The organism is Tunicatimonas pelagia (genome assembly GCF_030506325.1).
GTDB classification, from domain to species: Bacteria; Bacteroidota; Bacteroidia; order Cytophagales; family Cyclobacteriaceae; genus Tunicatimonas; species Tunicatimonas pelagia.
Window position 1 is genome coordinate 461,371 of the sequence record NZ_CP120683.1, and the last position, 922,746, is coordinate 1,384,116.

At 45.1% G+C, this 922,746-nt stretch carries 765 protein-coding genes, 8 tRNA genes, 3 pseudogenes and 1 CRISPR repeat array (2 of these 777 cut by a window edge); of the genes and pseudogenes, 313 read left to right on the forward strand and 463 right to left on the reverse strand.

All coding sequences use genetic code 11. The features are described 5' to 3' along the window. A protein-coding gene (locus P0M28_RS01855) for an AEC family transporter (RefSeq protein ID WP_302207717.1) crosses the window boundary here: on the reverse strand, positions 1-757 show its 5' portion. Its footprint begins 152 nt before the window's first position; only the first 757 of its 909 coding nucleotides appear in the window; its start codon is at positions 755-757; its stop codon lies off the left edge, out of view. 309 nt (positions 758-1,066) lie between these two features. Beyond that, the gene (locus tag P0M28_RS01860) at positions 1,067-2,041 is read right to left on the reverse strand and encodes an alpha/beta hydrolase (protein ID WP_302207718.1); all 975 of its coding nucleotides are present in this window, start codon (positions 2,039-2,041) and stop codon (positions 1,067-1,069) included. A 306-nt stretch (positions 2,042-2,347) separates the two neighbouring features. Between P0M28_RS01860 and P0M28_RS01865 the strand changes: the two genes are divergently transcribed. After that, positions 2,348-4,870, forward strand: a complete 2,523-nt coding sequence (locus tag P0M28_RS01865; RefSeq protein ID WP_302207720.1) for an ABC transporter permease — start codon at positions 2,348-2,350, stop codon at positions 4,868-4,870. Here P0M28_RS01865 and P0M28_RS01870 read toward each other — a convergent pair whose 3' ends face one another. After that, the gene (locus P0M28_RS01870; RefSeq protein ID WP_302207721.1) at positions 4,871-5,347 is read right to left on the reverse strand and encodes a Uma2 family endonuclease; all 477 of its coding nucleotides are present in this window, start codon (positions 5,345-5,347) and stop codon (positions 4,871-4,873) included. It abuts the gene before it with no gap. A gap of 275 nt (positions 5,348-5,622) precedes the next feature. Between P0M28_RS01870 and P0M28_RS01875 the strand changes: the two genes are divergently transcribed. The 6 genes from P0M28_RS01875 to P0M28_RS01900 all read left to right on the forward strand — a co-directional run bounded on the left by P0M28_RS01875 (position 5,623) and on the right by P0M28_RS01900 (position 10,114). Next, positions 5,623-5,763: a hypothetical protein gene (locus tag P0M28_RS01875; RefSeq protein WP_302207723.1), complete on the forward strand. Its 141-nt coding sequence runs from the start codon at positions 5,623-5,625 to the stop codon at positions 5,761-5,763. A gap of 267 nt (positions 5,764-6,030) precedes the next feature. Beyond that, positions 6,031-6,399, forward strand: coding sequence for a hypothetical protein (locus P0M28_RS01880; protein ID WP_302207724.1), 369 nt, complete (start codon positions 6,031-6,033; stop codon positions 6,397-6,399). A 170-nt stretch (positions 6,400-6,569) separates the two neighbouring features. Beyond that, the gene (locus P0M28_RS01885; protein WP_302207725.1) at positions 6,570-6,953 is read left to right on the forward strand and encodes a BlaI/MecI/CopY family transcriptional regulator; all 384 of its coding nucleotides are present in this window, start codon (positions 6,570-6,572) and stop codon (positions 6,951-6,953) included. Further along, a complete protein-coding gene (locus P0M28_RS01890) occupies positions 6,950-9,076 on the forward strand; it encodes a M56 family metallopeptidase (protein ID WP_302207726.1) in 2,127 nt (708 codons plus the stop codon). The genes P0M28_RS01885 and P0M28_RS01890 overlap by 4 nt, the downstream gene beginning before the upstream one ends. A 90-nt stretch (positions 9,077-9,166) precedes the next feature. Next, positions 9,167-9,373, forward strand: coding sequence for a hypothetical protein (locus P0M28_RS01895; RefSeq protein WP_302207727.1), 207 nt, complete (start codon positions 9,167-9,169; stop codon positions 9,371-9,373). A 471-nt stretch (positions 9,374-9,844) separates the two neighbouring features. After that, positions 9,845-10,114 (forward strand): hypothetical protein, encoded by a 270-nt coding sequence (locus tag P0M28_RS01900; protein WP_302207728.1) that lies wholly within the window; start codon positions 9,845-9,847, stop codon positions 10,112-10,114. A 16-nt stretch (positions 10,115-10,130) separates the two neighbouring features. Here the strand turns inward: P0M28_RS01900 and P0M28_RS01905 are convergent, their stop codons facing one another. The 6 genes from P0M28_RS01905 to P0M28_RS01930 all read right to left on the reverse strand — a co-directional run bounded on the left by P0M28_RS01905 (position 10,131) and on the right by P0M28_RS01930 (position 21,901). Continuing rightward, positions 10,131-10,769 (reverse strand): NUDIX hydrolase, encoded by a 639-nt coding sequence (locus P0M28_RS01905; protein WP_302207729.1) that lies wholly within the window; start codon positions 10,767-10,769, stop codon positions 10,131-10,133. Between the two features lie 23 nt (positions 10,770-10,792). After that, the gene (gene hslV, locus P0M28_RS01910) at positions 10,793-11,341 is read right to left on the reverse strand and encodes an ATP-dependent protease subunit HslV (protein ID WP_302207730.1); all 549 of its coding nucleotides are present in this window, start codon (positions 11,339-11,341) and stop codon (positions 10,793-10,795) included. A 174-nt stretch (positions 11,342-11,515) separates the two neighbouring features. Further along, positions 11,516-15,130, reverse strand: coding sequence for a VCBS repeat-containing protein (locus P0M28_RS01915; protein ID WP_302207731.1), 3,615 nt, complete (start codon positions 15,128-15,130; stop codon positions 11,516-11,518). Positions 15,131-15,211: 81 nt separating this feature from the next. Then, positions 15,212-16,792, reverse strand: coding sequence for a RagB/SusD family nutrient uptake outer membrane protein (locus tag P0M28_RS01920; protein WP_302207732.1), 1,581 nt, complete (start codon positions 16,790-16,792; stop codon positions 15,212-15,214). 15 nt (positions 16,793-16,807) lie between these two features. Next, positions 16,808-19,915, reverse strand: a complete 3,108-nt coding sequence (locus tag P0M28_RS01925; RefSeq protein WP_302207733.1) for a SusC/RagA family TonB-linked outer membrane protein — start codon at positions 19,913-19,915, stop codon at positions 16,808-16,810. Between the two features lie 315 nt (positions 19,916-20,230). Further along, complete coding sequence (locus P0M28_RS01930; RefSeq protein ID WP_302207734.1) at positions 20,231-21,901, reverse strand: pyruvate dehydrogenase complex dihydrolipoamide acetyltransferase; 1,671 nt, start codon at positions 21,899-21,901, stop codon at positions 20,231-20,233. Positions 21,902-22,267: 366 nt separating this feature from the next. Here P0M28_RS01930 and P0M28_RS01935 point away from each other — a divergent pair, with 366 nt between their 5' ends. From P0M28_RS01935 to P0M28_RS01965, 7 genes are all read left to right on the forward strand, one after another. Further along, on the forward strand, positions 22,268-23,635 hold the full coding sequence (locus P0M28_RS01935) for a Na(+)-translocating NADH-quinone reductase subunit A (RefSeq protein ID WP_302207736.1): 1,368 nt from the start codon (positions 22,268-22,270) through the stop codon (positions 23,633-23,635). 5 nt (positions 23,636-23,640) lie between these two features. Then, the gene (locus P0M28_RS01940; protein WP_302207738.1) at positions 23,641-24,840 is read left to right on the forward strand and encodes an NADH:ubiquinone reductase (Na(+)-transporting) subunit B; all 1,200 of its coding nucleotides are present in this window, start codon (positions 23,641-23,643) and stop codon (positions 24,838-24,840) included. Further along, positions 24,827-25,600 carry an NADH:ubiquinone reductase (Na(+)-transporting) subunit C gene (gene nqrC / locus P0M28_RS01945; RefSeq protein WP_302207739.1) on the forward strand — a complete coding sequence of 258 codons (774 nt, stop codon included), beginning with the start codon at positions 24,827-24,829 and terminating at the stop codon, positions 25,598-25,600. Before P0M28_RS01940 ends, nqrC begins: the two co-directional genes overlap by 14 nt. Before the next feature lie 76 nt (positions 25,601-25,676). Beyond that, the gene (locus P0M28_RS01950; RefSeq protein ID WP_302207740.1) at positions 25,677-26,354 is read left to right on the forward strand and encodes an NADH:ubiquinone reductase (Na(+)-transporting) subunit D; all 678 of its coding nucleotides are present in this window, start codon (positions 25,677-25,679) and stop codon (positions 26,352-26,354) included. A 25-nt stretch (positions 26,355-26,379) separates the two neighbouring features. Next, complete coding sequence (gene nqrE / locus P0M28_RS01955) at positions 26,380-26,991, forward strand: NADH:ubiquinone reductase (Na(+)-transporting) subunit E (protein WP_302207741.1); 612 nt, start codon at positions 26,380-26,382, stop codon at positions 26,989-26,991. Positions 26,992-27,220: 229 nt separating this feature from the next. Beyond that, complete coding sequence (locus tag P0M28_RS01960) at positions 27,221-27,805, forward strand: DUF502 domain-containing protein (RefSeq protein WP_302207742.1); 585 nt, start codon at positions 27,221-27,223, stop codon at positions 27,803-27,805. After that, positions 27,792-29,240, forward strand: coding sequence for a phytoene desaturase family protein (locus P0M28_RS01965; protein WP_302207743.1), 1,449 nt, complete (start codon positions 27,792-27,794; stop codon positions 29,238-29,240). Before P0M28_RS01960 ends, P0M28_RS01965 begins: the two co-directional genes overlap by 14 nt. 33 nt (positions 29,241-29,273) lie before the next feature. Here the strand turns inward: P0M28_RS01965 and P0M28_RS01970 are convergent, their stop codons facing one another. The 4 genes from P0M28_RS01970 to P0M28_RS01985 form a co-directional block, all read right to left on the reverse strand. Further along, a complete protein-coding gene (locus P0M28_RS01970) occupies positions 29,274-29,636 on the reverse strand; it encodes a SnoaL-like domain-containing protein (RefSeq protein ID WP_302207744.1) in 363 nt (120 codons plus the stop codon). Positions 29,637-29,775: 139 nt separating this feature from the next. Next, a complete protein-coding gene (locus P0M28_RS01975; RefSeq protein ID WP_302207745.1) occupies positions 29,776-31,371 on the reverse strand; it encodes an outer membrane beta-barrel protein in 1,596 nt (531 codons plus the stop codon). Continuing rightward, positions 31,364-31,906, reverse strand: coding sequence for an RNA polymerase sigma factor (locus P0M28_RS01980; protein WP_302207746.1), 543 nt, complete (start codon positions 31,904-31,906; stop codon positions 31,364-31,366). Before P0M28_RS01980 ends, P0M28_RS01975 begins: the two co-directional genes overlap by 8 nt. Positions 31,907-32,221: 315 nt before the next feature. Further along, positions 32,222-32,731, reverse strand: a complete 510-nt coding sequence (locus tag P0M28_RS01985; protein WP_302207747.1) for a YfiR family protein — start codon at positions 32,729-32,731, stop codon at positions 32,222-32,224. Positions 32,732-33,090: 359 nt separating this feature from the next. Here P0M28_RS01985 and P0M28_RS01990 point away from each other — a divergent pair, with 359 nt between their 5' ends. Genes P0M28_RS01990 through P0M28_RS02000 form a run of 3 tightly spaced genes read left to right on the forward strand, consistent with a single transcriptional unit; the run spans position 33,091 to position 37,258 of the window. Beyond that, positions 33,091-33,378 (forward strand): hypothetical protein, encoded by a 288-nt coding sequence (locus P0M28_RS01990; protein WP_302207748.1) that lies wholly within the window; start codon positions 33,091-33,093, stop codon positions 33,376-33,378. Between the two features lie 56 nt (positions 33,379-33,434). Then, entirely contained in the window at positions 33,435-35,309 is a 1,875-nt protein-coding gene (locus tag P0M28_RS01995; protein WP_302207749.1) for a 3-keto-alpha-glucoside-1,2-lyase-like domain-containing protein, read from the forward strand. Between the two features lie 11 nt (positions 35,310-35,320). Next, positions 35,321-37,258, forward strand: a complete 1,938-nt coding sequence (locus P0M28_RS02000) for a plastocyanin/azurin family copper-binding protein (protein ID WP_302207750.1) — start codon at positions 35,321-35,323, stop codon at positions 37,256-37,258. Between the two features lie 7 nt (positions 37,259-37,265). On the opposite strand, the gene ggt is transcribed toward P0M28_RS02000, so the two are convergent. The 3 genes from ggt to P0M28_RS02015 form a co-directional block, all read right to left on the reverse strand. Beyond that, positions 37,266-38,948, reverse strand: a complete 1,683-nt coding sequence (gene ggt, locus P0M28_RS02005) for a gamma-glutamyltransferase (RefSeq protein WP_302207751.1) — start codon at positions 38,946-38,948, stop codon at positions 37,266-37,268. A gap of 58 nt (positions 38,949-39,006) precedes the next feature. Then, on the reverse strand, positions 39,007-39,963 hold the full coding sequence (locus P0M28_RS02010) for a DUF3078 domain-containing protein (RefSeq protein WP_302207752.1): 957 nt from the start codon (positions 39,961-39,963) through the stop codon (positions 39,007-39,009). Positions 39,964-40,032: 69 nt separating this feature from the next. Beyond that, positions 40,033-40,869, reverse strand: coding sequence for a mechanosensitive ion channel family protein (locus tag P0M28_RS02015; RefSeq protein WP_302207753.1), 837 nt, complete (start codon positions 40,867-40,869; stop codon positions 40,033-40,035). Between the two features lie 221 nt (positions 40,870-41,090). Here P0M28_RS02015 and P0M28_RS02020 point away from each other — a divergent pair, with 221 nt between their 5' ends. Then, complete coding sequence (locus tag P0M28_RS02020) at positions 41,091-41,669, forward strand: DUF192 domain-containing protein (protein ID WP_302207754.1); 579 nt, start codon at positions 41,091-41,093, stop codon at positions 41,667-41,669. A gap of 4 nt (positions 41,670-41,673) precedes the next feature. Here P0M28_RS02020 and P0M28_RS02025 read toward each other — a convergent pair whose 3' ends face one another. Beyond that, the gene (locus tag P0M28_RS02025; protein WP_302207756.1) at positions 41,674-42,258 is read right to left on the reverse strand and encodes an acyl carrier protein phosphodiesterase; all 585 of its coding nucleotides are present in this window, start codon (positions 42,256-42,258) and stop codon (positions 41,674-41,676) included. A 79-nt stretch (positions 42,259-42,337) separates the two neighbouring features. Here P0M28_RS02025 and P0M28_RS02030 point away from each other — a divergent pair, with 79 nt between their 5' ends. Continuing rightward, the gene (locus P0M28_RS02030) at positions 42,338-43,336 is read left to right on the forward strand and encodes a 2-hydroxyacid dehydrogenase (protein ID WP_302207757.1); all 999 of its coding nucleotides are present in this window, start codon (positions 42,338-42,340) and stop codon (positions 43,334-43,336) included. Positions 43,337-43,351: 15 nt separating this feature from the next. Here the strand turns inward: P0M28_RS02030 and P0M28_RS02035 are convergent, their stop codons facing one another. From P0M28_RS02035 to P0M28_RS02045, 3 genes are all read right to left on the reverse strand, one after another. Further along, entirely contained in the window at positions 43,352-44,476 is a 1,125-nt protein-coding gene (locus P0M28_RS02035; protein WP_302207759.1) for a helix-turn-helix domain-containing protein, read from the reverse strand. 117 nt (positions 44,477-44,593) lie between these two features. After that, complete coding sequence (locus P0M28_RS02040) at positions 44,594-45,991, reverse strand: sulfatase-like hydrolase/transferase (RefSeq protein ID WP_302207761.1); 1,398 nt, start codon at positions 45,989-45,991, stop codon at positions 44,594-44,596. Positions 45,992-46,126: 135 nt separating this feature from the next. Beyond that, positions 46,127-48,403 (reverse strand): GH92 family glycosyl hydrolase, encoded by a 2,277-nt coding sequence (locus tag P0M28_RS02045; RefSeq protein WP_302207762.1) that lies wholly within the window; start codon positions 48,401-48,403, stop codon positions 46,127-46,129. Positions 48,404-48,715: 312 nt separating this feature from the next. Here P0M28_RS02045 and P0M28_RS02050 point away from each other — a divergent pair, with 312 nt between their 5' ends. Continuing rightward, positions 48,716-51,799: a SusC/RagA family TonB-linked outer membrane protein gene (locus tag P0M28_RS02050; protein WP_302207763.1), complete on the forward strand. Its 3,084-nt coding sequence runs from the start codon at positions 48,716-48,718 to the stop codon at positions 51,797-51,799. A gap of 28 nt (positions 51,800-51,827) precedes the next feature. Further along, positions 51,828-53,378 carry a RagB/SusD family nutrient uptake outer membrane protein gene (locus tag P0M28_RS02055; RefSeq protein ID WP_302207764.1) on the forward strand — a complete coding sequence of 517 codons (1,551 nt, stop codon included), beginning with the start codon at positions 51,828-51,830 and terminating at the stop codon, positions 53,376-53,378. A gap of 296 nt (positions 53,379-53,674) precedes the next feature. On the opposite strand, the gene P0M28_RS02060 is transcribed toward P0M28_RS02055, so the two are convergent. After that, positions 53,675-58,039: a choice-of-anchor D domain-containing protein gene (locus P0M28_RS02060; protein ID WP_302207765.1), complete on the reverse strand. Its 4,365-nt coding sequence runs from the start codon at positions 58,037-58,039 to the stop codon at positions 53,675-53,677. Positions 58,040-58,413: 374 nt separating this feature from the next. On the opposite strand from P0M28_RS02060, the gene P0M28_RS02065 reads away from it, so the two are divergent. After that, positions 58,414-59,976 (forward strand): hypothetical protein, encoded by a 1,563-nt coding sequence (locus P0M28_RS02065; protein ID WP_302207766.1) that lies wholly within the window; start codon positions 58,414-58,416, stop codon positions 59,974-59,976. A gap of 9 nt (positions 59,977-59,985) precedes the next feature. Here the strand turns inward: P0M28_RS02065 and P0M28_RS02070 are convergent, their stop codons facing one another. From P0M28_RS02070 to P0M28_RS02100, 7 genes are all read right to left on the reverse strand, one after another. Continuing rightward, positions 59,986-61,449, reverse strand: coding sequence for a Gfo/Idh/MocA family protein (locus tag P0M28_RS02070; protein ID WP_302207767.1), 1,464 nt, complete (start codon positions 61,447-61,449; stop codon positions 59,986-59,988). Positions 61,450-61,503: 54 nt separating this feature from the next. Beyond that, positions 61,504-61,716: a hypothetical protein gene (locus P0M28_RS02075; RefSeq protein WP_302207768.1), complete on the reverse strand. Its 213-nt coding sequence runs from the start codon at positions 61,714-61,716 to the stop codon at positions 61,504-61,506. Then, the gene (locus tag P0M28_RS02080) at positions 61,710-62,567 is read right to left on the reverse strand and encodes an alpha/beta fold hydrolase (RefSeq protein ID WP_302207769.1); all 858 of its coding nucleotides are present in this window, start codon (positions 62,565-62,567) and stop codon (positions 61,710-61,712) included. Before P0M28_RS02080 ends, P0M28_RS02075 begins: the two co-directional genes overlap by 7 nt. A 6-nt stretch (positions 62,568-62,573) precedes the next feature. Continuing rightward, entirely contained in the window at positions 62,574-63,275 is a 702-nt protein-coding gene (locus P0M28_RS02085; RefSeq protein ID WP_302207770.1) for an NAD(P)-dependent oxidoreductase, read from the reverse strand. Positions 63,276-63,286: 11 nt separating this feature from the next. Then, positions 63,287-63,877 carry a Crp/Fnr family transcriptional regulator gene (locus tag P0M28_RS02090; RefSeq protein ID WP_302207772.1) on the reverse strand — a complete coding sequence of 197 codons (591 nt, stop codon included), beginning with the start codon at positions 63,875-63,877 and terminating at the stop codon, positions 63,287-63,289. Between the two features lie 27 nt (positions 63,878-63,904). Beyond that, a complete protein-coding gene (nadC, locus tag P0M28_RS02095) occupies positions 63,905-64,765 on the reverse strand; it encodes a carboxylating nicotinate-nucleotide diphosphorylase (protein ID WP_302207774.1) in 861 nt (286 codons plus the stop codon). Positions 64,766-64,884: 119 nt separating this feature from the next. Continuing rightward, positions 64,885-66,045: a sensor histidine kinase gene (locus P0M28_RS02100; RefSeq protein ID WP_302207775.1), complete on the reverse strand. Its 1,161-nt coding sequence runs from the start codon at positions 66,043-66,045 to the stop codon at positions 64,885-64,887. A 349-nt stretch (positions 66,046-66,394) separates the two neighbouring features. On the opposite strand from P0M28_RS02100, the gene recQ (P0M28_RS02105) reads away from it, so the two are divergent. The 3 genes from recQ (P0M28_RS02105) to P0M28_RS02115 all read left to right on the forward strand — a co-directional run bounded on the left by recQ (P0M28_RS02105) (position 66,395) and on the right by P0M28_RS02115 (position 70,741). Next, entirely contained in the window at positions 66,395-68,551 is a 2,157-nt protein-coding gene (recQ, locus tag P0M28_RS02105) for a DNA helicase RecQ (RefSeq protein WP_302207777.1), read from the forward strand. Positions 68,552-68,881: 330 nt separating this feature from the next. Continuing rightward, a complete protein-coding gene (locus P0M28_RS02110; RefSeq protein WP_302207778.1) occupies positions 68,882-69,133 on the forward strand; it encodes a hypothetical protein in 252 nt (83 codons plus the stop codon). A gap of 432 nt (positions 69,134-69,565) precedes the next feature. Further along, on the forward strand, positions 69,566-70,741 hold the full coding sequence (locus tag P0M28_RS02115; RefSeq protein WP_302207779.1) for a sensor histidine kinase: 1,176 nt from the start codon (positions 69,566-69,568) through the stop codon (positions 70,739-70,741). 26 nt (positions 70,742-70,767) lie between these two features. Here the strand turns inward: P0M28_RS02115 and P0M28_RS02120 are convergent, their stop codons facing one another. After that, positions 70,768-74,274, reverse strand: coding sequence for a pyruvate carboxylase (locus P0M28_RS02120; RefSeq protein ID WP_302207780.1), 3,507 nt, complete (start codon positions 74,272-74,274; stop codon positions 70,768-70,770). Positions 74,275-74,619: 345 nt separating this feature from the next. On the opposite strand from P0M28_RS02120, the gene hemA reads away from it, so the two are divergent. Then, entirely contained in the window at positions 74,620-75,903 is a 1,284-nt protein-coding gene (hemA, locus tag P0M28_RS02125; protein WP_302207781.1) for a glutamyl-tRNA reductase, read from the forward strand. A gap of 145 nt (positions 75,904-76,048) precedes the next feature. On the opposite strand, the gene P0M28_RS02130 is transcribed toward hemA, so the two are convergent. Together P0M28_RS02130 and P0M28_RS02135 are read right to left on the reverse strand one after the other, a co-directional pair. Next, positions 76,049-76,639 (reverse strand): hypothetical protein, encoded by a 591-nt coding sequence (locus P0M28_RS02130; RefSeq protein WP_302207782.1) that lies wholly within the window; start codon positions 76,637-76,639, stop codon positions 76,049-76,051. A gap of 215 nt (positions 76,640-76,854) precedes the next feature. Further along, positions 76,855-77,679 (reverse strand): SDR family oxidoreductase, encoded by an 825-nt coding sequence (locus P0M28_RS02135; protein WP_302207783.1) that lies wholly within the window; start codon positions 77,677-77,679, stop codon positions 76,855-76,857. Between the two features lie 144 nt (positions 77,680-77,823). Here P0M28_RS02135 and P0M28_RS02140 point away from each other — a divergent pair, with 144 nt between their 5' ends. Then, positions 77,824-78,597 carry a DUF2797 domain-containing protein gene (locus P0M28_RS02140; RefSeq protein ID WP_302207784.1) on the forward strand — a complete coding sequence of 258 codons (774 nt, stop codon included), beginning with the start codon at positions 77,824-77,826 and terminating at the stop codon, positions 78,595-78,597. Positions 78,598-78,665: 68 nt separating this feature from the next. On the opposite strand, the gene P0M28_RS02145 is transcribed toward P0M28_RS02140, so the two are convergent. Together P0M28_RS02145 and P0M28_RS02150 are read right to left on the reverse strand one after the other, a co-directional pair. Further along, complete coding sequence (locus P0M28_RS02145; RefSeq protein WP_302207785.1) at positions 78,666-80,003, reverse strand: MATE family efflux transporter; 1,338 nt, start codon at positions 80,001-80,003, stop codon at positions 78,666-78,668. Positions 80,004-80,015: 12 nt separating this feature from the next. After that, complete coding sequence (locus tag P0M28_RS02150) at positions 80,016-80,324, reverse strand: phosphoribosylpyrophosphate synthetase (protein WP_302207787.1); 309 nt, start codon at positions 80,322-80,324, stop codon at positions 80,016-80,018. Positions 80,325-80,405: 81 nt separating this feature from the next. Between P0M28_RS02150 and P0M28_RS02155 the strand changes: the two genes are divergently transcribed. The 4 genes from P0M28_RS02155 (at position 80,406) to P0M28_RS02170 (ending at position 84,449) form a co-directional block, all read left to right on the forward strand. Beyond that, a complete protein-coding gene (locus P0M28_RS02155; protein ID WP_302207788.1) occupies positions 80,406-81,809 on the forward strand; it encodes a sulfatase family protein in 1,404 nt (467 codons plus the stop codon). A gap of 48 nt (positions 81,810-81,857) precedes the next feature. After that, positions 81,858-82,823 carry an AraD1 family protein gene (araD1, locus tag P0M28_RS02160; RefSeq protein ID WP_302207789.1) on the forward strand — a complete coding sequence of 322 codons (966 nt, stop codon included), beginning with the start codon at positions 81,858-81,860 and terminating at the stop codon, positions 82,821-82,823. Between the two features lie 120 nt (positions 82,824-82,943). Further along, positions 82,944-83,492, forward strand: coding sequence for a bifunctional pyr operon transcriptional regulator/uracil phosphoribosyltransferase PyrR (pyrR, locus tag P0M28_RS02165; protein ID WP_302207790.1), 549 nt, complete (start codon positions 82,944-82,946; stop codon positions 83,490-83,492). Between the two features lie 3 nt (positions 83,493-83,495). Further along, a complete protein-coding gene (locus tag P0M28_RS02170) occupies positions 83,496-84,449 on the forward strand; it encodes an aspartate carbamoyltransferase catalytic subunit (protein ID WP_302207791.1) in 954 nt (317 codons plus the stop codon). A gap of 18 nt (positions 84,450-84,467) precedes the next feature. On the opposite strand, the gene P0M28_RS02175 is transcribed toward P0M28_RS02170, so the two are convergent. The 6 genes from P0M28_RS02175 to P0M28_RS02200 all read right to left on the reverse strand — a co-directional run bounded on the left by P0M28_RS02175 (position 84,468) and on the right by P0M28_RS02200 (position 97,083). Beyond that, positions 84,468-89,807 (reverse strand): FG-GAP-like repeat-containing protein, encoded by a 5,340-nt coding sequence (locus tag P0M28_RS02175; protein ID WP_302207792.1) that lies wholly within the window; start codon positions 89,805-89,807, stop codon positions 84,468-84,470. An 11-nt stretch (positions 89,808-89,818) separates the two neighbouring features. Continuing rightward, the gene (locus P0M28_RS02180) at positions 89,819-91,153 is read right to left on the reverse strand and encodes a Ser-Thr-rich GPI-anchored membrane family protein (protein WP_302207793.1); all 1,335 of its coding nucleotides are present in this window, start codon (positions 91,151-91,153) and stop codon (positions 89,819-89,821) included. Positions 91,154-91,164: 11 nt separating this feature from the next. Next, entirely contained in the window at positions 91,165-92,013 is an 849-nt protein-coding gene (locus tag P0M28_RS02185) for a hypothetical protein (RefSeq protein ID WP_302207795.1), read from the reverse strand. Then, positions 92,013-93,122 carry a hypothetical protein gene (locus tag P0M28_RS02190; RefSeq protein ID WP_302207796.1) on the reverse strand — a complete coding sequence of 370 codons (1,110 nt, stop codon included), beginning with the start codon at positions 93,120-93,122 and terminating at the stop codon, positions 92,013-92,015. Before P0M28_RS02190 ends, P0M28_RS02185 begins: the two co-directional genes overlap by 1 nt. A 3-nt stretch (positions 93,123-93,125) precedes the next feature. Beyond that, on the reverse strand, positions 93,126-93,728 hold the full coding sequence (locus tag P0M28_RS02195) for a hypothetical protein (RefSeq protein WP_302207797.1): 603 nt from the start codon (positions 93,726-93,728) through the stop codon (positions 93,126-93,128). Positions 93,729-94,014: 286 nt separating this feature from the next. Next, a complete protein-coding gene (locus tag P0M28_RS02200) occupies positions 94,015-97,083 on the reverse strand; it encodes a WD40/YVTN/BNR-like repeat-containing protein (RefSeq protein ID WP_302207798.1) in 3,069 nt (1,022 codons plus the stop codon). 706 nt (positions 97,084-97,789) lie between these two features. Here P0M28_RS02200 and P0M28_RS02205 point away from each other — a divergent pair. The 3 genes from P0M28_RS02205 (at position 97,790) to P0M28_RS02215 (ending at position 101,445) form a co-directional block, all read left to right on the forward strand. Beyond that, positions 97,790-98,404 carry a hypothetical protein gene (locus P0M28_RS02205; RefSeq protein ID WP_302207799.1) on the forward strand — a complete coding sequence of 205 codons (615 nt, stop codon included), beginning with the start codon at positions 97,790-97,792 and terminating at the stop codon, positions 98,402-98,404. A 72-nt stretch (positions 98,405-98,476) separates the two neighbouring features. Further along, entirely contained in the window at positions 98,477-99,760 is a 1,284-nt protein-coding gene (locus P0M28_RS02210; RefSeq protein ID WP_302207800.1) for a hypothetical protein, read from the forward strand. After that, positions 99,724-101,445 (forward strand): hypothetical protein, encoded by a 1,722-nt coding sequence (locus P0M28_RS02215; protein WP_302207801.1) that lies wholly within the window; start codon positions 99,724-99,726, stop codon positions 101,443-101,445. The genes P0M28_RS02210 and P0M28_RS02215 overlap by 37 nt, the downstream gene beginning before the upstream one ends. 193 nt (positions 101,446-101,638) lie before the next feature. Here P0M28_RS02215 and P0M28_RS02220 read toward each other — a convergent pair whose 3' ends face one another. Further along, positions 101,639-102,313 carry an IS630 family transposase gene (locus P0M28_RS02220; RefSeq protein ID WP_367281929.1) on the reverse strand — a complete coding sequence of 225 codons (675 nt, stop codon included), beginning with the start codon at positions 102,311-102,313 and terminating at the stop codon, positions 101,639-101,641. Next, a complete protein-coding gene (locus P0M28_RS02225) occupies positions 102,301-102,705 on the reverse strand; it encodes a helix-turn-helix domain-containing protein (RefSeq protein ID WP_302207802.1) in 405 nt (134 codons plus the stop codon). The genes P0M28_RS02220 and P0M28_RS02225 overlap by 13 nt, the downstream gene beginning before the upstream one ends. A 139-nt stretch (positions 102,706-102,844) precedes the next feature. Here P0M28_RS02225 and P0M28_RS02230 point away from each other — a divergent pair, with 139 nt between their 5' ends. Further along, on the forward strand, positions 102,845-103,282 hold the full coding sequence (locus P0M28_RS02230; RefSeq protein ID WP_302207803.1) for a hypothetical protein: 438 nt from the start codon (positions 102,845-102,847) through the stop codon (positions 103,280-103,282). Between the two features lie 309 nt (positions 103,283-103,591). On the opposite strand, the gene P0M28_RS02235 is transcribed toward P0M28_RS02230, so the two are convergent. Together P0M28_RS02235 and P0M28_RS02240 are read right to left on the reverse strand one after the other, a co-directional pair. Beyond that, complete coding sequence (locus tag P0M28_RS02235) at positions 103,592-103,873, reverse strand: HepT-like ribonuclease domain-containing protein (protein WP_367281930.1); 282 nt, start codon at positions 103,871-103,873, stop codon at positions 103,592-103,594. Between the two features lie 136 nt (positions 103,874-104,009). After that, the gene (locus tag P0M28_RS02240; protein WP_302207805.1) at positions 104,010-104,309 is read right to left on the reverse strand and encodes a nucleotidyltransferase family protein; all 300 of its coding nucleotides are present in this window, start codon (positions 104,307-104,309) and stop codon (positions 104,010-104,012) included. 177 nt (positions 104,310-104,486) lie between these two features. On the opposite strand from P0M28_RS02240, the gene P0M28_RS02245 reads away from it, so the two are divergent. The 3 genes from P0M28_RS02245 (at position 104,487) to P0M28_RS02255 (ending at position 106,229) form a co-directional block, all read left to right on the forward strand. Continuing rightward, on the forward strand, positions 104,487-104,981 hold the full coding sequence (locus P0M28_RS02245) for a PQLLE family protein (protein WP_302207806.1): 495 nt from the start codon (positions 104,487-104,489) through the stop codon (positions 104,979-104,981). A gap of 235 nt (positions 104,982-105,216) precedes the next feature. Further along, positions 105,217-105,570 (forward strand): hypothetical protein, encoded by a 354-nt coding sequence (locus P0M28_RS02250; protein WP_302207807.1) that lies wholly within the window; start codon positions 105,217-105,219, stop codon positions 105,568-105,570. A 59-nt stretch (positions 105,571-105,629) separates the two neighbouring features. Beyond that, the gene (locus tag P0M28_RS02255) at positions 105,630-106,229 is read left to right on the forward strand and encodes a DinB family protein (RefSeq protein WP_302207808.1); all 600 of its coding nucleotides are present in this window, start codon (positions 105,630-105,632) and stop codon (positions 106,227-106,229) included. Positions 106,230-106,445: 216 nt separating this feature from the next. Here the strand turns inward: P0M28_RS02255 and P0M28_RS02260 are convergent, their stop codons facing one another. Continuing rightward, positions 106,446-107,405 (reverse strand): Brp/Blh family beta-carotene 15,15'-dioxygenase, encoded by a 960-nt coding sequence (locus P0M28_RS02260; protein ID WP_302207809.1) that lies wholly within the window; start codon positions 107,403-107,405, stop codon positions 106,446-106,448. A gap of 92 nt (positions 107,406-107,497) precedes the next feature. Here P0M28_RS02260 and P0M28_RS02265 point away from each other — a divergent pair, with 92 nt between their 5' ends. Continuing rightward, on the forward strand, positions 107,498-108,238 hold the full coding sequence (locus P0M28_RS02265; RefSeq protein ID WP_302207810.1) for a sulfotransferase family protein: 741 nt from the start codon (positions 107,498-107,500) through the stop codon (positions 108,236-108,238). On the opposite strand, the gene P0M28_RS02270 is transcribed toward P0M28_RS02265, so the two are convergent. The 8 genes from P0M28_RS02270 to P0M28_RS02305 form a co-directional block, all read right to left on the reverse strand. After that, entirely contained in the window at positions 108,231-109,232 is a 1,002-nt protein-coding gene (locus P0M28_RS02270; RefSeq protein ID WP_302207811.1) for a DUF4421 family protein, read from the reverse strand. The two genes, P0M28_RS02265 and P0M28_RS02270, sit on opposite strands and share 8 nt — an antisense overlap. Positions 109,233-109,301: 69 nt before the next feature. Continuing rightward, a complete protein-coding gene (locus P0M28_RS02275) occupies positions 109,302-110,177 on the reverse strand; it encodes a prephenate dehydrogenase (RefSeq protein ID WP_302207812.1) in 876 nt (291 codons plus the stop codon). Continuing rightward, positions 110,174-111,334, reverse strand: a complete 1,161-nt coding sequence (locus tag P0M28_RS02280; RefSeq protein ID WP_302207813.1) for a pyridoxal phosphate-dependent aminotransferase — start codon at positions 111,332-111,334, stop codon at positions 110,174-110,176. Before P0M28_RS02280 ends, P0M28_RS02275 begins: the two co-directional genes overlap by 4 nt. A 2-nt stretch (positions 111,335-111,336) precedes the next feature. Continuing rightward, positions 111,337-111,735 carry a hypothetical protein gene (locus P0M28_RS02285; protein ID WP_302207814.1) on the reverse strand — a complete coding sequence of 133 codons (399 nt, stop codon included), beginning with the start codon at positions 111,733-111,735 and terminating at the stop codon, positions 111,337-111,339. A 219-nt stretch (positions 111,736-111,954) separates the two neighbouring features. Further along, positions 111,955-112,893, reverse strand: coding sequence for a hypothetical protein (locus tag P0M28_RS02290; RefSeq protein WP_302203705.1), 939 nt, complete (start codon positions 112,891-112,893; stop codon positions 111,955-111,957). A gap of 68 nt (positions 112,894-112,961) precedes the next feature. Beyond that, positions 112,962-113,153, reverse strand: a complete 192-nt coding sequence (locus tag P0M28_RS02295; RefSeq protein ID WP_302203706.1) for a hypothetical protein — start codon at positions 113,151-113,153, stop codon at positions 112,962-112,964. Between the two features lie 32 nt (positions 113,154-113,185). Then, complete coding sequence (locus P0M28_RS02300; protein ID WP_302207816.1) at positions 113,186-113,518, reverse strand: hypothetical protein; 333 nt, start codon at positions 113,516-113,518, stop codon at positions 113,186-113,188. Positions 113,519-113,532: 14 nt separating this feature from the next. Beyond that, the gene (locus tag P0M28_RS02305; RefSeq protein WP_302207817.1) at positions 113,533-114,720 is read right to left on the reverse strand and encodes a phosphoglycerate kinase; all 1,188 of its coding nucleotides are present in this window, start codon (positions 114,718-114,720) and stop codon (positions 113,533-113,535) included. Between the two features lie 284 nt (positions 114,721-115,004). Here P0M28_RS02305 and P0M28_RS02310 point away from each other — a divergent pair, with 284 nt between their 5' ends. From P0M28_RS02310 to P0M28_RS02320, 3 genes are all read left to right on the forward strand, one after another. Further along, a complete protein-coding gene (locus P0M28_RS02310; RefSeq protein WP_302207818.1) occupies positions 115,005-118,001 on the forward strand; it encodes a CHAT domain-containing tetratricopeptide repeat protein in 2,997 nt (998 codons plus the stop codon). A gap of 219 nt (positions 118,002-118,220) precedes the next feature. Next, the gene (locus P0M28_RS02315) at positions 118,221-118,505 is read left to right on the forward strand and encodes a hypothetical protein (RefSeq protein ID WP_302207819.1); all 285 of its coding nucleotides are present in this window, start codon (positions 118,221-118,223) and stop codon (positions 118,503-118,505) included. Positions 118,506-118,764: 259 nt separating this feature from the next. After that, positions 118,765-118,986 carry a hypothetical protein gene (locus P0M28_RS02320; protein ID WP_302207820.1) on the forward strand — a complete coding sequence of 74 codons (222 nt, stop codon included), beginning with the start codon at positions 118,765-118,767 and terminating at the stop codon, positions 118,984-118,986. A 9-nt stretch (positions 118,987-118,995) separates the two neighbouring features. Here the strand turns inward: P0M28_RS02320 and fabD are convergent, their stop codons facing one another. From fabD to P0M28_RS02335, 3 genes are read right to left on the reverse strand one after another with little or no spacing between them, the layout of a single operon-like run. Next, the gene (gene fabD, locus P0M28_RS02325) at positions 118,996-119,877 is read right to left on the reverse strand and encodes an ACP S-malonyltransferase (protein WP_302207821.1); all 882 of its coding nucleotides are present in this window, start codon (positions 119,875-119,877) and stop codon (positions 118,996-118,998) included. Between the two features lie 19 nt (positions 119,878-119,896). Continuing rightward, positions 119,897-120,325, reverse strand: a complete 429-nt coding sequence (locus tag P0M28_RS02330) for a thiol-disulfide oxidoreductase DCC family protein (RefSeq protein ID WP_302207823.1) — start codon at positions 120,323-120,325, stop codon at positions 119,897-119,899. After that, positions 120,306-123,188 (reverse strand): T9SS type B sorting domain-containing protein, encoded by a 2,883-nt coding sequence (locus P0M28_RS02335; protein ID WP_302207824.1) that lies wholly within the window; start codon positions 123,186-123,188, stop codon positions 120,306-120,308. Before P0M28_RS02335 ends, P0M28_RS02330 begins: the two co-directional genes overlap by 20 nt. Positions 123,189-123,591: 403 nt before the next feature. Between P0M28_RS02335 and P0M28_RS02340 the strand changes: the two genes are divergently transcribed. From P0M28_RS02340 to P0M28_RS02350, 3 genes are all read left to right on the forward strand, one after another. After that, a complete protein-coding gene (locus P0M28_RS02340; RefSeq protein ID WP_302207825.1) occupies positions 123,592-124,278 on the forward strand; it encodes a succinate dehydrogenase cytochrome b subunit in 687 nt (228 codons plus the stop codon). 83 nt (positions 124,279-124,361) lie between these two features. Next, positions 124,362-126,296 carry a fumarate reductase/succinate dehydrogenase flavoprotein subunit gene (locus tag P0M28_RS02345; protein WP_302207826.1) on the forward strand — a complete coding sequence of 645 codons (1,935 nt, stop codon included), beginning with the start codon at positions 124,362-124,364 and terminating at the stop codon, positions 126,294-126,296. Between the two features lies 1 nt (position 126,297). Next, positions 126,298-127,050, forward strand: coding sequence for a succinate dehydrogenase/fumarate reductase iron-sulfur subunit (locus tag P0M28_RS02350; protein ID WP_302207827.1), 753 nt, complete (start codon positions 126,298-126,300; stop codon positions 127,048-127,050). Between the two features lie 79 nt (positions 127,051-127,129). Here P0M28_RS02350 and P0M28_RS02355 read toward each other — a convergent pair whose 3' ends face one another. From P0M28_RS02355 to P0M28_RS02375, 5 genes are all read right to left on the reverse strand, one after another. Continuing rightward, entirely contained in the window at positions 127,130-127,486 is a 357-nt protein-coding gene (locus tag P0M28_RS02355; protein WP_302207828.1) for a helix-turn-helix domain-containing protein, read from the reverse strand. A gap of 196 nt (positions 127,487-127,682) precedes the next feature. Continuing rightward, the gene (locus P0M28_RS02360; protein ID WP_302207829.1) at positions 127,683-127,883 is read right to left on the reverse strand and encodes a hypothetical protein; all 201 of its coding nucleotides are present in this window, start codon (positions 127,881-127,883) and stop codon (positions 127,683-127,685) included. Between the two features lie 235 nt (positions 127,884-128,118). Further along, complete coding sequence (locus P0M28_RS02365; RefSeq protein WP_302207830.1) at positions 128,119-129,855, reverse strand: caspase family protein; 1,737 nt, start codon at positions 129,853-129,855, stop codon at positions 128,119-128,121. Positions 129,856-130,072: 217 nt separating this feature from the next. Next, positions 130,073-131,713, reverse strand: a complete 1,641-nt coding sequence (groL, locus tag P0M28_RS02370; RefSeq protein ID WP_302207831.1) for a chaperonin GroEL — start codon at positions 131,711-131,713, stop codon at positions 130,073-130,075. 39 nt (positions 131,714-131,752) lie between these two features. Beyond that, positions 131,753-132,031: a co-chaperone GroES gene (locus tag P0M28_RS02375; protein WP_302207832.1), complete on the reverse strand. Its 279-nt coding sequence runs from the start codon at positions 132,029-132,031 to the stop codon at positions 131,753-131,755. A 249-nt stretch (positions 132,032-132,280) separates the two neighbouring features. On the opposite strand from P0M28_RS02375, the gene P0M28_RS02380 reads away from it, so the two are divergent. Further along, positions 132,281-132,997 carry a hypothetical protein gene (locus P0M28_RS02380; protein ID WP_302207833.1) on the forward strand — a complete coding sequence of 239 codons (717 nt, stop codon included), beginning with the start codon at positions 132,281-132,283 and terminating at the stop codon, positions 132,995-132,997. A gap of 55 nt (positions 132,998-133,052) precedes the next feature. On the opposite strand, the gene secG is transcribed toward P0M28_RS02380, so the two are convergent. The 5 genes from secG to miaB all read right to left on the reverse strand — a co-directional run bounded on the left by secG (position 133,053) and on the right by miaB (position 138,034). Beyond that, positions 133,053-133,436 (reverse strand): preprotein translocase subunit SecG, encoded by a 384-nt coding sequence (gene secG, locus P0M28_RS02385; RefSeq protein WP_302207834.1) that lies wholly within the window; start codon positions 133,434-133,436, stop codon positions 133,053-133,055. Further along, entirely contained in the window at positions 133,437-134,525 is a 1,089-nt protein-coding gene (locus P0M28_RS02390; protein WP_302207835.1) for a DUF8458 domain-containing protein, read from the reverse strand. Between the two features lie 95 nt (positions 134,526-134,620). Then, positions 134,621-135,145: an LPS assembly lipoprotein LptE gene (gene lptE / locus P0M28_RS02395; protein ID WP_302207836.1), complete on the reverse strand. Its 525-nt coding sequence runs from the start codon at positions 135,143-135,145 to the stop codon at positions 134,621-134,623. Between the two features lie 73 nt (positions 135,146-135,218). Further along, on the reverse strand, positions 135,219-136,550 hold the full coding sequence (locus P0M28_RS02400) for a sigma-54 interaction domain-containing protein (RefSeq protein WP_302207837.1): 1,332 nt from the start codon (positions 136,548-136,550) through the stop codon (positions 135,219-135,221). Positions 136,551-136,567: 17 nt separating this feature from the next. Next, entirely contained in the window at positions 136,568-138,034 is a 1,467-nt protein-coding gene (gene miaB, locus P0M28_RS02405) for a tRNA (N6-isopentenyl adenosine(37)-C2)-methylthiotransferase MiaB (RefSeq protein WP_302207838.1), read from the reverse strand. A 372-nt stretch (positions 138,035-138,406) separates the two neighbouring features. Between miaB and P0M28_RS02410 the strand changes: the two genes are divergently transcribed. Then, positions 138,407-138,865, forward strand: coding sequence for a hypothetical protein (locus P0M28_RS02410; protein WP_302207839.1), 459 nt, complete (start codon positions 138,407-138,409; stop codon positions 138,863-138,865). A 264-nt stretch (positions 138,866-139,129) separates the two neighbouring features. On the opposite strand, the gene ilvA is transcribed toward P0M28_RS02410, so the two are convergent. The 12 genes from ilvA to P0M28_RS02470 all read right to left on the reverse strand — a co-directional run bounded on the left by ilvA (position 139,130) and on the right by P0M28_RS02470 (position 152,634). Then, on the reverse strand, positions 139,130-140,395 hold the full coding sequence (gene ilvA / locus P0M28_RS02415) for a threonine ammonia-lyase (RefSeq protein ID WP_302207840.1): 1,266 nt from the start codon (positions 140,393-140,395) through the stop codon (positions 139,130-139,132). Between the two features lie 3 nt (positions 140,396-140,398). Further along, the gene (locus tag P0M28_RS02420) at positions 140,399-141,142 is read right to left on the reverse strand and encodes a class I SAM-dependent methyltransferase (RefSeq protein WP_302207841.1); all 744 of its coding nucleotides are present in this window, start codon (positions 141,140-141,142) and stop codon (positions 140,399-140,401) included. A 104-nt stretch (positions 141,143-141,246) separates the two neighbouring features. After that, the gene (ilvC, locus tag P0M28_RS02425) at positions 141,247-142,284 is read right to left on the reverse strand and encodes a ketol-acid reductoisomerase (RefSeq protein ID WP_302207842.1); all 1,038 of its coding nucleotides are present in this window, start codon (positions 142,282-142,284) and stop codon (positions 141,247-141,249) included. 136 nt (positions 142,285-142,420) lie between these two features. Beyond that, the gene (ilvN, locus tag P0M28_RS02430) at positions 142,421-143,011 is read right to left on the reverse strand and encodes an acetolactate synthase small subunit (RefSeq protein ID WP_302207843.1); all 591 of its coding nucleotides are present in this window, start codon (positions 143,009-143,011) and stop codon (positions 142,421-142,423) included. A gap of 27 nt (positions 143,012-143,038) precedes the next feature. Further along, the gene (locus P0M28_RS02435; RefSeq protein WP_302207844.1) at positions 143,039-143,848 is read right to left on the reverse strand and encodes a hypothetical protein; all 810 of its coding nucleotides are present in this window, start codon (positions 143,846-143,848) and stop codon (positions 143,039-143,041) included. Between the two features lie 7 nt (positions 143,849-143,855). Further along, positions 143,856-145,643, reverse strand: a complete 1,788-nt coding sequence (ilvB, locus tag P0M28_RS02440) for a biosynthetic-type acetolactate synthase large subunit (protein ID WP_302207845.1) — start codon at positions 145,641-145,643, stop codon at positions 143,856-143,858. A 128-nt stretch (positions 145,644-145,771) separates the two neighbouring features. After that, entirely contained in the window at positions 145,772-147,454 is a 1,683-nt protein-coding gene (gene ilvD, locus P0M28_RS02445) for a dihydroxy-acid dehydratase (RefSeq protein ID WP_302207846.1), read from the reverse strand. Positions 147,455-147,647: 193 nt separating this feature from the next. Next, positions 147,648-148,730, reverse strand: a complete 1,083-nt coding sequence (gene leuB, locus P0M28_RS02450) for a 3-isopropylmalate dehydrogenase (protein WP_302207847.1) — start codon at positions 148,728-148,730, stop codon at positions 147,648-147,650. Between the two features lie 41 nt (positions 148,731-148,771). Continuing rightward, complete coding sequence (gene leuD, locus P0M28_RS02455) at positions 148,772-149,368, reverse strand: 3-isopropylmalate dehydratase small subunit (protein WP_302207848.1); 597 nt, start codon at positions 149,366-149,368, stop codon at positions 148,772-148,774. Positions 149,369-149,405: 37 nt separating this feature from the next. Continuing rightward, a complete protein-coding gene (locus P0M28_RS02460; RefSeq protein WP_367281892.1) occupies positions 149,406-149,987 on the reverse strand; it encodes an O-methyltransferase in 582 nt (193 codons plus the stop codon). Further along, on the reverse strand, positions 149,987-151,405 hold the full coding sequence (leuC, locus tag P0M28_RS02465; RefSeq protein WP_302207849.1) for a 3-isopropylmalate dehydratase large subunit: 1,419 nt from the start codon (positions 151,403-151,405) through the stop codon (positions 149,987-149,989). The genes P0M28_RS02460 and leuC overlap by 1 nt, the downstream gene beginning before the upstream one ends. Before the next feature lie 71 nt (positions 151,406-151,476). Then, complete coding sequence (locus P0M28_RS02470; protein WP_302207850.1) at positions 151,477-152,634, reverse strand: 2-isopropylmalate synthase; 1,158 nt, start codon at positions 152,632-152,634, stop codon at positions 151,477-151,479. 162 nt (positions 152,635-152,796) lie between these two features. Here P0M28_RS02470 and P0M28_RS02475 point away from each other — a divergent pair, with 162 nt between their 5' ends. Further along, the gene (locus P0M28_RS02475; RefSeq protein ID WP_302207851.1) at positions 152,797-154,374 is read left to right on the forward strand and encodes a hypothetical protein; all 1,578 of its coding nucleotides are present in this window, start codon (positions 152,797-152,799) and stop codon (positions 154,372-154,374) included. 36 nt (positions 154,375-154,410) lie between these two features. On the opposite strand, the gene P0M28_RS02480 is transcribed toward P0M28_RS02475, so the two are convergent. The 6 genes from P0M28_RS02480 to P0M28_RS02505 form a co-directional block, all read right to left on the reverse strand. Next, positions 154,411-154,980, reverse strand: coding sequence for a hypothetical protein (locus tag P0M28_RS02480; RefSeq protein ID WP_302207852.1), 570 nt, complete (start codon positions 154,978-154,980; stop codon positions 154,411-154,413). A gap of 114 nt (positions 154,981-155,094) precedes the next feature. Next, positions 155,095-156,186, reverse strand: coding sequence for an oxygenase MpaB family protein (locus P0M28_RS02485; protein ID WP_302207853.1), 1,092 nt, complete (start codon positions 156,184-156,186; stop codon positions 155,095-155,097). Between the two features lie 111 nt (positions 156,187-156,297). After that, positions 156,298-157,221, reverse strand: a complete 924-nt coding sequence (locus P0M28_RS02490) for a sugar phosphate isomerase/epimerase family protein (protein ID WP_302207854.1) — start codon at positions 157,219-157,221, stop codon at positions 156,298-156,300. Between the two features lie 67 nt (positions 157,222-157,288). Next, positions 157,289-158,077, reverse strand: coding sequence for an outer membrane beta-barrel protein (locus P0M28_RS02495; RefSeq protein ID WP_302207855.1), 789 nt, complete (start codon positions 158,075-158,077; stop codon positions 157,289-157,291). A gap of 181 nt (positions 158,078-158,258) precedes the next feature. Further along, positions 158,259-158,606, reverse strand: coding sequence for a sensor histidine kinase (locus P0M28_RS02500; RefSeq protein WP_302207856.1), 348 nt, complete (start codon positions 158,604-158,606; stop codon positions 158,259-158,261). Positions 158,607-158,733: 127 nt separating this feature from the next. Then, positions 158,734-159,639, reverse strand: a complete 906-nt coding sequence (locus P0M28_RS02505) for a PorP/SprF family type IX secretion system membrane protein (RefSeq protein WP_302207857.1) — start codon at positions 159,637-159,639, stop codon at positions 158,734-158,736. A 603-nt stretch (positions 159,640-160,242) separates the two neighbouring features. Here P0M28_RS02505 and P0M28_RS02510 point away from each other — a divergent pair. Beyond that, entirely contained in the window at positions 160,243-168,672 is an 8,430-nt protein-coding gene (locus P0M28_RS02510) for a T9SS type B sorting domain-containing protein (RefSeq protein WP_302207858.1), read from the forward strand. A gap of 59 nt (positions 168,673-168,731) precedes the next feature. Here the strand turns inward: P0M28_RS02510 and P0M28_RS02515 are convergent, their stop codons facing one another. The 11 genes from P0M28_RS02515 to P0M28_RS02565 form a co-directional block, all read right to left on the reverse strand. Further along, positions 168,732-170,501, reverse strand: a complete 1,770-nt coding sequence (locus tag P0M28_RS02515; protein WP_302207859.1) for a hypothetical protein — start codon at positions 170,499-170,501, stop codon at positions 168,732-168,734. Positions 170,502-170,508: 7 nt separating this feature from the next. Further along, positions 170,509-170,814 carry a DUF6787 family protein gene (locus P0M28_RS02520; protein WP_302207860.1) on the reverse strand — a complete coding sequence of 102 codons (306 nt, stop codon included), beginning with the start codon at positions 170,812-170,814 and terminating at the stop codon, positions 170,509-170,511. A gap of 91 nt (positions 170,815-170,905) precedes the next feature. Then, positions 170,906-171,790 (reverse strand): DUF5777 family beta-barrel protein, encoded by an 885-nt coding sequence (locus P0M28_RS02525; RefSeq protein WP_302207861.1) that lies wholly within the window; start codon positions 171,788-171,790, stop codon positions 170,906-170,908. A gap of 149 nt (positions 171,791-171,939) precedes the next feature. Next, a complete protein-coding gene (locus tag P0M28_RS02530) occupies positions 171,940-172,494 on the reverse strand; it encodes a YceI family protein (RefSeq protein ID WP_302207862.1) in 555 nt (184 codons plus the stop codon). 194 nt (positions 172,495-172,688) lie between these two features. Continuing rightward, positions 172,689-173,483: a SprB repeat-containing protein gene (locus P0M28_RS02535; protein ID WP_302207863.1), complete on the reverse strand. Its 795-nt coding sequence runs from the start codon at positions 173,481-173,483 to the stop codon at positions 172,689-172,691. 6 nt (positions 173,484-173,489) lie between these two features. Continuing rightward, a complete protein-coding gene (locus P0M28_RS02540; protein WP_302207864.1) occupies positions 173,490-174,278 on the reverse strand; it encodes a hypothetical protein in 789 nt (262 codons plus the stop codon). A gap of 530 nt (positions 174,279-174,808) precedes the next feature. Next, positions 174,809-175,801, reverse strand: coding sequence for a mannonate dehydratase (locus P0M28_RS02545; protein WP_302207865.1), 993 nt, complete (start codon positions 175,799-175,801; stop codon positions 174,809-174,811). Between the two features lies 1 nt (position 175,802). Then, complete coding sequence (locus P0M28_RS02550) at positions 175,803-176,546, reverse strand: RraA family protein (protein ID WP_302207866.1); 744 nt, start codon at positions 176,544-176,546, stop codon at positions 175,803-175,805. Between the two features lie 118 nt (positions 176,547-176,664). After that, positions 176,665-177,504, reverse strand: coding sequence for an SDR family NAD(P)-dependent oxidoreductase (locus P0M28_RS02555; protein WP_302207867.1), 840 nt, complete (start codon positions 177,502-177,504; stop codon positions 176,665-176,667). Positions 177,505-177,524: 20 nt separating this feature from the next. Next, a complete protein-coding gene (gene uxaC, locus P0M28_RS02560; RefSeq protein WP_302207868.1) occupies positions 177,525-179,000 on the reverse strand; it encodes a glucuronate isomerase in 1,476 nt (491 codons plus the stop codon). Between the two features lie 16 nt (positions 179,001-179,016). After that, entirely contained in the window at positions 179,017-180,729 is a 1,713-nt protein-coding gene (locus tag P0M28_RS02565; protein WP_302207869.1) for a sodium:solute symporter family transporter, read from the reverse strand. A gap of 30 nt (positions 180,730-180,759) precedes the next feature. On the opposite strand from P0M28_RS02565, the gene P0M28_RS02570 reads away from it, so the two are divergent. Beyond that, on the forward strand, positions 180,760-181,491 hold the full coding sequence (locus P0M28_RS02570) for an IclR family transcriptional regulator (RefSeq protein ID WP_302207870.1): 732 nt from the start codon (positions 180,760-180,762) through the stop codon (positions 181,489-181,491). Between the two features lie 80 nt (positions 181,492-181,571). On the opposite strand, the gene P0M28_RS02575 is transcribed toward P0M28_RS02570, so the two are convergent. The 6 genes from P0M28_RS02575 to P0M28_RS02600 form a co-directional block, all read right to left on the reverse strand. Beyond that, positions 181,572-183,833, reverse strand: coding sequence for a glycosyl hydrolase 115 family protein (locus P0M28_RS02575; RefSeq protein ID WP_302207871.1), 2,262 nt, complete (start codon positions 183,831-183,833; stop codon positions 181,572-181,574). 1 nt (position 183,834) lies between these two features. Further along, on the reverse strand, positions 183,835-185,226 hold the full coding sequence (locus P0M28_RS02580; RefSeq protein WP_302207872.1) for a GH39 family glycosyl hydrolase: 1,392 nt from the start codon (positions 185,224-185,226) through the stop codon (positions 183,835-183,837). Positions 185,227-185,273: 47 nt separating this feature from the next. Further along, positions 185,274-185,453: a hypothetical protein gene (locus P0M28_RS02585; protein ID WP_302207873.1), complete on the reverse strand. Its 180-nt coding sequence runs from the start codon at positions 185,451-185,453 to the stop codon at positions 185,274-185,276. Positions 185,454-185,460: 7 nt separating this feature from the next. Next, entirely contained in the window at positions 185,461-187,140 is a 1,680-nt protein-coding gene (locus P0M28_RS02590; RefSeq protein ID WP_302207874.1) for a RagB/SusD family nutrient uptake outer membrane protein, read from the reverse strand. Between the two features lie 19 nt (positions 187,141-187,159). Continuing rightward, positions 187,160-190,228, reverse strand: coding sequence for a SusC/RagA family TonB-linked outer membrane protein (locus P0M28_RS02595; RefSeq protein ID WP_302207875.1), 3,069 nt, complete (start codon positions 190,226-190,228; stop codon positions 187,160-187,162). A gap of 299 nt (positions 190,229-190,527) precedes the next feature. Next, a complete protein-coding gene (locus P0M28_RS02600; protein ID WP_302207876.1) occupies positions 190,528-192,270 on the reverse strand; it encodes a tetratricopeptide repeat protein in 1,743 nt (580 codons plus the stop codon). Positions 192,271-192,485: 215 nt separating this feature from the next. On the opposite strand from P0M28_RS02600, the gene P0M28_RS02605 reads away from it, so the two are divergent. Further along, a complete protein-coding gene (locus P0M28_RS02605; protein WP_302207877.1) occupies positions 192,486-192,959 on the forward strand; it encodes a DUF2267 domain-containing protein in 474 nt (157 codons plus the stop codon). Positions 192,960-192,987: 28 nt separating this feature from the next. Here P0M28_RS02605 and P0M28_RS02610 read toward each other — a convergent pair whose 3' ends face one another. Continuing rightward, positions 192,988-193,938, reverse strand: a complete 951-nt coding sequence (locus P0M28_RS02610; RefSeq protein WP_302207878.1) for a D-2-hydroxyacid dehydrogenase — start codon at positions 193,936-193,938, stop codon at positions 192,988-192,990. A gap of 171 nt (positions 193,939-194,109) precedes the next feature. Here P0M28_RS02610 and P0M28_RS02615 point away from each other — a divergent pair, with 171 nt between their 5' ends. From P0M28_RS02615 to P0M28_RS02625, 3 genes are read left to right on the forward strand one after another with little or no spacing between them, the layout of a single operon-like run. After that, positions 194,110-198,825, forward strand: coding sequence for a chemotaxis protein CheB (locus P0M28_RS02615; protein WP_302207879.1), 4,716 nt, complete (start codon positions 194,110-194,112; stop codon positions 198,823-198,825). Then, the gene (locus tag P0M28_RS02620) at positions 198,800-199,189 is read left to right on the forward strand and encodes a response regulator (RefSeq protein ID WP_302207880.1); all 390 of its coding nucleotides are present in this window, start codon (positions 198,800-198,802) and stop codon (positions 199,187-199,189) included. Before P0M28_RS02615 ends, P0M28_RS02620 begins: the two co-directional genes overlap by 26 nt. A gap of 14 nt (positions 199,190-199,203) precedes the next feature. After that, positions 199,204-199,353 (forward strand): hypothetical protein, encoded by a 150-nt coding sequence (locus P0M28_RS02625; RefSeq protein WP_302207881.1) that lies wholly within the window; start codon positions 199,204-199,206, stop codon positions 199,351-199,353. Between the two features lie 281 nt (positions 199,354-199,634). Here the strand turns inward: P0M28_RS02625 and P0M28_RS02630 are convergent, their stop codons facing one another. From P0M28_RS02630 to P0M28_RS02670, 9 genes are all read right to left on the reverse strand, one after another. Beyond that, the gene (locus P0M28_RS02630; RefSeq protein WP_302207882.1) at positions 199,635-200,696 is read right to left on the reverse strand and encodes a DUF6807 domain-containing protein; all 1,062 of its coding nucleotides are present in this window, start codon (positions 200,694-200,696) and stop codon (positions 199,635-199,637) included. A gap of 7 nt (positions 200,697-200,703) precedes the next feature. Further along, complete coding sequence (locus P0M28_RS02635; protein ID WP_302207883.1) at positions 200,704-202,038, reverse strand: Gfo/Idh/MocA family protein; 1,335 nt, start codon at positions 202,036-202,038, stop codon at positions 200,704-200,706. Between the two features lie 88 nt (positions 202,039-202,126). Continuing rightward, a complete protein-coding gene (locus P0M28_RS02640; RefSeq protein ID WP_367281893.1) occupies positions 202,127-202,945 on the reverse strand; it encodes a 3-keto-disaccharide hydrolase in 819 nt (272 codons plus the stop codon). 87 nt (positions 202,946-203,032) lie between these two features. After that, complete coding sequence (locus tag P0M28_RS02645; RefSeq protein ID WP_302207885.1) at positions 203,033-204,436, reverse strand: enolase C-terminal domain-like protein; 1,404 nt, start codon at positions 204,434-204,436, stop codon at positions 203,033-203,035. A gap of 86 nt (positions 204,437-204,522) precedes the next feature. Then, positions 204,523-204,888, reverse strand: coding sequence for a hypothetical protein (locus P0M28_RS02650; protein WP_302207886.1), 366 nt, complete (start codon positions 204,886-204,888; stop codon positions 204,523-204,525). A gap of 92 nt (positions 204,889-204,980) precedes the next feature. Further along, entirely contained in the window at positions 204,981-205,169 is a 189-nt protein-coding gene (locus P0M28_RS02655; RefSeq protein ID WP_302207887.1) for a type II toxin-antitoxin system HicA family toxin, read from the reverse strand. Continuing rightward, a complete protein-coding gene (locus P0M28_RS02660) occupies positions 205,166-205,372 on the reverse strand; it encodes a type II toxin-antitoxin system HicB family antitoxin (protein WP_302207888.1) in 207 nt (68 codons plus the stop codon). The genes P0M28_RS02655 and P0M28_RS02660 overlap by 4 nt, the downstream gene beginning before the upstream one ends. A gap of 114 nt (positions 205,373-205,486) precedes the next feature. Continuing rightward, on the reverse strand, positions 205,487-206,470 hold the full coding sequence (locus P0M28_RS02665; RefSeq protein WP_302207889.1) for a phosphotransferase: 984 nt from the start codon (positions 206,468-206,470) through the stop codon (positions 205,487-205,489). A 252-nt stretch (positions 206,471-206,722) separates the two neighbouring features. Next, positions 206,723-207,826 (reverse strand): formylglycine-generating enzyme family protein, encoded by a 1,104-nt coding sequence (locus P0M28_RS02670; protein ID WP_302207890.1) that lies wholly within the window; start codon positions 207,824-207,826, stop codon positions 206,723-206,725. A gap of 285 nt (positions 207,827-208,111) precedes the next feature. Here P0M28_RS02670 and P0M28_RS02675 point away from each other — a divergent pair, with 285 nt between their 5' ends. Next, the gene (locus tag P0M28_RS02675; RefSeq protein ID WP_302207892.1) at positions 208,112-209,194 is read left to right on the forward strand and encodes a type I restriction endonuclease; all 1,083 of its coding nucleotides are present in this window, start codon (positions 208,112-208,114) and stop codon (positions 209,192-209,194) included. Between the two features lie 28 nt (positions 209,195-209,222). Here P0M28_RS02675 and P0M28_RS02680 read toward each other — a convergent pair whose 3' ends face one another. Then, positions 209,223-210,209 (reverse strand): Gfo/Idh/MocA family protein, encoded by a 987-nt coding sequence (locus tag P0M28_RS02680; protein WP_302207893.1) that lies wholly within the window; start codon positions 210,207-210,209, stop codon positions 209,223-209,225. A 111-nt stretch (positions 210,210-210,320) separates the two neighbouring features. Between P0M28_RS02680 and P0M28_RS02685 the strand changes: the two genes are divergently transcribed. Further along, positions 210,321-210,971 carry an alpha/beta hydrolase gene (locus P0M28_RS02685; protein WP_302207895.1) on the forward strand — a complete coding sequence of 217 codons (651 nt, stop codon included), beginning with the start codon at positions 210,321-210,323 and terminating at the stop codon, positions 210,969-210,971. Positions 210,972-211,080: 109 nt separating this feature from the next. On the opposite strand, the gene P0M28_RS02690 is transcribed toward P0M28_RS02685, so the two are convergent. Beyond that, positions 211,081-212,166 (reverse strand): mannose-1-phosphate guanylyltransferase, encoded by a 1,086-nt coding sequence (locus P0M28_RS02690; protein ID WP_302207897.1) that lies wholly within the window; start codon positions 212,164-212,166, stop codon positions 211,081-211,083. A 243-nt stretch (positions 212,167-212,409) separates the two neighbouring features. On the opposite strand from P0M28_RS02690, the gene recQ (P0M28_RS02695) reads away from it, so the two are divergent. The 5 genes from recQ (P0M28_RS02695) (at position 212,410) to P0M28_RS02715 (ending at position 221,692) form a co-directional block, all read left to right on the forward strand. Further along, a complete protein-coding gene (recQ, locus tag P0M28_RS02695) occupies positions 212,410-214,605 on the forward strand; it encodes a DNA helicase RecQ (protein WP_302207899.1) in 2,196 nt (731 codons plus the stop codon). 125 nt (positions 214,606-214,730) lie between these two features. Continuing rightward, complete coding sequence (gene purD, locus P0M28_RS02700) at positions 214,731-216,041, forward strand: phosphoribosylamine--glycine ligase (protein WP_302207900.1); 1,311 nt, start codon at positions 214,731-214,733, stop codon at positions 216,039-216,041. A 175-nt stretch (positions 216,042-216,216) separates the two neighbouring features. After that, on the forward strand, positions 216,217-217,332 hold the full coding sequence (locus P0M28_RS02705; RefSeq protein ID WP_302207901.1) for a PSP1 domain-containing protein: 1,116 nt from the start codon (positions 216,217-216,219) through the stop codon (positions 217,330-217,332). Between the two features lie 40 nt (positions 217,333-217,372). Next, a complete protein-coding gene (locus P0M28_RS02710; RefSeq protein WP_302207903.1) occupies positions 217,373-217,879 on the forward strand; it encodes a gliding motility lipoprotein GldH in 507 nt (168 codons plus the stop codon). Between the two features lie 12 nt (positions 217,880-217,891). Continuing rightward, positions 217,892-221,692, forward strand: coding sequence for a hydantoinase B/oxoprolinase family protein (locus P0M28_RS02715; protein WP_302207904.1), 3,801 nt, complete (start codon positions 217,892-217,894; stop codon positions 221,690-221,692). Positions 221,693-221,802: 110 nt separating this feature from the next. Here the strand turns inward: P0M28_RS02715 and P0M28_RS02720 are convergent, their stop codons facing one another. Both P0M28_RS02720 and P0M28_RS02725 read right to left on the reverse strand, forming a co-directional pair. Beyond that, the gene (locus P0M28_RS02720; protein ID WP_302207905.1) at positions 221,803-222,246 is read right to left on the reverse strand and encodes a hypothetical protein; all 444 of its coding nucleotides are present in this window, start codon (positions 222,244-222,246) and stop codon (positions 221,803-221,805) included. Between the two features lie 183 nt (positions 222,247-222,429). Further along, positions 222,430-223,773 (reverse strand): MFS transporter, encoded by a 1,344-nt coding sequence (locus P0M28_RS02725; RefSeq protein ID WP_302207907.1) that lies wholly within the window; start codon positions 223,771-223,773, stop codon positions 222,430-222,432. 530 nt (positions 223,774-224,303) lie between these two features. Here P0M28_RS02725 and P0M28_RS02730 point away from each other — a divergent pair. From P0M28_RS02730 to P0M28_RS02740, 3 genes are all read left to right on the forward strand, one after another. Next, the gene (locus tag P0M28_RS02730) at positions 224,304-224,738 is read left to right on the forward strand and encodes a hypothetical protein (protein ID WP_302207908.1); all 435 of its coding nucleotides are present in this window, start codon (positions 224,304-224,306) and stop codon (positions 224,736-224,738) included. Positions 224,739-224,894: 156 nt separating this feature from the next. Further along, the gene (locus P0M28_RS02735; RefSeq protein WP_302207909.1) at positions 224,895-226,508 is read left to right on the forward strand and encodes an amidohydrolase family protein; all 1,614 of its coding nucleotides are present in this window, start codon (positions 224,895-224,897) and stop codon (positions 226,506-226,508) included. 90 nt (positions 226,509-226,598) lie between these two features. After that, complete coding sequence (locus P0M28_RS02740; protein WP_302207910.1) at positions 226,599-227,252, forward strand: tetratricopeptide repeat protein; 654 nt, start codon at positions 226,599-226,601, stop codon at positions 227,250-227,252. A 74-nt stretch (positions 227,253-227,326) separates the two neighbouring features. Here P0M28_RS02740 and P0M28_RS02745 read toward each other — a convergent pair whose 3' ends face one another. From P0M28_RS02745 to P0M28_RS02770, 6 genes are all read right to left on the reverse strand, one after another. Then, a complete protein-coding gene (locus P0M28_RS02745) occupies positions 227,327-227,665 on the reverse strand; it encodes a hypothetical protein (RefSeq protein WP_302207911.1) in 339 nt (112 codons plus the stop codon). A gap of 12 nt (positions 227,666-227,677) precedes the next feature. Further along, positions 227,678-228,199 carry an RNA polymerase sigma factor gene (locus tag P0M28_RS02750; RefSeq protein WP_302207912.1) on the reverse strand — a complete coding sequence of 174 codons (522 nt, stop codon included), beginning with the start codon at positions 228,197-228,199 and terminating at the stop codon, positions 227,678-227,680. Next, a complete protein-coding gene (locus P0M28_RS02755) occupies positions 228,192-228,467 on the reverse strand; it encodes a hypothetical protein (protein ID WP_302207914.1) in 276 nt (91 codons plus the stop codon). The genes P0M28_RS02750 and P0M28_RS02755 overlap by 8 nt, the downstream gene beginning before the upstream one ends. 134 nt (positions 228,468-228,601) lie before the next feature. Continuing rightward, positions 228,602-229,378, reverse strand: coding sequence for a nuclear transport factor 2 family protein (locus P0M28_RS02760; protein WP_302207915.1), 777 nt, complete (start codon positions 229,376-229,378; stop codon positions 228,602-228,604). Positions 229,379-229,620: 242 nt separating this feature from the next. Then, positions 229,621-230,691 carry a mandelate racemase/muconate lactonizing enzyme family protein gene (locus P0M28_RS02765; protein WP_302207916.1) on the reverse strand — a complete coding sequence of 357 codons (1,071 nt, stop codon included), beginning with the start codon at positions 230,689-230,691 and terminating at the stop codon, positions 229,621-229,623. Then, positions 230,688-231,740, reverse strand: coding sequence for an N-acetyltransferase DgcN family protein (locus P0M28_RS02770; protein WP_302207917.1), 1,053 nt, complete (start codon positions 231,738-231,740; stop codon positions 230,688-230,690). The genes P0M28_RS02765 and P0M28_RS02770 overlap by 4 nt, the downstream gene beginning before the upstream one ends. 161 nt (positions 231,741-231,901) lie before the next feature. On the opposite strand from P0M28_RS02770, the gene P0M28_RS02775 reads away from it, so the two are divergent. From P0M28_RS02775 to P0M28_RS02785, 3 genes are all read left to right on the forward strand, one after another. Beyond that, the gene (locus tag P0M28_RS02775) at positions 231,902-232,732 is read left to right on the forward strand and encodes an OmpA family protein (protein ID WP_302207918.1); all 831 of its coding nucleotides are present in this window, start codon (positions 231,902-231,904) and stop codon (positions 232,730-232,732) included. 76 nt (positions 232,733-232,808) lie between these two features. After that, positions 232,809-233,531 carry a helix-hairpin-helix domain-containing protein gene (locus tag P0M28_RS02780; protein WP_302207919.1) on the forward strand — a complete coding sequence of 241 codons (723 nt, stop codon included), beginning with the start codon at positions 232,809-232,811 and terminating at the stop codon, positions 233,529-233,531. 69 nt (positions 233,532-233,600) lie between these two features. Continuing rightward, positions 233,601-234,722 carry an OmpA family protein gene (locus P0M28_RS02785; RefSeq protein WP_302207920.1) on the forward strand — a complete coding sequence of 374 codons (1,122 nt, stop codon included), beginning with the start codon at positions 233,601-233,603 and terminating at the stop codon, positions 234,720-234,722. 259 nt (positions 234,723-234,981) lie between these two features. On the opposite strand, the gene P0M28_RS02790 is transcribed toward P0M28_RS02785, so the two are convergent. After that, entirely contained in the window at positions 234,982-235,854 is an 873-nt protein-coding gene (locus P0M28_RS02790; RefSeq protein ID WP_302207921.1) for a TraB/GumN family protein, read from the reverse strand. Between the two features lie 137 nt (positions 235,855-235,991). Between P0M28_RS02790 and P0M28_RS02795 the strand changes: the two genes are divergently transcribed. Beyond that, positions 235,992-236,504: an RNA polymerase sigma factor gene (locus P0M28_RS02795; RefSeq protein WP_302207922.1), complete on the forward strand. Its 513-nt coding sequence runs from the start codon at positions 235,992-235,994 to the stop codon at positions 236,502-236,504. Beyond that, positions 236,476-237,072, forward strand: a complete 597-nt coding sequence (locus tag P0M28_RS02800) for a DUF8845 family protein (protein ID WP_302207923.1) — start codon at positions 236,476-236,478, stop codon at positions 237,070-237,072. Before P0M28_RS02795 ends, P0M28_RS02800 begins: the two co-directional genes overlap by 29 nt. Positions 237,073-237,139: 67 nt before the next feature. Here the strand turns inward: P0M28_RS02800 and P0M28_RS02805 are convergent, their stop codons facing one another. Next, a complete protein-coding gene (locus P0M28_RS02805; protein ID WP_302207924.1) occupies positions 237,140-238,201 on the reverse strand; it encodes a PAS domain-containing protein in 1,062 nt (353 codons plus the stop codon). Between the two features lie 130 nt (positions 238,202-238,331). On the opposite strand from P0M28_RS02805, the gene P0M28_RS02810 reads away from it, so the two are divergent. Both P0M28_RS02810 and P0M28_RS02815 read left to right on the forward strand, forming a co-directional pair. Then, complete coding sequence (locus P0M28_RS02810; RefSeq protein ID WP_302207925.1) at positions 238,332-239,294, forward strand: helix-turn-helix transcriptional regulator; 963 nt, start codon at positions 238,332-238,334, stop codon at positions 239,292-239,294. Positions 239,295-239,510: 216 nt separating this feature from the next. After that, on the forward strand, positions 239,511-239,879 hold the full coding sequence (locus P0M28_RS02815; protein WP_302207927.1) for a VOC family protein: 369 nt from the start codon (positions 239,511-239,513) through the stop codon (positions 239,877-239,879). Positions 239,880-239,925: 46 nt separating this feature from the next. On the opposite strand, the gene P0M28_RS02820 is transcribed toward P0M28_RS02815, so the two are convergent. The 7 genes from P0M28_RS02820 to P0M28_RS02850 all read right to left on the reverse strand — a co-directional run bounded on the left by P0M28_RS02820 (position 239,926) and on the right by P0M28_RS02850 (position 248,295). Beyond that, positions 239,926-240,333 (reverse strand): GNAT family N-acetyltransferase, encoded by a 408-nt coding sequence (locus tag P0M28_RS02820; protein ID WP_302207928.1) that lies wholly within the window; start codon positions 240,331-240,333, stop codon positions 239,926-239,928. Between the two features lie 74 nt (positions 240,334-240,407). Further along, on the reverse strand, positions 240,408-241,838 hold the full coding sequence (locus P0M28_RS02825; RefSeq protein ID WP_302207929.1) for a M14 family zinc carboxypeptidase: 1,431 nt from the start codon (positions 241,836-241,838) through the stop codon (positions 240,408-240,410). 141 nt (positions 241,839-241,979) lie between these two features. Further along, entirely contained in the window at positions 241,980-242,573 is a 594-nt protein-coding gene (locus P0M28_RS02830; protein ID WP_302207931.1) for a DUF6434 domain-containing protein, read from the reverse strand. 53 nt (positions 242,574-242,626) lie between these two features. After that, a complete protein-coding gene (locus tag P0M28_RS02835) occupies positions 242,627-243,607 on the reverse strand; it encodes a Na/Pi cotransporter family protein (protein WP_302207933.1) in 981 nt (326 codons plus the stop codon). A 160-nt stretch (positions 243,608-243,767) separates the two neighbouring features. Further along, the gene (locus P0M28_RS02840; protein WP_302207934.1) at positions 243,768-246,566 is read right to left on the reverse strand and encodes a T9SS type B sorting domain-containing protein; all 2,799 of its coding nucleotides are present in this window, start codon (positions 246,564-246,566) and stop codon (positions 243,768-243,770) included. Between the two features lie 105 nt (positions 246,567-246,671). Then, on the reverse strand, positions 246,672-247,787 hold the full coding sequence (locus P0M28_RS02845; protein WP_302207935.1) for a T9SS type A sorting domain-containing protein: 1,116 nt from the start codon (positions 247,785-247,787) through the stop codon (positions 246,672-246,674). Positions 247,788-247,890: 103 nt separating this feature from the next. Then, a complete protein-coding gene (locus P0M28_RS02850) occupies positions 247,891-248,295 on the reverse strand; it encodes a T9SS type A sorting domain-containing protein (protein ID WP_302207937.1) in 405 nt (134 codons plus the stop codon). 128 nt (positions 248,296-248,423) lie between these two features. On the opposite strand from P0M28_RS02850, the gene P0M28_RS02855 reads away from it, so the two are divergent. Further along, a complete protein-coding gene (locus tag P0M28_RS02855) occupies positions 248,424-250,892 on the forward strand; it encodes a zinc-dependent metalloprotease (RefSeq protein WP_302207938.1) in 2,469 nt (822 codons plus the stop codon). A gap of 10 nt (positions 250,893-250,902) precedes the next feature. On the opposite strand, the gene P0M28_RS02860 is transcribed toward P0M28_RS02855, so the two are convergent. Beyond that, positions 250,903-251,724, reverse strand: coding sequence for a PQLLE family protein (locus P0M28_RS02860; protein ID WP_302207939.1), 822 nt, complete (start codon positions 251,722-251,724; stop codon positions 250,903-250,905). 487 nt (positions 251,725-252,211) lie between these two features. Here P0M28_RS02860 and P0M28_RS02865 point away from each other — a divergent pair, with 487 nt between their 5' ends. The 13 genes from P0M28_RS02865 to P0M28_RS02925 all read left to right on the forward strand — a co-directional run bounded on the left by P0M28_RS02865 (position 252,212) and on the right by P0M28_RS02925 (position 262,315). Then, positions 252,212-253,129, forward strand: a complete 918-nt coding sequence (locus tag P0M28_RS02865) for a helix-turn-helix domain-containing protein (RefSeq protein ID WP_302207941.1) — start codon at positions 252,212-252,214, stop codon at positions 253,127-253,129. 121 nt (positions 253,130-253,250) lie between these two features. Next, positions 253,251-255,161, forward strand: a complete 1,911-nt coding sequence (locus P0M28_RS02870) for a nuclear transport factor 2 family protein (protein WP_302207943.1) — start codon at positions 253,251-253,253, stop codon at positions 255,159-255,161. A gap of 248 nt (positions 255,162-255,409) precedes the next feature. Continuing rightward, on the forward strand, positions 255,410-255,670 hold the full coding sequence (locus P0M28_RS02875; RefSeq protein WP_302207944.1) for a hypothetical protein: 261 nt from the start codon (positions 255,410-255,412) through the stop codon (positions 255,668-255,670). A 187-nt stretch (positions 255,671-255,857) separates the two neighbouring features. Next, the gene (locus tag P0M28_RS02880) at positions 255,858-256,070 is read left to right on the forward strand and encodes a hypothetical protein (RefSeq protein WP_302207946.1); all 213 of its coding nucleotides are present in this window, start codon (positions 255,858-255,860) and stop codon (positions 256,068-256,070) included. 120 nt (positions 256,071-256,190) lie between these two features. Next, positions 256,191-256,709, forward strand: coding sequence for an Rpn family recombination-promoting nuclease/putative transposase (locus P0M28_RS02885; RefSeq protein ID WP_302207949.1), 519 nt, complete (start codon positions 256,191-256,193; stop codon positions 256,707-256,709). A gap of 40 nt (positions 256,710-256,749) precedes the next feature. After that, complete coding sequence (locus P0M28_RS02890; protein ID WP_302207950.1) at positions 256,750-257,172, forward strand: helix-turn-helix domain-containing protein; 423 nt, start codon at positions 256,750-256,752, stop codon at positions 257,170-257,172. A gap of 7 nt (positions 257,173-257,179) precedes the next feature. After that, complete coding sequence (locus P0M28_RS02895; RefSeq protein WP_302207951.1) at positions 257,180-257,869, forward strand: IS630 family transposase; 690 nt, start codon at positions 257,180-257,182, stop codon at positions 257,867-257,869. Next, positions 257,856-258,299 (forward strand): PD-(D/E)XK nuclease family transposase, encoded by a 444-nt coding sequence (locus P0M28_RS02900; protein WP_302210962.1) that lies wholly within the window; start codon positions 257,856-257,858, stop codon positions 258,297-258,299. Before P0M28_RS02895 ends, P0M28_RS02900 begins: the two co-directional genes overlap by 14 nt. A 245-nt stretch (positions 258,300-258,544) precedes the next feature. Beyond that, positions 258,545-259,306: a DUF6090 family protein gene (locus tag P0M28_RS02905; RefSeq protein WP_302207952.1), complete on the forward strand. Its 762-nt coding sequence runs from the start codon at positions 258,545-258,547 to the stop codon at positions 259,304-259,306. A gap of 337 nt (positions 259,307-259,643) precedes the next feature. Then, entirely contained in the window at positions 259,644-260,318 is a 675-nt protein-coding gene (locus P0M28_RS02910; protein WP_302207953.1) for a GDSL-type esterase/lipase family protein, read from the forward strand. A gap of 28 nt (positions 260,319-260,346) precedes the next feature. Then, positions 260,347-260,940, forward strand: a complete 594-nt coding sequence (locus P0M28_RS02915; protein ID WP_302207954.1) for a DUF1349 domain-containing protein — start codon at positions 260,347-260,349, stop codon at positions 260,938-260,940. Positions 260,941-260,980: 40 nt separating this feature from the next. Further along, entirely contained in the window at positions 260,981-261,574 is a 594-nt protein-coding gene (locus P0M28_RS02920; protein ID WP_302207955.1) for a pseudouridine synthase, read from the forward strand. 81 nt (positions 261,575-261,655) lie between these two features. Beyond that, entirely contained in the window at positions 261,656-262,315 is a 660-nt protein-coding gene (locus P0M28_RS02925; RefSeq protein WP_302207956.1) for a class I SAM-dependent methyltransferase, read from the forward strand. Positions 262,316-262,399: 84 nt separating this feature from the next. On the opposite strand, the gene zwf is transcribed toward P0M28_RS02925, so the two are convergent. From zwf to tkt, 4 genes are all read right to left on the reverse strand, one after another. Next, entirely contained in the window at positions 262,400-264,694 is a 2,295-nt protein-coding gene (zwf, locus tag P0M28_RS02930; protein ID WP_302207957.1) for a glucose-6-phosphate dehydrogenase, read from the reverse strand. A gap of 146 nt (positions 264,695-264,840) precedes the next feature. Continuing rightward, positions 264,841-266,253 (reverse strand): NADP-dependent phosphogluconate dehydrogenase, encoded by a 1,413-nt coding sequence (gene gnd / locus P0M28_RS02935; RefSeq protein WP_302207958.1) that lies wholly within the window; start codon positions 266,251-266,253, stop codon positions 264,841-264,843. A gap of 79 nt (positions 266,254-266,332) precedes the next feature. Beyond that, the gene (locus P0M28_RS02940; RefSeq protein WP_302207959.1) at positions 266,333-266,782 is read right to left on the reverse strand and encodes an RpiB/LacA/LacB family sugar-phosphate isomerase; all 450 of its coding nucleotides are present in this window, start codon (positions 266,780-266,782) and stop codon (positions 266,333-266,335) included. A 136-nt stretch (positions 266,783-266,918) separates the two neighbouring features. Further along, on the reverse strand, positions 266,919-268,934 hold the full coding sequence (tkt, locus tag P0M28_RS02945) for a transketolase (protein ID WP_302207960.1): 2,016 nt from the start codon (positions 268,932-268,934) through the stop codon (positions 266,919-266,921). Between the two features lie 200 nt (positions 268,935-269,134). On the opposite strand from tkt, the gene P0M28_RS02950 reads away from it, so the two are divergent. The 4 genes from P0M28_RS02950 (at position 269,135) to P0M28_RS02965 (ending at position 271,542) form a co-directional block, all read left to right on the forward strand. After that, positions 269,135-269,809, forward strand: coding sequence for a peptidoglycan DD-metalloendopeptidase family protein (locus P0M28_RS02950; RefSeq protein ID WP_302207961.1), 675 nt, complete (start codon positions 269,135-269,137; stop codon positions 269,807-269,809). Between the two features lie 206 nt (positions 269,810-270,015). Then, positions 270,016-270,534, forward strand: coding sequence for a J domain-containing protein (locus P0M28_RS02955; protein ID WP_302207962.1), 519 nt, complete (start codon positions 270,016-270,018; stop codon positions 270,532-270,534). A 127-nt stretch (positions 270,535-270,661) separates the two neighbouring features. Next, positions 270,662-271,288 (forward strand): deoxynucleoside kinase, encoded by a 627-nt coding sequence (locus P0M28_RS02960; RefSeq protein ID WP_302207963.1) that lies wholly within the window; start codon positions 270,662-270,664, stop codon positions 271,286-271,288. Further along, the gene (locus tag P0M28_RS02965; RefSeq protein WP_302207964.1) at positions 271,285-271,542 is read left to right on the forward strand and encodes a hypothetical protein; all 258 of its coding nucleotides are present in this window, start codon (positions 271,285-271,287) and stop codon (positions 271,540-271,542) included. Before P0M28_RS02960 ends, P0M28_RS02965 begins: the two co-directional genes overlap by 4 nt. Positions 271,543-271,561: 19 nt before the next feature. On the opposite strand, the gene P0M28_RS02970 is transcribed toward P0M28_RS02965, so the two are convergent. Beyond that, complete coding sequence (locus P0M28_RS02970; RefSeq protein ID WP_302207966.1) at positions 271,562-271,789, reverse strand: hypothetical protein; 228 nt, start codon at positions 271,787-271,789, stop codon at positions 271,562-271,564. Positions 271,790-271,914: 125 nt separating this feature from the next. On the opposite strand from P0M28_RS02970, the gene P0M28_RS02975 reads away from it, so the two are divergent. Then, positions 271,915-274,158 (forward strand): Tex family protein, encoded by a 2,244-nt coding sequence (locus tag P0M28_RS02975; RefSeq protein ID WP_302207967.1) that lies wholly within the window; start codon positions 271,915-271,917, stop codon positions 274,156-274,158. Positions 274,159-274,254: 96 nt separating this feature from the next. On the opposite strand, the gene P0M28_RS02980 is transcribed toward P0M28_RS02975, so the two are convergent. The 4 genes from P0M28_RS02980 to P0M28_RS02995 all read right to left on the reverse strand — a co-directional run bounded on the left by P0M28_RS02980 (position 274,255) and on the right by P0M28_RS02995 (position 281,750). Further along, positions 274,255-275,319: a PorP/SprF family type IX secretion system membrane protein gene (locus P0M28_RS02980; RefSeq protein ID WP_302207969.1), complete on the reverse strand. Its 1,065-nt coding sequence runs from the start codon at positions 275,317-275,319 to the stop codon at positions 274,255-274,257. An 8-nt stretch (positions 275,320-275,327) separates the two neighbouring features. Then, complete coding sequence (locus P0M28_RS02985) at positions 275,328-278,267, reverse strand: T9SS type B sorting domain-containing protein (RefSeq protein ID WP_302207970.1); 2,940 nt, start codon at positions 278,265-278,267, stop codon at positions 275,328-275,330. A gap of 326 nt (positions 278,268-278,593) precedes the next feature. Further along, the gene (locus P0M28_RS02990) at positions 278,594-281,230 is read right to left on the reverse strand and encodes an MGH1-like glycoside hydrolase domain-containing protein (RefSeq protein WP_302207971.1); all 2,637 of its coding nucleotides are present in this window, start codon (positions 281,228-281,230) and stop codon (positions 278,594-278,596) included. Between the two features lie 85 nt (positions 281,231-281,315). Next, entirely contained in the window at positions 281,316-281,750 is a 435-nt protein-coding gene (locus tag P0M28_RS02995; protein ID WP_302207973.1) for an Hsp20/alpha crystallin family protein, read from the reverse strand. Between the two features lie 229 nt (positions 281,751-281,979). On the opposite strand from P0M28_RS02995, the gene P0M28_RS03000 reads away from it, so the two are divergent. Next, complete coding sequence (locus P0M28_RS03000) at positions 281,980-283,002, forward strand: tetratricopeptide repeat protein (protein WP_302207974.1); 1,023 nt, start codon at positions 281,980-281,982, stop codon at positions 283,000-283,002. On the opposite strand, the gene P0M28_RS03005 is transcribed toward P0M28_RS03000, so the two are convergent. From P0M28_RS03005 to P0M28_RS03025, 5 genes are all read right to left on the reverse strand, one after another. Beyond that, positions 282,985-283,776, reverse strand: a complete 792-nt coding sequence (locus P0M28_RS03005; protein ID WP_302207975.1) for a hypothetical protein — start codon at positions 283,774-283,776, stop codon at positions 282,985-282,987. The two genes, P0M28_RS03000 and P0M28_RS03005, sit on opposite strands and share 18 nt — an antisense overlap. 28 nt (positions 283,777-283,804) lie before the next feature. Further along, a complete protein-coding gene (locus P0M28_RS03010) occupies positions 283,805-284,539 on the reverse strand; it encodes a toxin-antitoxin system YwqK family antitoxin (RefSeq protein ID WP_302207976.1) in 735 nt (244 codons plus the stop codon). Positions 284,540-284,550: 11 nt separating this feature from the next. Continuing rightward, positions 284,551-286,068: an RHS repeat-associated core domain-containing protein gene (locus P0M28_RS03015; RefSeq protein ID WP_302207977.1), complete on the reverse strand. Its 1,518-nt coding sequence runs from the start codon at positions 286,066-286,068 to the stop codon at positions 284,551-284,553. A 208-nt stretch (positions 286,069-286,276) separates the two neighbouring features. Then, positions 286,277-286,663: a hypothetical protein gene (locus P0M28_RS03020; RefSeq protein WP_302207978.1), complete on the reverse strand. Its 387-nt coding sequence runs from the start codon at positions 286,661-286,663 to the stop codon at positions 286,277-286,279. Position 286,664: 1 nt separating this feature from the next. After that, positions 286,665-287,738, reverse strand: coding sequence for an RHS repeat domain-containing protein (locus P0M28_RS03025; protein ID WP_302207979.1), 1,074 nt, complete (start codon positions 287,736-287,738; stop codon positions 286,665-286,667). 42 nt (positions 287,739-287,780) lie between these two features. Between P0M28_RS03025 and P0M28_RS03030 the strand changes: the two genes are divergently transcribed. Further along, the gene (locus P0M28_RS03030) at positions 287,781-288,014 is read left to right on the forward strand and encodes a hypothetical protein (protein WP_302207981.1); all 234 of its coding nucleotides are present in this window, start codon (positions 287,781-287,783) and stop codon (positions 288,012-288,014) included. Between the two features lie 153 nt (positions 288,015-288,167). Here P0M28_RS03030 and P0M28_RS03035 read toward each other — a convergent pair whose 3' ends face one another. Both P0M28_RS03035 and P0M28_RS03040 read right to left on the reverse strand, forming a co-directional pair. Next, entirely contained in the window at positions 288,168-288,587 is a 420-nt protein-coding gene (locus P0M28_RS03035) for a hypothetical protein (RefSeq protein ID WP_302207982.1), read from the reverse strand. Positions 288,588-288,596: 9 nt separating this feature from the next. Then, positions 288,597-290,393, reverse strand: coding sequence for an RHS repeat-associated core domain-containing protein (locus tag P0M28_RS03040; RefSeq protein ID WP_302207983.1), 1,797 nt, complete (start codon positions 290,391-290,393; stop codon positions 288,597-288,599). A 146-nt stretch (positions 290,394-290,539) separates the two neighbouring features. Between P0M28_RS03040 and P0M28_RS03045 the strand changes: the two genes are divergently transcribed. After that, positions 290,540-290,671 (forward strand): hypothetical protein, encoded by a 132-nt coding sequence (locus P0M28_RS03045; RefSeq protein ID WP_302207985.1) that lies wholly within the window; start codon positions 290,540-290,542, stop codon positions 290,669-290,671. A 38-nt stretch (positions 290,672-290,709) separates the two neighbouring features. Here the strand turns inward: P0M28_RS03045 and P0M28_RS03050 are convergent, their stop codons facing one another. The 5 genes from P0M28_RS03050 to P0M28_RS03070 all read right to left on the reverse strand — a co-directional run bounded on the left by P0M28_RS03050 (position 290,710) and on the right by P0M28_RS03070 (position 307,565). Beyond that, positions 290,710-291,255, reverse strand: coding sequence for a hypothetical protein (locus P0M28_RS03050; RefSeq protein ID WP_302207986.1), 546 nt, complete (start codon positions 291,253-291,255; stop codon positions 290,710-290,712). After that, positions 291,255-293,780, reverse strand: coding sequence for an RHS repeat-associated core domain-containing protein (locus P0M28_RS03055; protein WP_302207987.1), 2,526 nt, complete (start codon positions 293,778-293,780; stop codon positions 291,255-291,257). The genes P0M28_RS03050 and P0M28_RS03055 overlap by 1 nt, the downstream gene beginning before the upstream one ends. A 165-nt stretch (positions 293,781-293,945) precedes the next feature. Next, positions 293,946-294,701, reverse strand: a complete 756-nt coding sequence (locus P0M28_RS03060) for a DUF6438 domain-containing protein (RefSeq protein WP_302207988.1) — start codon at positions 294,699-294,701, stop codon at positions 293,946-293,948. 1 nt (position 294,702) lies between these two features. Beyond that, positions 294,703-304,440, reverse strand: coding sequence for a DUF6443 domain-containing protein (locus P0M28_RS03065; protein WP_302207990.1), 9,738 nt, complete (start codon positions 304,438-304,440; stop codon positions 294,703-294,705). Positions 304,441-304,469: 29 nt separating this feature from the next. Next, a complete protein-coding gene (locus P0M28_RS03070; RefSeq protein ID WP_302207992.1) occupies positions 304,470-307,565 on the reverse strand; it encodes an RHS repeat domain-containing protein in 3,096 nt (1,031 codons plus the stop codon). A 532-nt stretch (positions 307,566-308,097) separates the two neighbouring features. Between P0M28_RS03070 and P0M28_RS03075 the strand changes: the two genes are divergently transcribed. Both P0M28_RS03075 and P0M28_RS03080 read left to right on the forward strand, forming a co-directional pair. Continuing rightward, the gene (locus P0M28_RS03075) at positions 308,098-309,606 is read left to right on the forward strand and encodes a hypothetical protein (RefSeq protein ID WP_302207993.1); all 1,509 of its coding nucleotides are present in this window, start codon (positions 308,098-308,100) and stop codon (positions 309,604-309,606) included. Positions 309,607-309,901: 295 nt separating this feature from the next. Then, positions 309,902-311,335, forward strand: a complete 1,434-nt coding sequence (locus tag P0M28_RS03080; RefSeq protein ID WP_302207994.1) for a CCA tRNA nucleotidyltransferase — start codon at positions 309,902-309,904, stop codon at positions 311,333-311,335. Between the two features lie 16 nt (positions 311,336-311,351). Here the strand turns inward: P0M28_RS03080 and P0M28_RS03085 are convergent, their stop codons facing one another. From P0M28_RS03085 to P0M28_RS03135, 11 genes are all read right to left on the reverse strand, one after another. After that, complete coding sequence (locus tag P0M28_RS03085) at positions 311,352-311,681, reverse strand: nucleotidyltransferase domain-containing protein (protein WP_302207995.1); 330 nt, start codon at positions 311,679-311,681, stop codon at positions 311,352-311,354. After that, positions 311,678-312,157 carry a nucleotidyltransferase substrate binding protein gene (locus P0M28_RS03090; RefSeq protein ID WP_302207996.1) on the reverse strand — a complete coding sequence of 160 codons (480 nt, stop codon included), beginning with the start codon at positions 312,155-312,157 and terminating at the stop codon, positions 311,678-311,680. Before P0M28_RS03090 ends, P0M28_RS03085 begins: the two co-directional genes overlap by 4 nt. A 108-nt stretch (positions 312,158-312,265) precedes the next feature. Next, complete coding sequence (locus tag P0M28_RS03095; protein WP_302207997.1) at positions 312,266-316,933, reverse strand: DUF748 domain-containing protein; 4,668 nt, start codon at positions 316,931-316,933, stop codon at positions 312,266-312,268. A 177-nt stretch (positions 316,934-317,110) separates the two neighbouring features. Beyond that, positions 317,111-317,317, reverse strand: a complete 207-nt coding sequence (locus P0M28_RS03100) for a hypothetical protein (protein ID WP_302207998.1) — start codon at positions 317,315-317,317, stop codon at positions 317,111-317,113. Positions 317,318-317,358: 41 nt separating this feature from the next. Then, positions 317,359-319,983, reverse strand: a complete 2,625-nt coding sequence (locus P0M28_RS03105; RefSeq protein WP_302207999.1) for a DNA gyrase/topoisomerase IV subunit A — start codon at positions 319,981-319,983, stop codon at positions 317,359-317,361. A gap of 67 nt (positions 319,984-320,050) precedes the next feature. After that, a complete protein-coding gene (locus P0M28_RS03110; RefSeq protein WP_302208000.1) occupies positions 320,051-320,197 on the reverse strand; it encodes a hypothetical protein in 147 nt (48 codons plus the stop codon). A 111-nt stretch (positions 320,198-320,308) separates the two neighbouring features. Then, entirely contained in the window at positions 320,309-322,180 is a 1,872-nt protein-coding gene (locus P0M28_RS03115; protein WP_302208001.1) for a DNA topoisomerase IV subunit B, read from the reverse strand. 191 nt (positions 322,181-322,371) lie between these two features. Further along, positions 322,372-323,133: an MBL fold metallo-hydrolase gene (locus P0M28_RS03120; RefSeq protein WP_302208002.1), complete on the reverse strand. Its 762-nt coding sequence runs from the start codon at positions 323,131-323,133 to the stop codon at positions 322,372-322,374. Beyond that, positions 323,130-323,405: a hypothetical protein gene (locus P0M28_RS03125; protein WP_302208003.1), complete on the reverse strand. Its 276-nt coding sequence runs from the start codon at positions 323,403-323,405 to the stop codon at positions 323,130-323,132. Before P0M28_RS03125 ends, P0M28_RS03120 begins: the two co-directional genes overlap by 4 nt. 68 nt (positions 323,406-323,473) lie before the next feature. After that, the gene (locus P0M28_RS03130) at positions 323,474-323,851 is read right to left on the reverse strand and encodes a response regulator (RefSeq protein WP_302208005.1); all 378 of its coding nucleotides are present in this window, start codon (positions 323,849-323,851) and stop codon (positions 323,474-323,476) included. A 29-nt stretch (positions 323,852-323,880) separates the two neighbouring features. Next, positions 323,881-327,513: a PAS domain S-box protein gene (locus tag P0M28_RS03135; RefSeq protein WP_302208007.1), complete on the reverse strand. Its 3,633-nt coding sequence runs from the start codon at positions 327,511-327,513 to the stop codon at positions 323,881-323,883. A gap of 78 nt (positions 327,514-327,591) precedes the next feature. Here P0M28_RS03135 and miaA point away from each other — a divergent pair, with 78 nt between their 5' ends. The 5 genes from miaA (at position 327,592) to P0M28_RS03160 (ending at position 333,505) form a co-directional block, all read left to right on the forward strand. Next, entirely contained in the window at positions 327,592-328,524 is a 933-nt protein-coding gene (gene miaA, locus P0M28_RS03140) for a tRNA (adenosine(37)-N6)-dimethylallyltransferase MiaA (protein WP_302208008.1), read from the forward strand. Positions 328,525-328,593: 69 nt separating this feature from the next. Beyond that, positions 328,594-330,153, forward strand: a complete 1,560-nt coding sequence (locus P0M28_RS03145) for an NFACT family protein (protein ID WP_302208010.1) — start codon at positions 328,594-328,596, stop codon at positions 330,151-330,153. 321 nt (positions 330,154-330,474) lie between these two features. Next, a complete protein-coding gene (locus P0M28_RS03150) occupies positions 330,475-331,506 on the forward strand; it encodes a DNA cytosine methyltransferase (protein ID WP_302208012.1) in 1,032 nt (343 codons plus the stop codon). Further along, the gene (locus P0M28_RS03155; RefSeq protein ID WP_302208013.1) at positions 331,481-332,500 is read left to right on the forward strand and encodes a BsuBI/PstI family type II restriction endonuclease; all 1,020 of its coding nucleotides are present in this window, start codon (positions 331,481-331,483) and stop codon (positions 332,498-332,500) included. Before P0M28_RS03150 ends, P0M28_RS03155 begins: the two co-directional genes overlap by 26 nt. 72 nt (positions 332,501-332,572) lie before the next feature. After that, entirely contained in the window at positions 332,573-333,505 is a 933-nt protein-coding gene (locus P0M28_RS03160) for an alpha/beta fold hydrolase (RefSeq protein ID WP_302208014.1), read from the forward strand. 106 nt (positions 333,506-333,611) lie between these two features. Here the strand turns inward: P0M28_RS03160 and P0M28_RS03165 are convergent, their stop codons facing one another. The 5 genes from P0M28_RS03165 to pssA form a co-directional block, all read right to left on the reverse strand. Further along, entirely contained in the window at positions 333,612-334,355 is a 744-nt protein-coding gene (locus P0M28_RS03165) for a YebC/PmpR family DNA-binding transcriptional regulator (RefSeq protein ID WP_302208015.1), read from the reverse strand. A gap of 14 nt (positions 334,356-334,369) precedes the next feature. Beyond that, positions 334,370-335,629 (reverse strand): type IX secretion system outer membrane channel protein PorV, encoded by a 1,260-nt coding sequence (gene porV / locus P0M28_RS03170; RefSeq protein ID WP_302208016.1) that lies wholly within the window; start codon positions 335,627-335,629, stop codon positions 334,370-334,372. Position 335,630: 1 nt separating this feature from the next. Then, positions 335,631-339,083: a type IX secretion system sortase PorU gene (gene porU, locus P0M28_RS03175; RefSeq protein ID WP_302208017.1), complete on the reverse strand. Its 3,453-nt coding sequence runs from the start codon at positions 339,081-339,083 to the stop codon at positions 335,631-335,633. A gap of 66 nt (positions 339,084-339,149) precedes the next feature. Beyond that, entirely contained in the window at positions 339,150-339,401 is a 252-nt protein-coding gene (gene purS / locus P0M28_RS03180; RefSeq protein WP_302208018.1) for a phosphoribosylformylglycinamidine synthase subunit PurS, read from the reverse strand. A 132-nt stretch (positions 339,402-339,533) separates the two neighbouring features. Beyond that, positions 339,534-340,244 (reverse strand): CDP-diacylglycerol--serine O-phosphatidyltransferase, encoded by a 711-nt coding sequence (pssA, locus tag P0M28_RS03185; RefSeq protein WP_302208019.1) that lies wholly within the window; start codon positions 340,242-340,244, stop codon positions 339,534-339,536. Between the two features lie 45 nt (positions 340,245-340,289). On the opposite strand from pssA, the gene P0M28_RS03190 reads away from it, so the two are divergent. The 3 genes from P0M28_RS03190 (at position 340,290) to P0M28_RS03200 (ending at position 345,730) form a co-directional block, all read left to right on the forward strand. Next, positions 340,290-341,354, forward strand: a complete 1,065-nt coding sequence (locus P0M28_RS03190; protein WP_302208020.1) for an NAD(P)/FAD-dependent oxidoreductase — start codon at positions 340,290-340,292, stop codon at positions 341,352-341,354. Beyond that, positions 341,354-344,767 (forward strand): BamA/TamA family outer membrane protein, encoded by a 3,414-nt coding sequence (locus P0M28_RS03195; RefSeq protein ID WP_302208021.1) that lies wholly within the window; start codon positions 341,354-341,356, stop codon positions 344,765-344,767. Before P0M28_RS03190 ends, P0M28_RS03195 begins: the two co-directional genes overlap by 1 nt. 345 nt (positions 344,768-345,112) lie before the next feature. Next, positions 345,113-345,730, forward strand: a complete 618-nt coding sequence (locus P0M28_RS03200; RefSeq protein WP_302208022.1) for a porin family protein — start codon at positions 345,113-345,115, stop codon at positions 345,728-345,730. 51 nt (positions 345,731-345,781) lie between these two features. On the opposite strand, the gene P0M28_RS03205 is transcribed toward P0M28_RS03200, so the two are convergent. Then, the gene (locus tag P0M28_RS03205; RefSeq protein WP_436841357.1) at positions 345,782-346,876 is read right to left on the reverse strand and encodes an MFS transporter; all 1,095 of its coding nucleotides are present in this window, start codon (positions 346,874-346,876) and stop codon (positions 345,782-345,784) included. Positions 346,877-347,300: 424 nt separating this feature from the next. Here P0M28_RS03205 and P0M28_RS03210 point away from each other — a divergent pair, with 424 nt between their 5' ends. Both P0M28_RS03210 and P0M28_RS03215 read left to right on the forward strand, forming a co-directional pair. Further along, positions 347,301-347,492 (forward strand): MbcA/ParS/Xre antitoxin family protein, encoded by a 192-nt coding sequence (locus P0M28_RS03210; protein WP_302208026.1) that lies wholly within the window; start codon positions 347,301-347,303, stop codon positions 347,490-347,492. 18 nt (positions 347,493-347,510) lie between these two features. Further along, the gene (locus P0M28_RS03215; protein ID WP_436841401.1) at positions 347,511-347,939 is read left to right on the forward strand and encodes an RES family NAD+ phosphorylase; all 429 of its coding nucleotides are present in this window, start codon (positions 347,511-347,513) and stop codon (positions 347,937-347,939) included. A 13-nt stretch (positions 347,940-347,952) separates the two neighbouring features. On the opposite strand, the gene prfB is transcribed toward P0M28_RS03215, so the two are convergent. The 4 genes from prfB to P0M28_RS03235 form a co-directional block, all read right to left on the reverse strand. Continuing rightward, a protein-coding gene (gene prfB / locus P0M28_RS03220) for a peptide chain release factor 2 (RefSeq protein WP_302208030.1) occupies positions 347,953-349,030 on the reverse strand; the annotation gives its coding sequence in 2 pieces (ribosomal slippage) (positions 347,953-348,969 and positions 348,971-349,030; 1,077 coding nt in all). 80 nt (positions 349,031-349,110) lie between these two features. Further along, entirely contained in the window at positions 349,111-349,569 is a 459-nt protein-coding gene (locus tag P0M28_RS03225) for a PIN domain-containing protein (protein ID WP_302208031.1), read from the reverse strand. Beyond that, a complete protein-coding gene (locus tag P0M28_RS03230; RefSeq protein WP_302208033.1) occupies positions 349,566-349,841 on the reverse strand; it encodes a hypothetical protein in 276 nt (91 codons plus the stop codon). Before P0M28_RS03230 ends, P0M28_RS03225 begins: the two co-directional genes overlap by 4 nt. A gap of 111 nt (positions 349,842-349,952) precedes the next feature. After that, the gene (locus P0M28_RS03235; protein WP_302208034.1) at positions 349,953-351,020 is read right to left on the reverse strand and encodes a branched-chain amino acid aminotransferase; all 1,068 of its coding nucleotides are present in this window, start codon (positions 351,018-351,020) and stop codon (positions 349,953-349,955) included. 238 nt (positions 351,021-351,258) lie between these two features. Here P0M28_RS03235 and P0M28_RS03240 point away from each other — a divergent pair, with 238 nt between their 5' ends. After that, on the forward strand, positions 351,259-352,257 hold the full coding sequence (locus tag P0M28_RS03240; RefSeq protein ID WP_302208035.1) for a DUF4249 domain-containing protein: 999 nt from the start codon (positions 351,259-351,261) through the stop codon (positions 352,255-352,257). A 29-nt stretch (positions 352,258-352,286) separates the two neighbouring features. Further along, positions 352,287-354,710, forward strand: a complete 2,424-nt coding sequence (locus P0M28_RS03245; protein WP_302208036.1) for a TonB-dependent receptor — start codon at positions 352,287-352,289, stop codon at positions 354,708-354,710. Positions 354,711-355,210: 500 nt separating this feature from the next. Here P0M28_RS03245 and P0M28_RS03250 read toward each other — a convergent pair whose 3' ends face one another. The 5 genes from P0M28_RS03250 to P0M28_RS03270 form a co-directional block, all read right to left on the reverse strand. After that, positions 355,211-355,798: an SGNH/GDSL hydrolase family protein gene (locus P0M28_RS03250; RefSeq protein ID WP_302208038.1), complete on the reverse strand. Its 588-nt coding sequence runs from the start codon at positions 355,796-355,798 to the stop codon at positions 355,211-355,213. Continuing rightward, positions 355,795-356,151, reverse strand: a complete 357-nt coding sequence (locus tag P0M28_RS03255; RefSeq protein ID WP_302208040.1) for an MmcQ/YjbR family DNA-binding protein — start codon at positions 356,149-356,151, stop codon at positions 355,795-355,797. Before P0M28_RS03255 ends, P0M28_RS03250 begins: the two co-directional genes overlap by 4 nt. Next, complete coding sequence (locus P0M28_RS03260; RefSeq protein ID WP_302208042.1) at positions 356,151-356,354, reverse strand: DUF6728 family protein; 204 nt, start codon at positions 356,352-356,354, stop codon at positions 356,151-356,153. The genes P0M28_RS03255 and P0M28_RS03260 overlap by 1 nt, the downstream gene beginning before the upstream one ends. 129 nt (positions 356,355-356,483) lie before the next feature. Next, positions 356,484-357,056, reverse strand: coding sequence for a hypothetical protein (locus P0M28_RS03265; RefSeq protein ID WP_302208044.1), 573 nt, complete (start codon positions 357,054-357,056; stop codon positions 356,484-356,486). Positions 357,057-357,126: 70 nt separating this feature from the next. Next, positions 357,127-358,206, reverse strand: a complete 1,080-nt coding sequence (locus tag P0M28_RS03270) for an aminotransferase class V-fold PLP-dependent enzyme (RefSeq protein WP_302208045.1) — start codon at positions 358,204-358,206, stop codon at positions 357,127-357,129. A gap of 55 nt (positions 358,207-358,261) precedes the next feature. Here P0M28_RS03270 and P0M28_RS03275 point away from each other — a divergent pair, with 55 nt between their 5' ends. Further along, positions 358,262-358,411 carry a hypothetical protein gene (locus P0M28_RS03275; protein ID WP_302208047.1) on the forward strand — a complete coding sequence of 50 codons (150 nt, stop codon included), beginning with the start codon at positions 358,262-358,264 and terminating at the stop codon, positions 358,409-358,411. Between the two features lie 743 nt (positions 358,412-359,154). Here the strand turns inward: P0M28_RS03275 and P0M28_RS03280 are convergent. The 4 genes from P0M28_RS03280 to pckA all read right to left on the reverse strand — a co-directional run bounded on the left by P0M28_RS03280 (position 359,155) and on the right by pckA (position 365,733). Next, positions 359,155-360,108, reverse strand: coding sequence for a mechanosensitive ion channel family protein (locus P0M28_RS03280; RefSeq protein WP_302208050.1), 954 nt, complete (start codon positions 360,106-360,108; stop codon positions 359,155-359,157). Continuing rightward, on the reverse strand, positions 360,108-363,197 hold the full coding sequence (locus tag P0M28_RS03285; protein WP_302208052.1) for a coiled-coil domain-containing protein: 3,090 nt from the start codon (positions 363,195-363,197) through the stop codon (positions 360,108-360,110). Before P0M28_RS03285 ends, P0M28_RS03280 begins: the two co-directional genes overlap by 1 nt. After that, positions 363,197-363,484 (reverse strand): sll1863 family stress response protein, encoded by a 288-nt coding sequence (locus P0M28_RS03290; protein ID WP_302208053.1) that lies wholly within the window; start codon positions 363,482-363,484, stop codon positions 363,197-363,199. The genes P0M28_RS03285 and P0M28_RS03290 overlap by 1 nt, the downstream gene beginning before the upstream one ends. 656 nt (positions 363,485-364,140) lie before the next feature. Next, a complete protein-coding gene (gene pckA, locus P0M28_RS03295) occupies positions 364,141-365,733 on the reverse strand; it encodes a phosphoenolpyruvate carboxykinase (ATP) (protein ID WP_302208055.1) in 1,593 nt (530 codons plus the stop codon). 577 nt (positions 365,734-366,310) lie between these two features. Between pckA and P0M28_RS03300 the strand changes: the two genes are divergently transcribed. Continuing rightward, positions 366,311-366,580 carry a hypothetical protein gene (locus P0M28_RS03300; RefSeq protein WP_302208057.1) on the forward strand — a complete coding sequence of 90 codons (270 nt, stop codon included), beginning with the start codon at positions 366,311-366,313 and terminating at the stop codon, positions 366,578-366,580. A 14-nt stretch (positions 366,581-366,594) separates the two neighbouring features. Here P0M28_RS03300 and P0M28_RS03305 read toward each other — a convergent pair whose 3' ends face one another. Beyond that, complete coding sequence (locus P0M28_RS03305; RefSeq protein ID WP_302208058.1) at positions 366,595-367,185, reverse strand: MiaE family protein; 591 nt, start codon at positions 367,183-367,185, stop codon at positions 366,595-366,597. Between the two features lie 58 nt (positions 367,186-367,243). Between P0M28_RS03305 and P0M28_RS03310 the strand changes: the two genes are divergently transcribed. The 3 genes from P0M28_RS03310 to P0M28_RS03320 are packed head-to-tail and all read left to right on the forward strand — an operon-like array spanning position 367,244 to position 370,449. Beyond that, on the forward strand, positions 367,244-368,512 hold the full coding sequence (locus P0M28_RS03310; protein WP_302208060.1) for a glycosyltransferase family 2 protein: 1,269 nt from the start codon (positions 367,244-367,246) through the stop codon (positions 368,510-368,512). 54 nt (positions 368,513-368,566) lie between these two features. Next, the gene (locus P0M28_RS03315) at positions 368,567-369,094 is read left to right on the forward strand and encodes a hypothetical protein (protein WP_302208062.1); all 528 of its coding nucleotides are present in this window, start codon (positions 368,567-368,569) and stop codon (positions 369,092-369,094) included. Between the two features lie 29 nt (positions 369,095-369,123). Continuing rightward, the gene (locus P0M28_RS03320) at positions 369,124-370,449 is read left to right on the forward strand and encodes a neutral/alkaline non-lysosomal ceramidase N-terminal domain-containing protein (protein ID WP_302208063.1); all 1,326 of its coding nucleotides are present in this window, start codon (positions 369,124-369,126) and stop codon (positions 370,447-370,449) included. On the opposite strand, the gene P0M28_RS03325 is transcribed toward P0M28_RS03320, so the two are convergent. The 5 genes from P0M28_RS03325 to P0M28_RS03345 form a co-directional block, all read right to left on the reverse strand. After that, positions 370,436-371,101, reverse strand: a complete 666-nt coding sequence (locus tag P0M28_RS03325) for a metal-dependent transcriptional regulator (protein ID WP_302208064.1) — start codon at positions 371,099-371,101, stop codon at positions 370,436-370,438. The genes P0M28_RS03320 and P0M28_RS03325 overlap by 14 nt on opposite strands. Positions 371,102-371,185: 84 nt before the next feature. Next, positions 371,186-372,841 (reverse strand): GAF domain-containing protein, encoded by a 1,656-nt coding sequence (locus P0M28_RS03330; protein ID WP_302208065.1) that lies wholly within the window; start codon positions 372,839-372,841, stop codon positions 371,186-371,188. A 629-nt stretch (positions 372,842-373,470) separates the two neighbouring features. Next, positions 373,471-374,652 (reverse strand): glycosyltransferase family 2 protein, encoded by a 1,182-nt coding sequence (locus P0M28_RS03335; protein WP_367281894.1) that lies wholly within the window; start codon positions 374,650-374,652, stop codon positions 373,471-373,473. Positions 374,653-374,672: 20 nt separating this feature from the next. Continuing rightward, complete coding sequence (locus P0M28_RS03340; protein WP_302208067.1) at positions 374,673-375,392, reverse strand: SDR family oxidoreductase; 720 nt, start codon at positions 375,390-375,392, stop codon at positions 374,673-374,675. Positions 375,393-375,495: 103 nt separating this feature from the next. Next, positions 375,496-376,713 carry a saccharopine dehydrogenase family protein gene (locus P0M28_RS03345; protein ID WP_302208068.1) on the reverse strand — a complete coding sequence of 406 codons (1,218 nt, stop codon included), beginning with the start codon at positions 376,711-376,713 and terminating at the stop codon, positions 375,496-375,498. 194 nt (positions 376,714-376,907) lie between these two features. Between P0M28_RS03345 and P0M28_RS03350 the strand changes: the two genes are divergently transcribed. After that, complete coding sequence (locus tag P0M28_RS03350) at positions 376,908-377,357, forward strand: MarR family winged helix-turn-helix transcriptional regulator (protein ID WP_302208069.1); 450 nt, start codon at positions 376,908-376,910, stop codon at positions 377,355-377,357. A 1-nt stretch (position 377,358) separates the two neighbouring features. On the opposite strand, the gene P0M28_RS03355 is transcribed toward P0M28_RS03350, so the two are convergent. Continuing rightward, positions 377,359-378,618: a glutamate-5-semialdehyde dehydrogenase gene (locus P0M28_RS03355; RefSeq protein WP_302208070.1), complete on the reverse strand. Its 1,260-nt coding sequence runs from the start codon at positions 378,616-378,618 to the stop codon at positions 377,359-377,361. Between the two features lie 129 nt (positions 378,619-378,747). Between P0M28_RS03355 and P0M28_RS03360 the strand changes: the two genes are divergently transcribed. After that, positions 378,748-379,374 carry a porin family protein gene (locus P0M28_RS03360; RefSeq protein ID WP_302208071.1) on the forward strand — a complete coding sequence of 209 codons (627 nt, stop codon included), beginning with the start codon at positions 378,748-378,750 and terminating at the stop codon, positions 379,372-379,374. A gap of 32 nt (positions 379,375-379,406) precedes the next feature. On the opposite strand, the gene P0M28_RS03365 is transcribed toward P0M28_RS03360, so the two are convergent. Next, a complete protein-coding gene (locus P0M28_RS03365) occupies positions 379,407-380,510 on the reverse strand; it encodes a glycoside hydrolase family 43 protein (protein WP_302208073.1) in 1,104 nt (367 codons plus the stop codon). 472 nt (positions 380,511-380,982) lie between these two features. On the opposite strand from P0M28_RS03365, the gene P0M28_RS03370 reads away from it, so the two are divergent. Next, positions 380,983-383,199 carry an APC family permease gene (locus P0M28_RS03370; protein ID WP_302208074.1) on the forward strand — a complete coding sequence of 739 codons (2,217 nt, stop codon included), beginning with the start codon at positions 380,983-380,985 and terminating at the stop codon, positions 383,197-383,199. A 9-nt stretch (positions 383,200-383,208) separates the two neighbouring features. Here the strand turns inward: P0M28_RS03370 and P0M28_RS03375 are convergent, their stop codons facing one another. From P0M28_RS03375 to P0M28_RS03410, 8 genes are all read right to left on the reverse strand, one after another. Further along, positions 383,209-384,495: a MutS-related protein gene (locus P0M28_RS03375; RefSeq protein WP_302208075.1), complete on the reverse strand. Its 1,287-nt coding sequence runs from the start codon at positions 384,493-384,495 to the stop codon at positions 383,209-383,211. Beyond that, positions 384,492-385,130, reverse strand: a complete 639-nt coding sequence (locus P0M28_RS03380) for a DoxX family membrane protein (protein ID WP_302208076.1) — start codon at positions 385,128-385,130, stop codon at positions 384,492-384,494. The genes P0M28_RS03375 and P0M28_RS03380 overlap by 4 nt, the downstream gene beginning before the upstream one ends. A 43-nt stretch (positions 385,131-385,173) precedes the next feature. Further along, positions 385,174-387,042, reverse strand: a complete 1,869-nt coding sequence (locus tag P0M28_RS03385; RefSeq protein ID WP_302208077.1) for a serine hydrolase domain-containing protein — start codon at positions 387,040-387,042, stop codon at positions 385,174-385,176. Between the two features lie 29 nt (positions 387,043-387,071). After that, positions 387,072-389,453 (reverse strand): FtsX-like permease family protein, encoded by a 2,382-nt coding sequence (locus P0M28_RS03390; RefSeq protein ID WP_302208078.1) that lies wholly within the window; start codon positions 389,451-389,453, stop codon positions 387,072-387,074. A gap of 116 nt (positions 389,454-389,569) precedes the next feature. Next, positions 389,570-390,280: a hypothetical protein gene (locus tag P0M28_RS03395; protein ID WP_302208079.1), complete on the reverse strand. Its 711-nt coding sequence runs from the start codon at positions 390,278-390,280 to the stop codon at positions 389,570-389,572. 11 nt (positions 390,281-390,291) lie between these two features. Continuing rightward, positions 390,292-390,669, reverse strand: coding sequence for a GntR family transcriptional regulator (locus P0M28_RS03400; protein WP_302208080.1), 378 nt, complete (start codon positions 390,667-390,669; stop codon positions 390,292-390,294). A 5-nt stretch (positions 390,670-390,674) separates the two neighbouring features. Further along, positions 390,675-391,448 carry a hypothetical protein gene (locus tag P0M28_RS03405; RefSeq protein ID WP_302208082.1) on the reverse strand — a complete coding sequence of 258 codons (774 nt, stop codon included), beginning with the start codon at positions 391,446-391,448 and terminating at the stop codon, positions 390,675-390,677. An 11-nt stretch (positions 391,449-391,459) separates the two neighbouring features. Continuing rightward, positions 391,460-392,293, reverse strand: coding sequence for an ABC transporter ATP-binding protein (locus P0M28_RS03410; RefSeq protein WP_302208084.1), 834 nt, complete (start codon positions 392,291-392,293; stop codon positions 391,460-391,462). A gap of 242 nt (positions 392,294-392,535) precedes the next feature. Here P0M28_RS03410 and P0M28_RS03415 point away from each other — a divergent pair, with 242 nt between their 5' ends. Continuing rightward, on the forward strand, positions 392,536-392,952 hold the full coding sequence (locus P0M28_RS03415; protein ID WP_302208085.1) for a hypothetical protein: 417 nt from the start codon (positions 392,536-392,538) through the stop codon (positions 392,950-392,952). 294 nt (positions 392,953-393,246) lie between these two features. Here P0M28_RS03415 and P0M28_RS03420 read toward each other — a convergent pair. Then, positions 393,247-393,328 (reverse strand) — tRNA-Leu (locus P0M28_RS03420). Positions 393,329-393,376: 48 nt separating this feature from the next. Next, the gene (locus P0M28_RS03425; protein WP_302208087.1) at positions 393,377-394,150 is read right to left on the reverse strand and encodes an SAM hydrolase/SAM-dependent halogenase family protein; all 774 of its coding nucleotides are present in this window, start codon (positions 394,148-394,150) and stop codon (positions 393,377-393,379) included. Between the two features lie 105 nt (positions 394,151-394,255). Between P0M28_RS03425 and P0M28_RS03430 the strand changes: the two genes are divergently transcribed. The 3 genes from P0M28_RS03430 to P0M28_RS03440 all read left to right on the forward strand — a co-directional run bounded on the left by P0M28_RS03430 (position 394,256) and on the right by P0M28_RS03440 (position 395,923). Further along, the gene (locus P0M28_RS03430; protein WP_302208088.1) at positions 394,256-395,221 is read left to right on the forward strand and encodes a PhoH family protein; all 966 of its coding nucleotides are present in this window, start codon (positions 394,256-394,258) and stop codon (positions 395,219-395,221) included. After that, positions 395,205-395,636 (forward strand): GNAT family N-acetyltransferase, encoded by a 432-nt coding sequence (locus tag P0M28_RS03435; RefSeq protein WP_302208089.1) that lies wholly within the window; start codon positions 395,205-395,207, stop codon positions 395,634-395,636. The genes P0M28_RS03430 and P0M28_RS03435 overlap by 17 nt, the downstream gene beginning before the upstream one ends. A gap of 65 nt (positions 395,637-395,701) precedes the next feature. Continuing rightward, complete coding sequence (locus tag P0M28_RS03440) at positions 395,702-395,923, forward strand: CDGSH iron-sulfur domain-containing protein (RefSeq protein WP_302208090.1); 222 nt, start codon at positions 395,702-395,704, stop codon at positions 395,921-395,923. Positions 395,924-396,069: 146 nt separating this feature from the next. Here P0M28_RS03440 and trxB read toward each other — a convergent pair whose 3' ends face one another. From trxB to P0M28_RS03470, 6 genes are all read right to left on the reverse strand, one after another. Further along, complete coding sequence (gene trxB / locus P0M28_RS03445; protein ID WP_302208091.1) at positions 396,070-397,041, reverse strand: thioredoxin-disulfide reductase; 972 nt, start codon at positions 397,039-397,041, stop codon at positions 396,070-396,072. Positions 397,042-397,265: 224 nt separating this feature from the next. Beyond that, positions 397,266-398,129: a sigma-70 family RNA polymerase sigma factor gene (locus tag P0M28_RS03450; protein WP_302208092.1), complete on the reverse strand. Its 864-nt coding sequence runs from the start codon at positions 398,127-398,129 to the stop codon at positions 397,266-397,268. Between the two features lie 144 nt (positions 398,130-398,273). Then, on the reverse strand, positions 398,274-400,409 hold the full coding sequence (pnp, locus tag P0M28_RS03455) for a polyribonucleotide nucleotidyltransferase (protein ID WP_302208093.1): 2,136 nt from the start codon (positions 400,407-400,409) through the stop codon (positions 398,274-398,276). 150 nt (positions 400,410-400,559) lie between these two features. Continuing rightward, positions 400,560-400,835 carry a 30S ribosomal protein S15 gene (rpsO, locus tag P0M28_RS03460; protein WP_302208094.1) on the reverse strand — a complete coding sequence of 92 codons (276 nt, stop codon included), beginning with the start codon at positions 400,833-400,835 and terminating at the stop codon, positions 400,560-400,562. Between the two features lie 108 nt (positions 400,836-400,943). Continuing rightward, complete coding sequence (locus P0M28_RS03465; RefSeq protein ID WP_302208096.1) at positions 400,944-402,590, reverse strand: LptF/LptG family permease; 1,647 nt, start codon at positions 402,588-402,590, stop codon at positions 400,944-400,946. A gap of 57 nt (positions 402,591-402,647) precedes the next feature. Beyond that, positions 402,648-403,043 carry an START-like domain-containing protein gene (locus tag P0M28_RS03470; RefSeq protein ID WP_302208098.1) on the reverse strand — a complete coding sequence of 132 codons (396 nt, stop codon included), beginning with the start codon at positions 403,041-403,043 and terminating at the stop codon, positions 402,648-402,650. Positions 403,044-403,415: 372 nt separating this feature from the next. On the opposite strand from P0M28_RS03470, the gene P0M28_RS03475 reads away from it, so the two are divergent. Further along, positions 403,416-403,492, forward strand: a tRNA-Met gene (locus P0M28_RS03475). Positions 403,493-403,625: 133 nt separating this feature from the next. Here the strand turns inward: P0M28_RS03475 and P0M28_RS31270 are convergent. From P0M28_RS31270 to P0M28_RS03515, 8 genes and pseudogenes are all read right to left on the reverse strand, one after another. Beyond that, positions 403,626-404,156, reverse strand: a complete 531-nt coding sequence (locus P0M28_RS31270; protein ID WP_496060946.1) for a glycoside hydrolase family 97 C-terminal domain-containing protein — start codon at positions 404,154-404,156, stop codon at positions 403,626-403,628. Between the two features lie 84 nt (positions 404,157-404,240). Further along, a pseudogene (locus P0M28_RS03485) lies at positions 404,241-405,566 on the reverse strand (glycoside hydrolase family 97 N-terminal domain-containing protein); the annotation flags it as partial. Further along, on the reverse strand, positions 405,566-407,074 hold the full coding sequence (locus tag P0M28_RS03490) for a sulfatase family protein (protein ID WP_302208100.1): 1,509 nt from the start codon (positions 407,072-407,074) through the stop codon (positions 405,566-405,568). The pseudogene P0M28_RS03485 and the gene P0M28_RS03490, both read right to left, overlap by 1 nt. A gap of 128 nt (positions 407,075-407,202) precedes the next feature. Next, entirely contained in the window at positions 407,203-410,757 is a 3,555-nt protein-coding gene (locus P0M28_RS03495) for a CBM96 family carbohydrate-binding protein (RefSeq protein ID WP_302208101.1), read from the reverse strand. A 271-nt stretch (positions 410,758-411,028) separates the two neighbouring features. Further along, positions 411,029-412,495, reverse strand: a complete 1,467-nt coding sequence (locus tag P0M28_RS03500; RefSeq protein WP_302208102.1) for a RagB/SusD family nutrient uptake outer membrane protein — start codon at positions 412,493-412,495, stop codon at positions 411,029-411,031. Between the two features lie 19 nt (positions 412,496-412,514). Beyond that, positions 412,515-415,997 (reverse strand): SusC/RagA family TonB-linked outer membrane protein, encoded by a 3,483-nt coding sequence (locus P0M28_RS03505; RefSeq protein ID WP_302208103.1) that lies wholly within the window; start codon positions 415,995-415,997, stop codon positions 412,515-412,517. A gap of 73 nt (positions 415,998-416,070) precedes the next feature. After that, the gene (locus tag P0M28_RS03510; protein WP_302208104.1) at positions 416,071-417,084 is read right to left on the reverse strand and encodes a FecR family protein; all 1,014 of its coding nucleotides are present in this window, start codon (positions 417,082-417,084) and stop codon (positions 416,071-416,073) included. 154 nt (positions 417,085-417,238) lie between these two features. Next, positions 417,239-417,853, reverse strand: coding sequence for an RNA polymerase sigma factor (locus P0M28_RS03515; RefSeq protein ID WP_302208105.1), 615 nt, complete (start codon positions 417,851-417,853; stop codon positions 417,239-417,241). 210 nt (positions 417,854-418,063) lie between these two features. On the opposite strand from P0M28_RS03515, the gene P0M28_RS03520 reads away from it, so the two are divergent. Further along, positions 418,064-419,281, forward strand: coding sequence for a bifunctional alpha/beta hydrolase/OsmC family protein (locus tag P0M28_RS03520; RefSeq protein ID WP_302208107.1), 1,218 nt, complete (start codon positions 418,064-418,066; stop codon positions 419,279-419,281). Positions 419,282-419,404: 123 nt separating this feature from the next. On the opposite strand, the gene P0M28_RS03525 is transcribed toward P0M28_RS03520, so the two are convergent. Next, positions 419,405-420,619 (reverse strand): DEAD/DEAH box helicase, encoded by a 1,215-nt coding sequence (locus P0M28_RS03525; protein ID WP_302208108.1) that lies wholly within the window; start codon positions 420,617-420,619, stop codon positions 419,405-419,407. 268 nt (positions 420,620-420,887) lie between these two features. After that, on the reverse strand, positions 420,888-421,334 hold the full coding sequence (locus tag P0M28_RS03530) for a tellurite resistance TerB family protein (protein ID WP_302208109.1): 447 nt from the start codon (positions 421,332-421,334) through the stop codon (positions 420,888-420,890). 554 nt (positions 421,335-421,888) lie between these two features. Here P0M28_RS03530 and ffh point away from each other — a divergent pair. Beyond that, on the forward strand, positions 421,889-423,214 hold the full coding sequence (gene ffh, locus P0M28_RS03535) for a signal recognition particle protein (protein WP_302208110.1): 1,326 nt from the start codon (positions 421,889-421,891) through the stop codon (positions 423,212-423,214). A gap of 59 nt (positions 423,215-423,273) precedes the next feature. Here the strand turns inward: ffh and P0M28_RS03540 are convergent, their stop codons facing one another. From P0M28_RS03540 to P0M28_RS03575, 7 genes are all read right to left on the reverse strand, one after another. Next, entirely contained in the window at positions 423,274-424,254 is a 981-nt protein-coding gene (locus P0M28_RS03540) for a pyruvate dehydrogenase complex E1 component subunit beta (RefSeq protein WP_302208112.1), read from the reverse strand. A 75-nt stretch (positions 424,255-424,329) separates the two neighbouring features. After that, on the reverse strand, positions 424,330-426,129 hold the full coding sequence (locus tag P0M28_RS03545; RefSeq protein WP_302208113.1) for a hypothetical protein: 1,800 nt from the start codon (positions 426,127-426,129) through the stop codon (positions 424,330-424,332). Positions 426,130-426,400: 271 nt separating this feature from the next. After that, positions 426,401-427,507 carry a glycosyltransferase family 2 protein gene (locus P0M28_RS03555; RefSeq protein WP_302208116.1) on the reverse strand — a complete coding sequence of 369 codons (1,107 nt, stop codon included), beginning with the start codon at positions 427,505-427,507 and terminating at the stop codon, positions 426,401-426,403. A gap of 233 nt (positions 427,508-427,740) precedes the next feature. Continuing rightward, a complete protein-coding gene (locus P0M28_RS03560) occupies positions 427,741-428,073 on the reverse strand; it encodes a YbaB/EbfC family nucleoid-associated protein (RefSeq protein WP_302208117.1) in 333 nt (110 codons plus the stop codon). A 103-nt stretch (positions 428,074-428,176) separates the two neighbouring features. Then, the gene (locus P0M28_RS03565) at positions 428,177-429,847 is read right to left on the reverse strand and encodes a T9SS type B sorting domain-containing protein (protein WP_302208118.1); all 1,671 of its coding nucleotides are present in this window, start codon (positions 429,845-429,847) and stop codon (positions 428,177-428,179) included. 48 nt (positions 429,848-429,895) lie between these two features. Then, positions 429,896-431,287 (reverse strand): histidine--tRNA ligase, encoded by a 1,392-nt coding sequence (gene hisS / locus P0M28_RS03570; protein ID WP_302208119.1) that lies wholly within the window; start codon positions 431,285-431,287, stop codon positions 429,896-429,898. Further along, positions 431,280-433,553 carry a hypothetical protein gene (locus P0M28_RS03575; protein ID WP_302208121.1) on the reverse strand — a complete coding sequence of 758 codons (2,274 nt, stop codon included), beginning with the start codon at positions 433,551-433,553 and terminating at the stop codon, positions 431,280-431,282. Before P0M28_RS03575 ends, hisS begins: the two co-directional genes overlap by 8 nt. Positions 433,554-433,631: 78 nt before the next feature. Here P0M28_RS03575 and P0M28_RS03580 point away from each other — a divergent pair, with 78 nt between their 5' ends. From P0M28_RS03580 to P0M28_RS03600, 5 genes are all read left to right on the forward strand, one after another. Further along, a complete protein-coding gene (locus P0M28_RS03580) occupies positions 433,632-436,007 on the forward strand; it encodes a TonB-dependent receptor (protein ID WP_302208123.1) in 2,376 nt (791 codons plus the stop codon). Between the two features lie 5 nt (positions 436,008-436,012). After that, positions 436,013-437,014 carry a DUF4249 domain-containing protein gene (locus tag P0M28_RS03585; protein ID WP_302208124.1) on the forward strand — a complete coding sequence of 334 codons (1,002 nt, stop codon included), beginning with the start codon at positions 436,013-436,015 and terminating at the stop codon, positions 437,012-437,014. A 175-nt stretch (positions 437,015-437,189) separates the two neighbouring features. Then, a complete protein-coding gene (locus P0M28_RS03590) occupies positions 437,190-437,585 on the forward strand; it encodes a hypothetical protein (RefSeq protein ID WP_302210974.1) in 396 nt (131 codons plus the stop codon). A gap of 698 nt (positions 437,586-438,283) precedes the next feature. Beyond that, on the forward strand, positions 438,284-438,415 hold the full coding sequence (locus tag P0M28_RS03595; RefSeq protein WP_302208126.1) for a hypothetical protein: 132 nt from the start codon (positions 438,284-438,286) through the stop codon (positions 438,413-438,415). An 88-nt stretch (positions 438,416-438,503) separates the two neighbouring features. Beyond that, positions 438,504-439,616, forward strand: a complete 1,113-nt coding sequence (locus tag P0M28_RS03600) for an alanine racemase (RefSeq protein WP_302208127.1) — start codon at positions 438,504-438,506, stop codon at positions 439,614-439,616. 2 nt (positions 439,617-439,618) lie between these two features. On the opposite strand, the gene pyrH is transcribed toward P0M28_RS03600, so the two are convergent. The 5 genes from pyrH to P0M28_RS03625 all read right to left on the reverse strand — a co-directional run bounded on the left by pyrH (position 439,619) and on the right by P0M28_RS03625 (position 442,252). Further along, the gene (gene pyrH, locus P0M28_RS03605) at positions 439,619-440,305 is read right to left on the reverse strand and encodes a UMP kinase (RefSeq protein ID WP_302208128.1); all 687 of its coding nucleotides are present in this window, start codon (positions 440,303-440,305) and stop codon (positions 439,619-439,621) included. A 6-nt stretch (positions 440,306-440,311) separates the two neighbouring features. After that, a complete protein-coding gene (locus tag P0M28_RS03610; RefSeq protein ID WP_302208129.1) occupies positions 440,312-440,815 on the reverse strand; it encodes a metallophosphoesterase family protein in 504 nt (167 codons plus the stop codon). A gap of 44 nt (positions 440,816-440,859) precedes the next feature. Further along, positions 440,860-441,387, reverse strand: a complete 528-nt coding sequence (locus P0M28_RS03615) for a hypothetical protein (RefSeq protein WP_302208130.1) — start codon at positions 441,385-441,387, stop codon at positions 440,860-440,862. Then, positions 441,384-441,902, reverse strand: coding sequence for a hypothetical protein (locus P0M28_RS03620; RefSeq protein ID WP_302208132.1), 519 nt, complete (start codon positions 441,900-441,902; stop codon positions 441,384-441,386). Before P0M28_RS03620 ends, P0M28_RS03615 begins: the two co-directional genes overlap by 4 nt. 65 nt (positions 441,903-441,967) lie before the next feature. After that, positions 441,968-442,252, reverse strand: a complete 285-nt coding sequence (locus tag P0M28_RS03625) for a TRL-like family protein (protein WP_302208134.1) — start codon at positions 442,250-442,252, stop codon at positions 441,968-441,970. A gap of 243 nt (positions 442,253-442,495) precedes the next feature. Here P0M28_RS03625 and P0M28_RS03630 point away from each other — a divergent pair, with 243 nt between their 5' ends. From P0M28_RS03630 to P0M28_RS03650, 5 genes are read left to right on the forward strand one after another with little or no spacing between them, the layout of a single operon-like run. Further along, complete coding sequence (locus P0M28_RS03630; protein ID WP_302208136.1) at positions 442,496-442,870, forward strand: hypothetical protein; 375 nt, start codon at positions 442,496-442,498, stop codon at positions 442,868-442,870. After that, positions 442,870-443,334, forward strand: coding sequence for a hypothetical protein (locus tag P0M28_RS03635; protein ID WP_302208137.1), 465 nt, complete (start codon positions 442,870-442,872; stop codon positions 443,332-443,334). Before P0M28_RS03630 ends, P0M28_RS03635 begins: the two co-directional genes overlap by 1 nt. 1 nt (position 443,335) lies before the next feature. Then, positions 443,336-443,725, forward strand: a complete 390-nt coding sequence (locus P0M28_RS03640) for a hypothetical protein (protein ID WP_302208138.1) — start codon at positions 443,336-443,338, stop codon at positions 443,723-443,725. 11 nt (positions 443,726-443,736) lie between these two features. Continuing rightward, on the forward strand, positions 443,737-443,865 hold the full coding sequence (locus P0M28_RS03645; RefSeq protein ID WP_302208139.1) for a hypothetical protein: 129 nt from the start codon (positions 443,737-443,739) through the stop codon (positions 443,863-443,865). Positions 443,866-443,868: 3 nt separating this feature from the next. Next, positions 443,869-444,201: a DUF4943 family protein gene (locus P0M28_RS03650; RefSeq protein WP_302210967.1), complete on the forward strand. Its 333-nt coding sequence runs from the start codon at positions 443,869-443,871 to the stop codon at positions 444,199-444,201. Positions 444,202-444,422: 221 nt separating this feature from the next. Here the strand turns inward: P0M28_RS03650 and P0M28_RS03655 are convergent, their stop codons facing one another. From P0M28_RS03655 to asnS, 3 genes are all read right to left on the reverse strand, one after another. Beyond that, positions 444,423-445,307 carry an MBL fold metallo-hydrolase gene (locus tag P0M28_RS03655; protein WP_302208141.1) on the reverse strand — a complete coding sequence of 295 codons (885 nt, stop codon included), beginning with the start codon at positions 445,305-445,307 and terminating at the stop codon, positions 444,423-444,425. Between the two features lie 58 nt (positions 445,308-445,365). After that, entirely contained in the window at positions 445,366-446,121 is a 756-nt protein-coding gene (locus P0M28_RS03660) for a YdcF family protein (protein ID WP_302208142.1), read from the reverse strand. Positions 446,122-446,206: 85 nt separating this feature from the next. After that, complete coding sequence (gene asnS / locus P0M28_RS03665; RefSeq protein WP_302208143.1) at positions 446,207-447,661, reverse strand: asparagine--tRNA ligase; 1,455 nt, start codon at positions 447,659-447,661, stop codon at positions 446,207-446,209. A 191-nt stretch (positions 447,662-447,852) separates the two neighbouring features. Here asnS and rpoN point away from each other — a divergent pair, with 191 nt between their 5' ends. The 5 genes from rpoN to P0M28_RS03690 all read left to right on the forward strand — a co-directional run bounded on the left by rpoN (position 447,853) and on the right by P0M28_RS03690 (position 453,243). Then, the gene (rpoN, locus tag P0M28_RS03670) at positions 447,853-449,307 is read left to right on the forward strand and encodes an RNA polymerase factor sigma-54 (protein ID WP_302208144.1); all 1,455 of its coding nucleotides are present in this window, start codon (positions 447,853-447,855) and stop codon (positions 449,305-449,307) included. After that, entirely contained in the window at positions 449,307-449,939 is a 633-nt protein-coding gene (locus P0M28_RS03675) for a hypothetical protein (RefSeq protein ID WP_302208145.1), read from the forward strand. Before rpoN ends, P0M28_RS03675 begins: the two co-directional genes overlap by 1 nt. A 377-nt stretch (positions 449,940-450,316) precedes the next feature. Then, a complete protein-coding gene (locus P0M28_RS03680) occupies positions 450,317-451,516 on the forward strand; it encodes a cytochrome P450 (protein ID WP_302208146.1) in 1,200 nt (399 codons plus the stop codon). Positions 451,517-451,529: 13 nt separating this feature from the next. Then, positions 451,530-452,843 carry a GAF domain-containing protein gene (locus tag P0M28_RS03685; protein ID WP_302208147.1) on the forward strand — a complete coding sequence of 438 codons (1,314 nt, stop codon included), beginning with the start codon at positions 451,530-451,532 and terminating at the stop codon, positions 452,841-452,843. Between the two features lie 7 nt (positions 452,844-452,850). After that, positions 452,851-453,243, forward strand: coding sequence for an STAS/SEC14 domain-containing protein (locus tag P0M28_RS03690; protein WP_302208148.1), 393 nt, complete (start codon positions 452,851-452,853; stop codon positions 453,241-453,243). Between the two features lie 61 nt (positions 453,244-453,304). On the opposite strand, the gene P0M28_RS03695 is transcribed toward P0M28_RS03690, so the two are convergent. From P0M28_RS03695 to rpmB, 5 genes are all read right to left on the reverse strand, one after another. Further along, complete coding sequence (locus tag P0M28_RS03695; protein ID WP_302208149.1) at positions 453,305-454,606, reverse strand: hypothetical protein; 1,302 nt, start codon at positions 454,604-454,606, stop codon at positions 453,305-453,307. A gap of 44 nt (positions 454,607-454,650) precedes the next feature. Then, entirely contained in the window at positions 454,651-455,619 is a 969-nt protein-coding gene (gene ftsY, locus P0M28_RS03700; RefSeq protein WP_302208150.1) for a signal recognition particle-docking protein FtsY, read from the reverse strand. Positions 455,620-455,778: 159 nt separating this feature from the next. Continuing rightward, positions 455,779-455,931, reverse strand: a complete 153-nt coding sequence (locus tag P0M28_RS03705; RefSeq protein ID WP_302208151.1) for a DUF4295 domain-containing protein — start codon at positions 455,929-455,931, stop codon at positions 455,779-455,781. Positions 455,932-455,933: 2 nt separating this feature from the next. Then, complete coding sequence (gene rpmG, locus P0M28_RS03710; RefSeq protein ID WP_302208153.1) at positions 455,934-456,122, reverse strand: 50S ribosomal protein L33; 189 nt, start codon at positions 456,120-456,122, stop codon at positions 455,934-455,936. A gap of 23 nt (positions 456,123-456,145) precedes the next feature. Next, entirely contained in the window at positions 456,146-456,385 is a 240-nt protein-coding gene (gene rpmB / locus P0M28_RS03715; protein ID WP_302208154.1) for a 50S ribosomal protein L28, read from the reverse strand. A 270-nt stretch (positions 456,386-456,655) separates the two neighbouring features. On the opposite strand from rpmB, the pseudogene rocD reads away from it, so the two are divergent. The 4 genes and pseudogenes from rocD to P0M28_RS03735 all read left to right on the forward strand — a co-directional run bounded on the left by rocD (position 456,656) and on the right by P0M28_RS03735 (position 461,300). Next, positions 456,656-457,888: pseudogene (gene rocD, locus P0M28_RS03720) on the forward strand (ornithine--oxo-acid transaminase). Between the two features lie 79 nt (positions 457,889-457,967). Then, positions 457,968-458,714: a spheroidene monooxygenase gene (locus P0M28_RS03725; RefSeq protein WP_302208155.1), complete on the forward strand. Its 747-nt coding sequence runs from the start codon at positions 457,968-457,970 to the stop codon at positions 458,712-458,714. 171 nt (positions 458,715-458,885) lie between these two features. After that, positions 458,886-459,704, forward strand: coding sequence for a purine-nucleoside phosphorylase (locus tag P0M28_RS03730; protein WP_302208156.1), 819 nt, complete (start codon positions 458,886-458,888; stop codon positions 459,702-459,704). 24 nt (positions 459,705-459,728) lie between these two features. After that, a complete protein-coding gene (locus P0M28_RS03735; RefSeq protein ID WP_302208157.1) occupies positions 459,729-461,300 on the forward strand; it encodes an ABC transporter permease/substrate-binding protein in 1,572 nt (523 codons plus the stop codon). Positions 461,301-461,389: 89 nt separating this feature from the next. On the opposite strand, the gene P0M28_RS03740 is transcribed toward P0M28_RS03735, so the two are convergent. From P0M28_RS03740 to P0M28_RS03760, 5 genes are all read right to left on the reverse strand, one after another. Further along, on the reverse strand, positions 461,390-462,019 hold the full coding sequence (locus tag P0M28_RS03740) for a hypothetical protein (protein WP_302208158.1): 630 nt from the start codon (positions 462,017-462,019) through the stop codon (positions 461,390-461,392). Between the two features lie 745 nt (positions 462,020-462,764). Beyond that, positions 462,765-466,316 (reverse strand): CHAT domain-containing protein, encoded by a 3,552-nt coding sequence (locus P0M28_RS03745; protein WP_302208159.1) that lies wholly within the window; start codon positions 466,314-466,316, stop codon positions 462,765-462,767. Next, positions 466,309-467,064, reverse strand: a complete 756-nt coding sequence (locus tag P0M28_RS03750; RefSeq protein WP_302208160.1) for a tetratricopeptide repeat protein — start codon at positions 467,062-467,064, stop codon at positions 466,309-466,311. The genes P0M28_RS03745 and P0M28_RS03750 overlap by 8 nt, the downstream gene beginning before the upstream one ends. Further along, a complete protein-coding gene (locus P0M28_RS03755; protein WP_302208161.1) occupies positions 467,064-467,618 on the reverse strand; it encodes an RNA polymerase sigma factor in 555 nt (184 codons plus the stop codon). The genes P0M28_RS03750 and P0M28_RS03755 overlap by 1 nt, the downstream gene beginning before the upstream one ends. A 514-nt stretch (positions 467,619-468,132) precedes the next feature. Continuing rightward, complete coding sequence (locus tag P0M28_RS03760) at positions 468,133-469,236, reverse strand: ISAs1 family transposase (protein WP_302208162.1); 1,104 nt, start codon at positions 469,234-469,236, stop codon at positions 468,133-468,135. 78 nt (positions 469,237-469,314) lie between these two features. On the opposite strand from P0M28_RS03760, the gene P0M28_RS03765 reads away from it, so the two are divergent. From P0M28_RS03765 to P0M28_RS03810, 10 genes are all read left to right on the forward strand, one after another. Beyond that, entirely contained in the window at positions 469,315-470,586 is a 1,272-nt protein-coding gene (locus P0M28_RS03765) for a hypothetical protein (protein ID WP_302208163.1), read from the forward strand. Positions 470,587-470,646: 60 nt separating this feature from the next. After that, positions 470,647-471,123 carry a hypothetical protein gene (locus tag P0M28_RS03770; protein WP_302208165.1) on the forward strand — a complete coding sequence of 159 codons (477 nt, stop codon included), beginning with the start codon at positions 470,647-470,649 and terminating at the stop codon, positions 471,121-471,123. A gap of 20 nt (positions 471,124-471,143) precedes the next feature. Continuing rightward, positions 471,144-471,467 (forward strand): hypothetical protein, encoded by a 324-nt coding sequence (locus P0M28_RS03775; RefSeq protein WP_302208166.1) that lies wholly within the window; start codon positions 471,144-471,146, stop codon positions 471,465-471,467. A gap of 265 nt (positions 471,468-471,732) precedes the next feature. After that, positions 471,733-472,125 carry a hypothetical protein gene (locus tag P0M28_RS03780; RefSeq protein ID WP_302208167.1) on the forward strand — a complete coding sequence of 131 codons (393 nt, stop codon included), beginning with the start codon at positions 471,733-471,735 and terminating at the stop codon, positions 472,123-472,125. 2 nt (positions 472,126-472,127) lie between these two features. Next, the gene (locus P0M28_RS03785) at positions 472,128-474,539 is read left to right on the forward strand and encodes a TonB-dependent receptor (protein ID WP_302208168.1); all 2,412 of its coding nucleotides are present in this window, start codon (positions 472,128-472,130) and stop codon (positions 474,537-474,539) included. 3 nt (positions 474,540-474,542) lie between these two features. Continuing rightward, positions 474,543-475,391, forward strand: coding sequence for a DUF4249 domain-containing protein (locus tag P0M28_RS03790; RefSeq protein WP_302208169.1), 849 nt, complete (start codon positions 474,543-474,545; stop codon positions 475,389-475,391). 199 nt (positions 475,392-475,590) lie between these two features. After that, on the forward strand, positions 475,591-476,151 hold the full coding sequence (locus P0M28_RS03795; RefSeq protein ID WP_302208170.1) for a hypothetical protein: 561 nt from the start codon (positions 475,591-475,593) through the stop codon (positions 476,149-476,151). A gap of 112 nt (positions 476,152-476,263) precedes the next feature. Further along, positions 476,264-477,541, forward strand: coding sequence for a hypothetical protein (locus P0M28_RS03800; RefSeq protein WP_302208171.1), 1,278 nt, complete (start codon positions 476,264-476,266; stop codon positions 477,539-477,541). A gap of 110 nt (positions 477,542-477,651) precedes the next feature. Then, a complete protein-coding gene (locus P0M28_RS03805; RefSeq protein ID WP_302208173.1) occupies positions 477,652-478,689 on the forward strand; it encodes a Gfo/Idh/MocA family oxidoreductase in 1,038 nt (345 codons plus the stop codon). A gap of 269 nt (positions 478,690-478,958) precedes the next feature. Next, complete coding sequence (locus tag P0M28_RS03810) at positions 478,959-479,630, forward strand: TetR/AcrR family transcriptional regulator (RefSeq protein WP_302208174.1); 672 nt, start codon at positions 478,959-478,961, stop codon at positions 479,628-479,630. A 26-nt stretch (positions 479,631-479,656) separates the two neighbouring features. Here the strand turns inward: P0M28_RS03810 and P0M28_RS03815 are convergent, their stop codons facing one another. Together P0M28_RS03815 and P0M28_RS03820 are read right to left on the reverse strand one after the other, a co-directional pair. Next, entirely contained in the window at positions 479,657-479,977 is a 321-nt protein-coding gene (locus tag P0M28_RS03815; protein WP_302208175.1) for a heavy metal-binding domain-containing protein, read from the reverse strand. Positions 479,978-480,029: 52 nt separating this feature from the next. Continuing rightward, complete coding sequence (locus P0M28_RS03820; protein ID WP_302208176.1) at positions 480,030-480,494, reverse strand: hypothetical protein; 465 nt, start codon at positions 480,492-480,494, stop codon at positions 480,030-480,032. Positions 480,495-480,498: 4 nt separating this feature from the next. On the opposite strand from P0M28_RS03820, the gene P0M28_RS03825 reads away from it, so the two are divergent. Further along, positions 480,499-480,837 (forward strand): MOSC domain-containing protein, encoded by a 339-nt coding sequence (locus tag P0M28_RS03825; RefSeq protein WP_302210968.1) that lies wholly within the window; start codon positions 480,499-480,501, stop codon positions 480,835-480,837. Positions 480,838-480,858: 21 nt separating this feature from the next. Here P0M28_RS03825 and P0M28_RS03830 read toward each other — a convergent pair whose 3' ends face one another. The 3 genes from P0M28_RS03830 to rbsK form a co-directional block, all read right to left on the reverse strand. Beyond that, positions 480,859-481,956, reverse strand: coding sequence for a Gfo/Idh/MocA family protein (locus P0M28_RS03830; protein ID WP_302208178.1), 1,098 nt, complete (start codon positions 481,954-481,956; stop codon positions 480,859-480,861). A gap of 151 nt (positions 481,957-482,107) precedes the next feature. Then, positions 482,108-482,989 (reverse strand): Cbp1 family collagen-binding glycoprotein adhesin, encoded by an 882-nt coding sequence (locus tag P0M28_RS03835; RefSeq protein WP_302208179.1) that lies wholly within the window; start codon positions 482,987-482,989, stop codon positions 482,108-482,110. A gap of 194 nt (positions 482,990-483,183) precedes the next feature. Further along, the gene (gene rbsK, locus P0M28_RS03840; RefSeq protein WP_302208180.1) at positions 483,184-484,128 is read right to left on the reverse strand and encodes a ribokinase; all 945 of its coding nucleotides are present in this window, start codon (positions 484,126-484,128) and stop codon (positions 483,184-483,186) included. A gap of 210 nt (positions 484,129-484,338) precedes the next feature. On the opposite strand from rbsK, the gene ribA reads away from it, so the two are divergent. The 7 genes from ribA (at position 484,339) to P0M28_RS03875 (ending at position 490,615) form a co-directional block, all read left to right on the forward strand. Then, positions 484,339-484,977 (forward strand): GTP cyclohydrolase II, encoded by a 639-nt coding sequence (ribA, locus tag P0M28_RS03845; protein WP_302208181.1) that lies wholly within the window; start codon positions 484,339-484,341, stop codon positions 484,975-484,977. A 9-nt stretch (positions 484,978-484,986) separates the two neighbouring features. After that, positions 484,987-485,943, forward strand: coding sequence for a RibD family protein (locus P0M28_RS03850; RefSeq protein ID WP_302208182.1), 957 nt, complete (start codon positions 484,987-484,989; stop codon positions 485,941-485,943). Then, positions 485,936-486,898, forward strand: coding sequence for a zinc-dependent alcohol dehydrogenase (locus P0M28_RS03855; protein WP_302208183.1), 963 nt, complete (start codon positions 485,936-485,938; stop codon positions 486,896-486,898). Before P0M28_RS03850 ends, P0M28_RS03855 begins: the two co-directional genes overlap by 8 nt. 46 nt (positions 486,899-486,944) lie before the next feature. Then, positions 486,945-487,463: a GNAT family N-acetyltransferase gene (locus P0M28_RS03860; RefSeq protein ID WP_302208184.1), complete on the forward strand. Its 519-nt coding sequence runs from the start codon at positions 486,945-486,947 to the stop codon at positions 487,461-487,463. A 132-nt stretch (positions 487,464-487,595) separates the two neighbouring features. Then, positions 487,596-488,978, forward strand: coding sequence for a M24 family metallopeptidase (locus P0M28_RS03865; RefSeq protein WP_302208185.1), 1,383 nt, complete (start codon positions 487,596-487,598; stop codon positions 488,976-488,978). Positions 488,979-489,088: 110 nt separating this feature from the next. Continuing rightward, positions 489,089-489,790 carry an outer membrane beta-barrel protein gene (locus P0M28_RS03870; protein WP_302208186.1) on the forward strand — a complete coding sequence of 234 codons (702 nt, stop codon included), beginning with the start codon at positions 489,089-489,091 and terminating at the stop codon, positions 489,788-489,790. A 69-nt stretch (positions 489,791-489,859) separates the two neighbouring features. Further along, on the forward strand, positions 489,860-490,615 hold the full coding sequence (locus P0M28_RS03875; protein ID WP_302208187.1) for a shikimate dehydrogenase family protein: 756 nt from the start codon (positions 489,860-489,862) through the stop codon (positions 490,613-490,615). 50 nt (positions 490,616-490,665) lie between these two features. Here P0M28_RS03875 and P0M28_RS03880 read toward each other — a convergent pair whose 3' ends face one another. Next, positions 490,666-491,505: an Rpn family recombination-promoting nuclease/putative transposase gene (locus P0M28_RS03880; protein ID WP_302208188.1), complete on the reverse strand. Its 840-nt coding sequence runs from the start codon at positions 491,503-491,505 to the stop codon at positions 490,666-490,668. Between the two features lie 47 nt (positions 491,506-491,552). Between P0M28_RS03880 and P0M28_RS03885 the strand changes: the two genes are divergently transcribed. The 3 genes from P0M28_RS03885 (at position 491,553) to P0M28_RS03895 (ending at position 494,567) form a co-directional block, all read left to right on the forward strand. Next, complete coding sequence (locus P0M28_RS03885) at positions 491,553-491,936, forward strand: hypothetical protein (protein ID WP_302208189.1); 384 nt, start codon at positions 491,553-491,555, stop codon at positions 491,934-491,936. Positions 491,937-492,069: 133 nt separating this feature from the next. Beyond that, a complete protein-coding gene (gene uvrB / locus P0M28_RS03890) occupies positions 492,070-494,094 on the forward strand; it encodes an excinuclease ABC subunit UvrB (protein WP_302208190.1) in 2,025 nt (674 codons plus the stop codon). Between the two features lie 44 nt (positions 494,095-494,138). After that, a complete protein-coding gene (locus P0M28_RS03895) occupies positions 494,139-494,567 on the forward strand; it encodes a hypothetical protein (RefSeq protein WP_302208192.1) in 429 nt (142 codons plus the stop codon). Between the two features lie 54 nt (positions 494,568-494,621). On the opposite strand, the gene P0M28_RS03900 is transcribed toward P0M28_RS03895, so the two are convergent. Then, on the reverse strand, positions 494,622-495,110 hold the full coding sequence (locus P0M28_RS03900) for a copper resistance protein NlpE N-terminal domain-containing protein (protein WP_302208194.1): 489 nt from the start codon (positions 495,108-495,110) through the stop codon (positions 494,622-494,624). 160 nt (positions 495,111-495,270) lie between these two features. Between P0M28_RS03900 and P0M28_RS03905 the strand changes: the two genes are divergently transcribed. Then, the gene (locus tag P0M28_RS03905; protein ID WP_302208195.1) at positions 495,271-496,098 is read left to right on the forward strand and encodes a phosphatase PAP2 family protein; all 828 of its coding nucleotides are present in this window, start codon (positions 495,271-495,273) and stop codon (positions 496,096-496,098) included. Between the two features lie 29 nt (positions 496,099-496,127). Here P0M28_RS03905 and P0M28_RS03910 read toward each other — a convergent pair whose 3' ends face one another. Together P0M28_RS03910 and P0M28_RS03915 are read right to left on the reverse strand one after the other, a co-directional pair. Beyond that, on the reverse strand, positions 496,128-496,703 hold the full coding sequence (locus tag P0M28_RS03910) for a Uma2 family endonuclease (protein ID WP_302208196.1): 576 nt from the start codon (positions 496,701-496,703) through the stop codon (positions 496,128-496,130). Positions 496,704-496,769: 66 nt separating this feature from the next. Next, entirely contained in the window at positions 496,770-497,819 is a 1,050-nt protein-coding gene (locus tag P0M28_RS03915; RefSeq protein ID WP_302208197.1) for a M42 family metallopeptidase, read from the reverse strand. Positions 497,820-497,925: 106 nt separating this feature from the next. On the opposite strand from P0M28_RS03915, the gene P0M28_RS03920 reads away from it, so the two are divergent. Further along, positions 497,926-499,236, forward strand: a complete 1,311-nt coding sequence (locus P0M28_RS03920) for a pyridoxal phosphate-dependent aminotransferase (protein WP_302208198.1) — start codon at positions 497,926-497,928, stop codon at positions 499,234-499,236. Here P0M28_RS03920 and P0M28_RS03925 read toward each other — a convergent pair. From P0M28_RS03925 to P0M28_RS03990, 14 genes are all read right to left on the reverse strand, one after another. Further along, entirely contained in the window at positions 499,229-499,552 is a 324-nt protein-coding gene (locus P0M28_RS03925) for a hypothetical protein (RefSeq protein WP_302208200.1), read from the reverse strand. The two genes, P0M28_RS03920 and P0M28_RS03925, sit on opposite strands and share 8 nt — an antisense overlap. A gap of 18 nt (positions 499,553-499,570) precedes the next feature. Beyond that, the gene (locus P0M28_RS03930) at positions 499,571-500,476 is read right to left on the reverse strand and encodes a hypothetical protein (RefSeq protein WP_302208201.1); all 906 of its coding nucleotides are present in this window, start codon (positions 500,474-500,476) and stop codon (positions 499,571-499,573) included. Between the two features lie 125 nt (positions 500,477-500,601). Then, positions 500,602-501,216, reverse strand: a complete 615-nt coding sequence (locus P0M28_RS03935; protein ID WP_302208202.1) for a TIGR04282 family arsenosugar biosynthesis glycosyltransferase — start codon at positions 501,214-501,216, stop codon at positions 500,602-500,604. 87 nt (positions 501,217-501,303) lie between these two features. Continuing rightward, a complete protein-coding gene (locus tag P0M28_RS03940) occupies positions 501,304-501,813 on the reverse strand; it encodes a rhodanese-like domain-containing protein (RefSeq protein WP_302208204.1) in 510 nt (169 codons plus the stop codon). Further along, a complete protein-coding gene (locus P0M28_RS03945; protein ID WP_302208205.1) occupies positions 501,810-502,208 on the reverse strand; it encodes a rhodanese-like domain-containing protein in 399 nt (132 codons plus the stop codon). The genes P0M28_RS03940 and P0M28_RS03945 overlap by 4 nt, the downstream gene beginning before the upstream one ends. A 32-nt stretch (positions 502,209-502,240) precedes the next feature. After that, positions 502,241-502,669 (reverse strand): DUF1330 domain-containing protein, encoded by a 429-nt coding sequence (locus P0M28_RS03950; protein ID WP_302208206.1) that lies wholly within the window; start codon positions 502,667-502,669, stop codon positions 502,241-502,243. 46 nt (positions 502,670-502,715) lie between these two features. Beyond that, the gene (locus P0M28_RS03955; protein ID WP_302208207.1) at positions 502,716-504,089 is read right to left on the reverse strand and encodes a glycoside hydrolase family 88 protein; all 1,374 of its coding nucleotides are present in this window, start codon (positions 504,087-504,089) and stop codon (positions 502,716-502,718) included. 367 nt (positions 504,090-504,456) lie between these two features. Beyond that, complete coding sequence (locus P0M28_RS03960) at positions 504,457-505,479, reverse strand: DUF5627 domain-containing protein (protein WP_302208209.1); 1,023 nt, start codon at positions 505,477-505,479, stop codon at positions 504,457-504,459. Positions 505,480-505,520: 41 nt separating this feature from the next. Then, on the reverse strand, positions 505,521-507,230 hold the full coding sequence (locus P0M28_RS03965) for a RagB/SusD family nutrient uptake outer membrane protein (protein WP_302208210.1): 1,710 nt from the start codon (positions 507,228-507,230) through the stop codon (positions 505,521-505,523). Between the two features lie 18 nt (positions 507,231-507,248). Further along, complete coding sequence (locus tag P0M28_RS03970) at positions 507,249-510,173, reverse strand: SusC/RagA family TonB-linked outer membrane protein (RefSeq protein WP_302208211.1); 2,925 nt, start codon at positions 510,171-510,173, stop codon at positions 507,249-507,251. Between the two features lie 103 nt (positions 510,174-510,276). Further along, positions 510,277-512,097, reverse strand: a complete 1,821-nt coding sequence (locus P0M28_RS03975; RefSeq protein WP_302208213.1) for a RagB/SusD family nutrient uptake outer membrane protein — start codon at positions 512,095-512,097, stop codon at positions 510,277-510,279. An 11-nt stretch (positions 512,098-512,108) separates the two neighbouring features. Further along, entirely contained in the window at positions 512,109-515,621 is a 3,513-nt protein-coding gene (locus P0M28_RS03980) for a SusC/RagA family TonB-linked outer membrane protein (RefSeq protein WP_302208214.1), read from the reverse strand. A gap of 68 nt (positions 515,622-515,689) precedes the next feature. Continuing rightward, positions 515,690-516,688, reverse strand: coding sequence for a FecR family protein (locus P0M28_RS03985; protein ID WP_302208215.1), 999 nt, complete (start codon positions 516,686-516,688; stop codon positions 515,690-515,692). 198 nt (positions 516,689-516,886) lie between these two features. Continuing rightward, positions 516,887-517,459, reverse strand: coding sequence for an RNA polymerase sigma factor (locus tag P0M28_RS03990; RefSeq protein ID WP_302208217.1), 573 nt, complete (start codon positions 517,457-517,459; stop codon positions 516,887-516,889). Between the two features lie 657 nt (positions 517,460-518,116). Here P0M28_RS03990 and P0M28_RS03995 point away from each other — a divergent pair. Next, positions 518,117-519,058: a DUF6607 family protein gene (locus P0M28_RS03995; protein ID WP_302208218.1), complete on the forward strand. Its 942-nt coding sequence runs from the start codon at positions 518,117-518,119 to the stop codon at positions 519,056-519,058. A gap of 392 nt (positions 519,059-519,450) precedes the next feature. Here the strand turns inward: P0M28_RS03995 and P0M28_RS04000 are convergent, their stop codons facing one another. Together P0M28_RS04000 and P0M28_RS04005 are read right to left on the reverse strand one after the other, a co-directional pair. Then, entirely contained in the window at positions 519,451-520,158 is a 708-nt protein-coding gene (locus P0M28_RS04000) for a LytR/AlgR family response regulator transcription factor (protein ID WP_302208219.1), read from the reverse strand. Positions 520,159-520,333: 175 nt separating this feature from the next. Further along, a complete protein-coding gene (locus P0M28_RS04005; RefSeq protein WP_302208221.1) occupies positions 520,334-521,389 on the reverse strand; it encodes a sensor histidine kinase in 1,056 nt (351 codons plus the stop codon). A gap of 256 nt (positions 521,390-521,645) precedes the next feature. Here P0M28_RS04005 and P0M28_RS04010 point away from each other — a divergent pair, with 256 nt between their 5' ends. Together P0M28_RS04010 and P0M28_RS04015 are read left to right on the forward strand one after the other, a co-directional pair. Continuing rightward, on the forward strand, positions 521,646-523,979 hold the full coding sequence (locus P0M28_RS04010; RefSeq protein ID WP_302208222.1) for a TonB-dependent receptor: 2,334 nt from the start codon (positions 521,646-521,648) through the stop codon (positions 523,977-523,979). A gap of 69 nt (positions 523,980-524,048) precedes the next feature. Beyond that, positions 524,049-526,460 (forward strand): TonB-dependent receptor, encoded by a 2,412-nt coding sequence (locus P0M28_RS04015; RefSeq protein ID WP_302208224.1) that lies wholly within the window; start codon positions 524,049-524,051, stop codon positions 526,458-526,460. Positions 526,461-526,529: 69 nt separating this feature from the next. Here the strand turns inward: P0M28_RS04015 and P0M28_RS04020 are convergent, their stop codons facing one another. From P0M28_RS04020 to P0M28_RS04030, 3 genes are all read right to left on the reverse strand, one after another. Continuing rightward, the gene (locus P0M28_RS04020) at positions 526,530-527,003 is read right to left on the reverse strand and encodes an AAC(3)-I family aminoglycoside N-acetyltransferase (RefSeq protein ID WP_302208226.1); all 474 of its coding nucleotides are present in this window, start codon (positions 527,001-527,003) and stop codon (positions 526,530-526,532) included. 208 nt (positions 527,004-527,211) lie between these two features. Next, the gene (locus P0M28_RS04025; RefSeq protein WP_302208228.1) at positions 527,212-527,769 is read right to left on the reverse strand and encodes a ferritin; all 558 of its coding nucleotides are present in this window, start codon (positions 527,767-527,769) and stop codon (positions 527,212-527,214) included. 29 nt (positions 527,770-527,798) lie between these two features. Beyond that, complete coding sequence (locus tag P0M28_RS04030; RefSeq protein ID WP_302208229.1) at positions 527,799-528,131, reverse strand: hypothetical protein; 333 nt, start codon at positions 528,129-528,131, stop codon at positions 527,799-527,801. A 174-nt stretch (positions 528,132-528,305) separates the two neighbouring features. Here P0M28_RS04030 and P0M28_RS04035 point away from each other — a divergent pair, with 174 nt between their 5' ends. Together P0M28_RS04035 and P0M28_RS04040 are read left to right on the forward strand one after the other, a co-directional pair. Continuing rightward, positions 528,306-529,223 carry an SDR family oxidoreductase gene (locus tag P0M28_RS04035; protein ID WP_302208231.1) on the forward strand — a complete coding sequence of 306 codons (918 nt, stop codon included), beginning with the start codon at positions 528,306-528,308 and terminating at the stop codon, positions 529,221-529,223. A gap of 10 nt (positions 529,224-529,233) precedes the next feature. Further along, positions 529,234-530,142 carry a helix-turn-helix domain-containing protein gene (locus P0M28_RS04040; protein WP_302208232.1) on the forward strand — a complete coding sequence of 303 codons (909 nt, stop codon included), beginning with the start codon at positions 529,234-529,236 and terminating at the stop codon, positions 530,140-530,142. A 16-nt stretch (positions 530,143-530,158) separates the two neighbouring features. Here the strand turns inward: P0M28_RS04040 and P0M28_RS04045 are convergent, their stop codons facing one another. Together P0M28_RS04045 and P0M28_RS04050 are read right to left on the reverse strand one after the other, a co-directional pair. After that, entirely contained in the window at positions 530,159-530,902 is a 744-nt protein-coding gene (locus P0M28_RS04045) for an acetolactate decarboxylase (protein WP_302208233.1), read from the reverse strand. A gap of 17 nt (positions 530,903-530,919) precedes the next feature. Further along, on the reverse strand, positions 530,920-531,297 hold the full coding sequence (locus P0M28_RS04050) for a hypothetical protein (protein WP_302208234.1): 378 nt from the start codon (positions 531,295-531,297) through the stop codon (positions 530,920-530,922). A gap of 46 nt (positions 531,298-531,343) precedes the next feature. On the opposite strand from P0M28_RS04050, the gene P0M28_RS04055 reads away from it, so the two are divergent. From P0M28_RS04055 to fucP, 3 genes are all read left to right on the forward strand, one after another. Next, positions 531,344-532,957, forward strand: coding sequence for a sulfatase (locus P0M28_RS04055; RefSeq protein WP_302208236.1), 1,614 nt, complete (start codon positions 531,344-531,346; stop codon positions 532,955-532,957). Positions 532,958-532,960: 3 nt separating this feature from the next. Further along, complete coding sequence (locus tag P0M28_RS04060; protein ID WP_302208237.1) at positions 532,961-533,818, forward strand: amidohydrolase family protein; 858 nt, start codon at positions 532,961-532,963, stop codon at positions 533,816-533,818. Between the two features lie 143 nt (positions 533,819-533,961). Beyond that, a complete protein-coding gene (gene fucP / locus P0M28_RS04065) occupies positions 533,962-535,281 on the forward strand; it encodes an L-fucose:H+ symporter permease (RefSeq protein ID WP_302208238.1) in 1,320 nt (439 codons plus the stop codon). A gap of 295 nt (positions 535,282-535,576) precedes the next feature. Here fucP and P0M28_RS04070 read toward each other — a convergent pair whose 3' ends face one another. After that, the gene (locus P0M28_RS04070) at positions 535,577-535,774 is read right to left on the reverse strand and encodes a hypothetical protein (protein ID WP_302208239.1); all 198 of its coding nucleotides are present in this window, start codon (positions 535,772-535,774) and stop codon (positions 535,577-535,579) included. A gap of 90 nt (positions 535,775-535,864) precedes the next feature. Here P0M28_RS04070 and P0M28_RS04075 point away from each other — a divergent pair, with 90 nt between their 5' ends. The 6 genes from P0M28_RS04075 (at position 535,865) to P0M28_RS04100 (ending at position 539,545) form a co-directional block, all read left to right on the forward strand. After that, positions 535,865-536,683, forward strand: a complete 819-nt coding sequence (locus tag P0M28_RS04075; protein ID WP_302208240.1) for a hypothetical protein — start codon at positions 535,865-535,867, stop codon at positions 536,681-536,683. A gap of 48 nt (positions 536,684-536,731) precedes the next feature. After that, positions 536,732-536,881 carry a helix-turn-helix domain-containing protein gene (locus P0M28_RS04080; RefSeq protein WP_302210969.1) on the forward strand — a complete coding sequence of 50 codons (150 nt, stop codon included), beginning with the start codon at positions 536,732-536,734 and terminating at the stop codon, positions 536,879-536,881. Positions 536,882-536,901: 20 nt separating this feature from the next. Further along, the gene (locus P0M28_RS04085; protein ID WP_302208241.1) at positions 536,902-538,110 is read left to right on the forward strand and encodes a PQQ-dependent sugar dehydrogenase; all 1,209 of its coding nucleotides are present in this window, start codon (positions 536,902-536,904) and stop codon (positions 538,108-538,110) included. Continuing rightward, positions 538,107-538,370, forward strand: a complete 264-nt coding sequence (locus P0M28_RS04090; RefSeq protein WP_302208242.1) for a hypothetical protein — start codon at positions 538,107-538,109, stop codon at positions 538,368-538,370. The genes P0M28_RS04085 and P0M28_RS04090 overlap by 4 nt, the downstream gene beginning before the upstream one ends. A 151-nt stretch (positions 538,371-538,521) precedes the next feature. Continuing rightward, complete coding sequence (locus tag P0M28_RS04095) at positions 538,522-538,947, forward strand: Fur family transcriptional regulator (RefSeq protein WP_302208243.1); 426 nt, start codon at positions 538,522-538,524, stop codon at positions 538,945-538,947. 115 nt (positions 538,948-539,062) lie between these two features. Beyond that, a complete protein-coding gene (locus P0M28_RS04100) occupies positions 539,063-539,545 on the forward strand; it encodes a hypothetical protein (protein WP_302208244.1) in 483 nt (160 codons plus the stop codon). Between the two features lie 18 nt (positions 539,546-539,563). Here the strand turns inward: P0M28_RS04100 and P0M28_RS04105 are convergent, their stop codons facing one another. Together P0M28_RS04105 and P0M28_RS04110 are read right to left on the reverse strand one after the other, a co-directional pair. Beyond that, a complete protein-coding gene (locus P0M28_RS04105; RefSeq protein WP_302208245.1) occupies positions 539,564-540,490 on the reverse strand; it encodes a DUF4625 domain-containing protein in 927 nt (308 codons plus the stop codon). A gap of 4 nt (positions 540,491-540,494) precedes the next feature. After that, a complete protein-coding gene (locus P0M28_RS04110) occupies positions 540,495-542,819 on the reverse strand; it encodes a TonB-dependent receptor (RefSeq protein WP_302208246.1) in 2,325 nt (774 codons plus the stop codon). 233 nt (positions 542,820-543,052) lie between these two features. Here P0M28_RS04110 and P0M28_RS04115 point away from each other — a divergent pair, with 233 nt between their 5' ends. From P0M28_RS04115 to P0M28_RS04180, 14 genes are all read left to right on the forward strand, one after another. Next, positions 543,053-544,360 (forward strand): hypothetical protein, encoded by a 1,308-nt coding sequence (locus tag P0M28_RS04115; protein WP_302208247.1) that lies wholly within the window; start codon positions 543,053-543,055, stop codon positions 544,358-544,360. Between the two features lie 201 nt (positions 544,361-544,561). Further along, the gene (locus P0M28_RS04120; protein WP_302208249.1) at positions 544,562-545,626 is read left to right on the forward strand and encodes a hypothetical protein; all 1,065 of its coding nucleotides are present in this window, start codon (positions 544,562-544,564) and stop codon (positions 545,624-545,626) included. 124 nt (positions 545,627-545,750) lie between these two features. Beyond that, the gene (locus P0M28_RS04125) at positions 545,751-546,065 is read left to right on the forward strand and encodes a hypothetical protein (protein WP_302208250.1); all 315 of its coding nucleotides are present in this window, start codon (positions 545,751-545,753) and stop codon (positions 546,063-546,065) included. A gap of 214 nt (positions 546,066-546,279) precedes the next feature. Beyond that, on the forward strand, positions 546,280-546,990 hold the full coding sequence (locus P0M28_RS04130; protein ID WP_302208251.1) for an ABC transporter ATP-binding protein: 711 nt from the start codon (positions 546,280-546,282) through the stop codon (positions 546,988-546,990). After that, positions 546,983-548,407, forward strand: coding sequence for an ABC transporter permease (locus P0M28_RS04135; protein ID WP_302208252.1), 1,425 nt, complete (start codon positions 546,983-546,985; stop codon positions 548,405-548,407). The genes P0M28_RS04130 and P0M28_RS04135 overlap by 8 nt, the downstream gene beginning before the upstream one ends. Positions 548,408-548,409: 2 nt before the next feature. Beyond that, positions 548,410-549,723 (forward strand): DUF3526 domain-containing protein, encoded by a 1,314-nt coding sequence (locus P0M28_RS04140; RefSeq protein ID WP_302208254.1) that lies wholly within the window; start codon positions 548,410-548,412, stop codon positions 549,721-549,723. An 18-nt stretch (positions 549,724-549,741) separates the two neighbouring features. Next, entirely contained in the window at positions 549,742-550,410 is a 669-nt protein-coding gene (locus tag P0M28_RS04145) for a class I SAM-dependent methyltransferase (protein WP_302208255.1), read from the forward strand. Between the two features lie 126 nt (positions 550,411-550,536). Further along, a complete protein-coding gene (locus tag P0M28_RS04150) occupies positions 550,537-552,876 on the forward strand; it encodes a TonB-dependent receptor (RefSeq protein WP_302208256.1) in 2,340 nt (779 codons plus the stop codon). A gap of 8 nt (positions 552,877-552,884) precedes the next feature. Continuing rightward, complete coding sequence (locus tag P0M28_RS04155) at positions 552,885-554,093, forward strand: DUF4374 domain-containing protein (RefSeq protein WP_302208257.1); 1,209 nt, start codon at positions 552,885-552,887, stop codon at positions 554,091-554,093. A gap of 25 nt (positions 554,094-554,118) precedes the next feature. Then, entirely contained in the window at positions 554,119-555,555 is a 1,437-nt protein-coding gene (locus P0M28_RS04160) for an ABC transporter permease (protein ID WP_302208258.1), read from the forward strand. Further along, positions 555,548-556,984 (forward strand): DUF3526 domain-containing protein, encoded by a 1,437-nt coding sequence (locus P0M28_RS04165; RefSeq protein WP_302208259.1) that lies wholly within the window; start codon positions 555,548-555,550, stop codon positions 556,982-556,984. The genes P0M28_RS04160 and P0M28_RS04165 overlap by 8 nt, the downstream gene beginning before the upstream one ends. Before the next feature lie 80 nt (positions 556,985-557,064). Continuing rightward, entirely contained in the window at positions 557,065-559,302 is a 2,238-nt protein-coding gene (locus tag P0M28_RS04170; protein ID WP_302208260.1) for a DUF5916 domain-containing protein, read from the forward strand. Between the two features lie 182 nt (positions 559,303-559,484). Beyond that, a complete protein-coding gene (locus P0M28_RS04175; protein ID WP_302208262.1) occupies positions 559,485-559,919 on the forward strand; it encodes a DUF2147 domain-containing protein in 435 nt (144 codons plus the stop codon). A gap of 6 nt (positions 559,920-559,925) precedes the next feature. Beyond that, positions 559,926-560,984 (forward strand): DUF6268 family outer membrane beta-barrel protein, encoded by a 1,059-nt coding sequence (locus P0M28_RS04180; protein ID WP_302208263.1) that lies wholly within the window; start codon positions 559,926-559,928, stop codon positions 560,982-560,984. Between the two features lie 161 nt (positions 560,985-561,145). Here P0M28_RS04180 and P0M28_RS04185 read toward each other — a convergent pair whose 3' ends face one another. From P0M28_RS04185 to P0M28_RS04210, 6 genes and pseudogenes are all read right to left on the reverse strand, one after another. Then, complete coding sequence (locus P0M28_RS04185; protein WP_302208264.1) at positions 561,146-563,317, reverse strand: TonB-dependent receptor; 2,172 nt, start codon at positions 563,315-563,317, stop codon at positions 561,146-561,148. A gap of 193 nt (positions 563,318-563,510) precedes the next feature. Then, complete coding sequence (locus tag P0M28_RS04190) at positions 563,511-563,864, reverse strand: hypothetical protein (protein WP_302208265.1); 354 nt, start codon at positions 563,862-563,864, stop codon at positions 563,511-563,513. A gap of 368 nt (positions 563,865-564,232) precedes the next feature. Then, on the reverse strand, positions 564,233-564,946 hold the full coding sequence (locus P0M28_RS04195; protein ID WP_302208266.1) for an LCIB family protein: 714 nt from the start codon (positions 564,944-564,946) through the stop codon (positions 564,233-564,235). A gap of 230 nt (positions 564,947-565,176) precedes the next feature. Continuing rightward, a pseudogene (locus tag P0M28_RS04200) lies at positions 565,177-565,716 on the reverse strand (DUF1826 domain-containing protein); the annotation flags it as partial. A gap of 100 nt (positions 565,717-565,816) precedes the next feature. After that, entirely contained in the window at positions 565,817-567,022 is a 1,206-nt protein-coding gene (locus P0M28_RS04205) for a GTP-binding protein (protein WP_302208268.1), read from the reverse strand. Continuing rightward, on the reverse strand, positions 567,015-567,437 hold the full coding sequence (locus tag P0M28_RS04210) for a MerC domain-containing protein (RefSeq protein ID WP_302208270.1): 423 nt from the start codon (positions 567,435-567,437) through the stop codon (positions 567,015-567,017). Before P0M28_RS04210 ends, P0M28_RS04205 begins: the two co-directional genes overlap by 8 nt. 135 nt (positions 567,438-567,572) lie before the next feature. Between P0M28_RS04210 and P0M28_RS04215 the strand changes: the two genes are divergently transcribed. The 4 genes from P0M28_RS04215 to P0M28_RS04230 all read left to right on the forward strand — a co-directional run bounded on the left by P0M28_RS04215 (position 567,573) and on the right by P0M28_RS04230 (position 571,967). Beyond that, the gene (locus tag P0M28_RS04215) at positions 567,573-568,490 is read left to right on the forward strand and encodes a GTP-binding protein (RefSeq protein ID WP_302208271.1); all 918 of its coding nucleotides are present in this window, start codon (positions 567,573-567,575) and stop codon (positions 568,488-568,490) included. 275 nt (positions 568,491-568,765) lie between these two features. Beyond that, positions 568,766-568,969 carry a hypothetical protein gene (locus P0M28_RS04220; protein WP_302208273.1) on the forward strand — a complete coding sequence of 68 codons (204 nt, stop codon included), beginning with the start codon at positions 568,766-568,768 and terminating at the stop codon, positions 568,967-568,969. 181 nt (positions 568,970-569,150) lie between these two features. Further along, positions 569,151-571,586, forward strand: a complete 2,436-nt coding sequence (locus P0M28_RS04225) for a TonB-dependent receptor (RefSeq protein WP_302208275.1) — start codon at positions 569,151-569,153, stop codon at positions 571,584-571,586. Positions 571,587-571,619: 33 nt separating this feature from the next. Continuing rightward, complete coding sequence (locus P0M28_RS04230; protein WP_302208276.1) at positions 571,620-571,967, forward strand: DUF4625 domain-containing protein; 348 nt, start codon at positions 571,620-571,622, stop codon at positions 571,965-571,967. Here P0M28_RS04230 and P0M28_RS04235 read toward each other — a convergent pair. After that, positions 571,940-572,257 (reverse strand): phosphoribosyl-AMP cyclohydrolase, encoded by a 318-nt coding sequence (locus P0M28_RS04235; RefSeq protein WP_302208277.1) that lies wholly within the window; start codon positions 572,255-572,257, stop codon positions 571,940-571,942. The genes P0M28_RS04230 and P0M28_RS04235 overlap by 28 nt on opposite strands. Before the next feature lie 6 nt (positions 572,258-572,263). Further along, positions 572,264-572,725: a hypothetical protein gene (locus P0M28_RS04240; RefSeq protein WP_302208278.1), complete on the reverse strand. Its 462-nt coding sequence runs from the start codon at positions 572,723-572,725 to the stop codon at positions 572,264-572,266. A gap of 64 nt (positions 572,726-572,789) precedes the next feature. Here P0M28_RS04240 and P0M28_RS04245 point away from each other — a divergent pair, with 64 nt between their 5' ends. The 5 genes from P0M28_RS04245 to P0M28_RS04265 all read left to right on the forward strand — a co-directional run bounded on the left by P0M28_RS04245 (position 572,790) and on the right by P0M28_RS04265 (position 577,545). After that, complete coding sequence (locus P0M28_RS04245) at positions 572,790-573,467, forward strand: ABC transporter ATP-binding protein (RefSeq protein WP_302208280.1); 678 nt, start codon at positions 572,790-572,792, stop codon at positions 573,465-573,467. Next, entirely contained in the window at positions 573,464-574,789 is a 1,326-nt protein-coding gene (locus tag P0M28_RS04250; RefSeq protein ID WP_302208281.1) for an ABC transporter permease, read from the forward strand. The genes P0M28_RS04245 and P0M28_RS04250 overlap by 4 nt, the downstream gene beginning before the upstream one ends. After that, positions 574,782-575,216 carry a DUF3299 domain-containing protein gene (locus P0M28_RS04255; protein ID WP_302208283.1) on the forward strand — a complete coding sequence of 145 codons (435 nt, stop codon included), beginning with the start codon at positions 574,782-574,784 and terminating at the stop codon, positions 575,214-575,216. Before P0M28_RS04250 ends, P0M28_RS04255 begins: the two co-directional genes overlap by 8 nt. Before the next feature lie 172 nt (positions 575,217-575,388). Next, positions 575,389-576,291, forward strand: a complete 903-nt coding sequence (gene bla / locus P0M28_RS04260; protein ID WP_302208284.1) for a class A beta-lactamase, subclass A2 — start codon at positions 575,389-575,391, stop codon at positions 576,289-576,291. A gap of 141 nt (positions 576,292-576,432) precedes the next feature. Next, positions 576,433-577,545 carry a DUF2855 family protein gene (locus P0M28_RS04265; RefSeq protein WP_302208285.1) on the forward strand — a complete coding sequence of 371 codons (1,113 nt, stop codon included), beginning with the start codon at positions 576,433-576,435 and terminating at the stop codon, positions 577,543-577,545. Positions 577,546-577,801: 256 nt separating this feature from the next. On the opposite strand, the gene P0M28_RS04270 is transcribed toward P0M28_RS04265, so the two are convergent. The 6 genes from P0M28_RS04270 to P0M28_RS04295 form a co-directional block, all read right to left on the reverse strand. After that, entirely contained in the window at positions 577,802-579,379 is a 1,578-nt protein-coding gene (locus P0M28_RS04270; RefSeq protein ID WP_302208287.1) for a PhoX family protein, read from the reverse strand. Between the two features lie 338 nt (positions 579,380-579,717). Continuing rightward, positions 579,718-581,307: a SusD/RagB family nutrient-binding outer membrane lipoprotein gene (locus tag P0M28_RS04275; protein ID WP_302208288.1), complete on the reverse strand. Its 1,590-nt coding sequence runs from the start codon at positions 581,305-581,307 to the stop codon at positions 579,718-579,720. A gap of 24 nt (positions 581,308-581,331) precedes the next feature. Then, complete coding sequence (locus P0M28_RS04280; protein WP_302208290.1) at positions 581,332-584,976, reverse strand: SusC/RagA family TonB-linked outer membrane protein; 3,645 nt, start codon at positions 584,974-584,976, stop codon at positions 581,332-581,334. A gap of 185 nt (positions 584,977-585,161) precedes the next feature. Beyond that, a complete protein-coding gene (locus P0M28_RS04285) occupies positions 585,162-586,277 on the reverse strand; it encodes a FecR family protein (RefSeq protein WP_302208292.1) in 1,116 nt (371 codons plus the stop codon). Positions 586,278-586,445: 168 nt separating this feature from the next. Then, entirely contained in the window at positions 586,446-587,057 is a 612-nt protein-coding gene (locus tag P0M28_RS04290) for an RNA polymerase sigma factor (RefSeq protein WP_302208294.1), read from the reverse strand. Between the two features lie 351 nt (positions 587,058-587,408). Next, a complete protein-coding gene (locus P0M28_RS04295) occupies positions 587,409-587,870 on the reverse strand; it encodes an Lrp/AsnC family transcriptional regulator (protein WP_302208296.1) in 462 nt (153 codons plus the stop codon). Positions 587,871-588,031: 161 nt separating this feature from the next. Between P0M28_RS04295 and P0M28_RS04300 the strand changes: the two genes are divergently transcribed. Continuing rightward, the gene (locus P0M28_RS04300; RefSeq protein ID WP_302208297.1) at positions 588,032-589,009 is read left to right on the forward strand and encodes an NAD-dependent epimerase/dehydratase family protein; all 978 of its coding nucleotides are present in this window, start codon (positions 588,032-588,034) and stop codon (positions 589,007-589,009) included. 57 nt (positions 589,010-589,066) lie between these two features. Here P0M28_RS04300 and P0M28_RS04305 read toward each other — a convergent pair whose 3' ends face one another. Further along, entirely contained in the window at positions 589,067-593,287 is a 4,221-nt protein-coding gene (locus P0M28_RS04305; protein WP_302208298.1) for a two-component regulator propeller domain-containing protein, read from the reverse strand. Between the two features lie 273 nt (positions 593,288-593,560). On the opposite strand from P0M28_RS04305, the gene P0M28_RS04310 reads away from it, so the two are divergent. The 7 genes from P0M28_RS04310 to P0M28_RS04340 all read left to right on the forward strand — a co-directional run bounded on the left by P0M28_RS04310 (position 593,561) and on the right by P0M28_RS04340 (position 606,559). After that, complete coding sequence (locus P0M28_RS04310) at positions 593,561-594,919, forward strand: Gfo/Idh/MocA family protein (protein ID WP_302208299.1); 1,359 nt, start codon at positions 593,561-593,563, stop codon at positions 594,917-594,919. Positions 594,920-595,037: 118 nt separating this feature from the next. Beyond that, entirely contained in the window at positions 595,038-597,989 is a 2,952-nt protein-coding gene (locus P0M28_RS04315; RefSeq protein WP_302208300.1) for a SusC/RagA family TonB-linked outer membrane protein, read from the forward strand. A 22-nt stretch (positions 597,990-598,011) separates the two neighbouring features. Next, complete coding sequence (locus tag P0M28_RS04320) at positions 598,012-599,670, forward strand: RagB/SusD family nutrient uptake outer membrane protein (protein ID WP_302208301.1); 1,659 nt, start codon at positions 598,012-598,014, stop codon at positions 599,668-599,670. Between the two features lie 90 nt (positions 599,671-599,760). Further along, entirely contained in the window at positions 599,761-603,114 is a 3,354-nt protein-coding gene (locus P0M28_RS04325; protein WP_302208302.1) for a VCBS repeat-containing protein, read from the forward strand. 58 nt (positions 603,115-603,172) lie between these two features. Next, entirely contained in the window at positions 603,173-604,975 is a 1,803-nt protein-coding gene (locus P0M28_RS04330) for a DUF3472 domain-containing protein (RefSeq protein ID WP_302208303.1), read from the forward strand. A gap of 87 nt (positions 604,976-605,062) precedes the next feature. Then, entirely contained in the window at positions 605,063-605,725 is a 663-nt protein-coding gene (locus P0M28_RS04335; RefSeq protein WP_302208304.1) for a trimeric intracellular cation channel family protein, read from the forward strand. Between the two features lie 192 nt (positions 605,726-605,917). Beyond that, positions 605,918-606,559 (forward strand): FadR/GntR family transcriptional regulator, encoded by a 642-nt coding sequence (locus P0M28_RS04340; RefSeq protein ID WP_302208305.1) that lies wholly within the window; start codon positions 605,918-605,920, stop codon positions 606,557-606,559. Here the strand turns inward: P0M28_RS04340 and P0M28_RS04345 are convergent. Together P0M28_RS04345 and P0M28_RS04350 are read right to left on the reverse strand one after the other, a co-directional pair. Then, the gene (locus tag P0M28_RS04345; protein ID WP_302208306.1) at positions 606,556-608,250 is read right to left on the reverse strand and encodes a RagB/SusD family nutrient uptake outer membrane protein; all 1,695 of its coding nucleotides are present in this window, start codon (positions 608,248-608,250) and stop codon (positions 606,556-606,558) included. The two genes, P0M28_RS04340 and P0M28_RS04345, sit on opposite strands and share 4 nt — an antisense overlap. Positions 608,251-608,268: 18 nt before the next feature. Next, positions 608,269-611,313 (reverse strand): SusC/RagA family TonB-linked outer membrane protein, encoded by a 3,045-nt coding sequence (locus P0M28_RS04350; protein WP_302208307.1) that lies wholly within the window; start codon positions 611,311-611,313, stop codon positions 608,269-608,271. A gap of 173 nt (positions 611,314-611,486) precedes the next feature. Here P0M28_RS04350 and P0M28_RS04355 point away from each other — a divergent pair, with 173 nt between their 5' ends. From P0M28_RS04355 to P0M28_RS04375, 5 genes are all read left to right on the forward strand, one after another. After that, entirely contained in the window at positions 611,487-611,693 is a 207-nt protein-coding gene (locus P0M28_RS04355; protein WP_302208308.1) for an SAM domain-containing protein, read from the forward strand. Positions 611,694-611,791: 98 nt separating this feature from the next. After that, positions 611,792-612,163: a TRAP transporter large permease subunit gene (locus P0M28_RS04360; protein WP_302208309.1), complete on the forward strand. Its 372-nt coding sequence runs from the start codon at positions 611,792-611,794 to the stop codon at positions 612,161-612,163. An 88-nt stretch (positions 612,164-612,251) separates the two neighbouring features. Continuing rightward, a complete protein-coding gene (locus P0M28_RS04365; RefSeq protein ID WP_302208310.1) occupies positions 612,252-613,913 on the forward strand; it encodes a glycoside hydrolase family 43 protein in 1,662 nt (553 codons plus the stop codon). Further along, complete coding sequence (locus P0M28_RS04370; protein WP_302208311.1) at positions 613,913-615,421, forward strand: sodium:solute symporter family protein; 1,509 nt, start codon at positions 613,913-613,915, stop codon at positions 615,419-615,421. The genes P0M28_RS04365 and P0M28_RS04370 overlap by 1 nt, the downstream gene beginning before the upstream one ends. Continuing rightward, complete coding sequence (locus P0M28_RS04375) at positions 615,418-616,488, forward strand: hypothetical protein (RefSeq protein ID WP_302208312.1); 1,071 nt, start codon at positions 615,418-615,420, stop codon at positions 616,486-616,488. Before P0M28_RS04370 ends, P0M28_RS04375 begins: the two co-directional genes overlap by 4 nt. A gap of 33 nt (positions 616,489-616,521) precedes the next feature. Here P0M28_RS04375 and P0M28_RS04380 read toward each other — a convergent pair whose 3' ends face one another. From P0M28_RS04380 to P0M28_RS04400, 5 genes are all read right to left on the reverse strand, one after another. Then, positions 616,522-617,487, reverse strand: a complete 966-nt coding sequence (locus P0M28_RS04380; RefSeq protein WP_302208313.1) for an alpha/beta hydrolase — start codon at positions 617,485-617,487, stop codon at positions 616,522-616,524. Between the two features lie 473 nt (positions 617,488-617,960). Further along, positions 617,961-618,242, reverse strand: coding sequence for a hypothetical protein (locus P0M28_RS04385; protein ID WP_302208314.1), 282 nt, complete (start codon positions 618,240-618,242; stop codon positions 617,961-617,963). Positions 618,243-618,271: 29 nt separating this feature from the next. Further along, entirely contained in the window at positions 618,272-620,545 is a 2,274-nt protein-coding gene (bglX, locus tag P0M28_RS04390) for a beta-glucosidase BglX (protein WP_302208315.1), read from the reverse strand. 137 nt (positions 620,546-620,682) lie between these two features. Then, on the reverse strand, positions 620,683-621,489 hold the full coding sequence (locus P0M28_RS04395; RefSeq protein WP_302208316.1) for an SDR family NAD(P)-dependent oxidoreductase: 807 nt from the start codon (positions 621,487-621,489) through the stop codon (positions 620,683-620,685). A gap of 3 nt (positions 621,490-621,492) precedes the next feature. Beyond that, the gene (locus P0M28_RS04400; protein ID WP_302208317.1) at positions 621,493-622,791 is read right to left on the reverse strand and encodes a DegT/DnrJ/EryC1/StrS family aminotransferase; all 1,299 of its coding nucleotides are present in this window, start codon (positions 622,789-622,791) and stop codon (positions 621,493-621,495) included. A 94-nt stretch (positions 622,792-622,885) separates the two neighbouring features. Between P0M28_RS04400 and P0M28_RS04405 the strand changes: the two genes are divergently transcribed. The 5 genes from P0M28_RS04405 (at position 622,886) to P0M28_RS04425 (ending at position 628,040) form a co-directional block, all read left to right on the forward strand. Beyond that, complete coding sequence (locus P0M28_RS04405; RefSeq protein WP_302208319.1) at positions 622,886-623,569, forward strand: FadR/GntR family transcriptional regulator; 684 nt, start codon at positions 622,886-622,888, stop codon at positions 623,567-623,569. Between the two features lie 121 nt (positions 623,570-623,690). Then, positions 623,691-624,992: an exo-alpha-sialidase gene (locus P0M28_RS04410; protein WP_302208320.1), complete on the forward strand. Its 1,302-nt coding sequence runs from the start codon at positions 623,691-623,693 to the stop codon at positions 624,990-624,992. Next, the gene (locus tag P0M28_RS04415) at positions 624,989-625,912 is read left to right on the forward strand and encodes a dihydrodipicolinate synthase family protein (RefSeq protein ID WP_302208321.1); all 924 of its coding nucleotides are present in this window, start codon (positions 624,989-624,991) and stop codon (positions 625,910-625,912) included. Before P0M28_RS04410 ends, P0M28_RS04415 begins: the two co-directional genes overlap by 4 nt. Further along, positions 625,909-626,850 (forward strand): D-2-hydroxyacid dehydrogenase, encoded by a 942-nt coding sequence (locus P0M28_RS04420; RefSeq protein ID WP_302208322.1) that lies wholly within the window; start codon positions 625,909-625,911, stop codon positions 626,848-626,850. The genes P0M28_RS04415 and P0M28_RS04420 overlap by 4 nt, the downstream gene beginning before the upstream one ends. After that, positions 626,850-628,040, forward strand: a complete 1,191-nt coding sequence (locus P0M28_RS04425; RefSeq protein WP_302208323.1) for a mandelate racemase/muconate lactonizing enzyme family protein — start codon at positions 626,850-626,852, stop codon at positions 628,038-628,040. The genes P0M28_RS04420 and P0M28_RS04425 overlap by 1 nt, the downstream gene beginning before the upstream one ends. Positions 628,041-628,131: 91 nt before the next feature. Here P0M28_RS04425 and P0M28_RS04430 read toward each other — a convergent pair whose 3' ends face one another. The 5 genes from P0M28_RS04430 to P0M28_RS04450 form a co-directional block, all read right to left on the reverse strand. Beyond that, positions 628,132-630,015, reverse strand: coding sequence for an amylo-alpha-1,6-glucosidase (locus tag P0M28_RS04430; protein ID WP_302208324.1), 1,884 nt, complete (start codon positions 630,013-630,015; stop codon positions 628,132-628,134). A 15-nt stretch (positions 630,016-630,030) separates the two neighbouring features. Beyond that, a complete protein-coding gene (locus tag P0M28_RS04435) occupies positions 630,031-631,551 on the reverse strand; it encodes a RagB/SusD family nutrient uptake outer membrane protein (protein WP_302208325.1) in 1,521 nt (506 codons plus the stop codon). Positions 631,552-631,560: 9 nt separating this feature from the next. Then, positions 631,561-635,070: a SusC/RagA family TonB-linked outer membrane protein gene (locus P0M28_RS04440; protein ID WP_302208326.1), complete on the reverse strand. Its 3,510-nt coding sequence runs from the start codon at positions 635,068-635,070 to the stop codon at positions 631,561-631,563. 63 nt (positions 635,071-635,133) lie between these two features. Beyond that, entirely contained in the window at positions 635,134-636,144 is a 1,011-nt protein-coding gene (locus P0M28_RS04445) for a FecR family protein (protein WP_302208327.1), read from the reverse strand. Between the two features lie 195 nt (positions 636,145-636,339). Beyond that, positions 636,340-636,963, reverse strand: coding sequence for an RNA polymerase sigma factor (locus P0M28_RS04450; RefSeq protein WP_302208328.1), 624 nt, complete (start codon positions 636,961-636,963; stop codon positions 636,340-636,342). 1,519 nt (positions 636,964-638,482) lie between these two features. On the opposite strand from P0M28_RS04450, the gene P0M28_RS04455 reads away from it, so the two are divergent. Next, positions 638,483-639,694 (forward strand): hypothetical protein, encoded by a 1,212-nt coding sequence (locus P0M28_RS04455; RefSeq protein WP_302208330.1) that lies wholly within the window; start codon positions 638,483-638,485, stop codon positions 639,692-639,694. A gap of 472 nt (positions 639,695-640,166) precedes the next feature. On the opposite strand, the gene P0M28_RS04460 is transcribed toward P0M28_RS04455, so the two are convergent. Next, positions 640,167-641,537, reverse strand: coding sequence for an IS701 family transposase (locus P0M28_RS04460; RefSeq protein WP_302208332.1), 1,371 nt, complete (start codon positions 641,535-641,537; stop codon positions 640,167-640,169). An 810-nt stretch (positions 641,538-642,347) separates the two neighbouring features. Here P0M28_RS04460 and P0M28_RS04465 point away from each other — a divergent pair. From P0M28_RS04465 to P0M28_RS04515, 11 genes are all read left to right on the forward strand, one after another. Further along, entirely contained in the window at positions 642,348-643,865 is a 1,518-nt protein-coding gene (locus tag P0M28_RS04465) for a leucine-rich repeat domain-containing protein (RefSeq protein ID WP_302208334.1), read from the forward strand. A 56-nt stretch (positions 643,866-643,921) separates the two neighbouring features. Further along, on the forward strand, positions 643,922-648,301 hold the full coding sequence (locus P0M28_RS04470) for a hypothetical protein (protein WP_302208336.1): 4,380 nt from the start codon (positions 643,922-643,924) through the stop codon (positions 648,299-648,301). 13 nt (positions 648,302-648,314) lie between these two features. After that, positions 648,315-653,876 (forward strand): RHS repeat protein, encoded by a 5,562-nt coding sequence (locus P0M28_RS04475; RefSeq protein WP_302208337.1) that lies wholly within the window; start codon positions 648,315-648,317, stop codon positions 653,874-653,876. 35 nt (positions 653,877-653,911) lie between these two features. After that, complete coding sequence (locus P0M28_RS04480; RefSeq protein WP_302208338.1) at positions 653,912-654,703, forward strand: hypothetical protein; 792 nt, start codon at positions 653,912-653,914, stop codon at positions 654,701-654,703. A 158-nt stretch (positions 654,704-654,861) separates the two neighbouring features. After that, positions 654,862-656,163 carry a peptidoglycan DD-metalloendopeptidase family protein gene (locus P0M28_RS04485; RefSeq protein WP_302208339.1) on the forward strand — a complete coding sequence of 434 codons (1,302 nt, stop codon included), beginning with the start codon at positions 654,862-654,864 and terminating at the stop codon, positions 656,161-656,163. Positions 656,164-656,175: 12 nt separating this feature from the next. Next, positions 656,176-656,793 (forward strand): hypothetical protein, encoded by a 618-nt coding sequence (locus P0M28_RS04490; RefSeq protein ID WP_302208340.1) that lies wholly within the window; start codon positions 656,176-656,178, stop codon positions 656,791-656,793. Between the two features lie 26 nt (positions 656,794-656,819). Continuing rightward, positions 656,820-657,710: an RHS repeat-associated core domain-containing protein gene (locus tag P0M28_RS04495; protein WP_302210970.1), complete on the forward strand. Its 891-nt coding sequence runs from the start codon at positions 656,820-656,822 to the stop codon at positions 657,708-657,710. A gap of 5 nt (positions 657,711-657,715) precedes the next feature. Beyond that, the gene (locus tag P0M28_RS04500; protein ID WP_302208342.1) at positions 657,716-658,348 is read left to right on the forward strand and encodes a hypothetical protein; all 633 of its coding nucleotides are present in this window, start codon (positions 657,716-657,718) and stop codon (positions 658,346-658,348) included. Between the two features lie 141 nt (positions 658,349-658,489). Further along, positions 658,490-658,672: a hypothetical protein gene (locus tag P0M28_RS04505; RefSeq protein ID WP_302208343.1), complete on the forward strand. Its 183-nt coding sequence runs from the start codon at positions 658,490-658,492 to the stop codon at positions 658,670-658,672. A gap of 2 nt (positions 658,673-658,674) precedes the next feature. Next, positions 658,675-658,920: a M23 family metallopeptidase gene (locus P0M28_RS04510; RefSeq protein ID WP_302210971.1), complete on the forward strand. Its 246-nt coding sequence runs from the start codon at positions 658,675-658,677 to the stop codon at positions 658,918-658,920. A gap of 11 nt (positions 658,921-658,931) precedes the next feature. Next, on the forward strand, positions 658,932-659,507 hold the full coding sequence (locus P0M28_RS04515; protein WP_302208345.1) for a hypothetical protein: 576 nt from the start codon (positions 658,932-658,934) through the stop codon (positions 659,505-659,507). Here the strand turns inward: P0M28_RS04515 and P0M28_RS04520 are convergent. From P0M28_RS04520 to P0M28_RS04530, 3 genes are all read right to left on the reverse strand, one after another. Beyond that, positions 659,495-660,094: a hypothetical protein gene (locus P0M28_RS04520; RefSeq protein ID WP_302208347.1), complete on the reverse strand. Its 600-nt coding sequence runs from the start codon at positions 660,092-660,094 to the stop codon at positions 659,495-659,497. The genes P0M28_RS04515 and P0M28_RS04520 overlap by 13 nt on opposite strands. Before the next feature lie 144 nt (positions 660,095-660,238). Continuing rightward, positions 660,239-660,961: a transposase gene (locus P0M28_RS04525; RefSeq protein ID WP_302208348.1), complete on the reverse strand. Its 723-nt coding sequence runs from the start codon at positions 660,959-660,961 to the stop codon at positions 660,239-660,241. A gap of 328 nt (positions 660,962-661,289) precedes the next feature. After that, positions 661,290-661,820: a hypothetical protein gene (locus tag P0M28_RS04530; protein WP_302208349.1), complete on the reverse strand. Its 531-nt coding sequence runs from the start codon at positions 661,818-661,820 to the stop codon at positions 661,290-661,292. Between the two features lie 488 nt (positions 661,821-662,308). On the opposite strand from P0M28_RS04530, the gene P0M28_RS04535 reads away from it, so the two are divergent. The 4 genes from P0M28_RS04535 to P0M28_RS04550 all read left to right on the forward strand — a co-directional run bounded on the left by P0M28_RS04535 (position 662,309) and on the right by P0M28_RS04550 (position 667,238). Beyond that, positions 662,309-662,836, forward strand: a complete 528-nt coding sequence (locus P0M28_RS04535) for a hypothetical protein (RefSeq protein ID WP_302208350.1) — start codon at positions 662,309-662,311, stop codon at positions 662,834-662,836. 639 nt (positions 662,837-663,475) lie between these two features. Further along, positions 663,476-664,945, forward strand: a complete 1,470-nt coding sequence (locus tag P0M28_RS04540; protein WP_302208351.1) for a hypothetical protein — start codon at positions 663,476-663,478, stop codon at positions 664,943-664,945. 76 nt (positions 664,946-665,021) lie between these two features. Further along, positions 665,022-666,557, forward strand: coding sequence for an HTTM domain-containing protein (locus tag P0M28_RS04545; protein ID WP_302208352.1), 1,536 nt, complete (start codon positions 665,022-665,024; stop codon positions 666,555-666,557). A gap of 291 nt (positions 666,558-666,848) precedes the next feature. Further along, positions 666,849-667,238, forward strand: a complete 390-nt coding sequence (locus tag P0M28_RS04550; RefSeq protein WP_302208353.1) for a recombinase family protein — start codon at positions 666,849-666,851, stop codon at positions 667,236-667,238. A 305-nt stretch (positions 667,239-667,543) separates the two neighbouring features. Here the strand turns inward: P0M28_RS04550 and P0M28_RS04555 are convergent, their stop codons facing one another. Beyond that, positions 667,544-667,939 carry a hypothetical protein gene (locus P0M28_RS04555; RefSeq protein WP_302208354.1) on the reverse strand — a complete coding sequence of 132 codons (396 nt, stop codon included), beginning with the start codon at positions 667,937-667,939 and terminating at the stop codon, positions 667,544-667,546. Positions 667,940-668,104: 165 nt separating this feature from the next. Between P0M28_RS04555 and P0M28_RS04560 the strand changes: the two genes are divergently transcribed. Further along, complete coding sequence (locus P0M28_RS04560; RefSeq protein ID WP_302208355.1) at positions 668,105-668,839, forward strand: abortive infection family protein; 735 nt, start codon at positions 668,105-668,107, stop codon at positions 668,837-668,839. A gap of 51 nt (positions 668,840-668,890) precedes the next feature. Here P0M28_RS04560 and P0M28_RS04565 read toward each other — a convergent pair whose 3' ends face one another. Continuing rightward, positions 668,891-669,820, reverse strand: coding sequence for a hypothetical protein (locus tag P0M28_RS04565; protein ID WP_302208356.1), 930 nt, complete (start codon positions 669,818-669,820; stop codon positions 668,891-668,893). A 248-nt stretch (positions 669,821-670,068) separates the two neighbouring features. Then, on the reverse strand, positions 670,069-673,056 hold the full coding sequence (locus P0M28_RS04570) for a tetratricopeptide repeat protein (protein WP_302208357.1): 2,988 nt from the start codon (positions 673,054-673,056) through the stop codon (positions 670,069-670,071). A 459-nt stretch (positions 673,057-673,515) separates the two neighbouring features. Here P0M28_RS04570 and P0M28_RS04575 point away from each other — a divergent pair, with 459 nt between their 5' ends. From P0M28_RS04575 to P0M28_RS04585, 3 genes are all read left to right on the forward strand, one after another. Beyond that, the gene (locus tag P0M28_RS04575; RefSeq protein WP_302208358.1) at positions 673,516-673,809 is read left to right on the forward strand and encodes a hypothetical protein; all 294 of its coding nucleotides are present in this window, start codon (positions 673,516-673,518) and stop codon (positions 673,807-673,809) included. Between the two features lie 226 nt (positions 673,810-674,035). Further along, positions 674,036-674,590 carry a recombinase family protein gene (locus P0M28_RS04580; protein ID WP_302208360.1) on the forward strand — a complete coding sequence of 185 codons (555 nt, stop codon included), beginning with the start codon at positions 674,036-674,038 and terminating at the stop codon, positions 674,588-674,590. A 3-nt stretch (positions 674,591-674,593) separates the two neighbouring features. Then, a complete protein-coding gene (locus P0M28_RS04585) occupies positions 674,594-674,893 on the forward strand; it encodes a hypothetical protein (RefSeq protein ID WP_302208361.1) in 300 nt (99 codons plus the stop codon). Between the two features lie 5 nt (positions 674,894-674,898). On the opposite strand, the gene P0M28_RS04590 is transcribed toward P0M28_RS04585, so the two are convergent. Beyond that, positions 674,899-675,687, reverse strand: a complete 789-nt coding sequence (locus P0M28_RS04590; RefSeq protein WP_302208362.1) for a hypothetical protein — start codon at positions 675,685-675,687, stop codon at positions 674,899-674,901. 1,074 nt (positions 675,688-676,761) lie between these two features. On the opposite strand from P0M28_RS04590, the gene P0M28_RS04595 reads away from it, so the two are divergent. The 4 genes from P0M28_RS04595 to P0M28_RS31025 all read left to right on the forward strand — a co-directional run bounded on the left by P0M28_RS04595 (position 676,762) and on the right by P0M28_RS31025 (position 680,683). Next, the gene (locus tag P0M28_RS04595) at positions 676,762-677,097 is read left to right on the forward strand and encodes a JAB domain-containing protein (RefSeq protein WP_302208363.1); all 336 of its coding nucleotides are present in this window, start codon (positions 676,762-676,764) and stop codon (positions 677,095-677,097) included. 316 nt (positions 677,098-677,413) lie between these two features. Continuing rightward, the gene (locus P0M28_RS04600; protein WP_302208364.1) at positions 677,414-677,746 is read left to right on the forward strand and encodes a PadR family transcriptional regulator; all 333 of its coding nucleotides are present in this window, start codon (positions 677,414-677,416) and stop codon (positions 677,744-677,746) included. Beyond that, the gene (locus P0M28_RS04605) at positions 677,746-680,361 is read left to right on the forward strand and encodes an ABC transporter permease (RefSeq protein ID WP_302208365.1); all 2,616 of its coding nucleotides are present in this window, start codon (positions 677,746-677,748) and stop codon (positions 680,359-680,361) included. Before P0M28_RS04600 ends, P0M28_RS04605 begins: the two co-directional genes overlap by 1 nt. Continuing rightward, positions 680,354-680,683: a permease prefix domain 2-containing transporter gene (locus P0M28_RS31025; RefSeq protein ID WP_367281895.1), complete on the forward strand. Its 330-nt coding sequence runs from the start codon at positions 680,354-680,356 to the stop codon at positions 680,681-680,683. Before P0M28_RS04605 ends, P0M28_RS31025 begins: the two co-directional genes overlap by 8 nt. Positions 680,684-680,738: 55 nt before the next feature. Here P0M28_RS31025 and P0M28_RS04610 read toward each other — a convergent pair. The 30 genes from P0M28_RS04610 to P0M28_RS04755 all read right to left on the reverse strand — a co-directional run bounded on the left by P0M28_RS04610 (position 680,739) and on the right by P0M28_RS04755 (position 709,130). Further along, positions 680,739-680,826: transfer RNA gene (locus P0M28_RS04610), tRNA-Leu, on the reverse strand. A 5-nt stretch (positions 680,827-680,831) separates the two neighbouring features. Then, positions 680,832-680,906 (reverse strand) — tRNA-Leu (locus P0M28_RS04615). Between the two features lie 3 nt (positions 680,907-680,909). Beyond that, positions 680,910-680,997: transfer RNA gene (locus tag P0M28_RS04620), tRNA-Leu, on the reverse strand. Positions 680,998-681,258: 261 nt separating this feature from the next. After that, complete coding sequence (locus tag P0M28_RS04625) at positions 681,259-681,594, reverse strand: hypothetical protein (protein ID WP_302208366.1); 336 nt, start codon at positions 681,592-681,594, stop codon at positions 681,259-681,261. Positions 681,595-682,059: 465 nt separating this feature from the next. Beyond that, positions 682,060-682,815: a hypothetical protein gene (locus P0M28_RS04630; RefSeq protein ID WP_302208367.1), complete on the reverse strand. Its 756-nt coding sequence runs from the start codon at positions 682,813-682,815 to the stop codon at positions 682,060-682,062. A 67-nt stretch (positions 682,816-682,882) separates the two neighbouring features. Continuing rightward, positions 682,883-683,845 (reverse strand): hypothetical protein, encoded by a 963-nt coding sequence (locus P0M28_RS04635; protein WP_302208368.1) that lies wholly within the window; start codon positions 683,843-683,845, stop codon positions 682,883-682,885. Positions 683,846-683,895: 50 nt separating this feature from the next. Continuing rightward, positions 683,896-684,297 (reverse strand): PH domain-containing protein, encoded by a 402-nt coding sequence (locus P0M28_RS04640; protein ID WP_302208369.1) that lies wholly within the window; start codon positions 684,295-684,297, stop codon positions 683,896-683,898. Positions 684,298-684,309: 12 nt separating this feature from the next. Next, on the reverse strand, positions 684,310-685,134 hold the full coding sequence (locus P0M28_RS04645) for a hypothetical protein (RefSeq protein WP_302208370.1): 825 nt from the start codon (positions 685,132-685,134) through the stop codon (positions 684,310-684,312). A 19-nt stretch (positions 685,135-685,153) separates the two neighbouring features. Next, a complete protein-coding gene (locus P0M28_RS04650) occupies positions 685,154-685,984 on the reverse strand; it encodes a hypothetical protein (protein WP_302208371.1) in 831 nt (276 codons plus the stop codon). Positions 685,985-685,995: 11 nt separating this feature from the next. Next, entirely contained in the window at positions 685,996-686,829 is an 834-nt protein-coding gene (locus P0M28_RS04655) for a hypothetical protein (protein WP_302208372.1), read from the reverse strand. Between the two features lie 5 nt (positions 686,830-686,834). Next, positions 686,835-687,827: a conjugative transposon protein TraM gene (traM, locus tag P0M28_RS04660; protein WP_302208373.1), complete on the reverse strand. Its 993-nt coding sequence runs from the start codon at positions 687,825-687,827 to the stop codon at positions 686,835-686,837. A 91-nt stretch (positions 687,828-687,918) separates the two neighbouring features. Beyond that, a complete protein-coding gene (locus P0M28_RS04665; protein WP_302208374.1) occupies positions 687,919-688,755 on the reverse strand; it encodes a DUF4138 domain-containing protein in 837 nt (278 codons plus the stop codon). Between the two features lie 2 nt (positions 688,756-688,757). Further along, on the reverse strand, positions 688,758-689,363 hold the full coding sequence (locus P0M28_RS04670; RefSeq protein WP_302208375.1) for a hypothetical protein: 606 nt from the start codon (positions 689,361-689,363) through the stop codon (positions 688,758-688,760). Between the two features lie 245 nt (positions 689,364-689,608). Continuing rightward, a complete protein-coding gene (locus P0M28_RS04675; protein ID WP_302208376.1) occupies positions 689,609-690,601 on the reverse strand; it encodes a TraJ family protein in 993 nt (330 codons plus the stop codon). Beyond that, positions 690,594-693,197 (reverse strand): VirB4 family type IV secretion system protein, encoded by a 2,604-nt coding sequence (locus P0M28_RS04680; protein WP_302208377.1) that lies wholly within the window; start codon positions 693,195-693,197, stop codon positions 690,594-690,596. The genes P0M28_RS04675 and P0M28_RS04680 overlap by 8 nt, the downstream gene beginning before the upstream one ends. Before the next feature lie 175 nt (positions 693,198-693,372). Next, positions 693,373-693,693 carry a hypothetical protein gene (locus P0M28_RS04685; protein WP_302208378.1) on the reverse strand — a complete coding sequence of 107 codons (321 nt, stop codon included), beginning with the start codon at positions 693,691-693,693 and terminating at the stop codon, positions 693,373-693,375. A gap of 1 nt (position 693,694) precedes the next feature. Beyond that, a complete protein-coding gene (locus tag P0M28_RS04690) occupies positions 693,695-694,063 on the reverse strand; it encodes a hypothetical protein (RefSeq protein ID WP_302208381.1) in 369 nt (122 codons plus the stop codon). Positions 694,064-694,109: 46 nt separating this feature from the next. Next, positions 694,110-694,397, reverse strand: a complete 288-nt coding sequence (locus tag P0M28_RS04695) for a hypothetical protein (RefSeq protein WP_302208382.1) — start codon at positions 694,395-694,397, stop codon at positions 694,110-694,112. Between the two features lie 223 nt (positions 694,398-694,620). Then, a CRISPR array of direct repeats spans positions 694,621-696,663; the repeat unit is 37 nt; unit sequence GTTTCAATCCTTATTGTGGTGGATGGTAGTCTGTGAG. A gap of 211 nt (positions 696,664-696,874) precedes the next feature. Next, a complete protein-coding gene (gene cas4 / locus P0M28_RS04700; RefSeq protein WP_302208383.1) occupies positions 696,875-697,447 on the reverse strand; it encodes a CRISPR-associated protein Cas4 in 573 nt (190 codons plus the stop codon). Then, positions 697,447-697,737, reverse strand: a complete 291-nt coding sequence (gene cas2, locus P0M28_RS04705; protein WP_302208384.1) for a CRISPR-associated endonuclease Cas2 — start codon at positions 697,735-697,737, stop codon at positions 697,447-697,449. The genes cas4 and cas2 overlap by 1 nt, the downstream gene beginning before the upstream one ends. Continuing rightward, positions 697,734-698,744, reverse strand: a complete 1,011-nt coding sequence (cas1, locus tag P0M28_RS04710) for a CRISPR-associated endonuclease Cas1 (RefSeq protein ID WP_302208385.1) — start codon at positions 698,742-698,744, stop codon at positions 697,734-697,736. The genes cas2 and cas1 overlap by 4 nt, the downstream gene beginning before the upstream one ends. Positions 698,745-698,841: 97 nt before the next feature. Then, positions 698,842-699,513, reverse strand: a complete 672-nt coding sequence (locus tag P0M28_RS04715) for a CRISPR-associated endonuclease Cas6 (RefSeq protein WP_302208386.1) — start codon at positions 699,511-699,513, stop codon at positions 698,842-698,844. Continuing rightward, positions 699,510-699,884: a type II toxin-antitoxin system VapC family toxin gene (locus P0M28_RS04720; RefSeq protein ID WP_302208387.1), complete on the reverse strand. Its 375-nt coding sequence runs from the start codon at positions 699,882-699,884 to the stop codon at positions 699,510-699,512. The genes P0M28_RS04715 and P0M28_RS04720 overlap by 4 nt, the downstream gene beginning before the upstream one ends. A 2-nt stretch (positions 699,885-699,886) precedes the next feature. Next, positions 699,887-700,123: a hypothetical protein gene (locus P0M28_RS04725; protein ID WP_302208389.1), complete on the reverse strand. Its 237-nt coding sequence runs from the start codon at positions 700,121-700,123 to the stop codon at positions 699,887-699,889. A gap of 43 nt (positions 700,124-700,166) precedes the next feature. Beyond that, positions 700,167-702,554, reverse strand: coding sequence for a CRISPR-associated helicase Cas3' (cas3, locus tag P0M28_RS04730; RefSeq protein WP_302208390.1), 2,388 nt, complete (start codon positions 702,552-702,554; stop codon positions 700,167-700,169). Positions 702,555-702,587: 33 nt separating this feature from the next. After that, entirely contained in the window at positions 702,588-703,349 is a 762-nt protein-coding gene (gene cas5b, locus P0M28_RS04735) for a type I-B CRISPR-associated protein Cas5b (RefSeq protein ID WP_302208391.1), read from the reverse strand. Further along, positions 703,336-704,250, reverse strand: coding sequence for a type I-B CRISPR-associated protein Cas7/Csh2 (cas7b, locus tag P0M28_RS04740; protein ID WP_302208393.1), 915 nt, complete (start codon positions 704,248-704,250; stop codon positions 703,336-703,338). The genes cas5b and cas7b overlap by 14 nt, the downstream gene beginning before the upstream one ends. A 61-nt stretch (positions 704,251-704,311) precedes the next feature. Beyond that, positions 704,312-706,177 (reverse strand): TIGR02556 family CRISPR-associated protein, encoded by a 1,866-nt coding sequence (locus P0M28_RS04745; protein WP_302208394.1) that lies wholly within the window; start codon positions 706,175-706,177, stop codon positions 704,312-704,314. A gap of 212 nt (positions 706,178-706,389) precedes the next feature. Then, a complete protein-coding gene (locus P0M28_RS04750) occupies positions 706,390-706,638 on the reverse strand; it encodes a DUF1016 N-terminal domain-containing protein (protein ID WP_436841392.1) in 249 nt (82 codons plus the stop codon). Beyond that, positions 706,626-709,130, reverse strand: a complete 2,505-nt coding sequence (locus P0M28_RS04755; protein ID WP_302208397.1) for a DUF3857 domain-containing protein — start codon at positions 709,128-709,130, stop codon at positions 706,626-706,628. Before P0M28_RS04755 ends, P0M28_RS04750 begins: the two co-directional genes overlap by 13 nt. Positions 709,131-709,303: 173 nt before the next feature. Between P0M28_RS04755 and P0M28_RS04760 the strand changes: the two genes are divergently transcribed. From P0M28_RS04760 to P0M28_RS04770, 3 genes are all read left to right on the forward strand, one after another. After that, positions 709,304-709,444: a hypothetical protein gene (locus P0M28_RS04760; RefSeq protein WP_302208399.1), complete on the forward strand. Its 141-nt coding sequence runs from the start codon at positions 709,304-709,306 to the stop codon at positions 709,442-709,444. 213 nt (positions 709,445-709,657) lie between these two features. Then, positions 709,658-711,340: a helicase associated domain-containing protein gene (locus tag P0M28_RS04765; protein ID WP_302208400.1), complete on the forward strand. Its 1,683-nt coding sequence runs from the start codon at positions 709,658-709,660 to the stop codon at positions 711,338-711,340. Positions 711,341-711,670: 330 nt separating this feature from the next. Then, positions 711,671-712,138: a JAB domain-containing protein gene (locus tag P0M28_RS04770; protein ID WP_302208401.1), complete on the forward strand. Its 468-nt coding sequence runs from the start codon at positions 711,671-711,673 to the stop codon at positions 712,136-712,138. Between the two features lie 47 nt (positions 712,139-712,185). Here the strand turns inward: P0M28_RS04770 and P0M28_RS04775 are convergent, their stop codons facing one another. Continuing rightward, on the reverse strand, positions 712,186-712,428 hold the full coding sequence (locus tag P0M28_RS04775; RefSeq protein WP_302208402.1) for a helix-turn-helix domain-containing protein: 243 nt from the start codon (positions 712,426-712,428) through the stop codon (positions 712,186-712,188). A gap of 52 nt (positions 712,429-712,480) precedes the next feature. Here P0M28_RS04775 and P0M28_RS04780 point away from each other — a divergent pair, with 52 nt between their 5' ends. Continuing rightward, positions 712,481-712,816 carry a hypothetical protein gene (locus tag P0M28_RS04780; RefSeq protein ID WP_302208403.1) on the forward strand — a complete coding sequence of 112 codons (336 nt, stop codon included), beginning with the start codon at positions 712,481-712,483 and terminating at the stop codon, positions 712,814-712,816. Here the strand turns inward: P0M28_RS04780 and P0M28_RS04785 are convergent. Then, a complete protein-coding gene (locus P0M28_RS04785; protein WP_302208405.1) occupies positions 712,785-712,976 on the reverse strand; it encodes a hypothetical protein in 192 nt (63 codons plus the stop codon). The genes P0M28_RS04780 and P0M28_RS04785 overlap by 32 nt on opposite strands. Positions 712,977-713,124: 148 nt before the next feature. Between P0M28_RS04785 and P0M28_RS04790 the strand changes: the two genes are divergently transcribed. The 15 genes from P0M28_RS04790 to P0M28_RS04860 all read left to right on the forward strand — a co-directional run bounded on the left by P0M28_RS04790 (position 713,125) and on the right by P0M28_RS04860 (position 726,185). Further along, positions 713,125-713,490 (forward strand): helix-turn-helix domain-containing protein, encoded by a 366-nt coding sequence (locus tag P0M28_RS04790; RefSeq protein WP_302208406.1) that lies wholly within the window; start codon positions 713,125-713,127, stop codon positions 713,488-713,490. Positions 713,491-714,054: 564 nt separating this feature from the next. Then, the gene (locus P0M28_RS04795) at positions 714,055-714,681 is read left to right on the forward strand and encodes a hypothetical protein (protein WP_302208408.1); all 627 of its coding nucleotides are present in this window, start codon (positions 714,055-714,057) and stop codon (positions 714,679-714,681) included. 15 nt (positions 714,682-714,696) lie between these two features. After that, the gene (locus P0M28_RS04800) at positions 714,697-715,389 is read left to right on the forward strand and encodes a hypothetical protein (protein ID WP_302208410.1); all 693 of its coding nucleotides are present in this window, start codon (positions 714,697-714,699) and stop codon (positions 715,387-715,389) included. 73 nt (positions 715,390-715,462) lie between these two features. Next, a complete protein-coding gene (locus P0M28_RS04805; RefSeq protein WP_302208411.1) occupies positions 715,463-716,182 on the forward strand; it encodes a PD-(D/E)XK nuclease-like domain-containing protein in 720 nt (239 codons plus the stop codon). A gap of 40 nt (positions 716,183-716,222) precedes the next feature. Next, positions 716,223-716,996, forward strand: a complete 774-nt coding sequence (locus P0M28_RS04810; protein ID WP_302208412.1) for a hypothetical protein — start codon at positions 716,223-716,225, stop codon at positions 716,994-716,996. 207 nt (positions 716,997-717,203) lie between these two features. Beyond that, on the forward strand, positions 717,204-718,208 hold the full coding sequence (locus tag P0M28_RS04815; RefSeq protein WP_302208413.1) for a hypothetical protein: 1,005 nt from the start codon (positions 717,204-717,206) through the stop codon (positions 718,206-718,208). Positions 718,209-718,293: 85 nt separating this feature from the next. Beyond that, positions 718,294-719,754: an ISKra4 family transposase gene (locus P0M28_RS04820; protein WP_302204760.1), complete on the forward strand. Its 1,461-nt coding sequence runs from the start codon at positions 718,294-718,296 to the stop codon at positions 719,752-719,754. 47 nt (positions 719,755-719,801) lie between these two features. Further along, positions 719,802-720,272 carry a hypothetical protein gene (locus P0M28_RS04825; RefSeq protein ID WP_302208414.1) on the forward strand — a complete coding sequence of 157 codons (471 nt, stop codon included), beginning with the start codon at positions 719,802-719,804 and terminating at the stop codon, positions 720,270-720,272. 273 nt (positions 720,273-720,545) lie between these two features. After that, entirely contained in the window at positions 720,546-720,833 is a 288-nt protein-coding gene (locus tag P0M28_RS04830) for a helix-turn-helix domain-containing protein (RefSeq protein ID WP_302208415.1), read from the forward strand. Next, positions 720,830-721,147, forward strand: a complete 318-nt coding sequence (locus tag P0M28_RS04835; protein ID WP_302208417.1) for a helix-turn-helix domain-containing protein — start codon at positions 720,830-720,832, stop codon at positions 721,145-721,147. Before P0M28_RS04830 ends, P0M28_RS04835 begins: the two co-directional genes overlap by 4 nt. Next, complete coding sequence (locus tag P0M28_RS04840; RefSeq protein ID WP_302208419.1) at positions 721,147-722,013, forward strand: helix-turn-helix domain-containing protein; 867 nt, start codon at positions 721,147-721,149, stop codon at positions 722,011-722,013. The genes P0M28_RS04835 and P0M28_RS04840 overlap by 1 nt, the downstream gene beginning before the upstream one ends. Beyond that, on the forward strand, positions 721,919-722,662 hold the full coding sequence (locus tag P0M28_RS04845) for a hypothetical protein (RefSeq protein WP_302208420.1): 744 nt from the start codon (positions 721,919-721,921) through the stop codon (positions 722,660-722,662). Before P0M28_RS04840 ends, P0M28_RS04845 begins: the two co-directional genes overlap by 95 nt. 161 nt (positions 722,663-722,823) lie before the next feature. Continuing rightward, positions 722,824-723,303 carry a BfmA/BtgA family mobilization protein gene (locus P0M28_RS04850; RefSeq protein WP_302208422.1) on the forward strand — a complete coding sequence of 160 codons (480 nt, stop codon included), beginning with the start codon at positions 722,824-722,826 and terminating at the stop codon, positions 723,301-723,303. A 5-nt stretch (positions 723,304-723,308) separates the two neighbouring features. Then, a complete protein-coding gene (locus tag P0M28_RS04855; RefSeq protein WP_302208424.1) occupies positions 723,309-724,304 on the forward strand; it encodes a DUF5712 family protein in 996 nt (331 codons plus the stop codon). A gap of 12 nt (positions 724,305-724,316) precedes the next feature. After that, entirely contained in the window at positions 724,317-726,185 is a 1,869-nt protein-coding gene (locus P0M28_RS04860; protein WP_302208426.1) for a type IV secretory system conjugative DNA transfer family protein, read from the forward strand. A 378-nt stretch (positions 726,186-726,563) separates the two neighbouring features. Here P0M28_RS04860 and P0M28_RS04865 read toward each other — a convergent pair whose 3' ends face one another. From P0M28_RS04865 to mltG, 4 genes are all read right to left on the reverse strand, one after another. Continuing rightward, complete coding sequence (locus tag P0M28_RS04865; protein ID WP_302208428.1) at positions 726,564-727,829, reverse strand: site-specific integrase; 1,266 nt, start codon at positions 727,827-727,829, stop codon at positions 726,564-726,566. A gap of 214 nt (positions 727,830-728,043) precedes the next feature. Next, positions 728,044-728,128: transfer RNA gene (locus P0M28_RS04870), tRNA-Ser, on the reverse strand. Positions 728,129-728,208: 80 nt separating this feature from the next. Beyond that, a complete protein-coding gene (locus tag P0M28_RS04875) occupies positions 728,209-728,616 on the reverse strand; it encodes an acyl-CoA thioesterase (protein WP_302208430.1) in 408 nt (135 codons plus the stop codon). A gap of 3 nt (positions 728,617-728,619) precedes the next feature. Next, positions 728,620-729,654: an endolytic transglycosylase MltG gene (gene mltG / locus P0M28_RS04880; RefSeq protein WP_302208432.1), complete on the reverse strand. Its 1,035-nt coding sequence runs from the start codon at positions 729,652-729,654 to the stop codon at positions 728,620-728,622. A gap of 138 nt (positions 729,655-729,792) precedes the next feature. Here mltG and P0M28_RS04885 point away from each other — a divergent pair, with 138 nt between their 5' ends. The 3 genes from P0M28_RS04885 (at position 729,793) to P0M28_RS04895 (ending at position 733,742) form a co-directional block, all read left to right on the forward strand. Continuing rightward, on the forward strand, positions 729,793-730,422 hold the full coding sequence (locus P0M28_RS04885) for an L-threonylcarbamoyladenylate synthase (RefSeq protein WP_302208434.1): 630 nt from the start codon (positions 729,793-729,795) through the stop codon (positions 730,420-730,422). A gap of 26 nt (positions 730,423-730,448) precedes the next feature. Then, entirely contained in the window at positions 730,449-731,084 is a 636-nt protein-coding gene (locus tag P0M28_RS04890) for a WbqC family protein (RefSeq protein WP_302208436.1), read from the forward strand. A gap of 114 nt (positions 731,085-731,198) precedes the next feature. Beyond that, on the forward strand, positions 731,199-733,742 hold the full coding sequence (locus tag P0M28_RS04895) for an ATP-dependent Clp protease ATP-binding subunit (protein WP_302208439.1): 2,544 nt from the start codon (positions 731,199-731,201) through the stop codon (positions 733,740-733,742). Positions 733,743-733,798: 56 nt separating this feature from the next. Here P0M28_RS04895 and P0M28_RS04900 read toward each other — a convergent pair whose 3' ends face one another. The 3 genes from P0M28_RS04900 to P0M28_RS04910 all read right to left on the reverse strand — a co-directional run bounded on the left by P0M28_RS04900 (position 733,799) and on the right by P0M28_RS04910 (position 737,468). Next, positions 733,799-735,892: a hypothetical protein gene (locus P0M28_RS04900; protein ID WP_302208441.1), complete on the reverse strand. Its 2,094-nt coding sequence runs from the start codon at positions 735,890-735,892 to the stop codon at positions 733,799-733,801. Between the two features lie 196 nt (positions 735,893-736,088). Then, positions 736,089-736,835 (reverse strand): 3-oxoacyl-[acyl-carrier-protein] reductase, encoded by a 747-nt coding sequence (gene fabG, locus P0M28_RS04905; protein ID WP_302208443.1) that lies wholly within the window; start codon positions 736,833-736,835, stop codon positions 736,089-736,091. Between the two features lie 150 nt (positions 736,836-736,985). Next, positions 736,986-737,468, reverse strand: a complete 483-nt coding sequence (locus P0M28_RS04910) for a GAF domain-containing protein (protein ID WP_302208444.1) — start codon at positions 737,466-737,468, stop codon at positions 736,986-736,988. A gap of 240 nt (positions 737,469-737,708) precedes the next feature. Here P0M28_RS04910 and P0M28_RS04915 point away from each other — a divergent pair, with 240 nt between their 5' ends. Next, complete coding sequence (locus tag P0M28_RS04915; protein ID WP_302208446.1) at positions 737,709-738,107, forward strand: DUF4174 domain-containing protein; 399 nt, start codon at positions 737,709-737,711, stop codon at positions 738,105-738,107. Here the strand turns inward: P0M28_RS04915 and P0M28_RS04920 are convergent. Further along, the gene (locus P0M28_RS04920) at positions 738,104-738,907 is read right to left on the reverse strand and encodes a DUF3108 domain-containing protein (protein ID WP_302208448.1); all 804 of its coding nucleotides are present in this window, start codon (positions 738,905-738,907) and stop codon (positions 738,104-738,106) included. The genes P0M28_RS04915 and P0M28_RS04920 overlap by 4 nt on opposite strands. Before the next feature lie 332 nt (positions 738,908-739,239). Then, positions 739,240-740,274 (reverse strand): aminopeptidase, encoded by a 1,035-nt coding sequence (locus P0M28_RS04925; RefSeq protein WP_302208450.1) that lies wholly within the window; start codon positions 740,272-740,274, stop codon positions 739,240-739,242. A 235-nt stretch (positions 740,275-740,509) separates the two neighbouring features. On the opposite strand from P0M28_RS04925, the gene recA reads away from it, so the two are divergent. Continuing rightward, a complete protein-coding gene (gene recA / locus P0M28_RS04930; RefSeq protein ID WP_302208451.1) occupies positions 740,510-741,586 on the forward strand; it encodes a recombinase RecA in 1,077 nt (358 codons plus the stop codon). A 318-nt stretch (positions 741,587-741,904) separates the two neighbouring features. On the opposite strand, the gene P0M28_RS04935 is transcribed toward recA, so the two are convergent. The 13 genes from P0M28_RS04935 to P0M28_RS04995 all read right to left on the reverse strand — a co-directional run bounded on the left by P0M28_RS04935 (position 741,905) and on the right by P0M28_RS04995 (position 757,560). After that, positions 741,905-742,687 carry a hypothetical protein gene (locus P0M28_RS04935; RefSeq protein ID WP_302208454.1) on the reverse strand — a complete coding sequence of 261 codons (783 nt, stop codon included), beginning with the start codon at positions 742,685-742,687 and terminating at the stop codon, positions 741,905-741,907. A 289-nt stretch (positions 742,688-742,976) separates the two neighbouring features. After that, on the reverse strand, positions 742,977-743,408 hold the full coding sequence (locus P0M28_RS04940) for a hypothetical protein (protein WP_302208455.1): 432 nt from the start codon (positions 743,406-743,408) through the stop codon (positions 742,977-742,979). 15 nt (positions 743,409-743,423) lie between these two features. Next, positions 743,424-744,329 carry a hypothetical protein gene (locus P0M28_RS04945; protein ID WP_302208456.1) on the reverse strand — a complete coding sequence of 302 codons (906 nt, stop codon included), beginning with the start codon at positions 744,327-744,329 and terminating at the stop codon, positions 743,424-743,426. Between the two features lie 105 nt (positions 744,330-744,434). Continuing rightward, on the reverse strand, positions 744,435-747,524 hold the full coding sequence (locus P0M28_RS04950) for an ATP-binding cassette domain-containing protein (protein ID WP_302208457.1): 3,090 nt from the start codon (positions 747,522-747,524) through the stop codon (positions 744,435-744,437). A 140-nt stretch (positions 747,525-747,664) separates the two neighbouring features. Further along, a complete protein-coding gene (locus P0M28_RS04955) occupies positions 747,665-748,027 on the reverse strand; it encodes a DUF1987 domain-containing protein (protein ID WP_302208458.1) in 363 nt (120 codons plus the stop codon). Between the two features lie 37 nt (positions 748,028-748,064). Then, a complete protein-coding gene (locus tag P0M28_RS04960) occupies positions 748,065-748,607 on the reverse strand; it encodes a SiaB family protein kinase (protein ID WP_302208460.1) in 543 nt (180 codons plus the stop codon). A 37-nt stretch (positions 748,608-748,644) separates the two neighbouring features. Then, positions 748,645-752,106: a PAS domain S-box protein gene (locus P0M28_RS04965; RefSeq protein WP_302208462.1), complete on the reverse strand. Its 3,462-nt coding sequence runs from the start codon at positions 752,104-752,106 to the stop codon at positions 748,645-748,647. 95 nt (positions 752,107-752,201) lie between these two features. After that, complete coding sequence (locus P0M28_RS04970) at positions 752,202-753,029, reverse strand: GAF domain-containing protein (protein WP_302208464.1); 828 nt, start codon at positions 753,027-753,029, stop codon at positions 752,202-752,204. 4 nt (positions 753,030-753,033) lie between these two features. After that, complete coding sequence (locus P0M28_RS04975) at positions 753,034-753,627, reverse strand: chemotaxis protein CheB (protein WP_302208465.1); 594 nt, start codon at positions 753,625-753,627, stop codon at positions 753,034-753,036. A 22-nt stretch (positions 753,628-753,649) separates the two neighbouring features. Then, positions 753,650-754,531, reverse strand: coding sequence for a CheR family methyltransferase (locus P0M28_RS04980; RefSeq protein ID WP_302208467.1), 882 nt, complete (start codon positions 754,529-754,531; stop codon positions 753,650-753,652). Between the two features lie 288 nt (positions 754,532-754,819). Further along, the gene (locus tag P0M28_RS04985) at positions 754,820-756,106 is read right to left on the reverse strand and encodes a M16 family metallopeptidase (RefSeq protein ID WP_302208469.1); all 1,287 of its coding nucleotides are present in this window, start codon (positions 756,104-756,106) and stop codon (positions 754,820-754,822) included. A gap of 43 nt (positions 756,107-756,149) precedes the next feature. After that, the gene (locus P0M28_RS04990; protein WP_302208470.1) at positions 756,150-756,404 is read right to left on the reverse strand and encodes a hypothetical protein; all 255 of its coding nucleotides are present in this window, start codon (positions 756,402-756,404) and stop codon (positions 756,150-756,152) included. Beyond that, positions 756,397-757,560 (reverse strand): glycosyltransferase, encoded by a 1,164-nt coding sequence (locus tag P0M28_RS04995; protein ID WP_302208471.1) that lies wholly within the window; start codon positions 757,558-757,560, stop codon positions 756,397-756,399. The genes P0M28_RS04990 and P0M28_RS04995 overlap by 8 nt, the downstream gene beginning before the upstream one ends. A 310-nt stretch (positions 757,561-757,870) precedes the next feature. On the opposite strand from P0M28_RS04995, the gene ruvC reads away from it, so the two are divergent. The 4 genes from ruvC (at position 757,871) to P0M28_RS05015 (ending at position 760,230) form a co-directional block, all read left to right on the forward strand. Continuing rightward, the gene (ruvC, locus tag P0M28_RS05000; protein WP_302208472.1) at positions 757,871-758,479 is read left to right on the forward strand and encodes a crossover junction endodeoxyribonuclease RuvC; all 609 of its coding nucleotides are present in this window, start codon (positions 757,871-757,873) and stop codon (positions 758,477-758,479) included. A 7-nt stretch (positions 758,480-758,486) separates the two neighbouring features. Then, positions 758,487-759,575, forward strand: coding sequence for a potassium channel family protein (locus P0M28_RS05005; RefSeq protein WP_302208473.1), 1,089 nt, complete (start codon positions 758,487-758,489; stop codon positions 759,573-759,575). Positions 759,576-759,701: 126 nt separating this feature from the next. Next, entirely contained in the window at positions 759,702-759,953 is a 252-nt protein-coding gene (locus tag P0M28_RS05010; protein WP_302208475.1) for a type II toxin-antitoxin system ParD family antitoxin, read from the forward strand. After that, entirely contained in the window at positions 759,931-760,230 is a 300-nt protein-coding gene (locus tag P0M28_RS05015; protein ID WP_302208476.1) for a type II toxin-antitoxin system RelE/ParE family toxin, read from the forward strand. The genes P0M28_RS05010 and P0M28_RS05015 overlap by 23 nt, the downstream gene beginning before the upstream one ends. A gap of 60 nt (positions 760,231-760,290) precedes the next feature. Here the strand turns inward: P0M28_RS05015 and P0M28_RS05020 are convergent, their stop codons facing one another. The 7 genes from P0M28_RS05020 to P0M28_RS05050 form a co-directional block, all read right to left on the reverse strand. Further along, positions 760,291-761,886, reverse strand: a complete 1,596-nt coding sequence (locus tag P0M28_RS05020) for a M56 family metallopeptidase (protein WP_302208477.1) — start codon at positions 761,884-761,886, stop codon at positions 760,291-760,293. A gap of 20 nt (positions 761,887-761,906) precedes the next feature. After that, positions 761,907-762,884 (reverse strand): hypothetical protein, encoded by a 978-nt coding sequence (locus tag P0M28_RS05025; protein WP_302208478.1) that lies wholly within the window; start codon positions 762,882-762,884, stop codon positions 761,907-761,909. A 2-nt stretch (positions 762,885-762,886) separates the two neighbouring features. After that, positions 762,887-765,199 carry an ABC transporter permease gene (locus P0M28_RS05030; RefSeq protein ID WP_302208479.1) on the reverse strand — a complete coding sequence of 771 codons (2,313 nt, stop codon included), beginning with the start codon at positions 765,197-765,199 and terminating at the stop codon, positions 762,887-762,889. A 12-nt stretch (positions 765,200-765,211) separates the two neighbouring features. Further along, positions 765,212-765,604: a BlaI/MecI/CopY family transcriptional regulator gene (locus P0M28_RS05035; protein ID WP_302208481.1), complete on the reverse strand. Its 393-nt coding sequence runs from the start codon at positions 765,602-765,604 to the stop codon at positions 765,212-765,214. 120 nt (positions 765,605-765,724) lie between these two features. Then, entirely contained in the window at positions 765,725-766,384 is a 660-nt protein-coding gene (locus tag P0M28_RS05040) for an energy transducer TonB (protein WP_302208482.1), read from the reverse strand. Positions 766,385-766,754: 370 nt separating this feature from the next. After that, positions 766,755-767,513 carry an acyl-CoA desaturase gene (locus P0M28_RS05045; RefSeq protein ID WP_302208483.1) on the reverse strand — a complete coding sequence of 253 codons (759 nt, stop codon included), beginning with the start codon at positions 767,511-767,513 and terminating at the stop codon, positions 766,755-766,757. 153 nt (positions 767,514-767,666) lie between these two features. Next, positions 767,667-768,308, reverse strand: a complete 642-nt coding sequence (locus tag P0M28_RS05050) for a DUF4159 domain-containing protein (protein ID WP_302208484.1) — start codon at positions 768,306-768,308, stop codon at positions 767,667-767,669. 431 nt (positions 768,309-768,739) lie between these two features. Here P0M28_RS05050 and P0M28_RS05055 point away from each other — a divergent pair, with 431 nt between their 5' ends. From P0M28_RS05055 to P0M28_RS05065, 3 genes are all read left to right on the forward strand, one after another. Beyond that, the gene (locus tag P0M28_RS05055) at positions 768,740-769,078 is read left to right on the forward strand and encodes a P-II family nitrogen regulator (protein WP_302208485.1); all 339 of its coding nucleotides are present in this window, start codon (positions 768,740-768,742) and stop codon (positions 769,076-769,078) included. Positions 769,079-769,293: 215 nt separating this feature from the next. Then, the gene (locus P0M28_RS05060; RefSeq protein WP_302208486.1) at positions 769,294-770,544 is read left to right on the forward strand and encodes an ammonium transporter; all 1,251 of its coding nucleotides are present in this window, start codon (positions 769,294-769,296) and stop codon (positions 770,542-770,544) included. A 135-nt stretch (positions 770,545-770,679) separates the two neighbouring features. Further along, positions 770,680-770,753, forward strand: a tRNA-Arg gene (locus P0M28_RS05065). Positions 770,754-770,825: 72 nt separating this feature from the next. Here P0M28_RS05065 and P0M28_RS05070 read toward each other — a convergent pair. The 4 genes from P0M28_RS05070 to P0M28_RS05085 form a co-directional block, all read right to left on the reverse strand. Next, positions 770,826-771,578 (reverse strand): SDR family NAD(P)-dependent oxidoreductase, encoded by a 753-nt coding sequence (locus P0M28_RS05070; RefSeq protein ID WP_302208488.1) that lies wholly within the window; start codon positions 771,576-771,578, stop codon positions 770,826-770,828. 146 nt (positions 771,579-771,724) lie between these two features. Further along, positions 771,725-772,342, reverse strand: coding sequence for a hypothetical protein (locus P0M28_RS05075; protein WP_302208490.1), 618 nt, complete (start codon positions 772,340-772,342; stop codon positions 771,725-771,727). 120 nt (positions 772,343-772,462) lie between these two features. Then, positions 772,463-772,810 carry a hypothetical protein gene (locus tag P0M28_RS05080; RefSeq protein WP_302208491.1) on the reverse strand — a complete coding sequence of 116 codons (348 nt, stop codon included), beginning with the start codon at positions 772,808-772,810 and terminating at the stop codon, positions 772,463-772,465. 62 nt (positions 772,811-772,872) lie between these two features. Beyond that, positions 772,873-773,529, reverse strand: a complete 657-nt coding sequence (locus P0M28_RS05085) for an ABC transporter ATP-binding protein (RefSeq protein ID WP_302208492.1) — start codon at positions 773,527-773,529, stop codon at positions 772,873-772,875. 67 nt (positions 773,530-773,596) lie between these two features. On the opposite strand from P0M28_RS05085, the gene sucC reads away from it, so the two are divergent. Continuing rightward, a complete protein-coding gene (gene sucC, locus P0M28_RS05090; protein WP_302208494.1) occupies positions 773,597-774,784 on the forward strand; it encodes an ADP-forming succinate--CoA ligase subunit beta in 1,188 nt (395 codons plus the stop codon). 99 nt (positions 774,785-774,883) lie between these two features. On the opposite strand, the gene P0M28_RS05095 is transcribed toward sucC, so the two are convergent. The 3 genes from P0M28_RS05095 to smpB form a co-directional block, all read right to left on the reverse strand. Further along, positions 774,884-775,756, reverse strand: coding sequence for a hypothetical protein (locus P0M28_RS05095; protein ID WP_302208495.1), 873 nt, complete (start codon positions 775,754-775,756; stop codon positions 774,884-774,886). A 226-nt stretch (positions 775,757-775,982) separates the two neighbouring features. Continuing rightward, complete coding sequence (locus tag P0M28_RS05100; RefSeq protein ID WP_302208496.1) at positions 775,983-776,480, reverse strand: HNH endonuclease; 498 nt, start codon at positions 776,478-776,480, stop codon at positions 775,983-775,985. Between the two features lie 50 nt (positions 776,481-776,530). After that, positions 776,531-777,001 (reverse strand): SsrA-binding protein SmpB, encoded by a 471-nt coding sequence (smpB, locus tag P0M28_RS05105; RefSeq protein WP_302208497.1) that lies wholly within the window; start codon positions 776,999-777,001, stop codon positions 776,531-776,533. 206 nt (positions 777,002-777,207) lie between these two features. Between smpB and P0M28_RS05110 the strand changes: the two genes are divergently transcribed. Continuing rightward, a complete protein-coding gene (locus P0M28_RS05110) occupies positions 777,208-778,530 on the forward strand; it encodes a hypothetical protein (protein WP_302208499.1) in 1,323 nt (440 codons plus the stop codon). A 46-nt stretch (positions 778,531-778,576) separates the two neighbouring features. Here the strand turns inward: P0M28_RS05110 and tsaD are convergent, their stop codons facing one another. Continuing rightward, entirely contained in the window at positions 778,577-779,626 is a 1,050-nt protein-coding gene (gene tsaD / locus P0M28_RS05115) for a tRNA (adenosine(37)-N6)-threonylcarbamoyltransferase complex transferase subunit TsaD (RefSeq protein ID WP_302208500.1), read from the reverse strand. A 150-nt stretch (positions 779,627-779,776) separates the two neighbouring features. Between tsaD and P0M28_RS05120 the strand changes: the two genes are divergently transcribed. Continuing rightward, positions 779,777-784,351: a translocation/assembly module TamB domain-containing protein gene (locus P0M28_RS05120; protein ID WP_302208502.1), complete on the forward strand. Its 4,575-nt coding sequence runs from the start codon at positions 779,777-779,779 to the stop codon at positions 784,349-784,351. On the opposite strand, the gene P0M28_RS05125 is transcribed toward P0M28_RS05120, so the two are convergent. Continuing rightward, a complete protein-coding gene (locus tag P0M28_RS05125; RefSeq protein WP_302208504.1) occupies positions 784,352-784,654 on the reverse strand; it encodes a rhodanese-like domain-containing protein in 303 nt (100 codons plus the stop codon). Positions 784,655-784,730: 76 nt separating this feature from the next. Here P0M28_RS05125 and P0M28_RS05130 point away from each other — a divergent pair, with 76 nt between their 5' ends. Both P0M28_RS05130 and P0M28_RS05135 read left to right on the forward strand, forming a co-directional pair. Continuing rightward, a complete protein-coding gene (locus tag P0M28_RS05130; protein WP_302208506.1) occupies positions 784,731-785,153 on the forward strand; it encodes an OsmC family protein in 423 nt (140 codons plus the stop codon). A 6-nt stretch (positions 785,154-785,159) separates the two neighbouring features. Beyond that, a complete protein-coding gene (locus P0M28_RS05135; RefSeq protein WP_302208507.1) occupies positions 785,160-786,344 on the forward strand; it encodes a trans-sulfuration enzyme family protein in 1,185 nt (394 codons plus the stop codon). A 262-nt stretch (positions 786,345-786,606) separates the two neighbouring features. Here the strand turns inward: P0M28_RS05135 and cobA are convergent, their stop codons facing one another. The 5 genes from cobA to P0M28_RS05160 all read right to left on the reverse strand — a co-directional run bounded on the left by cobA (position 786,607) and on the right by P0M28_RS05160 (position 791,763). Beyond that, positions 786,607-787,392: a uroporphyrinogen-III C-methyltransferase gene (gene cobA, locus P0M28_RS05140; RefSeq protein ID WP_302208509.1), complete on the reverse strand. Its 786-nt coding sequence runs from the start codon at positions 787,390-787,392 to the stop codon at positions 786,607-786,609. Continuing rightward, positions 787,389-789,506 carry a ferredoxin-like domain-containing protein gene (locus P0M28_RS05145; protein ID WP_302208510.1) on the reverse strand — a complete coding sequence of 706 codons (2,118 nt, stop codon included), beginning with the start codon at positions 789,504-789,506 and terminating at the stop codon, positions 787,389-787,391. The genes cobA and P0M28_RS05145 overlap by 4 nt, the downstream gene beginning before the upstream one ends. A gap of 331 nt (positions 789,507-789,837) precedes the next feature. Then, on the reverse strand, positions 789,838-790,161 hold the full coding sequence (gene trxA / locus P0M28_RS05150) for a thioredoxin (protein ID WP_302208512.1): 324 nt from the start codon (positions 790,159-790,161) through the stop codon (positions 789,838-789,840). Positions 790,162-790,244: 83 nt separating this feature from the next. After that, positions 790,245-791,108, reverse strand: coding sequence for a nucleoside phosphorylase (locus P0M28_RS05155; RefSeq protein ID WP_302208514.1), 864 nt, complete (start codon positions 791,106-791,108; stop codon positions 790,245-790,247). Positions 791,109-791,127: 19 nt separating this feature from the next. Further along, positions 791,128-791,763: a NeuD/PglB/VioB family sugar acetyltransferase gene (locus P0M28_RS05160; protein ID WP_302208516.1), complete on the reverse strand. Its 636-nt coding sequence runs from the start codon at positions 791,761-791,763 to the stop codon at positions 791,128-791,130. 97 nt (positions 791,764-791,860) lie between these two features. Between P0M28_RS05160 and P0M28_RS05165 the strand changes: the two genes are divergently transcribed. Together P0M28_RS05165 and bcp are read left to right on the forward strand one after the other, a co-directional pair. Then, complete coding sequence (locus P0M28_RS05165) at positions 791,861-792,409, forward strand: L,D-transpeptidase (protein ID WP_302208517.1); 549 nt, start codon at positions 791,861-791,863, stop codon at positions 792,407-792,409. Between the two features lie 93 nt (positions 792,410-792,502). Then, positions 792,503-792,952 carry a thioredoxin-dependent thiol peroxidase gene (gene bcp, locus P0M28_RS05170; protein ID WP_302208519.1) on the forward strand — a complete coding sequence of 150 codons (450 nt, stop codon included), beginning with the start codon at positions 792,503-792,505 and terminating at the stop codon, positions 792,950-792,952. Positions 792,953-793,442: 490 nt separating this feature from the next. Here the strand turns inward: bcp and P0M28_RS05175 are convergent, their stop codons facing one another. The 6 genes from P0M28_RS05175 to P0M28_RS05200 form a co-directional block, all read right to left on the reverse strand. Beyond that, positions 793,443-793,904, reverse strand: coding sequence for a hypothetical protein (locus P0M28_RS05175; protein ID WP_302208521.1), 462 nt, complete (start codon positions 793,902-793,904; stop codon positions 793,443-793,445). A gap of 20 nt (positions 793,905-793,924) precedes the next feature. Further along, the gene (locus P0M28_RS05180) at positions 793,925-794,416 is read right to left on the reverse strand and encodes a CIA30 family protein (protein WP_302208522.1); all 492 of its coding nucleotides are present in this window, start codon (positions 794,414-794,416) and stop codon (positions 793,925-793,927) included. Positions 794,417-794,524: 108 nt separating this feature from the next. Beyond that, positions 794,525-795,337 carry a methyltransferase domain-containing protein gene (locus P0M28_RS05185; protein ID WP_302208524.1) on the reverse strand — a complete coding sequence of 271 codons (813 nt, stop codon included), beginning with the start codon at positions 795,335-795,337 and terminating at the stop codon, positions 794,525-794,527. A gap of 261 nt (positions 795,338-795,598) precedes the next feature. Then, the gene (locus tag P0M28_RS05190; RefSeq protein WP_302208525.1) at positions 795,599-796,018 is read right to left on the reverse strand and encodes a hypothetical protein; all 420 of its coding nucleotides are present in this window, start codon (positions 796,016-796,018) and stop codon (positions 795,599-795,601) included. A gap of 43 nt (positions 796,019-796,061) precedes the next feature. Beyond that, positions 796,062-796,973, reverse strand: a complete 912-nt coding sequence (locus tag P0M28_RS05195; RefSeq protein ID WP_302208526.1) for a mechanosensitive ion channel family protein — start codon at positions 796,971-796,973, stop codon at positions 796,062-796,064. A gap of 178 nt (positions 796,974-797,151) precedes the next feature. After that, positions 797,152-797,412 carry a YtxH domain-containing protein gene (locus P0M28_RS05200; RefSeq protein WP_302208528.1) on the reverse strand — a complete coding sequence of 87 codons (261 nt, stop codon included), beginning with the start codon at positions 797,410-797,412 and terminating at the stop codon, positions 797,152-797,154. Positions 797,413-797,825: 413 nt separating this feature from the next. Here P0M28_RS05200 and P0M28_RS05205 point away from each other — a divergent pair, with 413 nt between their 5' ends. From P0M28_RS05205 to P0M28_RS05225, 5 genes are all read left to right on the forward strand, one after another. Further along, on the forward strand, positions 797,826-797,966 hold the full coding sequence (locus P0M28_RS05205; protein WP_436841393.1) for a YqaE/Pmp3 family membrane protein: 141 nt from the start codon (positions 797,826-797,828) through the stop codon (positions 797,964-797,966). A gap of 48 nt (positions 797,967-798,014) precedes the next feature. Further along, on the forward strand, positions 798,015-798,839 hold the full coding sequence (locus tag P0M28_RS05210; protein WP_302208530.1) for a DUF1206 domain-containing protein: 825 nt from the start codon (positions 798,015-798,017) through the stop codon (positions 798,837-798,839). A gap of 14 nt (positions 798,840-798,853) precedes the next feature. Next, positions 798,854-799,132: a DUF4235 domain-containing protein gene (locus tag P0M28_RS05215; RefSeq protein ID WP_302208531.1), complete on the forward strand. Its 279-nt coding sequence runs from the start codon at positions 798,854-798,856 to the stop codon at positions 799,130-799,132. A gap of 158 nt (positions 799,133-799,290) precedes the next feature. Continuing rightward, positions 799,291-799,500 (forward strand): hypervirulence associated TUDOR domain-containing protein, encoded by a 210-nt coding sequence (locus P0M28_RS05220; protein WP_302208532.1) that lies wholly within the window; start codon positions 799,291-799,293, stop codon positions 799,498-799,500. An 11-nt stretch (positions 799,501-799,511) separates the two neighbouring features. Continuing rightward, positions 799,512-800,531: a DNA topoisomerase IB gene (locus P0M28_RS05225; RefSeq protein ID WP_302208533.1), complete on the forward strand. Its 1,020-nt coding sequence runs from the start codon at positions 799,512-799,514 to the stop codon at positions 800,529-800,531. On the opposite strand, the gene P0M28_RS05230 is transcribed toward P0M28_RS05225, so the two are convergent. From P0M28_RS05230 to P0M28_RS05250, 5 genes are all read right to left on the reverse strand, one after another. After that, positions 800,524-801,987, reverse strand: coding sequence for a hybrid sensor histidine kinase/response regulator (locus P0M28_RS05230; protein ID WP_302208535.1), 1,464 nt, complete (start codon positions 801,985-801,987; stop codon positions 800,524-800,526). The genes P0M28_RS05225 and P0M28_RS05230 overlap by 8 nt on opposite strands. 71 nt (positions 801,988-802,058) lie before the next feature. Beyond that, positions 802,059-802,517 carry a response regulator gene (locus P0M28_RS05235; RefSeq protein WP_302208537.1) on the reverse strand — a complete coding sequence of 153 codons (459 nt, stop codon included), beginning with the start codon at positions 802,515-802,517 and terminating at the stop codon, positions 802,059-802,061. Continuing rightward, positions 802,514-804,007, reverse strand: coding sequence for a PAS domain-containing sensor histidine kinase (locus P0M28_RS05240; protein ID WP_302208539.1), 1,494 nt, complete (start codon positions 804,005-804,007; stop codon positions 802,514-802,516). Before P0M28_RS05240 ends, P0M28_RS05235 begins: the two co-directional genes overlap by 4 nt. Before the next feature lie 55 nt (positions 804,008-804,062). Further along, complete coding sequence (locus P0M28_RS05245) at positions 804,063-805,415, reverse strand: sigma-54-dependent transcriptional regulator (protein WP_302208540.1); 1,353 nt, start codon at positions 805,413-805,415, stop codon at positions 804,063-804,065. A 117-nt stretch (positions 805,416-805,532) separates the two neighbouring features. Next, positions 805,533-805,898, reverse strand: coding sequence for a response regulator (locus P0M28_RS05250; protein ID WP_302208542.1), 366 nt, complete (start codon positions 805,896-805,898; stop codon positions 805,533-805,535). A 399-nt stretch (positions 805,899-806,297) separates the two neighbouring features. Here P0M28_RS05250 and P0M28_RS05255 point away from each other — a divergent pair, with 399 nt between their 5' ends. Genes P0M28_RS05255 through P0M28_RS05265 form a run of 3 tightly spaced genes read left to right on the forward strand, consistent with a single transcriptional unit; the run spans position 806,298 to position 808,233 of the window. Next, positions 806,298-806,516: a hypothetical protein gene (locus tag P0M28_RS05255; protein ID WP_302208543.1), complete on the forward strand. Its 219-nt coding sequence runs from the start codon at positions 806,298-806,300 to the stop codon at positions 806,514-806,516. 18 nt (positions 806,517-806,534) lie between these two features. Beyond that, positions 806,535-807,140, forward strand: a complete 606-nt coding sequence (locus P0M28_RS05260; protein WP_302208545.1) for a hypothetical protein — start codon at positions 806,535-806,537, stop codon at positions 807,138-807,140. 28 nt (positions 807,141-807,168) lie between these two features. After that, complete coding sequence (locus P0M28_RS05265) at positions 807,169-808,233, forward strand: toxin-antitoxin system YwqK family antitoxin (RefSeq protein ID WP_302208547.1); 1,065 nt, start codon at positions 807,169-807,171, stop codon at positions 808,231-808,233. A 50-nt stretch (positions 808,234-808,283) separates the two neighbouring features. On the opposite strand, the gene P0M28_RS05270 is transcribed toward P0M28_RS05265, so the two are convergent. The 5 genes from P0M28_RS05270 to P0M28_RS05290 form a co-directional block, all read right to left on the reverse strand. Continuing rightward, positions 808,284-808,853, reverse strand: coding sequence for a hypothetical protein (locus tag P0M28_RS05270; protein ID WP_302208549.1), 570 nt, complete (start codon positions 808,851-808,853; stop codon positions 808,284-808,286). 46 nt (positions 808,854-808,899) lie between these two features. Further along, complete coding sequence (locus P0M28_RS05275) at positions 808,900-811,515, reverse strand: ABC transporter permease (protein WP_302208551.1); 2,616 nt, start codon at positions 811,513-811,515, stop codon at positions 808,900-808,902. Further along, positions 811,508-814,153: an ABC transporter permease gene (locus P0M28_RS05280; RefSeq protein WP_302208552.1), complete on the reverse strand. Its 2,646-nt coding sequence runs from the start codon at positions 814,151-814,153 to the stop codon at positions 811,508-811,510. The genes P0M28_RS05275 and P0M28_RS05280 overlap by 8 nt, the downstream gene beginning before the upstream one ends. Then, a complete protein-coding gene (locus P0M28_RS05285) occupies positions 814,150-814,485 on the reverse strand; it encodes a PadR family transcriptional regulator (RefSeq protein WP_302208554.1) in 336 nt (111 codons plus the stop codon). Before P0M28_RS05285 ends, P0M28_RS05280 begins: the two co-directional genes overlap by 4 nt. 846 nt (positions 814,486-815,331) lie before the next feature. After that, positions 815,332-815,895 carry an IS1/IS1595 family N-terminal zinc-binding domain-containing protein gene (locus tag P0M28_RS05290; RefSeq protein WP_302208555.1) on the reverse strand — a complete coding sequence of 188 codons (564 nt, stop codon included), beginning with the start codon at positions 815,893-815,895 and terminating at the stop codon, positions 815,332-815,334. Positions 815,896-815,964: 69 nt separating this feature from the next. Between P0M28_RS05290 and P0M28_RS05295 the strand changes: the two genes are divergently transcribed. Next, positions 815,965-816,135 (forward strand): hypothetical protein, encoded by a 171-nt coding sequence (locus P0M28_RS05295; RefSeq protein WP_302208556.1) that lies wholly within the window; start codon positions 815,965-815,967, stop codon positions 816,133-816,135. Between the two features lie 74 nt (positions 816,136-816,209). Here P0M28_RS05295 and P0M28_RS31030 read toward each other — a convergent pair whose 3' ends face one another. The 4 genes from P0M28_RS31030 to P0M28_RS05310 form a co-directional block, all read right to left on the reverse strand. Beyond that, positions 816,210-816,371, reverse strand: a complete 162-nt coding sequence (locus P0M28_RS31030) for a CRISPR-associated endoribonuclease Cas6 (protein WP_367281913.1) — start codon at positions 816,369-816,371, stop codon at positions 816,210-816,212. Further along, positions 816,365-817,012, reverse strand: coding sequence for a CRISPR-associated endoribonuclease Cas6 (gene cas6, locus P0M28_RS05300; protein WP_302208557.1), 648 nt, complete (start codon positions 817,010-817,012; stop codon positions 816,365-816,367). The genes P0M28_RS31030 and cas6 overlap by 7 nt, the downstream gene beginning before the upstream one ends. Positions 817,013-817,015: 3 nt before the next feature. Beyond that, the gene (locus P0M28_RS05305; RefSeq protein WP_302208559.1) at positions 817,016-820,165 is read right to left on the reverse strand and encodes a VPS10 domain-containing protein; all 3,150 of its coding nucleotides are present in this window, start codon (positions 820,163-820,165) and stop codon (positions 817,016-817,018) included. A gap of 95 nt (positions 820,166-820,260) precedes the next feature. Further along, complete coding sequence (locus P0M28_RS05310) at positions 820,261-820,647, reverse strand: DUF983 domain-containing protein (RefSeq protein ID WP_302208561.1); 387 nt, start codon at positions 820,645-820,647, stop codon at positions 820,261-820,263. Between the two features lie 538 nt (positions 820,648-821,185). On the opposite strand from P0M28_RS05310, the gene P0M28_RS05320 reads away from it, so the two are divergent. Then, positions 821,186-821,728: a DUF420 domain-containing protein gene (locus P0M28_RS05320; protein ID WP_302208562.1), complete on the forward strand. Its 543-nt coding sequence runs from the start codon at positions 821,186-821,188 to the stop codon at positions 821,726-821,728. Positions 821,729-821,963: 235 nt separating this feature from the next. Here the strand turns inward: P0M28_RS05320 and P0M28_RS05325 are convergent, their stop codons facing one another. From P0M28_RS05325 to P0M28_RS05405, 17 genes are all read right to left on the reverse strand, one after another. Continuing rightward, positions 821,964-822,620, reverse strand: coding sequence for an SCO family protein (locus tag P0M28_RS05325; RefSeq protein WP_302208563.1), 657 nt, complete (start codon positions 822,618-822,620; stop codon positions 821,964-821,966). A gap of 125 nt (positions 822,621-822,745) precedes the next feature. After that, positions 822,746-823,075, reverse strand: coding sequence for a cytochrome C oxidase subunit IV family protein (locus P0M28_RS05330; RefSeq protein ID WP_302208565.1), 330 nt, complete (start codon positions 823,073-823,075; stop codon positions 822,746-822,748). Between the two features lie 20 nt (positions 823,076-823,095). Continuing rightward, positions 823,096-823,848: a cytochrome c oxidase subunit 3 gene (locus P0M28_RS05335; protein ID WP_302208567.1), complete on the reverse strand. Its 753-nt coding sequence runs from the start codon at positions 823,846-823,848 to the stop codon at positions 823,096-823,098. Between the two features lie 47 nt (positions 823,849-823,895). Then, entirely contained in the window at positions 823,896-824,504 is a 609-nt protein-coding gene (locus P0M28_RS05340) for a cytochrome c oxidase subunit 3 (protein ID WP_302208568.1), read from the reverse strand. Between the two features lie 11 nt (positions 824,505-824,515). Continuing rightward, positions 824,516-825,409, reverse strand: a complete 894-nt coding sequence (gene cyoE, locus P0M28_RS05345; RefSeq protein WP_302208570.1) for a heme o synthase — start codon at positions 825,407-825,409, stop codon at positions 824,516-824,518. Then, on the reverse strand, positions 825,396-826,496 hold the full coding sequence (locus tag P0M28_RS05350; protein ID WP_302208571.1) for a COX15/CtaA family protein: 1,101 nt from the start codon (positions 826,494-826,496) through the stop codon (positions 825,396-825,398). The genes cyoE and P0M28_RS05350 overlap by 14 nt, the downstream gene beginning before the upstream one ends. Then, positions 826,477-828,360, reverse strand: a complete 1,884-nt coding sequence (locus P0M28_RS05355) for a cytochrome c oxidase subunit I (protein ID WP_302208573.1) — start codon at positions 828,358-828,360, stop codon at positions 826,477-826,479. The genes P0M28_RS05350 and P0M28_RS05355 overlap by 20 nt, the downstream gene beginning before the upstream one ends. A 25-nt stretch (positions 828,361-828,385) precedes the next feature. Then, a complete protein-coding gene (locus P0M28_RS05360; RefSeq protein WP_302208575.1) occupies positions 828,386-829,456 on the reverse strand; it encodes a cytochrome c oxidase subunit II in 1,071 nt (356 codons plus the stop codon). Positions 829,457-829,477: 21 nt separating this feature from the next. Then, positions 829,478-830,794 (reverse strand): quinol:cytochrome C oxidoreductase, encoded by a 1,317-nt coding sequence (locus P0M28_RS05365; RefSeq protein WP_302208576.1) that lies wholly within the window; start codon positions 830,792-830,794, stop codon positions 829,478-829,480. Positions 830,795-830,811: 17 nt separating this feature from the next. Then, positions 830,812-831,429, reverse strand: a complete 618-nt coding sequence (locus P0M28_RS05370) for a c-type cytochrome (RefSeq protein ID WP_302208577.1) — start codon at positions 831,427-831,429, stop codon at positions 830,812-830,814. Between the two features lie 4 nt (positions 831,430-831,433). Further along, complete coding sequence (locus P0M28_RS05375; RefSeq protein WP_302208579.1) at positions 831,434-831,958, reverse strand: DUF3341 domain-containing protein; 525 nt, start codon at positions 831,956-831,958, stop codon at positions 831,434-831,436. A gap of 4 nt (positions 831,959-831,962) precedes the next feature. Further along, positions 831,963-833,393 (reverse strand): NrfD/PsrC family molybdoenzyme membrane anchor subunit, encoded by a 1,431-nt coding sequence (nrfD, locus tag P0M28_RS05380; protein WP_302208581.1) that lies wholly within the window; start codon positions 833,391-833,393, stop codon positions 831,963-831,965. 15 nt (positions 833,394-833,408) lie between these two features. Further along, positions 833,409-836,537 carry a TAT-variant-translocated molybdopterin oxidoreductase gene (locus tag P0M28_RS05385; protein WP_302208582.1) on the reverse strand — a complete coding sequence of 1,043 codons (3,129 nt, stop codon included), beginning with the start codon at positions 836,535-836,537 and terminating at the stop codon, positions 833,409-833,411. 46 nt (positions 836,538-836,583) lie between these two features. Then, positions 836,584-837,954: a c-type cytochrome gene (locus P0M28_RS05390; RefSeq protein ID WP_302208583.1), complete on the reverse strand. Its 1,371-nt coding sequence runs from the start codon at positions 837,952-837,954 to the stop codon at positions 836,584-836,586. Positions 837,955-838,204: 250 nt separating this feature from the next. Beyond that, a tRNA-Cys gene (locus P0M28_RS05395) sits at positions 838,205-838,275 on the reverse strand. Positions 838,276-838,364: 89 nt separating this feature from the next. Beyond that, entirely contained in the window at positions 838,365-840,149 is a 1,785-nt protein-coding gene (rpsA, locus tag P0M28_RS05400; protein WP_302208584.1) for a 30S ribosomal protein S1, read from the reverse strand. Positions 840,150-840,392: 243 nt separating this feature from the next. Continuing rightward, complete coding sequence (locus P0M28_RS05405; RefSeq protein ID WP_302208585.1) at positions 840,393-842,090, reverse strand: M28 family metallopeptidase; 1,698 nt, start codon at positions 842,088-842,090, stop codon at positions 840,393-840,395. Between the two features lie 198 nt (positions 842,091-842,288). Between P0M28_RS05405 and P0M28_RS05410 the strand changes: the two genes are divergently transcribed. Next, on the forward strand, positions 842,289-843,503 hold the full coding sequence (locus tag P0M28_RS05410; RefSeq protein WP_302208586.1) for an OmpA family protein: 1,215 nt from the start codon (positions 842,289-842,291) through the stop codon (positions 843,501-843,503). Positions 843,504-843,511: 8 nt separating this feature from the next. On the opposite strand, the gene P0M28_RS05415 is transcribed toward P0M28_RS05410, so the two are convergent. Genes P0M28_RS05415 through P0M28_RS05430 form a run of 4 tightly spaced genes read right to left on the reverse strand, consistent with a single transcriptional unit; the run spans position 843,512 to position 850,715 of the window. After that, positions 843,512-844,876: a DUF4302 domain-containing protein gene (locus tag P0M28_RS05415; RefSeq protein WP_302208587.1), complete on the reverse strand. Its 1,365-nt coding sequence runs from the start codon at positions 844,874-844,876 to the stop codon at positions 843,512-843,514. Further along, on the reverse strand, positions 844,873-845,730 hold the full coding sequence (locus P0M28_RS05420; protein ID WP_302208588.1) for a substrate import-associated zinc metallohydrolase lipoprotein: 858 nt from the start codon (positions 845,728-845,730) through the stop codon (positions 844,873-844,875). Before P0M28_RS05420 ends, P0M28_RS05415 begins: the two co-directional genes overlap by 4 nt. A 2-nt stretch (positions 845,731-845,732) precedes the next feature. Then, a complete protein-coding gene (locus P0M28_RS05425; RefSeq protein ID WP_302208589.1) occupies positions 845,733-847,328 on the reverse strand; it encodes a RagB/SusD family nutrient uptake outer membrane protein in 1,596 nt (531 codons plus the stop codon). Between the two features lie 27 nt (positions 847,329-847,355). After that, entirely contained in the window at positions 847,356-850,715 is a 3,360-nt protein-coding gene (locus P0M28_RS05430) for a SusC/RagA family TonB-linked outer membrane protein (RefSeq protein ID WP_302208590.1), read from the reverse strand. Positions 850,716-851,260: 545 nt separating this feature from the next. On the opposite strand from P0M28_RS05430, the gene P0M28_RS05435 reads away from it, so the two are divergent. Continuing rightward, entirely contained in the window at positions 851,261-852,676 is a 1,416-nt protein-coding gene (locus tag P0M28_RS05435; RefSeq protein WP_302208592.1) for a fasciclin domain-containing protein, read from the forward strand. Between the two features lie 56 nt (positions 852,677-852,732). Here the strand turns inward: P0M28_RS05435 and P0M28_RS05440 are convergent, their stop codons facing one another. Continuing rightward, entirely contained in the window at positions 852,733-853,500 is a 768-nt protein-coding gene (locus P0M28_RS05440; RefSeq protein WP_302208594.1) for an anti-sigma factor, read from the reverse strand. Positions 853,501-853,655: 155 nt separating this feature from the next. Here P0M28_RS05440 and P0M28_RS05445 point away from each other — a divergent pair, with 155 nt between their 5' ends. Next, positions 853,656-856,055, forward strand: a complete 2,400-nt coding sequence (locus P0M28_RS05445) for a PKD domain-containing protein (protein WP_302208595.1) — start codon at positions 853,656-853,658, stop codon at positions 856,053-856,055. Between the two features lie 102 nt (positions 856,056-856,157). Then, positions 856,158-856,751 carry a hypothetical protein gene (locus P0M28_RS05450; RefSeq protein WP_302208597.1) on the forward strand — a complete coding sequence of 198 codons (594 nt, stop codon included), beginning with the start codon at positions 856,158-856,160 and terminating at the stop codon, positions 856,749-856,751. Between the two features lie 302 nt (positions 856,752-857,053). Here P0M28_RS05450 and P0M28_RS05455 read toward each other — a convergent pair whose 3' ends face one another. The 4 genes from P0M28_RS05455 to P0M28_RS05470 all read right to left on the reverse strand — a co-directional run bounded on the left by P0M28_RS05455 (position 857,054) and on the right by P0M28_RS05470 (position 862,704). Next, the gene (locus P0M28_RS05455; RefSeq protein WP_302208599.1) at positions 857,054-857,659 is read right to left on the reverse strand and encodes an AAA family ATPase; all 606 of its coding nucleotides are present in this window, start codon (positions 857,657-857,659) and stop codon (positions 857,054-857,056) included. Positions 857,660-857,804: 145 nt separating this feature from the next. Continuing rightward, positions 857,805-860,399 (reverse strand): hypothetical protein, encoded by a 2,595-nt coding sequence (locus tag P0M28_RS05460; protein WP_302208600.1) that lies wholly within the window; start codon positions 860,397-860,399, stop codon positions 857,805-857,807. 95 nt (positions 860,400-860,494) lie between these two features. Then, complete coding sequence (locus P0M28_RS05465; RefSeq protein ID WP_302208601.1) at positions 860,495-862,018, reverse strand: LPP20 family lipoprotein; 1,524 nt, start codon at positions 862,016-862,018, stop codon at positions 860,495-860,497. An 86-nt stretch (positions 862,019-862,104) separates the two neighbouring features. After that, positions 862,105-862,704 (reverse strand): LPP20 family lipoprotein, encoded by a 600-nt coding sequence (locus P0M28_RS05470; protein ID WP_302208602.1) that lies wholly within the window; start codon positions 862,702-862,704, stop codon positions 862,105-862,107. A 285-nt stretch (positions 862,705-862,989) separates the two neighbouring features. On the opposite strand from P0M28_RS05470, the gene P0M28_RS05475 reads away from it, so the two are divergent. The 7 genes from P0M28_RS05475 (at position 862,990) to P0M28_RS05505 (ending at position 867,998) form a co-directional block, all read left to right on the forward strand. Beyond that, positions 862,990-864,864: a caspase family protein gene (locus tag P0M28_RS05475; RefSeq protein WP_302208603.1), complete on the forward strand. Its 1,875-nt coding sequence runs from the start codon at positions 862,990-862,992 to the stop codon at positions 864,862-864,864. A 506-nt stretch (positions 864,865-865,370) separates the two neighbouring features. Further along, positions 865,371-865,574 (forward strand): response regulator transcription factor, encoded by a 204-nt coding sequence (locus tag P0M28_RS05480; RefSeq protein WP_302208605.1) that lies wholly within the window; start codon positions 865,371-865,373, stop codon positions 865,572-865,574. A gap of 79 nt (positions 865,575-865,653) precedes the next feature. Continuing rightward, entirely contained in the window at positions 865,654-865,836 is a 183-nt protein-coding gene (locus P0M28_RS05485; RefSeq protein WP_302208607.1) for a hypothetical protein, read from the forward strand. Between the two features lie 34 nt (positions 865,837-865,870). Further along, a complete protein-coding gene (locus P0M28_RS05490) occupies positions 865,871-866,482 on the forward strand; it encodes a porin family protein (protein WP_302208608.1) in 612 nt (203 codons plus the stop codon). Between the two features lie 96 nt (positions 866,483-866,578). Further along, positions 866,579-867,166 carry a hypothetical protein gene (locus tag P0M28_RS05495; protein ID WP_302208610.1) on the forward strand — a complete coding sequence of 196 codons (588 nt, stop codon included), beginning with the start codon at positions 866,579-866,581 and terminating at the stop codon, positions 867,164-867,166. A gap of 142 nt (positions 867,167-867,308) precedes the next feature. Beyond that, positions 867,309-867,704 (forward strand): hypothetical protein, encoded by a 396-nt coding sequence (locus P0M28_RS05500; protein WP_302208612.1) that lies wholly within the window; start codon positions 867,309-867,311, stop codon positions 867,702-867,704. Between the two features lie 48 nt (positions 867,705-867,752). After that, positions 867,753-867,998, forward strand: coding sequence for a hypothetical protein (locus P0M28_RS05505; protein ID WP_302208613.1), 246 nt, complete (start codon positions 867,753-867,755; stop codon positions 867,996-867,998). A gap of 15 nt (positions 867,999-868,013) precedes the next feature. Here the strand turns inward: P0M28_RS05505 and P0M28_RS05510 are convergent, their stop codons facing one another. Further along, positions 868,014-869,474: an ISKra4 family transposase gene (locus P0M28_RS05510; protein WP_302204760.1), complete on the reverse strand. Its 1,461-nt coding sequence runs from the start codon at positions 869,472-869,474 to the stop codon at positions 868,014-868,016. Positions 869,475-869,648: 174 nt separating this feature from the next. Here P0M28_RS05510 and P0M28_RS05515 point away from each other — a divergent pair, with 174 nt between their 5' ends. Further along, positions 869,649-870,008: a hypothetical protein gene (locus tag P0M28_RS05515; protein WP_302208614.1), complete on the forward strand. Its 360-nt coding sequence runs from the start codon at positions 869,649-869,651 to the stop codon at positions 870,006-870,008. A 102-nt stretch (positions 870,009-870,110) separates the two neighbouring features. Here the strand turns inward: P0M28_RS05515 and P0M28_RS05520 are convergent, their stop codons facing one another. The 3 genes from P0M28_RS05520 to P0M28_RS05530 all read right to left on the reverse strand — a co-directional run bounded on the left by P0M28_RS05520 (position 870,111) and on the right by P0M28_RS05530 (position 872,511). Beyond that, complete coding sequence (locus P0M28_RS05520) at positions 870,111-870,845, reverse strand: hypothetical protein (RefSeq protein ID WP_302208615.1); 735 nt, start codon at positions 870,843-870,845, stop codon at positions 870,111-870,113. Further along, positions 870,799-871,392 (reverse strand): RNA polymerase sigma factor, encoded by a 594-nt coding sequence (locus P0M28_RS05525; RefSeq protein WP_302208616.1) that lies wholly within the window; start codon positions 871,390-871,392, stop codon positions 870,799-870,801. The genes P0M28_RS05520 and P0M28_RS05525 overlap by 47 nt, the downstream gene beginning before the upstream one ends. Positions 871,393-871,686: 294 nt before the next feature. Next, positions 871,687-872,511: a hypothetical protein gene (locus P0M28_RS05530; protein ID WP_302208617.1), complete on the reverse strand. Its 825-nt coding sequence runs from the start codon at positions 872,509-872,511 to the stop codon at positions 871,687-871,689. Positions 872,512-872,823: 312 nt separating this feature from the next. Here P0M28_RS05530 and P0M28_RS05535 point away from each other — a divergent pair, with 312 nt between their 5' ends. After that, positions 872,824-873,423 (forward strand): outer membrane beta-barrel protein, encoded by a 600-nt coding sequence (locus P0M28_RS05535; protein WP_302208618.1) that lies wholly within the window; start codon positions 872,824-872,826, stop codon positions 873,421-873,423. 69 nt (positions 873,424-873,492) lie between these two features. Here the strand turns inward: P0M28_RS05535 and P0M28_RS05540 are convergent, their stop codons facing one another. The 3 genes from P0M28_RS05540 to P0M28_RS05550 form a co-directional block, all read right to left on the reverse strand. Then, on the reverse strand, positions 873,493-875,181 hold the full coding sequence (locus tag P0M28_RS05540; protein ID WP_302208619.1) for a hypothetical protein: 1,689 nt from the start codon (positions 875,179-875,181) through the stop codon (positions 873,493-873,495). A gap of 39 nt (positions 875,182-875,220) precedes the next feature. Beyond that, positions 875,221-877,818 (reverse strand): alpha-glucan family phosphorylase, encoded by a 2,598-nt coding sequence (glgP, locus tag P0M28_RS05545; RefSeq protein ID WP_302208620.1) that lies wholly within the window; start codon positions 877,816-877,818, stop codon positions 875,221-875,223. A 65-nt stretch (positions 877,819-877,883) separates the two neighbouring features. Further along, positions 877,884-879,887: an amylo-alpha-1,6-glucosidase gene (locus P0M28_RS05550; RefSeq protein ID WP_302208621.1), complete on the reverse strand. Its 2,004-nt coding sequence runs from the start codon at positions 879,885-879,887 to the stop codon at positions 877,884-877,886. Positions 879,888-880,245: 358 nt separating this feature from the next. On the opposite strand from P0M28_RS05550, the gene upp reads away from it, so the two are divergent. The 4 genes from upp to P0M28_RS05570 all read left to right on the forward strand — a co-directional run bounded on the left by upp (position 880,246) and on the right by P0M28_RS05570 (position 883,516). After that, complete coding sequence (upp, locus tag P0M28_RS05555; RefSeq protein ID WP_302208623.1) at positions 880,246-880,902, forward strand: uracil phosphoribosyltransferase; 657 nt, start codon at positions 880,246-880,248, stop codon at positions 880,900-880,902. A gap of 9 nt (positions 880,903-880,911) precedes the next feature. After that, positions 880,912-881,868 (forward strand): calcium/sodium antiporter, encoded by a 957-nt coding sequence (locus tag P0M28_RS05560; protein ID WP_302208625.1) that lies wholly within the window; start codon positions 880,912-880,914, stop codon positions 881,866-881,868. 196 nt (positions 881,869-882,064) lie between these two features. After that, entirely contained in the window at positions 882,065-882,787 is a 723-nt protein-coding gene (locus P0M28_RS05565) for a PIG-L deacetylase family protein (RefSeq protein WP_302208627.1), read from the forward strand. Positions 882,788-882,916: 129 nt separating this feature from the next. Then, complete coding sequence (locus P0M28_RS05570) at positions 882,917-883,516, forward strand: riboflavin synthase (protein WP_302210856.1); 600 nt, start codon at positions 882,917-882,919, stop codon at positions 883,514-883,516. A gap of 19 nt (positions 883,517-883,535) precedes the next feature. Here the strand turns inward: P0M28_RS05570 and P0M28_RS05575 are convergent, their stop codons facing one another. Both P0M28_RS05575 and P0M28_RS05580 read right to left on the reverse strand, forming a co-directional pair. Continuing rightward, the gene (locus tag P0M28_RS05575) at positions 883,536-884,114 is read right to left on the reverse strand and encodes a phosphatase PAP2 family protein (protein WP_302208629.1); all 579 of its coding nucleotides are present in this window, start codon (positions 884,112-884,114) and stop codon (positions 883,536-883,538) included. Between the two features lie 69 nt (positions 884,115-884,183). Continuing rightward, positions 884,184-885,080, reverse strand: coding sequence for a hypothetical protein (locus P0M28_RS05580; protein ID WP_302208630.1), 897 nt, complete (start codon positions 885,078-885,080; stop codon positions 884,184-884,186). 402 nt (positions 885,081-885,482) lie between these two features. On the opposite strand from P0M28_RS05580, the gene meaB reads away from it, so the two are divergent. Further along, positions 885,483-886,472, forward strand: coding sequence for a methylmalonyl Co-A mutase-associated GTPase MeaB (gene meaB, locus P0M28_RS05585; RefSeq protein WP_302208632.1), 990 nt, complete (start codon positions 885,483-885,485; stop codon positions 886,470-886,472). 317 nt (positions 886,473-886,789) lie between these two features. On the opposite strand, the gene P0M28_RS05590 is transcribed toward meaB, so the two are convergent. The 22 genes from P0M28_RS05590 to P0M28_RS05695 all read right to left on the reverse strand — a co-directional run bounded on the left by P0M28_RS05590 (position 886,790) and on the right by P0M28_RS05695 (position 914,495). Then, on the reverse strand, positions 886,790-889,522 hold the full coding sequence (locus P0M28_RS05590; RefSeq protein ID WP_302208633.1) for a hypothetical protein: 2,733 nt from the start codon (positions 889,520-889,522) through the stop codon (positions 886,790-886,792). Positions 889,523-889,967: 445 nt separating this feature from the next. Further along, a complete protein-coding gene (locus P0M28_RS05595; RefSeq protein ID WP_302208634.1) occupies positions 889,968-891,407 on the reverse strand; it encodes a sensor histidine kinase in 1,440 nt (479 codons plus the stop codon). Positions 891,408-891,587: 180 nt separating this feature from the next. Continuing rightward, the gene (locus P0M28_RS05600) at positions 891,588-892,109 is read right to left on the reverse strand and encodes a phosphoribosyltransferase family protein (RefSeq protein WP_302208635.1); all 522 of its coding nucleotides are present in this window, start codon (positions 892,107-892,109) and stop codon (positions 891,588-891,590) included. A gap of 69 nt (positions 892,110-892,178) precedes the next feature. Then, positions 892,179-892,676, reverse strand: coding sequence for an Lrp/AsnC family transcriptional regulator (locus tag P0M28_RS05605; protein ID WP_302208636.1), 498 nt, complete (start codon positions 892,674-892,676; stop codon positions 892,179-892,181). Between the two features lie 151 nt (positions 892,677-892,827). Further along, positions 892,828-895,746, reverse strand: coding sequence for a PKD domain-containing protein (locus tag P0M28_RS05610; protein WP_302208637.1), 2,919 nt, complete (start codon positions 895,744-895,746; stop codon positions 892,828-892,830). A 699-nt stretch (positions 895,747-896,445) separates the two neighbouring features. Beyond that, on the reverse strand, positions 896,446-897,582 hold the full coding sequence (locus tag P0M28_RS05615; RefSeq protein ID WP_302208638.1) for a glycosyltransferase family 4 protein: 1,137 nt from the start codon (positions 897,580-897,582) through the stop codon (positions 896,446-896,448). 3 nt (positions 897,583-897,585) lie between these two features. Then, the gene (locus tag P0M28_RS05620) at positions 897,586-897,927 is read right to left on the reverse strand and encodes a hypothetical protein (protein WP_302208640.1); all 342 of its coding nucleotides are present in this window, start codon (positions 897,925-897,927) and stop codon (positions 897,586-897,588) included. Beyond that, a complete protein-coding gene (locus P0M28_RS05625; RefSeq protein WP_302208642.1) occupies positions 897,917-898,135 on the reverse strand; it encodes a hypothetical protein in 219 nt (72 codons plus the stop codon). The genes P0M28_RS05620 and P0M28_RS05625 overlap by 11 nt, the downstream gene beginning before the upstream one ends. A gap of 15 nt (positions 898,136-898,150) precedes the next feature. Next, a complete protein-coding gene (vapB, locus tag P0M28_RS05630; protein ID WP_302208643.1) occupies positions 898,151-898,345 on the reverse strand; it encodes a type II toxin-antitoxin system VapB family antitoxin in 195 nt (64 codons plus the stop codon). 51 nt (positions 898,346-898,396) lie between these two features. Next, complete coding sequence (locus P0M28_RS05635) at positions 898,397-899,626, reverse strand: glycosyltransferase (protein ID WP_302208644.1); 1,230 nt, start codon at positions 899,624-899,626, stop codon at positions 898,397-898,399. Continuing rightward, the gene (locus P0M28_RS05640; RefSeq protein WP_302208646.1) at positions 899,623-900,516 is read right to left on the reverse strand and encodes a glycosyltransferase family 2 protein; all 894 of its coding nucleotides are present in this window, start codon (positions 900,514-900,516) and stop codon (positions 899,623-899,625) included. Before P0M28_RS05640 ends, P0M28_RS05635 begins: the two co-directional genes overlap by 4 nt. 16 nt (positions 900,517-900,532) lie before the next feature. Then, the gene (locus P0M28_RS05645) at positions 900,533-901,681 is read right to left on the reverse strand and encodes a polysaccharide pyruvyl transferase family protein (RefSeq protein ID WP_302208648.1); all 1,149 of its coding nucleotides are present in this window, start codon (positions 901,679-901,681) and stop codon (positions 900,533-900,535) included. After that, positions 901,678-902,670, reverse strand: coding sequence for a glycosyltransferase family 10 domain-containing protein (locus P0M28_RS05650; RefSeq protein ID WP_302208649.1), 993 nt, complete (start codon positions 902,668-902,670; stop codon positions 901,678-901,680). Before P0M28_RS05650 ends, P0M28_RS05645 begins: the two co-directional genes overlap by 4 nt. Before the next feature lie 30 nt (positions 902,671-902,700). Then, the gene (locus tag P0M28_RS05655) at positions 902,701-903,579 is read right to left on the reverse strand and encodes a glycosyltransferase family 2 protein (protein WP_302208650.1); all 879 of its coding nucleotides are present in this window, start codon (positions 903,577-903,579) and stop codon (positions 902,701-902,703) included. Then, complete coding sequence (locus tag P0M28_RS05660; RefSeq protein ID WP_302208652.1) at positions 903,572-904,525, reverse strand: glycosyltransferase; 954 nt, start codon at positions 904,523-904,525, stop codon at positions 903,572-903,574. The genes P0M28_RS05655 and P0M28_RS05660 overlap by 8 nt, the downstream gene beginning before the upstream one ends. Continuing rightward, positions 904,522-905,295, reverse strand: coding sequence for a sulfotransferase (locus P0M28_RS05665; RefSeq protein WP_302208654.1), 774 nt, complete (start codon positions 905,293-905,295; stop codon positions 904,522-904,524). Before P0M28_RS05665 ends, P0M28_RS05660 begins: the two co-directional genes overlap by 4 nt. Continuing rightward, positions 905,292-906,164 (reverse strand): glycosyltransferase family A protein, encoded by an 873-nt coding sequence (locus P0M28_RS05670; protein WP_302208656.1) that lies wholly within the window; start codon positions 906,162-906,164, stop codon positions 905,292-905,294. The genes P0M28_RS05665 and P0M28_RS05670 overlap by 4 nt, the downstream gene beginning before the upstream one ends. After that, positions 906,161-907,138 (reverse strand): STELLO glycosyltransferase family protein, encoded by a 978-nt coding sequence (locus P0M28_RS05675; protein WP_302208657.1) that lies wholly within the window; start codon positions 907,136-907,138, stop codon positions 906,161-906,163. The genes P0M28_RS05670 and P0M28_RS05675 overlap by 4 nt, the downstream gene beginning before the upstream one ends. Further along, positions 907,123-907,995: an FkbM family methyltransferase gene (locus tag P0M28_RS05680; protein WP_302208659.1), complete on the reverse strand. Its 873-nt coding sequence runs from the start codon at positions 907,993-907,995 to the stop codon at positions 907,123-907,125. The genes P0M28_RS05675 and P0M28_RS05680 overlap by 16 nt, the downstream gene beginning before the upstream one ends. Positions 907,996-908,007: 12 nt before the next feature. Beyond that, positions 908,008-909,303: an ABC transporter ATP-binding protein gene (locus tag P0M28_RS05685; protein ID WP_302208660.1), complete on the reverse strand. Its 1,296-nt coding sequence runs from the start codon at positions 909,301-909,303 to the stop codon at positions 908,008-908,010. A 354-nt stretch (positions 909,304-909,657) separates the two neighbouring features. Continuing rightward, positions 909,658-910,302 (reverse strand): response regulator transcription factor, encoded by a 645-nt coding sequence (locus P0M28_RS05690; RefSeq protein WP_302208661.1) that lies wholly within the window; start codon positions 910,300-910,302, stop codon positions 909,658-909,660. Between the two features lie 299 nt (positions 910,303-910,601). Next, a complete protein-coding gene (locus P0M28_RS05695; RefSeq protein ID WP_302208662.1) occupies positions 910,602-914,495 on the reverse strand; it encodes a PAS domain S-box protein in 3,894 nt (1,297 codons plus the stop codon). Positions 914,496-914,615: 120 nt separating this feature from the next. On the opposite strand from P0M28_RS05695, the gene P0M28_RS05700 reads away from it, so the two are divergent. Further along, on the forward strand, positions 914,616-914,915 hold the full coding sequence (locus P0M28_RS05700; protein ID WP_302208664.1) for a hypothetical protein: 300 nt from the start codon (positions 914,616-914,618) through the stop codon (positions 914,913-914,915). 290 nt (positions 914,916-915,205) lie between these two features. Continuing rightward, the gene (locus tag P0M28_RS05705; protein ID WP_302208665.1) at positions 915,206-916,096 is read left to right on the forward strand and encodes a lysylphosphatidylglycerol synthase transmembrane domain-containing protein; all 891 of its coding nucleotides are present in this window, start codon (positions 915,206-915,208) and stop codon (positions 916,094-916,096) included. Between the two features lie 20 nt (positions 916,097-916,116). Here the strand turns inward: P0M28_RS05705 and P0M28_RS05710 are convergent, their stop codons facing one another. The 3 genes from P0M28_RS05710 to P0M28_RS05720 are packed head-to-tail and all read right to left on the reverse strand — an operon-like array spanning position 916,117 to position 919,918. Continuing rightward, positions 916,117-917,067 (reverse strand): heme-dependent oxidative N-demethylase family protein, encoded by a 951-nt coding sequence (locus P0M28_RS05710; RefSeq protein ID WP_302208666.1) that lies wholly within the window; start codon positions 917,065-917,067, stop codon positions 916,117-916,119. A gap of 48 nt (positions 917,068-917,115) precedes the next feature. Continuing rightward, positions 917,116-917,688 carry a plasmid pRiA4b ORF-3 family protein gene (locus P0M28_RS05715; protein ID WP_302208667.1) on the reverse strand — a complete coding sequence of 191 codons (573 nt, stop codon included), beginning with the start codon at positions 917,686-917,688 and terminating at the stop codon, positions 917,116-917,118. Between the two features lie 46 nt (positions 917,689-917,734). Beyond that, a complete protein-coding gene (locus P0M28_RS05720) occupies positions 917,735-919,918 on the reverse strand; it encodes an outer membrane protein assembly factor BamB family protein (protein ID WP_302208668.1) in 2,184 nt (727 codons plus the stop codon). Positions 919,919-920,527: 609 nt separating this feature from the next. Here P0M28_RS05720 and P0M28_RS05725 point away from each other — a divergent pair. Next, complete coding sequence (locus tag P0M28_RS05725) at positions 920,528-922,624, forward strand: OmpA family protein (RefSeq protein WP_302208670.1); 2,097 nt, start codon at positions 920,528-920,530, stop codon at positions 922,622-922,624. A gap of 117 nt (positions 922,625-922,741) precedes the next feature. Continuing rightward, on the forward strand, positions 922,742-922,746 hold the 5' end (the start) of the coding sequence (gene ubiE / locus P0M28_RS05730; protein ID WP_302208672.1) for a bifunctional demethylmenaquinone methyltransferase/2-methoxy-6-polyprenyl-1,4-benzoquinol methylase UbiE. It continues 724 nt past the right edge of the window; 5 of the gene's 729 nt are visible here — the first part of the coding sequence; it begins with the start codon at positions 922,742-922,744; its stop codon lies off the right edge, out of view.

Consider the following 922,746-nt stretch of genomic DNA (forward strand, 5'->3'; position numbering starts at 1 on the left):
CTGCTACGGATAAGGCTAACCTATCAACCGAGAAGAAAGTACCCAATCCGAAAGCCAGTAACGGCAGTACCACCAGTTTTAGCAGACTGCTCACGGTCAATAATTGCCAGTGCTGCCCCAATGTTCGTACTTGTAGCCCAGCTCCCACGGATAATAAGCCCATTGGTAAGGCTGCCTGCCCCATAATGGTGGTGATTGACGATAACCCCAACGGAAGACCAATACCACTAAAGTTAAGTAACAACCCTACAACACAGGCTACGATGAGTGGGTTCGTCAGAATACTACGCACCACCCGAGCAATATTGGGTGAATTGCGAGGTACCCAGCGGGCAAAGCCTAGTACGCTAATTACATTCACCAGTGGTATTACAATCGCCAAAGCTACTGCCAACAGGGCTAGACCATCGGTCCCCAGAAGCGTTGAAGCACCCGCCAAGCCAATGTAGGTATTCGGGCGAATACTGCCCTGTAGCACCGAGGTATAACTCGCATTACTTCCTGGCATAAGCGGCCTTACCAGCCAGACCACTACCGAAATTACAACGATAGACAAGCATAACACTCCCAGCATCGGAAGTAATTCGGGACGGTTGAGATTAGCAGTAGCCAGCTTGTTAATGAGCAAGGCCGGAAATAGCACGAAGTAGGTCAAACGGTCGGAATACGGCCAGAACGCATCACCCGGAAATTTTATTCGCCGTAGCCCCAAGCCAATCACTACCACACCAAAAACCGGAAGTAAAGCGATGCTCATGTGTTAAAGTGTTAGCGTGTTGTGGTGTTATAGTGCTAGGGTGTTAAAGTACTGAGTGTTATAGTGTTTGTATAATGCTAAGCAACTAGTTCCTATAACACCCCTTTACTACGAACTATAAGAGCGTGTTTGAACTTTATCCTTTAGTTTTCTGATGGCTGTTTTCCGCCCATACTTCGCCTTTTTTTCGGACGATAGCTTAGGCTATCCTCCTCAAAAAGAGTCTCGTCTGTCCGAAAAACACCTCATAATAAATTCTAAAAATAAAATCCAAACACGCTCTAACACTTTCGCACCATAGCACTATCTCTACTCACAATAATTAAACTTAGGATAGTCAGGACAATCATCGCCTGCGGAAGCATGAATGGTGTGTAACTGTCGCTTTTGCTGATGCAATACATCATGATAAAGAAAGTCGGTAATTTCGGCCACATTATTAGCTAGCGGTCGCCCAGCCCACTCGTGCCGACCGCGACAAACTGTATACAGATAATATGGTTTACCTAGTTCTCGTAGTTTACCCGCAATAGCTTCCGCTCCGTAAAGCGGCATATAACCCGGTTCGCCTACTGAGCAGTAATGGTGTGGTGCTTCTCCGTAGGGCACCAGATTATCGCAAGTGCCGTGAAAAAACTGAGTAGGAACAGCCGATTCGGCCGTCACCCAGTCTAGCGATACCAGAGCACCCGCCATGCTAATGACTCCGGCATAGCGAAAATTTTCGGAAAGTAGCGCCCCCTCTTCCACTATGTGAGTTTCTGGCCAATAAGCTGCGTGCAATACGGCTTCGGCTCCAGCACTGCTTCCGGCTAGTACAATTTGGGTAGTGTCAATGCCCAGTTTAGCCGATTGGCTATTTAGAAATTGAGTAGCCCGAGCAATGTCGTTTCCTGCCACCCGAAATGTATTGATTTTATTAGGGGTAGGCTGATCGCAACTGAAAGACTGTCCCTTCATGGTGAGGGTGTAACTGATGGTAGCCACCACGTAGCCTTTCTGAGCTAACTGACGAAAAAAACGATCCGCCCGCTCCCCATTGCGCTGCCCACCGGAGAAGCCACCACCGTGAACATACAGTAGCAAAGGCCGTTGAGTTTCTGAGTCGTTTTGGGGAGTGTAAATATCTAAATCCAGTGGCTCATTGGGCTGTTGGACGTAGGTAAAGGTTTCCATCTGAACGGAAAACAGGCTATCAAGGTAGCGTTCCTGGGCAAAACTTACTCCACCCATTATTAAGCTAACGAATAGTGACAGAAAGGTTGCGATTATAGATTGGTGCATGGTGTTTAGTTTATTCGGTTTCTAAGATAGGATATTATCCAGAACCTGTCGTCGCACCTTCTTAACTCATGCCTTTCGTATTTCATCTTACCTTTCGGTAATAATAGTTTTCAGATTATTCATTTGTCCGATGTCGAACAGGGACTGTGCCAGAATGAAACAGGTAACTAGTTCAAAGTTCCCTCAGGGCCGTTGAGACCGCTTGGCACACTATTCTCAATGTAATGAATAGTGAATAATGATTAATGAAGCTCATTCCTCCATTCTATAGTGGCATTATTCATTATTTATCAATCATCAAACATTATGTTCAAAAGCTATCTAAAAATCGCCTACCGCAACTTATTGAAGAATAAGATTTTTAGCCTAATTAATATCCTGGGACTAGCCATTGGCATGGCGGCTTGCCTGCTTATTCTACAATACGTTAGCTTCGAGTTGAGCTATGATAAGTTCCACGCAAAGAGCGACCGGATTTATCGGGCGGTCCGATATCAGTACAAAGAAGGCACGCTGGATGTTAAATCAGCCCGAACGTTTCCCACCATTGGCCGAGAACTTCGGGAGAACTTTCCGGAAATGGTAGAATCTTTCGTTAGAATACACCACCAACCCGGTGTTTTCGCCAAGGTTGATACCGAGCAACCCGAATATTTCGATGAAGAACGGGTGTACTACGCAGATGCTTCTTTCTTTGATGTATTTTCTTTCCCGTTATTGGTGGGAAATGTTACCCAAACGTTAGCCAATCCCAATACGGTAGTTATTACTCGTTCAGTAGCCAAGAAGTACTTTGGAGAAGACTGGCAGGAAGTAAACCCAATTGGTAAAACCCTACAATCCCGAACCTATTTTGGTGAAGCCGAACTATTGATTATCGGAGTAGTCGCTGACCCGCCCAGTAACGCTCATTTTACTTTTGACTTTTTGGTATCTTACCCTACAATGCATTCTTGGCGAGATGGTGATGCTGATTATTACTACGAAGCGGAAGAGAGTTGGTATTGGAGTGAGGTTTACACTTATTTGGTGCTAAACCCGGGGAAAGATCCGCAGCAATTGGAAGAAGCGTTTGCCCCTATCGTTAGCCAGCGTACTCCCAGCCGAAGCGAACAAGGATTTACTTTCCGTACTGCCTTACAACCCCTTGAGGAAATTCATTTACGCTCTGCGCTAATGAATGAACTGGAAGCCGGAGGAAATATCCGCACCGTCTACGTACTGTTGATCGTCGCCCTTTGCATTTTAATTATTGCTTGGGTGAATTTCGTTAACCTTTCGGTGGTAAAAGCAATTGAACGGAGCAAGGAAGTAGGGCTACGGAAGGTGCTGGGAGCGAAAAGGAAACAATTGATTAAGCAGTATTTGCTAGAGTCAGCACTGCTAAATGGAGTAGGAATATTAGTGGCGTTCACCCTGTTTCAACTGAGTCTGCCTTACTTTGAACAGTTTGCCGGAGTTACGATAGATCGTACGCTACTTACGCAAGGGATAGGTATCGTAGCAATGGGAGGACTATTTATAGTCGGTACTGTACTCAGTGGTTTGTACCCGGCCGCGGTGCTTTCGGCCTACCATCCCGCCAAGGTACTCCGAGGCAAGCTTACTCAGAACAGGAAAAGCGGACGATTAAGAAAGGGACTGGTGGTCTTTCAGTTCGCTACCGCTTCGGTGTTCATTATCATTGTCTTTGTGGTGAGTCAACAGCTATCGTTTATGCGAGATTATGAGTTAGGAGTCAATATTAAGCAAAAACTGGTGATTGAAGGGCCTCACTCGGTAGATAATGTAGAAGAGTTTAGAGCTAATTCAATTGCCTACAAAACAGCGTTGAAAAGGCATAGCTTAGTCAAACACGCTACTTTTTCTCGTAACGTACCCGCTACTGAGATCAGGGGTAATAACTACGTTCGGCAACGTGGCAAGCCTGAAGAGGCTAAGTTTTACCACGTGATGGGAGTAGACTACGATTACATGGCTACGTTTGACTTGCAGTTGGTTACCGGAAGGTACTTTGACGAAGACCAACCCGTGAGCAATGCGGAGATTATTCAAAATAACGAGAATGCTCCGGACTTTGGTACCAATGATCATTCGGTGATGGTAAACGAAACAGCAGTGAAAAAATTAGGCTTTCCGTCGGCAGAAGAAGCGATTGATCAACAAATATTCGTATTTGGCGGAGTGAAACAGATTGTGGGAGTAGTAAAAGACTATCACCATAAATCGCTAAAGAGTAGCTTTGAACCCATTATTTTCTACCTCCAGCCCACCGGTTGGGAATACGTTACGTTGGATATACAAGCCTCTGATAATTCTGTGGTACGTATTGATGAAATCATTGCTTACGCTGAACAGCAGTGGAAAGTATTTTATCCCGATGAACCCTTTCAGTACTTCTTTTTGGATGATCGGTTCAATCAGCAATACCAAGCCGACCAGCAATTTCATCTATTGTTCAACTTGTTCTCTGGGCTAGTCATCTTTATTGCTTGTATGGGGCTGTTTGGATTGTCTTCGTACGCCGCTGTGCAAAAGACCAAGGAGATAGGAGTGCGTAAGGTACTGGGGGCTTCGGTACAAAGTGTTGTTGCTCTGCTTTCTCGAGACTTCATAAGGCTCGTACTGATCTCCAGCGTTTTGGCGTTACCCCTCGCCTACTGGGCCACCCGACAGTGGCTAGAGAATTACGCCTTTCGGGTAGACATTCACTGGTGGATGTTTTTGCTACCGTTATTAGCTGTTTTAGTTATTGCGCTACTCACCGTCAGCGTTCAAACCATCCGAGCAGCTTTGGCCAACCCAGCAGACTCGTTGCGAAATGAGTAGCTACTTGAAAACATCCGCTACGGCTAATTTTACACTAAGAGGACTATCCAGCAACGTATCGGTCTCATTAAAGAAGTTGTAAGTATCTGCCGAAGTGTATACGGCAATTGCCTTCATACTAGGCAACACAATCCAGCATGAAGAAACCCCAGACTGAAAGTAGCGGTGGGCTTTTTCCACTAACTCGTCTAGGCTTTGAGTGGGCGAAAGAATTTCAACGGTAGCTAGGGGCACATCGTTTCGCTTGATAGTATCGTTACGCCAATCTATCTCGAACTTAGGGTAAATGGCTATATCGGGCACCGAGGGTTTTTCAGGCGTATCTAAGCTAAGTTCGGGTAGGATATGATAGGTTTTATTATAATTAGCCTTTAAAAGATAAACCAGATTCCCTTGTACCAAAGAATGTATTGTGCTAGGCATTGGCTTACCCCGTTCAAGTTCGTATTCAGAAAGAGTCTCGGTAGAATTTGACATACCACTTAGCTTTAAGTAAAAATACAATCTATATAAATAGTAAAGAAGCAATAAGATATTTTATTGGGGAAAAGTTCACCCCACTTTGCCGTTCGTTACCGAACAGTATACTGTATCAGAATGAAATAGTCGAGCTAGTTAAAACACCTCTATAACTATCCAGACCACTTGGCACAGTATTGTCAAATGAATAGTGAATAATGATTAATGAGTGATAAAACTTGTGTCTTCACTCTGTAGTGACATTATTCATTCATCACCAATCATCCGTCATTATGTTCAAGAACTATCTTACCATTACCTACCGGAAACTGATTCGCAAAGGTGAAGATAACCGCAATCTTGAACCACTAGCTCTTACGTGGAAAATGGTAATGCTTGCAATGCTGTTTGCCATTCCGCTCACCTGGATTTGATACAAAACAGCTAGAGGATTTTGAGTGCCACATTCAGTTTAGCTGGTCGGTATTGGCCCTAGCGAGGAGGCAGCATACTACTGATTGCTTTACTATAACAATCAGCGTTCAAACCATCTGAGCGACTTTGGCTAACCCAGCGGATGCTTTACGAAATGAACAGAGCTTACAATAGGTGAGATTGAAAACAAGTAGGGTATCGTCAGATGGAAAGCAACTAGAGCAGAATTTGCTCGTTATTGTTAACAAACCACATAGTTCCCAAAAATGCGCTATCTACTATTTCTTCCTACTCTTGCCCTACTCAGTGCTTGCCACTCCTTCGATTCTTCCGAAATTATTAGCCCTACTGATTACCAAATTCAGTCGGTCAGCTTTAATTTGTCGAAAGATGTAATACCCACAAATATGGTCGCCCAGAAGGTGAAAAACCACCAGGAATTTACCTTAGTTGGAGCTCGCCTTCAGCAGGGCAATGAAAACTTTGTAGCTCTCTGGCTGTTCAATGCTCAAGACTCAGCCGATATTCGCAGTATCAACCAAAGCGCCGAAGCGTTTTCCAGCTTCCCTCACCTTACGGCTATTTCCGCCCCGGATGAAGCTAACAACTTAATTGCTTTTCTGCGAAGAGACTAAAAACGGAGCGCGGAAACTGGAATCCAGATTTGGTAACCGAGCCAATAAAATCTAGCCTACCTTCTTGCTACCTTATTCGTATCTTGAAAGATCTACGAAAAAAATCGTAGGCAAATTTGGATGTACGATTTCTTTCGTATATACTTGGAGTACGATAAATTTCGTAGATTATGAAAATCCCTCCTAAACCTACTGAGGCTGAACTGGAAATTCTTCAGATAGTGTATCAGCTTGGACCTACTACCGTTCGCTTGGTTCACGATGAGCTGGCTCAGCAGCGAGACATCGGTTACACGACTACGCTAAAAAACATGCAAAATATGGTTCAAAAGGGCTTATTAGTTCGCGATGAGTCGGCTAAGAGCCATATTTATGCGGCCAACGTGCCCCAAGAAAAAACCCAAAAGCTACTCCTAGACCGTCTGCTGGAAACGGCCTTTGGTGGCTCTGCCGGGCGGATGGTACTGCAAGCACTAGGTCATCGTAAAACATCGAAGGAAGAGTTAGATCAAATTAAAGAACTTATTAAAAAACTGGAAGGAGGAAAATCATGAGTTGGCTACCCGACACCTGGATACAAACCCTAGGCTGGACATTAGTGCATAGCCTCTGGATTATCACCCTAATCGCTCTGGGTCTACGATTGCTGCTAGCGATCATTCCAAACAGAAGAGCAAAAGCCCGCTATCTTCTATCAGTAGCTACACTTCTCGCAACGATAGTCGCTCTGGGAGTTACCGGGTTTTACGTACACGAGCCAACTGAAAAAGGTGATTATACTGCTCTGATTGAAAATTTGGTTGAGCCTTCGGCCTTCAACGATGAGCTAGCAGTTTCTGACTCTACGCCATCCTTCATTCTACAGTTGAGCGATCAGCTCCGGCAATGGCTTACCCCTCATTTCTCGGGTATTCTCGTGATTTGGTTCAGCGGAGTGCTATTTTTCCTAGTGCGAGGCACCGGACGAATGATTTACCTCCATCGCCTCACTCATCGTAATACGCAGCCACTTAGTGCTCAGTGGCAAAATACTGTAACCCGGCTAACCCAGACTTTAGGCATTCGCCGAAAACTGGTAGTCCGGGTTTCACCCTACGTTCGTAGTCCGTTTGTTGCTGGTCTGCTGAAGCCAGTTATTTTGCTACCAGTTAGCGCGTTCTCTCAGCTAAGCCCGGAGCAGCTCGAAGCTATTTTGGCGCATGAATTGGCTCATATCCGTCGTTGGGATGATACCGTAAACTGGCTGCAAACGGTGGTAGAAATTATTCTATTTTATCATCCGGCTTTGTGGTGGATTTCGCAGGTAATGCGTGATGAGCGGGAAAAATGCTGCGACGATTTGGCCGTAGCCACCTGTGGCAGTGCGCTGGTGTACACTAAAGCACTCGCCCAATTAGAAAGTCTGCCCAATAATACCTCAGCTTTTGCTTTGGCATTATCGCGTTCTGGCAGCGGATTATTGGCCCGTATTGAACGGTTGATCCAGCCGAATGCTTCCTCTACCAAACCTTCGGTAGTTCCGATTATGGTAACTGCGGCGTTGGCTGCTGTCTTGGTTATGAGCTATCAATTTAATCCGCCTACTACCAACTCCTCAGCCGGTAGCTCGCCTATCTACTCCGGATTGATTCCCGGATTACCATCACCCTCCACTGAACCAACCCAGCCACAGCTCGATTCGCCTTGGCAGCCCGCTTTGCCCGACTGGCTGAAAGAGGAAAATAGCGTACTAGATACCATTCCTGCCGAGCAGGATACAATAGTTGCTAGCAACAAGGAAAATACTAAGCGTAATGCCTACCGCTTTTATTTTGTGCCCGACACAGATAGGTTTGAAGTAGACTCACTAACCCAAATTTTTAAGGTTGACTCATTGTCATCAACTTACGCTTTTTCATCACCAGGAATGCACATACTATCGCTGGACTCTCTACCCAAAACAATCATTTTACCACCGAACGCTATTCTACCGCCAAACATCGATCTTGATATTGATGAGAATATTGATTTGGATTTAGATGTGCTAAAAGATATTGAGGTGGTTATTGATTCAGTGCTAAGTGAAAATCATAAATTCAACTTTCATTTCTACGATACCACACCAGAGCCTGATAATTTTCCGCACATGGAGCAATTAAAGCAATTGTTGAGCGATTCTACAGGGAATGGCACTTTTCTAAATGCTCCCAAACCACCTCATGCCCTGCTGTACAATTCTGCCCCACATCGTTTTCGTACTATAGAAAGAACTCTTGATAGAACCCTCGCCCAGCTCGATTCTTTAGGTACCCAAGGGGGATGGTTCAGCGACTCTGCCCGAATGGATAATCTCCGAGCCGCCCAAGAAGCACTAGCTAACTTGCAGCCTTCCGATACATGGCACGAAAAAGTGCTAGAAGCTCAACGACGCTCATTAGAAGCACAGCAGCAACGCCACGAGATGCAGCTACAGTTACGGGATAAGCAACACGAAGAGCGGTTAGCCGCCTGGCAGAAAAGAATGGAAGCCTGGGAAGCTCGGCAGCAAGAAATCCAGCAACGCTTTGAAGAACGTCAACAAGAAATGCAAAAACGTTATGAAGAGCGCGTACGCACCCTGGAACGTCAGGAAGAACAGCTACGCCAGCAACAAGAAAAATTGCAAGAAGAGATTAGGCAGAAATCTAATCTAAATTAGCTAGTGCTCTGCCACGTTTGGAATTGAGGCGACTGCCACGCGGATAACACTGCTTGCGTTTGGTGCGGGTATTCTGCCTGGGTACCAAAAATGTCACCGCAATCATTCCATGACGGCACACCACAACTAATTCTCCCCCACCGTCATCGCGATTATTCTATGACGGGAATACAAAGCGATCTCACGCCCCAGCAGACGGACACTAGACTAGGCGGAGGTAACACTACGGGCGTATACGGCACGAGAGGAACCGATGACTTTACAAAAGACTTCAACAATAAGAAGTCGGATTACTGATACATTTAAAATCAAACTTGATAAAACACCAAGCTTAATTTCAGTTTGATCTGAAAAACGCTAACTAGCTAGTCTGTAGTTTGCCCTATCCGGCAGATCTAGCTATTTGAATACGAGCAGATTTTTTCAGGTTAGGAACGGTGAAACACTCGCACAACGAACCGTAGTCTATCATTTCCATCTTCCTATTTTTCAGCAATTCTGCCTTAAAAATAGTTTCGCAGCCCAACTATCCTCCTATGTTTTGCGTTGATTCACAAAAAGTAGCTTGGCAAAATTTAGCACTTATCGATTTATCGTCCCTTAGAAAAGAGACACTCTGAATCTTCCAGATTTTTCCTGCTTCAGTTTTTCATTTTTGCCAAATTTCTACTAATTTTTGAATTATGTACGTTACATCTACTAAGAGCTACCTATAATCTTTTACCTTTAGATGGAGAGGTTCTCAGGAATAGGAAATTGAAGTAAACTATGAAGCATCAGGACCGAAGATTTGAACAATTATCGCTCGAGAGGAAATGTCGCTACATTCTTAACCGTTGTACCTTCATTGCGACCCGCTTTGTGAAACAGGGCAAGCAGGCATTTCGCATTAATTTATACCATCGGGGCGACTTCTACTACGAGATTTGGTACAACAGCGAGTATCACTACATTGGTGAGGTTCGCATTACGCAAGACCGGTCAATTATTGACGCTTACGCGTCGGCAGTGCAACTCCACTCCCTCGACTGCGAGTAAGTATAGCCTCCAGAAGCTATTGATTATCAATTTGCTGAAGCACAGCAAAAAACTCGGCCAGTATCATGGCAGTAGCTCCCCAAATAATTTGTTTCTGAACTAAATACGCTGGTGCTTGTAGTGTTGTGCCGCGTACTTGAATCTCTTTAACCGTTCTATTCTCTGGCTGCAAGAAGGATTGAGCCAAAACATCCAAGGTAGCCGCTACTTCAACCGGGTCGGCCTGATAGGTCGGGGGTTCGCGCACAAAAGCTACCACAGGGCTTACTATAAACTTACTTACCGGAATATACAGATCAGACAACTGCCCAAGCACTTGGTCAGGGAGCACCTCTACTCCGATCTCTTCCCGCGTTTCTCGCAATGCAGTATCTACCATTGACGCATCCTCCGGCTCTACCTTCCCTCCCGGAAAAGCAATTTGCCCACTGTGCGCTCCGTCGTAGTGGGGTCGTTGGATTAACGGGAAGTACAATCTTTGCTCCGAGCCGGGATAAAGAAGAATCAGCACTCCCGCTCGCTTAGCATTTGGCAGAGGAAGTAGCCGGGCAGTACGGTGATGTTCGGTAGCCATACGCTGCTGTGCTTGCCAACCGGGCAAAGGCTGCCGCAATCGCTCCCTCAGCGAAGAAATTAACTCATCAGAAAAATCCACCCCTATCTGTTTTCGCGAAACGCCTAGTTAGCCGCCTCTAAGGTTTCTACAATAATGTTGTGGTTGGTGTAGATGCAAATATCCGCCGCAATGCCCAGGCTTTCCTTCACCATTTCTTCGGCAGACAGGTTGCTAGAGTGCTTCTTTAGGGCTAGTGCCGCTGCTTGGGCGTACATACTGCCCGAGCCAATGGTAGCAATATCATGATCGGGTTCCAATACATCGCCGGTTCCTGATAGAATTAGTAGCTCCGAAGCATCAGCCACAATCATCATGGCCTCTAGCTTGCGAAGGTAACGGTCGGTGCGCCAGTCTTTAGCTAGCTCAATGGCCGCTCGCTTTATATTACCCCCGTAAGAATTGAGCTTTTCATCAAAACGCTCAATCAAGGTGAAGGCATCGGCGGTTGATCCGGCAAACCCGGTTACAATTTTACCATTTTGCAGCTTACGGATTTTACGGACATTACTTTTAGCTACGGTATTTCCCATCGTGGCTTGCCCATCGGCTCCAATCGCTATCTGATTTCCGTGCTTAATGGCAACGACGGTAGTAGATTTTATTTTTTGCATGATTTCTAAAATTGCAAATTACAAGTTGAAGATTGGCTGGGCTGCTGTAGAAACTACGCTTTTACATTAGCCATTACACCTAACCCTTAAGAAAAGGCTTGTGCAATGCAACCTAGCCTTGTTGACGAATAAAGGCAGGAAATGTTTTGAGCAGTCAGGCGATTTTTTTAGTCGCTATGGTGTAATCACTTCCTCTTTTCCGTCAAAGTACGTTACTCGCACTTCCGTTTCCTGTCCGCTAAGTGGCAGCTTCCGACTGGATTGCGATAGGTAGGAACTACCGTAGTAAAACTCCTGAACCCATTGAGAACTATCGGCAAAAGTTACGGTAGCTTTCAGCGCATTCAGCGGGATCGTCACGAAGTTTTTCGGGCTGGATGCGTGAGCGGTTGAATACACTTGCAGCGAATCTGAATTCTTCGCAAAGAGGTACGCCCATTGATTGCCCAATTGTAAGGTAGCTACTCCTCTAGCGTTTCCTGGTACGACAAGTCCGCTGGTGGTAGGAGCAACTGCGGTGAAGTTTCCGGTTCCGTCCCCCGGTAGCAACGTTCCTACGGAGGCATCGTAGCGTCCGGTAATGGTTTCCGGGCTAAAATCGTTTCCAGTAAGTACAACATCCAGAAAGCCGTCCGCCGTAAAATCCTGCACCAAAATTCCGTACACTGGCGACCATTGCGCCATAAGCGGTAACTCCGTAAGTTTGAACCGACCATTTCCTGTATTCTCTAGGTAGCTAGAAGCAAACTGAAAAGCTTTGGCCGTGTAAGCTCGACTTTTATCCGCTGGGGTCAACACATCGGCAATGGTCGCCTCCGCGTAGTTAGCGTAACTGGTAAACTTCTTTTTAAGAGCGGGTACTTGCCGAATCAGATCATCCCGGGTGGGTATCGGAGATTCTTGGTGATTGATGTACGCCGTGATAATCGGATCAACGAACCCATTCTGATCCAGATCGGCAGCGTAAATAGTCATAGGCTCATCCGGCGAAACTTTGTAAGCGGTGTTTAGACCAATATTACCCAGTATATAGTCCGTATCACCATCCTGATCAAAATCACCGCCATTAATGCTATTCCACCAGCCCGAAGTGTACTTCAGCCCGGTTTGAGAGGACACGTTTTCTAGCTTACCCTGATTGTTTCGGAAAAACTGAATCGGCATAAACTCACCGACGATGATTAAATCAGCGTCAGCATCATTATCAAAATCCGTCCAGAGGGCATCTTTTACCATGCCTAGTCGGCGTAAATCTGGGGCTTGTTCTAATGTTTTATCGGTAAAGACCCCACCCTCATTTATCAGCAGATAGCTATCCGGGGGCAACGGATACTTGAGTGGAATGCTGCCTCCACCCACGAACAAATCTAGATCACCGTCGGCATCAATATCGGTAGCGCGTACGCAGGTAGCACTAGACCGAAGCAGGGGCAGCATATCTTTTGTAAGCGTAAAATTTCCTCGGCCATCGTTGCGGTAGAGACGATCTTGGTAGTATTCGGAGTTTTCGTAATGCTCGTTACTGCCACTGGCAATGTACAAGTCAAGATCGCTATCACCATCGTAGTCAAACAATAGCACCCCTAAATCTTCTTCGTACTTTTCTTCGCTGCTTAGTTTTTTTTCTTGGAAAGTGCCATCGGGCTGCTGAAGAAAAAATGATCCAGCGTGGGAGTATGCCCCACCCATAAAGAAATCCTCTCGTTCATCACCGTTCACATCGCCTACCGCAATACCCGGTCCCTGTTCCGATAGTTTGTGGGGCAGTAAATACTGACGGCTAAAATCATCGTATTCCGGATCTTTGTGCTGATAGTTTATATTGAGTGATTTGGTTACTTCGGAAAACCAACTGTTTGAGATGGGTAAATTATTCTTTTTCGCGAATTCTGCATCCTGATAATCAATTGTAATTTCCTGATTGACGTTTACAGATTCTTGTCTGGCTATTTTTCCATCCGGCCACTGTACTACTATACTATCTACCTTATTTTGCTTGCCCAAACCAGCATGTAGCAAATAATCCATCGAGGACTGGTACCCCCGACTTACCGACTGCTCAATAAATTGCTGTTTATCAGAAGTGTAAATTGATACTTTCGCTCCAATGCCGTTCGGGTTCAAGCTGTCGCCTACCAGCCAAATTCGAAGGAAATTATTCTCACTGAACTTGTTGGTATGATTAAGGTAGATGAAAGCGGCTTCGTTAATATTATTTACTACCAAATCCAGATCGCCATCCCGGTCTAAATCACCGTAAGCAGCACCATTGGATAACGAAGGCTGGTCAATTCCCCACTGGCGGGAGACATCCTCAAACCGGAGTGCACCTTTGTTTTGAAACACAAAATTAGCCAGTTTGATAGACGGCATCTGCCGGGCTTTCTGCTTGAGAATGGTATCTAGGCTGTCGGGGGAAACTGAGTTTCCAATCCCGGCGGTATAATTGATAAAATCCAAATCGGTGATGTCGCGCAGGTAGCCGTTGGTAATGAACATATCTTTCCAGCCATCGTTATCGAAATCAGCTATCAAAGGAGACCAGCTCCAGTCGGTAGCGTGCATATTCAGTAGCTGACCAACTTCGGCAAATTTGGGCTGTTGGTGGACGATATTTCCCAAATTAACCTGCACGGTATTTCGCATATACTGCGGCATATAACCCTGCTGGAGAGTGTACTCGAAAAGATTATAGTTCATTGGTCCCGACATCTTTTTTCGGTGCTCATTATCCCGGGGTAGCATATCTACGGTAATAAGATCAGGGAGGCCATCGTTGGTAAAGTCGGCCACATCGTGCCCCATGCTAAAGTGGCTCACGTGACCTAAGTAATTTTCGGTTTGCTGACTAAATGCAGGGTGCCGCCCAGTACCATCTTGATTATTGATGTACAGATAATCACTGGCGACAAAATCGTTGGTAACAAAAATATCCGGCCAGCCATCATTATTGACATCGCTAACACTCACGCCTAACCCCAAACCATCGTAGAGAATTCCCGCTTCAACCGTTACGTCCGTAAACGTAGTGTTTTGACTAGGATCGGCACCGTTATTCCGGTACAATCGATCATTCGCCAAACCCGTTCCATCGCTTACCAAGGGGCGCACCTGATTAGGATTGCGAATAGCATTGGTGTGGTTGAGTAAGTACATGTCCAAATCACCGTCGCGGTCGTAGTCAAAAAAGACCGACTGAGTAGAATAGCTAGTGTCGGCCAGCCCGTAATCTTCGGCAGCTTCGGTAAAGGTCGGCTGCCCCGTTTCAGGATTTATCCCGTTGTTGATTAGCAGCTTATTTTTTCGCTGTTCAGCCGGATAATTTCCTGAACGGCACACGTATATATCCAGCAGCCCATCCGTATTAATATCTACCATCGTTACTCCGGTAGACCATCCGGACGATTGGATATTAGCTCCTTGGCTGATGTCAGTAAATTGAAGTTCTTCAGTATTTCCACTATTTATATACAGTCGATCATTAACCATATTTCCGGTGAAGAACAAATCGGGCAGTGAGTCGTTATTAACATCGCCGATGGCTACCCCGCCGCCGTTGTAAACGTAAAAAAAGTCGACCATATTGAAGGTCTCATTCTCTTCTACGGTGTTAGTAAAATCTACTCTGGTTTGCTCGGGTAGTAACAGTTCAAATACCGATTGCTCTTCCTGATTTTCAGAAGCCTCTTTCGGTTCACAGCTCACCATTATTCCACCTACCAGCAGTGTAGATAGAAAAAGAAGACGCGAGAGGAATAAAGTGGGTAAAAATGCAGTGTTGGGTAGCATTGTTAAGTTTCACCTAAAAAGTAAAACCCGCTTAAAAGCAGGTTTTACCAATAGAATATGGTTCGTTGTTTTTACTGAAATTTAGTAAGCTGAACTCTGGGTTACGTTCGGGTTGCCCAGCGTTTCGTTGAGCGGAATGGGTAGTACGTAATCCTGCGGGGAAAGCACCCGATCTACGTCGTAGGTATCAATGAACTCTTGAATATAGTCGCCTAAGTAGTCTTGCTCTCCGCCGAAGGTGCTTTTGCGCTTGAGTTCAGGGTAGGTTTCTTGCTCAAAGGCAAACTCCAGCACCCGCTCATTCACAATGGCATCCCGTAGATCAGACTGGCTCAAGCCCGATAGTGGCTCTAGACCAGCTCGCTGTCGTACCGCATTAATTCCAAAATAGGCATCGCCTGTACCGCTTTCGTTAGCCGCTTCGGAATGACCGAGCAGCACGTCGGCGTAGCGCAGATACACGATGTTTCTTTCGGTAAACTCAAAGGCAGTGATTCCTACTTCTACCCACTTAGCCACCCAGCCACTAGAATACACTAATTCGTCCGGGTTATTAGGGTCAGCATCCGCCGAAACCATGCCTCCGAAGCGGCTTAGATTGTAAGATGCATCGGCACTCCACCGCACTACCGGATGATCACCCGCACTATTGAGCGGAGGCCGTGTGCTTGGATAGCTTTCCAGAAAGGTACCGGGAATTCGTTTATCATTGTCATCATACTTCATGCGGAAGGCTTGGGTACCATTAAGCCAGTGCCAACCCACTCCACCAATCTCGTTGGGCATATCGCCCGGTACAAAGTGAGCATGGTGATTATTGTTTTCTTCAGCGTTCGCTTCCGCCGAAACCTGGGCTTCAAAAATCCGCTCACCGGAGTTCTCGTGTTCTACGGCAAAATTATGGGCAAAGTCTTCAAACAGATCAAAGCTTCCGCTGCTTACGATAGCCTCCGCCGTGGTGCGGGCTTCGTTCCACTTTTCGTCGAGCAGATACACTTTCATTAGCAACGCTTGCGCGGCCCAAGTAGTAGCTCGACCCAGATCATCTCCGGTATAAGCTTCAGGTAATATGCTAGCTACCGCCGCTAAATCGCCTTGCATAAGATCAAGCGCAAGCCGTTTTCCGTTTTCATTAGAAGGGAAGTCTTGGTCACTTATGGTCTGCTGGGTAGTGACCGGAACATCATCAAAGTAACGAACCAAGTTATAGTAGTAGAATGCCCGCAAGAACATGGCCTCAGCCTTTACCCGGTCAATTAATTGCGTGTTAGGCGCACCTTCTTCCTTTAGCTCATCGGCTCGTTCAATCACGGCATTCGCCCGGTTAATGTTCTCGTAGGAGATTCGCCAGTAGGTAGCAATATATTCGTCACCTGGATCTACGTTTCCGTTTTGAAAATCCAGTGGCCCCTTCTCCCAGCCTACTTGGTAACCGACCCGGCACTCAAATACGTAACGGTTGTAGAAGTGGTTAAACCAATCTTGCCCGGCACCTATTCCGTCATACACCGCGTTTACCCCTAATTCTAACTGCTCAGCGGTAGTGAAGAAGCTATCTTGGGTGATAAAGTCTGGACTTTCTTCTAAATCTTCGCAAGCCAACGGAAACAGCATAGCGACCATCAGCCCTAATCTTGCAAGTTTTGCTATTATAATTTTCATATCTGATTGTGTTGGTTAAATTCCTAAGTTTATTCCGACAGTGAAGGTGCGCGCCCGAGGATACGCATCATAATCATCGCCCCGGTTCAAGTTATTTTGCCCTTGGTTGTTCACTTCAGGATCAAACCCACTGTAGTTAGTAAAAAGCAGTGGGTTTTGCGCGCTCACGTACACCCGGGCTTTGCTAATAAATTTAGAAACCGGAAAGGTGTATCCAAGAGCCACATTCTGTATCCGGATAAAGCTACCGTCCTCGATAAAGTAATCTGAATCCCGGAAGGAGTTAGCAAAGTCGCGGTTGGCGTCGATAACCGGACGAGGTGCATTTGGGTTCTCAGGAGTCCACGAATCAGTTAAAATGTTAGCAATTTGGTTGATTTTCTGCACCCCATCGCCAATTTCTGACTGCTGGAGATTTCTTATATCCACTCCCTGCACCCCGCGTAGGAATAAGCTAAAGTCAAAGTTCTTGAAGTTGAGGCTAGTATTAAGTCCCCAGGTGAAGTCGGGGTTGGGATCGCCAATGATAACAAAATCGTCGGGGGTGATTTCACCATCTTCGTTTACGTCTCGGTACTGAGGATAACCAGGTTTATCGCCGGAGCGAGAAGGACTGTTGTCAATTTCTTCCTGGCTTTGGAAGATACCAATGTAATCGTATCCTCGCCATGCGCCAATCGGGTTACCAGCTTCCACCCAGCTTCCTTCCACCCCTAAGTGGCCACTGGTTGAGTTAGCGAAGAACGGCGTACTGGTACCCAAGTCGGTAATCTCGTTGCGGAGGAAAGAAATGTTACCGGAAATATTCCATCGCAAGTCCTGACGGTCAATGGCGATGTAGTTCAGGCCTAGTTCAAACCCTCGGTTTTGCAGTGAGCCAGAATTTTTCAGTACTGATTCAAACCCTAGGCTGGCCGGTATTGATACAAATAGTAGCAAATCTTCGGTACTATTCGCAAAATAGTCGGCGGTTACATTCAATCGATTTTCTAAGAATGAAACGTCCATACCTACGTTAAACATTTGGGTAGATTCCCACCGCAGAGCGGAGTTTCCCAGCCGTTCGTCGGCCAGTCCTAATATCAGATTACCACCAAACACGTAGTTGTATTCCGTGAGGTTAGCCTGAGAGTTGTACACCGGTATTTCGGAGTTACCGGTAATTCCCCAACTGGTTCGCACTTTCATATCGCTGACCGTATTGGCTAAGAAGGAATTCTTGAAGAAATCCTCCTCAACCACTCGCCAGCCCAAAGCTACCGAAGGGAAATTGGCCCAGCGGTTGTTCGCTCCAAAGCGGGAAGAGCCATCACGACGCATGGAAACCGTTAGCAGGTAGCGCTCCATAAAATTATAGTTGATACGACCTAGCATTGACTTAAGTAACCACTCCCGTCGCTCCGACACCGGAATCTGAATATCAGTTCCTCCGCTCAGCGTAGCCTGCTCTACTGTAGCAGCGGACAACCCTCGGTTGGTAGCACTGGTAAACTCGTTTACTTCCTTTTGAAAGGTGTACCCGGCCACTACATCTATGCTGTGCCTATCGTTAAACCGTTTGTTATACGAGAGAATGTTCTCGTTCAAGATATTGATAGAGTTTCGACCGGCTCTGGTTAGCTCACCCGAGCGGTCGCGCCCAAGGCGGGTGTTATCTACCGGAAAGAAGGTAGTCCGGCTACCGTTAAGAATATCGGCTCCGATACTGGTTCTAAAGTTAAGTCCTTCGGCGATGTTAAAAGTAAGTGCCGTATTCCCTAAGATACGATTGTAGATATCACTATCCGAGACAAACTCCAGTTCTTGCAGCGGGTTGGTAAAAAACCGTCCGTCGTAAGAGGCCAATGCAAAAGTACCATCATTATTTCTCACCGGAATGGTAGGATCAAGTCCTAGTGCGGTGATTAGTAACCCTCCGGGGCCACCCCGGTCGGTGGGAGCGTTATTGGAGGTGGTGCGGTTGTACGACCAGCTCGAGCTCATCGTCAAACGATCATTGATTAAGTTATTGTCAACATTAAGCCGGAGGCCATAGCGGGTAAAATCAGTATTCTTAATGATCCCTTCGTTGTTAAAGTAGCTTCCGATAATCGCGTAACGAGCATTCTCGCTACCTCCCGAAAAGCTTAGCTGATGGTTGTCAATACGTCCGTTGCGGGTAACTTCATCAAACCAGTTGGTTCCAGCCCCAATCGCCTCAATTTCGGCGGGAGAATAAATGGGAGCTCCACCCTGACTGGTTTCTAAAGCATTGAGATACGTAGCAAAACCTCTTCCATCCAGCACGTCAACCTCGTTAGCAATCGTCTGAACTGACACTGATCCATCGTACTCAATTTTATTTTCACCTGCTTTACCCCGTTTGGTAGTAATTAGCACCACGCCATTCGCTCCGCGAGAACCGTAGATAGAAGTAGCGGAGGCATCCTTCAATATTTCAATGGATTCAATAGCGTTGGGGTTAATGGTAGACATCACGTTAGATGGTTGTCGGTCGCCACCCAATCCATAGGCACTATTATCAGGGTAGATCGGAAACCCATCTACTACATACAGTGGTTCACTACCACTATTGATGGAGTTGGCACCCCGCACTCGAACCGATACTCCGCCACCGGGTGCTGCAGATGCTTGTGTAACTTGCACCCCCGGTGCCCGGGCCTGAATGGCTTGATCTACCGAAGCCACTGGAAACTCTTTGATAGATTCCCCTTCAATAGAAGCCACTGATCCGGTCAGGTCGCTTTTCTTCACTGTTCCGTAGCCAACGACAACCACCTCCGACAGCGATTGCAGATCAGGGGTTAAATTGAGGTCAACTGTACTTCTACCGTTGATTTCAATTTCAGTAGTTTGGTAACCCACCGAAGAAAACACCAGCGTGGTAGCATTACCGGGCACGTTTAGGCTGTACTTTCCTTCAATATCAGTGACAGTACCAATGGTAGTACCTTTCGCCAGCACGTTTACTCCGGGTAATCCAGAATTGCTTTCTTCGTCAAGGACAGTACCCGTTACGGTATTTTGAGCGTGAGCGAAAGGAAGTATCCCCCCCATTAATAATAGCCATAGTACGACAGTCAGCTTGCCTAACCAGACTCTTTGCAGTAACAATTGTTTCATTTTTGTAGGTTAAGGTTATAGATAAAAAATAATAGAAAGGTTTTCATAATGGTTTACATAGGCAAAAGTTTAGGTTGGTAAATGATGGATGTTCCGAGAAGCGTTGTTGATTCATTTCGGAAGATAAACACATTCTTAAAAAATAAGAATTTTTCACAATGAACTGATTAATTACTTAGAATTTTACATTTTTTTCAATTTATACTAATCTTTCCACACCTCATTTCAAGCTATTTTACGACCGATTTCTCATAAAAAACAAAAAGCCCGACAAGAAACTTGCCGGGCCTAGGTATGAATATTCTAGTTGCTCTTCTAGATCATAATCCGGATTGGATCTTCTAGTAGTGATTTTAGCGTCTTCAAGAATGCCGCTCCTACCGCGCCGTCTACCGCTCGGTGATCGCAGGACATCGTAACTTTCATCACATTACCTGGAACCAACTGACCATCTTTTACAACTGCGGTCTGTTTAATGCCGCCTACCGCCAGAATACAGGCATCGGGTGGATTCACGATCGCCGTGAATTCTTCAATGCCAAACATGCCTAAGTTAGAAATGGTAAACGTACTTCCTTCCCAATCTTTGGGTTGCAGTTGCTTATTCTTGGCTCTTGCTGCCAAATCTTTTACCTCAGCCCCAATGTGGGATAGCGATTTATTGTCGGCAAAGCGTACTACAGGAACTAGTAAGCCCTCGTCTACGGCTACCGCTATGCCTATATGGATATGCTGGTTCTTGCGGATAGTGTCGCCTTGCCAGGAGACGTTCACATCGGGGTGTTGTCGCAAACTAGCGGCTACGGCTTTTACTACCAGATCGTTGAAAGAAATTTTTACCGGAGAGATTTCATTCATGCTCTTGCGAGCTTCTACCGCCTTATCCATATTGATCTCCATGGTCAGGTAGAAGTGCGGAGCGGTAAATTTACTTTCGGATAATCGCTTAGCAATAGTTTTACGCATTTGCGATACGCGAACTTCCTCGTAGCTCTCTTCACCTACCACTTTCGGTAGCTCAATAGTTGGCGCAGGCGCAGATGCCTCTCCCTTCTTTTGAGTCTGTTCGGTAGGCTGCGCTTGCGGTTCATACTGCTCAACATCCCGCTTTACAATTCGTCCGTTTTCCCCACTGCCCGAGATTTGAGCAATATCGTAGCCCATCTCTTGTGCCATCTTTTTAGCGAGAGGAGAGGCTTTCACCCTTCCGTTGCTACTGGCATTATTATCCTCTGATGACCGACTGGGTGTGTACGCTGGGGCATCTTTTTCTTCAGCGCCATTTTCGGAAGATTCGGGCGCAGATGCTTTTTTTTCATCCTTTTGCTCTGACTTTCCGTTACTACTCGACTTTTGGGCTTTTAATAATTTTTCGTAATCGGCACCTTCTTCGCCAATTACGGCAATTACCCCGTCAACTGGAACCGACCCACCGGCATCTACTCCTATGTATAAGAGAGTACCATCTTCGTAAGATTCTAGCTCCATAGTAGCCTTATCGGTTTCCACCTCGGCAATAATATCGCCAGATTCTACTGAGTCGCCCACCTTCTTTAGCCAATTGGCAATTACTCCCTCTTCCATCGTATCACTCATCTTAGGCATGGTAACTACCGTGGCGTTCACATCGGAAGCATCAACCTCTTGATCACCTTCATCTGCCGGAGCGGAAGCTTCTTTTTCCGAACCTTCGCTGTCGGAAGTGCCACCACTTTCAATTTCCTTTAGCAACCCATCAATATCTTCGCCCTCTTCGCCGATAATGGCAATGACCCCATCAACCGCCACTGCCTCATTTTCTTGAACGCCAATATGCAGGAGCGTACCATCTTCGTAAGATTCTAGCTCCATAGTAGCCTTATCGGTTTCCACCTCGGCAATAATATCGCCAGATTCTACTGAGTCGCCCACCTTCTTTAGCCAATTGGCAATCACGCCTTCTTCCATCGTGTCGCTCATCTTGGGCATTTTAATAACTTCGGCCATGAGTATCTTCTTGTATTATCGTTTATTTTGTTCTAAATCTTACTTGGACTGTAAGCGAGGCAAATTACTGATGAATCCAAATTATACCAATGCTGAACCTAAAAAATGTTGGATTACACCCGAGATTGGTATTTAGAGCTTACTATTTTGTGTAAAACCTGTCTTGCAACTGCATTCTAAACCTGAAACCTAGACTTCTGTTTCCGTTATATTTCTAAATCACAAAACAATCACTCACTTATTTGATTTTCTTAAGAACAATTGTCTTTAACTATTGTATGAATATTCAGGTTATTAGCTGATTTTAATTATTTTTGCAGCGATTTTAACCACGGTCATTTAAACTAACAGCGTTCTTATCTTCTAATGCCACAGCATATCAAATTAAAACGCGGATTTACTATCAACTTGGCGGGAAAGCCTGAAAAAACGGTGAGCGACGCCCCCCCTTCCGACACTTACGCTTTAAAACCTACCGACTTCTTGGGCATGATTCGCCCGAAGGTTTCGGTGAACGAAGGCGATATTGTAAAAGCAGGTGCTCCGGTCTTATTTGATCGGAAACTGGAAGCGGTGAAATACTGCGCTCCGGTTAGTGGAGAAGTGGTGGAAATAAAGCGCGGGGAAAAGCGCAAGCTGCTAGAAATTAAAATACTGGCAGATAAAGAAATAGTTTACGAGGAGTATAAACAGTACTCGATCTCTGATCTGATTGCCCTAGGTCGGGAAGAAGCTCAGGAGCAAATGTTACAAGGAGGAGTATGGCCCCAACTGATTCAGCGTCCCTACGGAATTGTGGCTAACCCCACTGATACTCCTAAAGACATTTTTATATCTACGTTTGATACGAGCCCGTTGGCTCCTAATTACGACATCTTACTCAAAGGGCAAGGAAACTTCTTTTCGGCCGGAGTAGAAGTGCTAAAAAAATTTACTGAGGGTAAAATTCATATTGGTGTCGATGCCAAAGCTGAAGTATCGTCGGTATTCTCCGAGGCAAAGGGAGTGGTTACCACTAAATTTTCGGGCCCTCATCCGGCCGGAAACGTAGGCGTTCATATTCACCACGTTAGCCCTATTAGTAAGGGAGAGATTGTTTGGACGATTGACCCGTACGGCGTAGTACAGATTGGCAAGCTATTTTTAAAAGGAGTGTACGACACTGCTAAAACCGTGTGCCTGGCTGGTTCTGAGGTGAGCAAACCGCAGTATTATCAGACACATAGCGGGGCTTGTATTGATAAGATTGTAGAAGGCAAAATTGAGCATCGCAATGTTCGCTACATTTCTGGGAATGTATTGACCGGAGAGAAAATTGAATCAACTGGTTACCTCGGTTTTTATAACCATTTAATATCGGTAATACCCGAAGGAGACGAATACGAATTCTTGGGGTGGATGAAACCAACTACCGATAAGCTAAGTTTTCATAGAGCATTAGGGTTACTTTCTTTTCTGAATTCTTCGAAGAAAGAATATGTTCTTAATTCAAACATGAAGGGAGAAGAACGCGCCTTTGTGCAGACCGGAATTTATGAGAAAGTGCTACCGATGGATATTCTTCCCGAATATCTTTTAAAAGCCATTATGGCGGAGGACTACGATGAGATGGAGACATTAGGATTGTACGAGGTGATTGAAGAAGACATGGCCTTATGCGAATTTATTGATGTTTCCAAACATGACATTCAAGGTATTATACGACAAGGAATTAATTTACTTCGAGAGACATAGTTACTATGAATGCTTTACGCAAGTTGTTAGATCAGCAGAAGCCTCTTTTTGAGAAAGGGGGAAAGTTAGAAAAGTTTTATTACGCATTTGAAGCGGGCGAGACGTTCTTGTTTACCCCGAATTCTACCGGAGGCAAACACGGAACCCACATCCACGATGCCATCGATCTGAAGCGGATGATGATTACGGTGGTAATTGCGATGGTTCCGGCTTTGCTATTTGGAATTTATAATGTGGGTCACACCCATTTTCTGGCGGTAGGTGAATTAGCCGAGGCTACCTTCTTGGATAAAATCCTGATTGGGTCTATTGCAGTATTACCGATCGTTATCGTTTCATACACTGCCGGTGGATTGGTGGAAGTAGTGTTCTCCATTATTCGTCGCCACCCGATTAATGAGGGTTTTTTAGTATCAGGAATGCTAATCGCTATTGTGATGCCCCCTACTCTACCGCTGTGGCAAGTAGCCCTGGCCGCTATATTCGCGGTGGTTATTGCCAAAGAGGTTTTTGGCGGAACGGGTATGAACGTACTCAACGTAGCCATGACTGCTCGTGCATTTCTGTATTTTGCCTACCCGGGTGATATGTCCGGCGACGTATGGTATTACCTGGGCGACAAGCAGTATGCCGACGGTTTTTCAGGAGCAACGCCACTGGGCTTGGCGGCAGAAGCTGTCGCGGTTGAAGGTAGTCAAAGCGTAGCTGCTACATTAGCTGGCTTTCAGGATGGTTTATTTACCTTCTGGAATATGACGGTGGGTCTTATCCCAGGGTCTATCGGGTCAACATCCTTTATTGCGGTGATGATCGGGGCTATTATCATTATCGCTACTGGTGTGGGTAGCTGGAAAATTATTTTGAGCGGATTCATCGGAGTATACGCCATGGGGCTGATTTTAAACTTAGCCGGAGCTAATGAATACATGAGTATGCCGCCTCACTACCATTTCGTAATGGGTGGCGTAGCCTTTGGTATCGTATTTATGGCAACAGATCCGGTTTCGGCCGCTCATACCGAAATGGGTAAATGGGTTTACGGTTTTCTGATCGGTGTTATCACCGTCATTATTCGGGTGTTGAATCCAGCCTACCCCGAAGGAATAATGCTAGCGGTGCTGTTTATGAACGTATTCGCTCCGCTAATTGATTTTTATGTAGTAGAAGCAAACAAGAAAAGGAGGTTACAACGTGCAACAGTCTAATGTTTATGTTATCATATTTTCCGCAGTATTAACGGTAATACTGGGCGGATTGCTCGCTTTTTCAGCGATTGGATTGAAGCCTATGCAGGATATGCAAGTGGCTTTGGATACTCAAAAGAAAATTTTAGGAGCCGTAGTACAGCTAAACGAAGGCGACGATGTTCCCACTATTTACCAGGAGCGCATTGAATCACTAGTGGTAAATGCTCAGGGGGAAGTGGTGAATGAAGTAGATGGTGCGCCAGTGGTAGCTGAAGATATTGAGGTCGGTAAGCAATTTAAGCTTCCCGTTGAAGAACGGCTATTTCCAGTTTTCAAGTACCATGCTGGTGAGAGCGATCAGGTAGATGCTTACATTCTTCCAGTTTACGGCAATGGTCTCTGGGATAATATCTGGGGCTACGTAGCTTTAGAGAACGACCTGGAAACGGTAAAGGGTATTGTTTTTGACCACGCAGGAGAAACTCCCGGACTAGGAGCACGTATCACTAGTGTAGATGTTCAGGAACGATTCAAGGGTAAGAAAATCTACGATGATTTGGGCGAACTCGTAGCTATCCGGATGGTGAAAGGGGAAACTGGTGATCCTAGCATTTACGGTAATAACGAAGTGGACGGTTTATCGGGAGCTACCATCACTGCGGTTGGCGTGAATGACATGCTGTCGAACTATCTCAGCTATTACGAGCCTTATCTGGAAAAAGTATCGGATGAGAGCCTATCTAAACCAGGCTCAGAACGTCAATACACTGACGTTTAACAATTAATATATTATTACTTGCATCTTTAATAGCATTACCTTCGTAGCTATAAATAATATCAAATAATCTGTCTCTATGAGTGCTGAAACCCAAGTATTAGATAAGCCCATTGAAAAAAGCGAGCCGTCGGAAGCACCGTTATCCAAACGACGGAAGAAGATCATTACTGATCCACTCAATGATGATAATCCTATTACCGTGCAGGTGTTGGGTATTTGTTCGGCATTGGCCGTTACAACCCAGTTGAGTCCCACGCTAATCATGGCAATCTCAGTAGTGTTTGTAATTGTGTTTGCTAACCTAATTATATCACTACTCAGGAACTTGATTCCTAACAGGGTACGGATTATTGTGCAACTGGCTGTTATTGCTACACTGGTTACTTTAGTAGACCAGGTGCTGAAAGCTTATTTCTTCGATGCCTGGAAGGAGCTTACGGTATTTATCGGACTGATTATCACCAACTGCATAGTAATGGGGCGTTTAGAAGCTTTTGCTTTGGCTAACAAACCGTACGATTCAATTCTGGATGGTCTGGGAAGTGGTTTAGGCTACGCCTGGATTATTTTGGCGATCGCTTTTTTCCGGGAATTATTTGGCTCAGCTTCAGTATTTGGCTTCAAAGTATTTGAAGCAGTGGGTATCGAGAATTTCCCCACCAACGGAATTATGGTAAGCCCGGTAGGTGCTTTCATTATACTGGGACTAATTATCTGGGTACAACGCACCAAGACAGGCTACGTAGAACGGTAACTACTGATTACAACAAGAAATTACGATGGATTTAATCAACATTGCGGTAAAAGCTATTTTTATTGAGAACATGGTACTCGCCTACTTCCTGGGTATGTGTTCTTTTCTAGCGGTTTCCAAGAAAGTATCTACCGCCACCGGATTAGGGGCAGCGGTCATTTTTGTTCTTACTATTACTGTGCCTATCAACTGGTTGCTTCAGGAGTACGTGCTAAAAGAAGGTGCTCTAACCTGGGCTGGGGCTCAATTTGCTTCAATAGATTTGAGCTTTTTGCGCTTTATCATGTTTATTGCGGTAATTGCAGCCATGGTACAACTAGTGGAGATGGTTATTGAGAAAGTTTCTCCCTCGCTGTACGGTACACTAGGAATTTTCTTGCCTCTGATTGCGGTAAACTGTGCTATCTTAGGTTCTTCTTTGTTTATGGTGCAGCGCGATCAAACCGTTGCTGAGGCAACAGTATTTGGATTTGGCTCAGGTACTGGCTTCTTCCTTGCTATTGTAGCGTTAGCCGCTATTCGGGAAAAAATGAAGTACTCTAATGTTCCTGACGGACTAAAGGGCTTAGGAATTGCCATGCTAATTACCGGACTGATGGGTATTGCCTTTCTATCCTTTGTCGGAATAGCGATATAAACGATAAATCTTTATAGGAGCATGTTTAAGTTTTTATCCTTTGACCTGCGAATCCACCTTTAGTCCCTGCATCTCCTCAATTTTATCCGTCATAGCTAAGCTATGCCATCAAAATTTGAGTCATTCAGGAACTAAATCTTGAATTTTCGGTCTCAAAAACAAAACTTAAACATGCTTTAACTTAAGGTTTTGTCAGTAGTGGCAAAACCTTTTTTATTTTAGGGAAAGTATGAAAAACCGAAGTTTACCCACGTATTTTTTCAGAGGTTTGCTCTTCGCCGTTCCGGTAGCTCTCACCATTTATATTTTGGTAGTTTGTATCCGATGGCTAGACAGTCTCATTGATATATCCATTCCTGGTTTGGGGTTACTCACTATTCTTGCTTCAGTCACGCTTATTGGCTATTTGGCCTCCACCCTATTAGCCGCTCCCCTATTCCGCTTGCTAGAGGAATTACTAACTCGCTTGCCTTTAGTCAATATCATTTATTCTTCGTTAAAAGACTTGATATCTGCTTTCGTAGGCGACAAGAAGAAATTTGACCGTCCGGTGCTAGTAGCACTAAGCGATGACCTCACCATTCGCAAGCCGGGCTTTATCACGCAAGATAATTTGGCAAAGCTTGGTTTAGTGGATCAAGTAGCCGTTTACCTTCCCCATTCTTATAACTTTTCTGGCAATTTATTTATCGTCCCTAGCCAGTACGTTACTCCAATTGAAGCCTCCAGTACGGAGATCATGAAATTTATTGTTTCTGGTGGTGTTTCCGGCTTAGAAGAACACTTAGGTGGTATGCCTCATGAAAAAGTATGATTGCGTAGTTATTGGCTCCGGGCCTAATGGCTTAGCTGCGGCCATTGAACTGCAACGGTCGGGCTTATCAGTGCTGGTGTTGGAGGCGAAAGATACAATTGGTGGCGGTGTCCGCTCCGAAGAACTTACCCTGCCGGGATTTATTCACGATGTTGGGTCAGCAATTCATCCACTGGGAGTAGCCTCGCCTTTTTTGAGTCAACTTCCTCTGGCCGATCACGGATTGGAATGGGTATATCCCCCAGATGCGGTAGCACACCCAATGGATAACGGAGTAACGGTAACACTAAACCGTTCAGTAGAAATTACCGCTGATTCGCTAGGAGTTGATGCTGAAGCTTACCGAAGTTTAATGAAGCCTATTGTAAACAATTGGAACCAGATTGCACCAGATTTTCTAGGGCCGCTTCGCATTCCTAAGCATCCGCTAAAGCTGGCGGGTTTTGGTCTGAAAGCGTTACGCTCTACCACCTCACTAGCAAACTCGCTCTTTAAAACCCCCGAGGCAAAAGGCTTTTTCGCAGGCTTGGCTGCTCATTCAACATTACCACTCGAGAAAACAGCTACATCAGCAATTGGCTTGGTTTTAGGGGCACTAGGTCATGTAGTTGGCTGGCCATTTCCTAAAGGAGGGGCCAAAGCGATTACCGACGCATTAGTATCTTACTTACAATCATTGGGCGGAGAAATAGAAGCTGGGCGAGAAGTACGGGCGATTACCGATATTCCACCTTGCCGAGCTACTGTATGGGATGTTACCCCTTGGCAATTATTAGAGATTAAGGGATTAGCTCTTCCGACCAACTATCGTAAGCAATTACAGTACTTCCAGTATGGGCCTGGCATCTTTAAAATCGATTGGGCTTTAAGCGATCCTATCCCGTTTAAGAACCCAAAAGCAAACCAAGCAGCGACCATCCACTTAGGAGGAACTTTGGAAGAAATAGCTTTATCAGAGCGCGATGCTTGGCATAAAAAGCACACTTCTCACCCCTACGTGCTACTGGTGCACCAAAGCCCGTTTGACTCCACTCGAGCTCCTGTAGGAAAGCACACTGCCTGGGCTTACTGTCACGTACCCCGCTATTCGCTTCAGGATATGACTGAGGCCATTGAAGCGCAAGTAAAGCGATTTGCCCCAGATTTCCGAGATACTATTCTGGGTAAGCATACGATGCATACCCGGCAGGTAAATCAGTACAATCCCAATTATATTGGGGGAGATATCAACGGAGGAGCTCAAACCATCAATCAGATATTTACCCGACCTACCTTCAGCCTCACCCCCTACCGAACTGCAAAAAAAGGAGTGTATCTCTGTTCATCTTCTACCCCACCCGGCGGTGGTGTTCATGGCATGTGTGGTTACCACGCCGCCCAAACGGTGCTAGGCGATTTATTTCCTGATGCACAAAAAAAAGCATCACCTCAATGATGCCTTCAAGGTTTTAATTATTAGTATTTACGATTAGCTCCCAGCATTGTAGTAGAATCGCTCATTGACGATATGATCGCCATCCCACTTCTGTACGGCTACCTGCTCCAATTTCACCCGGTTATCATCCTGAAAGGTAACATCCATCCAGGACTCTACCGTGGTTACCTTATTTTCTTCATTAGAGGCAATTGATCCTACTCCCGCTCCATGAAACTCCTTGATGCTGGATAAAAACTTTTCCTCGTACTGACGATTAACATCTTTGCCCTCTCTTCGGTCACCCGTAGCCTCTACCATTACACAGTTTTGGTGGTAGTATTTATCAAATGCGTCTAATAGCTGACCAGAATTTATCATGTTGTACAGGTCTTGAGCTTTTTCTTGATAAGTCATAATAATTTTTATTAAGTTATAACAAATGTTGTATATACAATATACGAACGATAGATCATAAAGTTTAGGTCAATAGGAATTATTTATCAGATATTATATTGAGTAGAAGAGCAATACACAGAAAATGAATCGCTTATTTTCAATTAAATGTGTAACGGAAACCTAACCTCAAACCAAACGATTGAGGTTGACTACTAAACGTAGCTTGATCATTAGCCAAATTGCTCAGTGCAAACTGGTAAGAAGGAGTAAGTGATAATGAATAGTTTTGTACCAATTGATAGAACACCCCGCCCGAAATCATTCCACTGAAGTACTGATTATTAAATGGGCTATTACCATCGCGACTGATGGTGGAGGAAGCATACTGGTCGGAAGAAATCCGATTACCTAAGAACAAGTTAGCAGCTATTCCTGGGCTTACCTGCAGGGTCACCTTCGAGAAGCGAACATTATACCCAATAAGCAAAGGAACCGATATAAACTGAAACTGATTAGCTACTTCGCTAGGATTACCAGTAGAATTAGTATTATAATAATTAGCGGCATTCACTTCGGCATTGGTGGCTACCAATGGGTAACGCTCCCCTGACTGCAAATTAACTACGGTGTAGCGGGTTTCAGTAGTTGTCTGAAAGTTTTGAAAATCTAAACCAGATTCAATGCTCCAACGCTCCCCCAGTTCTAACCCAAAATTGAATCCGTAGCTAAACGAAAGCGATGAATTATTTTCTAAGCCCTCTTCTATTTCTACTACTGGGGATGAACCTAAATTACTGTTGCTAAACCGGGATATAATCAAATTATCCGCTTGAATATCAAAGCCAGGAGGACTAAATGACTCCCCGTTTGGCACAAAGTCAGAAGAAGGCCCGCCCGAGGATTGAGATTGGAAGTTTGGATCAAAAAAGCTCGGTGCCATAGCTAAGCCAGCAAAAAATTGGACACCTTGCTTCTCTGATTCGCGAGGGAATTCTTCTCGGTACTGGGGTACTAAATATAGCTGGTCTACATTATCTACCCAAGTAGGAGCGTGTAGAGCTAAACCACCGAGCGGTAGGGCAGATAACCGCCCTACCTGATGGTTAGAGAGAAGTACCTCTTCTTCCGAGCTTACTTCTTCATTAGGGAAAATAAGCGTCTTGGCGGTAGTTAGCTCAGCAATTGTGCTGTTTGCCGATACCGCTTCATTTTCTTCATTGGTTATCACTACGTCATTACTAGCAATTGCCCCTTGTTCCGTTTCCGATGGTATGTTACCATCTGACCTGAGCGGAGCACTAGAAGACTGATTACTATTAGTTGCGGTGTTGCCAGCAATTGATGCTTGGTTTGGTAAATTAGCTTTTTGGGTTTGGGCGTCCCCATCAGCAATAGTAACTTCGGACTGCTCTCCGGTAGCATCACCTTTATCTGGTACTCGGGCAATCTGAGAATTACGACGATCTACCATTGGTTGGTTTGGTTGCTCAATGGTTGCCTCGGGTTGTTCAGCTATGGTACTAGAAGTATCGAAACGGGTAAGAGTATACCAACTTAACCCAGCAATACAAAGTAGCAGTATTGCTGCTGCCGCTCGGTAAAAGAAAAAGCCGCGTTTATATTTACCACCTTCTTGAGCCGCTAATTGTTGATCAATATTCTTCCAGACATTGGGCGAAGGGGGCATCTCTGCCGACTCAAAAGCCTTCTGCCACTGCTCCTCGTACGATTGATTTTCGGATGAATTAGCCATGTTTCACCTCCCCAGTTTCAGTAATTAAATCTCTAATCAGCGAACGGGCCCGGGCGTACTGAGATTTGGACGTTCCTTCGCTGATACTAAGCATATCGGCAATTTCTTTATGCTTGTACCCCTCAACAGCGTAGAGGTTAAAAATAACCTGGCAGCCCTGAGGTAACGATTGCAGAATTGCCAGCAAGTCACGGTAGTTATAGTTAGCAATTTCCGCATCTTCATCGCCAAGATGATGAACTTCTTCAATATCAAGATGCGGATATAAATAGACCTTCTTCCGATGGTGATTAAGGGCAGTGTTGATAACAATGCGCTTAATCCAGTATTTGATCGCTGATTCACCCCGAAATTTCTCCAGACTATTAAAAATTTTGACAAAAGCTTCTTGCAGTACATCCTCAGCATCTTCGCGGTTCTTACAATAGCGCATGCACACCACCATCATCTGACTGGCGTACTGTTCGTACAACTCGTGTTGAGCCAGTCGCTCACCTTTAATACAGCGAGCAACTAGCGCTTGTTCATTCTGCATGTAACTTGCTGAATAACCGCAATAGTTGGAATTAGGTCGTTTTCATTAGTGTAGACAACAACATTGAAAAAAACGTTGGAAAACAACTAAAAAAATTTTGGGAAACATGGAAGATAGACGCGAAAAAATGCAAAAGCACCGGTGAAGGACAAACGGTGAGAAGTAAAAGTAGCATCCACCTTCAGCCTCATGATATCTATCTTGTACCATTAAATAAGAAAGACTTCAGCATAAGACAATGCGTGAAGCAATGTCCCTGCCGAAGCCTTAACTCAAACCACAAAGTAAAATCTAACCCGTATTTCTCTTTACTCGCTAGTACGTTTTTGCGGCTAAGCCTGCCAAAGCACCGGCTACTTTAAATCCAGAGTTAGTGGCAGCTTTCTGATTTAGTTCAAATCCTAATTTTGATTCTTTAGTAGCTATAAAGTTGATATGCGAACCTTTTGACTGAATATTTTCGAGTTCAGTAATCACTAGAGCACCACTAGCTTGTAATGCTTGAATATCCTCTGGTTTTACCCGAACCCCCTTGGTAATAAAAACTATTTGACTATTCTTAGCTTCACCAGCGTTTTTACACTTACGTACCACAAAGTTTTGCCCCTTAATCGTCTTCTTCTTCGTTGAGATATCAACCATCTCACGGTACGCTTCGCCTTCACCTAACACACTGACCGTAAAGTTCTCACCTGCCTTATCAGCGGGCCATTCAATATATCGGCTAAAATTATATATCAATATAGTATGATATTTATATTGCTGTGCCTGTGCAAATCCTGACATGAACAGGATCAAACAAAGCGTTCCTACAATTGCTTTCATAATATGTGTTGTTGTTTATCTGCAATATTTACTTCCGCACATTACAAATATCATATATAAATTAGAAAAATTATATATTATATTAGAAATTTTATTACTTGTGTATTCTGTACTATAGTTGGGTGAAAATTTGGGATAGTCAGTAATAAATGGATAATAGATGTTTGCTGTGGCTACTAAGCTGTATTATAGTCCGTTTACTCAGACCAGTACAGTTTATGTAGGATTACTATCGTTTACAGTAGTACTTTCGTAATTTGGTATTTATTCCCAAAATGAGAATTTGCTGAGTTTATTCTTAAACAGAATTATCTATAATACTTCGTTGTTAAATCAATATATGATGAATATCTAGGTCTATGTTACTTGACATTGCGCTGTTTGGACTAGCTTTTCTTCTGGCAATCCCGGCTATTACCGGCTATTTTGCCTACAGCCACGGTCGTTCATTCTGGCTATGGTTTACTCTGGGTTGTTTTTTTCCGTTCATTGCTAATATTATTCTAGCTATACTGTGCTGGAAAGTGGCTCGCAAAGAAGAGCGGCGACGGGTAGGAACACTAACTCGGTACGAGGATGGTTACATGGGAGTGGAAATTACAAAAGTGGTGAAAGCTCACCCCCGCCATCAAGATAACCCATCGTAATTTTGACTTATCTCAGAAAATCATAATTTCATGGATTCAAATCTATCCACTAATCCATGAAATACGCATCACCTAGTCTACTACTCTCTTCTTTCTTTATCCTCATCTCTTGTACTACTTCCGATTACATCGAAAATACCACACTCACTTATCTGCCTAGCCAAGCTATTTCATTAACGGAGTTATCTGCTTTTGAAGAATCATCGGCGAATTGGAGCTTAGCTGGTAGTGTATACGCTAATCGGAGTGAAAAGAGTGCCCTGGAAGTAGAACCAGGTACGGGTATACTAGCCAACCAGCCTCGGGAGGACGCTCAGGGCAATTTGTTCACCACTTTTGAACACGGCGATCTGGATTTAGAGCTAGAGTTCATGATGCCTAAGTCTTCTAATTCGGGAGTATATCTTCAGAGTAGGTACGAGGTACAATTACTAGATAGTTGGGGAAAAGATAGCGTTAGTTTCGCTGATTGCGGAGGCATTTATCAGCGTTGGAACAATGACCAGGGCTACGACGGTAAAGCTCCTCACACGAATGCTTGCTACGCTCCGGGGCTGTGGCAGCACTTATCTATAAAATTTGAAGCACCTCGGTTCGATTCTTCAGGAAAGAAAATACGGGATGCGATGTTCCGGGAAGTTAAACTGAATGGAGTACTGGTTCATGAAAATGTAGCCATAAGCGGCCCAACCCGAGCCGCAGCTTTTAATGACGAACAAGCTATAGCACCCTTAATGCTTCAGGGCGACCACGGCCCAGTGGCTTTTCGTAACATTCGCTACAAACGCTACGGATCAGAAAAGATCAAGCTGAGCAACATTTCGTACGAATACCACGAAGGAAAATTTTTAACTCCCGATACGCTGGCTACTCTGGAACCAAAAGATAGTGGTGCTACTGATTCAATTAGCTACCAGCTATCGCCTCAGCCTCAGGAGTATGCTTTGGTTTTTTCCGGTACCCTTAACACTCCCACCCGTGGCGACTATTTGATGACACTAAAGACAGCCGGAGCGAGCTGGCTCTGGATCGACGATAAACTAGTGGTAGATCACTTACAAGGGCAAGACCTTAAAACGCCAGGTTACGGACAGATTCAGTTAGAAAGTGGCGAGCACTCCTTCAAATTAGTTTTTAGTAAACTCGGACGTGGCTGGCGACAAGGTTTGGCCTGGGAATACGAAGGGCCGGAGATTCCGGTAACGGCACTACAGGCTCCTGGCTCAGTTCCGAAGCAGCAACCTCCGCCCCCACACGTAGTTGAAACAGTATCCGAACCGGTTCTTCAGCGAGGTTTCTGGTGGGTTGATGAAGAGACTAAAAAAACGCATACCTTAGCAATAGGATTACCCTCTCAAGTAAATTACGTGTACGACTTACGTAGTGGGGCACTGCTGGCCGGTTGGGGTGGCGATTTTGTGGATGCTACCCAAATGTGGCACAGCCGAGGAGAAGATCAGTCGTTAACCGCACTGGGTGGAGTTATTCCGTTTCAGGTACATCCCCCGTTCGCTCAACTTGCTTCTACCCAAGCCAGTTGGCCCGACTCAGTTGATTTAGAGTCCAAGAACTTTCGCTACCAGGGGTACCAATTGAACGCCGAACGTATTCCGGTATTTGAGTACAAATTAGGCGAGGGTACTTTGTACGATGAGATTGAGCAGCGTAAAGGGGAACGTAGTTTAACCCGAAACATTACAATTAACCAAAACCAAATAGCTTCTTCCTGGTACTGTTTGGTGGCCGAAGGCAGCTCAGTAGAGAAACTACCGGATGGAAGCTACAGCGTAGACGATCATCGGTACTACGTAACCATTGATAAGGCTGCTAGTGCGCCTATTGAGCGAAACCGAAATGGTAAAACTCAACTACTGCTACCACTTATCGCCCGAAATGGTGAAACCAAGGCATCTTATACCATCATCTGGTAACAAAAACTATTATGAAAAATTTTATTCTTTTACTTCTTATCGTAATTCCCAGTTGGCTATTCGCCCAAGCAGAAGATGATTATTACCGAATTGAAACCATTCCTATTCCCGATAGCATTTTGCTGGAGGTAGGTGGATTGGCCTTTACTGATGATGGAAAATTAGGAGTCTCTACCCGGCGGGGTGAGGTTTGGTTGCTGGATCGGCCTACTTCGGCGCGCCCAACTTTTACCCGCTTTGCCCACGGACTACACGAGCCACTAGGGCTGGCGTATCGCAATGGTTCGTTTTACACTACCCAGCGGGCTGAAGTTACCAAACTTACTGATAATGACAGTGACGGCGTAGCTGATCGCTACCAATCAATTTACTCCTGGCCGCTTTCGGGCAATTACCACGAATATTCTTACGGCCCACTGTTTTTACCCAATGGCGATATGCTCGTCACGCTAAACTTGGCTTGGATTGGCTACGGCGAAAGCCCGGTAAAGTGGCGCGGCTGGCTACTGAAAATTACCGAAGACGGTAATATGACTCCCATCGCTACCGGATTGCGGTCACCCGCTGGATTTGGCTTTGATATTAATGGAGAAATATTTTACGGAGAAAACCAGGGCGACTGGATTGGCTCAGGTCGGATTACGCACTTAGAAAAAGGTGATTTTGCCGGAAATCCGGCCGGATTGAATTGGAGTCAGGAACCCAATTCACCGTTGCGGCTTAAGCGAAGCAACATTCCTGATTCGGTAGGGCTGATGCACGAATTTGCGAAGAATATTTCCAGTATGAAGCCCCCGACCGTTTGGTTTCCCCACACGATCATGGGAATTTCTACCTCTGACATTATGACGGATACCACCCAGGGTGGATTTGGGCCGTTTGCCGGACAAATGTTTGTGGGCGATCAGGGGCACAGTAAAGTGATGCGGGTGTTTCTGGAAAAAATCAATGGCGAATATCAGGGAGCCTGCTTTCCGTTTCGGGAAGGTTTCTCGTCCGGTATTCTGCGAATGCGCTGGGGACCGGATGATAATATGTACGTGGGCATGACCAGCCGGGGTTGGGCTTCTACCGGCAAAGAACCCTACGGCTTACAACGGTTGGTATGGACGGGAAAAACTCCGTTCGAGATAAAAGCCATTCGGGCGGTAGCCAACGGCTTTGAATTAGAATTTACCCAACCTGTTGATGAGTCGGTGGCTTCCCAAGCCTCGATCTACCCGATCACTAATTTCATCTACAGCTATCACCGAAGTTACGGTAGTCCGATTATTAATCAGCAGGCATGTCAGGTGCATAGTGCTGAGGTTTCAGCCGATCGTACTAAAGTACGTCTGCATATGGACGGGCTGCGGGAAGGCTACATTCACGAAATTAAAGTAGATGGATTGAAATCGGCCAGTGGTCAATCGCTATTGCACGATGTGGGATATTATACGCTTAATAATTTTGCCGAGGGAACCGCAGTAACCGCTCCTATCGCCCAAAACAAAACATCAGAGATGCCTCCCTGCGAGGAATCGGAAAAGCGCATAACCGAAATGCCTAACGATTGGGAAAAGCCCGATGTGGTAATCAATATCGGAACCGAACCCGGATTAAAATACGATTTAAGTGAGTTTACGGTAGCCGAAGGCGACAAGGTGCAAATTATCTTCAATAACAACGATGATATGCTGCACAACTTGGTAGTGACTGAACCTAATGTGGCCAATCAGGTGGGGGAAGAAGCAATGACTTTAGGATTGGCGGGAACCGACCGGGGCTACGTGCCAATCATGGATGAAGTTTTGTTCCACACTTGTATTCTCCAGCCTGAAACTTCGGAAAGCATCTACTTCGTAGCTCCTCCGGCGGGCGAATACGAGTTCGTATGCACCTTTCCCGGGCACTACAAAGTAATGCGAGGAAAGATGGTCGTCACATCAAAGGAAACCGCTTCTCGTTGAGAAAAGCTTAGTACCCAGCTGCTTGACCGTCTTTTCGTGATTCCGATGCGCCGATGTATACATCATTTTCCGCATCGTACTTGATGGCTTGGTAACCGCCGTATACTCCCCGGGCAAACTGAACGGTATGTCGTTTTCGCATTAGCTCTTGGATAGTTTCCGAAGAAAATCCGGTTTCCATCCGCAGAATACCTCCATCCGTCATTTTACCTCCGGTAGGTTGAGAGTCGCTCGCGTGGTTAATTCGGGGGGCATCCCCGGCTTCCTGCACGTTCATCCCAAAGTCAATCATATTGACCAGTACTTGCACGTGACCCTGGGGTTGCATGGCACCCCCCATAAGTCCAAAGCTCAGATAAGGCTTACCGTTTTTAGTAACAAAGGCCGGAATAATGGTATGGAACGGACGTTTGTGGGGTTCATACACATTGTTATGGCCTTCTTCCAAACTAAACAACGCTCCCCGGTTTTGCAGGATGAAACCCAGACCGGGCGGAGTCATCCCCGAACCCATACCAGAATAATTGCTTTGGATAAGGGAGATCATATTACCATCTCCGTCGGCCACAGTCATATAGATCGTATTACCTTGCTCTAACTCTCCGGCCGGATATTCACGGCCCGCCCTATCGGGATCAATTAATTTAGCTCGAGCTTGGGCGTATTCTTTAGAAATGAGCTGATCCATCGGGATTTGTACAAAGTCGGGGTCAGCGTAGTACTTTGCCCGGTCTTCGTAGGCTATCTTTTTGGCTTCTACCAAATGATGGATATACTCCGCACTACCAAAGCCCATACTGGCTAAATCGTAACCTTCTAAAATATTGAGCATCTGTAGTACGGCAGTTCCTTGCCCATTAGGCGGCAGTTCGTATACCTCGTAGCCTCGGTAGTTAGTAGAAACCGGTTCCACCCAGTCCGCAGTATGATCTGCTAAGTCTTTGGTGGAGAGCAGCCCACCTTGCTTTTTGATATAGTCGGTAATCGTTTTGGCAATCTCACCCTTATAAAATGCGTCTTGGCCTTCCTGGGCAATTTTCTCTAATGTGTTGGCTAATCCGGGATTTTTGAAAATTTCACCTTTTTCGGGAGTTCGACCGTTAGGCATAAAGACATCGGAAAAGCCTTCGTACTGCTGAAGTACTCGGGCATTTCCCCTCCAACCGGAAGCAATCACTTCCGTCAGCGGAAAACCATCGCGGGCGTAATCAATCGCGGGCTGAAGAATGGTAGTCATGGGTAGGCTGCCCATTTTTTCGTGCAACGCAAACCAACCGCTCACGCAGCCCGGCACACTTACTGATAATGGTCCTCGGTAGGGTACTTCCTCGTGGCCGTTTTCTTCAAAGTACGCGAGAGATAAATCGTACGGGGAGCGTCCGCTGGCATTCAGCCCGAGCAATTCTTCATTTTCGGCATTCCAGACAATGGCAAACAGATCACCACCTATTCCATTGCCGGTAGGTTCGGTTAACCCTAGTACCGCATTAGCGGCAATAGCGGCATCAATGGCATTACCGCCCTGTCGGAGAATATAGAGTGCCGTTTGCGTAGCTAGTGGTTGACTGGTAGCCGCCATCCCGTGCTGGGCAATCACCTCCGAGCGGGTAGCAAACTGCTCGCCCGTCAGTCGGTCTTGGGCAAATAGCAAAGTGGGCAGTAAAAGAAAGAAGAAAAGTAAAGCTCTCATAGGTTAGACAGGTTAGATCTGTTCAGGAAAGAAACGGAATATCCGCCGGAATGGCAAGTTACTCAACAACTGCTTTTTCACGACTGAGCAGTATGCCTATACCAATAAGCTGGCTAAACTGTAGTTCACTAACCTGATCGAAATCGTAGAGGGCAATAGCCGATACATTAACATTGATGTACTGCGTTAGTTTAGCGGCCAGGGTTACATCTAACCGATGGTCAATTTGATTCAGAGAAAGGTTTTCGTAGTTGGCGAAGGTCAGGTAGCGAGCCTGAAGACTAATATTTTCGGTAATATTTTTGTTCCAGTTAGCTAGTAGTTGAAATGCTAGCCACTCATAACGGACAGTTTCGCCGGCTCGACTTTCTACGCCATAGGCAATTCCACTCATGCTAGACTCTAAATTATTATATAATGTAGTGTCATTTACGATAGTAATACGAGGTGAAAACGGACTCAAACGCAGCGAAAAGTTTCTAGTGGGAGCATATTCAAACCCCAGTGAAAACGTCAGGAATGCCGGTGCCAAGAAATCTGAAATTCGTAATGCGTCTTCTCCACCAGTTGCCGTCTCCACATAACGAAAACCCGGACCGAATTGCGTAAGAAAATTTAGAGAACCGTAGCCATTCCATTCTTTAGAAATATCGTACCCTACCTTACTGTCCAGAAAAATTCGATCTTGTGTTTTGCGTACCCCTTGCCCTTGATTATTAACTACCCCAAATAGCAAATCAACGGTATTATTCCACGACCAAGAACCGTTTTTATAATTCGCCAAGTAGTTAAACAGGCCAGAAAAAGCGACAGAATTTACTGCCCCCCCAGTCCAGTTATCACTAAACGCTGCCTGATTGAAGTTAAGACCAAACTTCGTAGAAGTAGTCCAGACGGTATCGGCTCCCAAAGTATCAGGAGGAGTTAACAGAGCGGTAGGGTCGGGTACCACTTGGGCTAGTAAACTCAGGTGACATAGCGTAAACAATACAATTGATAATAAGACTTTTTTCATAACACGATTGCTTAAAGTAGCCGGAACAATGGCAAATTGGTAAATAGTTGAAATGATTTATGGTAAATGCTACGAGTTGACCAAAGGATTGTGAATATGGGCATCTACTTGCGGGTAAGGAATACTAATATCGTTAGCATCAAATGCTTTTTTCACCGCTTCCGTTTTCTCAAAGAATAGGTTCCAGTAATCAGCCTGAACGCACCGAGCCCGAACCTTAAAGTTTACTGAACTATCAGCCAGTTCGGCCAAGTTAATGAACGGTGCATCCTGATTAAGTACTCGCTCATCAGCAAAAACCGTCTCCTTAATAATCTGGCGAGCTTTATCAATGTCATCGTCATAACTGATGCCAAATACCCACTCTACTAGTCGGGTCTCTTCCGTAGAGTAGTTGATGATTTTATTGTTATACAACGGCCCGTTCGGCAGAATAATGGTTTTGTTGTCGTATGATTTTAGTACCGTGTGAAATATTTGAATTTCGGATACTGAAGCGGTAACTCCCTGTGCCTCAATTACGTCACCTACCTTAAACGGCTTCAAAATTAGAATTAGAATACCACCCGCAAAGTTGGACAAACTACCCTGCAACGCTAGACCAATGGCTAGACCAGCCGCCCCCAGTACCGCTACAAAGGAGGTGGTTTCAATCCCTACCCTGCTGGCAATGCTAATGATAAGCACAACAATTAGTAGTGCTTTAATAATACCCGACAGAAAAGGAACTAGCGAAGGGTCAACTTCCCGTTTATTGAGTGCTTTTCGGAGACCAGTTATTATCCGATTGATGATCCAAAGACCAACAATTAGCGTTAGAATAGCCAATAATAACTTAGGAATAAATAGAATAGCGTATTCGCTCAGCGTTTTAATTGCAGCTTCGATATCTAAATTTTCTATCATGAAGTTGGTTATTTTGGTAAATAGTTTATTGGCGCAAATATGAGTAATTAGTACTAATTTGCCAACCTGTATAGATTGGGGCGTGGCTTGGTCTGCCTATTATTGCGAAAAGCAATTGGTTGGTAAATACCGTGAAAAAGCACGAATTTACTCCTTAGCTTCTCATTTAGTGTTTCTAGTTCGTAATTAACTGCTAAATTTGCCCGATCATTACATAACCTATGAGTAAACCTACCACCAATCCCGAAGATAAAATCTCCAAGGTTTCTTCCGCTCGCAAGCTACTGATCGTGGCGCTTATAGCAGGAGGTGTTATAGCAATCATTTATTTCTTTTTTCTCGGTAAAGAAGAAGGGGTAGGCATGGCTTCCGAGCAGTCAAGTCAGTCCAACACAGTAGAAGAACCCCCATTCCTTGAAGAAGGAACTCTGTGGTTTTTAAGTGATAACCAGCAAGACACTTTGCAACAGATTACCATCGAAGTAGCTGATGATCAGGAACAACGTGCCCAGGGAATGATGCACCGCAGTGCTATGGATGAGCTACAAGGAATGCTATTTATTCACGATCGGCCCGAAGTGCAGGCGTACTGGATGAAAAATACGAAGCTTCCGCTGGACATCATTTACGTAGGGGAGAACAAGGAAATTGTGACCATCTACCAAGGGGTGATGCCCTATTCGGAAAAGTCTATTCCTTCTTCTTCGGAAGCCCTCTACGTAGTAGAAGTAAACGCGGGGTTCACCGGTCGGCACAAAGTTGAAGAAGGAGATTTTATTGCCTTTGAGCTACTCAATTAATGGCTTAAATACTGTCTAACCACGCTTGGCTATGCTGGTTAACCGCAGCAAAAAAATCGGAAAATTCCTGCTCAAAGCTTTCGTAGTGCTGCTGCAAATTAGCAATGGCTGATCCCATCTGATTAGGGTAGCGCGAGCGTTTCTCCATGCCTTTCAGCGTTCGGGCAATACCCTCCAGTTCAGCGTAGTACAATAGCCAGTTATGCTGGCTCATATAGTGCAACATTTGCTGAGCTTTCGGAGGTAATAGAGTCTGCTGTTCGTGTAATACCTGATAGATTTGCTGCGTAAAAGTTTTTAAAGAAGTTTCGCAGTACTCTGGCCAGTTTTTAGCTAGAAAGTGGTCGTAAAAAATATCGACAATCACTCCCGCGTAATGCCGGTGCTGATCTACCAATCGATGCTTACTCTGAAGAAAAATGGGGTGAAAATCAGTAAAGAAATCAATCTCCCGATGAAATAGAATTCCTTCGGCTAGAGGCGAGTCAAACTTTTGGTATTGTTTTCCTTTCACAAAGTCGCCCAGAAAACTGCCAACAATAAGTGGGGAACTAGAGCGGGATAAATAAAAGTGAGCCAGTAAATTCATCTTCGTTAAGAACGAAATGAAGCGTGCTTAGTTTCTCACTTGAATAAAGTACAGTATTTACCAACTTACGGAATCAACCATGAAAATAGCTTTTTTTAGCACTAAATCGTACGACCGAACTTATATGAACCAAGTGAATGAAGCGTTTGGTCACGATATATCGTACTTTGATACGGGTCTACGTCCTTCCACGGCAGTACTAGCGCAAGATCACACTGCGGTTTGCATCTTTGTAAACGATCAAGCCGATACTGAAACATTGGAAGTTTTGAAAGACCAAGGAGTGGAGCTACTAGCACTACGTAGTGCTGGCTTCAACCACGTAGATATTGGCAAAGCCGATGAACTAGGAATCAAGATCGCTCGGGTTCCGGCTTATTCACCTTATGCGGTGGCCGAACATGCGCTGGCAATGATCCTTACGCTTAATCGCAAAACCCACCTAGCCTACAGCCGGGTGCGGGATGGAAACTTTTCTTTGGAACGCTTGACCGGGTTTGACTTGCGAGGCAAAACAGTTGGAGTAATTGGAACCGGAGTAATTGGGCGAGTATTTGCCCAAATTATGCTAGGAGTTGGCTGTAAGGTAGTTGCTTACGATCCTTACCCCAATGAAGAACTGAAGCAGCAGGTAGAATACATGGGTTTGCCGGAGCTATTTAGCCAGTCTGATATTATCTCACTGCACTGTCCGCTCACGAAAGATACGCATTATATTATCAATGAAGAGGCGGTCAATCAAATGAAGGAAGATGTTATGCTGATTAATACCAGCCGGGGTGGTTTAGTAGATACCAAGGCGGTGATTCAGGGGTTGAAACATCAAAAAATCGGTTACTTTGGCTTGGATGTATACGAGCAAGAAGAAAATATCTTCTTTGAAGATCTCTCGGGAGCTATCATTCAAGACGATATGATTACCCGACTGATGACTTTTCCCAATGTGCTAATCACATCTCACCAGGCCTTTTTCACCCAAGAAGCCATGACTGGTATTGCGAAAACTACCTTACAAAATATTCGGGACTTTGAAGAAGGTAAAGAGTTGGCGAATGAAGTATCTTACTCTGATAAATAACATAACTAACACTGCTTAGAGTGCAGAAGGTGTGGCATTAAGTTCTTCCTTTCGTTCTCTCTCCACGCTTTTCTTATACTGGGTTGGAGTCATACCTGCAATTTTCTTGAAATTAACGTAGAAAACAGACTCCGAACGGAAGCCACTGTCTACGGCTACTGCAAAGTTCGTTAACTTCTTGTTTTGGGCACTTTCCAACATCTTCTTGGCTGCTTCTACCCGCTTTTGGTTAATAAATTGACTAAACGATTGGCCTATCTGCTCATTTAATAGACGAGATAGCAAGTACAAAGGAATGCCTAGCTGGCTGGCCAACGCCTTTTCGTTTAGTTCAGTGTCTAAGTGAATTTGATCTTCGTCAATCAGTTTGTGTAGCTTCTTGCAATAAACTTCTCTCTCGGGAAAATCAGTAGCGGGGGTGGATTTGATAAGCGGTTCGCCCGACAAAATTTTGGGATATTTAATCGGAAAGTAGATGATAACCAATATAATGCTACTGGTAAACAGGATGTAGTTGAACTGCACCAGATAGCGTATTTGAGTAACCATTGATGGCTCAAAGTAGGGAACAACCGCCGCATGATACACTAATTGGATTAGAGCAATAAAGCAGGTGAAGCCTACAAAAATCATGAGCACTCGGGGCCACTGTAATAGCGGCAGCTTATTAGACGATACTGCCCGTTCAGCCCTCAGCAGAGCATTGAGCCGATAAACAACAAATACCTTCCAAATCACTAGAGCCAGCAGTGTTACTTTATGGATAGGAGTACCGATGTAGTGCTGGAATGTAAAATCGGTGTGCAGCAGAACGTAGGTAAGCAGAATCAGAAAGGATAAAGCCGCCGGAAGAAAGTAGACGTACTGACGTTTGGTGAGCTTCTGCTTGAGAAGAAGGTGGACATACCATAGAATAAGGGTAGGTAATAGGAAATCGAGAAAGTCGGCTAGAAAAAGGAGGTAAGCATAGTCAAACTTAACGTTAGTGTAGCGGAAAAGGTACTGAAGAAGGATATTAATAGATAAGGCGAGAAAAATACCGGACAGCACCTTGTTGGTTATGGTCCGCTTAACCAAACTGACGACAGATCCGGTGATAAAACTCTGTATAAACGCCCAGATAAAGAGAGCACTCGTCATACCGCAGGTTATTAAAGATTAGGTAGTAACAAGTTACGAAAATAAAAACTTCCCCAAAACAGAAGAAGTTTTTATCACCATTTAAAATAAAATAAAAATTATTGAAAAGTTAGCAATTTATAAAAACCCTTTCATCAGTTGCTGTAAACTATCAATCGTGACTTGCGCACGCCCCTCTTCCACTAAATTTATGATCTCACCCGGGTCATTTTTAAGGTCATATAATTCAGCGGGAATACCTGATTCGGTGTATTGGATGTATTTCCACCTTTTGGTACGTACGGCTTGCCAGGGACGTACTCTCGGGGCTACTTTTTCTAGAAAGTATTCGGCCAAAAGTGCATTGCGACCCGGTGCCAGAGAATCCTTAAGCAAAGGTACCATCGTTTCCCCGTCCATTGGTTCCAGCGGTGTCACTCCGGCGAGTTGCAGCAGCGTGGGCGCAATATCAATATTCAACACCAGTTGCTCCCGTACGCTACCGGCTGTCACCAACGGCGGGTAGCGAATCAGCATAGGGATGCGAAGAACCGGATCATAGGCCCAACGTTTCATATTAAACTCGCCGTGCTCTCCCATCAGCATACCGTTGTCACTTACGTAAACAATGATGGTATTATCAAGCTGATTGGCTTCCTCCAGTGCCTTAAACAGCTCTCCCACTCCCTCATCCACACTTTTCAAACTACGATGCTGGTCGCCCACCACCGCAGAGCGTTCGCGTCCCCGACCTCTTCGGGATTCAGGCGGTTCGGGTAAGACATTTTCGTACTCATAAAATTTCTTTCTTGGTACAAGCCTACGCAACAGTGGTTTGCCCGCCGTATCTTCCTTCGTTACAGCCACCGAATCAAACACAAAATTCGAGTACATCTCTTCGTGCCTCTCCGCGGGTAACAGGAGCCAATGAACCGCTTTATGGGCGATAATCATCGCAAACGGTTTTTCTGACGGGCTATTTTGGAGAAACGACAGTGCCTGTTCATTGATAATACCGGTCATGTAGCCGGTGGTCTGGGTTCGGGTTCCTTCATCGTTAACCACTCCATCAATATAGTCGCCCTGCCCCTTAAAACTGAACCACCGATCGTAGCCTGGTCGGCGAGAATCATCCAATCCCATATGCCACTTTCCGATGAATGCCGTGGTGTAACCAGCCTCCCGGAGCTGTCGCGGCCACGTTAGCAGCGTATGGCTCACAACTTCCAACCCTAGCTTATCATTGTTGACAACGTAGTGCCGATGGGCGTAATTTCCAGTAAGAAAACTAGCTCGGCTGGGTGAACATAAGGGAGTAGTTACAAAGGCATTCTTGAAGATCACTCCTTCTTGCCCTATTCGGTCAATATGGGGAGTCTGGGCAGTAAGGTTGCCCTCAATACCTAAAAGCCCAACTTGCTGATCGTCGGTTACAATAAAAAGGATATTTGGTCGGCTCTCTTGGTCTTGAGCGGTAATCTGGCCGTTGGTAGATAGTAGAATAAATAGTAAGTAAACGCAACCAGCTAATTTCACAGAATTTGTATTAAGCACATGAGTAGTTTTCTCTTTTTTATTAAACCTTATTCTGATAATTATCTACCCCGAGGTTCGTGACGTCACGAACCTTAGAAGGTTATCGGAATATCCTCTATTCTCTAAAAATCAAATTTACAGGTCTTGGGCGTCCGTGGTCTTCACCACCAGTACGCTATTATTAGAGGTTAGCAGTGCGTGGCCCACCTGATAGTCAATGGCTTTTCCGTTCAGCAGCATCGCCTCGATACGCCCATCAACTGGGCCTTGTCGCTCAATCACGATTTGCTTTCCTGAGTAGAAATCTGGGTTCAGTTGTATCTCAACCCGGTCGAAGATGGGAGTAGTAACCATGTACGCCGGATTTCCCGGAGTATCAGGGTACAGCCCCATCATGGCGAACACCACCCACGACGACATGGCTCCGGCATCGTCGTTACCGGGCAGTCCGTCGGGAGTATTCGTAAAATAGGTTCGCAGCAGGTGATGCACTGTTTGCGCGGTTTTCCAATCCTTCTCCTGGGTAAGATTATAGAAAAAGGGGAAACCAAAACCCGGTTCGTTAGTCATATCAAAGTGTCCGTCCTCAAAAATAGTATCTAAGTTATTTAAGAATCGCTTCTCCCCCATGCTACTTTTGAGGGTATCCATTCCGTGGGGAATAGCAAATAGGTACTGCCAGGCACTACCTTCCACAAAACCAGGCCCACCCCGCAGGCCGAAGTTCATCCTATCCCATCGTTCCTGTGTGGGGTCAAAGGGTTCGTACCAACTACCGTCTTTATTTTTAGGCTGAAGCAACCCTGTCTCGTCGTTGTACAGATTTATGAATGATTTTGAACGCTCCAGATACTTTCGGTAGTCTGTTTCCTTACCCATTGCCTTCGCCATTTGGGCAATATTGAAGTCAGCCAGATTAAACTCCATCGTACTTGACACTGCTCCCCACACAATTCCGTTATTCCACTGAAAGTTTTCAACCTCGCTAAAATCTCCGTCCATCGTAATATACCCGTACGCGTTGTAGTCCTGGAGTCCGCGCCGATTCAAATTCCCTTCTTCGTGAGTGGCGTTTTTGGTAACTGCCTCGTAAGCTTTTTCCGCATCAAAACCTCGGATTCCCTTCACGTAGGTATCACCAATAACGATGGGCGCAGGATCGCCGACCATCAGGTAAGGTTCAAAATTAAAAATTGACCACTTAGGTAACCACCCCGATTCGTCGTAGATAGTCAGCATGTTCCGCACAAACGCTTGCTGTTTTTCCGGATAAGCCAAGGCGAGCAGCGGGTGCGTGGTTCGGTAGGTGTCCCAAAGTGAAAAGCCAGTATACCGAGTATCCGCGGAATTACCGATATCAGTACCGCCCATTTTCACGTAATCACCGTTGTGGTCACTGTACGTCATTGGCATCAGCAGACTGTGGTAAAGGGCTGTATAAAATACAGTTTTATCGTCTTCTGAGTCGGTAGTTACTCTGATTTTGCTAAGCTCTTTTTCCCATTCGGCTTGGGCTTCGTTCCTGACCCGTTCAAAGTCATAACCACTCTGCTCCTTATCTAAGTTATCCTGCGCGTTATCTACGGATACGTAAGAAACTCCAACCTTAATTTGCACTATAGCGGGTTCTTCATTTTCAAAGACATACACCAAGCCACTGGGTTTATCTTCTAGCTGCTGGTTGAACCGCGGATTGTTCTTATTATAATGTACCAGATACGTAGAGTCAGCCTTGCGGTCAATACGAGCACTGAAGTACACTGAGCTTCGGTTGCCCGCCCCGCAAAAATTTCCTTCCAACTGGTACCCACTTACGGCCTCGTCGTTATACGCTTCAATTACTCCGCCCTTCACGTGAGCCTGCTGGGCGGTGAGGTCTACGTAAATATTGCTTCTTCCTTCGGGCAGCTCCAGTTTGATGAGTGTTGAGCGTTGGGTAGTTGTCGCCTGTACTCGGATATTTTCATCATCCAGTCGCACGCTGTAGTAACCGGGACTGGCAACCTGTTCAGAAAATTGGGAACCATCGTAGTTTTCGCTCAGCTTACCGGAAAAGAACTTGAACGGAACACTTCCGGTAGCAGGGCAGCCAACTCCCGAAAAATTTACGCTGCTAAATCCATAGATTTTTTTCTCCTCATAACGAAACCCACTGGGCGAATGCGTCTGGGTGAAGTCGAACGACTGAGGGCTTACTGACACCATACCCCAGGGTTGTACCGCTCCCGGGTGCACATTACCCACCGAATGTTTTGTCCCGTTGCCCTGCGTACCAATAAATGGATTAACGTAATGAATGTACTGGAATACAGTAGCATCTTTCGATTGATTCTTCGGCAGCTCTTGACAGCCCAAATTAAAAACGCCGGGCAACAAAACTACGCCAAGCCACCAGTAGCTAAATCTTTTCATATACTGCTTAATTTTTATTAAGACAGAAATGTAAATCAAAGATTCCCAGAAGGACTATTATTTTGAAATATAGAAGAAAATATTGCGCTGAAGTATAGTACTATCCACTCTCATATGGTACGAAAAAGCAGATGAACACTCGGGAAACTACTAAAAACGCTTCTTTTTTTATATGAATTTGAAAATCAGAAGGGAAATTACTCATATAAAAACAATTCTTGTTCGGCAATAGACAAGTTTAGCTACATGGCTGTTGACCGTAGTCCGGAGAACAATTGTGGCGCACACACAAACCTAAAAAGTCAAGATACTATGATGAAAATTCTATTTAAAAAAACCGCACTGGTACTATATTTTTTGTGCTGCGGAATGGGACTGGTTGCTCACGCTCAGCAGATAACTGGCACGATCACCGATACTGAGGGAGAGCCGCTGGTGGGAGCCACTATTCTTGAGAAAGGTACATCGAATGGTACGGTAAGCGATATTGATGGTAAGTACGCGATCAATGTTACTGCGGATGATGCTATTTTGATCTTTTCTTACATCGGGTATATCTCGGAAGAAGAGACTCTTAACAGTCGATCAAGCATTGATATAGCCTTGGTTGAAGATATTGCCAGCCTTGATGAGATAGTCGTAATTGGCTACGGAACGCAGCGACGGCAGAATGTCTCGGCGGCCATTAGTACCATCTCTACCGAAGCCATTGAAGGGCGCCCCGTAGCCGACTTCACCAATGCCATCCAAGGTCAGGTAGCCGGGTTGCAGATTACCAACAGTTCGGGCCGACCCGGCGCCGGCACACAGGTACAGATCAGGGGAACGGGTTCCATTACGGGCAATAGCAACCCACTGTACGTGATCGACGGAACCATTATCAGCACATCGGGTGGCGGAGCCGGTGACCCTTTAGCAACCATTAACCCGGCGGATATTGAATCTATCAATGTTTTGAAGGATGCCTCAGCAGCCGCCATCTACGGAGCTAGAGCGGCCAACGGGGTGATTATTGTTACCACCAAGCGCGGTGCTTCGGGGAAAGCTAACATTTCTCTGAACGCCTTTACCGGAGTTCAACAAGCAACTAACACATTAGACCTGCTGAACGCTCAGCAATACCAACAAGTCTACAATCAGGTATTTGACAATGCCGAGCAGAACCGTATTCCTAACCTAGACGGCACCACCTTTGACACCAGTACCGATTGGCAGGATGCCGTACTGCGTACCGCCAATATCAGTAACTACGAAATTAGTGCGGATGGGGGTGGTGAAAACACCCGCTACTTTACTTCTTTAGGTCGGTACAATGAAGAGGGTATTATTATCGGTACTGGTTTAGAGCGAACCACCCTACGATTGAATACGGATACTGAGCTAGGTAAATTCAAGATTGGAAACTCTATGACCTACTCTCGCTCGGAGTTTGACCGGGAAAATGCGGCCAACGGCCGAAATGTGCTGGCTTGGTCGCTGCTGAATGCTCCTACCGTGGATGTCTTCAACCCAAATACCATCGGCGGTTTTGGTGGCCCTACCGATAACGATGGTGGACGGCAGATTCTCAACCCCGTAGCTTCCCAAAACCTGGTTGAAAATGAGGGAACCGTCAACCGGTTTCTGGGGAATGTATACGCCGAATACGAGATTATCAGTGGGTTGCGGTTCCGAACTCGCCTATCTGCCGATGTTATCAACTTTCACAATCGTTTTTTTGCGCCCTACTATCAGCAGGTGCCGGATGGTATTCCCGGTGATATTGTAGGTCTATCCAACGGAGCAGAAGTGGACGAAACCCGGGGCGAAAGCATTTCGCTGTTATCAGAAAACATTCTTAGCTACACCACTTTTCTGGGCAAAAACAACTTTGATTTCTTGCTGGGCTACAATATTCAGGACGATGAAGACTCCCGGATGCAGGCTAGGAATATCGGCGGATTCATTAGCCCAGGATTGCCTATCTTAAGTGCCTCTACCGAGTCTACCGCTCCCGCTACCGGACGTAGAATCGAGCAGCGTACCTTATCCTACATTGGCCGAGTGGTGTACGACTACGACAACACCTTATTGGCTACCTTTAATTTCAGACGAGACGGTTCCTCCATCTTCACCGAAGATAACTACTGGGACAATTTTTTCTCGGGTTCCCTCGGGTTAGTGCTCAGTAACCTTAGCTTCCTGCGAGAAACTGAAGCGTTAGATAATCTAAAAATCCGGGGTAGTTACGGCTTCCTGGGTAATGACCGTATCAACGCCAATGCAGCCAATTCGGTGCTTAACTCGGGAATCCGTTATATTATCGGTCGCAACCAGCAGGAGTTGATCGGGGTAGCCCCCACCGGACGGTTTGCCAACCCTAACCTACAATGGGAAAAGCAAAGGCAACTGAACATTGGTCTTGACCTGGGCTTATTTAACAAACTCACTTTTACCGCTGACTACTTTGTAAAAACCTCGGAGGATTTACTGTTAGAGTTCCCCCTACCTTCGGTAACTGGGTTTAGTAATGTTTTTATTAATGCCGGAGAGGTAGAAAACCGAGGAGTAGAATTGTCCCTTAACTTTAACGACCAAAAAGGCGACCTTCGGTACGGAGCCGGATTTAACGTTACTTTCTTAGATAATGAAGTAACTCAACTGGCCAACGGCGTAGAGTTCATCAATCAGAACAGTAGCGGATTATTTGGCAACATACCCCGAACCCGAATTCAGGTAGGAGAGCCACTGTTTAACTTCTTTGGGTATCAGGCGGACGGTATTTACCAATCGCAGGAAGAAATTGATGCCGGGCCAACCCCACTAGCGAATACCGAACCGGGCGATATACGGTTTGCTGACATTAGCGGACCCGATGGCGTTCCGGACGGAGAGATTACCGAAGACGACCGAACCATTATTGGCGATGCTACCCAGGATATTCAGTTCGGATTCAATCTGAGCGTAGGTTACAAGGGTTTTGATGTTTCGGCTCAGTTTCAAGGAGTGTACGGGAACGATGTTTTTAGCGATACCCGGTTCTACACCGAGGGGTACTTTCTGAATGGTAACCTTTCTACCCGCGTTTTAGATGCTTGGACCCCGGAGAACACCAACACCACCCAACCTCGAGCCATTCCGAACGGGATATCCAATAACAATATCGCTTCTTCTTATTTTGTGGAAGACGGCTCTTACCTTCGGCTAAAAAACCTTCAGATCGGCTACAGTTTCCCACAATCAATACTAGGGCAACTCGGCGGACTTTCTAACGCGCGGGTGTATCTGGCCGGACAAAATGTATTCACCATCACTAACTACAGTGGTTTTGATCCCGAGCAGGCACTGAACGGGTTTGATCCGGTGGCTTATCCGCAGTCTCGAAGGCTTACCGTGGGAGTTCAGCTAAGTTTTTAAAGAAGTAATGATGAAAAATATAGATACTATGAAAATTATAATATCCAGTTGGCTAGTACCCCTGCTCATATGTACCGTGGGCTGTAGTGATTCGTTTCTTGATGAAGCCGACGTATTTAGGGAGCTAGATACCAACACCTTTTACCAAACCGAAGCCGATGCCGTGAGTGCCGTAAATTCGGTGTACGCGCCCTTGAATGATCAGGGACTTTTCAAGCGATTCTACATGTATATCGCGCATTTTACGGGCGAAACAGCTCTCACTAACGGCACTCGTACCAACGAACAGGTCTACGTAAACTTTAACTTTAACCCGGCTTCGGGCGACCTGATTCCTCGGGCGTGGTCAGACTGCTACAAGGGGATTAACCGAGCCAATCAGGTAATTGAGCGAGTGCCGGAGATTGATGCCCCCAACGAAGATTTACTGAATCGCGTAGTTGCTGAGGCCAAGTTCTTACGGGCGTTCTACTACTTTGAGCTGGTTAAACTTTACGGCAACGTTCCGATCTATAATCAAATCTTTAACGGAGACCTGTCCGATGAAGACCAATTATTTCCCTCGCAATCTCCTGCTTCGGAGGTATATCAAGTAATAGAAGACGATTTATTGGATGCCATTCCTGATTTACCCGAAAGTTACAATAACGCTAACGTAGGCCGGGCTACTTCCGGGGCCGCGAAATCTTTACTGGGAAAAGCGTACTTGTACCAAGGTGAATACCAATCAGCTCGAGATATTCTAGCCGAAGTAATCAATTCTGGGGTGTACAGTTTAGAACCGGACTTTGCGAATATTTTCCCCAAGTCTAACGAAAACAATGACGAGTCAATTTTTGAGGTTCAGTTTCAATCGGGTTTTGGAGCCGCTTTTGATCAGCCCAACCGAGGAGGTGCCAACGAAGCCAATTGGATGAGCAACTGGTTCAGTCCGGCTCGGGTAGCCTTCCGTAACTCAGTACCCGGTCGACAAACTATTGAGTTCTTTGAGCAGTTTCCCGAAGAAGATGCTGTGAGGCGCACTGGTACCTACGCTCAACCGGGTGACGTTTGGGGCGATTGGAACCCCATTGCGGAAGATCCGGTTGCGGCCAATCAGTGGCGGGATAGACAGTTGGCTTTTCCCGATCCTGATCTACCCATGTTAGGCATACGAAAATACGCCGGTGGCCCGAACGACCCGGAAAGTTTCAACCAAAACGCTATCAATTATCGGGTAATTCGGCTGGCCGATGTGTTGCTGATGTTTGCCGAAGCTGAGAACGAAGTGAGTGGCCCTACCGTAGCTGCCTACGATGCGGTAAATCAAGTAAGAGCACGTGCGGGCGTAGCCCCATTCCCACCCGGTCTGGACGCGAACGCCTTTTTTGATAGGCTACGAACTGAACGCCGATTAGAACTTACTTACGAGTATTCTTTATTCTTTGATTTGGTACGCTGGGCTCGCGAAGAAAAAGTAAGCAGCAGCGAGCTACCTGAAATTATGACCGGCTTTACCGTCGGCAAAAATGAAGTGCTACCTATTCCCGAAGGGGAGCTGATCGATAATCCGAATTTAGAACAGAATCCGGGATATTAGAGGATATTCCGATAAACTTCTAAGGTTCGTGACATCACGAACCTCGGGGGTAAATAATTATCAGAATAAGGTTTATTAATCCGACTGTATTATTGGTATTAACGAAGAAAGCTGCTCAGTAATGGAGCAGCTTTTTTTGTGCTCACATTATTTTCCTTAAAAAGTAGTCAATCGCTACGTGATTTTAATACTAGTAGTAACAGTAATCAGCCATCGCTCCAGACTGCTTACTTAGTTCCTGCTAAGCAAACATTCGGAACGATGGCTGAATGTATTAGAAGCTTCTCGTGGAGATTCTACTTAATCTGAATGCGCTTCTCTTGGGTACTCCCGTCGCTGAAAACAACTTTCAGAATATACAAACCTTCTCGGAGGGCACCGACCGGAATACTAATGCTCTTATCTTCTCCGTTAAATGAACCGCTAAGTGAATTGACCATCTTCGTTCCGGTCATATCGTAAATGAGTAGTTGCGAAATCTCGTGAGCTTTCGTAGCCGAATTTGCCCCTGCATTAGTAAGCCTCACGTTGAGCACATCAGAAGTGGGATTCGGATACGCCGAGAATAAGTCCGATGCCCCCGTTCCGGCTAGGTTCGCTTCGCTGGCCGGAAGAATTTCCTCTAACCGAATATCTTCCCACCAGACCCCTCCGGCTCCGTTGAATAATTGCAGATTAATCTCCATTGCCTGCGCTCCGGTAGGGGGCGTAATGCCGTTCAATCCGATGAATTTATAGGTAAGGTCTACTCCGCCAAACCGTCCAAACTGCGTAGCTCTGGTGATATTTTTTCCATCGTCGCCGACAACGTAATCACCGTTCTCGTCCAAAAATTGAATAAAGAAGCGGGCAAAGCCTTCGGTGAGGTTTCTCTTCACACTACCCGACAAGTTATAAGTACTGCCTTCGTTCACGCTTACCACCTGTCGCGCTCCGCCAAACCCTTTATTTGAGCGGAACAGCTTGAGGATAGGACTAACCTTACCACTGGCATTCACTGTATCATCTTCTATTTGGCCACCGTTGGCCCAGGGGTCACGCTGATTACTGTCAAAGCCCCCGTTTCTTAGGATGGTGGTAGGAGCTGGATTCGTATTATCAGCCATCTCCAGATCATCGAACCAAGCGGTGCCAGTAGCGGCTAAAATCTGAGGAATTACCTCTACCTGCGTACCTCCTTCGGGTACCGCAAAACTCACGGTCATCAACCGATAGTCGCCCGCATTATTAAAAAAGTTAGAAGAAGCATCACCGACAACATTACCGCTGGCATCTAAAATTCTAACAAAGATTCTAAAGGCACCCGTTGATGAAGTGGCTCCCCCTTTGAAGTAACCCTGCACCGTATACTGCCCCAGAGGCTGTACATTTACGGTCTGCACGGCACCCAAGAACCGATTGTTTTCCGGGGTATCGGGCGGAAGAAACAAGCGGAGGGCTTTGGTACCCGATCGGGATTCGGATACATCGTCTACTACGGTTCCGGCATTGGCCCACGGATCGCGGGTAGCATTCTCAAAATCACCGTTCTGGAGAATATTGCCTGGCCCCTGCCCTAGTAGCGAAATAACCAGCTCAGGAGTATCAGGATCACTACTAGTAACTTCAAGGCGGGCACTTCGGGTACTTGACTGGGAGGCGGTAAACGTGACATCAATGTCCGTTGACTCACCAATTTTTAAGCTACTCACGTCATCGTTTTCAAAGGTGAAGAGCGAAGCATCACTGCCACCGATAACCAAGTCAGTAATTTGTAGCGTTTTGGTTCCGATATTAGTCAGGCTGATCTGTAGCGTTTTGGAAGTATTCAACTCTACCAATCCAAAATTAAGCGAATTGCCAGCGAGTAGCGTAGCATCTTCGTCGTAGATGGCAATATCTGGTTCGGGCTGGCCCTCGTTAGGATTAATTACTGCTTCTTGAAAACTAGCCGTGGCGAGCTGACCATTCACTGTGCTAGAACCAGCCAAGCCTACCCGTACCTTGAAAGGAAAAACAACCACCGTACTTTCTAGCACTTGAAAAGTCGTACCATCTGACGAGTAGGAAGACGTAAACCGATTGCCCACCCGATTTATCTTCAGCCAAACCGGTGCCGTAGCATCTACTGAAGAAATAGTTTTGGTTGTATCTCCCCGATTACCTCTTGTCTGTAGCACCAACTGGCTGGCATCGGAAAGACCGAAGAATAGATTTTCACTATTGGCCGCGTTAGATTTTCGTACCATAATTCCGAAGGTGCCGGGGTTAGATGCGCTGGCGAGTTTCGTGGTAAACGCAAAGTTGCCCTTGAGTTCTTCGAAGATATAGCGAAACTGATCTGAGTTACCCCCAATACCCGCTCCGGCTGCTTCCATAGTAAATGTACCGTTAGCTGTACGCACCCGTCCCGATGGGCTGGCTCCACCTACGTTACCGTTTCTGGCGACGAAAACCGTTCGCCCGTCGGAGAAAGTGCTGTTGCTAGAGGCTTTAGTACTCAACAGATTGCCCTCGAGAAAAAGTTTGTGCGTGCCACTATCGGTCGTGTACGTACTTCTCACGAATGCCTCTTTGTTCTTTTTAATGGTAAATGCCTTCTCAAAGCTATTATCTACCGATTTCAATGTCACCTGCTGGTTTTCATCCGAAGAATTACGAACTCTCCAAATAGTGTACTGATCGTTGACCCGCCCCATAGAAGTGAGTCGTAGGCCGGTACCTTGCGCTCCAGCATCATTACCTCGGTAGGGTATATCTTTAAATCCATCGTTGATTACCGTTTCATCTAGCCGGTTAAAGGCAAAGTCGCGAGAGGTGGTTCCGGTGAGGTTTAGGCGGAATACAGGTGTGTTGGAGTCATTGCTCTCAATAGTAACAGTAGCGGTACGAACTCCGTCTCCCTTAGGATCAAATTTGATCGTAAGCTGGGCGCTCTCCCGGTTGGCCAGGGTAAAATCAGGTTGTTGCACAATGGTAAAATCTCCCGCTTGCGCCCCAGTGATGTTAACTGTCGCTATATCCAGTGTTCCGCCCCCGAGGTTGGTAATAGTAAAGTCCGTTTGTACTCCAGCACTACCCAGGCGCAACATCCCGAAATCGTACGTATCTTCGTTTTGCAAAGTGGCATCTGCTCCGGCCGCAAGGCTAATCGCGGGCTGGTCGGTGGTTAATAACGTACTCACCGAATTGGGTGGTAAGGTAATAGTGTTGCCGGGCAAACTGACGGTTTCCAACGGATCATTGCTACTGCCCAGTGTACCGACGGCCTGATGTAAAACCTTTCCCGAGAAGCCCAGTGAACTTATATCCAGCGTTTTGCTTTCACCACTAGCGTTGGTGATCCAGAAATTTTTGTTGTCACTATCGGAAAACGAAAACCCAAACAGTTCAGGCACTTCTGTTCCGGACAGGTTGGCCGTTCCTGAAAAGCTCAGAGCTTGTCGCTGCGTCATACCGGTAGAAGCTAAACTGGCTAAGGCCATTGCTCGGCCAGCAGCCTTTACCCCGCCATCATTGGTAGTAAAATTTTTCAACTGGTGGATCTGAATGAGCTTGGAACCCGCTACTTCTAGAAAAGCACTGATATTATAGCTCAGAACCAACGCATTTTCCCATCGGTACGCTTCCGGATTGGTACCGCCCCCTAACCTGAAAAAATTAGGCATGGCTTCCGTCCACCAGATATCCCAATTCTGCTGCCCCACAATATCATCGAGCTGGGAGTTGGTCTTGGCCAAGCTGATTTTTTCTTCAACCGAGCCTAGCATCGTGTTCAACTCGGCTTGGCTGGTAGCCGTTTGGTTGGGGGTAGATTCTATGTAGGCATGCATGGTGAGGGCATCTATCAGATTACGATCGAGGCGAGGAAGTACGTACCCGTTCCAGAAGTCTTTTCGTCTACCAGAAGTATTGTCCGTATTAAAATACGCCACCGCAGCAAACTTAGCCTGCGGAAACTCTTTTTCAATTTCGGTAGCAAAGTAGTGGCAAGCTTCGGGATACCCAGTACCCGCATTATCTGCCCTAAATCCCTGAAAATTCTTAAATTGGTACTGACCTGCTCCAAAGTAAACCTCATTAGAAAGTTCAACAAATTTTACGGGCATCCCGGCGGCTTCCGCTCGTCGTAAGGCTTCTAGGTTGCGTTGCAAGCGATCTTCAAAGGCGCGCCACCAGTCATCACCCAACGGTTCAAAGGTGGGGCTTTCTTCAGGCACCCCGAATTTTTCGGCATAATAATCCAGCCCCGGAGTAGTCATATTCATCACGTATACCGGTTGGAGGTCATTAGCCCTTTGTGCCCTGGCAAAATTCTCAACCGAGTTCTTCTTCCCTGACCCGTTTTGTATAATTGATTTCACAAAGCCTATCATCTTATCCGGATCAATCCATCCATCGGCATCGCCGGGTGTTCCTTTGGCAGGAAAGAAAGTATCGTTGCGGTAGTCCCAGTTTTCGGATACCGTTCCACCCGGAAATCGCAAGTTAGCTGCCCGAGAGGCCTGCAAGGAAAGAATGTTGTCTGGGTTGTTCCAAGGCTCTTCGGTGAGCGTAGTATTATTATTAAACCCAATGCTGTTGGGGTCATTGGCTACCGGTGAATTTTCAGTCACCTGGATCTGCCCGACGGCCGTATAGGCCATCCATAAACAAAGGAAAAAGGTAAGTGTCGTTTTCATAACCATTACATTTATAGATGAATTAAACTATCTGTAATGGTGAAAATGGGGCAGTAATTGCTACTAAGACGATTAATTTTTAAATTAAGAGCTTTTTATTTTGTCTAAAGTAGCTTTTTTGTGCTCGTGTCAGATCTTTCAAAAAGCAGTCAATATATGTTATGGTATCAATAGAAAATCTACCGGCTTCATTATCGAGGACTCACTTAGTAGTAACCAAAAGCAACTTCACGTTGGGTTTCTCCTTTAGGATAGGAATAATACTGTGACGGAAATAATTTATCTGGTTTCTTAAAATCAGAGTGATTTATCTACTCCTAAAAACAAATTTGTAGAGAATATTTTTAGAATTCGTTGATAATCAGATTAGGTAAATGATCAAAAATAAGTGGCTAATTATCGGTCAGCCAAGCACTATTCAACTGGCTGCCGGGTTGGTATTCCTTTTCACGACCGTAGCAGCGCAAACGGAAATTAGTGTTAACGAGGGTGCTCCGCGAACCATACATGCTGATTGGGTAGGAGCCAATGCTAACCTCACCGCTATTAGTCAACCCGGCGAAAACGATGCCTTCGTAAAAGCCGTCAATCAGTTGGGCGTCCGTACCATTCGCTACCCCGGCGGCACCATCGGCAACTACTGGGATTGGGACCGGGGGTGGCTTGATCCAGACGTGCCCGATAGCCTGATGATTCCCTGGGTGGTGTCGCACGGACTAACCCGGAGCGATCAGCGGTATACGCTGGAAGATTTGGAACGGCTTACCCGACGAACCGGAACAACTCCGGTTTTCATGCTCAATATGCTGAGCAAAGATCTAGAGCATTCGCTTCGTAACCTGCGGAAAGCCCAAGCCTTAGGAATGACCATCAAGTACGTAGAACTGGGTAATGAACTTTATTTTGATCTGCCACTACCCAACCAAAAGTACCCTACCCCGGAAATTTACGGCGACAGTTGTCAACACTGGATTACCGCCATCAAGCAAGAGTTTCCCGAAGCACAGTGCGCGGTAGTAGGCACCTACATGACGCGCCATGATCGGCAGATCAACTGGACGCAGCGGGTGCTCCAGCACTGCCCTGATGCCGATGCGGTTACTTTCCATCGGTATAGTCCCTCGGGATTGGACGGTCGGCGCGAAAGAGCGCGGATCACCGCCGGAACGGAAGGTACAGGCGACCGAAACACCGCTACCCGTATTGGACCTACCGTTCGAAGTGACCGGCAGATTTGGGAGCGAGAGCAACTCACCGACGAAGCCGCCCTAGCGAATATGCTCACCACAGTGCAGCAGAGTGTGCAGTCGTATCGGAAGATGAAGCTACCCCCCGGAATGCCCATTTGGGCGACCGAGTTCAATATGCGTGACGATCATTCGGTGGTGTTGCACAGTTGGAGTCATGCGCTAGTGCTTAGCATGTACTACCTGGAATTTCTACACAGTCCGGTAACACTGACCAGCGTTCATAACTTGGTCGGGCAGCTTTTTGGACAGATTCATATTGATACCGCAACTTTTTCCCACCTCGCAGAACCGAAAGTAGCATCGGTGCCCTACACCCTTACTGCCGGAGGTATTGCCACCAGCTTATTGGCTCAAGCAACCCAGGGTGCGACCCAAGCTACTCCGCTGGTAATAGAGGGCGCGACTACACTGCAAGACGACCGAGGAACTACCGTGACCTCGGTACAGGGCTGGATGTTTGCTAATAAAGAGCAGCATCAGGCGTTACTGCTCGTGAATTTTGGCTACAAAGCCCAACATATGCCCTACCTCACCGAGTGGCCCCAAGGAACCGTCACTTCTTACTCGGCTAATTTAGCACAACCCATTAACGGTTGGGAGAGTGTGCTGAGTCAACAGCAAGAAGTACCGGATGAGACCTTAGAATTACCTCCGCACTCAATTTCTATTATTACAAACTCAAAGTAGTACCAGGAATCAAACTTCCCAGCCGTCGCGGTACTCTCGGCCTACAAACTGGTTGGCTTCTTTTAGATTAGTGATTTTCATATTTTCGCCATCCCACAGTAGTTTTTTGCGACCGTAGTACTCGGCTTTTCGCCCCTCGCCTTTACGCAGCATATAGCTGCGGATTGCCAAGTTACCCATCAGCACCGTCTCGGTCATCGGTCCGGCGTAATCGAAAGATGAAGTCAGGGCCTGATGTTCAGTACTGTTAAAACCAGCTTTACAGGCATCTACCCACTTGCGCTGATGACCGTATTCCGGTTCTTCGTTATCTTCTATCTCCGGGCCAAAATCGGTGGTACCATCATTCAAATACAGTTTGGGCATGAGGGGTGAGCTATCGTTGATGTTGGTGGAGATCAGTCCTTTTTCACCCATGATTAATACACCATTGGCACTATTCGCCCCGCCAATATCGTGATCGGCTGGAATAATTTCCGGGTGGGAAGGACGAATACCGCCGTCGCTCCAGGTCATTTCAATCGGAGATTTACTCTTTTCGGTAGCGTCAAAGTGCAGCGTAATGAATGAAGACGGTGGACAGCCTTTCGGGTGATAGTCGGGAGTCCACATCTGGCTAAATACTGAACTCACGCTGCACTCGGCATCGGTGGGATATTTTAGCCCTAACGTTCGGAAAGGAATATCAATCAGGTGGCAGCCTACATCACCCAAAGCCCCAGTTCCGTAGTCCCACCAGCCTCGCCAGTTGAACGGATGAAGGTTGGGGGTAAATGGGCGAGATTCGGCGGGTCCCAACCAAAGATCCCAGTGTAAATCATCGGGTTTTTGGCTTTCATCAGGCTTCGGCATTTCACCGCCCTGGGGCCACACCGGACGGTTCGTCCACACTTGCACTTTAGAAATGTCACCAAGCTTACCAGAATCTACCCACTTTTGCACCATGCCTAGCAACGGATTGGAACCACCCTGATTACCCATCTGGCTCACAATTTTATTTTCCCGCGCCATTTCGGTCAGCATCCGGGCTTCACGAATGTTGTGCGTCATGGGTTTTTGCACGTACACGTGTTTGCCCCGTTCCATTGCATACGCTGCTGCCGGGCCGTGTACGTGGTCGGGGGTAGAAATAGTGACCGCATCAATATCGGGCTCGTTGTCTAGCATTTCCCGGTAGTCCGCGTAAAGCTTCGCTTCAGGAAATTTTTCTACCGACGCTCTCGCTGATCCGGCAAAATCTACGTCACAAAGAGCCACTACCCGTTCGCGACCGTTCACCGAAGCATGGCTAATATCGCTGGCTCCTTTTCCACCCGCCCCGATGGCGGCGAGGTTGAGCTGATCGCTAGGGGCAGTGTAACCTGCGCCACCTAATACATTGCGGGGAACCAGAAAAAACGAAGAGACTACGGCACTTTGTTTAATAAATGATCGGCGGGAGGTATTAGCCGAATACTTTTCATCTTGATGCATATTTGGTAGGTTTTAAGGTTGGTGTAAGTATCTGGTAGTAAATAACTCTCTTAACTATCCACCTTTATCAAAAATAATTGCTTTTGCGGAAAAAGCTAGTGTGCTTGAGATTTCTTTTGCTAAACCGTTGGGCAGTGCTAGAAATTCTTTAAGCATGTCGTACTTATAGTGTCCGCAGCAAGCAATGCGGGGAGCCACCCCCTCGTGGTAGTGCTGTGCTCCGGCAAGGGTACCGCAAAGTACCAGCATAATGACATCTTCTACCAAATGAAGACGGTAACGCTCAATGCATTGACTACCTTCATTACAAATTCAAATACTTCTTCCGGAGCTTCCAGTGGGCTGATGTGCCCTCCCTTCACTACGGTAGTTTTCAAGTTTTTGGGAGTAGGCACGTAATCCTCTTTACCTTTTAAAGCAAAGGCAAAACCTTCTACTTGCTCCAATAGCGGTTCTGCATTATCGGCATTAACAATAACGCTTTTATCCGTTTGCTTTACTTCTTGATTGGTTAATTTACTCATCGATAAATCTAAGTGCTCCCGCAAGTCAGGGTTTTGCTTTAACGTATGTTTTCCGTACAGTGTTTTGGCTACCTGCTGAGTGTAAAAACCCCGCAAGGAAAGCAAAAGATGCCGCATTCTAAACTGTCGTTTTACCTGCTTATTGGCCGCTTCAAACGGCATATTACCTAGTCCAATTGATTGAAAACGATTGGGATGTTGACTGGCCGCCCGCAAAATGGTCATGCTACCCCACGAGTGCCCAATGGCAATTACTCGCGCAATTTTTAGCGAATCCAGTATTTCTATTAGCATGGTGCTACAATCATTTAGCGTCCATTCTTTTTTCGTAATATGCTTACTGCTGCCGTGTAATGGCATATCTACAGTAACAACCGTCCGATCCGAAATACGAGCCGTTTGATAATTCCACAGGTGATGATCGTAGTAAACGCCGTGCAAAAATATGATTGACGTGGTACCGGGCACCTTTTTTATTTGAACGGCTATTTCGCCAATCGAGGTTTTAATATATTTTTCCTTCATAATTGGTGGCTTTGATAAAACCGAATTACCAATCAGCAATCCGATGATAAGCGATACGATTAATTTCACAAGCTATCAGTTACTGATGGATAGTACTTGCTTAGAAAATAATGCACTGCTAAGCTGGGCTACCAGAAAATTTGCCAGATCTTGATTGGTAATTGAGAGCTTAACCTTTTTACCGTTCACCGATGTTCTGATTGTATTCTTCGGTGCTTTTGCTACCACGTTTGGGCATCGTACAATGGTCCAATCCAGCTGGCTGTTCATCACTATCGGCTCCATTACGTTTTTATCGTCAATAATCACCTTGAGCCATTTCATAAAGTAGGGAAGAATAATTTTTCGGAATAGCCACGGTTGAGTGTGAGCACTGTCTCCGGCACCCACATTGCTTAAGCAAATTAGCCGAGCAACTCCCTGCTTTTCCATTGCCCTCACCACTTTGGCAGTGGCGGTAGACACAAAGGAGTTGGGCTGACCGTTGCCTTTGCCACCAATGCCCAAGCAGTTGATTACCGCTTCCTGATGACTTAGAACTTGTTCCAGCACTTCGGTATCTAGCACGTTGCCTTTTACTATGCTTAAGTTAGAATGCTTTACCTGAACTTTAGCGACCGAACGTACTAAAGCAGTAACCTGATGATTATTTTTTAGTAATTGCTGGAGCACTTTTTTTCCCGAAAATCCGGTGGCTCCTAATAAGACTATTCTCATATCGCTGATTTTTTGTTCGTTACAAAGATCAGCATTGGTCGCCAGTGCTACCTGAAACATATGTTACATAATCACTCTTGAGCAATTTTCTTGCGGATGCGGCTCAACGAAGGGCGCTGAATACCCAAATAGGTAGATAGATGAGAAAGTGAAACCCGATTAAACAATTGCGGATACTCTTGGGTGAACTTACGGTAGCGTTGTTCGGCGTCTAGGAATTGAAAGTCTTCAATGCGGGCTTGTTGAAAAGCAAGTATTCGCTCAGCGATTAAACGGCCAAAGCGTTCCAGTCCCTTGAATTTAGCGTAACCGCGGTTTACGGTTTGTAGAGGAAGCAGAACAATCTGGCAATTTTCCAAACACTGAAAGTAGTATCGGCTGGGCTGAGCATTTATAAACGCCGAATAGTGAGTAGCGTAGCCATTTTCGGCCACAAATCGGATAGTAATTTCCTCTCCTTTATTGTTGATGTAGTAACCTCGAATAAGTCCGGAGTTAAGAAAGCCAAGAGCAGTCTGCACTTCGCCATCGCTAATAAAGTAACTCTTTCGTTCATATTCCTGAATCTGACAACCACTGCGAAGAAAGCGCCACTCATCTTCATTTAAGGCAGGATTAATAGAGAAAACTGCTTGCCGAAGCTGGTCGTATCCGTGATGCATAGCGTTAAAAAGCAGCTAGCCGCGTGCCTATTGTATTGCCTTTAAACTCATATCCAGACTTTTTACCGAATGAGTCAGTGCTCCCACCGAGATATAATCTACTCCGCATTCGGCCACTTCTACAATAGTGGTTTCATTAATATTGCCCGATGCTTCGGTTTTCGCCCGATTGCCAATGATATCCACGGCTTCTTTCATCTGTTCGGGAGTCATATTATCCAGCATGATTACGTCAATACCGCCTACCTCTAGTGCTTGCTGAACTTCGACTAAGTTGCGGGTTTCTACTTCAATTTCAAGCTTCAAATTTTTATCCTGCAAATACTGATGGGTTTGGCTTACCGCTTGCTGAATGCCTCCCGCGTAGTCAATATGGTTATCTTTGAGCATCACCATGTCGTAGAGTGCGTAACGATGGTTCTGCCCACCCCCAATCGCTACTGCCCATTTTTCGGGTAGTCGGAAGTTGGGAGTAGTTTTTCGGGTATCGAGCAGTTTGGCTTTGGTATGATTTATCAGGGATTGTAGCTGATGCGTGTAGGTAGCAATGCCACTCATACGTTGCATACAGTTGAGCACCAGCCGCTCAGCGGAAAGAATGGACTGCGCCTTTCCGGTTACTACCAAGGCAACATCACCAAACTGTACCGAAGAACCATCCGCAATAGCAACATCCAGAGATAACTGCTCGTCGACCGCGCTAAAAATATGTTCAGCCAGTTGTACCCCCGCAATAATTCCCTCACCTTTGACCAGCAACCGCGCCTGTTTTTTTAAGTCGGCCGGTACCGAGGCGAGGGTAGAGTGGTCGCCTTCGCCAATATCTTCTACCAGAGCCGATTGAATAAACTGCTGAATACGTTCGGGAGTGAGGTACGATAAGTCCATAGATGATAATACAAAGCCCTGCTCAGAATATTGTTCAAAGAAATTGAGTCAATCTTCTTCCAAAAATAATTACTAATAACAAGACTTTATCATCCCGTGTAACTTTTATAGTTCTTCAGCTACGAATGCAGTAATACGGACTGGGGCAGTAGAATAATAATATCGGTACCCTCTTGTTCACTGCTTTGGTAGGCAATTGTACCCTGGTGAATTTCTACTACTAATTTAGCAATATAGGTTCCTAACCCCGTACCTTTTTTCTTGCCCGAAGTAGCAAATTTATCAAAAAAATTGCTTTGAATATCTTGGGGGACAGCACCCTGATTATGGATGACAATTTTAAAGAAACGATTGTGTTCTAGCGAAATCACTATTTCTTGAGATTCCGGCGAAGCCTCCACTGCATTGAGCAGCAGATTATGAAGCAGCCGCTTCATATAAAACTTATCAGCCAATACTTTTACTTGAGTCTCCTCGTTGCAAGGTTTACTCTGATACGACAATAAAACTTGAAGCTGTTTGTAGAGGATTACCTTCTTCAGACCGTATAACTCCTCTCGGATTACTTTCACTAGATCAAATTCTGTTTTCTCGGGCTCATATTCTCCCTGCTCCATCTTGGCGTAATCAGAGGTAGCCTTCAGCATACCCAGAGTATCACCGCTGCGCTGCTTCAAGTGATTCAACCAGACCTTCTGTTCTTCCGTAGGCTGCTTATCCAGTAGAACATCTACAATTTGTAAGATCGATGATAAATTATTTCGCAAGTCATGATCAGAAAGCTGCTGAGCCATCTCCTGGGCACTGATCTTTCTTTGAAGTAGCTGAATTGTTATTTCAAGATTATTCAGTGCTTGCTGGCTCTCATCTTCCTCTGTGATAAACGTCATTTTAAAAGGCCCGCCCATCTTGGTAGCAGGTAAATAAGCCGCGCTAGAGAGTATCTTACGGGTAGCTCCGCTCTTATCAACTACCTCCCACTTTCCTAGCAACTCGTGGCGCTTTCTCATAAACTGGTTGTGCAGGTGCTTCATTTCGTGTTGAAAGTCTTCGGGAATTACTTTCAGAAAGGAATTACCAATTAGCTCTTCGGGCGAATAACCGTAAAAATCACAGTAGGCCAGATTTACGTTCACAAAATGTCCCTGCTTATTTGTAATGCATATACCTATCGGAATTGCATCAATCAGTTGTATAATATCACTAGGGTGTTGTTCCGCAAATTGGCGCAGCGTTTCCAAGTCACGTTCGTGCTTAACGTTATTATCTTGATTTTTCATAGTTAGGTGAGGGGCGTATCAATATTGGAAGATACAAAGATTCGACCAGAATCTTAGAAAGAATTGTTAACAAAGTAGTAAATTAATTTATCGCAACTGCCTCATTTTAGTAAATAATTATATATCCAGTTAGCTGTATCTTCTACAGAAGATATGAGAAATCATTTCTTCCAGATACTCCGTTGCTTGGCATTAAACATATTTTTGCATAGGTAGGTAGCCTAAACTACCCAGATTTTATAATGAAAAATACTGGATAGACCTGATGATCTTTGCTTCAACCTTCGCTACATTTATTTTTTTATCATTCGCCGCTTCTCACTAAATTTAGGGGTCAAAATTTGCTGCTATGTCAACCCAATCGCTCTTCTCCTCACTGCTCCCAACCCTTGAAAAATACTTTGGCTACACGGCTTTTCGCGAAAATCAGCGAGAGATTATAGAAACTATTCTCGCCGGACAAGATACGTTGGTGCTAATGCCTACTGGTGGGGGAAAATCACTGTGCTACCAAATTCCGGCTATTTTACTTGGCGGGCTTACCGTAGTAGTCTCTCCACTCATTTCGCTAATGAAAGATCAGGTAGATGCTCTACGGCTCAACGGTATTAAAGCCGCGTACCTGAATTCTTCCCTAAGCCCGGAAGAACAGCAGCAAGTGTTTCGTCAACTACGGCAGCAAGAACTGAAATTACTGTACCTAGCTCCCGAGCGACTAATTGATGCTGAAAATCGATTTATCACCTTTCTTAAAAGTATTAACACCTCGCTACTGGCCATTGACGAGGCGCACTGTATCTCGCAGTGGGGGCACGACTTCCGACCGGAGTACCGGATGCTAGCTGATATTAGAAAAGCATTGGACGATGTGCCCACGGTGGCACTCACCGCCACGGCTGATCCGGTGACCCAGCAGGATATTTTGGATAAGCTTCAGCTTCGCCAACCCAAAGTTTTCATCTCTAGCTTTAACCGGGAAAATATTTATTACCAAGTTGCCCCTAAACGACAGAGTTACGCTCAGCTACTCGATTTTCTGGCCGAGCGTCGCGACCAATCGGGAATTATCTACGTGCTTTCCCGAGCCTCAACCGAAGATTTAGCCGAACGATTAACCCAAGATGGATTTCCAGCTAAGCCTTACCATGCTAAACTAGCCAGCCAGGTGAAGGAAAAGCATCAAGACGAATTCTTGAAAGATGAAGTACCCATTGTTGTGGCTACGGTAGCATTTGGAATGGGAATCAATAAATCGAATGTGCGATTTGTGGTGCATATGGATTTGCCGAAAAATATTGAAGGTTACTACCAGGAAACCGGACGGGCGGGGCGCGACGGACTGGCTAGTAACGCCCTACTCTTTTACAGTTACGCCGACGTAATTAAGCTCCAGGGGTTTGTAGAGGTAGCGGGTAACCAAGAGCAAAGCCGGGTGCTACGCGAAAAGCTCCAGCAAATGGCTATTTTTGCCGACTTACGTAGCTGCCGACGCAAGTTTCTGTTGAACTATTTTGGTGAGGAAGCTCCTGACTACTGCGGTAGTTGCGACGTTTGCCGTAACGATTATAAAACATTCGACGGTACCGTCATTGCCCAGAAAGCACTATCGGCAGTGGCTCGACTGGGTGAACGTTTTGGCGGAGGTTATGTAATTGATTTTCTACGAGGTTCAAAGTCGGAGAAAATCTGGCAAGAACATAAGCAGCTAAAAACCTACGGGGCCGGAGCCGATGTTAGTAAAAAAGACTGGCATCGTTACCTGAACGACTTGCTACGCCTGGGCTATTTGCAAAAGTCCGACGATAAGTTTCCTACGCTACAACTTACTGAACAAAGCTGGTCGGTACTGAAGGGGCAAGAAAAAGTAACGTTGGTTGAAATTGCTGAACCTGAAGCGATCACGATCAAATCGTCGGCCAAACCGATGGACGAACATCTTTTTTCACTACTGAAAGGGCTACGCCGCCAGTTGGCTCAAGATGAAAATGTGCCGGCTTACGTTATATTTTCTGATGCTACTCTACAAGAGATGGCTACTTATTTGCCTACGCAACCTGAAGACCTTCCGCATATTAGCGGCTTTGGTGAAGTGAAAATTGCCAAATACGGCTCCGCTTTTCTCGACGAGATTAATCAGTACTGCACTGAGCACGACTTGGACTCCCGTATGTCGCAGCTCCGGCGACGCTCCCGGAAAAAGCAAGCTGCTAAACCCAAAACTGATACCAAACAACGTACTTACGACTACTACCAGCAAGGCAAAACAATTGCTGAGATTGCCCGAGCACGTAACTTGAGTACTAACACCATCAGTACCCATTTAGCCTATTTTGTGCAGAATGGTTCGGTAGATGTTACCAAATTGGTTGATCCGGCTACTATTACTAAAATTGAAGATGCCATCTACGTACACGGCAACCGAGCCTTAAAACCTCTCAAAGATTCGTTAGATGACAGCATCAGCTACGACGAGATACGACTAGTGATTGCTCACCAACATCGGTAGGAAAAGTAGTTTTCTGGTTCTTTCGACCATCATCAAATTTAGTACTATTACTACACCCTTTCATTATTAAGCTGTATAGATATTAATTATGTTAATTAATATATTATTATTACAATATTTACTGTTTTACTTTTTCTACTGCTAGAATAGCAGCTCAGAGTGCGTATGGATAATGATAACAAAAGAAGTACTAGATTTTAGTCATGTAGTTGCCAAAAAAGCAATCAAATAACTTGACCCAAAATAGTTTAGCTTATATTTTTGCAATCATAATGTGGTATCTGGCTTTAGGCCAGACGATAGTTTATTTTGATAAAACAGAATTTAATTATGGCTTACACCCTACGTTTAGACGAAAATCAAGAAAAGCAGTTGAAAGAAGTGATGATACTGCTTAACACCTCAACCGCCACTAAGGCTATTATTGAGTTAATCAGGCGGTATGAATCCGATCAAGATGAGCTTCAAAGGCTGAGAAAAGAAGTTCATTCTCTAAAAAATGACTGGAAAGAGCTAAGGTATCTCTACCAAGAATCGGAACGTATTGATGAGAGAATTAGCCTTCACCTCATGGACGAGTAGCCATAAAGTTGCAGATTATGTTCATTAAGTTACTTTGGATTTAGTGTCTACTCAGAAAATAAGAATGCTTAATAAGCTGACATTTCTCAGTTTTTAAGCATTCTTCCCTTATCTTTTTAATTACTAATGCGCTCACCCATCCTAAATTACGTTCTCGTTTTCTACCGCTTCTAGAGCCTGAAATTCTTAGAACATCTTCAATGTAGGGCGTTATGCAGCTTATTTAGCTTGTATAAGCCAAAGGTAATACAGGCTGTTTGATTTGTAATAAACTCCGTACGAATAGTGTATTTGGTCACAATTCAATTTATGGTCAATATTTACAAATACATCACCTCCTTGCTTTTTTCTACAATTGTTGCCTACAAATTATATTTTGAGCAGGTAAATTTACACCTCAACAATAATACTGTCGCAAAATAACAAACCACAATGATCACGAAAAGATCAACTTCTCAGTCAGTGCAATCAGGGTCGCCTGCCGCAGGGTCGCCTGCCGCAGGATCGCCTGCCACAGAATCACAACAAGCTGATGAAGAAATAGAAAATAATGAAATGTTCCGGCTGGCAATGGAACATTCAGCCATTGGACTCGCTCTTATATCTCCCGATGGGCATTGGCTAAAAGTAAATCAGGCATTGTGTGATATTGTGGGGTATACTGAAAAGGAACTACTAAAGATTGATTTTCAAACCATTACCCACCCCGACGACTTAGAGGATGATTTAGAATTGATCCACCGATTATTGGCGGGAGACATTGAGACCTACACTATAAAAAAACGGTACTTCCATAAAAACCGAACTATCATCTGGATTAAGTTAACCGCTTCAATTGTCCGAGACGAATATTATCAACCTCTATACTTTATTGCTCAGATTCAGGATCAGACGGAAGAACACCAAAACCAAGAAAAGCTTCGGCGTACCAACAAGGAGTTAGAACGATTAACCTCGCAGATTTCTCACGATGTGCGTAGTCCTTTAGAGTCGTCTATACGAGTGCTTAGTTTAACCAAACGTGCTTTTGAGCGAGATGATATTGCCGGAGCAAAGGAAACGGTCAACATCGTAGAAAATCAGTTAGAAAAGCTGCGTGCTCTGGTAGATGATATTTTAGCTATTACCAAAGCTCGGCATCAGGAAGAACCAATATCCGAAGTTAACTTTGCAGCAATTGTGGGAGATGCTCTTGAGAAGTTTAGCCACATGGATAACTTTGAGCGTATCGTTTTTCACCAAAAATTTGACTATCGTCGTTCCTTCAAAACTCAACCGGGACGAATCATATCGATTGTGGAAAACTTACTCTCGAATGCTATTAAATACCAGGATCCGAGTGAAGAAGACCCACAGATTGCTATCCACTGCTTTGAAAAGGAAGGCTATATTCTCTTCCAAATATCGGATAACGGCTTGGGGATTGATGAGAAGTATTACCACAAAATGTTCAGGATGTTCCAACGCTTTCATGCCATTAATGCTTTGGGTTCAGGTATTGGCCTGTATCTCGTCAGACAGAATGCGGAAGCACTAGGGGGTACTGTTGAATTCATTCCCCGCACCAAAGGGTGCTGTTTTGTTCTGTCTATTCCAAAGCTCAAATAAACCTCTAACGACCGTTCAAACTAGCCCTACTCTAACTCCACCACTAAATCATCTTGCTCTACCATTACTCCCGCATTTAGATGTACTTTTTGTACTTTCCCAGCTCGGGGGGCTGAGATTGTAGTTTCCATTTTCATAGCTTCGATAACAAATAGCGGAGTGCCTTCTTCTACTTCCTGCCCGGCTTGAGCTAACATCTGGGCTAGTTTTCCTTGCAAGGGGGCTCCCACCTCGGTGTCGTTATTCTTATCAACTTTCTGATGAGCCGCAACCTTCACTGTCAGGTTATTGTCTTTTACCCGCACCCGCCGCGATTGACCGTTTAGCTCAAAAGTTACGTGGCGGTAGCCATTTTCATCAGCATCCGAGATAAATAATAGTTTGATAACAATTACCTTTCCTTCGGCGATATTAACCAGTACCTCTTCCCCATTCTTCAGCCCGTAGAAAAAAGCGGGAGTGGGCAATGCCGACATGTCGCCGTAAACCTTGCGGTGGTTGTAGAAGTCTTCGTAAACTTTAGGATACAGCCGGTACGATAAAAAATCTAGTTCAGTGCAATCTTTATCAAATCGCTCTTTGAACTCGGTAAACTCAGCATCAAAGTCAATGGGATCTAGATGTTCATTGGGGCGACCACTGATGGGCTTTTCATTTTTCAGCACCACCTTTTGTACCTTCTCCGGAAAACCACCGTAGGGCTGACCCAAATCGCCCCGAAATAGATTTACTACCGACTCGGGAAATGATAAGTTGCTATTTTTATCTTGCCCATCGCTAAGTAGAATATCACCGATGGTCAGATTGTTGGAAGTCATGTACAGCGCCATATCTCCCACTACCTTCGATGAGGGTGTCACCTTCACAATATTGCCAAATAGCTGATTAACTTTGGCGTAGTTCTTCTTGATTTGCTCAAATTTATCTTCTAACCCTAAAGCCACCGCCTGCGGACGCAAGTTTGAATACTGCCCACCCGGAATCTCAGTATCGTACACCTCAGCAGTGCCCGCTTTCAATCCCGACTCAAAGGGATAGTAGTACTCCCGCACCGCTTCCCAATACACTGAGTACTCATTGAGCGAATCCAGATCAAATTTCTGCTCCCGTTCGTGCCCCGTTAGCATAGCAACCACACTATTGAAATTAGGCTGAGAGGTTAGTCCCGACATTGCTCCGATCGCTACATCAATCACATCCGCTCCAGCCTCTACGGCATTCAGATAAGTAGCGGACTGCACCGAAGCAGTATCGTGGGTATGCAAATGAATAGGTAAATCAACCGCTTTCTTCAGTTCACTCACCAGTTGCTTGGCTGCCAGCGGTTTCAGCAGTCCGGCCATATCTTTAATTGCCAAAATATGCGCTCCTTCGTCTTCCAGTTGCCGAGCCATATCGAGGTAATACTGCAAGGTGTATTTTTTATTATCCGGGTTTTGTAAATCTCCGGTGTAGCAGATGGCTGCCTCAGCCAAAGCTTCAGTTCGCTCCCGTACCGTTCGGATACTTACCTTCATGGCTTCCACCCAGTTGAGCGAATCGAAAATACGGAAGATATCAATACCTGTTTCCCAGGCTTTTTCAACAAATCGCTCAATTAAGTTATCCGGGTAGGCTTTGTAACCCACCGCGTTGGAACCCCGCAGCAGCATTTGCAGCAGAATGTTCGGAATTGCTTCCCGAAATTGAGCTAATCGCTCCCAAGGGTCTTCGTACAAAAACCGCATGGTTACATCGAAGGTAGCTCCGCCCCACACCTCCATAGAAAATACTTGCGGATGGTGCTTGGCAAAACTTTCGGCCACGCGCATCATATCTACGGTACGCATCCGGGTAGCCAGCAATGATTGATGAGCATCGCGAAACGTAGTGTCGGTAAATTGAACCGGCTTTTCGTTTTTCAACCACGCGCAAAATTTCTCTCGCCCTAGTTCTTTCAGGTGGTCTTTACTGCCCTTCGGATAAGGCACATACTGGTAATTCACCTCCGCATTCGTGGTTGATTCCCGCATCGTTTGGTTGGGCAGAATGGGAGTACGAAACGTTTTATTCGTATCTAGAAACCGGATATTCGGATTGCCGTTTACCGTTACGTCAGCAATATACATTAGCGTGCGAGTAGCCCGATCGAGCCCTTCTCGAATATCGAAGAGTTCCGGATGATCGCCAATAAAATTCACGGTAGCCTCGCCTCGGTAGAAAGTAGGGTGCGAGATTACGTTAATCAGAAAACCCATATTGGTCTTCACTCCCCGAATGCGAAACTCCCGCAGGGTGCGCTGCAATCGCTGAGAAGCTCCCTTTAGCGTTCGCCCGGTGGCAGTCACTTTTACCAGCATAGAATCGAAGAAAGGGGAAATCTTCACTCCGGGATACGAACTGCCTTCATCCAGGCGAATGCCGAAACCACCGGCGTTGCGATAGGCGATAATCGTTCCGTAGTCGGGGCGAAAGTTGTTTTTAGGATCTTCGGTGGTTACCCGGCACTGCACCGCAAAACCGTTACACTGAATATCCGACTGCTCCTTAATGAAAATCCGCGGATCGGACAGTTTTCGCCCCTGCGCGATAAGAATTTGAGAGCGTACAATATCGATTCCAGTGATCTGCTCGGTAATGGTGTGCTCCACCTGGATGCGAGGGTTCACCTCAATGAAGTAGATATTCTCTTCCCGATCTACCAGAAACTCTACCGTGCCTACGTTATTGTAGTTCACGTAGCGGGCAATCCGCAGGGCGTACTCGTAGAGCTGGTCTTTCGTTTCTTGGGATAGGTTGGCTGAGGGAGCTACCTCCACCACCTTCTGAAACCGGCGCTGCACCGAGCAGTCTCGCTCAAACAGATGAACGATATTACCGAAGTTATCGCCCATAATCTGAATCTCGATATGCTTAGGCTGCTCAATAAACTTCTCCAAAAAAACCGTATCATCCCCGAATGCTTTCTGGGCTTCGCTGCTGGCCTCAGAGTAGGCTTGCTTCAGCTCTTTCTCTTCGCGAACCACTCGCATTCCCCGGCCCCCTCCGCCTGAGGCGGCCTTCACCATAATGGGGTAACCAATTCGATTGGCTTCTTCTACCGCAATTGACACCTCGCTGAGTGCCTGCTGACTATCTTCAATCACCGGAACTTCGGCTGCAATCGCAATTTCTTTAGCGGATACCTTGTCGCCTAATTTCTCCATCACCTCGGCCTCGGGTCCCACAAAAATAATTCCCTCCTCCCGGCAGCGGCGGGCAAACCGAACGTTCTCCGACAAAAACCCGTAACCGGGATGAATCGCATCTATCTCTTGCCGTTTCGCTAGTAGAATAATTGCCTCAATATCTAAGTAAGGTTTTAGCGGCTCATCATCTTCGCCTATTTGGTACGCCTCATCAGCTTTGTAGCGGTGCAGGGAGTAACGATCTTCGTAGGTATACAGCGCAACCGTGCGAATGCGTAGCTCCGAAGCTGCTCGTAGAATACGGATGGCAATTTCCCCTCGGTTAGCAACCAGAATTTTATTGATTGGGCGAATAGACTCAGACATAAGAATAGGTTTTGGTGTGGAGTTGGAAAATTAAAGAATTATTGGTGATAAGCCCAAAATATTGAGTTTTTCAGAATAATTGTTGCTGATTTTTTCAAAATTGCTCGGCTAGCAGGCTATTATCTATCAGTTATTAGTGTAGCTATTCATTCTTCTGCTTATTGGCTAAATGTTTATTTCGGTAATATGGTACTCAATCGCTAATCAGGGGAATTATAGAAGTAGCCACTCGGTTCTTATGAAGGTACTAACATCTACTTTTATTTATACTCGTTCTAAATAAAAAATCATTCTTACTAATTCCCAATTAGCTTATAAATTTGTACGTCGAGCTGATCGCCGCATATGCACCATCTTTTCAAAGCAATATCATTAACTTATAAGAATAGTCCGGTTGAAGTCCGAGAACAAGTTGCCCTCTCTTCCGAAGAAGCAAATGAGTTATTGGGAAGAACTAAGGAACTTACTGATATTCGGGATGTGCTCATTCTCTCTACCTGCAACCGAACTGAAATCTACTATTCTCACGAAGAAAATTTAAGTGATCTGCTGGTTACGCTTCTAGGACTAGTAAAGGGATTTGATAATGAGAATACGCGTACCTATAATCCCTACTTTACCCGGCTTAATAATAGCCATTCGGCGATGCGCCACCTGTTTCAGGTAGCCGTGGGGTTAGAATCGCAGGTAATTGGTGATTTACAAATTACCAATCAAGTAAAACGGGCGTACCAAGCTTCGGCTGATGCTGATATGGCGGGGCCTTTCTTGCACCGTTTACTGCATACGGTATTTTATTCTAACAAACGAGTGGTGCAGGAAACAGCGTTTCGCGACGGAGCCGCCTCTATCTCGTACGCAGCAACGGAGATGGTGCAACACCTAACCGGAAAATTCTCTGATCCTCAAGTACTACTGATAGGTTTGGGCGAAATTGGAGCCGACGTAGCTAAAAACTTAGGAGATAGTAAGCACCGCAAAGCTCGCATTGCCATTACCAATCGTACCCGATCTAAGGCTGAAGAATTGGCGACTGCTTACGACTTCACTACTTACGACTTTGCTGATCTTTCTCAAGCTATTTCAGCATCAGATATTATTATTTCTTCGGTAGGGATGGCTAAGCCACTGCTAACGCACAACCTGCTCTCCCAAATATCATTGCGACCGTCGGCCCGCTTTATTGATCTTTCGGTGCCGCGCAGTATTGAGCCTGCTATCACTAAGTTGCCTAGCACGTATCTTTACAATATTGATGATATCCGAAACCGGGCGGATCAGGCACTTAGCCTTCGGTTGGCAGCGGTACCCGATGTAAAGTTTATTATTGAAGAGTCGCTCCGGGAGCTTCAGCAGTGGGCACAAGAAATGGAGGTGTCGCCTACCATCCAACGGCTTAAAAATGCGTTGGAGCAAATTCGTCAGGAAGAGATGGCCCGCTATCTCAAAGATGTAGACGACCAGCAAGCCGCTCACATAGAAAAAATTACCCGCAGCATGATGCAAAAGATTATCAAGCTGCCGGTGCTTCAACTCAAAGCGGCCTGCAAGCGAGGTGAAGCCGAAACCCTCATTGACGTACTCAACGACCTCTTCGATCTAGAGAAACATCCGGCTAAGCGCACGTAATTTTATGGAAAACCTACTTTCAAAGCAAGCGATATAGCAGGTACTACACAGACTGTTTTTATCTTGCCCTATTGCTTACGTTGAAAGAATTACTGTGATCAAGACCTAGAATATTTACACCAAACCTCCGTTACTGCCGCGCAATCTATGTGGACATAGTGTACCGAGTGTACAAAGTTGTAATTCGGAGATTCTGCCATCCTTCGGTGGTAAGTATCCTTTTTTGAACGATTACCTGAATTTGCCCTTCATCGTTAACCGTAACCGATTCATGTAGGGGAAACTTCTCCAAATCAGTAGCGGTATCTTCGTCTTCTTCTACCTGTAGCACATTTTTGCTCTCGTTAAGGATGAATGTTCTGACTACTCCTTGCATAGGATAATGAATAAGAGCCGAAGGGTCTTCAGCAATACGGTCTGGAACATGCTGCTCCGGCCAAGATTGCACGAATAAATAGATACTTCCCGAACCTATAAGTGACTTTTCAACGATTCTCAGTTCCAGTCTGGCACTTTCGAGATTAGGTATTTCCTGTAGTAAATCCGTCGACTCCACACCATCCCGATTAATGTCTACTTCCTGATCACTGGTAGAGTGGATAATTTCGTACTTACCATGAAATTGCTGGTAAACCTGCTCGAACGTAGTATCCGAGGAGGCATTTTCAGTTTCGCGACAGCTTACGACAACTAAGATGATCGCAAGAGCGCAGCAGGTGATGTGGTTTCTACTCATGACATGCTCCTTTCGTGTTGAATTGTATAGTTAATATAACGTAAATTATGGATTAGAACCACATGAATAATAAGATTTAAGTGGTTGAGTGCAGCACCTCATTCTTATTCTAATCTCCTGGTTCTCACCAGGCCATAACACTCGGTAAATTGATTCGCTGAGATTGCAGCTCTGCTTCTAAAGAGAGAAAATAATCACTTAATTTACAGGCTACATTATAACGCATCCCTCGGGTCGCTGTACTTAAATTGGTACGCCAGTTCTTTCTTAAGCTTCTCGCTACTTATTGATTTAAAAGGCAGCAATTTTTCTGATGAAAACTGCGGTGGCTGCTCCCCTATTTTTTGCGTGGCCTGCTGATAAAATTCCTCTTTAGTCGGATGCTCATCCGCACAAGCGTTGAACGTTTTGCCCCAGTAGTTTCCCTGAATAATTTTAAGAAGAATTGCTACGCAGTCATCCCGATGAATAAAGTTTATCGGGGCTTGTCCGCTGCTGTTCAGTTTTTTGCCGGCCAAAAAACTTCCCGGATGACGGTTGGGGCCCATCAACCCGCAAAACCGAACGATGGTAGCCTGATCGGAAAACTGCTGCACCAATTGCTCCGCCGCTATCAGCGCCCGTCCGCTCACCCGAAGCGATTGCCGCTCAGATTCACCCACTAGAAAGTCTTTCTCAGTAACCTCCCGATTTAGGTTGGGGTAGATAGAAGTGGAGCTAACAAAAATGATTCTTCGGGTTGGATTTTGTTTTAAGATTTCGCCGATCTGCTGGGGATAAAAGTGTTCGACATCGTCTCGCCTCCGACCCGGAGGAATATTAACTACCAAGACATCGCTTCGGAAAAATGCCTGTTCAACCGAGGGGTTAATCTCCGGTGATAATGCTACCAAATAAGGGCGAACACCGGCTTGCTCCAGTGAAGGTAGTTTCTCAGAGTTAGTAGTAGACCCCAAAACTTCGTACCCCTGGGCTACCAGAGCTTTAGCCAGAGGAAAACCCAGCCACCCGCAACCTAGCACGCTAATACTTTTAATCATGTACGCTAAACGTTAGACTATCGCCACAAAAATGAAGTAACAGTTTTCCATCCTATTTGTAAATTATTTTATACTTTCGTCGGTTCTTCTGTTCCAAATCTACCAATTATTACGGATATGAATTACGAAGGTAACCTTCGAAAAATGAGCACTGAGTTATCTTCACCAGTGCAATATACACTACAGTTAAATGACGACCCACTACTGGTTAATAAACTAATTGGTCACCAAATAAAAATAGTGTTTGCAGAACGAATCAATTGTGTCAACTGCGGTCGGCTTACTAAAAAATCATTCGGTCAGGGGTTTTGTTATCCTTGCTTTATTAAATCGCCCCAAAACTCCGAGTGTATTATTCATCCTGAGCAGTGCCGGGCTCATTTAGGCGAGGGGCGTGATCCCGAGTGGGAGAAGAAAAACCACTTGCAACCTCACATTGTATACTTAGCCCAAACAGATGCTATTAAAGTAGGAGTAACTCGCTCTACCCAAGTACCCACCCGATGGATTGACCAAGGAGCTTGGAAAGCGGCACCCATCGCTGCTGTTCCCTACCGTTACCTGGCTGGAGCAATTGAAGTGGCGTTGAAAGCCAATTTCACCGATAAAACCAATTGGCGAAATATGCTGAAGAATGAGACCAATGATGAACTTAGCCTCAGTTCTTACCAACAAACCGTTCAAAACGTTATTCCAGAAGAGTTTAAAGAGTACTACACCCCAGATACAGCAGTTACTGAGATTGAATATCCGGTATTAGAATATCCGAAAAAGGTAAAGAGCGTGCTGCTAACTAAGCAACCCATAATAGAAGGAAGGCTAACCGGAATACGCGGACAGTACTGGATATTAGGCGATGGGCGAGTATTTAATGTGCGTAACCACAGCGGTTACTTCGTACAGCTTTCCGTAGCGTAAATAACTAGAAAAGTAGTACCTTACTTACGTTCGCAATGGTTGCCCTAGTTCAAGAACTTAAGTATCAGCTAGGCTACTCCTCTGCGAATGAATCGGCGTAGTATCCAGAAAACAACGACTGCACCGGGTACGTAGCTCACTGCAATTCCCAAAAAGGCTCCCGAGACTTCATTCCAATAAGAGCCCAGATAGGCCAAAGGCAAGTAGAAGATAAACATCTGAGCCATTGAAATAACAAAGGCGGGCCAGGGTTTGCCCATAGTATTGAGTCCGGCATTGCCAATTAAATAGATTCCCTGAAACCCGAAACTAATAGGGATGATTGACAGGTAAAAGGCAACTTGAGCAGCCACTTGGGCATTATCCGTAAACAATGCGGCTATGGGCTCAGCCAATAGCCACAAAACTACCGCGGCCAATACTCCCCAGAGCAGTGAAAAAATGCTACTATAGTTAATGGCTTGCTGAATTCTATCCCACTTTTTCTGACCCAAATTTTGGCCAATAAAGGGTGCGATAGCGGCGGACAACGCAAAAAATACGCTCATTCCCAGTATTTCGATCCGACTTCCTACTCCGAAAGCAGCGACGGTATCAGCCCCGTAGGTGGCCATTAGAGCGGTTACTCCCCCCACCGCAACCGGAGCCACCATCCGAGAAATTCCGGTAGGTAAGCCAATATAAAGAATAGCCCGCCAGCACCCGAAAAGCACCTCACGAGAAGGAATGTTAAACGTAATTAGCCGTTCGCGGTAGCGCAAAATATACAGAGATACTACCATGGTGAAACCCCGCGAAATAGCTGTTGCTAGAGCTGCTCCCTGTAGCCCTAGCGAAGGAATTGGCCCCCAGCCGAAGATTAGCAGCGGATCGAGTGCGGCATTAATCAGTACGGCAAATAGCATGATGTAACTGGGGGTTTGAGTATCGCCAGTGGCCCGAATAGCACTGTTGCCCACAAAAGGAACAATAACAAATACGATGGTAAAGTACCAGATCTCCATGTATTCTCGCACCAAAGGAAGTATCTCTTCAGTGGCTCCCAAAGCAGAAAATACCAGATCAATGGTAAACAGTCCGGTAATCACGAAAATAAGTACCAGCATCAGGGCTAGAAACAGACTGTCGGTTGTCTCACGTGCTGCTTTAGCTAAATCGTTTCTTCCGAAAGACTGAGAAATTAAAGCGGTAGCTCCAATGCCAATTCCCTGTACTAAGCTAAAAATTACCATAATCACCGGAAAGGTAAAGCTCAGGGCAGCTAGCTCATTTTTGCCCAGCTTTCCGATAAAGTAAGTATCAACTAAGTTGAATGCCACCATACTCAACACTCCTACCACCATGGGCAGGGTAAGTTGATACAGCGTGAGGGGAACCGATCCCTGGGTTAGGTCTTTTCGCTTCAAAAAAGAGGTGCTCTACTGCTGGTAACCAGCTTTAAGCTTTACTATCATCTCTTGGGAGAGTGCTTCTGAGTAGGCACCGTAAGCATCCACTAGCACTCCTTTATCGTGGTTGCTAGTTTCTACGGCATAAAGCACCGAGTTATCACCCGGGTCCGTCATTCCCTCAAAGCGGTGTACTTCCGTGATAGTGAATTCTTTGGGGCGGTAGTGCATTTTGAGTTGTTTGCAATACAGTCGGTCGTGCTCTAAATTAAAGTCGTGCTCAAAACCACGCTTTCTCAAATCATTGATGGCTTCTACCAAGGTATCGTACGAGGACATAGCTAAAATTTAAGGTTGTTTCAACTTACGTCAATTATGCAAAAAATACTATCTTACTACCTCTAACAATTAGCATTGTTTATGAAAAATGTGATTTTTACGCTGGGTGCTCTTCTAGTTTTCGCCAACCAGACAACTGCCCAAACCGAGCTACCGAATATTATCATCATTTTTTGTGATGACTTGGGCTACGGTGACTTAGGTGTGTACGGTTCTGCGGTACACCGAACTCCCCACCTTGACCAAATGGCCACCGATGGTGCATTGTTTACCGACTTCTACGTTACCAGTGGGGTTTGCACTCCCTCTCGGGCTAGCCTTCTCACCGGATGTTACCCCCGTCGGGTTGATATGCACGTAAATGCCCGGCACCCCGATAGCATAGGCACTCAAGTACTTTTTCCTATGGCTAAGAAAGGCCTCAACCCCAACGAAATTACTATTGCCGAACTCCTAAAGGAACAAGGGTACGCTACCGCTTGCATTGGAAAGTGGCACTTGGGCGATCAGCTAGAATTTCTACCCACCCGACAAGGATTTGACACCTACTTCGGTATTCCCTACAGCAATGACATGAACCGCGACTTTGTACCTCTTCCACTGATGCGCGATGAAGAAGTGATTGAAGCTCCGGTAGATCAGAACACTATTACGCAGCGTTACACCCAAGAGGCGATTAATTTCATCCAAGCGCATTCAGAGAAACCATTCTTCATCTATCTTCCGCACGCCATGACGCATAATCCACTTCATGCCAGCGATAATTTTCGGGATAAGTCAGCCAATGGTATTTACGGTGATGCGGTAGAAGAACTAGACTGGTCTACCGGACAGATTCTCACCACCTTGAAAGAACAAGGGCTGGAAGAAAATACATTGATAATTTTCACTTCCGATAATGGGGCAGCCTCGCGCTGGGGCGGAAGTAACGGCGATTTGAGAGGCTGGAAGGGCAGCACCTGGGAAGGCGGTATGCGTGTACCCGGAATCATGCAATGGAAAGGTACCATCCCAGCCGGGCGGGTGATTACCGAAATGGCCAGCACGCTCGATATTCTTCCTACCATCGCTCAGTGGACCCAAAGCTCACTGCCCAATGACCGGGTGATCGACGGATTTTCATTAGCACCGCTGCTACTAAATGATAATGTTTCTTCTCCCTATGTTTCCTTCTTTTACTACCAGAAAGCGCAGCTACAAGCCGTGCGCTCCGGCAAGTGGAAGTTACATTTAGCACTAGATAGTACCTACCAGAGCAATCACTATCCTGGTTTCAAAGAAGGCCGAGCGGCAGAACTGTATAACCTAGAAGAAGATCGGCAGGAGCAACATAATATTGCTGCTAAACAGCCAGAAGTAGTGCAGCAATTAGAACATCTGGCCGATTACGCTCGCCAGCATTTGGGCGACTTACGCTCCGATGGTGATCAAATACGCCCGGCAGCCACGGTAGAAAACCCTACGGTGAGATTATTAGAGAAATAGCTTGCAGAGAGCAAAATCTTATCTATACATTCAATCTGAAAACGTAGTATGAAGATTATACAATTTCTCAACCCCGATGCTACCCCCACCGTGGGCTTAGTTCAGCAAGGCTCAGTTAGAGTGCTCAACGAAGTTGATAGCGTCTACCAATTAGTTCAGCTTGCCTGGGATAACCAGCACGCGCTCAGTGAGATGATTGACTATTATGCTTCAGAAACTCGCGTTAGTTATCAGGAGATAGCTAAAGATAAGCGGCTACTTCCCCCACTTACCCATCCTGATCCGTACCATACTTGGGTTACTGGCACCGGACTGACACACTTGGGCAGTGCTGCTTCCCGCGATACCATGCATAAGATCACTGGAAGCAAAAAAGAATCCGACCTGACTGACTCTATGCGAATGTTTGAAATGGGAGTGAAAGGCGGACAAATGACCGATGGAAACCCCGGGGTGCAACCTGAATGGTTTTACAAGGGAAATGGATTATCCGTGGTAGCTCCCGAACAACCCATTCCTCAGCCAACTTTTGCTCTAGACGGAGGCGAAGAACCGGAGATCGTCGGATTGTACATTATCGATAAAACGAGAGAACCCCAACGAATTGGCTTTACCTTGGGTAATGAGTTTTCCGATCATAAAATGGAAAAAATAAACTATCTCTACCTGGCGCATTCCAAGCTAAGAAAATGTGCCTACGGCCCCGAACTATTGGTTGGGAAGTTACCACCAAAAATAGAGGGCACCAGTAAAATTATTAGGGATAACGAAGTATTATGGGAAAAGAACTTCTTGACCGGAGAAGAGCATATGAGCCACAACCTGGAAAATCTGGAGCATCATCACTTTAAATACGAACTGTTTCGACAGCCCGGCGATGTTCATATCCACTTTTTTGGCACCTCGGTAGTAAGCTTTGCCGATCAAATTAAAACCCAGCCAGAAGACGTATTTGAGATTTCTGCTGATTGCTTCACCCATCCACTAGTGAACCCACTCGCTGTTAATGAATAGTGACTGATGAATAATGACTAGCGGCAAAGAACAATCCGCAATTTAACAATCGAACAATTGAGCTATTCTTTCCCCAGTTCCTGAAAATCTAGTAACTTGCCGGGCAAAGGGGTTAACCGAATGCAAGACCGTAAATGTATTATTCATGCCCAGCTACTCGATGTGATGCTGCATCGGTTGTGCCATCAGCTTATTGAGAACCACGCCCATTTTGAAGAAACCGTATTATTGGGATTACAACCGCGCGGCATCTACTTTGCCGATCGTATTCAGCGCCGACTAAAGAAAATCTTAGATAAAGAAATAGATAAAGGGTACCTGGATACCACGTTCCACCGCGACGATTTTCGGCGACGGGATTCCCCACTGACCCCAAGTAAGACCGATGTTTCATTCTTGATAGAAGACAAAAACGTGATTTTGCTCGACGATGTACTGTATACCGGGCGTTCGGTACGAGCCGCGCTCGACGCTATGGTCACCTTTGGTCGTCCGCGCAAGGTTGAACTAATGGTACTCATTGATCGCAAGTATACCCGCCACTTACCCATTGAACCTGACTACGTAGGTCGAGCGGTTAATACCATTGACTCCCAGCGGGTATTAGTAGAGTGGGAGGAGCAAAATGAAGAAGACGGAGTTTGGATCACTTCTAAAGCGACTACATAATTAATGGCCACCGAAACAACTACGCAAACACTACGCAGCCCCCACTTACTAGGAATCAAAGACCTGTCTGCCGAAGAGATTCAACTCATTTTCTCCACCGCCGACCAATTTAAAGATGTACTGAACCGCCCCATCAAGAAGGTGCCATCTCTCCGGGATGTGACCATTGCTAACGTGTTCTTTGAAAACTCAACCCGCACCCGCCTCTCTTTTGAGCTGGCCGAAAAGCGACTTTCGGCCGATGTGGTTAATTTCTCTTCCTCATCAAGTTCGGTCAAAAAAGGAGAAACCTTGCTGGATACGGTCAATAATATTCTGGCCATGAAGGTAGATATGGTGGTGATGCGTCACGCTAGCCCGGGAGCACCCCATTTTCTGGCGCGACATATCGGTGCTAATGTGATTAACGCCGGTGATGGCACCCACGAACATCCGACCCAAGCCTTGTTAGACACCTACTCTATCTACGAGAAATTCGGTCAGGTGGCCGGAAAGAAGGTAGTGATTGTAGGCGATATTATGCACTCGCGAGTCGCACTTTCCAATATTTTCGCCCTACAGAAATTAGGAGCCGAAGTAATGGTCTGCGGCCCGGCTACGTTGCTTCCCAAATATATCACTGAATTAGGTATCCAGGTTACACTAGATTTACGCGAAGCGTTAGAATGGTGCGATATTGCCAACATCTTGCGAATCCAACTGGAGCGTCAGCAGGTGAAGTACTTTCCTTCATTGCGGGAATACTCCTTGTACTACGGCGTAAACAAGAGGCTATTAGACAGTCTGAACAAATCGATCACCGTTATGCATCCCGGACCGATTAACCGCGGAGTAGAGCTGAGTAGCGACGTAGCCGATTCCGATCAAGCCATTATTCTAGATCAAGTTGAAAACGGAGTTGCCGTCCGTATGTCCGTGCTTTACCTGCTAGCTTCGCAGATTAAGAAGACCGATTGATGAGCTTTACCCCGTAAGCTACTGCACAACAAACTTTCCGCTAAACGTTGACTCCGAATTTTGCTGCACTCGGTAAATGTACAGACCCGGTGGCACCCTCTGGTTGTCAATGTCTGTGCCCTCCCACTGTAAATTATGATAACCCTCCGTTAGAGAGTAGCTCTGGTCGGCTACCTGCTGCCCCGTAACGTTGAATATCTTCAGCCGAACGTCAGCCTTTGTGTCGGGTACTGATACTGGAATGGCCAAGGAAGATGAAGTAGGGTTCGGGTAAGGAGTACCTACCGAAAACCGGTCGGGTTGCATTGCTTCTTCTATGTCTCGGCTAGTACCGTAAAACAGTTGAAATCTCCGACCTCGATTCGCCACAAAGCCGTAGCTAGATACTGAACGAAGATCGGTCTTAACCAAACTCTCTAAATCCAATAGCATTAGCTGATAATCGCTGTTACCAAACTGAGTATTGTCCCACCGTAGCGTGATAGCCGAGCCACTAGAAGCGGCTACTTCAAAATCCCATACGAAAGCATTTTGGGTAGGAACCACGTCTTGAGTAAACGAAGAATTGAAATTATCCCGCCGGGCAAAGCTTATATCCAGGTATTCAATAAAACGAGGAGGAACTAATGCATCAAACCGATCGCCGTTAATCTTAGCCTCCGGGTGCATACCTACCCCACCTAACTCATAAGACTGCTGACCTGACTCGAGCGTAAAAGGAACCAACCACGCACTGGAGCTTAAGTCCTGACTAAACGTATTTTTTCTTATTCCAGCATCCAAGCGAGCCGCCGGTGAAACCGGAACCTGTAGCGTGACTGAGCCTGTAATGCCCGTCGCCTCCACAAAAGCTCCCTCAAACGGACGCAACTGGGTTTCGCCCGGAAGCCATCCCTGACCGTGCTTCCACTTTAGCAGCTCTTTCTTGATAGCCCCTTCGGCAATGATACCTAGGCCTTCATTGAACTCGATCACGGCTCCCCAATCAATATCAGATAAATACGGGTTACTGATTAAAGTAAACTCTTGATTAATCGTAATCGGAAAAGTATTGCCAGTAAGCCCCACCGTTTGCCCATTAAGCACAATAGTGCTATCGAAATTTCGGTAAGCAAACATATACCCCACCCCCGGTGCAAAGTTGGTAAACTCATTACGCTCAAACTGCTCATAAGTATTGTTAGATGAACTGTAACGATACAATGCCCAGTTGCCCGTATTGTCGCTCTTGAACTCTCCTAATTCGGTTAACTGCCCACTCACCGATTGCGGTTGCAGCGGAATACCAATCATCTGATAATCAAGTTGCTGAGGATTTTCCGGGTTAGCAATTGCGGATACCCTCAGCAAACTGAGCGAAGTAAATTCACGATTAATTATTTTCCGCTCAGTAGTTGCGGTATTGCCCGCCCGGTCGGTTACTGCAAAGTAATATTCTATCCCTACTCCATCATCACCAAGCAGACTGCTCAAGTCAGAAACGGATAGTGTAGTACTATAACTCCCATTCTCTTGCACTACCATTTCTTGCTCAGCAAGGTTCTGGTCTCCTACCTTACGATAAAATAGCTTCACTGATTCTTCGTCTATACCAGACTCATCATTGGCATTTATGGTGAAGATAATATCATCACCATCGCGGTAGGTAGTAATTATTGTCTCAGGAACAATTTCGGGTAGCGTCGTATCCTCAACATCAACTACTTCAAAACTCGCTACTGAATCAACAACTTCTCCGTAGCTAATACTAATAGGATAGATTTGGCCTACAATAGCAGTATTCGGGACTAAAAACACAACGTTGGTGGCGGTCTGTTCAGTAGGGATTGCTGCTTCGTTACCAAAGAGCACGCCTACCTCACCTAGTTGAGTACCCGTTATGGTGACCTGCGCACCAACTATGCCTTGCTTAGGAGTAACGCTACTTACTGAGGGATCGCCTCCATCGTCAATAATGATTGATATCTTATCCTCAAAAATAATTTCAGTCCCGCCCTCGGGTGTTACCTTTACGTCGTAATCCCCTGCCGGAATGTCTGGTGCTGTAATTCTAATGGTGGTTCCTTCCGCGTTCACATTATTCACATTTACGGTTGTCTCCCCTATGCCCACAGTTGGGTTACTTCCAAACCCGAAGCCCTGAATCACAACCTCAGTACCCGCCGTTACACCTTGTAAAGGTACCACCTGACTGATAAAAGGAGCTTGCGGCTCAATAATTGATATTTTATCGTCAAAGGTAATTTCAGTTCCACCCTCAGGGGTTACTAGTACATCGTACTCTCCCGCTGGAATTTCAGGAACTAAAATGCGGATAAAGCTTCCTTCAGCGTTAATACTATCAACAGTAATAGTAGTTTCGCCAATTTTCACCGTTGGATTACTTCCGAAACCAAAACCTTGAATAATTACCTCCGTGCCAGCAACCACGTTGCTCAATGGGTTTACCTGAGTGATAGTGGGTTCAATAGGTTCTTCGCCCACTAAGAAGTTTTGAGAGACCGCAACATTTTCGTTGGGTAAGCGGACAATGATGTCGTAAAAGTCATCCTCCAGATCAGGAACGGTCACCCAAAGCTGCGTTCCTTCGGCAAACACCTTCTCCACTACTGCTTCGTTTTCACCGAAAAACACCTGAGCAGTGCCAATCACCGAACCAAAATTGCCCCCGTACAACCGAACAGCATCTCCCGAATTGCCTTGATTAGCACTGCGATCAAGAATTAGAGGTTGAGGCGCACTTTGTATATTGTTGGTAAGCGATAGTAGCACGTTAGCACTCGCCAGCCCAAATTCACCATCTTCTCCAAAAGCTACTATAATATCCTGATCGCCATCGTTATCAATATCCTCGGTCACAATAGTATTAGGTTGCCCCTTAGGTACCGTCACTAAAGTTTCTTTGGTAAAAGCAGCCGCTCCGTTGTTTTTAAACCACGTAAGCGTTCCATTATCAGCGGCATCGCCATCGTTTTCCGAACCTACCAGAATATCAATATCCCCATCGCCATCCAGGTCAGTGGCATCCACGGCAAAGGGTTTTGCGGCGGTACCTACATTCTGAGGGGTAGCAAAATCTCCGTTTCCCTGATTACGAATAAGGGTTACGTTACCACCATCGTTAGAAACTACTACTACATCCAAATCCTGGTCTCCATCAAAGTCCGCAATAGAAGCGGCTCGGGGGTTATCTACCTGAGTATTATTCGCAATTACTACCGGAGCAGCGAAGTTACCGCTACCCAAATTTCTGTACCACTGTACCCCATCTTCATCATTTCCTCCTTCTTCGGCATCTTTATCGCGTATAACCACCAGTAGGTCGGGTAACCCTTGTTCATCACCATCAAGATTACCAGCTTCCAGAACCCGCGGGCGTCCTGCAGTTTCATCAATCTCTTTTTCTTCGGGAAACTCTCCGCCATTATTCTTGAAGAAAATGATATTTTGGGTAAAGAAATTGGTTAGTATAATATCAGGACTTCCGTCCTGATCTATATCTTCGGCCAACACATCACTGCTGCCAGCGTAGTTGGTCGTTATCGTTTGAGGTGCCGGAAAGTTACCACCTCCCTGATTTTGGTACCACCTTAGCTCACTTCCGCTGCTCGGATCATCCGTTAAAGCAATATCGGGTCCGTTGGTACCATCAAAATTGGCACTGCTCACTGCCCGGGGGCCGGGCAAATTATTTTGTAGCGGAATACCCGTATTGAATGAACCGTTGTTATTGGGATACCAGCGAACGGCACTACCCAGCTTAAAAGCCACCGCTACATCTAAATCGCCGTCCAAATCAAAGTCGGCCATAGTAGCATCCCGCCCACCCAAAGTAGTTGACTCCAACGTCTGGGCACTTAACTGCTCACTTACAATTACACCGGTTGCTCCTTCTTGCTCAGCTTCAAACTTCACCAAGTAACTATTTTTTAGTGCTACCCCATCGTTCCTTCCCGACCAATCGGTGAACCCCCCTATGAAAATATCGCCTGCATTCGTAATGCCGAGCGCAAGAGCATAGTCGAAGCGATCACGACCGTAACGTTCAACAAAGGTGGGAGCACTAATATCGGGCGGAAATATTGCTAAAAAGGCATCAGCCTCGTCGTTGTTAGCTATTTCGTCGAAAAATCGCTCGTCGCCCACATCTGGGGTAATACTAGTAATGCGCCCCACAACATGTAACAGATTGTTATGCACCGCTATATCATACCCCTGTTCAAAGCTCCGGCCATCCGAGCCTCCCCTTCCCCCCACCTGATACACATTTTGGTAGGCTCCGTTCAATGTGTAGCGAGCCAAGAAGAAATCATAGTCTGAAGCCACGGTTTTGATACTAGCAGCTTCCGCACTGGCGGGATCGAAGTCCATCGTGTTTCTAAAATCTCCGGTAATGTAGAAGGAGTTGTCTAAAATGACTAAGCTACGAGAGCGATCATCACTGTTGCTATTGGAGCCTAAGGAAAAGGCGAAGTCAAATTCATTGCTACCTAGATTGTACTTCGCACAAAAAATATCACGAGCTCCTTGGCTAGCTTCAGTATTTGCACCCGGGAAAGACAGGTTATTGCTAAACTCCCCCGCAAGGTAAACGTTACCCTGATTGTCAATATCCATTCCCTGCGAACGTACTATTCCCATTCCTTTGGCTACCCCCGAATCCACCAAGCCATTCAAATCTTTATCAAACACCAGAACAAACAGGCCATCTTGAGGAGCATTGTCAGAAAAGGGGGAAACAGGTGGGTTAAAACTGCCGGAAAATAACTCTACGGACTTTTCGTAGTAGCCAGTAATATACACATTGCCATTGCTGTGGACGGCTACGTTCTGCCCGCGCTCATTTTCCGGTGAAGACGACTGTATTACCTTTTGTACTACTAGATCAGAAGTTGTTAGCGAGGCTAAGTAGATATCTACGTCGTCGCCTACCTCGCCACGGGCGTGGCCTACTACGTAGAGCAAGCTTTCGTCGCTGCTAAGGGCAATACTCCGAGCCACGTCATTAAAGCCCTTGTAGTCTAATTGCCTGATGTTCAGTAGGGCACCATCCGAGTTGTATTTAGCCACAAACATATCGGCGTTAACATCATCAGGGTCAGCGTTTCCATCAACCGCAGTTAACCGACCGCTATTGGTTCCGTTGGGGTCAAGATTAATGGTACCACTAAACCAGCCCGATACATAGACATTGCCTTGGCTGTCGGTGACTACTCGGGTAATTTCATCTTCGCGGTTTTCGCCTTCATTTTCAAATACCCACTGCTCGTCTAGCTCAATTTCTTGGGCATAGCCCACAAAAGATAATAAAGCAAGTGCCAGAAGAATGATATACGTTAGGTTAGGTGTCTTCTTCATCGTAGTTTTATTTAGTTGGCCAGAGATGCATCAGTTGGGAGAGCTGGCTCGGGGATAGTGCTATTATTGTCATCTTGGGGTCTGAGTATAAAGTACAAAGCAGCTCCCACTCCTACGGATGCACCAATGTAAAGCCCCAGCGGTGTTTTACGCTTAATACTAAATGTACCACTCTTTATTCCGGTCTGCACATTCGGCTTTTTTAAGAAAAGTTGATAGTCTTCCCCTCTTTCCGCTGTTTTGGGTACATTCCAGGTGTAAGAGCTATTCACCAAACCAGACTCCAAGGTGCTCACATATTGATTGTTCCGGTAGAGTTGCAGTGTCAGCGGATCCGGGCTGCTACCACTTAGGTTGATCGTATACGCTTTTCCTCGCTTATACGTGTCCTCTACCCTGGTAAAGGTCACCGCAGGCATTGCCCTTGCGACTTCTTCCGCTCGTTGTTGAGCCAAACGTTGCTCCTCTTGGAACTTCCGCAGTTGTTCAATTTTTATTTCGGTAGCATCATCCTGATACTCGGGGTCAAGTTCCCGACCCAGCGTCAAACTTTGTTCGTAGCGACTGATTGCCGAGTCGAGTTCTTCAATTTCTTCAAAGTACACACCCATTAAGCGAGCCGTAAGTGGTTCTTGGTTAATAGCAAAAGATGAATCGAGCAATACCTTCGCTTCGACTAGCTGGTCATTTTGTAGGAGTGTGTCGGCTCGGTTTGCGTAGATACGCCACTGGGGCAGCAGTTCTTCTAAAGCCGAAGGGTCGTCACTATCGGGATCACTTCCCTCGATATTAAACTTCACATAGCTAATAAGAGCCTGCCACTGATCGCCTTGGGGTAGCAACTGTATGGTTGCCCGGCGGGGCTGCGGCAGTTGGTCGCCGTACTGGCTCTCAAAGTCTAGAATAATGTAGTAGTTATCGCCGTCAAATTCTATATCATGAATAGTTCGTAAAGAATAATAGATATTTAACCGCTCCTGACTGTTGTTTCCCTGGTAAAAAGCATTGAAATCATTCAGATACGTGCGGATAGGACGCTCTTTCATGGTCGCGGGCGGAAGGTACTCCTCCTCGTAATCGTAAACGATGTAGGCAGAATCAACAAAAATCTGGCGATTGCCCGGAGTAACGAACTCACTAATCATTCTTTCGCGAAAGGCTTTGGAAATTCGGGGATTAATCAACTCCCGCATGGCCGAGGCATAATCCTGCAAGGTACGCTCGGCACTCGATTTCATCAGGTAGATATCGTCGTCAGATAAAGTATCAGTGGCTTGAGCCAGAGCAGAACCTGCTGTGAGGTAAAGCCCTACAACCATTAGCCCGATAAGTTTTATTATAGTCATGGTAGCATAAGTTAGGGTAGGTGTAAGACCTTCCTTCGGTATCTGTTCTTCTCATCCTCATTCACCGCAATGATAGAATTAATCAGCCAACCCGAATTGGTAGACTGCCGATGGAAGTCTTGCACTTGAAATATCCAGTTATTTATTTGTAGAAAATGATAAGTAATATGATCTACCTGTTTAAAGATAAGATCACGCTGGTAGAGCAAGTTCATAAAGGTGACCAGCGGACGATTGATATGCTTAGGTACTACGTAGCCCTCCAGATTGGCCGTATCTTTTAGCGCATCAACCAACGCCATAAAGTCAGTACCAAAACTAGCGGGGTTCAGAGTTTTGGAAGCATCGTAGGTTGAGTCTACTCCAAAGGCCAGATCATTGGTATCATTCGGTAAAAAATCACCCTGCACGCTATTAATAATCCAGCGGGATGCTTTTGTTTCTTTGTCTACCTGAAGGGATAAAGTCATGGTAAAATCCACCTTTTCTTTTTGGTACTCTCCGGTACAATCTAGCTCGGCAAACCAATCTTTATCATAAAAGTCCAGATAGGGGGGCGGAACCGAATCATTCACCTGGTTAAGAAACTGTACTACTTTTTCCTGATCCCAATCTTCCCGTTCCATGTTGAATAGACTACGGACTAAATCAAGGCGACTCACCTCATCCAGGTTGTATTCTTCCCGCAAGTACTGACGAATGGGAGTATAATCGGCATTGTTAAAGCGATCCATAAACTCATCGATCTGCTTCACCTGCCAAGCAAAGTTTTCCTGATACGGAAACATAATATCCTGGCCTACTGAGGGACACGAGAGCAAAAACAGCACCGCAAAAACATACAGGTATTTGGTGTTCATCACTTCTCCCGAGTTTGCTGAACGCCTATGTCGGACAAGAACACATCCCACTTCTGCTTTTTAACACCTTCGTCAAACACCTCATAGCGCGCCAGCACCACTTCTATATTTTTTTCAGTGACATCTTGGTACTGAATTTTATTATCTATGTAGCCGCGAAAAAGCTGCTGAGCGGCAATTACTCCGTAGTACTTACCATCTTGCCCGGGCCGTAACTGGCTCACCAGTTGAGCTCGCATCCAGACCAATTCTACTTTATCGTAGGGAAGCATTCTCAGCCGATCGAGGTACTCCGGCACTGTAAATTGCCGCTTTTCATCCCGGTTTACCGAAGACACTTCAATTTTTACTGAATCGTTAATGAATAGCTTCACTGCTGCTCTTATCGCGTACAGCTTATCTTCTTCGTCTTCTTTCTTATTAGAAATAATTCGTAGGTACTTCCCAAAATCATTGGCTTTCACCTCGGCCATCCGCTCAAAATGCGCCTTTTGTTCGGCTGACAGGTTAATTACATCACCAGCAGGAATAGTTGAGGTGGAAGCGGTTACTATTTCTTCAGGATTGAACGCTTCGGCCATTGAGTTTGATGATTCGCCGCTTGCCATTTCGCTAATTTGAGAGCTAACCTGGACTAGCCCCTGCGCCACCTTTTCGGGCGAATCGTACAGTTCGTGGCGACCGTCTTTATAAATTACCAGCAGTACGTCCTCAGTGGATAATTCGTTTGTCCCCTGATCGCCCTGATACTTTATATCGGCTCCCTCCACTTCAATAAACTGAGCCGCTACTACCTGTCCGGTCTTGGTAATAATTTTATGGTTGTTTTCGCTTGTTCCCGATACCCAATCCGTATCGCCTTCGCCCGGAAGTAGGTAGTCGCCATTTTCTTTAAAAATCAGCAATGCTTTGTCTTTCTTCAGAATATAGTCGGGGCCTTCTTGGTTTTCAGGATGCTTGTATCGGATTACCTGCTCGGTCACTTCAGTGATTACACAGGCAATTGGTTCATCATCAAGTTGATAGATTACGTCATCACTGGCCTGTCCGATAGCCGGAATAATCAATACCAGTAATAATGCGCTTAATAGGAAAAGTTTCTGCGTCATATCTCAATTATTAGGTTGGGTTACCATAAATTCTTGTTCAAACCCATTTTTAAACTCAATGCTTCGCACCCGGTCTACGTTGATATCTTCTTTCCGGCCACGACGCGCTACATTTTCAAAAGTGATGGCTTCTTCATCAATCTCGAGTATATTTCCTCCCAGATAATCTCCGTCTTGCAGATTGATTTTATCCATAAAGTTTACCCGGTGGTCGTTGTCATACCGAATGGCAACTACTTTCCGTAGAGGTAGCCGCTTCGCTTCGCGGGTATACACATTCTTATAGTACAGATACTTCTCATCATAACGCTCAATCAGGGCTAAGATAAGCTGGCCACCAATCAGAAAAACTTGGCTATGCTCCACGAAGTAGCGGGGGCCACGTTGGTACTCAATAAATTTGATAAAGGCGTTAGGAACACGCTGCGACTGAGCATTTTTTACACCCTGGGGAATATACACGATACTATCGATACCAACTTCCAGCACTTTGGCTGCTACCTCCGTATTATCCATAAAATGGATCACATCCTGGGCGTGGATGCGCGGCACCAGCAACACGGCTAGCCCCGAAAGGGCAGTTAGGTAAGGAAGTGTAGGTAACAACGATAATAGCTTAATACAATCACTATTTGACTTTATCCAACATCTAAGCTACTAAATTCTCAACTTAAGCACAAAGTTTATACGTAAATTACAATCATTAGTAGCCCAGGAGGCTAAAGTGTAACCGCTAAGGTACCTACTTCTGAAGAAAAAATTTGGATAGCGCGCAAGAAATACTCTACAAAGGGTCAATTGCGGGGTTAAAGAGCTGAAGAACTGGATGAAGAAAAAAATACATTACACCTATTCTATCATTCAATTCTTCAGCTCATCAGCTTCTTATAAACTACCAGCTACCGACGTACTCGCTATTGTCAGACTGGAGCCCTTGGTACTGCTGCAGCAAAGCTTCGTAGCGTTCGTAAGCATCCTGACCAGGGCGCTGATCGGCCTGCCCCAGCATGTAGTAGAGGTAAGATGTCTGGTCGGCCAACATAGGGGTCATGTAGCGACCTTCGGATGTGCTTACTTTTTCTAAAGCTTCGCGGATAGAGGTTAGTTCGCGCTGCATAGATTTTTTGGCGGAGCCAGTGTCCATCAATGAGTCTATTTCACCCTTTCGCATACTGAGGTCGTACTCTAACTTGCGGATATCCGATAGCAGGTCGCGCACCTTCAGCGAGAAATCTCGTTGAGCGGTTAAGTCTTCCGAGCTAATCGCCTCCAGTGACCGAGGGTCGGCTCGCACTTCGGCAGTTTGGGTATAAGTACTACCGTTGGCCACAAGTTTGATTTCGTAGGTTCCCGGAACAACCAATGGGCCACCGCTACCCCGTCGGCTAATTTCTTCGTGCCAGGGTCCGGCGTGACGCAGATCCCAGATAACCCGATGCCCCCCGCTACCATCGGGTAGTACCGTCTGGTAATCTAGCGAAGTATATTCCGTACTCATATCACGTTGATCGGCACCCCGAGGGTTATCAGCAGTTTCGCTTACCGGGTTGCTGCTAGAAAACTGACGAACCAATTGTTGCTCGGCATTCCGAATTTCAATCTGCACCTCTTCGGCATCACTGGCTAAGTAGTAGTCAATAACTAGCCCGGCAGTAGGGTACATGGGGGTAGCGGAAGAATCTGTAGCGTTGTAGTGCATTCGGTAGGCCGCGTTGGTTGGGAACAGCACGACCTCTTGGCTGGCAACTTCGGACGTTAGTGCTCGAACCGGAGCCAGGTTATCCAAAATCCAGAACCCACGACCCATGGTAGACAATACCAAATCGTTGTCATGCACCTTCATATCGGTAATCGGGGTCACCGGAAGGTTCTGCTGAAAGGGTTGCCACTGCTGCCCATCGTTGAAAGAAACGTACACTCCATTGTCAGTACCCGCGTACAGCAAGCCTGCCCGCTCGGGGTCTTCCCGAATAACGCGGGTAGGAACATCCGCCGGAATACCATTGGAGCCATCCGTAAGCAGGGTCCAAGACTGTCCGTAGTCTTCCGTTTTATAGATGTACGGCTTAAAATCACCTAACAGATAGCGATAGGTAGCAAAGTAGGCTTTGCCTGCCTGATGGGGCGATGGCTCTACCGTTTCTACCCGTCCGCCTCCGGCTAAGCCTTCGGGGGTTACGTTCGCCCACTCTTCCCCGCCGTTGCGGGTTACGTACACCGGGCCATCGTTCGCTCCCGTCCAGATCACTCCGGCTTCCAGCAACGACTCCCGAATGTCGTAGATTGTGCTGTAGAATTCTTCTCCGGTAATATCGCGGGTAATGGGTGAGCCGGAAATTACTTGGGTTTCCGGGGTGAAGGCAGTAAGATCAGGCGAGATCACCTCCCAGGTTTTACCTTCGTCGGTAGTTTTATGTACGTACTGCGAAGTGTGATAAATTACATCTGGGTTATGGGGTGACACATGGATGGGTGACACTCGCTGGAAGCGGAACTTCAGGTCTTTCGGATTGTGACCGTACATATTGGATGCACCTACGTAGTACTGCATCTCTTGTCCGGTACGTTTGTCGTACACCCCAAAACGACCTTTACAGTTGGCGTACACAATATTAGGATCACCCGGCTTGGGTACGGCAGGTCCCGTTTCACAACCGCCGGTATTGATAATATACGAGTTAGAACCTGCCTGTACTCCGTAGGGAGGCAAACTGGGCACAGCAATGGTTGAATAATTATCTTGCTGTCCGGCGTACAGCCAGTAAATAAACTGATCGTCTACATCTACTTGGTAGAGTTCAGCGGTAGGCTGATTAAACTGAGTTGACCAGCTTTCGCCACTATTCAATGTTACGTTTGCCCCACCATCGTTAGACTGTACCCAAATGGAAGTATCGTTAGGGTTAATCCACAGATCGTGATTATCGCCGTGGGGAGTAGGAAGCTTTGTCCAGTCTTTACCGCCATTATCCGATCGGAAAAAGCGAGTAGCACTACCGAATACAATATCGGCATCTAGCGGGTTAGCATCTACATTGCAGTAGTAGAACGGGCGGTCGAGTAATTCTTTTTTGGTGCTTACCAGCGTAAAGCTTTCTCCGGCATCGTCGGAACGGTACAGTCCCCCCTCGCCTACCGGGGCTTCTACTAGCGCGTACAGTCGGTTAGGATCATCAGCAGAAACGGCCAGGTCAATCTTTCCAATAAGGTCGGAAGGTAGCCCTTCGGTTTTTTTCTCCCAGGTATCACCACCATCAGTCGATTTATAAATTCCTCCTTCGGTGCTGCCGCTGATAATCGTCCAGGGCTTACGCTCGGCCCGCCAGAGGGTGGCGTAGAGCACTTGGGCATCATCCGGCTTAAACTCTAGATCTACCGCCCCTACGGTGTCCGAGTGAAATAGCACTTTCTCCCAGCTAGCTCCGCCGTCGGTAGTGCGGAACACCCCTCGCTCTTCGTTAGGGGCAAAGGCGTTACCAATAGCGGCAACAAACGCCCGGTCGGGGTTGCTGGGGTCAATTTCTACCGCGCCAACCTGCCCGGCATTCTTCAGCCCTACAAACTCCCAGCTTTCTCCGGCATTGGTAGATTTATACACTCCCTTTCCAGCGATGACATTGCTACGTAGCCCATCGGAACCCGTACCTACGTAAACAATATCAGGGTTAGAAGCCGCCGCTCGGATGGCCCCGGTAGAGGGAGTATTAAAGTAGCCATCGGAAACGTTGTTCCAGCTTTGCCCGTAATCAGTAGTTTTCCAGACTCCGCCCCCGGAGCTGCCCATATAAAATACGTTAGGCTGCCCGGCAATGCCCGTAACCGTGGTGACCCGCCCGCCCCGCGTGGGGCCTACCGAACGATAATCCATACCACCTAACAGGTTGGCATCTTGAGCGTAGAGCGTGAAACTCAACCCAACCGAAAGTAAGAACGTAAAGGTTTTGGTAAATGAGTGTAGCATAGTAGAATTTTTGAAAATCGTAGGTTCAATAATAATAACATTTTGCGATCAATGCTAATGACGGGGGAAATCTTAGGGTGCGACCGATAAAATATACGATGTAGCTCGGTAACCTTACAGGTTAACCCAGAAAAGAGGCAATTCTGCCGTCAGCGGAAGTATTCTGATCTGGAAAATGACTATTCTGGTCAGAAACCGCACTTTTCTACTCCGGTATGTCACTATTCTGTTGGTATAGCGACTTTTTGAGTGAGATAGCTATGGTTGACAAGGGAAAAATAGATTTTTCTAATTTGAAATATTGTTATACCGATGTTAGAGAGGGTCTTGCGATTGGGAAAATGGTTGTGATGTTAGTATCTATATTTCATTTCTGTCGCTAGGTAGTATGCTATATTCAGATTTGTTGCCTGAAAGTAACACCTATGTTTTAGTAGGTTAGTAGATGTTCATTTTTGTCTTGAAACAAAAACGAACCAAAAAATTCAAGGCAAAAAATCATGCTGCGCTCTGAGCTTACGCGCCCCCCGCAATTTTGCCCGGCCAGCACACCAAGTTGATAGATTAAGTTATAAAGGAATATGAGTAGCTCAACCTATTGTTTTAATGCAATCTGCATTGTATTAGCTTGATGATAGTAACAGAAAAGGCTACTTTTAAAAGTAGTCAATAGTAGATTTTTACCAATAAAAGGAGACGATAAGAATTGCAAGAATCACTGGAAAAATTTGTTAATACTGTAGTTGAGGAGAAAGTTTTTCTCTTTGAAAGAGGTCAGCTAGACTTTAATTATCAAGAGCTTGTAGATAACGAAGTTGTTACAATTGTTGGTGAGGAAATTCAGATTTTGGACTCCCCTATCTTCAGTGAAGCATTCTATACAAAACTGAGTAGCAGGCTTGGAATCACGGTAAATGAAGACTTTAACTCTATTGTTGAGTTTTATCATACAGCATACGAATATTTTCGAGAAGGGAACAAATCAGTATCAGAGTTGCGTAAGCAGATGAAGAATCTTCTCAATAGTTTATTTATTATGACTTATACTATAGAGGAAGACGGGAAACCATTAGAAGATTTTGTTTTTAGTTTAAAAACAAGTGATAATAATGTTTTCATATACGAATTTAGCGAAGCATTCTCGAGGAACTTGCATAGATTAAAAATCCCAATTGATAGGCTACGTAGGATTTTAAAACACCACTATAGTCAAATCGAATCCAATGATTTTGGAATATCAAGGTTTATGAATGGGGTTGAAAGCTACTGTGTAGTAAACCCAAGTGAAGGTAAGTTGCTTTTAGAAATCTTTTTAGAATAGGAAGAAGAGCCAATTATCAATATTAACGTAGCACTTTTAACTGGACTCTACAAGTCAGATAGAGAGCAGGAATTGGCAATAATCCAAGAACTGGTAAACGAGGAAGCTCACCATACTACTATCGCATGTGCTGTTTCTGCCTTTGAACCTGAAAACGATCAGGAAGCAGAAGAATTACTGAACCTGATAGATAATATAGAACCGAGCCAAGAAGGTTACCTAGTTAATCTGCCAAGAGTATATACCAACTTTATAAGTAATGAAAAGATTAATGCAGAGTCTATTGTAGCAAGATGTTTTAAAAAGCTGAACTGGCTGCTGAATCTTGATATTATTTCAGTTAAGCAAAATACATTGTGGAGGCTACAGATTATTGAGGGATATGATGAAAGAGTTTTCGATATCATTAATTCTATCAACGACAAAGAATTCGATGATAGGCTTTATAAATCTGTTAGTAATGCGCTGTGTAGGTTTGAGGATCAAAAGTTCTTCTTTGAATTTTTGAAGAGCTATGGCGAAAAAAATAAAAGGAAGTTTGACGCTAAAAATTTTAAGCATCCGATCAGCGCATACAGAACCAAAGATTTACCAGCTTTTAGTAATCATTTGATAGGATTACTTATTCATGATAAGGGTGACCTTAGATTTATTGGTAAAATGATACTGGCTCATGTCACTATAGGGTCAGGAAGATCATTTCGTTTTGGGATAGATATTTTGGAATTAAGTGCATTAGAACAAACCAAACTATGGGTATCTATTTTTCATGACTATCTAGAGCCGGAAGTTTCATTTCCTTTGTTAATGCCTTTGAGAAAGAGCAAATATCCTATTGTTGTGGAATCCTTCATTAGTAAAGTAGAAGAGCTAGTTGAAAGTTATTCTTATTCAGTGGTCAAGGAGTTCAAAAGAAACGTTGATTTGGACGATGAGGATGACAAAATGCTATTAAAAAGAATAGAGACAAAATACCAGGAATTTAGCAACTACTGGGATGAGAAAGTAAAAGTCAAGGAGTTGAATCCATTGTTTACACAGGCCAAACTCTTTAGCACTTTTATGGAAAGCTACAGTGAAAGTATAAGTAAAAGTATGGAGAGAACGAAGGAGGATAATGACTCTTTACTAAGCATGTTACCTGTTGTAACATTAGCAAAGGGCGGAGGGTGGAAACATCAACAAACAGGGCAGGTATCTCCATTATCTAGAATTAGCACGGAGTTGACACTTCCACGCGAGTGCTTTATAACTCCTGAAAAGTTAGATTTGAGAATACACATCGGTTATCTAGAAAATTGGAAAGAAGAATTTAAAGAATGGGAAGCGATACTATCTTCATCAGAGAATACTTAGAAAGCCTCAAAGAGGATAGCGAGTTAGACTATCTTTTCCCTATTCTTCTTAACGTAATGGGATTCCGAATAATTACAACACCAAAAGAATCTAAAGGGCAATCTCAATATGGAAAAGATGTCATTGCAGTTGGAAAAGACGTAGAGGGCACAAAATACAGGTTTTACTTTGAATTAAAGGGGTATCAAGATCGTGACATTAATGATAAAAACTACTCAGCTACCGATGGCATTCGGGAGTCAATTATTGAAGCTAAAGATACCGCATTTTCCGACAGTTCTATTCCAGAATTTAACCATCTACCTGTTAAGATAGTACTTGTTCACAATGGATTACTGAAGGCAAATATAAGACCTACTTTTGAGGGCTTTATTTCCAAAGAATTTGAGGAGGGGCAATTTGAACGTTGGGATATTTACCATTTAACTGACTTATTCGGAAAATATTTATTCAACGAATACCTGTTTACCGATGATCAAAGTTTGAGACTATTTAAAAAGACGCTTGTATTGTTAGATGTTCCTGAAAATGATTATAGGGATTTCAAACAACTCGTAGACTTACAGATAGATAAAATTGGGGAGATTAAGAAAGGGCGAGCTTTCACTAAGTTTTTCGCCACTCAAAACCTTCTTGCATCAGTTGTCTTACATTACAGTGAGGAAAATCTAGAAGCAGCTAAGCAATGTCTAACCTACTTATTGTTAAAAACTTGGGCTTGGATTTTAGAAAGCAATTTGGATCAAAAACCTTCAGTGCAAAGAGAGTTTGCCAAACTAATCAGCATACACTATAAGATGCTAGACTCATACTTTAGTAGAAGTTTGGATGTTGCTAAGCTTGAAAACGGACTCTTTTCAGAAAGAGGCGGGCCTTTCGAGGAAGTTGGCTATCCTCTAAGAAGCTTTGAATACCTAAATTATCTAGTATACTTTTTTCGAGCCCGATTATATTTCTCATCTTTTACCAGAGATTCTTCAAAAGCTAAAGAGATAATGCTGAGACGAAAGCAAAAAGATACGCTAATTGAACTGATTGAAAACAACGATGGTTGTAGCCGTCCATTAATGGACTATCACTCAATAGCAGTTCTAAATGTGATTCTCTTTTTCTGGCAAGAAGAAGATTTAGAACAGAAAGATGTTCAATTTGTCGTAAAGTATCTCCATAGATTAGTTGAAAATATAGTAATCGTTTACTCTACTCGGAAACGCTTCCCATTCATCGGTGATGAAATAGGATTTGTCAAAAATATTCAAAAAACTAGGAAAAAGGGGGAGAGTAAAAGACAGCCATCATCGTTATTGATTACTATACTTTTCGAGCTTGCTGCGATTCTCGATTTTGAGCAGTTGCACGAAAACTATAAGGAGCAATTTGAAGGTAAAGTAAATCTTCAAACCGCTTATCCAAGATTTAATGAATATGACATTGAGAAGCTGCTGTTTGAACAACATCTTGTTGATGAGTTCTACGTGGAAACTAATATTGAGTTAATGCCAAATCTTGCGGAATTTAAAGAGGTTATGAGCAAGAAAGAAATTGAAAAAATAGATTATAGGACAAATGAAGCAGGTTTCCCATTCCTTCGGGCACTAGCCCATGCATACTTTAAGAACGAATTTTTTGTAGACGAGTGGAGAAGGTTTTACAGCAGTGAATCAACAGAAGAGAATAGTAACTAATACAGTCTGTTCAGCTATGTGCGTCGGCTCGGATATTCAGCGGGGTGTGCGTAGGCTTGTGGTGGGGAAGCTTTGAATATCCTAGACTTTTTTGGTTCGTTTTTGTGGCAATGACAAAAATGAACAGCAACTAACGTACGAATGCAGAGGTATTACTTTTGGGCATCAAGACTAACTACACTGTGTAAAAGATTTACTTATATTTCGTATTACTAGCATTCACTTCGGAATATCTTCTATTCAACTTTTGCCGAGCCTGCTCTTGGGTAAATTGCCAATTAATTTTAATACCCTTTCCAGAACGTTCTTTGAAAAAAGTTAACACCTGTTTTTCCAGTTTTTTGATACAAGGAATGCGTCGGTTCAAACATTGCCTGGATAACACAGAAAATTCTATTTCTATCATATTCAGCCATGATGCATTTTTAGGCGTAAAAATAAATTCAACTTTTTGTGTTAGCAACGCAGCCGTTTCTGCATCAAAGACTTCATAGAATGAATGGTAGCCATGGGTGTTCAAATTATCTAACACAATCCGCAAGCGCTTTGCTTTTGGATAGTGCTGAACGAGTTCTTGCATGAAAAGGGCAAATTCTTGTTTCCTTCTCTTGACTCTAATGTGGGCAAATCGTTGCCCAGTTAACGGCTCTATAGCGGCCAATACACAGCAAGACCCGTGCTTGCTGTAAGCATAGTTCTCTTTGGCCACTTGTCCTGCTTGCATGTCCAACCCCTCAACAGTATCGCCAATCAAAAAGCAAGGCCGCTCATCAAAACAGATAACAGGGTATTGCTCATCGTAAGGCAGTACATAGAGCCGCAGGATTATTTCCAATCGGGCTATAAACTCGGCCGTTATTCTTCCAATACACCACTGTCTTTTCCGGTGGGGTTGTAGCTCATTTTTTTTAAAAGAATGCCCACCTGTTTAAAGGAAATAGCCTCAACAATCTCTAGCTCGACCGCCTTATCAGCTAACAGGCGCAGACTCCACCGGGCATACCCTTCCGGGGGAGTACTACAGGCAAGAGCGGTGATCTTTGCCCGATCCTCACCACTCAACCCTACCGGACGACCTGAACGCGGTTGATCATCTAAAAAAGTCAATCCACCAGCTTTATATTTCTTTGCCCACCCTGATAGAGTTACGTAACTTACCTCAACTAGCTGAGAGACTTCCTGATAGGTCTTATGCTTATCCAGTTCCAATAAAGCCAAGGCCCGCTTTTGCTTACGTACTTTCAGACTACCTTTTGACAAAAGGGTTTGTAGGTAGTCTCTGTCTGAATCTGATAATCTTAAGTGATCCTTTTTCATCTCCCTTTTTGAAGGCAATATATAAATGTATAATCACTTTTTACACAGTGTACTAACTCTGCCCTCACTATAAATTTAAGAAATGAAACCCTTCAAATACATCCCCCAACTAGATGCCTTTGTACTAACTGAAGAATACCAACGAGTAGCCAGCTACCTCGGCATTGTAGGATGGGAGCAATACGCTTGGATTGGTCGTTTATTCACGCTGGACAACGATTACGGCGAACATTGGATGGACAATTGGGAACTAAGAGAGTTGAAAGCTAAAGAGGCAGAAGCACTAGGATACGATGAATCTGAGTTACTCATTATTGACCCAGATCGTTTCCAAAACGGTAAAGACGGTCCATGTCATACTGACGAAATACGAAAGTTATTCTGGATAAGTGTACTGGATTCGCTAGTCCTCAGCCCTGAAATGATTATTGCCGAAGCTCGTCAGCAAAACGAAAGAAGCAAACATATTGGCGATTACATCGAGGATTTAGAAGAAAGAATAAAGGAAGTTCTCAGTTAAATTTTTCCAGTTCGGTGCGTAGGCTCGAAAGTTCAGCGGGGTGTGCGCCAGCTCCTAGCGTGGAAGCTTTGAACTTTCTCGAATTTTTTGGTTCGTTTCTTTATCAAGAAAGAAATGAACATCAACTAACCTACAAGTGCATTGGTAGCACATTTAGGCATTAAGTCACGTGTTACAAGCACGCAGTAAGATACACTTAGAGAGAGAAGGAAACACAAGTAAAATCGCTAGTACCCATGCTTGAGACTCCGGGTAGCCGTTCTGCTACGCTACACTTTGCCCAGAGTGATGTGAAGGGGAGCTAGTTGCTTAGCTCGATAACAAGTATTGTAAATGCTTATAGTATTCTGACTTGATAGAAAGCTCTAATACTTGAGGATCATAGTCTATATGGCTCAACATCACTCCCAATGCTTGCTTTAAGTCGGGTAAATAGTTGATAATAATATCAAACGTTATATCGGGATCTATGCCTCGGTAGTCGTGCGCCAAACGATTTCTAAAATTAGCAATCTGTTGCCAGGGAATTGAAGAAAAATACCCCTTGAGATCAGCATCTATTTTCTTGGTTTCCTCGCCAATAGCAAGCAGTAACGTTTAGCTAGCGTTGAAATTCATCTGCTCATTGGCCTGCATCAGTTCCTCTGCACTATTGAATCCATTTGTGTAGATAAAGATTTTTTCTATAGCTTCCAGAGCAGTTAGTACGTACAATAGATTTTGCTCACTAAACATAGATCACATCCTTGGCCATAGCCTGCTGAACAATTGGGTTGAGGTACTTTGCGTTGACCAAATCTAATTTAGCTACTGAAAGCAAATTTTTTAAGTACTGCTCTAGCTCTATTTTTAGGCCATAGCCTATAGTGTGTTTGGGCTGGGTAACGTACACTAAATCGAGATCACTGTCAGCATGATGAGTTCCTCGAGCCATACTACCAAAAATACCGATCGTTTCTATACTAAATCGGTCAGTAAGTATACTTTTGTTACTTCGTAGCGTTTGCAAAATTTGCTCTTTTTTCATCTATAACAGCATTTTCCTTTATTTACGCATGAAGGCGAGGTATAGTTCTTAAAGAAAAAGTCCATTTATAGGAAAGAAGAAAAAAACACCCAGAACATTACCCCTGTAAGAAAGCCTAACACTCAACCTAGCGCAACCCGCCCCGGCTACCTTATATTTATAGTTAAAAGACCAATTATGAAGAAGAAGATAGAAGTTCGGATGCTGGCGGGGCGACTCGCCTTAGAAAACGCCCGGAAGAACCCGCAAATAAAGGCTGCCATTGCCCAATACGGCTACAACGATGCGCGACTACGAGAAGGGGAAGAAAAGCTGGAAGCCGCCGAGCAATGGCAGCGACAGCAAAAAGATTTGTATGCCAATAAAACCGAACTTAGCCGTCAGTTGGCTCGCGATGAGCAGGAGCTGGTAGCGCTGTATACCAACCATCTCACCATTGCCCGCTTCGCCTTTCGGAACGACGAAGCCTGGCAAAATACCCTGCAACTAAACGGTGCCCGCGTGAAAGTTCGTGCCGGAAAGCTCCAGCAAATCCGCACTTTTTATCGTCGCCTAACCAATCCGGCCATTAACATGCTGAAGAAGCTCGGAGCTGTAACCGAAGAGATTACTCAGGCACAAGCAATGGCCGATGCTTTGGTTGATTGCTCAGCAACCGCCAAAATAAGGTAGCCCAAGCCCAGCAGGCTACCCAATTTCGTAATCAACGTCTGGGAGGTTTGGTTTGACAAATTCAGCCGGATGGCCGAAGTATCCCTAACCGACCAACCTCAGCTACTAGAAGCACGCCCCATAAGTAATGATTGATGTCATTCATCCATCATCAGTCATTAATCATTACTCATTATTCATTCGTTGCCGTTCAATATTCTTCAGTCTTTGGGCGTTATGGGGGAAACTGGTTATTATGAGAAGTATTTTATTGGGCGTAGGGCTACTGTTGTTCTTTACCCAGTGTCAAGAGGCTGATCTGGAGCAACCTGTTTCCTCGCTGGTAGGAACCTGGCAGCACGCCGACAATACCACCGTCATTCGGTTCGATCAGAATTATACGTACACCGTAGAGCTTGCTCCAAACGCCTCCTTTCAACTATCGTATCGGTTAGATGATCCCGAACAGTTGGTACTTTACGACTCTGTAATTACGCGCACGTACGCCCTAAAGTTTATCAGCCCCGAACACCTGCAACTTACCGATGTAGACGTAGCAACTGACCTTAATACTGAGCCAAGCCGCAGTACTTTTTATCGAGCTAAGTAAGCTATTTGGTTTAGGGCAATCTACCGCCTAAATTTGGGCTTTCCGCCATTTATTTTGCTATGCGCTTTCTCTTACTGAGCCTTGTTACGTTCTTTTACAGCTCCACTGCCTTCGCCCAAATGACCGATACTACGGAACTACCCTATCAACAAATACCGGATTATCCCGCTGACTACTCTCCGGGTAATATTTTGGCTCGTATGATTGACGGACTAGGGTTTCGCTACTACTGGGCAACCGAGGGGCTTACTGATACCGACTTGGCATTTACTCCCAGTGAGGGCAGCCGAAGTACGCAAGAAACACTAGTGCACATATACGGACTGAGCGAAACTATTGTCAATGCTCCACAAAACCAGCCCAATATTCGTCCGGCAAACCACTCTAATCTATCCTTTGATACGCTGCGCTACCGTACTTTGGCTAATCTCAAACAAGCTAGCGAGTTATGTCAAGGAAAATCTGCCGATGAGGTAGCCGAACTTACTATTGTCTTTCAACGGGAAGAGCGAAGCAGCCAATTCCCTTACTGGAATATGATTAATGGCCCAATTGCCGATGCAATCTATCACACCGGGCAAATCGTTGTCTTTCGTCGCACCTCCGGCAACCCGATTAACTCCAAGGTGAATGTGTTTTTGGGGAGAACTGATTTTTAAAAACCATCTTGCGAACAGCCCCACTTAGCACACTGTCAGGTTTAGAATTGCGGCGGCCACCGCGCAGGTGATTTATTCCCGCAATGTTCTCTGATAGACCGTAATCTGGTGGTAAGTTTCAGGTGACAAGTTAAGATAACCTGTAACGAAATAGTCTACTGACTGAAAGTACTGCAATTCATAATAGCTACCTTTGTAATCAAACTCAACCAACCACTAGCGAGTAGCTTTAGTGGTGTAGAACTCCTGTACAAAGAATACGTGAGGCAGCGTGAGAATAGAAATAAGAATAAAGAACAATAAGTAGGGCGACTGAAGCAAGCCCCACTGCTGGTTGAATAGAAAAACAAAGGCGAAGATAATTAGGGTCGATACACTCAGAGGAATGGCTGTTTTCGCAAAGCTTCGCACGGAGAAATACGGTCTTTGCACCCGCACTTTCTTAATTTCAATGCGAACGGATACGAGTGAATGCCATAACCCAAAATAGATGGCAAAACCTACCAGCAGCGGAGTGTAGTACGCCAACCCAATAATCAGGGCTAAATTAAATAGCTCACCCATAAACTCTCGCCGACTCATACGCTGACGTACAAACAGTAAAGTGAAGAGAGAAATATTCGCTACGAGTAAAAAACCCAATAAATAGGGCGTTAGCTTTATATACGAAAGCAAAGGGGCAAACAGGCCAGGAAAAATCTCGTCCAGAATTTGCCAGCTTTCGTTCCAGTTCAGCAGAATAATACAACAAAGGGTGTAGCTACCCCACAGCATATAACCCGCTATTTTTAGCCAATGGTGCTGCGACATTCGGAGATACAGCAACTGAGACTGCCCAAAATGATAAGTAGAAATAGTAATGAATATTAGTAAGCTAAGCAACGGAAGAAAATACCAAAGCACGGCATACATGGCTCCTAACATAATGTAGATCAGCAGAAAAGCCCGGTAACTAAACTTCTTTCCCTTGCTGTACCGATCGAGCAAATGGTCGGTGGCTCCGTGCGGGATTCCAATCACGAAAATGATTAATACGAACAGTATCACTTCTACCTCTTGCAAAAACTGAGGAGCAGCCAACCCCAATAGTGCTATAAACGCTGTGCTTAACGCTACGTAGCGGTAGTAAAAATCTCCCAATGTATTGGCAGGTACACGGGTAGGCGGCTGTTCCATGTTGCTATACTTTGAAGGTAAAAGCTTTTGTTAGCGAAAAGTGTTATGGAAACCAGCACTTTGTGGTATTTTTATTTTCTAAATTTAGACGGATGAACTTCTGCAAGCACGTACTTATTTTAGGCTGTGGCCGCAGTGGCACTTCTATCTTCGGAGAATTGTTCCAGCACCTTCCCGAATATACCTACTACAGTGAACCACCGTTTGCCGAAGTAGTAGAGCTAAACACCACCCAACCAATTGCCCTTAAGGTGCCTCGCGAGAGCGAAGGGTTTCTGCCCGACGAAGGACTTTCTTTTCCGCTGGCGATGCTCACCAGAAAATTACCATCGTTACAGGTTTTTTGGCAGGTTCGTCATCCGCTAGATACTATTTGTTCGCTGAAGGTGGGTATTTCGCGTAACTGGGGCCACCACCCACGCCCACCAGACTGGCAACAGTGGCTCAACCGACCACTCATAGAGCAGTGCGCCTACCACTGGAATTATATCAATACCCTAGGCTTTGCCCAAGTAACTGACTGCTCCGTTATTACTCGTTTTGAAGATATGATCGCTGACCCACGGGCTTTTGCTCAATCTATCGGTCAACAGATCCAGCTGGATATTTCTCAGAACGAAATGTTTCTTCAGCAGTGGGCCAAGCGAGTGCAAAACAAAAACAACGCCCAGTTCGATGAAGCCACTACCTCTCGCCCCTACTCTACGCAAGATCATACTGTGAAAGTGGGGCGCTGGCAGGAGAACCTGAGTAAAGAAGAGATAGGGCAGGTTTTGCCAATTATTCAGGAAACAGCCCAGCGGTTTAATTACGATCTAACTCACCTCAGTTAACAAAGGGCAACGGAATACTTGGGCTGCTTTTCATGTTTTGAAGAAACTTGGGTTTGATCTTTCGCAGAAAACCTGGTTCGCTAAAGCGCACTCCAACAAAAATACGTACCTGACTAGATCGCCCAACGAACCGCCAGTTCTCTACATCGGTGGTAGTGAAGTCGGAGGCAGCGTAGATACCCGTGTACCAATTACCCTGATCCCGCCCCAATGCGGCTCGTGCATCGTAGGCGGGTTCAATGGCAAACAAACGATTCTTTTGCGTATTCTCGTAGTTAATTCGCTGAAAACCTAAACCCGTTAGTCCAAAAGCGTGGAGATAGTACTTACGGTAAATCAGTGTAGCTCCGTACCCAACCATCGTAGTAAACGAGAAAGATTCTACCAGACTTAGCTGTTCTTGAGCTGAAACTGCCTCTTCTGGCAAAATGCCACTAGCTGCTCTAATATTTTTATAAGAAAAATCCGCCGACAGCAGCAAACTGCCACTACTTTTGCGCTGCTGGTAGCCTTGATTGTAAGGAAACCCCAACGAGAATTTGTCGCCCGAAGGAACGTAGGTGATGGTGGTTTGGATCTTTTTCACTCCGGCATTCTGAAGCAGGCGGTCGGTAGATAAAGACGTATCTGACTGCCCTCGGCTCTGCACAAAACCTCGGTAGTTCTGAAAGATACCATCAACCAGCCAGTTTTTCCCGAAGACTGATCCCTGAAAATCAAACCGCCGTAAATCCCGGTCTCTTAGCGTAGGGGATACCGGCAGAAGCAGATTAAACCCAACGTTCCAGAGGAAACCACCTACGCCTACGTAGTTACGGTGCCAGGGAGTAAAGAAGTACCGCTCGCTACCTGTTTGATCTTGTATTCTTAGTTGCAACCCTTTTTGTACGAATAGCACCCGGAGGTTTAAGGTATCGGGAAAGTTGTGAACGAAAGATGAGTCTACCTGAGCGTAGCCCGTAGTACTACTTACTAACCATAAAAGTAGCATCATAACTGATACCGTAGCCCACCACCTGCTCATGAGCGAATAAATCCAACCATGCTACTATAAGCTTACAGATCAGGTTTTGTTCTGTTCACTGGTCTGGATACCCGACAATATGGCTCTAATGGCGTTAGCATTTTCCATCCATTGGTACATTTCAGCTTCATCTTGTTGTTCCAACCAAGTTTTGAATTGTTGAAGCTGATCAATGTAGGCTGATAACGACTGATGAACGTTTTGGGCGTTTTGCATAAAGATAGGAGCCCACATAGCGGGATTACTCTTAGCCAATCGTACGGTAGAAGAAAAGCCACTACCCGCCATCTCGAAGATGCTCTGCTCATCTTTTTCTCTCTCCAGCACCGCGTTACTCAGCGCAAACGAACTAATGTGGCTCAAATGCGAAACATAGGCAATGTGTCGATCGTGCGCGGCTGATTCCATGTAGCTGATTTGCATCCGTAGCTTATTCCGAAACAAATACTCCACTCGCTCCAGCGCATCAATATCAGAATACTCTTTATCGCAAATAATCATTTGCTTGCCCAGCAAAAGTTCAGTAAATGCAGCAACAGGCCCCGACCGTTCGGTACCAGCAATGGGATGAGCCGCTACGAACCGCTTCCGGCGAGGATGAGCATCGGCTACTTGGCAGATTTGCTCTTTGGTAGAACCCAAATCAACTACTACGCTTCGGTCACCTATATGGCTCAATACATCGGGCAACAAACCTAGAATAGTATTCACCGGTACGGCCAAAATTACTACTTCGGCTTGTCTTACTGCCGCCTGGAGTGGTAAAATCTTGTCGGCGATGCCCAACGTCAGAGCCTGGGCAGCGTGCTGCTCGGAAGTATCTACTCCAACTATTCTACATTCGGGCAAATCTTTTTTCAGTGCTAAGGCAGTAGATCCGCCTAGCAACCCTAATCCAATAACGGAGATATTCATACGGACGACACGATTCGGTGAACAGCTTGCAGTAAACGCTCCTGAGAAACGCAGAGCGAAAAGCGAAGATACCGATTTCCCTGGTTACCAAAAATATGTCCGGGAGTGATAAACACCTGGTGTTGCTGCAAGATTCGCTCACTCAGGGCTTCGGCGCTCTCCTCATTTGTCGGAATCTGCGCCCAAACGAACATTCCCTGCTGCTGAGCATCAAACTTGCAGTTTAAGGTATCGGCCAGTTTGAAAGTGATCTGTTGCCGCTCTTGGTATTCTTGGTTACGCTGCTGGTGCCAAGTTGGCGAATTCTGCAATGCTACTACCGCAGACTGTTGTACGGCCTTAAACATACCGGAGTCAACATTACTTTTAACCTTAATAATTTCATTTAAATAGTCGGCTCGCCCGGCAATCCAGCCAATACGCCACCCGGCCATGTTATGCGATTTGCTAAGTGAGTGTAGTTCAATGGCTACTTCTTTCGCTCCCGGCACCGATAAAATACTGAGCGGTTGATTTTTATTCAGTACCAACGCGTAAGGATTATCATGGCAGATTAGTATATTTCTCGCTTGGGCAAAAGCGACTAATTTCTCAAACACCTCGTATTGGGCCGGAGCCCCGGTCGGCATATGCGGATAGTTACACCATAGTAGCTTTGTTCGCCCGGTATCCAAGCTTTCTAATGCGGTAAAATCTGGTTGCCAGGTTTCATCTTGAAGTGGATACGTTTGCACCCGAGCCTCTACCATGTGAGTGACCGCCGTATACGCCGGATAGCCTAACGACGGTACTAGCACTTCATCTCCCGGATTTAAGAAAGCCATTGAGATATGCGTAATACCTTCTTTTGAACCCATCAGGGGCAGCACTTCTTGTTCAGCATTCAGCTCTATCGAGAAAGTACGTTTACTCCACGCAGCTATCGCTTGGCGTAGCGCTGCCACTCCCCGGTAGGGCTGGTAGCCGTGGGCATCCGATTTTTGAGCCGCTTCACTGAGAGTTTCAATGGTTGTGGAGGAAGGAGGTAAGTCGGGGCTGCCAATTCCGAGGTTGATTACATCCTGACCTGCTTCGTTCATCTGCCGAATTTGCTGGAGCTTACGCGAGAAGTAGTACTCTTCAACCTGCTGAAGACGACGAGCGGGAGAGATTATCATTTTTAGTCGTCAGCGAGAATATCGTCTAAGATTTTATCAATGTTCGTCGTTTTGAGCCTAACAGTATTATATAAATCAGACAACCCAACAGTATCTGGTGGAAAAGTCCAAAGTGCTTCCTCAGATGTAGACTCCAATAGTTCTAATCTTATAATAACTTCCTGCTTCCTCTTTTTCGTAGTGAAAGAAACGTAACTGTATTCGTGTTGCACAGGCTGATACTGATATAATCTGAATGAATTTTCTCGGTATGCTGTAGTGTATACTCTACCCACAACAAGACCAACCTTAGATTCTAACATATTCAGCTTCTGACTGACTACACTCCATTTTAGCCGATCATCAATTGTTTCTTTTATCAGCTTTACTACTGCTTTACCGGCTTTCTCTCTATCAAACATAACGGTCGAATTTGCTACTGTCTTCAAGTAGATTTTTTAGGTATACTATTAACGCTAAAGTATTCTCGTAAGATTCCAAAACATCTTGTCTACGAACCATCTTACTACTTCTTCTAAAATTGATAGAAGCGATCGTTTTTCTCGACTACTATCTTCAAGATAGCCATTTTTTATCAATTCTAGCTTATTTAGGGTCTGATGGGGTGTAGGACACGGATGTTAAGCGGCTATCTTTTGTTGCACTAAGTCGATGACTTTTTGCCATCGCTGACTTTTCTCGGTAGCTCGCAAGTTAGCGACTGCTTGGAAACCGGTAACGGTCCACCGCTGCCCAGATAGTTTTAAACGTTGCTGTAGCACATGTCGGTGTGCTGCTTCAATAGGGCCGGAACCAATTAGTAGTCCTTCTTCTTGGAAAGTGCCGTACATCATGCGTTTCTGGTTTTTCTGATAGTACTTTATCAAGGCTACTCTGGCTTGCTCTGTGGGAATGGTCCGACTAGGGGGCAACCCCTCGATGACTTTTATGACCTGCTCTACCTGATCGGACAACAAGCAGGTTTTCTGCTGCTCAATCCAGGCTTTGGCTTGAGGCGGTTTTTTAAAGTAGTCGGTGGCAAAGTGGCCTAAATGTTCCATCGCATGGTAGAAATCTAGTATCTGTCGCTGCCCAGGATACATAGCCTCGGCCCAGTTCCATATCCAAGAGGCACCATCAGCGACAATCACCACATCGCTCAACTCATCCATATAGTACTGCATTTTCTCTTCAAACCCCCGATGCCCCCCGTAGTGGGCCACATAAAGTGATTCTTTGATCCAGTTTCGTTGAGGGCTCTCTTCCAATAAAGAGCATGCTGGAAATACCCGGCCTAGTTTGGCTTCTTTCCAGCCCTGTTCCCGAAACAAGAATTGCGCTCCGTCCACCATGACATAGTGCATGGCTGTCTGCTGTTTTGCATCAACACGGTGTGTTTCCCCCTGCTCCAGGGCCTGGATTTGTTGCTCCTCCAGCATTTGTCCGTAGTGGTGGCAGAGCCGTTCTACTTGTTTGTCACTCACTGAGATATGTAGTAACTTACCTATCGCTTCACTACTTTTATCAAAGACCTGCTGCTGGCCTATCCAGCAACTTACTTCCTGCAAATACGCACTCATTTTAAAGTGGGGGGTATGTTGAGCTAACACATGGTGTTTGGGAACGGATATTTTTCCAAAACTGGTGGCTACTTCTTTTTTTTTCTGGCATTTGCCTCCTCCCCCGTACTAGCTTGCAGAATGTCCTGCCCTAGATGGCGCATCATCTCCGAAAAACTGTGCTCATACTCGTATCCACTAGTTTGCCCTTCTTGGCTCTGCTGCCAGACTTTTATGCGTTCCATCAGTCTTGCTTGTAATACTTGATCTTTTTTCTCCATAACGGGTAGCTTTTTTCCAAATTTAAACATCTTTACAATCGTGTCCTACACCCGGTCTGATGTACTATTTTAGTATCTGATTTGTTGATCTTTTTCTGAATACTTTCAATGATAACTATCTGCTGCTTAACATCTTGCTTCAGTTTCCACTTAGACCGCTCAAAGTCCTGCAATATATTCAAAAGGTTAGAGTTCAATGCCTCGAGTTGCTTTAATAAGTCTGGTACCCGAACATCAAAGAATATTTTCTCTCTTAAACGTGATATTTTGCGATTAATAAAAATAGTGAACACCAGCGTACCAATGCTCACTATAAACCCAATAATGGTAAGATAATCAGCTAGAAGAGACAGGTCAAAATTCATCCGAATATACCTATCTAACTAAGAGCCTTCACTCCGGGGAGCTCCTTTCCTTCCATATATTCTAATAAGGCACCACCGCCGGTAGAAACGTAGGATACATCGTCGCCGTAGCCGAGAGTGTTGACTGCCGCAGCAGAATCTCCGCCACCAATGAGGGAAAACGCACCGTTTTTGGTAGCGGCTACTACTGCTTCAGCAATTCGTTTGGTGCCTTGGGCAAAATTCTCCATCTCGAATACGCCCATCGGGCCGTTCCAGAGGATAGTTTTGCTACGAGCAATTACGTCGGCAAATACTTCCTGGGCTTCCGGGCCAATATCCAGTCCCATCCAACCATCCTCAATAGCGTGGTTATTGGCTACCTTAGTGTTGGCATCGTTATCAAATTTATCGGCTACTACCGAATCAATGGGTAGATGTAAATGCACATTCTTAGCCTTGGCCTGCTGAATCAGTTCGTTGGCTAAATCCAGTTTATCTTCTTCCACCAGTGAGCTACCGATCTTGCCCCCCATTGCCTTAAAAAACGTATAGCTCATTCCCCCACCAATAATCAAGTCGTCCACTTTATCCAGCAGATTTTCGATCACTCCAATTTTATCGGAAATTTTCGCTCCACCCATAATAGCCACGTAGGGCTGCTGAGCACTTTCCAGCAGTTTCTGAGCATTGTCTAGCTCGGCTTGCATCACGTAGCCACAGGCTTTCTCACTAAAGTGCTGGGCAACTACGGTAGTAGAAGCGTGAGCACGGTGAGCGGAGCCAAAGGCATCATTTACGTATACATCGCCCAGTTTAGCCATTTGCTGAGCTAGCTCTTCATTGCCCTTAGTTTCTCCTTTATGAAAACGGGTATTTTCTAACAGCAGCACTTCTCCTGTGGGTAAGCTACTTGCTTTAGATTCAGCCTCTTCGCCTACGCAGTCGGTGGCAAAATGTACGGGTGTACCACCCAGTAAATCCGAAAGGTGATCTACCAAATGTTTCAAAGAAAACTTTTCTTCAGGCCCTTCCTTCGGGCGACCTAAGTGCGACATTAGAATTGCCGATCCACCGTCATTAAGAATTTTCTTGATGGTAGGCACCGCCGCTCGCATCCGAGTGTCATCAGTAATAGCAAACTCTTTATTGAGCGGTACATTAAAATCTACCCGGACTAATGCCTTTTTTTCCGAAAAATTAATATCATCTACAGTTTTCATATGTTAAGTTGATTGGTTCGATTGTTAAATTGCTGATTGCTAAATTGTTGATGTTGTTGATAAGCTGCAACTTTGAACTTTGGTCATTACATCCAGGCTCCCAATTACTCGCCAATCATCATCACTCATCATTCGTTACGCCCTGCTGGCTGCCCCTCGTTTCCCTTCAAAATTAAGCCTTTCCGGCCACACCTCGCAACCGAAAGTCTAAAAGTATTTTTTTAGGTGGGGATATTTCCGATAGTATATTTCCTATGATGCTATATTTTATCAATCTTTGAGTAATGGATACGATTATCCGCTACACAATCCTGCTACTTAGCCTATGGTTGCTTCCCCAGATTGCTCAGGCACAACTAATGTTGCCTGATAGTTTGGTGAAGAAAGCCCAGCGATACTCGCGCGTGAAGCAATTTGACAGTGCGGCACTCATGGCCGAACAGGCCTTAGCAAAATATACTGAACCTCGCCAACGAGCCTGGGCGTACTACGAACTAGGATACGCACAACGCCGACTGGATCAACTGGCGGTTGCCACTGATAATTTAATTAATGCCATACGAAGTACTCGCGATAGTACCCTAAGAGTGAAAGCCCACTACGAGCTAGGAAGGATTTATAGCGGTCAAGTGCAACCGGAGTCGGCCATCTATCACTACGAACGAGCTTTGTTGTTTAATCCTGACACGCTTTCTTTGGTCAAGATCTACACAGGAATAGCCGATGAGCATAACTACTATTTCGCTAACTACCTAGAAGCAGAAGACTTCTACGAAAGAGCATTACGCCACCTACAATCGCTATCGAAGGGTTCTCAAACCTCATTGTTATTACTACTATACAATCTGGCTGCCGTGCATCAGCAGCGCGATGATCTTTATGCCGCTCTGGACTACGCTCTACAGGCTACGCAGATCGCTAAGAAAACCCGAAGCATTAACCTTGAGGTGTGCTACTCGTTGCTGGGTACTATTTATCATCAGTTACAGCAGTACCCGGCCGCAATTGCAGCCTATCAAAGTGCTATTGAACAAGGAATTGAGTCGGGCGGAAAAATGAACGCTGATCTTCCCCGATATTACAATAATTTGGGTTTACTATTCTCCGCTCAGGGAAAATACGAACAGGCCATTCCCTATTTTCAACAAGCCCAGCAGATTACTGTGAACCATAACTATCCGCGTAGTGTGGCAGATCGAGCCGATAGCCATCAGTATTTAGGAGATGTGTACACCCAGCTTGGTAATTTTTCCTTGGCTCACACCTACCTTTCGGAAGCTTTATTACTAAAGCGAAGCTTTTACGGTAATACCCACCCTGAGATTGCCCGAACTTTAGAGAGGTTCTGTTCTTATTATCAGGAGCAACAGCAGTTGGACTCAGCCCTTCACTTTCAGCAGCAAGCACTTATTGCCGAAATACCAAAGTTCTCAGCCCAAGAAATACGGGTAAACCCCCATTGGGATCTACTACAGGATTACTCTCAAGTTTTTGTAGCACTTAACACCAAAGCCGAACTACTTCACCAACGCTACCAGCAAAAGAAGCAATTATCCGACCTTACGCTAGCAATTGCTACGTTTGCCAGGGCTGATTCTCTGATCCACTTGCACCGTATTTCGTACGAGTACGAAAGTTCCCAGCTTCAACTTTTAGAGAAGCAAAAATCGTCGTACGAGATGGCGGTAGCCAGTTGCTACTTGGCCTATGAAGCCACCAAAGACGAAGCCTATGCTAAGCAAGGACTTTATTTTATGGAGCGCAGTAAAGCAGTTATTTTATGGGATGTATTACGTGATGTGGCTGCTCGTAGCAACTTGGGCGTTTCAGATAGTTTACAACGAGAAGAACGCACAATTAAGGCGCAACTGACTCGGTTGGTGAATGAGATGACCGAAGAGCGGCGTCAGCCTATTCCGAACCAGGCTAAACTAGATTCATTACAAGAAAAGCGTTTTGGTTTGCACCGTCGTCAAACCCATTTGCAAGAAAAGTTAACTTCGGCTTATCCAAGCTACGTGCAACTGAAATACGCCTCACCTACCCTACCTTGGGGTCAGATTCAGCAAAAACTATCGGATCAGCAGCAAAATATTGTAGAATTTTTCTGGGGCACCCGATATGCTTACGCGCTAAAGTTTTCTCAGCGAGAAACTCAGTTCTACCGAATGCCTATCTCCGATCAATTGGTAACATCTATTCAGCGCTTACGACAACTATTGCAGCAAGGCCCCTCCCCCGACAACTATACTCAAGAAACCAAAGAATATTTAGCTCTAGCATCCTACATCTACCAAACATGCTTAGCTCCCGCTTTTTCAAATAACGAATCACCGTCTTCTCACCTCACTTTAGTGCCAGATGGCCCCCTATCTTATCTTCCTTTTGAAGCCCTACTTACTAAAGATGTACCGCTGACTAACAACCCTGATTACCGTACATTCCCGTATTTATTGAGAAAAAGCACTGTTCAGTATTCTCCGTCTTTACAGGTGTTGTTTAATAATCAGACGAAGCAATCAGCTTCTAATAGTAATGCTTTTCTTCGTTTACTAGCATTTGGTTTTACTCATCAGCTATCGCGCACCATCGCCACCGAACGAGCTGGATTGGTCGCATTGCCGGGAACATTCCGAGAAATTAAAGCGATTGAACGGCTTACATCGGCTCAGTTGTTAGCGGGAGCCGAGGCTAGTGAAACCCACTTCAAACGCCACGCCGAAAATTATCAGGTGCTGCATTTGGCGTTGCACGGTCTGGCTGACTCTGTTAATGCCAATAATAATATTTTATTCTTCCCGGCTACCTCAGACTCTATTAATGATGGCGAGCTTCACTCCTTTGAACTGTATGACTTACAGCTAACCGATACTAAGCTAGCCGTTCTTAGTGCTTGTGAAACCGGCACCGGACGTTGGGAAGAGGGCGAGGGAGTGTATAGTATGGGCCGAGGGTTTGCTTACGCCGGATGCCCCTCGGTAGTTATGAGTTTATGGAAGGTAAATGATGCATTCACCGCCCGAATTATGCCAACATTTTACCGCTCACTGTTCAAGGGTACCCGGATAGATCAGTCTTTGCGTAGCGCGAAACTACGATTTATTGAGCGAGCCAATAAGTATCAGGCTCACCCTAGCTATTGGGCTGCTTTTGTACTTCAGGGCAAACTCGCCCCCATAGTGCACTACCAGAATACGTATTTGGCAGGGTTGCTTACCCTCTTCATTGGATTAGGATATTTTTTGGTAGGTTTTACACGAAAAAAAAAGCCAGCGTTGTAGCTGGCTTTTCAGTTATGCACGATCTTCTTCTTCTTTAGGTCGAGAAGGTTTAGGTTTGTCCCCTCCTCCTGATTTAAGGATAGTACACGTAGTGAATGCTGGATGTAACATGGTGTTAGTTTTTTAAGGTTATAATTTATTGTTAGTTTTCTCTAAATTATAAAATGTCATCAGGCAACAGAAAAATTTACACTTATTTCTTACTATCTTTTCAGCTTAATGGATATAGAGGAGTACAAAGCTAGTTTACACCAACCAAAACCCTCACCAGACTTAAACCGACCACTGCAAGCTTTATGGTACGCTGCTAAGGGTAATTGGCACAAGGCTCACGAATTGGTTCAGGATGAGCCAGATGCTGATAGCGCTTGGGTGCATGCTTACCTCCATCGGGTAGAAGGCGATAAATTCAATGCTGCGTATTGGTACAATCGCGCCAGTCGTCCCATTTCTAGTGAGACTTTTAACAAAGAATGGGAAAAAATTGCATTTAACTTAATTTAAGAGAAAAAGTTTGCTAAAGTAATAACTATCCTTTACCTTAATCAGAATAATAAGCAAGGCATTATAATTTTTGCCAAAAAGCTGTTTCTACTGCCTGAAAAGGAATTTCAGGCTCACCCCTTCCCTCACTTGTATATTCAGGATTAATTTGTAACTAAATATTACAAATCTAGGATTTATTTGCTTTTTTTGTTATTTTTATAAAAATATTACAAGTGTATAAAAAGTGTCGTTTCGCATTTTTTTAAAGTAAAACCAAATGGAGAATAGTAATAACAAGACAACTAATTTAATTGAGGCTCTGAAGGAGTACAACAAATCTTTGTCTGAGCAGATCACTCGGATCAAATCGTTTATCAGCGAAATTGATAAGCAGATTAATCAGCACCAGAAGAACAGTACTCCTGTAGATCACAACAAAATTAATATCCCGTTCTCTAAAGATTATCTCGTCTATAAGTCTAAGAAGAATATGAACTAGGCAAGCGTATTAGCTTAATCCGTCTACCTTTGCTTCCCGGCTTACTTTCTTAACAAGCCCTTGTAATACTCTACCTGGCCCGCATTCTGTGAAGTGCGTTGCTCCATCGTTCAGCATACTAGATACTGATTGTGTCCATCGCACCGGAGCCATAAGCTGCGCTATCAAGTTATTTTTTACTACTTCTATCTCAACAGCGGGTAAACCTGTCACATTCTGATAAATTGGGCAAATAGGTTTACTAAAGCCTGTTTGGTTAATTGTCCGTTCAAGCTCATTGTAAGCCGGCTCCATAAGCGGAGAATGAAACGCTCCTCCTACCGCTAATGGAATAACTCGTTTGGCTCCAGCCTCCTTCAAAGCTTCTGTTGCTAATTCAATACCACGGTGAGTACCAGAAATTACTATCTGACCGGGTGAGTTATAATTAGCCGGGAGCACTACTTCTTCTTTAATAGATCGGCATACGTCTTCTACAGTAGCATCTTCTAAACCCAACACGGCTGCCATAGTAGAGGGATTCTGTTCGCAGGCCTTTTGCATGGCTGTAGCCCGCTGCGATACCAAGCGTAGACCATCGGTAAAACTTAGTACCTGACCTGCCACTAATGCCGAGAATTCACCTAACGAGTGACCAGCAACCATATCCGGGGAAAAATCCTCTTGAACCAATGCTCGCACTACCGAATGGACAAATATTGCTGGCTGGGTTACTTTTGTCTGCTTTAAGTCTTCTTCAGAGCCTTCAAACATTATTTTTGATATAGAAAACCCCAGTGTTTCATCAGCTTGACGGAATAATTCTTGGGCTTGACTGTTCTGATCAAATAACTCTTTTCCCATGCCTGGAAATTGGGCACCTTGGCCCGGGAAAATGTAAGCGTGTTTCATAAATAGACGTAGGTTATGATTATAATAAAAATCGAGATTTCAACTCGGGCGTAGGAATCCGACAGTGGTTACTTCGGCCAAAGACCCGATAACGAAAGCGGGCTACAATATCGTAAAAAAAGTCACGAATAACAGGGGGCACTACTATGAAGATGTAGCAAAGAGGCCATATTCCCGATAAATGCCGGGCAATGTGGAGCGCAGCAGTACTTTTCAGATATACTTTCTCGCCCCGAATAAATACTAAACTATCCAGATACTGGGCGTCAAGTTGGTGCTTTTTCAGTAGTTCACGCCCGGCTTCGGACTGAAGTGAAGAAAACAAAAATCGCTGCGACGGATCACGATCAATGATAAAGTTAACGGCATGATTGCAAAGATTGCACACGCCGTCAAACAGAACAATAATTTTATCGGAAGTGGCTGAGTTATAGGTCTTCGGGCTCATACATAATATGAACCCACCCTTTAATGGTTTGTTGGCTTAATGCTGGGTCTAGCGTAATAAACTCTACATCAGCTACGTAGTAGTAGACTCCGGCGGATACTAGGTTTCCGGCTTCGGTACGCCCGTTCCAGTTAATGTTTATGGAATTTTCTGTAGTACCTGACTCAAAAGCGTATACTTCCTTACCCCATCGATTATAAAAACGAATACGAACACTGCTAACAAATCGGGGACACTCTTCAGTAGTAGATGCTCCGGCCTGAGTAGACAGACCTAAAGGACGAAAAGTATCATTGTCGCCGTCACCATTAGGGGTAAACACATTCGGCAGTACATACTTCGGGCAATTCTCTACGCAGATCGGGGGGCTTAGGGTGCTCTCGTTGCCAGAGCGGTCCACGGCAGAAATGCGATAACATCCGGCCAGCGAGCGCAAACCAGTGTGCTCAAAGAACGTATCGGTACTGGTACCCACTAAATTAAACGTACTATCGGCTTCACCTATGGCGGAAAAATAAATATTGTAGAAGCGCACATCATTATCACAGCCCTCTCCTATATTCGCTTCCCACGCTATGCTATTAAAAAAGTCCGTTGATCCACAGGGCTGACTGGCTACTTGGCTTTGACATTCTTCCGCCGTACCATTCGGAATCGATACCGTTAGTGGTTCGCAGGGAGGAATAGTATCATTGGGCTGAGCACAAGCAACCTGTGATAAGTTAATGAACGACGGTGGGTTTAAAGCTTCATTCCCATAGCTACCCTGCGTTACAATGTAGTAGCAATACTCCAGTTCATCCGATAGAGGCCCACCAGTGATACTGCCATCATCGGTATACTGCAACCCGTTCGCCACCACATCAATACTATCAATCAGCACAAATCTTCCCGGATCGTCAGGGTCAACCCGATCGCGGTAAATGTAATGGTAGGGAAAGTCAGTGGAAGTAATGGACCACGGTACATTTGCTTGCCAGTCTAACGTAATGCTTCCTACTAAAGGAGTAGGCTCTAATCGTACGGAAGAAGCCACCGCCGACGAGTCAATCCGGTCACCACTAGCATCGTATAGATATATTTTATAATAGAACGGCTCATTTAGGGTATTCAATCCGGTATCTACAAATGAAGTATCGGGAATAATACCGGAAATAATTTCTTCGGAACCACTTTCGCCAAATCCTGTTCCTCTTACCACCTGGTAGGTATACGGAGGTGGAAACAATGCTTGATCAATTTCAAAGGGCGAACGCCAGGCTACTTCAATCACTCCGGCATCGGTATCGGTAGCTGTTACGCTCACATTGGTAATTACCGGGGCATCTACTTGCATTTCGGCACAAAACTCTTCAGAGGCATAACTTTCGGCACCATCCGGGAATACTGCAACTAAACGATAGCAGTAATTCACGCCCGGTTCCAGACCTTCATCGAGGTAGCTGACCACACTTTTATCCACTTCCGCTACCAATTCATAACCCAACCCATCAGGAATACCGATTTGGCAATTTTCCGGCACAAAATCAGTACTATCGGGCTTACGCCAAATTTGAATACGAACGTCATCTACATTTCCGCAAGAGTAAGCTTCCCAATCTAGGTCAACCGACCGTCCGGGAGCCGCCTGAGCAGAAATTAGTTGCGGAGCCGGAGCTACTACCGTAACGTTCCATATACCAAATTCGGCTAGAGGTGGCCCGGTAGCCGGATCAACATCCGTCACTTTGAAATTCACTTGGTAAGCCCCCGCTCGCACATGGTTACAATTAGTTTCCCAGCGAAAGTTGCCCTGGCCGGGCGAAGATTGCGGATCAGTAGGAGAAAAGGTAGCGGGACTATTTAAAATCTCGAAAACTTCACCAAAACCAGAGAACACGATATTATCTCCATCGGGATCGGTTCCGGTAACCACGGCTTCCAACACAGTACCAGCTTCAATACAGGTATCTGCTGGAATTTCTAGCGTAGGTGGGTCGTTGTCCGCATTTTCCACGATAATTTGCATATCGCGGGTTACGTAGCCCAGAAGTTCCCACGTTCCATCTATGAGTCGCCATTCCTCTATAATGAAGGCTACGTTATATTCATTTTTACTACCTACATCCCCCTGTAAGGCAGGAGCATCCCACACCAGCTCGCCCGTTACCGGATCAAGCGTTAGGGTTGAAGGCAATTCTGGGTCATTTTGGGTAGTAGCCGTTGCGGGAGCTGTCTGCTGATCGTAGACATCCGGGTCTTGGTAGCCATTCACTGGCTCACCGTCCGGAAAGGTATTACTCGGCCCACCTTGCTTAGGCACCACCAGCTTGTAAGAGAGGCTGTCGCCGTCAGGATCTACTGCCCCAGGGTTATGCACAAACCGACGGCCTACCACCGCGCCTTCTATCGGCGGATTAGTAAGAACTGGCGAGCTGTTGCACAAAACCGCATCAATAGAAATTTTTGTTTCGATGTAGAACGGAGTGTTGACCGAGTTGGTCATATTTAAGATATCGGCATTTCGGTTAAGCTCACGAAAGCTGATGATATAATCACCATTGCCAGGAAAAGCAACATTCGTAAGCACAAACTCACTTACTCGGATCAAATTCTGGTTGTCAATTACTTCCCGAGTAAAGAAGTCATTTGCAGTATTTATATCTATATCATCACCAAAACCTAAATTCAGAATACCGTTACCAAATTCTACTTCCGATCCGGTGTCTTCGTAACCAATAATCCGAATAGTAAATAAATCATTCTGACAAGACTGACGCTCAACAATAATCTCTCCGGCCCGGATATGGGTAGCCCACGCTCTATCTACTCTCGCTATTAGCCCTAGAGCCATAATTGCCAGAAATAAGCAAATTTTTTTCAAGACACCTGCATTAAAATGAATAATCTGATTTTTTCAGTACAAAAATAATTATAAATAAAAATATAAAAAATTTACTATTTTCAATATAGTACTATTTGGATTAATAACGAACAAAAAAACGAATAATTGCGGTCAATTCACAGTAAAGGTAAGAATGTCAGGTGTAAAATGAACCGAAGGATTATGTGACTTTTTGTTAACTTTTAATAACAAGTTTCTTAAACAAATTGTGTTTTAAGCGAACTGAGCCATTTGTAGTATAGTTATACTCATGGCAGCATATAGCACAGTTTAGAAACGTTCAAAATAATAAAGCTGATGAGGAATACTTTGCTTACTAACGATTCCTGGTATAATTTTAAATGTTTTAGATTATTGTTTACTGTTTGAACTATCACTTTTTATGAGTTGGTTTTCCCAAGCCCTGAATAGCACTATTGGTAAAAAAGTAATTATGGCACTCACCGGCCTATTCTTAATCACCTTTTTAATTGTACACGCATCAGGTAACACTTTATTGTTTCGTAGCGATGGCGGAGAAGCATTTAATCTCTATGCCGAATTTATGACCACAAATCCCCTCATTAAAGCTGCCTCCATTATTCTGTATTCCGGTATTATTCTGCACGTAGTTTACGCACTGGTACTATCCATACGTAATAAAAGTGCTCGTCCGGTAGGTTATTCCGTAGCGAACTCCAGTCAAAACAGTAGTTGGAAATCACGAAATATGGGAGTTTTAGGGACAATTGTTCTCATTTTTCTCATTATTCATATGCGTTCTTTTTGGTACGAAATGAAGTTTGGTGAGGTGCCTACTATGCTGGTTGATGGTGCGGAAGTAAAGGATTTATATTCTATTGTAACCGCAGCCTTTACTCAGTGGTGGTACGTGCTAATTTATGTATTGGCAATGGTTGGCTTAGGCTATCACTTGGCGCATGGGTTCTGGAGTGCTTTCCAAACGCTAGGCTTGCAGCATAAAAAATACTCCCCGTTTATTAAAAGTGCGGGTTTAGCGTTTGCTATTGCAGTGCCTCTGTTGTTTGCTTCCATGCCAATTTATCTATTTATCAAAAGCTTATCGTAGATGATGAACCTAATGTTGTGATGCTGATGATAGATAGGCTAACAGGGTAAAATTTATATTTTAGAATTAACTAGTTTGATGATATGGTTTTAGACGGAAAAACACCCACTGGCCCTCTGGCCGAACAATGGACAAAACACAAGTTTGGATTAAAGCTGGTGAATCCGGCTAATAAGCGAAAGTACGATATTATTGTAGTCGGCACTGGATTAGCAGGAGCCTCAGCGGCAGCTTCCCTAGCCGAACTGGGTTATAATGTGAAATCGTTTTGCTTTCAAGATAGTGCCCGACGAGCGCACAGTATTGCCGCGCAAGGAGGAATTAATGCAGCGAAGAACTATCAAAATGATGGCGACAGCGTTTTCCGCTTATTTTATGATACGGTAAAAGGAGGCGACTACCGCTCTCGCGAGGCTAATGTCTATCGGTTGTCGCAAGTCAGTGTTAATATTATTGATCAAGCCGTAGCCCAAGGCGTACCTTTTGCCCGGGAGTACGGTGGGTTACTCGATAACCGCTCGTTTGGCGGTGCTCAGGTGTCCCGAACTTTTTACGCCCGGGGCCAAACCGGCCAGCAGCTTTTGCTGGGAGCCTACAGTGCCATGAGCCGACAGGTAGCCAGCGGTAAAATTAAAATGTACCCGCGTACCGAAATGCTGGATGTGGTAACCATTGATGGGGAAGCCAAGGGCATTGTAGTACGAAACTTGCTGACTGGCGAGATTGAATCGCATTCGGCTCATGCGGTGGTACTAGCTACCGGAGGGTACGGTAACGTATTTTTTCTGTCAACTAATGCTATGGGCTGTAACGCCACGGCAGCTTGGCGCGCCTACAAAAAAGGAGCTTATTTCGCTAACCCTTGCTTTACCCAGATTCACCCTACTTGTATTCCGGTTTCGGGCGATTACCAATCCAAGCTAACGCTTATGTCGGAGTCGCTGCGAAACGATGGGCGAGTATGGGTACCTAAAACGGTAGAAGATGCTAAGGCGATACAAGAGGGAAAGAAAAAAGCAGGGGAGCTAGCTGAAGAAGACCGGGATTACTACTTGGAGCGCAAGTATCCGTCATTCGGCAACCTAGTGCCACGCGATGTGGCTTCCCGTAATGCCAAAGCCGTGTGCGACGAAGGGCGCGGAGTTGCTGAGACCGGATTGGCGGTGTATCTAGACTTCCGAGATGCTATTAAGCGCGATGGGCAAGATACCATTTCCGCTCGCTACGGTAATCTCTTCGAAATGTACGAGAAGATTACCGGCGACAATCCGTATCAAGTGCCGATGATGATTTATCCGGCGGTACATTATACCATGGGTGGCTTGTGGGTAGATTACAACCTGATGACCACCGTTCCCGGACTGTATTCTATTGGTGAATCTAATTTCTCCGACCACGGAGCTAACCGATTGGGTGCTAGTGCCCTGATGCAAGGTTTAGCTGATGGCTACTTTGTGCTTCCCTACACCATCGGTGACCACTTAGCTAACCAGTCTTACGAAAAAACCCCAGCAACGCACGATGCTTTTAAAGAAGCAGAAGCGGGCGTGAAGGATAAATTGAATAAAATTATCAGTATTAATGGTTCTCAAACTGTTGACCAACTGCACAAGAAGCTGGGTCGGGTGATCTGGGATAAATGTGGTATGTCGCGAACGGCTGAAGGACTAAAGGAAGCTCGCGAAGAAGTGAAGCAGATTAAAGATGAGTTCTGGAACGACGTGAAGGTGCTGGGTACTGCCGAAGAGCTAAACCAGACACTAGAAAAAGCCAATCGGGTTTCAGATTTTATTGAGCTAGGTGCCTTGATGATTGAAGACGCATTGGATCGGGAAGAGTCTTGTGGAGGCCACTTCCGCGAGGAGTACCAGACGCCAGAAGGAGAAGCCCTACGGGATGATGAGAATTTCTCTTACGTAGCTGCTTGGGAATACCAGGGGACAGACTTACCTGCCAAGCTGAACAAAGAGGATTTAGTATTTGAGAATGTGAAACTTACCCAACGAAGTTACAAATAATATGAAAGTTACGCTAAAAGTATGGCGCCAGAAGAACGCCACAAATAAAGGCCATTTTGAGACGTATGAGGTGAACGACGCGAACTCGCATATGTCTTTTCTAGAGTTAATGGATGTGCTTAACGAACAGTTGGAACGGGAAGGAAAAGAACCTATTCATTTCGACCACGACTGTCGCGAAGGTATCTGCGGAAGCTGTGCCATGTACATCAACGGGCGGCCTCACGGCCCTCAGAGAGGCACCACTGCCTGTCAGTTGCACATGCGGCACTTTAAAGATGGCGAAACGATTACAGTAGAGCCTTGGCGAGCCAAAGCCTTTCCGGTGATTAAAGATTTGATGGTAGATCGTTCGGCTTTCGACCGAATTATTCAGGCGGGTGGGTTTATTTCGGTAAACACTGGAAGTGCTCCGGATGCTAACGAAATTCCGGTGCCGAAAGATATTGCCGATGAGGCATTTAACGCGGCTACTTGTATTGGTTGCGGTGCTTGCGTAGCGGCTTGTAAAAACGCCTCGGCAATGCTATTTACCAGTGCTAAAATTTCTCAGCTAGCCCTGCTTCCTCAAGGCCAAGTGGAGCGGCAGAAGCGGGCTGAGCGTATGATTGCCCAGATGGATGCCGAAGGTTTTGGTGCCTGCACTAATACGTTAGCTTGCTCGGCCGAATGCCCTAAAGAAATTGATATGGCGAACATCGCCCGCATGAACCGTGAATTCCTAACCGCCAAAGCCAGTTCAGACGCGGTTTAGTTTTCAGTAAGTGCTTACTATCAGAAAAAGCCTGCTAATTAGCGGGCTTTTTTGTTTTGTAATGCTTACTTATTTTGAGTTAATATTCCTGTATCAAAACTTCAGTTGGAATATGAAGTTGTGCGTTTAGTTTTCTGATCATATCTAAGGTTAGCTTACGTCTTTTGTTAAGAACTTCACTTACCCGACTTTTGAAGCCGACGATCTCTGCTAAATCTTTCTGTTTCATTCCTAATTGTTCCATTCGGAATTTTATCGCCTCAATTGGATCGGGCATATCAATAGGAAAATTTTCGTCTTCATAATTGTCGATGAGAATTGCGAGAATCTCTAGTTCGCCCCCTTCATCTGTCCCGCGTTTTGAATCAAAAATCACTTCCAGTCTTTTGAGTGCATTTTGATAGTCTTCTTCGTTTCTTATTGGTGATATGTCCATTTTATATTTCGTTTGCATTTATTGTGTCATATTCCGCTTCATAGTTATCAATAGAATTGCGAAAATCTCTAATTCATCCCCTTCTTCTGTTCCACGTTTTGCGTCAAAAATCACTTCCAATCTCTTAAGAGCCTTTTGTAAGCGATATGGGAGCGGTAGCGAGCATAGTTGCTTATATAGTGTTAGAGCCAGTTTTCTAAGTAGCTAAATCTCGAATATCTATTTTGAATGCAGATAGTTTTTCTGATAACCTTTTTGTTAACTCTTTTTTACGACTTTCATATTGAACTCTCATGAATTCGTCGTCGCTGTGAATATCTATCATACCGTTAACAGACTCTAATTGCTCAAGGATATCTAAAACCTCTGCTGAATTTTCACTAATTAAGTCTTTCATAATCAATCAAATTTTATCTCAATGAAGTGAGTCGAGTTCTTTTCCTGTCCCTTCAGAGCTTTTCATCTTTTTACCTATTCCAATTAATTCATTTCTCGTCATAGTAGTGGTTTTCTCGATCGGCTCTAACGTCTAAATAAGCTCAGTGAGCATATCCTTTCAAATTGACTATAAAGTTACTGTTTCGCACTGAGATTTGCTTTATACACAGCCTGCTCATTAAACTTATCATTTGTTAGCGTCTTTGTTCATCAGTGTTATGTTCAATCAAATCTTCTAAACCAAAAATGGTCATTTCTAGGCCATATTCTTCATAATAATAGAGATGAATCCCGTATAACATATCTTCAATTGCACTGTCATTGTCCATAATTTGATGTTGAATATTCAAATCCCATGTTCTTCCTGACCAATGCAAGTCATCCTCTAAATCTTCTACTTCCATACCAGTCAAATAACCCTGATTTTGAGTGTCAAGACCATAAATGTCAGTCAATTTAGCAATCAAAGAACCCAATTCAGTAGTATTTATCAAGTTTCCCTCCGATTGGCTAAAAAGCAGATTACTTGAATTTTTTTTCTTATCACCAGAATTGAAAGTTCTAAGAATTGCAGTATCGAAGATGCCTAACTCTGGCTCCATTAAGTTTAGTTGAAAATCTTCAAACTTACCGTTTTCAGTTTTTTCCTCTCTGATCTTGACTGCTGTTTCAATCAGCTTTAGATATTGATTTGAGAGAATATCTTTTATGGTTCTTCCAATTACTTTCTTATTCGGATAAATTCTTGTTTTGAAGATGAATTGTCTTTTCGGGTTTTTAAGATAATAAAGTGTAAAACCAACAGACTCAAAATGCCAGTTAGTAAAGCATTCATCTTTTGAACTTTTTGCTTTTCCTCTTGCTAGAGCCTTTATTTTGTCTACATCAAAAAAAGAGCTGTGTCTATTATCATCATACAATCCCACTCCTAACCGATTATACAATTGTTGAGAGATTGAAATTACATGATTTGCGTTCTTAGTAATAGTGAACAAATTGTACTCTCGTTCACCATCCTTATAAATCTTTATTTCAAGCTTATCAAAGATATTAAAGTAGTTCAATCCTTCTTGATAGTATACCTCAACAACACCAGCTTGGATATCCATTTCATTTAGAGGAATACCTTTTTTTGTTAGTCTGGTAATATCCCAAGTTCTCAAGTTCAATGTGTTTAGAACAATATCTTTTTTCTTACTGTACATCACCGATTGGCAAAAAGTATCAAGCGAAAAATAAATATTGTCGTTAAACTTAAAGTCGTTGAGTAGAGACGTAGACTCCCAAGGTACTTGTTCTCCTTCAGTTCGGTGGATGAGTTTTAGCCTGACATTTTGTAGAACTTGAAGAATGGTTAGATTTGGGGATAATATTTCTTCTGTCAGTGCGAGCGTATAAGGACTATTTGAATCTATTTCTCCATCTAATGCCGTTTTATTGGGTGCAGTGGAATATGCAATCAATGTTCCATAGGGTGCACTCATATATGACAGACCAGATAAAGTTGGACTTCTATTCCACGATCGTTTAAATGGATTGTTTCTACAAGCATCAAGGAAGATAAAGTTGGTTTTGTTATTCGCATCTTCCATAATCGATAGGATTAGGTTCGCATTGACGCAATCATATTCTACTTGATTCTCATTCAGAGGATTGGCATCCACTGGGACTAAATAGTTGAACCCTTTTATTTGTAACCCATGGCCTGCAAAAAAGAATAGACCAACATCATAATCATTTAGCCTAGTTCCAAAGTCGTTTATTGAAATTCTCAGAGATTTATATGTCGGGTCTTTAGATACAATGACATCAAAGCCTAGTCTTTTTAAGGTGGCCTGCATCGAGTCAATATCGTTAGTTGGGTTGCTTAGAGAAGTTGCAAACTGATATTTAGAGATTCCAATAAGAAGTGCTATTCTTTTTTCTTCCAATATCCTTGAGTTTTGCAGTCATTGACGCTGACATCTGGATATACGAATGTCGTATATCCACAAAAAATTACTAGCCTAATTATGTTTAAAATAACGCATTATTTGACTTAGAAGCAGTGAAAATAGAATTTTAAAACTTATTAGAAAAGCAATAAAAAAGAGCAACCCATAGTGAGTTGCTCTTTCGTATTTATTAATGATAAGTGAGAGGCAGTGATTACATCATGCCACCCATGCCGCCTGGCATTCCGCCACCGCCCATTGGAGGGCCAGCTGGCTCATCTTCCGGCTCATCGGCAATTACACACTCGGTAGTTAATAGTAGACCCGCAATTGAAGCGGCATTCTCTAACGCTAAGCGAGTTACTTTGGTAGGATCAATTACTCCGGCCTGAACTAGGTCTTCGTACTCATCAGTGCGAGCGTTGAAGCCGTAGTCGCCTTCCCCTTCTCGTACTTTTTGGATCACAACCGAACCTTCTTGTCCAGCGTTCTCAACAATTACTCGAAGCGGTGATTCAAGTGCTAAACGAACGATATTTACTCCAGTCTCTTGATCTTTGTTCTCAGTGGTAAGACTGTCCAGTGAAGAGATGGCACGAACTAGTGCAACTCCACCACCGGCTACAACGCCTTCTTCAACCGCAGCGCGAGTGGCATGTAGAGCATCATCAACCCGGTCTTTCTTCTCCTTCATTTCTACTTCGGTAGCTGCTCCAATGTACAGAATGGCAACTCCACCCGAAAGCTTTGCTAAACGCTCCTGTAGTTTTTCACGATCGTAATCAGAAGTAGTAGATTCAATTTGAGATTTGATCTGACCTACTCGAGCATCAATTTGATCTTTTTCACCGGCACCGTTTACGATGGTCGTGTTATCTTTGTCGATGTTGATCTTTTCAGCAGTACCTAGGTAGTCTAGGGTAGCATTCTCTAGCTTGTAGCCACGCTCTTCCGAGATTACAGTACCACCAGTTAGAATAGCAATGTCTTCTAACATCGCCTTACGACGGTCGCCAAAGCCAGGAGCTTTTACCGCAGCAATTTTTAGTGATCCGCGGATTTTATTTACTACTAAAGTAGCTAAAGCTTCGCCTTCTACATCTTCCGCAATAATCAATAGCGGCTTGCCAGTTTGAGCAACACCTTCTAATACCGGGAGTAATTCTTTCATCGCCGATACTTTCTTATCGTAGATCAGGATGTAAGGATTTTCCAATTCAGCTTCCATTCGCTCGGTATTAGTCACAAAGTAAGGAGAAAGGTAACCTCGGTCAAACTGCATACCTTCTACTAATTTCACCTCAGTTTCAGTGCCTTTAGCTTCCTCAACAGTGATTACGCCGTCTTTGCCCACTTTTTCCATCGCATTAGCGATCATGGTACCAATCTCACCGTCGTTATTCGCTGAGATAGAAGCAACTTGCGTAATTTCATTAGAGCTATCAATAGTTTTAGACTGCTCGCCCAGAGCTGCTACTACGGCATCAACCGCCTTTTCAATACCTCGCTTCAAATCCATTGGGTTAGCACCTGCTGCTACGTTCTTGATACCGTGAGCGAAGATTGCTTGCGCCAGTACAGTAGCTGTAGTAGTACCGTCACCGGCACTATCAGCAGTTTTAGAAGCAACTTCTTTTACTAGCTGCGCGCCCATGTTCTCGATAGCCTCTTTCAGTTCGATTTCTTTCGCTACTGAAACACCATCTTTAGTTACGGTAGGAGCACCGAATTTTTTATCAATTACTACATTACGTCCCTTAGGTCCTAAGGTAACTTTTACCGCGTTAGCAAGGGTATCTACCCCTTTTTTCACTTTATCGCGGGCATTTGTGTCAAAAAAGATTTCTTTAGCCATAATTCTAATATTGTTAGATTTTCAGGTTCTATTGGTTAATTATACAATTGCAAAGATGTCCGACTCCCGCATCATCAAGTAGTCTTTTCCTTCTACAGTAATTTCAGTACCCGCGTACTTTCCGTAAAGTACTTGGTCGCCTACCTTTACTGTAAGAGGCTCATCTTTCTTGCCGGTGCCAATCGCTACGATTGATCCCTTCTGAGGTTTTTCTTTGGCAGTATCAGGAATAATGATACCAGAGGCAGTTTTTTCTTCAGCCGCCGCAGGCTCTACTAGAACGCGGTCAGCTAATGGTGTGATGTTCACTTGTGACATGTTTTTAAACTGTTTTGATTAGATTTAACCATGTTGTGTTATCACTACTAAAGTAGTAGCGGTATATGATACATAATACAGTTCTTATGCCAAGCGTTCTATTAGTACGTATCACGGACTATCCCTGCCAAAATTGCAGACTTGCCACTTTTCTTACACATGTCAGAAAAAGCTGTCACTGACAAAGTTGCACGTTTGCGTGATTAGTGCCGAATCTTTATCTTTTGTCGCAAAACAAACCCCTCACGTATGGACACCCTTCATCAAGACTGGCTCACTCGGGATCTGGTGGATTTTGAGTATAAAAAGTATGTACTGTTAGCGTATATGCAAAAGGTGAAAAGCCGATTTATTGATCGGGAATTGTACCCGTTTATGTCGGACTTGGTATTTCACTATAACAACTTGCTCTCGCTGCAAAAGAACAAGCAATTGATTTACGAGAACTTTCCGAAGGAAGTATCAAAAGCTGATTTTGAGCAGTTGAAAATTCACTATCGTGAAATTGTGCAGGATAGTGAGCTGATGAGTACGCTGGAAGAAATTGTCAATTTTTCGCTACCTCATTTTAAAGAGCGCGTAGAAGAAGGGGCAGAGATCTACGAAACCATTGCCAAGAGCATCAGTATTGAATCGGTAGGAATTATGCCACTGTATAAAAATGAGGGCTATCTGCTACTCTCAACCCACACCCAGGGCGCAGTTTATGTCTACCATTATAAAATTATGGTTTCTTATCAGGCCGAAGAGACCTATCGGACTATTCGAACCCAGCAGCTGGATGAAGTTAGCTGGAGCTTAAGTAATTCGTTTGAGCAAATTAAGAGAAAGCTTATTAGTTCTAACCAAGAATTGCCTAATCCGGCCACCTATCTGGCTATTTCTCCAAAGGTATATCCGCTTAAACCTACTCTACTTCCTATTGCCAAGCGCCTATTGGTTCAGCATATAGGAAAAGCCGCATGATTAATGACTAATGATGAATGAACAGCATTACTCATTATTCATTCATCGTTAGTCATTAATCATTAGTTGAGTCGGGTTCGGTGAGGCCTTCTAAATCTGAGGCAGCACTATCGCCAGCAGCCGGAATGTCTGTTCCTAAAGTAGGGGGAGCAATTCGGTCTTGGGCGCTCTCAATATTAGGACTAGTAAAACCCGCATTAGAGGATTGGGTATCGAGCAGGAAACTCGAGGACAGTGCCAATACCATAAGGGCAATTGCTAAAGCCCAGGTAGCCTTTTCCAGAAAATCGGCAGTACGCTTTACCCCAATCATTTGAGTAGAAGAACCTGATCCGCCAAACTGGCTAGATAGTCCGCCACCTTTAGAGTTTTGGGCGAGCACTACTAAAACTAATAGTACAGCAACAATAATAGTGAGGGTAATGATAAATGTGAACATCTATATTTCGTTTAGCTTTTCTATTTTTTCGGCAAAGTACGCTTTTTTCTCAGGGAATTTCAACATCAACTGCCGATAGATTTTAATTGCCTTCCCCTTTTTACCTTGCTTTAGCATAATTTCGGCTAAGTTTTCGGTAACCAGATCGGTATCGTACGTAGCACTTTTCTCGGATAAATCTGAAGTTTCGGCGGCACTATCGGGCAAATTTGGACGGGGGCGACCTACGCTGGTGGTATCAGAATTTACAAACCGATTAATTAGTTCATTTTGTTTCTGCTGATGAATACCCAACCGCTCAGATGAGATAGGCTCTATATCGTGCAAATAATCTATTAACAGGGGTGATTGGACGGAAACTTCCGTATGAACAGACTCTGAAGACACTTTAGTTGTGTCCACTATTTTTTTTTTATCCGCTTCCTCTTGTTGGGCTTCTTTTTTGGCCTGACGAAGTTTACGAAGATTTTCTTCTAATTCTTGATACACAATTTCTTCTTCCTCATCATGATTAGCCACTCCTGATTTTTCTATTTCAGGGTTGGCTGTATTGGAGTTCGCAGCGTCAGTAGCATTTGGCCCGAAGCTTTCTACCTCAGGTTTCTCTGCACCAGCTTCATCCGAGTTAGACTCTTCTGATATTTTTATTGTTTCTGGAGTAGAATCTGTAAGGCTAGTTTCTTCTGAAGTAGCTGCTTCGGTACTAGATTCTTCCGAAACCCCAGTTTGTTCCGTAACAGAGAAAGGATCTACCGCCGTTGATTCTTCTTTGAGAGAATTGTCTTCAATCGCTGCTGTAGTAGGGGTATTCTCGATTGCCTTAGCCTCCGTTGGTTGCCAATCAATATGAATGTCTTCGTAAAATACTTTACGTAAATGCCTGCGGTCAGGAGCGTAAATGGCCGCGCTTCCCAGACTCTCGTAGGCATCGGGTGTCTGTTGGTCGTGCTTAGCTTTAGCAACTAACGTACGGGCCAACTGAAAGTAAGGGTATTGGGCAATAGCTTCCTCTAATATTTCTTGATCGTCAGCCGAAATATTTTTTGGATTGGATAGTATTCGTAATAGTTTGTCGGATAAGACTTCCATAATATTGGTTAGCTATAAATGATGACTGATGAATAATGACGAATGATTAATGTTATAATGGTACTACTTATCCACCATTCATCAGTCATTAAGTGTTACCAGTTGGCGACGGTTGCTGCAAATATATCGAAAATAATCTGATCTGTGATTTCTGCGATAAGATCATCCTCTACGGAAGACGGATCACGGTCGGAACTAAAATCTGCGAAAAAGGTAAAACTTTTATTTTCAAAATTAAACTCATCATTGTATGTATTTACATACGAAGCCGTTACCGTAATGTTTAAACGAACTAAACCAGCCACATCGGCTACCTCATTACTACCAGAAGCTCGAGGAGCCACAGGCACAAATTCATAGCGAGTAATTGCTCCCTCCAGTAGCAAATCGCCGTTTTCTTGTACTAAAGCTAAATTAGTATTGGCCTGATAGTAATCCCGAATATCTTCGGTGAATACCTGACTCATATTGGGCGGCCCATTTCCGGCATCGTTATAGAAGTTATCGATAGAAATGGTTCTCACTTCTGGCCCAAGAGATGCTCCCGTAAATGTATATATCCCACAGCCAGAGAAGCTGATGAATATTAGTATTGCTAGCATCCACAGTCGATAATCCATAGTACACAGACTACCAGTATTTTGAGCTACTGACTGTGAACTGTGAGCTGTGGACTGTCGACTATCGACTAAGTTATTCGTCAATTTCATACTGTTTAATCTTTCGGTAGAGTGTTCGCTCCGAAATTCCTAGGTCTTGAGCAGCGTACTTCCGCTTCTGCCCGTGCCGTTTCAATGCCTTCATAATCATCTCCCGCTCTTTATTTTCCAACGAAAGGTCATCTTCTTCCTCGGCTTCCGGTGAAATATCTTCTATGTTCGAATAATCTACTACCGACTCTTCGCTCTGACTTTTGGCTCCGTTCTTAATTAGTAAACTGGGAGCTACTGCATCTTCAAAGTCTCTCTTAAACTGGTCGGTAGCGACCGATTGATTGTCGTACTCCGGATACTTGGCGGCACCTTGCAAATCGCTTTGAACGCCATTAAATAAATCTTGATGTTCGCTTATAACGCGAGAATCAAAATTTTCGTCTTGCAGCATACGTAATACCAGCTTCTTTAATTCGGTAAGGTCGTGCCGCATCTCGAATAGTACTTTGTAGAGCAAGTCCCGCTCACTAAAGTTCTCTCTTCCTGATTCCTGCCGATAGAGGGCGGGTAGCGACGATTGGGTAGGAGGCAAGAATTGCCGAAGGGTATTTGCATCAATTTCCCGCTCTTCGGTGAGCAGCGACATCCGCTCTACAAAATTTTTTAGCTCCCGAATGTTGCCCGGAAAACGATACTCCAACAGCACCGCCTTGGCATCGGGTTGAAGCTGAATGGGTTTGGTGCGATTACGCTCGGCAAAATCAGTTGCAAACTTACGAAACAACAGCGCGATGTCATCGCCTCGCTCCCGCAACGGCGGTACGTAAATTGGAACGGAGTTAAGCCGATAGTACAAATCTTCCCTGAATTTCCCCTTCTGTACTGCCTCCAGTAAATTCACATTAGTGGCAGCCACCACCCGCACATCGGTTTTTTGTACTTTAGATGACCCTACTCGGATAAACTCACCGTACTCCAGCACCCGCAGCAAGCGCGACTGGGTTCCAAGTGGCATCTCCCCGATTTCATCTAAAAAGATAGTTCCGCCATTGGTTTCTTCAAAATAGCCTTTGCGGTTGTCTTGTGCGCCAGTAAACGCCCCTTTTTCGTGCCCAAACAGTTCGGAGTCGATGGTTCCTTCGGGGATTGCCCCGCAGTTGATAGCAATGAATTTGCCGTGCCTGCGAATGCTAAGCTGATGAATAATTTTTGAGAACGATTCTTTACCACTCCCACTTTCGCCGGTAATGAGTACCGTCATATCAGTCGGTGCCACCTGAGCCGCTACGGTGAGCGCGTAATTTAGCCGTTGGGAATTGCCAATAATGCCAAATCGCTGTTTAATGCTTCTAAGCTCGGATTGATCTAACATAAAAAATCGTCTTCGGTCTAGTCTATAGCTTCTCCTAAAAGTGTAGCGGCAGTGCAATCGTGTACCCGCACTTGTACGTATTCGCCCTTTCGGTAATGCTTCTTCGGAAATACAATTACCTTATTGGCACTGTTTCTACCTTGCAAATCTTGATCAGAACGCTTAGAAAAGCCTTCTACCAGTACCTTAAACGTTTTACCTACATCGCGTTGATTACGCTGCAAAGAAATAGTCTGCTGCTTTTCAATAATTTCCCGCAATCGTCGCTTCTTAGTTTCTAGCGGAATATCATCTTCGTATTTCCGCGCGGCTAGGGTGCCAGGGCGTTCGGAGTAGTAGAACATGTACGAAAAATCGTACTGCACATAGTCTATCAAGGTTAAAGTATCCTGATGCTCTTCTTCAGCTTCAGTGCAAAATCCGGCAATCATATCGGAAGAGATACCGCAGTCTTCGCCTAAAATTCGCCGAATAGCGTCTACTCGATCTAAGTACCACTCGCGAGAGTACGTACGGTTCATTAACTCTAGCACTCGGCTGTTACCACTTTGGGCGGGCAAGTGAATGTATTTGCAAATATTATCGTACTGCTTCATAGTGAGCAGCACCTCATTGGTAATATCCTTGGGGTGAGAGGTAGAAAAACGAATTCGCAGATCGGGATGCACCTGAGCGACCATTTCCAGCAGATTAGCAAAGTTGACTACATCCATCTCTCCGGCTCGCTCAATCTGGGCTTTACCCTTTAGCTCGCTGTTCTCCGACCATTTATACGAATCTACATTCTGGCCCAGCAAGGTTACTTCCCGGTAGCCTTTATTGAACAAATCTTGGGCTTCACGAACAATAGAGTGCGGATCGCGACTCCGCTCCCGCCCTCGAGTGAAGGGTACCACGCAAAACGAGCACATATTGTCGCAGCCCCGCATAATTGATACAAAAGCGGTTACCCCGTTAGAATTCAGCCGTACCGGATTGATATCGGCGTAGGTTTCTTCCCGCGATAAAAAAGTATTTACTGATTTAGCACCATCATCTACTTGCTTCACCAGATTGGGTAAATCGCGGTACGCATCCGGCCCCGCCACGAGGTCAACAATTTGCTCTTCTTCCAGCAGTTGGCTTTTGAGTCGCTCGGCCATACAACCAAGTACTCCTACCAATAATTCCGGTTTTTCTTCCTTCAGTGTGTTGAATTGGGTCAACCGTTTCCGCACCGTTTGCTCGGCCTTATCACGAATAGAGCAGGTATTTAGAAAGATAACGTCTGCTTTCTCGAAGCTATCAGTAGTATCAAACCCCTGCTGTTGCATAATGGATGTCACAATCTCGCTGTCGGAGAAGTTCATCTGGCAACCGTAACTCTCTACGTATAGCTTACGCTGCTTTCCAGTATTTTGCTCAACGGTGGTTTTTACCGCACACTGCTCTTCTTGTTTCGCTTCCGGGGTAAGAATGTCCAAGCCCTCAATAATCTGACTCATACTTATTTGATAATCTTTGGATTAACACAAGAATACAAAGTTAGAAAAACTACTGAAAATAATGACAAAATGTCAGGGTATTTGGTTCAAATACTAATCTATGACTTGTCGCGTTAAAATTAGAGCCGGGTTTCTGGTTATTTATTACATCTTTTGTAGTTTTGCCGAAATTTAATATTGTAAAAAATTGATGGGTTCAGTTGAAAATAAATCAACCTATGATGTTTTTTCTGCCAGAAAGCGAACGTAAATCGTCGTTTTATGAATTTATTTACTGAAAAACTTGCAAGTCTGCCTTATTTCTCCGTTATTTCTTGTTTAAATTACTTTTATTATCAAAATAACTATACGTTTATTTAAATTTCTACTGACATGAAAAAATTATTTTTAGCATCTTTCTTCCTATGTGCGTTGTTTGTAAAGCCTGTGTTTGCCCAGGATGAAGTGACTAACGATGAGCTTTATAAATATGCAGTAGTCCAAGAAACACTTGCTCTATTTCAAACTGAGATATCAGCCCAAGTCAAAGAGTACATTGAGTCTCAACCTTCAGAAATTAAAAACCGCTACAATGAACTAGCCGGCGGAGAAGCTCCAGCTAATGACGCTGAAAAGACTTTCATTGATGCTGTAAATAATATGAAGAGCGAACGTACTTCAGAATTTACTGAGGCTTACCGAACTTTAATTAAGCGACTTCTGGGAAGTGAAGCATACAATGAAGTTAAGGGCGCAGTAAAGAGCGACAGTGATGTAAAGCAACGCTACGACACCCTTGTACAAGCTATGCGTGCGGCTAAAGATGAAGCTAGCGTTTCTGCTGGTCAGTAAAAGATTAAATAGAATTACTACGCTATACGCCTAGAGCCTCGCAATTGCGGGGCTTTTTTTTTGGAAATAGAGAGAACCGGAGACCGGAATTTAAAACCGACCTCTCTTGAGACCAAAGAGCTGATGAATAAATTTCTGAGCTCTTACAATCTTCAACTTTCTAAACCGCACGATAATCGCCCGTACTAGATGACAAATAAGTGAAATGGACTTCAGGACTGCTACTAAGAAAAAACAGTAAATCATGAACCGTTTACTGTAAGCTCAAATCAAAAAGTTGAAGAACTCAAACTTGTCGTTTAGCAGCTCGTAAGCAATACCTCGCTCCTGCATTCGCTTCAGTAAGGGGTCAAAATCTTCAGGGAATTGCAGTTCGATACCCACCAAGGCCGGCCCTTTTTCTCGGCTGGTCTTTTTAGTATATTCAAAATGCGTGATGTCGTCATTGGGCCCCATCACATCGGCTACAAACTCTTTAAGTGCCCCTGCTCGCTGTGGAAACTGAATAATAAAATAGTGTTTCAAGCCCCGAAATAGCAGTGCCTGCTCCTTTATTTCTTCCATCCGGGTAATATCGTTATTTCCGCCACTGACAATACACACTACGTTCTTGCCTTTAATCTCCTCTCGGTATTGCTCCAGCACTCCTACTGATAATGCTCCCGCTGGTTCTACCACAATGGCTTCTTCGTTGTAGAGCTTTAGAATAGTATCGCAGACTTGGCCTTCGGGCACCAACGCTACTTCATCTAATACCTCTCGGCAAATAGTGTACGTGAGCTCCCCTACTCGCTGCACGGCAGCTCCGTCTACAAACTTATTAATGGCAGGTAGTGTCACTAGCTCACCCTGCTCAAGCGAGGTTTTCATAGCCGGAGCTCCCTGAGGTTCAATACCAATGATCTTGGTGGCCGGACTGATCTGCTTAAAGTAGCTACCCACTCCGGCTGATAACCCTCCCCCACCGATGGGTAAAAACAAATAGTCAATCGGCTCGTGCGAGTCTAGCAATATTTCGTAACCAACGGTACCTTGACCTTCAACCACTTTTTTGTCATCGAAGGGTGGAATGAAGGGAGCTTTTTGCTGTTCACTAAATTTTAGCGCCTCGGCGCAAGCGTCATCAAAAGTATCGCCTACCAAAATGATTTCTACCGAATCTTTTCCAAACATTTTTACCTGCTTTACTTTCTGCTTAGGAGTGGGGTTAGGCATGTAGATGTACCCACGAATACCCAGTCGTTGACAGGCGTAAGCTACTCCTTGGGCATGGTTACCCGCACTGGCACAGACCACTCCGTTAGCCATCGCTTTTCGGGGCAGGCTAGCAATTTTGTTGTAAGCACCCCGAATTTTGTAGGAACGTACTACTTGTAAATCCTCTCGCTTCAGGTGAATATTAGCTTGGTACTGCTCGGACAGATTTAAGCTGGGCATGAACGGCGTATGCTGAACAATACCCTTAAGTCGGCGAGCCGCATTAATAATATCTTCAACCGGAACCATTGATTTTTGCACTATCGTATTCATTCTTCAAACCTTTACTGCTAAAACTCTTAAGCGTTTGTAATCGGCGCGCCACAGTGCTGAGCGAAGCGACTCTTGGGTTGCTTCTAACAAGTTATCTTGATGCTCAATATCTACATCAGCCAACCATCGCCCGGCAAACATTTTTGTCCAATGCTTAATCCCATCTTCGGCGAGAGAGGTATCTCGGTGAAAATAAGCAGTTTGTCTTACTTCAAATCCTTCTGACTCCAGTAAGCTACTGTACTCCCCTACTGACGGAAAAAACCACTGCTTATCGCTACTAATGGCTGAATAACCCAACTGCACTCGCTGCTGATTTAAAGCCGTAATGATCTGCGCGATATTTCCCCTTCCACCCAATTCTGCTACCAATCGTCCGCCATCTGGTTTTAGATGCTGGTAAATTTGCTTTAGCACGGTTCGAGCATCAAGTATCCAGTGCAATGTGGCGTTGGAAAAAATAGCGTCGAACTGAGGCAGATTACTGAGTTGAGTGGCGTTTTGTACCTGAAATAAACGCTCTGGATGCTGCCGTTGTGCCTGCTGGATCATTTCTTCCGACTGATCGATACCAATTACTTTAGCTCCTGATTGAGCAATTTGCTCAGTCAATTCTCCCGTACCACAGCCTAAATCAAGAATATCTTCGCCCGCTTGCGGATTTAGCCATTTAATAAGGTCAGCCCCAAATTGATAGACAAATGCGTGCTTTTGCTGATACAGGTTGGTGTTCCAACGGTAGGACATTGTTGAAATTGGCAGAACTGCTCTCGAGTTCATTCTAAGTGAAATTGGAGATATAAAATCCCCTTAACCCCCTTTTTCAAAGGGGGAAGGATTGAGACCTATTCTTAAGGACGTAGCTCGCGGACTTTGCTGCCGGCTTGCCACATTTCAGATTCTTTTAGCTCATCTAATTCTACCTGAAGTTTTTCTCGGTAGTCAGACTGACTGTTGCGCTCGATGGTGATACGGGCTTCATTGCCAGTTTCTACGCTTTCGTACAGATCATTGAAGACCGGTTTTACCGCATCGCGGAAGCGATCTTTCCAGTCTAACGCACCTCGCTGGGCAGTAGTAGAACAGTTGGCGTACATCCAGTCCATACCGTTTTCACCAACCAATCGGATCAGACTCTGAGTGAGCTCTTCTACTGTTTCGTTGAATGATTCGCTAGGAGAATGACCTTTGCTGCGTAGTAGATTGTACTGGGCTTCCATTACTCCGGCTAAAGCTCCCATTAGAATGCCCCGCTCACCGGTTAAATCACTGTACACTTCTTTCTGGAAGGTAGTCTCAAACAAGTAGCCTGAGCCGACTCCAATACCAACCGCTAGGATGCGCTCCTTCGCTTTTCCGGTTACATCTTGGAAAATAGCGTAGCTAGAGTTGATACCTTTTCCGTCTAAGAACAGTCGGCGTACACTGGTACCAGAACCCTTAGGAGCAACCAGCATTACATCTACATTATCCGGAGGAATAATGCTGGTTTCTTCGTGGAAGGTTACCCCAAAGCCGTGGGAAAATACGAGGGCTTTTCCATCGGTTAAGTATTTCTTCATAGTAGGCCAGACGGCGATTTGTCCGGCATCGGAAAGGAGGTTGCAAATGATAGTACCGCGCTCGCAAGCTTCTTCAATCGGAAATAGCGTTTCACCTTCCACCCAGCCGTCTTCAATGGCTTTCTGGTAGGTTTTTGAATCTTTTCGCTGACCGACAATCACGTTGAAACCATTGTCACGCATATTTAACCCTTGTGCTGGTCCTTGCACTCCGTAGCCAATTATTGCGATGGTTTCGTCTTTTAATGTTTCTAACGCTTTGGAGAGAGGATATTCTTCGCGGGTGATAACGCTTTCGTCTACACCACCAAAATTAATCGTTGCCATGTGTTTTTGTTTCGTTTAGTAGTTAAAATTAAATGGTTCTATTGCTCAATTGTTATTTGGTTTTAGGTGTTAGGAATTGGATTTTGGAAGTGACTTCAGTGTCTAACACCCAATGCCCAATCCCTAAAACCTAATCTTAATAGCTTACCCCTGCGCTGCGTTCGGGGTCTTTTAGTTCATGAAATTCTTCGTCGGAGTACCAACCTTCGGGACCGATGTTTTTAGCATATTGGCTAAAGCGATACTGGTCTTTGACCAAGGCGATTCGCCCCGACTTGACAAACTCGAGAATACCGTGTGGCTCCAGCAGATGCAGCATCGTTATGACATCCTCTTTTTTACCGGTTTTTTCAATGATAACATAATCGTCGGCCGAGTAGGCTACTCGCGCCTGATGACGGTGGGCAATTGCCATCACCTCTTCTCGCGCCTGGAGATTCTCGGTCGCCACTTTGTAGTAGGCAATTTGCCCGTAGAAGACCTGTTCATCTTCATTATGAAAGACAAATAGTACCCCAATGATTTTCCGGATCTGCTGGATAAGCTTCTGGATTTTATTCTCGTCGTAGTCAATTACAATGGTGAAGCGCGAAATTCCTTTTCGTTCGGTTTCGGAGACAGTGAGACTTTCAATATTAGTGCGACGACGCGAAAAGATAATGGTGATACGATTAAGTAACCCAAAATTATTTTCGGTAAATACGATGATTGTGTAACGTCTTTTCATAGTAATTTCAAATTAAAAAATTACAAATTAGTTGACTGATCCTTTAAAACCGGAATGTGTAAAGTCCTCTAGTTGGCCAATATACCAATCCATCATTTCCTCTTCTACCCTCTTTCTATTGATGGTTGTGTCAGCTAGCAGATCTTCATAAGTGATTTCTTTTATATCCAAACAATACTGCATCAACAGCCAACCGTGGTAGTAACTGCGAGGTGCAATAGTATCATCAGTAAAGGTAATACCCCACCCGTTCGGATCGGCTTTTTCCTGCTTAAGCTTCCGAGTTATGTTTTTAACTAAATCTTCCTGCTCAATAGCTTTTCTGGAAACATACTCAGCATAACCTTCCCATTTCCAATGAGGATACCCAGCGATGGGGTTAGATTTCCAAAGGCCAAATCTTAGAAACTGCAAACAGTGGGCAGCTTCGTGGGTCATTAATTGAGAGAAATTCCACTTGTAGCTACCCTTTACAACGGTATTAGCTTGATAGTTAGTCGTACCTTTCAAAGCCACTATATTATGAAATCCCCACCCGAAAGCTCTACCTCTTACTTTCTCCATCAATAGCGGATAATACGAACCATCGTCTAAGCAAAAATTTAACGTTGTATTCTTATGATATAAATCACTCTGCTCTATTGATGAAATAGCATCATTGAATGCTGAAAAGAAAGCACTATTGAGCGGCGCATTATGGTAGATAGTATGATTACCTACCACCGTTTTACTGGCGTACAAAATTGCTGGATTAAGTACGATGCCTACTAAAAATCCTGCTGAAAGCAGTCCGGTAGCCGAAATTCGCAAAACCCATTTCCTAATGGTCTGTTTCATCTTTCGCTTACTCTAATCGTATTTGGTCTACTCCGGCTCCGGAAGGTACCATCGGGAATACATTGGTTTCTTTTTCTACCATTACCTCCAACAAGTACGACTGCTCGGAGTTGATGAGTGTATCTAGTGAAGCGGATAAATCATCGGCGTGATTACACTGGTGCCCCTCAATTCCAAAACCCTTGGCAATGGTGATAAAATCAGGATTGGTTAGCTCTACGAAGGAGTAGCGATTATCGAAGAACAGCTCTTGCCATTGCCGCACCATACCCAGATAATTATTATTCATGATAATAATTTTTACAGGCTGTCCGCTTTGAGCAATGGTGCCTAGCTCCTGAATAGTCATTTGAAAACAACCATCACCAATAATAGCGTATACATCCCGGTCGGGCGCCCCCATTTTCGCGCCTAAGGCCGAAGGCAAAGCGTAGCCCATCGTGCCTAACCCTCCGGAAGTAAGCCAGCTATCGGTTTTATTAAATTTAGAGTAACGGGCTGAGGCCATCTGATGCTGCCCTACATCAGCGACAACCACTCCTTCCCCGTTGGTTTTTTCGGACAACATTCGCACCACTTCCCCCATCTTAATACACTCGCCCTCGGCGGTGAAATCATTCTGAATAACTTTTTGATATTCTTCCTCGTGGCACTTGGCAAATTCGTTAAGCCATGCTTCGTAGGCTTTTTCTTTTACATGAGATGTTAGCTCTACCAAAGCTGCCTTAGCATCGGCAATAATACCCACGGTGGCCGGTACGTTTTTGCTGATCTCAGCATGGTCAATATCGATATGAATTACCTTAGCTTGCTTGGCGTACCGCTCCAGATTTCCGGTTACCCGATCGTCAAAGCGCATTCCTACGGCGATAATTACATCGGCCTGATTGGTAAGAATATTAGGGCCGTAGTTGCCGTGCATACCCAGCATCCCTACGTACAGCGGATGTTCCGAAGGGAAAGCCGACAACCCGAGTAACGTACTAGCTACTGGAATACCCGATTTTTCTACGAAGGCCTTTAGCTCTTCCTGCGCTTCCGAAAGTAAGATTCCGTGGCCAGCGAACAAAAACGGACGTTCAGCATTGTTAAGTAGCTCAACAGCCTGAGCAATATCCCCTTCTCTGGGAGCTCTAGCGGGCTTGTACCCCTTAATTTGTTTGCGTTTTTCGTAAGTGAAAGGCGCGCTCATATCCTTCATTTGAGCATCTTTCGTAATATCAACCAGTACTGGACCCGGACGACCGGTACGAGCAATATAAAACGCTTTGGCAATGATATAGGGGATCTCATCCGGGTTAGCCACTTGGTAACACCACTTAGTGATAGGCATCGCCAAACTCATAACATCGGTCTCCTGAAAGGCATCCGTTCCTAGGTACGGTTCGGCTACTTGCCCGGTAATACAGACAATAGGTACTGAATCGAGCATAGCATCAGCGATTCCGGTTACTAAATTGGTTGCCCCCGGCCCGGAAGTTGCAAAGCAAACTCCCGGTTTCTTCGCCATTTGGGCGTATCCTTCCGCGGCATGAGTTGCTCCCTGTTCGTGGCGTACCAGCACATGATTCAGTTGCTCCCGGTAATGAAATAAGGCATCGTAAATCGGCATGATCGCCCCACCCGGATAACCGAAGATAGTATCTACTTCTTCTTCAATCAGGGAAAGTATTAACGCTTCCGAACCATTCACTACCTGATCGGTCTCCTTAATCAGAATATTTTCCGCTTCATGATCATGATGTAATGGATGATCATATAATTTCTTCGCTGCTTTTTCTGTCACTAATGCCATAACTAATTGAAAATTGAAAATGTAAAATTGAAAATTGTTAGTCGGCTAATTTGCGGGGTACCCCTTGCTGAATTAGGAATTACACCGTTTTTTCCACTATCAATTTTCCCTTGTCAATTACTAATTGTTTATCGTTTGTCAGTGACACATCCTTCAGAAGCTGATGCCACTAGTTTTAAATATTTGTAGAGTGTACCTGATGTTTCCGGTGGGGCAGGTTGCTGCCACTGGCTTTTTCGTTCGGCTAGTTCTTCGTTACTTAAGTGCACCCTGAGTTGATTATTTTCGGTATCAATCAGGATGGAATCTCCGTCTTGCAACAGTCCAATTGGCCCACCTTCGTAGGCTTCCGGGGTAATATGCCCCACTACGAAACCGTGTGTTCCACCGGAAAACCGTCCGTCAGTAATTAATGCTACTTTATTACCTAACCCGGCTCCCATAATAGCCGAAGTTGGTTTTAGCATTTCTCGCATACCTGGTCCGCCTTTAGGCCCTTCATAACGAATGACGATCACATCACCTTCCTGTACTTTCCGCTGATCAATTGCTTCGTTGGCAGCATCCTCACTATTAAAGACTCGTGCCGTACCTTCAAACGTTAGTCCTTCCTTCCCTGTAATTTTAGCTACTGAACCTTCGGGAGCCAGATTTCCGAACAGCATTTGTAAATGTCCCGTTTCTTTGATAGGCTGGCCTACGGGATAAATAATTTTCTGATCGCTAAACAAACCAGGTAGCTCTTCCAGGTTTTCAGCCACGGACTTTCCGGTTACGGTTAGACAGTCACCGTGGATATATCCTTCCTTCAACAGTAGTTTCATTACGGCCGGGATTCCGCCAACATTGTGCAGATCCTCCATCAGGTATTTACCACTGGGCTTCAGATCAGCGATATACGGGGTGCGATCACTTATCTCCTGAAAGTCTTTCAATGTAAGCTGAATGCCCACGCTTTTAGCGACCGCAATTAGATGTAGTACCGCATTGGTAGAACCACCCATCGCCATTATCAAGGTCATGGCATTGTCAAATGATTGACGAGTCAATATATCCGAAGGCTTCAGATCTTGTTCCAGCAGGTGCCGAATAGCCGAACCAACTTGCTTTAACTCTTCCTTTTTACTGGTACTTGTCGCCGGATTAGAAGAGCTGTAAGGCAAACTCATACCCATTGCCTCAATAGCCGATGCCATCGTATTAGCAGTATACATACCGCCACACGCTCCCGCGGTTGGGCACGATCGCTTTACTACTTCTTTGAAATCTTCGGGAGTAATATCACCGGTAATTTTCTTACCGTAAGCCTCAAAGGCTGAGACAATATTCAAATCCTCTCCCTGGTAATGTCCCGGGCTAATGGTGCCACCGTATACTAAAATCGCCGGACGGTTTAATCGCCCCATTGCCATCATGGCCCCCGGCATATTTTTGTCGCAGCCTACAACGGGTACTACGGCATCGTAGCACTGCGCCTGTACTACGGTCTCAATAGAATCAGCAATAATATCCCGGGAAGGGAGTGAATAACGCATACCCGGGGTGCCCATTGACATTCCGTCGCTTACTCCAATTGTATGGAAAACCAAACCAATCAGATCGTGCTGCTGGATGGATTCTTTGATACTTTGGGCAAAGCCGTTTAGGTGCATATTACAAGTGTTCCCCTCATAGCCGGTGCTGGCAATGCCCACCTGAGCTTTAGAAAAATCTTCATCTTTTAGCCCCACTCCGTAAAGCATAGCTTGAGCAGCGGGTAAGGATTCGTCTTGCGTAATGGTTGCGCTGTACTTATTAAGTTGGTTACTCATAATGCATAAAAAAAGCTTTTCCCAGGTGAGAAAAGCTTCGTAATTATAATATTATTCTACTCTCACCCCGTTGTTGGCGTAATAATGACTAGGACCACCACGATAATGACAATAGAAAAGATCATTAGCAAATTGAATTTGAGTCTTAAACATACTGAGTATTTGTGATTATTACAAAGATTTATCAGTTTGTTTATGCATTTACACTATTGCTGGCGTAAACCAGCGTGGCAATTTTATCACCTACTTCCTTAGTTGAAAGCGGGTTATCGTGATTAATATCTTCGGTTACCTCACCATCATCCAGCACTTGCTGCACCGCCGCTTTAATAGCGTTACTTTCTTCTACCATATCGAAGGCGTAATTTAGCATCATTGCTGCCGAAAGTATTGCTCCGATGGGGTTTGCTCGTAGCTGCCCCGCCACTTCGGGGTATGATCCGTGGATAGGCTCAAACAAAGCTACCTTTTCGCCCATTGAGGCCGAGGGCAGCATACCTAGCGATCCGGTAATAACCGATGCTGCATCAGTTAGAATATCCCCGAACATATTTTCGGTAAGCACTACATCAAATACACTGGGGTTCTGAATAAGCTTCATCGCCGCATTATCAATATACATGTAGTCTAGTTTGACCTCTGGAAAATCTTGACTGTATTCCCGCACCGTTTCTCTCCACAAACGAGAAGTGGCTAACACATTGGCTTTATCTACCAACGTCACTTTCTTCTTACGCTTCATGGCTGCTTCAAAAGCTAATTTACTGATACGGCGGATTTCTTCCTTGCTGTATATGCAGGTATCAAAAGCAACATCACCACTTTCATTACGTCCTCGAGGCTCACCAAAATAAATTCCACTGGTTAGCTCCCGAAACACTACAAAGTCGACGCCTTCTATAATATTGGCCTTCAGCGGTGAAATTTCACTAATGGCTGGGTAGCTTTTAATAGGGCGTACGTTGCTGTACAACCCCAATTTTTTTCGCATTGCCAGCAGCCCTTGCTCCGGCCGTACTTTGGCGTTGGGATCATTATCGTACTTGGGATGACCAATAGCCCCGAAGAGTATAGCATCTGCTTTCAGGCAAAGCTTCTCCGTCTCTTTCGGAAAAGGATTACCGGTTTCGTCAATGGCTGCAGCTCCTACCAAGCCTTCTTCGTAGGTGAACTCATGATCAAACGCTCGCTCTATGGCTCGCAATACCTTTAGGGCTTGTTTGGTTACTTCCGGCCCGATTCCATCTCCGGCTAGTACTGCTATTTTCTTTTGCATGCTTTTGTTTTTTCGTTCAGTTAAGGGCGTAAATATAGAGGTTAGACTGAATAAAGTGTTTGCGCTTCAAATTTTTCTATTTTTTCTCGCTGGCTTAATAGATAGTCTATATCGTCGTAGCCATTTTCCAGACAGTATTTTTTATACGGATTAATATCGAACGATTCAGAATCTTCCGTATCCAATAGGGTGATACGTTGGTCGGTCAGGTCAATACGCAGCTCAGTATCAGCTTCTGTTTCGTACTGGTTGAATATTTTTTGTAGAAAGCCTTCGCTTACCTGCACCGGAAGCAGTCCGTTGTTCAACGCATTATTTTTAAAAATATCGGCAAAGAAGCTAGAAACTACTGCTTTAAACCCGTGATCGTAAATGGCCCAGGCAGCGTGCTCTCGACTAGAACCACTTCCGAAGTTCTTGCCTGCTACCAGTATTTCGCCCCTCACATTAGGATCGTTCAATATAAAACCATCTTTGGGGGTACCCTGCTCATCGTACCGCCAATCACGAAACAAATTATCGCCGAAGCCTTCCCGAGTCGTTGCTTTCAGAAAGCGAGCCGGAATAATTTGGTCGGTATCTACGTTCTGCATTGGTAGCGGAACAATAGTAGAAGTGAGTGTTTTGAATTTATCCATTTTTTCTTGTTAGGACGCAACATTTTGCGTCTGTGCATTATATCTTAGTAGCGATAATAATTCCAGTTGACCAATTCATTTTGGTCAGATATAGATCTTCTCTGTTCTCAAGATAATCAGTTAAGGTTTCTGCCTTTTGCTGATGTCCTTCTGGCCAGTTGGACTGAAACATCATATCATCAATCACGTAAAATCCACCTAACTTTAGCAGATTGAGCGTTTCATCGATCGCACTATATTTTCCTGGCCATGAATCCGCAAAGATCACATCGAATTTTCCGCCTTCGTACTGTTTAATCCACTGCTTACCATCAGCGCAAACTAACTGAACTCGGTTATATCCTACAAAAGCTTCGGAAGCAACCTCTATTAGCTCTGGATTATTATCAATTGAGATAACTTCCGACCGAGCATTCATGCCATCTAAAATCCAGGATAGAGCTAAGCCCGTTCCGGTGCCTATCTCTAAGAAGCGTCCATTTGGTTTGGAAGCAACCAGTGTCCTTAATAGAGAGCCAACTGACTGGTCAGAAGGCATATCAAATTCTACCTTTTTTGTTCGCTCTTCTATTTCTGAATAGAGGTGAGGAATACGTGAAGCAATTGAACCGTTCATCATCAAACTAATTCTGACTCAGTTAGCAACTCTCTAACATCTGTGATATATCCGTTGATGGCCGTAGCTGCCGCGGTCAGTGGACTGGCTAGAAAAGTTCGCGCACCGGGTCCCTGCCTACCTTCAAAATTGCGGTTGGATGTGGAAACACAGTATTCACCCTTAGGCACTTTGTCTTCGTTCATACCGAGGCAAGCAGAGCAGCCAGGTTGGCGCAACTCAAACCCAGCCTCCTCGAAAATTTTATCCAATCCCTCTTGGCGGGCTTGTTGCTCAACTTGTTTTGAACCAGGAATAATCATGGCGTTGACGTGAGCAGCTTTTTGTTGTCCTTTCACCAAATCAGCTACTTTCCGTAAATCTTCAATGCGGGAGTTGGTACAACTTCCGATAAATACGTAATTCACTTTTTTACCTAGTAATGATTGTCCAGGCTCTAAAGCCATGTAGTCCAGCGATTTAGCAAATGAGTTTTGCTCGGCTTCCGGTATATCCTCCATAGCAGGTACGCTATCGGTAATTTTAATACCCATTCCTGGATTAGTGCCGTAGGTAATAAACGGAGTAATATCAGTCGCATCAAATGTTAGCACTTCATCATATTCGGCATCAGGGTCGCTCGGTAACGTTCGCCAGTAGTCTACCATCCGATCAAACTCTTCGCCCTTAGGGGCAAACTCTCGGCCTCGGATATAATCGAAGGTAGTTTCATCGGGAGCGATCATGCCACCGCGAGCCCCCATCTCGATGCTCATATTGCAAATCGTCATTCGAGCTTCCATAGAAAGACTCCGAATAGCCGACCCAGCAAACTCTACAAAATAGCCCGTACCTCCGCTAGCGGTGATCTGAGCGATGATGTATAAGACAATATCCTTAGAAGATACCCCTTCACCCAGTTCACCATTCACCTCAATCTTCATTTTTTTGGGCTTGGTCTGTAAGATACACTGAGTAGCCAGCACTTGTTCTACTTCACTGGTACCAATGCCAAATGCTACTGAGCCAAACGCTCCGTGGGTAGAAGTATGACTATCGCCACACACAATAGTCATTCCTGGCAAGGTAATCCCCAGCTCGGGTCCAATTACGTGAACAATGCCTTGAAACGGATGACCTAACCCATATAGTTCAACCCCAAACTTTTCGCAATTCTCAGTCAGTTTATTTACCTGAGTCCGTGAAAGAGCCTCTTGAATCGGCAGATGCTGATCTTTGGTCGGCACATTATGGTCAGCAGTAGCAATCGTTTGTTTAGGGCGAGCCACCCCGATTCCGCGTTGGGCTAGTCCATTAAATGCCTGGGGGCTGGTCACTTCGTGAATAAAATGGCGATCGATATACAGCACATCAGGACCATTTTCAATACTACTCACTACATGAGCATCCCAGATTTTATCAAATAACGTTTTTCCTAACATGAATTCTAATGAGTGGTGATTAGGGATTGATGATTAATGAATAGTAAACTTCATTAATCATCAATCATTAGTCATTGAGTTACTAAGTCTTCCATCATATTCTTCAGCGCGGAATCAGACACTTCTTTTTCGCGATCGGCTAGTTCTAAAAATTGCTGGTAAACATCATTGACATCTTCTTTGTCTACTTCGTAGCCTAACTCCCGAAGTTTATATAGCAAAGCATGACGACCACTGCGGGCGGTGAGTACAATCGCCGAACCTTCGGCTCCTACCGTAGCCGGATCAATAATCTCAAAGTTCTCCCGCATCTTAATAATACCATCTTGGTGAATACCGGAGGAGTGGGCAAACGCATTTGCCCCAACAATAGCTTTATTCGCTTGTACGGTGAGGTGCATGGTCGATGATACCATTTGGCTGGTAGGCACTAGCTCTTTGGTATTAATTCCAGTCTCGAAACGATCCTTATAACGACTGTTAATAATCATGACTACCTCTTCTAGTGAGCAGTTCCCAGCCCGCTCGCCTACCCCATTTAGCGTACATTCAATCTGTCGGGCACCATTAACCACTCCCGCAATGGCATTGGCAGTAGCCAATCCGAGATCGTCGTGGGTGTGCATACTCATCACCACTTCATCTTTGAACGCCGGAATCTCCTCTACCATCCGCTTGCACATCGCGCCCCATTCTTCAGGAATTGCGTAGCCCACCGTATCGGGTAGATTGATGGTAGTAGCTCCGGCATCAATAGCTACTTTGGTGAATTTAATAAGATAATCAATATCCGCCCGGGAGGCATCCATCGGCGAGAACTCTACGTTATCGCAGTATTTTTTCGCCCGGCTTACGGCATGGTCTACCATCTTCAGCACTTCGTCGCGGGTCTTCCGCATCTGGTGCTCAATATGAATATCCGATACGGAGATGAAGGTATGAATACGCGGATTCGCCGCATTTTCTACTGCCCGAGCAGCAGTATCAATATCGGCATCTAACCCTCGGGCTAGCGCGCAAACCGTAGATCTTTTCAGGCTTTCGGCGATGGTTTTTACGGCATTAAAATCTTGGGGCGATGATATAGGGAACCCCGCTTCAATAATGTCAACTCCTAACTTTTCCAGTTGCTGAGCTAAGACCAGCTTCTCTTCCGGGTTTAACTTAGCTCCGGGCACCTGCTCGCCGTCGCGTAATGTAGTGTCAAATATGTAAATCCGTTGCTTCATAACAAGGAACCTAGATTTTTTAGTACTGAGGATGTAAAAATGTATAGCTAGAATTTATAATTCAACAAAAAAAAAGCAACTATTACGACCGCTATTTTTATATTTATTTCTTTATTCATTCTTAAAACGTAAAAATATAGCTTTTTACAGAAAATAACTACGATGGCTAAGCCTAGATCAACCGATTTACAAATATTATTAGCGTCGCTGAGCAAAGGAGAGAAACGATACGTTACCTTAGAATTACAGAAGCTAGGTGATAACCTCAAAATACAATCCTTGTTTGAGGCGTATACCACGCACCACCTTAGCAATGAGGATGAGATTTTAGCGATTTACCCCCATATTAAGCCGGAGCAATTCTCTAATTTAAAAGCTCATCTCTATCATCGAACGCTGCAATTTCTGCGCGATTTTCACCTCTCGCACAGTAAAGATATTCAGCTACGCGAGTGCATTGATCATGCTCAACTCTTACTAAATCGGGGACTGCACCAGCAGTGTACCAAGGCCCTAGCCAAAGCCAAACGGCTAGCTTCTCAAAACGACAACCTAGAACTCAACCTAGAGATACTTAAACTGCAAAAGCAGGTTTTTGCTCAGGGTATTGGAGCTGAAAGTCAGCAAAAGGTGAATGATATTATTCAGGAAGCACAGGATATTACCCAAAAGATTAGCAATATCAATTTACTGTCCAACATTCAGGTACGGCTAAACCACTGGTACGTAAAAAAGGGATTCGTTCGCCAAGAGACGTACTCAGCCGAGATAGATCAGTATATTCAAGAGCATCTGCCAACTCTCGACGAAGAATCGCTATCGTTTCACGAACGGCTACAGTTATACGAAGTGTACGTAACCTACTACCTGTTCACCCAGAATTTTACGGATGCGTTTCGCTACGCGCAACGTTGGGCCAATTTGTTTGAGGAACAACCGGAGTTTATTCCGTTGCAGCCGATGGCGTATATCCGGGGGCTACACAAGCTGATGATTACCCAACAGCGACTGTATCGCTATCAAGAGTTTTTGGAGACTATGCAACGGCTTCGAGAGGTAGACCAAATCCCCAGCCTTAAACTGAATGAAAACCTGCGGGCTATGCTTTTCAAGTATACTACTATTCACGAGCTGAATGCCTACTTTCTTACGGGTAGTTTTCGGGAGGGGACAGAACTAGTAGCTCGTAAGGCTCAGGAGCTAAATCAGTTTGTAGATCAGCTAGGGAAGCACGCTACCATTACCTTCTATTACAAGATTGCTTGTATGTACTTTGGGGCGAGCGAGTACCGAAAAGCATCGTTTTGGCTTCAGAAAATTATTAATGAACAACAAATAAATCTACGAGAAGACATTCACTGTTTTGCCCGAATACTCAACCTCATTAGTCACTACGAGCAAGGAAACACCGACCTGATTGAGTATTTGATTAAATCAACCTATCGCTTTCTATTGCTTAGGGATGACTTGCACCAGTACCAAACGTATATTCTGAGCTTTCTGAAAAACCTCTCATCTGGAACTACCGAACCTGAACTCATCAAACGATTTGATACGCTTCATCAGCAATTACTTACACTAATTAATAGCCCTTATGAGAAGCGAGCATTTATCTATTTCGATATTATCTCCTGGCTAGAGAGTAAAACCAGTAAACGCAGCGTAGAAGAGGTGATTCAGGAAAAAGCGTACCGCCGAATGCACGCCATGAAGCCAGAACCCGCTCTGAACCTATCGTAGAAACAAGAAGGAACGGATTGAACTACGCCACCTGATTTATACTAAATCTAAGATTAACAGTAAAATACCAACTACCAACAGTATAGTTCCTAAAATAGTACCTACTGACCCCGGAACGACCAACAACAGTATCAATCCGATTGCTGCGAAGATCAACCCTAATCGGCCATTGCTAGAAAGATTCTCTTTTTGTACTTCCTGAGGAGCGGTGCGTATTTCTCGAGTAAGCTGCTTTAGTTCTTGACGAAAGGCTTTTTTCTCAGCTCGCTGCTGCCGACGCACTTCTCTTTTTTCCTGTGCGGTAGATGCCTGATCTAACGCAGCTTGAGTTTCTTCAATTTGTTTTTGGTGGTGTTGTAGATTAGTAATTTTCTGCTCAAGTGCCTCCTTACGTTCGGTAGCAGATACTTCCTTCATCGGAACTTTCTCTACCGAAGCGATGACTTGCTGGGTTTCGGGAGAAACTTCTTTTTGAGGCACAGCTTTGGGAGTGGCTTTAAAATAATAGGAATTACCGTAGGCAATTTTACTACTCTGGCAACTACTAAACAGCCCAACGGCCAGACAGGCTATTGCCAAAATTAATGTACTAATCTTAGAAGTCATGGAATTCAAACTTTGTGGTGGAAATATTCTGAAAAGATCAAGCTTTCAGCCTGAATTCCCAATCGCTTAATAGACCAAAACTTACATATTCTAAGCAGTAGCCCTTTGGCCGTATTAATGAAGAGTGTTTAATGTAGAAGGTAGCTTAAAAGGTTCTCCTTTCGACTGCTTTAGCTGTTGCTTCAGTTGTTGACGAACGGCGTAGTACTGTTGCGCCCGATTACCCAAAAGTTGTCGGAACTGTACGAACCCTAATAGTGGAGCTGCCAACCAAGCATCCGGTAGTGATGTTGAGGGCAGGTCAAGAATATCAGCAATGGTATCACCCAACAGGAAGCGCATGTAACGAGCTGCAATTTCCTTCCCGTCAAAGGCAGTATTGTTAGGTACTACGGTTAACAACGATTTGGTCAATTCTTGTCCAGCTTTGCTGGGCGCGTGCTGACGTTCCGAAATCTTTTTCAGTAGCCAGAAAGCCTCTTTAGTAGTATCAGGCAGTAGCGGTTCATCTACTCCCATCGTATAATTTGCCACATTCCATAAGTGGATATAAGCGTGAGCTTCTTCTTGCGACACTTCTATTCCGATTTTTCGTAACCCGCGAATGGGCAGCACCGAAAATGACAGGTTAGTTCCCGCCATATCTTCCTGATTAACTGGTTGACCCCAGGCTTCATTCCAATCGTTTTTTTGCTGAATGTGGTAGCGGATAGTCGCATGGACTAGGCGAACCTTCTGAGCACTACATATAGCTTTTCCCTGCGGGCTGAACCCATTTTTTTCCCCTACGTCCAGCACATACTGCCCAGTTTCAGCCAAACGCTTCGCCGGATTCTTACGAAGCCGCTCCGACCGATAGAGCACTTGTGCCCCATCAGCAGAGGCATAATCGAACGGTAGCGAGAGCAGCCCCAGCATTAGCAGTAAATCAGAAATATGCTTCTCCAAAAACTGCTGTCCCCGCTGCATGAGCTTGAAATCGACCCACTCCGGAAGCTGCCGCGTAGTTTCCAGAAAATACACTACCGAATCAGGGAGTCCAGTGGGTAGTTGGTAATTATTAACTGTGAGAGATTGGATGATACTGTGGTACTGCTTGGCCTGCTTATTACGCATAAGATCCGCTACTGCCTCATCAGCAATGGGGTCAGTACGTAAACGCATCTCATCTAAAAACTGATCGTTATATAAAGTAATCTTACTCATTATCCGGTATTTGTTCTATAACAAGCGTAAGCAGCGTTAGTTTACTCAAACCACCGAGGGGAAGGGTGTTTGGGTGTTCGGAATTACATGAATACCTGAATACTTAAAATACTATTTCAAACTTCGCAGGTACTCGCTGCTTTTCTTGATGTCGCCTAACGGATTATCGGAAGCATCTTGCTCTACAAACACATGCTTTATCTGGGCTTCCTGAGCAGCTTGAAGAATTTCTGTAAAATTGAGCACTCCGCTACCTACTGGTTGGAAACTTTCGGGGGGCATAGTAATGGCCCGGTACGTTTGAGGGGCATTCTCTTTTTTGTCTTTTAAGTGCAGCAATTCAATGCGGTTAGCATATTTCCGAATATACTCAGCCGGATTGTGCCCAGCTACCGATACCCAAAATACGTCTAGCTCAAAGCAGACTAGTGCAGGATCGGTTTCTGACATCAGTACTTCCATGGGCGAGCTACCGTCCATCGGTTGGAGTTCAAACGAATGGTTATGGTACCCTAACTGAATACCTACTTTCTTACAAAGCTCACCAGTTTGGTTTAGCTGCTCAGCCAGTGTTTTGTAAGCGTCTATTCCACCGCGCTCTCCCGGATAAAGAAACGGGAAAATAAAATAAGACACCTCATATTCAGCCGCTTGATCTATTGCCACCTGTAGCGTGTAGTTAGCGGGAGGACGGCGTACTCCAGTGGCTTCTAAAAGCTCCCAGTTTCCGGTTAATAGCGGAGACAAAAAATGAGTACTATTGATGGCGATCCCCAAGCTTTTCAATACCGAGTGTAGCTGAGGAAGCAATTGACCATCAAACAGTTCTACCTGTTGATAGCCCGCGTTCCGAATAGCTTGCATTGTTTCCTGAGGTTTTTCTACCAGCACATCCCGAACTGTATATAACTGTAACCCCAGTTGGTCAATAAAACCATCAGTGGTGTGAAATACACTGTTGATTGGCAGTACCGAGGTAGCTGCCAGAAAACTTGCTTGTTTTAAAAAATCTCGTCGGGTGGTAAACTCTTGCATAGCATCTTTTAGTACGATGCTATCTTAAAGAAAGTTAAGCTTAGATGAAAGTGAGGTGGCTTCCCGCTTATTTTTTGTGCTTCACTTTACGAGAAGATTTACCCCTTCGCATACCGAAAATATCAATAGGTATTACGTAAGCGGTTAAGACCTGTAGCGCATTGTGCTTATACCCCAAATACTCCTCTATCTCGGTAGTTCCAATTTCAAAACTTTCGTTACCCCCCATAAATGTAGTACCCGATACGTAACGCAAATTAATTACTACTTCGTGCCCCGATCGGTTTACCGGAATACTAAACCCGCCTCCGGCAGCCAAACTGAACTGGAGCCGATTGGCACCATCTACTGCCAATACCCCTTCGGCAGGTTCGTCTTCCGAAAAACGAACTGTGTAATCTATTTGAGTCAGCTGATCACTGCCAAAAAATTCATAAGCCGTCACTGTTCCCCGCCCCCCTAGCCAGTAACTTATTTGCGGCCCGGCATTAATAAACCAACGAGCTTTGCTTCGCCCAATAGGCCCAGTAATGCGTAACAAAATAGGTGCGTCCAGAAAATGAGAGTACGTCTGATTTTCTACTATCCGAGTGGAGGTTGAGTTGTAACGCTGTACTTTTCCTTTCCGACTATACACTAATTCACTGTAAAACGCTAGATGATCGCTTATTTCGTAGGCGTAACTCCAGCCACCTAAATAGTTGAATGATAAATCTTGCTGAAAATCCACCCCATCGTACTGTGAACCGTAACCAGCCACCGTTGCTTGCCCTCCTACAATTGGTCCCGTAAGAATTTGTGCTTTTGTCTCAGAAAGAACTATTATGCCCCAAAATATCAGTAAAACCCTGCTCACCCTTATCATTATATTTTTACTATCAAATTACAAAAGAGTGATTCTCTAATTGGCTTAGATTAAGATCGGAACCTACAGCGTAAGTTTTTACGAATTAAAATGCTGAGAAAATAAGAAAGACATCAGCCAGAAGCCAATGCCTTTACTGTAAGTTGGTAAACTCTAATGATTAGCTAGCTGATTATTCTACAGTAGGGTTTTGAGAAGCTTCGTCGGGCACATAAATACTCACTTCAGTACCCAAGAACGGCTGGCTCTTCAAGGTAATTTCTCCCCCTATTTTTTCAATCGCATTCTTCGCAATATAAAGCCCTAAACCACTTCCCTTAACGTGGCCGTGTCCTCGGTAAAACATGTCAAATGCTCGCTGTTGCATAGTACGATCCATGCCTAGACCGTTGTCTTTTACCTTGATTTTGATCCCTTCTTTATAAGTACGAACGGAGACCTTGATAACTGTATCGTTGGTGCTAGTCTTTCTAAACTTAATACTGTTTTCTAGCACACCTCTTAAAACGTTAGTGAGCATGTGTTCATCGGTGGTAGTGCGCTACTGTTATTGTCTGTTATTGTATTGGGTAAAACTTGATACATATACACGCTTCGTTAAGGGTTTCGGTAGGTGAAGTAATGCGTGTAGCTAGTGCATTATTACACTAGAAGTAAGTATGGCATTTCTTGCTGTAAGGAATACGATAGCTCAACATAAACTCATGAGAACCATTGGAGTACGCTCCGATATCTGATAGGGTATGGTCGTAACTATAACCCGCACTAATATTTTTACTAATCTCTAATTTCATAATACCGATCAGGGCATCTTCACTACGGTACGAGGCACCTACCGTTAGAATGTCATTAAGAATCAAGTTAGCCCCCACCTCGGCTGAGGTAGCATTTCCTTCTTGCACTCGCACCAAAACGGAAGGAAGTACTTTTACTAGTGGATTTAAGGTGAACACCCGACCCGCAGTCAGAAAGTAATAGCGCCTTTCCTGACTGAATGAACCTAATTCTGCCCCATCGGCCAAAGTACTATTCAGAAGATAGGGGATAGATAAGCCAGCAAAGAAGTTGGAATTTGAGTAGTATAACCCCGTTCCGAAGTTGGGGTTGAATGAATTACGAAAGCCAGTAGCCACTGCATCCGCTGTTTTTAGGTTTAATTTAGAGAAGTCGGATTGCAATCGGCTAAAACCTGCCTGCAAGCCCATAGCCAGTGTTCCGTGCATCATTTTAATTTTGTAAGCATACGATACGTACATTCGCTGATCGCTGTGAATACCGATCCTATCATCTGAAGCAATAAGCCCAATACCGACTTTTTTATCCTTGATAGCCTTATGAGCAATTATAGTATTGGTGACTGGTGCTCCCTCAAAGTTATCCCACTGACGACGATGTAAGGTCGTAATCTGTAATTGATCTTGACTACCCGCATACGCCGGATTAATAGCCAAGCGATTGAAAACATACTGAGAATACAGCGTACTTTGCTGACCGAAACATTCGGTAATCAGCAAAAGAAGCAAGGCAAAAGAAAAGGTTATTCTCTTAAGCAAATGCTGTGGTATGTTTATTATAAATCGTTTCATTTTACCAACTTAACTTCTATTACCTGTGTAACTTTACCTTACAAATATGCAATTATAATCTTAGAAAAAGAAAATTTATTATAAAAAAAGTCATATTTACATTTCTTTTAAACCCTCTTTTTTTCCCAAAATGAATCTATTATTAGGCAATGTTACTATCTAAATAGTGTATCATTACCACTTTAAAGTATTGATAATTAGGATATTACATATTTCAAAAGCCAAGCTTTAAAAATTGCGATAGGTTGAAATATGGATAAAAACTTACGTAAGGTTATTTTTTCACTACAGATACTATCTAGGGGCAGAAATAAAGAATGAAACGTACTGTTTAGTGTCTATCTAGTAGATTATTTACTACTTCTGGCTTCTTAGCAGTAGTATTATACAGTTGTAAGTCTTTTCAACCAAAGTTAGCGGACTACTACTAGTTTCATTGCAATTACAAACCAGAATAACTAAAAGCTGGCACTATCTTCCTTATGTAAGGTCGGCAGGTAAGTTAAATTTATAATACAGTTGTGCTAGCGGACTTTTATAGCTCAATAAGTGTGACGACTCTTATTAACTATGAAACTACAAAGTATTTGGCTTAGCGTTCTGCTAATGCTAGCACTCTCTTTCTCAGTAGTTGCTCAAGAAGTCAACTGTGCTAATGGCATAGATGACGATGGTGATGGGCTAGCTGACTGTTTTGATGACGACTGTGTAAGCTCACCATTGTGCCAAAACCGGGAGAGTGATTGTACCGATGGATTAGATAATGATGGAGATGGATTACCCGATTGCCTAGACGATGACTGTAAGGGTACGCCAAATTGTCCGGTTGAAACTAATTGTAATAATGGTATTGATGATGATGGTGATGGTTTCTTTGACTATTACGATGGTGACTGCTTAGCCGATCCTGATAACCCCAATGATTTTATTATTAATGTAGCCGACTGTGAAGTAAGGCCAAGCGGCAATTTATTTACAATAGAAAAAGCCTGGGATTCGCCTATGCAAACCAGTGCTACCCGTGGCTCATTTGCTTTAGCCGACCTTGATAAAGACGGCATAGCCGAAGTGATTTCGTACAACGATGAGACTGGTTATATGTATATTCTTGAGGGTAAGGATGGATCAATTAAAGACCAAGTGAAAGTAACCGATAATGAGGAGTTTGCCTCCTACCCAGCGGTAGGGGATGTAGACGGAGATGGGTTCGGTGAAATATTCCATATAGACCGTAGCGGAAGGGTACGAGCCTACAATCATAATTTAACCTCACTTTGGTCGACGCAAAGTGCCCCTGCAAGCAGACCCCGCCCACCCCTACTGGCTGACTTTAACCAAGATGGTGTAGCGGAACTGTATTACGTAAATGAAATTAGAGATGCTACCACTGGTACCGTGCTTGTGGAAGGTAGTCACGGAAAAAATATTTATCCGAGCGGCAATGATTGGAATAACAATCTTGCCGGAGTGCCTGTTGCCGTAGATATTTTACCCCAAAGTGGAAGTTGTCCAGACTGCGACGGACTAGAGTTAGCGATAGGCCATCTGGTGTACTCTGTAAATTTAGTGAGCAATCAACTCACAGAACGCTTGAATATGGATGATGCTGCTACTAAAATTGGGCATTATCATACGGATGGATATCGTCCTAAGCAGATAGGTAGTGGAGAACAAAACTGGAGTTCTACTTCAGTCGCTGATTTCAACCAGGATGGTCATTTGGATATTATCTGCAGCGGTACTACGGGAAGCTTAGAAGGTCCTACTACCATATTTTTTTGGGATATTCACAACAATACTGTTCGTTCATTTATTCCTACTCGTCCGGTATCTACCATTCCGGCGGGCTTCACCGATGGCTACGGTGACTTCATGGGCACTAAATTCTGGAAGAAAGGGGTTGGTGCTCTCAATATTGCTAATATTGATAATGATGCGGGTTTGGAATGTACATTTATGTCTGGCTCTAGTTTATACGCTTTAGATGAAAACTGGAACCTAAAATGGGCTAATTACACTGATTATTGGGAGGGGTCGTCTGGTTTTACCAGCACGGCAGTATTTGATTTTGACGGAGACGGGGCTTCAGAAATTATTTATCGTGATGAAATAAATTTGCATATCGTTGATGGCTTCACGGGCGACCCTGTCACGTTATACGCTAGCGCTGATTTCTGTAGCTCAAACACTCATGCCGAATATCCCATTGTAGCCGATGTAGATGGCGACGGGGAAACTGAAATCGTAGTCGTTTGTGGTAGAGATCAGAATTTTCCCAACGAAACAACTAGAACTGGAGGAGGGAATCAGAAATTCGGCTTTATTAGAGCCTACAAAGCAGCACCCGGTACCTTTTGGGTGCCGTCTAGAAGTGTTTGGAACCAGTTTGCCTACTTCAACGTGAACATCAACGATGATTTGAGTATTCCCCGCTACCAGCAACAGCACCACTTAGGGTTTGCCCAAGAGTGTAACTTGTTGCCAACGGGCACCGCGGGCTTCTCGCTGAACAAATACTTGAACCAATCGCCTAAGATTAATTTCTGTGGCATCTTACAATTCCCTTCCCCTAAGCTGGACTTCACCGCCCCACCCGAGGTATTTCCACCCACCTGTCCTGATACTCGCTTCCGGGTACGGCTACGCTTCATTAATTCGGGTGATGATGTAGTGGGCAACCCCGTGCCAATATCCTTTTATCAGAATGATCCTCAAGTGGCTTACAGCAATGGAGTCGCCAGTCCCTACCTAGAAACTATTGAGGTGGATATTCCAGGAGGGCTACAGCCCGGTGAATCGCTGGATACACTGCTCTGGGTCAACGGCATCTCTGGCCCCTTCACCTTGTATACCTCTCTAAATGACATTGGGCCTTTTAATCAAACTACGGGTAGCAGCTTAAGCAATACCGCTTTTTATCCTCTAGACGAGTTGAACGGAACCATTCGCGAATGCGACACCGACCCCGATGTGGTTGCTACCCCAGTCACCCCCTTTCCCTTCAACGTAACCGCCTTGGTAGTGCAGGATAACTCCAAATGTGCTGGGGCCTTTAACAGTGACGGTATAGTAACCGCCAATGTAGGAGGAGATACGGTGAACTTTATCTTCCGATGGTACCAAGGAAACGTAGTCAAAACAGTTCCTGATTATCTGGGGGCAACCCAGACCGGGCTGACTGGCGGAACGTATCTGGTAGTCGCCGAAGCTCCAGGCGCGAACTGTAACTCATCTTCCCGAACGGTAGTTGTCGATGATTTGGCGGTTCCCCCAGTGGTTGTCACCTCCATTACAGATGATCAGGTTTCCTGCGACCCAGCCAATCCTACCGGAGCTCTATCAGCCTACGTGGATGAAGGCGGAACCGCTGTGACCGCTGGTTATTCCTTTTTCTGGTATCGGGGGTTAAACGATGTGATTCCGGCTCGACCAGGTTACAGTGGTGGTCCAACTGTAGACCAACTCCCATCAGGCGACTATCGTCTGGTGGTCTCTAACGCCAATACCGGCTGTACCACGGTGGAAGACGTATTTCTGCCGGACAACCAGATTACCCCGCCCATTCGGCTAGACGATCAAGTAGACGTAACCGTATGTGATCCGGCTTTCGCTAATGGCGAAGCCGAAGTATCGGTGAGTGGAAATACGACCGATTATGATTTTTACTGGTACTCCGGTAATGTTTCATCTCCCGACACCACTTCAGCTGTACTATTTCAGGGCAATCACCTGGAGGATCAGATGAGTGGTACCTTTACAGTGTTTGCAGCTGATAGAACTACTCGCTGTTTATCCGACCCTCTGGTGGTAACTATTAATGATAACTCGGTTAATCCGGTGGTAAATACCGAAGTAGTCGCCCCTCAATCGGCTTGTGCTCCAGTTCCGCCTAATGGTTCACTACGTGCCACCGTAGATGAAAGTGCTACCGGGGGTAGTGCGACCGAAACGAGCGGCTATACGTTTGAGTGGTACGCTGGTAATCAAACTTCTTCTACTCTGCCCGCTACTCCGCTGTCTACGGGCAGTGTGCTATCGGGAGCTGACCGAGGTAACTACACAGTGGTAGTTACTAATACTACTACAGGTTGCCAAACTTTCCAGTATCGGTTCTTACCCCAGCAAATTACCCGTCCGGTAATTGACCTCAACGCCACCGTTGTTCACGCCGATAATTGTACAGATCCTTGGGGTAGTAGCATCACGGTGAGCGCCGACGGGGGGCAGACCTCAGCAGATGGGTATACGTTTGAGTGGCGCGATGCTAGCAATACGGTGCTTCCTGAAACCAGTGAAACACTTAACAATATTCCTCCCGGTATCTATACCGTTTTAGTGGCTAGTCCGCTCGGTTGTACCGCCCAAGATACAGCTCAGTACGAAATACTGGATCAGGCTCCTAAACCTACCATTTCCTTACGGCGATTCAATAATAATAGCTGTGATGCCGGGCAACCCAACGGGGTAATTGCCGCTAATAGCTTTAGTGGTTTGGCAACAGACTATTCTTTTGCTTGGTTTTCAGGAAGCCCATCTGGCTCGCAAATTTTCACCAATATCTCTGCCAATGGAGACAGTATCTTTAATCTGGCAGCAGGCACCTATGCTCTACGAATCACCGATAACACCACCCAGTGTAGTTCAGTAGCCTACACTTCCATTCAAGATGTTCCCACTCCTCAGCCACTAATTGATACTGTAAGCGTTACGGCTACAACGGATTGTCGGGCTGCATCGGCTGATGGTGAAGTTATTTTCGCCGTAATCGGTGGCTCCCAACCACTTCCCTACGATGTGACCACTAACCGAACGTATACTTTCCGATTGTACGCGGGAACTACCGCTACCGGAGTGCCGATGGCTACTACTTCGAGCGGACAGTTTTCGGGACTAAACTTTGGGGACTACACGGCTACGGTAGAAGATGACTTCACTCGTTGTGTTTCGCCCCCAATGACCATTAGCATTGAGCAAGACCCCGACATTCAGCTTACTTGGGGATCGTTTATTCCGCCTGCTTCCTGTTCTACTGCCGACGGAAGCCTGGGTATTTCGGCCACGTCACCCAGTAACAATTCTCCTTCGGGAGCTGGTTATACATTTGATTGGTACTTCCTAGGCAACTCCAAAAACAACTCGGGATTAGTTAATCCGGGGGTTATATTTTTTCAGAACGACTTTGAGTCTCGGCGAGAAACGCTATCATCAGGCTATTACGCCGTTACTGTAACCGATAATCTGACGGGCTGCGAAATCTCTGACACTTTATTTTTACCTCAAGCCGATCCCCCTAGTTTAAGCACGTCGGTTACCGATGCTACCGAGTGTAGCCCCGGTAACGGAAGTATTGAGTTCACAATCACTCCCGGTGGTTCCCCTCTAACTCCGCTAGATCGCTACCGCGTCTATCTATACATCGGAAATTCTTTTGATCTGGGCAACGAAATTGATACGCTAAACCCCGTCGGAACCGTTGCCATTACATCCAACTTTACTGATTATGCACCCGGTCAGTACACTGTAGGAATTGTAGACAACATATCAGGTTGCCCAATAATTGAGGAAGCAGTACGAATTAGAATGATCAATCCTGACCCTATCATCACTTTCTTCCCTAGTGCTGATTTTAGTTGTGATACCGATGGCGAGGGGCAGTTGATCGCATCAGTTGTAGGAGGGGGTGATGGCGATGCTAACCAGGGTAATTTTACATTCGAGTGGTTTGAAGGGGTTGATACAAGTACTCCGCTACCCGCTGCCCAAGTAGACGATTCTCTGGCCTTTGACCTGCCAGAAGGCTACTATACCGTGCGGATAACGGATAACGATGGAGTGGGTCAGGGTTGCTCTTATGATTCAACGTACTACTTGCCCAAACTTTATAAGGATATTGCCATTACCAGCATTACGACGCTGCCCGATTCGGTTTGCGGCCCAAGCCCTACCGGAAATATTTGGGTGAATACGATCACTGAAGATGGCACTTCAGTAGCGCTGAGCGATTACACTCTCGAGCTGCTGGATGATACCTTTACCTCTTTCGCTGCGACTGGAACCGGAATTGCTAGTGATCCATTTACCGCACTACCCGAAGGGGACTATTACGTGCGAGCGACGAACCTAGCCACCGATTGTGAAACGGTTTCTAGTTTAATATTGGTAGAGAATACCGCCGAACCTCCGGGCATTACCATTACCGAAGAAGAACCCGATTTTAGCTGTGCAATGGGTAGTTCTACCAACGGTACTGGAATACTAAACGCTACGGCTACGGGCACATTTGATAATGATGCCGATCAAGACCATTTTACCTACACTTGGTTTGCAGGTAACGACACCCTATCAGTCAATCAATTACCAGCGGCCAATATTGATACCGACCCTTCCCGAGCTATTGGCTTAACTGCGGGGCAGTACACCGTCCTGGTGCAAGACACTTCCGGCCATAGTAACCAGTGTACGTACTTTATTACCTACGAAGTTACTTCCGTAGACCGGGAAGTCATCCTCACTTTGGACACTGACCCTCAGCAGATATGTGATCCTGCCGATGGAACCGCCTTTGTTGTTGATACGCAAGAAGAGTACTACTTCAACGGTACGCAGGTAATTGATACTGATGTAAGTGATTACACGTATAACTTATACGATAATGAGCTAGACTCACTGACAACATCCGCTACTGGTCAGTTTGAATACCTAGCTGAAGGTATTTACTTTATCACTACCGATAGTGTCAATAATTGCTACTCCGCCCCTACGTCCGTAGAAGTGGACAATATCAGCGAAGACCCTATTATCAGTATCCAGCTTATTGCTTCTCAGTACAGTAGAAATCCTGACCCAAGTAGTTGGACCGGAGCACTGCAAGCGCAGGTGCAGGTAGCCAATAATCAGCCATTAGACTCCATAGCGAACAACTTTACGTATCGTTACCGTTGGTACAATGCGGATGATTATAATGTAGGACAGGAAATAGGAACCGATGCTGCCATCAACCAATTAGATTCGGGGGAATACTTGATAGAAGTTCTAAACGAAGTAACCGGCTGTGTGACCACCAACCGATTTTTACTCCCATTTGTGGAGGTGGAACCCCAACTGTTTGTACAAGCTAATCCGCAGACAGTTTGCTTCGCTAACGGTAGTTTGGCTTTAGATAGTATTACCCTGGCAGGCGAAGTTGATCGTACCGAAGATTACCAGATTAAACTATACGCCAATGTATACGACCCTACCCAAGCCGCTCTCGATTCAGTGGTAAATTTTTCGGGTACGGTTCCCTTTGATAGTCTTCTAGCAGGCACCTATTATGTGCGAGGCTTCCACCAAACTCTGCAATTGGAAACCAACCTACTTCAACTGGACATCAGAGACGAGTCTACTGTCCCGAGGCTGGATATTGAAGATTTACAAGCCCAGCGTAGTTGCGATACGCTGCGACTGGCTACCGGAGCCATTGCCATAAAGGCGATAGAAGCCGATGGTAGTTATGCCCCCTACACCTATCGCTGGTTTAGAGGGGCTACTACCAATCCCATGAATGAGCTAGTGCTAGAAACTGAACCCACTATTGATAGTCTGACCGCCGGGCTATATACCGTATTGGTAGAGAACCAGCGTACACGTTGCGCTGCAATTCAGAATTTTCAGATTGTTGAACAGACAGAAATCCCGGAAATTACCGCGACGGCTGCACCAGCATCAGTATGTGATCCTCAGTTAGGCGACGGAATGGTGCAGGCTGAACCACTTTCATCAGGTCGCTATCGCTACGATTGGTACATAGGCGACACCATCCAAGCTTCTCCCGACTTTGTGGGTCAAGTATGGGCGGGAGTAATGCCGGGTAACTACACCGTTACCGCTACGGATATTACAACCAATACCTGCACCTCGCTACCAATTACGGTCACTGTAGAAGACCAATCAGTTCCGCCACAAGTAGAAGTTATGCTAGAAGAGCCCTATTCCACTTGTGACCCAAACCTGCCCAATGGCTTACTCTACGCTCAGGTAAACGGGCAAACGGTAGGGTATGATTACAGATGGTACGATACTCAGGATAATCTCGTGAGCGAGGGGCCCCGGGCGTATAATTTAACGCCTCAAACCTACCGAGTGGAAGTTACGGAAAGGGCAACGGGTTGTGTAGCCGAAGCAGTTGGAATTGTAGAGCAAGGTGAACGAATTGTAGATGCCCCTGATGTAGAAATCTTATCTCATATGACCAATTGTGCTGATCCCGATGGGGCAGTAACTGTCTCAGTGAATGGAGGTGTCGAAGATTATGCTTTCTCATTCTACTACGCCGATGGCACCCCATTACCAGATTCATTGATTTCGGTGGGAGAAGCTGATTTATTAATCTACGTCTCATCCCTACCCGCCGATACCTACCAAGTAACTGTGACCGAACTTATTACGGCTTGTACCTCAGAGGCTGCCTTCTTTGAGATTCTCGACGAGGGCTACACCCCTCCCTTCCGTGTTGAGACAACCCCTTCTAGTTGCGGAGCTAGCAACGGAACGGCAACCGTTATTCCTGAAGAAGGATTGAGGGTTGTATCAGTTGAGTGGGGAACTCCAGAAACGAATGGATTTACTTCGCAAGGATACGTGACTAAAAACTTGCCGGCTGGTACGCTGCCTGTACAGATTAACTGGGAAAACGGCTGCTCGTACGAAGGCATGGTAGAAATTGGCACTGATATTAACGTCTACAATGCTGTTACCCCTAATGGTGATGGCGACCATGACTTCTTCGAGATTGACTGTATAGATTTATTCCCGAACAATACGGTCAAAATTTTTAATCGAGCCGGTAGCTCAGTGTACGAAGCTCAGTATTACAACAATCAAAATGTCCGATTTGAAGGCATTGGCAACCGCGGATTATACGTAGGTGGTCAGCGACTACCGGATGGCACCTACTTCTACGTAATTGAGAAGAACGATGGATCTAAGCCTAAAACCGGATACCTGGAGTTAATCAACTAAAAAAAGCACCTCATAATGAAGTGCCTTTTCACCTAAACTACTATCTATGAGAAACTTAACTATTTCCTTTGAGTAAGCCCACACCAGCTTATTTTGGGTACGCTAGCCAGATACGACCCAAAGGGTGATTGGCTATTAATATTTTGATAGACCAGTGGTATTGCTTCAGACGCCGAAAGCGCAATATCAGCGTACTGCCAAGCCTGATTAAAACGTTGTTGTACCTCCTTAGCTTCCGCCACTTTGTTCTGAGCCTCCAAACTTTGATAAAGTCCGTTAAGAGCCCAGCCATTTTCAGGTAAAAAGAACAGGTCTTCCCGATACACCGCTTCGGCTTCCGTAAATTTTCCCATTTCCAGTAGCACCACTCCAAGCGGATGTCGCACTGAAAAAAACCAATCAGGTGGTTCGTTGTAGTTCAAACGACCTTCAATCCCTACCGCTTCACGAAGCAACACTTCCGCAGCTTGGTAATTATGCTGCTGGCGTAGAATTTCAGCTGCTAATACTCGCTCAGCAATGGCTAGTAGCTGATCTACCGAATTCAATTCCCAAATTGTAATGTCTTGCAGTGCAGGATTCGCAGCTACGTTTTTTAAACTGGCAAGTGCTTGCTGGGCTTTGGCTAATTGATTTTTCCCGGCAAAAGCCATACCCCGGGCATAATGCCATACTCCCTGCGGATATAACAAGGTTGAATCGGGCTCCCGGAGGGTTAATATATGATTCCATTGCGAAAATTTCACTAGCAAATAATGAGGAATCATATGATAGTGCTGTAAAGTTTCCCAACCAGGCTCGCGCATCATGGCGGTATCAGTATGCATGGCAGTGCGAAATGCAGCATTAATTGCTAGCTCTCCCCGACCCTCCAGAGCTGCGGTAGCCGCTAAAAAGTGAATATTATGCGGATACAACGCTAGTGGGTACATTCCCTGAATCTGACACTCTTCTAAATACAGACTGTCAACTACAATTGCTCGCTCGTTCACTTCTGAACCTTGGTGATAGTCTCCCGTCCGGATGTAGATATGCGAGGGCATATGTACTAAATGTCCGGCACCTGGCACCAAATTTTTCAAACGATCAGCACTGGCAAGCCCCCGTTCGGGTGAATCGGAAGCCTCCACAGCATGAATGTACAGATGGTTTGCCCCCGGATGATTGGGGTTACGCTCCATGACTGTTTCTAGTAAATCAGTAATCTGAGGAGTCCAGGGCTTCGCCACTCCCCGCTTGGTGTATAAATCCCAAGGGTGCAGGTTCATTAGCGATTCGGCGTACCAAACCGCAACATCATCAGCATTGGGAAACTGTTGGTAGACCTTAGATAATTCATTAGCATATTCCTGATCCAATGCTGACTGATTATCGGTTTTCTCGTAATTGTAGCGGTAGGTTGAAGCGTTGATAAGGGCTTGTTCCCAATCAGAAGTGTGGCTCATATTCGCTACCGCTCGTTGCGTGAGGTACTGGGCTTCAGCTTTACGCTCATTCTCCATGGCGGCATTATAGTTAGTACCCAAAACGTGGGCGGCACCCCAGTAGGCCATTGCACAGGTAGAATCCAAGCGAATGGCTTCGCGAAACGAGCGTTCGGCCTCAGCGTGATTGAAACCGTAGGTCAAATTTAAGCCCTGCGTGAAGTACTGCTGCGCGCGATCAGAGTCAGTAGTTACCAACAGAGAGTAGTCTCCTAGATTATTAAACAAAGGGGCTTGGGGAGACAAAGACCGTTGGGGCGACTGGCACTGAGCCAACCCCAGTAGTAATAACCCCCACACCGAGGTGCAGTGCATTAGCTGAAGGTGAGCGACTCTTATTTTCATAACAGTACTATTTGTGAGAGGGCATAAACCTCGATGGTATCATCTTTTGGTAGCGACGAGCAAAGAAATGATACTGACCAAACAACCAGCCATAGCCTAATAGCAGCACCTGATAAGCCGGAATAATAAACCCGATATACCAAAGCCAACGAGTAAGTCCGCTCGTCTCAGCCGTAACGCCTACCCACTGAAAGATCACCGGGCGAATCATTACGATTGAGCTGCCCGTTAGACTGAATACCAGCAGAATTACTAGAACTTGCCGGATATCGTCTACTTTCCAGCGATTTTGTAGCTTTTTTAGAAATTTCATAGTTTTTGGGGATTGGGGTTTAGGAGTTGGGGATTAGGGTTTAGGAAAGTCAATTGCCTAAACCCTAATCCTCACCACCTAGTATCTACTGTTAAAATACTCGGGATACGTTGAAGCCAAAGTGAATATCTCCGGCGAAGAAGTTACCATTGGTTTCGGCAATAAAGCCTTTCTCAATCATGGCCCGGCTATTGGTAAGATGCAGTTGGAATACGTGCCCACCGGTTTCAATATCAAAGCCAATAGCAAGCGAGTTAAACAACTGATTCAGATCATCCTCTGCGTATTCTTCCGCATTCAGTCGGTAGTAATACTCTCCATTGAGCGATACTCGTTGCGTTAATTTTATCCGTCCGCCAACGCCTAAGGCATAAATATCATTCTCTCCTTCTCGCTCCTGAATGCGGTTACGGTGCACCAAAGTAGGCATTATCTGTAATGACAAAGCCGAGCCAAACTTACGGGCAATCAGCAGTTGCTGCGTATAAAACATCCGAGCTGTGAGGTCTGGAAACTCTCCGGGCGATGATTCAGTGAGCGTATTGATGGCTGCACTAGAAAATGTCACCACCGAAACCGGCATCACCCGCTTTCCCTTACTCTGACGAAGCCATTTTATTTTGGCAAAACCATCGTAGGTTTTCTCAAACGAGTTGCGTCCTACTCCCAGCGTCAGAAAATCAGCTACGCCGTATTCTAGTCCTAAACGAACATTAGCCGCATCAAGGCCGAAGAATTCGTAAGCTCCAGAGTTAAGCCGTCCGAAACGGTGAGAAATCAGGAATTCCAGCTCTCCCTGTTTGCGGGTTTCTACGGTGTGGCCGTTAATTAACCGGCTTCCCTTAAAGGTAGCTTCAGTAAAATGAATTGATTCTTCCGTATTGGCCTCGAGTAAGTTCATCAAATCATCTTGGGCAAAAGCACCTACTGACAAGAGAACCGCTACGCTGAAGAAGAAAAGTGTACGTATTTTCATGATAGTTTACACTAATGGATAATAGGTAATTGAAAGTTGATGGTTGGAAAAGAATACAGTGACCTGCCAAAGACAGGCCATTGTACGGATTAACAACACAACCTCTCCGAACCGCCGCTAAGCAGTTCGGCTAGATTGATTCGCCTATGTTAACTGTTTAGCGGATCATACTTCAAATCCACGGTTACTTCTACCTCTTCAGCAATATTGTGAAAAACGATTTTCGGAATATCAATATCATGATCGGCTACCTTAATCATGAACTTGGTTTGAGCATTTACCTTCGCACCATTAATTACAATGGTTCCCTCGGTAGTAACGGGCTGAGTTACTCCGTGAATCGTCATGGTTCCTTCTACGGTTACAGTGTACGCTCCATCTTTTGTAGGATCAATGGGGCTACCATTGCTGAAAGTGCCTTTGAAAATAGCTTTGGGGTATTTCTCTGATTCCACATAATTTTCATTGAAGTGCTCCCGCATGAGCGACTTGTCAAATTCAAAGGCTTGCATATCCATGCTCACTACTACTTCTTGCTTAGCAAAATCAATGACACTCTGCACTTTATTGTTGTGGGCTTCAATATCCTCGAGGGGCGCACTAGAAAAGAATTTAGTGTGTCCGGTCTGGGTAATAAACTTATCCTGAGCCACTAGCGAGTTGCTTACTAAAAAGGCTAGGTAAATGATGATTATATTTTTCATGGTAATTTAATATAGTTGAAATTGGATAGTTGAAAATTGATAGTGAATGACTAGACTATTGATTGTCTTTTGTTAATTGTTAAGGGATTGAATGAGAGAATGATTGAGTTATTGAGTATTATCAGTCATTGGTCATTAATCATTACTCATCATTCATTGCGGGGCAACCCTTGCGGGGCAACCCTTGCTAATTGTTACTCAGTGCTGGCTCCATCGCCTACCCAGCATGCAATATCCTGAATTTGCTGGTCGGTAAGCTCTCTTCCGCTAGAAGCCGGGGGCATTGACTTACTAGCAGTCCGAGCTTGAATCCGGGCAGCCCGGTTCTGAATGGTTGCTGCGGTTCTAAAATCAGGTGATATGGTACCATCGTGGCAGTTAGACAGCGCGCAGTTATTTTTCACAATGGTTTCTACTGCTTCAAAAGCTACTCCGCTGGATAGCAGTACGGTCTGTACACTCTCGCAGCCATTGGCATCTTGGGTTATTACTTCGTACTCACCGGGGGCTAGCCCTGAGAAAATACGGTTGCTCTGAAAAGGCTGATCGTTAATACGAAACTGGTAAGGCGCCGCTCCTCCCTCGGCCGACACGTTGATCTGGCCATCGGTTGAACCACAACTAGCGTCTACTTTAGCTACCGTGGTGTTCACCCCGTCGCGGTTCGCTACTTGTACCTCTAGGGTTCCTTCACAACCATTGGCATCTTCTACGGTAATGATGTGGCTCCCGGCACTCAAGCCAGAAAATAGACCATCGCTTTGCTCACTGCCGTCGTTGATACGAAAAAGGTAGGGGGCTTCTCCCCCACTGGCTTCTACCTGCACCGCACCTGAGGCTAAACCGCAGTCGGCGTCGGTAACGGTTAGCAACTGAAGTGCAGGCGCGTTATCGCAGTTCTGAGGTTCTGGCACTACCTCGTAGGTACACGAGTATAGTAGTGCCAGAATGAAAGAAGTGAGGACTAGGGTATGAAATAAGTTTCTCATTGTTGATTATCCGGGTAATTGTGAGATAGTCCAGGCTGGGACAGCAGCTCCGTTAGTGTCGCCGCGTTGTGCATCTTGGGCAAAGAAGTAGATAGGGCGTCCGGCGTAGGTTAGCTGCTGCCCACCGTCTGTCCGATCAATTGCCGCGAACGCTCCCTGATTTAAAGTAGAAGGAAGTACTACGTTAGCCACTTCATTAAAGGCAGGCCAAGCATCCAGACACCCATCGGTACATACACTTACGTTATTTTCGTCATTTTCAAAGTAGTACAGACTATTACCTTCGGCATCTACCAGATAAGAGATTGGGTCGCTTCCTACCGCTTCTACTACTTGTGTGGCTAGCATAAGTGTGTAGTCGGGTTTGGCAACAAACCACACTTGACCAATGCCCTCCCCGTTGATCTGATTAGCTCCGGTGTCACCCGAATAGTAGTAGAGTGGCCACCCCTTGTAGGTGGTTTGCATCTCCCCATCGGCCCGGGTAATGGTTCCGAAGTCTGATTGATCCAGACCACTGCCAACTTCAAAATCGGCTTGGTAGTATGCTGGCCAAGTGTCCAGGCAACCGCCTTCGCAAGCACTGGTTCCATCTACATCGCGACTAAAGAAATAAAAGGCCCGCCCATCTTGATTCACTAAATATGACCCTAGGTTACTGTCGTTAGCCAGCTCTATTTGGAGAGTGGCATCTGCCGGATCCGGAGTGGCATCGTCTTCTTCACTACAAGCAGAGAAGAGAAATAATAAACTGAACATTGTAAAAAGTACTGATAGTGTTTTGAGAGATTTCATGAGATGAATTGTTTGGATTAAATAAATTAATTAAAGATTTTTTTGACCTGACTGATGTGTATCGGTTAGGCCAATGTTTTTGCGTTATTGTCTGGGACAAATGTACGCCAACCTCGCTCAGTAGTTAAATTTTTCAGGTATACAGGAGGTGAACAACGGGGAAATATCAGGTAGACGAAAAGTGAACAAGACTATTCTAACTGCAAAACTCAGGAGTGTTAAAATTGCTAAGTTTCAGAGCCTTATTACTTATGTAAGTAGTTTAAAATCAAATACTTATGTTGCTTACCACACTTGCTTTTCAGGAATATAAACTACTCAATTGAGGGGGTGAGATGTGCCTCAATAGCTTGTACACTTTGTTTTACAGGATTTTTAGCAGGGTTACAGAATGCTATGTGCAAAAGAAGTTCCTTTTACATCAAACTGATATATAAAGTTGCGAAAGTATGCCTAGCAGATACGCTATACGGTATCATTTCAGGCAAGAACACCGTCAACAGATAGCTGAGTATCTCTGCTTATCTGGGCTAATTGATGGTAATGCCCGATGCTTCTCCTATTCCCTTAATGTAGCCGATAGCGAAGATTTTTCCGGTTACTTCGTAGCCCGTAGATAGTCCGCTGTCAAACGTCCCTTGTGATTCGCCGTACATGACCGGAGCGTGGTCGGGACGTAGCGGGCCATCGAACCCGCACCTTGCGTAGTGCTGAAGCAGTTCGGCCATCGGAGCAGGCCCGTTGTCATGAAAAGTTTCTCGGAAGTGGTACTTATTTCCAGTCACATCGCGCAGATGAAGGTAGTTGATCCGCTTTTCGTTGAGCCATTTGGTTGATAAAGCATATAAGTCTTCGTCCATTAGCTTGAAGGTGGCCTGGCAGAAGGTAATTTTATTGGCCGCTATCGGATAGTGTTGCCATATTTTCTCAAAGGCTTCCGCCGAAGTCAGAATTCGGCCTACTCCTTTTAGCGGACTGACGGGCGGATCATCGGGATGTAACGACATTTCTACTCCTGCTTCCTGAGCAACGGGCAGTACGGCATTTAAGAAATAATAGAGGTTTCTCCATAAATCTTCTTCGCTTACCAGCTCTTCCTCAGGAACTAGTTCTTTGGCATCTTGTATATCAAATTCGCTTACTAGGGCACCACCCCGCTCGACTACATCGGTACGAGTGCGATACCAACCCACGCTGGCCATAAAATTATAGCAGAGCAGACGAATGCCTAGTTGACCCATGTTACGCAGCATCTGCTGGTAGCGGTCAATCCACTCATCGCGATTATCTAAGCCCAGCTTGATCGGCTGCATATCAAACTGATCGCCTTCCAGACCGTAGAGCGTAAAGCCTGCTTCTCTAAATTCTTGCTGGATAGAGCGAAGCGCAGCCAAGTCGTAAGGAGCAGGTTTGCCCGATAGGCTCGGCATCGCTTTGGTGATGGCGTGGCTTACTCCCACTTGCCGAGCTAGAACCCACTTTCGCTCGTCGTAGCGGGGTGGCAGTAACATCGTGATGATCATGCTAAAAATATCCTCCCTTGTCAGTGATGTCTTTCACACTTTGTCCTTCTTTCACCCAGCCAAAGATTTTCTTTTCGTTTTCCTTAATCTCCTCCGCTCGGGTAAGCACCTCGTACGCAATGGCTCGCGGTACGACCAATACACCATCAATATCACCCAGCACCACGTCACCGGGTTTGATAGTAACATCATCAATTTGTAAGGGTACTTGGTAGTGAGTAATAAGGCACCGACCCAAACTACCGTTAGAAATCCGGTACTCATAAAACACTGGAAAGTCCGCTTCCAAAATCTGATGGGTATCGCGGATGCCCCCGTCAATACAAGCCGCCTTGACTTGCTTACCCTTCGCGGTGGCAGTCATCACTCCCCCCCAGAGGGTGGCTTTTTGGTCACGGCTAGTGTCCCAGACAACAAAAGCATTGGCGGACATCTCGTCCAGCATCTGAGCACGAAATTCCATCTCTCCGGTAATCTTAGCGTTAGGTGCACTCTTCACAGTAAATGCGATGCCCGCCACGGTCCGATATTCGCGTAACGGAATAATTCGGCGGGGCAGAGCTTGGTTTAGCAGCGCGAACTCCCGAAGTACATCATTGACCGCTCCGGTATAAAGCTGTTCGAAACGCTGTAATAATTCTTTGTCCGGAACAGGAAAGGGCTCGGCGGAAATATACTCTCGCTCCTCAATTAATTTCTCGAGGTTCATCATGCCTACTTCTTTTTTATACTGCTCAGTACTCATAGTTCTATTGTTTGATTGTTTTTAGTCCACGGTCGACAGACCACAGTCATCAATCCTTGGTTATTCATCCACTGCCAACTTTCTGTTGCACATTGCTCATTGTTCTCTGTACATTGTACTATACTCCTGGGCAGGACAAAAATCCTCCGTCTATCGGTACGGTAATTCCCGTTACAAATCCGGCATTCTGATCGTTAATCAGCCAGTTCATACAGCCCAGTAGCTCCTTAGCTTCGCCGAAGCGGTTCATTGGGGTTTGCTGCATAATATTCTGAGCGCGCTCGGTTTGCCCCCCGTCTTCGTTGAACATAATCTTTCGGCTGCGGTCGTTCAGAAAAAAGCCGGGAGCAATGGCGTTAACCCGAATATTGACCGGAGCCAGGTAAGCAGCCAGCCACTGGGTGAAGCTCACAATCCCATTCTTGGCCATTGCGTAAGCAGCTACTTTGGTAATGGGCCGATAGCTCGTCATGGAAGCAAAGTTGATAATGTTACCTCGCTTTTCTCGAGCCATACCCCGCCCAAATACAAAGCAAGGAATCACCGTGCCCATCGTATTGATGTCAATGACACTCTGAAAAACACCCATGTCCAGATTGAAGAAGCCCTTCACCGAATCGTCATCCAGCAACTCTCGCTCGTCGTAAGCTGGAATGTTGGTCAGTGCTTCACTTTGATTACCGCCAGCTCCATTAATCAGTACTGAGCAAGAGCCCAACTCTTGGGTAATTGTCTGATGGGCTTCTCGGATCGCAGCCTCGTCAGCCACATCGGCGATGACAGAAATGGCTATGCCATCGCTGGCCTGAATTTCTTTTTCTACCGCTTGTAACTTTTCTAACGTTCGCCCCAGTAAAGCTACTCGATAGCCCTGCTTTGCCAGATTTTTGGCCATTGCTGAGCAGAGCGTTCCGCCCGCTCCGGTGACTACAGCTACTTTATGATCAGATTGGTTCATCTATTCGCTTGTTCTATGGTTCAATTACTATTATTGGTTATTCGTTCGGGCGGATTGCAATCTACCCTGGCTCCACTCTTACCTTCTCTCTCTGTTTTGTTTCCATATTTCATATGCTGTTGAGCATTTTCGTAGCAGAGGTTTTGCACTAGCTCCGATAGCAGCTTAGTGTCATTGGGCAGATGACCTTCTTTGACCCAGGTACCTAGTGTGTTGCACAGTACCCGACGAAAATACTCATGTCGGGAGAAGGAGAGCGGACTGCGCGAATCGGTGGTCATGCCCAGAAACCGACTGAGCATTCCGTAGTTGGCTAGCACTTTTAGGTGGTGCTGAATGCCCTCGTAATGATCGTTGTACCACCAGGCTGGCCCTAGCTGAATTTTTCCGGCTACTCCGTCTTCGGCAAAAGAGCCGGTAAGAGAGGCCAGAGCTTCGTAATCGGAAGGGTTTAGCGTATACAAAATCATTCTGGGTAACTGTCCGGCCTGTTCCAGACTATCCAGAAAACGACATAAACTATCAATGTCACAAGCGTGGCCGATACCGGCGAAGCCACCCGCTCCGCCCGTTATCTTTTTCAGGCGAGTACTGGTCTGTCGCTGCGCTCCGATGTGCAATTGTAGTATCCAGCCCTGTTCGGCGTAAGCCTTTCCCAAGAAATTGAGTAAGTAAGAAGTTAACTGCACACTCTCTTGCTGGTTAAGTTTATTACCAGCTATTATTTGATGAAAATAATTCATTGCCTGTGCTTCGCTGGGTAGCGCAAAGTAAAAATCAGGGTCTAGGGCATGATCGGCCAACCGGCACCCAGCCTGATCAAAGTCATGAATCTTCTGTTGGATGGCCGTTTGATAATCTTCTAGATTTCGTATAGTTAGTCCGGTTTGTGTCGCTAATTCTTTAATCCACGCACGGTAGTGCTGGCTGGAAAAAGCCAGTATCGTATCTCCTCGTAATGATGGGTAAACATTCAGCGAATGGGTTAAGGTCGCCTGCTGATGAGGTTGTAGATCGTCCAGCAGATCATCGGAAGTAGACATCGTTTCTACGCCCCAACGTTTGATAAGATTAGCTGCCCGAAATTCTTCTTGCTGTAATTGTTCCTGACACGCTTGCCAAACCATCTGAGCATTTTCCTCGGTGAGCGTTTCCTTTATACCAAACACCCGTTGCAATTCCAGCGCACTCCAGTGATAAAGCGGGTTGCCAAGCGTTCGCGGTAAGGTATGTGCCCAGGCCATAAACTTATCATAATCCGATGCCTCTCCCGTAATTCTATCTTCCGGTACTCCGTTGATCCGCATCAGGCGATGCTTGTACGGATCAAGGCTGAGCCAAAGCTGGGTAAGGTTCTCGTACTGACGGTTCTCGGCCAAAGCTACCGGATCAATATGGTTGTGATAGTCAATAATAGGCAAGCTGTGAGCCACGTCGTGAAATAGCGCACGGGCTGTACTATTGGATAGTAGAAAATCGGTATGGATAAAACTCATCTTCGTCATTCAATTATCATCGTTGAGCCGTTTTTTTCGCCGCAGGTTTACCCGCCAAAGCAGACCTTTGGTCTTTTGTTTTGCGTTTTGACAACCAGTAAGTCATAGCACTTAAAGTACAACATACCATCCCAACGATCAAGGTTAATTGACCACTTAGCATACCGATAGAGGGTATGCTCATAGTAATAAACAAAAGTCCGGTACACACCAACGCAATAGCAAACAGCAACCGGATTGAGCGATAAAACCCTGGATCAATCACCGCTTGTTCAATAACAGGTACCGGGGTTCTTAGCCGTTGGAAAAATTGCCGCACTGACTGTTCTTGCTCAGGCTTTCGTTGACCTACGTAACCTGAAACAAAAAAGATGATCAGACAGACAGCGATGGCAGTAAGGGTAGATAGCTCCCAAGAAAAGTATGGCAAATAGTTGAGTACTAGTCCAATCGCCACTCCCACTACTAAGCTGGCGATGGCTCCGCTGGCCTTCGGACGAGGAAATAGTACTCCCATCACCACCGGAATAATGAGTGGAATGGCGAACAAGGCAGTAAGTAGCTTATTGGCTTCAAACGCCCCGCCAAACACACCAATAAAGAACGCCCCCCCGATCACAAGTCCACCCACTAGCAGAGTAACCACTCGGGCTACGTTCATTAGCTTGCGGTCGGAGGCGGTTGGATTCACTTTCCTTTTATAAATATCATTAGTAATCACATTAGCTACTACGTTATATTCTGAGTCTAGCGACGACATGGTAGCAGCGAACATGGCAGCCAACAAAATACCCATGATGCCGGTGGGCAACACCTCCAGGGCAACGCTCACGTAGGCCATTTCGGGATTGCTTAGTTCGGGTAAAATCACTCGGGCAGCGATGGGTGGCAGTAAGAATAGTAAGGGAAAAACCAGAAATAATACGGCACTAGCTACTCCCATCTTTCGCCCGGCCTGTTCGTTCTTCACGCTGTAGAACCGCTGAATGAACGCCCAGTTACCATTGAATTTAATGGCAATCATCACATAGTAGGCTAATAAATAAAATGGTGCTCCTTTCGGGCCATTGAACAGGGTAAAATATTCCGGTACGGTATTGATGATCTGATTTAGTCCGCCAGCAGCCTCGAACGTTAGTGGAATCAGAATCAGGGTAGAACAGATCAGCACGATAAACTGTACCGCATCCGTAACAATTACCGCCCAAAGTCCGCCCGTCACCGTGTAGACCACCACAATCACTCCAGCCGCAATGATGGCTACATCCAGACTCAGCGGAGTGGCTGCGGCGATAAATAGGCCGATCGCGTACAAGCGCACCATATTTTCCAGCAGCCGGAATAGCACGCCTCCCCAGGAGAACACCTGCCGGACGGAAGCATTGAAGCGTACTTCCATAAACTCTACCGGAGAAGAAATCCCGGCTCGCCGCCATCGCTTGGCAAAGTAGGCCACCGCGATCAGCATGGGCGGCACCGACGACCAAATAATTAACAAAGCTACCAATCCGTATTCGTAGGCAATACCGGCGTGGGCCACAAATACGAAGGTGCTAAACATCGACATAAAATTGCTAATGCCCCCGGCAAACCAAGGAATGGTACCTCCACCTTTGAAGTACTGACCAATATCCTTGACGTACCACCCGAAGAAGATGCCAATTCCCGCCATAAATGCCATGTAGATGGCAATGGCAACATAATCCAGCGTTTGAATGGTATTCGTCATTTATGTATTAGATTCTCTATCTTCGTGCTCATGATTCAAGTCCTTCATCGTGCGCTCAATATTTTAGAATTCATCGCTCAGCATCCCACTCGGGAATATACACTGACCGAAATTGCCGATCATCACCAGTTGAATCACGGCACTTGTGCTAATATTCTTAAAACCTTGGTCACCCGCCGCTACATTGAGCAGGTAGGCCATAAAAAAGGTTATCGGCTCGGAGCCATGTCTTATCACCTCACCCGCAACCAAGCCTACAAGCGAGACCTGATTGCTGCCGCTGACCTCCCGATGCAGCAACTTACCCAAGCCATCAACGAGACCTCACTGCTCACCATCGTGGTGAATGATCGCCGGATTACGCTGCACTCCGTGGAGTGCGATCGCGACATTCAGGCCCGAGGCAACGTAGACCGAACGGTATACGATTCGGCTACCGGACGGCTGATCCTGGCCTATCAGCCAGAAGCCGAGCAGGTGCGTTTTGCCCGCACCTACGGTCTTCCTGCCGAAGAGGTCTGGTCAGGCATCGCCACCGAAGCCCAATTACTCCAGGCCCTAGCTCAACTACGCGAAGCTGGCCTAGCGATTGATCATACCAGTCGGCAGATTGTAGGACTAGCCGTGCCGTTGTACCAGCAAGGACGGGTAGAAGCCGCCTTGGGTGTTTTTCTTCCCGAACTTCGCTATACCGATACTCATCGCGACAAGATTATCCGTGCTCTACGACAAACCGCCGAGCAGATCAATCAAACCCTTTAATAATGAGCGGGGTGCCGGGAGCGAGGCGCAGGGGGTTTAGAATAATTACTCCCAGCTCCACACCCCCTGCTCCCAGCTACTTAGGAAAACCTTTCAACCATCAATTGATGTACTTGCTTAGTACTTTCTATCATTCCGGCAATGTTCATTTTCTTATCGCCTCGGTACCAGTGCTGCCACTTTTCACCTTGGGAAGCAATTTTCTTCGCTTCTTCTACTCGCTCCAGAAATTCTACCGCCCGCAGCAAGTGCATACTGGCCGCCATCGCATTATTTTCGTCCATCGCTAAGCGAGATAAAACCACAGCTTCCAGCCAGCGATTCAGTTCCAACAGTATTTTATGCTGCGCTACTAGGTTGGTTTGGAAAAACAGCAAGGTGTCACCGCTTAGTTGACTAGCTGCCTGTTCCAGACTCCCCTCCATGCCCTCCAAACTTTGGATTTGCTGCTGAAGCGGAACCAATACTTCTTCGGGCGGTAAACTATTGGCCGGATGCATATCCGATAGATGACGGCTAGCCCAGATGGATTCTACCGTGGGTGTGGCCTCTTGCGCCAATATTTCTTGATATTTTTCAGGTTGTTCCACCTGCATTTTGAGGCGATTCAATACTTTGTAACCATACGAACGGATCTGACCATCCAGCAGCAGAGGCACGCCCAAAGTTTTGTGCGTCTGGTAGCTATCAAAAAACCGTTGGTAGAGCTTTTGTACCGATTCGGCCTGCTCCCCAAAGTGAGCTACAAACCACTGCGACATAAACGCAGCTACCTCAAACGACTGCATGTCGTACAGCATCTCCGCAGAAGCTTCTATACCCAGGACAAACTCCCGCACGTTGGATACGTTCATGATAGCGTAATCCGAAGCTTGATGCTCGACTGCTTCCTCAAACATCTCGTAAGTTTTAGCGGGCGGTACGGCTTGTACCAGATGCGGGCCAGAACCCCAGAGTTGATGATGGTAGTACACTCCGTATCGGTTGGCTGGATTACGTTCGGTTTCGTAAAAGTCCGATTGCCACCGCCAGCCGGGACTGTTATCAGCAAAAATGATAATCATACTGTCGGGAAAGGTAAGATGCCCGGCCTGATTCAGTCCCGCCCCTTCGGCCCAGAGGGTGGTAGATAAAATAGGATTTTTGCCCTCATCTAGCGTATCCACAATTTCACTCTGTACCCGAATAGCTTCCGAGATAATACGTCCCCGATCGGCATCAGACTGAGGTACACCCGGGTCGGCCATCCACATCGGACGGTCGGCAATGCCCCGCAAACCGGTCTGCCAGATTACGTTCGGGTACTTCGCCCAGCGTTGAGCGTACTCTTGCCAGGTTTGGGTAACCTTCTCCGGTTCACTGTAGAAGGAGAACAACGGTTCTTCGCCTTGTTCTTGCCAATAGTTCTGGTAGCCAAAGGCACTTACGCCCAGTGGCTCGATATGATGCATGGAGACGTATAAGCCTCGCTGAGCCGCTTCCGCCACCAGCCGCTCTTCGGGCGGATTGCGGATGTCTACGAAGCTAGCGGGGATAATCAGGTTCATACGTAAACGCAGTGCTGTTTCCAGTGCGGGACGAATCACTTCCGGGTGCACTACCTGGCTGTAGAAACGATAATCGATGTTCCGGGCACCACCACCGTTTTTCCATTCGGTGAGCAAGTCCTCGTCGTTAATAAACCAGCCCCGGAAGCGAAAAGTCGGCTCATCCTGCACGATACGTACTTCTTCCCAAGCGAGCTGTTCGCGTTCAGTGGGTTCCAACCCGCTCCAGTAGTAGGTTGGATCGACGCTTAGATAATCTTCGGCAAAGTGATAGATAGCAAACATGGTAGCCCGTTCGTCGCTGCCCGCCATCAGCAAATGTTGCTTACCGTTCACGGATATATTCTGCACTACGTATGCTTCCCATTTTCCTACTAAAGTATCTAAATCGGGATGTAATCGGATGGCCTCGCCACGTTGGATTTCATCTGCCAAATTGAATACTAGCATCTGCGAAGCGGTAGTATCTAACTTTTCGGAAATCAGCAGTTGTTTTCCGGTGATCTTCTCAACATCTGACCGAATATCATCCACTGCTAAGCGAACAGGGTTGGAAGTACCTTCTGGCAGATAAATATTAGTTGACTGTGTATTATCAACCAGTATCAAAGCGGGAGCAGCGTCCTGACAGGTAGCCAACGTACTGATTACTAATACTAGAACCAACGATAGATTTATATTGGTTAGGCTCTTTGAAAGAAATCCCCCCTCCCCCGTTTCACGGCGGCCTCCTTTAAAAAAGGGGGAATATTTCTTGCTAAACCTTAGCTTAGTCGTTTCATCCGCTTGATTCATATCATTGACCGCTGTTAGGGGTTGTCAGTGGAATTAGTGCTTTGTCGGCAATGAGCACCGGAGAATCGTAAACGGGAATGCTACTAAATGTATACTGCGTGCCTTCCTGCCGAATATTTTCCTCGGGAATCTCGCGCACCTCGCCCGTACGTACATCTACCCATACGGCTTCGTTGAAATTTCCTCCAGAAACACTGAAATCCATTGTTTGATACTCTTCCGAATCAGAAGGCACATTATCATCCATCCAGAACGTGATTACCTGTTGCCCCGTAGCTTTGTGTTGGTAGGCAAAGCATGAAAGCGATGAATCAGCCGAGGTGGTATACGCGTAGTTCGAGATGCGAGCTAAAGTATTATCAAAAATGGCTGCCAGATTCTGTAAAGCGTAGTAAACCGGCTTGGCTTTGACGACTTTTTTAGTCGTATCCGATTCCAGGGTACCCTTCCGATTGATTTCATCGGGGTAGTTTAGGTCTACAATACTAAAGTAGGATGTCTCAATATCCCGCCCCAGATCTCCCAACATGCGTCGTAAGGCCCACTTACTTTGGGAGGTTTCGGTCCAGGGATAGTTCCTTAAGGCTTTGGTGCGGCGGTACTGCGAAGGTGCTCCATTTTCGCCCTGCCGGATGGTGATACGGGGATCATAGCGGTTCACTACCGCTCGAAGCTCCAACACTTCTTCGTACACTTCATCAGGATTCTGTCGGTAGGGGTGATACGTAATCTGATTAACCAGGTGCAGTTTGTCCCGTTTTTGCATTTCAGCCAAGAAACTATCTGCCTGCTCGGGGTGAATTCCGGCAATAGCTAATGCGAGCAACTTCGCTTTTGGTTGCACCGAGCGAATGGCCTCTGCGGTGGCTACGTACAGTTTGGTGTAATCTTCTACCGTGTTTCGGTTGTGGTGCATACCTTCGTTCCAGATTTCGTACTCGTCAATTACCTCACCGTAACGGGCAGCCAGCAGCTTCGCCCAAGCGGCAAAAGCAGCGATAGAAGCAGAATCTTTGGGCATGGCGGCCCCCAGCTTGGTGCCACCACTGTACAGCGGGTTTCCGTAGCTTACGTTGAGCCACGGTTCTACTCCCTGGTCTACCATATCGTAAATAATACTATCTAGCCAAGCGAAATTGTAGTGACCTTCTTTGTATTCAGTCTTTGCCCAACCCGCCTGAAGGCGAGCCTTTTTAATGCCTAACGGCCCTAGGTATTTTTTCCAATTGTTATAAATGGTATAGTCGCGATCCATCGTCTCAGCACCTATCGACCAGCTGGACGCCTGAATGTCTTTCGCGTGGCGTGGCGAAACTTTGCCTACGAAGTTAAAACCAGCCGATTGGGCTAATCCTGACAAACAGGGTAAGAGTAAAAAAATGAGGATTCTCAATATCAATTGGTTGTTCATAGCAACGTGTGGAATAATTTCTCGGTCATCTATTCTTCTATTTCCGATAGATTGCTGCCTACCTCTCTATCTCGCATATTTCGTTCCTGATATTCGGGGAGTACACTTGCACTACCCCCCCGTACTTCCGGTACTAAAGCTGTTTGGGCATTGGCCGAAGCGAATAGCAATAGAAAAAGGGCTAAATACAGGTAAGCGGTCTTTATCAATGTTACGCTAATAACCGTCGTTCTGCTCCAGCAGAGCATTAATGTTCGCTTCAATTTCTGCCGCCGGAATAGGCCAGAGGGCATGAAAATTCTGAATATCATCGCTATTGTGAGCATTGTACAATTGAACCCGCTCTACTAGTTTGCCTAACCTCTGAAGTGTGATACGGCGATCTTCCTCTAAACTAAGCTCCCGCGCCCGCTCGTCCAAAATATAATCAATGGTTACGTCACCCGGTGCTACCGGAGTAGCATTTGCCCGATTTCGTACAACGTTAATATCTGCTGCCGCGCTAGTCTGATCTCCACTGCCCAAGTAGGCTTCAGCCCTCAGCAGATAGGTTTCGGCGAGCCGCATATAGTATTGGTCAGTGTAGGTAGAGCCTCCGGCAGCAGTCAATAAGCCTAAATCGCGGTTGGCATATAGGGCATCCGGGTGTTGCCCGGGTGTAGTGACTTTACTTAGCCAAGGATACCACCGCCATCCTTGGGCTAATAGATTAGGGCCAGGGTACTCAACCGCACTAGAGTCAAACCAAACAGAAGCCGGGTCATCGTAGCGAAAATCACGAATATAATTAATGGGTGAATTACGAAGGTCATTATCAAAATCGCTCTCCCATAAGGTGTTTTCAAAAAAAGCAGTAGGCTGCATAAAAGATACTCCCCGACCACCTACGTTTAGGTCAGACCGCCACCCTAACACCGCTGGGTTACCATCCGGATCTTGCAATGTCCAGCTGGCGGGTGCGTGGTTACGTTCCATCGTATTACCGGCTTGGTTGGTTGATGTAAGAAACCCTCCCGGTACGTCTACCTCCATCTGTGCTACCCAAATCGCTTCGGTATTACCTCCGGTGCGGTTCTGGTTGCCCCGCCGGAATAGATCGTAGTATACGTCACCCTCCGGCTCTGCGGCCCGGGAGCCAAAACGGTTGGTCATAAGTGCCATATTCGGATCGTCAATTACCACTGTAGCGGAGGCAATGGCATCTGCCCAGTTTTGCTGAGCGAGGTAAGTCTCGGTTAATAGCTGATAAGCTGCCAGATTGGATACTCGTCCGTCAGCAGTTACTTCGCCAATGCCTGGAAGATCAGTGGCGGCCACGGTAGCATCAGTTACGATTTGCGCGAGTACTGCATCGCGGGTGGCTCGGGTGAAATCTGTTCGGGGTGAAGTCACCTCATCAAGGATGATGGGTACCCCTCCGTACAAATGCACTAGATAGCGATAAGCCCAGGCACGGAAGAAACTAGCTTCGGCAGTAACAGCTTGTTTTTGTTCTGCCGATAGTTCCTGATTGTCTTCTAAGCGGGCGATAATTGTATTGGCACTAGTTACGATTTTGTACAGGAGGTTCCAGTGCCAACCTGGAACGAAACCGGTAGGATTTAGCGTAACCGCATAATCTCCAAAGCGGTTATTCGTAGTTGACTCCCGAGCATCAAACATAATGTCGGTTCCGTAAAATTGAGCTCTAGACACGTCATTATTAGCGAAGCGATATTCACGTAATTGAGCATAAAGGTCAATCAAAGAGCTTTCAAAGTTCTCAAACGTAACAAATGAATTACTGGGGCTGAAGAAGTCTAGCGGCTCTTCCTTCAGAAATTCATCTTCATTACATGCGGTGTGCAGCCCAACGAATGCAAGAATAACTATCCAATATTTATAAGTCATTTTCATATGTATAGTAGTAAAGGTATCACAGTGATATGTTTAAGCCTACGGTAAAGCCCCGCATCACGGGCAGGGCACTTCTGCTTCGGTTACGATCCTGGTTATCACTATTGTTTCTATTATCTTGTCGGCGTTGGTTCGGCCCCAGTCCTTGTCCGGTTTCCGGGTCCCAGCCTTCCCAATCGGTAAAAGTGAGCAGGTTTTTACCGCTAACAAATATTTTAGCCTCCTGTAGTCCGATACGCTCAAGCAGACTTTGGCCAAGGTTATACGACAGCGAAATATCTTGTAAGCGGGCGAAGCTACGGGCAAAGAAGCGTTGCTGGCTAATGGCCGCATCGGGGCCGGGGCGTCGGTACGTAGCTCCCGGATTGGCGGGCGTCCAGTAGTCTACTTCTGCAAACCAGTTGCTGCTTTGGGCATTACCAGGTGTGCTGTAGCTACCATCCCAAGGATCGTTCAGACTCAGGTAGCCATCACTGCCTCCCTGAATTGATTTAATAAAAAATTTGAAGGCAAAATTCTTGTACTGCAAGGTATTCTGAATACCGAATTGATAGGCTGGTTCCCGGTAGCCCAGAATCTGGCGGTCATCCTGAGGGGTAATTTGTTCGTCGTTATTTAGATCACGTAAACGATATGACCCAGGGGCAAAGCCATCAGGGATATTCTCATCACCTACTTGCCAGATGCCGTCAATCACGTAGCCGTATACTGCACCAATAGGCTCACCTATAAAAAGACTGTTGGCTATTAGGTCGTCTTCCTGCCCGTCGCCATCGCGATCCAGGCCCAATAAACTCTCAATTCGGTTAGAGTTGGTGGCAAAGTTGGCTTGTATGTTCCAGCTAAAATTTGTGCTTCGCACTGCATTGGCTGTCACCAGCATTTCTAATCCGGTATTGCTAATCTCGCCTACATTCGATCTGATTTGCCTGAAACCGGTAATCTCAGGTAAAACAAAATCCCACAGTAAGTCGGTAGTGTTTGATTGGTAGTAGTCAATACTACCTGATAAGCGGCGGTCGAGCAATTCAAAGTCTACGCCTACGTTAATTCCTACCGTCCGCTCCCAGCTTAAATTGGGGTTGGCTAGTGAAGCAATCCGCTGTCCATTTGTTGTACTCCCGCCATCGCCAAATACGTACTGGTTTGCTCCCCCTGAGCTAATTCGGGCTAACGAAGAATACCGATCAGTTAAGTTTCCATTTTCCCCATAGCTTGCTCGTAGCTTCAGAAAGTTAAGCGGGGCAACGTTTGCCAGAAAATCTTCTTCCGATAATACCCACCCTAAGCCAAGCGAGGGGAACAATCCCACTTTGTTATTTTCAGAAAAACCACTAAACCCATCGCGGCGGAGTGTGGCCGTTAGCAGGTATTTGTCACGATAGCCGTAGTTAATCCGACCCATCTGGTAGAGGTACCTTTCTTCCCAGGCATCAGAAAATATTTGTTGAATTACCGCTTGCTCTAAGCTGTTATACGATAGAGCTAGATTGGTAAAATTGCTCCCTTCGGCTCGGGTTTCGTTAAAACTAATCCGATTGAATCCGTAAAGTAAGGTCACATCAATTTCGTGATTCTCTCCTAGTTCGCGATTATAGGTGATGATATTATCTACAACCAAGTCATAAGTGGCTCGGTTAATTTTAATAGCCCGTCCGGCTTGTCCGTTATCAAACGGATTGGCATTACCCAGTTCCTCCCAGCGGTAGTTATTGCTAAAGTTTACCCGGTAGCTAAGCCCTGGGATTTGCGGAATACGAATTTGACCATAAAAAATGCCGGATAGGTTATTGCGTAAATCGCGATCATCGGCGGCACTCTGTAAAAAAGGGTTTAACCGATTATCACCTAGCGGATTCACGACAAGTTCTCCGTTTTCGTCGTAGGGAGTTACTAGCGGGCTCATCTGAGGAATCTGGCTTAGTATGGGACTTTCACCGGAGAAATCAGAAAACGCCCCAAACGTATTGGCTCCCACTGTGAGCCAGTCGGTGATTTCAGTATCGACGTTGACTCGGGCAGTAATTCGGCGGTAGGTATCGTTCAGCATCCATCCTTTCTGGTCGGTATACCCGCCCGAAAGGAAATACGAGGTATGCTCGCCACTGCCTCGTATACTGAGTTGGTGGTCGGTGATGTAACCAGGGTCGGTCACTTCATCGTACCAACTGTAGTCTGTACCACTGGCAAAACCTTCTAGCAAGGGAGGAAATAAACCGGTATCATTTTCAATTGCCCAATCAGGGTTTTCTTGGATAAAGTCAGGGGCTAAATAACCATTCTCCCAATCTACGTCACGCACGCCTTTCAAATAACCTTCGCGCCCCAAGGGGGTAAGTTCATTGGCAGGTGACTGCGTAGTGTAAAAGCCCGAATAGCTGATGACGGGTGCTTGAGCACTTTTACCACTTTTGGTAGTAACAATCACCACACCGTTTGCCGCTTGGGCACCGTACACCGCCATGCTGCTCGGATCTTTGAGCACATCTACAGCAGCAATATCATTAGGGTTTAAGTCAGCTAACCGCCCCCGATAGTAAACCCCATCGAGAATAATCAGTGGGTTCTGATTCCCATTGATACTGGCTTGCCCCCGCACTTGAATAGTGGGTTCTTCGCCTGCGGCTGCTGCCTGCCCGATGTCGATACCAGGAGTAGAACCACTAAGCGATTGTAAGATATTAGTATTAGGCGCTTCCTCGAAGGCTTCGAGTGGGGCAGAAACCACGGCCCCCGTTACATCTTCTCGCTTCTGGGTACCATACCCGACCACCACAATTTCTGATAGAGACTGGATGTCGGGTGAAAGAGCCACGTCAATCTGACTACGATTGTTAACGGGTATTTCCAGAGTCTCATAGCCCACCGACGAAAGAACCAAAGTATCGGTTGAACTGATTTGGCTTAGTTGGAACTGTCCGTTTAGATCAGAGATGGTACCCGTACTGGTTCCTTTAATAAGGATGCTAACTCCTGGTAGTGGACTATCATCTTCTAAATCGGTAATAGTTCCCTGCACTTGAGCGAAAACTGTAGTAGATAGCAAGCTTAGAATGAAGTAGCTAAAGGTTGTACATAGTGTTTTCATAATTTTATATTATAAAAATTAATTTTATAATTCAATAATATAATTTTTGTCAATACTATCCAAATATTTACTATACCATTTCAAAAATGATAGAGAAACCACCTTAACGAGAAAGTCTTTAGAATTTAATGGTGTACTACCTGCGACTGATTGACTCTACGGCAGTAAAGTACGTATAGTCACTACGGTGTTTCGGAAGCAAACGGAGATAGCCAAAAAGGTGTAAATCCTCACTGATGATTGAATCAGCGGTTGGTAGACAGTAAATAGACCGTGCGTAGTATGATTAGGGCAAGCGATTAGCCAGACACTACCGGATTATCCGAATTCTGTTCTAAATTGATGATAAAATCAATCAATTTATCTTCCCGCCCTAGCCCTAATTTTTTGCGTAAACGGTAGCGGGCTGTTTTCACGCTATCGGGCGAGATACCTAAAATATTGGCCATTTCTTTCATACTCATATTGAGCTTAAGCAGGGCGCAAAGCTTCAACTCGCCGGTAGAAAGTTCGGGGCAATGGTACTTCAACAGAGCAAAAAAATCTTTATGCACTTCTTCAAAATGCCGCTTGAAGTCTTCCCACTCCCGGTCGATATGTAAGTTATGATCTACCAGTCGACTCAGGGAAGTGAGTTGTTGTCTGACCTCAGGTTCAGCTTGACGTTTCATTTGCTGAATGCTAACCTTCAACTCTTCTATCAGTTCATTTTTCTGAATGAAGTTAATCGTATAGCTGGTCAATTCTTTATTCTTGTATTCTAATTCTTGTGCTAACTCTTTCTGCTTTAGCTGAGCATTTTCTAATTCAGCCTGATCCAAAGCTTGGCGAGATTGAAAGACCTCTCGGTTTTTATTGAGCAACTCTTTATTCTTTTGAATCTTCAATCGCTGTCGGCTCACAATTAGATACCCAATAAAGCCAAGTGTCACAATACCAATAAGTAAGCCGTTTCTAAAAAAATCCTGCATCTGCGCCTCCTGTTGCATCAATTCCATTGACTGCTCCTGCACCAAGAGTTGCTGTTCTTTCTTTTCCAATTCGTGCCGATTTTCCAACCGAACAATCTCCCGCAGTTTTTCGGCATTAAGTAGGCTATCTTGGAGGGCATGGTAGTTTTCAAAATAGGCTAATGCTTGCTGATAATTACCAGTAGCTTGGGCTACTTCTTTCAGCTCCAAGTAAATATCTTTCCGGTTTTGTCGGGAGCTTACCTTGGTGGCTTTCTTTAGTGCGTGCAGCAGATGCTTTTCTGCTGCTGCATAATTTTCTCTAGCCCGCTCAATACTACCCAAGGTATAATAGGTGAGCGACTTCCCGTGCATATTTTCTCGGGCTTTTTGAAAGGGTAAAGCTTGATAACAATAATCTAATGCCTGATTAAGTTTTCCAGTAGCTAATGAAAGTTGGCCTAATCGGAGGTATGAGGAACCCAGTCCGTAGGTGTAATTAATAGAATCACTAAAGTGTAGTGCTTGTTGAAAAAATTGCTGAGCCAAAGCATAGTTTTCTTCAGCCTGATACACTTCACCAATATGGATGGCCGTATGTAGCTGCCGCTCCGTGTTTTTTAAGCTCTGAAAAGTACGGTAGGCCTCTTCGTAGTAAGCTAGAGCTTCCTCATAACTACGTTGTTCGCTGTAGATTAACCCAATATTAAGGAGTACATTAGCGATACCTAAAGAGTCTTGTAAAGACTGATACTGAACCAGGGATTTCATTAGGAATGATAGACCATTTTCATAATTACCTTGGGCCCAGTGAGCCACTCCCACTACGCGTTGAGCCAACGCTGCGCCGAGTGGGTAACCTAGCGATTCCGCCATTACTAAGGCTTGCTGTCCGTACTGCACAGATTGCACCGGGTCAACAATCCAGAATTCGTACCCCAGTTCATTTAATATGTTAACCCGAACAGTATCGGATTCAGGATGTTGATGTAGTGCTTGTTGTAGACTATCTAATGAAGCTTTTTTATCGTCGGCCAATACGATTGACAGCAGTGCTAATTGTAGTCCAAGAAAAACGAATACGGTCTTCATCAGGTTCTGTATCTAAAATGCTCAGTCGCCGAGCGAAGATACGAAATATATTATAAAGCGACATTGATTACTCACCATGAGTATATTTGTCTAAAAGTTTAGGTAATCTATCTAACAATTTACTGATAGCGCAAATTTTTGATTAAAGTTAGAAGTATTTTTACCAAAAATGTAGTATATTAATCTTCATCTTTCTAAAACAAACCGCTTTTATTATGGAAACTTCCGAAGCTCATTCTAGCCATGATCTAGATGATCTACTTAACAAACTTTCACTGCATACCGGCCATTCTGATCTAGCCGAGAACTACCATCACCTAAAAGTTATCTTCGATGTAATTCGGCAACACGCTAGTTTTGAGGAAGCCGTGAAGTTTAATGAAATGCTCCCTTTACCCTTTAAAGCGATTTTTCTGGACGGGTGGCAGATTTCCTCGAGAGAGAGTCGGTCGTTTAAGAGCATAGACCAAGTAGCAGAAATAGTGGTACGGCAAAGTGACCATACTCTTTCTACTGTTACTGAGGCGCGTCAGCTACTTCGTAAAGTGTTTACCTTCTTGGGTCAACAGACTTCTCCTGGCCAGATGAGAGAAGGACTATCTTTTTTACCTAGTGAATTCCGCGCGTTGCTTTTGCAAGACCCCAACCTGAGGTATACTTATTCTGATACTTGCATCTGGCTGTCTTAGCCCTGTAGAAATTTTGTCGACTAAACTACTACGAGTGGTCTTTAAAGAAGGCTCGGATGTTTTGGTAAACCCGGTCTATGAGTAACGTTCTGGCTTCCATACTAGCCCAGCTTACGTGGGGAGTCAGTAGCAACCGCTCCTTGTTCTTCACCTGTAAATACGGATGAGATAAGGGAAATGGCTCCTCTTGGTATACATCAATAGCAGCTCCGGCAATCACTTCTTCATCAATAGCCTGAGCCAGATCGGCCTCATTCACAATTCCCCCTCTTCCGGTATTTAGCAAAATACTATGCGCGGGCATTTTGGATAATTGAGCATAGTCTAGTAAATTCCGCGTGTTCTCATTGAGGGGAGCGTGCACCGATACTACGTCAGATGTTTGCAGCAGTTCTTCTAAAGAAAGTTGCGAATAAGCTGCATCATTGTTTTTGCCCGATGTAGAAAAATACACAATTCTTGCTCCCATTGCCTCCGCAATTTTGGCTACTTGTTTTCCAATATTACCCAACCCAATAATGCCAACCTGCCTACCTTTGAGCTGCCAAAAACTATGCCCCAAATGGGTGAACAATGGCTGTTGGCTGTAGCTACCGGAGTATACAAAATTATTGTAGTAGTCGTGCCGATGTAGTAATTGCAACAGCACTCCAATAGTTACTTGAGCCACACTGTGGGTAGAATAATTCTCTACATTCTCCACAACAATATTTTGCTGGCGAGCGGCGGATAAATCTACATTATTCATGCCGGTGGCAGCTACACAAATTAAGCGAAGACTGCTGGCATCTCGTATAATTTCCGATCCAATTTTCACTTTATTGGTAATTACTACTTCTTGGTTAGCAATTCGCTCGCCCACCTCTTCCGGTTGGGTGTGCGGATACACTGTGTACGTTCCCAGTTCAGAGAAGCAATCCAGATTAGGAACATCCCCTACTGTGTCGGCATCTAAAAATACAATTCGGTAATCAGACATGAGTATATTGTTCAATTCCGTATAAAGTTGTTCAACAGAATTGTTTAACAAAAATTATACAGACGCATCTCGCAATAATGTGAGACAAATAAAACACCGCAAATCTGGCTAAGTATCGTAAATATTTATATAATTCCAAACATTATATTAGTTTTGAAAAAACAGTAGATCATGAGTGATCAGAATGACTTCTTTATTGTAGGTATTGGAGCTTCAGCCGGAGGGTTGCAAGCATTACAAGCCTTCTTCTCGGAGCTACCCGACCAAAACCCTGCTGCTTTTATCGTAATTCAGCATTTGTCGCCCGATTTTGAGAGTATGATGGACGAACTGCTGGCCAAGTACACCAAAATGTCTATTGTTAAGGTTACGAAGTCGGTAATAGTAAAGCCTAATCATGTATACGTGATGAGCCCCAAGCAAAATTTGGAGCTGGTAAACGGTTCGCTTAAGCCCAAAGCTCCCAATGCTTACGAGAAACCGAATCTTCCTATTGACCTTTTCTTCAACTCTTTAGGAAAAGAGTGGAAAAGCAATGCCGTAGGTATTATAATGACCGGAACCGGAACCGACGGAAGCCGGGGTATTAAAACCATTAAAGAGCAAGGTGGCATTGTGATGGCGCAGCATCCTGACTCTGCCAAATTTGATGGGATGCCCAATGCCGCCGTACACACCGGGTTGACCGACTTCATACTCGATTTACCCGAACTAGCCAAAGAAACCCAGCGGGTGATTAACCGCATTCCACAGTTTGCCGATAGCGGTGATCCTCTCACACTTACCGACCGGGGGCTACTTGACCGCATACTGAGCCTGATTGCGAAAAAAATTCAAATAGATTTTAGTGAGTACAAAGAAGCTACCATCTTGCGCCGCATACAGAAGCGAATGCACATTGTAAACGTCGATATACTGGAAGACTACTACAATGTGCTACTATCTAACCGAGCGGAGGTAGAGCAGTTGGGCAATGAAATCTTGATTGGGGTCTCCAGCTTTTTTCGGGATGGCCGGCCGTGGAAAGTGTTTAGGGAGAAAGTATTGCCAGAACTGGGTAATAAAATCCAAGAAGGGGACTCCTTGCGAATTTGGATAGCCGGTTGCTCCAGCGGAGAAGAGGCCTACACCATTGGTATGCTTATTGATGACTACTTAACTAAAAACCAGCTTAAACCAGACTATAAAATTTTTGGCTCCGATATTGATAAGCGAGCTATTCAAATGGCTAGCGCGGGGATTTACGGCCTAAGTGTTGCTGATAGTATCCCGAAAGAATATCTATCGTACTATTTTACCCGCTCGGGCGATACGTATCGGGTGAAGAAGTTCTTTCGCGATCACTTTGTGTTTGCCGCCCACAACATCATTACCGACCCTCCTTTCATTCGAATGGATGTGGTGTCTTGTCGCAACGTGCTGATCTACCTCAACTCTGATGTTCAGAAAAAGGTAATGTCGCACTTTCACTTCTCGCTGAACCAAGACGGTTTTCTAATTTTGGGTAAGAGTGAAAGCATTGGTCATTTGCAGCCTTTCTTTGGCACACCGGCTAAGGGAATAAACATTTTTCAAAATCAGGTACCCTCAGCTGGTAAGCAACTGTCAACCGAGCCTCGCCAGCCCTTTACAAATGTAGGGGGGCAGTACTCCCGATTATCCGGCCCTCCCCGTACACTTAATACTAACACACTTAAAGCCCTAATTGCCGAATCATACGATGAAGCCGGAGTATTAGTAAACAAAGACTGTTATATTCTTCATACGCTGGGTAGTGTTAACCGCTACTTTCATTTTCCCAAGAACAACCTAAGAATGCACCTGGAGGATGTGCTGGAAACCGACGAATACTTATTACTAAAAAGTGGGGTGCGGGAAACCTTAAGCAGCAAAAAATCAGTATATCACCCCGATGTACTGTTTGTCAAGGGGCAGAGCAAGAACATTATAAACCTTCGGTTTAAGGCAATTCAATCGCCCTTTTTTGAGGAAGAGGTTGTCTACATTGAGTTCCAAAACGCCCGAAAGCCAGATAAGGGTCAAAAAAAGCAGATCATTCCCACCGGAGATGGTAAGCAAAGAATTGCCCTGCTCGAGAAAGAAGTAGATGAGAAGCAACGCTTACTACAAGCCCTGCGCGAAGAATTAGATACCCATAGCGAGGAGCTACAAACTACCAATGAAGAGCTGTTGGCTTCTAACGAAGAGCTGCAGAGTTCTAACGAAGAGTTGCAGTCGGTTAATGAAGAGCTGTATTCGCTTAACGCTGAATTGGAAGATAAGATAAAGGAGGTAACCGAAGCCAATAGCGATGTACTCAACCTCATTAACAGTACCCAGATTGCTACCATTTTTATCGATCAGGATTTACACATCCGCCGACTAACCTCTAATGTTGCGAAGGTTGTTAACGTTTCTGCGAGAGACATCGGGCGATCTATTAAGCACTTCACTACTAACCTGGATAAAGTATCGCTCACTAACCTAATTAAGCAGACAATAAAAGCAGAGGAGGCATTAGAACAAGAAGTATCGTCAGGAGAACGATCGTATCTGATGCGGATGCTTCCGTACTATGAAGCAAACGGTGATGCCAATGGTCTGGTAATAACTTTTGTGGATATTACTGAGATTAAGAACGCCCAGTTGGCGGTTGATAATGTTCGCTCATTTGCAGAAAATATCGTTAACACAGTTACTGACCCTCTTCTGGTGCTAGATCAAGAGCTAAAAATTGTGTCTGTGAACCCTGCCTTCTACGATACCTTCCAACTCTCCGAAGAACATACTATCGGTTACTCTATTTTCGATTTAGATGAAGGGCAGTGGAAGCAACCTGACTTACAACGGTTATTGCAAGAGATTATTCACCAAAGTAGCATGGTTTCTGATTACCAGATTGAGCATGATTTTCCCCGAATAGGCCAGCGAATTATGGACATCAGTGCGGTGGTTATACCGCAAACGGGCAGTACTCCTAACTTAATTTTGCTTAGCGTACGCGATATTACCGAGAAAGAACGGAATCGCCAGCAGTTAAAAGAAATTGCCGAACGGCTAAACCTAGTGCGACAGTCGTCAGACATTGGTACTTGGGAATACAACATCCAAACAAAAGCAGTAGTAGGTGATGCTCGACTACGAGAACTTTTTGATATTCCCGATGGCGACCTCAAGTTTGAAAATTTTACATCTCGTATTCATCCCGAAGATCAAGCTCGGGTAGTAATAGCCTTAGAGCAAGCTGTTGCCAACAGAACATTGTACACTAGTGAGTTCCGGGTGGTGCATAGCAATGGCGACATTAGGCATCTGATTGGGCAGGGAAGCCTGATTGATGACGAAGAAGGAAATCCCTATAAGGTGCTGGGTATTAATTTAGACATTACCAAGCAGCGACAAGCCGAAGAAGATAAAGCCCAGTACGGTAAGCTATTGGAAGAGTCGTATAATGAAATTTACATTTTTGATGCGAATAGTCTGCGTTTCATTAATGTAAACCAGGGTGCCCGACACAATCTAGGCTACAGCATGGAAGAAATGCAAGCACTTACTCCGCTTGAGATTGAAACTGATTTTACATTCGATCATTTTTCTAACCTTATCGAACCACTTCGCACCGGAGAAGAAGAAGCGGTTGCGTTTGAGGCTGTGCACCAACGGAAGAATGGCAGTAAATACGATGTGTTAGTCAATCTCCAACTATCGGACTTCCACGGGCAGAAAGTCTTTATCGCCATTATTCAAGATACCAGTGAGCAAGTAGAAAGCCGCGAGTTATTGCGCCAGAGTGAAGAACGACTAGCGTTTGCCATTAGTGGAACCTCTGATGGTATCTGGGACTGGACCGATCTAACTACCGAAGATGGGTGGTGGTCGCCCCGATTCTACGAGATCATTGGCTATAAAGCAGGGGAAATAGAATCTTCGGTGAAAGGCTTTCGGGCTATTAGTCACCCCGACGATATCGACATCTGGGAAAATAAGTTGGAAGAGCATTTCAAGAACGGAACGGCGTATGACGTTACCGTCCGACTTAAACATAAGACAAAAGGTTACCGCTGGTTCCGGTCGCGCGGAAAAGCTATTTACGATAGTGAAGACAAACCAGTTCGGATGAGTGGTGTAATTTCTGATGTTCACGACCAGAAAACTGCCGAAAAGAAATTAAAACGGACCAACCAAGAACTTCGCGTTGCCAATGAATACTTAGATAACTTTGTATTTGCCGCTGCCCACGATCTACGCGCTCCGGTTGCTAACCTTAAATCCCTTTCTAGCCTGTTAGAATCTAAAAATGGCCAAGATAAACGGGTAGTCAATAAAATTGATCAGTCAGTAAACCGACTAGAAGAAACACTGCGGGGCATTATCCGCATTCTGGATGTGCAGCAATTAGGCAACGAAGAGTATAGCCTGTTACAATTTGCAGATGTACTGAAACAAGTGTCTGGTGAAATTAAAGAAGAAATAGACCAGTATGATGCTACTATTGAGCATAGCTTTGCCGTAGAAACTATTCAGTACGTAGAGTTTTACTTGGTATCTATTGTTAAAAACTTACTGACTAATGCTATAAAGTCTTCAGTAGAGGGGCGCCCACCCCGCATTTCTTTCAAGACCAAAGAACGCGATCAGTATATTTGCTTGGAAGTACAAGACAATGGCAAAGGTTTAGATATGAAACGAGATGGTAAACATCTCTTCCAACCATTTAAGCGGATAAATTCTTCGGTTGATGAAGTAGGTGTTAGCTTACATATTGTGAAGGCTATTGTCGAAAAAAATGGTGGAAAGATTGAGGTGCAAAGTCAGCCAGATAACGGTACAACCTTCTCTATTCATTTAATGCCCTACACGCATGACGAAAAAAATATTGCTCATTGATGACGATGAAATCAACAACTTTATTGCTGAAGAGTGGCTGAAGTCTTATCGCGACGACGCTAAGTTACGCACTGCTTCCAACGTTGAAGATGCACTAACCTATTTGCGCTCCTGCACTGATAAAGAATATCCTGACTTGATACTCTGCGACTTGAAAATGCCGATGTACAATGGCTTCGAGTTTATTGAGCTATACGAAGATGAATTTTATCCCGAACACCCCAACACCAAACTACTGGTGGTAAGCTCATCTCTTCGTAAGCAAGATATTGGTCAGGCGAAAGCCTACTCATCGGTTAGCGATTTTATTGCCAAGCACTCCATACAAGAAACCTTTCACTTTATTTTTGATAGGTATTTATAGTTTACCTTCCTTCTTTGTCACTCTACTACACCAACCGAAAAGGTCATCGGCATTATCTGCGGGCAGCTACCATTAAGAAGGGGGCACTCGTTACTACAAGGAGGTTGATTTTAGTAATCATCCAGCGTAGGCAGGCACTGTACCCTGCCTACTACGCTGGGTAAAGGTAACGCATTGCTGCATCACCCTGCCCGGGTGGCTCCGCCCATTTTCCCGGCAAAGGAATTATTCCGCTTGATTCAGCAGTGTGAAGCTAAACTGCACTTTCGTAAAACTGAGGAAGAGACCTACCAAGCTCAACGATTCTGCCACCTAAGCCGATACTACGGTTGGATTACCCTGGAAACTAGCCTCCCAACTAGGTGACCTTGCCCAGAAATTCTGCTACCACATAGACAAGGAAAGCCTACTAGAGTTTTGGATCGAAGGAAAGGAGGATTGGTAATCAGCTAGCGTCAGCGAAGTCAGCGTACATTGACTCAATTGCCTCTTCGTTCAGTGGCGTATTCGCCCCGTAAATCACAATGCGGTAACGAAAAGTCACTGACTCTTGCGGTTGAAGCTTGAAGTTTAGGGTTTCTGCCCCCCCCGAAAATACATTCTGACCAAGCGGATTGGCCGCAAACAAGCCATAGCCCCGGGCGTGCCAGTAAGTAGGATAGCCCACATTGTCAGGGTGATCCATAATTACCACCGAAACTGCTTCATCATCTATTGATCCAGACAGGTTTACCCATTCGGCCCGGGTACCCCACACTTCAGTTCCACTCACTCCCTCGCTGCTTTGGTATTGTCCGGTTACTCCGGTGTTATCTATTTTGGCAGCATCGCTAGCGTTGCCACTGGCATCAGTAAATATCTCCGGCTTATCTGAAGGGTGCTCCAACGCTCGGGTTACCCGAATTGCTACCATTCCTTCTTTATTATCATTAAAAGTTACCGGTTGATTCTGAGCCTGCAAAGTAGTAGTTCGGTCAATAACGTAGGCATCTGCTTCTCTGGAAAAGTAAAGAGTTGTGGTTTCGTCCAATAGCTTTTCTTTATCGAGAGTTAACCAATCAGCCGCCACTTTTAATTTACCTACCTCACCATCTTTCGTTTCTAGTACTTCTCGATGGCGAATGATTCCATACCCATCTCGCTTCTCCTCAGGAATCGCCTCCGAGTTGTTCCAAAAATCCAAACCGTTTACATCGCCGTAGTTCAGCCACAGCCCTACGTGGTGCGGATGATCTACACGCTCTCCCGCAGTGGGCAACAGCGGGTAACCGCGCGTAATATTTGTACCTTGCGGTGTTCTAATCGGAAACAGTACCGGTTTCTTGATTACTTCGGGATAGATGTAGGAGGTAAACGGTTGACCATTAATGGTTACAGATACTAACTTCTCCGCAGGTTTTTCAGTGATCTTTACCTGCGCGGGTAGCACCTGGATTTGTATTGTCAGTAGAAAAAAAGCCAAGAACCCACCACAGGCAGGCCTTAACCACAATTTAGATGATCGCATAATAGTGCTAGCTCGATACAATTTCTTGTTCTTCAGTATTAAATGTTACCCGCTTACCTGTATGCAAAGCTTGGGTGGTCATTAAATTCGCTACTGAATGATTGTAACCTACTTGAACCGGAGCGTGAGGTTCCTTACGGCTACGCACGCAGTCCATCCAGTTTCGCATATGGTTGGAAGTCATGTTATCAGCTCCGGTATTTGCACTGGTTATCACCTTATCACCCTGTAGCTCTTGCTCTTCTAAACGGTTTGGCTGCATACCCATTGCGGAAGCATGTTTTTCGTTCAGCCCTCCATCGGGTGTAATCATGTTGGTTTTTAGGTTGAGTGTTCCGGCATTGGAATAGTAGATTTCTTTGGTTCCGCCTTCGGAGTTGGTGAAGCGGGATGAGTACACCACCTGGAAGCCTTCGTTCGGATTATCATCGGGACCATAGTCAAATACTGCCGTCATGGTATCAGGATTTTCCCGTCCGTCTTTCCAGAGATAGATACCGCCGTTGGCGGCTACGCTGCGCGGGTGGTTGTAACCCGAGAACCAGTGTACCGTATCAATCTGGTGCGACATCCACTGACCAGGAATGCCGGAAGAATACGGCCAGAATAAGCGGTACTCTAAATATTTGCGCGGATCCCAATCTATTTTAGGTCGGTTCATCAGGTAACGATCCCAATCGGTATCTTCTTTCTTGATAGAAGCTACTAAGTCGGGTAATCGCCAACGCCCGGGTTGGTTTACATTCCAAGTCATATTCACCATTACGATGTCGCCGAACTTACCGGATTTAATGTAGTCTTCCGCTGCATGGTAGTTGCTTCCACTTCGGCGCTGCGAGCCAATTTGAATAATCCGATCAGAGGCTTCGGCCGTTTCTTTAATCTTTTTGTTGTCTTCCATTGACTCAGCCAGTGGCTTTTCAATGTAGGCATCGCAACCGTTTTCAATGGCTTCTACCCCGTGCAGTGCGTGCTGAAAATCCGCAGTACTGATGATGACAGCATCCACTTTACTTTTCTCGTATAACTCTTCATTGTTACGGGCCAAATCTACCTTCTTGATTCCCTTTTCCTCCATGTAGGCTTTAGCCTCGTCGCGACGGCGGTTCCAAATATCGGAAACCCCTACAATCTCGAAGTTCATTTCATCGGCATGATTCATAAAGGCGGGAATCAATGAGCCTCGGCAACGATTGGAAAAGCCTACTATTCCAACTCGTACCCGATCATTAGCTCCCAAAATACGCCCGTAGCTGCGAGCTGAGAAAGCGGTACTTAGGCCTACTGCTCCTAAAGCTGATTTCTTAATAAAATCTCTACGATTTCTATTTAAATTATTCATATTTTCTGGATTGTTAAATGGCTAAATTGTTGATTGTCACTGATATCCGCCTTCCACTCTAAATTTCACATTTCATATTTCTCATTTTCTATGAGGCTGGCAATTCTCGTACTTTGATATTTTTAAAATATACTAAGTCGCCGTGGTCTTGCAGTAAAATATGACCACTCTCCGCCATACCAAAGTTCTCCCATTTTTCGTACTTACTGTTTTTTACCAAGTCGGTGTATTCCTCGCTACCTCGCTCGTACTCCAGCACTTTTTCGCCGTTTAGGTAATGCTCTACTTTATTGCCCTGCACAACTAAGCGGGCGGTGTTCCACTCGCCAATGCCTTTAAAGGGTTTGCTGGCATCAGCACTTTTCAAATCGTAGAGCGAGGCTAGGGTTCGGGTTCCACCGCCGTTATTACCCTTTTTGGCATCGGGATGCTTTTCGTCGTCTAGTAATTGGTATTCTAAGCCGATAGCGGATGCACCAGAATTATAGCCTTCGGTAACAAAGTACTTAATACCACTATTCGCTCCTTCGGTCAGTTTAAAATCAACCTGAAACTCAAAGTTGGAGTATTCACTCTCAGTAACAATGTCGCCTCCGTTCTGGGATTCGGCTCCGTCAGAAGCCAGCACCATTAGCTCGCCGTCTTCAATTTTCCACCCCTGCTCGGGAAAAGTCTCCTTATGCGCCCCGCGCCAGTTGCTTATCGACTGCCCATCAAATAGTAAGGTCCAACCTTCCTGCCGCTCCTGTTCAGTTAAAGTATTATCACTAGTTTCCTCTACCACTGCCGTCATTTCAGCGGTACTGGTTTCTTCTTCAGCCGTTTCGGTTTCTGCTGAATTATTAGAAGCTGGCCCGCAACTGTACAAGAAAAATAGTGCAATGCCGTACAAAACAAAGGTTTTCATAAATGTGTATTGTTTAGTTGTTTGATTGCTCGATAATTCAATTGTTAATTGTTCACTGCTAACTGAACATTGCATTACCCCTTGCACCTAACTTCCTGCTCCCTGCCCAAATAGATCCTGGTAGTGGTCTGACATTTGAAAAATCCCGCCACTCTTTTGGTAGAAGTCTTTGCCTAGTTTGAAAACTCCTCGCTGTGCTTTTACCCAATCGGCACCAGCGTGCGGATGGTAAGAAAGCATCTCTGGCCAGTCGCGGTAGTTTTGGTGACCGTTGTTCTCCATTAGTCCCATGCCCGGAAATTCCTCCCAAGCGGCTAGTCGGGCGGCTACATTTTTGTTCCAATCAACCAGAATAGGGTTTACGGTTAAATCAGCGCAGAGACAAGGGATATTTTGTTCGTGAGCCACTTTTGCCATCTTCAAGGTCATGCTTAGGGTTTTGGCAATCGGCTTTAACGCCACTGCACTGTATCCCATTTGAATGCGGGTAATCACGTCCTCTTCGGTATGGGCACTTTCGTCCGCAGCCACCCGTACCCCTACGTCGGCCACGCTAGACTCATTTTCTTCGGGAAATGGTTCTTCCACTACCACAATCTGATCAAAAGCTCCAATTTTCTGAGCATGATCGAGCAACTCTAGTAGAGAATCTTTCTCTTCGTAGCGCCCATTCATATCAAAGTAATAGGGAATTTTCCCATCAGCCGTATAAGACGTTTCGCCCTGCCCAATCGTCTGGTGAATTTCGGTTAGCTTAGCCTTGTCTTTATCCAGCATTTCCCGCTGCGTGCCCGGATGCCCCAGCTTAATTTTTAGGAAGAAATATCCATCATCTACCAGTTCTTTCATTTGCGACACCGGAGTGGCAAATGAAAACGAAGGAACACTCACTACTCCCTCGTGCCGGTGAGACAACGCCGGACGATACTGCTCAGGAATCATGGTATCAAAATCAGAAATGCCATTTTCGTAAGCGTACAGCAGCCAAGCAGCATTGTCGACCGCCACCAGTGCATTCAGCGCAAATGTTTTTCGTAAATCGGGGTTATCCGTAATTTTTTTACCGTAGGCGTATACTTCTTCTAGAATATTTTCTTGGAGGTCGATAGGTGTGGTGAATGATTGCCCCTTAGCTAATTGCACCCCTTTCTCCGTCATGGCGTACATGAGGGCGTTACCCCCACTTTCGGAGTGGTTGAGAAAAATTTGGGAGTCAGACCAAAGGGTATTCTGCGTACCCAAGCCCACCCCGTATTTTCCTGATGAGCTTTGTAAACGAGCTACCGCTTGCCAAACATCAGTCATGTAGCCCCCTTTGAAGCCGTAGGGAGTCGCTAATGGCTCCCGCTCAAAGGTAGAACTTACCTGATCGATCGTAATTTTTCGCAACGATTTGGATGAAGAAATGGGTGATGCTATAGGTGCCAATGGGAGAAGACTAGCCACAGCGGATGATTGCTGAAGAAACTGCCGACGGTTGAGTGGTGTCATAGTAAAAAGTATCCTCGAAGATACAAAACCGCCTCTGGTTGTCCAAATTCATTATGCAATCCGTTGCAAAACTATGATAAAAGTTATTAGTACTGTTTTTGTAGGTAGGCAATCTCCCGCAGATTACTCCTAAATGTGATCACGACGAACAGCAAAAAAACTATTTGCGAAACAATCATCCAGTCAGTGAATAAAATCGGCCAAATCTCTAATGCAGGCTGGGACGATAAAATTGGTAGCAAGATACTGTTGTGAAATACGTCTACTACGATGATAATTACCGTTAACCATACCCCTATTCTTGGACGAAGAATAAGCAGTACGGCCGCCACCGGGTCTAGGAAGGTGAGGCTATCCCAAAATACTACTGAGAAAAATGGGCTATTGTACTCCTCTGAGAAAAATCCGTGACGCATCACCCAATACACATGGGTAGAAGTACCACCGAGCATGGTAGCACATTGGATTATTAGAATGAGCTTAGTCTTACTTGGTAGTTGAATAAAAGAATATGCGATAGACAAGATATAATACAAGTTATACCTTACTTTAACCCAGCCTGTTTCAGAATACTATTTTCAGTGCCTTTCGCTAAGTCTTTATTAGAACCATGGTCAGGAACTGTAACTCTTCCTAGTTTGGTAGGATGTTTGAATTGACGATGACTGCCTCGCTGAGCCACCTGATACCAACCGTCTTGCTTTATTAATGTGATGATTTGCTTTACTTTCATGCTGCTACAGTGACAGCTTCGGTACTAGGCGGGGGTATCTCTATTCCATCTTCCCGCATACCTTCCAAGTGAAACTGAACAGCTTCCTTTATATGTGTCCGAACCTCTTCTTTCGTATCTCCTACCGTAATACAGCCGGGAAGGTCTGGTACATAGGCACTATAACCAGTATTGGTTTTTTCAATAATTACTAGATAATCCATAACACTCTACTTATGTATGCAGTAATGAATGTAAATCCTACGCAAAATAAACAGTTATTGAAAATAGCCAATTAATCTGATAGATTAGCTAGTATTCCTCAATAATTGCCTATCTCATATCTCTATTTCGTTAAATTTCATCCACTGGTCAACAGTATGTATCCAGTACTTCAGAAATTCTTGGCTAAAAAACTGGTTGGAGAAATCATCAAACCGCTGAATATGAATTCCGGTGTAGTGTAGCCAAATAGCTAAGCCACCGTAGGGAATTATTCTTTTCTCTTCTTCCGAAACTGAAATGATAGAATCATAACCTCGATAAAAAGCAGCTCTTTTACTATTGAAAGTTTCTTTATTGGGTTCGTTTCTAAAGAGAATCATCAGGGCATACGCCATATCCAACCAGAGCCAGCCATTGCCGCAGTTATCAAAGTCGAAAATTGTAATTTCAGAATTGTCTTTAATTTTCATGTTTTCGTACCATAAATCGAGATGAATTACTCCGTACCTCAGCGCACTTTGTTCGGCTTTTTCAAATTCTGAGGAAATAACAGAGCTGGCTCGTTCAAAGTATTGCATTTCAGCGGAAGGCCCAGAAAAATGGCCTTTTGCTAGCTGAAACGCCCAATTAACTAGCGAATTGGCATCGTAACGCTTTCTATTAATGGTTCTATTAATCGTCAGTTGGTGCATCTTTGCCATCGTTGCTCCTAGTTGAAAGGAAGCCGGTTCCGATGGGTTTCGGATAGATTTACCTTCAGCGAAGGTGAACAGAACCGCAAAACGCTCTCCTTCTAATGCTTTTATGCAATTAATGTAATGATTATCGCGGTTTTTGATCGGGTATGATACTGAAATACCATTTTCCTTCAGATACTCTAATAATGCTAGCTCTTCTTTGATCTCGTCTTCTGTCCGCCAATGCAAGTAGTAGACTCTTAGGACAAATTTCTTATCAGAAGTAGTGATCAGGTAGCTGTGGTTAATACCTGTTTTTAGTACTCGGCAAGTTGTATTCTTATCAAATCCGTAGCGTTCACTAACAAATTCTGCCAGATATTCTGATGAGATGATTGTACTGATTGCGGGAGCGTACATTATAGTAGCTAATAAGTGTTATCATTTATTCAGATAAACTAGTATGCTATGTCCTGCTCTACTTACGCTTTGGATATTTACTAGTTTAGATATTTTCGGATGCGCCCAAGTGTGATGGCTTCCGCTTATCCGAGCTAACTCGAGATCAGCCCCCTCAATTAACGGTATGAAATCGTTGAAAGAAGTATTTTTAGGGCTATCCAAAATCTTGCGTAAGAGCTTAGCATTTTCTCATGAGCAGTTCATTATAAATCAACCTGCATCCTTCACACAGCGAAAACCGAGGTGTTCTTGGCCGGAATCTACCGCAGTAGCCATGCGGGCGGAGGGGCGGTAGTTGGAGCAGTACTGATCACTGCACAGGTAAGAACCACCTTTAATTACTCGTTTGGGAGTGTACGGTTCCTGAGGATCGTAGCTTTGATTAGGTCCGGTAGGGTTGCGGCACACGGTGATCTTGCTCTGTTGAGCGTGGGTATCAGGACGGTACCAATCGGAGCTCCACTCCCACACATTGCCAATAATATCGTATAAACCGTAATCGTTAGGTGGAAAGCTTTTAACGGGCGACGCACTAGCAAAGCCATCGGTACTCACGTTGTTATGCGGAAAATCACCCTGAAAAAAGTTAGCTAAATATTTACCGGAAGGAGTTAGTTCATCGCCCCAGGCAAAGGCTTGTCCAGTGGTTCCTCCCTGAGCCGCAAACTCGTACTCGGCTTCGGTAGGTAATCGTTTACCAGCCCACTGAGCGTAAGCCTGAGCATCTTCGTAGGCAATGTGGGTAACCGGGAAATTATCTTTTCCTTCAATAGAGCTACCTGGCCCTTTAGGGTACCGCCAATTTGCTCCAATCTTCCACGACCACCACTGCGAATAATCGTGCAGTGGCACTGCCTGACTGGGCGGATCAAAAATTAACGAACCCGGTTGCAGCACTTCGTCTGCTGGTTTAGGAGTACCAGGCGGTAACTGCTTTTTCATTTCTTCCCAGTCAATTGGTCGCTCAGCTACGGTTACGTACCCAGTTGCTTCGGTAAACTTTCTAAATTCAGCATTAGTCACTTCATGCGTGTCCATCCAGTAGCCTGATACTTCTACCGAATACGCTGGCCCTTCTATATCAGTAGCCGTCTCATGATCGCTGCCCATGGTGAACTGCCCTCCCGGAATCCACACCATGCCTTCGGGAGCTTCTCCGGCGGGCTTGGCTGAAATTAGAATGCTAGTTGACGGGGAAGAAGAATTTTCGGCAGTGGGTTTTGTCTCGGCAGCTGATTTGCTGTCTTGGTTAGTGTTCTGACAAGATAGAAGGCCAAAGCCTAACAAGGATACGAGTAAGGTATGTAGTTTCATTACTGGTTGTTTTGGATAGTACCAATTCGCAAGGTACTTAACACTAATTGATTACTCTGATAAGATACTGATGCAACACCGATTGCTAGAAAAAGCGTTCAACATTGGATAGTTAAGAAGTCCTCATTTACAGTGCTTTCATTTTAGATGACCAAGAAATATATGCTAAACGTATCTGTATTATACTCTTTTTCCACTAGGAAATCCTAATTTTATTGCCAGTCACATTCCTTTTAGTATATTTAAGTTTAACTATTGCATACTATTGCAATCAATCTTATCACTATGGATTTCAAAGATGAAATAATTCAACTCGGGGAACGAGTGGAAAAAATGCGTCCTAACCTCTCTACCGAGGAAGCAACAAAGAATGCTTTAATTATGCCATTCATAAATTCACTAGGCTATGATGTTTTCAATCCAATGGAAGTAGTTCCTGAATTTGTCGCTGATATAGGAATAAAAAAAGGTGAGAAAGTAGACTACGCTATTATGAAGAACTATCAGCCTATCATCTTGATAGAATGTAAGACCATTGATACTGTACTAGACCCCCACAGTACTCAGCTTTTCAGATATTTTCATACGACAAAAGCAAAGTTCGCAATCCTTACTAACGGAAAGGAATACAAACTCTACACTGATCTAGTTGACACTAATAAAATGGATGAGAAGCCATTCTTAATATTTGATATTACTAAGATTAAGGACAGTACTCTTGAAGAATTGAAGAAATTTCATAAGTCATACTTTAACATAGAAGAAATCGTCAGCACAGCTAGCGAACTCAAATATACCAATGAACTTAAAGCATTGATGAATGCTGAATTAAGAAATCCTTCAGAACCTTTTGTAAAATACTTTGTCGCCCAAATCTACTCTGGTAGAGCTACGGAAAAAGTAATACACCAATTCACGACTATAGTTAAAAAATCGCTTAATCAGTGGATTAATGAAATAATTAGTGAAAAGTTTCAATCTGCTTTGGATAAGGAAAAGAGCGAAGCTGAAGATACGGAAGAATCATCTGAAGTAGTAGTTCCAGAAGATAACAGAAATGATATACAAACTACGGAAGAAGAAATGGAAGGCTTTTACATTATTAAAGCAATCCTACGTGAGAAAGTAGATGTAGATAGGATACATTACCGAGATACGAAAAGCTACTTTGGGGTTTTACTTGATGATAACAATCGCAAACCTCTTTGCAGGTTGAGATTTAATGCTCAAAGTGTCAAATATCTGGGGGTCTTCGACCAAAACAAGAATGAAACTAAAGAGTCAATCGATACTGTAGATGATATTTACAAGTTTCGGAACGCACTACTTGGAACATTAGAAAGCTATTTGAATAGTGAAGATAGTTGACTATTGTTTCATTGCAAGCAAAAGCTTTCTATAATGCTACCCACCCTCCAGTACGACTCGATTCAAATAAGGCATCGAGCACGCGCATGTTCTTTACCGCATCGGTTGGAGGTGTAGGCACGGTAGTATCTTCACGAATAGCCCGGGCAAACGCTTCAAACTCAGCAATGTACTGGTCTGTGGGGCTAAGCTTAACCTCCCTCGTGCCTATGCTGGTAGTCACTGTCACCCTCGCCGCTACATCTGCCGGAGTGTTAAACGGAATCTCGATAGAAATCACTCCACCACTACCGTGTACCGTAACCTGCTGATAGGGAAAAGTCTGCGTACCCACCGTAAACTGCGCCCGCGCTTCGCCAAAGTCTAACGTGCCCGAAGACAGTATGTCCGTCTTAAAATCAGCATGTTCAGTAAGTAAGCTTAGCACTCGCTGGGGTTCAGCTTGCAATAAAAACCGGCTAACCGATATCGCGTAGCAACCAATATCGTACAGTGCCCCACCGCCTTTATCCGACTGATTACGAATGTTATTAGCATCAGCGTTGGTGTACCCAAAAAACGTTTGCACCAACTGCACGTTGCCAATCTCCCGCATCCGAATTAACTCCAAAGCGTGCTGCCACTGCGGATGAAAGCGGTACATAAAGGCCTCCATAACCTTCACGCCCTTTGCTTCGGCATACTCTACCGCTTCCTGAGCCTCCTGTGCGGATAGAGCAATGGGCTTTTCGCACAAAATGTGTTTCCCAGCATCAGCGGCTTTCTTTATCCATTCGGCATGAACATGATTAGGTAACGGAATGTACAATGCTTCAATAGCTTCATCGGCTAATAATTCTTCGTAGGAACCGTAAGCATTTGTAATTCCGTAGGCATCGGCAGCCTCCTGCGATCGCTCTAATGAACGGGAAGCAATACCCTGCCACTTAATAAGCGGGGACTTGGCCGTAGGAATGGCAATTTTTTTCTTAAAGAAACCGGATACTCCGAGTACCCCAAATTTAACTACTTGCATAGATTCAATGTGTTATGGTGTTGAAATTAACGTAAAACTCCTACAGAAAGAAGTATAACACCATAACGCTTCGCACCGTAATACACTTTATATTTTCTAAGTTATCGCACTATGTCACTACACTATATTAGTCAAAAGCCTCGCGCGGCCTCCAAAAACCCACCACTGATAGTATTATTGCACGGTTTAGGAAGTAATGAGCGCGATTTGTTCTCATTTGCCCCCTACCTAGATCCTCGCTATTTGGTTGTCAGCGTGCAAGCTCCCTTGCCCTACGGCCACGGCGGCTATGCCTGGTTTACTATTGATTTTTCTAAAGGCGTTCCTCAACCGAATGTAGAACAAGTGAAAGAAGCTCGTCAGCAGTTCACGCAGTTTCTAGACGAAATTATACAAAAGTTCCAGCCTAACCCGAATCATGTTTACCTAGTCGGCTTTAGCCAAGGTGCCATGATGAGCTACGCCACTGCTCTGGCTACTCCGGAAAAGATAACGGGGCTAGTGGCCATGAGCGGATATATTCTCAACGAGACTACACCTCAAGAAGCAATTACAACTATCCATCAGCAGCTAAAAATATTGGCGACCCACGGTACCAATGATGCGGTGCTACCGATTTTCTTGGGACGTTCAGCGGCCGATTATCTTCAGCAACAGCAATTCAACTATGAGTTTAAAGAATACGCTATGGGGCACGAGGTAAATCAATCTTGTTTCGCTGATGTGAAACAGTGGTTAGATCAGCAGGTAGGGGATTTATAATGTATTCAGGTATTATTGTGCGAGTTGTTATAGTGTTTTAGTGCTTTAGTGTTCGGGTGTTCAAAGTTAACCTCGTCATGAATACTCTAACACTTCGCACCTGAACACGTCATGTATAATCTTCTCCTTTCTGCTCTTCGGCTTCCTTCATAATATGCTTCAACTGTTCTACTTCTGACTTCGGACAAATTAACAGCACGTCGGGGCTATCGGCTACCAAGTAGTCGTGCAGGCTATGGACGATAATTAATTTTCCGTCGGTACTTTTAATAAAACAATTCTTACTTTGGATAGAAAGAGCATTGGCTTCTATGGTGTTTTCTCCGTTCCCCAATGTTTTTAATGAGAACAGCGCGTGCCAGGAGTCAATTGCTGACCAGTCGAAATTGCCCAGCAGTACGTAGTGATTATTAGTTTTTTCCAAAATACCGTAGCTAAGTGCCGTATTTTTGCACTGCGAATAAGCATTTTTTAAAAAAAGAGATTCGTCATCAGTACCATATTGCTGCACGCCACCCGAAAATACTTCCGCCACCTCGGGAAGGTGCGTTTCTACTGCTTCAATAATCGCGTTTACGTGCCAAACGTAGATATCGGTGTTCCACACAAAATCGCCACTATTAACAAATAAGTTAGCTAGCTCAATTTGAGGTTTATCAGTAAGCGTTTTTATTTTTTTGATGGATCCGCTACTGTTGTAATGGTACTGAATATAGCGATAGCGCGTTTCAGGCTTAGAGGGCTTGATGCCTATAACCAGTAATTTTTTCGGATCAGCCGCTGCTGTTTCCAAGGCTTTGCCCATGTCTCGCAAGAAAGCAATCTCGCCAAAAATAGCGTGATCAGCAGGCATCATGGTAATAACAGTAGAAGAATCTAACTGCCGGATTTTATAGGCAGCGTACGCGGCACAAACTGCCGCCCCCCGGTTAGTAGGTTCAATAAGAATCTGCTGCTTGGGTAGTTGGGGAAGCTGCTCCCTCACTAAATTAGCGTAAGGCTCAGTGGTAGCTACCATAATTCTTTTTTCGTCGCAAAGAGCCGTACACCGTTCATAGGTCAGTTGAAGTAACGACTTTCCGGTACCTAGTAAATCTAAAAATGGCTTAGGCGTATTTTTGCGGCTAAACGGCCAGAAGTCTGACGTGGCATGACTGCCCGTAGTGATAACCACAAAATTGTTATTCCTTGCCATAATAAAGTATAAACTCCCACTGTTTTGGCTAGCGAATATAACTTTCGGCAGTGCAGAAAGCAACCCTTTGCGCTTTCCTTACCAAGATTTTTGTTTGAAAATTTTTTAACAAAAGAACAAATTCACTATATATTTTGTAATGATTCGGCAAACTATTATCTTCAAAAAAGTATTAATTTCCAGAAAGACCAACGGTCGAGAATGGCGTTGGTTTTTTTACGTAACTTACCTACTTACTTACTAATGGTAGAGCAAACGATTGATCTACAAGCTGCCCTTAAACAATATTTTGGCTTCAATCATTTTCGCGGAAACCAGGAAGCCATCATTGAGAATATTCTCAACCGCCGTAATACATTCGTAATCATGCCAACGGGTGCTGGGAAATCACTCTGCTACCAGTTACCAGCACTGTTGCAATCGGGAACGGCGATTGTTATTTCCCCGCTAATCGCCCTGATGAAAAATCAGGTAGATCAACTAAATGGCTTTAATATTGATGCTCGGTTTCTCAACTCAACCCTGAGTAAAACCGAAATCAATAGGGTCAGAAACGATACGTTGAAGGGAAAAACAAAACTACTGTACGTAGCTCCGGAGTCGCTGACTAAGGAGGAGAATATTAAATTCCTGCGCGAAGCTGATATTTCTTTTGTAGCCGTCGATGAAGCCCACTGTATCTCCGAATGGGGACATGATTTCCGGCCGGAATACCGACGAATAAAATACATTATCTCTCAGTTGAAAGACAATGTTCCGGTGATTGCCCTGACGGCTACCGCTACCCCGAAGGTGCAGTTGGATATTCAACGGAACCTTCAGATGGAAGAAGCAGACTTATTTAAGTCCTCCTTTAACCGCCCTAATCTGTTTTATGACGTTCGTCCGAAAACGCAGATCAAAAAGCAGCTTATCAAATTTATTAAGCAGTATCCGGGTAAATCGGGCATTATTTACTGCTTAAGCCGCAAAAAGGTAGAAGAGATCGCTGAATTTCTTCAGGTAAACGGCATTAAAGCTGCCCCTTACCACGCTGGGTTGGATGCCAATGTTCGGGTGCAAAACCAAGATGCCTTTCTCAACGAAGATGTGGACGTGATTGTGGCTACCATTGCCTTCGGAATGGGCATTGATAAACCGGATGTGCGCTTTGTCATTCATTACAATGTACCCAAATCGTTAGAAGGGTACTACCAGGAAACCGGCCGGGCTGGGCGCGACGGACGAGAGGCTCGCTGCTTGATGTTCTACAGTTACAGCGACATTCTTAAGCTAGAGAAATTTAATAAAGATAAAACCGTAACCGAGCGGGATAATGCTCGCCACCTGCTGGGCGAAATGATTGCCTATTCCGAATCAGCGGTATGCCGAAAAAGGCAACTGCTGCATTATTTTGGCGAATATCTTCCTGAAAATTGTGGTTTCTGCGATAACTGCGTAAACCCCAAGGAACAGTACGAAGGCCAGGATCTGATAACGGTAGCCTTACAAGCAGTACAGCAAACGAACGAACGCTTTGGAATTAACCATGTGGTAGATGTGGTGCGAGGCTCAGCCAACCAGTACGTAAAAAGCTACAAGCACGATCAGCTTCCGGTGTATGGTCAGGGTAAAGGTGAACCAGCAGAGCGCTGGAGTTCAGTGCTGCGACAGGCTCTGATTGCTGAATTACTGGAAAAAGATATTGAAAACATTGGCACCATTAAGCTAACCGCCAAAGGCAAGGACTTTCTTCAGAATCCTCACTCGCTGATGCTATCCAAAAATCACGTATTTGAGGATGTTACCGAAAGCGAAGAAAACGATGGCACCCTGGGTCAAAGTAATCCGGCAGGTTACGGCAAATCTTACGACGATAACTTATTCAAACAGCTTAGACAGCTTCGGAAGGATATTGCCAAGCATAAGAATGTGCCTCCTTATGTTGTATTCCAGGAACCTTCACTGGAGGAAATGGCGACCACCTACCCCACCACCAAGGAAGAGATGGCGGGGATTAACGGCGTGGGTATGGGAAAGGTTCATAAGTACGGATCGCCGTTCCTAAAGATGATTGAAGAGTACGTAGCTGAAAATGATATTGCTACTGCCTCTGATGTACTTATTAAATCTACTGTTAATAAGTCGAAGAACAAGATTGTAATCATTCAGCAGATTGATAAGAAGGTGGATTTTGAAGAAATTGCCAGCACTCTCAACTTATCAATGGAGGAACTAATTGGTGAGATTGAGCACATCTGCTATTCGGGCACTAAGCTAAGCATTGATTACTACCTGGATCAGTTTCTGGACGAGGAGCACATTGATGAGTTGCACGATTACTTCTTGAACGCTGAATCAGACCGTATTTCCAGTGCCAACGAAGAGTTTGACGGTGATTATACCGAAGAGGAACTACGCCTATTTCGTATTAAATTCTTATCAGAGTACGCGAATTAGTCCATAGTTGTGAACGATTTTCCGAAAACCGTGGACTAGTTGCTGTACACTCCTCGTTGTTCACTGCACACTGTTCATTGCTAATTGTTCATTGTTTTCCTTAGCTTTGCGCCTAAAACCTAACCATGAATATCTTACTACTCGGTTCGGGAGGGCGCGAACACGCACTAGCCTGGAAAATTAGCCAGAGTTCTGACTGTACTAAACTCTTTGTATCGCCCGGTAATGCAGGAACCTCCCTGTTTAATGTAACTGAAAATCTAGTACAAAACAGCTACGATCAATCTGATTTTCAGCGCATTGCTAACTTTATTCAACAACAGAATATTGAGTTGATCGTTGTTGGGCCAGAAGCTCCATTGGTAGCGGGGATTACTGATTTTCTGAAGAATAATTCATCTACCTCCGATGTGCTGGTAGTGGGCCCAACCCAAGCTGGTGCCGAGCTAGAAGGAAGTAAAGATTTTGCTAAGCAGTTTATGCAGAAGCATAACATTCCTACCGCTGCATCGCACACATTTACCGCCGAAACGCTCGAGGAAGGACTGAAATATGTAAAAGAGCAAACCTTGCCTATTGTACTCAAGGCCGATGGACTAGCCGCCGGAAAAGGGGTAATCATTTGTACCAGCTACGATGAAGCTACCGAAACCTTGCGCGATATGCTCCAGCACCAAAAGTTTGGCACAGCCAGCCAGAAAGTGGTGATTGAAGAGTTTCTAGATGGTATTGAGCTTTCGGTATTTGTGCTGACCGATGGTAAAAACTACCACCTCTTACCTGAGGCGAAAGATTATAAACGCATTGGTGAAAACGATACAGGTCCCAATACCGGTGGTATGGGTGCCGTCTCTCCGGTTCCGTTTGCCGATGAAGCATTTATGTCGAAAGTAAAAGCGCAAATTGTAGAGCCTACCATTCAGGGGTTAGCCAAGGAAAATATTGATTACCGGGGCTTTATCTTTTTAGGACTGATGAACGTAGGTGGTAACCCTTACGTCATTGAGTATAATGTGCGCTTAGGTGACCCTGAAACTCAAGCAATTATTCCTCGTCTGGAGAGCGATTTGGTAGAACTACTCGTGGCCACTGCCCGGCAGCAACTATCGGAGGTGCAAGTGAATATCAGCTTACAAGCTGCTGCTACGGTGGTTATGGTTTCTGGCGGGTATCCCGAAAGCTACGTGAAAGGTAAAGTAATCAGCGGTTTATCTGATAAGGCTGAAAGCTTGGTATTTCACGCGGGTACTGAGGCTAAAGAGGGAAAAACAATTACCAGTGGCGGAAGAGTGCTGGCCGTTACCTCGCTGCACAGCCAACTTACCAGTGCACTGGAACAAACGTATGCTCAGGTTGATCAGCTTTTCTGGAAGGACATCTACTACCGAAAAGATATTGGGCAGGACATTCTAGGCTACCTAGCCAACGGAAAATAGAGTCCGCAGTTCGTTTTTATTTAAAATCATAGTAATTTACAACACAGCGAAGTAACTGTATCAGGCTTACGCTTAGTGGAGTTGTTGAGTATAGTGTGAGTAGCCTGATTTCGTTTGAAGTTTCGTATAGGGAGGTAAAATATAGTGCCTTCTGACTAAATATATAGAGGATGATATGGGATGTAGTACCTGTAGTACCAAAAATGGTGCAGTAAGCGGTTGCCGTAACAATGGCGGCTGTAGCACCGGAGGGTGTAACAAAATGAATGTCTTCGATTGGCTCTCCAACATGGAGTTTCCATCGCTGAGCACCTTCGATATTGTTGAAGTAAAATTCAAAAACGGTCATAAAGACTTTTTTCGCAACACCAAAGACGTGGATCTGACTACCGGTGATGCCGTAGTGGTAGATGTTCCCAACGGTTACCACATTGGTCATGTCTCATTGCAGGGTGAGTTAGTCCGGCTGCAAATGCAGAAGAAAAAAGTACCCAATAACGACCAAATCCGCACTATCTACCGAATAGCCACCGAACAGGATCTGGAAAAATTCCATAAAGTAGGCAACCGCGAGATGCCCACGCTCTACCGAACCCGGGAGATTATTCAGAAACTGGGCTTATCTATGAAACTCTCCGACGTAGAGTATCAGGCCGATAACAATAAAGCCACTTTTTACTACTCGGCCGACAGTCGGGTTGATTTTCGGGAGTTAATTAAAGTGCTGGCGGGTGAATTCCGCATCCGAATTGAGATGCGACAGATCAGCCTACGGCAAGAAGCCGGTCGGCTGGGTGGCATTGGTTCGTGCGGTCGGGAGCTTTGCTGTTCTACCTGGCTCTCTGATTTTAAAAGCGTTTCTACATCGGCGGCTCGCTACCAGAACCTTTCCCTTAACCCTAGCAAGCTTTCCGGCCAGTGTGGTCGGCTCAAGTGCTGCCTCAACTACGAGCTAGAAACGTACATGAGCGCACTCAAGCGTATTCCCGAGGTAAACCGTCCGCTGAAAACCCGGAAGGGTGAGGCTGTACTACAAAAGACCGATATTTTTAAAAGAATTATGTGGTTTAGCTTTGCCGGAGAAAGTGCTTGGGTTCCGCTGAGTGCCCAACGCGTACAGGAAGTTTTAGAACTGAATAAGCGAGGTGAAGTGCCGGATACACTGATTGAAGACCATATAATTGCTAAATCTGATTCAGGGGTTTTGAATAACGATTTAGTGAAGATGGATAAAAAATTTCAGAAGAAGCACAACCCCAAACGGCGCAATAAGCGAAAGAAAAAGAATTAAAACCACTCATTTTCTACGTCTTCATTTCTATCATCCCTCAATGAAACTACGTTCGGTTCTCATTCATCGCCAAATTTATTTATCTCTTTTAACGGCTTTTCTCGCCCTGGCTTTTGTTCGCTGCGACGATAACCGTCTGTACGAAGAGAATATTAATTTCGACCGGAAAGTATGGGCTGCTGACAGCCTACCTATCTTTCGCTTTCAAGTAGATGAGCCGGAGCAGACTTACAATATTTACTGGAACGTACGAAACACCGTAGCTTACCCTTTTCGTAATTTATACCTCACCTATTACTTAGAAGATACGCTGGGTCATACCCTAAAAACTGACCTCTACGAGATGAACCTGTTTGAGCCTCGCACCGGAGAGCCTTACGGAAATGGGTTAGGCGATATATTTTCGCATCAGATTTTAGCTCTTCCTAATTACAAGTTTGATACGGCGGGCATGTACCAAATTCGACTTCAGCAGTACATGCGGCGCGATACGCTGCCCGAGATTCTGTCGGTAGGGGTACGGATAGAACGAGCCGAAGCAGACTAGTAGCAAGAAGCGATGGCTACGCAACAGCGCAAACGATGGAAGATTTGGGTAGACACCGGTGGTACTTTCACCGATTGCTTAGCCTACAGTCCGTCGGGAGTTCTTCATCGCATTAAAGTACTTAGCGATAGCACACTGCGGGGTAAATTATTAGAAGCCATTAGTCCTATCCGATGGAAAATTCGGCAAAACTGGCGCATTAATAACGCTGACCTCCTCAGTGGCTACACCCTACAAGTATCTCCTTCGCCAAAGTATTTAATCCGGTATTTCAACCCGGAAGATAGTTCTATCACTTTAGAACAGCCCTTATCGGAAAAAGAAGTCGGAAAAAATTTTACTCTGACTGCTTACGAGGAAGCCCCGGTGCTCGCCGCCCGATTGGCTACCTCTACTCCCCTTCTTCTGCCATTGCCCCCGATGGAAATGCGGTTAGGTACCACCCGAGGCACCAATGCTTTGTTAGAACGAAAAGGAGCCAAAACCACACTATTGGTTACCAAGGGATTCAAGGATCTACTCTCCATTGGTACTCAGCAACGTCCGCATATTTTCTCACTGAATATTCAAAAACCAGCTCCTTACTACGCTAACGTAATTGAAGTAAATGAGCGGTTAGATGCTCAGGGAAATATAGTAGCTTCACTTTTTGAAGATGAGTTGAACCAGGTACAAGATCAACTAGCTACTTTTCAACCCGAGTCGGTAGCCATTGCACTGATGCACAGCTACCGTAATCCGGCACACGAACAGAAATTATCCCAAGCACTACTGACGGAGGACTTTCCCTACATTTCGGTTTCTTCCCAGCTTTCCTCCGCTCAAAAAATACTACCTCGGGCAGCTACTGCCGTGGTTGATGCGTATCTCGCCCCCATTATTCATCGCTATTTATCCTGCATCCGAGAGCGCATCCCGGACGGAAGTTTGAAAGTGATGAGCAGTGCCGGAGGTTTGGCTGACGCTCATCTTTATCAACCCAAAGATAGTCTACTCAGTGGTCCCGCCGGGGGTGTAGTAGGATCAGCCGCCGTACTCAAGCAGGTGCAATCGCAGCAGCCCAATTTTCGAAGACTGCTCTCGCTGGATATGGGCGGTACCAGCACCGATGTTTCCCGCTACGATGGTGAGTACGACTATCAATACACAACCAAGGTGGGCGACGCCGAGATTACTTCCCCAGCTTTAGCTATTGAAACCGTAGCCGCCGGAGGTGGTTCTATCTGTCAATATAAAAACGGCGCGCTGGCGGTAGGTCCCGAGAGTGCCGGAGCGCACCCCGGTCCCGCTTGCTACGGACAGGGCGGGCCACTCACCATTACCGATGTAAACCTACTACTGGGAAGGTTACGGGAAGATAAATTCGGAATACCGATTAATCGCTCGGCGGCACAACAGGCTTTAGCGAACGTAAAAGCAGTTCTACCTGACTCATCGGAAGTTTCTGATGTAGAACTGTTGCTGGGGTTTCTGCGGATCGCTAACGAAAAGATGACCGATGCCGTCCGTAGCATATCGGTGAAAAAAGGGTTTGACCCCACCGAATATTCGCTACTGGGGTTTGGCGGAGCGGGTGGGCAGCACGCTTGCGAAGTTGCTTCACTACTTAACATCAAAACTATCATCATTCCAGAGGATGCCGGATTGCTGAGTGCTTACGGAATGGGGCAGGCAGTACTGGAACGGTTTGCTACTCGCCAGGTACTCCAACCTTACGCTGAAGTTCAAGGTGATTTAGAAAGCTGGATTGAACAACTCCGCCAAGAGGCTACCAAGCTTTGCCAACAAGAGGGCTACACCGAAAGCGAGCTACAGACCCGCTTTGTTAAGCTATTTCTACGCTTCGAGGGGCAGGAAAGCACACTGGACATTGACTTCACGAATTCCGATGAGGTACTCAATGCTTATCGACAACACTACCAAGCTTTATTCGGCCACTGGCTAGCGAGCCGAACCATAGAATTAGAATCCATAAAAGTAGTAGTTTCTACTGCCCCGCCTGATCTTTCTTCGCCCGTAGCGGGTAAGAGACATATTCCCCCGGCTACTGCAAATCAGTCGGCGTATACTCAAAATGGCTGGGTCTCCGTTCCGGTGTACAACTGGGATCAACTTCAGGCGGAAGCTTCTTTGGCTGGCTCAGCTTTAGTACTTAGCAATACCACCACGCTCTGGGTAGCACCTAACTGGCAATTCCAGCTCGATGGTTTTGGCAACGCGTTGCTCTTCTCAGAAGAGAAAACCAACACTCATTCTTCTGAAGCTCCCGATGCCGTGCAACTAGCATTGTTCACCAACCGCTTCACCAGCATTGCCTCAGGCATGGGAGCCTTGTTAGAGCGAACTTCGTTTTCAGTAAACGTAAAAGAACGCTTAGACTTTTCTTGTGCGCTGCTGAGTGCCGGCGGAAAGCTGATTGTCAACGCTCCGCATATCCCGGTTCATCTGGGTAGCCTCGGGATGTGCGTACGCGCGGTTCGGGAAAGTATTGCTATGCAAGAAGGCGACGTTATCATAACCAACCACCCCGGTTACGGCGGTTCTCATCTACCGGACGTTACGCTGATTAGTCCGGTGTATTTTGAGAGTCAACTTATTGGTTACGTAGCTAATCGGGCGCACCACGCCGAAATTGGGGGTTCTCGTCCGGGCTCTATGCCCACTCAAGCTACTACACTGGCAGAAGAAGGAGTAGTTATTTCACCCGCTTATCTGATACGTCAGGGCAAAGCCCAGTGGGATACTATTCGGCAGTTGTTTACCAGCGGTAAGTATCCTACCCGCAATGTAGAAGAAAACCTGGCAGACCTCAACGGCGGATTAGCCAGCATCCGCTGGGGCATAGAAGCCTTACAGCAGTTAGCGAAGCAGCACGGATCAGAATCGGCATCGCACTACATGCAGCAGATTGAAGTTCGTACTGCTCATCGCATAAAAAATCAGCTGAATAAGTTAGAACAGATTTCGTATTCGGCTACTGAGTCGCTAGATGATGGTAGCGTACTAAAAGTGCAAATCACGGCTGAGCAAGAAGATCATCTTACGATCGATTTTACCGGAAGTGCTCCTACCCACCCCCATAATTTTAACGCTACTCCCGCTATTGTGTACAGTGCCGTAATGTACGTGCTTCGTTTGCTGCTAGACGAAGATGTGCCCTTGAATGAGGGATTGCTCGAGCCTGTCAAGATCGTACTGCCCGAGGACTCCATACTAAATCCAACGTTTACTGACGAACCCTCCCAATGTCCGGCGGTGGTGGGCGGCAATACCGAAACCAGTCAGCGACTGGTAGACACCCTACTGAAGGCATTGGGCCTAGCGGCTAGTAGTCAGGGAACCATGAACAATGTGCTGTTTGGTAATGAACAATTCGGCTACTACGAAACCATTGGGGGCGGTAGCGGAGCGGGTAACGGATTTGCCGGAGCCAATGCCGTACACCAGCATATGACCAACACCCGCATCACCGATCCCGAAGTACTGGAATTTCGCTACCCCGTGCGCTTGGATGAATTTTCGGTTCGCCCGCAGTCCGGTGGAGTCGGCAAATGGTCGGGAGGGAATGGAATCATTCGCAAATTCACATTCTTAGCCCCACTTTCACTCACAGTGCTTACTCAGCACCGTAATACAGCTCCCTACGGTATGGCTGGTGGTCAATCCGGAAAAGTTGGCCGTCAGTGGATTATCCGTAAAGATGGCTCGGAAGAAATACTGATGAATGTGGATGAAGCCGAAATGCAAGCGGGCGATCAGTTTATTATTCACACTCCGGGCGGAGGTGGCTATGGTATGGCTACTGATGATTAGTATTTTCAATCTGAAACGAAGATCATGAGTTACGCAAAGTGCAAAAAACGATAATCAGCAACTTAACATATTGTCAACTATCAATTACCTATTATCCATTGTCAATTAGTCTAAATATGAGAAATCTCAGATAGTTGCTGGGTGTAGAGTTGAAGGGCTTGCTTCATATCTACTTGCCGTAGCTCCAGCATGGTCTCGAGCCCTTCCAGCTTAGCATCACATAGTTGCGTTTTAGAAATCTTAGCGGCCAACCCGTTTGATTTTAGCATACCGTTGGCAATTACGGCTATCACCGACAGTACGGACGCTGCCAGACAAAGTGCCTGCCAGACCGGAACTCCAAAGGACACCACATCTTTGGCCGAGCTAATAAATCCTTCACCTCCAACCCCTGGCCCGGCGGTTATTGCTGCCGCTAACGCTCCGGCAATAATAGAAGAGTTGATCAACTTGGTGTTTTGTGGTTCGGTTTTACGAAGATAGTTCGCCAGCTCCTGTCGTTTGGTTTTGATCTTAGCTAGCAGCACATCTTCGTCGGTTGCATTCTCCGGCATAGGTCAGTTTTTTGGTGAAATATAAAGCTTATTCCAATGGAGTGGAAGTTAGCAATCCGAAGATCGGAGACTAATCATGCTCAAATTTAGGGCTCCGATCGCTATTTTCAATTTCTAGCTAGATTTCTAATTCGCTCGCTAACCGACATCCATCTTCCAACTCCGGTCTTCCACCCTAACAAATCAAACCTCGGTAGCTTCGTCATCAATATCATCCACAAAAGTTACCAACAAACCGGCTAAGATCATAGCCACCCCGCCCAACATCAGCACATAGATTGCCTGATTATCAAAGAAAGTCCGGGAAATAAACCCTAACGTACCCGAAGCAATAATCTGCGGAATTACGATGAAGAAATTAAAAATGCCCATATAAATTCCCATTTTAGACGGGGGCAATGATCCGGCTAAAATAGCGTAGGGCATGGTTAAGATGCTGGCCCAGGCAAAGCCGACCCCCAGCATAGCAACCAGCAGTATATTGGGGTCTTGAATAAAGTAGATAGAGATTAGACTCAACCCACCAATGCATAAACCAATCAGATGCACTCGCTTTCGGCCTAAGCTCTTCGCCATGCGGGGAAGAAGAAAGGCCAGTACCGCCGAAAAGCCATTGTATACCGCGAAGCAAACTCCTACCCAGTTGGCCCCTTCGTTGTAGAGCTCCGAGGTGGCATCAGTAGTACCGTACACGTGGCTAGTCACTGCCGACGTTGTGTAGAGCCACATGCAAAACAAAGCAAACCACGTGAAGAACTGGACCACTGCTAACTGCACCATCGTTTTGGGCATCTTAACAAAATCGGTAAAAATCTGCTTGATCCCTTCATCCACCAGCTCAGTGCCTTCTTCTCCGTTGTAGCGACGGAACTCTTCCGGTGGATACTCTCGGGTGCGTAGTACTGACCAGAAGACCGCCGTGAAGAAAGCAAATCCGCCCAGATAGAACGACCACTTCACCGAGTCGGGAATTTGCCCTTCGGGAGCAGTGTTGGCCACGTCGAACCAATTAGCCAGCATATACGGCAAGGCCGAAGCCACCACCGCACCTACTCCAATAAAAAATGTCTGTACGGCAAAGCCCATTGTCCGCTGAGCCGAAGGCAGCATATCGGCTACCAAAGCCCGGAAAGGTTCCATTGAGATGTTAATGGATGCATCCATAATCCACAGGGTTCCGGCGGCAATCCACAGCACCGGTGAGTTGGGCATAATCACTAGCGCAATACTGGCGAGTATGGCACCTACTAAAAAAAATGGTCGTCTTCGCCCCAGCGTAGGATGCCAGGTACGATCGCTGAAGTACCCCACAATAGGTTGCACTAGTAGGCCGGTGGTAGGAGCGGCAATCCATAAAATCGGAATATCATCTACACTGGCTCCTAGTGTCTCGAAAATACGGCTGGTATTGGCATTTTGTAACGCAAAGCCAAACTGAATACCCAGAAAACCAAAGTTCATATTCCAGATATGCCAAAAGCTCAAGCGAGGTTTTTCTACAGGAGCAGTGGTAGTACTTGGAGTCATTATTACAGAAATTATAGGTTAGAATGCTTACTCGCACTAATGAAGTAAATTTGGCAAAAACAACTCAACTTCTCTAATGTAAATACTATTTTTATAACCCGATTCTCTGAACTACTACTTTTTCCTAAAATCCCCCGCTACCTCGCTAGGTAGTTCCTCACAGAAAAATTACGTGATTTTGATAACTGACAACCATCCTATTAAGTAAGTTGCTTATCTACCCAGTATCCTTTCTTTTCGCTGTTGAGGTATGATTAATTGATAAAATCAGTAGACGATCGCGTTTTCATTTACAACTTTGAGAAAATTTCTGATTATAAATAAAAAAACTGTATAAATTGATTATAGCGTTTGCGCTTACCGAAATTCCTTCATTACCTTTGTCAGACAATTGCATTTCCACTGCCCCGCCAAACAATTCGCCTGAATTTCAATTAGATATATTAGAAGCTCGTACTAATTTTCTGTATTTCCAATTCCCTTTTATAAACCAAATTTTTCATTCACTCTGTAACTAAAACTATTAAGTTATGGCAAAATCAACGAAAACCACTAAAGCAACAGCCGCTAAGACCACCAAACCGGCTGCCGCGAAGACAACAGCAGCCAAAGCTGCTCCTAAAGCTAAAGCTGCTCCTAAGGCTAAAGCGGCACCCAAGTCAGCTCCCAAAACAAATGGCAAGGCTACCGCTAAGGTTTCGGCAACAAATGCTGCTGAGAAATTAGCGAAAAGCTGCCAGGAAGCGTCGACTAAATTTGAAAAAATGGATGGCGCTAAGTACACTGAGATTAAAGAAAAGTTAGACTGGTGCGTAGGTAGCTACGGCTACGACAAGAATCCTGCAGGATTAAAAGAGTACGGTGCTAAAGCGGCTGACTTACTTAAAGAAGTAAAGAAAGACAAGCCCCGTCAGGTATCACAAAAGCTGATTGACGACATAGAAAAGTCAATAGCTAGCTTGTAGTCTAACCTTTAGATATTTCATTAAAAGCCATCTCTTCAACTTGAGATGGCTTTTTTTATCTATAGCACTACAATATTATGTGTTGGGTTTTGTAATTTTAGCATCGGACGGCAATCACCCGCCATTCCTATGACAGCCTAAACACCTGACCACCTAATGAAGCGACTCTTTTCTTTCATCGCCCTCTGTCTTGCCTATACTCCGTTTCTAATTTACGCCCAAGACGATCCGATTCCTCGCGCCCCTGAGCGGAATGAAGGGGAAGGGCCGTTTCCTCAGCTCATTATTCGTGGAGCCACGCTCATTAACGGAGCTGGTTCACCCCCCATCGGCCCGGTAGATGTGGTTGTGGAAAATAATCGCATTACTGCCATTAAAACCGTGGGCTATCCGGGAGTGCCTATTAAGACGGAAAGACGTCCGACATTAGAAGAGGAAGGAAGAGAAATTGATGCCGCCGGAATGTACCTGCTGCCGGGGCTAGTAGATATGCACGGGCATATTGGCGGAAGAGGGCAAGGCACCCCCGCCGAATACGTCTTTAAACTTTGGATGTCCCACGGCATTACTACTGTGCGTGACCCCGGTAGTGGTAACGGACTGGAATGGACCCTTGACCAGCGAGACAAAAGCGCAAAAAACACCATTACGGCTCCGCGTATTCAAGCATATACCTTCTTCGGACAAGGATTGGAAAACGGAGTGAACAGCCCGGAAGAGGCCCGCGCTTGGGTGAAAAGCATTGCCGAAGAAGGGGCGGATGGCATCAAATTTTTCGGGGCCCGGCCTGATATTATGGAAGCTGCCTTAGATGAGGCTAAGAAATACGGCTTACGCTCGGCTTGCCATCACGCCCAGCTCAATGTTGCTTGGCTCAATGTGCTAAATACCGCCCGAATGGGCCTCACCAGCATGGAGCACTGGTACGGCTTGCCCGAAGCCCTGTTTACTGAGCGGACTATCCAGGACTATCCGCTGAACTACAACTACCAGAACGAGCAGCACCGCTTTGGCGAGGCCGGACGACTCTGGCATCAGGCGGCTGAACCAGGCTCTGACCGTTGGAACGAGGTGATGGACGAACTGATTGAGTTAGACTTTACCATTGACCCGACGTTTAATATTTACGAAGCCAACCGCGATCTGATGCGAGCCCGCACAGCTGAGTGGCACGCAGACTACACCCTTCCGTCTCTCTGGAAATTCTACGAACCCAGCCGGGTTTCTCACGGTTCTCACTGGCATAGTTGGGGCACTGAAGAAGAGATAAACTGGCGGCAGAATTACCTCCGCTGGATGCAGTTTGTAAACGAATACAAGAACAAGGGCGGACGAGTAACTACTGGCTCTGATTCAGGCTTTATTTACCAACTTTACGGCTTCGCCTACATTCGTGAACTGGAACTGCTCCGAGAAGCGGGGTTCCATCCGCTAGAAGTAATCCGGGCAGCGACACTTAAGGGAGCAGAGGCACTCGGAATGAACCAGGAGATTGGTTCAGTTGAAGTAGGCAAACTGGCCGATATGATTTTGGTAGAAGAAAACCCGCTAGCCAATCTAAAAGTGCTCTACGGCACCGGTGCTATTAAGCTAAACGAAGATAACGAAGTGACCCGCGTGGGTGGCGTAAAGTATACTATCAAAGACGGAATTATCTATGATGCTAAGGCCCTACTGGCTGATGTGAAAGCGATGGTCGATCAAGCTAAAAAGGAAGCTGGTATTGAAGAATTGGCTCAACCAGGAACCGTTCAATCTACGGAAAAATGATAGATTTGTTGGTTGTGAAAAAATCCTTTTTATGCTCGTGTTTTCATGCGTCACTTTTTCAGCCTATCGCGTGGATCTAATTTACATGTTATGCACTACTTTTTAAGCCTATTAATTACTCTTCTAACCAGTCTGGCAGTCTACGCACAGCAAAACGAAGAGGAAGAAGTAATTATAAATAACGAAGCCAATGGCATTAACAACCAAGGCTACGAAGCAATGGAACAGGGCGACTACGAGCGGGCGAAAGAACTATTTCGCCAAGCCATTGCCATCGATTCTTCGGCAGTGATCTACTACGAGAACCTAGCGTTAGCCTGCCAGCAATCGGAAGATCAGGCCGGAGTCATTCAGTGCTACCAACTGGCGAAGCAAAACCTTCCCAACAACCCAACTATGTTTTACTACAGTGGCGATGCACTGCAAAACGCTGAACGCTACGAGGAAGCTATCCGCGACTACGACCAAGCGATTGCACTTAGCAACTTGGAGCCTACTGACCTATTACACTTCTTTTACTTTAACCGAGGCAATGCCTACCTTAAACTGAAAGACTTTCAGACGGCGGTGGACAATTATGGTCAAGCTCTGGAAGTATTTCCTCAACATGCTGCTTCTTACGCCAACCGGGGCATGGCCCGCTACAATCTAAAAGATAAAAAAGGCGCCTGCACCGACTGGCAGCAAGCCTACGATAATGGCTACGAACCTGCGGCTAGCTATCAGCAGAAGTATTGCGAGTGAGACTTTGAGATTAACAATAAATAGCATCCACCAGCTCTTCTGGTTACGTGTAACACGTTTGACTAGGACATATTCTACCGAGCGTAGTTGCCAATGAGTCGGCGATAATTACCAATATTAACGATACCAATCAATAGGATTATAAATAACAATAACGAGCTTATTATTTTCGTATATACTCCTAATTCCTGACCGACTAGTATGAATAATGCTGAAAAAACTGCCGTGAGTAACGCCCCCAAGAAGAGTTTCAATGAGATTTTCAGTTGATCTTTTACCGTTTTCTTGTAAGCTATTTCAGCTTGAACCATGTGCATCACCTGATTCTCAAAATGCTGATTGGGCAGCGTTCTTGCTCCAGCCTTCATCATAGCGCTGAGCGTTTCATCATTAAACTCTTCTGATTCTTTCATCGATCTCCTTTTTTAATCTATTCCGAGATGAGTACGTATGCTTTTTCTGGCTCTATGCAGGATAACCTTCGTATTTGCCATAGACCAACCGGTAATTTCCACGATTTCTTTCAGGCTATTTTCTTGTTGATAGAATAGCGTAAGGGCTAAACTTTCGTTCGCAGGGAGTGCTTGAATCGCATGAAGTACTAACGCTATTTTCTCAGATTGTCCTTCCTGGGTAGAATCAACTACAGAATCCTTAACTTCGGCTACTGGCTGGATGAATCTATTCTTCTTTAGTTTTCTCAGCCGCTGAAAAGATTCATTTACAATAATGCGGTAAAACCAGTTTTTAAACGAAGTTGTTCTCTTGAATGATTTCAATCCGGAGAATGCTTGCATGAAAGCATCTTGCACAATTTCTTCGGCATAATGATCGTCCTTAACGATAGATACAGCAATATTGAAAGCCATGTCTTTGTAGTTTGTTAAGAAGTGGCGGTAGGCTTTCGTATCTCCTGCCAATACCCGATCCATATACTCATCATCCATTCTTTTTTTCTAGCTTCTTTCGGATGAAGTGGTTAATTACAAAGGATACACTTACACAAGCTCCGAGAATGAAGGTGATAAGCAAGCCTTTGAGTAGCTCCAGGTCCTGCTCAAAATGATATACGAATAGCGCAATCAGCAAAAAAGCCAGGCTTAAGCCAAAACCAACTACTCCGGTAGTTAGCCAGGGAAAAACGAACTTAAAGTTGTTCCTTTTCTGAATGGCGATGATGTTTTCTAGTGTTTCGCCTTTCTCCAAGAGGTACATCCGTTCACTGTTTCTAGCCTTCTGGTAAAATAACCATGCTAGTAGCAGAGCAATAACAACAGATACAACGATAATACAAAAGATAATATAGCCCACCATAATCGTGTATTAATCAACCAGTTTAGTTATGAAATTCAGTTAGCTTTAGGCGCAATCATTTCGCCATTAGAGCCGCTCATTTTTAGCCCCGTAACGGTGCCTTCATTTGATACCATAAAATAAAGTTGCATCTGTTGGCTTTCATCTATGAACTGATGATTCCCAATAGGTTTGATGGCAACTTTTTGTCCTTGAGCATCACCGTACAGCGTATCACCTTCTAAAATGATTGACAGAACAAAATCTGGCGCAAACGGATAATTGCCCAAGTAAGAAGATAAGCTATCGGAAGATAACGCAGTGCTGGTAGCGTCTGTGGTGATGATAGGTTTAGTGGGTTGATGATCGTAGCTTATAATTCTTGAAACCACCCAATCGTCATTCTCAAGTAGCCAAAGGTGTGTAAACCTAGCGGTAGTATTACCAAAAGTATGTATGCCGGATTGTAGAGCACCATAGAGGTGCCCCTGATCGTAGAGCGGAAACACCGCGAGACTTGTATCTACTAAGACCCGTAGGGCACGGTTCTTTTCTGCATGACAAAGGCCTTCTTTTAATGATGCTACCAAGGAAGAGATGGAACTAGTGATTCCTTCTTGGTCATGATAAAACTCAAGATCCTGAGCCAGCAATGATTCAACCTGTGCCAAATTGCATTGGTTGAACCCTACTGCGAACAGTAGGCTATCTTTCTCTTTTAAAGCTTCAAATAGTTCTGAACTCGATGGGACTTGCGCCTTAGTAGCTTGTAAGCTAAGTGCATTTATAATGACTACAATTATCATAATCATGGGGAACGATCGCTTTACCATAGCTTTTTTTTTAAAATTTGGGATTTAATGAATTTTCCCCAATAGGATGGTAGGATAGCGAGGAAGGTTACAAAACCAAAAAAAAAGTTTTGCGGTAATAATTTTAGAGGCTGGATTTAGAACCAGAAAAACAGGTACTCTAGTACTCTCAGATCGCTACGGCTCAGAAATCACAGTGCAAAATTTAGTTACACTGGTTGTAAATAGTATTGTGCTACGAAGGGTTGATTCGCGTAATCATATCACTCAACCTTCCGCACCCCCAACCCCGGCTGATCCGTGAGGCTCATCACACCGTCATGTAATTCAAAGCCGCCGGTTACTAGGTCGCGGGCGAGGTCGAGGCTGCCGTCGAGGTCGAGGTACTTGGTGTTGCTGGAGGCGAGGGCAACGTGTAGGGCAGCAGCAATGCTGATGCGGCTTTCGTCGTTGCAGCCCCACATCAGATTAATTTTGGCGTTCTTGGCAATGTTGGCAATCTCGCGGGCGTGACCAATGCCACCGCACTTCATCAGTTTAATATTAAAGATTCCCGCTGCCTGGGGTGCGTTGGTTAGTTGATAAGCATTTGCGGGAGTCACTAACGTTTCGTCCAAGGCTACCATTTTCTTAATCTCCGTAGGCAACTTTCGGTATTCCGCAATAGCATTGGCTGGGAGGGGCTGCTCAATTAGTTCGGGGTTGGGCCCGAAGGTAGCGTAGTAAAAATCTTCTAGTTGTAGCATAGTGTAGCCCTGGTTGGCATCCACCCGAATAACTATCTCCTTTCCTACTTGCTCGCGTAACTTTTTCAAGCGCTCAATATCTTCTTCTTTCGATTGCCCCAGCTTTACTTTCAAAATTTTGAAACCGCGCCCTATATATTCTTCGGCTTCTTCTATGGTCTCTCCGATATTTTTTATGCCAATGGTGATGGATGTAGGTAAAGATTTATGCTTCTGCCCCAGAAACTTTACCAGAGGAAGACCCAACTGTTGGGCAAACAAATCGTGCAAAGCAATATCAAGGGCAGCACAAGCTCCGGGTTGTTTGGCAAACTTCTTTTGCACTTCGTAGACGAGTTGCTGCATTTCCCGCACATCCTTCCCTATCAGCCATTCGGTATTTTCTTCACTCAGTGCGGCCACTGTGTCATCTACATCAACTCCCACCACGTACTTGCTGGGGTTCGCCGATCCGAAGCCAACATTTCCGGAATCAGTTTCCATTTCTACTACGCAATTACTGACGGCCGTCACCGTTTTGTAAGCGATGGAATAGGGGCGAGTTAAGTCTAAATCTTCTTTGCGAACGTGGATAGCACTAATTTTCATAACAGGGGGAGTATAGCGTTAATTAACTCAGTAAAGTCATCGTGCAAGGGCAGCAGTGTGGTGATACCTAACGTTTGTTGGTAGCGTTGCTGATGCTGCCGCGCTTCTTCCAGGCTAAGGTTTTCCGTATTCAGCGTAAGCCCAATCACTTCCGAGCCGTACATCCGGATCAGCTCTATCTCACTTTCTAATGAAGGAATCTCAGCGTTTAGATGCTCGTAACCACTGAAATATTTCCGAGCCGGAGCATGTTGTAGAACTACCTGCTTCGCCTGCCCGGAAACCAAAAACTCCGAACCACCCGGCCCGCCCGGGTTTCGCAGTGAGCTTTGTCCTTCCAACAAAATTACCTGAGGCGAAGCTTCCCGGTAGCACTGCTCAATGGTCGCTTCAATTTCGCCTGAGATAAAATCATTCAACGTAGAATCAAAGATAAACCCGAAACGATTGTCCTGCATCCAGCCTGTTTGCCCGGTGTAAATCATTTCAGCATTAATATCGGCTTTACGCAGAGCGTGCAGCAGCAAGCGCGTAGTGGTTCGCTTTCCCAAATTGCAATCCGTACCCAGCACAGCAATTTTGAGAGCAGGAATATCATAAATACTTCCCTCCCAAAAGTGCAACTGATTCTTAGGTTTAGCCTTACGAATATCCGTAATGGTTACTCCATTTTCTTCCGCCAACGCTGCTATCTCCGGCATGTCACTCAAGTACTCATGCAGCCCGTTAATAACGTGCATCTTATTGTTTAGTACCTCTTTCACCGTAGCCAGCATTCCGTCCGGAATCTTACCTCCGTGCCCGGCTACTCCTACCAAGCAGTAATTTATCGGCTCCGCTAGATCATCCTGGCAATCAGCTAGCGAAGCGTAGATAGGAATAGGACGAGGAGCTTGAGAGACAATCTGCCGCACATCACGCCCCGCCGAAACAGCATCGATAATGCCCAGCACGTGGTACTGAGAAGTATCCCGCACTAAGCCGTGAGCCGTTTTGGCCTGATTGGTATTCAGTAATCCATGGGTGATAATAATGGCATTCTTATTCATAAGGTTGGTAGTAATGAGTAGCGTAATTACTAAAAAATGATAGAAATGAGCAAGGACTGATTATAAGAATAAGTCAATCTTAACAGATTTTTCCAAATCAGATCGGGATTTACTAAATGAGTTATTATATTAAGCTTCCGTATAAACTAACCTGTAGCTACATGAGTAAGAAAGTAATTCTCGTTCTGGTTGCCTTTGCTATCTGGTCAGTAGTTAGTTGGCAATGGTACACCTGTGGGGTAAAAGGCTTTTGCGGTGGCGATGCCGTAGCTGCTCCTGCCAATAATAGCATGACCAGCCCCGCAGCAGAAGCACAGAATCCGTTGCTATTTTCTTGGTCGAATAGTGAACCAATCACCAGCTCCCGCTTTAGTGCGCTACGCGACTCACTGAGTAACGTTGTGGGAGCTAACGAAGCCCTAACCATTACTGGCTACTACACGGAGGCCGAAGAAAATACTAGTGATTTTGCTAACCTTGGACTCGCTCGCGCTCAGCAGGTAAAAGAGTTGCTAGCCAACCAGATGGATACCAGCCAAATTACAACCACATCCGAAGTGCTAGCCTCTGATGTAAGTATGCAGAACGCTCCGTTTGAAGGAGTAGAATTTTCGGTAAACCCAGTAATTCCCGAGGGTGCTGAAATTGTAGAGCTAGATGACCGAACTATTATCTATTTTCCCTTTGGTTCGTCTAACCCTGAACTGTCTGAAACTATTAATCAGTATCTAACCCAGTTGGCCGAACGCTTAGAAGGTTCCGATCAGACGGTAGTTATTACTGGGCACACCGATGATGTTGGCGATGAGCAACCCAATCAGGAGTTGGGGCTAAAACGGGCTAACATTGTAAAGGACATTCTGGCCAAGCGAGGTATCTCAGCCGAACGTATTACGGCCAACTCGGCGGGAGAAACGCAGCCCATTGCTACTAACGATACTGAAGTTGGTAGAAAGAAAAACCGCCGGATTGAGCTTATGGTCAATAACTAGCCAACTTCTTTAGCCTCTCCATTGGCTGATTAACGGAGTATTAACAAACTACTATAATTCCTAAATCCTAATTACCATGTTTCAAAACAGTGTACTCGAGAGTTACGATGGCAGCGATGCTACTTGGGAAATTATTATTATGCTGCTGGTAGCATTTATTCTGGGCTATATCTTACGCCAAGTCCTTGGCAGTTCTAAAATGCGCCGATTGCGAGAACTAGAGTTTGATAACCGCCACTTAGCTGGTAGAGTAAAAGAGCTGGAACAGTCAGTATCTAATGAAAAGCGAGGTGTCATTCGCCTGACCGAAGACCTGGACAAGTGCCGTAAAGAAAGTGTATCTGCTGCACAGGTGACCGAACTAGAGAACGCACTAGCCGAACTACGACAACAAAATAGCCAACTACAGTCGGAGCTTAGCCTTTGTTTGGCCAGTAAAAAAGCTCCCGAACCGGCTGATTCGGAATTAAATACCGACATTAACCCACTGATGGCTACCACGGATAATACTGCAATAGCTGTGGAAGCACCACCCGTTCCCGATAACCTAAAGGTGGTAGAAGGCATTGGCCCTAAAATTGAGCGGATGCTCAACGCCGATGGCATTTATACCTTTGTCCAATTGGCTTCGGCCGATAATGACCGACTGCGAAACATTATGGCGATGGAAGGCCCTAAGTTTTTGGCAGTACACAATCCAGCCACCTGGCCTAAGCAAGCCAAACTGGCCGCTGATGAAAACTGGGAAGACCTGGAAGACTACAAAGGGCGACTTAAAGGTGGTAGGGAAGTAAGCTAATTATTTTATATGCTTGCTTGGTCTTACTGGCTGAAGGAATAAACTGATTAGTCTCTGCGTTTAAATGATATGGCTGCTTGGAAAGTCATCGGATTAATTAGTTGTTTTCCCGGTTGGTTACTGGCTCAGGTGCAGGTTGACACCTCCTTTACCGAAGATGTACTGGTAAAAGAATATTTGCTTCAGTCTCAGCTTAAGGTAAATGATATTTCTTACCGAGGCACCTATCAAGCCTTAGGGCTATTCAGTAGTGAGTCGCTGAATCTACCCATTTCTCGTGGCATTATTCTGTCAACCGGAAAAGCAACCAACGCTATCGGACCTAATCAGTCTCAAGGCCGATCTACCTTTTTTCATCGCGATGGAGATGAGAAGCTATCCAAGTTGAGTGGCGGACACAATACGCATGATGCAGCAGTATTAGAATTCACCTTTTTCCCTACGCACAACACCATTGCTTTTGATTATTTGTTTGCCTCCGAAGAGTATCCCGAATACGTAAATAAAGGCTTTAACGATGTATTTGCGTTCGTACTTACCGATTTACACACTAAGAAATCGCAAAATCTGGCAGTAGTACCCGGAACACAACTACCCGTGCATATTGACCATATCAATGCTACCACTAACCCAGAATGGTTTATTGCCAATGATCGGCGGCAAAAGACTTACTACTCAGCCTTAGAATACGATGGGTTAACCAAAATGCTATCCGCCCAGGCAACAGTTGTTCCCGGTCGACCGTACCGTATCAAGTTGGCTATTTCGGATGTATACGATGGCAAACTAGACTCAGGAGTGATTTTGCGAAAAAAGTCTTTTCGGAGCTTTCACACACCACCCCAAATCAGTCCGGTAACTGTCTACTTTCCTTTAAATAGTAGCCAACTATCCGCAACTGCTCAAAATGGTTTACGCCAATTTGCCCAACAAATAATCACGTCGCCCCCCGAGGCTATTCAAGTAGTTGGTCATACCGATGCCCTAGGTACGGATGGCTTTAATCAGCAGTTATCTGAACAACGAGTACAATCGGTGGTAGACTTTTTAGCCTCTTTAGGGTTAAAAGGAAAAGTAAAGCTTTACCGCCAAAGCCAAGGGGAGCATCAACCGGTTGTCTCTAACGATAATGAAGTTGGGCGCGCCCAAAACCGACGGGTAGAAGTAGTGCTAGTCAACCAAAAGCAATAGTTAGAAAACCGGATTTATCATAAACACGAACGAACATCACGGTTCATCGGAGTGGCTTCGACCGTCCGACTCGCTGGGCGATTAATTATGTTCTACCAAAGTTATTACCCGAATCGTAGTTTTCAGTTTGGTGGGGCTGCTTTATGGCTAGTTATGACGGCGAGCCAATGAGAAAGCCTACCCACGGTATCTTCAGAAGCAAAAAAGCGAATAAGAATTATTCTTACTCGCTTGCTAAAAACTTGTAAATAAACTCAAACTACTGCCCAGCGCTGCTGATTGCTTCTACGGTGTAACCTTGCTCTTTCAGCAGTGTAATTACTCCCTCTGGGCCGCCCAAGTGAGCAGCTCCTACCGCAAAAAAGGTGGCTTGGTTCTGAGCCATATCTTCAATCTGAGCAATCCATTTTTTGTTTCGTTTGGTAAGTAATGCTTCCTCAGCTCCCTCCATTTCACTCATAGCCTCGTGGGTAAGATCGTATAGTTTTGCTACCTGTCCTTGTTGGTAAGCAGTCAGTAGGGCTTCGGTCTCAGCTACCGTTTCATCGTACTTCTGGATGGCTTCCACCAAGTAATCTGCCTGTTCTTCTAACGGAATAAAATCAAAAGCCTCGGTTTGATCTTCAATCGTTTCTAACCCTAACACTTCTTTCTTATGTTCTTTAGCCTGCTGAACCAGTTGCATCTCGTACGATCCGGGCCGACAATTTAATACGTCGAGAAAGGTAAGTGTACTTAGCATGAGTGGCTTCATAGTATTCAGAGCCTGAATCGGAAGTTGAAGCGAGTCTTTCAGATAATTACCTACCAACTGGTATTCCTCTTCTGTGAGCAGATCGTTTAGCGTAGTGCCGTCGGTCATCATAGCAACTTTCTGCATATTCATCATCATACCCGGTTCGTCCATATCCAATTCAAGTACTAACTGCTCAGAATTCTTTAAAGCATCTTTCATAGGTTGGGTAATCTGAATATCGTCGGGGCACATTAAATGAATAGTGCCAAACAGATAAGAAGGCTGGGCTAAGTTGTTACCTGATACCTGCCAAAGTAACGCATCCGTATCTTGGGCTTTAGTTGATAATCCCAGCAATAACATAGCGAGGCAGGTTGCAATTAGTGTCTTTTTCATAATTTTGATTTTAATCAGTTTTTCTGAGTTAGTGATAGCTGCTTCAGTTTTATTACAAATATGAGCAAAAAACTTTTTTTCATTTTTTGTAAGAAATGTGTTCAACTACCAACTAACCCACTGTAACTTGAGATAGTATGCCGCCAACGCAGCAATTTCTAGGCTTTTTGAACGAGAATACTGCCGTAATCCGAAAAGTATGTCGGCTGTATACCGACAACCACAATGATTTTCGCGATTATTTTCAAGAGGTAGTTCTTCAGCTCTGGAAGTCGTTTGACTCCTTTCGGGGCGATGCCAAAGCATCTACTTGGGTATACCGGGTTGCTTTGAACGTTTGCCTATCGCAACTCAAGCTCAAAAAACGGCAAGTAGCTTCAACACCCATCGACGCCGATGCAGCCCAGCACTGGGCCGATGTAACCTACGATACTACTGAAGAAGAGCAGATACAACAGCTCTACGCGGGCATTCGTCGGCTAAAAGAATTAGATCGTGCTATTATTATGCTCTATCTGGAGGAGCGGAGTTACGACGAAATGGCTGATATTTTGGGGATAAGCCAGAGTAATGTGGGCGTACGCATTAGCCGAATTAAAAAACAATTAAATCAACTGATTCATGGACGAACTACAGGCACTCTGGCGTAAGGCTTCTACCCGGGATGAAAAGACTGTCAGCCCACAGGAAGTAGAGGTTGCTATCAGCCGTCGCTCTTCAGATGAATTAGAAAAATTTCGGAGAGCAATCAAGCATGAACTTCTGGTCACTTGGCCGGTGTTATTCGCCACCATTGTCGGGGCGTTCTGGCTACCAACTTATTGGATGGGAAGCATGCTGTTGGTGGTTTTTATGGGTTGCTTAATCTACTTTTATCGGCAGTCATTGCGACAGTTTGATAAAATTCATTACGAAGATAATTTGAAAACGTATTTACAGGAAGCCTTACATTTTCTAAAATCATATGTGCGTCATTACAAAGTTATTTGTGGAGCAAGCGTACTAGTCGGCTTCTGGATTGGAATATACATAGCTTCACAAGATGACTCCGACTCAGCATTAACGATACTCGTCAATGCTAATTCAACTGCCTTTATGGTAGGAGCAGCAATTCTTGCTCTCGGCTGCCTCGGGGGAACTCACTTATACATAAAGCATCTGTACCAAGCCCGAATTAATCGATTGGAGCAACTGCTTAAGGAAATTTCAGAGTATTAAATTTTATCAGAACCAAGGCAGACAGTGCTTCGTGAGTGGCTATTTAGGCTCTAAGCAGAGGCTTCCGTCATTTGGCGTACAACCTATTACTATCTTCGCTACTAGTAGTGGTTTCTTCTTCAATGGTGTTGATAATCTCCTCTCTTTGTTGGTCATTAGTGACCGTAAGTGTTTCCGCCATCTTATGAATAACCGTATCTAACTCCTGCGCTGACTTTGCCACTGAGTGAATAAATTTCTGGCGCTCCCCTTCATTTTTGGCATACTCCAGCGCGTAAGAAGAACCTAATACCCGAGCCAGTGGACCACGTATTTTATGGGCGTTCAAAAAGGCATACTTCGCTAGTTGGTTGTTCCGCTGGTGGAGGAGGTTGGTTCGTTCTTCTACAATTTGCTCTAGATTCTCGTTGATTACGGTTATCTCCTCGTTAGCTAGTTGAAGTTCTTCGCCGCGCTGTTGTAGTTCTTGTTTGATAGTCTCTAGTTCTAGCTCCCGTTGCTTCATGGGGGTGATATCAGCAATTCTGATAAGTTGGTAAGTATGTTCATGCATAGAAAAGGTATATAGTGATACTTGCCCCCAAATTATTTGCCCCTTAGCAGTGGTTAGTACTTCTTCCGTAGAAAAAGTATCTCCTTCTGATGTGAGTTGCGTCAAGATAGAGAGCGACCCATTTAGCGAAGCGAAAAACCGGGGCGCGTAGGTATCCCAATCACCTTTTGAATCAATACCGCATAGCCGCAAAGCCATGCTATTGTACTGCTCAATCTGAAAGTCGCTGATACGAACCAAAAAAATGGCATCAGGATTATGGCGCAGCACCTGGTAAAGCTTTTTCTCACTACCGACCAGATGCTTTCGGGCAGTCTGTTCCTGAGATCGGATCAATCGGCCAATTACATAAGCAGTAGCCGATAGGACGAAGGGGGCGGAGTCTACTACAAAGTGAATGGGGTTGATCTGATGAACATGTACAACTGAAGCAACAGTTAGCGGAAGGCTATGCAGTAAGATATCGGCAATAATAGCCCCAACCGGAAAGAGTAAACCAAAGCCAAATCCGCCTAACACAAATTTTTGCAAAGAGAATTTTTCGTTAGGAAGAAGAAGATGGTAACTCTCTGGCATTAGCTACTAATTTTTTGGAGGTTTAAACAATAAATTTATAACGAAGGACGCTAATTAACCATTCATAGCTGCTAAGACAGCACGTATGTGCTATTTTCTTTATTTTTATCCCAATTACTAAGGCTATCTTATGAATCGTATTGACCGCCTCACGGCTATTCTCATCCAGCTACAAAGCCAACGCATTACACGAGCGCAAGACATTGCCAATCGCTTCGCTATTAGTCTGCGTACGGTATACCGGGATATTCGCGCGCTGGAAGAAGCAGGCGTACCTATCGGTTCCGAAGCAGGAGTAGGCTACTTTTTGGCGGATGGCTATCGCCTTCCTCCGATACAGTTTACTCCTGAAGAAGCTCGGGCATTGTTAATAGCCGGAAAATTTGCGAGTCAGTTTACGGATGTATCCGTTCAAAAGCAACACGAAAATGCGCTCTACAAAATCAAGGCTGTGCTGAAAGAAGAGCACCAAGAAATGCTCGATGATCTGGAAAGCAAGGTCACCGTACTTAACCCACCCAACCGCAATACTGAAACTGAAATGAGCCCAACTGATGTGCATCTGGAGAAAATTCAACAAGCCCTACTCAACCGGGAGGTGGTAGAAATGGATTATTTTTCGCCCGGTAGCGGTCAGTTTACTCGGCGAGGCATTGAACCAATTGGTATGGTATACTACGGCGATGCTTGGCATATCATTGCTCACTGCCAGCTTCGGCAAGACTATCGCGATTTTCGCCTCGACCGGATGAGTAAGTTAGACATCACCGGTCAGCGTTATCATTTGCGCGACCGTCTTAGTCTGGAACAATACCTAAACCGACAAAGCCAAACCACGGATGCCGTGCTGACAAAAATTCACTTTCACTCTTCAGTTCTCCGATTCATTGAGCAAGACCGCTATCGCTACGGATTTATGCAAGAAAAAACTACTGACGATGGTGCCGAAAATTGGTTTCTGGTTACGGAAATAGAATATTTTGCTCGCTGGCTACTGATGTACAGCACCGGCGTAACGGTTATCTCCCCCGATCATCTGCGCTATACAATGCAAAAACTCGCGCAAGAGCTAATTCAGCATTATAGTGGATAAACGGCAGAAGATGGCCGCCGGGCACTAATAATCTGAAATTAGACTGAGAACCTTTCCGGAGTGGGTATCCAGAGTTGATTTTTCTTTTCCATTTTCCACTATCAATTATCAACTGTAGACCGTCGTCTGTGGACTAAAAGAAAACTCTGCTGACATAGGGTTGTCACTCCGGGCTATGATCTTAGGGTTATTGTTTCACTAAACCCATATATCACCATGATGTATCCCGGATTTAACACCACCAAATTGGCCGAAAGTAAGGAGTTCTACACCCAGCACTTTGGCTTTGAAGTCATCTTTGAAGATGATTGGTTCATCTTACTGAAGAAAGGCGATTACGAATTAGGATTTATGCTACCGGAGTTGTCCCAGCAAAACGTATTGTTTCAACCGACTTTTGGGGGTGGTAGCTGGCTGGCTTTTCAAACTGACGATGCTCACCGGAAATACCAACGGCTCCAGCAGGCGGGGGTGCCTATTGTTGCTGAAATTAAAGATGAAGTTTGGGGCGACCGTCACTTTGCTATTAAAGACCCTAGCGGTATCGGAGTAGATATTTATCAGCGCATTCAACCCACCAGGTAAAGCGAAGAGAAGACGGGGTGAGACAGCAGCTTTGCCCCGTTTTTGATTAATGTTCGCTACCTTGGTAGATCCACATGGCACGGGTTTCTCCGGCCGACTCAAAACCACACTGCTCATAAAAGTTAATGGCTTGTCCATCAGCTACCAAAATTTGCTGATGAAAGCTAGCGTATCTTTCCCGAAACACTTCCATTATTTTTTTACCAACCCCTCGCCCTTGGTAATTCGGTAGTACTAGCAAGTGTGGATAATACACTACCAAATGACCGTCCGTAATAGCATTACCGATGCCAACCAGGATATTTCCGTCCCAGGCCGATACTAAAGTATCCGAATTCATCAGCGCATTGTAGAGGGCATCCGGCTTCTGAGCCGACGACCACTCATTCGCTTCGTAGAGAGAAAGTATATCCTTCTTCTTTATTCCTTTGGTTTCTTTTATCGTGATATTCATGCCAACACAGCCGACAGACTGCTTTTTTAGAGTCAAAACTAACGCAATATACGCAAATTTTGGGGTAAAAAACGCTAAAGTTCAACCAAAACTCCGTTTACTACCGCAAATTTTACTCTTTTTCGCTTCTTCAGCACGAAATTAGCTCGTCGGCCCAATAGTATCTCCGGTTCTAATTCTGCTCCTTTTGAAATCACGTCTAGCAGTAAAGTAGACCGGAGATGTTCATCGCTTTTCATGTCTTTTACTTGTACCGTGGTATAGCCCCGTTTCAGCAATCGCTCCGCTTTAAGTTCGGCTACTGCCTGAAAATCTTTCTGAACTTTCGGGTATACTTGACCCGGTACCACGGCCCAACCATCTCCATCCAATTCCTGATATCCGTGGTAAGTAGAAAGGTCGCCGATATACTGAATACGACTGAGATGATAAAAATCCCGATGACCCGCCCGATCTACCTCAACTCTATTAATTCCTACGTCAATGGTGTATGGCTGACCATTCATTTCTCGCTGTACATTTCTGATAATCAGATCGTACAGGTATCGCTCGTTTTCGGGAATCTCAAAATAATTATTCACTGCTGCCTTTGCGTAGGTTTGTTTAGCAATAGCGTGCAATCCGGTTAGAAGTAACACAAAATTGATCTTCCGAATTTGCTGCTTCTCCGGGTCGTCTGTGTACCCACCTGACTCAATCAGTACTGTACTGGTACCCCACTTTTGCATATTATCGCCAAAGGCCCGAGGTTCAAAATCATCATTGTAGCGACCTACTTGCCCAGGAATGAATGCTTGAATAGCGTCATCTAGCAACACGATAAGCTGTAGTGCCCGGTTCCGTACTTCATTAACTTCTTTTTCGTAATTGTAGGCGGGAGCCAAAAAAGAAATAGTAGCGGGCTTAGGGCTGGTTCCGGCGGTGTAGTAGATACTTTGATCGTGCAAGTTAAAACCAAAGTCCGCTTGGAGGCTATCGCGCAGCCGTTTCAACATCTGAGATTCGGGCGACTGTAGTCGGAGGGCATCCCGGTTCAGATCAATGTCCAGGGCATTTTGCCGCTGAAACTGCTCGGCACCATCAGGATTAAGCATCGGCACAAAATGGATATTCAACTTCGCCAGAATTTGTTCTCGTAGTGGATCAAGCTCATCACTTTGGGCAAAGAAGTTGAATAAATCCAGTCCGGCCATTGTCGCGGTGGTCTCATCGCCGTGCATCTGCGACCAAAGCAATACTGTTGTTTCTCCAGTTCCGAAAGAAACATCGTAGATCGTTCTCCCCTCAATTGATTTTCCGAGCGGAGTAACCCTAAATAGCGAGTTACCGCGTAAATTCAGTATTAGTGGTTCCAGATCGCTGTGCTTAAAGCGACGATGGGTAATGCTTGATTCGCGGTATCGGTCGTGATGCTGATAAGCAGTGGCAGGCACCGGCAAAATCTGAGCGAATAAGTCACTCGATGACATAAAAATAATCAGTGTAAGCAGTAGCCATTTTATCATGGGCGAAAAATACCGAATTTGCCGGAATTAGGTCAGTATTAGATTCCTTTTTTAATCCGGAACAAGAACTGCTCGACGCAAACCTTTTCCAGTAGCTTTAAGCTGCTATAAGCTACCTTGCTGACAAGACTCGGCGAAAGGTCAAAGCGCTAAATCTGTTCGTTCGTATCTTACGAACCCGTCTTTTGTGGGAAGCTGTTTTTTCAGTTGCCAGTATCTTTTGGCATCTTTTAGTGTTTTGCCCGCATTATCATTCAAGAAGTCGCGAGTATACTGGTTGAACATATTGTTATCAGCTATTTCTCGGCTGAATTTCGGATCATCCTTTCTGGCTTCTAGTACATACCATTTTTCAACTGCATACTTCAAGGTCTTGCCTTCATTGGCCTTTACCCAATCCATAAAATCGCTATGGCAAGAAAACTTGTTTCCGATCTGGCTTTTCATAAACTTTCTAAAATTGGGGCCGAAAGAAATGTTATCGGTAATCAGCGTTTGAGGGGTAAGCTCGGCCTTGGCCCAATTGAATTTTGATGTTGCCTTCTTTTCCCTGGGTTCTTCTTTAACAGCACCGTTGTTATCCAACGCGTACATTATTCTATCGCGCAAGTCAAACTTCCGACCGTGGGTTGGTAGGTTAGAATGCTTACATATTTCTACCATTTCCCCTTTTAGCCAGTACCAACGGTTAAATTCTTCGCCTGTTTTTACATCCTCAAACGCGGGCCGTTTCATCTTATCATAATCATATTGTAACTGATTAGCAAGGTACTATCCCGAGTGAATATTTACACCGAAGTTAGCTTCTTTCTCTTATCAGGAACCAACCACTGAAGAACTTTTGCGGCGGTTCCAGCGAGCCCAATAAAGACCACTACTCCACCTACGTTGAAGATGAGGTGAGCATTGGCTACTTTACGCTCCAAACTAGCCCCGTCCGACATCCACTCAGCGGCCTGAATAATTCCGTCAACCATCAGCACTCCACCAATTACAGTAGCCATGTTAAACGCCAGATGAAAGATACCCGTACGAATAGCAGCCCGGTCGCGCCCAATAGTGGCAATCAGGGTGTCGGCACAGGTTCCGATTTCGGCTCCCAGCATAACAGCTACTCCCGCCGGCAGTGTCATCATGCCCTGACTGGCTAACGTAATGACAATTCCCATAGTAGCCGATGAAGATTGGATAAGCACCGTAGCTACAGCCCCGACCAACACACCCAACCAAGGATTCTCCAAATCCTTTAGTGTTTCCAGAAAGGGGGGATAGTCCTTCAGAGGGTTCATCGCTTCTCCCATCAGTCCTAAAGCGAAAAAGATAAGCCCCAGTGTAAAGACAATTCTTCCGATACTCCTCCAGCGAGCCGAACGCCCCAGTGATTGTAGTAGTAAGCCCACTAGCAACCCGATCGGAGCGTACTCGTCTACGTCAAACGCAATTAACTGGCTAGAAAGAGTAGTGCCAATATTTGAACCCATCACCACTCCTAGGGATTCTACAAAAGTTAGTAAACCAGCGTTCACCAGTGCAATTACCATAATGATGGTTACCGAAGAAGAACCAACCACCGCAGTCGCTGCTGTTCCGGTGAGCACTCCGCTGAAACGGTTGGTAGTGAAACGAGCTAACCAAATCCGAATTTTATCATTAGCAATAGTCTTTACCGCATCGGAAAGTTGAGTAACAGCAAAAATAAAGAGAACCAGGCCAGCAATTAGCCCCATCACCATTGAGAGCCAGTCAAGCGAAGTATCAGCAGATGTCATAACAGTATATCTAAGCCTAAAATCTACTGAATTTAGCTTACGATCTGCTAAGACCAATGTTAGGAAAATGTTAAGTTTTCTAGAGGGCGTTGAGTGAGAACAGGTAGGCGATAGAAGCCCGAAGTCAACAAACTATTGACCGTCAATTGACAACTACCACTCAATTCGTCCCTACATCCTCGTACATTACCTGCACCCAACCTTTGTACGTACGCGGGATAGGTTGTAGCTCTGAAAAGTAAACTTCAGCCCGGTAGAAATAGATTCCAGGTGAAACCCTTCGACCTTCCACGGTTCGCCCGTCCCAGAATTTGCGAAGGCTCACCTCGCGGTTTGGTTGCCCACCACTATCGTAAAAGTGCACTTCTTTTCCCCAACGATTAAATACGTACAACTGTACTCGCTGGACGAAGCGGGGACAAAACGGCTCTTTCAGTGTCTCAAAGTATTCGTTCACCCCGTCCTCATTAGGCGTGAAGATATTAGGAAGCGCAAAAAATGGACAGTTATCTTGACAGACCGGCTCTGACCACGCGCTTTCGTTACCCGATTGGTCAACTACTCGTACCCGATAGCACCCAACAGGCATAGGAAGTGGTCCATCTACGTAAAAGGTGTCAGTTACCTGAGAGGCAACGAGTTGATACTCTTCTAACCCTAGCGTATCAGTAGAAGCGAAGTATACATTTACGCCCGCAATATCAGCCGCACAACTCTCCCGCTGCACCTGCCAAGCAATCGTATTGCTCCAGTCGGCATAATTACAGGGTTTACCTGCCAGCTGGGTTGCACAATCTAGTGTATCACCAACCAATTTAAGAGTGGCTATTGCACAAGGTGGAACCGAGTCAAAGGGGGATACACAAATACGCTGGGAGTAGTTAAGCAATGGGGCATCAATCGGTAAAGAAGCATCGTACCTTCCTTGAGTTAATACCCGATAGCAGTACGTTATTTTCTCTCCGTCAGACGCTTCCACTGTAGTATCGGTATAAGAGAAGCCATCGGCGGTAACGGACACACTATCGAGTAGCACCAAGGCTTCATTATTAGCCGTGCCTCGGAAGATGTAGTGATAGGGATAATCAGGGGTTTGGTTGTTCCACGGAACACTCGCTTGCCAATTGATTTCAATCTGCGCGGGCTGAGCAGCCGCCGCCAAGCGTACTGAGGAAGCTACTGCGGAGGTATCAATTATATTTCCTTCGGCATCAAAGCCCACTACCTGATAGTAATAGGTATTATTTTCGGTATTCAACCCCTGATCTTCGTAAGTCGTTGCTGTCAACTGTTCGGCTACTACCGCTAAAGGCGAAGAGACATCGGTACCTCGCAGCAAGGTGTAGGAGTAGGGAGCTGAAAACAAATCGGCCGCTTCACCCAGTGGTTCGGTCCAGCGCACTGTAATTCGTCCATCGGCTGCATCGGTGGCTTCTACACTTACATTGGTAATAAAAGGAGCCTGAGAAGGAGTAGTTACGCAGACTTCCTCGGAAGCAACGCTGACGCTACCATCGGGGAAGGTGGCTACTACCCGATAGCAGTACGTTACTCCCGGTGATAAATCGCCCGAACGACCATCCTGTACACTAACCAAATCAGGAGCTAACGTCCTTACTAGTGTATAGCCTGCTTCTTCGGGTAGACCCGTATAACAGGGATCGTCCGGCAGAGGATATGAACCGATACGACGGTATAGCTGAACTGACTCAGCTTGATTGGCGCAGAAGTAGCGATCCCAGCGAAGTAGCACTTCTTCATCCTGGAGGCGAGCTTGCAGGTTTTCTACGGGTGGGCCTAACACGGTGATGTTCCACTGATCGTAGGTAACCAACGGAGGTGGTACCGAAGGAACATCCGTAACTTTAATATTAACTTGGTACGGACGCTGACGAACCTGTTGGCACTGGGGTGTCCAGCTAAACATTACTTCGGCTGGAGTGGACAGTTCGGTTAGACTAGGTGATAGTACTGCCGGTTGATCTCTTTGGCTAAACGGCTCACCAAATCCTTCAAACACAAGTTGATTACCATCTGGGTCGCGAGCCGAGACCGGTAGTGAGAGTGATTCTCCCGCCACCACACACAGGTCTTGAGGCACTTGCACCTCGGGCGGAAAGTTGACTCCATCCTCTACAATAATTTGCATGTCGCGGGTAACGTAGCCCAGCCGAAACCATTCTCCTTCTATCTTCCGCCATTCTTCTACAACAAAGGCTACATTGTATTCACCCAAGTTACCCGGCGCATTCCAGGTTAATAGTCCGGTTAAGGCATCTAATTCCAGAAAAACCGGGGTGCTCCCATCTTGCTGCAATGGGTTGGGGTTGGTACCTCGTTCCCGATCATAAACATCCGGAAAGGAGTAATTAAATACTTCTTCATCGCGGTCTTGCTGCGGAATCACCATCCGGTACGATAAGCTATCGCCGTCAGGATCATACGCACTAGGGTTATGGGTAAACGTACGACCAATCACCGCTCCGTCTACGGGTTGACTGTCTAACACTGGGGTGCTATTGCAGAACAGCGGGTCAATCACAATTTCGGTTTCAATGTAGAAAGCCGTTCCTATTGAATTAGACATATTTAGAATAAGTTCGTTCCGGTTCCGCTCACGATAACTAACCACGTAAGTACCTCCCGCTGGGAAGGTATACTCAAAAACATAAGTGCTAATACGGACTTCCTCTTCTCCTACCATAATTATCTGACGGTCAAACGCTTCCTTGGAAACTGGTACCGGGTCGCCAAACCCAAAGTATAGCTCACCATTTCCATCGCCCAGTTCTACACCCGATCCAGTGTCTTCGTAACCTGTGAGGGTAAAGCGATAGGTAAATTGCTGGCAAGAGAGTAGTTGAGCGGTAATTTCTCCCGCCCGGATGTGCGTAGCCAGTAGCGAAGGGGAATAAAGTAGACCAAGTATTATCAGCCGAAAAATAGGTTGAGCGCGCATACGATAACAAGAAAAAAGTCGACACCTCACAGGGCTACCTCTACTTTTTACAAAACGAATTATCACCTCAGGCTAGTATGTCACTAGTAAGGTATAGTTGATAAGCTAGCGCTTTACAAAACGTAGCACATTTTGCAGTGCCCCTTGCCGAAGTGTAAGAAAGTAAACTCCCGGCTGACACTCGGGAATACTGTAACTGTTTTCGCCCGGCAGCACGGTACGGCGATTGATTTCCTGCCCGATAATATTATGAAGAGTAGCGGTAGCCGCTCGCCAAATATCGCCCGTAATTTCCAATGTAAACTCCCCTTCGTTAGGGTTCGGAAACAACCGCACTTCGGGTTTATGTAGTTCTTCTTCAGGGGTAGATGTGATGATATCTGTAAAGGAAATATTGTTCACCGTGTCTAACACCTGAATTGTCAGATCGCGGGTAACGTAGCCTAGTTGTTGCCATTCTCCGTTGATCTCGCGCCACTCGTTTACCCGAAGAGCTACTACAAAGTCACCGGGAAGATTGGGAGCATTCCAAACCAGAGCACTGGTATCAAAGGCAAAAGTAGGCAGACCCGTACCTTCCGCATTGGTGGGGTTATCAGCGTAACGTAAATTAACGTCTAACGGAGCACCCAAGTAAGCGACCGGAACCCCTAATTCTTGCTTAGGCACAATGAGTTCTAAGGATAGGCTATCGCCATCTGGATCGTAAATACTCAATTCTTGGGCAAAGGCTGAGTTGACGTAAGCCCGATAATTACCAACCCCTGAGAGTTGCGGAGTGCTATTGCACAAAAACGGGTCAATAACCAGTTTTGCCTCTACGTACAGCGGAGTGTTCACTGAGTTACGAATATTAACTACGTTCGCATTACGGTTAAATTCAGTAAACGTAATTATATACTCCCCCGAACTAGGAAAAGCTACATCATCTAGCACTAACCTACTAATGCTTAAAGAATCATCACCGTAGCTACCCACCTCACGAGAAAAATCAATTTCGTCGTTGATGTCAATAGGATCACCAAAACCTAGTTCTAAAATACCCCCACCGAATCCTGTTTCAGTACCGAGGTCTTCGTAGCTAGTGATCGTTATCGTATATATATTTGCTTGACAAGACTTGACGGTAGCTGTTATCTGTGCTCCGTACTTATGCGTACCTTCAGCTAAAAAGGGGAAAAGTAGTGCTGATAAGATCCCAACTATGTAGCGTTTTTTCATAGTCTTAGCGTTAAAAAATAGCTTATATTCTACTTAACTCTGAAATAGTGGGAATATTGCTACAACTCGCCAAGAATGAAACCACGCAAGCCTGCTGATACAATCACCTTTTCACAAAGCGCAGCACCTTTTGCAGACCATCCTGTTGTAACGTAAGAAAATAGATACCGGGTTGGCATTCAGGGATGCTGTAACTGTTTTCGCCCAGCAGTACCGTACGGCGATCAATCTCCAGCCCAATAATATTATGAAGAGTAGCGGTAGCCATCTGCCAACGGTCGTCGGTAATTTCTAGCGTAAACGCTCCCTCGTTGGGGTTAGGATATAACCGCACTACTGGCTTATCCGGTTCTTGCTGAGTGCTCGGCACACGGGAAATAGAAAGTGAAGCCGTATAAACACTATTTTGAGGAGATGTAGTTGCTTCTACTCCGTATATTTGATTAGCTCTTCCGCAGAAAGGCAGAACAATCATTGTTATTAGTAAGTATAGGTAAATTTTATTCATAGTTCTTTGCGTAGTTTTCTCACTGATGTTACTTTCTCTTCATTATCTTAGACCCCAAAACTAACCAGAAGGTTGAAACGCGTTTGTTAAAAATTTATAAAATTTCTATCACAACCCACCTATCTATCATGCATAAGCTTTTTCTACTGAGCCTAGCCCTGTTATTTTCTGCTGCCTCAGCCTTTGCTCAAGATACTATTTCTGAAAAAACCGAAGGAATGGAAAAGTACGACGGGTACTTTCCGATCTACTGGGATGCCAACGAAGGTAAAATCTATTTGGAGGTTGACAAACTGGACACTGAGTTTCTGTACTACACTACCTTAGCCTCTGGAGCAGGCTCCAACGATATTGGTCTCGACCGGGGGCGGTTGGGCCGTCCGCAGGTGGTGGAGTTTCGGCGAATTGGAAGCAAAGTACTGCTGGTAGAACCTAACCAACGTTATCGAGCCGTATCCGACGATCAGAACGAACAACGAGCCGTGGCCGAGTCTTTTGCCGAATCGGTGATCTACGGTTTTGAGGTAGCTGCCCAGGAAGATAAGCGCGTGCTGATTGACCTAACCACGTTTGCGCTAAGCGATATTTACGGCATCAGCCAGATGATTAAACGAACCAAGCAGGGCACTTTTAGTGTAGATGACTCTCGTTCGGCAATCTATTTACCACGTACCAAAAACTTCCCGAAAAATACTGAGATTGAGAGTACACTAACCTTCACTGGAAAAGATGCGGGAGCGTACCTCCAATCTATTTCGCCCGATAATGGTGCGGTTACCGTTCGCCAGCACCACTCTTTCGTAGAATTGCCCGACGATAATTATAAACCGCGGACTTTCGATCCTCGCTCCGGCTATATGTCAGTACAGTACATGGACTACGCCACTCCGGTAGACCAGCCCATCACGCAACGGCTCATTCGTCGGCACCGCCTGAAGAAGAAAGATCCAACCGCCGAAGTAAGCGAAGCAGTGGAACCCATTGTGTACTACATGGATCCCGGAGCCCCGGAACCAATCCGCTCAGCACTGATGGACGGAATGCGCTGGTGGAACCAGGCTTACGAAGCAGCAGGCTACCGTAATGCCTTTCAGGTAGAACTGCTACCGGAAGATGCTGACCCGATGGACATTCGCTACAATTTAGTGCAGTGGGTACACCGCTCTACCCGGGGCTGGTCCTACGGCGGTAGTATCTACGACCCGCGTACCGGAGAAATCATTAAAGGAAAGGTGACGCTCGGCTCGCTGCGGGTTCGTCAGGACTTTCTGATTGCTTCCGGTCTAGTGGCGGAGTACGAAAAAGACGAACCTGTTTCGGACGAGATGATGAAAATGTCGTTGCAACGCCTCCGGCAACTGGCTGCTCACGAAGTGGGGCATACGCTAGGCTTGGTTCATAATTACACCGCTTCAGTCAACGAGCGAGCTTCAGTGATGGACTACCCGCACCCGAAAGTAGATATTGATAACGGCAAACTAAACTTGTCGGATGCGTACGACGACGGTATTGGCGCGTGGGACAAGGTAGCCATCACCTATGGCTATCAAGACTTTCCCGAAGGCACAAACGAGGAAGAATCTCTGAATGAAATACTGCAACAATCCATTGACGACGGACTGCTATTTATCTCTGACCGCGATGCTCGGGCAGTGAGCGGAGCCCACCCCTACGCCCACCTGTGGGATAACGGAGCGGATGCGGCAGATGAACTGAAGCGCGTAATAGAAGTACGTCAGATTGCCCTGAAAAACTTATCTGAAAAGAAAATTCCGTTCGGGCAGCCCCTGGCCACGCTGGAAGAAGTACTGGTACCTATGTATCTGTTTCACCGCTATCAGATAGAAGCTGCCGCCAAATTGGTGGGTGGATTAAACTATACCTATGCTGTGCGCGGCGACGGGCAGGATCCGCTGGAAGTAGTAGACGGACGGAAGCAACGCGAGGCCATTGATGCCTTATTAGAAACCGTGTCACCTAAGGCTCTGGCGATTCCTGAGAACGTGCTTAACTTGCTCCCACCCTACCCTTTGGGTTTTTACGAAAACGAGCGTGAGATATTCAAATCGCGCACTGGAATTACATTTGATCCTATTGCTGCCGCCGAATCTGCTGCCAACTTTACGTTGGGCTTACTGCTGAACCACGAACGGGCTACCCGTATGATTGACTTTGCCTCCCGCGAAAGTGGTGTTCCTAGTTTTGCCGATTTAACGGATAAACTCATTCAAAAAACCTTCGGGGCATCTTACCGAGCCCGCGGTTACGAAGGTGAGCTGCAACGTTTGGTAGAGCGATTGGTGCTTACCCATCTTATTCAGCTAGCCAGCAACGAAGCAGCCGCCGAACAAGCCCGGGCGATGGCTACGCTTCGGGTAAACGATGTAAAACAACTACTCACTAACCAAAGAAGCGCAGCCGATACTCCCGAACAGGCGCATCAGGCTTATCTATTACGGCAGATTACCCAGTTTGAAAATAATCCCGAAGATATGTCGCTACCCGACCCACTTAGTCCCCCAGATGGCTCGCCTATTGGGCAGGGTGGGCTAGATTATCTGCATCCGGCAGCTTGGTGCCCTCACGGGCATGAGTGAAGGTATAATTCTAAGAAGGCACCACAATATCTAGTGCTTCTAGCTGCTGCGGATGTTCGCGCAGTGCCACTTTGGCAATGGTAAAGAAGATTTTCATCCAGTCTTTTAGCTCGGCCATAGCGGCCTGACGGGTTTGCGTAAGCGTTTGTACCTGGGCTTGTGCCTTACGTTGCAGGGCTACCAAATCCTTCACTTGCTGCACCAACGAAGCCGAATCAGTTAGTTCCTGCTGGGAGACGTGGTACTTTTCCATGAGAGCTACGGGTATGTTGGCGTAGAATTGTTGGGTTTGAGCCAGCAAATCGGGAACCGTTTTTTGCCGGGCTTGGGTGAGCGATAGCGTATCAGTATAGTCTGCTTCGCGCTTATAGGCCAGCCGAGCCGTATCCAAATGCGTTTGAAAGGTATCTATTAGCTGCTGACGAGTGGCTTGCAGGCTTTGTACTGTCGTTTTGGCTTCCTGATTAGCCAGTTGCTGCTGCTGATTCAGTTGCTCTACATCATTATACAGCTTTAGCCCTTCGCGCAGCTTTTTATCATTGTAGCCGTACTCTTTCAACAGAGATAGTAGTTCGGGCGAGCTAGCGGCGTTGGTTAACGCTACATATACTTGTTTTAGAAAGTCGTTCTGCTTCATAATGCTACTAATATTGGTACAGACTATAAAGTTAACTAGGTCAGCCCCACTACCATAGCCAATATAGTAGCAAGCATTACCTAAGTAATACAAAGCTAAATTTTCGCCGTAATCTGACCATACTACGGATTTAAGAGCCCCTTTAGCCTTTAAGCGGTTACCGCTGGCAAGTAAGAAGACCCACTGTTTTATCATCTTCCGTCGGGAGATGACCATATTGACTTTCACACCACCGAATACCAGCGGGAGATGGGCATTCTAACCTTGAGACTACCTAATACCGCCGGGAGATGAGTGTTTTGATTTTGAAATAGTTAAATACCGTTGGGAGGTGCGTATTTCCGGTTTGATACGTAAGAGTTCTGCCAGAAAGCGTACTTCCCACCGGAGGCATCGCTAAATATCCAAAGGAGTATAACAAACATCAATAAAACGTTTAATGCTACGGCTATTTTTTATATTCTTAGCGCTAAATAGTATCTTACACCAGTGTTAGTGTGTTTATTGCCTTTAACTACCTGAACAGAGCGTAACCTGCTTCTAAATGAGTAATTAGCCCGAAAGGTACCTGCACTATTCACATTTTATCCATCAAATACAGCCGAGAGATATATAGCAAATAAACGCACCAGTGCGTATGTACGGTTGTTGTGCACCATAGAAAACAAACTTTTGTGCCTAAATGAAACATTTCTCAACTTTAAAGGAATATTGCCACGGAATAAATATCTCGCCACCTAAATGGGCGGAATTTGACATACGCAGTTTTGAGGAAAATATGCAAACTGTAAACCAACAGATGCCAAAATTTAAGCACGAATTTTATGTTATTGCGGTTAAAATTAATGGTGGCGGCTTTGCAAGCACGGGCAATTATTCCACAAAAGACTTGAAAGCTACCGTATTTTTCAATTCGCCCTACCAAATCCTATCTTGGGATATCGTACCAGACTGGAAAGGTTACTACATTATTTTTTCGGATGGTTTTTTTCGAAGGACACGAACATCAAAACGTATTACAGAAGCCTATCCTTACTTGTTAATAGACAATACTATTCCAATGAAAGTTTCAGCACAAGAAGCTAAATTCTATGCGAAGCTATTCTCGGATATGTATTTTGAGTTTCAGCTCAATGAAAGTGACAGTAAAGATATTATTGCTAACTACCTTGAAATCCTACTGCGAAAAGTTGGCAGACTTTATAAGCAAACAGCAACAGATTTTCCCATAACGCAAAACGAGAGAAAAAGGGATTTAGAGGTTGTGAGCCGTTTCAAAACCTTATTGGATGTTAGTTTTCAGCCCAACAAGGAATATAACGAAGAATTATATCCACATCAGGTTCAATTTTATGCAATTAAATTAAACTTGCATCCCAATCATTTTAATGCCATTGTAAAGAGGATAACAGAAAAATCAGCTTCCGGCCATATTTACTCGCACATCCTTTCTCTTGCCAAATCCCGCTTAAAAAATACGAATGAAAGCATCAAGGAAATAGCTTTTGGTCTATACTACAATTATCCGAACCATTTTGCCAGTTTCTTCAAAGGACAAACAAAAATGACACCTTCCCAATACAGAAAATCGCTCAAATAGATGTGTTAAGAGTTATTTTTTGAGTATTCTTTCAATTCTTTACTTTCTACTTTGAATTCTGTAGTTCAACAACCTAATTCTCATTCTACATTTGTACTATCAAACAAAAAATCAAATATATATGAAGCAGATAGCAGTAGCAGTAGCAATAGCTTTAAGCTTGATTGCCTGTAAAAACGAGACAAAAACGAATGACAAAAAAAATGATTTAGCAGTGGAAACAATAGTAGAAAAAACATCAAAAGAACAAAAAGAGATTCAGCAACTAATCACCTCATTCTTTAACAACGTGGATGAGCGAAATTGGAACGAAGTAGCTGCAAAAATGAGCGATTCAGTATATACAGATTATACCGCATTGGGTGGCGATGCTGGCTTTAAAACCCCAAATGAGATTTTGACAGGATGGAAAGCGATACTTCCCGGATTTGAACGTACGATACACCAAACTCACAATGAAGCAATATGGGTAGCAGGTAACCGTGCTTCGGCAACTTTGGATGCCATTGCAACGCATTATCTTAAGGGAGATTTTTGGACCGTATTTGTCGGATATGATACCGAATACATTAAGGAAAACGGTTCTTGGAAACTGGCAAGAATTGATTTAAGCCTTTATAATCAGGCAGGAAACAATGAATTATCTTCAAAGGCAATTGAAAACGTCAAAAATGGGAATATCCCACCCCTTGTAAAAGCCAATAATACAGAATCCATTGAAACCTTTTTTAGCTCATTGGAAAATAAAAATTTGAAAGGTGTCCTTTCCACATTAGAAGATAATATAATTCAAGAAATGCCATTTGCACCTAACAATTTTCCTAAATCTCTAAATGGAATTGAAGCTATGCGAACACAATATACTGGTGTAATGGATTATACCCAAAGTTATGAAAGAGAGTATTTTGGCACACCTAACCCAAATGTAATTTTAGTGAAGTATAATGGAACAATTACCACAGGCGAAGGGAAACCGTACAACAACTATTATGTAGGCATTTATGAACTCTCTAATAATAATAAAATTCAAAAATTTGTCGAGCAGTTCAATCCTAATATTCTCTTAAATGGTTGGCCAGGTTTACAACCTGAAACTTATTCGGTACATAAGGCTGGAGCAAAAACCAATAGCGGAGTGAAATTAGAAAAAGTGAATTTTAATTCTAATGGGGTAAGTCTTGCTGGTCATTTATTCTTACCGCCTAATTTTGACAGTACCAAAAAATATCCAACGGCAATAGTAACTGGAAGTTGGACAAGTGTAAAAGAGCAAATGCCTGATGAATATGCAAGTTTAATGGCAAAAAATGGTTTTATTACCTTAACATTTGATTTTACAGGATTTGGAGAAAGTGAAGGACAGCCTAGACAAGTGGAAGACTACAATTTAAAAATAGCTGACATAAAAGCAGCAGTCGACTATCTTTCACACCATCAAAATGTAGACACCGAACAGATTTCAGGATTGGGTGTTTGTGCAAGCTCAGGTTATATGGCGCACGCAACTGCACAAGATAAGCGAATTAAAAAATTAATCCTTATTGCGCCTTGGTTACACAATCCAGCAATTGCAAAAAGTATTTACGATATGCGTCCAAATGGAACTGATGGATTGCTTAATGCTGCAAAAAAAGCTAAAGAAAAATATGCCGAAACTGGCGAAATGGATTACGTACTTGCAGCAAGTGAACTTGACCCTTTGAGTGCAATGTACGTCCCTGAAAATGCTTTTGACTATTACCTTGACCCTGCCAAAGCAGCTGGAGCAAAGTATGACAATAGATTTGCGGTCAGCAGTTGGGAGCCTTGGTTGACTTTTAATGGAATTTCAGCAGGAAAAGAAATTTCACAACCTGTCTTTATTGTACACAGCGAAAGTGGTGCTGTTCCACAAGGAACTAAAGACTTCTATACTTATTTAAAGGGTCAAAAGGACATTGTCTGGCTAAATGAGTATAACCAACAGCAATTATACTTTGAAGCGGATGCGGTAAACGCTGCGATGAGCCAAGTAGTCTATTATCTAAAATAAAATCAGTCGGAAAACTACGGTGCACAACAAGGTGTATAAGCAATAGCGGTTTGAGTGTAAACTCGAACCGTTTTTCGTTTAAATAGAGTATATTACTATCTGAAATGTAGTTGCTTAAATTCCGCTACTGCTCATACACAATACCGTTGGGCATCATTAAATAAGAACAATGAAAGATGGCCTAATTATTCTAATTGCTCTTTCGTTACTATCGTGTAGTAAACAGCCCCTTTCCAGATAATGAAATCTTGATTGAGATCAATCAAAACAATGAAATCAGAATTGAAGGAGAATTGATATTTATAGACAATTTATATAAAGAGTTGGCGAGTCAAATTGAAGAAATGGAAACGGGTGACATACCACGAGAAAAAATAATTACAAAGTTGATAGTGGGTGAAAATGCAAAAATGGGAGTTGTATCAACCTTGCAACAAACAATGCGGAAACTTAATTTGCGAAAAATAGAATACACACCCAGGAAGAATGCCGATACTATTAACTCTTGACATTTAAAAAGAATACCCCATGCTGGCGCAGCATAATGAGAATATAATAGCAGCGATAATATCTTGCATTGTTGCTAAATTAGCTGACAATTACCAATAACCTTTCAGTAATTCAAGGATTAATCAGTTTGACAGAAAGAGATGATCATATTTATATGCATTTGATTGAGAGTGCCCCATTTAACAAGTGCTTGAAGAACAAATAACTACGAAGCAAGTACGTGAACTAGAAGACATTGATTTTTACGTTGACCTACGACCTTTAACTGTGGAGGAAAAGGACAGAATTAGCGAGTATATAATGAAAGATAAAAAAGAAAGAAATAAGCGCTTAACAAAGATTGAAAGCAAGCGGGTAAAAAATGTAAAGAAGGAACGTAAAACCCAACAATCAACTTAGCGAGTAGTGAAAACATATGTCTCTAAATACCCACCTACTTTTGAGTAGGTCGCAGCTCTCACTTATAGAACCTTTCAGCTTTATTTTATTGTTCGTTCGGCAAATTTGTATCTTTGTTAAATGGAACAGCAAAGAGAGAAATACATTAATCCGTTTACCGATTACGGTTTCAAACGCCTATTTGGTGAGGAACCGAACAAGGATTTATTGCTAGCCTTTCTTAATGAATTGCTTAAAAACGAGCAGGGTCGTATTACCGAACTGACGTATTTAAAGTCTGATAAACTAGGCAGTAGCGAAGCAGATCGAAAGGCCGTCTTTGATCTATACTGTCAAAACGAGCGAGGCGAGAAGTTTATCGTTGAGCTTCAAAAGACCAAACAGAAGTTCTTCAAAGACCGGACAGTTTACTACTCTACGTTCCCTATCAGGGAACAGGCACAGCGAGGATCAGACTGGACTTTTGAGCTTAAAGCAGTGTATACGATTGCTATCCTAGACTTTGTTTTTGACGAAGACCAACACGAACCTAATAAGTTCAGATACGATGTAAAGCTGACAGATATTGATACCTGCCAAATATTTTACGATAAACTAACCTTCATATACCTAGAAATGCCTAAGTACACTGTAAACTAAGTTTATTTAGGAATTGCTATATTGGTGTTTTTGAGTCTATATGAAAAAAGCACACGTAACACTAGGCGAGCAAGATCGGCAATACCTCGCCAGGTTGCTGCAGAAAGGGAGATTGCAAGCCAGAACCTACAAACGAGCAGTAGCTTTGCTAGAACTGGACAAAGGCCAAACCTATACGGTCGTGGCATCTATTGTGCAGTTGTCAACAGTTAGTTTAGGCAAACTGGCCAAAAAGTATCACGGGCAGGGGTTAGACTGTTTGTACGATGCTCCTCGGTCGGGACGTCCCATACGGATCAGCCCTCAACAGGAAAACCAAGTGATTCTGTTGTCTTGTAGTGAAGCCCCGAAAGGCTATAGCCAGTGGAGTTTGCGCTTACTAGCCGACAAAGTAGTGGAGTTGGGATATTGTGAGCATATATCACATACGCAGGTAAACGAGATTTTAAAAAAAGCAGATTAAGCCTCACTTGACTAAAACCTGGTGTATTGGGGTGATTAACGCTGAGTTTTTAGCCAGAATGGAAAATATTTTACGGCTGTATGCCCTGCCCTACGATGAACGCTATCCAGTTGTTTGCCTGGATGAACGGCCGCGTTTTCTGATTGGGGATGTAGTGGAAGGACTTAGTCTAAAGCCAGGTCAAGTGAAACGAGCGCATTATGAATACCAAAAAAATGGTTCCTGCTGTCTGTTTGCTGCCATAGAGCCGCTCACTGGCAAGCGTATTGCTCAGGTGTTTGATCGCCGAAGGAAAGTAGAGTATGCTGAGTTTATGCAAACCGTAGCCTTACAGTTTCCCAAGGCTGAGAAAGTCAGGGTGATCCAGGATAATTTGAATACGCATAACACCAGTTCTTTCTATGAGCGTTTTGATGCTCAGACTGCTTATGCATTAAGTCAAAAGTTTGACTTCCACTATACACCTAAGAAGGCTTCCTGGTTAAACACGATTGAAACCGAGTTTTCTGCCTTGTCGCGTCTGTGTTTACAACGGCGGATCCCTACCAAAGAGATGCTGGAACAAGCAGTACTTCAGTTAGTCCAAGAACGCAATGACAAACACATCAAAATCGGCTGGAAGTTCTCCATCACTGATGCCCGAAGCAAACTAAAAAGACACTATACGAATGTAAATCCAGTCAATAAAATATTATAAATTACTTAATTTACAATGCACTAAGTTTAGTATGGCTGCTGAAGAGTTAGAAACTGGCTTTGATAAATGGATGTACGTAATACGTAACCTAAATAAACTTGACAGAGTACCAAAAGAGTTACGAGAGGGAATCTTTGAAAGATTGTTTGAAGTAGCCGAGATTGCCCGATTTAGCCCTGAGGAAGTACAAGCCTACGAAGATAGTTTAAAATCATATCGAGATTTAAAGAACTCCTTGGATACGGCTTTTGAAGAAGGCATTGAACAGGGTATCGAACAGGGTATTGAGAAAGGCATCGAACAAGGTATAGAGCAAGTAGCACGCAATGGGATCAAGCAGGGAAAAAGCGATGAGCTAATTATGGATTTAACCGGATTATCATTAGAGCAGGTAACGTACTTGAAGGAAAAACTGAAAAGCGAAGAGTAGAACAGTTTAATAATAATGATTACCCTTCTTTCTGGTACATTTTCAACATAACTATCCCCACAGACAGGTGTTGTACATAATACCGTTGTCCTTTGGTAGATTTTAGTAAACCAGAAGCACATTCACCTGATTGAGCCTTTAGTAACGCACCAAACTGACCGAAGAAAGGTGAAAACCGATATATTTGCCGAGAGCTAAGCCTATCGGCAGTAGTGTTCACCTTCATTACGACCAACAGAAACCTAATGATAAAATTCTTCCGGAATATGCGTCGGCGCTCGCTGACTAAAAACAAGTTTTACAAATATCTGCTCTATGCTATTGGCGAAATAGTATTGGTCGTGATTGGTATTCTGATTGCCCTGCAAATCAACAACTACAGCGCGTATCAGAAAGAACGGTATAAAGAAACTGTACTTCTTTCTAACCTTTCTAATGAGATTGAACTGGATATTCAGCAGATAGATAATAGCACGAAACTCTCTACCGAACGGCTCAACCGCTTGGACAGCATAGTACAATCGTTGAAGAATACCGATAGTATTGATAAATTGAATTTTATTTTGCAATCCTTTGAGTTGGTCATGGATCAATACTTTTATAGCAATAGTGGTATTTTTGATGAAGCCGTTTCTTCTGGTAAGATGAGTTACATACAAAATGACTCGTTGCGGCAAACGATTTTTGACTATTACCGCAATGCTGATGAGAGCGACAACGATGGCACAACTCGTCTGATAACCGACGAATTAATAACCCCGCTGTTTATAGAAACGCTATTTATGAGTGCTGAAGGGTTTTCATCGTTAGGTATGAACGTGCAGGATGTTTCTGATCTACAAAGTATCGATTTGGAAGCCCTCAAAAGTAATAAGGATTTTTGGAAAATGATACTCCTGAAGTTTGGTAGCAATCAGGAGCAAATACTACGATGGCAACAAATTAAAGTGCGAGCCCAAAAGCTAAACCAGCAGATAGAAAAAGAACTGAATAAATTGAAGCAGTAGAGCAGTTACTAAAGCAATAAATATCCCTACGGACTCTCTGATTTAGTGGGTCAGTAGAAAACCAACCGCCCCAGTGCAACACTCACTGCTAATACGGAAGCGATGCCAACCCGAGGAAAAGTAACAATGGTTTGAAACGATGAGAAAAAACTGAACCCTAGAACAAAGAGCCGAAAGTGCCACTCATCAACAATACGAGTAATACAACATCTACCTAAAAGAAGCTCTATCCTTCTACAATACTACCCCTCCGGCTTTAAATGATGAAAGTAAGTTTTGCGAAGGTGTCTGATAAAACCTATCTTCCGCAAACTATAATCTACCCAACAATCAAACTATGAGTTTGTCGCTAATAGCCAAGACAATTAGTGGTATTTTAGGTGCCACCATTTTCGCATTCGTCGCAGTAGCTCAGGAGCAAGGTCCAGAACGTTGGGAAAAGACTATTCAAAAGTTTGAGCAGCAAGATGCTCAGAACTCCGTAGAGCCCGGAGCCATACTATTTACGGGTAGCTCATCCATTGCTATGTGGCAGGACATATCTGATTATTTTCCCAATCAGCGAATTGTCAATCGAGGCTTCGGGGGTTCTCAGTTTTCTGATTTGCTCCACTACGCCGACCGAGTAATTTCTCCCTACCGGCCGTCCAAGATTTTTATCTACGAAGGCGATAATGACATTTCGGCGGGCGATAGTCCTAAGCAGATTATGCGGGAGGCTAAAAAGCTGCGTAAGAAAATTAAGAAGGCGCTGGGTGACACTCCCGTAATATTTATCTCCCCCAAACCTAGTGTAGCCCGATGGGAGCTAAAAGAAACCTACGAAGACCTAAATGCCCGATTAAAAAAGTACGCTGATAAAACCGAAAACACCGAGTTCGCCGATGTATGGAACCCCGCCCTGGACGACAATGGTGAGGTAGTAGAACATATCTTTTTGGAAGATAATCTGCATATGAACGCGGAAGGATACAAAATCTGGCAGCAAGCGTTAGCACCCTATGTGGAGTAACCGCTACAATATGTAATAACAGTAGCCAATGAGACAGATGCAATGGTTCAATGAACCCGAACAATGGAATGCCAATCACGACCAATCGTTGTCGATGTACGTAACCCCCAAAACTGATTTCTGGCGCATCACAAACTACGGCTTCACGGTAGATGATGGTCCTTTCTATTACTGTAACCTAGGTGGGGAGTTTGAAGTGGCCGTTAGGGTAACTGGAGAATACAAAGCTCGCTACGACCAGATGGGATTAATGATCAGAATAGATGAGCGTAACTGGATTAAGACCGGAGTAGAATATGTGAATAAGAAAATAAACTTGAGCGCAGTAGTAACCCTTGAGCGGAGCGACTGGAGCATAGTAGAATTGGAGCAGGTTCCCTCATCTGTCTGGCTCAAAGTAATTAGAAGACTAGACTACGTAGAAATACATTATTCACTGAATAACACTACCTTCACCCTGCTACGCTTAGCCTATTTCCCTGCTAATACCCCCGTGATGGTCGGCATGGCCGCTGCCTCGCCCGACGGTAACGGTTTCCAGGCATTATTTGAAGACTTCCGGATTAAATACCTCCCCGATCTCCAGCGTGAGCAGTGGCTAAAGGAAAACAATGCAATCTAAAAAATTAGACCATGCTTCCAATCTATGTGTAAAGTTGTATATGAATAAGCACCATCACTTTATTATTCATAAGCCATTCGGGTATCTATCGCAATTTATCAACAATCAGAACCGCCGGAGAAACAAAAAATTGCTGGGCGAACTGCACGACTTTCCGGCAGGTACGATGGCTATTGGTCGGCTAGATCAAGATTCGGAAGGTTTGTTATTGCTGACCACCGATGGCAAAGTAAGTATGCAGGTACGCAGTAAGTTGGTAGAGAAAGAATATCACGTGCAGGTAGACGGAACAATTACCGACGAGGCTATCGCGCAGTTGAAGAGCGGGGTAGAAATCACTACACAAGGTGAAAAGTACAGAACTCTTCCTGCTAAGGCTACTTGTTTAATCCCACCCCCTCACTATCCGCCCCGAGTAAAAAAAATAAGGGATGATCGGCACGGCCCCAGCAGTTGGCTATCTATTACGATTACTGAGGGAAAATTCCGGCAAGTCCGCAAGATGACGGCTGCCGTGGGGTTTCCTACCCTGCGATTAATCCGAGTGCGAATTGGGCGTATCTACCTTAATGAAATGCCCCCGGGAGAAGCGATCGAGGTGGGCAAATTCACGCTTACTGATGAAAATACGTGACGAACGGGAAGTGTAGTAAACCACAATGATTTTTTACACCTCACGTTGTGTTAGCAGTCAGCACCGATGATCCTTCCCAATATGAAAGCTTCGTTCATAATACTCCTTGGTTTCTTCGTACTATCGGCTTGTGCCCCCTACGCCAAAGGCCCGGTACTTAGCGTAGAAGAAGCCCAGAATACCTTTCAGCCTATTGTTGAGTTTATGGGCGTAGAACCGGGAATGGCAGTAGCCGATGTAGGAGCGGGTTCCGGAGCACTTACGGTAATTATGGCTACCCAGCTAGATAGTTGTGAAGTGTATATTCAGGATATTGATCGCAAAATGCTACAGCAAGATAATGTAGATAAAATGATTACGCATTATTCTAAACAGCTAGGTCATAATTTAGGAGAGCGAAATCAGTTTCATCTAGTTTACGGCACCCCCAACCAATCCAATCTGCCACACGAGTCAATCGATATTGTTTATTCTAATGCGACCATGCATGTCTTCAATGAGCCGGATGCTATGCTGCAAGATCTGCGTAAGAAGCTTAAACCAACTGGAAAAATCTTCATTCGAGATGGCTTTAAGGGCGAGAATGGCGAAGGTGAGTTTTGCTCATCGAGAAAGTGCGCCAAACGACTGCTTAGCATTGATGAATTTTTGGTCATGATGGAACAAAACGGCTATCGCCTCATTAAACAGTCACCCGATATGGATGGCTACCCTCTGTTTGGCTTCGAGCTTAGTAATTAAGCACTTTGCTAGTTGCTATTCTCTTGAACTCCCCAAGTTTGTTATACAATCAGATGACCTCTGTGTTGATGGTATATCGTATACCTACTCAGATTTAGATAGAGCACTGGTAGCTTCGTTATCTACAAACCAGTGAACATCACCGTGGGTAGGCCGGATCAGCTGAGCCGGGTACTGGTTGGGTTCGTAGGGTCCTTCCAATACGTGCTTAAGGGCTTCCGCTTTTCCTTCACCATAAGCAATGAATGCTACGCTGTGAGCCTGATTGACTAATTGGGGCGTAAGCGTAATCCGGTAACTATCCAACTTAGGCACGAAAACCTCTTTCACCCACGTCATTTCCTTCTGAGAAATAGACACCCCCGGAAATACTGAGAGCGTATGGCCATCGCCACCCATACCGAGCCACACCAAGTCGAAGCGGGGCGACCGCCCTTGAAAGAAACGCTGGAGTACCTCTTCGTACTGTAACGCGGCTACATCTGCCCGCAAGCCGCCCTGAATCGGGAATATCTGATCTTCAGGAATAGGAACATGGCGCAAAAGGGCATCCATCGCCATTCCGGCATTGCTATCAGCATGGTCTATTGAAACCGCTCGTTCATCGCCCCAAAAAGCATACACATTCTTCCAGGGTACTTTAGATGCTAACGGTTCTTTCGCCAATAGCTCGTACATCGCCTTGGAGGAACTACCTCCTGATAAGCAAACCGTAAAGCGACCGTATTTTTCTACCGCTTCTTGCGCTTTAGAAACAAATAACTCAGCCGCACAGTAGCTGAGATCATTCACTTCGTTATAGGTATGTAAGTTGATAACCCCAGCCTTAGATTCATTGTGCTTATCCTCAATCACCGTCTCGAGTACATTTCGGGCGGGAGGATTAAACCACCGGTGACCATTCTGGGCGAGTAGTTTATCCGCAGCTTTCGGTCCCCAGCTTCCGGCATCGTAGCTAGGATAATCGGTGATCGGCTCGTTCTCCCAGGCTTCTAGTATCGGCATTACCGCTTCCCAAGCAGCTTCTACCTGGTCGGCCCGCATGAACAGCGCGGCATTACCCGCAATAGCATCCAGCAGCAAAGTTTCGTAGGCTTCGGGAGTAGGTGCATCGTAGGCCTCGTCGTAGTCAAAGATCATCTCTACCGGATTTACGATCTGGCTCACTCCTGGCCGTTTGGCCTGAAACCGGATTTTCATACCCATTTCCGGTTGGATGTTGATAACGATGCGGTTGGGATCCTGATTAATTTTACCGTTACTAACGAAGGCCCGGTGCGGAGCTGATTTTAGTTGAATGGTAATAGCCGTAGTTTTATCGGCCATTCGCTTACCGGTACGCACGTAGAAGGGAACATCTTGCCAACGCCAATTATCAATATAAAACTGAGCGGCTGCGTAGGTTTCGGTATTAGAATCTTCGGCCACCCCTTCGGCATCACGATAGCCAATTACTTCTTCGCCCTTAATCCAGCCGGGACCGTACTGCCCGCGTACCGCGTGATCTTTTACTTCATCAGGACTGTATTTTCGCATAGCGCGAATCACTTCAGCTTTCTTATTACGAATTTCATCAGCATTCAGTGAGATCGGGGGCTCCATCGCAATCATCGCGACCAGTTGCAGCACGTGGTTCTGGATCATATCGCGCAAAGCGCCGGAACCCTCGTAGTAACCACCCCGGGTTCCTACGCCTACTGTTTCTGATACAGTAATTTGGATGTGGTCAATATAGTTTCGGTTCCAGATGGGCTCAAACAGGGCATTGGTAAAGCGGAACGTCAGGATGTTCTGAACAGTTTCCTTCCCCAAATAATGATCGATTCGGTAGATTTGCTGCTCGGCAAATATTTTGGTTAACAACCGATTGAGCGAATGAGCGGTCTTGAGATCGTGCCCGAAAGGTTTTTCTACTATAATCCGGGTGCGGTTAACATCATTACAGGCTCCGGCTCGCCCTAAGTTGATAGCAATCGGCTCAAACAACGAGGGAGATACTGAGAGGTAAAATAGGCGATTAGGCTCTTTAGCCCCCCACTCCTGCTCCTTCTTCTCCACTAACCCCACAACCTCTTTGTACGACTCTAGGTCTTTGACGTTGGAAACGTGATAGGAAATATGTTCGCGAAATTCTTCCCAACTGCCGTTCTCCGCCTTTCGGCGAGAAAAATCATTAACTCCTTCTTCTAATACCTCCCGAAATTCTTCATCAGAGAACTCGGTTCGCCCTAGTCCGATGATATGAAATTGCTCGGGTAGGTACCGATCAATGTACAAGTTGTATAATGCCGGAATGAGCTTCCGCTTGTTCAGGTCACCACTACCGCCAAAAATAACAATGGTGGTCGGGTTTATATTTTGGTAGTCAACAGAATTCATTTCTCTTTGATTATGGAGACCGGAGTCCGAAGACAGGAAACCGGAAATGGTTTATTAATAAAAATTTGATTTAACGGAAAACTTTATTGCTTTCTGCATAGCTTCATAGAAGGTTCGGACTCTGGTTTCCAGAATCCGGTCTCCGTTCAAGATTGATTCCACTCAGTGTGGAAGATGCCGGGCTCGTCGGTGCGCTCGTAGGTATGGGCTCCGAAGTAGTCGCGCTGGGCTTGAGTTAAGTTAGATGGTAGTCGCTGACTGCGGTACGCATCGAAGTAGGTGAGCGAAGAAGCCATAGCCGGCACCGGAATACCTTGCTCTACGCCTAACTGTACCACCTTTCGGGTAGCAGCATGGCGCTCTTTCATGATCTTCGCCAGCGACTCATCCAGAATTAAGTTAGGTAAGTCAGGACGATTGCGGTAGGCTTGCATAATGTTTTCTAAAAAAGTAGCTCGAATAATGCAACCGCCTCGCCAGATGCGAGCCACGTCTTCCAAATTAAGGCCGTAATCAAATTCTTCCGAAGCCGCTTCTAACAATGCTAGTCCTTGGGCGTAGGTAATGGCAATAGCAAAATACAACGCATGTTCCAGCTCTTTTTCCGTATTCAGCCGATCTTCTGCTACATCCAGATCGCCCAAATCTAAGTCTTTGCAGGCTTCTACCCGTTCTTCCTTCAAGGCTGACAAAAACCGCATCGTTACCGACACATCAATGGTAGGGATTGGAATACCCAAATCCATCGCTACCTGGGAAGTCCACTTGCCCGTACCCTTCTGCTTGGCTTTATCTAAAATTTTATCTACCAGCAATCCGTCGCCTTTATCATCCGGCTGTTTGAAGATATTCGCCGTAATTTCTATTAAGAAAGATTGTAGCTCACCTTCGTTCCACTCAGCGAATAATCGCTGAATATCGTCGTTGCTTAGCTTCATTCCTCGCTTCATAAAATCGTAAACCTCAGCGGTGAGTTGCATAATGCCGTACTCAATGCCGTTATGCACCATTTTCACGAAGTGCCCCGCCGACTTACTTCCCAGATAGGTAACACAAGGCTCACCGTTTACTTTAGCCGCGGCGGCTTCCATCATTGGGCGAACAATTTCGTAGGCTTCTTTACTTCCGCCGGGCATCAGGCTGGGGCCATGCCGCGCCCCTTCTTCTCCCCCAGATACACCGATACCGATATAGCGCAGGTTTTCTTTTTCTAATTTTTCGGTACGACGATCCGTATCTTTAAAGTAGGAGTTACCCCCGTCAATGAGAATATCGCCGGGTTCCAGATGCGGCATTAGTTCATCAATCACTGCATCCACTATTGACCCGGCTGGAACCAGCATCATAATTTTGCGGGGTGTCGCCAGTCGGGATAAAAATTCGTCAATGGTAGTGACCCCGTCGATCTTACCTCCGCTAGCATCGTTAAGAGCTTGGGCTTTTTTAGGGTCTTTATCGTAACCTACCGCCGTAAAGCCGCTATCGGCGACATTCATCAGGAAATTGCTGCCCATCACTCCTAGGCCGACCATTCCAAATTCACATTGTTCGTGTTCCATAGTTATTTTGATGATTGACGAATAATGATGAATGAATGATGATTAACAAAGGTCATTATTCATTCATCATTATTCATTACTAATTATTTTCCAGTGCAAGTACTTTGTTGAGCCGGCGGACGTGTCGTTCTTCGCCGGAGAATTTTGCGTTTAGAAAGGCTTTGGTCATTTCTTTGATAAGCTCTTCGCCAAACACTCGAGCTCCGAAGCAAACAATATTCATGTCATCGTGCTCCACTCCCTGCCGGGCGGAGTACGTATCACAGATCAAGGCAGCTCGTACTCCATCGATCTTATTAGCTGCAATGGAGGCTCCTACTCCGCTACCGCAGAGGGCGATTCCTCGTTCTACTTCGCCACTGGCTACCGCCCGGGCAATGCGTTCGGCAAAATCCGGGTAGTCATCCAGTGCATCGTATGCTAAGGCTCCGTAGTCGGTCAGCGAAATTCCGTCCAGCGTTTGAATGAAGTTTTTGAGCTTTTCTTTGGCGTGAAAACCACCGTGGTCAGCAGCAATACCTAGTTTCATAGTTTACTTTGGTGTTATAGTGTTTTGGTGTTATAGTGCTATCGTGCTCAGATTATATGGTTCTAACTGCATGGCTTAAAAAATTGACCGCGAGAACCATAACACCTTAACACTTTGTACTATAACACCAAGTAATTTAGACATTCGCCGTTTCTGCGAGTTGCTTGGCGTGTTTTACTACATTGTCTACGGTAAAGCCGAATTCTTCCATTAGCTTTTTACCGGGGGCTGATTCGCCGTAGGTGTCAATACCGATGGCCACGCCTTCGTCGGTAATATACTTGTGCCAGCCTAGTGTTACTCCGGCTTCAATAGATATGCGTTTGCGAATTTCCTTGGGGAATACGCTCTCTCTGTACGACACATCTTGCTTCTCGAAAAGCTCCCAGCTAGGCATACTTACCACCCGAGCGTGAATACCTTCGCCAGCTAATTTTTCTTGGGCTTGTAGTGCTAGTTGCACCTCAGAGCCACTGGCGATCAGAATCATTTGCGGAGCATCATCGGCATCTTTCAATATGTAAGCACCTTTTTCCAGACTTTGCGGTCCTTCGCAGTGCTCGTAGTTGATGACCGGAATACCCTGGCGGGTCAGTACAATGGCTACCGGACCATCTTTGTGCTCAATCGCTACACGCCAAGCGTGGGCGGTTTCGTTGGCATCACCAGGACGGATGTTGACTAGGTTAGGAATTGCTCGCATAGACATTAGATGCTCTACCGGTTGGTGGGTGGTTCCGTCTTCACCCAGCCCAATACTATCGTGGGTGTAGATAAAAATAGAACGCAGCTTCATAATACCGGCTAAGCGCAACGTAGGCCGCATGTAATCAGTGAAGATGAAGAAGGTTGATCCGTAAGCAATGGTTCCTTCGGTTAAAGTTAATCCATTGACAATCGCTCCCATGGCGTGTTCTCGAATTCCGAAGTGAATATTTTGTCCGCCGTAGTTACCATGCTCAAAGCTTCCTGAGTCTTCCACTTCTGTCTTGGTTGACTCCACTAAGTCAGCCGCTCCGCCGATTAAAAGCGGGAAGTGCTTAGCAATAGCGTTCATCACTTTCTTACCAGCGTTTCGGGTAGCAACACTTCCCTCTTCGGGTTTGAATACGGGTAGGTCATCTTGCCAACCGGAAGGGTACTGCTCTTTGGCGAAATTCAAGTATTCTTCGGCCAGATCAGCGTGTTCACCTTTGTACGACTGGAATAGCTCATTCCACTTATCCTCTTTCTCCTGCCGTTTCTCTACTGCTTTTTTGTAGAAATCATACACCTCGTCGGGAACGTAAAAATGTTTTTCAGGATCCCAGCCCAGATTTTTCTTGGTAGCAGCTACTTCATCACCCCCCAACGGAGCACCGTGTGCGCCTGAAGTATTAATTTTATTGGGGCTTCCGTAGGCGATTATGGTTTTCACCCGAATCAGCGATGGCTGATCTTCTACGGCTTCCGCAGTACGGATAGCTTGCTCTAGTGCGTCCAGATCATTTACATCTTCCACCGTTTGGGTGTGCCAACCGAAGGAGCGGAAACGAGCTTCTACATCTTCGGTGAAGGTAATGCTGGTCGTTCCGTCAATAGTGATATTATTATCATCGTAGAGGTAGATTAGGTTACCCAGCTTCAAGTGCCCAGCCAAAGAGCCTGCTTCGGAAGAGATTCCCTCCATAAGATCACCATCACTACAGATAGCGTAGGTCTTGTAATTGAAAATATCTTTTCCTTCTTGATTGTAACGAGCGGCCAAAAACTTCTGCCCGATTGCAAAACCTACTCCGTTAGCAAAGCCTTGCCCGAGTGGGCCAGTGGTTACTTCTATTCCGGGGGTTAGGTGGTATTCGGGATGCCCAGCCGTTTTGCTTTCCCACTGCCGGAAGTCTTTCAGATCATCCATCGACAGATCGTAGCCGGTTAAGTGTAATATGCTGTACTGAAGGATACAGGCGTGTCCGGCCGAGAGGATAAAGCGGTCGCGGTTAGGCCAGTGGGGATCATCTGGGTTATAATTCATAATGCGCGACCAAAGTACATGGGCGATGGGTGCCAGGCTCATAGCCGTACCCGGATGACCGGAATTCGCTTTTTGTACCGCATCCATAGAAAGGGTGCGAATAGTATTAATGCATAAGGTTTCTAGCTCGTGTTGGTTCATTTAGCAAAAAGTTTAGCGTAAAAATCAGGTTAAACTTAAAATATTATTTTTCTAAAAAAGGTAAAGGACTCGACCTTTATTCTATTGTTACAGTTTTTTATACGATAAAAAATAAAAAGCCTCTAAAATTTGCGTTTTCAGATAAATTTAGAAATAAATTTACCACAAGAATAGGCGAATTATCTTGTTCTGGTATTGGCATGAAAAAAGATATTGAAAAGTGCTTTCAGCTATGTAACGATCAGATGGGTCAGGTGTTTCCGAAGATTGCGCCTTCCGATTTGCAAACCATAGATTTAAGCAGTAAAAACCTAGAATTATCCGTAGAGGTGGTGTCAGATACAGCTCACTTCAATCAAGTGATTGATACTTTGCTAGCGGGCAAAGTTGGTATTGGCGGATTTTTGGAGCATCGCTCGCTCTATCAGCGTAGCTCAATGTATCAGGGAGAAGAACCGCGCTGCATTCATCTGGGGGTAGATGTGTGGGCGCCCGCACGTACGAAGGTGCACGCTCCCTGGCCGGGTAAAGTGCATAGCTTCCAGGATAACCAAGGCTTCGGTAACTACGGCCCTACCATTATTTTAGAACACGCTATTGAGGCAATGACTTTTTTTACACTTTACGGACATCTAAGTCGTTCTTCCCTAAAGAATATGCAACTTGGGCAAACTATCGAGAAAAACCAGCTCGTTGGTGAGCTAGGAGATTTTCCTGAGAACGGGGATTGGCCACCCCACTTACACTTTCAGGCAATGACTGATTTGTTGGGCAACATGGGTGACTTTCCGGGAGTGGTTACACTTGCTGAACAATATTTTTATCAAACTATTTGTATTGATCCTCAGCTTCTGCTTACATTTAAGGAACGATGAGATAATAAAGTATCTAAGTTAAACGCCGGGATTTTGGTGCGGGACGAGGAACGGAAACCGAGCATAGCCGAGCTATGAGAGGCTTTTCGTGACGAAGTACCGCGCCGAAAGAACAAGTACAAATAGGTACTTTATTGTGTTATCGTTCCTAAGTAGCTAAAACAGTTGTCTTATCGATCTTTTTTGACTTGTTAAGCAACCAAATTATGGACGAGTATTATTATACCCTAGGACTCATTCCGGGAGCAACTGTTACTGACATTAAAAAAGCATTCCGCGCATTGGCTCTTGAGCACCATCCTGATGTTAACCCGAGTCAGGAAGCAAATCGTAGATTTCAGGAAATTGTAGCTGCTTACGAGCATCTGTTGACCAATCATAAGCAAGGGTTGGCCCAGGCGTATACCCAGGCTAGCGTTCAGTACCAGGCTCGCTTTGAACAGGTGTATCAGCAACGCCCAACCTCCCCTCCCGAACCGGTGTTTGAGAGCTATACTGCTCAAAGTGCTCCGATAACGATAACTCGCCAAGTAACTTTTCTACTGCTAAACCTGCTCTCCTGCGGAGTTAGCTTATTTTTTGTCGGCTTACCGGTGCTGGTAGCCTATCTAATGATACAAAAAGGGCTAAGCGGCTGGGAAGGTGCCATGGTAGCTCCCCTCTCACTGGCCGGGATGCTAGTCATCTACCGAACTATTCGTTACCGCAGCCATGCTTTTGAGTGAGAAACAAACTAGATTGGGCGAAATTACATTATAACCGAAGCCTTACTCTGTAGTGGCTGTACAACGCTGCTAAATACAACATACTAGCCAAGCAAAAACCTCTCGGCCAACGAACAGTTAGGTTTACATGATTATTGCCGTATCGGGAAATATTGGGGCGGGAAAAACCACATTAGTCAAGCGTTTGGCCACGCACTTCGAAGCAAGGGCTGAACTGGAAGCAGTCCAGGACAACCCCTATCTGAATGATTTTTATGAGGATATGGCACGCTGGGCATTTCCCTTACAAATTTATTTTCTGAGCCATCGGTTTGAACAGGGAGTGCGCTTGGCTTCTTGTACCGAGCATATTATCTTAGACCGCACCATCTACGAAGACGCTCATATCTTTGCTGCCAACCTATTCAAGTCCGGCTACCTGAGTGACCGGGATTATCAGAACTACTGCCATCTGTACGAAACCATGATCGGCTTGGTGCCCCCACCTGATTTAATTATTTTTCTGAAAGGAAGCATACCCACTCTGCAACAACGTATTCAGCAGCGACATAGTACCCAAGACCATCAGCGAAAAAACGAAGATACTATTCCTACCGAGTATCTTCAGAACCTGAATAACCATTACGAGCAGTGGATGAACAATTTTTCACGTTGCCCGATTTTTACAATTGATATTGATTTAGTAGATTTAGCTGAAGAGCCATCGTTTCAGGAACTCTTAGACGAGATTGCCCCTTACTTACCTGTACTATGAAACATCTTTACGTAAAGCATACTGTAGATAAAACTGACATCTATCGCAAGCTAGTCGCGCTTCCGGTGCCCCACGGAGAATTTACGTACGAAAGCACGGATATTATTGCTGAAGGCGATTTTTGGCAGATGAACCAACATACCATTTCGTACCGAGAGCTACTCAGCATGTACGAAGATGGCTACCACACCATCGAGAAAGAGGAATACGACCGAGCCGAAGCTTGGTTGAAACACAGTACCAACCAAGGATAACATTTGTTTTATACCTAAGTCAATCAGTCGGGTCACTCCTGACCGGGTCGCGCCTGACCGGGTCATGCGATTGGTGCTCAACTGAGATATGGCTTTGCTCGTAGGAGCTGTCCATGTAGCGCTGGGCAAACTTTTTTAGCTCTTCGGCTCGCTGTCGCAGTTTTTCCGCTTGCTGGTCAGCCAGCTCCATATTATGAATAATCGCCCGTTGGGGGTCGGGGTCAGGAGAGGTGGTTGTGTTCGCCATGACCGTAAATTTTGGTACTAATAAGGTAACCATTTCTTTTGAAAAATGCGCTATTCCCGCCCTTGAATTTTCGAAGAGAGTCCCTATTTTTGCCCCTCCTTTTTTGTCTCTAATCCACTTATTGCATGACCGCTCTTATTGACCGTATATCCCAAGCCCTACAAATCAGTACTCGACAGGTAAGCCAAGCACTCCAGCTACTCGACGATGGAGCTACCGTACCCTTTATTGCCCGCTACCGAAAAGAAGTGACTGGGAGCTTAGATGAAGTACAGATCACACAAATTCGCGATCAGGCTAGTCAGTTGCGGGAGCTGGATAAGCGAAAAGAAAGCGTACTTTCATCAATCAATGAGCAAGGAAAATTATCCAATACTTTGCGAAAGCAAATTGAAGAGGCCCAAACCATGGCGAAAGTAGAAGACCTCTACTTACCCTACAAACCCAAACGACGCACCAAAGCTACCATCGCCCGCGAACGGGGGTTAGAGCCACTAGCCCAGCAAATTTTTGAGCAAACTAACTCCGACCTAACTCAACTTGCCAGCTCGTTTGTGAACTCAGAACAAGAAGTAAGTACTACTGATGAAGCACTACAGGGTGCCCGCGATATTATCGCCGAGTGGATTAACGAAGACCAAGAAGCAAGGGAGACACTACGTCAGTTGTTTCGTAAGGAAGGAGTTATTAAAACCAAGGTACTGAAGGGCAAAGAGGCCGACGGTCATAAATTCCGCGATTATTTTGAGTGGGAAGAACCCGTTGCTAAAGTTCCTTCTCACCGATTACTCGCTATGCGAAGAGGCGAAAAAGAAGGCTTTCTTTCGTTAACCATCGCCCCACCCGAAGAGCAAGCGTTAGCCCGACTAGAACGTCAGTTTTTGAAGAATAACAATGACTCAACTCATCAGGTGCAGCTAGCGGTAGCCGATGCGTATAAGCGGTTACTGCGTCCCTCGCTAGAAACTGAGATTCGGCTAGAGACGAAGAAAAAGGCGGATACCGAAGCTATTGAGGTTTTCTCGGAGAACCTACGCCAGCTTTTATTAGCCGCGCCGCTGGGAGAGAAAAATATTCTGGCCTTAGACCCCGGATTTCGCACCGGCTGTAAATTAGTTTGTTTAGACCGACAGGGTAAACTGCTGGAACATACTACCATTTATCCCAACCCACCCCAGAAGCAGATTCATGAGTCGGCCAGCACCGTTATGCACCTCTGCGAGAAACACAAAATTGAAGCCATCGCCATTGGAAACGGCACCGCCAGTCGGGAAACTGAGCAGTTTGTAGCTTCTCAAGTAAAGTTTTCTTCGCCTATTCCGGTGATTGTGGTAAACGAAAGTGGCGCGTCTATCTACTCGGCTTCGGAAGTGGCTCGGGAAGAATTTCCGGATAAGGATGTGACCGTACGGGGCGCCGTTTCCATCGGTCGCCGCTTACTCGACCCACTGGCCGAACTGGTAAAAATCGACCCGAAATCTATTGGAGTTGGTCAGTATCAGCACGACGTAGATCAGAATGCGCTGAAGCAAGGGCTGGAAGATACGGTGGTAAGCTGCGTAAACAAAGTAGGCGTAGATGTGAATACCGCCAGCCAGCAGTTGCTCAGCTATGTATCCGGCATTGGCCCGGTACTAGCGAAGAATATGGTAAACTTTCGTAATGAAAATGGTGCGTTTCCGGATCGGAAATCAATCAAAAAAGTAAGTCGGTTGGGAGATAAAGTTTTTGAGCAAGCGGCGGGCTTTCTCCGAATCAGAGGCGCAAAAAATCCGCTAGATAACAGCGCCGTGCATCCCGAACGCTACAGCTTGGTACAGCAGATGGCTCGCGACCTTAACAGTAAAGTTGATGGTTTATTGACGATCCCCGAGGTACGAAAACAGATTGACATTAAGCGATACACCTCCGAAGAAGTTGGTTTACCCACGCTAAAAGATATTCTGGAAGAATTGGATAAACCGGGGCGCGACCCCCGCGAACGCTTTGAGCTTTTCCAATTTCAGGAAGGAGTAAATGAGATGAAAGATTTACAAGTAGGCATGAAGCTACCTGGCATCATCACCAATGTGACCAATTTCGGAGCTTTCGTAGATGTAGGAGTACACCAAGATGGCTTGGTACATATCAGCCACCTAGCCGATCATTTTGTGAAAGATCCTACCCAGGTAGTAAAAGTGCAGCAGAAAGTTCAAGTAACCGTGCTGGAAGTAGACATCCCCCGCAAACGAATTAGCCTTTCGATGAAGCAAGACCCATTTGCTGCTCAGCCGTCAAAAGCTAAACCGAAATCCCAGCGAGAACCCCGTAAATCAAACGGTGGTAACATGGCCGATCAGCTTCAGCAGTTGAAAAATAAGTTTCGGTAGATAAAAGTTATAGGTTGGGCAGGTTTCTAAGGTTTAGAAAGTTATAGGCTCTAAGTTCGTAGCAGTAAAACCTGTAACTTTCCAAACTTGAAACTTCTAGTAAACCAACCGCGAATTCCCTCGCTTATTAAGTCGGATGGCGGTGAAGATTTCGTAAGTCGTTAGTGGATTGCTGATGGCATTGATGGCCGTGGTATTCATGTCGTAGCTAAAACCCACGTGGAAGTTGGGAAGCTGCACTTCGGCGGTGGCTACGTAGGCATCTTGAAAGCGGTACCAGCCACCCACCCGCAACATCGTCGGCTCATTTGCCACGCGGTTCATTCGGTAAGTCAGGAAACTCCCCACATTTACTTGATTGGCTTCACCCTGGAATAGAGCTACGGCACTCCCTGATACAAATAGTTGCTCAGTTACGCCTAACACCACACTTCCGTGGGTTTTAAACATCATCGGTAGCGGATCGCTCCCTTCGGCGAGCATGGAGGTTTCGGGGGTGTTAAGATGGTAGGCGGCTACCCCTAATGAAGCCCCTTCTAAAGCGGATAAGCGTTTTCCGTAGTGAGATTCCTTTTCGTAGTATACATTTGTTCTGCGCGGGGTGTACTGCCATAGTACTCCACCACTCACATCGAAGTATGCCTTGTCGTTGAGAATCACTCCTGCCGAAGTACCATCAAACTGCCCGGTAGCCGGGTTGTAGGTACTTCCCCACTGGTAGCCCTCGGGCGAAATACTGCGCTGACCAAACCCGGTTTGCAATCCAAATACTAAGTGCTGGGTACGTTGTACATCTATCGGCAAGTCGTATCCGAACGTGAGGTTACCCCCTACATTTCGGAAGCTCCCATTCGGCCCCGCTTGGTCTTGGTGAACGGAAACTCCAATGCCGCCAATATGGCCCCGGGGTTGTATCCCTTTATCTATTCGGATGGGCAGTACTCCCGTTACCTGATTAGATAAATAGCTACCTTCTATCTGGTTCCACTGCGCCCGATGGGTAACGCTAACAATGGCGTTCTCTTCGGTTCCGGCGAAGGCCGGGTTGAGATACAATCGTGCGTTATAGAATTGAGAAAAAGATGGATCTTGGGCGTAGGCACTCTGATAAGCGGTTGCGCCTACTAACAAAGCGATATATAAAAGTTTATGTAGTTTCATGCTATTCTTTACTTAATAAGCGTGATCTTTCCTTGCTTCTGAAATGATGAGCCACCATTAAACTGGCCTCGTAAGATGTAGGTGTAAACCCCCGAAGGATGGTTTCCGCCGTCCCAGCCCTGATTGAGTGCTTCTTCTACATTGGTAGTTTCGTAGGCGATGCCTCCCCAGCGATCAATAACCTGGAAGAGAAAACCAGCTTCGGCAAAGCATCTTCCGTATACCTTAGCTACTTGGTCGTCGGGCTGAGTGGCCTGAGGGCTGAGCACATTGGGTACATTTACCAGCGACTCAATTGATGCGATCAATACAAGCTCCTCCGTCTCGTAGCGACACTCGCCGAGCTGAGTCACTAGCCGAAGGGTGTACTCGCCGGAAGTTAAGGTGGTAGAAATGCGTTCTTGCTCACTAATGAGTTCCTCATTCAGCCACCATTCGTACTGCACCCCTTCCCCTAGGTCTAGAGCACTAGCTGAAAGTGACTGCTCACTACAGTTAACTTCTTCTACTCCGTAGTCGAAAGCTCCGGCACTGGGTAATGATATGCCCTCTATACTAAGTGTTTGGTTACTGGTGTAGGTACACTCGCCTGAGGTTACCTCCAGCGTAATTTCAGATTCACCCGAAGCCAAATCGTAGTTGACAGTGGCACTCTCTCCTACCTCTTCCCCGTTAACTAGCCAACGATAAGTACGTTCGTCACCCTCAGTATCGGCCTGTAGCGTGATAGGATTTACATTGCAGCTCGTAGATTCATTCCGTACGTAGCTAAAATTAGCCAAGGTGCTTTGATCAATTTCCGGTACAGATAGTTGCTGCTGACTAGAATATTGGCAACTTCCGTCGTTAACGATAAGCTGTACGTTATACAACCCACTACTTAGTTGCGTGGTAAAATCAGCTTCATTACCCACTATTTCATCGTCGAGCCTCCACTGGTACGTGAGCGATGAGCCTACTGAATCGGAACGGAAAGTAAAAGCTTGCCCTTCACAGGTAGGAGCACCCTCTTCGCCGTATTTGAACCGACCAAGCCCGTTGGTTACTAGAGCTTCTATTGCTACTTCTTGCGTGATGGAATCGGAACAGATACCATTGGCTACTACTAGTGAAAAATTGGTCGTTCTCCACGAAGATGCGTGATACTGCACTTCCTGGGTATCCCCTATTAAGTTTTGATCTGCGTACCATCGGTACTGAAAATCATCAGAAGCTGAGTCTGCCTCCAGCAGTAGCGTGGCGGAGCTACAAGTTTGATTTAGCACACTGTACGTAAATGAGGTGAAATTTTGCTCTTCTGACTGAATAGCAACCTCACCGGAAGCCTCACCTTCACCGCAGATGTTCTGAACCCAGGCCAACTGGTACGTTCCTAGTTTCTCAACGGTAAGCTCATACGTCTCTGATACAGTTGCTACCGTATCAACTACTTCACCGTCTAGCAGATAGGCAAACGTAAAAGGGGCAGAGCCACCTAAATTAACCGTAAGCTTTACCTCTTCTGCCGGATCACAGATTGATCTACTTTTCTGGAGTAACTGAGCCGTAGCTGGAGTAAATACGGTTACGATACTATCTTCCAGAATCGTACCTTCACATCCGATAGCCCCTAGCACACTTTTTAACGTATACTGCCCACTTAGCTCTAGCGGTAGCGAAAATGTAGAAGTAGTAATATTAGATTCAGTGTATTCTACCCCTTCTACTTCCCACACGAGCTGCCAGGGTGCGACCCCGGTTAACGCCACATTCAGAGAAGCTTTCTCAGAATCGTTGCAGACAATATCAGGATCAATAAAGCGGGCAGTTGGTTCATCAATTAATACCACCGAATCAATTTTTAATGCCGGATTGGTTACTCCGTTCGTAATTACCGCCCCCATGCCACAAGCATCTTCTACGGACTGTAGTACGTAAGTACCAGCTTCATCAAGCACCCAGTTATGCGTATCTTTTCCTACTATATCTTCTTCTTTCACCTCTTCAGTACTGGTTGTAGTAACCCCACCTTGCGTAAAGGTATATGTAACTGTCCAGGGAGCCCGTCCTCTTATGATTAGTGGTATTACTGTCTGCTCACCTTCGTGGCAAATCTGGTTGTTTTCAAGTTTGTCGTAGAAAGTTTCCCGAATGTAAACCTCGGCAGGTTCGGCTACCTCCAGCGTATCGCTATTGTTAATTATAGTTGTACAATCGTTGTTATCGGTTACCCACGATAGCCAGGTTTTTGTACTTAAGCGAAGCGTAATGGCATCGTTAGGGTTAGTGATATTGGCTACAGCCAGTTCGGTGCCATTGCTGTACCCTACCTGCCAAGGGCCATCTCCGGTGAGGGTTACGGCGGCGGTAGAATTCAAGCAACGCACTCCCGATGGATCGTCAAAAGTTACTGTAGAAGCGGTAGTACTGGTACAATTGTCGCACTTACGAAGAGCCGCTACTCGATCAAGATCGTAACCATCTCGGCTGGTAGCCGGGTCACTCACATCGGTAAGCCGAACGTATTTAATCTTTTGAGGTACTCCAGTCGGTGCTATAATATCAAAGGCCTCACTCTGACGAAGATTTTGTGTTACGGTGAAGTAGTTTATACCGTCAGCCGATACTTCTACTTTCACATTCTCCGGTGAGCCAGTGGTATTGCTGTTGCGCTCTTGAACCCATAGATCATCTCCACCCCCTAGCGAAACCGGTGTTTGGAACGCTACAACAATCTGACCGCCCAACCCCAAAGAAAAGGAGCTCGCGCCACCCTGAGCATTCCCGGTCACTACGGAATAACTATTATTATTTTCCACAATTCCTCCGTCTCTCGTGGTGCCCGGATCAAAAGAAACTACGTAGGCTGCAAAACAAGAGTCCGCTGGTGCCTGCGCTTCAACTCGGTTAGCGATTACTATCAGCAGAGCCAGCAGTACCACTAGTATAGGTGTAATCTTATCTTTCATTTTAATAATAGTAGAAAAAAATGATACTTATATTACTTGAGTATTATTTGTATCAAAATTAATCAAATTATTATTAAATATAAAAATTATAATAAATAATTACACTTTACAAATAAAATTAGTCTTGTAATAGAGTGCATAGAATCATATAATCTACTGATATTCAGTATTATGCGATTTATACTAGTTGCAAAAAAGAAAAAAGTTAAACAAAGTAAAAAAGACCGATTATTCGTAGTTTTTACCTTAGTATAGCTAAAAAATGACTACTTTTTACTAAAAATGGTACACGAATTTATACCAATAATCGCCCAACAATCTGGAAATTACTGATGAGATAGTTGAATAAGTTCGCTAACTAGGCCAGTCCATCCGGTTTGATGAGATGCCCCCAACCCCCTACCCGACTCCCCGTGGAAGTACTCGTAAAAAAGTAAATTATTGTGGAAGTGAGTATTCTGAAATGTAGGGTTATCACCCGTAAATGCCCGCTTACCATCCGCCTGCTCGGTAAATATGGAGGTTAACCGTTCGGATATTTTTTGGGCAATATGATCTAAGGTGAAAAACTTACCTGAGCCAGTAGGGAACTCTACCTTAAGAGCATTGCCGTAGTACTGGTGAAATTTCTGAAGCGATTCAATAATCATGAAATTAATAGGAAACCAAATTGGGCCCCGCCAGTTGGAGTTCCCTCCGAACATACCCGAATCAGATTCACCTGGTAAGTAAGAAACAGAATAGGTATGGTCGCCCGCTTGGTATTCGTACGGATTATTTTCGTGGTACTTAGACATAGCGCGGATACCGTAGTCCGATAGAAATTCTTGTTCCGATAGCATACGCCGTAGAATACACTTGAGGCGATGTACCCGCACTAATGATAGCATCCGGGTTTCGCCCCGGCCCGGTTCGTACCAGCGCGAAATTAACGCTCCCTGTTCCGGTCGGTTTTTGAGTACCCACTGCAATCGTCGGGTGAAATCTGGTAGATTCTTGTACAGCTCAGGGTTGAGCACTTCTACCGCAAATAGTGGAATGATCCCTACGATAGAGCGAACCTTCAGTAAGTGCCCCGGCTGTTCCGGAGGGTGCACTACATCGTAGTAAAACTCATCAACATCATCCCACAGGTCCACGTTTTCTTTACCGATATTGAACATTGAGGAGGCTATAGCCAAAAAATGCTCAAAGAACTTGGAGGCCATCTCCTGATAATAAGGGCGGGTCTGAGCAATCTCCAGCGCCATCCGTAGCATATTTAGTGAGTACATGGCCATCCAGGCAGTAGCATCCGCTTGTTCCAGGTACCCCCCGTTAGGCACATTATGGCTCCGATCAAACACTCCGATGTTATCTAACCCCAAAAAACCACCTTCAAACAAGTTATTTCCCCCCGAATCTTTCTGGTTAACCCACCAAGTGAAGTTCATCAGTAGCTTATGAAATACTTTGGCCAGAAATTCAACGTCCCCTTCGCCCCGCGTTTCTTTATCGATAGTGTATACCTGCCAAGCCCCCCAGGCATGTACTGGCGGATTTACATCACTAAAATTCCACTCGTAGGCCGGAATTTGACCGTTGGGATGCATGTAGTACTCCCGTAGCATTAGCAGAAGTTGTCGCTTGGCAAACTCAGGGTCAAGCCGAGCTAAGGGCACACAGTGAAACGCCAGATCCCAGGCAGCGTACCAGGGGTACTCCCATTTATCAGGCATAGAAATAATATTCTGGTTCACTAAGTGCCGCCAGGAGGCATTACGTCCGCTCTTACGCTCGGCTGGCAGCTCAGGCGCATTGGGATCACCCTTTATCCATTTGTCTACATCGTAGTAGTAAAACTGCTTACTCCAGAGCATTCCGGCGTAACCTTGCCGCTGGATACGCCGCTGATCCTCATCTTGAATGTTTTGCTGCAAATACTCGTAAAATAAATCGGCTTCTTGCTGACGCTGCTCTACTACCTTATCCCAGTTTTTGGCTCGAGAGGGTCGGGAAGAAAAACGGATTTTTACCGACCAGCTTTCTCCGGCAGGAATTTCTTGCTGATAATGAAGTGCTGCCTTCGTTCCGGTCTGTTCAGGGTTTACGGCTGAGTTTTCACCATTCACTACGTAACGATGAATAGCATCTTTGGGAAAGGGTGTGATGGCTTCTTGAGAGAAACGCGAGCCGTTGGTTTCGTTTTCACAAAACAACAATTCTGGTTCACCTTCGTAGCGAATAAAATAATCCGGCTGCTTACGGAAAGTTACCTTTATTGAATCTTCGGTGCTCTTCTGAAGGTTTGGTTTGTAATCATCGTATCCCCAACTCCAGGTATTCCGAAACCAGCAAGTGGGCAAGATATGAATAGGTGCTGCCTGCTTACTGCGGTTCCATACTGTCACTTTCATGATGATATCATTCTCCTTCGCTTTAGCGTACTCCACATATACATCAAAGTATTCGTCATTATTGAACACGCCAGTGTCAATCAATTCATATTCTAGTTGTTGTTTATTTCGCTTTCGGTTTTCACTAACTATTTTCTGATAGGGAAATTCTTGCTGTGGATACTTATAAAGCATCTTCATGTAGGAGTGAGAAGGAGTACCATCTAGGTAGTAATAAAGCTCCTTCACATCTTCGCCGTGGTTTCCTTCGGGATTACTTAGCCCAAATAACCGTTCTTTCAGAATGGGATCTTTTTCGTTCCAGAGAGCCAGCCCTAGGCAAATCATTTGCTTATTATCCGAAAAACCGGCAATTCCGTCTTCCCCCCAACGGTAGGCGTAGCTACGCGACATATCGTGCGAAATATGCCCCCAGGCATTACCATGATCGCTATAATCTTCCCGAACCGTGCCCCACTGCCGTTCCGAAAGATACGGCCCAAAGCGTTTCCAGCCTTCGTTTCGTTCGGTGAGCTGCTTTACTCGCTCTAATTCGGGATTACTGCTATTTTGTTGCGTGCTAGCCATAAAAATCTTTTTGAAACGTTGCTAAATAAAAAAGCATACGGGAAAAACCCGCATGCTTTATCAAAAATTTTGCAGATAATGCTATTTATGAAATATTGATTGTTCGGGGAGGACGCTGCTTCATCTCTTCCCGCTTAGGAATGCTGATATGCAAAATCCCTTCGTTGTACTTAGCCTCAATCTTTTCGGCATCGGCTGCATCGGGCAGGGTAAATGATCGGCGGAACGACTGATAGCTAAACTCCCGTCGGGTATAGTTCCCTTGCGCATCTTTTTCATCGTTATGGTGCTCAGTTTCCGAAGAAATAGAAAGCACGTTGTGATCTAGATGCAGGTTAAAACTATCTTTCTTCAAACCTGGGGCGGCTACTTCTATCGCGTACTTATCTTCTGACTCACGAATGTTAACCGCGGGCATACTACCCCGCTCCATCAAGGAACCCATATCCATATCACGACCAAAAAAGTTGTCTAATAGACTGGGAAAATTCGGAAAATCAGTTCTTCTAATTAGTGACATAGTAAAAAAATTTAGGTTGAACATTGTACATATTTAACGAAATTCAAGGTGAACGTGTTGACTTTGGAAATGATAAAATCAACGATCATACGAAATTTCTCAGACGAGTTATATTCTGTCCAACATTGGTATAATGCCAAATAGTGGGTTTTGTATTTTAACAAAATTCTGTAATTAGCAACCTAAAGTATTTCGGATTGAAAAAGCTATACCTAATCGACTTACCATAATGAATAAACTACTTTTATCTCTTTTTACGCCCATCACCACTCTTTTTCTAGTTACACACATTATTCTTACTGGCTGTAAAACCGAAACCACTTCCGAAACTGCGGAAGAGATGAGCGATAGCACGACCGTAAAACCCGTACCCTATCAGGCTATTTCTCTATTGGGTGATACGTTGTACGCAATGGAACTTTCGCCCGAACGGCAGGCCCAGTATGATTCGGTGTTGCAAGCGTCGCGTGAGTACTACCAGCAGCAACCCGATAGTGTGGATCGACTGGTTTGGGTAGGTCGCCGATTAGGCTATTTATCTCGCTATCAAGAATCTATTGACACCTTCACCGAAGGAATTCAGCAGTTTCCGGATTCTCCCGAACTGTACCGCCACCGGGGGCACCGCTATATTACAACCCGACAGTTTGATAAAGCCATTGCTGATTTAGAGAAGAGTGCCAAACTACTGGAAGGCCAGCCGATCATTATTGAGCCGGATGGTATTCCGATACCCGTACCCGCTGAACAGGAACCTACTTCGTTACAGTTTAATGTATATTACCATTTAGGACTAGCCCACTACTTGAAAGGTGACTACGGGAAAGCAGCCGAAGCCTATCAGCAGTGTTTGGAATACTGTGACGATTCTGACGAAGTGGTGGCTACGGTAGATTGGCTCTACATGACCTACCGACGGTTGGGTGAGGATGAGGTGGCCGAGCGTTTGCTAGCAGAAGTAGAACAGGAGATGGATATTGTAGCCAACGAAGGCTACTTTGAACGGTTACTGATGTACAAGGGCATGATGGCACCAGACTCTTTGCTGCAAATACCTAAAACTGCTTCGCCGGATGATCGGGCACTACAACTCGCTACTAAAGGCTACGGAGTGGCTAATTACTACTTAAATCAGGGCGATAGCAGCGCAGGAACCGAAATGATGAAAGATATTGTGGATGGTCGCTACTGGGCGGCCTTTGGCTATATTGCCGCTGAGGCTGACCTGGCTCGATTAGAAGAGGCTGAATAAATTTTTATCACTCAGCACCTTCAGTGCAATAACCCTGTAGCATCTCGTCCCTTCAAAACTGAGTTCTAGCTTTTCGTGCGAAGGGGTAATCCCATCAGTCTCGGCACTGGCACTCACTTGCTGAAAGCCTTGCTCGCTACTCACAAAATCATCGCTGACGAAGATGTAGTTTAAAAACGCTTTGGGCAACTGATCGTCAAACCCACCCTGGTCTTCGTACAAGGGGCCACTAGCTAACATGTCACTGATGGCATCCATACTGCCGGGTGCATCAATGGCCCCCGGGGTTTGCATCAGGGCATTCACAATGGCTGCTGCCGCCGCTGCCCCTCCGGCCCCACTGGTGGGCGTAGGTTCGCCGTAGGTCGCCCACACTTCCATATTCACCTTGTCCCCCTTACGGATGCGTAGGCTTTTGGCCAACCCCGTCACTTCCCCCGAGGCCCCACTGAGCCGTAGGCTGTACTCGGGACTGCCGGTGTTGGTGTGATCAAACACATCATTCGGAATAAACGTTACCTGATCATAGTTGGCAAATAACTGGCTTTCTTCCCCTGAGACAGGTTCATCGATTTCCATCGTCGCTAGGTACTCATCCGTTACGGTCTCGGAACTAAAGGTCACTCGGGTATTGCCTAAATGATCCCGAATGTCGTAGTGATAGGCATAACCTGAGCCATCCGACCCCGTTCCGGGATTGGGCACTACTCGTCCTTTTTCATGCTGAATGAGTTCTAGCAGCCGAGGTTCACTATCTACCTGGGTAAACTGCATCCCCCCGATATAGACTGATAAGATTTACCTAACTTGCATTTTCTAATGGCTTCACATAAAATTCATACTCAAAAGGATATAGAGAAATAGATTTAGGCTCGTCAAATACTTCTATTGCAACGCCTCTTACAAAGTTTTTACCAGGTTCGATAGGTTTTTTCTCAATCTTCACAGTGAAATTATCTATCTTCTTTAAACGAGGTTTCCTGGCATATAGTAAGCTGTCTTCATGATAGTTACCTAATACAGCCTCGACAGCTTGACCTTGGCGATTTCCTATACGTAAGTAAGCAGTAAAAGTCTCTGATAAGCTAATAGTATCAGACTCGGAAACAATCATTACCATCCGAGTGCTTTCAGCAGTATCTTGAACATTGTCTCTGGTAAACTTTTTATAGTCGAAAACTCGTTCTAAGCTATCATAATATTGTATTTCTTGAAGAGAGCCGTCTTCTCGGTATAGTACAGCAGAATCGGCTCTTTTTCCCATGTCATAGATCAATTTTTGCCTAACTTTACCATTCTTATGCAGTAATTCAGCATAGCCATTCTGTTTGCCATAATACCATGTAGAAAAACCTTCTTCTGCTCCATCAGGAAAGTAGTATTGCATCTTGCCATGATAAAGATTGTCTTTAACTGGTACAATAAATTTTACACTCCCATCTTCGTACTCCTCTTTGTAGTATTTTTGCCTTTCACACCCAAGCAAGAGAATACAGTTAATCACGGAAATGAATATAATGATCCTTTTAAAGTTCATACTTCTCATTGTTATTCTTCTTCAATTTCGTAATTAGGCTTTTCACCAGTTATCTTTGAACGATCCCATAAATTAAGCGTATCAATTATTTGACCGTCTTTAAAAACGATTGTCTCAGTTATGGTTCCTGAATTAGTAGTCTGAGTAACCTTGATAGAATCTACCTCAATACTTTCTTGACTACCATCAGTATTGCCACTTACTGCATCAACAACATCGCCAGTAGCCTCAACTACACCTATTGCGTTTGAAGGAGGACTAGCTCTACCATCGTCACTCATCTTACCCTGAGCCCCTAGAATTTGTGTCCCTTCTACAAACTCGTTTTCTATGCCTTGAGCGTTTTTAGCTTTGGTTTGTTCTACCACATCATTAGAGTTGCCACCTGTAATATATACCCCCCACTCTCTTATCGATTTATCCCCAACAACAAAATCACCCGTTTTTATTTCATTGTAGAAATTAGATGCCCCCTCATAAATATCATTAACTGCATCAGTTGCCGTATAGCTGTATGTTCTGGTCGACTTACTTCCTCCTCCAGAACCAAAATTAGCACCACGTATTCCACCTCCTGCTTTTTGATAGGGACCGCCACAACATTCTTGAGGCAACATCCCATCAGGGTCAGTAAACCGAATCGGATTATCAAAAGCATAGTTATACGGAGAATGTCTTCGCATCAAATCTGCTGCCGGGTCTACATTGATAAATCGTCCAAGGACTGGGTCGTAAAAACGAGCTTGGTAATCATATAAGTCTAGGCTTAACTCATCCTGAAGTTCAAACCCATTGTAAAGGTATTTGCTCGATGGGTCATTCAAAGGTTGGGTATGGGTTAACCCAAACGGGTAATAGCTTTCATCAGCAATCACTAAGCTATGCTCATGTTCTATTTTGAAGTCATCAAAGTAGGCCGGGGTCACCTGATTGCTTTCGTTGGACAGATACACATACAAATACCCACTGCTCGTTCCTTCAAAACTGAGTTCTAGCTTCTCATGGGCAGCATTAATCCCATCGGTCTCTCCTTCACTACTGACCTGCACAAAGCCGTAGTCAGTGTTGATAAAGTCATCCCCCACAAAGATATAGTTCAGAAACGCCTTCGGAAGCTGATCATCAAAGCCACCCTGGTCTTCGTACAAGGGGCCACTGGAGAGCAGGTCACTGATGGCATCCACACTACCGGGCGCATCAATGGCCCCCGGGGTTTGCATCAAGGCATTCACAATGGCGGCTGCCGCTGCTGCCCCTCCGGCCCCACTGGTGGGGGTAGGCTCGCCGTAAGTAGCGTACACTTCCATGTTTACCTTGTCCCCCTTGCGGATGCGTAGGCTCTTAGCTAGCCCGGTCACTTCACCGGAAGCCCCACTCAGCCGTAAACTATACTCAGGACTACCGGTGTTGGTGTAATCAAACACATCATTGGAGATAAAGGTCACTTGGTCATAATTGGCAAATAGTTGGCTCTCTTCTAGCGAGACGGCTTCATCTATTTCCATCGTCGCCAAATAGGTATCCGTCACAGTTTCTGAGCTAAAGGTCACCCGGGTATTGCCCAAGTGATCCCGTAGATCGTAGTGGTAAGCATAGCCTGAATCATCCTAGGGGAGTCGGAAAGGGAAAATTGAGCAATAAACCAATAAAAAACTTTACCAAAACAAACTTCTCAGAAATGTACAATATTCAATCGCCCGTAAAGACCACAAATCTGACAACCTAAAGCAGGGGTACTCACTCCTTCCATTTTTGTAGAAGTAAGACTGTATTCCAAATCGCATTCATAGTTCTCGTGTTCAATATCCAGATGCAATCTTGTTCAGTAATGTTAAGAAATTCAAACTCGGTAGTTTTACCAGTTTTCAAGGCATTACTTCTGAGAATTTCTGTAAACCTTCCATAAGAAATCTTTCTCTCAATTCCAGAATTACTTGAGTAGTAAACACATTCTTCACCTAAAACAGTATAAATTCCATCTCCTTTTTGAATACCCAGTAACGCCTTTTTGTCTTCGTTATGTAAGCTTTTAATAAGTTGAGATTTCTCATCTCGATAGGATTCTCCAGCTAGCTTCTCGAGTTTATTGCGCCTGACTCTTGCTCTTAAAACGTCTATTTTCATGCTACAAAGTTTTTTCTAAAATAAACATATTATTAGGATTACCCGTTTTTACGATCTTAAACCCTTGATAAGTTCTTCCCATTTCATACAATTTATTGAGGAAAGGGAGTAGCTTTTCTGTATTAATTATGGGGCCTGAATTTACTATGACTTTTGTAGCACCTAATGACCGCAGACTTTCAAGTACCAGTCTGATATCACTAGGTTTAAAATTTGAGCTCCAAGTTATTGGAATTTCTGCTACACCATTCTTGATTGCTATATCTGATGGATAAAAGCCTAAATTTTCTGCCGCCTTCGTAGCAGATTCACTAAACGTTATGCCACCTCTAGGTATATTTATATTTTTTGCGCTAAATCTCCGGACAACTCTATTTGTCGTTTGTTCAAACACCTCATAGACCCATTTTCCACCACGGTTTACAAGCCGTATAGCATACTTACCTAGCCAACCAATAGGCCGAGCCAACGGAATAAGAAAAGATTCCAGTGTATAGTCTGGGTTAATACCATGATCTACATAAAGTTGATATTGATCGCCTGGTCTGTAATTTTTATTGGGGTCTTCATGCCCCACAATAGAAAGACCTGCTTTATCCTCTTCACTTCCTGTCGATACCCAGTCGCTTCCAATCAAGTAAACATTATTGTCGCCATCATCGCGATGTTCTACAACTTTCCCAGTTTCATCAATAAAAGTAGAAGCAAATTTGGTGGGACTTTGTCCCATCATACCCGATGGGTCATTATACGCTATTGGATTATCATATGTATAATGATAAGGGCTGTACTCTTCTTGTAAAAACGATAATGGATCAATCACATACCACCTACCCAAATCCGGTTGATACATCCTAGCACCATAGTCATACCACCCTAGTCCTAACTCATCCTGTAACTCTTTCCCATTGTAGAGGTACTTGTTCGTTGGATCATTCAAAAGCTGTCGATGAGTGAGTCCGTACGGATAATAGCTTTCATCGGCAATCACTGGAGCATGGGTATGCTCAACCTTAAAATCATCAAAGTAGACCGGAGTAGCCTGGGTACTTTCATTGGACAGATAGATATACAAATACCCCGATTGGGTAGCGGTGTACTCTTCAAATAGCCGCTCATGGCTGACCGTCACAATACCTCCCGTCTCATTAAATCGCCCAGCTTCCGTCACTTGTTGGAACCCTTGGTCTTGCACGATGAAGTTGTCATTCACGAAGAAGAAGTTCAAATACGCCCTCGGAACGCTATTGCTTACCCCATCGTCATCATCAAAGAGCGGCCCACTGGCAAACAAGTCACTGATGGCATCCACCGTTCCGGGGGCATCAATCCCGCCGGGGGTCTGGATTAAGGCATTGGCAATGGCTGTCTATTGCTGGTTGAATAAGCAGCTAGAACTGCTATATTGAATAAGTTTTAGTCAAAGTGGGTGTTGCTCAGATGACCTTATGAGCTGCAAATCCCTTCTTTAGCCTGTGGAAGGGCAAGCGGACAAGACCATTTGCTACTTAACCCAGCTTGCTATTCTCTCATTCTCTCCTAGATTCTCTTTTTTATAGTACAAAACTTTATCAGTATTAAATTCTATGTCTTTCGCTGACACATAAAACGGCACTTTCATATCTTTTGCTATAATCTTAAATAGAGTGTTACCTTGCTCAATTTGATAACTTATGTTTATGTTCACATGCTCACCATTATTTACTACATATAAAACTGTCTTAGAAGTGTCCACTTGCCACTCTGAATTAACAGACATATGAAAAATATCTTGAAATATGATTTCTAACGAATGACCGTAAGTAAAATCCACACTACCAGCGATAAGGAGATTGCCACCATTCATTCCATGAATTTCCATATCTAGCCAGCTTTCTCTTGAGATAAGAGTGTTTATTCGTTCTACTTTTTCTTTTATTTCCATAATTCACGATTAATAAGGGACGATAATATGCGTGTCCTCAGCCGCTTTTTGATTGAAATCAGGATTTATATTACCTTTTTTGCCAGGTTTCAAAGTTCTAGTATGGTGCCATTCGCCCTGTATGTCTACGTACTCCCAACCATATCCTTGTCCATTAGAATCAACACCAACCTTTCTTCTAGCCACACGGTAAACAGAACCATTTTTACCATATTTAGACTCTGCACTATGGATTCTAACTTCATAGACGTATCCATTTTCACTCCATGACTCCCTTAAGCCAGCTCCTGGCTTACTCAGACCCTGACGTTTTAAAGCTTTATCCAAGTATGACTTTGGACCATCTATATTATTAACAATATTACCATTTTTGTCAAAAGTATATAATTGCCTTAGCCTTTCTAGTTCCCTTTTTTCATCTTCACTAAGATTTTGATAGTTACTTCTTTCAAGTTCATTAAATCTATCACGATCACCTTGATCACTATATTTAATTTCGTTTCTTGGCGAAGGTATCAAACTAAATGCAAATTCGTTATCATTAGATATTTTTTGCCAAATAGAAAGTAACCACACTATTGGATTTATAGTTTCTCTTGGTTTCGTTTTCGCAGGGGGATCAGGTTCAGTCTGGGCAGTTTGTTGATCAGCCGGACCTGCCGAGCCAATAAAGTCTTCCGGTACCATCCCATCAGGGTCAGTAAATCGGATAGGGTTATCAAAAGCATAGTTATACGGGGAATACCTACGCATTAAATCTGCTGCGGGGTCTACATTGATAAATCGACCAAGAGCTGGATCGTAATAACGGGCTAGATAATCATATAAATTTAGGTCTAACTCATTCTGTAGCTCGAACCCATTAAACAAGTATTTATTGGTAGGATCATTCAAAGGCTGGGTATGAGTGAGACCGAACGGGTAGTACGACGCATCTTCAATCACTGGTGAATGCTCATGTTCTATTTTGAAGTCATCAAAGTAGGCCGGGGTTACCTGATTACTTTCGTTGGACAGGTAGATATACAGATACCCACTGCTCGTTCCCTCAAAACTGAGTTCCAGTTTCTCATGCGAAGGATTGATGCCATCGGTCTCGGCACTGGCACTGACCTGCTGAAAGCCCTGGTCACTGCTGATGAAATCATCGCTGACGAAGATATAGTTCAGAAATGCTTTGGGCAACTGATCGTCAAACCCACCCTGGTCTTCGTACAAGGGGCCACTAGCTAACATGTCACTGATGGCATCCATACTGCCGGGTGCATCAATGGCCCCCGGGGTTTGCATCAGGGCATTCACAATGGCTGCTGCCGCCGCTGCCCCTCCGGCCCCACTGGTGGGCGTAGGTTCGCCGTAGGTCGCCCACACTTCCATATTCACCTTGTCCCCCTTGCGGATGCGTAGGCTTTTAGCTAGTCCGGTCACTTCACCCGTGGCTCCACTTAGCCGTAGGCTGTACTCGGGACTGCCCCCATCGGTGTGGTCAAAGACATCATTAGCAATAAAAGTCACCTGATCGTAATTAGCGAACAGTTCGCTTTCCTCCCCCGAGATGGGTTCATCAATTTCCATCGTGGCTAGGTACTCATCCGTTTCGGTTTCGGAGCTAAAGGTCACCCGTGTATTGCCTAAGTGATCTCTCAGATCGTAGTGATAAGCGTAGCCCGAACCATCCGATTTGGGCACCACTCGCCCTTCTTCGTGCTGGATGAGTTCCAGCAGTCGAGGTTCACTGTCTACCTGGGTAAACTGCATCCCCCCCATGTAATCCGTTGTCGTTACTTTACCTTCGTAACCGGTCACCACTTTTCTGAGTTTAACCCCCGTAGCATCGTATAAATAACGGATACTGGCCTGGTTTCTGATGGTCTTCCTACCCAGAACTTGCTAAGACCACCAAGGCCTTAGAAGTCTCGCTGGATTGTTTAGTAGGCATCACTTCGGAGCAGTTGAAAGACCAGACGATGTTACGGCGGTTGGATGATCTACGGCAACTGGACGAAGAGAAGCAGCGCACATTGTTTGATCTAATGGATACCTATATCCGGGACTACAAAACCAGAAAGGCTTTTGCTTCTTAATAAGAGAAAGCCCCTGATTTCTCAGAGGCTCGAGTTACTTATTGCTCGCAATTCAACGCCGGAGGGTCATAGTAACCCATTGCCTCCCTTGTTCTAACTTTCTTATATTTCAAAAGATTGTTTTTGCAAAAGTAATAATCAACTCCCTTTCTCGAATGATCTATTGTACTTTCAGGGATATATGCATTTACAACCATTGTATCAATAAGATTGTATTTTGTAAGGGTAGATATTAAATCATTGCTTACAGTTTTGGTGGAATCATGCCAATAAAATAGCTTCTCCTTACTTTCAAAATGACCAGTGGGAAAACCACTATAACTGAACGTAACACTATCTTCAGTGCTAACCAGCACTTTATCATAAGTTCCAAAAATGTTTACCCCTAATACTTCCGGATTGATATCTTTAGTGTAGATGTAAAAAACACTGTCTTTTTTGCTGAGTTTATCTGAATGTAGAAAATCATAAATAGCATTTTGAATAGCATCATTCTGGTTACCGTCAGCAACCATCACCTCTTTCCATGAAGAACAACTTCCAAAAAGAAAGATAAGGGTAATAATGAGATAAGCTAGCTTCATCAGTATTCGAATGGTTTTGGGTTGGTAATTATGAGATATTTAAGTGAAGGAAAGGACGCTGACTGCCTTTTTTTATGACCTACATCTCCTCCTTTTGGCCCTAAGCTTGACGGCCGTAGCCTATCCGCATTACTAAATCTAGACAAATGCGTATGGTAATCCACTCGTACATCCACATTGCCTACTAAATCCGGTCTTGTAGTATATAAATTAAATCCTGACCGTTCATTTTGAGCATCATTATTTGCGTAACGACCAACGTAGATATGACTTATCGCATCCTGTCCTTTTGTAGAGAGATAGTATCCGCCTATCTCTTTGTCAACGTAGTTAGATAATTTCAACGCAAAATCTTCAAAGCCTTTCACAGTAGCCTGATTTTCTCCCCCTATATCAATTACATTATTATCTTCTTGGAAGTTAATACCATCTTTTAAAATCCCTTTTTCAATACCTCCAAATGCCACTTTAGCCTTACCTCTATTTTCTTCCTTAACCAAAAATCCTAAAACACCTTCACCTTTCCTTTTAACATTCCCATCTTTATCAGTTTTTAATACCCGGTCTGTTTCATCTTCAGTATCTTTAACTTTTTCCACTTCCCCTGTCTCTTTATTCAGCGTAAAGTCTGTCAGTCCAGTCGGATCAATTCTATTAATTGGATTACCTCTTACAAAATGATAGGGATTATAGGCTTCTGCAATATCAGCTAATGGGTCAATACTCGTAAATCTCCCCAAAGCCGCATCGTACATTCTCGCTCCATAGTCATACCATCCCAGCCCTAAATCCGTCTGTAGCTCCTTCCCATTGTACAGGTAGTCCGTACCGTGGGCCTGCGAGGAGTGCAACCCACCGTAGGGGTAGTAACTTTCGTCGGCAACCACCGGGCTATGCTCGTGCTCAATCTTGAAATCATCAAAGTAGGTAGGAGTAACCTGGGCACTTTCGTTGGAAAGATAAATATACAAGTACCCACTACGGGTACCCTCAAAGCTTAGTGCTAACTTCTCATGCGAAGGGGTCATCCCATCCGTCTCGGCACTGGCACTCACCTGCATAAAGCCCTGATCACTGCTGATGAAATCATCCCCCACAAAGATGTAGTTCAGAAACGCCCGAGGTTGTAGGTCATCAAAGCCCTGCTGATCCTCGTAGAACGGCCCACTGGCCAGTAGGTCACCCACCGCATTGACACTACCGGGCGCATCAATCGCCTCGGGCGTTAACATCAGCGCATTGGTAATGGCTGCTGCCGCAGCGGCGGCTCCTGCCCCACTCGTTGGTGTCGGCTCGCCGTAGGTCGCCCACACTTCCATAGTCACCTGGTCGCCCTTGCGTATCCTTAGGCTTTTAGTGAGTCCTACTTCTTCCCCCGAAGCCCCACTCAGCCGTAAGCTATATTCGGGACTGCCTCCATTCGTATGGTCAAAGACAGTGTTGTTTATGAAAGTCACTTGATCGTAATTGGCGAATAGCTGGCTTTCATCGCCTGATATATTCTCGTCAATTTCCATCGTAGCCAGATAGGTATCTGTTTCGGTCTCAGAACTAAACGTCACCCGCGTATTGCCCAAGTGGTCACGGATGTCGTAGTGATAGGCGTAGCCCGAACCATCCTGCTTCGGTACCACCCGACCTTCCTCATGCTGAATGAGTTCCAGTACCCGAGGTTCGCTATCCACCTGGGTGAACTGTATGCCCCCGATGTAATCCGTAGTGGTTACTTGGCCTTCGTAGTCGGTCACCGTCTTTCTAAGTTTTACCCCCGTAGCATCGTATAAATAACGGATACTGGCTTGCTTTCCGTCTTTCTTGAAGATAATTTCTTCGGGCAAATTCAGCAGGTTGTACTTGATCTCATCTATATATTTGTTCTTATCCTTCTCTAGATTACCATTCGCATCGTACAGGTAATCATCGCCCGAAGTATTATAATCAGCAAAACCTTGGTGCGAGCCCGAGTTATCGGCTACCGATATAAGTTGGTTTGTGGTATTATTGTTACCGTAGTTGTATACGAGTTCGTCAATAGAATGCCGACCACCTTGCCCCGAACGGCGGTTCCCGGTAAAGCGGGTGAGCCGTTCAATGTTACCATTTTCATCGTAGCCAATCGCATCCACACTGAAGTGTCCGGGATCCCTGCCCCAGGTAGTAGATGTATTACGCTCGGCGTAGCGAGCCGCCGTTAAGCGATTCACCGGGTCGTAGCGGAAGTAGTAGAGCTTTTCTTGTTTATCGTTCCAGCCCTGGCTGTTCCACTTAATGGCGGCAATATTACCGTTGTACTGCGGCTGGTAGTCCCCATCACGAATAGGTTCAGGCGTAGCCGTAGAATAGGTGGCCTGCCCAACCGCATTGGAGTATCCCGAACGCTGAGTATTGTCCCCCCTCGAGCGGGCGTAGAGTTGATACGTATAGCGGGTAGCCGGGGTGAGGTTACTATCCACAAAGCTGGTTTCCCCGTTGGTCAGGGTAGTGAGTACCGAAAAGCCCCCTTCTGCGGTTTTGCGTTCAAGCACAAAATCTACGGTACTGGCATTGCCCCCGTAGTTCCAGCCTAGTTCTAAAAAGTATTAAACAGAAATATAGAATTATTCTTATAGTCTACTCAAATGCAGCACATCCACAGCATCACTTATCGGCACATACATAGTCTTCACCTAGGAAGGCTATTTAGTTAGAAGTTAAATAGGTTTCTCTTCTAAATCATAAAATTTATACGAGTTGAGTAAATATGTCATTATATTTTTTAGCTGAAAAGGTGATTGAACATCATAACTATCTATTTCAAAAGAGTAGACCTTACCTTTATTGTAGATAATCAACGTATGGACAGGGCTATGTACAGACCCTTGCAAATAATTATTATTTAATGAATCTAAATTTATGTCCTCAATCAAGCTTTGAATATATCTAATTTCAGCGTTGGATAGCATGGCAAAATAATCGCTCTCATGTTGAATATTCTTTTCCCATTTAATGTGATAGTTCCCCTCAGAGCTAAGCATTATGACGAAAACAGGGCATGAATTTGGGCAATGTCCTGCACTGAATTCTAAACTATCAAAAGGCATACTATCAGATAATATTCTATCATTATTAGTGCTAATAAAGGATACAAAGTCAGCATTTTTTACCAGACTAAATGGTGCTGCTTTTAACGGTCGTAGTTTGAGTGTGTCGTCACTCAGACTTATAATCTGATATTTAGGAAGATATGAGGTTTTTTTCTTGCTAATTTCTTTCATGAAAATTGTATCCCTCTTAACCCTAAACGTAGACACTGCACCAAAGCTAAAATCAAAAGCTAAAGAATCCTTGAGGATCAAATTTACCTCACCACTTTTCCATGTGCCTTCAAGAGTGCTAGGCTGGTATTCTAAAGTATGCTGTTCAACGCAGCTAAAAAAGCTGCAAATAAGAAAAACTATCTTCTTCATACTAGTTATTCAATCTTCTATAAAATGTTTTCTTTTCTATTATATGCCTTCGATATAATTTGGTTATATTATTATACCTAGGAAGATCTCTTTGTTGTAGTTCATAAACTGCTGAATGAGGTTTGTTAGAACCATATCCTGGATATCCGTATCCTCGTTGACCATGACCAACTAATTCATGAGTTCCAAGCATACTTTCAACATTTGAGCGCGTAGTAAGAAAAGTTGACCTGCCATTGAAATTCGCTGTTACTTTTATTGTGCCTTCCGGTGCTTCACCACGGCTCCATTCTTTTGTTCCTGCAACTGCTGTATTCGCATGGCTACCATCTGCGCGTTCTGGATCGTTAGGCCCAAGAGGAATTAGTTCTGATTTATCATTTAGTGCAAGACCTTCATAAATAGATACTTTCCCATTGTGAAGTTGACTTACATCAAATCCAGCTTTATCTAAGATGTCCGTAAAGATATTAGAAGCTGCTTCACCCGTAATTCCTGCTTCATTAATACCCTCGCTATTAGCTTCCAGTATTTTTCCATAGCTGTCCGTACCGTTCCCCTTCACTAAATTAGCCAAGTCTACCCCCTCATCACTCACGATCATGATATTATCGGTCTTCTTATTATCCGTATACAAGTAGTTACCTAACCGATCATAATAATCATCTATAGGCCTCATTCCATCCGGGTCAATAAAACGCAAAGGATTATTGAAAGCGTAACTATATGGGGAGTACCTTCGCATCTGATCAGCCAGCGGGTCAATCACATGCCACCGCCCAATCGCCGCATCATACATCCTAGCACCATAGTCATACCAATTCAAACCCAACTCATCCTGGATTTCCTTCCCATTATACAAGTATTTATTATTGAACTGCCTATCAGGTTTCTGATTATGTGTTAATCCAAACGGATAGTAGCTTTCATCCGCAATCACCGGACTATGCTCATGGGTGATCTGAAAGTCATCAAAGTACGCCGGGGTCACTTGATTACTCTCATTGGATAAATAGATGTACAGATACCCTGACTGATTACCCTCAAAACTCAGTGCCAGCTTCTCATGCGAGGGGGTAATCCCGTCCGTCTCCGCACTGGCACTCACCTGCACAAAGCCCTGTTCGCTACTGACAAAGTCTTCGCCTACAAAGATGTAGTTCAGAAAGGCCCGCGGTAGCTGATCGTCAAAGCCACCTTGGTCTTCGTACAAGGGGCCACTAGCCAGTAGGTCACTGATGGCATTGACGCTGCCCGGGGCATCAATGGCCCCGGGGGTTTGCATCAGGGCGTTCACAATGGCCGCGGCTGCCGCAGCTCCACCCGCCCCACTGGTCGGTGTCGGCTCACCGTAGGTCGCCCACACTTCCATAGCTACTTTGTCACCCTTGCGGATACGTAAGCTTTTGGCTAGTCCGGTGATCTCCCCCGAGGCCCCACTCAGCCGAAGACTATACTCCGGACTGCCCCCATCCGTATGGTCAAAGACATCATTGGGGATAAAGGTCACCTGATCGTAATTAGCGAATAGTTCACTTTCTTCTTCCGAGACAGGCTCATCAATTTCCATCGTGGCTAGATAAGTATCCGTTTCGGTTTCGGAGCTAAAGGTCACCCGCGTGTTGCCTAAGTGATCTCGCAAATCGTAGTGATAAGCGTAGCCACTTCCATCCTGCTTCGGCACCACCCGCCCTTCTTCGTGCTGGATGAGTTCCAGCAGCCGGGGTTCACTGTCCACCTGGGTGAACTGCATACCCCCGATGTAATCCGTTGTCGTTACTTTACCTTCGTAACCGGTCACCACTTTTCTGAGTTTAACCCCCGTAGCATCGTATAAATAACGGATACTGGCTTGCTTTCCGTCTTTCTTGAAGATAATTTCTTCGGGCAAATTCAGCAGGTTGTACTTGATCTCATCTATATATTTGTTCTTATCCTTCTCTAGATTACCATTCGCATCGTACAGGTAATCATCGCCCGAAGTATTATAATCAGCAAAACCTTGGTGCGAGCCCGAGTTATCGGCTACCGATATAAGTTGGTTTGTGGTATTATTGTTACCGTAGTTGTATACGAGTTCGTCAATAGAATGCCGACCACCTTGCCCCGAACGGCGGTTCCCGGTAAAGCGGGTTAGTTTTCTGATGTTACCATTTTCATCGTAGCCAATACCATCCACACTGAAGTGTCCGGGATCCTTGCCCCAGGTGGTAGGCGTATTACGCTCGGCGTAGCGGGCGGCTGTTAAACGGTTCACCGGGTCATAGCGGAAGTAGTAGAGCTTTTCCTGTTTGTCTTGCCAGCCTTGGCTGTTCCACTTAATGGCCGCAATATTGCCATTGTACTGCGCCTGATAGTCCCCATCGCTAATGGGTTCAGGCGTAGCCGTAGAGTAGGTGGCCTGCCCAACCGCATTGGAGTACCCCGATCGCTGGGTATTGTCCCCCTTCAAGCGGGCGTAGAGTTGATACGTATAGCGGGTAGCCGGGGTCAGGTTGCGATCAACAAAGCGGGTCTCCCCGTTGGTCAGGGTAGTGAGTACCGAAAAGCCCCCTTCTGCGGTTTTGCGTTCTAGCACAAAATCTACGGTACTGGCATTGCCCCCGTAGTTCCAGCCTAGTTCTAATTCGGTGGTGGCGATCCGTACAATCATGGCTTGTGTGGGGGCAACTACCGTACTTACCCCGGGGGTGGTCACGGCAATATCGGCTTGGCGAAGGGTGGTGGTCTCACGTTGGGCCAACACGCGGTAAGTGTAGCGGGTATTGGCCTGTACGGTATTATCCCGGTAGGTGGTTACATCAGCCCCGGTACTGGCTACTGGTTCAAAGCTGCCGCTACCTTCTTCCCGAAGAAGTTGATAGCCCGTTTCCCCTTGAACATCCGACCAAGCTACATCCACTGTGGTGGCCGTCGGGGCTGTGGCGGCTAGGTTGGGCAGCAGCGGCCGGGTAGTAGCACTATATTGGGCCAGGTAGTTCTGCTGCACTTCAGCTAGCGAGAGTGCCCGGCTGTAGGCACTCACTAGGTAGTAGGTTCCCAGCCAAGGCCGCTCGGCCCCTTCTTCGTTACCCAATAGCAACGGATAAGCTGCCCAGTTAGAAAAGTTACCCGGTCGGTTTCCACTAGCCACTTCGCTTCCATCTACGTAGATTTTCTCCCTGCCATCTGCTTGCCGGGTATACACCACATGCTGAATGGCGGGGTTGGCATAACGGGCAGACTGAGCAAAGTTACCCCCGTTTAGGAGTCCGTTGTTATTGGTGCTATTGTCGCGGGTACGGGCCCGGGCGGCGTAAAAATAGCCACTAGCATCATAATCCTGTCCGAAGGTAATGTTGCGGGTAGACGAGCCTCCAGAAATGCTGATAATCCGGGCGGGGCCATCTTGCTGCACGGAAGCGGGCTGCACCCAGGCTTCCAGGGTAATAGCTTCCGACGCTTCTACGGCCTCTATTATTTTAGTAGCCGCCTCTCCCGACCGAATCCGGGTAGCGGCCGTAAGGGTGAGTCCGCCCCCCGTAGGCCAGTTTACGTTAGCGGGGTTCTCAATCGTTAAATCTAGCGCACTGCCTTGCTCCGATACATCGGCTACGGTGCTGCCACTGCCTTCCTGAAAGGTATACAGTACTTGCAAATCTTGGGTCACCCGGCCACTCGCCGAGGGGGGAGAATAGGTAGTGGCGGGCTGATTGCGGGTAAACCCCGAAACGCTGTTGATGTTGCTATTGACTGCCCGTACCCGGTAGTAGTAGGTCGTACTGGCCGGAAGGTTACTATCGGTGTAGCTCGTCACACCAGCACCCACCGTAGCCAGTAATGTGCCGTCACTGGCACTCGTACCCCGCCAAATCTCGTAGCTAGTTTCATCAGTGGCATTATCTACCCAGCTCAGCGTGATACTACCCGCCGCCAAAGCGGAAGCCAATAGGTTGGTTGGGGTCGGTAGGGCGACGGGCGCTTCGCTAATGGTCGCACACAACTCATTGGATTGCTTAAAGCCATCATCCCAACGGGCAAAAACGACAAAGCAGTAGTCATTCGGAGCTGCCACTGTAAAGGTCATGGTCGGGTGAGTCTCGTTAGAGTACAGACGGGGGACAATATCCTCAAACGTCCGCTCACCATCCAGAATCAGTTCGTACCCTCCCTCCGGGGCATCGGGAGCGAGTATATTGGTGAAGTGCAGCGTAACTGCTAACCCCTGACTGGTGATACTATCTAACACCGGAGTCGTAGCCTCGGGTGGGGCTAGCGTGGTGGCACTTTGTTCGGTGGTAAAGTCCGAGGTGCTACTAAAACGATCATTAATCGCCCGTACCTGATAAAAGTAAGCGGTGTTGGCATCAAGCCCGGCGTCAGTATAAGTGGTCGTCCCGGCCAGTAGGGTGGTCAATATAGCTAAGTTACCACTGCTGCTGCCCCGCCATATCTCATAGCCTGTTTCATTGGTGGCATTATCCGTCCAGGACAAACGGATACTGCTGGAAGCGGTAGCTGTGGCTACTAGGTTAGTCGGGGCAGCTATCGGAGGTGGGTCGCTAATGGTGGCACACACCTCGTTAGACTGCTTAAAGCCATCGTCCCAGCGGGCGTACACAATAAAGCAGTAGTTACCCGCCGTGGGCAAGGGGAAGATCATGGTCGGATTAGCTTCATCAGAATACAAACGGGGAATAATGTTATCAAACGTCCGCTCACCGTCCAGGATTAGTTCATAGCCACCTTCCGGAGCATCAGGAGCTAGCAGATTGGTGAAGTGCAAGGTCACACTCAGTCCCTGGTTCGTTACACTGTCTAACCGGGGAATCGGCGTAGCTATGGAAGTAGTCGCACTCAATCTGGGGGTAAACCCCGAAACGGTATTATTGTCGTTATTGACCGCCCGTACTCGGTAGTAGTAGGTCGTGCTGGCGGGGAGGTTACTATCGGTGTAACTCGTTACATCAGCACCAACGGTGGCTAGCAGTGTGCCATTACTGGCACTAGTACCCCGCCATATCTCGTAGCTGGTTTCATCAGTGGCATTATCCGTCCAACTCAGCGTGATAGTGCCTGCCTCTAGGGCGGAAGCCGACAGATTGGTTGGGGTCGGTAGGGCGACGGGCACTTCGCTGATGGTAGCACATACCTCATTGGATTGCTTAAAGCCGTCATCCCAACGGGCAAGAACGGTAAAGCAGTAGTCATTCGGGGCTGCTACGGTAAACGTCATGGTGGGGTGGGCCTCGTTAGAGTACAGGCGAGGAAGGATATTATCAAACGTCCGCTCGCCGTCTAGAATCAGTTCGTACCCTCCTTCGGGGGCATCGGGGGGCACCTGGTTGGTGAAGTGCAACGTCACTGCCAACCCCTGAGAGGTCACACTATCTAAGACGGGCGTGGCTAATAAAGAAGATAACGTAGTGGCACTTTGCTCGGTGGTAAAGCTAGAGGTGTTGTTGAAACTGCTATTAATAGCCCGTACCTGATAAAAGTAGGTAGTACTGACGGTCAGGCTCTCATCGGTGTAGTTAGTGGCATTGGCCGCTAGCGTTGTGAGCAACGATAGTCCACCGCTACTACTGCCCCGCCAGATTTCGTAGCCCGTTTCATTGGTGGCATTATCGGCCCAGGATAGATCAATTCTACTGAAAGAGATAGCTGTCGCCACCAGAGTAGTCGGAGCGGCCACGGGAGAAGGGTCGCTGATGGTAGCACACACCTCATTGGATTGCCGAAAGCCATCGTCCCAGCGGGCGTACACAATAAAGCAGTAGTTACCCGCCGTGGGCAGGGGAAAGGTCATCGTCGGGTGGGCCTCGTTGGAGTACACACGGGGAATGATGCTATCAAATGTCCGTTCTCCGTCCAGCACCAATTCATAGCCGCCTTCCGGGGCATCGGGAGCCAGTAGGTTGGTGAAGTGCAAGGTCACACTCAGTCCCTGGCTCGTCACGCTATCCAATACCGGGGTAGTGGTAAAAAGCCTGTGGCTATTCGGTGCGTTGTTACGCTCCAGCGCAGTAAAACTTGATTCGGATGAACCTGCTCTTGCCAAACTGGCTGTTAAGCTTTCTTCCGGCGGGGCTTGAGGCAGAAATAGGTGTTTCCCCTCAGGATTGAGCTTGTCCAAGCCGAACCTATCCAGGCTGGGCCTCGCGAGGCCAATACGTTTTGGTGAATGATTATCTGGTACAGGATATTGAGAGGCTGGGGGACTTGCCGGGTCTGGGTGCTGCTGCCGTATAAGCTCATCAGCTTCCTGAATAAGCTGATCGGTATCCATCGCTGGGGGTTGGGGAGCAAGTGGCTGAAGCAACGAAGTAGGGTTGGGTAGTCCGTCCATCGGGCTTTCGTAATGCAGCTCCATGCCGAAGTAGTCATCTTTCTCTACGGTGCTTTCCCCTTCAGGATCTAAAGCACTGTTGTTAATCCTGGTGAGCCAACCCCGGATGTTATAGCGGTAATCGACGCTTTGGGTAAAAGTATCACCATCGGTGCTATGCAGCTTTTTATCGATTAGTTCACCGAGAGCGTTGTATTCGTGCTGCGCCAGGGTGATCTTATCTTCTCCGGCTAGTTGATGCGTCACGGAGAGCAACCGCTCGGCATGGTCATAGGTGTAGCGCTGCTCGTAGGTAATATCTGCTCCCCCGGCATGCTCACGCAGCATTCCCAGTACTAGTCCTCGGAAGTTATAACGGTTGAATATCCGGTCGGTACCGCCCAGTAGGTTTTCCTGCACGCTTTGAATGACGCGGTACTTTCTATCGTAGTAGGTCACACTATTCAGCCACGTATTTTGGTTAAAGACCTTGACTTTGCCCCCGGTGACTTGTCCAGTGGGTGCGCTCAACTGATCTTGGGTACTCGGATATGCGGTACTATTATCTAACCCTTGCTTACCTTCAATGAATTGGTAGACGGTAGCAGCAGATGCGTTTTCGGCATCCCAGTTGGTATAGCTTCTGAATGCGTAATCGTCATAATACGTAATAGTGAGTAGATTAGCTTCGGTAACGGTGGTAGGAAAGCAACCACTCAGCGTATAGCCTATTGAGTTATTAGTGCGAGTTTCGGCAAAAGTAATCATTGCATCGATGTCCGCCTGAAGGTCCGCCTGGTTTCGGTTTGGGGTGTAGGTGCCCGTTATCACCGGACGGTTTAGTACATCGTACTTGGTAAAGGTCCATTCTGGGGTGGGTTGCTGATCATCGGTTTTCCGCTGATTACCATCCTGAGTTAGTACTAAGCGGTCCCGCTCATCGTAGAGCATCTTAATAGGTTCGGCCCCCGGTACCTGCTTTTGGGTCATGCGATTCCGTTCATCGTACGTGTAAACGAAGCACAAATCACGAAGCACCTGACTGCTTAAGGTTGCACTGCCACTGGCAGGTAGGTTGGCTGAGGCTTTGGGGGGAATAACACAGCGAAGATTATCAAACTCATCATATACGTAGTAGGTTAACAAGTACCCGGTAGCATCCTGCACTTTTTTAAGCACTACCTGCCCCCGCTTATTGGTATACTCCAGCATGATATGCCCATTTTCGTCAGTGGTTTCTACTACCGAAAGTTGGCCTTCTGTATCGCCTTGTTGGGTATAAAAACGGTTACTAGTCACTTGGGTTGATGCATTATTGATGATCCAGATACGTATTCTTTCGTCAGCATCGGTTTTGTATACGTAGCTCACCTTTTTATCTTGGTTATGCCACGCTTCACCCGCTCCATAGGTAGCTTTAACCCGGTTCAAGGGTGATGGCTCATAGTCTGTCTCGCTGTAAGGCCGCGTATCGTTGGCTACTTTATCGGCATTTTGATAAAATGCTGCTTGCTCTACTAGAGCGTTGGTACGAAATGCCCCTCGGTCTCCTTCCGCATAAGGAAGATATTGGAAAACTTGACGGTTGTAGGCATCGTACTCGATAGGCCGCACCAGGTCTATTTTCGCAGGGTTTGCTTGCGTAGACACTTCCTGCATGGGGCGGCCTAAGCCATCAAAGTAGACCGTTTGCTGGAGTCGGTGGTCATGATTAAATGTGCTGCTATTGCGCTGAATAACATCTTCTTCTGTTTTCACTCCCTCTTCCCGGACAGAATTTGTGATAATATAGTTGTAGTCATTTCCTTCTACAGCTATTATGCCAGAATATTCGCTATAATCAGACAGAGCACCCAGCTGCCAGCGCACCCTCGCCCGATAGTCACCACTCGGTACATTGGTGATTGTGGAAGTTGCCGCCTCATGCGGCTCCCAGTTTCCCCCATTTCTTCGGCGGCCCCACTCGTAAGTGTAAGTTCCATTCTCAGGGGTAGGTGGACTGACCGATGCTATGAGGGATGTCGTATTATTACCGAACGCCACCTCTCCCTCGGCCTGCAACGTAACCGAAGGTTTGTTGACTGTCAGCGTGGTACTCGCCTCATCATCGGCACGGGTGGTACAGTTGCCAGCGACCGCCGCGCCGCGGCAAACAATGGTATATGTGCCAGAAACTGGCGTAGTGAGGGTGAACGGGTTACTGTTGCCCTCTTGGGCTACCCCATTGACTAACCAGGTGTAACTTCCTATATCACCAGCGGTTGCCGTGAATGTAGCGGATTGACCCAATGTGATAGTCTGGGCACCATTGATACGCACAATAAAAGGGTTTCGTATCGGATTAACCTGAACGGTATGCGTAACCGAAGCTGGCCCACAGGGATCATTTCCGGTATAGCGAATCGTGGCTGTTCCGGAAAAACCCGAGTTCCAGGTAACCTCTCCATTAGAGCTAATTTCGTTAGGAGAAGTAATTTCCCAAGAGTCACTATTCACCACATCCCCAGTCGCACTAAACTGAGAAGTGCCACTACCTTGACAACGCGACGTAAGGGAGGTGCCCCCGGTAAACCGAGGATTGACCCGTTCACCGGGTCGGTACACCCGTACGGAGTGAGTGACCGATCGGGACTCGCCACAGGCATCATTGGCCGTGTAGCGAATAGTGGCCGTTCCCGAAAAATCCTCATCCCACGTAACAATCCCGTTTTCGTTAATCATATTGGGCGAAGTAATGGTCCAGGTACGGGTGACTACATTGGTAGCGGTGGCATTAAAACTGGACGTTCCGCCCCCTTGGCAGCGCTCAGTAAGGGAGGTTCCCACCGTAAAACGGGGGTTAGAAACCGTACCGGGCTCACTTAACTGTGTAGAGCTGCTACCGAGTTGGTTACAACTGTTCCTTCCCTCCAGACGGTACGTACCTGCTTCTTCGGCGATATAGGTGGTTCCCTCTGCTACATACACCCCGTTTTTGTACCATCGGTAGACAGGATTACTACTACGCCCGCCAATCGCCCGCAGGGTTGTACTACCATTTGGGCATATACGGTTCCCCGATGGAGGTAAGTCGATATTAATCCGACTACAAGGTGGGGGCGGGGCGGCAGTAACGGTAAACTGGTTGATTTTGCCTTCTATTACCCCCCATACCTCATAGGTTCCGGCGGAACGAACCGTCCAGACTATTGGCTCACTTCCTCCGGTGCCGATCTTATCCGAACCGCTGATTGTTCCGCCTGACTTTCTAAGGTAATAGCGATAATTATTCTGGTGGCAGAGTAAAGTGATCTCAACCGAACTATTACTACCCGGTAGATTGGTTCCACTAATGAAAGCCCGGGGTGGGCATTGATTTCCCCCTTGAGCAGTAAGGTTGCTACTAATCATAGCAGCAGCCAGTACTAATAGGATAATCCGGAAGATGTTCATAGTTATTGACTTTCAGTGAAAATAAGCCGTTAGCGCTGCCCAGCGTAATTGTATTGGTAGTGTTCTACAATGTCTTTATTGAAATCTTTGACTATCTGTAACCGCCCTAAGCCATCGTAATCGTAATATGTGATTATCCCAGCGGGATCGGTTTGGGAAGTGATGCCTCGTAGCGGGTCATAGGTATACGTTGACACTTGAGCTGGCTTCAATTCATCCCGTAGTGTTTGTATTTGCGTAGCACTCAAGCTTGCTGTCCCCGCATTAAAGCCGATGCCAAAACCATCAATACCTTCTATTTTATCAAATGTAACCCCTACGATCTTAGCTACGGGTAGGGTTTGGTTGTAGCCCCAGATATAAGAGATAGGTACGCCATCTTGTCCTAGTACCTGAATGATATTTCTAAAATTATCGTGTTTATAATCAACTTTAGTTTTCTCACTGGTTCCCGTAGGAAACTGATCTACGAACACTGGCAATACTAATCCGTTTTTTGTAGTGTACGTAGTAGTCACCTTTTGGGTAGGCACCTCATTGACTGTGCTAGTCTGTTCCAACACCTGGCTGTACATGTGGCTAGCCCTTAAATAGTTACTGCCATACTTGTTTGCTGCATTGTCAGTGAAATCTTCAGCATATTGATACCTCGTTTTATGGGCCTTTTGATCGCTATTTATGATCTCTTCTGAGGCTACATTGCCCCAACCATCATCACTATACTCATATTTTCTTACTGTTTGCACGTTATCCAAATCCTCGGTAATAATCCACTGTTTCCACCAATCCGACTTAAAGGGAGTATATTCTATACGAAACAAACCATCAATGCCCGAACCAGGTATTATCACTTTTGCTGACATGGAAAGAAACTCTGATTGTTCAATGCGCTGGTAAGCATATTCGGTATTGCGAATAACATCATCTAAATTATCTTTTTGCTTTACGCTGCGTACTAAGCCGTTCTTATTATTAAGGTAGCTGTATGACACCCGGCCTGCTTGGGGGTTGTAGAATGTCTCGTAGTTATGAAACTGATAGTGCTCACTACCGTTGATCCTCTCGTTGGCCTGATCTGTTTCAGTATCACTTTCCTCTACGACTACGGTGTTGTAGCCTACCGAATTTGGTATCAAGAATGACTGATTGTAGTTTGTGCCCGATCCCGTCCATATGTGATAGTAAAAGACGTCGGTTTCATTAGTAGTAGATCCACTATTATTTTGAACAACCATGTAGCGTTGAACTTGCCAAAAATTTATCGGCTCCAGTAGCTTCCCCCCCTCATAGCTAAATTTCTTTCTGCTTATAAAATTATTATCACTGTCGTAGTTTATCATTTCCTTTATTCGTAGTCCTGCCCCTCTGCTGTCCACCGTAGTAGGGCCATTATAATTCTCCCGATATTTACCGCTGTAACCTATGTCATCTGCCTCAATGATATAGTCCCCAAAGTCACTTGAAGGGTTAAAATAATGAGGTTCAAAATTAAACGTAGTATGTCCTTTAGTAGGATAGGTAATTTTCTGTAGTACTCCCTGCTCCATATGAGCTATACTTACTCCCCGGTTACTATTCGATCTGGTTCTTAAATCCACATCCAATCGTACTGCATCTACTAAGGCATCATCGGCAAACAAACCAGCTTCGTACATTTGACTTTCATCAGGTATTAATCCTCGGTTACTGTGCTGACCGTTATAGTAACCCCAGTAGTCTTGGGCGAACGTAAGGGGAGGTGCCAAGCCAATGTCTTCCGCGTAAGAAAATAAATAAGGAGGCGTATATTCTTTATTCGTATCTTGAATTCCATATTCTCTTAAGGTCGTGAGCTTATATTTGATGAAGTTGCCCTCGTCGCCAAAAAAGTTAGTAAACAAGCCGTTGCTGCCCCAGCGGTTCCATTGATTCCACTGGGTAAAAAAATCAGCCTTTTTAAACTCTGAGAAGCCAAACTCAAAACCTTTCTTTACACCAGAGTCTACCCTTGATTGTATCTCCAGTTTTTGTAATCGGGGTTTAGTTTCTCCAGGATATAAAGTAAAATCGATTTGATACTTCGGCGAAGTAATTCCCGTTAGCACCTTTACGGTATTTATCACTTCTATTGGTCGGCGATTACCATTACAGGAAAAGTTCTGAAAGGGCGGGTTGAATGGATCGCGCTGTAGTTGATTATGGGCAAAATCTTCTTGGGTTAGAAACGCCGCTCGATCGACATTGGCTATTGTGGCGGTGCTGTAAGTACGAGAAGTATAGCTAAATACTATCTCACGTTTGTTATTGAGCACTATGCGATTGATCCTCCAGGTTAGAGAAGGGTCTCCACTGGTACAACTAGACACCGCTTGCTCAACACTTTCAATTTCCTGAAAGTATACTTCTATTCCGTTCGGTAGTTTAGCTATCCAACCGTCTTCTTCAGGATTCCAACTCGTATTGTTTTTATCTTTTTCAAAGGTGATGGCATCTTTCTTATTCATTATAACTGCCAAGTCAGTCTGGGGGTTGATATAAAATTGCCCTGAGTAGCCTAAGAAGTTGAAGGAGTAGATATCAGGCTGAAAATAATTCGCTGATTGCGCCCAAGCAGACATAGATTCTACTGGGAACTGCGGTAGTGTGACTTGAATACCCTCACCAGGATTAGGTGCTGCCTCTATATCGCACCCTAAAAAGGCATATGTGGTAGGGTGAACAGGTGTATTTACATCGTAATATATTCTTACATAATCACAGTCAGTACCTCCGCCCCAATATTCTCGTATAGCATTGTACACTCTAGGGTTATGGTTGTCTTGTTCATTCCCCACGACGATACGTGATATTGATCCGCCCGGCGATAGGTTCCAACCTAATCCTACCCAAGTAGAGTAGTCGGCTACTCGGATTCCATTAGCACTATATGCTAGGGTTATAGGTAAGTCTAAACCATATTCATCCAATACAAACAATGGTACAGAAATATTAGGACTACCGGTGTAGTAGCTTACAGGAAAGTTTCCAAATCTGCCCAACATTGCTACTTCTGGCGCGGAAGGCACCATAGTCCGCAGTTGAAATGGAATATTGATGGCTGGCACTCCGGTATAACTATTTACTGGAATATCTGCGTACTTTACCAATGATGCGGCAATTGGTGAAGGTGGTATCAACTGTGGTATTGCTAAATTATCATTGTCATTCTGTGCATTAGCTGTTGGGTAGAAACTTAGACAGCATAAAAGAAAAGAAAATAGCCATTGATAAGAACCCATAAAATTAAAACAATCAGTAGAATTACTTAAATATGAATAGTATCCCAGAAGGTATACTCTATAAACTGCTTATATTTTACAACATATGCTTTTAAACCCCGCTGATACACCGATACTGCTCCCTGTATAAAGCACATGACAATTCATACTGACAAAACTGCCAGTACATTTAGCGCAATAGTTAGTAGGGGATTGTGTAGCAAGGATAAAGGCAAAGGTAGGGTGATTTTACTCATTTCAAAACGCCCTTCTGGGCAACATATCTCCAATTCTTACTCAGCTTAGTATTTCGCTAAGATGCAGCATAAATCTCACTATTTATATTTATTTTACTATAATATATTGTAATAATTATATTTTTATTACCTTTGTAGTATATCGCATAAATTTGCTTGCTTGTATGAACGTATCTTTTTACCCCTTTCTTACTCGCTTATCCGTTTTCCTTACACTAGGGGGCTTTTGGGCTTTTTCATCTTTAGCTCAATCGGTTACGGGTGCTTCTGAAGGGGTAAATCCAGTACCTAATACAATTGATTCTTTAGCCCAATCAGAGGAAGAAAAGTGGCAGCCGGTAGATACCACCTTGCAACATACCAACCAACACTTAGATACTTTAGAACAGGTTACCGATATTGATGCCAGCACGAAGAAACTAACTTCCCCCGTAGCGGATTCACTGAATAGCGTAGAGCAAACCGTTACCCAGCCCGTGGAATCGGTAATAGATACGACTCACCAACTACTAGATAAACTCGATGTCATCAAACAAACGAACCGTAAAGTTCAATCAGCCGAAGGGAAACTTAAAAGCAAAGTAACGAATACCAAACCTGTCCAAGATACCCAAAGCGCACTGGATAATATTGAACGAGAAACCGACCTTGCTGCCCCCGGTGCTGATCTCCCCAACGTTCCCGGATTAGCGGGGGATGGCCTGCCGGGTCAACCGGATCTTTCTACGGGTACGTTTCAAGAAATAAAGGCTCTTCCGGGAGAACACTTAGGTGAGGTAAAAGGCGTGGGTGATATCCAGCAAGCGAGTGAGCATCTGGGTACGGCGAAAGATATTACCGGAAAAGTAGGCACCTACGGTAAGGATGCCAAAGCCATTTCCCAAGGGAAGCTCAATGAGGTTGAACAGTTGCCCCAGGCGGGTGAGAAAGCCTTGTCAGGTACCAAAGAAATCCAGGCATTGAAAGAACAGGAAGGGGCACTAAAAGCGGTGCAAGGCCAGCCCGAAGAGCTCAAAGGGCAAATCAGCCAGTACGGTGATCAGGAATTTCTCAAGCAGAAAGCGAAACAAAAGCTCATTGAACAGTCCGTAGACCACTTTGCCGGGCGTACCCAAGAACTACAGGCCGCCCAACAGCAACTGTCCAAACTCAAGCGCAAATATTCCCACGTCAACACCCAAACGGGTAAGCTGGTGAAGCGCACTTCCCTCAAGGGCAAGTCGTTAAAAGAACGATTGACGGGTGGTTTTACCCTGCAAATCCATCAGGGGCCACCCACTGCTTTTGATATTTCCCCTTTCGTTGGGTATAAGTTGTCCAAACGTTGGTCATCGGGTATTGGGGGCACGTATCGTCTCGCCTTTGATGGCAATAATCGTCTCATTTGGGATTATCCGGTCTACGGCTTTCGGGGCTATACCCAGTGCCAACTGTTTAAGAAGTTTTTACTGCATGCCGAGTACGAGCGGCTACGGGCGTTAGTACCGAACCCCGCTACTTCACCGGATAATACTCAGCGGCAGTGGGTGGATGGTGTACTCGTTGGCGGGGGCAAACGGTACAATGTGACCAAGAAGATTAAAGGTAACGTGCTCTTCTTGCGTAACTTCACCTACCTTTCGCAAGGGCCGTACTCACTAAAGTGGAATATCCGGATGGGATTCTACATATAAGCAGTAGAGCCTATCACAGCCTACTGGCTTTCTATAAAGGAGATATACTTCAGTGAAGAGAAATGGTAAGACAATTCTTGCTCCTAGAAGCTCAACGAGACTTTATCAACAACTTTGCGTAACTCCTATGACCGTAAGTTGAAAGCAACACTCCCCACATAAGTGCTGCTAGCAATAGTTTCATATCTTGAATCTAGCAATAAATTTCTAATACTTAGGCCCGACTAGCCCCCTCTTGCGGAAAACATCTTGGTAAGATTATCTTTTCCCCGGGGGAGTTATTAGTTTTGTAGGTATGAATTTAGCTGAGGCGCTCCGTACTAATCCGATATTTGCGCTAGTAGCGAAAGCTGCCCAAGAGATGCAACGGGAAACTTACGTGGTAGGCGGTTACGTGCGCGACCTGTTGTTGAAACGCCCTTCTAAAGATATTGACTTTGTATGCGTAGGCGATGGTATTTCGCTAGCAAAAAAAGTAGCCGAACACCTAAAAACCCAAGCAGGTCATACCACTGATGTTACCGTTTTTAAAAACTTCGGTACCGCTATGGTTCGGCACCAAGACTATGAGCTAGAGTTTGTAGGAGCGCGCAAGGAATCGTACCAGCGCGATTCTCGCAAGCCGATTGTAGAAAATGGCACACTGCAAGACGACCAAAATCGGCGGGATTTCACCATTAATGCCTTGGCCATAAGCCTCAATAATGAAAACTACGGTGAGTTAATTGATCCATTTGACGGTGTAGGTGACCTAAAGCGTAAAACGATCAAAACTCCGCTTGATCCGGCGATTACTTTTTCTGATGATCCGCTACGGATGATGCGAGCGGTTCGCTTTGCCTCTCAGCTTTCGTTTGATATTGCCCCCAAAACCTTTGATGCGCTGATTGACCACGCCGAACGGCTTCAGATCGTTTCGCAGGAGCGAATTACTACTGAACTGAATAAGATTATTCTGTCGTCTCTGCCTTCCTACGGCTTCAAGCTTCTGTTTCACAGCCAATTACTTCATCAGTTTTTTTCTGAAATGGTGGCTTTGCAGGGAGTAGAAACCATTAACGGCAAATCACATAAAGATAATTTTTACCATACGCTACAGGTGTTGGACAATGTGAGTCAGGTGACGGATGACTTATGGCTACGCTGGGCCGCTATTCTGCACGACATCGCTAAACCGCCTACCAAACGTTTTCATCCTAAAGCGGGCTGGACGTTTCATGGGCACGAAGACCGAGGGGCTCGGATGGTTCCGCATATATTCCGACGGCTAAAGCTACCACTCGATCAGAAAATGAAGTTTGTGCAAAAACTAGTACGGCTACACCTACGCCCCATCGCCCTAGTGAAAAAGGAGGTGACCGACTCAGCAGTACGTCGCCTACTGTACGAAGCTGGCGATGATATTGAAGCGCTGATGAAACTATGCCGAGCCGATATTACCTCAAAAAACCACAGCCGGGTAAAACGATACTTGCAAAACTTTGATCGGGTAGAAGAAAAGATGCAGCTTGTAGAAGAAAAAGATCATCTGCGAAATTTTCAGCCAGTAATTACCGGAGAGGATATTATGGAAACTTTTAACTTGAAACCATCCCGCATTGTGGGTGATATTAAAAATGAGCTGAGAGAGGCGGTATTGGATGGCAAAATTCGTAACGAGCGAGAAGAGGCGTATGCCTACATGCTAAAGATTGCTACGGCCAAAGGGTTGCGACCTATTGATAATTGACTTTACAAAATAAAATTTATCTTTCGAGAGATTGAGGTAAACAATCTTTCGTGTAAAAGACTTTTCCGACCTGATCAATATGACGTTTCAAGTCAGTGTTTTTAATACTTTGATAACAAGAAATATCGAATTCATAAGGTAATAAGAGATCGTCTATTTCACTCTCTACCTTTGCTAATAATGATAAGCTAAGGTTGGTTCCCATTAGAGTAATATCTATATCCGAGCTTCGGCGGTAATTATTTCGAGCGCGAGAACCATACAAAATTGCTTTATCTATCTGAGGATAATGGGTAAAAACTTCTTGTATAGACCGTATGGTTTTGCTGCTTAATCCGTAGGTCATACTGAGTCAAGTAAATCCTCCTGGCTACCACCTCGTTTTTCTTCCATCTTTTCCCGAAACGCCAAAAATTGAGGATGGTAATCATTCATAATTTTGGTAAATATTTCGTCCGCTGTCTCTTCGTTATAAGTATGAGTGGTTAGGTTCCGACTTCTAATCATCTCCATCCACACCTCACCATCTGTAATTAAACCTGTGGAAAAAGCATTCCGAGTAGCATCTCTTGAACCACCTATATCAGTAAATCCCTGGTAATTAGCGTAATCCTTCATCACCTTCCAGGCTAACTCATGGGTATACTCAAAGCGTTGTATCAACCCTTCTTTGAGCATATCGTCCAAAAAATCGTCAGTATTTAGCACACCATTCTCATCCGTATACTCTGTCGTTATCGTATTTACAGCTTGGTCTAGTTTTTCCAACGCTTTGTTGTAGTTGCTAAATCGCTGCTCCCATCGTACATTTTGCTCACTCATTACTTACCTTAAACAGTTTACGCATTTCTACTTTTAGCTATTTAACAAACTCAAGCAATAATTCAAAGCGACTAATTTCGTTTTCCTATACCCAAAGGCCACCCATTACTATTCAACCATGGTCTCTTCCCGCACACGCTCGGCTACGGGTTGCATACCAATGCTGGACTTGATTCCGCTGAGCAGACTACGCCACCAGTAGCTAAAAATAGATCGGCTGGGGTCGCGCTCGTGTTCTATCTCCCCGACCCTAAAGAAGATTGCTTTCGGGTTATCGGCCTTTACTACAAACGCATTAGCGATCAGCGAACCCACTCGCTCGTCTAACCCGGGACGCCCTTTATTTTTATCAACCAGCAGAATGTTCAGATCATTGTAGTTGAAGCGCAATTCTCCGGTGGAGCGATCTCGGTTGCCCTGTACATAAAACCGCATACTGTTGGCTTGCCCTTCCCGAATATGAACAAAAGCCGAGTGCTCTAGTATGGGATTAATGGCTTTCAAATCCATAGAATCTAATTCTCCGTTCACAGTAAAGCTCATATCCTTATCGGTCATCGGAAACCTGAAGGAAACTTTGAGGTCACCCTGGCCCATCACCTGTGTTTTGGCAGTCATAGTAAAAACCACACTATCCTTTAAACGATCTGGATGATTGGTTGCATTGGTCAATAGGGCATTGAATTGCTCAAAGGTAATAATTCCGTCTTGGCTGGCATCAGGAACGCGTTCGGCGTAATTAATAAAACCGTTGGTTACCTGAATAGTATCTAGCGTTAGCAAGAAGTCCAGATCAAGCAGCATTTCCTGGTGCATGGGCAAGGTGCGCTCGTGGTTCCGGGGCACCCGAGCGTCTTTAAACGCATCTATCTGAATATCATCCAGTATCAGAGAGTGAGCATGAAGATGGCGTTGCTTTATCAACTCCTCAAAATCAATATCGTTAAAGCGAATGGTTTCAATCTGAGCGGCTACTCGTGTCTTTTGAAGAGGAAAAACCTTTTTATACAGGTAACGTGGTACCCGGGGAGCCAGCACAAACCCACTAATTTTGAGTTCAGGATTCTTGGTGGATAAGCTAATCTGATCAGCCTTGGCCGTATACAACGTATCGCTTAGCGCAAGTTGATAGTCATGAACCCGAACCAGCAAATCATCCGCTAACAGTAGTTTTCGGGTAATATTTTTTCTACTATCCTGCTCTGAAGGTTTGGTAATAAATTGATGATACGCCAGACTGTCTACTTGCAGTCCGATTAAGCTCAGGTCAACACGCTCCGCCCCGAACGCCGGCCTATCATCATCTTGGTTTTGGTAGATAGTTACCGTGCCGTTCGTAAAGTTAATATTATCAATGTTGTACGCTTCCAGGTAGGGAGAAGCTATCTCCGACCAAGCCAGGGGGGAGCTACTACTTGCCGAAGAATCCTTGCCGAATTGATAAACTTCAATAGCCGGGTTCATAATATTGACTCTTTCTACGTCTAGTTCGCCTTGCGTGAACATTTTTTCTACATCCAAATCAACTATGTGCAATGAGGGAGTAGCGAGCGATACCAGATTCTGCTGGGGGTAGTCACTAAAATTGGTAGCCTGAAAACCATATGGTTTAATAGCTAGGTCGCTTACCGATATTCGTTCATCCTGATTGGATAACACAACCTCCTTCGCTTGGATACTCTGATGAGCCTCGGGCAAACGTAGTAGATAATCGCTGATGTGGATATTAAAGTTAAGCTTATCAGCAAAAAGCATCTTGGCTTGCTGTTGCTGACTCAGCGAATCTATCGCCAGTTGGTACGCATTCAGTAATAACGTGTCGGCCTGAATATAGTGCAGCGTGTCTGAATCTGTTTGTACGTAGGAGAACACCCCTTCTTCTACCGAAAGCTGATTCACGTAAATTCCTTCGGTTACCGATTTGATTTTAGGATATATTTCTGCTTGCAATACACGACCTGGTTTAGTTGAACGCTTTGCTTGCCCTTTTTTTGTTGCGATAGATACATTAGGACGACGTACAATTACCTTTTCTACTTCCATTTCATTTTTGGTGAAGTAGCGAAAAAAGTTCATGCGGTGCAGAGCAAGCTGAGTTACTTGAAGATCGGTAGTATTATCTGCTGCATCTACGCTATCCTCTACCAAAAGTAGATTGTCAATAGTAAGTCGGTCGGAGTAAGAAGAGTACAGAAACCGCTCGGCAGTAAAGTTTTCGTCTTCTTCATCTACTGGCAAACTAAAATCAAATTTACCCATTGCAATTCGCGCCTCTTGGGCGTAGAACGGTCGCTCAGGAATGACGGTGGTCACTCGGTCTAACAGAAAATCGATGATACTCACATCTAATGAGGTGGTTGAGAACCGAACTTGAGGATCGTCATCATCAGACCGAAGGGTAATTGCTGCTTGCTGAATTTCTAACTTATTCACTGCTAGTTGATCGAGATAAGGCTCTACTTGCAGATATAGTTCCGGCATAGAAAAATCACTATTCCGACTTCTTTGCCCTTCCCCTACTTTCATGCTGATAGTAGGCGAAATAAGAGAAATTCGGTCGAGTTTAGCAACTTGAAGATTGTACAACTCGCCAAAATTAATTCCTTCTATGGCAAAGTAAGGAATTTCCATCTGCTCCATCTGGGTGGGCGATGACCGAACCGCTCGCCGATTAGGCCAAAACCTAACATCCTGCACATAGCCTTTAGCACCGAGCGTGGATAACCCTACCTCTTCGGCCTCCAACCATCCGCCTGATACTGCGCTAGCACGGTTGTAGGGAAACTGAAACCAGCTTCCTTTCATAGTCATATCTACCTCATCGGCAAATACGGCCACCTGAGATGAATACCGTACCACATCATCAATAGCAATAAGTGGATGAGCCTCGTTTCCGATACTTACATTTTCGTAGTAGCCCCGGAACTTATCTACGTGGGCTATCTTGGTGAAACCATCCTTCCGATTATTCATGTTCATGATCTCAACGTGACCATGATCTAGGTTTAGCATTTTTACTAGCATCTGCTCTAGCCAAGCATTGGTTCGGTTAGGGGCGATTACCGGATATAAATTAAGGCGAGCGTGACTCCAATTGTAGAATATTTGCTTAATGGTAATATCAGAGGTATCGGTTGCAGCAGGTGATATTTGGCGGGGCAAATTGCCGAAAGGCGTATCCGAAAAGTTGGCAATTGCCACTTCGGGCTGGCTTACCCAAATGCTATCAATATCAGCAAACTTAGTGAAGGACAGATTTTCCAGATCGATACCAAAAATTTTCACTTGAGAGGTTCGAATATCATAGCCCAGATTCGGGGGTTGAGAATCAATTAGAAAAAGGGCTAGTGAGTCAACCCGAGGTTGCACTCGGGCTGAGTCGAAGACCAAGTTACAGGCGTAGCGAGCCTGCCGATTGGTTTGTATACTAAATTGATCTACCGTAAAATAATGCTGAAAATCGGCGAACCAGATGCGAATATTTTTTCCCTCTCCATCAATACTATCCATCGGCAATACGTGGCTCAGCGAATCCACCTTCCGTTGACTCACCGTAGAATCGAGCTGAAAATCGTTGAAGGATAGCGAATACTGGGGCACATCGAGCCATGATACTGTATCGGTATCTACCTGAAAAAACTGCAACTGCCCATCGGTAAGGCTAAACTGATTAATGCTGATGCGCTTCCACTGCTCACTGATGAGAGCATACAAAGTGTCAGGATGAACCCTCGACAGATGCGACAACGATCGCTCAGACTCTTTTTCCGAAGAAGCAGCGACCCGTGAGTAGCCTTTTATCTGAGGAAATTTCAGGAGTAACGTATCAACCGAGATTGTTTTTTCTCGGTAAATCTCCAGCAGATCTATGTCGGTCATCTCCAGCAAAGGTACGGTTAAAGAGTACCACTGAGCAGAATCTTGGACTCGTAACGGCTTGAGTTCTAAATTCTGAAAAGTGAGTGCTTTCTTCTGAGTAGAAAAAGATAAAGTATCGGCTACTACGGCGTAGCTGCTATCGGGTAGCACCACCCGGTAGTCTCCTAGCTTTACTTGAATATCTTCGGTAAACAACAATCGGCTTTTTTCTTGCCGAACTGTTGAATCAATCCAGAAATTTTGCAGCACAATCGTTACCCGATGGGCAAACCAGTCGCTCTGTTGAGCAGTAAGTGTGTCGATTTCAGCAACGGGCGTAGTTCGCTTGTCCAGAAAAAAAGAGGCATTGGCAATTTCCAGTTTATCGAAGGAGAAGAGATCAACGTACTCCCGCACCGCGTTATAGATTTGAGTTTCTTGCTCCCTAATAACTTGCTGCAACTGTTCGTCCTCCGAAGTATCGCCTGTTTTCGAGGTATCTACCACTTGCACCGCGATAATTTCGGGCGACTCCAGATATATTTCTTCTAATTGAATCTGACTACTACGATACACCTCCCACAAATGTAACCCACTAACACTGAGGGTTGGCACGGAAATACGATAATTGGTTTGAGGATCTTTTAAATCGTTCGAGATGGGTAGCCCGCTGTGGTAGGCTAAATCCGTTACACCGATTGTCCCACCCAGTAGGTTTAACCGTAGCTCACCAAAATCTAACTCAGGCATTCGTTCCGGATGAAAGCGCGCTTTGGCGTATTCGCGAAAAGCCACCAGAATAGATTCTCGCAAAATTTCGTCACCCAAAAAGAAAAGTAATGACTGTAACAATAAGACCAACCCTACGGTGCTGCCGGTAATCCACAAAAAAATAGAATGTGCTTTCTTCTTTTTCAAACCAAATGCACTTGAGTTCCGAACGGCTAGCTAGTGGATAGTATAGTAGAAGTGCCTCAATAAAGGAAATAATTTAGATTTCACCAACACTCCCGTTGTTGAAACTCCAACGGAACTCAAGCTAAAAAGCTATCTGGATAGCACCACATCGGAACCAGATTGCCTCTCTTTTCCTGATTAATTGCGGCGTGAACCTGTCCAAAGAATTATCCCGATAACCAGTACAATAACGCTTATGATAAGCGGGGTATAATTAGCCTGACTTACTACTACATCCATACCCAACACACTGAAGCTATCGGAGTCTTCCAGTACCTGCATTCCGGTAATGGTAGTGCTGACTAGGCCGATTAGAGTAAGTATGATACCAATGGTTCGTTTCATGCAATGTTTATTAAGTTAGACGAAGGCGAGCTACCCTCTCATCAGAATAAATTCATCTGGTCTTTTTTCTTACCCTTAAAGTCCCATACCACTTCATCTCCGGTAGTTTTGTACGGATCTTTTTTTTCGGTAGCCGTATCATCCTCTTCATCGCTTTTCTGCGGGGCAGCGGTGGGTTGAGTAGCCAGTAATTTTACATCTTTCACTTTATGCTTGGACAAGCGATTGCCTAAGGCTCGCCAGCCTTTCACATCGACCAGCACATCTAAATCAAAGGTTTGGTGTTCGTGTTTACGACTGCCATCCCGAATAAAGGTGAGATCAATTTGAGGTTGGCGGTCGGTAGAAGCTACCAGTAGTTTTGAACTGCGGGCATCGGTAATAAATGAGAACCGCCGATCAGGCGTAGTGGTTTCTACCAAAAAGCGCTTCACGTAGTACTGCTTGGAGTTACCGTCGTAGTACACGGCAGATATTGGCTTGTTCTTATCAAATTTCTCGAGCAGTACCGTCTGGTTAGGATCAAACTTGTTGGTGAGTTCGTAATTTTTCAGCTCGTAAGAACCGTCTTTAAAGATGGCCATCAGCTTGTCATCTCCTTCAAAGGTGCCCAGAAAGCGGCCTCGCTTATCGGTGTTCAGTGTACCGACGATATCGTCGTACCAGATTTCGATGCCACCTAGCGTAGATTCTCCGTCGACAATCTTTTCAATCTTGCGGATCGGGTACTTGGTTAGAATATTACCATTGGCTCCGCGCCCTTTTATATCTAACGTGGCAAAATCAAAGTCAAACTTTTTGATCTTGGCTCGGGCCCGCGCCGACAAACTCACGGAGATTACTTCGGCCTCGGCATTGGGGTTGGCGGTGAAGTAGAGTACTTTTGAGCCTTTGCTACCCTTAGTCAGATCGTATTCTTTATCGCGGGTGACGGCCAGTACCTGGAATCGTTTAATCATAGATCGGCCACTGGCTCCGTCAAGGTAAACCAAGTTGTAGACCCGTCGTTCGTCATTTTTACGGAATACATCGGCGTGAAGAATATTCTTGCCCACAAATACTTTATCGGAAATTCGGGTCACTACGCATTTTCCGTCTTGCCGGAATACAATGATATCGTCAATATCCGAGCATTCGGTAACCATTTCCACATCGTTTCCTTTCTTAAGACCGTAGCCAATGAAGCCATCTTTATAATTGACGTACAGCTTTTCGTTGTTCGCCGCTACAATATTCGCACTAATCGTATCAAACGTTTTGATCTCAGTTTTGCGCTCCCGCCCTTTTCCGTACTTGCTCAGTAGCTTTTTGTAGTAGGCAATGGCGTATTCTTTGATGTGCTCCAGATCGTGTCGGGTTTGCGCTAAGTCGTCTTGCAAGCGTTTCATCAACTCGTCGGCCTTAAAGCTATCGTACTTAGAAATTCGCTTAATTTTGATTTCAGTGAGGCGAACCAGATCGTCTTCCGTAATCTCCCGGTAAAATTGTTTTTTGAAGGGCTGTAAGCCTTTATCAATTCGGCTTAGCACTTCTTCCCAGGTTTCGGCTTCCTCAATATCGCGGTAAATACGATTTTCAATGAATATTTTCTCCAATGAGGCAAACAGAATTTTCTCTAACAGCTCTCCCTCTTTGATTTGAAGCTCCTGCCGAAGTAGATCCACTGTTTGCTCCGTCGATTGTTTGAGCAACTCGTTGATGGTGACAAAACGCGGTTTATCGTCTACAATGATGCAGGCATTGGGGGAAATAGAAACTTCGCAATCGGTGAATTTATAGAGCGCATCTTTAGTAATTTCCGGCGATTGCCCGGGAGCCAACTGCACCAGTATTTCTACCTCTTTGGCGGTGTTGTCTACCACCTTCTTAATTTTGATTTTCCCCTTATCGTTGGCTTTGATGATAGAGTCAATTAGGCTGTTGGTGGTAGTTCCGAACGGAATATCACGAATTACGAGGGTTTTCTTATCGTACTCCTCCATCGTAGCCCGTACCCGAACCTTTCCCCCTCGCTTGCCCTGGTTGTAGTCCGTTACGTCAATAGTACCTCCGGTAGCAAAATCGGGGAATAAACTGACTTTCTTGTTACGAATGGTATCGATACAGCCCTGAATTAGCTCAACGAAGTTGTGAGGCAAAATTCGGGTAGAAAGCCCCACGGCAATTCCTTCTACTCCCTGCGCCAGTAATAGTGGGAATTTTACCGGAAAGGTAATGGGCTCCCGCTTCCGCCCATCGTAAGATAATTGCCAACCGGTAGTCTGCGGATTAAATATTACATCCAGCGCAAATTTAGATAGCCGAGTTTCAATATAGCGAGCCGCCGCCGCCCGGTCTCCCGTCCGAATATCTCCCCAGTTTCCCTGAGTATCTAGCAGTAGGTTTTTCTGACCCAGCCCCACCATCGCATCACCGATGGAAGCATCACCGTGCGGGTGGAATTGCATAGTTTGACCAATGACATTGGCTACTTTATGAAAGCGCCCGTCGTCCATTTCCTTGAGGGCGTGCAAGATGCGTCGCTGTACTGGCTTCATGCCATCTTCTATCGCCGGAACGGCTCGCTCTAGTATTACGTAAGATGCGTAGTCGAGGAAATAATCCTCGTACATCTGATCTAAGCTTTCCAGGTTTTCTAATCCACCGTCTGCGGTCAATTCACTCATAATGGGTTTTCTCTATTGCTTAATTGTTAATTGCAGGGGATGTTTTGCACATTACTAACTTTCATTGTCATTGTTCGGGCGTACGGATGCGCTCCTCAAAATCATCAATCTTCTTGGTCTTTTCCATCCATGCTTGAACAATGTCCGTCAAAGCATTTACTGAAGCAATCATTCGTTCACCGTACTCCTTTTGCTGCTTTTCAGATTTGTCCATACGATCAACTAATTGTGAAAGAAGCCCGCTATGCTGATCTTGACGTTTTAGACTCTCAGCTAGAAGCTCGACTATTCTATCCTCATTTTTCATAATATTAAAAGTTTAACTTTAGACTATCTCTTCCACCAAATCCTTTTCTACCCGCAGTCTATCAATAATAAACTCTTGGCGGTTAGAGGTGTTCTTTCCCATGTAAAACGTTAGTAGCTTTTTGGTGTTGGTTTCATCGTCAAGTAGTACTGGCTCTAGCCGAATGTCTTCGCCAATAAACTGCCCAAACTCGTCGGGAGAAATCTCACCTAAACCTTTAAATCGGGTAATTTCGGGCTTGCTGCCCAGCTTTTCCATCGCTCGTTGCTTTTCTTCTTCGTTGTAGCAATAAATGGTTTCTTTTTTATTCCGAACCCGGAAGAGCGGAGTCTCTAGAATAAATACGTGCCCCTGCCGTACCAAATCGGGGAAGAACTGCAAGAAGAACGTTAGCAGCAACAAGCGAATATGCATTCCGTCTACGTCGGCATCCGTGGCTACAATAATTTTTTGGTAACGCAAACCGTCTAGCCCATCCTCAATATTCAAAGCGTGTTGCAACAGGTTGAACTCCTCATTTTCGTACACCACTTTCTTCGTTAGTGAGAAGCAGTTTAGTGGTTTTCCCCGCAGACTAAACACCGCCTGAGTTTGCACATCGCGGGCTTTGGTGATAGAACCACTGGCCGAATCTCCCTCGGTGATGAACACCATCGTATCCGGTCGACGATCTTCTCCTTTGCCATTGTGCTTATCGTCCAAATGGATGCGACAATCGCGTAGTTTCTTATTATGTAAGTTCGCTTTTTTAGCCCGTTCGTTGGCTAGCTTTTTGATACCCGCAATTTCCTTGCGCTCCCGTTCCGACTGTTTAATTCGTTTTTCCAGTGCCTCAGCTACGGGTTTATTGCGGTGCAGAAAATTATCTAGCCGTTGCTTAATAAAATCGCCCACAAACTGCCGCATTGATGGCCCTTTGGGAGCCACATTGAGTGAACCTAGCTTGGTCTTCGTCTGTGATTCAAACACCGGTTCCTGCACTCGTACTGAAACTGCCGCCACAATGCTGTTGCGAATGTCCTGTACATCATACTGCTTGTTGTAGTGCTTCCGCACGGTTTCTACAATGGCTTCGCGGAAGGCTTGCAGGTGGGTTCCACCTTGCGTAGTATACTGTCCGTTGACAAAGGAATAGTACTCTTCGCCGTACTGGTCAGAATGAGAAAGAGCCACTTCAATGTCATCACCCTGGAGGTGAATGATAGGGTAGCGTAGGCTTTCTTCTTTGGTTTTCTTTTCCAGCAGATCTTTTAAGCCATTTTCCGAGCGGAACTTCTTCCCATTGAAAATAATGGTAAGCCCAGCGTTGAGAAAAGCGTAGTTCCAGATTTGATTTTCAATATACTGCGGGCGGAAGTGAAAATTCTTAAATACCTTACCGTCGGGTTCGAAGACGATAGAGGTTCCGTTTTTCTGATCAGATTTACCAATACGGGCATCTTTTATAACGTCGCCTCGGTCAAACTCAGCGAGTTTCGTTTTTCCATCTCGGAACGATTGTACCTTGAAGTAGGTAGAAAGCGCGTTCACGGCCTTAGTTCCCACTCCGTTCAGCCCTACCGACTTTTGGAACGCTGCCGAATCGTACTTACCGCCGGTGTTAATTTTAGAAACACAATCTACCACTTTTCCGAGCGGAATGCCCCGCCCGTAGTCGCGCACCTCTACCCGATGGTCGGTAATGCTGATTTCAATGGTTTTACCAAAGCCCATCACGTACTCATCAATACTGTTGTCAATGACTTCTTTCAGTAGTACGTAGATACCATCATCGGCCGAAGAACCATCACCCAGCTTACCAATGTACATACCGGGTCGTAGGCGAATATGCTCGCGCCAATCTAAGGATCGGATACTATCTTCGTTGTATGTTGCGGTGTTATTTGCCATAGTTAGTAGTTATGATCTTCAATATTAAAGAACCTATTTGTTTTGAAGAACGGAAACTGAAAAAAATAATTTGATTTGAAAGTTCAAATATACTTAAAAAAAGTATTTTATACTCATAATAATTATTTTATTCAATAATATTTTTGGCGGTCTAAAGATATCTGAGTCTTGAACGGCCGAACACCACAGTGCTAAACGGTGATTGTCAACCCATCGTAAGCAATTTGCACATTACCGGGCAGTTCTTTTTCTACATTGCGATGGGTTCCCATACGGTGGCTAAGATGGGTAAAGTAAGCTTGCTTTGGTTGCAGTTCTTCTACCATCGCCAGGGCTTCGTCAAGCGTAAAATGAGAGATGTGGGGTTGTTTTTGCAGGGCGTTGAGTACTAAAACTTTACTGCCTCTAATTTTCTCTTTTTCCTCTTCAGCAATAGTTTTAGCATCGGTAATGTAGGTGAAGTCATGAACCCGAAAACCTAAAACCGGAAGTTTGTAATGCATCACTTCTACCGGTTGAAGGGTAACACCCGCTGCTTGAAAAGGGGCTAAGCCAATTGAGTGCAAATCAATTTGGGGCACGCCCGGATATTTTTTTTCGGCAAAAACGTAAGAAAACTCCCGCTTTAGGCTTTCCTGTACCCGGGGGTGGGCATAAACGGGCATTGAACGCTGTTGCAAGAAATTAAAGCTCCTTACATCGTCCATTCCGGCGGTATGGTCTTTGTGCTCATGGGTAAACACTAGCGCATCTAATTGGCGGATACGATTAGCCAGCACCTGCTGCCGAAAGTCCGGTCCCGAGTCAATAATGATACTTTTCCCATTTACTTCGATATGCACTGAAGTCCGCAGCCGTTTATCGCGAAAATCTACCGAAGTACACACCTCGCAACTGCACCCAATCACTGGCACACCCTGAGAGGTGCCCGTACCTAAAAATGTTACTTTCAAAGTGGATTAGGTATTTCCAGCAGATCTACTAATAGTTTTCGTTGCTTAGGCGATAGCTTTTCCGGGTCAATATCTAACTGCCGGACTATTTCCAGCAAGCAATTAATTTTTCCTTCCAGCGTGTAGTACTTATTCACGATCACCAAGCAGGTATCGCGCAAGATGCAATAGCCTGATTTAAAACTCCCCTTCTCGTAACGCAGCACATAGCCCGACTCATTGAGCAATTCTTCTAGTTTGCGAAGATAATGAGGGGTGTATTTTATTTGCATAGCTTGTTGATGAATAATGACTGATGATTAGTGTCTTTCATCAGTCATTAATCATTATTCATTCGTCATTATTCAGTGTGTTTTTTAACTACTTCTACTAAATGGTCGAAGTTGATTGGCTTAGGAATGTACTCATCCATACCCGCTTTTTGAAAATCTTCTTCGGTGTAATTACTAGCATTGCCAGAAATGGCAATAATGGGTACCTGCGACTTCTTATCATCATCCATGCTACGGATTTGCTTACTGCATTCCATACCATTCATCTTTGGCATATTAATATCCATTAGAATGATGTCGTAGTTTTTCTGCTTCAGCATATCCAGCACTTGCTGTCCATCGCGAGCTGATTCAATATCGTAATTTTGGAACTGAAGGACTTTCTTGGTAAGGTTCTGTATTACCGAACTATCTTCGGCTACAAGCACTTGTTTTCTATCAGACATGATCTTAATTTTTCTGGTTGATACATAGGTTATTCTTTGTAACTCTCCTGGAATCGGACAAATTCCCGAGTGAGGGTTTTAAAATCCTGATGAAGGTTGTTCAGTTTGTTTTCTTTCACGTTTGATTCAATGAGTTTAGTATAATACGCAATACTTTCCAAACCCAACGTGCCAGCGTTGCCTTTCAATGTGTGCAATTTAGATAAAATTTGCTGATAATCGCGCTTTTCTATCCCTACCGCCGCATCAGCCAATAATTCTTTCGCCTCCATTTCAAACTCTTGCAAGCTCTCTACTACCAACTCCCTACCCCCGTATTTTTCCAGCGTTTTCAGTGTATCCCAATTGATTAGTTGCTGGTGGGCATCCGCTGCTTCGTAAATACTCGACGGGTCCTCTTCTTGTCCCACCCCTAGCAAAGCAGCAGTTTTGGTAATAATATTTTTTCTAATAGGCTTAGCCAAATAATCATCCATCCCCGCCTTCATAAATTTTTCTTTATCGCCCGGTAGCGAGTAAGCAGTGAGAGCAATAATAGGGGGAACTTCTGCAAGGTTCAATGCCCGAATCCGACGGGTTGCTTCAATACCGTCCATACCGGGCATCTGGATATCCATGTAAATAACATCAAATGTTTGCTGTTGCACAATGCCGATAGCCTCTTCGCCGCTACTGGCCAATACTACCTCGCAGCCGCTCTTTTTAAGCATCTGGTACACCACCTTACGATTAATGGCATTATCATCTACCACCAACACTTGCGGAGTGCTATCGGTAAAGTAGATAGTAGCGTCTTCGACCGAAGTTGGCTGAACCTCGTCAGCTTGTGCTTCCTGAGCTACGAAGGTAAACCAAAAAGTACTGCCCTGATCCGGTTCGGAATACACTCCGATATCGCCCTGCATTAGGCTAGTGAGTTGCCGGGCAATGGATAAGCCTAGCCCCGTACCCTTGTATTTCTTCGAGGTAGATGGGTCTACCTGATTAAAGCTTTCAAACAGCTCATCTTGGTCTTTCTGAGATATACCAATACCAGAGTCCTGCACTAAAACTTTGATTGTGTGCTGGTTGGCTGGAGTATCACTCTCCCCCTCAAGAATAACTTTCTCTACCTGAACAAGCACTTGCCCGTGTTCAGTAAATTTAATAGCGTTAGAAGTAAGATTAGATAATATTTGTAGCAGCCGGATTTCGTCTACCCAAATATGCTTAGGCAAGTCTGCTTCGATCTGATACGCAAACCGGATATTTTTAGAGGCAGCTTGCTGAGCAAAAAGATTATGGTTTTTCTCCAGTATTCTTTCTAGCGGCAGGGCGGTGAAGTGCAACTGCATTTTGCCCGCTTCTATTTTAGATAAATCTAGAATATCATTTAGAATGGTGAGCAGCGTTTCGGAAGAATACTTAATAGTTTGCACATAGTCGGCCTGCTCTTCGTTCAAACGGGTATCGGCCAGCATATCCACCATGCTGATTACTCCGTTCATCGGAGTCCGAATTTCGTGACTCATATTGGCTAGGAAGGCTTCTTTGGCTTTTAAGGATTGCTCCGCCACATCTTTGGCTTTTTGCAGCGCGCGGGTGGTTTCTTTCAGTTGGGTGATGTCGCGCAGCACCCCTTCTATTTCGGTGGTTTTACCCGATAAGTTGCCGATTAATCGTACGTTGCAGATACAAGGAATTAGCTTACCCGATTTGCTAATTACAGTGGCCTCAAAGTTTCGCACCCGCTTGTTTTTCACCAATTGACGAATAAGGTTTTTGGTTTTCTTATCGTACAGATAGTAGTTGGTAATATCTTTTCCCTGTACCTCGTCTACGGCATAGGCCGTAAGCTCCTGTACCGACGGGCTAATCATCGTCATTGTTCCGTCTAAGCGGCAGCGGAAGTAAATATCTTGAAATGACTCAAAGATGGTTCGGAACTTTTCTTCACTCTCGGTTAAGGCTTGCTCTGACTGACGACGCTGGGTAATATCGTGGGCAATACCCGAAACCTCCCGAATGCTACCATCTTCGCGGTAGATCGGGTTCAGAAAAACTGATTTCCAGATCACTACGTCCTTACCAAAGCGCATCTTCGCCTCAAAGTGGGCAATATCTCCTTCAAATACTTGCAAGTATTTTTCCCTCCACTGCTCCAGATACCGCTCCGTGGTTTTTTCATCTAACGGATTATATACCTCACCCACCATTGGCTCTACCCCGAAGTGAGAGCGAAAAGTGTTCTTGAAATTACGATTAAAGGTAGTAAGGCGTAAATCTTGGTCTACTGACCAAATAAGATGCGTGCTACTTTCAAAGATTGCCCTTAACTGCCCCGTGTAATCTCGTAAGGCTTCTTCGCTTCGCTTTCGTTCTACAATCAGGGCAATTTGCCCGGAAACAAAATCAAGCAGCTCAAAATCATTAATGCCTACTTGGTTGGCTTGATCAAAATTTTGCAAAGCAAGTATTCCCACTACTGTACCCCGAATTTTGAGCGGAATGCCTATCCAGATTTTAGGAATCATAGGCGCAGCCGGAATCTTTTTTGACTGCTGTAGCTCAAGAATATCAGACTGATGCAGGAATAGCGGTCGGTTTACGAGTATGGTGTACTGGCAAAGTGCTTCTAAGGCTTTGTGCTGACTTTCGTGCTCGTAACGCTCAGTATCTTGGCCTTTTTCATAGACAAAGTTTAACTGATCTTCCCGCCAAGTAGCGATAATTAAATCTTCGGTAGCTACGGTTCTATTCAGCTCTCGGTGGATATTTGGATACAAATTATCCAAGGTCGGGCTTTGTAACACTAGGTTTGAAATGCTGTAGTACAAGCTCCGGGACTGATCTGCCCGCACCTGCTCGCTAACATCATGAAAAACACCTCGCACCCGCGTTTTTCCATCCTGTAAGCTAGCCGTTAGTGTGCCAGAAACGTGAATAAGTTCACCCCGACTCGAGGTAAATGCAAACCGAAAATTATCTGATTGCTCTTGGATTAAGATTCGCTGCCAGAATGCCTGAAACTGTTCTCGGTAATTGACCGCAACAATATCGAGCAAGGATACTTTCTCTATTTCGGCGTCCCGATACTTTAGCTTTACGTGAAAAGCTTTATTAGCCATCAAAACTTTTCCCTCCTCATCCGCTACCACAATCAGATCGTAAGAGCGGTTGTAGAGTTCCGCCAACTGCCGATTACTTTGTTGCAGCTTCTTTCGCACTTGTTTGTACTGTGTAATATCTTCAGCAATGATTGTAAGCCCCTGGCTACCTTCCTGATGAAGAATGATGCTTTGGATATTGATGGTCAGTTTATGGCCAGATAAGGTGCGAATGAATCGCTTAATACTACTATTTTCTTTACGTGTTTTAGTTAGCTTAATAAATTGCCCAATCGTAAGCTTCTCACCCCGTAGCGGCTCCAGCTCATCGAACAAATTATGACCCTGCATCTGTTCTGATGACCGTCCTACTGCGTGAGCAAAAGCATGATTACAATACGTGATTTCCCCCAACTGATTAGTAGACACCACTAGTAGCTCAGCGTGCAGTAACGAGTTTTGCAGGTGAGTCAGCGAGACCGCCTCCATCTGCTCGCTGCGTTGCATCTGGGCAATTTCTGCCTTCAGTTGCTGGTTCTCTTGTTCTAAAGATGATATTTTCTCAATACTCGCCATAGAGGAGTTATGGATTTTTCTAATTTACGGAATAAGCAAGTACAAATCCAAAGTCTGGTATTTTCCGTAATGCTGGTTATGACATCATCAACGCTTATTATGGTCGTGGGACCTACTGCCGTAGGAAAAACGAAAGTGTGTATTCGGTTAGCTCAACACTATCAAACCGAAATTGTCTCCACTGATTCCCGGCAGTTTTACCGCGAGATGACGATAGGAACCGCTAAGCCAAACCCTGATGAGTTGGCTCAAGTTCCGCACCATTTGGTTAATAGTTTACCAATTACCCAAGCGTACGACGTAAAGCAGTTCGAGCAAGATGCGTTATCACTTACTGAGCAACTGTTCCGAAAATACTCATTCGTAGTAGCCACTGGCGGCTCGGGCTTATACGTGAAAACGCTCTGCGAAGGGATAGATGCTATGCCAGATATTTCGGAAGAATCGCGTAACTTTTGGCAGGAGCAATATCAAACCAAGGGGTTAAATTTCTTACTGGAAGAACTTCGGCGAATCGATCCGATTTACTACGAGCAGATAGATCAGCAAAACCACCGTCGCGTACTGCGAGCATTAGAGGTTTACCGTAGTTCGGGGAAGCCTTTTTCTGAATTTAGGAACCAGCGAAAACCCCTACAACCCCGTCCGTTTCAAATTATCAAAATTGGGCTTACTATGAACCGTGATACGCTCTACCAACGAATTAATCAGCGGGTAGACCAGATGATTGAAGCCGGATTAGAAGCCGAAGCCAAGACCTTGTTACCGTATCAACACCTGAATGCGCTACGTACGGTAGGCTACCAAGAATGGTTTCCGTACTTTGCAGGACAATACGACCGGGATGAAGCCATTCGCCTGATTAAACGTAATAGCCGGCGTTACGCCAAACGGCAGTGGACCTGGTTTAACCAAGATCCGGAAATCAAATGGTTTGACTCCGATCTATTGAGCGGTCAGTTGCTCTCTAGCCTGATTAAGCACATCGACAATCAAATGATTAATGAATGATGAGTGGTGATTGATGTCTACCACGTAGCTATAGTTCATTAATCATTGTTCATTAATCATTACCCTTCTATGCACCATAACTATTACTTTTTACGTCAGCTCACCAATGTACTTCGCGATCAGTTGCTCGGCTGGAAATTAGGGGCGTGCTTTAGTCAGAATAAAGACGAGCTGATTTTGGGGTTCTACCACGCGTCCAATCAGAAAGAGCTTTTCATTAAAGCCCACTTCGCTTCTTATTTCTGTTGTCTACAGTTTCCGGTTCAGTTTCATCGGGCTAAGCGCAACAGCATTGATTTATTTTCGCAACTTCTGGATCAGGAAATCACTGAAATTCAGCAGTTTACTAACGAACGCAGTTTTTGGTTGCATTTTGGCGAACAGGGTTTATTATTCAAGATGCACGGCAACCGGGCGAACGTGCTGCTTACCGAAGGTAACCAAGTTACTGATGTTTTTCGCAGCAGCTTGGCTAACGATTATTCGCTGGACATTTCTTCTCTAAACCGTCCGCTCGCTATTGACCGCACTACGTTTGATGCTGTTGAGGGAAATATCCGGCAGCTTTACCCCACCTTTGGGACAATTCCTCTCGCTTATTTGCAGCAGCAAGATTACGAAAACAAATCGCCCGACGAGCAGTGGCAGTTACTCCAGTCACTTCTTACCCAACTGGAGAACCCTGACCAATACTTGGTAGTAGAGTGGCAGGGCAAGCTGCACCTAAGCTTACTTTCAATAGGAAGCATAGTGGCACAGTTTGCCGAATCAATACCCGCCCTGAATGATTTTTTTCTTCGTAAAATCAAGCGTATTCGGCTCGATAGCCTGAAAGGGAAATTGCTGCAGAAACTAGAGAAGCAAAAAAAACAAAGTGAGCAGTATATCAGGAAAAATCAGCGTACTTTAGAAAAACTGGAAACCGGACTGCAACATCAGCAGATAGCGGATATTCTGATGGCCAACCTGCACCAAATTTCGGAAGGAGCCACGGAAGTAGCGTTGTACGATTTTTATCACGACCAAACGGTAACTATCAAGCTGAACCAACGGCTTTCGCCTCAGAAAAATGCTGAGCGTTACTACCGTAAAGCCAAAAACCAAAAAATAGAGATTGCCCAACTTCGCAAAAATATTGAGCAGAAAGAGACCCAGCAAATCGATACCGAAGTTCACTTGGAACATCTAGAACCATTGGCTGATTTATCGAAAATTCAACAATACGCTGAGGAATATCAGTTGCTGAGTGGAAAGGCCGAAGAAGAAAGAAGCTTTCCGTTTCGGGTGTTTGATCTGGACGGCTACACGGTTTGGGTGGGAAAGAGCGCTAAAAACAACGACGAACTACTTCGGAACTACTCCCGTAAGGATGATCTATGGTTACACGCCAAAGACGTGACCGGCTCGCACGTTATTATTAAACAACAAGGCAACCAACCTCCCCCACCCTACATTATTGAGCAAGCTGCCCAAATTGCCGCTTACTACTCTAAACGAAAAAGTGATTCTCTCTGCCCTGTGATTGTTACCCCTCGCAAATACGTTCGCAAATCTAAGAACTTACCTCCGGGCGCCGTGATGGTTGACCGCGAAGAAGTAGTAATGGTGGAGCCAAAATTGCCGAAGTAGTTTATGGTGTTACCGTTAGCAGTGTCTTGACAGAAATCAGTATCTATTTTTGTATATTCACATACGGCAACGGTATAGCGAGAAAAGATCAGTCGGGAGTAAACGATTGTAAATGTTTTCAAGCGTTTAATCTATTTAAAATGAATAGCCCACACCCTCTAAGAAAAGTAATAACTAATATTTTTTTCTTAGTAAATTTAGGCATTAATCCAACGAAAACATCATAGATATATGACAAATAAACGCACCGGTGCGTTTATACAGTTGTTGTGCCTAATGTGAAGAAATAGAAACCACATTACAAATTCGTAACTTTCGAGAATGGAATATTGGGAAGAGATAAATGAAAAGTTGAAGCCTTGGGTGGACTCTGATTTGAATAAAACAGTAGTTGACCTTTTTGCGGGTTGCGGTGGGCTTTCCCTTGGTTTCGAAGCTCATGGGTTTCGAACGATTGGTTATGAAATGGACGAACCAGCCACCCAGACATACAATAAGAACTTGATTGGACAATGCTTCAACGAAAAGCTGACAGTAGAATCGGTATACCCAAAGGCGGATGTCGTGATTGGTGGACCACCTTGTCAGCCATTTAGTGTTGGTGGCAAGCAGCTTGGCTTGAAAGATTCTAGAGATGGATTCCCAATTTTCTTATCTGCAATCAGACAACTTGACCCTGAAGTCCTGTTATTTGAGAATGTTCGTGGAATGCTTTACAAGAATAAATGGTATTTGAAGGAAGTCATAGAAGAACTTGAAAGCTTAGGGTATTTTATCAATTATGCCCTTTTGAATGCTCTGAACTACGAAGTACCACAGAACAGAGAACGAGTTATAGTAATCGGGTCAAAGAAAAAAATAAACCTACCAAAAAAGGTAAATAGAAAGGTAACGGCAGGTCAAGCATTAGGGGAGCTCGCTTTTCAATTTGATGAAGATTCTAAGTTCTTTACTGAATCCATGGACAGATATGTCGCCAAGTATGAAAAGGCTTCCAAGTGCATAAATCCAAGAGACTTATACTTAGATAGACCTGCAAGAACATTGACATGTAGAAATTTAGCGGGTGCAACAGGAGACATGCATCGAGTTCGATTAAAGGATGGGAGAAGACGCAGAATTACGGTTAGAGAAGCTGCGAGACTTCAAAGTTTTCCTGATTGGTTTGAATTCTCAGGAACAGAAACACATCAGTTTAACCAAATCGGAAATGCTGTTGCACCTTACTTCGCATATCATTTGGCACTAAACATCAAAAATCATTTGACAGACGGTGTTGAAGCCCACTATATCACTACGGAAAACGACCAATTAAAATTATTTGAGAATGAAGCAGTATATCAGTCCCGATAAATCCAAAACCTTTAGGGAGAAAAGCAAACAGGTACAGGAACTGATAAACACCACACTTTTTATTCTTGAGACATTTGGAATTCCATTGGATTCAACCCCGAGAAGGTTGGAAAGAATGGCAATCGCATTTCTAGCAAGTGGTGACATCAAAAAACTTTCGGATTTTAAACGTGCAAAAGACCTAAATAGTGGTCATTCCTTGAAAACAAGGGATATAATCATCTATGTTAACAAGCATTTTGGAGAAGACATTAGCTCGGGTTCTTATGATGACATTCGAAGAAAAGACCTCAAGTTGCTAACGGTTGCAGAAATCGTTTTACAATCTAGCCCAAACTCAGCAACCAACGACTCGACAAGGGGCTATTCAATCAACCCAACATATGCCGAACTTCTTAGAGCATTTGGCTCAAAGAATTGGGAGAAAATGGTATCTGACAAGCTCAAGAATATCGAGCCTATCAGTAAAAAACTTAAACGCCAAAGGGAAATGGCAAAAGTTAATGTAACTCTTCCTTCGGGTGGCGAACTAACTTTTTCCGCGGGAGAACACAACGATTTACAAAAGGCAATAATTGAAGATTTTCTTCCAAGATATGGACATGGTGCAGAAATCCTTTATGTTGGCGACACTTCTGACAAATATCTGTATTTGGAGAAAGAAAAACTTGAAAAATTGAACTTCTTCGAAATTTCACACGAAGAATTACCAGATGTGATTGCCTGTTCCAAGAAAAAGAATTGGCTTTACTTGATTGAAGCAGTGCATTCATCAGGGCCAATCAGTGAATTACGGTTGATTCAACTTCAAAAGTTGACTAAGGGCTGTAAAGCAGACATTGTATATGTAACTGCATTTTTGAACAGACCAAAGTTTCGACAATTTATGGCTGACATTGCTTGGGAAACTGAAGTTTGGATAGCAGATAATCCTGACCGCTTGGTTCACTTCAATGGGGATAAGTTTTTGGGTCCATATAAGGAAGAAAAGTAAAAACACTAGGCACAACAATGCATATAGTGCATGGCTTCCTAACGTCAGCCACGACACCATATGCGAGCCGTTATGCGAAATAAGAATATTCAAATGCAATTAGCACACGAAGACAGAAAACTTTCAATTAATCAGCATGCTTCAAAAATTCATCCTGATATTGGTGATGTCCTCACGCTGAGTGATGGTAGAAAAGTTGGTTATTTGGATGTAGGAGATCCAAATGGTGCACCAGTGTTTTATAATCACGGTGCAGCCAGTTCACGTATTGAAGCGTTGTTTTTTGCTGAATCAGCCGCCAACCTTAATATTCGGATAATTGGTGTTGATCGTCCAGGAATGGGACTTTCTGATTATCAGGAAGGTTTGACATTCTTAAGCTGGGCCTCTGATTTAGCAGAAGTAGCAGATTATCTCAACATTAAACGATTTTCTGTTGCTGGAACTTCTGGTGGCGGGGCTTATGCTTGTGCATGTGGAGCTCATCAAAACTTAGCTAATAGAATTAATGCCATCATTTTGATTGCTGGTATGCTGCCTGCAACAAAAGAAGAAAAAAGAGCGCAAAGTGCTGCTACAAAATGGACACTTAAACTTGCAGATAGTGTACCATTTCTCTGTGGGCTGATTATGCAGAGTCTTAAAGGTGTTGCTAAAAGATCAGTGCAGACAGGGGATTTTATGGGGCGTAAGGGATGGGGTTCGATAATGGGATATGCCCAACTATCATCTTTCCGTAATGGAACAAAAGGTGCAGTAAGAGACGCAGCACTCTATGCTCACCCTTTAGGGTTCGAATTAAAAGAAATCGGTGTACCAGTAATGGTTTTTGTAGGGACAGAAGATACGAATGTTCCAATAGGGATAGCAAAAAGAGTAGTGAGAGAAGTGAAAAATAGCAAACTGCATATCTTTGATGGAGAGGATCATCAGGGTATTCTAGGAAGAGGTCAAGAAATACTCGAAGCGTCTATAAAGTTTGCGAAAGCATTGAAAGAGAATTAAAACTCCACACAACAAAAGCTAAACAGCAATAGCCCTATACAGGGCCACTGCGTTTAGCTAAACCGTTACATGCATGCCGCTCCACCAAATTCGCACCAAAATACTGTCACAATAGCTCAACCTGCTCCTCAGTCACATCGGCATTGTGGTAGACCTTCGCAACGTCGTCATCGTCTTCCAGCACGTCAATAAGCTTCATCACACTGAGCAGAGCTTCATCATCTAGCGTTACGCTGGTGGTAGGAATGCGCTGAAGTTCGGCATTTTCCGGTTCTATGGATAGCGCATCTAGTTTGGATTGTAGGGAACCGAAATCTTCCATCGCGCTGGTTACTTGTACTAGTCCTTCTTCGTAAGCTACATCTTCGGCTCCGCCATCAATCAGTTCCAGCATTAGCTCATCTTCACTCATACGTTCGGGGTGGGGAAAGAGAAATACTCCTTTGCGGTCGAACAGATATTCTACCGAGCCATTTTTACTCAAGCTACCCCCGTGTTTGGTAAACGTAGCTCGTACATTCGCTACCGTACGGTTGAGGTTATCGGTGGTGCATTCTAGAAACACCGCCACCCCGTGCGGGGCGTAGCCTTCGTAGGTTACTTCTTGGTAGTCGTCACCATCCGCTCCTGAGCCTTTGCTCACCGCCCGCTCAATGGTATCTTTGGGCATATTAGCCCCTTTGGCATTCTGAATAGCGAGGCGCAAGCGTGGGTTTCCGTCCGGGTCAGCACCACCTTCTTTGGCTGATACGGTTATTTCTTTGATGAGCTTGGTAAATATTTTACCTCGTTTAGCATCTTGGGCACCCTTTCGCCGCTTTATGTTTGCCCATTTACTGTGTCCGGCCATACTGCGAACGTCTTTTAATTCAGATCTGATTCTTCACCGATGGTTTCGGTAGGAGTAGCATCGATGTTAAAATGCAATGAGATACGAAGGGTTTCTTGCAGTGGATGGTTCTGATCCTGGGGCAGCAAGTAGGCAAAGTCTACCCCAAACACTTGGTAGCGCAATCCTAAACCAGCAGTAAAGTACTTACGATTCCCTTTACTCTCGTGCTCGTAAAAATAGCCCGTTCGCACGGCAAACAAATTATTATACCAGTATTCTACTCCCGCCGAGATCATCACTTCCCGCAACTCTTCGCTGAATCCATCCGGGGCATCGGCAAAGGAGCCAAACATAGCCGATAGAAAGGGGCGATCAGGATCTTTCCCACCGCCAGGTGCAATTATCGGATCATTATTAGCATTAACGATTACCCGATCTGTGATTGAATCTCGTAAATAAATTGGTGTTGTTGGCACTAATAGCTTATTAAAATCTACCGCAAACGTAAGTTTGTTGTAAGGGTCAAGGTAGGTGGTGAACGCACCGCCAAGTCTTAAGTTAGTCGGGATGAAATCAGCTTGATTTTCGTCCAAGTAGGTGATTCTAGCTCCAACATTGGATAGATTCGCTCCAAATGCCCAGTTTCCTTCATTACCATTGAACACAACATCCTTGGTATAGTAAACCCCTAAATCTGCCGCTCCACTGATCCCGGCCTGACCTTCCGTGCCATTAGAACCCGTATTTGATAATAAGTTAGAGTGGATAAAGCGACCGGTTAGTCCGGCACTGAGATTTTCGCCCAACTGCAATGCAAAAGTGGCTGCTAAAGAAAATTCACGAGGACTCACCAAGTTTAGTAGTCCGCCTTGCTGGTCAGTTAACTGAATATCGCCCAAATCGAAGTAGCGCATAGATAACCCTAACGCTTGCTGCTGATTAATTTTTTTGTAGGCTGAAAGGTACGAGATTGACATATCGTTCACGACCTTGGATAGCCAGGGAGTAAAAGAAGCCGAAACCCCAAAGCTAGGCTCCAGAAATGCTAGCTTAGCCGGATTCCAGTGAGTAGCGTTGGCATCGGGCGTAGTAGCTACCCCCACATCTCCCATACCACTAGCGCGAGAATCGGGTGAGATAGCTAAAAAGGGTACTGCTGTAGTGATTACTCTTCGGGTATCGTCTTGCCCCAAAACAGTAGCTGCACCGCCCTGAGCCAGTACGTGTTGACTAATCCCTAGGCTAGCCAATGCGACGATTAGGGTAAAGCTGTAACGAATAAAATACTTCATACTAATGAGCAATAATGAGTTGATGCGTTTTTTGTTCAACAGTGTTCGATTGTGTACTTCTAATCCTAATATTAGCATAATAAACCCCGGAAGGCAAATGCGCCCCAGCGGTAGTTCGTCCATCCCAGTATAGATCAGCCAACCGAGTAGTTACTTCTGGCTGAGTGGTCTGCATCTGGTGGACTAACTCTCCCTGATTATTGTAGATTTGTATGGTAACGTCTAAAATAGTGCCCGGTTGGTTATGATCTAGCACAAACCGGGTTTCTTCGGAGAAAGGATTGGGGTAATTATAAACATTTGTAACCCAAAATGTTCCTTCTTCGCCTACCCAAAACGAAAGTTCTGCTTCTCCCGAATTATTATACGTGTCCCAAGCTTGTAGTGTCAACCGATATTTGCCCTCTTCCAACCCATCCATCGGATAACGAATCCATCCCGACTGAAAATTATCTACATCAGCTTGGTAAAAATCATTTAGCACGAAAGTACGACTTTCTTCAGTTTCTTCATAGAAGAGCTCGGCAGTAATTGTTTGACCCAAGCCACTCGAGCTAATAGATATGCCGTGTTCATCGTTTAGCTGAGCCAGCAATAACGAATTAGTTCCGGTAAGCCCTCCGTCCACAAAAGTGGTATCATCCATAAAAAGCGTAATGGCCGGAGCCACAGCATCCTCCACTGTCGAACGCTGGCTTCCGCCTATGATAAAATCAACCGAGGCTCCGTGGGCGTCCCCACCTTCTTCAGCTCGGGCGCTACTGGCGTAAGCAGTAATTTTACCCTGGCCGGTTTGATAAACAATATTTTTGGGCACTACAAAGTTTAACATAAACTGCCCGTCCACAACGCGGGCTTTTCCCCGGTGAATAACGGAGTTTCGCTCCTCAAATTGCATGAACGTTCCCTCATTTCCTTGCGTACGTCGTAAAGTGCTCTTATCTAGCACCTCTACCTCCACCGTTCCACTGAAGTTGATAAGAACTTGCTGGGTAGCGGGCGAAACCACCGTACCCGTCAATTGCACATAATCTAGTGCCCGCAGCGTATCCGTAACGATGAACTGTTCATTAGCCTGTCGCACTGCTAACTGCTCTATGCTTACCCGAGCCTGCGGATAGGCCAAAACCATACTAGGGTCGCCGAGTAACGAAAAATTACGATTTACTGGCCCATTCAGTCCGTTGTTTTTAGTACGACGAAAAATTTCGCCCAAGGTAAGCGGTTGCCCGCCCTCCCGCCGAAACACTTCATCGTAAAAAGCGCGATTGAGTAAGAAATTAGAATTAGAGAATACCGGACGCGAAGTGGTTACCAGGCCAATTGCACCGCCCTCTTCACTCAAAATTAGCTTTTCAGCTCCGGATATTTCTTGGGGGCTATCGTGCCGACCAAATTCGCAGGTAGCGGTTACAAAAAAGGGCAACCGATCGTAATTGCGAAAGCGGTTAATCATGCCCGTGGTCAAAATACTCTCCTGCGCCCAGCGGGTTTCGCTACCGTGCCCGGTGTAGTTCATAATAAGTGCCCCTTGCTTAATAGCATCTTCAATCTCTCGGCTAACTTCGGGGGCTTCTTCCCTTCCCGGAAGCTGCAATTGCTCGAAGGCATCGGTATAAATTTTTCGGATAGAGAACGAAACGTAAGCGGTATCTACAAACTGAGCCAAGCGTTCCGCGTCGCGCTGGTGTTTATCATTATCACCATCGTCGGCTACAAATACTAGCTGGTTTCGCCATTGCCCAAAGGTGGCTTCACTGGTTTGGTAGTGAATCAATTTATCCACTACACTCGTAGCTTCAGTGGCATTTTTAACCGGTAACCGTCCCACACCAATATCTAGCGTATGATCTCCGGCAAAACTTTCTACCCACTCTCCTTCATCATCTTCTAAAAACCCGAAGTAATCGTCCGAGGCGTAGCTGTAAATAGGGTGCACCGAATTTCGGGACTGATAAATCGGCACAATATTCGTATTGTTCTCAGTGTACTCTTTGTAGTCGTAAGAACCTTTGCCAAAAAGCAGCACCGCCTGAAGCTGATCGGGCTGACGGTCGTACAAGTACTTCAGATAGTTCCGTAGAGCGGTAACATCGGGGGTTCCTGAAGAAAATTCGTTGTATATCTGCTGGTTGGTGACTACCTGCACACTAATCTGGTTGAAAGTGCGTCGAAAATCGGCTAGCCGTTGCGCTTCCGGCACTAAATCTTCTCGGGTAACAATTACCAAATTGGGCACATCGCCGCCCTTCAGGTTTTGATTTGCTACCGTTCCAGAGAACGTTGGAGATAAAAAGCCGGTGGAAGTTCCCGCTACAAATTCTTTCAGTATATCTCTGGTAACCGTGGCGAAAGCCCACTGACTATTAGTTGCGTTTACCGTTAGTAGGGTTGGTTCCTGCGGATTAGACACATCCCAGACGACCGGAGTTTGATCGGCACTGAGGCGGAACTGCGTAGTAGGATAACTCGTACTTTCCAGATTACGAAAGCGGACAGGTTTATCGGCTGGAATTGTTAGTGCGCGCGCGCCCTCCAAAATTAATTGATCCAGATTGGCTCGGGCTTGATTACCACTCAGCGATAAGGTAACCGTAGCATCACCCGACTGATCAGCATTGGCCGAAAAGGAGGCTTGACTGATCTTTCCCTTCTGAGTGTAGGTTCCCGAAAGAACCGGATCTAATGATATTTCTCCTATCGCATTCCCGTTGACTGAAATTTGCACTTCGGCTGAACTTTCGGATCGCCCTACTACTCGGGTATGCACCCGCAGGGACTGTTCGGAACGCCAAGTTACTGCAGGCAAGCTAACCTCTCTCGATTCTCCGGTGGTTAGTTCTTCACCCAACCACTCTCGCCCCGAGCCGCCCTGCCAGTAGGTCTGGAGCAAATTATACAGTTCTTCTTCGTGTACCAGCGCATCTTGGTAGTAATCCGTAGTCCAGGCGGGATTGTCTACTCCCGCAGCCGATTGAACTCGTTTGCCTAAATTGCTTCCTAAGGTCAAGAAATAGTAAGCAGTATCGCTGTACAGATTTTTTTGATAAGTAGGTCGATGCCCTAGCTCATCATCTGAGGCAAAATGAAGATTATGAGGAGATTGTCCGTAAAAAAGCAGGTAATCGTCAGCATCCAGACGGTCGTCGTCCCCGTCTTCTACCCAGATAGCTACTTCGGGCAGATCGTTTGAGCGAGGTTCTGCCAGCGACTGTGGTAACATTCCCCCTCCTTGGCCGAACACTTGAATAGTTGCTGATGAAACAGATGATACATCAACACCTAAAGCAGCCAGTTCGCTACCAGATAGGCGATACAGACCATCTTCGGTAACTGCAAACTTATACCAGTTTCCTTCGGCTAGCACCGAAGCATTCTGAGCCCAACTTCGGACCGATAGTAGTTCAATAATTAGAAATAGTAAAAGTACCCGCATCATGACCCGGTTCGTCAATCCATTCACGTTTTTTTGGGGACTTTAGTATAAATAGCTGGCGGAAAAACAGGCTAAAACTTACGTTTACCCGGCTGCTAATTCGTACTCGTAGCTTTCCATAATCAAATTAGCCAACAGCTTCTGACAGGCTTCTTCCACCATTTGCTTCGCCTGAGCTTCATCACTAGCCGAAAGCTGTACGGTAATGTGCCGCCCTACCCTAACATCTTCAACACTATTCAACCCTAGGTTTTCCAGCCCAAGACGAACGGCTTTTCCCTGTGGGTCTAAGATTTCCTTCTTGGGCATTACATTGATTTTAGCAATAAATTCCATATAAATTAGATGTGAGATATGAAAATGGAGGACGGAAAAGGGAAAAAGGAGAACGGGTTGTAGTTGTAGGAACTCCGTTCTCCATCCTCCGTCTTCCTTTTTTCTTTTTCATCGGCAAAAGTAAATAATTTTCTACTCGGTTGTTGGGTCACGGGTTGACTTTGTTGAAACAATTACTGAAACGATAATATACAGCACCAAAACTACGGGAATAGCTACCGACCGCAGCAACACAAACAAAATAATTGATAGTATCATGAAAATATATTTGAGCTGATTATCAGCCCAGCTATAATTCTTGAACTTAAACGCCAGCAGCTCAATACTGGCCACCAACAAATAGGCATCTACTAGAGCCAGAATAATCAGAAAGCCCGGACTAGCAATCAACATTTGAAACCAAGGAAGAGTACCCAATGGTAAAGCACTGATTAATAGCGCACTAGATGGGGTGGGTAAGCCGATGAATTTATCAGTCTGGCGAGTATCCACATTGAAAATGGCCAAGCGTAATGCCGAAAATGCCGCGATCACGAAGGCCAGATAGGGAATCCAGGTACCTTTTACCTCCAGCGCACTTTCTATCAGGCCAAACATAATAAAGGAAGGCAGCACCCCAAAGCTTACCATATCGGCTAGGGAGTCGAGGTCGCCCCCAATAGAAGAGTATGCTTTTAGTGCTCGGGCTACTAAGCCATCGGCAAAGTCTAGCAAGGCCGCAATCCAAATAAAGTAGGCGGCCATCTCCAAATCGCCTCGGGTAGCCGCTACAATGCCAAAACATCCGCTGAGCAAGTTGCTGAGCGTAATGGTATTAGGAATATATTTGGTGAGGTAGGTCAATCTTTTTTTGGCAACTTATCAACTTGTTAGCTGGTTTACAAGAATATGACAAAAGTAGATGTTTTAGTGGTTGGGCAGGGCTTGGCCGGTACCGCGCTAAGTTACTATCTGATGCAAGCCGGCTGCCGCGTTCAAATCATCAACCATAGCAAACCCGAAACTGCTTCGCGAGCCGCCGCCGGATTGTACAATCCAATTACCGGGCGAAAGATGGTAAAAACCTGGTTGGCCGATAAAATTTTTCCAGAAATTGAGCCGTTTTACCGCCAATTAGAGTCGCTCACCCAGCAACGGTTTCTGCACCCAATGCCCATTTATCGGCCTTTTCTCACCAATGCCGAACGTTCTGACTGGAGTATTCTGGCTCCTCAGTCTATCTATCAGCCCTACATCAGTCAGGTATTTCAGCACAGCAACTTTGGCGACTATATTAATGATCCGCTGGGAGGTATTCTACTTCGGCAATCAGGCTACGTAGATTTGCCAACACTTTTATCGGCAATGCAGCAGTATTTTCGTGAGCAGACTGTATACCAGGAAGAAATTTTTGACGTTACACGATTACGACTAGAAAAAACAGGGGTTCAATACGGAGATTACCACAGTCGTTGGCTCATTTTCTGCGATGGTGCCGACGGATACCGCAATTCTTTCTTTCGTTGGTTGCCTTATCAGCCCGTGAAAGGGGAAATACTCTTGATTGATACTGAAAAAAAGAGTAACATCGTCTTCAATAGAGGAATATTTGTGATGCCATTCGGTGATAAGTATAAAGTAGGTTCTACCTACGACCATCAGGATTTAACGTTTGCCCCTACTGAAAAAGGGAGAAACACTTTGCAGAACAAACTGGATAAGCTACTAACCACGCCCTACCGGGTGGTGAACCAGTGGGCGGGAGTGCGTCCCGCTACTCGCGACCGCCGACCTTTTATCGGAATGCACCCTAACCATAAAACATTAGGTATTTTTAATGGGTTAGGCACCAAGGGAGTGTCATTAGCCCCCTATTTTGCCCAACACTTCACCCGCTTTCTAACTGAATCAGCCACCTTACATCCGGAAACCGATATTCAACGTTTTGAAAGTTTTTACCACGCCGTGAGCTAATGAATGGAATAAATCTACTAAAATACACCCTTCTGTTAAGTCTACTCTGCGGATTTATAGGAGAGTCGCACGCTCAAATTAACCGGGAGCGCTTCGGCAAAAACCGGGTACAATTCAAAAATTTCAACTGGCGCTACTACAGTTCTGACAACTTCGACGTATACTTTTACGACGGTGGCCAGGATAATGCCCTCATTGCTGCCAAATTTTTGGAGAAGGAATTTGAACGCATTACTGATGTAATTGGATACGCCCCCTATACCAAGACCAAAATTTTTCTTTACAACTCTACGGTTGACCTCCAACAGAGTAATGTAGGAGTAAAAGGTAAGTCTTACACCGTGGGTGGCCAGACTGATTTTGTGAAGTCGCAGGTAGAAGTAGCGTACCCCGGTAGTATGGTAGCGTTTAGAAACGAGTTAGTACAGCAAATATCCGAAATGCTCATTAACGACATGATGTTTGGCGGTAGCCTTACTGACATGTTTCAATCGGCTTATTTGCTAACGTTACCCGAGTGGTTTATTCAGGGGGCGGCTCGCTACATTGCTCAGGGTTGGAGCATTGAGATGGACGATTTTATGCGGGAGCTGTTCCACGAAAAACGAAACGTTAAGCTTACCAAATTCACTGGCGAAGAGTCTGCTATTGTGGGTCAGTCGGTTTGGAATTTTATTGCTGCCCGTTACGGTCGCAGTAGTATTTCCAATATACTGAACCTTACCCGCATTATTCGTAATGAAGAAAGCAGTATTGTCAATACGCTAGGCATCCCCTTTCGCCTGTTTTCACGACAATGGCAGTCTTTCTACGCCGAAATGTCGAGCCAAACGGCTGATGTTTACCAGTACCCGCTAGATGATGATCGGATACGTAATAAAAACCGCCAGTCTCTAAAGTACAATCAAGTGGCGTTTAGCCCTAGCGGACGGTTTTTGGCTTATTCTGAAAATAAAAATGGTCGTTATAAAGTAATTATCCGCGACCTAGAGCGCAAGAGAGCCAAAACCATACATACTAGCGGTTTTCAGCTTATTGACCAAGATATTGACCAAGATGTGCCATTGCTGGATTGGGCCAACGACCAAATACTGGGCATTGTTGGGACTGAGCGAGGGCAAAATTACTTGTGGCTGTACGATCAGGGCAACAAACGAAAACGCGCTATTCAGTTACGCCGGTTTAACCAAGTAAAGGATTTTGATCTTAACGAAAGTGCCCGCTTAGCAGTAATGAGTGCTGACTTGAACGGTCGGAACGACTTGTTTCTGTACAACCCTAATCGCAATACCTTCAAACGCATCACTACCGATATTTACGATGACCTACACCCGCGCTTTATACCCAAGAGCGATGAAATTATTTTTAGCAGCAATCGCCCCAATGACTCCCTATATTTCGCCTCTACCAAAGCCCGGGATGTTCAGCTTAATCAAGACATTGAGGATAACTTCAACATTTTCCGGTACGATCCTGAATCAGACCCTACCGACTCACTACTGTCGCGCATCACCAACACCATAAGTAAAGATATCAAACCTATTCCCGAAGACGAGAATACCATTTATTACCTCAGCGACCAGCAAGGTATTTACAATCTATACCGATACCAGATTCGTGATAGCTTGTTTACCCAAATTTCTAACTACGCCGTCAGCTTACAAGATTTTGATATCGACTTTAAAAATAATCGGATTGGGTACATCATGCTGGCTGATGAACGAGATTATGTGTTTTTGGAGGAGGGTGTTAATTTGGATCAAAGTACATTCACCCCTAAAACTCAGCGGCAACAGGCTATTCAGGCCCGAATGGTTTCTCAGCGCCTAGCCGAAAATCAGAAGCAAAGAAGAACCTCAACTGCTTCTTCCGATTCAACTTCGTTCCCCAAATCTTTTGTCCCTCGCGACTCCCTCACTGTTCAACCCGAAGTAGACTTAGACAGTCTAACTACTCCGAACGATGCTCTTCAGATTAACGCTGATACGCTACCGAAAGACCTTATTGATACCGATGCCTATTCGTTTGGCGAACGAGAGGCCCCTCAATTGGAAGAGGGAATGATTGATACGGACAATTACGCCTTTGATGCTAAGAGTCCAGCGACCGACGAAGCCATATCTACGGATGGGTTTCGGTTTGAGAGTGATCAGAAACAACCCGCAAGCGAAGGAAACTCATTTCTGTCGCGTTACCGCCGCCTACGACGTGAAACCCGCATCGATGGCCCTGTTCCGTACGAGACCCGCTTTAGTGCCGACAATGTGATTACTTCCTTAACGATAGACCCGCTGCGGAATTTTGGTTTTCATATTCAGGTACAGATGAACGATATGCTGGAGAACCATCGCTTTTCCGGGGGTATTGTACAATTTACTGACTTGCGGAGTGCCAGCGTTTTTGCGGAGTATCAGTACCTGAAAAATCGGGTAGATTTCACATTTCGCTACGAACGCGACGGGATATTCCGGGATGCCAACGACCAGAACATTCAGAAGTATACTATGAACCACTTCCAGGTAGGGGCTTCGGTGCCGTTTAATGTTTCTACCCGCCTGGAGATCAATCCATTTATTGCCAATACTCATTATATTGACCTTGATCCCAACCCCCCTGCCCCACCAGCCCCCTTACCTGAATCGGAGAATACGGTTTTCTTCGGAGGGCTAAAAACGGGCTTAGTTTTCGACAACACCCTCAACTACGGCCTCAACAAATACGAAGGAACTAAAGCTCGAGCGTTCTTCACCCACTATCAGGGGTTGAATGATGTGTCTCGCAGCTTTAGTAACATTGAGGTAGACATTCGTCACTACCAAAAAATACACCGCGAACTAACCTTGGTTGGCCGACTCTACTACGGGAATTTCTTCGGAAACAATCCGCAGTCGTATCTGCTAGGAGGCATGCACAACTGGATATTTAACCGTACTGATGATTCAGAAGAGGAAGATCCGCTGGCTATCCAACAAAATGTGGATAATAGCAACATCTTGTTTACCGAGTTTGTCGATCTGCGGGGTTTCAACTACAATAAGTTTAACGGTACTGATGTGCTAACTTTTACCGCTGAATTGCGATTTCCGGTGGTTCGTTACTTCTACCGCGGCCCTATTGCCTCTAACTTTTTCCGTAACCTAGAATTTATCGGTTTCTACGATATTGGCTCGTCTTGGACTGGCCCCAGTCCGTTTCGAGAAGAAAATAGCATCAATACGGAGGTGATCAGCGATGGCGGCCCCTTTGTTGCTGAAATCCAGAACTTTAAATTTCCCTGGCTTATGAGCTACGGTGCCGGAATACGTACCGTGTTATTAGGCTACTATCTCAAGTTTGACCTAGCTTACCCTATTGAAGACCGTGTAGTAGCTGACGATCCAAGATTTTACTTCACACTAGGGTACGATTTTTGACAACTTACACCACAAGAGCCTTCCTGCACAATTTTAAGGCATTAGAAACGTATAGGAAGAAGGTTACTTACCATGAGCTATCGTAAACTGTTCGGATGGTAGCGTAACCACCAAATCGTGCATAAATTTTCGTTTGAGAAACGCTTTCGCTCTAAGCGAAGACTGGAAAAGGTTCGGGCGTTAAATAACAGAAAGCCCTTTACTTAGGAGTAAGTTACTTTTATATAAACTTTAATCAGGCTGATTATTGACCAAAAATTACTGTAGACAAATGGGTACAATCCCTAGTGCACAAACACTAATGATTAAATCAATTAACCGTTTACTTACGTAAATTTTCTTATTATGAAACAGGTGTGTTTAGTATTAATAGCCGTAGGCTTATCAATAAGTAGCTACGGACAGTTTGCTACCTTAGGCCCCAAGGTAGGAATAAGCCATTCAACGCTAACTGAAAGCGATGCCCAGGCTATTGCTGGGGGAGATGCCTCAGCAGGATTTCATGCCGGACTTTTTGCCCGCTTCTCAGTCTTAGGTTTCTATGTACAGCCGGAAGCACTCTTCACTTCCACCGGAGGCGAAATTGTGATTGATAGCGACAACATAAATGCTAATGTTGATCAAGTAAAAAGCATTCGGTACAATAAGTTTGATGTTCCGATACTATTTGGCTTTAAAATAGGCCCATTGTTTCGGGTGAATGCCGGGCCATCTTTTAGCTTACTGCTAAATTCTGATGCCCGAGATGGCAACGCTCAAAATGAAATTGAAGAAAACTACAATGATGCTACCGTCGGTTTCCAGGCAGGAATTGGGTTAGATATTTCTAAATTAACCTTTGATTTGCGCTACGAAAATAACCTCAGTACGCTAGGCGAAGAAGTTTCCTTGGGTGGACGACAATTTAATACCGATCTTAGAAATCAGCAGTGGTTGTTCTCACTAGGATTTAAACTTTTTTAAATAATCACTTTCAATTTGCAACTACCGCCTTCTACTGCGAGGGCGGTTTTTTTAGGCACTGGCCACAGCTTGCTTTGGTTTGGCAACGACCATAAATATCAAAGCAACGAGTGACAACAAGCTGGCCACCACAAAAGCGTAAGGCAATCGCTCCAGCTCATTGCTATATAACCAGCCAGAAGTCAACGCGCCCAATCCAATACCCACCTCCAACGAAATATACATAGTAGCAATGGCCCTCCCCCGCCGCTCCGGATGACTCAGATCAATCGTCCAGGCATAAATTGTAGGAGTGTTCATTCCCACAGCTAACCCGAAGATGGCCCCGGCTACTAGCAGCCAGAAACCAGAGGGGGCGTACCCTAAAAACAAGCATCCTATTATCAAAATGCCCGCGGCCCACTTCAACACAATAACTCTTCCGTAGCGATCTGAAGCTTTTCCGGCAAAGAAACGTACCGCTACCGAAGCAATGGTCATGTACATAAATACCAGCCCACGGTTATCAATGCCCGATGCATCGCTCTGGTCGGGCAGTAAAGTTAACGCTACTCCGAATGAGTAGGTAGTCAATAGCATAACCACACAGGGTGCCCACACGCGAGGCTCAATTACTTCGCTCCAGTCGAGCCGAAGCAGCTTAAACCGAAAGGGCTCGCGGTCTACTAGCGTTTCACGCATTCCGGCTAAGATCAGTACCGACATGATAGCCGAAATGGACGAAGCGTAGAAGGTCACCTCTAACGAATATAGGTTAGCCAGCGTACTGCCGATAGCCGGACCACTGGCCATTCCCAGGCTTCCGCATAATCCTAAGACTCCCATTGCTTCGCCCCGACGGCTGGCCGGAATTACGTCGGCTACGTAAGCAGCGGTTCCCGTGGGCTTGAACCCCGTAGAAAGTCCGTGGAAAAATCGTAGAGCCAAAAACCAGAAAACGGTAGTAGCAAGGGGGTAGAGAAACCCGCAGATAAAGCAGATGACCGCCCCGAAGATCATGATTGGTATTCGCCCAACTGTATCGGCCAGTTTTCCGCTAAAGGGTCGGGATAGTCCCGCCGTTAGGGTGAATAACGCAATAATCAGCCCCTTGTATTCTCCCCCACCCATCTGATCCAGATACTCCGGAAGTTCGGGAATGATCATGTTGAAGCTAGAAAAAAATAGGAATGAACTTAGACACAACAGACCAAACTGGAATGTGTAAATGTTTTGGTTAGTTGCCATGAGTCAATGACTATAAAATATAGTCTACGAGAATGGGCGAAAAGGTTTTGAAGAAGATAAAAATAGTCCATCACCCCTCACGAATAATTATTAATGTTATTTTTTCGATTCTCTGACAATTTTGGCGTAGTTCTTTATTTATGCGTCATCGCGCCACGCAGTGGGCGAGGCTTTGCGAAGCGATCTCAATGGAACTATATCCTTTATGGTGAGAGAGACGGTCGCCGCACGATAGCTTCGTCATACTTCCCGTGCGACGGTCGCGCACTATGACGCTTGTTCTTGTGGCTTTCCGCCATTTTTGTCAGAGAACCATTTTTTCTAAAAAACTGATGCTGAGCATTTGCTGAAACTTAAAGATTTGTTTGAGAAAGGGAGAGATGTATTTGGTACTTCAAAAGAATTTACCCGATGGTTAAGTAAACCTTCTTATGGTCTGGAAGGAAGAATTCCCGAAAAACTACTTTACTACGTCTCTGGTATTGAACTCATACAACGCGAGCTAATCCGCATTGAGTACGGCGATTTTTCCTGATGCTACTTTATCGAATCAATCACTAAAGCAAAATACACCAACAGCTTGATCGCATCGGGATTTCGTAACCGATGGAACGACGATAGGCAATTTGTTAGTTACACTAGTGAATCCCGATCGTTAGCTTGCCTTGAGAATTTGGTACATCATAGCCACAGCGGCGACGACTCCCTGTTCCGCACTATGATTATTTTTGTCCCCGATGAGCTTTCTATTCTAAAGGTTCAGGAAAACAACTTACCCAAAAATTGGCGAGAAGGCTTTTGTTCTACCTGCCTAGAGATAGGACAAACTTGGTACGCAGAAAATAAACACCCGATTTTGAAGGTACCCACTACTATTGTCCCTTACGAATGGAACTTCCTACTCAACACCTGTCATCCCGATTTTACAAAAATCAAACTGGTGAGCACCGAGAGTTTTCAGTTTGATAGTCGGTTTAGGTAGTTATTCCGAAAGGTTATTGCTCCATCAGATACGCTTTAATAAACGCATCCAAATCACCGTCTAGCACGGCTTGTACATCCGAGGTTTCGGTTCCGGTACGAACGTCTTTTACCAGTTTGTAAGGATGCAACACATAATTACGGATTTGCGAGCCAAAATCAATATTGCTTTTATTGCTCTCAATCTCGTCGCGCTCCTGATTACGCCGCTCTATTTCCTGCTGGTATAAGCGAGATTTTAGTAGCTGCATGGCTTTTTCTTTATTTTGCAACTGCGAACGCTCCTGCTGGCACTCTACAATAATCCCGGAAGGAGCGTGACGCAGCCGGACGGCGGTTTCCACCTTATTCACATTCTGCCCTCCAGCTCCACCCGAGCGGTAGGTTTCCCAAGTAATATCGGCGGGGTTTACCTCAATCTCAATAGAATCGTCCACCACCGGGTAAACGTAGGCCGAAGCGAAGGATGTTTGTCGTTTACCATTGGCGTTGAAAGGAGAAATTCGTACCAGTCGGTGTACACCGTTCTCAGATTTCAAATTTCCGTAGGCGAAGTCACCCCCAAACTCCAAGGTTACTGATTTGATTCCAGCGGTATCGCCGGGTTGGAAATCGACTTGCTTTACGGCATAGCCATTTTTCTCACCCCACATAATGTACATCCGCATCAGCATCTCGGCCCAATCCTGGCTCTCGGTACCTCCTGCCCCCGGATTAATCTGGAGCACGGCGCTAAGCTGGTCTTCTTCCCCACTCAGCATTTTCTTGAACTCCAGATCCTCGATGATCTTTTCTGCTTTCTGCTGCTCTTTTGTAATATCGGCTTCGCTCACCTCATCCATCTCGTAGAATTCGTAGAGCGTTTCCAGGTCATCGTAGGCAGTTTTGGCCTTTTCGTAGCTATCGGTCCAAACTTTTTTGGTCTGGATGCTTTTCATCAATTTTTCGGCTTCCTGTGGGTCATTCCAAAAATCGGGTTGCAGCGTTAGTTTCTGCTCGTCGTCTATTTCGGCTTTCTTCTGATCGTAGTCAAAGATACCCCCTTAAAGCCTCTACTCTGGCTTTCAAGTCTTTCAACTGGTCTGTAGTCATTTATCTTAATGATTGATGCGTAATGATTAATGAATGATAAACTCTTTGAATCCGATGTGGAATGTAAATGAATATGATTGTTATCTAAAGTCTTCGTTTCTTTCTTCTTTAAGATCATAAACGGTAATGCCGTGTGCTTTTGCCAAATCAGATAGTTTTGAGTCGGCTGTAATCAAAAGATCATACTCTTCTCTCAATTCTATAATCAGAGAGTCAGTGAGTCCGATACTAATAAAATAATTACTATTAGCCCCCAACTCAGAACGCAGATATCTTTCAGAAGTTTTTGGAATACTTTCTCTTAGCACCTGAATGTATGGCCACTTAAGATTTCCAGTGAGAAAATTATTTAGGAGATTGTCAACTTCTGTCCAAATATTTGGAAGAATTAAAAGATTGCTGAAATCTTGAATAATACTTAAAAGCTTATGAAAATCTTTTTCTGTGTATATTGAAGTTCTGCGGTGCTTTTCAATCTGGTTTGAATCAATCAGACCTACTATTAATAATGTTAGCGCGTTAGTATCGATTAGAATCATGAGAATATGCGTAGCCCTACTACTTCCATATTATCATCAATTTTAACAGATTTGTATATACGATTGTATTTATGCACGTCACTCATACTTAGTGGTGATAAAGAACGATTAACTACCGGATTTTTATTTTCTACTAAATATGATACCACTATCTCCCATAGGTTATCCTTATCATTACGTTCTGCCTGCTCTAAACGAAAATCCACGAACTCTCCGCCATTCAAAGCTTCCAGTTCTTTCTTCGCCGCTTGGTATAAACTTCTTAGATTCATAATTTCTCAAATGTATAACGATAGCTGCACAATTGAATTACTGATTGCCGAACCGTCATTCATTCTTCGACCACTTTCCATTATCTCCTGTCAACTATCAACTACTCATTGTTAGTCTATCTTCATCACCCAATTATGCGTGTCCGCTGCGCGTCCGTACTTGATGTCATCTAAGGCTTTGAGCACTTTATTAGAGAATTCGCGCTTTTCAATGGGTGGTAGTTCGTAGTCAATACCGTCGTTAGCAATCGTCTGAATGTGAGCTACGGTGGCGGCGGTTCCAGCACCAAAGGCTTCTTGTAATCGGTTTTGCTCGATTGCTTGTACAATCTCAGTAACGGCTACTTTACGGACTTCTACCTTCATGCCCCAGTCTTTGGCTAAGGTCAAAATACTATCGCGGGTGATACCGTCTAAAATGGTTCCACTGGTGGGGGGAGTAAGTAAGGTATCGTTAATAACCAGCATCAAGTTCATCGTGCCTGCCTCTTCAATGTACTCGTTGGTTTTAGCATCGGTCCACATCAGTTGATCGTAGCCGTCTTTAACCGCCAATTGCGCCGGATACAGCGATCCGGCGTAGTTTCCAGCGGTTTTAGCAAATCCAGTTCCTCCGTCAGCCGCCCGGACAAATTCTTTTTCTACTTTCACCCGAACGGGTTTGCTGTAGTACGCGCCTACCGGCCCAGTAAAAATCATAAAACGATAGGTAGTTGAAGGGCGCACCCCAATATATTCATCGGTAGCAATCATAAACGGACGAACGTAGAGCGATGTGCCCGCCCGATCGGGAATCCAGTCCTGATCTAGTTTAATCAACTCCCGTAAGCCACCCAGAAAAACAGCTTCTGATATTTCCGGCATACACATCCGCACGGCCGATTTGTTGAACCGGGCAGCATTCCGATCAGGACGAAAGATAAGAGCATCACCTGCTTCGTTTTTGTAAGCTTTTAACCCTTCAAAAATGGACTGACCGTAGTGCAACACCGAGGTGGCGGGACTCATGGTGAGGTCGGCAAAGGGTTCAATACGAAGATCGCTCCACTGCTTACCGTTGTAGTCGGCAATAAATATGTGGTCGGAGTATATTTTACCAAACTGAATATCTTCAAAATCAACCTGGTTGATCTTAGACTGAGAAGTACGGTTTACTGGAATATCCAACGTCTGTATCATAGCACTGAAATTTATCGGGTAAGAGGCAAAATTATCAATAATTCGCAGCGATTCCAATGGAAAACGGGCGGTATTATTCCAACGATTTTTCGCTGATGGTGTTTTCCCCCGCGATAACTATGTGCGTGTCATTATTTTTCAATTCACTCCGGTTATTCTACTGTTCAAAGTAATAATACATTACACTGTACAGACTCATTCGGCAAATGATTATATTTAAAGTGTTCAACCTACTGCCATGCGCTACTGTACTTGTTTGCTATTTTTTTGCATCACCGCCTGCGAGACGGCCATAGAAACAGACGTACCTCGTAATCCTCCGCAACTGACGGTCAATAGCCTATTTAACCCCGACAGTGTGTGGCAAGTGGAGTTAACGCAAAATCGCTATATTTTAGACAGTGAACCATTTGCCTCGGTACCGGATGCAGAAGTGCAAGTGCTACAAAATGGACAAACCGTAGCAATACTGGACTACGTTCAGGACGCCCCATTTATCGGAAACAGTATCTATCGAGCCGAAAGTAGTTATCCCCAAACGGGAGAAGACTACACGCTAGAAGTGAACCATCCAACACTGGGGAGTTTATTCGCTAATGGGCAAGCTCCCGAGAGCCAGATAACTATCACCAGGGCCGTACTAGATACTTTAGACCAACGAACGGAAGCAAATATTAGTAACAATGCAGTAGCCTACGGGCTTACCATACAGTTTGAGGATCCCCCTGAAGAGAATTTTTACAGCTTATCGGTATTACTACAGTATGATGGTTTTTTTGGAACCGAAGAGTTGCTTTTAGAAGAACGATCTAGCTTCTCCGATATCAGGTCAGATGACCCAATCGTAGCTCAGGTGTTTGATCAGTATCGCGATGAAATCATATTTACCGATGCAAGTTTCAACGGTCAGTCGTACACACTAAAGCTGTACCTATTAGAAAGCTCTATTTTATCGTCTGGACTATCTTTTCCACCTTTCATCCTAACAGAACCAGCCTACGATACCCAAGGAAATATCGTCCGAGATATTGGTGAGTTAGCAGGCCTTACTACCCTACGGATTCTTCTTCGCACCACCACCGAAGAGTACTATCAATACAACTATACCCGCGATTTGCAAGCTTCGGTAGAAAATAATCCCTTTGCTCAACCCGTACAAGTTTTCGATAATGTTGAGGGTGGCCTGGGCATTTTTACCGGATTTAGTCAGATGGAAAAAAAGGTTATAATTCAATAATTCCTAACGTTATGCCCTAACCTGGCCTTATGCTACGTCTACTGCTGGTTTTACTGCCCGTCTTCTACTCTACTTTCTCACTGGCTCAGTCCTACACACTGAGTGGCTACGTGCGCGATGCTCAGACTGGCGAGCCACTAATTCAGGCCACCGTGATAAGTAGTACCCACGGCGGTACAACAACTAATCGCTACGGCTACTACAGCTTGACAATACCGGGTGTAGAAACGTCGGCCGCTGATTCGCTACAACTACGATTTTCCTACGTGGGATACGCTCCACAAACGCTACGCCTCCCACTCCAAGAGGATATAATCATCAACGTGGAGTTGACCGCTAGCAATCTACTGGAAGAAGTAATAGTAGAAGCTCCTGAAGCTTTAGTGCACCAGCGTACGCAGATGAGCGTATTGTCGATAACACCCGAACAGGTAGCACGAATGCCCGCTTTACTCGGAGAAGCTGATGTGCTTAAGAGCTTACAGCTACTACCAGGGGTACAGTCGGGCAACGAAGGAACGGCCGGACTGTACGTGCGCGGCGGCAGTCCCGACCAAAATCTCATTCTGCTCGATGGGGTACCCGTCTACAATGTATCGCATCTATTTGGCTTCTTTTCGGTCTTTAATCCTAGTTCGGTAAGCTATGTGGAACTCATCAAGGGTGGTTTTCCAGCTCGCTACGGTGGACGGCTATCGTCGGTGCTCGACATTCGGATGAAAGAGGGCAACATGAAACAGTTTGCGGGCGAGGCAAGCTTGGGCATTATTTCGGGTAGTGCCTCAATAGAAGGGCCTATCATCAAAGACCGAGCCTCTTTTATTATCTCTGGGCGACGTACCTACCTGGATTTGATCGCCCAACCACTACTCAATGAGTTTGTAAATGATGACGAAGAAGGGCAAGTAAACTATTATTTCTATGATCTCAATGCCAAGGTCAACGCCCGACTAGGAAAGAAGCACCATCTCTACCTAAGTGCCTACGCCGGACAAGATGAGGGAGCTATCAGTGACGAGCGTAGTCGCTTACTAGAAGGCGTACAAACCAACAGTCGGGACAATTTTGACCTGGCCTGGGGCAACCTTACTACCGCCCTGCGCTGGAACTACACCATTGCGCCCCGCTGGTTCAGCAATACCACTCTCACCTACAGCCGCTACGACTACAATAATGACGTAACGTATGAGACTATCCGATCGGGCAACCTGACTAACGATATCGAAGCTGCCCTCGATAGCGCATACAATTTCTCGCGCCAACGTTACCGCTCGTCTATTGAAGATTGGGCGGGGCGCGTTGATGTGAATTTTACCCCCAACCCCAAGCACGATATTCAGTTCGGAGCTAGTGCTATCCACCATACCTTCAATCCAGGGGCAGTTAACTACGTGTTTGATACGCTAGCGTCCGACGATGTAATTGCGGGGGATACGTTGCTCGGTTCAGCCATTATTGAGGCCTGGGAAACTTTTGTATACTTAGAGGATCAATGGCAGCCGTCGCCCCGCTTCGGTATGAATTTGGGCGTACATGCCTCAGCTTTTCAGGTGGAAGGAGAAACCTATACTTCGCTGCAACCGCGGGTATCAATGCGTTACCTGTTAGCCAAATCTTTAGCCCTGAAGGCTTCCTACGCCCAAATGGCGCAGTTCATCCACCTGCTTACTAACTCCGGATTGGGCTTGCCTACCGACCTATGGGTACCCGCTACCGAACGCATCCGTCCGCAGCGAGCTTGGCAGGCGGCAGTAGGATTAGCTAAAACCCTACGCAATGGTTTACAGGTGAGCTTGGAAGGCTATTATAAGGAAATGGATAACCTACTAGAGTACCGTGATGGAGCCGACTTTCTAAACATAGAAGAAGACTGGCAAGACAAAGTGGTTGTAGGAGAAGGGCGTAGCTACGGAGCCGAACTGCTGGTAGAACAGCGCGCTGGTAAACTAACGGGTTGGGTAGGTTATACCCTTTCGTGGACTGACCGACAATTCGATGAGGTGAACTTTGGCGAGCGTTTTCCTTTTCGCTACGACCGCCGTCATGACATATCGGTAACCACCTCGTACCAGTGGACCAGTAAGCTCACGGCTTCGGCTAACTGGGTGTTTGGCACGGGTCAGGCTATTACCCTACCGGTATCCTCTTACGACCCTATTGAGCTGGCTGATTTTTACTTTCGCGATGTGGTAAGCGAGGGTGATGTAGAGGAAATTCGGGGGCGTAATGGTTTTCGGATGCAACCGTACCATCGGCTGGATGTAAACATTCAGCATAGCAAGGAAAAAAAGTGGGGTGAGCGAGTGTGGACGATCGGAATATACAACGCCTACAACCGCCGTAACCCCTTCTTCATTGATCGGGATACACTGCCCAACAGAAGGAAGCAGTTTGTTCAGTACACCCTATTTCCCATCCTGCCTGCTATTTCCTATAAGCTACGGTTTGAGTAATTTTTTGTCATTATAACCTATATCCATTTATGCTTTTTTTTGCCAAGTACTCATTTATTTTTTTGTTGGTAGTGTTCGTATCCTGCAATGATGATGAACCTGAGCCTTGCGATGTACAGCCTGAGTCTTTTCGCTTTACGATTGTGCCTCTGACGGCAACCAATTAGCTTCCGAAACTCGGCCAGAGAACACCCGCATCTTCTACCTGGAAGGAGGTAGGGAAATAACCTTAGAGCTAAACTTTGAAGGCATTGGTGAAAACACCTACGGAACTTCCCTTGTAGTATCTTTACTTAGCTCGCAAAGCGGTGTAGAAAATTTCTTCATTGAGCGAGGTGATGCTATTGACACCCTTGTGGTGCAGATGTCCCGCCAGGAACCTGGGAATGACTGCTCTGAGTATATTTTCAATACAGTTACACTCAACGGAGTGCCCGCTGCGGTAGACACAATCAGGGAAGTTCCTGTTTTCGTTTTGGTCGAGTAGTAGCACTAATTAGTCAAAACCTGACTGTGTTCTTCACTTTCTCTCCCCACAACTGGTACATCTTTCCCGAAGGGTGCAGACCATCGTCGGCTATCAGGCTGGGATCGTCGGTGGCTTGTTGGGAAATCGGGGTAATGTCACAGTAGCGCACTCCGTATTCTTCGGCTATCTGGCGATTAACTTGGTTGTACTGCTCAATCTCCCGCTGAATCTTCGCAGGGTCTTTATCTTGAGCAAATGAGGTTACGCTGTAGTCAGGAATAGATAGTACCAGTACATGCCGGGCATTGGTAGTCTGGGCGATGGCAAACTCCAGCAACTCGGTAAACTCTGGTCGATACAATGAGAAGTCTAAACCTTGATACTGATTGTTTACGCCAATCAGCAGAGAAACCCAGGTGTAGGGTGGTGTAAATATTGCCTCAGTAATAGCGTCAAGTAAATCACGGGTTGTCCAGCCGGTGGTTGCTACGTACTGAGGATTACAAAAGCCCAACTGACGGGTAAGTTGGTGAGGCCAGCGTAGATGAAGCGGAACGGCCTCGCCAATGGTGTAGGAATCGCCCAAGGCCAGCCAAGTTGGTGATGCTCGTCCGCTCATGACAGCGTAGCTAATTCTTCTTTTAGTTTCTTTGGTAGGCTCGCCACAATCAGATCGTAGGAATGATCAATCCACTCGGTAATTAGCTTATCGCCAATGGTGCCGTCCATTAGCACCGTATTCCAGTGCTGTTTGTTCATATGATAGCCTGGTTGTACGGCTGGATATCGCTCACGTAGCTCTACCGCCTGTTCAGGATCACACTTGAGGTTGATACTGGTAAAGAGTGTTACATCCGTTAGGGCAAACATCTTGTTCATTACTTTAAATACCAGTACCTCTTCGTCAAACGGAAAAGATTCGGTCACTCCCGGCTTAGCCAGACAATACTGACGGTAGGCTTCAATATCCACTAAAATACGTTTTTGATAATCAGGAAGATAATTCCTAATAAAAACATAATGATCGATATTTTATTAATGCCGTGCATCATCCGCAAGTTAAAATTCGTCTTCCGGTTCGGATCTTTCTTGCGGAAGAAATAGCCAAACACTTCACCAAACGCAAAATAATCTTTCAAGCTATTTTCGTCTTTCTTATCGGGCTGATTACTCATAATTGCTTACTTTCTAATGTTTTTATGTAAAGGAAGTGTAGAAGTATTTGGTTCAAAGATTCTACAAGTTTTTGGCGAGGTGCTGGGGGTATGGGTCTTGGGGTGCAGTTTCTTACACCTTGCCCCCCGCTACTCGATGTCCAAATTCTCGTTGCTCTGTAAGATAGCCCGGCGCACTTTTAGCTCGTTTTCCTCGTCGTGAGAAGTATCGCGTAGTAGGTCGCGGCGGATGTGGAAGCTCATTTTGCTGAGTTCGCGTAATAGCTCATCAATGTCATTGTCATCCATCCGATCTTTTAAGGCTTTGGTAGCATAGCACCGGGAAAAATTATTGAATGCTTCCAGCACTTCCTGGCTACTAATAAAGGCTATTTTTTGATTTAACAGCCGAATTTCAATCATATCTTCTTCCAAAATATTCTTCTTGGCCATAATATCCTGGAGCTGGTCAATGAGCTCGAGATATACCTTCATCTTCATATCCAAAAAGAGTACGTTTTCTTCCTTTTGAAGCTCAGCTACCGTTTGACGGCGCAGCAAGATACTGGTAAGAAGAACTGTGATACTAACCCCAATCAAGGCTGCAAATAGCTCAAACGTAATAGGGTGCTCACTCTGCTCAAGTACTGTGCGAAACAGTAAATATGCTGAGCCGGCTGCTACCGCAATGATGATAACCAGGGGAAACGATTTATTCTTCATAAAAAATTAGCGATAGAGACCACGGCAAAGATAAAGAAAGGCACAACTAGCGCAATAGTTGAGCACTTGCTCACAACTTAGCTAAGGTTGAGCAAAGCTGTTGAATATCGGCTTCGCTATTGTAAAAATGAGGACTAATGCGTAACCCTTTCGGACGGGTGGAGGTAATAATGTTTTGAGCTTTAAGCTGTACTTCGGCATCTTCTGAGGCACGAACTACCACAATACTGGAGATGTAATTGGCTTCGTAGTTAGAAATTAGCTGTACGTTGGGTGGCAATGCCGCAATCAGTTGGTGGCGCAACTGGGTAACTTTCTCAAATATACGGTTGATCCCTATTTCTTGCAGTTCGCTCAGTGCTTGTTTTAGAGCCAATAAGCTGAAGAAATTGTAATGCCCAGCCTCTAACGTTTCGGGAGTAAACGGAATATTATCGATAGCTTGTGGAGAAAAGTCGCTTCCTGTTGTGCCAAAACCCAAAAATTTCGGGCGTAGTTGGGGGTGCAAATTTTGGTGAATATACAGAATACCGCTGCCTAGCCCAGCGGTAAGCCACTTGTACCCACTACCAATTAGTACATCTACCGGAGTTTTTTGCAAGTCAATAGGCACTACACCCAACGATTGCGTTGCATCCACTACTACCTTGACATTATGCTCTTGACGAATAGCACTGAGTTTATCTAACGGCAGACGAAACCCACTACTGTACTGTATGTGGCTGACTGCTAGTATCTCGATGTTATGCTGGCGGATACTTAGCTCAATTGCTTCTAAGGGAATACTACCATCGGGTAATGCAGCCACCGTAAACACTTCAAAACCCAACAAGTGCCAGGGTAGCAATAGTGAGGGATAGTCATCAGCCACAACCAACACCCGACGATGATCCTGCAAAAGCTGGGCAACCTGATAAATACTGGAAGTGAAATTGTTAATCAATGCTACCTCAGAAGGGCTAGCTCCAATAAACTTTGCCGCTGCTTGACGAATGATAGGCAACTCTTCGTACCAAGCATCTCGTCCTACGCTACCTTGCTGAGCATACTGCTGCGTAGCCTGCTGAGTTTTCATAGATAATAGCCCGCAACTAGCCGTGTTTAGGTAGATTTGTTGCTGGATAGCAGGGTACTTTTCAGTGTAGTTCATTCAGGATATTTTAGCTTACACAAAATAAGAAGACATACCCATTATTCGCCAAGGAGTGAAAACGTACAAACCGAAGGATATTTACCGATGGGGAATAAGCCGTTTTGTGAAGGAAGTAACTTCTAAAAAGTCTTTATCTATTTCTGACTTAGAATTCACTGAAGAAAAGAACCTGCGAATGAAGTTCTCAGTAAAAGACTTTTAATCTACACAAGATAAGATACTATTGCTTTGTCCAATCCTCTATCTTAATCCCTTCTAATCTAGAAAACTCCCTCACATTTTGCGTGACCATAATCATATTACTGGCTACAGCAGTAGAACTATTAAAAAATCGAAATCACTCATGAGCAGCCCTTGCTTTCTCAGTCTGGACTTCTGCTTTGCATAGGTTAAAATGGCATCATAAATTGGTATAATAGAAATATCTTCAATGAGAGAATCAATTACGCGATGGTGTTTCTTAGGATTAGAGCTATTCTCTGCTCCATACACCAGTTCAGCAAGCGTAATCTCTAAAATAGCGCAGTTCTATAGCCCTACCTCCAATAACTTTTTATCAAGGTCAAACCTACCCTTGAAAAAGTAAATACAGATATTAGTATCCAACAAATACTTCACTCGAAGTCTTCTGTTTCTTTACTCTGAACTCTCGAGTCTCTGATTTCTTGAATAATATCCTCGGCTGGCCTGGCATCCTCCCAAGCTCCATAAAGCGTATTTATTCTAGCTCCGCTTGTTTTTTTCGCTTCTATTGAGTCAGTCAACTTGATTATTAGTTGTTTCTTAGAATGAGTGTCCAGATTTTTCAGAAAACTGAAATATTTATCAATTGATTTCTCACTTACCCTTAATGCACCCATAATTTTATATACTTGATTCACGTCTAAATGTTGCCCGAGTGCAAGATAAACCCTACGTTCTCTAAACCAAAACACTTAATCCTGTTTAAGCATAATCATCCGAGGTAATAATCTGTTCATAAAGCAATTCCCGCATCACAATTTCGGTAAGCTCACTTTTAAAGGTAAACTCGTAGCGAATATCCATCACGTAGGCTTTCAGGCGCATCTTGAGATACGAGCGTCGGTCTTTTACTTCGTTGAAGAAAAGCACCGCAATGGGTTTGTTCAGAAAGATGTAGCGAGATGTTTGAGCCGCTTCGGTGGCAATGTGGCGCACCCGCTCGGTATCAATATCAATCGGTAGAAAAATTTCGGCTACTACCTGACAGTTGGGTTCTCCTACATTACTATTCGATACCGATTGGTTCATCAGTTCTCCATTAGGAATAGAAACCAAAGAATCGTCCGGGGTGACAATGCGGGTAGAGCGTAGCCCGATTTCTACTACTTCGCCGTAGAACGAACCAATCTCAATTTTATCTCCCATCTTAAAGGGCTGGTCGAGCAGAATAACGATACCTCCGAAGATATTCTTCAAAATATCCTGAGAAGCAAAACCCACGGCTACTGCCACTGAAGCAGTAAATGCCAATACGGTTTCTATCGGTGGCCGAATAATACCGGCAATCACTACGTAGATAACAACAATCCAGCCCACAATACGAACGACCGGTACAAAGCCTTTCACGGTAATTCTCCGTTCGGTGGTACTACGTTCAGCCAGTAGCCCAAGCAAGCGCGTGCAAAACCGAATAAGAAAATAGCCTAGTATAAATATAATAACACTCCAAATAATTTTACCTAAGGAAACCCGGAACGGAGGTTTATCAATGCCAATATTCTCAGCTATTGACTCTTCCTTTTCATCGACGAATACCGTATCTGCAACTGATGAGTCAGCTGGAATAGCCTGAGCTGAATCAAGCAATAAGGAGTCAGTCTGCCCGAAGGAGAACGTTACTTGGCTAAGCAAAAATATACAGATAATGAGGCGCATCAGTGTACGAAGTTACGAGTTTGCAGCAGATCTACCACTTGTTGGTACAGCAACGGATGAATTTGATAAACTTCGCCGGACTTAATGAGTAAGCCATCATCAAGCAACTGAATTAGCTGAAGGTTACTGGGTGCTTTAGCAGTTCCGGAAGATTGCGTTTTTTCTCGACCCGATAATTCCGAAAACTGAACGGCAGTAAGACCATCGTGCAGTAGCAGTGCGTGCAAAATAGCTATCTGCGGCACTGATAACGACTTCAAAAAAGAGTAATCCAAGGATTTTAGGCTACCGATTGTAATCTGATTATCGGTAACATCTTGAGCCGAACGTAGCCAATAAAGCAACGCAATAGCAAAATTGCCCAGGGTGATACGGCTCAAATCGTGGAAGTATTCATTTCCCAGAAACACCTGTTGCTCAGCTTCATCCATCTTCTGAAATTTTTTACTGCTCAAGTCTTCTTCTGCCGGAGCATACTGCACATCGTAGCCGCTCACCCGATGTCGCTTAAGAATAATTTCCCGCACCACTTCGGCCTTGGCGGCTGGTAGCTGAACAATATATTCAAAATGATCGGCTACCTGAACTGTTTTATCCAGATAATCCCAGGCATACTGGGTGCAAGACATGAGCCAGAATACCTGACGATGCGTGCGGGAAATAAGCTCTAGTAGCCACTTTAGGCACTGAAACCCACCCACTTTTTTCAGATAAAAATGATCCAGATGCTCAACAATGAGGATGTACCGAGTTTCAGTGGCTTGCAGATAGTTGATAATACTTTCTACGTCAGTAAACGGGTTCTCGGGTGAGAGTTGATCCTGAAAAAATGCTAGAAATTGACCTTTGTTATAGATTTGCTGATCGGCATCTGATTGAATAACTTCGTACTCCCGACGTTCGGTACGGGGTACACTATCCAGAAAAAAACGGATTAGGGTGGTAAGCCCGCTACCCTTTTGCCCTACCAAGACGGTATTGGCGTAATACCCCCGTTTCCAGTTATCAAATGCCCGGCCTAAGCGCACCATTACTTCGGGACGTTCTCGGTAAAAAACGGATTCTTTTAGCGGCTTCACACTGAACAACCGCTGGTAAACGTAGGGCAATCGGTTGACCGCTGCTTCGGTTTCAGCCAAAAAGTCTGATACTTCAGTGGTTACCTCCCCCCCGGCTTCAATGCCAATTTGCTTACGGTAAAACCCAATCTTTTGAGCACCCTCCTGGTACTTTTGCGTTATAAACCGGGCTGAACGGGGAATAGCTAAGCGGGCGTGCCGGAATGCCTTCTGTCGAACAACTTTGGCTTTCTCGGTGGCTCGAGCCCGCGCCAACCGCAACTTGAGCTCCAGTACGTAATGATTGTCTTTTAGCTCCGTGAGTTTCCGCGAGAAATCTTGAATAGATTTTTGTAGCTCAGTCTCCTGAAATTTTACTAGCACCTGAAGCTGTTCGTGCAGCCGTTCGGCATTGGTCAGACTTCGCTTGAGTCCTTCTTCAGCTACCTGCCGAGGTTCTTCTGAGGTTTCAGATTCCTGCCCATAAACGGAAATGGCTGAGTCTAGACTAAAGTAAGAAATTTGCCCTATCTCCTGCACTAACTTTTGAATATCGCTTACTTGCCGCCGGGTTTGCTGCTGAATCTCGGTGAGCGACTTCTTGAAGAGTGGCAGCATCTCGTATTCGGCCAACTGACAAGGAGAAACATAAGCAATGTCGGATATCTTCAAGGGTTGATCGTAGGCGTCGCTAGCCACCAACCCTCGCTGATCAGCAATTTTTTCTACGGCAGTTTCACTGGTTTCTTTAAACTGGTTTAGGGCAATGGCAAATCCTTGCTCGTGCATTACTGAGGTAATAACCGGAATTAACTCATTAATTAATTGCTGATCGATAGCTTTTCGCTCCTGCCGTAGTACCCGCTTTAGCTCCTCTTCCGGTTCATCCCCTATATGCTCCAGCGATTCTTGGATAATCTCAGACATACGGTCGGTCTGGGGGAGAATCTGTTTGTGTAAGCCTTGGTGCTGATCTTCTATCCACTTAAAGTAGACCAACCAGAGTTCATCCTTTACTAAGTTTAGCTCCTGGTCTAACCGCCAATCATCGTGGAGAGCAAACAAAGTGGTAGCCCAGCCTTGGGTTTTCTTTAGAAATACCGATTGATTATTTTCACTTAACCGCTGCAATCGAGCCTCCCGAAACCGATAAGTCGGCAACTCCATTGTTCCCGCCAGCTCGTAGTCTCGCTCCAGCACCGTGAGCTGAAACGTAAAAATACTGTTTAACGACTGAGGTAACGTTGTGGCATAATTTTGCAACTGCCATTTGGCCAAATCAAATTCGGCCTGGTACGTTTCCCAGCTTTCTTGAGCCAGCTCATCGGTGCCCTCGCCACTCACTAGCTGTCGGTGAGTGTTTTTATGCAGTTGACTTTGCACTTGCCAGAGTATGCGAGAAGTTTTAGTGATTACCCGGTAGGCCTCTTCCACTACCGGCAGCATGGTTAACATTAAATTCTCCTGAAATGAGAGGCGCACCAGTTTCTTAAGTGGCACATTGTATTGCCAAGGAGTGATAGGCTGAGGCGGTTTTTTCAACCACTTTCGCGCTTGGTTTTTTACTCGGATAGGACCATTATTCAACCAACGCCACTTCCTTTTTCCGAGCTTGGCCAACCTAATGAGCCAGCGGTCTTCGGCTTGGGCAACAAACCGTTCTTCTGGTTGATCACGACGTTCGCTGGTAGATACTTCTAGCAAATAGTCACCGAACGATTCTAAGTAGTCCGAAAAAAGGTCGGCAAACGGTGATGCTTTGGGTTGGAAGTAACGGCTCTCTAAAAGTCTTAATGTTTGTTCAGAATACGCTTGAATTAGAGTGGCTTTGGTATGAGTATCCTCATCTGCCGCAGCCTGCTGATAAAACTGTTCGGCCTGCTGCTGGGCTTGGTGTACAAAGGCGAGTTCTTCGTTCAGCCACTTTTGCAGTGAAGCAAGCAAATGCTCTTCCCCCAATTTCAGCACATCACTGTGAATCTGCTGGAGAGGCGTAAGAGAAGAAGCGGGTTGGAATGTACTAACTTCCACTATTTAAAGTGATACGAGGCTTTTTTGAGTGCCTCGCGTAGTACTTCCGAGGCTTTTTCTACCCCCTGCCGAATATCGTAAAACGCAGCAGTGCTGGAGTGTTTGGCGTCCTCTAAGGTTTTGTACACTTTAGAGTCCTTGCTCTTCAGATCATCCATCTGTTCGTCTAGTTTTTCCTCTAGGTCGGCACGAACTTTTTTCGCCTGATCTTCTAGCTCTTTAATCTTTTCGTAAATTTCACTTAGCGTTTCTCGAGCTTTGGTTTCGAAGTTATTGGATTGAGTCATAATCTTTAATGGTTAATATCCCAAATATTACTAAATTTTCGTTGCATTTTCAATGCATCGGATATACGAATTCACTGCCGTACACAAAAATGAACCAATTTACTTAGTGAGCAATCTGGATTGGCCTACGGACATTATGGACTACTATACCCAACGATTTGGTATAGAAACGTTATTCGGGGGACATTCAATCCAGGGGCTTTGCTATTCACAAAGTCAAAAGTTCTTACGAAAAGATCGTATCAGTGCTTATTCCTTCTTTTCTTCCAGATCGGACTTCGCACCTTTCGGTTTTTCATTAGACAGCACCTAAGAATCTTCCCCCAAGATATCAACAATTACCAGCAGTTTATTTGTGTACGGCAGTGAAATTTTAGATAAAAAAAGCGCCTGAGTCAATGACCCCGACGCTTAAAACAGTTGAAAAAATTACGCTAAACCCTATTTGTCATATTCGATACTTCGGCCTTTGTTTTTTCTATTTAGACATTAGAATAAATTCTTACGAAGCTTCAAATTAGTAGCCATCCCCCTTGCCCCCGCGCCGTATCGGCTTCACCAAGGGGGAAATAGATAAGTGGATTTAGCTACACAAAACCATCTGTAATAATCACATTTATACACTTAGGGTATTTCTAAATTTTTTGATTGAACTTCTACGCCAACTTGTGGGCTTTGGGTCCGGCAGCAACAATCTCTGAGTTGACACTCGCCTCAAACGATTTGAAATTATCTTGGAACAACCCGACCAGCTTTTCTTTGGTGGTATCAAAAGCATCCTTATCCTGCCAGCTATCTTTGGGAATCAGTATTTCAGACGGAACTCCCGGACAGCTAAGTGGTATTTCAAAACCAAAGTTAGGATCAGTTCTAGTTTCAACACCTTCCAAATCACCATTGTGAATAGCATCAATAATTGCTCGCGTATACTTCAGTTTTATCCGGGAACCAACTCCGTGGGCTCCCCCAGTCCAGCCGGTATTCACCAACCAAGCCTTAGCGTTGTGCTTCTTAATTTTATCAGCTAGCAACTCCGCGTATCGGTTGGGGTGCCACATCATGAAGGCCGCGCCGAAACAAGCGGAGAAGGTGGCCTGAGGTTCGGTCACTCCCATTTCCGTTCCGGCAACCTTAGCGGTGTATCCGGAGATGAAGTGGTAGGAAGCCTGCTCGGGAGTTAGCTGACAAATCGGAGGCAATACTCCAAAAGCATCACAAGTCAAGAAGATCACATGATTGGCGTGCCCGGCAATACTGGGAATTTGAACGTTGTCAATAAAATTGAGCGGGTAAGAAGCTCGGGTGTTCTGGGTGATAGAGGTATCCGTGTAATCTACTTTTCGGGTTTCGGGATCGTATATCACATTTTCCAGTACTGTGCCGTAGCGGATGGCATTGTAGATATCAGGCTCATTCTCCGCCGAAAGATCAATAGCTTTGGCGTAGCACCCTCCTTCAATATTAAAAACCCCAGTATCAGTCCAGCAGTGTTCGTCGTCTCCGATTAATTTTCGCTTAGGATCAGCACTCAAAGTAGTCTTACCGGTGCCGGAAAGCCCAAATAGAACCGAAACATCACCCTCGTCGCCCACATTAGCCGAACAGTGCATAGGTAACACATCTTGGAGAGGCATCAGGTAGTTCATAATGGAGAAAATGCCTTTTTTCATCTCACCCGCATATTCAGTACCCAGGATGACAATTTCTTTTTCTTCAAGATTTACGTCAACACTGGTCTTGGAGGTCATCTCCGATGTGTAGCGGTTGGCCGGGAAGCCTCCGCCGTTGAATATTACATAATCGGGGGTTCCGAAATTCTCTAGTTCTTCCTCGGTGGGCATAATCAGCATGTTCTGCATAAACAGCGCGTGATAAGCTCGGTGGCAGACTATTCGTACTTTGAGTCGGTATTTTTCGTCCCACCCCGCAAAGGCATCTACCACAAAAAGCCGCTCTCGGGTATTTAAATAATCGATAGCCCGTTCGTGGTTTACCTTATAGGTATGTTCGTCTAACTCGATGTTGATCTTGCCCCAGTCAAGGTTGTTTTCAGAATCGGGGTGGCGAACAATTCGTTTATCTTTAGGGCTTCGGCCAGTTTTCTCGCCGGAATAAACAAGTAGTGCCCCAGTATCCGAAATGGCGGTTCCCTTTTCATATCGCAGACCGATCTCATAGAGAACCGGCACACTCGAGTTTCTCAGGATTTCTTTTACATCAATTCCGTACTGAGTTAGATTAAAGTCCATGGTAGTAACAGTTGGTGGTTAAGGTCTGTGAATAACTTGCACTACCAAAGGAAAAGAAATTAGGGTCGTGACTCCATGACTTTTCTTCACCTGATTTGTGACTTTTGTCAGCTTTTCAGTGTCCGACCTGGTAAGTTTATAGGAGGAGGGATTGGGCTAGGGTAGGTTGATTATATCGTGCCGAGGTGATCTGAAGCTGTAGCAGGTATCTTTGATGTTATGTCTCGAGAAGGAGGTTACTGCGTAGATAAACCACCTATCGGCAAGCCTTACTGCAAAACTTTACATGAGTTCGTCGTATCATTTGCGAAGATTTTTGTGACGTCTGCGCTGCTTTTCTGAGGTCGGTGTATGTTTTAGCACGTTACTTTAATTTTTCTACATTCTTAAACCCAACATGCTAACCAACAATACTGAGTAAATAAAAATCAATAATGTTAGAATAGTATAATTTTTAGATTATTTAAACAAATGAACTTTAGCCTATTGCTTACTATTATGTAAGTTCTAAAGTAATACTATATTGGCTTATAGTAATAGCTATGGCTACCTTTATTACTGTTTAAATGCTATTTATATGGTTACTATTTTACTTGTTTTTTGTATTTTCATACTCTTCATCCTATCTGTTTATCTTTTCTCTAAAGCTGAACAGGAAGCTCGGCTCCGTAGGCAAAGAGATCTTTACCAATCATTGGATCAGGAAGCGGTGTTGATTACTACTATACAGCAAGGAAAAGTACAAGAGACTTGGTGTTATATTAATGACATTCGCTCTCAATTTAAGCAGGCTAATGTAACCATGAAGAATACCCCCGCCACCATTGATGGCTTCTTTAATAAATAGGTAATCCCTCTAAGCTAGTGTAAGGCTGCTTTCAGAGGCAGACTACGCACGATATTTCCTTCGGCTTCAACAAGCTGGTCTAATCGGTCGAGAACTTCATCCTCGTCAAAATAGCGCAGTGCCATATGGATAAAAATGTGGCTGTGCTTTGCTTCTGATGCCCAAAGCAGCTTATAAAAACGCTGAACCTCACTATCTTCCGCGGCTTCACTAACCATTTTGAACCGCTCACATCCCCGACACTCGATCAGCGAGGCTAATAATAGGCGGTCACGAAAACGAGTTTGAGGCGTACCTCCGTGTCCCAGTGCCATCAATTGTTTGATGTAGAGATCGGGTGCCATTTCCGCTGCTAGAGAGACTCCCCGCTGCTGCATTAGCTGGTACACCTGCTGAAAATGCTCTAACTCTTCAATGCCAGTTTCAATTAGTTCAGGGATTATTTCGTGCCGTTCGGGGTATTTGGCAACAAAACTCATCGCCATTGCCGATGCTTTTCGTTCGCAATCAGCGTGATCTTGCAAAAAATGATCAAAATCATTTATTACTGTTTCTAGCCAAGCTTGACTAGAAGCTACCGATAACTCTACTTTGTGTTGTACCATACTTCGCTTTGAATTTGAGGTAAATTTTACCAACTAGGAATAGGAATACTTGAAGTTTATGCCTCAACCGCACCTCGAGACCACTGGCCAAATATACTTTAAAAGATTTAAATGCTACCCACCTCAACTAGCAAGTAGCCTCAACCCTGATACGAAGGTTATCTGGGTAGTTCCGTGTTACGACGAACCCGATATAGTAGCTACACTCCGATCGTTGGCCGCTAATGTCTCGCCTCAATTTCCAGCTGAGATACTGATCGTAATCAATAGCAGCACTGATGAATGTAGTACCGTACTTGAGCGAAACAGAGAAAGTAAGCAACAAATAACCCAGTGGATTGAACAAGAACAACCGTCGTTTCTCAGTTGCCAGATTATTCATGTTGATGACCTCTCCCCCAAACATGCCGGAGTAGGTTTAGCTCGTAAAATTGGGATGGATGAAGCACTGCGTCGCTTTATTTCTGTTGGCTACGATGGTCTAATTATGAACCTAGATGCTGACTGTTTGGTATCAGCCAACTATTTGCAACGTGTAGAGCAGGCCTGGCTCGCCCAGCACCCGGCAGTAGTAACCAGCTATTTTGAGCATGATTTATCTCAAATTGAACAGACTGAACTCCAGCAAGGAATTATTCACTACGAACTATTCTTGCGCTACTACATCAGTGGACTACGATATGCGGAGTTCCCTTATGCTTTTCATACGGTAGGCTCCTGCATGGGCTGCCGGGCTTCAACCTACGCATTGAGTGGGGGAATGAACCGTCGCAAGGCGGGAGAAGATTTTTATTTCTTACATAAAGTAGCTCCGCTCGGCAAGCTAGCCAAAGTAACCGCCGCCACCGTCTACCCTTCGGCTCGTACTTCTAATCGGGTTCCGTTTGGTACGGGTAAGGCTCAGCTCGATTGGCTATCGCACTCCAGCCGCCACCACGCGTTGTATCACCCACAGTCTTTTGATGATTTAAAAACGTTTCTTACGCAGATTCATCACAGGTATCACCACGATATTAATCATGCGGAGCCGTTTCCACCATCGATTCAAGGTTTTCTACAAAGTCAAGATTTTGACCAAGTGTGGCACCAGTTACTGACCAACACTCGTTCGTGGCCGGTGTTTCGTCAGCGTTTTTTTGCCTGGTGGGATGGGTTCCGGGTGTTAAAGTATATTCACTACGCGCGAGATCATTTTTATCCGCCACTTTCGGCCGAAGAGGCAGGATTTAGATTATTGAAAAAACTTCGTATATTAAGAACAAATAGATCGTTTACTGCTACCGAACTACTTATTCAGTACCGACAATTAGATAGGCACAATAATTGAATTAGTAGTAATATTTTTTAAACTTTGCTCTGGATTTTTCAATAGAATAGCGAAATGACTGCGTATCCTCATAACGTAAACGTCAGTGGAAAGTCGCCTTGGCCCTGGGCTACCCGGAAAGTGCGAATTGAAGGCGATATGTACCTGACAATAGCCCGGCCTATTGGCCTCCATTGGCATCGGCGAGTGGCTAAAAGCCTGTCGGGTCAGGTTATCTTTTCGTTAAGAAAAAAAGCACCTCTTTCTCCCGATTACTTGCTGAAAGAAACTGACCGCCCTACAGTAGCCATTCGCCCAATTCAGATGGGTCACTGGCTCTGCAAATCGGCTACCGATGCGCTAGAGGTTTACCATTTGGGTGGTTCTAAGAGTATAATCTCCCAAAATGGCTGCCAGATTGCTATTATGTCTATTCAACCCGGATTTTCCTTGCTTAACGATCATCAGGTTCATTTGCGGGTAAATAAGGAAGAGTATCTGAATTTATCGATTGCAATGGCCCTGTTGTTAGACGACTACCAATTACATCTGAGCGGTAATATTTTTCCCCAGACTAAAGTTTCTACCCTACAAACCGGCTAAGCTAATCGCATTTTGCGTACTTTTGCGGTATGACCGGGCAAAAAATCCTTGGGGCAATCATCGGAGGAACACTCATTGGTTTTATTATTTTTTTCGTTCTGTTTCAGCGCGTTGATTATCGCCCCCTCTCTGAACAGCCCTATTATCAATCAGCGTTACAGCAACTAGATAGTTCTCACTTTTCTGTAAGTCAAAATGGTACGTTTAAATCTGGCTGGAGTAAGCGAAATATCACCCCATCTCAGCCCGCTCACCTAATGGGTTATGGCTGGAAAGGTGATTATCAACAGGTGCATGATTCGCTGTGGGTACGCGCCTTGGTACTGCAATTAGATACACTGACCGTAGGCATCGTAGCCTACGATTTGATGTTGACCCCACCGCTGGTTGCTCAACAAGTAAAGATGGCTTTATCAGATGTGGGAATGGATTACGTCTACTTCAGTGCTACTCATACGCATAAAGGGTACGGCGGTTGGGAGCAGGGCTTGGGGCGCGAACTAATTTCCGGTTGGCATAATCCTGATTTGGTAGGGCTGCTGGTCACCCAAACTGTTGCTGCGCTACGCGAGGCTTACAAACGGGTTTTGCCTAGCAAAATTGCGTACGCCCAATTTGAGCTAGATTCTTTGGTAAATAATCGATTGGTACACAACGGGCCAGTAGAGCCTTACCTACGAGCCATCTACTTTCAGCGAGCTGACAGTACCCAGGCAATCTTCAGTAGCTTTGCCGCTCACGCTACTTTTACCGATTCTAAATTGAAGAGCCTCTCGGCAGATTACCCGGGCGAACTGGTTAGGCAACTAGAAGATAACCCCACGGTTGACTTCGCTCTGTTTGCAGCTGGAGCGGTTGGGAGCCACAGCCCGAATAAACCCAATCCATTTTCTTATGAGAAGCTGCAAACTTACGCTAGCCATCTAGCAACTCCTTTACTATCGGCAACTGATAGTCTTCCCTACGACTCGGTAACCCAACTCGGATTCGCTGAGATCGACCTCCCCCTGGGCGAAGCCCAACTGCGAATTACTGAAAAATGGCGCGTTCGCCCACAGTGGTTTCGGCACGCTTTAGGAGAACATTCTCCTACCATCAGTTTTCTCCAGTTGAATAAATTGAAGCTAGTAGGTACTCCCGGCGATTTTTCTGGACTATTGTACAACCGCATTGAGTCAGCTGCTAACCCAGTTATTGTAACTAGCTTCAACGGTGAATACATTGGCTACCTCATTCCTTCGGATCGCTATCACCTTAACCACCGCGAAACCCGTAGCATTAATTGGTACGGGCCTTACACTGGCGATTACGTAACAGAAATTATCAATGAGTATTTATCGCTTACCTCCCACTAACAAAAATATGACTAGCCACTTTGCTCGATACGCTAATTAGCTGATCAGCTACCTGAAGAATCATAGAATGATCGAAATCTAAGATACTATTTACCTTAACTTTCGTTTGCAGATGTAGGCCCTGTTGGGATAAGAAATTCAGCAGCGTGGGTTCATCTTGCGTTACTCTCACAATTTTAGCGGTTTCACCCACTGAGAGAGTAGAAAGAAGGCGATGCTCGCCACCGTCCATCACCCCGTCTTTATCCGGAATAGGATCGCCGTGCGGGTCTACTTTAGGGTTCCCCAAAAAATCATCTAGGCGATTAACAAGTTTCTCCGATTCAATGTGTTCCAGTTGCTCAGCAATTTCGTGCACTTCGTCCCAGGCAAAACCCAGCGTTTCTACCAAAAACACCTCCCACAACCGATGCTTTCGAATGATACTCAACGCAATATTTTTCCCCTTTTCGTTTAGCTCTACTCCTTGGTATTTGGTGTAGTCCACCCATTGCTGCTCTTCCAGCTTACGAATCATATCAGTCACTGTAGAAGATTTCACTCCCAAGTGGTCAGCAATTTGCGTAGTAGACACCCGCCCGATCTGTTCTCGTGACAGATGGAAAATGGCTTTCAGGTAGTTTTCTACTGTATGGGTTGTAGTAGTGGGCATAGATCAAAAATAGAAAAAATCCTACGAAGGTCAGCCTAAAAATTTGTGTGATAAGCCAAATACCTCGTTTATTTTGTAATGCCGCTAGGTATTGGTTTCACCTGCTTTTAGTGCCGCAATCGTTTTTTGGTATTCTTTTTCTTTTCTAGCCATTTCTTCCTGTGTTGCTTCAAGCTCTTCCATACTCAACCGCATGGCCTCTTCCTGCGTTCGCATTTCTTCTGATTGCTCTTGGGCTTTGGCCAGTAGCACCTCCGTACGCTGCCTAACCATAAGGGAAGCTATTACCGAAGCCATTCTTTCTACTACTTTCTGAATGAACTCTTGCTGATAGTCAGTGTATACTTTTAGCGAGGCAATCTCTAACATAGCAACCACCTCATCATTTACTTTCGCTGGCACAATCAATATACTGGATGGATCGGTTTCGCCGGTACCTGACCTCACCTTCGCATAATTGCTGGGTATTTCTTCTAGGTATACGATCTCTTGTTCTAACCACGCTTGCCCAAGAATATCTTCGCCAGGTTCTACCTTGGCTTGTACATATTTTTTTCTCCCCCAAGCATACGTGAAAACCAGTTCAAGATAGGGTGCTTCCGGATTTTCATCATTAACAATAAAAAGTGCCCCCTGGTTAGCCTCTATATGCTTAATAAGAGCCGATAGAGTATGGTGCGCTAGCTCCTCTAAATTATCATGACTATTCATAATGAGGTCACTAAATTTTGCTAACCCGTCCGACATCCAGTTTCGCTTCTGATCCTCTTCCTTCGCCTTTTGCAGTTGCTCACGCATCTCTAAGAGGGCTTGCCCGAGGGAATCCTTATCGCTTGCTACTTCAATACTTTTGTCGTAATTACCTTGCCCAATCTGTTTGGCAAAAGTAACTGCTTCGGCCAAATGACGTACCATAGCATTGATATTGTGCACGGCTTGCCCTATTTCATCTTGACTTTTGTAGCCTTTTACTTTTGATAAATCTCCCTGTGCCAGCCGATGAGTGGTTTCCTTAATGATTTTAGCTGGGTTGGTTACTGCCTTCTTAACGATGTACAGGGCAATGACTACTAGCAAGCCGTTTAGTAGCAAAACGGTAATTAAGACTGCGTCAGAGGCCCATTGTTTTCTCTTACTATCCAGTACATACCGCTTCACTAGTGTGTTATTTCTGGTTAACATATCCATCGCATTTTTTTCAATAAACGCCAAAGCTGCTGAAACCTCAGGGTTTACTATTTGCGTAGGATATGCCTGTTGCACCATATTTCCAGCCGAATCAAGCACGCCTACCGACTGTACTGTGTCTACGTGGAGGGGCAATTTCAATATAGTTTCAGCTCGTTGCTTGTAAGGTACCCAAAGCTTTTCCGCAGATAATAGTGTGGGAATTACTTGGGGATCAGTAGGAGGAAGCAATTGATTGTTGCTAAAACCAGGGGCTACCCCTCCTATTTTTAAAGCCTTAAGGGAAAAATCATGTAGGTCAATCGCTTCTCTCAATGCAGGCCTTTCATCTTCTTGTCCCCTAATGATACGTTGAGCCAAAAAACCAACTCGTTGGACAAGCATTCGATTTCTACCCGCAATGTCTACCACATGGGTATCTGCTTCCTGCTTGTTTTGAAAATACTTGACTGCGGCACAGTTCAGAAAGGTTAGTACGACAAATAGACTGAGTATACTTCCTAATTTTACCTGTATACTTTTGTTTTTAAAATCTTCGGATAAGCTAAACATGGGCACAATTTCTAATCTTTGTAAAAGACCGCATTATGCCTTAAAAAGAAAATACCGACAAAAAGAATAAATTACCCAAGTATTTTCTTATAGTAATTTTTATATCACGTAAGTATTCTTCCGGTACCAGGGTACAGTTCTATTATGGTTTTTTCAAGAATTAAGACTAATTTATGAATCAATGTGTGTATTTTACGGGGGATGACGGTATTGGCATACTCAAATAATTGAAATGAATATCCCTACATTTATCTTTAGTATGGTAGCATCACTTGAAGTGAGATACTCAAAAAATGTCAAAACCACTCTTGCCCTTACATTTTCTTCTTTGGCTATTAGCTCGGCATTCTAAAAACTCACTTTTGTTTACTATTTTTTTACATAGCTGTAACATGCATTTTCACTAAAGCTAAGAGCGTGTTTGAACTTTATCCTTTAGTTTTCTGATGGCTGTTTTCCGCCCATACTTCGCCTTTTTTTCGGACGATAGCTTAGGCTATCCTCCTCAAAAAGAGTCTCGTCTGTCCGAAAAACACCTCATAATAAATTCTAAAAATAAAATCCAAACACGCTCTAATACTGATAGAATTTCTGCATGCTTGTTTCCGCAGCTTAGCGCCAACTTTAGCCTACTTAACATTTGCTCTTTCAGCTCGCTCCCAAGTCACGGATTGATTACCCTTTAAATACCTGATGATTCCCCGGAACACAGCGTAGTTCATAATAAAAAAGTAGTAAGGAATAAAAAAGGCTTTAATTTTGATTGATTTATTTGCCAGAATGTAACCGACCAAAGCTGCTACGTAAAAGAATATTTGCCCGTAAAATGTTAGCTGATAAAAGCCCCGGTAGTTGTAGAGCAAAATATTTAAGACAAAAACTAATACCAGAGCAAACGGAGTAACCGTCCAGCGCAACACTCGGTGAGAGATATACTGGAAGCTAAGAGTGCCGTAGCGAAAAATATTCAACAAAGCCTTTAGCCGGACAATGGCCTGAATGCCCCCAGCCGCAATTCTGATTTTACGCTTGAGTTCTTCCTTCACTGAGGCTGAAGGGCCTTCCTGAGCATAAGCATCGGGTTCATAAGCAATACGGTAGCCTTTTTGGGCTATTCTAAGCGTCAGATAGAAATCTTCAATTACTGTATCCTGCGGAATGTTTTCGTAGAGTTCGGTTCGGACAGAAAATAGCTCACCCGCTGCGCCTACTACTGAATACAGTTCGGCATCCCAGGTTTTCAGGGCTGATTCGTACTTCCAGTAGAATCCTTCACCCGCTCCACTAGCGGAGTCTTTCTCAGCTACATGAATTCGCTTCTCTCCGGCTACCCCACCAATCTGAGGGTTTTGATAATGACGAACAATATTGCGAATAGCTTCAGGATTCAAGTAGGTATTAGCATCCGTGAAAATGACAACAGGGGTGTTTACCTCCTTCATTGTACGATGTACCGCAGCAATTTTCCCTCGTCGTTCGGGTTGGTGCAGCAGTTTTATTTCAGAGTACTGACGAACAATATCGGGGGTTGCGTCGGTTGAACCATCGGTAACGATTACCACTTGCCGTTTATTCGGGGGATAATCTAGCTGAAGAGTATTCTGAATCTTTTCATCAATAAAACCGGCTTCATTGTAAGCAGCGACTACAATAGTCGTCTCCGGGCAGAATTCCTGATAATCAATAAACTCACGCTGTTTTTCTCTCAATCTTTTTAGGCCAACCAACAGACGAAGGATAATTCCGTAGCCTACGTACGTGTAGACTACCAGCGAAAGGCAAAGCCACCAGAGAACCTCAATAATTTGCAATACGATAGTTGTTTGAACTTTTACTTCTGCGGCGGTTGGCTCGGGCGCACCTCTACTTTACTCGGTAGGGTACGCGGATGCATATGCATTAAATCCACCACCATCTGCCCCAAGTCTTCAATCTGAATTTTCCAGTGATCTTCACTATTGGGTTGATGATTGTTAAAGTAGGTAGCTACTGAACCTGGCATAATGGTTGAAACTTTAATTCCGTGCTGGCGCAAATCGAGCATTGCCGCTTGGGTAAACCCAGTTAAACCAAACTTACTAGCATTGTAAGCTGACCCACCCGCAAAGAAGTTTGTCCCCGCCAAACTAGAAATCGTGATAATGTAGCCTTTTGAAGTTTTCATCGCATCTAAGCTAGCCTTGATACTGTAGAATACTCCGGTCAGGTTGGTGTCAATAGTTTCGTTCCACTGCTCAGGTGTTAAATCTTCAATAGAGGCAAAATGACCTAAGCCAGCATTCGCGACTAATAGATCTAACTGCCCCCATTCGCTGAGTAGTTTATCTACTGCTTGCTGCTGCGATTCCATACTTCGCACATCGGCCTCTAGCCCCAGGGCTTGTCCGTTGCTAGCTTGGTTAAGTTTTTCCGCAGCCTCATCGGCGCTGGACTGGGAGCGACTAGTGATGGCCACTTTCATTCCTTGTTTCATTAAGGCTTCAGCCACTCCGTAGCCAATTCCCTTGCTCCCTCCGGTAACTAAGGCAACTTTATTTTCTAAATTTTGCATAAAAAAATCATTTGCGGTTGTAATGTATATAGTCTACTGATTTTTCGGTAAAGAGTTTAGTCGTGCTATGATTATCGCTGAAAGATTACACCCCTTTGCCAAGCTACTTAGGATAGTCAAAAGCCAGCGGCTCATTCACTCGCTCGTGCCAGGGTAAACCGTACTGGTTCAGCGCTTGCATAAACGGGTCAGGGTTAAGCTCTTCTACATTATAGACTCCAGGGCGCATCCACTGCTTAGTTAACATTAACATCGCTCCAATCATGGCGGGAACTCCGGTAGTGTAGGAAACTGCCTGGGCACCTACCTCCTGATAGGTTTGGGCGTGATCACAGTTGTTGTATACGTAGTACGTTTTCTCCTTTCCATCCTTTAGTCCCTTAATTTGGCAACCAATAGACGTTTGTCCTTGATAATCTTCACCCAAGGAAGATGGTTCAGGCAACAGTGCCTTCAGAAACTCCAGCGGAATAATCTCTTGCCCCCTAAATTTTACGGGATCAATGCGGGTCATGCCTACGTTTTCCAGCACTTGCAAGTGAGTAATATACTGGGGCGAGAACGTCATCCAGAAGCGAGCGCGCTTGAGGTGCGGAATATTTTGGGTAAGCGATTCTAGCTCTTCGTGGTACAGCAAGTAAGATTCCCGCTCCCCTATTTCGGGATAATCAACTGGCTGATGAATTTCTAGTGGTTCAGTTTCTACCCACTGCCCCTTTTCCCAGTAGCGTCCGTTTTGCGTAATCTCCCGAATATTTATTTCAGGGTTGAAATTAGTAGCAAACGCTTTGCCGTGGTCTCCGGCATTGCAATCTACAATATCCAGATAGTGAATCTCATTGAAATAATGCTTCTGAGCGTGAGCCGTGAACACCCCGGTTACGCCTGGGTCAAAACCGCAACCTAGCAAGGCCATAATTCCGGCTTGTTCGTAGCGATCACGGTAATCCCACTGCCACTTGTACTCAAACTTGGCTACGTCGCGCGGTTCATAATTTGCCGTATCCAGGTAATGTACCTTCATGGTGAGGCAAGCATCCATAATGGTTAAGTCCTGGTACGGCAGAGCCACGTTAATTACTAGCTGAGGTTCAAACTCCTTCATCAAGGCTACCAAATCCATCACGTGGTCAGCATCCACTTGGGCAGTAGTGATTACAGCCGAAGGAAACTTTTTGCGAACTCGTTCGGCAATTCGGTCACATTTAGTCTTTGTACGACTAGCCAATAGTATTTCGCTGAATATAGATGATACCTCGGCACATTTGTGAGCCACCACGTTGCCTACTCCGCCAGCTCCAATAATTAAAACTTTGCTCATGATTGTTTAATTATGCATGTTTAGCTGAAAAGCTAGTAGTTGCAAGTTTAAGATTTCAGGATACAGGTTCCAAACTACGTCATTATAACCTTCAACTTAAAAACCTAAAACTTGTAAACTTTAATAACCTTGTACTTATTGAAGAACTTTTTTACTAACTCGCTGTTGTATCTACAACATATTGAACCATTACTATGCAAATTGAGGAAGAGATTCAGCAGACGAACTTTAAGAACCCGCTACATAAGGCGGTGCTGAACGTTAAGTTTACAGCCAACTGGTTGTCTGGTATTTCATTGCCCATCTTCAAAAAGTACGGTATTTCTGAAGAGCAGTTCAATGTACTTCGCATTCTCAAGGGGCAGTATCCCACCCCCTCCTCTCTCCAACTCATTACCGAACGGATGCTCAACCGCATGTCGAACGTTACTCGTCTGGTAGAGAAACTCAGAGTTAATGGGTATGTTACTCGGGAAATTTGCCCCGAAAATCGACGCCGGGTTAATATCTTAATCACTAAGAAAGGACTCAATTTACTGGAGCAAGTATCGCCGGAAATTGACTTGGTACTGAATCAAGACAACCAACTTACTGACACTGAGATAAAAACCCTGAATCAATTACTGGACAAGATTCGTCAGTAATCTACCCCCGAACCTGCCCTTCGCCGTAAATTAGGTATTTGTAGCTGGTTAGCTCGGGTAAAGCCATTGGCCCCCGAGCGTGTAGTTTTTGGGTACTGATACCAATCTCGGCTCCCATGCCGAACTCACTTCCGTCGGTATAAGCCGTAGATGTATTCGCGTAAACGGCTGCCGCATCTACCGACTGCATGTATTTCTCTACAACTGATTCATCTTCCGCAACAATAGCCTCGCTATGTTTGGAGCTGTACCGGGCAATATGATCTAATGCTTCATCTAAGTTCGCTACTGTTTTAATAGACATTTTATGAGAAAGAAACTCGGTGCCGAAGTGCTCGGGGAAAGCCGGATACAGCAGTTCGTCCGGATATACACCTGCCAGTACGGTATAGCTTAGCTGATCGGCATAAATCTTTACATCTTCTGAAGCTAGTTTCTGAATGATCTCCGGTAAATTCTGAAGGCGTTCTTGGTGAATAACCAGACAATCTAGCGCATTGCAGACACTCACTCGCCGAGTTTTGGCGTTAAACACAACAGCTTGCCCCTTTTCCAAATCACCACTTTTATCAAAATAGGTGTGAACAATACCCGCTCCGGTTTCAATTACTGGCACTTTAGCGTTCTCTCGTACGTAGTTGATCAAGTTCTGGCTACCTCGGGGAATAATTACATCTATGGCACCTACGGCGTTGAGCAACTTCTGCGTAGCTTCCCGAGAAGCAGGCAACAGGCTCATGAGGTTTTGGTTCAGACCGTGTTCTTCAAGCACCTGATGAATGACCTCAGCAATGGCTAGGTTAGAGTATTCGGCATCGCTCCCCCCTTTCAGTACCGCTACGTTCCCGGCTTTTAAGCAGAGGGCAAACACATCAAACGTTACGTTGGGACGAGCTTCGTATATTACTCCTACCACCCCCAACGGCACTGATTTGCGAACCAAGCGCAGCCCACTGTCTAAAGTTCGCTCTTCCTGTATCTTTCCCAGTGGCGATGGCAGTGTGGCTACATTTCGCATATCCTGAGCAATTGCTTCAATTCGCTCGGCGGTAAGCTGCAAGCGATCGTACTTAGGATTAGCCGGATCCATGCGGTCTAAATCCTTCTGGTTTTCCGTCAGAATAAAATCGGTACGCGCTACCGCAGCATCGGCTACTGCTCGAAGCACTTCGTCAATGGTGGTATTACTTAACTGCAAAGCATCGCGACTCGCTTGTTTTATAGCTGAGAAATCGGCTACCGTTTCTGCTAGTATGGACATATTACGTTAGGTTTACAAAATGGGAAAGTTACAAAAGCCGCACTAGAATGACTATTCCACCACTAATTTATTCTACGCTTTAATCATAATCTTGATGCTTACTCGTTTTCCTCCAAACGCTCTTTACAGATGAAAACTATTGCCCCTTTTTTCTTAGCCCTGCTTTCTCTACAATCGGTCTTTGGTCAAACTGAATGGGGAATACACACTGGTGGTGGGATTTCTGATATTGTTTTGGTTAATGAACCCGACGTAACGGGGATTAGTTTCTCAGATGAAGAGTACCAGCCAAAACCGTCGGTGTTAATAGGAATATATAGCTCCTTTTCGCTTTTTTCAAAAACCAACTTAGTTGCTGGTTTACAGTACACGAATAAGGGAGCCAGAATAGATAACTCCTTCGGTAGCACTTCTCAGTTAAACTTACACTATGTGAGCATCCCAGTACTAGTACGCTATCATCCATTTAATCAGTGGTTTATAGAGGTAGGGCCTGAGATTGCCCGCTTAATTGCCTCCGGAAGTGGGAGCAATACATTCGATTGGTACGAACCGTTTGATATCGGGATTAACGGTGGACTTGGTTATCATTTCTCTGAAAAATGGAGTACAGCACTACGCTACTATTTGGGCTTATCCAATGTGTGGACTGATTTGCAGCTAACTGATACTCAAGGAAATTTGATAGATCATGATATGAAACTACAAAATCGATTTATGCAATTATCCCTCATTCGTAGTATGGGCACGTTTTAATTGCCTTTTCGTTCTTCGCTAGCTCGCTAGATTTATGGAGTAATCGTTTCAATGCTTCCGTCAGGCCGATGGGTAAGCTCGGTTACTTTAATATTTCTCAGATGGGTCTGCCCATCCGACAGTTCAGTATCGTGGTAAAATAAATACCATTTCTCGTTAAATTTCACGACAGAATGATGGTTGGTCCACCCTAACACTGGATTTAGAACTACTCCCTGGTAGGTGAAGGGGCCGTAGGGATTATCTCCGGTGGCGTAAGCAATATAATGAGTGTCACCGGTAGAATAAGAGAAGTAGTACGTACCCTGGTATTTATGCACCCAAGCCGCCTCGAAAAATCGCCGTTCATTATCACCTGCTACTAGTGGTTCACCGTTCTCATCCAAAATCACTACATCCTTCGGCTTTTCATCAAAACTAAGCATATCATCGGCCAAACGAGCTACTTTAGCACTGATAGCCGGTTGATCGTCGGCCGGATACTCATCTACAGCAACGTACTCCCCGCTCTCCCAGCGCTGTAGTTGCCCACCCCAAATACCACCGAAGTACATATAATACGCGCCATCAGTATCTTCAAATACGGCCGGATCAATGCTAAAGCTTCCCTCAATAGGCTCATCTTGTGGTGCAAATGGGCCAGTAGGTGCGCTGCTGGTGGCTACCCCAATTCTAAAAATATTCTCTTCATCTTTAGCGGGAAAGTACAAATAGTACGTGCCGTTTCGGTAAGCAGCATCGGGAGCCCACATTTGTCGTTCGGCCCAAAGAACGTCGTCTACCGATAAAGCAGCCCCGTGATCCGTTACATTATCGCCTACTTCGGCCATAGAGAATACGTGGTAATCCTGCATGTCGAATTGGCTACCCAGATCATCCGCCGCTATTCCTGACTCCACGTCGTGGGAGGGATAAACGTAGAGGGTATCGTTGAAAACGTGAGCCGAAGGATCGGCAGTGTATATGTGAGATACTAGAGGAGCTGTCAAAAACTGCTTTTCGGTCACACTATCCGCACTAGCTTCGGTAGCCTCTTCGGTATTTGCTTCACCAGAACCGGAGGACTGGCAGCTTAATGTAGCATAACTAAGGACTAATAGTACGGCGGTAGGCAGTAGTAGGTTAGTATTTCTCATCTCGGTAGTTTTATCGGTAAAGTAGTTCAATCTTATTACTTGAACAAAGGTAAAGAAGGGTAATCGTTGTCAGACTGTGTACTGATGTAGCAATCTACTGTCTTTCTATGATAGTACGCCACTAACAAAAAAAGAAAAAGGTCAACCAAAAAGATTAACCTTTATGCCCTCTGAGGAGCTAAGCTGTTGTAAAGTAGCGAAAAAAGAAGTAAAACTGTAAAATGAAGAATTTTCAAGAATTCCGATTACATATTCACCAATGTACAAAACAATAATCAAAAAAGCACACGTATTACCATTTTTTGAAAATTATTTATATGAATATAGTACTACATTACCAGCTAACCCTCTACCTATAGGATATTCATTATGAATGTGGTGATGGATAACTATATTTTGTAGATTAAAGCGAAAAATTCTCTTGACCTATAATTTCTACCTTTGTCGGCAATCAGTAAGCTGACCCACAACTATGCCAGCCAACGGAACTGAACTTAAGAAGTCGTACTTACCAGAAGAAGCTACCTCCCCTCGTAAACTTGGAACTTTTGGTGGAGTATTCACCCCTTCCCTACTAACTATTCTGGGCGTAATTATGTACCTCCGCTTTGGCTGGGTAGTAGGCAACGTGGGTTTAATTGGTACGCTGGTTATTGTTACTCTTTCTACTAGTATTACCTTCTTAACCGCGCTATCCATTGCCTCAATCGCTACCGACACTCAGGTGAAGGGCGGAGGAGCCTACTATATGATTAGTCGATCGCTGGGAATTGAGGTAGGCGGTGCCGTAGGTATTCCACTCTTTATTGCTCAAGCACTATCGGTAGCACTGTACGTAATTGGGTTTGCCGAAAGTATAGTAGCCGTTTTTCCGATGCTCAATATGACGCTAGTAGGTTGTGGAGTTACCGTAGCCATCGGGCTACTGGCTTTGTTTTCGACTGAGGCCACTATCCGTATTCAGTACTTTATTTTGGCTGCCATTGTTATTTCCTTGCTGTCGCTGGTATTCGGTAGTCCGTTGGAAGATGCTCCAACAGAAATAATGGGAGCCGCAGCCAATCGGCCGAGAGAAGGCTTTTGGATAGTATTTGCCGTATTTTTCCCAGCCGTGACCGGTATTATGGCGGGAGTAAACCTGTCGGGTGACCTGAAAGACTCAGCTAAATCCATTCCCAAGGGCACCTTTTTGGCAGTAGGCTGTGGCTACTTGGTTTATATGGTTTTACCCATCATCTTAGCTTCCCGCGTTGATGCCAACACGTTAATCGATGACCCGCTGGTGATGCGGCGCATCTCGCTGTGGGGCGATGCTATTTTGCTGGGAGTATGGGGAGCTACCCTATCTAGTGCGGTAGGCAGTATTTTAGGCGCCCCTCGCATTCTACAAGCTCTAGCCCAAGATCAGGTGCTGCCCCGTAGCTTTCACTGGCTAGGCAAGGAGCATCCGGCTAGCGGTATTCCCCGGGCGGGCACCATCTTCACGATGGTACTAGCGATTATCGCCGTAATACTCGGTGACCTGGATATGATCGCCCCCATTCTTTCCATGTTTTTCTTAACCACCTACGGGGTGCTAAACGTAGCGGCGGGTACCGAACGGTTATTGGGTAGCCCCTCCTTCCGACCCAGTTTTCGTACTCACTGGTTCTTCTCACTGTTGGGAGCCATCGGCTGTGTGGCAGTTATGTTTCTTATCAATCCGCTGGCTACCCTCATAGCTATTCTGCTGGTAGGGACTACCTTTATCTGGCTGAAACGAAGAGGATTACGCACTACTTGGGGCGATGTGCGACGGGGCATGTGGCTAGCTCTTACCCGTACTGCCCTCCTACGCATTGACCATACTCCCGATCCTAAGAACTGGCGTCCTCACTTACTGGTACTATCGGGGGCACCCACCCGTCGGTGGCATCTGATTGAACTTTCGCAAGCCATTGCCCAGCGAAGCTCCTTACTCACCGTAGCCACCGTACTCATCACCGACGACATTGCCTACAATCGGTTAAAGTCATTGGAAGGTAATATTAAAGACTATTTAGAAGAGCGGGGAGTAGAGGCACTGGTAAAGGTTACCTCCGATGAAGACCCGTTTAGCGGTGGGGTGCGGCTGGTACAAACCTACGGCATTGGTGCTTTAGTACCTAATACCATCATATTAGGCGATACCCGCGAACTCTCCCACCACGGCCCCTACTGCGCCATGATTCAGCAGTTTTATGAAGCTCGTCGGAACGTGGTGATTGTGCGGGATGATGAAAAAGAGGGCTTTCAGCGTAAGCAGACGATTGATGTATGGTGGGGCGGACTACGAAAGAACGGTGCCTTAATGATGATTCTGGCGTACCTAATTAGAAATGACCCCGCTTGGCGATTCGCTCAGATTACCGTAAAGATGGCTGTTCCTTCGGAGGCCGCGGCCAAGGATGCTGAGGCTAATCTCAAGCAAATTATTCAGAACATGCGGATTTCCTTTCAGCAAAAGATTATAGTTAATCCCGAAACGCCCTTCTGGACGCTACTCAAGCAAGAATCCCAGTCGGCAGATTTGATTATGCTCGGTTTGGCCGAACCTAATGAGAACTTCTTAGCTTACTACGAGCAACTCTCCGAACGCACCCAGGGGCTACCCGCCACTATGTTTGTGCTGGCTGCTCAGGAAATTGCCTTTGAAGAGATTTTACTCTGATACTGAAGTCTACTCCAGTAGCTTGCTTACCCCTTCTGCCTCAAACAGAATTTTGCCAATTTTAACGGTAGACCAGCCTTCTCGTAGGCGATAGGTAAAGTGGGGAATTCCTTCTTCCAATCGGCACTCAATAAAGCACTTTTTGATGTGATCCTCACTATTATCAATTTGCTCCTCTAAGTGCAGCAGATGCGTAGAAATAAAGAAAAGTGAGCCAGTAAACTTACCCAGGCGATTCACAGTGCTCAACGTGATTTCCTGAGCATCATCAATATTGGTGCCTTTGAAAAGTTCATCAAACATAGCAAAGCACTTTTTCCCTTCGCTGGCTAGCTGTAGCACTCTTTTCAGGTTCTGTATTTCTGCCATAAAGTGACTGTACCCGCTCGATAGATCATCCTTCACATTAATCGAGATAGCCACTACATCATAGTGGGGCAGTACACAATGCTGAGCGGGCACCGCTAGCCCGATATGAGCCAGATAAGTGCATAGCCCCACCGATTTTAGCAGTGTTGATTTTCCCGACATATTTGGACCAGTGAGAAGTACGGTATTCTCCCCCGGCATCACTTGAATGCTATTCTTTACGGGCTCTTCTACTAATGGATGGTAAAAGCCGTTGATCTGAAACTTACTATCACTGAATTCTGGAAAGGTGAACTGATGCTTCTTTATGGCTTTTGCAATAGAGTGATAGGCTTCAAAGCGAAAAAAGAACTCCCAAAAGGCATCAATCTCGCTACTGTCTAGCGTAGCTAGAACCTGCATCAACTCTACCATTCTTGCTACTGAAAATTTATCTTCGTTGATGATGTGGGCAAAGTAATCTAAGCGTAGCTTTTGTAGGAACTGATTCGCGATCTTCAAATCTCTACGGTAGCTTTCGGGAAAGTACTGGAGCTTCATTTGCTCTAGATACCTACCATAAATCCTATCCAGAAATAATATCATCTGCACGAGCTGCGACCGCCGCTGACTGCGTTCCCCTTCCGAGAGCTGTAACCTTAGCCTGGTTTTTATGGTAGATTCCCCTAAGTCTATTCGTTGGTTAGCAATATCCGTTAGAAAAGAGTATGTTTCTCGCTGATAGAGCGTGGGGTACGAGAAATTTTCCAATACTTCCCAGTTTTGTATGTACCCTCGGCAGATGTGTTGTCTTTCTTGTATTGCATCCAAACTCATACCGGAAGCACTTAGCATATCCCGCAGAGCAAGCTCAGCCTGAGTACTATTCGTATAATTGAAGATGGGGATAACATCTTGCTCCAAGTTAAGGTCTTGCACCAGCATCATAGCAGCTTCTCTATTGTGTAGGCGGAAAACTTCTCAAACGCCTTTATCATTCCTATGGGATCAGTAATAAGGTTAATCAAAATCTTAGGCATAACCCCAGTCACTTCTAGCACAATCGCCATAATGGGTAGCAATGCGTACATCCGAAGGGAGTAGCTGAACTTGGTGTTTACATTTTGCCAAACCGCTTCGCCAATAACCTCCATTTTCTCCCGATAGTGCCAGAGTATTAATAAATCTAATAGAATATAAAACGAAAGTCGCCAAGCAAAGCCAACCTTAAGCGCGTAGGGCATCGCGGTTAAGTCAATTAGCAAAATAATACTGATTATTGGTATAAACATCAATGCTCCGATAATAGCGGTTCGGTTGATAATCAGCAGCGAACTACAAATGATTTGCATCACCCCCACCACGATTTTTAAGGGCTGATGGTCGAACAAGTACCAAGATACGCGAAACAGTGATAAATCTTTTAATGGAGTAAGTAGCTCTTCTTCACTAACCCCAAATTGCCCACTATTGAGTTTACTGTAGCCATAACGAAGGAAAGTCCAGCCCAGCAGAAAGCGAGCGACCAAGATGAAGTAATCCCAGTACTTTGCTTTTGGGGTGTTTTTTAGTTGGTGTATCATATTGTTAGGTTTTAGAAGGGTAGCATGAAGTAAACAGCCTCGTTCAGTAGTTCCATAAACGAAAGCCTACTAGTCCTTCGGTAGCCAGATAAGCTGATATTATGCTGAGTGACAAAGCCACTGACAGCAAATAATAGTTAAGCAACGTTTTTTGCTGACTGATTAAGCGGTATCCGGCTACTGCCAACGTTAGCACCGCCAAGGCTGGAGCAAAGATAGTCCCTAGATAAACAGCAATCTCGAGCCAGTTCTGACTACCAATGGAGTATGTCTTATACACGAATAAATAAGCAGCAGTTGCTAAAGTAAACAGCGCTATTACAACCGACAGCACCGCCGGAAGCCGAAATAATGCTTCCTTAGTCGGTAGCTTCTTCCTCGCCCAAGCTACCCCCCAAACAAGCCCGAAAGGCAGCACACTCAACCCTATTATGGCTGAACCGATCAGGGTAGCTTTTAGCAGGGTGAGGGGTAGACGTGCGGTTTTTCGGTAGTAACTGTTCATCGTCACTAGCACCGAATTTCCCTCGTCATCTTTCGTCAGAGCTACCGCTGGGAAGTCCGTATTGGTATACCGGAACGTACTATCGGTTACTGGAACAAGCTCCCACATAGCTCCAGAAGGGGGTTGCATATACAAACGGTTGCTTTCCAGCTTTAGTGAGACTCCGCCTAGCTGGTCTATCAAATTACCGATAGCATCCTTCGAGCTGCGATGTTGATAAAATCCTAAGAACGGGGTAATATATTCTTGGTTAAGTGGATAAGTGGCAGGTAGGTTGGTATTCTTCTCGGGTAAATGCTGCGTAAGAAAATCAGCTACTAGTTGCCGGATCGGTCGTAGTCCCCGCCCTGCGTTAATCGCTACGGCGTAGCCAATACCCTGCTCTCGATTATAGCCGTAGTAGGATACAAAGCCAGGAACGCTTCCCCCGTGTCCCCGAAATATTATTTTATCTTCATCCTGGGTGTGCCCTAGTGTATTTCCCAGCCCGTAGTAATCGGCTAAGCCTGCTCGCGCCCCGGTAGTGGTGCGGGTACTTTCCATTCGGTGCAAACTAGCCGAAGACAGTAGCTGAGTACTATCGATTTTACCTTTGTTCAGAAAGAAGAACAGTAGCTCAGTCATGTCCTTGGCAGAAGACGCTAGATTACCTGCCAAAGCTCCATTCAGCACGGGAGCTTGGTGCTGAGTATTGCTTTTATATTCGTACCCCATAGCTTCGTTGGGTACGTCGGCCAAGGCATCCAAATGGGTATACGTCATGCCCAACGGTTGAAAAATATTCTTTGCGATATACTTCTGGTAGGGCTTTTCACTTACTTTTTCTATCAGATAGCTGAGTACCACATAGCCTACATTGGTGTAGCTGTGTCGCGTACCCGGCTTCCAGCGGCAGTACATAGAATTCTGGTGAATATCCACTAACTGTTGAACCGAAATCCCTGGCTGACTCGCCCGGTAGCGGGTATGGAGATGTTCATCGTCCAATCCGGCGGTATGCTCCAGTAAATGCTCTACTGTAACCGGATGGGTATTTTCCAAATCATTTCTGATGGGAAGTTCAGGAGCTAATGCCCTCACTTTATCGTTGAGAGACAATCGCCCCTGCTCCACCAGCTTTAGTGTAGCTAGTGCGGCAATGCTTTTAGTGACTGATCCCATTTTGAACAAGGTATTATCGTTTACTACTGCTTTTGTTGTAACGTTAGCCGTACCTATTCCGCCTTGCCAGATTACAGAGTCTTGAGTTACCATTGTCAGAAACGAGCCCGGAATGTGCCGACTAGCCATATAGGCTTCTATCGTATCCTGTAATTGAGATAATGTTTGAGGTGGCGATTGTGCCGAAAGGCTTATTCTGCACAACCAGTGAAAGCCTAGAAATAGCACAACACCTTTTTTAGCCATAGTATAATCATTAAGAGAGCCTCCTCTGTCTATTCATACCGCAGAGAATCGGCCGGATTAGTAGCAGCAGCTCGGGAAGATCGATAGTAGATCGTTAGCAGGGCAATAGTTAGTGAGACCAAGAGGGTAGCTACAAATAGTTCTACCCCGGGTGGAATGCGTTCGGGCAGTTCCATTAGAAAGGCTTGTCCTAAAAAGTAACCTGCTGGAGCTGCTAGAATAAAGGCAATAGCAACGAGCAGCAAAGACTCTCGAGTAAACATGAAGATGATATTGGTTACGGTAGCTCCTAGTACTTTGCGAATACCTACTTCTTTGGTACGCCGTACGGTCATAAAGGAAATCAGACCATACAAACCCATGCAACCAATGAGTATCGCTAGAAAGGCAGCAGGCTGTAGTACACTTAGCACCATATCGAAAAAGCTGTACTGCTTATCTAGGGTTTCATCCAGAAAGCGAATATCGATCAAGTGATCGGGGTAGGTTTCTTTCCAGGTTGTTTCAATAAATTGAAGGGTTTCGGCTACTTGGTCGGGAGCTATTTTGATCGCTACTCCCGAAAACCTAGACGGATCGTACTGAAGCACTAGCGGGTCAATCTTGCTACTAAATGCGTTGGTGTAAGTATCGTTGATGACTCCCCGGATCGTTATTTCGGATTCTCCCAACGTAAATATCTCGCCGATAGCTTCGTCAGGATTAGCTATCTCCAGTGCTTTAATCATCGCCTGATTCACGATTACTTCGTTGATCGGATTTGCTCGGTCGGCTGAGAAGTTGGTTCCGGCCAGCAGAGTTCGTTCAAACATGGAAATATACTGTTCGTCTCCGTAGTGAATCACTCCCGGCTGTTTATACGTTTCTCCTTCTTCTCCGTAAAACTGGATTCTTCCGGCATTGAGTAACGGCCCGCCCCAGCCAAAGGTTATATCCTGAATATTAGGATTTCGAGACAACTGCTGTTTGAAGGTGGTTATATCCTGCGTAGTATCGGGAAGTACGGTAAATACAATAGCTTCCGTATCAAAGCCAATGGGCCGTTCCCTCAGATGGTTGATCTGATATATGACAATAGCAGTTACCAGAATTAAGACTTGCGCTCCTACAAACTGGGTAATCACCAAAACTCGCCGCAGGTTTAATCCTTTGGGCTTCCCACTACTGATTTTTCCCTGTAATGCCTTCACTGGTTTGAAACCCGATAAGACAAAGGCCGGGTAGAAGCCTGCTAGTAAGGTAATTAACAGAATGATACTTGTCAGAAACAATACCATCGAAGGGCTTTGAAAGAAGTCATAATTCAGGTAGGTGTACCCCGCCCGAGCATTGATTATTTGCATGGGAACGCGAGCCAACGCCAGCCCCAGGGCAACCGCAATTAGGGTAATGACCAAGGCTTCGCTGGCGTACTGCACAATTAGCTGAATACGACTGCTGCCCAAGGTTTTCCGAATACCCACCTCCCTTGCCCGATTCAGCGATTGAGCGGTAGCGAGATTAATAAAGTTGATACAGGCAATGAAGGCAATCATACCGGCTACTACTGATAGTATGATTAGTAGTGGTAGGGGAAAGTCGTAAGTAAAGCTATTGTAGTTACCGTTTCGGTGATGGTTATTTTTTAGAGGCATCAGTACAAAAGAGGTACGCTTGGCATCATCTTCGGTGAGGTATTTCTGCTTCACCTTATGCAATTGGGAGCGAATCTGTCTGGGGCCAGTACTTTCCTGCAAAGCAATAAAGGTAGTGCCCCAGCCTACCCACTTCCAATTATCAGTGCTTCGGGGCACGTAAGCCGGAAGGGACGGATAGGAAATGAGCATAGAGTAGGGCATATCGGTATTATGCGGTGGGGTTTTTAGCACTCCATTAACCTTGAGGGTTAAGGTTTGGTCGAAGACAAAGGTAGAATCCATTGCTGGCTCTACTCCCCCCAAGTACTTTTTGGCGAACTGATCGGTAACTACTACTGTGTTAGGCTCCCGGAAGGCAGTTCTAGGGTTACCCAGTAACCACTCCCCATCAAATACACTGAAGTAAGCCGAGTCTACGAAGAAAGCGTGCTCTCCTTCGTAGATATTCTCCCCCATGGCAAACTGGAAGCTATAGTTATGGTGCATACTAGTAACCGCTTCCAATCCACTCACCTCGCTACGGATTACCTCACCCAACGGATAAAAATTGTATCCGTTCGTTCGCCGACCACTAGCACTTTTCTGAAGCAGGTTGACCCGATAGATACGGTCGGCTTTGGTATGAAAGTCATCAAAAGAAGTCTCAAACCGCACCAGTACGAAGATGGTGATACCGCAAGCAATGCCCAACGTTAGTCCCGCTACGTTGATTGCAGTATAAACTTTATCCCGTTTCAGGTTGCGGAAAGCGGTAATGAAGAAGTTGCGGATCATAGTTAGAGGATGTATTTAGAAGTGGACGTTGGTAGTAGTGTAAGATTGTCGTACATACTCTCTATCTCTTAAAGTGCCTACCTCGAATCTTTTAGGGGGATTTAGAACCTTTCCCTTTAAGGAAGCAACTGCTCAACCAGCTTCCCCGGTATCGTTACCTGGGCCTCGGGGTCTACTTCAATACTTAGTGAATCAATCGCTGAGGGGCGGGCGGTGAAAGTACTCTTATCTCGAGCCACTACGGTAGCTTGTTTAATCTGATTTGGTTGTTCAATCCGCATCATGGCACCATCGGTTACGGTGGCCGATAAGTTCCCGATACTGCTTTCGGTTAGTGCCATACCGCTACCTTGCCCTTGCTGAATGAGCTCTAAGCTGGGTAAGTCCCAACTGCTTAGGCGGTAGGTGAAAAACTGGGAGTGTACCGAAGTGAGTTGGGGAGCAAGTACGTAGAGGCTAGGTTTGTTATTCAAAGTCCATGTCGCCTTGAACCGCTCAGGAAAATCAGGAGCATCGTAGCTTAGGAATAGTGTATCGCGTTGCACCTGCCAGGTTAAGCGAGGCGTATCTTCACTTACCTTAGAATTAGCCATCAGCTTCTGGGATTTTACTTCAAACTGCTCTCCGGCCTGTATCTGTATCAGCCCACTATACTTCCCTTCCATCTTTACCACCGAAAAGTCAGTCAATGTATCGGTAACATAACCGTAGTACGGATCATCCTTGTCAATTTTCTCGTATTCACCCTTCAAAACGGTAGCTGCACCGAAGATAGCCGCAAAGATGATGACAATGAGTCCGATCAGAAGTTGGTTACTGGTTTTCATAGTTGATTCAATTACGTAGTGGGATAGGTTTCGGCAACAAAAGCTTCGTAACGCTGCTGGATCTCTTCTATCGAAATATCAAGTAGATAAAGTGTGCGGAAGAAATCGGGTAGCTCAGCTTCCAAAAAGCGTTCTTTACGGTACGCTCGCACCTTGGTAGGAGCATCAGCACTAGCAAAGTAGCCTAGCCCGCGCTTGTTGTAAACAATGTCCCGCTGCTGAAGGAAGTCGTAGCTGCGTATTACTGTGTTGGGATTTACCTCCATCGTAGCAGCTAAGTCGCGCACCGAAGGAATCCGCTCTTCTACTGCCCACTGCTCTAGCAAAATTTGCTCACAGATGTAGTCAGCAATTTGTAAGTATATCGCTTGTTGATCGTTAAATTCCATAGCTATTATATCTCTTTCTCCCGCAATCGCACGTAAGTGATACCAATTAGGGCTACTACTATTAGCCCCAAAAATACTTTTATCAGATTACTAATGGCTGAGGGGTAAAGTATTGTGTAACGTTGAGTGTCGTTGACGTTCCAAACGGTAAAGGGAAAAGCATCGATATTTCTAGGGTAGCCAGTAAAATGGTAGGCCAGAAGCAGGTTGAATACGAACGCAACAAGTGTCACAACCAGTATTGCACTTATCGTTTTTATCAGAGAGTTTTTAGTAAAATATAACGAACCAAGAAAGATAGCTCCCTGAAGTATAAAGTAGACGTATCCGTAGAATTGCAGAACTTCAGTCGGGATAGGTTTATAATTGCCACCAGGTGCTAAATTTTGATCGGCTAAGGTTGCTATTTTTTGGTGTAATTGAACGCCAGTTACGAATACTAATACACTACCAAGAAGACTAATGAGCAGTAGAGGAGCAAACTTCTCCAATTGAGAAGCTGGAATCATAATAGATGAAACTCCCCGCTCGGTAGTGTTGTAGGCAGCGAAAGCGGTATTGGTAAAGAAGATTCCACCTAACATAGTCCCGCCGAAAAATGTCAATATATGCAAACCGTAAAGCAACCAACTAAACTGCGAAGTACCCACGATAGGAAGCATCAGCATTAGCATTGTACCAATCGCAATACCGAGCGATAGTAAATAGTATCGCCCACTCTCAGCCCAGTACAACTTCAGCATCAGGCTGAAGCGGGTTATATTAAATTGTTGGTTCATGATAATTCAGTTTAATTGAAGAGTTGCCGGATACGCTCTGGATTCTGGGTAGCCGCGTTGAATAGCCGTTCCAAGTCCACCTTACTTTCCTGCTGTTCCAAGTTTTCCATCACTACGGTGTAGCCTTGTAACGAAGGCTCAGCGTACAGCACTCGGTGGTCATTTTCAGCTTGGTTAAGCGTGGCAAAGCGCAGTTGTTCGCTTATCCGATGGAGCGGCTGATGCAGCAAAATCTCACGATCTTCCAGCACAATCACCGAGTCAATCAGATTATCTAAGTCCCGCACTTGGTGAGTAGAAATCAGCATGAGTTGATCTTCTCGTATAGCAGATGCTAACAGCTTGCGGAATTGTTTCTTGGAAGGAATATCCAACCCATTAGTAGGTTCATCCATAATTAGCACATCCGTATTACAAGCCAAAGCAAAAGCGATCAGTACCTTCTTTCGCTGCCCGAAGGACAGATTAGAAATGTAGCTATCGGACGAAACATCAAATTCAGTGAGATAGTAGCGAAACTGAGCCTTATCAAACTTGGGATAAAAAGGGGCTTGAACCGCTAGGTACTTCTCAATAGTTACCGCGGGTAGATAAATTTCTTCCGCCACAAAATAGATATTTTGTAAAAAGGCAGGTTTCCGCTCTCGGGGATTAAAATGCCCTACTTTGATGCTTCCCTGGTCAGGATACAGCAAGCCAGCGATATTTCTCAGTAAACTGGACTTTCCTGCTCCATTTTTCCCCAGTAGGCCATAAATATATCCAGCTTCCAGATGAAGGTTCAGCTTATTAAAGAGTAATTGCCCTTTCCGATAACCAAACGATAATTGATCCAGATGAATCATGTTATAGTGTATTAGTTAAATAGTACACTATAAATGTAACGATTATTTTTAATAATTCAACTCCCCCCCCTTACTTTTTCTCTTATTGCGTTCATTTTCCCTTTGTGGGAAACCTATATAAAGAAAATCAGCCCGCACGCTGTTTAGTGTTAAATAATGGAAATTGGTACATAAGTTGAGAATTTAATCTTATTCTAATAATAATTATAATTATTTTAATAAAAAAGGTAAACAAAAACGCTATGGTTGTAAAGAATGATGTGTTAGCAAATGAGTTTTTAGAAGCAGAATTAATTGAGCAGTCTCAAACCTTATTGTGCCGTTCTAAAAAAACGTATATACCTAATAAGGCATTTAAGGATTTCTTCGCGGAAATTGAATCTGTTGTTAGCAACAACGACATTACCACGTTAATCTTTGATAAAACTTCGTTATCAGTATTTGATCAAGAAGCCATGGAGTGGTACCATGTTCATTGGAAAGAGAAGATGTGGGGTAAAGGGCTAAAGTATCATCGCAAAATCTTACCCAACAATCCATTGTTTAAAAACAGCGTATCAATTGGAAGACGAAAAATTTCAGAAAAAAACCCAGACTTTAGCTTCGATAAGTTTGACATCCGATACTATGAATCAATGGAGGAAGCGATGGGTAAATAGTTTTCTGCAATAGTAAATTAGTTGGTGAGCAGTCTTCTAAACAGGGCTGCTTATTTTTTTATCGCTTTCAAAGAAAGTCTCAAAATATACAGCTATTACCCACATTTTGGGAGGGTTCTTAGGCGTTCTGGTAGCGAGGTAAAAAGCGATCTCAGGCATGGGTGGTGTAGGTTTTCTAGCAAGATTCTAGCAAAATACTTGCGTAAATGTGGGTAATAGTGGTTTAAGTTGGTTAACAAATCTGCGAAAAAAGCGTAAAAAAAGCTATTAGCGCGAATGCTAACAGCTTTCCAGTACCCAGGGCCGGGGTCGAACCGGCACGGCCGAAGCCATTGGTGTTTGAGACCAACGCGTCTACCAATTCCGCCACCTGGGCAAAAACGGAGAGCAAACGTAGGGAACTTTACAGAATTTATCAAGCACTTTACCCGCTATCTCGCTCAAACTGAATCATAATTGGGCTATCGTAACTTAGCCCCAAAAGTTCGTGAGCGTTGCCCTGGTTGATTCCAATTTCCAGCCAGCCAGCACTGTTAAATAATAGAAAAACCTCACCGTACTCTACTTCGTGGTAATGCTGCTGCAAGTGATTAGCCGTTTCTCGCCCAAAGCGTATCTGAAAAGAAGCTTCCTTTCGCAGATGTTCAAATGTATTTTGGTCAATATTGGTAATCAGATTCCCGTAGTGGTCAACGTGGACTACATGACCCACAATCTGCTTGCGAGTCGCTTTTAGCATTCGGGGTAACCGTCGCTCTAGTTCACTGACCAGGCTACCTAACTTTTGAATAGCTACACCCTGGCTAAGTGCAACAGTTGCTGGGGCAAGTATCTCTTTGGTAGTGAAGGTCGTGGTATCTTTAGTATCTAACACAATAATCTCTTCGGGCCCCTGCTCACTTAGTAAACTCAATAAGCCATTATCCGCCCCAACAAAGTAGTGCCCTTCCAAACTCACAGCAATGTACTTCTGATTGGGCGATTGGGCATCAACCGCCACTAAGTGAACGGTACCTACCGGAAAATCACGATAAACCGATTTGATAACAAATGAACCTTGGGCAATATTAAAGGCTTCTATGGAATGACTAATATCTACAATCTGAACATCAGCATCTAAACTATACAGCTTGGCTTTTACCGCTGCCACGTAGTGGTCGGTTGTCCCGAAGTCAGAGGTAAAAGTGATAATGGACATGGTTTCGCGTCGAATTATGCTTACATTTATTAAGGCAAAAGTAAACATTACTCAGTTGTTTGCTCGTTTAAATAGTAAAATCTTAGCAACAGAAAATTACAGCGATTGGTAGAAAAAATTATTACACTAGACGACGTTTCTTTACCTGATTTTTTAGGTATTCAGAACAAAAACATCCGACTTATATCTAACGCCTTTCCCGAAAGTAAGGTCATTTCTCGAGGCAACGAAATTCGCATTCAGGGGAGCACTCCTGAAATTATCAAGATCAACGATATTATCAATGCGTTACTAAATCATTATTCCCGCTACGGTAAAGTGGATGAAGAAGAAGTGAAGACCTACATTAGCAACGAAAAGCAGCCGATGGTTGATGAAAGTGTAGATGATATACTGCTTTACGGTACTCGGGGAGCAGTAATTAAGCCCCGCACAGTCAACCAGTACGAATTAGTACAATCAGCAGCTCAAAATGACTTAGTGTTCGCTATCGGTCCGGCCGGAACCGGAAAAACCTACATCTCAGTAGCTTTAGCCGTGCGGGCTCTAAAAAACAAGCGGGTAAAAAAGATTATTATTACCCGCCCAGCAGTGGAAGCCGGAGAAAATCTAGGCTTTCTACCGGGTGACCTGAAAGAAAAGATTGATCCGTATCTGCGCCCCATCTACGATGCTTTGGGCGATATGGTACCTAGCGAAAAACTCAAGTTTTACGAGGAGAATAAAATTATTGAAATTGCCCCTTTGGCCTACATGCGTGGTCGTACTCTACAAAACGCTTTCATTCTGCTGGATGAAGCCCAGAATACTACGCCGATGCAGATCAAAATGTTCTTAACCCGAATGGGACCAAATTCTAAGGTTATTATCACAGGAGATCGTTCGCAGATCGACCTGCCCCGTAAACAGAAATCAGGACTTATTGATGCACTTAACGTACTGAAAGGAGTAAAAGGAATTGGCTTTGTTACGCTTACCAGTGAGGATGTTGTCCGCCATCGTATTGTAAAAGATATTATTAACGCTTACAAACGAGCCGACGATCATATGAATAATGATGATGGTTCGTAAAGTGAGTACTGATGAAGAGCTACAGCAAGCTTTTCAAATTCGCAATGAAGTATTTGTGCAGGAACAGCAGGTAGCTCCCGAGGAAGAATACGATGAGTACGACGCTACAGCAGCCCATTACTTGGCCTATGATAAAGCTAAAGTTCCTTGTGGCACTGCCCGATGGCGAAAAACGGAGCAAGGAATAAAACTGGAGCGATTTGCTGTATTAGCTTCCCACCGAGGAAAAGGAGTAGGTGCAGTTATTCTTCGACAGGCACTTATTGATATTGATGAATCTGCTTGGTCTGATCAGTCGGTATATCTTCACGCCCAAATCACTGCAATATCTTTCTACGAACGCTTTGGATTCGAGAAAGTGGGTGATGAATTTGAGGAGTGCAATATCAAACACTTTAAGATGATTCGTGCTTAATTAGGTATTAAAACTATCAGCTGTCCATTTTCAATCGGCCGCCGACGCGGTTCTAACTAAAAACTATGGCATCAACAAAGATCACTGTAAACAACAATGGCTCGCTTAAAATAGATGGCAACTTTGAGATTGTAGACAAAGAAGGAAACGTATACGGTTTGGGCGGACGCACATTGGTCAGTCTGTGTCGCTGCGGTCTGTCAGAGAATAAGCCCTTCTGCGATGGTGCCCATAAAGGTCACTTTGAACACGAAGCTAAAGCCTTTGATCTGCCCTCGAGGAAATAGCTAGGATTTATCAGATTCTACAGAATAGCCAGCGACGCACTGCTTACCAAATGAAGTAATAGCGCATTTTAGTTTGACATCAATGAAGAAGCCACTTCCTAGAAAATTAAGAAGTGGCTTTTCCTCAGGGTTATCTAAAAGAATTGTTACTTCATGGCAATGGTAGGAGTACCTTCTACTAGGTCAGCTTCTTGCGCTGCTAGAAATCGCTCCGCCTCCAATGCTGCCATACATCCGGTACCCGCAGCGGTAATAGCCTGCCGATACACATGATCTTGGGCATCACCGGAAGCAAATACTCCGGGAACATTCGTTTCGGTAGAATCTGCCTTGGTGATGAGATAACCGTTTTCATCCATATCGAGGTAGTCGCGGAAGATATCGGTATTGGGTTTATGGCCAATGGCTACGAAAAATCCTTGAGCCGGAATATCTTGCTTTTCTCCGGTCTGGTTATTCACTACTCGTACTCCTTCTACCTCATTTTCACCAAGTATTTTTTCGGTTTCGGTATTCCAAAGAATTTCAATATTCTCGGCTCGTTCCACTCGCTGCTGCATAATGGCAGATGCCCGCATCTCATCGCGGCGTACTAGTAGGTACACCTTACTCGCTAACTTAGAAAGATAACTAGCTTCTTCGGCAGCCGTATCACCCCCACCTACTACTACCAAGTCTTTTCCCCGAAAGAAAAAGCCATCACACACCGCGCAGGCAGAAACACCTTTACCATTCAATCGCTCTTCGCCCGGAAGTCCCAGCCACTTAGCCGAAGCACCAGTAGAAATAATTACCGATTGAGCCTCAATTTCGTGCTCATCATCTACAACTGCTTTCAGTGGATACACTGAAAAATCTACCTTCGTTATCATACCGAAACGAACGTCGGTACCAAACCGCTCAGCCTGCTTCTGAAAATCCATCATCATCTCTGGGCCAGTTACTCCTTCGGGGTAGCCCGGATAGTTCTCTACATCGGTAGTAGTGGTAAGCTGCCCACCGGGCTGAATTCCCTGGTACAGCACTGGTTTCAAATTGGCTCGAGCAGCGTAAACTGCGGCAGTATATCCCGCTGGCCCAGAACCTATTATTAATACTTCTACTTTTTCCGTTGTCATATATCGTACTAATTGAAAGTTAAAAATAGAAAATTGATAGTACTAGCACGCTGCATATCAATACTTTACACAGTATACTATGTGATCTTGTTATGCGAAAAGCACTACTAAATTTTAATTCACTAGATTATCTTACGTAACCAACAGAGTCAAAGTTGTAGCTACAAAAAAGGCTCTCCTTGCGGAAAGCCTATCTATATTATTATGCAAAAGACTATTAGTCTTTATCCTAAATATGGCTTCAAAGCTTTGCTACGGGACGTGTGGCGCAGACGACGAATCGCTTTTTCCTTGATCTGCCGAACTCGTTCCCGGGTTAGGTTGAATTTTTCACCAATCTCTTCCAGTGTCATGGCGTGTTCGCCATTCAGCCCAAAATAGAGAGAAATAACATCAGCTTCGCGCTGAGTTAGTGTAGAAAGCGCGCGCTGCACTTCTTTCCGAAGCGAGTCATTCATTAAGGAAGAATCCGGAGTGTTTTCCGATTCATTCTCTAATACGTCTAACAAGCTATTTTCTTCCCCTTGTACAAATGGCGCATCCATGGAAACGTGACGACCAGAGATTTTCATGGTATCTACTACCTCGCTGGTACTCACTTCTAGCACATCAGCTAGTTCATCGGGAGAAGGCTCTCGCTCGTACTTTTGCTCTAGCTCTGAAAAAGTTTTGGAAATTTTATTGAGTGAACCAACCCGGTTCAAGGGTAAGCGCACAATTCGCGACTGCTCGGCCAGTGCTTGCAAAATAGACTGACGAATCCACCACACGGCGTAGGAGATGAATTTAAATCCACGAGTCTCGTCAAATCGCTGAGCGGCTTTAATCAGCCCTAAATTTCCTTCGTTAATCAAGTCGCCTAGCGTAAGTCCCTGGTTTTGGTACTGTTTCGCTACCGATACCACGAACCTAAGATTAGCTTTGGTTAGTTTTTCTAGAGCTAACTGATCACCAGAACGGATACGCTTTGCTAAGTCTACTTCCTCGTCTGGGGTTAGCAAATCTACTTTGCCAATCTCTTGAAGGTACTTATCTAATGATTGACTTTCCCGGTTGGTGATTTGCTTACTGATCTTGAGTTGTCTCATGCACGTGGTTTCTTTATGCGATGGATATGTCTAAGAATGCAACAATTATCTAATTTAGGATAGTTCCGATCAGGTTTATATAAATTTTGACCAGACACCCAAATCTTGTTAGGATTTACAGAGGAATGATTAGCAATTTTTATGCTAACTACGATTGGCTTTATCCGGCTTAGGAAGTAAGGCTTTACGAGAAAGACGATATTTCCCCGTCTTTTTATCAATTTCGGTGAGCTTTACTTTTATTTCCTCACCTACTTCCATTACGCCGTCCATTTTCTCTACCCGCTCCCACTTAATCTCAGAAATGTGAAGTAGACCATCTTTACCGGGCATAAACTCAATGAACGCCCCAAACGGCATGATTGACTTCACAACCCCATCGTAAACTTCGCCCACAGTCGGCATGGCCACAATCGCTTTAATACGACCCAAAGCTTTATCCATTGCTTCTTGGTCGGTAGCAAATACGTTAACAATACCTTGGTTGTCTACCTCTTCAATAACGATGGTGGTATCGGTTTCTTTTTGAATCTCCTGAACAACTTTTCCGCCTGGACCAATGAGCGCACCAATCATATCGGCAGCAATCTTCACGGTTTCGGAACGAGGGGCGTTGGGCTTCAGATCATCATTAGACTCAGAGATAGTTTTAGCCATTTCTTGCAGAATGTGCATACGCCCGGCTTTGGCTTGTGATAAAGCTTCGCTTAGCACTTCGTAGGGCAGTCCATCCACTTTAATATCCATCTGGCAGGCAGTGATTCCCTTTTCGGTGCCGGTTACTTTAAAATCCATATCACCTAAGTGATCTTCATCTCCCAAAATATCGGATAAGATCGCGTATTTCTTGGTTTCTGGATCAGAAATCATTCCCATAGCAATGCCCGATACTGGTCGTTTCACCGGAATCCCGGCATCCATTAACGCCATTGATCCGGCACAGACGGTTGCCATAGAAGAAGAGCCATTCGATTCTAGAATATCTGAAACTACTCTGATCGTGTAAGGATTATCATCGTCAGCCGGAATACATCCTTTGAGGGCGCGATGCGCTAAGTTTCCGTGACCAATCTCCCGACGACCCGGCCCGCGGTTGGGACGGATTTCACCGGTAGAGAATGCGGGAAAGTTGTAGTGTAGTAAAAATTTATTAGTGCCCTTTACCATTGCACTATCAATCATCTGCTCGTCTAACTTGGTACCTAGGGTAACCGTAGTCAACGACTGGGTTTCGCCCCGGGTAAATACGGCTGAGCCGTGAGCAGTAGGCAAATAATTTACCTCCGTATAGATAGCACGCACTTCATCAAGCTGACGACCATCGAGTCGTTTTCGGTCGTTCAGTACTAAATCGCGAGAAGCTTTTTTCTGAATGGAGCTGAAGTATTTGTGTACCTGTCCTAAATCTACTTCATGATCTTCGGGAAGACTGTCAATATATTCGTCCTTAAACGCCTTAAATTGGTTCTTTCTCTCTTCTTTGTTATTCACGCCTTGGCTGGCTACGGCGTACATCTTATCGTAGTACTGATCGTGCAGTTGCTGGTACAACTCTTCGTTACGCTCAGGTGGAATGAACTCTCGCTTCACGACGCCTAGTTCCTCGGCTAGTTCTTGTTGAGCCTTACATTGTAACTTAATCACTTCATGAGCAGCCTGAATAGCTTCCAGCATATCGGACTCACCCACTTCCTGCGCTTCTCCCTCCACCATAATGATATTGTCCAGCGACCCCGCCACAATTAAATTAAGATCAGCGGTCTCGGTTTGCTCTTCGTTGGGGTTCACAATGTACTCCCCACCCGACCGCACTACACGTACTTCAGAAATAGGTTCGGGAAAAGGAATGTCTGATACCGCAATTGCCGAAGAAGCTGCCAACGCGGCGAGTGCGTCGGGCATTACCTGAGCATCAGCCGAGATCATCATGATATTTACCTGCGTCTCAGCCATGTATTCATCAGGAAACATGGGCCGGATAGCCCGATCTACCAAGCGGCTGGTTAGAATCTCATGTTCGGAAAGGCGACCTTCTCGCTTCAGGAAGCCACCCGGAATTTTTCCGGCTGATGCAAACTTCTCTTGATAATCTACCGAAAGAGGAAAGAAGCTAGCGTCTTCTCTAGCTTCAGCCGCCGAAACAACCGTAGCCAATAACATAGTGTCACCCATTCTGATGACCACCGCTCCGTCGGCTTGGCGAGCCAATTTTCCGGTCTCAATAGTTATAGAACGGCCATCACTTAATTGAATAGTCTTTGTTACTACTTGTGGTTGCATAATGAAATTTTAATAAAATAACTTGTTGCCCAGAATAACTTCTCCCGGTTAAAATGATGGAAGAAAAAGGCTCTTAGGAAAGCAAAAAGGACTAGAAAAGTCCAAGACATACGAATGAAGGGGGCTAACCTCCCCCATCAACTGGTTTTATTACTTACGTAAATTTAGATCAGCCAAGACTGCACGATAACGCTCAATGTGTCGATCGTGTAAATACTCTAACAACCGCTTGCGCTTACCTACTAGTTTAAGAAGCCCTCGACGAGAAGAATGGTCTTTTTTATTTTGCTTCAGATGTTCCGTCAGGTGAGCAATGCGGTAAGTGTACAGAGCTATTTGAGACTCAGCCGAACCGGTGTCAGATTTAGATTTAGAAAGACTATGGTCGCCGAATAACTCTTGCTTTTTTTCAGAACTTAAGTACATGCGTATATTTTTACACTATGGTTTTAAAAACAGGGCACAAAGTTATCAATAATAATACTGATTTACAATACGATCTGCTTGGGTAAACCCATTTAAAAACTTTTTTGTTCAAACTGCTGGCTTTTGTCTAATGTTTTTCCACCGCATGACCAATCGATCGATCAAAACCCGGTAAAAGTCGCTCTCAAGCAGGCGGGCATCCAGACGGGCTTGAATCAAAAATACGATACCGAACGGAAGCAACACTATGTTCGGAAGCCACACCGCCAATTCGGCACTCATCACCAAATCTTCCGCCCATTTCCGACTCATCTCGGTTACTACGTAGAAAGCAATGAAGAAGCAGACAGAAATCAGCACAGGCACACCTAAGCCTCCACGTTTAATAATAGAACCCAATGGAGCACCAATCAAAAACATAATTAAGCAGGACAACGCCTGGGTTATTTTCTTATAGCTTTCGTAGGTATTCTTACGAATCTCACTCTCAAGCCTTCTTAGCTTTTGAGCATTGATTTGCAGCGTATTTTTAATTGTTCTACTTTGATTAAGTGCTTTAGAAATAATGCTGGCTCTCTCGCTTTCTGTAATCTCGCTCTCTACTTGGGCTAGTAAAGCCGTATCAACCTCCGTTACTTCGTGCTTTGTTTTGTTTGTCCCTACCTCTTCCAATGACTCTTGAATCTCCTGCCGTTGCCGCTTGAGGTTTCCAGCTTTAATAGCACTCGACTCCATACTTAACAGGCCACTTTGTCGAATATTTTCTACGCTATCTACCGAATCAATCGCCATATCAGCCACCACAATCTGTTCTTCTAACCCCTCGGGCATGAGAGAATCATAGCGTAAGTGATAGTTATAAAAATTCGTAGACCCAGCAAAGGCATCGTACTTGATCGCTACTTTTTCGTATTGCATAGAATCTATTGAAGTAGATAATTGCTCCATAGTTTGCATACGGCGATGAGACGCAAAGTACTCTTCTTTTGTTCGTTGAAGATCGAAGCTCGCCAGATCAAAAATCATTTTGGTAGTATCAAAATTATTGCGAACAAATTGGGAGTTACCTCCGCCCCGACTTGCGGTAGCTAACATTTTAGTCGTCTCCGAATAACGATTCCCCTTAAACAACTCCAGCATCAGGTAGCGATCATTCTGAATTGTGTACATTTTCCCGGAATCCGCCAAAATCACATTTCGGTTGCCTAACCCCTCGCTGTGGTCGTAGATAATTACATCTTTAATAGTTTCGCCATCAGCAAACTTCTGATTGATCTTGATCTTGAAATTGGGAATTCCGCCGTAGAATACGCCCTCCCGAATATCCAATGCGGGCTTTTTCTGCTTAATATCGTATAGTAAGCTGTATGCTTTAAGGTTGGCCTTCGGCACTACAAAATTATTGGAAAGAAACGCTACTACTGAAATTAGGCTCACCAACACAAAGAGCGGACGCAACGCTCGGGTTAAGGAAATTCCGGCACCTTTGATAGCGGTCAGCTCAAAATGCTCACCCAAATTACCGAATGTCATTAGCGAAGATAATAACACTGCCAGTGGTAGTGCTACCGGAGTCATGTTAATGCTAAAGTAAAACAGCAATTCCGCAAAAACCTCGGCTCCCAGTCCTTTTCCCACAAAATCGTCGAAGTACTTCAGCATATACTGCGTAAGCAGAATGAAAACAACCACAACAAATGTGAGAAAGAAAGGCCCAACAAACGACTTGATAACGAGCTTGTCAATCTTCTTCATACGTTAGCTATAACAGCGATCGCCGAAAAAATATTTTGAAACTACTTAGTTTTTCGGCTATCCACCCACAATTTCTTTCAGGCTATCGGTGAGTTGCAGCCATATTTCGTAAAACTCTTCTTCATCGTCGGCGGTCATAGAGTCGGTTACGTTAAGAAAAACGGCACCAGTAAGATCATTAGTATCTAGTCGCATTTCCAGAAAAGAAGTACCATTTGGGGGTTGATCTGAACCATTGAGGAAATCAAAACGAACAAATCGATTGACACGCTGGGAAGCTAGCTTAGCCTGATGTTCTTCGCCATCCCAGGCGAATGAAAACACCTTATCTTCATTGATTGTAACGTCATCAGCAAACCACTGTGCCAGTCCACTGGCAGTGGTAAGGTAGGGAAATAGCATCTTGCGTGAGGCTTTAAACTCAAATTCGGCAGTAAATTCATGATTAGCCATATCAGTGTAAATTTGCATTCATCTTAGCGACTCCGCTCTAGATAAATGTATTTTGAGCCATTGCAAGGTAGTTTTTTTTGATCATATCGCCAACGGAACTCGAAATTTTACCGCAATTAATGCTTGTAGTTCCCAAGCATCTTCGTAATTTTGCAATCCGTTTCACGGAGGCTGTCCCGCGGCGAGGTAGTTCAGGCTATGCGCCCTGACTTACGTGGTTCGGATAATTGAAGTGCGGGATTCATAATCCAACCGCTTGTGAATTCAACTATCTGATGCTCAAGGGGTTACGAAGTAAAAGGAAGAGAAGGTGCAACATAAGCACAACAACTATGTTCGGTAAACGGCCGGATATCAGCATTTTGAAAATATGGCGGGGTAGCTCAGATGGTTAGAGCGCAGGATTCATAACCCTGAGGTCGGCAGTTCGATTCTGCTCCCCGCTACCAAGAAATCCCGGTATAAAACCGGGATTTTTACTTTAGAAGGATTCACATTTACCTGAACAGACTTGCTAAGAAGTTACTTTCCCACTCCAGTATTAGTGACGATAGGATGGGAGACGCGGTGCATTACTGTTGCTTACTTTCCGTGAGGGAAAATATGTATTGCGTGTCCCCCACCGGGAGCAAGCTGCACGGATAACACCGAATCAGCCGTAACTACTACGTTTTGCCGAATCCGGTAGGCTTCCTTATTGTTCTGGTAGTGAGTATCCTCAGCGTCTTCGTACAGTGTGGCTACGTACGTCTTCCCCGGAGGAAGAAAATCTAGCCGAATAGCCAACTGCCGCACCTCTCGATTCGTTAACGATCCTACAAACCACTCTTCACCCGCGCGTCGTACCACGCTGACGTGCTCATCCAGCTTTCCGTCTAATACGCCTAAGCTATCAAACTGCGCTGGCATCTGCTGAATAGCCTCCAACAAATCAGCTTTCACTAGGTACGCTTCCGGAGCATCGGGCAGCACCATCCACCCGCTGTACACCGCAATCAGCTTGGCAACCTCAGCGGCTACCGTGCCCGGAATTTCTTCAAAGACCTTCTCTCGGGTGTGCGCTCCGTTCAAATCAAACCACCCATTGGTCATATCAATAGGCCCTGCAATCATATTGAGTAGTACCTGGTTAACCGCTGTTTCGGGATAATACGATCGCTTTGAGTCAGTCTGGGCATGACCATACTCGCGGGTTATCAGGTTAGGCCAACTGCGGCGATCCCCGCTGGGAGGCACCGGATGGTCGTGGAAGTTTACCATCAGTTGATACTTCGCGCATAGTGCTACCACCCGCCGGGTATGCTGCACTTTTTCTTCAGGACTGCCCTCCATAAAACCGTACTTCACCCCCACAGCCCCCCAGTCAGCAAACTGCTGAAGCACCCGTTCTAGCCCAAACTGCTTGGCTCCTACATCGTTCAGGTACAGAATGAGGCCAACTCCACGCTGTCGGGCGTACGCCATCGCTTCTTCAATCATAATACCCTCCCGGGCGGTAGCGGGGTCTGACTCGGTACTGAACTCTGCCCCGTACCAGTCCGCATCAATCAGCAGGTACTGAATATTATGCTCGGCGGCAAAATCGATGAAGCGTTTGTGCGACTCGGTGTTCGGTCCGTAGGTGTAGCCATCTTCCGTCGTATAACCCCACACCCGCCAGTCCCATAAGGATTTGCCAGGTTTGATCCAGCCAGAATCGTTGATCTGATTGGGAGGGTTTAGATTAACAAGCAGATTAGATTCTACCAAATCACCCGCGCGCTGCCCCAGGATAAAGGTGCGCCACGAGGTCTGAAACGCGCGACCTTGCGGGGAGTAGTCGGTATTGAAGCGTAGCGACTGAGCTTCTCCCGAGGCATCCATCGTGAAGGGGGCAAAATGGTCGATAGCCCCTTCGTGTAGCGCCAAAAAGCAGCTATCTTTTAACTGAACCACTACCGGAATCTGTAGGGAGTCTTTCCGGACTTCAGACCGCCGCAGGGGGCCCACATTGTGACGCTCACCGTTGTAGGCTCAGTAGGAGTAATCACGCGTGAAGTTGAGCTGGGTAGTTTCAGCGTCAATTTGTACGCTATCCTGGACAGATTCGCCTGTAAAGACGTATCGGTAGGCCAAGCCCTCATCGTACAGGCGCAGCAGTAGTTCGTACATTACTTGCTGGCGATCCTGGGGAGTAACTGCGTAGCGGTATTCACGGTAGTGATTTCGTACGCTTGGCTGCTTACCGTTGATGGTCTGCCAGGTACTGTCGTAAGTAGCTTGGGATACCTCCGTCAATCGTACGTTTTGGCTGTAGTCTGTCTGGTCAACCTTTAGCCCTAAGGGGGAAGCAACGAACAACGTATCGTCGCCGTAGCGTAAGTCGAAGCGTAGCTCCTGATTCCTATCACTCAAAGTGACCTGCACCTGCCCGTCGGGCGAAGTGAGCGCATAAGACACCGCCGGAGGCTCTTTGGAGTGGCACATCGAAACCAGCATCCCTAGCAGAAGTAGGGTCACCAATCGTGGCGTAGGCTCATCCATCAGGGAGTATTGTTTTCCTGGTACTTTTTCAGTTGTTCGGCTAATTCAGCCACTTTATCAGGATACTTTTCGTATAAATTGTGCTCCTCCCGAGGGTCGGCTTCCAGGTCGTAGAGGGTACCGGATGGCTCGCCGGGGTTTGGGGCGATCGTTACCGGTTCGGTGAAGCCGCCCGAACCCCGGTGGGGAGTGTACTTCCACTTCCCTTGCCGGATAGAGAATACCCCTCGTAACGAATGGTGTACGATCTCTTCCCGAATCGGGGCTCGATCCGTGCCGATAAAGGCGGGCCACAGGTTTTCGCTGTCTTCACCCGCCGTTTCAGCTACCGAAGCGTTGAGCATCCCGGCCAGGGTAGCCATCAGGTCGGTGGAACACATAATCTGATTGGAACGCTGGCCAGCCGGAATTACCCCTGGCCAGCGGGCAACAAACGGTACCCGATGACCCGCTTCGTAAATATCCGCCTTGCGACCTTTATAGATATGGTTGGCCCGATGTGCGTACTGCTTCTGGTCTTCCGGATTCCAGTCGGCCCCGTTGTCGGAAGTCACAATGATGAGGGTATTTTCTGTCAGGCCGTTTTCCGCTACGGTTTGCATTACTTGCCCCACCATCGCATCTACCATCGTTACAAAATCCCCGTAGCGACCAGCCTCAGAACGGTCGTGATGAGCCTCGGTCGGCAGCCAAGGCGTGTGTGGCGCAGGAAGCGGTAAGTACAAAAAGAAGGGATCAGCTTGGGAGGCCCGGCGTTTTACGTAGGCACAGGCAGAGTCTACCAGGGTCGGCAGCACCCGGTCAAAGTCGAAACTAGGTGACACTTTTCCTTCGCGCCAGAATACGCCCCGGCCATCAGCTTCCTGACTTTTACCTTCGGTGTAAGCAGTGGGTGGCTGGACGACTACGTTATTGCGAAGATAGCAATACGGACTCATATCCAGCGAGGCAGGGATGATCAGCGAATAGTCGAAGCCGTGATTAGCCGGACCGTTGCTGACAGGTTGGCTGTAATCCACGTTATCTTGGTAGCCCTGCGGCACCCGATCGTTCCACTTGACATCTTTAATCTCCTGCTGTGGGTCTTGCTTCACCCAGTCTAGCCCCAGGTGCCACTTACCGATGCAGGCGGTATGGTAGCCTTGATCTTGCAAAAAAGTAGCTACCGTGGCTCGTTCAGGCTCAATGAGGGCCGGTGAATACCCCCATAGCACTCCTTGCTTCAGGTGAGTTCGGAAGGCGTAGCGGCCCGTTAAGATACCGTAGCGCGTAGGAGTGCAAACGGCTGAGTTGGTGTGAGCGTCCGTGAAGTGTACTCCTTCCTGAACCAGTTGATCCATATGAGGAGTAGGAATCTGCGAAGCGGCGTTTAGGCTTTTTAAGTCACCGTAGCCCATATCATCCGCTAAAATATAGATGATATTAGGCGGGTCGCCTGTCTGTGCAAAGGCGAACGAAGGAACAAGCAATAAATAAAGCCAAGTGATACGGCAGGTTAACAATAGCATAGCAGTCGGTATACGTTGAGGGTAGCGAACGCTTACCTCTCAGACAAAGATATGAGTTATTTGATCAAAACTTTATGCACTAGAAAAGGGGGCTTTCCGCGAAGAAAGCCCCCAGCTAATCTACTTCTCTATTCTATCAATAGCTTGTGCGTGACATCATCCTGCCCCCCTCGTTCAATAGATAGTACATATAAGCCCGGGTGCAATTGACTCACGTCGATATCAGCCGATGAACCGGACAGTGCCTCTTTCAGTACGACCCGCCCCAGCATATCGCTAATGGATAGCTGAGCCGATTCAGTAGCCAAGCCCGACAGGTGCAGCGTACGCTGAGCCGGGTTTGGGTACAGGATAAGATCATCTACGCTACCTATCTCACTACCTATCCCCTTTTTCTGTCGCTCAGCAACACGCGCATTGGTGTTGTGAGGAGCGGAAACGGTAGAAGTACGACGCTTCCCATCGGGGCCCGTCAGTGTCCAGACCGTAGTTTCGCCCGGCTGTAAGATGACTTCAAACACCCCGCGCTGCCGTCCCGGCAGAAAGTTCACCGTCTGCCCCCGATCTTGGAAAGGGCCGGTAAATCGGCTCTTGGCTCCTACTGGAATGCTAATGATACCCGCATTTTGATTATAATAGCCGAAGCGGGCGGTGTAGGTCGTATCCGCTGGATTGTACGTTAGCCGTCCGCCGTTTTCCAGCACGGGCTTCACTGAACGGAGAGCAGTCGTGTATACTAGCGCCGGCGAAGTGTTACTTTCCCGAGAGCCAAATGTGACTCCAACAGCCGCATTGGCAGGCTGCACCAGTGCCAGACTCAGCACCCCATCAGTTTCTTGACTCACTACCTCGGTGATATCCAGGGTTTGCACCCCCAGGGTATTTTTGTCAACCACAATCTCACCCAACCGCTGGCCGCACGCCGGACGGTTAGCCCAAGTGATATTATTCTCATCCCACTGGTCGTTATCCACCCGATAGAGCTCTACGGGCCCTTGCCCCTGAATATCTATCGCTAAAGCATTAATGACTAACTGAGCGAAATCTACCTCGCCCCGGATATCATCTAACGAGAACCGCAGGTAACTGTAGCGAGAAAAGGTGTTGTCTGCTACTTTCTTCACCACCAACTCCGTCTCCTGACCGTAGTTGTCTTGACTGAAGCTACCCCCGCGCACAAAAGCATCGGCTACCGGAGGCGTGCTGCGACGGACACTGGAAGAAGCCCGGATCACTTCTAAGGCCGCCGGGGCTGCACTTTCTTTAGACCCAAATATAACTGTAGCGTCTACGCTGCTGGGCATGGTCAGGACGAAGGATACTTTACCGTCGCCATTCGCTGCTCGGGCGTTTTGCACCAAGTCGGTGACATCAATCACCTTTTTGATTCCTTCATCATCAGACCCCACAATCAGCCGACCAACATTGGTGCTTCCGGCGGGCTTGGTGTTCCAGGTGATCTGCGATTCGTCCCAGCTATCGTCTGCGACGAAGGCTATATCAATAGGCATTTCGCCCCGGCCATCTTGTGCACTGGTAACTTGTAGGGCAAGCTGTATCTGATCTGTGTCGCTCTCAATCTCGTCTGTGCTAAAGCGTAAGTAGCTATGAAAAGTGATATTGACGTTATTTACTCCTCTTACCGTGAGCTCTTCGGTATTAAAGTTATTATTGGCGTTGTTGCCCCCCCGCACGAACGCATCCGCTTCGGCCCCAATGGTATAGTCGGCGAGAGGCGACACAACAACCGTTACCGGATCGGTGGTGGTGACCGTACCGCTGTCGTCCGTGATGCGGATCGTGAGTTGATACGTACCAACAAAGGCCCCTTCCCAGTCGTAGCGATACGGGGCAGTAGTATCTTCGCCTAGCTTGGTGCTGCCGAGAAAAAACGCCGCGCTGGCTACACTTCCGTCAAAGTCGGAGGCGTCGACGGTCACCGTAATGACATCGCCACTGAAGAAGGGAGTGTTGGCCCGGGGGCTCGTGATTTCTCCCTGCGGGGGAATGTTGGTGGTTGGTCCACCGGAGCCACTTTCAAAGGCTCCCAGATCGGGAGCCGGCCCGTTGTAATCTTCTAGTCTCAATCCCGGCAGATAGATGCCCGCGTCAATGGCCGGACTTCCTTCGGCCAGCTCAAAATAGCTCTCTTGCAGCTCGCCCGCGAATTTCAGAATAGACTCGGGGCCTTCGTTGGGGTTTACCCTAATGGCCGCGTCCCCAAACGATCCCGTTTGGTAAAATAAGTTGTTGCTCACTAGAGGATCCAGAAAGTCCTCTGCGTCAAACCCCTCGCGCGGATTATTATTAGCCTTGTTGGTACTGATGAAGATGTTATTTGCAATTGTGGCAGCTCCAACACCGGCCACCTCCGGGCTCAGTTGCTTGCGGAAGTATTCATTCAATCCCCGGGCCGTGGTGTCAATAATGGTATTGTTGACAAACTGAAAATCTTCCGGAAAATCATTGTAGAATGCTACCTCAAAACCAAATTCATGACGCCCATTGGTACTATTGATAAATGCCGACGAAGGGTTGTAAAACACATTGTGGTGAATCTTATGATCCCGGTAGCCCGATGGCTTAGGATTGCCCCCGAACGTAGCCAGCGGATACAAACCGCCGCTGAATATATTGTGGTCAATCTCCATGTGGGGTACAATTGTCTCAATAGCATAGCGGTACTCGTTGTATCCCATATCCCAGTAATTGTGATGAAGCCTCACCGAACGCTCAGTGGATTGTAACCCGAAGGTTTGATTGTTGAACATCGCCATCGAGACCGTATTATTGAACCAATTGTGGTGAATATCCCAATTCAGAGCGCTGGCCCCGATCATGTTCATCGTAATAGCCGGTGATTGCCGATTCTGCCACGCTCCCACCTCCAACACAAAGCAGGTATTCTCATAAAACTCAAAGTTACGCAGCACCGGAGGATTACCTCGGAAACGGTTGTTGTTCTCAAAGAAAGCATCCTGATCCTGATCAAACAGCATCACAGTGTAAGACTCTAGCTCGTCTTCCCGCAGCTCGTTATTATACACTTTAACGTCTTTTCCTCTAAAAAACATGATACTACCAGAACAGCGTACGGTGTTGGGGAATGAGGTATTGATAAATTTGCTATCCCGCACCACAACATTGTCCGACACCTGCACCCACAGCCCAACGTAGCGGAACTGGGTGATGTGCAAGTCTTCAAAGACCATGTTGGCAGCCGTATCTACCCGGATACCTCCGTGGCTTTGCCGGTTTTGCCCATCAAGTTTGAAGCCTTTGATCAAATGATCGCGACCGTTCATCTGGATCACGCACTCTTCAGGAGCCGGATCGTACCCGGCATCGCGTCCATCGGCAAATTGACGGGGCACGGTCGTGATATCGTAAAAGTAGTTCACCTTCACGGTCGTCTGTTCTGAACCGGCCCCCACCAGGTTTACTCCGTTAGGAATCGTCAGCACGCTATTCTCCGTAAATTCCCCGGCACTCAATTGAATGGTATGCCCTTGGCCGGAGGTTACATTCGCCAGTGCGTAGGCAATAGTTTGCCAGGCATTGGCCGGACTCAGCCCATCGTTACTATTACTGCCCGCCGGAGCCACGTAGTAGGTGGTCTGTGCGTAGGTGCTTACGCATAAACAGCAGCTTAGTAGAAAACAAAAATTGGTTAAGGTTCGCATGGATTATTGGGTTTTAGTTGAAAATTACTCAATGACGGATGCTTGAAAAAGCTTATTGCTGGGGCGGAGCTATGCCACCTCAGCGACACAAGTCAACCCGTATATCACCCTTATCGTAATCAATCAGTCCGCCGCCGGTCAGATACCTTGCGTGGATTGTCGGCGAACGAATACTGATGGTGTGCTACCGCGTAGCTACTCGGTGTTCTCGGTCAGAACATAGTTACAGAGGCACAGATGCTAATCTACGCCTCTGCCTTTTGTCGCCGAACTAATAGCCGACGTTCTGATCACCGCGTAGTGCCGGATTACGGTCCGCCGCGGACTGCGGAATAGGCCACAGCGTATGAAAATCCTGAATCAGTGCCTCGGGCTTTACGGCCAGCGTCCGCTCTACGAGGTTCCCCCAGCGTAGCAGATCGAAGTACCGCTTCCGTTCGTCGTATAGCTCATGTCTTCGCTCGGCTCGTACTGCCGTGCGAAACGCCTCCGACGACAGTCCGGCCAAGGGGGGAAGCCCCGCCCGCTCCCGAACTACGTTGATGTACTGGTACGCATCAGCCGGGCCATTGGCCTCATTTTCAGCTTCGGCAGCCATCAGATAGACTTCGCCCAGTCTCAGGTAGATGTAGTTGTAACCGGAGTTGTTGTTAGATTCTGTCCCTTCAATATAGGACGAAGGCACGCGCTTGAGCGGGTAGTTGGGCTCTGCCCCATCGGCAAAAAACTCAACGAGGGTGCCATCTGCTTTCGTAACGCTGGTACTGATCAAATCCCTTCGGGCGTCTCCTGGCTCAAACGACTCCAAGAGGTCATCGCTGGCGATGTACACGCCACCCCAGTTGGGTCCCAGAAAGAAATCATCTCCACCGGCTGGCCCTATTCCTCGGGGCCAGTTGCCCACTTGGTTGGCCCGCTCCAGTTCTATTTCCATCTGTAGCTCGAAGATAGACTCAGCGTTATTTTCGTTCCGATCGCTAAAGATATCCGCGTAAACCGGTAACAGTTCGTGAGGGCCTTCATTGATCACCTGAGCCGCTAGCGAGGTCGCTTCGCCCCAGTTCTCTCGGGTCAGGTACACTTTCGCCAACAGCCCCATCGCGGCCCACCGGGTGGCTCTGCCGGGTGCCGGAGCGGTTTCCCATAAGTTGTTGACTCCTTCATTCAGGTCAGCAATAATCAGGTCGTACACGGGCTCTACTGACGCAGATCGCGGTATTTCTCGCACCTCATTCACGCCTAACGGTTCTTCTATCAAGGGGATTCGCCCAAATAACCGTACTAGAATGAAGTAGCTGTACGCTCGCAGAAACTTGGCTTCTGCCACCAGCGCGCTTTTCCCCTCAAACTCTTCCATGCCGCTGATCCCGTCAATCGCTACGTTAAACGCATTGATGCCCCGAAAGTGACTGAAGTACGCGTCGCTAATGTTGCCGGTGGCTGGTCCGAAATCGCGGTAAAAGGCTTGCTCCCGTACGTTATTAGCGTTTCCTAAGGCTCGCAGCACAAAATCATCGTGCAGTGCTTCGTAGGTGAAGTCGCGCCACCAGCCAAACGTAACGGGATTGCCTGATCCGTAAAAGTCATAGCAAGCGATGGCCGCCGCCTGGGCATCCGATTCTGTCTGAAAGAAGTTGCCCGGATTGATAAACGACTGAGGATCTTCTTCTAAGAAATCATCACACCCTACGGAAGCGGTGACGAGTGCAAAAGCGATGAGGTAGTTATGTATTTTCATTGTGTCTTTTTTTCGGTAATTAAAAGCCAAGATTGAGTCCTACGCGAAAGTTGCGGGCAAAGGGATAGGCTGAAGTGGATCCTGACTCCGGATCTTGTCCGGTGTACTCGGTAAACGTCAGCAGGTTCTGTCCGCTGGCGTAGACACGCAGCCGGGAAATGCCCCAGGATTCTAGCACCGTCACGGGGAAGGTGTACGCCAGGGTCACGTTTCTCAGCCGTAAGAAATCTACTGATTGAAAATCTCTTCCCGAAGGAGAAACACTGGAGTTCAGCAAGGGGTCTTGCGAGCTAAGCGCAGGATTAAGGTTGCTAGGATTTGTGGGTGTCCAATGATCTAACGACGACGTAAAAGCGTTGCTCTCGCCCCCGAATCCGCCGACATTTCCACCAAACCCGCCAATATCGGTTCTTCCTCGGGCCAGGTTGCCCGCCGAGCCCTGTAAAAACACACTAAGCTCAATTCCCTTGTAATTAAACGCGGTGCTCAATCCGTAGAATGATGTAGGCTGAGTGACTCCGATCACAGTTCGATCGTCCGCCAGGTCATAGCTACCATCTTGACTAATATCGACAAACTTCGGATCACCAGGTTTCCGGTCAAACTCCGCAGCTTCGGCAGCTTCGTCGCTCTGCCAAATCCCCGCAAAATCCATGGCGTACAGCGTACCCAGGTCTTGACCAATAATGTGGGCGCGCCCCGTATTCCCGATAATGATCGTATCCTGCCCTCCCAGGTCAAGGATATTGTTATTGTTGTACGTATAGTTAGCGTTCACCGAGATATTGAGATTGCCCACCGCCAGATTGGTTCCTATCGCTAGCTCAATACCTCTATTTTCTACACTACCCGAGTTTTGAAGTACACTGGTAAACCCCGACTCAATAGCTACCGGAAATTCTAGTATCAGGTCTTCGGTTACTTTATTGTAATAATCGGCTGTGATATTCACTCGGTCGTTGAACAACGTCATATCAAAGCCAATATCAAACTGCCGGGTTCTTTCCCAGGTCAAGTCAGGATTCGGAATTCCATTGTTGGCGGGGCGAACCCCGACGGCGGCATCTTGGCCAAACACTTCACCAACGGTGATAAACCGAGGTAGCGAACGGTACAGGCCAATCTCCTGGTTGCCCGTAACTCCGTAGCTTACCCGGAACTTTAGATCGCTAATCGTGCTGATGTTCTGCATAAAGGGCTCATTACTTACGCGCCAACCGAGTGCTCCCGAAGGAAAAAACCCAAACTTATTGTTCTCGCCAAAGCGCGATGAGCCGTCGTACCGGCCACTGAGGGTGAATAAATAGCGATCTAGTAGTGAGTAGTTGATCCGACCCAGCCAACTGGCAATAGACCAATCGTCTAACGAAGACTGAGGAATCACCTCCGAGGCCCCTCCACCCAAGTTAGCGGTGCCAAAGGCGTCGGTCACAAAGTTGTTTCGGCCGGTCAGCGTTCTTTCCAACGTATTCGCTTGGGCACTAAATCCGGCCACCGCATTGAATTGGTGCACTCCGATCGTTTTCCGGTAGTTTAGCAGAAAGTCAGTAAGCCAGGTAACGTCAAACACATCGAGCAGACGAGCCGCGCCGCCTACTTCGCTACCGTACAGCGTAGTTGTGGGGTAATAAGCACGCTCGCTGCGGCTCAGCAGATCGTACCCTACGTTTATCTTGCCGCTTAGGCCTGGTATAAATTCGTAGTTCAGGTAGAACGTTCCCAATGAGCGCAGACTCTGGTACGTAATATCCTGGGTTTCTACGATAGCTAAAGGGTTGGCGAAAGCAGTATTGCCCCGGGTAGGAAACAAAAAGTAGCTATCATCATCGTTAAAAACCGGATCGGTAGGAGGAAATTGCAGGGCACTAAACACTACGCCGGGTCCCGTATTGGGGTTTCTTCCGCCGTTAGGAACCGCCTCTTCCACCGTATACGAGCTGGTAAACGAATTACCAATGATCAGTTTTTCCGAAGGACTCACGTCGAGGTTAGCTCGCAGCGAAAACCGCTCTAGCCCACTGCTTTTTATGATACCTTCCTCATTGTAGTAGTTCCCCGACAGATAGTACTGTACCTTATTGTTAGCACCGTTCGTCGATAGCTGCACGTTATTGACTCGCCCCGTCCGAAATATCTGATCTTGCCAGTCGACTCCTCCGTTTTGGTCAAACGCCTGAACCTGGTCATTGGTAAATGTCGGGGCTACGTCGAAAGCGGCGTTGAACTCGTTGATCAATCGGGCGTACTGTCCGGCGTTCATCACAGGATATCGCTCAGTAATTGTATTTACTCCCGAATAGACATCCAGGTTCAGGCGACTACCTCCTTCCTTACCGCGTTTGGTCGTAATCACGATGACTCCGTTGGCTCCGCGAGATCCGTAGATAGCGGTCGCGGAGGCATCCTTGAGTACTTCAATAGACGCAATATCGTTAGGGTTGATGGTCGACAAAATATTACTGGTGTTAGGCGACAATTGATCCGTTCTAAAGCTTCCTTCGCCCCGAAGAGCAGTATTATTAGGATACACTGGAAACCCATCAATCACGTACAGTGGTTCATTGCCGCTATTGATAGAGTTAGAGCCCCTGATGCGTACGGTGGGAGCCGCCCCGGGTGCCCCACCGTTAGAGTTAGAGACCAGCAAGCCTGGGGTTCGGCCTTGTAACGCTTGGTCTAGCGAGGGAGTAACAATCTTCTCCAGTGCTTCGGTCTTCACCGAGGCAACCGACCCAGTAATATCCTTCCGTTGTTGGGTGCCGTAGCCTACGACGACGACCTCCTGCAGCGACTGCACATCAGGGGCTAGGGACACGTTAATAACGGTCTGATTACCGATGGTTATCTCCTCATTGATGTAGCCTACGGAAGAAAATACCAGTATTTTGGCATCATCGGCCATGGTCAGGCGGTAGTTGCCTTCTACGTCGGTGACCGTGCCCACGGTGGTGCCTTTCACGACGATATTTACCCCCGGCAAACCTTCCCCGTTAGATAAGTCCGTCACCTGGCCCGCAATACTTTTCTCAGTAAAGGCACCCGATCGGTCGCCAGATGAGGCAAGCTTTACCGTACCGGCACGGCGCTCTACCGTTAGCTCCGAAGATGCCGATGGGCTGGTACTGACATTTTGCCGACGAACTTTGGGGGGCGACGCGTTGCGAATAATGAGGTAATAGCGTTCGTCTAGCTTACGATAGTGAAGATTAGCCGGTGTGAGCAGCTGTTTTAGTGCTACTTGAATACTTTCTTTCGTGACTGCCTGGGTATTCTTATTCAGTTTAATGGCTCGCACCAAATCAGTTTCGTAGTGGAAAGAAACGTCAAATTTCTTTTCCAACTGCCGAAGGGCCTGTTCAATTGTTACTTCGCCCTTCTGCCAGAACTCATTGGGCGAATCGTAGGTAGCAGCGAGTAGTGATTGAGCACGTAGTGACTCAGGTGGACAGAGTAGCACCAAAAAACATAGCGGTGCTATCGACTTTTGTAAAAAGTTTTGCATAGGTTTAGGATTATTATTAAGTAAAGAGCTATCCGGTCGTTTAACTTGACCGAGCGAGACGTATCGGATGGCCTTATTGTAGGATAATTACATTTCCATTACGGTTTATTTCCAAATTAAAGAGGGTTTTCAATGCTAAGAGTATGATTTCCGGATCAGGCTCGTGAAAGGTACCTGTATACTTTCGATGGGCTACTGACTCATCTTCTAGGGTAATTGTCAATCCGTAGGTATCTTCCAGTACGTAGATGATCTCGCGTACCGGGGTATCTTCAAACACCAGTTCGCTCCGCTTCCAGGCGGTATGCAGGGCAGGATTCACAAGCGTTTGTTGTATTTTCTGTATTTCTGGCTGATAGGTAACCATATCACCAGGGTTCATATAGATAGGTGTTTCTACTGCCTCAGCCGGAAGCTGCAATTTCACACTGCCCTCAGTCAGTACTACTTGAGTACGTGCCCGACGTGTATTTACGTTAAACTCTGTTCCCAGCACCTCTACAGCCAGTGCTTCCGTATTTACAATGAATGAAGTTAACGCACCCTGGGGATCATGCTGTTTTTTAATGGCAAAGTAGGCTTCCCCCGCAACCTGCACCACTCGATGTTCCTGAAAATCAGCAGGATTATAGGCCAGGGTAGAATTAGCGTTGAGAGTCACCACCGAGCTGTCGGGTAGTAACAGTTCTCTGGTTTCGCCGTAGGCGGTTTGGTACGTTTGGATCGTTGTCTGCACGAGATACAGCCAGACAGCCGCAGCGATAGCGAGCGCGGACAACGAAGCCGCTGCGTAGTACCAATACAGCGGTACGCTACGTTGACGATGGGAAGAAGGTATTACTGTCGGCCTGGATAAATCAGCTTCTATGCTACGCCAAGTAGCCGTGAACTGCTGATCGGACATCCGGTACGTAGTGCGGGAGAGTTCTCGCACAACCCTCTTCGCTTCTTCTATCAGTGGTGCTTTTTCAGGATACCGACTGAGGTAGTCTCGCCACGCTTCTTCGGCCTGTGCATCGTTGTCAATGACCCACTTTCTGAAAGAGAGGTTGGCTGCAAAATCTTCTACCGAATTGAAGTGGTTCATCTGTCTACTTACATTGATGCATGTGTAAGTAGAAGGAAGCTAGGTGAAAAATGTAGACGTTTTCGGGAAATAAATTTTTAATATTTATCATGTATGCATAAAACAAATGCATTTGTTGTAATTAATGCATATTTCAGCCTACTATTATGCATTATTAGTAATAACACAAAGCAAGCAGGCAGCTTAGTAATACAGCAGGGTTTACCACGACAAGGTCTTGACGCAAGCTTTTTATCGCCCGGCACGTTAAGGAGTAGATTGTCCGCGTATCAATTCCCATCACTTCGGCGGCTTCTGGCCGGGTCAAATTCTCAAAGAAGATGAGGCTCAATACCTCTCGCTGCCGCTTGGGAAGAGCGGTAAGTGCCTGGGTCAGTCTGACCTTATTAACATCTTCGGATGGCTCAGCTTCCGGAAATTCATACAGATATTGTGTATCTATGTACTCATCAGTGGATACCGGCGCGGTCAACTGTCGCGTAATTTTTCGCTCTTCAGCTACAATTTTACGCCGTAGGGCTTTATACAAATAGGGCTTCACCGCCGTCGTGCTACTGAGACTTTGGTGCTGGTTCCATAAGTCAAGAAACAAATCATGAATGCAGTCCTGAACCAGCGTAGCGTCCTGAGTAATGTAGCGACCGTAGTTATATAGTAGTGTTGCGTATTGATTGTAGAGCACCTTTAGTACTGTCTGATCACCTTGGATAAGGCGCTCCCAGTAATGATCGTTAGTAGCAATGGATAAATTACCTTTGAGCTGGGACATACAAAAAATTTACCATGTAGTTTGCATTTTATATAAATATATCACTAAAAGCAAGCTTAAAAATAATATATTTCAAATTATGGCTCATTGTTAATACTATATATGTATTCCCCTGGAAATAACCCTGTCATTTAGTTTTTCGTCAGATAGCAGACGATCTAATTATAGTCTTTTACCGTATTCTTTAGTAGAACAACGTATTATTTACTTATGTCTCACACGCTTACTTTTTCCAATCAAACTGGCCATCAGCTATCGGCCCGCCTAGAAATGCCAGCTGATAACAGTCCTCATGCCTTCGCCATATTTGCCCACTGTTTTACCTGTAGCAAAAATTTAAACGCAGTTACTCACATTAGTCGGGCTTTAACCCAAACGGGGATGGCCGTGCTTCGGTTTGACTTTACCGGATTAGGCGAAAGTGAGGGTGATTTTTCCGATACTAATTTTTCTACCAATATTCAGGACTTAGAAGCTGCCGCTGAATATTTGGCCACTAATTATCAAGCTCCAAAATTATTGGTGGGACATTCGCTAGGTGGGGCTGCTGTACTCATTGCTAGCAGCCGCATTCAGTCCGTAGAAGCAGTAGCTACTATCGGTGCTCCGGCTGATCCTGAACACGTACAGCACCTACTAGAAGATGATATAGCCAAGATCAAGGAAGAAGGTGAAGCCGTAGTTTCTTTAGCCGGAAGAAAGTTTACCATAAAAAAGCAGTTTTTAGATGATGTTAACCAAGCCCACCACGATCACCAAATTGAGCAAATCCGTAAACCATTGTTGATTCTGCACTCTCCGGCTGATCAAACGGTAAGTATTGATAATGCCGCTAAGATTTATCAACAAGCCCGGCATCCAAAATCATTTGTTTCATTAGACAATGCTGACCACTTACTTAGCCGAAAAGAAGACTCGCTGTACGTGGGCCGGGCGATTGCCACTTGGGTAGAACGCTACATTATTCCTCGCTCCCCTACTCCTCTTTCCACCGATTTACAAGTGGTAACCCGCACGCAACAAACTTTTACTACCGAAATTATGGCGGGACAGCACGCCTTAACCGCCGACGAACCTGAGGCGGTAGGTGGATTGGATTTAGGGCCTTCTCCCTACGACTTGCTGGCAGCTAGCTTGGGAGCTTGCACCGGGATGACGCTGCGAATGTACGCCAATCATAAAAAATGGCCTTTAGAAGAGGTAATTGTTCACGTAAAACATCAGAAAATTTACGACGATGACTGCCAGGACTGTGAAGACCCGGTTAAGAAAATTGATCACCTGGAGCGGGTTATAGAAGTGAAGGGTGATCTGACGGAGCAGCAACGAGATCGGTTGCGAGAGATTGCCGATAAATGCCCGGTGCATAAAACCCTACATGCTTCAGTAAAGGTTAATACAACCTTGGCGATGATGAATGATAAGTAGCAATCCTTCATTAGAGGATATTCCGATAAACTTCTAAGGTTCGTGACGACACGAACCTTGGGGTAAATAATTATCAGAATAAGGTTTATTATTCATCAATCATTATTCTCTACTCATTAGCCATCAGCTTTTCTGTCGCTTTCCACCGTTTCGTTTCCGATAATTACTACCGCCCCGTCCCCGTCGCTTATTGGGTTCGTAGGCCGGAGCTTCTCCTAAGTATTCGGGTATTTTAGCCTTGGGTACAGTGGATTCAATTAGTTTCTCGATCCGGGAAAATGAGCCTTGCTCGTCGGGAGTGATAAAGGTAAAGGCTGCTCCCCGGGCGGCAGCTCGGGCAGTTCGGCCAATGCGGTGAACGTAATCTTCGGCATCGTGAGGCACATCGTAATTAATCACAAGTTCAATACCTTCTACATCAATACCTCTTGACAAAATGTCGGTCGCCACTAAGATATTTAGTTGCTTATTCTTAAACTTCCGTAAAATATTCTCGCGCTCAGATTGCTCCAGGTCAGACGAGATAGCGGCCACCTCATAATCTAGCTTTTCTATCACTCTGCTCACTTCTTTTACCGTAGTTTTTCGGGCACAGAAAACGATTAAGCTATTTACCTTTTTAGCTTTCAGCAGATGTTCCAGCAGTCCTAGTTTTTGGTGAGCATGTACACTAAATGCCGCTTGAAGAATCCGTTCGGCGGGTTTAGAAAGGGCAATATTAACTTCTTCCGGATCATTCAATAAGTTTTTGGCTAGCTGCCGAATTTTGGGGGGCATAGTGGCTGAAAACATGAGAGTTTGCCGTTGCTGGGGCACGTAGTGGGCAATCCGCATAATGTCATCGTAAAAGCCCATATCTAGCATCCGGTCGGCCTCGTCCAGAATGAAAAACTTTAGCCGATCTAAATTAACGTAGCCCAGGTTCAAGTGGGTTAGCAGTTTGCCCGGAGTGGCAATTACAATTTCAGTTCCTCCCTTCAGTGCTGTTTTTTGCTTGTCGAACGAAGAAGCGTCTTGTCCGCCGTACACCGTAGTAGAGCTAATGGGAGTAAAATAAGAAAACCCTTCTAGTTGCTGGTCGATTTGTCCAGCCAACTCGCGGGTAGGAGCAATTACCAGTGCCTGAATGCCTTCTCCTTTGTGTTGCAAAATATGATGGATGGTAGGAAGTAGATAAGCCGCCGTTTTGCCCGTACCAGTTTGAGCGCAACCGATAATATCATTTCCAGAAAGAATTGGGGGAATGGTTTGTGCTTGAATTGGCGTGGGTTCCGCAAAACCCATTGCATCAAGTCCGGATAGTAAATCTTCGTGGAGTGTAAATTCTTTAAATGTCAAAATTATTATTGTTAGGTAGTAAAAGCATCATCAGTTTCTTGTGGACAAGTATTGAAGTTGCACGATAGCTTGGCTTCCAGTACCGTATTATAACTGAGAAAGTGGTGCAACGTTCTTAGAATAGGTACTCAGGCTGCTATGATGAACTATTCTAAGAAAAAACCCAAACATGCTTTGGGAAATTCTTTGCATAGATAAAAAAAAATTGGCTGAATGTTTAATAAACACCCAGCCAATCTCTATAAATTAAATTTGACTTAAGTAAGTTTCAAGCCTTTTCTTGCGCTATTCTTAATAAGCGGGCAATCACCAAGTCGGTAGGAACCTCATTGGCTCTCGATTCTGGGATTGCTTCTACCATATCATCCACAAATTCTGGACGCAAGTTGAGCTTCAGCGCATATTTCTTACAAATTTCTACTTCCTTATCGTGAATGAGACCATCCATCATCATCATATTCACTAACTGATACAGATGCTCAAACCGCTGCTGATCGCGAGTAGGGGTTTGATACTCCACCAAGCTGGGGTTCTCTTTAATTAGCTTAAGCTCAGCTTCTGAAATATTAAACCGCCCTGCTAACGAAAGTAGGTACTCTATTTCCAGATCATCAAACTCCCCATCAGAATAGGCAACCTCAAGTAAGTTCTTCATGTGCCCCTTCGCTAACTTCTTTTTCTTTCCAGTAAATAAGTCCATCAACTCCATACGCATAATAATAATATTGAAAATTATATTTTTCCAATATTAAATATAGCAAAATTATTAAATAGGTCATAGTCTGAGGAACTTATGCAGATACCAGCTCATGGAAGAATTATGTAAGTTTTCGCAGCAAATTGTAGCGGTACTGCTGAGAGATAGCTAATTATCAGCCACCAGCCTAGCTCACTTTTCAGAATGGCGTTAGTTGAATTTATTGAGCAACTCTTCAAACTTTATCAATTGGTAATCAGCACTTTATTAATAAAATTTACCCATAAGGCTTTGTATTTTATCAATACACACCCCCTTAGTATTTTCTCATTGTGCCAAATTCCTTACATAAAGTGAGAATGCTAATGAAAAAAACAGCGATGTCACGTGTATTTTATCAACCTCGCCTCGAGAGTAGGTACTCATTAAAAAATGCAATTACTGTTTCAGGCCGGTATTTACGAGTGAGGAACAATCTGCCGGCAAACTTTATTATTTCTGTGGTATAAATACTAACTTTGATTTCTGCTGATAGCCTACTACCAGCGTATTGTAATTATAAGATACTCACTATGTTTGATAATTTAAGTAATCGGCTCGACCAGGCATTCAAAACCCTAAAGGGGCAGGGACAGATCACGGAGATTAACGTAGCCACTACGGTAAAAGAAATTCGTCGGGCACTCATTGATGCTGATGTAAATTATAAGGTTGCGAAGCAGGTTACTGATAAAATTAAGGAAGAAGCTCTGGGGCGCGATGTATTGATTGCTGTCTCACCCGGTCAACTGCTGACTAAAATTGTGGAAGAAGAGCTAGCCGAACTGATGGGCGGAAGCCGAGTAGGTGTGAATACCACGGGCGACCCGGCTATTGTCCTGATTTCTGGTTTGCAGGGTTCGGGTAAAACAACGTTCTCGGGTAAGTTTGCCAACTACCTGAAGAAGCAAGGCAAAAGCATACTGCTTACGGCCTGCGATGTTTACCGTCCGGCAGCTATCGATCAGTTGAAAGTACTGGGTGAACAAGTAGGGGTAGACGTTTACGCTGAGCCCGAAAATAAAAACCCAGTTGAAATTGCTAACAATGCTATTAGCTACGCTAAGCAGAATGGAAAAAAAGTAGTCATTGTCGATACCGCTGGTCGCTTAGCCATCGATGAAGCCATGATGAATGAGATTGCTGCCCTAAAAAAAGAGCTCAACCCAAGTGAAACTTTGTTTGTGGTAGATGCCATGACGGGGCAAGATGCGGTGAATACTGCTAAGGCTTTTAATGAGCGGCTGAATTTTGACGGAGTCGTCCTTACCAAACTGGATGGTGATACCCGAGGAGGGGCAGCCCTATCTATCAAAACGGTAGTAGAGAAGCCCATTAAGTTTGTGAGTAACGGGGAGAAAATGGAAGCCCTGGATGTTTTCTACCCCGACCGTATGGCTCGCCGAATTTTGGATATGGGCGACGTAACCACGCTGGTAGAAAAAGCCCAGGAAGTTTTCGATGAGGAAGAAGCGGAGCGACTGAGCCGCAAGATGCGAAAGAATCAGTTCGATTTTAATGACTTTCTTTCGCAGCTCCAGCAAATTAAGAAGATGGGGAATATTAAAGACCTGCTTGGTATGTTGCCCGGCATGGGGAAAGCCATCAAAGACTTAGATGTAGATGACGACTCATTCAAGCCAATTGAAGCAATTATTCGTTCTATGACCCCCAAAGAGCGTGAAATGCCCGATATGATTAATGGCAGCCGCAAGCGCCGTATTGCGAAAGGCAGTGGCACTGATGTTCAGGAAGTAAACAGCCTGCTTAAGCAGTTCGCTGAGATGAGAAAGATGATGAAGAAAATGAATAAGATGACAGGCAAGCGAGGAATGGCAAATATTAACCCGTTTGGGTAATGAAGAATGACTGATGAATAGTTTTCTTTCATTAATCATTAGTCATTCTTCGTCAATCATTAAACGTATAGCACGTCTTTACACGCTTGTAGTGTCTTTTTTACGTTGGGTAAAATTACTTCAATTAATGTGGGGGCGTAGTGCAGTGACGTATCCCAGTTGCATATTCGGCGGATGGGAGCATCCAGATAATCGAAGGCATGGCGTTGTATGTGGTAAGTTACTTCGGTAGAAATATTGCCTAGTGGCCAAGCTTCCTCTACAATTACCAATCGATTGGTTTTCTTCACAGAGTTTACTACTGCTTCATAATCAATAGGGCGAATAGTACGAAGGTCAATCACTTCGGCTGAAATATCATCTTTCTGCAACTCATCGGCCGTTTCCAAGGCTACCTTCATTACTTTTCCAAACGAGACGATGGTTACATCCGTTCCTTCTTTCACCACATCGGCTTTACCAATAGGAATCAGTAGATCATCACCTTCGGGTACTTCCCCTTTATCGCTGTACATCAGCTCCGACTCCATAAAAATAATAGGGTCTTCATCCCGCACCGACGATTTCAGCAAACCTTTAGCGTCTTTAGGGTTACTCGGCACTACTACCTTTAAACCAGGGGTATTGGCGTACCAACTATCAAAGTTCTGAGAGTGTTGCTGACCTAGCTGTCCGGCATTACCGGTAGGCCCTCGGAATACAACCGGTGCATGGTACTGCCCTCCCGACATAGAAAGGATTTTCGCTGCACCATTAATAATCTGGTCAATGGCGACCAACGAAAAGTTATAGGTCATAAACTCAACAATGGGGCGTAAGCCGTTCATCGCTGCTCCAATACCAATGCCAGTAAATGCCAGTTCAGAAATAGGAGTATCTATTACCCGCTTTTCCCCAAACTCATCAAGCATACCCTGGCTTACTTTATAGGCACCATTGTATACAGCTACCTCTTCACCTATTAAAAAAACATTTTCATCACGGCGCATTTCTTCGCTCATAGCTTCATTTAGCGCTTCGCGAAACTGAATTTCTCTCATTATTAGAAGGTTACTTATTTAAGTAAAAAAAAGCCCTCCTCAAGGAGGAAGGCTCATGTTGTGATTTATCAACAATTACTGAAGTGCGCTTCGGAAAGCCTCAGACTCTTTGTAGTTAGTAAATACTAAATCGTTAAGAGCATACTCTCGCAAGCTAGGGTCAGCTTGCACTGCCGCGCTTAGTGCTTCGGTCATGCCACTTTCGTTTTGCAAGTAAGCGTTAGCAACTGCCACACCGTAGTGGGCTTTAGCCATACCACTTTCCATACTCAACGCCTCTTCAAAGCTAGTAATTGCGTTTTCGTAATTGTCAGTTAGTACCTGCGCCAACCCAAGGTTGAAAGAGTTTTCAGCAGCTTCGCTAGCATTAGAAAGAGCAGAAACCGCTTCTTGATACTCACCATTCATAATCTGGATAGCACCGCGCACACCATTCATACCTGCTCGCGCATCTTGCTCGCTAGGTTGCATACCATTGGCTTGGTCAATCTCCTGCTTTGCTCGTTCAGTGTCGCCCCGTAGCGCGTAAACAATTGCCATGTTCGCATGAGCTTCCGCATTATCTTCCATTTGCACCGACTGCTCCAGATTGGTGATTGCTTTGTCCAGCATATCGCCCATTTCTGACTCACTGGCTTCCATTGCTTGAGCAATATATACTGCCCCCAGGTTGTTACGAGCAGCCCAGCTATCGTAGTTTTCTACTGCCGACTCATAAATGCTTTGCTTCTCATCTAAACTTGGAGTCAAGGTAGCTGAGTAAAGCATTTCCTCACTTGAAAGGGAATCCGAACCGAAAGTGCCTTCGTAAATTTGCTTAGCAAAAGTAGCAATCTGAGAATCGGTTTTCTTTTCCTTAACAGTCAGAATGTTGGTCTGAGCAGTACGTAACTTAGGATAAATGTCAGCGAATACTTGACGGTAGGTAGGCAGTTGATGCAACTGATCTTCCTTCTCTTCAAACGATCCAGAACCGTTAATAATATTATTGTACTCGTCTTTCTCACTAGCTGAAATGCCGTCGTAGTTTTGTAAAGAATCGCGGAACTGCCCCCAATCCTCTACCACTGGCTTCAGAATAAACTCAATAGAATCGGCTGCTCCTTGATAATCGTACTTATCCATTTGCTCCCGATAGTATTCTTCAATTCGGCCAGCCCGATCTTCCGATAAGTTAGCGTTAACCCGCTCTGTACCTTCTGGTGAGTGAGTACCAGTAATAGTTACTGATCGGGTCACATTCTTTTCAGCCACAAAGTTACTGAAGCGGTCGCCACGGTCGCTGCGAATCTCTGAGCGACGTAGAGCCGAGCTTCCTTGCGGGAAAAAGAAATTAACATTGGTGGGAATCAACTCTTCCTGATTGTTGTAGCCGTGGTTTCCGTAAGAAACGTAGCGAGGTGCTTCCACCAGCTTCTGCGTTACGATTAACCCCTCGGCCACTTGCATTTCGGGAGTTTCAGCAGTTTTGTCAGAATTAGGATCAGAAGCTACGCCCTGAACCATCAGCATTCCGTTGTCCATAGCTTCGCCAGTGTAGTCAAATGAAAACTCTTGGCTTTGCTCAGGCTCCTGCTCGGCTCCGTTCGGAAAGTCAGCCGCCCGGAATTCTACACTTCCTACGTCTACGCGCTCATCGCCGTATTGGTAGAAGGTGTTTAAGGTGTAAATTTTGTCTTTCTTGAGCATCTTCAGCGGCAGCTTAGCACTCATGGTGAAGCTCACCGTACTGCCCTGTAATTCCAGAGGCGATGGCTCAACAGTAAGATTTTGTTCTTCTGCCATTTTCACCATCTTCTTGAGGGAATTACATCCCGTAAAAATCAGAAAATTGAAGAGTATGGCAGTTAATAGTAGCGATTTCAGTCTATTCATAAGATAAAAATTTGGTTAGTCAGAGTCGCGAAAATAGAATGATATTAACAATATTACAATTTTGGCGAAAAAATAGTTAATTTATGCCTTCAAGAACCAATTTAGAACAATATTTGTTTGCTCTAAGTTTAAAAGATTATGAGAAAACTACAGTATTTTTTGGAAAAACAAGCCTTTGGGGTTTGCACTAAGATAGGTAGCAAAATGGATATTCCAACGGCTACCATTCGAATGTATTTCATCTACGCTTCTTTTTTAACGTTTGGCTCTCCTATTCTCTTGTACCTAGGGATTGCTTTCTGGGTGAACTTCCGGAATCATCTCCGAAAGAGCCGTAATCCGATTTGGTACTACTAAGCTGTTGAGCAAACGCCAAGTCTTGAAAATATTTTTTTCCGAGCAGGTACCGGGCAAATACCAATAATCCGGGCGATTGCACCGAAGAGACACCACCGACAGTTCTTATTTGCTCTACACTTACCCTTTCCCACTGGGGCAATTTTCCAATAAAATCTCGAGTAGCTCGTAACGCAGCCCCAGCATCCTGCGGTTTTTGTTGTCCCAAAAAAACTAACGCAGCCAGCAAATCCAGCCCCAATTTGGCGGGTAATTTCCAGAGTAGCCGAACAACCGATTCGTTTTTATAAAGCATCGCGGTACTGTTTCGAAAGTTTAAGTACGTTTTACGAGGGTTATTAGCCGACATGGTTCCTCCGCCTACGTGATATACCACACTTGCCGGTTGGCAGTATAGCTGGTACCCCGCTCGGTGCATCCGCCAGCATAGATCAATCTCTTCCATATGAGCAAAAAAGTTGGAGTCAAAGCCACCCAGCGATTTGTAAACCTCCGTACGAACGAAAAAACAAGCCCCGGTAGCCCAGAAGATAGGTGCTACACTATCGTACTGCCCGCAGTCTTCTTCCGTAGTATCCAGAATTCTTCCTCGGCAGAAGGGATAGCCCAGCGTATCAATGTAGCCGCCGGCAGCTCCGGCGTGCTCAAAGTAATTTTTCCGATGGTACGCCCGCACCTTCGGCTGACAGGCAGCAATAGAGCTATCTTGATCCATGAGCTTAAGCACGGGATCAATCCAGTGCGGAGTTACTTCCGCATCTGAATTCAGCAAAATACTGTAGGTATTCTCAATACGATTCAGTGCCTGGTTGTAGCCTTCGGCAAAGCCGTAATTTTCGGAAAAAGCGAAGACTTCTACGGAAGGATAATTTTCGCGCAGAAAATCAAGAGAAGAATCGGTAGAAGCATTATCAGCTACAATAATTCGGTGTCCTGAGCTGTACGACACTACACTGGGAAGAAATTGCTCTAAGAAATGAACTCCGTTGTAGTTTAGGATGACAACTGCCGCTGGCTCCATGTAGATAATTCAGTTGTTTAGTTGTTGATTAGTCCACGGTCAATAGTCGATAGTCCACAGTTATCGGTCATTAGAGTTAGAAGGTTGAAGTGTTATGGTGTTAATGTCCAATTGCTCAATTGTTGAATGGTTATTAGTCCACAAGTATTCAGGTATTGGGAATTATTCATCAATCATTATTCATTAGCTCGTTGGTTCCATCAACAATCAGTTTTAAATTCCGGTCTCCGGTCTTAGGTAAAGTTTCCTAGGTCAAAACCGGGAATATTGGGAATGAAGCCTTCGGTCGACTGCTTCATGGTCTCTTTGGCTTTGGCGTCTACTTCCTCCAAGGCTTTATTAACCGCAGCAATTACCAAGTCCTGCATCACCTCTTTATCTTCGGGTTTTATCAAGTCATTATCTATTTCCAGGTTGATGAGTTGCTTTTTGCCATTCACCGTAGCTTTCACTAGTCCGGCTCCCGACTCGCCAGTGGCAGTTACATCCCCTAGCTTTTCCTGGGCCTCTTTCATTTTTTCCTGCACCTCTTTCACCTTCTCCATCATTTTGTTCATATCAAACATAGCGTACTAATTGAAAATTGACAGTGGATAATTGATAGTTGTACCGTCACTAAACTTTGAGACGGGTACTGATTAAACGGGGAAGTGGGCGGGATGTTCTTGTTTAGCGGATATTGGGATTTAGCAAGACGAATTTTCCGTGCTGCGTAAATTGGTTTCCAAGCTGATCGGTTACATTTATCAAGTAAAGATACGTGCCCTCAGGAGCTCTTCCCCCGTTGTAGGTGCCATCCCAACCTACATCGAGCCGATCGGTATGAAATATCAGTTCGCCCCAGCGATTAAACACCTCGAAGGTAATTGACTCGAGCAAAGAAGCTTGATACAAAAATATATCATTAAGACCATCTCCGTTGGGGGTAAAGGCATTGGGAAAATACACCTGCGCCCGAGCCGGTACTCGCTGGCATACTTCCTCACTCAATACCGACTCATTTCCGCATTCATCAGTATAGCTTATTTGGTAACAGTATTCCTGGTCAACCTCCACATTGCTATCGATGTAGGGAAATGATACATCCGGATCAGTAACCGAATCGTAGCGGACCACGGCTGCGCCTTCCTGCCTGCGGTAAATGTAGTACTGCTGAATATCACCCGTTGTTTCTGGCCACGTTAGCGTAATTGATACGTCTTGTAACCCAGCCGTGAGATTAGGAACTGCCTCCGGTACCGTGGTACTAATTGCGGTAAGAGAAATTGCTTCAGAGCGGCTCGCTCCTACTCCGTCATTAGCAACTATTTGGTAAAGATACGGTTGCTGACAAACTACATCTATGTCCTCATAGTTAGTAGGAACAGAAGTGACTAATACTTCACCATCCCGGAATATTTGATACTGATCGAACAAACCAGGCTCAGTTTGCCAGCTTAGGTTATTTTGTAAATCTTCCGCAATGGCCTCCAAAGCAATGGAGCAGATTTCATTAGAAGAAACGCTGTTACCCGGCTCGCAGGGATCTACTGCCACCACCACCATGCAGAAGTAATCTTCACGGGTGTTCCATTCGCCTTGTTCAATCACTAGTTCCGTAGAGCCAGGGGCTAGCGGATAATTGGTAGTAGTGCTTCCATCTTCTTCAGTTACTTGAAGCTGATAGCTTACATTTTCATCAGGCAAGCTGTAGGCCACGCGAATACTCGCCTCATCTAAAATTTCTACCTCCGATAAGGTGGCTACCGGAAAAGCACCTCCGGCAAAAGTGGTAAAAGCAGCAGCACTATCGGCACAACCTGAATTATCAGGAACATTAAATAGCCCTCGTACATTCACCGTGTACTCATCGTCATTAGCGTATTGATGAATAAAAGAAGGTTGGTCCGTATCTACTATTTCCAGCGGGGTGCCATCTCCAAAGTCAATTTCTAACAAATCGTAGTAATCATCCTGAATATCTACAAAAACTCGGTTTTCGGTACAGTTGAGTAGCTGAAACTGCGGAGTGCGGGGTTCTAACACTTCAATACGAACGCTATCAATTTGAGAGCCTAGTACCTGAATAATCAAATATGAACCGGGGATGGCATAGGTAGTATCAGTAATATTGGTGGGATTGACCGGAATTCTATCTCCTGGACTGTAGTCAAAGTTATACACTCGGGGGCCACCCATTAGAGGGTCGCTCAAATCGGTAACTGTGACGGTTAAGGGCGCGCAGCCTCTAGTTTTATCTACTCCGAAGTTACCAGTTGGTTCGCTTTCGGTAATTTGGGCATTCGCTACTCCACTAGCTATCCAGCACAAAAGAAGTACGTAAAATCTTTTAATTGGCAAACCGCAACCGTTTAGGATAGTAACTGCTAACTGAGGGGTCTTATTGCCCTAACGGTCAGCTCGGTTAGGCGTGACCCGAAGGTGCTCAATAATAGCTTCTAGCGACAGAGACTGTTGTTCTCCGTTTCTAAAATTTTTCAGACTATACTCGCCACTCTCTAGCTCGTTGGTACCGATAACCAAGGCGTAGGGAATGCCTTTTTTGTCGGCGTAGCCAAACTGTTTCTTTAGCTTCACCGCCTCAGGATACATTTCAGCCCGAATACCTTCGCTACGCAGTTGAGATAGTACCGGAAGTACTTGCGATTGCAGTTCTTTGTCGAAATTAATGACTAACACCTGCGTACCGGTCTGACTCTCGGTAGGAAACAGCCCCAAGTCTTCCATTACATCGTAGATGCGATCTACCCCGAAAGAAATACCCACACCCGATACGCCGGGCAAACCAAATACTCCCGTCAGATTATCATAACGGCCACCGCCGCTGATGCTGCTACTGATCGTAGCATCCTGTACTTTAACTTCGAAGATGGTTCCAGTGTAGTACGACAGACCCCGCGCCAGCGTCAGGTCAAACCGAATGTGGCTTAGCGTAGAACCAAGCGACTGAGCCAGTGCTAGTATTTCCTGGAGCTCAGCAATGCCCCGCTGTCCGGTTTCAGAGTCACGCACAATTTCTTGGGCAGTACTCAGCTTTTCTGAAGTGCTGCCTTCCAGGTCAAAGATTGGTGCGATTTTTTGGATTGATTCGTCGGAGAAACCTCGCTCCTGTAATTCGCCAATTACTTTTTCTTTTCCAATTTTATCTAATTTGTCAATCGCTACCAGTAGATCTGTTTCTTTGCCTTGGGCACCGATGACTTCTACCAGCCCGTTCAGAATCTGCCGATGGTTTAAGTTGATGGTATATTTCTCAATACCAAGCTGACCGAAAGCTTCTTCCAGCATTCGGATAATTTCCGCTTCACACAGTAAAGAATCGGTGCCTACCACATCGGCATCGCATTGGTAAAATTCGCGGTAGCGGCCTTTTTGCGGACGATCTGCCCGCCAAACGGGTTGAATTTGATAGCGCTTAAACGGAAAGGTAATCTCGTGCTGGTTCATCACCACGTAGCGGGCAAATGGAACGGTGAGATCGTAGCGAAGGCCTTTGCCCGCAATTTTCGGTAAGATAGCCGAAACACCCTGCTGATAGTCAGTATCCGTTGTCTTTGCTAGAAAATTACCATTGTCTAAAATCTTAAATAGCAGTTGATCGCCTTCATCGCCGTATTTTCCAGTGAGTACCGAAAGGTTTTCTAAGCTGGGTGTTTCTAGCGGTTGAAAGCCAAATTTTTGGAAAACAGTACGAATCGTATCTAAGATATAGGTTCGTTGGGCCATCTGCCGAGGGCCAAAGTCACGGGTTCCTTTGGGTAAGGTTGGTTTATTACTCATTTATGTAAGGCGACCGATCGGGGTCGGGGTTGTAGTCGGAAAATGTATTTTTAATATTTTTATCGCTAGCCCGGCGCGGGTTCTTCCAAGATGGATCAAGCTCCAGCTTAGTCACTTTGTCCAAGCTCAGTAGCAGAATAAGCTTCCGCAAATCTTCACTGAAACCGTTAGACCGACGGCTTGGCGACAGAGCGTACTTTCCAGCAAACAGATTACCCTGGGTTTGTAGTTCAATAAGCTTCTGGTTGATGTAGCTTAAATTTTCGTAAATATCGCTAGCATCTTTACCAATTACATTGCTGGCCTCCAGGCTACCGATGGTCATGGAGGTAGTACCGCCAATGCCTGATACGTACGGCTGAGCATTATTGTCGTTGAGCACCACCGGCGAGAGCCCGGTAATTGCCCCCAACGAAGCCGTCGTAATGGCGCGGTGCTTCTTCCCTTTCCGGGCTTTTTTATATTCTTTTTGCAACGATTTTTGTCGATCCTTGAGCTGATCTATTAGGTTCATGGTTCGCACTAACCCCGTACGGTACTGGTTGTACAGTAGCTGGTCTTTTTCCACCAAATTCTCCGTATCTTCTACATGAACGCGAATAGTACGCTCCTGCCGTTGGTTCGATTTATCGATGGCAAAGAAAGTAACCCGATAGGTAACCGTATCTCCTGGTTCAACCAAAAGATCGTAACCTGGTTCCCACAAAAACTCCCACTGGGTAGGTTCATTCTGCCGTAATGCCGAGCGGGAAATTTGGTTGTTATCCGTTACAAAATCGAAATTTGTGATGTCATCATCCCCGTTAGGGTCGGATAAATAAAACTTAATATTCAGCGCCTCATCTTCTTTTATCTTGTAGTAGCTCTGGTTAGGAACCATTGATATTATGGGCGGTAAATCCTGCTGAGTCACTTCAATACGAAGAATTCCCTGCTGCTGAGCCTCGTAGGGCTGATCTTCCACAATAAAAGGCAGCAGCAATGGCTCCCGCTGCAACCGATGGTACTGGTTCAGCGAAGGCGACCACTTAAGCTCCCCTTCCGAAGAAAGGGTCATTCCCTGGGGCATTTTAGATAGAATGGGTTTGAAAACTACCGGATCCTCATCCGGATCATTAATGGCGTTGGTCGCTTGCAGCGAGTAAACGTTTTCTCTTCCGTAACTCACGTAGAAGTTACGCATTTCCCCGATCTCCGGCGGTCGGTTCACGTGGTTAACCAGTAGGTTGATTGACTTACGGCTGGTTTCCCCGCTACGGTTACGTACCTCAAAGGCTACTGGGGCTGCCCGGGTATCGCTTAGCCGATCCACAAAATCATGAGATGGTCGCCAGTAAACATTGCCCGAATTATCGTAATCTATACCCAAATCATCAGCATTTACCACCCGATAGCTGTACGTACCATCGGTGCCGCCCCGGGCTGCCAGCTTGAAGGAGAGCACCTTTCCCTCATCTACCACATTCCAATACGCACTACGAGGAAATAACAATTCTAGGCTGGCATCAGAGGATGTACCTTTCTCGCGAGCGGTAGCTGAGGCGGGTAATAATGCTATTTCGGCAATGGCCTGATCGCCCAGTTCTTTATCCCGCACCGTTAGCTTTATTTTGCCAGGCTCTTGCCGTAAAGCGGCAAATTGGCTTCGGGTAGGTTGCCACTGGAGTTGCCAACGGTTATCATCAGCTGGCTGAATTTTCATGCCATCGGGCAAGTTTTCAGCCTCAGCTTCCACTACGTATTTTTGGGAGTTGAGCGAAAGTGGGTAGGTATTCTGGGTATTGGATTGAATGAAAAATGGTTGCATCTCTGTAAGCGAGGGAATACGGATCGTATTCTGTACAATAAAATCTACCGACTGAGTGGCCGTTTCGCCCGCAGCGGTAACCACCTTGAACGTAACCGGAACAATTCTGCTTTCTTCGCCCTGAATGACAATATCAAAAGCCGGAGTCCAGGTAACTGTGGCGTCAGTTATGGTAAGTCCCTTTGCCTCTTCACTTTCGTACTGAAAAGAATAGCTTTGGTCGCCACCCCCCGTGGCTTTCAGCATGAATTGCAGGGTTTTTCCCTCACTTACAGTATTCCAATTATTCTGATCCGGCAACTGCAGTTGTAGCTTCGTTTGCGCGTAAACAGAAACCGATAGAAGAACATTGATGATACTTAGTATAAAAATAGCGTAATGCATATCAAACTTTCGTTCGCCCGAACTTAGATGTTTCAGCAATCTATGCCAAAAATCATTCCTTAATTTTTTTGTCATAAATAAGTAATCTTATCCATTGTTTTACGCACGATTATTGCCCTCAACCTTACATCTTCCTCAACAACCAACAACTACATGAGAAAAATTCTCCTCTCACTGTTGCCCCTGCTTGTTTGCTTGGGGTCAGCTTCTAGTATTCTCGCGCAAAAACACACCATCAGTGGCTATATTAAGGATGCTACCGACGGTGAAGTTCTGATCGGAGCCAACGTATTCGACTTGAAATCTTCTGGTGGCAGCAGCAGTAACACATTTGGATTTTACAGCCTTACTTTACCAGAAGATAGTATATCAATTGTCTACTCGTACGTAGGTTATCAGCCACAGACCGTCCGCTTACTTCTAACGCAGGATACCCTCATCAATATTGAGCTAAGCGAAAGTGCTCTATTGGATGAAATCGTGATTTCTGCGGCAGAAGCCGAAAAGATTCAAGAAGTCACTCAAATGAGCACGATCTCCGTACCGATTGAACAGGTGAAGAACCTTCCAGCCTTCTTGGGAGAAGTAGATGTGCTCAAAACCCTACAGTTGCTACCGGGGGTGCAATCGGGTAATGAAGGAACTAGCGGACTCTACGTTCGTGGTGGTGGCCCCGACCAAAATCTGATTCTGCTGGATGGCGTTCCCGTTTATAATGCTTCTCACCTCTTTGGGTTCTTCTCCGTTTTTAATGCTGATGCTATCAATAACGTACAGTTGATTAAAGGTGGTTTTCCGGCTCGCTACGGCGGGCGGCTTTCGTCGGTGATTGATATTAGTATGAAAGAAGGCAACATGAAAGAATTTCACGGCGAAGGGTCGTTGGGGCTGGTTGCCGGGAAATTGACCTTGGAAGGCCCCATTGTAAAAGATAAAAGCTCCTTCATTATCTCAGGACGGCGTACCTGGATTGATGTGCTAGCTCGTCCGCTTATCAGATCCCAGACTGATGGTGAGGAGACGGTAGGCTATTACTTCTACGATCTCAACGCCAAAGTAAACCACAAGTTTTCCGACCGCGATCGACTTTACTTGAGTGCGTACCTGGGGGATGATCGCTTTTACGCTCGCACCAACTACACCAACTCCTTTGGCGGGGTTGAACTGGAAGATCGGAGTGATTCTGGCCTACAGTGGGGGAACATTACCTCGGCCTTGCGCTGGAACCATATGTTCACCCCCAAACTATTTAGCAATACCACACTTACCTACAGCCGTTATCGCTTTGATATTAGCAATGAGTACCGTAACGAGACCTTGGGCGATTCGGCTAATCAGAAGTTAGTTGATAGTGGTTTTGCCAAGTACTTATCGGGCATTGAAGACTTTGCCGCTAAAATCGATTTTGATTATCTGCCTTCGCCCAATCACTACGTACGCTTCGGAGTAAATGCCATTCATCATACCTTTCGTCCGGGTGCACTAAACGTACGCTACGATGATGACTTTTCGGAAGATGCTTTAGATACATTGCTAGGCTCGCAGCAAACCGAGGCGATGGAGTTTGCCGCTTACGTAGAAGATGATATTGAGTTGAGTCGACGGCTGAAAGTTAATATAGGATTGCACGCTTCGGCATTTCGGGTGAACGGTGAGCTTTACACTTCATTGCAACCCCGCATTGCCGGACGCTACTTGCTCAATGAGCAACTTTCGCTTAAGGCTTCCTACGTGCAAATGGCTCAGTTTATTCATCTACTGACTAACTCCGGCATCGGCCTCCCTACCGATTTATGGGTTCCGGCTACTGACCGGGTGCGTCCCCAAACCGCTCAGCAGTGGGCACTGGGGGGAGCTTATAACTGGCGATCAGGCTACGAAATAAGTCTGGAAGGCTACTACAAAGACATGCGAAACCTGATTGAGTACCGCGAGGGGGCTGACTTTATTAACGTAAACCAAGACTGGCAAGACAAAGTAGCCGTAGGCGATGGACGAAGCTACGGTGCCGAATTACTCATTCAAAAGAAGAAGGGGCGCACCACCGGTTGGTTAGGTTACACGCTCTCTTGGACGGACCGCCAGTTCGATGATCTAAACTTCGGCGAACGCTTTCCTTATAAATACGATCGGCGGCATGACTTAGGAATTGCCGTAGTGCATGAGTGGCGGAAAAACATTGATGTATCGGCCACGTGGGTATACGGTAGTGGTAATGCCATTACCATGCCCACGGCAATTTACAGTGGTAGAGGCGATTCGTTTTTTGGGAATAACATTTATGACTACGGAGAACGCAACAGTTACCGAATGCGAGCCTTTCATCGGTTAGATGCTAGTATCACATTTCGTAAGAAAACCCGTTGGGGCGAGCGGGCCTGGGTTTTGGGAGTATATAATGCGTACAGCCGACGCAATCCATTCTACCTGTACCTGGACGAAAGCTCTAATCCCAGCCGGGAAAGCCAGTTTAGACAAGTAAGCCTGTTTCCTATTATTCCTTCTATCAGCTACCGCTTTAATTTCTAATCACTATGAAGTACGCAATAAATCTCTTCTGGCTAACATTATTTGGGCTTGGTGCCTGCGAAACAGTGGTTGATGTGGATATTCCACGAGAGGCTCCTAAACTGGTAGTTAACTCCTTCATTGGTGTTGATATGCCAGTAGTAGTGACCGTAAGCCAGAGCAAATTTGTTCTCAGCAACGAACCTCTTCAAGTAGTTTCGGGTGCTGAAGTAGTATTGCTAGAAGACGAACAAGTAGTGGCTACGTTAGCAGAAACACATCCCAATGATAATACTATAAATGCCGCCACAGGATTTTATGCTACCGAATTTGCCCCCTCGGCTGGACGGTCATATACATTACGAGTAAGTAAATCAGGATTTGAATCAGTGGAGGCTACCGCTCTTATTACTTCTCCTATTTCAATTACAAATTTGCGATACGATACAACCACTACTACTTACGAGCAATTTGATGAAAGTACCGGTAATTTCACGACTGTCCAGGAACTGTCACTAAACCAAGTATGGCTAGGTATTGACGACCCTGGCGACGAAGAAAACTTCTATGAGGTTTTAGTGCAGCGCTATAGCATTAGTTACAATTTTGAACAAGATGATGAGGGCAACTTTGTCATTACTGACACCTTCCGCATTCTGTCACCCATCCCTTTAGTGAGTGACGATCCTGTAGTAAACGATAACGATGACTTTTTTGGAGATGATGATGGATCCTCGAGCAATGGGGTCTTTATGTTTTCTGATGAGATATTTAATGGCCGCCTTTATACCTTTAATTTCAATGTAAACCAAACGTTTGGTTTTGGACAGGAGCAAGAGTCAGAATATTTTATCACCCTACGTACGCTTAGTGAGGCTCAGTATCGCTATATTCTCTCGGCAAGCCTTCAGCAGGAAACCGAAGCTAACCCGTTTGCTGAGCCCGTACCGGTCTTCAATAATGTTCAGGGAGGATACGGTATCTTTGTGGGCTACAGTGCTGATGTAGATACAGTGGTGGTAGAGTAGGTGTTCAGGTGTTCAGGCGATTTCCGCGCAATGTTCAGAATTACGGAGTTATAACCCGAACAGTTCAGAACCTTGGGCTGGGAAACATGAACACATTAAAACACGAACACTTTTTTATTTTTCACCGTTTTTAGTAAATTCGCAGCCTGTTTTAAAACTAAGAAATAGAATCGTCATGGCCGTTACCCGATTAGAACGCAAAGGATTACGTAATAAAGCCCGCGCTAAAGCTCGTAAGCAGCGCATTAAAGAATTAAGTAAGCAGCCTCCCATTAAGAACATAGACGTTGAAGCGATCAAGGAAGAGTTTGCCAAAAAATCAGGTAAGCCTGTAGCTAAGAAAGAGAAAACACCAGCGGTAGAGGAAGCTAAAGCCGAAGCTGCCCCGACTGAAGAAGTTAAGGAAGAAGCACCAACTGAAGAGGCCACCGCTGCTACTGAGAAGGAAGAGAGTGCAACTTTAGCTAGTGAGCCCCAAGCTGAACTAAAAGAACCAGCAAAAGCCTCTCGCGAAGATGCTGAAGCAGTAGAAGAGAAGATTGAGGAAGAAGGTTCTGAAGAGAAAGCGTAGCCTATCTACTTAGAATTTATTTTAGTAAGCCCACTAACAGGGTTAGTGGATCGGTCAGGCTACGCCACCACCGTGCCAATCAATATCTACCGCAAGATTTGGTCAAATAGCTATCTTCCAATAAAGAATGTATTTAATTTTCGCAGCTCTGCGAAATTACTTCCACCACTAAGCTTGGTATTAGCATCAATCAGCGTAGCATAAAATATGCTGTCGGCTCTTCGCTATGGTAGCAAACGGTAGTGTCATTTTTATATCTTTTTCTGCACAGCAGTTGGGATGGTGGAATAAAAATACCGTTTCCTCCTCAGTGGCAGGGCAAGTACATACTTCGGGGCAGCCCCCCCTTTTCACTTTCTTCTGGTTTCGTTTTAGCTTACCTGACTAACGAGGGAGAGTAAAGGTGTGAAGCACAGACTCTAAGTATAGGCTACTCATGCGCGGTGGATAGTAGTTCTATGATAACGTAGCTGCTATCGTTTACGACAATCACCGACCGATTAAGGAGCCGACGTTTTACCTCACGGGAAGCTAGTATAAAAAAAAGAAGTTCAGACACATTGACATTGAGACCAGCCTACATACAACAACAGTATGACACTGGTTGGGTGTAAACCACTACGCTATGCTTGGTAAATTCCCGCCTCCAAAATGCTAAAGTCGAGTTAAGAAACAGAACCGCATAAATCATGAAATGATTGAGTAAAAATAAGTGGTCAAGACTTACGAAGTTTGGATCAGGAGTGGTAACCGGTATCAATGTGTCAGAAACTTCGGAAGCCTCCGGCGAAGCCCCCAATGACCACATGCAACCATTTAGAACTAAATAATTCTCGTTTACTTACCAAGCTTTACCTACTTTCGTCATGTCTACGGTGTATTGCTCAATAATCAAATCATATTACATCTAAAATTACCATGTTAGACCTAAGCACCATTATCTCTCCTACCCTGCTATTAAACGAACAAAAATGCCAAGCAAATCTCAAAAAGCTGACTCAGCAAGCGAAAAAGCATAATATTCAGCTAGCCCCTCACTTTAAAACTCACCAATCAGCCCAAGTGAGCCAGTGGTTTCGGGACTACGGAGTGCAAGCTATTACTGTGACTTCGATAAAAATGGCTCGCTACTTTGCTAAGCATGGTTGGGACGATATTACGATTGCCATGCCAATTAATATCCGGGAGATTGAGGCAATTAACTCCTTAGCCTCTCAAATTCGACTAACGGTATTTGTAAATAGTATGGAAACCGCCCGCTTTCTGCACCAGCGGGTTACAGCACCGCTGCCGTTTTGCGTGGAAGTGGACACCGGCTACCACCGCTCAGGCGTGATTAGCGATAATACCGAAGAAATCCGGGCGATTTTAGCCACAGCGCAAGACTCTCAGCTTCAGTTCACGGGATTTTATTCCCACGCCGGCCATACCTACGAGGCTACTACGCATCAGGAAGTTGAGCGCGTTCATCAGGAAACACTGCAACAATTGAATCAGCTAAAAGAAACATTTCGGCCAGCATACCCTGACTTACAGCTTTCGTTAGGTGATACCCCTTCGTGTAGTCTGATGGATGATTTTACGGGGATTGACATCATCCGACCTGGCAATTTTGTGTACTATGATCTTACCCAGCATTTTGTAGGCTCTAATTCGGTAGCGGAGATTGCAGTTTGCTTAGCCGCTCCGGTAGTTTCGGTACATCCCGAGCGAAATGAGGTGGTTACTCATAGTGGCTGGGCACATCTAGGTAAAGATTCGCTTACCGACAAAGTAGAAAAATCCTGGTACGGCTACGTAGTCACTCTTACTGAATCGGGCTGGTCAGCACCTATTGAGGGAGCGTATGTTGCCAAGCTATCTCAAGAGCACGGAACCCTTTATTTACCGGATGAGTATTTGGAAAAGGTAGCAGTGGGTGACTTACTCGGCATCCTTCCTGTTCATGCTTGCGCTACCGTGGTAATGATGGGCGAATTGACCACGTTTTCCGGTGAGATGATTAAAACAATGTCCGTGCAAGCAGTCTAGTGCTACGTGCTCTGAATAACCGTTCCCTGAAAATGATCTCCCGATAAGAAAGCCTTCATATTGTCAATCTTTTTTCCGTTCAGGATAACTACCGTTAAAGCCAGCTCTTCGGCTTTCTTACTAGCGATAGGGTCAAAGGGAGCTGATAGACCGGGAGTCCACTCACTGCCAACAATCTTGCGGAAGTCTGCCCAGTTAATTTGTTCAAAGCGTTGGGCATCCGGGTTCTCTCGTGGATCTTCGGAGTAAACATAATCGATATTTGATAGATTCAACACCGTTTTGGCTTGATAGCGTTGCGCTAGCAGTACGGCAATATAGTCGGTACTCCAACCGGGTTTCCAGCCCGCTCCTACCAAAATGGGTTCGGCAAAGTCGGGCAAAGATATATCAAAGTCTTTAGCAATAATAGGGTGCGCTTGTTCCTTAAAAATGGTTCGCAGCAAATGAGCGTTTAGGCGCGTAGCGTGAATACCCAACCAATCCCGCTCTTCATCGTCTACCCCACTTACATACTCGGCAGCAGTTTGGTAGTTCCGAGCTGTTTTTCCTCCGCCAACAGTTAGAATAAAACGATCGCCCTGAGCAATACGCTGATGAATAAATTCTTTAAACTGAATGAGATACGCCGTATCTATTGCGCCCGGAACTACAATAGAGCCGCCCAGGGAGAGTACGTAAAGTGCCATGTTTGGTTAGTTTGACTTAGAACCGAGTTCAATCGCTTCTAACTCGCTAATCAACCCATTGTTTAACTGAAACCGCAAAATAGTCCGCACTCGGTGAAACCCTTGCCGCCCAGCTGCACCCGGATTCAGGCAAAGCATATTATCTCGCTCAGCATCTTTCATAACTTTTAGGATATGAGAGTGCCCACAGATGAATAAATCAGCTCGTCGCTCGGCCAATACTTTTCTTACCCTCGGATTGTACTTAGGTGGATAACCGCCGATGTGAGTCATCCAAACAGTTAAACCTTCCCGCACTAGCCAACAGTCCATTGGCAGCTCCTGCCGAAGTTCACCGTTATCAATATTTCCGAATACCGCTTGAGTAGGTTTAAATGCACGCAGTTCGTCTAAAATATTTCCTGAGCCAACATCCCCCGCGTGCCAGATTTCATCACAGCCAGCGAAGTGGGTAAAAACCTGCGGATCGAGGTAGCCGTGCGTATCGGAAAGTAGCCCAACTTTTAGCATAGAATAGGTTAAGACAAAAAAGCAATGTAGTGCTGGCTGTAGCTCTAAAAGAGTTGCTGATACAAATCAGCAATGTGCCGCTCTGTTTTGGTGGGGGCAGACATGTTTGTTGAATGCTCCTTGGCTTTAAACTGAAATGATACATCTTTCGCCGTAAGGAGCTTCAGGAATTCTTCGTAGCGCATTTTCGCCGAATATCTCACATGATATTTACTTTTTCCGCTATCGGCGTAAAGCTTTTGTACTTCTTCTAGAGAAACCACTTCCTCCGTTTGGAACCCCGCTTCTGTGGCAGTAAGATCACGAAAGGTATCGGGTAGAAGTAGACTAAAATTGCAGGTAACCAGAGAGTCAGGTGAAAAATTAGAGCGATAAACGAAATCAACTTCTGCTTTTTCTTGAGAAGAAGAGAATGTAAGTGGCTTGATGTAATACTGCATTACTCCTCCTTCTCTCAAAAACGATTCGTATAGTTTTCCCGCTCGCCCTCCGCTCGATGCGGGTCTAACCCCCATACAACCGGATAGCCCAATAAGTAAAATAACGACAACTGAAAAAGAAATCTTCTTCAACGTAAAGAAAGTTTTTGTTCAATAAATGATTGCCCCCAAAATTGCCGATGCACCAAACCAGAATCAGCGGTAACCACGTTAATCATTACTGGTATTTTTTCAGTAGGCGTACTGTAAACCGTACTTACCACAAACCGCCGATCGGGTAGCCGACGAAGGTATTGGTACAACGTTACCTTATCCAGAGCGATGGCATCTTGCTCAAGTAAAGCTCCATTGTGGCCACTGTCTAAAATAAGCTGGTCGACCGTTTCAGGCGAAAACTCTTCCATAAGAATAGATATATACGCTTGGTAGTCCGATGATTCAATATACTTAGAAAGGGGAGCGTCTGTTCTGGGAACTGGGGTAACGGTTTCGTAAAAATTGAGTACCGCAGGTTCAATTGTTGCATTTCTCTCTTGCTCTGACAACTGCCAGTGCTGACTAGCTGCAAACGGAACCGAAGAGGTAGATGACTGACACTGAAAAAAAATTGAGGAAATAGCGAAAAAGAAGAGGAAGCGATAGTACATAATGTAAACTAAAAGAAAAGCACTGTCATTATCAAACAACAGTGCTTATATAACTTTGCTGGATACTATTCGCCAGTAACGATAGTTTCGTAAGTTACTACAATACCAAGAATACTGGTGCTCTTAACATCTACAGTAGATATTTTGGTAATTCCTCCATTTCTGGCAGCCGACTGAATACTAGCATCCTGACCGAAGAAGAGAAACTGCAAAAACCCGGTGGCTTTAGCGGTACCAACTTTGCTTCCCACAGGGTTGCTAGTAGCAGCCACGGGCATGGTAAGCGCGCAGCTACTCAAGAAGGTAGCTACCGTAAGTGAAAAGGCGATAGTTCTGAATACTTTTTTCATAGATAACAATTTAAGTATGAATATTATTTGTATGGCACAAACTTCAAAACAATTATTTTTATAATCTACCGATTTACAAATAATTTTAGCCTTATTTTATTTCATAACATACATGTAAAATATCAATAAATTCTTATTAATTTATTCTGAAATTATCAAAAAATACCCTCTCTAGGGTTAGGTTTTTTGCCTTTTACAACTATTTATTACTAAAAGCAGTCTTTCTATAAACTGTCGGTCACTGTGGAAAAGTTAGGTAGCGTATTAGTTGTGTTGATTTTAGTTATGGCTTGTTCGGAAGAACCTGACTCCAACTTTATTCAGGTTATTAACCAAACTGGGCAACCTATTGACGAAGTAATTTTATACGTTGATAACTCGCCGTTCTTTAGATCTCTAGCTCCTGGTGATACTACTAATTACCGATACTATCCACATGATATTCTCGCTGAACCAGCACTATCAGTTAAAATTAGTAACGATACTTTGTACACCCACTTCTATTCTATATCCAAAATAGCCCATATAGATTTCGGCCCACCCTTACCCCGGGGAAGACACACGTTCGCAATAGCTATTGACACGACGAGAGAAGGTACCACTATTCAGTTTAATTAGTGAAGCAGACTATAATGAAGAATTACGGTATTTTGGTATTGACTATTTGGATTGTCGCATGCAAGGAAGATGAAAATGCTGCAGTGCTTCCGTTTGACCAAGGCTCCTACGAATGCTTTGTAGAAAGCTCCCAAGACACCACACAACTGGCCAACCAACTTTTGGGAACGTGGCAGTGGGAGTACGTTAGCTGTTTTTGGACTCCCGAGCAAGCTAATGATCAAGCTCATCGCGGACTAACGATAGTATTTCAAGCGGATAAACAGCTAGAGGTTAGGCAAGATGGCCAGCTTGTTCAAACTTCATCTTGGTCGTTTGAACCTAATGATTCTATTTTTTACGAATTACAAGTAGAACCACCTGTGATTCAACTCTACGGTAGTATTGAACTGTGCGATAGCATAGTAACTTTTGAAGACGCTTACCGCGACGGTTGTACCAATATCTTTACAAAGACTAGATAGTATGATGCGACTCATTGTTGTTTTGCTTAACCCGGTAGCTTTTGTGGTAATATTTACTGCCTGCTCAGAAGAAGTCTCGTCCACTTTTGTAAGAGTTGTTAATAGCAGTAATACTACATTTGATGAAACCAGTATACCGACTATTGGCGAGAGTAAAACGTTTGGTGCACTAGCACCGGGAAGTACTTCTGCCTATCTGGAACCAGCCGTTTCTCCCGACAAATTTTTGCACCTGTATATTCGCTTGGGTAACGATACTATTCCTCCAACGTTTGTGTACGCCGATCTGCTTCCGCCTACTTCTCTCCCATCAGGACATTATACTTATGAAGTTACTCTGCACGAAGCAGATGAAAAAACCTATTACAGCACTCTACTTCTCAACAATTAACGTACAACGCCATGAAAAAGCTACTACTTCTACTCTTCGTGCTTGTGGCTGCCTGCCAAGAAGAAGAATTCAATGCTAATACCCCGTCAGTAGATCAGTTTGTTAGATTATTACAGGCTGGCCAATACGATCGCAGTTAACCCATTCCTACCTTTCGTCCCGAGCAGGTACCTGATTTGCTTCGCTACGCTACTAGCTTAGAAGACATTCCTGCTTTTCCAGTGAACCCAATATCTTCCCTCTATCAGGGAAATTTTCGTTTGGGCGAATGTCTATTGTGGACAATTGAGAGCATTCGCGTTGGCTACGGACAAGAACTTACCTCTGTTGAGCGATATCCTTCGCTGAATCCTATTTTGGTCAATTCTACCACTCAACGTAACGAAGGGCAATCAGCTACTGACGAAGAAGTATTGGAAGCAGTACAAGCCTACGCTGATTGGTGGAATGACTCCGCTTCTTTTGAGCAAAAATGAACTATCAATCCATTAGAAGACACATCGCTTACTTGGCGGTAAAACGGCGTAGATTTTCTTCGCTGCGAAATTGCTAGACGGTTCTTTTAGTCAACACGCTTTACGAATCATGTTCTGGGCAGCTAGTAACAATAACTGAAAATTGAGCAGGGATACTAAGTAGTTGAAAACAAATGGTTGGTAGCTCAAAGTCTTTCACTTTTCTATTATCAATTGAATTATCACCCATCGACTTTTTTCCAATAGCGCATCAGCCCAGCTACGCTCATCCAGGAGGGATTAGCCGCTTCGTACTGTTGAATAGTTTCCTCGTCCGCTCCTTTAGTCCGAAGCTGGCTAGCTACGTATTCTTGAAATTGAGGTACCAGCTCTTCGCGGGTTTCTCCGGTGCCCATTTTTCCCTTAATCCACTCAGCCCAATCTGTTAACTGCTCTTCTAAATGTTCCAAGTGGGTATCTACATTTTCCACCCGACCGAAATGAGTGAGGTACAACGCCTGGGGGCTAAGACTCTTTAGCAGTTGGATGGACGTCTGCCAATCTTCCAAGTTAATATCGGGTGGTGGGCAAGGGGGTTCTACTAGTCCGCTATTAATCTGAACTCCGCCTACATCGCCAGTAAATATAACATCAGCTAACTGGTACGCAATATGATGAACAGCATGACCCGGCGTATGATGAGCGATTATTTTGGTATCACCAAAAGTAAGTTCAGTTTTATCTTCTATTGCTTGCAGTTGACTTTCCGCAATAGGTTGCATTTTACCCCATAGCCGACTCATCTCATCTTGATAAATTCGCTTAGCCGAATCCCAGAGCTTCTGTGGGTTGGCCAAATGCTTAACTCCGAACGGGTGAACATAGATGGTTGCTCCTTGCTTAGCTAATGCCCAAGCTGCTCCAGCATGGTCGAAGTGAATATGCGTTAGCATAACGTGCTGAATATCAGCCATATCAAATCCCGCTTTATTAATTGCTTGCTGAAGATTAGAATACGTGGAATACGGCCCAGTTTCGATAAGAATTGGCCCATCAGAAGTTTCTACTAAAAAGCTAGCAATCGCTTGAGGAATGTCTAGGAATTGTAAGTCGAGGATGTGAATCATAAATCAAGAGTATTATCGCTTGAATTCAAGGTAGCAGTAAGCTTGATGAATTGCAATACTAAATATAGCCCGCTGCCCAGTAGGCGATAGTACCTACCATTTCCCGGATCACTACCTCAAAGTTACCGATTGCCCGGGAGTTCGGAATAATTAGCCAGTCGGGAGTAAACTGGGGGTCTTTACTTCGCATACTCACCGAAAAAACATCAGTGGGCACGTCTGCTTTATCGAAGCAAGCCTTAGCCCGGCGCATGTGGTAGGCCGAAGTAATCAATAATACTTTGGAAGTAATGCTATTTTCTCGCAGTACATTTTGGCTATTCAATGCATTCTCACGCGTATTGCGGGAATCAGCTTCTACCAGAATATCCTCTTCAGGAACTTGGGCGTTGCGTAAAATTCGCTTTAGGGAAATCGCTTCCGGAATACTATCTACCAGTATTTTTCCCGAGCCACCGCTGAGCAAAATCTTTTCAATTTTACCCGCCCGGTAGAGCTGAATAGCGTGTAAAATACGGTCAGCATCGCCGGTTACATGACTGCGGTCTCTTGGCTCTTTATCGATAGTAATACCGCCTAACACTACTCCTACCGGATACTGAGGCAGTGAAGCAATTGGCTCAGGTGGGGTCTCCCAAACTAGAAGCAACAGGTTGCTCAGAAAAGTATTGGTGAACAATAGCAACAATGAGAACCCAACAGCGAAGAATAATTTGCGGTGCCGTTTCCAGAAAATACAAAGCACAAATGCCAGCATCACCAGCGTGACGGGCATTACCAGAAAATACAGCGTTTTGGAGAGGAGGAAGAACAAACACTTTTTAGTTTTGAGTTCTGGGTTTAGAGTTTTGGCTCAAAATAGACAATCCAAAACTCTAAACTCAAAACATGCCACTATTCTAAAATTCTGCATTCTGGGGGGTACGCGGAAATGGAATTACATCGCGGATATTTTGCATGCCGGTGATGAACATAACTAGTCGCTCGAGACCAATGCCAAAACCACTGTGCGGAGCCGTTCCGAACTTACGGGTTTCCAGATACCACCACATTTCTTTTTCAGGAATATCCATCTCCGCCATACGTTGCTGCAACTTGTCTAACCGTTCCTCTCGCTGCGAGCCACCAATAATCTCGCCAATACCTGGGAACAATACATCCATCGCCGCCACTGTTTGGTTGTCTTCATTTTGCCGCATATAAAATGCTTTGATCTGCTTGGGGTAATTATACAAAATGACTGGCTTCTTAAAATGCTTTTCTACTAAAAATCGCTCGTGCTCCGATTGCAGGTCAGCCCCCCACGTATCAATCAAAAACTGGAACTTCTTCTTCTTGTTAGGCTTAGAATTACGCAGAATATCAATGGCTTCGGTGTAAGTAATTCGCTCAAAGTCATTATCTACTACCAACTGTAACCGCTCCAGTAGCGACATATCGCTGCGTTCTTCTTTTTTCTTATTCTTCTCTTCGTCCAGTTGTCGCTGGTTCAGAAATTCTAAATCATCAGCGTAGTTATCTAAAGCGAAACGAACCAAGTATTGCACAAATTCTTGGGCTAGTTGCATGTTATCGTCCAGATCATAGAATGCCATTTCCGGCTCTACCATCCAGAACTCAGCCAGATGACGGGAGGTGTTGGAGTTTTCTGCCCGAAAGGTTGGGCCAAACGTGTATACATCCGAAAGAGCCAGTGCTCCCAGTTCAGCCTCCAACTGCCCCGAAACAGTCAGACTGGTTTCTTTACCGAAAAAATCCTGGCTGTAATCTATCTCTCCTTCTTCGTTGAGCAGAGGTTTCTTAGCATCTAAGGTAGTTACCCGAAACATTTCTCCGGCCCCTTCGGCATCTGAGCCAGTAATGAGTGGGGAATGTAAATTGAAGAATCCTCGCTTATGAAAAAACTGATGAATAGCGAAGGTCATGGCATGGCGCAACCGGAACACCGCCCCAAACGTGGCCGTGCGAGGGCGCAGGTGGGCAATCTCCCGCAAAAACTCAAATGAATGCTTTTTGGGCTGTAGTGGATATTCTTCCGGATCAGCTTCCCCCAAAATATCAATGCTTTCCGCCGGTAGTTCCACTGCCTGCCCCTGCCCCTGAGAGGCGGCTAATGTGCCCGTTACGGCTAAACAAGCACCGGTACTAATTCGGCGAAGAATATCTTCATCAACCTGCTCTGGGTTAGCCACTACCTGTAAGTTGCGAACGGTCGACCCATCGTTAAGGGCAATAAAATTCACGTTCTTGCTACCCCGTTTAGTGCGTACCCATCCCTTTACTACTACTGATTTTCCTACCGCTGCCTCACCTTCTTCTAAAACTTGTTTGATTTTCCACCGTAAGTTTTGCATACTAAGACCAACGATTGATAAGTTGTGATTAAACGTTAAAACTACCCCGCTATAATGTTAGTTAATACCTTACGGATGTAGTAAAACAAGCCGTAAAGCAACGATAATTTGGTCTTTTTAACAAAGATTTGTGATAATATCATAAATTTACGCCTCGCTCGGGGGCTTACTTTTTATTATGGAAAAATAACATGCAAAAGCTTGGTTTAAACCAAACCCTCAGCCAACGATTATCGCCGCAGCAGATCCAGTTTATCAAGCTGCTCCAGATACCTACGGCTGAATTGGAAGCCCGTATTGAACAGGAACTAGAAGTTAATCCGGCCTTGGAAGAAGGGAGGGATAATGAGGAAGAAGTGCCAGTGACTACTGAAGATGATTTTGCCGATAGTGAGCAGGAGGATTATTCAGAAGAAATTAGTGTGGAGGATTATCTGGCTGAGGATGAATTTAGCGGCTATAAAATGCAGGGCGACGGGTCTTACAACGACGAAGATGATAAAGATCTACCGATGCCCACCGCGGTTTCGCTGGTAGAGCAACTTACTACGCAACTCAATTTTCTTCGGCTTGATGAGCGACGCCAGCAAATTGGCTTGCAGCTTATCGGCAGCATTGAGAGCGATGGCTACATTCGTCGCGACTTAGAGGCCATCGTAAACGATTTGGCTTTTTCTCTCAACATTGATACCGATGCCGAAGAGCTAGAAGAGATACTAAGTAAGATTCAGCAGTTTGATCCATCGGGCATTGGTGCGCGTGACCTTCAAGAGTGTTTGCTACTACAGTTGGAGCGTAAACCAGAACACGACCGCTACACCCGCGTAGCTATCGATATTATTGAAAATAACTTCAAAGAGTTTACCAAGAAGCACTTTGATAAAATCTGCCGGAAGTTAGGCGTAGATGAAAATACCCTGAGGGAGGCGATCAATATTATTACCAAACTGAACCCTAAGCCCGGCGGAGTAGATACTGGTTTGGCTTCCCGAACTCAGTACATCGTACCTGATTATATTCTAACCAATGATAATGGTAAGCTCGAGCTAACGCTAAACTCTAAAAACGCTCCGGAACTGAAAGTCAGTCGTTCTTACTCTAACATGCTTCAGGCTTATGACAAGAGCAACAAAAAAGATAAAAAGCTGAAGGAAGAGGTTTCTTTTGTAAAGCAAAAGCTCGATTCGGCTAAGTGGTTTATTGATGCCATTAAGCAGCGGCAGAACACCTTGCTTAATACCATGGAAACCATTGTGAAGTATCAGTACGATTTCTTTTTGACTGGCGATGAAAGTAACCTCCGCCCGATGATCTTGAAGGATATTGCCAATGAAATTGGAATGGATATATCCACTGTTTCGCGGGTTGCTAACAGCAAATCGGTGCAAACGGAGTACGGCACCTACCTATTGAAGTACTTCTTTTCCGAAGGTATCGCTACTGACTCAGGAGAGGATGTCAGCAGCCGAGAAGTAAAAAATTACTTGAAAGAGCTGGTAGATAATGAGGATAAGCGCAAGCCACTTTCGGACGATAAGTTAGAAAAGCTCCTCAAAGATAAAGGGTATAATATTGCCCGACGCACGGTAGCTAAGTATCGGGAGCAACTGCAGATTCCGGTAGCCCGATTAAGAAAAGAACTTTAATGGTACGAAGATTGGCGGTTTTAGGTTCGGTGTTCATGCACCCGTTATTGATGCCTACGTACCTCTTTGCCCTACTTTTTTACTACGCCCCCATCATCGTTCGGCCGGGAGTCTCTAATGCTGACTACCTACTATTGGCTATTTTTCTCACTACCTTTTTAATTCCGCTAGTCTACGTTACCGTCTCTCGCTTTCTAGTTATCCGCAAAAACTATCTGGCCATTATTTCCATGCCCACCCGACAAGAGCGAGTGCTGCCATTTTTCTTTATCAGCCTTTTTTACATGATTGTGACGTTCTTGTTTGTCTATAAGTTTAATGCCAGCCCGGTACTGAGTATTCTTTTAGCTGCTTTCACTGTCATCATCATCGTAGTTAGCGTAGCCACCCTATTCATTAAAGTAAGTGCCTACAGTGCCAGTAGCTGCGGACTTATTGGTTTTGTTATCGGATTAGGTGCAGAATACCCCCAAGCTTTTTTGGTTACCCCCTTAGTAATTATCTTGCTCATCAGCGGCTTAGTTATGTCAGCTCGCCTCTACATTGGTTCGCATAAACCGATAGATGTTCTGGTAGGTAGTAGTATCGGATTGATTATCAGCTTGCTTGCGGTATTTATTTTTATTGCATAAAGTAAGTCTTCTTCGTGACCAATCTATTTTTAGTAATAAATAGCTGATGAGTTACGTGAATATTACGCTATCGGTCATTTCTCTTTAAGTGAGTCTTTTTACTCAATCATAGAATCTAGCATATAAATTATTTTATTAATCAAATAATAGTTAAACTATTATTTGATACTGCAATACCCAAAGAGTATTTATCACTAATTCGCAAATCCCAAATACCCTTTGCCCAACAATACATTACATTGTGGGTATCTATAAAAGATGGAAGAAATTGTTTGCGAGAGGCGCGTATATTTGTTTTTAGTAACAAAGGAATAATTTTTCAGTCCGATCAGCTACCTACGTACTAATTTTTCATTCATAATAAACTATACCACCTTATGGAAACACCAGACATTTTATCACCCGAGTTTGCTGCTAACCCTTATCCTGTTTACCAGGAATTTCGTGACAATCACCCTCTGCTATTCCACGAAGGCATGAATAGCTACATCATCAGTCGCTACGAGGATGTGGAAAAAGCCTTCAAAGACAAAGTATTTTCTTCGCGAAACTACGATTGGCAACTAGAACCCGTTCACGGTCGCACCATTCTACAGATGGAAGGCACCGAGCATTCCCGCCATCGCAACTTATTGAACCCGGCTTTTCGAGGGCGCGACCTCTTTGAAAAATTTGTCCCGGTCATTGAGAAAAATGCCCAGGATCTTATCGATAAATTTCCCCGGGATAAGAACGAGATAGATTTTGTCTCCCAGTTTGCTACTATCTTTCCCATTGGGGTAATTGTAGATATGCTCGGGCTTCCCAAAAGTGACCTTCCTAAGTTTCACGGTTGGTACACGTCTATTATGGCCTTTCTGTCAAATTTAACCCAAGACCCAGCCGTGACTGAAGCAGGTCTTAAAACCAAGGTAGAATTTGAGGAGTACATGCTGAAAATTATTCAGGAAAGAAGGGAAAACCCTGGTAGCGATTTGCTCTCCACGCTTTGCAATGCTGAGATTGACGGAGTTCGTATGACCGACCAGGAGATCAAAGCTTTTTGTAGTCTATTACTTACGGCGGGTGGGGAAACGACTGATAAAGCGCTTACGCTACTCTTCAAAAACCTGATTGCCCATCCTGAACAAATGGAAGCGGTAAGAAACGACCGGACTTTAATTGACAAGGCTTTTGCCGAAACGCTGCGCTTTGCCCCTCCGGTACACATGATTATGCGCCAGCCCATTGAAGACGTAGAGATGAGCGGCGGCACAATTCCTGCCAACGCTACGGTAACTTGTTTGATTGGAGCCGCTAACCGTGATGAACGGCAGTACGAGCAGGCTGACAAATTTGACATATTTAGGTCTGAAATTGACCAAAAAAAGGCATTTACCGGAGCGGCTAACCATACTGCTTTTGCTTTGGGGCGGCACTTTTGCGTGGGTTCTCTATTAGCCAAAGTTGAGGTAAATATGGCTACTAATCTAATTTTAGATAACCTGAAGAATATCCAATTCAAGGATGGTTCTCCGCAGGAAGTTGGTGTGTTTACCCGCGCCCCTCAAGAAATGTGGATTACCTACGACCAATAGTCAACAATCGCTTATGAAAACGGGCCGAAGAATAAGTCAAAACCGATTAATCCTCATCTGTCTTACTTCTTTGCTGATACCAGCGGGGTGTGCTTATTTTTTACTTTATTCTTCTGAAACATGGCGCGACGAAGCGGCGGCATTATTATTTCTAGGTTGGGGGAGTATCGCTCTCCTTTACCTAAGAAAGAAACTTCAGCCTTGGCAGAAGCTGGTCTCAATTGCTAGTGACCCTACACAAGGAACCACGTCTACTGACGAACTTGAGGTAGCAGCCACTGGCTTAGTTCGGGAGCAACACGAGCTAGCAGAATCGCTACGCCGAAACCACCGAAGCCTAAAAAATGCTACCGCCCTTATTAGGGATATTGAAGCGGGTAAATTAGATACGGCTGACATTCTTAACGAAGAGGTAAATAGTAGTTCTGAAGATGGAATCGTAGCCGCCCTGTTGAGTTTACGGAAACAGATGGTTGAGATTGCCGATAATGAAAAAGAGCGTCGCTGGACTAACGAAGGACTAACGAAATTTATTGATATTCTCCGCTCCCAAAACCGCGAAGTAAACAAACTGGCCGACCAAATTCTTTCCAATCTGGTAAAATACGTAGGGGCTAATCAAGGAGGGTTATATATTTTCGATGAAGACGAAAATCGTTTAAAACTAATTGCTTGCTACGCCTTTGATAAGAAAAAGCACGTGGAACAGCAAATTCAGCCGGGTCAGGGCTTAATTGGACAGACTTTCGTAGAGAAGAAGCACCTATTACTCACCAATGTTCCAGAAGAGTATGTGAAAATCACATCGGGGCTGGGCGAAGCTAATCCTCGCTGCGTGCTTATTCTTCCGGTTATGTTGAATGGGGAGGTGTTTGGTATTCTGGAACTAGCTTCATTTACCGTCTTTTTACCGTATCAAATTGCCTTTCTGGAAAGGCTGTGTGAGAGCATTGCTGCCACGGTCTCAGCCGCCAACGTACAGCAAAAAACCAATCAATTACTGGCCGATAGCCAGCAGGCTGCGGAGGAAATGCAAGCTCAGGAGGAAGAGATTCGGCAAAACATGGAAGAGCTGGAGGCCACACAGGAGGAAATGGCTCGCAAGCAAATTGAACTCGAGAAAATAAAGGAAACGCTGGAAAAGAAAAATAAAGAAATTGAAGAAGTAAGCCAACGAGAGCGCACCCGGGCTGATGCTAAAATAAAAGCTCAGAAAAACACTATGCTGAAAGCAGTAGAAACCTATAAAGTAAAAGAGCAGGAGCTAAAAGCTGCTCTATCTGAAAAAGAAGAAGAACTCAGTAAACTTATTCAATCACAAAATTAATAGTCGTATGATTCATCTTGATGAAAATTATCTGCAAGTTCGGTACGAAGAAGAAGTACCGTGTGTTGTTATGGAGTGGAAGGAATTTGCCACTAGCGAAGAATTTCGCACTGGCCTAAATAAAGGGCTATCGCTGTTAACTGATAAAGGCACCGAAAACTGGTTAGCTGACCTGCGAAAAATGGACGTTATTGATCCTGAAGATGAAAAGTGGAGTAATGAAGATTGGTTTCCCCGCGCTCTAGCGGGTGGAGTGAAGAAAATGGCTCTTATTCCGTCAGAAGATGTTTTTAATAGCCTTTCGGTAGAAAATATTATGAGTGAGGTAGCTAATACCGATCTGGTAATTCACTACTTTGAAGATCCAGATGAAGCCAAATCGTGGCTGGCATCTAATTAGCGTAAATACTTAAGCCCATCTGACGCATAGCTTGGAGTCAGATGGGTAATTTCATCTACTTTCAATTGGCTTTGTACTTCTCATAGGCCTTCTTCCGACCAATAAATTGTACCCACTGGATAAAATTGAATTCCAGGTGGTCAAACATCATTTTGTCCCCTTCTATTTCTAAGTGTAAGTCAGGTATCCAGCGTAAATTGGTGCGAAGCAAACTGGTACCCGTCTTGGTTACGCGAATGTCCCAACCAAATATTAGCCCCAAAACTGGTTTGGTTTCTTGATACTCAGTTCCGTTCACGTTAGCTCTAAGGCTTTCCATAGAGCCAGTTACGCCGACAAACGGCACAAACCCTAACCAGTTGAATAGATTTTTATAGGTTTCCAGCATGAAAGAGTAACGCCTTAGGCGAATCTCGGTATCAAATCCGGCTAAGCGGTCTCCCAACGTCCGAAATGATAGCCCTACGTTCATATCTGGTTTGTGAAAAAACCTTCCGAAGGTAAGGTCTGGCATAAAACCACTAGAGTATTGGTCGTACAAGAAGGGAAACTGATTTTCTAAATATGCTGACTTTGACATCTGAAGTCCTGCCGATGGTCCAACTCCCCAATACCACGCACTCAGTCGATTTTCCTGTTTCAGCACATGGTACTTGTGGTTAAGGTTCCGAACTGCTTGAGGGCTCCTGGAAGATTCCCCCGTATCCCAGTAGCGTAAGAAGCTCAGATTGAAAGAAACCGGATTGAAAGTGGTTGTTCCAGCCTGGGTTGGAGAAATGTAATAATCAATTTCATCTCGAAATTGATAGTAAGCTGAAGCAGATAGTAAATACTTATCGGTAGCATACGTAGCTCCAAATTGCAACGGAGTAATCATTCTACTGTAACGAGGGCTTCCTTCAGTATACTCATCTTCGTTGAGCAGATGCTGGTACGTGAAGCTACGAAAACTAATACCCAGAAATGGGCTTATCCGTTTTGGTTGCAATTTCATAGGGTAGAGTCGCATACCCGTTTCTATCCCGTGGGTGTACGAAAGCTCATCAAAAAGGTCGGGCGTGCTTTGCAGCGCTAAAAACGAAAGTGGAAAAGTAACGTAAAAGTCGGCGTGCCCCCAGAAGTGGATGCCTCCGATAGTTAGGCGCGGAATGAATGTATTGCCAAACGATGTTTGTTGAAGCGTACCTTCTTGAAGATACTCTGTACTACCGCCCGGTAGTGCTAAGAGGTCTCCGCCCAAGGTGAGCCAGGCAAATTTGGTACTACGCTCAATGTACTCTTGCGTGTAAACAGTGGTATCGACCTGAGCTTGAGCACACAACAGCCAAAATAAACCAAGGATTAGGAGGGTAAATCTTTTCATTTCTATTGTATAGTAGTAAAATGAAAGAACTTACTCTGGCAAAATTAGTTTTTACCAAACAAAGAATCTACGAATTCCATTTTATTGAAGACCTGTAAGTCTTCCATTTTCTCCCCCACGCCGATGTATCGTACCGGAATTTTAAACTGATCGGAAATACCAATGACTACCCCCCCTTTGGCTGAGCCATCTAGTTTGGTAATTGCCAGAGCGGTCACTTCGGTGGCTTTGGTAAACTCCCGGGCTTGAAGGAAGGCATTTTGTCCGGTACTACCATCCAGGACTAGCAGCACTTCATGCGGAGCCTCGGGCACAAACTTTTGAATAACTCGCTTAATTTTAGAGAGCTCATTCATCAGGTTCACTTTGTTGTGCAAACGCCCGGCAGTATCTACAATTACTAAGTCGGCCTGTTGCGCTACTCCTTGCTTTACCGCATCGTACGCTACTGAAGCTGGGTCAGTATTCATTCCGTGCGAGACGACGGGCACATCCACCCGCTCACCCCAGAGTTTGAGCTGATCTACGGCTGCCGCCCGAAAAGTATCAGCCGCGCCCAGCACTACGTTTTTTCCCTTTTTCTTAAACTGATAGGCCAGTTTTCCAATAGTTGTGGTCTTCCCCACTCCGTTAACCCCTACTACCAAAATTACGTGAGGTTGGTGACCTTCAGGAATACGAAAATCGTTGGCTTGGGTAGTGGTATACGAATCGTCGGCTTCAGTAAGTAAGGCAGCAATTTCTTCCCGCAGAATACGGTCTAGTTCGGAGGTGTTAAGGTATTTATCACGGGCAACCCGGGCTTCAATCCGATCAATAATTTTTACCATTGTATCTACACCCACATCGCTAGTCACCAGTATTTGCTCCAGTTCATCGAGCACCTCTTCATCGACGGTAGCTTTTCCCGCAATGGCTTTACCCATTTTCTCAAAAAAACTTTGCTTCGATTTTTCTAGCCCTTTGTCTAGGGTTTCCTTTTTATCTTTAGAAAATAAGCCAAAAAGTGCCATGCTAGTTGAAAATTGATAATGAATAATGGAAAATTGATAAGCGCAGCTATATCTACAAGAAATCAATTTTCGCTTAGTTTACAATAGTAAACCTTACTCAAAGGTAAATAAAAAAAGCCCTAAACGGGCTAAATCACTTTACGGTAAAACGAAGAAAGTCTATTTCTTAAAATGCTCTTTCACGCTATCTACCGGAACCATTTCTTCCTTAAAGGTATACGCCCCGGTTTTATCTGACTTCACCGCTTTAATTACTTTGGCAAAGCCTTTACCAGTATTAGATCGCAGGGTTGCAACGGTTTTCTTAGCCATAATTATTTAATCTCTTTGTGAACAGTATATTTTTTCAAAACAGGATTGTACTTCTTACGCTCCATTCGTTCTGGAGTGTTTTTCCGATTTTTAGTAGTAATGTAGCGGGAAGTACCGGGTTGACCGCTATTTTTATGTTCGGTGCATTCTAGAATTACCTGAATGCGGTTACCTTTTCCTTTCTTAGCCATAGTCGGTAATCGTTATAGAGTTGCTAGATTTGTGAGGTTCCTTTGGCTCGAGCCTCTTTTAGCACGGCAGTGATACCGTTTTTGTTAATCGTTCGCAACGTAGAAGTTGCTACACGAATGGTGACCCACTTATCTTCTTCAGGCAGATAAAACCGCTTGCGCTGCAAGTTAGGGGAAAATTTCCGCTTGGTTTTATTATTCGCCTTCGATACGTTATTTCCCACGCGAGGACGCTTACCGGAAATCTGACAAACCTTAGACATAATTTATATTTTTCTCGTCTTCTAAATTCAGGGTTGCAAATATCTGAAATTCTCTTTAGAAAGAAAAATCCACCTATTTGTTTTTCATTCAGTATTAAGCAAATTTGTAAAGTAATAGTTCACATTGACCTGTGTTAGAGTGTTATGGTGTTTGGGTGTTATGGTGTTTGGGTGTTATGGTTTTTATATTTTGATTTTACACGAACACTCTAACACCAAAACACTACGCACCTTAACACCAAGCACTATAGCACCTAAACACTAAACCCCATGATAGAAACAAAATCAACCACCTCAGAAATAATCGCACTAGAAGAAAAATACGGAGCGCATAATTATCATCCGCTACCGGTGGTACTGACTCGCGGAGAAGGCGTACTGGTTTAGGACGTAGAAGGCCGACAGTACTACGACTTCCTTTCGGCCTACAGTGCCGTGAATCAGGGACACTGCCATCCGCGCATTGTGCGAGCACTTACTGAACAAGCCCAACGGCTTACGCTAACTTCTCGCGCTTTTTACAACGATACGCTCGGCCGTTACGAAAAATTTATTACCGAACTATTTGACTACGACCGGGTGCTGCCGATGAATACCGGAGTAGAAGGCGGTGAAACGGCGGTGAAACTGTGCCGAAAGTGGGCCTACGAAGTGAAGGGGGTACCGGCTAATCAGGCCAAAATTATTTTTGTGGAAGGCAACTTCTGGGGACGTACTTTGGGTGCGATCTCTTCTTCTACCGACCCCAGTAGTACCACCGGGTTCGGTCCGTTCATGCCGGGTTACGAAATTATTCCGTATAATGACTTAGCTGCGCTAGAAAATGCTTTACAAGATACTAACGTCGCTGGCTTTATGGTTGAACCCATTCAGGGCGAAGCCGGAGTTGTGGTACCAGATGCCGGGTATTTAAAACAGGCGTACGAGCTATGCCAAAAACACAATGTATTATTTATTGCTGACGAGGTACAAACTGGCATTGCCCGCACCGGAAAACTGTACGCCTGCCAGCACGAAGATTTTCAGCCCGATATTCTGATTTTAGGAAAAGCCCTCTCGGGAGGGGTATTTCCGGTATCGGCGGTACTGGCTCGCGATGAAATTATGCTAACTATCAAGCCGGGTGAGCACGGTTCTACCTTCGGAGGTAATCCCCTCGCCTGCGAAGTGGCGATGGCCGCACTGAATGTAGTAATTGATGAGAACTTAGCCGAGCGAGCCGAAACACTGGGAAAAACTTTTCGGAAGCGAATGCAGCAACTAGTGGAGAAGCACGATCTGGTAAGTTTGGTTCGGGGCAAAGGCTTGCTGAATGCGGTGGTGATTAATGATGACCCCGAGAGTGAGACTGCCTGGAACATTTGTTTGAAGCTGAAAGAGAACGGACTATTAGCCAAACCAACCCACGGCAATATTATTCGCTTTGCTCCACCATTGGTAATCACCGAAGCGCAACTGCACGAATGTTGCGACATTATTGAGAAGACACTGAGCGAATTTTGAACAGTTAGTTTCGGAAGGTGTTATATGAATAGCAGTGCAACAACGTGCTGCTATTTTTTTATCTACACACTTCCTTCCGTTGGCATCAGTAAATCATCAAATCACTACCATTACTTTTCTTAAGTTTAAAGGATTAGAGCAAAAATGGTGGGCTATGCGCCAAATGCGAGACGCTAACGATGTTCTGAAATCAGTACCTGGGCTTTGCTTCTACAAATTACTCGGAAGCGGAGGAGGTAATGGGTTCAGCATTATTCCTGATACCAGTACTTACGCGTTGCTGTTAGTATGGGAAGACCGAACGTTTGCGGAAGCATTTTTTAAGCACCACCCCTATTGCTACCGAGGTTCTATCAACACGCTTCACCAATGGACAGTTTTTCTGGAGGCGACCAAAGTGAGAGGCACTTGGCAGCAGCAGCAGCCGTTTTCAGTTCGGGAATCGATGTTTCCGGATGGGCCAATAGCCGTGGTTACGCGGGCTACTATTCATCTTAAAAAATTATGGAGCTTCTGGAAAAATGTTCCGAAGGTTAGCGATCGTTTAAGGCAACACCAAGCAGGATTACTATTCTCCAAAGGTATTGGTGAATTTCCGCTAACCCAGCAAGCTACGTTCAGTCTGTGGAAAAGCCGGGATGCTATGGTACAGTATGCCTACCACAGTGCCAAACATCGAGAAATGATTAAGAAAACGAGACAGTTGGGTTGGTACCGGGAAGAGTTATTCGCCGAATTTACTCTTACAAAAGTCCGTGGCTACTGGCCCAATGTACCCGATCTTTCCGCCTACCTTCCTGATCAGCTATCCAATCGTAGTGCCTGATGTAGCAAACAGATATACCATTGTGGTAATAAGCTTGAGGGGTTTTGGGTATTAAACCTTATTCTGATAATTATTCACCCCGAGGTTCGTGTCGTCACGAACCTTAAAAGTTTATCGGAATATCCTCTATTGCTATTTTATTATCTTGCCAAAAACCTTCGTAACAATCTTATGCTACAGCACCTTTCCGAAACGTACGAATACATATCTAAGTACATCACTGAACCGCCTCAAATAGGCATTATCTTAGGAACGGGATTAGGTCGTTTAGCTGAAGAAATTGAAACCGAGCATTTTTTTTCCTACTCCGACATTCCTCATTTTCCGGTGAGCACGGTAGAAACCCATTCGGGTCAGCTGATTTACGGTACACTAGGCGGTAAGCGCGTACTAGCCATGCAGGGTCGCTTCCATCATTACGAAGGCTACACCATGCAGCAAATCACCTATCCGGTTCGGCTGATGCACCGCTTAGGGGTGAAAACGCTGTATATATCGAATGTAGCTGGAGCCATGAACCTCTCCTACAAAAAAGGTGATTTGGTACTGATTGACGATCATATCAACCTGCAAACCGCTAATCCGCTGACTGGTCCCAACTGGAATGATTTCGGCCCTCGCTTCCCCGATATGAGCGAACCTTACAATCAGGAGATGATTCATACTGCCCGGCAAATTGCGAAAGAAGAAGGATACCGGATTCATAAAGGAGTGTACGTAGCTGTGCCTGGCCCCAACTTGGAAACTCGGGCCGAGTACCGTTTTCTGCGTACTATTGGAGCCGATTTAGTAGGAATGTCTACTGTACCCGAGGTAATTGTAGCCAGACACCAAGGTATGAAAGTATTGGCTACTTCCATCATTACCGACATTGGCGACCCGGATAACCTGGAGCCCATTAGCGTACCAGAGATTATTCAAATTGCAGGAGAAGCGGAGCCTAAACTAACCCGTTTGGTGTACCGAATAGTCAGTGAACATGATTTCTAAACTACCAACTAAACCTTACTTAACTTGCTCTCCGACTTTCTTACATTTCTATTAGAGCAACGGGCCGAAATTCTCCATCAAACCTACGAGCACTTGTGGATCACGCTAGTTGCGCTCGCCATTGCTACAGTGATTGGTATTAGCATCGGTATTCTCCTTACTCGCTACGAAGCTGCTGCTCAGCCCATTCTTGGGTTCGTCAATATTGTTCAGACCATTCCCAGTATTGCCTTGCTAGGCTTTATGTTACCGTTTTTCGGCATCGGAGTACTTCCCGCTATTATTGCGCTATTTCTGTACGCGCTATTGCCGATTGTCCGCAATACCTACACCGGTATTCAGGGAGTGGACAATTCCATTAAAGAAGCCGCCCTCGGGATGGGCATGACCAACGAGCAAATTCTACGAATGGTAGAGTTACCGCTAGCGGCTCCCATTATTTTTGCGGGGGTGCGTACCGCAATGGTTATTAACATTGGCGTAGCTACGCTCTGCGCGCTTATTGCAGCGGGTGGTTTGGGCGAATTTATCTTCCGGGGCATTGCGGTAAACAACACCTACATGATTTTGGCCGGGGCCATTCCAGCTTCACTGTTAGCCATTGTGCTAGATACCTTACTGAGCCTGATTCAGCGATACATCCAGAAGCTGCTGAAACCATTGGCGGTAGGGTTTACTATTTTATGCCTAGCACTAATTGGGCAGACAGTCTGGCCCGAAGCTAACGAGAATATTCCCTCCCTCGTCGCGGGGTTTAATTCGGAATTTATGGAGCGGGCCGACGGCTACCCCGGCTTACAACAGAAATACGGATTTTCTCTGGAAGCTAAGGAAATGGAAATTGGCCTAATGTACGAGGCTCTACATAAGGAAAAAGTGGATGTCATCAGTGGTTTTTCTACCGACGGACGCATTGCGGCCTACAACCTGCGGGTGCTTGAAGATGATTTACAGTATTTTCCTCCCTACTACGCCGCCCCGCTCGTCCGCCAGAAAACGATAGAACGCTTTCCCGAATTAAAATCACTCTTTCAGCAACTCGCTGGAAAGGTTGATGAAGCAGCAATGATGCAAATGAATTTTGAAGTGGATCGAGATAAACGGTCGCCCCGAACGGTCGCCCAAGCTTTTTTAGATTCATTGGGATTTATTACCGTAGCCAAAAAAGAGGGCAACCCAGATTTGATTATCGGCTCTAAGGCTTTCACCGAAAATTTTATCCTCGCCGAGCTATTTGCACTACTGATTGAAGGACAGACCAATTTGACGGTAGAACTCAAGCAGGGCTTCGGTGGCACTAAACTACTAATGGACGCGATTATCAACGGCTACGTAGACATTTACCCCGAATATACCGGAACCGCTTTGTTGGTGCTACTAAAGCCGGAAGCTACTACCGTGGATAGCTTAGTGCAAAATAAAGAGTGGGTATATGATTACGTACAGCGGGAAGTGCAGCAACAATACAATCTTATTTGGCTACCTCCTCTAGGCTTCAACAATACCACGGCCCTGATGATGCGGGAACAGCAAGCTCAAAAACTGGGAATAGAGAGTATCTCAGATTTGAAAAAACACCTTGGCAATGAACAGTGAACAATTAGCAATGTGCAGGGCACCCCGTGCAATTTCTCCTACACGTGCAGAAGGTAATTGTATATTGTTAACTGCTACTTACTAATTGTTCAATACAGTGCTTTATATTTTTCAGCGATGTAGGATACCGACTCTCTAAGCTCCGCAATTTCTTCCTCGCACATGCTTTTGTAGGGTTCTTCCATCTCGGCAATGTTCATCAACCCCTCTACCCGGCTAATAGAATTCAAGAACCGCTCGTGGTGCAAATCATGCACAATGCCATCGTGCAACTGCTTGTAATCAATATTTTTGTTGATATAGTTACGATAGACATAATAAAGATATATACTTAGTACACTGAATAAAAATAAGGAAACAACAATGTCTACCCAGATGGGAACTTCGTCGTAAAACGGAAGAGAATTCCAAGTCAAGAAGACCCCAAACAGTAAAGCTGCCAAGACTATAATTTGTGTGGCAAAATCACGGCGAGGTGTAGATAGGAACCAAGCTACCGAAAGCATAACAATAGCAAAATTCAAACAAAAAGTAAAGATAAAGACGTACAGATAACCATAGTATGGAAAAGTAATCTCTCTAGGAATAAGCCTCCAAGAAAATAGAACAACTGGTAAAGACATTATTATCATAAAGCCGACTAGCTTCCGACGGTCTTTAAGGGTGTAATGAAATGTTTTGCCTAAATCTCTTACCTGTCTTTTTTTTAGTAGCTTCATAGTAGTTCGGCGTGAAAAGGGTTTGAACAGGAATCAGTACTTCATCACCTAAAACCAGTCACATATACTTCACCAAAATCAACCAAATAATTCACATTTTTACAATAAATCATACATTGTTTTCCTTTTTTTCATAAAGAAAACGATGTTTTAATTAATTTCTTTTAACGAAGTAGCATTCTAAGTAAAATTGCACAAAACCTAGCTAAAACCCTCTTTAGAAATGTACAGCCTGTATTTCACTATTTTAATATATAATCTATTTATTCTAGTTGATTAGTACTTTATAGTATTACTTTCATCAAAAAGAACACTACTATTTATAAAAAAAATGGCCATCTCCTTTTATACAAATCTAATATTTGGCAACTAACAATATGTGCTTTTTATATTTATTTTTAATTTTTTATGTATAAATTCACTAATTTTAGCAATAATATTCAGCAATATAGTTATATTTGTCGCATAGTTGATCAACCTTATACCACATCAGATCGGTGGTTGTTTTCTTATTATTTACCTAAACATTTCTGATTATGAGAAGTATTTTTGCCAAAACTCTTAAACTAACCTGCGCTTTTGCCATTTTATCAGCGACTTTATTTAGTTGCAGTGAAGATGCTGTAAATCCTGATGAGTCTCTAACACGTATTCCAGCGCATGCTGTAGTGCCCAAATAGTTAATATTTGCTGTCACTTTTTATATGAAAGCGCACTGCCAGATCATGTAGTGCGCTTTTTCGTTTTAAAACAGTGATATTCTCGCTCTAATAATGAGCATTACTATAACTATTATTGAACATAAAAGCCACCATACCTCAAGAGTTTCACCCTGTCTAGCCAGTGACTTAGTATCACCCACCATTCCCAAGCTACCCCAGTAAAAAGGGTGTAAATTGGTCACGGGGGCTTCAGCTAAGAAGGTAAGTTTGGCTTGGCGTAGCGCTTCATCCTTTGACAGACCTTCAGCTAGTTTTTCGTAAAAGGTTTGCATCAGTTGGGTGCTGCTCTCATCATCTACCGCCCACTGGCTCATCACCACCGAGGGGCAACCTGCGTAAGCAAAACCTCGCGCTAAACTTAGTACGCCTTCTCCTTTGGCTTCCGGCCCATCTCCCGTATGGCAAGCACTCAGCACCACTAGCTCGGCTGCCATATCCAAATTATAAAGCTCATGAGCGTACAGCGTACCATCTTCATTTCCGGTTGGGGCTAAGCGCAGGTAGGAATGTTCCGGCTCCTCATCATTTAAGTGGGCGTGGGTAGCTAGATGGACAATCTGATAATCGCCTACCTCGGCTTTAAATTGTGCCTCGGTAGCCTGCTCGCCCGTATACGCCGAACCCGACCAGCCGTCAGCTACCACCTCAGCTTCCTGAATGTTCCAGCGGAGAAACATTGGGGCTAATACATCCGCCGAGCGTACTGCTACCAAGTGATTGTTGCCGGACGAAAACGAAGGGGCAAAGGCAATTAGTAGTTGGGTAACCGGGCTATCTTTAGCTGTTGTCTGAGGTAACGAAGCAGCGTAGCGGTAACTCACGCTATAGTCGCGCAGTAGGTAGGGTACTTGCCGTAGGTTGGTGTAAGTGAATGGTACGGATTGGGTAAGCAGCAGATCAAAGGGCAGGTACTGTAGCGCAGCATCGGGTACCACCACTAATTTCTTTATTTCCAGATCGGCAGGTAAAGCCGGGGCTACTAATTGCTGATACAGCGCGTACCCGCTGCGAAAGTAGCTCTCGTAAGCCTGTTGGGGGTAAGACTGAAACTGACTGTTAGCAACAGCCGTTCTGAATTGCCGCACTAAAGTGGTATCGACCTTCACTGGCTGCACGGAGTAATCATCGGGGGTTACGGTGAAGACGTAACTGCTGCTGTCCCCCACGAAGTAGGAAAGCAAAGCCGTACCGGGTTCCAGCGTTGGTTGTATAGCTTCTACCGAAGCAGGAATGGGAGCATGTTTACGCTCGTAGTAGCGAGGGTACTGCTGCTCCAGCACTTGCATGAGTGAGTCGTAGCTGCGATTCAGATTAAAGAGGCGGTTTTCGTAAGAAGATACTAATGCGGCATCTGCTTCCTCTTCTTTATTGCGTGCCTGATAAAGAGCCGATTGGTAGTACGCCCGGTCAATGTGGAGTTGTTGCTCTAGCTGTTTAAGAGTATCCGGCACCCCGCCCCACTGCTTGGCTTCATTATGCAGTAGGGTTTGCCGTAGCACCCCCGCCCGGCTTTGCTCCGCGTAGTAAAACGCCTGCCGCGTACCCGCTTGCCTTTCTTGCTCAGTAACAGTGCCCATCAAGCTAAGCCGAATTGCTTGCTCATAAAAAGCCCGGCCCGACTTGGCCAGCGTCAGTTGATCTTTCGGATAGGTAAGCACCCGGTACCACTGCTGAATAAGTTGATCGCCTTGCTGACATACCGCTTGGGCTTGCTCTAAGTATTGCTGACTACCTGACTGATGATACCGGGCTTCTAGTGTAATTGCCTTTCCTAACAGCGACTGAAGGTAAAACCCCGGATTATGGAAGTCGATAAACTTTTCTGAGCCTCTGACAAAGGAATTGATTTCTATTGCCTTTTCGTACAGAAGAAGCGCAGAGTCATATTTTCTCCCATCGTGGTAAAACGAGGCCAGATCATTATAAAAATCAGCAGCATAATGAGATACCTCATAAGCATCTGAGATTACTTGATTGGCTCTCTGGTAGTATCGGAAAGCATTACCTAATTTGCCTTCGTCTTGATATACCTTCGCCATATCCCAAAACGCCACGAAAGAATAAGGATGTCTAGGATAATACTTTTCCACAATATCTACTGCTTTTTGTAAGTACAAATAAGCAGAATCATACCCTCCTAGCTCTCTATACGCATCTCCTATATTGTTGTATGCTCCCGATAAATCCCAGTAATTCGTAGGCAACGCTTCTTTGTAAAAGAACGAAGATTGGAAAAAATGAGGCAACGCTAGCTCATAACGCCTTTGCTTGAAATATACAAAGCCGATGGAATAATGAGATGAAGCAAGACTTGCAATCCCTTCCCCTCTTTCCTTTTTCAATTTTAATGCGTGTTGATGATATTTTAAAGATTGCTCGTAAAAACCTACGTCAAGGTAGCTATTGCCTAAATTAGCATAAAAAGTACTAATAGCTTTTTTACCATGAACCTTTTTACTTAATGAAATTGATTCTTTATGACATTGCATGGCCTTCTCTACATTTCCCTTTCTTCCATAGATATTTCCTAGAAAATCATAGGTGCAGGCAGTAAAATACTTATTATTAGCATGATATACTTTCTCTAGTTCAATTACCTGTTTAGCGTATTTCAAGGCGGAGTCTAGCTGGTGCATATAACAAAAAACCGCTCCTAAATAGAAGTAAGTGTCGGATAAGGCTATTGCTTTTTCTTTCCCCTCTGGCACCCCCTTAGTTAATGATAGTGCCTTTCGGGAATAGAATAGCGCAGAGTCAAAATTACCTACGGACGAATGCGCCCACCCTATATCGTTTAGTTCTAGGATAATATCTTTCGCTTGAGTTCCTTTAGCTTTATTTCTTATTCTTAACGCCCGTTTACACGAAAGCAAAACAGAATCATATTGACCAATCTCTCTATAGTAATATCCTAAATTACTGTACGCATCAGCTTCCTGCTTACTATTTTTTTCTAACCGTTGTTGACTTTCTACCAAAGCTTGCTCAGCATACTGCCGCCCTTCTTCGTAATGCAGTCCGTTAATGGCATTATGAGCCATATCGTTGAGGCAACTGATGTAGGGCTCCCACTGCTGATGCTGACGGTACAGCCGGGCGGCTTGTTTGTATAGTACCAAAGTACTATCGTACTCACTGTACTCCCGGATAGAGTCGGCTCGTTGTACTAGTTGACCTGCTCGTAGGGTGTCTTGGGCTAGGGTTTGGGCTTTGCCAGCCGTGGAACCCAGCGTAAGCACAAGAATTGACACTAGATAAAGCAGCTTTTGCCGTGCGGAAGATGGCTGCGGAGCTTGCCTCGCACGATCCCCGGCTACGCTCCTCGCCATGACGGACAGGAAACCAGACACCATCATCGCGATCATTCCATGATAGGGCAGCGAAGTGATCTTCCATCTAATAACTGAGGTGCTCCATTGAGGGAGACTGCTTCCCCCGGCTCGCAGTGACGGAGTTGAGCAATCGAGGTTTTCATCGCCGTCATCGCGACCCCGGTCTGGCGAGAACCGGATAAGTTCCGGGGGTAGGAACGAACGCCGAAGCGATCCTTCGCCCCCTAGAGTAAGTTTATTCATCAGAATCGTCCGGAAGTTTCTCGAGTAATTCATGAGCGGTAGTTTGGTAGAGTCCGGGTTGTTGGGCAATGGTTTGTAGTACTTCTTTCGCTGAGCCAGGCTGCCCGGCCTTGAGGTGCGCCAATGCCAAGTACCAGGCACCGTACTGACGAAGCACCGTATCCGAAGCTGAGCGCAGAGGTTGCAGTACTTCAATCGCCTTACCGGGCTGCTCTGTTTGTAGATAGCAGTTGGCCAGAAGCAGCCGAATACGCTCACTTGCTACTTGAGCTAAAGTATCTTGATTTAAAGCTTCCTGCCAGTAAAGCAGAGCCTTGGGGTAGTCTTCCTGTTGGTACCAGTAGTTGGCTTGCTCGTAGGGCGAAGAGTTGTCACCCCGCAGCAATGGGTCAGCCGGATAAGGATTGTAGTACGCGGCGTACAGAGCTTGCGGAGTAGCTGGACGTAGGAAGAGTAGATAAACAGCACTGCTAAGTAATAACAAAGCTGCTCCTGCTGCTACCGCGTAGACCCGGATTTTTCGCTGCTTCTGCCGACGGGCTTTTACATTCTCGTACAAGCTTTTCACCTCCTGTTTACGGGTTTGATATTGATGAGAACGTAGGGCAGTAATAGCACTCTTTTGTAATTCGTAGGCTTCGGCAAACTCCGGGTCTTGTTTCAGTTTTTGAGAAAATCGTAACTCCTCATCACTATCTAGTTGTCCGTCGATCTTACGGTCAATTAGTACGTAGTCCAGTTCGTTCATTATACGGGGCGACGTTGGCTATGGGATAGGCGTAGTTGTTGTAGTTGGTTCAGCCATCGCTGCACACAACGAAACTTGGTAGCTTTGGCCACATCAGTATTGGCGAAGTGCATATCCTGGGCAATCTCCCGCATCGATTGCTGGTCTACATAGTAGCGACCAATAATTTCCTGACACTGCGAGCTGAGCTGCTGGAAGATCCGTAGTGCCTCTTGCCGTCCGGCTACATCCATCTCCGGTTCAGTACGGATCAACGCCTCATTGAATGAGACTATTGTCGCTTGCGCTTGTTGCTGACGGGTACGGTATAGGTTGCAACAAATGAGGTACAGATACCCCCGCAGATTATTGCGGTGGTGTAGCTTGTCTTCTAACAAATTATGACGAAACACTAGCACTGCATCTTGCAAAAGATCTTCCGCATCGGGTTCAGCACACCCGAGCTGTTGCAATCGCCTTAAGCAGTACGGGCCGTGTTGTACAAACAGGGTTTCTAATATTTGGGTGTTACCTTGTTGTAATTGCTCTTTCCAAAGTTTGATTAGGTGAGGCATAGGTATTATTGGTAGAGTAGGTGCTCATAATTAGGAAATTTTGGTTAAAAAGACAATATACTGTAATGTCAAGTTATTGCTAAATCTTTAGTAATAGTCAACAGTCGGCAGTCCGCAGTTATCTATTGGTTGCAAGAAGCAGGAGACTACACTATAACTACTAAGCCAGATAATAATCATACAGTGTTCGTCATCTTGGCAAAGAAAATCAAAAAAAGTTAAAAAAAACTGTTTACCTCCGAGGCTTTTCCACATTAGTAGATAGAGAGCTACACTAACTAGCCGAAAAAAGATAGAAAAGTAAAGACCAGTGGCGAGTAAAAAGAGAAAATAATTATCACCTAATTTTTTACGATGTAACCTCACAATAAAAAGCTGCAAAAAAAAGAGGCCGATCTGCCTAGGGCAAACCGACCTCCAGCCTTCCCCGCTAAAGTGGGAGAAAACTTAACACTTAATCAAGAAACGAAAACTGTAATGAAAAGATTTCTAAAGTATTTATAGGTTAAACGCACTAACCAGAGCAGTAGAGGCGTATAATCTGTCTGAGGTAGTTATCATCCCACCCAGCTTTTTTTCTTCTGACCTTAATGCTGTGTTTATCATTCATCTGTTTGAGCAGTTGCAAAGAGAGCTTTCTGAGGATATTTCTGTTTTCCGCCCCGTTTTTGGTATGGGTTCGGCAAGTATCTTCGGAAAAGCTCACATCCAAGTGCCAGTGCAGATGGTTTTCTATGCTCCAATGTTCTCTGACGCGATGGTTGAAGTAGGCAGCAGATTCAGCCTTATCACTGAGATAAAAGCGATACTCTTCTTGTCGTTTGTTGCCCGTTTCTCGTACCGCGTGCACCATGATGATGGCTTGAATGTTCTTCCAGGCTAACGTTGCTTCCATTAAGTCAGTAGCTTCACTTACATAGCAGGTGCGAGTTTCTATACGTCCCGAACCAAAGTCAACGTTTTTGTCACAGGCCAACCCTTGGTGGTGGGCCATCATGTAGTCATGAACCTGCTCAAAGGTGCTTTTTTGGTTCTTTTTCAAAGAGAGTAAATAGTGGCCCTGCTGCTCTACAATCCGCTCAGCAATGGCCGGCCCATTGGCAATAGCATCAATACTTACTAACGCGCCTGTCAAGTCAAGTTCTTCTAAAAGAGCAGGAATCGCAGTTTTTTCATTGCTTTTCCTTTCGGTCTTGGCCTGTCCCAAGACTACCTGCTGCTCACAGGCCCAAGCTGTTACTACACAAATACCACTATTGCGCTGACCCTGCTGGGCGGTGGCCCGTAACACCTTCCCATCTACACTGATGTGGTGTTCTTCTGCAAAGTCACACAGATAGCGCGAGTGCCGGTACAGACAAGCCGAAAACTTACTCGTATCAATAGCATTCAGCACTCGGGTGATGGTATCGTGGGACGGAATGCCGTTAGGCAAGCTGAGAAACTCTCCCAGAAAGGCTCGCTTATTCTTGCCATATTCCTCAATCTCTTCATCCGAATCGCAACCCGACAGCGTAGCAAACAAACTCAACAACAGAATGTCAGACAATAAGTGCCGCTTCAGCAGCGTAGCCCGACGAGGATCTGGCATCTCATCAAATACCGTAGAGAGTTCCATAACTTCTTTTTCCTAAATATAGCCCTATCTTGCCCTATTAGTGCGTTCAACCTAAAGTATTTACCTTTTCTCAGTATTTTGCTATTATTGTTTCAGGCCTGTCAAGAGGAAATAGCAGAGCCTGAGCAGGTAACCGGCAATGCTACCTTAGCAGACCCACCTGTACTGAACGATAATACCCTTACTGAACAAGACCGAAAGATGATGCTCTTTGCCCAGAGTTTAGCCAAATCTCTGAAGGATGCTGAACTGCGGAGCTTCGTAAAAACTGAAGCCAACAAACAGTTTGATGGTGAGCATAACATCTTGTACGAGTTTGTGCGTGACCAAAAAATTGGCAAGCAGGAGCTAAGTGCCCGATTAGCTGATAATATAGTAGTCGCCAATAGCAACCTGACAGCCCGTACTAACGCCCGAATACTCTTTAACGAAGGAATGCAAGATATTCCATTACTGAATATTGGCGTGCCTTTGCACTCCGAAGAGTGGGATACGGAAAGTTTTATTCCATTAGTAGCAGTATTGACCTCTGATTTTAGTGAACAAAATTCGAAATGGATTCGGGCTTACAACAATGGCGGTGAGCTAACATATGTAGATGCCAAAAATGAACCAACCGTACCAGTAGTAGTAGTACGTCTTAACGAGCGACTGGAGATAACAACCAGTAAAAAGGGACAGCTACACTACCAAGCCCGGTATGCCTCAATTAGCGACCATTCTCCTGACTATGTGAAAGCAAGAATTAACCAGAGATATGAAGACCAATGTCGCTGCGAAGACGACGGTGGTTCCGGAGGTGGCGGGTCAGGAAGCGGAGGGAGCAGTAGTGGCTGTAGTAGAAACGGTATGGAAACTATCAAAGGAATAGAATATGCTAATATTGCTTCAATGCGAAGTGCCGAAAGTTGGTCGCAGGAGGATCATGAGCTTAGGTTTGTAATTTATGAGTTTATAGAAGATGGGACAGGTGAAGAAATAGCAGACAAAGGACGGGCAGTTAAAAGAGGGGATCTACAGTACAAACCCTTTCCGCTCTTTCATAGATGGCGTACTTCTTACGCTAGTGTTGGGTTAGGAATGTTCCGTTGGGACAAAAATACCCATCCAGATAAAGTAATATGGCAGTTTTATGAACGAGACTTTAGTGGTGAAAAAACAACTGAAGAAAATACCATAGAAATAGAAGATAAGAACTCAGGAATTAAAACGAAGACTACTACTAAAATTGTCAGAGAGTTTGAGGAAAACGATTTTGACTTAGGGCGTCAGGTAGTATCGTACTGTGATGCCACTCCTAAGAGTTATCATGATATAGGCTACATTGTAGCTAGCATAGGGCTAAAATAATTTAATTAATGTCTTACTTTGAGCCTCCCAGATATGGGAGGCTTAAAAAAACCTAAAGCCATGAAATATTTTTCTTTAACAATTTTGGTGCTTACTACGCTTTTTTCTTGTGAAGAAGGCGATCCAGATGCCGATCAGGCTTATGAAAATATGCAAGAAATAGCTAATACTATTCAAGGACAATGGGCGGTGAATAGTATTACCTATAATCTAACCGATAGAGATTCATTAGCAGAATTTGTTAATGCTCTTTCAGTAAACTTTAACCCTTGTGAAGTAAAACAGACATTCACCTTAGATACTGCCTGTGAAGGTTTCTTTGCCACTTCCGAAGATGCCCCTTTCCAGTTCAGTGTCAACAGAAACAATGAATATGATGAACTAGAGATCACCTCGACCTCTGATGGTTCTTTCCCTATACCGGTAGATCATAGTAATTGGAAAGTTACTTACCCTAATGCTGACCGTATTATTTTGGAAGGCGCCAATAGCCAAACTACAGAGGTAATCAAAAGTATAGAACTCACTAGAAAGTAAGGAAGATAATCTTCTGGGCTGTGTTTTATTATTTCATAATAGTATTATTTCCAGCTATCTACTCCTGCAAACAGGTGAACGAAGACGGCGACGAAATATCGGCTAATCAACAAAGGGTGGTAGATGCCATGAGGCATTTATGGCAGATCAGTGACGTAGTGTATTCGCTAGAGGGTTACCAAGACTCCGTAGCCACTAATGTTGATGAAATGTACTTTGCTCCTTGCCAACTGGCTGCAGCGGAGAAGCGAGAGTGTACCGGATATTATCAGACCAACAACTGTTCCCGCATCACTATTCGTTACGGTACCCTGCAAACATCTAATGCTTTCACGTTCTTCTGAGAAGACTACCCTGCCGACGGTTGTTTTGAAGTCAGCCACGGAGGAACCAATATAGAAAAACTAACCCCGAATAGCTTAGTGTTCACTACATCTTCAACTTTAGCTCGGTTTAGAGGAGAAGGTAGTCCAGAGCGACCTGTATTTGGTATTCTCACCCAAGTCACCTTAACCCGCTAATCACTTATTGATCGGTATGAAAACAAGCTTACTGATGTATATACGCTTTTTCATAAGTGTAGCAGTTAGTTTGTGCCTTTGCTATACAATGGGATGCCAGAAAGCTGAGATTCAAGCGGACGTACCTACCCAGGATTTACCTATTGAAACCGACTGGCAGATTGAGTATCTCCAGATAAATACCCTTAGCCATGATACTCTTATCAGTAATGTCTACTACCTAGAGTTCGTGCCACATGACATTTCCGATAGCTGGGGGACTGGTTACTATCAGCTTGATAAGCAAAGAATCATTTCCTTCCGCTACACGATAAGCCCGAAGCAAATTACGATCATCACCGATGAACCGCAATTATCGGTCTACGAAGATCTAACAGGATATTGGACAATTGACCAACCAAGTGATCATCACCTAACCTTAACCGATAGCACATTCTGGCCCCGGGTACTTAAACTATACCAAGGCACACCCCAACAGTAGAAATGAAAGAGAGTATGCGCCCCCATAAACTTCTGCACTGTACCTTATTAATCCTTTTCTGTTCACTCACTGGTTGGGGGCAGGATCAGTACACCATCAGTGGCTACATTACCGAAGCTGCTTCAGGTGAACCCCTCATTGGGGCGAATATCTACGAAATTGATACGCAACGAGGGGGCTCTACCAATGTTTACGGTTTCTATAGCCTTACTTTACCCACCGGTTCGTACCAAGTGCGTTTTTCTTCGTTAGGCTATGAAGCCGATACACTAACGCTACTTCTTACCCAGGATACTATCATTAACCAGAAGCTCGCTGAAGCAATCATGCAGCTACAAACCGTACAAGTAGTCAGTACCCCTCAGTTACTAGAGCACCCTCAGATGAGTGCCTTTACCCTGCGCCCTCAGGAAATGGAGCAGTTGCCTACCTTAGCGGGGGAGGTAGACCTAATTAAAGTAGCCCAACTGTTGCCGGGTATTCAATCAGGAAACGAAGGTAGCAGCGACCTGATTGTGCGCGGGGGTGGTCCCGACCAGAACCTAATTTTGCTGGATGGCGTGCCCGTTTACAATGTAGGGCATCTGCTCGGGCTGGTTTCGGTATTTAATACCGATGCGGTAAAGCGAGTAGATGTAGTAAAAGGCGGATTTCCCGCCCGCTACGGGGGTCGGCTCTCTTCGGTAGTTGATATTCAACTAAAGGAAGGTAATACCCAGGAACGGCATGGTTCAGGAGCTATTGGGTTGCTTTCCGCCAAGTACCTCATGGAAGGCCCACTAGGCTCATCTGGAAAAACATCTTACCTATTTTCAGTACGGCGCACCTGGCTCGATTTACTAGCTCAACTCGGTCAGGTAATTAGTGATACTGAGGATCGGGGGCAATACAATTTTTTTGATATTAATGCCAAGATCAACCACCGTTTTTCGGATAACGACCGGGTGTACCTGAGTGCCTACACCGGGCGCGATAGCTTTTCTACCCGGTTGCGGGGCGACCAACCTGGAGTAAGTTTTCAAGAATCATCAGCGATTAACTGGGGGAACATTACTTCAGCCCTGCGGTGGAACCATGTATTTACCCCCAAATTGTTCGCTAACTTAACTGCCACTTACAGTCAATACGCTTTTGCTGTGGATGCTACCTCCCAAGAAGAAAACGAAGCCCAATCAGTAGAAGGAAGCATTGCCTACACTTCAAGGGTTCGTGACCTAGGCTTGCAGTGGGGTGTAGACTATGCTCCTGATCCCCGCCACGCCATAAAAGCGGGATTTAATACTACCTTTCACCGTTTCCGGCCAGGGGCTATCAACTATTCTCAGGTGAACCAAGATACGGTTCAGCTTGACTCCACCTTTAATGATCAGCCTATTCAGGCATTAGAAGGTTTCGTGTACCTAGAAGACGAAATACAAGCAACGGATCGCCTCCGAGCCAACGTAGGCGTACACGCCTCTGGCTTTTTGGTCGACCGTACCTCTTATCACTCAGTACAACCCCGGCTTAGTATAGGTTACCAACTAACATCCCGGTCTACTTTCAAAGCCTCGTACACCCGTATGGCACAGTTCCTCCACCTGCTCACCAATGCCAACTTGGGGGTACCTACCGATATTTGGGTGCCGACTACCGCCCGCATTCGTCCTCAACGAGCTTGGCAGGCCGCAGTGGGAACTGCTCATCAAATCGGTAGGTTAACCTTAGAAATAGAAGGGTACTATAAGGAGATGCAAAACGTGATCGACTACCAGGAAGCCAACAGTATCTGGGATGACCCCGATGGTTTTCTACTGGAATCAGGTAGTAATTGGGAAGACAAAGTGATTGCGGGGGAAGGTCGGTCTTATGGAGCAGAGTTGCTATTGCGCCGCGCGCAGGGTCGGTTAACCGGGTGGTTTGGCTACACCCTGGCCTGGGCCGAACGTCGTTTTGATGAAATAGATGAAGGGGCGTGGTTTCCATCTCCTTACGACCGTCGGCACGACCTAAGCTTAGTCGCCAGTTACCAGCTATTTCCCCGAATTAGCATAGGTAGCAATTTTGTATACGCTACTGGTCGCCCGGTTACGTTACCCATTGCTAATTATCTACCGCCTGATCTCTACGATGGTGCCCCACCTAATCGTCGGTTTGTAGCTACCTCAATTGATTACTTTGGCTCTCGCAATAGTTACCGAATGCCTGCCTACCATCGGCTGGATGTTAGCATTAATTTCACCAAACAAAAAAAGTGGGGGGAGCGCACTTGGAGTTTGTCAGTATATAATACTTACAATCGGCAGAATGCCTACTACTGGTTTGTGCAAGGAGGCACGATTCAGCGTAATGACCGCCTCTCACCCGACCGACGATTATATCAGGTGAGTTTGTTTACCATTATTCCTACAATTAGCTACCGCTTTACATTCTAGATTATGCTCAAGCTTCGTTTACTTATATTTTTTTGGTTGACTGTGTTAGGAGGGTTCAATGCTTGTACTGATACCGTAGAGATAGAATTTCCTGAACATCAGCCCCATCCGGTGATTAATGCTTTTTTCACCCCAGATAGTGTTTGGAAGGTAGATATTACCACTAGCAAAAGTTTACGGTGGGAAGAAAGTTACGACACTATTCGCAATGCTACTATTGAAATTTTTGAAGGGGAACAGCGGGTAGACAGCTTACTCTATCAAGGGGGAAGCACGTATCGGTCCGGTAGGGGTCATCGCCCAGAAGAAGGCAAAGAATACACGCTGCGGTTTTCAGCACCTGGCTACGCCAACTGTACTGCTACTGACCGGGTACCCACGCTGCCAAAAATGGATTTGCTTCGTATAGACACTGTCGCTGCTAACTCTTTGTTCTATATTAGTGGTGAAAAGATTGTGGTAACCATTCGTATCGATGACCGACTGGAACCCAATTATTACTACACATATATTTTTGATAAAGATGACGGTGATCTAAGTTTTCAGAACTCATACCATAGCCCCCCAATTAATTACATTGAGTTTGGTTCTCGTTCAGTATTCTCCGACCAAGCCTTCAACGGTATTGAGTATAGCCTATCTTTCGACTATGAAAACTTTAGGGATGAGACAACCTTTATTAATATCGGTATTGTAAGTGAGGACTATTTCCGCTTTGCCCAGGACTATGAAAAGCATCTATACGATCAGCTAGAGTTTCTGGCAACTCCTGAAGATGTGTACAGTAACATCGAAGGAGGGTTTGGTATCTTCGCTGGATATTATAGTTTAACTTTCGTAGTAAGTCAGTAGTAAACTGGGTTTGCAATAAAAAAGTAGACAAACGTTTAGCCCTATTACGGAAGATATCCGAAACGGTGGATTCACCAATACATTAGCTAATAGCATACCAATTGATTGCGGTGAAATCCCTGATTGTCCTACTGACGACCCTAACCCGCGCCCGCCTGCCCCCAAACCCAAACCCGATGGCACCAATAAGTACAACAAGTTGTACGTTTATCACGCCAAGTTGGACGGAAACTTTCGAGGCCTTTTTGGTGGTGACAACGACGTAACCGTTTACTTTGCTGGCGATGGTGCCTTGAATTTATCGGCTAGTTCGCCCGGGCGGCTTTCATCTACTAATAGCGCAAATACAGCCCCTTTCTCGATTAGCCGATGGGCAGGTAGAAACAAAGTGTGGCGAAAACCTAATGTAAAATTAGATAATAGTTGGGATGGACATGAAAGTGAACCGACAATGGCAGTAGTGGGTCATCAAGTGAAAGACGGTGGCTTAAAGCTAAAAGGTAAAATTGGCTTGGGAGTAGACTGGGATAAGAAAAAATGGTTCGCCAAAATTAAACCAAATGTGGAAGTACAGTGGGAATTTCCTACCACTGATCGAGCACTATCGGTGTTGGGCTATCGTCGCGATCAGTTCTTCTTGGAAAACTGGCGAAATGCTGATGGCTACGGTACTTACGATGGGCGAGCTGTTAGAAAAGCGGGAAGTGGTAAAAGAAAAACCGTTTACCATACCTTTCGGATACACGCTTATGGTCATTGATATGGTAACTTTAGAAAAAAATAAATTGCCGTACAAACTGGCGTAATTTTAGATAACGTAACAAACTGAGTGGGATACCTACCCGCTCAGTTTATTTCTTATAACAATGAACATGATGCGTCCCTACCTATACTGCCTGGCGATTGTTCTGATGCTCGCTCGCACCTCACTCGCCCAAAATGCTCCCGAGCTTACCTTCGGCTTAGCCAACAAGCATACCTACGCGAGCTTTGAAGAAAATGAGACGAACCTGGTCAACTATTTTCAATTGGGCTACAGCCATCCCCTTACTAAAAGCTTAAGCCTCAGTAGCCACTTGGCATTTTTTCAGCGCCATAGTGAGGAAGAGTACCTAGGTGATTTTGCAACTAATCTTTTTGACGAAAGCGGTCAATTGATCCGGCAGGCCATGACTCCCCTCTACTCCGGCAACGACATTGGTCAGTACCTGGCCCTAGATTTGGCCTTGCGTTGGCACCTAGTTAATTTACCCCGCCATCAGCTAAGCCTCTACGCAGGCCCGAGTTTGAAGAGAATGGCTATTATGGACTCCTTTTTGAAGAGGGTGTTTACTACAACGCAAGATTTTGAACCCCTCACATTGCACCAACTGGGCAGAGAGGACCAATCACCAACATTAAATATCGGCACTAGTAGTCAGTGGGCCATTCAATTTTATACAGCTCTGGAGTACGTTTTCTATCCCGTTCCGCAACTGGGGATAGGCTACACCCTGCGCATCCGTAGTCCGTTTTGGTTTCTAGATGAAGACTTATCTATTGGCCCAGTACTGCGCTATCGGCTGGCTCCTAACCAACACGAGGGTACTAATTACCATCAGTTCTTGAGTTTGGCAGTGCTACCTACGTATATCTACCAAGTTGATGGCTACGGAAGCCAGTTCCGGATGCAGTACGGCAATAATATAACCGAGCGTTGGGGTGCCCGTGCCAGCCTCACCTATTTGCAAGGCAGCCAATTTCCCGAGCAGTACGCTGCCTACGATAACCAGTACTACCAGTATCATAGTACCATTGTAGCAATGCAGGCTAGCCTAAAACTGCTTCGGCAGAACCGCTCCCAATTGGGGGTGCAGTTTGGTCCTGCCTTCCGCTGGGGGGCCTCGGCTAAACCTGAAGGGTTTTACAATGCTAAGATAGGTAATGTGTTTCAGTATCTTCCCAATATTTCAGAACAGTCTCCTGAGTACATCGGAGACTACGTGCAGGTAGAAGTAGAAAAACATCAGTCGTGGGGGATAAGTGGCAGCCTCACATATGATTACCAAGTCGCCGAGTATTTCACTGTGGGTGCAGAGCTAATGGGGCAGCAATACTTAGATCAGGAGCGACTAGTAGGGGGAGGATTGCAGGCCGCCATTTGGTTTTAAACATCAAGGGGGCTTTTAACAAAAACCTTGGCAGGTAATGACAAACAGTATCAGTCACCTTTGACTCATTCCTGAATTTGCGTAGTTTAACTTCATAAACACTACGCACTATGATTCAAGTTGCCTTAGCCTCCTACGGTATGTCAGGGAAAGTTTTTCACGCTCCGCTTATCGCTGCTCATCCAGATTTTCATTTATACAAAGTGCTGGAACGCCACCGCAACGATGCAGTAGCCGACCACCCTAATGTTACTACCGTTCGGCAGTTTGATGATCTGCTCACTGACGAAAATATAGACCTGATCGTTGTGAACACCCCTAATACTCACCACTTTAGTATGACGAAGGCTGCGCTGGAAGCCGGAAAACACGTGGTAGTGGAAAAACCATTTACCAACACCGCCGCCGAAGCAAAGGAGCTAATTGCCTTAGCTAAACAGAGAAACCAAGTTCTTACTGTATTTCAAAACCGACGGCTAGATAGCGATTTTCTGACTGTACAGAAAGTGTTACAGCAGCAACTATGCGGACGAGTAGTGGAGTACGAAGCCCACTACGATCGCTACCGTAATTACATTCAGCCCGATACCTGGAAAGAAGAAAGTGGCCCTGGTTCTGGCATTCTGTACAACCTAGGTTCGCACATGATTGATCAGGCACTGGTGCTGTTCGGAATGCCCGAAACGCTGTTTGCCAAACTAAGTATTCAACGGACTGGGGGAAAAGCCCCCGATGCTTATCATCTTATTTTAGGCTACCCTGATAAACAAGTTACACTAAAATCAAGCTACCTGGTGCGCGATGAAGGGCCCCGCTACAAAATTTTAGGTGATTTGGGCACCTTTACCAAATACGGTCTGGATTCTCAAGAAGATGATTTAAAAGCTGGAAAAATGCCTAATGAGGCTGACTGGGGCACTGAGCCGGAAGCAATTTGGGGAACCTTAGATACCGAGCTGAATGGTCTTCCTTTCCGGGGAAAAGTAACTTCCGAAGCAGGAAGTTATCTAGCATTTTATGAAAATCTTGCTCAAGTAGTTTCAGGTAAAGCATCGCTATTGATTCCAGCAGAAGAAGCTGAACAAGTAATTCACTTGATTGAATTAGCCTACCAGAGTGACGAAAGTGGTCGGGAATTGAATGTTTAAACGGAAAATAGAATTTAGCAACATATATGCATGTCCCTGAATAGTGTTGGTCGTTTTAGCCACTATTTTCATAGTTAAATCACGGTTATTAGTTTTCTTCTGTAGGTAGCGAAACCCATAGCACTGTGCGTTTTATACGCATATTCTAGTTCCAGACTCCAGTTTCCGGTCTCCCAATTCCATATTTTGTTCTCCGTTTTCCGTTTTACTACTACTTTTAATTTTGGAAGTATTGCTTATTTACTACCTTAGCGCATCATTTCTAAACTATGGTTACACTACGGCTCAGCGAGCGCTACTTCACTCGTGATCCTCAGCACACAGAATTAGGTTCAAAAATTATCAGTCACAGTATCAAAATGATTGATGAGTTAGGGTTTGAACAATTTACATTTAAAAAACTTGCCACCCAGATTCAGTCAACGGAAGCGTCGGTTTATCGTTATTTCGAGAATAAACATAAGCTTCTTATCTACTTAATTGCTTGGTATTGGAAGTGGATGGAGTACTTGATTGATTATCGAACCAATCACCTAGCCGACCCTGAAGAAAAGCTCAAAATAGCCTTAAGAGCAATATGCGATGAAGCCGAATTTGATCCGGCCTTTGCTGAAATTGACGAAACGGCCCTGTACCGTATTGTGGTTTCTGAGTCAAACAAAACCTACCTGACTAAGCAGGTAGATGAAGACAACAAAGAAGGACTGTTTCGGGGCTATAAAGATTTGTGCAAGCAAATTGCTACTATTGCTAAAGAGGTAAATCCTGAATATGCCTACCCACACGCCCTGATTAGCACGGTGTTGGAGGCTTCGCATCAGCAAGCTTTTTTTGCACTGCACTTACCTTCCCTTACCGAAGTTAAGAAAGGTCAGGATGATCTACACAATCAGGTGTATAAGTACATAGAAAATTTGGTATTTGCCGCGCTTCGTCGCTAACTACTATACTCCCCTGACGAAGTATTTTACTGATAGGTGATAGCTGTACCACTGGCGGTTACCATCAGCATACTAGATTCTTTTCCTACAGTTTCGTAGTCTAAATCTACGCCAATAACGGCGTTAGCCCCTAGTTTTTGGGCTTCCTCCTGCATTTCTCGTAAGGCAATTTCTTTAGCGTTTCGTAATGCCCGTTCGTAAGAACCCGAACGACCGCCGACAATATCGCGGATGCCAGCAAAGAAATCGCGAAATACATTTGCTCCAATGATGGCTTCGCCGGATACTAACCCGAGATGCTCAGTAACTGTTTTATCTTGTAAGGTGGAAGTGGTAGTGACTAGCATTTTCTTTTTATTAAATCAACGTAATCAACCCAGCACGGTTATGACTAGCGGTCTAAAAATTAATAATACCACCGATAACGGCGTAGTGTAGCAGCGTGAAATTATATACCTCATCGTTATCAGCGCCGCCTTCTAGCAGTCGATAACCAGCTTTTAAAGTAACCCTACGGTTAGGATAGAAGTAAGCAGCCAGTAGCACATCTTCCGCCCTACCCTGCGGTGAGGCCAGCGCATCTCCTACCAGCACAATTGATAACTGCTCTTTGGCAAACCATTCAGCTCTGAAGTTTATCAGAGGTACAAACCCTACGTTGGTTTTCTCTTCGGTACGACTTGCACTACTTAGCCGAATGAGCGCATCCCGAATCTTAGCTGTTGCCCCAATTCCCCACTGAAAGCGCCCCTTCCGCGGAAATTCGTAGCGATATGTTAGCCGGTAAGAGTTAAATTGATAGGCAGCCTCAACTGGAGTATTTGGCGAAAATCTGACAGTAGACGGTCTGGATGAAACTACCATTAATATTGGCGACCGCTTTCAAGCGGGAGAATGTGAACTGCAAGTAACCCAACCTCGTTTTCCCTGCTTCAAACTCGGCATCCGATTCGGTGACCCTACCATGATCCGGCACTTTTTGCAGCGCAATCAGCCGGGAGTATACTTCTCAGTAATCAAAGAAGGCTCAGTACAAGCTGGCGATTCGCTAACGCTACTCAAAAAATCCGATTCTCAGTTAACAATCACCGACATTGTTCGCCTATATGCAATCGATAAAGATGACCGAGCGGGAATAGAGTTAGCCGCTAACGATCTGCACCTTCCTGAAGATTGGCGGGAGTATTTTGCGAAAAAACTTGAGTAACTAAAATCTATTTCGTTATGATCAGAACGCCAAATCATCCAGCTTTACCTTATCACCACCCGACTCAATAGAAGCTAGAATACCATCAATAATTTGCACATCGCGTAATCCCATTTCGCCGGGTACGGGGGTTTGAGTGTTATTTAAAATACAAGCCGCAAAGTCATCCATCTGCCGGGCCTGCTGGTTCACCTGCGGAAAGTTAAGGGGGCCTTTGCTAGTTTTCCCCTTCAGACCACCGTACTGCGAATACGGATCAAGCTCTATCCATCCATCTTCGGCCGAGACGTAGAGATAATTCATTTTGGCATTATGGCTGGTTTCGCAGTTCGCTACTACCCCACTCGGAAATTCAAATTGGAAAGTGACCGTCTCATCGGTTTCGTCAAACTTCTTGGGTATGGTTTTAAACTCCTGCGCTCGCACGTACAGCGGATTTTCACCTACGGCGTAAATTGCTCCCTGAATAGCGTAAACGCCCATATTGCCCAGTGCCCCGGTTCCAGCTAAATCTTTTTGTAGCCGCCATTGATCCCAGTTATCACCCATGCGGTAACCGGCTCCGCAGCGCACAAAATTGATCTTACCCATCGTATTCTCCTTCGCCACTTCCATCACTTTTTGGTTGTAAGGCTCAAAGTGCAAACGATAGCCAATAGATAATTTCACTCCGGCTTTCTCGCAAGCATCCATCATCTGACGACATTCCGCTACATTCATCGCCATCGGCTTTTCGCAGATTACGTGTTTGCCCGCTTCGGCGGCTCGGATGGTATACTCGGCGTGCATAGAATTGGGCAACACTACGTAGATAATGTCAATATCATCATTATCGGCAATCTGATCGTAGGTTTCGTAATTGTAGATATTTTTCTCCGGGATACCGTATTTATCCGCCCAGACTTTCTCCTTTTCCGGAGTGCCTGTTACCACTCCCGCCAGATAACAATTTTCGGTTTCCTGCAAGGCTGGCCCAAGTTGGCCTTGACTATAACCACCTAAACCCACCAGGGCTACTCCTAGCTTTTTATCTTGAGAAAAGGAAGAAGCAAATGAGTGCGTGAAGGGAAGTGCTGAAGCCCCAGCAGCTAAAGTACGGGTAAAATCGCGTCGGTTCATGGTTAGTTAGATTGATAATCAAAAATCTAGTTTCTTCATTTCTAACCTGCACTTTGAGCGATTGTTTTTTCGTTGACCTCAGACAAAAAAAACTACGGAAACCAATTGGCTCCCGTAGTTCGGAGGTTATGAAGAGAAGGGGGGGGACTATTTATTTCACAACCATCACTAGGTATTTAGATGATTCCCAAAACTTTTCCGGGTCGGCAATAACCAGTTGGCTGGTATTGGCCTCTTCGTTCGCTTTAATTTGGTAAGAACCTACCGGATGTGTAGTGGCCAGCTTTACATCTTCGCTGGGCAACGGAAAGCTCATCTGCTGACGGATGTCAATTCTAGTGAATTGCTGAGTGTCGTACTTATCAGCCAACGTAGTTGTTCGTCCTAAGCCAAGCACTCCACCTTTGCGGTCAATTACTGATTTTTCCTGAAGTTCTTTAGAAGTTCCGGCTACGTAGAAGGCTTCGTGTAGTTCGGTTACTCGTTCTTCAATCACTGAGTCTTTTACCAAATTGGTTTTTTCCAGATCAGCCACATTCATGTTCAGATCTTCTACCTTCATTTCCATCGCTACTAAATTATCCTTCAGCGTACCGATTTCTGTTTCTCGCAGCTTAATCTGTTCAGTAAGCTCATCTTTCAATTTAGTCAGCGATTTTCTGAGCTTATTATTTTTGCCATAAGCTCCGGCTAGCTTCTGGTTCAAATCCTGAATTTTCGCCCGATTTTCTACCAGCAACGCATCAATGGTCTGAATATCGCTAACAATTTGCTGTTGGGTTTCCTGCGGATTTGTTCCTTTCTCTTTTTTAGTGATTTCAATATTGAGTTCTCGCTCCCTTATCTTATGAAGATTATCTTCTACGGTAGCTAGCGATTCCATAAACTCCGTGAGTGTAGCATCTTTTTGCTCAGTGGCTGCCATAATTTGCTGTCGTTCGGCCTGTAGTGCAGCAATTTTACTTTCCAATTCTTTGTTGTGGCAACCAAATAGTAGAGCCAGGGCGGGGATGAGGATTGCGTATCTTTTCATAAGTCTCAAAAATTTAATTGTGTTAATCTGTGATTACTTATGAAAATTGCGTGCCATAGCCCTAGATCGGCTATTTCCGAGGAATGTAGCCTTTATTCTACGCTATCAGGGTGATTTCTCTGAGGAACAATACCCCAATCAAGGGAAATATTACTCAGAAAAGTAATATTTAGTCAAAAATAAAGAATATTATTTTAGAAGTCTTCATCCGATGAGAACGACTGCTCTTTCATTAGGGCAGCAATGGCAGCAGCAGTAGGGGCAGAAGGTTGGGCACCCAATTTAGTAGTAGCTAAGGCTGCCGCCGCATTGGCAAAAGCGATAGCATCGTTAAGTTTCTTTTGCTGCGATAAAGCCGTGGCCAGTGCTCCGCAAAAAGTGTCGCCCGCGCCAGTGGTATCTACGGGCTGAATCCCATAGGCCGAAACCATTTGCTGTTCTCGGCGCGTAGCCACGTAGGCTCCTCGCGCGCCTAGTGTAATAATCACGGTTTGCACTCGCTTCTGCAAGAGTTTATTGGCTGCCTCTTCTATTTGATGGGTGGTCTCTACCGGATGATCTACCAGCAACGCAGCTTCAGTCTCGTTGAGAACTAAGTAGTGAAGATGTTTAAGTAGATCGTCGCTCAGAGGTTGAGCCGGTGCCGGATTAAGCATCACTTTTTTACCTAACCTATTCGCCAACCCCACCACGTAAGCTACCGTTTCTACCGGAATTTCTAACTGAAGCAGAATAATCTCGGCTCCGGAAATCGCAATTCGCGCCTCATCAATCAGTTCCGAAGAAAGCAAGGCGTTAGCTCCCGGAGCTACGGCTATGCAGTTTTCGCCCGCTTCGTTTACCAGAATAATCGCCGTACCGCTAGGTTCTTCGCCCGACTGGGTGATATAATCCGTATTGATACCTTCTTTAGAAAAGTTCGTAAGCATAGTCTGACCAAACGTATCCTTACCCACGCTGGCAATGAACGTAACGTTACCTCCAGCTCGGGCCGCAGCTACGGCTTGATTAGCTCCTTTGCCACCGTACGCCTGACTGTAGCGGGCATTGCCTATGGTTTCGCCGGGTTGAGGAAAGTGAGCTACCTGAGCAATCAGGTCAATATTAGAGCTGCCAATCACCGCAATAGACTGGTTCATATTCTTTCAGTTAGGTGTATTTTTAGTTGGGAGAAAGTTACGGATTTTTACTCAATCACGTGGTTAAGCAGTCACTTTTCTCAACCGTTGAGCTTCTTCTCGAGGAACATTTCCTGGCTAAATCTGGTTGGGAAATCATTCGGATACTCCGTATGTTTACATATTAGCTTGTATTGAGCGACTGATAAAACTTGCCTTTCAATCTGATGAATGGCTGTTGGAAAGATGATTATGGTGCCCTTAGAACGACAGGCCGAAACGCCCTTACCTACTCCTTACGGGACGTTTCGTATTATTGCGTACGCTGACCAAGAAAATAATCCTATGCCCCACATTGCGATGGTTAGCGAAAAAACAGACTTTTCCCAACCGATACTGGTGCGAATTCATTCGGAATGTATGACGGGCGATGTATTCGGTTCTTTGCGCTGCGACTGCGGTGAACAGCTCCAAGAAGCAATGCGGAAAACCGGAGCGGAAGGTGGAGTGATTATTTATCTTCGGCAAGAAGGGCGAGGCATTGGCCTGATTAACAAAATGAAAGCCTACAATCTTCAGGATAAGGGGTTGAACACCGCCGAAGCAAATTTGCATCTGGGATTTGAAATTGATGCCCGCGATTACGACATTGCTGTCCGAATGCTGAAAGACTTGGAAGTAAAATCCATTAAGCTAATGACGAACAATCCCGAAAAAGTAGATAGCTTCATTAGTTCCGGGATTGAGCTAGTAGACCGGGTTCCGCTAGAGATTGCCCCGCGTGAAGAGAACTACGGGTACCTTCAAACGAAGCAGAAACTGATGGGTCATATGATTGACCTTCCCGCTAATAATAACAATCATCACTAAAATAGAACCATGACGCTGGAGAATTATTGGCAGGGACTACTTCTACTGAAAAAAACCATTGCTGATACTTCGGATGAAGTGCGCTTTTGCTTTATCAATTTCGGAGAGAAGTGCGAAGTATACGTTAATCGTCTTCCGGTACCCAATCCTAAAAACTCGTTGGTGCTGGTAATCGTTGACTCTGAAGCTAATATCCAGCATCATAAAGCCACCTCATTTTACCTAGACAACACAATTCTGGTGCTGGACTACGTGTACGAGTTAGATGAAGAGATCATCGATTTTCTGGCGACGTATATGCCTTACTGCTTTCTACCGATTCAGGCTAAAAAGCAGCAACGTGCCATCGCAATTACTCATTTTGCTCAGTCGCTGGATGGGAAAATTGCCACCCATCAAGGCGATTCCAAGTGGATTGGCAACGACGATAATCTTATTCACGCCCACCGCATGCGCGCCTTGTGCTCCAGTATTTTGATTGGATCGCATACGCTTAATTACGATCACCCTTCGCTTACCGTTCGCTTGGTAGAAGGCAGCAACCCGCGCCGGGTAGTTATCTGTTCTACCGAGAGCGATTTTAGCAGTTTACAGAGCGATACCAAAAATCCGGTGCTGGTGATCGGTAGCGGCGACGATCCTTGCTTAGAGAATACCGAATACGTACAGTTACCTTCTAATGATGTCGGAAAAATCGCCTGCCCCGATATACTGAAACTTCTTTTTGAAAAAGGATTATCTACCGTATACGTGGAAGGTGGCTCCGCCACCACTTCCAGCTTTTTAGCGCAAAAATCCATTGATGTGTTGCAACTACATATCGCGCCCCTAATTTTTGGATCGGGGCTGGATAGCTTTACGCTGCCCGAAATTGCTTCGGTAAGCGAAGCGGTACAGTTTGATCGATTTTACTATAAGCCCATCGGCGATACGTTTATGTTTGTGGGCGAAATGCACTATGACTAAAACCTCCGCCCTTTGGCATCTTTCTCCGCAAGAGAGTACTATTCGCACTCATTCCGATCAGCCAGTTAGCAGTGGAAAGTGTCGAGTGGAAGCGGCTTATTCTCTCATCAGCAGTGGTACTGAGACCTTAGTGGCTTCCGGGCAGGTGCCGGCCGAACTGTACCAGTCTATGCAAGTGCCGTACATGGAGGGCAATTTTTCGTTCCCAATTAAGTACGGCTATTCGCTGGTAGGGAAAGTAGTGGAGGGCGATGCTTCTCTGCTGAACAAATACGTTCATTTGCTTCATCCCCACCAATCTAACTGCGTAGTAAACGAGACTGATGTAAGCGTTATTCCCGACGATGTTCCGCCCCAACGTGCGGTGTTAGCCAGTAACCTAGAAACTGCGCTTAATGCCACTTGGGATGCTGGCGTTTCTGCCGGAGATCGAGTTTTGGTAATAGGAATGGGGCTGATTGGTTCGTTAGTAGCGCATCTCTCCCGCCAGTTTCCTGCTACCACGGTGCAAGTAGCCGAAGCCGACCCGGCTCGCCAGGATTTGGCTAAAGAGCAAGGCTTTTTTTTGTATGATCCGCCGAGCAAGCCATTTGATGTAGCGTTTCACACCAGCGGTAGCAGTGCCGGACTACAAACCGGCATTGATGCGGTGGGCAACGCGGGAAAAGTAATTGAGCTAAGTTGGTACGGTACCCGCTCAACCAAAGTTAATCTGGGCGGAAGTTTTCACCAGCAGCGCAAGCGGATCATTAGCTCGCAAGTTTCTCAAATCCCGTCGCATCAGCAAACCCGCTGGGACTATCGGCGGCGGAAGCAAACGGTACTAGAGTTGCTAAAAGACGATAGCTGGGATCAATTTCTAACCGCCACAGTAGATTTCCCCGATACCCCGAAGCTGTTTGATAAACTCCGGCAAGGCGACCGTTCGCAGTTGAGTTGGACTATTCGTTATTGATACGAAGAAGAACAGATACCTAAGTTTTACTATCTTCACCCCTGATATGGGTACTTTTCATTCTACCGAAACAGCGCGAACCACCATTCGCCGACTAACTACTGCCGATGAAGCTGATTTCGTGGCCTTGCTGAGCGATCGTCGGGTAACCGCTACACTAGCCTTCGATGAGGAGACGATGACTGAGCGAGGCACCAAACATCTGCTGGGACTTATCACTTCGCTTTACGATTCAGATAATCCGATTCTAATATTCGGGGTAGAAGGAAAGCAGTCGGGCGCACTGGTAGGGGCGACAGGTTACAACTCACTAGATGAAGAAGAGGCAGAATTGTTTTACGCCATCTCCCCCGCATTCTGGGGGCAAGGTTTCGCCAGCGAGGTTGTCGCCGAGATGGTCCGCTACGCCTTTGAGAATCTTCCTTTTACTACGCTAAAAGCCTTTGTTACCCCTGACAACGAAGGAGCCAAACGAGTAGCCGAGAAGAACGGGTTTGAGAATGCTGGACAATTCAAAAACCCTAACTTCTTTGAGCCGGTGTACTTGTACCAGCGAGAGAAATAGCTCTATATTTTGATTTTGTGAGTGGAGCAATGCACCGTACTGTAGTTGTTCATTACGCATCCACCATAATCCCGCTAGGAAGCCTACCATTCGTTTTGTAGTTTTGAGGTTGACCGAAACGTATCCTAACCTATGCGATTGAAAAATCTGATTGCTACTATTTGTTGCTTGTATATTAGCTTCTCCGCCACTGCCCAATCGGCTTTACCCAAAATTCTGGATTTGGAAGAACGAGCTCAGGTAGAAGAAGAAATCTTGGAAGAACGTATCCAAACGCTTTTACCAAGTTTAATGGAGCGCAGTGGTATTGATCTATGGCTGCTTATTTCTCGGGAGTACAACGAAGATCCGGTACTGAAAACGTTACTACCTCCCACTTGGCTTTCGGCTCGGCGCACTACTATGCTCGTCATGTATTATCCCGAAGGGGCTGATTCGGTCAATCCAGACCGGGTAGAATGCTTGGCAGTAGCCCGCTACGACGTAGGCAGCCTATTTAAAAAAGCCTGGAACCCAGAAGAGGAACCCGACCAGTGGGAGCGACTGGCCGAAATTATTGCCGAACGTGACCCCAAGCAAATTGGGGTGAATACCTCCGAACACTTTGCCCAAGCCGATGGCTTAGCCCATACTGACTATTTACACTTGATAGCTGCGCTTTCCACCGCTCAGGCTAAGAAGGTTGTCTCGGCCGAGAAACTCGCTATTGGCTGGCTGGAGACTCGTACCGAACGAGAAGAGATGCTGTACGAGCATATCGCCCGAATTGCTCACCATATTATCGCCGAAGGCTTCTCGGAAAAAGTAGTGCACCCCGGAGTTACCACTACCGAAGAAGTAGTATGGTGGTACCGCAACCGGATAAATGAACTCGGTTTGGATGCGTGGTTTCACCCAACAGTTGATGTACAACGAGCTGACCCGAGCAACACGGAGCAAAAGCGTAATTTCTCTAAACGACCGGACAAACAAGTAATTATGCCCGGCGATCTGTTGCACGTAGATTTTGGCATTACGTATTTGGATATGAATACAGATACCCAGGAAAATGCCTACGTGCTTAAACCCGGGGAAACTGAAGCACCACCCTACCTACGCGAAGCTCACCAGACGGCCCTGCGACTGATGGATATCCTTACCGATAACTTTCGGGTCGGTCGTACAGGCAATGAAATTTTACTAGCCTCCATTGAGGAGGCCAAAGCTGAGGGCATTAAACCAACTATTTACACCCACCCCATCGGCTACTACGGTCATGGTTCAGGGCCTACTATCGGACTATGGGATCAGCAGGGTGGAGTACCAGTAAAGGGCGATTACCCGATGTACGCCAATACGGCCTATTCTATTGAATTGAATGCAGCGGTGTTTATTTCGGAGTGGGATAAAGAAGTGCGGATGATGGTGGAAGAAGATGCGTTCTTTGATGGTGAAAACGTGCGTTACCTGGATGGTCGTCAGAAAGAGTTATTTCTTATTCCTCGCCAGCGGGTGAACGAGGTGGTAGAATACTAGGCACAATGGTAACTTAGCAATCGTTATTTTCGGTAGAATACAACGTTATCTGGTTGATAGGTGTCATGCTAATAGTCAACTATTAATTTCACGTAACTGAAAGATACACTATGAAAAAAGTACTACTGGCAGTTTACTTACTTTTTCACTTTACCAACACCTATTGTCAATCTACCGATATTAATGTAAACCTAAACTCAGGGCTTTTTTCTTTTGCAGGAGAATCAGCCGTAAGTTCGTCTTGGATAAATTTGAATGCTCAGGGAGATGGTTACACAAATACTCCTTATGGCTCGCAAGGTGGCCTAAGCTACGGTATCTCAACGAGTATAACTCAATTCTTCAACAGCAATTTTCTTATTGGAGCCGAACTAGGGTATGAACTACTCAGAAGTAAAGTGGAAATTACCCGAGTTTCTGGCAATGGTGGAGGAGGTATGCCAATAGCGGCTGATGGACAAACCTATTTGCGTAACAGATTTATCAATCTATTTCCTAAAATTGGCTACCGATGGGCCGTTGCACAAACGTCAATTGACCTTTCGGTAGGAATGGATATTGGTTACTGCCTTAGTGCTCAAGAAAAAGGAAACGCTGAAGCAGGCACTCAAGATTACACCACTGAAAGAGACCGAAAGACGATTGATACTGATATCAGACCAAGAATTCAGGCAAATGTAAGTAAAGGTAAATACGGTGGATACGTTGGTTATTCCCGAGGAATTAAAAACTATAAATCAGGCTTCATTGGGGGAACGAATGAAGCTTACAGCAGACTAATACGGTTCGGACTAACCTATCGGGTGAACTAACTATAGCATTCTGAATCAAGGTAAAACAGGTGAAGAGTAGAAAAACTTCTTCCAAAACTTACTATTACTGTGGGTGATATTGAACATCTTTACGGACTAATTGGCTACCCGCTAAGTCACTCCTTCTCAAAGCAGTATTTTACTGAAAAGTTTCAGCAAGAAGGTATTACCGACTCAGCCTACGAGCTGTTTGAGATAAAAACGATTGATGAGCTGCCCAACAAGGTATTAGAACAGCCCAATTTACGGGGTTTGAATGTTACTATTCCCTACAAGCAGCAGGTGATGAAGTACGTAGACGAACTTGATCCGGTAGCCGAACGCATCGGAGCGGTGAATACAGTCCGGGTTAAAAAAACCAGAAAAGTAGGCTTTAATTCAGATTATTACGGCTTCCGAGATTCGTTGCTGCCGTGGCTGGGTGAAACTGCGGTAGATCAGGCATTGGTACTAGGTACGGGAGGGGCTTCTAAAGCAGTTGTCTGTGTACTACAAGATTTGGGTGTTGGCTATACCTATGTCTCTCGTCAGACCAGCGAAACAGCTATTTCTTACGCTGACCTCAAACAAAAAAATTTAGGCGGTTACCCTCTCATTATCAATACTACTCCGCTCGGTATGAGTCCGCAAACCGAGACTCATCCTGATCTCAACTACCAGCAAATAACCTCAAAACATTTTTGCTACGATTTGGTGTACAATCCCGCAGAAACTGCCTTCATGAAATTAGCCCAAGCACGAGGCGCAAAAACGAAGAATGGCCTAGAAATGCTTCATCTACAAGCCGAAAAAAGCTGGAAGTTCTGGAACAATATTGATGATTAATGATAAATAAAGTGCTCCTTCATTGCTCATCACTCATTGTTCATTAATCATTATTTTAGTTTCTCAATTTCCTCAGTGGAAAGCCCGGTCATATCCGAGATCACTTCTGTAGAATAACCTTTTGCTAAACCTCGCTTAGCCACTTCTATTCTTTCTTCTTCTTTTCCTTCTTCTTTCCCCTCCTGGTGTGAGGTATCTACTACGTTTTTGATGTCGCGGTAGTACTTTACACTTTCTTCGTAAGAAGCACGTTCCTGTTTATTAAATTTCGCTATCTCGGCTGCCTTGAAAAGTTTCTGAAACACTCGCTCCTGTAACGCTTTGGGCCGATCTTGCAACTGCGAAAGATAGCGTAGCACATAGAGCCATTTTTCAAACTGAGATTCTAACTGCTCTTCCGTTTTCTTAAACTTGGGAAGCTCAATGTAAATGTAAGTCAACTTTTCGTAGAAGGTACGGCAGTCCTGGTCTTTCAGTTTGATGGTGTGCAATATTGTTTCTTCATTTTGATGATCGTCAAACACGAAATCAAGAATGCCTACCGTATAAACTGCTGTCAACCGAAAACTCCAATCGCCTTGTTTGGCTTGTTCCTGAATAGGAAATGTAGAGTAATAGACCGTTCTATCCTTGAAGTAATTCTGTTTTGCTTTTTGTACTTCCACTATAAATTTATCTCCATTTTCCCCCTCGCAGTATATATCAAAGATTGCTTTCCGGTCTATCAGACCAACACCTAAATGTTCGTTCTTAGCGTAATTTAGCTTTTGAATGCGATGGTGAGGCGGTAGTAGCTGATTCAAAAAATCAGTCAGTAAATCCTTATTAGGTTCTGTTCCAAACAGCTTTTTAAAACCATAGTCGGTTAGCGGATTGATGTAGCGTTCCATACCGTAAATTTAGCTATTTTAGAGTAATGATTAATGAATAATGAGTGATGAATAATGACCAATTGGGATGGACTGTAAAAGTTGAGCAGCTGAATGCTATGATTATTGCTGGCGATACACTCCGAGCAATACAGCAGTTTTATGGAAACGATGTAATTGTCCAGGAAAATGAAGAATCACCGCGAGTAGGTAAAAAAATCTGTCTGGAAAACGAGAAGCTAAACCTGTCTAGAGTTGCTCATGTACAAAGCAAGCTGATCAATCAGGCAATTGATACTCGGAAAAACGTAGTGTTTAGCGAGTGGAAAATCCTTTTTACGAACCTTCAAGGCATAACATCGCAACTCACCGAAGTTTCGGTACAGCAGTGGCGCGACGGATTGATTATCCACGAAAAATTCTACTATCAAAAGTCTCAACCTATTGACTAACCTTCACCACCATTCATTAATCATTATTCATTCAACATCAGCCAAACTAACCCTTCCTGATTGTTGTTCTTTGTACACTGCTAATTGTACATTGCACACTGCACACTGCACACTGCACATTGTTAATTGAAATATGGATTTCATCCTCACTTCTGACTATCAACCTACTGGCGACCAGCCCGAAGCTATTAACCAACTGGTACGAGGCACAGAAACCGGAGAACGAGCGCAAACCCTACTGGGAGTAACCGGGTCGGGCAAAACGTTTACGGTTGCTAACGTAGTAGCCGAACTGAATCGGCCTACCCTCGTTATTAGCCACAACAAAACCTTGGCAGCTCAGCTCTACGGGGAGTTCAAGCAGTTTTTTCCGCAGAATGCCGTAGAGTACTTTATCTCTTACTACGATTACTACCAACCCGAGGCGTACATTCCTACCAACAATACCTACATTGAAAAGGACTTACAAATTAATGATGAGATTGAAAAGCTTCGGCTAAGTGCTACTTCGGCTTTGCTCTCTGGTCGGCGCGATGTACTGATTGTGGCTTCGGTTTCCTGCATCTACGGGTTAGGGAACCCTGATGAGTTTGGCAAAAACGTAGTTAAGCTTCAGGAGGGAGATGTGCTTTCCCGCCAAAAGTTGCTCTATTCGCTGGTCGATATTTTGTACAGCCGCACCGAAGGGGAATTCCGACGGGGCAACTTCCGGGTGAAGGGCGATACGGTAGATATTTTTATTGCCTACGCCGACTTTGCCTATCGTATCTACTTCTGGGGCGATGAAATTGAAGCCATCCACCGGATTGATCCGCACACGGGTAAGAAGCAAGCCGAAGAGCGACTAGTCACTATTTATCCGGCCAACTTATTTGTTACGGGTAAAGATACCCAGCAGGTAGCCATTCACGAAATACAAGACGATCTGGTAGCTCAAATTGGTAGCTTTGAAAAAGAACAGCGATACCTGGAAGCCAAGCGCATTCAAGAACGTACCGAATTCGATCTGGAAATGATTCGGGAGCTGGGCTACTGCTCCGGTATTGAGAACTACTCCCGCTACTTTGATCGTCGCGAACCTGGGCAACGTCCGTTCTGCTTGCTCGATTATTTTCCGGAAGATTACTTAATGGTTATTGACGAGAGCCACGTAACCGTACCTCAAGTGCGAGCCATGTGGGGGGGCGACCGTTCCCGTAAAGTGAACTTAGTGGATTATGGCTTCCGCCTACCATCGGCCCTGGATAATCGCCCACTTACGTTCAATGAATTTGAGATGATGATTAACCAAATTGTTTACGTGAGTGCTACCCCCGGCGACTACGAATTGCGCGAATCCGACGGAGTGGTGGTAGAACAGGTGATTCGCCCGACGGGCTTGCTTGACCCGGTGATTGAAGTTCGCCCGAGTGTCAATCAGATTGACGATTTGCTGGGTGAAATTGATGATCGGGTGAAGAAAAGCGAGCGGGTGCTAATCACTACGCTTACAAAGCGAATGGCAGAAGAAATGCAGAAGTTCTTGGAGCGAGCCGGCGTACAAAGTCAATACATTCACTCAGATATAAAACCGCTGGATCGGGTAGAAATTCTACGAGGCTTACGGTTGGGCGAATTCGATGTGCTAGTGGGAGTCAATCTGCTACGGGAAGGGCTGGATTTACCGGAAGTATCGCTGGTGGCTATTCTGGATGCTGATAAAGAAGGGTTTCTACGGAACGAACGTTCGCTGGTACAGACTATTGGACGAGCGGCTCGGAATGAGAATGGCATGTGCATTATGTACGCCGATAAAATCACTAGCTCGATGCAGGTAGCGATTGACGAAACCAACCGTCGCCGTAATAAGCAGATGGAGTATAACAAAAAGCACGGTATCACCCCGAAAACCGTACTCAAATCGAAGGAAGCCATTATGGGTCAGACCAAGGTAGCCGACTCCCGAAAAGCCCCCGCCAAGGCTTACGCGGGTCCCGACCAAACGAGTATTGCCGCTGATCCGGTAGTTGCCTACATGAGTAAACCTGACTTAGAGAAGCTAATGAATCAAACCAAGAAAAGTATGGAAAAGGCGGCTAAAGAACTCAATTTTATGGAGGCCGCCCGCCTACGCGACGAGTTGAATGACCTGAAGAAATTATACGAAAATCAGGAATAATGCCTAATTTTAGCTTTTGCTAAATCTATCATCCTGACTATCGTATGAAGCACCTTTTTTACCTAACCTTTTTCCTATTTCTTTTTTATAGCTCAACGTCTCAAGCTCAGTTTCTATTCAATTTTGGCATTGATGCCTACAAAACGGATAATCGTGACCCGTTTGAATTTGTTGACAAGGCTCAGTTTAGTGTAGAAGCCAATTATTTCTTGATTCGGCAGTTGGCGCTCACGGCAGGAGTAGAATATTGGACAGCCCCGAACAGACTAAGCTTTATTCCCGGCATGCGACTATACCCGATTGATCCGATATTTCTGCGCTTGCGTCCGCTAATTAGTGATGAAGTAGATTACGCGGCTGGATTGGGCTACGGACGAGCCATCAATAATAACTGGCGCATTGAAGTAATTGGCGACTATTATTTTGAACGAGGCAACGCTGCTCTGCGGGTCGGAGTAGGCTATCGGCTATAAAAAAAACCGCACCTTCAGAAGAAGGTGCGGCTGTAGAGACAAGGTGATATTTTGCTACTTTTTTAGACTGATAGTGCTTTCAACAGTCACTTCCGTTGCTCCCGGAATACTAACATCACCGCTTTCCATTTTTTCTGAGATGTACCACACAGCACTTTCGCTATTCAATGATCGAATTTGATACTGCTTATCTTCATTATCCTGACTGGTTAAAACCAGTGTCTTACCACCTTCTAATTTCCAAGTACCACTTTCATTAGTAGTCAGAAAGCCAAGCTCAGCACCTTCCTGCTCGTAAGTTTTATCATTGTTTAGCTGAATAGTAGTTCCTTCGGGTATACTAAGTATTGCTCCAAATAGAGCCATTTGTTCTGCTGGCAAATCCATACCAGGAATATTAATCTCAGTAGAACTCACTGTCCACTCACCCATCAGATCAGCCTCAGCAAAAATTGCTTCTTCGTCATCGTTACCGCAAGAAAATAGGGTAATAGCTAAGCACAGTGTCAGTGCTGACGAAAATAGTTTTTGTAAATTTTTCACGTCAATAAAATTTTAGACTTGTTAATATGATTATTATTCAAATATACTTTATAACTATTTTATTATTTATATCATTTTAGGTTAAATACTACATCATATTTAAAACTTTACTATTCGTCGTAGATTAAGCTATAGTCCACTTTTAATTTTTTAATCTAACATGAAGATCAATAAGCATCCGCTTTGGTGGTTTCCCTGGGGAACTGCCCTATTTTTTATATTATCCGGACAGTATTTCGCTTATAGTCAGGGTTACGAGTTAAAGACTGCTCGGGAAACTACTTTACTCTCAGTAGGTGCTACTGGAACAGTTGTGGGTGCCATACTCCGCAATAATCGGGAGACACTCAAACTAGCGGAGGTAGAAGAACTCGATATTAACGATGTGCTAGCGTTGGACCAACTATCCGATGGTACCTACCGGGAGGGTGCTAGAATCACTAGTGATGTGTTGGTGGGAGTCTCTCTGGCAATACCGCTCACTCTGTTAGCATTCGATAACGCTCGGGCTGATGCTGGTACATTGGGAGTAATTTTATTAGAAACCCTCGCTATCAACGAAACCCTAACTGGGATTACCAAGGCTCTAGCAGCACGTCCCCGACCGTACACGTATAACAGCAACAATCCTGATGAAATACGCACAATGCGAGGGAATAATTTCTCTTATTTTTCCGGCCATACTTCCTACGCAGCGGCCATGTCATTCTTTACCGCAAAAGTGATCTCAGACTACGTAGACGATCCTGGCATTCGGGCAGTGGCTTGGACGACTGCTGCTATTCTTCCGGCTGCTACAGGTTACTTTCGCTACCGAGCCGGGAAGCATTTCCCTACGGATGTTATAACGGGCTACGTAGTAGGAGCTTCCCTCGGCTATCTGATTCCTCACTTACATCAGGTAGGTCAGGATAGGGTGCAACTAAGTGCTACCGTAAGCAGTCCTCCGGTAATGCAGCCTATGATCCAGGTCACATTTGTTCTTTAAAAGTACGACTGCTTCGCCAGACAATATTCTTACCTCAGCCAGGCTAGATCAAAGGTAAAGCCAGGAAGTACAGTTTGTCCCAAAAGAACTTGGTCAAACCCAATGAACTCTTCAACCTTATTGTCATAGTACGCCCAAACCTTTTCTTCTTTGGGATAAATCAGCCATCCCATTTGGCAGCCATTATCCATCCACTCCACCATCTTTTCCTGAGAAGTTTTCAGCGTATCCGAAGGGGAAACTAACTCCACCACAAAATCAGGACATAGCGGGGGAAATTTCTCTTGTTCTTCGTAGGATAGCGCTTCCCAGCGAGACGTAGCTACCCACGCGGCATCTGGGGAGCGCATGGCTCCATTGGGAAGAAGAAAGCCCGTAGAGGAATTGAATACCTCACCAAGACCAGCTTCTTCGTTCCAGTAGTCTAATTTAGCACTTAATTTACCGTTTCTTTTCCCAGTAAGTCCTCCGGTAGGTGACATAATAATAATTTCTCCGTGCGCGTTTCGTTCAAATCGTAAGTCACGGTTCTCCTGACAGAAATCGTAGAACTCGTCGTCGGTGAACTGTAGACTCTTGGGCAGCTTGATGGCGTACTTTTCCATATACGGAAGATAAGAAATTTTGCTGATACCTGACTACTCCGAAAATTACCAGTAGGCTACTTTTTTTTACCGGTGCGCCCAATCGTATTGATCGAGGGTTTCCAGACAAACTTTCAGCAGTTGGATACAGCCATCAATGTCATCTTTATTTGCCATTTCAATCACTTGGTGTAGGTGGCGGGTAGGAATGGAAATTGCCCCGGCAATGGAACCTTGCTTACCCATCCGTTGCACTCCAGCGGTATCAGTACCTCCAGCAGTGAGTATTTCGGGTTGCCATTTAATATTGTTCTTCTCGGCAGTTTGCTTCATAAACTCTACCATGCGATAGTCGCAGATGGTAGAACCGTCCATTACCTTGATAGCCGCCCCTTCGCCGAGCGAGGTGATTTTCTGATGAGCTTGTGCACCCGGCAGATCAAAAGCGATGGTAACATCTAGTCCGAAGCCAAAATCAGGGTTAATAGCGTGAGCAGCTACGTTGGCACCGCGTAAACCTACTTCCTCTTGCACGGTGAATACGCCGTACACATCGTAGGGTACGTCGCCTAGTTGTCGTAATGTTTCAATCAAAATGAACACTGATACTCGGTTATCAAGCGACTTGCAATTCACACAGTCGCCCATCTCAATTAATTCCCGCTCGCGGGTAATGGGGTTGCCAACACTCACTAGTTCTTTTACTTCGTCGGCTTTCATACCCAAATCGATAAAGTAGTCGGTGGTCTTCGGGTTTTTGTTGCGTTCTTCGGGTGTCATCACGTGGATGGGTTTGCTGCCCATTACACCCACCAAGTCTTTCTTTCCGTGGACAATTACTCGCTGAGCGGTCAAAGTTTTAGGGTCAAAACCACCCAAGGTATGAAAGCGAATGAAACCATTATCATCTACGTGAGTAACCATAAAGCCAATTTCATCCATATGAGCGGCTACCATTACTTTCTTACCATCCGGATTATTTTTACTTTTCTTTATCGTAACCACGCTGCCCATATTATCCACTTCCCAATGGTCTACTAGCGGTTCTACTTCTTTAATGACTAGTTGGCGTACTCGCTCTTCAAAGCCAGGGGCACCGGCTTCTTCACAAATGTTCTTCAGTAAGTCTACGTTCATAATTGTTTTACCGTGTGATTTTAACTTGGAATCGCAATCTGCACTTATTTGATACTATTGCGAGGTCAAAATTACGTAATTTCGCCCGACAATAAAATGAGTAAGCATGAGACAACGGTTACTAAGAGAAGGTGCCAGCGAACTGAGTTACGAAATCCGGGGAATTGTACGAAAAGCCCACCAAATACGGGCGTTAGGTCATACGATTTTTTGGGAAAATATTGGCGATCCCGTGCAAAAGCACTATCAGATGCCTGACTGGATTAAAGAAATTGTGGTATCGCTGGTACAGGAAAACAGCACGTTTGGCTACTGCGATTCTAAAGGAGTATTAGAAACCCGACAGTTTCTGGCTGAGCTCAACAATCAACGAAAGGGAGCGCAAATTACTGCCGAAGATGTGCTATTTTTTAATGGTTTGGGTGATGCTATTTCTAAGTTGTATCAGTATTTGGTACCTACCTCCCGAGTAATCGGACCATCCCCATCGTATTCTACGCATTCTTCGGCGGAAGCTTCTCACGCTAACCACCACCCAATTACTTACAATCTCGATCCAAATAACAATTGGTACCCCGATCTGGATGACCTGGAGCTAAAAATCAAGTACAATCCTAACATCGTTGGCATTTTACTAATCAACCCGGATAACCCTACCGGGGTGGTGTACCCGAGAGAGATTCTGGAAGAAATTGTGGAAATAGCCTGCACGTACGATCTATTTTTGGTAGCTGATGAAATCTACTTGAACATTACCTACAATGGAGCAAAGGCGCATGCTTTAGCCGAAGTAATTGGTGATGTGCCAGGCATATCCATGAAAGGTATCTCGAAGGAACTACCCTGGCCGGGTGCTCGGTGTGGGTGGATGGAATTCTATAACCGCCATCACTCCAGTGATTTTGATCAGTATTGCTCTACGTTGGAAAATGCTAAAATGATTGAGGTTTGCTCTACCAAGCTCCCTCAACTGGCGATTCCTAGAGTGATGAGCGATGCTCGCTATGCTAACTACCGTGAGGGTTTCAATACAGCGATTGGACAACGGAGCCGAATCATTAGCGAGCTACTATCAGATATTCCGACCATTACTTTTAACCCCACCTACGGTGCTTTTTATAATACCATTATCTTCCGCGACGGTGTACTAAAACCTGGTCAGCAACTCGCTATTGAAGATAGTCGGGCAAAAGATTTACTGGAAGGATGGTTAGCCCAAGAACCCGACATGGCATTGGATAAACGCTTCGTGTATTATCTGTTGGCTGCTAAAGGAGTGTGCGTAGTACCTATTTCTTCTTTCTGCTCTGACCTGCAAGGTTTCCGCGTAACACTGCTGGAAAATGACGAAGAAATCTTACGAGAAACCTTTACCCGCATCCGAGAAGCAGTAATTGAGTTTACTGTTTCTATTTAAAGTTATGTTGTCTAAGGCGACTGATAATGTGATCTATTTCTCTAACAACTTGGTTTTTTGCTTCGCTCAATCGCTTTTGTCTACCTCTACCCTCCTTAGATTTATCAAACATTTTGATCTCACCTCTCTGATATGCTTCTAATTTTAAAATATTATGATTGAGAGAAAAATTGCGATCAGATAGTTCTGTAGATGTCAAAAGCTCTTTTACTTCATCAATAATACTATTGAATTCAAACCCTTTAACTTTAGTATCGAGGTATCTTATCCTACTATTTAGACTTTCTAGTTTAGAAATCACCTCTGAAATATTCATATCAGACACAAGTAGAGTTTATAAGTTTCCCTTAATTATCCAGTAATCATCCATATACCGCTCTTTGAGTTCGTAGTTGCGGTTATCCCAAGTTTGCTGCTTGAGTAGGATGTTAGGATATTTACCAGCGAACCAGTACTCGTTGGTTTTGTCGCTATCTAATTGTACCGTTACCTTCCACACGTCATTCACTTGGCTCAGATCGTATTCGGTAGACAATTGTAGACTCTCGTCTTTCGTCGCGGAAAATGTAGCGTTGTAGATCATCGGCTCTTTGGCTTTGCTGCTAATCTGCGATTCAGCCACGTCTTGCTGGAATGAAAGCCCGTCGGCAAAATTTAGGGCGCGTAGTGAGTGAGAAAGCTGATCCTCAAACATAAACCCACCTTTAACTGTCGTCTCGCCTACTCCTTGCCCGTCCCAGTAGCTATTGTAGCCGAATTTATACTGCTTGCCGTCAGCAATAAAATACTTAGCCGTGTTACCGCACCATTCCTGGGAAGAGTTCGTCAGCTTATAAGCGGTAGCGGGCTGATCTCGCTTATAGAAAATACTGGTCATAAAGTGGTAGGGATAATTATCCGTTGGGATACGGGCGAACTTATTGACCTTCATTACCTCAAACAGATCGTTACGGGAGTAGTCATCGGTTTTTACATTGTACTTTTCGTTAAAAGTTTCCTTAACCAAAATGAACGTGTACTCAAAATTACGGGGCTTGCCGTAGATGGTGCGGGTAGCCTGGTACTTGGCTACTTCGGCTTTACCTTGATCCCAAGTAGACTCCTTCGCCCATTCATTATTAAAGTGTTCGGCGGATGGAATTCGATCTTGAGCGTTCCCTCCAGTACAGGCATAGAGAAACCCTATCAGTACAATAGATACGAAGGGCATGAAGATGTTAGTATCAGTAATCTTTTTCATATTGCTGCTATGGTTCAATGGCTCAATTTTCCGATTGCTGATTTGCCGTCGGTTACTGGTAATTAGTTGCTAGTTCTTACCTCTATGCTTTATTCGTAATTTCTATGAAGAAGTTTTTTCATCATCTATCGCAAATATTTGCTTCTCAAAGGTGACTGTTTTAAGTCATCAATTGTATCAATATCATTCAGTGTAGGCAATTCCTTAAGCGAAAGCTTTTGCTCTTGAACATCCTGCCGGGTATCATCAGCCACCGATTCGGTACTCCACGCTTTATCAAAAAACAACGATGAATACAACTGGTTCATTCCCAGCAAATAATACCCGCCATCCTGCGATGGCCCTAGCACTACGTCGTGTTCATGTAAAGTAGCAAAAGCCTCAGTCAAATGTTTAGTAGTCAGATCGAGACAATCGGTGCCGATGATACAAATACGAGAATAGCCTTGATTAAAACCCTGAGCGGTAGCGAGACGCATCCGCTCCCCTAAATCACCCTCTGCCTGTAGTGCTTTCTGAAAATGATCGTTCTCCCACTGATCGTCGGTGACAATGTGCGGAGTGTAGTACACAATTTTATCTTGCGACAACGGCAACGTAACTCTTTGGGTGTGCGCTAGTAATTCTCGATAGACTTCCAGTGCCGGCTCATCGCCAACATCAGCCGCCAGCCGAGTCTTTGCTTTGCCCAACTCAGGTACTTTCGCAAATATGATGAGAAGTTCTTTTTCCTTGGTCATTTGTCTCTTGTGAATGAATAATGAGTGATGATTAGTGATGAATAAATGAAAGTATTAATCATCATTCATTAGTCATTATTCATCATGTTAATACACTTTCACTCCGTTCTTCAGCCATTTAGACCAACTACGGTTGTAGGTATGTACACTATCGGTGGGTTGATTTTTTGAATTGATAACTTTTTTGCCCTCATTTTTCCACTGGAAAATGCCACCATACAGATTATAGACATGCTGAAAGCCCGCTTTCTTCATAGCCTCACCTACCCGTTCGCTGCGGTAGCCTACTGAGCAGTAAACGATGACGGTATCTTCTTTAGAAAGATTGTCTAGTTGATCAATATCGTACAAATCATAGTCAACAAGCTGCGCCTCGGGCAGATGACTTACGTTGTATTCTTCGGGGGCGCGAGTATCCAGCAGTACCACATTCGTAGGTTGTTGCTGGAGGCTGTCTAACGTGGTTGGCTGCATTAGTGGAACAGTGTTTTCGTACAGCGAAGCCAGCTTCTCATCGTATTTTTTTTGTCCACAAGCTGAGAGCGAAATACCTCCCAGAAGAGTTAGCCCAATCGCTATCCGTAAAAACGCTTTCATTCTTTTTCTACGTTAAACCCAGCAGTTTGCCAGCTACGGATGCCCCCGTTTAAGTTCTTCACATCTTGATAGCCCGCTTTCAGTAGCTGCTGAGCCACTCGTCCACTGCGACCACCCGATAAGCAGTATACGACGACCAGGGAATCTAGTGGAATATCCTGCACATCACTTAACTGAAACGTAGCGTAGTTGACAAACCGGGCATTTTCTAAATGACCACTTTGGTATTCTTCTGGCGAACGGGTATCCAAAACCACCACACTATTATCTTCCTGCACAAGTTTCTGCAAAGCATCAGCCTCAATCAGAGGCACTTCCGATTGAGCACAGCTTTCTACGGAAGGCAGAACAATGATCCATAAAAGATAGACGACTATTCTAGCGGGTGTTTTCATATCTCCTGATCTCTCACTCTTCAAAATAGTACCTACGGGTATTTTTTGTCCTCAGTTATGGGAAGTAATCTTGAGTCTTCCAGTGCGGCTGATCTATGTCCGGCAGTTTTCAGATAATCTTTATTCTGGGAAAATTCTATAAACTTCGCGACGGACTGATGTTCAACTAACAATACCGCATCCCACTTCTCGGATTCAGGGTCAATCAGAAAGTTGTTACTCTTTCCGTAGAAGATAATTTTACTGCCAGCCTTTTCTAACTCGGGTAAAGTACAATCCATATAAAGCTGGTACGCCTCTTCGCCGGAAATATTCTGGTTAGGTTTCAGTGATTCCAAATTTGTGTAGTCCGCCTGGAGCTTGAACCGCAGCAGATTCATCATTACCACTTTCCCCTTGTCATGGAAGGTCTGATAAAATCTCTTCCCTGCTTCTGAAGTAGCATCTAGATATTTTCTCATATTATCCCTCTGTACCAACTATTAATTTTCCCCTTTCACTTATCAACTAAATGAAAAATGTGTAGTACGGTTCATTGTTAGCTAGCCGATGGGCTAGTAAAGCTGCTTCACGAGCATGGTAATCACCCCACATGCTAGACTCACCGTTAGCGACTTTGCTGCCTTCGGGCACATAATCCCAGCCGTTGGGTTGGTGGTAAATGGAGTGCAAAATTAACCCCTGATGATCAGCATTGGCACTCAAATATGGTTCGCGGAATAATGTATCTAGTACAGTAAGTCCGGCCTGAAAATACTTTTTACCACTTTCGTCTTTGCCTTTGCTCTGTAAATATTTTCCTAACCTTAATAGTCCCTGCGAAGCAATGGCAGCCGCTGAGCTATCAATCGGTTCGTAATCATTGTACGGATCAGACGGATTGTCCAGATAATCACCTAGCTGATGAAGGTTGGGGGCACCTGTATCCCAGTAAGGGATGCCATCAGTGGGCGAATATTCTATGTAAAAATCGCAGGTAGCTTCGGCAGCTTTTAACATGAAGCTTTCAATTTCAGCACGCTCGCCGTAACCGTTTAGTTCTTCGTCGCTGAGTGTCTCTAGAAATTCCAGTTCTTCAGCAAAGCCGCACATGGCCCAGGCCAAACCTCGGGTCCAAGTGGAGAATCCGGTGTAACCCTGTTGAGAATTGGGGCAGCGATAGTTACCATCTTTGGTATTAAAAACACACTCATGCGCCGCTCGGCCGCGAATATCATAGGTGTCGCGCCCCTCGCCGTAGAAGACGGAATAGTCAGCGGTAGCTTTCAGGTGCTGCAATGCCCGATGCAGCAGATTGATCTTCACATCGTTTTCGGTTTGCAGTACGTGACCTAACTGATGCGCCACCATCAGCGCCCGACACGAGCGGATAGTATCTACAAACAGCGAGTGCGGCCCGTTGAAAGAATGGATAAACCCTCCGCCTTTGGTCTTCGTCCAGCGAGTAGCCTGAGCGGCTCCCGAGGCTTTCAGTGCCATTTCGTAAAAGTGCTGCTCCCAATCGTTCTGAGCAGTTTTTCCTTCCCGCATCAAGCGGTGCAGGTTGCCGTAGGTGCTTACATTATTGAATCCGTGGTCGTGTACTCCGATGTGGCTCACGTGCGTAGCCATTACCTCAACGGTTTTATCACGACCAATCGTTAAAAATTGTTCATCACCGGTAGCATCAAACTGTAGTATAGCCGAGCCGTACTGAAAGCCCTGTGTCCACTCGGTCCAACCGCGAGTGGTATATTTTCCTTTTACGGTGAAAACGGGTGAGCCTTTGGTGGCATCGTAGTGGTTTTCAATATGTAGTATTTTCTGACCCGATAGTTCCCAGAAGGTGTCTAGTAATGGTTGTAATGATTCGGGGGTAAGTTGGTGGTTAATCTTCAGCATAAATAGTAAGAATTTGCCCGAAGATAGAGAGAATGCGTTATCGGGGCAAGCTGAGAAGTAACTACTTAGGGCAAATGCATCAAAATCTGGATATGCTGATTTTAGAGAGTATGGGCACTTTCACACCTCACCTTCTCTTGAGCATGTAAAGCAAAAACTTACTTTATTAATTGGCAAAGCTATTTGAATATTTTGATGCGTTTGCCCTGAAAATCCGTAGATCGCTTCTGGTGTAATGAATAATTTTGTATGTATCGCTATTCTATTCAGCGAATCCAGGCGCATGTATTGTCTTCTCTACGTTTAATCAATACTGAGCACATGTAAGCCTTAGTCTTAGCAGAACAGGCGACTAATATCACTCGTATTATTCCTTCAGCTCTACCGTAAATTCTTCAAAGACTACGGTCCGATCGCGAATGACAAGAGTGTCCTTCACGCTGTGGGTTTCGCTATTGGCTACGTCGGTGTAGTTATAATCTAGGTAAATCACGTCACGGGCTTTGCCGCCCCATTCACCGCCCCCTTCTATAAACTGGGCACTTCCTGCAATCTGATAGGGGTCATCAGTGGCACTGCTAATAGTACCCGTGTTTTCGCTACCAAAGCTTAACTCCATCATTAGGTTACCGGGGCTGCTGTTGTCGCCTCGTCGCACAATGTTTTCTAGCGTGACCGATCGCCGACCAGTGGTATTGACCGGAACTACCTCGTCGCGCACTACGAATTCGCTGATGTAGACGTTTTCTACCGTGTTACCGGCAGCATCGGTCATTACATCAATACCCCGGCGTAAGTAATTTCCGTGGTAGGGGTTGATATACTTGATACCGAATAGTGTGTAATCTTTGGGTAACTGGTTCCAGTGAGCCGGATTTACCCGGTCGGGGTTAGCCACTACGCTCTCACCTGAAAGTAACGTATCCAAACCCTCCAATTGAGTGATCCGCACCGGGATTACGTAGTTAACTCCCTCGCCGTAGGCAAGCGGATCATCGAAGAAACCGCCTGTCAGCTGTATCGGAATAATTCCTTTCATACTGCCCGACGGAATGGTTAGCGGACTTTGTACCTCGGTAGTATAGTACTCCCCAGGAAGTGCCTGCACATTGGCTACATTATCCAGTAAGCTATTATCAATCTCAAAGTGTACGCTACGGGCCTGATCATTCTCGTACACTCCCGCCATCGTCATCCCAATCTCAAATTGTTGGTTGTTGTCATTCTCGTTGATTCCCTGATCGTAATTACCCAAAATTAGCGTTCGGATGGGGGTTTGGTAGGGAAAGTAGCCCGCCGTGGTGCCGTAATCCGGATAAACAACCTCTTGGTTTTGGCAAGCTACCGCGCCCAGAACCAAGAATGATAGTATTAAATGTTTGATATTCATATCGTAAATATTTTACAGTGTATCACAGTTATTTAAAGGAATTACCAGCCCCGGTTCTGCTCCAGCGCACTAAACTTCACTGTTTCTGACTGGGGAATTGGGCCATAAATAGCTCGCTCGCCGTACTGCCGAGGTTCCACATCTAGCAGGGTATACTGGTTACCATTGAATAAAATACCGTCTACGCCCTCGTCTAAATCTAGCATCCAGCGGCGCATATCCCAGAAGCGGTGCCCCTCAAAGCAAAGCTCCAGGCGACGTTCATTGCGAATGAGATCGCGCATAGCAGTTTGGTCAGTAATGGTTTGTAGATAATTATCGGGCTGTTCAATACCCGCTCGCTGGCGAATAGCGGAGATGATCTGGCGGGCAGTCATCCCGCCCACGGCAAAGTCTGGTCCACCTAACTCGTTGGCAGCTTCAGCTAATACCAAGAATATATCAGTGTAGCGAAGGAACACCAAGAAATGCTCTTGCGAAGTGATGGAACCATCGTTATTGATAACCACGTCGGGGCGCAGAAGCTTCTTGAGATAGTATCCGGTTCGGGTAGATAATCCCAGAATGGCATCTACCTGGTCTATACCTGCTCCCACTCCCGTAAAAATGGTATTGTCGCCGAGGGTATTTCCGTTGTACAAAATGTACTGGGCTAAACGAGGGTCACGACCTTCGTACGGGTTACCGACATCGTAGCCCGAATTAGGGTTAGAAATAGGGTACCCATTTAGCATTGGGAAGGCATCTACCAAGTTCTGAGAGGGGTTCACGAAGCCATCACCGTTCAGTGAAGGTGGAAACGCTACTTCCTCAGCAAAAGAACTGGCTCCCACTGAATTTCGCCATAGAATCTCTGATAAATCCCGATCGCTATTTTCGTCGTAGAATGCAACTCCACCGGGATCAAGACCGGCTATACCACCAATATTATTGATAAGCTCTGCCGCCAGATTGGCTGCCTGCTGGTAGTAATCGCCCTGACCGTTCAGAAACGCCGGACTAGCAGCTAGTAAGTTGAGTTTGGCCTGGAATGCCTTAATAATCCTTCCACTAATCCGCAAGCGGTTGTTGTCACCGAAAACGAAGCGGTAGGCTTCAGGATCGTAGGATTCGTAGCGAGCGGGAATGTCAGCCGCATTGTCGTAGTCCATCGGTAGTAGCGCGAGTGCCTCCTCAAAGTCGGCATTGATCTTCGCCACGGATTCTTCAAAGCTAAGACGAGGAATATTGAAGTCGCCCGCCGGATCAATAAATTCAGTATAGTACTGAATGCCCAGCAGCTCGCCAGACTGGCTTGCCCCGGCATGTCCCTGAAGCACGTACATATGATGTACCGCCCGCATGGCCAGGGCTTCTCCCCGCAAGCGAAGCTCAAATAACTCGTTCGTAGCCGTATCACGCTTCCACTGCACATTTTCAATGGTTGATATGAAACGGTTGATGTAAAAGATGGGTTCGTACTTATCCCAGCGGCTCACCGGGTTAAACTGGGCTGCCCACTGCCCTACTGCCATTTGGCGAAGGCCATTGTTGATATTATTAGTCACTGCATCATCGGTAGCCACTTCGGTAAATTGGTACTGATTAATTAAGCCTACGTAGGCATTTATCAGCACCCCTTCAGCAAAAGCCGGATCAAAGTCCAGACGGTCAGCATCTAACACATTTTCGTCTACGGGTTCAATCAACTCCTCGCAACTGAAAACCCCTACTAGGGCAATTAGGATAAAATATTTATATAGATTTTTCATATTTGCAGTAATGTTAGGTTAGAAACTAGCCCGTAATCCGGCGGAGTAGGAGCGGTACATCGGCTCGCTACCAATGCGTAACTGGCGGATGTCTCGGTTCTCAGCTAACTCTAGCAGATTATTTCCAGCTACGTAGATACTAATGTTCGCCATATTGAGCTTACCGACCCAAGTACTCGGCAGTTGGTAGGTCAGCTGCGCCCGCTGGATGGTGAAGTAGGAATTGTCGTACATCCAGAAAGTTGAGTTTTGGAGGTTATTATTACTCTGCTGAGACGATAGCCGGGGGTAGGTAGCCGTAGCTGCCGTTTCTTCTGTCCAACGATCCAGTACCACCTCCGAGTACTTATCAAAGCCATCTACCCAGAAGTAGCTGCTATTTCGCTGTGCTTGACTCCCTACCTGGCTCACTCCCAGCACAAATAAACTTAAACCCCTGTACTCTAACCGAAGGTCAGTGCTGAACGTCCAGGGGGCAAACCACCGACCAATCTCCACTTGGTCGCGATCATCTATGGTACCATCGTTGTTCTGATCCTGGTAGCGAATGTCGCCCGGGCGAACGCTACCGTAGGCTGATTGAGGTAAGCCTTCCCGTAAGGAACCGTCTTCGGTAAAGTCATCAGCGGTATAGAAGCCCAGGTCTTCCAGCCCCCACATGGCATCGGCGGGCCGCCCTTGGCGGAACTGGTAGCTATCTTCGTACACTTCATCTACCAGCAGTCGCTCGGTTTCGGCGTAAGTGGCTCGTGCCCCTACTCCAATGCCTAGCTGACCAACTTGCTCAGAAAGCTGTACGCCCATTTCCAGTCCCTGAATACGGGTTGCATTGTAGTTGCTGTAAGGGGTAAAATCATCGTAAAAAGATGGGAACTGAGTAGTAAGGCGGGTAACCTGATTATCAATATCGGTACGGAAGGCGTTCATCTCTACCCAGAGGTTGCCGAATACTGAACCTTCAAACCCAAAGTTGATGTCCTTGCGCTGCTCAAAGCCAAAATTAGGGTTAGGTCCCTGCTGTATCCGGGTGACTTGGTTGGTGAATCCATCGGCCCAAGCGTAAGTAGATCCACCTTGCGCGTAGATTTCCCGGTACAAAAAGTAGTCCGATACACTTCCACCGAGGTTGAGATTACCCGACGTAATTCTTATGTCCGAATTTATGATACCGGCGGTCGCCCTGATTTTCAAATAGTCAATCCAGTTAGCTTCACCCAGAAAGTTTTCTTCGCTTAGTACGTAGGCAATTCCGGCACTGGGCGAAAAAGTACCCCGGTTGCCCTCTGGTAACTTCACCGAATTCACGTAGGCCGAACTAACATCAAGAAATAGTTTATTGTCAAAGCTGTAGTTCAACTGTAATCCGACGTGGGCATTCTTTTGGGGCTGAGCTTGGTTCTGAAGATAGGTGTTATTGGCGTAACCAATCAGCGAGGCACTAATGCGGTGCTTCTCAGCTAACTGCCTATCGTAATTCAGCATTCCGTAGAAACCATAACGGGTTAGGAAGTTTTGGGTGTTCACGCTTTCGGTAAGGTCGCGTAGGTCTTGTTCACCGATACGGTTAAGCCCTACAATCATCCCTTCATCCCAAGTAGGCTCGTACACTGAGTAAGAATTATTCACCGACTGGGAGTAGATATTGTAGAAGTCAAAGCTTACGTAGGTTTTGGCCGAAAGTCCCTTCACAAACTGGTCCAGGTCAAAATTAATGGCGTTATTTACCTGAGTGATGCGGGTGATAAACTCCTGATAGCCACCCGCTAATGCATCAGCAATCGGCGTATTATTTTGAAATGCTTGAGCACCCCCCAGCAGATTCCCCCCATAAACATTAGCTGCCGCCAATTGTCCGGCCAGCGCAGGGTTACCTACAGTGTCTATCAGGGAAACCGGTAGTAACGGGGCGAATGTCTCAGGTCTGCGGATGGATGCTTCCCGGAACCAGTTGCCCCGGGCGGTTTTTCGGGTCCTTACCATAGACACTACATCCAGGCTACTGGTAATAAAGTTGTTGACCCGAAAGTTGATGTTCCCCCGAACATTGAAACGGTGGTCACCTGCGTTAGCTTCCGGGTTGAGACGAAGCAGTGAGCTGGAGTTATTGTACCCCATATTAATATAGTACTGGGTCTTTTCACTTCCGCCCGAGAACTCAGCAATCGCATTGACAAAGGACAAAGACGGGTTGAGGTACTCTGAAGAGTAGTAGTCAACATTTGGGTAGCGGTAGGGATTTTCGCCACTACGGAAGTTATCAATCAGCTCTTCACTAAAAGCAGGGTTGAGTCCGTCATTGAGGCGGGCTTCATTGAATAGCTGCATATAGTCCGCTGAACCTAAGTAATTTGGTAGGGATACCGGACGGGATACTCCGTAGCTGGCGGTTACGTTGGCGCGACGGTAGCGGGCGTCTCCCCGCTTAGTAGTTACCACTATTACGCCGTTGATCCCCATTGTTCCGTACTGGGCCACGGCGTTCGCATCTTTGAGCACGGTAATTTGTTCAATTTCCTCCGCGTTTAGTAAGTCAATGGACCGACCGGGAATACCATCTACCACAATCAGGGCACCACCCAATCCGCGGATATTATCGCTACCGTATACTCCCACAATTCTTCCCAGCAGGGCATCCTGCACCCGCTGGGTATTGTCGTAGCCCAAATAAGAATCCGGACGAATGGCCGATACCGCCCCCACTACCTCGCGCTTACTTTTCTTATTGAAGCCCAGATCAATTGTGTCGCTTAGCTGAAACCTATCCCCGGCATTTTCTATCAGTGCCTCCGGTAAGTCCATCAAGGTACTATCTACATTTTGTCCGAAGGAAGTAAATGCTATACCGAGCAAGCAGTTCAAAAGAAGCACTTTGCTGAGAATATCCCCCTTCCCGCCTTTTTTAAAGGGGGATTGTATTTTGTTAAGTTTTAGATGTATTGTCATAGTTTTTTAATTATTAGTCCACGGCTCATAGTCTACAGTCCACAGTTTATTGCGAATCAACTATGGACTATGGACTGTCGACTGTTGACTCTTATATTTTGCCTTACCATCCTGGATTTTGCCCGAAACCAGCGTAAAGCTGCGTATCATTCTGGGGAAAAGGCAGCCAGTAGTGTTTCTCTTCAAATACCTTGGTACGGATCACTTCTTCCTGAAAGAAAGTACGCCCCTCGTCAAAGCGAAGTCCGGTTTTTTCTTTGTACCGATCCAGTTCGCCGAGCCGCCACCGTCGTAAGTCCATCCAGCGATGACCTTCCCAGCTTAGCTCTACCGCCCGCTCCCGCCGTATTTCGTCCATAAATTTCTGGTTATCACTCGCAAACTGTACGGCACCTACTCCAGCCCGATTTCTTAGCACGTTGATCGCCTGCTCGGCGGTTAGGGAATAGAATGAAGGGGCTTGCTGGGCACCGTAGGCCGCGTGGGCTGCTTCCGCGTACATCAGGTATACATCGGTAAGTCGCATATGCAAGCGGAAGGGTAGATAATTGCCTATTTTATTATCAAACTGATTGAACGAAAGCCCGTACCACTTTTTAGAAAGATAGCCGGTTTGGCTGCCCAAGTCTACCGTCGGAAAACGGTGGGCACCACCATCGTAAAGCTGGGCAAAGCGATGCACCTCATTGTCACCGCTGGCCGACCCCAGGTTTTCCACCATCTGGTCGCCATCTACTACTACCCACTTGTAAAATCGGGGATCCCGTCCTTCCCAGGGGTTGTTAGGATCGTAGTTGGGACTATCTTCGGTAGATAAGCCATCGGCCATGCCAAAGTTGTAGTGGATATAATTATGAGTAGGAAACTGCGTATCGCGCTGGTCGCAGTGGCTGCCGATTTGAAAACCTTGCGCCAAGAAGCGGGGAAACCAACCGATATCACCCGATTGGCTAAAGATAAACTCGGTACTACCCGGATAAATGTAGCCCGTAGTCCCGCTAAAGGAATAGAATACATCTTGGTAATTATCCATTGTGGCCAATTCGTAGCGTCCGGATTCGTCCAGCTTTAGCACTTCGGCAAAAGCCTCGGTTGCCATTTCGCAGAGCTGCTGATCGTAATCGTAGGGGTCAGTAGAGCCTTTCATCAGCGGGCTAGCCGCAAACAGTAAGTTTTTACCCTTAAAAGACCAAGCAGCTCCTTTAGTAGCCCGAAACTGATTGATCCCTTTGGTCTTTTGCCCCGCTGGATGGTTGTCCCAGTCGGCAGGCAATAGTTGAGTGGCCAGCGCAAAGTCATCGTCAATGGCTAACGCTGTTTCCTTGTATGTTTCCGGACGCGCCAGCTCCCAATCTTCCGAGTCTAACGATCGGTCGATGTAGGGGATGCGCCCCCAGAATTTCATAATCTCGTGGTGAAAAAAGGCGCGGAAAAAGTAAGCTTGCCCCAGCAGCACATCTTTCTCTTCCTGGGTAGCATCTACAATCAGATTGGCATTTTCAATAATGAGGTTGGCTTTCCGAATACCCGCCCAGCTACTTTGCCAAACCCCGGCTCTTCTGAATGGTAAGTTGTCGCCCGTTTTAGGATTCTCATTGTAGAAATAGGTACCAATGCCAGTGCCTCCGGTGTTAATCCAGTTCCAGTAGCGACCCTGGTCAATGTGGAAGTCGAACTGCCAGTTTTGGTTGCCAATGGCATCATCACCGTAGCACATGTAGCCCTGCCAGTGAGTTGCGGTACCGTAGTTTACCACCATCGCGTACATTTCCTCCACAAAACCCTGCACGTTGTCAAAGTTTTTGAAGACTTCCTCTTGATCTAGGTTCGTCTCTATGGTTTTATCCAGATAATCCTCACAAGCGGTAGTCATCAGTAGCAGACTACCTAACATCCCCGCTAGTTTTATATAAAATCTATTCATAATGGGTCTTTTTAGAAGTTTATGTTAAAGCCAACATTGATCCGGCGGAAGGTAGGATAGTCGCCCCGCACGTGGGTTTCACCGTTTTGCCGATTACTTTCCCGATCGTCGGGCAGGTTCGACCATAGGAACAGGTTGTTTCCACCGACGAACACTTTGTAGCTGTTTCCATTTCTTCCTGGAAAGTTATAGGCGATCTCCACGTTCTTCAGGCGGACAAAGGAAGCATCAAGATAGTCGCGGTAGGAGTCGGTATCAGCCCCACCCTTCCACTCGGGTAGTACTTCGGTACCCGTAGGATTGTCCACTGTCCAGTAGTCCAGGTTATGTGCGAAGTAGAGGGGCGTGTCCTTATGAAAATCCCAAACGGTATGCCGCTTGGTAACATTGAAAGCCCCGTAAAACTGAACCATCACCGATAGGCCGTGGTAGTCGGTTCCCACCGTCCAGTTCCAGGTGTTAATTGGCTGTTCCGGATAGCCGTAGGGTGCCCGGTCGGTATTACCATCGTGGCGGCCATCAGAGTTGAAGTCTACTTGATCGTAGTAACCCGGACGACGGTGTTGCATGTCATCAACCAAGGGCACCGACATGTACACATCGTCCCAGCTGGTGATTAGCTCTCCGTTGATTGACCGTTTGTTAAGGCCAATGGGAAAGCCTTCGGTTTTGAGGTGGGCATCCAGTAAAACGGGCTCTTCCCGAAATTCAATTCTACTACGGGCTTGGGTAAAGTTGATGTTTGACCAGAGCTTTAGATTCGGATTCACGTAGTGGTTGAACCCGAGGGCAATTTCAATTCCTTCTACCGAAGTTCGGCCAACGTTCAAGTCAGGCGCACTGAACCCTAAGAATGCCGGAACGCTCCGGTCATTTCCCTGAACGATAATATCATCACGCTCTTCTTGAAAAACATCCACCGTAGCGGTAACCAAGTTGTTCATAAGCGTAAGGTCAAACCCGAGGTTTGCTTTGGTCGAGGTCTCCCAACGAAGATTAGGGTTGCCGATGACATCTTCCCGATAGAAAGTGTAGGGCGAACGTTGCCCCCAGGGGTTAGCGTTATTCATAAATGCCTGCCCACCGGAAGCCCACTGGGAGATATAGCCCCAGCGCCCTTTGATATCGTCATCGCCTACTACTCCGTAGGAACCACGTATTTTCAACATATCCAGCCAACCGGCTCCTTGCATAAACGGCTCGTTAGAGATAGCCCAACCCACTGCCGCCGAGGGAAACAGTTCAAAGCGGTAACCCGGCCCAAAGCGTTCCGAGCCATTGTAAGCTCCGTTTACATCCAGAAAGTAGCGTTCGTCGTAGTTGTACGTAGCCCGGGCCACCCAGTCTTCGCGGTAGCGGGGAAACATAGAGCCTTTGGCGTATTCTTCCCGGTTCATCAACAGTAGTACACTGGTATTATGCTTCCCGCCGAAAGTTTGCTCGTAGTTCAGCGAAAACTGGTAGAATAGTCGCCGTTCCAATTCACGATCATCCATACTAATAGGCCGATAAAACCAAGGTTGGGTGACAAAATCAAACTGGTTCTCACCCGGTGGGGTAATAAATAGTTCTTCACCATTGTCGAGATAACGCTTAAAAACCACATTATCGGTTCCGCCCGGATTGCTCTCGCTCACTCCGCCCCCGCCTCTGAAGTTATTATCGTAGGCTAAGCGACCGTTGAACGTAAGCCCTTCCAATAGAAAGTCCAGGTCTTGCTCCAACATAATATCTGAATTCACCTGGATACGGTGGTTCTGCCGGGCTCCTTTGGTGGTCATTACCATCAGCGGATTGGTGGTATCCCAAATATCCGCCGGGTCTTTTCCGTAGGTTCCGTCTTCGTGAATAGGATAGAATAAGGTAGGAGCCATTCCGTAGAGGCTGGAGTACACCAGCCGCATATCGTCGTTGCCTACCGATCGCTGAATGCCGTAGAAACCGGAAAGATTTACCGATACGCGGGTGGTTTTGGTAATATCAAAGTCCACGTTGCTACGGTAGTTAAAGCGGTCGTAACCAAAGTTCGGCTGGTAGGTCCGTCCGTTATCGTAGGCTGCGCCGTCAAATATATCACCCACACGCTGGTACGATAGTGCCCCGAAGTACTGGGCAAAGTCGCTCCCCCCGCGTACCGATAGGTTCACGTTATGATCCATCGCAAAGTCCTTGAGTACCACATCGGCCCAATCTACGTCAGGGTACCGCTCCCGCTCAAACTGGTTGGCCGGGTTCCGGTGCCGCTCCATAATTGCCCGGGGCGTATAATCCGCCCACGACTCTTCCGTGCTACTCACTTCGCGTTCAATGGCATCGTTGGCAACCGCCAGACCATCGAAAGCACTGAGTTTCTGAGGTATTTTAGAGGGGGTTTTAAATGCTGAGTTCACCGATAGCGATAACTGAGGCTTGCCCTTTTGACCCCGCTTCGTGGTAATCAGAATCACTCCATTGGCTCCCTTTACCCCAAATACAGCAGTAGCCGAAGCATCCTTCAGCACTGAAATTTTTTCAATATCGTTAATGTTGACATCGTTCATACTCCGCTCAATCCCATCGACCAGCACCAGCGGCTGCCCGCTTCCATTCCAGGTACTCCGTCCCCGAATAAAGATCTCAGGATCTTCCTCCCCCGGTCGCCCGGTGGTGCTTACTGTAATCACACCGGGAACCCGTCCGGTAAGCGCCTGCCCGACTGTACTAACCCCACCCGACTGCTGTAATACCTCTCCGGTGGTTTGCACGATCGAGCCAACTACACTCTCTTTTTTCTGCTCACCATAGCCAATTACCACTACTTCGGATAGCGACTGCACATCAGGGATCAGTTCCAGATTGATGACAGATCGCCCTTGTATGTCAACTTCTTGGGTAGTATAACCAATTGATGAAAACACCAGCGTGGTGGCATCATCATCAATGGTAAGCTTATAGTTTCCGTCAATATCCGAGACTGTACCGGTAGTCGTCTCTTTTACCAAAACATTCACCCCTGGCAGCCCCTCACCACTCTCGTTATCAATCACTCTACCACTGATGGTCTGAGCCAGAGCCTGCTCGGTGGTTCGTAAGCTCTGATTCTCAAGTTTTGATAAGTAGCTTAGCTGTTGAAAACGTTCGTCTTGTTGGTTTGACTGCAGCTCTCCTTTCAATACTGGTAGCGCCTTCCGCTCTTTTTGTTGATCGGCTACAATTACATAATGATCTTCACTGATCTTTTTGTACGTAAGTGATAAGGGAGGCAACAGTTCGTCTAATACTGCATCTAAACTCTGGTGCGCCAGTTCGTCCATCAGCTCAGCCGCCACAAACTTATTCTTCACCAATTGGCTATTGAAGTTGAACCGTACCTGATACTGATTGCCTAACGATAAAATAATTCCAGATAGCGCTTTTTTCTTCTTCTGCAATGGAAGGTAACTACCGCTCATTTTCGCCACTGAGGCTAGCTGCTGGGCGGAGAGGCCCGATGCTACCAACGCAAGCAGAAAGATGAGAGAGACACAACGGTGGAAGTGCTTCATAATGTGTATTGTTTTAGGTATTGTACTTTTACTACTTAAGTCGTCGGTCACTAAATATGCTGAAAGTGCTAGCGACTATCTATGGTGATTGTTTGCTCATTTTGGGTAATATCAAGGTCAAAGCTTATTGATAGAGTTTGCAGTAATAATTCTGATTGGTCGGCTGGCACAGAGCCAGTAAACAGAAGCTGGGCTAGACTATCACGCTCAAATTGGACTTTGTAGCCGTAGTTATCGCTCATCAACTGAGCAATCTCTTTCAGGGAAGTATCTTTAAATACCAGCAGATTATTGCGCCAGGAGGTATACAGTAGCGTATCTACTTCTTTTTGATCAACATGCTGATTTTTGGCCTCGTACTCTATCAACTCACCCGGTTTCATAACCCACTCTTCCGACAGCTGACTATCATCTGACAGCTGAACTTTTACTTTGCCAGAATTAAGTACCACCGTTGCTTTTTCTTCCCGACTATTTACGTTGAATTCTGTTCCGAGCACTTCTACTTGCAGCTCATGAGCGGTATGAACAATAAATTTCCGATGGTCTTCGGTATGGGTTACCGAAAAGAAGGCCTCACCGTTTAGCCACACCTCTCGCACTGAGTCTTCGGGCGTATTGCTGGGTACCCGAAGTGCTGAGTTAGCGTTTAGCACCACTTTGGTACCATCGGGTAATGTGATAGTTTTCACCTCGCCAAACGAGGTGGCGTAGAGAGCCGTGCGAATTTCGTAGTCGTAGTACCACCAGCCAATACCCGCCAAAAATAAAAAGCCAACGAAAGCGGCAGCAATCTTCCATCCCCATGCAACAAAGCGATGCTTCGGTCGGGCCGTAGTTACCGAAAGCGCATCGCGACTTATAATTTGGCTGAAGATATCATCTGATCGCTGCTCATCCAGCTTGGGAAACTCACCCAGCTTTGCTCTAACCTCATCTATGTGAGGAAACGCTTCGCTGCCATCAGACGCTCTTAGATACTCAATAATAGTTTCTATCTCTTCCGGAGTACACTCATCAGCGTAGAATTTTACGAAAAGTGATTTAATGTAATGCGGGTCGTACAAGGTTAGCGTATTAGAGGTTGATACTTCTAATACCCACGAGTGAACCTAAGGGACGATCTTCTAAAAAATATTTTTTGAATTTTATTTTAAAACGCTGAAAGACAAACTATTATAATCAAAAAAAATGTATACGAAACGTAAAAAATGCGATTGAGTACTCCGTTTACTAATGCACACTTTGCCCGGGGGTGATGATAATCAGAGGAAAAATAATATGGCAATACTAACCGCAATATCGGTATGTATGTGCAGTTGCTCCTTAATTGTTCTGAGAGCCTTGGTAATCTGATCTTTAACTGTATTGGGAGAGATATTTAATCGTTGCGCGATCTCTTCGTGACTTAACCCCTCTGTTCGGCTCATGCGAAAAATCAATTGTCGGCGGGTAGGTAGGCCCTGGATAGCTTGTTCTTGGAAGGCTTCTAAATCGCGATAGACTACTTGGTCTTCGGTAACATTACGGCAAGCCGTTTGGCGATAAAAAACTTGCTCCTTCAGTTGATCGCTGTAGGCTGCGTTTCGCAAAGTATTATAAACATGGTTTCGCGCTACTTTGTATAGATACGGTTTGATAGGATAGGCGGGGTCCAACTTCGCTCGGTTTTGCCAGATCTTCAAAAATACCTCCTGCACAGTTTCTTCGGCCAGTGTGGACGATTTAATAAACTTATAGCTATAACCAAAAATAGCGTCTTTGTGCTGATTAAAAATTTGCTTAAACGCTAGGTGGTCACCCTGAGAAACTCTTTTGATCAGAGTAGTTTCGCTCATTTTAGTACTATCTTCCAAAACAGGTAGTTGTATTGTTCACGATAAAATGGCTGTATAGTCACAAATTATCGCACACAATTTAGCGAATTTTCATAAACAACAAAATGAGTAGGATTGTTTTTGTGATTTTAACATTTTAAGCAAAAAAATTTGCGGGTGATTTGTTACGTCCTAATCTGTTCTTTTATCAACAATCTATTTCAAGTTTGAAATTGAGACGGCTGTCGCGCAGGTAATACTGCTTGCGTTTGCTGCGGGTATTCTGCCTGGGTGCCAAAATCGTCATCACGATCATTTCACGACGGCAACAGAAAGCGATCTCACACGGCAGAGGCATGAAGTAAATATGCGATATTAGGTGATCGGAGCTCACCAGACCGAATTACGGTAGCCAAGCCACGTTGGTTTCACTACTTTAGCGTGGAATCACCGCCCTGACGGTATGGGAAAAATATGATTTCTAGGATTTACAAAGTACTTCGCCAATAAACAGTGCTCCTACCGAAATTTTCAAAATCAAACTTGATAATACACTAGTAATAGCTACATTGTTAACCATAACTAGTATAAAAATACGCTAATACTAGCCATTGCTTCCTTGCAATTTCACCATTACTTTTGCTCATGTTTAGATTAAGTCTAAATAACTACAAAATTATGAAAAATACATTAATTACATTCAGTCTAGCTTTTACTAGCTTACTCGCCTTTGGTCAGAAGCAACAGGATATTGAATCCATCAAAGCCATGTGTGGCTGCTACGAAGTAGACTTTCAGTACGTTGAAACCTTCGCTCCTAAAGCGACCTACGAGTTTCACGATCGCTACGTAGCTAACGCTCTGGAATGGGTTGGTTTAGTAGACGAAAGTGAGAACAAACTATCGCTTCAGCATATTTTAGTGATGCGCGATACTATGGCTCTGAAACACTGGCGACAGGACTGGATTTTTGAAAACCAAAAATTATACTCTTTTCAGGGAGATGATCTTTGGAACTTTGAGACGTTAGCTAATGAGGGTGTTAAAGGGCAATGGACCCAAAAGGTTTACCAAGTAGATGATGGCCCGCGCTACGAGGGCAATGCCACTTGGATCCATACCGATGGTAAGCACTACTGGGAAAGCACCGTAGATGCGCCCCTACCTCGCCGGGAATACACCAAGCGCGATGACTACAATGTGCTAGAACGTACTAATCGGCACGAAATTACCGATGAGGGTCATGTACACGAGCAAGACAATACTAAGATTCGTCGCCGAAGCGGAAAAGACCGAGTATTGGTTCACGAAAAAGGCATGAACGTATACAAAAAAGTAGATGATAGTCGTTGCCAAGCCGCAGCTGACTGGTGGCAAAAGAATCAGGCTTTCTGGAGCGATGTACGCACCGCTTGGGACGAGGTTTTTGCCCGGCAGCAGGATTTAATGGTCGCTACTAAAGTAGACGACCAGCGTTTGTACGAACTACTATTTCCGCTGAATGCAGAGCTAATGACCGATGGTAGCTACAACAGCGAAGAAGGTTTATCTCGCATCCGGGAAACCATTGCCCACTACGTAAGCTCTCCGGCTGATACCGAAGTAGCCACTGGAAAATAACTTTAATGAATAATAATTGATGAGTGGTGATTGATGAAATAATAAGAATCATCATTCATTATTCATCACTTATTAAGTTCTAGATGATTTGGCGTGGTTGGGGGCGACTTAAGGGCGGCCTACCGCCGAAGTTTTTGACTATCATTTTTCTCACTACTATCGTGAAAGTAACCTTCGCCAGTCTGGGATAGGATAGATCATATTGCTGAACCACGTAAGTTCACCTGGAATCTCACAGAAAATTACTGAAACATGATTCCCCGATCTAAAACTTAGGAGCGATAACACAACAAAGTACCCGCTTGTGCCTGTTCTTTTAGCGCGGTCGCGGATCGCCGCCCTGCCCCAAAATCTCGACGTTCAACTTGGGCGCGTTATTATCTAATTATTCCTTAGCTTAAAAACCTTGTTGAGAAGTTATCCCGAAAAGCTCTTCCGAGAGGGATAACCAACCCATTTTCTGTGTATATCTGATTACCAACCACTTTAGCAATTTTGGCGGAATTGATAACATAGGATTTATGCACCCGAATAAACTGTTGGTTACCCAATTTTTCTAGCCAGTTTCGGAGCGATTCGGAAGATAAAAGCTTTTTTTCCGGCAGAAATATCTCTGTGTAATCTGCATCGGATTTGATGTAGACAATGTCATCTACCAACACCTTAATATGCTCGTATCCCGATTTAATAAATAGTTCGCGGCGAATTGAAGGCGACTCTTTAGCTTCGCCTAGTGGCTGTTTAGGAATACTGTCAAGAGTGGGTACTCGGGAAACGGCCTTGACAAATCGCTGAAAAGAAAAGGGCTTCAGCAGATAATCTACTACACTGAACTCGTAACTCTCCAAAGCATAATCAGCAAAGGCGGTCGTTAAGACAATCGGCGGCAAATTGTCGCTAGTCTTTAGCAGATCAATGCCCGAAATCTTCGGTAAGTGAATATCCAGGAAGATCAAATCAACTTTCTCTGACTTTAGGTAATTCATCGCCTGAATGGCATCGGAGAAGGTAGCTTTTAGTTGTAAAGACCCAATGTCTTCAATGTACTTTTTAAGAATTCGCTGAGCAGGGGGCTGATCTTCAATGATAATACAGTTCATGAATAACTCGATTGTTCAATGGCTAAATTGTCAATTGCAAAAAGTAGGGAGCTTGAGGTACAGGGCTTGGCATAGGGGTATGAACATTTACTCCCAGCACCGCGTCCCAAGCCACGGTGGTTCTTAGCTTTTCACCTTTCATATCTCATGTCTTTCCCTTTTCCCCCATCAATTTTCAAGTAGTATGCTGGTAGACCATTTTTTCTTTATTCAACCTTTTTAGCTGCATTGACAGGTACACTTCGTACTGATTTTCAGTTTCATCAATGGTTAACTGGTGAGCGTTGGGGTAAAGAAGTTGTAACCGCTTTTTTACATTTTCCAGCCCAATACCCTGAGCCAGATTATCGGTGTTAGCCACAGATTGAAAGTTGTTCTTACAGCTAAATTCCAGTGCACCATCTTCCGAAAGCTGAACAGTAATATCAATCAGAATATTTTCAGACTGACTAGCCTGACTGTGTTTGAAGGCATTCTCAATAAAGACAATTAGTATCAACGGGGCAATCTGATAATCGGGCTGGTACACTTGAGCAGAAAAACTGACCACTCCGCGTTCTTCAATCTGAAGCTGACTGAGTTGGGTAAAATTCTCTAACTGTTCAATTTCTTTAGTTAATGAGACAAATTTCTCCTTGCACTCATAGAGCATATAGCGTAGTACCGAACTTAGCTTTAGAATAATCTCTGGTGTTTGGGGCGAGTAGTCAATGGCGTAGGAATACAGGTTGTTCAGATTATTAAACAGGAAATGCGGATTAATCTGCGACTTGAGAAATTGCAACTCGCTTTCCTGAATAGTCGCCTTTAGCTCATCCACTTCTCGTTGCTTCATCACCGCATCCCAGGCAAACTTAAACCCTGACAATACTGTAATTACCGGAAGCACTCCCCATAAACTAAAGAAAACTCCCAGGAATCGTTGTCCACGAGTATCAGGAAAGTAAATCTGTTCTATCACTGCTTCTTCCACAAATATTACCACAGCGATAACCATAATTGTCCAACCCACAAATTGCAGATGCTTTTTCTGATACAAGAACCGGGGTAGTAAAAGATAATTGATGATTAAGGCGGCCACAGCGTAGGTTAAAAAAAATACTACCTGATAGGATTCTACTTGTGGGTTCCGCCGATCATAAGAGTAAAAAACAAATACTACCCCGTGCAGTAGCACCTGAAACAGTACTTCTTTATAGGAAAGCGTTGAAACAAAATTCTTAGACGGCATCTTCCAAAGATAGTCATTATCTGGGCTTACTATGAAACAAGGAGATCAACGTCATTTTTATTACTGTCAACAGCCGTTTCTGGCTGATCAACTGTAAGTATGCTGTTGATCGGATAAGTTCTGTCGTTCGCCGATTTTATTTTCCCCTACTCTACAATTCCCCGTACTTAGTATCATAATGTCGCCAATTTTTGATTTTATATCCATGATTAACTATTCTAAGTTTGTACTTTTTCTGTTTAGCGTAATTTTAAGTGTGGACACTGCTATAGCTCAGAACGGAACAGTAACCGTTACCGGAATTGTCCAAGATCAGGCCAGCCAGCAGCCAGTGGAATTCGCTACGGTGATGGTAGCTGATAAAGAAACTGGCGAAGCCATTACGGGAGCAACCACTACCGCAGAAGGCACCTTCAGCATTACTGTAAATTCCTCTGATATCTACGTAGAAGTTAGTTTTATCGGTTATAAGCCTCAGACCTTTCGAGATATTACTTTTGCAGATGGTATTGCTGATCTAGGAACCATTAAACTTATTGAAGATAGTCAGGCGCTAGATGAGGTAGTAGTGCGCGCGGAAAAATCCCGCACAGAGTTTAAGTTAGATAAACGCGTATTCAATGTAGGTCAGGATTTGACTAGTGCGGGTGCCAGTGCTCTGGAAGTTCTCAATAATGTACCATCGGTAAATGTGAGCATTGAAGGGGTGATTAGCCTTCGAGGCAGTGCTGGGGTGCAGATACTGGTAGACGGGAAACCATCGGTACTGGCCGATCAGCAGAGTAACGCGCTGGGAACCATCACCGCCGATATGATCGAAAGTATTGAAGTAATCACCAACCCATCCGCCAAGTACGATGCTGAGGGTACTTCAGGCATTCTGAACATTATCCTGAAAAAAGAAGAAAAGCGAGGGTTAAACGGCTCAGTTTCGCTAAACACTGGAGTCCCTGATAATCATAGCATTGGTGTAAGCTTAAACCGCAGAACCGAGAAGTTCAACCTGTTTACTCAATTGGGCGTGGGCTACCGTTCAATTCCTGAGTTTTCGGAGACTATTAACCGCGACCTGACTAATAACACAACCGTGACTAGCGATGGCACCGAATACCGTAACGAAACTTTCTACAACATCATTCTCGGCACCGACTATCATATTAATCCTTATAATGTGATTACACTGTCCGGTAACTTTGCCTACGAGGTTGAAAGTCAGCCCTCGCAGTATGATTTTAGCCTTCTTAACGACAACAACAATTCAGTAGTAGCGGAGTGGAACCGTCGGGAAACCACCGAAGCAACCAACCCTAAGTGGCAGTACGAATTGCAGTACGCCAAGGAATTTAAAAATAATGAGGATCATAAACTCTTGCTAAGTGCGACCGGAAGGTTTTTTGGCAAAGACCAAGCTTCGGAATTCATAAACACGGCTGTCTCCGGGGAGAACTTCAATAACGACCAACAAACCGAAACGGAGTACCAGCAAGCAGACTACACTTTTAAGCTGGATTACACCAATCCGCTTACCGAAAAAATCACTCTGGAGACGGGGGCGCAGTACGTAATTAACGATGTGGGCAATGACTTTACGGTGCGAGAATTTCAGGATGGCAACTTAGTCACGATTGATGAACTGACTAATAATTTTGAGTGGAACCAAAAGGTGTTAGGAGTATACAGCACCGGAGCCTACGAGGACGAAAAGTGGGGAGTAAAACTCGGCTTGAGGGTAGAAAATACTGACTTGAGCACGCTGTTAACCAATACCAATGAGTCTAATAATCAGAATTTCACCAATCTGTTCCCAACGTTTCACACTTCGTATAAGCTGACAGAAAACATATCTGTGCAGGGAGGATATTCCCGAAGAATTTATCGGCCTCGCCTGTGGGATTTAAACCCGTTTTTTAACATCCGGAATAACTTCAATATCCGCGTTGGCAACCCCGATCTACTACCGGAGTTCACCGATTCTTACGAGATCACTAGTATTTTCAACATGGAGAAAGCCTCGATTAATACCAGCGTTTACCACCGCTACACGACCGATGTAGTTGAACGGGTCTCTACCTTTGAGAATAACGTAAATACCACCATGCCGATGAATATTGGCACCAACCGAACTACTGGTTTTGAACTGAACGGAGAGCACAGTCCCACTAGGTGGTTGAAACTAAATGGCGACTTCAATCTCAACTACTTTATCCGTGAAGGCGAGTTCCAGGAGCAATCATTTGACTTTACGGGCGATCAATGGTCGTCCCGGCTAACTTCCAAAATTGCCTTACCCGCAAACTTTGACCTGGAACTTATTGGCAACTACCAATCTGGGTTCCAAACGGTGCAGAGCGAAGTCTCGGGCTTTGCTTTTGCTGACGTAGGCTTACGAAAGAAAATGCTGGACGGAAAGGCAGTTGTCAATCTAAGTGTACGCGATGTATTCGCCTCCCGCATCCGAGAAAGCGTAATTGATCAGCCCGAATTTTATCTGTACAGCTTTGAGCAGCGCGGGCGATTTATCACACTGGGTTTTAGCTACGGTTTCGGAAAAGGCGAGGCTATGACCTACTCCGGTAGCCGCCGAAGATAAACTATTTGCTTACTTTTAGCTTTATCTTTTTTATCACTAAACTAACCGCATTTTTTGGTAAATTCAGCCATGAAATTACTCACCAAAGTCGCTTTCACTTTTACCCTACTGATCATTAGCTTTCAACCTTTGATCGCTCAAAATCAACCCATACAAATTACCGGAAAAGTGGTAGAAAGCGGGGGACGACAACCCGTAGAATATGCTACCGTAATGGTGAAAGCCGTCAGTGATGATAGCATGGTTGATGGAACTACTACCGCTGAAGACGGCTCGTTTACACTTACTACCGAAAACCCGGATGTCTATTTGGAAATAAGCTTCATTGGGTTTGAGACGCTGATTGTGGCTGATGTGAAAATTAATAAAGGCACCGCCAATGTCGGCACAATAGCATTGAGCCAAGATGAACAAACGCTGGATGAAGTGGTGGTACGGGGCGAAAAATCCCAAACCGAGTTTAAGTTAGATAAGCGCATATTTAACGTAGGGCAAGATTTGAGTAGTACCGGGGCTAGCGCACTGGAGGTACTCAATAACGTTCCCTCGGTAGCGGTGAATATCGAAGGGCAAATCAGCCTGCGGGGTAGCCAGGGAGTGCGGATTCTTATCAATGGAAAACCGTCAGTACTCACCAGCGAGGGTGGAAACGCGCTGGGAACGATCACTGCCGATATGATTGAGCGAATTGAAGTGATTACCAACCCATCGGCCAAGTACGAAGCTTCGGGTACCTCGGGCATTATCAACATTGTGATTAAAAAAGAGGAAAAGCGCGGGCTGAACGGCTCGGTCACACTGAACACCGGAGTGCCGAATAATCATAGTCTGGGTTTAAGTTTAAACAATCGTACCGAAAAGTTCAATCTGTTCAGTCAGTTGGGCGTTGGGCACCGCACATTTCCCCAGCAGTACCGAACCATTAACCGGGATTTAACCAGTAACAATACAGTGAGAAGCCAGGGTGAGAGCGATAAGAATGAGACCTTTTTCAATATCATTCTGGGAACTGATTATCATATCAACGAAAATAACGTGCTTTCCCTGACTGGGCACTTTGCCTACGAATTAGAAACCGAATTCTCTGATACCGATTTTGATTTCTTGGACGAGACGAACACGCTGGCTTCGCAGTGGAATCGTGACGAAGAGACGGAAGCGACGAACCCCAAGTACCAATACGAACTACAGTACAAAAAAGACTTTCCTGATAATCGGGGTGCCGACCATGAAGAGCATACGCTACTGTTCAGTGCCATCGGAAATTTCTTCGGGAAAGATCAATCTTCCGAGTTTAACAATACCCCCGTCATGAATGGGGAAGCCTTTAGTCAGCAGCAGCAAACCCGCACTGATTTTAAGGAAGGCGAATACACTTTTCAACTGGATTATACGCATCCGTTCAACGAAGTATTTACGCTGGAAAGTGGGGCACAATACGTATACACTGACGTAACTAACGATTTTTCGGTCAGCAATCGGGCAGACAACAATGATTGGGTGGTTGATCCGGACTTAACCAATGTTTTTGACTTTGATCTGGAAGTGCTAGGGGTGTACAGCACCGGGGCTTACGAAGGTGATAAGTTCGGCGTGAAACTAGGACTACGGCTGGAAAGTACCGATATGCGAACCCTGCTGGTTACTACCGACGAAAGTAGTCAGCAAAACTTTACCAACCTCTTCCCTACCGCTCATACGTCGTATAAACTCAATGATAACTTTTCGCTACAAGCGGGCTACTCCCGCCGTATTTACCGTCCGGGTTTGTGGGATTTGAACCCATTTACCAATATTCGTAACAACTTCAGTATCAGTGCCGGTAATCCACTACTGCAACCAGAGTTTACTGATTCTTACGAAGTGACCAGCATTTTTGACAAGGGTCCGGTCTCCTTTAGCGGTGCCGTCTACCACCGCTACACGACCGATGTAATTGAAGAGGTAGCCACGTTCGAGGATAATGTTAGTTTCTCCCGACCCGAAAATATCGGCATCAACCGAGCTACCGGATTGGAACTAAACGGTAAGTACAACCCTACCGAATGGTGGACATTGAATGGGGATTTCAACTACAACTACTTTAGTCGGGAAGGTGATTTTGAAGATATATCGTTTGATTTTACCGCTAACCAATGGTCGGGGCGATTGACTAATAAATTCAAGCTTCCCGCTGACATAGATCTCGAGGTGATTAGTAACTACCGTTCGGCCTACCAAACGTTTCAAATGGATATATCCGGTTATTTCTTCGCCGATTTGGGAGTCCGAAAGAAGATCATGAACGGCAAAACAATTCTCAACCTAAGCATCCGCGATGTATTCGCTTCCCGAATTTTTGAATCGGAAACAGTCCGCTCTCGGCAACCTGATTTTTACTTATACGACTACCGACTGAGAGGCCGCTTTATTACGGTAGGAATTAGTTACGGCTTTGGTAAAGGAGAAGCAATGGAATTCTCGGGACAAAAACGGTTTTAAAGTAGTCTTGCTACAATCTGTAACCAAAAATAGATGGGTATCTTGTATCTCTAATAACCACGAACCTACTCAGGATCTTATTTCAGGTGAAATATCAAAGTGTAAGACCTCTTCCTTTTCACCTAGCTTTTCGTATAATTTGATAGCTGGTTCATCCGCATAGTCAGCCTGGACAAAGATGACATAAACTCCCCTTTCAGCGGCTACTGACTGCAAATGATTTATCATCCGGGTGGCTACTCCCCGACGCCGAAATGATTCACTAACTGCAAGATCATAAATATAGATTTCGCTGCGCTGCTGCTCAAATTTCATCAATTCATAGGCAGCCAATCCACCGACAACTCGACCTTCTTGCCGTGCAACTAGAGCTATAAAATAGTCTTTGCTCAAGAGATCATGTAGGTAACTATCATCCGGCTGATTGTGACAGTATGTATCCCGCTCGTCGAATGCTTCACCAAAAAGGTTCAGCATACCTCGGAGAAGTTCAATATCTTCTGATGATAATAATTGAGTTTGGTAATCAGATCGCCGCTCCATTTTTGATTTATAGAGGGTGAGAGAGATTTAGAACTTAGGGCACTTTCGGCAAGGCCGCTTACCAGCTTTCTTGTACTTCTTGCAGCACTTCTTAAAAATACACTCTTCGGAAGGAAGCCCCGACTGTTTCTCAAGGCTTCCTATGGTGCATCTATCTTCTACCTGATGTTGAAATTCTAAGTTCATGCCGTCTTTCTGTCAAAGTATTTTACGCTTCTTCCCCACCTTCAGCTCCGGCACCTGCCTCCTGATACACGATCTTAGGAATTCGCTCATCGATCAGGATTAGATCCATACCCGAGTCGCCCATAATATCGAATAATTCTACGGCACGTCGGGCTACGTATTCTTCTTCTACTTGCTCCTGCACGTACCACTGCATAAAGCTTTCGGTAGCAAAATCATTCGCATTTCGGCAGGCCACTACAATCTTATTAATTGATTCCGTCACGTGGATTTCATTATCCAGAGCAGTTTCAAATACTTCCTTTAGCGTTGAGAAATCATGCTGCACTTCGCCAACCTGCGGGGAGATGGCTGCCGCTCCCATGTCGCTTACATAGCGGAACAATTTTAGCATATGCATGCGCTCCTCATCGGCCTGGGTGTAAAAGTGGTCGGCACTGTTGTCCCAGCCATGCTGATCACACCAAGCAGCCATCGCCAGATACGCGGCTGAGGCGGTAGCTTCAATACGAACCTGCTCGTTCAGAATGTCTATAATTTCGGGCTTAATGGAGGTGCGTTGCCGCATAAGATCTTTCATAGAAATAAGGTAATAGTGTCAAAAAAAGATTAAGAAATTCCGCAGTTTAACTGCTGATGCAAAATACTATTTAGCTCCAACATCACTAACGTTCCTGATAACAGTTCTTTCAGATCAATGATTTCCCGAATACTCAATAAAAAAATGGCTTCTCGCTGGCAGGTTGACAATAGCGCTACATCTGAATAATCTGATTCATCAGTGAGCAATTTCACTAGATCGATTGAGTCTACCTTCTTCTTAAAAGCTATTAAAGAACACACACTCATTGCCATTTCCCGCCCCTGAAAGTGCAGATAAAAACAACGATCTTGATCGGACTGAAACGTACAACCGTAGTCTGTAGCGAATAACTGTATCATACTGAACACAAAAATACAGCTATTTAGAATGATTACAAATTAAATATCACAAATATCTTTTTTGCGTCAGACTACCTAAGAAAAACCTTGAAAAGTGTCTAAGTTGACTGGATTAGTGTATCATGAAACAGCTAAACCGTACCGAAATTTGCTATACACAAAATGAAATTAGACATGCGACGAACAATTTTTATTTCAGGAACAAACTCTGGTATCGGAAAAGCAATCGTTGAGTTTTTTGCCAGCAAAGGGTGGAACGTAGCGGCTACTGTTAGAAATGTAGATGAATATCCTAACTTATTTGCTTCATTCCCGAATGTAAGACTTTATAGTTTGGAAATGACTGATTATCAGCAAATAGAAAATATAGTAAAACAAGTAATCAGCGATTTTAAGCGAGTGGATGTGGTTGTTAACAATGCAGCATATTGCCTTATCGGCCCGTTAGAAACAACTAGTATGGAGCAACTCAAAAACCAGTACGAGACCAATGTGTTTGGGGTATATGCGACAATTAAAGCGTTTTTGCCTCATCTACGTGAGAATAGTAAAGGAACCATTATCAATATAGCTTCTTCAAGTGCCCAGTTTAATTTTCCGTTTATTTCCGGGTACGGCAGCACAAAATGGGCTATTCGTGGAATAACCGAAAGCCTGGGTATTGAATTAGCTCCTTTTAATATTCAGGTCAAAGCTATTTACCCCGGCACTCACGCTACTGGTATCTTCACAAAACTAGATCATGGTACTAATGCACTAAATGATGCTTATCGAGCCTACAAACCCTCCTACCGTAATTTCATCTCTGCTCAAAAGATCTACCCCAAAGCAACGGCTCCTGAAAGTGCGGCAAAAGAAATTTGGCGAGCAGTAGCTATGGGTACAAAGGGGAAATTACACTTTGTGACCGGAGGCGATGCAAAGTTTCAAGCCTTGATGAAAAAGATACTACCCCAAAGAAGCTTTCAAAAAATGCAGATAGGCTTGATTGATAAACCAACAAAAGAGAGCAGTAGAGGATTTATTAAATGGTTGTTCGGGAAAAACGTACAAGAAGTTAAAACGGATATACCCCAAAGCCTTCTATCCTAACATTTAGAGAATGACCAACTTTATTACCATAGCATCCGTCAGTCAACTGCACAATTTGCTTGGGTTTGGCAAGCCTAAGCATCCCCTCATTACGGTTATTGATTATTCTAAGATCAGCTCATTACCCGAATGGGTGAACGTTCGTATCGTTTCTGATTTTTACACCGTAACGCTTAAGACTCCCTCGCCAGTTGGCCTTTTATATGGCAGGCAACCGTTCGATTTCGATAGTGGAACCATGATTTTTACCGCACCGAGTCAGGTCATTTACGTATCGGAAGATAATTCAGAAGTACAGTTTAGCGGTTGGGGATTATGGTTCCATCCTGAGTTGATTAGAAGAACTAAATTATCCGACACTATCCGGCAACACGAATTTTTCAAATACGCTATCAACGAAGCCTTGCATGTGTCTAATGAGGAAGAGCAAATGCTTTCGCTAGTATTACGCAATATTGAATGTGAACTTCTCTCAGGTATTGATCAGTTTAGTCAATCTGTTCTGGTTACAGCTATTGAGCAACTGCTCAACTATACCCAACGATACTACTCTCGACAATTTGCTACCCGAAACAATCAAAACGTAGACTACTTCAGCCGCTTCGAAAAGCTACTCGATACTTATCTTAACTCCGACAATTTGCCGTCTAACGGGCTACCTGATGTTAAGTTTTTTGCTGACCAATTGAATCTTTCTCCCGGTTATCTTACCGAAATATTAAAACGAGAGACGGGAAAGACTGCCAAAGAAATTATACTGCTTGAACTGGTTGAGAAAGCCAAACTTATGCTCTTAAACTCTAGCCAGACAATAAGTGAGATTTCGTTTCAGTTAGGGTTTGAAAACCCATCTTATTTCAGCAGACTTTTTAGAAAGAAAGTGGGTATGGCACCACTAGAATTCAGAGGATTAAATTAAGTTGATTATCTGGCTCTCATTGCAAAGGTAACCCTAGTGATAATTCACCAGGTTGAATATTCAATTCATCTAAATGCCCCATGTTAGTGCGGGCTTGATTAATTACATGTACGTGAATAAATGAGCCGTGGTGGGTAAATACGCCCTCATGCTGGCGGGAGTAAAACCCCAGCAAAGTCACTTCTTCATCCACTAACGTAAAAAACCGTTTAGCCTGCTGATGTAATTTTGGATTGTGCTCACTCTGCGCTTCTGGCTTGTCCATCACATGATAGATAATTTTCTGAGCTTTACCCTTCAATGTAAACGGAAACGGCTCATCCAGTGATCGTCCTGTGGCTACTGCCTTCTGTTCAATGATCTGTTGTAATTGAGGCAAGGTGGTAATTGTTTGGTCGAGTACTTGCCGACTTCCCCACTCAGCTACAGAAGCATACACTAAGAAAGGGGCCTGAATGACCGGGATTATTCCAACGATATTTTTCCCTTTGCTTACCTGAGACACATACGTAGTATCATTCCACAGCAAAATCTCGCCCTGCAAATAAGCCACCGGGCCGAGTCCGTACAAATTCTTCCCGGTTAAAGTATCCAACTGTACTTTTCCTGCTAATCGCCCCAGTTGTTTTACCTGCTTCACTGCCCCAATCACCTGAACAGATTGAGCCGACAGCCCCAAGGAACTGAACCCTAGTACCAGTAAAATGATAATAGCTCTCATGCTTTTAATAAATAATGACGGATGAGTGATACGTTTCATTAATCATCAGTTATTATTCACCTAATAGCGACTTTGCTTTCTATTTGCTGCTTTACTTGCTCAATAGCCGTTTTTTGGCTCTGCTGTATCTGAACAATATTGGTGGTATCTGCTACCTCCATCGCCATTTCATTTTGATCAGCGGATTGCCGCCCAGCGGATTGCCGCCCAGCGAATTGTCGCCCAGCGAATTGTGCTTCCTCCCGCTCCGGAATTTTCTTTACGTTACGCATCCACTGCATCATACCTTGGTCAGCATACTGAAGGTTAAGAACCACGAACTGCATATACCGCATCGTATCGGCGTAAGCCTCAGAATCTCGCTGATTGAGAGAGTCTATCTGAGTCTCTACTGCTCGTCGCAACTGCGTGAGCAAATCATCTTGAATTGGCATAAATAACGAAAACAGCTAATTTAGACCGAACAACTATATTAGACCTATGGCTATCCAACAATCGCTTACGCTGCTGGGCTTCTGTGTCCTGTTCTTTACTTGTGAACCTAAGGAAGAACCCGAAACGAAACGTCGCCCCAATATACTATTTATTTTAGCCGATGACCTGGGTTATCACGATTTGAGTTGCACCGGAAGCCATTTTTATGAGACGCCCAATATTGACCGCATTGCAGAAAGAGGAATGCAGTTTACGCAAGGCTACGCGGCCTGTCAGGTCTGTAGCCCTTCCCGAGCCAGTATTATGACCGGGAAATTTCCCGCTCGCCACGGCATCACTGATTGGATCGGGGCTAAAACCGGAACAGACTGGCGAGACTTCAACCGCCATAATAAATTACTACCTGCCCAGTACGTTCATCAGCTACCCACCGAATACACTACCCTCCCCGAAGCCTTTCAAGAAGCTGGTTACACCACTTTCTTCTCTGGAAAATGGCACATTGGCGATGAAGGTTCTTACCCCGAAGATCATGGATTTGATATTAACCGAGGTGGCTGGGAAAAGGGAAGTCCAATGGGAGGTTTTTTCGCCCCACACAACAACCCAAAATTGGCCGATAAGAAAGCAGGCGAGAGCCTGACGCTACGCTTAGCCGAAGAAACCGTAGATTTCTTGGAAGCACATAAAGATTCTTCCTTCTTCGCATTCTTATCGTTCTACGCCGTACACGCTCCGCTGGAGACGACTCAGGAGAAATGGAAAAAATACCGCCAGAGGGCCTACGAGCAAGGTATGGCCGACAGTGGCTTTGTAATGGAGCGACGCTTACCTATCCGTACGGTGCAGGACAATCCGGTCTATGCAGGGCTGGTGTCTACTATGGATGATGCCGTAGGTAACGTCTTACATGCGCTAGAAGAGCTGGGTTTAAGTGATAATACTATCATTGTATTTACCTCTGACAATGGGGGGGTAGCTTCCGGAGATGCCTACGCCACTACGAACTTACCCCTACGCGGTGGTAAGGGCTACCAGTGGGAAGGTGGTATTCGCGAACCATACTTTATTGCTGCCCCCTGGATAAACACCGCAGGAAAAAAGAGTGCTGTGCCAGTATCGGGAGTAGACCTCTACCCTACCCTATTAGACTTAGCTGGCCTGGAATTAAAACCTAATGAACACACCGACGGCGTAAGCTTGCTTCCCCTGATGCAGGGAGATTCTATTACCGAACGCCCTCTGTACTGGCACTATCCGCACTACGGCAACCAAGGTGGCGACCCGTCCTCCATTATCCGCTTAGGCGATTGGAAGTTAATTCACTACTGGGAAGATGGTCAACGGGAATTATATAATCTGAGAGATGATCCTCAAGAGGCTGCTAATATCATTGAGCAGGAGCCAACCGTCGCTCAACAACTAGGCCAGCAACTAGAACAGTTTCTCAGAGAAACGCAAGCCAACACTCCTGAACCCGACCTAGAGTACAACGAACAACTGGCACAGGCGCGACAAGCTAATATCGTCAATGAACTATTGCCTCGTTTAGAGCAACAGCGAACTAATATTTTACAAGAAGATTGGCAGCCGAACCCTGACTGGTGGGGCAGCCAAGTAGATTCACTTACGCAAAACAGTGCTGCTGTATTAGACTAAGTTATGCAGGAAGACAACATTAAATTAATGAAGATAGATGCCCATCAGCATTTTTGGAAATTTGATCCAGTACAAGATACTTGGATTACCAATGACATGGCTGTGCTCCAACGTGACTATACCCCATCTGACCTAGAATCTTTGCTCTCGGCTCACGGATTTTCAGGATGTGTAGCGGTGCAGGCCGATCAGGCGGAGGCCGAGACCTATTATCTGGCCGACTTAGCCAAACAGCACGATTGGATCAAGGGAGTAGTGGGCTGGGTAGACCTCCGTTCGGATCGCCTGCAAGCCTCGTTAGATCAAATCAGCGAGCTACCATCAGTCAAGGGGTTTCGCCATATCATACAGAGTGAACCCGATGGATTTATGCGACAACCGGCGTTCATTGAGGGCCTCCGCCAACTTGAGTCGTATGACTTCACCTACGATATTCTCATCTACGAGCAACAGTTGGAAGAAGTAATTACGCTGGTAGACCTACTATCAGAAAACCAGAAGCTGGTGATCGACCATATTGCTAAACCGATTATTAGAGAGAAGTCATTTACTACGTGGGAAAAGTACATTCGGCAACTTGCCAAACGACCCAACACACGGATCAAAGTATCTGGCTTAGTAACCGAAGCCGATTGGCAGCATTGGCAACAAAGTGATTTTCAGCCCTACCTTAGTACCGTCTTGGACGCTTTCGGCCCTCACCGCATGATGTTTGGCAGCGATTGGCCGGTTTGTTTGCTAGCCGCCCAATACGAACAAGTTGTATCCGTCATTCAGGACTTTGTAAATCCACTAAGTGCTACCGAACAGGCCGCGATTATGGGGCAAACGGCAGTAGACTTTTATCAACTATCTGACTAATCATTACTACTACGGATTTAGGGGCAATAGCAAACAGTGGGTGAGCTGCACTGAATAGTGGTCTTTTAGAAAAATAGCACTATTATTGAACCAGTAATACGCTTTTACCAAATCTGCTCACCCTAGTATAACTGCCCTTTTGCATGACCAAACCTCGCTTAATTCCCCAAGAATTTATTGTTCCCTTTGTTCTAATCACCTCACTATTTGCACTCTGGGGGTTTGCCAATTCCGTAACCGACCCAATGGTGCAAGCCTTCAAAAAAGTATTGGAACTAACCAACGCTCAGGCGGCTTGGGTGCAAATGGCTTTTTACGGAGGGTACTTCTCTATGGCATTACCCGCCGCACTTTTCATTCGGAAATACTCCTATAAAACGGGAGCACTTATTGGGCTGGCCTTATTCGCGGTAGGGGCTCTTCTGTTCTATCCGGCTGCCATCAGCGAGCAGTTTTGGTTCTTTTGCCTGGGGCTCTACGTGCTAACTTTTGGGCTAGCTTTTCTAGAGACGACCGCTAACCCTTACATTCTCGCCATGGGCCCACCGGAGACCGCCACCCAACGGCTCAACCTAGCGCAAGCGTTCAACCCTTTCGGTCTATTAGGCGGATTATTAGTTGCCCAGCAGTTTGTCCTTAAAAAGTTGCAGTCCGATGATCTAGAAAACTACGCTACTCTTGCGGAAGCACAAAAAGCCGTGGTGCGAACCGCCGATCTGATGGTGATCCGTGACCCATACCTAATGTTGGGATTAGCCGTAATGGTTATTTTTATCTTGGTACTAGTCAGCAAAATGCCCGAAGGAAAAGCAGAAGGCGAGCTATCGCTAGGAAATACCGTGAGAAGACTTACTAAAAATTCTCGTTATACCTCCGGAGTTGCTGCCCAAATGCTGTACGTTGGGGCGCAAATTATGTGCTGGACTTACATCTACCAATACGCTGAAGCCCAAGCTATGGATAGCGATGTAGCCGCCAGCTACCAGTTTATTGCCTTTCTCGCTTTTATGATCGGCCGCGCCATCGGCACCTATCTGCTACGGTTCGTTTCCGCCGAAACGTTGCTTGCCATCTTTTCGCTGGGGGCTACCCTGCTTACGTTGGGTACCATATTTATTCAGGGACTATTTGGATTATACTGCCTAGTAAGCCTTTCATTTTTTATGTCCCTTATGTTTCCTACCATTTACGGAATAGCACTGGATGGACTGACCCAAGACGAATTTAAACTGGGAGCTGCCGGACTAGTAATGGCCATTGTTGGCGGAGCCCTTCTCCCCAAACTACAAGGAATGATTATCGATTTTGGGGGAGCGGGCGTGGCTGACGTACAGATTGTGGGAGTGCCTGAAGTCAACTTTTCGTTTGTTCTGCCCCTCGGATGCTTTGCAGCTATTGCCCTTTACGGTTGGCTTATTGGTAAGCGTACCTTGCCTAATCCGCTAAGCTCTTCTCAACAGTAGAAAAACACTTACTGAACAAATTAGAATTTACGCGGCGACTTTCAGTCCACAGCAGATTACTGGCGGTAGGCTTAGGAAAAATTTACTGATTTTTGAAAAACAACCTCGATTCCCACAACGGTGGGAATAATTTTCATCGCGATAGTGGTCACAACGATGACTCTATCATACTGAAAAAACACACTACTAAATAGGTAGTGCCAATTACAGTAGTGGCAATTGGCAAGCTTTCAGTAACATTCAGGCTAGTAACAATCAGCGTATGATGTCCCCAGAGGTGTAGCATCTGTTCTCTCTAGCCCAGCACTCGGTTGAAAGTAAACGCGATGAAGACTACCAGCCATACGATGCTTAGCAGTAGGTAGGCGATGGTATGCTTGCGTTGCTTACTCAGTACGAGTGTTCCCAGAAAGAAGGCTAGAAAAGCTCCCAAGAATCCGATAAACTTCAGATGTTGCATACCGCCGACATTACTTCCCACAAAGAAAAGCATTGACATTCAGTAACTCTACCAAAAAGTTAACTTGATGCTACTTGCTCTCACAGTTAGTAGATTATTACTTTAGTCGTTTATTCTTACAGTATGACTCTTTCGCGTGAAATTATTGCAGTACTGAGTAACTTAGGAGTAGCCCAGGGGGTATTTTTGGCCTTTTATCTGCTTCGATTGAAAAGCGAGCCTCGGCTCGCCAACCGCTTACTTGCTTTGCTACTGCTAGCACTATCTGTTCGAGTGGGCAAATCAGTTTTTAACCATTACCTGACACTCGAACCCTGGCAGCGCAATTTAGGCTTAGCCGGTTTTCTATTGGTCGGGCCTTTCCTGTGGTTCTACGGAAAGAGTTTGTTTCAGAAGAAATTTCGTTTAGTACAAAGAGATTATTGGCACTTTGTTCCAGCCACGCTTTATACGCTACTCAGCCCGGTTATTCCTAATGAAAGCAACTTACTGTCTTACGTTAGCTACGGTTTGGTGTTAGGTCAACTACTTACCTATTGCCTAGTTAGCTACCGCTACGCTCACTTACAATCGGCATTACCTAATCAATCGTTATATCGCTGGTACCGGAATATTGTGTTGGGAGTGGCCGCTATCTGGCTGTTGTATCTACTGATCTTTCTAAATATAGTACCTTTTTACATGGTTGGGGCTATTGCTTATTCGCTGCTGATTTATCTTTTCTCGTATCAGCTACTGCGTCGCCACCAGTTTGCTCATCTGAAATACCGAAATTCCACACTCTCCGGCGAGAAGGCTCAACGTACTTTGCAGGCTCTAGAGCAGCTATTCGCACAAGAAAAGCTCTATCTTAAGAATGACCTCACCGTTGCCGAAGTAGCGCAAGCCCTAAAAATAACTCCTAGACACCTTTCTCAAGTAGTTAACGAACAAAAGAGGTAAAACTTCTCTGAGTTGGTTAATGAACTTCGTATCTGAGAGGCGCAACAACTGTTAGAAGATCCTAGCATGGCAGATCAGAAGATTGCAGCGATTGCTTTTGACTCAGGATTTAATAACCTCACCTCCTTCAATGCAGCTTTTAAAGCACACACGCAGTGTACTCCTTCGCAGTATCGTAAGCAGTTTTTGACTTCCTAAGTCTTTAATATTCCTGATTCTTGAAGTTTTATGTACGGTTAACGGCTTTCTTAGCCGAAAACATTACAATGATTTTTGCCTATCAACACTTTGTCTATTATTTGCTCCTATTGAGCCTAGGATCCTGTACATACGTTTCAGCCGATGCCGAAACCACTCCCCAAGCCCAACGTGTCACCGTAGTAACGGGGCTAATTCGCCCGTGGAGTATGGCTTTTCTTTCTGAAGAAGAAGTATTGGTGACTGAAAAGGAAGGTAGCCTTAAGCGGGTAAACTTAGCTACCGGAACCCAACAAGTAATCAAAGGCTTTCCGAAAGATTTAGACAACACTCCGCAGCATGATCCTCGCGATAATGCGGGGTTGTTTGATGTCGTACTAGATCCGGATTACGCGAACAGTGCCTGGGTGTATATCGCTTACTCGGCTTCGGAACCCGGAGGTAGTACCACGAAAGTCATCCGTGGGCAGCTCCGCAAAGATTCTCTAACCAATGTACAAGCTTTACTGGTCGCCGAGCCTTTTTCGCCCGACCGCTTTCACTACGGTGGGGGAATGGTATTTGGTACGGATAACAAACTGTATGTAACGGTGGGCGAGCGTTACTTTCGGGAAATAGAGCAACCCTCGTTACCCATTGCCCAAGATGTGCAGGATCGAAGAGGAATGATTTATCGTCTTAATCCGGATGGAAGTCTCCCTGATGATAATCCGGACTGGGGATCAGATGCGGTTCCGGGAGCATATGCCATTGGGATTCGTGCGGCACAGGGCATAACTTGTCACCCCGAGAGCGGGCAGATTTGGTTCAGTGAGCACGGTTCCCGGCAGGGTGATGAAATTAATATCTTGCAAGCCGGAGCTAACTACGGCTGGCCTTTGCAAACCACTGGTCAATACCGCGACTCTGCTTATATTCCACCACCGATAGGCGATCGGGTACTCACCGATCCGGTATGGTCTTGGGACGAAACGGTAGCACCCACCGGACTTACGTTCTACACTGGCAGTGAGTTTCCTGCTTGGCAGGGCAGCTTGTTTGTGGCTGGTTTATCCGGAGGAAGCTTACGGAGATTGACTGTTGAAGGTGAACAAGTGAAAGCTGCAGAAAAACTGTTTGCCGATGACCCTATCCGACTACGGCAAGTAATTCAGAGCCCAGGAGGCAAACTCTATCTGCTCACCGATGAAATTGAAGGGCGCATCCTTCGCATTGATCCGGCACCATGAAACGTTTTTTACAATTCGCTGCCATTGGGGCGATGCTCAGCACCGTTACTACGTTTTTGCTATGGTTGCTTCCTAAGTTCTATCCAGAAATCAGCACTTTTGACGAGCAGGTAGCACTGCATACTAACGGATTTTATCTCGGTAGGCTATGGGTTAATTTTGCACATATTTTTTTAGCTGTAGAAGGAACGAAAAACCACCTTGTTTCTACATTTAGAGGAGCAGTACATTACTGGGCGGAAGCTTGTTGTCGCTTTTGAAATAGCTGGCACTAATCCGGTCGATAAATCGTTTTCTTATCGGCATATGGTGAGCAGCTATTTTGGACAACTTTCTTGTCTTTAATCAGTGCTCATTGCTAACGAGCTATAGCTTTTGGAAAACCGCATAAAAATTGCTAGTATTCGGAGTATGAATAATCAGAAGTTCATAACGGATGTATTACACGCGCACGGATTAAGAAAAACACCTATCCGTACTGAGATGCTAACCCTTTTTCTTAAGCATGATACCGCCCTAGCTGCTAGTGATATTATTGCGAAGATGAAACTGCGGCTGGATCGGGTTACGGTATACCGTGCCCTGAACTCATTTGAGGAACACGGCATACTACATCGTGCCTCCGAAGACGAGCGAGGCATCAAATACGCTCTGTGCGGGCAGCACTGTCCGGATGAAGCCCACGCCGATCAGCACGCCCATTTCATCTGCGATCAGTGTCACCAAACCTACTGTTTGGAAGATGTAAAAGTACCGGAAGTAGCTGTGTCCGATGAGTTTTCGGTAGATCGAAAAAACTATACCCTTAGTGGCACCTGCAAAGCGTGTAATGCCTAAAGCTTTCTGGCTCCTATAGGCACTGATACGTCAATCCCCCTCACCGGAAATATTGAAACGTAACAAATTTGTGTGCGCTTAGTTCTTGTAATAATTATTAACCAAGTCTGTTTCTATGTTACGCTATTTCCTTTTCATTCCGTTCGTTCTTTTGCTTGCTTGCTCACCGGGCAATCAAGAAAAAATTGCTTCTTTTCAGGAAGAACATAAGCAGATGGAAGAGGCCCATCAACAGATGGAAGCTGAGCACGATCAACTGGAGCAAGAACACCAGCAGTGGGTTCAGGAGAACCAAGCAGCCACTCAAGACGATTCCTTAATGATGGCCATGGAAGATCAGCATCAAGCATTGCTAGACAAGCACCAAGCTATGATCGACGAGCATCAGGCCGTAATTGATAAACATAGTGAGCTACTGGAAAATCCGGAAGTAAGTAACTTCACCGAAGAAGAATTGGAGGCGCAGTTTAGCACTATGCGCGATGAGCACCAACAGATGGAAAAAGAACATGACATGATGATGCAAGAGCACCAAACCATGCAGGAAGAACACCAGCGCATGACCGATGAGACTGCTACTGATTCAGTATCGTCATGAAATGATCGTCATGAGGCGTTAGTCTATTAGTATCGTAAACTCCCGCACCGCCAGATTACCTCCTTCATCTTCCACCTCAATCCGCAATACCCGTTCGTTATCTCCCGCCGTCAGCGTGTAAGGCTGACCTTCCCACAAGGTCGTAAACAGTAGCTGATCGTTGGTGAAGGCAGGAATATCTGGCCCCGTTAGCATGGCTCCGGTATTATCGCGTAGAAACTGCGATTCGCCCCACATGGCTTCGTAGCTGGTATCGCCCTGCCAGTCAGTATCACTATCCCGGTCGGTATCCTGCACCAGCGAAACGCGGATGAAAGTGATGGCAAAGTCGTGCTCATCGCGTCGCTGCTCCAAGTATCCTTCCACCGATAAAGCATTGCCCACCGCGCCGGATAGCTGTTCCAATGTTTCGTCCGGGTCATTTGCTAAAGCAATTAAGGGCATGTAGGGACGCTTAAGGTACACACTCCGAACCACACTAGAGCCGTCCGAAAACGAAGTAACGTTACCGGCAGCATCAACTGCGTGTAATATTACGTGGTATGGTCCCGCCAGATAGTCACGATCATCGTAGCGAATAGTTTGGTCAATGGTGTGGCTCCTACCATTCAACTGAACCTCCTCTTGCACCACTAAGCCTGGTAGTCGCTGTTCAATACGGGCGTGGGTGTGCCCATCTTGCGAATTATGAATATCAATCTGCATTTCGCTGAGGGCCAAGTTGTCCGATAGTTCGCCCTGTAAACGTAACTCCGAACTATTTTCCGGTAACACTTCCATATATTCTCCCCGGATTTTGACTACGTTGGGATCGCCCTGGGTAGAAGGACGACTGATCGATGAAAAAACCGGAGCCTCCAGATCATTGCTAGGGTCATCAGGATCATTATCCGAACAAGCAGTTAGTATAGCTGTAAGAAACAGGGTAAGCAAAAAGTATTTCATAAGGTTAGGAATTTAAATTAAAAGACAGAGGAACTCGTAACGTGACTACCACATTACGGCCCGGTTCGGGTAAATTCAGTAAACGGTAACGACTCAGATGGTGTAGATATTGGGTGTTGAGTGCATTGTCTACCTGCACCATTATATTAAAAAATGTATCGCCCATCAGCCATTCACTACTTATCCCCCCACCGAGCAGGGTATAGCCGGGCGTCGCCCGTTCGTTGCGGTCTACCCGGTTTTGGTCAGCTACCCAGCGAACGTCACCGTGTAGCTCTAGCGATTGTAGCCACCCTTGCTGGGTAATAATTTGATACGTCACTTCACCCAGGGCTGAAAAGGGCGGAGTGAGCGGTAGCGGTAACTGAAAGTCAAGATTGTAGTTAGCAACGTATTCTAGCGAAGCTTGTACGTTTAGGTTCGATATTGGTTGATAGTTAGTAACCCACTCACCGCCCCAGAAGCTAGCGTCAGCCTGCCGAAACTCCCAGGTAAGCTGACTACCCGAGGGCAAACGGCTGAACGAAGCAGTCGGGGCTAAGTAAATATATTGATCGTAGTAAGCCACAAACGGAGTAAGTGTGCTGCTTATTTTACCTTGTTGGTAAGTAAGCGCGTAGTCAAGCTGATAGCCACGTTCCGATTGCAAATCAGGATTACCCAACTCATGGCGGAACGTGCCGTGATGAACACCATTAGACGCCAGTTCTATGGCAGTGGGCATCCGAAAGCTAGTACCAACATTGAGCTTCATCTGCCAAGTAGACGAAGGCTGCCACTGTGCGCCCACCGCTCCACTGACATCAGCAAATTGCCGGGTGAGATCAGCATTGCGCTGCTCAAACTCTCCCGTTGGCTGGAGAGTCTCGTCGTACAATGGTTGCTGATGCTCCAGGATTTCGTGCTGCCCACCGTCAAAGCGCAAACCAGCGTTGAACTGCCAGCGCGGGTTAACCGGCGAATCAGCGTATTCCACCAAGGTAAATCCACCACCTTGCCAGGTAGTGAAGGCCGGAATCAGAAACTCAAATCCGCCGTAGTTATTCTGCATCCGTTGCCCCTGTACTCCGTAGGTAACTGTCCACTGAGAACCCATTTCTTGAATAAGCCGAGCGTTTAGCGAATACGTTCTTAGCCTTAAATCGTGCGCTACGGTACCATCGGCTGTTTGTCCTACGTTTTGGGTATGAGGCAGTGACTCTTCTAATCGTTGGTTGTGCTGATAACCAGCGTCTATTTCCAGGATAGATCGATCCCATCCGTACTGCGTATTCCAGAGGACCTTCCAGTGGGTGTTGTCCTGCCGGGGCAGACCGATACTACGTCGCTGGTCGTAACGTTGCAGTTGGTAGCCACTCGGGATGCCTACCGCCCCCGGAAACAAACCTACTCGCTGATGAAACCGACTGATTTTTACCGTCGATTGACCCCAATCTCGCTTCAACCCGGTGGTAAAGGCAAAGTTTCGTTCTTGCCCTGCGGTGTTGCGGAGCCGCTCGTCGTAAATCGGTAGCTCAAAACCGGCGTAGGTAAAACGGTCGGCGGGTACCCGGTAGTTGTCGAAATCCTGCTGACTGTAGCGTAGTCGGTAGAGCCAGCCCTGATGGTTGCCTTCCGCGGCAGCACTTAGGCCTCGTAGGTTGTTATTGTACTGGTAAATTCCCTTCACTTCGGTTTGGAGTTGCCCCCTCTCGGGGAAAGGAGTGGGTAAAATATTGATCACTCCACCCATCGCATCCGAACCGTAGCGCAGTGACGCGGGTCCTTTGATGATTTCTACTTGCTGTACGTCAAATTGATCAATTTCTAGCCCGTGGTCAGAACCCCACTGCTGCCCTTCCTGCTTTACCCCTTGGTCGTTGACCATAATTCGGTTGTAGCTCATCCCCCGAATTACCGGTTTGGCAATTCCCACCCCAGTGTTGATAGCATTGATACCTGCCACCGGAGTGAGTGCATCTACAAAGCTTCCCTCAGCGGATTGATCTAGATCAGAACGAGTTACCGTGATGACTGCTTGGGAAGAGGTGGAAGTGCTGCGGATTCCAGTTCCATCAATTTGCACTTCAGCTAAAATCTTGGCACTCGGCTGCAAACGCACCTGAACAGAGTTTTGGGTAGTGGGCGACAGCGTGACACGTTGCTCAGCGTATCCGAGCGAGCGTATGGCTAGCGTATAAAGTGTATCAGTGAGAACATTGAAGGTGAAAAAGCCCTCGGACGTGGTGAATTGCAACTGAACAGAATTCAGTAGTTCTACCTGAGCTCCAGCAATAGCCTGAAGATCCTCGTCAACTACCTGTCCTCGCAGTGAAAATGACTGGGCCAAACTAATAAAAGGGGATACAAAAAGGATAAATACATGGATATACGCAATCAGATTGCTTCTGGTAAAAACACAAAAATACTGGCGATCAATATGCTTTATTGAGGTATACCGATGCATTCTATTCCAAAAATATGGCCGATCGTGAGAATTAATAAAAAATATTTAACGCAACAATGTTGCAAATGTATTGTTACTACTTTACTTTCGCAAACAAAAGTAAAACTATTAACACTATGAGAAATCTTCGTCTATTTTTTATGTTACTAAGCCTATCCTGGCTTACTTTTTCTTGTTCCGATGATGATAACAACAATGTTGTTCCCGATGATGCTTCCCAATCTTTTGGGGAACTTGAAGGAGAGTATATCCGCCTGGCTATGATGGTGGATAGTACTCAAATGATGATTATGGATCCGGTCTCCGAGCAAACCAAATTTACGGTAAGTGAGCCAATGACCCCGGGAGCCCGTTACTACCTCAGTCCTACCGGACGTTATCTGGTATCAATAGAGCGCTCCCAAAACCAAACCCGTTTTTTTGATGTGGGTATTGTGAACCATAATGACCATGGTCATGAGTATCAGGCACTATGGTTAGATAAAGTAATTACTTCGCCTTTGCCTACCCACTATTCTGATACTGGCGATGATATCGTGATATTTAACGATGGAGACGGTTCTATTATCCATATTGAAGAAAGTAGATTGGAGTTTGACGGTTACCAAGCCCCTGTCATTCCTATGCCTAATCAGACCCAGCACCACGGCGCAACCGTACGTCTGGATAATGGTTTGTTTGCCGTTACCTTTCAAGATAATCCGACGGAGGGAAATAAGAGATTGCCCCAAGCGGTTAAGCTAGTGGACGGTCAAGGGCAAGTTCAAGTAGATAATGAAGACGTACGGGTAGGTGCTATTCACGGAAATACTTCTAACGGCAAAGTGGCGTTGTTTGGCTCTACTGATGGGGTCATCGTAGCCAATGCCAATAACGAAATCTCGCTGATTCCCAACGTGGATACCTTACTGAATGCGACCAGTGGTAACTGGATTGGGAGGGTGATTGGTCATGATGACCTAGATGTATTCTACGGCTGGGTTCGCTTACAAGGTCTGCTACGTATTGACCCGGCTAGTCAAAGTATGACCCGCTTCTACGAAGGTGACGATGTAAAATCAATCTTTTTTAGCGAAGATGGTGCCTATCTTATTTTGCACAAAACCGATGACGAAATAGTGGTGTACAATGCCGCCAGTGGTAATGAAATGACCCAGGAGGTAATTGCGATTGCCCCGGATGCAGCCTACGACAACGCCCGGAAAGAAGCCCCGACTGAGTTAGAACGATTACGCCTGATGGAAGAGCCCGAGCGAGTGCTAACTACTTCCGCTGAATTTTTGTACGTATTAGAACCTTCTCAAACGGAAATCAACGTTCTTCGGTTATCAGATCTATCATCAGTGAAAACCATAACGCTAGATGCACCGGTAGACTTAATCAAGCGAGTTGGCTTCCACCGAAAAGAGAACGCAGCTTGGTAAAGTTAACAAAGCATTTCGTTTGACAATCGTGTGGAACGGAGCTGCTGAGAATAATCCTTCACCAAATCATAGCCCACTCCGCTGAGCTGTGATTTGGTGTTTTTATAGCAGGTAAACTTTTTATATGGCTCTATATATCGTATCTATTGCTGGTTGCTTTACGTTCTGTAAAGTATTATCAGTCATAAAATACCAGGCACTATGAAGAGGATATTCACTTTCATCATCTTCGCTTTTTTAGCTCTAGGCTGCAAAGAAAGGGAAACAATCGCCCCAGAAGATGCTCTAGAAGCTGTAAGAAATGAGCCTTTAGTAGATTCTGCTAATCATATTCTGACCGAGCTAGAGTCATCCGTTGAGTTTACTGAGGTCATTGAGTTTAGCGGTAAGTATATTTTTGGAGGTTTTAATGGTTATGTTATTACTGATCAGAGCCTAAACTTGCTGGATACCTACGAGCGTAACATGATAGTATATCACTTAATTAACTACAATGATGATTTTGCCTGTGTATGCGCTAACCAAGGTATATTTAAAGTAGATCAAAGTTTAAGAACTACCAAACTTATTGATTTACCCTGTACCGATATAGAAATTGATGGAAGTGGGCAAATTCTTTTTATTTCAGGGTTGGGCGAATTAAGTCAGCAGCGGCAGATTTCGGCTAATATTTTAGCATTGGATGTGGATGAGCAGCAATTTGACTTTTATTCTGATCCAACTGATAGTATTGGTGAATTCCTTAGTCAGATTGAGATATTATCTAGTGGCGAAATATTTACACTGAGCAGTAATTCATCAGTTTTTCAGTATCAAGATAGAAACGTAATAGCCAAATATTCACAGGAGGATGTTGATTTCTTTCCGGAGGATAAATCCGGTCTGAGTAGTGGTTATGAAATACGCGCTGTTGGTAATGAACTTTACTACACTACCCCCCAGTGGCCCCGAAGATTGTTAAGGTATGACCAAGATTGGGAAACTGTATTTGATATAAGTTTTGATAGCTACGAAAATACTGAAGAAGTCCCGGAAAGAGACCAGGAAATACTTTTTAGCACTTTTAATAGTTTAAATTCCATTGATGGGCAAGTTGTAATTGGGGCACAAGACGGAATTATTAAGGTAAATCCGACCACGAATGAATACTCATTTATCAAAGATCCTAATCTCCCTAATCAGTATGTTCGTAAAATCTACTCAGACACTTCGGGCGATGTTATCGTAATCGTGGCAGGAAATAACATTATCAAATATCAAAACTAAAGCCGGATAATTATCGCTCTCTCTGAGGTGCATATGTCACCAATGGCTTTCTTCTAAATGGTAAATTAGGCGTATTTTCGCAACTCTGTTGCAATTGAATTCACCTCTTGGTATATTCACTTCTGTGAATCACAACCGCCCAATAATAGCTTTACTGCTGGCTGCATCCTTCATGGTGCAACCACTGCTATTTGCTCTCCATGCGACTGAGCACGAACCGCCTCGCATCAAACCGGTGACAGATTACCTAGTAGTGGAGCAATCAGTGTCAGATTGTGATCTGTGCGATAATTATAAGCACCTTTCTTTTTTTAGCCTAACCTTTTTCTCGCTAACATTTCACAAACTATTTGCTGCTTACGTAGCATCCTTTTGTCTATCTATCCTACAGGAAGTTAACGTAAACTACTGGCTACGTGGGCCCCCAGTTACCCAGTAAATAGTCTGATATTCTGACTCAGGAATTAGTCGCTTAGTAGTGGCTACAGACGTTTTCTCTCGACTCTAATTTTAGCTAGTGAGTTATGGCTGACTAACTCTTGCCGACATTCGTGGTGTATCCAGTCTATTCATTCGATAGCTTTCTAATTATCCTTGCCTACTTAAGGTAATAAACTCACTATTTACTTTCTACCTATCTAATCTATACAACTATGCTAGAAGCCATTGGCCTATCTAAAACCTACGATCAGCATCCAGCTTTAACCGATCTGAACCTAACGGTGGCCGCAGGCGATATTTACTGCCTACTGGGAGCGAACGGAGCTGGAAAGACGACCACCATCAACCTGTTCATGAATTTCATTACTCCTACCTCCGGAATAGCAAAGGTAAATGGCTTAGCTGTAGCCCAAGGCCAGGAAGTCAAAAAGCACCTGGCCTATATTCCCGAAAACCTGAACCTCTACGGTACACTCACCGGACTGGAAAATCTGCAATTCTTTGCCGGATTAGGCGGAGAAAAGCCCGATAAAGCTTCGGCTGAAGAATTACTCCGGAGCGTAGGATTACCGCCCGAATTTATTCACCGACGAGTGAGCAAGTACTCCAAAGGGATGCGACAAAAAGTTGGGATTGCAATTGCCAAGGCAAAGCAAGCTGATAACTTACTGATGGATGAGCCAACCTCCGGCTTAGATCCACAAGCCAGTAACGAGTTTGCTCAACTGTTAGCTACCCTGCGAGAGAACCAAGTGGCGATTTTGATGGCTACCCACGATTTATTCCGGGCTAAAGAATCCGGTACGCACATCGGTATTATGCGAGCTGGGCAATTGGTACACTCACTGAAGAGCGAGGAAATCTCACTGAGCGAACTGGAGCAACTATACTTGGAAACGATGAAATCTACTGTCTATGCTTAACCTAATCATCAAAAAAGAATTTCTGACCGCGCTGCGGGATATTCGCCTGCAAGTGTCCGGTGGTATTTTACTAGTTCTGATGCTTACGGCTGTGCTAGTAGGTAAGCAAGGTCAACAACAGCTTCGGCAAGAGCGGGAAGCGGCTCAGACGGAGATGCGCGCCCAGTGGGTGAATCAAGGCGAAAAGCATCCGCACTCTGCGGCCCACTACGGGCAATTTGCCTTCAAGCCGAAACCCGTGCTTAGCTTTTTAGATGTGGGCTTGGATAATTATACCGGAGTATCCGTCTTTTTGGAGGCGCATAAACAGAATGAAATACTGTTTAGTAGTGCCCAGGACAGCAATGGTATGACTCGCTTCGGTGAGATGACCGTCGCCCTGATCTTTCAGGTGCTGATGCCGTTGTTGATTATTTTCCTGACATTCAACACCTTTAGTCAGGAACGAGAAGAAGGTACTCTCCGGCTCATTCATGGACAAGGTTTGTCAATGGCTAAACTCTTCTGGGGCAAAGTAGGTGGTATCTACGGCATGGTATTGCTACTCTTTGTGCCGATTATTGTCTTAGCCTACCTGATGCTCAATCAGCAGTCAGCTAGTCTGGATTCGGAGGTGACAACCAAGTTTGGAGTTCTCACGGTGGGCTACGCCGTATACTTCTTGGTCTTCGTTACACTGGGAGTACTAATTTCAGCTTTCGCCCGTAGTTCGGGCGTGGCACTGTTGACCCTGCTAGGCTTATGGGTAGTAGCCTGCATCATCTTACCGAAGGCAGCGACCAGTTTGGCGAGCAAACTGTACCCAGCTCCTTCCCAATTTGAATTCCGGGAAACGATTCACAATCAGGTAAAAAATGGCATTGACGGACATAACCCTTCGGATGTTCGTCTGGCCTCGCTTAAAGAAGAAGTATTGCAGGAGCACGGAGTAGAGACGATAGAGGAACTTCCGGTCAACTGGAGTGGCATTGCCATGCAAGCCGGAGAGGAATACACCGACCAAGTGTATGATGATGAGTTCTCGAAAGTCACGTCTATTTTTCAGCGACAGAATCGGCTATCCGAGTGGGTGGGTTTTCTGAATCCCTATTTGGCAATTCGCCACTTGTCAATGGCCTTAGCCGGTACGGATTTTACCCACCACGTCACCTTTGCCCGAGCGGCCGAAAATTATCGTCGGGATTTTGTAAAGTTGATGAACAAAGATATGGAGGTAAACCACAAGCCAGGCATAGCTTACGGTGACTACAAAGTAGGAGAGGAAATGTGGAGCAGCGTTCCACCGTTTCAATACGATCTTCCTAGCACTACTACCATTCTAGCTACCCAATGGCGTAGTGTAACGGCACTAGTGCTGTGGTTAATAGCACTTTCCTTCATTGGAAGCCAATTGGCTTACCGAATACCAAAACTATAGTCATGAAACTATTCACCCACATTTTTCAGTACGAGTGGAAGTCGCTCTGGCGAAGTAGTATTTTGAAAGCACTGTTGCTGGTGGTGCTCGGGGCCGGAATCTACGGCATCTACTTCGGTAAGTTTGAGGTTGAGAAACAAGAAACCCGCATGGCGCAAGTGCAGCAGTACGAACGTCAGCAGTTCGACAGTCTCCTTTACTGGTCCACGCTGGATACTACCTACGAAACGAATCAGGAGAAGTACCAACAAGCCGTGTCGCCAACCGGAGTAGGCTGGAGCAAGCACTTTACCTACTACCTCACCCACGACGCGCCACCTTTGGCGGGTTTGTGCTTGGGGCAGCGTGATTTGTTTCCGGTATACTACGGTTTTAATGTGACCGACTTAGCCCGACAAGTGAACGTAGGCGAGCTGGCCAACCCGATGAAACTGCTGACCGGAAACTTTGACCTGTCCTACGTCTTCGTCTTTCTGATTCCGCTGCTGATTATCGCCTTATTTTACAATATCTACGCTCGTGAAAAAGAAGGCGGTACGCTCTCTCTGTTGCAATCGCAACCTGTACCGCTCACCACAATTCTCATTAGCAAAGGACTGCTGCGGATGCTGATCGTGCTGGCGACAGTTACCGTTCTGCTACTGCTTGGTTTTCTACTGCACGGTATTTCACTAGCGCAGCAATTCGGGTTGTTTATGAGTTGGCTACTGGTCATCTGCGGCTATTGTTTACTGTGGACCTTGCTAATGGGGGTAGTGATTGCCCTGAAACGTACCGCAGCGCTGAGTGCCATGCTGGGTTTAGGGGTATGGCTGATTTTTACGCTCATTACTCCTGCTTTACTCAATATGTTTGTATCCGCTCAGGAACCCCCGCCTAATCGGGCAGAAATGATTCATGCCGTGCGAAGCCTGAATGATAAGAACTGGGAAATGCCCAAATCGTTCGTCTTTGACCGCTTCTATCAGGAAAACCCGGACTTCCCTCCGGCCGATACGGCTGACTTCAATCAGTGGTACTACGCTAGTTTTGTGCTGCTGGACAGTGAAGCCAATGCGCTGAAGCAGCAGTTTGAGGCTCAGGTGGCTGAGCGCAATCAGATGCTAAAGCGTTGGGAGTGGCTGGCTCCAGCAGCGATGGTACACGAAAAGTTATCTACCCTGTCGCAGACGGATCGGCGGAGTCATCAGGAGTTTGTAACCGAAATGTACGCCTACCACCAAGGTTTAAAAGATCTCTACTACAACAAAATATTCTCATCCGAGATGTTCGGGACTGCTGATCTGGAGACTCTAAGTGCCCGGCTATCCGAATGATTACCTCCAAGCAATACTATGAATGAACAAGAGATAGCGGCTCAATTAGCCCACCCGCACGGTGAGAGAGCGGCTGAAGTCGGAGAGAAACTGGCGGTATCTAACCAAACGATGATCCGGGGAGCGATGGACGCCCTCGCCCTCGCCCCAGGTGATCGAGTACTAGAAATCGGTATGGCCGCCGGGCGACACGTAGATGAACTGCTGCGATCTGCCCCGCGTGGATACGCCCCGCGTATCCACTACACGGGCGTGGATATTTCCGAAGATATGGTGCAGGAAGCACAACGGATCAATGCGTCTTGGGTAGCAGCGGGTCAGGCGAAGTTTATTGCTGGTTCTTCTGATCGCCTACCCTTTGCCGATCAGCAATTTACCAAAATACTATCGGTTAATACACTCTATTTCTGGAATCCGCTCACTGCGCATCTGCGAGAAATTGTTCGCGTACTGCAACCGGGCGGACGACTGGTACTGGGGTTTGGCTCCCGCGATTTCATGCAGCAACTCCCCTTTACCCAGCACGGCTTCAACCTGTACCAACCGGAAGAAATGGCTACTCAGTTGCAACACCACGGACTAGAGGTGGTAGACGTGCAGCACCGGAAGAATCTTGGGGAGGCAGAGGGATATCCTGGAATTCAAAAAGATCAGATCATTCTAACCGCTATTCACTCAAATCAGTAATCGTATTACTTCGACTTCTATCCACCCTAAACCAACTATGAAGCAAAAGTTACTATTGTTTGTCCTATTCGTATCAGTTAGTTTCTTGTCTTTTGCCCGGCTTAGCATCACTGGTTAATTGTTACTATGAACCATTGTTATGCTTTCCTAACTGCGCTCATTATTAGCATCAACCTCGGCTACGGACAAAGCCCGTCAGTATCAGGAGAGGTATATTCCGAAGACGGGGAAAAATTGCTGGGAGTGTACGTGCAACTAAACAACAAACAAGCTACCGTCACTGATGAGGCCGGGCGGTTTGTTTTTAAAAATCTTGAAGCGGGTAAGTACATACTTACGGCTTCTTTTATGGGTTTTCAAGCCTTAGAAAAGAGCTTTACACTGGCAGAAGGACAAACGTTTAGCCTCAACCTAGAATTAGAGGAAGAAGTAACTCAGCTAAGCGAGGTGACCGTGACCGGAAAATCCGAAGCCCGAGAACTGAGAGAAAGTACGGCTAGTGTAGCGGTACTGGAGACCAAGGATCTCTACACCCAAAGCAACAATACCAGTGATGTTATCAAGCAAATTTCCGGAGTAAATGTCCGCCAGACAGGGGGCTTCGGTAGTGAGGCGGAAGTAAGCATCAGTGGGATGTCAGGCAAACAGGTAAAGTTCTTTCTGGACGGAATTCCGCTGACCTACTTTGGCTCGGGATTAGGGCTGAATGTGCTTCCGGTTAATTTGATGGAGCAAATTGAAGTCTACAAGGGAGTGGTTCCGGTGCACCTAGGAGCTGATGCTTTGGGCGGAGCGATCAATATTGTGTCCCGAAAAGAATACAGTAGCTATCTGGATGCTGCCTATTCCTTCGGATCGTTTAACAGCCACCGAGCGAATCTGAATGGGCAGTTTATCAGTCCTGAAACCAATTTCCTTTTTGGAGTCAACGCGTTTTATAATCATTCCGACAACAACTATTTCGTCGATGTGGAGATTCCCAATGAATTTGGCAATCCCGAACCGGCCAGGGTCAGGCGGTTTCACGACCAATTTTCTAATTACTTGCTGAACGTGTATGTCGGAGTAGTTGATAAACCGTACGCCGACCGACTGATCCTGAGTGTTCGCTATTCTGGCCTGGGTGATGACCTACAGCACAACGCCATTATGGCTCAGCCCTACGGCGAAGTGGTGTATAGCGAATCTACTCGGGGGCTTTCCCTAGAGTATGAAAAGCGTCAGCTACTACCAAACACTGACCTGCAATGGTACGGTGGGCTGAACCATACAGCAGGAAACTTTACCGATACCACGCTGAACGCCTACACCTGGGACGGAGAAGTGTACCGGCGAAGAACCGATGGGGGAGAAATATCAGCCTCGCGCAATCTGTTGCAACTCAATTCCCGAAACGCGGTAAGTCGGTTGAATATCAACCACGAACCCTGGAAAAACGGGCGCATTACCCTGAATGTATTCACTTCTTGGTTCCAGCGGACGGGGGAAGATCCGGTGGCAGCCGAGTTCTACGGACAGGATTACTATGCTAACCCCACTGTTTTGATGAAAAATGCGACAGGCCTTGCTTACGAGCACACGCTAGGGAAAGCCCTGGTCAGCTACACCGCTCTTAAACACTATGCCTATTCAGCCGACGGGTATGCTATTCAGAACCTGGAATTTCAGCCCAATCAGCAATCCGTTTCCAACTTCGGCTACGCCCAATCCTTTCGATACAGCTTTACCGATAAGCTGCTGGCCAAAGCATCCTACGAATACGCGACTCGGCTACCGGATGAGATCGAACTGTTCGGCGATTTTACGCTCGTTCGACCCAATCCGTTCCTAAAGCCGGAGCAGAGTCATAATGCTAACGTAGGCGGGCAGTTCAGTTCCAAAATGTTGAATATTGAACTTAACGGCTTCTTTCGGCATACCGATAACATCATCTGGCTCCGCACTTCCCAGTTTTTTGCTCAGTACCAGAACCTACTGCAAGCCATGATACGGGGAGTGGATGCCGAAGTACAGTTTCGCCCCTTTGATTTCTTAAAGATCACCGCCAACGCGACCTATCAGGACATCCGAAACCGTTCGCCCCGCCAGGTGACCGGATCGGTAGATGATCGCTACTACGACGCTCGTTTGCCCAACATGCCTTACCTATTTGGTAACGGAGAAATCAGGTATCAGAAAAATAGTTTCCTCAACAGTGAAAACCAATTTTCAGCCTGGTGGTCGGCCAACTACGTACACGACTTTTTCCTGTTTTGGGCAGTTGATGGTCGAGAGGAACTGAAGAATACCATTCCGGCTCAGTTTATTCAAAACGTCGGAATTTCCTATGCGCTACCAGATAATCGCTTATCGCTCTCGCTGGAAGCCACCAATCTGTTGGATCAAAAAGCCTTTGACAATTTTAGCGTACAGCGACCGGGAAGGGCCTTGTACGCCACCCTAAGAACCTATTTTAACAAAAAGTAAAAACAAAAATGAAAAAATCACTACACTTCGCCCTCGCCCTACTTTTACCCGCCTACCTATTGACCGGATGCTCAGATGATGAAAACCCTGAACCTGGTGACGGTGATAGCAACACTCCCATTGAAACCGGCTACACCATTTCAACCGTAAGTGGGGCCTGGCCCGATCTGACGACCTATATTCAGTGGACTGACGATCTTGGCTTTTCTTCTATTGGGAACGAAAGTGCGGTAGAGCTTACCGGTGGTGCTGGCACGGTCACTTTCGATGGTGCTATGTACGCTACCCCCTTTGGGGCTCCGGCCAATTTGGTGAAATATGTCGTCAGCAGCGATTCTATTCCGCAGGAGGAACAAAGAATCGTCGTGCCGGGAGCTAACACCTTTTCTACTCTTTATTTCAAGAGCGAAACGGAAGCTTACGGAACTGTAGCGGGAGGAATATCTAAACTCATCGTATTTGACCCCACCACCATGCGAATCACGGATGAAGTCTCGCTCAACCTGATAACTGATCGGCTTCCCGAAGCTACTCGTACTTACTATCTGGACATGCTAGAGCGAGATGATAAGCTGTTCATGGGAGTGCACTACGAGAACAGCGGATTGCCTGCTAATGATTCTGCTTATGTCGCCGTCATTGATCTAAATACGAATACGGTAGAAAAAGTCTTATCGGACGGAAGAACCGGAATGATCTTCGGAGGTCAAGCTCCCAATTCCGGTATGGTACAGGATAGTAATGGCGACATTTACGTACAGGCGCTCGGCACCAGCAACGCTGGGGGCACTAGTCCTAGCGGGGTACTTCGGATCAGCAACGGACAAACTGATTTTGATCAAGACTACTTCTTCGATCTCGAGGCTGCCGTAGGCAACATTTGCTACGGAATCTACCATACTTCAGGTGGACGCACCTTCACGGCTAACGTGCAGGATGCATCTGATTTCTGGGAGTTCGCTACCGGTCAGCCACAGTTCAAGTACGTAGAAATCGATCTGGCGGCTACGTCAAGCCTAGGTGCGGTGCCCGGGTTACCCACCACTTACGGAACCCGAACCATGATCATTCACGAGATGGAAAACCAAAACCTGTTGTTCACTATCGCAACCAATGAAGAAAATGCGGTCTACGAGTTTGATGTATCGGGCAATAGTGCCAGTAAGTTCTTCACCTCTACGGGTGGATATATCACCGGATTAGAAAAACTGGATTGATATTGTAAGCTACTCACCTTACCTGATGCACTTACTATTATTGATTGCCCAGAAAGAGATCAAAGTAGCTCTACGTGAAAGGCTAGTGGTCGTGCTGGGGGGCATTATCTTGCTGTTGTTGGGGGTAGCTTTGTACGCGGGTTATCTGGCTTACCAGCAGCAGCAGGCCATTATCACCCAGGTTCAGACAGAAAAGCGACAGGAGTGGCTCAATCAGGGTGATAAGCATCCGCACATTGCAGCCCACTACGGCACCTTTGTGTTCAAGCCCAAAACGGTGCTTAGCCTCTTTGACTTCGGTCTGGATGCCTACACTGGCACCTCAAAGTACCTGGAGGCGCATCATCCGCACGAGTTTATGTTTCGGCCCGCCCAAGACCATAGCAGTATGATTCGCTTCGGTGAGCTAAGTGCGGCTCTGGTGTTGCGAATTTTGGTGCCTTTGCTCATTATCTTCCTGGCTTTTGCCGCATTTACCCGTGAGCGGGAAAGTGGTACGCTCAAACTGCTGGTGGCCCAGGGCGTTTCCTTTTCCACCCTCACCTGGGGAAAAATCCTGGCGTACGTTACTCTGCTGGCGGCAATGCTTTTGCCCTTTTTGCTGGGAATTGTCATGCTGTCCTTGGCGAATACTCAGCAGGAAACGATTCCCGATGTCGTTACCCGGGCAGTACTACTGGCTCTGGTTTATGGGGCTTATCTGTTTCTCTTTATTGCCTTTTCCGTGTGGGTATCGCTGCGTTCGTCTACCGGAAGAAATGCGCTGTTAATCCTACTTTCCGGTTGGATCTTCCTGGGTATTCTGATGCCTAAGACGGTAGCCAACCTGAGCGAAAATTTTTACGCGCTACCGTCGATGCGAGAGTTCAAAGCCACTATTGAGCAGGATAAAATCAACGGACTGGACGGCAAAACACCCCGCTCGGTGCGGATGGCTACGCTAGAAAAAGAATATCTAGAGAAATACGAAGTAGATTCCGTGCAGCAGCTTCCGTTCAACTTTGAGGGAGTAAGTATGCAAGCCGGAGAGGAATATGGCAATACAATATACGATCATCATTTGAGGGAGCTTCGGCAGATTTTTCATCAGCAAAACCGATTGGGTAGCCTAGCCAGTCTGTTGAACCCCATCATCGCGGTGCAGCACCTCTCAATGGCCTTGTCGGGCACGGATATGCGTACCTTCATTCATTTTGAAGAACAAGCGGAAGACTATCGGCGGAACCTAGTTCGGAAGATGAATGCTGATATGGCCGAGAATTCTCAGTACGGGGAGTTTTATGGCTACAAAGCCGGAAGCGACCTATGGCAGCAGATGGAGGACTTTTCCTATCAAACTCCCACTGCCTGGCAACTACTCCAGTACTACCGGCTGGAGGTGATTTCGCTACTTCTTTGGACTGCGCTGGCACTCGTGCTGATTCATTACACCCACCGAAAAGCCAAACCGCTTTATGCCTAGAACCTCCCAACTCCTGATTTACTACGAGTGGAAAATGCTCATCCGCAACCGCTTTCAGTTGCTGATGCTGGCGGTTACATTTTTGTTTGGCATGTACGCCATTTACTACGGACAATCCGAAATCAACGCCCAACGGCAGACGATTCGGGCGGTGCAAGCGCTGGAGCAAGAAGAATTTTCGTCGTACCAAGCTAGCTTCACCGAGGAGATGGAAACGCTAGAGCAAGAACAGACACACGATATCGCCTCTCGTCCGGCCTACGCCTGGTACCGACACGGCTACCACGCTATTCTTCCCCCTCACGATTATGCCGCTTTGACGATCGGTCAGCGCGATTTGTTTCGCTACTACTATCGCCTGACCGGCATGAGTTTGCACTACCAACTTTTTGAAAACGAGCTGGCGAACCCGGTCAACCTGATGGTCGGTAATTTTGATCTTTCTTTCGTGCTGGTCTACCTGCTTCCGCTGCTCATCATTGCGTTCTGCTACGGCTTATTTTCATCCGAAAAGGAGAACGGTACCCTGCCGCTATTGCAGATGCAGCCCGTCAGCCTTCGCCGTATCATCCTGGTGCGGCTCTTATTCTATTTCGGGCTGATCACCGAACTCGCTTTCCTGCTCTCGTTGATCGGTCTATTCACCTCGGGTAATCCGCTAAAGGGAGAAAATCTGGTTCCGGCTCTGGCTTGGCTGGTGGGAGTGCTGGTGTACTGCGCTTTTTGGTTTGGGTTGCTGTTCCTGATCATCAGCTTCCGCCAAAGCTCAGCCTTTAATGCCATCACCGCGGTAGGCTGCTGGCTCTTACTGCTGATCGTAGTCCCGGCGGTGCTCAACGTGATCGTCACGGTGAAGTATCCGCTCAGCAGTGCCACCCTGGCGGGACTTACCCGCCGCACCGGGCTGGAAAACGAGAATGACGAAGAAGAAGCCCGGGCCGTGATTCAGGAGTTTTTGGCCCACAAACCCGAACTGACCGGTAGCGACAGTCTGATGAAGAACGACCTGCTGCCCAAGGCGTACGCGGCTTTCACGTCGCTGAAAGACATCAACAACCAGCAGCAGGTAGACCGGTATAACGCTCAGGTAGCGCAGCGGAACGCGTGGACATCCCACTTTCACTGGCTCAGTCCGGCGGTCAACATGCAGGAGGTCCTGGCCCACATTGCCGAAACCGATGTGAATACCTTTTTGCAGTTTCAGAGTGCATTAGCTGGTTTTCATGGAGAGATCACAGATTTCTACTTCACCCGACTATTTTGGGATAAACTCATTGTGTCGGAAGACTACGCTCACTTGCCCGCTTTTGAAATGCCCAAAGATAGCCATCGGTGGAATACGGTTTGGTGGGGCTTAGGCAAAATTTTTCTAGCTGCTGGTGGGACATTTGTCTTTGGGTTTATCAAGATGAAAGAGAGGGCTAAATGATTGTAGTAGAACGGCTTTTTAAAACTGCTACCGCAGGCTCTGTCAGATTATCTCACTGGCGTGGATTACCAACAATACTTATGAAGAACGTAAAGTATTTTCTATTCATAACGCTTCTTACGTTTGGTTCGTCCTACGCTCAAGAAACTGGAAATTTTCCCCCTCCTGAGAACCCACCCGTGATTGAAGCTACTCGGGCTGTCGGCAATATTACCGTTGATGGTAAACTCAATGAAGCCGCTTGGCAAAATGCTTCAGTAATTCAGGATTTCTTTCGGATGGAGCCTCGGCAGGGCGGGGCGTATCGCTACCCCACTCAGGTACGATTACTGTTCGACGAGAAGAATCTGTACGTGGGAGCATTCTGCTACGACTCACTAGGGAAAGCCGGGCGGCGGGTGCAGGACCTGCGACGGGACTTTGAGTACGGGGAGAACGATATCTTCGGTATTCAGCTTGATCCGCAAAATTTAAAGCAGTATGCCGTGTCGTTTCAAACCACTCCCTACGGTAACCAGCGGGACATGCAGAGCTTTAACGATACCAACCGGGATGATGACTGGAATGCTTTGTGGTCGGTTCGTACTCACCCCACCGATTCAGGTTACTTCGCCGAGTTTGCGATTCCGTTCAAGTCCATCCGCTACGAACGGCCGGCCGAGTCACGTCTGACCGGCGATCCGGCAGTTACCGGTGATTCTGCCACCTGGGGACTGACTTTTTATCGCTTAGCACGTCGCGACTACGAGCAGACGGTATTTCCGGCAATTCCTCAGTCTTTTTCACCCTACCGTATGACTTACGCGGCTCAACTGAAAGGATTGGAACTGCCTGAACCCAGTGCCAACATCCGAGTAGAGCCCTACGCTTTGTACCAGTACGATGATTTGAAGGAAGGAGATGTCCGTTCCACGGATGGGAACCTAAAAGTAGGCGGTGATGTAAAGTGGGCGATTAATCCTCGCTCAGTGCTCGACTTAACCTTCAACACCGACTTTGCCCAAGCGGATGTCGATAGAGCTGTGAACAACCTGGAACGCTTTAACATCTTCTTTCCCGAACGGAGGCAGTTTTTTCTGGAAAACTCTGGCATTTGGGCCGGAGCAGGCAATAGGTCGGTCGTGCCCTTTTTCAGTCGCCGGATTGGCTTGCAGGGTGACTTCAATGCCGAACCCGCCCGGATTAACGGCGGAGCGCGCTATACCATGCGAAACGAAAAACGCGCGATTGCCGGACTGTACATTCATCAGGCCGAAACGGAAAACTCTCCAGCAGCCAGCTTCGGGGTGGCGCGCTACCTGCACAACTACGGCTCCGAAAACAACGTGGGGGTTATGCTCACTCATCGGCTAGACGAAGCTTCCTCGGAGTTAGGACTGGCGCAGAGTAACAATACCACGTTGACCGTGGATGGGTTTATCCGACCGAAAGATGAGCTGACAATTTCGTATATGGTATCGGGCTCGCGTGATGACTCCAACGATACGCTGGGAGTGGCCGGTCGCTTTTTCGCCGGTTATAGTACCAATCGATGGTACTTGGGCTGGCTCACCAACTTTGTGTCGCAGGATTACAATCCCGATATGGGCTTTGTCTTTCAGAAGAACGTGATCCAGCACAACCCGGGCGGCTACTTCATCTGGCGACCGAAAGGCCTTCCCTGGATTCGCCGCTTCGATCCCGGACTGTTTGTGAACTACTACCACGATGCTAACAATCCGGGTAACTTTCAGCAGGGAAGCCTCTACTTGTTCCCAATCTATATATTCTTTGCCAATAACAGTTTTTTAGAATACGCCATCTATCCGACCTGGCAGAATATCAATTTTGATTTTGCCCCGTTAGGTATCCGTATTGCCCAGGACAACTATTACTATACTCGGCAGGCAGTTCGCTTCCGTACCGACCAGTCAGCTAAACTTTCGGTTTCAGGTACAATCGAGTGGGGCGGTTTCTACAACGGGCAGCGAACCAGCGTGGAAGCAGGGCTGCGCTTTGTACCGATCCCCCACGTAGCCCTCACGGCCGACTACGAGTTTAATGATTTGAAAGAGTTAGGTGAGCAACAGGAAAACCTGCGAACCCATCTTACTACGCTGGGGGCCCGCTTTGCTCTGAATCCCCGACTACAGTTATCCGCCTTTTATCAGTACAACACCTTTGACGAGCAGGGTCGCTGGAACATCCGGGGTAGTTGGGAATATCAGCCTCTATCATTTATCTATCTCGTCTTCAACGATACCCGCATCGATGGACTGGAGAATCCACTAGAAGAGCAGCAGTTTATCAGCAAAATTACTTTTCTAAAGCAGTTTTGAATTGGTGTACTTGCTACATTTGAGTGGACATTGAGGCAAGTCGCCTTAATTTGCCAATAGAAAAGAACCGCGTCTAAGTTGCTTATCAACAAACATAGAAACACAATATCACGTTATGATGCGTGTTGTATGCATGTATTTGTAGAGAAATACACAGGCATCACTAAAATATATACATACTTATGAGAAATTTTGCCATTTTATCTGCACTGTTTTTATGCTTAGTATCTGTGCAGACCTCTTATGCCCAAAAAGCTGACGACATTGTGGGCATTTGGATGCCTAGCGAAGGTACTTCTTATATCCAAATCTATAAAAATGAGGACAATCAGAAGTACTACGGTCGTATCGTTTGGCTTAAGGAACCTAATGATGAATCGGGTAAACCCAAAACTGATCCTGAGGGTGAACCAATTCTGAAAATGGTTAACCTAAAAGATTTTGTCTTTGACGATGACGAGTGGACGGATGGTACAATCTACGACCCTAAGTCGGGCAATCTATACTACTGTAGTATTGAATTGGCTAAGAAAGATAAACTAGAGGTGCGGGGTTCACTAGATCCCTTCGGGCTGGTAGGCCGTACTGATGTATGGGTACGTATGAAATCTAAATAAAATACTATGAAGCCTAGGTATTGGCTATTACTGGCTGCCTCCCTCATGGGCACTACTACGCTACGTGCTCAGGAAGACGATTTTGATTTTAGCACCTTGGTACCGGCCGAAGAGGTCAAAGCTTTTTGCTCTAATCGAATACTCGGAGGTATACCCCAAAAGCTGGTGTCAATTGGATATGATGTACAAGGTAGCTATGACATGAATGTAGGTACCAATGGTAATCTTGGTGATGTTAGCTTCTCAGAAACTGATTATCAGGTAAATCGTACTAGTGAGTTTCGCATTGACATACAGTATCCGGTTATTTCTAAAAATAACATTACGGTGGCACTGCAAGTGAATTACCTACGCACCTTCTACGATATAGAAAATGCGACTGCCAACAATGAACTACCCTTTGCCAATACGCTAGACGATAACGGGCTTAATAGTACCAGTATTTCTACCGTTGTTTTTAAGCCTTTGAATATGACCAACTTCTTGATATTGCAAGGCGGGGCGACCCTCAATGGTGACTACACCTTGGCCGATATGCAGCCTCTCGCGTACACTCGTTGGTTTGGTGCCGCCATATTCGGATGGAAGCCTACCGAGCGTAAGATGTGGGGTTTAGGTATTTCACGGACTTATTTAGGTGGGGCACTTAACTATTTACCAGTATTTTACTACCAGTACGCTTCAACTGATGGTAAGTGGGGGCTGGATGTGGTATTACCCTCCCGACTCAACGTAGTATATAATTTTAATAAAAAGACGATCCTATCATTAGGTCATAATTTTCAAGGTAACACCTACCGCCTCAATGCGCTGGCTGACAACCTTGAAGGAGGAGTAGATCCTGAACTGAGGCGTTCTGAATTAAGGTTTCGGGCTATCCTGGATAGGGCCATTACTCGTACAGTTTGGTTTTCGGTACAGGCCGGCCTTAGGTACAACTGGGAGTTTAATGTAGACGATGGCGATTTTTTCAGGAGTTTGTTTTCTGACGACCCCTATTTATTCGAGAATTCGTTGGGCAATCCAGTATTCGCTCAGTTTAGCATTAGTTGGGTGAGTCCCTAATCTAGATTCAGCATAAATTTTAATAGCACCACCCGGCTGGGCAGTGCTTTTTTAGTATGCAGGCGTCATCTACCTCGTATTCAATGATACCCGTATCGATGGACTGGAAACCCGCTAGAAGAGTAATGATTCATCAGCAAAATAACCTTTCTAAAGCAGCTCTAGAGGCTGAGTTTCACCCCGCCGTTCACCACAAAGCCATCTACCGGGGCGTAAATATCTCGGAATGTTGGATCAGTTACCGAACCGGTGAAGATGGTGTCAAAACGGGTCTGGCGGGTGTCTAAGAAGTTTTCTAAGTTAAGGAACAGTGAAAACTTAGAGAATACTTTTTCCATCATCAGTCCGCAAATCCAGTACGATTGCCCAGTGGTCCCGTCGGAAAGAGGTTGGGGACTGAAGTAGTAGGCTTCTAAGCCAATGCGTCCCTTGCCGTGTACCTCGTAGACTAGTACGTTGTTGAGCCGATGCTGAGCTGTCAGTGGCAAAGGAGTTACTTCATCACCGAAATGTTGTTTTACGTCGGCGAGGGTGTAGCCAATAAATAGTTTGAAGTGCTGGTACTGCAATTTGAGATTGGTTTCCATCCCTCGGGACAATACGTAGCCATCGGCGTTGCGAAAAGCGAAAAGCCCCTCTGCGGTGCGCGTCAGCAGCAATGGATCAGTCAATTGAGTGACGAAGAACAGATGATTGATCGATAAACTCATCTGATCTTGAAATAGGCCGGTTCGGTAGTTTATGTCCCAGTTTCCTCCGATAGATCGTTCTAGTGCGGTGGATTCCGTAACGATCGGTAGTACTTGCTGGAACTGTTGCTCCTCAGCCTCTTCGGTGAAAATAGACGGAGTTTTGTAGCCTAACCCTCCGCCTAGGCGGGAGGTAAGCTGAGGCGATACCTTCAGCAAAGCAGAAATTCGGGGAAGTGCCACCCATCCGTAATCTACCACATAATCGCCCCTCAATCCAGCTTCCAGGGTAAACTGCTCTGAAAACAAGTAGGTACTCTGTACAAATCCTCCCACAATGGTCTGATCCTGATCTCGCTCCGGAACGAAAGACGAGGTTTCCCGGAACCGATCGGTCCACAGATTTAACCCCGCAATCCACTCCAACTTATCGGTGCTAACCTGATAATTTACTTCGGAAAAAGACGCCAACTGGTATCCGGTAAAGCGGTAGTCCGGAATTTCAATATCGCGATCAAATACATTGAAACTACTTTTGACCACTAACGATTTCTGCTCGTTGAAACGGTGGGTCAGGGAAAACTGACTGGTCGTTCTTCGGGTATCGTTACGCTCAAAGTAGCGGTTGGAGTTCTCCGAAGGTTCCTCTATGTACTGCAAGTCGCCACCCAGTCGGTCTTCGGTGCTTAGATTGAGTGCTAGGCTCACTTCCGTCGCTTCACTGGGGTACCAGTAGAGCGTAGGATTCAGCGTATACCGCTCAAACTGGGGAATAGCAGTGAGCCCTATATCAGTCGGATCGTAGGCGGCATTACTATTGCGGGAAGCAAACACCGTAAGGCCGTATTTCTTCCACTTTTTACCGTAAAAACCGCTTAAATCTAAGCCCCCGGCCGAAGTGAGATTAACCATGAAATCGGTCACCCGTTCCTCAGTCGGACGACGGGAGATCAGATTGACCAAGCCAGCAATGGCTCCGCCCCCGTAGAGCGTAGAAGAACTGCCTTTAATTACCTCTACCTGCTGTAAATCCAACGGGGGAATTTGCATGATGCTCAGCCCACCGGAGAATCCCGCGTAGAGCGGAAATCCATCGCGGAGTAACTGGGTGTATCTTCCCTCCAATCCCTGAATACGGATGCTGGAGTTAGCCGAAGTAGCGGACGTTTGCTGGGTTTGGATACCCGTGCTTTCGTTGAGGAGCATCCGGATATCACCGGGTTTCATATTAGCTTTTTCGTCCAGTTCCTCCCCAGCAATGATTTCCACTCGAGTAGGTACATCCGCGATGGTACGACTGCTGCGGGTAGAGGTTACCGTAATTTCTTCTAACTCTTCTTCATGGGAGTGCAGTTCTATCGTGCGGGTTTGACCATCATCTTCGGGAAACTGGAGGGTGATAGATTCATCTTCGTAACCGACAAACCGAAAAACGATTTGCACCGAGCCTTTAGGAAGGTTATCGAACTGTACTTGGCCATTGACATCGGCTACTTGTCCCTGAGGGTCACCTTTGATTTGAGCGGTGGCTCCCACTAGTGGTTCTTGGCTGTGGTGATCTTTCACAATAGCGGTGAATCGATGTTGAGCATATAAGCTTCCGGACAGGCCGATCAGGCAGAGCCCTATTATTATTTTTTTCATGGTATCATCAATAAAAATGCGTGTTCACCCTCGGGTGAAAAAAAATTACGTGGATAAGGAGAATGTATGAGCACTCCGAATTGATACCTTGCCGATATCTACGAGCGTCAGTAGTAAGGCAAGCACTATCTTCTAGTCACACCCCAACTAGGATTGGTCGTTAGTGGGGTGGTCAGTGAAGCTAATGAATTACTTATGAGTGCAGGGAAAGTAAGCTAGGTTGAGGCGGCTGCCACACTGGGGATAACCAAGCCGATGCCCAATAAGGCAATACAAAAAAAGAATTGGCCTGATCGGGAGCTAATAGTGTAGTCTTTTCAGATGAAACAGTAGACAGGTTTACTACAAAGCCACTGCAATTCCCACAGCGCACAAATGGAGAACAATTTTGATCTCGGGCATCGGAAGGATAATCTGTAGAAGCAGGCTCGTGGTGATGACCCGACGTAGTGTCGGCACAGGAGTCAACGATGCAGAGGTCATCTTCCCAGCAGCAGGGGGCGATTGACAAATAAAGCACCCAGAGAGAGTATGTGAAGATTAGCATCCGCATCGGGCAAAAGTAAAATAGGAAACAGTAGGGTGCAAATGCTAGGCTGATTTTGTAAGTACCACTAAATTTAAGCTAACGCCTTCCCCACTAATAAATTCGCGATAACCCTTGCGGAAAATAGCTTCTTAGAAGCTGAAAGGTAAATCTACCGAATTAGCGAAAATAACGATACAGTTGCCATCCGGCCACTGCCAGCAGCAACACTGCTGTGCTAACCTCAAGCAGTATAGTGCTATTCATGGCTACGCTGTGAGCACCGAAAGGTGCTAAAATATAGTGCCCTAGGCTATCCATCCCGAGTAGAGCGTAAGTAATAAGGCAAATCAGTCCAATGAATCGCGCACCTCGATATGAGCGGTACTCTACAGGCTTTTTACCTCAACCACTTCAAAGTTTCGGGCATCGAAGTAATCGTCTAAGCCGTAGTCGGTATTAATGATAATGCCGCCCAACAGCGTTACTTTATCTACGTGAAATTCACTTTTACAGTCTTTCAAGTAAGTGTGAATCTTTTGATCGATAATTTCATAAGCGGCTTCGGTAATAGCTTTTTCTGGATTATCACTAGCCAGAATTTCTTCTCGGTACGGGAGTAGGCTTTCTTCCAGCTTCATTTGCTGGTAATCTTCTTCTTTCAACACTGGTTTGTAATCGCCGTCTTGCAATCTACCTAATGCCAGCATAAGGGCACCGCAAGAGTTACCTTTGTGATCTTGACGGGGTCGGTACATCTTACCCAAGTCACCCTCCAATGTGGCACCAATATGAGGGCCATAAAAGATGAATGCGCTACCATCGTCCGGAATATGGTGAGCAAAAGCAGTCATACCAGTTTGCCCGGCAAAAGGTAAACCGCCCAATCCTCCCATAATAAATGGACCAAATAGCACATTAAAGAACGTGGTAGAGGGCACGTTTATGTCGTCGGAACACAAGGAGGTAGCCATTAACGCTTTAGAAACATCAATGTGGTGTTCAAGTTGCATTTTCCCTAAATAGTGGATAGAGGTATCCTTGGCATCCATCGCATTGGGAAAGTAGCCTTTTACAATTTGGTCAAATTTTCTTTGTAGCATAAGTTAGTATGATTAGAGGAGTAAAGACTTGCGAAGTTTTAAGACTCTTATTATCGCAGGGTAATCTGTTCTAAACTTCGTAAGTCTCGTCAAACTATCCAAAAAACTAGCAACCAAAATAAATTGAGATCGAGCTGATTCTAAGCATAAATTGACCAATTATCCTTAAAAGAATTGCCGGAAGCTATTACCGATTCTTCTAATTCACCCATCAGATAACGTCTGGGTTATCAGTCCAATCTAAAAATTGATCGTTTCAAACCCTGCTCCTTGATTGGAGGCGAACGGTGCACAATTCCGTAGTTGGTCTGATTACCCTTCATAATTCCTACATGAAACGAACCCATGTTCTGAATGTTGTAGGGGTCTTTCGCAATTTGCTCATTGGTGGTTTGTAAAGCTTTGCGATTGACTTGATGGTTGGGGAGCCACTGCGTACCGGGGCCATCGTACGTGCAGATGAGCCGTATCGGGTAGAGATCCACATGAAATTTACGGCAAGCATCATTTTCTACGGTCTGTAGCAGCAATTGGGTTTGAGAGCGATGGGTCAATTTCATGAAAAGATCAGTTAGCATGACCATGTCCTCGATAAGCCGAAAAGCACCTTCACTGTGAAGGGAAATATAATCGGACAGAGCCTCGCTAAGCTGCTCCCTAACCTGCCCCTGGTTAGCAGCTAGGCTGACCGGATGAAAGGGTGATAGATAGACTAACTGAATGAATGAGGCGATAGAGTGTTCCACTGTTCTCGGGCAAACCACCAGCTTGACATCAGGCTTTTAAATCTGCCGAAAAGCCTCTTCTAGATTCTCACAGATTACATGCTTGAGTGCGGATGCTTCCAGGGTGGGGAGCATGAGGTCAGGCTTAGGCATGTACCGGCCAGTTATCCTCAAAACGATGACCAGCAACTACGGCCCTTCCTTCTAGGCTATTCACCAAGCACTCACGCAGTTCGTGGCTAATGGATTCTTCGTCTAAATCTTGACCAATAATCACCAACTCATTCATCCGGTCGCCCCACTGCTCGTCCCACTTTTCCATGATAGCTTGGCGGTTTTCTACGTACCCCGGATTCAACAATCTTTCCTGCTTGGGTACTGATGCCCACCAGCGACCGTAAGCATCTGCCCGGGTTGATCCACCCGCTTGGCTCCAAATAAGTGCTTGGTCAGGGCGGGAAGCTAGCCAGAACAACCCTTTGCTGCGGATGACATTGCCCGGCCAGTTGCGATTCACATGTTGCCAGAAACGCTCGGGATGAAACGGTCGGTGATCCCGAAAAACAAAGGAAGAAATGCCGTATTCTTCCGTTTCCGGGGTATGCTCATTATTTAGTTCTTTGAGCCAACCCGCGGACTGTTCAGCCTGATCGTAGTCGAACATCCGGGTATTGAGAATTTCCTTAGGATCAATTTGGCTGTGCGTGGTGCGAATGATGCGGGCATCCGGGTTGAGCTTGGTCAGTACTACCTCCAGTAGGCGTAGCTGATTCTCATCCACCAAGTCGGTTTTGTTGAGCAAAATAACGTTAGCAAACTCTACCTGGTCGGTGAGCAGGTTCACAATGGTTCGCTGGTCTTGGGCATCATCGGTCATGCGCCGATCCAAGATGGTATCGGCACTGCCAAAGTCTCGGAAAAAGTTAAAGGCATCTACAACGGTCACCATCGTATCCAAGCGACTGAACAGGGTTAGATCAAATAGTTCATCTCCGGTAGCGAAAGAAAAGGTCTGGGCTACCGGAATAGGTTCGGAAATACCCGTGCTCTCGATTAGTAGGTAATCAAACTTCTTCACCTTTGCCAGTCGTTCCACCTCGATCATCAGATCTTCCCGTAGAGTGCAGCAGATGCAGCCGTTGCTCATCTCCACCAGTTTTTCATCGGTACGAGAGAGTTTTATTTCATTTTGCACCAGTTGGCCGTCTACATTCACCTCGCTCATATCGTTGACGATTACCGCTACTTTCAATCCTTGGCGGTTATGCAACACATGGTTGAGTAGTGTGGTTTTACCCGCTCCCAGAAAACCACTGAGCACAGTTACGGGCAATTTTTCGCTTTCAAGCATTTTGTTTAGTGTTTTTGAGGGAATGAATATAGTTAGAAAGTGCTGCTCGGGCTTGCTGCACCTGTTTCCAGTTAACCAAATGGGCGATAGCAACGAGTACCGCTCCAGAAGAGGTAAGCACGGATTCCGGTTCTAAAAAGCGACCGGAACCAATTAGCAAAAACCCCAGAAGGACGAGAATCAATGCTAGTGGCTTACGATGGTATCTCCGGTAGCCGGGTATCAAAGCGTAGCAAGCGATACAGAAACTTATCAAAATTAAGGTGTACTCTATCCAGGGATTACGTAGGAACTGAAGTCCCGCCAACGGAGCCAGCGTGAGCAAAAAAGGTAAGGCCGCGCAATGTAGGGCACACAGCAGGGAGGCACTGAAGCCCACAAAATCAGAGTGAAGCCCTACGAATTTATTCTTCATGTTAGATTGATTTTGGTGCAATGAAATTGCAAATATAGCGGTAATTATAACTAATGCAACATTGTTGCGTTTATTAAAAACTTGATCTATACTAATTGTGTTAACCATATTGGGTCCTACACCAACTAATAGAATATGGAAGCTATTATTGCCGTTGTCGGCTTCTTAGGAGCAGGAAAAACTACATTGCTAAAACAGTTAGTGACTAGCTATCTTGATGAAGACTGGAATCCATTCGTCATCTTAAATGATTATGAAAATGCCAACCTTGATGTACAGCAATTTCTGGAGAAAATGGAGGCAAAATGGGTAAGAGCGCTCAGTGGCAGTTGCATTTGCTGTAGTGGCATACAAGAACTGAGGGAATTCGTCAACAGTATCCCGGAGCGCAAGCACGGAGTTACGCTCATTGAAGCTAATGGTACTTCTGATTCCTGTTCACTAATGGGCTTCCTTGGGGTTGGACTTAACGATCGGTTTTTACCACCCATTCAAGTATCGGTGGTAGATGTCAAAAACTGGCAGCAACGCGGAGAGCACAATGAGCTGGAAGCAAATCAGGTTCAGGTATCTTCTCTAATTGTATTAACCCATCTTGAAAATGTATCGGCGGATAGACAAACTTTCGTGATTACAGATCTCCAGCGACTCAATCCATTGGCAGAAATTATTACCGCAGACGAAGTTGATGTTTCTCTTCTGCCTAAACTCTTGCCTTCTAAAAACAATGCACAAAAGCTTGATCACCTTAAAGCCCATTGGGCTTCATATTCTACTGATTTACCCAATTTGCCTGACCTAGCGTGCATTTATCATTTATGCGAAAGACTGCCTGAGAGCATCCTTAGAGTAAAGGGTTGTACCCAAATTGGGAACGAAGAACGATTCACCTACTTTGAGCGAACCCCCGATGGCGAATTGTATATCAGACCCTATAACGGAGTGCCGGTTACTGGGCCAAAGCTACTGACGGTTGGTCCTGGAAGTGATTTATCAGTGCTTCAACACGCTATTGAAGGCAGTCTCATTGAAGCAGAGTTACGGGCTCAATAATAAGTAGAATGTTTAGAAGCAACTATGTTGCGTTTGCGTAACTAATTTGTAGGTTTGCAACAATGTTGTGTTCTTCGGGTTCATATTCATGGTCACTAAAAGAGAAGCTTGAAAATGGAATTAGTATTCTGTTGGCAATGCTTATGCTTTTGAGCGTATTTAGTTCGGCCATCTCTTTAATGACATTCCACTGGCAATTTGATACTCACTTAGCGGAATGCCAACTAGACCGTCACCACGCCGAAGGTTGACAGGCCAGTTGCATACTTAAGGAAATGATACCCGAGCCACCGGAGGCAACAACAGAAAAGACTATTACCTTCACCTACTCTTTTCCGGCTTTATTTTTTCAAAACTATCAGTCGGTCTCGACATCGCTATTGAGTAAGATTACTGTGGTGAACTGCTTTGTCCATCATCTTACGCTCTATTCTCCGCCCGATTTAGGAATGCATTCCCCTCCTCCCGAACTGGGCTAATTCCCAGTCAGTATGCTTTCCTTACCATTAGGTAATTAACCTGCTTTCAAAAGCAGAGTTGGTTGAAGCTTTAAGGCTTTCAGACAATTGCCTTTCTATTCACCTTTAGCAAGGTTTTCACAATCCGGTCTTTACTGTTCCGCCCGAATATCGGTGTCTGGAAAAATATTGAATAAATACAATGAAGAAATATCTCCTGGTTAGTTGGTGCCTCTTTAGGGTATGTTGCTACGCCCATGCTACCCAAGGCAGACAGTTTTCAGACTCCTGTGCCTATGAAATCCGCGGCAGTATTCTGGATGCGGAAACCCAACAGCCTATCCCCTTTGCCACGGTAATGATCAAAAATACCCGGAAAGGAGTTGAAGCCAATAAACAGGGAAAGTTTTTGCTGGAAAACCTTTGTAAAAAAGAATACACCCTGGTGTGTTCCAGTGTCGGCTACGAAAATTACCGTAAGCGCATTTCTCTAAGTGAGGATACGGAGATGAATGTCCGGATGACGCCCAAGATGGTGAGCCTCAGTGAAGTAGTGGTTTCCGCTAATTATGAGGAGCAACGTAAACAAGAAGAAGCCCTCAGCCTGGAAATCGTCAATAGCGATTATCTCAAACAGCACCAGGGAGGCAGCCTTATGAACTCCCTGGATCGGTTGGCGGGGGTCACTACCATGGACATTGGTTCCGGGCAGTCCAAACCGGTGATTCGCGGACTTGGCTTCAATAGGGTGGTGGTGGTAGAAAACGGCATTAAGCACGAAGGCCAACAGTGGGGGGTAGATCATGGACTGGAGATCGATCAATATGCCGTTGACAATGTAGAGGTTATCAGAGGCCCTTCTTCACTGAGGTACGGCTCCGATGCCATTGGGGGAGTGATCAATGTTAAACAGGATCAATTGCCCGAGCAAAATACGCTCTCAGGAACCGTTGATCTTACCGGAAAAACGAACAATAACCTGTTAGGAACCTCCATTTCTCTGGCCGGCCGAGGAGATGTTTTTTTTGCTACTTTTCGGGCCACATTACTCGACTACGGCGACTATAAAGTGCCAACCGATAGCGTGGATATCTATAACTTCCGGGCACCACTCTACAAAAATCATTTGCGTAATACGGCCGGTCACGAACACGACCTGCATTTCTCGTTTGGCTACACTAAGCCTACCTTTCAAAGTAGATTCTACGTCAGCAACATCCAGAGTAAGAGCGGCTTCTTTGCCAATGCTCACGGCCTTGAACCCAGAAATGTAGACGAGGAGTTTCATGACCAATCTAACCGGGACATTCACTATCCCTACCAACAGGTTAACCACTTCAAGGTAATCAACAAAAGCCAGTGGGAGTGGAAAAAATACGAGTTAAAAAGTGAAGTGGGTTTTCAACGAAATTTTCGGCAAGAGTGGAGCCAATACGTAAGTCATGGCTTTATGCCAGCTGTTTATCAGGGGGAAGAGGGCTTTAATCCTGAGCTGGAGCGTCAGTTTGATAAATACGTGTATTCAGCCAATGTTGAGGGAGCGTACTTTCATTCGGATCGAACGTCGGTCACGGTAGGGGTCAATGGTTCGTACCAGGATAATCGTATTGGAGGGAGAGGTTTTATTATCCCCGCCTTTCGCCAGCTCAACGTAGGCAGCTTTGTTTTAGCCCGACATCGCTTTACCGAAAAAAGCACCTTGCAGGCGGGTATCCGGTACGATTACGGGAATACCCAAATAGACAGCTACCAGGATTGGTTCACTTCACCAGCTATTTTCGGAACAGATACTACTGACCAATACTTGCAGCGAGCTAGTGATTTGAACCGAAATTTTTCCAACGTATCCTGGTCAATCGGGTACAATTACCATACGCCCCACTGGTCGTTTAAAACCAACCTGGGGAAAAGCTTTCGTATGCCCATTGCGAAAGAACTCGGTGCCAATGGGGTGAACTATCACCGCTTTAGCTTTGAAGTAGGCGACCCGGACCTCTCTCCGGAAGTGGCCTATCAAGTAGATGCAGGGCTGGAATATCGTTCGGAAAGATTCGCTCTGGGGCTTACTCCTTTTGCCAATTATTTTTCCAATTATATTTACCTCAACCCCACGGCGGAGCACGACCGGCTCTACGGTAGTGGCAATCAGGTATTCTACTATTCCCAGGCCAGAGTATTTCGCTCCGGAGGTGAAATTCATGGTCACTATCAGATCATTAGTCCATTAAGCATTGGCCTAGTGGGCGAATATGTCTACCAAATTCAGTTGTCGGGCGAAAAGAAGGGCTTTACCCTACCCTTCTCACCGCCGGCATCGGTCATTTTTAATCTGAGGTACGAAAGGGATGAATGGAAATTACTGAAGAACCCTTATGTGTCGGTGGACTATAAAGTAGCGGCATCCCAGACCCGTATTGTGCCTCCGGAAGAGGTAACGGACGGCTACCAAGCAGTAAACCTCGGTATGGGAGGGGAAGTAAAGTTGCCCGAACGCAGCCTTAGCATTTCGCTACAGGTGCAAAACCTGTTCAATACTCAATACTTTAACCACACCAGCTTCTACCGACTGATTAATGTACCTGAACCGGGACGGAATTTTATCCTGAATATTTCAATACCATTTTCAAGAAGAATATAAAAAAATTTTATGTCTAACTATTTAAATTTTAAAATGATCAAAAGAAGAGTAGTACTATTAAGCGCAGTATTTGCCACCGGAGTGATTTTCGCTTCTTGTGAGGAAGACGAAACCGTCGACACCCAAGGACCGGCTATTAGTGGTTTAGAAGTTGGTCACGATGGAGAGCTCCACGTAGGTGAAGACGTGCATCTTGAATTTACGGTGACTGACAATAACCTGCTCGCCTATTACGAAATTGAAATCCATGCCGAAGGCGAAGATCACGATCACGGACGTTTCGCTGAAGAGCACTGGGAGTTTGAACAACGGTTTACTGAGGTCGATGGGTTAAGAAACCTGGACGTACACCATCATGAACCCTGCAGGGTGACCTGGTAAACGAAGGCATCTTGGTCGCAATCAACCAGTATATTGTCTATTTTCAGGAAATCTCCTGAGGTTTCTCCTTTCACCCAAATCTGGTCACGGGAAGTACTCCAGAAGGTAGCCAAGCCCGTTTGTATCGTCTGTTGTAGTGCTTCTTCATTGATGGAAGCCAACATCAGAAGCTGCCCAGTATCGGTTTCCTGCACGGCTACCGGTAGCAGACCTCCGCGCTTACTAAACTGAGGTGCAATTTGAAGTCCTTCTTCCAGGTCTATCGCTGTACAATTATCTACCGAACTCATACGTATTTATTTTTCTTTTACTTGGTTGACTTCTTCTGCTATTGCCTTAATTTCTTCTAGCAGATGTTGCTGAACTTGCAAGTGTTGCTCGGGGGTCAGTTTCGTTTGCTCACCATGATCATGGTCGTGGTCGTGATCATGCCCCGAATGGTCATGGTCATGATCATGGTCGTGCTCAAAGCCGGGTACCTCTACTAGCTGTTCATCCCACTCTTTCAGCGAGCGGCTGATAGACTCCAAATCCGCTGTATAGGTATTTACAAACAAGGAATCCTCATTGGCTTTCAGTTGGTCTATTTGCTTATCCGCCATCTGACGAATTTCTACGGCTTCCTGATGAAGCTCAAAAGCTTGTTGCAAGTTTTCATCTGTTTTCTTACTATCTCCACAAGCCACGACCAGAGATGTCATTCCAAGGGTGAGGGCGAGCAGCGTACCGTAGTTGGAAAAGTATTTTTTTTGTATCATTTGCTTCCAGTTATAGATAGTTCATTCCTATGCAAATATATGGTTAATCATAATAATTGCAACCATGTTGCGTTTGATAGCTTTACTCGCTACATTTGGCTGGAATATAACGTTGATGTTCAAGACTCATTCACTGTCTTTTGCTTATAACCAACAAGCAAGTTTCCACTTCCCGGATATTGAGCTGGATGCTGGGGGAAATCTGCTGATATTGGGTGAGTCAGGGATCGGTAAAACCACCTTATTGCACCTAATGGCGGGGTTATTACAACCTCAGTCAGGCCGGGTAGAACTCATGGGTACTCTCATTCATGAACTTTCTTCAAGTCAATTGGACTGTTTTCGGGGTAGCCATATTGGTTTGGTGTTTCAACGACTCCACTTCGTCCGCGCCCTTTCTTTGCAGGAAAACCTAGCTTTGGTGCAACATTTGGCTCGGAAACCAGTAGACAAATCGCGCATCAAAGATGTGCTCGACGGCTTGGGAATTGGCCATAAATTATCCGAAAAACCGCATCGGCTCAGTCAGGGTGAGCAACAACGGGCAGCTATTGCGCTGGCGGTAGTCAATCGCCCTCAACTTATCCTAGCCGATGAGCCTACCTCTAGCCTGGACGATAAAAACGCCAATCGGGCAGCCCGCCTGCTACAAGAACAGGCGTTCACCACTGAAGCACAGTTAATCATTATCACCCACGACCAACGGTTGAAAGCGCAGTTTTCCAATACCCTGACGTTATGAATATTTTCCGCCTCAGCTTACGAAATATGACCAGCCGTCCGCTCAGTACTACCCTGAGCCTGGTACTGCTAACACTAGGTGTAGGCATGATCGCTTTGTTGTTGCAGGTGAACCGCCATATTCAGCAACAGATGGAAAACAATATTCGGGGTATCGACATGGTGGTAGGAGCCAAAGGTAGTCCTCTGCAACTGATTCTCTCAGCGGTCTACCATATTGATGCCCCTACTGGTAACATTGCCCTGCATGAAGCGGAGCAACTTCAAAACAATAGGCTGGTAGCTTATGGTATTCCCCTTTCCTACGGAGACAGCTATGAGGGCTACCGGATTGTCGGTACCGATCATCAGTACCCTGAACTCTACGCTGCTACACTTGCTGAAGGCCAGCTCTGGCAAGCTCCTTTTGAAGTGACGGTGGGAGCGACGACAGCCAACCTCCTGAACCTGAAGATTGGCGACAATTTTGTGGGGGCGCACGGACTAACCGAAGGTGGGGAAGTGCATGACGAACACGCGTATCAGGTAGTAGGCGTATTTGACTACACCAATTCAGTACTGGATCAACTGATTCTTACCGCTACTGAAAGTGTATGGGCAGCCCACCACCATGAAGAAGAGCATGAGGGGGAAGAGCACGGACACGGAGAAGAAGAAGAACGCCATGAACATCAGGAGGGAGAGGAACATCATGAGCATGAGGAAGAACACAAACATGAAGAAGGGGAAGAGCACCACGAACACGATGGAGAGCACGAACATGATGAACACGAAGAAGAGCGGGAAATTACTGCAATGCTGGTGAAGTTCCGAAGCCCGATGGGGATAGTACAACTTCCCCGTAGGGTGAACGAAGACACCAATATGCAGGCGGCAGTGCCCGCTTATGAGATCAGTCGGCTGTTCAGCCTGATGGGGGTTGGGGTAGATACGCTCAGCACTATCGCACTAGTGATTATGGCTGTTTCAGGACTTAGTGTTTTCATCAGCCTGTACAACGCCTTGAAAGACCGACAGTACGAAATGGCTTTAATGCGAACCTACGGAGCCAGTCGTTGGCAGTTGGTAGGGTTGGTACTCCAGGAGGGTTTATTGTTGACCTTGGTCGGTTTTTTGCTGGGTATTTTAGTGAGTCGTCTGGGGCTATGGTTAATATCCGGTCTGATGGAAGCGAGCTACCACTACTCCTTTTCAGGATGGGGCTGGTTGGTCGAAGAATGGTGGTTACTGGTGAGTGCTTTAGCTATTGGGCTACTAGCTTCCCTACTTCCAGCGATTCGCGTATTTCGTATCAACATCTCCAAAACATTAGCCGATGCTTAGACTGACGATCGTATTTTTACTGTTTATCGCTACTCCGGGTTGGTCACAAACCGAGATTACCTGGCTAACCCTAACGGATGTAAAATTCACCCGAAAATACTTTGAGGAGGTAGACGAATATCTCTTTTACCCTCAGTTCGGGGCTACCGTGAAAGACCTGGAAGGCAAAGAGGTATACTTGCAAGGCTATATGCTGCCAATTGCCCCGGAAGAAGATATTTACATTCTTTCCCGTTATCCTTTTGCCTCCTGCTTTTTCTGCGGGGCTAGCGGTCCGGAATCCATTGTGGAGTTGAAGCTTAAACCCGGTCATCCGAAGTTCCAAATGGACCAGACGGTAACCATTCTAGGTAAATTACGGCTCAACCAGGATGATATTAATGAGTGCAATTTCATATTTGAAGAGGCTGAGGTTTACGAAGATTGATCGATAGTATACTTGTAATGGTTCAAAAGAACCACGTGGCCACAGAAATATACTCACTTACCCAATCATTCTTTTAAAAGTATCTGTGGTATGTTAGGTTTTCCCTACGAAAATATAACGAACAAATGTAATATTGCGCTTACCTGATATTACTTGGTAACAAAAGAAAATTATGGCAAAAAAATCACTTCTATCAATCTTATTTTTCTTACTAGTTTTTACACAAGGGTATTCGCAAGAAACCAAAACATTAAGACTGAAAATAGAGGATATTATAAGTTCTAAAAACGCGATTGTTGGAGTTGCGATTAATGGGATGGACGTTAAAGACACGCTGAGTATTAATGGTCAAAGGCACTTTCCGATGCAAAGTGTATTCAAGTTTCCCATTGCGTTGACCGTTTTATCTGAAATGGACAAAGGCAATCTTTCTTTTGACCAAAAAATTGACATCAAGAAAAGTGAGTTATTACCTGGGTTATGGAGTCCAATACGAGAAAAATATCCAGAAGGGGGCACACTTACCATAGCGGAAATTCTAGAATATACCGTTGCTTTGAGTGATAATGTAGGTTGCGATGTACTGCTAAACCTTCTTGGAGGGCCTCAAGTGGTAGAAAACTACTTTTCTAGTCTCGGTTTTAAAGATTTTTCGGTTAAAATAAACGAAGAGACTATGCAAAATAATTGGGATTTGCAGTTTCTAAATTGGACAACGCCAAAAGAAGCAAACAGAATATTAGCAACATTTTATGAGAACAAAAGCGGGTTGCTCTCCGAAGAAAGCTATGACTTTGTGTGGGATGTAATGAAAGGAACCAAAACAGGTAAGGGCCGATTAAAGGGACAATTGCCTAAAGAAACGGTAATTGCTCATAAAACAGGGTGGTCAGGAGCACATAAAGAAACAGGAATAACGGCCGCAGTCAATAATATTGGGATTGTTTTTCTGCCCAATGGAAAGCACTTCACCATAAGCGTTTTTGTCACTGAATCAGCAGAAAATCTTGAAACCAGTGAGAAAATAATAGCTGATATTTCGAAAGCAACTTGGGATTATTTCACAGACAAATAGCTACATAGCCTGCCCCCTACTGGTTGCAGCGAGACGCTACGACCAGTAGGGGTATAACACCGAACGCACCCATCGGCACGTTTATTCAGCCGTTGCAATCAACTGTCTACTCCACATTTACCCATAAGAAACTTAATGCCTATGGTAGTTATTAAAGCGTTAGACTTTACAGTGAAGATTGATGAGCTTCAAAAACACCAGCTCGTAGCCAAAACCTATTCTGATGAAATATCATCAAACCAAGTCCTCTTAAAAGTCGATAAGTTTTCGTTTACCTCCAACAATATCACCTATGGTATCGTAGGGGAGCGAATGAGCTATTGGAAATTTTTTCCAACTCAATCTGGCTACGGAATTATTCCAGCCTGGGGCTTTGCCAGCGTCATTATCTCCAATCATCCGGATGTAAAGGTGGGCCAGCGATTTTATGGCTACTATCCAATGAGTACCCATTTACTGGTGACCATTGACCATGTTAGTAGCAAAGGTTTTGTGGATAAGACTGAGCACCGTCAAGGACTACCACCAATCTATAATTTCTATACCAATACAGAGCATGACCCTAATTTTACCCCAGAAACTGAAAACCTGATTTCCATATTTCGTCCCTTGTTTATTACATCTTTTTTGATCGATGATCATTTGGCAGCGCAGGATTTTTACCAAGCCACTCAACTAATCGTCACCAGTGCATCTAGCAAAACTGCTCAAGCAGTGGCGTGCCTGTTAGCGCATAGAAAAAAAGAGGACGGATTGAGATTCAACCTTTTGGGGCTTACCTCAAACAAAAATGTAGCATTTGTCAAGCAACTAGGTTGGTACGATCAAACAATGAGTTACGACGAAATTTCTCATCTGAATGCTAGCGAAAAATCCATTGTCGTGGATTTTACCGGCAATTACCAAACTCAATTTCAATTACAAACGCTGCTAAATGGCAACCTGGTCTATAACTGTTTGGTAGGACTGGTTGATTGGCAAAATCTAACAGGCGAAAACCCATTACCTCAAAAGGGAAAACTCTTCTTTGCTCCTACGTATGCCGAGAAGCGACAAAAAGAATGGGGGGCAGCAAAGTTTCATCAAAACACTGGAATGGCTTGGCAACAGTTTATAGACGCTATTCAACCAATAATCTCAATTGAAGAACATAGTGGAACTGAGGGGCTGGAACAGTTATATTTAGATACGTTAAACGGAAAAATTGACCCTAGACACGGTAATATCGTGAGGTTGAACAAACGTGGCGACTGATGTAGCTCGCCCCCACTAGTCGTAGGGCCCGAGTCTCGCTACGACCAGGAAGCGTGCTAACTTACACTACCAACCGTAGAACACTCCTTTGGTTCGATACACTCCCTTCGCCTGAAACAACAGAAAAACGTTGAGGCAGTGAAGTAAGGGCGTTGGTATCAAAAGTTTCGGTAAAAGTGAAGCTAATCACCCCAATATGAAGCCCGTGAGCAAGGTTACTGGTTTTGATCCACTCAGAACTTGTTCTGCCATTTCGTTAGCCAAGTTGCTGTATCTGATTGAGCAACGCCCCCTGAATGGTGACCACCGCTGATCGGGGGATACTATTGGGTTCGCCTGGCCAATGGCTCGTGAGTGATTCCAGAGACGACGATTGTTCGCCGGGGTGCTGAACGCTTAGAAATAGAGTGCTTCCATCCGGGGAGAAGCAGGGGCCCGTAAACTCAGCGTCTACCGGGGCACTCGCCATTTGAATCACTTCTCCGGCTTGGGGGCCGTCACGCATCACCAAGAACAGACCATTATTTCTGAACGCGCTGTACGGGGGCTGATTCATCTTGGAACCGGAGATGTCAGAGGTAAACCACAGATTGCCCGCCCGGTCGAATACCATATTATCGGGAGAAGCGAAGCCGGTATCTTCCCCGCCCGTCAGATACGTAGCAGCCTTAAAAGTTAACGCAGCATGGTCGCCGTTTTCTTCCTCAATCTTGAGAATAGAACCAAAGAAGTTTTCTCGAGGAATATTGTTGGTCAGCGCGACTAGCACATCGCCACTTACTGGGTCAATCTCAATATCTTCGGGACGGTCGAGCCGCGTAGCTCCCAGAATCTTGGCCGATTCTCGCAAGTAGACGAGGGCTTCGGTCTGGGTCTTAAACTGCGTCATCAGCAGCGGCTGTTGATTCACGTCTACCGGAATCCACATGCCTACGTCTAAGTTGGCTACGTACAGCGTACCTTCCCGCAGCGAGCCGGGTTGGCTGGAGATGAATTTGTACAGATGTTCGTCGTTTTTATCGTCTCCGGTGTAGACCACCAGTCGCCCATCGGCTAGCTCTTTGACCGTGGCGCATTCGTGGGAGCAGCGACCCAGAGCCACGTGTTTCTGGGCGGCTCCGGTGGTGGGATCTACTTCTACCACCCAGCCATAGTGCTCCGGCGGATTGGCGTAGAATTTTTCCCAGCCTTCGGTACTCGGCGTAATGCTTCGGTTGCTAGAAGAACGATCACTGTAGAAATGTTGATAGTTTTCTTCGCAGGTAAGCACCGTGCCCCAGGGAGTAACTCCACCCGCGCAGTTGCCTAGCGTACCCATTGCTGTGCGTTTTCCTTCTATCGGAGTCCCCCAGTTAAAGGGAATTTCGGTAAGCCCAGTAATGCGTTTATTATCCGGGTGGGGTACAACTGACCATTGGCTATTTTCTTTTTTCACCCGTACCAAAGAACCCCCGACAGCGTACATTTCCTTCTCTACCTGTTCCTTGGTCTTTCCGGTAACCGCTTTCTGATGAATCATTAAGGAGTTAATGTACTCATGATTCACCCACAGGGTACCCTCATCGGTTTTTTGCTTATCAGGCACAAAGGCGATGAAATCGTTATTGAATCCGAAAGTGTCTTGCTCACTGATAGGATCGCCCCACTGAATTAATAAATTATAATCCAGCTCTTCAGCTAACACTAAAGCATCATCGGAAGAAGGGGCAATGCCCCGAACTGACTTAGAGTTTACTTTCTTAGCTGCACATCCGCTGACGGCGTACGGTAATAAGGAGGCTGAAACTGTGCCTTTAGTTAGTATTTCCAGAAATTTACGTCGGTTAGGTAGCATTGTGATATAGGGTTGGAGAACACAATTTATTCTTAAAGAATTGAGTAGACTCTACCTACAAAAATAAGGAAGCAATCAAAAAACGCAACAATGTTGCATTATAAAAGCGCAGCATTGGCTAAATTAATCTCTTTTCGGCCAGATACCAGCTGTTTTAAAACAGTGAAGTGACTTAAAGTTTTGAGATCGGAATGAGTAAAATCCCCCTCCCCTCGTGCCGCGGCGGCTTTGAAACAGAGCTGCCGTGGAACGGGATTGAGGGGGATTTGCTACTTCGGGTAGTATGATTGGCCGTGAACCCGATAGTGCTATAGTAAACAATCTAAATCGCTTCTATGTCAGTTTAGGTCCCAGAACAACGAATTATTTAAATCATCATCGGCTGCTATTCTGGCATAATTTACTTCATTGAAAGTTTGTTCGGAACCAGGAATGTTGAAACGAACCGGAGGTAGCGTTTGAATATTGCTATTATCAGGTTCAAAAACCAAATCAATTTGATCCAATCGTCTAAACTCTGCCCAATTTTCATAAGGTTGAATAATGTTGTAGTGAACCCACTTTTGTCTAGCGATAAGTTCTAATTTTTCATCATTCGTAGTAGCAGCATCCCAGCTTACGTCAGCTCCGGCCAGGTAGGCGGATACGTCTTCCTCAGTTGGAGTGATTGGTTCAGGAGCCGGACCAACATCGTTGGTTACAGCTCTGATTCTTACGTAGTGATCTACCGAATGAGCGACAGACGATTCATAGGAGGCTTTACCCATAGCATCATCACCCGACTTCAGATAGTATTCGGCCTTATACAGATCAACTTCAGCAGCGTTAATAATTAGTCCCGGGAAAAAGCGGTTCCTGGCGTAGGTGCCACGGTTAAACTGGGCGATTAAACCATCACCTACATCATTAGCAACATCAGCAGCATCAGCGAGCTGATCAATCCCGTTATAAACCCCTTCTGCGTTTTCGCCTGGTTCCCAGATATAGGGCAGTCGGGGATCTCCCGTGCTGACCATCTGATCGAGAAAGGCTTGTCCCGCAAAGCTTGAATACCATCCTTCGGCATCATTCTCCAGCGTAGTGATATTTGAATTGACGGGTGTACCAAAATCCACAACATCAATCTGTATGTTCTGATCATTATCCTCAACGACCGGATAATCAGCAGCGTTGCTTACAATCTGTCCAATCTCAGTGGTGGCACGAGCACTAAATTCAGGAGCATCTTGAACTCTGGTAAGCATTCGTAACCGAAGAGAGTTGCAATACCTACGCCAGCTATCAACATCACCCTCATTCACGTAATCCTGAATAGTAAAGGACGACTGGACAACATCCGTCAACGCTATATCATTCAGGTCATCGGCGATCGTTGCCAGTTCATCCAACATAAACGTATAGATGGCACTGGGGTCGTCAAATTCCGCCAATGAAGCCACATAATCTCCACCGTTTTGGCTGAGTCTTCCGGCTTCCAGGAACGGAATGGCTCCGTATAGATCCGTAACTCGCTGGGTATAGTCATACATATATACCTTAGCAGCCAGCATAAAGATTTTCTTATCGGCCTGCTCAGTTTCAGGTGCATTATTATAGGTTTTCTCAAGCTCTCTAAACTGAAACAACGTTCCGTAATAGTTATTCCAAACCGCGTCTGAGCCAGACGATGGCGGTATATATTGGTTGGGTTCATTTTCCCAACCGATAATTTGCATGTATCGGTTTAAACTGGTTCGTAGTACAACAAAATAGTTTATATACGCTTTCAAAACGTATTCCCTATTTTGGTATAAAAATCCTGTGAACTGGCGATCAATCGAGGTACTTGCCAGTTTACCGGGATCTGCGTAGGCATCTTCAAAATCCGATTCAGTACAAGAAAAAAGAACCGAGATAATTAATACTGTTACTGATAATATCTTTTTCATATGTAGTTAGTCTGTTCTTTACAATTAGAAGCTAGCCCGTAACGTGAATCCCATAGACCTAAAAGCCGGATTGTTACCAGCGGTATTGATGTTTTGAAACCACCGGGTTCCGGAAGTAGTCTGCTCGGGATCTAGGTCTTTGACGGTTCTGTGCAGAAAGAATAGGTTTCTACCAAAAACGGAAACCGTCAGATCCCTTGCCCCAATCTTCTCAGAAATAGATCGGGGAATTGTGTACCCCAAAGAGAGCTCCCGCATTTTAATGTAGTTATTCTTTTTAACATACAATTCGTAACGGGATGATCCGTACTGGGGGCCGCCCCAGCCGTAGGTATTTAGATAATACACTGATTGCGAAATTACGTTCGTGTTAGGTTCTCCGTTTTGCAAAACACCTTCTACCAATATACCATCTTCGTACACCGTTTCACCGTTTGGTCCATTAGGCCCGGTAGCTGCGTCAATCTGAACACCTTTTCCGTTCTCATCAAGGTAGTAGGTAAGACCGCCACGCTCGGCGTTCATTGCTCCCAGACTTTCCTCAAGCAATCCACGACTAACCATCCAGTTTATACCGGTGGGCATAATGCTGGAGCCAAAGCTAAAATCCAGGAGAACATTTAGATTGAACCCTTTGTACGAAATATTATTGATGAAACCTCCGATCACATCAGGCATGGCATTTCCGGAGTTGATCCACTCATCTCCATCCAGTTGATATAATCCATTATCCTGAACAATCTTGTTACCGTTATCATCAGTTGCCACAGGGTGGGTGAAAATGTCTCCCATTGGGCGACCTACCACTGAACGTACCTCAGCCGCGTTTCCGTCGTAGTTTGCGTGAATGAGTTCGGTTGAATTATTTGCCAGTTTTTCTACTTCGTTGGTATTTCGGGCTAAGTTCAACATGGCATTCCAGTTGAAAGCCCCTCGGCTGATTACTTGAGCATCAATCGCTAACTCCAATCCTTGGTTCCTTAGCGTTCCGATGTTTGTCAGTATGGCCCCAGCACCCGTACTTCGCGCAATATCAAGGGGAAGAATCTGATCTCTGATCTGGGCGTTGTAGTACGCTAAGTCAAATCCTATTCTGTTATTAAAGAACCGTGCTTCTAAACCAATTTCAAATTCGTACTTCTGTTCCGGTCTGATAAAATCATTACCGAATGTGCCACTGGGGATAAACGTGTACAGCGGAGCAGCACTAGCCGCTTGGGTACCAAGTGTGCGCTGAGTATAGGCAACATTGGCCTGGTACACCCCAGGGTAATTACCTACCACACCATAACTTGCTCTGAGCTTACCGTAAGAAACACCAGCAGGTAGAGATAATAACTCCGAGAATATAAAGCTGGAATTGACTGAGGGGTAAAAAAATGAGTTGTTATCCGGATTCATGGTAGAAAAGCGGTCTCTTCTTCCGGTTCCTTCCACATACAGATAATCCCTAAAATTGAGTGATACTGTTCCAAAGTAGGCATCATTGACACGATTGACCCGTCTCAATTCGGTAATTGCTTGATTTAAAGAGGAGCTCAGATCAAAGAAATTCTCCGTGGCCAAACCATCGTTCGTTCTGGAAGACTGATAGGATTCTTCTTCCGCTCTCGCTGAGTATCCCGCCATGGCGGTGATGGCTAGATCATCCGTGATCTCTTCTTCATAGGTAAGCAATACGTCTCCGTAGAGGTTCTTTAATTCATTTTGATTAATACTGAAGCTTCCAGAGTTGCCAATCACTAAAGGGAACCTGGTAGCATTCTCATTCCGGATCGTTTCTGAAGTAAAATCATTGGCTAACCGCCCTCTCAAACTCAAATTATCAGTGAACTGGATAGTCTGAGTGATACTGGCCAAGATTCTATTATTAGTTTCAAATGATTGGTGCCTATTTAATCGCCACACATAGTCAGCAATGGCACTTCTGAAGGGGCCGTAAGCAGGATTGATGTTCTCATCGGGAGTAGCACTGGCCTGCGTGCCTGTTCTGAATTGGTAACCTAAACTGGTTTGATAATTATCAAAATACCATTCAGCTCGCTCAAAACGATTCATCATACCCCCAAAGTTGTTAATCATTCGGTCGACTTTGTAGGGTCGGTTTCTGGTGGACTGGTTAATGTACTGTACGGAAACATCGGTCTTGGACCACTCAGTCAAGTTAAAAGATGAATTCAGATTGAAGACATTTCTCTCGTTCTTTGAACCAAAACTGATCATCTGGTTATCCTGACGGGTGTAGGAAAGTCTCATATTCGCCCTTTCGTTTGCCGCAGACAAGGCCACATTGGTCATTTGAGAATTTGCATTCTGAAAAAGGTCTGCATACGAACTATTGGAAGGGGAGTAAGGTACAATATCGCCCGTCCAAGCACGTATAGGTTCACCGTCAAATTCAGGCCCATAGTTTACGCTGGTATTGATCAAAGTACGATTACCTTCACCATCGTCAATAAATTTATCATCGCCCTGACCGGCATCAGCTAATACTACAGGATATCCGGGCCCTCTCACATTTTGATATCTTGGCAAGTAAGCAATTCTGTCGTGCGTAAAGGAAGTAAAAACTTCTACTCCAAGTCCTTGTGTCCCTTTTCCTGATTTGGTGGTGATCATTACGACCCCATTATTGGCTTCAGAACCATAGAGTGCCGCGGCGGATGCTCCTTTCAGAATGGTGATGTCTTCGATATCAGCCGGGTTCAGGTCATTCAGGCCATTACCTCTGATTCTTTGATCTTCCCAATAGCTACCGTTGTTGAACTCGCCACTTCTGATGGGCACTCCGTTGAGGACGATTAGGGGCTGAGTGTTTCCTGTAATGGAAGAAAACCCTCTAATATTAAAACTAACGCCGGAGGTAGCTCCGCCAGGAGTAGACTGGATCTGGACTCCGGGTGCTCTTCCGTAAAGCGAAGCACCCAGGGTTGGTGCCGCTGTTCGGTTAATATCTGCGGCTTCAATCGTACTTACCGCATATCCGGTTTTCCTTTTGTCTTTCTCAATACCGTAAGCCGAGACAATCACTTCTTCAAGGGCAGACACATCGGGCGTTAGTGCTATATCAATAGTGGTTCGGTTGTCGATAGCCACGTCTTCGGTTAAATACCCCACATAGGAGAATGTCAGGGTTGTGGCCTGGTCAGGTACACTTAACCTATAGTTTCCATCAACATCGGTTACCGTTCCTGTACCCAAATCTTTTACTATTACATTCACCCCGGGCATGCCCACTCCCTCCGAATCAGTAACGGTTCCCGAAACAGTGATGGCTACGGTTTCTTCGGTAACGGAAGAAGACTGGTTTCGCAGTAATTTTCGTACGTTAATGTTAGAATTTACCCGTTTGAAACCAAGCCTAGTATCTTTTGATATACTGGTAAGTATGTCGTACAAGGACGTTCGTCGGTACTCATTGTTTAATGTGACACCTGGGTCAATATCTTTTTGATTGTATACAAAGCTAAAATCAGTAAGCTTTTCAATTTTTGAGAACACCTCTAGTATATTGTCATTTCTAAGCTCTAAGGTGAGGTAAACTTCTTTAGTGCCGGAGGTTTTCTGAGCAAGTCCTGGTGTAGTTGCAAGTAGCACACCCCCCAAGCTAATTTGCAAAATTAAAGTGATGAATAGATACATAAATAACCTGATAGAGATCTTTTTCATATCTTTAAGTTGTTTTAGTAGTGAAATCATTATTAAAACTTCTTTCAACAGTCAGCACTATGAATAGCATCTTGCCTTTTTGCCCACTTCATAGTATGACTGAAGAAAGAATCATCTAAGTAGCCCTATTCCTTTTGGGCTGCTTTTTTTATCCTGTATCAATGTATTGCATAGTAATTAATTTTTTAGTATTTGATTAAGACATGATCTTCATTGATCTGAAAGGAAAAGCCATTGATGTAGCTCAGAGAAGTAAGCACACTTTTTAGAGATTGATTGTCAAATTTAGCGTTAACGTTCCAAGCTTTTGGATCGCCTCCATCCACCTTAATGGGTATCCCGTACCAACGCTCCAGAATTTTTAAAACGGTGGCTTGGTTAGCATTTTCCAGATAGATCACGCCAGCCTTCCAGGCCAGCACCTTATCTGTATCGAAGAGCTCCTTTGATGCGTTACGCTGATTTCGATCATAATGTACTTGTTCGCCGGGGGCAAGATGATAGACCTCCGGGTTCAGGGACTCACCGATTGATTCATATCCCATACGTACCTTGCCAGTAGCGAGAGAGACACTAAAGAGACTATCGGTAGGATAAGCCATAACATTGAAACTAGTGCCCAAAACGGTAGTCGTAAGTTCACCGCTTATTACCTGAAAAGGGCGCAAAGAATCTTTCACCACTTCAAAAAACGCTTCTCCTTCCAGGATGACAGCTCGCTGGTTGGGCTGAAATGGTTTCGTATAGCTTATTTTACTTCCCGAATTGAGTATTACTTTAGAGCCATCAGCTAAAAATACCGTTAGTTTTTGTCCGTTTTTGGTTTCTTTAACGATTGACTCATAAACTACTGAAGGCAGTTCTTTATTCGCCAAATAATCGTAAGCAACATATACAAGGCCAACCATTAAAATAAAGCTGGCCGCTATTGCCATCAACATTGGTCTATACCTTACTTGCTGATAAAGAGGGCTCTCTTTCTTTTGCGGGTTATTTGCATACTCCATCAAAGGCACTGTCTTGCCCTCACCAGTTGGCTGCGGCCTAACCCTCTCTAACTCATCAATCCCTTCTTCTATGCTTTGGGTGATAGAAGTTATTTGTGTCTCGTTGAGCTTCACCGGCAACATTGGCAATTGCTGAACTAGCTCAATTGCTTGGACTACAAGCTCAGCTTTTTGAGGATGCGTTTCCAGCCACCTACCCCAATAAGCTTGCGGATCTTGATTATTTTCCAGCACCCATTCTCTGAAAGATTCGTTCAGCACAAAGTCCTCGACACTGTATTCTTCGTAGTTCATTTAGCGGCCCTTTACTGGTAAGAGCCACAGATCCCAAAAAGTTATTCACCCTTTTGCAAAAAAATCAGAATTTTTTTTACGCTTGAAGGAAAGACGATTTTTTCGCTACGCGCTATTGATCTAGAAAGGCATTAATCATCTACCAATACAGGAAGGTTCTTGGTCTGTTTACAGGAAAACTCCTATCAACCCTATAAATAGGCTGCTGAGCTCTTTACGAAGTGCAGCGAGTGCTTTCCAGGCTAGTGTGTACACCGACCGGATATTAATCTCCATAATGTCGGCTACCTCTTCGTAAGAGCACTGCTCATAAAACAGTAGATTGATTACCTCTCGTTGTCGTTCAGATAGGATTAATATAGCCTGCTGCACTCTCTTCTTATTCTCTAATTGCGTCTGTTGGGCTATCATACTACTTTCAAAGGATGAACAAGTTAATACCTCCTTAAATTTATGCTCCATATCGCAGACAAAGTATTTATGCCGACCTACCTCTTTGCTTATGTTGTTACGCAGGGCGCGAAACAGATAGGGTTTCACGTTAACCGCAGCAGGTAAATCACTTTTAGTCTTCCATAGAATGATGAAGAGCTCCTGTATCTGATCGGTTACTACTGCTTCATTAGGAATGATGTGATAGCCGTAATTATACAAATCATTCAAATACCGTCTATACAAGGTTTGGTAAGCTGCCCGATCCCCTTTCCGAAACCTATCCCATAGTACTTCATCAGCAGATGGTAGATTTAAGTTTTCTGACTGGGTAGGAGAGCTAATCATAGATTCCATCAAGTAAGTGCAAAATCAGTATAATGTATGCATTAAAAACTGTTTTCCAAAGGATATGGCACCATCGCAGTGACGAACACATTAAAATCTGGATACACTGATTTTAGAAAAAATAGGGAATCATAAAAAACCGTAGAGCACTTTTAATGTCCTTTGATATCAATAGATGTTTCAGTATTGCTACGGTTTTGATTTCCTTCTTACCTTTTAAAGTGTTTGACCCAAACCATTACACCACATTTTTTTCATAATCTCATCATTCAAAGGAGTTTGCTCTGGCGTTAACACATCTTTCCAAGCTTGTAAGTCAATGGTTCATTAACTTTTTTAAGCAAGACTTCATTAAAAAAAATACGATGTCTCCTGCTTGATTTCTTTTAGTACAAAATAGCTTTCCAAAACACCAATATTGGATATATTGGATAGTTTAGTTCTCACAAATTCATGGTAATCTTCTAAACTGCTCACATTGATTTTCAGGAAAAAATCGACTTTCCCCGCCATATGGAAACATTCTTGTACTTCGCTCAAGCGGGTAATTTCCTGGTCAAACTGGTCGATAAAGCCCTCGTTGTGATAGCGTAAGGAGACCATACATATTGCTGTAACTGGCAAATTAAGCTTTTTCTTATCTAGTATGGCTACGTACTTCTTTATGTACCCCAGCTTTTCCAGTCGCCGAATCCGCTCGTAGGCTGGTGAATTGGTAAGGTTAAGGTGTTCTGCCACTTCCTTGGTCGTTTTCTTTGCATCGCTCTGAAGTAGCCTTAAAATCTCTAAATCGGTATCATCAAGTCTTTCCATAGGAGTAAAATATTCTACTATAGTATCGGCTAAAGCCACAATAAAGATAAATTATCTTAAAACATACGTAATAAAAGATTATATACCTTAATTTATGAATAATCGTAGAATATTTTTCCTAATTTTTTCAATCGATGTACATTTGTGAAAATAATCAAGCAGTGAAAAAGAATAGTATATTAATCACGGGTGCTTCAGGACAACTAGGTAGTGTGCTAGTAGAAGCTATTATCGGCATCTACGGTAGCAATTCTGTAATTGCTACAGATATTAAGCCTATTGAGAACAGTAACTGCCACACTAAATTGTTGGATGCCACTGACCAGGAGGCTATTGTTCAGATAATTCTCAAACACAATGTTACAGAAATATATCATTTAGCTGCTGTACTTTCAGCTAACGGTGAAGCCCACCCAACTCGCACTTGGGACGTTAATATGGTGTCTTGGCTTAATGTGCTGGAGGCAAGTAGACGGTGCCAGGTTCAGAAGGTGTTTTTCCCTAGTTCTATCGCAGTTTATGGTGGTCAATTTGAACGGGAAAATACCCCACAAAATAGTGCACTTAATCCGGCTACAGTATACGGTATGAGTAAAGTGTCTGGTGAGCAGTGGGGGCAGTACTACTTTTCCAGATACGGTCTTGACGTGCGATCGCTACGATACCCTGGCATTATCAGTTACCAGTCGCTACCCGGTGGGGGTACTACCGACTACGCGGTTGATATCTATCATAAAGCTGTTTCGCAAACTAGTTTCAACTGCTACCTTAAGCCCGACACGAAATTACCCATGATTTACGTAGATGATGCCGTGAGAGCTACATTAGAGTTAATGCATTTTCCAGAGGCATCTGTCAAAACCCGCGCATCTTACAATATTCAAGGGGTGAGTTTTACTCCGGAGGATGTTGTTGCTTCTATTCAATTATGGTACCCTGGTTTTACCGCCAGTTACCAGCCTGATTTCCGGCAAGCTATTGCTGATCAGTGGCCTTCTTCACTGGATGACCGCGAAGCCAGAACCGACTGGCACTGGAAACCAAAGTACACGCTGAAAAAAATCTCGCGAAAAATGATTGGTAACCTGAAAGCACTTAAGAATGCTTCTATCAAAAATGAGGACTATGTTACTCTATAGCTGGGTCAGAGTATGTTAAGGAATATGAAATGCTCTAAAAGGGTGGTTTTATGCTCGCTAGTATGTAGCCGACTCGGAGGGTATAGTAGAATCTTGAACTTGAAGCTGGGGGATTCGATATTTTTTTGCTAACGCAGCCATGCCAATTTTCTGGTGCTCTCTTTTCATAGCCATCGGTGCTATTCCAAACTCGCTTTTAAAACACTTAGTAAAGTACTTAGAATCTTTGTAGCCAACCATGTAAGCAGCTTCAGAAATATTGTAGCTGTTCTCTACAATAAGGATTACCGCATGTTGTAACCTCATAATTTTGAAATACTCTAACGGTGTTTTACCGACCACCTGTTGGCATCTTCGGTAAATTCCGGAGTAGCTCATATTCATGCTATCGGCCAAATCCTCTAATCTAAACTCAGCGTTTTCAAGTTCCTTATTTAGTTCAGAAGCAAGCCGCTCTAAAAACTGTTCATCCTTCGACGACACATTCTCGGTACGAGGAGCACTCAGAACATCAGCGCGGTGTTTGGTGATTGTTTTATCTTTATTGTCCAAGATATTACTAACCCGCAATAACAATTCGTGGGGAGCAAATGGTTTCTGTATGTAAGCCAAGGCCCCCGATGCAAAGCCAGAAAGCTTGGCTTCTGCCGTATTTTTAGCCGTAAGTAGCAGTATTGGAATATGAGCAGTCGCTTTAGCTTTTAGTAGTTTTTTACTCATACTGATGCCATCCATTACGGGCATCATTATGTCGCTCACAATAACATCAGGAGATTTTTTTCGGGCAAACTCAATTCCTTCCTCACCATTTTCGGCAATGAGCACGTAAAATTGACTCGAAAACAGGCCTTGCAAAAAGATTTGCATCTCCACATTATCTTCCACGATCAGTATTGTTCCTCGCTTTTTGGTAGTTTCTTGGGTAATTTCGTTCGATTCATCAGCGAGGAACGATACTTCAGCAAGTGGTTGAGAGGTATTTGTTTGGGGAATGGGTAATGGAACCTCTTTGCCAGCAGAAAAAATATTACCTTTCTTTAGAAGTACCACAAAGGAGGTGCCTTGCTCAGAAGATGAAACTTTGATGCTTCCGTGATGAAGATCAATCAACTCCTTACTAAATGCCAATCCTATCCCCTGGCCTTTCGCCTTCTTACCGACTTCTGACTGATAGAAAAGCTCGAAAATATCCTCCCGCTCCTCGGCTGGTATCCCAGGGCCAGAGTCTGTGACTGAAATAGTAACACATTGCTTATCAGGTTGGTCGGTAATATAAAGATGAACCGCCCCTCCCCTAGGAGTAAACTTAAAAGCATTGGATAACAGATTGTAAAACACGTGCTCTAGCTTTTCTACATCATACCAGAGAAGCACTTCCTGGTAATCGTATTCTTCAGTAAAGACAATGTTTTTAAACCGGGCGTGTTCGGCGAAAGAATCTGCTATTTTCTTGATGTCGGTCACAATATTTCTTTTCTCAGGAAATATCTTCAGTGTGTTCATCTCCTTATTGCGGATTGTCATCAGTTCGGCCGATATTCGGGAGAGACGTTGGGCATTGTTTTTAATAAGAGTTAGCCGTTGTTTTAGTAACAGATTGTTGTTGGCGGTGGCACTGCGTACCATTTCGTCAATGGGAGCCATAATAAGCGTAAGGGGTGTCTGTATCTCGTGGGACATTTTAGCGAAGAAATTCATCTTCAGAGCATACAGCTCTTTTTCTTTGCTAAATAGCAGTTCTTCCCGGCTCATTCTGTTTTTCATTCGTACCCACAAAGTGATACCTGAAATGATTAGCAGTATTGCCATACCGTAGCTGAAATAGGCAAAGCTACTTTGCCACCAGGGCGGAGCTATGAAGATGGCAATTTGCCGATATGGTATGTCCCATACGCCCCTTTTTGTTCCGGCTCTTACCTCAAAATTGTAATGACCAGAAGGAATATTGGTGTAGGTTGCGACTCGTTGTGACTCAGGATAAACCCAGTCATCATCAAAGCCTGTTAGGCGATATGAGTAGTAATAGTTTGGGTTAAGTAGATTACCAATGGCTGAAAAGTGAAATGAAAAAGAGGATTGATCCGAACGTAATTGAAGATTTTTTACGTTCGCCAGACCATCCTGCAACTGCTCAGGAATAATCTTATCGGCTGATTGATTAAGAATTTCTATCTCCTGAGTGTATAAGTTAGATTCGGGTACCCTGGTGGTCATGGAATCAGGGTAAAAGCCATTCACCCCTTCCACTCCGCCGAAATACAGACGACCATTTTCAGTACTAAAAGCACTTTTTCTCACAAAGCTATCTCCTTGTAGGCCATCTACCCGAAAGTAGGATTGTAGTGAGTCACTTTTTGCATCATACCGGTGAATGCCACGGCCACTACTTAGCCACATATTATCAGACTTATCAAACAAAACAGCACTAACCGAAATGCCTTTAAGTGTAGGATGGTCGGCGTAAGAGGTAAAGGTTAAATCCGAGGGGTTCAGACGAGTAAGTGCTCCAGTTGCTGTAGTAATCCAGAGATTTTTTTTATTATCACTGGTCATGTAAAGCGGGTTGTTATTGCCCTGATGTTCTTTTGTTTCTTCGCTATAAACAATTTTCTCAAAGTATGATTGCGACAACTTATCTGAATTCTCAACCAGTCGATAGAGTCCTTGGTCAGTTCCTACCCATAGCGAACCCTCGTCGGTTTGATGAATACTTTCCGAGATTGTACCGGAAAGTCCGTGAGTACGGTAGGAGAAAGTAGCCAGAAGCCGGGTATCTTCGGCAAAAACGTGTACCCCAGCAATAGTAGACGCCCAAATACGTTCTTTATCATCTTTGAAGAGAAAGCGAAAATCAGAATTTGCATGCTCGGATATGTCGCTAACTACTACCTTGGTAAATATATCTTGCTTTAGGTCATAGGTGTATAATCCACTTTGGTAGGTAGCAATCCAAAGCTTTCCCGAAGCACTTTCTACTAAACGTTGTATATAACGCCCGGGGAAATTATACGAAGGACTTAAACCATTACCGTATTGAACGCTCTCACCATTGGCGAAAATTCGGTTAAGCCCCTTTCCATCAGTGCCAATCCAGATGCTTCCTTCCGAAGACTTGAATAAACACAATACGGAAGCAGGCGAGCCACCTGCGGTTCCGGCATGGTATTCAATAGTATTATTATAGTTGGGCAATACATCAATTTCACCGTTCTTAGTAATTACCCAGAGGTTTCCGTGACAATCTTCGTTGATATCAATCACGGTATTGTTGCTCAACGATAGGCTATTGCGATCATTGTTCCTAAAGATAGCCTCAACCTGCCCATGAGCGTCTATTTTATATAAGCCATCACCGTCCGTTCCTGCCCAGATATTTCCCTGCTTATCGCAAAACAATGAATAGAACATCGGATAACGATTGAGAGTCAAGGTTGAATTATAAGTAGGAACCTCAGTAAGACTTCTAAGGTGAGGTTCGTATACGTAAAGTCCGGTAAGTTCGGTGGAAATCCATAATCGCCCCGTGTGGTCGGCGACCAGACGGATGTACACCGGTAGATCATTCGTAAACGAAAGTGTCAGTTCCTCTAGTTTATCTCGCGAAGAGTTGTATCCATACACTTTCCCATCCGCTGTGCCAATCCAGATTTGATCCGGAGCAGTTAACGCCAAGCTATTGATTACTTGGGGTGCCTCTGCCACTAGTGGTAATGTAACTATTTTCTCAAATACCGAATCTGCGTAATTGAAGCGATGCAGCGTACCGTTTGAACTACCAAACCAGGTAGCAGCTTGTCCGCTGGTTATTGCACTGGTACGTTCCGAACCAGCCTTATTAGGAGGTTCACTTGGCAAAGGAAGTTTCTTCTCATTGGCATCAAACCTGATTAACTTGCCATTGAATGTTGCCAGCCAGAAGCTGCCTTGCTGATCTTTGTTAAAAATAACGCGGCCACCACTCGAGTATTCAGAACCAAATAGTTTTCTGAACGGAATACGTTCAAATGAGTAGCCATTGTACTTATTTATTGCTGTAGAACTCACGACCAGCATATTTCCGAAGCGATCGCTCTCAATATAAGAAGTGCCCGGAACCTCTTGGTCTAAATGAATAAAATTACTAACCTGCTGGGCTAAAGCTGGGCTAAGACCGGAAGGCAGCACTAGGATAGCAATGACAATAAATAAGGCCGAAATATTTTTCTGATGGTACGGCGGATACGCCACATACTTGAAAAGTTTGAGGTATAGTCGCTTAGGTAGTATATCTCTCATCATACGCAACACCAGTGAGTTAGTACCTTCTGCTTGCGCCTAGCGGGCACGTTAGCAAAAGCCTATATCCTAAAGTAATCAAAGTTCCTGATTATGCAATATGGACATTTTAGAAAAGTAGTATTGGGATAGGTAAGTAGAAGCAAAAAGTAGCGATTTGCCGGAAAATTAGGAGGTATTTGACAAAAATATCCCCCTTTTCTGCCAGCGATTCTTCCAACATTTGAGTGCAGAGAAACCCAACGACGTTTACAAGAACCTAGTAACTACTCATTCATGAACTCAAGAAGAAAATTTATTAAAGAATCAGCTCTGGCCGGAGTGGGAATTGTAGCAGCCCCCGGTATTTCTAAGGCTGGTTTTTCAAGTGCGTCAATCAATAAACTGAATGTGGGTCTTATTGGGATAGGTCTGCGAGGCACCAATCATCTGAACAACCTTCTGTTGCGCGATGATATCAACATTGCTGCTATCTGTGATGTTGATGATACCCGAGTTCAGCTAAACCTTGAGTCCATTAAAAAGAAAGGATGCCCTGCCCCAAAAGTATTTGGTAAGGATGAGTACGACTACCGCAATCTTTTAGAATTATCGGAAGTAGATGCAGTTGTCATTGCCACTCCTTGGTTATGGCATACCCGCATGGCGAAGGATAGCCTACTGGCGGGCAAGTATACCGGACTGGAGGTTTCTGCTGCCAACACCCTAGAAGAGTGCTGGGATTTAGTAAACGCTCACGAACAAAGCGGAACTCATCTAATGCTGATGGAAAATGTGAACTACCGCCGGGATGTACTGGCCGTGCTCAATATGGTAAGGCAAAACGTGTTTGGCGAGCTGATTCACTTTCGCTGTGGCTACCAGCACGATTTACGGTGGGTGTTATTTAACGACGGCAAAACCGCCTACGGCAAAGGAGCGGAATTTGGCGAGAAAGGTATATCTGAATCTAAGTGGCGCACCCAGCATTCGTTACGACGAAATGGGGACTTTTACCCTACCCACGGCGTAGGCCCGATTGCTGCTATGGCTAATATTAACCGAGGCAATCGGTTTGTCTCCATGACTTCGCACGCTACCAAGGCGGTGGGTTTCCAAAACTACATTGTCGCTCAGGGGGGTAAAGATCATCCGAATGCTAACCTCAATTGGAAGCAGGGGGATGTCATCACCAGCACGATAGAAACCGCTAATGGTGAAACCATCATCATCACCCATGACTGCAATCTGCCCCGTCCGTATTCTTTAGGATTTCGGGTGCAAGGGGCTAACGGATTGTGGGAAGTAGATGGTAACCGCATATATATTGAAGGGCAGTCGGAACCCCATCGCTGGGATGAAGCCGATGCCTGGCTAGAGAAATACGACCATCCGCTGTGGCAGAAGTACGGGGAATACGCCCAGGGTGCCGGACACGGCGGAATGGATTTCTTCGTGATGAATGCTTTCGTAGAATCTGCTAAGCAGAACGTTGCCCCACCCATTGATGCCTACGATGCAGCCGCCTGGAGTGCCATCACCCCCTTGTCGGAGCTTTCTATCGCCAACAATGGTGAACCCCAGGACTTCCCGGACTTTACCCGGGGCAATTGGATCAAACGGGAAGAATACGACTGGATGAAGGAAACTTATTAATCGCTTAAAAGAGAGCAAGTGACTGCTGCCCTTATCCAATAATTAGTTCGCCAAAAACCACCTAAGAAGTCAGCTATTTAATCATTCTATATTCTATCACCAATTTTACCATACACCTATGATGAAACTCTTAACTACTAGTTTATTACTGACTCTATTCGCGCTACCGAGCGTTCTGCTAGGCCAGAGTAGGGTCATATCGGGAACCGTACTTGACGGCAGCAATGATGAGCCACTGCCAGGAGTGAATATTCTGGCGCAAGGAACTACGGTAGGTACTATTACCAATGCCGACGGAACGTATCGGCTTACGGTTAGTGAGGCGGTAGATACCCTCATTTACTCCTTTACCGGCTACCTTGCCGAAGAAATTGCTATCGGGTCACAAACGACTATTGATATCACGCTTATGCCCGACATCATGTCGCTGTCCGAAGTTGTAGTAGTTGCCTACGGAACCCAAACCAGAGAAGCCATCACTTCGTCGGTAGCTAAGGTTGAGGCGAAAGAGCTAACCGACATTACGGTACCCGACGTATCAACCATGCTACAGGGGAAAGCTGCCGGAGTACAGGTTACTTCCTCTAGTGGGGCTCCCGGTTCCGTTCCAGCTATTTTGATTCGCGGGGCATCCTCACTCAACGGTAGCGTAGTACCGCTGTGGGTAGTAGATGGGGTTATTCAGCACGGAGTTCCTATCATTAATCCGACAGACGTAGAAAATATTTCTATACTAAAAGATGCGGCGGCTACTTCGCTGTACGGTTCTCGCGGAGCTAACGGAGTAGTTATTGTTACCACTAAGCGCGGAGAAGTAGGCAAAGGGCAAATTACCTTCAGTGCTAAAAGGTCGTTTAATCAGTTTAACGATGGTCGGTTTGAGGTAATGAATTCTCAGCAGTTGTACGACTACCACACGCAGTTTGGGAACACCCAGCCCTGGTTTACTCCGGAGCTATTGAACCGCGATTATGATTGGATAGAAGGGGGTACGCAAACCGGAATTGTCGACGACTATAATGTGTCGTTTTCGGCCGGTACTGATAAAGTAAATACCTATATCAACGCGGGATACTACTCCGAAGAAGGCACCATACGGGGTGATGAGCTAGATCGGTACACTTTTCGGATGAACCTAGATTATCAGCTAAATGATCGGCTCAAAATTATGCCTAAGCTGGCGTATAGTTTTGACGTGCGCGACCGAGTGGCTGAAGCGCCTCGCTATGAACTTTACCTAAACCTACCCTGGGACAATCCTTTTGATGCGGATGGTAATCCGATTAACGCTCAAGAATCAGCAGAGTGGATTGGGCGGGATCAGCGAAACTACTTTTACGACCAACAGTGGAATTACTCATCGAGTGAGATTATTAATTTGAGCTCTAACTTTGATTTTGAATTTACCATTTTAGATAACCTCACATTTATATCGACCAACAACTTCACCTTGTACGATGCTCAAACTGAATCTTATGTTGATCCGCGATCCAACGCAGGGTTGGCTATCAATGGTAGCATCTACGATTTTGCTGCCCGAAGGCTGACCCGTCTAAGTACTCAGATGCTACGTTTGGATCAAGATTTTGGAAAGTATGAATTGACTGTGCTGGGCGGCTACGAGTTTAATGATTACCGTTACGAAGATTTTAATGCCACAGGACAAGGTATTATTGCCGGAACCGAAATCCTAAATGTGGCCACCGAACCCGGATCTATCGGTGGCTTTAAAAACGACTACGCATTGCAATCGTTCTTCTTAGCCACTGACCATTCTTACGAAGATCGTTATTTTGCTAAAGCTTCCATCCGAAGAGACGGAGCTTCTAACTTTGGTCTGGAAAACCAGTATGGTACTTTCTTCGCGTTAGGAGCCGGTTGGAATATTCATAATGAAGACTTTTACAGTAGCCGGATTGTGAATGAACTGAAACTTCGCGTAAGCTACGGCTCAGTAGGTAATCGCCCTTCGTCACTATATCCTTACCAAGGAACTTACCGGGCTGATACTCAGTACGACGGACTTCCAGCAGTAGTACTTGATCAATTCGGCAACCCTGATCTGAAGTGGGAAAAATCGTACGAAACTAACTTAGCTGTTGACGCATTGTTGTTTGATCGAGTTAATACGACTATTGAGTACTACAACAAAAATACTTCTGACCTCCTGTATTTTGTTAATCTTCCTGACTTAACTGGTTTTAGTGGGTTTTGGGAGAATGTGGGAGGCGTAACCAATCGAGGGGTTGAAGCGGCAGTAAATGCTGATATTATCCGAGGGCAGAATTTTAATTGGAACGTAGGTTTCAATATTGGAATCAATCAAAATGAAATTACCGAGCTTTTTGACGATCAAAATGAAATACCTCGTGGTAACAAAATTTTTGAAGTAGGCCAGGACTACAACTCTTGGTACACCAGACGATGGTTAGGCGTGGATACTGAAACGGGAGACCCGCTTTGGGAAGTGTATGATAGGGAAACGGGCGAGCGCACGGAGACGACAAATTATAATGAAGCTACTCTTCAGCGTATTGGCACTTCAACCCCGGATTTTATCGGTGGATTCAATACGGGTCTTTCTTACAAAAGCGTTTCATTAACTGCTAATTTTGCCTTCTCTAAGGGGGGTACTATATACAATGCCTCTCGTCAACTGTTTGATTCTGATGGCTTCTATTCTACTTTTAACCAGCAGGTACTTATTGATGATTGGTCTCGTTGGCAGCAGGCGGGTGACGTAGCTACCCACCCCCGGGCAGTAGAAGGCGGTAATAACCTTTCTAATAATCCTTCTTCTCGGTACTTGGAAGATGCAAGTTATCTAAGAATGACCAATGTGACTCTGTCTTATACCGTTCCTAACAACCTGCTAAATAGTATTGGAGTACGTGGCGCTAACTTTTACGTAGCCGGTGACAACTTGCTGACCTTCACTAATTTTAGTGGGGTAGATCCAGCTGTGACAGATTTTCCGCAAGATGATCTTAGCCAAGGTTCATCTGGGTCAGTCAGTTTAAGCTATCCTATTCCCAGACGATTTGTACTAGGTTTGAACGTTACATTTTAACTGAGACATCACGATTACTACTATGAAAAATATCAAATACATCTTTGTACTTGTACTGGCAACTCTCTGCTTTTCCTGCGACTTAGAAAAGAATCCCTATGATGAAATTGCTGTAGAGGAGCTGTTCGAAGATCCCGCCGCCGTAGAAACTGCTACGCTGGGAAACTACGCACTGCTAAAGGGCTCATCCGGCTTCGATGGCTGGGCCGATGACTTGCATCGCATCTCGGAATATCCAGGTGATAACGTAGCTCTAAGTGGAGGTACCAGCGATCATCTTTTCTTCTTATACAACTACCAATCTATCGCTAACAACAGCCGGGTAGACCGTTTCTGGCGTAATTCTTACAAAGCAGCCGTTGGCTGTAACACTATCATTGAGCGGATTACCGAGGGCGAGTCACCTGAAAGTGATCAATTACTGGGTGAGAATTATTACCTTAGAGGCCTTATCTACTTTCAGATGGGCAACATCTTCGGAAGACCCTATACGCAAGATCCGTCCAGCTTGTCAATACCACTGAAGCTGACTTCCGATACGGAAGACCGCCCCAATCGGAGTACGGTACAGGAAGTGTATGAGCAGGTGATTGATGATTTGAAAAAAGCGGAAGCTCTAATGACTATTAACAAGGGAGCTTCCTTTGCCTCTAAGGAAGCTGCTCAGGCCTTGCTATCGCGGGTATACTTGTATCAGGAAGACCACGCCAACACCATTGCTTACGCGGATCAGGTACTAGAATCCGGTACGTATAGCCTGCTGCCTGCGGCTACCTTCAGTGTGATAAACACGCTTACCCCGGCTGAGAATAGCGAAGCAATTTTTAGCGTCACGCTAAACAGTAATTCCGATTTACTGGGTGGTTCTGATCACTGGTTTACCCCCGGTTCCATGTACGCGACCATTCAAGGGGTTGGCTGGGGCGAAATGCACGCTTCCCGCTCTTATCTGGAGTTGCTAGAAAAGAATCCCACTGATGCTAGAAGCTCATTCATTGATCCGCAGTATATTATTGAAGAGGGCGAGCGGGTCCCGGCGGTTTACTGGGTAAACGAAGAAACCTACACCTACGAATTCCGAAGAACGCAGGAAGCTGACGGAGTAATTACGTTTGACGAGGAAGGAACCGTTTATACCGTTGAGTCGGAAGAAGTTGATGGAGTAACTACTTACTTTTTCAATGGGACAAACGGGCGGCAGGATGTAGTGTATGGCTTTGATCTGGAAAAACGTAATGGCTATCCTAAGTTTTTTATTACCAAAGCTTCTCTACAAGAAGAAGACCGTCACCTGTGGTCGCCCAACGTTTCTCGTTTGGCAGAAATGTACCTGAACAAAGCGGAAGCGTACGCTAAGCAGAACGACGCGCAAAATGCGCTCGATAATGTGAATATTATTCGGGAACGGGCAGGAATACCAGCGTATAGTGTAGGAAACCTTCCGGACGGAATGGATCTGCTGGATGTGGTTCTGGAAGAACGTCGCTTAGAGTTTGCCTACGAAGGGCAGCGTCGCTTCGACGTGTACCGAAATGGCCGAACAATGGATCGTCGCTATCCGGGTACACACCTCAATGGAACCAATCCGTTCTTTGAGATTCCGGCCAGCAGCCTGCGAATAGTTGAGTTTATTCCTGAGCAGCAAATCGTTCTGCAACCTTCGCTTATCCAAAACGATTAATCGTATCTCCGAAAGAGCACTTCATCGCCAGATAGTTGTCGCTATCTGGCGATGAAGTGCTTCTTTTAAATTATCAGACCAGTGCAATACATGAGCAAAGTACTTCTGGCTTTTACTTCTCTATTGTTACTTGCTTGCCAAAGCACTACGAATGATAATATTCCTGCTGAGAAATTATTCTCAACCATCCCTACCGAAGCCTCGGGCTTAACTTTTCAAAACGACATATTGGAATCGGAGCAGCTTCATTATTACAAATACCAGTATATGTACATCGGAGGGGGAGTAGCTGCCGCCGACTTTAACAATGATGGATTGGAAGACCTTTTTTTTACAGCTAATATTTACCACAATAAACTATTTCTTAATCAAGGTAATCTGCAATTCAAAGATATTACTCCGGAGTCAGGCATTGAGAAGCGGGTGGGGTTTGATACCGGAGTTTCTGTTGCCGACGTAAACCACGATGGCTTTCTGGACATCTACATCTGCCGGGCGGGCTGGTTTGATGATCCTAAAAAACTAGCCAATATACTGTATATCAATAATGGGGATTTAACTTTTACCGAAAGTGCCGCCGACTACGGTTTGGACAACACCGACCGCTCCATTTCGTCTACCTTTTTTGACTACGACCGAGACGGCGATTTGGATGTGTACATTGCCAATGCTCCGGCGAACTTTGAACTTACCTCAAAGGTGCTAAATCTGAAGAATGTTCAGGCTGATAACAACGCCCTAGCTCTAAAAGGAGGAGATAAGCTTTACCAGAACCAGGGCGACGGCACGTTCACCGACGTATCGCAGCAAGCAGGTATTTTACCCGACTTAGGCTTTGGGCTGCACCCGCAAGTGGGCGACCTAAATGGCGACGGCTGGCCGGACATTTTCGTTTCCAACGACTTCATCGGCCCAGATTTCGCCTACGTTAATCAGCAAGATGGCACGTTCAAAGAAGGGCGGAACGAGCTATTCAAACACATTTCGTACTACAGTATGGGGGCTGATTTTGCTGATGTGAATAATGATGGATTGGCAGAACTATTCGTGCTAGACATGAGCCCAGAAGATTACGTGCGCTCCAAAACCACGATGGCCATGATGCCGATAGATCGGTTTTGGAACATGGTAGAAAACGACCACCACCACCAGTATATGCACAATGTGCTACAGAAAAACAATGGCAACAGTACCTTTAGCGAGGTCGGCTACCTCTCAGGTATTGCCAAAACTGATTGGAGCTGGTCGGCTCTGCTAGCTGATTTCAATCTGGATGGTCTCAATGACCTGTACGTAACCAATGGCATTTACCGCGACGTAGTAGACCGGGATGCCAATAATTCGATCAACAAAAAGATTGATGCTCGCAAAGCGTCACTCAGGGAAAAAGATTTTTACGAATTTACCCAAAGCCTTCCCCAGGAGAAGCTAACGAACTATTTCTTCAAAAATGAAGGCTCATTTGCCTTTGCAGATGCGACAGAAGATTGGGCCGATCAATCACCCACCTTCTCTAACGGCGCGGTTTATGCCGACCTGGATAACGATGGCGACCTGGATGTAGTAGTGAATAACATTGATGAGCCAGCCACTCTACTGAGAAACAACGCGCGGCAAACATCAGACAACCACCATGTGCAAATCAAGCTGGTTGGCTCAGAAAAGAATCCCTTTGCGATTGGAACTAAGGTAAAGATTTTTCTCGCAGATGGCTCCATTCAGACCAAAGAACTCATTGTGGGGCGGGGCTATATGTCGTCGGTCACACACACATTAACCTTTGGGCTGGGCGACGATGCCAATATTGAACGAGCTGAGATTCTCTGGCCGAATGGAAATATTCAAATTGTCGCTGACCTAGCGGTCAATCAACTCAATACTATTCGCTATCAGGAAGCATCATTTCAGGAAAAACGCTCAAGTGAAGAGCCCTCCCCCCTATTTGTCTCGGCTCCTTTTCCTTATCAACACAACGACCCCGCATATAATGATTTTGACAAGCAATTACTGATTCCTCACAAACTATCCCAAACCGGGCCTGCCCTGGCTCAAGCTGATGTTAATGGCAATGGTTTGGAAGACCTGTTTTTGGGTGGGGGAAAGGGGCAAGCTGCTCAGTTACTTTTAGCAAATTCTTCCGGGAAATTTACCCCAAAATCAATACCGGATTTTGAGCAAGATCAAAAATACGAAGATGTAGGTGCTCACTTTTTTGATGCGGATAGCGATGGTGATGCCGACCTTTACGTAGTAAGTGGTAGCTACGAATTTGATGAAGGCTCTGCCTTACTAGCAGATCGCTTGTACTTGAATCAGGGGCAGGGTCGGTTTAGTCGCGCTGATAATATACTGCCCGATATGCTTACGGCTGGCTCGGTAGTTACCTCAGCTGACTACGATGCCGACGGTGACCTGGATCTCTTCGTTGGGGGGCGAGTTATGCCCGGAAAATATCTGGTAGCGCCCACCAGCTACATCCTGGAAAATACTGGGCGTAAGTTTAGAATAGTAACTACTGAAGTTGCCCCCGAATTAGAAGAAATCGGCATGGTAACCGATGCTGTTTGGAAGGATCTTGACCAAGATGGTGATACTGATTTGCTCGTCACTGGGGAATGGATGGGAATTGAGGTGTTTCTTAACGAGCGGGGTCAATTAGTTAAAAGCGAAAGTTACCAAGATCTATCTGCCCAAGTAGGCTGGTGGAACAAACTACTCGTAGAAGACGTGGATAACGATGGCGATTTAGATATTGTAGCCGGAAACCTGGGGCTGAACCATAAGTTTAGCGCCTCAGAAGAAAAACCGTTGCACGTATATACGGATGACTTTGACGAAAACGGGGGTATGGACATTGTGCTGGCCAAATACTACGATACGAAGCTAGTTCCGGTTCGGGGTAAAGGTTGCACTTCGCAAAAAATGCCGTTTATATCCGAAAAGTTTGAGAAATACAGCGACTTCGCTAATGCCGACCTTCAGGGAATTTTCGGTGAGGAAATTGAAAACTCGCTACACTTTGAGGTGACAGAATTTAGGTCAGGCCTCTTTTACAACAATGGGAATGCTTCATTTCAGTTTGCCCCCTTTTCAGCAGAAGGGCAAATGGCTCCGATCAACAGTATTCTCTACGAGGATTTTACCAACGACGGAAAGAAAGACCTGCTCATGGCAGGTAATAACTACCAAACCGAAGTAGAAACTACCCGCTACGATGCGGGTATCGGGCTGTTACTCGCCAGAGACGGAGAAGGAAGCTTTCAGGTCGTCAGTAACCGAAAAATTGGGCTATACCTCGATGGTAATATACGGGCGATGGCTTCAGTGAGAAATGATGGAAAGAGGCAGATTGTCGTTGCCAACAATGATAGCTACCACCAGTTGTTTCATTTGATGCCTCAAGGGAGCGAAAGTGCCAAATTGCTATCAGATAGAATAGAATGAACTTGGCTGACAAGCCATACCAATACTTACAACAACAATTTTTTTGAAATATAAGAGTATGAAATTAACGAATAGAGGTATATCGTGGATGGTGTTATTGACTATCTGTTTAGTACACGCAACCGCTTGCAAAAATACCGACGATGTTGGTAACCCTGATAACGAAACTGAAGAAGATAAACTGAACGAGCTAACAATCACCATACCGCCCGGCGGTAATAGTTGGGTGGTAAACCGCGTTGAGGAAAATAGCTCTGTAATCACTGAGTCGGGAATTCACAATTGGACAGAACTTAATAGCGTTATTCGCACGTATTTTAAAACTTCAACAACGGGCGATTTGTACATTGGCTTAAATATGAAAGTACCATCCGGAACGTCGGTTGTCCGGGTCACGGTAGGGCAGCAGTCAGAAGAAATTAGTGTTTCGGGAGAAGAGTACACCACCCACTACGTAGGCACGTTCAAAATTGCAGAACCTGGTTATCACTTCATAGAGATACAGGGTGTTAGCAAGGAAGGCACTTATGTTGGTGATATCGATAACATCTTGATCGGAGGTGAAGCTACTACGGGCGAAACGACATTTGTTAAAGACGATTTCTACTTCGGTAGAAGGGGGCCATCGGTACACCTCAGATACGAGATGCCCGAAAACAAAGATGTACAGTGGTTTTACAATGAAGTAACGGTACCGGAAGGTGAAGATGTAGAAGGTTCTTTCTTTATGGCCAATGGCTTTGGGCAGGGATACTTCGGAATGCAGGTAAATTCTGAGAGCGAAAGAAGGATTTTGTTCTCGGTTTGGAGTCCGTACAATACCCAAAACCCGGATGATATACCCGATGAATATAAGATTATCTTGCTAGGAAAAGGAAATGATGTAGTAACCGGAGAGTTCGGGAATGAAGGCTCAGGCGGACAGAGCTACCTTCGGCATAACTGGCAAGCAGGAAACACCTATCAATTCTTGTTAAAAGGCGAACCCTCGAACAACAACTCTACCGATTTTACGGCTTACTTTTTTGCCCCCGAAGCGGGTGAGTGGAAGCTAATTGCCAGTTTCCGCCGTCCCTTCACCAGCACCTACCTCACTGATCTTCATTCTTTTTTAGAAAACTTCAAACCGGAAACCGGATTCATATCCCGAAGGGGGCAGTACGCCAATCAGTGGGTATACGATACCGAGGGCACTTGGCATGAGATGAACAAAGCGACGTTCACTGCGGATGCTACCGCCCGAAGTGGTGCCCGCTTAGATTATGCCGGAGGAGCAGACAGTGATATATTTTTTATGCAGAACTGTGGCTTTTTTGATGAGAATACCGCGGTTGATACCGATCACGAAAGGGCGATCAGCGGAAATTTACCTGCCGTTGACTTTTCCCAGCTAGAAGTACCTTCCCTTCCCGAGCTACCTACGTATCTTGATAAGACTAATTGGCAGGTGGTTGGGTTCAGCTCTGAAGAGACCGTAGGTGAAGGAGACAATGGGCGAGCATCTTTGCTCATTGACCGTGACAATAGCACATACTGGCATTCCTGTTGGTCTACCTGCGACCAAACGTATGGCTATCCTCACGAGATTGTTGTTGACATGGCACAGCCGTATCAGGCAGATGGGTTTTCCTTCGTTCAACGAAACGGTTCGCGTAAAGTAGAGGATATAGAAATTTTGATAAGTAATGATAACAGCCAGTGGGAAAGCTTAGGTAACTTTGTGCTGGAGCAAACTGCTTCGGTACAAGACGTGGCCCTGCCCGAAAGTAAAACGTTCAGATACTTTAAAGTGGTGTTCAACGCAGCCCACGATGAAGAACGATTTGCCTCTATGGCTGAAATAGGTATTTTTGCCCGATAATCATTTAATAACCACCTGTCTGTTTACGTAGTCTGTTCAACTGCATTTAGCTAGATAAGCGAACAGCTTCATGGCAAAAAGGTTAGTATGGTAGATTATATGGACTCCTACATTACGACCTTTTTTTACGCGATAGATCTTTCAGGCACTTTTGTATTTGCTATCAGTGGCACCCTTACCGCTTATCGTCGGCAAATTGATTTGTTTGGCGCAGGCGTTATTGCTTTGGTGACCGCTCTGGGTGGAGGAACTATCCGCGATATACTCATTGGTAGTTTGCCCGTAGGGTGGATGCAAGACTTACGCTATTTACTAGTAGTAGCCAGCGGTTTAACCACCGCCCTGGTGTTCAGGGGTTTTATACTAAAATTGTCTAAGACAATGTTCCTCTTCGATACGCTTGGTATCGGTTTGTTTACCGTGTTAGGATTACAGAAGACACTAGACTTAGGCTTACACCCACTAATTGCGGTAATGATGGGTACAGTATCTGCGGTTTTTGGTGGACTGGTACGGGATTTACTCACTAACGAAGTACCGCTTGTTCTCCGCAAAGAGATATACGCCACGGCTTGTTTGCTGGGTGGTGTGCTGTTCTTATGCTTACGCTTTTTTGAAGTCCCCAGTCAGGTGAGCACCATAATTACTATACTTTTTATTTCGGGTATTCGGATTCTGGCCGTGTGGCGGGGGTGGCACCTTCCAGTGGCGGAAGAATTCAAAAAGAAACTGTTAAAAATAACTAAATGACCAAACCAACATTATTGATAAATAAATTTCCTTCAAATGAGTTCCCCCCTCATAGTTTGTAAGCTGGTTTAGTAATTTACTTGACTAATGACAGAATGCTAAGCGTTATTTGTATATTAAACACGCAATATTATGAACTCTACAAAACACTAATAAATTATCAAGAATAATAATTTCACAGAGCCCCCCACAATGGCGGACAAGATAGAAATCCGCTTACAACAATATTTTAAGAAACATCAGCTCAAACCGGGAGACGCCATTCCCAAAGAAATAGAATTAGCTGAAGCCTTAGGAGTTAGTCGAAATGTAGTCCGGGAAGCTCTGAGCCGGTTCCGTATGTTGGGTATGGTTGAGTCCCGGAAAAAGCGAGGCATGATACTAGCAAATCCCGATGTTTTCGCTGCAATGGATCGAGTGCTCGATCCTCAAATTTTGGATGAAAAAACTATTGAAGAACTCTTCGAAATGCGCCTAGTTATTGAAATGGGAATTGCCGATTTATTGTTCGCTAGAATTACAGATCAGGATATATTATCCCTTTTAACTATTGTAGAAAAGGAACGAAAGGCGGTGTCAGATGAGGTTCGAGTGCGCTGTGACATGAATTTCCACGGTACGCTGTACGAAGTTGCTGGTAATAATCTGTTAAAACGATTTCAGAAGCTGTTAACTCCGGTATTTAACTACTATCGAGAGCTTGAGCAGCAATCGCGACGGATAGTTAGCCCAGTTACTCACCAGGATATTATCGATACACTAAAACAAGGAACTCCCGCCGACTATCGAGAAGCCATGCGGGAGCACCTAAAGCCTAAGTTTGAGCGACTCTAATCGTAGCCTTCGTTTTGGGTAAGCTCGGCTAATGTGTTGCGTTCAATCTCACTAAAGGGAATAGGCCATAAGTTATTGTGCGGTTCAATGGTCGCTCCTGCATAAGGGTTATATCGCTGAGTACGATCATACAGTAACCCTAAACGTGCTAAGGTTACCCGCCGGGGTTCTTCCATAAAGAGTTCACGCGCCCGCTCATCCAAAATCAGATCAATATCTGCTTCTCCCGCCGATACTGCACCAGCGTTAGCCCTTTCTCGCACAGCATTGATGTCAGCAGCCGCAGCAGCTTGATCACCGGCTTTCAGGTAGGCTTCAGCTCTCAACAAATAGGTCTCGGCCAGACGAACTGCGTACCAGTCTAAGTAAGTACGGCGAGCCGAACCGGCTAGTTCACCGGTAGCCTCGTCTTGAAACTCCGTATCATAGTGGTTGTTAATCATAGAGATTTTCAGAACAAAAGGGTAAAAGTACTGTAACGTGTCTTGCCGCTCACTGGAGCCTGCTACAAAATCCACGTAATTAGGATTGTTCATATCGATGGTATCCCCAAAAAATTCTGATTCGGGATTGTCCACCACCCATCGGCGCAAAATATTGAAGTTTGAATTACGAATATCGCCTTCTTCTCCCTGCCACACCTCGTGGAAGTACAAATCGGTTGGCCGAATGTAGCCCTGTCCCCGCCCACCGTGGTAGGTTGTAGGTCCCAGAAACAGCGCGTTACCATCGGTACCTTGGGCCCGATTGTACTGAGGACCAAGCGTACGCTCGTAGAAACGAGCATCGCCGTTAGGATCGCCGTACCCACCCGGGGTGTTATATTCTACTTGCATCACCCAAATGCCTTCAGTATTACCCGCCGAGCGATTCTGATTATTCAACCGAAACAAATCCCAGTACACATCGCCGGGTTCATCAGCACGGGAGCCGAAGCGTTCAGTCATTAAAGCAAAATTAGGGTTGTCAATCACCCGCGAGGCAGCATCAATAGCACCTTGATAATCTTCCAGGCTAATCAGGATTTCACTCAGCACGTGGTCAGCAGCCGCTTTGCTTAGTCGCCCGTCGGCATCTACCTCCGCCACTTCGGGTAGGCGTTCGCGGGCTAGTTCTAAATCAGCTTTTACTTGCTCGTATACCTTCTGCCGGGTGGCTCGGGTAAAATCGCGCTGGGGTTCAAGGGTTTCTTCGGTTACCAAGGGGACTCCACCGTAAAGGTGCCCTAAGTGACGGTACGCCCAAGCTCGGAAGAAATAGGCTTCGCCTAATAGGGTTTGCTTGTTAGCTTCTTCATTAAAAGAAACTTCCTCAATACGGTTAATCACCACATTGGCGTTGTATACCATTTCGTACAGCTTCTCCCAACGCTCCTGCGGTACGCCCGACTGAGAGTTGATAATCCGGTAATCGCCAAAGCCATCAACTTCCGGATTACGACCGTGCATTGCTACATCAGTTCCCCAGATAAAGTGCGTAAAGAAGTTACCACTCGAGGTATTGTCGGCGTAGTAGCTACGAGCTTGGTTGTACAGTTGAAAGACAGCGGAAGCTACGTGCTCCGGCTCTACAAAAGCATTCGATGGACTTAGAAAATCAAGAGGTTCTTCTCGTAAGATTTCATCTTCATTACAGGCCTGAGTCAGAAATACCCCCAGGCTCAATAGTAATGTATATCGTAGTATTTTCATGTGATTATTCAATGGAGGTTAAAAACTAAAGTTAATACCTAAGGTATAACTGCGTACCAGAGGCCGACCACCGCGGGTAATGCCGTAGGGACTCCGAACGGTGCGTCCTCCTTCATTCAAGTCGCGCTCTGGCTCGGGGTCCCAACCTTTCCAGTCGGTAAAGGTGAGTAGATTGTTTCCGTTAATGAATACGTTCAAATTACGGATACCCATTTCTTCTAGCTTCGCTGAGTTAAAGTTATAGCCTAGCGATACGTTTTGTAGCCGGATGAAGCTACGCTGCCGGTAGGTGCGGAAGTTGATCGGCGGCTGATTTAACAGAGCCGGATATTCGGCATTCGGGTTATCAGGGGTCCAGAAATCCCACACCTTCGGAATATTGTAGTAGGTGATAATATTATCTCTTCCGATGTAATCGATGTAGGGAGTATTGTTGCCGTAGTAAAAATCATTTCCTCCCTGAATGGAGTAAATGTACGCTTTGAGCGTCCAGTTCTGGTAGCGGAACTCATTGTTGAAGCTAAAGCGGTAGGACGGCTCACGATACCCTAGTATTCTGCGGTCGTTGATAGGGTCAATCGCATTGTCACCATTCTGGTTTTTAATTCGGTACTGTCCCGGACTGTAGCCATCGGGGATATCATTGCCAAACTGGTAGATACCATCGCTTTCAAATTCGTAAATAGCTCCAATTGGTTCGCCAATGAAGAGTCCACTGGCTACAATATCATCTTCCTGTCCGTCGCCATCATCGTCGCGCCCTAGCAGTGATACTATTTCGTTGCGATTGCGAGAGTAGTTGAACGAACTGTTCCACTGAAAATTGGAGGTTTTTACATTGACAGTATTGATGGTGAACTCAATACCGTGATTAGCAATCTCGCCTAGGTTCGTAAATACGGAAGAGAAACCTGTGATATCAGGAATATTAATCTGGTAAAGCAGATCATTCGTGCGAGTATTATAGTACTCAATATTTCCCGATATACGGTCCTTTACAATACCAAAATCCAGTCCCAGATTAAGTCCAGTGGTGGTCTCCCAACCTAGATCAGCATTCGCTAACGTAGTAATGTTTTGTCCAATCTCGGTACCCCCTCCGTCACCAAACACGTAGGCGGGTTGAGTAGCGATACGCGACAGGGTGGCGTATCGTCCCAGAGTACGATTACCGCTCACCCCGTAGGTAGCGCGCAGCTTTAAAAAGCTTAGCCACGGCAGACCGCTAGCAAAATTTTCTTCGCTAATAGCCCAACCAACCCCTACTGAAGGAAAGATACCAGTTTTGTTGTTTTCACCAAAGCCGGAAAAACCGTCTCGCCGCACTGTTCCCGTTAGGGTATAGCGATCCATCAGACTATAATTGACCCGAGCCATAGAGTAGATCATATCCTCTTCCCAGGCATCCGAGAAGGTCTGCTGAAGTGTCCCTGCTTCTAGGCTGTTGTACCCTAATGCGCGATTAACAAATCCGATAGAGGTAGCTTCGTTGCTTTCGCTACGGCGACTTTCCCGGCCGTAGAGCAAGGTTACATCCAGGTTGTGAATATCACCGAACTGGTGCTTATAGGTCAGAATATGGTCAAGCGTCCAGTCGTAGTTGGATCGGTTAAGCTTCCGGGCTTCTCCGGCAAAGTTTTGAGCCGAAGGATCAAAATTAAACTGCCGAGTTACTCGGTAGTTATTCGAGTAATTCACCCGGTAGCTAAGCCCTTCTACCCAGGGCACCTCTACTGTAGCGTACAGAATGCCCGAAAGACTTAACACTTTATCTAAGTTATCTTCTTGTAGTGCAATGAGTGGGCTGGTACGTAATAAACCCGTAGGGAATAGCACTGGATCGCCGTTCTCATCGTACGGAATCGCCAAAGGTGGCATATCGTAGCCATTACCTACACTAGGCTCACTGCCCGACAAATCATTGGCTGCTACAAAGGAATTGGTACCAATCGTCAGCCAATCAGTCAGAGAATTCTCAAAGTTCACTCGCCCCGTAATTCGTTGGTACTCATCATTGATTACCACGTCTTTCTGATCAGTATACGCTCCAGAGATGTAGTACCTTGACCGCTCGGAACCCCCGCTAATGCTCAAGGTGTGATTTTGTACTGATCCAGTTTGAGTAATCAAATCCCACCAGTCTACTCCGTTACCACTATTAAGTGCCTCTACCATTTCGGGCTCCATGTTACCCGCATCAGCCGGGTTGAAGTCCGGGTTGGGAGTCAGGAAATCTGGCTCCAAACGCGACTGTCGCCAGTAGAACTTCTCAAATAGTCCGATATATCCTTCAGTATCATAGTAATCGGGTACATGACCTGGGGTACGCAGTCCAAACGAACCGGAGTAATTGAATATGGGTTTACCCGAGTTATCTGCGCCAGATTTAGTAGTAACTAAAATAACTCCATTGGCCGCTTGTGAACCGTAAACTGCCGTAGAACTGGCATCCTTTAGCACGTCGATAGAGGCTACATCATTGGTATTAATGTCCCGCAGATTGCCTCGGTAGATAATTCCGTCAACCACAATAAGTGGTTCTCCGCTACCTGATAGTGAGTTTTGCCCCCGAATGGAAAAGGAAGGGGTTTCACCGGCCTGGGTTTCTACCCCTACGTTAAGTCCGGGTACGTTACCCTGTAGACTTTGTAGAATGTTCGTATTGGGTTGCTCGGCTAGCGACTCTATATCAGCCCGTACAATCGCCCCAGTCAGATCTTTCTTCTGTTGAGTACCGTAGCCCACTACTACGATTTCTTGTAACGCCTGAATATCGGGCGACAGATCAATGTTGATGGTACTTCTTCCGTTAATAGCCTCTTCAATCTTCTCGTAGCCAATAGAAGAAAAGACTAAAGTTTGTACTGAATTCGGTAGCGACAGACTGTAGTTCCCGTCAGCATCGGTTATTGTACCAGTGGCTGTCCCTTTCGCCAGAATATTTACTCCCGGTAAAGGTTCATCACTCGACAAATCTGTAACTCTTCCGGAAACAGTGATGTCTTGGGCAAATACACCAAAAGAAATACTACCGCTTATTAGGAGCAGTAAAAGGTTTCGCATGAGATTGAAGGTTTAGGTGATAGATAGGACAATATGTTGGACATATAAGAATGCTAGTAAATCTAAAAAAATATTATTATTATGTCCTACATATTAAAAAATTATTTTCTACTTTGTCTTATCTGCACTTTAGATTGACAAATACCAAATACTAAGCACCTCAAACAACACTAATGAAAATTACGTCAGTGAATACTAAACTATACCAATGGCAAGGCTCAACTAAAACTGACGATAGTTACCACGGTATTAGTAATGCAGGTATGTGCCCAGATGTTACCCAGCAAATTATTGATGCTAAGTTAGCTCCGCTGCTCACCGATGAGAACCCACTCAATACGGAGTATCTCTTCAAAAAATGTACTAATCTACGGCCGTAAGGGAGCAGTGCTGGCTGCCATCAGTGCGGTAGACGACTGGTAGGTTTCTGCGATCAGCTCGTGTAATTAGGAGGAGGCGACCTCTCACCGAGACCACTTTGTTAATTCATTGGATATTAGTACTAATATTTCTGAACGGCCGACTACTGTTGATTGAAATATTCATAGATGCCGAACCGGGATTACAGATTGTAGTACTAGTGCTTCTCCCAATCAGCGAAGCAATTGGCATGTACAGCAGGTTAGCCGCGGTGCATTTCGGAGTATTGGTTGTTTCAAATATGATCATCGGTCTGGTAACCCTATCGGTAGGATCTACTCCATTCGTTGCTAGTGCTGTAAGTGGGGCAACTGTTGCTCAGATGGTGCCTTACGTACTTCGTTTTCTGTTAGTGATAATGCTCACCCAACTGATTATTACCTATTATCCACCCATCACCACCTTTTTGCCTTCGTTGATGGGTAAGTAGGCTAAGTGTAGTACTTCCTAAAGAGTTTAGACCAGCTATTCAATAGCTTAGCCTTGCTTTTACCGAATCTTTTTCACAAACTAGCATTATGTTCTACATAATATACAACCTAAAAAGGTCAAGCCTTCTATTAGCTGGTTTGCTGATCTACTTTTCTGCTTTCGCGCAAGAATCTACTCCACCCAACGGCCCTCTAGCCTGGGGCGACCAGGGCGACGGCACCTTCCGCAACCCTGTGCTCTTCGCCGACTATAATAATCCCGATGTGATTCGGGTAGGTGACGACTTTTATATGGTGGCTGCTTCACACCACTTTATGGGTAATCCTATTCTACACTCCCGCGACATGATCAACTGGAGGATCATCGCTCGTCTTTGGCGTGAGTTGCCAATTGATTCTATTTACGACCAGCCAGGGCAGGCGTACCAAAAGGGCAGTTGGGCTCCGGCTCTGGTGCATCACGATGGTAAGTTCTGGGTTTATTTCTGTACTCCAAGCGAAGGTTTGTACCTCACTACCGCCGAAAATCCATCCGGGCCCTGGTCGCCGCTGATAGAGGTGAAGCGAGTGGTGCGCTGGGAAGATCCCTACCCCTTCTGGGACGATGATGGGCAAGCGTATTTACTACGTAGCGAGCAAGGGGCGGGGCCGGTTATCCTGCATAAAATGAGTACTGATGGGCAAAAGATTTTAGACGGTGGAAAAGTGATTGCCTACGGCCCGGTGTTGGAAGGGCCAAAGATGCTGAAACGCAACGGCTACTACTACATCTTTGCCCCCGAAGGCGGCATTGAGCACGGCTACCAAGTGGTGATGCGGTCAAAAAACATCTACGGACCATACGAAAAGAAGGTAGTTTTAGAGCGTGGTTCAACCGATATTAATGGGCCTCACCAAGGAGCTTGGGTAGAATTAGAAAACGGAGAGGTGTGGTTCTATCACTTTCAGCAAATCAATGGCTACGGTCGAGTGCTATGGCTGGAACCCGCCGCCTGGGGTGACGATGGTTGGCCGGTGATGGGCAAAGACTACGATGGCAATGGCATCGGTGAGCCAGTGAAGGTCGTCAACAAGCCCACCATCGCAGGCGAACATCCCATCACCGTACCGGCTAGCTCTGATGAGTTTAATCAGGACACCTTAGGATTACAGTGGCTCTGGAACCATAATCCTGATGATGCCCACTGGTCGCTAAACGAACGCTCGGGCTTTCTACGACTAAAAGCACTACCATTGGTAGAAAAGGCGGGACGTACTCACAACCTGGATTCGGTACCCTACGATTCGTCTATTATTTTCGCTAAAAACACGTTGGTACAACTGGTGATGGGACGAGAAAGCCAGACCACTACCGAGATGCACCTTACGGACCTTCAGGATAGTCAGTACGCCGGACTGAGCTTGTTCAATAAGCGATATGCTTCTATCGGAGTCATTCAGGAAGATGGGCGTACTCGGTTATGCGCCGAACGTAACGATACGAAACAGACCGGACCAGTGGTAAACCAAGAGCAAGTATGGCTTCGGGCTACGGTGGAATTTACGGAGGGAGAAGCCATTGGCCGTACCTACTACAGCTTGGATCAAGAAAATTTTACTGAGCTAGGCGAGTCGATTCCCATTGTGCGGGCGTGGTTTGAAGGTACAAAGTACGCTTTATTTAACTACAACTCTGAAGATCAGGGGGGTACAGTAGATTTTAATTGGTTCCGTTACACGCACGACGGCCCACAAAATGAAAACGACTAATGCCCTCTCCTTCTTTTGGCTGGATTAACTATACAGTAGTCGGTGCTTACTTAGCGTTGTTAGTAGCTTTAGGTTTTTATTTCTCACGGCGACGTAGTACTACCGATGATTACTTCCGAGCCGGACAGCGCGTTCCTTGGTGGGCAGCGGGGCTCAGCATTTTTGGCACCCAGCTCAGTGCCTCTACGTTTATGGCCATCCCAGCTAAAACCTTCGCTACTGACTGGGCCTACTTCATGCTCAATATGACCATTATCATGGTATCACCACTGATCGTGTTTGTCTTCCTACCCTTCTTTCGGCGCCTTAATGTTACCACTGCCTATGAGTACCTGGAGAAGCGATTCAATCTAGCCACACGCTTACTAGGTAGTTTAATGTTTATCGGTTTGCAACTCGGGCGAGTAGGTATTGTAATTTATTTACCTGCTATTGCGCTGTCGCTAGTAACCGGCGTAGATGTTCGCTGGTGCATTATCCTGATGGGTACCCTAAGCATTTTATATACTGTGTTAGGTGGCATTGAGGCAGTGATTTGGACTGATGTGCTACAGGTAGTAGTGCTACTAGGCGGAGCACTATTTTGTCTGGTCTATTTTGGATTCTCTATCGAGGGAGGGTACGATCGTATATGGGAAGCAGCACAGAATGACGATAAATTTAACCTATTTGACTTTCGGTTTGATTTTACTCAACCCACTTTCTGGGTAGTAGTATTAGGTGGTGTTGGGGCAAATATTGTGAGCTATGGTAGCGATCAAGCCGTAGTACAACGCTATCTTACCACCCGTAATGAACGAAACGCTGCGCGAGGTATTTGGACTGATGCAGCACTGACTCTCCCCGCTACGCTAATCTTTTTTGGCATTGGCACTGCCCTGTATGTATTCTACCTACAACAAGTACCCGATGTGGTGCAAGCTACCCCTGATGCGATCTTTCCTTATTTTATCGTATCGGAGCTGCCTCCTGGCATTGCCGGACTACTAATCGCCGGTGTATTCGCCGCTGCGATGTCCAGCCTTGATAGCAGTATGAATTCGGTAGCTACGGTGGTTACCACGGACTTCTACCGTCGCCTTAACAGTACAGCTACCGAACGACGATATTTACGAGTAGCTCAGGGAAGTACTGCAGCCATTGGCATTATTGGAACCATGATGGCGCTGTTGCTTACTCAATGGGATATTCAATCGTTATGGGATCAACTAAATACGTTTATTGGCTTGTTTGCCGGAGGACTAGCGGGAGTGTTTCTGCTTGGTATGTTCACCAGACGAGCCAACGGGCCAGGGGCAGTGGCGGGCATTCTAACCAGTGCATTGGTACAGTGGAGCGTAGCAGCCTTCACCGATATGCATCTGCTGCTCTACGCTACTAGCGGTCTAGTATCGGCTTTTATGGTAGGATACGCTACAAGTTTGCTCACGTCAAAACCTTCCAAAGATCTAAATCGGTTAACAATATACACACTACTAAAAGAGAGTAAAACGAATTCAACCGAATGAAAAGACGGGATTTTGTTAAGAAAGGTACTGCATTAGGTGCAAGTTGGGTAGCGGTTGGTTCAGCCAATCAATCCTTAGCTTCTTGCCCGAGTTCTTTCTCAAAAAATAGACTACTAAATGCGTATTACTTCCGAGCCCATATGTATACGATGGTACCCCGGCAGGTGCGCGAAGACATGGAGTGGATGGCTGACTTGGGTACGCATGTAGTAACCATCGCTGTGCTCGAGCAAGATTTATTTGCGGCAGTAGAGAATATAGAAATTGTATGCCGGGAAGCCGAACGGGTAGGCATGGCCGTACACGCTGTTCCCTCCCGCTGGGCAGGCATATTTGCCGGAGCCCCCAAAGTACCCAGTCTGTTTTCAGTACTGCATCCAGATACCTGGGTGCTAAAAAAAGACGGCACTCCACTGGTTTCTTCTGTATCCGGCGTAATAAGCAGTATTCACCACCCTGCAACCTACAAATTCTTCTGCGAGTCGCTCACTACTCTGCTGGAGCAATGGCCTATACGAGGGATAATGTGGGACGAACCTAAATCCTACGGTTGGGACTACTCACCACAAGCCGTAGAAGCACTGGGTGCCGAAGCTTCCTTTGAAGACCACCTACAAGCCACCACTCGCTTCCACAGTCGCCTTAATCAATTTGTTAAAAAGAACTATCCGCACGTCACCACTAGCTTATTTGATCAAGCTCATTATAGCGATCAGATCGTAGCAGCAGTCGCGCAAGTGGAACACCTTGACTACTTAGGGTGCGACGGACGCCCCTGGTACGACCGAGACGGAGGGCGTGAAGAGGGACGTGGCAAGAACTTATTAGGAGAACAAGCTGGTGAGCGGTTTCTCAAAGCAGCCCGAGCAAGCGACAAAAAGACCTTATGGTTGATAGAAAATCATAATTTAGCAACGAAAGATATTGATCTAATGAACCGTCGCTTACCCGAGATTGTAGCTCAGGGGGTAGACCAACTCATTTACTATTACTACCCCCGTAGTGTGGCCGAACCGGATCGCGCCATGCACGTTATCAAAAAACATTTGCGAAACTACGGACAATAGTACTGGCCTGTTTAACCAATACTGATTACTGGTTTACTGAGTAAGCACACCTATCGTTTGTAACCACCGCTCGGCTTGTATTGGCCAGGTGCTGACGTTACTTTCAATAGATCGTAAACCGTATCCGTGACCACCTGTAGCATATAAGTGCATCTCAGCGGGAACACCTGCCTGCTTGAGTTTCAGATAATACAACAAGCTATTTTCTACCCCAATTCCATCGTCTGCTGTCTGGACGATAAAGGTGGGCGGGGTGCTTTTATTTACTGGAAGTTCAGCCGATAGCTGGGTACTATCTTCCTTATCCATTAAATAAGCTGGATAAATCAGCATGGAAAAATTTGGGCGACAATTCAGGTAGTCTGCCGAATCAATCGGTTCGTAGGTTCTTTGACGATAGTTATTACTTAGCGTAGCAGTGAGGTGACCACCCGCCGAGAAACCAATCATACCTACCCGTTCCGGATCAATACTCCAAGCTCGGGCATGCTGACGAACCAGTCCCATCGCTCGTTGTGCATCCTGAAGAGGCGCAACATGCTTAGGCAGGTTATTGCGACGAGGCACTCGATATTTGAGTAGTATCGCCGTAATGCCTAACGAATTGAGCCATTGGCAAACTTCGGTTCCTTCTAGATCCATAGCCAAAACATAGTATCCACCGCCGGGGCATACCACCACAGCGGTGCCTGTAGACCTTTCGGCCGGGGGATGATAAACCGTGATAGCTGGTTGGCTTACGTTAATAAGTCGGATAACACGCCGCCCCGCCACTAAATTGTCATCGGGTTGAGTACTGTCTTTCTCCAGACCGAGGGTATCCTGTTCGTTCGGTACTACGGTAGGCCATAGCGGTAGGGTGATGCTATCGCCCGGTAGACTATCGGCCGAATGCCCTCTGAAGTTTTTGCTAATACCGAGTAATGGATTCAATAACAAGGTAACTGCCGTCAGCACAACAAAAGAATTCCGGGTAGGTATCAGATAGTAAAACTTCACAGATAGAGGTGGTTGTACACGAAGATGTCCGAAAAATATGGTTTTTTTCAGCATTCTCATAGCGTGAACTCTACTAGGCCAGATTAATAGGGGGACGATAGGTTTGGCGAGCTGATATTTGGTAGATTTTCGGCGAATTTACCCCCGCACTTTAATCCAGAGTTCGTTGCTTGCTGACGATACAGTTTTAATCTTCTGGTTTCCTCGAGCCATTTCTTCCTCATGTTGCAAAACCGGATCGTAATATTAGTGGTACACGCTATCTTTATAGTGTGTTTGATTAACGATGATTGTGGTGGTATCTCGCGCTAGTGCGCCGAACAGTTGCCCCCCTAGATGGTCTAAACGATCAATACTCTCTAACAATGGTACCTGATTGTTTTTAAGGAGAAGTACTTCATGGGTATTCAGTCAATCACCTCAAAATTAACACTACGAGTTACTGAATTATAATAAACCATTACGTCTGTACTTTAAGTGGAGTAGTTTGCTACTGATCGGGTGTACGATAGCGCGGCTGCCGCAATTTTGCAAAAGCGGAGTACCCCCCCGCGCCCCGGCGGAGAACCGCACGGTGGCTCGGATGAAGCTTTGCGTCCAGCGTGGAACGCCCGGCGAATTCCGGTGGATGCCACGCGCCCAGCCTGGGGCCAGACCTCCCTCCTATTATACGGGAGATGCCGGGTCTGGCGAGACCGGGTCTCGCCAGACCGGGTCTCGCTAGACCGGAACAAGTCCGGCAAGAAAATATGCATTTTTGCGGCAGCTGCGCTGTTGTACACCCCTACTGATCGTCCATAAGCGAAAAAGAGACGGTTTGGGTATCCTGTGAATTGCCTCCGACGAATATTGAAAAGTTACCAGGTTCTACAGCGTACTGCATTTCTCGTGTCCAGTACTTTAAATCCTCCACGGTCATTTGGAAGGTTACCGACTGGGACGCACCAGGGGCTAACGTTACCAGTTGGAACCCTCGCAGCTCCTTCACCGGACGCGATACAGTAGCGATCTGGTCGCGGATGTATAGCTGTGCCACCTCAGTACCGTCGGTTTGGCCGGTATTAGTTACAGTAGTATATATTTTTAAGGTATCATCTGCTGAGAGCTGAGTTTGGCTTAGGGTTGGAGGCGAGTACGAAAATGTAGTGTAGCTCAAACCATAACCGAACGGAAACAGCGGCTCATTAGGCACGTCCGACCATTTGCTTACCCCCCAACGAGTGTCCTCTGGCCCCTGTCGTGGGCGGCCGGTATTCAGATGACTGTAGTAAATTGGAATTTGCCCTTGGTGATAGGGGAAAGTCATGGGTAGCTTCCCCTGAGGGGCGTGATCGCCCAGTAATACATCTGCCACGGCAAGACCTGCCTCGGTACCGGGCTGCCAGCAGACCATTATCGCCGAAACATCATTAAGAATATCGGTCAACTCCAAAGGACGGCCAGTAAAAAGCAGTAGAACTATCGGTTTTCCGGTCGCCGCCACCACTTTGATCAATTCCTCCTGATTGCCAGGAAGTGAGATGTCGGCACGACTAGCGCATTCGCCAGTATTGTACCCGTTCTCTCCCACGGCCAACACAACTACGTCGGAGCGCTCCGCCACTCGGCGAGCTTGCTCAATCATCGCCTCCGGACAATTGCCGAAGGCCCGGCAGCCCGAAGCAGTATCTAATTTAACGGTAGTGTCCAGAGCCTCTTTCAGCCCTTGGTACACCGTCGTTAGATCATCAGGGTTAGCAAATCCGCTCCAGTTACCGATCAAATCTTTATACTCGCGACTATTGCCTAGCGGGCCAATGAGTGCTATGCGTTCGTACTGAGCAGGTTGGAAGGGAAGTAGCTGATTATCATTCTTAAGCAACACGAATGACTTACGGGCTAGAGAGCGGGCGGCTTCAAGGTGTTCGGGGCGACGAAGCGTTTGTTGGAGTCGTACTGTATCGAAATAGCGATAGGGATCATCGAACAAACCTAGTTCAAACTTGTAGCGTAATATGCGGCGAACCGAACGGTCAATATCGACTTCGCTTATTGCACCTTCTTTCACTAACTCTTCAAGCGACTCAACGTACACTTGCCCCCATAAATCAGTGTCTGAACCGGCGGTAAAGCACTGATATGCTGCCTCTTTCCGATTAGCGGCTACACCGTGAGGAATTACTTCGTGAAGGGAATTAGCATCCGAAACGGTAAAGCCGGTAAACTCCCATTCTTTCCGCAGAATCTGTTTGAGAAGCAGATCGTTACTACTGGCAGGAACCCCCGCCACCACGTTGAACGAATTCATTAGGGTAGCTACTCCAGCATCTACGCTCGCCCGGAAAGGCGGAAGGTGCAGTTCGCGTAACCTTCGCTCCGACACGTCTACGGTATTATATTCCATACCGCCTTCAGGTGCTCCGTAGGCCGCAAAATGCTTCGCACAAGCTATCACGGTATTGCTCTGCAACAGATCATCCCCCTGAAATCCACGAACCCGTGCTTCAGCTATGCAGCTTCCCAAATATGGATCCTCGCCTGCTCCTTCCATCACACGCCCCCAGCGAGGATCACGACTAATATCCACCATAGGAGCAAAAGTCCAGTGCAGACCAGCCGCACTCATCTCTGTGGCAGCAATACGGTCAGCTTGCTCAATGGCTTTCAAATCCCAGCTAGCTGCTTGAGCCAAGGGCACTGGAAAAATAGTCCGGTAGCCGTGTACCACATCGGCCGCATACAGCAGTGGGATACCAAGACGGGATTCCTCCACTGCTAGCTTTTGCCAAGCTATAAGCTGGTCTAAGTCTACAAAGGGGGTTAATGCCCCTACCCTCCCCTGCTGAATTTCCTCTTCCAGATCAGTATCTTGCTCATAAATATCGGTAGAATAGTTACCCTTCAGATGATTGAGCTGACCTATCTTCTCGACTAAAGTCATCTGAGACAGCACACTATCTACTTGGGCTTCGTAAGGATGAGTATACTGGTTGGGGCGAAAGGTATAATAAGTGAACAGCAGTATTGCTCCGATAAGCATTATCCAGATCGGGTATTTTGTTCCAATTTTTCCGTACATAGTGTGTTGATTATATAACAGCGACTAATTGACCTAGCAATGTGAGGTTTTTGTCGACTAAAGCCTACCGATACACTGAGCCTTAGAACATACTGGTAGAGTAAAAGCTGTGTCCACAGGGGCTGCATCCACAGAGGCTATTTCCATAATGAAAACCCACCATCAACTACTAAATTGTGGGCGGTTACATTATCTGAAGCAGGTGAGGCTAAGTACAATGCTGCTCCTTTCAGGTCGAGGCCCATACGGCCCCAGCGACCGAGCATCGTAGCGTCGGCAAACTCGCCAGTAAACTGTTCGGGTAAGTTGCCCGGCTTCTCAAAGCCACCCGGAGAAATAGCATTTACGTATACTCCGTCGGGCGACAGCAACCCGGCTAGGTCTCGTGTAAGTCCGATAACTCCCGCTTTGGCAGCCGCGTAATCTACCGGTTGTCCGTTCATTCCACTGCGGTCATACATGCGGCGATCGCGCCCGATAAGTCCGGCCATTGAGGCAATGTTGATGATTTTTCCGTAACCAGCTTCTACCATAGTTGGGGCCACGGCTTTACAGCAGTAGATCACCCCGGTAAGATTGGTTTCAATCATCGCGGCAATGTCTTCAGAAGAGCGCTTAAATAGGTGTCCCGGACTATTGCCAACTCCGCCTCCTGCATTATTAACCAAAATATCAACTTTTCCCTTCCAGGCAATAGCTTGTTCAGCCATTTGTTGTACACTAGCGTACTGCCGCTGATTCATCGTAAGCCCAAGAGTATCGTTACCGTATTCTTGCTTGAGCTGTAAAGCAGCTTCTTCCGCTTTCTCGGCTGAACGAGAAGTGACGATCACCGACGCTCCAGCTTCGGCTAACACTGAAGCTACATCCTTGCCTAGCCAGGCGTAGGCTCCGGTAACTAAGGCTACGCGTCCTCGCAGGTCAAATAATTCCTGAATATTCATGAGCTATCCTTGGTAGTAACGTATCACTTTTTGTAAAGCATCCACTTGGCCCCTTACCTTGTCCAGAGTCTGCATTCCGGTTTTGAATAAACACAATCCTTTACGAAATTCTTCTAGCACTGGGCAGTCACCAGCTTGGTACGATTTTACCTTCCCCTGATAGCGGGGATCGTAGAGCGGTGAGCGGTTTTTGTCACCATAAAACGATAACTCGCGAAAAACCGGTTCTAAGTGTACTGGAGTGTAGCAGCCGTAGAGGCCATCACCACCGAGTTCAATAAATTTCTTTCGGAAATCGCGCCACGTTACTCCCAGTTCAGCCTCATTGAGCCAAGCTGGGTAACACCAGTAGGTATGTTCGCATTCATCCGGTGTGTGAGGTGGTCTTAACCATTCGCACTTTTCTTCAGCGATTACCTGATCGTACTGATGAGCTACGTAGCGCCGAGCATCTACTAATTGATTTAGTCGTTCTAGTTGCCCTAACCCTAGCGCGGCTTGTGGGGCTGACATTCGGAAGTTGTAGCCTAAACTATCGTGACGCTCAAAACGCCAGTCTTGCCGCTCATCGCGGGGAATCATAGTAGAACCTGGTTTTGCCCCTAATGTTCGGTAACCTTGCACTGCGGCTTTACGAATCCGAATAGCATACTCCTCATCATCAGTAATAACTATCCCCCCGTCGCCTCCAGTAGTCATGTGCTTGGAACCTTGAAAACTAAAACTACCCGCGTGTCCGATAGTACCTACCATCTTCCCTCGGTACGTTCCTAAAAAAGTCTGGGCATCATCTTCAATCACAGCCAAGCTACGTTCTTGGGCCAAATCCATGATAGGATCAAAGTCAGGTGATAGACCGTAGATAGATACTGGCATAATTGCCTTGGTAAATTCAGTAGTCTTTCGCCAAGCATCAGTGGGGTCGAGGCAGTAAGTGCGCGGATCGCTATCAACAAACACCGGCACGGCCCCAGTATGAATTACTGAAAAGGCGGTAGCGGCCATCGTTAATGAAGGCACTAGCACCTCATCACCCGGTCCTACACCAGCAGCCATTAAGGCTGCTACCAATGTACCCGAACCAGAATTCATGGAGATAGCGTACTGTGCGCCAAACTTTTCGGCAAATGCTTGTTCAAAGCGAGCCAGCATATTGGCTGACTCTTTATTACCGAAGCCATCGTCTAACACTTCATCCATGTACGCTCGGTCGGCGGAACCACAACGATTCGGTGGTAACACAGCGAATAGCTCTGGAGCGTTAATTTCCGATGGATTAGTTAAGGTGGAGGTAGCGATCATTTTTTATTTGTCAAATAATATTTTAATATGTCAAATAAAATCAAACTCATCTGATTTATCAAGCAATTGATATATCTTTATCAAAAAATTTACAATGGCTTTATCCACCGCTTCGGAAGCTGCCGTCCGCATTCGGCGCTACATTCACAAGCAGCAGTATCAGGCAGGCGAGCAATTACCTACTCAGCAGCAACTTTGTAAGGAGCTATCAGTAAGCATTCGTCACTTACGGGAGGGGCTAACCATATTGCAGGAGCAAGGATTAGTACAAACTCGCAAAAAAGGGGGAACAGTGGTACTAGCACCGGATATCAGCTATCTGCAACAAGCTACCGTACAGCACTTAGAACACTGCAATTTCGATGATAGGCAACTAATTGAAGCCCGAGCTGTTTTTGAACGAGCTATTGGACAGGAAGCCGCTAGTAAGAGAACCGCAAAAGACTTGTTAACGATCCTCGAAACCATTGAACAGATGGAAGCCGCTCATCAGGCTGGCGAATTGGACGAAACTGCCGACCAGGATTTTCATTTAGCATTGCTTGCCGCTGCTCATAACCCTGTAATAGAAGTATTCGGCACGCTTATCGTTCGGGCTTTTTTCCCTAAAATTAAGGGCAAGTACCGCGCTTCGGACGAAACACGCACACTCACCTTGCATGAACACCGAGCAGTTTACGAAGCTTTACAACAGCGAGATACGGAAGAAACGGGACGACTGCTGTACGACCATATCACAGCTCCCCTACGAGGACGAGATATCAATGTGAATCGCTGATGACAATCAGGTTCAAAACTTAGCTAGGGTGCGCTCCTATCGCTAAACAAATAGAAGCTTTTATTATGTACTACATATTAAGATATTTATTGTAACTTGCCCTCGTTCAATAGCCTCCGGTATGTACCTACGATTTCTTAGACAAACTACTTTTGCTACAGCTACACTACTGACAGCTTGGTGCTGTACTACTTCCCTATCCTCTGAATCTGCTCAAGAAAGCACTGAAGCTAATTTTCGTGTAATGCTGGAAACGGTTATTCAAGAAAACGACGAAGAGAGCCTTTCCATCGACTTTATCTGGACTCAAGCCCGAGCTGCCTGGGTACCAACAGACACCCCTTATGCCATCATGACGATGTCGCAAAAGCTCAAAACCGGTGATGATGTGTACTACGATCTTTACCAAACCCTGAGCTACGATTCGGGGCAGACTTGGACAGTTCCTCAGGAGATTCCTTCGCTTAAACTGCACACCATTGATAACAATTATCGTCGCTCACTTAGCGATATGACGCCACAGTGGCACCCTAAAACAGGGAGAATACTTAATATTGGCAAGTCGTTTTTCTATACCGACGACAGTACCCCCGATCGCTCCCGTCGCGAGGTGGCCTACGCGGTCTACGATCCAGAAACTCAGCAGTGGGGATCACACCAAGCCTTGGATATTCCGACTCAGGATACCAGTGCACTCTCCATTATTGCCCCTAATGCCGGATGCGTGCAGTGGCTCATGCAGCCCAACGGAGAAATCCTGCTACCAATTTTTTATTACAAGATGTCGGCTGAGCAAGCGGCAACCACCGATCGTACTGCTTACGATGTTGGGAATAATATGAACAACGATGAATTGAGCCAGATGGTAGCGGTGCTCCGCTGCTCCTTTGACGGAGAAAAGCTTACTTTCCTCGAACTAGGGGAGGAACTACAGATGAAGCAAGGGCGCGGACTTGGTGAACCTTCACTAGCTTATCTAAACGGGACTTACTTTCTAACCCTTCGTACCGACCAGTCAGCTTATGTTACCCGTAGTTCGGACGGTTTGCACTACGAAGAATTGCAGGAGTGGACCTTTGATGATGGTTCGGTACTCGGTAGTTATAATACCCAGCAGCACTGGGCTACCCATGACGATCGCCTATTTTTATCCTATACCCGTCGCGGAGCAGATAATGATGGAGTGTTTCGTCATCGAGCACCGCTCTTTATTGCTGAAGTTGATCCGCAGAAACTTGTTGTACTACGAGATACCGAACAGGAAATAGTTCCTAACCGAGGGGTAGGCTTAGGCAACTTTGGGGTCACCAAAGTTGATGGGCAACAAATATGGATTACTACAACTGAGTATATGCGTGGCGAAACCAATGTAGCGGCGGATAATAGTGTATTTGTAGCTCGTCTACTAGCAAACCAACCATGATAAATCCCAGAATAGAAGGTTTAGTAGCTGCCCCCTTCACTCCCATGTACCCTGATGGAAGCATTGCCTACGAACGTATCCCTGCGCTCGTAGAACATCTCGCCACCTGGAATGTGCGGGGCTTATTCGTATGCGGTAGTACGGGTGAGGGGCCTTCGCTCACTGTCGCTGAACGCCAAAAACTAGCGGAAGCGTTTGTAACTGCTAACCGAGGGCGTCTTTTCCTATTCGTTCACGTTGGTCATAATAGCCTCACCGAGGCAAAGAGCCTAGCACGGCACGCCCAAGAAATTGGGGCAAATGCTATTTCAGCTACGGCTCCCACTTACTTCAAGCTGAATACAATTGATGCGTTGGCTAACAGTCTACAATTGATTGCTGAAGGAGCTCCCCAGTTACCATTATATTATTACAATATTCCGGCACTTACTGGCGTATCGCTCAACATGTTGGCTTTACTAGAGTCCGCTCAGAAGGAGATTCCAACCTTAGCAGGAATCAAATATACTACTCCCCTACTGCACGAGTACCAGGCCTGTGTACGATTTTCTGATAATCGCTACCAAATCCTTTATGGTTCGGACGAAATGCTACTGGGGGCACTAGCTTGCGGAGCAAAGGCCTTTATTGGCAGCACGTACAATTTTATGGCTCCAATCTACCACCGAGTGATCCGAGCTTTTAATCAAAAACACCACGAAGACGCTCAGCAGTACCAAGCACTGTCAGTCGCTACCGTGCGTCTAATCTTCAAATACGGTGGCTTACCCGCTCAAAAAGCCATTATGCGGATGATTGGTCAGGACTGTGGTCCAGTGCGCTTGCCCTTGACTACGCTAACCCCTTCTACCTACGAAACGTTGGAGAGCGAGTTACAAACCATTGGCTTTTTCAATGCAGTTAAATCTGATTCTTTATGAGTGTCGTGCCCATGTTCATACAATTGAAACTAGGCGACTCCGAACGAGCCTTCTTGCAGCAGCAGGTGAATAGTTCGACTTTATATTTTGCCCAAGATCATACCGCCGAGGAGAACCAAAGACAGTTCCTCAAATCTGCTATTGCTTTTGGAAATATTCCTGTCCAATGGCTTGCCGAAGCTTCAAACCTCCGCTGGCTACAATTAGAATCAGTGGGTTTCGGTGAGTATCAGTCAGTAGAGACTACGGCAACTATTACCAACCTAAGAGGCATGTTTTCGGTAGCTGTAGCTGAAACTGTACTAGCCGGCATTTTAAGCTTTTTTAGAGGTATTCCCTCCTTAGAGAGACATCAAAACCACCATCATTGGGTAGGGGCTAAGCTACGTCCTTACCTCCGAACCCTATCCGGCTCATCAGTTATTATTGTGGGGGGTGGGTCAATCGGACAAACGTTAGCGCAGTCGCTCTCCTGCCTAGGAGCTACAGTAACCGTAATGGACAAATACCTCTCCGAAGCTAACCTTTCTTCTCCTGGCGAACTTGACAAGCATCTTCCCCAAGCCGATGTGGTAATTAGTTGTTTGCCCGAAACCCAGGAGACTATTCGCTTTTTTGATCGAACTCGGATAGCCCAATTCTCTCAACAGGCTATCTTTGTAAATGTAGGACGCGGCAGCGCGGTAGATGAGCCCGCCTTGATAGAAGCCCTCCAGCAAAAAACGCTCGCCGGATGTATATTAGATGTAACCGAGCAAGAACCCTTACCCGAAGATCACCCGCTGTGGCACTGCCCGAATACCCTACTGACTCAGCATACAGGAGGAGGAAGTCAGGAAGAACTATTGAACAAAGTGAAGGTATTCTTGAGTAATCTGTCACGATTTCAGTGTGACCAATCCTTAGAAAATATTGTTGATCTAAACCGAGGCTATTGATGAGTAAAATTGTTGATGTACGTCCGGTACTACTAAGTGCCCCCTACGCTGATCCTGAAACCAATCTGGAAGTACAATTACATTTACCTAGCCAGTACCGCACTTGCGGCTTAGTAGAAATTACCCTAGAAGATGGCACCAAAGGTTTAGGAGAAGGTTATCTAGCCGTGTTTGCCCCCAGGGTGTTCGAACAAATTATTCGCTTGATACGCCCCTATCTTATTGGTAAAGAGGTGATGGAGGTTAATAAGATTTATCATAATCTACGTATTGTAATTGGTTACTGGAGCATGCAAGGGGCAGCTAAGCACGCATTAAGTGCGGTAGAAATTGCCATGCAAGACTGCCGGGCTCAACTACTACAATTACCTGTTTATCAAGTCCTAGGCGGCAAATTAAATGACACACTTACGCTCTACGGTAGTGGGGGTGATTCAATAAGCCCCGAGGCCATGGCTGAGGAGCTGGATTACTTACAAGCCCACGGCATCAAGTTCTTTAAAATTCGGGCACGAAATAATGAGCTTGATAAGGCTATCTGGTGCGTAGATGAAGGGGCTGAACGAGGTATCCAGATTGCCGTTGATATGACTCAAAATCTCATGTATCCCGGACAATCAGTCTCGGAAGTAGTACGGTTTGTTGAGAAGATTCAAGATTTTACAGGGCGCACTTTATTTTTTGTAGAAGAAGTACTGGGACCGGCCAATACACAGGAATATCCTCTACTTCGACAAAAGCTCAACACCCCCGTAGCCGGAGGTGAGATTGTAACTACTGCTGCTGAACTCAATGATCGTATCACTCAGGGCTGCTACGATATTGCCCAACCTGATGCTACCGTAATTGGTGGAATTAGTGCTGTAATGGAAGTTTTCGCCACAGCTCGTCAGAAAGCTACGGAAGTGATCGTACACTGCTGGGGTGGGCCGGTAGGCATGATGGCCAACTATCACGCTGCCTTAGCTGGTGGTGGCTCCTTCGCCGAATGGCCAATGCCTGCCTTTCCTTTACGCGAGGCAATGGTACAACAACCGTGGAAGATTGAGAGCGGTAATATTCATTTTCCTGACACACCTGGCTTAGGGGTAATTCTTACCGAAGAAATTGAGCAGAAATATGCTTTTCGGGAAGATGCAGTGTATCAATGCTTGCCTACCGCTATTCCTAGAAATAAGTGGCCAGAGTAGAATCACCTGGAAAATTTTTATTGTGATTATGCTTAACCGAGTCTTTGCTACTGAGAACTGATCGTCTTTCTCAGCAACATTATTCATTTAGCTAATCACTTTCAGGATGCTGGTCGAGCCAGTGAGCCATTAGCATAAACACCGATGGTGTCCAGCAGACTCCCGGTGCCTGAAGCCCTTCCCCCGTCCTGGCGTTATAGTTCTCGTAAAAACCGGGGGCATTTTGGCACGTAGTACAGTAGCGCTTGGCAATGTCGCGGGCTAGATGAGTCTCGCCCAGATCCAGCAAACTAACGAATAGCTGATAGTTAGGTGGAGCCCAAATAGGACCACGCCAGTAGCCGTCATCCTCGTATTGTTCGCTGGTAATCGCTTCGGAAGCCAGTCCGTGGGCGGTTAGGTAAGAGCCATCCGGTTGCAAGTCCTGAAGCATGCGCTGACGTATCTTCTCAGGTAACCGTTGGCCTAGCATTAGCGGCATATAGTTGACCAGCGACTGCGAATTAACTGGCTCTCCGGTAGCGGCCAATCGCGACACAAATTGCTCGCCGTTCCAGAGTTGCTCAATTAGTGCATTAAGCTGCTGGTCGGCGCGTTGCTGCCACTGCTTTGCTTCCGAAAGGCGTTCGGTCCACCGAGCAATATCAGCCAGCACTTCTTGTTGAAGTACTAAGTAGGTGGCCAAATCAGCTCCTTCCACAGGGGTTCCTCGGTCAAAGACAGTGGCATTGTCCCACCCTCCATCGTTACCGTGTTTGTAGTGGCACAGACCATTATTGTTGGAGTCGTGCTGGGCGTACCAGTAATCGGTAAACTTGCCTAAGGGTTCGTACACCTGTTCTAAGTAGGGCATGCACTTTTCTTGGCCAATAATCTTTACCAGCTGGCGAATCGTCCAGCCGTGTACTGGTGGTTTAGTGAACCCTTGCCCCCGCAATAAATCACTTAGTGGTTCGGGCAGGGCTCCGTTTGGCAGCTGATTATCAAAAAACACCAGCAGTTGATCCCACGCCAAATCGGGGTCAGCTAAGCTCAGCCCCATTCCGTGAAAACAGTGATCCCAAGCCCATATTTTGGTCAGCCACGAGTTTTTAGACGAGAGCACGGTGGGCCGAGTCAGGTACTCCGACGGCTGCACTTGAAAGGCGTGCAGCAGAAACCAAGCGTTGTGTGCAGCGGGTTGAAAGGCTTTGGGCACCGTCGGCATACGGTTCATCCAGTCTTCTACTTCCTGTTGCTGCTTTGCTAGCACCTGCTCTACCGTAGGCAATTCGTCTGACCAGTCGTGTAACTGGGTAGCCTCGCGAAACGCAAAGTAGGGCTGCTCTTTTTCTGATACTCGGATAGTGTCTAGGGGAAATTGTTTTAGGGTACTCTCGCTTTCTTTCAATCCAAAATTCAGGGTGGTTCCGTTAGGATTTTTAAAGTAGTGGTACATCCGGGCCGCCTTCGGCAGCAAGATTGTTTGGTTGTCTACTAGACTATCTCGCCAGAAGTAATTTTGCAGGGCTTTCAGCTCGATGGTGGGGCCTTCGCTGTAGAAGTAAAGCGTATCCACATCGAGGTATGTCAAGGTAACATTACCGACTTCAGTTTCCAGCGTCAGCGCCCAAGGCTGGTAGCTAATAGTGTACGTAAGTTCACGCTCATTTTTGAGTAGATAAATATCGTAGTAGGCTCCGGCCCAGTCTTCTTGCCACTTAAAGGAAACCGCCCGGTGGCGCAGGGTGCTGATCCGCAAACGGTGCGATTTCTCTCGATCCGCGTAGTTTACCTTAAGCCAAGACCCAGATTTACTGAAGGTGATTAGGTCTAAGTGGAGGTTGGGGTAGTAAGGGAACGAGTTTGAATAGGTATCTCTGGCTCCACCCGTGTTTGTGGGATTAAATACGGTAAATGGCACCCCAGGCAAGGCCGCTACCCCAAGTGAGGTAGCAGCCGTTTTCTTTAGAAAGTGTCTGCGGTGTACAGGCATATTTTATGATAAGGATTAATAGCCGTCATTTTGATTTAATGCAGTAGTTTCAACTTCGCCGTTAGGAAGCGGAAAAACAATCTCAAATGAATCAAAATCATACCCTAAGGAATTTCCCGGATTAACAGGATCACCGAAGTTATAGTCTGCTTCAGTCATGTCTAAGCGACTAGTTTTGTATAGTGCCCGCATATCGAACCACCGATGCGATTCTTCAAAGGCAAGCTCTGTTCGCCGTTCGTTAATTACCCACTGGCGGACAACATTGGGGTCAGCTTCGGCAGTGCTATAGTCAGCAGGAATCATGTTGCCGTCCTCTCCAAAGTTTCGTGCGCGTGTACGCACTTGGTTAACAAGTTCAATAGCTTCACTTAGGTTACCTCCTGACTCAACAATTGCCCAAGCCTTCATCAGCAATACATCAGCGTAACGCAAAATACGAGCATTGTTCCAAGAACCTAAGCGTTCGCTGGCATTTCCCCGGTTGACGTACTTCAGTATGTGGAAAGAAGAATCCGCTTCGTATGATTCACTAATTCGGGGGTCAGCTTCTGCAAAGGCATCATCTAAGCCCTGTGTAGCGTAGAAACGACCGGCGGGGCCACCGGTGTTGTTATCACCTTCAAAAAAGGCCCAAAGACCACCCAAATCGCCATTACCAGCGGTTTCATCTGCTGATAACCAGAAGTTGTTCTCGGCCACATTTCTTGAGAACTGCACTTCAAACAATGATTCTGCATTATTTTCCTGAGCCTCATCAAAGTTTGCCCCGTAGTCTTCTACCAATGTATACCCAGTGATCCTATTAAAGGCTTCAATGGCTTGCGTGAGATCCGTCACATTGCCATCTATAATACCTCGGTAGGTCAAAATTTTGCCGAGCATTCCATTGGCAGCCCCCGCAGTAACTCGACCAAGGTCAGCTTCGGACCAATTGGGGGGTAGTAATCCTGCCGCAGTAGTTAGGTCTTCCACTGCTACGTTCAGAAGTTCCATACCCGACGAGTTGGTTTGGTTAGTGGCCTCTTCCACACCGTCAAAGGTACTTTGCGTTAACGGAGCTGTCTCAAAGAACTGCCACAGGTTGAAGTAGGTATATCCTCGTAAAAATAAGGCTTCCCCTCGATGATAACTTCTAAGTTCTTCGTCTTCGTATACTTCGCCTTGCGCTTCAATTCTCTCCAGCACTACGTTTGCCCGATTGATTAGCTCGTAGCTGTAGCCGTAATAATCTACGACAGATCTGTTAGTTGTCTGAATATCAACAAAATTATTCAGCGAATTATTTTGCTTCATTGTGGCATTATCATCAGGTAGCAACCACATTCCGTGTATCCAACCGCCGTTACCGTTAAAGGCATAGAAGTTTTGAAGCTTCTGATAGATTCCAAAAACCGAAGCCTGGAATTCTTCTTGATTTTGGTAGTACTCATCACTGGAGGGTTCAGGCGGCAGTAGACTCACGGCATCTTCGCCACAGCTATTACTGATAGCCACAAATACACCTATCGTCAAAATTCTTTTTATAAATCTCATAATTATTATTTAAAACGATGCGTTGATTCCTACTAAAAACGTGCGGGGGGGTGGGTTTCTATCATTCTCAGGGTCTACCCCACTATAGTCGCTAATAACGAACAAGTTATCCAAGCCAGCGTATACCCGAAGGGTAGAAAATCCGATCTTCTCCAGCGAAGTTGGCTGCACATTATAGCCCAGCCGAATATTTTGTAGCCGCAAAAATCCGGCGTCTTCTACCCAACGATCGGATATTCGGTTGTTTCCGGCAGGATCGCTAAAAGCAGCCCGGGGCATACTATTAGAAGGATTGCTGGGTGTCCACCGACCCAGTACTGTTGTTAGCTGATTGTGCTCATTAGTCATGGCTTCAGCTGATTGGCGGATGCTATTTACGCGTTGAACATCTCCTACACCTCTAAAGAAAATGCTAAGATCGAAGTTACGATAGTTCGCACCGATGTTAAACCCGTAGTAATAACCGGCCACCGTCTTTCCCAGAAATGTTCGGTCAGCTTCGTTAAGCAAACCGTCAGGCGTTCCTTGAGTAATCGTACCATCACTATTAGAGGTATTGATATTCTGGAACCGAACGTCACCCGGAGCAATAGGACGAGGATCAACGTACTGCTGATTATCTTCTTCTACGTCTCCTTGGTTCTGGTAAATGCCATTTGTTTTGTAGCCGAAGATATAGCGAAAAGATTGTCCCTCTTCAACCCGTTCGCTGCCTTCAGTAAGCGGAATTCCCTCATAGCGCCTGATTACCTCATTGTTTACGGTGGTTAAGTTTCCGCCTACTGTTAGCATCAAATCATTGATTTTTTTATTGATACTAAAGTCAAGCTCAATTCCTTGGTTGACCATCTCACCAATATTAAGAGGAATATCCTGACTTACCCCAGTTAGTTGAGGAAGTTGTACATCCTGAAGAATATCTTCGGTACGACGATGATAATATTCAGCCCCTAAAGTCAGAAGGTTATCAAACAAGACGCTCTCAAAGCCAATAGAGGTAGTGGTGGTGGCCTCCCAGGTCAGATTCTCAATTGGAAAGTTAGAGATAAAAGACGCTCGGTTGAGATTACCCCGACTGTCGCCATTGCTGGAACCCGTGCTATAGAAAGGATTAGCACTTACTACGGCTATGTAGGAGAACGGTCTAACGTTTTGATTACCCAATTGTCCCCATCCTCCGCGCAGCTTTAGGTCAGTGATAAAATTAGCATTACTCATGAAAGGTTCAGCGGATAAGCGCCAAGCAGCAGAGATTGAGGGAAACGTTCCCCAGCGGTTCTCTTCGCTAAAGTTGGAAGAAGCATCCCGGCGAACAGCGGCATCGAGATAGTACTTTGACTGGTAGTTATAGCTCAGGCGACCCACGTAACCTACTAATCCTGACTCATCGCGCCATCCTAAAACCTGAATATCGTCTCCGGCTTGTACGTATTGAAACTCTTCTCTACGGCTATCGTTGGGAAGATTTTGGTTTCTGGCTGCTGAGCCTTCGGCTAGAATTTTTTGCTCCGAGGCATTCAGTAATATATCGATATTATGATCACCGAACGAGCGATTGTAGTTGACCGTTACTTCCGCTAGTAAGTTCTTGTTACGAGAATTACGTTCTTCGTACGAATCTCCAACGGTTTCACCACCCGTTCGGAAGAAGCGTCGGTCAAAATCGATATACTGATAGCGACTCTGCTGGTACCAGTCGTAGCTAAGACTTCCTCGTATCCTCAATCCCTCGAGCGGTTTGATTTCTACGTAACCAGATCCTAGAAACCGCCAGTACTCGTAGGAGAACTCTTGGTTTCTAGCTCTTCCAATAGGGTTAGCAGCAGTTTGAGTACCATAAAATACGCCATCGCTACTGCCGTCGCCAATGGGAGCGGGTGATCCGTCTTCCAACAACAGAGGCTGCCAAGCTGGCGCAATTGCCATGTTCCGCAGATCATCCGATCGGTTTTCGAGAACATCCAAGTAGGCCAAGCGGGCCGTCTGACCAATGGTAAGCCAAGATTTTAGCTCGTGATCTGAGTTCAAAGTAACCGTATACCGGTCTGTTTCCTCAAAGTTCAGCGTACCTTCTTCGTTAGAATAAGCTACCGCGGCATAGTAGTTGGAAAACTCATTACCACCCGAAACATTCATACTATAATTTTGAGTAACCGCATTGTCATTGATCAATGCTCCTTGCCAATCTGAAGTAGGGGAATTACCCAGAAAGTTGTTGCTGCCAGGGGTTAAATAATCTGGTAACGGTTGGTCTACATTATTGTAAGCATCTGTTACCAGCGATAATTGCTGCTGAGTATTCAAGACATCGTAGGTATCAATTAGATTTTTCACCCCGTAGGATGCTTGAAATGATACTTTCGGTTTACCTAACGATCCCGATTTGGTAGTGATCAGAATTACCCCATTAGCCGCTCGAGAACCATAAATTGCCGCCGCCGAGGCATCTTTCAATACCGAGATAGACTCAATATCGGCTGGGTTGATCATGTTCATAATGTTGACAGGACCCCGAAAATCTTGTGCTCTGTCTGCTGAAGTTGTAGCGGAAATGCCGCTGGCACCAAACTCGGTAATAGGTACTCCGTCAATCACAAACAATGGATCATTGTTGTTGAACGAACTAATCCCTCGGATTCTAATTTCAGGCCTTGCATTAGGGTCGCCACCCGGATTGGAAACAAATACACCTGGCATTCGCCCTTGCATAGCTATCTCAGGAGTCAGACTTTGGGTTTCTTGAATAGCCTTTTCATCAATAGTAGAAATAGCACCAGTAAGATCCTTTTTCTCACGCGTACCGTAGCCAATCACAACGACTTCCTGTAGACTCTGTATATTGGGGGCGAGCGCAATATCAATTACAGTTTGGCTACCTATGGCCACCTCTTCTGCCTCATAGCCTACTGAGGAAAACACCAGGATTTCGGTATCATCAGACACTGTAATTTGGTAATTACCTTCTACATCGGTGACCGTCCCGACAGTAGTACCTTTTGCTATAATATTAACTCCGGGAAGGGCAGTGTCGTCAGTTAGATCGGTAACCCGACCAGTAATAGTTTTTTCAATGTAGCGCATTTGGCTATCTACCCGCCCTACCTGTGGTGCCGTAAGCATACTCATGGAAGTCGCATCTACTTTTTGGTAGAATTGAGGAGTGTTTTTTTCTACCTTTCTAATCCTCTGTCTCTCGTCCTGCACTGACCTAATGATGTACACATCAGGATTAACTTCCCGATAGGTAAGCGCTAAAGGCTTCAGTAATTTTTTTAGAGAGTTTGGCAAATCTCCCTCAACAACTTGGTTAGCATTTACCACCTTATCTCCTACGCTTTTATCACTAAATAAGATACTTACCTGATACATATCCTCGAAGGACAAAAGCACCTGCTTTAGTGGTTGAAGGTTTTCTGGCTGATTGGTAGTTCTGGGTTGGCTACCTTGGTAGGCCAACTGCTGAGCGAATACCACATAGCTACTTAGCAGGAAACCGCCTGCAAGCAACCATCGCGTCATTTTTTGTAGTTTATTTTGCATAAAGGGTTGTTAAAAATGAATTATTAGTGTTATCAAAATGCATTATTCTAGAACTACTTGATTATCCTTGCGCCTTAATGTCGCTTCAGTAGATTCGGCTAACAGCAGCAAGAAAACATCGATGTTTTCGGTAGGAAATGTGCCGTATACCCTGGTAGAAGCCAGTGAAGTATCTGCAAATACGATATGTAATCCGTAGGTATCTCGCAACATCTCCGCTATCTCCTCAACGGGCATACCGTTACAAATCAGTTTATTTTCTTTCCAGGCAGAATGCACTTTCGGATCAACCATACGCTGCACCACCTCTTGCTTTTCTAAGTCGACTTCTACTAAATCGCCTGGCTTCATCATAATGCTATCGCGGGCTATATTCACTTTTACCTTTCCGGAGTTAAGTACTACTTGCGTGATATCGTCTCGGCTTCGGACATTAAATTCCGTTCCTAGTACCTCCACATCAGCATCGGCAGTATGTACGATGAATTTACGCAAAGCAGTATCAGAAATTGATGGATTACCTATTTCTTTACGTACTCTAAAGAAAGCTTCTCCCTCCAACCATAACTCCCGTATTTCGTGCTCGAATCCACCATCAGGCAGCCTTAAAGACGAATTGGCATTCAGTATAACTATGGAGCTATCGGGTAAAGTAACCACTTGCTGTTCCCCGTAGGTGGTAGTATAATAAAGCTGGTTGCTATGGCTTGACTGCCATACCAGTAAAGCGACTGTGGTAACTATTAGCAATGCTATAGCTGCGGCCCAGCGAAGATAGGTTGACCGGTACAACGAATGAGAATTTGAAGGAGTCGCCGTAACGTTTTGAATTTGATTCCAAATTTGCGTTCGATCTGATTGGGGTAGTTGGTACCGAACTACTGGGATTGAAGTGACAATCTGACGGGCCTGTGCTATTACTTTTGCTTTGTCAGGATGCTGTTGTTGCCAGTTGTACCAGAACTGTTCGCTTGTCGTGTCGGGGCGCAGCACCCAACGCCGAAAGTAAGTATCATCAACAAAATCTTCTACGTCGAAGTTAGTATAGTCCATAAATAATGTACTGTTAATTGAAAGGGGAGGAAACAGAAAAATTCTATCCTTTGCACAAGAAGTTTTTCGCTTTTTTTTACTTATCGCAATGAAGAGGTCATTCTATTGCTAAAACTTGTATTGCACAGCCCTTTTATGCTAATATTTTTATCGGCAGTACTTACAAATCAGTTCGCTAAGATGCATGGAGAGTAATTAGATAGAAGTGGATTGGCAGAGTAGGCAGGTTGCAATAAGGCGAAGAATTGCCTGCAATGTAGGATGTTGTTCCAGGTGCCGCTTCATGGCTTTTATTGCTTTCCAGGTGAGAGTGTATACTGAATCAATAGAAATGCCCATCAGATAAGCTACCTCCTGGTGCGATAGATTTTCGTAAAAAAGTAAGTATACTACTTCACGTTGCCGTTTAGATAGCTGTTTTATAGTAGCTACTAACACTTGTTTCCGCTCAGTATTCGCTTCTTGTTGTATTCTAAAATATTCTTGGGGATAGATAATTTGAGCGTTCTCATCGCTAAATTCATCAATGCTATTTCGCTGATGAGTAAGTTTTTTGACAATTATTCGGCGGAGTGCTTTAAATAAATAAAATCGTAAGGAATGAACAGCGGATAAATGTTCTTTTCTTTTCCACAAATCGATAAATAGATCTTGGATGCTATCTTTTACAAGCTCGTTATCAGAGGTAATGTGTCGCCCATAGCTGTACAGTTCTTCACTGTACCACTCATATATAGTAGAAAAGGCTTGATGCGATCCATTAGCAAAATCCTCCCATAAGTCACGATCTTCTTCATTTCTCAAGTGTTTAGATAACATTGTGGTAGCAGATTATGTCAGACCTATTGCCATTTTTGCTATTAAAAAGAAAAATATACACCTATTTTTAAAAAATATAAAATTTCATTTCATGAAAAGCATTAGTAGTGTATTCCAAATAAAGCTGAAAAAATCAATAGAGTGGCTTCTTCTTAGGAACGATAACACAATAAAGTACCCAGGACTGGAACAAAACAAGAAAAAAGCGACACTCACTGAAATAGGAAGAAAGGTCAAAAAACAAAAACGGCTCGTCTCCAGTAAGTTAGAAACGAGCCGAGGTCTAAAAGCAGAGAGTGAGGCTCTGTAACATTAATTTCAACTTACTGTATTTCAATTACTTATAAATATAATTTGTAAAGGGTCACCGAATAGGTCACCGATTATTTTGACATATTATCTTTAAGATTTTACTCTCTTATATTGTTTAACATAATCAAACTAAACCTAGCTTCTGTAACATTTGGGCACTCCTGGTTGTTTATGAAACTCAATATGCGTTGCTTAAATAAACATAGATAAATTACATAGCAATATAAACAGTCAAAAACGGGTATTTGGCAGAATAGCGAGGAGTGTAAAAAAACCACCATTTTAATTACGGACAGCTAGTCACGGACGGCTAGTCTTTGCAAAACAGTGGACCTGGTACCAAACAAAAAAATAGATTAGTGGACGTGCTCAATATACTTGAATTTAATATAGCGTTCTGTAACGTCTTTCACTTCATCGAAAGAACTAGGCGGTTCAATAAGCAAAGAGTAGTTAAGATCGTTACGTAAATTCTCTATTTCATCGACTACTGCATGGATTAGGTCTCATAGTAACGTTTTGGCCACCAGCACTCGCCATCAAAGAACGCCTTATCATCAGGAGTGATCTGTTTAGCATAAGCTTTGTATCTCTGATCTGAAAATTCTTTAATGTCTTGTGCTGATAGCTGATGCACATTAACATTACACAGTTTGATATAGTAGTCACCACCCGGCTATCTATCCAGACTGAGCCAAAAAACGCTGCTCGGGGGTAATGTTCGTTAAGAAAAACGAGGTTTTTGCACTAAATGCAGCTAAAGTTTAGGTAGGCGAAGCAAAAAAAGATAGCTGACGTTCTGTCCTTCTACCCATTTTTGCGTCCAATTTATCCTTCTTAACATGGCTTTTGCAAGTGTTTTAGGAGCACAAAGATCACCCTGATAGGCACTAGCGCCAGTACCTACTGCTAAAGGAATAAATCTTCTTCAAACGATACATTTTGACCAACAACCGCCCACACTAACCCCATAAAGGCTTCTAATAAGACGACGTACTACGATTCCGTCACGATGTGATCAAGACAGAACGTTTCGTATTTATCGCTTAACGTTTACTGCATCATGTAATCCTAGAGGAACTACCTTTCCTGTTCGTATTCTTGGCAGCCTATTACCTTACAGACACCCAAGTGATTTTATATAAATTATTATATTTTTTATGTTATTAATACTAAATAATTTTGGCAATCACATTGAATGTTGCTTATGCTATATCGTATTTTATTCATTTGTTTCGGTTTATCCCTACTTGTATTAGCCTGTCAGCCCGACGACGAAGTTTTACCTCCCGGGGGGCCTTTGCCACCGGCCCAAGGGCGGGCCAACTTGACCCTTTCCAGTACCCCGTTTCAAAACGATAGCATCCGCAATGTATTTACCATTGTGACCGGGGCCACCGTTTCGGGCCCCAATGGGGATGTTTCCCTATTGCCAGAAAGGCAGCCCCAGGTGTTTGATTTGTTAGATTCTGGGCGCATCCTTACCAGTCAGGTGTTAGATACCGGGCTCTACACCGAACTTTGTGTAGAAGTATTGGTCGGGAATTTTTCCCCAATGGGTGATGATGACGACGATGATGGGCAAACGGTCGCCCTACCCCCTAGTTTTCTAGTCTTTCAAGACAATACCTTGGTCCCACTAGGGCGTTGTGATAACAAGAAAAGGCCCTCAACCATTCAGGTGTGTTCTTCCGATAGCTTCCGAATTGAGGAAGGCGATGACCTTTCACTAGTGCTAGCCATTGATGTGGCGGCATCCATCCAGGCCGATACGGTAGAAACCCGTCATAGCGGTGATGATGACGACGATGATGATGGGGGACGGTACGGACGGTACGGACGGTACGCCCCTAATGGGTATGATGTATCCCATTGGGACCGGGGCGAGGGGAACCCCATTGCCTACCCTACCAACGGGTACCAGGCCCGTACCCAGGATGATGATGACGACGACGATGGGGGGAACAACCCAGGGGGCAACGACGATGATGACGATGACGGAGGGGACGACGACGATGATGATGACCAAGGGCAACAAAATGAAGATGACGACGATGACGGCCCCGGCGAGGTAACCACCGAAATTCGTTACTGCTTTGACCCAGTATTTGAGCTGATTATTCCCCAAGGAACTGTGGCAGGCACTATCGGTCTTGACCGGGACCGAACCTACCGCGTCTACGCCTATACAGCCGGTAGTTATTCGGTGGATGAGCTACTCAATGGGTTTTCAGGGGCGTTTGCCGCTACCGAGGTGGAGCCAATTGATCGCCGAGAAGGGCGATTTGAACTCAACCTGGCCCCTAATTCCTACGATTTGGTGTTGGTATCTGAAGACCGCCGAAGTAACCTGGATGTGAGTAACGAAGTGCCCATTCAGGTGATAGCAGGGGAAACCCTCATCATAGACTTCTGGTAACGTCACTACTGAATAAAGAAAAAAGAGCGGTGTGATATAGTGTAGTAAATGCGAAAATCACATACTACCTGCGAATTAGTTGCTTAAGAAATAAAACGATGGCAGTGAGGAAGTAATTTTTATAAGAATCTTATTGTAAGAAATGTACCTCCAAGCAGTTGATAAAGCTATTAGACCAAGCGCAGTAAAATGCACGGGAACGAAACCAACGCTGGAACCGAGGGCAAGAATTAGGGCTGTAACGTTTCGCTAAGAGCTTCTGTAGATAAGCCAAAGCAGAGGTCATTGCTGATACTATATTTTAGTAAAAAACATTATTATACTACATTAATGGCTATTAGTGGCATTGATGTATGATCTTTGATAAAAGTCATTATCATCTCACACCTACCCCGATGACTATTTTATCTTCCTTCTAAAAGAGTGTGGTGATAAGGTAGATTATCAATAGCCACTACACTCGACTTTACTACTAAGCGGGCCAAGCGATAGTTTGCTGCCATAGCATAAGCTGAGCTTTGGGTATTTTCACCATATCGGTATCTTTAGGGGACATGTAAAAATTGCTTTTTCGCCACAAATGCCGCCTCACGCAAGCTAATGCGTCACTAAAGGTTGGCTGCTTCTTGCGATACCAAGCAGTGGTAGCTATGGGCAGCTTTTCTTGTTGCTGTAGCCGTTCTGCTAACAGGGTAACTATAGCGAAGAGTGCTAAGAGCACCGGAGTGGTACGGGCAATAGCCAAGTCAGACCATTGGCGTTGCGTTTCTACCCCCAGATGGGCCCGTGCTTCTTGAAAGGTTACTTCTACTGACCAACGTCTCACAAAGTAAGTGACGATATCTTTGGCCGACAACGCTTGGTCGGTACAGAGCAGTGCCATTGGTTGGAGTGCCCCTTCCGGATCGCGAATCAATACCCAACGAAGAGGCACTACCGGTTTACCGCTATAGTACCATACGGCGGTAGCTGAGGCCACTTCCAGCACACGTTGCTTCTTACCGTACCACTGCGAGACAACAATCTTCTGCCAAGACAGATGGCTATCGTGCAGATAGGTCTGCAAGGTAGGTAAACGCTTTCCCTTCTTGCGGGGGCGGCCTCGCTGACCAGTTCGCCGAGGTAGTGCGGGTTCATACAGAGCAGCATCTAACGGTAAGGGAACAATCATGCCCACTTGCCCTTGCAGTGCGCTTAACAGCTCTATTGCCGCATAACTACTGTCCCCTATGGCAATTACCTTTCGGTCAGGTAACCACCGTTTCACTTGTAAAAGCATCTGTCGGGCCCAGTCAGTAAGCTTTTTGTGCGGTTTGCCCTGCTGTTGATGGTAGCGTTCCGAAGGGGCTAAGGCTGTTAAAAAGGGCAACGCCCAGACGCGCTTGGCCCAACTCATGGGCACTAATAGCATCACACTCATCCAACGTAGACCACTAGCTTTCACCCAATGAGACCGACTACTGCGAACACTGTCCCGATAAATGCCACGGGCTTTGATCTTAGGACCCCAGCGGCGTTCCAGCGTCTCATCTATGCCAACTACTACCGCACCTTCGGGTAGAAAACAGTTCAGCAGTTGTCTAAGTAGTATACCAGAAGCTTTTCGGGCAGACCATTTGGATAGGCTCAGTACCCGATGATACTTGGGAAAGTTACGCTCTTCCCCTAAACCAACAATACGCAGTGCTGAGGTGACGGTACGTTTGCCCGTGGCCAACATAGCCCCACTGAGCAAAGAAACCGCAAGCTTGAATACCGATTTGGAAAATAGTATCTTGTAGGGTATTATTAATCGCAAGAACTCAATCGGAAGACGAAACATAGTATACTGATCTTTGGTCATTTCATTATACTAACGCGTTTCCCTTTGGGTTCTTCTTTCAGTAGTAAAGTCGAGCTAATATGGGGAGGGGCTCAGTAGAACCCACCGTTTTACTTATGGTTGGCTTTGCTATTGGGTATACTTTCTAAGTCAAAACTAAATATACTGTAACAGCTGAGATCCCTACTAGAAAGTGTCATTCCATACCGTTGCGATAAACTTTTTTATGTCAAACAAAAAATCAAATCGTTGGAACGCAAAAAAACAACTTTTACGTGAGTTTGCTAATGACAATTAGTAAACCATCCTTTTGCATCTAGTAAGTAATTTTTACCATAAAGGCGCATTTAGTGTACTATTTTTTCGCATACACTAATCATCATTTATGCTAAAAACCCTGCTGACTATCGCATTCATTTTCCAATATCACAAGCGGTCATAAAAAAAAGAAACCATTTTTTTTTATTTACTACTTCCATTTTTAGATTTATTCACTACTTTTGTATAGTATTACTATTATATAAATTATTAACTACCTAATGATGTCGCTCTTACCCTATTTCTCTCAGAACGACCCTTGATCGTACCCTATCATAGCATCTAAACATACATTTCATTTTGGATAAGGGAATCACGGTTTGCCTTAAAATCAAATACGCATGATTTTATTGCCTATTCGTCACCTAGATTTTACTGTTACTGAGTAAGAATTTATTCAGATTAGGACTACCTAGTGTTCCCTACTGCCTATAATCTTTGCTATTTTTGCGTAAGGGTACACTGTAGTGTACAACAGTTCTTTTAAAAAAACACTATACTAAATTAGCTAAAATGAACTACCTACTCATCCGTCTTCTCATACTCTTGGGACTGGGATTCTTCCTAAGACCATTTCCGGTTTGGGCCGATCAGGTACCCGATGCTACGGAACGGGCCGCCTTAGAAGCCCTTTACCGCGCTACGCAGGGCGATCAATGGTACGATAACACCCACTGGCTCAGTGCCCGCCCGTTAGGTGACTGGTACGGGGTCACGGTCCGCAATGGTGATGTGGTGGCTCTGTCCCTAGGTTTTAATGACCTGGTCGGGGAACTACCCATTGAACTCTATCAGCTTACTGCCTTAGAAGAGCTTGATCTCAACGATAATTACCTACGGGGGACCCTGGACGAAGCCATCGGCCAATTGGCTCAATTGCAGGTACTCGAGCTGTCGGTCAATCAGCTTCATGGCCCTTTGCCCCAAGCGATCGGACAGCTTAGACAGTTAGAAATCCTACTGCTATCCGTTAATAACTTGGAAGGTGAAATTCCCTCTTCCTGGCGTAACCTTACCCAGCTACGCGAACTGGACTTAATAAGTAACCTGATTAGCGGCTCAGTCCCAGCGTTTTTAGGCCAACTAACTACGTTGGAAGGACTCTGGCTGAGGGGTAACCAGTTTTCTGGTACTGTGCCCGCTGCATTGGGTAGCCTGTTGAACCTGACAGATTTAGAATTGGGGGAAAACCTGCTGGAAGGGCCTATTCCCGAAGCCGTGCTTCAACTGCCTTCCCTGGAATACGTTGGCTTAGAATTCAATCAGTTTAGCGGCACCTCACCTTACTTTACCTCTCCTTTCCTCCGGAAGCTTACCTTCTATGACAACCAATACCACACCTTAGCTGACTATAGCATCCACCCCCAGGCCAGTCAACTATCGATGAATGTTCGCAACAATGCGCTAGACTTTGCTGATGTGCTGCCTATTATCCAAGCTGGCCAAATCCGTCCTACCGGGTTCATCCACTTTCCTCAGGATTCGTTGCCTACCTACTTTCAGGCAGCTACCTATACCTACTCAGTGGAAGTGGGGGGCACGGGTAACCAGTTCCAGTGGCTCAAGAACGGACAGCCGGTGGCGGGGGGTACTGCTGCCGAGTTGGTACTCTCCCAGGCTACGTACCGGGTAGAAGATACCTACCAGTGCGAAGTCACCCACCCCCAGGCCCCTTTCCTGACCTTAATGAGCCAAGCCCGCCCCCAGGTAGCGGGGCAGTACTACGCCATTGCTGATGGACGGTGGTCGGAAGCAATTTGGGCGCGGGAAGCCGATGGTGATCCAGTGGATACCTTCCCCCAGCAAGGGGCAGAGGTCTTTATTATTGGCCACCAGGTAACGGTAGACGAGCCGTTGACCACCGGCAGCGTCCACGTGATTGTCGACCAGGCCCCCGCCTCACTGGTGGTAGATGGGGCTGAACTGACCCTACACGGCACCCTGGAACTGACCAAGCAGACCGAGGGCTTTCCCGGTCATGTCAAAGTTATCAATGAGGGAACGATTGTCCCACTGGCGCCTAATCCTTAACATTTTCTAATTAGTCGTTTATTTGATCCTACACCTGTAAAACCACCCGATACCCTATGGTACGCTCTTATCTTTTCTCCCTACTCATCCTGCTAGGCACCCCCTTGCTAGGACAAGCCCAGCAAATGATGCCCCAGTTTACGGGCTTACAACCGATGGATGTCTCCCAATACGTTGACCCCACCACGGGGGACTTCAACTTTCAAAGCTTACTGTTGGAAATTCCCGGTAGCCAGGGCTCTTATCCGCTGTTGCTTACTTACCAAGCTGGCATAGGGTTGAACCAATCAGCTTCTTGGGTCGGCCTTGGCTTCAACTTCGAGCCCGGAGCCCTCTACCGCAGTATTTCGCAAGTGCCTGACGACTACCGACGAAACAAGATCACAGTCAAAGAGTACGATCCGGGGTTTGAACAAAGAGCAGACATTCCTAACCTTTTTGAGCAGCTACAACAGGCGGCTGCGGATGCCCACCAACGGGTTGCCCGGGATATGAAAAATAGTGTGATGAGCGGCCGTCCGTCCGCCAATAAAATGTTTGAAAACGTCGGGGAGTTAGGCATTGCCTACGGTCAGCTAGTATCGGCTGTCAACCTTCCTTCGGCCTTTATTGACCCTATTGGGTTTACCTTCAATTCTATTCTTTTGTTTACCACCTATCCGAAGATGGGCAATGCCAATATTAGCTCTTGGGATTATAATTTCGTGGATGAAGTAGATAAGGAAAAGTTTCTATTCTTTACTACCGATAAAGACTCGGTAACGAAATGGTGGCTGGATAAAACGACCGATCAAAATGCCTACGGATTTCTGTACGAACACGATAAAATTACCTACCTCACGGATGGTAATCAGGGGTATTTTTCTCCTGCCGCTTTCGCTGACGGCTCTACCCCTGAACTATATTCGTATAACAACCCAGCCGTGTTAGATGGTAACCGCAGCTACGACTCGGCCAATATCACCAGTGATTACTACCAATTGGTGGACGGGGAACGGTTTGAGAATATGGCCCCGGCCTTCTCGGCCCCAGACGCCTACGTGGTAGCTTCCCCCCTACTGTCGGGAGAACTAATGCCCGTTCGCTTCGATAATGTCAGTTTATCCTCTTCTAATATTTCTAACCGCTACCACGATCAGCGGATTGCTACCTACACGTACGCCTTACCAACAACGAAGCGGAGCCAACGCCCTCAATTTCTCTTTAGCGAACAGTCTAATCATTTCTCCTTTTTCTCCGACGTCTTTCAGCAAGAAAATCAAGGCCTTCAGTACGATAATAAGGAATGGAGTGGTTCTATGATCAAGACATTAGACTTCCCTGCACAAGCTAGCTCCTTGACCCAAGATATTCCTGCCCGGGAGGGCTACGACGGGGCCGGTACGCTCAAGCAAGCGGTGCAGGTAGACTGGTTTACTAACGAAGAGATCAATGCCGGTACTGCCTACCAGCAGGGCTTTGTAGACTACACGGCCGACCGAGCCCGGGGCTTCACCGATGTTGCCGATAGTCCTACCGAAAGCCCCTTTCCGCCCAAAGGCATTGGGGGCTTTACCGTCACGGATAAGAATGGGATGCGCTTTCACTTTGCCCTACCCATTTACGAAAAGGAAATGGTTTATCATAGTGCGTTTTTTGTGGAGACAACCGAAACGATGTATGAGTCCACAACCACTTACACGCATCCCTACGCTAAGAAGTGGCTGCTGACTGCTATTACCGGGCCGGATTTTGTAGATGACGGCAGTTTGCCCGGAACGATTGACAACTTTGACCACGGGTACTACGTGAAGTTTGACTACGGTAAATACAGCAGTGATTCCTACTGGCGCTCACCCCACCAAGGCACCGACTACGTGCCCGATGATGAAACGGTGGAACTCTACTCAGAAGGCCAGGAGCAGCAATACTTCCTAAATACCGTGTCCACCAATACCCACACCGCGCTGTTTGTCAAAGAGCGGCGGCGCGACCATCTCACCAGTGCTACGGGGGCAACCGGGGACTGGCTGGCGTTGAAAGAGATTATACTACTGAGCAACGAAGACTACCGCCAACTATGGGATGCCAAAGGAGGGCAGTGGGATACGGTGACCGAGTATAACGGCGACTATTCGGCCAACGTACTCAAGTACGAAGACATCTACGCCCATGATGCGATCGATTCGTTGGTGCAGCACACTGCCCTGCGGAAAGTTGTTTTCAATCACAATTATAGTTTGGCCCGTCAGTCGCCCACTTCCGCCCAGGGGCGACTGACCCTTCAGGGCATCGAGCTATTCGGAAAGCAGACTACCCCAGTGATGCAGGGTTTCGCCTTTGACTACGGCTTTAATCCCGATTACCACCCGCTCAGCTACGATGCCTGGGGGCTGTATAAAGATAACCAGGAGCGAGGGCAGGAATCCCACCTAGTGGGAGATGCCCAGCCAGGCCAGGCCTGGTCACTAACGGGTATAACGACCCCTAACCAACAACAGATCAATGTCACCTACGAGCGGGATACCTACGGGGCGGTCGCCCAGTTCTCCACGGACAGCCTAAAGTTGGGGGGCAACCTGCGCGTGAAGGCGATTGAACAGCGGGACCTGGTATCCAATATCCGGGACCGGTATGAGTACACCTACCGGAATGGGGTTACTTCTTCCGAACCCGCTTTTGCGCTGGGCGAGGACTACGATCTACTCTCAGTCTACCGCTATCCGCAGGCCCGGGTAACGTACCAGGAAGTGGAAAAGAAACGTACCAACGGTGGTGGGTTTCTCTTCAAAGAAGTAACCTCCTTTGGGGTGATGGATTCTACAACAATCCAACTTGATACCCTACAGTTTAACCCATCGGTGGTCATTGCCCCTGATGATTCTGTGCTGATGCCTTTCCCCCCCTTTAATAGACTTTACTACTACGGGCAACAGCTTAACGAGGCAGTCTATCACACCCAGTACCGCACCGACCGAATTGGACAACCCCAGCATCAGCTTGTATACGATGCCAATGACCAGCTGCTTCAGGAAACCTCCTTCCAGTATGAAGACTCGCCCCTGGGCCGTCGGTCGCAGGCAGCCCATTTGCTAGACCATACTTTCCGAAACTATACCAAGGTACCCACGGAATCAAACCAATTTGATACGCGCATGACCTACCGCTTTGTTAACACAGTGAGTAGCTATATTCCTCAACGGTTGGTTTCGGTAACATCGGTAGACCACACGACTGCTACCCGTACACAAAGCCGCTTCTTGGCCCACGATTTCTACACGGGGGAACCGCTGAAAACGGTGAGTGATGATGCTTACGGACAGCGTTGGCTGCAGGAGAAAGTCCCAGCTTTTCGGGTAGGGGCTTATACCAATGCGATGGGACTAGCCTTGGATGGGGGGACCAACCAACTATCCGTACCAGCGGCCCAGTATACCTACCGCTTGGATGCCGGACAGCCCCTAGACTCACTCACCGAGGAAGACCTCGTCCCTATTGGACTGGGTGGGGCTACGGCACAGCGGTGGGGTGCCTTTGGGCAAACCGTATACCGGCCCCAAAGCCAATATGCTTGGGTAGGAAGTGAGACCCTGGCTCCCGACGGTACCTACCCCTACGCCGACTTTGCTAGTCAACCCTTCACCTGGGGAGAGTCTCCCCCACCCGCTGCCTGGGAAGAGCAGAGTAAGGTGCTCGCGTACAATCTCAACAGCATAGCGATGCTGACCGAAGATATTAACAACCATCAACTGGCTAGCCTAACCGACCCGGAAGGGGAACGGGTGACTGCCTCAGTGGCCCACGCCGATACGGCCGAGATTGCCTACTCAGGGGCTGAATACTACGCCCGCTTCGGGGATACCGAAGGGCGGGTACAGCAAGGCGGGGGTATTCCCTCCGAAGCCCGGGCCCACACGGGGCACTACAGCTTACTGTTGCCCAGCGGATCGGAGGGGTTTGAAGTAACGTTGAAAAACAGCGAAGGGGCTGACCTGTCCCGTACCTACCGGGCCAGTGTATGGGTGTATATGCCCGGAAGCCTGGAAAGCCCCGGTGAAATGGAGTACGTCGAACTCTTTTACTCCATTAACGGCACGGAACAAACAGCGAAAACCCCGGTATACCAGGAAGATAAGTCCAAAAGCTGGTACCGCCTGGTGCTAGACATTCCCCCTACGGCGGGGGCCAATACACTAACGGTGGCTTGCCGGAATGATGCCCTGCGGGCGATCTACCTGGACGATTTTCGGCTACATCCCCTGGAAGCGACCATGACTTCCTTTGCTTATGACCGGGCCAGCGATGAGGTGACCCATGTGCTGGACGCGGATAACTTTTACGTACAGTACGAGTACGACGAGCTCGGTAACCGCATTGAGACGAAGCGGGAGTTTTACTACCCCGTTGACCACGTGCTAAACCGAAACCGAATCCACTACGCTACCCCTAACCAGTAAATTACCTCTACCGATGAAATTTTCTATCCAGCTCTTTTTCATTGCTATTGTTTGGTTCAGTACTATTGCAGCTACTCGGGCACAAAATTTACCGGTTGAACGCCGTTACGTCTGCGTAGGCCAAACTTCCTCCTCATTCATTGACTACGAGCACTTTGTACCACCCAGCTCTGATAATATCACTGCCAAATGCAAAACAAAGGTGAAAGCCATTCTTAACAATGATGATGCTTTTCCTGATTTTCCGGATGGAGCTCCTTTCATTCAAGATGGGTACCACGTTTTTCGCAACACCGAAGGAATCGACTACTTTCAAATTGACCTGGACTGGACACCCGGTTGGACCGGTACGGTAACAGTGACCATACAGTATAGGAAGCAAGAACCTAATACGTTTGATCCTACCCAGGATTGCAGAAATGATGGTGACTGGACTGACCTTGTGAATTACGTCATTACCCGGGGTTCGTTGATCCCGGATGGGGAGCTGGAAGGCCCGGCGGTGATCGGTTCGGCAACGGGCAGTGCTACACTGGACCTAAGCTATGCCCCTTCGGAGGAGTACGGTAGTAGCTTGTCTTCCATGCTATTCTACGCGAGCTATCAGGGGGGCAGCCCCGTACAGCTCGGCACAGCGGTGGCTTCCAACAATACTTTCTCCCTCACCACATCCATTGACGGCTTTGGCGAGTACGCCATCACTACCCAGTTGGTAGACGACTGCGGGGAACTGCTAACCGGCCCGGCCAAAACAGTTTTCGTCCGCCCCTCCTGCTACGAGGATCCTACCCCTGTACTACGGGTGAGTGGGCCCGGCGTAGTGGAGTTTCCGGAAGGCTTCCGCGTGGAACCGGGGCAGGAATACACCATTGTGGCCCAAGGCAGTACCGACTTTGATGAGCACTTCTCCCTGGAAGACGACGGGGGGGATCGGCTCAACCTCTACCGCGACGGCGGGGCCTGGAAGTTTACCACCAGCGACGACTGGGGCAGCTACCGGATTGTGCCGACCACCGATACGGTACGGGCGACTTTCTGTAGCGTACCCGACCCTTTGCGGGTGTTTGTGGGGGGCAATGATACGACCATTGCCCAGCCCTGCCCCATGGTGCTACCCGAAGACTTGAACGTGGCCTTTGGGCAAGCAGCCGATAGTGACCCGGATAATTTGGTGCTAAAGCATTTCTCAGCCACCATCCGCAGTCAGACCCAAATTGTGGTTAAACCCGGTATCATCCTCAGTGAAGGGGCCGAGCTGGTGCTGGACTACGTACCGGCCGATAGCGTCACTGGCCCGGACGGTTCCCGCTACTTTGTCAATACCACCCGCTACAACGACTTTGGAGAGGTCGTGGCCGAAGGACGGGTGTACCTGGATGGCAGTGGGCGCAGCCACCAGCGGCAGGCCAAGAACCTGGCTCAAGGGGTGACCTTGGCGACCGCTACGCTCTACGATGAATACGGCCGTCCGACGGTACAAACGCTGGCGGCCCCCGTTTCGGGCTTGCCCCAGGCTGGCGAAGATAGCGATTGTACCCGTGCGCCCTTTCCTGACCAGGCCCTGACCTTTGGCTACGCCGAGGGCTTTGTCTCGGATGCAGCAGGCAACCCCATCACGCAAGCCCCGGCTTTGAGCGGAAGTGGGGTTGACCCCATGAGCCTGGGTACTTCGGAAGGAACCCTGGGTTGGTACTACAGTACCCAGAACGGTACGACCACGAAAGATAGTATCCGGCGAATGCAGGAGGTGGGAGTGCCCATTACGACAACCCCCTACACCCGGATGCAGTACCGCGCGGACGGTGAAGTACAACGGGTAAGCCAGCCCGGTGACCCCTTCCGGCTAGGTGGGGCCCGCGTAGCCCAGCAGGACAAAGCCCCGGTCGCCGGAGGGGATGCTACGCTGGCTAGCTACTTGGCCCTACGGGCAGCATTTTCTTTGCCCCCGGTCGGCAACGTGAGCGGTAACTATTTTACCCGAACGGCGACCGGGGTGGACGGGAAGCGGAGCCAGACCTACTACGACCGGGCCGGACGGGCTTTGGTTCGGCACTATTTCGGTACGCAGGGCACCCCTATTACGACCAGCTACACCATCTACGATCTGGTGGGGCGGGTTATTGCGGTGGTTTCCCCGAAGGGGGTAGCACAATATGCAACCGGAACGCCGTTGGCGGACCTGGAACTGACCCGCTACTTTTACAATAGTAAAGGGCAAGTCACGGCGGTGGAAGAACCCGAAACCGGCCGTACTGAGTACCTCTACCGCCAAGATGGCCAAATCCGCTTTTCCCAGAATGCCGGGCAGCGGGAGACCGGGGCGTTCTCCTACACCCACTACGATCACCTGGCCCGCCCGGTAGAAAGCGGGGAGTACCGGGGTGGGCCGGCTTTTGGTAGTGCCACCCTGCAAGGTACGCTGGAAAGCATTGCCTCGGACGGAGGGCTATCGGGTGGAACACGCCATGACTGGCAACGCACCTACTACGATACGCCCCCGAATAACATCCCGGGGGGGCGAAGCCCAGCCTTTGTGCGCGGACGGATTGCCTACCAGACCTTTACCAGCGGCGATTCCATGGCCCCTACCGTCACCACGTACTACAGCTACGACGAGCGGGGGCGTTTGACCTGGGCGGTCAAGGATATTGCCGGGCTAGGAACCAAGACTATTGATTACACCTACCACCCCAGCGGGGGGCTGCGGGATGTGGCCTACCAACGGAATGCGCCCGAAGAGGCGTTCTTCCACTACTACACCTACAACGGCAACGCCCGGCTGCAACAGGTCTACACCAGCCGGAAAGCCCCTGACTACAACGCCCGGGGCGAGATCACCAACCTCTCGGACTTTAGCGTGCAGGGCACCTACGACTATTACCGGCACGGCCCCCGCAAGCGTACCGAGTTGGGCCAGCACCGCCAAGGCCTCGACTACACCTACACCGCCCAGGGCTGGCTAAAGGGCATCAACTCCTCCGTACCGACGGCTGACCCCGGCAATGACGGGCAGGGCAATGGGGTACGCCCCGACTTGTTTGGCACCACCCTGCATTACTTTGCGGGGGACTACCAGGGCAGCGGGCTGACCACCCCCGAGGTGCTACTGCCCAACGCCCCCGAGCAGTTTAGCGGGACCCTACAGGCCAGCAGTTGGCACAATGCCAATGAACCCGGCACGACCCACAGCTACGCCTACCAGTATGACCAACGCGACCAGCTCACCCAAGCTGACTTTGGTACGGCGGACGGCAGTAGTGGGGCTGCCCACCGGGTGACCATCGGCGGCTACGATGCCCACGGTAACCTGGGGCAACTCACCCGCAAGGGGGATGTAGGCCAAGCACTGGCCGACTACACCTACCAGTACCAGGGCAACCAGCTCACCCAAGTAAGCCAGGGCGGACAAGCCGCCCTGACCTACCAGCACAACGCTTTGGGGCAGTTGGAACAGCAAACCGAAGAGGGGCAAACGGTCTACTACACCTACGATGCCTTCCGAAGGATGAGTGGGGTGTACGCCAATGAGGGCCGTACCCAAGCCGTGGCCACCTTTACCTACGATGAGCGGGGGCAGCGCTTGAGCAAGACTGCGTTTGATGAAGCAGGACAAGCAACCTTCCGCACCTGGTACGTGTACGGGCCCGATGGGCGGTTGCTCAGCCTCTACGCGGATAACCTAGCCGATGAACTGCCCGCCGCCCCCTACGAAGTACCCCTCTACGGGGCCGGACGACTCGGGCAGTACCGTCCCCTAGAAAACACCTACTACCACGAGGTGCAGGACCACCTGGGCAGTGTGCGCGCCGTCATTGGTGGCGATACCACCTATACCTTCTTGGCGACCGCCGAAACCCCGCGGCAAACACTGGAAGAAACCTACTTCACCCCCATCCAGCGTAAGCCCGTACCGCCCCACCTGAACCATACGCCCGAAACAGTGGTAAGCGGGGCCGATCAGGCCATGCGCATCAACAATGACCAGATTGACCCGGATGAACCCCGCCAGCCCCTGGGCACCGCCCTGATGCGGCAAGTGTACCCCGGCGATACGCTCCGGGCCGAAGTGTTTGCCAAGTACGAGCACTTTCAGGGCAATGACCGCGACGGCCTGGCCATTGCCCTGACCAGTTACCTTGCTGGGGCCTTTGGGCTACCTGCCACGGGGGAAGGGGCCTTTCTCGCCGAAGGGGAAGGCGACCTAATTGGGGTAATCAGGGCTGCGGTACTGGACTTGCCCCCCGAGGTACCCCAGGCCGGGTTGGGCTACCTGCTCTTTGACCACAACCTGGACGTACTTACCCAAGGCTGGGTCAACGTCAGCCAACAGGCCCAGGTGCAGGGCGAGGATGCCCTCAGCCAACCCTTTGAACGCTTAGCACTAGAGCCGATTCTCGTTGAGCAAACCGGCTTTATCTACTTCTTTGTGGCCAACTACGATAAACGTAACATCACCGTCTTTCTGGATGATTTGAAAGTCACTCACCAGACGACCGATGTGGTCTATGCCGCCGACTACTACCCCCACGGGGAAGTGATGGACGGAAGAAAACTGGAACAGGCCACCTACCGCTACGGCTACCAAGGGGCTTTTGCCGAACAAGATGATGAGACCGGGCTAGCCAGCTTTCAACTCAGACAATACGATAGTAGAATCGGACGATGGACTACGCCCGATCCTTACAACCAGTACTGGTCACCCTACCTGGGCATGGGCAATGCCCCTAATATGATGATTGACCCGGATGGTGGGTTTGCTAAGGGACCTTCGTTGTGGACGCGGCTGAAAGCCTGGATTAGCGGGGGAAACATCTCCAACTCGGGTAGGTTTGTCTTTGACGCGGGTCGTTCTATTAGTTGGAAGAAGATTGGCTTACAAGCTCTAAAAACAGCGGGCACACTGGCTTCTTCTAATGCCTGGCGGTTGAATGCACCTGCCTTCGAGCTGGAACCACTGACCAAAAAACGGTTGCGAGAACTAGGTGGTAATATTGGCATTCCAACAGGTGATATGCCTTTTGAGCTAGAACTAGGTTACACTTTTGAAGGTCATGCCCGACATACACTTAACCTGGGACCAGAAGGGGGGAATATTGATACACCCGAAAGATTAGCTAGAGGTGGACGGCCTCAAACACGCCCCGATGCACTAAGAGGAGTAGCCGAATTTGGTTCTGGTACCAAATACTACCATTCTAGCTCTATCTTTGAGATGAAAGCCTATAAAAAAACTAATAACATTACTCTTTCCACTAGTGAATATCAGGTCCTAGGTTTACTAGAAATTGCTGAAAATAGCCCAGCTGGTCAAGATGATAAGGCAGTCCTTACCTTTATTACTCCATTTGGAGTGTCTATTGGCCAGGATGTTATAGACGAAGCTAGTGGAAGAGGGGTAGCTTTATACCAAATAGTTGCTTTTGAATTGATCTTACAAGGAGAAAGAACCGGGCAAATTGGTTATTTTGCCCCTCAGCCCGTGAGTAACCCTGACCCGTTGAGTCGCGTTCAATTACATGGAATCGGGGCTTGGTCAGGACAGTACCCATTAGATCATTTTGGAATAGGACGATGAACTATCTAGTTGTTTTTCTTTTAATTTGCTTTGTTATGAGTCAACCCCCAAAAGCACAACCTTCCCATCAATTTTACGCAAGTAATGATCGAGATAGTTTGATAGCTAATCATGGAAGGGTAATTACTGAAAGTGAGATGAGCAACTTGCTAAAAGCTAACAAACATTTTCTATCAGAGGCATATGTAAAGCAGCTTAACCTCAAGGAAGCATATTATTTAAGCAAGAATCGTACTAATACTTTAATAGCTGTATCACCGAGTGGAAATGCTAAATCTTTCAGTTATGAAGAGCTTAAAAGCATTTTAAGACAATCTTACGCTCATCAACCTTTAGACGAAAAATTTATTGCCGCCGTACCCGATTTGGTGAAAGAACTTTCCGAAAAGTTGGCAATTCCGCTCGCTCACTTGGATAGCAGTATGGAAAGCTTGCATAAAGTAGATACTGCTTTTAGAAAGGCTTACTACCAGGATAAAGAAAGTGTATTGGAGCGTAATATTCTACTCCCTTTGGGGGCTTATCTCGGCCAAGTCATGATCAAAGAGACCGATGGATATTGGAAGGTTGAACGAGAAGATACAGGTTACGAGAAATCTAAAGTTCTTATAGTAGGCCAAGATGGTAAGACCTACGATCCCATTATACCGCTTGCTTCCGAGCTAGGCGTATTGAGTGAGTGGAGTGTTGAGAACTATTTCCGGGTGTTTGCCCTAGCCCGAGCCCTCCTATACCCCACTGAACTGAAAAGTGTAGACTACGATCAGATTCCCCCCGAAATGCTACACCGTCCCTTGACGCCACCGTCTAAAAACGAGCCAGAATAGTAAAAGTAGGTTAGATTTCCTCGAGTGGCAGAGACCGCGACGGGCTGGCTATTGCCCTGACCAGTTACCTTGCTGGGGCCTTTGGGCTGCCCGCTACAGGGGAAGGGGCGTTTCTCGCCGAAGCGGAAGGCGACCTGATCGGACTGATCGGCACCGCCGTGTGGGACCAGCCCAAGCATGTGCCTCAGGCCGGACTGGGCTACCTGCTGTTCGACCATAACCTGGACGTGCTAAACCAGGGCTGGGTCAACGTCAGCCAACAGGCCCAGGTGCAGGGCGAGGATGCCCTCAGCCAACCCTTTGAACGGCTGGCCCTGGACGAGATCGTCATTGAACAAACCGGCTTTATCTACTTCTTCGTGGCCAACTACGATAAACGTAACATCACCGTCTTTCTGGATGATCTGCAAGTGACCCACCAGACAACGGACGTGGTCTATGCCGCCGACTACTACCCCCACGGGGAAGTGATGGACGGAAGAAAACTGGAACAGGCCAGCTACCGCTACGGTTACCAGGGAGCGTTTGCTGAGCAGGATGATGAGACCGGACTAGCCAGCTTTCAGTTGCGGCAGTATGACTCCCGCATTGGACGATGGACTACGCCCGATCCCTACAACCAATACTGGAGTCCGTACCTCGGCATGGGCAATGCGCCCAATATGATGATCGATCCCGATGGGGAATGGTCGGGGGCGTTCTCCAGTCCCTTTATTCGCTATGGGGCTTTTGCGGCCGGAGGGGCTATAGCGGGAGCAGGGGTAGCGGCTGCGCTCGGGAAAGACCCCAAACGGGGAGCCTTAATCGGGGCGGGGGTAGGACTTTTAGTAGCCGGGGGTTTGTCGATAGACTGGAACAACGTGGACATCTCTTCCAACACCGTAGCCCGGCTTACCAGTAGGGCTATGACGCTGGGCAATACGGCTCGTACCATCGCAAGGGAAAACCGGCTACCTGATGATCCTGGGCTTCCCACTAGTGAACTGAATGAACTGCCCTCTGACCGTCGTTGGCAAAACAGTGACTATATCCTTCCCTTTGAGGATGCGGTGGTCTCTTCTGATTGGGGACCGCGAGGGTTTGGCATTCATAATGGGTCAGATATTGTGCGTACTGACCGAAATAATACAGCGGGTACACCTATACGTTCAGTCTCGGATGGTACTGTTGTCCGGCTAATACAAGAGTTAGATGGGCAGAAAGCAGGCATCCGAGTACGCATACAAGATGAAAATGGCCTTCAGTTCAATTATTTTCACATGCAAGGTGGCTCAAATGACCACTTACGGTTAGGCCAACAAGTCAATCAAGGGGATGTCATTGGTAGGGTTGGCGGCTCAGGTTACTATGATCTTAATAGTTTTACGCCCCATTTACACTATGAGATATGGAATGCGAACAATCAACGCATCAGTCCTTATGCCCTTCATCCTGAATTAATCCCCCTACCTAGAAGATAAAAATACCACGTTATGAGAACTATTTTCTTTATCGCTATATGTTTTTTTAGTTGCCAAGATAGCCGACAAGCTGGAGAGGGCAAGCACTCAAGGGGCAACCAAGATACGGTTTCGGTTAGCCAGTTAGAACCACAACGAACCAGTAGAGTGGTTTCTGTCATTGATACCATCGATTTTGAGAGCTTGCAAGTATCGGACACCATTTATGATGACAAATTTTCTATTGCCCCGCTTGGCTTAAATACAAAACCAAGAACAGCAATCCCTTATCAAGATATAGTTACCTCTTCTTTTCGGTTAGATAGTCTCTTTATGAAAAGTTCCATCGATCCGGAAGTTGAGCATAAAATTATAAGGTTATATACAGATCAATCGTTGCTAATTTTTCTGAGAGGACTAAGCGGTAAAATTGTACTTGACCGCGGAGTGATCTTTGATAGCAGTGTGAAGCTGGCTAATGGTATCCATGTTGGTATAAGCAAAGCGGAGTACCTAGCTGCTATGAACCGCGAAAGTAAAAAGGGCAATGTAATCTTAGTGAAAGATCAAGACCAAGTATATGAGCATTTGTTCTACTTTGAAAGCGATACCTTGGCTGCTATTGAACTTAAATCTGTACTGGGTTATTAGCTATGTAAACAAGTGATGGCCGTAAGCTGGAACAGGCCACCTACCGCTACGGCTACCAAGGGGCCTTTGCCGAACAAGATGATGAGACCGGGCTAGCCAGCTTTCAGCTCAGACAATATGATAGCAGAATCGGGCGATGGACTACGCCCGATCCTTACAACCAGTACTGGTCACCCTACCTGGGTATGGGCAATGCGCCTAATATGATGATTGACCCCGATGGCGGGGCGGCTGCCGGGGTACCTTCCCTGCTGACCCGGATCAAAGCCTGGCTTACCGGAGGTGCCATCTCCAACTCTGGAAGGTTTGTCTTCAACACCAGGCGTACCCTGAACTGGGGACGCATTGGCCTACAGGCTGCAAAAACCGCTGGTACACTGGCTAGCTCTAATGCCTGGCGGTTGAATGAAAGAGGTTTATCTAACACTTCTACTATCAATAATGAATCACTTCAAGGCAATCCAAACCAAGAAAAACAAGTCATAGATCGACTCACCTTATGGGATGCTAATAAACATTATAGAGAAGGTGACGGCGAACCCTTGTTTGTTAATGCATCAAAGATTGATTTGAGTTTTGTAAATCCTGATATATTTGAAGAGATCGGTGACCGTAAGGTCGTCAGTACACTTACAAAGAGTAGAGACGGTTTGGTATACGGACAACTAGAACTCATTTATTTTGGGGGCAATAAAGTTAAAATAGTTGATAACGAATATGGGTTTGAAATAGGAGCTGAAGATGGTCATCCTTGGCTAAAATCTGCAAAGGGATTTGGTCGTAATGTGGCAACCATTACAGGTAATATCGTAGCCGGTCCCGGTACTCCGTATATGATTCACTTTGTTGGATTTGGCGACTTAGGTTACAGACCGCCTCCATTTGAACCAAATTTTCCAACTTCACAGAAATATTGATGATTATGATAATAAATAGAATCAGGGCACTTTTGCTACCAATCATTTTGCTATTCTTCTCATTTTGTGGCGCAGGCGTAGGAGACGTATCATTAGAACTTAGCGGTGGATATACCTATCGCGTGGAAGGAAGCATGAAATACATTATGGCAGATCATATTTTTAAGGATAATATATATCCAGAGGTTATTAAATATAGCTACAATAAGGATTTTATACTGGCTGTACAGAAACCAAATAGAGATAGAGGAGTCACTTTTTTATCTAATGAATTAAGCTCCATGTATCAGATTTTGGTAAATGTAGATGAAAATGAAAGAAGTAGTATCATTGACCGGTATGACTCTCATAATAGCACTATAATAAGTGAACAGAGTTTGTTTAATACCTTGAAGAATAATTTGTCTGTCAACAACTCAATAGAAGACATAAAACAAGGACATGTTATCAGCGATAGTGTTTTAAATAATGATCCTTATTATCAAAAAGTGTTTTCTAACGATGTAAACTATTGGATTATCGAGCATAGAGATACAAAAGGGGACAATACTTCTTCGGTTCTACATGGTCCTTTATCAGAACAAGAATATAATGGTATGCGAGAGCATCTAGGTATTCCAGATGACTTGGTTTTATAGTTAAGATGTAAGATACGTTGACACCTAGAAGTAACCCCTGGGCACCGCTTTGATGCGAGAGGTCTACCCCGGTGATACCCTCTCGGCCGAAGTGTTTGCCAAGTACGAGTACTTTGCCCCCGACAGCCGTCCGCTGGGGCGTTGACCAGCTATCTGGCCAGTGCCTTCGGGCTACCTACTACCGGGGAAGGGGCCTTTCTGGCAGCGGGCGAAGCCCCGTTAGCCGCCCTGATGGGGGCCGCGCTGGTCGGCCAACCCGCCGAGGTACCCCAGGCCGGACTGGGCTACCTGCTGTTCGACCATAACCTGGACGTAGTAAACTAGGGCTGGGTGAACGTGAGCCAGCAAGCTCAAGTACAGGGCACGGTAGTGAAACACTCGTTGAACAAGGCGCTCAAGTAAATGCGGGGCAGGTTATTATGAACTCAGATAACACCGGACTTTCTAGTGGCCCTCATCTGCATTATGAAGTTATTAGAACAGACATGGCTCCGTTAACTACGCCCTTTTTTGAAGATTTAGATATTAGGTATGACCCAGATGAGTTACAAAATCTATTATTTGGTAATTAAACAGAAGCGTTATGTATATACTATTCTTAATAATTCTAGCGACCCTTGGTATCCATTTGCCTAGTAAGGCTGAACTAAGTTGTCAATATGAAAGCGAAGCAAAGTCAGACAATAGAAGTAGAAAAGAAAGCCAAATTACTGATCTTGTTTCTCATATGTTCGTTACCGATACTATTGTTGATGAAGATTTTATGAACAACGTGATGTTCTATTACTTAGGGTTGGGGTTGATGGAAGAAACGCTTATAAAGAAGGGATTTGAGAAGTCTTTGAACTTAGTAGAAGTGTATAACCAGAGGATCGATACTTTTTTTGTCTACATCAATCATCAAGATACCCTTGAGTATGTAATTTATGGAGAAAGGTCGTTTCTTCAAAAGGCACATATTGTTAGTGATACAATTTCAATAGGTGAGATAAAAGTCGGAGAAAGTTTCAACATACTAGTAGAAAAATTTGGTTTAGAATCTATACCTGATGAGCTGATAATCTATCCTGAAGCCTATACAAGCAGATTTACAGTTTACGTAGATAAAAACACCAGCACTATAAGCCGTATCTGCTTTGAATCGCTCTACTCTGGGTAGACAAGTTTCTTATTCGATTTCTGCTTCTTTCGTCCTCCTCCAATTTCAATACCCATTTGAAAGGTAAACATATCGGGTATACCGTGCGTACTAATTTGATACATCATAAAAGTACGTACGTGCCATAGCGTACATCCTATCCGGGGAGCCATTGTATAGCCTACTCCACTATAGTGTATCACTTCTCCCCAGTCAGTACCATGAGGATCAAAATGCGTTCGTTCTACCTGTTGGTGGACAAAGGCTGTTCTACCAAGTTGTAGCCCAGCAAAGGGACGTATTCTGGAGGTAGATCGTAAGTATCGGTCAGCCGTCAGGCCTAACGAGAGCGCAGCACCAGTCTCAGAGAGAAATTCTCGACTGGATTGAGAATCTGATTCTATTAGTGTAGCGTAAATACCCGTCGACCATTTATCATTCCAGCGCCAAGCTGGTTCTACCGTAAAGCCCCCGTAGTAGTTGAACTGATCAGAAGTCCAGATGGAGAATGGCACATCAATGCTAACTTTAAATCGTTTATACTCCTGACTATATGAAGTTAAACAGATAGATAAAAGAACCAATAAGAGAGTAATGGCAGTTTTCATAAGAAGAACTGATTTAAACTTTTGCTAGGTACTTGCACCAACTGCACATAGCGAAGATGTAGTGCCAGGCTTTCCAACTCATCATTGTTTTATCATAGCGGGTCAGGAAACTTCGCCAAGCATCCATCCACGCGTTCGTTCTTTCTACAACATATCGTTCTTCGTACATCCGCGCGGCGTCCGCTGCTCATCAAAATAATAGTCATAGTCTACTAGATCACTGGTATTGCGTGGATTGATAGGGGCATTCAATTGTATGCCATGTTTGGAGCAGGTTCCGCGAAAACCTTTACTGTCAAAACCAGCATCCGCATTGAGAAACCATCCGTCTACTGTAATGCCGCTTTTTTTCCAATCCGTAATTTGTTGTTCTAGTGCTTGCTCTAGCTTAAATAGATCATTATGATTTCCAGAGACAGGGGGTAAAAAGCCGACTACTTTTCCTTGACGGTCAGTAATCCAGATCGTATTGGAAGTGCGGGCTTTCTTTCTCCTCTGATAGCCTACTTGTTGCCCGCCAGATTTTACGGGGGTATGGGCCACCGTGGCAGCGGTGCCATCAAGAGTGGCCAAACTTAGGTCAAGTAGGTGTTTGTGATGTCTCAACAGTGCTGCCCAGGCACGCTGCCAACTTCCATCTTTGGCCCATTTGCGGTAGTGATGATAAATTGCTCCATACTTTACTTTATTACTGCTAATGAGCGATTTACAGGGTAAAAGAGCCCATTGTACTCCTGTCTTGAATTTGTAAACAATAGCGTTGACGATTTCCCATAGAGGAACTTTACTGGTATAGCCGCGTTTTGCTTGACTCAAATATGGAATAAAGTGTTTCGTTATCATACCTTTACGAAAGATGCGTATCATTTGCGATGTTGTTAGTTGGTGGTAAGAAACTTGCTAACAACTAGCGATACGCATCTTATTCTCTTTTATTCAGAAAAGTTTAAATAGCTTCGCAATGATGAAGTTATCAAATAAAAAAGTACACTATTATTTCCTAGCCAGCGCCTTTGGGTTTCCGACTGTCAGCAAAGGATGCATTTCAGGCCTAAAGCGAAGGGTCACTGGCCAACTGCAAATGATTTATATGGTTTAGTACAGTATGAGGAAACATCATTAGCGGTAAATGGGGATGTACCACACTTTCACGTACAATACAGCCCCATCTATTGATCATCAATCCGACTTAAAACTACCTGTTTATAAATTCGGCTGTGTAGGTAATATTATCCTCTGGATCTGTAGTTTGTATCACAAAACGTTGATCCGTTAATGAGGTTAAGGCAACCCGCCAAAAGGTTTGGATAGTCGGTATGGATGTAAACTCTTCACTACTATAATCTCTGCGTTGATCAAAAGTAACAATGAGTGTGTCCGTACCGGGTTTTACTTCCCAATATCCCTTTAAATCCACTGCATCCGAACAACATCCGGCTTGATTACAGTTCTTATCTTCATGCACCTCACCATTGTCGTGCTCAAACCTTCCATCGGCCCAAAATGTATGATAGTTGTCTAAATTCCTAGGATGATCTACTTGACATGAAGCGTGTTCCTGATCGTCATTAGGTGTTATTTTAACCATTTGCCATTGCTTGCTCGTTGATCCGGTAAGCTTTTCCAAATCCAATACATCTTGGGCTGTATCGTCTTCCTGACTACACGACAAGTTGAGCAGTAGCATTCCAGCAATAAGGGTAAGGGCACTAATCTTTTTTTTCATCTTTTCAAGTTTTAGCTTTTGTTGTAATCATTCCCTAGTGCGTCAGTTGACAGGGCAGGGTGGTTTCATAATATTGAGTTTATTAACAGAAGCAAGCTAGATAAATACTATCAAGCGAAAAATCTAGAATCAAAAGAAATAGCACTTATGTAGTACTATGGTAAGAACTACTCTCCGTGACAAAATGATGTCTTACATCTTCTGTAGGAAGAAGGTCAATGAGGAATAGTGAGCAGTCATAACTTTCTATTGGGCTCCACTCTCGAGCTGCCTCCGGCGATAAACCCCTGGCCACTCTGTTGATGATTCTTTACACTTTATCCACTACATCTACATGCTTAAGGTATACAAACCATACACAGGTAATTGTTTGGTAAATTCAGTGTTGTTCATGGTGGGGGCTAAGAATACATTAATCATTGAGTCACCACTTATGATAAAGCAAACTATTCTTTTGTTTGTACTAATCGTTTCAAGGTTCATTTCCCTTGCTCAACCAGAGCGGGAATACAAACGGTTTAAAATGGCCCCAGGCCTTATCATCGTACCCGTTCCGCCCGGTGCTTACCAAGTATATAGGGCTATACCTAGAACTGGCCTGGCGGCGGAATGACGATTTGTCGGTTGGCCTATACTTCGCTTTTCTTACTACGGAGCCACGATCACTGGAAACGTATTTGACAAAACGAGGCTCACTACTTACGATGGCGGTAGCGGTAGACCGCTATTGGCAGTTCAAGGAATTTCGCCCCTTCTATAGCTTATCAGTAGGTAGCTTTTCTCACCACAATACTCAAAATATCCATACTGGACTTTACCAAATTGGCAATGGAACGTATCTTCTTTATCTCGAGCAGTTTATGTTTATTCGTCAGGGGTACAACGTGGCACCCAAAATAGACCTAAATTATTACCGCCTTCGAATGCAGGTCATGTATCAAATGATCACACACAGAATACCGGACATAACAACCTTACAGCTTGGAATAGAGATTGGAGGGGGACGAGAAAATTAGCGTCATTAACTCATAAGGCTAATCCACTGTTAGCACCATTGCCCATATTACCGAAAAGACAGGGGTCTAGAACAACCATTTCTATAGCTGGTTCAGCTTAGACTACTCTTTTCCAACAAGCGTGCTTTGGGTGAGTCACTTTTTATTATCTGTGTAAGGTGTTCCCGCAACTTCGCTGAGCATATCATTCCTTTTTTCGGCTTGTAGGTATATCAAGAAACCGTAAGCCATCAATCGTCAAAGTGATGCTTGTGGTCGTCTTTGTTTTGTGTGTTTGGGTAGAGGACTATAGTCAGATTTCTTTTGGCCTGAGTGAGGGCTGTATACTGCCCCACCACTTTACGGCTAATTCGCCACTAGAGCCTGATAGGGTTTGTCTAAGTTGGTGGGATAATTCTTATTCCGACTTCGCACGGGGGGTTTTAGGGGGTCTTAGGTGCAATATAGCCTTTCCAAAAGGTGGCATCCCAGCGCCACGCTTACCTTTACCCGAGGGAAGAACAATCGGTTCCCTGAGCTTTGCTTACCCACGTAAGAAAAAGCAAGACAATGCAAGGGGACTGACCACCCAATTTTGCTTGGTTCTTCAGTCTGGTTTACTTATTTTTACCCTAAAGATATTCTACCAAAACAATTACTGTGCACCTCACTCATCTTCGGATCATTGGGCTGGGAACCCTGTTCGCCATGACGGTTCTGATTACTTCCAGCCATGCCCAGTCTACGTTTTCTATTGAACAACCGGATTCCGTACCGCCTACAATAACGAATATAATCAACCAATACGATTCGCTACGGGGACAGGCAGTGTCTACCACGGACTCATTACGAGCCCGGGTTGCCTCCCCCCTACCCGACTCCTTACCTTTTTCGCTAGATTCCATCCGCACCCGGGCTGAAAAGGCCAGGCACCGCCTTACGTCCTTATCCGATAGTGTGCACCAGCGGCTTCCCCTCTATGCCAGGACGGCCCAACCTCTCTCCCGCAGAAACTGGGCGGGTGCTTCCTCCCAAGCCAACCTAGACCGCTATCAACAGCGACTGGCTTCACTCTCGGGCGACCATACCCCGTTAGCTAACGCACGGCGCACCAAGCTACAGCAACGGCTGCGCTACTGGCAACGAAAGGCGGGGCAAATCTCTCCACCTTCATCCTTACCTAGCCCAGACCAAACCCGTTCGGCCCTATCCTCCGCCATCCCGGAGGCCCTTCCTCAAACGGAAACCCTGGCCCCCTACGCCACCGTATTGATCGACACGGCTTTTGCCCCCCCTTCCGGGCAACAAGTAGACCAAACCATTGACCAGTACGCCCGGGAGCGGTCGGAACTACAACCCCTCGTACAAGCAAAGCCCCCGGTAGACCCTCGGCAAGAACTACAGGCTTCTTTACAAGGCTACCAAAAGCACCTTAGCGGAGTACCGAGAACCCAAGAAGCCGTGCTGGAAGCGATTCAGCAGCGGTTGCAATCCCTGGGGGAAGACTATCAACACCAGTTTCACGAACGCCTCAGTAAAGCCCGCCGTAAGCTCGCCCGCTCGGGAAGCGTTGTCCCCGATACTTCCTTATCCTTCGGTCGCAGGCTACGCTTCAGTGCCAACCTGCAACTCCATCCAGGCTCCTGGCAACCCTCGGCGGTCGGCACAGGGACTTCCCCTATCCTACCCGATGACCTTACCCTTCAGGTGGATGCATCCCCGGAGGTGCAATACCTCGTTCGCCCCCGTTGGCTGCTAGGACTGGGGGGTACTTACCGTAGCGGACTACGCTTTTCCGGCTTCCCCTACCGGCTGTTCCACTCCCCTTCGGTCTACGGGCTACGTTTGTCGGGCGAATGGCAGGCTTTGCGTGGCTTTTCCCTGCGGGCCGAGGGCGAACGGCTCCGCTCCTCGACAGCGCCTACTGTTACTGATCAAGGTAAAGCGTTTCGCTGGACGAATGCCTTATACTTGGGACTAGTCAAGTACCACCGTCTGAGTGAGCGGTGGCAAGCGTTCCTCCAGGCACTCTACCAGCCCGGCCATAACCCAACTAGTAGTCCCCATCCCCGTCCCTACGTCATCCGGCTGGGTGTCCAATTTGCCCCGCAATCTGCTTCGGCTCACTAGCCCAAAAAGAGTACAGGGGTACTATTTTCCGCAATAACGCTGTTGGGTAACACAGGACCAAGATTATCTTTACAGGATGCCAACGCTATCCCGTCTACATACTTTGCCCCCGGTACTCTGGTCGCTCAACCAACCCGTACCCGCCTACAGCTTGGCTGCTTTTCGGGTAGTGTTTGGTTTGTGTATGCTGTGGGAAGTCTATCGCTATCTTGCCTACGACTGGGTAGCCCGCTACTGGATCATCCCTCAAATTCATTTTCCCTACGAAGGCTTTCACTGGCTTGCCCCCTTACCGGGTGATGGCATGTACTACCTGTTCTACGGATTAGGGGTGTTGGCCTTGATGATCGCACTAGGGCTTTTCTACCGTTTTAGCAGCCTGATGTTCTTTCTAGGGTTTACCTACATCTTTCTGCTGGAGCAGACCCGCTACCTGAATCACTTCTACCTGATTGTCTTGCTGAGTTTTCTTATGATTTTTTTGCCCGCTCATCGGGTCTGGTCATGGGATGCCTACCGATTTTCGGGGCGATGGTTCAAGCGAAATGACCCACGCCAAATTCCTTTCTGGACAGTCGCCTTATTACGCTTTCAGTTGGGAACCGTTTACTTTTTAGGGGGCGTAGCCAAGCTCAACGCGGACTGGCTACGAGGAGAGCCGATGCGGATGTGGCTTGCTGAACGGACGGGGTTTCCCCTGATCGGACCGTACTTTACCCAGGAATGGATGGTGTACTTCTTTAGCTACAGTGGCCTGATGATTGACCTATTGGCCTTGCCCCTGCTACTCTACCGAAAGACCCGACTGCCCATGTTTGTGGTACTTGTCTTGTTTCACTTCACCAACGATCAACTCTTTAGCATTGGCATCTTTCCCTGGATGGCAATCGGGGTGACGACGATTTTCTTTGCCCCCGACTGGCCAAGGCAGGTACTCAATAGCCTTCGGAACCATCCTTTGCTGTTTGTGATAGCTATGCTCGCTGGATCGTACCTGGCCCTCATCGTACACGAAGAAGTAGCATTCTTTCCGATGCTCATCGGTGCCCTAGTAGGGGCTATCTTAGCCAACAACTATTGTACGGCGGATCGCGCCGCTTGGAAAAGAAGTACTTCCCAACCTGTTTCGCCCATAATTTCATTACCTCGTCCGATGCCTACTTGGGGGCTTACCTTATTGATTGTTTGGGCTAGTATTCAGCTGGCTGTACCCTTACGGCATTATTTTATTCCGGGTAATGTCAGCTGGACTGAAGAAGGGCACCGCTTTGCCTGGCATATGAAACTGCGTGATAAGACGGGACAGGTACAGTTTTTTACCAAAGATGAGACGACGAGAGAAAAGCAGGCAATTGATGCCCGGTCCCTCGGGATGACTGATCGGCAATGGCGTAAGATGAGCACCCGGCCTTACCTCATTCACCAACTGGCCCAGCACTTGGCGGATCAAAATCCGGGTCTCGCCAGACCTGGGCAGGGTATCTATGTGCTAGCTACTTGTTCCCTTAATGGTGGGGAACCTAGATTACTGGTTGATCCCAACGTGGATTTAACCCAAGTAGATTTTCATGACTGGAAACGGAATGAATGGATACTACCCTTGGATATCTGAGTATACGCAGAAAGATTTTACGGCGCTTGACGCTCGGTTGCGGCTGTGGTGAACTACATACCCATTACTACAAAGACTAGCCGTCCGCGACTAGCCGTCCGCAATAAAACGTCCATTTTTTTACACTCCTCATTTTTCTAAAAAATACCCAGTATAAGCTGTGTATTTTGTTATGTAAATTATCTATGTGTATTTTAGAGGCAATCGTTGAGTTTTGTACATAATCATCAGTTGTCAATGAAACTAGGTTACGCATGAGTATCCACGTATGAGCAAAATTTAGATCTTCAGTTGGACGCCTTGAAGAAAGAAGGTTGCAAGCATGTATTCTCCGATAAGGTCTCAGGGGTAAAAGCGAAGAAACCAAATTTTGATAAACTACTATCCTATGCCCGCGAGGGCGATACCATTGTCGTATGGAAGCTGGATCGCTTGGGTCGTAGTACGGTTCAGCTTATTGAACTAGCCGAGTCACTTCAGCAACGAGGGGTTCACTTGAAAAGCCTTTCGGAATCGATTGATACCACGACAGCGATGGGCAAGATGTTTTTTCAGCCGCGCGGCGTCCGCTCATGTGTATTTTGGCCGAGCATGAACGTAACATTATCCGGGAACGCACCCAAGCGGGACTCGCTTCCGCTAGGGCAAGAGGAAGAACCGGGGGTAGACCAAAAGGGTTGAGCCAACGATACCAAAATATCGCTGAGGAAGTAGGAAGAGTATATCAGCAAGGGAATCTTAGTACCGAGCAGATTCGGGAGATGTTTGGGATTAAAAGTCAACCCACGCTGTATAAGATTTTAGATTTTGCAGACGTAGAACATGATACGTTCGTTCGGCGATCTCAGGGCCGGCCGCCGTCGCGGGAACCCTCCAAGGTGAAGCCTAAAAAGCGGTCAAGATGATCCCGGGCGGCCCGACCGCGCGACCGCCGCTTATGTTGAGATACCTGTTGCTCTAAAGTTTTTTTAATGTTTGGATCACCCCTATTGGAGGTAGGGCAAACTCTTAGCGTGAAAAAACACACAGATATTGTTGCTACCTAAAAATGGTAAATCGTTTTCTTCGGTATCGTCGGCTTTTTGCCAATTGGGGTTTTCTTTATCCCATTCTTCATTTTGCCGCGCTTGTTCATCCATTTCCTCGCGGGTCAAATCTCTAAGCCCGTGTGCATAGTGGCTTGCTGTCATCATTAGATTATAATCATGTTCACCGTAGAACGAACGATTGCCCCAACGCTTACAGATTTCTTCAAACACCTTTTGCCATTCGTCGCCTTCTTTATGGTATTTCATTTTATCTGATGCTTGATTGAAGGCTTCAAGGTTCCAAGTAAAATCTTGGGAAAGAATTTTTTCCGCTTCCGCTTTCGGGTCAATCATAATAAACAATATACGATTTTCCGTGTATGAGGGATATTTCACATAATGTGATAATATATCTTACGGTAAATAAATACTGTGTTGGGAACAGATTAGATTAAGTATGGAAATTATCTTTTTCTCTAGTAGATTGAGTTAAGAAGTATATTAATCAAGATTAAGTAAATGATGTTAGAAAAGGCTCATGCATTACAAGATGGCTTAATAAGCTTTGCTACGGGTGATTATTCTCTAGAAGATGCTTCATATAAAATGATGCGACTTGAATTAATTAAAGCCCCCAATCTTAGCGATAAGATTCCCGAGTTCCTTAGACGTTGTACAAGTATTGATCATTTTTGGCAGTTTATTAAAGGAGAACATGCTACTTATGCAGCCAGAAGGGAATACATTTGGAATGAGTTCAGCCCACTTATTAACTTCCTCGAGAACCAAGAAAGTAGCCCCGCAGATGAAGGTATAGCCTCTAGTTTACAAAATCTTAATTCTGACAGCGTTCATTCCGTATGGCAAAAAGCCTTAGACAGAAGAAATTCTGACCCAGAAGGAGCTATAACAATCGCTCGCAGTTTATTAGAGACTGTTTGTAAACATATTCTGGATGATTCGGGCGTATCCTATAAGTCCAGTGATGATCTTCCGAAGCTATATAGAACGTGTGCTACAAGCATGAACCTTTCACCAAGTCAACATTCGGAACAAGCTTTTAAAGCAATTTTAGGAGGATGCCATACGATAGTTCAATACTTGGGGACTTTAAGAAACCAAGTTAGTGATGCTCATGGTAGAGGAAGAAGAGCGATAAAACCGAAACCAAGACATGCTGAACTAGCTGTAAATGTCTCAGGAGCAATGGCCGCCTTTCTAGTCGAGACTTGGCAAGAACAAAGCAAGCGATAACGAATGTTCGGGAAATAAACCTGTGAGCAAATCTAAAATGTGAGAATAGGTTTAGAGAATAATAAATGGCAAACAAATTAGAAATGCTAAGGATATTAAAATGTTGATCACTGCTCCAATACTTAAAAAAGGTTTTTCTTTTATATCAATTGCCATTTTAAGGTAGTTGAAACCAAAAATCAGAGGTCTCTTTAGCTTTAGAATAGCATTCGATAATAAGTGAAGGTATATCCAAATTGATGTAAGATATGTAGAGAGGAATAAGGCCGTATCGAATGGAAGCCATAATATACCTTTTATTCCTTCTACTCTTAAGTAGAATATAAATCTTGAGAATGGTGTACTATTTGCCAAATCATAATCCCAAGAGAAAACATTCATTAAAATAGATGAAGAAATGAATGAAGTATAAAGAATGTATATTAGGCTAGTACTACCAAAATCTACAATTAGTAATAATAAGATCACTAATCTGCTTTTTGTTGCTGATAGATATTTAAGAACCAATCTGGTTTCTAATAAAGATAAATAGTCAGGGATAATGGTATAAATATATGTCATGGAAATAAGATCAGAAACATCAAACGGCAATGCATCAGAAAGTATAAGTTGCCAAGATGGATCGAATTTTGACACTATCGGATTATTCTGGGCAAGAATGATTGATGTTATTAAGACAAGTATTACTGAAACGGATAAGTAAGTTGTTAATATTGATACGAAAATGGTTTTTATGCTAAAATGCTTTTTGCCAAAAATAATGTCAAAGACATGGTTTATAGCATAAAAACTCCCTGTAAAAAAACCTTCAATACTACTCTTTTTTAACCAGTAGGAAACCATTCTTTTTGCCTCCTCGGACGCAACTGTATTGATTTGATGAGATAGTCTATAAATTATTCCGGTTGTAGTAAGCCAAACACCGAAATATGCGGCTATTGAAACAGTAGTGTTGTTCAAAAGGTGATCTAGAATTCTCACAACTTTATTAGAATATAAAATCTTGAGAAAGGATTTTTTCGGTTTCCGCTTTGGGGTCAATCATACGATCAATTTACAGCTTTTAAGCAGATAAGTGCAAACGTGATAATACCCTATATGACAAAAGGTCGGATTTTCCGACCTCTTTCTTTGAGTGATAACCTGCCATATGGAAAGTAAGTTGTAGCAACTTACTTTTGTCAACTGTTAATTCGGTATTAGCAAAGAATGAATACACATGTGTTGTATCATTCGCGTAACCTGTTAAGATTATTGCGTACAATTTTAGTATTGGGGTGATCAGAGCCAAACACCAATTCTAAGATTTTTAAAGCATCTCGATATAGCAGCTCGGCTTCTTCGTCTTTACCTTGCCTTTCCAGCAACACAGCCAGGTCGTTGTAAGAATTTGCCGTATCGGGATGCTCTTCTCCTAGCACCTGCTTTTTGATCTGTATAGCCTTTCGATATAGAGGCTTGGCTTCTTCGTCTTTACCTTGGCTTCTCAACACTCCAGCCAGGTCGTTGTAAGAAGTTGCCGTATCGGGATGCTCTTCTCCTAACACCTGCTTTTTGATCTGTATAGCCTTTCGATATAGCGGCTCGGCTTCTTCGTCTTTACCTTGGCTTCTCAACACTCCAGCCAGATTGTTGTAAAAAACTGCCGTATCGGGATGCTCTTCTCCTAGCACCTGCTTTTTGATCTGTACGGCTTTACGGTATAGTAGTTCTGCTTGCTCATATTTGCCTTGTCTTCTCAATACTCCAGCCAGGTTGTTGTAAAAAACTGCCGTATCGGGATGCTCTTCTCCTAGCACCTGCTTTTTGATCTGTACGGCTTTACGGTATAGTGGCTCTGCTTGCTCGTATTTGCCTTGATCATTTAACAAATGAGCTAAGTTATTATAAGAAGTTGCCGTATCGGGATGCTGCTTTCCTAGTACTTTCTCCTTGATTTGCTTAACTATACGAACCAGCGGTTCAGCTTCTTCGTATTTGCCCTGTCTTCTCAATACTCCAGCCAGGTTGCTGTAAGAAGTTGCCGTATCGGGATGCTCTTCTCCCAGCACCTGCTTTTTGATCTGTATAGCCCTTCGATGTAGCGGCTCGGCTTCTTCATATTTACCTTGCCTTTCTAGCAACACAGCTAGGTTATTGTAAGAATTTGCCGTATCGGGATGCTGCTTTCCTAGTACTTTCTCTCTTATTCGAATGACCTTATGGTACAATGGTTCAGCCTGCTTATATTTGCCTTTCATTTCCAGCAACACAGCCAGGTTGCTGTAAGAAGTTGCCGTATTGGGATGCTCTTCTCCCAGCACCTGCTTTTTGATCTGTATAGCCCTTCGATGTAGCGGCTCGGCTTCTTCATATTTACCTTGCCTTTCTAGCAACACAGCTAGGTTATTGTAAGAATTTGCCGTATCGGGATGCTGCTTTCCTAGTACTTTCTCTCTTATTCGAATGACCTTATGGTACAATGGTTCAGCCTGCTTATATTCGCCTTTTATTTCTAGCAACCTAGCCAGGTTGTCGTAGGTAATCCCCGTATTTATATGCTGATGCCCAAATTCATTCTCTCCAATTTGCATGGCTTTACGGAAGATCGGTTCAGCTACTAAATAATTACCACCGCAAAACAACGCTGTCCCCAAGGTACTTAGGAGGCTACCAGTATATTCAGATCTATTGTTTTCAGAAAGTAATTTTTGGCTTAGCGGCGTAAGAACCTCGACAAAAAAGCTGAAATGCACAACAATATCAATCTCACCTGTGTGACTCTCTATCCACCTATATACTTGAGTTGCCGGTAATATTTTTTTGACATGATATACGGCTTGAATGATTAGTAGCTTCCGGCTTTCGATCACCTCGGTATCGTTCAGCTTTTCTTGTAGATACTTGAAGCAAAGTTGGTGAATGCGCTGTACTTGATCGGGTAGTTCATGGGTATATTGTTCGTACAAGTGCTCTTGCATTAGTTGGTGCAGCATATAGGTTCCATCAACTTCGCTGACAAAGGAAAAGCGGCGTACTTGCTGTAGGGCTTGGGGTCCGTAGTAAGCGGTGTTAAACTCTTTAAGCAATTGTTCTAATAACTCTTCATTCCAGTTTTGTACGCATGATAGAATCTTGAAGGTATCGGATTCTTGCGTGGTAATGTGGCGGATAAATCGTTCGTATATTTCTTGGAAGGTCTTTCCAAAATCTTCCGGTACCGGAGGGCGTTGTTTGGCGATGGACTGATAGGTTGCAATTGATAGATTAAGATACAAGGGATGATTCTGAGAAGCTGCCATAATTTTCTTACGTACTTCTTCTTCAGCAATTTGGTAAAAGTCTAGCAACGTCTCTGCTTCCTCATCTAGTAACTCTTCTAATGGATAGCTGAACAATGAGCCACTCCAATCCTCTTCCCGGTATCTAGGATCGGTATCCCATTTCAATTGATCCCGTCCGCTAATCACCCAAAGAACCTGAGGCAGGTCAATAATCAGATAGCGTAGCCACTTATCTTTCTTATTGGACTCATCGCGTATTTTTAAGTTTTCAAGGGTATCAAGAAAAATGATTAGATGACGCAGGGGGTTGGCAGCTAAAAAGCTTTGCAGGTCTTTGGCCAATAACTCAGGAAGCTGCTCAATCATTTTTACAACTTCTAAAGTATGAAAGAGTTCTAGTTCGGGGTGCCGATGTTTATCCCACCATTTCTTTATGCTGTCGTCCAGCTTACTTACCAAAGTGCTGACTGACCCTAGCAAACCAGCGGTTACGGTGTCTGTAACAAAAGTTTGAGCGGCGGGACCACCAACATCTAAATGTAAATTTTTCAGAAAGCCCTGCTCCTGGGTTTTAGCAACAGCATTAATCTTAGCATAGTATACCAAATAGGCGTAATCAAAGCGGGGGAAATACATAGGAGATTCGGCTTCCTTTAACTTTGACCGGAGATGGTATAAGATGGTAGGTGCATCCTGGGCATTGACTAGGTCTGCTAGATTAACCCGGGCTACCAAGAAGTTTTGATACGTTTCACTCTTGAGTTGCTGCACCAACTTTTTCTGAATACTACTTTTACCAATCCCTCCTACTCCATAATATTCTAATACATGGTGCCGTTGCTTTTTGTGCCGGGCATGACTGTGCAGGGTGTTCCAAAAAAATTGTATGGCATCATCTCGTCCAACGAATTGTAGGTTTTCAATCTCAGTAATGCTGGTAGGTCGTTTTGCCATGAAGTACAAGGTTTGCAGGATAAGATACAAACCTTCATTATGCTGGACAATACCTATCGAGTATTCCTAAAAAAACGAGCATTGTGCTATCATCTTGAATGTCGATAAAAGGTCCTATCTTGTATGCTTTTCTCGCCTCTTCAATTGTGACTTACTCTCAGTACTAATTGCTTTAACAAAGCCTGATAATTCACATTATGAAAACGATTTTGAAGTATTCCCAGAATCACCACCCGACAATATGGCAACCGATCAGTACTCGCCAGAATTTACCCCCTAAATCCATCCGATTATTTACTTGAGAGGTCAAGTAAAAACGATTTGGTTTACATATGCATTATGCCAGATTTTTTATCACTTTGCAGGAATGGATAATGCAGAAGAAGAATTTGTTGACCATAATAATGAGTATCGACAGGATGTTTACACTAAAATGTGCACAGAACCGTTAAATAGCTTATGAGCTCAAAGGATTTGAACGACATTTTTCATAAAACATCCATGCATTCAGCTAATAAGTATCTGATAGATACAGGCTGGACTCAATCTGGAGAAGAAGAATTTGAAACGAAAACTAAAGCAATCTACTACAAACGCAACGATGATAACTTCATTCTGGTAGGCAAAGACTACTCTTCTGAAGCCAATTTGTCTGATCTTGATAAACTTGGGATTGTTAGAGTAGAATATCAAAATGGAAATGGTGAAACAGAGACTCGGTACCACGAGCATTTTGGCAAAAAGCTTAGCTAGTAGTTTGATATAATCCTGTTTTAAGCAACTTTTGATTTCTTCGTAAATTCTAATTCTTCATTCGTTGTAGAACGTCCAACAAACGGTCGTTTGTTGAACGATCACTCCCCTACTCTTTTCCTAAGCTTGTTTCATCCTTTTTCCGTTCACCTTTGCATTCAACAATCAAAGTATATAAACTCGTGCTTATGAATGAGTTCATAGACTTTTACCCGTTGCCCGCTTTATGATTATCGGATACGCCCGCGTTTCTACCAAAGACCAAAAACTAGACGCTCAGCTTGACGCACTAAAAACCGCAGGTGCTGAAGATGTATTTTCAGATATTGCCAGTGGTGCCAAATCGTCCCGCCCCGGACTAGACAAAATGAAAACCCATCTTCGCAAAGGGGATACGCTTGTTATTCAGCGACTGGATCGGCTAGGCCGCTCAATGAAAGACTTGGTAGACTGGATGCAGTGGCTGGAAGATAAGGAAGTGAAGTTCAAAAGTCTGGATGATGGTATCGATACCTCTACCCCCGGAGGAAAGCTCGTGTTCCACATCTTCGGGGCATTAGCCGAGTTTGAACGTAATCTCATCCGGGAACGTACCCGATCAGGGTTGAAGGCCGCCCGGTCACGCGGTAAGATTGGTGGCCGTAAGCGGGTGTTGTCCGAGAAAGATCAGAAGCGGCTTAAAACGCTGTATAGCTCCGGCGAGTTTACGATACCTGAATTGATGGAGCAGTTTTCGTGTAGCCGGGCGACATTGTATAAAGTGGTAAAAGGAAAATACTAGAGTATGTTTGAAGCCAGTTACCAAATCGCTCATATAACCGATCATTTTGTCTTGATCGTAGATTTAGATGAAGGTCGTTCAGTAACCACCGATGCCGAGCGGGTTGTAGCCGACCTGTATAGTGCGATAGAAGGCGGGCTTCGTTCCCGCCGGATTTATTACCGTGATACCGAAGGTCGCTTTGATGAGCTTCGGCATCAAGGCGGACGATTTTTAGGCTACGCCCCTTGTACCAATAGCCAGCAAGATTTTCTAGCTTCACTACTAGACAACTCTTCGCCTAAGGCTCCTACCCTATCCTAAAATTTTTACTTGTTTTCTAAAGCTACGGGCGATGCGGTAGTTTGGATTTTGTTAAAACTGATATTAATACCTAACCCAATCCACATCTCACCATCATAATTCCAATTAACACTTTCATCATCCGCTCCTAAGAAATCGAAGCCCATAAAGAGACCAATATTAGCATTTGATACTGGCTTAAATACAACACCTAGTGAAGTTGTAAGGGCAGATGCTGTTCTTTCCTCTGTGACAGAACTATTTTTTTCATTTAGTTTAACTCCTGTAATTCCAACTCCTAACGAAAAATCAAAATTAGATTCAGGCTGATACCTCGGCCCAACACCTACGACCATATTAGCCTGTAATGATAAGCTTGATTCAAAATCAAAACTACTATTATTTTCGCCACCACCACCAATACCTCTTAAGCGAAAAGGAATGGTATACGCACCTGCTTCAACACCTTTAAATCTTTTGTATCTTTTTTCAGTGAGTATTTTAAAATCACTTAATGGTAGCTGAAAAACCTTATCGTTATAACGTACTGCATTAGGACTAGTATTATCAGTAAAATCCCAATATCGGTAGTAGACCATCTTTTCATCTTCATTGTATCCGACGACTGTTATTAACCCATTCTTATAAATAAGTTCAGAATTTACAGTTCCTTTTTCAAGCTGATTGTCAAATCCAAGTCCTGGATTTGTGACAAATTTATAACTCCCTTTTAAATCAGAAGGGATGTCGGTTTGAGCAAATAAGGGTGAGCAAAGAAATAGAGTGAAAATAGCAATGTATGCTAATCTTTTCATGATGTGTTTGGTTAGATAGTTTAGTAAATATTTAAATAAAAATTTATCTAAATATAATATTCAAAATGATTAAAAAAATAAAAATTATTTTAATCATTATATATTACAAATTATGCGTTACTGATTTTTGTATCATTGATAATGAGAGCAAAAGTGTACAAATCTTTCAGTGATAAGCATTTCATTAATCTCAGGGACAATAGTCATGTATTTATCTTAGATATCGCTACTAATAGAAAAGCTGGTAGGCACCTCAAATATTTTTTATAAAGAATCTGTAAATATTTAAATAGATAGTTTTTAGAAAAACAGCCGCCTTTAATCCAGTTTTATGTAGATAAACCTAACAATGGTCAATCAGCAAACGATTGTCTGGGCTTCCCTCATGGCCACAGACGATACACCGCCGCCCGTAATGGGTAAATGCTTCTTCTCGTAATTGCGGCCACCGAGAAAGCGGAATAAGTTTAAAATTCATCTTGCACGCTACGGCATTCAAGGCTATGTTCTTGGTATGTTCCATATATCGCTGAAAATCAGATACATACAAATTAGGTGTAAGATATTTTTTTATTTAAAGAATAATATTCTTAAAATAAGTAAACAATTTGCTTGGAATTCCTATTTTTACCTCAAAACTACAAACGCTTATCAAGATTATGGGAACAATAAAAAACCGTGGGGCACTGGTGTGAATCAAACACTTTATAGTGACTAGAAAGAAATTAAGAACATAGCAAAACTGAAGTATCTAGCGATAGTAAAAGGCACTGAAATAAAATTGCCCCATAGTTTTTTATGCTCTCTTGTAGTGTAAGACCAACGAAAATCGAAACAAGAAAATTAGAACTAAGCAATAAACCCAGCCTAGGGGTACTTGTTCTTCCATTTGAACATGCAAATGTCGCTCATATGCTGAATACCGAATGTCAAAAGCTTCCGACATAAAGCCTACCCTAAGTCCCACAGCACAGTTTATTTCTTTTCCTTTTGTCACTCGGCCGCTCGAGGCCATTAATAGATATGAGCAGCAAGTGAAGCATATCAAATGTTTCACTTCATACCCCTTTCACTATGTTAAGTACGCAATGTTCCATCTTTCAGCAAGTTTCCGAAATCCAAGTCAGCTACCGAAACGAAGTACCCGCTTATCAACGCCCTAAGATTATTTGCTCAGATGACGCTTACCGAATTTTGCTCCAGCACTGGGACGAAGATCAACTTGATTATTGCGAAAAATTTAAAATGGTTCTTCTTAACCGGGCAAACCTTGTATTGGGCATAGTCACCGTTTCTTCAGGTGGAGTTTCCGGAACCGTCGCTGATCCTAAAATGATCTTTGGAGCCGCAATGAAGGCAAATTCTAGCTCTATTTTGCTTGCTCATTATGTAGAGCAGGTAGTTATGTAAAGTAAAAGTATCTAATCGCATGCTATGTAATCTATAGTCCTTCATTTTTACGGAGTACTTTACATAATCAATCATGTCAATGACTAAGCTAAGTCAGAAGGATACGGTAAAGAGCTATTAGTGATTCTAATTGGTTCCATTACTATCGGAACGCCAAATTCTTATCCTGCCATAATTTATTTAAACTTCAATTATGAATAAAATAATAATTCGTTATATTTACTTCAATTAGGAATGATTAGTAATAGGTGGTCAAACAACGAAAAGGAATGACTATCTATCGCTTTATTTTTATTGTTAAGAGAAACAACAAATAATGAAAAAATACCGGTTGGGAGAATTTCAGGAACTGGTACTGATGACCGTGATCGTACTCCAGGAGGATGCCTACGGAGTGGAGATACAGCGCAACCTGGAAGAAAGACTGAACGAGCGCCTGAGTGTTGGGGCTATCCAAACGGCACTGAAAAGGATGGTTGAAAAAGGTTTTTTAACCTCTGCGTTCGGGGAGGCTACGCAGAAGCGAGGGGGGAAACGTAAGCGTATTTATCAGGCCACCCCCTATGCTCATCGGGTGCTTCATGAAATGAAAGATATCCGATCAAGCCTGTGGCAAGCCATGCCTGACTTGGGTTTAAGTAGTACCTGATGAGCGGAACGAATAACTATATCATTCCGCCCAAATGGCCACTAAAGTTCCTTCGGTTTTTACTCAAAGAGGAATACCTCGAAGAGATCGAGGGAGATATGGAGGAGCGGTTTCGGGATAATCTGGAGCTGTTTTCGGCTAACAAAGCCAGGCGACTGTATGCCTGGGATACATTAAAATTATTGCGCCCTACGCTCATGAGAGGGCTGAGAGGATATTACCGAGTAAATCATACCGCTATGTTAAAAAGTTATTTCACTGTCGCTTGGCGTAATCTACTGAAACAGAAAGCTTATAGTACTCTCAATATTATGGGACTTTGCTTAGGCATCGCCTGTGTACTGTTAATTGCGATTCACCTTAACGATGAACTTAGTTACGAGAGTAGCTTTCCTAAGCATGAGTGTATCTACCGGGTAAGTTTTGAGGGGTGGGCAAAGAGTGCTCCTCCAATGGCAGAAATACTAGCAGAATTCTATCCTGAAATTCAGCAGACGGCCCGTTTTTACTATATGTATCCCAGAATTTTGCGTTACAAAGAATTTCAATCGGAAGAGGATCACGGCTACATGGCCGATTCTACTGCCTTTTCCGTGTTTGACTTTAAACTTGTCCAGGGCGACCCTCAGCAAATTTTTAGGACTCCTCACAGTATGGTGGTCACCGAAAGTATGGCGAGAAAATACTTTGGAGATGAAAATCCATTGGGGAAGGTTCTAATGAACAATAGTACAGAATTTCAAGTCACCGGGGTGGTGGAAGACTTGCCCAGCAACACCCATCTGAGAATCAATTTTCTGGTTTCTATGGCTACCTTTTATAAGGACATACCGGAGAATATGACGGATAGTCGAGGATGGATGGCTACGTATACTTATGCTTTATTTAATGAACAGAAAGACGTAAAAAAAGCTAGGGAAAGGTTACCAGAGCTTCTACTAGATTACTATAAAGAATGGGGCACTCCCGAAGAGATACTAGCTAAGATGAACTGGACTTTTATGCCCCTGGATGATATTCACTTGCATTCCAGCCTGATACAAGAAATGGGGCCTAACAGCGATATTATCTATATCTACGTTTTTGCGGCTATCGGGCTTTTTATTCTACTAATCGCCTCTATCAACTTTATCAACATCTTTACTACCCAGTCCTTAAAACGCATGAAGGAAGTGGGTATTCGGCGGGCCATTGGGGCAAAGAAGAACCAACTGTTAGGGCAGTTTTTGGGGGAGGCGTTCATGGTCACTCTGATGGCTTCTACCTTAGCAATTCTTCTGTTTACCCTTGTTCTTCCCTTCTATAACCAACTGGCTGGTAAACAAATCGTAGCGAGTCAGGCATTCAGCGTTGACAACTTACTGATCATCGTGGGAATCATACTGACGGTAGGGCTACTCTCTGGGTTGTATCCTGCCTTTTTTGTATCAGGGTTTTCACCCTTAAAAGCCCTAGCCGGAGCCAAGAAGCCCCGTTCTTCGGCTGGGATTATGCGAAAAGGCTTGCTAGTATTTCAGTTTGTGGTAGCGGTTTTTATGGTGGTGAGCACCCTCGTAGTCTACCAGCAGATGCAGTACTTCCACGATAAAAAGCTAGGTTTTGATAAAGATCAGGTAGTAGCCGTAAATCTCTTTGGAGATTTAAAACAAAAGTTTGCTGAGAACGGGGCGGCTTTGAAAGCCGAACTAATACAGTCGCTCAATATCAGCCATATTGGTACGGCTTCTAATCTGCCCGGGGATGGATTGAGTGTTGAATCGGTAGTGCCCGATGGAGTACCGGAAGATAATGAATTACCTACCGTGAAGGTACTTCGGGTAGATGAAAATTACTTATCTACTCTACAAATTGAGTTGAAAGAAGGGCGAAATTTTTCCCGACAGTTTAATGACTCGGCGGCCTTTATTATCAACGAAACAGCCGCTAAACTATTAAATATTGATGATCCGGTGGGTAGCTACGTCACCAATCAAACCCGAAATCTGCATGGCCCCATCGTAGGGGTAATAAAGGATTATCATTTTTCTTCTTTGCACAATCCTATGGAGCCACTGGTGCTGGAGTACAACCCTAATTGGAATAACTTCTTGTTGGTGAAGCTACAGGGTGGAAAAATACCGGAGACCATAAGTGGCTTGGAAGCGAATATCCAGAAAATAGTACCGAACTACCTGTTTAACTACCAATTTCTAGACGACAGGATTAATCTACTGTATCAGGACGAAGCAAAAATGAGTACGTTATTTAAGTTTTTTGCCCTTTTTGCCATTATGATCGCCTGTTTGGGGCTGTTCGGTCTGTCAGCCCACGCTTCTGAGATTCGAACCAAGGAGGTAGCCATTCGTAAAGCCATTGGGGCGACCATTACGCAGGTAGTTCAGCTACTTTCTAGGGAATTTATAGTGCTAGTGATGATCGGCAATCTTGTTGCCTGGCCGTTGGCTTGGTGGGCGATGAACCAGTGGCTGGATAATTTTACGTACCATGTTGCTATTCATTGGGGAGTGTTTGCAGTAGCTAGTGGTTTGTCCTTATTAGTAGCCTTACTCACAGTAAGTTATCACGCCATTAAGACTGCCCTTGCTAACCCTGTAGACTCATTACGAAATGAGTAACAAAGCTTCGCCACCGAAACTCCTACTTCGTTTCTTCCGCTGGTTCTGCCGGCCGGAATACCTGGAAGAGATCGAGGGGGATATGGAGGAACGGTTCCGAGACAATCTTGAAAGGCACAGCATAAGAAAAGCCAGGCGACTGTATGCGTGGGATACATTAAAATTATTGCGCCCTACGCTAATGAAGGGACTGAAGATATATTATAGATCAAATCATACAGCTATGTTTCGTAATTACTTATCTATTGGCTTTCGCATTCTTGTCAAAGGCAAAGTATACTCCGTCCTCACCATTTTCAGCTTAGCAATAGGACTCGCTTAGCAGTGGTTCCCCACCGGGACGAGCGCAGCAAACCAATATCTGCCTACTCTCCAGATGTGCCCACCGGGAGTCGAACCGAGCATCGGCCGCCCGGAATACTCAGGGTTTAAGCCTGAGGCGTATGCCAGTTCCGCCATGAGCACGCTAGTACGGAAGGAAGGACTTGAACCCTCAATATTTCTCATTTTGAATGAGACGGCTTTGCCCGTTTGCCCACTTCCGTTTGTACCCTGTGAGGGATTCGAACCGCGTCACGGTGACCCCCAAGATCCTGATCCTAAATCAGACGTGTATGCCAGTTCCACCAACAGGGCATTTTGGGCATAAAAAAAGCCTCTCGACAATCTCGAGAGGCTTCTGTATATACCTTTAGTTAATATCTACTACTTCTGATCAGGTAATACCATGCCTCTCGTTATTCAGCGAATAACTGCTTAGGGAGAGACATAATATGGTCACCATTTTGATCATCAATGCAAATATTGATTAATATTTAATGTTATCAAAATGCAATCATTGTAATTAAGTAAACTTACCTTAACCAGACCTATTAAGCATTTGCTTACTTGAGTTATTTAGTTCGCTAATTCTAGCTCGATAATTTTACGCCGAGTACCACTAACAGAGATGGTATCATTACCTTGTGCATACTGGTTTTTTGCTTCAACATAGTATAATCCAGGCGAGGCAGCCCTTAGCTCGGTAACATTACGACGACTATCATTCAAATCAAACTCATCAGAAGTAACCAGCTTGTCATCCTGAAATACCTTGAGTTTATAGTTATCAGGAACCCCTCCGTTTTCCGTTACGTGGATTTCCAACCAAGTAAATCCGGATTCGGTATCCGGTTCACAAGAAGGGGAAAAAATACTTACGGAAAATAACAGAAATAGTAATCGGCAATTCATACCTATTCATAATCGATATTCATACCAGTAAAGATTTAATCAAATCAAAAAGAAGTCAGATACTTACTTTCTAAATGAAAAACTGTTGAGTGAATACCCCGTGGGTACCCTACCCGAGAAGGGATTTTAAAGTTGAAAAGTGCCAGCAAAATTAGCCGAAAGAATCAGTTCAAAAAATCAACAAAAGTAATAAATACTCATTTGTTACCTGTTGATTTGCTTGTCTGCTGAATGAGCGGTGAATAGTGACCTAAACTTGTTGCGTTTCTGAAAAGTCTCAGCCAGTCAGTGGGAATTACATGCTGAGTTGGCGTGAGGTAGAGCACTTGGCTCATGCTGCAATGAGTCAAGCAACCTTCCTGTTACCAGTGAAAGCCCAACAACTTATACTAAGAAATAGCGATAGAACCCAAGGTACTAGGCTAAGACCAGTCAACACAGACCCTAGCCTATTCCTTAAAGAGATTATGAAGGCTTAATGCCTTGCCACTGTGCTAGTAGTTTATCTCTTCCCGCACGGGGATATTTTTGGTAATACGTATTCCGATTAGTCAGGCAGAAAACCGGACGCTTATGCTGATCAGCATAGTTACGCCAAAACGAAAACTGTTCTGTAGGTATTTGGTCAAAAACAAACTGTTCACGCTTACTGAGATTTCCTTTCCGGGAGTACTCAATAATCACCATTCGGCTGTTCAGGGGTACATGGGCGGTGTGCACCTTTCCCTGCACAGTATACTCTACTGAGGAGGTGCAAACCTTACCTTTTTGCCAGTAGCTGCCCCGGACGATAGTGCGGACTTGAAAGCCCACCCGGTCGGTTTGCCAGCCTGTATCGAAGATACCGTACTGCAAGGTATAGTTGAGGAAACGACTGTAGTAAGCCGTTCCACTGACCCTTTGCAGACTACTCGTCCTACTTACCGAAGGTAAAGACGCCTGAAACTGGTAATCCAGGATCGCCCGGCCTTGCACCTTCGGCAGATTCCGGGCTAAAAGTGAGGACGACGTTTCTAGTAGTAGCGTATCCAGTTGTGGGGGCAATGCCTGCGGGGAGAGATCAGCAGATAGCTGCTGTTCCAAATTGGAAACGATCTTGCCTTCCTGCCAGATAACCTTCCCTGTGGTGAGGGTTTCGTTCGGAGTTATCTCATCGGAATAGCAGGCGGTCAAAAACGAAGAAGCTACGAAAGTGAATAGAAAATAAGAAAGCGTTTTCATATTGGGGGTAAGATTAGTGTGAGAAATGATAGTATCAATAAAGGGGCTGCTAGGATGCTTAAGCGATCTAAAGTTCCACTTCGGCTTGCCGGGAAGGAGCGGGTACGGAGGGCTGGACCATCAGTTCAGCGTAGCGTTCTTGCTGCTCAACAGAAAGGTTGGTTAAGGGGGAAGCCGTCTTTTCTGGTCCTACTTCCTCACCTCGTATTTCTTGCCCAGGGCTAACCAAGCTACGCTGCACTACCTCTTGATAATCCTGGTCAATACTAGTAATCTTCGCTCGGACCTGGGTATACTGCTGAAGCTGCTGCTCAGCCCGGTCAGCACGTAGGGCAACGTGCTGTCCTTTCTGCTGGTTAGGCATCCTAAACTCGCCTTGTTCGGCTTCGGCCAGTATTTCTGCCCGACCGTGAGGTGAAAGCGACTTAGCGTTCGCCACATACTCCTCGTTTTCCTCCTGCTGAATAGCTTTGGCCTGCTCGTAATCCGACCGCATGACCTCAATACCGTGCCGGGTATACTTTTCCAAACGTTCCAGATTATAGGCCGTAGGTAGAGCGCGGTATGAGTCCAGTTGCTGGTTGAGGTTCGTGCGAAGTTTGGTATCATCCTCCCGCTGATCACTGTAGCGGCTTTTTTCTTCCAAATACCGTGATACTTCTTCCGAAGCCTGTTCTAAGGGTTTACTATTCGTTTCTAAGTACTGCCGGGCGGGAAAGGACAGTTCCTCTAAGGCTTTAGGCTTAGGTTCAGGCTGTAAGGCCTGCTCCAACCGCTGCTGTACTTCCACCGTTCGTTCCAAAGCAGGGTTCTTGCCCAACCGCTCTTCGGTAAGTTGATTGAGTTCTTTAAGTGTTGTGCTCGCAATCCGGCTATGCGCCAGCACTTCTTTACTGCTTGGGTCAAAGCGGTGTAGCACTTGCTCGTACTGCTGGGCTACCTCATCGTAACCATAGCCCCGCAAGGCATCGGCGGCAGTCCGGCCCGCTTGGCGTAAATTCTCTTGTTCATCAAGTTTTTCTTGTTCCATGAAAATTATTGAGTTTTGGGGATTAAGAAATAGGTTTTAGACTGTCCAGATTAATCAATCTCACGCACTCCCTTTTGCGTTCGTAAGTTCTCTACCTGTCGCCGAATGAGTTCTCTGACTGTGTGAGCATCCGTAATGCCCCGTAGCACGAGCGTTGGATGGGTCTGATCCGATGTAATGAGCACCAAGTCAGAGAGCCCGAACCATCGGTAAAAGAAAGGGGATACAATCGTATAGTCTTTAATCCGGTAGAGTTCTACTTCATCCGAAATGCGGTGTAGTACTCCTTGCTGGCAGATCAATCGTTCGGTGGTCAATGTGTAGCGGGTTGCTCGAGCCTGTAGGTACCGCCATAGAGCGAAAGGTATGGGTAGTAGCAATACACAGGACAGATAAAGTCCTAAATACATGAGCGGGGAAGGACGGTCTTGCCAAAGGATATTGGTTTGCATAACGATCATCATTTAGTAGTCTAGTACTCGGGTACGGGCAATCGTTCTTCGCTCTAGTCGTTTCTGTTGCTGATCGGCTTGCCGTCGCATTGACTTGACCGAAGCAACATCCTGAAGTAAGGCATCCGAGCGCTCTAGTAGTTGTCCGGCGAGTAGTAAATAGTCTTCCGAGAAAACTTGTAGCCGGATACGCTCGGCTTCGGTCATGGAGAATCCCGGCGTGGCGACGCCCGGCCTGGATAAGTGCTGGGATTGCTTTAGTACTTCGTTCATTTCAGTGGCTTTGAGGATCAAGTCTTCAGACAGGTATTGAAAAGCCACCGCTGCGTAGGCTTTTCGCTCGGCTACTACTTGATGAAGACCATCGGATAGCGATTGGCTCGTTTGCTTAGCTTGCTTTAGGGAAGTCAAATCGTTAGGCATGGCATCCGCCCTTCCGGCCATAAATAGGTCACGGTACAGTTCATTAGGATGCCAGTTAAACCCAAGGGGCTCTACGACGATATCGATTTCTATCTGGGGTTGCATGGGTCCCTTCACTAGTTCAGTCGCTAGGAAGACGAATTTAGATAAGTCCGCCCAGTGTAGGTCCCGGATGCTTTGTGCCTGTTGGAGTTCATCCAGTACCTGCTGCTGCAAGGTTTTGATCGCTTCGTAGCGGGTATCAATATTTTCCGTAAAGTCCCGGATCTTCCCTTGCTGCTGACCTTTCAATAGATTAACGGCTAGGTTTTCGCCGCTTTTCGCGATGGCTTTTTTGTCAATGATCAGCTGAGCGTAAACCCAATGGGAAAAGAGTAAGAGTATTCCGGTGCTTATGAATAGACGTATACGCATGATCGTATTATTATTAGATTTAGAATAAAGGAGTGCCGCGCAAAACCCTTCGCTTTTGAGCTTGTCGGAAGCTATTTAGCACCTGCCGTTTGGAAAAAGGGTAATCACCTGTCTGCTGGATAAGCGCGTCTGCCTTTTCTTGGAGTTGCTGACTGCTAATAAGGTAGTCCTGCATCCGCCCTAGTACTTCCAGCCGTTCACTTTCGGTCATGGAAAAAGAAGCATCCGTGTTTAGCAGTTTTCGCAGTTCATCCGATTTAGCTATCTTTCCATTAGCGAATTGCTGGTAGGCCTGGGCGAGCTGTAGTTTACGCCGGGCACTCATTTCCTGAAGGGCTATGGCGTTCAACTGCCTTAAATGTTGATCTCTCTGAAACGAGGCTAACTGGGTAAAAAGAAGGCTTTCATCGTAGGGCACCAATTGCTGGGAAAGGGCTTCACTTTTTTCCAACGGAAGGCTTTGTTCAGCATAGGTCCGGTGCAGGTTGCTGGCAAACGAATATTTGCCCAGATGACCCGCAGTACCTACAGTCCATGTTAGCGCTTCCCGGGCTGCTTCTGTATCCGCTACCGCTAGGGAAGCCGTGCTATGGGTTTGCCTAAGAAATTCCCGATAGCGGTACTGAAGCTCCCCAGTCGCTTCCACATCATCTCGAGTGTTTTTACTCATGCGCCGCAGCAGCAAAAGATAGCCTAGTTGTCTGGTATTGCGCTTAGCGTTTTCCCCCAGGCTATCTTTGAGGGCCCGGTCTTCTACTTTGATCACTTTCTGGGCATAGCATACCCGGGTAAAAGCGACAGTCAGGCTACTGGCGAGTAGTATGGTTAAGGCTATTCTGTAGGACTTCATCGTACTCGTGATTAATAGTCAAATAGCGGGGTAGTGGCTACTACCTGCCGTTCCAGTTGCTGCCCGTACTGTTTGAGGGGCCCGGCTTTACTTTCCTCAGCTCCATCCACTACATCCAGTACCAGTTGATCCGACTGAAGCTTTAGGTCTATACTCTGCAAGATGTAGTCGTGGGCCTGTTTGATCGATGAGAGCCGCTCACCTTCGGTCATAGAAAAGCGTTCATTCACGAGTAAGGCCTGGCTCAACTCTTGGGCTTTTTCCAGTAGGTCACCCGCTACTTCGTTGTAGGATAGGGCGACCTGCAACTTCTTTTTGTAGGCCATCTCATCAAAAGCCGCCCGGTTGACCGACAGTTCTTCCAGTTGCTGCTGTAAAGCCATTACGCTGGCGGGAAGCGGACGATCCGCGCCAAAGCCGTCCAGTTCTTGGTACAAACCTAACGCCCCGTCGATCCCTTCTAGCGTTGTGTAGGCTTGCTTGAGGGTTCCGATATTCTCGTAGGCGGGTACATAAGCATCCATGTGGGTCTCTAGGGATAAAGCATGCGCCTGGCTCTGGACTAGATCAGCCCAGTGAAGATTTCGTACACTTTGGGCTTGCTTGAGAAAGTCCTGGTAACCTTCTTGCAACTGGTAGATATCCTTGACCTTTTGTTCAATTTGGTAGGAGACCTCGAGCTGTTCTTCTTGTTTTTCTAGCTGGTCATCCAGGGTAGCCCCATTGGCCACGGTCATCGCAATATGGGCAATATCGATGACTGGAATGCCTTGAGCAAAGGTGTAGCTGGTACCAGTGGTCAATAACTGAAACAGTAGGAGTGAGTAAGAAAGAATAGGTTTCATAGAAGTTACTTTTGGATGGAGGAAATATACAGGGGGTAGCCATCGGGCAGAAATACCGACTGCTTGCGGCGACGGCTTTGCATCAATAGGTCTCGGGCGACCTCAGAAGCGATTTGAGTGGGTAGGCGGTACGTATTCCGTTGGGCTTGCCGAACGGCGGTTTCTTTGGTGGCCTGCTGCATACGATCTTCTGATTCGTTCAGTAGGATGCCCTCATGGTAGGTATGATCGTAGACCTGGTACTGAATCGCCTGGGAACCAAGCCGAGAAACAGTTATTTGAAGGCGATCTTGCCCCAGGCGAGCCATGCCATAGACGAGTGTTCCAGCCGATACCGTCTGACCCTTTAGAGTGGCATCCTCGCTAAGCCGTAGAACGATCCGCGTGCGGTTACCTACTTCCTGGTCACCATGTATCACACAGGCAAAAAATTGGTTGTCAGCCTGTGAGCTTATCGCTCTGACGGGTTGAAAAAAGGATATTGTTTTTTCTACCACGGGTGGCGTTACTACTTTAGAAGTCTTCGTGATCTGCCGTTTCTTTCTTATCTTCCGCCTTACGATGGTAGGCTCTGGTACCTCGACCATATCCATGGCGGCCGCGTCCACGGCGGCCGTATCCTGCATAGTCGTATCTGGAATCACCGCAGGTTTTTGATATCCCACTTGCCAGGAAGGCCGGGTCACTTTGGCTTCTTCGGCCAGAGCCTCTTTATACACCTTCGTTTTATCGGGTAGCGGGGAGTCGTCAACTTCTTCGTCTAATTCGAAGTTGGGCAAAGGAGTGCCCCGCAATACTTGCAGCAAATATTGACCCTGGAAGTGCAGCACGGTAATGGAAAGGGCAGCTAGGCCGACGATGATCAGCAGGCTGTAGCGGGAGAGCACCTGCACCAATTTCTGCCGAAACGTTCGGGACGTAGTGGAGCTATCTGCAAACCGATCGGCTTTTTCTTGATTAATGCTTGCTTCGTCTAAATTTTCCTGAAAGTTTTTCATAGGGTTGAGCGTGGGGCTAGGAGCGAGGGTTAGAAAGTACGAATGCTCCTTTCGGAAATCGCCTAGCCCCGTGCCCCCGGCTCCCTGCCAATTAGTACAAATCTGCTTTCCGCAACAGTCGGGCGGGAATTTTAAGTGAAATACTACGAGTGCCGTTCTTTTCCCGCAGCGTGGCAATGAGAGCTTCTTGGCGTTCCAAGGCTTGCAGAGGTAAGGCTTGGTAAAAGTAGTGTTCCGAATAGGGGAGAACTTTTTCTACCTGCCATTGCGCTATTGGTTCCATAGGAAAGCGAGCTTGTTGTTCTTTAGAGAAAAAGCCTTTGCGGTAGCGCTTAAGCCGCTCAAGACCGATAAAGTCCGTTTGGTACACCAGTGAAGTACGATTTTCTACCTTGAACTTTAAATAAGTCGCAGACAAATCATGCATGATACCGACTAAGCGTAGACGGATACCATTTTCCTGCGTAGAGGCGTAGTTTAAATCCTGATAAGAAGATAATTCCTGCAAGCGGGAAAGTACTTGCTTTTCCAGTCCTTGATTCTGATATGAATTACCTGGACGGTGGCTACGATTTCTGAAGTCGTAGAAGGCTTCTGGGTGAGAATGGAATTGCAGCTGGGCGGTGAAGGCATCTCCCCCAACTACCGCATAAAAAGGCGTACCCGCTACACTGTCGCAGGTGGCTACGACCAAAATACTGTTGCCTTCAATCTGCACTTGATATTGGGTGGGATTCCCCACATCGACCAACGTGACGGGCTCATCAAATAGCAGATAAGATTTGGCTCGGTGGGAGACATAGATAGTGTCTTGAGTAAGCCCTGGTTGGGCAGTATCCACCGTGGACTCGGTCTGCTGGGCGGCGCTCCGCTGGGTAACTAGGAACAGAGATATTATAGTAGCGAATAGTAAACAGATTAGTTTCATTATCAGTCTTCTGGTTTTCTGGGGTAAGCAATAAAGTCAAAGTCCGTGAGCTGTAAGCCGTAGGGGTTTTTCTCATGGCGGTAGCCTTGTACGATCTGAAAGTGGGCGGCAATGGGTAGGCTACGCACGTTTTTGCCAATATGCACTTCCTGCAAAGCGTAAAAGCTACCTTCAATGGGAAAAGCGTTCATATTGATCTTGATGGAATCTAATTTAACTTCGGTATGGGAGCCGTAGCGGATATAGTTCTTGCGAACATCACCCTCTTCAAAGTCGTGATAGATCCGTTTCCCGGATTCCTCGTCAATCAGGTTCAAGGCAAAGTTGATATGCTCGTGGTAGGTCTCCGCCGAATGAGCGAACATATGTTTGACAAAGGTTTCTACGTGGTTCTGGGCTTCAATCTTCGATACTTTTCGCCCATCGTAGTAACTCGCCGGAAACGTACCCCACGAAGTAATCACGTAGGTACGTTGCTGGTAGTATTCGTGTACTCGCTGGTTATGATAGACGTAGAAAATAGTACTGGCAATAAAGCCCAGTGTACTGACCAACGCGAGGTTTCGCATGGTCGTAAAGGTGCGATTGAAATCTTTTAAGGCAGACATTTTATTTCAATTAACAATGTGCATTTAGCAGTGAGCAATGAGTGTAAATAGTAGAGGGCAATAGGGATAGAGCGCAGTGGGGTGGGTAAAGTGCTTTACAACACAGATACCCATTCCCCTGATTGATGTGGTTAGTTACCCTCACCTGTTTTTCAACAGGTATTCGGGTATATCTTGCGCTCTTTTCTTTAATGGTTAAGGACTTCTATTCATTGCACATTGTACATTGCTAACTGTTCATTGAATCAAAGTTCATAGGTTCTTCCGGGTTGCACCCCGCCACTGAATTGTCGCTGGTAGCGGTACTTCTGATAGGCGTATCGTACCGCTTGACTTCCTTTGGCCGCCATACTGCTACCAGCTCCCACGACGACTTTCCCCCCGGCCATCGCCGCTCGTCCGCCCTGAAAGGCTAGACCGGCCCCTAACATCGCGGTGCTGAAGACCCGGCTTTGGAAGATCGCCGCTTGGGCATGGCCCAGATAGTAACTGGTCAGGTGAGGCACTAGAAAGTACAGGATCACAATCACCAAGCTTACCAGTACAAAGTTGGTCGCCCCCAGCTCGTTAGAAAACAACAGTCCATTGAAGTAGAGACTATTGAACTGACTGACGAGCGTGTCCAAGATAATCAGCGTTACCGACCAGAACTGTACTGTCAGGTAGCTTTGCAGCCACTTCATGGCTAAACTGTTGAAGCCGGGGATCACGGACAAGCCAATCGCCAACGGCCCTACAATGTAGAGAAAGCCCAATAGCACCAACCGGATCAGTTCAATCCCTTTCCGGACAATGTAGACAAACGAGCCTTCCAACAGGGCGAGTAGCCAGTTGACGATATCAAACTGCATCAGGCGGGTAAAGGATTCGTACAGCTCTTCCATATTGGAAGGCAGTTCCCCATTCTGCACCCCCGGCAGCAACAGGTTCCACATATCCGCGAGCCGTTGCATAAACGTTCTATCCGGCCCAATGTAATCGGCCAAAGCTCCAATGGTCGCACTCAGCACCGCCAGAAACTCAGTATAAAACGTCAAGGCAAACAGCAGCACCAAGCCCCGCACAATCGGAAATACATCCAGCCGAAAGCGCTGACTAAACACCAGTGCCCCGAACACCTGATTGAACAGCACGATCAACAGCAACAGTGGGATCAATGCCAGCCCAATCGCATGGGTCTTATCCAGCAAGGCATTCACCGCTCCCAAGAACTCTGGGGTAATCGCGACGTTATTCATTTGTGCGGGGGGCTTGGTGCTGGGGGCGAGGAGCTTGAAAATTGCCGCTCCCTACTACTATCTCATTTGTATTTACTCCATGCACCCCGCTCCCGGCTCCCCGCTTGAGAGCTTTGCTCTCAACGAACTGATTCACGGCATAGGGCAAATTCCCGTGGTAGCGGTCAATAAGCTTCCGCAGGTAATTGCGCTCCTGGGGCTTGGACGAAAGTACGGCATCCAGGTGGGGCGAGGTTTCCAGTACGTAGATCCGGGATTCTTCCCCTTGCTTGATAAACAGCTCGCGGAAGGTCTCTTCTTTGCGGATGGAGCGGATCAGCTCTACCTCGTGGGTGGTGAAACCCAGGTGAGTCGCCAGCTCATCCACCAATCGGCTATCCTCATGCCAGAGGATAATCTTGGTCGCAGCATTCACCAGCACCGCTTCCCCAACACTGGACTGCTTGATTTCATTCAGCCCTTGGGTGATAATGTTCACGGAGCCATTGTTCTTACGAATCGTTCGGAATAAGTCTTCAATAAACTCTTGAAGCTTGCCCGAAAGCATCGCCCAGGCCTCGTCCAAGTAGAGGTACTTGATCTGATCGGGATATTTGCGGATTTGGTCTAAGGCAAGCTCAGTAATCAGTAGTGTGACGACTGGGTACAGGACGGGATCACTATTGATCTTATCCAGATCAAAGCAGACCAGCGGATGCTCGCTAATATCTAGCTCATAGGCTGCATTCAGCACTTCTTTGTATTCGCCCGAAACAAAAGGCTTCAGCACGATCAGAAATTGCTCCATATCAAAGTACTTGATCTCTGAGAGATACTCGGCATCCTGGCGATGCTCGGACTGGTAGCGACGCAGAAAATGATAGAGCGAATGCATCCCCGGAAAAGCAGTGCCCTTATTATCGTTCAGATACTGATAGTAACGCGGTAAGATCAGCTTAAAAATCGCTCGTTCGGCGGGGGTAAGGTCCTGGTCTTGACTCCCACTACCTTTCCAAATCGTACTGAGTACCGCAATCAGAAAGTTGCTCTTTTCCGAAGTCAGCCGGTAGTGTCCTTCACTATTTTTGTCCAGTAAGAATGGGTTAAAGGCGAGCGGTTTTTCGGCGGAATACTCAAAGTAGGTTTGCTCAAAGCCTTTTCCGTTCAGCGCATACATCACATTGCGGTAGGTACCCCCTTTGTCAATGATAATCTGCCTTGCTCCCCGCTCCAGCCGTTGGGCAATGAAATTACCCATCGTATAGGACTTACCCGAACCTGAAGGACCGATAACCACACAGTTCTGATTCGCCTGCTGGGTGTTAAAGAGATTTACTTGCAAGAGGTTACGAAAGCGATCACAGAGATAGTCTCCCTGTTTGTCCCCGGTTACATCCCGCATCCAGTGTAGATAGCAACTGGCAATCTGATCGACGGTAATCAACCAACGGTAGTGCTGAAAGCCATTGCCGGGTACACTGGCAAAGAATAGATTAGCCGTATCGTAGCTTTCAATCAGGGCTTCTGCCCCGTACAGGCTGCTGATGGCCGATACTACCTGATCAATGTAGCTTTGCCGAAGCTCGTCATTATTGCTAAAAACAATTACCGATTGGTGCAAGCTGACTAAGCGGGCGTTCTCTGAGCGAATAAAGGCAGTAAACGCATCCAGTTCTTCCGCTTTAAGTTCATGGTCTTGGGTAGTCAGCCACTCTAATGAGTCATTGAGTTTTCGCTCAAAATCCAGGGACTTGAGTTCGCGTTCGGTATCCTCCACTAGCAAACACTGGGTTACGATATGAGGAAACTGTAACTGCTGCGATAATCCAAAGGTACAGGGACTGGTGACCCTGTGATGGTTTTTGATACTAGCGAACACTTCGCTGCCTTGCCCCGTCATCGTAACTACATTCGCTTTTTTCTCACCGATGACTAACCCTGATGGGTCATTGAACACCTCTCGGTTGAGTTTGGGTGCTGTTTTCTGATCCGGTGTAGCCTTATCGCTATCCTCACCAAAGGAAAGCTTGAGGTAGCGAACAAGTAACTGATTCAACGTCTCTTCGTCCAACCGGGTCACGGATACATCCTTTAGGCTGTAGAGTCCTTGCACAAACTCGGTGGCAAGGCGTTCAGCTTCCCGCAGGGTTTGATCAATCTTACTAAAAGGGTTTTTGATGGCTGACCCGGCCTGGGCAAACCCACTGGTGATGGGGTTTACTCTTTTTAGCCGATGGCGTGATTTCGTGGGAAACGACAAGAACAAATAACTTTCGTGCTGAAGTACCAACCGGGCGGTAAAGTGTTCTAGCAGTTTACCTTCGTAGTAGCCCGCAGAGAGTCTTTTTGGCTGGAATGCTCTATCATAGTAGATATCCGTCTTCTGCACGACGGTACCGACAGGCAGGAGCTTCAACTGTCGAGTGAGCGCTTCGCTGGCCTGACGAAAGTAGCCTTCCGTCCAGGATTCTAGTGGGGCTCCCTGCACTTGGAAGCCCACCGCCACTCGGCCATCCCGGAAGATGACTTTATCATTTTCTAGGGCGAAGATGGGCAGTCGTTTCGCCAGATAAGCGGACTTACGACGTTTGGGATGAGTTGATTTAGAAAATAACATAAATCGTACGGAAAATGGAGGAGGGAGAACGGAAAACGGTCGCCATGAAACGGTCGCCGGGACGCCGGTCGCTCCTCTCGGTTTGATGGCTAATTAAGATTGATTATACGGGTACTAGTACTATAACGACCAAAGTGTAGGATACTACTCCTTCCTTCGTTTCACGGCGACCATTTCATGGCGACCACCGTCCCGGCGACCGTACTCCCTTTTCCGTTCTCCGTAAATGGAGATGGCGTGGTTGTAGAAACCGGTACGACAGATAGGAAAACAGCCGGCTCGGATGTTTCTTTCGGTTGAGCTGCTTGAGTAATAGATACGAGAGCCCAGCGGATAGGATCACCCCCCAGAAGTAGTACTTGCTCATCGCGACCATAAAGTTGAGCACAATGCCGATGACAATAGCTAAGGACATCACAAAGAGCAGAGCAAACAGATCGGTCATGGGCAAGCCCAGTAGTTGGGCTTGCTTTTCAATGCTACGGAAGGTCTTCATATCAAGGGTCAAGTAAAATGTCGCCGCCTAAGAAGGAAGCTAAATCATCTACGATAAACTGGAAGCCTCCGAACAGGGCAATGGCGATGACCATCCCAATCATAAACTCAATCTTGTCGGGGGCTCCGGTGAAGAACTTCATCGCGGCTTTGAAGATACCAATACCAATCCCAATGAGAAAAGCGACATTGAGAATGACAATAATCCAGACACGGATACTAAAGAGGGCGGCTTCTACTTGGGCTTGTCCAAATGATGGAACGGCTGCCAACAACATCAGCAAAAGCAATAGTGCCCCCGGTTTGGAAGTAGTCCATGAAGTTACCCAGCGAGGCTTACGGGTGAATAAGGAAAACAGAACGTGTTGCATGATGATAAACAGGGTTAGTGAGAACAAATGAATTTTATAAAGCCATTTATACGTCCCAGGCATTAGGCGAGGGGCTAATATGATCCTCTTTGGGTTGGGACCGTGTTGACATCTCTACTTCATGAGAGGTGGCGCAATCTAACGGTTCGGCACCACTCTGATCATATACCTTGACGGGGATGGCGGGATGGTTTTGATAGATCACTTTTTCTTGATTTCTCTCTCTAGCCCATCGTTGGCACTGCCTAAGAGTTAGCAGGGCTAGGCTGATCCATAGTAAGAGGGCAAGTAAACCCAAGGGGGAGCTTACCCAATGTAACAGACTTTGTGTCATATTGGTCATATGGTTATCGGGCTACCGTTTAGGGTAGCGAGGATACAGCAGCCTAAACGGCTACTGATGAATTACGTTATTGATAGGACAATATTAGTGGGTCAAAACTGGGTGGGCAATTTTCTGGGTGGAAAATAATTTCCAAAGTGGACTTTCAAGTTATAAGTAAGGGAAGCAAAACTATTAAGTATCATTCTTAAAAGAATACTGAAGTGAAGCTAGTATTTCAGTCCTTATTGTGATGGATGGTGGTCTGTGCGCCAATAACCTTGACGATCAACACCCAGACTACGCCCGTTTCAATCCTTATTGTGATGGATGGTAGTCTGTGAGAAAGGTACCCCGTCGGTATCGAAATAAAGCTAGGACAGTTTCAATCCTTATTGTGGTGGATGGTAGTCTGTGAGCGACTCCTGGACATTGAAAAATAATTAAGTGTGAAAAAGTTTCAATCCTTATTGTGGTGGATGGTAGTCTGTGAGAGGATACGGGGCAGATCCGTTTTCAATCTGTGATTTGGGTTTCAATCCTTATTGTGGTGGATGGTAGTCTGTGAGAATGCGCCGTCGTAATCAGGAACCCATTTCAAGATGTTTCAATCCTTATTGTGGTGGATGGTAGTCTGTGAGACCCATGTACCGAATATGGATAATATCGTTAGCAGGTTTCAATCCTTATTGTGGTGGATGGTAGTCTGTGAGCGTATTAGGTCATTAATAGCCGCCAATCCAGCATTTTGTTTCAATCCTTATTGTGGTGGATGGTAGTCTGTGAGTCGCTTGGGATAATTGCACACCGCTCGCTTCCTCTACGTTTCAATCCTTATTGTGGTGGATGGTAGTCTGTGAGACGATCTGATAGATTAGTCTTTGCCTGGGGATCATAGTTTCAATCCTTATTGTGGTGGATGGTAGTCTGTGAGCCTATATCCCAAATACCCAGTACGATGAGAAAATATACATGTTTCAATCCTTATTGTGGTGGATGGTAGTCTGTGAGTCTAACGACTGGGCGCGCCATGACGGCATTGCTATGTTTCAATCCTTATTGTGGTGGATGGTAGTCTGTGAGATTGAATACTTTCTGTAGGACGCTCATACCTCTAGTGAATGTTTCAATCCTTATTGTGGTGGATGGTAGTCTGTGAGGTAGTTACGCTGAGAAGATAGCATTAGATTTAGCCGAGTTTCAATCCTTATTGTGGTGGATGGTAGTCTGTGAGAAAGAAATTGTGTACTCTGTAGTAAATTCCACTTGATGTTTCAATCCTTATTGTGGTGGATGGTAGTCTGTGAGAGCAGGGCAATCTTACAATAGGTACTAGCTGGAGAACGCTACATCAATGTTTCAATCCTTATTGTGGTGGATGGTAGTCTGTGAGCAACCACGCTGCGTACCTTGTTGAATCATTTGGATTTTGTTTCAATCCTTATTGTGGTGGATGGTAGTCTGTGAGTCTGCATGGCGCACCAATAATGCGGTGGAAGAACTGGGTTTCAATCCTTATTGTGGTGGATGGTAGTCTGTGAGTACATTTGCTATACGCTGCTGCCACAGCAAAAAACAGTTTCAATCCTTATTGTGGTGGATGGTAGTCTGTGAGAAACATCTATTTATCAAACAGGCGTACTTCTAGCCGGTTTCAATCCTTATTGTGGTGGATGGTAGTCTGTGAGAGGATACGGGGCAGATCCGTTTTCAATCTGTGATTTGGGTTTCAATCCTTATTGTGGTGGATGGTAGTCTGTGAGAATGCGCCGTCGTAATCAGGAACCCATTTCAAGATGTTTCAATCCTTATTGTGGTGGATGGTAGTCTGTGAGTCTTCACTTGTTTTATTTTTTTTGCAAAAACCCTGGGTGTTTCAATCCTTATTGTGGTGGATGGTAGTCTGTGAGCAAGTTTTCTGACTCAACTTCATACCCACCATCATTGTTTCAATCCTTATTGTGGTGGATGGTAGTCTGTGAGATGGTAAATTAGTGGCTCTTAATGTTAATCGCTTTATGTTTCAATCCTTATTGTGGTGGATGGTAGTCTGTGAGGCTCAACGCCGAGTGCTGTCCATCACAGCGGAAAGGCAGTTTCAATCCTTATTGTGGTGGATGGTAGTCTGTGAGAAAGTGACGTAAAATTTATTGAACGTGTGAATATAGTTTCAATCCTTATTGTGGTGGATGGTAGTCTGTGAGGATCGGTTAATCCACTGACGAAGCTCAGCCCGGGCAGGTTTCAATCCTTATTGTGGTGGATGGTAGTCTGTGAGACCTTCCCTTACGTAAGGGATTGTAATTGAGATAGTTACTTCTATTTTTAATAGTCTTATTTTAAAGAAATACAACATGTCAAAGAGCTGATTTAGTCATTAAAAATCTCATTTTCCGAAACTGCAACCTACTAATACACAACAGCTTACCCCATGATTTTGAGCTATCCGAAATAAATTCACCTATGGCACGCCCAATAAATAGTATTGTTTATCGGGTACAAATATTTCGGTAGGTACAATTTACGCATCTTTTCTTGTATTTGGTAGCCTTAGGATAGAAGTTGTTCTGAATGATTTGCTGAATACTTTCGGCAGCCTCTTGTACCAGTTTTTTGTTGTCTTCCTTAACAGGTATTTCTACCACCTTGTGTCGACTTCGCACGTAGATCAGGTAGCCCCGGTTGACCAGTTGTTGGAAATTTTCCTCAATTAACCAAGCATAACAGTATAATTGGGTTTGGTAAGTTTCAAATATCCGGTCTTTATATTCGGCAAACTTATAGTCCAGCGGAGCCATTGTGCCATCGTGCAATAGTAACACTTCGTCTACTCGCCCCCTCAAATACTGGTTGGTTAAATATTGATCTAAATGCTTTTCTTTTACCCCAATGCGCTTTCGCAAGTAATCTTTGTTGCGCTCTAGCTTCTGATCGTGAATTTCCCGCCCCCGCATCGCTTTATAGTCTTTTTCCTCATGCTGAGGAATCGCGAGTACGTATTCAAAGTAAGTAAAACGGGGGCAGTACAGGTACTCAATGATATGGGAGGGGGTTAGGCTCATCAGTAGAACAATGCTTTAATTTCGTCGGTAACGAGTTTCTTATCAAACGCCTGCCCCAACAGTTCGGTCTGCCGTAGTTCGTCCTTCGACATCGGGAAGATATACACTTTATCTCTGTCTTCATCCATCAGCCCCTTAATCTGCAACGTCAAACTATCTTTTTCGTTCGTAGTGAGCGTACCTAAAAAAACCGAATACTGTACCCGGTACAATCCTGCCTGCTTACAGGCTTTGGCAATTTTAGTGCGGGCTTTATCCTCTTCAATATCGTACAGTACCCAAACAATCATTTGATCGTATTTTCAACTACTGGTGCAATTAAACTGTTAGCAAAAGTACGGGCATCCATCAGCATAGCGTTACTGCGGGTCTGGTTACGACCCCGGTAGCGGATGGTCGCTTCTTCGGTATAGTCGTTAAAGGCCGTCACCAGTAATTGCTTTCCCTCCTGGTTCAGCGAATAGCCTTTAGTAATTTTATCCGTATGGCCCTGATTCACTTTTTTGGCTGAGAACAACCGAAATACCACCGTTTCAGCGTAGATACGATAGGGCTCGATAAAGTCAAATACGAAGCTAAGCTGGTTATAGTCATCGCGGTGCAGGAATCCTAGATATGGGTCTAAACCAGCCAAAATCAAAGTTCGTTCTACTTTGCCATAAAGCATACCATAGGCATAATTTAAAAACGCATTAAAGGGGTTTTGGGCTGGGCGGCTGCTCCGACCTGCAAACTGATACTCTTTGGCGAGCAGTTTACTCAGTGTTTCAAAGTATAATCTTCCCGAAGTTCCTTCTAATCCTCGTAAGGTATCAGCAATATCACTTACTACTTCACCCTGTAATTCCTGAATGGACAGATACAGGTTTTCTATCTGGCCAATTTTTTCATCCATAAATTCATGGTGCTGCTTTCGGTGCTTTCTCAGGTCTTTGATGAACTGAATTTGGTTGTCCACTTTCGTTAGTACCCACTCTTTGACCCACTTTACTCCGGTGACGTTCATACTAGCTACCAGCTGAGCTTTGCGAATTTTAGTTGTGCTGCCCAGCTTGCTATGCCACACTCGGCCAATAGGTTTACCGTACTGTTCAATAAACAGAATATCTACGTTATGCATCATGGCTAGCTTGATGGCATCGGTACTCAATGCGGTGCCCGTAGCCATAATAATACTTTTTACTTTATGGGCTGCCAAATGGCTTTTAGCCGTCTTCTTTTCGTCGGGCACTCGAATCTCAAACATCTGGTCTTTTACGTGCACGTAGGCACCGTAGGTATTGATGTGTAGTTGCATAGGATCAGGTTGCAAGTAGTGCTGAGTATTCTAAATTATAACTCACAATTCATCATTGTGGCGTTCACTCATGACTAATAGGATACTGGCGTTTAATTTACATAATCCGCCGAAGGGTGCCAAAGCCTCGGGATACGGCTTTTCCGATACCAATACTCTCGGGCAGGGCAACATTAGTAGTCAACTTCCCCTGGAAAGCTAGCATGGGCTGGTTTTTAAACTGGGTTTGTCGGGGTTGCACCTGTAGCTGTACCAGAATACGCTCCTCTTTCGTGAGAAACACCCCGATTCCTTTAAAAAAGCTCAATACATTTCCGGTGACAATACGCCGCAACAGTGCCGTCTGCCCCGGCGGGGCCAACCGTTGGTAGCGCCGATAATTTTCCTGATTCAGGGCCATCCATAACGTTTGAAATTGATAAGTGAACAGCTCATCGCTGACTCCAATTTCGGGAGTGGCACTCTGAATATTCTTGCTCATTACAGGGTAGACAGCGTCTTCCAATCGTATTTCCTGAATTTTTAGAAAAAGTTCTGTAAGCAGCTGGGCCCCTTCCGCTAGTCCGACCAGGGTTGGCACCTTATTCAGTACTTTATACTGTACTAACGGATAGCCGTAACGCAAACCGCCCCCCTCCAGATGGTTATGTAGCAGTGGGCTATGATCCTGAAATAACCTGCCTAGGTAGCCCCGTAATTTATGAGCGTCGCGCGGGGCGAGCGCAATCTCGGGAAACTGGATATTGACGGTATGAATAGTGGCACTCATTCCTCCCGTTCTTCAAAAGGGTCGGTGATTTTTAGTGATGCGATGTGACTAAAATCACCTTTGTTTCTACTCAATAACGTTAGCTGATGCTTTAAAGATGTAGCCGCGATCAGGGCATCGCCCAACGACATTTTTCTCTGCTGGCGTAGGGTAACTGCTGCCTCTAAAATGGTGTGAGAAATATCGAAAATAGTAGCTGCCCGAAAAAACCGTTCAAAGTATACCTGGTCACTCTCTGCCAAGTTATGGTAACCCAATACCTCCAAGTAACTGATGGCTGAGACATACACCGGCTGATCTTCGCTAAGCTGCTGTAGAAAAGCGTGTTCCGGTAGCGAAGAATAGATAATAATATTACTATCCCACAGCATCGCTAATCTCGGAAGGGTAGTTTACGATCTTTCCTTTGCGCTCGTTGCCAACCTACGGGATCTTCAATAGTGGTTTGTAAACCACCGTTCTGGTGCCACTCCCGAAGGACATCGGCTACTGATTCCTTGTTTTGTGTTTCGCCGCTTTCCTCTTCTACCTGAACACCTATTTTTTCAGCAACTTCCCGGATGAGCCTGAGATTATCTTCGTTATCGGAATGCAGGGTTAGTGTTTTCATATTTTTAGATTTTCTGTTTAAAGATACCAAAGGTTGTCACGCTTTAAAAATGCATTATAGAGCGAGGGTGATACCCTATATTCTGTGAGTAATCATCTTCATTATAACTGTAAAATGAAGAGGGGTTGTTGAACTCAGATAGATAGAAGTGGTACTTAGTCTTTTCACTATCAAAGTCTATTTCTTTTTGGTCATAGGGGATAGGAGCGTTAATTACGAAATCGTAGAAGGTAGCTTTCAACTTTGAAAAAGCAGCTTTCTTCTCATATTTATTTAGATTTTCATTGTCATAAATATCTGTAAATTTACTCCATACAGTTATTGCCTGATCATTAAGTTGAATAAAGATAGATTCCGTGTTTTGATCTTCAATGAACTTAAATTTCCCTACTGAATCAAATTGAAGTTTTGCTATAGCATCGCTAATATCTGAGGTAACATTCTGAGACTGTATATGTACTTCTTGGAAGTATCGTTTTATCAGTTCTAAATAATCTTGCTCTTCTATCCTTTTCACACCTTTCAGTACGTTGGAAGTTTTAATTAGTAAATCACGACCATAAATTAGAGAGCTTGCTTTTTGAAGTTCTTCAATCTGGTATAGATACACTTCAGCGGGTTGAGGGTTTTCATTATAACGATTAGCCCTGCCCGCTGCCTGAATGATAGCATCCAAAGGTGCTTGAGCACGAAAAACCGTATGTACTGAAATATCTACGCCAGCTTCAACTAGTTGAGTAGATACAATTACCTTTCTTTTTCGTGTATTCTTCTCCTTTATAAGGGCGATGATTTTTTTCCTCTCGTAGGGAGTAATCAAAGTTGATAAATAGTAGACATCGCTCTCCGACTCTACACTAGCTAACCTTTCAAACAGCTCTCTTGTCTTTTGTTTGGTATTAAGGATGATCAAGACGTTTCGGTCGGGATGATTATGCAAGTAGTTAATAACATCTACACTAAATTTATCGAAAGACACTTTTTTATCCGCACGATTGACAAGACAAGTTCGATTGAAATAGCTAAAGTATTTTTCAAAATCAGGTACTACTTCTGTTATTTCTTTCTCAGGTTCAAAGATCAAAGGCTGAGTAGCAGACATCAATAAAAAATAGCAATTGTATTTTTGTCCAAGAACGTCAAAGGCCTGTCTTATTAATGGCCATAGTTGATAATTTATTTGCTGCACCTCATCTAGAATTATGATTCCATTCATCAGATTTGGAAACTTCAGTAACTTGGTCTTATCATTAGTAAACATCGTTTCCAATAACTGGACGAAGGTAGTAACCACGATTTCTGATTGCCAGGTTTCCATTAGAAATTGACTTTTTTGAGAATCAAATTCATCCTCACCTTCTTTATAAGAAGGTTCGGCTAGATGGTGGTGCTTAAGCAATACATTTGAATCTGGGTAATTAAAGATTTCCTGGAAAACCTCATAGTTTTGATCAATGATTGAGGTAAAGGGAATTGTAATTATTATTTTTGAGGTTGGAAAATTGAGTATTTCTTTCAAAGTCAGTGCAACTCCTAAGGAAGTAATTGTCTTCCCTAGCCCGGTAGGCAGAGTCAGAGAATATAGATGTTGATTAGGATTAAATATCCTTCTGACATTTTCAATTGATGAAAAGTAAGCTTCATTTTTGCGACGATCGATTTCATCTGAAGGGTTATCAAACTTCTTTGCCTCTCGGAATTTTTGGAGTGCATTATAATCTAAGCCTCTGTTTTTACTGACTACTTCATTCTTAAAAAGAACGTCGCTTTTATCAGCAAATAGTAAGGTAGAATAAAGCAATTGATGTAAATAAAAATATTTTGTCTTATCAGCTAATAGAAGTTCTGTATGAAAACCGTTTTCAAGTTCATCAAAGAAGAAGTCTGCCAGTTCACTCTCAAACTCTTGTTCTGACACATATTGCAAAAAATTATCCCATGAATATTCAGCTAATGTGCTAGGAATAAGCTGTTCATAAAGCTTGAAGCTACCTTCACTAAAATTGGCTGCTTGTTCTATTAACTCTTCTGACTTTTCAGAGTTTCTAAGCAGTTCATTGTCATAATTTCCTATCTTTCCGTGATGCCTTTTTACAGCAGTGAAAACAAAAATTGGAAGTAACAACTTGTCTCTTTCTTCTAATACTACTTTATCCGTATATGCTTGACAAACTTTATAAGCAAGCAAAGCAGATATTAGTGCATGATTTTTAGGACCTATTATTTCATGACTCTCAGTAAGTAAGTAGTGCTGGAAAAACTTGGTTGCCTTACCAATATCATGTAAGGCACCTGCTATATACGATAAATCAGCGATAACACTTATATCTACATCAACTGACCATTTCCTTTCCAAAATCAGTTGTCTACAATTATTTCCTACAATTTGAAGATGATGAATTAGGGGCACGTTAGGATGAGAGTAGATCATTTGTTTTTGCTTATACCTTCATTCATAAAAGTTTTATAGAAAACTGATATTACCAAAATCAGAAATAGACCAGTAGGATCGGATGTTTGCATTTATTGGTTTCCCATTTTGCTCAATAATAATCTCACTGTATTCCCGAATAATACGATCCCTAGTCATCACTATAGGCATTGTTTCAGTAGCGTAGCTAGTATTCTGGTCAAAATTTATTGGTTTCTCTTCGTACAGCCTATTGAGTTTCAAGGCAGTTATGACGTTCACAAAATTGCCGGGGTTGTTATGCAGCTCATTAGCTTCAATAGTGTCTTCATACTCTAAGTTTGCTGTACACTGGCTAATTCCTAGATAAGGTGTAAAATGATGCTTTTTATTTATAAGGCACTTTTCCAACTCATTAAAGACCAACTCATCTTTGTGGAATAGGTATACCCGAAAGTATACATCCTTCAGCATTTCAAACTCTATCTGAGTACGGTTGGAAATGTTAAAATAACTACTTGCTGACTTATCAGTATCGAGCAAATTAAATCCTATGTTAACCTTTTTGATTGGCTTCAATATCTGAATGCCAAAACAGGCATTTGTGACATCGAAAACTTCATTTACCGGTATGGTTCCATCAGGAAACTTTCCGGGCGCGAGTTCTCTCTCAATACCCAGGATAGCACCCAGCATTCCCGAAAGTGCCGGCGGAGTGGGAATAGGATAGGTGAGAGGCGATGAGGTAGTATTAAATTTTCGGAAATGAGCGTATTCACCAGAAATAGTAAAAATAAGAGCTTTAGCTGATCGCATTAAGTGTTACTTTTCCGTTCTGTAATGATAGTAAGTTGCCCTGATAGGTCAATTGCAAACGCCTATCAAGCTTAATTTCTATGTTATCAATCTTACCTTGATACGACTTGAGTTCATCAATAAGGTCATCTAATGCCAGAGAGAAATCTGTAAGGCTTCGTATTTGCAGGTCGCTTTTATCAATTGCTTTTAATTTGAGCCTCTGCCTTAATCCACCAATATAAAAGGGCTCCTTGTAAGTAATTGATAGAAGTAAAAGCGGATTTTGTCCAAATTTAGAGCGTGAAATTAGATTCTTAGTGCCTTCCCATATTCCTTCTGTAAGTAATTTTTTGTCCTCCTCTGACATAAGAGTGTACTGAGCTGCTTTCTCGTTAATGATACCGTTGAAGCCTATAACAGCATAAGGAATTTTATATTCGGTACGAAAGGTAGCCTGTCCTTTACCGGCAGTAGAAGCAAATGCTCCCGTTCCCTGTTCTGTTACGACTTCCACCGGGTGAAGTGACTTACCCATCTGAAACTGTGTTGGCCCAGTAAAAGTAAGAGAGTCATTTTTCAATGGTAATACTCCACCGAAGACTCGGATATCAATACATTTCTCCAGTACTACTTCCTTTTTTTCACTAAAGGCTTTGGCTCGTTCCTTGGCATCGTTTAAGCCCCCCTTCTCGTACTTGGTTTCTCTCACAAAGATATCATTTCCATTTTCACCATTGTAGCCTTTATATTCAAACCAATAGTCACGAATAGTTCGTTTAAGTCTCACATCAGATACTAGAACTTTGTTCTCCTCACTGTCGAAGCGGGGTCGGTTTTCGTTCAATGGATCACCATTAGGGTTAGTGTTTTCAATTTCGTATAGAAAAAGAAGCTCGGTACGATTTTTAATTGTTGGCATGTGTAGAATAGTTATTAGATAATTGTTTATAGTTTAAGTAGCATCTTGCTAAGATATTATATTACTCCGGTTGATCTTCTGTTACTTTCTCTGTTTTAAACTTCCTTCCGAATTCAAGTCCAGCTACAAAGTAGAATGATAGCTCATTGTTTGATATTTTACTGAGGTGTTGGTACTCCACTGTAAAAAACTGATTAATCACATCCCGCAAATTACTGTAGGCATAAAAGTTTTTTTGATAAAGAGCTATTTTATTGAGAGCTTCTATATATATATTTCTTAGCAATGCTGGATTTAGATGATAGCCTTTTAATTTCTTTTCAAAGGGAGTGTTTCCGAGACTTGCATTTTGAATGTCCAGTAAGAAACGAACGAGTATCCCTACCGCAAAAACACCTATCTTATATTCCTCGTCGAGGAAAGACTTATTTTTCTCAACGAACTGTTTAAACTTATCTGAGTCAAATCGACTTTTGTTTTCTGAGATTTCTATAATATCCATATTGATATCGTTTTGATTGTAATTAATAATATCAAGTTCTAAAAGGTAAGCCAGGCTGATATGTGCTTTCAAAAGAGAGCGATATGTGTTTTCTACAAAACCATCAGAAGAGTGCATCTTATTGTAGTTCTGCCTAATCACTCTCATGAATTTAGTGTACAGCACTTCTTTGGATAGAGGTAGACCTAAAAAGACTGTGTTAACTATCTCATAGAAGTCCTCCGCAAAAAATGTTTTTAGAACACCAAAGCTAAAAGTAAGATTCACCTTTTCTTTTTTTACTACCAATGCGTTTTTGTAAAGCGGACTTATATTGATTTTATCTGGCACCTGCACGAAAAGCTTATTGAATCTGGAAGGCAGAATCTCCTCTAGCATAAGCTTGATCTTAATTGCTTTAGTAGTTGGATTTTCCTCGAAGAAGAGAAGGTTAAGCGTAAAATGATTATCCTCCTTTGCAATAGTTCTCATCAGATACTCCTCGGATTGTTTAATAACATGACCTTCTTTTAATTGATAACCAACACTCTCGATTCTTTTTAAGGCCTTCTGTAAACTCTCTATATCTTGGTTTATTACCGATTTTGGAATTGCATAGTAGCTTTTTCCGTAAAAATATTTCTTCAGATTTTGCTGCACATAGTTACTTCCTACCTCAAAAATGAGCGCACAATCCGAGCAAATTGGATAATTTTTCCAATTGGTTTTTTGGTTGAAAAAACCACTGACCATCCCCGTCTTATCAACGGTGGCGTACTTAAAGGGTGAAGCAAAGCCGTGAATCTTTTCTTTTTTCTCCAAGCAAATTGAACATAGTTGGTTTTTTCCTTCTGATATAACGCTATACTTGTTGGATTTACCTTCAGTGCCATTGGTTAAAATTTGATATCTAATAGTCTTAAAATCGCTCAGATACCGAATTTCCCCATCTACAACTATTTTCAGACTGAAGCCACAAGATTGCTGCGCTTTTTTATCTAGTGCACCGTGCTCCTCGATCAACTTACTCTCCAATTCCTCATAGTGCTCTTTCACATAACCCTGCAACGAATTAAAAATCTCATATTCTTTCTGAAGATTTAAACTCTTAGCAACATCTGGAATAGCTTTTAACTGCTGCTTGGCAAACGTTTTAAATTTCTTTGGAACACTACTTAATTTTGTGGTGAAGGTAATATCTCCCCCGCGAGCGGAACCTTTACGATATGCATAGCGGTCAAAGTTTTTTTCACTTACCACTTCCATGTCTGTTCCCTCAAAAATGATTGAAATATTGTCTTCAGATTCAGTGCAAGCGAACACTAGTAAGAGCATACTATAATTTTGCCCAGGGAACATATCCTGCACAAAAACTTGATAAGGATCGGTTAGTGAAGATTGATCTAATGTCAGTTTACCAATAGCAGTTATAGCTCGGTCTTGCATTTAGTATAGAATTATTTTCAAGCGCACAATCATCTAGACAAGTTGGCGAACAATCTATTACTTTTTGCCTAAACATCAAATACCCAATAATGGAGCTCCTGTTAAGAAAAAAACAAAAAACTACTCCATTATCATTACATTTTTTAGGCGATGAGATTCAATAAGATTCTCAAAAGAGATGTCATACTATTCTCTCAGGTCGGCTGGAAGTTCTAGGAAGCGTAGAACCGGTGCTGCTGTTCATTATCAATACGAATGAGCTTAAGGTAATGGGACCAACTCAGTTGGAATTCCGCAGACACTGTCTGCGCTTTTGCGTAGACCAAAAAGAATGACCGCATCTGCTCGAGGTTACGCACTGAAAATCCTCGGCCAAATTCTTTCTGCAATATCACTGATAAATTTTTGATGTTTTGCTTTCCGTAGGCAGCCTGTTCTTTTTCTATAACTATACCGGCGATGTAGCCGCTTGGCGATACTGTTTACAGAATGTGCTTTTAGCCCGCTCAGAAATATGAAAGTAGGGAATCCAGATGGCCGCTCCCACCAGCGTACGGACCGTGTCCCGGTAGGTACTTTGCTGCTCCTCACTGGTAAGCTGCCCTGGCATGATTTCTTCTAATAGCCAGATATCCAATAGAGGTACAAGAAGGCTCAATACGTAATACACCGTAATGAGTCGGGGTACACTGGTTCTACGCTGAAAGAATAATACAATGAGTAGTAGAGTGAAAATCAGAAAAAGCACATTGTATACCAGCTCAAATCCAAGGAAGAGCGCGAACTTGACCGGATGAGCCACCTTTGAAGTAAAGACATTGTCCCAGGTATGAACGTTAAAGTAATCCTGAGAAAATACGTCGCCCAGCAAGACAATTGGTGAGAGGCATAACCCGATAGCCGGTAGGATCAGCCAGCTTCCAATAGACTTATCTTCAGCATACTGCCAGGGAGGCGGATCATACTGCTGGTAAAGCTTAAGGCTAAAAAATATACCTAGTCCCGTAGCCATTAGGGTGAGTACCACGGAGATCAAACTCAGCGAAAAGCCATCCAGGCTGGCGTTGTAGGTAAGATAATAGGAAAGTTCATTTTCTATCCGCTCATGCTCACTGAGCAGCGGCTCTACGACAGCGGCTGGAACATACGCCTGGTTCAGGGAATAATTATGCGTAGCCAATACCGTATTTCTTTCACTGGTAATAAAGTTACTGTACGTATATCCTGGCCCGGTTATCTGTTCCTGATCAGTATCTATCGACCAGGGTGCCGGCAGATCTACCTGGGTGGTCTGGGTAAATGAAAACGGCTCACCCAGATAATAGGGCATGCTTCGTTCAGCCGAACTGGGGTAGCTGATCTGCGACGCTAGTACCAATGGATAAATCTCACCGTAGATATACGAAGAATCCGTGGCGGGTTGCCAGTACTCTTTGATCTGGTAGTGCTCTTCTACGATCACCTGATTAGTGCTGTAACGATTGTAGTCATAAAACCGGATAGAGTCGGAAGCTGTAATGGTGGGATACAAATTGCGGTAGTAGTCCAGGTAATTTCGCTCGATAGAAGATCGGGCACTATTCAGAAACTGGCTTCGTATTTCATCCGCTTTAGAACCCGTGTATTCCGTTCGTACGACCATCTCCGCCCCACCTCCGATGGAGTCTACCGTAATAAGTTCTTTGATCGCTGTGGTAGGAACTGCTTGGGTAGGTAGTTCTATCAGTTCAGCACTACCCGGTTTGATCAGTAACCCCCAGGCGTAATTGGGGAACGCCATAGTTTCCAGATTACCTCCCTGGTTGGCAATGGTTGGGTCTACGAAATAGTCTCTTCCTTGAAAGCGGAAGTTAACCACGCAGTGATTAAATGCATGGTAGCTAGGTAAAAACTTCGTAAGCGCGTTACCAAACTGGGTGTGTACTAGTAGTGGATAAGCCTCTACTCCTTCCGACCGTAATAAAGCCACCAATAATAACGACTTATCTTTACAATCGCCGTAACGCTGCTGAAAGATCTGCTGGGGCGGATGGGGTTGATAGGCGCTAATCCCTGCCTCAAAGCCTAGGTAGCGTATATCGTCCTGAACCGTACGAATAATGGACGATAGTTTTAGCGACGGGGTACCCGCTTCCATCGGCACTGGTTTCCACTGGTTGACCTCCCGTTCAGCGTACCGGTACAATGGCAAAGCCCAATCCACGACCTCTTTCCAGTCGGTAAAGCTAGAAAGGGACACCCGCCGATGGGGATCGTACCAGCCGGGCACATTCGTATCGTATAACTGATTATCCAGTGCTGGCTGATCCCAGGTGTAGTCAATGATGCCGTTTTTCTGTTGTATAGCAGGAGCAGAGGCCCCTTCAAAGAGCCGATGACGCAGTGCTTGTTTGGAAATTACGCGTTGATAGATCCGATTCACCGGCACAGTGTGCTGCAAATAGAACGTAGTAGCGAAATGATTGTGGTGAATGGGATTAAACCCTTTCACCGAGTAAGCATATTCAATAACATCCCCCTTCCGAACATCCGAAAGGTTGACCACCGCGGATAATGAGCCATCGTACAGAGCCCGCTCCATGCTAGTTTCCCGCTGAAAGGTCTGTAGGCGACTTTCAGACAATTTGTCAATGACCTGATCGTTCCGGATCAACCGGATACGGTGCACCGAAAGGCGTTGGTAGGAAGGATCAAAGGTCATACTCAAGTCGGACATAGACTGTACTCCATCAGCATTGAGTACTTTGACCGCGTAGTGCCGGTAGATCGTTTCTTGGGGAATATGTGTCTGCTCATTAATAAGCAGGTACTGATAGCCACCCTCACCTTCCAGAATGTTTTTTTCCGAAAAAGCAATTGTATGAGTCCAGGCAGGAGAAGCAGTTTTAGAAATGGTCTGTCCCCAGGCAATGGTGCTACTTAGGAAAATCAAACCCCAGGAAAGAACATGCATATTCACCAATTTTGAGGTAAATATATAATAAATTTTATAATTAATATAACTTTAATCTTAATATATAGTTCTGGATAGGCTCTATTGTGCCCACAGCAAGTCTTCCTACCGGGTGATAGCGGGATACCTTCCAGCAGCTAGCTTATCTTCACTATTAGTAGGTGCTGTCGTTGTTGCCTATTTTTCTCCTTACGCTGGTAGTGATTGCAGCAATTCCCCCTACATTAGACTACCGACGAGACCGCAAGAAGAAGTATTTGAATATTGCTAAGTGGCTAACTGAACAAGTACAAAAGGATAAGAAAGAGGCCTGAAGCAGTAGGACTACCAATTCCGCAGACAGCGTTTGCGGAATTAAGTACCTCAAAAAGACTCAGTACGTTTGCCCCAGATTCTGTTAAGAAAAGTATTGACTAAAGTCCTTTTATGCCCCCACCGACAATAGCGTCAAACATACGCATACCTTATTTAAGTTAGTCCGATAGAACAGCTTGTCTCTTTGCTACAGACCCCTAACTTTGGGGTTGATGCTTCAGGAACTACAAACCTTCTTCTTTCGCTTCGGCCACTGCTACGTACCCGCCCGCGATGCAGCCTACCAAGATCTTTACCGCTGGTGTAAGCAGGTGCGCGACAGCCGTAGCCGCCTTTCCGACGACCTGATTACGGAGCTAGACCAACTGGGTTTTGATTGGCAACTACACCAGCCCCAGGCCCATGCCTGGATGTTTCGCTACCATCAGCTCCGACAATTCTATGAGCAACACGGGCACTGCTACATCACGGCGAAAGATGATGCCTCGCTCTACAAGTGGGCCACCCGGCAACGCAGTAACGAACGAAGCCTGTCCGAAGAACGCCGGGCATTGCTCAAACAGATTCACTTCCCCTGGCAAGCCGATATGCAACGCCGTAAGGAAGAACGCTGGCAAAGCCACTACCAGCAACTACGGGACTTTCAACAGGCTCACGGTCATTTGGTGGTACCGGCGCACGATACGCGCTACCATTCTTTGGCTTTATGGGTACAGCGGCAACGCGACCGGGAAGAGGAACTCGATGATGAGAAACGAGAGCAACTCAACGCCATTGGCTTTCGCTGGAAACATATACTGGCTGATGAAGAAGCGCAACGCTGGCCGCGCATGTACGAGCAGTTGAAAAACTTTGTTCAGCAGCACGGCCACGCCTGGGTACCGAACCATTCAGATGACTACCCTCAGCTCGCCAGTTGGGTCAGCCGACAGCGTCAGCAGCTAGAACAGCTCAGCGACGAACAAAAAGCCCAGCTCAATGCGGTGGGGTTTGCTTGGAAAGGAGACATCGTTCGGATCAAACGCCAACGTTGGCACGATAGGTACGAGCAGTTGAAAAACTTTGTTCAGCAGCACGGGCACTGCCGGGTTCCTAATCAGTATCCGCTTAATCCCGAACTGGGCCGTTGGGTGGAGATACAGCGTACCAACCCCCGGTTATCACCGAAACGGCGCGCGCTACTGAACCAACTGGGCTTTACCTGGTCGGAAGGCTTTCGGGCCGAGCGGAAGCAGCGATGGAAAGAACGCTACGGGCAACTCCAAGCCTTCTTCGTTCAGCACGGCCACAGTCAAGTACCGGAAGGCTACGCTGATCATCCGGATCTGGCCTTATGGGTAAGCTACCTACGCCAGCACCCCGAACGAGTAACTTCCCGGCAACGCAAACAATTATCCCAACTAGATTTTCGATGGTCTGAAGACTTACAAGCCCGACGAGACGCTCGTTGGATGGAACAGTACCGCAAGCTAGTGGCCTTTCGGCGGAAGCAGGGACACACCCGCTTGCCTATCACCCACCCCGATCAGAAGCTAGCCCGCTGGGTGGCCAAGCAACGCAGGAACGAGCACAAACTATCGCAAGAGCGAAAGAACCTACTCAACCAAGTAGGCTTCACCTGGCGAAGTACCTATCGGCAGGTGCGCCAGCAACAGTGGGACGAAAAGGTGGCCCAGCTGCAAGACTTTCACCAGCGGTACGGCCACTGCCGGGTACCCTACGATTGGCCGGAAGACAAGTCCTTAGCGCGTTGGGTCTCCCACTTGCGACGGCGTAAAGCGAAGCTGACCGAAGAGCAAATAACTCAGTTAGATGCCTTAGCTTTTGTCTGGGATGCCAAGGTCTATACCTTTCAGAAGCCCCCAATGGGTAAAACATCGGATACGGGCCAATAGTCAGCACCGGTAGTAGTACGAACCTTCGCTACTTTGGATAAGAAGATTAGCGGTTCAATAGATGGGTGACTAACAAGAGTTTAGCCCAATTACTTGCCCGAATGATCCCTTTGATGATGCAAATGTAGTTGATAGGCCGATGTGACAAACAAAAGAGTTCGTCATAAAGCTCACACATTGAGCTAAGCGAGTATAAGCCACTTCCTTTTGGTCGCCACCGCACCGCGAAGGCCTCGCCGCGAAGGTCGCGCTGGGCTGAGCTATCAACTGTGGGGGAAGCATATCAAATGTTTCACCCGGCAAAAAACGTTGCCCTAACTCAATGCTCCCATGTCTATCTTACCAAAATCTTTGTTTAACCAAGTAGCGGAAATCACCCTTCACTACCAAAGTACCGTAAAACCTTCGCAACGGCCTAAAGTTACCTGCTCGAGCGATGCTTACACCATTTTTATAAACCACTGGAACCCGCACCAGTTGGAATTACAGGAAGAATTCAAAGTCATGCTACTTAACCGGGCCCATAAAGTATTAGGTATTGTCAACATCTCTCTGGGCGGAATCGCCGGAACCATCGCTGACCCTAAGCTAATTTACGCGGCTGCACTGAAAGCAGGATCGTCCTCCATCATAGCAGCCCACTCCCATCCATCCGGAAATTTGACTCCCAGCCGGGCTGACCTATCGCTAACCCAAAAGCTTAAAGAGGCTGGAGAATTCTTGGACTTACCGATGCAGGATCATTTAATTGTTACCGCTGAGGGCTACTACTCATTTGAGGACCAAGGAGTGCTCTGAAGCACTCTTTTCTATCATGGTTTGGCTTCCCTTTTTCGTGATTTGGTTCACCTACCATCCGTCGGCTTAGTTAACAAGTCACCCGCTGACACGTCTAGTGCATCCGCTATCCGACAGACGTACACAATCGTTGCCGTACTGGTGGCCGCCTCGTACCGTTTAATTTGCCGTAAATCCAGTCCTACCACTACGGCTAAATCCAGCTGGGTAAGTCCTTTCTGGGTACGGTATCGGCGAAGGTTTTCAGCAAACGTGTGTAGTATCGCTTCTTTATCACGAGAATCACTCATAAAAAGGAAGAAATACTTTTGCATCAATCAAAGGGTGACATATATTGCACTTATGGATATTTCTGAACGAACGCTGTTGCAGCAGTATGTAATGCATGTTACAAAGCAGTGTAGAGTAAGGGATGTATCCTTACCCCGATCACTAAAGCGGGTGCAACGATACCTTACTGACTTCCATGGATCAGTTGGTGTCCCTTCCGATAATCTATCGAACCCTATTGATCGCTATCCATTCCTGGCAGCACTAAAAAAGAGCGTTGTTGTTTACTGGCGAATGGAAGCGGATGTACATATTGAACCACCTGATTTTCTGATAGACGTTATTGATTATATAGAACGCATCTCGCCGTACTGGTTCAGTTACCAACAAGGACAGTGGCTAGAGTAACCCGCCCACCCTTCAACGGAGAGCCGAAAAGGTCAATAAATCCTTTGCCACCAAAGCCCGTCATCGTTTTCGCACCCAGTCCACCGCCCCACCCTAACGCTGACTCGCTTTCGCGGCCGCACCACCGAAAGTGGGTGATGACCGAAGCACATTGACTCATTCAGGAAGCATTCATCACCTACCCTCGTTTTTTGCCCTACCTGTTTACTAGGGTGTTTCAGCTAATCAATGGATCCCGTATAAAAACCGCCAAACAATAGGACAAAATACGATAGATGTAGTACATTGCTAGAAAAATATACGTAGTTATGCCTGACCCTACGAAAGACGTACATCAAAAATTCGCCGAAGTCTTAGAAGCCTTGGGTACGAACGCTTATCAGCTCAGCAAACAGGTGGGCCTGAATAGCCCCGATAAGTACTACAAAATAGAAAAAGGTCAGGTTAAGCCTAGCTACGATACCATTGCTGAAATAGTAGCTCTTTACCCCCAAGTAAACGTCAACTATTACTTTAAGGATGGTGTGCCCATGCTGGAAGAACCAATGACTTCACAAAAGGCAACACCCCGGAAACTGCCCGAGGTAGCAGCATTACGCATCAAGCACCTAGAACAACGGGTAGCCATGCTAGAAGCCCAAAACCAGGAACTCACCGCTCAATTACTCAGATAGTAGCCTAGCCACTAGACTGCCTATAATCTGCTTAGTCCGTCAGACGGCTAGACCGGTCTATCGAGATTACGCGGTAACCGCCCGCACAGTCCACCGATTTGGGCCCACCATCTTCTCTATCCTTCAAGTTAACCCGCCGATCTACGCACGAGCCCAATCTCAAACCCTCAAGGGAAGATACACTGCTTCGTTCACTCAGCACCCTTGACCGTTTGTATCGGCGGGTGACGGTGCTATTGTGGGGGAAGGCTAGCAGCGATGGCGGGCCCTCATGCCGTCGTTTCTCTTTTTTGTGGGGGGAAGATTAACTGCGATGCAAGGGGAATGCCAAAACTATCTATAATACGTATTTATTTATTATAATTTACTAAAATTTGACTGCTATTTACTTTGAATAATGCAATTATATATACCTAATAGAGCGAATTTTCTTTATTTTATACTATATATTTATTTAATTTTAGTTGTATATCAGGAGTATTATAAGTATATTTATAGTATAGTTCAGATGGATAGCGCGCGCGCCGAACGAACACAGTTTTTACCTCTAAATTTTTAACAATCATGGCACGAACAAAAAAAGAATCCGTTACCAATGAAATTACGATGAACCCTACGGATACTACGGTATTGATAGACCGCCCCGTTAACTTTTTTGAGCAGGGACACGAAATACCTGAGAAGCGTAACCAGTTTATGAAGTTCGCCCCCGGCAAGAACCGCCTCCGTTTTGTGGGCAACCCCGTCTCGGGTTTTGTCTTCTTTGGCAAGATTGAACGGGAAGACGGCAGCGAAACCATTAGGCCTTTTCGCCGGACAGAAAGCGAAGGCGAATTCTCTTTGGAGGAAATGATTAACCGCGATGCCCGGATAGGCAAAGACGGTGAACTAGAAAAGCAAAAATACTTTGTGGCGGGACTAGTCTACAACTACCAGAAGGCAAAGCTACAAATACTGGAAATTACCCAAAAGTCTATTCTGAAAGCGTTGAAAAGCTACGTGGATAGCGAGGAATACGGTCATCCCGCAGGGTATGATCTGACCATTAATAAGCAAGGGGACGGCTTGAATACTGACTATTCGGTGGTTGCCAGTCCACCCAAGCCCCTATCCAATGAGATTGAAACGCTGGTCGGTGAGACTTCTTGCGATCTGGATAAGCTCTTCGCTGGGGAGTATCCGCTTGGATAACCTCTCATACACAACATGGGGAATAGTACTCCCCATGTTTCTTTCAATCGCTTTTACCGATTTATTGATTATTCATACGCCTTTATGTTACCCAACACCAATCCTATTAAAGCTACTTCTATTGTTCATTTTGAGCGAGAAGTAACCCGAAAAGTTCAACAGCTTGCTCACCTGCTTTCCCTAGTAGAAGAAGTCCATGATGAAAGCGATAAAGCGATGGTCTCCGCCACCATCCGCGAGGGAAAGCAGTTTATTAAGCATGTGGGCAGTGTCCGCCGGGCATATACTGACCCACTTCAACAAAGCATTAAACAGTGGATTGCCAAAGAAAAGGAATTGCTCGCTCCGATAGCCACCGCTATCGAACGGGCAGATAGACTCATCCAGCAGTTTAATAAGCAAGTAGGCCTCCGGCAGCAGTCCGCCATAAAGCGGATTGATAAAGAAGAGCAACAAAAGCAAGCGAGCGAACCTGCCAACGCCGAATTGATTGCCCAAGAACACGAGTTCAAACGCCAAATTGCGGTTGCCCAACATAGCACCGAAGGAGTCCGAAAGGTTTGGACATTTGACGTAGAGAACCTAGCGGACGTACCGCGTGAATACCTTATGCTCAATGAACAGAAAGTCAGACAAGCCATCCGTTCAGGCGAACGCCATATCCCAGGTTTAACTATTTTTCAGAAGCAACAAACGGTTTATCGCTAGGAGCGGGGAGCTTGGGGCAGGGAGTAATATAAGCATCTTAAATAATCCGCTTCTACTCCTTACTCCAAGCGGAATGCCGCCCAGCCCCAAGCCCCAAGCCCAGATTATGGATTATTACCAACTACCCCGCATTAGCAATAGTGATTTGACGATTGCCATGCATTTAATTACCCATACACCTTACAAGAAGCCCGAAACGGCTTTCCGTTTTGGTGGTGTGTTTCACGAACTATTACTAGAGCCTGAGAAGTTCCGAGCGGAAAGCTGTGAGGGACTGGATATACGATTATTGTACCGTATGTACCGCACGGTCATCAGTAATCAATACTGTCAGTCTTTGTTGCAGGACAGTGAGAAAGAAAAGGTTGTTTTGTGGCAGGAGTCGACTACGGATATTGCATGTAAGTGCAGGCTTGACGTGATTGCCAATCCGAATAGTGAAACGCCCTATGTGGTGGATTTTAAAACCACCTCAGCTAGAAACCTTCGGGCATTTCTGAACTGCTGCCGGATGTACCACTACGACCGTCAGATGGCTTTCTACGCCGATAGCATTGGGGCAAAACAGGTATGTCTGATTGGAGTTAGTAAGAGTGCCAAGCGACTGTTCTTTGTTCAGAAGTACGCTACTAGTGCCTTTGTGGAAGAGGGGCGACGTAAGTATCGTCACCTATTACGGAAGGTACAAGAACGTGATCTTTTTGAAGCTATTTACTATGCCCGAAATAATGGCTCTCACGAACCCGGCAGTACGTCAGTACAGGAATCTCAACTGACGTATCACACTGCCTAATTTTTCGAATTCCTATTACCCATTTCCACAACCTTATCTCATGGAAAAGACCATCCACCGCTTCTTCGAGAAGCTCGCCGAAAGCCTGTTTACTCTACCTCCGATTATGATCGGTATGTTTGCCATGTACGCTTATCTAGTGTACGAGAGTCAGGCATTGCTGATTACCCAACTGCCAGAAACCCTTATTGGCTGGCAGCGAGAAGTGGCCGCTTGGTTTCTGTCGGTAGCCATTCACCTCACTATTTTGACCACCGCTGCCAATAGTAAACTGGTACACCAAGCCTTTCCAATACTATTTGCCATCGCGGGCTACTTCATCACCACGCTCTTTTTTGATGCCTGGAATTTTGAGAAGTCGCCAAAGGGTATTTTCGTGAGTCAGCTGTTTAGCCTCTTGATTGCGGTGATCAACTATTTATTCGTCTACCTATTCGTCGGTAAGTGGAAAGAGATGAAGGGAGAAAAAGAACTTACCGAAACGTTGCAACTCGCTGAAAAGACATCACAAGGGCTTACCGAAGAGCTTGAAATCGCTAACGAAGCGCGAGTCTTGTTGCAAACGCAACTCAATAAGCAGCAAAGCGAATTAACAGAAAGTAAACAAGCGTTAGTAAAGCTCCAGCAGAATTTTACCAAGCAACAGCGAGCGCATCAGGAGGAATTACGGATGGTGGCCGAAAACCGAATGTGCCTGACCTGCGGGTACCAAGCCAAAAGCCGTCAGCAACTTTCTCGCTACAAACGCGATTGTCAGCAGTGTATTCAGCGGCGTAGTCAGAAAAAGAACTTGTTGAATCATCAAGACGCATGAAAAAGAAAAGGCAACCCTAACAGAGTGGCCCTTTCTATGCATAAGAAGTATTATTTCAAGACACAAATGTACGTAACTTGTTTAAATAATACATGATTAAATTAAACATTTTTTAATTTTTCTTTGTATTACTCATATAATCGCCCGTATTTTGTAATAATTATTGTCGCTTTTGTTGTAAAAACTTACTTGTATTCTTCTTAGCATATGCAGTTTGAATTGGATATTCTCACGCAGTGTATCTCGGGCTCCCTATCGCTTTCCCACATTCGCCGTAGCGATCTTTCGCAGCCTCGTCATCTACTCAAAGAACGTTTCCCGTTTTGTCTCAAGCACTACTGGGTAGTCTATACCCGAAACCAAGATTCATGGCAACTACAATCATTTGTTCGGCACTGTCTGGACGAACTGTATGAGCTACCCATCACCTATCCTGACCAGGTGTACCCTTCGGTTGAAAAGGGACCTTATGCTGCTATGCTTCCCTCCCTAGCAGCGTACTTTCAAGTACCGATGGCGGATGTTGCTTGGACAACCTATCATCAGAAAGAGCATGAGCTCATTGTTGAACTCATCGTGCTTTCAGAATTTGATCAACTAGAACCCACGGAGATATACTTTCACTACTACCAATACGTATTGGAAGAAGAAGCCGAGCGCATCAAGGAACAGTGGGCCCGGACGATCTTTAGTATACCTAAAGAAAAGACGATTCGCCTCTATTTACGTAACCATCAGCAAGCCTTGCTTCGCCTCAAAGAACAAATACTACCATATATTCAGGAAACTGAGCATGAACACTTAGACCGTTACGCCCCGGTGTTTTGTTTGGAAGATACCTACAAGGCCATGTACAGTGTAGTAGATGAACTCTTGATGCATTTGGAACATCAGTACGGAACCTATTTAGACCTGGAGGCGCGGCTCTCCTACCGGAAGCGACAACAGTCGTTACGAGAATTAGCTTCCGAGCTTAACTGGTTGCAAACGCAACTACCTCGCCTGCCTGAGGTGATGCGTCCCTTGGTGCAAGCCCCCCTGGAAAAATTGCACCAGCTACCCTACGACCACCAATTCACCTATCAGCAACTGGCTTACGGTCGCTACTGGCTTAAAGTATTGATCAAAGTGTTCCGCAAAGCGAAGACTATTACAGGTCTAGTCATGCTCAAGGGAGCGATCCAGGCTGATTTTAATGATTTGAGTGTATAACGAATTGGGTGCAGAGGAAAAGCGAGTGGGAATGCAGAGATTCCCTTAATTTTGAGGTCTTCAACCACCATCAAAAAAACTCGCTATGGAAGTAAAGGAAGCAAAAATCAACCAGATAAGACAACACTTAGATCAGATAATAGCCCAAATGGATGCCCGAAGTAAAGAAGGAATGAGAATTCATCAGGTAGAGCGGTCTTTGTTTACCAGTTTATTGCAGTTAGGTTTTCAACTGTTAGAATACTACATTTTGAGTATACAACAGGTAGTCGCTGTTCAGGGGGTTCCCGTTGATCGTGCAGGGGAAAAGATGAAGAACACCGGGCTGCGTAGTCGGCCTTACCGAAGCATTTTTGGCCCGTTATCCATTGCCCGCCCCAAGTATTACTCAACCACTGGTAAGAGCTATTACCGGCTGGACGAAGCGTTGGGCTTACCCAAGAGCAACTATTCTTACGTATTGGATGATTGGTTAGGGTATGGGGCCACCGAGATGGACTTTGCCCAAAGTGCTGAGCAGTTGGAGCGCATCTTAGGTCATCCCCTAAGGGGTATGCAAAGCCAACGGTGTAGTTACAGGCTTTGCGAGCAAGTAAAAGACTTTTATGAGCAACAAGCCTGGGAAAACATAGAAGATGGTACTCATTTGAGCGTAGGCTTTGACGGTAAGGGGGTGCCCATTCGTCGCAGCGAAACTCAGCGAGCTGAGGAAAGTACGGCGGTTCGTCTGAGCAAAGGACAGAAGAAGGGGGTCAAAAAAGAAGCCACAGTAAGCCTGAGCAGTTCGTTTACCCCGCGGCCCCGGCAGGCTCAAGAACTCTTAGAGAGCTTGTTTTGCCCTACCCATGAGCCGCAGAAGCCCGATGGAGGGCATACCTGGCACGAGCACAAGCATCTACGAGCCTTTCTCTCAGACAAGGTAGGGGCCATCCGCTACGGGGTGGAAAACCTACTTCGGCGCGATGCTAGTGCAAAAAAGCCGATCATCGTTTTGATAGACGGTGACCGAGCCTTAGAAAAAGCAGTTCGGCAAGTGGTAGAAGAAAAGAAAGTTACCCATCGGGTAGAGGCCTACGTACTGGATTTTATTCACTTGCTAGAGTACGTTTGGAAGGTGGCTAACGCTCATTGGGGGGAGAAGCATCCCAATCGTTTTGCTTGGGTGAGAAGCCAAGCCGCCTTGTTACTAGACAGCCAGCATGATGAGGTACGACAGCAATGGCAAGTTATCTTGCAACAGGCTACCTTGTCTCAATACAAGCGTGACACTGTCCAACGAGCCATCACCTACCTGACCAACCATCAGCATATGGTAGATTACAAAACCTATCTACAGCTAGGATTTCCTATCACCACCGGAGCGGTGGAAAGTGCCTGTGGACATTTTGTAAAGAGCCGTATGGAGAGAAACGGCATGCATTGGGGAAAACAAGGTGCGCAGAATATGCTCAACCTACGAGCCGTCAGAAAGAACGGCGATTGGGACAACTACCTACAAACAGTAGTCAAACACGAACAACAAGCTCTTTACCAAAAAGCTGCCTGAGTTACACCCTTTTTGTTATACACTCTAATGATTTGAGCATGCTGCACATGCTCACCGACTATTTACAGCAAGATATTAATCAGCAACCTGATCCGTTTGCCCGGTTTCGCTACTGGCTCAAGGCCGTCCGACAAATACCTATTCAAAGTCCATTACGTTACCTGCCCACCTTACCCTCACTTCAAGAGCAGGTAGAGGGGTGGCTGCAGGAAGAATTGGCCTACCGGGAAAGTTTAGCGGATGAGGGTTCCGTACCAAGAGCCCCCACGGCTATTCCAACCAATTTATCCGTAAGTCAATGGGCCTTGCTGCTACGGGTAATGAAGGAAGTAGGTATCCTGAAACCGCAGCAGCAAATGGACTTGTTTCGCACCTTTGGACAAATCCTCTCTACCAAGCGGGTATCCCGGATGTCTATCGATAGCTTGCAATCCAAGTACTACAATGTAGAAGATAGTACTCGTAGTGCCCTTCAGGAAAAGATCCACCAAATGCTGCAAGCAATACGACAAGCGTAGTGATCAGGTCACTTTGTTAAGAAAAAGTTGTAGGCACCTACACCCATCGGTAGTGATCCAGTGTATTAATACTACCTGTGATACATGACTCCAAAGCGGGTGAAATTCTCATAGAGATTTCGATCAAGCTAAAGCTAAAGCAAAAACAACTTTTTTTTAACTTTTTTTTGCCTGATAATCAATAGTTTAGGTAGGGTTGTACAACCCTTACAACTGTTTTGGATTGCTGCTTTGCTGCATCTTTGGGGCATGTTTCACTTACCTACATAAGACATGCCAGCACATATTGTTACGACTGAAGACCTGATGGTTTTCAAAGAAGAGCTCTTGGATGAGCTAAAAAAAATACTCGCCCAAACCCATCCACCGGTTCAGCCCTGGCTACGTTCAGCGGAAGTCCGAGAGCGGCTCAACATCTCAGCCGCTACGCTACAAACGTTTCGTATCAATGGGGTGCTACCCTACAGTAAAATCGGCGGGATGCTGTTTTATCCCCAGGATGGTATTCAGCGGGTACTGGAAGAAAATTTAATCAATAACGCTAATCCTGTCTCCCGATGAGCCTCACTGCCAACCATCCCATTCAACTACCGGCCATCGTGTGGCAAAATAGTCACCTCTCGGCTTCAGCCAAACTGCTCTACGGCGAAATTGCTTACCTGTGCCGAGAAGAGGGTTATTGCCCACTCAGCTACACCTATTTCGCTGAACGCCATTACGTGACCTATAAAACAGTCAAAGCCTGGCTTGCCCAACTAGAAGAAGTAGGGCTTATTCGGATGCGCTACCATGCGTCAGGTCAGCAGCGATTGCTGTACTTGGAAAGCAACAAAGAAGACTCCATTAAAAACCAACTAACCGTTCCCTTTACCTGATGAAATATCCTACGTATCAGATTAACTTACCCGCCCAAATCCGACTAGACCGGACACTTTCCGCCCATGCCCGGTTACTGTACGGCGAAATCAAAGCCCTCTGTGACCAACAAGGCTACTGCTGGGCAAGTAACCAGTATTTAGCCCGGCTCTACGGGGTCCAGAAGGAAACGGTCTCGGTTTGGCTACGCCAACTTCGTAGGGGTGGATGGATAGAAATCCAGCTGGATACCAGCCAGGGAAACCTACGAAAAATCTACCTGACCCAACTCAAAAACGTCGCTACCCCCTCTAACGAAAAATCACAAGGGGGAGTGGGAGAAACCACAAGAGGTCTTATGAATACATCACCCCCCTCTTGTGATTCTATCGGTGCGAAACCACCCGCACTCCTTAGTAGTATTATTATCGATAAGAATGATCGAGTAGATAGTACCCCTCTTACGATTTTATCAGTGTCGGAAGAAAGGGAAAGCAAAGAAAAAAAGGGCAGTAGCGACGTAACCTCAGAGAAGCCACCCCCCCCATTCCGCTCGCCCCCCCTTCCCAGGAATAACGATATAGGGCGAGAGAACTTTACTAAGCCTATGGTTCAAGAAGTAGAAGCCTATATGCAACAGCAAACGGAACTTTGTCCTAATGCTTCAGTAGCAAAAGTTCAAGCATCTCGCTTCGTCAACTATTACCAGTCCAACGGCTGGAAGGTCGGTCGCCACCCGATGCAGGACTGGCAGGCGGCTGCTCGTAACTGGCTATTCAACCTTCAGGATTATGAAAAAACTCAGCGATCTTATCCCCAAAAATCATTCGCCAACCCTACCGAAGAATCCAGCGAGCGTCCGATGGACTACAGCATCCCGCTGTGAGGCTGACGTATCCGGTAATATTCAGGATTTTGACGAGATCTACCGTCGGTTCATCGTCAGTGCTCATCAGCAAGTACCCCAGTTTGTGGTTGATGAGATGAACAAACCGATAATCCAGAAGCTATTGGCGTACTTTTCGGCAAACTACTCCTCGTGTCAGACGCTGAACGTTGACCCCAAAAAAGGGCTGTTGCTAATGGGGCCGGTAGGCTGCGGAAAAACCACACTCATGAAACTCTGCTGGGATTTTTTCAATAAGCCTTTTCGTATCATGGCTTCTAGGAAGATTAGCCAGCAGTTCGCTCAGGAAGGTTACCCCGCTTTATTTCGCTATGGTTCACAGTCGTATCGCATCAAGCATTTGGGCTATGGGCCGATTGTGTACTACGATCAGCCCATCGCCTACTGCCTGGACGACGTGGGGGTAGAACCCTTCGCCAAGCACTTTGGTAATGACTGTAACGTGATCGCTGAAGTATTATTAGACCGCTACGAAGAGTTTGCGAGTCGCGGCTTGATTACACACCTGACCACCAACCTGGATACTCAAGCTTTCACTCAGCGCTATCATCAGCGAGTTCGCTCCCGGCTGCGGGAAATGTGCAACCTCATTGCTTTTCCTACTGAAATTCCCGACCGACGAAAATAGTTCATAAAAGCTTTTGGATAGCAAGAAGGAAGTTGACAAGTACCTATGCAACTCATTGATAGCCAATAAGATAGTGCAGAGGGCGATAGTTCATCAGTACCTCAGTCTTCTAAGTGACTGATTTTCAACACTTCCATCAGTACCCAACTAAGTACCTAACGATGTATTACAGTAAAAAAGTCAATGTTTCTGAGACGGGCCATCGCCGGATTGAACGGGAGGCCGAACGGCTCGGTGTGTCCCATAAGAACTACGTAGAAGCAGCTACCGCCTTCTTTGCCGAGCGGCAACTAGATCCTCATACGTACCAGCCCGAAGCCACCAAACAACTGCTGCAACAAGTAGTCGACCGCCTGTTCTCCTACTTGGTTCATCAGGAAAAACACCTGCTGCGAACGATCCTTTCCGAAGCAGCCAAAGCCCGCATTTTGGGGGAAGTCTCGGTCAATCACCTACTTCGTCTGCGAACGGAAGACCACGAAAGCTACCAGCAGCTCCAGCAGCAAGACCAGCAATACCTATCCGACCGTCTCCATCAAGTCCTAGACCAACTGGAGACTCGTGCTACTTCCCCACCTACATCAACTAGTTCATCCAATCCCCAGTACCCAAATCCCGATTCACGGCGGCCTAATACCTAGGAAACATGCACAGCAAAATTATCAATCCCACCCAGCACGGACGGTTTGTTTTCTCCAACCGGGGCTCTTGCCAAAAAACAATCACCTATCTGGGTCACGAAGTAGACGGGCAACCAGGCACTGCCCACTTTTTTAATCAAGACCAACAGGCAGTCACCGGGGAGGAAGTGCGGGAGGTCATTGATCGCAATGCTAAAGGATTGAGGTGTAACCAGGAAAAATTTTACTCGCTCGTGCTCTCACCCTCCTGTGAGGAAATTACTCACCTACAGAACGATCCTCAGAAGCTGAAAGCATTTACGGTTCAGGCGATGGAAAACTATGCCCGCAACTTTCGCTTTCCTCATCGTCCGGAAAAAAAGCTCACGTTAGCCGATCTCCACTGGTACGCCACGATTCATCAGACCCGAAAGGAAAAGAAGGGGGCAGAAAAAGGCACCTTGAAGACAGGTAATCAGGCCCATATTCACATACTGGTCAGTGCCCAGGATCAGCAGCGCAGCCTTCGGCTCAACCCCCGCAGCTACCGCAGTCGGTTTTCTATCCGTGATTGGCAACTAAAGAACGGTCAGGATTTCCAGCAGCTATTCAACTACCAAAAAGCCACGGTATCCGAAAAACTCACCCGTAATTTACCAACGAAAACCCAGCTGCGTCACCAAGCCCGTATCCGGGACAAGGTAGGCTACCTCAACCAGTACTTTGTGGGACACTGGAAACTAGACGAAAACACAGTACTACAGCTCGGGAAAGAACAACACTACGGCAAAGGCTTTTTCTTCCGCTTGCACCACTTGACTGAGTGTTATCAGCAGGGTAAACCCGTCAATGACCCCTACCGAATGCTAGTAACGGGCAAAGATGCCCCGCGAGTTCTACCCGAACTTACGCTTACGAAGCTAGGAAAACAAAGCCGGGGGATGGGGGCTGAGGCCAAAGAGGATATCGCTCAAAAGCGCAAGAAGAAGCATCGAGAATCCCAGCCCCAAGTAGAACGATAAAAGCTGACTGCTATGGTCCGACCTTTCGTAGAAGCCCTGTTCGTCGTGTTTATTACGTTGTCGCTACTGCTTGGGGTAGAGTATTACGTACTGGCTTTCCCCGATCAGCTACCCCTAGCTGCCGAAGGCTTACTAGATCGTTTCACCAACATAGTACAACGGCTTGGATTCGCCGGACGAATCTCGTGGCTGCTGACGTATGTAGGGCTCTGCCTTTCGTTAGCCGCTACAAACCACAACAACGCTTCAACAAAACGAAATATCCCCAGAATATACTTCCTACCAGTAATCATACTACTTATCGTAGCTTGTTACTACTTGCTTGGTGTTACTTCGTACCCTGCTACGACGATGAGTTGGCTTTACCCCGGAGCGGTCGTAAGTATTCTTATTCTACTACCAATAGGCCTAAAAGTGCTGCGTAGAAAAAGGATTAAGCACTTAGAACAATCCGAAGTAAGCAAGATCAATACGCCCGATAGTATTGTCATCCGTACCCGACGGGGCTACATAAACGTACCCAATCCTTACCGGGGCACATTGATTGTAGGTTCGTCGGGTTCGGGTAAGTCGGTGCTGGGCAATGCTTTCTTAGAACAGTTTGTCCAGAAGGGTTTCAGCGGAATAGTATACGACTTTAAGTTTCCGGTGCTGGCCAATATACTGAACACCGCTCTGCACTGCTACGGTATCGCTCACGGCTTACGTTACTATATCGTTAACTTCCGTAACCTTTCGCAATCCCACCGCTGTAATCCCTTAGCCCCCGAAAATATTCCAACGCTCTCTCATGCCGAGGAGTACGCCCAGGCGATCATCCAAAATTTGGATACCGCTACAATCAAACGACGCGACTTCTTTGCTTCTTCCGCCCAGACGTGGCTGACGGCCTTGATCTGGTTTTTCCGTTCGGAGCACCCACAGTATTGCACTTTGCCGCACGTGATTAACGCTGTGTTGTATCCCGACTATACCCACGTCATCAGTATGCTGGAAGCTAATCCCCAGAGTAGTGATCTGATTCGTAGTATTGCTACGGCTATTCGTAACAAAGCTGAAAAGCAATTAGCGGGAGTGATCGCTTCCTTGCAAATGATGGTCACCAAGCTTAACTCCCCCGAGATTGCCTGGGTCTTATCCGGGGACGATTTCACCCTGGACATTAATAACCCGGACCAACCGAAACTTCTTTGCCTAGGCTCCGATCCTGGTTTAGTAGATACCTTTAGCCCGGTGATCTCGCTAATCATGACCGTCGCCCTCAAACGCATGAACCAGGTGGGAAAACACCGTAGTTTTGTCCTACTGGACGAGGCACCTACCCTCTATATTCCCCGCTTTGAAATGATTCCAGCAACCGCTCGTAGTAACCGGATCGCTAGTGTCTACATGGTGCAAGACCTATCCCAGATGATCGACCGCTACGGTAAAGATAAAGCGGAAGTAATTATTGCTAACCTATCCAACCAGTTCTATGGGAAGGCCAGTTCGGTAGAAACCGCCCGAAGGGTGAGCGAGATGATTGGAAGGGAAGAGCGAAGCATCCAGAACCACTCCCGAGGGATGAGCCACGCTAGCCGAGGCGGACGGAACCTATCACAGAATATCAGTGTCAGTCAGCAGGAGCGCTTATTGATTAAACCGCAGGAAGTGATGCAACTCTCGCCGGGTGCGTTTGTGGGGCAAACGGTGGAAAGCACCATTCCCTATTTTCGGGCCCAGACCCGATGGAAAAAAGAGCCTACCACCTGTGGTATTACTTCCTTCACATCTTTAAACGATCAGAACGTATCGGCTAATTTTTCTAGCATTCGCCGCGAGGTGACTATGATTGTAAAACGCTATCCTAATATCTATCACCCTGATACTTCAGCCTCCTAATCGTGTGTATTAGAAGTAACAGAATCTAGTAACTGAATTGTCCTTTTGGACTTGAGTAAATTGTACAGATTTTCTAAGAGTGAGCTGCACATATGGAATACTAATGGGTACCGGGATAGATAATCATACCGTCGGTGCCACCAAATTATGTTAACTATCTGGAAACGAGTCGTTTTTCTAATGAACTCAGCACGTTATTCGGAATAACCAATCCTTTCCAGCAATACTTTTTTAACTGGTGGTAAATTGTAACTTAATAGCGAAAGTTACCAGATAGAATTACCGCTTTGCTGAGATAACTTTTACCAAATACAATCAATATGTTCTCAAAAGGCCAATATCTAAACTATGTTGTTTGATCAATATCCATTACCTTGACTACAATGCTTCATTAGAGTAAGGACGTTTCTTACTTTCCATTTTATTTTTTAATGCTTTCATATCTGCACTAACTTTTTTCTCAACAACTTTAGCATAAATTTGGGTAGTACGCAGATTTTTGTGCCCTAGCATAGAGCTTACTGATTCAATAGGTACGCCATTTGTAAGCGTAACAGTAGTGGCAAAGGTATGCCGGGCAATATGGAAAGTTAGCTTTTTATTGATGCCACAAACATCCGCAATTTCTTTTAAGTAAGCGTTAAGTTTTTGGTTGGTAATTACTGGTAGTAGTTGTTTTCCATTCATCACCTCGGCATAATCTTCATACTTTTCCAAGATTTCTAACGCAGGGGACAATAAGGGTACATTAGAAGAAACACCGGTTTTTCTACGCGCCGTAAATAGCCAGTACTCGCCATCAATCCCTCGTGAAATATCGGAAGAGCTGAGTTTGAACACATCAGCATAGGCTAACCCAGTGTAGCAACAAAACACAAAAACATCCCTAACGTGAGTAAGCCGTTCAGATGAAAACCGTTTAGCCATAATCCGGTCTAACTCGTCTTGCGTTAAGTAGTCTCGTTTTACTTCCCTCAAACTGCATTTATACGCTAAAAACGGATCGCGATCTAACCAACCATTGACCACGGCAATACGAATAATTTTCTTGAAATTCCTTAGGTATTTACTAGCTGTGTTATGACTATTCCCTCGAACCGTTTTAAGGAAAAATTCATAATCGGTGATAAAACTATATTGAAGCTCTGAGAAGTAAATGTCGTCACGATTGTACTTATGCTTTAAAAATTCTTTGGTTAGCTTCAGGGAGGTTTGGTAACGTTCAAGAGTCCCAGTAGCGTATTCCTTACCTACTTGCGCTCGCATGTCCTCATTATGTTGCTGAAAGATTTGAAGCAAGCTATACTCCAGACTCCCTTTTCCCAAGAAAGTATTTTTAACTACCTCAGCAGTAACTATACGCTGATGTTCAGTCAAATCATAGTAGATAGCCTTTACCTTATTTCTTACATTACTGAGAACCATGTTGATAGTACGAGCATCCTCCTTGTTTCCACGCACACTTCCGGTGTTTACATTCCAACGATCAGATTCTATTTTCTGACCAGTGCTAATCTCCGCTCGCTCTCTATTTATAGTAACCCTGGCATAAATAGGCGCCTTCCCTGTTTTATCGGCTTTACCACGTTTTATCCAAAATATAACACTAAAAGATTGATGCATTGTTTCTGTTTTTTTGGTCACCTTCAGATTAATCCTTCAATTAAAGATACCATCAAAATAATGCATAAACAAGCTATTTTAGCTTATTCGGTGCCCTACTAAGAAATTGAGAAATAGGGCACCGAATGGGGCTCATAAGTTTGGAGAAAAAATGAATAATATGATTACCTTAAAAAAGAAAAACCCCTCAAATCCTAAAATTTAAAGGGTTTTAGTGTTGTATGAATGTAAGATGCAGAGAGTGAGGGATTCGAACCCCCGGACCCGTGAAGGTCTCCGGTTTTCAAGACCGGCGCGTTCGACCACTCCGCCAACTCTCTAGGTAAAATAGCCGTATTATTAATGCGACCGCAAACTTAGTATTTCCTCTGGAAACATGCAATAAACATACGGGAAGATTTCAGGTGAAATACGGTTTCAGTAACTCTAACATTACCTGCGGTGGGCGGCAAGGGCGTTTGGTATCAGCGTTCATAAAAGCCAGCACCGTTTTACCCGAATGAACCAACGCTCTACCTTCTGCCCTAAACTCATAATCAAAAGTAATTTTTACCGATGGCATTTTAGCTAGAATAACTTTTATGGTTAGCAGATCATCGTAAAGAACGGGCTGATGGTAATAAGAGTGATTTTCTAGCACAGGCATCATTACCCCACTCTCTTCCAGCTTTCGATAGCTCATACCTAAATGACGCAGGGCTTCTACCCGAGCTACTTCATAATACGAAGCGTAGTTTCCGTAGTAAACATAACCCATCTGGTCGGTTTCACCGTAGCGCACCCGGACTTGTGTAGTATGCTGATACATCGATTAGTTATAGATACCAGCCTGACCTAATGCTCGTTGGTAGCGACGAGCATTGGCTAAGTGCGCCGTGAGGTTTGTAGCAAAATTATGATAGCCTGAAAAATCTTCTTTGGCACACATATACAAGTAATTATGGTCTTCGTAGTTTAAAACAGCATCAATCGCGCTGATTGACGGCACGCGGATGGGTCCCGGCGGCAATCCGGTATACCTATAAGTGTTATAAGGTGAGTCTATTTCTTTATGCTTATTCAATACTCGCTTAATGGTAAAATCGCCAGCGGCGTACACTAGTGTAGGATCAGCTTGAAGAGCAATGTTACGTTGCAAACGGTTCAAATAAAGTCCAGCTACTTTGGGAGCCTCATCCGGCTTATTGGTTTCTGATTCTACAATGGAGGCTAAGATAGAGACTTCCCGCGGAGTCATATTCAGCGAGTCGGCCTGGTTCGCCCGCTGTTCACTCCAGAAGTTCTCGTACTCCTGATAAAACCGCTCAAATAGTTCTTCTGCTGAGGTTGTCCAGTAAAACTGATACGTATTAGGCAGAAACATAGCCATTATGTTTTCAGTCGTAAAGCCGTATTCCTTTACAAAATTTTCATTGTTAAGAAGTGCTAAAAATACTTCTTCGTCGGCCTCCAGGTTTTCGCACAATCGCTGAGCCAATTCTGGCTTCAGTCGCACATTGTTAAACGTGACATTCACGGGCTCTTGCCGACCGGAGCGTAACTGGCGAATAGCGGCCAGATTCGACATATCGGCCTTCAGCAAGTAACGCCCCGGTTTTAGGTATTGATCGTACTCCATTACCTTGGCCAACACGCTAAAAGAAAGTAAATCTTTTACGTAATCTTCTTCGTGTAGCCTATCCTGTATTTCATCAAAGGTAGCTTCCGTTGGTATCAGTAAAATTCGATCTGACTGATCGGTCAGCACATTAGGAGTATATACCATTTGGTAGGCATAAAATGAAAATGATACTAACAGCATTGAGCCTACCACAATAAGCAGCGCCAGCAGTTTCGGTCTTTTCATGTATGGTAAAAATTAGTAATTTGCTGGTAAAATTAGAATTTACTTCTAACGTTTGCCCAGTATCTGGCTTTTTTGTAACATCGTTCTTACTAAGAAAAGTTTTTACCCTACGTTCAATTTTTTTAATGTACCACATAAATGAAAGCATCCCTTCTGAAAATCAACCCACTATATCCTGAAAATAAAAAACTAGCCAAAGTGGCCGAAGTTCTACAACAAGGCGGACTGGTTATTTACCCTACTGATACCATTTATGCTCTGGGGTGTAGCCTGCTCAATCCGGAAGCTATTGAGCGCCTGTGCTATATCAAAGGAGTAGATCCTCAAAAAAACCAGTTTTCGTTTCTTTGCCAAAATATCAGCCAGGTTTCGGAGTACTCTAAAAATATTCCTACTCCAATTTTCAAAATGATGAACAAGGCTCTGCCTGGCCCTTACACCTTTATACTGCCCTCTAGCAAATACGTACCTAAAAAAATTGATAGCAAACGTAAAACAATCGGGGTTCGTGTAACCGATCATGCCATTCCTCAGCAGCTAGTAGAGCGGTTAGGAAACCCACTGATTACCACATCAGTACACGATGAAGATGAGATTGTTGCGTACGCTACTGATCCTGCTTTAATTTATGAGCGTTTTGCCGATCAGGTAGATTTGATTGTTGATGGTGGCACGGGAAATAACGTAGCTTCTACCGTAGTAGACTGTACGAATAATGAACCTACCGTGATTCGGCAGGGACTGGGCGACACTGCTTTATTGGTGTAACTGGTGGTAGCTTTACCCACGTAGTGTTGGATCAATCGGTACTGATAGAAAGTCATTATTTTCCTTGTATCGAATATTTTTCTCTGCTGCGGGCAGGGGGTAAAATATGGATTGATACTGATGAATTGTACGTAAAGCAATCGTACCGCAATCGCTGCTATATTTTGGGGCCGAACAAAATACAAGCACTCAGCGTACCCATACATAGAGGTAGCGGGAAGATACCTACCCGAGACGTAAGAATAGCGAATGAGAACCGGTGGCAAAACAACCACTGGAGAAGTTTAGCATCGGCCTACGGCAAGGCTCCGTTTTTTGCGTTTTTCGCCGACGATATCCGAGCCACCTTATACCAACCTTTTACCTACTTAATTGATCTTAATCTCGCACTACTGACAAAATGTCTGGAATTGCTCATGTGGAACACGGAGGTAGAGTTTTGGTCGTATCAAGCACTTCCCGCAACTAGTAGCACTATATCCGACCAGCGAGGGGTAATTTTGGGTAAGAGTCAAGTGTCGGGAAATAGTCAATTTATGCCATTAAGGTACATACAAGCCTTTGGCAAAGACTTTGTACCGAATTTAAGCATCATAGATTTGTTATTTTGTGAAGGCCCTCATGCCGACAATGTTATTCGACGTTCAATATCCGAAAGGTGAACAAATGCTAAGAGCCACTTGTTGTTTTCTAAGCATATATATCTATCTTGCTATTGAGGGTTTTGGCTCGAGGGGACACACCCATTTTACCATTTAATTCCAAGGAGTAAGCTTATGGAAGCTAAATTTTCAAATAGAGTTAAGGAAGTTATTTCGCTCAGTCGGGAAGAGGCCCTCCGACTGGGGCACGATTATATTGGCACTGAACACCTACTGTTAGGAATGATTCGCGAGGGGGAAGGCGTAGCGGTAAGCTTGCTGAAGAAGTTAGGGGTGTCTTTAGATGAACTACGTACTGCCGTTGAGCAGGCCACCAAAGGAACGGCTACCGGTAATGTGAAAAACCTAGCCAACATTCCTCTGACCCGACAGTCAGAGAAAGTACTAAAGATCACGTATCTGGAAGCAAAAATTTTCAAAAGTCAACTGATTGGCACGGAGCACCTGCTCCTCTCCATTCTGCGCGATGAAGATAATATTGCTACCCAGATTTTAGAGAAGTTTGATGTTAACTACGACGTTGTGAAAGAACTATTAGAATACCAATCCGATACTCCGGTAGCCGGACCCGATACTGACGATGGCGATGAAGATTCTGGTCGCATCTTCGGTGGTGGTGGTTCAGGCTCTAGCCGAGAATCTAAAGGCTCCGAGAAATCCCGCACCCCGGTGCTAGACAACTTCGGACGCGATTTAACCAAATTGGCAGAGGATGATAAACTTGATCCTATCGTTGGCCGAGATAAAGAAATTGAGCGAGTAGCTCAGATTTTAAGTCGCCGTAAGAAAAACAACCCTATTTTAATTGGTGAGCCGGGCGTAGGTAAAACGGCCATCGCCGAAGGCTTGGCTCTACGCATTGTCCAGAAGAAAGTATCCCGTGTACTGTTTAACAAACGAGTGGTTACACTGGATCTGGCTTCACTGGTAGCCGGAACCAAGTACCGCGGTCAGTTTGAGGAGCGAATGAAGGCGGTTATGAATGAGATTGAAAAGTCACCCGATGTAATTTTGTTCATTGATGAGTTGCATACTATTGTGGGAGCTGGGGGAGCTTCGGGTTCGCTAGATGCTTCCAACATGTTTAAACCAGCACTAGCGCGGGGCGAAATTCAATGTATCGGTGCTACTACCTTAGATGAGTACCGCCAGTACATTGAGAAAGATGGGGCTTTGGCTCGACGCTTCCAGGTAGTGATGGTGGATGCCACCACTCCAGAAGAGACCATGCAGATTCTGGATAATATTAAAGATAAGTACGAAAACCATCACCACGTAGAGTACACCCCAGAGGCGCTAGAAGCCTGTGTGCAACTCTCTGACCGTTATATTAGCGATCGTTTCTTACCCGACAAAGCTATTGATGTGATGGACGAGGCCGGAGCAAGGGTGCATATCAATAATATCCACGTGCCTGATGAGATTGTGAAGCTGGAAGAGGCGATTGAGAACATCAAAGTGGAGAAAAACCGAGTAGTAAAGAGTCAGAAGTACGAAGAAGCAGCTCAACTGCGCGACCGAGAGAAAAAGCTGATTGACCAACTTGAGTCAGCCAAGCGCAAGTGGGAAGATGAAACCCGCACGCGCCGCTATACGGTAGATGAAGAAAATGTGGCGGAAGTAATTGCCATGATGACGGGAATTCCGACCAAGCGAGTAGCTCAGAACGAAAGCCAGAAGCTACTGGGAATGAACGAACAGCTTACCGGTAGAGTAATTGGCCAAGAAGAGGCTATCAAAAAGCTGACTAAAGCGATTCAGCGCACCCGAGTCGGTCTGAAAGACCCACAAAAACCGATAGGATCATTTGTTTTTCTTGGCCCTACTGGCGTTGGAAAAACTGAATTAGCGAAAGTGCTGGCGACTTATCTGTTTGACAAGGAAGAAGCTTTGATTCGCATTGATATGAGTGAGTATATGGAGAAATTCTCGGTATCTCGCCTAGTTGGTGCGCCTCCCGGCTACGTAGGTTACGAAGAAGGTGGGCAGCTTACTGAAAAAGTACGCCGTAAGCCTTACAGCGTGGTGCTACTGGATGAGATTGAGAAGGCTCACCCTGATGTGTTCAATATCCTGCTACAAGTGCTAGATGATGGAATTCTGACCGATGGCTTAGGTCGCCGGGTCGATTTTCGTAATACGATTATCATCATGACTTCCAATATTGGTGCCCGCGACCTGAAAGACTTCGGAGCAGGTATTGGTTTCTCAACCAAAGCCAAAGAGGAAAGCATCGATGACATTATGAAATCAACGATTCAGAACGCCCTAAAGAAAACGTTCAGCCCTGAATTTCTAAATCGTTTGGACGATGTGATTGTCTTTAACTCACTGAAGCGAGAAGACATTCATAAGATTATTGACATTACACTTAATAAGCTATTCGCTCGAATCATGGCACTGGGCTATAAAGTAGACTTAACCGAAAAGGCTAAGGACTTTTTAGCAGATAAGGGCTATGATCCTCAGTACGGTGCTCGTCCGCTAAACCGGGCCATTCAAAAGTACTTGGAAGACGCCGTAGCGGAAGAAATTCTTAAAGGAGAGATTGAAATGGAAGATACAATCTTGGCCGACTATAGTGGCGAAGGTGAAGAGCTTTCGCTTAGTCTGAAAAAGAAGAAGACTCCCAAAGAGAAGAAGACCGACAGTAAGTAATTCTTATCGGCGTATAATTTGAAATTTAAGAAGGGCATCAAATCGGTGCCCTTTTTTTAGTAACTACCCATATACTTTCGGATACTCCATTCGGCAGCTACCAACAGCAGCAGTAAGAAAAACAGCCACTTTAGATTAATAATCGGAAGAAAAGCCTCGCTAGTATAAATCTTACTTTGCAATTTCTGGTTCTGAAATACTTCGCTAATGGCACCCAACTTCTCCGCCGTAGTAAACTTCCCTCCGCTAGTTTGGGCTAACTCACGCAGCAAGTTATGGTTAGCGGTTAAATTCAGCGTTTCGATTTCCAGGCGTCGCACACTAAACTCACCACTGCTGGTTAGCTGCTCATCGTTCAGATTGACACTCGCCTGATAGCTGTAGATGCCTTCGGGTAGATTACCGATGCGATACTGGGTGTTATTTTCGTTGGTAACGTAACTAAAATTGCGTTCTTCGCCGTCCTCACCCGTTAGGCTAAGACTGACTGATTGGCCGTAAACTTCCTCGTAAATATCGTTGTAGATTTCGGTTTCAAACACAATCGGCTCAGTATCTTCAAACTCATTGCGTACCGGATAAACCTTAAACCTTCGCTTATCCTCTTTTGCTGATAAAAATTGAATTAGCTTGGTGAAGAAAGCATTGAATGCTTGAGTGTTTTCGTTTTTAGCGTACTCCTGTAGCCTCCACTGCCAAACGCCATCTGCCAACAAAACCGCCTGCTTTTTATCTTCTATTTCTCCAGTGACTAATAAAGGCTGGCTGGTCTTCACATTACCTACCTGACGATACAGCAAAGAAGTATTTTCACCCTTAAAATTTATTTGGCCAAACGGCACTTTAAGCGGAATAAAACCCTCAATAATCGTTTGATAGTCATTCTCAAGCTGGAAACCATTGAAGCTCGCGTTAAAAAGGGGACGTACTTCATCAGTTTCATTATTTTGGCGGATAATTTCCAGCAGCCCATTCGATCGGTTAAACATCGGAATGTTACTCTGCCCCCCCACAATGTACCACAGGGCGTTGGCATCCTGCACTAACTGATTCAATTGAGTATCGTTTAGCCCTCGCCCGGGTAATTGATGAAGAATTACCAAGTCAAACTTACTGTTGGCTACTGTGGACGGATTCCAAGCTGATAATCCCAAAATAGCTGTCTCAACTTCATAATTTTTATTTTGCTCAATGGCGAGCTTTAATGCTTTAATATCTGGATGCGGCGACTGAGCCACCAGCAGAATTGATTCTTTACCCTCAATAATTTCTATGTAAGCATGGCTCACATTATTCTCCGAAGTAAACTCCGCTTCAATATTTTCTACCGCCACCACGTAGTGACTCATTCCTTCTTCGGCAGCTTCCAGCAAAAATTCAACGCTGGTTATTCCCCGGTCTTGGTTGAAGGTTATCTGCTCATTGGCTATGGTTTTCCCTTGGTAGTTTACCGACACGGCTACTGACTCTCCGCTAAAACCGGTATTGCTTATTTCGGCTACCAACGGAAATTTATTTCCCTGATAGGCAATTTTATTGAAATACAGGTTGCTTACTTTCAAATCTTGCTTAGGTACTGTGTCACCAACTCCAATGGTGTGTAGCCGGAACGGGTAAGATGCGTAAGCGGGCGAGATACCTTCATTATAAATACCATCCGTCACTAGCACTACCGATGCTAAGTTTCTGCCTTCGTACTCAGTTTCAATATCCGACAACAATCCTTCTATATCGCTACGCTGTTCCGAAAAGGCAATATTTTCCAGCGCATCGCTTGACGAAAAACTTCTGGTTTCTACCTGATAGTCTTGCTGCTGTATTTCATTTTGTAAAGCCGCGACTTCCGGTATCCACTGCCCACTGTCCCCCACTGACTGAATTGAGGCCGAGTTATCCACCGCAAATACAACAATTGGCTCTTCAATGGTATTACGAATTTGCTTGATGAACGGCCCTACAATTAGCAAACACAACAGTGTTACCAACACAAATCTAAGTCCGGCGAGTACGTAGTTAATCGTTTTGCCCCAAGAGACTGTACCGAGCTTTCTACCTTTCAGATACAATAGAAGCGCGTAAGCTATACCAACTAGCAAGCTAGGAACAATAAGCCAAGGCGAATTATCAAACAGGAGTTGAATCTTTTGCATGTATCATTTTGTGGTAAGAGTATGATGCGATTCTGCTTTTTCCGTAACGAAGAAGCGAGACTGAAAGTGTTATGGTGTTATGGTGTTATGGTGTTATGGTGTTATGGTGTTATGGTGTTATGGTGTTATGGTGTTATGGTGTTAATTTACTGAACTTTGAACTTTAAAACTCAAAACAACTGCACTCTAACACTAATTAGGTGAGCATTCCTCCGTCTACCTGTAGCACTTGACCGGTAATGTACGTCGACATATCCGAAGCCAAAAATAAAGCGCAATCTGCCACATCATCAGGCGAGCCACCTCGCTTGAGAGGAATGGCATCGCGCCAGCTTTGCACTGTCTTTTCATCTAGCTTATCGGTCATTTCGGTTTCTATGAAGCCAGGAGCAATGGCATTACTACGAATGTTCCGTGAACCCAGCTCCAACGCTACCGATTTGGTGAAACCAATAATTCCTGCTTTGGAAGCGGCATAATTGGCCTGTCCGGCATTTCCTTTTATGCCCACTACCGAGGTTAGATTGATGATTGAACCACTTTTTTGCTTGAGAAAAGTACGCAGTGCGGCTTTTACCGTATTGTAAACTGATTTCAGGTTTACGTCAATTACCTTATCCCACATTTCCTCATTCATCCGCATCAGCAGCGTATCTTGGGTAATACCCGCGTTGTTAATTAGTATATCTAATGAGCCAAGATCAGCAACTACGCTATTGATTAGTTGCTCGGCAGCACTAAAGTCGGAAGCATCAGAGCGGTATCCTTTTGCCTTTATTCCGTATTCACCTAACTCTTTTTCTAGGGTCTCCCCTTTCTCTACACTCGACAGATACGTAAACGCAACATTAGCACCCTGTTCGGCAAACTTTTGGGCAATGGCATAGCCAATACCGCGCGATGCTCCGGTAACCAAAGCAGTTTTTCCAGATAGTAATTTCATAAGGATCAATTGTTAGGTTTTAATTTCTTCAAACTTAACGAATTAATCGGAGGAGCGATGCAGGAAAGGGCTAAAACAAAGAACCGCCAGCGTTGCTATAGGGCAATCACTGACGGTAACAGCTTGGTTTGGTAGTAAGCTGTGTTATTTCTATAGTACTTCTTCAATGAGATGCATTACCTGTTGCAAGTTGCGCTTATCCAACTCAGTGAAATTGTGGAGGTGGTGGCTGTTAATATTCAGAATGAGCACAACCTCTCCTCTTGAGTAGGCGGGCAAGGCTATTTCTGATTTATCGTATTCGTTAAGCGAAATGTGCCCCGCGTATTCTTCCACATCTGCTACCATTACGGTACATTCTTGCGCGAAAGCCATTCCGCAGATCCCTTCCTCTTTCCGAATTCTAGTTCTCGCCGCTGGACCTTGAAACGGACCTAGTATCAATTCTTCATCTTTTACAAAGTAAAAACCAGTCCAGGAGAAATTCATACCTTGATGAAGGATTGCTGCAATATTCCCAAGATTAGCAACTAAGTCGTTCTCATTGTAGACAATATCACGGATTTGCTGAAGAAGCGCATTGTACTGCTGTTGTTTCGTATCAGCTTGCGGTGGAGCGTAAGTATTGAGCATAACCATGAGAACTAGATTATTTATTCTATCAAATATTTATTACTACTTTGCTTATCGTTTATATATTATAAACATAATTATTTATTACAAAGGTACCATAAAAGTCATATTTGTCAAATTTTTATTTAAAAAATTATAAAATAACCGTTTTTATTCTCTATTAGTTAAAATACCGATGTAATATATAATCAGCATATGCGATCTTTTTCAATAATTTTTTCAATTTTATTTCTTTTCTCTATGAAACTTGCTACCCAAGATGTTTCAGTATTAGATCAATACCGCTGGGAAAACCGGATACTGCTGCTCTTTGCCGATACCGAAGAATCAGTCATTTACAAAGACCAGTTACAAACGCTTGAAAGAGAAAAGTCTGAAATGGATGACCGTGACCTTTTGGTATTTAAGGTCTTCCCCCAGAAGGTCATTACTCCGGAAGGTAAAGTCATGGGCGAAGAAATAGCCACTCAATTGCGTCAGAAGTACCGAACCCAGAACAATACATACGCTGTAGTGCTGATTGGAAAAGATGGCGGACAAAAGCTAAACCAAAGCAGCTTATTGAGCACTGAAAAGCTGTTCGGCATTATTGATCAGATGCCAATGCGACGGAGAGAAATGAAGGATAAGTCTGACTAGTTACGCAGGTTTTGCATTTCTTTAATATCGACCTCAATAGCCCCAATTGCCAGCTTGGCTTTAATTTTAAGGGGCACTTTGTTGCTATCGTCTGATATCCACACCTTCACCGGATCTTTGCTGTTCTCAAAAAAAGAGTTTTCAGGTAGAGAAGGAGCTACTATAATGGCGTTAATTTTACCAACCTTGGTTCGAAGAAGTTCTCGACCAATAATCTTCACTTCAATATTGTAGATTTCTTCGTCGAAAAACCCTTCAATAGGAATCACATCGCCTTTTTCGTAATCGCTATAATCTAGCGTACGAAGAAAGTAGTATCCTCCTACAATATCTACTACATTGTTTGGTACTGGATAGCGCTCACGTTCCTTTACGGCTAAGGTTTGCTTATCAAGCTTTAGCACCGTTGCCATATCGTTTTCATGGTCAAAATTCACCATTTCATTCTTACGGTAGCCACCTTCTTGAATGTAACGATACGACTGCATGGGGAGAATTGACGTAGTATCTACGTACGCCCCAAAGTTATCACGAACACTATACAATACATCAGCTAGCCCTGTGGTATTGCCAAATACGTCAATTTTATAGCAAGAGCGGCCGTTAATATCGTAGTAGCCATCATGTACTTGCATAATAGCTTCAGCCGCACTAATAAAGCCGAAATGTATGCGGTATTTCAGTATTTCTCCGGTACCAAAACTCTCGTTCGTAACATTACGGAAAGCCCCTGATCCCGCGTACTGTAATGCTGTTGTTATAAAAGCGACGCCAGCTAGTATCAACCAATATTTTTTCATGCTACCTAGGTGTTGTTAGATTTTAAGAGAAAAAATCATGCAAAACTGGTACGCTACACTATATTTTCTAATCATATATACGCATAAATCAGGCCTCCGTTAGCTTTTAATACTAGACCTCTGTACATAAACGTACATTTTCTGCCCGAAAGTGTACAGTTACTCTACTAATAACTGGCTGATCTGCCCATTTCAGCGACTGGCATACTTGTTGAACTTTTACTAGCGAAACGCATTAACCCAACTTACTCACTTGACACGTTTTAGTTTGATTTGAGCATATCACTAAGAGCCGCTTGTACAACATCGGCTCTTTTTTATGATTATCTTGGTTAGTCGTACTTTTCTTGCAGATAGGCTAAGTACTGGCTAATATCACCCGAAAACTGCTCTGTTAATTCGTTCTTTAAATCATCAATATTCCGGCGGTAGCGCACGTATGATTTAAAAAACGTATTATTCGGAAGCTTGTCCGAAGTTTTAAGTTTATCTCTCACCTTCTGGTACTGACTAGTTATAAGATTGAGTGTGTCAGTAGTGGCTACTATCTTTTGAATTAGCATTTCTTTCTTACTAAGCTTGGCTTCTTTTGGCAAATCTTCAGAAAAGGATCGGTACAGACTATCCAACTGCTTCGTTCCCCGCAGCATGTGGTTGGTGTATGTTCGGCGATCCTCTAGGTAGCGAGCATACTCTTGCACTTCAACTGATTCGGCACCATACTTATGAGACAAGAAAACAAGCGCACCCTGATCACCAATGAGTGAAGCAATATTTTCGTTTAGCTGTAGATTATCCTTTACGAAAATAGTGCCGTGCGTGAGTTCGTGAATAATAGTGTTAGCCACTCGCCCCTCGGTTCTGAATAGCAGTTGCGATAAAATAGGATCATCAAAAAAACCCAGCGTACTCCACGCACTCACTGTTCTGATACCCGTATCTAACCCTTGGTTAGCTAGTTCTTCTTTTTCTAGTAGTGCTTTTTGGTAATCAAAAAAACCTTTGTAGGAAAACGTGCCCAGCAGCGGGAATTTCCACTTGCGGTCTTCTAAAGAGAATGGTTCAGTAGCGGTAATCACCCACAGTATTGGCTTGCCTTTCTGATCGTACACACTGCCGTAGCTACCCGAATTATTTACTCCCAAACTATCAATGGCGAATTGCTTTACTTCCTGCACCAACTGCACTTTTTGCTTTAGCGAATCAGCTACTTGCGGATCAGCTAATAATTCATCAATCGGGCGGGCATTCCACAGCACTTTTATCTGACCTTTGGCTTGCATAATTCCGTAACTCACCAACTCACGCTGCCAAATGAGTACTATCGCCAGCACTGCTACCAATCCAATGAATATTTTTTTTATCATATCCCCTAAGTTTTCTGAGCCCTATTTTTAATGTATCTTTGAGTAGCGATTTCTACTGCCTTTTGTATACGTTTGACTATCAACAGCTTACTAATTAGCTGCTGGTAAAATTCTCATCAAATTTACGAATAGTTAGAAACTCTGTATCTAAATGTTGCGTTCTTATTTTACGTAATATTCTTGCAATAAATACTTATAAAAAGTATATTTGTCTATCAACCATAATCACTAATTTATGAGCGATCAAACAGAAAAGTTAAAAGCCCTTCAACTAACCATTGATAAACTGGATAAAACCTACGGTAAAGGCACCGTAATGAAGCTAAGCGACGATCGGGTAGAAGATATTCCGGCCATCCCTACCGGTTCACTTGGCTTAGACATTGCGTTAGGGGTAGGCGGAGTTCCCCGGGGTCGGGTAGTAGAAATTTACGGCCCAGAATCCTCTGGTAAAACCACTTTAGCCATGCACTGTATTGCTGAGGCTCAGAAAGCGGGCGGTATTGCCGCTATTGTGGATGCCGAACACGCCTTTGACCGAGGCTATGCTCAAAAGTTAGGAATAGATACTGAGAACTTGTTAATCTCTCAACCCGACAATGGAGAGCAAGCTCTGGAGATTGCGGAACACCTAATTCGTTCCGGGGCGATTGATATTATTGTGATAGACTCAGTAGCTGCCTTGGTTCCTCGGGGCGAACTGGAAGGCGAGATGGGGGATAGTAAAATGGGATTGCAAGCCCGCCTTATGTCGCAAGCCCTCCGAAAACTCACTGGTGCTATTAACAAGACGAAGTGTACCTGTATTTTCATTAACCAGTTACGAGAGAAAATTGGGGTAATGTTCGGAAATCCGGAAACTACTACTGGAGGTAACGCACTAAAATTCTACGCATCCGTTCGCTTAGATATTCGTCGTATTGGTCAGATTAAAGAAAATGCTGACAATATCACTGGTAACCGTACCCGCGTGAAAGTGGTGAAGAATAAAGTCGCTCCTCCGTTTAAGGTGGTAGAGTTTGATATTATGTACGGCGAAGGAATTTCTAAAGTAGGTGAAATCCTTGATTTAGGGGTAGAGATGGAAATTGTCAAAAAGTCAGGTTCCTGGTTCTCCTACGACAGTGAAAAACTCGGGCAAGGGCGAGATGCGGTAAAACGCATTCTACTAGATAACCCCGAACTAATGGGTGAAATCGAGCTAAAAATTAGAAACAAGATAAACGGCGTGGAAGATAACCCAGAAGATATTGGTGCTGATACTGCCGAGTTAGCTGATGCTGCCGCAGCTTCCTCTAACGGAAAAAAATAGCTCTGATCTTAAAAGTAAGAATAAAGAAACCGCACACAAGCGGTTTTTTTATTCTCTTTACTCTATCAGGTAGAGTAAATTAGTGGGTCAGAGAACATAAGCAGCAAGCTGAGCTTCGGGCGAAAGAAAGAAGAAGATTAAAACAGTTGCTTTCGTAAATTATCACGCTTTTCAATAAAGAATAAGAACCATACCAAGTGTTTATTAGCTACTAAAATTGGTAGAGACCGGGTTAGAATATACAACCATTATGTATGATATACATCCTGATAAAAAGCCTGTAGTAAAAAATAGCGCTCTTTTCGTAATTCTTTTGTATTAATTGCGCTGATGAATAAAATTATTAGCATAGGTAATAACCGTGGTAATAGACTCTGCTCGCCCCTGTAGCTCAATCTGCTCAACGAATACGCGCAGATAGTCATCTTGGGCCATCGCTTCTATAAAGAGCGAATAGTCAGCAAGCACCATCAGGCGAGCAGCAACGATAGCCGTAGCTTTTAAGCTAAAAAAGCTATATAGGTCATTTGAGTAACCCTCTTTAATGGCATAACTGCTTAGAATTAGCTGAAGCAGTTCATCCTGCTCTACAACAGAAAGTTTTTGGAGAAATATGTTCTGAGCAAGGATGGCTTCGTAGAGTGCTAACTCTAACGTAAATTTCCCGATATCGATATCCGTAGTGAATTCATTGACACAATGGGGACTCATCTGTTTGTATCGTTGTAGCATAACTTTGCCAGCATCGGGTCGTTGCTGTAACTCCTGTAGCCCTCCAAATATCTCCCCAACACTATCTATCCCTTGTTGCAAGGTAGTCCATGCAAGCACGTTTTCTAGCAAAGGGTACGTTAGCCACGTCTCTAATAGTCCTTCGGTAGAAATGATCTGTAGCACGGAGTCGGGTACCTGGGTTACAGCATACTTCTCAGCTCCGGTTTGTATAGCAACCCACTCTGGTGTTCCGGGAAGGACCGGATAAATATAAGTATCTAAGTCTGCGGGTGGCTCGTACAGAACACAGTCGGGAACAACTTCTTCCTCTTGGCACGATAGAAATATAGTAGCAATACAAAAAAAGAGAAAGCACAGACGTATCACTATTCGTTCAGAAATGGTTGAGCTTTTACAACAACGTCATCAATTACTTTCGTATCAGCCAACATGAAAAGAGAAGAAAATTTATGCATAGATTAGAAAGTTGGTGTATGCCTACTCGATTATAAAATTTTTTGGCTTTTTCTTCTAAACAGACAGTTTCATAAATATCTGATAGCTAGTACATTGACCCATTCCTCCCGTAAAACCTGTCCACTTACACTGAGCTACTCACTAATTTAATGCAAAAAGCCTCATATAGAGGCTTTTCAAATGGATTTCTTGTTAGGATTTAACGTTTAAATCCCAGAACCGCTCCCCCACAGTGGCTTTGCGACCCCTCAAAGGTAAACGTGATGTAGTAAATACCCGTAGCATTGCAAGGGTAAATAATACCTTTGTTGAAGTTACCGTTTGCAAAGCTAGTTCCTACCTTCTTACGGTTAGAGTCATACAGACTTACTACAATTCCGTCGGTTTGATCCCCGGGGGCACAGATGTTAAGGAAATATTGAGTGCCTTTGGCAAAAACATACGAGTATTCTACCTTATCTTTCGCACCACCTTCACCATTTACTTCGTAACTTTTCACAAAGTTAAAACCATCGGCTAACTGAGGAATACAAGCTTCCGTATGGACGGATGGATCGCACTGAGCACTTGCTAGCGGCACATTCAAAAATAAACCTAGTACTATGCTCAATACACCTGCTATAGCTTTCATATATTTGCGTGGCATTTATTGTATGATATAATCTCGGATAGAAGAGGTAATACGAGAAATTTCAGCAACATTCTCATCAGTAATATTAATAGTGGTTGTACTATTATTTGAAATAGTCACAATACCATTTACCTCTTCAAGCGTTGACTCGGCGTATGTTTGCGTGATTTCGATGCTATCGAACTGAGCCTGTAACTCAGCCATTTTATCGTATAGCTCTTTAATGTTAGGATTACTCTCACTGTAGAACGATAGTAGCAACATGATATTCTCCAAAATAATCTTCTGCTCACCAATACGCTCCTTCAGCTCCTCATTATTCATGTTCCGCTCAGTCACCTGACAGATAATATGAAGTGCTTCTAGCCACCCACCGGTTAGTAGCAGCACACTTAAATTGGCCCGCTGTTGCTCTTGCAAGGAAGCGTTGATACTATTAAAATTCTTAGTTGTAATAAGAAGTAAGGAATCAAGGTTACGGCTATTGGTTGCCAGCCGACGAATTACTCCAAAATCAAAGAATTGACCAATACTTAAACCGTTAGCTAAATCCCGAATAGCAGTAAGGTATTCAAAAGCATCTTGGTTTTGCTCGTAAATGTTGGTGTAGCCTAGGTCAGTACCGTAAACACCTAAATTAAGAGCCTTCTGAAAATTACTATTATAATTAGCGAGATTGTCGGTACCATTCAGTAGCTCAACATCGTAGTTAGTGCCTGACTCTTTAAGAAGTACTGCAATTTCCAGAGGAGAAGGAATTTGCTGAAGAATACTCTCCAATACCTCTTCCGAAATCACAGTAGTGTTCTCCTCAGTAGTCTCAAGACTATCGAGAAATGCCTGTTCATCTATTTTTGATCCTGAATCACAAGACCAACATAGAATCAATCCGGCACCAATCAGTAGAGATAATTTTTTCATGCAAATTTTCTGGATTTGATGTAACAAAGGTATCATGCGTCACTCCAAGTTGAAATCGAAATAGAATGAATAACTTACGTATGAATTATTTCTGGCATAAACCGACTATTTTTTCAGCTTAGGAAGCTTAATATCACTAAGCGCCGAAAAGCCCCTCTTGAATATCTCGAAGTACAAGGAAATATATAATAAGGTTGTCATGGCCCAAATAACGATGATATTAAAATAAAAGGTATCGATGAGCTGACCCGCCAATTGTTTTTTGGGAGCAAAGAAATGAGTACGGTAACTGAAAAATCCAGCATTGGCCACTGATGGTTCATTAAAAATTGGGTCTATTTGTTGTAACAAACGCCCCTTATGCTGAACTATTCTTTCCGAAGTATTCACATTTCTTACTAAATCAGCAAGACTCTCATTATAGTACTTGTCCTTAAATTCGTTTAGGTCATAGTCTAACCCTGCTTTATTCTCGAGATGGTAAACTAACTTTTCTTTTTTGCTTACTGCATCATTAAATATTTTCATGTAATGCGTATTCAAGCTCTTAAGATACGTACGCAGTTGCTGAATGGTCTCCAGATTGATATTAGTTTTTGTTAAAGCTGAGTCTAAATTGAGGGTTTCAATCCCTTCTCGAAAACTCTCATTCTTCAACTCCTTTCGTAGAATATACAAGTCAGTATCTAGTGTAGCTAGCATAGAATCATTTTCAGAAGTAATATTATTCTGAATACTTTGTAGCTTAGATTCTAACTTGGGGATTAGGTAAGCTGATTCGTAATCGGATTGGCGTTCCTGCTTCTCCAATTCGTAGAAAGGCCGCTGGAAAGAGTTTTCTTTAAACTGGTACACCGCCATTGCTTCGTAGGCCCAGCGAGAAGTCATCAAATCAGCTACGAGAGGCACTTCCCCTTTTGTACTGATTAAACTATTTAGTTTATCAAAATCGAAAAGTAGCCCACTTAGTATCATTTGCGGGATAAGCAGTAGCGGAATAATGATATAAACTGTTACCGCAGAGTTGAAAGAGGCTGAGATGTTTAGCCCTAATACGTTGGCAAAACAAGAAACTGAAAACAAAACCAACCAAAAGCTTAGTGTCATCTCTCTGATCTCCAAAATCAAATTCCCAATCAGCACAAAGCTCAATGTTTGTATGGCCGACATGGTGAAGAGAATTAATACTTTAGAAGAGAGGTAGCTGCTTCGGCTAAGGTTCAAAAAAGATTCTCGTTTTAGTATTTTTCGATCTCGAATAATTTCTTCAGCACTTACCGTAAGCCCCATAAAAAGAGCCACTATAATGCTGATAAGCAGATAGGCTGGAATATTTTCGTTAAACCGAAATACGTACTCTGAACTTCCTACTTCGGTGTATCGAATAATAAAAGAAAGAAAAAGAGCCAGTACCGGAGCTTCCAAAAAGTTGATTAGCAGGTATTGCTTATTACTGATTTTGGAAAGCGTATCCCGTATGGTAAATATAAATGCCTGTTTTAGTCGGTTAGGTATGGTCAGCGATTTGGGAGGGGTTTCAGACACATCTGGCACCCGTCTGAAAGAAAAATTCTCTCCGTACATCTCGCTCCATTGCTGAGGGTTCACTTTACGTTTATTCGTAAACTGACCGTATTCATCAACTACTTTGGCTTCAATAATATTGAATACTTGCTCAGGGTTAACGTTGCCGCATTCTGAACACTGCCCTCGCTCAGCATCTACCTGGTTAGAAGCTTTTTTGAAGTAAGTTACGGCTGCTACCGGGTTTCCATAAAATATGGGATAGCCACCGGTATCCATAATGAACATCTTATCAAACATCTTATAGATGTCGGAAGATGGTTGGTGGATTACTACAAATATAAGCTTCCCTTTTAGAGAAAGTTCTTTTAGTAAGTCAATTACATTTTCTGAATCGCGAGAAGACAACCCGGATGTAGGTTCATCAACGAACATTACCGCTGGTTCTCGGATTAGCTCCAACGCAATATTCAGCCGTTTACGCTGTCCACCACTAATCGTTTTGTCTAGCACACTACCTACTCTCAGGTCTTTTCGGTGCTCAAGCCCCAAGCTCTCCAGTGTGTCAAGGACGAGCTTATCAATTTCTTCTTCGCTTTTATCAGCAAAACAAAGCTTAGCGTTGTAGTACAGGTTTTCGTATACCGTTAGCTCTTCAATCAGCAAATCGTCTTGTGCTACGTAGCCAATCACCCCCTGAATATGCTCTTTCTGAAGATGAATGTTATAGCCATTAATCAGCACCTCTCCTTCTGAGGGAGCTTCAATACCCGCCAGCACATTCAGTAGCGTAGTTTTGCCCGCACCACTGGCTCCCATAATGCCAATGAGCTTGCCCGGACCTTCGGAAATATTGATATTTCTCAGGCCAACTCCGCCGTTCGGAAACCGAAAAGTGACTTCGTTAACGTTGAATGAGATTTTTTGAACCTCATCATCTGACAAGAAGTGCCGAATTATGTCGCTGTAATACAATGCATCTCCCACCGGAGTTTTGATGGTGCTACCGTTAGAAAAGAGATACGAATGGTCTGGCTTCATAATAAAGCCATTCAGCACTATATCACTTTTTCCTAGGTACTTTACAAAGTATAAATCAACACTATTAACTTTCAGAAAAATAATTTCGCCCTGAATATCCGCTACTACGTGCTTTTGCTTGCCAGTATCACCAGTTCGAGCACTCACGGTCAGAATATCTTCCGAATTTTCCTGAACCTCCTGGTCATTTAGCGCAAAGCTTTCAATCAGTTTGTACTCCTCAGCTTCAATATTAAATACTTCAGAAACCGTATTAATAATATTGGCTCGCTGCTCAGTAAAATTTCCATCGGAAGCTACCAGCTCTAGTACTTTTGCCAGCACAACAACCTTCTGCTTCTGTGTAAGGGTTTTATTGATTTTACGACAGATCGCCAACGTTTTAACTGAGTCTCTAACTGAGGTCAGCTTCCGCTTTTTAACTACCACCTCACCCTCGGCAACTTCATCAGACTTCCCCCAATCTGCATATTTATCGTACAGCTCTACATACTCCTTAATAGAGTCGTGATCCAGCTCCTGAGTAAAGAAACTAATAACAAAGTTGCGTTCTTTCTCAGTAACACCACCGTCTTGTTTGGTGATGATAGCAAATAATTGGGTTAACGCTTTAAGAATTTCTTCACTCATGGTCTTACGATCCGTTGCGTAAATTCAACTACAACCCCTGCATTCTGAGAGGCAAAGAGAGCCTGAGCTATTACCGCTGAATAGCTAAATTTGGTTGGCGAAACCTTTAAATAAACGAGGTAATACTAACGATGGAACTTCTAGTAGGTACTGAACTCAAAGGACACTTCCACTAGCTCAGAAAATTCTTCGCCCGCTTCTTCCATATCCTCATCATCTTCGTGAAAATACCAGTGTATTTTAGCCCCCTCTACTTCTTCAATTTTAGAAAGGACGTCTAAGATTAGCTTAGAAGATGCGGTGTTAAAATATTCTAGTTTAAATACAAACTCGCTGCTAGGGTTGGGATCTTTAGCATAAGCACCTAACCAATCTAATACGGGTTGGTAGAACTCTGCCGAGTCTTCCGGTAAAGAACGACCAGAAATCTCAAATATACCGTTACTTTTATCAAGAATGATTTTCGGTGTATCTTCTGTTCCTTCTAAGTGTATGATTTCCATGGCAATAATATGTTTTGAATTGACTTTCTATTTTGGTTTAACTACGGATAATAGTGGTCTTTAAAGTAAAAAATGAACGCTTATCGTCCATCTCAATAAAATCGTATTCCAGTTTACTCCCTGACTTCCGAGCCATATCAACGAACCCTAATCCAGCCCCTCCTTTTTCTGAGATGGTAGTGTTTTTAATAATGTCTTTGTAAAGCTGCTTCAGACCGTCTTTGTCTAAGCCATTTACCCGATCTAATCGCTCCTTAAGACCGGTTACATCTTCTTTCTCCAAAGGGTTGCCCGAAGCAATGATATACTCATCACCTTTTTTACCAATCATGAATACTGCGTTATATTCATACCCTTCTTCTACCTTGTACCCTTCACCGTGTTTCACAATATTTTGAAGACACTCTACCATTACGTTGAATACCTTTCGCTTCACAGAAGATTCTTCTCCCATGGAATCCATATTACGTTCGGCCATAGCCAGCACGGATTTGGTAATTTCTTGCGTAAATTCCCCCTCATATACTAAGATGAGGTTCTGATCCCGCATTGTTTTGTGTAAGTCATACACATACTTCATGATCTGTCAGATTTAATTGTTAGTCGATCAATTTAATTTAAAACTTAATACCAATCATTAGTACATCATCAGTCTGCTTTTCTTCACCCTGCCATTCTTCCCAAGAAGACCCAATGGTTTGATGAACGTCATCCATCGGTTTATGGTGATGCTCCTGAATCATGGCTCGCAGGCGTTTAGGTCCGTATTTACGGTTATTCGGCCCGCCAAATTGGTCAGGAAATCCGTCGGAACAGAAGTAGATAGAGTCGCCTTTAGCGGCCTTAATAGTTGTGGTAGTAAAGTTGGTCTGATTCTTATATATTCCTCCACCAATCGGAAATTTGTCTCCCTTAATCTCTACCATCTCGCCTTTATTCATAAAATACAGCGGACGGTGAGCCCCGGCATATTGCACCTCGTTTTTACGAATGCGACACAGAGCAATATCCATTCCGTCTTTACTCTGAGAGTCATCTGAATCCTGTCGCAACGTCTTAGTCACTCCATCGTCTAATTGATCTAAAATCTCACCCGGATCAGACACTCCCCGGCTACGAACTATATCGTTTAGCAAGAAGTAGCCAATCAGCGATATTAGTGCGCCCGGCACGCCGTGCCCGGTACAGTCTACTGCCGCAATGAACGTATCTTCACCTCGTTGCATAAACCAAGGAAAGTCACCACTAACCACGTCTCGGGCTTTGTAGAAGATAAAAGATTCCGGGAATACATGCTTAATAATTTGATTATCTGGTAAGATAGCGCCTTGAATACGGCGAGCGTAATTAATACTATCGTTAATCTTTTTATTCTTACTCTGGATTTCCAGCTCAATTTGCTTACGCTCAGTAATATCATGCGATACTACGAGCACTGATTCCAACTGCTCTTCTTCATCAAATTCAGGGATAGCATTTACGTTCATTACCCGATCACCCAGTTGGGAAGGGAAATCGATTTCTTTCGCCACGGTTTGCTCTGAGCTACCTACTTCACCCAGAATCTTCAACCATTCCTCCACTACTGAGGGCTCAAAGCTAGCCTCAGAAATTCGCTTGTTTAGAAACTCCGAGGGCGCTTGTCCGGTATACGTTTCGATAGTAGGGTTGATGTAGAAGAAGGTACCTTCTTTGTCTAGACGAGTAATTAAGTCTGTCGAGTTCTCAGAAAGTGCCTGCATTTTGCTTCGCATTCGTTCTTCCTGCTCGGCTCGTTTTCGCTCAGTAATATCTCGAGAGTTCAAGACAATTCCTTGCACCGCTGGGTCATCCAACAGGTTAGTACCCGTAGTTTCCACCCATACTTCGCCCCGATCCTTAGTGTTGTACAGATATTGAACGGTAACCGACTCTTTGGGCTTTTTTATAAGTGATGAAAACATATCTAAGAAAGTCTTTTGTCCTTCTTCCACAATGTGTTCCATATCACTATGCCCAATGAGTTCTTCTTGGTTGTAACCGAAGATTCGCTGTACAGATGGACTGATATAACGGATAATTTGGTTGTCTTCGTAGATAGTTACCACCTCTGAAGCATTCTCCAATAGGGATGCCATACGGTTCTGGGTGCGCTCCACTTCTTGAATTTGCTCTTCCAGTTGCTTATTGGCTCGCTGCAACTCCTCTTGAGTAGCCTGCATTTCTTCGGCATTTTGCTGAAGAATCTCCTGCTGTTCCTGCAGTTCGTTACTCATTTGCTGCGCTTCTTGCAACAGGCGACGAGTTCGCTCATTCACCTTAATATTGAAAACTGTACGGGCAGTGATAAGACTAATCTCTTCTACGAACTTAACATCCCGACTACTGAATTTTTCAAAAGCAGCAAACTCCAGCACACCGTATACCTGCTCATTCGTGATTAGGGGCACAATTAGCAAAGATTCTGGTCGCTGATCGCCCAGCAAGCCTGACGTAATTGTTACGTAATCGTAAGGAATTTCTGTTCTAATGAGGGTGTCTTGCTCAATAGCAGCTTGCCCTACCAGACCTTCTGCAAACTTAAACGAGTTCTGAATGTACTTTTTCTTGTTGTACGCATAGCTGGCTTTCATCTCAATTACGGCGTTGCCACCCGTTTCATCACCATCATTCACCACGTAGAAGGCTCCTTGAATTGCGCCTATCTTTTGGCATACGTACGCTACTACTGCATCACCTAACGGCTCAATTTTATCGTGGGCTCGAAGAATTTCTCCAATTTCTGCCACACCAGTCACAATCCAGTTACGCTCAGAGTCTCTTTTTTCAGAGTTCTGGATGTTATCTCTCATGTTAATGAGTGCGTTACCCAGTGCATCTTTCTCACTAATTGGTTGAAAGGAAGCATCTAACTTACCCGCACCAATTTGATGAGCAAAGGAAGCTGTACGCTGTAGAGTGTCTACCACCTTAGCCGTGGTTTCTGCCATTTGGCCAACTTCATCGTCGCTTTTCTTCTCCACCTGCTCAGGTAAAACCCCTTCACTCAGCATTTGCAGTGTCTTTTTCAGCGATAATAGTGCAGAAGTTAGCACTCGGGAAAGTAGTATAGAGATAATAAAAGCGACAACTAAAAGAATGACTCCTACTATGACTGACTTATACAGCAACGAGCGCAATTCGGCATGTAATGCTGCTTGATCAATTTTAGAAATTATTCCCCACTGTTGGGTTGGCAGATAATCCCAAGCAGCTAGTGTTGGCTCACCCCGGTAATCAATATCGTGAATATACCCTGTATTTCCTTCAATCGCCCGCTGCGCCACCTGTTGGTTTATACTACCTGCGGTTGCTTGAAGGGCCAATGGTTCGCTATCCGTAAGTTGAGAACTGTTGATGTAGCTTATATCCTTTCCGGTAGCTTTTACTAAAAATGATTCGCCGTAACTGCCTAGGCTGCTAGAGTCGTTAACTATATCAAATAGCTTAGCCACATTAATCTTGGCAACAGCTAACTGTTCTTCGTTGCTAGTCAATTGTCCAATAAGGGTAAAATGCTGGTCGTTTTCCTTAAAAACTCTACTAGTGTATACTCCTTCTTTTGACTTTTCAATTGTCTGTCCATCTGGATCGTAGAAGGCATCTCCAGGTTGCTGATTCATACTAGAATTATCGCTGGTAAACAGAATATCACCCTGAAGCGATACTAAGGTAATACTGGCAATACTAGATTCACGAGTTAGTATTTCTTTAACTCGTTCGGCATCAACCAATAAAGTAGGCTCAGCAGTGACCTCTTCAAGATCGCTCAAGCCCATAATATCTGAACTAGGAAGCTCCGGAAATTCAGTCTCTTCTAATACTAAACTTTCTTCCTGTTTGGCATCTATTAGGGCCAGTTCGGCAATAATGCGCTTGAAGTACCCTTCTATTTCGCTCTTCTTGTAACTATTTACTAGTTGAAGCCTTTCAGCATACTGACTTTCCAGTACTTGTTCAGTTACCTGATAAGTAATTGTGCTAATGGCAACCACTGCCAAAGCGGTAAGCAGCAACACCGATGCTGTGATTTTACCTCCTATATTAATTCTTTTCAGCATGTTTCTCTTACCAAATTGTTATTCACACTAGAAAATGATGCTTGAATTGATTCTGTCTTGGTCTGTCTGCAAATTGCAATAACCAAACAAATATTTTACACTTTAGCTGCTTGCAAACTTACATTGTCATTATTTGATAGTTTTAGTGCCAATTTTTCAAAGTAATTCTCCAGAACCATTACCTGACCTTCTTCAAAGGGCTTGAATGAAGATAGCTCGAGCATACCTACCACAACATCTGCCTCCTTAATTGGCACTATCAATAAGTGCTTGGGAGTAGCCTTTCCTAGCCCCGAAAAAATCTGGATGTATCCTTCGGGTACGGTATTTATATTTAGCACTTTTCCTTCTTTAGCGGACTGCCCCACTAGTCCTTCTCCCCAGCGGAAGACTACTTTATCGCCTTCCGGTAAATGGTAAGCATAGCTGGCGAACAGCTCTATCGTCTTGTTATCTTCTTCCTCCAATATCTGGTATACAGCGCCCTGACTGGCTTCTAGTGCTCCGCAAACTTGCGACAATGCTCGATTGAAGACGGCTTCGGTATCACCTTCGGAAGCAAGAATATCTTCCGGTTCGCCTAAATGGAGATCATTTGAACTACGGTTACTGGAAGTAGTTTCCGTATCAGCATCTGCCAAATCTTGGCTCGATACTTTAAATTCCGCAATTTGATTCACCTGCTGACTCGGAGCATTCACCATAATAGTAATAGCAACAAAACCCAATAAGATGGTTACACCAACTGAGATGTATATCTGATTTAGTAAGGGGCTTAATTGTTTTACCGCAATAAGGTCTAATGCCGAAGAATACTGAGGCATCGAGTCAGGCAACTGAAATAATAGATACGTAGTTACCCCAGCCGCTATACAAAAAGCGGCTATAGTAGCCCATTTGGTTGTATTGGTAATTGCTTGCATGATATTATCGATATTGTTGGTCTAACTCTAGTAAAAACTCAATGATCTGATCTATTCCCAAGACGTAATCTATGGCAGTAAGGCTCATTGCAGCAGTTGGCATGGTATCAATCATGCATTCTTGAGGATCTTGCACTATAGTGAGCCCACCTCGGTCTTTAATTTTCTTCATCCCCATTGCTCCGTCTTTGTTAGCTCCCGAAAGCAGGATGCCTACCACTTTCTCCCGATAAGCGTAGGATGCTGTATCTAAGGTTACATCAATTGCTGGTCGAGAGTTGTTAATTGCCCCTTCGGTAGATAATGAAAAAGTGTTACCTAGCTCAACCGCCATATGGTAATTAGATGGTGCCAAATAGACACCGCCCTTTTTAATGCTTTCCTTGTCGTGAGGTTCAGTGACTGGCTTAGCACTTTTAATCGACAGGGCTTCTTCAAAACCGTGGCGCACGTGCTTCAAGCGGTGTAGGCACATAATAATTGGGAGAGAAAAATCTTTCGGAACCGACGAGAGTATACGGGTTACTCCCTGGAAGCTTCCGGCTGATCCTCCAACCAATACGGCCTTATATTTACTGTTAACTCTATACTTACTCATAGCTAACTGGATTCCCTTCCTGCTAGTCTTTGATTTTTTTATACACTTTTTCTTCGTTATTCACGATGATGAACTTATTGGCTATTTCGCACCAGATCAGCGATTCTTTAGAACCAATTGCCAAGTAACTATACTTAAACAAGCTCTCGTGAAGCTTCTTTAAAACCCGGTTTTGCAAATTCTGATTGAAGTAAATCATCACATTCCGGCAGAGAATCAAATCAAATTTGTTGAAGACATCTCCTTTCACCAGATCGAAATTGCGATATGAAACCCCCGCAAATAGCGTGGGATCAATAACAGCCATTCCATCTTTCTCTTCGTAATAGTGGCTCAATGTTTTTTCGCCCTGAAAGCGGATGTAATTTTTTTCATTCAGAGCCATATTCTTGATGGGCACCCGGCCATCTTTAGCCTTTTCCAGAATTGGCTTATCAATATCAGTAGCAATAATATTGGTTTTATGTAGTATGTCCATTTCTTTTAATAGAATACACATACTCATTACTTCTTCTCCTGAAGAGCAGCCAGCGTGCCAGATATTGATTGTATCATGATTTAAGAATAGGTTGGGAATAATATGGTCGCGCGCCTCTCTCCAGAATGAAGGATCTCGGAACATTTCGGTCACATTTACCGTGACTTCGGCTAAAAACGTCTCGATAAAAGAAGGGTCATTCTCTAGCTTCGTAATGATCGCTTTCGCAGAGTCAAGCTGAAGAATATCTATAATACGCTGTATTCGCCTTCGGAAAGAAGATTTGGCATAATCAGAAAAATCATAACCGTAGCGGTTCTTCACTACCTCGGTGATCTTTCGTAAATCGGCTATTTCTACCTCCACACTCTTTTTGCTTCCTGAAGACTGCTGTGGATCAAATATTACTTTTTGGCTTTGAATCATCGCTCTTACACCTATTTTTTAAATCACTTAATCAATTACTTCTCGCAGTAGTCATTTCAAAAATAATTCAAAAAAAGCGTATAAAAGCAATATTGGAGATACCCCTCCGGCTAATTAGTGTAATAAATTAAAACCCCTTTTCGGAAAATCAGAAAAAGGATATTTTGTAGATAGGATTTTCTACAAAGTAAGGGAAGCACTAAAAAATGGAAGTCTCGACGATATGATGAGCTAATGAAAACCTGGCTGTTTTCTGATACTTTTCTGGGTCACCCCCTCTTTTGCTGATCAGGAATAGCTTCCTACAACTACTTCAAACCAGTTTTCTTCCTGAAAATAGCGATGGGCTAACTCTTGCAGCGATTCTGATTTTATCTCATTCAACACGCGCAGATAATCTTGGAAGTACGCGTAGGTGAGGTTATGTAAATAGATACTTTTAAACTTTTCGGCTAAGGCAAAGGGTGTATCGACCGAAGTGAGCAATCTTCCTGCCATGTAGTTTTTTACGGTATTTAGCTCAATAGTATCGATGGGCTGATCTCGCAGAATGGCTATTTCACGGTAAATTTCAGTAAGGGCCGATTGGGTAAGCTCCTTCTTCACATCAGTACCAATTACTAAGTATCCGGCCTCTTGTAGATTAACTATACTGGAATAGATGCCGTACGTTAGCCCTTTCTCTTCCCGAATATTTTTCATTAAGCGGGAGCCAAAGTACCCGCCTAGCACAGTATTGAGTACTCGCATGGGAATAGCATCGGGGTGATTACGAGTGAACAGCGGCATTCCTACCCGAATAGAAGATTGCAAATTATCCGGTCGCTCTTCTAAATGTTTCTGCTCTTGAGAAAGGTTAGCCCAAATATCGGTTTGCTTTGTAGTATCTCGCCGTTCGGTGGTAAGGGTGCCAATATGTTTTTCCAACAGTGTTAGCACTTCTTCATCAACTTGCCCCGATACTATTACCTCCCAGTTGGCCGAAATATGGTTTTGGTAAAAGTTTACTAAAGAAGATTGGGTTACGTCGGCCACTTTATCTTCGGTTAAGGTTTTACCGTAGGGCTGATGCTCACCAAATAATACTGCCCGCATTTTTTTAGAAGCTACGGTACTTGTTTTTTCGTTACTTACTCGAATCTTCTGAATCTGAATAGCTTTTAGCTTTTCCAACTCATTCTCTGGGAAAGTAGCTTCCGTAAGTAGCTCTGCCAGCAGTGCTAAAAGTGGGTCAACGTATTTCTTTAGCGTGTAAATTTCAATAGAAGCATAGTCCAGTCCGGGATTTAGCTGCAAGAAAGCTCCGTAAGAGTCTACCAAGTTAGACACCGAGTAGGCTGTACGACGCTGGGTTCCTTCAGCTAGCATTTTGGTGGTAAAAAAACTACTCCCTAAATCTGACTCATGCTTCGTGCCAGCCTGCGGCAATAGCAGTTCAATACCAATTACCGGTTCTTTTCCGGCATTTATGTAGTGTACTGGTACTCCATTCGACAGGTGGTGCGGTTTGGCTTGGGGAAGCTGAACGTGATGAATAGGTTGTGAAGGGGGCGGTACCGAACGATCAAGAATCATATTTCAGATGACAATTAACAGTGAGAAATGGACAATTCAACGCTTATCTTCCGTTGTGCACTAACAATCCGGCTTTGGTGGCTAGGTAAGAATACGCTTGGTAGTATTGATTAATATCAACTTCATGGGCTAGTAATTCTTCTGAGTGATTTTGGTAACACTTAATCCATTTTTTTTCCAAGAGTGCTTTCAGTACCAAAAACAGTTCATCTTCCTTCATACCAACCGCCTCAGACAGCTCTTCAAAAGAAGTGACGAAATACAGTTCATCCAGTACATCAAATTCTTGGTCAGTCATGCTGATGATGTTTACGGTTTTTCCAAGTGTAACCTCCACCACTGGCTATTAGCCCAATAAGTATAAAATATGCCGAGTAAAGCAATTGCAGAGGTAAAAGGTTTATTAGGTTCTCTTTTTTCTTCAAAAACCGCAATACTGATTTCAGAAAAGCCCACTCCACCCCTACTTTCAGAAACAACAGCCCCACTAACCAGTAATCTAGCGTAACCCCAAGCGTAAAATAGATTAGGCCCGACAGAAACCCTACGTGAAATATAAAAACCAGCAAGGACAACAGCACTACTTGGGCTTCGCGGTGCATTTTCCATTTTCCGGCCCAACGCTTGCGCTGTTGTATAAATGAAGTTACCGTTCTTTTAGCATACGTTTTTACCACCGCCTCTGGGCTCTTCAAAAAGAAAACACCTTTAGGGTACTCCCGAAAAACCGCGTGCAGCAAAAACTCATCGTCGCCCGAAGGAACATGCCAGTGACCCTGATACCCGCCTACTCTCCGAAAGGCCGAACGAGAGAAAGCCAGGTTCGCTCCGTTGCAGGTAATGGGATGTTGCGTCTGAATACTGGCGGCACTCATACCAATCAGGCTAGCAAACTCAATGGTTTGCAATCGCTGAAACCAAGTTTTTTCCTGATGAAAGGTAACGCCCCCCGCAGCCAAAGCCGGGCGATACTGCTGAAGAAACTGCAACCAGGTTAGTAGCCAGTAGGGTTCAACCCGGCAGTCGCCGTCGGTGGTAATGATATAATCGCCTTGCGAAGATTGAATACCCTGCCAAATTGCTTGTTTCTTGGGCGAACGATTTCTGGTTGCAGTATCTGATGGGATTAATGTTATCGTCAGCTCAGTCTGGCTGGCAAAATTTCTTACCAAAGTAGCTGTTTCGTCTTCGGACGCATCGTCTACCACAATTACCTCCCAGTTGCGTTTAGGCAGCAGTTGTTGTTCATTAAGCCGTTGTTTCTCCAAATCTTGAAGCAGCGATACAATATGTCGGGCTTCATTGCGTACTGGAATTATTACCGATGCCCGAAGAGGTTGCTCGGAGAGTTTCGCTGGCTGAGGATGAAATACCGGAATTTGTAGCCAGTAGTAGTGAAAACGCACAACCAGCAGACAGTAGATAAGTACAAAAATGGTAAAAATGACCTCCATAGGTAGTAGCTACAAAGGTAAGATTGTTGACTGAAAAGCGTGAGGGAATAGTTGAATTGTTTGATTGTTGAATTGTTGTTAGTCCACAGTTGATAGTCTACAGTCCACAGGTTGAGAAGCTGGAAGTGTTTGGGTGTTGATGTCCAATTGCTAAATTACTGATTGCTGAATGGTTATTAGTCATTGGTCATCAGTCATTACTCATTGCACACTGTTCATTGCCCATTACTTTTAGTCTCCGCCTTCTATCTTTTCATATTTCGTATCTCACATCTCATATCTATAAAAAATCTCTATATTTAAAGGCAAGATGACCCAAACCAAGCCAACGATCGCAAAACGGCCCGATAGCGAAAGAATTATTCTGGGCATTGATCCCGGAACCAACGAAATGGGCTACGGAGTAATCTGTATCCGCAGTTCTCCCTCGCACTCCAGCGTAATTACCCTCATGCAATACGGCATCATTCATTTACGTAAATACGCGAACTACCAAACAAAACTGCAGAAAATATTTGACCGTATCGTCAGCCTGATTGATGAATACCATCCCGATGAGATGGCACTAGAGGCTCCGTTTTACAGCAAAAACGTACAGTCTATGCTTAAACTGGGCCGGGCTCAGGGAGTAGCGATGGCAGCGGCTCTTAGCCGACAAATTCCGGTAACGGAGTACGCCCCCCGCAAAGTGAAACAATCGGTAACTGGCAACGGAAATGCCTCGAAGGAGCAGGTTTCCAAGATGCTAGGTAGTTTGTTAGATACCAATAATCCATTATTGCAAGCAAATCAACTCAATGATGCTACCGATGCTCTGGCCGTTGCCCTATGCCATCATTACCAAAAATCATCACCCATTCGGCACAATAAAAGCTGGAAAGCCTTTGTGGCGGATAATCCCGAGCGGGTAAAATCGTAGCGATATTATGACCGTTCAGCAGCGAAAAAAATGGTATGTCTTAGGCGCAGTAGTTATCGCTTACTTTGCTATAACTTACTTATTGTACTGGGTTGAGCGCGATCAGGAGGGCACCGGGTTTAGCCATCCGTCGGATGCATTCTGGTTCACCATTGTTACTCTATCAACCGTCGGTTACGGTGACTATACTCCGGTTTCTCCTATCGGAAGAATTATCGGAGTAATTTTTATATTAGGAAGTGTCGGGATATTGGGCTACTTCATTAGTCAGCTTACTGCACAGGTTTCGGTATATTTAGAAAAAAAACGTTTAGGACTCTTGGGAACAAAATTCACGAATCATATTCTGGTTATTGGTTGGGACAAATTTGGCAAAGAGGTTGTTGAGGAAGTCGTTCATTCGGGCAACCAAGTGGCGATTGTTTGCAACGATAAAAGTGAGATTGATCTCATCCACGAAGCCTTTAGCAACAAGGAGGTATTTGCCCTCTTCACTGATTACAGCAATTTAGAAGCTTTAGAGAAAGCGAATATACAAGAATCGGCTACGGTGTTTATCAACTTTGAAGATGATACCGAAGTGCTGATTTACCTACTCAATTTGAAAAAATCGTACCCCGACTTGAACTACGTAGTTTCGTTGAGCAACCCTAGTTTGAAAGAAACCTTTGCTGCCACCGGAGTGCGCTACGTGGTTTCCAAAACCGAAATTGCTTCCCGCTTAGTAGCTAGCTACACCTTTGAGCCGGACGTAGCCATGATGGCCGAGTCGCTTATGACTTCCGCATTGGAAGGCGAAGACTACGATTTGCTAGAATACCGCGTAACCGAGCAAAACCCCTACGTAGGCCAAGACTATCTGGATGCCTTTATCTCTTTAAAAAAAGAGCATGATTGTGTATTGGTGGGGACCAACAAAAAACAATCGGACGGAAGCCGCTTATTGATGAAAAACCCTTCCGCCGGAGTAACTATTAACGCAGATGATTACCTGATTCTCATTTGCACCGGAACCATCAAGAACAAAATGCAGAAGCTATTCGGTGTATCCGAAGGCCGTTTACAAGAACGCGGAACTTCTCAGAAGGTGAAGTGATGAGTTATATCCAAGAGTACAGCCATAACTCAGTAAAAATCAAGAACGGCATGTACCAAATCCATATGATGTATCCATATTTGCTAAATATAGACATTTTCTATATTTTTGATTAAATAACGAATTATGAATATTAGTTTCACCAAGCAACAGGAAGGATACATTGCGAAGCAAATTGAATCAGGTGATTATCAAAATGCAGCGGAAGTTGTGCGCGAAGCCTTACGATATCACCAGTTGTATCGGACTAAAATCGCTAATGAATTAAAAGAAGCAATTAATCAAGGATGGGAAGGCCCTGCTAGTAACCGATCGGTGCAAGACATTATAGCGGCTAAGAAGAAGGCAAAAAAAAATGGCCGAGATTCAATTCTATGAACTCTCTACCGCTGCTGATCAAGACTTAGAAGATATTTTTGATTATCTTGACCATCACTACGGAGGCCGTCGAGCCGAAGAATACCTTCTAACTTTGGAAGCCCTATTTGGTCAGTTAGTAGATTATCCTGAGATGGGAGTGAGTCGGGATAAAATCCGAACGGGGTTACGTAGCTTTCCTAAAGCCCAACACATTGTGTTTTATCGGATATTACCAAACCGTGTTAGAATAGTACGGATACTCCACCAATATCGTGACCTTCGCAGACATCTCTAAATAATAGGTAGCGACGTAATCATACGTGGTGACGTGATCAATCACGTCGCTACTTTAGAACTAATTCTTAGCCCCGTAAGCTACCACCACCATCTCATCTAGTTTTTTGGTAGATTGGTCTCTTTCCACTGCACTAATTGATTTATCGGCTTTATCAACTCCGTCATCAAATTTGAAGGTGATGGGTAGTACCATTCGTACCGGAACGGGTTTGCCATCGGTAGTCCCCGGGTTCCAGGCAGGAGCTTCTTCCAGTACGCGAACCGCTTCTTCATCACAACCAGCACCAATACCTTTTAAAGCTTGAAAATCGGTAAGCTCGCCGTACTCGTTCACAACAAATTGTACAAATACTTTTCCTTCAATACCTTTTTCGCGAGCTTCTTTGGGGTATTTCATATTATTCATAATATGCTGATAGAATTCTCCCAACCCTCCTACTGGCTCAGGCTGGTTTTCTACTACAGTGAATACTCCAGCAGCATCGGGTAAGTTTATTAATTTTCTTTGAAGTACATCTAGCTGACTAAGTAAGTTTTCAAAACTTTGATAATCGCTACTAGAAGCGACTTCATCAAATACCATAAGCTGTAAATCTTTGTAAGAAACTGATTCCGAATTAGTGGTTTTTTCCCCTTTCTCCTTTATTGCATCCATCATATGCCCTGGGTTCTCAAAATATTTTTTAGTTAAAACATTCAACTTTCCTTCTACTTCCTGAATTTGCGCCTGCACACCTTCGTATGACTCGGCAATCGCTTGCTGCTCCAGCTCTTCGGTGTCGGGTTGGCAGGAGAACACGAAAAATAAAGAGGTTACTACGGGTATGACGAGGGCGTAACGATACCATCGGAGATTATTATTCTTTTCCATCATTTTAATACGTTTTAAGGTTTTGGATTTATAAAAATGGTTTACCACCGTCCATTGCAAGCTTGCCATGGATTGCTTCGCTAACAAACGGGAGTAGGTTTGACGGTCAGCCGTGGGGTGCTGCAGTGCCCCGGCATCCGCCGCGAATTCGTGATTTTCTACCAAGGCTCGCTCAAAGAGATAGACCAACGGATGAAACCAGAACACGATTTTTAATAGGGTAAAGTAGGTAATATCGTAACTATGCTTTTGCCAAATATGGGTTTCTTCGTGCGCCATCATCTGCCGAGCCTCCGAAGCCGATAGCGTTTGAGTGTTATCCCACAGCAAAAACTGGAAGAATGAAGAGGTGGGAAACTTACCTTCGGTATGAAGCAGTCGGTACTTTTCTTTAGAAAGCGACTGAGGTCGGCTCTGGCGAATAGCCCACAGTACGCTCAAGAATTGGCGGAAATAATATCCCAGCATACCTAGCAAGCCTACGCCGTAGACAATGCCAAAAAAGTAGTCCCACCGCCACTGAAATGTGTTTTTGGCAGCCACTGGAGCATCCAATGCTAGAAATGGATCAAGCCAAATGGCTGATGGATTTACCACATTAGAAGTAGCAGTTCCCAGCGGGATTTCCAATAAGGGAAACACAACTCCCAGCAGTGATGCCGCCAATAAATAAAATCGATTGTACTGATACGTAGTTTGGTTAGTCAGTAGAAAGTGATAGAACAGATAAAAAACTCCCCAGCAAACGCTAACTTCTAGCAGGTAATTAACGATGGTATTCATAATAAGCAGATTTATCGTATTTAAAAGGTTCGGGTCGCCGGAGCGAATTCTGAGAAATTGACTTCCATGGCTCCGGTTTCATCAAAAGAGAAATGTACGTTCATAGCTACCCGGGTATTCACATTCTTTTCGTTTCTCTGACCCGATTTCCAGTGGACTTTCAGATTATTCAAGGCTTTTACAATGAGACCATCTAGTTTGTAGGCTTCATCGCGTTCGGTTTCGCGGGTGCTAAAGCCTTCTATAATTTGGGGAGAACTGGCTTTTCCACCAATGGTGAATTCCGCTTTTACCGCCCCAACCATATCGTAGAATTGGAAATACACGAGTTGGTCTTTCAGATATTTTCTGATTGCATTGTGGAAATATTCTGTTCCTCGTACCGGATGTGGGGGCGTGTCTACTTCAAGCAGATTGTAGGTCTTGGTATCGTAGGCAATCTCATTTTCGTGCACCTCAAAGTAGTGGAGAGTGTCTCTAATAATTCCGACCCGTAGTTGTCGGAAATCAGCTTCGTACTCAGAGGCGATGTAAGTAACGGGGCTCCAACCCCAATTTTCGTGACTAACTTTTCCACTGCGGAGTTCTTCCCAATAGCTCGGATGATACGCTCGGCTAAACCCTCTTCCTCTCGTTTCAGTCAACCGCTCATCAACTAATTCTAATACTTCTGAATTTGTGACTGGCTGAGCCTCTAAAATCATGTTGGTAGGATCATCATCCAGAAAGTAGTGCCGATTAATATCCTCGGTTTCAAAGAAATAATAGAAGAAATAGCTATGAACTGAATCACGTTCTACTAGTTCTTCCATTCGCTGTTTCAGTTCTTCCGGCAACAGATCATAATCTAAAAAACCCGTATTAGAACTCGTTTCGGAAACCAATGAAGCTTGTTTGGTCTTTGGCTGAGGATTTTTATCCAGCAACGGCAATAGCAGAAAAGCCAGTAGCAGAGCTATTGGAATAAAGATGATGGGATGTTCTTTAAACAGCTTCATAATTATTCGTAGCGTAATGCATCTACCGGGTTAGCTCCGGCGGCTTTCATCGTTTGTATGCTCATGGTGAACCAGGCCAACAGCAGCGCAAGTCCACCGGACAAGGCAAACAGCCACCAACTGGTTTCTACCCGAAAGGCAAAATTTTCTAGCCACGCTTGAGCTACCCAATAAGCAATGGGTGATGCCACCACAATGGCAAAAAGTATGAGCTTGAAAAAATCCCATACCAACAATCGAACAATCTGAAATACTGACGCGCCTAGCGTTTTCCGAATACCAATTTCTTTGGTTCTCTTCTGCGCCATCTTCCAGGCTAGGGCAAACAGACCAAAGCAGGTAATAAAAATACTAGCTACCACAAACACTACCACAATGCGGTATAGCTGAAAATCATCCTTATGTCGGCTGAGCCAAACATCTTCTAACAGCGAGTATTTGAAGGGATAATCAGGAAAAACGGCTGACCAAGCGTCTCGAGCTGCTGCTAGGGTCTCTTCTAATGATTGATTTTCGTAGTCAAGCAGTATTTTGTTCGGGCTTGCGTTATGGGAAATGATATATGGCGGTATGTTCTCCTTCAGAGAAACACTATTAAAATCCTGCACCACTCCCACAATCCGTTGCTCAGGTTCGCCTGGAAGCGGAGCACCAATGGGGTCTCCTAGCTGAAATCGCCGAATTAATGCCTCGTTTACTAATTTTCCCTCTGGGTCATTAGCCGAAATATTTTTACCCTCCAGTAATTTCAGCCCTAAAGTTTCTACCAAGTTTTCATCACCTGACAGCAGATACGGATCGTAAAATTCATCTTCCCCAATTGCCTGATGAACAATGGCATTCCCATTAATCGGATTGCCCGAAGCCAGACTTATTTTTCCGATAACTGAATTCTGCTCCAATTTCTGTTTTACTAGCGGAAGCTGATCCGCTAATTCTTGGGAAGGGGCTTGAAACTCAATCAGAAAGCGATTAAACCCCAATGGCTTTTGCTGGATGTACTGTATCTGCCGAATGATCACCGCAGTACAGATAATCAGTCCGATAGAAACTACGAACTGTGCCACGAATAATACCCGATTGAAGCAATACGAAGTAGCCGAATCCCGCTTAAGCAAGCTAACCGGCTGAATACGCGAAACGTACCGATTTAAGACAACCGAGATTAGAATCCCAAGGGCAACTAATGTTACTACTACTCCACCCACTACTTGGTAGTGAGTTAGGTAAGATAGAGTAAGTGTAGTTTGAAAAACGCTAGAAAACTTGGGCAGCAGCACTACTGTGACTAGCAGCGACAATCCCAAAGCGATACCCAGAAGAAACAGCACCTCCACCACTACCGACCAGCGCAATATTCCGCCAGAAGCCCCTAGCACCTTTTTCACCCCGAACTCTTTGCTTCTTCCGGTGAGCGATACTACAAACAGATTGATAAAATTGAAGCTGGCCATAAACAAAATCAGCCCCACAATCAGCCAGCTTACCTGAATCAGTGTAGCATCACGGACAGCCGTAAAATTCCGTTCGTTGGAAGTATCAAAGTATATATCTGAGAGTGGTTGGAAAAAGTAAGTGCCCGTACCTTCACCCAACATAAATGGCATTTTATCATCCTGACTTACTTTTTCAGCCAGTAGGTTAGCATCAGCGCGGGGCTTTAGCAGCACATAATTTACTCCCCCATTGAAAGGTTTATTCGATACTCCTCGAGGAAATAATGCGTCGAACTGCCAATGGCTATTTTCGGGAAACTCATCCAATACCCCCTGCACAGTCAGTGCTAACTCAATGGTATCTTGCTGCCAGTAGACTACTTCGCCTACCGATGGTTGATCACCAAATAATTTTTGAGCCAATGTCTGACTGAGTATTATTCCTTCCTTCTGGAGTGCCTTGGTTGGGCTTCCTTGCGTAAACGGAAAGTCAAATAGTGAGAAGAAATTAGTGTCTACTTCTACTACCATTGTCTCCGAAAATTCTTTATTCTGCTGACTAATTGTGATTCCGTCGCGGTTTAGCTCATTAACTCGACAAAGTTGTTCTATATCGGAATAATACTCCTGAAGATAGTCTGAGGCCGGATTGATAATGTAGGTGATCGTTCCGTCACTTTCCCAGGGATCGTCACTAATTAGCCGATAAATACGCTGGCGTTGGCTATGAAACGAATCAGTATTTGCCTCCCGCAGAATAAATGCAATCAGTACTGTGGCGAACGATAACCCAATCGTTAAGCTCAGAATAATAACGGCAGCATTGAGCTTGTTTTTGAACAGCGTTCTAATAACCAATTTGAGCGTATTCTTAATCATAGCGGCTCCAGATTACTCTTTATCTTCGGATGAATCTTCGTCTTCTTTCAAATCATCTTCCACGTATTTCATCAGTTGCTCAAATTCCCGGATGTCCATGTCGTTTTCCTGGGCGAAAAAAGATACCAACTTAGGAAATGAACCACCGAAGTAACCTCCTAGAAAGTTCTTTAGAAAGAAGCTGCTGTACGCCTTCTTGTCAATGAGCGGATAATACTCGTGGGTTTTGCCATAAGCTGTATAGCCCACAAAGCCCTTTTTCTCCAAAATCCGCACAATGGTAGAAACCGTATTATAGGCCGGCTTTGGCTCATCCATTTTAGCCAGAATATCTTTGACAAACCCTTTTCTGATTTGCCACAAAATCTGCATAACCTGCTCTTCAGCTTTGGTAAGTTCTTTCATTTTTTGATTGTTCAATTGCTCAATGGTTCTATTGCCCGATTGCTAAATAGCTAGATTGCTAATTGTTGGTTAGTGATTGCTGAGTTACTTTCCGGTGTTATATCTCCCGTTTTCATTGCCTCATTGTAATTGGAAGATGATAGGAAGCGCCATTCGAACTCGCACTGGCTTACCTCGCTGCTTTCCTGGATTCCAACGTGGAGCACTCCCTAATACTCGTACTGCTTCCTCGTCACAGCCACCGCCAATTCCTTTGATTACCTGAATATCCGTGAGAGAACCATCTCTATTTACCACAAATTGGACAAAAACCCGCCCGTCAATTCCTTGCCGAACTGCTAATTTGGGGTACTTCATTTTACTGGCAACGTACTGGTAGAATGCTTTTTCACCTCCTGGAAACGAAGGTTTTTCTTCAACGACAATATGAATTTCATCAGTTTCTTCTACCTCAGGCTCATCCATTTTAGTAAAATCAGGAGTTGGATCGCTAATATCCACATCAAGAACGATATCAATAACATCTTCTATATCTTCTTCATCAGCTACCGGAATAATTACCGGTTGCACTTTAGGTTTGGGTGGTTCCTGAACAGTGCTTTTAATGGGAGGAAGCACTTCGTCAATAATTTCAGGCCGCTCTGGAAGTTCAATAACTCCGATGGGCGAACGCCATTCAAAGGCAACTACAACCACTGATACTGATAATATTAATCCAATGGTAAAATGGTACGAACGGCGACGTTCCAGATCAGCTTGCTTCGTTTTCTTGGTCTTCATAATACTACACGGTTACGTTCTTTCGTTCAATATATAACGAATAATTTAGTTTTCAAACTATACAATTAGTTTTTTAACTAAAAAATTAGTTATTAATACTAAAAAGAAAGCCGAATCAAAATTCAGCTTTCTTTTTTTATAAGTTTATTAAGTACACTGTGTAAGAAGTTTTCAAATGTTTTATATCGTCATCGGACGCCGAGCGTTGCGAGAAGCGAAGAATGAGCGACGTGTCGGACGGCCGATGCCGCAATCCTGCGTTACGGCGGATGGTGCGTGAGATGGTCGCGTCGGCGATCGCGCGGCGAACCGTCCGATTCGCGGACTCGCCATGACAAAATAAGTATACATAAATTTTTTACACAGTGTACTAAGCGCTTTTAAGCTTATTAATTTTAATAATCTTCAGCGAGGCCAATAGCTTCATTAGTGGGTACGTAGGGTCAATTTCAAACCAACGAGTAGCAAAATCTTGGCGATTTGGCAGCTTATGATGATTGTTCTGAAATAGCTCACCCAGCATTAAGAAGTCAAACACTAACGTATTCTTTGATTTATCATTATTGTCAAAGTTAGAGTACCCGTACTTGTGACCGCACCAGTTCACAATAGCTCCGTGCACAGGTCCCATTAGGTAGTGCAATGGTAACAGGCCGTACATCCACCAGTGGGTGCCCGGCAGTTCTGCAAAGGAAATTGCCCAAATATAAAACAGGCTGTACATTACTCCCCAGCCTACGCGCACGTACCATAAATCCGCAAATTTATCGAAGGCAGGCCAATCAGGTAAATCCTTCGTAAAGCGAGCTTCTGGCTCTACGTCGTAGTCCAAAATATTGTTATAAATATTCTTAGTTTCCCACATCATGGTAAATAGGTTTTCAGTATGATGGGGCGAGTGCGGATCATTCGGGGTATCGCTGTATGCATGGTGCATTCGGTGCAGCACGGCGTAAGCTCTCGGGCTCAGATACGATGATCCCTGCGTAAGCCACGTAAGCACGTAAAATACCTTTTCCCAAATCGGGTTCATCACAAACATCTTATGCGCTGCGTAGCGGTGCAAAAAGAACGTCTGAAAGAACAATGAGAAGTACCAGTGAGCGAGAAAGAGTGCAATGATAATCACAAATGGATAATTTTAGTGGTAAATGAATTGGTTGAGTAAATATACGAAATATGCGCTATCCTATAACGATTGAAAACTGTAATTATGTGCGAAACCTCACAAATATGTTTCACTAACAAGGTGGGCTGGTAAGAAGTTCTTGTATTTTGTCTTCTACTCTGACTGCGTAAAGGCAAAAGCAACAATATTGGCTCCCATTTTAAGGGCTTGTTGGCGTACTGTTTCGGGGTCATTGTGAATACGTTGGTCTTCCCAGCCATTGCCCAAATCGCTTTCGTAGGAGTAAAAACAAACTAATCGTCCTTCATAAACCAAACCAAAACCCTGAGCCGGATTGCCGTCGTGCTCATGAATTTTGGGTAAGCCTTTCGGAAAATCGTACTTCTGATGATAAATTGGATGCTCTACTGGTAGTTCAACAAACTCCAATTCAGGAAATACTTTTTTCATCTCCAGCCGAATAAACTCATCCAAACCGTAATTATCATCCACGTGCAGAAACCCTCCCGAAATCAGATATTTCCGTAAATTTTCAGCCTCATCATCAGTGAATACAATGTTTCCATGACCAGTCATATACACGTACGGGTATAAAAACAGCTCAGGACTACCTACATCTACTACTTCCTCCTCCAGCGCCAGATTTGTGTTCAGATTACTATTGCAAAAATCAATCAAATTGGGCAAAGCGGTTTTGTTGGCGTACCAATCGCCCCCACCATCGTATTTTACTTTGGCAATAGTAATTCCTTGACCGTTGACTAATATTGGCAAGTTGCAAAAAATGACAAACATAATTAGCAAAGCTAGTAGTCGCTTTCTGAGGCAGTGGAAATGAAGCATTAACAGTAGCGTAAATTACGGTTGTTAGAAGAAAATTAATCTGAGAACGATCAAGAAAGTAAAATCGTTTGAGCTGTCTATTTTTTCTTCATTCAGGCAGACCGTTCAATCGCTTTACATCATCTATACCGGAATTATAACCTCATATAATTGAATGTCAATGATTTAATAAAATCTAGTAATTGTTGTAAGAATCAAACTAAAAATAGCTATTTATTGACTTATTTATACCTAATGCTCGTATTTTTTATAAAGTAGCTTGGCATTCAGGGCATTAATTCCTTATTTAGTATTTACAATCAATATTTTGGGCTAATTTAACTGCTCATGCGCTTCTTTTCATATTAATCTTTTGTTCACTTTCACTAATACCTAATAATCTTATGAAAAAAATTGAAGCCATTATCCGAACTTCTAAGTTTGAGCAGGTGGTGGAAGCCCTAGCCGATGCTGGCGTCACCTTTCTATCATTTTACGATGTAAAAGGGCATGGCTTAGAAAAGGAATACCGTACCTACCGGGGCACAACGTATGATGTAGGCTACATCCCCCGCACTAAGTTAGAAATTGTGGTGTCTGAAGAATTCTTACAAAAAGCAGTAGACACTATTCTGGACGCAGCAAAAACCGGCAAAATTGGTGACGGTAAAATCTTTGTTACTCATTTAGATGAGGTATATCGCATTCGCACCGGAGAAAAAGGACACGAGGCTATCAATTAACAATGTGAAATTGAAAATTGACAAGGGGTAATGGAAAGTAGAGACCGTAATTTAAAATCAACCGCTGACAAAACCAAAAGGCTGAATCTTATAATCCAGCGACTAACTTTCTGATCTGCAATTTTCAATTTTTCTTAACTAGTGACCATTTAGCAATAGAACCATCAAACAATTTAGTCATTCAAAAAAACTCTACTAAAAAGCTACTCTAACTAATGGAAGAAATCTTTACTACGAATAACTTATGGATGATGATGGCCACCATCTTGGTGTTTATCATGCACTTGGGCTTTGCCTCACTTGAGTCTGGTCTTACTCAGTCTAAAAATACCGTTAACATCTTATTTAAAAATGCGACAATTCTGCCCATTGGGCTGCTCACCTACTGTTTATGGGGCTTCAATATTATGTATCCCGGTGATGAATTTACGGGGAGCTTCTTCGGTTTTGCTGGGTTTGGCTTAGATATGCCCGAAGGAGCTAACGATGGTGGATACAATGAAGGGTATACTTATTGGACTGACTTTATCTTTCAGGCAATGTTTGCTGCTACCGCCGCTACCATTGTTTCGGGAGCTGTAGCCGAACGTATTAAACTGAATAGCTTCCTTATTTTCACCGTTATTTATGTGGGGCTTATTTATCCTATGGTAGGTATGTGGAAATGGGGCGGTGGCTTCCTGGATGCTATGGAAACTTCATTCTACGATTTTGCGGGTTCTACCCTAGTTCACTCCGTGGGAGGCTGGGGAGCTTTAGTAGGTGTAATGCTGCTAGGGTCTCGATTAGGTAAATATGTAGATGGAAAAATTCGCCCAATTCCTGGTCATAGTATGCCACTGGCCACTATCGGAGTATTTTTGCTGTGGTTTGGCTGGTACGGTTTTAACGGTGGCTCAGTACTAAGTGCCAACCCTGGTTTGGTATCTTTGGTTTTTGTCACTACTTCGCTAGCTGCTGCTGGCGGAGCTATTGGGGCACTGATAACGGCTCTGATTGTGGTTCGTTCTAACGATCTTTCTATGGTGCTCAACGGTATTTTAGGTGGTTTAGTCGGTATCACTGCGGGGGCTGACCAAATGGGAGTAACTGATTCAATTATCATAGGGTTGGTTGCAGGAGCCTTAGTAGTACTGGCTGTTGTGTTCTTTGATCGTATGAAATTGGATGATCCGGTAGGAGCCATTTCAGTTCACTTAGTATGCGGTATTTGGGGAACATTGGCGGTAGGAATCTTCGGAGAATTAGCCGGAGGGGCTCAATTCGTCAGTCAGCTAATTGGCGTAGGTGTGGTTGGTGTTTTCTGTTTTGTCTCGGCCTTACTGATTTTCTACTTACTTAAAGTAACCGTAGGCATACGAGTATCTAGAGAAGAAGAAATTGAAGGATTGGATATTGGTGAGCATAAAATGCGAGCGTACCCTGATATGGTAGAAGATCATACTCGAGATAAAGTATTTAGTTAAGCACCACTCTTCTTTACATAACTATACAACTGCCTCACTATCTGAGGCAGTTTTTTTGTCCCCAAATTTCTTATCCGTTTTAATATTGATATTTTTCTCTTAGATTTGCAGTCCTTTACAGCAAAGCTGTACACTGCACTCGTAGTTCAACTGGATAGAATACCAGATTTCGGCTCTGGGGGTTGAGGGTTCGAATCCTTCCGAGTGCACTATTTCCTCTCTTTTTACTATTCTGGCTAAGTTAAAGCCAAGGCTCTTTTTTCTGAAGCTAACCATATACTTTAAAAAGTAACCGTCAGTCCACCGTTTACTTCTAAAACTGAGCCAGTCATATAGGAAGCGTCCGGTCCGGCCAAAAACCAAGCTACTCCAGCAATCTCTTCTGGTGTTCCAGCTCTTTTTAGTGGCAGATGACTGTTTTTGATGTAATTGTCGTAAAACCACTGGGTTTCCAGCTCGTTTTTTCCGTCTTCTTTTACCGACATTGGTGTGTTCACAAAACCAGGAGCAATAGCATTGGTTAATATATTTCGAGGGGCTAATTCTACGGCTAATGCCCGGGTAAGCTGCGTAATCGCCGCTTTTGCCATGCCGTAAGCCGAGCTACCGTAGGCCACTCTGTCGTGATGGATAGAGGTAATATTAATGATACGCCCTCCGTCTTCTAACTGAGGAACCAAAGCCCGGCAAACTTTTACGGTGCCGTATAGCATTACTTGTAGCAGTTGATCCCACTTCGCGAAGTCAGGTTCCAGTAAAGGTATACTCCGCGAAATACCAGCACAGTTAATAAGCGTATGTAATCCCGCAGACTGCCCGGCTACTTGTGTTCTAAGCCTCTCAATCTGGGCATCAGAAACTACATCTATTTCTACAGCAACATGTCCCTCGCCAGCTAAATTACCAACCACTTTTTGGGTAGCAGCTAAGTCGGGAGCACCCACCATAATTCGCCAACCTTCGTGAGCAAAACGCTCAGCAATAGCCTTTCCAATACCCGATGATCCGCCAATGACCACTACTGTTTTTCTCATAGTGTATCGCTTACCTTTGCTCGAATATTAGCACGAACTAGCTTGTTTCCAAACATCCGACTTTTTCTTTAGGCTTGCAACCACTTTTTTCTTCAGAAATGATTGGGAGAAAGTAGCAATACTACGTTTCTTTCTCCCAAGTGATTCTACTGAACCGCAATATTCCAATCAATTTCGATATCAGATGTGCCGTCGGTAGCGGTAGAGGTAGCAGTCTTTATAGGGGTGCCATCATCTAACGGAGGTTGGTGTTTAAGTACAACTGTAAACATTCCATTAGTAGCATCCCCAGTGGTCCACCTAGTTTCTAGTCCTAGTGGCAAGCCCCCACCATCCTGATCTTCGTAGTTAACTAGATCGGCTCGGGCATCAATGTTACCATCTCCTTCAGGATCAGTAAACACCTCATCATCCCAACCGAAAAAGAACATATGTTCATCATCCTCATTTTCTATTTCTTCGGTTTTATTTTCTATGTCGTCGGGGTCAAGGGCGTCAAAGAGTTCTATCCTCAGAGTATAGGTCGTACTGGCGGCTAGAGCAATGTCAGTCTTTACTGGGTCTTCTGAGCCTTCCCCATCGGGATCCTCCCAGGTAGCTGTCACCGTATCACCGCCGCCATCCGGGGTAAAGGTAAGTATAACCCTAGTGATTTGCTCTTCAGGATTTTCTTCTGGCGGAACATCATCATCTTCATTGCAGGCGGTGAACAATAATACTGTACTGATTAGCAGCGCATAGGCTGCAAATGAAATCAATTTCATAGGATTAAAAATAATTCGTGAAAAACTAACTGGAAAATTGGTATAAAGGGTAAGCTAATCTCTTCTTACAGAAATACTGGTAGAGATCAGCGTATTGAAAAAAGTAATAAAGAAAGAGCACTAACTCTGAGATGGTGGGGCTCGAGAAGACTGATTTTGGTGCAAACCAAAAAAGTACGCGCTCTGAGGCGTAGCATTATTCCAAATGTCGGAAGACTTGTCTATAACTTCTGGATGCAGTAGAGTCGCACCAAAGTAGGTCTGCTGGGTGAGCCAATCGCACAGGGAACAAGCTTCATCAGCCGAAAAGTAAGCATCAGAATAGCCAGCGAACCCGCTACCAATTGCATCTGAACGATGATGGTTATGTAAATGCCAGGAAAACCCTACCACATTCAGCATGAGAAAGCAGACGAGTAGTACTCGACTCACTAAGCAGTACCATACATGATAAGATTGAGGCATCATAGTGGCAATAATAACGAAGCTTCGTTAGTACACGCAACTCTGTTTCAAAAATAATGTTTGTTCTACTCTACAATCATACCGTCTTTGATCTCTAGCTTCTGGTCAGCCATATTGGCTAATTCTTCATTGTGAGTTACAATTACAAAGGTCTGGTTAAGCTCATCGCGCAGACGGAAAAATAAATTGTGTAACTCTTCGGCATTGCGAGAGTCTAGGTTGCCACTAGGTTCATCAGCAAAAACTACCGAAGGGTTGTTCATTAGAGCGCGGGCCACGGCGGTACGTTGCTGTTCGCCGCCCGACATTTCGGAGGGCTTGTGTTGCATACGGTCGCGCAGCCCCAGCCGTTCTAACAGTTCGGTGCCTCGCATTTTAATTTCTTTATCTGAGGTATGATTAGCCAAATACGCCGGAATACAGACATTTTCTAGAGCCGTAAACTCTGGTAATAAATTATGAAACTGAAAAATAAACCCTACATGGCGGTTGCGATATTCGGCCAACTGAGCACCTTTTAGTTTAGTAAGCTCCTTATCGTCTAAAAATACTTTTCCCTGATCGGGTTGATCTAGTGTACCTAAAATATGCAATAGCGTACTCTTACCCGCTCCTGACGCACCTACAATAGAGACTACTTTACCCTTTTCTACGATTAGGTCTATCGACTTTAATACTACCAGGTTACGGTATCGCTTCACAATATTTTCCGCTCTTAGCATCGTAGAATTTGTTTAGAACGCTAAAATTAACAGTATTTTTAATACCTTCGCTAAAAATTTTTTCTGCATGAACATACACGAATATCAAGCTAAAAACCTACTGCAAAGTTACGGTGTACAAATTCAACAAGGTATTGTAGCCAACACTCCTGAAGAAGCAGTAGAAGCCGCCCAAAAATTGAACCAGGAGACTGGTACCGAATGGTATGTGATAAAAGCTCAGATTCACGCGGGAGGCCGGGGAAAAGGGGGCGGAGTAAAACTTGCTAAAAGCCAAGAAGAAGTAAAGGAGATTTCTAATCAGATTTTGGGAATGCAGTTGGTTACACCGCAAACCGGAGAGGAAGGCAAAAAAGTGCACAAAGTGTTAGTGGCTGAAGATGTATATTATCCGGGCGAAAATGAGCCTAAAGAATATTACTTAAGCATTTTGCTTGACCGGGCTAAGGGTTGTAACGTGATTATGGCCTCCACTGAGGGCGGAATGGATATTGAAGAAGTAGCCGCAAGTACTCCCGAAAAAATCATCAAAGAGTGGATTGATCCGGGTATTGGCTTGCAGGGGTTCCAGGCTCGTAAAGTGGCTTTTGCTTTAGGCTTAGAAGGGAAGGCTTTTAAGCAGATGGTGAAATTTATTCAGGCGCTGTACAAAGCCTACATGGCCTCCGATGCTTCCCAATTTGAAATTAACCCAGTGCTAAAAACGTCGGATGATAAAATTTTGGCGGTTGATGCCAAAGTGAATCTAGACGATAGTGCACTCTACCGTCATCCGGACTTAACCGAGTTGCGTGACCTTACCGAAGAAGAGGAGCTAGAAATTGAAGCGGGCAAAGCCGGGCTGAACTACGTGAAGTTAGACGGAAACGTGGGATGTATGGTAAATGGAGCCGGACTGGCTATGGCTACTATGGATATTATCAAACAATCAGGCGGGGAACCAGCTAACTTTTTGGATGTGGGGGGTAGTGCCAACGCCGAAACCGTAGAAGCTGGATTCCGAATTATCTTAAAAGACCCCAACGTAAAGGCTATCCTAATTAATATTTTCGGCGGTATTGTTCGTTGCGACCGAGTGGCCAATGGAGTAGTTGAAGCCTACAAGAATATTGGTGATATTCAGGTACCCATCATTGTGCGTTTGCAGGGAACCAACGCCGAAGAAGGAGCTAAAATCATTGAAGAATCTGGCTTGAAAGTGTATTCGGCTATTCTGCTGAAAGATGCCGCCGACCGGGTAGAAGAAGTTGTGTAAAAAAGCAGAAAGCGGGAAGACCGAAGTAGGGATTTTAACTTCTTCCGGCTTCCCACTTTGAATGAGGTTTAATTTCTTCTGACTTCAATCTTCCCACTCTTAATCTTTCTTCGTAATTGTCATTTCTATACTGCGGGTTTCGCCATCTACGGTAATATCAACTGTCTTGTCGCACGCGCCTTCCCCGTAGTTTACCGTAACCACTGATTTTCCTTCTCGGGTAATGCTACGCTCTCCTTCTACTGCCATAAAAATTCCGTCAGCTCGGCAGCTTCGCTTATATAGTAAAGGCTCAGTAATGGTTGAAGTATAGCGCACACCATTGCGGTTAACTCCATTAGCACTCCCTACCACGGTAGTCTCGCCAGAACTTCGGTTCCAGGTTTTGTTGAATGAGCCACTGCGCTCAATCACCTGACCATCCTCCAACGTTACTTTTCCCTCGGTTAATGTAATTTGCACCTGCTGTACTCCGGCTTCCGCTCGGGAGTAAACCCGGGTTCGGGTGCCCTCCACTTTTCTTCCATCCAGGGAGAAATCTTGAAAAGTAGTAGAAACCGTGTAGGTAGCTGCATTTGTATCGGTAACGTGGGTCACAATCATGGTGCCCTCTCGCTCCCGCCCTTTCGGCCCTTCGCAGCCTTCTTGAAAGTCTAACGTTACAGTTTTGGTGAGCACTCCGTCCGCCCGCAGACGTTCCACTCCTCGTCCTACACAATCGCTCATCAGGATGGATTCAGTATTTTCCAGACGCCCGCCTTGGCTTTCGCTTTCGTACTCAGCTGCTTCGTCACTCAACAGGTCAATATCCGCAAATAGATCATCAGCAACTGCCTCATCAAGCGCGATTGCTTCAGCTTCATCAGCACTAGAGCTAACCTCTTCGCCATCTTCCTGACAAGCCGAGAAAGACACTAAAATAGCCAGAGATAGTCCGGCAGATACAATTTTCCAGTTATTAGTAAGCTTCATTTCGCTATTCGTTTGGTGAATAATATTTGTTTAGATACTTAAAAGGCAAAAAGGTTTAATTAGATATTAAATAACTTTTTTTACTTATAAATAAAACTATTCAAATATTCATCAAATTTTTAGCTAATGTGTGCGCTAATTTATTATACTTCTATCAGTAAGTTACTTATGTAAGCTTTGGGGGAAAGCAGAAAGAATGAGTGCAATAGCACTTTACACCTTTCGGCTAGTAGTTTAGGAAAGGCTGCCACTCTTTTCGCATAGAGCCGGAATGGTCGCGCAAAAATATCAGATAGGTGGGCCGATGGGGTTTTTGCTGAAGCTTCAAATTGGCTTCGTGAGGGCGACGATCTCCCTTTTGGGTATTGCAAGGTTGGCAGGCTGTTACCAGATTAGCCCAACTGGTTTTGCCTCCTTTAGACCGAGGAATCACATGGTCGAGCGTTAGGTTCTTGGGTGATCCGCAGTACTGGCAGGTGAACTTATCTCGTTTAAATACATTTTGGCGAGTTAGCACTACCCCCCGGTAAGGAAGGTTTACGTAACGGTACAGCCGGATCACTGCCGGGCAGGGGAATGTTTTATTAACCGTACGAATTTCGTCGTTTTCTGCTTCGGTAAGTAGCTCTGCCTTATTCAGAAATACTAATAGAAAAGCCCGCTCCATTGAACAAACAGTCAACGGCTGATAGTCTTGGTTTAACAGCAGCACATTACGCTTCATACTCCCGATTTCTGAATGGTGGGTGAGAAAATTCTTTCCAATGCATACGACTAAAATTTCATCTGATCCAGTTCTCGGTTCGTATCACGTCGCTTAATATCATCTCGTTTATCATACAGTTTTTTTCCTTGAGCCAGTGCAATCTCCATCTTAGCTAATCCACGATTATTAATAAAAAGCCGGGTAGGCACAATCGTTAGCCCCTTTTCACTCATTTTGCTCTCTAATTTAGCTAATTCTTTCTTTTTCAAAAGAAGCTTACGTTCGCGGGTGGCTTCGTGGTTGTAATGCGTACCCTGGCTGTAGGGAGTAATATGCATTTGTTTTACAAACAGCTCATGATTATTAAAGTAGCAGTAAGCCTCTTGTAAACTTACCTTCCCCTCTCGTATCGATTTAATCTCCGTTCCCATCAGCTTTAATCCAGCTACGTAAGTATCCAAGAAATGGTACTCAAACCGAGCTTTTCTATTTTTTACCGATACTTGACTGGAAAATTTTGGTTTTTCTTGCTTGCCCATACTTACCCAATAAACAATAACTTTTAGTAACGAACACCTAATTTAATAGGGATAAATGGCTTCACCAACCTATTCCCTACTATTGTTTTACATTTTCTAAATTCAATACCCGTAATAACCCTACAACTAAGGAAAAAAGAAATATCTTGTTTCTCTCCTCTAAAATTTTTCACCAACTTGAGCTTCTTCTCATAAACAATTTCTCTATGAAATGGCAAGAAAAAGGTTGGTTAAAAAAATACTTAACTACCCGCCACCACTACGTACTGCACCAGGAGTTTCAGCGACTAAAAGATCAAAAATCTACGTCGGCAGCCTTTGACCAACTCATTTATGAGTTAATGCAAGCTACCGGATTATTGTACGGCTACCCAGCTCAAATGCCGTATTCTTACAAAACGCTACTGAAATCGCTCAAAGTAGACCAACTTACGGATCAGCAACGGTGGAAAATTTTACTATTAGAAAGTTTACTAAATAGTGCTCTTACTACCAACCGATACCACAGCCTAAAAAGAGAGGTTGATTTTGCTGATGCTATTTCAGAGGTGACGTACCGGATTGGAGAATACTACGTTGCCCTGTACCCTAATATTAAACCTAAGTCGCGGGGTGGCTTTTTAGCTCGCTCATCAAAAACTGGAATTGATTTTTCGGAACAAGCCCTGGATGCCCGTACCCAATCTATGGCTTCTAATACCAAAGATGAATTTTGGCAAGCCATTATGCACAGTGCGCTTTCTTTTATTGATGTCTACTGCTTTCATCCCTGGATTCAATCGTACGCTGATACTGATAAGAGAGAGAAAGTGATAAAGAGCCATATTCGGTTACGGTTGTTAATTTTATACGTACTTTCCTCGGCCGCCTGGGCCAACGGAATTGTTGAAAAAGAAGAAAAAGAATTTTTGGAGTATTTTCTAACGCTATCTCAGTTACCCGAGGATTTAGAAGAGCAGGGTAAGAAAATGATTTTGGAACGGGTAAGCATGGAAAACATCAAGTGGAGCGAAGTTAAATCGCCCGTTCTTAAGCGGTACTTACTTGAGTTGGCTACCATGATTATTTTATCAGATAAGGTAATTAGCAAATCTGAGCGGCAGTTTTTGGATGAATTACGCGATAAGCTCAACCTCTCTGAAAAAGAGACTCAGCACAGTATTCTAGCGGTAGAGAGTTTTGTGGTGGAACATTGGCAGAATATTCCGTACCTCAACGGCAATAAAGACGTAGAAGCCATGACGATGTACTTGCTGGCCAAGCTTCGTCCCTATCTGCAAGAAGAGTTACCGATACTGAAAAAGTACTTAGAGCAAGAGTCTGGTGTAGACGCACTGTTGCAACGCTCTCAAATTGAGACAATTGGTACTAATGAGCGCAAGAAAATTCGGCAAGGGCTTCTGGCGGCTATTCAGGCCACTCCCGCTTTCCAGAGCGCAGTAGTACCTCGTTCGGTATTAACTTACTCCGTGCTGTTAGAAACAATTCCAGGTGGACTATTCGCCCGTTATCAGCCTAATAATGAGTGATGAAAGTTACATTATTCATTAATCATTGTTCATTAATCACTATTCATCAATCATTACTTTGCTTGCCAAATTTTAGGCGAGGGTTGGGGCTAGCAGTTAGGGTGTCGGTTTGTCCGCCTAAATACTGATAATGAGCGGCCATAGCAATCATAGCGGCATTGTCAGTGCAGTACTCAATTTTCGGAATGTACACCTGCCATTGTTTTTGCTGGGCTAATACCTTCAGTTGGTTTCGCAACCCTGAGTTAGCGGACACCCCTCCGGCAATAGCAATTTCACGAATACCCGTCTGGCTAACAGCAGCTTCTACTTTTTCTAACAACATGCTAATGAGAGTAGCTTGTACGCTGGCGCATAAATCAGGTAGATTTTCTTCAACAAATCGCTCGTTTTGCTTAATCTGATCACGCAGAAAATAAAGCACGGCGGTTTTTATCCCACTAAATGAAAAATTTAGGTCAGGCATTGAAGTAATGGGAAAAGAAAATCGTTTAGGGTTTCCTTGTTGGGCAATACGATCTAAATGAGGGCCACCCGGATAAGGCAACCCTAGCAACTTGGCAATCTTATCAAATGCCTCGCCTACCGCATCGTCCAGCGTTTCACCAATGATTTCCATATCCAGATAATCGCGAACTACTACGAGCTGGGTATGACCTCCGCTTACCGTCAGACAGAGAAACGGAAACTGAGGTTGGGGCGACTCAATGAAGTGCGCTAAAATATGAGCCTGCATATGGTTAACCGAAAGCAAAGGAATCTGTAAACCCCAAGCCAGCGATTTCACAAAAGAAGAGCCTACTAGTAATGCTCCTAACAAGCCTGGCCCCTGGGTGTAAGCCGCTGCGTTCAGCATAGTTTTTGTTATATTTGCATCCCGAAGGGCCTGATGTACTATTGGAACAATATTTTGTTGGTGAGCCCGAGAAGCTAATTCCGGAACCACACCCCCGTAGTTTTCATGAACCGCTTGAGTAGCAACAATGTTACTAAGTATTTCCCCGTTTTTACTAATAGCTGCTGAGGTCTCATCGCAAGATGATTCCACCGCCAGAATAATAGGGAAAGAGGGATCAGGTCTCGTACTTTTACGCATGATTTAATAAAAAAGAAGCAGTTGCGCGACGCATTTAGGGAGTAGAGTCTGCGTTGCAATATAGCAGAGTGCTAGTGTAATTTGAAAGAAAAACATCCAAATACCACCCGCAGTATTACTAAACGAATTGCTAAGCCAATCTTATGGCTGATGGCTATTCTTATTCTGCTATTTATTGCAGTGGTGGGTGCCGTACAAATCCCTCAGGTGCAAACCCAACTGGTGCAGTATCTAGCCAAAAGCATTACCGAACGAACGGGATTCTCTACTTCTATTGAAGGAGTACATATTAAGTGGTTTGACACCGGAGTGCTAGATAGCGTTACGATCATGGACGATGAGAACCGCCCCATGATTATTGCCAACCACCTTACGGTAGATTTTGATATACGAACGATTGTTGATGACGGCAATATTTTTATTGACGAAGCGCAGGTAAAAGGCGGAGTGCTCAATTTGCGAAAAGATGCAGCAGATGCTACGTTAAACATCACCCGCTTTATTGATACGGTCAAATCCATTATTCGTAAGCCGCGCAACCCAAAAGTACGCTCAACTCCTCCCTTATTTACCATTAGTGAAGTTAGCTTGGAGGAAGTAACCTTTCAATACCACGATGCTGGTGCGAACTTACTACCCGATCGATTCGACTATAATCACTTTACTGTATACGATATTTACGCTGATGCCTCTAACCTCCAGATTGTAGCCGATACCCTACAGGTAGATATTCACCACATGCGGGGATACGAGCCTGACTACGACTTAACTATTGATGACTTTAGCGGATTCTACCGGTTTACTAACCACAGTATGCTGTTTCAAGATTTTGAACTGCACGCCGGTAACTCAGTACTGCGCGACTCACTCGTCTTCAATTACCGTACTAAAGCCAGTCTGGGCTATTTCAATGACAGTGTAACCTTAGTGGCCAATATTAAAGACTCTGAGCTACATGCGGAAGACTTGGCTCGCTTTGCCCCTACGCTACTGGGGTACGATGATGCCTATCGGGTATCGGGATACTTCAACGGGCAGGTTAGTGATTTTACCTTAAGCGATATGACCTTCTCGTTTGGTAATACCAGCCAGTTAGTGGGAAAAGTGAGCTTTGACGGTTTGCCCGAAACCAAAGAAGCCTTTACTGATTTACAGCTCAAAAACTCACGGGTAAGTGCTGCCGACCTCCGACAGTACGTAAATAACGAAAAAGCCTATCGCACCATAGAGAAATTCGGTACGGTTGATTTTAATGCTGAGTTTTTAGGCTTTCCTGACGACTTTGTGGCTAACGGACAGTTTACTACTCGCTTAGGTGGCATTGAGTCGGATATCAATCTTAAGTTGGAAGACACTCCGATTTATTCGGGAAGCTTATCATTGCAAGATTTTGATTTAGGCACTTTAACTGATGAACCGGAGCTGCTCCAGCGAACTAGTTTTCAAGGGTACATTGAAGGAGAAGGAATTACGGTGGAAGCCGCTCGCTTTAACTTAGCAGCTGAGTTCGACTACCTTGGCCTCAATCAGTATACCTATCAAAACATCACCACCGACGCCCGGCTGGCTCGATCTTTCTTCGAGGGAAAACTTACCATTGATGACCCTAACCTACGCTTCACTGCCGATGGAACGCTAGATTTTAGAGAAGGAGAAGAGCGTATTAAGCTAGCGGCTAAATTGGATACCGCCTTCTTCCATGAATTGAACCTATCGGACAAATATCTGTTTTTGAGCACACAAATTGATGCCGACACCCGCGGGCTAAAAGTAGACGATCTGAGCGGGCGAGCGGCCTTCGACGATCTGTACATTGCTTACGATGATCGCCAGCTATTCATTGACTCGCTTCGGTTCCAGTCGGATTTTGATAGTCTTTCTCGTCAGGTGAAAGTACAGACCGAGCGCGTTAAGGCCGAACTTGTTGGTAACTTCAAATTTACTACCCTAGTAAGCGATATTCAGAAGTTGGCTAAAGAATATCAACTAATCTTCAGAAATGATAGAGAAGAACTTAATAAATATTACGCCACTCGTCAAGTAGACTCCATTCAGCATTACCAAGACCAGTCCTACGAAATTTCCTATCGAGTGGAGCTTAAAAATGCTAATCCCTTGTTACAAATGTTTGTCCCAGAGGTAGTTCTATCGCAAAACTTTGAGGCCAACGGGCGGCTTACGGGGGGCTACACCAATATTTTTAGCGTTCATTCTACCTTTGACACCTTGCAGTTCCGAGATCATTATTTCTATGATAATAGTATAGAATTCACCACCTCTAAAATAGTAGATAGCACCAGTGTATTAGCGATGCTTTACATGGAGTCGGCTCAGCAGAATATTGCTACTAGCAACCTGCAGGCACCTATGGAAGATTTATCAATCGAGGCAATTTGGAGCGGCGACCATATTGACTTTCAGCAGTACATCCGGCGTCAGGGTACTGATAACTACGCTAACTTACTCGGAGAAGTAGAATTCTTGAACGACAGTACACTTATTCGTTTCCAACCTTCCAACTTACAGGTGCTAGATCAGCGTTGGGAGTTTTCGCCCCAAAATCAAATCTTAATCTCTAATCAGGAAATAATTTTTGATCAGTTTAAAGTGTTTAGCGGTACAGACGACGTTCAGCAAGAAATATCAGCCATTGGCACGCTCTCTACTGATCCGAATAAGCAGTTAACCGTCAATATCAATCGCTTTCAGATAGCGAACCTCAGTCCTATTTTGGAGGAAGAGTACGAAGGGGAAATTAACGGGTTTGTAGACCTGAGGGGAATGCTCACTAACCCGGCTGACACACTGCAAAGTCTGATTTTAGATAGCGAGATTGCGGTGAACGACTTCACGATTAACGCATTTGAGGTAGGTAACATTATTGGGTTAGCCAAGTGGAATAATCAGCGGCAAAACCTCAACTTAAACGTAATGGTAAACCGCGATGGGCAGCGTATAATTTCTATTAATGGTGAGTACGATCCTAAACAGGAGGAAGATCAGCTAGACCTGAAAGCAAACCTTCGGGGAGCATCTATCACAATTGCTGAGCCCTACGTTGATGATTTTTTCACCGAACTAGAAGGCAATGTAAACGGTACAATTGATATTACTGGTCGCCTAAACTATCCTATTTTACGAGGTAACGGTACGCTGGCCGATGGGCACATCAGAATTAACTACCTAAACACCCGCTATAATTTTGATGGAGGCGTATTCTTTGATGCTAATACTATTGGGGTAGAAGACCTTGTTCTTCAAGATGAGCGGAAGCAAACGGCCACCTTCAACGGTGGTATTTTTCACGATGGGTTTCGCGACTTTGTACTTGACCTCAATGGTTCACTTAGTAATGTGGCGGTGCTAAATACTACGCTGCAAGATAACGACATGTTCTACGGAAGAGGCTACGCGACCGGAACTGTCTCCTTGTTAGGGGCCATTGATAATCTGGATATTACCGCCCGGGCTAAGACTGAGAAGGGAACCAAGATATACATCCCGGTGGGTGGTATTGAAGGGGTAGAGCAATCTGACTTTATCAAGTTTGTAAAGACTGACTCACTACTTGCAGCGGAGAGCAAAATTGATAAAGTGAGCCTCACTGGCTTAAACCTAGACTTGGATATTGAAGTAACCCCCGATGCCTACGGTGAAATTATCTTTGATGTGAAAACCGGCGATATTATCCGAGGGAGAGGCCAAGGGCAAATGCAAATGCTTATCAGCTCTCAGGGCGACTTCACTATGTTTGGTGACCTGCGATTTGTAGAAGGTGGGTACAATTTTACGCTTTACAATATCATCAACAAGGAGTTTAATATTGAGCCAGGAAGTAGCATCGCTTGGTTGGGTGATCCCTACGGCGGGGTACTCGATATTCAGGCTACTTACGCTCAAGTAGCTTCTTTAGCTCCGTTAGTTGTTGATCCTAACCAGCGTGATAATGATGAAGTACGGCGTAAATATCCTACCGAGGTTGCGTTGGAGCTCACCGGCGACTTAATGTCGCCCGACATCGACTTTGATATCAATATCCTTAACTATCCTCAAAATAACCTATGGTTGAGAACGGCGGTAGAAACCTTGAATAATACCGTAGCTTACGATCAGGAAGAACTTAATCGGCAAGTATTTAGCCTTATTGTGTTGCGCCAGTTTTCGGAACAAGGCTCGTTTGATGTGGGTGGCTCAGTAGGAAGTAGTGTGAGCGAGCTACTCTCCAACCAATTTAGCTACTGGCTCAGTCAGGTAGACGAAAACCTAGAGATAGATGTAGATTTAGGAAGCTTTGATAACGATCGATTTAATACCTTTCAACTCCGGCTTTCGTACTCCTTTTTAGAGGGCAGGCTACGAGTAACCCGCGACGGTGGGTTCACCGACCTAAATAATAATGCTAATGCAGCAACAGTCATTGGCGATGTAAGCGTAGAATACCTACTGACCGATGATGGTCGCTACCGGGTAAAGATGTATAACCGTAATAATTTTAACTCCCTCACCAATCCGCTTAATCAGGACTTTAATACCACCCAAGGCATTAGCCTGATGTACATTCAAAGCTTCGATAAAGTGCGTGATTTACTCACCAGTACGCGCAACCGCGTTATTCAGGAACGTAAGGACGATTCTCAGGTAGATAAAGGGGATGCGCCCAAGCCACTGAGCCAATCGACAGAAAAAGCCACTGAGCCTGAGCTACGCAAAACCCTGCCCAAATAACTATTGGTTTTCCATAGCCTGATAGGCCAAAATCCCCCCCTTCAGATTATAGAGATTATCAAAGTTATGATTGTTTTCCAAGTACTTTACGGCATTGGCACTGCGGCTGCCGCTGCGGCACTGCATAATCACTTTTTGGTCTTTTTTCACCTCATCTACGTGCTCTGGCAACTGCCCTAACGGAATCAGCTCTCCCCCCAGGTTGGCCTCTTCGTACTCGTGCGGTTCCCGTACATCAATCAGTTGAAACTCCTCGCCCGCTTCCTGCATAGCTTTAAGTTCTTCTACGGTAATTTCTTTCATATTCGTTTTCGTTTTGCGATGATTACTGCTAATTTGGCTACCAATTTTTCAAAAATTTTACCAATAACCAACCCGAATGCAAATAAAAATAAAGCGACTGAATGATGCCACTCATTTAGAAGCATCCAATGAAGACGGTCTTACCCTGCAAATGGATGGTTCACCCGACGTAGGGGGAAAAGATCTGGCGATGCGCCCCATGCAAGTGTTGCTTTCATCGCTGGGGGGCTGTAGCGCCATGGATGTTATCAGCATTCTGAATAAACAACGACAACCGCTGGATGACATCCAATTTACGTTAGACGGAACACGCGAAGAGGGTAAGGTACCGGCAGTATTCACCAAAATTCATATTACTTACGACTTATACGGCAACCTGGATGAAGATAAAGTAAAACGCGCAATAGACCTTTCAATGCAACAGTATTGTTCAGTGACTAAAATGCTGGAAAAAACAGCGAAGATTACGTACTCATTCAAGATTCACCCCAGTTCCTAAGTTCATATGTCTAGTAAGAAATATCATTTCGAGACCAACGCTATTCGTACGCAGACGGAGCGTAGTCAGCACCGAGAGCACAGTGTACCCATTTTCGCTACCTCTAGCTTTGTGTTCGATGATGCCGAGCAGGCTCGCGCTTTGTTTGCCAACGAACTGGACGGAAATATCTATTCCCGCTTTTCTAATCCCAACAACGATGAGTTTATCCAGAAGCTCTGTTTGCTAGAAAATACCGAAGCCGGAATTGCCACCGCCTCGGGGATGGCTGCCATGTTTATCAGCATTGCCTCCTTTCTGAAAGCCGGTGATCACATAGTAGCTTCTCGTTCTTTATTTGGTTCCACCCATCAGATTCTGACCGGCTTACTTCCGAGATGGAATATCAGCCACACCTACGTGGATATTCAGGCTGATCTAAGTACGTGGGAAGAGGCTATTCAGCCTACTACTAAAATGATTTTCGTGGAAACCCCTTCTAATCCGGGGTTAGATTTACTGGATTTAGAGGCACTAGGAAAGTTAGCCAAACAGCACGGATTACTCTTTAACGTTGACAACTGCTTTGCCACTCCTTACCTGCAAAACCCAGCCGATTGGGGAGCTGATCTGGTAACGCATTCAGCTACTAAATTTATTGATGGGCAGGGACGTGCCATTGGCGGAGCCGTCTTAGGCAAAAAAGAAGCGATTGATGAGGTACGCTTTCTGGCTCGGCATACCGGACCGGCTATGTCGCCCTTTCACGGCTGGATTTTGTCTAAGAGCTTAGAAACACTCTCGGTACGCATGGAGCGGCACTGCCAGAGTGCGCTGCATTTAGCCCAATTTCTGGAAGAACAACCTGAGGTAGTTAGTGTGAAGTATCCCTTTCTACCCTCGCACCCGCAGTACGAATTAGCCCAACGCCAAATGCGGATGGGCGGCGGAATGCTCACCTTTGAATTGAAGGGCGGATTAGACCGGGGCAAGCGATTTCTGAATGCACTAGAAATGCTATCGTTCACCGCCAACTTAGGCGACTCCCGAAGTATCTGTACCCATCCAGCTTCAACTACGCATTCTAAACTATCGGAAGAGGAGCAGGCTCGCGTAGGTATTACTCCCGGTTTAATTCGGGTTTCGGTAGGTTTAGAACACCCGGAAGATATTCAAAGTGATATCCTTCAGGCAATTGATAGAAGCAAGTAATATGGAAGGTTCAATTGTTCGATTGCTGATTGATTTGTTAGTCTACAGTCCACGATCCACAGTCTACGATTATTATTCGCTCACTATTAGTTCGATGGCTCGATTGCTGACTGGTTAAATGATTATTGATCACTGCTTTCAACTTTCCATTATCCATTTTCCACTGTATTGCTCCCAGCCCCTCGCCAACTGTTCATCACTCATTATCAATTTTCAATTCCAATTTCTAGTCTTCCAACTTTACATTATCACCTGTCAACTATTAAGCGTATTGCACAGCTTCTTTCACCCAAACGGGTACTTTATGCTCTCGCACTACTTCTCCAATTACAATGATGGCTGGAGCCTGCAACCCCTCTTCAGCAGCCATTTCGGTCATAGTGCTTACGGTAGCTATTCCTACTTTTTCTTCGGGCAAAGAACCATTTTGAATGATGGCTACGGGAGTATCACACTGTCCGTAGGTTTCAAAGATTGATTGAATTTTACTTAGTTGGCGCATTCCCATTAGAATTACTACCGTAGCGGTAGATTGAGCCGCCAACGCTACATCCTGCGATAACGAGCCGCGACGGGTGGTTCCGGTAATGACCCAGAAGCTCTCGCTCACTCCTCGCCGGGTGAGCGGAATAGATTGCAGAGCCGGAACCGAGTAGAAGGAACTGATACCCGGCACCACCGAAACGGTTATATCATACGATTCAGCGTAGGTTTGTTCTTCATGTCCTCGTCCAAAAATATAGGGGTCACCACCCTTCAACCGCACTACGTGGCCATAGTGGCGCGCACAGTGAACGATCAGCTCGTTGATTTCTTCTTGAGATTTGTATTTTCCGCCGCCTCGTTTTCCTACGTAAATTCTCGGAACGTTCGGTCGAACGTACCTTAACAATTCTTCATTCGCTAAGGCATCGTACAGTACAATATCAGCTTCCTGCAAAGCCCGCGTTCCCTTGAGTGTAATTAACTCTGGGTCACCCGGCCCGGCTCCTACTAATGTGAGCCGAGGTATTTTATTTACTGTAGCCGTTAATAATACTTTGCTCATGATGCTGAAACGGTAAGCTGTTCTTGACGCACCTGCTGAACCTTCTCTAGAAAATCTTGCGCTTGCTGCAAGTATTCTTTTGCAAAATCAGCACTAGGCTCTACTTTGTTCAGTTGTAGCACAGTGTTTTCAAAAGAATCGCTTAGTTCCAGTAACGGATGCTGACCAAAGTGCTCGCCGAACAAGCGAATGATACTCATTTGCGTATTTGTCTTTACATCGTTGGATAACAGCAGCGCTTTTGCCCCAACTACGAATGAATTATAAGCGTGGTAAATCGCATCGGCGTAGTGCTGCTCCTGGAAGTTTTCCTTCGCCCAACCGAGTTTCTCTTCCGCTTCGTAAAACAACGTAGCTACCAAGTCAATAATGACTCCGGCACACTCGCCTACTCCGGCTTCTACTTTAAAATTTTCTTGGGCGTGTCCCCAGTCAAAGTATTCGTCATTCGCTACTTCATCCAATTCCGTGAGTGGTTTCAGTAGATGATAGAAGTACATCTTACCTTGCCGTTGGTAATAATCCGCGTAGTACTCCCCGTCTAGCTGATTTTCTTCGTAATCGTCAAATAAGGTTCTCAGTAGCTGAGGAGCACGCTTACTTGGCGTTTTCAGCAGTTTTTCGGCCACCCGACCTTGTCCGTTACCGTCTACTCCCCCGCCCAACAAAACTTGCAAAGCCGGAACTACCCGCTTTTGCTTGTCCTTCAGTGAGCTGCCGTGAAAGCCGATGCTGGCAATACCGTGCTGCCCACAGGAGTTAGGACATCCGCTAATTTTTATCTTGATGTCTTGATTTTTTACCAGATCAGGGTACTCCTCATAAATTACTTTTTCTAGTGCCGAAGAAACTCCGGTACTGTTCGAGATTCCCAAATTACAAGTATCGGTTCCGGGGCAAGCAGTGATGTCGGCTACGCTATCAAAGCCTGGGTCAGCTAAATCTAAACCTTTCAGAGAAGTATACAGTGCCGGTAAGGCTTCAGGACGGACGTAACGCAGCAATAGCCCTTGGTTGATGGTAATTCGGATATCGTCTGAAGCCAGCCAGTCAATAATGGTAGCTAGCTTACGAGCGGTAGAAGTGCTAATATCGCCTAGGGGCACTTTAATAAATACTCCGTAGAAACCAGCTTGTTTCTGCTCAAATACGTTGGTCGCTTTCCACAGCGCGTAAGCCGCTTCGTCCTGAATTTTGGCATCTACCAGATTTATATCTTCCGCAAGCTGATGTTCCGGCACTTGGGTAGTATCTACGCTGTAGCTCTTCACCTTCAACGCGGCCCACTCTTCTTCCACCAACTTCATTAATGCTTCCAGGCCGAGCGATTGTAACAAAAACTTCATCCGGGCTTTACCGCGTTTGTTCCGCTCGCCGTGGCGGTCAAATACCCGCAGCACCGCTTCGGTAAATGGAATAAGCTGATCTTCGGGTAAAAACTCGTGAGCTACTTGCGCCAGATGGGGTTGCGCTCCCAAACCACCGCCAAGCATTATTTTAAACCCCCGCTCTTCTTTTTCGTCAACGGTTCGCACCTTCGGAATGGCTCCAATGTCGTGAATGAAGGTAAAGGCAGAATCCTTCTCACTAGAAGAAAAAGCAATCTTAAACTTACGCCCCATCTCCTGGCACACCGGGTTCCGCAGAAAGTACGTAAACATTTCCTCGGCGTAAGGCGATACATCAAACGGTTCTTCGGGATCAATACCCGCTTTAGGCGAAGCCGTAATATTGCGAACAGTATTTCCGCAGGCTTCTCGCAGGGTAATTTTATCTTTTTCTAGCTGCGCCCACAGTTCGGGCGTACGATCCAGACTGACGTAGTGAATCTGAATATCTTGGCGGGTGGTGAGGTGTAGATTTCCACTGGCGTATTCATCTGAGACATCGGCGATACGGAGTAACTGTTTAGGCGTAACCCGCCCGAACGGTAATTTTATGCGTACCATTTGCACACCAGGCTGACGCTGACCGTATACGCCCCGAGCCAAGCGAAGGCTACGGAAACGGTCATCGTCTATCTTTCCTTCCTGGAATAATCTGATTTTCCGCTCCAGATCAATAATGTCGCGCTCTACGACGGGGTTTTCAATTTCGGTTCTAAAACTCTGCATGGTTTAGAAGATTGGGTAATAAAAAAAGCCTTTCCTGACGGAAAGGCTTAGGGTCTATTTTAAGTAATTTTCTACTGATGTATCATCTGAACGTACTTAATCTACACCTAATACTTTCCGGTTAAGAAAAGGCATCTGACAACACCAAAACCAGCACGCGCAGCGACGAGCAGCAATTAGTTTTTCGTTGGTGGCAGAAAATAGGTGCAACATTAATTAAACATTCAGATTACAATGATACGTTTTGTTATGAACTTTTCAAAAAATCTGGGCTAAACTTCCGAAGTTTAAATAAGGTATCCTCTAAAACCTTCGGAAGTTTCTGATAAGATTAAGCCAACTGGGCATCCAGCTTTTGGGAGAGAACGCTTTTATTTACGGCTCCTACTTGCTTATCAACAATTTCACCGTTTTTAAATACCAACAAAGTAGGGATGCTGCGAATACCAAATTTGCCCGCTACTTCGGGATTAGAATCAACGTCTACCTTCCCTACTACCGCTTTGCCGTCGTAATCATTCGCTAACTCGTCTACTACTGGGGCAATCATTTTACAAGGCCCGCACCATTCGGCCCAAAAATCTACCAGCACCGGCTGATCAGAATTTATTACTTCGTTGAAGTTGCTATCGGTAATTTCTAATGGTTTACTCATATCGTTAATTATTTGAACGTTATTTTATAATCTGTATGCTTGTACGAAAAAGATTTGAAATGGATATATTTTTCTACCCTGTCTCAGCATTCATCTACTTTTGCCAGCACCTGCTCAATCATAGATTGAATCGTTTTTTGTGGATTGAGGGAAAATTCTCCAGTGGCTCGGTGAGCTAAAATAGCGTTTACACTCAGCATTCGGTGCCCTAGCAGTCGTCCTAACGCGTAATATCCGGCAGTTTCCATTTCCAGATTGCTAAGCTGCCCTGAGGTAAACTGAATATTTATCAGCTTTTCTAAGAAGCAGTTTTGTCGGCTAGCCAACCTTAGCTGTCGCCCCTGGGGGGCGTAAAATCCCGGACAAGTTACGGTATTCCCTACTTGAAACTTCGATTGAAACAGGCCCATCAATTCAGAATCGGCTTCGGCTACGTAGGGAGTAAACTCCAAATTAAGCACCGATTTCAGTTGAACCGTTGCCTGTTGGAATGATGCAAGCGTAGTGTAAGGATAGAATTGCATCAATGTATCCAACCCGAAAGCAGCTTGACTGAGCAAAATACTATCCAACGCTACTTCGGGCTGTAATGCTCCTGAGGTACCTAGCCGAATGATTGTCAACGAGCGCAGATTATTTTTTGGTTGACGTGTCTCCCGATCAATATTAACCAATGCATCTAACTCAGTCATTAGAATTTCTACGTTGTCGGCGCCCATCCCACTACTAATTACCATCAGTTGACGAGTGCCTATTCGGCCAATATGAGAGACAAATTCCCGATGAGTTACTTTCGTTTCTACCGCATCGAAGTACTGACTTACGGTGGATACCCGCTCGGGGTCGCCTACTGCAAAAATAACATCCGGCATCTGCTCAGGCTGAAGCCCCAGATGGTAGATGGAACCATCATCCCGGTAGATCAGATCGGTTTTGCTGATAGGCACTGGCAGAAGGTTCACGTTGCTAAATGGGCTTCGCCGGATTCCCGAACACTGTTGCCCCGGCTTTCACCGGTTCTACTACCACCGAGCCCGCTCCGATTCGCGCCCCTTTACCCACCGTAAGCGGTCCCGCAATGGTAACTCCCGCTCCGATAAATACGTTATCTTCTACCGTGGCTCCCGCGTGAACAACGCTTCCCGCACCTACGTGAACAAATTCTCCCAACGTGGCTTCGTAATCAACGACGGAATTGCTCTGCAAAATGCAGCCCTGCCCTACTTTGGCAAAGCTACCAACTACCACTCCGGCATTGGCAAAAATACCGTAAGAAAAGTAAGCATTACTAGAGATAACCGCTTGGGCATGAATAGCGTTGGCAGGCATTACTTTCCGCTTTTCGTTTAGCATACCAAAGTATTTCTTCCGAACATCCCGCTCATCTTCGGCTACAAATGCATCACATTTTTTACCGATGAGCTTCAAGAAGCCGTGGTCTTCGGTGCGTCCCATCACCAGCACTTCATTGATTTCGGTATTGTGCAGTTTTTCATCGTCATCCAGAAAGCCGTATACCACTACGTTGTTAGACTGAAAAATTTCTAAGGCAGCTTTGCCTAAACCACTGGCTCCGAAGATGATAATCGGATTTGTATTCATAGTGCTATGTAGATTTGTATAGTTTTTGTCGTAAGACATTCATGTAAGAACATAATTAATCACGTTCTTACGATACATTCAAAGATAGAAGGTTCTGATGAAAATATTCGTACTAATTAGCGGACTGTTAATTTGTTCTTTACTGGTTAACGGCCAAAGTAAAGAGGAGCCGTTCATTAAAGTTTCGGTAGCCGAACAAAAGCTGTACTTGATGGAAGGCGGTCAGCCATTGAAGCAGTACCCGGTATCCACCTCAGCATATGGCATTGGCAGTAAAGCAGGAAGCAATAAAACTCCGTTAGGTAAGCATGAAGTAATTAGCAAGTTCGGAGATAATGCCCCACTTGGAACGATTTTCAGAAGTCGCATTAATACCGGCCGCACGGCTAAAATCTATACCGATGATACTGATTTGGAACAAGATGATGTAACCACTCGGATTCTTCGCCTTACCGGATTGGAACCGGGCAAGAACCAAGGTTCAGGAGTAGATTCGTTCTCTCGCTACATTTATATTCATGGCACGCCCGAAGAGGGACTGATTGGTCGCCCCGCATCTCACGGCTGCATCCGAATGAAAAATACCGATGTGGTAGAACTGTATGATTTGGTAGATGAAGGAACGCTGGTAGTGATTGAGCGTTAAAGACAAGAAGAGTTTTTCTACCCGTAGCCTTCCAGTTTTTCATCAATTGACATTCTCTCGTATCTTCGCAGCAAAACCTAACTAAGTACAAAAATGGAATTACAAATTGGCGATACTGCCCCTAATTTTGAAGCTCAGAACCAAGAGGGCGGAACCATAAAACTGTCTGATTATCAAGGAAAGAAAGTAGTTTTATACTTCTACCCTAAAGACAATACTCCCGGTTGCACCGCGCAAGCCTGCAATTTGCGGGACAATTATTCGGCGCTACAGCAGGCCGGTTACGAAGTTATCGGCGTAAGCCCCGACGGCGTGAAGTCTCATCAGAAGTTTATTGAGAAACAGGAACTACCCTTCACGCTGATTGCCGATGAAGATAAAGCGGTGAACGAGCAGTACGGCGTATGGCAAGAGAAATCGATGTACGGCCGTAAATACATGGGAACCGTCCGCACCACCTTTGTTATTGACGAAGAAGGAAAGGTTGAGGACATTATCAAAAAGGTTAAAACCAAAGATCATACTGCTCAAATTCTTGGTTAAGCAATTACACCTGGTTCTAAGTTAGTTTGGGTTTACCTAAGAGAGGTAGTTCTGTTGAGCAACTAAATGCTCGCCTTTTCGGTAAACCTTACATACGTAGGAAATACGACTGAGTAGCTTTTTCTAAGAGACGGCGAACCACTAGTATTGCACCCAACAACTATCGCCTTTTCTCAGACCACATAAACCCATGAATAAAGGCTGCTTTTGTGTAATGGTGTCGCGAAGGTAAATAATGAGGTCACCGAAGCACTAGTAGATTAAGTAAGGTTTTAATTGTATTTATCTTATTTTATTGGCTAGTGCACACGGTACCAGGATTTTATTATACCTGCTAAACTAAACAAACCAACGTCCATTGTTCATTTGCCGGATGGCACTCAGTAAACGGAAGTAAACAAAGTAAAACCCGGAGGTGAAAGCCTTCGGGTTTTATGTTAAATGCTGATCCAAATTCTCTTACTAATACCTAGCTGAGTTGCTTAGCCCGCTAGAGCTTGCTTTGGTACCAAGTTCCTGCCATTAATACGGGTAAAATACTTAAGGGAACCATCCAAACAATAGGTTTAGCTACGTAAAGAATGAGCCAATTTTCAGGTAAGCTGTGCCAAATAAGTTGATTTGCTAGTGTAAAAGAGGAGGCTACCCCGGTAGAAAGTAGCACTACGGCAATAGCGGTGGTGTAGCACCTCCAGTAACTCTTTCTACCTTTCGTAAGAATATTCACCGCTAGCTTTTGTCCTAGCAAATACGAAAAAAGCAAGGTGCTCAGGATAAATACTGAAAAAGTAGGTAAACCAATCCACTCAAAAATCCCACCTAAAAAGCTAAGTGATCCGGTGGATGAGAGTAAAAAAGTGAGTGCCAAGCAGCCTATCGCCAGCTCAGTGACTAGTGCTGCTTGTACGGCATATTTTCTTCCTATCTGCTGAGCTTCAAAAATAGTAGTCATAGCGTGTTGGGTAAAGGGGATTATTCTAACACTATTTTATCAATCATCAATTTAAACGTTTCTTCCTTCTTGTTTCCTATCAGAAAGGCTATTTCTTCTAAATAATCTTGCTGAAAGTTGGGTTGGTCTAGTTTTCTTCCTCTGAACGCGGGATACATATCTGCCAGTGGAATTACAATCTCTTCCCACTCACCAGAAGTGCTAAAAGTGGCAATGTAGGAGTAGCGATCTTCGGCACTGGCTTTCACTCTAAACTGATACTTTTTACCATCGCCTCGTAGTTTAATACGAACTGTAGTAGCAGATTTTACAGGCAATTTGTTGAGTCGGTAGCGCACTGAGGAGAAGCCCCCGTTATTTTCTAACGAAACTTTGCCGGCAAAAACCCCGAAGCCATCTTCACTTACAGTAAATTTTCCCGATGACACTCCACCCATTACTCCGTCATCTACCACTCGCCAGTGCTGAATATCTGTGTCTGTCGTAAAATCAAAGATTATTTGTGAACTCATGGACGTAATTAAGAAAATAATGTATGCTGGGATTCTCACGATACCTACTGTTTTTAACGTAAACACTGTACTAAGAATAATGATTAGCGAATTGCTCGCGACAGTGCTTTATTTGGTAGCAACGATATGTACGGTAGGAAATAAGTAAGGAGCAATCCGTCGCCGTAAACGAGCTGTTACATTCTTGAATAACCGCTCAGTAGTTCGGAATATCCAAAAAGGAAGGGGAATGCGGATACCGTTTAGGAACCAGTAGCATTGGTAATGACTGAAATCTACTTTTTTTAGTTGCTCAACAGTAGCAGTAAACGTACTTTCATTTAGATGAAATCCGGTAGGCGTATCGGTAAAAAAGCGCGAAATATCTTTTGGCCCCCGATAAATATGCGGATACCGAAACGAATATTTCCCCCCTGGCACTAGTAAATGATGTGCCAAAGCATAGTGTTCGGGTACATCTTCTGGATGCAAATGCTCAATAAACTGATCGCTAAATAGTACATCAATTGTATTGGGAGGCATGTTCAACTCGTAACCATCGTACACGATCAGTTCAAAGTTTTGGGGGCGAGTGCGCTGAGGATCGGCCTGATCGGATATATCCATTCCGTAGACTCGCTGCACTTGGTTAGCCACATAGAAGCAAAACTCGCAGTCGCCCGGGGCAAACTCAGCAAAAACAGTTTGCCTGTTGAGCAAACCACGCATCATTTTTATCTTATTCTTATTTCTCTTGCGAGTAACTTCCGGATCAGACCGTTTGGTTAAACGAGGGTGATCGGGTACTTTTTCAAAGAGCTCGTCGTACATTACCCGAAACAATGCTTTTCGCTCTTCGCGGTTAGATTTTCTCAACTTGTCGGCTAACGCCCGCTCTACTTCGTAGTGGTTTCTTATTTGTTTTTTGGTTCGGACAGACATGTAGTATATTTTACAAGTGGTAGTTAATCAGGTAGTAGGTGATATTACTATCTAAAGCACCCCTTACTTGTTGCGACTGAGAGCAAATAATATAGGAACATTCTTCTTATCTCAAAAACTATTTTCTATTCATCAGTAGATTCATTGCTGTTTAGCAGGTGTTCAAAGCAAAAAAAACGGGTTCAGCATTACGCATAAAAAAACAGGGTACCTATGAGCACCCTGTCTTTTTACTTGGATTAATTATGATAGTAAGAAAGACTAGTTCTCAATTTCTTGCTCAATACCTTCCATCTCTTGTTCAATTTCATTGAAGGCATTGCTTACTTCACTTTTAATATCTCCCCAGGTTTCAGCAGTAGAATTCTCTAACTGGTTTAGATCCTCTTTTAACTCGTCAATATTCTCCTGGTATTCAGCTTTTGCTTCATCAGAGGCATTCTCCATATCTTGCTCTAACTTAGCAATCTTATCGTTTAACTTAGATTCCCATTCATCCTGCTCGGCTTCCCAGCTAGCAGCGGTCTCTTCAATCTCATTACCAGCTTCTTCCATTGCTGCCTCAGTTTCATTAGCTGCTTCGTTGGCAGCATTCTGAGTGGAGTCACAAGCAGTGAATACCGCCAAACAAAATGATCCCGCGAAAAAATAAGTAGCTAGTGTTTTGAAATTCGTTTTCATAGTTCTTAAAAATTAAATGTAAAAAGTTTGATTTTAGTATAAATTAATTAGCCGATTGGCCGTTCCCATGGTGAATTGTCATCTCGGAGAGCTTTTCTCCTCCCTTTATTCCGAAATCTAACGTCCGGATTGGGAACGGAATTACAATATCGTTTCGGTCGTAAACCTGCTGAATAGCAATAATTGCATCACTCTGCGCTTGTAGAAAATCGGGTTGCTTAGGTGATTTAGCCCAAAATCGCACAGTGAAGTTGATAGAACTACCCCCAAATTCATTGTAAAAGAGCGTAACATCTTTGCTCCTGTCTATGCTATCCAGTTCACTAAGTGTGTCTATTGTCAGCTTCTTTACTTTCTCTAAGTCGTCTCCGTAAGATACTCCCACACTTAAATCAACTCGCCGATCTTTCGTGCGAGTATAGTTAACCACCGGATTTTCAAAAATGTTTTTGTTGGGAATTAAGACATCCAGCCCCTGGAATGTAGTAATTGTGGTCGTTCGTAGATTGATATCGCTCACCTTACCGAAGTAATCAGCACTCTCAATAGTATCGCCAATCTTGAATGGTTGTCTAACCGCAATTAAGATTCCGGAAATAAAATTAGCAGCAATATCTTGAAAGGCAAAACCTAACGCTAGACCAATAATACCAACCCCCGCCAGTAAGGTAGCCACCGTATCTTTTTGTCCCAATACACCCAGCGCAATGAATATACCAGCCACAATAATAGCAACATTGACGAGCGTGACCAGCAGGTTATTTACAGCCTCGTTGGCTGAAACGCGCCCCAGTATCTTAGCCATTGTACTCTTTACTACTTTGGCTAGTAGTATAAAGAGCACTACAATCAAGACGGCCAATACTAAATTAGGCAGATTAGAAACAAATGACTTTACCCATTCTTCTAACGTACCCGTAACGAGTCCCCAAAGGTTCTCAATATTGAAATTCATGGTAAATAAAGGTAGTAGGAAAAAATCAGCGCAAAGAAGTAGAAAAAATCATAAAAAGTTCAAATTAAGGTGAATGTCTTCAATTAACTTCGTTCTTGTCTCTATTGCTTACCATTCATCAAAAAAAGTGAAGACCCTAAAAAATTTTGCGCTGTTTTAAAAATCGAGAACAATCTTGTTAGAAGTTGATGTATCGTTTCTTCTTCTTAGCCTGCTTGAGTGACTTTTGGCTGCGCTTAGAATAATCATCAATAGCCTGACTAACTGAGTCGAGCAAGTTATAGATGCCTTCATTCAAGGACTTCTCTACATCCGTACGAACACGGCTACTCTCCTTGTTCAACTTCTTGCGGGTACTGTCCCCACGGTCGGGAGCCATCAATACACCTGCGGCAATTCCAGCTAATGCTCCAGCAATAATTCCTGATAGTAATCTCATAAGATAAAAAAAGTTTAAATGTTTACCCCTGTATACGAAAATCCTGTGCCAGGTTTCAGTTTATCCTCTTTTTCTGCGTTTTTGGCTAAAAAAAGCGAGCAAGCCATACTTTTCTGGAAAATTCGTAAGGATAAATGATAAATAATCTATGATTATCTGAGAAATTTTTTCTACGCTTTGGGGAAGCCTGTCCTTTTTTCCTCAGTAAGGTTAGTTCTGAATAAAGAGCAAAACTAGACTATTATTTAGTCGTCGTTTGAATGAGCAAATAGCTTCCAGGTGCTTCGTAAGCAAGATTTCACCTAGCTTATTTTCTTGGAAGCGATGCAATAACTTAAGCTTTGGCAGGATATTTTGACTAGCAAGAGTGAAATATTTTTTGAATCTAAACATACGTTGATATGTCACTTTTAATGATTATTCTAGCCATTTTATTACCTCCGCTAGCTGTCGGACTACAGAAAGGACTTTCTGGATCGTTCTGGCTTAATGTACTTCTTACCATCGTAGGCTGGGTACCTGGTGTAATCCACGCATTTTTTACTTTAAAATAATCATATCCCTAGGCTACGTCCTAGGGTTTACTTTTAACTCTCAATACCATGAATGTAACATTAGATCAAACCAAAGATGAATCCATCAGAAAGATAGCCCGGGTAGGGATGTTTGCTAAAGGAGTCGTCTACGTAATATTAGGGGTACTAACTGCCATGTATGCCTTTGGCTCGGGCGGGCAAAAGGCGGGAAAAGATTCTGCGCTGAAATTTGTCTACGAACAGCCTTTTGGAAAAGTATTATTAGCAGTGCTAGCTGCCGGATTAATTTGCTACGTAATATGGCGATTTGTCCAAGCCTTCCGCGACCCAGAAGATAAAGGCGACGATAAGCAGGGAATTGGCAACCGTATTGGTTATGCTGCCAGTGGTGTACTCTATGGTGTATTTGCTTACGAAGCAATTCGCATGTTATTTACCAGTGGTAGCTCGGGTAGCGGAGGAAGCCAGAAGGAAACAATAGTTAGTATGCTTTTAGGACAACCTTTCGGTCAGATACTAGTTGGAATTGTAGCGGTTGTATTTTTTGGTAAGGCAGCTTACCAGATTTATCGAGCTGTAAGTGGTAAATACGCCAAGAAGGTGAAAGATAGTGAACTAGACTATCGGGTGAAGGATATATTGCGTAAAGCAGGTTATGTAGGATATGTTGCTCGTGGAATTGTAATTGCTATCATTGGTTACTTCTTCCTGCGAGCTGCAATTGAATCTAACCCAAATGCTGCCGGAGGAACTCAGCAAGCATTTGACTTTATTCAGTCTAGTAGCACCTGGGGAACGATACTATTAGGTATTATTGCAATTGGTTTAGCATGCTATGGTGTATTTATGTTTGTGAAAGCTCGCTACCGCGTATTGCCTAGCAGTATTTAATCAACCAAATAGAAATGAGTTTACTAGGAAAAATTAGAGAAAACTTTGACGATGAAGAACAACTAAATAACTGGATTATTGGCGGGGCAACCATGATTAGTGCGGTTCTGGTTAAGCGCATTATTGAGTTTGGCTGGCGACAGGCAACTCGTGAAGAACCGCCCAAAAATCCAGCAGATCGTGATGTTTCGCTCCAGCAAGCATTAGCTTGGACTCTTATAGTAGGGGTCACTTCCAGCTTAGTTAAATTGCTTATTAGGCGAAGCATTACTTGGGATGTTCGTAAATCTTAGAATTATACATGAAAAGCGTGTTGTATTATTACAACACGCTTTTTTTTGCTTTCTGACTAACATAACCGACTACCTTTGAGTTAAATAGTAGTAACTTTTTAAACGAGACAGGCTTCTGTCGTCAGACGATAATTTTTTTATACTAATTTTTTAAACCGATGATACAGCAAGGATCAACAGTTAAGTGGAAATGGGGCAACGGGGAAGCTCAGGGAAAGGTAACCGAATCTTTTACCGAAGAAGTGACCAAAACCATTGATGGTAGCGATATTACCCGCAAAGGCGAGTCAGGAAATAAAGCCTTGCTTATAGAGCAAGAAGATGGTTCGCAAGTGCTAAAGTTAGAAAGCGAAGTAAGTAAAGCATAGGCTTTTTCATTATGGGATTTCCTTTAATGAGTGGGCTCCCACAGGGTTTAATCTATCAGGACGATTCGCAACCTGGCTACTTACGCAAAAAGTGGGGACGGGGTCACTCGTATTTTGATAAGCAGGCTAAGCTACGGGAAGAAAAAACGCTAACTTGGATACAATCCTTGGGCATTCCACCCGACTGGGATGATGTGTGGATATCCAAAGATCCGAACGGACATCTGTTAGCTACTGGCTACGATGCCAAAGGCCGCAAGCAGTACTACTATCACCCTTCCTGGGCTGAATACCGAAACAAAGTTAAGTTTGATAAATTGGCTTTGTTTGGTAGAAAGTTACCAATTGTTCGTTTGAAAGTAACGAAAGACTTAGAAAAAAGGGGTTGGCCGAAAGAGAAAGTGTTAGCACTTATTCTTCAGGTGCTCGACGAATACGGTATACGCATTGGGAATGAGCAGTATAAACGAGAGAATAAGACCTTTGGACTTACTACATTACGAAGAAAGCATCTCGATTTTGAGGAGGGTCACGCCCGCTTAGAATATCGAGCTAAGAGCGGTAAGTACCGCAAGATCAATATCAAACAGAATCAGTTGGTTCGGCTAATTAAGCGTTGTTCGGAGCTGCCTGGTTACGAAGTTTTCAAGTACCGGGGGCAAGACGGAAAATACCACCATATTCGTTCCCAAGATGTAAATGAGTACTTGCAAGATATAGTGGGTGAGCAATTCACCTGCAAGGATTTTCGTACTTGGCACGGTACCGTCACCGCCATTGATAAGTGGAAAGATGCTCAAGCACTACAGACAAAAAATCCTCGCCTGAAGCTAGAAACCACCATTATAAAGCTAGTTGCCAAGGAATTAGGTAATACTATTAGTGTGTGCCGTAAGTATTACATTCACCCGGAAGTACTAAAAGCCTTGTTAGAAAACACATGGGAAGTGGAAAAAGAACTCAAAATAAAGCCGACCCATCTCAAACAATTGGATAAGTATGAGATAACCGCTCTAAGCATTATCAGCTAGTTGGGAAAAATTCTTTTTGCTTAGGAAAAGCAATAGTGAAGCAAGTACCCCTTCGTAGCTTACTATCTACTGATATTTTAGCTTGGTGGCTATTAACAATATTCTGAGTAGAGGTAAGGCCTAACCCCATTCCACCCCGCTTACCGGTATGAAAAGCATCGAACAGTTTATCTAAGTCAGCTGCGGCTATTCCGCGTCCGTTGTCGGTTACAACAATATACTCAGCTTGATCGTCTTCCTTAGTTTCTATCGCAATGTGTCCGGTTTTAGGCTTCACTGCTTCTATGGCATTATTTACAATGTTGAGGAGAGCCATCACTAACTTATCTTGGTCAAGCGGAATAGCTTCTAAATGATGATTGAGTTTAAGCTCAACGTGTACTTCCTGTAATTTCACCCGGTCGGCGGTAATGCTTAGTGTTTTTTCTACTACTTCGTTCAATGAGCCGGGCTGAAGAGAAAGTTGAGAAGGTTTGGAGGAATTGAGCATCGCGGTAATCAGCTCGTTAATGCGTTGCGTATTCCGGTAAATAATATCTACGTAAACTGTTAGATCATCCCGATCTTCAATTTCGGTACTAAATTGCTCTAACGATAAGTTGATATTGGTGAGCGGATTACGTACTTCGTGGGCAATACTGCGGGCAATATTGGCGGTCATCATCATTTTTTCTAGCCGGATTAGCTCCTGCTGCACTTTCTGCTTTTCAGAAATATCTGTAATAATACCTTGATAGCCCAATAGGTTTTGCTCAGAGTCTACCAAGCGTGCCGCCGATAAGTTACAGATTACAATATTCTGGTTTTTGTGCTTTAGTCTTACCTCGAAATCAATAACCTTCCCATCGGTGGTGAGTGATTGGTACAGGTTGGGGTACTCGTCGGGATAAGCAAAAAGATCACTGAGGGAAAGCTGTTGAAGTTCAGGTAATGTATAGCCGAACAGCTTCTCCATTGCGCTATTTGTGTTGATGAATAAATCTTCTTGGTCTGTGATATAAATAGCATTGACCGACTGCTCGAACAAGGCGCGATATTTCTGTTCTTGAGCAAAAAGCTTATCTACTATCCGAGAATTATTTAAGGCGTACCGAATGCTACGCTCAATAATCATGGTGTTCAGCCCATCTTTCACCAAATAGTCTGCTGCCCCCATTTCCATAGCCTGATGGTCAATTTCGGCAAAACCCTTTCCGGTAAGCATAATAATCGGATTCCGAACTCCTTGCTCAATACCCGTTTTCAGCAAATCCAATCCACTCTTTTCTCCCAATCGATAGTCAATGAGATACACATCAAAAATATCCTGCTTTAGCTTCTGCACCGCTTCATCGTAATTATCTACCCACGTAATCGAAAAATCGGTTGTTTTGATGTCAGTTAGCAGGTCCCGGGTGATGATATAATCATCTTCGTCATCATCTACCAGTAGTACATTTACTTTTTCTTGATGCATGAGTTGGGGGAATCACGTTTTATAAATGCCTTAGCTCAGTATTAAAATAGGTGGTACGCGAGAGAAGAGCCTCAGCTTTTCTTCCGTTGAGGTAGCTCAACAATACCAAACCAGTAGGTACCAATTGCTTTAGTCACTTCTACCAAACCTTCAAAAGTAACTGGCTTAGTAATAAACGAGCTAACTCCTAAATCGTATGTTTTAAAAATATCTTCCTCGGCCTTGGAGGTGGTGAGTACAATTACCGGAATATGCTTTAGCTTAGGATGTGCCTTGATTTCAGCCAATGCTTCCCGACCATCTTTACGGGGCATATTCAGGTCAAGCAAAATAAGCCCTGGTTTGGGGGCATTAGTGTCGTTGTATTCTCCTCGGTGAAGCAGATAGTCCATTAGCTCTTCTCCGTCTTCCACAAAGTGTAAGTCATTGGCTAAGTAATTTTCTTCTAAAGCATCTTTAGTCAGAATACGGTCATCTGGGTCATCATCGGCCATTAAAATCGTGATGGTTTTATAGCTTTTATCGCTCATAACTGGGTATTCTGTTGTTGTGGTAAGATCATATGAAAGCTTGCTCCTTCTCCCACTTCGCTGGTAGCAAAAATATCGCCTTGGTGATTATCAATAATTTTACGACAAATGGCTAACCCAATGCCCGTACCGGGATAGTGGTTTCGCCCGTGCAATCGCTGAAAGATATTAAAAATCCGATCTAGGTACTTTTCTTCAAATCCAATACCATTGTCCTGAACAATGATCTCCCGAGGATTATTAAGCTTGCTATACGCCCCTGCCAATGTCTCCGACAATTTACCCGATGTGATTTTAATGTGCGGGGCAGTCCCTTCCTTTTTAAACTTAATAGCGTTGCTAAGTAAATTCTGAAAAAGCTGACGTAGCTGAGTAGCTTCTCCTTCTATAGTCGGTAGATTTTCTACTTCAATAATAGCTTCTGCTTCTCCAATGGCTGTTTCCATATCGTTCAGCACCGCGCTAACTAGATCATTTAAGTCTACCGGTTCAAAACCATTCTGAATGCGCCCTACCCGAGAGTACTTTAGCAGATCATCGATGAGTACCTGCATTCGCTGAGCCGCATTTTGCATTCGGGCAAAATAGTCCTGCCCGGTATCATCCAATTGATTCGCGTAGCGCGTAGTAATTCTGTCGCCAAAAGCCCGTATTTTACGCAGTGGTTCCTGCAAGTCGTGCGAGGCTACGTAGGCGAACTGCTCCAGGCTCTCTTGCGTGCTCTCTAGCGCGTAAAGTTTATTACGGAGCTCATCTTCCGACAGGCTAAATACTCCAATATCTTCGGTCACAATTAGGCTACCGAAAACCTCGCCGGTATGGTCGTGAACGGGTACAAAAGAAACCCGGTAAATAGCATCATCGTGAGTAACCTCTCGCCGAACCGTTTCTTGCTTGAAATTCTTTTTACAATTGTCCTTGATTTCGTCTAACGCTGCCGGATCCAGCTTTTCCGATAGTTCGGTATCTAGCTCGATAACTGAGACCGAACCAAATGCTTTTAGTGGTCTACCTTTGCTAAATTGTACCCGAAGGTTACGGTCTACCAACAATAAGTCTAAGTCGGGCAAGGCTTGAATCAGTGCTTTGTACAGGCTTTCGTTACGGGCACTTTCCTTTAAAAGCTGCCGGTACTCACCAATATCGGTAAATTGTACTACTAGATTGGTTCCTAACCGAAACACATGGTTTCTAAACCAGGTATCTAAGCCTTCGCCTTGGTAGTGAAATTCTGAACGAAAACTATCGCCACTCTCCAGCACACGCACGTACTGTTCAAATAGTTTACTGCCAGCGAGGGTAGGAAAAGCAGTGAGCAAAGTACTACCGATCAAATCTTGCTTTCGCCTTTTGATTGTCTGTAGAGCCAGTTGGTTGACCTGTTCGTACTTAAGATCTGTGATTTTGCCCTGTTGATTATGAACTGGGCTGAATATGAGCACCCCGTTTTCAATGGCCTCAAATATATCGCTAAACAGGGTTTCATTCATAGGTGAAAAAAGAACGTTAGCCGGGAGCAGTTAGTGGTAGTGCCTCGGCATCTGACTATAAATCTATGTTATAAGACTTCATTTTATTGTACAGGGTTTTGCGGTCAATTTTTAGTACGCTCGCTGCTTTGGTCTTATTGTATCCCGTTTTTTCTAATACGCTGATAATTGCGTCGCGCTCCGCTATTTTAGAAACCGACTTCAAATTATCTGGCTCAGAAGCAGCCTCTTCGGGGGTAATGTCCTCAAAGTAGGCCGGCGTTCTGATTTCTTCCGGTAGGCAGTCAGAGGTAATACGATCACTGTGGGCTAACAGCACCGCTCGTTTTACTACGTTATGCAGTTCGCGCAGATTGCCGTGCCAAAAGTAAGCCTTCATTTTCTGCATTACTTCGTCTTCAAATCCCTCTACTGACTTGTCCAGCTCATGGTTGGCATTCTCAAGGAAATACTGGGCAAAGAGCTTAATATCCGTCTTACGCTCCCGCAGGGGTGACAGCTCAATCCTAAACTCATTGAACCGATGATAAAGATCCTCCCGAAAGTCGCCTTTTTTCACAGCGTCAGAGAGATTTTCGTTAGTGGCCACAATAAGGCGCACATCAATCGGAATATCTTTAGTACTGCCCAGTTTCTTAATTTTTCGCTCCTGAATGACTCGCAGTAGCTTTATCTGGTTTTCGTACGAAAGATTCCCGATCTCATCTAAGAACAGAGTGCCACCGTTAGCGGTCTCAAAACTACCCGTTTTATCGTTTAAAGCTCCCGTAAATGAGCCCTTTACGTGTCCAAATAGTTCCGATCCGGCTAGGTCTTTAGGCAGTGCACCGCAGTCAATTGCAACAAATGGCTGCCCTTTTCGCTTGCTGTAGTTGTGTATTTCGTTAGCAACAAACTCCTTTCCTGTTCCGGTTTCTCCCTGAATAATCACCGACATATCAGTTGGGGCAATTAGGCGAATATGCTGCATCACCTGTCGCGACTGCGGGCTCTCGCCCGTGACAAACCGCTTGGTTTTAGGAGCTCTCGCTACCTTTGTTTTAGATTTCTTACTAGCTATTGCCTGCTTGATGGTTAGTAAAATCTCATCAGGATATAAAGGCTTCGTAACGTAGTCGTAGGCTCCCAGCTTAATTGCTTTTACCGCTATTTTCACATCAGAATAGCCAGTAATAACGATAATAGCGGCTTTGGGATTGGTGATTTTAATTCGAGGAATCAGCTCTATTCCGGTAGTGTCAGGTAGCTTAAAGTCGCAAAGTATCAGATCATATATTTCTTTCTTGGTAGCATCAAGCGCTTCATCGCCAGCACTAGCCGTGGCAGTATCAAATCCATTTTTAGCCAAGAACTTATCAAGTAGCAACCTGATATCCTGGTCATCATCTACTATTAAAACTTTACTCATTGAGTAGGGTAGAAAAATCGTTTGTAATTGAAAAAAGTGTAAAGAGGTTCTGCTAAGATAGCTATTTTTCCTATCTAGTAATAATTCAAAAACAAAAGCAATTGTTTGAAATGGGGATTACAGATTGAGCTCGGACAGTATTTGTGAGATATTTTCTCGGTTGAAGGGTTTGGTAATGAAATGATCAAACTGCCGACTCTGATTCCTTATTTGCTCTAAGATACTTCCGTGGGCACTAATCATTACAATTTTGGCCTGTTGGTGCTGATCTTTGATAAGAGGAATGATGTGGTGGCCTAAACCATCGGGGAGATTTAAATCAAGAAAGACTAAATCGAAGGGTTGTTCGCTATATATTTTTCGTACTCCATCATCTATCGTGTGGACATAATCGGTCTGGTAGCCCATCTGAGATAGCAGAGTAGCAAGCAGAAAACAGATTTCCTCCTCATCATCAAGTATCAAAATTCGCTTCTCGTTCATCTCTCTAGTGGGCTGTTGCTGTATGGGTTGGTTCTAATAAATAAAAGCTTAAACTATATTACGAGGATAAAAACTATGCCAAAATACCACGCTATTTGCTCCGCAAAGGCTAGACTAAAGACTCTAGCTATTTTAAGCGGTTTTTATATCTAAATACAGAAAAAGAAAATTTATGATACGAAACGGATATTTTTTGCACTGATGTCTTCCCTCTACAACAATTGGGGAAAAAATGCCTATTCGGTTGATGAATATCCGTAAAGCTCCCGTGCAAAGCGTAGGTGGATAAAAGCTGCTTAATTATTCGTTTACCAGTACCCCTGTTTACTTTCTTATTAATAGCCCAAAGAACCAAATGAATTTTTATTTTTACTGCTAATACTAAACTTTAGAACCATTATGAAAACTCAGAACTATAACCCCAGTCCTTGGGAACAGACCTTTGCTCAAATTATTACTGACCTAAAAGATACGATACAAAATCAGCTCTCAGAAGCTAAAATTGTGGATGTCCATACCGAACTGGAAGTAGACAACCCATCGGTACGCTTTAATTTGGAAGATAGTGACGGCGACCCGCACGAGATTGTTGTCCGGGTGATTGAACGTATCGACTAGCCTTAGCGCGCTACCGGTATGTCACCACCATCGCTCACGGCTAAAGAGCTACGGCAGCTTGCGGATACTGACTTTCTACTAACTAAAGCGGTTATTCACCAAAAAGCCGAACGTCTGCTGACAGCTACCCAAACTCAGCTGAAAGCTTACATTCAGGATAAGTCGCCCGCTTTTCCTGAGGCAGTGCTAATACGGGGAGGAAAAATTTCTCGGGGAGAGAATTATCAAAACTTACCCTATCACGTACTAGACTATCCGCGCCAACTGAGTCAAGATGCTATTTTTACCCTGCGTACCATGATTTGGTGGGGCCACGAGTTAAGCATTACCTGGCATATGGCGGGGCATTCTCTGCAACAGTTTCGTGCCCAACTAGAAAATAAATTGCCCCTTATGAAGCAGTGGCATTGGCAAATATGCGTGAGTGATGATCCGTGGCAGTATCACCGAATTCCATCCTACTACCAACCCGCTTTGGGTTTTGAGGAAAATACGTGGAGATTATGGCTGGAGAAACGTTCATTTTGCAAGTTTGTCGTTTTTTTTCCATTTTCTGACTGGGATGTGCTTCCCCGTAAGGCCGTTACTTTTTTAGACCAAGTTGTGACATTACTAGATTTATAGCGTTATATACCTAAACCAAGCAAGTTCGATGAGATACCTACTTTTTTACCTAACCTTTTTTTCAGCCGTACCTACCATTGCCCAAGACCGTATTACTCCCATTGATAGTCTTCGTGGACGAGGAGAACTGGTAGATGGTGAGCGAGAAGGCCGATGGCTCTTCTTTGATCAGCGTGGTCAGGTAGTGCAACGGGGCGAGTTTGAAGACGGCAAGCAGGAGGGACGATGGCAATTCTTTAACAATTACGGTGGATTATTGGGGGTAGGCAACTACGAGAATGACGAGCCTAGCGGAGAATGGAAGTTCTATTTCATTAATGGGCAGCTTAAATCAGTTAGTTACTTCAATAATGGAATTCGCGACAGCACGTACCTGGAATATCACTACAACGGCAAAAAAAGTGTAGAGGGCCAGTACCAGAGCGGAGTGGAAACCGGGGTTTGGAAAAACTACTACGAATCGGGCCGAATATATTCAGCGGGAAAGTACCTCAATGGCTTAAAGGATGGCTTATGGAAGTACTACAACGAGACCGGAACCTTGGCAGCCGAAGGAAACTACAAGCTAGGGTTGGAAGATGGTCAATGGTTCAAATACCATAGCAACGGGCAGTTAGAATCAGTAGGTTCGTTTGTGATGGGGGAAGAAGATGGACTCTGGGGCCTGTTCTACATCAATGGGCAACTGATGCAGGAAGAATCGTGGGAGGTAGGGCTGCTCAAAACAGTAAGTAAATTTTATACCATCACTGGCGACTCTCTTACGAGTGGCAGCTTAGAGAATGGTTACGGCGAGCGGCTGACCTACTACCCCACTGGCGAACTAGAGTCTAAGGGTAATTACCAAAACGGGCTACCCTACGGCAAATGGGAATACTACTTTAAAGACGGAAAAAAACTCAGTGAAGGCAATATGCTCAATGGCTATCGCGAGGGCGAATGGGTACTGTACTACGATAATGGCAACGTAGAATCTAAAGGCTCTTACGAGCGAGGCGAGAAAGCTGGCAACTGGATTTACTACAGCCGCTCCGGTAAGGTAATAGAAAAAGTCAACCACAAGCTTAAAGATGTTGTGGCCAATGAGTCTTGAGTTCTTCCCTTAAGAAATGTTATTCAGCAGCAATTAGCTATATGCGCTTACTAATCAGCAGTTAGGTTACCTACGATAGAACCAGTCATATTCTTCATCGCTCTAATTTCCCGTTTGGGAAGGTTCTCAGGATAACCATACGATAGTCCGGCTGCTTTGACCTGTCGACCTTCGCGATACAGATAAAATATGAAAGGATAATTCTTGTCCAAAGGCTGTCCGTTGTTGTAAGCCTCCTCTTGCCAGCGATAGCAATCTTCATCTGCTGATTCACAATTACCAATGGTTACTTCCATCTTAATATGAGTCAGTAAATTTTCAGCATTATACTCGATGTTACGGTACGCGATATTTACTCCTCTCTTACCAAATTCATCAGCAATCTTTTCCAATGATTTTCTTTGAAGTGAGGCTCGAATTACCAGATACATCTTCTGATCTTCGTGAAGATCCAGGTACTGTTCTATCCCCTGAATATCAGCTGAGGTTTGTGCGTACACAAAACTTGAAACAAAAAACAAGCTAGTAACTACCGAAGCTACGAACCAGAATTTCCATACGGAAAACGAGAAGAAAGATTGATTATTCATGGTAACGATTTTGCGATAATTCTTTATCATAATGAGTGATGACTAATACTCCTTGTAGTTCATTCATCATTAGTCATCACTCATTACGAAGACTGTCTACCGGATTAGCCAAGGCAGCTCTAACAGATTGAAAACTTACGGTAAGCATCGCTATCAGGAAGGTAGCGGCTATAGCTAGGGCAAAAATCCCACCCCCTATTTCTATCCGATACGTGAAGTTCTCTAGCCAGTTCTGCATCACCCACCAGGCTAAGGGGGCAGCTATTACGAATGCCAAAATCAACAGGCGAGTGAATTCTTTGCCAAACAGCCATAGGATACTTGGCAAGCTGGCACCTAATACTTTCCGTACCCCTACCTCTTTGGTTTTCTGAGCTGCCATGAATGATACTAAGCCGTACAAACCAAGGCAACCAATGATAATGGCGATGCTGGCAAAAATCTGGATCAGCCGGAAGATCATATTATCCGTTTCATAGAATCGGGCAATCTGCTCATCCAGGAAACTATATTCAAAGACATGGTTCGGAAAGACTTCCACCCAACTCGTTTCAAGATCTGACAAAGTGGACTGTAGATTGCCAGGATTAATCTTTACAGCACAACTAGAATACCAATCAGTTGAGGTAGTAATACAAAGCGGATCAATAGTCTCATGAAAAGACCTATTATGAAAGTCCTTTACCACACCCACAATAGTTCCTTCACTACCGTTGAGACCAATCCACACTCTTTTTCCGATCACATCCTCGGGGGAATGCTCTCCGAACCTCCTTACCGCGGTCTCATTAATCAAAAACTCCCGAACCGTATCCGAGGGTTGTAAGTTACGCCCGGCTACAATCTGTAAGTCAAACGTAGGAACGTACTGATGGTCACCTGCCTTCACGGTAATATCGAAGTTCTCGTTTTCGGTGCGGGAACTATAGCGTACGTCCACGCTAGCCCAGCCCTCAGAAGCCGGGGCACGACTGCAAAAGGCTATTTTTTCTACATCAGCGAGTTGGGAAATCTCCGAGTCGAGTGCGCTTATAGTCGATTTTTCCTTTTCAGGTACGGGGAGCATCACGATGGCGTCTTTGGCGAAACCCATGTCCGCTTGCCGGGAGTAACGCACCTGGTTCGCGATCACAATAGTACCGATGATCAGCAGCTGTGAAATTACAAACTGAGTGATTACCAAACCCCTCCGTAATGAGAACCCACCCGCGTGTTTCTGGGATAGTTTACCTTTCAGAGCCATAACGGGCTGAAAGCCTGCCATAATTAAACCGGGATAGGAACCGGAAAGTACGATTACAACCAGCAGCAGAATGGGCAAGAATGTAAGTAGATAAATATCCTGAAAAATGTTGATCTGAAGCTGAATATTGAGCAGTTGATTCAGGTAGGGCAGCGCTAACTGGGCGAATGCATAAGCTAATACCAGTGCCAATATCGTGATTAAGGCTGTTTCAGTTATAAACTGCCAGAAAAGTTGCCCTCGTTTGCTTCCCAGTGCCTTCCGTACCCCAATCTCCTTCGCCCGGCGAAGTGCTTGGGCAGTAGCCAGGTTAATAAAATTTACGCAAGCTGTGATGATCAGAAACAAGCCAATCAGAGACAAAGCCCACAGGTTTTTCTTGGCTATGTAACCTCCTAAATCAGGATTGAAGTGAATATCCGAAATGTGCTGAAGTTTGAACTGGTATATTTCAGCATCCCGTTCGTTGTAGTATTTTTTAGACAGTTCGGGAAAGGTTTCATTTACCTCGGAAGGTGGGACATCGGGTTTTAGCAGCATAAAGCAGTGCATACCTCCGGCTATCCCCTGCCAACTATCACCGGCTAACCACGCATTGTACTCTTTCAGGCTACTGTACGATAAATAAATTTCATCCCGACGGTCAGTGTTGATTGGCAAATCTTGCAGAACTCCCGTAATTCTGAAATCCAGCTTGTTTTGTACCCGGATCATTTGATCTATCGGGTTTTGATCGCCGAAAAGTTTCTCTGCAATCCGTTCGGTAATAACTGCTGTATTGGGTTCGGTTAGGATAGTATTTTTATCACCTTGTACCAAAGGGAAGTCCAGGATGTCAAAAAACTCTGGCTCCGCAAAAGCAATGTGTTCCTTAAATTTCTTATCGTCTTCAGAAGATGGGACAGAAACCAGCCAATCCGAGTCGCTGTAAACCATTGCTATTTTTTCGGCAAAAGTATAGTCATCGCGCAGGGCCTTCCCAATGGGTTGTGGGACGTTAGATTCTCTACTTATTTCTTCCTGGTGGAATTCGGTAGTGACGCGATAAATTCTATCAGCTTTTGAATGGAATGTATCAAAACTCAAATGGTACTTAACCAGAGTGAAGATCAGGATGGCACCAGTAATACCCAACGTCAAACCCAAGACATTAATCACCGAATAGCCTTTGTGATTGAGTAAGTTTCTCCAACCAATTTTAAAATAGTTTTGAAACATAGCTGTATGATTTATAGGTTGTATTTTACAAAAAGGACGGATAATTCCCGGTCTGAAAAGCTTTGTAACATCCTGAGCAAACCTCCAGCAGGCAGCTCTCTCTCCTTTTTCTTCTACATTCCGCTCGTATCGTTCCCATAAATCCCCCTCAATATCTTCCGCATAATCGGGATGACAGTACCAGCGGAAGAAGCGTAGGGGTAGCTTGGGTGGAGTAGATTGATTACTCATTTCTCAGCGAATCTACGGGGTTGGCGAGGGCGGCTTTTACTGATTGATAGCAGACTGTTAGCAGGGTAATAAGTAGAACAATTCCACTTGTAGTAATGAGAATACCGATACCTATATCAACCCGATACGCAAAGTTTTCCAGCCAACGGTTCATTATAAAATATCCTATTGGGGCAGCAACTAGAAAAGCAATCAAAATGAGTTTAGTGAAATCTCTGGATAGCAACATGGTAATACTACTCACCGTTGCCCCCAGAACCTTACGAATACCAATTTCCTTCGTTCGTTGAGCGACCACAAAAGAGGCTAATCCGTAGACTCCTAGCCCTCCAATACCTAAGGCGAGCATCGAGAAGAGCGTAAAGATTCGGAGAAAGCGCTCTTCCCCTTGGTAAAGAGCGTATACATCTTCATCCATAAAAGAATAAGAAAGCGATCGTCCGAAGGCCATATCTTGCCACGTAGCTTCTAAGTGTTGTATTGTTCTGATTAAATTACCTTCCACCCGAATAGCCATCAATTGCACGGCCATCGTCTGTTCGGAATGCAATGAGAAAATCATCGGTTGAATTTCAGTATGCAGTGAGGCTAAGTGAAAGTCTTCAACAACCCCAATAATCTGAGCATTTTTCCTAGACCACTCACTTCCGGTAAATGCTGCTCCAATGATCGGGGTTCCTACGGGTGACTCTAGCTCAAGAAACTTTTGGGCACTTTCGTTGATGATAAATGCCTCGGATACATCGGTAGGGCGAGTTGGTGAAAAATCTCTTCCACTCACAAAAGTAGCTTCCAACGTTGCGAAAAAATCTTGTTCTACCACCACAGTAGGAATCGTTGTACTCTCTTCTGAACCATCTAACCAATAGGGACGCCATCCTCCTACCCGTTGAGTCAGTGGTGCGTTAGCTGCCGTAATACTTATGAAGCGGCTATCTTCTAACAAGCGAGTCTTTAAAGTTTCGTACTGCTGCTGGATAGATTCGGTGGGTAACGGAACCAGCACTACTTGTTCGGTGGTAATACCTAAGTTTTCGTGACGAAGGAAATTTAGTTGTTTAAAAACCACCATTGCTCCGGTTAGCAATAAGATGGAGGCTATAAACTGGAAAGCTACCAGCCCTTTTCGTACCAAATGAATACCGCTTCCTGAATGAGTGTGACCCTTTATTACATCAACAGAGGGAAAAGATGAGATGAAGAAGGCCGGGTAACTACCTGCTAACAAACCTACTCCTAGTGCAATAAGTAGTAGATAAACAGACATAGAAGAAAAACTCAGAAGGTTTAAGGTGGTTTCTTTTCCGGTAATTTCCCGAAACAGTGGCATACTTAACTCAGCCAGAAACCCAGCAGCCACCAAGGCGATACCCACCACCAGCGTTGCTTCGCTCAAAAATTGAACGATCAATTGTTTTTTCAAAGCTCCTAATGCCCTGCGAACCCCTACTTCCCTAGATCGTTTTATTGCGTAAGCAGTAGCCAAATTGATGTAGTTGATACTAGCAATCAGAACAATTAGCAGTGCCACCACCGAAAAAAGATAAACGTACTGAATATCGCCATTGGGACTGATTTCGCCAGTTAACGCCGAGTGGAGGTGTATGTCAGTAAGGGCTTGTAGAAAGTATTTACGTTGACGAGCTTCACCTTCCCCTTCGTTTTCTGAAACGTACTGATTGATCTGCGTAGCCAACGCTCTCGGATCAGCTTTTTCTGTGAGTTGAATGTAGGTGTGGTGACTAGTACCTGTGCGATTCTCAAAAACCCATTGAGGGTAAAGAGGCTCTACAGTCTTCATTGATACTAGAAAATCAGCCTGTAAATGGGAATTACTCGGCATGTTTTCCATCACTCCGGTTACCACCACTGATAGTGTATCAAAGAAGGTGAGCGTTTTGCCAACTGCCGGAGTAGGTTGACCGAAGTACTTCTCAACCATTGTTTGACTTAGAATAACCGAGTTTGGAGCATCCAGTGCCGTTCGGGCATCGCCTTCTAGCAAGGAGAAAGAGAAAACATCCAGAAACGTGCTATCTACGTAGTAAACCTCTTCTTCGGTATACTGCTGGTCTTTGTAGGTGATAAAGGCTCCAGTAAAGTTATCAATACGTACTATTTCTTCAATCGCTGAGAACCTTTCTTCCAAATCAGAAGCTAATAAGTAAGTAGTAATTGCGCTTCGGTTGGTTGCATCACCCCCTTGATCGTATTCTCCTGCTATCCGATAAATCTGCCCAGCGTTAGTATGAAAGCGGTCAAACGAAAGCTCGTCTTTCACATATAAAACAATGAGAATACAAACTGCCATGCCGACTGCCAATCCACCTATATTAATGAGCGAATAGCCTTTATGCTTAAGTAGATTGCGCCAGCCGATTTTGAAATAGTTTTGAAACATAGCTGTATGATTTATAGGTTGTATTTTATAAAAGGGACGGATAATTCCCGGTCTGAAAAGCTTCACCACATCCTTAGTGAACCTCCAGTAGGCAGCCTTCTCTCCCCTTTCTTCTACATTCCGCTCGTATCGTTCCCGTAAATCCCCCTCAATATCTTCCACATAATCGGGATGACAGTACCAGTGGAAAAAGCGGAGGAGCCATCGAGGAGGTGAAGGATTATCGGGCGAGCTCATGATTGCGGATTAAAAGCGATAGCCGGAATGGCATTCCACAAGGCCAACCGCTGGTCTTTGGCTCCTTCCAGAGCTTGCCGTCCGAAGTTGGTAACCGTGAAGAAACGCTTTCTTTTTCCACCCCGTACCTTGGTGGCTTCCCCAAACTCAGAAGATAGATATCCTTTCTTCTCTAGCCGGCGCAGCACCGTTTGCAGTGAACCGATGCTTACTTTGCGATTCAGTCTTTTTTCCATTTCGTCGATAATAGCCACACCGTAGGCTTCGCCGTAAAGGATAGCAACCGTAAGCATCACGATTTCTTCAAATTCACCAAGATGATGTTTACTCATAATCTTTATTTACCTTAAATGTAGTTAAAATATTTAAACGATTCTTATACCCTCTCATCTTTTTGGTTCTCTGACAATTTTGATGGTGCTTATTATTTATAAGTCATCGTGCTATGCAGTAGGCGAGACTTTGTGAAGCGATCTATACGTGGCTATACCCTTAATAATGAGTGAGACGGTTGCCGCACGATAGCTTCGTCATACTTTTACGCGATGGTCGCTTGCTATGACGTTTTTTATTGCAGTTCTCTGCTATTTTTAGTCAGAGGATCATTTTTTTAGTTCAACTGAATGCTAAGTACCATTTTCGGCATAGTATCCCCCCCCCAACCTTGAGACTTCATTTCAATTCCACAATGGGGCGATTATAGGAGTGAAGTCACTAGATTGGTCACCTCGTTCACTAGATTTCAATTCCATGATGGTGCGATTAAGAATAATTGCCCAAATAGTTCTTTTTCTATCCCAGACAGATTTCAATTCCACGATAGTGCGATTAAGAGACCCCCTAAATCTGGGTAGTGTATTTAACATAAGGATGGGTTTTTTGCCAACCTCTCAAGATTATAGCGACCGACGCCCGGTGAACTAGGAAATATTTGATCGCCAAATAATGATCTTCCCAATTTTTAGAGAAAGATAATGTTTTACGGACTCACCGGGCACACCGCTGACGAACCGTATTATTGATCGGACCGCCGAGCGGACGTTCTATTATCCTAGTTTGCCACTTCCCTTCGCGCTGATGCGCTCCGGCGCCCGGTTGGCCTTTAGCGAACACAGGCACATAGGCCTCCCCATCATCAGTGAAGCATAATGCCTTCTTTCTGAGCTTTTTAGGAATACTTAACCACAGACCAAAGGCCCCTTCTTGGTCACGCCCCCCAAGGTGAAAACCCACCACGAGTCTACTACGTCGCTCGATCGCCAGCCATTCCATGGTGGCCATATCCATTCGGGACAGTCTTTGGCTCCTACAAACGACCGCGCGGCGGACCGCCACATTTCATCCGCCTCTAGGCAATAGAGGGCTAATTCAGGCTGTTCTAGTCGTCCAACGGGAAGCTCTTTATCAACCGATTGCCAGTATTGTTTAGCACGTTTGACTACCCAACCCAGACTGACGTTTAGCGTGCGGGCAATCGCCCGTAATGAGATGCGCTCTAGTAGCAGACTCTGTAGTATTTCTTCCCGCTTAAAACGTACAGAATCCGTTCTTTCTCCGGCTTGGCGTTGGCAAGAATGGCAGCGATAATTTTGCTTTCCGTAGGAAGTAAATCCATTCTTTACGATCTTGCTACTTGGGCAATGAGGACAAGTGAGCATATTATTGATGTTTTGGCGGTTCGCCGCGCGGTCAACCCAATAATACGATTTACTACCCCATTGCCAAATTCTCAATTTTTTCATCCTTATCTAAAGTACACTACCAGTTTTACTTATCTACTCTTCCTTTAGGGAATTATAAAGAAAGAATGTATGTCAAAACCTGATCAGACCACGAAACAAGAACCTAGAGTAAATCCTTTTCTTACGGATAAGGCAGACTCGCTTTGGGATAGCTTAGATAAAAACGCCAAGCCCGTATCTAAAGAAACCCTGCTAAAGAGGATTGAAAATATTAAGAAGCAGAACGAATCCAAAGGCTAAAGAGAACGCAGAACACCAACGTAAACCGGATAAGTAATTCACCATTTCCTTCAATCTGTTAACTCTTACCCCCTTCAGCTCTTCAGCTCTTCCAAAAACCCAAAACCCATACTATTATCTTCCCCCAGCCCGGCGTAGTAGGCTAGTTGTTGCACTTCGGGCGGCGCGGTTAATGTAAGGTTATAAGTGTAGCCAATAATTTTGTTCTGCTGGGGCGTATGCTGCTTTACTACGATACCTTACCTTTTTTGCGAAACGAACTGTTAAGCTTCAGTTTCCATGCTTCGGTAAAATCACGATTATTATCCGCTACTTCGGGTAGGTTTAGCCTCGCCGCTTCCGCTTTGTGTTGGAGGTTTTTTAGTAGCTGTTCAGTGTAGCCGTTATTATTTGGGATCTGGTATTGGGGGTGTTTGTGTTCGGGTAACCTTATACTTACCACCACCGGCGTAAGGATGCGGTAGCGCATAGTTTCAGTAAACTGGGGGCGCGGCAGGGCTTCAATACGGACTACTTCCAAATCTACCTGGCTAATGCGATCTCCTAGCCGGAACTGCTGCCCCATAAACAGTCCTCTAATAAAGTGCTCGGCTGCTTCGGGTAACCAGAAGCTGACACCTAGTTGTAACTCTGGCCCGTAGAAGCCTATTCTTTCTTCTTTGGCAAAAATGCGGTACGGCTCGCCCTTTAGTTGTGAGAAGGTAAATAGTTTAAACCGCCGACTGCCCACTGTATACCCTTTGTCGTGCAGAAAACGGCTAAACTCGGCATCAGCCTGCTGAATTACCCGGTACACCCAACTGTGTAGTGGGTATTGGTAGTTAATGGGTAATACCCGATGGTTACCAATAACTCGAAGAACGAGATTGAATCGCATGGTCTAAGGCATCGCGGTTTCTGTTACTTCCTTCTGCTCAGTAGCGATATAGGGAATATTATTATCCTGGATTAGCCGATTGTAGTCGGGTATCGTTTCTTCCATTAGTTGCTGGATTTCGGATTTTCGGTTCTGCCAGTCGCTCATCATATCAGTAAAACGCTGCTGCTGTCCGTTGGTCACAGGAGGCACGGAGGCATCAATAATATTCTTGAGATGCTTCAGATGGGTGTCTAGTTGATTAGGAAAGTTAATTACATCCTGAAAGGTTTTCTGCTCCATTTGTACTAGCTTTCCTTGCAGCTCGTCCACCGTATCCAGAATTTTTTCTCCAGCTTCTACCACCTCGGCGTTAAGCTCATCGTCACATAAGCGTTCGTTCATACTCTTCACTAGTTCTCGAACATTCTGCATCTTCCGTACCGATTGATACAGGTCTTTCACCGACTGATCTAAAGTTTCCAGGTGTTGTTCTTTTTCGGCTAACTGAGCTTCGGTAGCTTTCACTCGCGGGTCCATGAGCACATTAAACGATTGGGTCAGTGTGTCTTCTCCGTAGGCCAACCGGACTTGGTACTCGCCCGGCATCACGCGGTAGCTCTGCATCCCCTGAAACGGCATTAGCCCTTTTACTTCTTCGTAGTCATTTTGATAGAGGTTCCACACCCAGTGGTTCATTCCGGCTTTCTTAGGGGCTTGCTGCGGTTCTTTTTCAGCATTACTGGCGTAAGATCGGATTACTGAGTCTTCCTCATTCAGAATTTCTAGTGTCAACGCCAACGAATCATCTTCGGGTACTTCGTTCAAATAATAATAAATTGCTGTACCATTAACTGGGTTCTCGCCTAATGCCACTGCCGTAGTATCCCGGCTACCGTCGGTTTTGTAGGTGTCTCGCGGTTGAAACAGGAAGGTACTGGCTTCTTTAATACTTTCGTTAAGTTGATGCAAAGGAGTAAGATCATCCAATATCCAGAAAGCTCTACCTTGCGTAGCGGCCACTAAATCGTTACGATGTACTTGTAGATCAGTGATTGGTACTACGGGTAAATTCAGTTGAAAAGGCTGCCACTGCTGTCCGCCGTCAAACGAAGCGTACAATCCGGTTTCGGTTCCAGCGTAGAGTAAATCTTTACGCTGAGGGTCTTCTCGCACCACTCGCACAAAAGCCTCGTCGGCTATTCCATCAACTAAGCGAGACCAGGATTTACCATAGTCGGTGGTTTTAAAAATGTGGGGTGTAAAGTCATTAAACTTATAGCGAGTAACGGCTAGATACGCTGTTCCCGGTTCGTGGGGCGATACTTCTATGGTGTTAATCAGAGCTTCACCAATTTCGCTAGGGGTTACGTTACTCCAGCTTTCGCCACCATCCTGAGTGACGTGAACTAATCCGTCATCACTACCCACCCATAGTGTACTGGCATTGTGGGGTGATTCCGCCAAGTAAGCAATGGTATGGTACACTTCTCCTCCCGCTCCTTCTTTCGTGATCGGTCCACCGCCGTAATCCAAATTAGTAGTATCATTTTGGGTTAGATCCGGGCTAATTTCTTCCCACTGATTTCCTCGATTAGCAGATTTTAGCACTACATTTCCGGCGTGGTAAATCACCGATGGGTCGTGTTGAGAGACCAAAATAGGCGCATTCCAATTGAAGCGATACTTAACTTCGGCGGGCTTAGAACCCAACCCCTGAAAGGCGTAAGCCATCACATCGCGGGTTTCGTTGCGGTTGGCATCGTACTCCGATATAATCCCTTGATAACAACCGGCGTAGATATGTTCCGGATTATCAGGGTCAAATGCCACAAAGGCACTCTCACATCCGCCTACCCGATAAAAGTCTTCCCAGTAGATACCATCTTTATTCGTTCGGCTCGGGATAGCTACGGTAGAATTATCTTGCTGCCCACCGTATACGTAGTAAGGAAAGCGATTATCTACACTCACGCGGTAAAACTGAGCCGTAGGCTGATTCTGCTGAGTTGACCAACTCTTTCCGCCATCAAATGAGATGTTTGCCCCACCGTCATTAGCATTAATCATATAGTCCGGCTGATTGGGATTAATCCATAAGTCATGATTATCACCGTGGGGCGTGGATACTTGCTCAAAAGTCTTCCCGCCATCAATAGACTTCATAAACGGGGCATTGAGGACGTACACCATATTCTCATTGGTAGGGTGAGCGAAGATGTGCATGTAGTACCAAGATCGCGCCCGTAGTACTCGATCTTCGTTAATCAGTTTCCAGGAACTACCCGCATCATCGGAACGATATAGTCCACCTTGCTCCGACTCAATAATCGCCCACACCCGATCAGGGTTGGCCGGGGAAATAGTGATTCCAATCTTGCCCATAATAGAATCAGGTAAACCTGTGGTTAGCTGATTCCATGAGTCTCCACCGTCGGTAGTTTTGTAGATACCACTCCCCTCGCCCCCACTGCGGATTTTCCAGGGAGTGCGCTGATGATCCCAGAAAGTAGCGTACATCACTCTTGGATTGGTGGCGTCCATCGCCAAGTCACAGGCTCCACTGTTCTCATCTACGAAAAGGGTCTTTTCCCAACTTTTACCCCCATCTTGGGTACGATAAATTCCGCGCTCGTCAGTAGGAGCCCAAGGGCTGCCCTGCGCCGCTACGTACACCACATCGGGATTTTCGGGGTGAATCCGTACTTTAGAAATCTGCCGGGTCTTCTCTAATCCAATATTCTCCCAGGTTCTACCCGCATCAGTAGATTTGTAGACTCCATCACCGTGTGACGTTTTTACTCCTCTTACCGGAGCCTCTCCCGTACCTACGTACAGTACGTTAGGATCACTTTCGCTAACTGCTACTGAACCAACCGATCCGGTTTTGAAAAAACCGTCGGTGACATTGTTCCAACTATGTCCGGCATTGGTAGTTTTCCAGACTCCCCCGCCGGTAGCCCCAAAATAATACGTCTGAGGTTGACCGACTACTCCGGTCGCCGTAGTAGATCGCCCCCCTCGGAATGGCCCGATGTTTCGCCAACGCAAGGCATCGTAATATTTTTCGTCAAACTGAGCGGATGCTTCGGCGGATTTTGATCGCCTTTGGGCATCAACCTGATAAATACCGAAGAAAAAAATTGATAGGGTAAGTAGTAAACGTAGTAACATACGGAAGAAAGGTTGGGTTTGTAGAATAGTCCAACCCCAAAATATCAGTTCTTCCCTGAATTACCAATCAATTATCGGAAATTATCAGTAGAGGCTTATTTTGCCATCTTAGGATTGTACTTAAGCCCACCGAACCCGTACAGAAAGAGGGTTCGCGAATAGCGAAAAACAATGGGTAGGGATAGTAATACCACCACCGGAACAGTAGTGATGTAAACTATTAGCTCCGGATCGCCGAAGAAGTTGTACAAGACAAACGCGGTGCCCAGTAATATAGCCATAGTGAACGCGTAGCTGACGTACATAGCTCCGACGAAAAAACCCGGTTCCTGTTCGTACTGTACCCCACAATGAGGGCAACTTTTATGGGTAGCCGTAAACTTAGCAGGTTTCTGAAGGAAAGGATACTGAAAAATGTCCCCAGTACGACAGCGAGGGCACTTATGATTGAGGATAGCTGATCCGACGGATTTTTTTTGCATTAGCCGCACGACTTTTTTTATACCAGAAAAATGCGATAGTCCCAAAGATTAGATATGGAGCTACAAACAAATATAATATACCAAAATTAAGACCAGAAGCTAAGGCAGTTTCACCATAACTCACATTATTTTCTACCGTAGCTCGGCACATAGCACACTGCGCCAACAACGATTGAGCTGATCCAGCTATTAAAGTAACAGTTACTGTAAGAAATTTGATAAATCGCACCATAATAATCTTAAAACGTAGTAAGCCTGTTTTCAGTTCTCAGAAGTTGTTTCAATTAATTCTTTTGGTCAAAAATGGCTGAAATTAAGCCATCTTATTTTTCTCTCAAAATTTATAACTGAAACAGCTTCTTAAAATCAGCCGTAATATGAGCCGATCATAAATCACTTGGAAAATTAAAAACTATGCCCCCACGGAAAAGCTACTAATACCACAGGAGGCACCGCAGGTGATGATCTGGAAAAAGAGTGAGAAGAAACCAAAGTCAAAATACAAATGTTGTTTGGGAGAAATTAACGGTCAGAATCAATGAGTGTCAAAACCCAGTCGTATCCTACGCTTCTTACCAATCGTCGGGCGATCAATATACTATCCATCGTCATTCCGGTAGCTGTTGCCCTGCTAATCGGCATTCGGCAGAAAGTGCCGCTCGGCGAATGGACTTCCGCTTTACCACATGCAATCGGTATTATCAATGCAGCTACTTCGTTACTACTCATTGCCGCAGTGGTGGCCATTAAGCAACAGAAGGTAGAATTGCACCGCAAGCTGATGACAACCGCTTTTGCACTGGGAGCTATTTTCTTGGTGACCTATATTACTTATCATATTTCTAATCCTTCCACGTCCTACGGTGGTGAAGGAGCTATACGCTATCTTTACTATTTTCTGCTAATTTCGCATATACTACTATCAATTGTGGTGGTGCGCTATGTGCTGTTAGCTATGTACTACGCGCTTAATAAGCAGTTTGGCGATCATCGGCGGATTGTTAAGTTAGCATTTCCTATTTGGCTCTACGTATCCATCACCGGCGTAGCAGTGTACCTAATGATTAGCCCGTATTATTGATTAAGTACTGATTTATGTTCGGTACGGTGGTACGCTATATCTGCTATCATTTGGTAGATATTAGCTCTGCTTGATAGTGCAATAGAAGGATCAGAGTTTAGCGTATCATTCAGAGAGAAATGAAACACACCCTATCTTCCTTCAACACTTAACTTTGTAGGAGAAAAAAGAAGGTGGAACTACTGCTAACGGGATAGCTACTGAAAGTAAATTGTACTATTGATAACAAGATCAATTATCCTGTGCGGTCTTGGGAATAATCTTCTTGGCTATCGGTACTGTATTCTAGAATTCGAATTTCTGCAATGAGGCGATCTACTTCAGAAGGATCAGTTCCTCGGTAGTAACCCCGAATCTGCCCTAGTCGGTCTACTAACACTAGCGTTTCGTGTAGAGGAATATTAAACCGAGGTAATACTAACTCGCACTGAAGAAACGAAGGATACTCACGCTCGCTTCCTTCCAAAAAAAGCCAACTAGGCTGACTTTTTTTATATCTCTGAGCCAGTAATGATAATGAAGGAGAACCTGAATTCGCAATTAAAGTGATTTGGGTAGGTGCTTGGGTTTCCAAAACCCCTTGTACTCGAGCTAGTTCTTCCAGCATAGTAACACAAGCACTTTCACATTTAGCAGATGGAGTGTATACAACCTGCACCGCATCAGTAAATAGATGGGGGCGAGTCTGCTGATTGGTGGTGTTTTGCGTTAATAGCGGCTTCACCCGATGAGCCGATTGACTAGGCTTACAAGCAGCAAGCGAGTCTATACCGTTCTCATAAAATACAGGAACCGCGTAATGATTAGTACTAAATAATTCAAAGAATAGGATAAAAAAAATCGGTATTGCCAGTAACAATATTAGCAAACCGATCTTCCGGGATTTTTGCATAAGTATTTGGTCTGGGTAATAGAGAATATTCTGATAAACTTCTAAGGTTCGTGACGACACGAACCTTGAGGTAAATAATTATCAGAATAATGTTTAATATAGACCAAGTATTTATTGATATTGTTTTAGAACTTCAGCTCAAAGATAGATGAACCTTCGGCCAGCAGGGCAATGACCAACCAAACCACAAAGATTGTGGGAATTACAATTGACCAGATCAATGTCTTGACTTCTCCTTTGAGGTGCATAAACTCCGCAACAATATAAAATGCCTTCACTAGCGTAAGTGCTATAAATGTGAAATACAGCAACGGTCCCCGAGGAAGAATATAGGCAAATGCGAACTCTATAGCCGTTACAATGGCCAGAATGCCCGCAATACGCCAGAGCTGATTGATTTTCTTTTGATCTTTCGGTTGAACCTTAACCGTAGTAGCTTCATCTAATTGTGCCATGCGTTATTGAATCAGTGTTGTCAAATCAAGTAAAAGAAAGTAAATACGAACACCCACACTAAATCTACAAAGTGCCAGTAGAGCCCAACTTTCTCTACCATTTCGTAGTGCCCCCGGCGCTCAAAGACCCCTACAGTAGCTTGATAGAAAATTAGAAAGTTTAACGCTACGCCACTAAATACGTGAAAACCATGAAAGCCGGTAATAAAGAAAAACAGATCTGCGAAGAGTGGTGGCCCGTACTGATTTTGGGTGAGATTGGCTCCGTAGAAGATAGAGCCATCGGGCATCATACCACCTTCATCAGTTCCGTGAATAAAGTGTGACCACTCCCAAGCTTGGCAACCTAAAAAAGCCACCCCGCCAATTAGCGTCCATAGCATCCATTTGGTCACATCTTTCTTATCCATTCGGTGCCCAGCTTCTACTGCCAACACCATCGTAACGCTACTCAAAATCAGAATGAATGTCATGATACCCACAAAGACCAAAGGAAGCGATACTCCGTGTAGCAGTGGTACCGCATCAAAAACCTTCTCTGGAATAGGCCAATATTCTTGGGAAAAAACAAAATCTTCTACTTCACCATTGTACGCAGGCCAAGCGTAACGAATCATTCCGTAGGAAATAAGTAGCGATGAAAAAGTAAACGCATCAGATAGTAAGAAGAACCACATCATGAGCTTGCCGTAACTGGCTTTCAGAGGTGCCATTCCCCCATCCCAGACGCTACCTGTGGTTGTTTCTTCTACGGATGTTGTAGTAGTTGCCATAAGTTTATAGTTGATTCAAAAACGAATTCAATAATTGCTTTTGCTAGTTAGCGATTGAGCAGCAAAAATAGAAATAAATACAGCCAAAGTCCATCTAAAAAGTGCCAATAGGTTACACACATCTCCATCGTGTCCATCTGCTTACTGTGCACCTTGTAGCGAAAAGCTCTCACTACCATAACAATTAAGAAAACCAACGCGCTAACAATATGCACTCCGTGTACTCCACTTAGTACGTAGACAAATGATCCGGCTGGATTTCCCACAAAGAACACCTCTATATCTACCAGTGCTCCCCAAGCCATAAACTGACCAACTAAGAAAGCAACCCCTAAGCCTAACGTAACCAGCAAAGCGACTCTAAGCTGGATAATCTGATCGCGCTTAGCTGAAATATACGCCCAATGCATACTGATGCTACTAACCAGAATAATTCCAGCAGTTGTCCAAAACAAGGGTGGCAGCTCAAAGTCTAACCAGTTTCCCTCTGAACGCCTTACAATGTAGGCACTGGTGAAGGCGGCAAAAATCATGACCACCGTTACAATAAATAGCCAAAGCGCAAACTTCTGCGGATGCATTGATAAAATTGGCTGAGGCTCTTCGCGTAAACTAATCTGATCTACCTCTTTTTCTATATTCAGTGACTTTTCCATTCTTCTTTCCTTTAAACCTTATCCAATAAATAAGCAATCTGTACCACTGGTAAATAGATGAAAGAGCCAAACATAATTTGTAAGGCAACCTTACGCGAGCCATCCATCATCAACCGAAAGGTCTGTCCTAAAAATAATACGCCACATACAGTTGCTACAATAGCCGAATCTACTCCCGTAATGCCAAACTTGAGCGGTAGCAACCCGAGCGGTATCAGAAATAAAGTGTAAGTCATAATTTGCACCGCCGACTGAACCGTTTTTCCACCTTTGGAAGGCAATAACTTAAACCCAGCTTTCTGATAATCCTCGTCGGCTACCCAAGCAATAGCCCAAAAGTGGGGGAACTGCCAAATAAACTGAATAGCAAAGATAATGAGAGCTTCGTGTGTGATAGTTCCGGTTACTGCTGTCCAGCCTAACAGCGGAGGCAACGCGCCCGGAACAGCTCCCACTAACACCGCAATAGGCCCTACTCGCTTGAGGGGCGTATACACAAAGCTGTATAAAACAAACGATAAGAAAGCTAAGCCAGTAGTTAACGGATTGGTGAATTGTGCCAGTAATAACATACCAATGCCGCCGGTTACCAAGGCAACTCCTACTGCTTCCGAAACATTTATTCTCTTCGTGGGTAGAGGACGGCTCTTAGTGCGAGACATCAATCGGTCGTAGTCTTGCTCAATAATTTGGTTCACTGCGGAAGAAGCCCCTGAAAGCAAAAAACCACCTATTAACAAAATGACTAACTGTACCCAATCAACACTACCAAATGTTGCTAACACGAACCCAAAACCGGACGAAAATGCTACTAACATTGACAAACGAGCTTTTAGCAGCTCGGTGTAGCTTCGTAGCTTTTCACCCCAAATATCAGTAATATGAATTTTCTCAGTAGCTTGCATATTCCTCTATTTCTTCAGTTACATCAGGTTTAGCGAGCCGGGGACTATTTATTTTCATCAGCAAAAATAGCTGGATACCAAAGGCTACTGTCGCCAATAATAAATGAATTGGCTGAGCCACTCTTGGAATTCCGAAATAAGCCATAATGCCCCCGGAAACAATTTCTAAACCAATGACTACTACTAATACTAAGCTCCACCGGGTTAAGTTTCCGTTAATGCCAAAACGCTGAAATAAAGTAGCCATTAACCACAAGTGAGCTGCAATAACAATAAACGATAGCGAACGATGCAGGGTAAAGGTGCTTCCTAACGCGTCAATCCATTCCTGCCGCCGTTCTTCTCCTAACTCTTTAGCAACAACATCTACCGACTCGCGCACTTGAGTACCAAGCAGAATCTGCCCTAACGTCAATAACACCAAGACTATAAGTAATGTGTTTATCTGGATGAACTCCTTTTTAGGTATCTGATTGCTGTCAGACAATGCTGCTGGTTGAGCGCGGAAAGCAACGTAGATCAGTAAGCTTACGATGATCAGTGCTATCAGCATGTGGAAGGTGATCATACCCGGAAGCAAGTTAGTAGATACTACTATCGAGCCTACCCAGCCTTGAAAACCAACTAAAATTACTGCTGCTAACGATACCCAAACCAAACTGCGGTGCGAGTGCCAGTACTTCAAAGAAGCTAGAAATGTAGCAAAGATGAGCAAGCCAATTATTGCTCCAATCAGACGGTTTACATACTCCGTCCAGGTTTTGGCAACGTTAAAATCAGCCTCAATCAGAATTGATTTATCATTCTTAACTCGTTCGGCTAATTCTGCAAATCCCAGTACATTCAAATATCCAGTGACCCTAGTGTTTTTTTCTGCTCGCTTTTGAGCATAGACCTCCTTGTAGTTTTGAGGAAGCTGGGATACCTCAGTGGGAGGCACCCAACTACTGAAACACTTAGGCCAGTCGGGACAACCCATACCAGAACCAGTGCTACGAACAATACCACCTACTAAAATCAACAGGTAAACTGCTACCAGTGTGGCAACACTAAGCTTGGGAAGTAATCTACTTGGCGTTGGATTCATCCATTTTTTCGGTCTTTTCACCTTCTCGTTCAATACCAATCATGTCGTTTTCATAAGGCAAATTAGACTCGGGAGTTTCGGAGAATGGAACCGTTTGCGGAATATAGTCTTCCAGTGCTCCCGGCTTACTGTAATCATACGGCCATCGGTAAACCGTAGGAATTTCGCCCGGCCAATTGCCGTGCCCAGGGTTGCGGGGCGTAGTCCACTCCAATGTATTTGACTTCCAAGGATTTAACGGTGCTAGCCGACCTCGGAAAATACTATTGAAGAAGTTGTAGGCAAATACTAGCTGACCAAAGAAAGTTAAGATCGCCGCAATACTAATGAACATATTAAGATCAGCGAATGCCCCAAATGGATCAAACGTGGTGAATGAGTAGTAACGACGGGGGAAACCAGCAATACCAATGTAATGCATGGGGAAGAATACCATGTACACCCCAACAAAGGTTAGCCAGAAGTGAACATAACCTAAACCTTTATCCATCATTCTACCGAACATTTTCGGAAACCAGTGATAAACCCCAGCCATCAGCCCGAAGAATGAAGCACTACCCATTACCAAGTGGAAGTGGGCTACCACAAAGTACGTATCGTGAAGCTGGATATCAATAGCAGAATTACCTAAGAATATTCCCGTTAGACCACCCGATATAAATACCGATACTAGTCCAATGGAAAACATCATAGCAGTGGTAAAGCGAATATTGCCCTTCCACAAAGTAGTCAGATAATTAAATACTTTCACCGCCGAAGGTACCGCAATGATGAGTGTTAGGAACATAAAGATAGAACCTAAGAAAGGGTTCAGTCCCGAAACAAACATATGGTGTGCCCAAACTACAAACGAAAGGATGGTAATCCCCAACATGGAACCAACCATCGCTCGGTAACCAAAGATCGGTTTACGAGAGTTGGTAGCAATAATTTCAGACGTAATTCCTAATGCCGGCAGCAATACGATGTATACTTCAGGGTGACCTAAAAACCAGAATAAGTGCTGGTATAAAATTGGGCTACCGCCAATGTTAGGCAATGCCTCACCATTAATAAATATTTCTGATAAGTAGAAGCTAGTACCAAAACTTCGATCAAATACGAGTAATAAGGCTGCTGCTACCAAAACCGGGAACGAAAGTAATCCGATAATGGCAGTTAAGAAGAATGCCCAGATAGTGAGTGGTAATCTTGCGAAAGACATTCCCTTGGTTCGCATATTAATTACTGTGGTGATGTAATTGATACCACCCAATAGCGTAGAAGCAATAAAGAATACCATTGCTACTAACCACAATGTCATGCCCATTCCTGAGCCTTGAATGGCTTGTGGTAGCGCACTCAATGGGGGATAGACCACCCAACCACCAGCAGCCGGACCAGTTTCCAAGAATAGAGAAGAAAGCATAATCACACTGGCTATAAAGAAGAACCAGTACGATAGCATATTCATAAAGCCTGAAGCCATATCCCGTGCGCCAATCTGCAAAGGAATTAAGAAGTTACTGAACGTTCCACTCAATCCGGCAGTGAGCACGAAGAATACCATAATGGTTCCGTGCATGGTTACCATCGCTAAGTAAAACTCGGGGTCGAGACTTCCGGTTTCTGAAATCCAACCTCCTAACAGTGGCTTCAAAAAGGTCATATCCATCTCGGGAAAACCAAGTTGAAGCCGGAAAAGAATAGATAATAAACCTCCAATAAATGCCCAGAGAATACCCGTAATCAGGTATTGCTTGGCAATCATTTTGTGGTCGGTACTGAATATGTAGGTGGTAATAAAATTACCGTGGTGATGCTCTTCTTCGTGCGCGTGCGAGTGATCTTGCTCTACTACGTGTTCAATATTTGCCGTTGCCATAACTTTTTTAATTATCAGCTTTCACTTAATTAATCTTCTCTACCTCTATATTGTTTTGTTCTTCTATACCTGCGCTTACCATTGCTAAATCCTTCAGGTCGCTAGGTACTTTGGCTAGATAGTCAGGGTTACCCTGTAACCAAGGCTTTTTCTCTGCCTTCCAGGCTTCGTATTCTTCGGGTTCTACTACTACAAACCGCAGTCGCATTGAGAAATGAGCCCGACCGCAGACTTCAGTACAGAATACGTTGTAGTTGAAATCAGGATCTTCCATCTCCTCACGCATCTCTTCGGTTGTTTTGGTGGCAGTGAACCAAAAGCGGGTTGGCATTCCAGGTACTGCATCTTGCTTCAATCTAAACTCAGGAATATACACACTATGCAGTACATCTCTGGCTCTAATCTTAAACAATACTGGTTTGCCTTTCGGCACATAAAACTCACCGGAAGAAACGGTAAGATCATCAAAAGAAGCCTTGTCCGTAAAATCCATCCCCCAAATGTTTTGAGCATCAATTAAGCGGTAATCGTACTCGCCTAATTGCTCATCTGTTCCTGGATAGCGAACCGTCCAGGCAAACTGGTAGCCTAGTATTTCAATAATTTCAGAATCGTCCGGGGCTTTAGCGGTAATATCCGTCCAGGCTTTCCAACCAGAGAAAACTAAAACCGAAAGTACAATTGCCGGAATCACAGTCCAGATCACCTCTAATTTACTGTTGTCTGGATAAAATAGAGCTTTGCTGGTTTCTTTGTACTGATAACGGTACGAAAAATAAAATAACAAGATGTGGGTCAGAATAAAGATGAACCCAGTAACCGCCATAGTAATCCAGAACAAACGATCGGTTACTATACCATGCTCTGAGGCTACCGCAGGTTGATACTTATCAAACTCCCCAACTGAGTACCAAACCATTAATCCACTCATAACGATAAGAAAAACCATAAACAGCATTGCATTTACCTTATTTCCGGTAGAAGCATGCTTTTTATCGGTGCCACGCGCAACATTCAATAACTTAAGTATCCTCAAAATAGTAAAGAGGACTACTAGAAATAGAACTACTCCAACTGCTATCAAAAACTGAATCATATCCGTTGATTTATCAATCTATTAAGTATGATGATGTAAACTCTCTTGCAACATTGGGTGGTTACGAGCCACCAACGGTGCTTTAGCTAGATTACCTAGCACGACAAATAGGAAGGCGGAAAGGTAAACCATAGCTAATCCAACTTCCAGAATACCAAAATTTCCATTTTCTTTTAGGACGCCAGGTGTTACCATCAGGTAAAAGTCCAGCCAGTGCCCGACTAGCACTACCACACAAACGACCTTGATAATTATTGTATGTCGTTTAGAATCCCTTGTCATAAAAACCAGGAAGGGAAAGAAGAAGTTCAGGATTAGGTTGATGAAGAATATAGGTGAATAGTAGTCACTATTCAACCGTTCCACAAAATAAATGGTTTCTTCAGGAATGTTGGCGTAATAAATTAGCAAAAACTGACTAAACCACACGTACGTCCAGAAAATACTGAAGGCAAAAACGAATTTTCCCAGGTCGTGTAGGTGGCTAGAATTGATGATGGTCAGGTAGCCCGCCTCCCGTAACAAAACTACCATTAAAGTAATAGCAGCTAAGCCCGACACAAACCAACTAGCAAACACGTACCATCCAAACATAGTACTAAACCAGTGAGTATCAATTGATAGCACCCAATCCCAAGCCGAAGTAGAAGATGTTACGGCAAATATGATAATGAAGATCGTTGAGTATTTTACCATTTTGTGAAAATGGCTTACCCCACCCAGCTTGTCTTCAGCTAACGACTCTTTCCGAATATAGCGATACATCATATACCAGAGCACAAAGTACAATACCATACGGCCAAGGTAGAATGGAATATTCAAGTAAGCTTGCTTGCCAGCGATAATGTAGTCGTAGCGGGGATCACTCTCATCGTACAGGTAACTATGTGTCCAGTGAAATAGATTGCTATGGCTAAGCCAAGCTACTACAAATACTACCAGCATTAGCACTCCAGCGTAAGGTAGCCAAGCCCCAAAAGCTTCGGGTATCCGCTTAATAGAGGCAGACCATCCGGCCTGAGCCGCATATTGCAAAGCAGTGAAGAATAATCCGACTACTGCTAGTCCGGTGAAGTACACATTGTTAATCCACAAGTTGGTAAACAATCTTTCGTACCAATGAAACTCGTGGCCTTCTCCGCCGTGGGCTCCCTCAGCTGCTGCTCCAGCAACTTCAGCTTCGTGGCCATGACCACCGCCCCAAATCATTAAGTACAGTAATCCCAGTACAAATAGCACTGCTCCAACTATCCCGATAATAGTGAGCTGCTTTTTAATACTACTAGTAAATTGGAAGTACTCTTCCTGTACACTTTCTGTAGATGTATGAGTCGCCATGCGTTCGTTTTAGTCAGTTACTGTTGTTGCAAGGTTTGTACGTACCGCACAATTTTCCATCGTTCGGCAATATCCATCTGAGAGCCATGCGCGTTCATTCGCCCTCTACCCCAGGTAATAGTATGAAATATATGTCCTTCGGTCATATCTCGGTATCGCCCTTTGTTGTAAGCAGGAACCCCCAAATAAACCTCAGCAACCGGACCATTGCCCTGACCCGCACCACCGTGACAGGGGTAGCAAAACTTGGTGTACAAAGTGCGCCCTTCGGCCAAAACCACTTCGGTAGAATCTATTGGGTTCTTCAGAACGCGAGAAGCCAACTCAATACTATCGGCTGGAATACGGTAAGGAAGAAAATCATTGGGATTTCGGCGTACGGTATTAGCGGGCGGAACCCGAGAGTTCATTCGATAAGGGTTGTTGGGGTTAGAGTTGTAGAACTCTCCTACTCCGTTATCTAATGAACTTAGCCAGGCTCCTTCATCAGTATCAGTAATCTGAGTGAGTGGCTCGTAGGGCGTTGAATGGTACATTTGTGGGGCGTACTCCAGACCAGTAAAGTCCCCTTGAGCATCGCAAGCTGCCAAACCTACACCTACGGCAAATAAAAGGTATGCTAAGTATCGCTTCATGTTTCTAATTGTGCTTTTCGTTTACTTCTACAGCACCTGCATTTACTAAAGTTTGCTTGATCTCAGTAGTATCAATACTATTTTTTGCTAAGTCAATCGCCATAATATACTTGTCGTCGGTGGCTCGGAGATCAAATATTTTCGCTTTTCCGTAAGGGCGCAGGTCACTGATAATCATAAACGTACCTACCATTCCCAGAGCCGATAGTAACACCGTTAGCTCAAAAGTTACTGGAAAAAACGTAGGGATAGACGTGAAATTCTTCCCGCCAATAATCATTGGCCAATCAATACCCATCATATAAAATTGCATAAGCAACGCTAACGAAGTACCAAGCATACCGAACAAAAAAGCGGCAATCGGCAGCTTAGATCGCTTATACCCAAGGGCATCACCTAAGCCGTGTACGGGAAACGGGGTGTAACATTCATGAATACGAATACCAGATTCGCGCACTTTAGCCACCGCGCTTAGCAGCACATCGTCGTCATCAAACACCCCGACCAAAAATTTATTTCCTGCGGTCATAGTATTAGTTTTTTGAAGTAGTAGGACTCATTTCTTCTACTGACTGAGTGGTAGTAGCCGACTCTCGCATGGCAGGCTGCTTCTCGCCAGTGGCCTTCAGAATACTCTTCACTTCCGCCATATTTATCACTGGGAAAAATTTGGCAAACAAGAAGAAGAAGGTGAAGAAGAGACCGAAAGTGAAAATATAAATCCCTAAGTCGTAAACAGTAGGTTGGAACATTGCCCACGACGAAGGTAAATAGTCGCGGTGCAGCGAGGTAACAATAATAACAAAGCGCTCAAACCACATCCCGATATTTACAACAATTGATAAAATAAAAGTGGCTACAATGCTAGTTCTAACCTTTTTGATCCAAAACAACTGCGGTGAAATTACATTACAGGTCATCATAGTCCAGTATGCCCACCAGTACGGCCCGGTAGCCCGGTTCAAGAAAGCATACTGCTCGTACTCTACCCCTGAGTACCACGCCATAAATAGTTCGGTGATGTAGGCAACCCCTACAATTGATCCGGTTACGATGATGACGATATTCATCATCTCAATGTGACTGATTGTAATATAATCTTCCAGCTTGTAAACCTTACGAGTAATGAGCATCAGCGTAAGTACCATTGCAAAACCGGAGAAAATTGCCCCGGCAACAAAGTAGGGCGGGAAGATAGTAGTATGCCAACCCGGAATTACGGAAGTGGCAAAGTCGAAAGATACAATGGTATGTACTGAGAGAACAAGCGGGGTAGCCAAACCGGCTAGGATCAACGCAACGGCTTCGTAGCGTTCCCAAGTACGGGCTGAACCGTTCCACCCGAACGCTAACGCTCCGTATACCGTGCGGGAGATAATTCCCTTTGCTCGGTCACGAATAGTAGCAAAGTCAGGAATTAGCCCAATGTACCAAAATACCAACGAAACCGTAAAGTACGTGCTAATCGCAAATACGTCCCACAATAAAGGAGAATTAAAGTTTACCCAAAGCGACCCGAAAGTGTTAGGCAAAGGCAGTGCCCAGTAAGCACCCAACCATGGTCGCCCCATGTGCAGTACTGGAAACATAGCCGCACATATTACGGCAAAAATTGTCATTGCTTCCGCTGCCCGGTTAATGGACATCCGCCAGCGCTGACGGAATAATAGTAGAATAGCTGAAATTAAGGTTCCGGCGTGACCAATACCTACCCACCACACAAAGTTGGTAATATCCCAGGCCCAGCCAACCGTTTTATTAAGCCCCCACATTCCAATACCATCCCACAGTGTCATAGCCACTGCATAAAGACCTATCGTTAATAAACCTAAAGAGGTAGCAACGGCTAAAAACCAAGTGATGGTTGGTTTCTCCTCAACTCGGCGACAAACATCTACGGTAACATCGTGAACGGTTTTCCCACCGGTCACTAAAGGCTTACGTACTGGGGAAGTCACTTCCATAAAAATTGATTTTAATTATGCGTTCATTTCTTCTGACTGATCCTGATTTCTGATCTTGGTCAGATACCAGATGTTAGGGCTAACCCCAATTTCGTGCAACACGTTATAGGCTCGTCCTTCTGCTTCTTGAGTAACTAATTGGGCGATGCTACTGTTTGGATCATTATAGTCGCCGAAGGTAATTGCTTCAGTAGGACAAGCAGTAGCACAAGCCGTATTGATCTCACCATCTTTGGGACGACGCCCCTCTTTCTTGGCTTCCAGCTTTCCGGCCTGAATTCTTTGCACACAGAATGTACATTTCTCCATCACTCCGCGCGCTCGTACGGTAACATCAGGATTCAGTACCATCTTGCCCAGATCATCATTCATGGCCATATTCACATCACTGAACTGCTTGTTATCATGGTACTTAAACCAGTTAAAGCGACGCACTTTATACGGGCAGTTGTTGGCACAGTAGCGCGTTCCGATACAGCGGTTGTACGTCATTTGGTTCAACCCTTCTGAACTGTGGGTAGTTGCTGCTACCGGACATACTGTTTCGCAGGGTGCATTGTTACACTGCTGGCAAAGCATAGGTTGGAACGTTACTTCCGGATTATCGGAAGCAATCTCCAATTTTGTCTCGTCCGGATCGGCGGCGGCTTCCTCATCGCTACTGTAGTAGCGGTCAATCCGAATCCAGTGCATATCCCGACGATTAATCACCTCTTGTCGGCCTACCACCGGAACATTATTTTCTACCTGACAAGCTACCGTACAAGCTCCACACCCAATACAACTATTCAAATCAATCGCCATCACCCAGTGGTGATTTGGGTACTTATGCCCTTTCCAAAGTGATATATCTTTGGGATCTTTCGGGCCTTCGTAGGTTTCTACTTTAAATTCGTAGCGTCCGGCTTTCGGATTTTCCTTGTACTCGGCTAAGGTAGCATCCTGAATAACCGTTTCTCGCCCCATATACGTCTGGTGCGTCTGCGTCTGAGCGATATTGTACGCTTCGTCTAGTAGCTCAAACTGCACCCCAGTTTGGTAGTAAGCAGCGTAACCGTTTACCTTCGCTACCATCGGATATACGTTTTTCCCTAGTCCATCTGCTACTTTACCAGCATTGGCTCGGCCGTATCCTAATGCTATGCTAACCGTTCCGGCAGTTTGCCCAGGCTGCACCATTACGGGTAGTTCTACTGATTGCTCGCCCACCGTTACCCGAGCTTTACGGGTTTTCCCTTCGCTCATTTTTAGGTCTAATTCGCGAGCCATACTCTGAGGAATAGCGATATAATTGTCCCAGCAAGCTTTAGAGATTGGGTCGGGCATCTCTTGCAACCAAGGATTATTGGCTTGCCGTCCGTTACCGACTCCTACTTTTTGATAAAGCACTAGCTCCAAGCCATCGCCGGCATTCCCGTAGTTTTTGCCAATGCTAGATGCAAAGCTGCTAACATTACCGGAGAAGGAAGCCGGAGAACTTTCATCGGCCATAGCCTCATCTGCTGTATCTTCGTTGGTCGCTGGCGCTACTGAAAGTTCTAGCACTCCGTCGTACAGGGCTTTATCCCAGAACATATCAAAGGTGCTAACTCCACTTTGAGCAGCAAAAGCAGTTTCCTGCCAGTTATTTTTAAGATAGGTATAGTAGTCAGTTTCAGTACTGTTGGCCCAAGTTAAGAATGAACTCTGCGCCTGACGAGTATCAAAGATAGGGGTGATTGCGGGCTGCACCAGACTCAATTGGCCTTGCTGGGGCATCGCATCATTCCACGACTCTAAGTAATGGTTATCAGGTGCAACGTGTGTAACTGCCGATGCCGTTTCATCCATCCGATCTGACGTAGAAATGCTAATATCAGCGTTCGCAATCGTATTACCGATCATTTCACCCTGATAAAAATCATACACCGGATTACAATTATAGAAAATCACTCCTTTTAGTTGCCCTTGTTCCAATCGACTAGCCATTCGCTCCATCGCCTGGTTATTTCCCTTACGATAGTAAGTCGGAGTATTAATATCCAACGTTGTTCCGTAATTACCTAAGGTGTTATTAATCGCGTTGACCATCCCTTGCACTGCCGGATCATTAGAATTGGATACAACGAGCGATTTTCCCCGAGCACTTAGCAGATCATTAGCCGCTTTCTCTAAGAATTTCACGTCGGTCACTTCAGGGGCATTCACTCGGCTACCTCCAGCCTTCGCAGCAACAAGATTGTAAAGCTGAGCTACAACCGCGCCCTCTTGAGATGGTTTAATCTGCGAACGATAATCAGCATTCGCCCCAGTTAATGTCAAAGCAGTCTCAAATTGATAGTGGCGCGACATCTTCTGTTGCTGCTGACTTACTTTCCGGGTCTTAGCGTATTGCTTCGCGTAGATAATTGGTGCAATCCAAGTACCTAAGAAATCTGCTCCTAAGCTGACGATTACATCCGCTTTGCTAAATTCGTAAGCCGGTAAAGCTGCTTTACCAAAAGAAGCCTGATTAGCAGCCAGCATCCCATCAGCAGAAATAGGATCATACTGAATATGTTCCATGCCGGGGTAAGCCGCCAGTAATTCATCAATTGCTTTTTGGGTAGTAGGGCTAAGAATGGTGTAGCTTACCAATGCCATAGCCCCGCCCTTTCGCATTTTCTGCCGGATGTCATTGTCTAAATCGGCCCAAGAAGCAGCTGCGCCGTTCATTACCGGACCTTGTAAACGTTGCTTATCGTATAGCGACAGTACCGAAGCCTGTACTTGGGCGTTAGTACCACCCTGACTAACAGCAGAGCGGTTATTACCTTCAATTTTTATGGGTCGCCCCTCGCGGGTTTTAACTACAATACTACAGTAGTCGCCCCCATCCATGTAAGTGGAAGCGTAGTAGTTAGGGATAGACGGATCAACATCTACTGGTTTTACTACGTAAGGAATGGCTTTTCTGATGGGAGCTTCGCAGGCAGCTAAGGTTGCGGCACTAATGCCAAAGCCCATCATTTTTAAAAAGTCGCGGCGGGTGTTAGAAGTGTCATTCCCTGACTGAGCTTCCATAGGTAAGTACTCCGGAAACTCTTTGTCAGCACGCTTTACGAATTCAGCATCGTTTCGCAGCTCTTCTAACCCTTTCCAGTATCGCTTTTTTGTTTGTTTCATAAATAATGAAGCGTCAGGCGACGTTTGTATTTATTAATTGTATCTTTTAGTAATGGCACTTAGAGCACTCCAAACCACCAATATCTTCCACCCTCATGGGTTCTTTCGGGTTTTCAGAGTTGTGTAGTTCCAGCAGCTTATCATAGTAAGCATTATCCTTGGCATTGACCTGGGTTTCGCGGTGGCAGTTGATACACCAGCCCATCGTAAGTTCAGATGCTTGATATACCACTTCCATTTCCTGAATTTCACCATGACACGTTTGGCATTCCAAACCACCCACATTTACGTGTTGAGCGTGGTTGAAGTAAGCTAAGTCAGGCAAGTTATGAATACGTACCCACTCAATAGGCTTTTTGTTATTACCGTAGGTTTGGGTCTCCGGGTCAAAGTCAATGGCAGCGTAGATTTTCTGAATATGTGGCGACTCCGTTTTGATCTGCTGATGGCAGTTCATACAGATATTGGCCGAAGGAATATTCGCTGATTTGGCCTTCATTACTCCGGTGTGGCAGTACTGGCACTCGATCTCGTATTGTCCGGCGTGCAGAGCGTGCGAGAAAGGAATAGGTTGCTTAGGCTGATAGCCCTGTTGCACTCCTACTGAGAACAGCCCATCGAGCACTAATTTCACCGTGATAGCCAGGAAGACGAAGAGCATCATCCCAATAAATGGACGACTCTTCACCACCTTCTGAACATCAACCTTTTGGTTAATAATCTCTCGGTCAGCTTCGTCTAAGTCTTGCTTCTGATTCAGGAATCGGGTGAGCACCGAAATGATAAGCACCAGTACCAATAAAATAAGCACTAACACCACCAATAAGCCAACAATGATAGCCGTGAGGTAGCCAGAAGGAATACCGCCCCCGCCAGCTACTACAGTTTCACCACCTTCGCCCCCACCAACTGGAGCTTCAGCCTGAGCTGGTGCCGAAGCTTCGGCCTTAATGTAGCCTAAGATGTTAAGTATTTGCTCATCAGAGTAATCCGAGAAGGCGGGCATCAGCGTTTTATTGTATTCGTTGTACAAGTTCACGGCGTACTCGTCTCCACCTTGGATGACCTTCTGAGAATTTTTGATAAACGCTACCAATGTTCCCAGATCGTCCCACCGCTGTTCTACCCCAGCTAGAGCCGGACCTACCACTTGTTGGTTGATGGCGTGACAAACCGTACAGTTATTATTAAAGATGCTTTCTCCTTCAGCAATAGCCTCCGGACTGGAGGGTATACCACTTCCGTCATCACCTCCACTAGCCTCCGCCGGAGCAGCATCCTCAGTAGCTGCCGCGGTTGTATCTGCCGCTGCATCTTGAGCAAGAGCAGTAGACCAAGAAAGCGTAAGGAAGGTGAGTGAGAAAAGAATACAAGTTAAAAAAGCGAATCTTTGTAGTTTCGAGCAACAGTCGTTCATTATAACCCCTGGTTTAAATCCTCACAAAAGTAATACGGGAATGCTTATATTCAAACACATTTACATCAATTTGGTATTCCAATTGTGCCAGATGTAATATTTTCCTAAAGAATCTGATATTCAGCCACTTAGTTCAAAGTGTTTCGGACTAAATAGCTAATTTAGAAAAGATATAAATAGTAAGTTAGGGAACTTATTGAGAAGAAAGAGAAGCAAAAAAAATAAAACCCATCTACTGATGGGTTTATTGAGGTAGCGAGCGGATTCGAACCGCTGTAAGAGGTTTTGCAGACCTCCGCCTAGCCACTCGGCCACGCTACCATTGCAAAGCAAAACTACGGGTTTTATGCCCTTTGTCAAAGCAAAAAGGGGCTTTGTCCCCTTTTTGCTAAGATAAATGCGTTCTGCCGCTATTTATTGGACTTTTCGTCTTGCTTCATTTGCTCTTTCAGATTAGATAGAGCTTCTAAATCACCTAACGTAGACCGTTCAGCTTCGTTATTACTATTAGAAGTAGAAGCAGAGCGTGTGGGTTTTGATGCAGCTTTCTTCACCTCCACCTCACGATAGGTTGCCGTGTGCGAAAGCACAATACGCTTATCGTCCTTGGAGAAATCAACTACTCGGAAGTCAATAGCCTCTCCCACCTCGGGTTCGCTACCATCTTCTTTAACCAAATGCTTACTTCCGGCAAAGCCTTCAATTCCGTACTGTAACTCAACTAATGCTCCTTTATCCATCTTGGTCGTGATCGTACCTTTATGCACAGAACCAACTGGGAACAGATCAGCAAAAGTATCCCACGGATTTTCTTCTAGCTGCTTATGACCCAGTGCCAAACGACGGTTATCTACGTCAAGCTCCAGCACCTTCACCTCTAGGTTATCACCCACTTTTACAAACTCTGAAGGGTGTTTAATCTTCTTCGTCCAGCTCAGATCAGAAACGTGTACTAACCCGTCAATACCCTCCTCTAGCTCTAAGAACAGGCCAAAGTTGGTTAGGTTACGTACAATACCGCTGTGCGTAGTGCCAATCGCGTACTTCGTTAGTACATCAGCCTTCGTCCACGGATCTTCGGTTAGCTGCTTAATGCCTAACGACATCTTGCGCTCCTCGCGGTCTAGCGTAAGCACTACAGCATCTAGCTCGTCGCCAATGTTAATAAAATCTTGTGGATTGCGAAGGTGCTGCGACCACGACATTTCAGAAACGTGAATCAGCCCTTCTACACCGGGCATAATTTCTAGAAATGCTCCGTAGTCAGCTACATTGACAATTTTGCCGTGAACTTTGCTACCTACCTGAATTTCTTCGGCTAGCGAATCCCACGGATGAGGCGTAAGCTGCTTCATTCCGAGCGAAATACGCTTCTTCTCATCATCAAAATCCAGTACTACTACATTCACCTTCTCATCTAAGTTAAGCACTTCTTCGGGATGATTGATGCGCCCCCAAGAAATGTCCGTGATGTGCAGTAAGCCATCTACTCCACCTAGATCGATGAACACCCCAAAATTGGTCATGTTCTTGATAATACCTTCGAGCACCTGACCTTTCTCCAGATTGTTGAGGATACGGGCTTTTTGCTCTTCTAGGTCTTTCTCAATCAGTACCTTGTGCGATACTACTACGTTATCGTTGGCGTAGTTAATCTTTACCACCTTCACTTCCATCTTCTTACCCACGAACACATCAAAGTCGCGAATGGGCTTCACATCAATTTGGGAGCCAGGTAAGAAAGCTTCTACTCCGTAGATGTCGCAGATCAAACCACCTTTGGTACGACGCTTTACCGTACCTTCAATTACTTCGTCAAAATCTAGCGCGTGCTGAATTTTCTCCCAAGCGCGCACAATCTTCGCCTTTTTACGAGATAAGATTAGCTGACCTCGCTTGTCTTCTTGCTCTTCGATATATACTTCTACTTCGTCCCCTACCTTCAGATCATCAAGGTCGCGGAATTCAGAAATAGAAACCAATCCATCGGACTTAAAACCGATATTCAAAATAACGTCGCGATCGTTAACTCCCACTACCGTACCACTGACCACTTCTTTCTCATTGATCTGAGTAAGAGTGTCGTTGTACATTTCGGCCATGTGGGCTTTTTCTTCTTCAGAGTATTCTTCGCCAAAGCCTTTGTTATCGGCCTGATCCCAATCAAACTCTTCTTGTACTTGCGTTTCTGCCATAAAATATAGTTTGCTCAGTTTACACGCCAGACGTAGAGCAATTGGCCGGGCGGTTTAATTAAACATAAATAGAGTAATGATAGAATTTCCTTACGATAGAAGGTGTTCTAAAAGTTCCGCAAAATTACAATTTTTCTGGTTTACAACAAGCAACGCTGGAAAATAGTCCATAGCTTTCAGTCCACAGTCGATAGTCCACAGTCCACGGTTGGTAGTGCGCGGTTAAACTTCTGGTACGATCAACTATGGACTAGACAATGACTCCTCACGGATGGCTTTGAACTCGGAGCCCTCTTTCCACCGAGGAAATGTTTCTTCGTTGCTAATCCGGTAGCCAACTTTAAATAATAGGTGGGCATCTTGCACCATGCCTGCTAGGTTCCATTCGCTTTCATTGTACTCATCAGAAGGCTGATGATAATCGCGCTGAGTCCACTCCTCCATTTTAGCCTGCGTCCACTCTACGCCTTGTTCAGCTTGTTCATACTCGCCACTGGCGTAGAGAGCCGGAATACCCACTTTGGCAAAACTGAAATGATCGGAACGAAAGAAATACCCTTTCTCCGCATTGGGGTCAGGTATCACGTAGCGATCTTGCTCTCTTGCCACCGCTTCCGCGTAGTCATCTAACTCGGATTGACCGTAGCCCACAATGGTCAGATCTTTCATTGAGCCTCGGAAGTGGATTCCATCCATATTGATATTCGCTACGGTTTGGTTGACCGGATAGATTGGGTTTTCGGCATAATACGCTGAACCCAGTAACCCTTGTTCTTCGGCCGTAACTGCCAAAAACACAACGGTTCGGTCGGGTGCTTTTTCCAGCTGACTAAAAGCATTGGCCACTTCGAGCAATACGGCAGTTCCGCTGGCGTTATCAAGTGCTCCGTTGTAAATAGAGTCCCCGTTGATTGGTTTACCCACTCCCAGATGATCCCAGTGGGCGGAGTAGATAATGTATTCGTTAGGCCGTTCGCTACCGGTTCGTTTAGCGACTACATTCTGGGATGTAGCTTCTTTATACGTAACATTTAGTTTAAGATTTATTGCCAACCCCATCGGAATAGGCCGGAACCCTGGCGTTCGGGCTTGCCCCAGATAGTTTTCAATATTAGCTAGCTCCAGCAGTTGGCGTGCTGATTGTTGAGAAACCCAACCTTCAAAAGCACAACGAGACTGGTTGCCATTTTCTGATCTTAAATACAGCGCATTGCCCGTCCAGCTACTTTGTACTACGTTCCAAGCGTAACCTGCCGGAGCAGTATTGTGAATAATAATGACTCCCTCGGCTCCCTGACGGGCAGCTTCCTCGTACTTATAGGTCCACCGTCCGTAGTACGTCATGGTATTACCTTTAAATAGCGCACTATCGCTAGTGCCGAAACCCGGATCGTTGACTAGCACCACCGCAGTTTTGCCGGTCATATCAATTCCTTTGTAGTCGTTCCAGTTATACTCAGGAGCCACAATACCGAATCCGCAGAATACCAACTCGGAATTACCAACCTCAACACGATCGGTAACTCGGCGGGTTAGCGCTACAAAGTCTTCCCGATAGTTTAGTTCTACGGTCTCACCGGCTCCTTCAACCACCATTGTTTCTTCGGGTACGGCCGCAATTTCTACCAGCGGAACTGCCTGAAAATAACTATCACCGTTGCCCGGTTCCAGTCCGATAGTATTAAAGGCATTTTCAAGATATTGGATGGTTTTTTTTTCACCTTCGGTGAACGGCATACGCCCCTCAAATTCGTCGGAGGCTAATGTCTGTATATGCTTCTGCAACCCTGGTTCGGTTATCGCTCGATCTAGCGGTGCATCTACGCTATTTTCCTCGCTTTCAGAGCGACAGCCCACAATTATTACTAGCGTAAATAGGATTAGCGGAGTACCCAAAATAAAAAATAAATGGCAGCCTGAGTCAAAAAAAGCTTTTTTCATATTGTTAAAGTGCAATTTACAGGATTCTATTTGGTATTTTTTCTTACATCTGGCAGTTTTCTCTCTTTTTCTAGTAGCAAAAATACGCAGTTGGTTTTTCAATTGTACAGAAAACAAAAACAATTGTCTATTACCATGACTATTATTGGTTTACTATACCGATTGACTCTTGCGCTTTTGCTTGGTTTAAGCAGTAGCATGTCTCTTGGTACTACGTTGAATAATCATTTTACTGAAGATATTTTAGCTGAAGAACTACCACCAGGTGTCTATTTGGTAGTGGGGGCATTTGAGTACGAAGATAATGCTAAAAAGTATACTGAGCATGTTGCCGAACGGGGTCTTTCGGCGCAATACGCATTCTATCCTAAATCAGGTTATTTCTACGTGTATACTTCCTCAGCAATATCTGCGGAGGAAGTGACTTCTGCTTACCAAGAACTTCGAACCAGTCAAGAGTTTAGTGAAGCTTGGATTCTAGTAGCTGAGGAAGATCATTTGGAAGTTGAGTGGGAGAACTCGGCGGCTGAAGAAAGTAGTTCGGCAGATACTTGGGATGACCCGATCAGCGAACCTCTGGCTCGTTTGGAGAACCTGCAAGATAGCACACCTGCTGCTGAAACCATTCCTTCTCCGGTTTCACCAGTAAACACCAAGGAGCAGAATAGTGATAAGATTGAGAAGTTGAGTCAAAAACCTATCCTTCATATGAAATTTCAGGCTACTCAAGAAGATAATGAGCAGTCCGTTGTCGCTACTGTACAAGTAGTAGAAGGGGCTCGCTCCCGAAATTTGGGTGAGGTTTCTACCGATGAGGTACTGAGTGTAGATAAAACTGAAGTACTGGATAGTGCTCTTCAAATTATTCCCTACGCAATGGGGTATCGTAAAGTGCAGTTTGATCTTCCCTTAAACCTAAGCAGTACTGATTCTGCTTGGCAATTAATTCAATACGAAGGAGATACACTAGTAATGGATATGCCATTACAACGCCTGGAGAAAGGAGATATCCAAATTATGTTCAATACCTATTTTTACGGCAACTCTTCGGTAATGCGGGAACGCTCTCGCTACGAAATGAATGAGTTAGTTAAAATGCTAAAGGAGAAACCCGATATGCGAATTAAGCTACACGGACACACCAATGGGTCGGGCCGGGGGTTTATCTACATATACTCGCCGGAATCGAAGAACTTCTTTGACCTGATTCAGAATAAGGAGCATAAAAAGAACGGGGTCGGTTCTATCAAACTATCTGCCTTACGAACGGAAACAATTAAGAGCTATCTGGAGCATAAGGGTATTTCTGGCGACCGAATTGAAACCCAGGGCTGGGGTGGAAAGCGTATGATCTATCCCAATGATACTCCTCTGTCTAAGCATAATATTCGGGTAGAAATAGAAGTGCTGTGAATAGATACTTATGGTGTATCAGCAAAGAACACGAAACTCCACCCATTACAAGGGTTGAAAAACTCGTATCGCTCGGAGTCCGTCCTAATTACCCGGGTTTGCCCCCCTTCGGTTAACCTATTTAAGTAGGTGCTCATGGCTAAAGTATCTACCACCGCCGTAGTATCGTTATATAGTGTGAACTCAGGAGCAAAATCAAATTGATACTGATTACCCACATTAGTAGTTGTAAAATCTTTCAGGGCGAATGTAGCTGAACCGCTTTCGTTGACTACCAAAAAACCCATCGCTATGAAGGGATTTTGCGCTCGGTTCGCGTAGTACAACTGCAATTGCTGTACCCCCTCAATATCATTCACTACTTGCTGCCCCACCGAAACCCCATTATCATAGATAAGGCCTAGTGGGCAGCGGAAGAGATTGAAGTCATTTCTAAAGTTGGCCCCACCCGGACTCGACAACGTTGGTTGTAAAGCAATTGCATCATCAGATTCAGCGATAGTTCCTTGGTACTGCTGAATATTGAAAGGTTGGTCACAAACCTCAATGGGAGATGCGTCAGTCATATCTTGAAAATTAATCGCTGGAATATTCACGCTATTGTTCAGAAAGTTACCTACTAGTGGTTCATCCAATACAATAGAGCTACCTTGGACAGTGTACCCAGTAGAGAAGTTAACACCCTGGCTACGCTCCCCTGACAATGTAGATGCTGAAGTAAAACTAAGCGTACGTAAAGCAGTATTGAGCGATATAAACAGCGATAAATCCCGATTAGCGTAGTTTAGGCGATATACCGGAGAAATTACTCCTAAACTTTCAGACAGGTTCTCTAAATTAGTATTAACCGTTCGCCCCAAAAAACCTTCAGCATTCTCGGGTGCTGGTTCAAACGCTAACGTTGTGATGGCAGTAAGGTCGGTTTTGCTTCTAAAAACTAATGCACCATCGGGGGTTTCATTCACGTAGTCAAGCTCATATTCAGCCTCAAAGGTAGCTCCGCCTTGTTCAAACAGAAAGCTAAAAAAAGAGTAGGTTTCAAAAATTAGCTCTAACCCCATAGAGTTGTCTACCCGGTACGTTATCGTTTGATCGTAGAACTCATTATCATTCTCTCCAAAGTCGGTTTGAATGCGTACGTTACCCTGCTCGTCAAAATTGAGTAGCACTACGTACGAACCAGATTCCGGCACAGGCCGATAGCGCAATATCCATCCATTCGTTGGGGCGGTTAAACTTTGTTCTAAACCCGTGATAGCCGCTTCTACCCGCTCATCAGCAGTTTGTTCAAAAAGTAACTCTTCTTCTGTACTACGACATGCCCCCACCAGTAGCAGTACTACACTAAATACAATATATCTATAATTTCTCATTGCAATCGTTCTTGTATCCGGGCTCGGAGCTGTAACAAGTCTACTCCTACGTTTCGCTGGTAATGTTCTACAATAGCATTATACTTAGTTCGCAGCAATGCCCGCCCCTGGTTTCGCTCTAGGCAAGCTTCATCAAAACAGTTTTCGTCTTCAACGTATTCGCTAAAAAAATTGGGTTCGTAAAGCAAGAAGGCCACTACTTCAGCAAAGTCTTCGTTTACGTCGCTGGTGCCGTAGGGAGAAACAAAGCCTCGTCGTAGTGCCTCACTATCATCAAGTGTGAACCACGAACCACGCGAAGTATACCCTTGCGGAGATATTTCCTCAAAACCAGGAGGTAGATCAAATAACTGATGCATAATGTGGGCGTACTCATGGTAGATTGTGCCGAGCTGACGAAACAGCCATTCCTGATTCTCTAAGTCAATAGAGTTGACATCGGTTAAGGTAATACGGGCTCCGGCATCGGCTGTACCCAGTACCACTAAACCATCGCCAGCATAAATTAGTGAACCGATTAGCACCACTTCGGCGGGCACCGTATTTCTAAAGTACTCCTCACCATTAGCAATTTCTTTGTACGGATTGATCCAATACTCAGTCAGAAAATCCAACGTAGGTTGCACTAGCTCTTGGCGGGGAGGAGTTACCCGATTGCTAGGATCCACGTAGCGGTCTACGTAGCGATAGCGTACTGCTACTCCGTAGGGGTCGGTAAAGTTTTCGCGAATAAAAACATCCAATGGGTTATTGGAAGGCTCAATCTCCCGAACGGGAACATTTAGTTCGTTATCGCCATTACAGGCGAATAAGATTAGTAATGGCAAATAATAGATATAGCGTAGCATCTTCATAGTTAGCGGGGATTAGGGCGAAGTTCACCAATTTCTTGGGCAGCTTCAGGAATTTGCAGAGCCTTGCGGTTATCGTTTTCTGATAAAGTAGCCGTACTGCCATCGGGATAGCTATGTGTCACCGCCAGTCTGTACCGCTTAATATCAAACCAACGCAACCCCTCGTGAATAAATTCTTTAGGCCGCTCTTGTTGTATAATATAATCTAGCAATAAATTCTGATCAGGCACTCCGGGGGGTGAGCGGTAAGATTGACGAATGATTTCCATCGTAACCTCCGGCGCCCCTTCGTACCGATGGTTGGTCAACACCTGTAGGTCAGCAATCGCCTCATCAATCCGGTTGAACTGGGCATAGCTCTCAGCCCGATTTAGTAGTACCTCTTCCCCCCGAAACGCCACAAAGATTGTATACGGAAACCCTACGTTAGACGTAAGGCTCGACCGTTGGAATAGTCGCTCAAATTTGGCCGCCAATAACCCTCCGTCTACTCCAACCCCGCCAAACTGAAAAGCTGGGTCACGTCGTAAGTCATCAGCGTTAAATGGATTGTCGCTAAACATTTGCTGATAGAAGTTTCTACCCGGATAGAACCCTACATTGCTGTATATAAACGTTTGTTGACGGACAAGTAAGAGGTTGGCTTCCTGGTTAGGCGAAGTGCGTAAGCGGATATAGTCATCGGTATTGGTTCGCTGCGCCAGTAGGTCGGCCAAATCTTTAACGTAAAAGCTAGGATCGCTGCCCAGCAGCTCCGTGCTGTAGCGAATACAGTTCTCAAAATCATTCTTATACAAGTAAAAACGAGAGGCTAGGGCTAGTGCAGATTCCCGACTGAAATGATATTTTCCGGAGTTAGCGTAGAACGTAGCATCAACCAGTTCTAACCCGGCCAACATATCTTGCTCTATTCGGTCGTAGACCTGCTGTACCGTAGCTCGTCGGTAGGTTTGAATAAACTCTGTTTCGGGAACGGTTACGTAGGGAATACCCAAGTCAGTACTAGCGGTCTGCTGATCATAATGTTTCGCAAATAAGTTTATCAACATAAAGTGGCCGTAGGCTCGAGCGAGCAAGGCTTCGCCCCGTACGGCTCGTCGCCGTGCTTCATCGCCGGGTAGCTGGTCAATAACAGCCAGCACTTCATTGGCGTGGGCAATAGCATTGTAGGTAACACTCCAGAAAAACTCCGGTGTATCCTGGTTAGTAGGCTCCGCGTTAACCTCTTCCCAGGCGTAAATCCGCAATTCGTTTTGCCGCTTGCGGGTTCCGTTCGTGTAGCTTACCTGATCGCCCATCCACTCATTCATGACATTGTAGGCCGCTTCGGAATAGGAATTCGTCAGCAACTGCGCCGCTTTTTCCAGGTTATCCAGCTCCACCCGGTTATCGGGGTTTTCATCTAAGTAGTCGTCGCAACCCGTTAGCAGAATAGTCAATAGTCCTATAGTCCACAGTCGATAGTCGATAGTCCACAGTCGATAGTCGATAGTCCACAGTCGATAGTCGATAGTCCACAGTCGATAGTCGATAGTCCACAGTATACTACAAAGTGATCGTGGACTATTGACCGTCGACTGTAGACTATTTCGCTTCATGTTTCTCATTTCGTATCTCATATTCCCCTAAAATCCTACATTTACTGATACTGTAATCTGCCGGGGTTGGGGCAGGGCTACTCCACCCGACGAGAAAAACTCAGGGTCTTGTCCATTGAGGCGGTCGTCGGCATACAGTAGCAGCAAGTTCTGACCAGCCACCGAAACCCGGGCATTGCTGGCGCCTATCCGATCGACCCAACGTTGGGGTAAACCATAAGTAAATTGCACGTTCTTGAGCCGTACGTGGTCACCATCCGCAATCCGTACGGTACTGCGGTTATACAGATCGTAGGGATTGGCTGCATCAAAAGCACTAGCTCTGGGGTTGTTCCCCGTAAATTCAACCGCCAGAATCGCCGGCACATCCGTAATTTCTTCATCTCCCGGCACTACCCAACGGTTAATAAATGATTGGGAGAACGAGCTAAAGTCAGTATACGTAGACCGAAACGCATCGTCGAGACGAATTTTGTAGCCGAACTTATAGGTCAACAACACACTTAAGGTTAAATTTTTGTAAGTAAATATATTGGTGAACCCACCGCCACCTAGGGGTTCAGCCGGGCCTTCGTACTTAAGCACATCTCGCAAATTTTCGCGTTCCTGTAAGTCATAGCCGAACACTCGCTCACCGCTAGCATCAAAGAAGGTAGGAATGCCCCTTTCGTTGAGGCCCGCAAACTGCGCGGAGAAGATAGAACGACGAGGCCCTCCTTCTACCGCAGCTCCTTCGGGCCGAAGGGCATCGGCAATAATGGGGTCAAAATCTAAGCGGGTAATCTCTGCATCGGTATAACCTATGTTAGCACTGGTGGTCCAACTAAAGTTCGGAGTGTATACGTTCAGCGTATTAATGGATATTTCAAACCCTTCTGAAACCATGTCCGCGTAATTGCCTAACCGGTACCCACCGTTGCTGCTAGTCGACTCGTTGCCGCCCGTGCCACCAATACCACTAGTTTGCAATAGTCCAATTAGATCAAAAGAATTACGACGATAGTAATCTACCGTACCCGAAATACGATCTTTTAGTATACTAAAGTCTACTCCAACGTTAAACTCTTTAAGCTTCTCCCAAGTCAAGTCATCATTCTCCAGATCGCTGATAAACAGGAATGACTCATTATCGGTAGGTCGCAGGGTTACATCCGAACGTAGGTTCAGCAGCGCACTTACATCCGGCCCCAGATTCGCCGAAAGTCCGTAGGTAGCCCGCAGCTTGAGTGAGTTAATTGCCGGAACTTTGAAGAATGATTCGTTGGTGATGTTCCAGGCTCCGCTGACGTTCCAGGTAGGCAAGTACCGGGCTGCTCGACTGCGGCCGAGCCGGTTGGAGCCATCGTAGCGTACCGTTCCGTTGATGATATACTTTTCCTTAAAAGCGTAGCCTGCATTGAGAAAAGCCCCGGCGAATCGTTCCCGGTCTTCCGCCAACTCGTACAACTCAATACCTTGACTGTTCAGGAACGCAATCATGTTAGGGTCCGTGTTGACAATGCCACCGCTTTCGTAGACCACCCCGATACCACTCGCCGAACGCTCGGTGCGATCAGTATACTTAATCTCTTGTCCCAGCAATACACTTACATCGTGTTTCTGGAAAAATTTACGCGACCAACTTACATCATTTCGGACGTAGAAGTAATCCAGGCTAGTTTCGTCTAAATAGTTAAACCCACCCTCGGGCAGCACAATTTTAGGTAAAGAACCCGGATCATCAGGATCATTGAACAACAAGCGGTTGCTCTGCCGAATGAATTGGGTTTGAGCTGCCCGGTAGGCTTCGGCCTGATTAGACCGCTCATGAATGATATGTTCCTGACGGGTAGTGGCATGTCGTCCCTGCACGGTACTACGCACGCTCAGATTATTGGTAATATCGTAAGTAAGCGTAGCTTGGGCAGAAATATCAGCCACACGGATGTCAATATAGTTGAGATCAATCTCTTCCAGAATATTAAAATCAGCGTAGTTACGGCGGAAATACTCTAAACTTCCATCGGGGTTATACGGCCGGATAGAACGACTAGTGTTCAGAGCGTAGCTTAGGGGGTTGATATCGAAGTCGCGTCTGAACTCTCCGGTGATGGGGTCGAAGTCGCGATCGGTGGTACCGGGTACGCGCTGCTGACGGTAGCTGGCGGTTAGTTTGGTATCCAGCGTGAAGCGATCCGAAAAGAAAAAGGTATTTCGCACGTTACCAGCGTAGCGATTTACCCGATCGGCAATGGTCTGTCCGTTATCATTCAGATAACTCAGCGAGTAATAGCTATTATAGTTTTCGTTACCTGCTGTCAAACTCACCGAATGCTGCTGTTGGAGCGACTGATCGCGGAACAATACATCAAACCAGTCAGTATTGGCGTTTTCGTACTGGTTCAGAAACTCTTCGTTCAGCCCAAGGTTCGGCCCCCAGTTAATCTCCTTATTGGATATCTGGTTAAACATCTTTCCCAGCACCCCGTAGTTCTCGGCCCGTACCGAAGTAGTGATGTCAATCAAGCCCTTCTCGTACATTTCTCGGTAGATCGACATTTCATCTGCCGAATTCATGATGTCAAACTGATTGTAGTTTGGGCGTAGGCTCGTACTGAAGTTACCCGCGTAGTTCACCCGTAGCTGACCACTTTTTCCACGTTTGGTGGTAATAACAATTACTCCGTTTTTGGCCCGCGTTCCGTAAAGGGCCGTGGCGGAAGCATCGCGCAGCACCTGAAAGGTTTCTATATCGTCCGGATTCAGTCCGGCAATGGATGACGAGGTAACCGTATTCGGGTCTCCGGTGATAATATCGTCGGCATCTACTTGGGTGAGGTCTTCCAGAATTACCCCGTCTACTACGTACAGTGGCTGGTTATCGCCATTAATCGATGTGTTTCCCCGAATACGAATTCGCGGGGCGGTGCCGAAAGTACCCGATACATTATCTACGCTTACTCCGGCTACTTGCCCCTCTAGCATTCGGCTGGCATCCACCATACCCGGCTGACGGATATTTTCCATCTTAACCATTTCAGCGGCTCCGGTAAACAGCTTGCGCTCTACGTCTTGAAAACCAGTGACCACTACCTCACCCAGCTCCTGCACATCTTCGCGCAAGTCTACATTAATGGTGGATTGCCCGCCTACCATTACCTCCAGTGGATTGTAGCCAATGAAGGAAAAGATCAAAGTGTCGCTGGTGCTTACCGTTACTCGGTAGTTACCATCAATATCAGTGATGGTGCCCCGGCTGCTTCCCTTAACAGTGACGTTCACGCCGGGTAGGGTAGAATTATCAGTGGCGGAAGTTACTGTTCCGGTAACCGTGGTTTCTTGGGAGTAACTACTGAAGCTAGCTAGCGATAGAAGGATAGAAATAATTGATAGTAAAGGTTTCTTCATATACACGAGGGTTATGACACTGCACTCATAGTAATTGTAGTTCTTTTCGAGAAATTATAACTAGGCGAAAGTACGATATTACCCCAAAACAGCATTTATTATTTTAGGGGCTATCCACCAAATTATGGGGTTTTTGAAATTTTCTTTTCAGGTTCAGGTTGTCAGATGTACCCAATTGTATGAGTAAGGTAGTGAATAGCTGCGGTTGTACTTGACTTGTAAACTGGTTGGTTAGCACCCCCTAAGTTTTGAATATTTGACGAAGACTCCAAACATTTTATTGGCTCATTGGGCTAATAGCAATTATTTTCCCGTAACGGATAACCTTTTGGTTTAGTATACTTTTTCACACGGGCTAGCTATTTTTCCGAAAAAACGAATATTCACCCTAAGATTATTTATTTCAAAAACATTTCTAGTCTAGCTGCCGACATTCTTTCCACGATTTTTGGCATAGAAGTAACTTTTCAACATTTTGTTTGGAAGTTGCAAAAACTACTACCAAAAAGTGTATATTGAGCCGTTTATAACCTTTCTACTTTACTATGCAAAAGATGTACTCTGCCCAATGGGCCACTTGGCTGTTGCTGCCCTTACTGGCGTTTGTTGTTTCCTGTAATAACGATGATGAAGATGGCGAACCACCCCGCCCTGCTGAAAGTTTGTTTGATATTATCCGTAATACTGAAGGTTTAGATAGTCTTCGGCAGTTGATAGACCCTGATGGAGGACTGGCCAACCGATTGGCTAGTACTGAACATACTGTGTTTGCCCCCAATAATACCGCCTTTGCTAATTTACTGCAAAGTATCGGCTTAGAATCTATGAGCGAGCTATCTGGCAATATTTTGTCTGATGTTATATTCTATCACTTGGTACCCAACGCTACCTATGAGTTTAATGAGATTGATTCGGCTATTACTACCTACAGTCGGTCGCAAATCTTTCCAGTTTTAGAGGGCGACTCGATACGGTTGAATGAAAATACCCAACTTAGTCCTACTTACGTAGTAACTCCTGACCTGCAAGCTAGTAATGGCGTAGTTCACATATTAAATGAGGTACTTCTTCCTCCTTCACTTACTAGTAGCAGTAACACTTCGCCAAGTATTACATCTACCTTCGGTACTGTAGGAGGATTAACGTCTACGGTGGAGCTACCTGGACTCGGGGGCGTAACTACTATGGAAAATTTATTCATTAATCGGGGGTACCAATCTTTACTGACCGGAACTAGTACTAATACTTTTCTAACTCCAGTCAATGGCGCGTTCAATGGCTTTTTCTTCATCTCCCAAGAAAATGCCGAAAACACCATAGACTACCACGTAATAGAAGGGAACGCTGACTTTGCTAGTGGACGAACAATTAATACGCTGTTAAATCAACCTATCTACATGACCCGTATTGACGATGCTCTTTTTCTGAACGGCATACGGTCACTCGATCTAGGATTTACGGCTAATAACGGGCGCATTGTACATTTATTAGGAGTTCTTCGTCCGGCTGAACCACTGGCGGATGTAGTAGACTTGGCTGACGAGTCTAGTGGTGCGTCTTACACAATTTTCCGCACTGCATTAGAAGAAACCGGGATTGACCTAGGTACCGACAAGACGATACTTATGCCTACGGATGCCGCTTTTGAGGCTGCTGGATTAGTTGTTTCTATTGATAGCACCGCCCGGCTCGACCCATCGTTACTCACCAGCGTATTACAAACCCATGTATTTGAGGGAATTAACTTTAGTTCAGATATTGCTGCGGCCGAATCATTAACTACTCCAGCTCTTAACGGGACTTCACTAACCATTACTTTAGTGCCCGGGGAAGGAGGATCCACTATTACGGTAGATGATGCCAATGATGCTACCGAGACTGCTAATGTAGTAGACTTCGATTATCTTTCTACCAGCGGAGTAATTCACGCCATTGACCAGGTGTTGTTACCAAATCCTTAAATACTAAATTCAGTTCTAAATACCACGAGGTGCGTTTGTAACGCACCTCTTTTTGCTTACAGCTCTTCTAACAAGGCTTGAGCATCTACAGCGTACTCTCCCTTCATACTAACAAGTTGCTGAAGGGATGCTACAGCAGCCTCTAGCTGCTCCGATTGGATTTGCGCCAGACTAGTGTACCATAGGGCCGGTTCGTAAAACAGCCCCTGAGCATTATGCAACAAAGGTTCCAGCTTTATTTCGGCCTCCCAAGCTTGGCCTGCTCCCAAGTAACTTACTCCCCAATAAAATTGATAAGCTTCTTCATTAGGTGCCTGGGCAAATAAGCGGATGGCTTGCTCGTAGTCGCCTTGTTCGTAGTAGTACATTGCCTGCCCAGCAGCATCAGTAGGCACCCCACCCGAACGCTCTACTGGATTTACTACGTTGGGATAAGGTTCAAAATAAGTGGCGTATAGCTCCTGCGATGACGCTGCGGGGTTTAGCAGCCAAACGGCAATAAGAACTAGCGCAAAAGACGCTGCGGTGGCTAAGATAAAATAGAGCGGTCGCACCGCCGTATTTGATTTCTTTTCAGATTTTTTCTGAGGTACAGTCAATGGAGTAGGAGTGGAAGCTAACTCCTCCGCCTGTTGTAATTGCTTTTTGAGGGCTTCGGAGCCAAATAAATCAATGCCCGCGGTAATATCCTGCTGTAAACTTACTTCTGCCTTCAGACTTTCATCTTCATTCAGTAAATCTTCAAAGGCTTGCCGTTCTTCCGTATCCATTTCATCGCGTAGATAACGGTCAAATTTATCGTCGTTTTGAGAGTCTCGGTTCATAATTGGGTAGATAAAGTAGGTAACGAATTTTCTTATTTAATAAGCTTCAGAACCATTAGGTAAACAAATATGAAATTTTTTTTCGGTAATGTTTACCTCCTTCCTCCTTTCAGCATTAAGCCCCAAAACCAAACCATATAATTTAATCCATACAAATGATGAACACATTGAACAGATTTTCTCGCTTATGTTATTTAGTGCTTCTTACACTACTGATAGGAGTAAGTGCTTGTAAGACTGAAGACGACCCCGAACCTGTGGGTCAGCCCCCGGTAGCCAATGCTGGAAGCGATTTAGAAGCAGCGGTCGGTAGCTCAGTTACTCTAGATGGCACGGGTTCATCCGATCCTGAAGGTCAAACACTAACGTACGCCTGGAGCCTCACCACCCGCCCCGACGGCAGTAGTGCCTCTATAGGTAGTGCTACCCAAGCCACTACGACCTTCACCCCCGACGTAGCCGGAACCTACGTAGCGACCCTCACCGTTACCGACGAAGATGGTAATACCGATACCGACGAAGCTACTATTACCGCCGAAGAAGCCGTAGGTGAGCCTCCGGTAGTATTTATTGTCAACGAAGATGGTCAGCAGATTAGCGAAGATGCTGAAAACAATACCGTAACAGTAGGAACATCTTATGCGTTGGACGGTAGCAATACTATTGATCCGGATACCGAGGCAGATGAGCTTACATTTACTTGGGAAATCGCTGAAGCCCCCGACGGAAGTACTACTGCTACGATAAATTCAACGAATGAAAATCCTGATGAAGCTAGCTTCGTTCCGGACGTAATTGGGGAGTACACTATTCGCCTAACGGTAGAAGATCCCGACGGAAATAGTGCTACCGCGGAGGTGACTATTGAGGCTGATGCTAACCCAGTACTTATTAATAGCAATATTACTGAAGATCGTACGCTGACTGACGTATTCTCTGATCCTACCCTACCTGATTATCGGGTTACCAGATCAATCAGCACCACTGCTGTGTTAACCGTAGAACCTGGAGTAATTGTTGAGTTTGACGAAAATGCTCTTTTAACAGTGGCTAGTGGTGGAGGGGCATTAGTTGCTGATGGGGAAACAGATAATAAAATCACTTTCACTACTTCAAACCCAGACGGTGGTATCCGTTGGGGAGGTATCTACTTTTCTTCCCAAGATGGACGAAATATTCTAGATAATGTTGCAATCACTTTCGCAGGTGGTACTAACATGCGGGATTTTGCTGACTTTGTTGATGTACCCGCTAATATTGGATTAGGCCAAGGAGCTAAACTAGCTATCACCAATACCGAAATTACCAATAGCGGTGGCTACGGAATGTACATTCGCTTCGGGGAACTTATTGGGTTCAGCAATAATAACGTGAGCAATAACACTCTTTCAGGAGTTGGGCTACCCATAAATATTGCTGGAACAATAGATGCTGCTACTACTTTTAGTGGAAATACGCAAGGTGCCATAGAGATTTTTGGTTCTACTTTATCTGGTGATATAGCCCTGGCTTCTTTAGCGGGAGACGCTTTCTATTATGTTTCGGGCAGTATTACCGCCAACGCTGATCTGACCATTGATGCTGGCGCAGAACTTCGTATGGAAGAAGATGTATTTTTTACGATTACTGACGATGGGTCGTTTAGTGTCAATGGCACCGCCAGCGACCAAGTTACCATGACTGCTTTTGACGAGGATAACCCTTGGGGTGGTATTAAAATGGCATCTACCAGCTCTAATAACAAAATAGATTACGCCAATATTGGCTATACCGGCGGAACAGATATTGGAGAATTTTCTGACTTTGTAGATGTACCAGCGGCTATTGGGCTGTATGCTAATGGGGAGCTTCAGCTTACCAATACGACTATAGCTGATGGTGAAGGGTACGGAATATACAACCGCTACGGTTTTTTGACCACTTTTGAAAACAATACTATTGTTAGAAATGCCGAATACGGTATAGGTCTAGAAGTGGAGCGAGTGAGTGAAATTGATGTAAATACTACATTCACCGACAACACTAAGGGTGCCGTCGAGATTTTCGGTGGAACCTTAAATGAAGGTCCTGGCACTTGGGTAGCTTTAAAAGATGGGGCTAAGTATATTGTTACCGGTGGAATTACCATCCGCGACCAATTAACCATTGAAGCTGGAGCTTTATTTGAGTTTGACAACAATATTCCTTTCGTAGTAGAACAAAGCGGTTCACTCATTGCTCAAGGCACTTCTGATACTATGATTGAGTTCACCTCTATTAGCCCAACAGTGTTTAAGTGGCGAGGAATATTGATTGACTCATCCACTGGCAACAATGTTTTAGATTTTGTTAAAATAACCTACGGCGGTAGCAGCAAGTATGACTTTGATGGTTTTGTTGATGCTTTAACAAATATTGGGATAGGTACTAATGCCACCGTCAATATCACTAATAGTGAAATTAGCAATAGTGGTAACTATGGAATATACTCTGACGGAACAGCAAATGCCAATGTAGAAGATGCGGCAGCTGGCAACACATTTAGTGACAACCCTGGTGGTAATGTCTTTAACTAGATTCCACGGGAGGAGAGGGACTCACTTTCCCTCTCCTATTCATACATTGAACTTATTCCTTAACTTTACAAAAAAGTGTTAACTACATAAACTAACAGAATCATGAAAAAACTATGCACGATCATTGGCCTATTAGCCATGTTCAGTTTCTCCGCCCAAGCTCAAAGCACCGTCCGAGTAGACGGCGGTGGCGGCGGATTAGCCTATGATAAAGGAGATAAAATTATACAACTCGGATTAGGATTAGGCCGAGCAGTAGGCGGTGGCTGGGCCTATGGAGGTGGACTAGGTATATCATTTAATGGAGCTTTTGAGTATGGCTTGCATGAATACTTTAGTGTAGGTCCTTATGCTGCCTTTGGTCGCTATAGCTACGGATTCGCCTTTGAAGACTACAGCCTGACCGCAGTTGCTGTAGGTGCGAGAGGCTCTTTCCATTACACCTCGCTACTTAACGAAATAGCTGATACAAACATTGACGAAGAAAAGTTGGATCTTTACGTATCAGTGCTACTAGGGCTTGAATTTTTCTCTACAAACATTGATAACGATCTTCTCAACTATAATACTACCAGATTTGATGGTGGGGCTTTGTTTGGGGGTCGATATAAACTAAACCCTCGAGTGGCGGTATTTAGTGAGTTAGGGTACGCTGGCCTTTCAGTGTGGACAATTGGAGTATCCTTTCACTTATAGCAATATACAACTCATAATAAAATAGTTGGTAACCTATCGTTGCAACTATTTTTTACTTCAGGCTATATAAGTGTATTACTCATGCAAGTAACAAAGATCACTGTGAACATGTAAGGCTCAATTATCTTTTTAGAGGAGGGGCTGATCTTCATAGAATGTCGTATGTGTGATTAAGTTTTTTTAGCCTTCTAAATAGACAGTATCAAAAAAATTAATGCGGCATTAGTGACCAAACCAGTGATATACTAATCATAAGAAAGGCGGATATCTATCCGCCTTTCTTATGCTAAATACGGCACATATTACGCCTCATTAACTAACCAAATTATCAAGAATACCAAACCAGCTATAAATGATATTAATCCCAAAATATTTATAACTGGTATAAATAGAAGTATAAGACCAACGATCATAAGAATCAATGCGATTTTCAGAGTACGATCTAAATCATTTGTCTCGTTAGGCGACATAGATTTGTACTCCTTCACTAGCGAGCGAACTTCCTTGCGTATTTCTTTCCGCTTAGCTCGTTGCTCTTTTTTCGTCAGTTCCTGCCCATTCATTTCATCAGCCAGCTGACTCATCCGTAGGGCTTTTTCTTTTAACTCGGCGTTATCCGTTTTTTCCACGGCAGCCAGAAGTTGTTGCTGAGCTTGCTCAATAAGTGCCCCGGCATCCCGTTCTACTATCACCTCTTGATCGAGTGAAGTGTATAAATCCGCTTGTTGAGAAGCTATTTTCTCAATTTCTTCGGGTGCCAAAACTGTTGGAGATTGATTGGTGGATTTAGGAGTTTGTTTAAAGTAATACGAATTACCAAAAGCAACTTTGCTCGACTGGCAACTAGAAAACATAACAGAAGTACCTAGGGTAACGAATAGTACCCATAGCATTGGTTTGGTGTGCATAGTGTTAATATTTTTTGTAAAAACCTGTTAAATATACTGACTTTAAGTAAAATCAATAAATTATTTTTTCTTAATCTAATCATTTACCTACCTAGGAAGTATTTCTACTCAGTCCCCATTTTCTACCACAGAGCCAATTGCTAAGCTAATACAGAATATCCTCTCGTAGGTTCATGACTACTTGCGTGTGATCGTTGTCGTAATCGAAAAGCAAGCTTCCGTCCTGCTTAAACAGCTTCACGTGGTTGAGGTTAAACCGGACGAACGCTTTTCCTACCGTAATTCCGGTGAGTACATCCACTTGGGCATTGCCATCGTCAAATGTTCGTAGCCGGATCTTGGCTTGGTCTTTAATCCGCATTTTATCAAAATCTACATTGCCTCCTTCTTCATTAACAATGGTAATAATCCCGCTCTCATTTTTCATAAACTTAAGCTTGCCGATGTTGGCGTAAATCTCGGGGCAATCTTGCCGAAAAGCCGGATTGTGACGATCTAAAGCCTCCAGTGCTGCCGTACCGGGAATGACCATTCCACTTTGCATAATGCAGTGGATTACCGCAAAGAGTCCGGCAATAGTAGGGTCATACTGCTGTTCCTTTAGCCGATCACTCTCAGCCTTCAGCGTTTCCGCCACATCCAGTGCTAGAGAGGCGTTGTTCTCCGCTACGCTACGACCACCCACACTTATGCCTCGGGTACGCTGAGTGGCTGCCTCGTATTGCTCACTGAAGTAAATACTACCACTTTCGTCTAAGGCAATTCCCCGTTCGGCCACCGTATTATCAAAAACCAGGGTCTCCATCAGTTTTCCTTGTTCGTTGAGCTTAGCTACAAAACCCTGTTGTAAATCGGGCTGTTGCGTAGTCACATCCCGTAGCCAAGCTAGTTGCCCATTAGGAGAAAATTTCGCCACGAAAAAACCGATGGCAGATGTATTTAGTTGAGTTTCCGTATCTAACCGAAGTTCTTCTTCGTACCGCCCGGCTAAGTAGACTTGCTGCCGAGAATTAATAGCCAGATATTGCCCCACATCGTTTCCTCTTCCGTTCAAAGTCTTTTCCCAGAGCACTTTTCCGTTGGGGGTTAGTTTAGCCAGATAAATATTCTGCCCCTCACTTACCTGGGGCGAAAGCCGATAGCCCGCGAAATAAATATTCCCCAGAGCATCCACCACTAAATTGTGATTGTTTGCTCCCGGATAAACCCCATTAGAGGAAGCAATATCCCAGATCATTTCGGCTAGCCACTGCTGGTACGGATTGCGGAGCGGCACCAACTCCACCTGTTTCTGAGCGTAGCGGGGCATTACCTTCCCAATGGGTGCATTCACGTAAGTGGGATCGCAAACCACAAATTGCTCGCGATTGCGTTCAACGTACTCTCCTTCTACCCCATCCAGACCTACTGCCGTGGCTACGTGACCCGGATACTGCAACCCAACTACTTTCAAACCCAGCAGTTGGCGAACCAGATACGTAAATAGAGCTGAGCGGTCTTCACAATCCGAGTAGGTAAAGTGCAGCACTTCTTCGGGGAAAAAATATTTCTCCCGGCCAAACTGGGTTTGATCGAGCTGATAATCAAAAGCGGTTTGTACAAACCGGAGCAGTAAGCCCACGGCATCTTCCGAAGTACGGTCTTGCAACAAGGGCTGAAACTGTAAAATTAATGATTCCTTCGCCTCGCGAGACAACGTAGATTCTAACTTTACTCGCAAATCTACTTCGGGATAATCCTGATAGAACTCGATAGCCCGCGCATTGTACGCTAGCTGCACCTGATAGGCTTCTCCCCCGTAGCGGAACGAAAACGTTTTTTCCTGCGGATTTCCTCCCAAACTCAGTGGATTTTGTACATCAAGGTTCAGAATTAAATCGGCTCCGGCGTAATCCTGATCGTAGGTATACAATGAATTGGGTGCTTCACCAATGGCATAATACGTTTGATCGCCAAACTGATAATACGTAGCCGAATAAACGGTGCAGTTGGTCGGAATTAACAAGTATAACTGATTGTCGGTATAGCCAATCTTAGCCCGATAGCGCGATTTGTTGAGTAAAAACCAAGCGGTGAGTGTAGCCCGAGCGTCGTCCGACGGATACAACTGTTGGGTAAACTGCCGGACTAGTTGGTAGTATCCCCAGTCGTTGAGGTTAAACTGATTTTTGTAGCGATACAAGCTATGAATTAGCTCCTTCGTATAAGCTTCGCTTAATGAAACCCAAGCCTCGCTAAGCACCTCAGCATCGTAACGGGAATACTCCGGGAGCTGCATCCGAACATCGTAGGGTACGAAGAGCGAGTTATCGTAGAAGGAAAGCTGCGTTCGCTGGGGAGTGTATCCTCGTTCATCACCTTGAGCCGGTAGCGGTAGCATCAAGCTTCGCGAGCGGCGTAGGGGCCCGGAGGCGGTATCAGTTTCAACCTCCTGGTTAGCCGGAGGCTGCGTATTCGGAGGGTACGTAGGAATAATGGTTGGTTTGGGTGCTGGGGTGATCTGAAGGGCCCGGGACAGCTCAATCTCCCGAAAACGCTCCCGCAGCATCTCGGCGAACAGGCTATCCCGCTCCGCCACAAACTGGTTAAAATCCTTAACGTACTGCTGCTCAAAATTTTGGCGATCTTCCCGCAGTGCCTGTTGGGCTGAGTCTTGCTCCTGCCTAAATTGCTCAAGCGTCTGGGCAAATCCGGAGATTGCTAACCCCACATTCAACGTAAAAACAAATAATATTTTCATAGTGTTGGTGAGTGATTGAAGTGCTGAAGAACTGAATGACTGAAGAGGTAGGTAACCAGTTAGCTATTCTGTTCTTCACCCCTTCAGATCTTCAATTAAGATGGATTTTTCATAGTGGTGATTACTAACCGTTGTTCCGCTCGGTACACTGACCCATCCTGTTTCATCCCTCGGTTTTTCTGGAGGATACTTCCGAGGTCTTCGGTAATAAAGCGGTACCCGCCCATATCTTGGGTAGCCAGTGGCACAAAGGACTCTTCCTGAGCATTAATTTGCAGCGTCTCAATACCGCAAGGCGCATCGGTGCAATCGCAGATAAAATCATACGGAACTTCCTGAACCTTGCCTACCTGATTCGCTTCTAAGTACTGGTCAAAGAAATGCACCCGACGACCGTCGGCCAGATGGTAAACAAAGCGAACGTGGCAGGGCATATTCACCCGAAAGAACACATTCATTCGCTCCCCTTCGGTAAACACCAGCGCATCCTCTCCCTTGTTCGTCCACACCTCCAAATCAATCCCATTGTCAGCTACCGCGTAGGTTTCCATCTGTTGTTGCTCCGCTACATTCTGATCGTAACGAACCGGCATATAGGCCAGTTGGGCTGATTCTACCACCTGCAAGTTAAGACGAGCCGTAGCCATACTGATAACTTGCTGAGCAAATACATCTTTTACAAATAGGCTCAAATGCAACTGGTCGCCCGAAACTTCGTAGGTTCCCCGCAGCGAATACCGCATGGTGGGGCTTCCCTGATTGAACTGTACATCGTCTAATCGCATCGTCTGCCAGTCGGCGTACTGAATTAGCTCTCGCTCCAAGCGGTCGCGGAAGAAGTAAGAGAACGTACTAGCCATCTCTGACTCCCGGTACAGCATAGGCGAAACCACCACCCGCTGCAAGGGTGCATCTAGTGACTGCTTAAGCTGATAAACCAAACCGTAGGCCAGATCGTCGAGTGAGTTGGCCGGTTTGCTAATCAGCTGGCGCAACGCATCCTCAATTTTCGGCAAGATAACCGAAGGTTCTTCCGGGGTAGCCGATGGCTGCAAACTAAGTAGCACCGCTCGCCAGGGAGCTTGCTGCGTCAGAAGGGTGCGGCACTGTAGCAATTGTTGTTCCGCTTCGGCCTTTTGCCCGTTATCCGCGTAGTGTTGCGCTTGCGTGAACCGATCGCGTAGCTGCTGATTAGCCTGGGTTAGTTTGCGCTGGTAATTAGCGATCACATCACTTCTAAGGGCGTATACCCAGGTATAAAACAGCTTCTTCTTGCGGTCGTGGTAGGTTTCTTTCTGTAGTCCTACCACTTCTAACTGGCTGTTGGCCGTTACCAGTGCTTGGTACGATGCGGAGAACGATTGGTCGGTCTGTTGCTTAAAGCTTTCGCTCGCTGATTTTATCTGTACCCGTACTTGCTCTACCAAATCTTTTTGCGCGGCAGCGTAGGCTTGCCGAACAATGCCCGCTTCGGAAGAGTCTTTGTGCCAGGTAACAATACCGAGGCCCGTCAGATACTTCTCCGACGGAAACCGAGCGGACACTCCTTTCTCTTTTACCCAATCGGGTTGCGCCAGAAGCGAGGAAGTTAGCAGCCAACAGCCCAGAAAGATACGCATGAACATGGCAGTAATTAGTTAGATGAATGAGTAATGAATATTGATTAATGACTGATGATTTACAATTATTCATTACTCATTATTCATCAATCATTATTAAGTTGCTGCATTTCCTGCTCAAAGATTTCGCGAAACTTCTTACGGTCGTATTCAATCTTGAGCTTGGTACCGTCGGACATACCTCCGGTGGTAGCACTTTCCATTGCGTTAACAAAATCGTCTCGCTTCAGGGTCATGGCTACGTGGGCTTCGTACACCATTTGGTTGTTCTGCTGCACCTCGTACATCTTTTGGTCGTCTACCATCACGTTGTTTAGCGACTGATCAACCAAGTTGCGGGTAAGCTCTTCAAATTTGGAGTTATACGCTAGGCCTACCGTATCTTCCGAAGAATCGTACTGCTCGCGATAGCGTTCTACCGCCGACTTTACGGTAGTCTGTACTTGCTGGGCAATGAAGGTACGAGCGTCTAAGCGAGCCTGCTCCAGCGCAAACCCCTGGTCGGGGCTTTTTCCCATACCTACTCCCCGGAAGGCTTCCTTGTCGCTCATATGCTCGGCAAAAGGAATAGTGATTTCAGTACGCTGCACTGATGATTGCGGGGCTTTTGAACCACAGCTTGCTAAGTAAAAGGTAGTAATCAGCCCAAACAAGGTGTAGCGAATAAAAAGAAACATACTCTTCATAAGTGAAATAAAGTTAAGTAATTGGTGAAACATGGTGGATAATATGTTATTCACTAATTCATACTCACCAGTAGCTAAAGGTTAATGAAAATACCTCGAAAATTAAAAATTTTTTTGGAAGAACCGGTGTATATAAGGTAAATTTCGAGCCGTGTTTTGCAAAACAGCTACGAAGACATTTAAGATATACGCTAAAATAATTGAGTTTATCATTAACCTAAACTGATATTTAGGTATAGAATAGTAGCTTGTTTTTTCTGACCCAACCATAGACGACCAATTACTATGTGGTACCGATACATTCTTCTGACTTCTCTAGCAACACTGAGCACTTTTCATCTTTTTGCCCAAAAAGATTACGATGACTACTCTGCGGCTCAGCGCACCGATGTATTATACGAAGACTTTGATGATAACCGAAACAAATGGTTTGTAGGATACGAAAGGAAAGGAAGGCGGTCGGGAGAAATTAGGGATGGTCAGTATGTTTGGCAGTCGAAATCGCTCATGTACGACGAGCACGCCAGTTGGAACCAAGTTTCCTTAGATCAAACCCGAGATTTTGAGATTGAGACCCGACTAAAGCTGGTTGATGGAAATCCGAAGAAAAGTATCGCTCTCTCTTGGGGCCGATCCGACCGAGGCAGCTTTTTCTTCGGGTTCAAAGAAAACAAGTATTACGTTAGTGATTGGCGTAAAGTAGGCGGAGTAACGATCTACGTTGATGGACGGCAGACTAGCCACCTCAATCGGAATGATTACAATACTCTGACCGTTCGAAAGGTTGATCGCTTTTACCGCTTCTTTATTAATGAGAAACTGGTGTACTCCATGAATTTTAAGGATTTCTACGGATCCAATATTGGGTTTGAGTCAAACAATCTAATTCACGTAGACTATCTGCGGGTTTCGTATCTGGATGAACCAAGCACGCTTCCTTTGGCGAGTAAAAATTCTCAAAACGAACTATCTGATAATAAGCCACCGAAAGAAGAAGCCAACTTAGACCAAGCGCAAGAAGTTGAGGTTCCACCTCAGAGCAAGCCCAAGGAGAACCTCGTTCCGGATTCGCCTCCTACTCAAATAGCAGCTTCAGAAACATCTACTGATAAACCGAGCACAAGCGAACCAACGGTAGCAAACCCCAATGAAATTAACACGGTAGACACTCCCGAGCCGATAAGTGCTGCGGCTAGCGCGGGCGACAATCCGATTATCGTCATTACCGAACCAACCCTAACCCGGGGCTTTAAACAGATTGCCGTACAAAATATTCGGATTGTTGGGCGGGCTACGGATCAAGATGGTATCAAAGAAGTGCTTATCAACGGTCAGCCTGCTTGGCTGCGGCCCGACGGGCAATTCAGCTTGGAAGCTCCGCTACGCCTGGGTGATAATAAATTTGACATTGTAGCCACCGACCGATTTCAGCAAAGCTCTACTAGCACATTTTCCATCCATCGTGATGCCCCTTCTCGAGAAAAAAGGCTCGCTCTGATTATTGGCAATAGTGCTTACGAGCAAGGTGGACAGCTTCGCAACCCCATTAACGATGCCAACGCCATGCAATCAACGCTGGAAAGTATGGGCTTTACGGTGATGAAGTACGAGAACTGTCGTCAGAACGATATTAAACGAGCGATTGATGAGTTTGGGCAAAAACTGAAGGAATATGAAGTGGGATTATTTTTTTACGCCGGACACGGTGTGCAGGTAAGCGGAAGTAATTATTTGATTCCGGTTGACGCCCAACTGTCCAGTGCCCACGACGTAGAATATGACTGTGTACGGGCCGACCGGGTATTGGCAAAAATGGAAGCAGCAAACTCCCGTACCAATATTGTTATGTTAGATGCCTGTCGGGATAATCCGTTTGAGCGCAGTTGGAGTCGTAGCACGCAGGGCAATGGCTTGGCGTTTATGAATGCTCCCCAAGGCTCAATGGTTGCTTACGCCACCGCTCCCGGACAAACTGCTTCTGATGGTGGCGGGCAACACGGTATCTACACCGAAGCTCTTCTCAAGCACTTACCTACTCCCAATATCACTATTGAGCAGGTTTTTAAACGAGTGCGCTCTACGGTAGCCCAAAAATCCGAAGGAAAGCAAATTCCTTGGGAGTCCACTTCACTTACCGGAGATTTTTACTTCAAAAAGTAGCCACTCAGCATTTGAGGTTACTCTCGTAGTGCTACTATCAATTTAACCTTTTCTCATTGCTTGTAGTATAACTCGTTTTTAGTAGTTTCGTCACCAAATTATAGGAACTAAATGTACTGACATTATATCTTAGGAGCATAATCCTCGGGTGAGCGAATGCGACCAACACCCCTAAATTATTTTGCTATTACACCTAAATACGGGTACCAATCGGGTAAAGTATACAACTCGCTTTCTACTTTTCTTCTTTCAAATATTTCTCTGCGATTATACATTCAAAATTAAGTACCTACATAAACATGTAGGTGACATTTTTTCTACGCCTCCCATTAACCTTTGCCTTTCAACCTGGATAATGAAATAATGACTAATGGTTAATGAGTGATGACGAATGAGTAGTGAATAATGAGTGAATACTCGCTATTCTATCACTCTCTCATTCCACTGTTCTTTCGTGCTCTCATTAATCATCAACCACTATTCATTAATCATCAACTACTGATATTATGAAAGAACCTATTGAAACACTGACCGAACAAGAACGCAAAGTAGCCAGCGGCTTAGCCGAAGGTGATAGCTATCAGCAGATTGCTGACCAGCTTGGCGTGTCCATTAATACTGTGCGATTTCATATTAAGAACATCTACCGTAAACTACAGGTGCACAGTAAAATAGAGGTAGTAAAACGATCCGTGCGGGGAGAACTTTAAAAAGTTTTTTACCTACATCATTAACCTTGAGCAGTAGCCAGGCATATACTAGTGAAAACAATGAAAAACGCTATCAATTATGCGACGCGACACTCAAAACTTTCTACGACTTATTTTTCTCGCCCTAGCTATCTTGGTTATGAAAACCGTGAGCGGAATTGATGAGAGCAGTCAGCAGCAAGTGCGGCCTAACACTGCCGGAGGGGTATCGTCAATCGTTGTTTCTGATACTACCAGTCTTCATCACAAAACCTTATATTAGTAGCCGAATTTTCTAGTCTAGATTTCACAAACCTATGTATACAAAAAGATTATTACTCGCTTTCGCCTTTGCCTTGGCAACATTCTCAACTCAAGCCCAACAGCAGCTCGATCGTTTTGAGTACGGTGTGCGGATTGGATTAAACTTTGGGTCACTCTTCAATGCTGACAAAGGTGAAATTTATGGAGTGAAAAGCGGATTGGCTATAGGAGGATTAGCAAAGTTCCGCTTATCTCGCTGGATTGCTTTTCAGCCCGAGCTACTGTACGCTCAACAGGGAGCTGTTGATACCCTCACTACTGCGTTTACAAGTACACCGATACAAGTAAGGAATAGTTACCTCGTTGCTCCTTTGTTAGTTAAGTTATATCCGGCTCGTAAATTCAGTTTACAAATTGGCCCCCAATTAGGTATTTTGATATCGTCAAAAATTGATGGTTCCGATAGTCGAAGTGAGTTTATCCCAGTAGACCTAGCGTTGGCATTTGGAGTAGAATATGAATTTAACAAAGGGCTACTTTTAGGTCTGCGGTTTAGTTCAAGTTTGATTGATATTGATGAAAATGATACAGTATCCAGCTTGTCAGGTAATCCGAAAGTGCTACAGAATGGTTACTTCCTGCTTAGTACCGGTTGGCGATTTTAACCTAAAGCAACGAAAAAAACACGGTTGAATATTTTTAAAGGCTGGGCGTAAATCCGGAGCAGCCTTGTTTACCTTCTGTACTCAAATTATTCTACTATGAAAATAGCAGCGTACTTCTGTATGGGTGGGCTATTTATGTCCACGCTGGCTTGTAACTATACCGATCACGAGGCCTTGCTGCCCGTTCCTCAATCCGGTGCTATTAATCCAACCGTAACTTCACGTGAGGTTTATCCATTTATAATGCAACTCTTGGTAAAATCTCAAAAAGCATACATCCCGACTTCTACCACCACAGTTCGTGAGAATGCACTGGATGCTTGGAAAGACTTTATCTATCACCTGCTACAATCTCCAGAACAATGGAAAAATGCAGACTATTATCTCCAATGGTACGAGGATAATTTAGCGTACTCTTGCGCTTTTACTTCCGTACAGCAAGAGGGTAGCACGTTTAGTATACATTGGGACTACAATCAGCTAACCTGTTACCGTCCCAAAGCACCTCAGTCTGGCTCTTGTACCCTTACCATGTACCAACAATCAGGCACTTTCTACGCTCAGTTTGAGTATAACCAGATAGCCTTTGGTACCAAAGTCATTAGTGGTTTTCACACCTTACAAGGTAGAGTAGAAGTTGATGGCTCACCACACGTAATCAGCGAGACGCTTAACCTACAATAGTCAAGTACGTCACTCACCTCCCTCCGCCATCGGCAAACTCATCCGTTTTTAATCATAATCGTACACGGGTTAGACTTAGCAAGGTCTTTCACTGAATTTTGGGGAAGAAACTGCTAAAATTGCAGAAAACCACAAAGTACGAATGACACGTTCTATTATTCCTATAATTAGCTTCTTCCTAATCAGTTCATTATCCTACGCTCAGGAAGTAGCCATTGATCTTAGCATTGACCGTTTATCACCTCGAGCAATCAGCTACTCCCCTGAGATGGACTGGCGTAGCACTTTTCATCCACTGTTGGAGGTAGAATTTGAAACTTCATCAGAAGTTTCCGACTACCAGCAAGAAGAAGGCACAGTGGATGACCAGAAACATCGCTTCTGGAAGATTGAAGAGATCATTCTAAATGCTCCTGACTGCCGCCCCCACTTCTTAATCAAAGAGAGGTTGCCTCACCGCTGCTCTGGCATCCAGATATCAGAACAAGATATAGAAAACCTGGAGAAGATTATTTCTGATTTGCAAACGGTTTATTAATTGTAATACTGGCATGAACTGCGTTGGTCAGTAGCAATAATGGGGGTCATGAGATACATCTATGTCATATGTATTTTTCTTTTAAGCTCTTGTGGGGTAAAAGAAATCGAGTCAGTCAGTCAAAATACTCCCGGAGAGATTGAAAAACCTGTAGAAGATGACTCAATTGTTTCTCAGGCTCAAGCTCAGGAGGTCGAGTCAGTACCAGAAACTAATGAAACTGAGCCAATGATATTTGATTTAGGTAGTGAATCTTTATTTACGGATACTTGTGCTTTTTACTTGAGTGTATAACAAAAAGGGTGTAACTCAGGCAGCTTTTTGGTAAAGAGCTTGTTGTTCGTGTTTGACTACTGTTTGTAGGTAGTTGTCCCAATCGCCGTTCTTTCTGACGGCTCGTAGGTTGAGCATATTCTGCGCACCTTGTTTTCCCCAATGCATGCCGTTTCTCTCCATACGGCTCTTTACAAAATGTCCACAGGCACTTTCCACCGCTCCGGTGGTGATAGGAAATCCTAGCTGTAGATAGGTTTTGTAATCTACCATATGCTGATGGTTGGTCAGGTAGGTGATGGCTCGTTGGACAGTGTCACGCTTGTATTGAGACAAGGTAGCCTGTTGCAAGATAACTTGCCATTGCTGTCGTACCTCATCATGCTGGCTGTCTAGTAACAAGGCGGCTTGGCTTCTCACCCAAGCAAAACGATTGGGATGCTTCTCCCCCCAATGAGCGTTAGCCACCTTCCAAACGTACTCTAGCAAGTGAATAAAATCCAGTACGTAGGCCTCTACCCGATGGGTAACTTTCTTTTCTTCTACCACTTGCCGAACTGCTTTTTCTAAGGCTCGGTCACCGTCTATCAAAACGATGATCGGCTTTTTTGCACTAGCATCGCGCCGAAGTAGGTTTTCCACCCCGTAGCGGATGGCCCCTACCTTGTCTGAGAGAAAGGCTCGTAGATGCTTGTGCTCGTGCCAGGTATGCCCTCCATCGGGCTTCTGCGGCTCATGGGTAGGGCAAAACAAGCTCTCTAAGAGTTCTTGAGCCTGCCGGGGCCGCGGGGTAAACGAACTGCTCAGGCTTACTGTGGCTTCTTTTTTGACCCCCTTCTTCTGTCCTTTGCTCAGACGAACCGCCGTACTTTCCTCAGCTCGCTGAGTTTCGCTGCGACGAATGGGCACCCCCTTACCGTCAAAGCCTACGCTCAAATGAGTACCATCTTCTATGTTTTCCCAGGCTTGTTGCTCATAAAAGTCTTTTACTTGCTCGCAAAGCCTGTAACTACACCGTTGGCTTTGCATACCCCTTAGGGGATGACCTAAGATGCGCTCCAACTGCTCAGCACTTTGGGCAAAGTCCATCTCGGTGGCCCCATACCCTAACCAATCATCCAATACGTAAGAATAGTTGCTCTTGGGTAAGCCCAACGCTTCGTCCAGCCGGTAATAGCTCTTACCAGTGGTTGAGTAATACTTGGGGCGGGCAATGGATAACGGGCCAAAAATGCTTCGGTAAGGCCGACTACGCAGCCCGGTGTTCTTCATCTTTTCCCCTGCACGATCAACGGGAACCCCCTGAACAGCGACTACCTGTTGTATACTCAAAATGTAGTATTCTAACAGTTGAAAACCTAACTGCAATAAACTGGTAAACAAAGACCGCTCTACCTGATGAATTCTCATTCCTTCTTTACTTCGGGCATCCATTTGGGCTATTATCTGATCTAAGTGTTGTCTTATCTGGTTGATTTTTGCTTCCTTTACTTCCATAGCGAGTTTTTTTGATGGTGGTTGAAGACCTCAAAATTAAGGGAATCTCTGCATTCCCACTCGCTTTTCCTCTGCACCCAATTCGTTATACACTCTTTTTACTTTGCCTGTGATTGCTGTTCTGGAAATCTGATCTTAAGATCTGACCTATCCTTTTATCAGGTAGATTATTGTATGTCCGATATAGGTCTCACCCATGGCAACTATGAAATCTTTAACGATACGTTAACATTAAACTTCGATGGAATCTGTATCAGGAAAGAATACAATTGGGCAAACGAGGTAGATACTTCAGCGGTCGATTACTTTATTACTGATACATTACTGAGTTCATTTACTCACCGCTACGTGACAACCGGTTGTGGGGAAAAAATGAAACTGGTAAAAGTTAGTGGTGATGAGGTAGGAGTTGAATCGAGCAAAGATTATCAAAGTTTTGAAAACTTTCTGAAAAGCGAAGGCATTATCGCTAGATTAACGGATATGATGAAAAGGCTACAACCAATATCGCAAAGTAGTCAATCTAGCGATTGATGCAATAGTCTCCAACTTTCTCCGGTAGGATTTACAAGTGAGAAAAACCTACGGGCACAAGAAGGCGCATAGGCTTTGATAATACTTTGAAGTAGTTATTACCTACTCTTGAGTCGTAAGCGGTTGCTCAGTAGCTGATCCCGCCAAGTCAATCAGATAAGATTCTTCATTAATTTGCAACACTATCCCACCGTCCTGATTGACTAGTTGAAGGGGATCGGCAAAGATTTCTTGCGGATAGTACACTCGTAAAGTATCATCAATCAGTTGATAGGTAGCTTCCGTACGACTTTCATCAATCACTAGCAGTGCGTGAGCTACTTGCGAAATGCCTTCACTAGCGATAGCGTAGGATGATGTGTAGGTATCAGTTCCAGCGTAACTGGGGGCTTCTACCTGCCCTCCGGTAACGGGTGCATCTGTTTTTGTAGTATCTTCTACCGCTACTTGACCATTACCGTTGGAGGAATCCGATAGGTTAAGAAAAACAACGGCAGCAGCTAGCACCAATGCCAGCGAAGCCGCAATAGCCCAACGAACCGTGTTCGGACTGACAAATAGTGGGCGCACCGTAGCTTCATCACTCTCTTGAGATTCCTCTTCCTCTTCCTCTTCAATAGTGCCACGCTGGGCGGCTAGGTTGGCTTTTAGCTGTTCTTTTAGTTGGGCTGCTCCGTGGGCTTCCACTCGCTCGTGGATCAGTTCCCGTAGGCGAACCGCCTGCCGAAACTCATCATCAGAAGCTACCTTCTCCTGGAATTGTGTCTCTTCTGTTTCGGTGAGATCCTGCTCAAAGTGTCGATCCAGGAGCTCCCGGTCTTCGTTGGTCAAGTTCATACAAGTATTCTTTTAAGGTTTCTTTTTGCGCCGGTAGCAGCGACTTTTCAATCGTCTGAATACACTGGCGTTTTTTAACTTTTACCGTCTCTTTATTCTTATATCCCAGTTTTTGGGCAATGGTTAACATGTCGAGGCGATTAAAATAAAAAAAAGTTAAAATGGCCGCGCAGGGGTCACCCAGATTACCGAGAATTTCGTCAAGTGCCCCACTGAGTTCTTCCAGCGGATTGCTCGAGTCTTGGGTATCAGTATCGGATACTACCGACATCATGGGGGCGGGACGGGTAAGCTTCTTCATCCAGAGATTTCGAGATGTTCGGTAGAGAAACCCGCCAATTTTTCCTTCGCCATCGTAACGATAAGCTTCGCTGAGTACTTTCTGATAAAATATTACCTGAGCTTCAGCAAACACGTCTTCGGCATCTTCAATAGCTCCACTATTTGACAGCACGTACTTTCGTACACTAACGAAATGGCGATTAAGCTGGCTGAGCACTTCGTAATTTCCGGCTTTGATCTGGTCAATTATTTCCTGGTCTTTCATGATACCACAGAGATTGCAAGTTGCATATTCTCTGCAAAAGTAACATCATTCCCGACAATTAGAAAAATGAGAATACAGGATCGGAATTGAGAGAACGGAGTCCGAAGACGGGAGCGGTTCCCCGCCGGGACCGAAGAATGAAGGGTAGAAATGGTGTTAATTTTGATTTGTCGAGCGTCGTTCCAGGTAGACTGTGGACTATCGACCGTTGACCGTTCCACGGCGCCTGTTAACAAAAAAAGAAAGCTACCGCCAAAGAGCAGTAGCTTTCGTTGATCTGAGCAATCTCACCGACTAAAAAGATAGGTTAGAGAAGTCTAGATTGAACGAGGGTAAGCTAGGTTTAGACTCGTAGCGGGCAGCCGAGCTATTAGAAACTGTCGCTGGAATGAAAAACTGACCTTGCAGATTAAACGGGTTGGAAATTATGCTGAGTTCTCCGTTTACTAGCTCTACTTCTACCGCTTGCCCATCAAATGTTACTTGGTACACACTATTCTCGCTAGTAGTTCCAATCTGGGTTTGAGCTTCGGCCACTAGGAAGATCCGACCTCGGTCAATAACCATGATGTAGGGAAAAGTCTGAGCATCGCTAGAACCTAGGGTGTACGGGTACTGACCGGGGCTTATGGTTCCTGGATTAGTAGCGTTGAAGGCAATGGCAGTGATAACTCCTTCAATGTTATCGTCCCCATCGTTATCCTGGCTAGCTGCTTCGTCAGCGTAATAGTATTCCGTCAAATAAGCGCCCGTTTCATTGGGCTGCGCTTCAGTTTCGGCACCTAAGTAGAAGGGAAATTCATAACTCCCGTTATCAAAGGTGATCACACCCACGGCCTGATTGGTTTGACCACCGCCGGGAGTAGTAGGATTGCCGCCACCAGGAGTTGTCGGGTTGCTGCCGCCGCCGGGGGTTGTGGGAAGGCTACCAGGAGTAGACCCACCACCACCTAAATCGGGTAATCCCGGATTCGGATTTTGATTATCCGGCGTAGTGGGTACTGGATCTTCAGATTGAGTACAGGCACTGAAGATAACGAGTAGTGCAAAAGCAAATAATTTAGCGAAGCGGAATGCCGCCCAGCGGAATGCCGCCCAGTTGAATAATGAAGTGTTCATAATTTTTTCTTGTTTCTGATGATACATGGTTGATTAAACTTTCGCTTACATATACCATCAGGATAAAGAAGGTTAATGGCGAGAGAGAATTTTTTTGGAGAAGGGAGAAGGGAACTTCAAGACGGAAAGCAAAAGGTCAAAATGCACGCAAAAATATTTTTGGACTGACTTCTTACTTCGGTCTTCTAACTCCTTTTCGTCTGTAGGAAGTTTTTTTAAGAAAATTTTGCGAACTGTATTAACCTTCGGGCGGGTGGCTGGATAGTAGGGTGAATTTTACATTAAAAACACCTTGACTAAACGTAAAAAATCATGAAAAATTTAGTAGCTATCATCATTCTTTTCTTAAGCGTTTCACTGGCTCACGCGCAATCAGAAAACGATAAAAACAAAGTGTACGTAAATCCCAAAGTTGGAGTACACTTCGCGTCGCTCTCTACTGAAACTGCTGAACAAGGTAGCCGAGTAGGGATGAACGTTGGCATAGACATGTTGATTAAGTCCAGTAAAAAGAGTTGGTTTTTCTGGCAACCTGGCCTGCATTACTACCGCACGGGTGCTCAACTAGTACACCAAGGAACTACCCAACAAGAAATGGATAACCAAGTGCATTTTAACACATTAAAAGCACCCATCAGCGGGGGCATGTACCTGACAGGTTCGGACGGGCTACTACGTATCTGGGTGAATGCGGGAATTACCCCTACCCTACTGCTAGGTGTTCAGGAAAATGAATACGGTCTTAGCCGAGAAGCATTCCGGGGAGCCACTTTGGGAATTAACGGCGGCATCGGTATTGAAGTACTGATCGTTACCTTGGAGTTGAATTACGAGCACGGAATCACGCCAATGCTCAGTGGCAATGAAGGTACTAACCGTATGTTCTCAATCTCCGCCGGACTCCGCTTTTAATTAATGACGAATGAATAATGATTGATGATTAATAACAGATATCGTTCATTAGTCATCAATCATTACTAATTACTTCTTGCAGGATTCTGCTAGATTTTTAAATGCTGATACCAAAGCCCGGGCTTCTTCAATAGTATTTGCCAGCAGTTCAACCTCATTTTCGTAACCCTCTACTTCTCCTTGTTCTATCTCTCGAACTAAGTCGCGCTGAGCAGTGGTTTTGAGCGTTACGATAATACGCTCTCCCTTGGTATCAAAAGTGACGAGCCGAGGATTCATATCAGCCATATTCCACTCAAATACTTTCTCTTCTCCCTCATCGTCAATCAGCGTATACGTAAGCAGGCACTGATCTGAACCGGGGGTAAATGACTGTTCATAGCGATCATCGCCTTCATCTACCGTCCCGATATTATCCCGCAGAAACTGCAAGGTGGTACCAGGAGTAGGATTGGAACCAACGGAAGCCACAAACAAATTTTGCTGATTCGCTTGGGCTAAGGTAACTAACTGCCGGAGTGCCCCCACCCAACGCCGAGCCTCATCTACACTGGGGGCCTGCATAACAATTTCATCCGTAAATCCATCTACTACATCATCTTCTAACTCCTGCACCAAATCCCGCTCCGCTTCGGTTTTTAGCTCAATCAGCACCTCGCTGCCTTTAGTATCAAAGTCTATGGTGCGGGGATTAATATCAGCCGGGTTTACCAAAAACGTAACCTCTTCTCCCTCACTAGCTTCAATGATGGTGTAGCTAAATTGCTGAGTAGCAGCATCGTAGTTCACCGATTGTTCGTAGGTTTCCTTTTCAAGTGCAACATTGCCAACCTGGCTGGTTAGATAAGAAACTGTTTGATCCAAGCTAGGATTATTCACGCCGGGTAAAAACGAGTTATCGTACCGTTGTTCAGCTTGCGTAATTAGCGCCTTGAGTGCTTTTTCTAAAGCACGACCTTGCTCAATATCAGTAGCAATAATCTGCAACTCATGTTCGTAGTCATCCGCCTCTCCGTTCTCTAAGGTTTGAATTAAATCGCGTCCGCCGATGGTTTCTAGTGTTACCAGCACTTGCCCTCGTTTCGTATCAAACGATACACTTTGCTCGTTAAAGTCAACCATGTTGGCCACATAACTATTTACCTCGCCCTCGTTGGCATCCTCTTGCTCGTAAGTGATAATTGTCGGAAGAGATAGATCGTAAGCCAACGTTTGGTTAATCGCCCCATCAGATGTTTCAATTTCACCCACTTCCGCAGTTAAAAACCCCAAAGCATCCTCGAATGTGGGATTAGCCTTTCCGTATATCAGAATCTCTTTACTTTGCTCTCCGCAGTTCTGCACTACCTCCTTAAATGCTTTTACAATCGCCCGGGCGTTTTCAATATCAACGGCGTAAAATTGAAAGTTATCGCTAAAATCTTCGGCTTCACCATCTTCAAAAACCTGCACTAATTCCTTGTCACCGCGCGTTTCTACCTCAATTACCACCTCCCTACTGCGGGTATCGAACCTAATTTTGTGTTCGTTCAGGTCTGCCGCATTCACCTTGTAGGTTGTTTCCTCCCCATCATCAGTATCTAGCACCGTAAACGTAAGCAAACAAGCATTGTCTGAAGTGTACGAAAATGACTGCTCGTACATATCATCTTTTATCTGAACATCCTGAACAGCCTGGCTTAGTGTGTTCCAAGCAGGCTGAGCTAGTACCGGACTACCAAACAGCAGGGCTACTAAGAGTACTGTGGTGCGCTTCATATTATTTTAGGCAGTGCTACGCAGTAGGTTAAAAGTGTACTAAAGCCAAGTTACTAAGTTGAAGTCTTGCTGACTAGCCAACAGTGGATGCTGGGGGAATACTCGAAAACCGTACTCATACACGCCCGAAAAGGTGATTTTCGAGTCAGCAGTGTACTTCACCATTGTGCCAGTTCCTTCGGGCACCGGAGAGTCGCTATCCAGTTTTTTTACTTGCTTTTGGCTCATAACCTCTTCTAGCACAATATGGTGCTCATCTTCCTCCCGATGAGCAACCAAAAGCTCTACTCCAACATCTTCGGATGCCAAATTCTTAATGTCTAGTATGATTTCAGCCTTGAAATTTTCTCCCAGCGGTAAGGGGTCGTTAGCAAAATCGTAGATTGATTTTTGCAGTACGCGAATTTGATTCCAGACACCCACTACCTTACCTTTCCACTCGGCCAGCTCTCTTGCTCCGGCAAAATCATCAGCATGTACTTTCTTGCGCTGCTCACCTAGTTTGTTGTAGAAACGCTCAAAGTAATCGTCCATCATGCGCTTCATTGTAAACTCCGGGGCAATTTGGGCAATTGTTTTTTTCATACGATCTAGCCACTGCTCAGATACACCTTCCTCGTTCTGATCGTAGTACTGCGGAATAAGTTCATTTTCCAGAATAGCGTAGATGGTAGCAGCGTCTAGCTCATTTTGCGCGTCCTGGTTTTCGTACGTTCGCTCTTCGTCCAATGCCCAGCCCGTATCGGGTTGGTACCCTTCGGCCCACCAACCATCCAGCACACTTAGGTTTAGCGTTCCGTTAAGCGTTGCTTTCATTCCGCTGGTACCCGAAGCCTCCAGCGGGCGAGTAGGCGTGTTCAGCCAAACATCAACGCCCTTCACCATGCGGCTGGTAAGTTCTATATCGTAGTCTTCCAGGAATACTACCTTACCAAAAAACTCCGGTTGGTTCGATACTTCAACAATCCGCCGGATAAGCTCCTGCCCACCCTGGTCAGCGGGGTGCGCCTTACCAGCAAAAATAAACTGCACTGGGCAATCTGGATTATTTACAATGCGCGCCAGACGATCAACATCCCTGAATAACAACTGCGCTCTCTTGTAGGTAGCAAACCGACGGGCAAACCCAAAAATCAGGGTATTTTCGTCAAAGGAATTGAGCACATCAATCGTCTTCTGAGGCGATTCGTGCCGTTCTTGCATACTCCTCTCCAGTCGCTTTTTAACGGTATCAATCAATTTCTTTTTTAGCTCTCGCTTAATGTTGATTAGATCAGCCCCGTTAATATCGTGTATCTTTTCCCACTGTTTGGGGTCAGACTGTTTCTTTAGAAAGCTTTTGCCAAACGTTTTTTCGTACAGCTCCTGAAGTTCCTGAGAGGTCCAACTGTAGTAATGTACCCCGTTGGTGACGTAGCCAATGTGCAATTCTTCTGCCTCAAAGCCCGGGAATAGCGGCTGAAACATTTTCCGAGAAACCTGACCGTGAATTTTGCTAACCCCATTAACTTCTTGGCTGAGTTTGAGGGCCAAATGGCTCATGGAAAATTCCTCATCTTTGTTATCTGCTTTGATGCGACCTAATGCCATAAATTTCTCCCACGATAAGCTCATTGAGTTCGTATAGGCCGACAAATAGGGCCAAAGCATCGACTCGGAGAAGCTATCGTGGCCAGCGGGCACCGGAGTATGGGTAGTAAATAATGAAGAGGAACGAATAACTTCTACGGCTTGGTCGTATGATAACCCGCTTTTCACCAAAATTCTGAGCCGCTCTAAACCGTTGAAAGCCGCGTGTCCCTCATTAAGATGGTAAATATCAGGATGGACATCTAAGGCTTGTAGTGCCCGCATTCCGCCAATACCTAGTAGCAACTCTTGCTTTAAGCGATTTTCACGGTCACCCCCATAAAGATGGTGGGTAATCACGCGGTCAGCCTCCTGATTATCTTCAATATCAGCATCTAGCAGGTACAGGGGCATACGGCCTACTTGTACTTTCCACAGTTTGGCGTACAATACACGCTCCGGTAGTTCGACCTGAATTTTTATCCAAGTACCTTCCGAATTACGTACCGGCTCAACGGGCAAATACGTAAACCGCTGAGCATCGTATAAAGCCACTTGCTCGCCGTAGTGCGATAGCCCTTGCCGAAAGTATCCGTAGCGATACAGCAGCCCTACCGCTACCATATCCACATTTTCATCGCTGGCTTCTTTCAGATAATCTCCGGCTAACACTCCTAAACCACCCGAGTATAACTTCAACGAGGAGTGCAGTCCGTATTCCATGCAGAAGTACCCAATTTTAAGGGGCGACCGTCGCTTAGTCTCACCCATGTATTTCTTGAACTGACCCTGCACCCGAGTCAGCTGCTTCATGAAGTCGCTATCCTTCAGCAGGCGTTCGTAATCTTGATAATTTAAGTTATCTAGCAGAGCAATGGGGTTTTGCCGATGCTGAAGCCATCCTTCGGGATCAATACTGCGAAACAGATTAATTGCTTCGTAATTCCAGCACCACCACAAATTTTTGGAAATCTCTTCCAAGCCTTTGAGTTTGTCTGGTACTTGCGATTGAATATACAGGCGTTTCCAGTGAGGTGAAACACCTTCATTTATAGATTGAGTGTCCATGTAAGATTAGGGTTTTCGTTACTAAATGGTTAGGGTAGGCATACGCTGATGCCGCAGATAAATAATTATAGTGAAACTGGCTGAGTTGCCTTGTCAAACTCTTCAATTAATTTGCCCGTGCGGATAATCTCGGCAACATTCCAAGCTTGGGAAATAGCCCCTCGAGGCGCGTGGGGCGCGTCTCCGTCGTAAACTTCTGAGATACTACTGATACCGTGCTCCGACATCGTTTCTTCAAAACCACGATAAAGCGAGATAACGTAGGGTAAGGCTTCCTCCCGTTCGGCTACTTTGAGGTAAGCCTCTACGTAGTGTCCCATGAGCCACGGCCATACCGAACCTTGATGATACGCTAGGCGTCGTTGGGTTTGCGTGCCTCGGTAGTTCCCTTGGTAGCTTGCCTCTCGTTTAGATAAGCTACGCAGGCCTCGGGGAGTGAGCAACTCTTTTTTCACCACCTCAATAACGCTGCGAATTTGCGTGTCAGAGAGTGGCGAAAAAGGCAAGGAAGCCGCTAAAATTTGATTAGGCCGTACTGACCAATCTTTGTTTTTCCGATCTAAGCTAATGAGGTCTGCCAAATATCCCTTCTTTGGATCCCAGAACGCTTTCTGGAATGATTTCTTTATTTTCTCATCCATTCCCTTCCAGTCGTTGAGCACTTTTTTACCTTCGGTAGAACGAGGACCCGCAATTTCTAAGGCAAAGCAAACCGCATTATACCATAGTGCATTCACCTCCACTGGGAACCCAGCTCTGGGAGTAACTGGTTGGCCATCGATGTAAGCATCCATCCAGGTAAGAGCAATACCATCTTCGCTGCCCGAGAGAAGCCCGTCATCCTGCATTTTTATCTGATACTCAGTACCATCGCGATAGCTTTCCAGAATCTCCCGAATCGCCTTACCGTAGTTCTTCCACACAGCTTGGCGGTCGCCCAACCGGTGAGTGTATTGTTGCAGTGCCCAGAAAAACCACAGTGGCGTATCAATGGCTTCGTAGGTCACCTGAGAATCATTATACTTCCAGAACGGAAAAAAGGCCCCTTTTCGATACTTGAGCATCGTATCCAGCACGGCTTTAAAACTTTTCAGGTCGTCCTGCACCAGCGACAGTCCCGGAATGGCAATAAATGCATCCCGCCCGCCTCGGCGGTAACGCTGATAGCTGGCAATCACATCTGTACGATCGTACTTGCGGGCTTCGGGGGTACTCCGGGTTTTCAGTACAAATTGCTCGGCTGATACTTTCAGGCAATTTTCAAATGAACTCCGCGCGGTTCGCTTCCGCGTTTGATTATTGAACATCCGAAGCAAATTACCTGCTTTGATCACATCGGGGCCGCCCGTAAATAGAATAATATCTCCTTTAGAAGCTTTCACTTCAAAATAACCCGGAACGTATAAATCCTCTTGGTAAGGTGCTCCCAACTCCAAATCTTCAGGATACTCAATATTGTAGTACCAGTTTGCTTGGGAGACAAATTTGCTGTTGTTACCCACCTGCATAAAAAGCTCTTGATACTGAGGGTATAACTGAATACTTACTCCGTCTTCTACGGTTGAAATACCGGGCTGAATACCTTCGTCGGCTCTCAAAAGCTGGTTAACGTTACGAAAAGCCAAAAACGGAAATAGCCGTAGCGTAATTTCTTCGGTTGCCTGCTCCACAATGTAGCGTACCAGCACCCGCTCTTCGTGCTCTACTAGCAGAAACTCCCGGGTTAGCACTACATTTTTCATGCGATACGTTGACTTCGGAATCGGGTCGGCGGAAAAATCCTTCATGTACACAAAGCCATTCGGATTATATTCGTTAGGGTACTTGTGTACTCCCAAATTGAAGGAAGCATTGTTTACAATAACCGTTTCATCTAGCGAAGACAGTAGCACGTGTACTCCTTCTAGCCCTGGCTGATGGGCCACCAACAAGCCGTGATAACGCTTGGTGTTGCACCCTACAATAGTAGTAGAAGAATAGGCACCGGCTTTATTAGATCGTATAATTTCCTTATTTAAGGAATATGAGAGGTCAAGTAGTTGTTTTTTATCGAATTGAATGTAACTCATTCACAAAATATGGTTTGGTTCTCAGGAAATAGCTACTAAGTAAATTAATCGGCAAGATAATGCTTTCAACTAGCCTAAGGGAAGTTACTGATGATTATTTTATGGTTAAACAATCAGTAGGAAATGTTGCTCGCAATAGGCAACCTTAAGAAAAAAGGTGTACTGTTTTTGGACTGAAATGTTATTACTTCTGACATTTTAAACTCATACTAGGTTGAAAGAAGTTCAAAATAGCCCATTTTGTTACGCAATCTATTAGAACAGGTTAATTTTTTATGAATAATTATTGTTATTTCGCATTTCATTGCTACCAGACTTCACTGCAACGTATATATTTGCGTTGCCTGGTTTAAGATTTATGCAGCAAGCATCTTTATTTGTATTAGCGGAGCAACCCTCGGTAGCCAACCACTTTATGGCTGAGCTACGTGACCGTACTCGCCAGACCGACCGAATGCGGTTTCGCCGGAATATTGAACGTTTGGGAGAAATTTTAGCCTACGAATTATCGAAAACGCTGCCCTATCGCCCCGAATCAGTTACTACTCCCCTAGGAACTGCTGATATTTCGTTACTCACCCAACAGCCCGTGCTGGTTTCAATACTGCGGGCGGGCTTACCTTTACACTGGGGGGTGCTCAATTATTTTGATCAGGCCGATAGTGGTTTTATTGGTGCGTACCGGCAGAACACTACCGATGGTTTTACTATTCAGCTTGATTACCAAAGTATGCCTAGCGTTCAAGATCGTCCCCTTATCTTAATTGACCCTATGCTCGCTAGTGGACAAACCCTAGTTAAGGTACTAAAGCAGATCAGCAATTTTGGCATTCCTTCTCAAATCCATATTCTTTCCGTTATTGCGGCGCCCGAGGGCATTTCTTTGCTTGAGCAAGAAATCCAACATTTGTACCGCCTCTGGGTTGGAGCTATTGATAACCAATTGAACGACAAATCTTATATCATCCCCGGCTTGGGAGACGCTGGCGACTTGGCTTTTGGAAATAAACTATAGCGTACGTTTATGATCGTTAATATCGGAATACTCTTAGGAGGACTTATTGTGTTGATTGCCGGAGGAGAATTCCTGGTGCGGGGTTCCGCTAGTATTGCCCTGCGCCTCAAAATTTCACCCCTAGTGGTCGGACTGACTGTAGTCGCTTTTGGTACTTCTGCTCCCGAACTATTTATTAGCGTTCAGTCGGCCCTAAGCGGTAGCCCCGATATTGCGATGGGTAACGTAATTGGCTCTAATATTTGCAATCTGGCCTTGGTGTTGGGAGTGACTTCGTTTATTACTCCGGTGCCCGTTCAGAAGGATATTATGCGAATAGACTGGCCAATGGCGATGGGAAGTTCATTGCTCATGTTTGCGTTGGTACAAGGAAACCTAATTAGTTTTTGGGAAGGGATATTATTCGTTTCTATTCTGGCTAGCTATACTTTTTTCATTATTCGCAAATCCAGAAAGGAAACTAAAAGCTCACAGGCTCAGGCAGAAGCCTTGGATGTGCCTGCTCAGCCTACTGCTAGTGTCTGGAGAGATATTTTGTTGTTAGCCCTCGGTATAGTCGGTCTAACATTTGGCTCTAATTGGTTTGTATTTGGAGCCAAAGAGCTAGCTATTACTATAGGAGTAAGCGAACGGGTAGTAGGTATTACTGTAGTAGCCTTGGGCACTAGCCTACCTGAGCTAGCTACCGCTATTGTAGCCGCTACACGTAAAGAAACCGATATTGCGATGGGCAATCTCATTGGCTCCAATATTTTCAATATTTTGTCTATTCTTGGCTTTACCAGCATTATTGCGCCCATTCAGGTGAATGATATAATCATCCGCTCCGATATGATCTGGATGCTGCTTGTCACCTTTATGATTTTCCCCATGATGATTACTCGCCGGAAGATCAACAAGGTGGAAGGAGTAATTTTACTGGCTTTTTATCTTTACTATATTTACTCAGTCATAGGCCCAGTATAAAAAAATGAGTAATGGACAATGTACAGGGAACAATAAAAATGTGAAATACGAAATATGGAAAAAAAGAGAAGAAAATACGGAGAACGATTGATTTACTCCCATACTCCGTTCTCCTTTTTCCCTTCTTCGTTCTTTGATCCTTTTCATATTTCGCATCCCGCATTTCTTATTTCGCATCTTACATCCCATATCTTCTATGAAATTTCTCTATGTTTTTCCTCACCCCGACGATGAAGCCTTTGGCCCAGCCGGTGCTATGCACCATCAACTCCAGCAAGGGCACGAGGTGTACTTACTTACCTTAACCCGGGGAGGAGCCACAAAGCAGCGACAGCGTTTAGGACTCAGTGTAGAAGAAATGGGTGAAGTACGTTACCAAGAAATGTTAGAAGTAGAGAAGGCTCTAGGGCTAAGTGGCATGACGGTGCTTGACCTTCCGGATAGCGGGCTTAAACGCATGGACCCGAGAGAGATTGAACAAGTAGTGGGCGATCATATTCGGAAGATTCAACCCGATGTTTTTGTTTCTTATCCGGTACACGGTATTAGTGGGTTTCACGATCATTTGGTAATGCACGCCGTGGCTAAGCAAGTTTTTCTAACATTGCGCGATGAAGGAGTGCCTTACTTGAAGCGATTAGCCTTTTTTACGATTCCCTACGAGGGAGACGGCACTTTTAAAAAAGGCAGTGATTTCATCTTGAAGCAATCTTTACCCGAAGAAATAGACTGCATTGTGCGCCTTAACGATGCTAACATTGATGCTCTCCAAGCATCTCTCGATTGTTACAAAACCTACCAGCAAGTTATTGAGAAGGTACAGGTAAAAGAACTAATTGGCGATGCCGTATATTTTGAAATCTACCAAGAATCCTTCAATCCACCCCTGCCGGACTTGACCGAGAAACTTTCGAGTTAATACGATCGCTAGTCAACTGAAACAAATTTAGAGCGGATGTTGGGGCTTGGGGCTATGTACATTGTGCGACAAACAATCAGGCAATTTAGCAGCTTAACCATTAAACTTAGTCAATTTTTACAGAAGCATATGTTTACCGGAATTATTGAAACCGTAGGCGAACTAGTCAATATTGTTGATGAAGGTGAAAACAAACATTTGGAAATTTCCAGTAGTATCACCCCCGAACTTAAAGTTGACCAAAGTGTCAGTCATAACGGCGTTTGCCTGACCGTTACCGAGGTTGTAGAAACTACCTACCGAGTAACGGCAGTACAAGAAACGTTGAAGCGTAGCAATTTGGGTGCGCTCACTCATGCAGCAAAAATCAACTTAGAGCGTTGTATGCCCGCCAACGGCCGATTTGACGGCCATATTGTTCAGGGGCACGTAGACTTGACTGCTTCTTGTGCCGATATTAAAGACCAAGCTGGCAGTTGGCTGTTTCGCTTTAACTATACACCTACATCATCCGATCAGTTATTGGTAGAGAAAGGCTCAGTTACTGTGAACGGAGTGAGTCTTACCTGCTTTGATATTACCGATACGTCGTTTGCTGTGGCAATTATTCCTTACACGTATCAGCATACCAACTTTAGCCAATTGCAGATTGGTGATATCGTTAATCTAGAATTTGATATTGTCGGAAAATACATCAGCCGAATCCTTCAAAGCCAGCTAGAAAAATGAACCGAAATCGCCTTGACGATTATTCTACCGAAGAAGTATTCAGTAAACGACGATTGAAATTCCGGTATAGTTGGTAAAAAATTATAGCGATGGCAGCCCCAAGTATCGCGCCGATCAGTATATCTAACGGATAGTGAACGCCTACGTAAATACGGGTGTAAGAAACCACACCGGCCCAGGCAAATCCCCAGACAAACCATCGGCTCCAGCTACGAAGCAATAACCAAAGCCCAGTGGCAAAGCCAAACGTATTCGCAGCATGGGACGAGGCAAAACCGTATTTTCCCCCGCAACCTTCCACTACATGAACTTGATCCGTTAATCCTGGATTATGGCAGGGTCTTAGACGCTCGAAGAAAGGCTTCATAAACCCGGAGGTGAGCTGGTCGCAGGCTATAATGATTAGCACCAGTAGTACAATCATCTTCGCCCCTTCCCATTTGTATTTTATTAGTAAAACAACGACGATCAAGGCGTAGGCCGGAAACCAAGTATACTTATTGGTAATTCGATACATCACCGGGTCGAGCCAGGGAAGATGCAAGCTATTTAGCCACAGAAAAAGTTGTTGATCAGCCTCTTGAATGACTTCAATCATAGACAGAAATTAGCCAGACTAAGGTAGCAACTAGAGGCTTACTTTAAATACCAATGTGTAAAAAAATTATTATAGCCCAAGGCCATTTCTGAAGACAAACTGATCGTAAGCATTGTGAAAAGCTTCTATATTGGGAGATAGTTCAATAGCGTACTCGTAGCTGGTGAGTGCATCCGCCAACAAATTATTCTGTTCGTAAAAAGAGGCTAGAATTAATTTATCCAGCGCGTTTTCTTCGCCCGAAAATACTAGCTTCAACTCCCTAAGCTCTTGCTCAATCTGAGCCGATTCGTCCGGGGTCATATGCTTGATACCGTAGCTACTTGATTGTACTTCTTTATGTTGCTTCTTCTGCACGCTTACAATGAGTAACCTTTCGGAGGCAATAGGCTCTTGCTCAAAATCCAACCAAAGCTTAGTATCGGTAGCATCCTTTACCATCAGCACCTCGTCAAACATATTCTTAAACACTACCTCGTAATCATCGTTCAGCGTCTCCTGATCTTTCCAGCGTAGTACTACCTCCGGGCTAAAAACATCTACCGAATTAGGCAGGTACATTTTCAACTTTTTATTCTCTACTGACCGAGTAGTTTCTTTAGCACTGTTATCTGGGTTGGTAACCGACTCAACGTAGGCATTCGCATACTTCTGCGCCACTGCCGAAGGTTTTAGGTTGATACGCTGATGCAAGCGAGATACTTCGTAAGTGCCAGCTTTGTAGTAGGGAACTGTTTTTCCACTCTGGTGAACTAACCCAAGATATCCGCCTTTCTCAATTCTTATTAGATGATTCTCTCGTAGTTCCAATCCAATCTCAACGGATTGCCAATCATCATCCGAATTAGAGCGATAAAAAACCTCTCCTTGGTGAGCCAGAACATTAAAAGTATACTGTACATCCTGACCAACAGCCACTGTTAAGCTTAAAAAGATAAAAAGAAAATTGAGTAGTACGTATTTCATAGGTAGACCCGAATAATAGACAATTTAGGTGGTAGTACCGCACTAGTCGATGCGCTTAGTGCTAGTCATCTATAAAAATATTAAATAATAGCGTATAGTAAAATAATATAGATATATTTTATACTTACAATCAAAATGTACTAATAAAGGTTCAATTAAATATTCAAACAATTTAATATGTGATACTATCATTACTAAGCCATTTACTACTTTTACGAGTAGATAAACTATATTATATCTTAATTTATTATTCTATTTGAATAAACACCAACTCAGTAAATCGTTTATCTTAGAAACGATAACACAATCGCACGACGACTGTAAAGTATCCGTTTGAACTTGTTCTTTTGGGATGGTACTTCATTATCTTGTCGTTCCTTAAGCAAAAAAGCACTAAAAAATATGGGGCGAAAGATACTTACCGCTAAGCAGTACGCCAGCGAAATACGAGTTGGTAACCGCTTTGTTTTGAGTCAGGCTATTACTTTGGTGGAAAGTACGCTTGCCACGAGTCAGAACTTAGCCCAAACCATTATTAGCTCTCTTCTGCCTCACACTGGTAACTCTCTCCGTCTGGGGATTACGGGAGTGCCGGGAGTAGGAAAAAGTACATTTATTGATCAGTTGGGAATGATCTTGATCCAAAAAGGCCACCGGATTGCCGTGCTTAGTGTTGACCCTAGCAGTCAGCAGTCTAAGGGCAGTATCTTGGGGGATAAAACTCGGATGCAGCGGTTGAGCCAGCAGGATTCAGCCTACATTCGCCCTAGCGCGGCAGGTAGCCACTTGGGTGGAGTAGCTCAGCAAACCCGAGAAGCTATTTTGCTCTGCGAAGCGGCTGGTTACGATGTAATCATTATTGAAACGGTTGGGGTTGGACAGTCGGAAACACTAGTTCGGCATATGACTGACTTCTTTCTTCTCTTAATGATTAGTGGAGCCGGAGATGAGCTACAGGGTATGAAACGAGGTATTATGGAAATGGCCGATACCATCGCTATTAACAAAGCCGATGATGGCAACGAGCAAGCGGCTCAAGTAGCCAAAAGAAACTATCAACAAGCACTTCACCTATTTCCACCTACGCCCGGAAAACCTCAACCCAAGGTAGTAACCTGCTCGGCTTTACACAACCAAGGTTTACATGAGATTTGGAAGCAGATTCAAGCATTTATTGCCGCCACCCAAGCATCAAATTACTTTCAGCAACAGCGGCAACAACAGCAACGGAACTGGATGCACGAATTGATTAATCGGCAGCTCTCGCAAGACTTCTTTCAGCAGGAGCGTATACGAAAGATACTGCCACAGATAGAAGAAGAGGTACTTCATGGTAGTATTACCGCTCGAGAAGGAGCCGAAAGGCTGATAACACTACACCGTAATTGTTAAAAGCGACGGCTTACAAACTGCTGATTAGGTAGGTGCATGTTGTTAAACTGGACATTGGTTAATAGTCGGTAGTCCACGGGCATTGAGTTACAGGCGGCCGTCGTGCGGGTTAGAAAGTTGAAGTGTTCAGGTGTTAAAGTGTTATGGTGTTAGCGTAGTGATGTATGGGGGTTAGCTGTACCCATTGCTCATTGTCTACTACACGGTGTCCCACGCCAATTCATCATGATTCATCAGTCATTATTCATTAGCTGGTTGGTTCCATCAACGATCGATTTTAAATTCCGGTCTCCGGTCTCCAGAAAATAACTCTTTATTCAAAAAGTGATTTCCGCTAGCTCATTCTCGTATACCCGATATAGCTGATATTGGTTTCTGGCTTCTGAATACAATAAAGCGATCTCTCCACGGCTCTCGATCGGGCGGTTATTAAATAACTTTCCTTGCTGATCAAATAAGTAGGTGAATTCTTGCACCTTATCACTAATGGCTACGACCTGATTATCGGTTCCGAAATTATAGTATTGCACCGACAGCTCATCTCGGCTTAGTGCCCCGGGGGTGAAGTACGATTGCTCAAACCACACGCGTCCGGTTTTATCCAAAACACTGAGTCGTTGTTCGTCTTGGCGAACTATAATGTAATCTTTACCCAGTCGATCCGGACAAAGGAGAAAGTGAGTGTTGGAAGAAGGACGCAGCAGTTGTTCACGCTTTAGTAAGGTTCCAACTAGATTTAATGAAATCAGCTCGCCACTTTCGGTTACAGTAGTAAGTTCACTATCTGAGAAGTTGTTTCCGATTTTAATAGACAAAGGGTTTTCGCAAGCTTGCCCCAACTCTACCGGAAACCCCGGATAAGCTTCTCCTCTCCGATTTAATAGGTACAGCAACCCATTTTCTAACAAGGCTACAATACAGTCTTTACCACGCACCCGAATGTGCTGGGGAGCCTCAGCTAGCGGAGCCGTGAGCGATAGGGGGTTCCATCCCTCCAGATTATCACGATCAGCGTTAAACAACCAGAGCTGCCCGAGCGGATCAGTAATTAAAAACCGATAATTTCCATTTCGCTCATAATCAAATACTGACAGATACTGCACTCTAATATCTTCGGGTAAGTAAAACGGGTAACCATTCACGTAGTTACCCGAGCGGTCAACCACGTGCATTGTTGAGTCAGTAGCCCAAACGTAATTAGGAGGTGCGCTTTCCGGCAAATTAATCTGTATTATATCACCTACTAAAGTGGCTCGCGTTGAATCTGACCAAGTGATAGCCCGTTGAACGGGATCGAGAAGATGAACAACCTTCGATTGATCTTGCACCGCCACCCGAATTTTTTGGTCACCTCCTCGTACTACAAAAGGTTTCGATGAAATAGCTGTATCTATCCGCTGCCGATTAGCTGTAACGAAACTACCACTGCTTGGCTGATCTTCAGTTTGGTAGGTTACCACCATATTGGTGTAGTACTCTTCGCCCATCGTACTAAATTGCAAGGCAATTTTATTCAGTTGGTTTAGTTCAGCCTCTTGGCTTTGGGCCCATTCGCCCCATTTTGGTGAAAGCCCACTAACCCACTGCTTTCGGTAGTGAGGCATATCTACCAATAAGCTAAGATTTGCGGGGTTAATAGCCCGTTCCAAAAAACGGCTCTGCCGGGGCGATTTACTCCAGGTAGTTTCAGCAACTTGATCGGAAATTAGACGCTTCAGGGCATTAAGGCTACTGGAGAGCACCCAGTAAGAAGCATCTCGGTACCAAAAGTATTCCCCGAGCGACTGAGAGAAGTTACCGGTGAGCAGATTAGGTAATGGACTATCGGGTAGATTTCGTAAGATGTGGCCAGCGTATGCCTCCTGAAATGAAAGTGAGTCCGAGTTATTAGAAAAAGTTTCTAAGCGCTGCTCCAGTGCGGTAGCATCGGCAATCTCTACTATTATCAGATGATCTTCCAGTGTGCCTGAACTACTTTCTAGGGTAATTACTCCTAACTCATTGCCCGCCCAAGAGAACCAATCGGTTAGTGTACTTCCCGTTCTATCTTGGAAGTGCCGCTGCATAGATAACAGGTCGGTACTATCCTTGGTCTGAGACAAAAAGTTGAAGTACTTTTCCAGCCAAGAACTGGCCTCAGAAGATGTCCACTGGCGAACGGTGGCTGTCCGGCTCGGCAAATAATTACTCAGGCCAAATGAAGCAGCGGATTGTTCCTCAAATACTGACAAGTAAGCCTCGTTGGGTGATGCTTGACCAAATCCGCTAAATAGCCATTGGTTGTCTTCAATTGATAAATCTAGCATCAAGCAGTCAGCCAAAGCATCTGTCAGGAAGTTGGTATGCTCGCCCCGATGAGTGGCAAATAGCGAAAAAAAGCGAGACAGTTGTTTACCGTTTATAATTACATCGCCCTGATCGTGCTGAGAAAAGGCACTTTGAGTCAACATCTTTCGCCACGACTGAGCGGACACCTCCGTACTTCCTAATCGCCGAATCTGGTCTTCCACTAAAAACGGGGTAAAGCTACCAATCAGAAAGTTATCAATGTGTATCCAGGAGAAGCGAGTCTGCTGAGGTTGATAAACCCACTCTTGAATACTCATGCCTTGGTATTGCTGGCCTTCCACTTTCCACTCTGGCGAACTTTGTACCGCTGCTGTCAGATTCTTCCAATCAGTAGGTTTACGGGTGCTTGCTAAATCTACGTAGAACGAAAACCCCATGTCGTCGTTGCCAACAACGTGGCTCACAACGTAGGTTGAGCGATTATTGAGAAGGGAAGCAAGTGCAGCACTATCCAGTGCGCTTACTCCTGGTTTAATATTCTGAATATCGGGTAGCGAAGCCATCAGGCGACCTAACGGACTGGTCTGCATATTTGCCCAATCTTCAGGAAAATTTTTAGAATGGTACACCCACAGGGCATCTTCGGCCACCAGCTGCTCAATAGTTACTAAGGCTGGTTCGGCAATATATTTTCGATAGCCAAAGATACCAGCAACTAACAATAGCAACCCACCCAGAAAAAAACCAATATTACGTAACACACCTGTTCAGATTAAGCTCAACCAGATTACCCAGCAATTGAACGTACGTTAATCACTTTATACAAACACTCCGTAACCTGGCCGTAATTTATAAAAGTATTCGCGATTTATTTGGTTAATTCCACTACCAATCCCGCTACTCATGATTTATGAGTAGCGGGCTTAATCACTAGAGGATATTCCAATAAACTTCTAAGGTTCGTGACGACACGAACTTCGGGGTAAATAATTATCAGAATAAGATTTACTAAGAACCACACATGTTCCCGCCACGTGCCTACCTGCTGGAGCGTGAGGTCGCTTCCTATCGCCGTCATGAAATGATCGCGATAACGTTGTTAGTACCCAGACAGGATACTCGCACCGAACGCAAGTAGCGTGCCCCTCTATTCCAGACTTACCAAAGCACTCGCTTATCGTTGAAGAAGAATCGGTGGTTTGTATTTTAAATGGAAAAAGAAGTTCTCTGGAATTGATTAGGAAGGATGACAGTAAGCGTAGTGCCCCGGTTAGGACGAGAGGTGATGGTGATATTTCCTTTGAGCCGTTCTACAGTTTCATGGACAATAAATAATCCTAAGCCCGAGCCTTCGCTACGGTCGGTAGCCCGATAAAACATATCGAAAACGTGTGGCAGATGCTCCTCATCTAAACCAATGCCATTATCCCATATTTTAATGTTTGCCTGCTTTTTGCTGACCCGTACTTCTACCTTAATTCGAGACTTTCGAATTCCGTAGCGACGGTACTTAAAGGCATTAGAAATAATATTATTGAGTATGACCCGAATCTGCGTTAGGTCTGATACGAAGGGGTTTGGTTGACTGATTCGTGTGCTTATTTCTAGGTTCTTATGGTCTTCCAGATGAAAGAAGCTGCTGATAGACTGCTCTACTTCTACCATAAAGTTGATTTTCAGCAGCGGTCGCGGAACAGAGCTTCGTGAGCGGGATATGCTTAATAGATTTACTAAAAAGGCATCTAGTCGCTTGATGCTTCCTTCAATAAGCCCAACAAATCGGTTGCGTTCGGCGTCATTAGTTTCATTCTGAAGCAGGGTAATTAATCCTTGCATTGATCGGAGCGGGGCTCGCAGATCGTGGGAGGCATGATAAACAAAGTTATCCAAACCAGTATTAACCTGCTCTAGGGTTTTTATCTGCTGCTGAATAGCTGAAACATCCTGCGCTACTACGTAGATATTGTCTTTTGTATATTGAGCAGAAAACAATAGCCAGGTTTTATCAGGCAGTATTTCTAGCACTCGGTTCGTAACACTACCCTGCTCTACCACTTCCCGAATAAACTGTAGCCATTCGGGTGTTCGCTGCCAAGGGATATTAGCTAGCTCATCGTCGGCAATTCCCAGTAGCGTCAATGCTTCTGGATTCGCCTTTATGATGCTTCCTACTTGCGCCTCTACTACCAAAAACCCGGAAGGAATTGTTTTGGGTAGGGGGTAACGCCAAGGAAGTTGAGGCTCGCACTGAGTTGAGAAGTCAAGCACAATTACCGGACTTCCTGATTCAGGCTGATTTAAAGTAGCGGTTACGGCTACCGATGTATGTGCTTGTTCGGCGTTGCTTATATCAACAACAGCTTCAACCCGCTGTCCGCCCCCGGTGAGCAGTAGGTCAACGATCTTCCGAAGCTGCCCCTCCCCTTTGCCAAAAGCTTGATACACCGCATGAATTGGTAACCGCACTGGAGTAGATATATCCTCTTCTCCTACAACAGTGGCAAACGCATTACCAGGTTGCCAATGAATTTCTTTCATATGTACCAACCCCCGAATACCTGCTTCGTCGGCCTTTTGCACAAAAGCGTCTTCAGAACCAGTGGTAAGTTCTGTCGGTTTAACAGATTTGGGGCGAGTACTTTCCATAAATTGAGTCCCTTATAAAAGAGACATCCGATATTCTAGCACAAAAATAAGTGAATATTTTGATTGAATGCAATTATTTATCTTTTAGATACACTAAAATAGCTCAAAAAGTACGCGATTTACATGATTATTTTGGCGAACTAGAATATACGAAAGTAAGAAGTGGTCTGAAAATACCGCTTAGTGCAAATACACTCCTTCGCTATCAGGTTTGAACACGACCTCAATATGCTCCTGGAGGGTAGTAGCTAATTCTAATCCGGTATAGTTAGCCATTACGGGAAACTGGATATGACTTCGGTTGACTAAAACGGCAATCTCCAGCTTGCTGATGGATCGCTCAAGAAACGATGGAATACAATACGCCAACGTTCGTCCCGTATTCAGCACATCGTCTACGAGTACAATGCTATTTCCATCAAAATCGGTAACAGGCACATTAAATGTTACTTGCGTTTGTTGCTGCGTAAATTTTTTGAGCGATACCTTTACCAGTTTGAGTGACCCTTCGCTACTCGAGAAATGGCTAACTTTATCTAACTCCTTCGCAATTAGTTCGGCTAGATGGTAGCCCCGGTCTAGCACCCCAGCTAGTATAATTGCTTCTTGCTCGAAGTTACGCTCGTATATCTCGTAAGCAATCCGAATTACTTTCTGAGCAATCTGTTTTTGGTCTAACAACAAGCGAGATGAGTCAGTCATAGTTGGGCGATTAAGTATTATCGGAAACCGAAATCGAGAAACTGGAATCCGGTTTCCGGGTTCCGTAAACTATACCTTCACTCCATCAGACTCTTCCGGTATGGGTAGTGATTTACTGTCTTTGAAGGTTGATAAAATGACCAGCGATTGCAAGCTATCCACCACAGTAATTTCATTTACTTTGTTGAGCATTAGCTGCTGATAAGAAGCAATATCTTGAGCAATTACTCGCAGAATAAAGTCACTAGTACCTGTTACGTGGTGGCACTCAATAATTTCATCAATCCGGTTAACTGCTTCAATAAATGTACGAATACTCTCCTTATCGTGCCCCGTAAGCTTAATCATTACAAAGGTACTAATACCCAATCCAATTTTTGCAGTGTTCAGTTTAGCGTGGTAGCTATCAATTACACCTAAAGTTTCTAGCTTCTTTACTCGCTCTAGTGTGGGGGCAGGAGAAAGCCCTATTTCTTTCGAGAGTTGAGCATTCGTGATTTTAGCATTCGATTGCAGTATTTCTAGTATTTTACGGTCTATTCTGTCAAGTTTTAGGTTATGTGCCATAGGTTTGCTTGTTTAAAAAAATTTATCAAATATACGCTAATTAGTAAACAAACGCTGAGGGCATCGGTAAATTTCGCCGTAGCTTTACCGATTCGTCAAAATAATTTTAGGAAAAATCCTTATACGGCCACCTACCTGTCAAACGCTAAAGCTACGGCTGCACAATCACCCGCCGACTGACCGTTTGCCCGGCAGCGGTTACTTCCAAGGTATAGATACCCGTTGGGGTTTGAGAGACATCCAGTATCATGGTATTTAGTCCCGATTGGGCATCGGGTAGTTGCTGGGCAAGTATCAATTCACCCATTGAACTAATAAGTCGTAACTGTATTAATTCCGCCGTTTCCAGCAGTACCGATACCACCACTTCATTATCAGCGGGATTAGGAAAGGGAGTCTCTACCAACAATGCGTTAGCCAGCGTAAGGCACGCTCGATTATTGGATGTATCTAGCTCACTAATAGTATTCAGGTTCTCGCCAGCCTCCTCTCCCTGGATATTTACCGCAGCACAGATATACTCTACCGGATTCTGCTGATTACGAACACCCGCCAACGTGGTCTGTAACGGATAATTTAAGCTCTGACCGGGTAACAGTACTTTGTCAATCTGCTCAGTAAGTGCTACCACATCGCCCAACTGCACCAGTACTTCTAAATCTGACACAGCCAGTGTACCCTGATTTTCTACGGATAAAACAAACTGCGGTGAAGCGCCGTCTCTCTCCAGTCGTAGCAACTCCCGGACCGCCACATCCAGCGTAGGGTTGACCACCTCAATGGTCTGTCGGGTAGTATCTGAACAGCCAACCTCGTTCAGTACAATCAGCTCCAGCTCATACGCACCCCGTTCGTTAAGGGTGAACGAAGGAGCAGCTTCTTCCGACACCAACTCATCGTTGATTTTCCACTGGGCTTGGGCGTAGTCAGTAGATAAATTGGTGGGGTTAAGGATTAGTGGTGCCCCACCCGATAGCTGCGCTACTTCAAAAGCTGCCACCGGAGCCGCTTGAACCACAATGGTGCTATCCCGGGAAAAAGTACAGCCCGCTTCGGTTTCTAGATTTAACGTAACGGGAAATTCTCCCGCTTCCGAAAATACGACAGTGGGTGAGTTTTCAAATACTGTCCCAACGGAAGCAACGTTCCAGGTATACTGCGTGGCTTCCCAGCCATTTAGACTACTCTGATTCTCCAAGGCAATTGGCTCGCCTACGCAACCCGTAGGAGCGGCAAACTGAACCTGGGGTAAGGCTCGCACCTCAACCAACTGGCTTACTAGAGCGTTACAGCCCGACGAAGCAAAGGCGGTAAGCGATACCTCGTAAGTGCCAGCCTCAGGAAACGGATAGGTAACCGCTTCATCGGTAAAGTTCTCACCGTTGACTGTCCAGAGACGCTGAACGATGATCTCTCCCTCTACCACGGTAGAGTTATCCTCGAACCGATACAAAAACAGATCGGACTCAGTAGGGCAAACGCGGTTGGCAGTAAATACCGGGCTAACCGGACTTTCTACTATCACCTCCTGCGTTGAAGTAGCCACACACCCTCCACTGGACTGGGTAGTTAGCGATACGGTATACGTGCCCGCGCTAGGGTAAGAGTAGGATGGGTTCCGAACATCAGATATGCCGACTCCATCACCAAAGTCCCAGTTCCAAGCAATAATATTGGCATTGCTGCCCGCCGTAGTAGTGTCCGTAAAGAGCGTAACTGCCCCCGCGCAAGCTACGTCCGATGTAAAACCCACCGTAGGCTGCTCATAAACCGTAACCATTTGGGTAAAAATATTGGCGCACCCCGTAGAAGTATTAGCGGTTAAAGCCACGTTGTACGTTCCGGCTTCAGCAAAAGTATACTCCACGGCTTCCGCCGATAGGGTTTCTAATGTTCCCCCATCGCCAAAGCTCCATACATAATCTGTAATATCATCTCCACCCGATTGATTTTCTAAGGTGATAACCTCACCCGCACAGAGCTGTGGGGGTAGTGCAAAGTCTACCGTAGGTCCCTGAATTACATTGACCATCGTTTCAAACGTCTCAGTACAGCCGGGAATGCTAGCGGCTAATCGCAAGGTTTTACTTCCTCCTTCCTCAAACACGATACTGGGATTAGCTTCTTCCGATACCAGTTCCCCATCTACCAGCCACTGGTAGGTAATTAAACTATCTGCATCCGCCCCCTTAGCATCGGTCAGATTATTTAGGGCAATAGCCCCGTTGGTACAGATTTGACCCGCCGGAAGGGAAAATTCTGGGTCAGGCGACTCGTAGATGGAGACTTCTTTGGTAAGCCGTTGCCCACAGCCATTGTCGGATTCTACTGCAAGAGTTACTTCGTAAGTGCCGGGGGTAGGGAAGTCATAAGTAGTAGTTTCACCTGATCGAGCTTCGCTATTGATTATCCAGTCAGCGGAAGAGAGTGTTTGATCGGCCAATGCTGAAACGGTGCTAGTACTTCCTATACATTGACTGCTCAGTTGAAAGTCTACGATGGGGGCTTGGTTTTCAGTGACGGTAATGAATTGGGTGGTATCATCGCTATTGCCAAATTCATCGTAGGCGGTTAATTCAATCAGATACTCTCCGGAAGAATTAAAGGACAAGTTGCTCGGTACAACATCATTAGAAGATTCTTGACTGGCATTACACAAATTTGGAAAGTTAATTCCGTAAATTGTTCCCGGTATTTTAATAGAAAACAACTTCCAATTAGATTGGTATTTTATGAGAGACAAGCCCCAGGACTGATCCGGCATACCCAAATTGCCCAGATTGTTCCAGGTAGGGTTATTCTCTATCCCATCCTCGAAGTCTAGTCTAAAAAGATTACCGTTTTGCCAAGATTGAACAAAAGCATATACACTTTCTCCTTCTTTGGTTAGGGATATGCCAGAGATAAATCTCCTACTTACATCATTTCCAATATTTATTCCTGTTATCTGCGGAGCATTGTTTATGCCATTTTCGTAAGCTAGTCTACGAATCCGGGCATTTCTATCACGATACTCCGTCACGAACCCATACCAAATACCCTTATCTTTGATAAAACTGATCCCTGCCATAATTCTGCTAGTTAGCAGGAAGCTGTTTAATGCGGGAGAATTTGTGATGGAATTACCAAAATCTAGACTTGCAATAGTTCCATTCCCGTTGTTTGCAACATGAAGAACTAAATTACTGCCATCTCGGGTAAGAGCTGCATCAACGGGGCTACTTATAACATTTTGGTTTACTAATTCAATTGTAGGAAAGTTAGTAAGTAGGTTACCAAAAAATAATTTAAATAGTGAAGATGTCTCAGTGTCTACCAACAACCCATACCAACTCCCACTCTCTCTTATTAAAGACAAAGAAATGGGTTGGCTCAATAATGAACCTATATTCCCTAAGTCTACAATAGTGGGGACGTTATCGGGGCTATCGCCGAAATCCAGTCTGATTAATCTACTATTATCCCGGCTAGGAACAAAGCCAAAAAAACTTCCGCCACTTTCAACAACTGTAATATTATTTGTTCTATCTAATAAAGCTGAATTTACAACTTCACCCGCAGATGGTGGTAAAGCTAAGTCCCCTGTACAAAAATCCCAAGCATAGGTAGTTGCATTACTACTATTATTTTGTAGAAGGATGTTTTCATCTATACATGCGCGTTCTGGTAAGCCAAAATCAGCTTGAGGCAACTGGGCAAAGCTGACCATTACATGAAGAGTGCCAAAAATAGAGAGGGTAAGCTTACGCATTACAATCTAGAGTTAGATTTAGCAAGTTACGACCTTCGCGTAGAGGTTGGCTAATTTTCTAACTGTGTTTTCAGCGGAAAACTTACATCTGACGTAAGAAATACTACTTTGAGAGAAACGCTTTCGTATCCTTTCATCTTCGGCGAGTAGCAGCATAGCTTTTGCCCCGGCTTCGGCATCCCGATTAGGGATTAGATAGCCCGACTCACCATCCTCGAATAATTCGGCAGGCCCACCAGAATTGGTGGCAATCAGAGGAACACCTGATGCCAAGGCTTCCAAACAAGTCATAGAGAATGATTCGGACTCGGAGAAGTTGAGAAAAATATCAGCTTTTTTTAACTCCTCAGCTACGTTGGAAGTAGCCTCGCCAAATTCCACCACTGGGTATATTTCTAAAGCTTGAGCATGTTGCTTTAAGCGCTCTATATACTGTTTATTCTTATCTAGTCCCATATCGCCTCCCACAAAACGAAGACGTAGTTTAGAGTTTTTTCGATAAGCCTTGGCAAAAGCATTTAACGCTATATCTTGCCCTTTGCCAGGAATATAGTGGGCTAAATGCAGTAACCTGATAACGTCGTTTTCTTTTCGTTCCGAACGAGGTGGTGGCGAGGGAAATGAAGATAGACAGTCGTAAATAACCTGTAGTTTAGCATGAGAAAACAAACAGTTCTTTACTGCCTCAGATACGCAAATGATATACTCACTGGACACTAGATTTAGTTTCATCCAAAACTTTACTAATAGAGCCGGAAAACGGTTAGGCATGAACCGGACGTGAGTTAGCAACACAAACTTTCCCCCGGCAGCTTTTGCCATTACCCCTACTAAATTATAGAAGTCGTTCATGTGGACAATATCTGCCTTATGCTCTCGCACTAGCTTATTCAGCCGGAAGGCATTGATTAGCAAGGTAGGGAAATACAAAAGAAGGTTGATTGGCTTTTTACTGATCTCTCGGAAAGGTAAAGTTTCTACCGCGAAGCCCGCCTGACTAACCCGGTTTACTAGCTGACTTTTTTGAGGTAAGATAAATAAGAAACGGTATTCAGTTTGGGCATAACAGGCGTAGTTGAAGATAGAATTAAAAGCCCCAGTAGTATCTATTGAATTCTCGACGATGAGAACCGTTGGTTTTAGCTGACTCACCATATTCTACGAGTTTCTTACTTGAGCAATCAGCTCGGTGAGTTCCTTATCGGTTAGTGAGCTAACTTCAGATTTATCGTAGATACTCAGTAATGAAAGTAGGGTAAGCTCTTTAGACTCTTCTACCAAATAGGTAATCACTCGTGCGCCACCGCTTTTACCTTTACCTTTGCTTTTAATAGCCAATCGAACTTTATAGCACTTCCTTCCTAGAGAAGTACCACTTTTAGGGTGGCTTTGTAACTCTTCTCGTAAATCTCGTAAGTCGGATGGCAGAGAAGGGTATTTTTTAAACAATCGTTTTAAATCCTTCTCAAATCGTTGAGTAGCAACAATCTTACAGCTCATCCAATAGCTGATCTAAGCTCTTCAATTCTTTTTTTCCATCTTGGTGTGCTTTCACTTCCTGAAATGCTTCCTGTAGGTCTGATTTTACCCGTAATAATTGTTTTAGCTTTTCATTTTCTTGTGTCAAAAGCTTCCAATCCTCGTAGGGAACTTGTACTGCCATTCGCTTCCCTTTTTCGTCAGTCAGATATTTTACTTCGCTTTCCATCGCTATATTTTTTGCTTATTGATACTCCTTAAAATCATCCAAAGGCTCACCAAAGTCGGGTAGCATCTCGAAGGTTCCTTTGCCACTACCGAATTGCGGACTAGGGCGACGATTATGTTTCTGCTCTAAAAACTCGATAAAATCTAGCACCTGTGCTTGCTGGGCAGACTCAAGATTTTTTACCTTTTCTAAGATTATCTGATCTTCCATTTCTAAGCTACGTCTGTTATCCAAGATACAACAACTCTCTGACAAAGAAAATTACATCCGCTCAATCAGATCAAACCACCGCTGGGCAATCTTCTCTTGGCTAAATTCTTCCATGCGGTATTGGGCAGCATTTGCTTTAACTTTTGCCAGTTCAGGCTTTTCCAGCAATCGAACAATTATATCTACCCACTGGTCTATAGCCGACTGGCTTTCCAACATCGGCATCAACCAGCCGTAGGGAGTTTCTTCCAACTTAGTAGTTTGGTAGGTAACATCGGTGCCGGGGGCTAATAGTTCGCGCGGCCCGGTGGGGCAATCGGTGCTGATAACGGGGGTGCCGCAGATCATGGCCTCAGCGAGAGAATTACCAAAACCTTCCCACAAAGAAGTGAAGAGAAATAGTGCCGACTTGCGTAAATACTTATAGGGATTACATTGATAGTCTAAGAAATACACATCGTACTGATTGGTACAAGTTTGATTAGACTTTAAAGAAAATGTGCTTAAACCTAACTCCGTAGCTGTCTCTATCAATTGTTCATATAAGATACCATCTCCTACTAATACAAGCTTGCATGCCTTTATGTCAAGTACTCTTCTGAAGACAGTAAGTAGCGTATTGTGATCTTTCTGAGGATGTAATCTACTACTGGTGATTAAAATAGGAGAAGAATCAAAAATTCCAGCTACATTTTCATCACCAATATCTTCTTTTGAACCGTCTATAACTTTTTTTATATCGTAGAAATTGTAGACAGTTTTTATCTTACTTTCGTTCTGCCAAAAGTTTTTTATCATTTCGTTTTTCAAGCCTTCACTTAGCGTTATTATTTTATCTGCGAAGCTATACAATACCGGTATCAACAATCTTTTACGGATAAAACCTATTGTTCCATTTATCTCTTTGTCGTGCATTTTAGATCCTCTTATGCTGATAAAAGTCTTACTTGTATAAGAGGAAAGGATATTGATGTAGTTTGCCCCCTCTAGAAAACTAATACAAACTATTGGCTTATACTGCTTTTTAAGCTTATACAAATTCCTGCATCTTTGAAAGAACAAGAAAGCCTTATGTAGTAAATTTTTTCCACCTCCTATCTTGAGGTCAATAACTTTGGCGTTGGGGTAAAATACTATCTTGCTTTCTCTGTTAAATATAACGACATATACCCGATAGCGACTTGACAGCAAGTTAGCGATGTTAGCAACACTTCTCTGCGCTCCACCAAAGTCTAACGAAGGGGTAATGATAAATACAGTATCTGAAACTTGAGATTTCATTTACTTATCGCTCTAACCAATACCTTTTTAGTGACCGCCAAGAATCGATTAGTGAAGATAACCATAGGGGCTTGCCTAAATGCTTTCAATAGGTATTCCTGGGCTTCGTAAGATTGGTAGTTTATTATATAAATCAGTGCTATGAACGAATACTTTTTAGCAATAAACCTATTAAATTCCTTTTGGTACCTTCTTAGGAATACTTTATCTCGTAGTAGCTCGTCTATGATTTCAAGCGTACCAACACGATAAAACTCAGGATTTATATTTCGAAGACTGCGTTCACCATGTTCACAGACCACACTTGTTACCGTATTGTCCACATGGATGAAAGCTCTTGCTGCCAACCTTAACCAGAGGCAATGATCTTCACTAGTAATAGCCACCTTACTGTTGATAAATCTGACCTCTTTTAACAAGCTTTGCCGTATAACTACTGCATTGCAGCTAAATACATTGTCACGAATCAAATATGAGTTGATATTAGTAGGGATATTATTATGAGTAGCAATAATTTTTTCGTGTTCATCTATTACTTCATAACCTAAATGTATAATCTCTACTTTTCTCGTTACAATTAATTTTTGGGCAGCTGCTAAATGATTTGGATAGTAGTAGTCATCCGAATCTAAAAAACATACGTAATCTCCTTGTGCATGATTTATACCAAAATTGCGGGCAATATTTCTTTCCTCGTTTTCTTTCTTAAAATAGCGAATACGATCATCTTCAATATTCTTTACCACTGCTTCGGTATCATCGGTACTTCCATCGTCTACAATAATTAACTCAAAATTCCCGTAGGTTTGAGCAAGTACCGACTTGATTGCCCGAGGAAGCGTATTTGCCCGATTGTAGGTAGGGATTATGATTGAGAAAAGTACGTTCACTTTGCTAATCACTAAGTTAGAGCGTATTTAATAATTTCTTTACTGAAGCGTCAATCTGCTTCTTATTTTCGCATAAGTCTACCTGTAAACTATCTAAGTAGTCAGGATAGTTACCAACCATCTTTTGTACAGCTGGTACTATATCAGTCGGGCAAAACGGGGGCGCAATTAGGCTTGATGAACGCAGTAGCATCTTGCTTACTTCTTCTAACTTTAGCGTAACACCCAAACAGATAGAAGGCACTCCCAAACAAGCCCCAATAATAGCTCCATGAGCCCGCGCCGTAATAATTAGATGCTGCTTTCGTAGCAAAAAAAGAAATTGCTCCAGCGAATACTTGTTAGGGTTCCAGGCGATAACTTTTCCTTGAAAAAAACCCTGATATCTTTGGTCATAACCTTCCTGAAAAGAGAAGAATGATACTTCGTAACCATCTTGCTCTAGTTGCTTAACTACCTGCTTTATATTTTTAAAATAAATATCGTTGTTTTCGTGCCAGTCTAGTAGTATGACACCGATATTTCGGGGATCTGTGCTTTTGTTAACTGTTAGGCTTGGGGGTAACCAGTAGTCTGATAGGAAAGCAATATCAGTAGTACGATAGTAGTTACTGGCGAAGCCAGTAGTTTTCAGAAAGTTCATACTGGCTTCGTCTCTTACGAATAGCTCATCGTATGAGCCAAGTTCCGACACTTTTCTTACGTAACTTGGTGAGCTCTTTCTGAACGGCCCAATACTCAACCCGAATCCTACACGGCGGTCAAAACTGATCGGGGAGGGCTTGTTAGCTCTCTCGCGAACACTGTTTTCCAGTTGCCTAATGCGTTGTGGCGATAGCCGTCTAGCTACTGCATTTAAAGCGATATATTGCCAGTTTCCGTAGCTATGATCTTTATATATCCCCCCTCCCCCATTGAATAGCAGATCGTAATGGCTTTGATCTGTCCAATCTACTAGTGGAAGTTCATTTTCTAAGAGTGCCCGGATATAGTGGTTGAACCTTGCTGTGTCGGTGAAATTGGGGTTATTGGGAGTGTTTTCTGAAAAGATAGAGATACTAGCATCAGGATACTTCTCCTTCAAAATCGTATAGGATACCTTCATCAAAATATCGTCTCCTAAGTTGCCGAAGCCGTAGTAGCCTTTGAGTAGTATTCGTTTCATGATAATGCTAAAGCTCTACTGATTCTCTTTTTGTAATAGGAAAGCTGGTCAGTAATCGTGATACGTTTGGGTATGGGATTAGCTGGTATTGACCTTTCTCTCTTTTCATTTAAAAACTGCTCATTAGTATTCTTCTGAATCAGAGCAGAGATTGCAGGGAAAAATTGATGTTTATTCAGTATTATATTTCTGGCTTCGCTAATAGCATCTATCCTTTTTTCCCATTCGTCACCATTGATAGTATCCAATATTGTCCGTAAGGCTTGCTCTGGTTTATTGATGTCTATTCTGACAAAGCTTTCTCTCGGTAAAAAAGCCTCCAAATTTGGTGCTCCCCAGTAGAATGGCAAGCAGTATGACAAAAGACAATCTGCAATTTTTTCACTCCAATAATTTTGGTGGCTAAAGTTTTCAATCGCCATTGCATATTTATAAGGAAATAAAACATCAAATTTATCATTGACTTCTATAAACCCTTTGCCAAAGATATCCATTACCACACTCTTTGTTAGTAAGTAGTCTTTAAAATTCATTCTTGCTACCTGCCCCTTCAAATTCCTCTGATTACTAGTTACCCACGTAATCCTATTATGACCCTTGGCTAACTTTGCTTCAGATAGTTTTAGATTAGTTAATTCGTCATATGATTTAAATACCATCCAGGGTATGAGAGGATGAGTTCTCTCTACTGTAGTATTTGGACAATCATAATAGGAAAACACGTTATCAAAATGCTTAAAAGAATTGATAAAATATCGGTTACGTATTATTGGTGGCTCATGACTTATTAGCCAAGTATATCTGCATCTGACTTTAATATGCTTTTTTGGATTTTTAAAAATAATGAGGTAATCACACTCGTCAACTTCTTCATCGGTAAACTCAATGTTATCCCAAATACCACTTGCGTGCGGAGTTTGAGCAAACAGGTTTAAGCGTTCAGGGTATCCCCAATCTTTAACGACTCTTACTAAAGTTTTTGATTTCAACTTAGCTTACAGTAACTTTTATAAACTGAACTACATTGCACGTCTCTTAGTAAAAAGCTGACTAATTTCGTTAACTGATAGCTTCCATAAGCTAGGATTAAATACACGGTAAATTGAAAAAAAAGCTTTCCCCAGCAGAAGACGATCTGTAAAAAAAGAAGATTTGGTAGCCACCCTTCTATTTAAGTTACTTAAAACGTTTGCATATTTTCTATATCCATTTTTATCTATGGAGGTCAATATTTCTTTCTCTCGTTCTTCGCCACCGTTAGACGTTTTATGATCACCATGTATCCTATAAATTGCTAATTCTCTTGAGGTGCTTATATGTTTACCCTTGTTTAAACCTCTGAGATACCAATCAAGATCAAAGGCATAATGTAGTTCCTCATTTAGCTCTCCTACCTCCTCCCACAACCACTTAGTCCAAAAGGTAGCAGGCTGAATAAATCCCAAATCAAATGGCAGTATTTTTTTCCTATTTCTGGCAACCACGTCTACCTCTTTAAAAGAGTCTGTATCCTGAAAATAATACGAAGCATTTCCGTATAGTAGCATCAATTGCTTAGGTTGAATGATATCCACTATGGTACTAAAAGTATCAGATGTATAGTAATCATCGCTATTGATCCAACCCAAAATATCGCCAGTTGATTTTTTAAACCCTTTATTGATTGCATGGCTTTGCCCTTGGTCAGGTTCACTTACCCAATAGGTAATATGCTTTTCGTAGTTTTTGATGATCTCAACCGTATTATCGGTACTCCCCCCGTCAATAATGATATATTCTAGATTCGGGTAGTTCTGATTGATAACCGAAAGAATTGTTTCCTCGATGTATTGCCCCTGATTGTAGCTAGGAGTTACAATTGAGATTTTAGGCCAATGAGCTTTGTTCCGGTCAGACACTTTTCAAGTATTTTAATGTTCTCAGAAAAGTAGACCGATTCAGTATTAGCGCATACGCAAATGTCTCTTTTAACTTAAACTGACCAACTGACTTGAACTCATAGTAGAAAGCGTTTAGTGTTTCTCTCAACCACAAAAATTTTCTACTCAATATCTGATGCTGAAATAATCTATATTGGTATAGCGTTAGCACTACTCTAGAATTTGTAAACCCTTCACACATTTTTTGATAATAGCTTTCAGTAAGTCGATTAGCTGGAATAAAATGCTTGAACTTTAGCCTCGGTGAATAATATATTTTATAACCTTTTATAGCGTAGTTGTAGCATAACTCTGAATCATCGCCAGCCGTCATTTTACCTCCCTTGCGTCCAGTTAAAAACCCCTCATAGCCATTCTTGCGTAGCGACCAATAAACTGATTTTCTGTAGGTAGAAGCCGCACCGTACACAAATCCCCGGCTGTGCGTTATATCTCCTTCAGCTAGCGACTGAGAACCAACCGCGTAGCTTGCCTGTTTAGCTTCAAACCACTCGGGTGGTTCTATCTCACAGACAGCTTCCCCTATTCCTCCTAAAACGCCAATGCGGTCATCTTTTTCCATTATTTGGAAAACAGAAGCTACATAGTTCTCACCCAACCAATTATCATCATCGCAAAACAGACAGTATTCGTACTTGGCACTGGTAAAACCTGCATGACGGGCAAAGCTCAACCCAGCTTGCCTCTCATATATTATCTTTAAGGTAGTAGGTTGCCCGTATTCTTGCCAAAGTTGCGAAGCAACCCCTGCGGTGTTGTCCGTAGAAGCATTATCTACTACAATTACCTCCCAACTGGTATTGTTGCTTACCTTCTGTTGAGCAATATGCTTTAGAGTCTGCGGTAACCGAGAAGCACTATTGTAGCAGCAGACAATTACGGATACTCCATTTACTGTATTCATACAACTAACTCAGTGTATTTTGATTTTTCACAAAGAGAATCATATACCACCTTTAGAGACACCTCTAATTTTTCCCTTGACACATTTCTATTTAGCTTTTGATCTACAAACCCCCGATCTACCTTTACCTCCGCAAATTCTTCAATCACATTATAGCATTCTCCCGATAGTATCTGCTCGTAGTGCATAAACAGCCAATTCCCTCCATCATGTATATGACGGTTCAGAATGTGCGAATACATAAGATGCCAAACATTTAAGGCATCTTGCTTGGTAAACTTAAACCCTCGCAGGTAAGGCATGGCCTTGTATTCTTTTACCATACTATTAGCAGTACTATGAGGATGCCGAAACACTACTAGAAAAATGGTATTATTGAGATACGGCTTCCAAACCGGTAGCGTATAGCAAAAACGAGGATCTTTGAAGCAAAAAGGCTGCTGACTCACTAAGGAAGTAATACGGTCAGAATATTGATCTGAGTCGGGTAGCTTAGTGTTCAAGTCTAGCTGGGTCAGCCACCGCTGTCCGGGTCGGTTTGGCCGATTGCTAAATGGGTCAATAGGGCCTAATCTTAACCTTTTTGGAGCTACTTCCCTAATAATATCTTCGTTAATACTATTAATTTGCCCTGACTCAAAAAAGCCTTTAGGGTTCGTATCTCTTCCAGGATAGAGATTGCCCCCCATAAAGTAACCTGACTTAGCGAAAAGCCCAGTTAACATACTAGTACCTGACCTACCTGAGCCGAGCACAATGATATTCTTCATAGCTTCGCTATAGCTTTCTTTATCTTTCCTAATCTTGAAGGTTTACGACCAAGCAAACTCTCTAAGTCGGGCAGTTTGGTTAGGTATTCTTCTATTTGCTCTACATCCGCCTTATAGCTAAGGTCACTCTCTCGTTGCCTTATCACCCAAGATTGTTTTAACCCTGCATAAGGTTGTATCCAAGGGTGACTTACTTTCGCTTGTTTTAGTACTTCTTGCATCTTATCAGAAGTTCCCGTAAAGCTATGGTGAGGATGAAAGACTTTTTCTGAATACCACTGGATAGAACAACCCGCATTTCGTAATCTTATGTAATGCTCCCATCCATTAGCACCTGGCCCACTAAATACAGCACTTTCCTCATAGCCGTTAACAAAGCCTAGAGTATCCCTATGTAACGAGATCATTCCTGCGTAGTTAGTAGGGTTGTTTAGCTGGCATACCTCGTTTAAATAATCGTAGCTATAACTCATGACAGAATCATGATCTTTAGCTGGTTCGTCCCATCTTCGGCAATAAATAACCTGATTTTGCCTATTACCATGCGCTTCTTCTATTTTTTGTAGAAAATCATCTGCGACGATCACGTCACCATCCGGTATAATTAACAGGTTACCTTTACTCTCTCTTACCCCAGCATTAAGACATTTACCCAAATGCCAAGCCTGACTAATAGGATTTTTTAAATTCAACAGACGGGCATTTGAATAAGAGTTTATTTTGTCTAGCAGAGTTGGGTTTTGGTTATTGTAAAAATCAACCCAGATAAACTCAAAGTCTTCTGTTGAATACTTTTGTCGACAGAAACTATCTACTGTGTGAAATGACTCACGAAAAGAGGCATCCCAAGTAATCACTGATATTTTCATGTTATTATTTTTCCTATGTCATTTATCCATGCCTTTAGAATGGGAAGTTCCGCTTCGGGTACAATTCCTTCTTTAATCAGAGCCTGATAAATAATCATTAAGTTATTATCAAAATCGTTACTTAGAACTAAGCCGTCTAGTATTTGCACCAACTTACCTATCTCTAGATAACAAGGTATCTCAGACTCAAAGTCTTTTAAGAGATCGTGCTCATTCCGTTCTTGATAAACGGTTGCTTTTGTAAATCCTAGTTTTTTACCATGTTCCCACAAACAACGCTGGGCAATATATCCCCTGAGAATATCGGTAAAGCGGAATGTTACAGTAGCAGGAAGGTAAGCATAAGGTACCATTTCCCGCTGCCAAAGCGTATTTTGAGAATTGAAAGGACAATATACCCCTTTATCTAATACGATAGGCTCGTTTGCTTCAAAGCGTATAGTTTTGCCAAAAATTAAGCGATGAATAGCATCTACATCGGGGTCAAGATCAGCTAAACCTTGCCATACGCCCACAGCCTGCTGTTCTTTTGTCTCGGTAAAATTTACCGCTGAGTTTATTAATTCTAACGGAAAACCACGAGGCCAAACTTTTTCGTCGGTGTAGTAGCTGTAGATATTGCAAAATTTACTCCCGCTTAGGGTACTGATTTCTACATTAAAGTTCGGAAAGCCCCAATCTTCGTAGGGCAAATTATCATCGTCAGTATCATAAATTAGTTCTGCACCCTTTTGTAAAGCATATAAGTAGCCAATATTTTTTCGAGTATAATGGTTATGAGGGCATTTTCTAATTAGAGTATAGGGCAGGGATTTCTGTGTTTCTACATTTAAAAAAGTAAGGTTATTGCTATTTTCTATCTCTTGGCTTTTCGTATCGCCTATCAGTAGTACAGACCAACCTTCCTTTCTCTCAAAACTCTCTACCGCCGGAGTTTTGGGATTGATTGTAGTTATGACTATATACTTAACCATTTGCTCTTGGCTTTAAACTTGTTAATGCTTTTATATAGGAAGACATATAGGAAATTCCAACGTAGCACATTAACGGTATACCTAGCTTTTAATGCCCAGCTTTGCCTCAACGATAAAGACTCTTTTTTACAGTATTTATTAATTACTGTCATAGCCTCTTTCTCTTTGCCAAACAAGTAATATATAAATATCGCCTTACCTAAATCTTTTTCATTTTCTATCTTTTGGTACTCTTTCACGAAAAGATAATCTCTTTCGGTAGGTACATGAGGTTTAAAGTTTTTAGCGACAACTTCAAAGCCTAAATTTTTCATTAGAAAAATGAATGAGGCCGCATCCTTCTGCCCTTCATACCAAGGTTTTTCACACAACTCTGCTAAAACTGCCACTGTATTTTTAATATACTCCATTCCACCTTCTACCACTTCATACTCTACGCCTTGTGTGTCAATCTTAATAAAGTCTGGATTTATTGAGTACTGATCACACAACTCTCCTAAAGTAGTTGTATCCACTTTTATTTCGTTAATTACTTCAAGATCTTTCCACCATTCGATATCAATATTTTCTTTAATAGCTTGTTGATCTGGTTTTAACAGCGAAGAACAAGCTGGCTGCCGCGTGATGTACAAAGTTTGTTTTCCTTTTCTACTATATAATGCTTTAGAAATGACTTTATCATAATCTCCTCCAGCCCTTAGATCAATTGCCCCATCTTCATCAGGTTCAACACCTATAAACGATAGATTCTTTTTATTAAGATATGACAATCCATAGTAGCGAGATGGATCTAGAAAATTAGGAAAAATTGTTTTTATCCCATGCCTAGCTCCTATATCTAAAATAGTTAAACTCATTCGACACTTGCTTTACGGTTGATTTGATACACTCTGCAATAAAATATTTACCCCTTCCTTTTTTTCTTTAATTTCATTTGGCAAAAACACCCCTATCTTATCGCTCCGACCGACTAGGTAAGAGTTTGCTATCTCTTTACTACTAATGCTAAACTGTATTAGATTATCTGAATAGTAAACAGCTTTTGAGTTTAGTCCTAAGCCAAAGGCAACTTCATAGTTGCCGGGTGGCAAATAATGATTAGATATTCCGATTTGATACAAGTGCCTTTTATTGGAAATATTAACCTTCCTCTCGGTTGTAATTAACCTATTGGATAAAGAATTACATATTCCTATACCAATGCTTAAGTCCCTGATAGGTGTTTCTGACCTAATGTCAATATCAAAAATAATATCTTTATTAAAACCTGTGTCTTCCACCTGTACCCCTAACTCTTGCACTACCAGGCTCGGAATATTAGTCTTTAACTCATAAGCTAAGGCATTCTTGTCCGAAAGTTCTCCAAAGTATGTGGTTATTATTTTAGACGTTTCACCTATCTGATTTACCTTTCCACTTTTTAGGTATATAGCTTTATTGCAAAGGCTTTGCACCGCCCCCATATTATGGCTCACAAATAGCACCGTCCGCCCCTCTCCGGTCACATCCTCCATCTTGCCTAAGCATTTTTTTTGAAACTCAGCATCTCCTACCGCCAGCACCTCGTCAATAATCAGTATCTCGGGTTCTAGGTGGGCGGCGACGGCGAAAGCCAGACGCACTTGCATGCCACTGCTGTAGTGTTTTACGGGGGTATCAATAAATTTTTCTACTCCGGAGAAGGCAACAATCTCGTCAAACTTGGCTTTCACTTCCCGGCGCTTCATCCCTAAAATAGTGCCGTTGAGGTAGACGTTCTCCCGTCCGGTGAGTTCGGGGTGGAAGCCAGTGCCTACTTCTAGTAAGGACGATACCCGGCCAAATATTTCATAGCGCCCTTTCGTCGGTTCGGTAATGCGGGAGAGTATCTTGAGCAGGGTGCTCTTTCCTGCGCCATTACGCCCAATGATACCCACAGCTTCGCCCCGCTTAATTTCAAAGTTGATGTCTTGTAAGGCCCAAAATTCATTATCGGAGGAGGGAGAATGGAGGACGGAAGACGGATTATCTACTCCGTTTTCCTTTCTCCGTTTCGCCCGGCGACCCGGTCCTTTCTCCCTGCGCCGGAAGAGCGTAGACAAGCTTTCCCGGAAGGAGCCACTTTTCTGACCACCGAGTTGGTATTGCTTTCCTAAATTTTCTACCCGAATTGCAACGTCGGACATAATGTGTGGTATAGTATTTCTTACGATCTGGTAAGCCTGTAGCTTGTGATCGTTTTTACAAACTTAGTTAAAAACCAGAGAAGAAAAAGAGGTAAATCTGGCGACTTATTCACAGATATTACTTTCCGATTATTGCGTTTTTATTCAGGTAAAATGAAATAAACCATGACTTACCATAGGTTTTTCTAAGAAATAGTCAAGCTTTATGATTGATATAGTAGCACAAACTCAAAAAAAGCTACATCGTTATACTTTTTTGTAGTTGTCGCCATTAAAGGAGATAGTGCTCCCGCTTTTCTATAAATTACTACCTCGGACACTTAGCATCTGCCCAACGGTAGCTATTAAGAAGCGTTAAATTAATCGCTGCTTGATGGCTTTTTCAATGGCATCGGCTTTGCTGTTTACCTGAAGTTTGCCGTAGATATTTTTGATGTGGGATTTAATCGTCTCCTTATGTACAAACAGATCATTGGCAATAGCCGAGTAGCTTTTGCCTTTGGCTAGCAGCTCTAAGACTTCGGTTTCGCGGGAGGTGAGTGGCGAATTGGTATTCTTCTGAAAAGACTGAACCACCATCCGGGCAATCTGGCTACTCATAGGTGCCCCACCTTTCTTCACCTCGGTAATAGCATCTAAAATTTTGGAGTGTCCGGCGTTTTTAGTGATGTACCCGCTAGCCCCCGCGCAAAGTGCTTGGAATACTAGTTCGCTGTTAGCATGTACCGATATAACCAGAATATTTACTTCGGGTAGTAATTTCTTAATTCGGCGAATACCCTCTACTCCATGCATACCGGGTAGTTCTAGATCCATTAAAATGATGTCAGGACAATCGTAGGCCAAGTTCTTAATGGCTCCTTCGCACGATTCGTAGGTATTGACGACCCGATGCTGACTCACGCTACTAATGAGTAGGGCAAATCCATCCCGAACCACATCATTATCTTCTATAATAGTAATTTTAGTCTCCTGGGTCATTGCTGGTGGATTGGTCATAATTAAACGATGGTCAGATTTATTTTTTATGATTGCTCTATTGTTCGATTGTTGATTAGTCTACGGTCAATAGTCGACAGTCCATAGTGGTCAGTGGTCATTGAGTTACAAGCGGCCGTCGCACGAGTTAGAAAGTTAAAGTGTTAGCGTAGTTTGATGTACGGGGTTTAGCTGTACCCATTGCTCATTGTCTACTGTACAGTGTCCCACGCCAATTCATCATGATTCATCAGTCATTAATCATCACTCTTGATTAGAGGCTACTATTGTTCATACGAAGTAGTTAGGGTTATCGTCAATTAATTTTCTACCCCATTTTGGGTGATTTTTCCTCTGAGATTCACCTTGGTTCCTTGCTGGCAAGCTGATTTGAGGCCAAGATGTAAGCCAATCTTACGGGCACGCTCCTGCATATTTTTTATTCCCCGAAATGTTTGTTGCGATGAGTGCAGGTCAAAGCCAACTCCATCGTCTTGCAAAATAGCTTCAAAGGCATCGTCGCACACATTAAACTCCAACTGAACAGTGTTCGCTTGGGCGTACTTCAGAGCGTTAGTTAGTGCTTCTTTAAATATTAGCACAATTTGGTGGCTCCAGCCAGAGGGGAGGTTGAGTCCTTGCTGCTCTTCGCACGTCTCGAAGCTCGCCAGAAAAGAGATGCCCGTATTTTCAAAGAGTTCTTCACCAAAATCCTTCAGGTTAAAGTATACTTCCTGCACATTATCGTTTCTAGGGTCAATTGCCCAGATAAAATCCCGGGTGCCGTAAAACAGGTTTTTAGAGGCCGTATCAATTTTGGTAAGCAAGCTGCCAATACCATTGGTCTGCACTCCCAATTTACTCTGAATAATTTGCGAAAGCACCGAAATGCTAGCCAGATTATTCCCCATTTCATCGTGAAAATCTTGGGCTACTTTTTTACGAACCTTCTCAATTTCTTGGGTTAGCTTCACCTTTTGAGTTACATCCCGACTAGAAGAAATAAAATGAATTACTCGTTGATTTTCGTCAAATATTGGTTTTAGCGATGTTTCGTAGTAGTGGTACACTCCGGTGGTTGTCATAAACCGTAGCGTGGTGCTGGCTAGCTCCTGCTTTTCCATTACCTGTCGCCGAAAGGCCTCGTAGGTGTCCCGATCATCGGGATGTAAGAACTCAAAAGACGTTTTACCGATTAGGTTCTCCGGGTCGTGCCCTGCCACCTCCCGAATGCGGGGCGAAACGTAGGTGTAGCCCATACTCAGATCCTGAAGGGTAATAATATCCTGCGTATTCTCAGCTAAGAACCGATACTTCTCTTCGCTACCGCGCAACGCAAACTCGGCTTGCTTACGCTGGTCAATATCCATTAAACTACCGCTAATACCCGCCGGATTTCCCTCAGCGTTTCGCTCAATGCGAGCCGATACTTTGCCCCACACAATGGTACCGTCTTTTTTAACTACCCGTAGCTCTTCTTCTATAAATGGCAGGTCGCCAGTCAATAATTTTTGCTGATAGGTTGAATACTTCTCTTGCTCTTCCGGGTGAATGATTACTAAATAATTCTGCCCTAGACTTTCTTCTACTGAGTAGCCAGTAAACGCTTCCCACCGTTTATTCAGAAAGGTAAAATAGCCGTCAGTATCAGATTTAAAAATCACCTCCCGAAGGTTATTTACCAGTAAGCGATATTCTCGTTCCTGACGGGCTACCCGCCGCTGGTGTTTTTCTCGAAGTTGCACCTCTTCGGCTAGCTGCCGGGTCGACTCTTCTAACTGGTAGGTGCGCTGATGCACCCGATCTTCCAAACTATCGTTTAGGTTCTGAATTTCTTGGGTACGTTTATTTACCTCGAGCTCCAGTTCTTTTCGCTGTTTGCGCTCGTTTCTAAGATTCCACAGTGAGTAGGTTCGAATTAATAAGCCAATAAGTGTGGCTAACCCTAAGTAGAACCACCAGGTTTGCCAGAAGGGCGGAGAAACGCTGAAAGCAAATGCAGTCGGTTCACTCCAGACGCCCCGCGCGTTACGGGACCGCACTTGAAATGTGTAGTTGCCAGGTGGTACATTGGCGTAGACTGCTTCGGTACGCTTGGTAACGGGCGACCAGGCCTCATCAAAGTTGTCAAGCTTAAATTGGTAACATACTTTATCGGCATTCAATAAACTAACTCCTTGGTAAAAGAAAATAATATGGTTCTCCCGATGCGAAAGCGTTAAATCAACCGGTATCTGAAACCAAGATTGCACACTATCCACGTGCTCGTTCCAGTCTACTGTCTGGTACTGAAGCTGTACTTCGGTTAAGTGAGGGACTAATGGAGTTAATTGTTCTAGTTGTGTCTTTGGTTGCAGTTTGTACGCACCGTCTACTGTTCCCATCCAAATGCTACCGTCTTCTTCTACAAATGAAGCATTAGCGTTTGACTCCATTCCGGTAAACCCATCGTTTTTACCGTAGCTCATCATTTGCTTTACTTCGCCTCGCTGATTCAGCAAAAAGCGATATACCCCTCGTTGGGTTCCCATCACCAAGCTACCGTCGTGAGCAACTTCCATCGTATAGATTATCTCCGGGGGCACATCGGTTTTCTCGTGCATCTTCAGTAATTCACCCGTTGAAAAGTAGTAGCGAAATAACAAACCATTAATTGTAGAGAACCACAAGCTTTGGTGGTCGTCTAGTGCCATGGTTAGCACATATTCACTTTGGGCAGCGTAGTCTTCCAAGAGCAGGGTATATTCCGTGCCATCCCACAGATACACCCCTTCTTTGGTACCGAATACCATCCGCTGGTCATTCATTTGATCGATAACGGTAATCGCCGAATTACACTGTTGTCCCCGCTTTCCTTGCACTGAAGCAAACTGCCCATTTTGGTATTTAACTACCCCCTGGGCGGTTCCAAACCAGAGATTGTTATCGCTATCGCGAAAGGAAGAAAGTATGCGTCGGTTTGGAAGTTCGTCGGGAGGGATGCTGTAAAACGACTCTCCATCGTAACGGGTAAGTCCGTAGCTTGACCCAAACCAGAGGTTGCCTGCACTATCTTCTACACTACAGTAGATAAAGTCATTTAATAAACCTTCCTTAGGGCCGTAGTGATGCACTTTTTCTCCGTCGTAGCGGTCAAGGCCACCTGGAATATAGCTGAACCAGTAGTCGTCTCGCCGATCTTTAATGATTGAGAAGACCGACTTTTCGTATAGGCCGTGTTCAGTACGAAGGTGGGTGAACGTTTCCCCTCGGAATTTAAACATGCCTTCGTCGTAAGAACCAAACCAGATATTTCCCTCTCGATCCTGAAAAATATCCCGTACTACCGAACCGTCCAACCCATGACTTTTCGGGTTAACCTTACCTGTTTTCGGGTTAAAACAAAAAACACCATTAGCTGTGGCAGCCCACATGCGCTCTTCGGTATCCGACATAAGAGAAAAAACCGCTCCCGGCAAATCGCTTTTAAACACAAACTCACGAAATACTGTGTCTTTAGGCTGGTAAGTAAATAAGCCCTGTTCACCGATCAGCCAAAACTGACCAGATTCATCGCGGTACAGCCTATTGAAGTTGGGTTGGCTAGGATGGGTTACCGATAGCATTTCCCACTCAGCCCCGTTAAAGTTAAGCAGATCTCCATCGTAAGTAGTGGCCCAGTAAGTATCTGGCGAAGTTTGCACCATGCCAGTGATATATTTTTCGGCCATTATGTCCGGAATAGACAATAAATTAACGGTATCCGGACTCCAGAAAGCCAACTGATTTTGCGGAAGCAATAATAAAAGTCGTCCATTGCTATGCTCAAATACCCGCCGCACCTCTAAGTTTTTTCCCGATTGATTGGTAATGGTATACGACGTGAAAGTATCCCCATCGTAAATAGTCAACCCATTATAGGTAGCAATTGCTAGTTGCTTGTTTGATGTTTCTAAGATGTGGGTGACATAACTGCTTGAAAGGCCATCTTGCATACCGAAGTTCTGGAAATTCTGCCCATCAAAGCGGCTTAACCCGCCCGAAGTAGCCACCCACAGGTAGCCGAACTGGTCTTGAGCAAAATGATTGACTGATGTCTGTGGCAGTCCTTCTTCAATAGAGTAGTGGGCAAAACTGTAGTACTGAGCTAGTGAATTACTCGGAAGTGCCCAACAGAACGCAACCCACAAAAGCAGATACTTTTTGGTAAAAGAAAAGAAATACAGGTTTAACATGAAGGTTGTCAATCACTTATAACTTTAAAGATAGCTATTTCTTGGGAGATTTATGGATTAGTACTCGGCAATTCTATCCCCCCAAAAGGGGGATTTCTCATAGAAAAAATTTGAGCCTCTGTGCTTGTCTTTCGTACCAGGTTCACGAAATTTAACCCCGGAACCAAACCTACCCCGTTCAATCACGCTGATTCAGAACCGCTTAAACGAGCCTCTTGGTCGCCCCAAGCAGTATTGCTACTTATCGCGACATTGCTTTTTAGGGCAGTACTTCGTTACGAAAAGTTTCACACGGTTCGCCACATGATGACCCAGCTACCACTAGGCGTTCCTGCTGTTTCTGCGTCCCGACGGGGGAATCCACCGTGGACGTGGCACTCGTCTTGCCCCAAAATTCCGGCGTTCAATGCGGACGGCTAGTCGCGGACAGCTAGTCGCGGACGGCTAGTCCTGGATACTTTATTATCTCGTCGTTCCTTAGGTACGTTTGATAAGTCTGGCGGTTTTGCTTATGGCACGTCTGTTCAAGGTCGGAAGATAAGCAATCAAATACTTCTCGGCTGTAGCCAGCCGCATCTTTGAACTGGCGTTTTAATGTAGTCGCTAGTTCATGTATGCACAACTTCAATAGCTTATAATCGTTTGGTGTACAGAACCCAACAAGTCTATTAAACTAAGTGGATATAAAGTACTTGTTCTAATTAGTTTCTGTGGCTCCAAACTCAACCCGCTCCCTTTTCAAAAACCCGGCACTTCGCCGCCGCCTCAGTTTTTCACTAAAATTGCTACTCTCTGCTACAGCTTTATTTTTTGTTTTTAGAAAAGTCGATATTCAGAAAGCTATTCAGCCTATTTTCCAAGTAATTCCTTCTTACTTGATAGTGGCTTTTTTAGTATTCAACCTATCTAAAATTGCTGCTGCTTTTCGATTCAGGGATTATCTAAAAGCCTTAGAAATACAAATTAACAATCTTTACAGCATTGAGCTATTCTATTTAGGCATGTTTTACAACCTCTTTTTGCCCGGTAGCATTAGTGGCGATGGCTACAAAGTTTATTTACTGAAGCAACAGTTTAGTGTGAAGGCGAAGCAGCTTATCGGAGTAACTTTACTTGACCGACTAAGCGGATTGGCGTTGCTATTGATACTGGCAGGTGGCTTCTTGCTATTTAGCTCCTTCAGCAGTGGTCTGCCCTACTTTGATGTTGCCGTAGTTATTTTGATAGTAGCGGTATTACCCGTCTTTTATCTTTTTAATAAACTACTTTTCTCTCAGCTTATTTCTGCTTTTGGAGTCACTACCTTTTGGTCGTTTTGGGTACAGGTTGGGCAGGTACTCACCGCAGCGTTGCTGCTGGCAAGTATTGGAGTAGAAACCTACTATCTGGATTACCTCACGCTGTTTATGGTTTCTTCAGTAGTAGCCGTGTTGCCTTTTACTATTGGCGGAGTAGGTGCGCGGGAGCTGGTCTTCTTATACGGTTTTCAGTACCTAGAAATTCAGCAGGAAACGGCTATTACTTTTACGCTGCTTTTCTTTTTAGTTACGGCCTTGTCCTCACTATTAGGTTTATTTGTCTCAATAAAGAAGGATAACTAAAATTTCTGACCTCTGACCTTTCACCGACTGAGATAGTGAATAATCTTATCTTTATCATTCAATAATCCTTTGTACCGCAAGGTTACCTCCGACATAGAATTCAGTGCTTCGATCAATGCTTGCTTTTCACTCGCTGCAAAATCTTTCACATCGGTAAAGTAGGTACGAATGGTAAACAATACAGCATTCACTCTGGGAAAGCCCGTTAACGTTTGCCGCTCTATCCGGACAAACAGTATGGGATTAGCCGGATCAAATGACCTTCCTCGCCAATCTGTTTCGTTCCAATCAGGCGGAGGTTCAGGATGGTGATTGAGCCGATTGTCGGTGCTTAACCCCCAGGCAAACCGCACCCAGGTTTTAGGTTGTAGCAGAGAAGAAAGCATCGGGCGATAGCTTTTCCGCAGCTTATCCATTCCCGCTACGGGTTCATGAATAGCCGAAAATGGTTTTCCAACTTTCTCGGCAGGTGCCCAGTGGTTGGGAGCACACAGATGAATGGTAGAGACGTAATCACACTGGTCAGACAGTTGCCATACAGCTAAATCTTCCGGAACTTGGTCAGCTAACGCATCAAGTACTGAGTGGTACTTATTATCACTCAATAACTTCTCCTCAGCACTCCAGCGCAGGGTGGTGTTTCGCAAATGATTCTGTAGCTGATTTACGTTTTGTGCATATTGATAGATAAAAGAATTTGGGTATTCAGCAGCCAATTGCTGAGCGATGAATTGATGAATGACTCGTAGCGTTTGAGCCGACTCACCACTTTGTTGATAGTACTTGGCAATATTCTCTCTGCGGCACGCTTGCTTATTCTGCCCAAACTGAGAATAATTTTGGTCAATTTGAAAAATACACCGATCAACCCATCCATTACCGAAATCGGTTTTCAGTGGCTTCAGACCCGGCGAAACTGCGTGCTTGCCGGATAAAAAAGGGCGGTACTTAGCCGGAGGTGCGAGTGACATAACTTCTTTACCTCCATCCAATTATTGGAAAGTATGCCTTCACCAACCTTAGGTGTACTGTTGGTAATGAATAATTTCCTGCTGGCATTCTTCTAACTCAAAACCGTTAACATCCCACTGCTCGCCTTCTTCCATTCCTAACCACTCTAGCATATCTTCGTGTTCAGGATTTTTAGAATCGTTCACCGCTGCTACCAACATGTAGTAGCCGTAGATACCGCCGCAGTCTTCGGGCGGGCAAGCTCCTTTACCGCCCAAACAGCGAGGGGCAACAATTTTCTCATCGTTGATTTTCTCCGCCAGTACGGTATGCGACCAGCCATCGCCAAAATCGTACTCGTAGGCTATTTTTTGTTTCTCCGCAGTTAATTGCGATTGAATCAGCATTTTTCGGGCATCCTGAGTTTCTACCTCCATGAATCCATCGTCAAACGGAATACCTATGTCTTCACCTCGGCGACCTAGAGGGCGAAAGGCGTATAAGTGGGCGTTTTCCCAACCCATTACCGCCTGAATGACGGCGTGCAGTTCGTGAAAGCTAAATTTATCGGGTATCAGCACTCGTCGCCAAATGGGAGGCTTACTGCTGCCATCCAAGGAAATTTTTAGTTGGTAGGCCATGATCGTAGAATAGTAAACAGTTTATAGGTTTTAGAAGCTGTTTGAATTAGTTTTCAGGTAGTGCAAAAGCCACGTATTGGTCACCCCGCTCATCGGTAATTTTTCCCCCGCCGGCCGCAATTACCACGTACTGCTTACCGTCCACTTCGTAAGTGCAAGGGGTAGCCATACCCGCTGCCGGCAGTGAATGTCGCCATAGTTCTTCGCCAGTAGCCGAATTAAATGCTCTAAACTGAGAGTCCTTACTAGCTCCAATAAAGATTAGTCCTCCGGCAGTTACTACTGGACCACCGTAGTTTTCGGTTCCAGTAGGTGCGTTGCCTTCCGCTATCAGCTCAGGAAATTCACCCAAAGGTACTTTCCAAAGTATCTCGCCTTTATTCAGGTCAATTGCATTCAGGGTGCCCCAAGGTGGTTTTACGGCAGGGTAGCCATCTGCATCTATAAAGCGGTTGTAGCCGGTATGGTTGTAGCGTAACTGCCCGGTTTCCTTCTGCGATACGGTTTGAACCACCATCTCGTCGTCACCCTGCTTGTTGAGCAGAAACGCACTAACTGCATCAATTTGGGTATCGGTAAGAAAAGCAAACGAAGGCATTGCTCCCTTTCCATTCCGCACCATCTCGTGCACCTGACCTTCATCCAGTCGCTCGGCTAAATTGACCAATGCAGGGGCGTTACCGTGAAAATTTGACCCTTGCAGTTCAGCTCCGTGGCAACCCATACAATTTCCCTGATACACATTCTGCCCTAACGCAACTAAATTCTGAGGGGCTTCTTGAGATTGCTCCACCATTGTTAAAATCCAGGGCATCTCGTTAGCGTTGACGTACAAAACTCCAGTATTCGGGTCGTACCCAGCTCCACCCCACTCACCTCCGCCATCGAAGCCAGGAAATATAATCGTGCCTTCGGTGCTGGGCGGCACAAATTGCCCATCGGAACGAACCGTTTTAAATACCGCTAATAGCGAATCACGAGAACTAGAATTTGGGTTAATATCCTCGGCGGTCATCCGTTGCCGGGAGAACGCCGGAGGTTGGGTCGGTAGTGGTTGGGTTGGCCAAGCCTGCTCACCAATCAAATCTGATTCCGGGTAGGCTCGCTCCTCAATCGGAAACAGCGATTCTCCGGTTTCCCGATTAAATACGTATACGTGACCCGATTTAGTAATCTGAGCTACAGCATCAATTGACTTACCATCGCGCTCAATAGTAACCAGCGTGGGCGGAGCAGGCAAATCCCGATCCCAAACATCGTGGTGTACTGTCTGAAAGTGCCAGAGTTTTTCACCGGTTTGGGCATTCAAAGCTACTAGGCTGTTCGCGTAAAGATTCGCTCCCTTGCGGTTGCCCCCGTAAAAATCGAAGGCGGCTGAACCTAAGGGAACAAACACAATGCCTTGTGCTTCATCCAATGTCATTCCCGTCCAGTTATTCACTCCTCCAATAAATTTGTAGGCAGTAGAGTCTTCCCAGGTTTCGTAACCCGGCTGACCCGGTTGAGGAATGGTATGAAAAATCCAGGCCTGTTCACCCGTGCGAATATTAAAGGCTCGGATATGACCGGGCGCAGCCGGAAGCCGTTCGGAGTTAAGGGCTCCCATAATAATTAAATCTCCGTGAATAGTACCCGGAGCGTGGTAGCGGTACGATAGCCCCTCAATATCTCGACCTAAGCCTTCTCTCAAGTCAATATAACCTTCTTTACCAAAATCGGTGATGGGTTCACCAGTCAGTGCATCCAGCGCGTAAAGTTTCTCTTCCGCCGAAAAAATCAGTCGGCGGTCATCACCATCAGCCCAATACGCCAGCCCTCGGGTAAAGCTTACCTGATCGGTTCCCTGAAAAGGATTAAACTCCCAGATTCGCTGACCAGTAGCCGCCTGTACAGCAAAAATTTTCATGCCGGGTGAGGCCCCGTACAATATAGTATCAACTACCAGCGGATTACACTGGATATAATTATTTTCACCAATATCGCCCGAAGCATACGTCCAAGCTACTTCCAGGTTTTGTACATTGTCTCGATTGACCTGCCCTAAGGATGAATAGTGCGTACGCGCCGGATCGCCTAGATAGCTACTCCAACTTTTGTAATCAGCGACGTTTTCATTACCCGACTCGGTAACCTCAATGGTTTGGCACGATACAATGATTGAAGAAAACAAGAACCCAAAAGATAAATTACGAAAAACCATATTTTCCTCTGCTGCGTTTGATAAATCCATTTAATTTAAGAAGAAAATACCAATTCTGTTGAATATTACATTTGCACCTGTACTCTACCCTCAAATCTGTCAGTAGTACCCCTCCGCTACTAGCTCAGTTCCTTAATCTACTATCCACCCTGTGCTTGCCTTTCTGTGATAATTGATTACTAAGAACTACTTATGAAGGGAAAAAATCACACTACAGAATTCAGTAGATTCATCTAAGATATTACTCCTTCTTTTATTTGAATATTTTTGCTAAGCATTTAGCTTCTACTTTCTGGAGAAAACCTACCTGAAGCCACTTTACCAATACAATTTCAATATAAAGCACTGTTAATCACATAGTTAATTTGAAAAAAACTTTAAAAGCCTTGGTATCTACCCGATAGTTGGTAAGGAATTACTCTTGGCTTTTTAATTTGTACTATTACATATCATCCCTTTCCAGCTTTCTGATAATCAGCCGTAACTACCTGAATCACACGGTTTTTTACCAAAACTTACGTTGTAACTTCAACCTATTTTATAACATACCTTATTGCAATAACTTGCGAAGGCATATTCTATAAAACTGACGTTGGCGAAGTTGTGAGAAATCAGCATACTTTCGCCCACCATACGTATATGAATAGACTGATTGTAAAGTACATTCTATTATCCGCATTCGGCTTTCTGCATTCAGTGGCAATCATTGCCCAAGATAATAACAAGCAAGTAGCTGAGGAATTCGTAGAAATTGGAGATGAGATTTATTTTGTTCAGAAGGCACCTGAGCAAGCCAAGGAGATGTATATTCAAGCGGCTCAGCTCGATCCGAGCAATATTAAGGCCAATTACATGGCCGGAAAAACCATCAGCGAAACGATTAATAAAGGGGAAGCCACTCCGTATTTTCAGCAGGTATATCAGCTAGATGCCGACTATAAGTTCGATTTATTGTATTCTATCGCTCGTTCTTACCAGTACGGGTTGCAATTTGAGGAGGCAATTGAACACTACAATCGCTACTTAGAACGATTAGAGCAAGATAAGGATTACCGAGGCGAAGATAAAATACCGGAAAACCAGGTGAAGCGGCGCATTTATGAGTGCCAAAATGGGCAAGAATTTATCGCCAACGCCCGCAATTTTATCATTAAAAACATTGGTAGTAGCATTAACTCCAACAGTCTGGACTACGCTCCGGTAATTAATGCTGATGAAACAATGATGATTTTTACCTCGCGTCGCAAGCAAAATAACCTGAACGAAAACGTATACGACGATAACTTCGCCTACGAAGACATCTTTATCTCTTATAAAGAAAATGGAAAGTGGGGGCCCGCTAAGAATATTGATGAACCCGTAAACACACTGTATTTTGAGTCAAATTTAGCACTATCGGCTGATGGAAAGCAGTTGTACTTGTATCGTGACGAAAATAACGGAGATATTTACGTATCCGATCAACGGTCTGACGGGAGTTGGTCGGAGCCTGAGCCAGTAAGCGATAACATAAATTCTTCTTACTCCGAAAATTCTGTCACCATTTCTCCGGATGGACAAACCATTTACTTCTCTAGTGACCGACCGGGTGGCTTTGGCGGGCTAGACCTTTATAAATGTGAAAAAGATCGAAAGGGCGAGTGGGGAAAGGTAACTAACTTAGGAGAAACGGTGAATACCCCGTACGATGAGGATGGGGTATTTATGGATTTTGACGGCAAAACGCTCTATTTCAGTAGTAGGGGAAGAAAAGGAATGGGCGGATACGATATTTTCAAATCGGTTTACAAAGCTGAAGATGATAGCTGGAATGATCCGGTTAACTTAGGCTACCCAATTAATACTCCTGACGACGATATTTTCTTTGTGAGTACTAAAGATGGAAAGCGAGGGTATTTCGCTACAGTACGTAACGATGGTGTGGGCTACCTGGATATTTATATGGTGGAAATCCCCGATCAAACCGAAGAGCTAGCGAACAAACTAGATAAGAAAAACCAGAAGCAATTGGCCAAGGAAGAAGGGTTGGCGAACCGTAACATTGGACAAGTTAATCAACCCAAAAGCAGTAACACACTCCAGCCAGTACAATTGCTGTTAAAGGTGGAAGATGCTAGCAATCAGCAGGCCCTTGATGCTCAGGTTTCATTAAAAGGTAACCAGAAAGACGAAACGCTAGCCTCCCAGAAGATAGCCGATGGCATTTACCGCTTCGATATTCAGAATAATAAAACGGTGGAATACGTACTGGCGGTGGAAAAGCCTGGCTACGTTTACAAAAGTGTGAAGGTCAGCATTCCGCCTATGGCTGATAAGCCTCAAGAATTTCGTAAGAAAGTCACGCTAGACCCCGTAACGCAGGTAGCAACCGACTACCGAATGGTGCTCGACTTCGTATACTTCGATTTTAACAGTGCTCACCTGAAGGACGAATCTCAGGACGAGTTAAGCCGACTGAAGAGCTTTCTGGAAGAAAATCCGGGAGTGCGGGTAGAAATTGCCGGACACACTGACAATATTGGTTCGGCCACCTACAATAAGGCATTATCGCAAAAGCGCGCCCAAGCCATTGTTAATTATTTGGCCGAACAAGGTATTGCTACCGAACGCCTTACCGCTCAGGGTTACGGTGAAACCGACCCCATTGCCAGCAACGACGATGAGGCTGAAGGGCGCGAGCTAAACCGTCGGGTAGAGATGCGGGTACTCGAGTCCCGAACTATTGCTAATCAGTAGATAGTATTACTTCGTAAACTTTCTGGTACCAGCCCCCCTTCGGATGAACAAATTTTCCGTACAAGTGGTTGGATAACCGTATTAAATCAGCAGCCTTTCGGGGTTTATTCACAGACTATGGC

What these genes read in the sequence shown, in the direction of transcription:
- P0M28_RS05455 (WP_302208599.1), bottom strand. Translation starts at nt 857,659, where the DNA reads ATGCACACCAAACCAATGCTATGGGTACTATTCGTTACCCTAGGTACT.
- P0M28_RS03265 (WP_302208044.1), bottom strand. Translation starts at nt 357,056, where the DNA reads ATGAAGAATAAATCGTTTCCCCTGGTTATCATCATTGCGGTAGCAGCC.
- P0M28_RS05125 (WP_302208504.1), bottom strand. Translation starts at nt 784,654, where the DNA reads ATGAAAGAAATTACCGTAGAAGAACTTAAAGCTATGCAGGAAGCGGGC.
- P0M28_RS04175 (WP_302208262.1), top strand. Translation starts at nt 559,485, where the DNA reads ATGAGAAATTTTGCCATTTTATCTGCACTGTTTTTATGCTTAGTATCT.
- cas6 (WP_302208557.1), bottom strand. Translation starts at nt 817,012, where the DNA reads ATGCGATTCAATCTCGTTCTTCGAGTTATTGGTAACCATCGGGTATTA.
- P0M28_RS04910 (WP_302208444.1), bottom strand. Translation starts at nt 737,468, where the DNA reads ATGCTCAATACTTACGCTCCACCGCAAGCTGATACGAAACAACAGCAG.
- P0M28_RS04570 (WP_302208357.1), bottom strand. Translation starts at nt 673,056, where the DNA reads ATGGCAAAACGACCTACCAGCATTACTGAGATTGAAAACCTACAATTC.
- P0M28_RS03780 (WP_302208167.1), top strand. Translation starts at nt 471,733, where the DNA reads ATGGGATGCCAGAAAGCTGAGATTCAAGCGGACGTACCTACCCAGGAT.
- P0M28_RS03895 (WP_302208192.1), top strand. Translation starts at nt 494,139, where the DNA reads ATGAAGCACCTTTTTTACCTAACCTTTTTCCTATTTCTTTTTTATAGC.
- P0M28_RS03860 (WP_302208184.1), top strand. Translation starts at nt 486,945, where the DNA reads ATGGGTACTTTTCATTCTACCGAAACAGCGCGAACCACCATTCGCCGA.
- P0M28_RS05675 (WP_302208657.1), bottom strand. Translation starts at nt 907,138, where the DNA reads ATGGTTAAGTATATAGTCATAACTACAATCAATCCCAAAACTCCGGCG.
- P0M28_RS03915 (WP_302208197.1), bottom strand. Translation starts at nt 497,819, where the DNA reads ATGAACGTAGACTTACTGAAGAACATTTGTGAAGAAGCCGGTGCCCCT.
- P0M28_RS03375 (WP_302208075.1), bottom strand. Translation starts at nt 384,495, where the DNA reads ATGATGCTGGTGCAAGACCTTAACTTGGAGCAAGATGTTATCCCCATC.
- P0M28_RS01935 (WP_302207736.1), top strand. Translation starts at nt 22,268, where the DNA reads ATGCCACAGCATATCAAATTAAAACGCGGATTTACTATCAACTTGGCG.
- P0M28_RS04015 (WP_302208224.1), top strand. Translation starts at nt 524,049, where the DNA reads ATGAAATTACTCACCAAAGTCGCTTTCACTTTTACCCTACTGATCATT.
- P0M28_RS03555 (WP_302208116.1), bottom strand. Translation starts at nt 427,507, where the DNA reads ATGGAGCCAGCGGCAGTTGTCATCCTAAACTACAACGGAGTTCATTTC.
- P0M28_RS03955 (WP_302208207.1), bottom strand. Translation starts at nt 504,089, where the DNA reads ATGCTGAAGATTAACCACCAACTTACCCCCGAATCATTACAACCATTA.
- P0M28_RS04090 (WP_302208242.1), top strand. Translation starts at nt 538,107, where the DNA reads ATGAAACGTTTTTTACAATTCGCTGCCATTGGGGCGATGCTCAGCACC.
- P0M28_RS02995 (WP_302207973.1), bottom strand. Translation starts at nt 281,750, where the DNA reads ATGTCACTAATTAGAAGAACTGATTTTCCGAATTTTCCCAGTCTATTA.
- P0M28_RS04560 (WP_302208355.1), top strand. Translation starts at nt 668,105, where the DNA reads ATGATGTTAGAAAAGGCTCATGCATTACAAGATGGCTTAATAAGCTTT.
- P0M28_RS02990 (WP_302207971.1), bottom strand. Translation starts at nt 281,230, where the DNA reads ATGGCTAGCACGCAACAAAATAGCAGTAATCCCGAATTAGAGCGAGTA.
- P0M28_RS05485 (WP_302208607.1), top strand. Translation starts at nt 865,654, where the DNA reads ATGCGACGCGACACTCAAAACTTTCTACGACTTATTTTTCTCGCCCTA.
- P0M28_RS05025 (WP_302208478.1), bottom strand. Translation starts at nt 762,884, where the DNA reads ATGAAGCTGTTTAAAGAACATCCCATCATCTTTATTCCAATAGCTCTG.
- P0M28_RS01950 (WP_302207740.1), top strand. Translation starts at nt 25,677, where the DNA reads ATGAGTGCTGAAACCCAAGTATTAGATAAGCCCATTGAAAAAAGCGAG.
- P0M28_RS03370 (WP_302208074.1), top strand. Translation starts at nt 380,983, where the DNA reads ATGCCAGCCAACGGAACTGAACTTAAGAAGTCGTACTTACCAGAAGAA.
- secG (WP_302207834.1), bottom strand. Translation starts at nt 133,436, where the DNA reads ATGTTCACATTTATCATTACCCTCACTATTATTGTTGCTGTACTATTA.
- porV (WP_302208016.1), bottom strand. Translation starts at nt 335,629, where the DNA reads ATGAAGTATTTTATTCGTTACAGCTTTACCCTAATCGTCGCATTGGCT.
- P0M28_RS05365 (WP_302208576.1), bottom strand. Translation starts at nt 830,794, where the DNA reads ATGGCGACTCATACATCTACAGAAAGTGTACAGGAAGAGTACTTCCAA.
- P0M28_RS05265 (WP_302208547.1), top strand. Translation starts at nt 807,169, where the DNA reads ATGAGATACCTACTTTTTTACCTAACCTTTTTTTCAGCCGTACCTACC.
- P0M28_RS03205 (WP_436841357.1), bottom strand. Translation starts at nt 346,876, where the DNA reads ATGATCATTCCCGAACTTCCGGAGTATCTGGATCAGATGGGTGGGGGA.
- P0M28_RS04285 (WP_302208292.1), bottom strand. Translation starts at nt 586,277, where the DNA reads ATGAACTACGAAGAATACAGTGTCGAGGACTTTGTGCTGAACGAATCT.
- P0M28_RS02100 (WP_302207775.1), bottom strand. Translation starts at nt 66,045, where the DNA reads ATGAAAAATCAAGATAATAACGTTAAGCACGAACGTGACTTGGAAACG.
- P0M28_RS04790 (WP_302208406.1), top strand. Translation starts at nt 713,125, where the DNA reads ATGCCTGACCCTACGAAAGACGTACATCAAAAATTCGCCGAAGTCTTA.
- P0M28_RS02175 (WP_302207792.1), bottom strand. Translation starts at nt 89,807, where the DNA reads ATGAAGAAGACACCTAACCTAACGTATATCATTCTTCTGGCACTTGCT.
- P0M28_RS04780 (WP_302208403.1), top strand. Translation starts at nt 712,481, where the DNA reads ATGGATATTTCTGAACGAACGCTGTTGCAGCAGTATGTAATGCATGTT.
- P0M28_RS05255 (WP_302208543.1), top strand. Translation starts at nt 806,298, where the DNA reads ATGAAAACTCAGAACTATAACCCCAGTCCTTGGGAACAGACCTTTGCT.
- rbsK (WP_302208180.1), bottom strand. Translation starts at nt 484,128, where the DNA reads ATGAACCAGTCTATTGCGGTGATTGGCAGCTCTAATATTGACCTGATT.
- P0M28_RS04410 (WP_302208320.1), top strand. Translation starts at nt 623,691, where the DNA reads ATGTACCTACGATTTCTTAGACAAACTACTTTTGCTACAGCTACACTA.
- P0M28_RS03510 (WP_302208104.1), bottom strand. Translation starts at nt 417,084, where the DNA reads ATGAACCACTTCAATTCGGTAGAAGATTTTGCAGCCAACCTCTCTTTC.
- P0M28_RS02865 (WP_302207941.1), top strand. Translation starts at nt 252,212, where the DNA reads ATGAAACATTTCTCAACTTTAAAGGAATATTGCCACGGAATAAATATC.
- P0M28_RS05260 (WP_302208545.1), top strand. Translation starts at nt 806,535, where the DNA reads ATGTCACCACCATCGCTCACGGCTAAAGAGCTACGGCAGCTTGCGGAT.
- P0M28_RS05580 (WP_302208630.1), bottom strand. Translation starts at nt 885,080, where the DNA reads ATGAAATACGTACTACTCAATTTTCTTTTTATCTTTTTAAGCTTAACA.
- P0M28_RS04215 (WP_302208271.1), top strand. Translation starts at nt 567,573, where the DNA reads ATGGAAGCTATTATTGCCGTTGTCGGCTTCTTAGGAGCAGGAAAAACT.
- P0M28_RS04940 (WP_302208455.1), bottom strand. Translation starts at nt 743,408, where the DNA reads ATGAAAGCTATAGCAGGTGTATTGAGCATAGTACTAGGTTTATTTTTG.
- P0M28_RS04150 (WP_302208256.1), top strand. Translation starts at nt 550,537, where the DNA reads ATGAACCATTGTTATGCTTTCCTAACTGCGCTCATTATTAGCATCAAC.
- P0M28_RS02855 (WP_302207938.1), top strand. Translation starts at nt 248,424, where the DNA reads ATGCATAAGCTTTTTCTACTGAGCCTAGCCCTGTTATTTTCTGCTGCC.
- P0M28_RS04040 (WP_302208232.1), top strand. Translation starts at nt 529,234, where the DNA reads ATGACCAACTTTATTACCATAGCATCCGTCAGTCAACTGCACAATTTG.
- tsaD (WP_302208500.1), bottom strand. Translation starts at nt 779,626, where the DNA reads ATGCGTAAAAGTACGAGACCTGATCCCTCTTTCCCTATTATTCTGGCG.
- P0M28_RS02375 (WP_302207832.1), bottom strand. Translation starts at nt 132,031, where the DNA reads ATGTCACAAGTGAACATCACACCATTAGCTGACCGCGTTCTAGTAGAG.
- trxA (WP_302208512.1), bottom strand. Translation starts at nt 790,161, where the DNA reads ATGAGTAAACCATTAGAAATTACCGATAGCAACTTCAACGAAGTAATA.
- P0M28_RS04985 (WP_302208469.1), bottom strand. Translation starts at nt 756,106, where the DNA reads ATGATTCTTGATCGTTCGGTACCGCCCCCTTCACAACCTATTCATCAC.
- P0M28_RS03755 (WP_302208161.1), bottom strand. Translation starts at nt 467,618, where the DNA reads ATGCCTCACCTAATCAAACTTTGGAAAGAGCAATTACAACAAGGTAAC.
- P0M28_RS05665 (WP_302208654.1), bottom strand. Translation starts at nt 905,295, where the DNA reads ATGAAGAATATCATTGTGCTCGGCTCAGGTAGGTCAGGTACTAGTATG.
- cas3 (WP_302208390.1), bottom strand. Translation starts at nt 702,554, where the DNA reads ATGATCTACTCTCATCCTAACGTGCCCCTAATTCATCATCTTCAAATT.
- P0M28_RS03970 (WP_302208211.1), bottom strand. Translation starts at nt 510,173, where the DNA reads ATGACAATACATCTAAAACTTAACAAAATACAATCCCCCTTTAAAAAA.
- P0M28_RS04295 (WP_302208296.1), bottom strand. Translation starts at nt 587,870, where the DNA reads ATGGAAAGACTTGATGATACCGATTTAGAGATTTTAAGGCTACTTCAG.
- P0M28_RS04690 (WP_302208381.1), bottom strand. Translation starts at nt 694,063, where the DNA reads ATGCAACACGTTCTGTTTTCCTTATTCACCCGTAAGCCTCGCTGGGTA.
- P0M28_RS02740 (WP_302207910.1), top strand. Translation starts at nt 226,599, where the DNA reads ATGCACTACTTTTTAAGCCTATTAATTACTCTTCTAACCAGTCTGGCA.
- P0M28_RS02115 (WP_302207779.1), top strand. Translation starts at nt 69,566, where the DNA reads ATGATCACGAAAAGATCAACTTCTCAGTCAGTGCAATCAGGGTCGCCT.
- P0M28_RS04450 (WP_302208328.1), bottom strand. Translation starts at nt 636,963, where the DNA reads ATGTTATCTAAACACTTGAGAAATGAAGAAGATCGTGACTTATGGGAG.
- P0M28_RS04470 (WP_302208336.1), top strand. Translation starts at nt 643,922, where the DNA reads ATGGTACGCTCTTATCTTTTCTCCCTACTCATCCTGCTAGGCACCCCC.
- P0M28_RS04210 (WP_302208270.1), bottom strand. Translation starts at nt 567,437, where the DNA reads ATGAAGAATAAATTCGTAGGGCTTCACTCTGATTTTGTGGGCTTCAGT.
- recA (WP_302208451.1), top strand. Translation starts at nt 740,510, where the DNA reads ATGAGCGATCAAACAGAAAAGTTAAAAGCCCTTCAACTAACCATTGAT.
- P0M28_RS04255 (WP_302208283.1), top strand. Translation starts at nt 574,782, where the DNA reads ATGCTTAGACTGACGATCGTATTTTTACTGTTTATCGCTACTCCGGGT.
- P0M28_RS04945 (WP_302208456.1), bottom strand. Translation starts at nt 744,329, where the DNA reads ATGAAAAAATTATCTCTACTGATTGGTGCCGGATTGATTCTATGTTGG.
- P0M28_RS02565 (WP_302207869.1), bottom strand. Translation starts at nt 180,729, where the DNA reads ATGACGAATACCATTCAAACGCTGGATTATGTTGCCATTGCCATCTAC.
- P0M28_RS03965 (WP_302208210.1), bottom strand. Translation starts at nt 507,230, where the DNA reads ATGAAAAATCTATATAAATATTTTATCCTAATTGCCCTAGTAGGGGTT.
- P0M28_RS04480 (WP_302208338.1), top strand. Translation starts at nt 653,912, where the DNA reads ATGAGTCAACCCCCAAAAGCACAACCTTCCCATCAATTTTACGCAAGT.
- ilvN (WP_302207843.1), bottom strand. Translation starts at nt 143,011, where the DNA reads ATGAAAAGACGTTACACAATCATCGTATTTACCGAAAATAATTTTGGG.
- P0M28_RS03790 (WP_302208169.1), top strand. Translation starts at nt 474,543, where the DNA reads ATGCTCAAGCTTCGTTTACTTATATTTTTTTGGTTGACTGTGTTAGGA.
- P0M28_RS02270 (WP_302207811.1), bottom strand. Translation starts at nt 109,232, where the DNA reads ATGATGCTACTTTTATGGTTAGTAAGTAGTACTACGGGCTACGCTCAG.
- P0M28_RS02315 (WP_302207819.1), top strand. Translation starts at nt 118,221, where the DNA reads ATGGATATAGAGGAGTACAAAGCTAGTTTACACCAACCAAAACCCTCA.
- pyrR (WP_302207790.1), top strand. Translation starts at nt 82,944, where the DNA reads ATGCAAGACCGTAAATGTATTATTCATGCCCAGCTACTCGATGTGATG.
- P0M28_RS05610 (WP_302208637.1), bottom strand. Translation starts at nt 895,746, where the DNA reads ATGGCAGGGATCAGTTTTATCAAAGATAAGGGTATTTGGTATGGGTTC.
- P0M28_RS04440 (WP_302208326.1), bottom strand. Translation starts at nt 635,070, where the DNA reads ATGACGCGATGGTTGCTTGCAGGCGGTTTCCTGCTAAGTAGCTATGTG.
- P0M28_RS02770 (WP_302207917.1), bottom strand. Translation starts at nt 231,740, where the DNA reads ATGAATAAGAATGCCATTATTATCACCCATGGATTACTGAATACCAAT.
- P0M28_RS02045 (WP_302207762.1), bottom strand. Translation starts at nt 48,403, where the DNA reads ATGAAAAGATTTAGCTACTGGTGGCTTGGCGTAGTTTTGTTGCCCGGC.
- P0M28_RS03320 (WP_302208063.1), top strand. Translation starts at nt 369,124, where the DNA reads ATGACCGGGCAAAAAATCCTTGGGGCAATCATCGGAGGAACACTCATT.
- P0M28_RS03310 (WP_302208060.1), top strand. Translation starts at nt 367,244, where the DNA reads ATGCCTCAACCGCACCTCGAGACCACTGGCCAAATATACTTTAAAAGA.
- P0M28_RS01860 (WP_302207718.1), bottom strand. Translation starts at nt 2,041, where the DNA reads ATGCACCAATCTATAATCGCAACCTTTCTGTCACTATTCGTTAGCTTA.
- P0M28_RS02435 (WP_302207844.1), bottom strand. Translation starts at nt 143,848, where the DNA reads ATGAAACAGACCATTAGGAAATGGGTTTTGCGAATTTCGGCTACCGGA.
- ruvC (WP_302208472.1), top strand. Translation starts at nt 757,871, where the DNA reads ATGACCCAAACCAAGCCAACGATCGCAAAACGGCCCGATAGCGAAAGA.
- P0M28_RS04555 (WP_302208354.1), bottom strand. Translation starts at nt 667,939, where the DNA reads ATGATTGACCCGAAAGCGGAAGCGGAAAAAATTCTTTCCCAAGATTTT.
- P0M28_RS03705 (WP_302208151.1), bottom strand. Translation starts at nt 455,931, where the DNA reads ATGGCTAAGAAAACCGTTGCAACCCTGCGATCTAATACTGGTAAAGGC.
- uxaC (WP_302207868.1), bottom strand. Translation starts at nt 179,000, where the DNA reads ATGAGTTTTATCCATACCGATTTTCTACTATCCAATAGTACAGCCCGT.
- P0M28_RS05085 (WP_302208492.1), bottom strand. Translation starts at nt 773,529, where the DNA reads ATGCTAAGAGCGGAAAATATTGTGAAGCGATACCGTAACCTGGTAGTA.
- P0M28_RS03975 (WP_302208213.1), bottom strand. Translation starts at nt 512,097, where the DNA reads ATGAATAGATTTTATATAAAACTAGCGGGGATGTTAGGTAGTCTGCTA.
- P0M28_RS05350 (WP_302208571.1), bottom strand. Translation starts at nt 826,496, where the DNA reads ATGAATCCAACGCCAAGTAGATTACTTCCCAAGCTTAGTGTTGCCACA.
- P0M28_RS03520 (WP_302208107.1), top strand. Translation starts at nt 418,064, where the DNA reads ATGTCTCACACGCTTACTTTTTCCAATCAAACTGGCCATCAGCTATCG.
- P0M28_RS02590 (WP_302207874.1), bottom strand. Translation starts at nt 187,140, where the DNA reads ATGAAAATGACTTATAAATATTGGATAGTTATTCTTGCATTCGTTGGG.
- rpoN (WP_302208144.1), top strand. Translation starts at nt 447,853, where the DNA reads ATGCAAAAGCTTGGTTTAAACCAAACCCTCAGCCAACGATTATCGCCG.
- P0M28_RS02975 (WP_302207967.1), top strand. Translation starts at nt 271,915, where the DNA reads ATGACCGCTCTTATTGACCGTATATCCCAAGCCCTACAAATCAGTACT.
- P0M28_RS02890 (WP_302207950.1), top strand. Translation starts at nt 256,750, where the DNA reads ATGAAAAAAGCACACGTAACACTAGGCGAGCAAGATCGGCAATACCTC.
- P0M28_RS05685 (WP_302208660.1), bottom strand. Translation starts at nt 909,303, where the DNA reads ATGTCCGACGTTGCAATTCGGGTAGAAAATTTAGGAAAGCAATACCAA.
- nadC (WP_302207774.1), bottom strand. Translation starts at nt 64,765, where the DNA reads ATGGACTTATCGTACCTCACTCCCGAACGTATTCAGCAGTTTATTCAA.
- P0M28_RS02295 (WP_302203706.1), bottom strand. Translation starts at nt 113,153, where the DNA reads ATGGAGAAAAAAGATCAAGTATTACAAGCAAGACTGATGGAACGCATA.
- P0M28_RS04060 (WP_302208237.1), top strand. Translation starts at nt 532,961, where the DNA reads ATGCAGGAAGACAACATTAAATTAATGAAGATAGATGCCCATCAGCAT.
- P0M28_RS02910 (WP_302207953.1), top strand. Translation starts at nt 259,644, where the DNA reads ATGAGTTTGTCGCTAATAGCCAAGACAATTAGTGGTATTTTAGGTGCC.
- P0M28_RS04895 (WP_302208439.1), top strand. Translation starts at nt 731,199, where the DNA reads ATGGAAGCTAAATTTTCAAATAGAGTTAAGGAAGTTATTTCGCTCAGT.
- P0M28_RS04950 (WP_302208457.1), bottom strand. Translation starts at nt 747,524, where the DNA reads ATGAGTGAAGAAATTCTTAAAGCGTTAACCCAATTATTTGCTATCATC.
- hslV (WP_302207730.1), bottom strand. Translation starts at nt 11,341, where the DNA reads ATGCAAAAAATAAAATCTACTACCGTCGTTGCCATTAAGCACGGAAAT.
- P0M28_RS01995 (WP_302207749.1), top strand. Translation starts at nt 33,435, where the DNA reads ATGAAATACGCATCACCTAGTCTACTACTCTCTTCTTTCTTTATCCTC.
- P0M28_RS03930 (WP_302208201.1), bottom strand. Translation starts at nt 500,476, where the DNA reads ATGAAAAAGATTACTGATACTAACATCTTCATGCCCTTCGTATCTATT.
- hisS (WP_302208119.1), bottom strand. Translation starts at nt 431,287, where the DNA reads ATGAGTAATAAACCAACCTTACCCAAAGGAACCCGTGACTTTGGCCCT.
- P0M28_RS02510 (WP_302207858.1), top strand. Translation starts at nt 160,243, where the DNA reads ATGAAACTACAAAGTATTTGGCTTAGCGTTCTGCTAATGCTAGCACTC.
- P0M28_RS05405 (WP_302208585.1), bottom strand. Translation starts at nt 842,090, where the DNA reads ATGAAAAAAGCTTTTTTTGACTCAGGCTGCCATTTATTTTTTATTTTG.
- P0M28_RS03280 (WP_302208050.1), bottom strand. Translation starts at nt 360,108, where the DNA reads ATGCGCCTCATTATCTGTATATTTTTGCTTAGCCAAGTAACGTTCTCC.
- leuB (WP_302207847.1), bottom strand. Translation starts at nt 148,730, where the DNA reads ATGCAAAAGAAAATAGCAGTACTAGCCGGAGATGGAATCGGGCCGGAA.
- P0M28_RS01875 (WP_302207723.1), top strand. Translation starts at nt 5,623, where the DNA reads ATGTTCAAGAACTATCTTACCATTACCTACCGGAAACTGATTCGCAAA.
- P0M28_RS02870 (WP_302207943.1), top strand. Translation starts at nt 253,251, where the DNA reads ATGAAGCAGATAGCAGTAGCAGTAGCAATAGCTTTAAGCTTGATTGCC.
- P0M28_RS04105 (WP_302208245.1), bottom strand. Translation starts at nt 540,490, where the DNA reads ATGAAATACTTTTTGCTTACCCTGTTTCTTACAGCTATACTAACTGCT.
- P0M28_RS03405 (WP_302208082.1), bottom strand. Translation starts at nt 391,448, where the DNA reads ATGAACCAACAATTTAATATAACCCGCTTCAGCCTGATGCTGAAGTTG.
- P0M28_RS05240 (WP_302208539.1), bottom strand. Translation starts at nt 804,007, where the DNA reads ATGAATGAAACCCTGTTTAGCGATATATTTGAGGCCATTGAAAACGGG.
- P0M28_RS01930 (WP_302207734.1), bottom strand. Translation starts at nt 21,901, where the DNA reads ATGGCCGAAGTTATTAAAATGCCCAAGATGAGCGACACGATGGAAGAA.
- P0M28_RS02380 (WP_302207833.1), top strand. Translation starts at nt 132,281, where the DNA reads ATGGACACCCTTCATCAAGACTGGCTCACTCGGGATCTGGTGGATTTT.
- P0M28_RS04695 (WP_302208382.1), bottom strand. Translation starts at nt 694,397, where the DNA reads ATGACACAAAGTCTGTTACATTGGGTAAGCTCCCCCTTGGGTTTACTT.
- P0M28_RS05035 (WP_302208481.1), bottom strand. Translation starts at nt 765,604, where the DNA reads ATGAAAGAACTTACCAAAGCTGAAGAGCAGGTTATGCAGATTTTGTGG.
- P0M28_RS02745 (WP_302207911.1), bottom strand. Translation starts at nt 227,665, where the DNA reads ATGAAAGAATCAGAAGAGTTTAATGATGAAACGCTCAGCGCTATGATG.
- P0M28_RS03830 (WP_302208178.1), bottom strand. Translation starts at nt 481,956, where the DNA reads ATGAACCGACGCGATTTTACCCGTACTTTAGCTGCTGGGGCTTCAGCA.
- P0M28_RS02190 (WP_302207796.1), bottom strand. Translation starts at nt 93,122, where the DNA reads ATGACGCAGAAACTTTTCCTATTAAGCGCATTATTACTGGTATTGATT.
- P0M28_RS03200 (WP_302208022.1), top strand. Translation starts at nt 345,113, where the DNA reads ATGAAACAGGTGTGTTTAGTATTAATAGCCGTAGGCTTATCAATAAGT.
- P0M28_RS04190 (WP_302208265.1), bottom strand. Translation starts at nt 563,864, where the DNA reads ATGCTAATCTTCACATACTCTCTCTGGGTGCTTTATTTGTCAATCGCC.
- P0M28_RS04240 (WP_302208278.1), bottom strand. Translation starts at nt 572,725, where the DNA reads ATGATACAAAAAAAATACTTTTCCAACTACGGTACGCTGCTCGCCCTC.
- P0M28_RS05130 (WP_302208506.1), top strand. Translation starts at nt 784,731, where the DNA reads ATGCAAATAAAAATAAAGCGACTGAATGATGCCACTCATTTAGAAGCA.
- P0M28_RS02550 (WP_302207866.1), bottom strand. Translation starts at nt 176,546, where the DNA reads ATGAGTACTGAGCAGTATAAAAAAGAAGTAGGCATGATGAACCTCGAG.
- P0M28_RS05725 (WP_302208670.1), top strand. Translation starts at nt 920,528, where the DNA reads ATGAATAGACTGATTGTAAAGTACATTCTATTATCCGCATTCGGCTTT.
- P0M28_RS02260 (WP_302207809.1), bottom strand. Translation starts at nt 107,405, where the DNA reads ATGGAACAGCCGCCTACCCGTGTACCTGCCAATACATTGGGAGATTTT.
- P0M28_RS03625 (WP_302208134.1), bottom strand. Translation starts at nt 442,252, where the DNA reads ATGAAAAAAGTATTCAGAACTATCGCCTTTTCACTTACGGTAGCTACC.
- P0M28_RS02300 (WP_302207816.1), bottom strand. Translation starts at nt 113,518, where the DNA reads ATGAATTTTGACCTGTCTCTTCTAGCTGATTATCTTACCATTATTGGG.
- P0M28_RS04030 (WP_302208229.1), bottom strand. Translation starts at nt 528,131, where the DNA reads ATGATACAGTTATTCGCTACAGACTACGGTTGTACGTTTCAGTCCGAT.
- P0M28_RS02650 (WP_302207886.1), bottom strand. Translation starts at nt 204,888, where the DNA reads ATGCTCGGTGGTACTTCTACCCATGTGTATTGGGTGATGCGTCACGGA.
- P0M28_RS05415 (WP_302208587.1), bottom strand. Translation starts at nt 844,876, where the DNA reads ATGAGAAATTATAGATATATTGTATTTAGTGTAGTACTGCTACTGGTG.
- P0M28_RS04680 (WP_302208377.1), bottom strand. Translation starts at nt 693,197, where the DNA reads ATGTTATTTTCTAAATCAACTCATCCCAAACGTCGTAAGTCCGCTTAT.
- P0M28_RS04490 (WP_302208340.1), top strand. Translation starts at nt 656,176, where the DNA reads ATGAGAACTATTTTCTTTATCGCTATATGTTTTTTTAGTTGCCAAGAT.
- P0M28_RS03115 (WP_302208001.1), bottom strand. Translation starts at nt 322,180, where the DNA reads ATGGCAAATAACACCGCAACATACAACGAAGATAGTATCCGATCCTTA.
- P0M28_RS05285 (WP_302208554.1), bottom strand. Translation starts at nt 814,485, where the DNA reads ATGAGTAAACATCATCTTGGTGAATTTGAAGAAATCGTGATGCTTACG.
- P0M28_RS04715 (WP_302208386.1), bottom strand. Translation starts at nt 699,513, where the DNA reads ATGAGTGCCACTATTCATACCGTCAATATCCAGTTTCCCGAGATTGCG.
- P0M28_RS03620 (WP_302208132.1), bottom strand. Translation starts at nt 441,902, where the DNA reads ATGTACTATCGCTTCCTCTTCTTTTTCGCTATTTCCTCAATTTTTTTT.
- upp (WP_302208623.1), top strand. Translation starts at nt 880,246, where the DNA reads ATGCAGCAAGCATCTTTATTTGTATTAGCGGAGCAACCCTCGGTAGCC.
- P0M28_RS01900 (WP_302207728.1), top strand. Translation starts at nt 9,845, where the DNA reads ATGAAGCATCAGGACCGAAGATTTGAACAATTATCGCTCGAGAGGAAA.
- P0M28_RS05020 (WP_302208477.1), bottom strand. Translation starts at nt 761,886, where the DNA reads ATGAATACCATCGTTAATTACCTGCTAGAAGTTAGCGTTTGCTGGGGA.
- P0M28_RS05135 (WP_302208507.1), top strand. Translation starts at nt 785,160, where the DNA reads ATGTCTAGTAAGAAATATCATTTCGAGACCAACGCTATTCGTACGCAG.
- P0M28_RS04805 (WP_302208411.1), top strand. Translation starts at nt 715,463, where the DNA reads ATGCCGCCCAGCCCCAAGCCCCAAGCCCAGATTATGGATTATTACCAA.
- P0M28_RS04350 (WP_302208307.1), bottom strand. Translation starts at nt 611,313, where the DNA reads ATGCGAAACCTTTTACTGCTCCTAATAAGCGGTAGTATTTCTTTTGGT.
- P0M28_RS03910 (WP_302208196.1), bottom strand. Translation starts at nt 496,703, where the DNA reads ATGGAAAAGTACGCCATCAAGCTGCCCAAGAGTCTACAGTTCACCGAC.
- P0M28_RS04280 (WP_302208290.1), bottom strand. Translation starts at nt 584,976, where the DNA reads ATGAAAAAGATCTCTATCAGGTTATTTATGTATCTATTCATCACTTTA.
- P0M28_RS03610 (WP_302208129.1), bottom strand. Translation starts at nt 440,815, where the DNA reads ATGCTAAAAGTTGGGCTACTTTCCGATACGCACGGCTACCTCGATCCG.
- P0M28_RS31270 (WP_496060946.1), bottom strand. Translation starts at nt 404,156, where the DNA reads ATGATTGCAGGGCCTATTGATATGACCAATGGGTGGTTTGATTTGAAC.
- P0M28_RS04850 (WP_302208422.1), top strand. Translation starts at nt 722,824, where the DNA reads ATGTATTACAGTAAAAAAGTCAATGTTTCTGAGACGGGCCATCGCCGG.
- P0M28_RS04045 (WP_302208233.1), bottom strand. Translation starts at nt 530,902, where the DNA reads ATGAAACGTATCACTCATCCGTCATTATTTATTAAAAGCATGAGAGCT.
- P0M28_RS03440 (WP_302208090.1), top strand. Translation starts at nt 395,702, where the DNA reads ATGGCATCAACAAAGATCACTGTAAACAACAATGGCTCGCTTAAAATA.
- P0M28_RS04765 (WP_302208400.1), top strand. Translation starts at nt 709,658, where the DNA reads ATGCTTCAGGAACTACAAACCTTCTTCTTTCGCTTCGGCCACTGCTAC.
- P0M28_RS05510 (WP_302204760.1), bottom strand. Translation starts at nt 869,474, where the DNA reads ATGGAAGTAAAGGAAGCAAAAATCAACCAGATAAGACAACACTTAGAT.
- P0M28_RS04325 (WP_302208302.1), top strand. Translation starts at nt 599,761, where the DNA reads ATGAGCAAAGTACTTCTGGCTTTTACTTCTCTATTGTTACTTGCTTGC.
- P0M28_RS02905 (WP_302207952.1), top strand. Translation starts at nt 258,545, where the DNA reads ATGATAAAATTCTTCCGGAATATGCGTCGGCGCTCGCTGACTAAAAAC.
- P0M28_RS04220 (WP_302208273.1), top strand. Translation starts at nt 568,766, where the DNA reads ATGATACCCGAGCCACCGGAGGCAACAACAGAAAAGACTATTACCTTC.
- P0M28_RS05505 (WP_302208613.1), top strand. Translation starts at nt 867,753, where the DNA reads ATGAGATACATCTATGTCATATGTATTTTTCTTTTAAGCTCTTGTGGG.
- P0M28_RS04830 (WP_302208415.1), top strand. Translation starts at nt 720,546, where the DNA reads ATGCCAGCACATATTGTTACGACTGAAGACCTGATGGTTTTCAAAGAA.
- leuC (WP_302207849.1), bottom strand. Translation starts at nt 151,405, where the DNA reads ATGTTAGGAAAAACGTTATTTGATAAAATCTGGGATGCTCATGTAGTG.
- P0M28_RS02485 (WP_302207853.1), bottom strand. Translation starts at nt 156,186, where the DNA reads ATGAGTAAGATTACTTTATATAACGATCAGTTTTTAGATGAGATGCGT.
- P0M28_RS04675 (WP_302208376.1), bottom strand. Translation starts at nt 690,601, where the DNA reads ATGAATAACGTCGCGATTACCCCAGAGTTCTTGGGAGCGGTGAATGCC.
- P0M28_RS05200 (WP_302208528.1), bottom strand. Translation starts at nt 797,412, where the DNA reads ATGAGATTACTATCAGGAATTATTGCTGGAGCATTAGCTGGAATTGCC.
- P0M28_RS04400 (WP_302208317.1), bottom strand. Translation starts at nt 622,791, where the DNA reads ATGATCGCTACCTCCACCTTAACTAATCCATCGGAAATTAACGCTCCA.
- P0M28_RS04965 (WP_302208462.1), bottom strand. Translation starts at nt 752,106, where the DNA reads ATGCTGAAAAGAATTAATATAGGAGGTAAAATCACAGCATCGGTGTTG.
- hemA (WP_302207781.1), top strand. Translation starts at nt 74,620, where the DNA reads ATGCACCATCTTTTCAAAGCAATATCATTAACTTATAAGAATAGTCCG.
- P0M28_RS03950 (WP_302208206.1), bottom strand. Translation starts at nt 502,669, where the DNA reads ATGAGAAAATATCTAGATGCTACTTCAGAAGCAGGGAAGAGATTTTAT.
- P0M28_RS05220 (WP_302208532.1), top strand. Translation starts at nt 799,291, where the DNA reads ATGATACAGCAAGGATCAACAGTTAAGTGGAAATGGGGCAACGGGGAA.
- P0M28_RS04645 (WP_302208370.1), bottom strand. Translation starts at nt 685,134, where the DNA reads ATGCGTATACGTCTATTCATAAGCACCGGAATACTCTTACTCTTTTCC.
- P0M28_RS05270 (WP_302208549.1), bottom strand. Translation starts at nt 808,853, where the DNA reads ATGATAAAGAATTATCGCAAAATCGTTACCATGAATAATCAATCTTTC.
- P0M28_RS05030 (WP_302208479.1), bottom strand. Translation starts at nt 765,199, where the DNA reads ATGATTAAGAATACGCTCAAATTGGTTATTAGAACGCTGTTCAAAAAC.
- P0M28_RS04990 (WP_302208470.1), bottom strand. Translation starts at nt 756,404, where the DNA reads ATGACTGACCAAGAATTTGATGTACTGGATGAACTGTATTTCGTCACT.
- P0M28_RS02085 (WP_302207770.1), bottom strand. Translation starts at nt 63,275, where the DNA reads ATGTTTCAGGTAGCACTGGCGACCAATGCTGATCTTTGTAACGAACAA.
- cas7b (WP_302208393.1), bottom strand. Translation starts at nt 704,250, where the DNA reads ATGCCAACAATTAAAAATCGTACCGAGCTTCTTTTTCTATACGAAATT.
- sucC (WP_302208494.1), top strand. Translation starts at nt 773,597, where the DNA reads ATGAACATACACGAATATCAAGCTAAAAACCTACTGCAAAGTTACGGT.
- P0M28_RS02810 (WP_302207925.1), top strand. Translation starts at nt 238,332, where the DNA reads ATGAATCGTATTGACCGCCTCACGGCTATTCTCATCCAGCTACAAAGC.
- P0M28_RS02245 (WP_302207806.1), top strand. Translation starts at nt 104,487, where the DNA reads ATGAAGAAGAAGATAGAAGTTCGGATGCTGGCGGGGCGACTCGCCTTA.
- P0M28_RS31025 (WP_367281895.1), top strand. Translation starts at nt 680,354, where the DNA reads ATGAGTAACAAAGCTTCGCCACCGAAACTCCTACTTCGTTTCTTCCGC.
- P0M28_RS01990 (WP_302207748.1), top strand. Translation starts at nt 33,091, where the DNA reads ATGTTACTTGACATTGCGCTGTTTGGACTAGCTTTTCTTCTGGCAATC.
- P0M28_RS04250 (WP_302208281.1), top strand. Translation starts at nt 573,464, where the DNA reads ATGAATATTTTCCGCCTCAGCTTACGAAATATGACCAGCCGTCCGCTC.
- P0M28_RS02955 (WP_302207962.1), top strand. Translation starts at nt 270,016, where the DNA reads ATGGACGAGTATTATTATACCCTAGGACTCATTCCGGGAGCAACTGTT.
- P0M28_RS02025 (WP_302207756.1), bottom strand. Translation starts at nt 42,258, where the DNA reads ATGAATTTACTGGCTCACTTTTATTTATCCCGCTCTAGTTCCCCACTT.
- P0M28_RS05670 (WP_302208656.1), bottom strand. Translation starts at nt 906,164, where the DNA reads ATGAAAATATCAGTGATTACTTGGGATGCCTCTTTTCGTGAGTCATTT.
- P0M28_RS04425 (WP_302208323.1), top strand. Translation starts at nt 626,850, where the DNA reads ATGAGTAAAATTGTTGATGTACGTCCGGTACTACTAAGTGCCCCCTAC.
- P0M28_RS02980 (WP_302207969.1), bottom strand. Translation starts at nt 275,319, where the DNA reads ATGAAACTACATAAACTTTTATATATCGCTTTGTTAGTAGGCGCAACC.
- P0M28_RS03995 (WP_302208218.1), top strand. Translation starts at nt 518,117, where the DNA reads ATGAAAAATACATTAATTACATTCAGTCTAGCTTTTACTAGCTTACTC.
- cas1 (WP_302208385.1), bottom strand. Translation starts at nt 698,744, where the DNA reads ATGCAACTACACATCAATACCTACGGTGCCTACGTGCACGTAAAAGAC.
- P0M28_RS02860 (WP_302207939.1), bottom strand. Translation starts at nt 251,724, where the DNA reads ATGATAAAACAGTGGGTCTTCTTACTTGCCAGCGGTAACCGCTTAAAG.
- P0M28_RS04575 (WP_302208358.1), top strand. Translation starts at nt 673,516, where the DNA reads ATGAGCTCAAAGGATTTGAACGACATTTTTCATAAAACATCCATGCAT.
- P0M28_RS03150 (WP_302208012.1), top strand. Translation starts at nt 330,475, where the DNA reads ATGGAATATTGGGAAGAGATAAATGAAAAGTTGAAGCCTTGGGTGGAC.
- rpmB (WP_302208154.1), bottom strand. Translation starts at nt 456,385, where the DNA reads ATGTCTAAGGTTTGTCAGATTTCCGGTAAGCGTCCTCGCGTGGGAAAT.
- P0M28_RS03035 (WP_302207982.1), bottom strand. Translation starts at nt 288,587, where the DNA reads ATGGAAATAAAAGAAAAAGTAGAACGAATAAACACTCTTATCTCAAGA.
- P0M28_RS05195 (WP_302208526.1), bottom strand. Translation starts at nt 796,973, where the DNA reads ATGAATTTCAATATTGAGAACCTTTGGGGACTCGTTACGGGTACGTTA.
- P0M28_RS05080 (WP_302208491.1), bottom strand. Translation starts at nt 772,810, where the DNA reads ATGATGCCTCAATCTTATCATGTATGGTACTGCTTAGTGAGTCGAGTA.
- trxB (WP_302208091.1), bottom strand. Translation starts at nt 397,041, where the DNA reads ATGACAACGGAAAAAGTAGAAGTATTAATAATAGGTTCTGGGCCAGCG.
- P0M28_RS04420 (WP_302208322.1), top strand. Translation starts at nt 625,909, where the DNA reads ATGAGTGTCGTGCCCATGTTCATACAATTGAAACTAGGCGACTCCGAA.
- P0M28_RS05600 (WP_302208635.1), bottom strand. Translation starts at nt 892,109, where the DNA reads ATGACTGACTCATCTCGCTTGTTGTTAGACCAAAAACAGATTGCTCAG.
- P0M28_RS03410 (WP_302208084.1), bottom strand. Translation starts at nt 392,293, where the DNA reads ATGATTCATCTGGATCAATTATCGTTTGGTTATCGGAAAGGGCAATTA.
- P0M28_RS04075 (WP_302208240.1), top strand. Translation starts at nt 535,865, where the DNA reads ATGACTCTTTCGCGTGAAATTATTGCAGTACTGAGTAACTTAGGAGTA.
- P0M28_RS05165 (WP_302208517.1), top strand. Translation starts at nt 791,861, where the DNA reads ATGAAAATATTCGTACTAATTAGCGGACTGTTAATTTGTTCTTTACTG.
- P0M28_RS03060 (WP_302207988.1), bottom strand. Translation starts at nt 294,701, where the DNA reads ATGAAGAAGATAGTTTTTCTTATTTGCAGCTTTTTTAGCTGCGTTGAA.
- P0M28_RS03675 (WP_302208145.1), top strand. Translation starts at nt 449,307, where the DNA reads ATGGTACGAAGATTGGCGGTTTTAGGTTCGGTGTTCATGCACCCGTTA.
- P0M28_RS05005 (WP_302208473.1), top strand. Translation starts at nt 758,487, where the DNA reads ATGACCGTTCAGCAGCGAAAAAAATGGTATGTCTTAGGCGCAGTAGTT.
- P0M28_RS04020 (WP_302208226.1), bottom strand. Translation starts at nt 527,003, where the DNA reads ATGGAGCGGCGATCTGATTACCAAACTCAATTATTATCATCAGAAGAT.
- P0M28_RS04585 (WP_302208361.1), top strand. Translation starts at nt 674,594, where the DNA reads ATGTTTGAAGCCAGTTACCAAATCGCTCATATAACCGATCATTTTGTC.
- P0M28_RS02310 (WP_302207818.1), top strand. Translation starts at nt 115,005, where the DNA reads ATGGATACGATTATCCGCTACACAATCCTGCTACTTAGCCTATGGTTG.
- P0M28_RS01880 (WP_302207724.1), top strand. Translation starts at nt 6,031, where the DNA reads ATGCGCTATCTACTATTTCTTCCTACTCTTGCCCTACTCAGTGCTTGC.
- ilvA (WP_302207840.1), bottom strand. Translation starts at nt 140,395, where the DNA reads ATGAATACGATAGTGCAAAAATCAATGGTTCCGGTTGAAGATATTATT.
- P0M28_RS02305 (WP_302207817.1), bottom strand. Translation starts at nt 114,720, where the DNA reads ATGAAAACTGTAGATGATATTAATTTTTCGGAAAAAAAGGCATTAGTC.
- cas2 (WP_302208384.1), bottom strand. Translation starts at nt 697,737, where the DNA reads ATGATTGTTTGGGTACTGTACGATATTGAAGAGGATAAAGCCCGCACT.
- P0M28_RS04625 (WP_302208366.1), bottom strand. Translation starts at nt 681,594, where the DNA reads ATGAATTGCCGATTACTATTTCTGTTATTTTCCGTAAGTATTTTTTCC.
- P0M28_RS03130 (WP_302208005.1), bottom strand. Translation starts at nt 323,851, where the DNA reads ATGTCTGATAGAAAACAAGTGCTTGTAGCCGAAGATAGTTCGGTAATA.
- P0M28_RS02360 (WP_302207829.1), bottom strand. Translation starts at nt 127,883, where the DNA reads ATGAAAGACTTAATTAGTGAAAATTCAGCAGAGGTTTTAGATATCCTT.
- P0M28_RS05390 (WP_302208583.1), bottom strand. Translation starts at nt 837,954, where the DNA reads ATGAACGACTGTTGCTCGAAACTACAAAGATTCGCTTTTTTAACTTGT.
- P0M28_RS03580 (WP_302208123.1), top strand. Translation starts at nt 433,632, where the DNA reads ATGAGAAAAATTCTCCTCTCACTGTTGCCCCTGCTTGTTTGCTTGGGG.
- ftsY (WP_302208150.1), bottom strand. Translation starts at nt 455,619, where the DNA reads ATGGCACTTTTTGGCTTATTTTCTAAAGATAAAAAGGAAACCCTAGAC.
- cobA (WP_302208509.1), bottom strand. Translation starts at nt 787,392, where the DNA reads ATGAGCAAAGTATTATTAACGGCTACAGTAAATAAAATACCTCGGCTC.
- P0M28_RS03495 (WP_302208101.1), bottom strand. Translation starts at nt 410,757, where the DNA reads ATGCGAACCTTAACCAATTTTTGTTTTCTACTAAGCTGCTGTTTATGC.
- P0M28_RS02070 (WP_302207767.1), bottom strand. Translation starts at nt 61,449, where the DNA reads ATGCATCAAGATGAAAAGTATTCGGCTAATACCTCCCGCCGATCATTT.
- P0M28_RS03260 (WP_302208042.1), bottom strand. Translation starts at nt 356,354, where the DNA reads ATGAGTAATCAGCCCGATAAGAAAGACGAAAATAGCTTGAAAGATTAT.
- P0M28_RS02520 (WP_302207860.1), bottom strand. Translation starts at nt 170,814, where the DNA reads ATGAAATTTCTAAAAAAGCTACAAAATCGCTGGAAAGTAGACGATATC.
- P0M28_RS02420 (WP_302207841.1), bottom strand. Translation starts at nt 141,142, where the DNA reads ATGTCCTACCGTTGGAACACCAACCTGTATCAGCAAAAGCACGCATTT.
- P0M28_RS04980 (WP_302208467.1), bottom strand. Translation starts at nt 754,531, where the DNA reads ATGATTCAAAGCCAAAAAGTAATATTTGATCCACAGCAGTCTTCAGGA.
- P0M28_RS04835 (WP_302208417.1), top strand. Translation starts at nt 720,830, where the DNA reads ATGAGCCTCACTGCCAACCATCCCATTCAACTACCGGCCATCGTGTGG.
- P0M28_RS02135 (WP_302207783.1), bottom strand. Translation starts at nt 77,679, where the DNA reads ATGATTAAAAGTATTAGCGTGCTAGGTTGCGGGTGGCTGGGTTTTCCT.
- nrfD (WP_302208581.1), bottom strand. Translation starts at nt 833,393, where the DNA reads ATGGAAGTGACTTCCCCAGTACGTAAGCCTTTAGTGACCGGTGGGAAA.
- P0M28_RS03465 (WP_302208096.1), bottom strand. Translation starts at nt 402,590, where the DNA reads ATGAAGAAGATTGACAAGCTCGTTATCAAGTCGTTTGTTGGGCCTTTC.
- P0M28_RS04405 (WP_302208319.1), top strand. Translation starts at nt 622,886, where the DNA reads ATGGCTTTATCCACCGCTTCGGAAGCTGCCGTCCGCATTCGGCGCTAC.
- P0M28_RS04670 (WP_302208375.1), bottom strand. Translation starts at nt 689,363, where the DNA reads ATGTCTGCCTTAAAAGATTTCAATCGCACCTTTACGACCATGCGAAAC.
- P0M28_RS05690 (WP_302208661.1), bottom strand. Translation starts at nt 910,302, where the DNA reads ATGACCAATCCACCAGCAATGACCCAGGAGACTAAAATTACTATTATA.
- P0M28_RS02470 (WP_302207850.1), bottom strand. Translation starts at nt 152,634, where the DNA reads ATGAAGCAACGGATTTACATATTTGACACTACATTACGCGACGGCGAG.
- P0M28_RS02515 (WP_302207859.1), bottom strand. Translation starts at nt 170,501, where the DNA reads ATGAAAATAAGAGTCGCTCACCTTCAGCTAATGCACTGCACCTCGGTG.
- P0M28_RS02055 (WP_302207764.1), top strand. Translation starts at nt 51,828, where the DNA reads ATGAAAATTATAATATCCAGTTGGCTAGTACCCCTGCTCATATGTACC.
- P0M28_RS05205 (WP_436841393.1), top strand. Translation starts at nt 797,826, where the DNA reads ATGATTATTCTAGCCATTTTATTACCTCCGCTAGCTGTCGGACTACAG.
- P0M28_RS03270 (WP_302208045.1), bottom strand. Translation starts at nt 358,206, where the DNA reads ATGAACTACACTGAAAAGTACCCTGCTATCCAGCAACAAATCTACCTA.
- miaB (WP_302207838.1), bottom strand. Translation starts at nt 138,034, where the DNA reads ATGAGTCAGATTATTGAGGGCTTGGACATTCTTACCCCGGAAGCGAAA.
- recQ (WP_302207777.1), top strand. Translation starts at nt 66,395, where the DNA reads ATGTCAACCCAATCGCTCTTCTCCTCACTGCTCCCAACCCTTGAAAAA.
- P0M28_RS03585 (WP_302208124.1), top strand. Translation starts at nt 436,013, where the DNA reads ATGAAGTACGCAATAAATCTCTTCTGGCTAACATTATTTGGGCTTGGT.
- P0M28_RS05715 (WP_302208667.1), bottom strand. Translation starts at nt 917,688, where the DNA reads ATGGCCTACCAACTAAAAATTTCCTTGGATGGCAGCAGTAAGCCTCCC.
- P0M28_RS04795 (WP_302208408.1), top strand. Translation starts at nt 714,055, where the DNA reads ATGGCACGAACAAAAAAAGAATCCGTTACCAATGAAATTACGATGAAC.
- P0M28_RS04270 (WP_302208287.1), bottom strand. Translation starts at nt 579,379, where the DNA reads ATGCTACCTAACCGACGTAAATTTCTGGAAATACTAACTAAAGGCACA.
- nqrE (WP_302207741.1), top strand. Translation starts at nt 26,380, where the DNA reads ATGGATTTAATCAACATTGCGGTAAAAGCTATTTTTATTGAGAACATG.
- P0M28_RS03800 (WP_302208171.1), top strand. Translation starts at nt 476,264, where the DNA reads ATGATGCGTCCCTACCTATACTGCCTGGCGATTGTTCTGATGCTCGCT.
- P0M28_RS03355 (WP_302208070.1), bottom strand. Translation starts at nt 378,618, where the DNA reads ATGTCCATACTAGCAGAAACGGTAGCCGATTTCTCAGCTATAAAACAA.
- P0M28_RS02925 (WP_302207956.1), top strand. Translation starts at nt 261,656, where the DNA reads ATGAAAGCTTCGTTCATAATACTCCTTGGTTTCTTCGTACTATCGGCT.
- P0M28_RS04455 (WP_302208330.1), top strand. Translation starts at nt 638,483, where the DNA reads ATGCTATATCGTATTTTATTCATTTGTTTCGGTTTATCCCTACTTGTA.
- P0M28_RS02815 (WP_302207927.1), top strand. Translation starts at nt 239,511, where the DNA reads ATGATGTATCCCGGATTTAACACCACCAAATTGGCCGAAAGTAAGGAG.
- P0M28_RS02790 (WP_302207921.1), bottom strand. Translation starts at nt 235,854, where the DNA reads ATGAAAAAGACACTAATTGCAACCTGCCTCGCTATGTTATTGCTGGGA.
- P0M28_RS04265 (WP_302208285.1), top strand. Translation starts at nt 576,433, where the DNA reads ATGGTAGTTATTAAAGCGTTAGACTTTACAGTGAAGATTGATGAGCTT.
- P0M28_RS05360 (WP_302208575.1), bottom strand. Translation starts at nt 829,456, where the DNA reads ATGATTCAGTTTTTGATAGCAGTTGGAGTAGTTCTATTTCTAGTAGTC.
- P0M28_RS02090 (WP_302207772.1), bottom strand. Translation starts at nt 63,877, where the DNA reads ATGCATCACGGATACGACCAGCTTCGGCAAGCAGTTTTCTCTATTAAT.
- recQ (WP_302207899.1), top strand. Translation starts at nt 212,410, where the DNA reads ATGGTAGAGCAAACGATTGATCTACAAGCTGCCCTTAAACAATATTTT.
- P0M28_RS05120 (WP_302208502.1), top strand. Translation starts at nt 779,777, where the DNA reads ATGGCTATTCTTATTCTGCTATTTATTGCAGTGGTGGGTGCCGTACAA.
- P0M28_RS02915 (WP_302207954.1), top strand. Translation starts at nt 260,347, where the DNA reads ATGAGACAGATGCAATGGTTCAATGAACCCGAACAATGGAATGCCAAT.
- pnp (WP_302208093.1), bottom strand. Translation starts at nt 400,409, where the DNA reads ATGCAACCACAAGTAGTAACAAAGACTATTCAATTAAGTGATGGCCGT.
- P0M28_RS04775 (WP_302208402.1), bottom strand. Translation starts at nt 712,428, where the DNA reads ATGAGTGATTCTCGTGATAAAGAAGCGATACTACACACGTTTGCTGAA.
- P0M28_RS04800 (WP_302208410.1), top strand. Translation starts at nt 714,697, where the DNA reads ATGGGGAATAGTACTCCCCATGTTTCTTTCAATCGCTTTTACCGATTT.
- P0M28_RS02705 (WP_302207901.1), top strand. Translation starts at nt 216,217, where the DNA reads ATGGGATGTAGTACCTGTAGTACCAAAAATGGTGCAGTAAGCGGTTGC.
- P0M28_RS02050 (WP_302207763.1), top strand. Translation starts at nt 48,716, where the DNA reads ATGATGAAAATTCTATTTAAAAAAACCGCACTGGTACTATATTTTTTG.
- P0M28_RS02660 (WP_302207888.1), bottom strand. Translation starts at nt 205,372, where the DNA reads ATGGATTATCTAGTAATTATTGAAAAAACCAATACTGGTTATAGTGCC.
- P0M28_RS02615 (WP_302207879.1), top strand. Translation starts at nt 194,110, where the DNA reads ATGAGTGATCAGAATGACTTCTTTATTGTAGGTATTGGAGCTTCAGCC.
- P0M28_RS03905 (WP_302208195.1), top strand. Translation starts at nt 495,271, where the DNA reads ATGAAGATCAATAAGCATCCGCTTTGGTGGTTTCCCTGGGGAACTGCC.
- P0M28_RS02460 (WP_367281892.1), bottom strand. Translation starts at nt 149,987, where the DNA reads ATGATGAACGGTTCAATTGCTTCACGTATTCCTCACCTCTATTCAGAA.
- P0M28_RS02600 (WP_302207876.1), bottom strand. Translation starts at nt 192,270, where the DNA reads ATGAAGACCGTATTCGTTTTTCTTGGACTACAATTAGCACTGCTGTCA.
- P0M28_RS05450 (WP_302208597.1), top strand. Translation starts at nt 856,158, where the DNA reads ATGAAAAAACTATGCACGATCATTGGCCTATTAGCCATGTTCAGTTTC.
- P0M28_RS03225 (WP_302208031.1), bottom strand. Translation starts at nt 349,569, where the DNA reads ATGATTCTAATCGATACTAACGCGCTAACATTATTAATAGTAGGTCTG.
- P0M28_RS02340 (WP_302207825.1), top strand. Translation starts at nt 123,592, where the DNA reads ATGAGTTGGTTTTCCCAAGCCCTGAATAGCACTATTGGTAAAAAAGTA.
- P0M28_RS04520 (WP_302208347.1), bottom strand. Translation starts at nt 660,094, where the DNA reads ATGAAAACTGCCATTACTCTCTTATTGGTTCTTTTATCTATCTGTTTA.
- P0M28_RS03500 (WP_302208102.1), bottom strand. Translation starts at nt 412,495, where the DNA reads ATGAAAATACATAACTACCTCATCGCTTTTGCACTCGTCACCGCTTCC.
- P0M28_RS02015 (WP_302207753.1), bottom strand. Translation starts at nt 40,869, where the DNA reads ATGATAGAAAATTTAGATATCGAAGCTGCAATTAAAACGCTGAGCGAA.
- P0M28_RS03770 (WP_302208165.1), top strand. Translation starts at nt 470,647, where the DNA reads ATGAAATATTTTTCTTTAACAATTTTGGTGCTTACTACGCTTTTTTCT.
- P0M28_RS02725 (WP_302207907.1), bottom strand. Translation starts at nt 223,773, where the DNA reads ATGACTCCAAGTACTACCACTGCTCCTGTAGAAAAACCTCGCTTGAGC.
- P0M28_RS03100 (WP_302207998.1), bottom strand. Translation starts at nt 317,317, where the DNA reads ATGAAACGAACCATTGGTATCATACTTACTCTAATCGGCCTAGTCAGC.
- P0M28_RS02290 (WP_302203705.1), bottom strand. Translation starts at nt 112,893, where the DNA reads ATGAGTGCGTATTTGCAGGAAGTAAGTTGCTGGATAGGCCAGCAGCAG.
- P0M28_RS04630 (WP_302208367.1), bottom strand. Translation starts at nt 682,815, where the DNA reads ATGAAAACGCTTTCTTATTTTCTATTCACTTTCGTAGCTTCTTCGTTT.
- P0M28_RS02570 (WP_302207870.1), top strand. Translation starts at nt 180,760, where the DNA reads ATGATTCAAGTCCTTCATCGTGCGCTCAATATTTTAGAATTCATCGCT.
- P0M28_RS03365 (WP_302208073.1), bottom strand. Translation starts at nt 380,510, where the DNA reads ATGAGAAATACTAACCTACTACTGCCTACCGCCGTACTATTAGTCCTT.
- P0M28_RS03230 (WP_302208033.1), bottom strand. Translation starts at nt 349,841, where the DNA reads ATGAATCTAAGAAGTTTATACCAAGCGGCGAAGAAAGAACTGGAAGCT.
- P0M28_RS04180 (WP_302208263.1), top strand. Translation starts at nt 559,926, where the DNA reads ATGAAGCCTAGGTATTGGCTATTACTGGCTGCCTCCCTCATGGGCACT.
- P0M28_RS03490 (WP_302208100.1), bottom strand. Translation starts at nt 407,074, where the DNA reads ATGCTATTGTTAACCTGCCGTATCACTTGGCTTTATTTATTGCTTGTT.
- P0M28_RS04845 (WP_302208420.1), top strand. Translation starts at nt 721,919, where the DNA reads ATGAAAAAACTCAGCGATCTTATCCCCAAAAATCATTCGCCAACCCTA.
- P0M28_RS03935 (WP_302208202.1), bottom strand. Translation starts at nt 501,216, where the DNA reads ATGACCAAGGAAAAAGAACTTCTCATCATATTTGCGAAAGTACCTGAG.
- P0M28_RS05230 (WP_302208535.1), bottom strand. Translation starts at nt 801,987, where the DNA reads ATGCATCAAGAAAAAGTAAATGTACTACTGGTAGATGATGACGAAGAT.
- P0M28_RS03680 (WP_302208146.1), top strand. Translation starts at nt 450,317, where the DNA reads ATGGAAACACCAGACATTTTATCACCCGAGTTTGCTGCTAACCCTTAT.
- P0M28_RS04745 (WP_302208394.1), bottom strand. Translation starts at nt 706,177, where the DNA reads ATGCAAGACCGAGCTATAACTGCTATTGGTAAACTGACATTAGATCAA.
- meaB (WP_302208632.1), top strand. Translation starts at nt 885,483, where the DNA reads ATGGGGCGAAAGATACTTACCGCTAAGCAGTACGCCAGCGAAATACGA.
- P0M28_RS03345 (WP_302208068.1), bottom strand. Translation starts at nt 376,713, where the DNA reads ATGAGCAAAGTTTTAATTATTGGAGCTGGCGGAGTAGGCAACGTGGTG.
- P0M28_RS05385 (WP_302208582.1), bottom strand. Translation starts at nt 836,537, where the DNA reads ATGAAACAAACAAAAAAGCGATACTGGAAAGGGTTAGAAGAGCTGCGA.
- ilvD (WP_302207846.1), bottom strand. Translation starts at nt 147,454, where the DNA reads ATGAGTAACCAACTTAATAAGTACAGCGCAACCATTACGCAAGACGAA.
- P0M28_RS02140 (WP_302207784.1), top strand. Translation starts at nt 77,824, where the DNA reads ATGAGCACTGAGTTATCTTCACCAGTGCAATATACACTACAGTTAAAT.
- P0M28_RS02940 (WP_302207959.1), bottom strand. Translation starts at nt 266,782, where the DNA reads ATGAAACTAGGTATTGCTGCTGACCACGGTGGTTTTCACGCCAAAGAA.
- P0M28_RS03805 (WP_302208173.1), top strand. Translation starts at nt 477,652, where the DNA reads ATGATTCAAGTTGCCTTAGCCTCCTACGGTATGTCAGGGAAAGTTTTT.
- P0M28_RS05500 (WP_302208612.1), top strand. Translation starts at nt 867,309, where the DNA reads ATGACACGTTCTATTATTCCTATAATTAGCTTCTTCCTAATCAGTTCA.
- P0M28_RS03870 (WP_302208186.1), top strand. Translation starts at nt 489,089, where the DNA reads ATGAAAAAAGTACTACTGGCAGTTTACTTACTTTTTCACTTTACCAAC.
- P0M28_RS03810 (WP_302208174.1), top strand. Translation starts at nt 478,959, where the DNA reads ATGGTTACACTACGGCTCAGCGAGCGCTACTTCACTCGTGATCCTCAG.
- P0M28_RS05060 (WP_302208486.1), top strand. Translation starts at nt 769,294, where the DNA reads ATGGAAGAAATCTTTACTACGAATAACTTATGGATGATGATGGCCACC.
- P0M28_RS03945 (WP_302208205.1), bottom strand. Translation starts at nt 502,208, where the DNA reads ATGAAAACACCCGCTAGAATAGTCGTCTATCTTTTATGGATCATTGTT.
- P0M28_RS04925 (WP_302208450.1), bottom strand. Translation starts at nt 740,274, where the DNA reads ATGATAAAAAAAATATTCATTGGATTGGTAGCAGTGCTGGCGATAGTA.
- P0M28_RS05575 (WP_302208629.1), bottom strand. Translation starts at nt 884,114, where the DNA reads ATGATTGAAGTCATTCAAGAGGCTGATCAACAACTTTTTCTGTGGCTA.
- P0M28_RS02355 (WP_302207828.1), bottom strand. Translation starts at nt 127,486, where the DNA reads ATGGACATATCACCAATAAGAAACGAAGAAGACTATCAAAATGCACTC.
- P0M28_RS03145 (WP_302208010.1), top strand. Translation starts at nt 328,594, where the DNA reads ATGCACCATAACTATTACTTTTTACGTCAGCTCACCAATGTACTTCGC.
- ilvB (WP_302207845.1), bottom strand. Translation starts at nt 145,643, where the DNA reads ATGGCATTAGTGACAGAAAAAGCAGCGAAGAAATTATATGATCATCCA.
- P0M28_RS05515 (WP_302208614.1), top strand. Translation starts at nt 869,649, where the DNA reads ATGTCCGATATAGGTCTCACCCATGGCAACTATGAAATCTTTAACGAT.
- gnd (WP_302207958.1), bottom strand. Translation starts at nt 266,253, where the DNA reads ATGGAACACGAACAATGTGAATTTGGAATGGTCGGCCTAGGAGTGATG.
- P0M28_RS03385 (WP_302208077.1), bottom strand. Translation starts at nt 387,042, where the DNA reads ATGGCTAAAAAAGGTGTTGTGCTATTTCTAGGCTTTCACTGGTTGTGC.
- P0M28_RS05010 (WP_302208475.1), top strand. Translation starts at nt 759,702, where the DNA reads ATGAATATTAGTTTCACCAAGCAACAGGAAGGATACATTGCGAAGCAA.
- P0M28_RS03540 (WP_302208112.1), bottom strand. Translation starts at nt 424,254, where the DNA reads ATGAGAGAAATTCAGTTTCGCGAAGCGCTAAATGAAGCTATGAGCGAA.
- P0M28_RS03925 (WP_302208200.1), bottom strand. Translation starts at nt 499,552, where the DNA reads ATGAATATTTCAGAGGTGATTTCTAAACTAGAAAGTCTAAATAGTAGG.
- P0M28_RS02755 (WP_302207914.1), bottom strand. Translation starts at nt 228,467, where the DNA reads ATGTACCTCTTGGAGAAAGGCGAAACACTAGAAAACATCATCGCCATT.
- P0M28_RS04650 (WP_302208371.1), bottom strand. Translation starts at nt 685,984, where the DNA reads ATGAAGTCCTACAGAATAGCCTTAACCATACTACTCGCCAGTAGCCTG.
- P0M28_RS02540 (WP_302207864.1), bottom strand. Translation starts at nt 174,278, where the DNA reads ATGAAATCTCTCAAAACACTATCAGTACTTTTTACAATGTTCAGTTTA.
- bla (WP_302208284.1), top strand. Translation starts at nt 575,389, where the DNA reads ATGGCAAAAAAATCACTTCTATCAATCTTATTTTTCTTACTAGTTTTT.
- ffh (WP_302208110.1), top strand. Translation starts at nt 421,889, where the DNA reads ATGTTTGATAATTTAAGTAATCGGCTCGACCAGGCATTCAAAACCCTA.
- P0M28_RS02720 (WP_302207905.1), bottom strand. Translation starts at nt 222,246, where the DNA reads ATGCCGGAGAATGCAACCGACGAAGATGTGCTGCTAGCTAAGATCAAA.
- fucP (WP_302208238.1), top strand. Translation starts at nt 533,962, where the DNA reads ATGACCAAACCTCGCTTAATTCCCCAAGAATTTATTGTTCCCTTTGTT.
- P0M28_RS02785 (WP_302207920.1), top strand. Translation starts at nt 233,601, where the DNA reads ATGGCTGCTTGGAAAGTCATCGGATTAATTAGTTGTTTTCCCGGTTGG.
- P0M28_RS05680 (WP_302208659.1), bottom strand. Translation starts at nt 907,995, where the DNA reads ATGAGTTTAACTATTTTAGATATAGGAGCTAGGCATGGGATAAAAACA.
- P0M28_RS05040 (WP_302208482.1), bottom strand. Translation starts at nt 766,384, where the DNA reads ATGAAGACCAAGAAAACGAAGCAAGCTGATCTGGAACGTCGCCGTTCG.
- P0M28_RS02575 (WP_302207871.1), bottom strand. Translation starts at nt 183,833, where the DNA reads ATGAATCAAGCGGATGAAACGACTAAGCTAAGGTTTAGCAAGAAATAT.
- P0M28_RS04230 (WP_302208276.1), top strand. Translation starts at nt 571,620, where the DNA reads ATGATCAAAAGAAGAGTAGTACTATTAAGCGCAGTATTTGCCACCGGA.
- P0M28_RS04445 (WP_302208327.1), bottom strand. Translation starts at nt 636,144, where the DNA reads ATGGACTATACTAACTTCGACGTAGAAGATTTTGTTGATGATACTTAC.
- P0M28_RS05615 (WP_302208638.1), bottom strand. Translation starts at nt 897,582, where the DNA reads ATGGTGAGTCAGCTAAAACCAACGGTTCTCATCGTCGAGAATTCAATA.
- P0M28_RS05325 (WP_302208563.1), bottom strand. Translation starts at nt 822,620, where the DNA reads ATGCAAAAATCCCGGAAGATCGGTTTGCTAATATTGTTACTGGCAATA.
- purD (WP_302207900.1), top strand. Translation starts at nt 214,731, where the DNA reads ATGAATATCTTACTACTCGGTTCGGGAGGGCGCGAACACGCACTAGCC.
- P0M28_RS01890 (WP_302207726.1), top strand. Translation starts at nt 6,950, where the DNA reads ATGAGTTGGCTACCCGACACCTGGATACAAACCCTAGGCTGGACATTA.
- P0M28_RS02680 (WP_302207893.1), bottom strand. Translation starts at nt 210,209, where the DNA reads ATGCAAGTAGTTAAATTTGGGGTACTCGGAGTATCCGGTTTCTTTAAG.
- P0M28_RS04975 (WP_302208465.1), bottom strand. Translation starts at nt 753,627, where the DNA reads ATGAGTAAGTATAGAGTTAACAGTAAATATAAGGCCGTATTGGTTGGA.
- P0M28_RS03600 (WP_302208127.1), top strand. Translation starts at nt 438,504, where the DNA reads ATGTTAGACCTAAGCACCATTATCTCTCCTACCCTGCTATTAAACGAA.
- P0M28_RS04435 (WP_302208325.1), bottom strand. Translation starts at nt 631,551, where the DNA reads ATGAGATTTATAAAAAGAATTTTGACGATAGGTGTATTTGTGGCTATC.
- P0M28_RS02835 (WP_302207933.1), bottom strand. Translation starts at nt 243,607, where the DNA reads ATGACATCTGCTGATACTTCGCTTGACTGGCTCTCAATGGTGATGGGG.
- P0M28_RS02150 (WP_302207787.1), bottom strand. Translation starts at nt 80,324, where the DNA reads ATGTCCTCGTACGATACCTTGGTAGAAGCCATCAATGATTTGAGAAAG.
- P0M28_RS05710 (WP_302208666.1), bottom strand. Translation starts at nt 917,067, where the DNA reads ATGTCACTCGCACCTCCGGCTAAGTACCGCCCTTTTTTATCCGGCAAG.
- araD1 (WP_302207789.1), top strand. Translation starts at nt 81,858, where the DNA reads ATGAAGATTATACAATTTCTCAACCCCGATGCTACCCCCACCGTGGGC.
- P0M28_RS02255 (WP_302207808.1), top strand. Translation starts at nt 105,630, where the DNA reads ATGCGCTTTCTCTTACTGAGCCTTGTTACGTTCTTTTACAGCTCCACT.
- P0M28_RS04840 (WP_302208419.1), top strand. Translation starts at nt 721,147, where the DNA reads ATGAAATATCCTACGTATCAGATTAACTTACCCGCCCAAATCCGACTA.
- P0M28_RS04995 (WP_302208471.1), bottom strand. Translation starts at nt 757,560, where the DNA reads ATGGAGGTCATTTTTACCATTTTTGTACTTATCTACTGTCTGCTGGTT.
- P0M28_RS02020 (WP_302207754.1), top strand. Translation starts at nt 41,091, where the DNA reads ATGAGTAAACCTACCACCAATCCCGAAGATAAAATCTCCAAGGTTTCT.
- P0M28_RS02350 (WP_302207827.1), top strand. Translation starts at nt 126,298, where the DNA reads ATGAAAGTTACGCTAAAAGTATGGCGCCAGAAGAACGCCACAAATAAA.
- P0M28_RS02240 (WP_302207805.1), bottom strand. Translation starts at nt 104,309, where the DNA reads ATGAAAAAAGAGCAAATTTTGCAAACGCTACGAAGTAACAAAAGTATA.
- P0M28_RS02885 (WP_302207949.1), top strand. Translation starts at nt 256,191, where the DNA reads ATGGAACAGCAAAGAGAGAAATACATTAATCCGTTTACCGATTACGGT.
- P0M28_RS02830 (WP_302207931.1), bottom strand. Translation starts at nt 242,573, where the DNA reads ATGAAACGGCCCGCGTTTGAGGATGTAAAAACAGGCGAAGAATTTAAC.
- P0M28_RS04395 (WP_302208316.1), bottom strand. Translation starts at nt 621,489, where the DNA reads ATGAATATTCAGGAATTATTTGACCTGCGAGGACGCGTAGCCTTAGTT.
- P0M28_RS02950 (WP_302207961.1), top strand. Translation starts at nt 269,135, where the DNA reads ATGAAAAAAGATATTGAAAAGTGCTTTCAGCTATGTAACGATCAGATG.
- P0M28_RS04165 (WP_302208259.1), top strand. Translation starts at nt 555,548, where the DNA reads ATGCCTAGAACCTCCCAACTCCTGATTTACTACGAGTGGAAAATGCTC.
- traM (WP_302208373.1), bottom strand. Translation starts at nt 687,827, where the DNA reads ATGAAAAACTTTCAGGAAAATTTAGACGAAGCAAGCATTAATCAAGAA.
- pyrH (WP_302208128.1), bottom strand. Translation starts at nt 440,305, where the DNA reads ATGGCACTTTACGTACTCTCCCTGGGCGGCTCTATTGTAGTTCCGGGC.
- pckA (WP_302208055.1), bottom strand. Translation starts at nt 365,733, where the DNA reads ATGGACTTTAATCTAACTCAGTACGGAATTGATGTAAAAGAAATCCTG.
- P0M28_RS02675 (WP_302207892.1), top strand. Translation starts at nt 208,112, where the DNA reads ATGGATTTCAAAGATGAAATAATTCAACTCGGGGAACGAGTGGAAAAA.
- P0M28_RS03075 (WP_302207993.1), top strand. Translation starts at nt 308,098, where the DNA reads ATGAACGTATCTTTTTACCCCTTTCTTACTCGCTTATCCGTTTTCCTT.
- P0M28_RS04825 (WP_302208414.1), top strand. Translation starts at nt 719,802, where the DNA reads ATGCTCACCGACTATTTACAGCAAGATATTAATCAGCAACCTGATCCG.
- P0M28_RS02535 (WP_302207863.1), bottom strand. Translation starts at nt 173,483, where the DNA reads ATGAGAAACTTATTTCATACCCTAGTCCTCACTTCTTTCATTCTGGCA.
- P0M28_RS01960 (WP_302207742.1), top strand. Translation starts at nt 27,221, where the DNA reads ATGAAAAACCGAAGTTTACCCACGTATTTTTTCAGAGGTTTGCTCTTC.
- P0M28_RS02735 (WP_302207909.1), top strand. Translation starts at nt 224,895, where the DNA reads ATGAAGCGACTCTTTTCTTTCATCGCCCTCTGTCTTGCCTATACTCCG.
- P0M28_RS03250 (WP_302208038.1), bottom strand. Translation starts at nt 355,798, where the DNA reads ATGAGCGGACGAGCATCACCAACTTGGCTGGCCTTGGGCGATTCCTAC.
- P0M28_RS02750 (WP_302207912.1), bottom strand. Translation starts at nt 228,199, where the DNA reads ATGGATGATGAGTATATGGATCGGGTATTGGCAGGAGATACGAAAGCC.
- P0M28_RS04160 (WP_302208258.1), top strand. Translation starts at nt 554,119, where the DNA reads ATGCACTTACTATTATTGATTGCCCAGAAAGAGATCAAAGTAGCTCTA.
- P0M28_RS02985 (WP_302207970.1), bottom strand. Translation starts at nt 278,267, where the DNA reads ATGAAAGATAAGATTACACCTATACTAGTGGTACTGCTGGCTCTGCTG.
- purS (WP_302208018.1), bottom strand. Translation starts at nt 339,401, where the DNA reads ATGGAATTTATTGCTAAAATCAATGTAATGCCCAAGAAGGAAATCTTA.
- P0M28_RS03005 (WP_302207975.1), bottom strand. Translation starts at nt 283,776, where the DNA reads ATGCAGTTTACCCAGGTAGATAGTGAACCTCGGCTGCTAGAACTCATT.
- asnS (WP_302208143.1), bottom strand. Translation starts at nt 447,661, where the DNA reads ATGCAAAACTTACGGTGGAAAATCAAACAAGTTTTAGAAGAAGGTGAG.
- P0M28_RS02775 (WP_302207918.1), top strand. Translation starts at nt 231,902, where the DNA reads ATGAGTAAGAAAGTAATTCTCGTTCTGGTTGCCTTTGCTATCTGGTCA.
- P0M28_RS03785 (WP_302208168.1), top strand. Translation starts at nt 472,128, where the DNA reads ATGAAAGAGAGTATGCGCCCCCATAAACTTCTGCACTGTACCTTATTA.
- P0M28_RS03545 (WP_302208113.1), bottom strand. Translation starts at nt 426,129, where the DNA reads ATGAATAGACTGAAATCGCTACTATTAACTGCCATACTCTTCAATTTT.
- P0M28_RS04635 (WP_302208368.1), bottom strand. Translation starts at nt 683,845, where the DNA reads ATGGAACAAGAAAAACTTGATGAACAAGAGAATTTACGCCAAGCGGGC.
- P0M28_RS03990 (WP_302208217.1), bottom strand. Translation starts at nt 517,459, where the DNA reads ATGAGCGAAACTACTCTGATCAAAAGAGTTTCTCAGGGTGACCACCTA.
- P0M28_RS02620 (WP_302207880.1), top strand. Translation starts at nt 198,800, where the DNA reads ATGACGAAAAAAATATTGCTCATTGATGACGATGAAATCAACAACTTT.
- P0M28_RS03160 (WP_302208014.1), top strand. Translation starts at nt 332,573, where the DNA reads ATGCGAAATAAGAATATTCAAATGCAATTAGCACACGAAGACAGAAAA.
- P0M28_RS02670 (WP_302207890.1), bottom strand. Translation starts at nt 207,826, where the DNA reads ATGAAACTACATACCTTACTCGTATCCTTGTTAGGCTTTGGCCTTCTA.
- smpB (WP_302208497.1), bottom strand. Translation starts at nt 777,001, where the DNA reads ATGGGCAAGCAAGAAAAACCAAAATTTTCCAGTCAAGTATCGGTAAAA.
- P0M28_RS02525 (WP_302207861.1), bottom strand. Translation starts at nt 171,790, where the DNA reads ATGAAAATACGTACACTTTTCTTCTTCAGCGTAGCGGTTCTCTTGTCA.
- P0M28_RS03350 (WP_302208069.1), top strand. Translation starts at nt 376,908, where the DNA reads ATGCAAATTGAGGAAGAGATTCAGCAGACGAACTTTAAGAACCCGCTA.
- P0M28_RS04810 (WP_302208412.1), top strand. Translation starts at nt 716,223, where the DNA reads ATGGAAAAGACCATCCACCGCTTCTTCGAGAAGCTCGCCGAAAGCCTG.
- P0M28_RS04580 (WP_302208360.1), top strand. Translation starts at nt 674,036, where the DNA reads ATGATTATCGGATACGCCCGCGTTTCTACCAAAGACCAAAAACTAGAC.
- P0M28_RS02610 (WP_302207878.1), bottom strand. Translation starts at nt 193,938, where the DNA reads ATGTCTGATTACCGAATTGTATTTTTAGATGCCGACACAGTAGGGGAT.
- P0M28_RS04665 (WP_302208374.1), bottom strand. Translation starts at nt 688,755, where the DNA reads ATGAAACTAATCTGTTTACTATTCGCTACTATAATATCTCTGTTCCTA.
- P0M28_RS02490 (WP_302207854.1), bottom strand. Translation starts at nt 157,221, where the DNA reads ATGCAAGAGTTTACCACCCGACGAGATTTTTTAAAACAAGCAAGTTTT.
- P0M28_RS03425 (WP_302208087.1), bottom strand. Translation starts at nt 394,150, where the DNA reads ATGTCCATTATCACTTTTACCTCTGACTTCGGGACAACCGACCACTAC.
- P0M28_RS04970 (WP_302208464.1), bottom strand. Translation starts at nt 753,029, where the DNA reads ATGCAAGCAATTACCAATACAACCAAATGGGCTACTATAGCCGCTTTT.
- glgP (WP_302208620.1), bottom strand. Translation starts at nt 877,818, where the DNA reads ATGGACACTCAATCTATAAATGAAGGTGTTTCACCTCACTGGAAACGC.
- ribA (WP_302208181.1), top strand. Translation starts at nt 484,339, where the DNA reads ATGGCTGTTGGAAAGATGATTATGGTGCCCTTAGAACGACAGGCCGAA.
- P0M28_RS03415 (WP_302208085.1), top strand. Translation starts at nt 392,536, where the DNA reads ATGGTTGTAAAGAATGATGTGTTAGCAAATGAGTTTTTAGAAGCAGAA.
- P0M28_RS04205 (WP_302208268.1), bottom strand. Translation starts at nt 567,022, where the DNA reads ATGCTTGAAAGCGAAAAATTGCCCGTAACTGTGCTCAGTGGTTTTCTG.
- fabD (WP_302207821.1), bottom strand. Translation starts at nt 119,877, where the DNA reads ATGAAACACGCTTACATTTTCCCGGGCCAAGGTGCCCAATTTCCAGGC.
- P0M28_RS03110 (WP_302208000.1), bottom strand. Translation starts at nt 320,197, where the DNA reads ATGGACAAATCTGAAAAGCAGCAAAAGGAGTACGGTGAACGAATGATT.
- P0M28_RS02595 (WP_302207875.1), bottom strand. Translation starts at nt 190,228, where the DNA reads ATGAAAACACTATGTACAACCTTTAGCTACTTCATTCTAAGCTTGCTA.
- P0M28_RS04815 (WP_302208413.1), top strand. Translation starts at nt 717,204, where the DNA reads ATGCAGTTTGAATTGGATATTCTCACGCAGTGTATCTCGGGCTCCCTA.
- P0M28_RS05305 (WP_302208559.1), bottom strand. Translation starts at nt 820,165, where the DNA reads ATGTTACTACGTTTACTACTTACCCTATCAATTTTTTTCTTCGGTATT.
- P0M28_RS02110 (WP_302207778.1), top strand. Translation starts at nt 68,882, where the DNA reads ATGGCTTACACCCTACGTTTAGACGAAAATCAAGAAAAGCAGTTGAAA.
- P0M28_RS02780 (WP_302207919.1), top strand. Translation starts at nt 232,809, where the DNA reads ATGTTTCAAAACAGTGTACTCGAGAGTTACGATGGCAGCGATGCTACT.
- P0M28_RS05250 (WP_302208542.1), bottom strand. Translation starts at nt 805,898, where the DNA reads ATGAACGAGAAGCGAATTTTGATACTTGATGATGAGGAGGAAATCTGT.
- P0M28_RS04855 (WP_302208424.1), top strand. Translation starts at nt 723,309, where the DNA reads ATGCACAGCAAAATTATCAATCCCACCCAGCACGGACGGTTTGTTTTC.
- leuD (WP_302207848.1), bottom strand. Translation starts at nt 149,368, where the DNA reads ATGGATAAATTCAAAACACTCACTTCTACTATTGTTCCGCTACCAATG.
- P0M28_RS01870 (WP_302207721.1), bottom strand. Translation starts at nt 5,347, where the DNA reads ATGTCAAATTCTACCGAGACTCTTTCTGAATACGAACTTGAACGGGGT.
- P0M28_RS01895 (WP_302207727.1), top strand. Translation starts at nt 9,167, where the DNA reads ATGTCACCGCAATCATTCCATGACGGCACACCACAACTAATTCTCCCC.
- ilvC (WP_302207842.1), bottom strand. Translation starts at nt 142,284, where the DNA reads ATGGCAACGATTAATTTTGGTGGTGTAGACGAAAGCGTTATCACCCGC.
- P0M28_RS05520 (WP_302208615.1), bottom strand. Translation starts at nt 870,845, where the DNA reads ATGAACTTGACCAACGAAGACCGGGAGCTCCTGGATCGACACTTTGAG.
- P0M28_RS02285 (WP_302207814.1), bottom strand. Translation starts at nt 111,735, where the DNA reads ATGTTTGATAGAGAGAAAGCCGGTAAAGCAGTAGTAAAGCTGATAAAA.
- P0M28_RS03190 (WP_302208020.1), top strand. Translation starts at nt 340,290, where the DNA reads ATGACAAAAGTAGATGTTTTAGTGGTTGGGCAGGGCTTGGCCGGTACC.
- P0M28_RS05550 (WP_302208621.1), bottom strand. Translation starts at nt 879,887, where the DNA reads ATGAGTTACATTCAATTCGATAAAAAACAACTACTTGACCTCTCATAT.
- P0M28_RS02970 (WP_302207966.1), bottom strand. Translation starts at nt 271,789, where the DNA reads ATGGCGAACACAACCACCTCTCCTGACCCCGACCCCCAACGGGCGATT.
- P0M28_RS01970 (WP_302207744.1), bottom strand. Translation starts at nt 29,636, where the DNA reads ATGACTTATCAAGAAAAAGCTCAAGACCTGTACAACATGATAAATTCT.
- P0M28_RS04545 (WP_302208352.1), top strand. Translation starts at nt 665,022, where the DNA reads ATGCCAACGCTATCCCGTCTACATACTTTGCCCCCGGTACTCTGGTCG.
- P0M28_RS05190 (WP_302208525.1), bottom strand. Translation starts at nt 796,018, where the DNA reads ATGAAAACGAATTTCAAAACACTAGCTACTTATTTTTTCGCGGGATCA.
- P0M28_RS03815 (WP_302208175.1), bottom strand. Translation starts at nt 479,977, where the DNA reads ATGCTAGTCACTACCACTTCCACCTTACAAGATAAAACAGTTACTGAG.
- P0M28_RS05470 (WP_302208602.1), bottom strand. Translation starts at nt 862,704, where the DNA reads ATGAAGAGTATGTTTCTTTTTATTCGCTACACCTTGTTTGGGCTGATT.
- P0M28_RS05070 (WP_302208488.1), bottom strand. Translation starts at nt 771,578, where the DNA reads ATGAGAAAAACAGTAGTGGTCATTGGCGGATCATCGGGTATTGGAAAG.
- P0M28_RS01885 (WP_302207725.1), top strand. Translation starts at nt 6,570, where the DNA reads ATGAAAATCCCTCCTAAACCTACTGAGGCTGAACTGGAAATTCTTCAG.
- P0M28_RS04370 (WP_302208311.1), top strand. Translation starts at nt 613,913, where the DNA reads ATGCCCTCTCCTTCTTTTGGCTGGATTAACTATACAGTAGTCGGTGCT.
- P0M28_RS02640 (WP_367281893.1), bottom strand. Translation starts at nt 202,945, where the DNA reads ATGAAAACCTTTGTTTTGTACGGCATTGCACTATTTTTCTTGTACAGT.
- P0M28_RS01915 (WP_302207731.1), bottom strand. Translation starts at nt 15,130, where the DNA reads ATGCTACCCAACACTGCATTTTTACCCACTTTATTCCTCTCGCGTCTT.
- P0M28_RS03085 (WP_302207995.1), bottom strand. Translation starts at nt 311,681, where the DNA reads ATGACCTACGGATTAAGCAGCAAAACCATACGGTCTATACAAGAAGTT.
- P0M28_RS02280 (WP_302207813.1), bottom strand. Translation starts at nt 111,334, where the DNA reads ATGATAATCTCTCCCGCTCGTCGTCTTCAGCAGGTTGAAGAGTACTAC.
- P0M28_RS02545 (WP_302207865.1), bottom strand. Translation starts at nt 175,801, where the DNA reads ATGATCATCACGATGTTACTGCCACCCCGCTACGACGAGCGAAAGTGG.
- P0M28_RS03435 (WP_302208089.1), top strand. Translation starts at nt 395,205, where the DNA reads ATGATGATGGTTCGTAAAGTGAGTACTGATGAAGAGCTACAGCAAGCT.
- P0M28_RS04460 (WP_302208332.1), bottom strand. Translation starts at nt 641,537, where the DNA reads ATGACCAAAGATCAGTATACTATGTTTCGTCTTCCGATTGAGTTCTTG.
- P0M28_RS05370 (WP_302208577.1), bottom strand. Translation starts at nt 831,429, where the DNA reads ATGAAGCGATACTTAGCATACCTTTTATTTGCCGTAGGTGTAGGTTTG.
- P0M28_RS03920 (WP_302208198.1), top strand. Translation starts at nt 497,926, where the DNA reads ATGAGACAACGGTTACTAAGAGAAGGTGCCAGCGAACTGAGTTACGAA.
- P0M28_RS02275 (WP_302207812.1), bottom strand. Translation starts at nt 110,177, where the DNA reads ATGAATATCTCCGTTATTGGATTAGGGTTGCTAGGCGGATCTACTGCC.
- P0M28_RS04375 (WP_302208312.1), top strand. Translation starts at nt 615,418, where the DNA reads ATGAAAAGACGGGATTTTGTTAAGAAAGGTACTGCATTAGGTGCAAGT.
- P0M28_RS04340 (WP_302208305.1), top strand. Translation starts at nt 605,918, where the DNA reads ATGGCGGACAAGATAGAAATCCGCTTACAACAATATTTTAAGAAACAT.
- lptE (WP_302207836.1), bottom strand. Translation starts at nt 135,145, where the DNA reads ATGGATTATCGACTGTGGATGCTAGCAATACTAATATTCATCAGCTTC.
- P0M28_RS05095 (WP_302208495.1), bottom strand. Translation starts at nt 775,756, where the DNA reads ATGAAGCTTACTAATAACTGGAAAATTGTATCTGCCGGACTATCTCTG.
- P0M28_RS05410 (WP_302208586.1), top strand. Translation starts at nt 842,289, where the DNA reads ATGTCTCTTGGTACTACGTTGAATAATCATTTTACTGAAGATATTTTA.
- P0M28_RS02685 (WP_302207895.1), top strand. Translation starts at nt 210,321, where the DNA reads ATGTCACTACACTATATTAGTCAAAAGCCTCGCGCGGCCTCCAAAAAC.
- P0M28_RS04915 (WP_302208446.1), top strand. Translation starts at nt 737,709, where the DNA reads ATGAAACTTGCTACCCAAGATGTTTCAGTATTAGATCAATACCGCTGG.
- P0M28_RS03745 (WP_302208159.1), bottom strand. Translation starts at nt 466,316, where the DNA reads ATGAATAAACTTACTCTAGGGGGCGAAGGATCGCTTCGGCGTTCGTTC.
- P0M28_RS05605 (WP_302208636.1), bottom strand. Translation starts at nt 892,676, where the DNA reads ATGGCACATAACCTAAAACTTGACAGAATAGACCGTAAAATACTAGAA.
- P0M28_RS03645 (WP_302208139.1), top strand. Translation starts at nt 443,737, where the DNA reads ATGAAAAAGCTACTACTTCTACTCTTCGTGCTTGTGGCTGCCTGCCAA.
- uvrB (WP_302208190.1), top strand. Translation starts at nt 492,070, where the DNA reads ATGGATTTCATCCTCACTTCTGACTATCAACCTACTGGCGACCAGCCC.
- P0M28_RS03730 (WP_302208156.1), top strand. Translation starts at nt 458,886, where the DNA reads ATGCTACAGCACCTTTCCGAAACGTACGAATACATATCTAAGTACATC.
- P0M28_RS05310 (WP_302208561.1), bottom strand. Translation starts at nt 820,647, where the DNA reads ATGCAAAAAAAATCCGTCGGATCAGCTATCCTCAATCATAAGTGCCCT.
- P0M28_RS05275 (WP_302208551.1), bottom strand. Translation starts at nt 811,515, where the DNA reads ATGAGTAATCAATCTACTCCACCCAAGCTACCCCTACGCTTCTTCCGC.
- P0M28_RS05375 (WP_302208579.1), bottom strand. Translation starts at nt 831,958, where the DNA reads ATGACCGCAGGAAATAAATTTTTGGTCGGGGTGTTTGATGACGACGAT.
- P0M28_RS03515 (WP_302208105.1), bottom strand. Translation starts at nt 417,853, where the DNA reads ATGTCCCAGCTCAAAGGTAATTTATCCATTGCTACTAACGATCATTAC.
- P0M28_RS02320 (WP_302207820.1), top strand. Translation starts at nt 118,765, where the DNA reads ATGGAGAATAGTAATAACAAGACAACTAATTTAATTGAGGCTCTGAAG.
- P0M28_RS02965 (WP_302207964.1), top strand. Translation starts at nt 271,285, where the DNA reads ATGAAACATCTTTACGTAAAGCATACTGTAGATAAAACTGACATCTAT.
- P0M28_RS03065 (WP_302207990.1), bottom strand. Translation starts at nt 304,440, where the DNA reads ATGAACATCTTCCGGATTATCCTATTAGTACTGGCTGCTGCTATGATT.
- P0M28_RS02710 (WP_302207903.1), top strand. Translation starts at nt 217,373, where the DNA reads ATGAAACTACGTTCGGTTCTCATTCATCGCCAAATTTATTTATCTCTT.
- P0M28_RS03325 (WP_302208064.1), bottom strand. Translation starts at nt 371,101, where the DNA reads ATGCCCACTACTACAACCCATACAGTAGAAAACTACCTGAAAGCCATT.
- P0M28_RS05340 (WP_302208568.1), bottom strand. Translation starts at nt 824,504, where the DNA reads ATGGAAAAGTCACTGAATATAGAAAAAGAGGTAGATCAGATTAGTTTA.
- P0M28_RS04115 (WP_302208247.1), top strand. Translation starts at nt 543,053, where the DNA reads ATGAGAAATCTTCGTCTATTTTTTATGTTACTAAGCCTATCCTGGCTT.
- P0M28_RS04135 (WP_302208252.1), top strand. Translation starts at nt 546,983, where the DNA reads ATGCTTAACCTAATCATCAAAAAAGAATTTCTGACCGCGCTGCGGGAT.
- P0M28_RS03530 (WP_302208109.1), bottom strand. Translation starts at nt 421,334, where the DNA reads ATGCGTATGGAGTTGATGGACTTATTTACTGGAAAGAAAAAGAAGTTA.
- P0M28_RS02960 (WP_302207963.1), top strand. Translation starts at nt 270,662, where the DNA reads ATGATTATTGCCGTATCGGGAAATATTGGGGCGGGAAAAACCACATTA.
- P0M28_RS02230 (WP_302207803.1), top strand. Translation starts at nt 102,845, where the DNA reads ATGAAACCCTTCAAATACATCCCCCAACTAGATGCCTTTGTACTAACT.
- P0M28_RS03865 (WP_302208185.1), top strand. Translation starts at nt 487,596, where the DNA reads ATGCGATTGAAAAATCTGATTGCTACTATTTGTTGCTTGTATATTAGC.
- P0M28_RS05330 (WP_302208565.1), bottom strand. Translation starts at nt 823,075, where the DNA reads ATGGCACAATTAGATGAAGCTACTACGGTTAAGGTTCAACCGAAAGAT.
- P0M28_RS03125 (WP_302208003.1), bottom strand. Translation starts at nt 323,405, where the DNA reads ATGCAAATAAAATACACCCCTCATTATCTTCGCAAACTAGAAGAATTG.
- P0M28_RS04025 (WP_302208228.1), bottom strand. Translation starts at nt 527,769, where the DNA reads ATGAAAGATCTTATGCGGCAACGCACCTCCATTAAGCCCGAAATTATA.
- P0M28_RS02820 (WP_302207928.1), bottom strand. Translation starts at nt 240,333, where the DNA reads ATGAATATCACGATAAAAGAAACCAAAGGAATAAAGAAGAAGGATATA.
- P0M28_RS02500 (WP_302207856.1), bottom strand. Translation starts at nt 158,606, where the DNA reads ATGCTCACTAACGTTTTAAGAGGTGTGCTAGAAAACAGTATTAAGTTT.
- P0M28_RS04140 (WP_302208254.1), top strand. Translation starts at nt 548,410, where the DNA reads ATGAAACTATTCACCCACATTTTTCAGTACGAGTGGAAGTCGCTCTGG.
- P0M28_RS03050 (WP_302207986.1), bottom strand. Translation starts at nt 291,255, where the DNA reads ATGAAGCTAGCTTATCTCATTATTACCCTTATCTTTCTTTTTGGAAGT.
- P0M28_RS02410 (WP_302207839.1), top strand. Translation starts at nt 138,407, where the DNA reads ATGAAAAAATTATTTTTAGCATCTTTCTTCCTATGTGCGTTGTTTGTA.
- P0M28_RS04875 (WP_302208430.1), bottom strand. Translation starts at nt 728,616, where the DNA reads ATGTATCAGCATACTACACAAGTCCGGGTGCGCTACGGTGAAACCGAC.
- P0M28_RS02530 (WP_302207862.1), bottom strand. Translation starts at nt 172,494, where the DNA reads ATGAAAAATATAATCATCATTTACCTAGCCTTTTTAGTAAGCAACTCG.
- P0M28_RS04235 (WP_302208277.1), bottom strand. Translation starts at nt 572,257, where the DNA reads ATGAGTTCGGTAGATAATTGTACAGCGATAGACCTGGAAGAAGGACTT.
- P0M28_RS04310 (WP_302208299.1), top strand. Translation starts at nt 593,561, where the DNA reads ATGAACTCAAGAAGAAAATTTATTAAAGAATCAGCTCTGGCCGGAGTG.
- P0M28_RS04070 (WP_302208239.1), bottom strand. Translation starts at nt 535,774, where the DNA reads ATGCTTTTCTTTGTGGGAAGTAATGTCGGCGGTATGCAACATCTGAAG.
- P0M28_RS03760 (WP_302208162.1), bottom strand. Translation starts at nt 469,236, where the DNA reads ATGGAACTCTCTACGGTATTTGATGAGATGCCAGATCCTCGTCGGGCT.
- P0M28_RS05635 (WP_302208644.1), bottom strand. Translation starts at nt 899,626, where the DNA reads ATGAAATCTCAAGTTTCAGATACTGTATTTATCATTACCCCTTCGTTA.
- P0M28_RS04720 (WP_302208387.1), bottom strand. Translation starts at nt 699,884, where the DNA reads ATGCTGTGGGATAGTAATATTATTATCTATTCTTCGCTACCGGAACAC.
- P0M28_RS05570 (WP_302210856.1), top strand. Translation starts at nt 882,917, where the DNA reads ATGTTTACCGGAATTATTGAAACCGTAGGCGAACTAGTCAATATTGTT.
- P0M28_RS04515 (WP_302208345.1), top strand. Translation starts at nt 658,932, where the DNA reads ATGTATATACTATTCTTAATAATTCTAGCGACCCTTGGTATCCATTTG.
- P0M28_RS03360 (WP_302208071.1), top strand. Translation starts at nt 378,748, where the DNA reads ATGAAAACTATTGCCCCTTTTTTCTTAGCCCTGCTTTCTCTACAATCG.
- P0M28_RS04005 (WP_302208221.1), bottom strand. Translation starts at nt 521,389, where the DNA reads ATGCCGTCTAAGAATTTTGTTTCAACGCTTTCCTATAAAGAAGTACTG.
- P0M28_RS04530 (WP_302208349.1), bottom strand. Translation starts at nt 661,820, where the DNA reads ATGAAAAAAAAGATTAGTGCCCTTACCCTTATTGCTGGAATGCTACTG.
- P0M28_RS04860 (WP_302208426.1), top strand. Translation starts at nt 724,317, where the DNA reads ATGGTCCGACCTTTCGTAGAAGCCCTGTTCGTCGTGTTTATTACGTTG.
- P0M28_RS04195 (WP_302208266.1), bottom strand. Translation starts at nt 564,946, where the DNA reads ATGCTACAAAGAAAATTTGACCAAATTGTAAAAGGCTACTTTCCCAAT.
- P0M28_RS05425 (WP_302208589.1), bottom strand. Translation starts at nt 847,328, where the DNA reads ATGAAGCGAAATAGTCTACAGTCGACGGTCAATAGTCCACGATCACTT.
- miaA (WP_302208008.1), top strand. Translation starts at nt 327,592, where the DNA reads ATGACATCATCAACGCTTATTATGGTCGTGGGACCTACTGCCGTAGGA.
- P0M28_RS03315 (WP_302208062.1), top strand. Translation starts at nt 368,567, where the DNA reads ATGACTGCGTATCCTCATAACGTAAACGTCAGTGGAAAGTCGCCTTGG.
- P0M28_RS03020 (WP_302207978.1), bottom strand. Translation starts at nt 286,663, where the DNA reads ATGAAAATAGACGTTTTAAGAGCAAGAGTCAGGCGCAATAAACTCGAG.
- P0M28_RS03850 (WP_302208182.1), top strand. Translation starts at nt 484,987, where the DNA reads ATGACGCTGGAGAATTATTGGCAGGGACTACTTCTACTGAAAAAAACC.
- P0M28_RS02155 (WP_302207788.1), top strand. Translation starts at nt 80,406, where the DNA reads ATGAAAAATGTGATTTTTACGCTGGGTGCTCTTCTAGTTTTCGCCAAC.
- P0M28_RS04500 (WP_302208342.1), top strand. Translation starts at nt 657,716, where the DNA reads ATGATAATAAATAGAATCAGGGCACTTTTGCTACCAATCATTTTGCTA.
- P0M28_RS03960 (WP_302208209.1), bottom strand. Translation starts at nt 505,479, where the DNA reads ATGAATATCAAACATTTAATACTATCATTCTTGGTTCTGGGCGCGGTA.
- P0M28_RS02480 (WP_302207852.1), bottom strand. Translation starts at nt 154,980, where the DNA reads ATGACTTCTAAGATTAGTACATTAATTTTGGCAATAGCCTGTCTGGCC.
- P0M28_RS05075 (WP_302208490.1), bottom strand. Translation starts at nt 772,342, where the DNA reads ATGAAATTGATTTCATTTGCAGCCTATGCGCTGCTAATCAGTACAGTA.
- P0M28_RS05280 (WP_302208552.1), bottom strand. Translation starts at nt 814,153, where the DNA reads ATGAGCTCGCCCGATAATCCTTCACCTCCTCGATGGCTCCTCCGCTTT.
- P0M28_RS02665 (WP_302207889.1), bottom strand. Translation starts at nt 206,470, where the DNA reads ATGTACGCTCCCGCAATCAGTACAATCATCTCATCAGAATATCTGGCA.
- P0M28_RS05645 (WP_302208648.1), bottom strand. Translation starts at nt 901,681, where the DNA reads ATGAAACGAATACTACTCAAAGGCTACTACGGCTTCGGCAACTTAGGA.
- P0M28_RS05475 (WP_302208603.1), top strand. Translation starts at nt 862,990, where the DNA reads ATGTGGTACCGATACATTCTTCTGACTTCTCTAGCAACACTGAGCACT.
- P0M28_RS04275 (WP_302208288.1), bottom strand. Translation starts at nt 581,307, where the DNA reads ATGAAAAAGATATTATCAGTAACAGTATTAATTATCTCGGTTCTTTTT.
- P0M28_RS03195 (WP_302208021.1), top strand. Translation starts at nt 341,354, where the DNA reads ATGAATGGAATAAATCTACTAAAATACACCCTTCTGTTAAGTCTACTC.
- P0M28_RS05185 (WP_302208524.1), bottom strand. Translation starts at nt 795,337, where the DNA reads ATGTCTGTCCGAACCAAAAAACAAATAAGAAACCACTACGAAGTAGAG.
- P0M28_RS03380 (WP_302208076.1), bottom strand. Translation starts at nt 385,130, where the DNA reads ATGATACACCAACTAAAAAACACCCCAAAAGCAAAGTACTGGGATTAC.
- P0M28_RS04430 (WP_302208324.1), bottom strand. Translation starts at nt 630,015, where the DNA reads ATGCCTGTACACCGCAGACACTTTCTAAAGAAAACGGCTGCTACCTCA.
- P0M28_RS03390 (WP_302208078.1), bottom strand. Translation starts at nt 389,453, where the DNA reads ATGATCCGCAACTTCTTCATTACCGCTTTCCGCAACCTGAAACGGGAT.
- P0M28_RS02800 (WP_302207923.1), top strand. Translation starts at nt 236,476, where the DNA reads ATGGACGAACTACAGGCACTCTGGCGTAAGGCTTCTACCCGGGATGAA.
- P0M28_RS03450 (WP_302208092.1), bottom strand. Translation starts at nt 398,129, where the DNA reads ATGAGACAACTCAAGATCAGTAAGCAAATCACCAACCGGGAAAGTCAA.
- P0M28_RS04525 (WP_302208348.1), bottom strand. Translation starts at nt 660,961, where the DNA reads ATGATACGCATCTTTCGTAAAGGTATGATAACGAAACACTTTATTCCA.
- cyoE (WP_302208570.1), bottom strand. Translation starts at nt 825,409, where the DNA reads ATGCAAGCTACTGAGAAAATTCATATTACTGATATTTGGGGTGAAAAG.
- P0M28_RS05180 (WP_302208522.1), bottom strand. Translation starts at nt 794,416, where the DNA reads ATGAGTTCACAAATAATCTTTGATTTTACGACAGACACAGATATTCAG.
- zwf (WP_302207957.1), bottom strand. Translation starts at nt 264,694, where the DNA reads ATGAATTCTGTTGACTACCAAAATATAAACCCGACCACCATTGTTATT.
- P0M28_RS03695 (WP_302208149.1), bottom strand. Translation starts at nt 454,606, where the DNA reads ATGAAAAGATTTACCCTCCTAATCCTTGGTTTATTTTGGCTGTTGTGT.
- P0M28_RS05295 (WP_302208556.1), top strand. Translation starts at nt 815,965, where the DNA reads ATGTCAAAACCTGATCAGACCACGAAACAAGAACCTAGAGTAAATCCT.
- P0M28_RS02030 (WP_302207757.1), top strand. Translation starts at nt 42,338, where the DNA reads ATGAAAATAGCTTTTTTTAGCACTAAATCGTACGACCGAACTTATATG.
- P0M28_RS03750 (WP_302208160.1), bottom strand. Translation starts at nt 467,064, where the DNA reads ATGAACGAACTGGACTACGTACTAATTGACCGTAAGATCGACGGACAA.
- P0M28_RS05175 (WP_302208521.1), bottom strand. Translation starts at nt 793,904, where the DNA reads ATGACTACTATTTTTGAAGCTCAGCAGATAGGAAGAAAATATGCCGTA.
- P0M28_RS05595 (WP_302208634.1), bottom strand. Translation starts at nt 891,407, where the DNA reads ATGGAAAGTACTCGCCCCAAATCTGTTAAACCGACAGAACTTACCACT.
- P0M28_RS05050 (WP_302208484.1), bottom strand. Translation starts at nt 768,308, where the DNA reads ATGTTTGTCATTTTTTGCAACTTGCCAATATTAGTCAACGGTCAAGGA.
- rpsO (WP_302208094.1), bottom strand. Translation starts at nt 400,835, where the DNA reads ATGTACTTAAGTTCTGAAAAAAAGCAAGAGTTATTCGGCGACCATAGT.
- P0M28_RS05540 (WP_302208619.1), bottom strand. Translation starts at nt 875,181, where the DNA reads ATGAAGCGCACCACAGTACTCTTAGTAGCCCTGCTGTTTGGTAGTCCG.
- P0M28_RS05660 (WP_302208652.1), bottom strand. Translation starts at nt 904,525, where the DNA reads ATGAATACAGTAAATGGAGTATCCGTAATTGTCTGCTGCTACAATAGT.
- P0M28_RS04000 (WP_302208219.1), bottom strand. Translation starts at nt 520,158, where the DNA reads ATGAACTGTATTATCATTGAAGATCAGCCCCCTGCTCAGCGAATTCTT.
- P0M28_RS05560 (WP_302208625.1), top strand. Translation starts at nt 880,912, where the DNA reads ATGATCGTTAATATCGGAATACTCTTAGGAGGACTTATTGTGTTGATT.
- P0M28_RS02765 (WP_302207916.1), bottom strand. Translation starts at nt 230,691, where the DNA reads ATGAAAATTAGTGCTATCCACGTTCGCAAAGAAGATTTAGACTTAACT.
- P0M28_RS02690 (WP_302207897.1), bottom strand. Translation starts at nt 212,166, where the DNA reads ATGGCAAGGAATAACAATTTTGTGGTTATCACTACGGGCAGTCATGCC.
- P0M28_RS03240 (WP_302208035.1), top strand. Translation starts at nt 351,259, where the DNA reads ATGCGCTACTGTACTTGTTTGCTATTTTTTTGCATCACCGCCTGCGAG.
- P0M28_RS03010 (WP_302207976.1), bottom strand. Translation starts at nt 284,539, where the DNA reads ATGAACTTTAAAAGGATCATTATATTCATTTCCGTGATTAACTGTATT.
- P0M28_RS01975 (WP_302207745.1), bottom strand. Translation starts at nt 31,371, where the DNA reads ATGGCTAATTCATCCGAAAATCAATCGTACGAGGAGCAGTGGCAGAAG.
- P0M28_RS05235 (WP_302208537.1), bottom strand. Translation starts at nt 802,517, where the DNA reads ATGAGCGATAAAAGCTATAAAACCATCACGATTTTAATGGCCGATGAT.
- P0M28_RS02475 (WP_302207851.1), top strand. Translation starts at nt 152,797, where the DNA reads ATGGCTAAGCCTAGATCAACCGATTTACAAATATTATTAGCGTCGCTG.
- cas5b (WP_302208391.1), bottom strand. Translation starts at nt 703,349, where the DNA reads ATGCGATCAGCTAAAGCTCTTATTTTTACTATTTCTGGTGAATACGCT.
- P0M28_RS01865 (WP_302207720.1), top strand. Translation starts at nt 2,348, where the DNA reads ATGTTCAAAAGCTATCTAAAAATCGCCTACCGCAACTTATTGAAGAAT.
- P0M28_RS04770 (WP_302208401.1), top strand. Translation starts at nt 711,671, where the DNA reads ATGTCTATCTTACCAAAATCTTTGTTTAACCAAGTAGCGGAAATCACC.
- P0M28_RS02630 (WP_302207882.1), bottom strand. Translation starts at nt 200,696, where the DNA reads ATGCGATCATCTAAATTGTGGTTAAGGCCTGCCTGTGGTGGGTTCTTG.
- P0M28_RS05695 (WP_302208662.1), bottom strand. Translation starts at nt 914,495, where the DNA reads ATGTTAAACCTGTATTTCTTTTCTTTTACCAAAAAGTATCTGCTTTTG.
- P0M28_RS03980 (WP_302208214.1), bottom strand. Translation starts at nt 515,621, where the DNA reads ATGAAGCACTTCCACCGTTGTGTCTCTCTCATCTTTCTGCTTGCGTTG.
- P0M28_RS04095 (WP_302208243.1), top strand. Translation starts at nt 538,522, where the DNA reads ATGAATAATCAGAAGTTCATAACGGATGTATTACACGCGCACGGATTA.
- P0M28_RS04415 (WP_302208321.1), top strand. Translation starts at nt 624,989, where the DNA reads ATGATAAATCCCAGAATAGAAGGTTTAGTAGCTGCCCCCTTCACTCCC.
- P0M28_RS02200 (WP_302207798.1), bottom strand. Translation starts at nt 97,083, where the DNA reads ATGCTACACTCATTTACCAAAACCTTTACGTTCTTACTTTCGGTTGGG.
- P0M28_RS02130 (WP_302207782.1), bottom strand. Translation starts at nt 76,639, where the DNA reads ATGAGTAGAAACCACATCACCTGCTGCGCTCTTGCGATCATCTTAGTT.
- P0M28_RS02010 (WP_302207752.1), bottom strand. Translation starts at nt 39,963, where the DNA reads ATGAAAAAAGTCTTATTATCAATTGTATTGTTTACGCTATGTCACCTG.
- P0M28_RS03855 (WP_302208183.1), top strand. Translation starts at nt 485,936, where the DNA reads ATGACTAAAACCTCCGCCCTTTGGCATCTTTCTCCGCAAGAGAGTACT.
- P0M28_RS05145 (WP_302208510.1), bottom strand. Translation starts at nt 789,506, where the DNA reads ATGCAGAGTTTTAGAACCGAAATTGAAAACCCCGTCGTAGAGCGCGAC.
- P0M28_RS01940 (WP_302207738.1), top strand. Translation starts at nt 23,641, where the DNA reads ATGAATGCTTTACGCAAGTTGTTAGATCAGCAGAAGCCTCTTTTTGAG.
- P0M28_RS04345 (WP_302208306.1), bottom strand. Translation starts at nt 608,250, where the DNA reads ATGAAAATACTACGATATACATTACTATTGAGCCTGGGGGTATTTCTG.
- P0M28_RS02845 (WP_302207935.1), bottom strand. Translation starts at nt 247,787, where the DNA reads ATGAAAAAACGCTACATAGTTGGGATCTTATCAGCACTACTTTTCCCC.
- P0M28_RS04785 (WP_302208405.1), bottom strand. Translation starts at nt 712,976, where the DNA reads ATGAGTCAATGTGCTTCGGTCATCACCCACTTTCGGTGGTGCGGCCGC.
- P0M28_RS03690 (WP_302208148.1), top strand. Translation starts at nt 452,851, where the DNA reads ATGATTCATCTTGATGAAAATTATCTGCAAGTTCGGTACGAAGAAGAA.
- P0M28_RS02215 (WP_302207801.1), top strand. Translation starts at nt 99,724, where the DNA reads ATGGGAAGCGATACTATCTTCATCAGAGAATACTTAGAAAGCCTCAAA.
- P0M28_RS05565 (WP_302208627.1), top strand. Translation starts at nt 882,065, where the DNA reads ATGAAATTTCTCTATGTTTTTCCTCACCCCGACGATGAAGCCTTTGGC.
- P0M28_RS04100 (WP_302208244.1), top strand. Translation starts at nt 539,063, where the DNA reads ATGTTACGCTATTTCCTTTTCATTCCGTTCGTTCTTTTGCTTGCTTGC.
- P0M28_RS05620 (WP_302208640.1), bottom strand. Translation starts at nt 897,927, where the DNA reads ATGAGCTGTAAGATTGTTGCTACTCAACGATTTGAGAAGGATTTAAAA.
- P0M28_RS03105 (WP_302207999.1), bottom strand. Translation starts at nt 319,983, where the DNA reads ATGAGTGAATTGACCGCAGACGGTGGATTAGAAAACCTGGAAAGCTTA.
- P0M28_RS04685 (WP_302208378.1), bottom strand. Translation starts at nt 693,693, where the DNA reads ATGAAGACCTTCCGTAGCATTGAAAAGCAAGCCCAACTACTGGGCTTG.
- P0M28_RS04155 (WP_302208257.1), top strand. Translation starts at nt 552,885, where the DNA reads ATGAAAAAATCACTACACTTCGCCCTCGCCCTACTTTTACCCGCCTAC.
- P0M28_RS05460 (WP_302208600.1), bottom strand. Translation starts at nt 860,399, where the DNA reads ATGAAAATATTATTTGTTTTTACGTTGAATGTGGGGTTAGCAATCTCC.
- P0M28_RS03165 (WP_302208015.1), bottom strand. Translation starts at nt 334,355, where the DNA reads ATGGCCGGACACAGTAAATGGGCAAACATAAAGCGGCGAAAGGGTGCC.
- P0M28_RS04330 (WP_302208303.1), top strand. Translation starts at nt 603,173, where the DNA reads ATGAAATTAACGAATAGAGGTATATCGTGGATGGTGTTATTGACTATC.
- cas4 (WP_302208383.1), bottom strand. Translation starts at nt 697,447, where the DNA reads ATGAGCCTAACCCCCTCCCATATCATTGAGTACCTGTACTGCCCCCGT.
- rpmG (WP_302208153.1), bottom strand. Translation starts at nt 456,122, where the DNA reads ATGGCTAAGAAAGGAAAAGGTAACCGCATTCAGGTAATTCTAGAATGC.
- P0M28_RS02265 (WP_302207810.1), top strand. Translation starts at nt 107,498, where the DNA reads ATGAACTTCTGCAAGCACGTACTTATTTTAGGCTGTGGCCGCAGTGGC.
- P0M28_RS02760 (WP_302207915.1), bottom strand. Translation starts at nt 229,378, where the DNA reads ATGGTAAAGCGATCGTTCCCCATGATTATGATAATTGTAGTCATTATA.
- P0M28_RS03245 (WP_302208036.1), top strand. Translation starts at nt 352,287, where the DNA reads ATGCTACGTCTACTGCTGGTTTTACTGCCCGTCTTCTACTCTACTTTC.
- P0M28_RS02715 (WP_302207904.1), top strand. Translation starts at nt 217,892, where the DNA reads ATGGCTACGCAACAGCGCAAACGATGGAAGATTTGGGTAGACACCGGT.
- P0M28_RS02850 (WP_302207937.1), bottom strand. Translation starts at nt 248,295, where the DNA reads ATGAATAAAATTTACCTATACTTACTAATAACAATGATTGTTCTGCCT.
- P0M28_RS05225 (WP_302208533.1), top strand. Translation starts at nt 799,512, where the DNA reads ATGGGATTTCCTTTAATGAGTGGGCTCCCACAGGGTTTAATCTATCAG.
- P0M28_RS02170 (WP_302207791.1), top strand. Translation starts at nt 83,496, where the DNA reads ATGGCCACCGAAACAACTACGCAAACACTACGCAGCCCCCACTTACTA.
- P0M28_RS05245 (WP_302208540.1), bottom strand. Translation starts at nt 805,415, where the DNA reads ATGAGTAAAGTTTTAATAGTAGATGATGACCAGGATATCAGGTTGCTA.
- P0M28_RS03395 (WP_302208079.1), bottom strand. Translation starts at nt 390,280, where the DNA reads ATGAAAACCAGTAACCAACTTCTGATCGGACTCATTGTCATCATCTTT.
- P0M28_RS02555 (WP_302207867.1), bottom strand. Translation starts at nt 177,504, where the DNA reads ATGAACCAATCTGATCATAAAGTAGCTGTAGTCACCGGAGCGGGCGGA.
- P0M28_RS02345 (WP_302207826.1), top strand. Translation starts at nt 124,362, where the DNA reads ATGGTTTTAGACGGAAAAACACCCACTGGCCCTCTGGCCGAACAATGG.
- P0M28_RS03470 (WP_302208098.1), bottom strand. Translation starts at nt 403,043, where the DNA reads ATGGCTAATCATGAATTTACTGCCGAATTTGAGTTTAAAGCCTCACGC.
- P0M28_RS03590 (WP_302210974.1), top strand. Translation starts at nt 437,190, where the DNA reads ATGGCCGTTACCCGATTAGAACGCAAAGGATTACGTAATAAAGCCCGC.
- P0M28_RS03640 (WP_302208138.1), top strand. Translation starts at nt 443,336, where the DNA reads ATGATGCGACTCATTGTTGTTTTGCTTAACCCGGTAGCTTTTGTGGTA.
- P0M28_RS04475 (WP_302208337.1), top strand. Translation starts at nt 648,315, where the DNA reads ATGAAATTTTCTATCCAGCTCTTTTTCATTGCTATTGTTTGGTTCAGT.
- P0M28_RS04055 (WP_302208236.1), top strand. Translation starts at nt 531,344, where the DNA reads ATGGCTATCCAACAATCGCTTACGCTGCTGGGCTTCTGTGTCCTGTTC.
- P0M28_RS04145 (WP_302208255.1), top strand. Translation starts at nt 549,742, where the DNA reads ATGAATGAACAAGAGATAGCGGCTCAATTAGCCCACCCGCACGGTGAG.
- P0M28_RS01920 (WP_302207732.1), bottom strand. Translation starts at nt 16,792, where the DNA reads ATGAAAATTATAATAGCAAAACTTGCAAGATTAGGGCTGATGGTCGCT.
- P0M28_RS04385 (WP_302208314.1), bottom strand. Translation starts at nt 618,242, where the DNA reads ATGCATATTTTCTTGCCGGACTTGTTCCGGTCTAGCGAGACCCGGTCT.
- P0M28_RS04320 (WP_302208301.1), top strand. Translation starts at nt 598,012, where the DNA reads ATGAAAAATATCAAATACATCTTTGTACTTGTACTGGCAACTCTCTGC.
- P0M28_RS04595 (WP_302208363.1), top strand. Translation starts at nt 676,762, where the DNA reads ATGTTAAGTACGCAATGTTCCATCTTTCAGCAAGTTTCCGAAATCCAA.
- P0M28_RS04605 (WP_302208365.1), top strand. Translation starts at nt 677,746, where the DNA reads ATGAGCGGAACGAATAACTATATCATTCCGCCCAAATGGCCACTAAAG.
- P0M28_RS05720 (WP_302208668.1), bottom strand. Translation starts at nt 919,918, where the DNA reads ATGGATTTATCAAACGCAGCAGAGGAAAATATGGTTTTTCGTAATTTA.
- P0M28_RS01980 (WP_302207746.1), bottom strand. Translation starts at nt 31,906, where the DNA reads ATGCAGAATGAACAAGCGCTAGTTGCTCGCTGTATTAAAGGTGAGCGA.
- P0M28_RS05480 (WP_302208605.1), top strand. Translation starts at nt 865,371, where the DNA reads ATGAAAGAACCTATTGAAACACTGACCGAACAAGAACGCAAAGTAGCC.
- P0M28_RS05430 (WP_302208590.1), bottom strand. Translation starts at nt 850,715, where the DNA reads ATGAAGAAACCTTTACTATCAATTATTTCTATCCTTCTATCGCTAGCT.
- P0M28_RS02795 (WP_302207922.1), top strand. Translation starts at nt 235,992, where the DNA reads ATGCCGCCAACGCAGCAATTTCTAGGCTTTTTGAACGAGAATACTGCC.
- P0M28_RS04900 (WP_302208441.1), bottom strand. Translation starts at nt 735,892, where the DNA reads ATGCAAAAGATTCAACTCCTGTTTGATAATTCGCCTTGGCTTATTGTT.
- P0M28_RS03340 (WP_302208067.1), bottom strand. Translation starts at nt 375,392, where the DNA reads ATGCAAAATTTAGAAAATAAAGTTGCCTTAGTTACCGGAGGGAGCAAG.
- P0M28_RS05445 (WP_302208595.1), top strand. Translation starts at nt 853,656, where the DNA reads ATGATGAACACATTGAACAGATTTTCTCGCTTATGTTATTTAGTGCTT.
- P0M28_RS05535 (WP_302208618.1), top strand. Translation starts at nt 872,824, where the DNA reads ATGAAAAATTTAGTAGCTATCATCATTCTTTTCTTAAGCGTTTCACTG.
- P0M28_RS04725 (WP_302208389.1), bottom strand. Translation starts at nt 700,123, where the DNA reads ATGAAAACACTAACCCTGCATTCCGATAACGAAGATAATCTCAGGCTC.
- P0M28_RS05015 (WP_302208476.1), top strand. Translation starts at nt 759,931, where the DNA reads ATGGCCGAGATTCAATTCTATGAACTCTCTACCGCTGCTGATCAAGAC.
- P0M28_RS03135 (WP_302208007.1), bottom strand. Translation starts at nt 327,513, where the DNA reads ATGGCGAGTATTGAGAAAATATCATCTTTAGAACAAGAGAACCAGCAA.
- P0M28_RS03000 (WP_302207974.1), top strand. Translation starts at nt 281,980, where the DNA reads ATGAATAAACTACTTTTATCTCTTTTTACGCCCATCACCACTCTTTTT.
- groL (WP_302207831.1), bottom strand. Translation starts at nt 131,713, where the DNA reads ATGGCTAAAGAAATCTTTTTTGACACAAATGCCCGCGATAAAGTGAAA.
- P0M28_RS05160 (WP_302208516.1), bottom strand. Translation starts at nt 791,763, where the DNA reads ATGAATACAAATCCGATTATCATCTTCGGAGCCAGTGGTTTAGGCAAA.
- P0M28_RS04955 (WP_302208458.1), bottom strand. Translation starts at nt 748,027, where the DNA reads ATGGAAATCATACACTTAGAAGGAACAGAAGATACACCGAAAATCATT.
- P0M28_RS05525 (WP_302208616.1), bottom strand. Translation starts at nt 871,392, where the DNA reads ATGAAAGACCAGGAAATAATTGACCAGATCAAAGCCGGAAATTACGAA.
- P0M28_RS04225 (WP_302208275.1), top strand. Translation starts at nt 569,151, where the DNA reads ATGAAGAAATATCTCCTGGTTAGTTGGTGCCTCTTTAGGGTATGTTGC.
- P0M28_RS04655 (WP_302208372.1), bottom strand. Translation starts at nt 686,829, where the DNA reads ATGAAACCTATTCTTTCTTACTCACTCCTACTGTTTCAGTTATTGACC.
- P0M28_RS04820 (WP_302204760.1), top strand. Translation starts at nt 718,294, where the DNA reads ATGGAAGTAAAGGAAGCAAAAATCAACCAGATAAGACAACACTTAGAT.
- P0M28_RS04035 (WP_302208231.1), top strand. Translation starts at nt 528,306, where the DNA reads ATGCGACGAACAATTTTTATTTCAGGAACAAACTCTGGTATCGGAAAA.
- P0M28_RS02000 (WP_302207750.1), top strand. Translation starts at nt 35,321, where the DNA reads ATGAAAAATTTTATTCTTTTACTTCTTATCGTAATTCCCAGTTGGCTA.
- P0M28_RS04120 (WP_302208249.1), top strand. Translation starts at nt 544,562, where the DNA reads ATGAAGAGGATATTCACTTTCATCATCTTCGCTTTTTTAGCTCTAGGC.
- P0M28_RS04960 (WP_302208460.1), bottom strand. Translation starts at nt 748,607, where the DNA reads ATGAAGTATGTGTATGACTTACACAAAACAATGCGGGATCAGAACCTC.
- ggt (WP_302207751.1), bottom strand. Translation starts at nt 38,948, where the DNA reads ATGAGAGCTTTACTTTTCTTCTTTCTTTTACTGCCCACTTTGCTATTT.
- P0M28_RS05355 (WP_302208573.1), bottom strand. Translation starts at nt 828,360, where the DNA reads ATGGCAACGGCAAATATTGAACACGTAGTAGAGCAAGATCACTCGCAC.
- P0M28_RS02180 (WP_302207793.1), bottom strand. Translation starts at nt 91,153, where the DNA reads ATGACTATAATAAAACTTATCGGGCTAATGGTTGTAGGGCTTTACCTC.
- bglX (WP_302208315.1), bottom strand. Translation starts at nt 620,545, where the DNA reads ATGTACGGAAAAATTGGAACAAAATACCCGATCTGGATAATGCTTATC.
- P0M28_RS04920 (WP_302208448.1), bottom strand. Translation starts at nt 738,907, where the DNA reads ATGAAAAAATATTGGTTGATACTAGCTGGCGTCGCTTTTATAACAACA.
- P0M28_RS04600 (WP_302208364.1), top strand. Translation starts at nt 677,414, where the DNA reads ATGAAAAAATACCGGTTGGGAGAATTTCAGGAACTGGTACTGATGACC.
- P0M28_RS04640 (WP_302208369.1), bottom strand. Translation starts at nt 684,297, where the DNA reads ATGCAAACCAATATCCTTTGGCAAGACCGTCCTTCCCCGCTCATGTAT.
- P0M28_RS04170 (WP_302208260.1), top strand. Translation starts at nt 557,065, where the DNA reads ATGAAGAACGTAAAGTATTTTCTATTCATAACGCTTCTTACGTTTGGT.
- P0M28_RS02920 (WP_302207955.1), top strand. Translation starts at nt 260,981, where the DNA reads ATGAATAAGCACCATCACTTTATTATTCATAAGCCATTCGGGTATCTA.
- P0M28_RS05320 (WP_302208562.1), top strand. Translation starts at nt 821,186, where the DNA reads ATGAGTGTCAAAACCCAGTCGTATCCTACGCTTCTTACCAATCGTCGG.
- P0M28_RS02390 (WP_302207835.1), bottom strand. Translation starts at nt 134,525, where the DNA reads ATGGAAGTCTTATCCGACAAACTATTACGAATACTATCCAATCCAAAA.
- P0M28_RS03740 (WP_302208158.1), bottom strand. Translation starts at nt 462,019, where the DNA reads ATGAAGCTACTAAAAAAAAGACAGGTAAGAGATTTAGGCAAAACATTT.
- P0M28_RS04315 (WP_302208300.1), top strand. Translation starts at nt 595,038, where the DNA reads ATGATGAAACTCTTAACTACTAGTTTATTACTGACTCTATTCGCGCTA.
- P0M28_RS04305 (WP_302208298.1), bottom strand. Translation starts at nt 593,287, where the DNA reads ATGATGAGAGATATACTACCTAAGCGACTATACCTCAAACTTTTCAAG.
- P0M28_RS02250 (WP_302207807.1), top strand. Translation starts at nt 105,217, where the DNA reads ATGAGAAGTATTTTATTGGGCGTAGGGCTACTGTTGTTCTTTACCCAG.
- P0M28_RS04355 (WP_302208308.1), top strand. Translation starts at nt 611,487, where the DNA reads ATGAAAATTACGTCAGTGAATACTAAACTATACCAATGGCAAGGCTCA.
- P0M28_RS03030 (WP_302207981.1), top strand. Translation starts at nt 287,781, where the DNA reads ATGGCTGACCGTCACAATACCTCCCGTCTCATTAAATCGCCCAGCTTC.
- P0M28_RS03080 (WP_302207994.1), top strand. Translation starts at nt 309,902, where the DNA reads ATGAATTTAGCTGAGGCGCTCCGTACTAATCCGATATTTGCGCTAGTA.
- P0M28_RS05530 (WP_302208617.1), bottom strand. Translation starts at nt 872,511, where the DNA reads ATGAACACTTCATTATTCAACTGGGCGGCATTCCGCTGGGCGGCATTC.
- P0M28_RS05465 (WP_302208601.1), bottom strand. Translation starts at nt 862,018, where the DNA reads ATGCGTATCTTTCTGGGCTGTTGGCTGCTAACTTCCTCGCTTCTGGCG.
- P0M28_RS02065 (WP_302207766.1), top strand. Translation starts at nt 58,414, where the DNA reads ATGATCAAAAATAAGTGGCTAATTATCGGTCAGCCAAGCACTATTCAA.
- P0M28_RS04050 (WP_302208234.1), bottom strand. Translation starts at nt 531,297, where the DNA reads ATGCCAATTCAAGATGATTTGCTCACGCAGTTGCGACGAGCAGTAGAG.
- P0M28_RS05110 (WP_302208499.1), top strand. Translation starts at nt 777,208, where the DNA reads ATGAAATGGCAAGAAAAAGGTTGGTTAAAAAAATACTTAACTACCCGC.
- P0M28_RS05490 (WP_302208608.1), top strand. Translation starts at nt 865,871, where the DNA reads ATGTATACAAAAAGATTATTACTCGCTTTCGCCTTTGCCTTGGCAACA.
- P0M28_RS02645 (WP_302207885.1), bottom strand. Translation starts at nt 204,436, where the DNA reads ATGACACCACTCAACCGTCGGCAGTTTCTTCAGCAATCATCCGCTGTG.
- P0M28_RS02400 (WP_302207837.1), bottom strand. Translation starts at nt 136,550, where the DNA reads ATGTTAGATCAATCCGAGCTTAGAAGCATTAAACAGCGATTTGGCATT.
- P0M28_RS04755 (WP_302208397.1), bottom strand. Translation starts at nt 709,130, where the DNA reads ATGCATGTTCTTTCCTGGGGTTTGATTTTCCTAAGTAGCACCATTGCC.
- P0M28_RS03560 (WP_302208117.1), bottom strand. Translation starts at nt 428,073, where the DNA reads ATGTTTGATATGAACAAAATGATGGAGAAGGTGAAAGAGGTGCAGGAA.
- P0M28_RS04335 (WP_302208304.1), top strand. Translation starts at nt 605,063, where the DNA reads ATGGTAGATTATATGGACTCCTACATTACGACCTTTTTTTACGCGATA.
- P0M28_RS04365 (WP_302208310.1), top strand. Translation starts at nt 612,252, where the DNA reads ATGTTCTACATAATATACAACCTAAAAAGGTCAAGCCTTCTATTAGCT.
- P0M28_RS03155 (WP_302208013.1), top strand. Translation starts at nt 331,481, where the DNA reads ATGAAGCAGTATATCAGTCCCGATAAATCCAAAACCTTTAGGGAGAAA.
- P0M28_RS02120 (WP_302207780.1), bottom strand. Translation starts at nt 74,274, where the DNA reads ATGTCTGAGTCTATTCGCCCAATCAATAAAATTCTGGTTGCTAACCGA.
- P0M28_RS02060 (WP_302207765.1), bottom strand. Translation starts at nt 58,039, where the DNA reads ATGAAAACGACACTTACCTTTTTCCTTTGTTTATGGATGGCCTATACG.
- P0M28_RS01925 (WP_302207733.1), bottom strand. Translation starts at nt 19,915, where the DNA reads ATGAAACAATTGTTACTGCAAAGAGTCTGGTTAGGCAAGCTGACTGTC.
- P0M28_RS03880 (WP_302208188.1), bottom strand. Translation starts at nt 491,505, where the DNA reads ATGGAACGCTACATCAATCCGCTAACCGACTATGGTTTTAAAAAGCTG.
- P0M28_RS04130 (WP_302208251.1), top strand. Translation starts at nt 546,280, where the DNA reads ATGCTAGAAGCCATTGGCCTATCTAAAACCTACGATCAGCATCCAGCT.
- P0M28_RS04465 (WP_302208334.1), top strand. Translation starts at nt 642,348, where the DNA reads ATGAACTACCTACTCATCCGTCTTCTCATACTCTTGGGACTGGGATTC.
- P0M28_RS03330 (WP_302208065.1), bottom strand. Translation starts at nt 372,841, where the DNA reads ATGTTTAGCTTATCCGAAGATTTTAAAAACAAAAGTATACAGGTAAAA.
- P0M28_RS05495 (WP_302208610.1), top strand. Translation starts at nt 866,579, where the DNA reads ATGAAAATAGCAGCGTACTTCTGTATGGGTGGGCTATTTATGTCCACG.
- P0M28_RS02840 (WP_302207934.1), bottom strand. Translation starts at nt 246,566, where the DNA reads ATGCGCGCTCAACCTATTTTTCGGCTGATAATACTTGGTCTACTTTAT.
- P0M28_RS03290 (WP_302208053.1), bottom strand. Translation starts at nt 363,484, where the DNA reads ATGACTCAATCCAATAACTTCGAAACCAAAGCTCGAGAAACGCTAAGT.
- P0M28_RS04245 (WP_302208280.1), top strand. Translation starts at nt 572,790, where the DNA reads ATGTTGCGTTTGATAGCTTTACTCGCTACATTTGGCTGGAATATAACG.
- P0M28_RS03685 (WP_302208147.1), top strand. Translation starts at nt 451,530, where the DNA reads ATGAAAACGGGCCGAAGAATAAGTCAAAACCGATTAATCCTCATCTGT.
- P0M28_RS02805 (WP_302207924.1), bottom strand. Translation starts at nt 238,201, where the DNA reads ATGCCAGAGAGTTACCATCTTCTTCTTCCTAACGAAAAATTCTCTTTG.
- P0M28_RS03305 (WP_302208058.1), bottom strand. Translation starts at nt 367,185, where the DNA reads ATGGTACAACACAAAGTAGAGTTATCGGTAGCTTCTAGTCAAGCTTGG.
- P0M28_RS04590 (WP_302208362.1), bottom strand. Translation starts at nt 675,687, where the DNA reads ATGAAAAGATTAGCATACATTGCTATTTTCACTCTATTTCTTTGCTCA.
- vapB (WP_302208643.1), bottom strand. Translation starts at nt 898,345, where the DNA reads ATGGAAGATCAGATAATCTTAGAAAAGGTAAAAAATCTTGAGTCTGCC.
- bcp (WP_302208519.1), top strand. Translation starts at nt 792,503, where the DNA reads ATGGAATTACAAATTGGCGATACTGCCCCTAATTTTGAAGCTCAGAAC.
- P0M28_RS05290 (WP_302208555.1), bottom strand. Translation starts at nt 815,895, where the DNA reads ATGAAAAAATTGAGAATTTGGCAATGGGGTAGTAAATCGTATTATTGG.
- P0M28_RS02730 (WP_302207908.1), top strand. Translation starts at nt 224,304, where the DNA reads ATGGCAAAATCAACGAAAACCACTAAAGCAACAGCCGCTAAGACCACC.
- P0M28_RS04185 (WP_302208264.1), bottom strand. Translation starts at nt 563,317, where the DNA reads ATGAAAAAAATAATAATAGGGCTCTGCCTGATCGGCCTGTCCGGAAGC.
- mltG (WP_302208432.1), bottom strand. Translation starts at nt 729,654, where the DNA reads ATGAAAAGACCGAAACTGCTGGCGCTGCTTATTGTGGTAGGCTCAATG.
- fabG (WP_302208443.1), bottom strand. Translation starts at nt 736,835, where the DNA reads ATGAAATTACTATCTGGAAAAACTGCTTTGGTTACCGGAGCATCGCGC.
- P0M28_RS01985 (WP_302207747.1), bottom strand. Translation starts at nt 32,731, where the DNA reads ATGAAAGCAATTGTAGGAACGCTTTGTTTGATCCTGTTCATGTCAGGA.
- P0M28_RS05335 (WP_302208567.1), bottom strand. Translation starts at nt 823,848, where the DNA reads ATGGCAACTACTACAACATCCGTAGAAGAAACAACCACAGGTAGCGTC.
- P0M28_RS02635 (WP_302207883.1), bottom strand. Translation starts at nt 202,038, where the DNA reads ATGAATAATTTAAATAGAAATCGTAGAGATTTTATTAAGAAATCAGCT.
- P0M28_RS02655 (WP_302207887.1), bottom strand. Translation starts at nt 205,169, where the DNA reads ATGAAAGTAAAGCAAATCATCACATTAATAAAGCAAGACGGTTGGTAT.
- P0M28_RS02330 (WP_302207823.1), bottom strand. Translation starts at nt 120,325, where the DNA reads ATGAGCCCGAAGACCTATAACTCAGCCACTTCCGATAAAATTATTGTT.
- P0M28_RS02185 (WP_302207795.1), bottom strand. Translation starts at nt 92,013, where the DNA reads ATGAACACCAAATACCTGTATGTTTTTGCGGTGCTGTTTTTGCTCTCG.
- tkt (WP_302207960.1), bottom strand. Translation starts at nt 268,934, where the DNA reads ATGAACCAACACGAGCTAGAAACCTTATGCATTAATACTATTCGCACC.
- P0M28_RS03300 (WP_302208057.1), top strand. Translation starts at nt 366,311, where the DNA reads ATGGTTACTATTTTACTTGTTTTTTGTATTTTCATACTCTTCATCCTA.
- P0M28_RS03655 (WP_302208141.1), bottom strand. Translation starts at nt 445,307, where the DNA reads ATGATTCACATCCTCGACTTACAATTCCTAGACATTCCTCAAGCGATT.
- P0M28_RS04885 (WP_302208434.1), top strand. Translation starts at nt 729,793, where the DNA reads ATGAAAGCATCCCTTCTGAAAATCAACCCACTATATCCTGAAAATAAA.
- P0M28_RS05625 (WP_302208642.1), bottom strand. Translation starts at nt 898,135, where the DNA reads ATGGAAAGCGAAGTAAAATATCTGACTGACGAAAAAGGGAAGCGAATG.
- P0M28_RS03235 (WP_302208034.1), bottom strand. Translation starts at nt 351,020, where the DNA reads ATGATACAGACGTTGGATATTCCAGTAAACCGTACTTCTCAGTCTAAG.
- P0M28_RS03505 (WP_302208103.1), bottom strand. Translation starts at nt 415,997, where the DNA reads ATGCAAAACTTTTTACAAAAGTCGATAGCACCGCTATGTTTTTTGGTG.
- P0M28_RS03820 (WP_302208176.1), bottom strand. Translation starts at nt 480,494, where the DNA reads ATGGTAGTTTCATCCAGACCGTCTACTGTCAGATTTTCGCCAAATACT.
- P0M28_RS05435 (WP_302208592.1), top strand. Translation starts at nt 851,261, where the DNA reads ATGCAAAAGATGTACTCTGCCCAATGGGCCACTTGGCTGTTGCTGCCC.
- P0M28_RS01965 (WP_302207743.1), top strand. Translation starts at nt 27,792, where the DNA reads ATGAAAAAGTATGATTGCGTAGTTATTGGCTCCGGGCCTAATGGCTTA.
- P0M28_RS03940 (WP_302208204.1), bottom strand. Translation starts at nt 501,813, where the DNA reads ATGAAAGCGTTTTTACGGATAGCGATTGGGCTAACTCTTCTGGGAGGT.
- P0M28_RS03575 (WP_302208121.1), bottom strand. Translation starts at nt 433,553, where the DNA reads ATGACAAAAAAATTAAGGAATGATTTTTGGCATAGATTGCTGAAACAT.
- P0M28_RS05440 (WP_302208594.1), bottom strand. Translation starts at nt 853,500, where the DNA reads ATGAACCGAGACTCTCAAAACGACGATAAATTTGACCGTTATCTACGC.
- P0M28_RS05055 (WP_302208485.1), top strand. Translation starts at nt 768,740, where the DNA reads ATGAAAAAAATTGAAGCCATTATCCGAACTTCTAAGTTTGAGCAGGTG.
- P0M28_RS02605 (WP_302207877.1), top strand. Translation starts at nt 192,486, where the DNA reads ATGGAAACTTCCGAAGCTCATTCTAGCCATGATCTAGATGATCTACTT.
- P0M28_RS05215 (WP_302208531.1), top strand. Translation starts at nt 798,854, where the DNA reads ATGAGTTTACTAGGAAAAATTAGAGAAAACTTTGACGATGAAGAACAA.
- P0M28_RS05420 (WP_302208588.1), bottom strand. Translation starts at nt 845,730, where the DNA reads ATGAAGATGCTACGCTATATCTATTATTTGCCATTACTAATCTTATTC.
- P0M28_RS03400 (WP_302208080.1), bottom strand. Translation starts at nt 390,669, where the DNA reads ATGGAATTTAACGATCAACAAGCGATATACTTACAAATTGCTGACTAC.
- rpsA (WP_302208584.1), bottom strand. Translation starts at nt 840,149, where the DNA reads ATGGCAGAAACGCAAGTACAAGAAGAGTTTGATTGGGATCAGGCCGAT.
- P0M28_RS03835 (WP_302208179.1), bottom strand. Translation starts at nt 482,989, where the DNA reads ATGAAAAGATACGCAATCCTCATCCCCGCCCTGGCTCTACTATTTGGT.
- P0M28_RS03090 (WP_302207996.1), bottom strand. Translation starts at nt 312,157, where the DNA reads ATGAGTGAGCAAAATGTACGATGGGAGCAGCGATTTAGCAACTACAAC.
- P0M28_RS03885 (WP_302208189.1), top strand. Translation starts at nt 491,553, where the DNA reads ATGAATAATGACCAATTGGGATGGACTGTAAAAGTTGAGCAGCTGAAT.
- P0M28_RS05100 (WP_302208496.1), bottom strand. Translation starts at nt 776,480, where the DNA reads ATGAAGCGTAATGTGCTGCTGTTAAACCAAGACTATCAGCCGTTGACT.
- P0M28_RS02035 (WP_302207759.1), bottom strand. Translation starts at nt 44,476, where the DNA reads ATGACGAGTGCTCTCTTTATCTGGGCGTTTATACAGAGTTTTATCACC.
- P0M28_RS02825 (WP_302207929.1), bottom strand. Translation starts at nt 241,838, where the DNA reads ATGATAAAATGGCTACTGCTTACACTGATTATTTTTATGTCATCGAGT.
- P0M28_RS05210 (WP_302208530.1), top strand. Translation starts at nt 798,015, where the DNA reads ATGAATGTAACATTAGATCAAACCAAAGATGAATCCATCAGAAAGATA.
- P0M28_RS04290 (WP_302208294.1), bottom strand. Translation starts at nt 587,057, where the DNA reads ATGATTAGCTCTCCTACCCAGTCAGAAAACTTAAATCTACCATCTGCT.